This window comes from Micromonospora sp. WMMA1363, assembly GCF_030345795.1.
GTDB lineage: Bacteria > Actinomycetota > Actinomycetes > Mycobacteriales > Micromonosporaceae > Micromonospora.
Map to the genome: position 1 here is coordinate 3,974,280 of NZ_JAUALB010000001.1, position 922,746 is coordinate 4,897,025.

Annotated in this window: 811 protein-coding genes, 12 tRNA genes, 48 pseudogenes and 1 riboswitch (2 of these 872 running past the window's edge); of the genes and pseudogenes, 437 read left to right on the forward strand and 434 right to left on the reverse strand. The window is 70.1% G+C overall.

Annotated features, from left to right (window positions below; all coding sequences use genetic code 11):
• A protein-coding gene (locus QTQ03_RS18470) for an IS256 family transposase (RefSeq protein WP_289280611.1) crosses the window boundary here: on the forward strand, positions 1 to 763 show its 3' portion. 443 nt of this gene lie to the left of the window's left edge; the window shows 763 of its 1,206 coding nt (coding positions 444-1,206); its start codon lies beyond the left edge, outside the window; the stop codon is at positions 761 to 763.
• Between the two features lie 25 nt (positions 764 to 788).
• Here QTQ03_RS18470 and QTQ03_RS18475 read toward each other — a convergent pair whose 3' ends face one another.
• From QTQ03_RS18475 to QTQ03_RS18515, 9 genes and pseudogenes are all read right to left on the reverse strand, one after another.
• Complete coding sequence (locus QTQ03_RS18475) at positions 789 to 1,919, reverse strand: hypothetical protein (protein WP_289279133.1); 1,131 nt, start codon at positions 1,917 to 1,919, stop codon at positions 789 to 791.
• Positions 1,920 to 1,992: 73 nt separating this feature from the next.
• On the reverse strand, positions 1,993 to 2,505 hold the full coding sequence (locus QTQ03_RS18480; RefSeq protein ID WP_289279134.1) for a BAR domain-containing protein: 513 nt from the start codon (positions 2,503 to 2,505) through the stop codon (positions 1,993 to 1,995).
• 6 nt (positions 2,506 to 2,511) lie between these two features.
• Complete coding sequence (locus QTQ03_RS18485) at positions 2,512 to 2,802, reverse strand: WXG100 family type VII secretion target (protein ID WP_289279135.1); 291 nt, start codon at positions 2,800 to 2,802, stop codon at positions 2,512 to 2,514.
• A 33-nt stretch (positions 2,803 to 2,835) separates the two neighbouring features.
• Positions 2,836 to 3,156, reverse strand: coding sequence for a WXG100 family type VII secretion target (locus QTQ03_RS18490; protein WP_289279136.1), 321 nt, complete (start codon positions 3,154 to 3,156; stop codon positions 2,836 to 2,838).
• A 319-nt stretch (positions 3,157 to 3,475) separates the two neighbouring features.
• Complete coding sequence (locus QTQ03_RS18495) at positions 3,476 to 5,686, reverse strand: hypothetical protein (protein WP_289279137.1); 2,211 nt, start codon at positions 5,684 to 5,686, stop codon at positions 3,476 to 3,478.
• A gap of 305 nt (positions 5,687 to 5,991) precedes the next feature.
• Complete coding sequence (locus QTQ03_RS18500) at positions 5,992 to 7,122, reverse strand: cytochrome P450 family protein (RefSeq protein WP_289279138.1); 1,131 nt, start codon at positions 7,120 to 7,122, stop codon at positions 5,992 to 5,994.
• A complete protein-coding gene (locus tag QTQ03_RS18505) occupies positions 7,112 to 7,384 on the reverse strand; it encodes a hypothetical protein (protein WP_289279139.1) in 273 nt (90 codons plus the stop codon). Before QTQ03_RS18505 ends, QTQ03_RS18500 begins: the two co-directional genes overlap by 11 nt.
• A 128-nt stretch (positions 7,385 to 7,512) precedes the next feature.
• Positions 7,513 to 8,912 (reverse strand): IS3 family transposase gene (locus QTQ03_RS18510; RefSeq protein WP_502889682.1). Its coding sequence is split into 2 segments (ribosomal slippage): positions 7,513 to 8,579 and positions 8,579 to 8,912, totalling 1,401 coding nucleotides; the frame shifts between segments, so codons are not numbered across the junction.
• An 857-nt stretch (positions 8,913 to 9,769) separates the two neighbouring features.
• A pseudogene (locus QTQ03_RS18515) lies at positions 9,770 to 10,831 on the reverse strand (ferritin family protein); the annotation flags it as partial.
• Between the two features lie 450 nt (positions 10,832 to 11,281).
• Between QTQ03_RS18515 and QTQ03_RS18520 the strand changes: the two are divergent.
• Positions 11,282 to 11,883 (forward strand): annotated as a pseudogene (locus QTQ03_RS18520) (SDR family NAD(P)-dependent oxidoreductase); the annotation flags it as partial.
• 254 nt (positions 11,884 to 12,137) lie between these two features.
• Positions 12,138 to 13,004 carry an ATP-grasp domain-containing protein gene (locus QTQ03_RS18525; protein WP_289279140.1) on the forward strand — a complete coding sequence of 289 codons (867 nt, stop codon included), beginning with the start codon at positions 12,138 to 12,140 and terminating at the stop codon, positions 13,002 to 13,004.
• 9 nt (positions 13,005 to 13,013) lie between these two features.
• Here QTQ03_RS18525 and QTQ03_RS18530 read toward each other — a convergent pair whose 3' ends face one another.
• Positions 13,014 to 14,447, reverse strand: coding sequence for an ISKra4 family transposase (locus QTQ03_RS18530; RefSeq protein WP_289280660.1), 1,434 nt, complete (start codon positions 14,445 to 14,447; stop codon positions 13,014 to 13,016).
• 212 nt (positions 14,448 to 14,659) lie between these two features.
• On the opposite strand from QTQ03_RS18530, the gene QTQ03_RS18535 reads away from it, so the two are divergent.
• On the forward strand, positions 14,660 to 15,109 hold the full coding sequence (locus QTQ03_RS18535; RefSeq protein ID WP_289279141.1) for an ATP-grasp domain-containing protein: 450 nt from the start codon (positions 14,660 to 14,662) through the stop codon (positions 15,107 to 15,109).
• A 198-nt stretch (positions 15,110 to 15,307) separates the two neighbouring features.
• Here QTQ03_RS18535 and QTQ03_RS18540 read toward each other — a convergent pair whose 3' ends face one another.
• Together QTQ03_RS18540 and QTQ03_RS18545 are read right to left on the reverse strand one after the other, a co-directional pair.
• Entirely contained in the window at positions 15,308 to 15,610 is a 303-nt protein-coding gene (locus QTQ03_RS18540) for a GYD domain-containing protein (protein WP_502889779.1), read from the reverse strand.
• Positions 15,611 to 15,722: 112 nt separating this feature from the next.
• Positions 15,723 to 17,156, reverse strand: a complete 1,434-nt coding sequence (locus QTQ03_RS18545) for an ISKra4 family transposase (protein ID WP_289280660.1) — start codon at positions 17,154 to 17,156, stop codon at positions 15,723 to 15,725.
• A gap of 776 nt (positions 17,157 to 17,932) precedes the next feature.
• Here QTQ03_RS18545 and QTQ03_RS18550 point away from each other — a divergent pair.
• The 4 genes from QTQ03_RS18550 (at position 17,933) to QTQ03_RS18565 (ending at position 20,446) form a co-directional block, all read left to right on the forward strand.
• Complete coding sequence (locus tag QTQ03_RS18550; protein WP_289279143.1) at positions 17,933 to 18,151, forward strand: CbtB domain-containing protein; 219 nt, start codon at positions 17,933 to 17,935, stop codon at positions 18,149 to 18,151.
• 17 nt (positions 18,152 to 18,168) lie between these two features.
• Positions 18,169 to 18,918: a CbtA family protein gene (locus QTQ03_RS18555; RefSeq protein ID WP_289279144.1), complete on the forward strand. Its 750-nt coding sequence runs from the start codon at positions 18,169 to 18,171 to the stop codon at positions 18,916 to 18,918.
• Between the two features lies 1 nt (position 18,919).
• Positions 18,920 to 19,744, forward strand: a complete 825-nt coding sequence (locus QTQ03_RS18560) for a (2Fe-2S)-binding protein (protein WP_289279145.1) — start codon at positions 18,920 to 18,922, stop codon at positions 19,742 to 19,744.
• Between the two features lie 111 nt (positions 19,745 to 19,855).
• The gene (locus tag QTQ03_RS18565) at positions 19,856 to 20,446 is read left to right on the forward strand and encodes a helix-turn-helix domain-containing protein (RefSeq protein WP_289279146.1); all 591 of its coding nucleotides are present in this window, start codon (positions 19,856 to 19,858) and stop codon (positions 20,444 to 20,446) included.
• Positions 20,447 to 20,772: 326 nt separating this feature from the next.
• Here the strand turns inward: QTQ03_RS18565 and QTQ03_RS18570 are convergent, their stop codons facing one another.
• Entirely contained in the window at positions 20,773 to 21,357 is a 585-nt protein-coding gene (locus tag QTQ03_RS18570) for a hypothetical protein (RefSeq protein WP_289276146.1), read from the reverse strand.
• 559 nt (positions 21,358 to 21,916) lie between these two features.
• A protein-coding gene (locus QTQ03_RS18575) for an IS3 family transposase (RefSeq protein ID WP_502889682.1) occupies positions 21,917 to 23,316 on the reverse strand; the annotation gives its coding sequence in 2 pieces (ribosomal slippage) (positions 21,917 to 22,983 and positions 22,983 to 23,316; 1,401 coding nt in all).
• Positions 23,317 to 23,570: 254 nt separating this feature from the next.
• On the opposite strand from QTQ03_RS18575, the gene QTQ03_RS18580 reads away from it, so the two are divergent.
• Together QTQ03_RS18580 and QTQ03_RS18585 are read left to right on the forward strand one after the other, a co-directional pair.
• Positions 23,571 to 23,903 carry an NAD(P)/FAD-dependent oxidoreductase gene (locus QTQ03_RS18580; RefSeq protein WP_289279147.1) on the forward strand — a complete coding sequence of 111 codons (333 nt, stop codon included), beginning with the start codon at positions 23,571 to 23,573 and terminating at the stop codon, positions 23,901 to 23,903.
• Between the two features lie 125 nt (positions 23,904 to 24,028).
• Positions 24,029 to 24,991: a class I SAM-dependent methyltransferase gene (locus QTQ03_RS18585; protein WP_289279148.1), complete on the forward strand. Its 963-nt coding sequence runs from the start codon at positions 24,029 to 24,031 to the stop codon at positions 24,989 to 24,991.
• Between the two features lie 154 nt (positions 24,992 to 25,145).
• Here QTQ03_RS18585 and QTQ03_RS18590 read toward each other — a convergent pair whose 3' ends face one another.
• Together QTQ03_RS18590 and QTQ03_RS18595 are read right to left on the reverse strand one after the other, a co-directional pair.
• Positions 25,146 to 26,177, reverse strand: a complete 1,032-nt coding sequence (locus QTQ03_RS18590) for a hypothetical protein (RefSeq protein WP_289279149.1) — start codon at positions 26,175 to 26,177, stop codon at positions 25,146 to 25,148.
• Positions 26,178 to 26,741: 564 nt separating this feature from the next.
• On the reverse strand, positions 26,742 to 27,350 hold the full coding sequence (locus tag QTQ03_RS18595) for a helix-turn-helix domain-containing protein (protein ID WP_289280892.1): 609 nt from the start codon (positions 27,348 to 27,350) through the stop codon (positions 26,742 to 26,744).
• 127 nt (positions 27,351 to 27,477) lie between these two features.
• Between QTQ03_RS18595 and QTQ03_RS18600 the strand changes: the two genes are divergently transcribed.
• Positions 27,478 to 28,494: an alpha/beta fold hydrolase gene (locus QTQ03_RS18600; RefSeq protein ID WP_289279150.1), complete on the forward strand. Its 1,017-nt coding sequence runs from the start codon at positions 27,478 to 27,480 to the stop codon at positions 28,492 to 28,494.
• A gap of 74 nt (positions 28,495 to 28,568) precedes the next feature.
• On the forward strand, positions 28,569 to 28,991 hold the full coding sequence (locus QTQ03_RS18605) for a DinB family protein (RefSeq protein WP_289279151.1): 423 nt from the start codon (positions 28,569 to 28,571) through the stop codon (positions 28,989 to 28,991).
• A 75-nt stretch (positions 28,992 to 29,066) separates the two neighbouring features.
• On the opposite strand, the gene QTQ03_RS18610 is transcribed toward QTQ03_RS18605, so the two are convergent.
• From QTQ03_RS18610 to QTQ03_RS18620, 3 genes are all read right to left on the reverse strand, one after another.
• Complete coding sequence (locus tag QTQ03_RS18610; RefSeq protein WP_289279152.1) at positions 29,067 to 30,038, reverse strand: ATP-binding protein; 972 nt, start codon at positions 30,036 to 30,038, stop codon at positions 29,067 to 29,069.
• Between the two features lie 128 nt (positions 30,039 to 30,166).
• Positions 30,167 to 30,367 (reverse strand): hypothetical protein, encoded by a 201-nt coding sequence (locus QTQ03_RS18615; RefSeq protein WP_289279153.1) that lies wholly within the window; start codon positions 30,365 to 30,367, stop codon positions 30,167 to 30,169.
• Complete coding sequence (locus tag QTQ03_RS18620; protein WP_289278898.1) at positions 30,357 to 30,749, reverse strand: SCO5389 family protein; 393 nt, start codon at positions 30,747 to 30,749, stop codon at positions 30,357 to 30,359. Before QTQ03_RS18620 ends, QTQ03_RS18615 begins: the two co-directional genes overlap by 11 nt.
• Positions 30,750 to 31,855: 1,106 nt before the next feature.
• Here QTQ03_RS18620 and QTQ03_RS18625 point away from each other — a divergent pair.
• On the forward strand, positions 31,856 to 32,101 hold the full coding sequence (locus QTQ03_RS18625; RefSeq protein ID WP_289279154.1) for a hypothetical protein: 246 nt from the start codon (positions 31,856 to 31,858) through the stop codon (positions 32,099 to 32,101).
• 59 nt (positions 32,102 to 32,160) lie between these two features.
• Entirely contained in the window at positions 32,161 to 34,275 is a 2,115-nt protein-coding gene (locus QTQ03_RS18630) for an ATP-binding protein (protein WP_289279155.1), read from the forward strand.
• Here QTQ03_RS18630 and QTQ03_RS18635 read toward each other — a convergent pair.
• The 4 genes from QTQ03_RS18635 to QTQ03_RS18650 all read right to left on the reverse strand — a co-directional run bounded on the left by QTQ03_RS18635 (position 34,169) and on the right by QTQ03_RS18650 (position 38,338).
• The gene (locus QTQ03_RS18635; protein WP_289279156.1) at positions 34,169 to 35,548 is read right to left on the reverse strand and encodes an APC family permease; all 1,380 of its coding nucleotides are present in this window, start codon (positions 35,546 to 35,548) and stop codon (positions 34,169 to 34,171) included. The genes QTQ03_RS18630 and QTQ03_RS18635 overlap by 107 nt on opposite strands.
• Positions 35,549 to 35,559: 11 nt before the next feature.
• Entirely contained in the window at positions 35,560 to 36,510 is a 951-nt protein-coding gene (locus QTQ03_RS18640; protein ID WP_289279157.1) for a threonine ammonia-lyase, read from the reverse strand.
• Positions 36,507 to 37,619, reverse strand: a complete 1,113-nt coding sequence (locus QTQ03_RS18645; protein WP_502889873.1) for a pyridoxal phosphate-dependent aminotransferase — start codon at positions 37,617 to 37,619, stop codon at positions 36,507 to 36,509. Before QTQ03_RS18645 ends, QTQ03_RS18640 begins: the two co-directional genes overlap by 4 nt.
• A 65-nt stretch (positions 37,620 to 37,684) precedes the next feature.
• Entirely contained in the window at positions 37,685 to 38,338 is a 654-nt protein-coding gene (locus tag QTQ03_RS18650) for a nitroreductase family protein (RefSeq protein WP_289279159.1), read from the reverse strand.
• A gap of 225 nt (positions 38,339 to 38,563) precedes the next feature.
• Between QTQ03_RS18650 and gabT the strand changes: the two genes are divergently transcribed.
• Positions 38,564 to 39,910: a 4-aminobutyrate--2-oxoglutarate transaminase gene (gabT, locus tag QTQ03_RS18655; RefSeq protein WP_289279160.1), complete on the forward strand. Its 1,347-nt coding sequence runs from the start codon at positions 38,564 to 38,566 to the stop codon at positions 39,908 to 39,910.
• Positions 39,891 to 40,901: an aldo/keto reductase gene (locus tag QTQ03_RS18660; protein ID WP_353890600.1), complete on the forward strand. Its 1,011-nt coding sequence runs from the start codon at positions 39,891 to 39,893 to the stop codon at positions 40,899 to 40,901. The genes gabT and QTQ03_RS18660 overlap by 20 nt, the downstream gene beginning before the upstream one ends.
• Before the next feature lie 60 nt (positions 40,902 to 40,961).
• On the opposite strand, the gene argJ is transcribed toward QTQ03_RS18660, so the two are convergent.
• The 5 genes from argJ to QTQ03_RS18685 form a co-directional block, all read right to left on the reverse strand.
• Positions 40,962 to 42,152, reverse strand: coding sequence for a bifunctional glutamate N-acetyltransferase/amino-acid acetyltransferase ArgJ (gene argJ, locus QTQ03_RS18665; RefSeq protein ID WP_289279162.1), 1,191 nt, complete (start codon positions 42,150 to 42,152; stop codon positions 40,962 to 40,964).
• Between the two features lie 145 nt (positions 42,153 to 42,297).
• Positions 42,298 to 43,272, reverse strand: a complete 975-nt coding sequence (cs1, locus tag QTQ03_RS18670; protein WP_289279163.1) for a clavaminate synthase Cs1 — start codon at positions 43,270 to 43,272, stop codon at positions 42,298 to 42,300.
• Positions 43,269 to 44,219 (reverse strand): agmatinase, encoded by a 951-nt coding sequence (gene speB, locus QTQ03_RS18675; RefSeq protein ID WP_289279164.1) that lies wholly within the window; start codon positions 44,217 to 44,219, stop codon positions 43,269 to 43,271. The genes cs1 and speB overlap by 4 nt, the downstream gene beginning before the upstream one ends.
• Before the next feature lie 48 nt (positions 44,220 to 44,267).
• The gene (locus tag QTQ03_RS18680; protein WP_289279165.1) at positions 44,268 to 45,788 is read right to left on the reverse strand and encodes an asparagine synthase-related protein; all 1,521 of its coding nucleotides are present in this window, start codon (positions 45,786 to 45,788) and stop codon (positions 44,268 to 44,270) included.
• A 1-nt stretch (position 45,789) separates the two neighbouring features.
• Entirely contained in the window at positions 45,790 to 47,502 is a 1,713-nt protein-coding gene (locus tag QTQ03_RS18685) for a thiamine pyrophosphate-binding protein (RefSeq protein ID WP_289279166.1), read from the reverse strand.
• A gap of 250 nt (positions 47,503 to 47,752) precedes the next feature.
• Here QTQ03_RS18685 and QTQ03_RS18690 point away from each other — a divergent pair, with 250 nt between their 5' ends.
• From QTQ03_RS18690 to QTQ03_RS18760, 15 genes are all read left to right on the forward strand, one after another.
• Complete coding sequence (locus QTQ03_RS18690) at positions 47,753 to 48,940, forward strand: PLP-dependent aminotransferase family protein (RefSeq protein ID WP_289279167.1); 1,188 nt, start codon at positions 47,753 to 47,755, stop codon at positions 48,938 to 48,940.
• Between the two features lie 234 nt (positions 48,941 to 49,174).
• Complete coding sequence (locus QTQ03_RS18695; protein WP_289279168.1) at positions 49,175 to 51,658, forward strand: dCTP deaminase domain-containing protein; 2,484 nt, start codon at positions 49,175 to 49,177, stop codon at positions 51,656 to 51,658.
• Positions 51,655 to 52,884, forward strand: a complete 1,230-nt coding sequence (locus QTQ03_RS18700) for a hypothetical protein (protein ID WP_502889780.1) — start codon at positions 51,655 to 51,657, stop codon at positions 52,882 to 52,884. The genes QTQ03_RS18695 and QTQ03_RS18700 overlap by 4 nt, the downstream gene beginning before the upstream one ends.
• The gene (locus QTQ03_RS18705; protein ID WP_289279170.1) at positions 52,884 to 53,660 is read left to right on the forward strand and encodes an HAD-IA family hydrolase; all 777 of its coding nucleotides are present in this window, start codon (positions 52,884 to 52,886) and stop codon (positions 53,658 to 53,660) included. Before QTQ03_RS18700 ends, QTQ03_RS18705 begins: the two co-directional genes overlap by 1 nt.
• The gene (locus QTQ03_RS18710) at positions 53,657 to 56,353 is read left to right on the forward strand and encodes a DUF6001 family protein (RefSeq protein WP_289279171.1); all 2,697 of its coding nucleotides are present in this window, start codon (positions 53,657 to 53,659) and stop codon (positions 56,351 to 56,353) included. The genes QTQ03_RS18705 and QTQ03_RS18710 overlap by 4 nt, the downstream gene beginning before the upstream one ends.
• Positions 56,350 to 56,916, forward strand: coding sequence for a DUF6031 family protein (locus QTQ03_RS18715; protein ID WP_289279172.1), 567 nt, complete (start codon positions 56,350 to 56,352; stop codon positions 56,914 to 56,916). The genes QTQ03_RS18710 and QTQ03_RS18715 overlap by 4 nt, the downstream gene beginning before the upstream one ends.
• Positions 56,917 to 56,930: 14 nt before the next feature.
• Complete coding sequence (locus tag QTQ03_RS18720) at positions 56,931 to 57,350, forward strand: type II toxin-antitoxin system RatA family toxin (protein ID WP_289279173.1); 420 nt, start codon at positions 56,931 to 56,933, stop codon at positions 57,348 to 57,350.
• Positions 57,347 to 58,411, forward strand: coding sequence for a hypothetical protein (locus QTQ03_RS18725; protein ID WP_289279174.1), 1,065 nt, complete (start codon positions 57,347 to 57,349; stop codon positions 58,409 to 58,411). The genes QTQ03_RS18720 and QTQ03_RS18725 overlap by 4 nt, the downstream gene beginning before the upstream one ends.
• Complete coding sequence (locus tag QTQ03_RS18730) at positions 58,408 to 58,953, forward strand: AAA family ATPase (protein ID WP_289279175.1); 546 nt, start codon at positions 58,408 to 58,410, stop codon at positions 58,951 to 58,953. Before QTQ03_RS18725 ends, QTQ03_RS18730 begins: the two co-directional genes overlap by 4 nt.
• Positions 58,950 to 59,480 (forward strand): dCTP deaminase, encoded by a 531-nt coding sequence (locus QTQ03_RS18735; RefSeq protein ID WP_289279176.1) that lies wholly within the window; start codon positions 58,950 to 58,952, stop codon positions 59,478 to 59,480. The genes QTQ03_RS18730 and QTQ03_RS18735 overlap by 4 nt, the downstream gene beginning before the upstream one ends.
• Entirely contained in the window at positions 59,467 to 60,834 is a 1,368-nt protein-coding gene (locus QTQ03_RS18740) for a cation:proton antiporter (protein WP_289279177.1), read from the forward strand. The genes QTQ03_RS18735 and QTQ03_RS18740 overlap by 14 nt, the downstream gene beginning before the upstream one ends.
• A gap of 104 nt (positions 60,835 to 60,938) precedes the next feature.
• Positions 60,939 to 61,142: a hypothetical protein gene (locus QTQ03_RS18745; RefSeq protein ID WP_289279178.1), complete on the forward strand. Its 204-nt coding sequence runs from the start codon at positions 60,939 to 60,941 to the stop codon at positions 61,140 to 61,142.
• A 15-nt stretch (positions 61,143 to 61,157) separates the two neighbouring features.
• The gene (locus tag QTQ03_RS18750) at positions 61,158 to 62,411 is read left to right on the forward strand and encodes an ATP-grasp domain-containing protein (RefSeq protein WP_289279179.1); all 1,254 of its coding nucleotides are present in this window, start codon (positions 61,158 to 61,160) and stop codon (positions 62,409 to 62,411) included.
• Positions 62,401 to 63,426 (forward strand): EamA family transporter, encoded by a 1,026-nt coding sequence (locus tag QTQ03_RS18755; protein WP_289279180.1) that lies wholly within the window; start codon positions 62,401 to 62,403, stop codon positions 63,424 to 63,426. The genes QTQ03_RS18750 and QTQ03_RS18755 overlap by 11 nt, the downstream gene beginning before the upstream one ends.
• Positions 63,423 to 64,154, forward strand: a complete 732-nt coding sequence (locus QTQ03_RS18760; protein WP_289279181.1) for a metallophosphoesterase — start codon at positions 63,423 to 63,425, stop codon at positions 64,152 to 64,154. Before QTQ03_RS18755 ends, QTQ03_RS18760 begins: the two co-directional genes overlap by 4 nt.
• Before the next feature lie 161 nt (positions 64,155 to 64,315).
• Here QTQ03_RS18760 and QTQ03_RS30715 read toward each other — a convergent pair.
• The 3 genes and pseudogenes from QTQ03_RS30715 to QTQ03_RS18785 form a co-directional block, all read right to left on the reverse strand.
• Positions 64,316 to 65,485, reverse strand: a pseudogene (locus QTQ03_RS30715) (IS110 family RNA-guided transposase); the annotation flags it as partial.
• 405 nt (positions 65,486 to 65,890) lie between these two features.
• Entirely contained in the window at positions 65,891 to 66,640 is a 750-nt protein-coding gene (locus QTQ03_RS18780; protein ID WP_289279183.1) for a response regulator, read from the reverse strand.
• On the reverse strand, positions 66,619 to 67,890 hold the full coding sequence (locus QTQ03_RS18785) for a sensor histidine kinase (RefSeq protein ID WP_289279184.1): 1,272 nt from the start codon (positions 67,888 to 67,890) through the stop codon (positions 66,619 to 66,621). The genes QTQ03_RS18780 and QTQ03_RS18785 overlap by 22 nt, the downstream gene beginning before the upstream one ends.
• 132 nt (positions 67,891 to 68,022) lie before the next feature.
• On the opposite strand from QTQ03_RS18785, the pseudogene QTQ03_RS18790 reads away from it, so the two are divergent.
• The 3 genes and pseudogenes from QTQ03_RS18790 (at position 68,023) to QTQ03_RS18800 (ending at position 70,433) form a co-directional block, all read left to right on the forward strand.
• Positions 68,023 to 68,923, forward strand: a pseudogene (locus QTQ03_RS18790) (ABC transporter ATP-binding protein).
• Positions 68,920 to 69,705 carry an ABC transporter permease gene (locus QTQ03_RS18795; RefSeq protein WP_289279185.1) on the forward strand — a complete coding sequence of 262 codons (786 nt, stop codon included), beginning with the start codon at positions 68,920 to 68,922 and terminating at the stop codon, positions 69,703 to 69,705. The pseudogene QTQ03_RS18790 and the gene QTQ03_RS18795 overlap by 4 nt, the downstream one beginning before the upstream one ends.
• Positions 69,705 to 70,433 (forward strand): YqeB family protein, encoded by a 729-nt coding sequence (locus tag QTQ03_RS18800; protein ID WP_289279186.1) that lies wholly within the window; start codon positions 69,705 to 69,707, stop codon positions 70,431 to 70,433. The genes QTQ03_RS18795 and QTQ03_RS18800 overlap by 1 nt, the downstream gene beginning before the upstream one ends.
• A gap of 239 nt (positions 70,434 to 70,672) precedes the next feature.
• Here QTQ03_RS18800 and QTQ03_RS18805 read toward each other — a convergent pair.
• A pseudogene (locus QTQ03_RS18805) lies at positions 70,673 to 70,909 on the reverse strand (helix-turn-helix transcriptional regulator); the annotation flags it as partial.
• Between the two features lie 15 nt (positions 70,910 to 70,924).
• Positions 70,925 to 71,116 (reverse strand): annotated as a pseudogene (locus QTQ03_RS18810) (ABC transporter permease); the annotation flags it as partial.
• 310 nt (positions 71,117 to 71,426) lie between these two features.
• On the opposite strand from QTQ03_RS18810, the gene QTQ03_RS18815 reads away from it, so the two are divergent.
• A complete protein-coding gene (locus QTQ03_RS18815) occupies positions 71,427 to 71,882 on the forward strand; it encodes a hypothetical protein (RefSeq protein WP_289279187.1) in 456 nt (151 codons plus the stop codon).
• A gap of 220 nt (positions 71,883 to 72,102) precedes the next feature.
• Here QTQ03_RS18815 and QTQ03_RS18820 read toward each other — a convergent pair whose 3' ends face one another.
• Positions 72,103 to 72,954 carry a hypothetical protein gene (locus QTQ03_RS18820; RefSeq protein ID WP_289281036.1) on the reverse strand — a complete coding sequence of 284 codons (852 nt, stop codon included), beginning with the start codon at positions 72,952 to 72,954 and terminating at the stop codon, positions 72,103 to 72,105.
• Between QTQ03_RS18820 and QTQ03_RS18825 the strand changes: the two genes are divergently transcribed.
• The 8 genes from QTQ03_RS18825 to QTQ03_RS18860 all read left to right on the forward strand — a co-directional run bounded on the left by QTQ03_RS18825 (position 72,836) and on the right by QTQ03_RS18860 (position 79,751).
• Positions 72,836 to 73,153: a cyclic-phosphate processing receiver domain-containing protein gene (locus QTQ03_RS18825; protein WP_289280893.1), complete on the forward strand. Its 318-nt coding sequence runs from the start codon at positions 72,836 to 72,838 to the stop codon at positions 73,151 to 73,153. The genes QTQ03_RS18820 and QTQ03_RS18825 overlap by 119 nt on opposite strands.
• Before the next feature lie 179 nt (positions 73,154 to 73,332).
• Positions 73,333 to 73,662, forward strand: coding sequence for a VOC family protein (locus QTQ03_RS18830; protein WP_289279188.1), 330 nt, complete (start codon positions 73,333 to 73,335; stop codon positions 73,660 to 73,662).
• Between the two features lie 205 nt (positions 73,663 to 73,867).
• Positions 73,868 to 74,311 (forward strand): YunG family protein, encoded by a 444-nt coding sequence (locus tag QTQ03_RS18835; protein WP_289279189.1) that lies wholly within the window; start codon positions 73,868 to 73,870, stop codon positions 74,309 to 74,311.
• 61 nt (positions 74,312 to 74,372) lie between these two features.
• Positions 74,373 to 74,789, forward strand: coding sequence for an NUDIX hydrolase (locus tag QTQ03_RS18840; protein ID WP_289279190.1), 417 nt, complete (start codon positions 74,373 to 74,375; stop codon positions 74,787 to 74,789).
• A gap of 134 nt (positions 74,790 to 74,923) precedes the next feature.
• Entirely contained in the window at positions 74,924 to 75,142 is a 219-nt protein-coding gene (locus QTQ03_RS18845) for a hypothetical protein (RefSeq protein ID WP_289279191.1), read from the forward strand.
• Between the two features lie 134 nt (positions 75,143 to 75,276).
• Positions 75,277 to 76,710, forward strand: a complete 1,434-nt coding sequence (locus QTQ03_RS18850; protein WP_289280660.1) for an ISKra4 family transposase — start codon at positions 75,277 to 75,279, stop codon at positions 76,708 to 76,710.
• Between the two features lie 608 nt (positions 76,711 to 77,318).
• Entirely contained in the window at positions 77,319 to 79,325 is a 2,007-nt protein-coding gene (locus tag QTQ03_RS18855) for a DUF8224 domain-containing phage-derived protein (protein ID WP_289279192.1), read from the forward strand.
• Between the two features lie 30 nt (positions 79,326 to 79,355).
• The gene (locus QTQ03_RS18860; protein ID WP_289279193.1) at positions 79,356 to 79,751 is read left to right on the forward strand and encodes a hypothetical protein; all 396 of its coding nucleotides are present in this window, start codon (positions 79,356 to 79,358) and stop codon (positions 79,749 to 79,751) included.
• A gap of 110 nt (positions 79,752 to 79,861) precedes the next feature.
• On the opposite strand, the gene QTQ03_RS18865 is transcribed toward QTQ03_RS18860, so the two are convergent.
• From QTQ03_RS18865 to QTQ03_RS18875, 3 genes are all read right to left on the reverse strand, one after another.
• Positions 79,862 to 80,437 (reverse strand): hypothetical protein, encoded by a 576-nt coding sequence (locus QTQ03_RS18865; RefSeq protein WP_289279194.1) that lies wholly within the window; start codon positions 80,435 to 80,437, stop codon positions 79,862 to 79,864.
• Between the two features lie 116 nt (positions 80,438 to 80,553).
• Positions 80,554 to 80,694 carry a hypothetical protein gene (locus tag QTQ03_RS18870; RefSeq protein ID WP_289279195.1) on the reverse strand — a complete coding sequence of 47 codons (141 nt, stop codon included), beginning with the start codon at positions 80,692 to 80,694 and terminating at the stop codon, positions 80,554 to 80,556.
• Positions 80,695 to 80,883: 189 nt separating this feature from the next.
• Positions 80,884 to 82,311 carry an IS1380 family transposase gene (locus tag QTQ03_RS18875; RefSeq protein WP_289279196.1) on the reverse strand — a complete coding sequence of 476 codons (1,428 nt, stop codon included), beginning with the start codon at positions 82,309 to 82,311 and terminating at the stop codon, positions 80,884 to 80,886.
• A 331-nt stretch (positions 82,312 to 82,642) separates the two neighbouring features.
• Here QTQ03_RS18875 and QTQ03_RS18880 point away from each other — a divergent pair, with 331 nt between their 5' ends.
• From QTQ03_RS18880 to QTQ03_RS18890, 3 genes and pseudogenes are all read left to right on the forward strand, one after another.
• Positions 82,643 to 83,107: a transposase family protein gene (locus QTQ03_RS18880; RefSeq protein ID WP_289279197.1), complete on the forward strand. Its 465-nt coding sequence runs from the start codon at positions 82,643 to 82,645 to the stop codon at positions 83,105 to 83,107.
• A 51-nt stretch (positions 83,108 to 83,158) separates the two neighbouring features.
• A complete protein-coding gene (locus QTQ03_RS18885; RefSeq protein WP_502889781.1) occupies positions 83,159 to 83,485 on the forward strand; it encodes a transposase family protein in 327 nt (108 codons plus the stop codon).
• Positions 83,486 to 83,494: 9 nt separating this feature from the next.
• A pseudogene (locus QTQ03_RS18890) lies at positions 83,495 to 83,790 on the forward strand (hypothetical protein); the annotation flags it as partial.
• Between the two features lie 12 nt (positions 83,791 to 83,802).
• Here the strand turns inward: QTQ03_RS18890 and QTQ03_RS18895 are convergent.
• Positions 83,803 to 83,952: a hypothetical protein gene (locus QTQ03_RS18895; protein WP_289279198.1), complete on the reverse strand. Its 150-nt coding sequence runs from the start codon at positions 83,950 to 83,952 to the stop codon at positions 83,803 to 83,805.
• Positions 83,953 to 84,083: 131 nt separating this feature from the next.
• Here QTQ03_RS18895 and QTQ03_RS18900 point away from each other — a divergent pair, with 131 nt between their 5' ends.
• Positions 84,084 to 84,944: a DMT family transporter gene (locus tag QTQ03_RS18900; protein WP_289279199.1), complete on the forward strand. Its 861-nt coding sequence runs from the start codon at positions 84,084 to 84,086 to the stop codon at positions 84,942 to 84,944.
• A 108-nt stretch (positions 84,945 to 85,052) separates the two neighbouring features.
• The gene (locus tag QTQ03_RS18905) at positions 85,053 to 86,258 is read left to right on the forward strand and encodes an IS256 family transposase (RefSeq protein WP_289280611.1); all 1,206 of its coding nucleotides are present in this window, start codon (positions 85,053 to 85,055) and stop codon (positions 86,256 to 86,258) included.
• Positions 86,259 to 86,348: 90 nt separating this feature from the next.
• Here the strand turns inward: QTQ03_RS18905 and QTQ03_RS18910 are convergent, their stop codons facing one another.
• From QTQ03_RS18910 to QTQ03_RS18920, 3 genes are all read right to left on the reverse strand, one after another.
• Positions 86,349 to 87,191, reverse strand: coding sequence for a hypothetical protein (locus tag QTQ03_RS18910; protein WP_289279200.1), 843 nt, complete (start codon positions 87,189 to 87,191; stop codon positions 86,349 to 86,351).
• Between the two features lie 87 nt (positions 87,192 to 87,278).
• The gene (locus QTQ03_RS18915) at positions 87,279 to 87,833 is read right to left on the reverse strand and encodes a hypothetical protein (RefSeq protein WP_289279201.1); all 555 of its coding nucleotides are present in this window, start codon (positions 87,831 to 87,833) and stop codon (positions 87,279 to 87,281) included.
• Between the two features lie 160 nt (positions 87,834 to 87,993).
• The gene (locus tag QTQ03_RS18920; RefSeq protein WP_289279202.1) at positions 87,994 to 88,479 is read right to left on the reverse strand and encodes a GNAT family N-acetyltransferase; all 486 of its coding nucleotides are present in this window, start codon (positions 88,477 to 88,479) and stop codon (positions 87,994 to 87,996) included.
• Between the two features lie 291 nt (positions 88,480 to 88,770).
• Between QTQ03_RS18920 and QTQ03_RS18925 the strand changes: the two genes are divergently transcribed.
• Positions 88,771 to 90,093, forward strand: a complete 1,323-nt coding sequence (locus QTQ03_RS18925) for an MFS transporter (RefSeq protein ID WP_289279203.1) — start codon at positions 88,771 to 88,773, stop codon at positions 90,091 to 90,093.
• Between the two features lie 95 nt (positions 90,094 to 90,188).
• On the opposite strand, the pseudogene purD reads toward QTQ03_RS18925, so the two are convergent.
• Together purD and QTQ03_RS18935 are read right to left on the reverse strand one after the other, a co-directional pair.
• Positions 90,189 to 91,438: pseudogene (purD, locus tag QTQ03_RS18930) on the reverse strand (phosphoribosylamine--glycine ligase).
• A 66-nt stretch (positions 91,439 to 91,504) separates the two neighbouring features.
• Positions 91,505 to 92,791, reverse strand: coding sequence for an adenylosuccinate synthase (locus QTQ03_RS18935; RefSeq protein ID WP_289279204.1), 1,287 nt, complete (start codon positions 92,789 to 92,791; stop codon positions 91,505 to 91,507).
• 126 nt (positions 92,792 to 92,917) lie between these two features.
• Here QTQ03_RS18935 and QTQ03_RS18940 point away from each other — a divergent pair, with 126 nt between their 5' ends.
• Both QTQ03_RS18940 and QTQ03_RS18945 read left to right on the forward strand, forming a co-directional pair.
• Positions 92,918 to 93,910 carry a diacylglycerol kinase family protein gene (locus tag QTQ03_RS18940; protein ID WP_289279205.1) on the forward strand — a complete coding sequence of 331 codons (993 nt, stop codon included), beginning with the start codon at positions 92,918 to 92,920 and terminating at the stop codon, positions 93,908 to 93,910.
• Between the two features lie 63 nt (positions 93,911 to 93,973).
• On the forward strand, positions 93,974 to 95,938 hold the full coding sequence (locus QTQ03_RS18945; RefSeq protein WP_289279206.1) for a MinD/ParA family ATP-binding protein: 1,965 nt from the start codon (positions 93,974 to 93,976) through the stop codon (positions 95,936 to 95,938).
• Between the two features lie 48 nt (positions 95,939 to 95,986).
• On the opposite strand, the gene QTQ03_RS18950 is transcribed toward QTQ03_RS18945, so the two are convergent.
• Entirely contained in the window at positions 95,987 to 96,415 is a 429-nt protein-coding gene (locus tag QTQ03_RS18950; protein WP_289279207.1) for a DUF3151 domain-containing protein, read from the reverse strand.
• Between the two features lie 237 nt (positions 96,416 to 96,652).
• On the opposite strand from QTQ03_RS18950, the gene QTQ03_RS18955 reads away from it, so the two are divergent.
• Positions 96,653 to 97,942 carry an LOG family protein gene (locus tag QTQ03_RS18955; RefSeq protein ID WP_289279208.1) on the forward strand — a complete coding sequence of 430 codons (1,290 nt, stop codon included), beginning with the start codon at positions 96,653 to 96,655 and terminating at the stop codon, positions 97,940 to 97,942.
• Between the two features lie 71 nt (positions 97,943 to 98,013).
• On the opposite strand, the gene fbaA is transcribed toward QTQ03_RS18955, so the two are convergent.
• Entirely contained in the window at positions 98,014 to 99,036 is a 1,023-nt protein-coding gene (gene fbaA / locus QTQ03_RS18960) for a class II fructose-bisphosphate aldolase (protein ID WP_289279209.1), read from the reverse strand.
• A gap of 129 nt (positions 99,037 to 99,165) precedes the next feature.
• The gene (locus QTQ03_RS18965; RefSeq protein WP_289279210.1) at positions 99,166 to 99,549 is read right to left on the reverse strand and encodes a phage holin family protein; all 384 of its coding nucleotides are present in this window, start codon (positions 99,547 to 99,549) and stop codon (positions 99,166 to 99,168) included.
• Positions 99,550 to 99,695: 146 nt separating this feature from the next.
• Between QTQ03_RS18965 and QTQ03_RS18970 the strand changes: the two genes are divergently transcribed.
• The 5 genes from QTQ03_RS18970 to QTQ03_RS18990 all read left to right on the forward strand — a co-directional run bounded on the left by QTQ03_RS18970 (position 99,696) and on the right by QTQ03_RS18990 (position 106,840).
• Positions 99,696 to 99,908, forward strand: coding sequence for a hypothetical protein (locus QTQ03_RS18970; RefSeq protein ID WP_289279211.1), 213 nt, complete (start codon positions 99,696 to 99,698; stop codon positions 99,906 to 99,908).
• Between the two features lie 304 nt (positions 99,909 to 100,212).
• Positions 100,213 to 101,793, forward strand: a complete 1,581-nt coding sequence (locus tag QTQ03_RS18975) for an LPXTG cell wall anchor domain-containing protein (protein WP_289279212.1) — start codon at positions 100,213 to 100,215, stop codon at positions 101,791 to 101,793.
• Positions 101,794 to 101,904: 111 nt separating this feature from the next.
• Positions 101,905 to 103,359 carry a 3' terminal RNA ribose 2'-O-methyltransferase Hen1 gene (locus tag QTQ03_RS18980; protein WP_289279213.1) on the forward strand — a complete coding sequence of 485 codons (1,455 nt, stop codon included), beginning with the start codon at positions 101,905 to 101,907 and terminating at the stop codon, positions 103,357 to 103,359.
• Positions 103,356 to 105,875: a polynucleotide kinase-phosphatase gene (locus QTQ03_RS18985; protein WP_289279214.1), complete on the forward strand. Its 2,520-nt coding sequence runs from the start codon at positions 103,356 to 103,358 to the stop codon at positions 105,873 to 105,875. The genes QTQ03_RS18980 and QTQ03_RS18985 overlap by 4 nt, the downstream gene beginning before the upstream one ends.
• A 251-nt stretch (positions 105,876 to 106,126) precedes the next feature.
• A complete protein-coding gene (locus tag QTQ03_RS18990; RefSeq protein WP_289279215.1) occupies positions 106,127 to 106,840 on the forward strand; it encodes a DedA family protein in 714 nt (237 codons plus the stop codon).
• A 100-nt stretch (positions 106,841 to 106,940) separates the two neighbouring features.
• Here the strand turns inward: QTQ03_RS18990 and QTQ03_RS18995 are convergent, their stop codons facing one another.
• From QTQ03_RS18995 to clpB, 8 genes and pseudogenes are all read right to left on the reverse strand, one after another.
• Complete coding sequence (locus tag QTQ03_RS18995) at positions 106,941 to 107,318, reverse strand: ArsR/SmtB family transcription factor (RefSeq protein ID WP_169596714.1); 378 nt, start codon at positions 107,316 to 107,318, stop codon at positions 106,941 to 106,943.
• A 57-nt stretch (positions 107,319 to 107,375) separates the two neighbouring features.
• Positions 107,376 to 107,915, reverse strand: a complete 540-nt coding sequence (gene pyrE, locus QTQ03_RS19000; RefSeq protein ID WP_289279216.1) for an orotate phosphoribosyltransferase — start codon at positions 107,913 to 107,915, stop codon at positions 107,376 to 107,378.
• A 143-nt stretch (positions 107,916 to 108,058) separates the two neighbouring features.
• Positions 108,059 to 108,868 (reverse strand): SDR family NAD(P)-dependent oxidoreductase, encoded by an 810-nt coding sequence (locus QTQ03_RS19005; RefSeq protein WP_289279217.1) that lies wholly within the window; start codon positions 108,866 to 108,868, stop codon positions 108,059 to 108,061.
• A pseudogene (locus tag QTQ03_RS19010) lies at positions 108,865 to 109,128 on the reverse strand (hypothetical protein); the annotation flags it as partial. The pseudogene QTQ03_RS19010 and the gene QTQ03_RS19005, both read right to left, overlap by 4 nt.
• Before the next feature lie 156 nt (positions 109,129 to 109,284).
• Positions 109,285 to 110,061 (reverse strand): hypothetical protein, encoded by a 777-nt coding sequence (locus tag QTQ03_RS19015; protein ID WP_289279218.1) that lies wholly within the window; start codon positions 110,059 to 110,061, stop codon positions 109,285 to 109,287.
• Between the two features lie 154 nt (positions 110,062 to 110,215).
• Positions 110,216 to 111,118 carry a hypothetical protein gene (locus QTQ03_RS19020; protein ID WP_289279219.1) on the reverse strand — a complete coding sequence of 301 codons (903 nt, stop codon included), beginning with the start codon at positions 111,116 to 111,118 and terminating at the stop codon, positions 110,216 to 110,218.
• Positions 111,119 to 111,187: 69 nt separating this feature from the next.
• Positions 111,188 to 111,484, reverse strand: a complete 297-nt coding sequence (locus QTQ03_RS19025) for a hypothetical protein (protein ID WP_289279220.1) — start codon at positions 111,482 to 111,484, stop codon at positions 111,188 to 111,190.
• A gap of 161 nt (positions 111,485 to 111,645) precedes the next feature.
• Entirely contained in the window at positions 111,646 to 114,237 is a 2,592-nt protein-coding gene (gene clpB / locus QTQ03_RS19030) for an ATP-dependent chaperone ClpB (protein ID WP_289279221.1), read from the reverse strand.
• Between the two features lie 185 nt (positions 114,238 to 114,422).
• Here clpB and QTQ03_RS19035 point away from each other — a divergent pair, with 185 nt between their 5' ends.
• From QTQ03_RS19035 to QTQ03_RS19045, 3 genes are all read left to right on the forward strand, one after another.
• Positions 114,423 to 114,923: a cation:proton antiporter regulatory subunit gene (locus QTQ03_RS19035; RefSeq protein WP_289279222.1), complete on the forward strand. Its 501-nt coding sequence runs from the start codon at positions 114,423 to 114,425 to the stop codon at positions 114,921 to 114,923.
• Positions 114,924 to 114,928: 5 nt separating this feature from the next.
• The gene (locus tag QTQ03_RS19040; RefSeq protein ID WP_289279223.1) at positions 114,929 to 116,134 is read left to right on the forward strand and encodes a cation:proton antiporter; all 1,206 of its coding nucleotides are present in this window, start codon (positions 114,929 to 114,931) and stop codon (positions 116,132 to 116,134) included.
• A 190-nt stretch (positions 116,135 to 116,324) separates the two neighbouring features.
• Positions 116,325 to 116,756 (forward strand): hypothetical protein, encoded by a 432-nt coding sequence (locus QTQ03_RS19045; protein ID WP_289279224.1) that lies wholly within the window; start codon positions 116,325 to 116,327, stop codon positions 116,754 to 116,756.
• Between the two features lie 115 nt (positions 116,757 to 116,871).
• On the opposite strand, the gene QTQ03_RS19050 is transcribed toward QTQ03_RS19045, so the two are convergent.
• From QTQ03_RS19050 to dnaK, 5 genes are all read right to left on the reverse strand, one after another.
• Entirely contained in the window at positions 116,872 to 117,069 is a 198-nt protein-coding gene (locus tag QTQ03_RS19050; protein WP_289279225.1) for a hypothetical protein, read from the reverse strand.
• Positions 117,070 to 117,193: 124 nt separating this feature from the next.
• Positions 117,194 to 117,634 (reverse strand): heat shock protein transcriptional repressor HspR, encoded by a 441-nt coding sequence (locus QTQ03_RS19055; RefSeq protein WP_289279226.1) that lies wholly within the window; start codon positions 117,632 to 117,634, stop codon positions 117,194 to 117,196.
• A gap of 48 nt (positions 117,635 to 117,682) precedes the next feature.
• Positions 117,683 to 118,840: a molecular chaperone DnaJ gene (dnaJ, locus tag QTQ03_RS19060; protein ID WP_289279227.1), complete on the reverse strand. Its 1,158-nt coding sequence runs from the start codon at positions 118,838 to 118,840 to the stop codon at positions 117,683 to 117,685.
• Between the two features lie 83 nt (positions 118,841 to 118,923).
• Complete coding sequence (gene grpE, locus QTQ03_RS19065) at positions 118,924 to 119,676, reverse strand: nucleotide exchange factor GrpE (protein WP_289279228.1); 753 nt, start codon at positions 119,674 to 119,676, stop codon at positions 118,924 to 118,926.
• A gap of 47 nt (positions 119,677 to 119,723) precedes the next feature.
• Positions 119,724 to 121,604: a molecular chaperone DnaK gene (dnaK, locus tag QTQ03_RS19070; RefSeq protein WP_289279229.1), complete on the reverse strand. Its 1,881-nt coding sequence runs from the start codon at positions 121,602 to 121,604 to the stop codon at positions 119,724 to 119,726.
• 197 nt (positions 121,605 to 121,801) lie between these two features.
• Here dnaK and QTQ03_RS19075 point away from each other — a divergent pair, with 197 nt between their 5' ends.
• From QTQ03_RS19075 to QTQ03_RS19120, 10 genes are all read left to right on the forward strand, one after another.
• Positions 121,802 to 123,631 carry an ABC transporter gene (locus QTQ03_RS19075; RefSeq protein ID WP_289279230.1) on the forward strand — a complete coding sequence of 610 codons (1,830 nt, stop codon included), beginning with the start codon at positions 121,802 to 121,804 and terminating at the stop codon, positions 123,629 to 123,631.
• 17 nt (positions 123,632 to 123,648) lie between these two features.
• Positions 123,649 to 125,301: a GTPase gene (locus QTQ03_RS19080; RefSeq protein WP_289280894.1), complete on the forward strand. Its 1,653-nt coding sequence runs from the start codon at positions 123,649 to 123,651 to the stop codon at positions 125,299 to 125,301.
• Positions 125,302 to 125,349: 48 nt separating this feature from the next.
• A complete protein-coding gene (locus QTQ03_RS19085) occupies positions 125,350 to 126,570 on the forward strand; it encodes a hypothetical protein (RefSeq protein WP_289279231.1) in 1,221 nt (406 codons plus the stop codon).
• Between the two features lie 441 nt (positions 126,571 to 127,011).
• On the forward strand, positions 127,012 to 127,422 hold the full coding sequence (locus QTQ03_RS19090; protein ID WP_289279232.1) for a hypothetical protein: 411 nt from the start codon (positions 127,012 to 127,014) through the stop codon (positions 127,420 to 127,422).
• Between the two features lie 608 nt (positions 127,423 to 128,030).
• Positions 128,031 to 129,206 (forward strand): pyruvate dehydrogenase (acetyl-transferring) E1 component subunit alpha, encoded by a 1,176-nt coding sequence (pdhA, locus tag QTQ03_RS19095; protein ID WP_289279233.1) that lies wholly within the window; start codon positions 128,031 to 128,033, stop codon positions 129,204 to 129,206.
• Positions 129,206 to 130,195 (forward strand): alpha-ketoacid dehydrogenase subunit beta, encoded by a 990-nt coding sequence (locus QTQ03_RS19100; RefSeq protein WP_289279234.1) that lies wholly within the window; start codon positions 129,206 to 129,208, stop codon positions 130,193 to 130,195. The genes pdhA and QTQ03_RS19100 overlap by 1 nt, the downstream gene beginning before the upstream one ends.
• A gap of 5 nt (positions 130,196 to 130,200) precedes the next feature.
• Complete coding sequence (locus tag QTQ03_RS19105; protein WP_289279235.1) at positions 130,201 to 131,655, forward strand: dihydrolipoamide acetyltransferase family protein; 1,455 nt, start codon at positions 130,201 to 130,203, stop codon at positions 131,653 to 131,655.
• A gap of 224 nt (positions 131,656 to 131,879) precedes the next feature.
• Positions 131,880 to 132,017 carry a hypothetical protein gene (locus QTQ03_RS19110; RefSeq protein WP_289279236.1) on the forward strand — a complete coding sequence of 46 codons (138 nt, stop codon included), beginning with the start codon at positions 131,880 to 131,882 and terminating at the stop codon, positions 132,015 to 132,017.
• A 363-nt stretch (positions 132,018 to 132,380) separates the two neighbouring features.
• A complete protein-coding gene (locus QTQ03_RS19115; protein ID WP_289279237.1) occupies positions 132,381 to 134,990 on the forward strand; it encodes an LppU/SCO3897 family protein in 2,610 nt (869 codons plus the stop codon).
• Positions 134,991 to 135,236: 246 nt separating this feature from the next.
• Positions 135,237 to 137,069, forward strand: coding sequence for an NHL domain-containing thioredoxin family protein (locus tag QTQ03_RS19120; protein WP_289279238.1), 1,833 nt, complete (start codon positions 135,237 to 135,239; stop codon positions 137,067 to 137,069).
• Positions 137,070 to 137,211: 142 nt separating this feature from the next.
• Here QTQ03_RS19120 and QTQ03_RS19125 read toward each other — a convergent pair whose 3' ends face one another.
• The 3 genes from QTQ03_RS19125 to QTQ03_RS19135 form a co-directional block, all read right to left on the reverse strand.
• Positions 137,212 to 137,961, reverse strand: a complete 750-nt coding sequence (locus QTQ03_RS19125) for a LamB/YcsF family protein (protein ID WP_289279239.1) — start codon at positions 137,959 to 137,961, stop codon at positions 137,212 to 137,214.
• Positions 137,945 to 138,814 carry a 5-oxoprolinase subunit C family protein gene (locus QTQ03_RS19130; protein WP_502889784.1) on the reverse strand — a complete coding sequence of 290 codons (870 nt, stop codon included), beginning with the start codon at positions 138,812 to 138,814 and terminating at the stop codon, positions 137,945 to 137,947. Before QTQ03_RS19130 ends, QTQ03_RS19125 begins: the two co-directional genes overlap by 17 nt.
• Before the next feature lie 83 nt (positions 138,815 to 138,897).
• Positions 138,898 to 139,551 carry a 5-oxoprolinase subunit B family protein gene (locus QTQ03_RS19135; protein ID WP_289279240.1) on the reverse strand — a complete coding sequence of 218 codons (654 nt, stop codon included), beginning with the start codon at positions 139,549 to 139,551 and terminating at the stop codon, positions 138,898 to 138,900.
• A 130-nt stretch (positions 139,552 to 139,681) separates the two neighbouring features.
• On the opposite strand from QTQ03_RS19135, the gene trhA reads away from it, so the two are divergent.
• Positions 139,682 to 140,359, forward strand: a complete 678-nt coding sequence (gene trhA / locus QTQ03_RS19140) for a PAQR family membrane homeostasis protein TrhA (RefSeq protein ID WP_289279241.1) — start codon at positions 139,682 to 139,684, stop codon at positions 140,357 to 140,359.
• 117 nt (positions 140,360 to 140,476) lie between these two features.
• Complete coding sequence (locus QTQ03_RS19145; RefSeq protein ID WP_289279242.1) at positions 140,477 to 141,013, forward strand: SixA phosphatase family protein; 537 nt, start codon at positions 140,477 to 140,479, stop codon at positions 141,011 to 141,013.
• 45 nt (positions 141,014 to 141,058) lie between these two features.
• Here QTQ03_RS19145 and QTQ03_RS19150 read toward each other — a convergent pair whose 3' ends face one another.
• The 4 genes from QTQ03_RS19150 to QTQ03_RS19165 form a co-directional block, all read right to left on the reverse strand.
• Positions 141,059 to 141,328: a DUF6458 family protein gene (locus tag QTQ03_RS19150; RefSeq protein WP_043961115.1), complete on the reverse strand. Its 270-nt coding sequence runs from the start codon at positions 141,326 to 141,328 to the stop codon at positions 141,059 to 141,061.
• A gap of 354 nt (positions 141,329 to 141,682) precedes the next feature.
• Complete coding sequence (locus QTQ03_RS19155; RefSeq protein WP_289279243.1) at positions 141,683 to 143,539, reverse strand: acyl-CoA dehydrogenase; 1,857 nt, start codon at positions 143,537 to 143,539, stop codon at positions 141,683 to 141,685.
• Positions 143,540 to 143,700: 161 nt separating this feature from the next.
• Positions 143,701 to 144,828 (reverse strand): PP2C family protein-serine/threonine phosphatase, encoded by a 1,128-nt coding sequence (locus tag QTQ03_RS19160; protein ID WP_289279244.1) that lies wholly within the window; start codon positions 144,826 to 144,828, stop codon positions 143,701 to 143,703.
• Between the two features lie 99 nt (positions 144,829 to 144,927).
• Positions 144,928 to 145,593 (reverse strand): septal ring lytic transglycosylase RlpA family protein, encoded by a 666-nt coding sequence (locus QTQ03_RS19165; RefSeq protein WP_289279245.1) that lies wholly within the window; start codon positions 145,591 to 145,593, stop codon positions 144,928 to 144,930.
• A 185-nt stretch (positions 145,594 to 145,778) separates the two neighbouring features.
• On the opposite strand from QTQ03_RS19165, the gene QTQ03_RS19170 reads away from it, so the two are divergent.
• Complete coding sequence (locus QTQ03_RS19170) at positions 145,779 to 146,330, forward strand: phosphoribosyltransferase family protein (protein WP_289279246.1); 552 nt, start codon at positions 145,779 to 145,781, stop codon at positions 146,328 to 146,330.
• Between the two features lie 61 nt (positions 146,331 to 146,391).
• Here QTQ03_RS19170 and QTQ03_RS19175 read toward each other — a convergent pair whose 3' ends face one another.
• Entirely contained in the window at positions 146,392 to 147,273 is an 882-nt protein-coding gene (locus QTQ03_RS19175; protein WP_289279247.1) for an LLM class flavin-dependent oxidoreductase, read from the reverse strand.
• A gap of 530 nt (positions 147,274 to 147,803) precedes the next feature.
• Between QTQ03_RS19175 and QTQ03_RS19180 the strand changes: the two genes are divergently transcribed.
• Positions 147,804 to 148,859: a putative hexosyltransferase gene (locus tag QTQ03_RS19180; protein ID WP_289279248.1), complete on the forward strand. Its 1,056-nt coding sequence runs from the start codon at positions 147,804 to 147,806 to the stop codon at positions 148,857 to 148,859.
• Positions 148,860 to 150,114: 1,255 nt separating this feature from the next.
• Here the strand turns inward: QTQ03_RS19180 and QTQ03_RS19185 are convergent.
• On the reverse strand, positions 150,115 to 150,864 hold the full coding sequence (locus QTQ03_RS19185; protein WP_289279249.1) for a glycosyltransferase family 2 protein: 750 nt from the start codon (positions 150,862 to 150,864) through the stop codon (positions 150,115 to 150,117).
• Positions 150,861 to 151,652 (reverse strand): GntR family transcriptional regulator, encoded by a 792-nt coding sequence (locus QTQ03_RS19190; protein WP_289279250.1) that lies wholly within the window; start codon positions 151,650 to 151,652, stop codon positions 150,861 to 150,863. The genes QTQ03_RS19185 and QTQ03_RS19190 overlap by 4 nt, the downstream gene beginning before the upstream one ends.
• A gap of 154 nt (positions 151,653 to 151,806) precedes the next feature.
• Between QTQ03_RS19190 and QTQ03_RS19195 the strand changes: the two genes are divergently transcribed.
• From QTQ03_RS19195 to QTQ03_RS19260, 14 genes and pseudogenes are all read left to right on the forward strand, one after another.
• Complete coding sequence (locus QTQ03_RS19195) at positions 151,807 to 152,127, forward strand: hypothetical protein (protein WP_114919390.1); 321 nt, start codon at positions 151,807 to 151,809, stop codon at positions 152,125 to 152,127.
• 297 nt (positions 152,128 to 152,424) lie between these two features.
• Positions 152,425 to 153,312: a hypothetical protein gene (locus QTQ03_RS19200; protein WP_289280895.1), complete on the forward strand. Its 888-nt coding sequence runs from the start codon at positions 152,425 to 152,427 to the stop codon at positions 153,310 to 153,312.
• Between the two features lie 15 nt (positions 153,313 to 153,327).
• Positions 153,328 to 153,516: a hypothetical protein gene (locus QTQ03_RS19205; RefSeq protein ID WP_184690086.1), complete on the forward strand. Its 189-nt coding sequence runs from the start codon at positions 153,328 to 153,330 to the stop codon at positions 153,514 to 153,516.
• Between the two features lie 63 nt (positions 153,517 to 153,579).
• Positions 153,580 to 154,449, forward strand: a complete 870-nt coding sequence (locus QTQ03_RS19210; protein ID WP_289279252.1) for an FtsK/SpoIIIE domain-containing protein — start codon at positions 153,580 to 153,582, stop codon at positions 154,447 to 154,449.
• On the forward strand, positions 154,446 to 154,655 hold the full coding sequence (locus QTQ03_RS19215) for a hypothetical protein (RefSeq protein ID WP_289279253.1): 210 nt from the start codon (positions 154,446 to 154,448) through the stop codon (positions 154,653 to 154,655). Before QTQ03_RS19210 ends, QTQ03_RS19215 begins: the two co-directional genes overlap by 4 nt.
• A gap of 86 nt (positions 154,656 to 154,741) precedes the next feature.
• The gene (locus QTQ03_RS19220; RefSeq protein WP_289279254.1) at positions 154,742 to 155,182 is read left to right on the forward strand and encodes a DUF6197 family protein; all 441 of its coding nucleotides are present in this window, start codon (positions 154,742 to 154,744) and stop codon (positions 155,180 to 155,182) included.
• Positions 155,182 to 155,481, forward strand: a complete 300-nt coding sequence (locus tag QTQ03_RS19225; protein ID WP_289279255.1) for a hypothetical protein — start codon at positions 155,182 to 155,184, stop codon at positions 155,479 to 155,481. The genes QTQ03_RS19220 and QTQ03_RS19225 overlap by 1 nt, the downstream gene beginning before the upstream one ends.
• The gene (locus tag QTQ03_RS19230) at positions 155,478 to 155,828 is read left to right on the forward strand and encodes an RRQRL motif-containing zinc-binding protein (protein WP_184680719.1); all 351 of its coding nucleotides are present in this window, start codon (positions 155,478 to 155,480) and stop codon (positions 155,826 to 155,828) included. The genes QTQ03_RS19225 and QTQ03_RS19230 overlap by 4 nt, the downstream gene beginning before the upstream one ends.
• Positions 155,825 to 156,121, forward strand: a complete 297-nt coding sequence (locus tag QTQ03_RS19235) for a hypothetical protein (RefSeq protein WP_289279256.1) — start codon at positions 155,825 to 155,827, stop codon at positions 156,119 to 156,121. Before QTQ03_RS19230 ends, QTQ03_RS19235 begins: the two co-directional genes overlap by 4 nt.
• Positions 156,108 to 156,923, forward strand: coding sequence for a DUF2637 domain-containing protein (locus tag QTQ03_RS19240; RefSeq protein WP_289279257.1), 816 nt, complete (start codon positions 156,108 to 156,110; stop codon positions 156,921 to 156,923). The genes QTQ03_RS19235 and QTQ03_RS19240 overlap by 14 nt, the downstream gene beginning before the upstream one ends.
• Positions 156,920 to 157,219, forward strand: a complete 300-nt coding sequence (locus tag QTQ03_RS19245; RefSeq protein ID WP_289279258.1) for a hypothetical protein — start codon at positions 156,920 to 156,922, stop codon at positions 157,217 to 157,219. Before QTQ03_RS19240 ends, QTQ03_RS19245 begins: the two co-directional genes overlap by 4 nt.
• A pseudogene (locus QTQ03_RS19250) lies at positions 157,219 to 158,990 on the forward strand (replication initiator). Before QTQ03_RS19245 ends, QTQ03_RS19250 begins: the two are co-directional and overlap by 1 nt.
• Positions 158,991 to 159,035: 45 nt before the next feature.
• Positions 159,036 to 159,248 (forward strand): helix-turn-helix domain-containing protein, encoded by a 213-nt coding sequence (locus tag QTQ03_RS19255; RefSeq protein WP_184680709.1) that lies wholly within the window; start codon positions 159,036 to 159,038, stop codon positions 159,246 to 159,248.
• Complete coding sequence (locus QTQ03_RS19260; RefSeq protein ID WP_289279259.1) at positions 159,238 to 160,383, forward strand: tyrosine-type recombinase/integrase; 1,146 nt, start codon at positions 159,238 to 159,240, stop codon at positions 160,381 to 160,383. Before QTQ03_RS19255 ends, QTQ03_RS19260 begins: the two co-directional genes overlap by 11 nt.
• Positions 160,384 to 160,438: 55 nt before the next feature.
• Here the strand turns inward: QTQ03_RS19260 and QTQ03_RS19265 are convergent.
• Positions 160,439 to 160,509: transfer RNA gene (locus QTQ03_RS19265), tRNA-Gly, on the reverse strand.
• Between the two features lie 548 nt (positions 160,510 to 161,057).
• The gene (locus tag QTQ03_RS19270; RefSeq protein ID WP_353890601.1) at positions 161,058 to 161,567 is read right to left on the reverse strand and encodes a pyridoxamine 5'-phosphate oxidase family protein; all 510 of its coding nucleotides are present in this window, start codon (positions 161,565 to 161,567) and stop codon (positions 161,058 to 161,060) included.
• 78 nt (positions 161,568 to 161,645) lie between these two features.
• Here QTQ03_RS19270 and dcd point away from each other — a divergent pair, with 78 nt between their 5' ends.
• A complete protein-coding gene (gene dcd / locus QTQ03_RS19275; protein ID WP_289279260.1) occupies positions 161,646 to 162,224 on the forward strand; it encodes a dCTP deaminase in 579 nt (192 codons plus the stop codon).
• 133 nt (positions 162,225 to 162,357) lie between these two features.
• Here the strand turns inward: dcd and QTQ03_RS19280 are convergent, their stop codons facing one another.
• The 3 genes from QTQ03_RS19280 to QTQ03_RS19290 form a co-directional block, all read right to left on the reverse strand.
• Positions 162,358 to 163,371 carry a C40 family peptidase gene (locus tag QTQ03_RS19280; RefSeq protein WP_289279261.1) on the reverse strand — a complete coding sequence of 338 codons (1,014 nt, stop codon included), beginning with the start codon at positions 163,369 to 163,371 and terminating at the stop codon, positions 162,358 to 162,360.
• Positions 163,372 to 163,628: 257 nt separating this feature from the next.
• The gene (locus tag QTQ03_RS19285; protein ID WP_289279262.1) at positions 163,629 to 165,851 is read right to left on the reverse strand and encodes a (Fe-S)-binding protein; all 2,223 of its coding nucleotides are present in this window, start codon (positions 165,849 to 165,851) and stop codon (positions 163,629 to 163,631) included.
• Positions 165,852 to 166,162: 311 nt separating this feature from the next.
• Positions 166,163 to 166,426 (reverse strand): cell division protein CrgA, encoded by a 264-nt coding sequence (locus QTQ03_RS19290; RefSeq protein ID WP_289279263.1) that lies wholly within the window; start codon positions 166,424 to 166,426, stop codon positions 166,163 to 166,165.
• A 220-nt stretch (positions 166,427 to 166,646) separates the two neighbouring features.
• On the opposite strand from QTQ03_RS19290, the gene QTQ03_RS19295 reads away from it, so the two are divergent.
• The 4 genes from QTQ03_RS19295 to QTQ03_RS19310 are packed head-to-tail and all read left to right on the forward strand — an operon-like array spanning position 166,647 to position 169,773.
• Positions 166,647 to 167,453 carry a DUF881 domain-containing protein gene (locus tag QTQ03_RS19295; protein ID WP_289279264.1) on the forward strand — a complete coding sequence of 269 codons (807 nt, stop codon included), beginning with the start codon at positions 166,647 to 166,649 and terminating at the stop codon, positions 167,451 to 167,453.
• Complete coding sequence (locus QTQ03_RS19300) at positions 167,450 to 168,817, forward strand: class E sortase (protein ID WP_289279265.1); 1,368 nt, start codon at positions 167,450 to 167,452, stop codon at positions 168,815 to 168,817. Before QTQ03_RS19295 ends, QTQ03_RS19300 begins: the two co-directional genes overlap by 4 nt.
• A 5-nt stretch (positions 168,818 to 168,822) precedes the next feature.
• Positions 168,823 to 169,119: a hypothetical protein gene (locus tag QTQ03_RS19305; protein WP_289279266.1), complete on the forward strand. Its 297-nt coding sequence runs from the start codon at positions 168,823 to 168,825 to the stop codon at positions 169,117 to 169,119.
• Positions 169,120 to 169,122: 3 nt separating this feature from the next.
• Positions 169,123 to 169,773, forward strand: a complete 651-nt coding sequence (locus tag QTQ03_RS19310) for an aminodeoxychorismate/anthranilate synthase component II (protein WP_289279267.1) — start codon at positions 169,123 to 169,125, stop codon at positions 169,771 to 169,773.
• A 25-nt stretch (positions 169,774 to 169,798) separates the two neighbouring features.
• On the opposite strand, the gene QTQ03_RS19315 is transcribed toward QTQ03_RS19310, so the two are convergent.
• The 8 genes from QTQ03_RS19315 to QTQ03_RS19350 form a co-directional block, all read right to left on the reverse strand.
• Complete coding sequence (locus QTQ03_RS19315) at positions 169,799 to 170,434, reverse strand: SanA/YdcF family protein (RefSeq protein ID WP_289279268.1); 636 nt, start codon at positions 170,432 to 170,434, stop codon at positions 169,799 to 169,801.
• Between the two features lie 148 nt (positions 170,435 to 170,582).
• Entirely contained in the window at positions 170,583 to 172,415 is a 1,833-nt protein-coding gene (pknB, locus tag QTQ03_RS19320; protein WP_289279269.1) for a Stk1 family PASTA domain-containing Ser/Thr kinase, read from the reverse strand.
• Complete coding sequence (locus QTQ03_RS19325) at positions 172,412 to 173,755, reverse strand: serine/threonine-protein kinase (protein ID WP_289279270.1); 1,344 nt, start codon at positions 173,753 to 173,755, stop codon at positions 172,412 to 172,414. Before QTQ03_RS19325 ends, pknB begins: the two co-directional genes overlap by 4 nt.
• 1 nt (position 173,756) lies before the next feature.
• On the reverse strand, positions 173,757 to 175,262 hold the full coding sequence (locus tag QTQ03_RS19330; RefSeq protein WP_289279271.1) for a peptidoglycan D,D-transpeptidase FtsI family protein: 1,506 nt from the start codon (positions 175,260 to 175,262) through the stop codon (positions 173,757 to 173,759).
• Positions 175,259 to 176,749 carry an FtsW/RodA/SpoVE family cell cycle protein gene (locus QTQ03_RS19335; RefSeq protein WP_289279272.1) on the reverse strand — a complete coding sequence of 497 codons (1,491 nt, stop codon included), beginning with the start codon at positions 176,747 to 176,749 and terminating at the stop codon, positions 175,259 to 175,261. The genes QTQ03_RS19330 and QTQ03_RS19335 overlap by 4 nt, the downstream gene beginning before the upstream one ends.
• A gap of 28 nt (positions 176,750 to 176,777) precedes the next feature.
• Entirely contained in the window at positions 176,778 to 178,202 is a 1,425-nt protein-coding gene (locus tag QTQ03_RS19340) for a PP2C family protein-serine/threonine phosphatase (RefSeq protein ID WP_289279273.1), read from the reverse strand.
• Positions 178,199 to 178,684: an FHA domain-containing protein FhaB/FipA gene (locus tag QTQ03_RS19345; protein WP_289279274.1), complete on the reverse strand. Its 486-nt coding sequence runs from the start codon at positions 178,682 to 178,684 to the stop codon at positions 178,199 to 178,201. The genes QTQ03_RS19340 and QTQ03_RS19345 overlap by 4 nt, the downstream gene beginning before the upstream one ends.
• A 6-nt stretch (positions 178,685 to 178,690) precedes the next feature.
• A complete protein-coding gene (locus tag QTQ03_RS19350) occupies positions 178,691 to 179,479 on the reverse strand; it encodes an FHA domain-containing protein (RefSeq protein ID WP_289279275.1) in 789 nt (262 codons plus the stop codon).
• 224 nt (positions 179,480 to 179,703) lie between these two features.
• Here QTQ03_RS19350 and QTQ03_RS19355 point away from each other — a divergent pair.
• The 3 genes from QTQ03_RS19355 to QTQ03_RS19365 all read left to right on the forward strand — a co-directional run bounded on the left by QTQ03_RS19355 (position 179,704) and on the right by QTQ03_RS19365 (position 181,844).
• Positions 179,704 to 179,789, forward strand: a tRNA-Leu gene (locus tag QTQ03_RS19355).
• Positions 179,790 to 179,848: 59 nt separating this feature from the next.
• Positions 179,849 to 180,964, forward strand: a complete 1,116-nt coding sequence (locus QTQ03_RS19360) for an NAD-dependent epimerase/dehydratase family protein (RefSeq protein WP_289279276.1) — start codon at positions 179,849 to 179,851, stop codon at positions 180,962 to 180,964.
• Between the two features lie 76 nt (positions 180,965 to 181,040).
• Positions 181,041 to 181,844, forward strand: coding sequence for a WecB/TagA/CpsF family glycosyltransferase (locus QTQ03_RS19365; protein ID WP_289280896.1), 804 nt, complete (start codon positions 181,041 to 181,043; stop codon positions 181,842 to 181,844).
• Between the two features lie 69 nt (positions 181,845 to 181,913).
• Here QTQ03_RS19365 and QTQ03_RS19370 read toward each other — a convergent pair whose 3' ends face one another.
• Positions 181,914 to 183,470, reverse strand: a complete 1,557-nt coding sequence (locus QTQ03_RS19370) for a S8 family peptidase (RefSeq protein ID WP_289279277.1) — start codon at positions 183,468 to 183,470, stop codon at positions 181,914 to 181,916.
• 135 nt (positions 183,471 to 183,605) lie between these two features.
• On the opposite strand from QTQ03_RS19370, the gene QTQ03_RS19375 reads away from it, so the two are divergent.
• Positions 183,606 to 184,274 (forward strand): hypothetical protein, encoded by a 669-nt coding sequence (locus tag QTQ03_RS19375; protein WP_289279278.1) that lies wholly within the window; start codon positions 183,606 to 183,608, stop codon positions 184,272 to 184,274.
• Here QTQ03_RS19375 and QTQ03_RS19380 read toward each other — a convergent pair.
• The 3 genes from QTQ03_RS19380 to QTQ03_RS19390 all read right to left on the reverse strand — a co-directional run bounded on the left by QTQ03_RS19380 (position 184,242) and on the right by QTQ03_RS19390 (position 185,914).
• On the reverse strand, positions 184,242 to 184,652 hold the full coding sequence (locus tag QTQ03_RS19380; RefSeq protein WP_289279279.1) for a hypothetical protein: 411 nt from the start codon (positions 184,650 to 184,652) through the stop codon (positions 184,242 to 184,244). The genes QTQ03_RS19375 and QTQ03_RS19380 overlap by 33 nt on opposite strands.
• A gap of 189 nt (positions 184,653 to 184,841) precedes the next feature.
• A complete protein-coding gene (locus tag QTQ03_RS19385; RefSeq protein WP_289280897.1) occupies positions 184,842 to 185,063 on the reverse strand; it encodes a DUF397 domain-containing protein in 222 nt (73 codons plus the stop codon).
• Entirely contained in the window at positions 185,033 to 185,914 is an 882-nt protein-coding gene (locus QTQ03_RS19390; RefSeq protein ID WP_289279280.1) for a helix-turn-helix domain-containing protein, read from the reverse strand. Before QTQ03_RS19390 ends, QTQ03_RS19385 begins: the two co-directional genes overlap by 31 nt.
• Positions 185,915 to 186,501: 587 nt before the next feature.
• Between QTQ03_RS19390 and QTQ03_RS19395 the strand changes: the two genes are divergently transcribed.
• Both QTQ03_RS19395 and QTQ03_RS19400 read left to right on the forward strand, forming a co-directional pair.
• On the forward strand, positions 186,502 to 186,789 hold the full coding sequence (locus QTQ03_RS19395; RefSeq protein ID WP_289279281.1) for a hypothetical protein: 288 nt from the start codon (positions 186,502 to 186,504) through the stop codon (positions 186,787 to 186,789).
• A gap of 97 nt (positions 186,790 to 186,886) precedes the next feature.
• Positions 186,887 to 187,297: a hypothetical protein gene (locus QTQ03_RS19400; protein ID WP_289279282.1), complete on the forward strand. Its 411-nt coding sequence runs from the start codon at positions 186,887 to 186,889 to the stop codon at positions 187,295 to 187,297.
• Positions 187,298 to 187,325: 28 nt separating this feature from the next.
• Here QTQ03_RS19400 and QTQ03_RS19405 read toward each other — a convergent pair whose 3' ends face one another.
• Positions 187,326 to 187,994 carry a Stk1 family PASTA domain-containing Ser/Thr kinase gene (locus QTQ03_RS19405; RefSeq protein ID WP_289280898.1) on the reverse strand — a complete coding sequence of 223 codons (669 nt, stop codon included), beginning with the start codon at positions 187,992 to 187,994 and terminating at the stop codon, positions 187,326 to 187,328.
• Between the two features lie 382 nt (positions 187,995 to 188,376).
• Between QTQ03_RS19405 and QTQ03_RS19410 the strand changes: the two genes are divergently transcribed.
• The gene (locus tag QTQ03_RS19410) at positions 188,377 to 189,930 is read left to right on the forward strand and encodes a hypothetical protein (protein ID WP_289279283.1); all 1,554 of its coding nucleotides are present in this window, start codon (positions 188,377 to 188,379) and stop codon (positions 189,928 to 189,930) included.
• Between the two features lie 69 nt (positions 189,931 to 189,999).
• Here the strand turns inward: QTQ03_RS19410 and QTQ03_RS19415 are convergent, their stop codons facing one another.
• Both QTQ03_RS19415 and QTQ03_RS19420 read right to left on the reverse strand, forming a co-directional pair.
• Positions 190,000 to 191,478, reverse strand: a complete 1,479-nt coding sequence (locus QTQ03_RS19415; RefSeq protein WP_289279284.1) for a glutamate-cysteine ligase family protein — start codon at positions 191,476 to 191,478, stop codon at positions 190,000 to 190,002.
• 269 nt (positions 191,479 to 191,747) lie between these two features.
• Positions 191,748 to 192,329 carry a YceI family protein gene (locus QTQ03_RS19420; protein WP_289279285.1) on the reverse strand — a complete coding sequence of 194 codons (582 nt, stop codon included), beginning with the start codon at positions 192,327 to 192,329 and terminating at the stop codon, positions 191,748 to 191,750.
• A gap of 101 nt (positions 192,330 to 192,430) precedes the next feature.
• On the opposite strand from QTQ03_RS19420, the gene QTQ03_RS19425 reads away from it, so the two are divergent.
• Positions 192,431 to 192,943, forward strand: coding sequence for a MarR family winged helix-turn-helix transcriptional regulator (locus QTQ03_RS19425; RefSeq protein ID WP_289279286.1), 513 nt, complete (start codon positions 192,431 to 192,433; stop codon positions 192,941 to 192,943).
• Positions 192,944 to 193,143: 200 nt separating this feature from the next.
• Here QTQ03_RS19425 and QTQ03_RS19430 read toward each other — a convergent pair whose 3' ends face one another.
• The 6 genes from QTQ03_RS19430 to QTQ03_RS19455 form a co-directional block, all read right to left on the reverse strand.
• Complete coding sequence (locus QTQ03_RS19430) at positions 193,144 to 195,759, reverse strand: ATP-binding protein (protein ID WP_289279287.1); 2,616 nt, start codon at positions 195,757 to 195,759, stop codon at positions 193,144 to 193,146.
• 141 nt (positions 195,760 to 195,900) lie between these two features.
• Complete coding sequence (locus tag QTQ03_RS19435; RefSeq protein WP_289279288.1) at positions 195,901 to 197,055, reverse strand: acyl-CoA dehydrogenase family protein; 1,155 nt, start codon at positions 197,053 to 197,055, stop codon at positions 195,901 to 195,903.
• A gap of 71 nt (positions 197,056 to 197,126) precedes the next feature.
• A complete protein-coding gene (locus QTQ03_RS19440; RefSeq protein ID WP_289279289.1) occupies positions 197,127 to 198,659 on the reverse strand; it encodes an acyl-CoA carboxylase subunit beta in 1,533 nt (510 codons plus the stop codon).
• A gap of 279 nt (positions 198,660 to 198,938) precedes the next feature.
• Positions 198,939 to 199,850 carry a hydroxymethylglutaryl-CoA lyase gene (locus QTQ03_RS19445; protein WP_289280899.1) on the reverse strand — a complete coding sequence of 304 codons (912 nt, stop codon included), beginning with the start codon at positions 199,848 to 199,850 and terminating at the stop codon, positions 198,939 to 198,941.
• A 155-nt stretch (positions 199,851 to 200,005) separates the two neighbouring features.
• A complete protein-coding gene (locus QTQ03_RS19450) occupies positions 200,006 to 201,343 on the reverse strand; it encodes an acetyl-CoA carboxylase biotin carboxylase subunit (protein ID WP_289279290.1) in 1,338 nt (445 codons plus the stop codon).
• A gap of 138 nt (positions 201,344 to 201,481) precedes the next feature.
• On the reverse strand, positions 201,482 to 202,111 hold the full coding sequence (locus QTQ03_RS19455; protein WP_289279291.1) for a TetR/AcrR family transcriptional regulator: 630 nt from the start codon (positions 202,109 to 202,111) through the stop codon (positions 201,482 to 201,484).
• A 198-nt stretch (positions 202,112 to 202,309) separates the two neighbouring features.
• Between QTQ03_RS19455 and QTQ03_RS19460 the strand changes: the two genes are divergently transcribed.
• Positions 202,310 to 203,539: a S8 family peptidase gene (locus tag QTQ03_RS19460; protein ID WP_289279292.1), complete on the forward strand. Its 1,230-nt coding sequence runs from the start codon at positions 202,310 to 202,312 to the stop codon at positions 203,537 to 203,539.
• 230 nt (positions 203,540 to 203,769) lie between these two features.
• Here QTQ03_RS19460 and QTQ03_RS19465 read toward each other — a convergent pair whose 3' ends face one another.
• From QTQ03_RS19465 to QTQ03_RS19475, 3 genes are all read right to left on the reverse strand, one after another.
• Positions 203,770 to 204,672, reverse strand: a complete 903-nt coding sequence (locus QTQ03_RS19465) for a sulfurtransferase (RefSeq protein ID WP_289279293.1) — start codon at positions 204,670 to 204,672, stop codon at positions 203,770 to 203,772.
• 221 nt (positions 204,673 to 204,893) lie between these two features.
• On the reverse strand, positions 204,894 to 205,664 hold the full coding sequence (locus QTQ03_RS19470) for an SGNH/GDSL hydrolase family protein (protein ID WP_289279294.1): 771 nt from the start codon (positions 205,662 to 205,664) through the stop codon (positions 204,894 to 204,896).
• A 165-nt stretch (positions 205,665 to 205,829) separates the two neighbouring features.
• Positions 205,830 to 206,990 (reverse strand): hypothetical protein, encoded by a 1,161-nt coding sequence (locus QTQ03_RS19475; RefSeq protein WP_289279295.1) that lies wholly within the window; start codon positions 206,988 to 206,990, stop codon positions 205,830 to 205,832.
• On the opposite strand from QTQ03_RS19475, the gene QTQ03_RS19480 reads away from it, so the two are divergent.
• Positions 206,982 to 207,398, forward strand: coding sequence for a hypothetical protein (locus tag QTQ03_RS19480; protein WP_289279296.1), 417 nt, complete (start codon positions 206,982 to 206,984; stop codon positions 207,396 to 207,398). The genes QTQ03_RS19475 and QTQ03_RS19480 overlap by 9 nt on opposite strands.
• Here the strand turns inward: QTQ03_RS19480 and QTQ03_RS30370 are convergent.
• Positions 207,376 to 207,471, reverse strand: a pseudogene (locus QTQ03_RS30370) (SigE family RNA polymerase sigma factor); the annotation flags it as partial. The gene QTQ03_RS19480 and the pseudogene QTQ03_RS30370 sit on opposite strands and share 23 nt — an antisense overlap.
• Before the next feature lie 94 nt (positions 207,472 to 207,565).
• Between QTQ03_RS30370 and QTQ03_RS19485 the strand changes: the two are divergent.
• The 3 genes from QTQ03_RS19485 to QTQ03_RS19495 are packed head-to-tail and all read left to right on the forward strand — an operon-like array spanning position 207,566 to position 211,436.
• Complete coding sequence (locus tag QTQ03_RS19485) at positions 207,566 to 208,294, forward strand: NUDIX hydrolase (RefSeq protein WP_289279297.1); 729 nt, start codon at positions 207,566 to 207,568, stop codon at positions 208,292 to 208,294.
• Positions 208,291 to 209,445 (forward strand): 5'-methylthioadenosine/S-adenosylhomocysteine nucleosidase family protein, encoded by a 1,155-nt coding sequence (locus tag QTQ03_RS19490; protein WP_289279298.1) that lies wholly within the window; start codon positions 208,291 to 208,293, stop codon positions 209,443 to 209,445. Before QTQ03_RS19485 ends, QTQ03_RS19490 begins: the two co-directional genes overlap by 4 nt.
• Positions 209,445 to 211,436, forward strand: a complete 1,992-nt coding sequence (locus QTQ03_RS19495) for a hypothetical protein (protein WP_289279299.1) — start codon at positions 209,445 to 209,447, stop codon at positions 211,434 to 211,436. Before QTQ03_RS19490 ends, QTQ03_RS19495 begins: the two co-directional genes overlap by 1 nt.
• Here the strand turns inward: QTQ03_RS19495 and QTQ03_RS19500 are convergent.
• Together QTQ03_RS19500 and QTQ03_RS19505 are read right to left on the reverse strand one after the other, a co-directional pair.
• Positions 211,433 to 211,942: a SigE family RNA polymerase sigma factor gene (locus QTQ03_RS19500; RefSeq protein WP_289279300.1), complete on the reverse strand. Its 510-nt coding sequence runs from the start codon at positions 211,940 to 211,942 to the stop codon at positions 211,433 to 211,435. The genes QTQ03_RS19495 and QTQ03_RS19500 overlap by 4 nt on opposite strands.
• A 168-nt stretch (positions 211,943 to 212,110) precedes the next feature.
• On the reverse strand, positions 212,111 to 213,190 hold the full coding sequence (locus tag QTQ03_RS19505) for a hypothetical protein (protein ID WP_289279301.1): 1,080 nt from the start codon (positions 213,188 to 213,190) through the stop codon (positions 212,111 to 212,113).
• A gap of 164 nt (positions 213,191 to 213,354) precedes the next feature.
• Between QTQ03_RS19505 and QTQ03_RS19510 the strand changes: the two are divergent.
• The 4 genes and pseudogenes from QTQ03_RS19510 to QTQ03_RS19525 all read left to right on the forward strand — a co-directional run bounded on the left by QTQ03_RS19510 (position 213,355) and on the right by QTQ03_RS19525 (position 216,731).
• Positions 213,355 to 215,096, forward strand: a pseudogene (locus tag QTQ03_RS19510) (proline--tRNA ligase).
• Positions 215,097 to 215,150: 54 nt separating this feature from the next.
• A complete protein-coding gene (locus QTQ03_RS19515) occupies positions 215,151 to 215,576 on the forward strand; it encodes a CBS domain-containing protein (protein ID WP_289279302.1) in 426 nt (141 codons plus the stop codon).
• Positions 215,577 to 215,652: 76 nt separating this feature from the next.
• A complete protein-coding gene (locus tag QTQ03_RS19520; RefSeq protein WP_289279303.1) occupies positions 215,653 to 216,081 on the forward strand; it encodes a SufE family protein in 429 nt (142 codons plus the stop codon).
• A 20-nt stretch (positions 216,082 to 216,101) separates the two neighbouring features.
• Positions 216,102 to 216,731 carry a DsbA family oxidoreductase gene (locus QTQ03_RS19525; RefSeq protein ID WP_289279304.1) on the forward strand — a complete coding sequence of 210 codons (630 nt, stop codon included), beginning with the start codon at positions 216,102 to 216,104 and terminating at the stop codon, positions 216,729 to 216,731.
• 114 nt (positions 216,732 to 216,845) lie between these two features.
• Here the strand turns inward: QTQ03_RS19525 and QTQ03_RS19530 are convergent, their stop codons facing one another.
• Positions 216,846 to 217,040, reverse strand: a complete 195-nt coding sequence (locus QTQ03_RS19530) for a hypothetical protein (protein ID WP_289279305.1) — start codon at positions 217,038 to 217,040, stop codon at positions 216,846 to 216,848.
• A gap of 468 nt (positions 217,041 to 217,508) precedes the next feature.
• Positions 217,509 to 217,769, reverse strand: coding sequence for a hypothetical protein (locus QTQ03_RS19535; protein WP_289279306.1), 261 nt, complete (start codon positions 217,767 to 217,769; stop codon positions 217,509 to 217,511).
• Between the two features lie 215 nt (positions 217,770 to 217,984).
• Here QTQ03_RS19535 and QTQ03_RS19540 point away from each other — a divergent pair, with 215 nt between their 5' ends.
• Positions 217,985 to 222,553 carry a cation-translocating P-type ATPase gene (locus QTQ03_RS19540; RefSeq protein ID WP_289279307.1) on the forward strand — a complete coding sequence of 1,523 codons (4,569 nt, stop codon included), beginning with the start codon at positions 217,985 to 217,987 and terminating at the stop codon, positions 222,551 to 222,553.
• 89 nt (positions 222,554 to 222,642) lie between these two features.
• Here the strand turns inward: QTQ03_RS19540 and QTQ03_RS19545 are convergent, their stop codons facing one another.
• Positions 222,643 to 223,614 carry an L-threonylcarbamoyladenylate synthase gene (locus tag QTQ03_RS19545; protein ID WP_289279308.1) on the reverse strand — a complete coding sequence of 324 codons (972 nt, stop codon included), beginning with the start codon at positions 223,612 to 223,614 and terminating at the stop codon, positions 222,643 to 222,645.
• A 100-nt stretch (positions 223,615 to 223,714) separates the two neighbouring features.
• Positions 223,715 to 224,305, reverse strand: a complete 591-nt coding sequence (locus tag QTQ03_RS19550; RefSeq protein WP_289279309.1) for a dihydrofolate reductase family protein — start codon at positions 224,303 to 224,305, stop codon at positions 223,715 to 223,717.
• A 170-nt stretch (positions 224,306 to 224,475) separates the two neighbouring features.
• Between QTQ03_RS19550 and QTQ03_RS19555 the strand changes: the two genes are divergently transcribed.
• Complete coding sequence (locus QTQ03_RS19555) at positions 224,476 to 224,784, forward strand: hypothetical protein (protein WP_289279310.1); 309 nt, start codon at positions 224,476 to 224,478, stop codon at positions 224,782 to 224,784.
• Positions 224,785 to 224,859: 75 nt separating this feature from the next.
• Here QTQ03_RS19555 and QTQ03_RS19560 read toward each other — a convergent pair whose 3' ends face one another.
• From QTQ03_RS19560 to QTQ03_RS19585, 6 genes and pseudogenes are all read right to left on the reverse strand, one after another.
• On the reverse strand, positions 224,860 to 226,596 hold the full coding sequence (locus tag QTQ03_RS19560) for an IS1634 family transposase (protein WP_289276459.1): 1,737 nt from the start codon (positions 226,594 to 226,596) through the stop codon (positions 224,860 to 224,862).
• A gap of 193 nt (positions 226,597 to 226,789) precedes the next feature.
• Positions 226,790 to 227,995 carry an IS256 family transposase gene (locus QTQ03_RS19565; RefSeq protein WP_289280611.1) on the reverse strand — a complete coding sequence of 402 codons (1,206 nt, stop codon included), beginning with the start codon at positions 227,993 to 227,995 and terminating at the stop codon, positions 226,790 to 226,792.
• Between the two features lie 124 nt (positions 227,996 to 228,119).
• Positions 228,120 to 228,389: pseudogene (locus tag QTQ03_RS19570) on the reverse strand (type II toxin-antitoxin system VapC family toxin); the annotation flags it as partial.
• The gene (locus QTQ03_RS19575) at positions 228,371 to 228,625 is read right to left on the reverse strand and encodes a FitA-like ribbon-helix-helix domain-containing protein (protein WP_289279311.1); all 255 of its coding nucleotides are present in this window, start codon (positions 228,623 to 228,625) and stop codon (positions 228,371 to 228,373) included. The gene QTQ03_RS19575 and the pseudogene QTQ03_RS19570, both read right to left, overlap by 19 nt.
• Before the next feature lie 355 nt (positions 228,626 to 228,980).
• Entirely contained in the window at positions 228,981 to 229,466 is a 486-nt protein-coding gene (locus tag QTQ03_RS19580; protein WP_289279312.1) for a hypothetical protein, read from the reverse strand.
• Positions 229,463 to 230,719 carry a helix-turn-helix domain-containing protein gene (locus QTQ03_RS19585; protein WP_289279313.1) on the reverse strand — a complete coding sequence of 419 codons (1,257 nt, stop codon included), beginning with the start codon at positions 230,717 to 230,719 and terminating at the stop codon, positions 229,463 to 229,465. The genes QTQ03_RS19580 and QTQ03_RS19585 overlap by 4 nt, the downstream gene beginning before the upstream one ends.
• Before the next feature lie 397 nt (positions 230,720 to 231,116).
• On the opposite strand from QTQ03_RS19585, the gene QTQ03_RS19590 reads away from it, so the two are divergent.
• The 5 genes from QTQ03_RS19590 to tgmC all read left to right on the forward strand — a co-directional run bounded on the left by QTQ03_RS19590 (position 231,117) and on the right by tgmC (position 234,481).
• Positions 231,117 to 231,365 carry a hypothetical protein gene (locus QTQ03_RS19590; protein ID WP_289279314.1) on the forward strand — a complete coding sequence of 83 codons (249 nt, stop codon included), beginning with the start codon at positions 231,117 to 231,119 and terminating at the stop codon, positions 231,363 to 231,365.
• A gap of 16 nt (positions 231,366 to 231,381) precedes the next feature.
• Complete coding sequence (locus tag QTQ03_RS19595; RefSeq protein ID WP_502889874.1) at positions 231,382 to 231,717, forward strand: hypothetical protein; 336 nt, start codon at positions 231,382 to 231,384, stop codon at positions 231,715 to 231,717.
• Between the two features lie 355 nt (positions 231,718 to 232,072).
• On the forward strand, positions 232,073 to 232,378 hold the full coding sequence (gene tgmA, locus QTQ03_RS19600; RefSeq protein WP_353890638.1) for a putative ATP-grasp-modified RiPP: 306 nt from the start codon (positions 232,073 to 232,075) through the stop codon (positions 232,376 to 232,378).
• 4 nt (positions 232,379 to 232,382) lie between these two features.
• The gene (gene tgmB, locus QTQ03_RS19605) at positions 232,383 to 233,339 is read left to right on the forward strand and encodes an ATP-grasp ribosomal peptide maturase (RefSeq protein ID WP_289277663.1); all 957 of its coding nucleotides are present in this window, start codon (positions 232,383 to 232,385) and stop codon (positions 233,337 to 233,339) included.
• Positions 233,336 to 234,481, forward strand: coding sequence for an ATP-grasp peptide maturase system methyltransferase (tgmC, locus tag QTQ03_RS19610; protein ID WP_289279316.1), 1,146 nt, complete (start codon positions 233,336 to 233,338; stop codon positions 234,479 to 234,481). The genes tgmB (QTQ03_RS19605) and tgmC overlap by 4 nt, the downstream gene beginning before the upstream one ends.
• 338 nt (positions 234,482 to 234,819) lie before the next feature.
• On the opposite strand, the gene QTQ03_RS19615 is transcribed toward tgmC, so the two are convergent.
• The 6 genes from QTQ03_RS19615 to gyrB form a co-directional block, all read right to left on the reverse strand.
• Positions 234,820 to 234,895 (reverse strand) — tRNA-Ala (locus QTQ03_RS19615).
• 43 nt (positions 234,896 to 234,938) lie between these two features.
• A complete protein-coding gene (locus tag QTQ03_RS19620; RefSeq protein ID WP_289279317.1) occupies positions 234,939 to 235,067 on the reverse strand; it encodes a DLW-39 family protein in 129 nt (42 codons plus the stop codon).
• A 42-nt stretch (positions 235,068 to 235,109) separates the two neighbouring features.
• Positions 235,110 to 235,186 (reverse strand) — tRNA-Ile (locus QTQ03_RS19625).
• A gap of 297 nt (positions 235,187 to 235,483) precedes the next feature.
• Positions 235,484 to 236,368, reverse strand: a complete 885-nt coding sequence (locus QTQ03_RS19630) for a DUF3566 domain-containing protein (protein WP_289279318.1) — start codon at positions 236,366 to 236,368, stop codon at positions 235,484 to 235,486.
• A gap of 4 nt (positions 236,369 to 236,372) precedes the next feature.
• The gene (gene gyrA, locus QTQ03_RS19635; RefSeq protein WP_289279319.1) at positions 236,373 to 238,892 is read right to left on the reverse strand and encodes a DNA gyrase subunit A; all 2,520 of its coding nucleotides are present in this window, start codon (positions 238,890 to 238,892) and stop codon (positions 236,373 to 236,375) included.
• A gap of 132 nt (positions 238,893 to 239,024) precedes the next feature.
• Positions 239,025 to 240,971: a DNA topoisomerase (ATP-hydrolyzing) subunit B gene (gyrB, locus tag QTQ03_RS19640; protein ID WP_289279320.1), complete on the reverse strand. Its 1,947-nt coding sequence runs from the start codon at positions 240,969 to 240,971 to the stop codon at positions 239,025 to 239,027.
• Between the two features lie 492 nt (positions 240,972 to 241,463).
• Between gyrB and QTQ03_RS19645 the strand changes: the two genes are divergently transcribed.
• The gene (locus QTQ03_RS19645) at positions 241,464 to 242,045 is read left to right on the forward strand and encodes a hypothetical protein (RefSeq protein ID WP_289279321.1); all 582 of its coding nucleotides are present in this window, start codon (positions 241,464 to 241,466) and stop codon (positions 242,043 to 242,045) included.
• Here the strand turns inward: QTQ03_RS19645 and QTQ03_RS19650 are convergent.
• The 5 genes from QTQ03_RS19650 to dnaA all read right to left on the reverse strand — a co-directional run bounded on the left by QTQ03_RS19650 (position 242,036) and on the right by dnaA (position 248,574).
• Positions 242,036 to 242,644 carry a DciA family protein gene (locus tag QTQ03_RS19650; RefSeq protein WP_502889875.1) on the reverse strand — a complete coding sequence of 203 codons (609 nt, stop codon included), beginning with the start codon at positions 242,642 to 242,644 and terminating at the stop codon, positions 242,036 to 242,038. The two genes, QTQ03_RS19645 and QTQ03_RS19650, sit on opposite strands and share 10 nt — an antisense overlap.
• Before the next feature lie 70 nt (positions 242,645 to 242,714).
• Positions 242,715 to 243,848 (reverse strand): DNA replication/repair protein RecF, encoded by a 1,134-nt coding sequence (gene recF, locus QTQ03_RS19655; protein ID WP_289279322.1) that lies wholly within the window; start codon positions 243,846 to 243,848, stop codon positions 242,715 to 242,717.
• Positions 243,849 to 243,864: 16 nt separating this feature from the next.
• Entirely contained in the window at positions 243,865 to 244,737 is an 873-nt protein-coding gene (gnd, locus tag QTQ03_RS19660) for a phosphogluconate dehydrogenase (NAD(+)-dependent, decarboxylating) (protein ID WP_289279323.1), read from the reverse strand.
• A 41-nt stretch (positions 244,738 to 244,778) separates the two neighbouring features.
• Complete coding sequence (gene dnaN / locus QTQ03_RS19665) at positions 244,779 to 245,912, reverse strand: DNA polymerase III subunit beta (protein WP_289279324.1); 1,134 nt, start codon at positions 245,910 to 245,912, stop codon at positions 244,779 to 244,781.
• 844 nt (positions 245,913 to 246,756) lie between these two features.
• Entirely contained in the window at positions 246,757 to 248,574 is a 1,818-nt protein-coding gene (gene dnaA, locus QTQ03_RS19670; RefSeq protein ID WP_289280902.1) for a chromosomal replication initiator protein DnaA, read from the reverse strand.
• Between the two features lie 630 nt (positions 248,575 to 249,204).
• On the opposite strand from dnaA, the gene rpmH reads away from it, so the two are divergent.
• From rpmH to QTQ03_RS19715, 9 genes and pseudogenes are all read left to right on the forward strand, one after another.
• Positions 249,205 to 249,342 (forward strand): 50S ribosomal protein L34, encoded by a 138-nt coding sequence (gene rpmH / locus QTQ03_RS19675; RefSeq protein WP_289279325.1) that lies wholly within the window; start codon positions 249,205 to 249,207, stop codon positions 249,340 to 249,342.
• 39 nt (positions 249,343 to 249,381) lie between these two features.
• Positions 249,382 to 249,777 (forward strand): annotated as a pseudogene (gene rnpA / locus QTQ03_RS19680) (ribonuclease P protein component); the annotation flags it as partial.
• Between the two features lie 58 nt (positions 249,778 to 249,835).
• On the forward strand, positions 249,836 to 250,075 hold the full coding sequence (gene yidD / locus QTQ03_RS19685; RefSeq protein WP_289280903.1) for a membrane protein insertion efficiency factor YidD: 240 nt from the start codon (positions 249,836 to 249,838) through the stop codon (positions 250,073 to 250,075).
• Positions 250,076 to 250,078: 3 nt separating this feature from the next.
• Positions 250,079 to 251,062 carry a membrane protein insertase YidC gene (gene yidC / locus QTQ03_RS19690; protein WP_289279326.1) on the forward strand — a complete coding sequence of 328 codons (984 nt, stop codon included), beginning with the start codon at positions 250,079 to 250,081 and terminating at the stop codon, positions 251,060 to 251,062.
• 213 nt (positions 251,063 to 251,275) lie between these two features.
• Positions 251,276 to 251,866, forward strand: coding sequence for a Jag family protein (locus QTQ03_RS19695; RefSeq protein WP_289279327.1), 591 nt, complete (start codon positions 251,276 to 251,278; stop codon positions 251,864 to 251,866).
• 53 nt (positions 251,867 to 251,919) lie between these two features.
• A complete protein-coding gene (gene rsmG, locus QTQ03_RS19700) occupies positions 251,920 to 252,684 on the forward strand; it encodes a 16S rRNA (guanine(527)-N(7))-methyltransferase RsmG (RefSeq protein WP_502889876.1) in 765 nt (254 codons plus the stop codon).
• A 326-nt stretch (positions 252,685 to 253,010) separates the two neighbouring features.
• A complete protein-coding gene (locus QTQ03_RS19705) occupies positions 253,011 to 254,333 on the forward strand; it encodes a ParA family protein (protein WP_289279328.1) in 1,323 nt (440 codons plus the stop codon).
• Positions 254,334 to 254,360: 27 nt separating this feature from the next.
• Entirely contained in the window at positions 254,361 to 255,353 is a 993-nt protein-coding gene (locus QTQ03_RS19710; RefSeq protein ID WP_289279329.1) for a ParB/RepB/Spo0J family partition protein, read from the forward strand.
• A 713-nt stretch (positions 255,354 to 256,066) separates the two neighbouring features.
• Positions 256,067 to 257,119 (forward strand): hypothetical protein, encoded by a 1,053-nt coding sequence (locus QTQ03_RS19715; RefSeq protein WP_502889787.1) that lies wholly within the window; start codon positions 256,067 to 256,069, stop codon positions 257,117 to 257,119.
• A gap of 76 nt (positions 257,120 to 257,195) precedes the next feature.
• Here the strand turns inward: QTQ03_RS19715 and QTQ03_RS19720 are convergent, their stop codons facing one another.
• Both QTQ03_RS19720 and QTQ03_RS19725 read right to left on the reverse strand, forming a co-directional pair.
• The gene (locus QTQ03_RS19720) at positions 257,196 to 258,176 is read right to left on the reverse strand and encodes a D-alanine--D-alanine ligase family protein (protein ID WP_289279330.1); all 981 of its coding nucleotides are present in this window, start codon (positions 258,174 to 258,176) and stop codon (positions 257,196 to 257,198) included.
• 7 nt (positions 258,177 to 258,183) lie between these two features.
• Positions 258,184 to 259,497 carry an aminotransferase-like domain-containing protein gene (locus QTQ03_RS19725; RefSeq protein ID WP_289279331.1) on the reverse strand — a complete coding sequence of 438 codons (1,314 nt, stop codon included), beginning with the start codon at positions 259,495 to 259,497 and terminating at the stop codon, positions 258,184 to 258,186.
• A gap of 290 nt (positions 259,498 to 259,787) precedes the next feature.
• On the opposite strand from QTQ03_RS19725, the gene QTQ03_RS19730 reads away from it, so the two are divergent.
• A complete protein-coding gene (locus QTQ03_RS19730) occupies positions 259,788 to 260,453 on the forward strand; it encodes a GNAT family N-acetyltransferase (RefSeq protein ID WP_289279332.1) in 666 nt (221 codons plus the stop codon).
• Between the two features lie 8 nt (positions 260,454 to 260,461).
• On the opposite strand, the gene QTQ03_RS19735 is transcribed toward QTQ03_RS19730, so the two are convergent.
• From QTQ03_RS19735 to murJ, 7 genes are all read right to left on the reverse strand, one after another.
• The gene (locus tag QTQ03_RS19735; protein WP_289279333.1) at positions 260,462 to 261,625 is read right to left on the reverse strand and encodes an N-acetylmuramoyl-L-alanine amidase; all 1,164 of its coding nucleotides are present in this window, start codon (positions 261,623 to 261,625) and stop codon (positions 260,462 to 260,464) included.
• A gap of 151 nt (positions 261,626 to 261,776) precedes the next feature.
• Positions 261,777 to 262,100, reverse strand: coding sequence for a thioredoxin (trxA, locus tag QTQ03_RS19740; protein WP_289279334.1), 324 nt, complete (start codon positions 262,098 to 262,100; stop codon positions 261,777 to 261,779).
• A 34-nt stretch (positions 262,101 to 262,134) separates the two neighbouring features.
• Positions 262,135 to 263,088: a thioredoxin-disulfide reductase gene (gene trxB, locus QTQ03_RS19745; RefSeq protein WP_289280906.1), complete on the reverse strand. Its 954-nt coding sequence runs from the start codon at positions 263,086 to 263,088 to the stop codon at positions 262,135 to 262,137.
• A 181-nt stretch (positions 263,089 to 263,269) separates the two neighbouring features.
• On the reverse strand, positions 263,270 to 264,208 hold the full coding sequence (locus QTQ03_RS19750; protein WP_289279335.1) for an RsmA family anti-sigma factor: 939 nt from the start codon (positions 264,206 to 264,208) through the stop codon (positions 263,270 to 263,272).
• Positions 264,205 to 264,951, reverse strand: a complete 747-nt coding sequence (gene sigM, locus QTQ03_RS19755; protein WP_289279336.1) for an RNA polymerase sigma factor SigM — start codon at positions 264,949 to 264,951, stop codon at positions 264,205 to 264,207. Before sigM ends, QTQ03_RS19750 begins: the two co-directional genes overlap by 4 nt.
• Positions 264,952 to 264,994: 43 nt before the next feature.
• Positions 264,995 to 266,602 (reverse strand): protein kinase family protein, encoded by a 1,608-nt coding sequence (locus QTQ03_RS19760; protein WP_289279337.1) that lies wholly within the window; start codon positions 266,600 to 266,602, stop codon positions 264,995 to 264,997.
• 455 nt (positions 266,603 to 267,057) lie between these two features.
• Positions 267,058 to 268,797: a murein biosynthesis integral membrane protein MurJ gene (gene murJ, locus QTQ03_RS19765; RefSeq protein WP_289279338.1), complete on the reverse strand. Its 1,740-nt coding sequence runs from the start codon at positions 268,795 to 268,797 to the stop codon at positions 267,058 to 267,060.
• A gap of 262 nt (positions 268,798 to 269,059) precedes the next feature.
• Here murJ and QTQ03_RS19770 point away from each other — a divergent pair, with 262 nt between their 5' ends.
• Entirely contained in the window at positions 269,060 to 270,523 is a 1,464-nt protein-coding gene (locus QTQ03_RS19770; protein ID WP_289279339.1) for a CCA tRNA nucleotidyltransferase, read from the forward strand.
• Positions 270,524 to 270,563: 40 nt separating this feature from the next.
• Here the strand turns inward: QTQ03_RS19770 and QTQ03_RS19775 are convergent, their stop codons facing one another.
• Together QTQ03_RS19775 and QTQ03_RS19780 are read right to left on the reverse strand one after the other, a co-directional pair.
• Entirely contained in the window at positions 270,564 to 272,075 is a 1,512-nt protein-coding gene (locus QTQ03_RS19775; protein WP_289279340.1) for a flotillin family protein, read from the reverse strand.
• A 91-nt stretch (positions 272,076 to 272,166) separates the two neighbouring features.
• Positions 272,167 to 272,705, reverse strand: a pseudogene (locus QTQ03_RS19780) (NfeD family protein).
• A gap of 29 nt (positions 272,706 to 272,734) precedes the next feature.
• On the opposite strand from QTQ03_RS19780, the gene QTQ03_RS19785 reads away from it, so the two are divergent.
• Positions 272,735 to 273,223: a methylated-DNA--[protein]-cysteine S-methyltransferase gene (locus QTQ03_RS19785; RefSeq protein WP_289279341.1), complete on the forward strand. Its 489-nt coding sequence runs from the start codon at positions 272,735 to 272,737 to the stop codon at positions 273,221 to 273,223.
• A gap of 133 nt (positions 273,224 to 273,356) precedes the next feature.
• On the opposite strand, the gene QTQ03_RS19790 is transcribed toward QTQ03_RS19785, so the two are convergent.
• Entirely contained in the window at positions 273,357 to 274,436 is a 1,080-nt protein-coding gene (locus tag QTQ03_RS19790; RefSeq protein WP_289280907.1) for an inositol-3-phosphate synthase, read from the reverse strand.
• A gap of 23 nt (positions 274,437 to 274,459) precedes the next feature.
• Complete coding sequence (locus QTQ03_RS19795; protein WP_289279342.1) at positions 274,460 to 275,098, reverse strand: PadR family transcriptional regulator; 639 nt, start codon at positions 275,096 to 275,098, stop codon at positions 274,460 to 274,462.
• Positions 275,099 to 275,272: 174 nt separating this feature from the next.
• Between QTQ03_RS19795 and QTQ03_RS19800 the strand changes: the two genes are divergently transcribed.
• Positions 275,273 to 275,728, forward strand: coding sequence for a DUF5318 domain-containing protein (locus QTQ03_RS19800; RefSeq protein ID WP_289279343.1), 456 nt, complete (start codon positions 275,273 to 275,275; stop codon positions 275,726 to 275,728).
• Between the two features lie 139 nt (positions 275,729 to 275,867).
• Here QTQ03_RS19800 and QTQ03_RS30720 read toward each other — a convergent pair whose 3' ends face one another.
• Positions 275,868 to 276,359, reverse strand: a complete 492-nt coding sequence (locus QTQ03_RS30720; RefSeq protein WP_502889788.1) for a hypothetical protein — start codon at positions 276,357 to 276,359, stop codon at positions 275,868 to 275,870.
• A gap of 127 nt (positions 276,360 to 276,486) precedes the next feature.
• Between QTQ03_RS30720 and QTQ03_RS19805 the strand changes: the two genes are divergently transcribed.
• Both QTQ03_RS19805 and QTQ03_RS19810 read left to right on the forward strand, forming a co-directional pair.
• Positions 276,487 to 278,745, forward strand: coding sequence for a transglycosylase domain-containing protein (locus QTQ03_RS19805; protein ID WP_502889789.1), 2,259 nt, complete (start codon positions 276,487 to 276,489; stop codon positions 278,743 to 278,745).
• 110 nt (positions 278,746 to 278,855) lie between these two features.
• Positions 278,856 to 280,358: a glycosyltransferase family 87 protein gene (locus QTQ03_RS19810; protein WP_289279345.1), complete on the forward strand. Its 1,503-nt coding sequence runs from the start codon at positions 278,856 to 278,858 to the stop codon at positions 280,356 to 280,358.
• Between the two features lie 15 nt (positions 280,359 to 280,373).
• Here QTQ03_RS19810 and QTQ03_RS19815 read toward each other — a convergent pair whose 3' ends face one another.
• Positions 280,374 to 282,437, reverse strand: a complete 2,064-nt coding sequence (locus QTQ03_RS19815; RefSeq protein WP_289279346.1) for a hypothetical protein — start codon at positions 282,435 to 282,437, stop codon at positions 280,374 to 280,376.
• On the reverse strand, positions 282,434 to 283,225 hold the full coding sequence (locus tag QTQ03_RS19820) for a deoxyribonuclease IV (protein WP_289279347.1): 792 nt from the start codon (positions 283,223 to 283,225) through the stop codon (positions 282,434 to 282,436). The genes QTQ03_RS19815 and QTQ03_RS19820 overlap by 4 nt, the downstream gene beginning before the upstream one ends.
• Before the next feature lie 619 nt (positions 283,226 to 283,844).
• Here QTQ03_RS19820 and rpsF point away from each other — a divergent pair.
• The 4 genes from rpsF to rplI all read left to right on the forward strand — a co-directional run bounded on the left by rpsF (position 283,845) and on the right by rplI (position 285,487).
• Positions 283,845 to 284,135, forward strand: a complete 291-nt coding sequence (rpsF, locus tag QTQ03_RS19825) for a 30S ribosomal protein S6 (protein WP_091453967.1) — start codon at positions 283,845 to 283,847, stop codon at positions 284,133 to 284,135.
• A 100-nt stretch (positions 284,136 to 284,235) separates the two neighbouring features.
• The gene (locus QTQ03_RS19830; protein WP_289279348.1) at positions 284,236 to 284,745 is read left to right on the forward strand and encodes a single-stranded DNA-binding protein; all 510 of its coding nucleotides are present in this window, start codon (positions 284,236 to 284,238) and stop codon (positions 284,743 to 284,745) included.
• 41 nt (positions 284,746 to 284,786) lie between these two features.
• On the forward strand, positions 284,787 to 285,026 hold the full coding sequence (rpsR, locus tag QTQ03_RS19835; RefSeq protein ID WP_007073789.1) for a 30S ribosomal protein S18: 240 nt from the start codon (positions 284,787 to 284,789) through the stop codon (positions 285,024 to 285,026).
• 14 nt (positions 285,027 to 285,040) lie between these two features.
• Complete coding sequence (rplI, locus tag QTQ03_RS19840; protein ID WP_289279349.1) at positions 285,041 to 285,487, forward strand: 50S ribosomal protein L9; 447 nt, start codon at positions 285,041 to 285,043, stop codon at positions 285,485 to 285,487.
• Positions 285,488 to 285,561: 74 nt separating this feature from the next.
• On the opposite strand, the gene QTQ03_RS19845 is transcribed toward rplI, so the two are convergent.
• Positions 285,562 to 287,085 carry a chromosomal replication initiator protein DnaA gene (locus QTQ03_RS19845; protein ID WP_289279350.1) on the reverse strand — a complete coding sequence of 508 codons (1,524 nt, stop codon included), beginning with the start codon at positions 287,083 to 287,085 and terminating at the stop codon, positions 285,562 to 285,564.
• Positions 287,086 to 287,479: 394 nt separating this feature from the next.
• Between QTQ03_RS19845 and QTQ03_RS19850 the strand changes: the two genes are divergently transcribed.
• Positions 287,480 to 291,571: a replicative DNA helicase gene (locus QTQ03_RS19850; RefSeq protein ID WP_353890639.1), complete on the forward strand. Its 4,092-nt coding sequence runs from the start codon at positions 287,480 to 287,482 to the stop codon at positions 291,569 to 291,571.
• 109 nt (positions 291,572 to 291,680) lie between these two features.
• Here QTQ03_RS19850 and QTQ03_RS19855 read toward each other — a convergent pair whose 3' ends face one another.
• The 4 genes from QTQ03_RS19855 to QTQ03_RS19870 form a co-directional block, all read right to left on the reverse strand.
• On the reverse strand, positions 291,681 to 292,055 hold the full coding sequence (locus QTQ03_RS19855) for a TFIIB-type zinc ribbon-containing protein (RefSeq protein WP_289279352.1): 375 nt from the start codon (positions 292,053 to 292,055) through the stop codon (positions 291,681 to 291,683).
• 19 nt (positions 292,056 to 292,074) lie between these two features.
• Entirely contained in the window at positions 292,075 to 292,704 is a 630-nt protein-coding gene (locus tag QTQ03_RS19860; RefSeq protein WP_289279353.1) for a phosphoribosyltransferase, read from the reverse strand.
• 3 nt (positions 292,705 to 292,707) lie between these two features.
• Positions 292,708 to 294,039 carry a glycosyltransferase family 87 protein gene (locus QTQ03_RS19865; RefSeq protein ID WP_289279354.1) on the reverse strand — a complete coding sequence of 444 codons (1,332 nt, stop codon included), beginning with the start codon at positions 294,037 to 294,039 and terminating at the stop codon, positions 292,708 to 292,710.
• A gap of 126 nt (positions 294,040 to 294,165) precedes the next feature.
• Positions 294,166 to 296,670 carry a putative bifunctional diguanylate cyclase/phosphodiesterase gene (locus tag QTQ03_RS19870; protein ID WP_502889877.1) on the reverse strand — a complete coding sequence of 835 codons (2,505 nt, stop codon included), beginning with the start codon at positions 296,668 to 296,670 and terminating at the stop codon, positions 294,166 to 294,168.
• Between the two features lie 1,254 nt (positions 296,671 to 297,924).
• On the opposite strand from QTQ03_RS19870, the gene moaC reads away from it, so the two are divergent.
• From moaC to QTQ03_RS19890, 4 genes are all read left to right on the forward strand, one after another.
• The gene (gene moaC, locus QTQ03_RS19875; RefSeq protein WP_289279356.1) at positions 297,925 to 298,416 is read left to right on the forward strand and encodes a cyclic pyranopterin monophosphate synthase MoaC; all 492 of its coding nucleotides are present in this window, start codon (positions 297,925 to 297,927) and stop codon (positions 298,414 to 298,416) included.
• A 41-nt stretch (positions 298,417 to 298,457) separates the two neighbouring features.
• Positions 298,458 to 298,931, forward strand: coding sequence for a MogA/MoaB family molybdenum cofactor biosynthesis protein (locus tag QTQ03_RS19880; protein ID WP_289280908.1), 474 nt, complete (start codon positions 298,458 to 298,460; stop codon positions 298,929 to 298,931).
• Positions 298,932 to 299,012: 81 nt separating this feature from the next.
• Positions 299,013 to 300,272: a molybdopterin molybdotransferase MoeA gene (locus QTQ03_RS19885; protein ID WP_289279357.1), complete on the forward strand. Its 1,260-nt coding sequence runs from the start codon at positions 299,013 to 299,015 to the stop codon at positions 300,270 to 300,272.
• Positions 300,269 to 300,697: a molybdenum cofactor biosynthesis protein MoaE gene (locus QTQ03_RS19890; protein WP_289279358.1), complete on the forward strand. Its 429-nt coding sequence runs from the start codon at positions 300,269 to 300,271 to the stop codon at positions 300,695 to 300,697. Before QTQ03_RS19885 ends, QTQ03_RS19890 begins: the two co-directional genes overlap by 4 nt.
• A gap of 46 nt (positions 300,698 to 300,743) precedes the next feature.
• Here QTQ03_RS19890 and QTQ03_RS19895 read toward each other — a convergent pair whose 3' ends face one another.
• The gene (locus QTQ03_RS19895) at positions 300,744 to 302,177 is read right to left on the reverse strand and encodes a glycosyltransferase 87 family protein (protein ID WP_289279359.1); all 1,434 of its coding nucleotides are present in this window, start codon (positions 302,175 to 302,177) and stop codon (positions 300,744 to 300,746) included.
• A gap of 216 nt (positions 302,178 to 302,393) precedes the next feature.
• A complete protein-coding gene (locus QTQ03_RS19900; RefSeq protein ID WP_289279360.1) occupies positions 302,394 to 302,939 on the reverse strand; it encodes a DoxX family protein in 546 nt (181 codons plus the stop codon).
• 135 nt (positions 302,940 to 303,074) lie between these two features.
• On the opposite strand from QTQ03_RS19900, the gene QTQ03_RS19905 reads away from it, so the two are divergent.
• Positions 303,075 to 303,620, forward strand: coding sequence for a GNAT family N-acetyltransferase (locus QTQ03_RS19905; protein WP_289279361.1), 546 nt, complete (start codon positions 303,075 to 303,077; stop codon positions 303,618 to 303,620).
• Positions 303,621 to 303,758: 138 nt separating this feature from the next.
• Here QTQ03_RS19905 and QTQ03_RS19910 read toward each other — a convergent pair whose 3' ends face one another.
• From QTQ03_RS19910 to QTQ03_RS19945, 8 genes and pseudogenes are all read right to left on the reverse strand, one after another.
• Positions 303,759 to 304,994, reverse strand: a complete 1,236-nt coding sequence (locus tag QTQ03_RS19910; protein ID WP_289279362.1) for an ATP-binding protein — start codon at positions 304,992 to 304,994, stop codon at positions 303,759 to 303,761.
• Positions 304,995 to 305,135: 141 nt separating this feature from the next.
• A complete protein-coding gene (locus tag QTQ03_RS30375; protein ID WP_353890640.1) occupies positions 305,136 to 305,543 on the reverse strand; it encodes an LppU/SCO3897 family protein in 408 nt (135 codons plus the stop codon).
• Between the two features lie 502 nt (positions 305,544 to 306,045).
• Positions 306,046 to 306,333 (reverse strand): annotated as a pseudogene (locus tag QTQ03_RS30725) (LppU/SCO3897 family protein); the annotation flags it as partial.
• Between the two features lie 784 nt (positions 306,334 to 307,117).
• Entirely contained in the window at positions 307,118 to 310,294 is a 3,177-nt protein-coding gene (locus QTQ03_RS19925) for a UvrD-helicase domain-containing protein (RefSeq protein ID WP_289279365.1), read from the reverse strand.
• A 61-nt stretch (positions 310,295 to 310,355) separates the two neighbouring features.
• The gene (locus tag QTQ03_RS19930) at positions 310,356 to 311,600 is read right to left on the reverse strand and encodes a metallophosphoesterase (protein WP_289279366.1); all 1,245 of its coding nucleotides are present in this window, start codon (positions 311,598 to 311,600) and stop codon (positions 310,356 to 310,358) included.
• Between the two features lie 14 nt (positions 311,601 to 311,614).
• The gene (locus QTQ03_RS19935; RefSeq protein WP_289279367.1) at positions 311,615 to 311,914 is read right to left on the reverse strand and encodes a MoaD/ThiS family protein; all 300 of its coding nucleotides are present in this window, start codon (positions 311,912 to 311,914) and stop codon (positions 311,615 to 311,617) included.
• A 1-nt stretch (position 311,915) separates the two neighbouring features.
• A complete protein-coding gene (gene moaA, locus QTQ03_RS19940; RefSeq protein ID WP_289279368.1) occupies positions 311,916 to 312,929 on the reverse strand; it encodes a GTP 3',8-cyclase MoaA in 1,014 nt (337 codons plus the stop codon).
• On the reverse strand, positions 312,926 to 313,840 hold the full coding sequence (locus QTQ03_RS19945) for a fructosamine kinase family protein (RefSeq protein ID WP_289279369.1): 915 nt from the start codon (positions 313,838 to 313,840) through the stop codon (positions 312,926 to 312,928). The genes moaA and QTQ03_RS19945 overlap by 4 nt, the downstream gene beginning before the upstream one ends.
• Before the next feature lie 201 nt (positions 313,841 to 314,041).
• On the opposite strand from QTQ03_RS19945, the gene QTQ03_RS19950 reads away from it, so the two are divergent.
• On the forward strand, positions 314,042 to 315,226 hold the full coding sequence (locus QTQ03_RS19950) for a DUF4192 domain-containing protein (RefSeq protein ID WP_289279370.1): 1,185 nt from the start codon (positions 314,042 to 314,044) through the stop codon (positions 315,224 to 315,226).
• Here the strand turns inward: QTQ03_RS19950 and fdhD are convergent.
• Both fdhD and QTQ03_RS19960 read right to left on the reverse strand, forming a co-directional pair.
• Positions 315,208 to 316,059 carry a formate dehydrogenase accessory sulfurtransferase FdhD gene (gene fdhD / locus QTQ03_RS19955; RefSeq protein ID WP_289279371.1) on the reverse strand — a complete coding sequence of 284 codons (852 nt, stop codon included), beginning with the start codon at positions 316,057 to 316,059 and terminating at the stop codon, positions 315,208 to 315,210. The genes QTQ03_RS19950 and fdhD overlap by 19 nt on opposite strands.
• A 317-nt stretch (positions 316,060 to 316,376) precedes the next feature.
• The gene (locus tag QTQ03_RS19960; RefSeq protein ID WP_289279559.1) at positions 316,377 to 317,519 is read right to left on the reverse strand and encodes an IS701 family transposase; all 1,143 of its coding nucleotides are present in this window, start codon (positions 317,517 to 317,519) and stop codon (positions 316,377 to 316,379) included.
• A gap of 69 nt (positions 317,520 to 317,588) precedes the next feature.
• On the opposite strand from QTQ03_RS19960, the gene mobA reads away from it, so the two are divergent.
• The 3 genes from mobA (at position 317,589) to QTQ03_RS19975 (ending at position 319,707) form a co-directional block, all read left to right on the forward strand.
• Positions 317,589 to 318,221: a molybdenum cofactor guanylyltransferase gene (gene mobA, locus QTQ03_RS19965; RefSeq protein ID WP_289279372.1), complete on the forward strand. Its 633-nt coding sequence runs from the start codon at positions 317,589 to 317,591 to the stop codon at positions 318,219 to 318,221.
• The gene (locus QTQ03_RS19970; RefSeq protein ID WP_289279373.1) at positions 318,218 to 318,487 is read left to right on the forward strand and encodes a DUF6457 domain-containing protein; all 270 of its coding nucleotides are present in this window, start codon (positions 318,218 to 318,220) and stop codon (positions 318,485 to 318,487) included. Before mobA ends, QTQ03_RS19970 begins: the two co-directional genes overlap by 4 nt.
• Before the next feature lie 131 nt (positions 318,488 to 318,618).
• Positions 318,619 to 319,707, forward strand: coding sequence for a T3SS (YopN, CesT) and YbjN peptide-binding chaperone 1 (locus QTQ03_RS19975; protein ID WP_289279374.1), 1,089 nt, complete (start codon positions 318,619 to 318,621; stop codon positions 319,705 to 319,707).
• A 65-nt stretch (positions 319,708 to 319,772) separates the two neighbouring features.
• Here QTQ03_RS19975 and QTQ03_RS19980 read toward each other — a convergent pair whose 3' ends face one another.
• Positions 319,773 to 321,659 carry a beta-propeller domain-containing protein gene (locus QTQ03_RS19980; protein WP_289279375.1) on the reverse strand — a complete coding sequence of 629 codons (1,887 nt, stop codon included), beginning with the start codon at positions 321,657 to 321,659 and terminating at the stop codon, positions 319,773 to 319,775.
• A 125-nt stretch (positions 321,660 to 321,784) separates the two neighbouring features.
• Entirely contained in the window at positions 321,785 to 322,243 is a 459-nt protein-coding gene (locus QTQ03_RS19985) for an Lrp/AsnC family transcriptional regulator (RefSeq protein WP_289279376.1), read from the reverse strand.
• Positions 322,244 to 322,302: 59 nt separating this feature from the next.
• Here QTQ03_RS19985 and ddaH point away from each other — a divergent pair, with 59 nt between their 5' ends.
• Positions 322,303 to 323,136: a dimethylargininase gene (gene ddaH / locus QTQ03_RS19990; RefSeq protein ID WP_353890602.1), complete on the forward strand. Its 834-nt coding sequence runs from the start codon at positions 322,303 to 322,305 to the stop codon at positions 323,134 to 323,136.
• A gap of 60 nt (positions 323,137 to 323,196) precedes the next feature.
• Here the strand turns inward: ddaH and QTQ03_RS19995 are convergent, their stop codons facing one another.
• A complete protein-coding gene (locus QTQ03_RS19995) occupies positions 323,197 to 324,402 on the reverse strand; it encodes an ABC transporter substrate-binding protein (RefSeq protein WP_289279377.1) in 1,206 nt (401 codons plus the stop codon).
• Between the two features lie 74 nt (positions 324,403 to 324,476).
• Positions 324,477 to 325,274: an alpha/beta hydrolase family protein gene (locus QTQ03_RS20000; RefSeq protein WP_289279378.1), complete on the reverse strand. Its 798-nt coding sequence runs from the start codon at positions 325,272 to 325,274 to the stop codon at positions 324,477 to 324,479.
• Positions 325,275 to 325,364: 90 nt separating this feature from the next.
• Here QTQ03_RS20000 and QTQ03_RS20005 point away from each other — a divergent pair, with 90 nt between their 5' ends.
• Complete coding sequence (locus QTQ03_RS20005) at positions 325,365 to 325,958, forward strand: bacterial proteasome activator family protein (RefSeq protein ID WP_289279379.1); 594 nt, start codon at positions 325,365 to 325,367, stop codon at positions 325,956 to 325,958.
• A 30-nt stretch (positions 325,959 to 325,988) separates the two neighbouring features.
• Here the strand turns inward: QTQ03_RS20005 and QTQ03_RS20010 are convergent, their stop codons facing one another.
• The 3 genes from QTQ03_RS20010 to QTQ03_RS20020 form a co-directional block, all read right to left on the reverse strand.
• The gene (locus QTQ03_RS20010; RefSeq protein ID WP_289279380.1) at positions 325,989 to 326,801 is read right to left on the reverse strand and encodes an HAD family hydrolase; all 813 of its coding nucleotides are present in this window, start codon (positions 326,799 to 326,801) and stop codon (positions 325,989 to 325,991) included.
• Positions 326,801 to 327,622 carry an HAD family hydrolase gene (locus QTQ03_RS20015; RefSeq protein WP_289279381.1) on the reverse strand — a complete coding sequence of 274 codons (822 nt, stop codon included), beginning with the start codon at positions 327,620 to 327,622 and terminating at the stop codon, positions 326,801 to 326,803. Before QTQ03_RS20015 ends, QTQ03_RS20010 begins: the two co-directional genes overlap by 1 nt.
• Positions 327,623 to 327,899: 277 nt before the next feature.
• Positions 327,900 to 328,619: a hypothetical protein gene (locus tag QTQ03_RS20020; RefSeq protein ID WP_289279382.1), complete on the reverse strand. Its 720-nt coding sequence runs from the start codon at positions 328,617 to 328,619 to the stop codon at positions 327,900 to 327,902.
• Positions 328,620 to 328,920: 301 nt separating this feature from the next.
• Between QTQ03_RS20020 and QTQ03_RS20025 the strand changes: the two genes are divergently transcribed.
• Together QTQ03_RS20025 and QTQ03_RS20030 are read left to right on the forward strand one after the other, a co-directional pair.
• Positions 328,921 to 329,265: a metallopeptidase family protein gene (locus QTQ03_RS20025; protein ID WP_289280910.1), complete on the forward strand. Its 345-nt coding sequence runs from the start codon at positions 328,921 to 328,923 to the stop codon at positions 329,263 to 329,265.
• Between the two features lie 82 nt (positions 329,266 to 329,347).
• Positions 329,348 to 330,070, forward strand: coding sequence for an AIM24 family protein (locus tag QTQ03_RS20030; protein ID WP_289279383.1), 723 nt, complete (start codon positions 329,348 to 329,350; stop codon positions 330,068 to 330,070).
• 126 nt (positions 330,071 to 330,196) lie between these two features.
• Here QTQ03_RS20030 and pheA read toward each other — a convergent pair whose 3' ends face one another.
• The 5 genes from pheA to QTQ03_RS20055 all read right to left on the reverse strand — a co-directional run bounded on the left by pheA (position 330,197) and on the right by QTQ03_RS20055 (position 333,748).
• The gene (gene pheA / locus QTQ03_RS20035; RefSeq protein ID WP_289279384.1) at positions 330,197 to 331,153 is read right to left on the reverse strand and encodes a prephenate dehydratase; all 957 of its coding nucleotides are present in this window, start codon (positions 331,151 to 331,153) and stop codon (positions 330,197 to 330,199) included.
• A 9-nt stretch (positions 331,154 to 331,162) separates the two neighbouring features.
• A complete protein-coding gene (locus QTQ03_RS20040; RefSeq protein WP_502889790.1) occupies positions 331,163 to 331,774 on the reverse strand; it encodes a hypothetical protein in 612 nt (203 codons plus the stop codon).
• A gap of 136 nt (positions 331,775 to 331,910) precedes the next feature.
• Complete coding sequence (locus tag QTQ03_RS20045) at positions 331,911 to 332,300, reverse strand: ACT domain-containing protein (RefSeq protein WP_289279385.1); 390 nt, start codon at positions 332,298 to 332,300, stop codon at positions 331,911 to 331,913.
• Positions 332,301 to 332,373: 73 nt separating this feature from the next.
• Positions 332,374 to 332,832 carry a hypothetical protein gene (locus tag QTQ03_RS20050; RefSeq protein ID WP_289279386.1) on the reverse strand — a complete coding sequence of 153 codons (459 nt, stop codon included), beginning with the start codon at positions 332,830 to 332,832 and terminating at the stop codon, positions 332,374 to 332,376.
• Between the two features lie 178 nt (positions 332,833 to 333,010).
• Positions 333,011 to 333,748 carry a hypothetical protein gene (locus QTQ03_RS20055; protein WP_289279387.1) on the reverse strand — a complete coding sequence of 246 codons (738 nt, stop codon included), beginning with the start codon at positions 333,746 to 333,748 and terminating at the stop codon, positions 333,011 to 333,013.
• A 209-nt stretch (positions 333,749 to 333,957) separates the two neighbouring features.
• On the opposite strand from QTQ03_RS20055, the gene QTQ03_RS20060 reads away from it, so the two are divergent.
• Positions 333,958 to 335,124 (forward strand): arginine deiminase, encoded by a 1,167-nt coding sequence (locus QTQ03_RS20060; RefSeq protein WP_289280912.1) that lies wholly within the window; start codon positions 333,958 to 333,960, stop codon positions 335,122 to 335,124.
• Positions 335,125 to 335,200: 76 nt separating this feature from the next.
• Here the strand turns inward: QTQ03_RS20060 and QTQ03_RS20065 are convergent, their stop codons facing one another.
• From QTQ03_RS20065 to QTQ03_RS20145, 17 genes and pseudogenes are all read right to left on the reverse strand, one after another.
• Complete coding sequence (locus tag QTQ03_RS20065) at positions 335,201 to 336,085, reverse strand: DUF5926 family protein (RefSeq protein WP_289279388.1); 885 nt, start codon at positions 336,083 to 336,085, stop codon at positions 335,201 to 335,203.
• A 60-nt stretch (positions 336,086 to 336,145) separates the two neighbouring features.
• Entirely contained in the window at positions 336,146 to 336,592 is a 447-nt protein-coding gene (locus QTQ03_RS20070; RefSeq protein WP_289279389.1) for an ATP-binding protein, read from the reverse strand.
• 25 nt (positions 336,593 to 336,617) lie between these two features.
• Complete coding sequence (locus QTQ03_RS20075) at positions 336,618 to 338,075, reverse strand: ATP-binding protein (protein ID WP_289279390.1); 1,458 nt, start codon at positions 338,073 to 338,075, stop codon at positions 336,618 to 336,620.
• An 85-nt stretch (positions 338,076 to 338,160) separates the two neighbouring features.
• A complete protein-coding gene (locus QTQ03_RS20080) occupies positions 338,161 to 338,964 on the reverse strand; it encodes a glycerophosphodiester phosphodiesterase (RefSeq protein ID WP_289280913.1) in 804 nt (267 codons plus the stop codon).
• Positions 338,965 to 338,975: 11 nt separating this feature from the next.
• A complete protein-coding gene (locus QTQ03_RS20085) occupies positions 338,976 to 339,311 on the reverse strand; it encodes a rhodanese-like domain-containing protein (protein WP_289279391.1) in 336 nt (111 codons plus the stop codon).
• Between the two features lie 29 nt (positions 339,312 to 339,340).
• Complete coding sequence (locus QTQ03_RS20090) at positions 339,341 to 340,282, reverse strand: LCP family protein (RefSeq protein WP_502889791.1); 942 nt, start codon at positions 340,280 to 340,282, stop codon at positions 339,341 to 339,343.
• A gap of 250 nt (positions 340,283 to 340,532) precedes the next feature.
• Positions 340,533 to 341,750: an LCP family protein gene (locus QTQ03_RS20095; RefSeq protein WP_289279392.1), complete on the reverse strand. Its 1,218-nt coding sequence runs from the start codon at positions 341,748 to 341,750 to the stop codon at positions 340,533 to 340,535.
• Positions 341,751 to 341,948: 198 nt separating this feature from the next.
• Positions 341,949 to 342,935, reverse strand: a complete 987-nt coding sequence (locus QTQ03_RS20100; protein ID WP_289279393.1) for an NAD-dependent epimerase/dehydratase family protein — start codon at positions 342,933 to 342,935, stop codon at positions 341,949 to 341,951.
• 132 nt (positions 342,936 to 343,067) lie between these two features.
• Positions 343,068 to 344,741: a monocarboxylic acid transporter gene (locus QTQ03_RS20105; protein ID WP_289279394.1), complete on the reverse strand. Its 1,674-nt coding sequence runs from the start codon at positions 344,739 to 344,741 to the stop codon at positions 343,068 to 343,070.
• Complete coding sequence (locus QTQ03_RS20110; protein ID WP_289279395.1) at positions 344,719 to 345,087, reverse strand: DUF485 domain-containing protein; 369 nt, start codon at positions 345,085 to 345,087, stop codon at positions 344,719 to 344,721. The genes QTQ03_RS20105 and QTQ03_RS20110 overlap by 23 nt, the downstream gene beginning before the upstream one ends.
• Before the next feature lie 216 nt (positions 345,088 to 345,303).
• A pseudogene (locus tag QTQ03_RS20115) lies at positions 345,304 to 345,849 on the reverse strand (flavin reductase family protein); the annotation flags it as partial.
• A 28-nt stretch (positions 345,850 to 345,877) separates the two neighbouring features.
• The gene (locus QTQ03_RS20120) at positions 345,878 to 346,639 is read right to left on the reverse strand and encodes a hypothetical protein (RefSeq protein WP_289279396.1); all 762 of its coding nucleotides are present in this window, start codon (positions 346,637 to 346,639) and stop codon (positions 345,878 to 345,880) included.
• Positions 346,632 to 347,186, reverse strand: coding sequence for a sigma-70 family RNA polymerase sigma factor (locus tag QTQ03_RS20125; protein ID WP_289280915.1), 555 nt, complete (start codon positions 347,184 to 347,186; stop codon positions 346,632 to 346,634). Before QTQ03_RS20125 ends, QTQ03_RS20120 begins: the two co-directional genes overlap by 8 nt.
• Before the next feature lie 100 nt (positions 347,187 to 347,286).
• Positions 347,287 to 348,975 (reverse strand): ABC transporter permease, encoded by a 1,689-nt coding sequence (locus tag QTQ03_RS20130; RefSeq protein WP_289279397.1) that lies wholly within the window; start codon positions 348,973 to 348,975, stop codon positions 347,287 to 347,289.
• Positions 348,960 to 349,724, reverse strand: coding sequence for an ABC transporter ATP-binding protein (locus QTQ03_RS20135; RefSeq protein ID WP_289279398.1), 765 nt, complete (start codon positions 349,722 to 349,724; stop codon positions 348,960 to 348,962). Before QTQ03_RS20135 ends, QTQ03_RS20130 begins: the two co-directional genes overlap by 16 nt.
• 302 nt (positions 349,725 to 350,026) lie before the next feature.
• Positions 350,027 to 351,667, reverse strand: a complete 1,641-nt coding sequence (locus tag QTQ03_RS20140) for a sodium/solute symporter (RefSeq protein WP_289279399.1) — start codon at positions 351,665 to 351,667, stop codon at positions 350,027 to 350,029.
• A gap of 2 nt (positions 351,668 to 351,669) precedes the next feature.
• The gene (locus tag QTQ03_RS20145) at positions 351,670 to 352,059 is read right to left on the reverse strand and encodes a DUF485 domain-containing protein (RefSeq protein WP_289280916.1); all 390 of its coding nucleotides are present in this window, start codon (positions 352,057 to 352,059) and stop codon (positions 351,670 to 351,672) included.
• Positions 352,060 to 352,439: 380 nt separating this feature from the next.
• Here QTQ03_RS20145 and QTQ03_RS20150 point away from each other — a divergent pair, with 380 nt between their 5' ends.
• Entirely contained in the window at positions 352,440 to 353,180 is a 741-nt protein-coding gene (locus tag QTQ03_RS20150) for a prepilin peptidase (RefSeq protein ID WP_289279400.1), read from the forward strand.
• Here QTQ03_RS20150 and QTQ03_RS20155 read toward each other — a convergent pair.
• From QTQ03_RS20155 to QTQ03_RS20170, 4 genes are all read right to left on the reverse strand, one after another.
• Positions 353,177 to 353,911 carry a LytR/AlgR family response regulator transcription factor gene (locus tag QTQ03_RS20155; protein ID WP_289280917.1) on the reverse strand — a complete coding sequence of 245 codons (735 nt, stop codon included), beginning with the start codon at positions 353,909 to 353,911 and terminating at the stop codon, positions 353,177 to 353,179. The two genes, QTQ03_RS20150 and QTQ03_RS20155, sit on opposite strands and share 4 nt — an antisense overlap.
• Before the next feature lie 86 nt (positions 353,912 to 353,997).
• Positions 353,998 to 355,221 (reverse strand): sensor histidine kinase, encoded by a 1,224-nt coding sequence (locus QTQ03_RS20160; protein WP_289279401.1) that lies wholly within the window; start codon positions 355,219 to 355,221, stop codon positions 353,998 to 354,000.
• A gap of 96 nt (positions 355,222 to 355,317) precedes the next feature.
• Positions 355,318 to 356,886, reverse strand: a complete 1,569-nt coding sequence (locus QTQ03_RS20165; RefSeq protein WP_289280918.1) for a sugar transferase — start codon at positions 356,884 to 356,886, stop codon at positions 355,318 to 355,320.
• A gap of 265 nt (positions 356,887 to 357,151) precedes the next feature.
• Positions 357,152 to 358,012 (reverse strand): Fpg/Nei family DNA glycosylase, encoded by an 861-nt coding sequence (locus tag QTQ03_RS20170; RefSeq protein ID WP_289279402.1) that lies wholly within the window; start codon positions 358,010 to 358,012, stop codon positions 357,152 to 357,154.
• A 139-nt stretch (positions 358,013 to 358,151) separates the two neighbouring features.
• On the opposite strand from QTQ03_RS20170, the gene QTQ03_RS20175 reads away from it, so the two are divergent.
• The gene (locus QTQ03_RS20175; protein ID WP_289279403.1) at positions 358,152 to 359,465 is read left to right on the forward strand and encodes a glycosyltransferase family 4 protein; all 1,314 of its coding nucleotides are present in this window, start codon (positions 358,152 to 358,154) and stop codon (positions 359,463 to 359,465) included.
• Between the two features lie 139 nt (positions 359,466 to 359,604).
• Here the strand turns inward: QTQ03_RS20175 and QTQ03_RS20180 are convergent, their stop codons facing one another.
• The 5 genes from QTQ03_RS20180 to QTQ03_RS20200 all read right to left on the reverse strand — a co-directional run bounded on the left by QTQ03_RS20180 (position 359,605) and on the right by QTQ03_RS20200 (position 363,141).
• Positions 359,605 to 360,321 carry a CDP-alcohol phosphatidyltransferase family protein gene (locus tag QTQ03_RS20180; RefSeq protein ID WP_289279404.1) on the reverse strand — a complete coding sequence of 239 codons (717 nt, stop codon included), beginning with the start codon at positions 360,319 to 360,321 and terminating at the stop codon, positions 359,605 to 359,607.
• Entirely contained in the window at positions 360,305 to 361,372 is a 1,068-nt protein-coding gene (locus QTQ03_RS20185) for an iron-containing alcohol dehydrogenase family protein (RefSeq protein ID WP_289279405.1), read from the reverse strand. The genes QTQ03_RS20180 and QTQ03_RS20185 overlap by 17 nt, the downstream gene beginning before the upstream one ends.
• A complete protein-coding gene (locus QTQ03_RS20190; RefSeq protein WP_289279406.1) occupies positions 361,360 to 362,091 on the reverse strand; it encodes a phosphocholine cytidylyltransferase family protein in 732 nt (243 codons plus the stop codon). The genes QTQ03_RS20185 and QTQ03_RS20190 overlap by 13 nt, the downstream gene beginning before the upstream one ends.
• 76 nt (positions 362,092 to 362,167) lie before the next feature.
• Complete coding sequence (locus QTQ03_RS20195; RefSeq protein ID WP_289279407.1) at positions 362,168 to 362,941, reverse strand: hypothetical protein; 774 nt, start codon at positions 362,939 to 362,941, stop codon at positions 362,168 to 362,170.
• On the reverse strand, positions 362,938 to 363,141 hold the full coding sequence (locus QTQ03_RS20200) for an NUDIX hydrolase (RefSeq protein ID WP_289279408.1): 204 nt from the start codon (positions 363,139 to 363,141) through the stop codon (positions 362,938 to 362,940). The genes QTQ03_RS20195 and QTQ03_RS20200 overlap by 4 nt, the downstream gene beginning before the upstream one ends.
• 115 nt (positions 363,142 to 363,256) lie before the next feature.
• Between QTQ03_RS20200 and QTQ03_RS20205 the strand changes: the two genes are divergently transcribed.
• From QTQ03_RS20205 to corA, 3 genes are all read left to right on the forward strand, one after another.
• Complete coding sequence (locus tag QTQ03_RS20205; protein WP_289279409.1) at positions 363,257 to 363,649, forward strand: CBS domain-containing protein; 393 nt, start codon at positions 363,257 to 363,259, stop codon at positions 363,647 to 363,649.
• 266 nt (positions 363,650 to 363,915) lie between these two features.
• The gene (locus tag QTQ03_RS20210) at positions 363,916 to 365,010 is read left to right on the forward strand and encodes an aminotransferase-like domain-containing protein (protein WP_289279410.1); all 1,095 of its coding nucleotides are present in this window, start codon (positions 363,916 to 363,918) and stop codon (positions 365,008 to 365,010) included.
• A 343-nt stretch (positions 365,011 to 365,353) separates the two neighbouring features.
• On the forward strand, positions 365,354 to 366,502 hold the full coding sequence (corA, locus tag QTQ03_RS20215; RefSeq protein ID WP_289279411.1) for a magnesium/cobalt transporter CorA: 1,149 nt from the start codon (positions 365,354 to 365,356) through the stop codon (positions 366,500 to 366,502).
• A 101-nt stretch (positions 366,503 to 366,603) separates the two neighbouring features.
• Here the strand turns inward: corA and QTQ03_RS20220 are convergent, their stop codons facing one another.
• A complete protein-coding gene (locus QTQ03_RS20220; protein ID WP_289279412.1) occupies positions 366,604 to 367,419 on the reverse strand; it encodes a hypothetical protein in 816 nt (271 codons plus the stop codon).
• Between the two features lie 59 nt (positions 367,420 to 367,478).
• On the opposite strand from QTQ03_RS20220, the gene QTQ03_RS20225 reads away from it, so the two are divergent.
• On the forward strand, positions 367,479 to 368,009 hold the full coding sequence (locus QTQ03_RS20225; RefSeq protein ID WP_289279413.1) for a peptidylprolyl isomerase: 531 nt from the start codon (positions 367,479 to 367,481) through the stop codon (positions 368,007 to 368,009).
• 58 nt (positions 368,010 to 368,067) lie between these two features.
• The gene (locus QTQ03_RS20230; protein WP_289279414.1) at positions 368,068 to 368,979 is read left to right on the forward strand and encodes a rhomboid family intramembrane serine protease; all 912 of its coding nucleotides are present in this window, start codon (positions 368,068 to 368,070) and stop codon (positions 368,977 to 368,979) included.
• A 24-nt stretch (positions 368,980 to 369,003) separates the two neighbouring features.
• Here the strand turns inward: QTQ03_RS20230 and QTQ03_RS20235 are convergent, their stop codons facing one another.
• Positions 369,004 to 369,435, reverse strand: coding sequence for a PH domain-containing protein (locus tag QTQ03_RS20235; protein WP_289279415.1), 432 nt, complete (start codon positions 369,433 to 369,435; stop codon positions 369,004 to 369,006).
• Between the two features lie 83 nt (positions 369,436 to 369,518).
• Here QTQ03_RS20235 and QTQ03_RS20240 point away from each other — a divergent pair, with 83 nt between their 5' ends.
• Together QTQ03_RS20240 and QTQ03_RS20245 are read left to right on the forward strand one after the other, a co-directional pair.
• The gene (locus QTQ03_RS20240; RefSeq protein WP_289279416.1) at positions 369,519 to 370,691 is read left to right on the forward strand and encodes a thiolase family protein; all 1,173 of its coding nucleotides are present in this window, start codon (positions 369,519 to 369,521) and stop codon (positions 370,689 to 370,691) included.
• 199 nt (positions 370,692 to 370,890) lie between these two features.
• The gene (locus QTQ03_RS20245; protein ID WP_289280919.1) at positions 370,891 to 371,406 is read left to right on the forward strand and encodes a hypothetical protein; all 516 of its coding nucleotides are present in this window, start codon (positions 370,891 to 370,893) and stop codon (positions 371,404 to 371,406) included.
• 156 nt (positions 371,407 to 371,562) lie between these two features.
• Here QTQ03_RS20245 and QTQ03_RS20250 read toward each other — a convergent pair whose 3' ends face one another.
• Positions 371,563 to 373,158 (reverse strand): ricin-type beta-trefoil lectin domain protein, encoded by a 1,596-nt coding sequence (locus QTQ03_RS20250; protein WP_289279417.1) that lies wholly within the window; start codon positions 373,156 to 373,158, stop codon positions 371,563 to 371,565.
• Positions 373,159 to 373,437: 279 nt separating this feature from the next.
• Between QTQ03_RS20250 and QTQ03_RS20255 the strand changes: the two genes are divergently transcribed.
• Positions 373,438 to 374,136, forward strand: a complete 699-nt coding sequence (locus tag QTQ03_RS20255) for a glycosyltransferase family 2 protein (RefSeq protein WP_289279418.1) — start codon at positions 373,438 to 373,440, stop codon at positions 374,134 to 374,136.
• Between the two features lie 116 nt (positions 374,137 to 374,252).
• On the opposite strand, the gene QTQ03_RS20260 is transcribed toward QTQ03_RS20255, so the two are convergent.
• Positions 374,253 to 375,143 (reverse strand): transketolase family protein, encoded by an 891-nt coding sequence (locus tag QTQ03_RS20260; protein ID WP_289279419.1) that lies wholly within the window; start codon positions 375,141 to 375,143, stop codon positions 374,253 to 374,255.
• A gap of 2 nt (positions 375,144 to 375,145) precedes the next feature.
• Positions 375,146 to 375,871: a thiamine pyrophosphate-binding protein gene (locus QTQ03_RS20265; RefSeq protein WP_289279420.1), complete on the reverse strand. Its 726-nt coding sequence runs from the start codon at positions 375,869 to 375,871 to the stop codon at positions 375,146 to 375,148.
• Between the two features lie 46 nt (positions 375,872 to 375,917).
• Here QTQ03_RS20265 and soxR (QTQ03_RS20270) point away from each other — a divergent pair, with 46 nt between their 5' ends.
• Positions 375,918 to 376,355, forward strand: coding sequence for a redox-sensitive transcriptional activator SoxR (soxR, locus tag QTQ03_RS20270; RefSeq protein ID WP_289279421.1), 438 nt, complete (start codon positions 375,918 to 375,920; stop codon positions 376,353 to 376,355).
• On the opposite strand, the gene QTQ03_RS20275 is transcribed toward soxR (QTQ03_RS20270), so the two are convergent.
• The gene (locus QTQ03_RS20275) at positions 376,352 to 377,329 is read right to left on the reverse strand and encodes an NAD(P)H-quinone oxidoreductase (protein WP_289279422.1); all 978 of its coding nucleotides are present in this window, start codon (positions 377,327 to 377,329) and stop codon (positions 376,352 to 376,354) included. The genes soxR (QTQ03_RS20270) and QTQ03_RS20275 overlap by 4 nt on opposite strands.
• 162 nt (positions 377,330 to 377,491) lie before the next feature.
• On the opposite strand from QTQ03_RS20275, the gene QTQ03_RS20280 reads away from it, so the two are divergent.
• Positions 377,492 to 377,578, forward strand: a tRNA-Ser gene (locus QTQ03_RS20280).
• A gap of 318 nt (positions 377,579 to 377,896) precedes the next feature.
• Here QTQ03_RS20280 and QTQ03_RS20285 read toward each other — a convergent pair.
• Entirely contained in the window at positions 377,897 to 378,685 is a 789-nt protein-coding gene (locus QTQ03_RS20285) for a sulfotransferase domain-containing protein (RefSeq protein WP_289279423.1), read from the reverse strand.
• A 196-nt stretch (positions 378,686 to 378,881) separates the two neighbouring features.
• On the opposite strand from QTQ03_RS20285, the gene QTQ03_RS20290 reads away from it, so the two are divergent.
• Both QTQ03_RS20290 and QTQ03_RS20295 read left to right on the forward strand, forming a co-directional pair.
• Positions 378,882 to 380,126: an ISAs1 family transposase gene (locus QTQ03_RS20290; RefSeq protein ID WP_289279424.1), complete on the forward strand. Its 1,245-nt coding sequence runs from the start codon at positions 378,882 to 378,884 to the stop codon at positions 380,124 to 380,126.
• Positions 380,127 to 380,671: 545 nt separating this feature from the next.
• On the forward strand, positions 380,672 to 381,205 hold the full coding sequence (locus QTQ03_RS20295) for a YbhB/YbcL family Raf kinase inhibitor-like protein (RefSeq protein ID WP_289279425.1): 534 nt from the start codon (positions 380,672 to 380,674) through the stop codon (positions 381,203 to 381,205).
• Between the two features lie 127 nt (positions 381,206 to 381,332).
• Here the strand turns inward: QTQ03_RS20295 and QTQ03_RS20300 are convergent, their stop codons facing one another.
• On the reverse strand, positions 381,333 to 382,016 hold the full coding sequence (locus QTQ03_RS20300; protein ID WP_289279426.1) for a class I SAM-dependent methyltransferase: 684 nt from the start codon (positions 382,014 to 382,016) through the stop codon (positions 381,333 to 381,335).
• Positions 382,017 to 382,224: 208 nt separating this feature from the next.
• Between QTQ03_RS20300 and QTQ03_RS20305 the strand changes: the two genes are divergently transcribed.
• Together QTQ03_RS20305 and QTQ03_RS20310 are read left to right on the forward strand one after the other, a co-directional pair.
• A complete protein-coding gene (locus QTQ03_RS20305; RefSeq protein WP_289280660.1) occupies positions 382,225 to 383,658 on the forward strand; it encodes an ISKra4 family transposase in 1,434 nt (477 codons plus the stop codon).
• 357 nt (positions 383,659 to 384,015) lie between these two features.
• Entirely contained in the window at positions 384,016 to 385,740 is a 1,725-nt protein-coding gene (locus QTQ03_RS20310) for a DUF6311 domain-containing protein (RefSeq protein ID WP_289280920.1), read from the forward strand.
• Positions 385,741 to 385,825: 85 nt separating this feature from the next.
• Here the strand turns inward: QTQ03_RS20310 and QTQ03_RS20315 are convergent, their stop codons facing one another.
• Entirely contained in the window at positions 385,826 to 386,605 is a 780-nt protein-coding gene (locus QTQ03_RS20315) for an IucA/IucC family C-terminal-domain containing protein (protein ID WP_289279427.1), read from the reverse strand.
• A 293-nt stretch (positions 386,606 to 386,898) separates the two neighbouring features.
• Here QTQ03_RS20315 and QTQ03_RS20320 point away from each other — a divergent pair, with 293 nt between their 5' ends.
• Complete coding sequence (locus tag QTQ03_RS20320) at positions 386,899 to 388,440, forward strand: peptide deformylase (protein ID WP_289279428.1); 1,542 nt, start codon at positions 386,899 to 386,901, stop codon at positions 388,438 to 388,440.
• Positions 388,441 to 388,629: 189 nt separating this feature from the next.
• Here QTQ03_RS20320 and QTQ03_RS20325 read toward each other — a convergent pair whose 3' ends face one another.
• Positions 388,630 to 389,748, reverse strand: a complete 1,119-nt coding sequence (locus QTQ03_RS20325) for a globin domain-containing protein (protein ID WP_289279429.1) — start codon at positions 389,746 to 389,748, stop codon at positions 388,630 to 388,632.
• 143 nt (positions 389,749 to 389,891) lie between these two features.
• Between QTQ03_RS20325 and QTQ03_RS20330 the strand changes: the two genes are divergently transcribed.
• Positions 389,892 to 390,662, forward strand: a complete 771-nt coding sequence (locus QTQ03_RS20330) for a CPBP family intramembrane glutamic endopeptidase (RefSeq protein ID WP_289279430.1) — start codon at positions 389,892 to 389,894, stop codon at positions 390,660 to 390,662.
• 104 nt (positions 390,663 to 390,766) lie between these two features.
• On the opposite strand, the gene QTQ03_RS20335 is transcribed toward QTQ03_RS20330, so the two are convergent.
• Entirely contained in the window at positions 390,767 to 392,197 is a 1,431-nt protein-coding gene (locus QTQ03_RS20335; RefSeq protein ID WP_289279431.1) for a hypothetical protein, read from the reverse strand.
• Between the two features lie 266 nt (positions 392,198 to 392,463).
• Between QTQ03_RS20335 and QTQ03_RS20340 the strand changes: the two genes are divergently transcribed.
• A tRNA-Ser gene (locus QTQ03_RS20340) sits at positions 392,464 to 392,554 on the forward strand.
• 35 nt (positions 392,555 to 392,589) lie between these two features.
• A tRNA-Arg gene (locus QTQ03_RS20345) sits at positions 392,590 to 392,665 on the forward strand.
• Positions 392,666 to 392,701: 36 nt separating this feature from the next.
• Here QTQ03_RS20345 and QTQ03_RS20350 read toward each other — a convergent pair.
• A complete protein-coding gene (locus QTQ03_RS20350; protein ID WP_289279432.1) occupies positions 392,702 to 394,036 on the reverse strand; it encodes a tyrosine-type recombinase/integrase in 1,335 nt (444 codons plus the stop codon).
• Positions 394,037 to 396,435: 2,399 nt separating this feature from the next.
• Positions 396,436 to 397,854, reverse strand: a complete 1,419-nt coding sequence (locus QTQ03_RS20355) for an IS1380 family transposase (RefSeq protein WP_502889681.1) — start codon at positions 397,852 to 397,854, stop codon at positions 396,436 to 396,438.
• A 197-nt stretch (positions 397,855 to 398,051) separates the two neighbouring features.
• Here QTQ03_RS20355 and QTQ03_RS20360 point away from each other — a divergent pair, with 197 nt between their 5' ends.
• Positions 398,052 to 398,546, forward strand: coding sequence for a phage terminase small subunit P27 family (locus QTQ03_RS20360; RefSeq protein ID WP_289280921.1), 495 nt, complete (start codon positions 398,052 to 398,054; stop codon positions 398,544 to 398,546).
• 256 nt (positions 398,547 to 398,802) lie between these two features.
• Positions 398,803 to 399,630 carry a phosphoadenosine phosphosulfate reductase gene (locus QTQ03_RS20365; protein WP_289279433.1) on the forward strand — a complete coding sequence of 276 codons (828 nt, stop codon included), beginning with the start codon at positions 398,803 to 398,805 and terminating at the stop codon, positions 399,628 to 399,630.
• Between the two features lie 461 nt (positions 399,631 to 400,091).
• Here the strand turns inward: QTQ03_RS20365 and QTQ03_RS20370 are convergent, their stop codons facing one another.
• A complete protein-coding gene (locus tag QTQ03_RS20370) occupies positions 400,092 to 400,331 on the reverse strand; it encodes a hypothetical protein (RefSeq protein WP_289279434.1) in 240 nt (79 codons plus the stop codon).
• A gap of 723 nt (positions 400,332 to 401,054) precedes the next feature.
• Here QTQ03_RS20370 and QTQ03_RS20375 point away from each other — a divergent pair.
• The 17 genes from QTQ03_RS20375 to QTQ03_RS20455 all read left to right on the forward strand — a co-directional run bounded on the left by QTQ03_RS20375 (position 401,055) and on the right by QTQ03_RS20455 (position 416,397).
• Positions 401,055 to 401,285, forward strand: coding sequence for a hypothetical protein (locus QTQ03_RS20375; protein ID WP_289279435.1), 231 nt, complete (start codon positions 401,055 to 401,057; stop codon positions 401,283 to 401,285).
• A gap of 302 nt (positions 401,286 to 401,587) precedes the next feature.
• Entirely contained in the window at positions 401,588 to 403,321 is a 1,734-nt protein-coding gene (locus QTQ03_RS20380; RefSeq protein WP_289279436.1) for a terminase large subunit, read from the forward strand.
• Positions 403,308 to 403,460 (forward strand): hypothetical protein, encoded by a 153-nt coding sequence (locus tag QTQ03_RS20385; protein WP_289276479.1) that lies wholly within the window; start codon positions 403,308 to 403,310, stop codon positions 403,458 to 403,460. The genes QTQ03_RS20380 and QTQ03_RS20385 overlap by 14 nt, the downstream gene beginning before the upstream one ends.
• Positions 403,457 to 404,656 (forward strand): phage portal protein, encoded by a 1,200-nt coding sequence (locus tag QTQ03_RS20390; RefSeq protein WP_289279437.1) that lies wholly within the window; start codon positions 403,457 to 403,459, stop codon positions 404,654 to 404,656. The genes QTQ03_RS20385 and QTQ03_RS20390 overlap by 4 nt, the downstream gene beginning before the upstream one ends.
• Positions 404,628 to 405,236: an HK97 family phage prohead protease gene (locus QTQ03_RS20395; RefSeq protein ID WP_289280922.1), complete on the forward strand. Its 609-nt coding sequence runs from the start codon at positions 404,628 to 404,630 to the stop codon at positions 405,234 to 405,236. The genes QTQ03_RS20390 and QTQ03_RS20395 overlap by 29 nt, the downstream gene beginning before the upstream one ends.
• A gap of 81 nt (positions 405,237 to 405,317) precedes the next feature.
• Positions 405,318 to 406,523, forward strand: a complete 1,206-nt coding sequence (locus QTQ03_RS20400; protein ID WP_289279438.1) for a phage major capsid protein — start codon at positions 405,318 to 405,320, stop codon at positions 406,521 to 406,523.
• A gap of 60 nt (positions 406,524 to 406,583) precedes the next feature.
• Positions 406,584 to 406,796 (forward strand): hypothetical protein, encoded by a 213-nt coding sequence (locus QTQ03_RS20405; RefSeq protein WP_289279439.1) that lies wholly within the window; start codon positions 406,584 to 406,586, stop codon positions 406,794 to 406,796.
• A gap of 185 nt (positions 406,797 to 406,981) precedes the next feature.
• On the forward strand, positions 406,982 to 407,608 hold the full coding sequence (locus QTQ03_RS20410) for a hypothetical protein (RefSeq protein ID WP_289279440.1): 627 nt from the start codon (positions 406,982 to 406,984) through the stop codon (positions 407,606 to 407,608).
• Entirely contained in the window at positions 407,605 to 408,030 is a 426-nt protein-coding gene (locus QTQ03_RS20415) for a hypothetical protein (RefSeq protein ID WP_289279441.1), read from the forward strand. Before QTQ03_RS20410 ends, QTQ03_RS20415 begins: the two co-directional genes overlap by 4 nt.
• Before the next feature lie 142 nt (positions 408,031 to 408,172).
• Positions 408,173 to 409,141: a phage tail tube protein gene (locus QTQ03_RS20420; protein ID WP_289279442.1), complete on the forward strand. Its 969-nt coding sequence runs from the start codon at positions 408,173 to 408,175 to the stop codon at positions 409,139 to 409,141.
• Positions 409,128 to 409,586: a hypothetical protein gene (locus QTQ03_RS20425; RefSeq protein WP_289279443.1), complete on the forward strand. Its 459-nt coding sequence runs from the start codon at positions 409,128 to 409,130 to the stop codon at positions 409,584 to 409,586. The genes QTQ03_RS20420 and QTQ03_RS20425 overlap by 14 nt, the downstream gene beginning before the upstream one ends.
• An 8-nt stretch (positions 409,587 to 409,594) precedes the next feature.
• Positions 409,595 to 409,903 (forward strand): hypothetical protein, encoded by a 309-nt coding sequence (locus QTQ03_RS20430; RefSeq protein WP_289279444.1) that lies wholly within the window; start codon positions 409,595 to 409,597, stop codon positions 409,901 to 409,903.
• A 126-nt stretch (positions 409,904 to 410,029) separates the two neighbouring features.
• Complete coding sequence (locus tag QTQ03_RS20435; RefSeq protein WP_289279445.1) at positions 410,030 to 412,093, forward strand: phage tail tape measure protein; 2,064 nt, start codon at positions 410,030 to 410,032, stop codon at positions 412,091 to 412,093.
• A 686-nt stretch (positions 412,094 to 412,779) separates the two neighbouring features.
• Positions 412,780 to 414,585 (forward strand): LamG-like jellyroll fold domain-containing protein, encoded by a 1,806-nt coding sequence (locus tag QTQ03_RS20440; protein WP_289279446.1) that lies wholly within the window; start codon positions 412,780 to 412,782, stop codon positions 414,583 to 414,585.
• Between the two features lie 78 nt (positions 414,586 to 414,663).
• On the forward strand, positions 414,664 to 415,164 hold the full coding sequence (locus tag QTQ03_RS20445; protein WP_289276468.1) for a hypothetical protein: 501 nt from the start codon (positions 414,664 to 414,666) through the stop codon (positions 415,162 to 415,164).
• Positions 415,165 to 415,465: 301 nt separating this feature from the next.
• Positions 415,466 to 416,134: a hypothetical protein gene (locus QTQ03_RS20450; protein WP_289279447.1), complete on the forward strand. Its 669-nt coding sequence runs from the start codon at positions 415,466 to 415,468 to the stop codon at positions 416,132 to 416,134.
• Between the two features lie 14 nt (positions 416,135 to 416,148).
• A complete protein-coding gene (locus tag QTQ03_RS20455; RefSeq protein ID WP_289279448.1) occupies positions 416,149 to 416,397 on the forward strand; it encodes a hypothetical protein in 249 nt (82 codons plus the stop codon).
• 84 nt (positions 416,398 to 416,481) lie between these two features.
• Here QTQ03_RS20455 and QTQ03_RS20460 read toward each other — a convergent pair whose 3' ends face one another.
• Together QTQ03_RS20460 and QTQ03_RS20465 are read right to left on the reverse strand one after the other, a co-directional pair.
• The gene (locus QTQ03_RS20460) at positions 416,482 to 416,673 is read right to left on the reverse strand and encodes a DUF397 domain-containing protein (protein ID WP_289279449.1); all 192 of its coding nucleotides are present in this window, start codon (positions 416,671 to 416,673) and stop codon (positions 416,482 to 416,484) included.
• Positions 416,664 to 417,497, reverse strand: a complete 834-nt coding sequence (locus tag QTQ03_RS20465; protein WP_289279450.1) for a helix-turn-helix domain-containing protein — start codon at positions 417,495 to 417,497, stop codon at positions 416,664 to 416,666. The genes QTQ03_RS20460 and QTQ03_RS20465 overlap by 10 nt, the downstream gene beginning before the upstream one ends.
• Positions 417,498 to 417,705: 208 nt before the next feature.
• Between QTQ03_RS20465 and QTQ03_RS20470 the strand changes: the two genes are divergently transcribed.
• The 7 genes from QTQ03_RS20470 to QTQ03_RS20500 all read left to right on the forward strand — a co-directional run bounded on the left by QTQ03_RS20470 (position 417,706) and on the right by QTQ03_RS20500 (position 421,116).
• Entirely contained in the window at positions 417,706 to 417,939 is a 234-nt protein-coding gene (locus QTQ03_RS20470) for a hypothetical protein (RefSeq protein ID WP_289276463.1), read from the forward strand.
• On the forward strand, positions 417,939 to 418,148 hold the full coding sequence (locus QTQ03_RS20475) for a hypothetical protein (RefSeq protein WP_289279451.1): 210 nt from the start codon (positions 417,939 to 417,941) through the stop codon (positions 418,146 to 418,148). The genes QTQ03_RS20470 and QTQ03_RS20475 overlap by 1 nt, the downstream gene beginning before the upstream one ends.
• Entirely contained in the window at positions 418,145 to 418,417 is a 273-nt protein-coding gene (locus QTQ03_RS20480) for a hypothetical protein (RefSeq protein ID WP_289276461.1), read from the forward strand. Before QTQ03_RS20475 ends, QTQ03_RS20480 begins: the two co-directional genes overlap by 4 nt.
• The gene (locus QTQ03_RS20485) at positions 418,380 to 418,568 is read left to right on the forward strand and encodes a DUF397 domain-containing protein (RefSeq protein ID WP_353890603.1); all 189 of its coding nucleotides are present in this window, start codon (positions 418,380 to 418,382) and stop codon (positions 418,566 to 418,568) included. The genes QTQ03_RS20480 and QTQ03_RS20485 overlap by 38 nt, the downstream gene beginning before the upstream one ends.
• A gap of 90 nt (positions 418,569 to 418,658) precedes the next feature.
• Positions 418,659 to 419,000, forward strand: a complete 342-nt coding sequence (gene tgmA, locus QTQ03_RS20490) for a putative ATP-grasp-modified RiPP (RefSeq protein WP_289280634.1) — start codon at positions 418,659 to 418,661, stop codon at positions 418,998 to 419,000.
• Positions 419,001 to 419,003: 3 nt separating this feature from the next.
• Positions 419,004 to 419,957 (forward strand): ATP-grasp ribosomal peptide maturase, encoded by a 954-nt coding sequence (gene tgmB, locus QTQ03_RS20495; protein ID WP_289276457.1) that lies wholly within the window; start codon positions 419,004 to 419,006, stop codon positions 419,955 to 419,957.
• Position 419,958: 1 nt separating this feature from the next.
• Complete coding sequence (locus QTQ03_RS20500; RefSeq protein WP_289279452.1) at positions 419,959 to 421,116, forward strand: methyltransferase domain-containing protein; 1,158 nt, start codon at positions 419,959 to 419,961, stop codon at positions 421,114 to 421,116.
• Positions 421,117 to 421,339: 223 nt separating this feature from the next.
• On the opposite strand, the gene QTQ03_RS20505 is transcribed toward QTQ03_RS20500, so the two are convergent.
• The 16 genes and pseudogenes from QTQ03_RS20505 to QTQ03_RS30400 form a co-directional block, all read right to left on the reverse strand.
• Positions 421,340 to 422,758, reverse strand: coding sequence for an IS1380 family transposase (locus tag QTQ03_RS20505; protein WP_502889681.1), 1,419 nt, complete (start codon positions 422,756 to 422,758; stop codon positions 421,340 to 421,342).
• A 119-nt stretch (positions 422,759 to 422,877) separates the two neighbouring features.
• On the reverse strand, positions 422,878 to 423,276 hold the full coding sequence (locus QTQ03_RS20510; protein ID WP_289279453.1) for a histone-like nucleoid-structuring protein Lsr2: 399 nt from the start codon (positions 423,274 to 423,276) through the stop codon (positions 422,878 to 422,880).
• A gap of 320 nt (positions 423,277 to 423,596) precedes the next feature.
• Positions 423,597 to 424,268 (reverse strand): DUF2637 domain-containing protein, encoded by a 672-nt coding sequence (locus QTQ03_RS20515; protein WP_289279454.1) that lies wholly within the window; start codon positions 424,266 to 424,268, stop codon positions 423,597 to 423,599.
• A gap of 76 nt (positions 424,269 to 424,344) precedes the next feature.
• On the reverse strand, positions 424,345 to 424,566 hold the full coding sequence (locus tag QTQ03_RS20520) for a hypothetical protein (protein WP_289279455.1): 222 nt from the start codon (positions 424,564 to 424,566) through the stop codon (positions 424,345 to 424,347).
• 210 nt (positions 424,567 to 424,776) lie between these two features.
• Entirely contained in the window at positions 424,777 to 425,169 is a 393-nt protein-coding gene (locus QTQ03_RS20525) for a DUF2493 domain-containing protein (RefSeq protein ID WP_289279456.1), read from the reverse strand.
• Between the two features lie 266 nt (positions 425,170 to 425,435).
• On the reverse strand, positions 425,436 to 426,101 hold the full coding sequence (locus QTQ03_RS20530) for a hypothetical protein (protein ID WP_289279457.1): 666 nt from the start codon (positions 426,099 to 426,101) through the stop codon (positions 425,436 to 425,438).
• Between the two features lie 11 nt (positions 426,102 to 426,112).
• Complete coding sequence (locus QTQ03_RS20535; RefSeq protein WP_289279458.1) at positions 426,113 to 426,907, reverse strand: hypothetical protein; 795 nt, start codon at positions 426,905 to 426,907, stop codon at positions 426,113 to 426,115.
• Positions 426,904 to 427,257, reverse strand: coding sequence for a hypothetical protein (locus QTQ03_RS20540; protein WP_289279459.1), 354 nt, complete (start codon positions 427,255 to 427,257; stop codon positions 426,904 to 426,906). Before QTQ03_RS20540 ends, QTQ03_RS20535 begins: the two co-directional genes overlap by 4 nt.
• 8 nt (positions 427,258 to 427,265) lie before the next feature.
• Positions 427,266 to 427,721: a hypothetical protein gene (locus QTQ03_RS20545; protein ID WP_289279460.1), complete on the reverse strand. Its 456-nt coding sequence runs from the start codon at positions 427,719 to 427,721 to the stop codon at positions 427,266 to 427,268.
• A complete protein-coding gene (locus tag QTQ03_RS20550; RefSeq protein WP_289279461.1) occupies positions 427,718 to 428,020 on the reverse strand; it encodes a toprim domain-containing protein in 303 nt (100 codons plus the stop codon). Before QTQ03_RS20550 ends, QTQ03_RS20545 begins: the two co-directional genes overlap by 4 nt.
• Positions 428,021 to 428,183: 163 nt before the next feature.
• Positions 428,184 to 428,504 carry a CHC2 zinc finger domain-containing protein gene (locus QTQ03_RS30390; protein WP_353890641.1) on the reverse strand — a complete coding sequence of 107 codons (321 nt, stop codon included), beginning with the start codon at positions 428,502 to 428,504 and terminating at the stop codon, positions 428,184 to 428,186.
• Between the two features lie 46 nt (positions 428,505 to 428,550).
• A complete protein-coding gene (locus tag QTQ03_RS30395; protein WP_353890604.1) occupies positions 428,551 to 429,069 on the reverse strand; it encodes an endonuclease domain-containing protein in 519 nt (172 codons plus the stop codon).
• Positions 429,035 to 429,841, reverse strand: coding sequence for an AAA family ATPase (locus QTQ03_RS20555; RefSeq protein ID WP_289279462.1), 807 nt, complete (start codon positions 429,839 to 429,841; stop codon positions 429,035 to 429,037). Before QTQ03_RS20555 ends, QTQ03_RS30395 begins: the two co-directional genes overlap by 35 nt.
• A gap of 81 nt (positions 429,842 to 429,922) precedes the next feature.
• Positions 429,923 to 431,206, reverse strand: a pseudogene (locus QTQ03_RS20560) (RecB family exonuclease); the annotation flags it as partial.
• A gap of 97 nt (positions 431,207 to 431,303) precedes the next feature.
• Positions 431,304 to 431,642: a hypothetical protein gene (locus QTQ03_RS20565; RefSeq protein ID WP_289279463.1), complete on the reverse strand. Its 339-nt coding sequence runs from the start codon at positions 431,640 to 431,642 to the stop codon at positions 431,304 to 431,306.
• A gap of 70 nt (positions 431,643 to 431,712) precedes the next feature.
• The gene (locus QTQ03_RS30400) at positions 431,713 to 432,135 is read right to left on the reverse strand and encodes a helix-turn-helix domain-containing protein (protein WP_353890605.1); all 423 of its coding nucleotides are present in this window, start codon (positions 432,133 to 432,135) and stop codon (positions 431,713 to 431,715) included.
• Between the two features lie 2,018 nt (positions 432,136 to 434,153).
• Here QTQ03_RS30400 and QTQ03_RS20570 point away from each other — a divergent pair.
• A complete protein-coding gene (locus tag QTQ03_RS20570; protein ID WP_289279464.1) occupies positions 434,154 to 434,387 on the forward strand; it encodes a hypothetical protein in 234 nt (77 codons plus the stop codon).
• Positions 434,388 to 434,542: 155 nt separating this feature from the next.
• Here QTQ03_RS20570 and QTQ03_RS20575 read toward each other — a convergent pair whose 3' ends face one another.
• Both QTQ03_RS20575 and QTQ03_RS20580 read right to left on the reverse strand, forming a co-directional pair.
• The gene (locus QTQ03_RS20575) at positions 434,543 to 435,121 is read right to left on the reverse strand and encodes a transposase (protein WP_289279465.1); all 579 of its coding nucleotides are present in this window, start codon (positions 435,119 to 435,121) and stop codon (positions 434,543 to 434,545) included.
• On the reverse strand, positions 435,004 to 435,492 hold the full coding sequence (locus tag QTQ03_RS20580) for a transposase (RefSeq protein ID WP_289279466.1): 489 nt from the start codon (positions 435,490 to 435,492) through the stop codon (positions 435,004 to 435,006). The genes QTQ03_RS20575 and QTQ03_RS20580 overlap by 118 nt, the downstream gene beginning before the upstream one ends.
• A 232-nt stretch (positions 435,493 to 435,724) precedes the next feature.
• On the opposite strand from QTQ03_RS20580, the gene QTQ03_RS20585 reads away from it, so the two are divergent.
• On the forward strand, positions 435,725 to 436,069 hold the full coding sequence (locus QTQ03_RS20585; protein ID WP_353890606.1) for an SH3 domain-containing protein: 345 nt from the start codon (positions 435,725 to 435,727) through the stop codon (positions 436,067 to 436,069).
• A gap of 136 nt (positions 436,070 to 436,205) precedes the next feature.
• On the opposite strand, the gene QTQ03_RS20590 is transcribed toward QTQ03_RS20585, so the two are convergent.
• The 3 genes from QTQ03_RS20590 to QTQ03_RS20600 all read right to left on the reverse strand — a co-directional run bounded on the left by QTQ03_RS20590 (position 436,206) and on the right by QTQ03_RS20600 (position 439,560).
• Entirely contained in the window at positions 436,206 to 437,768 is a 1,563-nt protein-coding gene (locus QTQ03_RS20590) for an AMP-binding protein (RefSeq protein ID WP_289279468.1), read from the reverse strand.
• Positions 437,769 to 437,891: 123 nt separating this feature from the next.
• Positions 437,892 to 439,106, reverse strand: a complete 1,215-nt coding sequence (locus tag QTQ03_RS20595; RefSeq protein ID WP_289279469.1) for an acyl-CoA dehydrogenase family protein — start codon at positions 439,104 to 439,106, stop codon at positions 437,892 to 437,894.
• 1 nt (position 439,107) lies between these two features.
• Positions 439,108 to 439,560: an SCP2 sterol-binding domain-containing protein gene (locus QTQ03_RS20600; RefSeq protein WP_289279470.1), complete on the reverse strand. Its 453-nt coding sequence runs from the start codon at positions 439,558 to 439,560 to the stop codon at positions 439,108 to 439,110.
• Positions 439,561 to 439,626: 66 nt separating this feature from the next.
• Here QTQ03_RS20600 and QTQ03_RS20605 point away from each other — a divergent pair, with 66 nt between their 5' ends.
• Entirely contained in the window at positions 439,627 to 440,265 is a 639-nt protein-coding gene (locus tag QTQ03_RS20605) for a TetR/AcrR family transcriptional regulator (protein ID WP_289279471.1), read from the forward strand.
• An 87-nt stretch (positions 440,266 to 440,352) separates the two neighbouring features.
• On the opposite strand, the gene QTQ03_RS20610 is transcribed toward QTQ03_RS20605, so the two are convergent.
• From QTQ03_RS20610 to QTQ03_RS20620, 3 genes are read right to left on the reverse strand one after another with little or no spacing between them, the layout of a single operon-like run.
• Positions 440,353 to 440,964: a DedA family protein gene (locus tag QTQ03_RS20610; RefSeq protein WP_289279472.1), complete on the reverse strand. Its 612-nt coding sequence runs from the start codon at positions 440,962 to 440,964 to the stop codon at positions 440,353 to 440,355.
• Positions 440,965 to 441,018: 54 nt separating this feature from the next.
• Positions 441,019 to 441,942 (reverse strand): MaoC/PaaZ C-terminal domain-containing protein, encoded by a 924-nt coding sequence (locus tag QTQ03_RS20615; protein WP_289279473.1) that lies wholly within the window; start codon positions 441,940 to 441,942, stop codon positions 441,019 to 441,021.
• Positions 441,942 to 443,321, reverse strand: a complete 1,380-nt coding sequence (locus tag QTQ03_RS20620; protein WP_289279474.1) for a 3-oxoacyl-ACP reductase — start codon at positions 443,319 to 443,321, stop codon at positions 441,942 to 441,944. The genes QTQ03_RS20615 and QTQ03_RS20620 overlap by 1 nt, the downstream gene beginning before the upstream one ends.
• A gap of 55 nt (positions 443,322 to 443,376) precedes the next feature.
• On the opposite strand from QTQ03_RS20620, the gene QTQ03_RS20625 reads away from it, so the two are divergent.
• Both QTQ03_RS20625 and QTQ03_RS20630 read left to right on the forward strand, forming a co-directional pair.
• Complete coding sequence (locus QTQ03_RS20625) at positions 443,377 to 444,669, forward strand: acetyl-CoA C-acetyltransferase (RefSeq protein ID WP_289279475.1); 1,293 nt, start codon at positions 443,377 to 443,379, stop codon at positions 444,667 to 444,669.
• A gap of 125 nt (positions 444,670 to 444,794) precedes the next feature.
• On the forward strand, positions 444,795 to 445,814 hold the full coding sequence (locus QTQ03_RS20630; protein ID WP_289279476.1) for a synaptic vesicle VAT-1 family membrane protein: 1,020 nt from the start codon (positions 444,795 to 444,797) through the stop codon (positions 445,812 to 445,814).
• Positions 445,815 to 446,152: 338 nt separating this feature from the next.
• Here QTQ03_RS20630 and QTQ03_RS20635 read toward each other — a convergent pair whose 3' ends face one another.
• Entirely contained in the window at positions 446,153 to 447,625 is a 1,473-nt protein-coding gene (locus tag QTQ03_RS20635) for a hypothetical protein (protein WP_289279477.1), read from the reverse strand.
• Between the two features lie 545 nt (positions 447,626 to 448,170).
• A complete protein-coding gene (locus QTQ03_RS20640) occupies positions 448,171 to 449,010 on the reverse strand; it encodes an SDR family oxidoreductase (RefSeq protein WP_289279478.1) in 840 nt (279 codons plus the stop codon).
• Between the two features lie 92 nt (positions 449,011 to 449,102).
• On the opposite strand from QTQ03_RS20640, the gene soxR (QTQ03_RS20645) reads away from it, so the two are divergent.
• Complete coding sequence (gene soxR / locus QTQ03_RS20645) at positions 449,103 to 449,498, forward strand: redox-sensitive transcriptional activator SoxR (protein ID WP_289279479.1); 396 nt, start codon at positions 449,103 to 449,105, stop codon at positions 449,496 to 449,498.
• 964 nt (positions 449,499 to 450,462) lie between these two features.
• Here the strand turns inward: soxR (QTQ03_RS20645) and QTQ03_RS20650 are convergent.
• The 4 genes from QTQ03_RS20650 to QTQ03_RS20665 form a co-directional block, all read right to left on the reverse strand.
• Entirely contained in the window at positions 450,463 to 451,401 is a 939-nt protein-coding gene (locus tag QTQ03_RS20650; RefSeq protein WP_289279480.1) for an LLM class F420-dependent oxidoreductase, read from the reverse strand.
• A gap of 137 nt (positions 451,402 to 451,538) precedes the next feature.
• Entirely contained in the window at positions 451,539 to 452,447 is a 909-nt protein-coding gene (locus QTQ03_RS20655; RefSeq protein ID WP_289280923.1) for a sugar phosphate isomerase/epimerase family protein, read from the reverse strand.
• 43 nt (positions 452,448 to 452,490) lie between these two features.
• Complete coding sequence (locus tag QTQ03_RS20660; protein ID WP_289279481.1) at positions 452,491 to 452,991, reverse strand: S-ribosylhomocysteine lyase; 501 nt, start codon at positions 452,989 to 452,991, stop codon at positions 452,491 to 452,493.
• A gap of 2 nt (positions 452,992 to 452,993) precedes the next feature.
• Entirely contained in the window at positions 452,994 to 454,148 is a 1,155-nt protein-coding gene (locus tag QTQ03_RS20665) for a 3-dehydroquinate synthase family protein (protein WP_289279482.1), read from the reverse strand.
• Positions 454,149 to 454,359: 211 nt separating this feature from the next.
• Here QTQ03_RS20665 and QTQ03_RS20670 point away from each other — a divergent pair, with 211 nt between their 5' ends.
• The gene (locus tag QTQ03_RS20670; RefSeq protein WP_289280660.1) at positions 454,360 to 455,793 is read left to right on the forward strand and encodes an ISKra4 family transposase; all 1,434 of its coding nucleotides are present in this window, start codon (positions 454,360 to 454,362) and stop codon (positions 455,791 to 455,793) included.
• A gap of 286 nt (positions 455,794 to 456,079) precedes the next feature.
• On the opposite strand, the gene QTQ03_RS20675 is transcribed toward QTQ03_RS20670, so the two are convergent.
• Positions 456,080 to 457,084 carry a Gfo/Idh/MocA family oxidoreductase gene (locus QTQ03_RS20675; RefSeq protein WP_289279483.1) on the reverse strand — a complete coding sequence of 335 codons (1,005 nt, stop codon included), beginning with the start codon at positions 457,082 to 457,084 and terminating at the stop codon, positions 456,080 to 456,082.
• A 393-nt stretch (positions 457,085 to 457,477) separates the two neighbouring features.
• Between QTQ03_RS20675 and QTQ03_RS20680 the strand changes: the two genes are divergently transcribed.
• Positions 457,478 to 457,849: an ArsR/SmtB family transcription factor gene (locus tag QTQ03_RS20680; protein ID WP_289279123.1), complete on the forward strand. Its 372-nt coding sequence runs from the start codon at positions 457,478 to 457,480 to the stop codon at positions 457,847 to 457,849.
• Positions 457,850 to 458,394: 545 nt separating this feature from the next.
• Positions 458,395 to 458,838, forward strand: a complete 444-nt coding sequence (locus tag QTQ03_RS20685) for a BP74-related protein (protein ID WP_289279484.1) — start codon at positions 458,395 to 458,397, stop codon at positions 458,836 to 458,838.
• A 245-nt stretch (positions 458,839 to 459,083) separates the two neighbouring features.
• Here the strand turns inward: QTQ03_RS20685 and fdhF are convergent, their stop codons facing one another.
• Complete coding sequence (gene fdhF / locus QTQ03_RS20690) at positions 459,084 to 461,759, reverse strand: formate dehydrogenase subunit alpha (RefSeq protein WP_289279485.1); 2,676 nt, start codon at positions 461,757 to 461,759, stop codon at positions 459,084 to 459,086.
• Entirely contained in the window at positions 461,760 to 463,520 is a 1,761-nt protein-coding gene (locus QTQ03_RS20695) for an NAD(P)H-dependent oxidoreductase subunit E (RefSeq protein ID WP_289279486.1), read from the reverse strand. It lies immediately after the preceding gene.
• Between the two features lie 80 nt (positions 463,521 to 463,600).
• On the opposite strand from QTQ03_RS20695, the gene QTQ03_RS20700 reads away from it, so the two are divergent.
• Positions 463,601 to 463,783, forward strand: a complete 183-nt coding sequence (locus QTQ03_RS20700) for a hypothetical protein (protein WP_289279487.1) — start codon at positions 463,601 to 463,603, stop codon at positions 463,781 to 463,783.
• A 345-nt stretch (positions 463,784 to 464,128) separates the two neighbouring features.
• The gene (locus QTQ03_RS20705; protein ID WP_289279196.1) at positions 464,129 to 465,556 is read left to right on the forward strand and encodes an IS1380 family transposase; all 1,428 of its coding nucleotides are present in this window, start codon (positions 464,129 to 464,131) and stop codon (positions 465,554 to 465,556) included.
• Between the two features lie 107 nt (positions 465,557 to 465,663).
• Here the strand turns inward: QTQ03_RS20705 and QTQ03_RS20710 are convergent, their stop codons facing one another.
• Entirely contained in the window at positions 465,664 to 466,560 is an 897-nt protein-coding gene (locus tag QTQ03_RS20710; RefSeq protein WP_289279488.1) for a hypothetical protein, read from the reverse strand.
• Between the two features lie 335 nt (positions 466,561 to 466,895).
• Here QTQ03_RS20710 and QTQ03_RS20715 point away from each other — a divergent pair, with 335 nt between their 5' ends.
• The 4 genes from QTQ03_RS20715 to QTQ03_RS20730 all read left to right on the forward strand — a co-directional run bounded on the left by QTQ03_RS20715 (position 466,896) and on the right by QTQ03_RS20730 (position 470,262).
• A complete protein-coding gene (locus tag QTQ03_RS20715; RefSeq protein ID WP_502889681.1) occupies positions 466,896 to 468,314 on the forward strand; it encodes an IS1380 family transposase in 1,419 nt (472 codons plus the stop codon).
• 413 nt (positions 468,315 to 468,727) lie between these two features.
• Positions 468,728 to 469,111, forward strand: coding sequence for a VOC family protein (locus QTQ03_RS20720; protein WP_289279489.1), 384 nt, complete (start codon positions 468,728 to 468,730; stop codon positions 469,109 to 469,111).
• Positions 469,112 to 469,357: 246 nt separating this feature from the next.
• Positions 469,358 to 470,035: a GGDEF domain-containing protein gene (locus tag QTQ03_RS20725; RefSeq protein ID WP_289279490.1), complete on the forward strand. Its 678-nt coding sequence runs from the start codon at positions 469,358 to 469,360 to the stop codon at positions 470,033 to 470,035.
• Positions 470,032 to 470,262, forward strand: coding sequence for a hypothetical protein (locus QTQ03_RS20730; RefSeq protein ID WP_289279491.1), 231 nt, complete (start codon positions 470,032 to 470,034; stop codon positions 470,260 to 470,262). The genes QTQ03_RS20725 and QTQ03_RS20730 overlap by 4 nt, the downstream gene beginning before the upstream one ends.
• An 83-nt stretch (positions 470,263 to 470,345) precedes the next feature.
• On the opposite strand, the gene QTQ03_RS20735 is transcribed toward QTQ03_RS20730, so the two are convergent.
• The gene (locus tag QTQ03_RS20735) at positions 470,346 to 471,020 is read right to left on the reverse strand and encodes a flavin reductase family protein (RefSeq protein WP_289279492.1); all 675 of its coding nucleotides are present in this window, start codon (positions 471,018 to 471,020) and stop codon (positions 470,346 to 470,348) included.
• A 68-nt stretch (positions 471,021 to 471,088) separates the two neighbouring features.
• On the opposite strand from QTQ03_RS20735, the gene QTQ03_RS20740 reads away from it, so the two are divergent.
• Together QTQ03_RS20740 and purB are read left to right on the forward strand one after the other, a co-directional pair.
• Complete coding sequence (locus tag QTQ03_RS20740; RefSeq protein WP_289279493.1) at positions 471,089 to 471,811, forward strand: helix-turn-helix domain-containing protein; 723 nt, start codon at positions 471,089 to 471,091, stop codon at positions 471,809 to 471,811.
• Positions 471,812 to 471,923: 112 nt separating this feature from the next.
• On the forward strand, positions 471,924 to 473,348 hold the full coding sequence (purB, locus tag QTQ03_RS20745) for an adenylosuccinate lyase (protein ID WP_289279494.1): 1,425 nt from the start codon (positions 471,924 to 471,926) through the stop codon (positions 473,346 to 473,348).
• Positions 473,349 to 473,464: 116 nt separating this feature from the next.
• Here purB and QTQ03_RS20750 read toward each other — a convergent pair.
• Both QTQ03_RS20750 and QTQ03_RS20755 read right to left on the reverse strand, forming a co-directional pair.
• A pseudogene (locus QTQ03_RS20750) lies at positions 473,465 to 474,031 on the reverse strand (YbjQ family protein).
• 24 nt (positions 474,032 to 474,055) lie between these two features.
• The gene (locus tag QTQ03_RS20755; protein WP_289279496.1) at positions 474,056 to 474,739 is read right to left on the reverse strand and encodes a S1 family peptidase; all 684 of its coding nucleotides are present in this window, start codon (positions 474,737 to 474,739) and stop codon (positions 474,056 to 474,058) included.
• 397 nt (positions 474,740 to 475,136) lie between these two features.
• Between QTQ03_RS20755 and purS the strand changes: the two genes are divergently transcribed.
• From purS to QTQ03_RS20775, 4 genes and pseudogenes are all read left to right on the forward strand, one after another.
• Positions 475,137 to 475,400 (forward strand): phosphoribosylformylglycinamidine synthase subunit PurS, encoded by a 264-nt coding sequence (gene purS, locus QTQ03_RS20760; RefSeq protein WP_289279497.1) that lies wholly within the window; start codon positions 475,137 to 475,139, stop codon positions 475,398 to 475,400.
• A complete protein-coding gene (gene purQ, locus QTQ03_RS20765; RefSeq protein WP_289279498.1) occupies positions 475,397 to 476,080 on the forward strand; it encodes a phosphoribosylformylglycinamidine synthase subunit PurQ in 684 nt (227 codons plus the stop codon). The genes purS and purQ overlap by 4 nt, the downstream gene beginning before the upstream one ends.
• 67 nt (positions 476,081 to 476,147) lie before the next feature.
• Positions 476,148 to 478,536: pseudogene (purL, locus tag QTQ03_RS20770) on the forward strand (phosphoribosylformylglycinamidine synthase subunit PurL); the annotation flags it as partial.
• Between the two features lie 213 nt (positions 478,537 to 478,749).
• Positions 478,750 to 479,505: a 2-phosphosulfolactate phosphatase gene (locus QTQ03_RS20775; RefSeq protein ID WP_289280924.1), complete on the forward strand. Its 756-nt coding sequence runs from the start codon at positions 478,750 to 478,752 to the stop codon at positions 479,503 to 479,505.
• A 267-nt stretch (positions 479,506 to 479,772) separates the two neighbouring features.
• Here QTQ03_RS20775 and QTQ03_RS20780 read toward each other — a convergent pair whose 3' ends face one another.
• A complete protein-coding gene (locus QTQ03_RS20780) occupies positions 479,773 to 481,572 on the reverse strand; it encodes a hypothetical protein (protein ID WP_289279500.1) in 1,800 nt (599 codons plus the stop codon).
• Between the two features lie 102 nt (positions 481,573 to 481,674).
• Here QTQ03_RS20780 and QTQ03_RS20785 point away from each other — a divergent pair, with 102 nt between their 5' ends.
• From QTQ03_RS20785 to amcA, 5 genes are all read left to right on the forward strand, one after another.
• Positions 481,675 to 482,028, forward strand: coding sequence for a sterol carrier family protein (locus QTQ03_RS20785; protein WP_289279501.1), 354 nt, complete (start codon positions 481,675 to 481,677; stop codon positions 482,026 to 482,028).
• 162 nt (positions 482,029 to 482,190) lie between these two features.
• Complete coding sequence (purF, locus tag QTQ03_RS20790) at positions 482,191 to 483,777, forward strand: amidophosphoribosyltransferase (RefSeq protein WP_289279502.1); 1,587 nt, start codon at positions 482,191 to 482,193, stop codon at positions 483,775 to 483,777.
• Positions 483,778 to 483,838: 61 nt separating this feature from the next.
• Positions 483,839 to 484,990: a phosphoribosylformylglycinamidine cyclo-ligase gene (gene purM, locus QTQ03_RS20795; protein WP_289279503.1), complete on the forward strand. Its 1,152-nt coding sequence runs from the start codon at positions 483,839 to 483,841 to the stop codon at positions 484,988 to 484,990.
• Between the two features lie 168 nt (positions 484,991 to 485,158).
• The gene (amcB, locus tag QTQ03_RS20800) at positions 485,159 to 486,262 is read left to right on the forward strand and encodes a cyclophane-forming radical SAM peptide maturase AmcB (RefSeq protein ID WP_289280925.1); all 1,104 of its coding nucleotides are present in this window, start codon (positions 485,159 to 485,161) and stop codon (positions 486,260 to 486,262) included.
• On the forward strand, positions 486,231 to 486,467 hold the full coding sequence (amcA, locus tag QTQ03_RS20805; protein WP_289279504.1) for a multiple cyclophane-containing RiPP AmcA: 237 nt from the start codon (positions 486,231 to 486,233) through the stop codon (positions 486,465 to 486,467). Before amcB ends, amcA begins: the two co-directional genes overlap by 32 nt.
• Before the next feature lie 289 nt (positions 486,468 to 486,756).
• Here amcA and QTQ03_RS20810 read toward each other — a convergent pair whose 3' ends face one another.
• Together QTQ03_RS20810 and QTQ03_RS20815 are read right to left on the reverse strand one after the other, a co-directional pair.
• On the reverse strand, positions 486,757 to 486,972 hold the full coding sequence (locus QTQ03_RS20810; RefSeq protein ID WP_289279505.1) for a DUF3073 domain-containing protein: 216 nt from the start codon (positions 486,970 to 486,972) through the stop codon (positions 486,757 to 486,759).
• Positions 486,973 to 487,264: 292 nt separating this feature from the next.
• A complete protein-coding gene (locus tag QTQ03_RS20815; RefSeq protein ID WP_289279506.1) occupies positions 487,265 to 488,347 on the reverse strand; it encodes a Glu/Leu/Phe/Val family dehydrogenase in 1,083 nt (360 codons plus the stop codon).
• A 229-nt stretch (positions 488,348 to 488,576) separates the two neighbouring features.
• Between QTQ03_RS20815 and QTQ03_RS20820 the strand changes: the two genes are divergently transcribed.
• Positions 488,577 to 489,416: a DUF8083 family protein gene (locus QTQ03_RS20820; RefSeq protein WP_289279507.1), complete on the forward strand. Its 840-nt coding sequence runs from the start codon at positions 488,577 to 488,579 to the stop codon at positions 489,414 to 489,416.
• A gap of 241 nt (positions 489,417 to 489,657) precedes the next feature.
• Positions 489,658 to 489,867 carry a BldC family transcriptional regulator gene (locus QTQ03_RS20825; RefSeq protein WP_007073996.1) on the forward strand — a complete coding sequence of 70 codons (210 nt, stop codon included), beginning with the start codon at positions 489,658 to 489,660 and terminating at the stop codon, positions 489,865 to 489,867.
• A gap of 68 nt (positions 489,868 to 489,935) precedes the next feature.
• Here QTQ03_RS20825 and QTQ03_RS20830 read toward each other — a convergent pair whose 3' ends face one another.
• The gene (locus QTQ03_RS20830; protein ID WP_289279508.1) at positions 489,936 to 490,316 is read right to left on the reverse strand and encodes a PPOX class F420-dependent oxidoreductase; all 381 of its coding nucleotides are present in this window, start codon (positions 490,314 to 490,316) and stop codon (positions 489,936 to 489,938) included.
• A gap of 53 nt (positions 490,317 to 490,369) precedes the next feature.
• Here QTQ03_RS20830 and QTQ03_RS20835 point away from each other — a divergent pair, with 53 nt between their 5' ends.
• Entirely contained in the window at positions 490,370 to 491,152 is a 783-nt protein-coding gene (locus QTQ03_RS20835) for a class I SAM-dependent methyltransferase (protein ID WP_289279509.1), read from the forward strand.
• 53 nt (positions 491,153 to 491,205) lie between these two features.
• On the opposite strand, the pseudogene QTQ03_RS20840 reads toward QTQ03_RS20835, so the two are convergent.
• Positions 491,206 to 491,488, reverse strand: a pseudogene (locus QTQ03_RS20840) (hypothetical protein).
• 309 nt (positions 491,489 to 491,797) lie between these two features.
• On the opposite strand from QTQ03_RS20840, the gene QTQ03_RS20845 reads away from it, so the two are divergent.
• Positions 491,798 to 492,655 carry a 3-hydroxyacyl-CoA dehydrogenase family protein gene (locus tag QTQ03_RS20845; RefSeq protein WP_289279510.1) on the forward strand — a complete coding sequence of 286 codons (858 nt, stop codon included), beginning with the start codon at positions 491,798 to 491,800 and terminating at the stop codon, positions 492,653 to 492,655.
• Positions 492,652 to 493,392, forward strand: coding sequence for an enoyl-CoA hydratase/isomerase family protein (locus QTQ03_RS20850; RefSeq protein WP_289279511.1), 741 nt, complete (start codon positions 492,652 to 492,654; stop codon positions 493,390 to 493,392). The genes QTQ03_RS20845 and QTQ03_RS20850 overlap by 4 nt, the downstream gene beginning before the upstream one ends.
• 59 nt (positions 493,393 to 493,451) lie before the next feature.
• Here the strand turns inward: QTQ03_RS20850 and QTQ03_RS20855 are convergent, their stop codons facing one another.
• Positions 493,452 to 494,807 carry an ABC transporter substrate-binding protein gene (locus QTQ03_RS20855; RefSeq protein WP_289279512.1) on the reverse strand — a complete coding sequence of 452 codons (1,356 nt, stop codon included), beginning with the start codon at positions 494,805 to 494,807 and terminating at the stop codon, positions 493,452 to 493,454.
• A 143-nt stretch (positions 494,808 to 494,950) separates the two neighbouring features.
• On the opposite strand from QTQ03_RS20855, the gene QTQ03_RS20860 reads away from it, so the two are divergent.
• Complete coding sequence (locus tag QTQ03_RS20860) at positions 494,951 to 495,343, forward strand: hypothetical protein (RefSeq protein WP_289279513.1); 393 nt, start codon at positions 494,951 to 494,953, stop codon at positions 495,341 to 495,343.
• Between the two features lie 29 nt (positions 495,344 to 495,372).
• Entirely contained in the window at positions 495,373 to 496,074 is a 702-nt protein-coding gene (locus QTQ03_RS20865) for a DUF2786 domain-containing protein (protein ID WP_289279514.1), read from the forward strand.
• Positions 496,075 to 496,089: 15 nt separating this feature from the next.
• Here the strand turns inward: QTQ03_RS20865 and QTQ03_RS20870 are convergent, their stop codons facing one another.
• The 5 genes from QTQ03_RS20870 to QTQ03_RS20890 all read right to left on the reverse strand — a co-directional run bounded on the left by QTQ03_RS20870 (position 496,090) and on the right by QTQ03_RS20890 (position 498,748).
• Complete coding sequence (locus tag QTQ03_RS20870) at positions 496,090 to 496,608, reverse strand: SRPBCC family protein (protein WP_289279515.1); 519 nt, start codon at positions 496,606 to 496,608, stop codon at positions 496,090 to 496,092.
• 838 nt (positions 496,609 to 497,446) lie between these two features.
• Positions 497,447 to 497,520, reverse strand: a tRNA-Phe gene (locus QTQ03_RS20875).
• A gap of 100 nt (positions 497,521 to 497,620) precedes the next feature.
• Positions 497,621 to 497,697 (reverse strand) — tRNA-Asp (locus QTQ03_RS20880).
• A 26-nt stretch (positions 497,698 to 497,723) separates the two neighbouring features.
• Positions 497,724 to 497,796, reverse strand: a tRNA-Glu gene (locus tag QTQ03_RS20885).
• Between the two features lie 151 nt (positions 497,797 to 497,947).
• Positions 497,948 to 498,748 (reverse strand): polysaccharide deacetylase family protein, encoded by an 801-nt coding sequence (locus QTQ03_RS20890; protein ID WP_289279516.1) that lies wholly within the window; start codon positions 498,746 to 498,748, stop codon positions 497,948 to 497,950.
• Between the two features lie 198 nt (positions 498,749 to 498,946).
• Between QTQ03_RS20890 and QTQ03_RS20895 the strand changes: the two genes are divergently transcribed.
• Positions 498,947 to 500,089 (forward strand): IS701 family transposase, encoded by a 1,143-nt coding sequence (locus QTQ03_RS20895; RefSeq protein WP_289279559.1) that lies wholly within the window; start codon positions 498,947 to 498,949, stop codon positions 500,087 to 500,089.
• A gap of 295 nt (positions 500,090 to 500,384) precedes the next feature.
• Here the strand turns inward: QTQ03_RS20895 and QTQ03_RS20900 are convergent, their stop codons facing one another.
• From QTQ03_RS20900 to QTQ03_RS20915, 4 genes and pseudogenes are all read right to left on the reverse strand, one after another.
• Entirely contained in the window at positions 500,385 to 501,335 is a 951-nt protein-coding gene (locus QTQ03_RS20900; protein ID WP_289279517.1) for a MerR family transcriptional regulator, read from the reverse strand.
• Positions 501,325 to 501,924, reverse strand: a pseudogene (gene idi, locus QTQ03_RS20905) (isopentenyl-diphosphate Delta-isomerase). Before idi ends, QTQ03_RS20900 begins: the two are co-directional and overlap by 11 nt.
• Positions 501,921 to 503,402, reverse strand: coding sequence for a phytoene desaturase family protein (gene crtI / locus QTQ03_RS20910; protein WP_289279518.1), 1,482 nt, complete (start codon positions 503,400 to 503,402; stop codon positions 501,921 to 501,923). Before crtI ends, idi begins: the two are co-directional and overlap by 4 nt.
• 29 nt (positions 503,403 to 503,431) lie before the next feature.
• Entirely contained in the window at positions 503,432 to 504,580 is a 1,149-nt protein-coding gene (locus tag QTQ03_RS20915; protein WP_289279519.1) for a polyprenyl synthetase family protein, read from the reverse strand.
• Positions 504,581 to 504,644: 64 nt separating this feature from the next.
• On the opposite strand from QTQ03_RS20915, the gene QTQ03_RS20920 reads away from it, so the two are divergent.
• Entirely contained in the window at positions 504,645 to 505,556 is a 912-nt protein-coding gene (locus QTQ03_RS20920; protein WP_289279520.1) for a phytoene/squalene synthase family protein, read from the forward strand.
• A 221-nt stretch (positions 505,557 to 505,777) separates the two neighbouring features.
• Positions 505,778 to 507,271, forward strand: a complete 1,494-nt coding sequence (locus QTQ03_RS20925) for a dihydrolipoyl dehydrogenase family protein (protein ID WP_289279521.1) — start codon at positions 505,778 to 505,780, stop codon at positions 507,269 to 507,271.
• Here QTQ03_RS20925 and QTQ03_RS20930 read toward each other — a convergent pair.
• Positions 507,268 to 508,029 (reverse strand): crotonase/enoyl-CoA hydratase family protein, encoded by a 762-nt coding sequence (locus QTQ03_RS20930; protein ID WP_289279522.1) that lies wholly within the window; start codon positions 508,027 to 508,029, stop codon positions 507,268 to 507,270. The two genes, QTQ03_RS20925 and QTQ03_RS20930, sit on opposite strands and share 4 nt — an antisense overlap.
• Positions 508,030 to 508,139: 110 nt before the next feature.
• On the opposite strand from QTQ03_RS20930, the gene bluB reads away from it, so the two are divergent.
• Positions 508,140 to 508,772: a 5,6-dimethylbenzimidazole synthase gene (gene bluB / locus QTQ03_RS20935; protein WP_289279523.1), complete on the forward strand. Its 633-nt coding sequence runs from the start codon at positions 508,140 to 508,142 to the stop codon at positions 508,770 to 508,772.
• 76 nt (positions 508,773 to 508,848) lie between these two features.
• Here bluB and QTQ03_RS20940 read toward each other — a convergent pair whose 3' ends face one another.
• Genes QTQ03_RS20940 through QTQ03_RS20995 form a run of 12 tightly spaced genes read right to left on the reverse strand, consistent with a single transcriptional unit; the run spans position 508,849 to position 517,825 of the window.
• Positions 508,849 to 510,006, reverse strand: a complete 1,158-nt coding sequence (locus tag QTQ03_RS20940) for a LysM peptidoglycan-binding domain-containing protein (RefSeq protein ID WP_289279524.1) — start codon at positions 510,004 to 510,006, stop codon at positions 508,849 to 508,851.
• A 14-nt stretch (positions 510,007 to 510,020) separates the two neighbouring features.
• A complete protein-coding gene (locus QTQ03_RS20945) occupies positions 510,021 to 510,494 on the reverse strand; it encodes a pilus assembly protein TadG-related protein (RefSeq protein WP_289279525.1) in 474 nt (157 codons plus the stop codon).
• Positions 510,491 to 510,952, reverse strand: a complete 462-nt coding sequence (locus tag QTQ03_RS20950) for a TadE/TadG family type IV pilus assembly protein (RefSeq protein ID WP_502889878.1) — start codon at positions 510,950 to 510,952, stop codon at positions 510,491 to 510,493. Before QTQ03_RS20950 ends, QTQ03_RS20945 begins: the two co-directional genes overlap by 4 nt.
• On the reverse strand, positions 510,949 to 511,389 hold the full coding sequence (locus tag QTQ03_RS20955) for a TadE/TadG family type IV pilus assembly protein (RefSeq protein WP_502889879.1): 441 nt from the start codon (positions 511,387 to 511,389) through the stop codon (positions 510,949 to 510,951). The genes QTQ03_RS20950 and QTQ03_RS20955 overlap by 4 nt, the downstream gene beginning before the upstream one ends.
• Positions 511,390 to 511,405: 16 nt before the next feature.
• Positions 511,406 to 511,600, reverse strand: a complete 195-nt coding sequence (locus QTQ03_RS20960; protein WP_289279527.1) for a hypothetical protein — start codon at positions 511,598 to 511,600, stop codon at positions 511,406 to 511,408.
• A gap of 26 nt (positions 511,601 to 511,626) precedes the next feature.
• On the reverse strand, positions 511,627 to 512,493 hold the full coding sequence (locus tag QTQ03_RS20965) for a type II secretion system F family protein (RefSeq protein ID WP_289280927.1): 867 nt from the start codon (positions 512,491 to 512,493) through the stop codon (positions 511,627 to 511,629).
• A gap of 55 nt (positions 512,494 to 512,548) precedes the next feature.
• On the reverse strand, positions 512,549 to 513,457 hold the full coding sequence (locus QTQ03_RS20970) for a type II secretion system F family protein (protein ID WP_289279528.1): 909 nt from the start codon (positions 513,455 to 513,457) through the stop codon (positions 512,549 to 512,551).
• Positions 513,454 to 514,977 (reverse strand): TadA family conjugal transfer-associated ATPase, encoded by a 1,524-nt coding sequence (locus QTQ03_RS20975; RefSeq protein WP_289279529.1) that lies wholly within the window; start codon positions 514,975 to 514,977, stop codon positions 513,454 to 513,456. The genes QTQ03_RS20970 and QTQ03_RS20975 overlap by 4 nt, the downstream gene beginning before the upstream one ends.
• Positions 514,967 to 515,767, reverse strand: a complete 801-nt coding sequence (locus QTQ03_RS20980) for a CpaE/TadZ family protein (RefSeq protein WP_289279530.1) — start codon at positions 515,765 to 515,767, stop codon at positions 514,967 to 514,969. Before QTQ03_RS20980 ends, QTQ03_RS20975 begins: the two co-directional genes overlap by 11 nt.
• Positions 515,768 to 515,769: 2 nt before the next feature.
• On the reverse strand, positions 515,770 to 516,423 hold the full coding sequence (locus tag QTQ03_RS20985; RefSeq protein ID WP_289279531.1) for an SAF domain-containing protein: 654 nt from the start codon (positions 516,421 to 516,423) through the stop codon (positions 515,770 to 515,772).
• Positions 516,420 to 517,331, reverse strand: coding sequence for a hypothetical protein (locus QTQ03_RS20990; RefSeq protein ID WP_289279532.1), 912 nt, complete (start codon positions 517,329 to 517,331; stop codon positions 516,420 to 516,422). The genes QTQ03_RS20985 and QTQ03_RS20990 overlap by 4 nt, the downstream gene beginning before the upstream one ends.
• Positions 517,325 to 517,825, reverse strand: a complete 501-nt coding sequence (locus QTQ03_RS20995) for a hypothetical protein (RefSeq protein ID WP_289280928.1) — start codon at positions 517,823 to 517,825, stop codon at positions 517,325 to 517,327. The genes QTQ03_RS20990 and QTQ03_RS20995 overlap by 7 nt, the downstream gene beginning before the upstream one ends.
• A gap of 649 nt (positions 517,826 to 518,474) precedes the next feature.
• Between QTQ03_RS20995 and QTQ03_RS21000 the strand changes: the two genes are divergently transcribed.
• Both QTQ03_RS21000 and QTQ03_RS21005 read left to right on the forward strand, forming a co-directional pair.
• Positions 518,475 to 519,236, forward strand: coding sequence for a prepilin peptidase (locus QTQ03_RS21000; protein ID WP_289279533.1), 762 nt, complete (start codon positions 518,475 to 518,477; stop codon positions 519,234 to 519,236).
• Positions 519,237 to 519,302: 66 nt separating this feature from the next.
• Positions 519,303 to 520,073, forward strand: a pseudogene (locus QTQ03_RS21005) (FAD-dependent monooxygenase); the annotation flags it as partial.
• Positions 520,074 to 520,475: 402 nt separating this feature from the next.
• Here QTQ03_RS21005 and mraY read toward each other — a convergent pair.
• On the reverse strand, positions 520,476 to 521,576 hold the full coding sequence (mraY, locus tag QTQ03_RS21010) for a phospho-N-acetylmuramoyl-pentapeptide-transferase (RefSeq protein WP_289280929.1): 1,101 nt from the start codon (positions 521,574 to 521,576) through the stop codon (positions 520,476 to 520,478).
• 28 nt (positions 521,577 to 521,604) lie between these two features.
• Entirely contained in the window at positions 521,605 to 521,871 is a 267-nt protein-coding gene (locus QTQ03_RS21015) for a mycothiol transferase (protein WP_502889795.1), read from the reverse strand.
• 389 nt (positions 521,872 to 522,260) lie between these two features.
• Between QTQ03_RS21015 and QTQ03_RS21020 the strand changes: the two genes are divergently transcribed.
• Positions 522,261 to 523,495, forward strand: a protein-coding gene (locus tag QTQ03_RS21020) for an IS3 family transposase (protein WP_502889712.1) whose coding sequence is annotated in 2 segments (ribosomal slippage) — positions 522,261 to 522,540 and positions 522,540 to 523,495 — 1,236 coding nt in all. Because the reading frame shifts where the segments join, the coding sequence is not laid out codon by codon here.
• An 83-nt stretch (positions 523,496 to 523,578) separates the two neighbouring features.
• On the opposite strand, the gene QTQ03_RS21025 is transcribed toward QTQ03_RS21020, so the two are convergent.
• Positions 523,579 to 524,505, reverse strand: a complete 927-nt coding sequence (locus tag QTQ03_RS21025; protein WP_289277269.1) for an IS3 family transposase — start codon at positions 524,503 to 524,505, stop codon at positions 523,579 to 523,581.
• The gene (locus QTQ03_RS21030) at positions 524,502 to 524,861 is read right to left on the reverse strand and encodes a transposase (RefSeq protein WP_289277270.1); all 360 of its coding nucleotides are present in this window, start codon (positions 524,859 to 524,861) and stop codon (positions 524,502 to 524,504) included. Before QTQ03_RS21030 ends, QTQ03_RS21025 begins: the two co-directional genes overlap by 4 nt.
• 299 nt (positions 524,862 to 525,160) lie before the next feature.
• On the opposite strand from QTQ03_RS21030, the gene QTQ03_RS21035 reads away from it, so the two are divergent.
• Both QTQ03_RS21035 and QTQ03_RS21040 read left to right on the forward strand, forming a co-directional pair.
• The gene (locus QTQ03_RS21035; RefSeq protein WP_289279534.1) at positions 525,161 to 525,418 is read left to right on the forward strand and encodes a hypothetical protein; all 258 of its coding nucleotides are present in this window, start codon (positions 525,161 to 525,163) and stop codon (positions 525,416 to 525,418) included.
• Between the two features lie 334 nt (positions 525,419 to 525,752).
• The gene (locus QTQ03_RS21040) at positions 525,753 to 526,397 is read left to right on the forward strand and encodes a LysE family translocator (protein ID WP_289279535.1); all 645 of its coding nucleotides are present in this window, start codon (positions 525,753 to 525,755) and stop codon (positions 526,395 to 526,397) included.
• A gap of 69 nt (positions 526,398 to 526,466) precedes the next feature.
• Here QTQ03_RS21040 and QTQ03_RS21045 read toward each other — a convergent pair whose 3' ends face one another.
• Positions 526,467 to 527,423: a transposase gene (locus QTQ03_RS21045; RefSeq protein WP_289279536.1), complete on the reverse strand. Its 957-nt coding sequence runs from the start codon at positions 527,421 to 527,423 to the stop codon at positions 526,467 to 526,469.
• Positions 527,424 to 528,396: 973 nt separating this feature from the next.
• On the opposite strand from QTQ03_RS21045, the gene QTQ03_RS21050 reads away from it, so the two are divergent.
• Together QTQ03_RS21050 and QTQ03_RS21055 are read left to right on the forward strand one after the other, a co-directional pair.
• A tRNA-Lys gene (locus QTQ03_RS21050) sits at positions 528,397 to 528,468 on the forward strand.
• A 374-nt stretch (positions 528,469 to 528,842) separates the two neighbouring features.
• Positions 528,843 to 530,234, forward strand: a pseudogene (locus QTQ03_RS21055) (IS1634 family transposase); the annotation flags it as partial.
• 54 nt (positions 530,235 to 530,288) lie between these two features.
• Here the strand turns inward: QTQ03_RS21055 and QTQ03_RS21060 are convergent.
• Positions 530,289 to 531,443, reverse strand: a pseudogene (locus tag QTQ03_RS21060) (IS256 family transposase); the annotation flags it as partial.
• 23 nt (positions 531,444 to 531,466) lie between these two features.
• On the opposite strand from QTQ03_RS21060, the gene QTQ03_RS21065 reads away from it, so the two are divergent.
• Together QTQ03_RS21065 and QTQ03_RS21070 are read left to right on the forward strand one after the other, a co-directional pair.
• Positions 531,467 to 531,826, forward strand: coding sequence for a transposase (locus tag QTQ03_RS21065; RefSeq protein ID WP_289277270.1), 360 nt, complete (start codon positions 531,467 to 531,469; stop codon positions 531,824 to 531,826).
• Positions 531,823 to 532,749, forward strand: a complete 927-nt coding sequence (locus tag QTQ03_RS21070) for an IS3 family transposase (protein WP_289277269.1) — start codon at positions 531,823 to 531,825, stop codon at positions 532,747 to 532,749. The genes QTQ03_RS21065 and QTQ03_RS21070 overlap by 4 nt, the downstream gene beginning before the upstream one ends.
• On the opposite strand, the gene QTQ03_RS21075 is transcribed toward QTQ03_RS21070, so the two are convergent.
• The 4 genes from QTQ03_RS21075 to QTQ03_RS21095 all read right to left on the reverse strand — a co-directional run bounded on the left by QTQ03_RS21075 (position 532,715) and on the right by QTQ03_RS21095 (position 535,812).
• Entirely contained in the window at positions 532,715 to 532,903 is a 189-nt protein-coding gene (locus QTQ03_RS21075; protein WP_289279537.1) for a hypothetical protein, read from the reverse strand. The genes QTQ03_RS21070 and QTQ03_RS21075 overlap by 35 nt on opposite strands.
• Before the next feature lie 26 nt (positions 532,904 to 532,929).
• A protein-coding gene (locus QTQ03_RS21080; RefSeq protein WP_502889880.1) for an IS5 family transposase occupies positions 532,930 to 533,756 on the reverse strand; the annotation gives its coding sequence in 2 pieces (ribosomal slippage) (positions 532,930 to 533,468 and positions 533,468 to 533,756; 828 coding nt in all).
• A 140-nt stretch (positions 533,757 to 533,896) separates the two neighbouring features.
• Positions 533,897 to 534,208, reverse strand: a complete 312-nt coding sequence (locus QTQ03_RS21085; protein WP_289279538.1) for a hypothetical protein — start codon at positions 534,206 to 534,208, stop codon at positions 533,897 to 533,899.
• Positions 534,209 to 534,441: 233 nt separating this feature from the next.
• A complete protein-coding gene (locus QTQ03_RS21095; RefSeq protein ID WP_289279539.1) occupies positions 534,442 to 535,812 on the reverse strand; it encodes a hypothetical protein in 1,371 nt (456 codons plus the stop codon).
• Between the two features lie 896 nt (positions 535,813 to 536,708).
• On the opposite strand from QTQ03_RS21095, the gene QTQ03_RS21100 reads away from it, so the two are divergent.
• Positions 536,709 to 537,533, forward strand: a complete 825-nt coding sequence (locus QTQ03_RS21100; protein WP_289279540.1) for an alpha/beta fold hydrolase — start codon at positions 536,709 to 536,711, stop codon at positions 537,531 to 537,533.
• 1,070 nt (positions 537,534 to 538,603) lie between these two features.
• On the opposite strand, the gene QTQ03_RS21105 is transcribed toward QTQ03_RS21100, so the two are convergent.
• Positions 538,604 to 539,746 carry an IS701 family transposase gene (locus QTQ03_RS21105; RefSeq protein ID WP_289279559.1) on the reverse strand — a complete coding sequence of 381 codons (1,143 nt, stop codon included), beginning with the start codon at positions 539,744 to 539,746 and terminating at the stop codon, positions 538,604 to 538,606.
• 328 nt (positions 539,747 to 540,074) lie between these two features.
• Between QTQ03_RS21105 and QTQ03_RS21110 the strand changes: the two genes are divergently transcribed.
• The 6 genes from QTQ03_RS21110 to QTQ03_RS21135 all read left to right on the forward strand — a co-directional run bounded on the left by QTQ03_RS21110 (position 540,075) and on the right by QTQ03_RS21135 (position 545,640).
• Entirely contained in the window at positions 540,075 to 540,599 is a 525-nt protein-coding gene (locus QTQ03_RS21110; protein WP_289279541.1) for a PadR family transcriptional regulator, read from the forward strand.
• Positions 540,596 to 541,273 (forward strand): ABC transporter ATP-binding protein, encoded by a 678-nt coding sequence (locus QTQ03_RS21115; protein WP_289279542.1) that lies wholly within the window; start codon positions 540,596 to 540,598, stop codon positions 541,271 to 541,273. The genes QTQ03_RS21110 and QTQ03_RS21115 overlap by 4 nt, the downstream gene beginning before the upstream one ends.
• Positions 541,270 to 542,874 (forward strand): FtsX-like permease family protein, encoded by a 1,605-nt coding sequence (locus tag QTQ03_RS21120; RefSeq protein WP_289279543.1) that lies wholly within the window; start codon positions 541,270 to 541,272, stop codon positions 542,872 to 542,874. Before QTQ03_RS21115 ends, QTQ03_RS21120 begins: the two co-directional genes overlap by 4 nt.
• On the forward strand, positions 542,808 to 543,551 hold the full coding sequence (locus tag QTQ03_RS21125; protein ID WP_289279544.1) for an ABC transporter permease: 744 nt from the start codon (positions 542,808 to 542,810) through the stop codon (positions 543,549 to 543,551). The genes QTQ03_RS21120 and QTQ03_RS21125 overlap by 67 nt, the downstream gene beginning before the upstream one ends.
• 88 nt (positions 543,552 to 543,639) lie before the next feature.
• The gene (locus QTQ03_RS21130; RefSeq protein WP_289279545.1) at positions 543,640 to 543,987 is read left to right on the forward strand and encodes an antibiotic biosynthesis monooxygenase family protein; all 348 of its coding nucleotides are present in this window, start codon (positions 543,640 to 543,642) and stop codon (positions 543,985 to 543,987) included.
• A gap of 219 nt (positions 543,988 to 544,206) precedes the next feature.
• Positions 544,207 to 545,640 (forward strand): ISKra4 family transposase, encoded by a 1,434-nt coding sequence (locus QTQ03_RS21135; protein WP_289280660.1) that lies wholly within the window; start codon positions 544,207 to 544,209, stop codon positions 545,638 to 545,640.
• A 430-nt stretch (positions 545,641 to 546,070) separates the two neighbouring features.
• On the opposite strand, the gene QTQ03_RS21140 is transcribed toward QTQ03_RS21135, so the two are convergent.
• Entirely contained in the window at positions 546,071 to 547,318 is a 1,248-nt protein-coding gene (locus QTQ03_RS21140) for a helix-turn-helix domain-containing protein (protein WP_289279546.1), read from the reverse strand.
• 280 nt (positions 547,319 to 547,598) lie between these two features.
• On the opposite strand from QTQ03_RS21140, the gene QTQ03_RS21145 reads away from it, so the two are divergent.
• The 3 genes from QTQ03_RS21145 to QTQ03_RS21155 are packed head-to-tail and all read left to right on the forward strand — an operon-like array spanning position 547,599 to position 550,920.
• Positions 547,599 to 549,665, forward strand: a complete 2,067-nt coding sequence (locus QTQ03_RS21145; RefSeq protein ID WP_289279547.1) for a C40 family peptidase — start codon at positions 547,599 to 547,601, stop codon at positions 549,663 to 549,665.
• Positions 549,666 to 549,706: 41 nt separating this feature from the next.
• Complete coding sequence (locus QTQ03_RS21150; protein ID WP_502889683.1) at positions 549,707 to 550,027, forward strand: transposase; 321 nt, start codon at positions 549,707 to 549,709, stop codon at positions 550,025 to 550,027.
• Complete coding sequence (locus QTQ03_RS21155) at positions 550,024 to 550,920, forward strand: IS3 family transposase (protein ID WP_169600148.1); 897 nt, start codon at positions 550,024 to 550,026, stop codon at positions 550,918 to 550,920. Before QTQ03_RS21150 ends, QTQ03_RS21155 begins: the two co-directional genes overlap by 4 nt.
• A 519-nt stretch (positions 550,921 to 551,439) precedes the next feature.
• Here the strand turns inward: QTQ03_RS21155 and QTQ03_RS21160 are convergent.
• Positions 551,440 to 551,787: a YybH family protein gene (locus QTQ03_RS21160; RefSeq protein WP_289280930.1), complete on the reverse strand. Its 348-nt coding sequence runs from the start codon at positions 551,785 to 551,787 to the stop codon at positions 551,440 to 551,442.
• Positions 551,788 to 551,905: 118 nt separating this feature from the next.
• Here QTQ03_RS21160 and QTQ03_RS21165 point away from each other — a divergent pair.
• Positions 551,906 to 552,785: pseudogene (locus QTQ03_RS21165) on the forward strand (LysR family transcriptional regulator).
• Between the two features lie 223 nt (positions 552,786 to 553,008).
• Positions 553,009 to 553,338 carry a DUF6244 family protein gene (locus tag QTQ03_RS21170; RefSeq protein WP_289279548.1) on the forward strand — a complete coding sequence of 110 codons (330 nt, stop codon included), beginning with the start codon at positions 553,009 to 553,011 and terminating at the stop codon, positions 553,336 to 553,338.
• Positions 553,339 to 553,412: 74 nt separating this feature from the next.
• Here QTQ03_RS21170 and QTQ03_RS30730 read toward each other — a convergent pair.
• From QTQ03_RS30730 to QTQ03_RS21200, 7 genes and pseudogenes are all read right to left on the reverse strand, one after another.
• A pseudogene (locus QTQ03_RS30730) lies at positions 553,413 to 553,548 on the reverse strand (maleylpyruvate isomerase family mycothiol-dependent enzyme); the annotation flags it as partial.
• A gap of 127 nt (positions 553,549 to 553,675) precedes the next feature.
• Positions 553,676 to 553,933: a hypothetical protein gene (locus QTQ03_RS21175; RefSeq protein WP_289279549.1), complete on the reverse strand. Its 258-nt coding sequence runs from the start codon at positions 553,931 to 553,933 to the stop codon at positions 553,676 to 553,678.
• Between the two features lie 53 nt (positions 553,934 to 553,986).
• Positions 553,987 to 554,259: a GlsB/YeaQ/YmgE family stress response membrane protein gene (locus QTQ03_RS21180; RefSeq protein WP_289279550.1), complete on the reverse strand. Its 273-nt coding sequence runs from the start codon at positions 554,257 to 554,259 to the stop codon at positions 553,987 to 553,989.
• Between the two features lie 184 nt (positions 554,260 to 554,443).
• Positions 554,444 to 554,665, reverse strand: a complete 222-nt coding sequence (locus tag QTQ03_RS21185) for a hypothetical protein (protein WP_289279551.1) — start codon at positions 554,663 to 554,665, stop codon at positions 554,444 to 554,446.
• 103 nt (positions 554,666 to 554,768) lie between these two features.
• On the reverse strand, positions 554,769 to 555,800 hold the full coding sequence (locus QTQ03_RS21190; RefSeq protein ID WP_289279552.1) for a sporulation protein: 1,032 nt from the start codon (positions 555,798 to 555,800) through the stop codon (positions 554,769 to 554,771).
• Between the two features lie 246 nt (positions 555,801 to 556,046).
• Entirely contained in the window at positions 556,047 to 557,363 is a 1,317-nt protein-coding gene (locus tag QTQ03_RS21195; RefSeq protein ID WP_289279553.1) for a hemolysin family protein, read from the reverse strand.
• 418 nt (positions 557,364 to 557,781) lie between these two features.
• A pseudogene (locus QTQ03_RS21200) lies at positions 557,782 to 558,539 on the reverse strand (transposase).
• Between the two features lie 264 nt (positions 558,540 to 558,803).
• Here QTQ03_RS21200 and QTQ03_RS21205 point away from each other — a divergent pair.
• The 3 genes from QTQ03_RS21205 (at position 558,804) to QTQ03_RS21215 (ending at position 561,473) form a co-directional block, all read left to right on the forward strand.
• A complete protein-coding gene (locus QTQ03_RS21205) occupies positions 558,804 to 559,112 on the forward strand; it encodes a DUF4190 domain-containing protein (RefSeq protein WP_289279554.1) in 309 nt (102 codons plus the stop codon).
• Positions 559,113 to 559,361: 249 nt separating this feature from the next.
• Positions 559,362 to 559,532 carry a hypothetical protein gene (locus QTQ03_RS21210; protein WP_289279555.1) on the forward strand — a complete coding sequence of 57 codons (171 nt, stop codon included), beginning with the start codon at positions 559,362 to 559,364 and terminating at the stop codon, positions 559,530 to 559,532.
• A gap of 585 nt (positions 559,533 to 560,117) precedes the next feature.
• Complete coding sequence (locus tag QTQ03_RS21215; protein WP_289279556.1) at positions 560,118 to 561,473, forward strand: N,N-dimethylformamidase beta subunit family domain-containing protein; 1,356 nt, start codon at positions 560,118 to 560,120, stop codon at positions 561,471 to 561,473.
• Positions 561,474 to 561,879: 406 nt separating this feature from the next.
• Here the strand turns inward: QTQ03_RS21215 and QTQ03_RS21220 are convergent, their stop codons facing one another.
• On the reverse strand, positions 561,880 to 562,341 hold the full coding sequence (locus tag QTQ03_RS21220; protein WP_289279557.1) for a hypothetical protein: 462 nt from the start codon (positions 562,339 to 562,341) through the stop codon (positions 561,880 to 561,882).
• A gap of 466 nt (positions 562,342 to 562,807) precedes the next feature.
• Between QTQ03_RS21220 and QTQ03_RS21225 the strand changes: the two genes are divergently transcribed.
• Positions 562,808 to 563,815, forward strand: coding sequence for an NADP-dependent oxidoreductase (locus QTQ03_RS21225; protein ID WP_289279558.1), 1,008 nt, complete (start codon positions 562,808 to 562,810; stop codon positions 563,813 to 563,815).
• Between the two features lie 470 nt (positions 563,816 to 564,285).
• Here QTQ03_RS21225 and QTQ03_RS30735 read toward each other — a convergent pair whose 3' ends face one another.
• A complete protein-coding gene (locus tag QTQ03_RS30735) occupies positions 564,286 to 564,609 on the reverse strand; it encodes a response regulator transcription factor (protein ID WP_502889796.1) in 324 nt (107 codons plus the stop codon).
• On the opposite strand from QTQ03_RS30735, the gene QTQ03_RS21235 reads away from it, so the two are divergent.
• A complete protein-coding gene (locus QTQ03_RS21235; RefSeq protein WP_289279559.1) occupies positions 564,556 to 565,698 on the forward strand; it encodes an IS701 family transposase in 1,143 nt (380 codons plus the stop codon). The genes QTQ03_RS30735 and QTQ03_RS21235 overlap by 54 nt on opposite strands.
• Before the next feature lie 121 nt (positions 565,699 to 565,819).
• On the opposite strand, the gene QTQ03_RS21240 is transcribed toward QTQ03_RS21235, so the two are convergent.
• Complete coding sequence (locus tag QTQ03_RS21240; protein WP_289279560.1) at positions 565,820 to 566,320, reverse strand: response regulator; 501 nt, start codon at positions 566,318 to 566,320, stop codon at positions 565,820 to 565,822.
• Positions 566,317 to 567,588 carry a sensor histidine kinase gene (locus QTQ03_RS21245; RefSeq protein WP_289279561.1) on the reverse strand — a complete coding sequence of 424 codons (1,272 nt, stop codon included), beginning with the start codon at positions 567,586 to 567,588 and terminating at the stop codon, positions 566,317 to 566,319. Before QTQ03_RS21245 ends, QTQ03_RS21240 begins: the two co-directional genes overlap by 4 nt.
• 130 nt (positions 567,589 to 567,718) lie before the next feature.
• On the opposite strand from QTQ03_RS21245, the gene QTQ03_RS21250 reads away from it, so the two are divergent.
• Positions 567,719 to 569,209 carry a serine hydrolase domain-containing protein gene (locus QTQ03_RS21250; protein WP_289279562.1) on the forward strand — a complete coding sequence of 497 codons (1,491 nt, stop codon included), beginning with the start codon at positions 567,719 to 567,721 and terminating at the stop codon, positions 569,207 to 569,209.
• A gap of 82 nt (positions 569,210 to 569,291) precedes the next feature.
• On the opposite strand, the gene QTQ03_RS21255 is transcribed toward QTQ03_RS21250, so the two are convergent.
• Positions 569,292 to 570,023 carry a DUF2470 domain-containing protein gene (locus QTQ03_RS21255; protein WP_289279563.1) on the reverse strand — a complete coding sequence of 244 codons (732 nt, stop codon included), beginning with the start codon at positions 570,021 to 570,023 and terminating at the stop codon, positions 569,292 to 569,294.
• A 72-nt stretch (positions 570,024 to 570,095) separates the two neighbouring features.
• Between QTQ03_RS21255 and QTQ03_RS21260 the strand changes: the two are divergent.
• Together QTQ03_RS21260 and QTQ03_RS30405 are read left to right on the forward strand one after the other, a co-directional pair.
• Positions 570,096 to 570,179: pseudogene (locus QTQ03_RS21260) on the forward strand (30S ribosomal protein S4); the annotation flags it as partial.
• Positions 570,158 to 570,214: pseudogene (locus tag QTQ03_RS30405) on the forward strand (hypothetical protein); the annotation flags it as partial. The pseudogenes QTQ03_RS21260 and QTQ03_RS30405, both read left to right, overlap by 22 nt.
• Positions 570,215 to 570,456: 242 nt before the next feature.
• On the opposite strand, the gene QTQ03_RS21265 reads toward QTQ03_RS30405, so the two are convergent.
• Both QTQ03_RS21265 and QTQ03_RS21270 read right to left on the reverse strand, forming a co-directional pair.
• Complete coding sequence (locus QTQ03_RS21265) at positions 570,457 to 571,599, reverse strand: IS701 family transposase (RefSeq protein WP_289279559.1); 1,143 nt, start codon at positions 571,597 to 571,599, stop codon at positions 570,457 to 570,459.
• A gap of 148 nt (positions 571,600 to 571,747) precedes the next feature.
• A pseudogene (locus QTQ03_RS21270) lies at positions 571,748 to 574,032 on the reverse strand (discoidin domain-containing protein); the annotation flags it as partial.
• A 608-nt stretch (positions 574,033 to 574,640) separates the two neighbouring features.
• Here QTQ03_RS21270 and QTQ03_RS21275 point away from each other — a divergent pair.
• Positions 574,641 to 575,711 (forward strand): IS110 family RNA-guided transposase, encoded by a 1,071-nt coding sequence (locus tag QTQ03_RS21275; RefSeq protein ID WP_289277002.1) that lies wholly within the window; start codon positions 574,641 to 574,643, stop codon positions 575,709 to 575,711.
• A gap of 272 nt (positions 575,712 to 575,983) precedes the next feature.
• On the opposite strand, the gene QTQ03_RS21280 is transcribed toward QTQ03_RS21275, so the two are convergent.
• From QTQ03_RS21280 to QTQ03_RS21320, 9 genes are read right to left on the reverse strand one after another with little or no spacing between them, the layout of a single operon-like run.
• The gene (locus QTQ03_RS21280) at positions 575,984 to 576,943 is read right to left on the reverse strand and encodes an AfsA-related hotdog domain-containing protein (RefSeq protein ID WP_289279564.1); all 960 of its coding nucleotides are present in this window, start codon (positions 576,941 to 576,943) and stop codon (positions 575,984 to 575,986) included.
• Positions 576,940 to 577,827: an LLM class F420-dependent oxidoreductase gene (locus QTQ03_RS21285; RefSeq protein WP_289279565.1), complete on the reverse strand. Its 888-nt coding sequence runs from the start codon at positions 577,825 to 577,827 to the stop codon at positions 576,940 to 576,942. The genes QTQ03_RS21280 and QTQ03_RS21285 overlap by 4 nt, the downstream gene beginning before the upstream one ends.
• The gene (locus tag QTQ03_RS21290) at positions 577,827 to 578,765 is read right to left on the reverse strand and encodes a hypothetical protein (RefSeq protein WP_289279566.1); all 939 of its coding nucleotides are present in this window, start codon (positions 578,763 to 578,765) and stop codon (positions 577,827 to 577,829) included. Before QTQ03_RS21290 ends, QTQ03_RS21285 begins: the two co-directional genes overlap by 1 nt.
• Complete coding sequence (locus QTQ03_RS21295; protein ID WP_289279567.1) at positions 578,732 to 579,712, reverse strand: nucleoside-diphosphate kinase; 981 nt, start codon at positions 579,710 to 579,712, stop codon at positions 578,732 to 578,734. The genes QTQ03_RS21290 and QTQ03_RS21295 overlap by 34 nt, the downstream gene beginning before the upstream one ends.
• The gene (locus tag QTQ03_RS21300; protein ID WP_289279568.1) at positions 579,709 to 580,809 is read right to left on the reverse strand and encodes an SDR family oxidoreductase; all 1,101 of its coding nucleotides are present in this window, start codon (positions 580,807 to 580,809) and stop codon (positions 579,709 to 579,711) included. Before QTQ03_RS21300 ends, QTQ03_RS21295 begins: the two co-directional genes overlap by 4 nt.
• Complete coding sequence (locus tag QTQ03_RS21305; protein ID WP_289279569.1) at positions 580,806 to 581,066, reverse strand: acyl carrier protein; 261 nt, start codon at positions 581,064 to 581,066, stop codon at positions 580,806 to 580,808. The genes QTQ03_RS21300 and QTQ03_RS21305 overlap by 4 nt, the downstream gene beginning before the upstream one ends.
• A complete protein-coding gene (locus QTQ03_RS21310; RefSeq protein ID WP_289279570.1) occupies positions 581,066 to 582,739 on the reverse strand; it encodes a hypothetical protein in 1,674 nt (557 codons plus the stop codon). The genes QTQ03_RS21305 and QTQ03_RS21310 overlap by 1 nt, the downstream gene beginning before the upstream one ends.
• Positions 582,736 to 584,421 (reverse strand): AMP-binding protein, encoded by a 1,686-nt coding sequence (locus QTQ03_RS21315; protein ID WP_289279571.1) that lies wholly within the window; start codon positions 584,419 to 584,421, stop codon positions 582,736 to 582,738. The genes QTQ03_RS21310 and QTQ03_RS21315 overlap by 4 nt, the downstream gene beginning before the upstream one ends.
• Entirely contained in the window at positions 584,418 to 587,075 is a 2,658-nt protein-coding gene (locus QTQ03_RS21320; RefSeq protein ID WP_289279572.1) for a phosphoenolpyruvate synthase, read from the reverse strand. The genes QTQ03_RS21315 and QTQ03_RS21320 overlap by 4 nt, the downstream gene beginning before the upstream one ends.
• Before the next feature lie 1,148 nt (positions 587,076 to 588,223).
• On the opposite strand from QTQ03_RS21320, the gene QTQ03_RS21325 reads away from it, so the two are divergent.
• Positions 588,224 to 589,657, forward strand: coding sequence for an ISKra4 family transposase (locus QTQ03_RS21325; RefSeq protein ID WP_289280660.1), 1,434 nt, complete (start codon positions 588,224 to 588,226; stop codon positions 589,655 to 589,657).
• 100 nt (positions 589,658 to 589,757) lie between these two features.
• Here the strand turns inward: QTQ03_RS21325 and QTQ03_RS21330 are convergent.
• Positions 589,758 to 590,920, reverse strand: a pseudogene (locus QTQ03_RS21330) (IS110 family RNA-guided transposase).
• 28 nt (positions 590,921 to 590,948) lie between these two features.
• On the opposite strand from QTQ03_RS21330, the gene QTQ03_RS21335 reads away from it, so the two are divergent.
• From QTQ03_RS21335 to QTQ03_RS21350, 4 genes and pseudogenes are all read left to right on the forward strand, one after another.
• On the forward strand, positions 590,949 to 592,250 hold the full coding sequence (locus QTQ03_RS21335) for an IS4 family transposase (protein WP_502889797.1): 1,302 nt from the start codon (positions 590,949 to 590,951) through the stop codon (positions 592,248 to 592,250).
• 199 nt (positions 592,251 to 592,449) lie between these two features.
• Positions 592,450 to 594,171, forward strand: coding sequence for an IS1182 family transposase (locus QTQ03_RS21340; protein ID WP_289280931.1), 1,722 nt, complete (start codon positions 592,450 to 592,452; stop codon positions 594,169 to 594,171).
• A gap of 23 nt (positions 594,172 to 594,194) precedes the next feature.
• Positions 594,195 to 594,629, forward strand: a pseudogene (locus tag QTQ03_RS21345) (ATPase); the annotation flags it as partial.
• Positions 594,626 to 595,593, forward strand: a pseudogene (locus tag QTQ03_RS21350) (DUF5682 family protein); the annotation flags it as partial. The pseudogenes QTQ03_RS21345 and QTQ03_RS21350, both read left to right, overlap by 4 nt.
• Positions 595,594 to 595,741: 148 nt before the next feature.
• Here the strand turns inward: QTQ03_RS21350 and QTQ03_RS21355 are convergent.
• A complete protein-coding gene (locus QTQ03_RS21355) occupies positions 595,742 to 596,884 on the reverse strand; it encodes an IS701 family transposase (RefSeq protein ID WP_289279559.1) in 1,143 nt (380 codons plus the stop codon).
• A 66-nt stretch (positions 596,885 to 596,950) separates the two neighbouring features.
• Between QTQ03_RS21355 and QTQ03_RS21360 the strand changes: the two are divergent.
• From QTQ03_RS21360 to QTQ03_RS21370, 3 genes and pseudogenes are all read left to right on the forward strand, one after another.
• Positions 596,951 to 598,726, forward strand: a pseudogene (locus tag QTQ03_RS21360) (DUF5682 family protein); the annotation flags it as partial.
• 148 nt (positions 598,727 to 598,874) lie between these two features.
• Complete coding sequence (locus QTQ03_RS21365) at positions 598,875 to 599,471, forward strand: helix-turn-helix domain-containing protein (protein ID WP_289279574.1); 597 nt, start codon at positions 598,875 to 598,877, stop codon at positions 599,469 to 599,471.
• Between the two features lie 446 nt (positions 599,472 to 599,917).
• The gene (locus QTQ03_RS21370) at positions 599,918 to 601,327 is read left to right on the forward strand and encodes a flavin monoamine oxidase family protein (protein WP_289279575.1); all 1,410 of its coding nucleotides are present in this window, start codon (positions 599,918 to 599,920) and stop codon (positions 601,325 to 601,327) included.
• A 198-nt stretch (positions 601,328 to 601,525) separates the two neighbouring features.
• Here QTQ03_RS21370 and QTQ03_RS21375 read toward each other — a convergent pair whose 3' ends face one another.
• Positions 601,526 to 602,362, reverse strand: a complete 837-nt coding sequence (locus QTQ03_RS21375) for a nitroreductase/quinone reductase family protein (protein ID WP_289279576.1) — start codon at positions 602,360 to 602,362, stop codon at positions 601,526 to 601,528.
• A gap of 541 nt (positions 602,363 to 602,903) precedes the next feature.
• Between QTQ03_RS21375 and QTQ03_RS30410 the strand changes: the two are divergent.
• Positions 602,904 to 603,053 (forward strand): annotated as a pseudogene (locus QTQ03_RS30410) (helix-turn-helix domain-containing protein); the annotation flags it as partial.
• A 60-nt stretch (positions 603,054 to 603,113) separates the two neighbouring features.
• Complete coding sequence (locus QTQ03_RS21380) at positions 603,114 to 605,081, forward strand: AfsR/SARP family transcriptional regulator (RefSeq protein WP_289279577.1); 1,968 nt, start codon at positions 603,114 to 603,116, stop codon at positions 605,079 to 605,081.
• Here QTQ03_RS21380 and QTQ03_RS21385 read toward each other — a convergent pair.
• The 8 genes from QTQ03_RS21385 to QTQ03_RS21420 form a co-directional block, all read right to left on the reverse strand.
• Complete coding sequence (locus QTQ03_RS21385) at positions 605,076 to 610,445, reverse strand: non-ribosomal peptide synthetase/MFS transporter (protein WP_289279578.1); 5,370 nt, start codon at positions 610,443 to 610,445, stop codon at positions 605,076 to 605,078. The genes QTQ03_RS21380 and QTQ03_RS21385 overlap by 6 nt on opposite strands.
• Positions 610,446 to 610,812: 367 nt before the next feature.
• Entirely contained in the window at positions 610,813 to 611,955 is a 1,143-nt protein-coding gene (locus tag QTQ03_RS21390) for an IS701 family transposase (RefSeq protein ID WP_289279559.1), read from the reverse strand.
• A 97-nt stretch (positions 611,956 to 612,052) separates the two neighbouring features.
• Positions 612,053 to 613,243, reverse strand: a complete 1,191-nt coding sequence (locus QTQ03_RS21395; RefSeq protein ID WP_289279579.1) for a GNAT family N-acetyltransferase — start codon at positions 613,241 to 613,243, stop codon at positions 612,053 to 612,055.
• Positions 613,244 to 613,476: 233 nt separating this feature from the next.
• On the reverse strand, positions 613,477 to 614,196 hold the full coding sequence (locus tag QTQ03_RS21400) for a PP2C family protein-serine/threonine phosphatase (protein WP_289279580.1): 720 nt from the start codon (positions 614,194 to 614,196) through the stop codon (positions 613,477 to 613,479).
• A gap of 77 nt (positions 614,197 to 614,273) precedes the next feature.
• Positions 614,274 to 614,627 (reverse strand): hypothetical protein, encoded by a 354-nt coding sequence (locus QTQ03_RS21405; RefSeq protein WP_289279581.1) that lies wholly within the window; start codon positions 614,625 to 614,627, stop codon positions 614,274 to 614,276.
• A gap of 29 nt (positions 614,628 to 614,656) precedes the next feature.
• A complete protein-coding gene (locus QTQ03_RS21410) occupies positions 614,657 to 614,902 on the reverse strand; it encodes a hypothetical protein (protein WP_289279582.1) in 246 nt (81 codons plus the stop codon).
• Between the two features lie 81 nt (positions 614,903 to 614,983).
• The gene (gene mscL / locus QTQ03_RS21415) at positions 614,984 to 615,442 is read right to left on the reverse strand and encodes a large conductance mechanosensitive channel protein MscL (RefSeq protein WP_289279583.1); all 459 of its coding nucleotides are present in this window, start codon (positions 615,440 to 615,442) and stop codon (positions 614,984 to 614,986) included.
• 40 nt (positions 615,443 to 615,482) lie between these two features.
• Positions 615,483 to 616,157, reverse strand: coding sequence for a FadR/GntR family transcriptional regulator (locus tag QTQ03_RS21420; RefSeq protein ID WP_289279584.1), 675 nt, complete (start codon positions 616,155 to 616,157; stop codon positions 615,483 to 615,485).
• A 59-nt stretch (positions 616,158 to 616,216) separates the two neighbouring features.
• On the opposite strand from QTQ03_RS21420, the gene QTQ03_RS21425 reads away from it, so the two are divergent.
• Entirely contained in the window at positions 616,217 to 617,554 is a 1,338-nt protein-coding gene (locus QTQ03_RS21425) for a CynX/NimT family MFS transporter (protein ID WP_502889798.1), read from the forward strand.
• A 3-nt stretch (positions 617,555 to 617,557) separates the two neighbouring features.
• Here the strand turns inward: QTQ03_RS21425 and QTQ03_RS21430 are convergent, their stop codons facing one another.
• Entirely contained in the window at positions 617,558 to 617,914 is a 357-nt protein-coding gene (locus QTQ03_RS21430) for an anti-sigma factor antagonist (protein ID WP_289279586.1), read from the reverse strand.
• Between the two features lie 298 nt (positions 617,915 to 618,212).
• Here QTQ03_RS21430 and QTQ03_RS21435 point away from each other — a divergent pair, with 298 nt between their 5' ends.
• Genes QTQ03_RS21435 through QTQ03_RS21445 form a run of 3 tightly spaced genes read left to right on the forward strand, consistent with a single transcriptional unit; the run spans position 618,213 to position 620,961 of the window.
• Entirely contained in the window at positions 618,213 to 618,749 is a 537-nt protein-coding gene (locus tag QTQ03_RS21435) for a PadR family transcriptional regulator (protein ID WP_289279587.1), read from the forward strand.
• The gene (locus QTQ03_RS21440; protein WP_289279588.1) at positions 618,746 to 619,447 is read left to right on the forward strand and encodes an ABC transporter ATP-binding protein; all 702 of its coding nucleotides are present in this window, start codon (positions 618,746 to 618,748) and stop codon (positions 619,445 to 619,447) included. Before QTQ03_RS21435 ends, QTQ03_RS21440 begins: the two co-directional genes overlap by 4 nt.
• Entirely contained in the window at positions 619,444 to 620,961 is a 1,518-nt protein-coding gene (locus QTQ03_RS21445) for an FtsX-like permease family protein (protein WP_289279589.1), read from the forward strand. Before QTQ03_RS21440 ends, QTQ03_RS21445 begins: the two co-directional genes overlap by 4 nt.
• Positions 620,962 to 620,977: 16 nt before the next feature.
• Here the strand turns inward: QTQ03_RS21445 and QTQ03_RS21450 are convergent, their stop codons facing one another.
• Positions 620,978 to 621,172 carry a hypothetical protein gene (locus QTQ03_RS21450; RefSeq protein ID WP_289281037.1) on the reverse strand — a complete coding sequence of 65 codons (195 nt, stop codon included), beginning with the start codon at positions 621,170 to 621,172 and terminating at the stop codon, positions 620,978 to 620,980.
• A gap of 231 nt (positions 621,173 to 621,403) precedes the next feature.
• On the opposite strand from QTQ03_RS21450, the pseudogene QTQ03_RS21455 reads away from it, so the two are divergent.
• Positions 621,404 to 622,341, forward strand: a pseudogene (locus QTQ03_RS21455) (threonine ammonia-lyase).
• An 89-nt stretch (positions 622,342 to 622,430) separates the two neighbouring features.
• Here the strand turns inward: QTQ03_RS21455 and QTQ03_RS21460 are convergent.
• Positions 622,431 to 624,527: a S9 family peptidase gene (locus QTQ03_RS21460; RefSeq protein WP_289279590.1), complete on the reverse strand. Its 2,097-nt coding sequence runs from the start codon at positions 624,525 to 624,527 to the stop codon at positions 622,431 to 622,433.
• Between the two features lie 89 nt (positions 624,528 to 624,616).
• Here QTQ03_RS21460 and QTQ03_RS21465 point away from each other — a divergent pair, with 89 nt between their 5' ends.
• Complete coding sequence (locus tag QTQ03_RS21465) at positions 624,617 to 625,969, forward strand: FAD-binding oxidoreductase (protein ID WP_289280932.1); 1,353 nt, start codon at positions 624,617 to 624,619, stop codon at positions 625,967 to 625,969.
• Between the two features lie 147 nt (positions 625,970 to 626,116).
• Here the strand turns inward: QTQ03_RS21465 and QTQ03_RS21470 are convergent.
• Both QTQ03_RS21470 and QTQ03_RS30740 read right to left on the reverse strand, forming a co-directional pair.
• Positions 626,117 to 627,679, reverse strand: a pseudogene (locus QTQ03_RS21470) (PP2C family protein-serine/threonine phosphatase); the annotation flags it as partial.
• Positions 627,680 to 627,756: 77 nt separating this feature from the next.
• Positions 627,757 to 628,192 (reverse strand): annotated as a pseudogene (locus tag QTQ03_RS30740) (ATP-binding protein); the annotation flags it as partial.
• A 205-nt stretch (positions 628,193 to 628,397) separates the two neighbouring features.
• On the opposite strand from QTQ03_RS30740, the gene QTQ03_RS21475 reads away from it, so the two are divergent.
• Both QTQ03_RS21475 and QTQ03_RS21480 read left to right on the forward strand, forming a co-directional pair.
• Entirely contained in the window at positions 628,398 to 632,768 is a 4,371-nt protein-coding gene (locus tag QTQ03_RS21475) for a HAMP domain-containing protein (RefSeq protein WP_502889799.1), read from the forward strand.
• Positions 632,765 to 633,322 carry a response regulator gene (locus QTQ03_RS21480; protein WP_289279593.1) on the forward strand — a complete coding sequence of 186 codons (558 nt, stop codon included), beginning with the start codon at positions 632,765 to 632,767 and terminating at the stop codon, positions 633,320 to 633,322. The genes QTQ03_RS21475 and QTQ03_RS21480 overlap by 4 nt, the downstream gene beginning before the upstream one ends.
• Positions 633,323 to 633,365: 43 nt before the next feature.
• Here QTQ03_RS21480 and QTQ03_RS21485 read toward each other — a convergent pair whose 3' ends face one another.
• On the reverse strand, positions 633,366 to 633,701 hold the full coding sequence (locus QTQ03_RS21485; RefSeq protein ID WP_289279594.1) for an STAS domain-containing protein: 336 nt from the start codon (positions 633,699 to 633,701) through the stop codon (positions 633,366 to 633,368).
• Between the two features lie 165 nt (positions 633,702 to 633,866).
• Between QTQ03_RS21485 and hemL the strand changes: the two genes are divergently transcribed.
• The 10 genes from hemL to QTQ03_RS21535 all read left to right on the forward strand — a co-directional run bounded on the left by hemL (position 633,867) and on the right by QTQ03_RS21535 (position 644,690).
• On the forward strand, positions 633,867 to 635,204 hold the full coding sequence (hemL, locus tag QTQ03_RS21490) for a glutamate-1-semialdehyde 2,1-aminomutase (RefSeq protein ID WP_289279595.1): 1,338 nt from the start codon (positions 633,867 to 633,869) through the stop codon (positions 635,202 to 635,204).
• On the forward strand, positions 635,201 to 635,857 hold the full coding sequence (locus QTQ03_RS21495; RefSeq protein ID WP_289279596.1) for a histidine phosphatase family protein: 657 nt from the start codon (positions 635,201 to 635,203) through the stop codon (positions 635,855 to 635,857). Before hemL ends, QTQ03_RS21495 begins: the two co-directional genes overlap by 4 nt.
• Positions 635,857 to 636,429, forward strand: coding sequence for a TlpA family protein disulfide reductase (locus tag QTQ03_RS21500; RefSeq protein ID WP_289279597.1), 573 nt, complete (start codon positions 635,857 to 635,859; stop codon positions 636,427 to 636,429). The genes QTQ03_RS21495 and QTQ03_RS21500 overlap by 1 nt, the downstream gene beginning before the upstream one ends.
• On the forward strand, positions 636,429 to 637,304 hold the full coding sequence (locus QTQ03_RS21505; RefSeq protein WP_289279598.1) for a cytochrome c biogenesis CcdA family protein: 876 nt from the start codon (positions 636,429 to 636,431) through the stop codon (positions 637,302 to 637,304). Before QTQ03_RS21500 ends, QTQ03_RS21505 begins: the two co-directional genes overlap by 1 nt.
• The gene (gene resB, locus QTQ03_RS21510; RefSeq protein WP_289279599.1) at positions 637,304 to 638,983 is read left to right on the forward strand and encodes a cytochrome c biogenesis protein ResB; all 1,680 of its coding nucleotides are present in this window, start codon (positions 637,304 to 637,306) and stop codon (positions 638,981 to 638,983) included. The genes QTQ03_RS21505 and resB overlap by 1 nt, the downstream gene beginning before the upstream one ends.
• Positions 638,983 to 639,957, forward strand: coding sequence for a c-type cytochrome biogenesis protein CcsB (gene ccsB, locus QTQ03_RS21515; protein ID WP_289279600.1), 975 nt, complete (start codon positions 638,983 to 638,985; stop codon positions 639,955 to 639,957). The genes resB and ccsB overlap by 1 nt, the downstream gene beginning before the upstream one ends.
• A gap of 89 nt (positions 639,958 to 640,046) precedes the next feature.
• Complete coding sequence (locus QTQ03_RS21520; RefSeq protein ID WP_502889800.1) at positions 640,047 to 641,498, forward strand: MmgE/PrpD family protein; 1,452 nt, start codon at positions 640,047 to 640,049, stop codon at positions 641,496 to 641,498.
• A gap of 126 nt (positions 641,499 to 641,624) precedes the next feature.
• Positions 641,625 to 643,085: a menaquinone biosynthesis decarboxylase gene (locus tag QTQ03_RS21525; protein WP_289279602.1), complete on the forward strand. Its 1,461-nt coding sequence runs from the start codon at positions 641,625 to 641,627 to the stop codon at positions 643,083 to 643,085.
• Positions 643,085 to 643,996 (forward strand): menaquinone biosynthesis prenyltransferase MqnP, encoded by a 912-nt coding sequence (gene mqnP, locus QTQ03_RS21530; RefSeq protein WP_289279603.1) that lies wholly within the window; start codon positions 643,085 to 643,087, stop codon positions 643,994 to 643,996. Before QTQ03_RS21525 ends, mqnP begins: the two co-directional genes overlap by 1 nt.
• A gap of 64 nt (positions 643,997 to 644,060) precedes the next feature.
• Positions 644,061 to 644,690, forward strand: coding sequence for a UbiX family flavin prenyltransferase (locus QTQ03_RS21535; RefSeq protein ID WP_289279604.1), 630 nt, complete (start codon positions 644,061 to 644,063; stop codon positions 644,688 to 644,690).
• A gap of 92 nt (positions 644,691 to 644,782) precedes the next feature.
• Here the strand turns inward: QTQ03_RS21535 and QTQ03_RS21540 are convergent, their stop codons facing one another.
• On the reverse strand, positions 644,783 to 645,049 hold the full coding sequence (locus tag QTQ03_RS21540) for a BldC family transcriptional regulator (RefSeq protein WP_289279605.1): 267 nt from the start codon (positions 645,047 to 645,049) through the stop codon (positions 644,783 to 644,785).
• A gap of 265 nt (positions 645,050 to 645,314) precedes the next feature.
• On the opposite strand from QTQ03_RS21540, the gene QTQ03_RS21545 reads away from it, so the two are divergent.
• Both QTQ03_RS21545 and cds1 read left to right on the forward strand, forming a co-directional pair.
• On the forward strand, positions 645,315 to 645,773 hold the full coding sequence (locus QTQ03_RS21545; RefSeq protein ID WP_289279606.1) for an Lrp/AsnC family transcriptional regulator: 459 nt from the start codon (positions 645,315 to 645,317) through the stop codon (positions 645,771 to 645,773).
• Positions 645,774 to 645,832: 59 nt separating this feature from the next.
• A complete protein-coding gene (gene cds1 / locus QTQ03_RS21550) occupies positions 645,833 to 646,924 on the forward strand; it encodes an L-cysteine desulfhydrase Cds1 (RefSeq protein WP_289279607.1) in 1,092 nt (363 codons plus the stop codon).
• Positions 646,925 to 646,936: 12 nt separating this feature from the next.
• Here the strand turns inward: cds1 and QTQ03_RS21555 are convergent, their stop codons facing one another.
• The 3 genes from QTQ03_RS21555 to QTQ03_RS21565 form a co-directional block, all read right to left on the reverse strand.
• Entirely contained in the window at positions 646,937 to 647,566 is a 630-nt protein-coding gene (locus QTQ03_RS21555; RefSeq protein WP_289279608.1) for a putative glycolipid-binding domain-containing protein, read from the reverse strand.
• Positions 647,567 to 647,675: 109 nt separating this feature from the next.
• On the reverse strand, positions 647,676 to 649,151 hold the full coding sequence (locus tag QTQ03_RS21560; RefSeq protein WP_289279609.1) for a DEAD/DEAH box helicase: 1,476 nt from the start codon (positions 649,149 to 649,151) through the stop codon (positions 647,676 to 647,678).
• Positions 649,152 to 649,332: 181 nt separating this feature from the next.
• The gene (locus QTQ03_RS21565; RefSeq protein WP_289279610.1) at positions 649,333 to 650,679 is read right to left on the reverse strand and encodes a hypothetical protein; all 1,347 of its coding nucleotides are present in this window, start codon (positions 650,677 to 650,679) and stop codon (positions 649,333 to 649,335) included.
• 67 nt (positions 650,680 to 650,746) lie between these two features.
• Between QTQ03_RS21565 and QTQ03_RS21570 the strand changes: the two genes are divergently transcribed.
• The gene (locus QTQ03_RS21570) at positions 650,747 to 650,968 is read left to right on the forward strand and encodes a hypothetical protein (protein WP_289279611.1); all 222 of its coding nucleotides are present in this window, start codon (positions 650,747 to 650,749) and stop codon (positions 650,966 to 650,968) included.
• Here QTQ03_RS21570 and QTQ03_RS21575 read toward each other — a convergent pair.
• Entirely contained in the window at positions 650,965 to 652,518 is a 1,554-nt protein-coding gene (locus QTQ03_RS21575) for an NlpC/P60 family protein (RefSeq protein WP_289279612.1), read from the reverse strand. The genes QTQ03_RS21570 and QTQ03_RS21575 overlap by 4 nt on opposite strands.
• A gap of 255 nt (positions 652,519 to 652,773) precedes the next feature.
• Between QTQ03_RS21575 and mqnE the strand changes: the two genes are divergently transcribed.
• The 8 genes from mqnE to QTQ03_RS21615 all read left to right on the forward strand — a co-directional run bounded on the left by mqnE (position 652,774) and on the right by QTQ03_RS21615 (position 660,903).
• Complete coding sequence (mqnE, locus tag QTQ03_RS21580; protein ID WP_289279613.1) at positions 652,774 to 653,946, forward strand: aminofutalosine synthase MqnE; 1,173 nt, start codon at positions 652,774 to 652,776, stop codon at positions 653,944 to 653,946.
• A 255-nt stretch (positions 653,947 to 654,201) separates the two neighbouring features.
• On the forward strand, positions 654,202 to 654,765 hold the full coding sequence (locus QTQ03_RS21585; RefSeq protein WP_289279614.1) for a hypothetical protein: 564 nt from the start codon (positions 654,202 to 654,204) through the stop codon (positions 654,763 to 654,765).
• A 160-nt stretch (positions 654,766 to 654,925) separates the two neighbouring features.
• Complete coding sequence (locus tag QTQ03_RS21590; protein ID WP_289279615.1) at positions 654,926 to 655,348, forward strand: hypothetical protein; 423 nt, start codon at positions 654,926 to 654,928, stop codon at positions 655,346 to 655,348.
• Between the two features lie 39 nt (positions 655,349 to 655,387).
• Positions 655,388 to 655,651: a DUF4229 domain-containing protein gene (locus QTQ03_RS21595; protein WP_289279616.1), complete on the forward strand. Its 264-nt coding sequence runs from the start codon at positions 655,388 to 655,390 to the stop codon at positions 655,649 to 655,651.
• Between the two features lie 240 nt (positions 655,652 to 655,891).
• On the forward strand, positions 655,892 to 657,769 hold the full coding sequence (locus QTQ03_RS21600) for a M14 family metallopeptidase (RefSeq protein ID WP_289279617.1): 1,878 nt from the start codon (positions 655,892 to 655,894) through the stop codon (positions 657,767 to 657,769).
• A 102-nt stretch (positions 657,770 to 657,871) separates the two neighbouring features.
• Positions 657,872 to 657,934, forward strand: a riboswitch (cobalamin riboswitch).
• Between the two features lie 110 nt (positions 657,935 to 658,044).
• Positions 658,045 to 658,983, forward strand: coding sequence for an ABC transporter substrate-binding protein (locus tag QTQ03_RS21605; protein WP_289279618.1), 939 nt, complete (start codon positions 658,045 to 658,047; stop codon positions 658,981 to 658,983).
• A gap of 13 nt (positions 658,984 to 658,996) precedes the next feature.
• Positions 658,997 to 660,088, forward strand: a complete 1,092-nt coding sequence (locus QTQ03_RS21610; protein WP_289279619.1) for a FecCD family ABC transporter permease — start codon at positions 658,997 to 658,999, stop codon at positions 660,086 to 660,088.
• Complete coding sequence (locus QTQ03_RS21615) at positions 660,085 to 660,903, forward strand: ABC transporter ATP-binding protein (RefSeq protein ID WP_289279620.1); 819 nt, start codon at positions 660,085 to 660,087, stop codon at positions 660,901 to 660,903. Before QTQ03_RS21610 ends, QTQ03_RS21615 begins: the two co-directional genes overlap by 4 nt.
• A gap of 124 nt (positions 660,904 to 661,027) precedes the next feature.
• Here the strand turns inward: QTQ03_RS21615 and QTQ03_RS21620 are convergent, their stop codons facing one another.
• Positions 661,028 to 661,801: a VOC family protein gene (locus QTQ03_RS21620; RefSeq protein ID WP_289279621.1), complete on the reverse strand. Its 774-nt coding sequence runs from the start codon at positions 661,799 to 661,801 to the stop codon at positions 661,028 to 661,030.
• A gap of 326 nt (positions 661,802 to 662,127) precedes the next feature.
• The gene (locus QTQ03_RS21625) at positions 662,128 to 664,191 is read right to left on the reverse strand and encodes a HelD family protein (protein ID WP_502889801.1); all 2,064 of its coding nucleotides are present in this window, start codon (positions 664,189 to 664,191) and stop codon (positions 662,128 to 662,130) included.
• 276 nt (positions 664,192 to 664,467) lie between these two features.
• Between QTQ03_RS21625 and QTQ03_RS21630 the strand changes: the two genes are divergently transcribed.
• From QTQ03_RS21630 to QTQ03_RS30745, 3 genes are read left to right on the forward strand one after another with little or no spacing between them, the layout of a single operon-like run.
• Positions 664,468 to 665,049 (forward strand): helix-turn-helix domain-containing protein, encoded by a 582-nt coding sequence (locus tag QTQ03_RS21630; protein WP_289279622.1) that lies wholly within the window; start codon positions 664,468 to 664,470, stop codon positions 665,047 to 665,049.
• A gap of 40 nt (positions 665,050 to 665,089) precedes the next feature.
• Positions 665,090 to 666,505 carry an MFS transporter gene (locus tag QTQ03_RS21635; protein ID WP_502889802.1) on the forward strand — a complete coding sequence of 472 codons (1,416 nt, stop codon included), beginning with the start codon at positions 665,090 to 665,092 and terminating at the stop codon, positions 666,503 to 666,505.
• Positions 666,474 to 666,719: an ATP-binding domain-containing protein gene (locus QTQ03_RS30745; RefSeq protein ID WP_502889803.1), complete on the forward strand. Its 246-nt coding sequence runs from the start codon at positions 666,474 to 666,476 to the stop codon at positions 666,717 to 666,719. Before QTQ03_RS21635 ends, QTQ03_RS30745 begins: the two co-directional genes overlap by 32 nt.
• A gap of 56 nt (positions 666,720 to 666,775) precedes the next feature.
• Here QTQ03_RS30745 and pntB read toward each other — a convergent pair whose 3' ends face one another.
• The 6 genes from pntB to QTQ03_RS21665 form a co-directional block, all read right to left on the reverse strand.
• On the reverse strand, positions 666,776 to 668,167 hold the full coding sequence (gene pntB, locus QTQ03_RS21640; protein ID WP_289279623.1) for a Re/Si-specific NAD(P)(+) transhydrogenase subunit beta: 1,392 nt from the start codon (positions 668,165 to 668,167) through the stop codon (positions 666,776 to 666,778).
• Between the two features lie 6 nt (positions 668,168 to 668,173).
• Positions 668,174 to 668,641, reverse strand: a complete 468-nt coding sequence (locus QTQ03_RS30750; RefSeq protein ID WP_289279624.1) for a proton-translocating transhydrogenase family protein — start codon at positions 668,639 to 668,641, stop codon at positions 668,174 to 668,176.
• Entirely contained in the window at positions 668,613 to 669,077 is a 465-nt protein-coding gene (locus QTQ03_RS21650; protein ID WP_289279625.1) for a hypothetical protein, read from the reverse strand. Before QTQ03_RS21650 ends, QTQ03_RS30750 begins: the two co-directional genes overlap by 29 nt.
• A complete protein-coding gene (locus QTQ03_RS21655) occupies positions 669,074 to 669,688 on the reverse strand; it encodes a hypothetical protein (RefSeq protein WP_289279626.1) in 615 nt (204 codons plus the stop codon). Before QTQ03_RS21655 ends, QTQ03_RS21650 begins: the two co-directional genes overlap by 4 nt.
• Positions 669,689 to 669,866: 178 nt before the next feature.
• The gene (locus tag QTQ03_RS21660) at positions 669,867 to 671,141 is read right to left on the reverse strand and encodes a multidrug effflux MFS transporter (RefSeq protein WP_289279627.1); all 1,275 of its coding nucleotides are present in this window, start codon (positions 671,139 to 671,141) and stop codon (positions 669,867 to 669,869) included.
• Positions 671,142 to 671,282: 141 nt separating this feature from the next.
• Entirely contained in the window at positions 671,283 to 672,143 is an 861-nt protein-coding gene (locus QTQ03_RS21665; RefSeq protein WP_289279628.1) for an NAD(P)H-binding protein, read from the reverse strand.
• A 77-nt stretch (positions 672,144 to 672,220) separates the two neighbouring features.
• On the opposite strand from QTQ03_RS21665, the gene QTQ03_RS21670 reads away from it, so the two are divergent.
• From QTQ03_RS21670 to QTQ03_RS21680, 3 genes are all read left to right on the forward strand, one after another.
• Positions 672,221 to 672,655, forward strand: coding sequence for an Rrf2 family transcriptional regulator (locus QTQ03_RS21670; protein WP_289279629.1), 435 nt, complete (start codon positions 672,221 to 672,223; stop codon positions 672,653 to 672,655).
• Positions 672,656 to 672,919: 264 nt separating this feature from the next.
• On the forward strand, positions 672,920 to 673,702 hold the full coding sequence (erm, locus tag QTQ03_RS21675) for a 23S ribosomal RNA methyltransferase Erm (RefSeq protein WP_289279630.1): 783 nt from the start codon (positions 672,920 to 672,922) through the stop codon (positions 673,700 to 673,702).
• A gap of 159 nt (positions 673,703 to 673,861) precedes the next feature.
• On the forward strand, positions 673,862 to 674,716 hold the full coding sequence (locus QTQ03_RS21680; protein WP_289279631.1) for a menaquinone biosynthetic enzyme MqnA/MqnD family protein: 855 nt from the start codon (positions 673,862 to 673,864) through the stop codon (positions 674,714 to 674,716).
• 27 nt (positions 674,717 to 674,743) lie between these two features.
• Here QTQ03_RS21680 and QTQ03_RS21685 read toward each other — a convergent pair whose 3' ends face one another.
• On the reverse strand, positions 674,744 to 675,685 hold the full coding sequence (locus QTQ03_RS21685; protein WP_289279632.1) for a serine hydrolase family protein: 942 nt from the start codon (positions 675,683 to 675,685) through the stop codon (positions 674,744 to 674,746).
• Positions 675,685 to 676,641, reverse strand: coding sequence for a serine hydrolase (locus QTQ03_RS21690; RefSeq protein ID WP_289279633.1), 957 nt, complete (start codon positions 676,639 to 676,641; stop codon positions 675,685 to 675,687). Before QTQ03_RS21690 ends, QTQ03_RS21685 begins: the two co-directional genes overlap by 1 nt.
• 371 nt (positions 676,642 to 677,012) lie before the next feature.
• On the opposite strand from QTQ03_RS21690, the gene paaA reads away from it, so the two are divergent.
• From paaA to QTQ03_RS21820, 27 genes are all read left to right on the forward strand, one after another.
• Entirely contained in the window at positions 677,013 to 678,068 is a 1,056-nt protein-coding gene (paaA, locus tag QTQ03_RS21695) for a 1,2-phenylacetyl-CoA epoxidase subunit PaaA (protein WP_289279634.1), read from the forward strand.
• Positions 678,065 to 678,388, forward strand: coding sequence for a 1,2-phenylacetyl-CoA epoxidase subunit PaaB (gene paaB, locus QTQ03_RS21700; RefSeq protein ID WP_289279635.1), 324 nt, complete (start codon positions 678,065 to 678,067; stop codon positions 678,386 to 678,388). Before paaA ends, paaB begins: the two co-directional genes overlap by 4 nt.
• 73 nt (positions 678,389 to 678,461) lie before the next feature.
• Positions 678,462 to 679,187, forward strand: a complete 726-nt coding sequence (paaC, locus tag QTQ03_RS21705) for a 1,2-phenylacetyl-CoA epoxidase subunit PaaC (protein ID WP_289279636.1) — start codon at positions 678,462 to 678,464, stop codon at positions 679,185 to 679,187.
• On the forward strand, positions 679,184 to 679,660 hold the full coding sequence (paaD, locus tag QTQ03_RS21710) for a 1,2-phenylacetyl-CoA epoxidase subunit PaaD (protein WP_289279637.1): 477 nt from the start codon (positions 679,184 to 679,186) through the stop codon (positions 679,658 to 679,660). Before paaC ends, paaD begins: the two co-directional genes overlap by 4 nt.
• Positions 679,657 to 680,766: a 1,2-phenylacetyl-CoA epoxidase subunit PaaE gene (paaE, locus tag QTQ03_RS21715; RefSeq protein ID WP_289279638.1), complete on the forward strand. Its 1,110-nt coding sequence runs from the start codon at positions 679,657 to 679,659 to the stop codon at positions 680,764 to 680,766. Before paaD ends, paaE begins: the two co-directional genes overlap by 4 nt.
• A gap of 27 nt (positions 680,767 to 680,793) precedes the next feature.
• Positions 680,794 to 681,012, forward strand: a complete 219-nt coding sequence (locus QTQ03_RS30755; RefSeq protein ID WP_502889804.1) for a DUF397 domain-containing protein — start codon at positions 680,794 to 680,796, stop codon at positions 681,010 to 681,012.
• Between the two features lie 16 nt (positions 681,013 to 681,028).
• The gene (locus QTQ03_RS30760; RefSeq protein WP_502889881.1) at positions 681,029 to 681,115 is read left to right on the forward strand and encodes a hypothetical protein; all 87 of its coding nucleotides are present in this window, start codon (positions 681,029 to 681,031) and stop codon (positions 681,113 to 681,115) included.
• 43 nt (positions 681,116 to 681,158) lie between these two features.
• Positions 681,159 to 682,349, forward strand: coding sequence for a cyclic dehypoxanthinyl futalosine synthase (mqnC, locus tag QTQ03_RS21725; protein WP_289279639.1), 1,191 nt, complete (start codon positions 681,159 to 681,161; stop codon positions 682,347 to 682,349).
• 434 nt (positions 682,350 to 682,783) lie between these two features.
• Complete coding sequence (locus QTQ03_RS21730; RefSeq protein WP_289279640.1) at positions 682,784 to 683,512, forward strand: demethylmenaquinone methyltransferase; 729 nt, start codon at positions 682,784 to 682,786, stop codon at positions 683,510 to 683,512.
• Positions 683,513 to 683,552: 40 nt separating this feature from the next.
• Positions 683,553 to 683,780, forward strand: a complete 228-nt coding sequence (locus tag QTQ03_RS21735; RefSeq protein ID WP_289279641.1) for a hypothetical protein — start codon at positions 683,553 to 683,555, stop codon at positions 683,778 to 683,780.
• Between the two features lie 116 nt (positions 683,781 to 683,896).
• Positions 683,897 to 685,171: a geranylgeranyl reductase family protein gene (locus QTQ03_RS21740; RefSeq protein WP_289279642.1), complete on the forward strand. Its 1,275-nt coding sequence runs from the start codon at positions 683,897 to 683,899 to the stop codon at positions 685,169 to 685,171.
• A 189-nt stretch (positions 685,172 to 685,360) separates the two neighbouring features.
• On the forward strand, positions 685,361 to 685,726 hold the full coding sequence (locus QTQ03_RS21745) for an NADH-quinone oxidoreductase subunit A (RefSeq protein ID WP_289279643.1): 366 nt from the start codon (positions 685,361 to 685,363) through the stop codon (positions 685,724 to 685,726).
• A gap of 13 nt (positions 685,727 to 685,739) precedes the next feature.
• Positions 685,740 to 686,417, forward strand: coding sequence for a NuoB/complex I 20 kDa subunit family protein (locus QTQ03_RS21750; RefSeq protein ID WP_289279644.1), 678 nt, complete (start codon positions 685,740 to 685,742; stop codon positions 686,415 to 686,417).
• Positions 686,414 to 687,139 (forward strand): NADH-quinone oxidoreductase subunit C, encoded by a 726-nt coding sequence (locus QTQ03_RS21755; protein ID WP_289279645.1) that lies wholly within the window; start codon positions 686,414 to 686,416, stop codon positions 687,137 to 687,139. The genes QTQ03_RS21750 and QTQ03_RS21755 overlap by 4 nt, the downstream gene beginning before the upstream one ends.
• A 52-nt stretch (positions 687,140 to 687,191) precedes the next feature.
• Entirely contained in the window at positions 687,192 to 688,517 is a 1,326-nt protein-coding gene (locus QTQ03_RS21760; protein WP_289279646.1) for an NADH-quinone oxidoreductase subunit D, read from the forward strand.
• A gap of 103 nt (positions 688,518 to 688,620) precedes the next feature.
• Positions 688,621 to 689,724 carry an NADH-quinone oxidoreductase subunit NuoE gene (gene nuoE / locus QTQ03_RS21765; RefSeq protein ID WP_289279647.1) on the forward strand — a complete coding sequence of 368 codons (1,104 nt, stop codon included), beginning with the start codon at positions 688,621 to 688,623 and terminating at the stop codon, positions 689,722 to 689,724.
• The gene (nuoF, locus tag QTQ03_RS21770) at positions 689,721 to 691,037 is read left to right on the forward strand and encodes an NADH-quinone oxidoreductase subunit NuoF (protein ID WP_289279648.1); all 1,317 of its coding nucleotides are present in this window, start codon (positions 689,721 to 689,723) and stop codon (positions 691,035 to 691,037) included. Before nuoE ends, nuoF begins: the two co-directional genes overlap by 4 nt.
• A gap of 172 nt (positions 691,038 to 691,209) precedes the next feature.
• A complete protein-coding gene (locus tag QTQ03_RS21775) occupies positions 691,210 to 693,726 on the forward strand; it encodes an NADH-quinone oxidoreductase subunit G (protein WP_289279649.1) in 2,517 nt (838 codons plus the stop codon).
• A 31-nt stretch (positions 693,727 to 693,757) separates the two neighbouring features.
• On the forward strand, positions 693,758 to 695,104 hold the full coding sequence (gene nuoH / locus QTQ03_RS21780) for an NADH-quinone oxidoreductase subunit NuoH (protein ID WP_289279650.1): 1,347 nt from the start codon (positions 693,758 to 693,760) through the stop codon (positions 695,102 to 695,104).
• Between the two features lies 1 nt (position 695,105).
• Complete coding sequence (gene nuoI, locus QTQ03_RS21785; RefSeq protein ID WP_289279651.1) at positions 695,106 to 695,741, forward strand: NADH-quinone oxidoreductase subunit NuoI; 636 nt, start codon at positions 695,106 to 695,108, stop codon at positions 695,739 to 695,741.
• Positions 695,738 to 696,508 carry an NADH-quinone oxidoreductase subunit J gene (locus QTQ03_RS21790; RefSeq protein ID WP_289279652.1) on the forward strand — a complete coding sequence of 257 codons (771 nt, stop codon included), beginning with the start codon at positions 695,738 to 695,740 and terminating at the stop codon, positions 696,506 to 696,508. Before nuoI ends, QTQ03_RS21790 begins: the two co-directional genes overlap by 4 nt.
• Positions 696,505 to 696,822, forward strand: coding sequence for an NADH-quinone oxidoreductase subunit NuoK (gene nuoK / locus QTQ03_RS21795; protein WP_289279653.1), 318 nt, complete (start codon positions 696,505 to 696,507; stop codon positions 696,820 to 696,822). Before QTQ03_RS21790 ends, nuoK begins: the two co-directional genes overlap by 4 nt.
• A 13-nt stretch (positions 696,823 to 696,835) precedes the next feature.
• A complete protein-coding gene (gene nuoL, locus QTQ03_RS21800) occupies positions 696,836 to 698,791 on the forward strand; it encodes an NADH-quinone oxidoreductase subunit L (protein ID WP_289280934.1) in 1,956 nt (651 codons plus the stop codon).
• Positions 698,792 to 698,870: 79 nt separating this feature from the next.
• Entirely contained in the window at positions 698,871 to 700,403 is a 1,533-nt protein-coding gene (locus QTQ03_RS21805) for an NADH-quinone oxidoreductase subunit M (protein WP_289279654.1), read from the forward strand.
• A gap of 31 nt (positions 700,404 to 700,434) precedes the next feature.
• Positions 700,435 to 701,988, forward strand: coding sequence for an NADH-quinone oxidoreductase subunit NuoN (gene nuoN / locus QTQ03_RS21810; RefSeq protein WP_289279655.1), 1,554 nt, complete (start codon positions 700,435 to 700,437; stop codon positions 701,986 to 701,988).
• A 103-nt stretch (positions 701,989 to 702,091) separates the two neighbouring features.
• Positions 702,092 to 703,174 carry a polyprenyl synthetase family protein gene (locus tag QTQ03_RS21815; protein WP_289279656.1) on the forward strand — a complete coding sequence of 361 codons (1,083 nt, stop codon included), beginning with the start codon at positions 702,092 to 702,094 and terminating at the stop codon, positions 703,172 to 703,174.
• Positions 703,175 to 703,429: 255 nt separating this feature from the next.
• A complete protein-coding gene (locus QTQ03_RS21820) occupies positions 703,430 to 704,212 on the forward strand; it encodes an IclR family transcriptional regulator (protein WP_289279657.1) in 783 nt (260 codons plus the stop codon).
• Between the two features lie 183 nt (positions 704,213 to 704,395).
• Here the strand turns inward: QTQ03_RS21820 and QTQ03_RS21825 are convergent, their stop codons facing one another.
• Entirely contained in the window at positions 704,396 to 706,507 is a 2,112-nt protein-coding gene (locus QTQ03_RS21825) for a PhoX family protein (RefSeq protein WP_289279658.1), read from the reverse strand.
• A 247-nt stretch (positions 706,508 to 706,754) separates the two neighbouring features.
• On the opposite strand from QTQ03_RS21825, the gene QTQ03_RS21830 reads away from it, so the two are divergent.
• On the forward strand, positions 706,755 to 707,249 hold the full coding sequence (locus QTQ03_RS21830) for a sigma-70 family RNA polymerase sigma factor (protein ID WP_502889882.1): 495 nt from the start codon (positions 706,755 to 706,757) through the stop codon (positions 707,247 to 707,249).
• Positions 707,246 to 707,935 (forward strand): anti-sigma factor family protein, encoded by a 690-nt coding sequence (locus QTQ03_RS21835; RefSeq protein WP_289279659.1) that lies wholly within the window; start codon positions 707,246 to 707,248, stop codon positions 707,933 to 707,935. Before QTQ03_RS21830 ends, QTQ03_RS21835 begins: the two co-directional genes overlap by 4 nt.
• 33 nt (positions 707,936 to 707,968) lie before the next feature.
• Here QTQ03_RS21835 and rarD read toward each other — a convergent pair whose 3' ends face one another.
• From rarD to eccE, 3 genes are all read right to left on the reverse strand, one after another.
• Positions 707,969 to 708,940 carry an EamA family transporter RarD gene (gene rarD / locus QTQ03_RS21840; RefSeq protein ID WP_289279660.1) on the reverse strand — a complete coding sequence of 324 codons (972 nt, stop codon included), beginning with the start codon at positions 708,938 to 708,940 and terminating at the stop codon, positions 707,969 to 707,971.
• 151 nt (positions 708,941 to 709,091) lie between these two features.
• On the reverse strand, positions 709,092 to 709,478 hold the full coding sequence (locus QTQ03_RS21845) for a phage holin family protein (protein WP_289280936.1): 387 nt from the start codon (positions 709,476 to 709,478) through the stop codon (positions 709,092 to 709,094).
• Positions 709,479 to 709,650: 172 nt separating this feature from the next.
• The gene (gene eccE, locus QTQ03_RS21850; protein WP_502889805.1) at positions 709,651 to 711,546 is read right to left on the reverse strand and encodes a type VII secretion protein EccE; all 1,896 of its coding nucleotides are present in this window, start codon (positions 711,544 to 711,546) and stop codon (positions 709,651 to 709,653) included.
• A 258-nt stretch (positions 711,547 to 711,804) separates the two neighbouring features.
• Here eccE and QTQ03_RS21855 point away from each other — a divergent pair, with 258 nt between their 5' ends.
• Together QTQ03_RS21855 and QTQ03_RS21860 are read left to right on the forward strand one after the other, a co-directional pair.
• On the forward strand, positions 711,805 to 712,125 hold the full coding sequence (locus QTQ03_RS21855; RefSeq protein WP_289280938.1) for a WXG100 family type VII secretion target: 321 nt from the start codon (positions 711,805 to 711,807) through the stop codon (positions 712,123 to 712,125).
• Positions 712,126 to 712,152: 27 nt separating this feature from the next.
• Positions 712,153 to 712,446: a WXG100 family type VII secretion target gene (locus tag QTQ03_RS21860; protein WP_289279661.1), complete on the forward strand. Its 294-nt coding sequence runs from the start codon at positions 712,153 to 712,155 to the stop codon at positions 712,444 to 712,446.
• 178 nt (positions 712,447 to 712,624) lie between these two features.
• Here the strand turns inward: QTQ03_RS21860 and mycP are convergent, their stop codons facing one another.
• Positions 712,625 to 713,785, reverse strand: a complete 1,161-nt coding sequence (gene mycP, locus QTQ03_RS21865) for a type VII secretion-associated serine protease mycosin (RefSeq protein ID WP_289280939.1) — start codon at positions 713,783 to 713,785, stop codon at positions 712,625 to 712,627.
• A 360-nt stretch (positions 713,786 to 714,145) separates the two neighbouring features.
• Between mycP and QTQ03_RS21870 the strand changes: the two genes are divergently transcribed.
• Together QTQ03_RS21870 and QTQ03_RS21875 are read left to right on the forward strand one after the other, a co-directional pair.
• The gene (locus tag QTQ03_RS21870) at positions 714,146 to 716,782 is read left to right on the forward strand and encodes an SseB family protein (protein WP_289279662.1); all 2,637 of its coding nucleotides are present in this window, start codon (positions 714,146 to 714,148) and stop codon (positions 716,780 to 716,782) included.
• A complete protein-coding gene (locus QTQ03_RS21875; protein WP_289279663.1) occupies positions 716,779 to 717,144 on the forward strand; it encodes a UCP033725 family protein in 366 nt (121 codons plus the stop codon). Before QTQ03_RS21870 ends, QTQ03_RS21875 begins: the two co-directional genes overlap by 4 nt.
• A gap of 3 nt (positions 717,145 to 717,147) precedes the next feature.
• Here QTQ03_RS21875 and QTQ03_RS21880 read toward each other — a convergent pair whose 3' ends face one another.
• The 3 genes from QTQ03_RS21880 to acs all read right to left on the reverse strand — a co-directional run bounded on the left by QTQ03_RS21880 (position 717,148) and on the right by acs (position 723,276).
• Positions 717,148 to 718,080, reverse strand: coding sequence for an alpha/beta fold hydrolase (locus QTQ03_RS21880; RefSeq protein ID WP_289279664.1), 933 nt, complete (start codon positions 718,078 to 718,080; stop codon positions 717,148 to 717,150).
• 180 nt (positions 718,081 to 718,260) lie between these two features.
• Positions 718,261 to 720,684: an immune inhibitor A domain-containing protein gene (locus tag QTQ03_RS21885; RefSeq protein WP_289280940.1), complete on the reverse strand. Its 2,424-nt coding sequence runs from the start codon at positions 720,682 to 720,684 to the stop codon at positions 718,261 to 718,263.
• 603 nt (positions 720,685 to 721,287) lie between these two features.
• Positions 721,288 to 723,276, reverse strand: coding sequence for an acetate--CoA ligase (acs, locus tag QTQ03_RS21890; RefSeq protein WP_289279665.1), 1,989 nt, complete (start codon positions 723,274 to 723,276; stop codon positions 721,288 to 721,290).
• A 268-nt stretch (positions 723,277 to 723,544) separates the two neighbouring features.
• Here acs and QTQ03_RS21895 point away from each other — a divergent pair, with 268 nt between their 5' ends.
• Positions 723,545 to 724,288: a Fic family protein gene (locus QTQ03_RS21895; RefSeq protein WP_289279666.1), complete on the forward strand. Its 744-nt coding sequence runs from the start codon at positions 723,545 to 723,547 to the stop codon at positions 724,286 to 724,288.
• Between the two features lie 245 nt (positions 724,289 to 724,533).
• Here the strand turns inward: QTQ03_RS21895 and QTQ03_RS21900 are convergent, their stop codons facing one another.
• The 12 genes and pseudogenes from QTQ03_RS21900 to QTQ03_RS21955 form a co-directional block, all read right to left on the reverse strand.
• Entirely contained in the window at positions 724,534 to 725,163 is a 630-nt protein-coding gene (locus QTQ03_RS21900; RefSeq protein WP_289279667.1) for a TetR/AcrR family transcriptional regulator, read from the reverse strand.
• A pseudogene (locus QTQ03_RS21905) lies at positions 725,058 to 726,112 on the reverse strand (isoprenylcysteine carboxylmethyltransferase family protein); the annotation flags it as partial. The pseudogene QTQ03_RS21905 and the gene QTQ03_RS21900, both read right to left, overlap by 106 nt.
• Positions 726,113 to 726,544: 432 nt before the next feature.
• The gene (locus QTQ03_RS21910; protein ID WP_289279668.1) at positions 726,545 to 727,348 is read right to left on the reverse strand and encodes an HAD family hydrolase; all 804 of its coding nucleotides are present in this window, start codon (positions 727,346 to 727,348) and stop codon (positions 726,545 to 726,547) included.
• A 172-nt stretch (positions 727,349 to 727,520) separates the two neighbouring features.
• Entirely contained in the window at positions 727,521 to 728,957 is a 1,437-nt protein-coding gene (locus QTQ03_RS21915; RefSeq protein ID WP_289279669.1) for a site-specific integrase, read from the reverse strand.
• Positions 728,954 to 729,235 carry a helix-turn-helix domain-containing protein gene (locus QTQ03_RS21920; protein ID WP_289280941.1) on the reverse strand — a complete coding sequence of 94 codons (282 nt, stop codon included), beginning with the start codon at positions 729,233 to 729,235 and terminating at the stop codon, positions 728,954 to 728,956. Before QTQ03_RS21920 ends, QTQ03_RS21915 begins: the two co-directional genes overlap by 4 nt.
• Positions 729,236 to 729,263: 28 nt before the next feature.
• Positions 729,264 to 731,063 carry a replication initiator gene (locus QTQ03_RS21925; protein WP_289279670.1) on the reverse strand — a complete coding sequence of 600 codons (1,800 nt, stop codon included), beginning with the start codon at positions 731,061 to 731,063 and terminating at the stop codon, positions 729,264 to 729,266.
• The gene (locus QTQ03_RS21930; RefSeq protein WP_289279671.1) at positions 731,060 to 731,695 is read right to left on the reverse strand and encodes a DUF2637 domain-containing protein; all 636 of its coding nucleotides are present in this window, start codon (positions 731,693 to 731,695) and stop codon (positions 731,060 to 731,062) included. Before QTQ03_RS21930 ends, QTQ03_RS21925 begins: the two co-directional genes overlap by 4 nt.
• Complete coding sequence (locus QTQ03_RS21935; RefSeq protein WP_289279672.1) at positions 731,692 to 733,122, reverse strand: FtsK/SpoIIIE domain-containing protein; 1,431 nt, start codon at positions 733,120 to 733,122, stop codon at positions 731,692 to 731,694. Before QTQ03_RS21935 ends, QTQ03_RS21930 begins: the two co-directional genes overlap by 4 nt.
• Positions 733,113 to 733,418: a hypothetical protein gene (locus QTQ03_RS21940; RefSeq protein ID WP_289279673.1), complete on the reverse strand. Its 306-nt coding sequence runs from the start codon at positions 733,416 to 733,418 to the stop codon at positions 733,113 to 733,115. Before QTQ03_RS21940 ends, QTQ03_RS21935 begins: the two co-directional genes overlap by 10 nt.
• A gap of 98 nt (positions 733,419 to 733,516) precedes the next feature.
• Positions 733,517 to 733,963 (reverse strand): hypothetical protein, encoded by a 447-nt coding sequence (locus QTQ03_RS21945; protein ID WP_289279674.1) that lies wholly within the window; start codon positions 733,961 to 733,963, stop codon positions 733,517 to 733,519.
• A gap of 115 nt (positions 733,964 to 734,078) precedes the next feature.
• On the reverse strand, positions 734,079 to 734,810 hold the full coding sequence (locus tag QTQ03_RS21950) for a GntR family transcriptional regulator (protein ID WP_289279675.1): 732 nt from the start codon (positions 734,808 to 734,810) through the stop codon (positions 734,079 to 734,081).
• A 37-nt stretch (positions 734,811 to 734,847) separates the two neighbouring features.
• A complete protein-coding gene (locus QTQ03_RS21955; RefSeq protein ID WP_289279676.1) occupies positions 734,848 to 735,090 on the reverse strand; it encodes a DivIVA domain-containing protein in 243 nt (80 codons plus the stop codon).
• A gap of 904 nt (positions 735,091 to 735,994) precedes the next feature.
• Between QTQ03_RS21955 and QTQ03_RS21965 the strand changes: the two genes are divergently transcribed.
• The 7 genes and pseudogenes from QTQ03_RS21965 (at position 735,995) to QTQ03_RS21995 (ending at position 744,931) form a co-directional block, all read left to right on the forward strand.
• Positions 735,995 to 737,428, forward strand: a complete 1,434-nt coding sequence (locus QTQ03_RS21965) for an ISKra4 family transposase (RefSeq protein WP_289280660.1) — start codon at positions 735,995 to 735,997, stop codon at positions 737,426 to 737,428.
• A 363-nt stretch (positions 737,429 to 737,791) separates the two neighbouring features.
• Positions 737,792 to 739,072 carry an NsdA family TPR-like regulatory protein gene (locus QTQ03_RS21970; RefSeq protein WP_289279678.1) on the forward strand — a complete coding sequence of 427 codons (1,281 nt, stop codon included), beginning with the start codon at positions 737,792 to 737,794 and terminating at the stop codon, positions 739,070 to 739,072.
• A 14-nt stretch (positions 739,073 to 739,086) separates the two neighbouring features.
• Positions 739,087 to 739,632, forward strand: a complete 546-nt coding sequence (locus QTQ03_RS21975) for a GNAT family N-acetyltransferase (RefSeq protein ID WP_289279679.1) — start codon at positions 739,087 to 739,089, stop codon at positions 739,630 to 739,632.
• 662 nt (positions 739,633 to 740,294) lie between these two features.
• Positions 740,295 to 740,840 (forward strand): annotated as a pseudogene (locus QTQ03_RS21980) (transposase); the annotation flags it as partial.
• Between the two features lie 156 nt (positions 740,841 to 740,996).
• Positions 740,997 to 742,733: an IS1634 family transposase gene (locus QTQ03_RS21985; RefSeq protein WP_289276459.1), complete on the forward strand. Its 1,737-nt coding sequence runs from the start codon at positions 740,997 to 740,999 to the stop codon at positions 742,731 to 742,733.
• 31 nt (positions 742,734 to 742,764) lie between these two features.
• The gene (locus QTQ03_RS21990; RefSeq protein WP_289279681.1) at positions 742,765 to 743,850 is read left to right on the forward strand and encodes a transposase; all 1,086 of its coding nucleotides are present in this window, start codon (positions 742,765 to 742,767) and stop codon (positions 743,848 to 743,850) included.
• Positions 743,789 to 744,931: an IS701 family transposase gene (locus QTQ03_RS21995; RefSeq protein ID WP_289279559.1), complete on the forward strand. Its 1,143-nt coding sequence runs from the start codon at positions 743,789 to 743,791 to the stop codon at positions 744,929 to 744,931. The genes QTQ03_RS21990 and QTQ03_RS21995 overlap by 62 nt, the downstream gene beginning before the upstream one ends.
• Before the next feature lie 193 nt (positions 744,932 to 745,124).
• Here QTQ03_RS21995 and QTQ03_RS22000 read toward each other — a convergent pair whose 3' ends face one another.
• Together QTQ03_RS22000 and QTQ03_RS22005 are read right to left on the reverse strand one after the other, a co-directional pair.
• Positions 745,125 to 746,039, reverse strand: coding sequence for an IS982 family transposase (locus tag QTQ03_RS22000; protein WP_289279682.1), 915 nt, complete (start codon positions 746,037 to 746,039; stop codon positions 745,125 to 745,127).
• Between the two features lie 223 nt (positions 746,040 to 746,262).
• Complete coding sequence (locus tag QTQ03_RS22005; protein ID WP_289279488.1) at positions 746,263 to 747,159, reverse strand: hypothetical protein; 897 nt, start codon at positions 747,157 to 747,159, stop codon at positions 746,263 to 746,265.
• 335 nt (positions 747,160 to 747,494) lie between these two features.
• Here QTQ03_RS22005 and QTQ03_RS22010 point away from each other — a divergent pair, with 335 nt between their 5' ends.
• The 3 genes from QTQ03_RS22010 to QTQ03_RS22020 all read left to right on the forward strand — a co-directional run bounded on the left by QTQ03_RS22010 (position 747,495) and on the right by QTQ03_RS22020 (position 751,093).
• A complete protein-coding gene (locus tag QTQ03_RS22010) occupies positions 747,495 to 748,913 on the forward strand; it encodes an IS1380 family transposase (RefSeq protein WP_502889681.1) in 1,419 nt (472 codons plus the stop codon).
• 892 nt (positions 748,914 to 749,805) lie between these two features.
• The gene (locus tag QTQ03_RS22015) at positions 749,806 to 750,798 is read left to right on the forward strand and encodes a hypothetical protein (protein ID WP_289279683.1); all 993 of its coding nucleotides are present in this window, start codon (positions 749,806 to 749,808) and stop codon (positions 750,796 to 750,798) included.
• Between the two features lie 88 nt (positions 750,799 to 750,886).
• Complete coding sequence (locus QTQ03_RS22020; RefSeq protein WP_289279684.1) at positions 750,887 to 751,093, forward strand: hypothetical protein; 207 nt, start codon at positions 750,887 to 750,889, stop codon at positions 751,091 to 751,093.
• Positions 751,094 to 752,217: 1,124 nt separating this feature from the next.
• On the opposite strand, the gene QTQ03_RS22025 is transcribed toward QTQ03_RS22020, so the two are convergent.
• Positions 752,218 to 752,499, reverse strand: a complete 282-nt coding sequence (locus QTQ03_RS22025; RefSeq protein WP_502889806.1) for a cell division protein SepF — start codon at positions 752,497 to 752,499, stop codon at positions 752,218 to 752,220.
• A 477-nt stretch (positions 752,500 to 752,976) separates the two neighbouring features.
• On the opposite strand from QTQ03_RS22025, the gene QTQ03_RS22030 reads away from it, so the two are divergent.
• On the forward strand, positions 752,977 to 753,819 hold the full coding sequence (locus QTQ03_RS22030) for a transposase family protein (RefSeq protein ID WP_289276277.1): 843 nt from the start codon (positions 752,977 to 752,979) through the stop codon (positions 753,817 to 753,819).
• A 49-nt stretch (positions 753,820 to 753,868) separates the two neighbouring features.
• Here QTQ03_RS22030 and QTQ03_RS30425 read toward each other — a convergent pair whose 3' ends face one another.
• On the reverse strand, positions 753,869 to 754,222 hold the full coding sequence (locus QTQ03_RS30425) for a PadR family transcriptional regulator (protein ID WP_353890607.1): 354 nt from the start codon (positions 754,220 to 754,222) through the stop codon (positions 753,869 to 753,871).
• Positions 754,223 to 754,480: 258 nt separating this feature from the next.
• Positions 754,481 to 754,846, reverse strand: coding sequence for a hypothetical protein (locus tag QTQ03_RS22035; protein WP_289279685.1), 366 nt, complete (start codon positions 754,844 to 754,846; stop codon positions 754,481 to 754,483).
• Positions 754,847 to 755,846: 1,000 nt separating this feature from the next.
• Here QTQ03_RS22035 and ssd point away from each other — a divergent pair.
• The 7 genes and pseudogenes from ssd to QTQ03_RS22070 form a co-directional block, all read left to right on the forward strand.
• Positions 755,847 to 756,950 carry a septum site-determining protein Ssd gene (gene ssd / locus QTQ03_RS22040; protein WP_289279686.1) on the forward strand — a complete coding sequence of 368 codons (1,104 nt, stop codon included), beginning with the start codon at positions 755,847 to 755,849 and terminating at the stop codon, positions 756,948 to 756,950.
• Positions 756,947 to 758,158 (forward strand): TadA family conjugal transfer-associated ATPase, encoded by a 1,212-nt coding sequence (locus tag QTQ03_RS22045; RefSeq protein ID WP_289279687.1) that lies wholly within the window; start codon positions 756,947 to 756,949, stop codon positions 758,156 to 758,158. The genes ssd and QTQ03_RS22045 overlap by 4 nt, the downstream gene beginning before the upstream one ends.
• Positions 758,159 to 758,190: 32 nt before the next feature.
• Positions 758,191 to 759,315, forward strand: a complete 1,125-nt coding sequence (locus tag QTQ03_RS22050) for a hypothetical protein (protein ID WP_502889883.1) — start codon at positions 758,191 to 758,193, stop codon at positions 759,313 to 759,315.
• Positions 759,315 to 760,088 carry a type II secretion system F family protein gene (locus QTQ03_RS22055; protein ID WP_289279689.1) on the forward strand — a complete coding sequence of 258 codons (774 nt, stop codon included), beginning with the start codon at positions 759,315 to 759,317 and terminating at the stop codon, positions 760,086 to 760,088. Before QTQ03_RS22050 ends, QTQ03_RS22055 begins: the two co-directional genes overlap by 1 nt.
• 24 nt (positions 760,089 to 760,112) lie before the next feature.
• The gene (locus QTQ03_RS22060; RefSeq protein ID WP_120727603.1) at positions 760,113 to 760,280 is read left to right on the forward strand and encodes a DUF4244 domain-containing protein; all 168 of its coding nucleotides are present in this window, start codon (positions 760,113 to 760,115) and stop codon (positions 760,278 to 760,280) included.
• A complete protein-coding gene (locus QTQ03_RS22065) occupies positions 760,277 to 760,639 on the forward strand; it encodes a TadE family type IV pilus minor pilin (RefSeq protein WP_289279690.1) in 363 nt (120 codons plus the stop codon). Before QTQ03_RS22060 ends, QTQ03_RS22065 begins: the two co-directional genes overlap by 4 nt.
• Positions 760,639 to 761,094 (forward strand): annotated as a pseudogene (locus QTQ03_RS22070) (Rv3654c family TadE-like protein); the annotation flags it as partial. The gene QTQ03_RS22065 and the pseudogene QTQ03_RS22070, both read left to right, overlap by 1 nt.
• 189 nt (positions 761,095 to 761,283) lie before the next feature.
• Here the strand turns inward: QTQ03_RS22070 and QTQ03_RS22075 are convergent.
• Entirely contained in the window at positions 761,284 to 763,620 is a 2,337-nt protein-coding gene (locus QTQ03_RS22075; RefSeq protein WP_502889884.1) for a DEAD/DEAH box helicase, read from the reverse strand.
• Between the two features lie 272 nt (positions 763,621 to 763,892).
• Between QTQ03_RS22075 and QTQ03_RS22080 the strand changes: the two genes are divergently transcribed.
• The 8 genes from QTQ03_RS22080 to QTQ03_RS22115 all read left to right on the forward strand — a co-directional run bounded on the left by QTQ03_RS22080 (position 763,893) and on the right by QTQ03_RS22115 (position 774,553).
• Positions 763,893 to 764,228 carry an STAS domain-containing protein gene (locus QTQ03_RS22080; protein ID WP_289279691.1) on the forward strand — a complete coding sequence of 112 codons (336 nt, stop codon included), beginning with the start codon at positions 763,893 to 763,895 and terminating at the stop codon, positions 764,226 to 764,228.
• Positions 764,228 to 764,662, forward strand: a complete 435-nt coding sequence (locus tag QTQ03_RS22085) for an ATP-binding protein (protein ID WP_289279692.1) — start codon at positions 764,228 to 764,230, stop codon at positions 764,660 to 764,662. Before QTQ03_RS22080 ends, QTQ03_RS22085 begins: the two co-directional genes overlap by 1 nt.
• Positions 764,663 to 764,983: 321 nt before the next feature.
• Positions 764,984 to 767,338, forward strand: a complete 2,355-nt coding sequence (locus QTQ03_RS22090; RefSeq protein WP_289279693.1) for a sodium-translocating pyrophosphatase — start codon at positions 764,984 to 764,986, stop codon at positions 767,336 to 767,338.
• Positions 767,339 to 767,482: 144 nt separating this feature from the next.
• Complete coding sequence (locus tag QTQ03_RS22095; protein ID WP_289279694.1) at positions 767,483 to 768,025, forward strand: hypothetical protein; 543 nt, start codon at positions 767,483 to 767,485, stop codon at positions 768,023 to 768,025.
• Positions 768,016 to 768,888: a hypothetical protein gene (locus tag QTQ03_RS22100; RefSeq protein ID WP_289279695.1), complete on the forward strand. Its 873-nt coding sequence runs from the start codon at positions 768,016 to 768,018 to the stop codon at positions 768,886 to 768,888. The genes QTQ03_RS22095 and QTQ03_RS22100 overlap by 10 nt, the downstream gene beginning before the upstream one ends.
• 305 nt (positions 768,889 to 769,193) lie before the next feature.
• Positions 769,194 to 772,034 carry a type I DNA topoisomerase gene (topA, locus tag QTQ03_RS22105; protein WP_289279696.1) on the forward strand — a complete coding sequence of 947 codons (2,841 nt, stop codon included), beginning with the start codon at positions 769,194 to 769,196 and terminating at the stop codon, positions 772,032 to 772,034.
• 45 nt (positions 772,035 to 772,079) lie between these two features.
• Positions 772,080 to 773,171 carry an IS630 family transposase gene (locus tag QTQ03_RS22110; protein WP_289278806.1) on the forward strand — a complete coding sequence of 364 codons (1,092 nt, stop codon included), beginning with the start codon at positions 772,080 to 772,082 and terminating at the stop codon, positions 773,169 to 773,171.
• A gap of 149 nt (positions 773,172 to 773,320) precedes the next feature.
• The gene (locus QTQ03_RS22115) at positions 773,321 to 774,553 is read left to right on the forward strand and encodes a CapA family protein (protein WP_289279697.1); all 1,233 of its coding nucleotides are present in this window, start codon (positions 773,321 to 773,323) and stop codon (positions 774,551 to 774,553) included.
• On the opposite strand, the gene QTQ03_RS22120 is transcribed toward QTQ03_RS22115, so the two are convergent.
• Positions 774,529 to 775,872, reverse strand: coding sequence for a D-arabinono-1,4-lactone oxidase (locus tag QTQ03_RS22120; RefSeq protein ID WP_289279698.1), 1,344 nt, complete (start codon positions 775,870 to 775,872; stop codon positions 774,529 to 774,531). The genes QTQ03_RS22115 and QTQ03_RS22120 overlap by 25 nt on opposite strands.
• A gap of 226 nt (positions 775,873 to 776,098) precedes the next feature.
• On the opposite strand from QTQ03_RS22120, the gene QTQ03_RS22125 reads away from it, so the two are divergent.
• Positions 776,099 to 776,692, forward strand: coding sequence for a TetR/AcrR family transcriptional regulator (locus QTQ03_RS22125; RefSeq protein WP_289280943.1), 594 nt, complete (start codon positions 776,099 to 776,101; stop codon positions 776,690 to 776,692).
• Positions 776,693 to 776,760: 68 nt separating this feature from the next.
• On the opposite strand, the gene QTQ03_RS22130 is transcribed toward QTQ03_RS22125, so the two are convergent.
• On the reverse strand, positions 776,761 to 777,969 hold the full coding sequence (locus tag QTQ03_RS22130; protein ID WP_289279699.1) for an amino acid deaminase/aldolase: 1,209 nt from the start codon (positions 777,967 to 777,969) through the stop codon (positions 776,761 to 776,763).
• 352 nt (positions 777,970 to 778,321) lie between these two features.
• On the opposite strand from QTQ03_RS22130, the gene tmk reads away from it, so the two are divergent.
• From tmk to QTQ03_RS22160, 6 genes are all read left to right on the forward strand, one after another.
• The gene (gene tmk / locus QTQ03_RS22135) at positions 778,322 to 780,412 is read left to right on the forward strand and encodes a dTMP kinase (protein WP_289280944.1); all 2,091 of its coding nucleotides are present in this window, start codon (positions 778,322 to 778,324) and stop codon (positions 780,410 to 780,412) included.
• A complete protein-coding gene (locus QTQ03_RS22140; protein ID WP_289279700.1) occupies positions 780,412 to 781,683 on the forward strand; it encodes a DNA polymerase III subunit delta' in 1,272 nt (423 codons plus the stop codon). Before tmk ends, QTQ03_RS22140 begins: the two co-directional genes overlap by 1 nt.
• 126 nt (positions 781,684 to 781,809) lie before the next feature.
• Positions 781,810 to 782,139, forward strand: coding sequence for a YbaB/EbfC family nucleoid-associated protein (locus QTQ03_RS22145; RefSeq protein ID WP_289279701.1), 330 nt, complete (start codon positions 781,810 to 781,812; stop codon positions 782,137 to 782,139).
• A gap of 1 nt (position 782,140) precedes the next feature.
• Positions 782,141 to 782,446 carry a hypothetical protein gene (locus tag QTQ03_RS22150; RefSeq protein ID WP_289279702.1) on the forward strand — a complete coding sequence of 102 codons (306 nt, stop codon included), beginning with the start codon at positions 782,141 to 782,143 and terminating at the stop codon, positions 782,444 to 782,446.
• Positions 782,446 to 783,123 (forward strand): hypothetical protein, encoded by a 678-nt coding sequence (locus QTQ03_RS22155; RefSeq protein ID WP_289279703.1) that lies wholly within the window; start codon positions 782,446 to 782,448, stop codon positions 783,121 to 783,123. Before QTQ03_RS22150 ends, QTQ03_RS22155 begins: the two co-directional genes overlap by 1 nt.
• A 298-nt stretch (positions 783,124 to 783,421) precedes the next feature.
• Positions 783,422 to 784,255 (forward strand): PSP1 domain-containing protein, encoded by an 834-nt coding sequence (locus QTQ03_RS22160; protein ID WP_289279704.1) that lies wholly within the window; start codon positions 783,422 to 783,424, stop codon positions 784,253 to 784,255.
• A 16-nt stretch (positions 784,256 to 784,271) separates the two neighbouring features.
• On the opposite strand, the gene QTQ03_RS22165 is transcribed toward QTQ03_RS22160, so the two are convergent.
• Positions 784,272 to 786,056 carry a metallophosphoesterase family protein gene (locus QTQ03_RS22165; protein ID WP_289279705.1) on the reverse strand — a complete coding sequence of 595 codons (1,785 nt, stop codon included), beginning with the start codon at positions 786,054 to 786,056 and terminating at the stop codon, positions 784,272 to 784,274.
• A gap of 132 nt (positions 786,057 to 786,188) precedes the next feature.
• Between QTQ03_RS22165 and QTQ03_RS22170 the strand changes: the two genes are divergently transcribed.
• Positions 786,189 to 786,262: transfer RNA gene (locus QTQ03_RS22170), tRNA-Thr, on the forward strand.
• 485 nt (positions 786,263 to 786,747) lie between these two features.
• Here the strand turns inward: QTQ03_RS22170 and QTQ03_RS22180 are convergent.
• Genes QTQ03_RS22180 through QTQ03_RS22190 form a run of 3 tightly spaced genes read right to left on the reverse strand, consistent with a single transcriptional unit; the run spans position 786,748 to position 789,981 of the window.
• Positions 786,748 to 787,920, reverse strand: coding sequence for a peptidase M16 family protein (locus tag QTQ03_RS22180; protein WP_289279706.1), 1,173 nt, complete (start codon positions 787,918 to 787,920; stop codon positions 786,748 to 786,750).
• A complete protein-coding gene (locus tag QTQ03_RS22185; RefSeq protein WP_289279707.1) occupies positions 787,910 to 788,896 on the reverse strand; it encodes a hypothetical protein in 987 nt (328 codons plus the stop codon). The genes QTQ03_RS22180 and QTQ03_RS22185 overlap by 11 nt, the downstream gene beginning before the upstream one ends.
• Entirely contained in the window at positions 788,893 to 789,981 is a 1,089-nt protein-coding gene (locus QTQ03_RS22190; protein ID WP_289279708.1) for an MFS transporter, read from the reverse strand. Before QTQ03_RS22190 ends, QTQ03_RS22185 begins: the two co-directional genes overlap by 4 nt.
• 83 nt (positions 789,982 to 790,064) lie before the next feature.
• Between QTQ03_RS22190 and QTQ03_RS22195 the strand changes: the two genes are divergently transcribed.
• Positions 790,065 to 791,464 (forward strand): IS3 family transposase gene (locus QTQ03_RS22195; protein ID WP_502889737.1). Its coding sequence is split into 2 segments (ribosomal slippage): positions 790,065 to 790,398 and positions 790,398 to 791,464, totalling 1,401 coding nucleotides; the frame shifts between segments, so codons are not numbered across the junction.
• Between the two features lie 224 nt (positions 791,465 to 791,688).
• Here QTQ03_RS22195 and QTQ03_RS22200 read toward each other — a convergent pair.
• Entirely contained in the window at positions 791,689 to 792,282 is a 594-nt protein-coding gene (locus tag QTQ03_RS22200; protein WP_289279709.1) for a hypothetical protein, read from the reverse strand.
• A gap of 67 nt (positions 792,283 to 792,349) precedes the next feature.
• Here QTQ03_RS22200 and QTQ03_RS22205 point away from each other — a divergent pair.
• A protein-coding gene (locus QTQ03_RS22205) for an IS3 family transposase (protein ID WP_502889743.1) occupies positions 792,350 to 793,767 on the forward strand; the annotation gives its coding sequence in 2 pieces (ribosomal slippage) (positions 792,350 to 792,680 and positions 792,680 to 793,767; 1,419 coding nt in all).
• 357 nt (positions 793,768 to 794,124) lie between these two features.
• On the opposite strand, the gene QTQ03_RS22210 is transcribed toward QTQ03_RS22205, so the two are convergent.
• Together QTQ03_RS22210 and QTQ03_RS22215 are read right to left on the reverse strand one after the other, a co-directional pair.
• On the reverse strand, positions 794,125 to 796,935 hold the full coding sequence (locus QTQ03_RS22210; protein ID WP_289279710.1) for an AfsR/SARP family transcriptional regulator: 2,811 nt from the start codon (positions 796,933 to 796,935) through the stop codon (positions 794,125 to 794,127).
• Positions 796,936 to 797,069: 134 nt separating this feature from the next.
• Positions 797,070 to 797,714 carry an MBL fold metallo-hydrolase gene (locus QTQ03_RS22215; RefSeq protein ID WP_289279711.1) on the reverse strand — a complete coding sequence of 215 codons (645 nt, stop codon included), beginning with the start codon at positions 797,712 to 797,714 and terminating at the stop codon, positions 797,070 to 797,072.
• A gap of 120 nt (positions 797,715 to 797,834) precedes the next feature.
• Between QTQ03_RS22215 and QTQ03_RS22220 the strand changes: the two genes are divergently transcribed.
• Complete coding sequence (locus QTQ03_RS22220; protein ID WP_353890608.1) at positions 797,835 to 799,274, forward strand: NF041680 family putative transposase; 1,440 nt, start codon at positions 797,835 to 797,837, stop codon at positions 799,272 to 799,274.
• Between the two features lie 423 nt (positions 799,275 to 799,697).
• Here the strand turns inward: QTQ03_RS22220 and QTQ03_RS22225 are convergent, their stop codons facing one another.
• Positions 799,698 to 800,840 carry an IS701 family transposase gene (locus QTQ03_RS22225; RefSeq protein WP_289279559.1) on the reverse strand — a complete coding sequence of 381 codons (1,143 nt, stop codon included), beginning with the start codon at positions 800,838 to 800,840 and terminating at the stop codon, positions 799,698 to 799,700.
• Between the two features lie 96 nt (positions 800,841 to 800,936).
• Between QTQ03_RS22225 and QTQ03_RS22230 the strand changes: the two genes are divergently transcribed.
• The 5 genes and pseudogenes from QTQ03_RS22230 to QTQ03_RS22250 all read left to right on the forward strand — a co-directional run.
• On the forward strand, positions 800,937 to 801,476 hold the full coding sequence (locus tag QTQ03_RS22230) for an alpha/beta fold hydrolase (protein ID WP_289279713.1): 540 nt from the start codon (positions 800,937 to 800,939) through the stop codon (positions 801,474 to 801,476).
• Positions 801,477 to 801,503: 27 nt separating this feature from the next.
• Positions 801,504 to 802,031 (forward strand): hypothetical protein, encoded by a 528-nt coding sequence (locus tag QTQ03_RS22235; RefSeq protein WP_289279714.1) that lies wholly within the window; start codon positions 801,504 to 801,506, stop codon positions 802,029 to 802,031.
• A gap of 113 nt (positions 802,032 to 802,144) precedes the next feature.
• Positions 802,145 to 802,459, forward strand: a complete 315-nt coding sequence (locus QTQ03_RS22240) for a hypothetical protein (protein ID WP_289279715.1) — start codon at positions 802,145 to 802,147, stop codon at positions 802,457 to 802,459.
• A 453-nt stretch (positions 802,460 to 802,912) separates the two neighbouring features.
• Positions 802,913 to 803,263 (forward strand): PadR family transcriptional regulator, encoded by a 351-nt coding sequence (locus tag QTQ03_RS22245; RefSeq protein ID WP_289280945.1) that lies wholly within the window; start codon positions 802,913 to 802,915, stop codon positions 803,261 to 803,263.
• Positions 803,260 to 803,663, forward strand: a pseudogene (locus tag QTQ03_RS22250) (hypothetical protein); the annotation flags it as partial. The gene QTQ03_RS22245 and the pseudogene QTQ03_RS22250, both read left to right, overlap by 4 nt.
• A 65-nt stretch (positions 803,664 to 803,728) precedes the next feature.
• On the opposite strand, the gene QTQ03_RS22255 reads toward QTQ03_RS22250, so the two are convergent.
• Together QTQ03_RS22255 and QTQ03_RS22260 are read right to left on the reverse strand one after the other, a co-directional pair.
• Positions 803,729 to 805,168 carry an NF041680 family putative transposase gene (locus QTQ03_RS22255; protein ID WP_353890609.1) on the reverse strand — a complete coding sequence of 480 codons (1,440 nt, stop codon included), beginning with the start codon at positions 805,166 to 805,168 and terminating at the stop codon, positions 803,729 to 803,731.
• A gap of 806 nt (positions 805,169 to 805,974) precedes the next feature.
• The gene (locus QTQ03_RS22260) at positions 805,975 to 807,180 is read right to left on the reverse strand and encodes an IS256 family transposase (RefSeq protein ID WP_289280611.1); all 1,206 of its coding nucleotides are present in this window, start codon (positions 807,178 to 807,180) and stop codon (positions 805,975 to 805,977) included.
• A gap of 715 nt (positions 807,181 to 807,895) precedes the next feature.
• On the opposite strand from QTQ03_RS22260, the pseudogene QTQ03_RS22265 reads away from it, so the two are divergent.
• Positions 807,896 to 808,617 (forward strand): annotated as a pseudogene (locus QTQ03_RS22265) (ATP-binding cassette domain-containing protein); the annotation flags it as partial.
• A 934-nt stretch (positions 808,618 to 809,551) separates the two neighbouring features.
• On the opposite strand, the gene QTQ03_RS22275 reads toward QTQ03_RS22265, so the two are convergent.
• The gene (locus QTQ03_RS22275) at positions 809,552 to 810,520 is read right to left on the reverse strand and encodes a helix-turn-helix domain-containing protein (RefSeq protein ID WP_289279718.1); all 969 of its coding nucleotides are present in this window, start codon (positions 810,518 to 810,520) and stop codon (positions 809,552 to 809,554) included.
• 71 nt (positions 810,521 to 810,591) lie between these two features.
• Between QTQ03_RS22275 and QTQ03_RS22280 the strand changes: the two genes are divergently transcribed.
• Together QTQ03_RS22280 and QTQ03_RS22285 are read left to right on the forward strand one after the other, a co-directional pair.
• Complete coding sequence (locus QTQ03_RS22280; protein ID WP_289279719.1) at positions 810,592 to 811,884, forward strand: APC family permease; 1,293 nt, start codon at positions 810,592 to 810,594, stop codon at positions 811,882 to 811,884.
• A gap of 290 nt (positions 811,885 to 812,174) precedes the next feature.
• Complete coding sequence (locus QTQ03_RS22285) at positions 812,175 to 812,612, forward strand: DUF4352 domain-containing protein (protein WP_289279720.1); 438 nt, start codon at positions 812,175 to 812,177, stop codon at positions 812,610 to 812,612.
• A gap of 87 nt (positions 812,613 to 812,699) precedes the next feature.
• On the opposite strand, the gene QTQ03_RS22290 is transcribed toward QTQ03_RS22285, so the two are convergent.
• The 12 genes from QTQ03_RS22290 to QTQ03_RS22345 all read right to left on the reverse strand — a co-directional run bounded on the left by QTQ03_RS22290 (position 812,700) and on the right by QTQ03_RS22345 (position 828,720).
• Positions 812,700 to 813,596 carry an IS3 family transposase gene (locus QTQ03_RS22290; protein WP_169600148.1) on the reverse strand — a complete coding sequence of 299 codons (897 nt, stop codon included), beginning with the start codon at positions 813,594 to 813,596 and terminating at the stop codon, positions 812,700 to 812,702.
• Entirely contained in the window at positions 813,593 to 813,913 is a 321-nt protein-coding gene (locus QTQ03_RS22295; protein ID WP_502889683.1) for a transposase, read from the reverse strand. Before QTQ03_RS22295 ends, QTQ03_RS22290 begins: the two co-directional genes overlap by 4 nt.
• Before the next feature lie 209 nt (positions 813,914 to 814,122).
• Positions 814,123 to 815,502 (reverse strand): NDP-hexose 2,3-dehydratase family protein, encoded by a 1,380-nt coding sequence (locus tag QTQ03_RS22300; RefSeq protein ID WP_289280946.1) that lies wholly within the window; start codon positions 815,500 to 815,502, stop codon positions 814,123 to 814,125.
• Positions 815,503 to 815,585: 83 nt separating this feature from the next.
• On the reverse strand, positions 815,586 to 816,590 hold the full coding sequence (locus QTQ03_RS22305) for an NAD-dependent epimerase/dehydratase family protein (RefSeq protein WP_289279721.1): 1,005 nt from the start codon (positions 816,588 to 816,590) through the stop codon (positions 815,586 to 815,588).
• Complete coding sequence (locus tag QTQ03_RS22310) at positions 816,581 to 817,210, reverse strand: dTDP-4-dehydrorhamnose 3,5-epimerase family protein (RefSeq protein ID WP_289279722.1); 630 nt, start codon at positions 817,208 to 817,210, stop codon at positions 816,581 to 816,583. The genes QTQ03_RS22305 and QTQ03_RS22310 overlap by 10 nt, the downstream gene beginning before the upstream one ends.
• Before the next feature lie 222 nt (positions 817,211 to 817,432).
• Positions 817,433 to 818,554, reverse strand: coding sequence for a DegT/DnrJ/EryC1/StrS family aminotransferase (locus tag QTQ03_RS22315; RefSeq protein ID WP_289279723.1), 1,122 nt, complete (start codon positions 818,552 to 818,554; stop codon positions 817,433 to 817,435).
• A 241-nt stretch (positions 818,555 to 818,795) separates the two neighbouring features.
• Entirely contained in the window at positions 818,796 to 819,665 is an 870-nt protein-coding gene (rfbA, locus tag QTQ03_RS22320) for a glucose-1-phosphate thymidylyltransferase RfbA (RefSeq protein ID WP_289279724.1), read from the reverse strand.
• 127 nt (positions 819,666 to 819,792) lie between these two features.
• Positions 819,793 to 821,445 carry an FAD-dependent monooxygenase gene (locus QTQ03_RS22325; protein WP_289279725.1) on the reverse strand — a complete coding sequence of 551 codons (1,653 nt, stop codon included), beginning with the start codon at positions 821,443 to 821,445 and terminating at the stop codon, positions 819,793 to 819,795.
• A gap of 87 nt (positions 821,446 to 821,532) precedes the next feature.
• Positions 821,533 to 822,375, reverse strand: a complete 843-nt coding sequence (locus QTQ03_RS22330) for an SAM-dependent methyltransferase (RefSeq protein WP_289279726.1) — start codon at positions 822,373 to 822,375, stop codon at positions 821,533 to 821,535.
• A 318-nt stretch (positions 822,376 to 822,693) separates the two neighbouring features.
• On the reverse strand, positions 822,694 to 823,989 hold the full coding sequence (locus tag QTQ03_RS22335) for a cytochrome P450 (RefSeq protein ID WP_289279727.1): 1,296 nt from the start codon (positions 823,987 to 823,989) through the stop codon (positions 822,694 to 822,696).
• Between the two features lie 58 nt (positions 823,990 to 824,047).
• Positions 824,048 to 827,257, reverse strand: a complete 3,210-nt coding sequence (locus QTQ03_RS22340) for a ferritin-like domain-containing protein (protein ID WP_289279728.1) — start codon at positions 827,255 to 827,257, stop codon at positions 824,048 to 824,050.
• On the reverse strand, positions 827,254 to 828,720 hold the full coding sequence (locus tag QTQ03_RS22345) for a flavin monoamine oxidase family protein (protein ID WP_502889885.1): 1,467 nt from the start codon (positions 828,718 to 828,720) through the stop codon (positions 827,254 to 827,256). Before QTQ03_RS22345 ends, QTQ03_RS22340 begins: the two co-directional genes overlap by 4 nt.
• A 319-nt stretch (positions 828,721 to 829,039) precedes the next feature.
• Between QTQ03_RS22345 and QTQ03_RS22350 the strand changes: the two genes are divergently transcribed.
• Complete coding sequence (locus QTQ03_RS22350) at positions 829,040 to 830,347, forward strand: glycosyltransferase (protein ID WP_353890610.1); 1,308 nt, start codon at positions 829,040 to 829,042, stop codon at positions 830,345 to 830,347.
• Positions 830,344 to 831,567 carry a cytochrome P450 gene (locus QTQ03_RS22355; protein ID WP_289279731.1) on the forward strand — a complete coding sequence of 408 codons (1,224 nt, stop codon included), beginning with the start codon at positions 830,344 to 830,346 and terminating at the stop codon, positions 831,565 to 831,567. The genes QTQ03_RS22350 and QTQ03_RS22355 overlap by 4 nt, the downstream gene beginning before the upstream one ends.
• Before the next feature lie 80 nt (positions 831,568 to 831,647).
• On the opposite strand, the gene QTQ03_RS22360 is transcribed toward QTQ03_RS22355, so the two are convergent.
• Positions 831,648 to 834,509, reverse strand: coding sequence for a helix-turn-helix transcriptional regulator (locus QTQ03_RS22360; RefSeq protein ID WP_289280947.1), 2,862 nt, complete (start codon positions 834,507 to 834,509; stop codon positions 831,648 to 831,650).
• Between the two features lie 1,358 nt (positions 834,510 to 835,867).
• On the opposite strand from QTQ03_RS22360, the gene QTQ03_RS22365 reads away from it, so the two are divergent.
• The 8 genes from QTQ03_RS22365 to QTQ03_RS22400 all read left to right on the forward strand — a co-directional run bounded on the left by QTQ03_RS22365 (position 835,868) and on the right by QTQ03_RS22400 (position 844,304).
• The gene (locus tag QTQ03_RS22365) at positions 835,868 to 837,361 is read left to right on the forward strand and encodes an FAD-binding oxidoreductase (protein ID WP_289279732.1); all 1,494 of its coding nucleotides are present in this window, start codon (positions 835,868 to 835,870) and stop codon (positions 837,359 to 837,361) included.
• Positions 837,362 to 837,453: 92 nt separating this feature from the next.
• Entirely contained in the window at positions 837,454 to 838,053 is a 600-nt protein-coding gene (locus QTQ03_RS22370) for a TetR/AcrR family transcriptional regulator (protein ID WP_289279733.1), read from the forward strand.
• Entirely contained in the window at positions 838,050 to 839,678 is a 1,629-nt protein-coding gene (locus QTQ03_RS22375) for an acyl-CoA dehydrogenase family protein (protein WP_289279734.1), read from the forward strand. The genes QTQ03_RS22370 and QTQ03_RS22375 overlap by 4 nt, the downstream gene beginning before the upstream one ends.
• A gap of 475 nt (positions 839,679 to 840,153) precedes the next feature.
• A complete protein-coding gene (locus tag QTQ03_RS22380) occupies positions 840,154 to 840,828 on the forward strand; it encodes a hypothetical protein (protein WP_289279735.1) in 675 nt (224 codons plus the stop codon).
• 89 nt (positions 840,829 to 840,917) lie between these two features.
• Complete coding sequence (locus QTQ03_RS22385; RefSeq protein ID WP_289279682.1) at positions 840,918 to 841,832, forward strand: IS982 family transposase; 915 nt, start codon at positions 840,918 to 840,920, stop codon at positions 841,830 to 841,832.
• 291 nt (positions 841,833 to 842,123) lie between these two features.
• On the forward strand, positions 842,124 to 842,627 hold the full coding sequence (locus QTQ03_RS22390) for a DUF2231 domain-containing protein (protein WP_289279736.1): 504 nt from the start codon (positions 842,124 to 842,126) through the stop codon (positions 842,625 to 842,627).
• A gap of 65 nt (positions 842,628 to 842,692) precedes the next feature.
• On the forward strand, positions 842,693 to 843,172 hold the full coding sequence (locus QTQ03_RS22395; protein ID WP_289280948.1) for an Hsp20/alpha crystallin family protein: 480 nt from the start codon (positions 842,693 to 842,695) through the stop codon (positions 843,170 to 843,172).
• 7 nt (positions 843,173 to 843,179) lie between these two features.
• Positions 843,180 to 844,304, forward strand: coding sequence for a glycosyltransferase family 9 protein (locus QTQ03_RS22400; RefSeq protein WP_289279737.1), 1,125 nt, complete (start codon positions 843,180 to 843,182; stop codon positions 844,302 to 844,304).
• A 33-nt stretch (positions 844,305 to 844,337) separates the two neighbouring features.
• Here the strand turns inward: QTQ03_RS22400 and QTQ03_RS22405 are convergent, their stop codons facing one another.
• The 3 genes from QTQ03_RS22405 to QTQ03_RS22415 all read right to left on the reverse strand — a co-directional run bounded on the left by QTQ03_RS22405 (position 844,338) and on the right by QTQ03_RS22415 (position 847,578).
• On the reverse strand, positions 844,338 to 845,216 hold the full coding sequence (locus QTQ03_RS22405; protein ID WP_289279738.1) for a glycosyltransferase family 2 protein: 879 nt from the start codon (positions 845,214 to 845,216) through the stop codon (positions 844,338 to 844,340).
• Positions 845,213 to 846,964 carry a D-glycero-beta-D-manno-heptose 1-phosphate adenylyltransferase gene (gene rfaE2 / locus QTQ03_RS22410; protein ID WP_289279739.1) on the reverse strand — a complete coding sequence of 584 codons (1,752 nt, stop codon included), beginning with the start codon at positions 846,962 to 846,964 and terminating at the stop codon, positions 845,213 to 845,215. Before rfaE2 ends, QTQ03_RS22405 begins: the two co-directional genes overlap by 4 nt.
• A 122-nt stretch (positions 846,965 to 847,086) precedes the next feature.
• Complete coding sequence (locus QTQ03_RS22415; RefSeq protein WP_289279740.1) at positions 847,087 to 847,578, reverse strand: NUDIX domain-containing protein; 492 nt, start codon at positions 847,576 to 847,578, stop codon at positions 847,087 to 847,089.
• A gap of 84 nt (positions 847,579 to 847,662) precedes the next feature.
• Between QTQ03_RS22415 and QTQ03_RS22420 the strand changes: the two genes are divergently transcribed.
• Entirely contained in the window at positions 847,663 to 849,312 is a 1,650-nt protein-coding gene (locus tag QTQ03_RS22420) for a fatty acid--CoA ligase (RefSeq protein WP_289279741.1), read from the forward strand.
• 188 nt (positions 849,313 to 849,500) lie between these two features.
• Here the strand turns inward: QTQ03_RS22420 and QTQ03_RS22425 are convergent, their stop codons facing one another.
• The 5 genes from QTQ03_RS22425 to ku form a co-directional block, all read right to left on the reverse strand.
• Complete coding sequence (locus QTQ03_RS22425) at positions 849,501 to 850,517, reverse strand: NADPH:quinone reductase (protein WP_289280949.1); 1,017 nt, start codon at positions 850,515 to 850,517, stop codon at positions 849,501 to 849,503.
• Positions 850,518 to 850,752: 235 nt separating this feature from the next.
• A complete protein-coding gene (locus QTQ03_RS22430; RefSeq protein WP_289279742.1) occupies positions 850,753 to 851,406 on the reverse strand; it encodes an HAD family hydrolase in 654 nt (217 codons plus the stop codon).
• Positions 851,407 to 851,438: 32 nt separating this feature from the next.
• Positions 851,439 to 852,299: an SCO6745 family protein gene (locus QTQ03_RS22435; protein ID WP_502889807.1), complete on the reverse strand. Its 861-nt coding sequence runs from the start codon at positions 852,297 to 852,299 to the stop codon at positions 851,439 to 851,441.
• A gap of 143 nt (positions 852,300 to 852,442) precedes the next feature.
• A complete protein-coding gene (locus tag QTQ03_RS22440) occupies positions 852,443 to 853,111 on the reverse strand; it encodes an FKBP-type peptidyl-prolyl cis-trans isomerase (RefSeq protein WP_289279743.1) in 669 nt (222 codons plus the stop codon).
• A gap of 237 nt (positions 853,112 to 853,348) precedes the next feature.
• Positions 853,349 to 854,368 (reverse strand): non-homologous end joining protein Ku, encoded by a 1,020-nt coding sequence (gene ku, locus QTQ03_RS22445; RefSeq protein WP_289279744.1) that lies wholly within the window; start codon positions 854,366 to 854,368, stop codon positions 853,349 to 853,351.
• Between the two features lie 86 nt (positions 854,369 to 854,454).
• Between ku and ligD (QTQ03_RS22450) the strand changes: the two genes are divergently transcribed.
• A complete protein-coding gene (gene ligD / locus QTQ03_RS22450) occupies positions 854,455 to 855,393 on the forward strand; it encodes a non-homologous end-joining DNA ligase (protein ID WP_289280951.1) in 939 nt (312 codons plus the stop codon).
• Positions 855,383 to 856,297 carry a non-homologous end-joining DNA ligase gene (ligD, locus tag QTQ03_RS22455; RefSeq protein ID WP_289279745.1) on the forward strand — a complete coding sequence of 305 codons (915 nt, stop codon included), beginning with the start codon at positions 855,383 to 855,385 and terminating at the stop codon, positions 856,295 to 856,297. The genes ligD (QTQ03_RS22450) and ligD (QTQ03_RS22455) overlap by 11 nt, the downstream gene beginning before the upstream one ends.
• Positions 856,298 to 856,301: 4 nt before the next feature.
• On the opposite strand, the pseudogene QTQ03_RS22460 reads toward ligD (QTQ03_RS22455), so the two are convergent.
• Together QTQ03_RS22460 and QTQ03_RS22465 are read right to left on the reverse strand one after the other, a co-directional pair.
• Positions 856,302 to 856,553, reverse strand: a pseudogene (locus QTQ03_RS22460) (hypothetical protein); the annotation flags it as partial.
• Entirely contained in the window at positions 856,550 to 856,846 is a 297-nt protein-coding gene (locus QTQ03_RS22465; protein ID WP_502889808.1) for a DivIVA domain-containing protein, read from the reverse strand. The gene QTQ03_RS22465 and the pseudogene QTQ03_RS22460, both read right to left, overlap by 4 nt.
• Before the next feature lie 337 nt (positions 856,847 to 857,183).
• Here QTQ03_RS22465 and QTQ03_RS22470 point away from each other — a divergent pair, with 337 nt between their 5' ends.
• Both QTQ03_RS22470 and QTQ03_RS22475 read left to right on the forward strand, forming a co-directional pair.
• Positions 857,184 to 857,393 (forward strand): winged helix-turn-helix domain-containing protein, encoded by a 210-nt coding sequence (locus QTQ03_RS22470; protein WP_289279746.1) that lies wholly within the window; start codon positions 857,184 to 857,186, stop codon positions 857,391 to 857,393.
• Between the two features lie 147 nt (positions 857,394 to 857,540).
• Complete coding sequence (locus tag QTQ03_RS22475) at positions 857,541 to 858,503, forward strand: zinc metalloprotease (protein ID WP_289279747.1); 963 nt, start codon at positions 857,541 to 857,543, stop codon at positions 858,501 to 858,503.
• An 85-nt stretch (positions 858,504 to 858,588) separates the two neighbouring features.
• Here QTQ03_RS22475 and QTQ03_RS22480 read toward each other — a convergent pair whose 3' ends face one another.
• On the reverse strand, positions 858,589 to 860,268 hold the full coding sequence (locus QTQ03_RS22480; RefSeq protein WP_289279748.1) for a DNA repair helicase XPB: 1,680 nt from the start codon (positions 860,266 to 860,268) through the stop codon (positions 858,589 to 858,591).
• A 491-nt stretch (positions 860,269 to 860,759) separates the two neighbouring features.
• On the opposite strand from QTQ03_RS22480, the gene QTQ03_RS22485 reads away from it, so the two are divergent.
• Entirely contained in the window at positions 860,760 to 860,996 is a 237-nt protein-coding gene (locus QTQ03_RS22485) for a hypothetical protein (protein WP_289279749.1), read from the forward strand.
• 14 nt (positions 860,997 to 861,010) lie between these two features.
• Here QTQ03_RS22485 and QTQ03_RS22490 read toward each other — a convergent pair whose 3' ends face one another.
• On the reverse strand, positions 861,011 to 863,485 hold the full coding sequence (locus tag QTQ03_RS22490; protein ID WP_289279750.1) for a helicase-associated domain-containing protein: 2,475 nt from the start codon (positions 863,483 to 863,485) through the stop codon (positions 861,011 to 861,013).
• Positions 863,486 to 863,515: 30 nt separating this feature from the next.
• Here QTQ03_RS22490 and QTQ03_RS22495 point away from each other — a divergent pair.
• Positions 863,516 to 863,989: pseudogene (locus QTQ03_RS22495) on the forward strand (HAD family hydrolase); the annotation flags it as partial.
• A gap of 28 nt (positions 863,990 to 864,017) precedes the next feature.
• Entirely contained in the window at positions 864,018 to 864,404 is a 387-nt protein-coding gene (locus tag QTQ03_RS22500; protein ID WP_130321396.1) for a cold-shock protein, read from the forward strand.
• Here the strand turns inward: QTQ03_RS22500 and QTQ03_RS22505 are convergent.
• Positions 864,365 to 865,204, reverse strand: a complete 840-nt coding sequence (locus QTQ03_RS22505) for a 1,4-dihydroxy-6-naphtoate synthase (RefSeq protein ID WP_289279751.1) — start codon at positions 865,202 to 865,204, stop codon at positions 864,365 to 864,367. The two genes, QTQ03_RS22500 and QTQ03_RS22505, sit on opposite strands and share 40 nt — an antisense overlap.
• A 690-nt stretch (positions 865,205 to 865,894) precedes the next feature.
• On the opposite strand from QTQ03_RS22505, the gene QTQ03_RS22510 reads away from it, so the two are divergent.
• On the forward strand, positions 865,895 to 866,734 hold the full coding sequence (locus QTQ03_RS22510; protein WP_289279752.1) for a GNAT family N-acetyltransferase: 840 nt from the start codon (positions 865,895 to 865,897) through the stop codon (positions 866,732 to 866,734).
• 117 nt (positions 866,735 to 866,851) lie between these two features.
• On the opposite strand, the pseudogene QTQ03_RS22515 reads toward QTQ03_RS22510, so the two are convergent.
• Together QTQ03_RS22515 and QTQ03_RS22520 are read right to left on the reverse strand one after the other, a co-directional pair.
• A pseudogene (locus QTQ03_RS22515) lies at positions 866,852 to 867,579 on the reverse strand (futalosine hydrolase).
• Positions 867,576 to 869,192: an MFS transporter gene (locus QTQ03_RS22520; RefSeq protein ID WP_289279753.1), complete on the reverse strand. Its 1,617-nt coding sequence runs from the start codon at positions 869,190 to 869,192 to the stop codon at positions 867,576 to 867,578. Before QTQ03_RS22520 ends, QTQ03_RS22515 begins: the two are co-directional and overlap by 4 nt.
• An 86-nt stretch (positions 869,193 to 869,278) precedes the next feature.
• Here QTQ03_RS22520 and QTQ03_RS22525 point away from each other — a divergent pair, with 86 nt between their 5' ends.
• A complete protein-coding gene (locus QTQ03_RS22525; protein WP_289279754.1) occupies positions 869,279 to 870,118 on the forward strand; it encodes a DUF3027 domain-containing protein in 840 nt (279 codons plus the stop codon).
• A 19-nt stretch (positions 870,119 to 870,137) separates the two neighbouring features.
• Here QTQ03_RS22525 and QTQ03_RS22530 read toward each other — a convergent pair whose 3' ends face one another.
• The gene (locus QTQ03_RS22530) at positions 870,138 to 870,383 is read right to left on the reverse strand and encodes a DUF2530 domain-containing protein (protein WP_289279755.1); all 246 of its coding nucleotides are present in this window, start codon (positions 870,381 to 870,383) and stop codon (positions 870,138 to 870,140) included.
• 87 nt (positions 870,384 to 870,470) lie between these two features.
• Between QTQ03_RS22530 and QTQ03_RS22535 the strand changes: the two genes are divergently transcribed.
• From QTQ03_RS22535 to thpR, 5 genes are all read left to right on the forward strand, one after another.
• The gene (locus tag QTQ03_RS22535) at positions 870,471 to 871,943 is read left to right on the forward strand and encodes an NCS2 family permease (RefSeq protein ID WP_289279756.1); all 1,473 of its coding nucleotides are present in this window, start codon (positions 870,471 to 870,473) and stop codon (positions 871,941 to 871,943) included.
• Positions 871,944 to 872,064: 121 nt separating this feature from the next.
• Positions 872,065 to 872,514: a MarR family winged helix-turn-helix transcriptional regulator gene (locus QTQ03_RS22540; RefSeq protein ID WP_289279757.1), complete on the forward strand. Its 450-nt coding sequence runs from the start codon at positions 872,065 to 872,067 to the stop codon at positions 872,512 to 872,514.
• A gap of 60 nt (positions 872,515 to 872,574) precedes the next feature.
• Positions 872,575 to 873,855: an MFS transporter gene (locus tag QTQ03_RS22545; protein WP_289279758.1), complete on the forward strand. Its 1,281-nt coding sequence runs from the start codon at positions 872,575 to 872,577 to the stop codon at positions 873,853 to 873,855.
• A gap of 87 nt (positions 873,856 to 873,942) precedes the next feature.
• Positions 873,943 to 874,452: a hypothetical protein gene (locus QTQ03_RS22550; RefSeq protein ID WP_289279759.1), complete on the forward strand. Its 510-nt coding sequence runs from the start codon at positions 873,943 to 873,945 to the stop codon at positions 874,450 to 874,452.
• 14 nt (positions 874,453 to 874,466) lie between these two features.
• A complete protein-coding gene (thpR, locus tag QTQ03_RS22555; protein WP_289279760.1) occupies positions 874,467 to 875,045 on the forward strand; it encodes an RNA 2',3'-cyclic phosphodiesterase in 579 nt (192 codons plus the stop codon).
• A 139-nt stretch (positions 875,046 to 875,184) separates the two neighbouring features.
• Here thpR and sepH read toward each other — a convergent pair whose 3' ends face one another.
• From sepH to QTQ03_RS22570, 3 genes are all read right to left on the reverse strand, one after another.
• The gene (sepH, locus tag QTQ03_RS22560) at positions 875,185 to 876,267 is read right to left on the reverse strand and encodes a septation protein SepH (RefSeq protein ID WP_289279761.1); all 1,083 of its coding nucleotides are present in this window, start codon (positions 876,265 to 876,267) and stop codon (positions 875,185 to 875,187) included.
• 184 nt (positions 876,268 to 876,451) lie between these two features.
• Positions 876,452 to 877,579, reverse strand: coding sequence for a phosphoserine transaminase (gene serC, locus QTQ03_RS22565; RefSeq protein WP_289279762.1), 1,128 nt, complete (start codon positions 877,577 to 877,579; stop codon positions 876,452 to 876,454).
• Positions 877,580 to 877,880: 301 nt separating this feature from the next.
• Positions 877,881 to 878,987 (reverse strand): citrate synthase 2, encoded by a 1,107-nt coding sequence (locus tag QTQ03_RS22570; protein WP_289279763.1) that lies wholly within the window; start codon positions 878,985 to 878,987, stop codon positions 877,881 to 877,883.
• A gap of 258 nt (positions 878,988 to 879,245) precedes the next feature.
• Here QTQ03_RS22570 and pdxH point away from each other — a divergent pair, with 258 nt between their 5' ends.
• The 7 genes from pdxH (at position 879,246) to QTQ03_RS22605 (ending at position 885,304) form a co-directional block, all read left to right on the forward strand.
• The gene (gene pdxH / locus QTQ03_RS22575; protein WP_289279764.1) at positions 879,246 to 879,902 is read left to right on the forward strand and encodes a pyridoxamine 5'-phosphate oxidase; all 657 of its coding nucleotides are present in this window, start codon (positions 879,246 to 879,248) and stop codon (positions 879,900 to 879,902) included.
• Entirely contained in the window at positions 879,899 to 881,194 is a 1,296-nt protein-coding gene (locus tag QTQ03_RS22580; RefSeq protein WP_289279765.1) for an MFS transporter, read from the forward strand. Before pdxH ends, QTQ03_RS22580 begins: the two co-directional genes overlap by 4 nt.
• Before the next feature lie 17 nt (positions 881,195 to 881,211).
• Positions 881,212 to 882,141, forward strand: coding sequence for an aldose 1-epimerase family protein (locus QTQ03_RS22585; RefSeq protein ID WP_289279766.1), 930 nt, complete (start codon positions 881,212 to 881,214; stop codon positions 882,139 to 882,141).
• Positions 882,142 to 882,154: 13 nt separating this feature from the next.
• Positions 882,155 to 882,757: a nitroreductase family protein gene (locus tag QTQ03_RS22590; protein WP_289279767.1), complete on the forward strand. Its 603-nt coding sequence runs from the start codon at positions 882,155 to 882,157 to the stop codon at positions 882,755 to 882,757.
• A 187-nt stretch (positions 882,758 to 882,944) separates the two neighbouring features.
• Positions 882,945 to 883,250 (forward strand): type II toxin-antitoxin system VapB family antitoxin, encoded by a 306-nt coding sequence (locus QTQ03_RS22595; RefSeq protein WP_091593012.1) that lies wholly within the window; start codon positions 882,945 to 882,947, stop codon positions 883,248 to 883,250.
• Between the two features lie 34 nt (positions 883,251 to 883,284).
• Positions 883,285 to 884,445, forward strand: a complete 1,161-nt coding sequence (locus tag QTQ03_RS22600; protein WP_289279768.1) for an acyl-CoA dehydrogenase family protein — start codon at positions 883,285 to 883,287, stop codon at positions 884,443 to 884,445.
• Between the two features lie 100 nt (positions 884,446 to 884,545).
• On the forward strand, positions 884,546 to 885,304 hold the full coding sequence (locus tag QTQ03_RS22605) for a DUF4230 domain-containing protein (RefSeq protein WP_289279769.1): 759 nt from the start codon (positions 884,546 to 884,548) through the stop codon (positions 885,302 to 885,304).
• Here the strand turns inward: QTQ03_RS22605 and QTQ03_RS22610 are convergent.
• Entirely contained in the window at positions 885,285 to 885,536 is a 252-nt protein-coding gene (locus QTQ03_RS22610) for a PspC domain-containing protein (RefSeq protein WP_289279770.1), read from the reverse strand. The two genes, QTQ03_RS22605 and QTQ03_RS22610, sit on opposite strands and share 20 nt — an antisense overlap.
• A 478-nt stretch (positions 885,537 to 886,014) precedes the next feature.
• On the reverse strand, positions 886,015 to 887,868 hold the full coding sequence (locus QTQ03_RS22615) for a hypothetical protein (protein WP_289279771.1): 1,854 nt from the start codon (positions 887,866 to 887,868) through the stop codon (positions 886,015 to 886,017).
• Positions 887,869 to 888,284: 416 nt separating this feature from the next.
• Here QTQ03_RS22615 and QTQ03_RS22620 point away from each other — a divergent pair, with 416 nt between their 5' ends.
• The 10 genes from QTQ03_RS22620 (at position 888,285) to QTQ03_RS22665 (ending at position 899,557) form a co-directional block, all read left to right on the forward strand.
• On the forward strand, positions 888,285 to 888,533 hold the full coding sequence (locus QTQ03_RS22620) for a hypothetical protein (RefSeq protein WP_289279772.1): 249 nt from the start codon (positions 888,285 to 888,287) through the stop codon (positions 888,531 to 888,533).
• A complete protein-coding gene (locus tag QTQ03_RS22625; protein WP_289279773.1) occupies positions 888,530 to 889,936 on the forward strand; it encodes an L-serine ammonia-lyase in 1,407 nt (468 codons plus the stop codon). Before QTQ03_RS22620 ends, QTQ03_RS22625 begins: the two co-directional genes overlap by 4 nt.
• Before the next feature lie 39 nt (positions 889,937 to 889,975).
• Positions 889,976 to 890,803 carry an ABC transporter permease gene (locus tag QTQ03_RS22630; protein WP_289279774.1) on the forward strand — a complete coding sequence of 276 codons (828 nt, stop codon included), beginning with the start codon at positions 889,976 to 889,978 and terminating at the stop codon, positions 890,801 to 890,803.
• Positions 890,803 to 891,552 (forward strand): ABC transporter ATP-binding protein, encoded by a 750-nt coding sequence (locus tag QTQ03_RS22635; RefSeq protein WP_289279775.1) that lies wholly within the window; start codon positions 890,803 to 890,805, stop codon positions 891,550 to 891,552. Before QTQ03_RS22630 ends, QTQ03_RS22635 begins: the two co-directional genes overlap by 1 nt.
• A gap of 34 nt (positions 891,553 to 891,586) precedes the next feature.
• A complete protein-coding gene (locus tag QTQ03_RS22640) occupies positions 891,587 to 891,787 on the forward strand; it encodes a hypothetical protein (RefSeq protein WP_502889809.1) in 201 nt (66 codons plus the stop codon).
• 52 nt (positions 891,788 to 891,839) lie between these two features.
• A complete protein-coding gene (locus QTQ03_RS22645) occupies positions 891,840 to 894,050 on the forward strand; it encodes a bifunctional glycosyltransferase/CDP-glycerol:glycerophosphate glycerophosphotransferase (protein WP_289279776.1) in 2,211 nt (736 codons plus the stop codon).
• Positions 894,051 to 894,248: 198 nt separating this feature from the next.
• On the forward strand, positions 894,249 to 895,556 hold the full coding sequence (locus QTQ03_RS22650; RefSeq protein WP_289279777.1) for an ABC transporter ATP-binding protein: 1,308 nt from the start codon (positions 894,249 to 894,251) through the stop codon (positions 895,554 to 895,556).
• A gap of 89 nt (positions 895,557 to 895,645) precedes the next feature.
• Positions 895,646 to 896,110: a DUF4442 domain-containing protein gene (locus QTQ03_RS22655; protein ID WP_289279778.1), complete on the forward strand. Its 465-nt coding sequence runs from the start codon at positions 895,646 to 895,648 to the stop codon at positions 896,108 to 896,110.
• Between the two features lie 238 nt (positions 896,111 to 896,348).
• A complete protein-coding gene (locus QTQ03_RS22660; protein WP_289279779.1) occupies positions 896,349 to 897,185 on the forward strand; it encodes a beta-phosphoglucomutase family hydrolase in 837 nt (278 codons plus the stop codon).
• Entirely contained in the window at positions 897,182 to 899,557 is a 2,376-nt protein-coding gene (locus QTQ03_RS22665) for a glycoside hydrolase family 65 protein (RefSeq protein ID WP_289279780.1), read from the forward strand. Before QTQ03_RS22660 ends, QTQ03_RS22665 begins: the two co-directional genes overlap by 4 nt.
• 142 nt (positions 899,558 to 899,699) lie before the next feature.
• Here QTQ03_RS22665 and QTQ03_RS22670 read toward each other — a convergent pair whose 3' ends face one another.
• From QTQ03_RS22670 to QTQ03_RS22745, 16 genes and pseudogenes are all read right to left on the reverse strand, one after another.
• The gene (locus tag QTQ03_RS22670) at positions 899,700 to 900,434 is read right to left on the reverse strand and encodes a hypothetical protein (RefSeq protein WP_289279781.1); all 735 of its coding nucleotides are present in this window, start codon (positions 900,432 to 900,434) and stop codon (positions 899,700 to 899,702) included.
• 58 nt (positions 900,435 to 900,492) lie between these two features.
• Positions 900,493 to 901,020, reverse strand: a complete 528-nt coding sequence (locus QTQ03_RS22675) for a hypothetical protein (protein WP_289279782.1) — start codon at positions 901,018 to 901,020, stop codon at positions 900,493 to 900,495.
• A complete protein-coding gene (locus QTQ03_RS22680; RefSeq protein WP_289279783.1) occupies positions 901,020 to 901,955 on the reverse strand; it encodes a carbohydrate-binding protein in 936 nt (311 codons plus the stop codon). The genes QTQ03_RS22675 and QTQ03_RS22680 overlap by 1 nt, the downstream gene beginning before the upstream one ends.
• Positions 901,952 to 902,641 (reverse strand): phage tail protein, encoded by a 690-nt coding sequence (locus QTQ03_RS22685; protein ID WP_289279784.1) that lies wholly within the window; start codon positions 902,639 to 902,641, stop codon positions 901,952 to 901,954. The genes QTQ03_RS22680 and QTQ03_RS22685 overlap by 4 nt, the downstream gene beginning before the upstream one ends.
• Positions 902,622 to 905,480 carry a putative baseplate assembly protein gene (locus QTQ03_RS22690; RefSeq protein WP_289279785.1) on the reverse strand — a complete coding sequence of 953 codons (2,859 nt, stop codon included), beginning with the start codon at positions 905,478 to 905,480 and terminating at the stop codon, positions 902,622 to 902,624. Before QTQ03_RS22690 ends, QTQ03_RS22685 begins: the two co-directional genes overlap by 20 nt.
• Entirely contained in the window at positions 905,477 to 905,923 is a 447-nt protein-coding gene (locus tag QTQ03_RS22695; protein WP_289279786.1) for a GPW/gp25 family protein, read from the reverse strand. Before QTQ03_RS22695 ends, QTQ03_RS22690 begins: the two co-directional genes overlap by 4 nt.
• Positions 905,920 to 906,258 carry a hypothetical protein gene (locus tag QTQ03_RS22700; RefSeq protein WP_289279787.1) on the reverse strand — a complete coding sequence of 113 codons (339 nt, stop codon included), beginning with the start codon at positions 906,256 to 906,258 and terminating at the stop codon, positions 905,920 to 905,922. The genes QTQ03_RS22695 and QTQ03_RS22700 overlap by 4 nt, the downstream gene beginning before the upstream one ends.
• On the reverse strand, positions 906,258 to 907,829 hold the full coding sequence (locus QTQ03_RS22705) for a phage baseplate assembly protein V (RefSeq protein WP_289279788.1): 1,572 nt from the start codon (positions 907,827 to 907,829) through the stop codon (positions 906,258 to 906,260). Before QTQ03_RS22705 ends, QTQ03_RS22700 begins: the two co-directional genes overlap by 1 nt.
• A 17-nt stretch (positions 907,830 to 907,846) precedes the next feature.
• Positions 907,847 to 908,635, reverse strand: coding sequence for a CIS tube protein (locus tag QTQ03_RS22710; RefSeq protein WP_289279789.1), 789 nt, complete (start codon positions 908,633 to 908,635; stop codon positions 907,847 to 907,849).
• Positions 908,635 to 908,844, reverse strand: a complete 210-nt coding sequence (locus tag QTQ03_RS22715) for a hypothetical protein (protein WP_289279790.1) — start codon at positions 908,842 to 908,844, stop codon at positions 908,635 to 908,637. The genes QTQ03_RS22710 and QTQ03_RS22715 overlap by 1 nt, the downstream gene beginning before the upstream one ends.
• Before the next feature lie 1,387 nt (positions 908,845 to 910,231).
• Complete coding sequence (locus QTQ03_RS22720) at positions 910,232 to 910,684, reverse strand: phage tail protein (RefSeq protein WP_289279791.1); 453 nt, start codon at positions 910,682 to 910,684, stop codon at positions 910,232 to 910,234.
• A 1-nt stretch (position 910,685) separates the two neighbouring features.
• Positions 910,686 to 912,020, reverse strand: coding sequence for a phage tail sheath family protein (locus QTQ03_RS22725; RefSeq protein WP_289279792.1), 1,335 nt, complete (start codon positions 912,018 to 912,020; stop codon positions 910,686 to 910,688).
• 31 nt (positions 912,021 to 912,051) lie between these two features.
• Complete coding sequence (locus QTQ03_RS22730; RefSeq protein WP_289279793.1) at positions 912,052 to 912,741, reverse strand: peptidase associated/transthyretin-like domain-containing protein; 690 nt, start codon at positions 912,739 to 912,741, stop codon at positions 912,052 to 912,054.
• A gap of 30 nt (positions 912,742 to 912,771) precedes the next feature.
• Positions 912,772 to 913,116, reverse strand: coding sequence for a hypothetical protein (locus QTQ03_RS22735; RefSeq protein ID WP_289279794.1), 345 nt, complete (start codon positions 913,114 to 913,116; stop codon positions 912,772 to 912,774).
• Between the two features lie 5 nt (positions 913,117 to 913,121).
• Positions 913,122 to 913,919 (reverse strand): LppM family (lipo)protein, encoded by a 798-nt coding sequence (locus QTQ03_RS22740; RefSeq protein ID WP_289279795.1) that lies wholly within the window; start codon positions 913,917 to 913,919, stop codon positions 913,122 to 913,124.
• Positions 913,920 to 914,149: 230 nt separating this feature from the next.
• Positions 914,150 to 914,542: pseudogene (locus QTQ03_RS22745) on the reverse strand (MerR family transcriptional regulator); the annotation flags it as partial.
• 842 nt (positions 914,543 to 915,384) lie between these two features.
• On the opposite strand from QTQ03_RS22745, the gene QTQ03_RS22750 reads away from it, so the two are divergent.
• Complete coding sequence (locus QTQ03_RS22750) at positions 915,385 to 915,588, forward strand: FAD-dependent oxidoreductase (RefSeq protein ID WP_289279796.1); 204 nt, start codon at positions 915,385 to 915,387, stop codon at positions 915,586 to 915,588.
• 107 nt (positions 915,589 to 915,695) lie between these two features.
• Here QTQ03_RS22750 and QTQ03_RS22755 read toward each other — a convergent pair whose 3' ends face one another.
• On the reverse strand, positions 915,696 to 917,123 hold the full coding sequence (locus QTQ03_RS22755; RefSeq protein WP_289279196.1) for an IS1380 family transposase: 1,428 nt from the start codon (positions 917,121 to 917,123) through the stop codon (positions 915,696 to 915,698).
• Positions 917,124 to 917,278: 155 nt separating this feature from the next.
• Between QTQ03_RS22755 and QTQ03_RS22760 the strand changes: the two genes are divergently transcribed.
• The 3 genes from QTQ03_RS22760 to QTQ03_RS22770 all read left to right on the forward strand — a co-directional run bounded on the left by QTQ03_RS22760 (position 917,279) and on the right by QTQ03_RS22770 (position 920,267).
• Positions 917,279 to 918,283: an NAD(P)/FAD-dependent oxidoreductase gene (locus QTQ03_RS22760; protein WP_289280953.1), complete on the forward strand. Its 1,005-nt coding sequence runs from the start codon at positions 917,279 to 917,281 to the stop codon at positions 918,281 to 918,283.
• Between the two features lie 245 nt (positions 918,284 to 918,528).
• On the forward strand, positions 918,529 to 919,425 hold the full coding sequence (locus QTQ03_RS22765) for an RNA polymerase sigma-70 factor (RefSeq protein WP_289279797.1): 897 nt from the start codon (positions 918,529 to 918,531) through the stop codon (positions 919,423 to 919,425).
• Between the two features lie 56 nt (positions 919,426 to 919,481).
• Positions 919,482 to 920,267, forward strand: coding sequence for an MBL fold metallo-hydrolase (locus tag QTQ03_RS22770; RefSeq protein ID WP_289279798.1), 786 nt, complete (start codon positions 919,482 to 919,484; stop codon positions 920,265 to 920,267).
• A gap of 57 nt (positions 920,268 to 920,324) precedes the next feature.
• On the opposite strand, the gene QTQ03_RS22775 is transcribed toward QTQ03_RS22770, so the two are convergent.
• Positions 920,325 to 920,504, reverse strand: coding sequence for a hypothetical protein (locus QTQ03_RS22775; protein ID WP_289279799.1), 180 nt, complete (start codon positions 920,502 to 920,504; stop codon positions 920,325 to 920,327).
• 200 nt (positions 920,505 to 920,704) lie between these two features.
• On the opposite strand from QTQ03_RS22775, the gene QTQ03_RS22780 reads away from it, so the two are divergent.
• Complete coding sequence (locus QTQ03_RS22780) at positions 920,705 to 921,355, forward strand: dienelactone hydrolase family protein (RefSeq protein WP_289279800.1); 651 nt, start codon at positions 920,705 to 920,707, stop codon at positions 921,353 to 921,355.
• 147 nt (positions 921,356 to 921,502) lie between these two features.
• Here the strand turns inward: QTQ03_RS22780 and QTQ03_RS22785 are convergent, their stop codons facing one another.
• Positions 921,503 to 922,174: a C39 family peptidase gene (locus QTQ03_RS22785; RefSeq protein WP_289279801.1), complete on the reverse strand. Its 672-nt coding sequence runs from the start codon at positions 922,172 to 922,174 to the stop codon at positions 921,503 to 921,505.
• A 437-nt stretch (positions 922,175 to 922,611) separates the two neighbouring features.
• Here QTQ03_RS22785 and QTQ03_RS22790 point away from each other — a divergent pair, with 437 nt between their 5' ends.
• Positions 922,612 to 922,746, forward strand: the start of a protein-coding gene (locus tag QTQ03_RS22790; protein WP_289279802.1) for a YkvA family protein. The gene runs 201 nt beyond the window's last position; 135 of the gene's 336 nt are visible here — the first part of the coding sequence; it begins with the start codon at positions 922,612 to 922,614; its stop codon lies beyond the right edge, outside the window.

Consider the following 922,746-nt stretch of genomic DNA (forward strand, 5'->3'; position numbering starts at 1 on the left):
CCGGCCCCTGGACCGGGTCTACCCGGTCGTGTTCATCGACGCCATCAACGTCAAGATCAGGGACGGTCAGGTCGCGAACCGGCCGATCTACCTCGCGATGGCGGTCACCGTCGACGGCCACCGCGACATCCTCGGTATCTGGGCCGGTGACGGCGGCGAGGGCGCCAAGTACTGGCTGCACGTGCTCACCGAGTTGAAGAACCGCGGCGTGGCCGACGTGCTGATGCTGGTCTGTGACGGGCTCAAGGGACTGCCGGAGACGGTGGAGACGGTGTGGCCGCGCACGATCGTGCAGACGTGTGTGGTGCACCTGCTGCGCAACTCGTTCCGCTACGCCGCCCGGCAGGACTGGGACAAGATCGCCAAAGCGCTGCGGCCGGTCTACACCGCGGCGACCGAGGACGCCGCCACCGAGCGGTTCCTCGAGTTCGCCGAGGCGTGGGGCCGTAAGTATCCGGCGATCGTGAAGCTGTGGGAGAACGCGTGGGCGGAGTTCGTGCCGTTCCTCGCCTTCGACGTGGAGATCCGCAAGGTCATCTGCTCCACGAACGCGATCGAGTCCGTCAACGCCCGTATCCGCAGGGCCGTGCGAGCTCGTGGCCACTTCCCGAACGAGCAGGCCGCACTCAAGTGCGTCTACATGGCCTTGATGAGCCTCGACCCGACCGGAGCCGGCCGCCGACGCTGGACCATGCGCTGGAAAGCACCACTGAACGCCTTCCAGATCGCCTTCGAAGGCCGGCTCACCCCGGCCAACAACTGACCACCTCAACAACCAAGATCAGCCGTTAACTTGACACTCCCACGGGCACCGGGGCACCATGGTTCATGGGAGTGATGTGCGAGGAGCCACCTCCGCCGGGTAAAGGCCCGATGCCGGTCGGTGATCCCGGCGGAACGGTGCTTCCGGGAAACGCGTTGGGACCGGTGAGGGTATCAGCGCCGGCCAGGGTCGTTGACGGGGCGAAACTCGTTTCAGGGTGTCCGCCGATGTCAGGGCTGTGCGTGAAGGAAGACAGCGGAGCCTCGATCGACGCAAGATCGGGACCGTTCGGGTCATCAGCGGGCGGAACCGAAAACCCGCGAAGACCGGCACTGAGATCGGTCCCGGAGGTATCGATCGCTGGAGAGTCGGCCAGCCCTCGCAGCTCCGTGGCAGGAAACGGATCCGGGCCGGAGACACTCGGATTCCAGTCCATTGGCGAGGTGGATAGATCTGGCGGTTCGGGTGCCGGCGTTGTCGGGTGGTTGGGGATCTCCGGCGGTGACGGCGGTTCCGGAGACCTGGGGGCTGGCAACTCCTCCGGAGGAGGTGGGCGCATGTCGTTGACGGTCATCGAATACTGCTCGTTGAGGCGCTCGAACTCCGCACGCATATCACGGTCCATCATCGCCACGATGTCGGGGCGTTTGGACACCGGAATGAGTCCGTTGTCCATGGGCTCGACACCCAACCGTCTCGCCTCAGCCGCATAGTGGTGGTCGATGGCGTCGAGCACCGCGCGGGAATAAGCGAGTCGGTTTCCCGCGTCCACCAGGCTTTCGACGATCGACCCCTGCTCCGGCCGATCCTCGGTCGCCCCTGCCGTGATCTGGTCGACATGCGCGTCGAGCACACCCACGGTCCAGGCCATGGAGCTGGAGAAAGCATCCGCTGAGTGGCCCTGCCATGGACGGCCCTCGCCCGCGATGGCTCGGGAGTGGACCTGGGTGACCTCGCGGCACAGGGCCAGTGTTGCCTGGACGCGGGCGAAACTCTGCGCCATCCGGAAAAAGCTCTCCGGATCGCTCACCCCGCGCGCCTCCTCGCGGGCGCCGTCGTCACCGCGGGCGATTTCGGATCCGCCGTTGACAGCCGCCTTGATCTGTTTCCAGTTCCACGAACTCTCGTCGCCGGAGAGTTCGCTCGCCTTCACCATGTCCCGCTCCCGATTGTCGAGTCGCTACTCCGGCATCGGCCGGCGTTGTCGCCTCGTGTCAACGCCCCGCTATTCAGCCCTGCGGCATGTTCGACTTGAAGTTGGTGACCACGCTGTTGGCCCTGGTCGCGGCTTCGCCGCTGTCGGCTTCGACACGGTCGTAGGTGTCGGCCAGCGTGAGCATTCCCTCCCGCAGCGAGACGTACGCCTCCCGAAACTTCTTCAGCTTCACGATGTACTGGCTTCTCATGGCGTTCGCCCTCTCACTGATCTCGTCGGCCTTGCGGAACCTGCCGGCGGCCAGCTCACCGGACCGTTCGAGGTCCTGCCAGGCGTCGTTGAGTGGTGCGATGAGTTGGTCCATCGCGTCGGCGAAGTGCCGAAGCGCGCGCGTGTCCACCGCTACTGGGCTCTCGGCGGACTCACCCTTGTAGGTAGGGGGAAGCTCGCCCACGTCCTCGGCGCGCACCACCGGCACGACTCGGCGGGAGTCGTACGAGAAGTCGTCCCGGTCCCAGTCCTGCGGCGGCGGCTCTGGTGTGTTCCCTCTGCGCCAGTAGGGGCTGGTCGCGACGGCGTGGTACACGGACTTCTACCGTGCCCACATGCCCGCACCGGCCCGCTCGGCGCCGGCGTATTGGGCCATGATGGCGTCGAGTGCGCTCGTCGCCTGACCCAGGAGCACCGGCATCTGCGCAGCGGCCTGATCCCATTCCTGCTTGCACTGGGCGTAGGCAAGCTTGGCGTCGCTGTCCCAGTTCTGGAGGCTCTTGCGGCTGTGTTCGTCAAGAGTGCGCAGGGACTCCTGAATCCTGCGCTGCGCGTCCTGCATGTGCGCAACCGTGGCTCGGGCGGCGGCGAAGTCGATCGTGTACTGGGCCATGGTCTCCTCCTGAGGAGCATCGAGGTTGGTCGATCAAATTCCAGGCAGGCCCGACAGGGGGCTGCCGGCCGTTTCCACGGTCTGTGCGTTGGTCCGGACATAGAGGCCAGAGTTGTCGTCCAGGGACTGCCTCATGGTCTCGAGCCTGCTGATCACCTTTTGGTACACGTCGAGCCACTGACGCATGGTGCGCGTGACGAACACCGTGGACGCCTCACCTGTCCACCGCGCGGCCAGGACCTGCACTTCCGTGCCGATGCTGCCGTGAGCGGTGCGATGGGTGCCGATATGGTCGGTGTAGATGGCGCTGGCCGCGGCCATTGCCTGGGTGTCCACGTTGGCGTTGTTGGCCACGTCGATGCCTCCTCGGTTGGTGAGATGACACTGCGCTCACTGGCGAGTGGGAGCGCGCCCACCGTCGCCACGGCGGATTAAACCACATCCGCTGAACGGCCGCGAGGCACCAGTCATGGCACAGTGTTCACGGCTGCCCGCGTCGGACCCACCACTCCATCCTTCGGCTTGCCGGTAGCCGCCATCCGGCACCGGTGATGTCGAGCGTTCGCAGTGACGCACAGGACGTCGGCGACGACCAGGACGGGGCGGCCCACCGCGCGGGAGCTGGCCTTACCCGACGGTCAGGTCGTCGTCCCGCCTCGCTGGTCGGGTCACATCACACGAGTGTCGACTGCTCCGATCGGTACGGTCGTCCCGCCGCGTCGCAGCCCGGCAGGTCGCCACGTGCCGTCCAGCCGAAGTGGGTCACCACCCGTGGGGACACCGCGTCCCGGGCCGCTGTCATCGCGTCGAGCCGCTGCCGTATGCGCCGGTTCGTCGGTGTTCCGACACTGTTCATTTCGGCGGGTAGGTCACGGAGGAGCACCTGGGCGGGAACACCGTCCGTGGCCGGTCTGGTGCCGAGGACCACGAAGCGGGACCAAGCCGGGAACACCACTCGATCGTCGGGTAACCCGTCGGCGATGCCGCCGATCCGCCGGCCGGCAGTGGACCAGATGATCAGGTCGGTCGTGTCTGGTCTCGGGCGAGCCCTGGTGATGGACGCCTCCAGGAACGTGGGCTCCAGGAACGACCGGCCCGCCGGATACACCTGCGCGGCGAGATCCGTAGACGCTGATCGATACACCACCCCTTGATGGCAGGGCAACCGCCGGATGCCGGAAGCCAGGCACACGAGGAAGGCCGGGTCGCCGACCTCCGACGTCGAGCGGAGTGCTGCCACAACGGATGACCGGTCGCCCAGGAGGAACGCCCGTACTGCGACCAGATCCGTCATCAACGCTTCCGGCTCGTCGTCGGCGGCGAGCACTCGGAGACCCGGATGGTGGGCCAGTAGCCGTGCCACAGCGCGCGCATGCACGTCGTAGCGCGATCCTAGCGCGTCGCGCAGGCGACGACGATCCTGTGCGGTGCTCCGCTGGTATGGCCGGATCCGTGCCGGCGGCAACGCCGCCTCCAAGCCCTCCTCGGTAGCGGTGACCGTCGGCCTGCCCTCGGACAAAGCGGGCGGCGTCGTGGCGGCTGGGAACCCCGGGGCCGGCCGCGCCGGAGGTGTCTGGAGCTCCGCTGTGGTCACAAGGGTCGACGCCGCTCCGGCGGCCTGCGCCGAAGCGACCGACGACAGACGCCCCTCCGCGTCGAGCAGTAACGGGTTCTGACCGGTCAGGGTCACGGCCGCTCCGCATGCCGCCTCCTGTGCCAGCCCGTCGGTGTCCCTCGGCACCACGATCCGCAGGCTTCGGCGGTGCTCCTCGGGTAGAAGCGCGAGCAGCCGACGGACCTCTGCGAACAGCTGCGTGGGTGGTGGCACCGCCGGCGGGTCGACCACGACCAGGAAATGGTCGGGGTCTGGCGGCAGGCCGCACGGTACGTGTGCGGCAGGTGGGACGTCCGCCGCCCGCACCCACAGTCCCGCCCGCACTGCCTCAACCGAAATGCTCTCCGTCAAGCTGGCCACGCCCGGTGCCATCTCGGGCAGATCCGCCAGGCCATTCCACTCCGCCACGCAAGGGTAGCCATTCGGCGGGTGAACCCACGTCCGGACGAGTTGGTGTGACCCCGACCTGCCATCCGGGCCCACCCCAATGACCACGATCTCGCCGCCGGAGCCGTAAGCCGGCAGCCCGTCGGTGGCGTAGACGTAGACGCCGAGTGCGCCGGCCAGCAGACGGGCGGCCTCCAACTGCGCTGGGCCGTACGCCGCCACGAGCAACCGCTCCCGCACCGGCACAGGCAGGTCAGCCACGGCGGAAAGCAGCGCGTCCCGGCCCACCGCGGGTTGGTCCGGCGCGCCGACCACCACTGTGAGCAGCGCGTCGTGGCGCGGTACCGCCAGGATGCGATCGTCGGGCACCGCGGTTGCCCGCCGTTCCGGACCGGGCAGCCACAGGCCAGCCGGAACGTTCACCCCACCGGTGACGGTGCCCGGCAGATGCTCTGACCACCAGGGCGTCGGATGCTGAGGCCCGATCGGATATGCCGACGTCCCCGGCGCGATGACCCACCAGGACGCTCCGGTGCCGAGCACGAACAGGGCGCCGTCCTGGTACGGCAGCAGTTGTCCATCGGGAGCGACCACCTCGACGTCAAGCGTGTCGGCCAGCCGGCAGGCCGACGTAATCGGCGGCGGTGTCACGGTGGGAGACGGCACCAGTAGCACCGAGGGACCCACCTCCGATGCGTGCGCGGCAAGCGGCGTAGCCAACTGTTCCCAGTCGAGTAGGTCGTCGCCAACCGCCAACACGGTGGTGCGTCCCGTCTCGGCGGGCAGTCGAGAGGCGAGCGGCGTGTCGCGAGCCACCTCGTCTACGGCACCCACCACGAGGACCCGACCAACCCACCGCGCCGACAGAGCGGACCCGGTCATGGGCGCTCATAGTACGGGTGCCATCCGTCGCACGCGACAGCCGACGGTCTCAGCGGCTTCCCGGATCCTCCGGTGACCTGCCCTGCCCTCAGCGACCCGCTGTGCTCAGCGTAGGCGTAAACCAGTGCAGGCGTGGACGGTGGCTGGTAGTGCTGGGCAGAGCTTCGACAACTGGAACGTCGGTGCGCTGCCGCCGGCGCGTTGGATCCGGCCGACGGCAGGTGACAATCGTGCGGACCGAAGCATTCGAGGGCCTGTCATCAGGTACGCGTTCGGTAGGTTCGGATGGCGGTGGTTCGCGGTGGTCACCAGCGAACGAGGAGTTCGGCCGGCCCGTGGGTGCGGAACGTGGGGCGCCAGTGGACCTGTGTCCCGGGTACGGCGAGCGTCAAGCCGGGTAGCCGGTGGGCCAGCGCGGTGAGTGCTTCCTCGGCCTCGATGCGGGCCAGGGCCGCGCCCATGCAGTAGTGGGGGCCGTTGCCGAACGCCAGTCGCGCGGCGTTGCCGTCGGTACCCCGGGTGGCTGCGGCAAGGCCGAGCAGGACAGTGTCGCCGGCTGGGATCGTGACGCCCCCGATCATCAGGTCCGCGACCGGAAAGCGACGGATGGCGACTGGTGCGGGCGGCGCGTGGCGCAGGGCTTCCTCGATCGCCTCGGGGACTGGCACCGCGTCGAGTCCATCATGATCAAGCAGCCACAGCACGGTCGAGGCGATCAGGTTAGCGGTGTTCTCGTAGCCGGCGAACACAATCAAGAAGGCCAGTGAGGTCAGTTCGTCCCGGCTGAGCCGGTCAGCGTCTTCCTCGATGGTGACCAGTGTGCTCAACAGGTCGTCTCCAGGATGTCGGCGTTTCTCGTCGATGAGGTTGACGACGTAGCCGTGCAGTTCCGTCACCGCCCGCCGGACCGCGTTTCGGTCCGGCGGGTAGCTCGTCAGCATGGTGTCGGTCCAGGCCCGGAGATCGGTACGACCAGCTTCCGGTACCCCCAGCAGCTCGGCGATGATCTGGACCGACAGCGGCGTGCAGTAGCCGGTGACCAGATCGGCAGTGCCGCCAGCGGCAACGAGCATGTCCAGAAGCTGATCGGCGATTCGCCGGATACCGGGACGTAGTGCGGCGACCCGCTGTGGGCTGAATGCCGGGCTGACCAGGCGGCGTAGCCGGGTGTGATCGGGTGAGTCCATGTTGAGCAGGTTCGCATCGAGGGCCGGAGGGAGCGCGAAACCAGACCAGGCGCCTCGACTGTGACAGCGGTTCAGGGCCAGACGCGGGTCGGCCAATGCCCGGGACACCGTGTCCGGATCGGTGACCAGCCATGCCAGGGAGGAATCCGGAAGCAGCACCCGATGCACGTCACCGGTCTTCCGGAGCTGGTCGTACTCCTGTCCCAGCAGTACGCCAGAACGGGGAATCGGGGTCGGATCAGTGCTCATCGGCTTTCTCCGTCGTCATGGCGGCAACTGGCGGCCAGCGGGTAGCGGTGTGGACGGCGCGGATCAGGTGGATGATCTCACGGTCCTCGTCGGGGACCGGACAGGGCCGAGCGAGTCGCCCTGACTGCGCGGGTCGTATCCCCGCCGCCAACGTCGAGTGGACTCTCGCGGCCCGCGACCAGAGATTGGTGAGGTGGTCACCGTCGAGGCCATCGGCTTCCGCCTGTCGGCGGGCCTGGTCGCTGGCCGCTCTCGCCGACATGTCAGCACGCCGGAGCCAGGCACTACATCGAGACTGTCGACAACCCCGTCCGGGGCAGCACACGTGGCTCTACGGCGCACACGACGTGGGCGGTCCGGAACGTGTCAAGGGATTGAGGCCAACGGGAGTTAAGCGGCTTGTCGTTGTGGCTCGGGCTTGTTGATCCAGACCTGTCCGGGCAGGTCGAGGATTTTGGGCAGGGGCCGGGTGGTGCCGAACCGTTCCGGGTGCGCCGTGCGGGCTGCGGCGAGGGTGTCCTCGCGGTTGGCGCGGACGGTGTGGTGACGGTCGTGGTGGACGTCGGCGGGGGTGTGTAGGCCGATCCCGGAGTGCCGGTGGGCGTGGTTGTACCAGGTCACGAAGTCGTTCATGAACGCTCGCGCCTGGGCGAGGGACGCGAATCGGTCCGGGAAGACCGGCGCGTACTTCAACGTCTTGAACCAGGCCTCGCTGTACGGGTTGTCGTTGGACACCTTCGGCCGGGAGTGCGAGCGGGTCACGTCGAGGTCTTCGAGCAGGTCAGCCACCGATTTCGACGTCATCGACGTGCCGCGGTCGGCGTGCACGACGTGCGGGACGCCATGGACACCGAACACCTCGCGCATCATCGACTCCGCGAGGGGGCCGGACTCGCGGGCGTGCACACGGGCACCGACGATGTACCGGGAGTAGATGTCGATCATCACGTAGGCGTCGTAGTAGACGCCCTTCGCAGGTCCGGCCAACTTCGTGATGTCCCAGCTGTAGACCTGCCGCGGGGCGTCAGCGACCAGCTCGGGACGCCGGCGGGCCGGGTGCCGGGCCAGCCTGCGCCGCTCGCGCGCCTGTGCGTGCTCGCGCAGAACCCGATACATAGTGGCGATCGAACCGACGTACACGCCCTGGTCCAGCAGCGCCGCGTAGATCTGGGCCGGGGCCGCGTCGACGAACTCCGCACTGTTCACCAGGCGCAGGACCTGCTCACGTTCGGCCGGGGTGAGCGCGTTCGCCGGTGTCCGCCGCACCGGCGCCGCCCGTGTCGGCCGCCGCCGGTCCCGGTCCGCGCTGGACCGGGCGATCCCGGTCAACCGCTTCGCGTCCCGCGTCGTGATCCTCGCACTGGTCAGCTCGTGATAGGCGGCCATCAGCGCCTGCCGAGCCCGAACACGTCCGGACCGTCCGGCTCGCTCCTGGAGATGTCCTCCAAGAGCTCTCGCGCTTTTCCCATGATCGTCAACGCCGTCTCGGTCCGCGCCAGCTTCGCCTGCGCCAGCTCCAGCTCACGCCGCAACCGGGCGATCTCGGCCTGCTCCGCCGACGGCCTCCCGACCGTCTCACCCGCCGGCTTGCCCTGCAACAGCCCGGCATCACGGGCCCGGCGCCACTCCGACATCAACGACGAGTACAAACCCTCACGCCGCAGGAACGCACCACCCTCACCAGCCGCGACGGCCTGCTCATACCCGGCCAGCAACTCCAACTTCTGCCCCGGCGTGAACGACCGACGTGCCCGCGGCCCGCCTGAACGCGGACCCTTCTTGCCACTCATGACCCCATCCTGGGCCGTCACGACGTCAACAGCAGCATCCAACGCTTCTCGATCCTGAACTCGCCCTGTCCGGCGGACTTGCTATGAACCGCTGGCCTCAACTCACCCTGGCAGACAGGGGTCGGCCACAGCGCGGTGGTGTCGCAGCGGCCAACGTCCCTGGGCGGGGCGGCTCGGACCGCGCCACGGGCCCCTCCCCGATTCCAGGAAACTGACACGTGGATGGCGAGGAGGCCGATTCCGGCACCTCCTCGCCACTCCACTTCAGTCAGCGCAAGTGTCCTCCTGGTACGTCACTCGACCAGGACGTTGTTGTTGCCACTGAACTCCTTGTGCTTGCCGTCCTCGTGCTTGCCGTCCTCGTGCTTGCCGTCCTCGTGCTTGCCGTCCTCGTGCTTGCCGTCCTCGTGCTTGCCGTCCTCGTGCTTGCCGTCCTCGTACTTGTGGCCGTCGTACTTGCCGTCCTCGTACTTGCCGTCCTCGTACTTGTGGCCGTCGTACTTGCCGTCCTCGTACTTGCCGTCCTCGTACTTGTGGCCGTCGTACTTGCCGTCCTCGTACTTGCCGTCCTCGTACTTGTGGCCGTCGTACTTGCCGTCCTCGTACTTGCCGTCCTCGTACTTGTGGCCGTCGTACTTGCCGTCCTCGTACTTGTGGCCGTCGTACTTGCCGTCCTCGCCCTTGTGCTCCTTGCCCTTGTGGCCGTCCTCGCCCTTGTGCTCCTTGCCCTTGTGGCCGTCCTCGCCCTTGTGCTCCTTGCCCTTGTGGCCGTCCTCGCCCTTGTGCTCCTTGCCCTTGTGGTCCTTGCCCTTGTGCTCCTTGCCCTTGTGGCCGTCCTCGCCCTTGTGCTCCTTGCCCTTGTGGTCCTTGCCCATCAGGCGCGCGAGTTCGATCTCGAAGGTCATCTTGTGCCCTTGCTCGTCCGTCTTGATGTCGAGGAAGAGGCTGGCCGCTGCCGGGTCACCCAGCTGGTTTGCCCTGGTGATCGCGGCCGTGTAGTAGTCGATCGCGCCCTGCTCCGACTCGATCGAGACCTGGAGGTTCATCTTGGGGCCGTTGACGAATCCGGCGAGGTTGGAGACCTTGCGGTAGTTCTGCACCTCCTGGTTTCCGAGTCCGGCCAGCAGCGCGCCCAGTTTCGCCATACCCGTGGAGACGGCGACCTCGGCCATGGTCTCGTACTGCCCCCACTGCCAGGCCGCCACGCCCAGCGCCGAGTCGGAGGGGGCCGTCAGCGTGCTGTAGAACGGCTCGCTGTAGTTCGGCCCCGGCGTGACCTTGAGCGGGACGTCCTTGACGGGCGGGGCGTAGGGCACCTTGCCCATGCCCTCCGCCAGGCTGCGCTCCGCCTGCGTGAGCAGGGCAGCGGCCTCGGCCTGCCACTTGGCGAGGCCACGCAGCGTCTCGTACGACTTGCGGTCCGGCGCCTCGGCCGCCCAGGCCAGGTACGCCTGCTTGGCCTGCACGGCCTGGGTGATCGCCACCCGCAGGTTGTACAGGTTGTCCTGGTTGCTGTAGATCTCCGACATCATGATCTCGGACTTGTAGTGGTCCCAGTACTCGACGTTGGCGACAGACCGCCAGACGTTGGCCAGGTTGGTGAGGCCCTTGAAGTCCGCTGCCTCGGCGTAGGAGTTGTACTGCAGGTGGGCCCAGGCCTGGGTGACGGCCGCGCCGTTCAACAGGTCGTCCACCGACCCGGCGTTGTACGCCCCGTTCGGGCTGGTGTCGAACAAGGCGGGGTACGCCGGGCATTGAGCGTTGGCGACCGGGCACAGTTCGGACGCGGCCGGGTACGGCTGAGCGGACGTCGGTAGTCCGGCGGCCGACAGGGCGGCCGGAGCGGACAGGCCGAGGGCGGCGAGAGCGGCCACCCCCACCAGGGCTGATCTTCCCCATAGAGCGTGTCGGGTGTACATGACGTGCAGTCTCCAGTCTTGGTAATCGGGTTTGTTGTCGTGGCAGCGAGGTCGTGCCAGCGCTTCACGGAACCCGCCGGGAGCGACCTCGGTGCGGGTGGTGTCCCGCCACAATCCACCGCGCCCGGCCGGCTCGGGCTCGGTGGCTGCCTTCACCAGAGTGCCGCGACAGCCCGACAGGTGGTCCGAAACGCGAAAGAAAGAACCTTTCGGGTCCACTTACTCTGTCCGGACCAAACCGCGCAGTCGACACCAGAACCGGAACGTCCTCAACCCGCAGCACCCGGAGCACGTGGGCAGTGGGGGTCGACCACGACACCACCGGGTTCCATCGCCACTCACCGACTCCCGCACCTGGGTCTTTGACTTGCGACTCAGAGCCGAGCCGCCCGGCCGGCAAGCACACCACCCGCGCTGGGATGTCGGCGTGGCGTGGTGACGCACGGGTGACTCGACGCGGTGATCAACAACGCGGGTGCCGGACACGTCGGCACCCTTGAGCAGGGAGCCGTGGACGACGTCCGGACGGTCATGGAGGTCACCTTCTTCGGCGTCCCGCACGTCAGCCACGCCGCCCTGCCACACCTGCGAGCCGCCAAGGGACGGCTGCTGACCGTGACCAGCGTCGGCGGAGTCATCGGTCAGCCGTTCAACGAGGCGTACTGCGCGGCAAAGTTCGCCGTCGAGGGGTTCATGGAGTCCCTCGCCCCAGTCGCGGCAACCGTCGGGGTCACCGTCACGGTCACCGTCATCGAGCCGGGTGCCGTGATCGGTGAGTTCGTCGCCAACGTCGGCGTCGACCGGGACGCCATCCCCGCGCAGGCCGGCGACTACGGGCCAGCTCTACGTGCCTACCTCGGTCGCATCGGCGATACGTATACCTCCGCTCAGACCTCCGCCGAGGTTGCCGCGAGCGTGATCGCGGCGCGGACCGATCCGGGTCCTGCCTTCCGGTACAGACCAGTGCGGCTGCCCGGCAGTTCGTCGGACTCAAGCTCGCCGACACCGACGGATGCGGGGTCACCGGCATGACGACTGGTTGGGTCGCCTGACCGGCCCCGAGACCACAACAGCGCACTGTTCGCGGTCCTCGGTCGGTGCCATCGATGTCCAGTGGAGACTCGCTGGCCGGCACCCGACATCGAACGCCGGCTCTCGGAACGCCACATGGCGCTGCGTCGCAGTCGGCACGCAGCCAGATGTGCCTCACGCCAGAAGCCGGCGGGGTTTGGCCCGATCCACGGCTGTCGTGGGATGGACGGTGCACAATCAATCGGAGGGCAACCCGCACAGTGACGGAGACGTGGTGGAAACGACCAGGCAGGGTGTCGCCGCTGCGGATGACCTGCCCCGCGTGGGTGTGCTGTACAAGCCGTCGGGCAGTGCCTCGCTACCGGAGATCCGCCACGCCGCCTCCGGGCTGTGCCAACCGGTCGTCATCGTCACCGAGTCAGTCGCCGGACAGGTGCCCGAACTGGCGAAGTCGGACGGCCACCTCGTCGATGTCGTCGTGACGAACCGGCTGGACGCGGTGATCGATGCCGTACGGCGACTGGGTCTGGCCGGACTGACCACCTTCCATGACTCCTACCTCGGGATCACCGACGAGGCGGTGGCCCAGCTTGGGATGCCCGGCTCCACTGGTCTGCGGTCCCCGTGGGACAAGCTCGAACAGCGCCGGGTCCTGGCAGCCCGGGGACTGACTCGGGCACGTGCCTGGCCGATCGAGACCGAGGAGGATTTCCTCCAGGTGGTCACCACGCTGCCCGGCCCATGGGTGCTCAAGCCGCGTCGTGGGGTCGGCGGGGCCGGGGTGACTTTCGTGGTCACTCCGGCCGACGTCACCTTCCAACGGACCCACCGCCGGAACTGGCGAGGGCTGCTTCTGGAGGACCGCCTACCTGACGGACGACACCCAGCGGAGACAGCGGGACTGGCCGACTTCGTCTCGGTGGAGACGATGAACGCCGATTCCGGCCGACGCCACCTCGCGGTGTTCGACAAAACCCCGGTCAGGGTGATCCGTCGGGCCGGCACCGATGCCGCCGACGCTGTCGCCGTCAGCGGTGACATCACCCCGTCCCGGCTACCTGAGTCGATGGTCAACGAGCTTGGACAGTATGTGGCTGGTTGTCTCGACGCCTTGGAAGTCAATTGGGTGCGGCTCCTCTGAGGTGATCGTCTATTGTGGGATGGCACCGCCGAGGTAGCGGCTGTTGTGGATGCGTTGTTGTTCCTGGGCCAGGTGCCAGGTCCAGTACTGGTCGAAGTCGCCGTTGCTGATCAGGGTGCGGAGTTTGAGGATTGCTTCGGCGCCGTCGAGGCCCCAGCGAGCGCCGGTGACGTCCATACGATCTTTGACCAGGTGGCGGCAGGCGCCTTCGATCACCCCGGTGGCGATCGGCCACCCGTTGGCCAGCGCGGTCGGGTAGTCCAGGTACGGTTTTTTGGCCAGCAGGTAGGCGGCGGCGACATCGGCGGGTTTGCGTTTGCCGGGGTCCAGGCCGTGGTAGGTGGCCTTGCGTCGGATGGCTGCGGCGACTATGCCGGCCCGTCCGGCCAACACCTGCCGGGCCTGGGCGCGGACCCACCGTTCGGCGTTCGGGTCGCCCTCCGGGTGGAAACACCAGGTGGCCTTCCAGAGGTACTCGATGACGTGGATGAAGTCCACAACAACCGGCAAGGTGATCTTGCGGGTTTTGGCCTCGGCGTGGATCCGGTCGATCTGGTGGGTGTTGCCGTCGACCAGGGCGATCCAGGTCCGAGCGTGGTCGGGGTCGCGGCGGTCGGCCTCGGCGAACCCGGCGGCGATCACCGCCGCGGCGTCGTCGGTCACGCTGGCGTGCAGCCACTTGCCGGAGGTGACCGGCGCCGGGGTAGCAGTTTGGGCCGCTTCGGGGTCCTCGGGCAGGATGTCGGCGATGGTGCGCGGCTTGCCGGTCACGTCGAAGACCGCGGCGACCTCGCACATCCGCTTGCGGTTGCGTTTCTCGCCCTTGGACCGGCGGCCGGCCAGTTTCTGGCTGACCGCGGCCTTGGCGGTGCCCGCGCGGAGCCCGTCGGGGCGCATCACCACCCCTTTGGCGTCGAAGGACAACGCCAGCACATCATCATCGGCCGACCAGTCCGGGGCGTGGGCGGTGTAGAAGGCATCCACATCTATCGCCGCTGCGGCGGCCAACGCCTCGACCTGCCGTTTCCCGATACGCACCGTGGTGGCCCGCTCAATCGCGGCCGCCGCGTCGGTGAACGAGCCGCGGGCCGCCTCGGCCGCGGCCAACCGGCGCAGTCCATGCGAGTGCTTCTCCACGGGCAGGTTCAACACCGCGTCCGCCGGGTTCAGATCGGCCCGCGCCCGCGCCCGGTAGGCGATACGCGTCACCACCACCTCACCGAACCGGGTGGCCAGCGTCCGCTGCCGCCCCCGCTCGGCCCACCCCCGCAGATGGCTATCGGCGTCGGTCACCTCGTCGAGCCGTTCCTCCCGACTGGCACGAAGATCCAGACTGTCCTGCAACAACTGACACAGCAACCGCATGCCATCGGTATGCAGCCGCTCCTCCAGTTCGGCGTGAGTCATCCCCGCCGCATGCTCACCGGACAGGAAGTCCACCATCGCGCCGAACCGCACGGATGAGCCGGCGAAAGCATCGTCCGCCGTCTCGGATGCGTACTCTTGCACCGGGCTCCCTCTTTGCTGATGTTCGTGTCTCGCAACCGACGAACATAGCGGGAGGATCCCTTTCACCATCACAACCAGTAACACATCCCCAGGCCACACAGCGTGTCGCCGCACCTCACCAGAGCCGCACCCAAGTCAATTGGAGGGTGACGCACACAGAGGTCAAACTTACCCCGGACGGGCCCGACATCATCGAGATCAACGGCCGGGTGGGTGGTCACCTCAACCGCCTGCTGCGTCTGGTCGACGGTCCCGATCTGGTAGCCGTGGCGCTCAGTCTGGCAATGGGTCGTGAGCCGGAGATGACCGCCGCCGGCCAGAAGGGGTATGCGATGGGAATCTTTCCGTCGTTCTCCGACCGGCAGGGTGTGGTCCGCTCGCAGGTCAGCCCGGATGATCTGCGAAGGCTGCCCGGGGTGGTACACGTCGACGAGGTCGTATCGGTCGGACAGCCACGCCAGGCCAACGACTTCCGAATGGCCAACGTGGCGCTGTGGGCGCCGACCGCGCAACAGTTGGACAGGGATGCGACGGCTACGGTCGCAGGGATCAGACGGTTCTTTGGTGAAGACGAGGCTGCTACGCTGGATCATTGATGACTGGCGATCAAAATGTCGTCCACCATCCACATCCACAGACCGGTCGTCCGCTGATCCGACCCGAGGCCCACCTCCCGGCCACCGATCCGGGTCCAGCCGGCGCCTCCGTTCGGCTCGCAGAATTGCCGGCCTACCGGTGGAGGGACGGAACGGTGGCGACGCCGCCACCGTCTTCTACTCGCCACACCCTAAACGTCACCGGCCTGGCGCCCGGTAGGCGATCGGAACTTGGGCCGCCTCGTCGATATCCTCCGAAGTCAGGAGCGGGATCATCACGGTGTCCACACCACCTGCGGCGCGGACGGCGATGCCGAGTGCGGCAGCGGTCATGTTGTCCGGCAGTTCACACAACACGTACAGGTCGTGTTCGCCGAACGAAAAGTACAGGGCCTCCACCTGCCCGCCGGAATTCTCGATGAGCGCCTGAACCACCTCGGCACGCCGTGTCCCCCCTTCCTTGGCTAGTCCGCCGATTCCCTGGGTGGTGTAGGTCGCCATGACCAGAAACCTCACCACGCTGGCACCACCTTTCTCCGTTTTCCCGCAGTCCCGACCGCCTCCGCCGTTGGTACCCACAATCCGTCGGGTGCGGCTCCTCTGAGGTGATCGTCTATTGTGGGATGGCACCGCCGAGGTAGCGGCTGTTGTGGATGCGTTGTTGTTCCTGGGCCAGGTGCCAGGTCCAGTACTGGTCGAAGTCGCCGTTGCTGATCAGGGTGCGGAGTTTGAGGATTGCTTCGGCGCCGTCGAGGCCCCAGCGAGCGCCGGTGACGTCCATACGATCTTTGACCAGGTGGCGGCAGGCGCCTTCGATCACCCCGGTGGCGATCGGCCACCCGTTGGCCAGCGCGGTCGGGTAGTCCAGGTACGGTTTTTTGGCCAGCAGGTAGGCGGCGGCGACATCGGCGGGTTTGCGTTTGCCGGGGTCCAGGCCGTGGTAGGTGGCCTTGCGTCGGATGGCTGCGGCGACTATGCCGGCCCGTCCGGCCAACACCTGCCGGGCCTGGGCGCGGACCCACCGTTCGGCGTTCGGGTCGCCCTCCGGGTGGAAACACCAGGTGGCCTTCCAGAGGTACTCGATGACGTGGATGAAGTCCACAACAACCGGCAAGGTGATCTTGCGGGTTTTGGCCTCGGCGTGGATCCGGTCGATCTGGTGGGTGTTGCCGTCGACCAGGGCGATCCAGGTCCGAGCGTGGTCGGGGTCGCGGCGGTCGGCCTCGGCGAACCCGGCGGCGATCACCGCCGCGGCGTCGTCGGTCACGCTGGCGTGCAGCCACTTGCCGGAGGTGACCGGCGCCGGGGTAGCAGTTTGGGCCGCTTCGGGGTCCTCGGGCAGGATGTCGGCGATGGTGCGCGGCTTGCCGGTCACGTCGAAGACCGCGGCGACCTCGCACATCCGCTTGCGGTTGCGTTTCTCGCCCTTGGACCGGCGGCCGGCCAGTTTCTGGCTGACCGCGGCCTTGGCGGTGCCCGCGCGGAGCCCGTCGGGGCGCATCACCACCCCTTTGGCGTCGAAGGACAACGCCAGCACATCATCATCGGCCGACCAGTCCGGGGCGTGGGCGGTGTAGAAGGCATCCACATCTATCGCCGCTGCGGCGGCCAACGCCTCGACCTGCCGTTTCCCGATACGCACCGTGGTGGCCCGCTCAATCGCGGCCGCCGCGTCGGTGAACGAGCCGCGGGCCGCCTCGGCCGCGGCCAACCGGCGCAGTCCATGCGAGTGCTTCTCCACGGGCAGGTTCAACACCGCGTCCGCCGGGTTCAGATCGGCCCGCGCCCGCGCCCGGTAGGCGATACGCGTCACCACCACCTCACCGAACCGGGTGGCCAGCGTCCGCTGCCGCCCCCGCTCGGCCCACCCCCGCAGATGGCTATCGGCGTCGGTCACCTCGTCGAGCCGTTCCTCCCGACTGGCACGAAGATCCAGACTGTCCTGCAACAACTGACACAGCAACCGCATGCCATCGGTATGCAGCCGCTCCTCCAGTTCGGCGTGAGTCATCCCCGCCGCATGCTCACCGGACAGGAAGTCCACCATCGCGCCGAACCGCACGGATGAGCCGGCGAAAGCATCGTCCGCCGTCTCGGATGCGTACTCTTGCACCGGGCTCCCTCTTTGCTGATGTTCGTGTCTCGCAACCGACGAACATAGCGGGAGGATCCCTTTCACCATCACAACCAGTAACACATCCCCAGGCCACACAGCGTGTCGCCGCACCTCACCAGAGCCGCACCCCAATCCGTCCGGCCACGCCTTGCGGCTCAGCACTGAAGGGTCTCCCCACCGCGCAGACCAAGCCTCCGCACATCAACGACCTGCCGGATCCTCGAACGTCTGGGCATACCGCCGACGCCGATGCGCCGGAACACACCAACCGGTATCCCGGAGTCACACCAGATGGCGGTGGTTCCTCCCAACCAGGCCTCGGCTGTCCTCGCTTGCGACCTCAATCCAGGTGCACTGCGCTCTCACCCTCCCAACGCCGGTGTTCTTCGTATTGGAGGTAGAGCAACCCGCACGTACACATTCTCGGCGCCACCGCCGAACTCGACGGGCCGCGGACCGTCCTGCCGGCACGCAACCTGCTCGACGGTCAGCGGCCTACTCGACGATCGGCGGTGCCACAGTTGACACGCCGGCGCCGCCGACCGTAGCGTCCGTGGCGAGTGACGATGTGAGGAAGCCGGTGCAACTCCGGCACGGTCGCGCCACTGTGACCGCGTCCGCCCGCAACCGCGGGGGGACGCGGAAGTCAGACCCGCCACCGTCACCGGAACCCGTTGTGGGACGCGTAATCCCGAGGAGGTTGCCCCGTGTCCAGCCCGTCTTCCGCCCTGCCGCAGCCGGCCATCCCGCCCGTCGCCATACCGTGGCGTGAGCTGCAGCCGTGGCTGCTCTTCGGCACCGTGTTGGCCCTCGTGCTGCTCCACTTTGTCGGCACCGAGCAGGGTGTCTTCCAGATGATCAGCGGTGCGGACGTGCACGAGTTCGTACACGACGGCCGCCATCTACTCGGCTTCCCCTGTCACTGACGGAAGGGGCCGTCACCGTGCTGTCACCCCGTGCCCTGCTGGTCCGCGGCATGCTCGCCGGCCTAGCCGCCGGATTTCTGGCGTTCGTGTTCGCCTACTTCGTCGGCGAGGGCCCGATCGACCAGGCAATCACATTCGAGGAAGCCAACGCCGCACCGCACCACGCCGTGGCCGACGATCCAGGGGGCGTCAGCCGGGCGGTGCAAAGCACTCTCGGCTTGATCACCGCCTCGCTCATCTACGCCGTCGCCCTGGGCGGGATCTTCGCGATGGCCTTCGCCGCCGCCTACGGGCGGATCGGTCGGTTCGGGCCGCGGGCGACCGCGGCGCTGGTCGCGCTCACCGGGTTCCTGGTGGTCGCGCTGGTGCCGTGGCTCAAATACCCGGCCAACCCCCCGGCGACCGGCGACTCCGAGACCATCGGTCAACGCACCTCGCTGTTCTTCCTGACCATGGCGATCGCGCTCGCTGGTGTGGCGCTCGGTGGATACCTCGGCCGGACGCAGGCCGCTCGACTCGGCGCCTGGAACGCTGGCCTCGTCGGAGCCGGCGCGTTCGTCCTGGTAGTCGGGCTTGCGCTGGCGTTACTTCCCTCGATCGAGGAGGTCCCGGAGGGCTTCTCGCCGATCCTGCTCTGGAACTTCCGGCTGGCATCGCTGGGGACTCAGATCGTCGTCTGGGCGACGCTCGGCCTGGTCTTCGGCCCGCTGGTCGAACGGGGCATGCGCCGTTCGCAGCACGCCGCGGCCGTGGCCGCCGGCCGGTAAGGTGGCAGCTCCGCCGCTGTCTCCGTCCGAACCGTGTGACGCCCGTCCGGCGCTGACGGCGGCCTCCGCGCTAGGCCCCTTCTTCGCCTGGTCCTCGTGGTCCGACCAGGCGGGCTGGCGGTCACTGGCTGAGCTGCTCGATGGTGAGGTCCTCGCCGAACGGGTGGACGCGGCGGCCGCCACGCTGCGCGCGCGGTGCGATCTGCCGGTGGATGCTGTGCCGGTGCGCGTCGTCGCGTCGGTCACGTTCCTGGGCCTGGCGGCGCGGCTGGTGTCACCGCCGCTCGGGGCGGCCGTCGTGGGCGGCGCACTGCCGCTCGCGAGCCTCGATGATCTCTGGTGGCGTCCACCCACAGCTGGGCCCTGGCCGGTCGCGCACGGCCCGCTCGACGCGCTGCCCAGCGGCGACCTGGACGATCGCGCGGTCACGACGGCGCTGGTCGAGACAGCGGTGCAGGGCCCGGTACGACTGCTGCTGGACGCATTCCGTGCCCAGTTCCGACTGTCGCCGCACGTTTTGTGGGGCAACGTCGCCGCTGCCCTGGCGGGTGCTGCCGGGGTGCTGTCCGACACCGCGCCGGCTCACGCCGAGCGGGCCGGCGCGGTGCTGGCGGTGGCGCTGGAGCTGCCGCCGCTGGCCGGCACCGGCACCGTGGTCCGGCCGGATCCTGATCGAGCCCGGAGATTTCTGGTGCGACGAAACTGCTGCCTCTACTACCGCATTCCGGGCGGTGGCACCTGCGGTGACTGCGTCTTGACGTCCCCAAGCCAGCTGCGGCGGCACTGGCGCGCGGTGCTGGCCGGAACCGGGAAGCCGCCGGCGTGACGTAGGCTGTGCCCCGCACGGGGCACCCGAGTAACGCCTCCCGGCGGCAACCATCCATCGACGACACAAACCGACCGGCAAACATTCATGCTGTTCTGGCAAAATGCTGGCATGGACGACGACCTGGGCCGGGCCCTCGACACGGTCGGCCCCCGGCTGCGGGCGCTGCGGCGACAGAGCGAGACAACCCTGACGGACCTATCAGCGCAGACCGGCATCTCGGTGAGTACCCTCTCCCGACTGGAGTCAGGCGCCCGACGGCCGACCCTCGAACTGCTACTCCCGCTGGCCCGCACGCACGGCGTCACGCTCGACGAGTTGGTCAACGCCCCGCCCACCGGCGACCCCCGAATCCACCTACGCCCGGTCACCCGCCACGGGATGACCGTGCTTCCACTGTCCCGCCGGACCGGCGGCATTCAGGCGTACAAGCTGGTGATCCCCGCCAGCATGCAGGACCCGGACCCACAGACCCACGAGGGGTACGAGTGGCTCTACGTACTCAACGGCCAGCTACGCCTCGTCCTCGGCCAGCACAACCTGGTGCTGGCGCCCAACGAAGCGGCCGAGTTCGACACTCGCACATCACACTGGTTCGGCACCGCCAACGCCGAACCCGTCGAGGTCCTCAGCCTCTTCGGCCCTCAGGGTGAACGCACCCATCTCCGCGCCCGCCCCAGGACGCAACCACCACCCACATAGCCCGGCGAGGACCATCGGCCGACGATCCGCGTCAGACCAGGCAGCACCCACCTCGACCACCGAGCGCAGCCACACACAACAGCCCGCGAGTCGACGCCCACGACGCCGCCCCCGAATCAACATCAACGTACCCCGGCGACCACGGGCGCCGTCCGGATATGGGCGCGATCCCGGGCGTCACCATGATCGACAATGCCCAGCCTGCGAGGTTGGCCACCCGTTGCGGGACCGGACCGCGCCGCAGATGCTGTTGGCCGGCACCCGGGTTCGGGTGCCGGCCAGCAGCTTGTTTCCCCCTTTGGGGTCAGGTTGTGTGGCTTGGTGGGTCAGCTGGTCCAGTGTTCGGCGACGAGGTCAGCGGCCTGGGTTTCCCACTGGGCGTAGTGGAACGGGTACGCCGACACCTGCACCGTCTGCGCGGCCTCGGTCAACGGCATGTCCTGCCAACCGTCGACCTGCTTCAAACCCTTCAGGAACGCGGTGGTCGAGTACTCCGGGTCGGTGATCTGCTCCACCGTGCCCCAACCCGAGGACGGACGCTGCTGGAACAGGCCCTGCGAGTCGTGGTCGTTACGGTCACCCAGGTGACCCAGATTCTCCAGCTTCGACTCCTGCAGCGCGGTGGCGACCGCGACCACGGCAGCCCGCTCGTCCATACCCGCCTTCTTCGTCGCCGCGACGATCGCCTTCACATTCGCGACCTGCTCGTCACCCAAGTCGATCCGGGACTGCTCACCCTGCGTCCCGTGCGCAACCAGCTTGCCGGCGTCCGGCTTCTCCACCCGCACCACCCCAGCCGCAGCGGAGGCGGGCGCGGTGTCGGTGACAGCCGTCAGAGGACCAGCGACGACACCGGTACTCAGAGCCAGACCAGCGACACCAAGGACACTACGACGGAAGACCGTGTTCATGAAAGACGCTCCATTCGGGGGTCGACACCCACACACACCCGAGGGAGTCAGGGCGCAGGGGTACAAGCACCGTCCGGCGCTCACCAAACAAGAAAGGGCAAAACAAGGAAGAGCCAACGGCCACCGCCACGCCCGGGGGGACACGCACACGGCGCCGGGTCCAGATGTAACGACCGGCGGCCCACCACCATTCCCGGCGGACCCACACCCGCTCACCAGCGGGCACTCCCACGGCCGTCGCCACCGTGCAACGCCCCCACCCCCACCGGCATTCCACCACCAGCCCACCCCCGGGCACACCCCACACCGGCATCAACCAGACACCCACGACACACCACCGGCCTTCCCCGAACCCGACACGGCTGGGACGTTCGCGCGGTCCGGTCAGGGTGGCCCAGTCGCGGTAGTCGGCGAGCGGTTGACGGCGTCCAGGTCCGCGAGGTGCCGCCAGGCCGATCGACACCGCCGCATCGCGAATTGGCTGCCTGCACAAGCAACTGGTCGGGACCGGCTTGCGTTCGCGCCTCGGAACGTGTCAAGGGATTGAGGCCAACGGGAGTTAAGCGGCTTGTCGTTGTGGCTCGGGCTTGTTGATCCAGACCTGTCCGGGCAGGTCGAGGATTTTGGGCAGGGGCCGGGTGGTGCCGAACCGTTCCGGGTGCGCCGTGCGGGCTGCGGCGAGGGTGTCCTCGCGGTTGGCGCGGACGGTGTGGTGACGGTCGTGGTGGACGTCGGCGGGGGTGTGTAGGCCGATCCCGGAGTGCCGGTGGGCGTGGTTGTACCAGGTCACGAAGTCGTTCATGAACGCTCGCGCCTGGGCGAGGGACGCGAATCGGTCCGGGAAGACCGGCGCGTACTTCAACGTCTTGAACCAGGCCTCGCTGTACGGGTTGTCGTTGGACACCTTCGGCCGGGAGTGCGAGCGGGTCACGTCGAGGTCTTCGAGCAGGTCAGCCACCGATTTCGACGTCATCGACGTGCCGCGGTCGGCGTGCACGACGTGCGGGACGCCATGGACACCGAACACCTCGCGCATCATCGACTCCGCGAGGGGGCCGGACTCGCGGGCGTGCACACGGGCACCGACGATGTACCGGGAGTAGATGTCGATCATCACGTAGGCGTCGTAGTAGACGCCCTTCGCAGGTCCGGCCAACTTCGTGATGTCCCAGCTGTAGACCTGCCGCGGGGCGTCAGCGACCAGCTCGGGACGCCGGCGGGCCGGGTGCCGGGCCAGCCTGCGCCGCTCGCGCGCCTGTGCGTGCTCGCGCAGAACCCGATACATAGTGGCGATCGAACCGACGTACACGCCCTGGTCCAGCAGCGCCGCGTAGATCTGGGCCGGGGCCGCGTCGACGAACTCCGCACTGTTCACCAGGCGCAGGACCTGCTCACGTTCGGCCGGGGTGAGCGCGTTCGCCGGTGTCCGCCGCACCGGCGCCGCCCGTGTCGGCCGCCGCCGGTCCCGGTCCGCGCTGGACCGGGCGATCCCGGTCAACCGCTTCGCGTCCCGCGTCGTGATCCTCGCACTGGTCAGCTCGTGATAGGCGGCCATCAGCGCCTGCCGAGCCCGAACACGTCCGGACCGTCCGGCTCGCTCCTGGAGATGTCCTCCAAGAGCTCTCGCGCTTTTCCCATGATCGTCAACGCCGTCTCGGTCCGCGCCAGCTTCGCCTGCGCCAGCTCCAGCTCACGCCGCAACCGGGCGATCTCGGCCTGCTCCGCCGACGGCCTCCCGACCGTCTCACCCGCCGGCTTGCCCTGCAACAGCCCGGCATCACGGGCCCGGCGCCACTCCGACATCAACGACGAGTACAAACCCTCACGCCGCAGGAACGCACCACCCTCACCAGCCGCGACGGCCTGCTCATACCCGGCCAGCAACTCCAACTTCTGCCCCGGCGTGAACGACCGACGTGCCCGCGGCCCGCCTGAACGCGGACCCTTCTTGCCACTCATGACCCCATCCTGGGCCGTCACGACGTCAACAGCAGCATCCAACGCTTCTCGATCCTGAACTCGCCCTGTCCGGCGGACTTGCTATGAACCGCTGGCCTCAACTCACCCTGGCAGACAGGGCCTGAGCGGCACGGCTGGGGTGGCCACGAAGGGCTTTGCCAAAACAGCATGTTCCTTTGCCACCATCCCCCGGTCGTCGCATGCTGTGCACATGAGCAAAACGAACTTGGTGCAATCGAACATCCGGCCGTGGGATGTCGTGGTCATCGACGGCGGCGCCGCGGGTCTGTCCGGCGGCACCGAGCCTGGGGCGGGCACGGCGCTCGGTCCTGGTGGTCGGCGCGGGCGAACCGCGCAACGCTCCGGCGGTCAACGTAGGTGCTCACGGCATCCTCGGCCGCGAGGGAATCTCGCCGCTGGAGCTGCTGCGTCTGGGCCGAGAAGAAGTCGCGGCCGACGGCGTTCAGGTCGTCAGGGCACGGGTCGCCGAGGTTCTTCGGGACGGTGACGGCTACGGTGTGGTGACGGAGGACGGGCAGCGCGTGCAAGCGCGGCAGGTGCTGCTGCTCATGCTGGTCTTGACCTAATACCTCCAGGTCAGCCTCGGCTACCAGCCGCTCCGCGCCGGACTGGCCTTTCTCCCCTTCCGCGCCGGCATCGCCGCCGCCACCCTCGGCGCCTCACTGGCCCCAAGATCGGCCCCAGGCGACCGATGGCGAGCGGGATCGCAGTGGCCCTGATCGGCACGCCGTTGCTGCTCATGGTCGCAGCCAGCAGCGGCTTCCTCGCCGACCACAGCGGCACGATCACACCGGCGGTACGCCTGGACGGACACGTCCACGGATACCACATAGCGTTGATCGCGAGCGCCGTCGCATTCGCCCTCGCGCTCGCCACGGTGGCCCTGCTGATCAAGAAGCGCACTCGCACCGACGTCCCGCCGACACCCTCGTCCACGTCGGCTGACCCAAACCACCTAGGCGGAAGAGAGCCTTTCATGAGTACCGACAGCGACTCCGCAGCATTCTGGGAGAACCACTACTCGCGCCTCGACGAACAGTGGGGCACCAAGCCCAACGCCGTTCTCGAAGAACTCGTCACCACGCTCGCGCCCGAGGCGGGCACTGCACTGGACCTGGGCTGTGGGCACGGCGGCGACGCGATCTGGCTCGCTGTCCGAGGCTGGGACGTCACCGCCGTCGACGTCGCGCCCACCGCCCTGCAACGCGTGGCCACCGGCGCCCACGCCAACGGCGTAGCCGAGCGGGTGCACCCCGCCCGGCACGACCTGGCCCACGACTTTCCCGCGGGCCGTTTCGACCTGGTCAACGCCAGCTACTTCCACACCCCCCTCGACATTCCCCGGGCGAAGGTGCTGCGCCGCGCGGCTGCGGCGGTCGCCGACGGCGGACTGCTGATCATCGTGGAACACGCGTCCGTCGCCCCCTGGTCCTGGCAGGCCGGCGAGGACGTGCACTTCCCACGCCCCGAGGAGGTCCTGGCATCGCTGGAACTCGACGACGCCAGGTGGACGGCCGAACGCTGCCACGCACCCCAGCGCACCGCAACTGGCCCCCAGGGGCAGACGGCCATGGTCACCGACAACGTGCTGGCCTTGCGCCGCACCCCTGAGGGGGCGTCAGATACCGGTGATCCGAGTGTTACCTGGCCTTAGCTGTATCGCCGGGTTGGGTGGTTTCGGCGGTGAGCCGCCTGGCAAAATCGCCGATCCCGGTTGGGGCGATCAAGATGACCAACGCGGTTGCCGCACTCATACCCCACGCCGCCGCCCGACACCGGAGCCAAGAGCCCTGGATCGCCAGGACCGGCTACTCGGCGGGCATCGTCACCCGCAGTTGGCGAAGCAGGCCGCCATAGTCCTCGTCGTCGTCACCGATGAAGATCGGGAGCGAGCCGGCGACCAGTCCGACGCCCTCGACCTTGAGTCCTGAGCTGCGGGCGAGCTGCTGTGGCGGCTCGACCGGAAGCAGCCTCGCGCCGAGGGGGCCGCCAGCCCTAACCTGGGCCGCGCGGTACACGGCACTGTCGAAGGGACCGAGGTCGCCGGGATCATAGGCGGACGAGACGTAGATGTTGCCCCTCGCGTCGATGTCCATGCCCGAGGCGGGGCGGGCACCCGGCGGCACCGGCGCCGTGAAGGGCACTGACGTCCACCGCTGACCGAACCTGATCTCCCCGTCTTCGGTGACCAGCAGGCGGGTCATGTTGATGGTGGTGGTGTCACTTCCCTCCGCCCGTTCGGCGTACAGGAAGTAGTCCCTTCCGCGGATCGTTGCAACGGCCGTTGCTTCGACGTTGACGAGCGGCTCGGGCGTCTCGGGCCACGGCACCGCGTTCACGATTTCGACGTCGAAGTCGTCGTCCCACCGGGCGAGATAGATGGTGGGGTCCGGGTCGTCCCCGTCAGCGTTGCTCTCCGCCAGCAGGGCCTCGTTACGGCCGGGCAACCGGGCGATGCTCTCGAGGTCATTCGGCACGTCGGGAAAGTCGACGAAGAGTTCCTCGACGATGATTCCGTTCGGATCGACGGGCGTCCGCACGATCGAGAGGCGTGGCAGGTCGCGTTCCTCGTCGTTGTCCCTCGTGTCGTGGCAGACCAGGAACACCTCCTGGGACACGTCCTCGCTCTCCTCGGTGGCGAGCCAGGCGATGCCGCTGAACTCGCGTGGTGCCCTGATCTCGCCCTCACCGGTCAACGACGGCACTCCATAGCGGCTGTCGACCGGCCGATAGTCCTGTTCATGCTGGCCGTGAGCTGACGCGGACGCGGCGGGCGCAAGCAGACTCAGCCCGGCGACAGCCGGCAGTAGACGATGTGCAATGAACCGACGTCGAATCATCTGTCTCCCCTCCTCTTGCGGGCACGACCGCCCGCTCAGCACAAACGTAAGACTGCTTCGTGATTCGGTGGGGCTTTCATGTCCCGTTACTGCTTTAGGTGGTCCACCGGGTCGCCCCGGTCGGCCAGCTCGCGCAGGATCGGCGTCTGCGGCACGGCTCCGGAGATATCGGCGGCCTCGGCACCAGGGGGCACCGGGCCTCTCCGGCGGTTTCGGCAAACGCTTCGACCGTGCGGCAGGTGAACACGTCCCGGGGGGTGATCAGAAGTCCGGCGGCTACCCGCCTCCCGACCGAACCGACCGCCGAGGGACCGAAGCGCACACCGTCGGTCCTGGTCAACGGCGTGGGCGGCAACCGGGTCGTGCGCCGTGTTCTGGCACCCGCGAACCACGCGCTCCCCGGCCCATCAGCGGTCACCGGGTGCGTGGCGTTGGGCGGGCGTCATCGGCCGTCACTGGGGTGAACCCGCCGCGCTCAGCGGTAGATGCCGACGTGACGAAAACGAGGCACGAAACGACGATCGTGTCGGCCAAGCAGACCATGCCGGGCAAGCCGGCAGTCGGTCAGGATTCCACCCAATGCGACAGAGTCTCGTCGGTGTCCGTGCGCGGTGATAGATGCGCGCGTTCGCCCTGGGCGCCGAAGAGGGTGAGCAGTTCGGCTGGCTGGGCGTCGGCACTCGCGATCTGGTGTGGTGTGCGGGTGTCGAACTCTGCGGCTTCGCCGGGGCCGAGCTGGTATTGCTGATCGCCGAGGATCAGACGGACACGCCCGTTGAGCACGTAGAACCATTCGTACCCGTCGTGGGTCTGCAGTGTCGTGGGCGGCGGAACGGCAGGCGGGTAGATCACCTTGTATGCCTGGATGCCTCCGGGGCGTCGGGTCAGGGGCACGACGGTGAAGCCGGCTCGCCGGATGGGACGCAGGTGGATGCGTGGGTCGCCGGTGGGCGGCGCCGCGACCAGGTCATCGAGAGGGACGCCGTACACCCGTGCCAGTGGCAGCAACTGCTCCAGCGTCGGGCGCAGTTTTCCGTTCTCGAGACGCGACAGTGTGCTGGGGGTCAGGCCGGTCTCGGCCGCTAGGACAGCCAGCGAGATGTTTCGCGCCCGGCGCAGCGCACCCAGCCGCGGACCGACCCCCGCGAGGACTCTCTGTTCGGCGGCATTCATGATTCCATGATGCGGATCCGCAACGTTCTTCGCAAATGCGGAACAGGCCAGGTCATGCTGGTCGCGGAGGTAACCGATGCTCTTACAGGCAGCAACTTCGAGAACCACGGCCCGGTGGCCGCGCGCCGTGGCAGCCGTCGCGGCCACGCTTCTTTTGACGGCGGGGTGCACGACGGCCGACAGCCAGGCGAAGAACGCGGCGGCAGGGAAGGCGTCCGGGGCAGCTGCCCCGGGCTACGACTCCGCCACCCGAGACGACGTCGAGTTCAACCGCCGATTCTCTCACCGGACCGCCGATGTCGACGGCTTGACGATGCACTACGTCACCGGCGGGACCGGCGAGCCGCTCGTCCTCCTGCACGGCTGGCCGCAGTCGTGGTTCGAGTGGCGCGGCATCATGCCGACGCTGGCCGAGAAGTACACGGTGTACGCGTTGGACCTGCCCGGTCTCGGTGACAGCGTGGGTGCGCCAACGGGGTACGACAAAGCAACCCTCGCCCGGTATGTGCATGAACTGCTCGCCGACAAGCTCGGCCTGCGCAGGATCAACCTGGTCGGACACGACCTGGGCGCCGGGGTCGGCTTCCAGTACGCCGCGCAGTTCCCGGACGAAGTGATCAAGTACGCGCATCTCGACTATCCACTCCCGGGCCCGGCGCTCAGCGCGAACAACTACCGCCAGGTCAGCTGGCACATGTCGTTCCACAACCAGAACGGATTCCCCGAGGTACTCGTCGACGACGACGTACGCGACTATCTCTCGCTCTTCTACGGATACGTCGCCTATGGCGGGACGAGCTTCGGCGGGTCCGGCGCAACGGCCCCGTTCACCGCCGAGCAAATCGACGAGTACGCCCGCACATACCAGCGTCCGCAGGTCTTGACCGGCGGCTTCGAGCTCTACCGCACCTTGGACGCCGACGAGCGGGACAACATAGCCGCGAAACCGATCACCATGCCGACGATGCTGATGACAGCCCACGGCGCGCTCGACTTCACCCGCTCGACGGTCCAGCCCCGCATGTCCACCATCACCCGCGCTGTCGAGGTTCCCCATTCGGGCCACTGGCTGCCCGAGGAGAACCCGCAGTTCGTGACCACCGAGCTGATGGAGTTCTTCGCCCGAGGAGCCGGCCGAAGCTGATGTCCCCACCCCAAACCCGGAATCGCAGGGCCACCGGGCCGGCGTGGACCGCCCCCGACGAGAGGTCCACCTTGGTGGGATTCCTCGACTACCTGCGCGACTCGATCGCGGACAAGATAGCCGACGTACCGGAACCAGCCGTTCGCACCGCCGGCGTACCCTCCGGCACCAGCCTCCTCGGGTTGATCAAACACCTGACCACCGTCGAACGGTTCTACTTCCTCGAAGAACCGATCACCAACATTCGCCGCGCCTTTCGCCCCACCCGCGAGGACACGATCGCGAGTGTGCTCGCCGACTACCGCAGAACGACCGCGCAGGCGAACCAGATCATCGACACCTGGACCGACCTGGCACAGCCCGCACCCCGACTCCCAGGCCAAACACTCGCCCCGTCCCAACGATGGGTTCTGGTGCACATGATCGAAGAAACCGGGCGGCACGCCGGTCACGCCGACATCATCCGCGAACAGATCGACGGCTCGACCGGCCGCTGACAACACACCACCACGGTCAGGACATGAAAGGACTGAGCCCGCCGTGTCCAGCGCACCGGCCACCGTCACCGCTGATCATGCGGTGACGGTGGCCGGCACGGTGAGGACTTGCGGTCCCATCTGGAAGTCGGGGTCGATCTGCGTGGTGAGGTCGGCTCCGGCGCGATCGTTGGCCCAGGCTGCCGCGTTGCGGCGGTGGAATTCGTGGGCCCAGCGGGTGAAGGCGGTCCAGTCCTGGACGCCCCGGTCGACCGCTTCCGTCAGCTGTCCGACCGCGGCCCGATTAACGCTTTCGAGCTCGTTCAGCGGCCCCACGGTGCCGCGTTCGGCCCGTCGCACGTACGTCGAGCGGCTCACCCAGGTGAGGAGGTCGGTGCCGGCGTGCTCACGCAGGAACTCGACATCCGTCGCGTCCTCCACCTTGTTGCCGACGACGGACAGGGCCACTCCGTAGTCGCGGGCGTAGCCGGCGTACTGACGGTAGACGCCGACACTGCGTACCGTCGGCTCGCAGACCAGGAAGGTGCGGTCGAAGCGGGTGAACAGTCCCGAGGCGAACGAGTCGGCGCCGGCGGTCATGTCCACCACCACGTACTCCCCGGACCCGTCGACCATGTGGTTGAGCAGCAACTCGACCGCGCCGACCTTGGAGTGGTAGCAGGCGACGCCGAGGTCCTCAGCGGTGAACTCACCGGTCACCGCAAGCCGGACACCACCCACCGTCCGGACGCACGCCGAGTAGACCGGGTTGTCCTCCACCACCCGCAGCAGGCGCGAGCCGGCCCCCGGCGGGGTGGTCTTCACCATCTCGGCGGCGGAGCCGATGCGAGGATTGTCGCCCCGGAGGTAATCCTTGATCATGGGCAGGTTCTCGCCGAGCGGGGTCGTGGTGGCGCCCACCGACCCGCCGAGGGCCACTGCGAGGTGTTGGTTGATGTCGGCGTCGATGGCCAGCACCGGCCTTCCCTGCGTTGCGAGGTGCCGGGCGAACAGCGCGGCCAGGGTGGTCTTCCCGCTGCCGCCCTTGCCGACGAACGCGACCTTCATCGCACGACCCCCGCAACGCTAACGGTAATCGTTTCCATGTAGGCACCGTAACGGATCCTGGAGCTGTCCGGGCGGCGACCCGCCAACGTGTCCACCGGTCGACACGCGGCCGTCCGATGGTTGAGCGGTCAGCGCTGCCGGCCGGCGTCGGTGCGATGCCACGCTCGTGGCGAGGACACCTCGGTCCCACCGTCCACGGCCCGGCCATACTGGTGGGCGTCCGCCAGAGCCGCCGCGTGGGTGCCGCGTGGGTGCCGCCCGGCGAGCAGGAACAGGTGGACATCCACCTCCCGGCCCGCCCGCCGGGCGGTGACCGGGTCAGCAGTCACGCAGCTCGGGAGACTGGTTGAGCAACTGGCCGCGGGTGGACACGAAACGGCGGTAGGTGTCCGAATCGACGGCGGACCGGCGGAACGCCGCGATGCGGTGGCAGTTCTGGAAGGCCAGCTTCACACCGAAGTGACGCTCGAGGCTGGACCGGATGGCGTCACTGGCCAGGGCACGCAGCAACTGACCCCGCTCGGACTCACTGGGCGGCGGAATGACATTGTCGGCGAACTCGGCGTCGGACGACTCCAGGTCCACCACCACTCGGCTGACGGTCTGCCAGGCGTACGGCAACGATTCTCGGACGCAGGCCACGAACGCCTCGTCGTCGACGGGACCGGATTCGGCGGCCCGCAACAGGACCGGTGGCACGGTGAGAGACATGCTCCTCCTCACACGATAACGATCAACGATTGTCGTTAGCGTCGCGACATGAGCACACCACGTCACGGTCGACGGCGTCAACGGCACCATCGGACCGCGGCGGTGATACTGCTGGCCGGGCTGAGCCCACCCCGCCCGTGGCGGGCTGATGCTCGCCGACGGGCTGCATAGCGAATCGCGACGCACCGGCTCGGGGACGATCGTTAGGCAACGGGCGCAAGTGGTTGGGTTTCCGTGACTCCGGGCGAGGCTGGTCAGCGCTGGCCCAGCACGTCGCGCAGGCCGACACCGAGACGGACCTGCGCGACTGGTGCGATCAGGCCGCTGAGATAGTCGGGGCCAACCTGGCCACCGAACGCGAAGCCATCACCCTACTCTCGACCACAGCCAGCCCGACGAGACCGACGACAGCGGGTGTTCATTAGGGAAATCCCGGTAGAAGCTCAGTGTTCGATGGGGCATGGACCAGCGACGACGTGCGGGGCGGGTCAAGCCGGGTGGTGGTGCGCCGTGGCCTTCGCCTGGTGATCCTCGCTCCCCGCGAGGCCCTTCCTACCGCCGCCGCTCCTCAGTGGATCCGAATGCCCCCAGAGCATGCGTCGACGACCCAGCGCCGCCGGCTCGCGGCGGCCCATCGACGCTGTGCGACCTTCCAAAGCTCGACGTTCGCCGGATACCTGCGCCCCGGACGCCGACGCACTCGAGGAACCGTCCGGCCACGGTGTCCTCCGTGGCCGGAGTGCAGACCGGCCTGAGTGCCCAGGCGAGCCCAGTCCTGGGCTTGGCACAGCGGAACGTGTTGCGTAGCTGGCGCACCGCGCGGACGCCAGCGTGGCAGGCCAGCCTACTGGGGTGGGAAAATCGGGCAGCTTACCACATGTCACGTTGTGCTAAGCGCCACTTCACGTACGGTCAAAGGATGTCGAAAGTTGGTGTATCACAGACATCACCGCGCCATCTACTTAATCAGGTCGATCCACCGGAAGGACGCTCATCACGTTCGAGTCCGAGCCAAGCGGCGCCCGCCTGAGCCCTGAGCTCATGCTCGCCGACCCACGTGACGCCCCCCCGTGAAGCCGCCGAGCACACCGATCGAAGGAGAACACGTGAAGATCAAGGACCCGCCGGGACAGGGCCTGGGCCACGACGCCACAGCCGTCGATGCCGCGCCCGGGCGCGCCGACGACCGCGGTGGCGCCACCGACGAGATCGACCCGATCGCGCCTGCCGCAGGGGCACCGCTGCGGCGAAACGACGCAGACTCGACTGACGAGGCGTTGGGCAAGACCATCCAGCAGTGCGCGGACGTCGCCGCCCTGGAGGCCCTCCCGAAAGGGTTGGCACAAGCGTGAATCATCCGAGTGATCAGAGCCGGAGCGGTTTCCCCTTCCCGGAAGTGGTCATCCGTACAATGGGCAAGATCTCGATCGGAGTCGGGGGTAAGCGGAGCGTCAACCTCGGGCCCCCACGTCAGCGCGCTTTGTTTGCGTTACTGCTTATCAACGCTGGTAGAACTATTCCGATGTCGACGATAATTGATTCTCTCTGGAGTTCCGATCCGCCGCCATCCGTACGCAGCACAGTGTATTCGTACGTTTCGCGACTGCGCCAGGTGCTCGACACGGCCTCGGACGCGAATCGACCCGTCAGGATCGGTATCCGTCATTACGCTTCGGGTTACATGTTGGAGACGGACCTCGGGCGCACCGACTTCGTACAGTTTCAGTCCGGGATCGAACTCGCTTCGGAGCTGTCCGACCAGAACGACCTGAGTGCCGCGAAGAACGTCATGGAGTCGACACTGGCGCTCTGGCGCGGCACACCGTACAGCGAACTGGCGGCCTACGAGTTCGCGGTACTCGAAGCCACCCGTATCGAGCAGCTGCGGGTCCGAGGCCTACAGATCTGGGCCGACGTGGCGCTCGGGCTGCACCAGTATGACGAGGTGATCGGGCGGTTGGGTGAGGAGGTCCGCCGTAACCCGATGCAGGAGCGCCTGGGAGGTCGGCTCATGCAGGCCCAATATCACAGTGGCCAGTCGGCTGAAGCGTTGGTGACCTATGAGTCCATTCGCTCCTACCTCGCCACCGAACTCGGGGTAGACGCCAGCAATCAGCTGCAGAGACTACACCAAGCCGTCCTGCGAAACGAACTGTCGGCCGGTGAACCCGTCAGGGCGACGCTGCCCGGGGTGTCGGCGGTTGCCTCCGTCATCGAGGCATCGCCGCGGAGGCTGGATCCGCCTCCTCCACCCGCCGATGAACAGCTCGTCGGGCGCCTTCCCGCCATGGAACGTCTCCGGGCGATGGCGGGATCCGGTGGCCGCGACCGGATGCTGCTCGTGGTAGGCGAACAAGGGGTGGGCAAGACGTTCCTGCTCCAGGCGTTCGAGCGAGAACTCGTCGCGGCCGGGACCGAGGTCATCTGGGCTCGGGGGGAGCGCTCTACCGACCTCCCGGAGCTGCACATCTGGTGGCAGGTGATTGTCAAGGCACGCCGCCACCTCGCCCAGCGGAGCGCCGCGGAAAACGGCCGGGACGCGACGGTGGAGCTGGCCGACGCCCTGCCCGACGGGCGGCCGACCTACGAGGATGTCTACGAGGCCATCAGCGACGCGGCGGGGCGCACGTCGGTCACGCTCTTCCTCGAAGATCTCCACTTCACGGACGGCGGCAGCCTGCAACTGCTGCGGAGGCTGGTCCGGGAGGCCCGCGAAACGCGACTCACCGTAATCGCCACGGTACGCGAGCACGCCGTCTCGAGCAGCCCGGAACTGCAGCACATGCTCTCCGAGATCCTGCAGGAGGACATGGTCGACGACATCCTGCTGACACCCTTCTCTCTGGTCGAAACCCAGACCGTCGTCGAGAATCTACGCGGTGGGAACGTCCCATGGGACCTGGTCTCGAACCTCCACCGGTCGACGGGCGGCAATCCCTTTCTCCTGACCCGGCTGGCCGGCTCGCTCGACCCGGACAGCGATCCCCGCGATCTCCGGATGCAGCTGCCCTTCCGGGTGAAGGTCGTCGTCCGGGGCCGGCTGGCGGACTGCCCGCCCGATGTGCTCACGGTGATCGAGGCCTGCGCCGTGATCGGTACCGTGGTCGAGCGTCGGCTCCTGTTCGCGGTGCTGCACCTGCTGGGAAGGCCCTTGGACGCCGTCCACGACGCGCTGCGGTCTGGCCTGATCCTCTCCGATCCCGCCGACCGCAACGACGTCTACTTCGCCCAGGAGGTGGTTCGTGAACTGGTGCTGGAAGACATGACGCCCACCCGCCGTGCGGAGCTTCACCACATCGTGAGCAAGGTGCTGGCGGTCGACATCGCTGGAGGTGCCGCCCGCGCCGCCTACGTCGAGGTGGGCTTCCACTGCCAGAAGGCGGCGCTGGCCATCGGTACCTGGGAGGCGATCGAGCCGCTCATCGATCTGGCCGAGCAGGCGGCGAAACGGCTGCGTCTGGTGGAGTCGCGATCGTGGTTGCGGCAGGCGGCTTCGATCCTGCACAGCCCGCCCGTGGAGTCGTGACCCCGGTCGGCTCGGGTCGACGCCGCAACCGCTGGAAGAGCAACGCCGCCACACCGATGGCGACCGGCCAGAACAGATACCGGCCGGAGCTGAGTAGCAGGAGGAGCACGGTCACCAGCGACAGCACCGCCGCCCGATGGCCCCGGGTGCCGCGAGGCAACAACCGCACGGCCGCCGCCGCGCCGATGACGTAGACCGCGACCAGAGCACCGTTGGTCATGCGCAGCAGGGTCTCGACGCCGACTCCGAGGATGACGATGGCGAGCAGCGAGAGGTAGGTCAGGGTGGCGACCAGCGCCAGGCTGTGCCGGGGCACCGTGCCCGGCACGTCGCCTCGGCCCAGCCGGGCCGGCAGGTCACCGTGATCAGCGAGACGCGCGCCGAGTTTGGCCGCGCTGGCCAAGTACGCGGTCGTCGCCCCGAGGGTCAGTGTCGTCGCGGCCGCCGCGGCGAGCACCCGGGCCTGCCCGCCGAGCCCGACTGCCAGTAGTTCGCCCAGGGGCGCGTCGCTCTTCGCGGCGGCGGAGCCGAGCACGGTTATCACCGTGTATGCGAGCACGAGGTAGAGGGCGCCGACCAGCACCACCGCCGCCCAGGTGGCCCGGGGCACATCGCGTGCGGGGTTGCGGAACTCCCCGTGCAGGTGGGTGATCGCCTCCCAGCCGACGAAGCTCCACACCAGCGTCGCCGCGGCGGGGACGATCGCCAGCCAGCCATGCGGCGCGAACGGGACCAGGTTGGCGGTGTCCGCTTGTGACATCGAGGCTCCGGACGCCACCAGGAGAACGGTGACCAGCAGAACCGCCAGCAGCAGCTGGACACGCCCGACGAGGCGCAGCCCCGCGACGTTGATCAGCACGGCGATGGTGACCAGCACGGTGGCGGTCACGAACGTCGTCGCGGCGCCGCCACCCGTCGCCGCGGCGACGTACGCGCCTCCGAAGACGGCAGCCGTCGCGGTGCCGGTGGGCACGGCGAGGTAGAAACACCAGCCGACCATTGCCGCGGCCTGGTCGCCGTAGGTCATGCGCACATAGGTCGACACGCCACCGCCGTCGCCGAAGCGGGCACCCAGCGCGGCGAAGGTGGACGCCAGAGGGGCGGACAGCAGCGCGAGGAGCAACCAGGCCAGGAGCGACGCCGGTCCGGCGATGCGCGCGGCGATCGCTGGTAGCGTGATGACCCCGGTACCGAGCACCGCGGTCACATAGAGAGCAGTGCCCTGAACGAGGTTGAGACGGCCCGGATGCCGGCCGTCCTCGCGCTGCGCCATGCCGCGTGTTCCTATCTGTCCAGGCCGGACGGGCTGACCGCGGCGTTGCCACCACTGGCGATCAGTACGACGCGAGCCCGCTCCGGCAGTGCCAGCTCGCGGTGGAGAACGGCAGCCAGCGGCGTCGCGCCGGACGGCTCCACGAACAACCGCGTCGCTGACAGCATCCGTGCCCATGACCTGAGGATCTCGTCCTCCTCGACCTGGACCAAGTCGTCGAGGTAACGACGGGCGTGCTCAAAGGTGATCGCACCGGGTGCCGGGGCGGTGAGGCCGTCGGCCACCGATCGCACCGGTGCCGGTAGTGAAGCAGGTTCACCGACGGACAGGGAGTACGCCATGGAGCTGGCAGCCACCGGCTCCACGCCGATGATCCTGCTGCGCGGCGACAGCGCGGACAGCACCGTGCCCAGCCCGCTCACCAGCCCGCCTCCGCCGACGGGGATGACCACCGCGTCAGGCTCGGGCACCTGCTCCAGCAACTCCAGGCCGATCGTCCCCTGGCCGGCGATGACGTCGTTGTCGTCGAAGGGGTGCAGCATCGTGCTGTCGGACTCGGCGGCGAGCCGGAGCGTGCTGCCGATGAGGTCTTCGGTGAAGACGACCTCACCGCCGTAGCGGCGAACCGCCTCGACCTTCGCGGGGGTCGACCAGGTCGGCATGCAGACGATCACGTCGAGTCCCAGCCGGCTGCCCGCGTACGCGGCTCCGGCTCCGTGATTGCCGGCAGAGTACGTCACGACCGTGGTGAACTTGTCACCCCGTTCCTGTCGCGCCAGCAGGGCGTTCGCGGCCCCTCGTACCTTGAAACTGCCGGTGTTCTGCAGGCTTTCGGCCTTGACGAGGATCTCCCACCCGGGATGGTCGATGAGGGCGTCGCACGGGACGACCGGCGTGTCGCGGGCGATACCGTCGAGGCGCCGCGCGGCGTCCCGGACGTCCTGGAGACTGATGAGGCTCATCGGAGCGCGCTTCCCTTTCCGACCGCGGCCAGATGTGCCCCCATCGCGTCGAGGGCGGCGGTCTGCCGCACCGGGTCCTTCACGAAGGTGGTCCGGATCCACAGCCGGCCCTCGACGGGGTTCCCGAAGAACGGTGTGCCGGGCGCCACCAGCACCCGCGCGGTGCGCAGCAGCGCGTCACCGAGTTGCTCGGCGTCAAGCCCTAGTGGCGCGGTTCCCGCCATGACGAACCAGCCGCCCTCCGGTGGGTACACGTCGAACCCCATGTCACGCAGGCGGTCGACCATTTCCTGACGGCGGTTCTCGAACTGCTCCGGACGACAGGTGACGTCCGCCACCGCGGCCGCGCCGTGCTGCAGCGGGGTGCTGGTGCTGAAGCTCGTACGCTCGTGCACCTTGCGCAACACCGCCGTGATGTCGGGGGCGGCGATGCAGTATCCGATGCGCCAGCCCGCCATTTCGTTGGCCTTGGAGAGGCTTCCGGAGACGATCACCCGCTCGCGGTGGCCCGGAAAGTCGAGCGCCGAGACGTGTGCCCGTCGGTCGAAGACGAAGTCGGCGTAGACCTCGTCCGACACGCAAACAGCGCCGTGCTGCTCGCAGAGCGTCAGCAGACCCGCCATCTCGGCGCGTGAGAAGACCCGCCCGGTCGGGTTGTGCGGCGTGTTGACAATGACGGCCGCGGTGCGTTCGGTGAACGCGGCAGCAAGCCGGTCGGTGTCGAGCCGCCAGCCAGGATTACGCAGCCCGACCGGCACCATCGTGCAACCGGCGAGCCGGACCGCGCCGCTGTACGTCTCGAAAGCCGGTTCGACAACGATCACCTCGTCCCCTGGGTCGGTGACGGTGAGCAGGGCGACCAGGACCGCCTCCGTCGAGCCCGTGGTGACGGTGAGTTCGGTTGTCGGGTCGACGTGCGTCCCGTTCCGGGAGGCGATCCGATCCGCCAACATCTGTCTCAGGCGTGGGAGTCCCGAGGGATCGGTGTACTGGTTGAGGCCCGAACGCATGGCCCGGGTGGCGGCGGACACCGCTGCGGCCGGCGGCTCACCGGGTGGCGTACCGATGGCGATGTCCACCGCGTCCAGTTCCCGAGCCAGCTGGATCATCGGTGCCAGGATCAGGTCCCGCAGCCCGGCGGCCCGCTGTCCCACCCGATCGCGGCGGACGGTCGTCACTCCGCCATCCAGGAGTTGAGGTGCAGCACCGACTCCAGTGACTGTCGCGGGGCCGGTTTGAAGTCCGTGCCGATCGTGTATGCCGTCGGCAGCAGTGCCGCCTGAAGCAGCCCGTCCGGTAGGTCCAACAGGTCAGCGATCTCCTCTTCGTACATGAGGTGCAGGGTCGTCCAGGCGGTGCCGAGGCCCCGTGCCCGGGCCGCGAGCGAATAACTCCACGCTGCCTGAATGATCGACCCCCACCGACCGGCTTCGTTGTACTCCGGCGCGGCGGTGGCATCAAGGCAGGGAATGACGTGTACGGGGACCTCGGCCATGTGCTCGCCAAGGTAGGCGACGCTGTCAGCCACCCGCTGCTGCGTGGCGTGCCGTTCGGCGTCCTCTTGGAAGAGCGTGCCGCAGGAGCCGTCAGACGCCAGGTAGGTGTGCACCGCGCGCCGGTAGAAGTCGCCGATCACCTTGCGCTTGTCGTCATCGGTGACGACGACGAAGTGCCACGTCTGGCGGTTGCTGCCGGTTGGTGCCTGCAGCGCGACGGAGACGCATTCCTTGACCAGTTCGAGCGGGACCGGGCGGGTAAGGTCGAGTCGCTTGCGGACCGACCGGGTCGTGGTGAGCAGTTCGTCGGGGTTGAGGTTCAACAGCGTCATGATCCGCTCCCTTGTCGTCGGCAGGAGGAAGGATCGCCTGACGTCTTTGAACGCGCCTTGACGAAACTCTTGACGCGAATTGCTCGTCGTCCCGGTGGATCTGGCGACGCCGATCGCTACGATCCGTTTCATGCGGGTCGCGCGGTGTTCGGGGAGACACCGTCGGCGACAGTCCGGCGAGGCCGACGCGGGCCTCGAATTCGCAGATGTCGAGGGGAGAAATTCGTGACCACGTCGACCGCCTCCATTCGCGCGTCGAAGCGCGATCTCGTGACGGAGGTGCCCGGACCGCGATCCCGGACCATGATGGAGCGGCGCGGGGCGACAGTCGCACGTGGCGTCGGCTGCGCCGTCCCGGCGTTCATCGAGGCGGCCGGACCGGGGCTGCTGCACGACGTCGATGGCAACACTCTGATCGACCTCGGCTCGGGCCTCGGCGTCACCTCGGTGGGCAACCCCGCGCCCGAGGTCGTCGCCGCCGTCCACGAGCAGGTGGCGTCGCTGACGCACACGTGTTTCCTGGCGACACCGTACGAGGGCTACGTCGCGGTGTGCGAGGAACTGGCCAGGTTGACCCCCGGCGACCATCCGAAGCGGTCCGTGCTGCTGAGCACCGGTGCCGAGGCCGTCGAGAACGCCGTCAAGATCGCCAGAGCGGCCACCGGACGTACGGCGATCGTCGCGTTGGACCACGCGTACCACGGTCGGACCAACCTGGCGCTCGCACTGACCGCCAAGAACGCGCCCTACAAGCAGAACTTCGGGCCGTTCGTACCGGATATCCACCGCATACCCACCTCCTATCCCTACCGCGACCCGAAGGGCATGACTGGAAGGGAGGCCGCCGCCCGAGCCGTCGAGGCGCTCGAACGCCAGGTTGGCGCGGAGAACGTGGCCGCCGTGGTGGTGGAGCCGATACAGGGCGAGGGCGGAATGATCGTCCCGGCCGCAGGCTTCCTCACCGAACTGACGGATTGGTGCGGCCGCAACGGGGTGCTCCTCGTCGCGGACGAAATTCAGAGCGGCTTCTGCCGCACCGGCGCCTGGTTCGCCAGCAACCACGAGGGTGTCGTGCCGGACCTGGTCATCACCGCTAAGGCCCTCGCCGGTGGCCTACCCCTGTCCGGGGTGACCGGGCGCGCCGAGTTCATGGACGCCGTGCAGCCCGGCGGGTTCGGCGGAACGTTCGGTGGCAACCCGGTCGCCTGCGCCGCGGCCCTCGCCGCGATCCGCACGATGCGGGAGCGGGACCTGCCGGCGAAGGCGCGCCGGATCGGGGAGATCCTGACCGCACGCCTCACTGCGATCGCCGCCGTCCACCCCGAGGTGGGAGAGGTACGCGGCCGTGGCGCGATGATGGGTGCCGAGATCGTGCACCCCGACACCGGCCTGCCCGACGCCGAAAGCGCCGATCGGCTGGCCAGAGCCTGCCAGGAAGCGGGCGTCGTGCTGCTGACCGTGGGCACCTACGGCAACGTACTACGGTTCCTGCCCTCCCTGGTGATGCCCGAGGATCTCCTCGGGGACGCACTGGACGTGCTGGAGGACTGCTGTGCCCGGCTCTTCGGCTGACCGCGGCGGGCTGCCCCCGCGGAAGCTGGGCGGTCTTGTCGTGGGGGCGCAGGGACTCGGCTGTCTCAGCCTGAGCTCGTTCTACGGCGCTACCGACCGGGCCGAGGCCATCGCCACCGTGCACGAGGCGATCGAGCGCGGGGTGACGTTGCTGGACACCGCTGACGTCCAGGGGCTCGGCCACGGCGAGCGGCTCGTGGGTGCCGCCGTGGCGGGCAGGCGCGACCGTGTCCTCATCGCCACCAAGGTGGGGCTCGAACGGTCCGCGAGCGGCGAGTTCCTGGGAGTACGCGGCGACCGCGCCTACATCCGCAGCCGGTGTGAGGGGTCGCTGACCCGACTCGGCGTAGACCATCTGGACATCTACACCAAGCATTGGGCCGCGCCGGGCGAACGCATCGAGGAGGCCATGGCGGCGATGGCCGAGCTCGTCGAGGAGGGCAAGGTTCGTCACGTCTGCCTCTCCGAGGTTTCCGCGGGGACACTGCGCCGCGCGCACGCCGTTCACCCGGTGGCGGCGGTACAGGCCGAGTGGTCACTGTGGACCCGTGGGGTCGAGGACGAGGTGCTCGGCGTGTGCCGCGAACTCGGCATCGGCATCATCGCCAGCTGCCCCCTGGGTCGCGGATTCCTCGCCGGGCAGGTCACCCCGGCGACCATCTTTCGGGACGAGGACTTCCGGCGTACGCTTCCGCGCTTCTCCGGCGGGAACCTCGCCCGTAATCTCCGTTCACTGGAACCATTGCGGGCGCTTGCACAGCGTTACGAGCTGACGCTCGCTCAGCTCTGCCTGGCCTGGCTGCACCACCAGGGCGAGGATGTCGTCGCGATCCCGGGCACCGGCCGCCGTGATCATCTCGCGGAGAACCTGACCGCCACACGGGTGAGGCTCAGCGCCGGGCAGCTTGTCGAGATCGAGGCGGCCCTGCCCCCTGGTGCCGTGTCCGGGGAGCGCTACGGCGCTTTTCTCATGGGCCTGGTGGGCAACTGACAGAACGCCGGGGGCGCGGATGGAGATCCGCGCCCCCGGCGGTGTCGGCGCAATGCCCGCTCAGGTGGTGTAATGCGCGTTGAGACGGACGTAGTCGTCGGTGAGGTCGCATCCGTAGACCGTGAAGGCCCCGTCCGCGATGCCGAGGTCGATACCGATGACGACCTCGTCCTCGGCCAGGTGCCCGGCGATGATCTCACGGGCTCGGGCGTCGTCGTGGTCGGCGCCAGCGCCGGTGCCGGTCGGCGGATAGACCACGGTCCCACCGAAGCGGATCGTCACCGCTTCCTGGTCGATGTCGGTGTCGTCGGAACACTTGCCGACGGCCATCGCGACCCGGCCCCAGTTGGGGTCACCCCCGTGTACGGCGGTCTTGACCAGCGGCGAGTTGACGACGGTCTTCCCGACGCGCTTGGCTTGGTCGGCGTCGCGAGCCCCGGTCACCGAGACCACGATCGTTTTGGTCGCGCCCTCGCCATCACGGGTGATCTTCTTGACGAGTTCGAGTGCGACGGATTCCAGTGCCCGTTCGAACTCTTCAGGGTCGACATCGCCGGCCAGGCCGTTGGCGAAGAGCGCCGCCGAGTCGCTGGTGGAGGTGTCGGTGTCGATACTGACCGCGTTGAAGGTCCGGTCCATGACCCGGCGGAAGAGGCGGTCCTGCTCTCCGTGGACCAGCCGGGCGTCGGTGGCGAAGAACGTCAGGAGCGTGGCCATGTCCGGCTCCATCATGCCGACGCCCTTGGCGATGCCGACGAGTGTGGCGTCGCCGATCCGGCGCACCTCGATCTTCTCGCGAGTGTCGGTCGTCATGATCGCTCGGGCCGCCCGCTCAAATCCGTTGTCGGCCGGAGGCTTGGTCAGGGCGGTGAGATGGTGTCGCAGGCCGCCCATGGGGTACTGCCGTCCGATGACGCCGGTGGAGGCGACCAGGAGTTCCTCCTCCGCCACCCCGGTGGCCTTGGCGGCGAGCGCACGCAGCTCACGCGCGTTTTCGGTGCCCTGAACTCCCGTGGCGACGTTCGCGTTGCCGGCGACGACGACCACGCCACGAGCCCGCCCGTCGGCGACGGCCACGCGGCTCAGTGCGACGCTCGGGCCAGCGAAGCGCGACCGGGTGAAGACCGCGCTGACGGCGGCCGGGACTGTCGAGAACAAGATGGTCAAATCATCCCGGTCACCGTCACGGATGCCCACGTGTGCGGTGTGCACCGCGAAGCCGCGCGGCCCGGGAACAACGCTGTCGGTCATGGATAGGCTGCCCTCCTGAAGACGTCGAGCCGAGCAAGGACCATCATGCTCGACCGCGGTGGTCCGGCTACCCCGCGCCGCTGTGGAAGCGGTTCGGCGCGGCCCGGGATGCCGTGGCACCCCGGGCGCGGTCGTTGCGGGCAGGTCAGCGGCGGGGGGTGAACGCCACCACGTCACCCGCGCGCTCACCGCCGCTGAGCTGGCCGTTGCGCTCCGTACGGATGTAGACGCGGTGCAGCCAGCGGTCGTGCCCGTCCCACCGGGGGGTGAACGGGGTGCGGGCGTGCGTGGTCCGGAAGTTGTCCACTATCAGGACGTCGCCCGGGGTGAGATGCACCGCCTCGGTGATCTCGTCGAGCGCGTTCGACAGCGCCGCGACGGCCTCGACGTCCCGCGGCTCGCGGGGCGTGAGCAGCTCACGGTCGTAGCCGAGAAACGGGTCCTGCTCGGGACCGTAGAGCGGCTTGACGTCGGCGATGGTGCCGACGTCGTCCACGCCGCCGCGGAAGGCAACGTCGACCGCGCACGGTATCGGCCGCTCGTAGAGGTGCGAGCGGGTCGCGGCGGGCAGCAGCGGTAGCGCGTTGCGCACGGACGCGACCAGGGTGGCGGCTCGGCGCTCGTGATCGGCCCGGGAGCACGCGAGCATGACGTAGTTGGGCTGCAGGACGTGGTAGGCCATCTCGGTGTGGAACTCGAGAAGGGTCTCTGAGGTTTCGGAGGAGAGGTGGTGGGCGCCGGGTGACGGATAGATGTCGTGGAGGACGGTGCCGTTGCGCAGCTCCTGGTACCCGGTTTGCAGGCCGAGCCGGCGGCCGAAGATCGCCAGCATGGCCTCCATGGTCAGCAGCGGCCGGTCCTCGGGCGCCGGGGTGCTCGTCGGAGTCGGCGGCAACGACGCATCGTCCTCGACGGGCAGCCCGGACAGAACGAAGTGACCGTCGACGCTGCCGTTCGCGTTGAAGTCGTCGAGCGCATCGCCGATCTCGGCGGGCAGCTCGTCGGAGAGCTTCTTCGCGGCCTCAAGGAACCCGTACAGGTCGGCGCGGGGTACCCGCGGCAGCCGAGCGGCGAGGGCGAGCAGGTTCGTGGCGTAGGCACTACAGTCGAGCGTGGTCATGATGGCTTCCCTTCCGTGTGGTGGGCGCGCGCGTACTGATACAGCAACTCGGCGGCGATCTCTGTGGCCAGGACTGCGGTTATGCCGCCGTGGTCGTAGAGTGGCGACACCTCCATGACGTCGAAGCCGACCGGATTCAGGGCGCCGACGGAGCGCAGCAGCGCGAGGATCTCCCGCGACGAGGGACCGCCGGGGGCGGGAGTACCCGTACCGGGCGCGAACGCGGGGTCGACGACGTCGATGTCCACCGAGACATAGAGTGGGCTGTCGCCCACGACGCTGTGGACGAGGGCTGCCGCGCTGTCCGCGGTGTGCGACGAGAGCTCGTCGGCGGTGACGATTCGAACGCCGTGGCCACGCGCGTAGTCGAGCGAGTCGGGGCGTGGGTTGTGGCCGCGGATCCCGATCTGAATCGTCTGGTGCGGGTTGATGAGCTTTTCCTCGATGGCATGCCGAAACGGGGTTCCGTGGTGGTACTCGCCGCCGTAGAACGGTGGGTTGGTGTCGGAGTGCGCATCGAGGTGCAGGACGGCGAGACGGCCGTGTTTGGTGGCAGCGGCGCGCAGGGCCGCGAGCGTCATCGAGTGGTCGCCGCCGAGCATGAGAACCGCCGTGTTGTTCTCCAAGAGCCGTTCGAGTTCCTGCTGAGCCGTCTGCATGGCCATGTGCATGTTGAACGGTGTGAGATCGATGTCACCCGCGTCGGCGCAGCGGATCAATTCGAATGTGCCGGGACCTCGGTCTATTCCGACGCCGTGGATGAGGCCCGACTCCGAGCGGATGGCGCGCGGGCCGAACCGGGCGCCGGGCCGGTAGCTGGCCCCCGAGTCGTAGGGCGCGCCGACGACCACGACATCGTAGCCCTGGGGGGCTCGGTCGAGGGGCAGTCGCATGAACGTGGGGATCTGGGCGTATCGGGGTGAGACGTTGGTGTCTATGCGTTCCACCACTTCACCGTTCTTCTCGGTCGGAGGTCAGGACGCGGGAAAGCCGAGTCAGCTGACCGACTGGGACTGTCTTCCGGCGACCTTGTCGACGACGTCCGCCAAGTCCACGGCGTCCGGGTGCTCGCCGTTGGCGACGACTCGGCGGAACAGCGTCTGGAGGACGAGGTGCTTGGCGTGGCGCAGGTGAGACGCCGGTACACCGGCGTCGACGAGCAGCGCGGAGAACGCGGCGGTGGTGCCGGAGCCCTCGTGGACCCCGAGCTTTGGCCGGATCACGGTCGGGTGTGGCAGGAAGTCGGCCATGGCGGTGCGCAACACCCACTTGTCCCGCCCGTGGCGGTGTTTGAGACCGGCCTCGAGCGAGGTCAAGGCATCCAGCACCTCGCGATCCCAGAAGGGGTGCGTGGACCAGTGGCCGCCGACCGCGGACAGGACGGGGGTCATCTCGTTGAGCCCGTCGAAGGTGGCCATGTCGTGGCTGACGGCCGTTTCCAGCGCGTGCAGTCGGCCCTCGCGGTGCATGCCGCCGAGTGGGATGTCGGCGCCGTAACCCGTGAGAATGCGTCGGGACGTCTCGTCGGCACGCAGGTAGAGCACCGTCAGCGGCAAAAGGTACTCGACAATATCAACGTTGGTGGTCTCCGCTGCCCAGACGGTGTGCGGCAGACGGGCCAGCAGATCGGCGGTGGACACCACGATCTCACGGTGGCGCGTGGACAGGTGGTTGGCGACGAGTCCGGCCTCTGGGAACTCGTTGTGACGCTCGGTGCCCATCGCCAGTGTGTCGATCGTCCGGCCGTCGGCCGCCTCCACCGCGAGCGCCGCGATGCTCGACGAGTCGATGCCTCCCGAGATGACGACCAACGGAGTGTCCGTCCCGGTCCGGGCGCGCACACCGCGCCGCAGCGCGTCCCGGACCAGGTCGGTGGCGTCCGCCTCCGGCAGGATGCGACGCCCGAGCGGCGGCTTCCAGGTGTGGTGGACGTCGGTCATGCCCCCGACGATGTCGATCTCCAGCACCACGCCAGCCTTCAGCTGGCAGACCCCTGGCAGCGCGTACATCGGCCGGGTGCCGGCGAGTCCGCCGGTGCCCGACGTACCGGCGAGGCTTTTCGCCTCTGTCGCCGCTGTGACCTGACCCGGTCTGGCAGTCACGTACAGCGGTACCGTACCCGCGTGGTCGGTCGCCAGGAGCGCGCGGTTCCCGGCGACCGCGAAGACTGCGAAGCGGCCGTTGAGCAGCCGGAACGCGTGCACCCCGTAGCTGTCGAGCAGCGCGAGTACCAGGTCGGCGTCACCGCTCGCGCCGAAGCCGTCGGGCAGCAGCGAGTGCAGGTCGGCCTGGTTGTAGAGCTCCCCGGCGAGCAGTACAGCGGTGTCGCCGCGGCGAGCCAGGGATCCGTCGGGGGCGGCACCGTGCAGCAGGACGATGTGCAGATGCTGCCTGCCCCGGTTTTCCCGTACCACTGTCCGGGAACCTTGTGCTGCGAAGGTCGGCCGGAGCGCGATCTCTGTGTCCTGTGAGGCCGCGGCCAGGAAGCCGGTCGCGGCGGGCAGCGTCGTGGTCATGTCAGATGCTCAGCGCCCCGAAGCCACCGGACGTGAAATCGTAGTTGACCGGGACCTCGATGAGGAAGGGCTGCCCGGATCCGGCGCCCTTGCGCAGGGCGGAGAGCAGCTCCTCGCGGTTGGCGGCGCGTACCGCGTCGATGCCGTTGGCCTGTGCCAGCTGGGTGAAGTCGACACTGCCGAACTTCACCGCCGGGTCGTGCGAGCGCTTGTGGCCGAGATTCTGATAGAGCTCGATCAGACCGTTCGTGTCGTTGTTCACCACGACGGTGACGATCGGCAGGTTCAGCCGGGCGATCGTCTCCAGGTCGGCGCTGTTGGAGTGGAAGCCACCGTCACCCGCGATCAGGAACGTCGGCTGGCCGGGACGCGCCAACTGGGCCCCGATTGCCGCCGGGATGCCGTATCCGAAGCTGGAGCAGCCCGCCGAGGTGAGGAATCCGAACGGCTGGTCGGCACGGGCGAACAGCACGCCGTAGTGCCGGAAGAAGCCGATGTCCGACACGATGGTGCCCTGGCCGGTATCCGCGGTCTCCTCCATCACGGTGTTCATGGCGTCCATGACCTGGTGGACGCGCATGCCGTCGGCGTACTTCTGCGGATCGGCCAGGAACTCGGCGATCCGGGCGCGCAGAGCCGAGATGTCGTGCGGCGTCTTCGCCGCGAAAGTGGCACGCTCGTCCAGATACTCAACGAAGGCGAGGACGTCGGTCACCACGTCGACGTCGGGGCGGTAGACGCGAGGGATCGGGTTGACCGTCGGCGACACCCGGACGGTCTTCTTGGAACGGCCTCGGGACCACATCGAGGGCCGCAGGTCCTCGGCGTAGTCGTATCCGACGGTCAGAACGAGGTCCACGGGGCCGAAGAGAGTCTCGAGCGCGGGGAAGGACAGGATGCCGTCCATGTAGCCGGTGACCGCGCCGTAGTTGAGCTCGTGCCTGTGGGGCAGCACGCCCTTGGCGATATATGTGGTGACGACAGGGATCCGGAGGCGCTCGGCCAGCGCCCGGATGGCCGGGACCGCCCCGGACCGGATCGCCGACGCGCCGACCACCAGCACTGGGTGCTCGGCCTGGGCGAGCAGCGTCAGCGCCTGGTCGGCCGCCTGCCGCCAGTTCGCGTCGACGGTGCCGATGGGCTTGACGACCGGGTGGATCGGCGGGCGGGGGGACGACAGGTCGGCCTCAGCGCCGAGCAGGTCGACGGGCAGTGACAGGAAGCTCGGCCCAACCGGCTCGGTCATGGCGGCCGCGATCGCCGAGTCGACGAGGTCGGTGACGTCGTCGGGGCGTTCCAGCTCCGTGGCGTACTTCGTCATGGGCCGCATGACGCCGACGGAGTCGAGGCACTGGTGCGTGTCGTTCGGGAAGATGTCGTGGGACTCTGACTGCGCAGCCAGAGCGATGACCGGCGAGCGGTCGAGGATCGAGGTGGCGACGCCGGTCGACAGGTTCGTCATGCCGGGGCCGAGCGTGGCCCAGCAGGCCTGTGGACGGCCGGTTATCCGGGCCAGGACATCGGCTGCGACACCGGCGGTGAACTCGTGCCGGGTCAGGATGAAGTCCAGACCCTCGATCTCGTCGAAGAGGATCGAGGCGGCCTCCCGTCCCACGACGCCGAAGACGTTGGTGATGCCGTGGTCGCGCAGACGCTGCAGGAGGAGACGGGCGGTGGTTTCGCCGTTGTCCGGCGTGCTCGACACTCGTGACATTGAGACTCCCGGTTGCTAGGACGGATACTCCTGTGCCGGTCGGGACCCGCGGGTGGATGTGGTCAGGACGACCCGACCGGCTGACGCGACCCTGTGTGGGTGAACTTGCAGGGACTTTGACGATTGCCTTGAGTGATGGAGTCGCGACGCGAGGTTCTGTCGCCGGAGTGGTCAGAACAGCTCATGACCCAGGCAAGTCGCGGAGAGCAATGTGAGACGGCACCCCGAACCGGTCATCGGAGGAGAGTCCGTGGATGTTCTAGAGATCCTGCGGGGCAAGGCCAGCCTCAACCTCTTTCCCATCGAGAACAGGCTTTCCCCCCGGGCGAGCGAGGCGCTGTCGAGCGATGCGAACAACCGCTACCCGTACGTCGAGGGACCCGTCACCCACTACGGCGATGTCATGGGGCTCGGCGGCGTGTATGACTACTGCGTCGACCTCGCCAAGGAGTACCTCGGTGCGCAGTATGGCTGCGTGCACTTCCTGTCGGGCCTACACACCATGTACACCGTCATCACCGCGTTGGTGCCAGCGGGCAGCCGCGTCATGGTGCTCGACCCCGAGGACGGCGGCCACTACGCCACCATCACCATCTGCGAGGGCCTGGGCCACACCGTTTCGCGCCTGCCCTTCGACCGGGACAGCCTGCTGATCGACTACGAGCGGCTCGCCGACCAGCTGCGGCGGGAGCCGGTCGACGCGATCTACCTGGACGCCTCCAGCGTGCTGCGTCTGCCCGACGCCCGGGCCCTGCGCGCGGCGGCGCCGGACACGCTGCTCTTCCTGGACGCCTCACACCTGATGGGTTTGCTCCCCGCCGCTCCGCAGACGACCGTCCTCGACGGCGGGTTCGACACCATCCAGGGGAGCACGCACAAGACCCTGCCAGGCCCCCAGAAGGGCCTGATGGTCACCAACCGCGAGGACCTCGCCGTCAAGGTAGCGGCACGAATCCCGTACACCGCCTCAAGCTCGCACGCGGCCAATGTGGGCGCGCTGGCCATCACCTTGGAGGAACTGCTGCCCTGCCGGATCCAGTACGCGCATCAGATCGTCGCCAACGCCCGCGAACTCGCGGGTCGGCTAGCCGAGCGTGGCTTCGGCGTGGCGGGAGAAGCGTTCGGCTGGACGGACACCCACCAGGTGTGGCTGGACATTCCGGCGGAAGTCGGTCCGCACCGGTGGGGCCGGCTACTCACCCACGCGAACGTGCGTAGCACCACCGTTCCGCTGCCGAGCAGCAATGGCCTGCCGGCGCTACGGCTGGGCACCCAGGAGCTGACACGAATGGGTATGAAGGAGCAGGAGATGGGTGAGGTCGCGAGCATCCTCGACCGGATCCTGCTGCGCGGCGAGGACCCCGACTCGGTGGCGGACAGCGTGGCAGCGCTGGTCGCGAAGTTCCCCGATGTGAAATTCGTTGGCGAGCCGGCGTGACTCTTGACAGTTGTCGCTTCGCCGCGCCGTGTCGCACAGCTGGCAACCAGGCGATGTCTTCTTTCCCTCTGGTTTGCATGCGATGCAGCGAGCTGCCATGCTGGCTGTCCGAATAGGACGGAGCCATTGTCCGGAGTAGATGGTGCAGCTACTGCGGCTGTGACCGTTGACGCCGGAATGCAACCACTCGGCGTCGGGGGAACTGGCATCCTTCACGGCGCTTGGAGACTGCCCATGATTCTCACCGGGTCCGAGATCGCGCGAGAGCGCGCCAACGGCCACATCACGATCGAGCCGTTCACCCCGGAGCAGGTCAACCCGAACAGCTACAACTTCCGGCTCGGGAAGACCCTGCGTGTCTACCAGCAGACGCGGCTCGACGCGCGCCGGACGAACGAGTTCGACGAGATCGAGATCCCGGACGACGGATACGTGCTCGAGCCCGGGCGACTCTATCTGGCGCACACCATCGAGGTGCTCGGCAGCGAGCACTACGCGCCGACGTTCGCGGCCCGATCCTCGGTGGCCCGGCTCGGGCTCTTCATCAACCTGTCGGCGAGCCTGGGCGACATCGGTTACGTCGGCCAGTGGACGCTCCAGCTCTACAGCATGAACCGGGTCCGGGTGTACCCGGGCATCAACATCGGTCAGATGATGTGGTGGAAGCCGCGCGGCGAGATCCTGCTGTACGACGGCAAGTACCAGGGATCGGTCGGCCCGCGGTCCAGCGACATCCACGTGGACTTCGACAAGCAGTTCGCCCGGCAGCGATTCCCCGGGCTGGGCGCCTCCATCGACGTGGCCGAGGTTGGCCCGAAGTTCGCCGAGCTGGCCCGGTCGAGCCACCAGTTCCGGGTGCCCAACGCGTTCGTGGTACCCGCCGGCGAGTTCACCGCCGCGCTCACCGACGAGCAGCGCGCCGCGCTGACCGACGTGTTCGTCGACCTACGGGCCACGGTCGGGGCGTTCTTCACCGACTCGGTGGCGAGGATTCAGAAGGTCGGCGACAACATCCGGCTGCCCGCGGATGCACGTAAACTGCTGCGTGCCCGGCTGGCCGAGATGTTCGGTAACGACAACACGGCCCCACTAGCGGTGCGTTCGTCCGGTCTGGACGAGGACACCGACGCGTCCAGCCTGGCCGGCGTACACCAGTCGATCCTTGGCGTGACCGGCGCGGACGCGGCGATCACCGCGATCGAGCGGTGCTGGCGGTCCTACTACGAGGCGCCCGCGGTGGCCGCCCGGATCCGGGCCGGCGACTTCGACCCGACGCCGCGGCTCGCGGTGATCGTGCAGCAGATGGTGCGGCCCACCCTGGCTGGGGTGGCGTTCACCGGTCTGGACGGCGAGGACACGGTGTCCGTCGAGTACGTCGAAGGGCTCTCCGACGAACTGGTGGCCGGAGTCGCCGTCCCGACCCGGGTCGACCCGGCCACGATCACCGATCAGACCCCCAACGTCGCGGTGCTGCGGGAGGTCACCGCACTCGTCGAGCGGCTGCGCAGCACCCGTGGGCAGGACGTGGACGTGGAGTGGGCGGCGGACGCCGCCGGAGTGCACCTGATCCAGGTGCGCCCGCTGACCGCCAGCCGCACCCTGACCAGGAGCAGCGTCGAACCGCTGGTCCAGGCGTACAGCCTGTACTTCGACGAGCTACCCGCCTCGTTCCACCTGGGTGAGGTGGTCGCGGTATACGCCGGCTACGTGGCCAAGCGTGGCCCGGCACACCGGATGGCGCACGACAACGGCGTTTCCACCGGCGCCGGGTGGGTGCTCCAGTTCAACGGTCGCGGCCTGCACGACCCGGCCACCGCGGCGACGCTGCGCGAAACCCTGAGCGGCGGCTCCGACGAGTGCGTCCTGGACTTCGGCGACACCCTGCGGCAGATCGTGGTGCCCAAGGACGAAGTGCTGGACAACCTGGTCGCCACCACCGGCGCGAAGGCGGACGGCATCGCGCTGCACGCCGTGGTGGTCCGCGACTTCATCCGCGGCCGGCTCGGCGTGATCTCCCGCCTGGCCGGTGACGACGGGCTGGTCGTGGAGTACACCCCACACGGCCTGATGGCGTTGAACCGGGGCATCGCGGGCGGCGAGACGATCATGGTCGGCGACGTCACGAAGGGCTTCGACGGGGACGGCAACATCCGAATGGCGCCGACCGGCGAGGTGCTGCGACCACACCTGGACCAGATCGCCCGGTTCACCACGGCGATGCACGCGAAACTCGGCCCGGTGACCCTGGAGTGGGTGTTCGAGGGTGACCGGCTCTACTTCGTCGACCACTCGGTCCTCGGCGGGCACGACGCGATCTCGGTGGCGCACGGCGAAGTGTGCATCTCACCCGGTACCGCCCAGGGGCCGCTGCTGCGCCTGGACGACGACGACCTGCTACGCCGGCTCTCCATCGGTCCCGCGGTGAGCATCGACAAGTCGCAGGACGTGAGCGAACACGAAGGTCTCGCCCGGATCCTGGACCGGGTCAAGGCGTACGACCGGAAGCCGATCGTGACGGCGGCCTGCCCGTACGCGGTGCTCAGCGTCCTCATCGGTCACGTCGCCGGGTTCGTCTTCGACCAGGGCTCCGCTCTGGGCCACCTGGCGATCCTGCTGCGCGAGGCGGGTGTGCCCGCCGTCGCCGCCGTCGACGTGACGGGAGACGAGGCAGTGATCAGCGATGGCACGATCACCACGACCGGCCGCAAGGGGGAATGAGAGTGTTTTCCGGCGCCGCACCGGGCCGTACGGCCTCGCTCGTTCTTGGCGGGTTGCACCTGCTCAACGGCACCGCCCCGCTAACCGGGTCGGATCCGGTGGTGCTGGTGCCGCTGCCCGCACCGGTGGAGTCCGACTTCCCCAGCAACACGATCGTGCTCCGATGGGACACGATCGGTCCGGTCGACCTGCTGTCCCGCACGGTGGACGGGAGCCGCACCGGCAGCGCGAAGGCGGACGGCACGCAACTGTTCCCGGGCATGCTCCCGGGCGCGGCGGTGCGCGCGGCGGTGGCCGAGGTGTCCGGCACCGGCGGCCCGCTGGTGCCGCTGTTCTACGTGACCGTGGACGGCGACCGGGCGCACGTGTACAGCCAGATCCGGTTCCTGGCCGAGGACGCCTGCTTCATCCGGATCACCCCGGACGCGGTCGCCGCCGACGTGGCCGCGCTGGGCTGGCTGGCCGACGCGGTCCGTCTGCATGCCGAGCAGTTCCTGTTCCTCAACAACCACCAGCGCTACTACCGCAAGTGCTTCAGCGGCAAGGAGCTGGAGTACAAGTACACGCTGCGGCCCCCGGTGGACAGTTGGACGCTGACCGTCGAACTGTACGAGCGGCTGCGCGCCGGATCGCTTCCCGACTACGTGATGGAGTACCGCGACGAGTTCCAGGCCTGGGACTACCTCAACCACCTGTTCGAGGTCACCGGACCGACCGAGGCGGAACGCGGCTACGCCTCGTTCATCCCGACCACCGACGGCAAGCACCTGGTCAAGCGCAAGTGGTACGCGGAGGACACGTTCGAGCGCCGGGAGACCCACACGTACGGGCTCGACCTGGCCGACGACGGCGGGTTCGAGCGGTACGTCCGCGAGGAGCTGAAAGTCACCGCCGTCCGGCTGCCCTCGTTCCGGCGGGTCCGGTACGACGTCAACTTCGAGTCGGTACGCACCGGCCACGTGTACGGCATATTCTTCGACCACTGCTCCCTGGTCGACGCGCGTACGGTGACGCTCAACCAGTGCGAGCTGGAATACCTACGCAGCCGTACCGCGATCGAGCCGAACGAGGCCGAGGTGCTCGCCGAGATCGCCGAGATCGCCGAGTGGCTCGAGTCGTTCCTGCGCGCCCACGACCTGAACGCCGAGCGCGGCTTCTACTCGAAGCGGACCTTCCTCAAGGACGCCGTGGCAGCCCGGCCCGAGCTGGCTCGGACGGTCGGCTGATGGCGGCGGTACGCGCGGTCCTACTCGACCTGGAAGGCACCCTGTACACCAACGAGCAGGTGCTCGACGGGGCCGTCGAGGCGGTCGCCGAGCTGCGGAAACTCGGCCTGGGCGTCCGGTTCCTGACGAACACCGACTCCAAGCCGGCCGATCGGATCCGCGGGGAGTTGGCCGGCTACGGGCTGACGGTCGCCGCGGCGGAGCTGTTCACCCCGGTGGTGGCCGCCGAACGGCTGCTCACCGCGGCGGGCGCCCGGACGTGCGCGCTGCTGTCGAAGGAGCTGCTCGAGCTGATGCCGACGGTGGTCGCCGAGGGACCGCACACGCACGTGCTGATCGGTGACTGCCGGGAGACACTGGACTACGCGATGCTGGACGAGGCGTTCCGGGCGGTCCGCGGCGGTGCGGAGCTGCTCGCGTTGCAGCGCGGCCGGTACTTCAAGCGCGCCGACGGCGACCACATCGACACCGGCGCGGTGGTCGCGGCGATCGAGTACTCGTCCGGCGTCACCGCCCGCGTGCTGGGCAAGCCGGCCGCGGACTTCTTCCGGTTGGCCGCCGCGTCGCTGGGCGTCGATGCGGCGGAGTGCGTGGTGGTCGGCGACGACGCCACCACGGATGTCGCCGGTGGGCGGGCCGCGGGTCTGCGCACCGTGCAGGTGCGCACCGGCAAGTTCGCCGACCAGCGCGCGGAGGGCCGCACCGGGGACGCCGACCATGAGGTCCACTCGGTGGCCGGGGTGCCCGCGCTGCTGCGGAGGCTGACCGCCGGATGACGGTGTACTGGGTGGTGTGGGACGCCGCCGCGCACTGGGTGGTCAGCCGGCTCGAACAGCAGGACGTACTGCCGGCGGTGCGCCGGATGCGCGAACGCGGGCAGCTGGCCGCGGCCCGCCCCGCGCGTCCGAACTGTCAGACCCCGCCATCGCTGGCCACGCTGTTCACCGGCACCTGGCCCGCCGAGCACGGCGTCACCGGATACACCGTGCCGGGTGCCGGGCGGGGCGGACCGGGCAGCCACCTCAGCGGGTTCGCTCCGCGGTTCCCTGCCGTGCCTCCGGTGTGGGAGACGCTCGGGGCGCGTGGCGCGTACGTGCACGTGCCGTGGGTCTTCGACGGCGCGGACGCGGTCGCCGCGCACGTGGACGCGGCGGTCGAGGCGTACAGCCGCCGCACGGTCCGGCACACGGCGACGGAGGTCGAGCCGGGGCCGGCCCGGGAGTGGCTGATCGGGCCGCATCCGGTCACGGTCGAGGCGACCGGCGACGGGGTGCGGGTGACGGGCCACGGCGAGGTGTGGCTGACCGTGGGCGGCGGCTGGCAACCGCTGTGGCTGACCGGCGACCGGATCGGTACGTGGGCGGCCTGCGCCCGGTCCGGTGACCGGCTGCTGCTGGTGCACACCGGGGTGTGGCGTCCCCGGTACGGCGGGGCGGATCCGGCGCTGCTCGACCGCATGCGCGACTGCCCGCCGTTCGCCGGGGAGGGAGTCGGCCCGCTGTACCGGGCCGGCCTGTTCGGTGACCGGCTCGCCGACGGCGGCGACGGCACGGCCGAGGAGTTCTTCCTGTCCTCGGTGGAGTGCGCGGTCCGCTCGTTCGGCGCGGTCACCGACGCGGTGTTGGCCGGGCACGACGCCGAGCTCGTGGTGATCTACCTGCCGATGACCGACGACGTCGGGCACGAGATGCTCGGCTTCTGCGACGAGCGCAGCGCGGCGTACCGGCCGGACATCACCGAGCGGATCTGGTCGCTGGTCGGCCACTGCTACCGGTGGTCGGACGAGATCCTCGGCCGGGTGCTGGACGCCGCCGGACCGGACGACTCGGTGGTGCTCGGCGCGGATCACGGCATGGTCGGCAGCGCGTACCTGGTGCACGTGAACGACCAGTTGGTGACGGCCGGCCTGGCGGTCACCGGCGCGGACGGCGAGGTGGACCCGGACCGCTCCGCGGCGTTCTACCACCCGGCGAACAACGGTGCGCTGTACGCCACCGGGGACGGGTTGCTGCCCCGGGCCAAGGCCGCGCTGCGCGAGTTGCCCGTACCGATGCGGTTTCTGGATCCGGACGGCCGGCCGCTCGCGGACGGTGAGACGGGTGACCCGCGGGTGACGTTCGTGGCCCTGCACGACGACTACCAGCCGACCGCGGCCGTGGCCGGTGCACCGCCGTACGTCCGGCCGCTGCACAAAGTCGGCGCGCACGTGGTCTGGACCGGTTCGGACCGGCTGCACGCGATCCATGCGGCGGTCGGGCCGGACATCGTCGCCGGGTCAGCACCCGGCCTCATCGACAACACGGCACCCGCGCGGCTGGTTCACCGCCAGGTGACCGCACGCGCTGCAATCCCACGACGAAGGTTGTCCTTGATGCCCGTCTTCCCGCATGCCCTCTCGCCGCAGGAGCTGACGGCTCGGCGCTACGAGCACGTCCGCACCTTTCTCGCCGGCCGCGACCTGAACCCGGGCTGGTTGTCCGGGCTGATGCACGAACGGGTCGGCCCCGGCCGGTTGCTGCTCACCAGCTCACCGGTGCACGGGCTGGCCAACCCGACCAGCGACCTGGACTTCATCCGGATCCAGCCGGACCCGATCGACGGGCCCCGGATCTCCACGAAGATCTTCGAAGACGGCCACCATCTGGAGGTGGTGAGCTTCGCCGAAGGCGAGCTGACGTCCAATCTCGACGAGCTCGACCGGCTCGCGGCGCTGCCGCCGGGGCAGACCGTGGAGGGTATCCGCGGCTGGGACAAGAAGCGTGAGCCACGCCGCAAGCAGACCGAGCGGATCGTCAACGGCATCACCATGGACGGCACCGCGCCCTACCTGCCGTGGCTGCCCGCGCTGGCCACGGTGTGGAGTCGGCACTCGCTGCACCTGGCGCTGGAGCAGGCCGCGTACGCGGCGCTGGCCGAGGCCGCCGGCGAGCCCCGGGGCCGGGTCGGTTACGCGTACAACACCCTGCTGCACCTGATGGACGCGCTGCTCTCCCACCATGGTGACGTCTACACCACGCGCAAGTGGTACGTGCTGCGCTGGACCCGCCTGGTCGCCGACGGCCGCTGGCGGGACGCCCGGGTGCAGGCGGTCGCCACCACGCTGGAGAGCCTGCGCAAGTCGGTGGCCGCCGCGCTCGAACCGGCCGCCGCGACCCGTCCGCTGGCCGGCGAGTACGTGTCGCTCGCGCTGGACGTGGCCCGCGCCACCGGCACCGTGACCGGCGTCGAGGTGCGCGCCGAGGCCGGCGGCAACCTGATGCCGTTTCTGCCGGGTGCCACCGTGCTGATCGGCGACGGCTCCGGTGTGGTGCTGCCCGACGCGTCCACGCTGCCGCTGACCGACAGTCCCGCGGATCTCGCCGACCTAGCCGGGCTGGACTGCCGGGAAGCCGGCACCCTGCTGCGCGCGCTGCGGGCCGGCGTCACGCGCCTTCGCATCACGTACCGCGACGAGGAGACGGCAGCATGACCGACACCACCACCACCACGACGGCAGCGGCGGCCGGGATCACCGTGTTCCCCTCGGTGCGCGCGGGCCACGCCATGCCGAGTCAGGCGGCCGTCGAGTCCTGGGTGCAGGCCGCCTGGCTGATGCTGGCCGAGGGACGGGCGTACATCGAGGACCTGGCGGGCGGCGCCGACCAGCCGCAGATGCGGCAGGCGGCCAAGCTGCGCCTGTTGGAGCAGCTGCTCGACGTCGATCACCGGTTGGCCGGACGGCAGCCGGTCGACGACGCGCACTGCCTCGCGCTGGCGCTGGAGTACGGCATGCACGAGGTGATGGACGCGACCGGTCCGCAGCTCGCCGCGGTGTTCGCGCTCGATGAGGAGTTCGGCGGTGACAGCTGCCGGGTGGACGGCATCTACCTGCTGTGGGAGCGGCTGCTCGACGGCTTCCCGGGCGAACTGCCGGACCGTCTGGTCGCCGAGGGGCAGCGGGACATGCTGCGCACCATGCGGGTCTGGGCCCGGCTGGCCCGCGAAGCCGGTCTGGACATCGGCTTCCTCACGTCGTCGATCAAGGCCGCCTGAGAGGAGGAACCGACATGCCGACGATTACCGCGGAAACCCACGTGGCTCGTCCCGCCGCGCAGGTGTGGGCCGCCGTCCGGAGCGCCGCCACGCTGGCCTCCCAGGCTCCGCACGTGGTGGACGTCCGGGCTGACGGTGCGAGCACCCACTGGACGGTGCTGCTCAACGGCAGCGAGGTCGCCTGGGAACAGCGTGACGACGTGGGGCCGGGCACCGTCCTGCGCTTCACGCAGATCACCGGGGATCTGGAGGAGATGTCCGGCTCGTGGGAGGTCGCCGAGGCCGCCGGGGGTGCCCGGGTCCGCCTGACCATCGTCTTCGAGCTGGGTGTGGACGGGCTCGCGCCGCTGCTCGAACCCATCTGGGCGCAGTCCTTGCAAGCCCATGCCGAGGCACTGCTGCGCGTCGTACCGGCCGGATCGGAGAACCTGTGAACCGCTACCTGAACTTCCTGCACACCACCGTCGCGTTCGAGGTGGCAGCCGACGCCACGGCGGCGTTCGAGCCGGTGGAACGGTTCTTCCGGCACCTGATGGCCGACCGGCCGGCGCGCGAGCCGACGTTCCGGATCACCGTGCTGGGCTATCACCCGGACACCGACGTGGAGCCCGCGGTCTGGCGGATCCCGCCGTCGATCGTGCGGCGCAGCAGCGCGGCCGAGTTCACCTTCGACGCGCATGTGGTGGTCGGGGACGGTCGCAAGCGCTACGTGAACCGGGCGACCCTGCTGGACGCGCCGCTCGATGTGGCTACCGACAACACGTTCACCGTCCGGATCACGGAGAAGTCCACCGTGCAGGTCCTGGACTTCGTCCGGGACCTGGTGATCCGGCACGAGGAGAACGAGGGCACGGTGGTGCTGCACGCGTCCGGCGTGTCCAAGAACGGCCGAGCGGTGATCATCGCCGGGCCCAAGGGCGCGGGCAAGACCACCACGTTGCTGTCCGTGCTTCGCCGGCCGGGCTGGAAGTACTTCACCGGCGACAAGCTGTTCTGCACGCTGGAAGACGGCCACGTCGTGGTCTACCCGTGGCGCGACTACCCGTACGTGGGTGTCGGCACGATCCGGGCCGAGCCGCGGTTGGAGAAGCTGGTCCGGGAGAACGTGGACGAGCGGATCGACTCGTACCAGCCGAGCAACAAGGTCCTGATGGATCCGGACCTGTTCGAGTCCTGGATGGGTGCCGAGTTCTCCGCCGAGCCGCTGCGGCTGGCCGCGCTCCTGCTGCCCGAGGTGAAGCCGGGCGAGCAGCTGACCACGTGGCGACTGACCGACGGCAACGAGCGCTGGGCACACCTCAACAAGATCGTCGATCGGCAGGTGGACACCACGTTCTTCACCTGGCAGTCACACCTGGTCCCGGACTACGCGCGGTTCTACGCCTCGCTCGCCGAACTGCGTACGGCCCTGGACGCCGTCGAGATGATCCGTCTGCGCGGGACCCTCGACATCGACCTCGACACCCTGCTGTCCGGGGAGGAACGCCGACCGTGAGCATTCTACGCGTCTCCGTCGTCGGTCTGGCCGGCGCGGGGAAGTCCACCTGCGCCTCGCTGATCGCCGACTTCGCCCGCGAACAGGGACTCTCGCACGCTGTGGTGAAGCTCGCCGAGCCGCTCTACGACCTGCAGGACCAGGTCTACCGCCGATCCGGTGTCACACTGCCCGCGGGCGCTCAGGATCAGGTGCTGATGGAGGCGCTGGCCGATGCGATGCGCCGTATCCGGCCCACCGCGATCGTGGACGACTTCCTGGCCCGGTTGGACCGGGCCACCGCCGATGTGATCGTCAACGACGATCTGCGCGACCCGCACCACGACGCGCCCGGTCTGACCGGGCGCGGCTTCCGGATCCTGCGCGTCACCTGTGACGACGATGTACGCCGGAAGCGACTCGCCGAACGCGGCGACCCGTCGCTGGCCGACCGCTCCACCCGGCACATCGACCAGATTCCGCCGGACTCGGTGATCGAGAACACCGGCAGCCTGGACGCGTACCGCGTCCGGGTCCACGCCGTGCTGAGGGGCTGGGTGTGATTCTGAGCGGTCTCGAGATCCTGTCCGAGGTACGGGCGGGACGCATTTACATCGACGACTTCGACGCGGAACGGATCGAGCCGAACAGCTACGGATTCCGGCTCGCCGAGGACATTCTCTGGTACAACGACGAGGTTATCGACTGCTTCCGCCCACCAGCGGCCGAGCACGTCAAGATGGGTCCCGACGGCCTCGTGCTGGAGCCGGGCCGCTTCTACCTGGGCGGCACCATGGAGGCGATGGGCAGCCCGCACTACGCGGCCACCCTGTACGCGTGCCGGTCGTCGTCCACTCTGGGTATTTGGATTCAGTTCTCCGCCCCGCTGGGGCACAGCGGCGCCATCTTCCCGTGGACGCTGGAGATGACGGTCGCCCAGCCGGTCCGGGTCTACCCCGGGATGGTGATCGGCAAGCTGGCGTTCTGGTCGATGCAGGGTGAATCGATCACCTACGACGGCAAGTACACCGGATCCGAGTCCGCGGTCGCCTCGCGTCTGAGTCTCGAGGAGGGACGTGGCGTCCGCTGAACTGTTCGAAGTCGTCGTCGGCCTGGTGTCGCTGCTACTCGCGGCACACCTGGTCGGCCGGCTCTTCGCCCGGTTCCGGCAGCCGTCGGTGGTCGGTGAGATCCTGGGCGGCCTGCTGCTCGGACCCACCGTGCTCGGTCAGCTCGCACCGGACGCGCAGCGGTTCCTCTTCCCCACCGGGGGCGCCGCCGCAGTCGGCGTCTCGCTGGTCTACCAGCTCGGCATGCTGCTGCTGATGTTCACGGCCGGCGTCGAGATGCGGACCGTCTTCTCCCGGGAGAACCGCGCCACGGTCGCGGTGGTCTCGGTGGTTGGAATGCTGGTGCCGTTCGGCATCGGGCTGCTCATGGTCACGGCGATCGACACCACGGCGCTGGTCGGCCCGGCCAACGACGTCACCGGGCTGACCCTCATGATCGCCTGCGCGATCGCGGTGACCAGCATCCCGGTGATCTCCCGGATCATGCTCGACCTGGGGATCATCCGGTCCCGGTTCGCCCGGATGGTGCTCTCGGTGGCGGTCCTGGAGGACATCGTCCTCAACGTGATCATCTCGATCACACTGGGCATGGTAGCCGCACGCGGCGACGAGGGTTTCGGCCTAGCCGTCCTGCTGGGCATCGACGCCACCGCGGCCAGGGCCGTCTACCATGTGGTCGTCTCGCTGGCGTTCTTCGCGGCTACCGCGATGGTCGCAGCGTGGATCCGCCGCGGCACCGGCGGCCGTCCCCCGAGGTCACGGCCCGGCGAGGTGGCCGGCCGCATGACCGTGCTGCTTTCCGTGGTCGCGCTCTGCGTCTTCCTCGGAGTGGCACCGATCTTCGGCGCGTTCGTGGTCGGCCTGATGTCCGGCCGGCGCGGCAGACCGGATGACAACGAGGCGCTGGTGTCCATCCGGCGCTTCTCGTCCGGCTTCTTCATCCCGATCTACTTCGCCGTCGTCGGCCTCAAGCTCGATTTGGTGCACGCGCTGGACCCGTGGTTCACCGCCGGCTTCGTCCTGGTCGCCTGCGTAGCCAAGGGCGCGAGCGTCTATCTGGGCGCCCGGATGACCCACCGGTCGACGTCCGAATCGGCCAACCTCGCCTTGGCGCTGAACGCCCGCGGCGGTCCCGGCATCGTGCTCGCCACCGTGGCTTACGACGCCGGGATCGTGAACGAGTCGCTGTTCACCACACTGATCCTCACCGCCGTCGGCACGTCCCAGTTGGCCGGCTGGGCACTGGAGGTCGCGGTCCGGCGCGGCACGTTGCAGGCCGACGACAACACCCGCGTGCCCACCGGACCCGGCAACGTGGTCGACGACAGCCACGTGCCCGCCGAACATACACCCGGCAACGCGGTCGTGGGCTGACCTGCCCCATCTCTCTCGTACGGAAAGGCGTTTCTGGTGGTACACGCTGCCAAGTACATCTTCGTCACCGGAGGGGTCTCGTCCTCGGTCGGCAAGGACTCACCGTGTCCGGCCTCGGCGCACCGCTCCAGGCGCGGGGCCCGCGGGTGTCCGCGCCGCACGACAACGGCATCCGGCCGGACGCGATCGTGCCGTGCCCCGACCGGGAGGCACCCGACGCGGGTCACCGCAGGACAGCACCGACATGCGACGTGGACCTCGCTGCGGTGGTGGCCGCGGTCCGCCGCGCCCAGTCCCGAACGTCCTAGAGAAGGGTTCCGACCATGAGCACCACACGCCGACCGGTCGTCGCGATCACCGACGCCTTCTCGACCGCGCGGCACCTCGCCCCGCTCTTCCACCAGGCAGGCTTCGACTGCCTGCACGTGCAGAGTCTGATCGACCCGCCCGCGTTGTTCGCGGCGTCGTCTCAGCCGGACGACTTCCTGGACACCGTGGTACACACCGGCGACCTGGACGCCACGGTGGCCACGATCCGCCCGTACGCTCCGGTCGCGCTGCTCGCCGGTGCGGAGAGCGGCGTCGAGCTGGCGGACGCGCTGAGCGAGGCGATCGGCGTGCGCACCAACGGCACGGCACTGAGCGGCGCCCGCCGGGACAAGTACCGGATGATCGAGACGGTGAAGGCGGCCGGTCTGCCCGCCGCCGACCAGATCCTGGCCACCGACCTGGACACGCTCCTCGGCTGGTACGGCGACACCGACCGGCTGGTGGTTCTCAAGCCGCTGCGCGGCGCGCTGAACGACGGCGTGCACTTCTGCGGTACGGCCGCCGACGTGCGGTCCGCGTTCGAGACGCTGACCGGCCGGCGCAGTGCGCTGGGCCAGGGCAACGATGGTGTCGTGGCCCAGGAGTACCTGGTCGGCGCGGAATACTACGTGAACACCGTCAGCGTGGACGGCAAGCACTACGTCTGCGACCTCTGGCGCACCCACCATCTGCGTGTCAACGGCGTCCGCGACCTGCTCGGCGGCTCGCAGCTGATGGTCCGGGACGGCCAGGAACAGCAGGCCCTGGTCGGGTACGTGAGCCAGGTGCTGGACACACTCGGAGTGGCGAACGGCCCCGCGCACACCGAGGTCAAGCTGACCCCGGACGGCCCGCGCCTGATCGAGACCGGGGCGCGCGTCTGCGGTGCCGAACTGCCGCTGCTCACCCGCGCGGCACTGGGCAGCAGCCAGTTGGAGTGGACGGTCACCGCGTATACCGACCCGGACACGTTCCTGGCGCACTGGCAGGACCACTACGAGACGCCCCGGCACGCGGTGTGCGTCAACATGATCGCGCCGGCGGGCGGGAAGCTGATCGGCTACCCGCGGATGGACGAACTCGAGAAGCTGGAAAGCTACCACGGCCGGCTGACCAGGGTGGGCCCCGGCCAGGAGCTGTCGCAGACCACCAACGACATGACGTATCCGCTGCTCGTCCACCTGATACACGAGGTGGAAGGCGTCCTGATGCGGGACTACATGACGGCCCGATACCTCGACGGTGAAGGATTCTACGATGTCGCGTGACGGTACCTCGGCGAGCCGGAACGCTCCCCTCGTGGGCACCCTGCTGGTACTGGGCTATTGCGTGATCAACTCCACGAAGTCGGTTTTCGAGGGCTCACTGGTCCAGCATTTGTCCCCGGAGTTCATCGCGTTCAACTCGTTCGTCCTCGCGCAGGGCTTCTACTTCATGATCTGCCGCGACAAGGCGGCGCTGCTGGCCACCGTCCGGCGTTGCCTGCCGGATGTGATCGCGTTGAATGTGGCGACCATGGTCTCCTGGGTCGCGGTGCTGTACGCCTTCACCGTGTTCGAGCCGGCCATGGCGAACTCGGTGATCCTCGGGCTGGTCCCCAGCATCACCATCGCGCTCGGCTTCAAGCTGCGCCCCGGCGTGCGGGCGCTGCGCCTGGAGGTGGTCGCCGCGCTGGGCATGCTGGCCGCGATGAGTTTCTTGGTCGCGGCGGCCTGGAACGGCTCGTCGGCGATCGGTGACCTGCCGAAGGACGACCTGGCGGCGGGACTGATCTATTGCGTGCTGACCAGTTTCGCGCTGTCCGCGATCACCTACTTCACCCGGCGCCTCGGCGACCAGGGCATGTCCGTGCAGCAGATGATGGCCTCCCGCTTCGGCGTGCTCATCCTGGTCACGCTGGGCCTCCTGATCGGTCGGGACAGCTTCGACGCCTACACACCGCGCAACATCGGCGCGATCCTGCTGATCAGCATCGTCGGCGTGATCGTCTCGCTGTACCTGCTCCAGGCGGGCATGGTCCGCACCGAGCCGATCACCGTCTCGATGTTGTTCGGCACCAACCTGATCATCACGTACGTGGTTCAGTTCCTCGACCCGCGACTGCACCAGTCCACCACCACGTTCGTCGGCGTGCTGGTGCTTTCCGCGGCGATGTGCCTGGGTGCCTGGGCCCGCTGGCGGGACGGCCGGGACAACCCGCCGGCCGGGGTGCCGGACAAGGTGCCGGCCGAGGTGCCGGCCGAGGCGGAGGGCACCACGCAGAACGTCGGGAACCGGACGTGACCGTCCTGGCACACCTCAGCGATTTGCATCTCGACGGAAGCCCGGAACGCGCGGGCCGGGCGCGCCGAGTCGTGTCGTACCTGTGCGACCTGGCCGGGCCCCTCGACGCTGTCGTGATCACCGGGGACCTCGCGGACAGTGGCACCGCGGCGGAGTACACCCAGGTGAGCGACGTGCTGAGGCCGTTGCACGACCGCTTTCCGGTGCTGATGTGCCCGGGCAACCACGATGTCACGCCGGTCTTCGCCGAGTACCTGGTCCCACCGCAGTCGGCGGCCGTTTACGGCGGCGTCCAGATCCTGCTGGCGGACTCCTCGGTCCCCGGTGCGGACGACGGTTTGCTGTCGCCGTCCGCCCTGCAGTGGCTGGACGCCCGGCTGGACGCCGCCCCGGAGACACCCGCCCTGGTGGGTTTTCACCACCCGCCGGCCGCCCTGAGTATCCCGTTCGTCGACGCGATCGGCCTCCGTAACCCGGCGGCCCTGGCCACCGTGCTGTCCCGCCACCCACAGGTGGCGGGTGTGCTGGCCGGCCACGCCCACGCGGCGGTGTCCACCACCTTTGCGGGCGTGCCGCTACTGGTGGCCCCCGGCGTGGTGTCGGCGGCGGTGCTGCCGTGGGAGCGCGCCAACGCCTGGAGCTATCAGCAGGACTGTGTCTCTCTGATGTTCCACGTCCTCACCGCGGGCGTGATCACCACGCACGTGCGCACGGTCCTGATCCGGTAGCGGACTGCGCGGTCCGGCGTGGCGGCCGTTTCTCCGACCGCTGCGCCCGAACCAGCAACGGCGATTGGCGTCAGCCGAGGCGCGGACGTCCCAGCAACCGTGACCGGGCCCTGGCATCTACGACACGGGACCGGTTCGAGTGGAACACCGGACGCGGGGTCGGTTTTGAGGCATCCGTGCAGGATGCCGACGAGTCGGTTGGCGAGCTGGCGCAGCGCGGCGCTGTGGTTGGCGCCGCAGGCGCGTTGCCGGTCGTAGTAGGCCCGAGCTCCGGGCGATGCCTTCAGCGCGGAGAACGCCTGGGTTATCAGCGCGTCGACGAGTCGGTCGTTGTGCACGAACCGGGCCATGACGGCTCTCTTCTTCCCGGACGCGCGGGTGATCGGGCTGGTGCCGGCGTAGTTCCTTCGGGCCTTCGCCGAGGCGTAACGGTCGTGGTCGTCACCGAACTCCGCGAGCACCCGGGCGCCGAGGACCACACCGAGTCCCGGCTGGGACAGGATGATCTCAGCGGCCGGGTGTCGACCAAAATGGTCCTCCACCTGCCCTTGCAGGGCCTTGACGTGCTTGTTGAGAGTGCCCAGCAGGGCGACCAGTGCCCGTACCGTCGCGGCATACGCGGCGGTGAGCACGTCCGGCTGGCCGAGCTGCTCGGTGCGCAGGGCGGCCTGGATCGCCGCCGCCTTCGTCGGGATGTCCCGGCGGCGGGCCCGTTTGAGCGCCGCGCTGATCTGGCTGCCGCTCAGCTTCGCGGCAGCGGCCGGGTCGGGTGCCTCCGCCAGCAGTTCCAGGCTGTCGCCGACGTCCAAGTCCTCGAACGCTACCAACGCGGCCGGGAAGTACTCCCGCAATGCGTGCCGTAGCCGCTGCCCTGCCCGTGCGTTCCCAGATCAGCGTCTTGTGCATCCGGGTGACAACCTTGGCCGCCTCCGCCTCGGCGCTGTCCCCAGCGATCGGACGCAACTGGTGCGAGTCGGTACGGACCATATCAGCCAGCATGTGCGCGTCGGCCGCATCGCTCTTGGCCCCGACAAGGCGAGGCGTTCCCGGTACCGGGCCGCCTGCAACGGGTTCACCGAATACACCGTGTAGCCCGCCGCAACCAGCGCCTGCACCCACGGACCCCGATCGGTCTCGATCCCGATCTTCACCGGCCCGGCGATGTCCTCGGCATCGATATCGTCGCCGAGCACCTGCCCGATCATCGCGTGCAGTCTCGCCATGCCCGCCATGCCCTCGGGAAGCCGGGCCTTGGCCAGCCGGCGGCCGGAAGCGTCCATCACCTCAACGTCGTGGTGGTCCTCCGCCCAGTCATCTCCTACGAACAGCAACGCCTCTCCTGCCTGTCGAACCGATACCACAGGTAGCCAGGCGGAGAACTATCAGCGACCTAATGAAGCAGTGCTCACGCCGCGACCGGCCGGGCACGACATCCCATCAGCGATCAACCCTCCAACACCGACCAGCAGCGGCACGATCTTTGAACAGGACTCCACGTCCAGGCCCACGGAGTGCTCGTCTGCCGGCGGCTACCTACCCGCCAGGAGTTTGCCGGATGGCTCACTCCCAGAACTCATTAGACCTGCCCACCGGCGCCTGACCCGCGAGGGTCCACCGATCGCCGTGTCCCTGCCCGGTCGGGCTTCACGCACCGGACGGGCAGGTGGGTAGGTCACCGACTGCGTTGGCCCACCGGCGCCACAGCGCACGAATCCACCCCTGGGGGTGCCGGGCGCTCAGACCAGACCGGCGTCGTGGACCAGGAGCGCCACCTGGACCCGGTTGTTGAGGCCCAGCTTCACCAGCAGCCGCGACACGTACGCCTTGACCGTCGCCACGCTCATGAACAGTTCCCCCGCGATCTCGGCGTTGCTGCAGCCCTGACCGAGCGCGATCGCGACCTCCCGCTCCCGCTCGCTCAACGTGGCGAGTTGCCGCTGTGCCCGCTGGCGGCGCGGCTCAGCGCCAACGGTCCCGGTGACGTGCGCGACCAGTTGGCGGGTGACCGTCGGGGAGAGCATGGTCTCACCCGCTGCCACCCGGCGGACGGCATGCACGATCTCGGCCGGTGCGGTGTCCTTGAGTAGGAAGCCTCCCGCCCCAGCCCGCAGTGCCCGCAGCACCTGTTCGTCGGCATCGAACGTGGTCAGCACCAGCACTTCGGGCGGGTTGGGCGCGGACCGCAGTTCCTCCGTGGCAGCCAGCCCGTCGAGCCGCGGCATGCGGATGTCCATCAGGACGACGTCCGGCGCGTACGCGGCCACGGCCGCGGGCACCTCGGTGCCGTCGGTGGCCTCCCCCGCCACCGTGAGGTCCGGCGCACCGCCGATGATCATCGACAGTGCGGCCCGGACCAGTGGATCGTCGTCGACGATCAACACCCGCACCGAACCAGCCGGCGCCCCGTCACCGGGCGGCGGGCCGTCCAGCCCCCCGGGGCCTGACCCGTCAGGCCCCGGACCGGTCATGCCGGCCATGGCAGCCACGCGGCGAGCCGGAAATGCCCTGCCGCGTCCCGTCCGTGCTCCAGCCGTCCGCCGGCTAGGCCGACCCGCTCGGCGACGCCGACGAGGCCGGTCCCGGCGCCGGGAATGCCGGCGCCGGAGCCGGCTGCGGGGCTCGCCGCGCCCTCCCCCGCCGCGCCGACCGGCCACGGGTTGCGGATCTCGACAGTGAGCCCGTCACCCCGGCGCCCGGCGAGCCGCACGTCGACGACCGCGCCCGGGGCGTGCTTGCGGGCGTTGGTCAGCCCCTCCTGCACGATCCGGTACGCGCTGCGGCCCACCGCGGGCGGCACCTCCCCCCGGTCGGCGACCTCCTCGACGACGCTCACCCGGACTCCGGCGGCTCGGGACTCGCCGATCAGCGTCGGCACGTCGACGAGGGTGGGCTGAGGCCGCTCCGGTTCGGCGCCCTCCGCCACGCCGGTCTCCGCCCGGAGCACCCCGATCACCTCCCGCAGGTCCTGCAGGGCGGCGTGTGCGCTGCCTCGGATCACCCCGGCCACCCTGGCCACTTCCTCGGCCGAGGTGTCCGGACGAAACTCCAATGCTCCGGCGTGCAGGCTGAGCAGCGAGATGCGGTGAGCCAACACGTCATGCATCTCCCGGGCGATGCGGGTTCGTTCCAACTGCCGGGCCTGCGTCACTCGCAGCTGCTGCTCCGCCTCGGCCCGGTGCGCCCGCTCCCGCAGCGACACCACCAACTGGCGGCGCGCCCGGACGAACATGCCCCAGGCCAGCACGGCCCCGAGGGTCAGCAGGATCAAGACCACGTTCAGCCACAGCGACGTCCCCGGTTCGGGGCGCAGCCGCAGATAGATCGGCGCGATGAGCAGGTGCGCACCGAACATGCCGGCGGCGACCGGGAAAGGCCGGTGCACGGTCACCGTGAACAGCACGATCAGCAGCGCCACGCCGCTGCTGACCGAGAACAGCGCCAGCGGCAGGCTGGCCAACGCCAACCCCACCGGCCAGCGCCGACGGACCCAGAGGGCGGCGCAGAGCACCAGGCTGGCCAGGAAGTCGACCTCGTTGAGCCAGCTGGGGCCGGTGTTCAGCGCAAGATCTGGCTCGTCCAACAGCGAATCGCCCCACGCCACCACGGCCCAGCCAAGGGCGGCCAGGAAGCAGAGGCTGTCGACGAACCAGTCCCGCGGCGTCCGCCCACGGGCCGTGGGGGCCGTCAGGGCGCCCGGAAGGAGCCAGGGGTGGTCGGGTACGGCGGTGCTGGTCACCGGTCAATCGTAGGGACCGGCCGGGGATGCCCGACAGCTACTAAAGTCGACGCCGGCCGTGGCCCGAGGTCTACCCGACGACAGACGGTCGGAGGCAGCGCACCACCGGGTCGCCCCGGCAGCATCGACGTCATGATCACGGTCGAACACCTCACCAAGCGGTACGGCCCGGACACGGTCGTCGAGGACGTCTCGTTCCACTGCGAGCCGGGCACCGTCACCGGCTTCCTCGGGCCGAACGGTGCCGGCAAGTCCACCACCATGCGGATGATCTGCGGGTTGACCCCACCGACCGGCGGCGGCGCAACGGTCGCCGGCCGGCCGTACCGGCAGCTGCCCAACCCTGGGCGGGAGATCGGGGTGCTGCTCGACGCCTCGGCCCAGCACTCGGGGCGCACCGGGCGGGAGACGCTGACCCTGGCCGCCACGACGATGGGCGTGGACCGTCGGCGGGTCGCCGCGGCGCTGGACCTGGTCGGGTTGAACGCGGTCGCCGCCAGGCGGCGGGCGGGTGGGGGCGTACTCGCTGGGGATGCGGCAGCGGCTCGGCCTGGCGCTGGCCCTGCTGGGTGACCCCCGGGTACTGATCCTCGACGAGCCGGCCAACGGCCTGGACCCGGAGGGCATCTTCTGGATGCGCGGCCTGCTGCGCGACTTCGCCGACCGGGGCGGCACCGTGTTGCTCTCCTCGCACCTGCTGCGCGAGGTGGAGGCGGTCGCCGACCGGCTTGTGGTGATCGGCGGCGGCCGGATCGTCGCCCAGGGCGGCAGGGACGAACTGCTCGCCGGCACGGGCACCCTGGTACGGGCGTGGGACTCGCATGCCCTGCGGCTCACCCTGAAGCGGGCCGCACTGAACGCCACCGCCGACACCAACGGCGGTTTCGTCGTGCACGCCGAGCCGGGCGTCGTGGGTCAGGCCGCCGCCGACGCCGGATTGGTCCTCACCGAGCTGCGGCCCGCCAGCGGTGGCCTCGAACAGCTCTTCCTCACCCTAACCGCCGGCGCGACCACGAAGGATGCCGTCAAGTGACCACGACCGTCGCCCCCACCACCGAGGCGGGCCCCCGCGTCGCGGCCGTCAGGCCGTCCATGGCCCGGCTGACCTCCGTCGAGCTACGCAAGCTCACCGACACCCGCGCCGGCCGCTGGCTGCTGGCCACCATCGGGCTGATCGCGGTCGCCATCGCCGTGGTGCAGCTCTTCGTGTTGGACGACGCGCAGCGGACCTTCACTGGCTTCCTCGCCCCGTCGCTGCTCCCGGTGGGCCTGCTGCTGCCGGTGGTCGGCATCTTGTCGGTCACCTCCGAGTGGACGCAGCGCACCGCGCTGACCACGTTCGCCCTGGTGCCACATCGGGAACGGGTGGTGCTGGCCAAGCTCGCGGCGGTGATGCTGGCGGCACTCGCGTCGGTGGTGGTGAACCTGGCCGTGGCCGCTGCCGGCACACTCGCCGCCGAGGCCACCGGTGGAGCCGGCAGCTGGGACGGCGAGTGGGCGCTGGTGCTGCACGCGGCCGTGATCCAGCTCGTCAACGTGCTGATGGGGGCCGCGTTCGGCCTGCTGCTGCTCAACACTCCGTTGGCGATCGTCAGCTATCTGCTGCTGCCGACGGTCTGGAGCATCCTCGCCGCGATGATCTCGGCGCTGCAAGGCCCGGCACGTTGGCTCGACACCTCGGTCACCATGGAACCGCTCTTCGGCAACGAGGTGACCGCCGGGCAGTGGGGCCGGCTGGCGGTCTCGGTACTGGTCTGGGTAGCCGTGCCCTCGGTCGCCGGCATACTGCGGACCCTGGGGCGGGAGACGTCCTGATGCGCGATGGGTGGCAGCCCGCCGCCGCCACAACAGTGGATGGCGGCGGCGAGGAACTGGCGGTGATGTGGGGTGGCTTCCCGCTGGCCGGAGCCGGGGCGGGGTGGGCGCTGGTCGCCGCCGCCGACTGGGTGACCGGGCTGCGCTGGGCGCCGTGGCAGGGCCTGTTCGAGCTGCTGGCCCGCCAGCCGCCGCGGCCGGCCGCGGCGGTCGCTGCGGCGATCGGCCTCGCGGCCGGGCTGTTACTCGCCGGCGTCGGCACCCGAGAGCGGCTGATCGTGGCTGTCGACCGGGAGCAGGTGCGGCTGCGCCGCGACGGCGCGGAGCGTTCGGTGCCGCGGCGTCCGGTCAGCGCCGTCTTCTGTGACCGCAAACACCTGGTGGTGCTCGGCTCGGCCGGTGAGGAACTGGCCCGGGAACGCGGCGACCTGAGCCGGGAGCGGCTGCGGGACGCCTTCGCCGGGCACGGCTGGCCGTGGCAGGACGTCGACCCGCACGATGCGGCGTACCGGCGGTGGGTGGAGGGGCTGCCCGGCCTGCCGGCGGGGGCGGACGCGCTGCTGCGCGCCCGGCAGCGCGCCGTGGATCGGGACCGGCGCCGGGACGCGCGGGAACTACGCACCGAACTGGCCCGGCTCGGGGTGGTGGTCCGGGACCAGGATCGTCGCCAGTACTGGCGGACGGTCACCCTTCCGCTCCGCCGGGAGGAATTCTCGGACGGGCAATAGCAGGACGGTTGAGACACCGGGACGGCGCCGATGACCGAGCAGCAGCCGTACCGAGTCCTGACCCGCCATGCCGGCTTCGAGCTACGCCGCCATCGCACAAGGTCACCCAGGGTCGGACAAACACGAAATCGCGTTGGGTCAGAGAACCAGATCGGGAGCACCGGGGCGGGGGTCCCACCACCGACGCGGCCCCGTGCACCACATCGATCCGCGTCGACACCCTGAGACAGCTGTTGGCCGGCGCCGGCCGCGGCGTCGCCGGTGCGGGGGAACGGCTCGATGGAGCAGACCACCTCGACCGGTACCTCGAAGTACGCGGCGATGCGCAGCGCCAGGTGCAGGCTGGGCCGGAACTCGCCCCGTTCCAGGTAACCGATGGTCTGGTAGTGCACACCGAGTTCGTCGGCGAGCTGCCGCCGGGAGACGCCCCGCTCGGCGCGCAGCACCGCGATCCGGTTGTGCACGGTCTCGCTCATCGCCGCCCTCTCATCCACCCGCTGCATGGCCTGCTCCCGCCGGGCCGCGACCCGCGAGCCGGACTCCCGGCGGGCCATCCGGCGCAGCAGCACCGGGGCCAGCACGAGCCCGAGCACCGCCCAGGCGCCGAGCACGCCGAGCATCTCCGGATGGCGCCAGGATCCGCCGAGCTCGACCGCCGCCAGGTCGGCCGGAATTGGCGCAGCGACCTCCACCGACGCCCCTTTGCGCGTCCAACGGACGGCAGCGCCCGTCGTCGGCCTAGCTGCCCGACTGGCGCAGCGACCTCCGTGGACGCAGCCGCGATAGCCTTCGGGGTTCGCCGCCAACGACGCGGCTGGCGCAGATGGGGCGCGGGTTCGATGTCGTCCGCGCATACCGAGGCGGGCATAATGCCTCACCATGATCCTTCGAACCCGAGCGGCAGCCCACGCAGCGTTACTCCTGCCGCTCCTCGGAGCCTGCACTGCCGACCCCACGCCCGAGCGGTCGACGAGGGCGGACCGCACCTACCAGGTGCCAGCCGACATCTGTGACCGTCTCGACTACGATCTGGCAGGAGCCGCACTCGGCAGCCCGTTACCCTTGCCAGCAGAGGATCTTGACCAAGGGCCGGGGTTCCGCTGCGACAAGTGGTTCTTCGATGGTGGCGGCAAGCCCGGTGGGTTCGTGCATGTCACCGTCCGGGCCGCGAACAGCCCGACGGAAGCCCGGACCGGTTTCGACCAGACCGCTCCGGCCAGTTCCGCCAGCCCTTTCCCGGGCGGCGACGCAATCAACGCCGACGGCATCCGCTACCAGCGACTGGCCACCGAAACCACCATCGACGTCGTCGACGCCAATCTGTTCGTCGGCGTCCGGCTGGTCACCCGCGAACCGATGAGCGCCGAGGTGAAGACCGAGGTGGCGGTTGCCGCCGTGCACACCACGCAGCACGTGCTCCAGCTGATTCAGGGCACCGAAGACACCTGAGCCAACGCGGGTCGCCGGCGCCGCGGTCCGGCGGCTGCTGATCGTGGGATTGTCAAGGGTGCCTTCCAGCGCACGGCCCAGCAGCCCACCCTCGCCGGTCAGCTTCAGCCCGTCACCCCGGGTCCGATCGACCAGCACCGCGATCAACTGCTCATCCGTGCCCACCACCCACCAGCCCGGCGGCCGGCTACCCCACGGTGGTCTCGGTCGTCACTGGCGGTCAGCAAACGTCGGTGCCGGCGCAAAGCCGGGGCGCCACCTTCTTCGCCCAGTAACGAGCGTCGGCCGCCGTAGCATTGAAGTCGAGTCGGAGTTGGGCCACCAGGTAGCCCTGACGGACGATCAGCATCCGCCTCGGGGGGCCGGCTTCGTCCCACGACCCCGCATCCATCGGGTCACCGCCGGATCCGACCAGCATCGATTCGTCACCACCCAGCCCTTCAGCCATGATCGTCATTGCGCCGGAACGGACGGGACGCACCGGTACGCAGTCGGCGATCACCTGTCGCAGCCGCTGCATCGAGGTGGCGGCCCCGTCGCCGGAGTGTCCGGTCGCCCGCTCGACCAAATGGTGGGTGGGGGAGTCAAACTGCGCGGTTGCCGTGGCCACGACGTCGACCATTATCCACGGCGGACGGTTGTCACAGCGGGCGGCGGCTTCCGCTTCCAGGGTCCAGTCGGTGTCTACTTCTCTCGTCATCGTCCAGCCGGACGGCAGGGGCAGGTCGGCGAGTTGCAGCATCGCCTCCGCCGGGATCACCTGCTTGGCCTGGCCGGTGGTCGGGGCCGGACTCGACGGCGTGGCACGGCCCGGGCTCGGGTCGCCGGTCGGCGACGGGTCGGGGTTCGGGGCGGGGATCGTCGGATCGACGGTGGACAGGGGCACCGGAGCCACGTCCGGACGGCCGGCCAACGCCACTGCGCCCGAGGCGACCACGGCGACGGCGACAGCGCTGGCCAGGACGGCGGCGGCCCGGGTACGGCGGGTGCGTTGCCGACCGCGCCGGCGTACCTGCTCGACCGGCGCCCTGGACGAGCTGTGGCTGGACCACGACTTGGGCGGCGACGACACGATCTGGCCGGTCGTGGAGATCCTGGAACAGGCCGCCTTCGAGAAGCGCCCCTTCGACATCGGCGTTGTCAATGTCCATTCCTCCAACCCGGGCGGCGCTGCGAAGATCGCGCAGGTCTTACGGCACTGGGGCTATCGCGTCCATGTCGCGTCGGGTTCCGCGGAGGTCGGCTATCTCGACGGCCCTGCGGTGAGCTGATCGGTTCGAACACGTCGTCGGCCGGCCACCACACTCGGCCTGCGGCAGATCAGGATGCCGCGGCACGTCATGGTCCGAGTGCTCCGCAGCGTCCGCACTGGCACCTCGTCAGCGGGGCCCACTACCCACACGAGCAAGTACCTCGCGTGCCAGAATCCGGCATGACGATTCGCCGTGCCGTGCCCGACATCACCACCGCCGATCCGGTCGCGAGCAGCGGCTTCTACCAGCTTCTGGGCTTCCGCGAGGAGATGAACCTGGGCTGGGTGGTCAACTTGGTCTCACCGTCCGACCCCACCGCCCAGGTCATCCTCATCACCAAAGATGCAGCGGCTCCTGTAAACCCGGACCTCAGCGTGGAGGTCGCTGACGTCAACGCCGTCTACGAGGCGGTGTGCGCGACGGGCGCAGAGATCGTGCACCCGATTACCGACGAGCAGTGGGGCGTCCGGCGCTTCTTCGTCCGCGACCCGGACGGCAACGTGGTCAACGTCGTCAGCCACCGCTGACCAGCCAACGGCCTACCGTCCCGACAAGCCCCTCGAGTCTGGCGAGCTGGTGACTTGTGCGGAGCGCGACGTCTCCGCCGGTCAACGAGCGCCCTGGAAGCGGCAGATGAGCGCGCCCGCTACGTAGCGGCGCCGTTCGGCCGGTCGGGACCCGAGGCGGGATGTTTCTTGACTCTCGACCTGGTCGAGGGCTGACCCTTCCTGGATGACGTCTGAAGAGCGCAACCAACGATCAGTCCCACTCGCGATTGACCTGGAGATGCTGCGGCCCGTACTACGCAGCGGCTGGGGAGCGGATACCTGCGACCCGCACGATGTGCAGGATTGGCACGCCGGCAACGCAGCACGTGGTCAATGCGGGGTGACTGCCTTGATCATTCAGGACCTGCTCGGCGGAGAGCTGATCCTCGGCGAGGTCCTCGCCGGAGACGTCAAGGTCGGCTACCACTACTGGAATCGGTTGGCCGACGGCCGCGAGGTCGATCTGACAGCTGACCAGTTCCAGCCACCGGAAGTCGTTGTCGGCGGTCAAGTCCAGCAACGTTCGCCGGGCCCACCTCGGCGATGCCGCCAGCAGTACGAGATCCTGCGAGGCCGTGTCTTCGCAGCCCTCTACGGCGGCGAACCAACGCAATCCACGCAGCCGTGACGGCCGGCGAAGAGGCCGAGCGCACGAACGGCGGCAGGTCCGCACGGGTCAGGACGTGCTCATGACGATCTCCGCTGACGACTCCCGGTCGGGTGCGGATCGTGACGGCCGTTCTTCGCGACGGCGATCGGGTGTTGCTGTGTCATCGAAGCGCCGGACGCCGTTGGTATCCGACGTGTGGGACCTGCCGGGCGGTCATGTTAAGGAGAGGGAGGATCCGAAAGAGAGCCTTCTCCGCGAGCTTCGGGAGGAGTTGCGAATCACGGCATCGGAGCCGCCCAGCCCGCCGGTGCATGAGATCCGGACCGCGACGTACGACATGCAGATCTGGTTGATCGACAGGTGGACCGGAACACCCGTCAACGCCGCGCCGGACGAGCACGACGCTGTGGCGTGGTTCGAGACGACCGACCTTGACGGCCTGAGTCTCGGCCACGAGTCGCATCTCTCGATGTTCACCGCAGTCCTCGTCACGTGACGTCGCTCCGGAAGCCAGGGGTGCGCGCTCATCGGCACGACCGCGCACTCGACCCCACCGCGCCTCGTCACGCAACGTGACCCCCGGTAGGCCAGATCAGGACGCTGGCCAGACAAATCCACGAAGATGGCTGCGTGAAGGCGATCGATCCAGACAACGGCGATGGTGACCGAGATGCCTACCCCAAGGCCGTGCCCGGCTTGCGTCCCGAAACCGACGGTGCGGCCGACGACACGGCACTCACCCTCGAAGTCGATGGAGAGATGTTCGCCCTCCGCCCAAACGAGTTGGGTGCGGCTCTGGTGAGGTGCGGCGACACGCTGTGTGGCCTGGGGATGTGTTACTGGTTGTGATGGTGAAAGGGATCCTCCCGCTATGTTCGTCGGTTGCGAGACACGAACATCAGCAAAGAGGGAGCCCGGTGCAAGAGTACGCATCCGAGACGGCGGACGATGCTTTCGCCGGCTCATCCGTGCGGTTCGGCGCGATGGTGGACTTCCTGTCCGGTGAGCATGCGGCGGGGATGACTCACGCCGAACTGGAGGAGCGGCTGCATACCGATGGCATGCGGTTGCTGTGTCAGTTGTTGCAGGACAGTCTGGATCTTCGTGCCAGTCGGGAGGAACGGCTCGACGAGGTGACCGACGCCGATAGCCATCTGCGGGGGTGGGCCGAGCGGGGGCGGCAGCGGACGCTGGCCACCCGGTTCGGTGAGGTGGTGGTGACGCGTATCGCCTACCGGGCGCGGGCGCGGGCCGATCTGAACCCGGCGGACGCGGTGTTGAACCTGCCCGTGGAGAAGCACTCGCATGGACTGCGCCGGTTGGCCGCGGCCGAGGCGGCCCGCGGCTCGTTCACCGACGCGGCGGCCGCGATTGAGCGGGCCACCACGGTGCGTATCGGGAAACGGCAGGTCGAGGCGTTGGCCGCCGCAGCGGCGATAGATGTGGATGCCTTCTACACCGCCCACGCCCCGGACTGGTCGGCCGATGATGATGTGCTGGCGTTGTCCTTCGACGCCAAAGGGGTGGTGATGCGCCCCGACGGGCTCCGCGCGGGCACCGCCAAGGCCGCGGTCAGCCAGAAACTGGCCGGCCGCCGGTCCAAGGGCGAGAAACGCAACCGCAAGCGGATGTGCGAGGTCGCCGCGGTCTTCGACGTGACCGGCAAGCCGCGCACCATCGCCGACATCCTGCCCGAGGACCCCGAAGCGGCCCAAACTGCTACCCCGGCGCCGGTCACCTCCGGCAAGTGGCTGCACGCCAGCGTGACCGACGACGCCGCGGCGGTGATCGCCGCCGGGTTCGCCGAGGCCGACCGCCGCGACCCCGACCACGCTCGGACCTGGATCGCCCTGGTCGACGGCAACACCCACCAGATCGACCGGATCCACGCCGAGGCCAAAACCCGCAAGATCACCTTGCCGGTTGTTGTGGACTTCATCCACGTCATCGAGTACCTCTGGAAGGCCACCTGGTGTTTCCACCCGGAGGGCGACCCGAACGCCGAACGGTGGGTCCGCGCCCAGGCCCGGCAGGTGTTGGCCGGACGGGCCGGCATAGTCGCCGCAGCCATCCGACGCAAGGCCACCTACCACGGCCTGGACCCCGGCAAACGCAAACCCGCCGATGTCGCCGCCGCCTACCTGCTGGCCAAAAAACCGTACCTGGACTACCCGACCGCGCTGGCCAACGGGTGGCCGATCGCCACCGGGGTGATCGAAGGCGCCTGCCGCCACCTGGTCAAAGATCGTATGGACGTCACCGGCGCTCGCTGGGGCCTCGACGGCGCCGAAGCAATCCTCAAACTCCGCACCCTGATCAGCAACGGCGACTTCGACCAGTACTGGACCTGGCACCTGGCCCAGGAACAACAACGCATCCACAACAGCCGCTACCTCGGCGGTGCCATCCCACAATAGACGATCACCTCAGAGGAGCCGCACCCAAACGAGTTCGGTGGCACCGACTACACGTGGCTCAGCGGACCGAGCCCCGGCTACGGATTCGGCATGAGCCCGACCTCGAACCTGTCACTCGACGAGCACACCGAGAACATCCGCGATTTTCTGGCCATCGTTGACCCCACCACGGGATACATCGAAGACGATTGAGCGGTAAAGCCGTTTGACGTTGCAGTCCACGAAGCGCACAACTCGGCTACGGCCGTGCGCCCAGCTACACGAGCCGGACGTGACGCTACGTAGCGAACGTTTCGCGGCATGAGCGAGCGCGCGTTCACACGGTCCCTCGGTGCGAGCCTGGCGTGCCTGAGAAGTTGTTCGGCCACCCAGCCCTGCCGGCGCCCGGGAAGGCGACCACAGCGTGAGCCGGGATGCACTCAACGGCGCCACCGGCCAACTGGCGGAAATTGCTGACCACCGGCCCGGCACCCCACCGCCGTACGCGTTCCGGTCGACGGACCGCCGGCCACCGGCGCCCGTCTGTGACCGTCCGGAAAGCCGGAAATGCGTTTCTCCGATTGGCGTTCGCTCCGTTAGGATCTCCAGCGATCAAGGGGGATGAAGCGGTGGGCGATTTCCAGCAGTTCGTGACGGATGTGACTTCGCGTCTGTCCATCATGTCCAGGGGTGAGTTGTACGCCGTCGGCGACGGCCTCGACCGGGACTCACTCTGGCTCACCTATCTCGATTCCTTCCCCGCCGACACCAATCTGCGGTTCCGCGAGCGATCCGAGTACGACTGCTCGACCTGCCGCGGTTTCATCAAGCACTTCGGCAACGTCGTCGAGATCCACGCCGGGCGGGTCCGTACCGTCTGGTCCGGGGTGTCGGCCTCCGACCCGGTCTTCTCCGTCGTCGCCGCCGCTCTGGACGAGTTCGTTCTTTCGCTGCCGTTGTCCACCATCTTCCGGTCCACACAGGCGCAGTACGGGACGAAGACCACCCGAACGCTGTGTGACGGCCAAGTCGAGGTGTGGCACCACCTGCACGGCCGGGTGGAGAAGCGGCATCGCATCGAAGACGTCGGCGCGGCACAGGGCACCTTTGACGCCGCGGTGCAGGTCTTCCAGCGTGGCCTGGCCGAGTTGACCCAGCACGCTCTGGACACCGTCGTCGACCTTGTCGACGACAACGCCCTCTACCGCGGCACGGAACATCGTCGGGCGGTGACCGAGTTCCGGTCGCTGCAGAACCGGTGGACGACGGCGACCGACAGACCGGCCTTCGTCTTCGCCAACGCCATGAACCCGGCGGCACGCTTCCGCAACACGGTGATCGGCACCCTCGTCCAGGACCTCTCCGCGGGCGTCGACCTGGAGCAGGCGGTCCGGTCGTTCGAGACGAAGGTGGCACCGCAGAATTACCAGCGCCCCACGGCGTTGATCACCCCGGCCATGGTCAAGGCTGCCATGAAGACCATTGACGAGTTGGGCATCGAGGAGTCGCTGCAGCGACGGTTCGCCCGGCTGTCCGATGTGTCGGTCACCAACGTGCTGTGGGTCGACAACGACACACAGCCGCGGATGAAGGACGGCATCGAAGGGCTGCTCATGCAGGCCACCATGAAGTCGGCAGGTGCGTGCCTTCGTGACGCGAAGCCGGAGGAGATTCCCGTGGTCTCCTTCATGAAGGACATCCTGCCCGGCGCCACCACCATCGACCTGTGGGTCGCCAACACCTACGAGCCGCACTTCGTCAGTCTCACGACCGGCCGGCACCCGGCTGCTCCGCGGTTGTTCAAGTGGGACAACGATTTCGGCTGGTCGTACGGCGGCAACGTCACCGACTCAATCAAGGAGAAGGTCAAGCGGGCCGGCGGCAACGTCACCGGCAAGCTGCGGGTGAGCCTGTCCTGGTTCAACCACGACGACCTCGACCTGCACGTGTTCGAACCCAACGGCGACCACATCTGGTACCAGGAAAAGCGCAACAAGCTGGACGTCGACATGAACGCCAGCGGGACGCTCTCCCGCGAGCCGGTGGAGAACGTCACCTGGACCGACCGTGTCCCCGACGGTGAGTACCGGATCGAGGTGAACCAGTACCGCAAGCGGGACAGCACCCAGGTCGGCTTTGTTATCGAGACCGAGAGCAACGGGAAGATCGAGCATTACAGCCACGATCGCGCGGTAGGCCACAAGGAGACCGTCGAGGTGGGCCGGATGACGGTTACCGGCGGGGAAATCACCGCTTTCCTGCCGGGTAAAGACGTACAGCCGGGCAGTGCGGGCAAGGAGTTGTGGGGCATCACCACCGAACAGTTCGTACCGGTGTCCACCATCATGTACTCGCCGAACTACTTCGACGACAACGAGGTCGGCAACCGGCACTACTTCTTCATCCTGAAGGGGTGCGTGAACGACCAGCCGACGCGGGGGATCTACAACGAGTTCCTCCGCGGCGACCTGCAACCGCACCGCAAGGTGTTCGAGGTTCTCGGCGACCGCACCAAGTGCGAGCCGTCTCCGGATCAGCTTTCCGGCCTCGGCTTCAGCTCCACGGTCCGCAGCTCTGTGGTCGCCAAGGTGACCATGACCGGCGGCCAGCGCCGCCTCATCAGCATCCAGTTCTGATTCCCTACCCAGAAATCGGAGAAGGCCATCGTGACCATCTTTGAAAAGGCCACGCGGGAGAAGTTCCGCTATCCGTCGGCCAAGGGACTGCTGACCACGGAACAGTTGTGGGACCTTCCGCTGACCGACAAGTCCGGCTTCAGCCTCGATGATGTGGCCAAGGCGGTCAACGCCGAACTCAAGGCCGTCGACACCGAGTCGTTCGTGGCCACCGACGCCAATCCGGCCAAGTCGACCTTGGAGACCAAGTTGGAGGTCGTCAAGCACGTCATCACCGTCCGCCTCTCAGACGACCAGGCGGCGAAGGCGGCGGCAGCCAAGAAGCTGGAGAAGGAGAAGTTGCTGGCAGTCCTGGGCCGCAAGCAGGACGCGGTCCTGGAAAACCTGACCGAGGCAGAACTGCTGGCCCGAATCAACAACCTGTAGCCCGCCTACAATCAGCATCTGCCAGAAGGTCCGCACATCGCCGGGAAGCACGGTCGCCATGCAAGACCTGCGCGGCCAGGCCTACATTCAACGGCCACTTCTCGGCGAACTCACATCGGTACAACAGCGACCGCGACGCCCTCTATCGGCACGACCGGGCACTCGACCCCGCCGCGCCTCGTCACGCAACGTGACGCCCGGTCGGCGGCAGATCCGGATGGCGTCGACCGGTCGCGGTCATCGCTCGGGCACGACCTGGATCTCCACTCGATGCCGGAGGTAGTCGTCGTTTGAGGTGCGAGCGATCTGCACGGCCTGAGCAACTTGGTCGCGCATTTGGTTGGGGTACATCTGTGGGTCCAGGGTGAGGCCTGGCAGTATATGCATCGGCGGAGGTCCAGGTCGTCGTCGGCCAGGAAGTGGCGTAGTGCGGTAAGGCGGTACCGCTCGCGCAGGTCGCTGACCGCCTCGTATTCGGCGGCGCTTTCCGGGGTCATGGTCGTCGTTTCCGGTAGGTACTTGACTCCCGCGAGGCGTTCGAGCTGGAAGCCGACCAGGTCCGCGCCCTGGCCGAGGAGTGCCCTGCCCATCGCACCCGCAACCCAGGCACCCACTGCTGCGCCGAGATCAGCATTGGCAGAACTCGCCGCCACCCCGACCAACGCCGGCCGTACGCCGAACTCCACGCCGAATACTCACAGTAATGATCGGTCCGACAGAAGCGGGCCACGGCAAGCAACTCGCGGCTCCGGATGTTCAGTCGCGAGGGCCGCCCGGCGCGTACTGCTGTTGGTCCGGGAGATTACGAGGGCAACTCGTACTCCTCCGCGAGCCGCTCGGCGTAGCCACGTACCAGGTCGTCACCGGTGGCGCGTACACGCCCGATCAGCTCATTTGCTTCGCTGGTTGCACCCTGGTCCAACAGCAGGCAGCGAGCAGGCATCGGCAACGGTTCTCCAACAGCGCAGCACCTTGACCTCGATTCGTCAGAGGGTTTTGATCCCTCGCCGTCCGTTTCGGTTTGACCGTTTTGTCCCACGCGGTTGGGGGTCGGGGTCGGCGCGTGTCGCTGCGCGGGCGCCGGTTCTCCAGGTCCGGGTGGTTTCTCTGCTGGTAGGGCCGGGGGGACGGGTCAGGTCGGCGGGGGTATCAGGCCTAGGCGGTGCCAGCAGAGTTGGAACGCCTCAGCCCAGGGCCAGGTGTCGGGGATGGACAGGATCTTCCGGCGGGCGTGGCTGGCCAGCTTGGCGGGTAGGTGCAGCAGCCGGTAGCGCAGGGTGCCGGGTTCGGCGTCGGCGAGGTCGGGCTGGTCGTGCAGGCCGAGCAGTCGGGTCCAGGCGGCCAGATCGGCGGCGATGTTCGCGGCTAGGACCCAGCCGCGGTTGACGGTCCAGGCCTTCGAGGGCAGGTTTCGCAGGCCCATGGCCTTGTTCGTGCGCACCTGATCTTCCACTCCGGCGTGCGAACGGTGCAGCACGTCGAGCCATTGCGGCTGGTGAGAGCCGGCCACGCCGTGGATGCGGCGGATGTTGGTGGCGACGATCGCGTACCGCCAGCCGGTACGTTTCTCCAGGTCGGTTAGGTTCCTGACGTGTCGGGTGGACGGTCTGGTCCGCCGCACGATCAGCCGTAGCCCGTCGATCCAGTTGCCGACCCGCTGGTTGAGGCCGGTCAGCTCGGCGACCTGCGCCTGATCGGTGGCATTACCGTCGGGTTCGAGGCTGCTGGTCCAGGCATCGGCGGGCAGCACGGCGATCGCGGTCTCGTCGGCGTCGGTGATCGTCCAGCCGACAGTGAACTTCACGCTGCGCCACAGCCGGTTCATCTGCTCCAGGTGGGTCACCAGGTCGTGGGTGGCGCCGGCCCCGTCGACCCGCACCAGGATCTTGCGCCGGTATCTGACCGGCAGTTGGGCGACCGCCTCACCCAACACCCGGATGTGATCAACCACGGTGTTCGAGCCGGCGTTGCCCGGCCGCAGCAGCATGGCCAGGCTCTCACTGGTGTTCGCGCACCACGCCCCGAGGGGGTGGAACCCGAAGCCTTTCTTGAACGTGGCCGCCGCGCCCTGCTTGTCGGAGTGAGCGGTGATCAGGGTGGCGTCCAGATCGATGACCACCCACCCGGTCAGCAGCTTGCCCGCCACCAGCAGCCACGGAAACCCCTGCGGCCGGCGCTCGAGAAGCTCCCAGACCCGGGCGCGGGCCTTCGCCCGCGCCTTGGCGATCCGGCGCAGGGCGGTCTCGTCGAGGCCGGCCAGAGCACGGCGCACGGTCGCTTCCGACGGTGGCTCGGCGAACACCAGCGCCTGATGGGCGAGCAGCCCGATGTCGGACATGCTGGTCGCGCCGAGCACGATCGCGGTCGCCAGGCAGATCAAGACCGTGCCCCGGTCCCACCACCCCGGCCCCGCACCGCGAGGCAGCACCGCGTTCAACGCCCAGGCCAGCCCGGTCCGGTCCGCGCACCGCCGCAGCAAAACCGCGCCGGCATGCCCGACCAAACCCTTCCCACCCGCCGCGACCTGCAGCCGCTGATCCCACCCGCTACTCTTACTCACCAGAAAGGTGCACCCGACTCTGCTGTGGACATGACGTAGACACTCACATCCTTGCAGGCCAGGCGCACCTTTCCTTCATGACCCTCGATGAATCAAATCCGCTCTGAACGGACGAGGTTGACGCAGGACGGCCTCCGCTTCGACCTGTCTATGCGGCACCGTCAGCAAGAGCGCGCCGAGGATCGGCAGAGAACCGATGTCGCCGGCCACCACCTGCCGACGGTGATGCTCGATCGCTTCACTGAGCTCGCCGGGCTCGCCGTGGTTGTGCAGGAAGGCCGCACATCGTCAACGCCCTTGCGACAGATCCGCGTCTTCGAGAGGGCTCCACGTGATTGCCTATCGTGCCATGGTCGACGTCCCCAGGGAACTTGTGCAGCACCTCGGTCGGCTTCTTGCCGCCGAACGCCGGGCTCGGGGAACCCGTACCGGCACGCGGGCGTTGACCTGCTTCTACCAGGCGTTGATGGTGCTGGTCTGGTTCCGTAAGGCCGAGGACGTGGCCTTGCTCGGCGCTGGGTTCGGCGTGTCTCGGGCGACCGCGTACCGCTACCGCGACGAGGGCATCGCCGTGCTCACGGCCCAGGCGCAGGATCTGCACACGGCTCTGCGGCGGGTGGCCGACGACGGCTGGTCGCACGTCATCCTGGACGGGAAACTCTTCGACTGTGACCGGCTCACCGAGACCACTTTGTCGGTGAAGGGCGAGGTGATCGACGCCTGGTATTCCGGGAAGCACCGCGACTTCGGCGCGAACATTCAAGCGGTCATGCGCCCCGACGGTCTGCCGATCTGAACATCCGAGGCGCTACCCGGGCACCTGCACGACACCAGTTGCGCCCGTGAGTTGGGCATCACCGCCGCGCTGAACTGGTCCGCAGCCGAGCTTGATCTTCCCACGCTGGCCGACTCCGGCTACGAAAGCGCAGGCCACGGCATCAAGACCCCGATCAAACAGCCCGCCGACGGCAGCCGGCTCGCGTCCGACAACCGCGCCTACAACCGGCTACTACGCGGCCTGCGCTGGCAGGGCGAACGCGGCTTCGCCATCCTGATCGGACGCTGGACAACACTTCGCCACACCACCGCCAGCCCACGCCGAATCGGCGACATCGTCGCCGCCGCTCTGCACCTGACCCACGTCGAATACAAATACCTACCGCAAAGTTGCTGAGATCACCTCACTGCCGTCTTTCTTGGTGTCGTCGCCGGACCGGCGCCGGTCCGCGGTACTCGGTGGTTCTGGTTCTGGCTGATCTACATCACATCGCACGGCCTCGGGCTGTTGTTCTGGTTGGCCCGAGAGCACCGTGGTCGCGTTCGGCAGCTCCGGCCGCCGCCCCCGGCAGCGTGGAACGGCGAGACCGCGGCATTCTTGGTTTCGGTATCGGCGTCCTCGCGACGACCCTGATCAACGCTCTCCTGCTGATCCTCCACGAAGCCCTCGGCGACTGGTGGGTGCCACGGCTTGGCGTCTAGCACCACGCGCTGTCATCGGCAGATCCGCACGCCGAGCAGCCGGGCGAAGGAATCACGTAGCGTAGCGAGCGGATCGCGGACGAGTACACCTGGGGCGTGATGACCGCCCAGTGATCGTTTGCCGCTCGCGATCGGATAGGTTCCAACGGTGATGCCGTTCACGGGCGCTCTGCCCCCACCCCGCTCCTAACGGAGCGATGCACTGACAGCTGACCGCGAAGGCCGGTCAGCGGCCTCTTCATGCCTGCGCTCCGTCGACGTTCCCGTTAACGGCTCACTCCTGCGGAGCGCAGATGTCTCGATCCTCCGTGCCATCGACACTAGCGTCATCGTCTTCCTCCCGTTCGGGGACAGATGCACGGCTCGGCCTCATCCATATCACTGTCGCGGGGCTCCTCTGGGGCACTACCGGAATTGTCGTACAACTCCTCCACCAGTCGACAGGTCTGAACCCGGTAAGCATCGGTTTCTACCGCCTGTCAATCGCCGCCGCAGTTCTCATCGTGGTCACAGCACGGCGCCTGCGGGATGTGATCGCGGCGGTCGGCTCGGCACCGCAACTTCTTATCTTGATCGGAAGTGGCCTTGGTGCTTACCAGGCTCTCTATTTCCTGGCAGTCGCCATGAGCGGTGTCGCCGTGGCGACTGTTGTCAGTCTGGGGTTGGCACCTCTCCTCATCGCCGGCTGGGAGGCTCTGCGAGCCGGGCGCCTGCCTGCCCGCATCACGCTGTACGGCCTGGGCGCCGCGATCACCGGTCTGGCCTTGATAACCGGATTCGGGGCAGCCTCGACCGCAGTTGGGCCGCAGCCACTCGTGGGCCTACTCGCGGCCACTGGTTCGGGCCTCGGCTACGCCGTCACGACGGTCTCGAGTCGGCACGTCTCCGATCGTGTGAACCCGCTGACGCTGACCACCGCGTCCACCGTCACAGGGGCACTTGTTCTCCTTCCGGTCGCCGTGCTAGCCGGGGGTATCGCGTTTCCCACGAACCTGTTGCCCGCCGGGCTGCTCGCGTATCTGGGCGTGGTCACCACTGCGGTGGCATATGCGCTTTTCTATGCCGGGCTGCGGACCACAGCGGGTAGCGCCGCCGCGGTGTTGACCCTGCTCGAGCCGCTGACAGCAGCGCTGCTCGCGGGACTGTACAAATAACGGCTGATCGACCGATCAAGGGAGAGACGCCAGATGACGACCGAGACCACCGTGGGACAGCCGGCCGTGGAGCCGGTGGGTGCGGTCACGGATGAGCAGTTGATCGCGATGCTGGTCGATCGGGCTCGTGGTGACGGGTTGAAGCTGACCGGCGAGGGTGGGCTGCTGCAGCAGCTGACGAAGCGGGTCCTCGAGTCGGCGTTGGATGGGGAGATCACCGACCACGTCGGCTACGACAAGCACGACCCGGCGGGTCGGGGTAGCGGGAACACCCGTAACGGCAGCCGGACCAAGACGGTGCTCACCGACGTCGGGCCGGTCGAGGTGCGGGTCCCACGCGACGCCGCCGGGACGTTCGAGCCGCAGATCGTGCGTAAGCGGCAGCGGCGTCTGACCGGCGTCGACGACATGGTCCTGTCGCTGTCGGCCAAGGGCCTGACCCACGGCGAGATCGCCGCGCACCTGGCTGAGGTCTACGGCGCTGAGGTGTCGAAGCAGACCATCTCCACGATCACCGACAAGGTCATGGACGGCATGGCCGAGTGGCAGAACCGGCCCCTGGACCGGGTCTACCCGGTCGTGTTCATCGACGCCATCAACGTCAAGATCAGGGACGGTCAGGTCGCGAACCGGCCGATCTACCTCGCGATGGCGGTCACCGTCGACGGCCACCGCGACATCCTCGGTATCTGGGCCGGTGACGGCGGCGAGGGCGCCAAGTACTGGCTGCACGTGCTCACCGAGTTGAAGAACCGCGGCGTGGCCGACGTGCTGATGCTGGTCTGTGACGGGCTCAAGGGACTGCCGGAGACGGTGGAGACGGTGTGGCCGCGCACGATCGTGCAGACGTGTGTGGTGCACCTGCTGCGCAACTCGTTCCGCTACGCCGCCCGGCAGGACTGGGACAAGATCGCCAAAGCGCTGCGGCCGGTCTACACCGCGGCGACCGAGGACGCCGCCACCGAGCGGTTCCTCGAGTTCGCCGAGGCGTGGGGCCGTAAGTATCCGGCGATCGTGAAGCTGTGGGAGAACGCGTGGGCGGAGTTCGTGCCGTTCCTCGCCTTCGACGTGGAGATCCGCAAGGTCATCTGCTCCACGAACGCGATCGAGTCCGTCAACGCCCGTATCCGCAGGGCCGTGCGAGCTCGTGGCCACTTCCCGAACGAGCAGGCCGCACTCAAGTGCGTCTACATGGCCTTGATGAGCCTCGACCCGACCGGAGCCGGCCGCCGACGCTGGACCATGCGCTGGAAAGCACCACTGAACGCCTTCCAGATCGCCTTCGAAGGCCGGCTCACCCCGGCCAACAACTGACCACCTCAACAACCAAGATCAGCCGTTAACTTGACACTCCCGCAACGAGCGTGTGTTCGGGGCCAAGGCCGCCATCTCGGTGGTCTGGTGTTAGCCCGCAGTGGTCCTGTCCAGGATCTGCTGTATGTGATCGACCGTCAGGGCCGGGTTGGCCGCGGCGGCCTCGGCCAGTTCGGGGTCGTTGAGAAGCGCGGTGACCCGCGGTGCCGGAAGGCGTGGGCTGCTTGCCATCGCCTGTCGCACGGTGGCGTCCAGGTCGGTGCTGAGTCGGTCGACGACTTCGGGGTCGGCATGTGGGTCGAGGGCGACGAGCCGTCGTATCCCCGGGTCCGGGTTTTCGGCGAAGCGGGCCAGTCCTTCGGTGGGGAACTGTGGCAGCTCGCTGAGCCGGTCCCGGCCGCAGCAGTAGTACTCCAGGTAGCAGCGCAGCAGCAGCGCCGGCGACGCGGCCGGGTGGTGCTGGGCGAGCAGGACCCGTACGCCCGGGTCGGGATCGTCGGCGAGGATATCGACGATGTCCGCCGGTATCTCGGCGTTGCGGGCCGTTCGTCGGCGCAGCAGCGGATTGGCCGAACGGGCCCACCGCAGCGCATCGGTGATCTCCGGCGCGGCATCGTCGGGATACGGGATCCCACGGCAGCGGACGTCTTTGGAGCCGAAGTGGCCATCGCCCGGCACAGTGGTCACGTCGATGTCGATGCCGGCCCGCTGCTGCTCGGTGAGGCCGGGATGGGTGGAGACCGCGGTGCGGACCTCGACCGCTGGGTCGGTGGCGAGCCTGACGAGTTGGTCGCCGGTCAGATCGACGCGACCGGTGACTCCCTGCCGGACCGACGGGGCAGGGTGGCGCAGCAGCGTTCCGACCACGTCCGGCGGGACGCTCGGGTTCTCCCCCATCGCCCCCAGCGCAGCCGTGTCGCCGCTGGTGAGCACCTGATCGATCAGCGCCCGGGACAGTGGACGCCGCAGTACGTACCAGAATGCGTGACAGTGCTGATCCGGCAGATCCGGCAGGCTCCATCACCTGCTGCCGGTGCGCGATGGACGCCTGGGCGGCCGCCCATACGTCGGGCACCTCATCCTCCAGCATCGCCTGGCGCGACCGCTCGTCCAGCCAGCACAAGGACCGGCCGCGAACCGGCGCACACCCGGCCGGGGGTGCGCGGCGGCCAGCCGGAACAGACGCTGGTCATATCTGGTCGCTTCGAGCAACTCGCCAATCAACTCCTCTCGGCTGAACGGCATGTCGGAGGGCGGGCCGTCGAGCTCGGTCAACAACCTGACCAGCACGTCGTCAGGCAGCGGCTCCTGACCGGGTCGGCCAAACGCGCGCATTCTCACCCGCCACGCCGGGTCGGCCAGCAGCTTGGCGCGCGCCAGAGGGTCGACCTGCGGGTGGGCGGCCAGCGCTCCGCAGATCCTGGGCGAGGGATGGTGCAGCATCGCATCCCGCACCGGCGGCGGCAGCTCACGGCGGCGTCGTAGCCCATCGCACACCTGCTCCGGCCACGAATCCACCAGCCGCAGCAGAACGCTGACCGGCGCTGCCGGGTTCCTCGCCAGCCCCCGCAGCATGGGTGAAGGAGACGAACACCGATCCAACCAGGCATCACCGATCATCGGCTGCACCTTACGCCCACGCCTCTCGTCGCGGCATCCGCTCATCGGCATCTCCGCACGAATGATCTTGTTGGTCGTTGGCGGGTAGCCCGCCGTTCAGCACCGCGGCCTTCGGTCACGCGGTCGGTACCCAGAAGCGCAACTTCCCGCCGCGTTGATCCTCAAAGATGCCGCCGTTGGCCTCGATCACCCTGCGGGATGCGACGTTGTCTGGGTCGCACGTCACCAACGCGGACTCGATGCCCAGGCCGCACGCCACCGGCAACGCGGCGTGCAGCATCGCGGTGGCATGGCCCCGCCGCCGCGCCGACGGCCGCACGTCGTAGCCAATGTGGCCGCCGAACTCGCGCAAGTGAGGGGTCAAGCGATGCCGGATCGCGAGGCGGCCAAGGTAGTCGTCGTCCTGGATCCACCACAGCGTGGTTGACGGCACGTAGCCGTCAGGTCGGGGTGAATCCTCCAGGATCTGGGATCGCAACCAGTCGACGTACGCGGCGAAGCCCTCAAGTACCGCCCAGCGGTGCCCAAACTCGCGCAGCTCAGCCCCGATCATGCTGTCATCTCCGGAGCTACCGCGACCCTCGGCGCGGAACTCGGCCATGGCGGCAACGAACGATCGACGCACTCGTACGACGGGTGGGCTCACCGCCCACCCGTGTTACTGGGGGATTTCGGGGACGATTCAAAATCGCATCGATAGATGCCGAGGCCCTGGTCAGCTTTTTGCTGGTCAGGGCCTCCTGTTGGTGCCCCCGACAGGGTTCCAACCTGCGCCACCCGGGTCGATGACGGCAGCAGTCGCGCGCTGGCTGGAGTTTCGGTAACGAACGAGAGGTTGCCGACGTCAGCCCCGGCGGACCGAGGCGGCACGCCGACTAGGCTGATCATCAAGATGACCGACGCTGCGCACCGCCGTACCCCGTTGCTGCTGGTCGAGGCGGCGACGCTGCTCTCAGCCACCGGCAACGGGGTCGCCGTCGTGGCGTTGCCCTGGCTGGTGCTGGAACGCACCGGCAGCGCCACCGCGGCCGGCGTCGTCGCGGCGGCGGGCGGGCTGCCCCTGCTGCTGTCCAGCCTCGTCTCCGGCACGGTGGTCGACCTGCTCGGACGCCGGCGGACGGCGCTGGTCTCCGATGCGCTGTCGGCGGTCTCGGTCGCCGCGATCCCACTGGTCGACGCCGCACTCGGGCTGAATCTCGGCTGGATCGTCGCGCTCGCCGTCCTCGGCGCGGTTTTCGACCCGGCCGGGATGACCGCCCGGGAGACGCTGCTCCCCGCCGCCGCGCAGGCCGCCGGCTGGCGGATCGAACGGGCCAACGGGGTGCACGAGGCGATCTTCGGAATCGCCTTCCTGGTCGGGCCCGGCCTCGGCGGCCTGCTGATCGCCACCGTCGGACCCGGTTCGACGTTCTGGGTCACCGCCGCTGGCTTCGCGGTCTCGGTCCTGCTGATCGCGGCCGTCCGGCTGCCCGGCGCCGGCCGCCCGGAACGCCCGCCGAGCGGCCTGTGGCGGGGCACCGTGGAAGGCCTACGCTTCGTCTGGCGGGACCGGTTGCTCCGCACGATCGCCCTGATCACGATGGTGCTGGTCGCGCTCTACCTGCCGGTCGAAGGGGTGCTGCTGCCCGCCTGGTTCGTCGCCCAGGGGGAGCCCGCCCGGCTCGGCTCCGTCCTGATGGCGATGAGCGCCGGTGCTGTGTTCGGCGCGCTGAGCTCGTCCGCCGCCGGCCGGTTCGTCCGTCGCCGCACCCTGATGGCCGTCGCGTTGGTGGTCACCGGCGGGGCGCTGCTCGGGCTCGCGTTCCTCCCGCCGTACCCGGCGATGCTCGCCTTCGCCGTGCTGGTCGGGCTGGCGTACGGGCCGGTGAACCCGCTGTCGAACTACGCCATGCAGACCCGGACCCCGGAACGGCTACGCGGTCGGGTGGTCGGGGTGATGACCTCCTTCGCGTACGCCGCCGGGCCGGCCGGCTACTTGCTCGCCGGACCACTGGTCGAGTGGCTGGGCCTGCGGCCGGCGTTCCTGGTGCTGGCCGGCGCGCTGCTGGTCGCTGCCGTGGTGGCCGCCCCGCTGCCGATCCTGCGGGCGCTGGACGACCCGCCCCGCCACCCGCCCGCCCCACCGGGCGGTACGTCCGGCCGGACCGAAGGGCCGGTGCCGCTCGGCGAGCAGTGGGCTCCCGCGGCGCACCGAAACCCACCTGCCCAGGAGTGACGCGGCAAACCCGACGCCCCGGGACGGAATGCGTTCCCCGGTCTCCGCGGCAGCCCACCGCTCGGGTCCGTGGTCGTGCGGGAAGGGGTGCCCGGTCAGCGCGGAGTCGTGATCCGACCGTCGACCGCCGCGGCGGCGATGTCGGTGCGGTGGTGCGAGCCGGCCAGCCCGACTCCGCGCACCACCGCGTAGGCGGTGTCCCGCGCGGCGGCCAGGTCGGGGCCGGTACCCGTGGCACAGAGAACCCGACCACCGGCGGAGAGCAACGTTCCGTCGGCGGCCCGGCGCACGGTGCCGGCGTGGATGATGCCCGGCCGATCCGCGCCGGTGATCACGTCCCCGGTGCGCGGCTTCGCCGGGTAGCCCTCGGCGGCGACCACCACGGTGACGGCCGCGCCGTCCCGCCAGCGCAGCGGTGGATGCGCGGCCAGCGCACCGGTGGCCGCCGCGTGCAGCAGCCCGGCGAGCGGCGACTCCAGCAGCGCCAGGACGACCTGCGTCTCCGGATCACCGAAGCGGGCGTTGAACTCGATCACCCGGGGCCGGTAGCGGTGATCGCCAAGCCGACGTAGAGCAGGCCGGCGAACGGGGTGCCGCGGCGGCGCATCTCGGCCAACGTCGGGTGCACGACGTCGCGCATCACCTCGTCGACCAGACCGGACGGGGCCCAGGGCAGCGGGGCGTACGCCCCCATGCCGCCGGTGTTCGGGCCGGAGTCCCCGTCGCCGACGCGCTTGAAGTCCTGCGCGGGCAGCAACGGCACCGCCGCCTCCCCGTCGGTGACGACGAAGAGCGACACCTCCGGGCCGGCGAGGAACTCCTCGATCACCACCCGGCCGCACTCACGCGCGTGCTCCTCGGCCCTGCCACGATCGTCGGTGACGACCACACCCTTGCCAGCGGCGAGGCCGTCGTTCTTCACCACGTACGGGGCGCCGAGCTCGTCCAGCGCGCCAGCCACGCTCGGGGTGTCCGTGCAGGTGTACGCGCGGGCGGTCGGCACGCCGGCGGCGGTCATCACGTCCTTGGCGAACGCCTTCGAGCCCTCCAGCCGGGCTGCCTCGGCGGACGGGCCGAACGCGGGGATGCCCTTCGCGCGCACGGCGTCGGCGGCCCCGGCGACCAGCGGCGCCTCCGGCCCGATCACCACCAGGTCTGCGTTGGCCTCGACGGCCAGCCCGGCCACGGCCGCGGGGTCGGCGGCGTCGACGTTGCGCAACTCGGCCACCGCCGCGATGCCCGGGTTGCCCGGTGCCGCGATCAGTTGCTCGACGGCCGGGTCCGCCGAAAGCCCGAGCGCGAGGCTGTGCTCCCGCCCTCCGCCACCCACAAGAAGTACCCGCACAACCGAGCATCCTACGCAGGGGCCGGATCCGCTCCGGCGGAGGCGGACCTCAGGTGCCGGGGTGTCTCAGAGGAGGGGGTGGCGGACCACGTTCTCGTCGCGGCCGGGGCCGACGCCGACCACCGACACCCGGGTCCCGCACAGTTCCTCGACACGGGCGAGGTAGCGGCGGGCGTTCTCCGGGAGCTCCGACTCGGTGCGGGCCGTCGTGATGTCCTCCCACCAGCCGTCGAGCTCCTCGTAGATCGGACTCGCGTGGTGGAAGTCGGTCTGGGTCATCGGCATGTCGTCGACGCGGCGGCCGTTGATCTCGTACCCGACGCAGATCGGCACCTTCGGCAGCCCGGTCAGCACGTCGAGCTTGGTGACGACCAGGTCGGTCACGCCGTTGAGGCGGCACGCGTACCGGGCGACGACCGCGTCGAACCAGCCGCACCGGCGTTCCCGGCCGGTGGTCGTGCCGTACTCGTGGCCGATCTTGCGCAGGTGCTGGCCGCTGTCGTCGAACAGCTCGGTCGGGAACGGCCCGGAGCCGACCCGCGTGGTGTACGCCTTGCTGACCGCGATGACCTTGGTGATGGCGGTCGGCGGGATGCCCGCGCCGACGCACGCCCCACCGGCGGTCGGGTTCGACGAGGTCACGAACGGGTACGTGCCGTGGTCCATGTCGAGCATGGTGGCCTGGGCGCCCTCGAGCAGCACCGTCTCGCCACGGTCCAGCGCGTCCCAGAGCATCACCCGGGTCTCCGCGATGTACGGGGTGAGCCGCTCGGCATAGGCCAGATACTCCTCAACGGTCGCGTCGACGTCGATCGCCTTGCGGTTGTAGACCTTGAAGAGAATCTGGTTCTTCTCGCGCAGCGCGAGTTCCAGCTTCTTGCGGAGGATGCCCGGGTCCAGCAGATCCTGCACCCGGATCCCCATCCGGGCGACCTTGTCGCCGTACGCCGGGCCGATGCCCCGGCCGGTGGTGCCGATCCGGGACGAACCCAGGTAACGCTCGACCACCCGGTCCAGTGCCCGGTGATGGGGCATGATCAGGTGCGCGTCGCCGGAGATTCGCAGCCGGGAGACGTCCACGCCCCGCTCGGCGAGCCCGTCGATCTCGGTGAGGAGCACCTTCGGGTCGACCACGACACCATTGCCGATGACGATCTTCGCGTTCGGCGAGAGGGCACCCGAGGGCATCAGGTGCAGCGCGTACTTCTGCCCGTCCGGGGTGATCACCGTGTGACCGGCGTTGTTGCCGCCGGAGTAGCGCACGACGTAGTCGACCCGCTCACCCAGCAGGTCGGTAACCTTGCCCTTGCCCTCGTCGCCCCACTGGGCGCCGAGGAGCACGATCGCTGGCATCTTCTCCGCCTCCAGAAGGCTCGGGTGCCAGGTGGCGACCGGTCGGCGAGCCCGGGGTGTCAGGCTAACAAGTAGTGACGGCGCGACCGGCAGGGGTTCGCGTCGAGAGGCAGGAGGCGCCAACCCGTGTACGACGTGGTGCTGCTCACGCTCGGCTCGGAGCGGGACGCTCCCGGTGGTTGTGGCAGCGGCGGCGCCTGCTGCGGCGCGGGCCCGGCCAGCGCGAAGCCGGCCGAGGAGCTCTGCGAGACGCCGCGCGTACCGGTGCTGGCCTGCGCGGACGCGCTCACCACACGAGGTGCGCGGGTCGAGATGGTGACCGCCCGATCGGACGCGGAGATCGACGGGGTGCTGGCCCGGCTCGACGGCCCACCCCGGCCGGACGACCTCACCTGGCCCGATGCCGACGTCAAGACCCGGCTCGTCGTCGCCACGGCCAGTGACGCACAGTTGCGCGCCGTCCTGCGCAGGCTGGTCCGGCGGTACGCCCCGCCGCCGAGCCGCCGCCCGGCGGACCTGGCGGCCAACCGGACCGTGCCGGATTTGCCGCCGGTCGGACTGCTTCCGCTCGACCCGGCCCACAGCGGCACCCACCGGGACCTCGCGGCGCAGCTTGGACTGCCGCGCGACCCGGCCGCGGTAGCCGCCGCGGTGCTGGACGGCACACCCCGCCGGCTGGACCTGCTGCGAAATGACGGCGGTTCGGTGACGCTGGACGGTGCCCTGCTCGGCGCGGCTGACGATGAGGGCCGGCCGCTGCACTGGCGGGGCCGGGTCGAAGTGGACGACACCGTCCTCTCCACCGGCGACGACCCGCTGCTGGCCTGCGCGATCGGCAACGCCGGCGGGTACGCGCGGCTAGCCGACGTAGCGCTGCTCACCGCCCCGGACCCGGCCGACGGTCTGGTCGAGGTCGCGGTCGCCGTGCCGGTGGTCGCCCGTTCCCGGTGGGGTGGCAGGCGTGTGCGTCTGGAGATCCGCCGGACCCGCGGCCGGGCGGTGGCCGTGGTGCCCCGCGAGGGCGGCGTCCCGTTCCTCGACGACGGATCCGCGGGCGAGTTGAGCCGGAAGCGATCCTGGTGGACCGAGCCGGGCGCCTGGGCGGTCTGGACGGCCTGACACTCCCGGCCATCCGCCCCCGCCGATCGGGCATATCCTCGGCAGGAGGAAGGGGGAGGAACCATGGTGGACGATCACGCCAACCGCTCGTACGCGCCCGGCCAGCAGCCGGAGCGGGAGCCGGAGCGGGACATTGAACCACTATGGCCGGGCGCCCAGGCCGATCCGGCGCCCTCGTGGACGCCAGCGCCGGGCACCCCCGGCCAGCCCTCCTCACCCGCAGACGACCCGTGGCTCCGCAGCGGGGTGCCGATGCCGGGCATCTGGACGACGGTCGGCCCACCCGGAGCCCTCCGCCCCTGGGCCGCCGACGCGAACCCCGGCCTGGCCGGTGGGGCAACCGGCCCGGCACCGGACTCCGGTACGCCGTCGGGCTGGGCGCCCGCCGAAGGCCTCTCGTCGGGCTGGGCACCTGGTGGCACACCCGCGTCGGACTGGACGCCCCGGGATCTCCCCCCACCACCGCCATCCGGCGACCTCACCTGGCGGGACCGGCAGACACCGCCGTCCGTGCCGACGTCGGGGACGAGCCGACCCGGCGCGTACCCGGCCCCGAGCGGTGGCGGACACAGCTTTCCCACGCCGGACGCCGGCCCGGCCTTCCCGCCCCCGCCCGACGGCCCGGATGGTGGCGGCGGCAGGACGGTCGGCCGCCCGGCCGAGTCCCCCTGGGCCCACCCACCGCAGCGGCCCGCACCGGCCAGATCCCCCGGTGATCCGTCAACCGTCACCCGAGCGGCGCCCGCCGCACCCGCCACCCCGGCCACCGGGGCCACCGCACCGGCCGAGCCGGGCACGTCGGCCGCCCCCTGCTGGGGCGCGCACGCCACCGGCGTTCCCACCGCCCCCGCGTGGGCCACGCCCAGCGAGACGGTGCCGGCCGCGACACCACCCTGGCCGGGGGCTGTCGGCCGGTCCGACGACCCGGGAACGGCCGCCGCCGGCGACCCGCCCGCCGTCCCACCACCCGGCCCCTTCCCACCCCAGCCCGGTGGGTATTCAGCACCGTGGCAGCGGGGCCCGGCGGTGCAGTCGGGGCACCAGCCGGCGGTCGAGCGCGCCCAGCCGGCGCACCCCCCGGCGGGGTGGAGTCCCCCCGTCGGCATCCCGCCCACCGCGGAGGACTTCGCCCGGCGCCGGCAGATGCCGCCGGCGGATCCGGTGGCCACGATGGGCGTCCGCGCGGTGGCGAACCGGGTCGGCCTACGCCTGCCGCCCAGCCGGCACGAGCAGGAACTGCGGCGAGACATCGAGATGGTCCGCCGCAACTTCGGTGGCCTGCGGCAGGTGACCGTGGTCAACCCGAAGGGCGGCGCGGGCAAAACCGTCGCCATTCTGCTGCTCGCCATGACGTTCGGTCAGAAGCGTGGCGGCTACGTGCTGGCCTGGGACAACAACGAGACGCAGGGCACCCTGGGCATGCGCGCCCAGCAGGACTTCCACGCCCGGACCGTGCGGGACCTGCTGCGGGACCTGAACCAATTCCACGGCTCACACGGGCGGGTCGGCGACCTGTCGCAATACGTCCGCTCGCAGGGCGAGGGGATGTTCGACGTCCTCGCCTCGGACGAGTCGGCAACCGGCGGTGAAATGCTCACCGCGGACGCGTTCGCGGAGATCCGTGAGGTGGTCAGCCGCTTCTACAAGCTGATCTTCGTGGACACCGGCAACAACGTCCGGGCGCAGAACTGGCAGGCCGCGATGGACGCCACCGACCAGTTGGTGGTCACGATGTCCGCGCGTAACGACTCGGCCGAGACGGCCGCCCGAATGCTCGACCATCTGGAGCAGAGCGGACGGCAACGGCTGGTCCGTCAGGCGGTGACGGTGGTCTCGATGCCACCGTCACGCAAGGAAATCGACCTGCCAGCCATCCAGGGACACTTCTCGGCTCGGACGCGGGCGGTGCTGCTCGCCCCGTACGAGCGGCTCATCGACACCGGCGAGCCGCTTCGGTACGGCGGGCTCTCCACCGCTACCCGGGACGCCTGGCTGAAGATCGCCGCTGCCGTCGCCGAGGGCCTCTGACGCACGGCGCGGGCTGGCCCGGGAGTGAGGCCGGCCCGCACCGCACGGTCAGTTGCTGGCCAGCGCGTCCGCCGCGGCCGGATCGCAGTCGCGGAGGAACTGGGCGCAGCGTGCCGCCTCGTCCGCCTCACCGATGGCGTCGGCGGCCCGGCTCAGCACGTAGAGGCAGCGCAGGAAGCCCTGGTTCGGCTCGTGCGACCACGGCACCGGGCCATGCCCCTTCCAGCCGCTGCGACGCAGTTGGTCGAGGCCGCGGTGGTAGCCGGTGCGGGCGTACGCGTACGCCGGGACGATCTGGCCCGCCGCGAACGAGCGCGCCGCCAGCGCGGCCCAGCCCGCGCTGAACGTCGGAAAACGCGCCGCCACCTCGGCGAACGCCTCGTCACTGCCGGCCTCCTCGGCAGCGGCCAGCGCGGCTTCGGCCTCGACGTGCGCGGACAGGAGAGTGGCCGGTGGTTCCGGCAACAGGTTCTGCATCGCCCCATTCAACCCGCTTCGCGGCGCGACACGCGAGAGGGTCGGCGGAGCCGGTTGACTGAACGGGTGAGGAGTTGGTCACGCCTGCGGCCCATGCCGGCACGGGGCAGTTTCCACTACAACTATTAGTCCGGAACCTCCCCAGGACCCGGTTTCGCAGGGGCCCGGCGGTCGCACCCGTCGGGCCCCTGCCCGTAGGGCCTGGTTCGGCTTGCCCGCACCGGGCAGGATGAGCCGGTGCCGACCCCACCACCCACAGACGTCATCGAGCCACACACCTGGAACGACGAGGTGCAGACCCGCGCCGAGTTCGACCAGCGGCTGGCCAGCGGAATCCTCACCGGGCTGACCGTGCAGGGGCTCCGGCTCGACCTCGATCCCCCCGACCTCACCGGCGTCACCGTCGCCGACACGCTCTTCGTCGGCTGCCGGTTCGCCTCCCGGGAGGTCGGCGCTGACCTGGTCCGGCGCGGCGCGGACGTGGTGCCTCCCTTCTCCGAGCTGCCGTACCCGACGCAGCCGTCGCACCTCTACACCCCGGAGGACCTGGCCGCCGGGTTCGCCGAGGCGGGCTTCGCCGGGATGTACGACACCCGCGTGTACGCGCACTTCCGGGCGCACGGCGGGGCGCTGCCGGATGTCCGGGAGGCGCTCGGCCAGCGGCTCCACGACCACGGGGTGGACAACGCCCTCGCCGACGCCACCCGCACCTGGCTCGCCACCCATGGTCCCCAGTCGGTGGTCGGCATCATGGGCGGGCACGCTGTGCCGCGCGGCAGCGCGCCGTACCGGATGGCTGCCGTGCTGGGCCGCGAACTGGCCCGGGCTGACCGGCTGGTGGTGACCGGTGGCGGCCCCGGCGTGATGGAGGCGGCGAACCTCGGGGCGTACCTCGCGCCGCGCCCGGCCGACGACCTGGATGCGGCGATCGACCTGCTGGCCGCGGCGCCGGACTTCACCGATCACGACCGTTACACGGCGGCGGCGCTGCACGTCCGGGAGCTGTTCGGCCCGCCGCTGCCGCCGCCGGGCGGCAACAGCGACGCGGCGAGCCCGTCCCGCGCCGACTCCGCCGCCCTCGCGACCGGCGAGCTGGACTGGGCCCGCAGCGGTGGGCTCGCCGTCCCGACCTGGCTGTACGGGCACGAACCCGCGAACCTCTTCGCCGGGCGGATCGCGAAGTACTTCTCGAACGCCATCCGGGAGGACACGATCCTGCGACTGGCCCGGGGCGGCATCGTGTTCGCGCCCGGCCGGGCCGGCACCGTGCAGGAGGTGTTCCAGGCGGCGACGAAGACCTACTACGGCACCGACGGGGCCAGCGGCGCGTACGTGTTCCTGGACCGCGCGTACTGGACGGCGGAGTTGCCGGTCGAATCGTTGCTGCGGCCGTTGCTGGCCGCCTCCCCGTTCGGGAACCTGTCCCCCACGGTGCACCTCACCGACGACATCCGTGAGGCCGTGCAGCTCCTGGTTGGATCAGGCCCCCTGGTCAGCGCCTCAGGTAACGGAAGGGGCCGCTCCTGACCGCCATCGGCGCCGCACGCGCCGACGGCCGGCCCCGGAGCGGGAGCCTGCCGTCGGGACGCGTCGGACGATCAGGTCATTTTGGTGCCGGTGGAACGCAGGTGCTCGCAGGCGTCGACCACCCGAGCGGCCATGCCGGCCTCGGCGGCCTTGCCCCAGACCCGGGGGTCGTACATCTTCTTGTTGCCGACCTCACCGTCGACCTTCAGCACGCCGTCGTAGTTGCGGAACATGTGGTCCGCGACCGGACGGGAGAAGCAGTACTGCGTGTCGGTGTCGATGTTCATCTTCACCACGCCGTAGTCCAGCGCCTCCCGGATCTCCGACAGCAGCGAGCCGGAGCCGCCGTGGAAGACCAGGCTCAGCGGCTTCTCCTTGCCGTACTTGGCACCAACCGCCTCCTGAATCTGCCTCAGCACCTCGGGGCGGAGCTTGACGTTGCCCGGCTTGTAGACGCCGTGCACATTGCCGAAGGTCAGCGCCGCCATGTAGCGGCCCTTCTCGCCCAGACCGAGCGCTTCGACCATGGCCAGGCCATCCTCGACGGTAGTGTAGAGCTTCTCGTTGATGGCGTTCTCGACGCCGTCCTCCTCGCCACCGACGACACCGACCTCGATCTCCAGGACGATCCTGCCCTTGGCCGCCTCGGTGAGCAGCTGCTCGGCGATCTCCAGGTTCTCCGCGACCGGAACCGCCGAGCCATCCCACATGTGCGACTGGAACAGCGGCTCCTGGCCCGCCTTCACCCGCTCCTGCGAGATGCCCATCAGCGGGCGGACGAACGTGTCCAGCTTGTCCTTCGGGCAGTGGTCGGTGTGCAGGGCGATGTTGACCGGATACTTCTTGGCGACCTCGTGCGCGTACGCCGCGAACGCCACCGCGCCGGTGACCATGTCCTTCACCGAGGGACCGGACAGGTACTCCGCGCCACCCGTGGAGACCTGGATGATGCCGTCACTCTCCGCATCGGCGAAGCCCTTCAGCGCCGCGTTGAGGGTCTGCGAGGAGGTCACGTTGATCGCGGGGTACGCGAACCGGCCTGCCTTGGCGCGGTCCAGCATCTCCGCGTAGGCCTCGGGGGAAGCGATGGGCATGTCGAACGCTCCTTACTTACCACTCTCGGCCGCAGCCGGCCGCTGTTGTCCTTGTGCGCCGGACCGCGCTGTCCACCGCCGGCAGTATCCCGTAGCAGGCGCCGGACGGCACAACCGGCCCGGGTGCGGTCATCTCCGCTCCCCGGTGTCCGGCACGACGATGCTGATCAGCCAGGTCACCACGGCCATCACGATCGCGCCCCAGAACGCCGCCCAGAAACCGTTCACCTGAAACGGAAGGTCCAGCGCCCGAGCGATCCGGTCGGTGAGCAGAAAGAGCAGAGCGTTCACCACCAGCGCGAACAGCCCGAGGGTGAGCAGGTAGAAGACACAGCCCACAATTATGATCAGCGGCTTGAGTACGGCGTTGACCACACCGAAGATCAGTGCCACGGCGACCAGGGTGAGGGCCGTGTTCGCGCCGGACCGGCCGCTGACCTCCACACCGGGCACGATGAGCGTGGTGATCCACAACGCGACCGCAGTGGTCGCCAGCCGGATCAGGAAGCCCATGCACCCATCGTGGCACCGGGTACTGGAACGTGGGACACATTCCGGTTTCCCGGCGGGCGGCGCCGTTCGGCCGGCTTTGAGCGCGGATGGTGACCAGCCCCGTACGGTGTGTGGGTAGCTGTCGGTAGGAGATCCAGGGAGGGACGATGGGTCAGCCCGACGAGGACTTCGCCCCGAGCGACCACCTCGCTCCGGAGGAGCGGGACCTGGAGGCGGAGCCGGCCGACGCGGTCGAGCAGGCGGCGGTGATCGTCCCGGACGAGGTGGACGGGGAGCCGCACCGCGGGCTGGAGGTCGACGACTGGGACGCGATGGAGCAGGCCCGGGTCGTCGCCGGCGACGAGGACGACTACCGCTGAGACGTCGCAGTTCCCCACTCCTCGACGCCCGGTGGATGAGGTCGGCGACGCGGAGCGGGGCACACACCTCGTACGTCACCGCGCCTTTCCGCACCAAAGGGACGGTAGAGACCAGCGAATCAACCGGCTTCGGTTCGACCGGAGCCGGCGCCCACACCTGGCGCGCTGGACGCCGTCACCACACGTGACGGCGGACCGGCCGTTACAGGTGGACTCGGTCAGCCGTTCGGATCATGTTGACCGGCAGCAACCTTCCCGGGGCAGCGGCAACACTTAAGGACTCATTAAGATCCGCTGGCCAGCTTTGCTGACCCCTCATCCGAAGGAACTCCATGCTCAAGCACTCGACCCGGCGCTGGCTCGCCGGGCTGGGCGTCGTAGGCGCGTTCGTCGCCGCCTCCGCCACCCCCGCCTTCGCCGAGGAAAGCGGGGACGAGGTCTTCTCTTCGCGAACAACGCCCTCCTGGCACCCGATGGTGGCCCGAAGTCCGTCACGCTGTATGCCTTCACCGAGTCCTTCCCCGAGGACCTGACGGTCACGGTCGACCGGGGCACGGTCAACGACTTCGCCGACGTCAGCCTCACCCACACCCGGGCCGACTGCACCGAGACGGCAAGCAGCATCACCTGCGATCTCAAGGGCGGAGAGGTCATCGACTTCCTGCTCGACCTGACCGTCGAGGCCAAGGACTCCGCGGGCGCCGGCGACACGGGCGAGCTGACCTTCACCGTCGACGCCAAGGGTGAAGAGAGCGTCCGCACCACGGCGACGGTTGAGATCGGAGAGGGTATCGACCTGACGGCACAGGAAAGCTTCGCGTTCTCCGGCGCACCGGGTACGTCGAAGAAGGCCCCGCTCGGCGTGTCGAACGTCGGTAAGACGACCGCCCGCGACGCGGTGCTGTTCCTTGCGATGACTCCGGGACTCGCTCCGGCGGAGCGCCACTCGAACTGCTCCTACCTCTTCGCGCTCGGCACCCAGTTCGCCCAGTGCACTGTCGGCGAGATCGCGCCTGGTGCTGTTCTTCAGCTCGATGACTCGTCCGCGCTGAAGATCGTCGACGATGCCTGGGCGCCGGGCGAGCAGTACGGCACGGCGGTGTGGTTCGGCAGCGGCGACTGGTCGGAGTTCCTGACGGAGTTTCCCATCCCGACCGAAGAGTGGCAGAAGGGGAGCGGGGACGCCCTGGAGTTGGTGTCGGCCGTGATGACCACGGCCGCTCGCGGGCTCAAGCAGGTCGATACCGATCCGTCGAACAACATCACCGAGATCCTGGCGACCGTCAAGGGCGACCAGCACGCGGACGCCGCCGCCACCGGCGCGGAGGTCGCCGGATCGGTCGGCGAAACGGTGACCGCGAAGGTCGGTTTCGTGAACAACGGCCCCGCCATGATCAACACTTACCTGCCGGGTGAGCTCACCACCACCGCCGAGGTCACCATTCCCGCGGGCGCGACCGCCGTGGCCGCGCCGGAGAGCTGCGCGCCGGTCAACGGCGACGACATCGGCGGGTTCGGCGAGCCCGGCGGACGTGTCTACTTCTGTGAGTGGTTCGACGTTCTGCGCAAGGGTGAAGCCGCCCTCCTCGAGTTCGGTCTGCGGATCGACAAGCTTTCCGGTGCCGCCGGCTCCGTCGAGCTGCTGCACTTCGATTTCGGCGATGACGACAGCCGCGTCGCCGATCTGAACCCGAACAACGATGTCGCCCCGTTCGCCCTCAAGGGCGCGGCCGGTGGCCAGGGCGGCGGCGACGGGGACGGCCCGACCCTGCCGATCACCGGTGCCAACGCCGGCCTGATCGCCGGCATCGGCGGCGTGCTGCTCGCCGCCGGCGCGGCCGGCTTCGTGGTGGCCCGCCGACGGAAGACCCGTTTCGTGGCCTGACGCCTCCCACCGCCCGGTGCCCCGCCGACCCGCGTGGTCGGCGGGGCACCGCCGTCAGGGGCGCCGTAAAGGGGACGACACAAGATCGACCTGGCTGGGACCATGGGCGGCGTGCTGCTCACCGTCTCCACCACCCACCGGCCGGCGACCGACCTCGGTCACCTGCTGGTGAAGCACCCGGACCGCGCGCACTCCTTCGACGTGCCCACCGGCACCGCGCACGTCTTCTATCCCGAGGCCGGCGAGGACCGCTGCACCGCCGCCCTGCTGCTCGAGGTGGACCCGCTACGCCTCGCGGGGGCGCGCGGCAAGGGTCGGCAGGCGGCACCGGCCCCCGAAAGCTTCACCCTCGGGCGCTACGTCAACGACCGACCGTACGCCGCGTCCAGCCTGCTCTCCTCGGCTCTGTCCCGCGTCTACCGGTCGGCTCTGCGCGGCGAGTCCCGGGAGCGGCCGGAGCTGGCACGGACGCCCATCCCCCTCACGGTCCGCGTGCCGGTGCTGCGGTGCCGGGGTGGCGCGGACGTGGCGGTACGGATGTTCGGCCCGCTCGGCTGGACGGTCGACGCCATCCCGATCCCGCTCGACGGGGAGCACCCCGAGTGGGGGGACAGCCGGTACGTGGACCTCACGCTGACCGGCACACTGCGGGTCGCCGACGCCCTGAACCACCTGTACGTGCTGCTGCCGGTGCTGGACGACGCGAAGCACTACTGGGTCGCCCCGGATGAGGTGGACAAGTTGCTCCGGGCCGGTGCCGGTTGGCTGGCCGGCCACCCCGAACGCAGCATGATCACGCGCCGATACCTGGCGCACCGGCGCGCGTTGGCCGGGCAGGCCCTGGCACGTCTCGCCGAGCAGCGCCTCACCGACGAGTCAGCCGCCGTCGACGCGGACACCATTGACACGGACAGCGTTGAGGCGGCCGACGCGGCGACCGCCCCGGCCCGGCTCTCACTCGCCGTGCGGCGGCGGGAGGTCGTGCACGCGGCGCTGGCCGCAGCTGGCGCGAACCGCGTGCTGGACCTGGGCTGCGGCGGCGGGGCACTGCTCGCGACGCTGGTGGGCGATAGCCGGTTCACCGAAATCGTCGGCACCGACGTGTCCACCCACGCGCTCGACCTCTCCGCCCGGCGACTGAGGCTGGACCGCCTGCCGGAGCGGCGACGCAACCGGATCCGGCTCTGGCAGTCCGCGCTGACCTACCGGGACGACCGGCTGCGCGGATACGACGCGGCGGTGCTGATGGAGGTGATCGAGCATGTCGACCCGGCCCGACTGCCCGCGCTGGAGGACACCGTGTTCGGCCACGCCCAGCCAGCCACAGTCGTGGTGACGACGCCGAACTCGGAGTACAACGTGTGCTACGAAGGCTTGGCCGCCGGCCGCTTCCGGCACGCCGACCACCGGTTCGAGTGGACTCGCGCCGAGTTCGCCGACTGGGTCGCCCGGGTCGGATCGACCTACGGCTACGCGGCGGCGCGGCGCGGGATCGGCGACGAGGACCCCGAAGTGGGGGCGCCGACCCAGCTCGCCGTGTTCACCCGGACGGAGGCCGACCGATGACCGTCCTCGACCTTCCCGAGCTTGCCCTGGTCGCGCTCGTCGGGGTGTCCGGCTCGGGCAAGTCCACGTTCGCCCGCCGGAACTTCGCGGCCACGCAGGTGCTCTCCTCGGACGCCTTCCGGGCGATGGTCGCCGACGACGAGAACGACCAGTCCGCGTCCGCCGACGCGTTCGGCGCGCTGCACTACGTGGCTGGCAAGCGACTGCGGGCCGGCCGGCTCACCGTGGTCGACGCGACGAACCTCCAGCCGCACGCCCGGACGGCCCTGGTCCGGATCGCCCGGGAACACGACGTGCTGCCGGTGGCGATCGTGTTGGACGTGCCCGAGGCGTTGGCGTGGGAGCGCACCCGGGCTCGCGCCGATCGCACCTTCGGCCGCCCGGTCCTCACCCGGATGCAGCGGGATCTGCGCCGCACGTACGGTCAGCTCACCCGCGAGGGATTCCGGAAGGTGCACGTGCTGCGGGGCGTCGAGGAGATCGAGGCCGCGCAGATCCGCTACGAGAAGCTGTTCAACGACCGGCGGGAGCTGACCGGTCCGTTCGACATCGTGGGCGACGTGCACGGGTGCCGTGCCGAGCTGGAGGCGCTGCTGGTCCGGCTCGGCTGGGAGCTGGTCCGCGACGACGCGGGTCGGCCGGTGGACGCTACACACCCGGCGGGACGTACTGCGGTCTTCGTCGGTGACCTGGTGGACCGCGGCCCGGACTCCCCTGGGGTGCTTCGCCTGGTGATGGGCATGGTCGCGGCCGGGCACGCGCTCTGCGTGCCCGGCAACCACGAGCAGAAGCTGCTGCGCAGGCTGCGCGGCCGGGACGTGCGGCTCACGCACGGCCTGGCCGAGACGATGGCGCAACTCGCCGCCGAGCCGGCGGACTTCGTGGCCGCGGCGGCGACGTTCGTCGACGGCCTGGTCAGCCACTACGTGCTGGACGGCGGCCGGCTGGTGGTCGCGCACGCCGGGCTGAAGGAGGAGTACCAGGGCCGCGCGTCCGGCCGGGTACGCGCGTTCGCCCTGTTCGGGGAGACCACCGGGGAGACCGACGAGTACGGGCTGCCGGTGCGCTACCCGTGGGCACGGGAGTACCGAGGCTCGGCGACGGTTGTGTACGGGCACACGCCCACCCCGGAGCCGGAGTGGCTGAACGACACCATCTGCATCGACACCGGCTGCGTGTTCGGCGGGCGGCTCACCGCGCTGCGTTATCCGGAACGGGAGCTGGTCTCGGTGCCGGCGGAACGGGAGTGGTACGCCCCGGCCCGCCCGTTGACGGCCGCGCCGGCCAGGCCAGACGAGGTGCTGGAGCTGACCGACGTGACCGGCCGGCGGCACGTGGAGCACGCCTATGGCTCGCTGACCGTGCCGGCCGAGAACGCCGCCGCGGCGCTGGAGGTGATGAGCCGCTTCGCGGTCGACCCGCACCGGCTGGTCTGGTTGCCACCGACGATGGCGCCGTGCTCGACGTCGACACTCGACGGCTACCTGGAGCACCCGGCCGAGGCGTTCGCGGACTACCGCGCGGCGGGTGTGGACCGCGTGGTCTGCGAGGAGAAGCACATGGGCTCGCGGGCGGTGGTGCTGGTCGACCGGAACCCGGGAGCCGGGCCGTTCCGGGGCGGCGCGGTGTACACGCGGACCGGCCGGCCGTTCTTCGGGGAGCCGTTGGACGGCGAGCTGCTCGGCCGGCTCCGCGCGGCGGTCGACGCCGCCGGGCTCTGGGCCGAGCTGGACACCGACTGGCTGCTGCTGGACTGCGAGCTGCTCCCCTGGTCGGCCAAGGCGGGTGGGCTGATCCGTGAGCAGTACGCGAGCGTCGGCGCCGCCGGCCGGGCCGCCCTGCCGGCAGCACTGGCCACGCTGGATGCCGCGGCCGCCCGGGGGCTCGACCTGGGCGCGCTGCGGGAGCGGATGGCCCGCCGCCGGGACGACGTGTCCGCCTACTCGGCGGTGTACCGGGCGTACGTGGGACCGACCGACGGGCTGCGTGGGGTGACGTTGGCGCCGTTCGCGGTGCTGGCGTGCGCGGGGGCGAGCTACACCGACCGGGACCACGGCTGGCACCTCGGCTTGGCCGACCGGCTCTGCGCCGCCGATCCGGCGTTCTTCACCCCGACCCGCCGGCAGGTGGTCGACCTCTCCGACTCGGCCGCCGAGACGGAGGCCACCGACTGGTGGCTCGCGCTCACCGCCAACGGGGGCGAAGGCATGGTGGTCAAGCCGTACGCCGGGCCGGCGGCGCGGTCGGCGCGGGGTTCGCTGCTCCAGCCCGGCGTCAAGTGTCGAGGCCGGGAGTACCTACGGATCGTCTACGGTCCCGAGTACACCGAGCCGGAGCGGCTGGCCCTGTTGCGCCGCCGCTCGCTGGGGCGCAAGCGCGGCCTCGCACTGCGCGAACACGCCCTCGGGCTGGCCGCCCTGGACGCGCTGGTCGCCGGGGCGCCGCTGTGGCGCCGCCACGAGTTGGTGTTCGCGATCCTCGCCTGCGAGTCCGAGTCGGTCGACCCACGGCTGTAGGACGCGACCGCTGTTCCCTGGCCCCGTCGCTCCGCTTCACGGCACGCACAGGTGTCGACCGCTTCCTGTGCGCCGGTTGAGGCAGAGCGGAGGGGGAACAGCAGGGTGGCCCGGTGCCGCCGGACACGGCGGCTCACCGCCAGCCCGCCTATGTGACGTCGCCCACCGGGCGGATCGGACCGCGACCTAAACTACGGGCATCGCGTCGCCTTCAGGCGACATCCTGTCTGCCAACGCTCGGAGGTCACCTCGTGTCGACGCCCACCACCACCCTGGCCCTGGGGCCGGACTGGCTCGATCCCGAGGTGCTGATCTCGACGTTCGGCCTGCTCGGCATCCTGGTGATCGTTTTCGCCGAATCGGGCCTGCTGATCGGCTTCTTCCTGCCGGGTGACTCGCTGCTGTTCACCGCGGGCCTACTCACCGCCGACGGGCAGTACATCACCTGGCCGCTGTGGCTGGTCTGCCTGCTCATCACGCTGTCCGCCATCGCTGGCGACCAGGTGGGGTATGCGTTCGGCCGCAAGGTGGGTCCGGCGCTGTTCCGCCGACCGAACTCAAAGCTGTTCAAGCAGGAGAACCTGCTGAAGGCGCACGACTTCTTCGAGAAGTACGGCGCCCGCTCGATCGTGCTGGCCCGCTTCGTGCCCATCGTGCGGACGTTCACGCCGATCGTCGCCGGGGTCAGCCGGATGAGCTACCGCACGTTCGTCATCTACAACGTGCTCGGCGGCATTCTCTGGGGCACCGGCGTGACGGTGCTCGGCTACTTTCTCGGTCAGATCCCGTTCATCAAGGCGAACGTCGAGCTGATCCTGATCGCGATCGTGGTGATCTCGGTGGTCCCGATCGCGGTCGAGCTGCTGCGGGCACGCCTGGCGGCGAAGCGCGGCACCACCGCCGAGGAACGGGCAGCTGCCGAGGAGGCCATCCGGGAGACCCGGGAGCACTACGGCAAGCACTGATCGGTTCGGCCCCGACCCGGGTGGCGCGGACGACCGCCGGGCAGGCCCGACCGACCGTCCGGCGCCACCCCGGTCGGGGTGGCGCGGACGAGCGGTACGGTCAGCGTGCCTTCTTGGTGGCGCGCTTGCGCGGCGGCGTCAGCAGATCGGCGATCGTCGCGATCGCGCTCGGCACCAGCCGGTAGTACGCCCAGACTCCACGCTTCTCCCGCTCCAGCAAGCCAGCCTCGGTAAGGATCCGGAGGTGGTGGCTGACCGTCGGCTGGGAGAGCCCGAGGGGCGCGGTCAGGTCGCACACGCACGCCTCGCCCTCCGGAGCCGACTGGATCAGGCTGAGCAGCCGCAGCCGGGCTGGGTCGGCGAGGGCCTTGAGGACCCCGGCCAGCCGCTCGGCATCGGCACGTTCGATCGGCTCGCCGGCAAGCGGCGAGATCTGAGGCATGGTCATTTCAGCCAACGCAGTTCCCACGTAATCCATCCTTCCACCAGCAGCATCGATCCGCCTGCATATCAGCAGATCCGAATCGGCAAACTTTTACGCCACAAGGCCGAGGTCAGCCAACGTATAGGCCGCTCGGTACGGCAGTCCGGCGGCTCTCACAGCGTCGCCAGCGCCTCGATCAACAATAACCGCCACCCCCGCCACCTCCGCCCCGGCCTCGCGGAGGGCCTCGACGGCGGCCAGCACGCTCTGCCCGGTGGTGGAGGTGTCCTCCACCGCCAGCACCCGACGCCCGGTCACGTCCGGCCCCTCGATCCGGCGCTGGAGCCCGTGCGCCTTGCCCGCCTTGCGGACGACGAAGGCGTCCAGCGTCCGGTCGGTGCCGGCGGCTGCGTGCAACATCGCGGTCGCGATCGGGTCAGCGCCGAGCGTCAACCCGCCCACCGCGTCGAACGCCCAGTCGGCGGTCAACTCCCGCATCACCCGGCCCACCAACGGGGCCGCCTCGTGATGCAGCGTGACGCGTCGCAGATCGACGTACCAGTCCGCTTCGCGCCCCGAGGAGAGCACCACCCGTCCGTGGACCACCGCCAGTTCGCTAATGAATTTACGCAGGTCGTCGTGGTCCGCCATGGCGAAGAGCGTACTGCGCGACGCTGTGGGCCGCGTGCGGGGTCGGCTCCGATCAGCCCTGCGGGCGATGAGACGGACGGCGATGTCCGGCTACGCTGAGCGAGCACCCAACGTGGTGGCGGGCCCGCGGCGGGGTTGGCGGCTCAGCGACCGTCGCGACCGATCCGGCCGCGGGTGTCCCGCGAGGCCGCCCCCAGCAGGCGCCGGGGCGCGTACCGCAGTCCTGCCACGGCCAGCTTGTACCTCCAGGTGGGCACGCTGACCAGTTTGCCTTTTCGCAGGTCACGCAGGGCTTCGTCGACGACCTCGTCGGCCCGCAGCCACATCCACCCTGGAGTCTTCGACATGTCGATTCCCGCGCGGTCGTGGAACTCGGTCCGCGTGTAGCCGGGGCAGAGCGCCAGCACCCGCACGCCGAACGGACGGACGGAGAGACCGACCGACTCGCTGAAGTTGGTGACCCACGCCTTGCTGGCCGAGTATGTCGAACCGGGCATGGCCACCCCGAACCCTGCCACCGAAGAGACATTAATCACTGCCCCATGCCGCTGCTCGGTCATCGGACGCACCGCGGCGAGGGTCAGCCGCATCACCGCGTGCACGTTGAGCCGGAGCAGGCGGGCCTCCGCCTCGGCCGACGACCGCAGGAACGGCGTGTTGAGGCTGATGCCCGCGTTGTTCACCAGCAGCTCGACCGGCGCTCCCTCGGCGATCCGTCGCTCCACCTCCGCGCAACCGTCGTCGGTGGACAGGTCCACGGAGATCGTCTCGACCTCACCGCCGTGCCGGCCGGCCAGCTCCGCGGCGAACTCCGCCAACCGGACGGCGTCCCGGGCGACCAGGACAAGGCGCCAACCGTCGGCCGCCAGTCGCCGTGCGAAGGCGGCGCCGATACCGGCGGTCGCTCCGGTGACGAGGGCCCGACGCTCGGTGGTCGGCTGGTCGAGGTTCACGGGTGGTCCTCACCTCGGGGGTACAGGGGCGGGTGGGCCGGGGCGTGCGAAACCCGTGCCGGCCGACGGAACCAGGTGGTCGCTGGCGGAAGTGCCAGCAGCACGGCCACCACAAGGTAGCCGAGTACCTGCCCGACGGAAAGCCCCGCGCCGAGCGGGATTTACCAGCCCGGGTACGCCTCGTCGAGCCGGGCGAGCAGCCCGGCGGCGGCCCGATCGTCCTCCCCCAGCTCCACCGGACCGGCCCGCTGCACGGCCAGCCCCACCGACGGCGGCGACCGCCATCAGCGCCAGCAGCACGACGACCGCCACCACCGCGGGGCGACGGGGTCGGTCGGGGTACGACACGACTGGTCCCTCCGGTTAGGAGTTGCGTTGCAAGACCTATCCGGAGGACCGTCGTCGCTATCCGGCGCTCAACTCACCGGTGGTGGGGTCGGACCCGGCCGGTCGGATCCAGGGTGCGACTCGCCGCCCTGCTCCGGTCCGCCCGGCTGACCCGGCTGACCCGGCTGACCCGGAGTCTGCGGGTAGCCCGGAGTCTGCGGGTAGCCGGGAGTCTGCGGGTAGCCGGGCTGGTCCAGGGTCGACGGGTACGCCGGGTAGGCGGCGCCGGGGACCGGCGGCTCCCAGGCCGGCTGGCGCTTTCGGAAGAACTCGTTCGCCGCCGGCAGCGCCAACAGGATCAGCGCCGCCAGCAGGGCGATGATGCCGAGCACCGTGAGCAGCAAACTCACCGGCTCGTACCAGGAGGGAAGCGCCTCGTCGAGACGGCGGTTGATCTCCTCCTGGCTCGGCGCGTCCCCGGTGCTGGGGCCGCTCATCGCGCCACCGGCCGCGGTGCCGGCCAGAGCCAGCCCGGAGCAGCAGAGCGCGATGCCGCCGACGATCCACGTGATGATGCGGGCGACGTTCTTCCCCCGGTTGTTCAGCAACGCGAGAACAACCAGCCCGATCGCGAAGAGCAGGCTGACCACGCTGCCCGCGAGGACCCCGAACACGATGAAACCCTCGGTGCCCTCGGCATCGGTGCCGGCATACGCGTCGCGGAAGACGTCCCGGTACGTGTTGATGGTGGTCAGCCCGATGATCAGGCTGATCACGGAGAGAACAGCGTAGGAGATGAGCAGATAGCTGGAAATCGTCACGACGGCGGGGCGTACCCGCGCCGGTCCCTGCTGGGGGTCGACCACGATTCTCCTTCCCTAGATCGCGCGCACACCGTACCGAGTACGGACCAACGTGGCGGGACGGCGCGACGGTCGATGTCGTCAGTAGCCGCGCCACGCGGCTACGGGCAGGCTACCTGCGGTACGCCGCACGGCTGGCTGCCACGACCGGCTCGGGTCAGCGATCGTCAGACGAGGAGCCGGGGACGTCGGGTCGGCGGACCTCCGTGTCTACGCCGGATGGGCTCCCCGGGTCTACTACCTGCGCGCCGGACGGGGCGTGCGCGGAGGGGTCGGGACAGCTCAGGTATCCGGGTGGGACCGTGAAGTAACCGGGCGGCTGGTAGCCCGGCGGGACGTAACCGGGTGGGGCGTAGTCGGGCGGGGCGTAGGCGGGCGGGACCGGTTCTGCTGCGAGGTACGGCGCGGGGATGGTGGAAAGCGGCGGCGGCACGGGCCGGGCGGCCACGAACCAGCGGTGCGCCGGCGGCAGCACCAGCAGCAGCACCACCGCGGCGGTCAGTAGGAACACAAGCAGCGCCCCGAGCACGCCCAGCGGGAAGAACACGGCGTCGAACGGATCGGTCGTGCCGTACAGGGCATCGAGGAACGCGCTGTCCTCCCAGAACTCCGCCGGCGGATCACCATCGTCGGGATACGCCTCGTCGAAGCCTGCTCCCGCGAGCAGCATCGGGAGGAAAACCACCCCGAGGCACCCCTGCCCCAGGCACACCAGTAGTTGCAGGCCGGCGCCCACGAAGACCAGGATCCGGGCGACGTTCCCGCCCCGGTGCACCGGCCGCGCGGTCGCGGCATACCAGACCGCCAGCAGCAGGACCGGCACACTGATGAAGAGCGCTCCGGTGACGTTGCCCCACCGCTCGGCGCTCACCTCGCCCGGGTCGACGTCGGGAACCGCCCGCACCGCGCGGTCGATGTGGCCGTCCCACTGGACGGCCTGCACGATCACGAGCGCGACGAGGCCGAGTAGAACCAGCACGGAGGCGAGCTGCAGCCAGACGGCGACGGTGACGGTGCGCGGCCGAGGCGGTCGCGCCGGGACGTCGGTGGGGGCGGTCATGGCTCGCAACGTACGGGTCGGCCGGGCGTATCGGCAGAGCCGTTCGGCCGGCTCGTACCGGCCAGTTGATCAAGATTTGCCGAGTCGGTCCCGGTGTACTCGCGCACCCTCGTGCGGGCCATGTTTCAGCCGGTGAACGTGGCGACGTCGGCCGGGTCGCGGCGCCGCCCAGGCCGCCCGGCCGACCACCGGGTCCAGCCGGTCTGGCCGCGTACACCCAGTCCGCCGGGCGGCCGGCAGCTGGTCGAGCTGCCCGCGTTCCTCCTCCGGGTGGTCGGCCAGCGCGGCCTCGACCCGCTGGTACGCCTCGATCACCGGCAGCAGCGCGCCGAGGTCCCCATCAGCCCAACGCCACGATCTCGGCACGGCGCAGCTCCGCAAGGGCCGCGGCGAGCTGACGCCCGGTCTTCCTCCCGATCCGCGACACGCCCCTGTCCTACCCGACCGATACGCGCCCACCCTGTTGATCATGAGGTTGACGAAGATCCCTCGACCGCCGCCAAACTCATGATCGACACGGGCTGCGGTCAGGCGGCCGTGACCGTCAGGCCGTCCTTGGCGTCCGACAGGTCGACGCGGACCGTGTCGCCGTCGCGGATCCCGCCGGCCAGTAGGGCCTTGGCCAGTTGGTCGCCGATCGCCGACTGCACCAGGCGACGCAGCGGGCGGGCGCCGTAGATCGGATCGTAGCCGTGTTCGGCCAGCCAGGCCCGGGCCGGCTCGGTGATCTCCAAGCCCAGGCGGCGGTCGGCGAGCCGGCGGCGCATCCGCTCCAACTGGATGTCCACGATAACCCGCAGTTCCGCACCCTGAAGGGCGGCGAAGACCACGATGTCGTCGAGGCGGTTGAGGAACTCCGGCTTGAAGTGCGACCGGACCACCGCCAGCACACCCTCGCGACGCTGCTCCTCGGCCAACGTCAGGTCGCCGATCACCGACGACCCGAGGTTGGAGGTGAGGATCAGGATCGCGTTGCGGAAGTCCACGGTGCGACCCTGGCCGTCGGTGAGCCGGCCGTCGTCGAGCACCTGGAGCAGGATGTCGAAGACATCCGGGTGGGCCTTCTCCACCTCGTCCAGCAGGACCACCGAGTACGGCCGACGACGCACCGCCTCGGTGAGCTGGCCGCCCTCCTCGTAGCCGACGTAACCGGGCGGAGCCCCGACGAGCCGGGCCACCGAGTGTTTCTCGCCGTACTCGCTCATGTCGATGCGGACCATGGCCCGCTCGTCGTCGAAGAGAAACTCGGCGAGCGCCTTGGCCAGCTCGGTCTTGCCGACACCGGTCGGACCGAGGAAGAGGAAGCTGCCGGTCGGACGGTCCGGGTCGGCGACGCCGGCCCGGGCGCGGCGGACCGCGTCGGAGACCGCCGCGACAGCCTCGGACTGGCCGACCACCCGGGCCCGCAGCGACTCCTCCATCCGCAGCAGCTTGGCCGTCTCGCCCTCGAGCAGCCGGCCGGCCGGGATGCCGGTCCAGGAGGCCACCACGGCGGCGATGTCGTCAGCGCTGACCTCCTCCTTGAGCATCGCGCCGTCGGCTTGCAGCCCGGCCAGTTCCTCCTCGGCCTTTGCCAGGTCGGCCCTGAGCGCAGGAATGCGCCCGTACCGCAGCTCGGCGGCGCGTTCCAGCTCACCGTCGCGCTCGGCACGTTCGGCCTCGCCGCTGAGCCGCTCCAGTTCCTCCTTTGCGGTGGAGAGCTTGGCGATGTGACTCTTCTCCAGCTGCCAGCGCTCCGACAGCGCGGTGAGCTGCTCACGCTTGTCGGCCAGCTCCTTGCGCAGCCGTTCCAGGCGCTCGGCGGAGGCGGCGTCCGGCTCCTTGGCCAGCGCCATCTCCTCGATCTCCAGCCGACGCACCGCTCGCTCGATCTCGTCCACCTCGACCGGCCGGGAGTCGATCTCCATCCGGAGCCGGGACGCGGACTCGTCGACCAGGTCGATCGCCTTGTCCGGCAGGAACCGGTCGGTGATGTAGCGATCCGACAGCGACGCGGCGGCGACCAGTGCGGCGTCGGTGATCCGTACGCCGTGGTGCACCTCGTACCGCTCCTTGAGACCGCGCAGGATGCCGATGGTGTCTTCGATGGTCGGCTCGCCGACCAGCACCGGCTGGAAGCGGCGCTCCAGTGCCGGGTCCTTCTCGATGTGCTCGCGGTACTCGTCCAGCGTGGTAGCGCCCACCATCCGCAGCTCGCCCCGGGCCAGCATCGGCTTGAGCATGTTGCCGGCGTCCATCGAGCCCTCGCCCTTGCCGGCCCCGACGACGGTGTGCAGCTCGTCGAGGAAGGTGATGACCTGCCCGTCGGAGTTCTTGATCTCCTCCAGGACGGACTTGAGCCGCTCTTCGAACTGCCCCCGGTACGACGCGCCAGCCACCATCGCGCCGAGGTCGAGCGAGACGAGCTTCTTGTCCCGCAGCGACTCGGGCACGTCACCGGCGACGATCCGCTGGGCCAGGCCCTCGACGATGGCGGTCTTGCCGACGCCCGGCTCGCCGATCAGAACCGGGTTGTTCTTCGTACGCCGGGACAGCACCTGGATCACCCGGCGGATCTCCGAGTCCCGGCCGATCACCGGATCGATCTTGCCTGCGCGTGCGCTGGCGGTCAGGTCGACGCCGTACTTCGCGAGGGCCTGGTAGGTCTGCTCCGGGTCGGCGGTGGTGACCCGCCGATCCCCACCGCGCACGATCGGAAACGCGGCGACCAGTGCCTCGTCGGTGGCTCCGGCGCCCTTGAGCGCGGTGGAGACCCCACCGCCCACCCGGGCCAGACCGGCGAGCAGGTGCTCGGTTGAGGTGTACTCGTCGCCGAGCGGCCGAGCGATCTGCTCGGCGGCGCCGATGGCGTTGACGAACTCGCGGGCCAGCGTCGGCTCGGCAATGCTGGACCCGCGCGCGGCGGGTAGCGCGTCAACCGCCCGCTGGGTGACCCGGCGCAGCTCGGCGGGGTCGGCCCCGACGGCGCGCAGCAGGCCGGCCGCGGTCGAACCCTCAGTGTCCAGCAGCGCCAGCAGGAGGTGCCAGGGCTCCACTGTGGCGTGGCCCCGCTGGTTGGCGAGTGCGACGGCACCGGTGATGGTCTCGCGGCTCTTGGTGGTGAGACGTTCGGTGTTCATGGGCTCCCCCGGGGTCGGCGTGTCCACTAGCAAGGACACTCCCAGAGTTGAGCCTATTCCGCTCAACTTCAGGAACGTGATCTGGATCACTATCGACCGGTATACCGGCAACGACACCGGGAGCCCCCCGGGAGGGGCCGCCCTGCCGAGGTGCCCCAACTGCGGGTATGGGTAGCCTTGCCCAGGTGCGAGTACGTGTCGAACAGACCTCCCTACCGGGGATCGGTGTACGTCACGATCTGGTGACGGAATCCGGCCGCCGACTGGGGGTGGTCTCCCACCGCAGCGGCCGTCGTGACCTGGTCCTCTTCGACCCCGACGATCCCGACTCGTGCCAGGCCGACATTCCGCTGACCGACGACGAGGCGGAGGCACTCGCGGACATCCTCGGCGCCTCGCTGGTGCTCGGCCAGCTGTCCGGCCTGCGGGAGCAGGCCGCCGGTCTGCTCACCGAGCAGATCGCCATCCCGGCCGGCTCGTCGTACGTGGGCCGCAGGCTCGGCGACACCAAGGCGCGTACCCGCACGGGAGCCTCGATCGTGGCGGTGCTGCGTGACGGCGACGTGATTGCCTCTCCGGACCCCTCGTTCCGCTTCGCGGCCGGTGACGTGGTGGTGGTGGTCGGGACCCGGGCGGGTCTCGACGGCGTGACCGCCATCTTCGCCGACGGTGACCCGGACGGCTGAGGCGGATGCACGAGACCACGTCGCTACTCATCGAGGTCGGCGCGCTGCTGTTCCTGCTCGGCCTACTCGGCCGGCTCAGCCGCCGGATCGGCCTCTCCCCGATCCCCCTCTATCTTCTCGCCGGCCTGGCCTTCGGGCACGGCGGCGTGTTCGAGTTCAAGGCCAGCGAGGAGTTCTTCGCGGTCGGCGCGGAGATCGGCGTGATCCTGCTGCTGGTCATGCTCGGCCTCGAGTACTCGGCCAACGAACTGATCGGCAACCTACGGGCGGCGGCTCCGGCCGGCCTCATCGACGGGGTGCTGAACGCGCTGCCGGGCGCCGCCTTCGCGCTGCTGCTGGGCTGGGACTGGGTGGCTGCGGTCGTCCTCGCCGGGATCACCTGGATCTCCTCGTCCGGTGTCATCGCCAAGGTGCTCGCCGACCTGGGCCGGCTCGGTAACCGGGAGACCCCGGTGGTGCTGTCCGTGCTGGTCATCGAGGACCTGGCGATGGCCTTCTACCTACCGCTGCTCACTGCCGTGCTGGCCGGCACGGGTCTGATCGGCGGCGGGATCTCGCTTGCCATCGCGGTAACCACCGTGCTGATCGTGCTGGTGGTGGCGATCCGGTACGGCCGGCTCATCTCGTCGGTGATGTCGGCGGGCGACCCGGAGGCGCTGCTACTCGGCGTGCTCGGCCTGACCCTGCTGGTCGCCGGCGTGGCCGCGAAGCTCCAGGTGTCCGCAGCCGTCGGCGCGTTCCTGGTCGGCATCGCGATATCCGGGCCGGTGGCGCACCACGCGACGGAGCTGCTCACGCCGCTGCGCGACCTGTTCGCGGCGGTGTTCTTCCTCTTCTTCGGGCTGGTCACCGACCCCCGGGACATTCCGCCGGTGCTGCTGCCTGCGCTCGGGCTGGCAGCGGTGACGATGGGGACGAAGACGCTCACCGGATATTTCGCCGCCCGGCGGGCCGGTATCGCCGAGCCCGGCCGTTGGCGGGCCGGCCTCGCCCTCGTGCCGCGCGGGGAGTTCTCCATCGTCATCGCCGGGCTCGCGGTGGCCTCCGGCGGCGTCGAGCCGCGGTTGGCGGCGCTGGCGACGGCATACGTATTGATCACGGTAGTCACCGGGCCGATGCTGGCGCGGGTGCCCGACCTCGACTGGTTCAAGGGCTGGCTGCGGCGCCGGGCGGCGGCGCAGCGGGCCCAGCCGGCACCCGTCCCCGACTGACGGTCGGGGGCCATCGCTGGCCAACCCACCTGCACGTCCACGCTCAGCCAGGACGGTCAGCCAGGCCAAGCGGTTGCCGAATTGCTCCCGCGGGGTCTACCGCTGGTGGCACTCGCGGGTTACCGTTTCGCCCCAGCAGCGATGGGTCCGCGGGTGCACGTCGCCCGCGCAAGAAGCGGAAGGTTGGCCGGTGAGCGTGCAGGAGTCGACGTTCCACGGCTTCGTCAACCCGGTCGACCCGTCGCCGGCGGAACTGCGGTCGTGGGCCTACCAGCCGGATTCTGTGCCACTGACCTCCATGCCGCCGGACTGGGACCTGCTGGTCTCCGGTGACCGGCTGGTGCTGACCCTCTTCGACCTGGCCACGGATCCGGCCTGCCCGGCCCGCCGCTTTGCGCTGCACTGCCTCTACATCTACGCCGCGGACGGGATCCGGACGAACTTCCGGGCTCATCCGAAGCGGCGATTCCGCAAGCTGGTGGAGCAGGCCGAGCGGGACGGCGACGAACTGATGCGGACGTGGGCGCACAACAGCCGGGTGCTGCTGGCCCGGCCAGACCTGTTCGTCTACCGCGACTGGTGCGAAGGCGGCTTGGTCCGGGGCAACCACCGCCTCGCCTGAGCGGCGAGGCGGTGGCCGTCTGATGCCCGATGCCAGTAACGGCTACTTCCTGGCATCCTCCGGGTACGGTCGCGGCCCCGTGGGTCCCGGCCCGTACGCAGTTGACGCTGATCGGTCAACGCGCCTGTCGGTCGCTGCTCTCGCGACGCCCCTCGTCGATGCCGTGATCGGCCGAGTCGGCGAACCGCCCTTCGCGGATCTTGTCGCGGAACTTTCCGTGGGTGACCCGGTCGAATCTCTCCCTGACGTTCTCGGCCACCTGTTCGAGCCGTTCCTCGGTCTGTTCGGCCACCTTCTTCGCCGATTCCGCCATGCGCTCCCCCTCGCCATGCCGGTAGGTCTGAATTGAGCTGAGAAGACCTCAATCGCCAGCCTAGTCAGGGCGGCCCGTTCCCGCCGGAAAACGGGGACGGCCCGGGCCGCACGCCGTGATCGTCTCAGCGCTCGGGGTTTCGGCGGGGGCGCCAGACCACCAGCGCGGTGGAGGTGCGGTTGGCCGGCACCAGGTCGCTGCCCGGGAAGCGGGCCAGCGACTCCAACTCGGCGATCCGGCGATACGCGGCATCCAGCTCCTCCTCCAACCGCGCCACCCGCTGCTGCGCCTGCTCCAGCAGTCGCTCCAGGCCGATGATTCGCTTCACGCCCGCCAGGTTGATCCCGTCGTCCTGGCTGAGCCGCTGCACCTCACGCAGCAGCACCACGTCCCGGACGCTGTACCGGCGACCCCCGCCGGCCGCCCGGCCCGGCTGTACCAAGCCGAGCCGGTCGTACTGGCGAAGCGTCTGCGGGTGCATCCCCGCCATCCGTGCCGCCACCGAGATCATCAGCACCTTGGCCTCGTAGGCAGGGTCATCCGCACCGATGAATCTGTCCGACATCCCCGATCACCTCCGCCTGTACCGCACCCGAGCCACCGAAAACACCGGTCAACTGACTCGACGCACCCGCGCGTCGAGATGTTCCCGAGCGGCCGGCGAGCTCTGGGCGGCGAAGGTCTCCAACGCCGCCCGCGCCTCCTCCGACAGCGCCGCCGGAACCACCAGGTCGAGGGTGACCAGCAGGTCCCCGGCCCGACCGTCCTTGCGGGCCACCCCCTTGCCCCGCGCGCGTAGGACCCGTCCGCTGGGCGTCCCGGGCGGCACCCGCAGGGTCACCGCGCCGTCGAACGTGGGTACCCGCAGATCGGTGCCGAGCACGGCCTCGGCGAAGGTGATCGGCACGGTCAGGGTGAGATCGTCGCCGGTCCGCCCGAACAGGTCGTCCGGGCGGACCTTGACGTGAACGAAGAGGTCGCCCGCCGGGCCGCCACGCTCGCCGGGCTCACCCCGCCCGGCGAGCCGGATTCGCTGGCCGTCGGCCACCCCGGCGGGGAACCGGACGTTGAGCGTCCGGGTCTTGGTCACCCCGCCTGTGCCCTGACACTCCGGGCACTTCTCGTCGACCAGCGTGCCGACGCCCTGACAGCTGCGACACGGCTCGGAGAAGCTGAACGACCCCTGGTTGCGGGTGGTCACGCCGGCACCGTGGCAGACCGGGCAGGCGCGAGGCTGGGTGCCGGGCTTCGCGCCGCTGCCGTGGCAGGTGTCGCACACCCCGGGGGCACGTAGCGTCAGCGGGAGGGTCACCCCGCGCACGGCGTCGTCGAAGTCGAGGGCGACCTCGGCCTCGATGTCCCGCCCACGAGCCGGGCCCCGGGGTGCGGCACCGCCACTGCCCGAAAAGATCGAACTGAACAGGTCCTGGAAGCCGGCACCGCCGAAGCGCTGGTCGCCACCCGCCGTGCCGCCGAACAGGTCGGAGACGTCGAACGGCTGGCCGCCGCGGGCGTTACGGCGGAATGCCCCCGAGCCGAACAGCGAGCGCATCTCGTCGTACTCCCGGCGCCTGGCCTCGTCACCGAGCACCGAATACGCCTCGGATACCGCCTTGAACCGCTCCTCGGCCTTCGGGTCGCCCGCGTTGTGATCCGGATGCGACTCGCGCGCCAGCTTCCGGTACGCCTTCTTGATCTCGTCAGCGGAGGCGGCCTTCTGCACGCCCAGGACGGCGTAGTAGTCCTTCTCGATCCAGTCCTTGGAACTCACCGGTCCGCCCTCTTCCCACCGAACGGTCGTCCCGCCCGCCCGGTGCGGGCGGACGGGACGATCCGATCATCGTGTCGTACCACTTACTCGGGGTCGGCGACCGCGACCAGCGCCGGCCGCAGCAACCGCTCGCCGATCTGGTAGCCCCGTCGCATCACCTGCACACAGGTCGGCTCGGTGACGTCGGCCGAGGTCTGGTGCGCCACCGCCTCGTGCCGGGTCGGGTCGAACGGGTCGCCCTTCTCACCGAACGGGGTCAACCCGAACTTGCCGAGCGCGGCGGTGAGCTGCTCGGCCACCGAGCCGAACGGACCGACCAGGTCGCCGTGCTCGCGAGCCCGGTCCAGGTCGTCGAGGATCGGCAGCAGCGCGGCGAGCACCGCGCCGGTCGCCTGCTCGGTGACCAGACCTCGGTCCCGGTCGACCCGCTTGCGGTAGTTGGCGTACTCCGCCGACACCCGCTGTAGATCCCGGGTCCGCTCGTCGAGTTCGGTGCGCAACGCCTCCAGTTCGGCGCCGAGCGAGGTCGCGGCGGCGGCGTCGACGGGTTCGGCCGGGGCATCCACCACCGGCGGGCCGGCCGGAATGCCGTCGTCCCCCGCGGCGGTCTCGACCTGGATCTCGTCGACCACCACCTCGGCCTCCTCGACCAGTCCCTCCGCCGGGACGTCCGACCCGGCGTCGGCGGCGGCCCCGTCGGACCCCGCAGTATCAATGATCTTGCGGTTGTTACGGATGACGACCCGCGACTCCGCACCGGCCTCGCCGGGGGAAGCGGAGCCACCCGGCGCCGCCCCGGTGCTGCCCGGGCCGGCGGCTCGTGGCTTCTCCGTCATTCGGTTACCTCATCCCTGTGCGTGGAGTGCGTGTCCGAGGAGGGCTGTCACTTCTTGTCCTCGTCCACGATCTCCGCGTCGACCACGTCGTCCGCACCACCGGGCGCACCACCGGCCTGCGCACCACCAGGCGCACCACCGGCCTGCGCACCACCGGTCGCCCCGGCGCCCGGCTGGCCCGCCTGCTCGCCCTGCTGCTGGCCGTAGAGTAAGGAGCCGGCCTGCTGGGAAACCTGGGCCAACCGCTCGTGCGCCGACTTGATCTTTTCGATGTCCTGGCCGCCGAGCGCGCCACGCAGCTCGCCCAGCGCCTCGTTGAGCTGGTCGCGGGACTCGGTCGGCAGCTTGTCGCCACTCTCGGCGAGGAACTTCTCGGTCTGCCACTGGAGCGCCTCAGCCAGGTTCCGGGTCTCCGCCTCGTCGCGACGCCGCTTGTCCTCCTCGGCGTGCTCCTCGGCGTCCCGGCGCATCCGCTCGATGTCATCCTTCGGCAGCGACGAGCCGCCGGTGATGGTCATCTTCTGCTCCTTGCCGGTGCCGAGGTCCTTCGCGTGGACGTTCACGATGCCGTTGGCGTCGATGTCGAAGGTGACCTCGATCTGCGGTACGCCGCGCGGCGCCGGCGGGAGGCCGGTCAGCTCGAACGTGCCGAGCTTCTTGTTGTACGCGGCGATCTCGCGCTCACCCTGGAAGACCTGGATCAGCACCGACGGCTGGTTGTCGTCTGCCGTGGTGAAGACCTCGGAGCGCTTGGTCGGGATCGTGGTGTTGCGTTCGATCAGCTTGGTGAAGATGCCGCCCTTGGTCTCGATGCCCAGGCTCAACGGGGTCACGTCGAGCAGCAGGACATCCTTGACCTCGCCCTTGAGCACACCGGCCTGGAGCGCGGCGCCGACGGCGACGACCTCGTCCGGGTTGACGCCCTTGTTGGGTTCCTTGCCGGTGAGCTGCTTGACCAGGTCGGTCACAGCCGGCATTCGGGTCGAACCGCCGACCAGGATGACATGGTCGACGTCGGAAATCTTGATCCCGGCGTCCTTCACGGCCTGCTCGAACGGGCCCTTGCAGCGGTCCAGCAGGTCCTGCGTCATCCGCTGGAACTCGGCTCGGCTAAGCGTCACGTCGAGGTGCAGCGGGCCGGCGGCACCGGCGGTGATGTACGGCAGGTTGATGTTGGTGGTGGCGGCGGCGGACAGCTCGATCTTCGCCTTCTCGGCCGCCTCCTTGAGCCGCTGCATCGCCATCTTGTCCTGGGACAGGTCGATGCCGTGCTCGCCCCGGAAGGTCTTCACCAGGTGGTCGATGATCCGCTGGTCCCAGTCGTCGCCACCGAGGTGGTTGTCACCGCTGGTTGACTTGACCTCGATGACGCCCTCGGCCAGTTCCAGCAGCGACACGTCGAAGGTGCCGCCGCCGAGGTCGAAGACCAGGACGGTCTGCTCCTTGGAGCCCTTGTCCAGCCCGTACGCCAGGGCGGCCGCGGTCGGCTCGTTGACGATCCGCAGCACGTTGAAGCCGGCGATCTCACCGGCCTCCTTGGTGGCCTGGCGCTGGCCGTCGTTGAAGTACGCCGGGACGGTGATCACCGCGTCGGTGATCTGCTCGCCCAGGTACGCCTCGGCGTCCCGCTTGAGCTTCATCAGCGTGCGGGCCGAGATCTCCTGCGGCGTGTACTTCTTGCCGTCGATGTCGACGGACCAGCTGGTGCCGATCTCCCGTTTGACCGAACGGATCGTCCGGTCCGGGTTGGTCACCGCCTGACGCTTGGCGACCTCACCGACGAGCACCTCGCCGTTACGGGCGAACGCGACGATCGACGGGGTCGTCCGCGAGCCCTCCGCGTTGGCGATGACGGTGGGCTCACCGCCCTCCAGGACGCTGACGCAGGAGTTCGTCGTGCCGAGGTCGATACCGACCGCACGTGCCATCTTCGCTTCCTCGCTTCGTTCGGTTGAGCAGGTGACGGGCACCGCCCGCGGCGCACCCACCACAAGTTGAGTGAACTGGACTCAATAGTGCCACGCCTTCGCCAAACGTCAAGTGAGGTTGAGCCGACCCGACGCAACCCACCTCGGTTATTACCGTCTGGTTGTCTTCCCATGCATCGGTCGGGCACGCTTTAGCGGTGACGACGCACGGCGATTCCGCCACCGAACCCGCCGTGCCGACCGTCGCAGCCCGCACCGGCCCCACCGGTTCCGGTGAGACCCCGTACACCAGCACCGGGGACGACACCCTGCCCACCGCGCTGACCGGCCTGCGCGCCGCGATCGGCGCGGCGCGCTTCCCGCTCCCGCTGCCCTCGGCGGAGGTCGCCCGCCGGGCCGGGCGGGCCGTCACCGACCAGCTCGACGACTATTTGCTGCCCCGGCTCCGCCGGCTCGACGCCCCGCTGCTCGTGGTGATCGGTGGGTCCACCGGTGCCGGCAAGTCGACCCTGGTCAACAGCATGGTCCAAGCCCGGGTGAGCGCCGCCGGGGTGCTCCGTCCCACGACCCGCTCCCCGGTGCTGGTGTGCAGCCCGGCCGACTCGAGCTGGTTCCGTCAGGGTGCGCTGCTGCCCGGCCTGACCCGCACCAACTCGCCCAGCGAGGACCCGCGGGCCCTGCACGTGGTCACCGCACCGGCACTCCCGCCCGGGCTGGCCTTCCTCGACGCCCCCGACATCGACTCTGTGGTCGACGCCAACCGGGCCCTGGCCGGTCAACTCCTCGCGGCCGCCGATCTGTGGCTCTTCGTCACCACGGCCGCCCGGTACGCCGACGCCGTCCCCTGGGACGTGCTCCGCACCGCGCGGTCCCGGGGCACGGTGATCGCCATGGTGCTCGACCGGGTACCGCCGGGGGCTGGCGACGAGGTCACCGCCCACCTGTCCGAGATGCTCGCCGAGCAGGGCCTCGGCGCGACACCGCTGTTTGTTCTCCCGGAAACCTGGGTCGACGGGCAGGGGCTGCTCCCCGTACAGGTCACCGCGCCACTCGCCGACTGGTTCGCCCGGCTCGCCGCCGACGCGGACGCCCGGGCCGCCGTCGTCCGGCAGACCCTGGACGGCACGCTCGCGACCCTCCACCCGACCGTCGAAGGGCTCGCCGAGGCGGCCGACGAGCAGGTCGTCACCGCCGACACGCTCGACGAGCGGGTCGCCGCCGCTTACCGGAGCGCCCACCGCACCGTCGAGCAGGGGCTCTCCGACGGGCGACTGCTGCGCGGTGAGGTCCTCGCCCGCTGGCAGGAGTTCGTCGGGACCGGCGAACTCCTCCGCACCCTGGAGGCCCGCCTCGGGCGCCTGCGGGACCGACTCGCCGCCGCGGTGACCGGTCGCCCGGCGCCGGCCGCCGGGCTGCGCGTCGCGATCGAGTCCCAGCTGGTGACGCTGCTGTGCGGGGTCGCCTCGGAGGCGGCGGAAACCGCGCACACCGCGTGGCGGGCCCATCCCGCCGGGGCGGCGTTGCTCGACCCAGCGCTCGCCCACCCGTCGCCCGAACTGCCCGACCGCGCCGAACGGCTGATCCGCGACTGGCAGCGCGGCGTGCTGGACCTGGTGCGCACCGAGGGCGACGACAAGCGTTTCATGGCCCGGACAGCCGCGTACGCGGTCAACGCCACCGGGCTCGCCGTCATGATCGCCGTGTTCGCGTCGACCGCGTTCATTCCGACCGGGCTGGAGGTCGCCACCGGAGCCGGCACGACGGTCGCCGGGCAGGCCGTGCTCCAGGCCATCTTCGGCGACCAGGCGGTGCGTACGCTGGCCGACAAAGCCCGGACGGACCTGTTGGCGCGGGTGCGGGCGCTGCTGGACGAGGAGGCCGCGCGCTACCTCACCCGGACCGCCGCGGCGCGGCCGGCCGCGGAGACCGCCGAGTCGCTGCGCCGGGCCGCCGACCGAGTGGAGTTCGCCCGGCGTCGCAGCGGCTTCGCCGTGGACGCGCCGACCGAAGGGGCCGGGCCGCGGTGAGCAACATCGTCGGGCGGATGCGTGGGGCGTTCCGCGGTGACCAGCGGGTGGACGTCAACGCCCTGGTCGCCCGGCTGGAGGCGGTCCGCCGGTTCCTCGGGCTGGTCGACGGTTACCTGCCGGACAACCAGCTCGGCGCCGCGCACACCCTGATCGAGCGCGCCGGCGCCCGGCTTGCGCTCTCCCGGAACCACACCGTGGTCGCCCTGGCCGGGGCGACCGGCAGCGGCAAGTCGAGTCTGTTCAACGCCCTCGCCCGGATGGGACTGTCCCCAGTCGGGGTACGCCGCCCGACCACCGGCGCCACGCACGCCTGCGTCTGGGGACCGCCCGACGGTGGTACCCAGCTGCTCGACTGGATCGGCGTGCTACCCCGGCACCGGTTCGTGCGGGAAAGCGTGCTCGACGGTGACGACGAGAGCGCCCTGCACGGGCTGGTCCTGCTCGATCTGCCCGACTTCGACTCGGTACAGCGGTCCCACCAGCTCGAGGTGGACCGGCTACTCGGCCTGGTCGACCTCGTCGTCTGGGTGGTCGACCCGCAGAAGTACGCCGACTGCGTCATCCACACGAGCTACCTGCGCGAGTTCCACCGGCACCGGGATGTCACCCTCGTCGTGCTCAACCAGACCGACCGGCTCCCCCCGGCGGAACTGCCCCGGGTCCTCGCCGACCTGCGTCGGCTGCTCGACGCGGACGGGCTGGACGGCGTGCCGCTGCTGGCCACCACGGCCGTCGAACCGGACAGCATCGCCGGGCTGCGGGAAGCGCTGGAGCACACCGTCGCCGAGCGGCAGGCAGCGCTGCGGCGGCTGCGCGGTGACCTGGAAGCCGCGGTTACCGACCTCGCGGAACTGGTCGAGCCAGGTGAACCGAGCGGGCTGAACGACGCGACGGTTGTCGCCCTGAACCGGGCGCTGGCCGGCACCGCCGGGGTTCCCGCCGTCGCCGACGCGGTCGAGACGGCTTACCGGCACCGGGGCGCGGCGACGACCGGCTGGCCACTGGTCCGGGGCTGGCGGCGGCTACGGCCCGACCCGCTGCGCCGGCTGCACCTGCCGCACGGCCCGGACGACGCGGCGGAGAGCCTGGTAGCCGCGACGTCGGTGCCCGATCCGACCGCCACGCAGCGCTCGGCACTCGGGCTGGCGATCCGGTCGGTGGCCGATCGCGCCGGGGCTGGCCTACCCGCTTCCTGGCCCGCTGCGGTGACCGCCGCGGCCCGCTCCCGGCTCGCCGACCTGCCCGACGCGCTGGACACCGAGATCGCCCGCGCCGACCTGGGCATGGGCCGCCGACCGCTGTGGTGGCGGCTTGTCGGAGGCCTCCAGTGGCTGGTCACGGCCACCGCAATGGTCGGCCTGGGCTGGCTGGTCCTCGGCTACGCGCTGCGCGCGCTCGGGCTGCCCGAGCTGGATCACCCGACCGTCGGCGCGGTTCCGCTGCCGACCGGGCTGCTGCTCGGCGGCCTGCTCGCCGGGCTGTTGGTGGCCGCGCTGACCCGGCCGGCGCTGCGGTGGGCGGCCCGACGGGCCCGGCGGCGGGCTGAACAGCGGCTCACCGCCACGGTGGCGGACGTCGGGGCGGCCTACGTGCTCGCGCCGATGCGCGCCGTGCTGTCCTCCTACACCGAAGCCCGCCAGGCTCTGTGGGACGCCACCGGCCACTGACCGGCGCTCCGGCGGACCTGACCGCCGCTCGCGGCGTAGGGTCGGTGAATGGGAACTCCGCAGACCCCCTACGACGCGGTGCTGCACGCGGCCCGCGACGTGGCCAAGCTCGACAACGCTCTGGACGCCGAGATGCTCGGCGCGGCGTTGCTCGGCAGCGTGTACGCGGTCGCCGAGACCCGGCGGGACGACGCCGTACGCGAGTTCGTCGGCGACTTCCTCGCCGCCACCTCCCGCCGACGCGCGGCCGCGGCGACCACCATCCGGTCGGTCTTCGCCGCATTGGTGCCCGACGCGACAGGAGCCGAACGGGTGCGTCCGGGCACCACGGCGCCCGCCTGGTCGGGCCAGCTCGGCCGGGTCCACCTCACCGGCTGCTGGTCGTACGGGGACGTGTACGGCGACCAGACCTCGTACCTGGCGACCTTCGCGTACGACGATCCGGCTGGCGGACCGGAGCATGCGCTGGTGACGCTCGTCGATCACAACATCGGTATCACCAAGGACGTCTTCGTGGGCGGCCCGCCGTCCCGGGTCCTCGACCAGATCCGCCAGATGTGCGCCGGGGACGAGCTGACCTGGTTCCGCGACGAGGAGCCGGTGCGCATGCACACCGAGGTGACCCGGCACCTGGCTGTCACCGACGACCTGAGCGAACTACCCGGGGAGGGATCGCTGGCCACCGACCGGGCCCTGGTCGGTGCGCGGCTGGCCCTGCTTCCGGTCGGCCGGCCGGCGCCCGTCCGGGTGGTGAAGCCGCCAGCCGCCGCCGAGCGTACGGAGCTGGTGCGGCGGTTCCTCGCCGCGCCGGAGGCCACCCGGTTCGAGTTGGACGCCGTCGACGGCGCGCAACTCGCCTCGCTGCACTTCTGCCTCGGGCTGCTGCTCGACCACGCGGCGACCTTCACCGACCCCGACCCACTGCGGTGGAGCCCGACGGTGGCCGGGCTGTTCCTACTGGACTGGGTGCACCGGCGGGCCGTGCTCGACATGGACGACGCGGCGATGCTGCCCCGGGTGCTGCGCGGCTGGGCCGCGTACGCCGGCCGCAAGCGGGGGTTGCCGGAGACGGCGACGGCCGGAACGGACGCCGCGATCGAGGAGATGGTGCCGGAGTTCGCCCGCCTCTACACCACCGGTGAGCGGCGCAGCCCGGCGACCGCCGCCGTCGCACAGTTGTTGGCCGACGGTGTCGACCCGGAGGACCCGGCCGCGCTGGACGCCTGGATATCGGCCAACCGCCACCACCTGACCGATGACGGAACCTGACGGATCTCGAGTGCTGGAAAGGTCGTTCACCTACCGCAGGCGTCGACCGGGACCCCGCCTGCTCCACCAGCGCAAGCCGGCGGGGTACCCGGACACGGTGCGGAGCTGGCCTTGGTTCAGGCAGCGGCGGTCGTAGGCCCATCGGTCGGCTCGGGTCCGGGCTCGGACGGCTCGCCTGTCGGCAGGGGCGCCGACGGCTCACCTGTTGACGGGGGCGCCGACAGCTCGCCTGTTGACGGGGGCGCCGACGGTTCGTCGACAACCGTCTGATCGGACGGCGGCCGGGACAGGGTGCTCGTCGGCTCCGCCGACGTGTCCGGGCCGTCGGTCGGACCCGAACCCCCTGGCGGGTCCGGCGTCGGAGACGGGCTCGGAGACGGCGTCGGAGACGGGCTCGGAGACGGGCTCGGAGACGGTGCGGGGGCCGAGGTCGGCGACGGTGTGGTCAGCGAGAGCGACACCCTCGTCGGCGGCGGTGCCGGGGCGGGGCGGACGAGACCGACCCGGGACGGCCGGGGTGCGGGAGGCGCCGGACGCCACACCGGCGGCACACCGGGGCGCCAGGCCGGGTCGTCCGAGGCAGCCGCCGCAGGCGTCGAGGTGGCCGGCGGCGCGACGCCGGACTGGCTGCTCGTGGGCAGCGGGAGCACCACCGGGCCCACGGACGGGGTCGGAATGAACGGGGTGCCGGCGTCGGGCAGGGCGGTACTGCCGACGGTGGCCGAGCCGGCGCTGATCGCGGCGAGGATCGGCATGGCGGCGGTGCCCGCGAGCAGCGCCACGGTGAACAGGTATCCCCGGGATGGCCCGCCACCGCCCGGGGCACGGTGGGCACCGACGATGCGGCGGTAGGTCACTGCCGAACGGTAGGTCACACCCGCACGATGCCGGCCGGCGTTCGGAGTACCCGGGGCCTCACCTGGCTCGGACACGGCACCCTCCTCGTCGTCGTCCGCACGGCCGGCGGGCGACCGTGGCCGGCCCGGGAACGGCGCGGCCCACGATCGGCGGGCGGTCCCGCGCTCTCACCCTGGCCCAGTCACGCTGAGTCGGCCAACCCGGCACAGCGTGTCGAACCACGGATCTACCCGAACGGTGACAAACGACCACCAGATCGGCGGCGCGCCGATGGAGCAGACACTCGGCAATCCGTGTAACGAAGCGGGCAGGCCACGAGGTACGGGCCGGCCGGACTGTGGGCGCGCTCACGTGTGATGCGACTATGGAGCACGACGGCAACGCAGCCGTGGCCGCCGCGCACCCCGCGGACGGCACGGCTGGGCGCCGGCGCTCCCGAACCGGATCCACTCCCCTGGATCCGGCTCACGCCGCGCGGCAACCCCCACCGGGGCTAGGCGCGGTTCGCCAGGAACCGGTCCGGCACCAGCCGGGCAGGCGCAGGAGTTGCGCGTTGCCGGGTGACCCCCCGGCGCCGACGCAGACATGACAGGGAGAGACGGATGGCAAAGGGCGACCCCGGGGTCACCACCCGCGGCCGACGGGCCGCACCCCGTTCCAGGAAGAGCGTCACCAGCGACCCCGAGCTGGTGCAGCTGCTCACCCCGGAGGGCGAGCGCATCGACAGCGTGACCGGGCCGGACGGCACCGAATACCGCGTCGACTTCACCGACGAGGAGTACCGCGGCCTGTACCGCGACCTCGTGCTGGTGCGGAAGCTGGACGCCGAGGCGACCGCCCTGCAGCGGCAGGGCGAACTCGGCATCTGGGCGAGCCTGCTCGGCCAGGAGGCGGCACAGGTCGGTTCCGGCCGGGCGCTGCGTACCCAGGACATGGCCTTCCCGACCTACCGGGAGCACGGCGTCCTCTACTGCCGGGGCATCGACCCGATCATGCCGCTGGGCCTGTTCCGCGGCGTCGACCAGGGCGGCTGGGACCCGAACGAGTTCAAGTTCAACATGTACACGATCGTGATCGGGGCGCAGACCCTGCACGCGACCGGGTACGCCATGGGTGTCGCCATGGACGGCAAGACCGGCACCGACGACGGCGAGGCGGTGATCGCGTACTTCGGCGACGGCGCCACGAGCCAGGGCGACGTCAACGAGTCGTTCGTCTGGGCCGGGGTCTTCAACTCCCCGCTGGTCTTCTTCTGCCAGAACAACCAGTACGCCATCTCGGAGCCGCTCGATCGGCAGACCCGCATCCCGCTCTACCAGCGGGCCGCCGGCTTCGGCTTCCCCGGCGTCCGGGTGGACGGCAACGACGTGCTGGCAACGTACGCGGTGACCCGGAACGCGCTGGACAACGCCCGGCACGGGCAGGGCCCGAGCCTGATCGAGGCCTACACCTACCGGATGGGGGCGCACACCACCTCCGACGACCCGACTCGGTACCGGATCGCCAGCGAGGTCGAGGCCTGGCAGGCCAAGGACCCGATCGCCCGGATGAAGACCTTCCTGGAGAAGCAGCGGATCGCCGACGCCGACTTCTTCGCCGAGGTCGACGAGCAGGCCCGGCGCGAGTCGGTACACCTTCGGGAGCGGGTACTGGCGATGCCGAACCCCGAGCCAGCCACCCTGTTCGACCACGTCTACCCCAACGGATCGCCGCTACTCGACCAGCAGCGGGAGCAGTTCAGCCGGTACCTGGAGTCGTTCGAGGGGAGCGCGCACTGATGGCCACGGAGACGCTCACCCTCGGCAAGGCCCTCAACGTCGGCCTGCGCAAGGCTTTGGAGAACGACCCGAAGGTCGTCATCCTGGGCGAGGACGTCGGCAAGCTCGGTGGTGTGTTCCGGATCACCGACGGCCTCCAGAAGGACTTCGGTGACCAACGGGTGATCGACACCCCGCTCGCCGAGTCCGGCATCATCGGCACCGCGGTCGGCCTGGCCATCCGTGGTTATCGCCCGGTCTGCGAAATCCAGTTCGACGGCTTCGTCTACCCCGCGTACGACCAGATCGTGTCGCAGGTGGCGAAGATGCACTACCGTTCGCGCGGCAAGGTGCAGATCCCGATGGTGATCCGCATCCCGTTCGGCGGCGGCATCGGCGCGGTGGAGCACCACTCGGAGTCGCCGGAGGCGTACTTCGCGCACACCCCCGGCCTCAAGGTCGTCTCCTGCGCCAACCCGCAGGACGCGTACTCGATGATCCAGCAGGCCATCGCCTCCGATGACCCGATCGTGTTCCTGGAGCCCAAGCGCCGCTACTGGGAAAAGGGCCCGGTCGAGGTCGACGCACCGCGGTCCGAGGCGTACCCGTTGCACGCCGCCCGGGTCGCGCGGCCCGGCACCGACGCGACCGTGCTCGCGTACGGGCCGATGGTGCGCACCTGCCTGGACGCGGCGACCGCCGCCGCCGAGGACGGCCGCGAGCTGGAGGTCATCGACCTGCGTACGCTTTCGCCGCTGGACCTCGGCGTGGTCTACGAGTCGGTGCGTCGCACCGGTCGCGCGGTGGTGGTGCACGAGGCACCGTCCAATGTCGGCCTCGGCGCGGAGATCGCGGCCCGGATCACCGAGGAGTGCTTCTACTCCCTGGAGTCCCCGGTACTTCGGGTCGCCGGCTTCGACACCCCCTACCCGGCCGCCCGGGTGGAGGAGGAGTACCTGCCCGACCTCGACCGGGTGCTCGACGCCGTCGACCGCGCGTTCGGTTGGTGAGCGGCATGTCGCGGATCAAGGAGTTCAACCTTCCCGACCTGGGCGAGGGCCTGACCGAGGGCGAGATCCTCAGCTGGCTGGTCAAGGTCGGCGACACCATCGAACTGAACCAGCCGATCGTCGAGGTGGAGACCGCCAAGGCGGCCGTGGAGATCCCGGCGAAGTGGGCCGGGCGGGTGCAGTCGATCTTCCACGAGGAAGGCACGACCGTCGAGGTCGGTACGCCGATCATCGCGATCGACACCGACCCGAACGCCGGACCGGTGGCACCGTCGACCACCGACGCGCCGGGCGGCGAACTGCCCACCCCGTCGGCCGCCGCGCTGGCGGCGGTCGAGGTGGCCCCCGCCGAGGGCGCGGTCGAGCCAGGGCTGATCGGCGGTCCCGCACCGGGTGGCCGGACGCCGGTCCTGGTGGGCTACGGTCCGCGCACCACCGCCGCGAAGCGCCGCCCGCGCAAGGGGGGCATTCCGGCGCAGGGCGACCCGGCCGCGGCCGCCGCGCCGGTCGAGTCGGCCCCCGCGCCGGTGGCCCCGCCGGCGATCGACCGCAACGGGCACGGTGGCGGCCCCGTGCTGGCCAAGCCACCGGTACGCAAGCTCGCCAAGGATCTCGGGGTCGACCTGTCCACCCTGACCGGCTCGGGCCCGCTCGGGTCGATCACCCGGGAGGACGTCCAGCGGGCGGCGAGCACGCCCGCCGCGGCGGCCGAGCCGCTGACGGTGGTCACGCCGGCCGCATCGGCGGCGATCTTCGGCGCTGACCGTGAGCAGCGGATCCCGGTCAAGGGCGTCCGGAAGCTGACCGCCGAGAACATGTCCCGTTCGGCGTTCACCGCCCCACACGTGACGGAGTTCCTGACCGTCGACGTGACCCGGGCGATGAAGGCACTGGATCGGCTCCGCCAGCGGCGGGACTGGCGTGACGTCCGCGTCTCACCGCTGCTGCTGGTCGCCAAGGCGGTGCTGCTGGCGGTCAAACGCCACCCGATGGTCAACTCAACCTGGGCCTCCGACGAGATCGTGGTCAAGGAGTACGTCAACCTCGGCATCGCGGCGGCCACCGAGCGCGGCCTGATCGTGCCGAACATCAAGGACGCCGGGCGGCTCACCCTGCGGGAGTTGGCGGACGGGTTGACCGACCTGGTGCAGACCGCCAAGGCGGGGAAGACCGCCCCGGTGGACATGTCCGGCGGCACCCTGACCATCACCAACGTCGGCGTGTTCGGGGTGGACACCGGCACGCCGATCCTGCCCCCAGGTGAGTCGGCGATCCTGGCCTTCGGGGCGGTGCGCGAGATGCCATGGGTGCACAAGGGCAAGGTGCGTCCGCGTCAGGTCACCACGCTCGGCCTCTCGTTCGACCATCGGATCATCGACGGGGAACTGGGGTCGACGTTCCTCCGGGACATCGGAGACTTCCTCGCCGATCCGGAGACGGCGCTGCTCGCCTGGACCTGACCGGTCCGCCCCGGCTGACCGATGGATGGCCGGTGTGCCATGGGTGAACGCCCGGCACACCGGCCATTTCCATTGGACGACGGAACGTCGGAGGATATCGCAGTCAGCCTTCGATTATTCGGCGAGTGTCTCAGCTCACCTAACAATCGATGGAAGTCGGCGATGGGATGCGGTTCAATGGAGTCATCCGGGGCCAACAACCGAATAGCCAGGAGACCAGACCCATGAGCATGATCGAGAGAATCCGCAACCGCCGCGACGCCAGCCGCCGTGCCCGCGCCATCGAGAGCGCGCTACGCTCCGCCAACTCGCCTGCGGTGCGCGACGAGATCCTCGCCATCGCCCAGCGTCACATGCACTGACGCGCCACGACGTTCCACGCCTCCTCAACCGACGGCCCGCCCGGCCCCATCCGGGCGGGCCGTCGGCATTTCCCAAGGCGGCCTCGCCCCCTCCAGTCGCGCGTCGAACACCGGGATTCCCCCATCACCGCGCGCCCGGTACGGTGGGTCGGGTCGTCGCGCGCCCATCGCGCAGATCGGTCTCCGATTGAAGCTGATCGACACCGTTCGGCGACGCTGAGTGACGGCCGCTGCACCCCGACGCCCCTCCACGGGGCACCCGATACGTTCGGGGAGCCGGCACGGCTGGTAGCCACCGGCGATCCGGCCGCCGGGCCGCGCACCCGGCGCCGGCGGCAGACAGGTGATGGAGGAGGCGCACGCATGACGTCCGAGGGCACGCACCACCCCGGCCAGCAGCCGGACGAGGCGTCGCCGGGCGCTGGCGGACCGACGCCGTACGGTGACCGGCCGGCGCAGCAGGACAACGGGCACGTCGTCGGCAACCCAGACCTGGGATGGGCGCCACCGCCGCCCGCCCGGCCGAACCCGGCCGCGCCGGCCTGGCCGACCGACGCGCCATCGCCCCCCACCCGCGCCGTCGCGCAGGCGCCGCAGCAGACGGAAGCGCCCGCCCCAGGCGCCTGGGCGCCCGACGCCGGTGCCACCCCATGGCTCGCCCAGGCTGACCGGTCGGCCCCGGCCGAGACCCTCGAGGCGCCGACGTGGGCCCAGGCCAACCCGCCCGCTGCCTGGGCACAGCCCCCGACACAGTCCGAACCAGGCGCCCGCGGCGCCGCACCGGTGCCGCAGGCCGCGCCGGCCTGGCCCGCCCAGGACCTCCCGGTCCACCCAACTCCCGGCCAAACCGAGCCGACCACCGGCTGGAACAACAGCACCGACCGCCCCGACGCGGTTCGGTCGGGCGGCTGGGATCCCGGCGCCCAGCCCAACCAGTCCCCTGCCGCCGGGTGGGCGACCGGCACTGCCACCCGTCAGGACGACCAACCGCAGCAGCCCGGATGGGCGGCACCGCAGGACGAGACCGCCGGTGCGCCGGAGCAGCCCGGCTGGGCGCCGGCGGCGTCCACGTCAACCTGGGTGCCGCCGGCGCGGGGCGCGGCACAGGTGCCTGCTGCCGCCCCACGGTCCTGGCCCGGCCAGGACGAGTCGGGCCGCTCGGTTGACCCTACCCGGCGGTCCACAGACCAGTCCGAAAGCCCCGCCGGCTGGGTCACCGAGCCGGCGCCCGCACAGGATCGGCAGCACCACGACGACGACCCGGCTCGCTCGGGCGGCTGGAGCACCGGCGCGGCGCCCCCGGACCGGGGGCACCAGGACGGCACCAACGGGTCCGGCGGTTGGGCCGCTGGCCGGCAGGACGATCAGCCGCAGTCCGGGTGGCCGTCCGCCACCGACCGCGACGGCTCCGGTGAACCGCACTCGACCGACGGCTGGGCAGGCCGTGACACGCAGTCGCCGGCCGGGGATTGGGCAGCCCGCGCCACGCCGGTGACCGGCGACGGTGGCTGGTACCCGGCCGAGCCGGCCTCGACGCCCCCTGCACGGGCCACCGTCCCGGCACCCGCCGAGGGCCCGCCGCAGCCCTGGCTGCCGGCACCGCGCACCGCCGCCGACCGGCCCGCCGTCCCGAACGTCGCACCGTGGGCCCCAGGCGAGGCCTGGGGTCACGCAGAGCCGGCCGCGGCTCGGGACGCCGGCGCCGGGGAGCCGCGACGGGCCGACCAACCACCGGTCTACCATCCCGCGCCGGGCCCGGGCATCTCGCCGGAGAACGCGGTTCCGCTTCCCCCGCAGCAGCAACGGGTGCCGGGCGCCAGCCTGGCCGCCGCCCCACCGGCGGATTACGTGCCATCGGCGCAGTTCGACCTCGATCAGCATGCCCGCGACGGCGGGACGGCGTACGAGGCCGAGCAGCAGGGTTGGCCGTTGACCGCCCAGCATGACGAGTCTCCGGCTGCGCTGGTGCTGCCCGCGCCGCGTACCTCGCCGGAGTCCACCGGCTGGGCCTCGGTTCCGGCAGTGGCCGGTGATGTCTCCGGCAGCGTCTCGGCGAGCGCCTCGGTGCCGTTGGCCAGCCGGGTGGTTCCCCCGACCGACCAGGCGCTGAACCCGACGGCGCCCGCACCCCAACCCCGCGTGTACGGCCGTCCGACCCGTCCGGAGCCGGCCGAGGAAACCGAGTCGGCGCACGACCAGGCCGACCCACCATCCCGGTTCGGGCCGGACGTCCGGCCCGAACCCGGCCTCGACGGCGGCTTCGGCGCTGATAACGGCTTCGGTCGCGGCGTCGACGACCGGGCCGCCGGCCCGACCGCCTTCGCGAACGCCGCGCCGGTCGCCCCGGCCTCACCGGCGGCGCCTGCGCCGTTCCCGCCGGGCATGCCGGCCTTCGCCGATGCGCCGAAGAACGACCGACCAATGAACGGCGTCCGGCCCCGCGACGACGCCGACCGCCCCGAAGAGCACTTCGGGGCACCCAGCACCGGGGCCGCTCCCGGCAACGGCTTTCCGCCCTCGCCGGAACCGGTGTACCCACCGTCTCCGCAGCAGGCGACTCCGTCCTGGGACCAGCAGGACCAGGCTGCCCCCGACCCGGACCAGGGCCGCTTCGACGCGTTCAAGCCGATCGCCGAGCCGGCCGCCGACGCGCCCGTCCCGGAGGTACGCAACGGGCGGGTGTTTGCCGCCGTGCTCATCGCCGCAGTGCTGATCCTGGCCATTCCACTGGGTCTGCTCACGCTGTTCGGTCAACTCGGCGGTACGGAGGCGCCGGCCTTCGACCCGCCGGTGGGCAGCTGCGTCAAGCAGGAGGGCACCAGCGCGACCGCGGCGGACTGCGGCGAGGCGAACGCCTTCACCGTCGTGTCCAAAGTGGATGTCCAGGAAGAGTGCGCCGACCCGACGCAGCCCTACGTGCAGCTCCCGGGCTCAGGCACCAACCGGGTGCTCTGCCTCAAACCGGCGGGCTGACCGGCACGCCCAGAGTCGGCGGTGACGCCATGGTCGACCGTGGTCCGCCGCCGATCTGCCGTCGCCACTCAGTGGTCCACCGCCCGCATGCTGCGGATTCGGACACGCCTAGCGAAGCGCGGGAGCCCCACCGGCCGTTCCGGTCCGCCTCGGCGGTACTGGTGCTCCGGCAAGGCGGTGTCACGTACACCTCTTCCTCCGCCCCGTCGGGCCGGTTGACGGCCGGTGGTGCGGCACGATGGGGTCATGAGCGCACGCGTACGCGCCCCCGAGCTGCGGGGCCGGGCATGGTTGAACACCGGCGGTAGGGCCCTCCGGCTGGCGGACCTTCGCGGCCGGATAACCGTCCTGGATTTCTGGACCTTCTGCTGCATCAACTGCCTGCACGTGCTCGACGAACTCCGCCCGCTGGAGCAGAAGTACTCCGACGTCCTCGTCGTCATCGGCGTGCACTCGCCCAAGTTCGAGCACGAGAAGGACCCGGACGCCCTGGTCGCCGCCGTGGAGCGGTACGGGGTGCACCACCCCGTGCTCGACGACCCCGAGCTGGACATGTGGCAGCAGTACGCGGCCCGGGCCTGGCCGACCCTGGCGGTGATCGACCCGGAAGGGTACGTGGTGGCCACCATGGCCGGCGAAGGCCACGCCGAGGGGCTGGCCCGGCTCGTCGACGACCTGATCGCCACCCACGAGGCCAAGGGCACGCTGCACCGGGGCGACGGCCCCTACGTGCCACCCGCCGAGCCGGAGACCACGCTGCGCTTCCCCGGCAAGGCCGTCGTACTCGACGACGGGAACCTGCTGGTGTCGGACTCGGCCCGGCACTCGCTCGTGGAGCTGGCACCCGACGGCGAGACACTGGTCCGGCGAATCGGCGTCGGTGAACGCGGTCGGGCCGACGGCCCGGCCGGCGTGGCCAGCTTCGCCGAGCCGCAAGGGCTCTGCCTGCTACCGGCACACGTCGCCGAGGTGGCTGGTTACGACCTGGTCGTCGCCGACACCGTCAACCACCTGCTGCGTGGCGTCCACCTGACCACCGGCGAGGTGGTCACCGTGGCCGGCACCGGCCGGCAGTGGCGCTCCACCGTCGACGACCACGCGCACGACGCGCTCGCCGTCGACCTCTCATCCCCGTGGGACCTGGCCTGGTACGACGGCAAGGTTGTGATCGCGATGGCGGGGATCCACCAGCTCTGGTGGTTCGATCCGGTGAAGCGCACGGCCGGCATGTACGCGGGTACCACGGTCGAGGCGCTGCGGGACGGTCCGCTGCCCGAGGCGTGGCTGGCTCAGCCCTCCGGCCTGTCGGTCTCCGCCGACAGCGCCCGGCTGTGGGTGGCCGACAGCGAGACCAGTGCGCTCCGGTACGTCGAGAACGGCGTACTGCGCACCGCCGTCGGTCAGGGGCTCTTCGACTTCGGGCACGTCGACGGTCCGGCCGCGGAGGCGCTGCTCCAGCATCCACTGGGGGTGTGCGCGCTGCCGGACGGCTCGGTGCTGATCGCCGACACGTACAACGGCGCGGTCCGCCGCTACGACCCGACCAGCGACGTGGTCGGCACGGTCGCCGACGGGCTGGCCGAACCGAGCGACCTGGTACTCACCCCCGACGGCGGCGTCCTGGTCGTGGAGTCGGCCGCCCACCGGTTGACCCGGCTCGCGCCCGGCGCGCTCACCGCGGCGGGCGCCAGCACGGTCGACGGCACGCGGCACCGCACCGAGCGGAAGCCGACCGACCTGGCGGCCGGCGAGGTCACCCTGGACGTCGTCTTCACACCGGCACCCGGGCAGAAGCTCGACGAGACGTACGGCCCGGCGACCCGGCTGGTGATCTCGGCGTCCCCGCCCGAGTTGCTGCTGGCGGGGGCGGGCACCGGCACCGAGCTGTCCCGGCGGCTGGTGATCGACGGCACTGTTGCGGAGGGCGTGCTCCAGGTGACCGCGCAGGCCGCAACCTGCGACGCGGACGTCGAGCACGCGGCCTGCCACCTGACCCGGCAGGACTGGGGGGTACCGGTCCGCGTGGTCGATGGCGCCACCACTCGCCTGCCGCTGGTGTTGCGCGGCTTGGACGCGTGAGGCGCGCAGCGCGCCGGGCAGCACCGCGGCCACCTGGGCGCGGTGCTGCCCGGGCCCGGTTTGTCGGGCCGGATGCGGGTGTCGCCCCGTGCTGGGTGTCAGGAATCCCTCCGCCACGGCAGGCGCGTCACGGTGGTGCCCTTCACGCGAACGGGGTGAGGGGAACGCCCGCGTCGATGAGGGCGGCACGGACCAATTCCGCGCAGCGCACCGAGCCCGGGGTGTCGCCGTGCAAGCAGATCGACTCCACCGGGCACGGAATCACCGTGCCGTCCACCGCCACCACGGTCCGTTCGGTGGCCATCCGGACCGCCCGCTGCGCCATCTGTTCCGGGTCGGCGATCAGGGCGTTCGGGGCGCCTCGGGGCACCAGCTGGCCGTTGGGCAGGTATCCCCGGTCGGCGAAGCCCTCGGCGACCACCCGAAGCCCGGCCCCCCGGGCGAGTTGGGCGAGCACCGAGGCGGGCAGGCAGAGCAGCGGCAGCTGGTCGTCGTACTGACCGATCGCCGCGACCAGCGCCGTTGCCGGTGACTCGTCGCAGGCGGCGGCGTGGTAGAGCGCGCCGTGCGGCTTGAGGTAGCGAACCCGGGTGTGGACGATCCGGCAGAAGGCGTCGAGGGCGCCGAGCTGGTAGGTGACTTCGTCGCGCAGTTCGGCGAAGTCGTACGCGATGTGCCGCCGCCCGAACCCGGCGAGGTCCCGGTAGCCGACCTGCGCGCCCACGGAGACGCCGCGCTCCGCGGCGTCGGCACAGGTTCGACGCATTGTGGAGGCGTCCCCGGCGTGGAAGCCGCAGGCGACGTTGGCGGAGGTGACGAGGTCCAGCAGCGCCGCGTCGTCGCCGAGTCGCCAGATGCCGAAGCCCTCCCCGAGGTCAGCGTTGAGGTCCATGGAACCTCACCGTAGTCCCTGGTCGGGCCTGGGCGAGCGGGGTCACGTCGGCCACCACCCCGATCACCGGGTAACCACCGGTCGGGGGGTGGTCGGCCAGGAACACCAGCGGCTGCCCGTCGGCCGGCACCTGCACCGCCCCGAGCACCAGGCCCTCGCTGGGCAGTTCCCCGGCCACCGCGCGGGGCAGCGCCGCGCCGACCAGTCGCGCGCCGACCCGGTTGCTCACCGCCGAGACGGTGTACGGGGTGTCGAGCAGCCGGTCGAGCGCGAGCGGCGTGAACCAGTCGTCGCGGGGGCCGAGCCGCAGTACCAGCCGCAGCTCGGCCGGGAGTGGCGCGGTAACGGTGAGGTCGACCGGAGCGGGCGGGCCGACGATCGGCCCCAGGGGGAGCCCGTCGCCGTCGCGCAGCGGGGGTGGGCCGAGCCCGGAGAGCGTGTCGGTGGCGCGGCTGCCGAGCACCGGCTCGACGGCCACGCCCCCGGCCACCGCGAGCCATGACCGTAGGCCGGTACGGGGCGGGCCGACCCGGACCACCGAGCCGGCTCGAACGGCGAGTGGCCGCCCGACGTCGCCGGGCCGGTCGCCGACCCGCACGTCGACGTCCGCGCCGGTGACCGCCACCGTCGTGGCGCTGGTGAAGCGCAGCGCGCACCCGGTCAGCGTGGCCTCCAGGCCGGCGGCGGTTTCGGGGTTGCCGACCAGCCGGTTGGCGAGCCGGAGAGCAGCCGGATCCAGCGCGCCCGAACGCGGTACCCCGAGGTGCGCCCAGCCGGGACGGCCGAGGTCCTGCACGGTCGTGAGGACACCGGCCCGCAGCACCTCGATCGTGCCCCTTGGCGCTCCGGCCATGCCGGACGCTGACGCTCGAAGCGGCCCGACGCCACGATCCGGGGTTGGTTGGCCGGGCCACGCAGCGCCGGCGGGTGGGCCGGTCACGTCGCCACCAGCCGCACGTGGCTGCCCGGGCTGAGCCGGGCCGGCGGATCGGCGTGCACGTCGAACAGCGGCAGATCGGTCCGCCCGACGAGCAGCCAGCCGCCGGGGGAGGCGGTCGGGTAGATGCCGGCGTACGGTCCGGCGAGTGCCACCGACCCGGCCGGCACCCGGGGCCGCGGGCTGGGTAGCCGGGGTACGGCCAGCTCGGCGGGGAGCCCCGTGAGGTATCCGAACCCGGGCGCGAAACCACAGAAGGCCACCCGGAACTCGGTCGCGGCCAGCCGCGCCACGACGTCCGGCACGTCGCTGCCCCAGTGTCCGGCGACGGCAGGCAGATCCTCCCCGTCGTACATCACGGGCACCTCGACCGTGGCGGTGGTGGCCCGGGGTGCGACCGACGCCGGGGCCCAGCCGGCGACGAGCGCGGCCGTACCCGCCGGGTCACGTACCCCGTCGAGCAGCACGGTGGTCGCGGCCGGCACGATCTCGACGACGTCCAGCTCGCCCCGCTCTCGGCGGCGCCACAGCTCGGCCCGCCACCCTTCCACCCGCGCCGCGATGTCGGCGTCGATGCTTGCCGCCGGGCCGCCGGCGGTCCCGCTGGCGCAGTCGAGCAGCAAGCCGTGGGCCCCGACCGGTCGGATCCGCATCCCGCCATCCTCCCGTACCCGGGCCACCTCGCCGCCCGCGCCGCGTCCCGCACTCCGGTGGGTGGACGCTTCATCAGGCGTGACCGGGCACACTACTTGCAAGTAACCTACGGCGTCGTAACCTATTGGCGTGACCACCTCCGCACCGCTTCGTCTCAAGCCGGTCGACATCGGCAAGCCGCGAATGCGCGGCTGGCTGCACACCTACGCCTTCTTCGTCGCCGCCGTCTGCGGGATCGTGCTCTGCTCGATCGCCGCCACCCGACCCGGCTGGTCACCGTTGGTGAGCTGCCTCATCTACAGCCTCACGGTCTGCGGCCTCTTCGGCACCAGCGCCCTGTACCACCGTCGGGTGTGGTCCGAGCACGGCTACCAGATCATGCGCCGGATGGACCACTCGATGATCTTCGTGTTCATCGCCGGCACGTACACCCCGTTCTGCCTCCTCCTGCTGGAACCTCGGCCCGCGACCGTCATGCTGTCGCTGGTGTGGGGTGGCGCGCTGGGCGGCGTGGCACTCAAGCTCGTCTGGCCGCACGCCCCGCGTTGGGTCTCCGCGCCGCTCTACCTGGCACTCGGCTGGGTGTCGGTGGCGATGCTGCCGGACATCCTCCGGGTGGGCGGGGTCACCGCCCTGGTTCTGCTGATCGTCGGTGGGGCGATCTACAGCGTCGGGGCCGTCTTCTACGCGCTGCGCCGACCGAACCCGTGGCCCACGGTCTTCGGGCACCACGAGTTCTTCCACGCCTGCACCCTGGTCGCCGCGATCTGCCACCACATCGCGATCTATTTCGCCCTCTTCGCCTGAGTGGGCCCGGCGCCCCTCGGCGACCACCCGGCGTTCCGGTCACCGCGGTCATCGGTGTGGTGGCGGCAGCGTCGGCTTGCCTAGGCGGTGGGATCGCCAATCGGGCAAGCTGGTGACATGACGGACGCGTACGCCCAGGACCGCACTCTGGTGTTGCTCCGGCACGCGAAGGCGGATCCGCCCGGCGACGGGCCGGACGTGGAACGACCGCTGGCACCGCGGGGGCGGGCCGACGCGGCGGCGGCCGGCGGGTGGCTCGCCAGGCACGCACTGCTGCCGGACGTGGTGATCTGCTCGGTCGCCCGGCGTACCCGGGAGACCTGGCACAACGTGGCGATCGGCATGACCGGGGCACCGCCGGAGAACGGCTCCGCCGGCCCGGCGCCCGCCGTCCACTATGAGACGGACGCGTACGCGGCACACCCCGAGGATCTGCTGGCGCTGCTCCGACGGGTCGGGCCCGACGCCCGGACGGTGCTGCTGATCGCCCACAATCCTGGCATCTCACTACTGTCGGCGCTGCTCGCCCCGGAGCGGGAAGATCAGGACGGGCTGCGCACCAGCGACGTCGTGGTGCACAGGACGGCCGTCGGCTGGGAGGAGTTGGCCGGCCGTTCGACCGTCATCACCGCATGGCACACCGCACGCGGCTGAGCCACGCACCGGGCAATGCGTGGCTCAGTCGCTGCCGTACGGGACTCAGGAGGGTGGCGCCGTGGGTGGCGGCGGGTCGGGCGGCGGCGGCATCATCGCGGTCGGGTGCGACAGCCGGTTCTCCTCGACGATCAGCGTCCGCGCCCGCTTGCGCCGGTCCTGCCAGAACCACAGCGTGGTGAGCAGTACGGCAAGCCCGGCCAGGATGAAGACCCAGCCGACCGCGCGCAGATCCACCCACCACACGTTGGCCCGGATGGCGAAGGTCAAGATCGCGCCGATGGCGATCAGGAAGATTCCGCTACCAATGCCCATGTGCGCTGCACTCCCCCGTGCGGTTGCTCCGGGCGTGCTCTGACTAACCCCGCGACGATTACCCACCGCCAGCCCGGGCTACCCAACCCGCGGGCCGGGAGACACCGCAACCCGATTCGCCACCTCTGCTCGCGCGCCGGAAAACCCGCAACCTGTCCACACGCCCTTTGTGTTGCTTGAACACCAGAAACGGTATGAACCGGCACGTTGATTGAAACAGCCCAGAACAGGCAGGGCGGGTGGTCGGACGACACACCTCGGAGCCGACTGGACAGCGCGACGGCCGACGGGTGCAGCCCGCCGGCCGTCGTCATGCCGGGTTCGCCCGGGATCAGCCGTCCATCGCCGTACGGATCAGAAGGCCTCTTCCGGGAGGTCCATCACGTCCAGGTCGACGTTCTCGATGATCCGCCGATCGGCACCGATACGGGGCAGCACCTCGCGGGCGAAGAACCGGGCTGCGGCCACCTTTCCGGTGTAGAACGCCTTGTCGGCTGCGGAGACCTCGCCGGTGAGCGCCGTCAGGGCCACGTCGGCCTGCTTCTGCAGCAGCCAGCCGACGACCAGGTCACCCACCGCCAGCAGGAACCGACGGCTGCTCAGGCCAACCTTGTACAGCGCCCGGGCGTCGCCGCCCTGCGCCTCGCCCAGCCAGCCGGTCATTACGCCGAGGATGCTCTGGATCTCGGCGAGCGCCTTGCCGAGCGCCTGCCGCTCCTCCTTGAGCTGGCCGTTGCCGCCCTCGGTGGTGATGAACTCCTGGATCTCGGCGGCGACCGTCATCAGGGCCTTGCCGTTGTCCCGGACGATCTTCCGGAAGATCAGGTCGAGGCTCTGGATCGCCGTGGTGCCCTCGTACAGGGTATCGATCTTGGCGTCCCGAACGTACTGCTCAAGCGGGTAGTCCTGGAGGAACCCGGAGCCACCGAAGGTCTGCAGCGACTCGTGGCCGAGCAGCTCGTACGCCCGCTCCGAGCCGACACCCTTGACCAGCGGGAGCAGCAGGTCGTTGACCCGCTTGGCGAGCTTGGTGGCCCGCTCGTCGCCGGCGGCTTCGGCGATGGCGACCTTGTCCTGCCAGGTGGCGGTGTAGCAGACCAGCGCCCGCAGTCCCTCGGCGTAGGACTTCTGCAGCAGCAGCGAGCGGCGTACGTCCGGGTGGTGGGTGATGGCGACCCGCGGCGCGGTCTTGTCGGCCAGCTGGGTCAGGTCGGCACCCTGCACCCGGTTCTTGGCGTACTCGAGCGCGTTCAGGTAACCGGTGGAGAGCGTGGCGATCGCCTTCGTACCGACCATCATCCGGGCATACTCGATGATCATGAACATCTGGCGGATGCCGTCGTGCCTCTCACCCAACAGCCAGCCCCTGGCCGGCACGCCATGCTCACCGAAGGTGAGCTCGCAGGTGTTCGAGACCTTCAGGCCCATCTTGTGCTCGACGTTGGTAGTGAAGACGCCGTTACGCTCGCCCAGCTCGCCGGTCTCCTCGTCGAAGTGGAACTTCGGAACGACGAAGAGCGAGAGACCCTTGGTGCCCGGGCCACCCGCGCCCTCGACACCGACCGGCCGGGCCAGCACATAGTGGACGATGTTGTCGCTCAGATCATGCTCGCCGGAGGTGATGAAGCGCTTGACCCCCTCGATGTGCCACGAGCCATCCGACTGCGGGATGGCGCGGGCGCGGCCGGCGCCGACATCCGAACCGGCATCCGGCTCGGTCAGCACCATCGTGGAGCCCCACTGCTTGTCGATGAAGAGCTTGGCCCACCTCTTCTGCTGCTCGGTGCCCTCGACGTGCAGCACGTGCGCGAAGGAAGGGCCGGAGGCGTACATCCAGACCGGGGCGTTGGCCCCGAGCACCAGCTCGGCGAGGGACCACCAGAGTGCGCGAGGGGCATTGCTACCCTCCAGCGCCTCGGGCAGGTCCAGCCGCCAGAACTCCGAGTCCATGAACGCCTGGTACGACTTCTTGAAGGACTCGGGCAGCGGCGCGGTGTAGGTCTCCGGGTCGAAAACCGGCGGGTTGCGGTCGCTGTCCGTGTAGCTGGCGGCGAGGTCCTCGCGAGCCAGGCGGTCGACCTCGGAGAGGAAGCTGCGGGCGGTGTCGACGTCCAGCTCCGTATACGGCGCCTGGCCGAACGTCCGGTCCGCCCCGAAGACCTCGAACAGGTTGAACTCGAGGTCCCGAAGGTTGCTCTTGTAGTGGGTCATGCTCGCTGGCCCCGCTTCCGGACAGTGTTACCGATCAGTAACCACGACTGTATTACTCGCGGGTAGGCAACGACAAGCCGGTGGCTGAAGTGACAGCGATTACACACTTTCCGTTCAGGTGCCAGGCACGAACCGCATCGAGACGACGGCGGCCCGGCGAATCACCCCTCGGCGGCGCCGACCTCCCAGCTCGGCACGGGAGTGGTGACCCCACTTCGGGCACCCATGTACTCCATCAGCACGAGCGCGATGTCGTCGTCGAGTCGGTCATGCACCCACTCGACCAGGGCAGTCTCCAGCGACGCCAACCCGTCGGCGACCGTGCCGTGGCCGAGGAGCCGCCAGGCGCGGTCCGCCGTCGGAAAAAACTCACCGTCCCGCCGGGCCTCGCCGAGCCCATCGGTGAACAGCAGGAGCCGGTCGCCGGGCTCCAACCGCTCGACCCGGGGTCGGACCACCGGCATGAACCCCAGCGGCGGCGCCGGCGCCGGCGGCTCGAGCGGGATGACCGCACCGCGCCGCAGCAACAGCGGGGACGGATGCCCGCAGTTGACGATCGTCAGGGTGCCGCCCCGCTCCTCGATCAGCGCCGCCGTCACGAAGTCCTCGTCGCCCACGCTACGGGCCACCGCCCGGTCCAGGTCGGCGACGACTGCCCGCAGGTCGGCCCGCTCATACGCCACATGCCGGTACGAGCCCAGCACGATGCTCGCCAGCCGGACCGCGTCCAGGCCCTTGCCGCGGACGTCGCCGATGATTATGCGTACGCCATACGGGGTGTCGAGCGCCTCGTACAGATCCCCGCCGATCTCGGCAGTAGCGGTGGACGAGATGTAGCGGGCCGCGACCGCCAGGGAACCCACCTGCGGACCGAGCGGACGGAGCACCGCCTGCTGGGCGACCGCCGCGAGCTTCACCAGCTCCGTGATCCGCTCAGCCTGCCGCTGCCGTACCGCCGCTGTGGTCGCGGCGAGCGCGGTACCCAGTGCGACGCCGGCAACCGCTACCGCGGTGGAGATTGAGACGGTCTGCTCGCCCAACGCGAAGGTCGTGCCGAGGACGATGGCCGCGGCACCCACACCCAGCACGATCCGCCACGACGCCAAGGCGGCGGCCAGGAACGGCGCGGCGACCAGGAGAGAGATGTAGTTCGCGCCCCGGCCGTCCGCCAGCTCCGCGCCGGACACGAGTGCGAGCAGGACGAGGGCCGCGCCGAGGCCGGCGCGGGATCCGGGACTCAGCGGGCCACGGCCCGGCTGGAACGCGTGTGTGGGTACGAGGGACAGCATGCCTGATGGACATGAACAGGTGAATGAACCTGGCCCGACGTCCGACTCGGATCTGGCCACGCAGCCCGCGCCGACCGCCCGATCACCGCCGGCACCGGCTCAGCCGAGGACCTCGTACCGAACCTCGACGTGCCCCGCGTCCACCGGGGCGATCGTGGCGAACGCGGCGCGGGACAGGTCCAGGCACCGCCCAGCGACGAACGGGCCCCGGTCGTTGATGCGAACCGTCACCGACTTGCCGGTGGCCGGGTTGGTCACCCGCACCCGGGTGTCGAACGGCAGCGTCTTGTGCGCGGCCGTCATCGCCGCTGGGTCGAAGTACTCGCCGTTGGCGGTGAGCTGCCCCTCTGAATAGAAGGAGGCACCGCAGGAGCCGCTCGTCACGACCGTTCGGGGCGCACTCGACGTCTTCGCGGCGGTTGGCGTCGGCGCGGCGGTTGACGTCTTCGCGGCGGTGGACGTCGGGGCGGTGGTACGCGGCTTGCTCCGAGACGGGGCCCACGCCGACCGGCTGACCGCCGGGCTCGGGGTCAGGCTCGGCGACACGCTGGCGCCCGGCGGCGCGGCCGGCGAGCTGGCCCCGGCGCCGCTCGTCACCTCGGTCGGGGTCAGATCAACCGCGACGGGCCGCTCGGGCTCGGCGCCGGGGGCCAGCTGGACGATGCCGACGGTGCCGCCCGCCGCGAGCGCCACACCAAGAGCCGCGGTGGCCGCGATACCGGTCGGGGAGGAGAACCTACGGGTACGCGCGTGCCTGCCAGCCACCGGACCGGTCCTTTCGTCCTCTGAACAAACCGGATCGGACCATAACGAGAGAGCCACTTCGGAAGTCAACCTGATCATGGTGATATATCCGTGGTTGTGGTGAAACGTGTGACCGATCATCCAATCCGAGGTGGCCCGGCCGACCCACAGCCGGTCCCAACACCCGGTGCCGCAGGATGGGAGACATGCACGCGGAGCTGGGCAGGCGCCTCACCGAGCTGATCCGCTGGATCGATCCCGGCCCCGGCGCCAGCCACCTGGTCAGCGACGTCTCCGGCTGGTGGCGCGACCCGGCAGTGCTGGCCGGTCTCGGGCCAGCGCTGGTGGACCGGTTCCGGGAGACCCGACCCACCGTGGTCGTCTCCCCGGCCGTCACCGGGTACCTGCTCGGCCCCCTCGCCGCGACCGCGCTCGGCGTCGGCTTCGTCGCCGCCCACAAGCCGGGCGACGGCCGGCTACCCGCCGGTGCGCTGACCTGGGCACAGAGCCCGCCGGACTTCCGCGACCGTCGAGTCGACCTCGCCGTCCACGACCGGCACCTCGGGCCGGGCGACCGGGTGCTGGTGGTTGACGACTGGGTGGCAACCGGAGCCCAGGTGCGCGCCCTCTACGAAATCTGTGCGGCGCGAGGCGCCGAGGCGGTCGGCACCTCGACCATCGTGGCGGGCTGCCCGCCGCAGGTCGCCGCCGAGCTGCGGATCCGGGGCCTGCTCACCGGTGCCGACCTCACCGGGTAACGGGGGCGCCGACGGACGACGACGGCGACACCACCGGGCACCTCGTCACCTGAGGTACGCCTCAGGCGCGGCGCAGCTCGGGCAGGAGACGGGCGGCCACGTCCACCAAGACCGCCTCGTCACCCGCATACCAGCTGCTGGCACGGGGCCAGTGGGTGACCACGTCGGTAAATCCCAACGCGGCGGCGTGCGCCACCTGCTCGGCGAAGAAGTCGGCGCTGCGCAGCGAGAAGACCGGCGCGGAGTCGAGGGAGAGATACCGGTCCAGCGTGGCCGGGTCCCGTCCCGTCGTGGCCAGCGTCTTGTCCATCCGCGCCGCCAGCTCGGCGACGCCGTTCCACCAGGACGCAAGATCATCACCGCCGGAGCCGGTGGTGACCCAGCCCTGACCGAGGCGCGCGACGAGGCGCATCGAGCGCGGCCCGTTGGCGGCCACCACGAACGGCACCCGCGGGGTCTGCACACACCCCGGGTTGTTGCGCGCGTCCACGGCGGTGAACCAGTCACCGCGCCAGGTCGTTCCGTCCTCGCGCAGCACCAGGTCGAGCAGCTCGACGAACTCAGCGAACCGGTCCACCCGCTGGCGCGGCGGCAGGGTCTCCCCGCCCAGCACGGCGGCGTCGAACCCAATTCCGCCCGCGCCGACGCCGAGCAGGAGCCGCCCGCCGGACACATCATCGAGGGCGGTTATCTGCCGGACGAAGGCCGCCGGGTGCCGGAAGTTCGGCGAGGCGACCAGCGTGCCGAGCCGGATCCGACGGGTCACGGTCGCCGCCGCGGTGAGGGTGATCATGGAGTCGAACCACGGCCCGTCGACCAGATCCCGCCAGCCGAGGTGGTCGTACGTCCAAGCATGGTCGAAGCCCCACTCGTCCGCCTGCCGCCAGCGGCGCTGCGACTCGGGCCAACGCTGGTCGGGGAGAATGACGACTCCGATTCGCATGGCTGCCAGCGTACGGCCCGCCGGCCAACACCGATTAGCACCCACCTGATAGCCGAGGTTCCTTGACGCACCAGACGGCGACCCAGGACGCCCGCGACTGGAGGAGATTCAGCCGGAAGTGCAGCATTTCAACACGCATACACCCCGAGGCACGCCGCCTGAAATATGGCGAAATGGGACTTTAGGTTGCGGCAACGACAACAAGGTCCGACCGTCCCCGCCGGGCCCTTCGATTCCGCCCAATCAGCACAGAGCGTCGCGATACCTCGACGGCGGCATTACCCGCCATGGTCAGGTGCTAGCCTGACCGCGCTTCCCAGCGGGTCAGCCAAGGACATTCCCTTGCAGCGGAATGCTGCCTCATCTCACCCCACAAATGAGAACGGGATAGACATGGACGTTGCCACCATCGATAGGAGCCGACGCGGGCCGCGACAGTCCCCGGCCGAGATTCCACCTCGAGGCCGCCGCCGCCTCGTCGAGGTCGCGGTCCGAATGCGTGGCGCGTTCCGCTACGCCTGCCGGCCCTGGTGGGCTACGCGACCGTCCGCATGGTCGGGCTGTTCACCCTCTACCTCTGGGCCCGCGAGACGGGCCAGCGTCCCGGTCAACTCTTGGCCGCGTACGACGGCGTGTGGTATCTCGGCATCGCCCGCGACGGGTACGACGCGTTCGACACGCTCCAGAGCAATATGGCGTTCTTCCCGCTCTATCCCGGCCTGACCGCTGCGGTGGAAGCGGTGTCTCCGCTGCAGCACCGTAACTCGGCACTGCTCGTCGGGTGGCTGGCGGCGGGCGTAGCGGCCTGGGGCCTACTCGCCGTCGGCAACCATCTGTACGGCCGCCGCGCCGGGGTGGCCCTCGCAGTCCTGTGGGGTGTGCTGCCGCACTCGGTGGTGCAGCTGATGGCCTACAGCGAAGCCCTGTTCACCGCGCTGGCGGCTTGGTCGCTGTATGCCCTGTTGCGCAGCAACTGGCTCACCGCAGCGATGCTGTGTCTCCTCGCCGGCCTGACCCGACCGACCGGGACTTCGTTGATAGCGGCTGTCGGGCTTGCTGCGCTGGTCACAATCATCCGGCGGCGGGATGGCTGGCAGCCGTGGGTGGCGATTGTACTGGCGCCGCTGGGCTGGCTCGGCTACATCACGTGGGTCGGCTGGCGGACTGGCCGACCTGACGGCTGGTTCTATATTCAAGACGCGGGTTGGGGGTCGCGCTTCGACTTCGGGGTGGACACCGTCGAGCGCGCACAGCAGGTGCTCGGCCGCCCATCCGCGCTGGAACTCTACACGGTGACCGTGGTTTCACTGCTGGCGATCATGTTGTTCTTCCTAGCGGTGCTGGACCGGCAGCCCTGGCCCCTGCTGCTGTACAGCGGCGCGCTACTCCTGACCACGCTGGGCGCTGCTGGCTACTACCATTCCAAGGCGCGATTCCTGCTCCCCGCGTTCCCGCTCTTGTTGCCGGCCGCCCGAGCGCTGGCGCTGGCCGGCTGGGCCCGGGCGGTGTGCGTGCTGACCGCCCTCGCTGCCATCTCCGCCTTCTTCGGCGGCTATCTGATGCTGATCTGGGGCTACTCGCCGTAATACCAGAGCGGGACCTATTCGCACGGCGAGCCGCTTGCCGCCGTGGCTTGGATGCGTAGTCTTCGCAGGGCCCGCGGAGATGCGGGCGGTGTTGACGCGAGCCCCAAGACCATCGCCAGCCCACCTGACAGCTATTGATCCCGCCAACCAAGGGGAGCCACCACAATCGTCGGCCGGACCGTAACGGCACGGCTGGCTCTCGTTGATCCCGAACAGCGAAAGGCCCTGACTCGGACTGTCGTCCTGGTCAGGGCCTTCGCTGATGGAGACGGGCCGTCCTTGCCAGGCACGCACCGCCGACCATGACCCGGCCGCGCCTCAGAGTCCTTGCCGGCTGCTCGCTCCGCTGGAATCAGAGCCCGTCAGTGGCGGACCGTTGACTAAGGCGGGCTAATGGCCCGCTAATGGCCCACGGTCGGTTTCAGCTCCCCTGGTGGCGCGAAAGCCCTGGTTGGGACTCACGTCCTGACCAGGGCCTCGATCGTGGAGCGGGTGACGGGAATCGAACCCGCACTGTCAGCTTGGGAATCGGGTTGATCGTCACTGTCGGTCGACAAACGACCAATCCCACGCGAGATACCAACTACAGAGCGTCAATCTTGCGGCGCTGCTCTCGGTGGTGTTGACCCCTGTAGACCCGGTCTTCGGGCACGCATCGGGCACGCCCACGAGCCACGCGGTGTTTGCCATCCCGTCTGCCGCCGACCCGCCCTCCGGGGAGCGGGCCGCCGCCCGGTCCGCCACGTCAAGCGGACCTTGACGCACGTACGGACGCTGGCGGGCCGGGCGGTGGTCTGCTCGGCTCGCCCGGGTCGGTGGCTGGCGGGATGGCCCTGCGCAACCACCCACGGACCGCGACCCGCCGACGGACCCCCGGCCATCCCGGAGTCGTTGCGCCCCCGCCGGAGGCGCGGTAACCGCGACCAGCTCGCCGCCGCGACCCGCCGCGCGGACCCGGCGTGCCCTTCGCTGCGCCGCGCCGCTCGGGGCGCGGCCCGGCCGGCTGCCGGCCACGAACACCAACCACCCTCGGCCCCCCACCGTCTGCGGCGGCCCCGGGCTTACCGCTCTCCGCGCCAGCCGCCGGGCGTTGGCGTGACGGCCGCAGAGCGACCAAGCGGCGCGGCCGGCGCGCGCCTAGGCGGCGGCGCGTGCGGCCCGTTGCGGGCCGCCTTGAAGACGTACAGAAACTTTGCACATCGTCGCCGGCAGCCGGCCGCCCGTCCTGGTCGCGCCAACCGCGGACCCCCCCGGATCAGGCGCGAGCAACAGGGAAGGACGACTGCAACGCGACAGCTCGTGACTCGATGAGCTGCATGCGGAGCTGCCACTCCTCGGTTGCAGCCCAGTCGCTCTGGGCGGTGATCTGGTCCGGGTGCTTGCGGTAGAGGAGCCCTGGTTCCGCGATGAAGTATCCGTCAGCGATGACCGACGCGGCGATCAGTAGCCCGGTGTCCTCTCCGCCGGGCAGGGCCATCCATCCGCCAAGGGCGAGCGCGAGATCATGTCGGATGCACAGCGTCGCTGGGTGGACCGGAAGGCGATACCCGTTGTTTCGGAAGTAAGTCAGTACGTCACCCTGCCCGAGGGTGCCGCTCGGCGGGTCAGCGTGTTGCCAACCAATCGTCGACCCGTCCGGCATCAAGTCGAGCACGCTGCATGTGGTCCAACCGACCTCGGCTCGACCGGCGAGTATGCCGATCTCACGAGCTAGGGCGCCTGGTGTGAGCCGGTCGTCTGCATCCAAGACTCGCAACAGTTCTCCGCTGCTGCGAGCCATCGCCATGTTGCGAGCGGTCCCTGGACCGCCTGGTTTGCCGGTCCCACTCAAGACGCGTGAGTCATCGGGCAGGGCAGCAGCAACCTTGCCGCTGCGCCCGTCCTCCTGGACTAGCCACTCCCATGTCCAACCGTCTGGCAGTTCCTGCGCGCACAAAGATTCGTAGGCGTCTGCCAGGTAGGGAATGCTCGGCGGGTGGACCGGCGTGATGACGGAGATCTTCACTCGGACCACCGCGCAAGCTTCGTTGTGTAGACGAACTCGGTCCGGTCGCCAGGAAGCACGACGTTTGACACCTCAACGACGCAATCCTTGGTGTCGATGGAGATCTTGCGGAGGATGAGCACTGATACTCCTGGGGGCAGCTTCAGCGCTTCGGCTTCGTCGGCTGATGGCGGCCTCGCGGTGATCTCGTCGACAATGCGGTCCACCTCGATGCCGATGGTGAAGAGCTGATTCTGGGTCCCGCCTGGCCAAGGCTCGTTGTGGTCGTCGAGCAGTGCCGGGTTCTCGGCAACGACGTCGTAGACCATGTAGGAGGTGTTGAGGCTGAGCGGGACATTCTCCTTGCGGGAGCTCGTTCGATAGATGCGCTCAAGCATCTTCGCCCCAACTGGAACACTGAAGAGTCGGGCGAGATCGGCGCTTGCGGCCACGGTTCGATACTCCGCCGAAAACTCAAGATCCTGCATGGTCAATCCGGTGTCCCGCTCGGTTGCGCCTGTGCGGCGTCGCTGGGACTCGGGCAGTCGGGCTCGGTCCTTCTCCCACTGGTACCGCTCGGGAGAACGACGCACCCGCTGTCGAGGCGCGCGCACGTAGGTGCCTCTACCGTGGCGACGGTCGACCAGGCCCTCTGCCTCAAGCGCGTCGAGCGCTTGCCGGACAACGGGCAAGCTGACGTCGTAGTCAGCCTTCAAGGTCTGCTCGTTCGGCAGCTTGGTGTCGGGCTTGAGTTCTCCTGAATGAATCTTTTCGCGCCAGTCTGCGGCGATTCGCTCCCATTTGGCCATGACTTCTCGCTCCTTCGCGTCAGGTCTCAGTTTAGGTCTTCATGAAGTCTTGACGCGATCGGACGGCCGTCGTACCTTGTCTATACGTCTTCATGAAGACATGAAGACAGCGGAGTGCACCGACGAGCGGTGCCGCAGCAGACAGGAGACGGCTTTGAAGCTGTACGTGGACACCACGAGCAAGCAGGTGACGGCGTCGAAGGACCCGGAGCCGAAGAACGACCAGAACGGCAACCAGAAGTCCGAGAAGAACACGGGCCGGCTGATGTGGTCCACCCAGGTCTTCGTTCTCGACGAGACGGGCGGGGAGGTCATCACCATCACCACGGCGGGTGAGAAGCCGAACGTGAAGGTGGGCGACTTCCTGGCGGTCGAGCAGTTGGAGGCCATCCCGTGGGCGACCAACGGGCGTAACGGCGTCGCGTTCCGGGCGGTGTCCCTGAAGCCGAAGAACGGTAGTTCGGCCGGCAAGTAGGTCCATCGCACGTCGTGCTGTGTGTGCCACTGGTGTCCGTGGCCACCGCGCCAAGCGGCCTGACGGTCCGCTGAACTCCAACCCATGCGGTTCCGGGAGTTGTTCCTGACTCCTACTTCTCCCGGTCCGGTCGCCACCTGGCAGTGGTGACAACCCCGAAGAAATGGCCCGGGGTCGGTACTGACTCCTACGTCTGCCGACCCCGGTGCCGCCACTCATCCGACCCAACTGGCATTGGGAGGACTCGTCGTGTCCAAGTCTAGCCCCCGCCGCTTCGGCGGCAAGTCAACCGGAACGGTGACGGTCATCGAGGCCAAGGTGCACCGTTCCTCCGCGCGTAACGCCCGCATGGCGTTCATCCTCACCGCCGTCATCGTCGGCGTCCTGTCGGCCGTGGTGGCCGCCGCCTACTGGCACCCGATCGTGGCCCTGTTCGTCGGTGCCCTGATCGGCGTTCCGACCGGCGGCCTCGTGTGGCTGCTCGTGCGGATCTGGCCGGTGATCCGGCTGCTGTGGTGGTGGACCCCGGAAACCCTGCTGAGTGCCGGACTGCTGACCGGCTGGGTGCAACTCGCGAACCACACCCCGACCGTGGTGACCCTGATCGTTGTCGCCCTGGTCGTCGGCGTCCCCGCCGCCATCCCGGCAGTTCGCCGCCAGGTCAAGGCGTGGGGATGGTGCCTCGTGGTGCGCCACCGGCTGCGCGTGTGCTTCGCGCAGTTCATCATCGCCAACCAGTCCGGCTCGCTGCCGCTGATCCTGTGGGCTCGTCCCACGCCGGTCGGTGAGCGGGTCTGGGTGTACCTGCGCCCGGGCCTGTCGGCCAAGGACCTGGAATCGCGGCTCGACAAGATCGCCGTGACCTGCCACGCCTCCACCGTGCTCATCGAGCGGGCCGGGGAGAGCAACGCCGCCTACCTGCGGTTCGACATCAAGCGCCGCGAGGTGCTCAACGCCCGCGTGGGCTCCCCGCTGGTCGACGCCATCGACCGCAACGCGCCCGTGTCGGCGTCGCCGCTGACGGTGCCCACCGCCCTGGACCTGCCGGACGTCGACGCCCCGACGATCACCCTTCCGACCCAGGGCAAGCCGGCGAAGAAGCCGGCCACGACCGCCAACGGCAGCAAGCCGGCGGCTTCCTCCGCGTCGTCCCTGCCGGACGACGACACCTCCGACTGGATCTGACGGGAGCAACCCCTGATGAACCGATCCGACTACATCTCCTGCCCCCGCGAGTGCGGCGTGGACGTGCGCGAGCACAACTCGTCCGGCCTCGTCAACGGCCACTGCGACACCGGTCCCGAGCTTCCGTTGCTCGACACCGGCGGCTACCTCGCCTGCGGCTGCCACGGCTCGCAGCGCGAGCACACCTGCACCCCTTCCGACTGACCGTTCGACGGGCGCGGACTCTCCACCTGTTGGGGTTCCGCGCCCACCTAAGGAGCGCATCTCATGACCACCACGATTCCCACCACCGCTGAGGCGGTGCCGGTGGGTGCTGGCCTGTCGATGTTCGACCCGGTGTTCATCGGGATCGACGAGTTCGGCCAGCCCGTCTACCTCGACGTCGTCTACCACAACCTCCTGGCTGCCGGTGAGCCCGGCGGCGGTAAGTCCGGCCTGGTCAACAACATCTGCGGCCACGGCGTCCTGTGCGACAACACCCGCCTTGTGCTGTTCGACGCCAAGCTCGTCGAACTCGGCCCCTGGCGCGACCTGGCGGATGCGTTCATCGGCCCCGATATCGAGCAGGGCATCGACGTGCTGCGTCGCCTCCTGGTCGTGGCCACCAACCGCTACACCTGGCTGCTCGCCAATCGGCGCCGCAAGCTCGCCCCCGGCGACGGCATGTCGGTCATCCTCACCGTCATCGACGAACTCGCCATGTTCTCCACGGTGCTCGGCACCAAGGCGCAGCAGGAGGAGTTCTCCACCCTTTTGCGCGGGCTCGTCTCCCTCGGCCGGGCCTGCGGCATGCCCGTCGTGGCCGCCACGCAGCGGCCGTCGTGGGACATCATCCCCGCCAGCCTGCGGGACCTGTTCGGCTACCGGGCCGCGTTCCGCTGCACCTCGCTGAACAGCTCGAACATCATCCTCGGCCAAGGCTGGGCCGAGCAGGGCTACACCGCCTCCGACATCGCCCCCACCAACCAGGGCGCGGCCTACCTCCTGGCCGAAGGTGGCGTTCCCCGCCGCATCAAGGCGGCCTACCTGACCGACACCGACATCTACAACATCGCCGACTACGCCGCCTGGACCCGCCGCCCCACCGGCACCAGCACCCCGGCCGTCGACCCGACCGGATGGGAGATGGCGGCATGACCACCCGCGAGCGCACCTACGCCAAAGCCAACAACCAGTACGCCGCGACCTTCACCGAGCTGTGGATCGTCGGTAGTCCCGAGGACATCGCCGCCATGATCCGCGTCGCCTCGGCCAGCGGCCGACTCGTCTACGTCTCCGCGCCGACCCGTATGGGCGGCGACGACACCAGGCACCGCCGCTACCTGCGGCTGCGCACCACCTGAATCGGCCGACAGGACCAGGTCCCGCCTGGCAGCAGCTCTGGTCCTGCCGACCACCCACCAAGCCCATCTGAAAGGACGTGGCTGCCATGAAGGCTACCCACAACCCACCCACCGCCGCACCGGTCACCACTGCTGACCTGCTGCGGATGGCTGCTCTCTACCTGAGCCGGCACGGCTGGCACCAGGGCAGCTACTACGCCACCACCGACACCCCCACCCCCTCGGCCTGCGCCGTCGGGGCCATCGGCATCGCCTGCACCGGCCACCGCATCGAGCACTTCGCCCAGCTCGACCCTGACGCCTTGGTCGACTACCTCTTCGCCGTCCGCGTGTTCACCGACTACCTCGACACCGACACGCCGGCCTACTGGACCGACGAACTCGGGTTCGTCCTCGACGACGACTCCGGCTGCCTGCCCTACTCCTGGAACGACGTTCCCGGCCGCACGGCCGAGCAGGTCATCACCGCCCTTGAGGCGGCTGCCGACGAGTGGGACCGCCTCCACACCGAGGAAGGCGAGAACTGATGTTCACCGTCAAGGCGTCCTTGACGCGTATCCCCCGTCAGAAGCGCCGCGAGGTCGTCGAGAACGACGCCTTCGCCGCGTTCGCCCGGCGCATCATCCGCGCCCACGGCCGCCGCGTCGCCACCGGCGACGTCGAAGCCCTCCGCGACCTCGTCGCCCTCTCCGCTGTCATCGACGAGGCCATTGGTGAGGCCGTCGTCGGCCTGCGGGCCTTCGGCTACTCCTGGTCGGAGATCGGTACCCGGCTCGGCATCTCCAAGCAAGCCGCCCAACAGCGATGGGGCGGTGAGAAGCCGTGACCACCACCTACCACTTCGCGGGGACTGACGAAGAGTTCCCCACCTACCGCTACCGCCTCGCCCCGCAAGGGCTGGCCACCCGCCGGCAACTGCGCGCCGCCGGCCTCCGTCCCGGAGGCAACTACCCGGTTGCCCAGATCCTCTGGCGTCGCGGCAAGCGGGTCGCCTACCTCTACCGCCTCGACCTGGCCGCGCCCAAGCGCACCGCCACCGAGGCCCAGCGGGCCGCCATCGCGAAGGCACTGCGCGCCCGCCGCACCTGCCGCGTCTGCGGCCAAGTGCAGCCCTACTACATCCCCCGCCGCTACGGCTGCTGCTTCGACTGCCACGAAGGGAACCCGTCGTGAGCTTCCACCTGTCCGACCCGTGCCTGTGGTGCATCGAGGGCAGCAGCCCTGCCGGCATCCACGACATCCTCGGCCCGGTCTACAAGCCCTGCCCCGTCTGCATCGGTGCCTGCGCACTGTGCGAGGGCGACGGGCTGTTCCCGGCCGACTTCACCTGCCTGCCCTGCTTCCGCGACCAGCTCGCCGCCCAGGGCCTGGCCCCGATCATGTGCGCCCACTGCTCCGGCGTGGTCGACCTCATCCCCCTCGACACCATCCCGGCACCGGAGGTAACTCCCCATGTCGAGCACTGACCCCGCCGCCGTCACCGAACAGTTCGCCGCCGAGTACGCCCGCAACGCCGTACCCGCCATGCTCAAGGCGATCGCCTCCATCAAGCGGTACAACCGCTTCGTTCTGCTCGGCGCACTCGCCACCAGCTACCTACACCAGGGCCACTACCTGTGGACCCAAAAAGCCGGCTACTTCGCCTACCTCGTGCCGCTGATCTTCGATGCCGCCATGGTGTCGATGCTGACCGTCGTCCGCACCTCCGGCATCGCCAAGGACGCCAAGCGCGGAGCCCTGGTGGTGTTCGCCTGCGCTGCGCTGCTGTCGGCCACCATCAACTTCGCCTCTCCCGGCAGCCTCGGCCTACGCCTGGTCTTCGCCCTGGTCGTCGTCCTCGTCATCGGCGTGGAACTCGTCGCCGGACGCATCCGCCCCGACTTCGCCGCCATCCAAGCCGAAGCCGCCGCCCTGCTCACCGCCGCCCGCGACCTGGCGAACAAGGCCGAGCAGACCACCGAACCCACTCCCGAGACCGTCGAGGCGACGGCCGTCGTCGACACCCCGCCGGCCGCCGCGCCGGTCGCCATGGCCGCACCCGCGCTCACCCCGATCCCGGCCGCCCGGCCGGAGGTCCCCGCGCACCTGGTGCCCACCGCCCGCTTCGCCATCCGCCAGCACGAGCAGACCAACGGCCGACCCATCACCGCCGACGAACTCGCCGCCCTGCTCACCGTCACCCCGGCCATCGCCCGGGAACTGCTGCACACCATCAACGGCCACACCGCAGCCGTCAACGGCACCCCCGTCGCCGGTGGTGCCCGATGACCATCCACGTCGTCGACATCAACCACCTCACCCACACCTGCCCGGCCTGGCCGGACGAGCCGCACCCCTACGACACCCGACGCACCATCGTCGACATCACCCCCGGCGGACCCTGCCGAACCCCGGTCACCATCCGCTGCGGCCAGGTGACCACCACCATCGCGTGCCACCGACACGAACCGGCCGACCGCCAGTGCGGCGCCTGCCGGCTCATCGTCACCACCCGACGCATCACCGAGGTCTTCATGGGCCACCACGGCCCCGACCACACCCGTCCCCGCAAGGACGCCGCCTGATGGCGTCGACGCTGGACCTCACCCCCCGCGCTTCGGCCCGGGGGTGGGCTCGAACGCCGACACCACCGCCACCATCTACGGCTACACCGCCGCCGGCTCCGCCTTCCAACGCGCGACCCAGCCCGACTACTTCGGCTGGATCGAACACGTCCGCGCCGCCGCCGGCTGCACCCGCCCCATCCGGCTGGCCGGCAGTCTCTACACCGTCGAACCTGCCACCGGCAGGCTCCTGGACGCCCGGCACACCGACTCCATGCCCGACGCCGCCATCTACAAGGCGTGCGGCAACCGCCGCGCCACCGTCTGCCCCACCTGCGCCCAGACCTACCAACGCGACGCCTACCAACTCCTGCGCGCCGGCCTCGTCGGCGGCAAAGGCGTCCCCGCAACGGTGTCCCGACACCCGGCGGTGTTCCCGACCTTCACCGCCCCGTCCTTCGGCACCGTCCACGCGCGCGTGGTCAGTCGGCACACTTGCACCAACCGCAAGCGGTGCGACTGCCGGCCCGACCCCTGCCACGCCCGCCGCAACGCCGGCTTGTGCGTCCATGGGCGGCCCGCCGTGTGCTGGGCACGCCACGAACCCGGAGACACCGTCCTCGGACAGCCGTTCTGCCTCGACTGCTACGACCACGACCACCAGGTCGTGTGGAACCTGTTCTCCGGCATGCTGTGGCACCGCACCAAGCAAGCCGCGGAACGGTGGCTCGCCCAACTCGCCCGCCGACGCGGCATCCCCCCGGTCGAGCTGGTTACCCCGTCCGGGAAGATCCGCAAGGTTCCCCCGGTCCGGCTGTCGCACGGCAAGGCCGCCGAGTTCCAGGCACGCGGCGCGGTTCACTTTCACGCTCTCGTACGCCTGGACGGCGTCGACCCGCACGACCCGGCCGCCGTCGTCCCGCCACCGCTCGGGTTCACCGTCGCCGACCTCGTCGACGCGCTCCGACAGGCCGCCGAGCGGGTTGCCTTGACCACCCCCGGCCACCCCGACCGGCCACAGGGCTGGCACATCGCCTGGGGCGAGCAAGCAGAGATCCGACCTATCTCGCTCACCGGCCGTGGTGAGGTCACCGACAGCCAGGTCGCCGGCTACCTCGCCAAGTACGCCACCAAGAGCACCGAAGCCACCGGACACCGCTCCACCCGCCTCACCGCCGACAGCATCGGCGACTACGCCGACTGCGACGGCGACCACACCGCCCGCCTCATTGACGCCTGCTGGCGTATCGGCCGACCCACCAGCACCCCCGTGCCCCTGTCGCAGCGACCTCGGGAGCCTCGGCCCCGACCCGGCTTCGTGGAGCGCTGGCAGTGTCCCGACTGCGGCACCCACACCCGCTACGCCGCCTGCCCCGTCTGCGTCGCCCAGCGTCAAGCCGCCCTTGACGCTGAATCGACGAAGCCGGCCAACGCTAACCCCTACGCCCGGCTGCGGCGGTGGGCTCACATGCTCGGCTTCGGCGGCCACTTCCTCACTAAGGCCCGCCGCTACTCCGTCACCTTCCAACTCCTGCGCGACACCCGCGTCACCTATCGCCGCAGCGAGGACCAGGACCAGGGCGCCGAACCCATCCGGGCCGTCGACCACCTCGACGACACCACCCTCATCGTCGGCACCCTCACCTTCGCCGGCGTCGGCTGGCACACCACCGGAGACGCCTTGCTCGCCAACACCGCCGCCGCCCTCGCCCGCGCACGACACGCCGCCGGCCGCGAAGAACTCGCCCATGAACTCGGCACCCCGACCGGCACCGTGCCGGCCGCTGCTTGATCGGTCTGGAAGGAGATCGCCCTGAACGAACCCCATGACGTCGACATGCTCACCGTCGAGCAAGCCGCGCAACGCCTCGGCACGGGTGTGCGCTTCGTGCGCCGCATCGTCGCCGAGCGCCGCATCCGCTTCTACAAGGTCGGCAAGTACGTCCGATTCGACCCTGACGACGTGGCCGACTACATCCAACAAGGGCAGGTCGAACCCATCCGACCGGTCCTCACGTACACGAAGGGAGAAACCCGTTATGCCGCCTAAGAAGCGCCGCTTCGGCCGCGTCCGCAAACTGCCGTCCGGCCGCTTCCAGGCCCGCTACCCCGACCCCACCGGCATCGACCGACCCGCGCCCCGGACCTTCGCCACCGAGACGGACGCCAACCGGTGGCTCACCGCGATCGAGGCGGACATGATCCGGGGCACGTGGCGCAACCCGGATCTCGGCCGGATCTCCCTCGGTGACTACCTCAGCGAGTGGATCGACCACCGGCCGGGTCTGCGACCTCGCACCCTGGATCTCTACCGCTGGCTCCACCGCAAGTACATCGCGCCGAGACTCGGCGACTACTTGCTCACCGACCTCACTCCCGGTGCCATCCGGGCTTGGCGTGCTGACCTCGTAACCGAGGGAGTCAGCGCCACCATGACGGCCAAGGCGTATCGCCTTCTCCGCGCCGTGCTGAACACCGCCGTTGACGACGAACTGATCCAACGTAACCCCTGTCGCATCCAGGGCGCGGGCATCGAACGGCCGGCCGAACGACCGACTGCGAGCGTCGCCCAGGTCTTCCAGCTCGCGGACCTCGTGCCTCGACGCCTCCGCGTCCTCATCCTGCTGGCCGCCTTCGCCAGCCTCCGCTACGGAGAGCTGGCCGCCCTTCGCCGCCGCGACTTCGACCCGCGCTGTCGGACCCTGACGGTCCGCGCGACTCTGGTCGAGCGCCAGGACGGCACGCTGACTTTCGGCCCGCCCAAGACCGATGCCGGCCTGCGCACCGTCACCATCCCGGCGGCGATCCGCCGCGAGGTCCGCGCACACCTGGACGACTTCGTCGACGAGGACCAGGACGCGCTCGTCTTCACCGGCGCTACCGGCGCGGTCCTGCGCCGCTCCAACTTCCAGCGCACCTGCAATTGGCGGGCGTCCGTGGCGGCGGTTGGCCTGCCGGGCTTCCACTTCCACGACCTGCGGCACACCGGCAACACGCTCGCCTCACGAACCGGGGCCAGCCTCGCCGACCTGATGGCCCGGATGGGCCACGCCTCGACCCGCGCCGCGCTGATCTACCAGCACACCGCCCAGGAGCGTGACCAGCACATCGCCGATGGCCTCAGCGAGCAGATCAAGAAGAGCCGCGATCGGGCACGCAAGGGGCACGGCAAGACCAAGAAGTGACGGGCATGATTGAGGCCCAGGTCGGAAACGTGTCCTGACCTGGGCCTCAACCCGGAGCGGGTGACGGGAATCGAACCCGCACTGTCAGCTTGGGAAGCTGATGTTCTGCCATTGAACTACACCCGCAAGCGGCACCACTGTACCTGAGGCAACGCCCTCCGCGCACCCAGGTACCCGGCGACACCCAGGGCCGGGTGACGGCCACGGGGTGGTACGGATGGGCAGCAGCCGCTGCAACGTCGACCATGAGTCGAACCATGACAGGAAGAAGCATCATCCCTGCATACATGGGTATCCCTCGATCTATCTGTGGAACGGGGCGCCTGCCACACGTTTCCAGCCACGGCGCAGCACAACCCCTTCGCGCCGCCAGAAAAGGTGAGCCCATGGGACTCGGCCCCAACCTGCTGACTCGTCGTAACGCCAGCATTGGGTGCACACCGTTCGCGCTACTCCTCGGCGTCACCACGGTCGACATCTGCCGGTGGCAGGCTCCGCCAGCACGCCCCTCGCCGCCTCCGCGGCGAGTGAGGTGTGCGGGCCGGGCAACGCGCTGGCCACATCCAAGGCTCGGCCCGGGCGGCGGTCAAGCACGACGCGAACCAGTTGGCCCTCGCCCGGTGGCCGGATCCGACTCGGAGCCCGCACCGACGCGGCACCGGCTGCCCCGTCTGTCAGGCCGCTGGGCGGAAAGCGGGGCCGGCCACACAGTCCTCGGGCACACGGCGGGCCGCCGGATCCAACCAGACCTGGACGGCGGGCCGGGCCCGCCCACCCACCGAGTCATGCCGGGCGAGCATCGCGACATCGACGGTCAACTCGAACAGCCGCCAGTCCACCTGGGAGGTCGCGCGGTGTAGGCGGGCCAGGCGGGCCACCCGCGCCGAATCCGTCACCGGCCGGGCGTGGCCCGCGACGTACGCCTCGTCGTCACTCTCCTCGGCGGGGAAGGAGTGAAGCGCGTAGCGCCCGTCACGCTCCAGGTCACGCCGCTTTGGTGAGTCGATCACGAAGCAGAACAGGCCCTCGTCGGCGATGACGGGGGAGACCGGGTGCACCCGGGGACCACCGTCCGCGCGGACCGTGGCCAGGTAGCCCAGACCCGGTCCGTACTGCTGGAGGAGGCGACGGATCCCGTCGGCGAGGCGAGGCTCGTCGGCGGCGAATTCGGACCAGGTAGCCATGCCGGCAGTCTATCGAACACCCGTACGAAGAAACATACCGACACGGGCGCCGGACAACCGGCTCGCTATGGTGGTGCGATGCTGCTCTCCGACCGCGACCTGGTCACCGAGATCAAGGCCGGCGCACTGGCACTGGAGCCGTTCGATCCCGCCCTGGTCCAGCCGTCGAGCATCGACGTACGGCTGGACAAGCTCTTCCGGGTCTTCAACAACCACCTGTACACCCACATCGACCCGGCACGGCAACAGGACGACCTGACCTCCGTGGTCGAGGTCCCCGACGGTGAACCGTACGTGCTGCACCCGGGGGAGTTCGTGCTCGCCTCGACGGTCGAGGTGATCTCGCTCGGCGACCAGCTCGCCGGCCGGCTGGAGGGCAAGAGTTCGCTGGGCCGACTCGGGCTGCTCACCCACTCGACCGCCGGCTTCATCGACCCCGGCTTCACCGGCCACGTGACGCTGGAGCTGTCCAACGTGGCGAACCTGCCGATCACGCTGTGGCCGGGCATGAAGATCGGTCAGCTCTGCATCTTCCGCCTCTCCTCGCCCGCCGAGCACCCGTACGGATCGGCCGTCTACGGGTCGCGGTACCAGGGGCAGCGCGGGCCGACGCCGAGCCGTTCCTGGCAGAACTGGCGTACCTGGCCGACCCGCTGACGTCCTCCGCCGGCTGGCCTCCGCACGAACCCGGCCGCCGGGGCAGTTACCGGTCACCGACCGGGGCACGCGACGAGGGCCCCGGCACGACAGGGCGGCGTCGTCCCGGGGCCCTTGGTCCGCTGCCGCCGGATCAGCCGGGCCGGCGGAACCCGGCGACCGGCATGGTGTTGATGCTGGAGACCTGGACCGGCTTGCCGGTCCTGGGCGCGTGCACCATCTTGTCGCTGCCGAGGTACAGGCCGACGTGGTGCAGGTCGGTGTAGAAGAACACCAGGTCGCCGGGGCGGGCGTCGGCGCGCTTGATCGCCTTGCCCTGGCCCCACTGGGCGCCCGTGTAGTGGGTCAGGTAGATCCCGGCCGCCTTGTACGCGTACTGCGTAAGGCCGGAGCAGTCGAACGAGTTCGGCCCGATGGCGCCCCACACGTACGGGTCGCCGATCTGCGCGCACGCGGTTTTGATGGCGGTCCGGGCGGCCTCGCTGACCACGCCGTTGATCGTCGGGCACTTCTCGGTCTTCACCGTCGTCACCGGCAGCGCGGCCTCGAGGCGCTTGATCTCGGCGTCGATCTCCTTCTTCTTCGCCGCGAGCTGGCGCCCCTGCTTGTCCTGCGCCGCGATCAGCGTGTCGAGCGCGGCCTTCTGCTCGTCGTACTTCTTACGGATGGCCAGTACGCCCTCCAGTTGCTTGCGCTCCTGAAGCGCGAGCCGGTCCAGCATGGCGAGCTGCTCGCCGAGAGCGCTCGGCCGCGTGTTGGTCAGCAGCGCGCCGATCTCCTGCGACGGCCCGGTGATGTAGTACCGCGAGGCGAGGTCGCCAACCCGGTTCATCGCCATCTCGCTCTGTAGGGCGAGCGGCGCTATCTTCTCTGCCAGCTCGTCCGACTTCTTGCGGTTGATCCTGAGCTGCGCGCGGACCTTGTTGTACTGCTCGATCGTGGGCTCCAACTGGGCCCACTGCTTGTCGATCGCGGCCTCGATCTCGTCGACGGACGGCTCGGCGAACGCGGGCGCCGCGAGTGCTCCGGCGCCGACGGCAACGGCGGCCACCAAGGTGAGCAGACGGTGGACGACCCGGCGCAGGCCGCCTGGACGGCGGACCCGTCCCGAGGCGGGACGATGAGGGGGCGTGGTTGCCACCGGCACCGACTCCTTTTGCAACCTGACCGCCGGGCGCCTCGCGACGGGGAAGGGGCGAGACAGACGATCCACAGCGGCCGACGCCTCACATTAGGGAAGGTCCGATACAGAATCAAGGCGACCGACGCCTCCGTCACTGCTGTGCTACCGGGCGCGCACCATGGGTACCCGCGGGAGGCGGAAGGTCACGGGTGCCGATACGGAGGGCGTACGCGCTGACGGCGGCGGCACCGGTGCCGCCGCCGTCGATCCAAGGGTACGCGTCAGCCGACGACCGGCTCGTCCTGCTTCTCGCCCGATGCCCGCTCCGGTCGGACGGAGCGAAGCAGCACGCTGGCCACGTCGACCACCTCGACCTCCTCGCTGGCACCCTTGCCGTTCACACCGTCGTTGAGCATCGTCGAGCAGAACGGGCAGCCGACCGCGACCGTCTTCGCGCCCGTGGCCATCGCCTCTTCGACGCGGTCCACGTTGATGCGCTTGCCGATCCGCTCCTCCATCCACATCCGGGCGCCGCCGGCGCCGCAGCAGAAGGAGCGCTCGCTGTTGCGCGGCATCTCGATCAAGCCGCCGTCGCGGCCAGCGGCGTCCTCGGCACCGCCGAGAGCAGCGCCCAGCACCTCGCGAGGCGGGGCGAAGACCCGGTTGTGCCGGCCCAGGTAGCAGGGGTCGTGGTAGGTGACCCCACCGTCGACCGGCTGCACCGGGGTGAGTTTGCCGGTACTGACCAGGTGCGCCAGCAGTTGGGTGTGGTGCACGACCTCGAACTCTCCGCCGAGCTGGCCGTACTCGTTGCCGAGTGTGTTGAAGCAGTGCGGGCAGGTCGCGACGATCTTCTTCCTGCTCTTCTCCCGACCCTCGAACGCCTCGTTGAGCACCTCGACGTTCTGCTGGGCGAGCATCTGGAAGACGAACTCGTTGCCGATCCGGCGGGCCGGGTCGCCGGTGCAGGTCTCGCCCTCGCCGAGGATGGCGAAGGAGACGCCCGCCTCGTGTAGCAGCGTGGCGACCGCGCGGGTGGTCTTCTTGGCCCGGTCCTCGAAGGCGCCGGCGCAGCCGACCCAGAACAGATACTCGAAGTCCTCGGCCTCGCCGACCCGGGGCACCTCGAAGTCGAGACCCTTGGTCCAGTCCTCCCGGGTGTTCGGCGGGGCACCCCACGGGTTGCCCTTGTTCTCCAGGTTGCGCAGCATCACGCCGGCTTCGGACGGGAAGCTGGACTCGATGAGCACCTGGTAGCGGCGCATGTCGACGATGTGGTCGACATGCTCGATGTCGACCGGGCACTGTTCGACGCAGGCGCCACAGGTCGTACAGGACCAGAGCACGTCCGGGTCGATGACGCCGTTCTCCTCGGCGGTGCCGACCAGCGGATTCTCAGCCTCGGCGAGCGCCAGCACGTCGACGTGGGCGAGCTGCGCGGCGGTGGCCTTCTCCGCACCGGTCAGGTCCTTGCCGCCACCGGCCAGCAGGTACGGAGCCTTCGCGTACGCGTGGTCGCGCAGGCTGAGCACCAGCAGCTTCGGCGACAGCGGCTTGCCCGTGTTCCAGGCCGGGCACTGCGACTGGCAGCGGCCGCACTCGGTGCAGGTGCTGAAGTCCAGCAGGCCCTTCCAGGTGAACTGCTCGACCTGAGCGACGCCGAACTGGTCCTTCTCCGGGTCGGCCTCCTCGAAGTCGAGGGGCTTGCCCTCGCTCATCATCGGCCGCAGTGCCCCGAGGCCGGAGCCCTTTCGACCCGGGTCGCGTTTGAAGAAGATGTTGGGGAAGGCCAGAAAGCGGTGCCAGGCCACGCCCATGGTCACGTTCAGCGCGATCACGATGAGCCAGGTCATCGAAATCGTGATCTTGATTAGGGCGGCGACACTCACGCCGGCCGCCCAGTTCGGCAGCAGGCCGCCGACAGCGTGGCTGAGCGGGGCCGCCCAGACCGGATACTCGAAGTGGTCGGTGGCGACCTTGAAGCCCCGGATGACGAAGCCCATGATCAGCACGGCGAGGATCACGGCCTCGACGAAGTAGCCCTGCCACATGGTGGAGCCGGTGAACCGCGACTTCCCGCCGGGCCGGGTCGGCCGGTTACGGAGGCGGATCGTGATCAGTAGCAGGATGCTGACCAGGCCGAGGATGCCGAGCCACTCGGTGACCAGGCCGTAGAGGACCCATCCGCCGACCAGCGGCAGCCCACCGGTGGGCGAGACGACCTCGAAGTACGCCTCCAGCACCAGCAGCGACAGCACGATGAAGCCGACCATCACGAACCAGTGCGCGGCCCCCACCAGGCTCCACCGGAGCATCCGGGTGTGACCGGCGGTCTCAGCCAGCATGGTCTTCGTACGGGTGGCCAGGTCGGTGCGGCGGGACGGATCCGGCTGACCCTGCCGAACCACGGCCAGCATCTTCATGACCGCCCGCACGGCGAGCCACACCGCCACGGCGGTGATGGCGACCGCGACGATCGTGGTGACGATCTGGACGCTGCCCATCGAGTCGGCCTCCCGGTCTACTGCTGCGTCGCGGCTCCGCGGCCGGCCGGGTCAGGGCACGGTCGGTGCGTCACCGCTGCCGCGCCCTCGACCGGACCGGTCGATGACCTCGCTCCGCTCGGTCATGCAGTGCAGCCTACGCGCTAGGTTACCCAGCGGTAACGTGAGCCTTCTCGCATCCAGACCGCGCTGCCCTGCGCACACACCATAGGTCGCCCCGCCCGGTGCCGCCGGGCAGGGGGCGGGACCAGTGACGCGATTCCCGCCCGCATGGTCGGAGCAGGCGGTGCTCAGCGCCAGCGCGGCGGTGCTCAGCGCCAGCGCGAGAGCAGGATCAGGGAGCCAACCATGGCACCGAAGCCCACCGCGAGGTTCCAGTAACCCCACGACATGACTGGGTACTCCTGGGCGGACAGGTAGTAGATCACCAGCCAGCCGATGCCGAGGACGATGAGCGAGACCGCCGAGATCGGCAGCCACACCGGGCTAGGCTTACGCGTCGCCGCCGTCGCCGTCGGACGCACGTCCGATGGCGGGGTGTACACCTTCTTCTTGCGGACCTGAGACTTGGGCACGACGCTCTCCAGAGGGGGTGACGACCTCGTCCGGCCTGACAACCGGGCGCGAGGGCGACGGTCCTTGGCCAATAATGTTCGACAGCTAGCGTAGTCCCGAAGAACCGTCCAGGCCACGAAAGGGTCTGCTCCGACGTTCCCGACCCCCGAAAGAGGGACGGGTCGCGGTACCGGCGGCGTAGCCGGGACGAGCTGGCACGTGACGAGGGGAGGACACCCCGTGGAGTACACATCCGGCACCGCCTCCTGGCGGAAGGCGCTGCGACGGGCCGTCGCCGCGCTGCTGCGCCGCCCGCGGCAACGACGCCCCGGATGGTCGATCGGGGTGCCACTGATCGCCGCGACCGCCGGGTTGCTCATGACCACCACCGCCACCACGGCTGGCGGTACGACCCTGCGCGAGGACCGGCGACCCGAGCTCAGACAGCTGATCGAGGATCGCCGAGAGGACGTGGTCGCGCGCGAGGAACGGGCCGCCACGCTCCGAAGAGACGTCGAGGCGCGCACCGCCGCCCTGGCCGAGTCGGACGGGCCGGTCAACGAGCAGCAGGTCCGGGTGGGCGCGAACCGAGAGGCCGCCGGATTCACGGCGCTGAGCGGGCCAGGGCTGACGGTGGAGTTGAACGACGCGCCGTCACGCCGGACGGACAACCCCCTTCCAGGCGGGGTGACCAACGACGACCTGGTGGTCCACCAGAGCGACGTGCAGGCGGTGGTGAACGCGCTGTGGGCCGGAGGCGCGGAGGCCATGTCAATCATGGATGTCCGCGTACTCGCCACCAGCGCGGTACGCTGCGTAGGTAACACCCTGCTGCTACACGGCCGGGTGTACTCCCCTCCGTTCACGATCGTAGCGATCGGCGATCCCGCCGCCCTTCAGCGGGCCCTCGCCGAGTCTGAGGGAGTCCGGTTGTTCAGGGACCTGGCCGACACCTACCAGCTGGGTTACAAGGAGACCGTCGCCACCGTCACGGTCCCGGCGTTCGACGGTTCGACCACGCTTCGCTCGGCGACGGTGCCCAGGTGACCAGGGCACCGGAGGGCTGGGACGGCCGGCACCGGGATCGCGGCGACGACCCCACGGCGTTCCTGCCGACGGTCGACCGCCCGAACCTCCAGTCGTCGGCCCGGTCCGTGACCTCCCTGACCAGTCAGACCCGAGCCGACGGCCCGCCCGGCCGCGAGCCGGTGGCCGCTCCACGGGACCTGGACCCCACCCGAGCCGACGACCCACCCGGTCCACCGGATTCGCCCGCGCCGCCGCGCTGGGCAGTTCCGGCCGCACCGCCGCGCGACCAAGTCGCCCCGACGGCGGTGACAGACGCCCCCACCGCGTTCATCCCGCCAGCGACTACGGGCCGGAGTACCAGCCGGAGGCCGCAAGCCGACCCGAAGCCGACGACCGACTCGGCGACGCGGAGTGCCGGGGCACCGCCGGCCGCTACTCAGCCGCCCCCCGGCGACCCGGGCGCCACAGCGCTCATCCCAGCGGTGTCCGGTCGTACGCCGCCCGCACCGGCGCTGGACTCGACCGCCCTGATGGGGGCGGTCCCCCGTCCGTCCCGTACGGAGGAGCCCGCCAGCGGGGCCGGTGAGTCGGAGCCGCCGCAGCCACGACGGGGTGAGCGGGTGGTCAAGCTGCGCCCGGAGCAGAGCGGCCTGGGCTACAAGAGCGTCTACTCGGAGCTGACCCGCCCGACGTTCGGCTCCCGCCTGCGCGCCGGCGTCCGGGTCGCCGGTGAGCTGCTCATCACTTTCGGCCTGGTGGTGCTTCTCTTCGCCGGGTACGAAATCTGGGGCAAGTCGGCCATCGTCGACGCCCACCAGAACGACCTCAGCCAGCAGCTCGCCGAAGCGTGGGAGCCCAGCGACGACCCGACCGTCTCACCGTCACCCAGGGCCTCCACCTCCACCCCCGCCAAGCCGCCGACCCCGGTGCAGGGCAGGCCGATCGCCGGTCTCTACATCCCGAAGCTCGACAAGAACTGGGTCGTCGTCGAGGGGATCGGCCAGAAGGACATCCGGTACGCCCCGGGCCACTACCCGTCGAGTGCACGGCCCGGCAAGGTCGGCAACTTCGCCGTCGCCGGGCACCGCAACCGTGCCACCTTCTGGCGCCTCGACGAGCTGGACGCCGGCGACGTGGTCGTCGTCGAGGACCGCGACAACTGGTACGTCTACCGGGTGACCCGCAGCCACGTCGTCAAGCCGACTCAGGTGGAGGTGGTGGCCCCCGTGCCGGGGAAGCCCGGTGCCCGGCCCACCACGGCAATGCTCACCCTCACGACGTGCAACCCCAAGTTCGACAACTACGAGCGTCTGATCATCCACGCCACGCTGACCAGCACACAGGCAAAGTCGGCGGGGCGTCCGGCGGAGCTGGGGAACTGAGGACGATGTACGCCTGGATTTGGCGGAAACTGCCGTTCGGTCTGCCGGGTAAGCTCGCTGGCAGCCTGCTGCTGCTCTCGGCCATGGTCGCGCTGCTCTGGTACGTGGCCTTCCCCTGGGCCGAACCGCTGCTGCCGTTCGACGACGTACAGGTCACCCAGGAATCCGGCGTGCCCGGTGACCCGCTCCCCGGTGACCCGCCGCCCAGCGGCGGAGAGACGCCTGCGGGCGACGAGCACGACCTGCCGTACCGAACTGACGAGAACAACACCCCGCCACCCACGCCCTCACCGGAAGAGTGACCCGTGCGCGTCCTGGTCATTGACAACTACGACTCGTTCGTCTTCAACCTCGTCCAGTATCTCGGCCAGCTCGGCGTGGAGTGCGAGGTACGCCGCAACGATGAGATCGATGTCGCCGAGGTCGGGAAGACGGGCGCGGACGGCGTCCTCCTCTCTCCCGGACCGGGCAGCCCGGACCGCGCGGGCATCTGCCTGGACGTCATCCGCGAGTACGCCGGCACGCTGCCCCTCTTCGGGGTCTGCCTCGGCCACCAGGCGATCGGGGAGGCGTTCGGTGCCACCGTCGCCCGAGCCCCCGAGCTGCTGCACGGCAAGACCTCCGAGGTGCGGCACCACGATGCCGGAGTGCTGGCCGGCCTGCCGAACCCGTTCACGGCGACCCGCTACCACTCGCTGGCGGTGCTGCCGGAGACGCTGCCCGCCGAGTTGGAGGTCACCGGCTGGACCGGTTCCGGCGTGGTGATGGCGATGCGGCACCGAACCCTGCCGATCGAGGGAGTCCAGTTCCATCCCGAGTCGGTGCTGACCGAGGGCGGCCACGTGATGCTCGCCAACTGGTTGGCGTCCTGCGGCTACACCGAGGCGCTGAAGCGCGCGCCCGAACTCGCCGCCGAGGTCGACGTACGCCGCCGCGCCGCCTTCGGCTCCGGCTGAGGTCGCGAGCACACCAGAGCGACGGTCAGCCGCGCTCCTTCAGCGCGTCCCGGACGCCCTGGTCCGCGGGCGACCGGACCGCGGGCGGCCGACGTCGGACGGCGTCCCACGCCGCCTTGCCACTGGCCAGGTAGTCCCGGATGGACTTCTCGACGAACAGGCCGGGCCCACAGCCGGGGCAGCGTGCGATCACCCCGTCGGCGTCGACACCGAGATGTCGGCACAGCGTCACCGCCCGGGACACGTGCCAGGACTGCGTGACGATCAGGGCCCGCTCGACCCCGTACACGTCCCGGGCTCGGACGCAGCTGTCGTAGGTGTCGAGTCCGAACGGGTCGGCCACCACCCGGCCAGGCTCGACACCGAGCCGCACGGCGAGGTAGGCGGTCATCACCGCCGGCTCGTCACCCGACGTCCCGCCCCCGTCGCCGGACACCAGCAGCACCCGGGCCCGCCCGCTGTGTATCAGCTCGGCGGCGGTGTCCAGGCGGCCCGCCAGCCGGTCCCCCGGTTGCCGTCGGTCCGCAGCCACCTCGGTGCCGAGGACGATCACGACGTCGGTGGCCGGCGCGTCGGCCTCGTCGTACACGTGACCGCGTGCGGCGCAGGTCGTCCACAACCAGGGCAGGCTGGTGCAGACCAGCGCGACCGTCCCCAGCATCGCGACCCACACCAGGCGTCGCCGCCACCGGCCGGTCCACCCGGCTGGGCGCACTGCGTCGTCCGGCGGAGGTCTCCCGGGCCCTCCCACGCTCACCGGTCGAACGCGGTCGGCACCGCCCGTGCCCACCCCACCCGGCACGGGTCGGTCAGCCCTTCGGGAGCCGGATCGGCGGCGTGGTCGGGTCGGGCAAACCACCACCACCGCCGCCGGGGTTGGTCGGCGTGGCCGGCGGCGTGGGGGGCGGCTCCTGGGTCGGCTCCCGGGTCGGCTCCTGGGTCGGCTCCGGTTCCTCCTCGACCGTCACGGTGATGGTGACCGTCTTGCCCTTGACCAGCTCGGTGTTCGGACGTGGGTCCTGCCGCGTCACCTTGCCGGCCTCGCCCGGCGGGACCGGCTGTCCCTGCTCGATGTCGACCTTGTAGCCAGCGTCTCTCAGTTCGTCCCGCGCGTCCTCGACCGACTGGTCCACCACGTCCGGCACCTTGCCGACGTTGCCGCGGGACACCGTGAGGGTGACGTCGGCGCCTTCGTCTACTTTGCTGCCCTCGTCCGGCGACACCCGCAGGACGGTGCCCTCCCGCTCGGCGCTGTCGACGTCGGTGCGCTTGACCTTGAAACCCGCGTTTTCCAGCTGCCGCCTGGCGTTCTCGTAGGAAGTGCCGACCAGAGTGTCCGGGATCACCTTCGTCGCCGGGCCACCGCAGATCTGAACCCGGACGACCTGACTTGGTTGCAGCCGGGCGCCCGTACCTGGTTCCTGGCTGACCACCCGTCCCTTCTCGCAGTTGCTGCCGAAGACCTCCGTGCCGGTGTCCGGTGTCAGGTTGGCCTGCCGGATCGCCGCGAACGCCTGGGCCTGGGTCATCCCGGTGACCTCGGGAACGGCGACCTGATCGTCGCCCTGCTGGCTCTGCAACAGGGCGACGATCAAAGCGATCACCGCCAGCACGCCGAGTGCGGTGAAGGTAGCGATCAACCAGGATGACGCCCGGCGCTGGCGCGGGTCGCCGACCCGGGCCGGGATCTGCTGGGTCTGCGGGACGCCCGGCGCAGACGCCGGGTAGCCGGCCCCGACCGGGGCGAGCTGGGTTGCCTCCTCCTCCTGGCGCATCACCGGGGTGGCCAGCACCGGCCGGCCGGCGGCGGCGCGGAGCAGGTCGGCACGCATCTCGCCGGCGCTCTGGTAGCGGTTCAGCGGGTTCTTCGACAGCGCCTTGAGCACGATCGCGTCGACCGCCGGGGAGACCTCCGGGTTGAGGTCGCTCGGCGTCGGCGGTGCCTCCCGTACGTGTTGGTACGCGACGCTGACCGGGCTGTCCCCGACGAACGGTGGGTGCCCGACGAGCAGCTCGAAGAGCACGCAGCCGGCGGCGTAGACGTCGGAACGGGCGTCGACCGCCTCGCCCCGGGCCTGTTCGGGCGACAGATACTGCGCGGTGCCGATCACGGCGCTGGTCTGCGTCATCGTGGTGGCGCCGCTGGCCAGGGCCCGCGCGATACCGAAATCCATCACCTTGACCTGGCCGGTCTGGGTGAGCATCACGTTACCGGGCTTGATATCCCGGTGGATGATGCCGTGCCGGTGGCTGAACTCCAGCGCCGCGCACATGTCGGCGCAGATCTCCAGCGCCCGGCGCGGCTGGAGCCGGCCCTCGGCGCCCAGCACCTCCTTGAGGGTGCGCCCGTTGACGAACTCCATCACGATGAACGGCAGTGTCTCGCCCGTAGGCGCCTGTTCCTCGCCGGTGTCGTAGACGGCGACGATGGCCGGGTGGTTGAGAGACGCGGCGTTCTGCGCCTCCCGGCGGAACCGCATCTGGAAGGTGGCGTCCCGGGCCAGGTCCGTCCGGAGCATCTTGACCGCGACGTCCCGACCGAGCCGCAGGTCACGACCGCGGTGCACCTCAGCCATGCCACCGTAGCCGAGCAGCTCGCCGACCTGGTACCTGCCACCGAGCAGGCGGGCCTGCGCTGTCATCGCGTCTGTCGTCCTTCGCTCGTCGTGGTCTCGTTGCCGCCCGGCCGGGGCAGTTGCTGTCGACGGTACGACGTCCGGGTCGGATCGTCGCGTCCGTCGAGCCGCTGCGCGCCGGACGTCACCGTCGGCGCCGGCGCCGGCGTGCCGGTGTATCCGGCGCGTGTCGCCCCCCACCGGGAGTAGGAAACCACGCCGGCACAGACCAGGACCAGTACGGCCAGGAGTGCGACGAGGAAAGCCTTTCCGGCCTGGGACTTGCGCGGAGGAGGAGGCGGTGGCTTCGGAGCGTACCCGGATCGGGCCGACGCGCCCGGTGGCCGGACCGCCGGCGTGGCCCGCGGGGCCGCCGCTGCGACCGGCGCCACCGCCGGCGGTCGGGGCGGCTGCGGCGTCGCGACCGGCGGGCGGGGCGGCACCGGTGTCCGGGCCGCCGACGGTGGCGACACCTGGGCCCGGCCCGGGGCCGGCGACGCGGGCGCCGCGGAGATCGGGGTGGCCCGGCCGGCCGCACGGGCCGCCTGGGAGAGCTGGGCCTTCAGTTGGCGGGCCACCCCGGCCAGCGCCGCGGCGCTGGGCCAGCGGGCGGCCGGATCCTTCGCCATGGCCCGCTCGACCACGGCGCGGACCTGCGGCGGGATGTCGGCGGGCAGCGACCGGGGGGTATCCCGGACATGCCGCATGGCGATGTCCAGGGGGTTGTCACCCTCGAACGGCCGCCGACCGGCGAGGCACTGGTACGCGACCACGCCGAGCGCGTAGACATCCGACGCGGGGGTGGCGACGCCGCCGGTGGCCTGCTCGGGTGAGATGTACGAGGCGGTGCCGAGCACCGACCCGGCGGCGGTGAGCTGGGCCACCAGGTCGGAGCGGGCGATGCCGAAGTCGGTGAGCACCAGGGTCCCGTTCGGCCGGACGAGGAGGTTTCCCGGCTTCACGTCCCGGTGCACGATCCCCTTCAGGTGGGCGGCGTGCAGCGCGTCGGCGGCCTGGGCGACCAGCGCCATGGTGCGGGCGGGGGTGAGCCGCCCCACCCGGCTCAGGGTCGCCGAGAGGGCGTCGCCCTCCACGTATTCCATCACCAGGAAGGCGACCTGTTGGTCGTTGCCGAAGTCGTAGACGTCCACGACGCCGGGATGGTTGATCGTTGCCATCGTGCGCGCCTCGCCGCGGAACCGCTCGGCGAAGTCCGGGTCGTCGAGCAGGGCGGGAAGCAGGCTCTTCACGGCGATCGTCCGGCCGAGCACCTGGTCGGTGCCGCGCCACACGTCCCCCATGCCACCGCTCGCGATCCGCTCGTCCAAGCGGTAGCGGTTGCCGAGCTGCACCCCGGGGCTGAGCATGTCAGCGACTCCCGGGGTCGTTGATCGCCGCCCGCATGATCTGCCCGCCGATCCGGGCCGCCTCGGCGCTGCCGCCGCTGCCCGCCTCCTCCAGCAGGACGCAGACGGCGGAGACCGCGTTGCCGTCCTTGTCCAGTGCGAAGCCGATGAACCAGCCGTGGTCGAGCTTGTTCGGCGCGGACTGGGCGGTGCCGGTCTTGCCGCCGACCGTGTAGCCGCTGAACCGGGCACTCCGGCCGGTGCCGTTCTCGACCACGCTCACCATCATCTCCCGCAGGTCGGCGGCGACCTGGCCGCTGACCGGCTGGCGCAACTCGCGCGGCCTGGCCGTGTAGTAGTCGGTGGTGCGGTCCGGGCCGAGGATCTGACGGACCAGGTACGGCCGCATCTGGCTACCGCCGTTGGCCGCGGTGGCGGCGATCAGGGCGCCCTGCAGCGGGGTCATCCGAACGTTGAACTGGCCGATGGAGGACTGGGCGAGCGCCGCCGGATCGTCGCCGCCGTCGGCGTTCTCGATGCTGCCGGTCCGGCTGGCCGCCACCCGCTGCCCGTCCTCGCCGAGCCGGCCGACGGTCAGGTCGTCCTGTTCGAAGCCGAACTGTCGGGCCTTCTCCTTGATGGTGCCGGCGCCGAGCCGGACGCCGAGCTGGGCGAAGCCCGTGTTGCACGACTCGGTCACCGCGTTCATCAGGGTGACCTGCGCCTCGGGGCAGATCGACGGGGCGGCGTTGCTGATCGGGGTGCCGGAGGTCGGCGCCGTGTACTCCGGTCCGGCGGGGATCCGCGTCTCCGGGGTGACGCCGTTCTCCAGCGCGGCGGCCGCCACCACGATCTTGAAGGTCGAGCCCGGCGGCAGCACCTCGCCGAGCGCCCGGTTCCGCAGGGGGCGGTCCGGGTCCTGATCGAGCTTGTTGTACGCCGCCGCCGCCTCGTCGGTGTCGTGGCTGGCCAGCGGGTTGGGGTTGAAGCTCGGCATGGAGACCAGCGCCTGCACCGCGCCGGTGCGCGGGTCGATGGCGATGGCCGCGCCCTTGGTCGCCCCGTTGCGGTTCTCGCGCAGTTGCTCGTACGCGACGTCCTGGGCTCGCTTGGAGATGGTGAGCAGGACGTTGGCGCCGGCGGTCTCGTCACCGGTGACCAGGTCTCGAAGGCGGTCGGCGATGAGCTGGTCGCTGGTGCCGGCGAGGAAGTCGTTCTCGGACTTCTCGATGCCGGTGTCGGCAAGGTTCACCGGTTTGTACCCGAGCACGTGGGCGTACTTGGCTCCGCCCGGATAGGTGCGCAGGAACTCCAGCTCCCCGCCGGTCTCCTTGCTCACCGCGAACGCCGTGCCGCCGGCCTCGATGTTGCCACGCTTGCGCTTGTACTCGGCGACCTGGACGCGGCCGTTGTAGTCGCTGTTGCGATACTCGTCCGCCTTGTAGGCCTGGATCCAGTTCAGGTTCACGAAGAGCAGCCCGAACAGAACCATCACGACGATACCGACGCGGCGCAGTGGCGCGTTCACGGCTTGATCACCTCCGTGGGGGCACCGTGCAGCTGTTCCGGCGGCCCACCGGATGGTCGGGGCACTCCGCCGCCCCCGCCGGACACCGGCCGCCGGGCACCGTCGGAGACCCGGAGCAGGACCGCGACGAGCAACCAGTTCGCCACCAGTGAGGAGCCACCGGCGGAGAGGAACGGGGTGGTCTGTCCGGTGAGCGGGATCAGCTTGCTGATCCCGCCGACGATCACGAAGACCTGGAGCCCGAGGGTGAATGCCAGACCACCGGCGAGCAGCTTGCCGAACGAGTCACGCACCGCCAGCGCGGCGCGCAGCCCCCGCTCGATGATGAGCAGGTAGATCACGAGCAGGGCGGAGAGGCCGAAGAGTCCGATCTCTTCACCGATGCCGGCGAAGATGAAGTCGTTCTGCACCTCGGGCAGCTTCAGCGGCTGCCCACCACCGGGCCCGGCCCCGAAGAGGCCGCCGGTGCCGAGGGCGAGCAGGCCCTGGACGAGCTGGTAGCCGTCTTCGTACGGGTCGGCGAACGGGTCCAGCCAGATCTCGGCGCGCAGGTAGAAGTTGGCGAACGGCCCCCCGACCGTGCTGCCGAGCACGTACGCGAGGTAGGCGCCACCGAAGAAGAGCACCAGACCGATGAGTAGCCAGCTGACCCGCTCCGTGGCGATGTACAACGTCACCACGAACATGCCGAAGTACAGCAGCGAGGTGCCCAGATCCTTCTCGAAGACGAGGACCAGGAGGCTGATCAGCCAGACCACCACGACCGGGCCGAGGTCCCGCCCGCGCGGGAAGTCGATGCCGAGGATCCGGCGGCTGGCCAGCGAAAGTACCTCCCGCTTACGGACCAGGTAGTACGCGAAGAACGCGAGCAAGGCCAGCTTGGCGAACTCACCTGGCTGGATGGAGAAGCCGCCGACCCGGATCCAGAGCTTGGCGCCGTTGATCTCGGAGATACTCGCCGGCAGCACCGCTGGGATCATCACCAGCACGATGCCGGCGAGCCCCAGGGTGTACGCGTACCGGGAAATCGAGCGGTGGTCCCGCACCAGGAGGAGCAGCCCGGCGGCGAGGCCCACCGAGATCAGCGTCCAGGCGAGCTGCCGTCCACCGGTTCCGGCGAAGGTGGCCAGGTCAGCCCGTTCGGCGGGAGTTGCCCGGGCCAGGTCCAGCCGGTGCAGGAAGCCGACGCCGAGGCCGTTGAGCAGCGCGACCGCCGGCAGCAGGGCGGGATCGGCGAAGGGGGCGAGGAACCGGATCGCCACGTGCAGGCCGAGGAAGACCGCGCCGAGCGCCGCGGCCGGCACCCAGAAGTCCGAGGTCACCGTGTCGAGCACATTCGCCTCGACCATCGCCGCGTACGCGGCGACCAGCACCATCGCCAGCAGCAGCAGGGACAGCTCGGCGTTGCGCCGGGACCGGGCCAGACGCACGCCGGGCTGCCCGCCCGTCGTGGCGGGCGGGGATGCCGGGCTGGCCGATACGGTCACGGATCGTCCTGACGGGTCGAGCCGACGCTCACTCGGGCGACCGGCACGCGGCCGGGTCAATGGCCGGCGCGGCCGGATCCGAGGGCAGGGCGTCGGGCGTGGTGGTCGGGGCGGCCGGCGTACCCACCGGAGCGCTGGCGGTGGGTGTGGGCGACCCCGGTGCCACCGTCGGCGTCAGCGGCGGCATCGGCGTCGCCGTGACGGTGACCGCGCTCGGGCGCGGCGGGCAGATCGGCTTGAGATTGGGGTTCGCCGGGGTGTCGGCGGTCAGCTCGGCCAGCCGGCGTGCCGCGTCCGGCTCGTTCTTGGCCGGGATGCCCTGCTTGACCTGCTCCTGCGCGGCGAGGGTGAGATCGTCGAGCTCGGCTGGGCTGGTGGAGTGCACGGTGGAGAGGTCCATGCCGGCGATCTGACCCTGGATGCCGCGGAAGACGGCGACCTGGCCGTCCTCGGTGGCACCCACGTAGTACTGCCGCTGCATGTAGCTCCACCCGCCGAACATCGCACCGCCCAGGAGGAGGACCAGCGCCACAGTCACCGCCGTGGCGCGCACCGGACGCCGCCGGCGGCGCTCCGGCTCGTCGTCGACGACCGCCGACGGATCGTCCGGTGCGGCGGGCCGGGGCGCGGCGAGCGCGGAGGCGCGAGCCGCCGGGGTGGAGACGTCGGCGGAGGTTGCCATGCCTCGGTCCCGGGAGGCGGCACCGCCGACGATCGGGGTCGCTTCGACGATGTCCTGGTCGGTCGCGTCGGCGATGATCACGGTGATGTTGTCCGGACCGCCGCCGCGGAGCGCGAGCTGCACCAACCGCTCCACGCACTGTTGCGGGTCGGCGTACTCGCGCAGGGTCTCCGCGATGGTGTCGGCGCTGACCACGCCGGACAGGCCGTCGCTGCAGATCAGGTACCGGTCGCCGGCGAGGACCTGACGAACCGAGTACTCCGCGTCGATGTCGCGGCCGTCGAGCGCCCGGGTCAGCAGGGACCGTTGCGGGTGGCTGCTCGCCTCCTCTGGGCTGATCCGGCCCTCGTCGACGAGCATCTGGACGTACGTGTCGTCTTTGGTGATCTGGGCGAACTCGCCGCCCCGCAGCAGGTACGCCCGGGAGTCGCCGATGTGCACCATGCCCAGTTTGCTGCCGGAGAAGAGGATCGCGGTGAGTGTGGTCCCCATTCCCTCCAGCTGAGGGTTGGCGTCCACCGTCTCGCGGAGGTGCTGGGTGGCGTTGGTGACGGCCGAGCGAAGCGCGTCCACCAGGGCGTCACCAGGGACGTCCTCGTCCAACGGTGCCATGGCACCGATGACGATATTGCTGGCGACGTCACCGGCGGCCATGCCGCCCATACCGTCGGCAACGGCCAGCAGCCGCGGACCGGCGTAGACGGAGTCCTGGTTGCCGTCTCGGATCAGACCGCGGTCGCTGTGGGCCGCATAGCGCAGGGTCAGAGTCATGGCCGTAATTCGAGTGAAGTGCGGCCGATCCGGATCGGCACGCCGAGGGGGACGGGGGTCGGTCCGGTGACCTTAGCGCGATCCAGGTAGGTGCCGTTAGTCGAACCGAGATCCTCGACGAACCACTGCCCGTCGCGCGGCACGAGCCGGGCGTGTCGCGCCGAGGCGTAGTCGTCGGTGATCACGAGGGTGGAATCCTCGGCCCGACCGATGGTGATCTGCGCTTCACCGAGCGTGATGCGGGTGCCGGCCAATTGACCCGCGGTCACCACAAGTTGGTGGGCCGCCCGTCCGCGCTTCGCCTTGGCCGGCTTGGTCACCTGCCCGAGAGAGGCACCGACGGCACGGGGCGCCGCCACCAGCCGACCCGACCGGGCACCCGCGAAGAGGTCTCGGCGGATCACTCCGACCACCGCGAACACGAAGATCCACAGCAGGATCAGGAACCCGAACCGGGCGACGGTGATGACGAGTTCCGGCAAGGCGGATCAGCCGTCCACGCGGAAGGTCAGCGTCGTGGTGCCGAGCTGGATCATGTCGCCGGGGTTCAGTGCGACCGCGGAGACGCGCTGCCCGTTGACCATCGTGCCGTTGGTCGACCCGAGGTCGGTCAGCACCACCTGGCCACCGTCGAAGTCCAGCCGGGCGTGTCGGCGGGAGATACCGACGTCGGGCAGGCGCAGGTTGGCCTGGTCGCCACGGCCGATGACGGTCGAGCCCATCTGAAGCGGGTAGGTGCGCCCGTCTCCGGAGACGAGCCGCACGTTGCGGCCGCCGCCGTGTCCGGGCGGCGGGCCGTAGCCACCCCCCTGGTCGTACGCCGGGTAGGCCGGCGGGCCGGCGTCGTAACCCGGCGCGGAGACCGGGGCGACCTCGCCGCCGGTATACACCTCTGCGGTCACCCGGAACATGCCGGTGTCCAGGCCCTCGCCCCGTTCGATCTCGACGATCACGTCGCCGTAGACCGTCCAGGCCTGCTCGCCGATGAACTCCGCCTGCGACTGGGCCAGTTCCTGGGCCAGCGCGGCGGCGTACGGCGCCAGGCGGCTGTGGTCGTAGGGCGAGAGATCGATCACGTAGCGGTTGGGCACCAGAGTGCGCCCACCAGCCAGAATGGCCTTGTGCGCCTCGGCCTCCCGCTGCATGGCGTTGAGGATCTCCACGGGGTGGACCACCCCTTTGAAGACCTTGGCAAAGGCTCCCTCTACCAGGCCTTCCAGACGCTTCTCGAAGCGTTGCAGCACGCTCACCGGCTCCTCCTCGGGTTCCGAGGACATGATGGTATCCGGCCGGCGAGCGCGCAGCTCACACGCCGCTCGGGCCGCCTGGCGGACCCGTTCGGCCGGACCGATCTCCTCGTGCTACTCTTTCGTCCGCCACGAACGGTAACCGCACCACGAAGGTAACTGTTAGTGGCAAGGATCGGGAACACGTACGATGTCCGGAGCCCGTCGGCGACAGCGGGAGCGGCACGCACTAGGGTGTTCCGGGTCGAAGCCACGGGGAAGTGGCGGAATGGCAGACGCGCACGGTTCAGGTCCGTGTGCCCGAAAGGGCGTGGGGGTTCAACTCCCCCCTTCCCCACCACTGTGAGGGCTCCGCGTTAGCGGAGCTCTCGTTGCGTGTCGGGACATGTCGTACACGCTATGCTCCGATGGTTTCGGCCGCCGACAGACCAGGAGTGCCAGGTGAGTGTCGCATTCGTGACCGGGTCGGGTGGGCTGATCGGCTCCGAGGCGGTCCGGCACTTCGCCAGACTCGGTCTCGACGTGGTCGGTATCGACAACGACATGCGGCAGGAGTTCTTCGGCGCGGAGGCCTCGACCGCGTGGAACGTGCGGCGACTGACCGACGAGCTGGGGTCCGCTTACGCTCACCACAGCATCGACATCCGCGACCGCGACACGCTCGCGAAGCTCTTCCGGCGATACAACCGGGACGTCGCGGTGGTGATCCACACTGCGGCGCAACCGTCACACGACTGGGCCGTCCGCGACCCGTTCACCGACTTCGACGTCAACGCCACCGGCACGCTCAACGTCCTGCAGAACGTTCGTGAACACTGCATCGAGGCGCCGGTCATCCACTGCTCCACCAACAAGGTGTACGGCGACCGGCCGAACAGCCTGCCGCTGATCGAGTTGGCGACCCGCTGGGAGATCGAGCCGGGCCACCCGTACGAGCAGGGCATCCGGGAGGACATGTCGATCGACGCCTGCCTGCACTCGATCTTCGGCGCCTCGAAGGTCGCCGCGGACGTCATGGTGCAGGAGTACGGCCGCTACTTCGACATGCGGACCGCCTGTTTCCGCGGCGGGACGCTGACCGGGCCGGCCCACTCCGCCACCGAGCTACACGGCTTCCTCGGCTACGTGATGCGGACCAACATGGAGCGGCGGAAATACAAGATCTTCGGGTACCAGGGCAAGCAGGTCCGGGACGCGATCCACAGCTCGGACGTGGTCTCCGCGTTCGAGGCGTTCTTCCGTAACCCCCGGTCCGCCGCGGTCTACAACCTGGGCGGCGGACGTCACTCCAACACCTCGATGCGCGAGGCGTTCGCCCTGGCCGAGCAGATCACCGGCCACGAGATGATCTCCGAGTACGTCGAGGCCAACCGGATTGGCGACCACAAGTGGTGGATCGGCTCGAACGAGGCATTCCAGACCGACTATCCAGGCTGGAAGCAGGTGTACGACGTGCCCATGATCATGCGCGAGATCCACGAGGCCAACGCGGACAAGTGGGTGCCCCAGTCATGAGCGGGGGCAGCGAGCGGATCGCCCGCCCGGTCGGTTGCCACGCCGCTGCCCGGTCGACGACCAGCGAGGCGTGACCATGATCACGGGAAAACGCAACGTCCTCGGCGTCCTGGTCGACGCCACCGACTACGCCACAGCGACTGAGGCGATCGTCTCGGCGGCGCAGGAGCGCCGACCTCTGGCGCTCACCGCCCTGGCCGTGCACGGCGTGATGACCGGAGTGCTCGACCCGGCGCACAACGCCCGGCTGAATTCGTTCGACCTGGTCACTCCGGATGGACAACCGGTGCGCTGGGCCCTCAACCTGCTGCACGGCGCCGGCCTGACCGACCGGGTCTACGGGCCGACGCTGACCCTGCACGTGCTCGCCCGCTTCGCCGACGAGGGGCTCCCGGTCTATTTGTACGGATCGACCGAGCCGACGCTCGGGAAACTGATCCCGGCACTGGAGCGGATGTTCCCCGCTCTGAAGATCGCCGGTGTGGAGCCGTCCAAGTTCCGGGCCGTTCAGCCCGGCGAGGACGCCGAGATCGCCGACCGGATCAGGACCAGCGGGGCACGACTGGTCCTGGTCGGGCTGGGCTGCCCGCGCCAGGAGGTCTTCGCGTACGCCATGCGGTCGCTGCTGGACATGCCGCTGATGGCGGTCGGTGCGGCCTTCGACTATCATGCCGGTCTGCTCAAGCAGCCACCGCCGTGGATGCAGCGGGCAGGCCTGGAGTGGTTCTGGCGGCTCGGCCTGGAACCGAGGCGGCTCTGGCGGCGCTACGTGGTCCTCAACCCGGCGTACCTCGCCCGGCTGGCCGCGCAGAAGACCGGCCTGTGGAAGGCAGAGCCGCCGGCTCCCGCGACCGAGCGCCCCGTCGGCTTCGGAGTCTGACCCGTCCGGGGCCGGCACGAGGCCCCTCCCGGTCGGTCCGGAAGGGGCCTCGGCCCGTGGGAACCAGGCTCAGACGGTCAGGGTCCAGGTGTTGATGTAACCGGTGTCGAAGTAGTAGACGTCCCGCACCTGGAGTCGCCAGGTGCCGTTCGCCGCCTCGCTGGACAGGTTCACCGTGTAGGTGGTGATGACGTTGTCGGCGCCGTCGCCCCCGTTGTTGTTCTTCAGCCGGTAGGACGAGCCGTCCGGGGCGATCAGGTCGATGACCAGGTCACCGCGGTAGGTGTGGACGATGTTCACCGCGACGGTCGAGGTGGCCGAGGCGGCCCGGTCACAGCCCGAGATGGTGATCGCGCTGCTGACGGCCGACCCGCGGTCCGGGATCGCGACATCGGTGTCGTTGGTGCCGGTGCAGCCGGGCGGCGGCGGCGGGGGCGGGGTGCCGCCGTCACCGACGTAGAGCAGCTTGTTGGGCGACCCGCTGCCCGGGTTGCCGACCGCGCCGCTGGTCGCGTTGTCCACCAGGTAGTCCCGGACCTGCTGCGGGGTGTACGAGGGGTTCTCGCCGAGCACCAGCGCGGCGGCGCCGGCCGCGTGCGGCGAGGCCATCGACGTACCACTGATCGTGTTGGTTGAGGTGTCGCTGCTGTTCCACGCCGAGGTGATCGACGAGCCCGGCGCGAAGATGTCCAGGCAGGTGCCGTAGTTCGAGAACGAGGATCGGCCGTCGCTGCTGGTGGTCGAGCCGACGGTGATCGCCGTCGCGGTACGGGCCGGCGAGTAGTTACAGGCGTTGGCGTTGCTGTTGCCCGCCGCCAGCGCGTACGTCACGCCGGAGCTGATCGAGTTGGCGACCGCACTGTCGAGGGCGCTGCTCGCCGAGCCGCCGAGGCTCATGTTCGCCACGGCCGGCTTGACCGCGTTCGCGGTGACCCAGTCGACGCCGGCGATGACGCCCGCGGTCGAGCCGCTGCCGGCGCAGTTCAGCACCTTGACCGCGACCAGCTTGGTCGCCTTGGCGACGCCGTGCGCGGCACCACCGACGGTGCCGGCGACGTGGGTGCCGTGACCGTTGCAGTCGGTGTTGTTGCTGTCGGCCGTGTTGGTGCCCCAGGTCGCCCGCCCACCGAAGTCCGTGTGCGTCGTGCGGATACCGGTGTCGATGATGTACGACGTCACGTTGCCCGCCGTGTTCGGGTACGTGTACGAGTTGTCCAGCGGCAGGTTCCGCTGGTCGATCCGGTCCAGGCCCCAGGACGGGGGGTTCGTCTGGGTGCCGGCGATCGACATGGTGTGGTTCTGCTCGACGTACGCGACCGCCGGGTCGGCGGCGATACGGGCGGCCGCCTGGGCGCTGAGCCGCATCTCGGCACCCCGCACGGCTGCGGTGTACGTCCGGGCCACGGTGCCGCCGTGCTTGCTGCGCAGTCGGTTCAGCGACGGTCCGACTGCCGGCCGGCTCACCACGCTGTCCTTGAAGACCACGATGTAGCTGCCCGCGACGGCGGTGGCGCCGCCAGCGCTGCGGACCGTACCGACCGGCTCGGCGGCCTGGGCCGGTGTCGCGGTGGCCACCATGGCCAGTGCGGCCACCCCGACCAGGACGGACCTACGTGGAATACCCATCTCCTACCTCCCTCTGAACGGCAGTGGACCGTCCACCCGTTCATGGCGAGTAAATCGATGACTGCCGATCGAGCTGAGAGTAGAGCGCGGCGAACCGCGAAATAAACATGCCGAGTAGCCCATAACATCGGCGGGATGCCCCCTACGGGGCGCGGCTACGGGGCGAACCGGGGCCCGGCCCGGATTCGCGCAGCCGCCGATCAGGCGAGCCTGTACGACATGGAGAGTCATCTCGTCGTCCTACTTCCGCTCGCCGGGTTATGGCTGGCGGCTGGCACGCTGGCGGACGGACTGCCCCGGGCGACGCATGCCCGTGTCCTGCGTCGGCGAGCTGACCACGTGCTCGCTCTGACGCTGACCGGCCTCGTTCTCACAGCCGTCGTGCTGTTCGCCGGGCTTTCTGGCGCCGGCTCGACCCCGGCCGACCGGGCCACCGCCGCCGTCGCCCTCGCCGCGGCGCCGGCATTGCTGGTGGCAGCCTGCACCGTGAACCGGGTACGCCGGCTCCGGGCCGGAGCCCGCGCGTTCGCGACCGCCCCGCGCACACCCGCGCCGCACGGGCTCCGCGCCGCCGCGGCCCATCCACTGCTCGGGCTTCCGATTCAGCTCACCGGCCTGGCGATCCTGCCCGGACTCGCCAGCCCGCTGATCCCTGACGTGCTCACCGGCCCCGCGATCACCGTCGGTGCGCTCGGCGTCACCGCGATCGGCGTACGTCACGCGCTACGGCACAGCCGGCTGGCGGAGCGGGCCGGACCGCCGGCACGGGCCTCAACGCGGACGGCCAGTGCCCTGCACGTATAGCAGCTCGAGGATGGCCCGGGTCGCCTCGAACCAGCGGTCCAGCCAGCCCGGTGGAGGCACACTTCCCTTTGGCGGCAACTCCATCAACAGGCCACGCAGCAGGGGGTGGTCGACCAGCGACTCGGCTGGCTCGGTCGACCAGCCACCGGACCGGAACGACGGCTCGGCCAACGGGTCGGGGTCGAGCGACGGCAGAGTGAACGACGGACCGGACTGGTCCGGCGCGGACGCGGGCTGCCCCTCCCGCTCACCGACCTCGGCCTCCGTCGACACGACCTCGGTCAGCACGGTGTCCCGGCGCGCCCCGCGATACTTTCCCCCGAACCGTTCCGGCTTGCTTGGACCGTTGGTGAGGTTCTCTGACCCGATCGTCGTCATCCGTCTCGCCTGCCTCGCTCGGTTGCCGATCCGTGCGGTGGTGGTCGACCAGCGCCGCCGACGGGTTCAACGAGACGGGACCGATGTGGCGACGGGACAGCGCCTGGTGCCCGCATGCGGCGCGGGCGGACACGGGCCGGGACCGGTGTCCCTGTCCGGACGCGCCGGACAGGGACACCGGATCGCCGGTCAGTTCCGGCCGAAGGCACCGCCCCGGGCGCCGGTGACGAAGGTTTGCCACCCGCCCGCGTTGAAGATCAGGGCCGGACCCGACCGGTCCTTTGAGTCCCGCACGCCGACCGCCCCCGTCACGTACGCCACCTCCACGCAGTTGTCGCAGTTGGGCCCGCTCTTCGAACTCTTGAACCAGCTTGCCTGCGTCAGCTCCACGGGGAACTCCTTGGTCGCCATTTCCACAGCGGCTCCTCTGCCAGTTTCGCGATGTGTGCGATGGACTCCTCCGGACGGATGGCCGCAGCACGGATGTGATCGAAGATGAAGCTGTACTTCTGCAGTTCGTCGCTCTTCTCCAGGAAGAGCCCACCCGTGGCGTTCTCCGCGTACACGACATCCGGATCACCAGGCTCGGGGAAGCTCAGGATGGAGAAGGTGCCGTCCATACCGGCGTGCGCCCCCACCTCGAACGGCAGGATCTGCAGCGTCACGTTCGGCAACTCGGCCACCTCCACCAGCCGCCTGAGCTGGTCACGCATCACCGTGTCCCCGCCCACCGGCCGACTCACCACCGCCTCATCGAGCACCACCCACAGATCGACCGGATCATCCTGAGTCAGCAACGACTGACGGCCCAGCCGAACACGGACACGTTGTGCGACCTGCTCCGGCGTGAAGTCGGGCCGGGCGGCGCGGATCATCGCGTCCGCGTAATCCTCGGTCTCCAGCAAGCCCGGCACGACCTGCTGCTCGTACGCCCGGATCGAGCTGGCCGCCGCCTCCAGCCCGACGTAGGCCCCGACCAGCACCGTGCTGTACGGGTGCCACCAGCCCTTCTGCCGGGCTTCCCGAGCGATCTGCACCAGCTCGTCGCTCTCCGCGCCCACCACGCCGTAGATCCGGAGCATGTCCCGGACGTCGCGTGGGGTCGCGGTGGTATGACCGGTCTCGATCCGTGAGATCTTCGAGGCCGAGCACTCGAGCTGCTCGGCGACCGCCTCGATCGTGATGCCTGCCGCCTCGCGCTGGCGGCGCAGCTCCGCGCCCAGCCGCCGGCGCCGGATGGTCGGGCTCCGCCGCTCACTCACGTGGCCACCCGGTGCGTTCCTCGCGCTCACGGTGCCACCCGTCCCCTCTCCACCTCGACAGACCGCCCACGCCGGACCGGACACGCCGGCGGGCGGGCGTTCGCGGCGGGTGGGTGGTGCCGGTCATCGACCGGCCGCGACGGGCGAAACCGAACTTCAGTGTGCCGTCCGAATGCGAACAGCTTCAAGCATTGCTTCGCACGCCTGGTTCACGTATCGGCAAAAGTCGACATGCAACTTGCATGTCGCACGTCGCTGATGCACTCTGTCCGTATGGCACGGGTCACTCACCGTCTCCGTCCGCTCCCGGGTAGTGGTCACCCCACGACCCGGGGGGACGCGCGGCAGCGGTCATGTCCCGGCCACGACGACCAGACCTGCCCGGGTGATAACCACGCCGCCGCACGCCCGCCGGCTGCGGCGACAGGAACGGCACCCGGAGCAGCCGGAGTGTTCGTCGGATGGCGGCTCGCCACCAGCGGGTACGGACCGACACCAGCGACACCGGTTCCACGAGGCCGGGCCAGAGACGTCCCCCGATCAGCTCCCGCCGGCTCGCCCGCCGGCCCTCCCTCCCAGGAGCCAATGTGCTTCCCCGCTCCGGTGACGTACTGCACGTGACACGCGCGGCGAGTGTCCAGTTTCTCCGGTCCATCACCTTCCGGGTGATCCGGGTCCTCGACTGGCCGACCTACGACGGTTGGCTCTGGCTCGACGGCTACGAGTTGAACGCTTCGGGGGATGCGGTCAGCCGGCGATCCATCTTCGTCCAGCGAGCCGGCCTGCGCCTCGTCGAGGCCGCGCCACAGCACCGTCCACACACCGTCCGGACAGCGCGCCGGCCGGTCGCGCGGACCCCGATCCGGGTGGGCTGACCTCCGCGATCCGCTGCCGGTGGGCGTGCCGGCGCCATAGAATCGGTATGCCCACCCCGGCAGTTCCACCCCGCGCCTCCAGGACCCCGAACCTGGGATGGCCATGGTCAATCAGCCCGCCGCACGGCGGCATTGGTCCCGTATCGCCTACACCTTCGGAATCCTGGCGCTTGTCGGCGCCGCGACCACGCTCGTGGTCGTGGTCCGCGACCCCGCGCTCTCCTCCTCCCGACTGACCACACCGGTGCCCGCCCCGGAGATCACCGTGGTCGAGGATCCGGCCTTCTGGCATGAGGGTGACCTCGAACCGTTCGCCGCCGACGAGGTTCTTGACGAACCCGCCGAGGTCCCGCCGGCCGACCGGCCGGCGGGCCGGCCGGGCCACCCGCAGGCCGCGTCGCACCCGTCGGACGACGTTCGACGCTCGCTCTTCTGGTCTGGCATCTTCGGCCTGGCGATCTCGCTGGCCGGGCTGGGCCTGGTGGGCACCAGACGCCGGATGTGGTGATCCCAGCTCGGGCGTGGGCGACGTCGGCTTACGCGGTGGGCGTCGACGCCGGGCTCGGCGTCGCCGTCGGGCTCGGCGTCGACGTCGGGCTCGGCGTCGACGTCGGGCTCGGCGTCGACGTCGGGCTCGGCGTCGACGTCTCGGGCCGGGACACCACCACGGTGACTTCCTCCCCCTCGGGCACCAGCTCGCCGGCCGCCGGCTCGGTGTCGAGCACCGTCCCGGCGGCCCGGTCGGACGTCCGGTACTCGATGCGGTAGGCCAGCCCGACGCGGTCGAGGGTGGCCTGGGCCGTGGCCAGCGGCAGGTCGACCACCGGCGGCATCGGCACCTCGGCCGGCTTCGTGGTCGGCGGCGCGGACGGGGAGGCGCTCGTCGGCGCACCCGTAGTGGGCGGGGCCCGGGTCACCGACGGCGACGGCTCCGGCCCGCCCGGTTCGTCGTCGCCCGCGCCCAGCGCCAGCCACAGACCGACGCCGAATGCGCCGAGCAGGAGCAGAATGAGCACACCCCACAGGATCGGCAGCCACCAACGGCGGCCCTGATCCTCGGTGTACCACTCGGTCGTCTCCCGATAGTCCGAGGGCCGCGGCGGCGGCACCTCCGCCCTCCCGGACCACGTAGCCGGGCGGCCGCCTCCCGCCGCCGGCGGCAGGGGCGCGGTACGGTCCGTCGGAGGTGTGCGATCGGCGGGCATCGGCCGGGTCTCGTCGCCGACCCCGCCGGCCGGACGGTCCTCCGGGCGCGGCAACGGCTGGGTCCGGTCGGCAGGTTCCGCCACGTCGTCGGCCGAGGGCAGCCGTCGGGTCCGGTCGTCGTGTTCCCCGGCGGGTGGCTCCTGACGATCATCGCTCATCATTCGTCCTCCCTCACGGCCTGACCGTCAACCTAACGGTGCGGAGGGAAGTCGGCCGGGATCAGCGCGTAACGGGTTCGGCGGGAGACGCCGTCCGAACCGCCGCCTGGTGCCGACAGTTCTCTCCGTCACCGGCGACGGTAGCGAGCCCGGCCAACCGCGCTGCGTGACGGCCGGCCCGCACTACTCGCCGCGCCGACCAAGGGGCGTTACGCTGCCCGGCATGGCCAGACGGGGCTGGGGAGGATCGATCACGACCGCGCTCGGCGTGGCGGCCGGTGTGGCAGCCGCGCAGTTGGGCGTCGGCTACGGACTAGGCATCATCAACTGGGCGGCGCCGTCTGACCAGGCCGCCGCGGCGGCCTGGACGGCCAGCCTGATCTGGGCCACCTGGATCGCCGCCACGTCGACCGTCCTCGGCGCGGTCTGCGCGCAGCGCCTGGCCGCCCGCGGTCCGGCCGCGCCCGGTCCAGGTACGCGCGGTGTCGCCACGGTGAACTCCTCCACGCCCGTTGTCGTGGACGGTTCCGCATCGTCCGGCACGGACGGCTCAGCGACCGCCGTGGACGATTCCACGTCCGGCGGCACCGCCCCCGTGGCCGGTGATCCGCCACCCGCCACCCGCACGGGCTCCTCCGTCGGCGTTGCCGGCGCGGTGGACATCCGTCCGGCCGGCGGGATGCTGGGCAGGATCGCACTGGCCGTTACCGCCGGGTTCGGCGCACTGATCACCGTGCTGCTGGTCGCCGTACCGGCCCGGGTGGCGACGGTGCCGGACATCCCGGCACCACGGAATGTCGCCGCGGGGTACGCCGCGCTCGGCGTGCTGATCGGGGTGATGATCGCCGTCTGGACGCTGCACTCCCAGGCCGCCGCCACGAACGTGATCGCCACCGTCGGCTGGCTCTGGCTGCTCGCCGCGGTGGCCGTCGTCGACGGCGTCCTCGCGGGCCGCGGCCTGACCAGCGCACAGCTCGGCATCTGGCAGCTCAGCGCGGGCGGCGAGCAGCTCTGGATCCGGGACTGGTTCTACTGGCCCGGTGCGCTGCTGTCGCTCGGATCCGCGCTGGTCATCGGTGTCCTCGCCGCTCGTCGGACGGCGCGGGACGTCGATCGCCGGGTCGGTGCGACCGCCTCCGGCGCGGCCGGCCCGCTGCTCGTCGCGGTCGCCTACTTTCTCGCGGTGCCGGGGTTGACCGCCATCGACCCCGGCCAGGTGTCGGCGCACCTCATCGCTCCGTACGCCGTCATCGTCGGGCTCGGCGGCTCGGTCCTGGTCGCCACGCTCGGCCAACGGGCGAGCCGCCGGGCGGCCGTTCGCGTGCCCCGGCAGCGCACCGCGTCCGATGCCGTGGCGGGCGCCGTCACCCGGCGGCCCACGGGCGGGCCGGCCGACGACACCGGCGCGCTCGGCACAGCCGACAGCGCGCCGGGCGGGCCGGCGCGCTCCGACAGCGCGCCGGGCGGGCCGGCGGCTGGCGGCACCGTGACAGGAGAGGCGGGCGGTTCGGCGGACGCGGAGCCGTCGACCTCGGCCGGGGATGCCACGGGTGGCGCCCGCCGAGGTCGAGCCGGCACCGCCCGGGCCGGCGCGCGGAAGGCGACCACCACCGATCGTCCGCCCGCGCAGCGTGCCAGTGAGTTCGACGGAACGCATCCCCGGGGCTCGACCGCCGCGTCAGACGAGACGAACCCGACTGACGGCGGCGGAACGGCCGGCGAGTCGTCGACCCGGGGGAGTGGCCGCCGCACCCGATCCAACCGACCGGACCGGTGACGGCCACCGGGGGCGCCGCGGCCCTCCACAGGACGTGCTGACCGCGGGGGTAGCGGCATCGAGGGCCCGTCAGTCGACCGGCCAGGTGTGCACAGGTTCGTTGCTACGCTGCAGGTCGGCGTAGCGCTGGACCATGTGGTGCAGGGCGGCGTCCCGGTCCATGTTCCGGTGCCGCTCGGCTGACCACACGGTTTCCGTCTGCCAGATCGCACCGTTGCGCCCGGTCCGGCAGCGCTGCTCGACAACGCCGAGCAGGCGATCTCGTTCGGCGGGGGCCACCCCGAAACGGTCCAGCCCACTCGCGGCCGTCGGCAACAGGACGTCGAGGACCAGCTTCGTCACCGGGACCTCGCCGAGCCGGGGCCAGTACAAAACGGCGTCCAAGCCCCGGCGGGCAGCGGCGTGGAAGTTCTCCTCGGCCGAGCTGAAGGTGAGCTGGCTCCAGATCGGTCGGTCCGCCTCCGCGAGACCTCGGGCGAGCCCGAAGTAGAAGGCGGCGTTGGCCAGCATGTCGACCAGGGTCGGGCCGGCCGGGAGCACCCGGTTCTCCACCCGGAGGTGGGGGCGACCGTTCATGATGTCGTACACCGGCCGGTTCCAGCGGTAGACGGTCCCGTTGTGCAGTCGCAGTTCGCCGAGCCGCGGCACTCCCCCGGCGTGCAGCACCTCCACCGGGTCTTCGTCCTCGCAGATCGGCAGCAACGGCGGGAAGTAGCGAACGTTCTCTTCGAACAGGTCGAAGATCGAGGTTATCCACCGCTCGCCGAACCACACCCGCGGCCGGACGCCCTGAGCCTTCAGCTCGTCCGGTCGAGTGTCGGTGGCCTGCTGAAACAGCGCGATCCGGGTCTCCGCCCAGAGCTGCCGCCCGTACAGGTAGGGGGAGTTCGCCCCGACCGCCACCTGGGCGGCGGCGATCGACTGGGATGCGTTCCAGTAGTCGGCGAAGCTGTCCGGCGCGACCTGGAGGTGGAACTGAAGACTGGTGCAGGCCGCCTCGGGGGCGATCGAGTCGGTGTGGGTCTGCAACCGCTCGACGCCACGGATGTCGAGTTCGATGTCCTCACCGCGTGCCCCGACGATCTGGTCGTTGAGCACCCGGTAGCGCTCGTTGGTGGAGAGGTTGTCGGCTACGAGGTGTCGCTCGGTGAGCGTCGGCAGGATGCCGACCAGGACGATCCTGGCATCCGACTTGGCCGCCCGCTCGTCGGCGCGAGCGAGACTGCTCCGCAGGCCGTGCTCGTAGTCCGCGAATCCGGCGCCCTCGATCAGCCGGGGCAGGGCGTTCAGCTCGAGGTTGAACTGCCCCAGCTCGTTCTGGAAGAGCGGGTCGGCGATGTCGGCGAGGATCTGGTCGTTGCGCATGGCCGGCTCGGCGGCGGAGTCGACCAGGTTGAGCTCGATCTCCAGGCCGGTCATCGGCCGGTCCGCGTCGAAGCCGAGGTCGTCCAGCATCAGGGCGAAGACGTCGAGACAGCGACGCACCTTCTGCCGGTAGCGGACCCGGTCCTCCCGGGAGAAGGCGCCCTGCTCGACGTCCCTGCCCATGTGCCCTCCCGGCGCTGGCGACACGGAACGGTATCGTTCCGCAGCGCATTGTGAACCATCCACGGTAGGAGCGCCCACCCCTGCCGGCCAGTGGCCTCCGCCGCCCGGATCCCGCGGGGGCCGCCGGCCGGCGAGCGGATGTCCTCTCGGCGGCATCCCTACCAGCGGCGGGCGTCCACAGAGCCGGCGAACGTGTCATGCCAGTTCACTCCAGCGCGACGGGCCCGCGCCGGGGTGCGGCGCGGGCCCGTCGGGCACGGCAGTGGCGGTCAGGCCTGGCGGATGGCCTCACCTTCGATCTCGATCTTGACCTTCCGACCGACCAACACGCCGCCGGTCTCCAGGGCGACGTTCCAGGTCAGGCCGAAGTCTTCCCGGTCGATCTCGGTGCTCGCGGAGAAGCCGAAGAGGTCCTGACCGAAGGGGCTGCGGCCGGCACCCTCGAACTCGACCCGCAGGTCGACCGGCCGGGTGACATCCTTGATGGTCAGCTCGCCAGAAAGGACGAACTCGTTGCCGTTGCGGGACGTCACGCCGGTGCTGCGGAATTCCAGCGTCGGAAACGTCTCGACCCCCAGGAAGTCCGGGCTGCGCAGGTGCGCGTCCCGGTCGGCCTGAGCGGTATCGATGCTGGCGGCCTGGATGGTGGCGGTGACCGAGGATCGCATCGGATCCTCGGCGACAGTGATGGTGGCGGTGGCGTCGGTGAACTCGCCGCGCACCTTGCTGACCATCATGTGCCGGGCGATGAAGCCGACGCGTTTGTGCGCCGCGTCCAGCACGTACGTGCCGGCGGCGGGGATGGTGAGGCCGTCCCAGTCGCGGGTAACCGCTTCGGTGCTGTTGGTCATGGTGGCTGCCCTCCGGAGGAGTCTGATTGCCCAAGTTTAGTTGACTAAGCAACTATAAACTTAGCAATATTCCACAAGTCAAGTGCTGCTATCATGAACGAGTGAACCAGAACGTGTTCGACGATCCTCGGATCACGGCCGTCGGCCTCCTCGTCGAGGCACACACCGGGCTGTCGACCCGGTTCGCCGCCCAGTTGGACGAGCACGGCCTCTCGCCCGTCGAGTTCGAGGTGCTCACCCGACTCGCCCGCTCCCCCGGCAACCAGCTGCGGATGACGGACCTCGCCGCCCAAACCTCCCTGTCCACCAGCGGGGTCACCCGTGCGGTCGACCGGATGGAACGGGACGGGTTGGTCACCCGACGCGCCTGCCCCGCCGACCGCCGCAGCTCGTACGCCGTGGTCACCGCCGCCGGCCTGCAGCGGCTGGACGAGGTACTTCCCGGGCACCTGCGGATCATCGAGGAGTGGTTCACCGGACAACTGGAGCCCGAGGCGCTCCGGGCGCTCCTCGACGGCCTGCGCCGGGTGCGAGACGCCGTCAATCCGGGCGCCACGGCGGGCAGCGCGGGACCCCTCCCGATCGAGGACGCCTCGCCGGCGAGGCGGTCCTGACCGGCCCCCCACCGGCAGAAAGACCGGCAGAACCGTTACACGTCCGGGAGATAGGTGATCAAACCGGGCAGGACGGCATACCTTCGGTGGTTAATGTTCGTACAGCGGGGGACCGTCCGGGGGGACGGCGCGAGCGATGAGCAAGGGGTAGCAAGAGGGGGCTTCGTCGCTCGCGCCACCCGACCCCGTCCTCGCGGCGGCTACCTCCCGCGAGCCGCCGCGAGGGCGTACAGCAGCTGCTCCTCGTGCGACAGCAACCGGATGCCGCTACCGCGGCAGACCTCGTCCAGCCGGTCGAGCAGCGTTGGGTCCGCCGTGCTGGCAGCCAGCCCCACCAGCGCCTCCACCAGATCACGGCGGTCCTGGCTCTTGGCACCCGCCTCGACCGCGGCAACGAACCACTCGGCTGCCAGGTCCCGGTCACCCCCGTGCAGCGCCAGGTTACCCTCGATCAACGCGCAGATGGCGTGCGCCGACCCGGCCACCGAGTCGGGCCGGGAGGCGGCCGCACCCCACCCGGGCCGCCGGCCTGGCCTGGTGGCCCCGTCCACGTTCGCCGCCGCCGGCCGCAACTCGGCCAGCACCTCTGCCGCCTCCGCCACCCGCCCGTCCTGGGCCAGTGCCAGTCCGATCGTGCCGAGGACCCGCCGGCGGTGCCCCGGGTCGCCCAGCCCGGACAATGCGGCCAGGGCCCGCCGGCCCCGGTCGACGGCGTCGGCGTACCGGCCCTCAAGCCGGGTGACCTCGGCGAGGTTCGCCTGGGCGAGCACCCGCAGTCGCTGCTCACCGCACTGGGTGGCGAGCCGGTCGACGGCCGCGAGCCGACGCCGGGCGGCGACCAGATCGCCCGCACGGATGCTGTGCCAAGCGAGGTTGTTCTGCGCCACCGCCATGTCCCGCGTCCGCCCGTGCCGGGTGGCCAGTGCCAGCACCGCCTCGGCCTGCTCCCGCGCCTCGTCATGGCTGCCGGTCCCGATCAGCAACGTGCACAGGGCGATCCGGGCCTCCAGCTCGCCGGTGACGTCGCTTGCCTGGCGGAACACGGCCAGTGCCGCCCGGGCGGCAGGCAGTTCCGCGGCCCCGCCGCCGTGTTCGGCGGCCAACCGGGCCACGCCGAGCGACGCCCACGCCCGCAACACCGGATCGGCGTCGGCGGTCCGCGGATCGGCGAGCAGCCGCCGCAGCCACTGGCGGCCGGCCACGTCCCGGCCCCGGAAGCGCCACCACCGGGAGAGCGCGACGGCCAGGCGCAACGCGGTCACCGGGTCGTCGACGGCGGCGTGGGCCAGCGCGGAGCTGATGTCGCCGCTCACCTCGTCCAGGCAGTGCATCGCCGCCGTCCGATGGATGCCGACCAACTCGGGCGCCGTGCGGGTCACCAGCCGCGCCGTTGCCCGGGCGTGGCGCCGCCGCACGGCGGTGGTTTCCCCGGCGCCGGCGGCCTGCTCGGCGGCGAACTCCCGGACGGCGTCGAGCAGCCGGAACCGGAACGGCCCGGTCCCCCGGACGCTCAGCAGCCCCAGTTGGAGCAGCCGGTCCAGCAGCGGCACCGGATCTGCCTCGACCGTACCCGCCGGATCACCCTCGTCGCCAAGCATCTGCTCGGCCAGGTCCATGGACCAGCGGTTACCGAAGGCGGCGAGCCGGCGTAGAGCGGCCTGTTCGCCCGGCGCCAGCAGCAGGTAGCTGGTGGCCACCGCGTCCCGCAGGGTCTCCGTCACCGCAGCCCGGGCCGGTTCGGTGGTGTCCCATCCCAACCGTTCGACGGCATCGGAGGAGGTGGCGAGGTCCAGGACCCGGTCGCCATACCGGTCCAGCAGTTCGTTGAGGTCGAGGACGCGACCCCGCGCGGCCAACAGCTCGATGGCCAAGGGCAGCCCGCCGAGGCGCCGGACCAGCTGTGCGAGCGCCGGCAGCTCGGCCGGGGTCGGCGGGGCAGGGCGTACCTGGGCCAGCCTGGCGGTGAACAGGGCCACCGCCGGATAGCCGGCGAGGGTGGTCGGACCGGCGTGGTCACTGCCGGGTGGCGGAACGTCCAGTGGGGACACCGGACGGACCCGCTCCCCGCGCAACCCGACCGGGTGTCGGCCGGTGACCAGCACCCGCAGCGACGGTACCGCGACCGAGAGCCGGCGTACGGCCTCCGCGACGGGATCGGGTGACCGCTCCACCGCGTCCATGATGAGCAGGGCCGGCCGGCCGCCGAGGTGCGCCGCCAGTTCGGGGAGACGGCCCACCCTGAAGACCGCGACCGAGGCGGCGAGCACGTCGGTTACGTCCGAGCCCTCCCCGATCAACACACCGGCCACGCCGCCGGGGTGATGTCCGGCCGCCGCGTGGGCGACCGTCAGCGCCAGGGCTGTCTTTCCGACCCCGGCCAGCCCGACCAGGCTTACCAGCCGCGGTGCCGGTTCGTCGGTGAGCATCCCGATCAGTTCCACGATGTCACGCTCCCGCCCGATCAGCTCGGCGGCGGGTGGCAGGACGATCGGCGGCGAGGTCCCCGCATCGTCGCCCGGCGCGGGTGGCGAGTCGATCGAGGCGTTCCGGGGAGCCGGCGCCGGCCGGGCCGCGGCGAGGAACGCCGACCGCGCCGGTTCAGTCAACCCGAGTGCGGCGGCGAGCAGGTCGACGGTGGTGCGCTGCGGTCGCAGGGACCGGCCGCGCTCCAGCTCGCGGACGGTCCGTACGCCGACGCCGGCCCGGGACGCCAGCTCGGCCTGGGTGAGGCCGGCCGCGAGCCGGTGCCCACGGAGGAGGTCGGGCATTCCGTTGGGACCGCCCGGTCTCCGCGGACGATCATGCTCCGGGGTCATGGGCAGGAACAGTACGGGCGACGTCCGACCGCCGACAGCAGATCGTCGTCCTACCGACGGCCGGCTGCGGATATCCGACAGCGGTGGAGTCGACGGACGTGATGGCCGGGCCAGCGGAACCGGCCGGGCCGGGTCATGCCGTCACATGCCCAGGTCGCGTGCGATGATCATTCGCTGCACCTCGGAGGTACCCTCGCCGATCTCCAGGATCTTCGAGTCCCGCCAGAAGCGGGCTACCGGATACTCGTTCATGAAGCCGTAGCCGCCGTGAATCTGGGTCGCCTCGCGGGCGTTGTCGACCGCGACGGTGCTGGCGTGCAGCTTGGCGATAGCGGCCTGACGCTTGAACGGCTCACCGGCGAGCATCCGGGCGGCGGCGTCGTAGTACGTCAGCCGGGCGGTGTGCGCCTTCAGCTCCATGTCGGCGATCTTGAACTGGACCGCCTGGTAGTTGCCGATCGGCTGGCCGAAGGCGTGCCGCTCCTTCGCGTACTTGATTGACTCGTCGACACAGCCCTGGGCGAGACCGACGGCGAGCGCGGCGATGGCGATCCGGCCCTCGTCGAGGATCCGCAGGAACTGGGCGAAGCCCCGGCCCCGCTCGCCAAGCAGGTTCGCCGCCGGCACCCGGCAGTCGTCGAAGGTCAGCTCATGGGTGTCGGAGGCGGTCCAGCCGACTTTGGAATACCCGGGCGCGACCGTGAAGCCCGGGGTTCCGCTGGGCACGATGATCGTGGACAGTTCCTTGGAACCGTCCGGCTTCGTGCCGGTGACCGCGGTGACGGTGACCAGCGCCGTGATGTCGGTGCCGGAGTTGGTGATGAACGCCTTCGAGCCGTTGATGACCCATTCGTTCGTTTCCTCGTCGAGAAACGCCCGGGTCTGGGTTCCCCCCGCGTCCGAGCCGAAGCCCGGCTCGGTCAGTCCGAAGCCGGCGAGCGCCTCGCCGCTGAGCAGTTTCGGCAGCCACCGTGCCTTCTGCTCGTCCGTGCCGAAGCGATAGATCGGCATCGCGCCGAGGGAGACCGCCGCCTCCAGGGTGATCGCCACGCTGGAGTCGACCCGGGCCAGCTCCTCCAGGGCCAGGCAGAGCGCGAAGTAGTCGCCGCCCATGCCGCCGTGCTCCTCCGGGAAGGGAAGGCCGAACAGGCCCATCTTCCCCATCTGACTGACGACCTCGTACGGGAAGCTGTGCCGCTCGTAGTGCTCGGCGATGACCGGTGCGACCACCTCACGGGCGAGCTCCCGCACGCTCTCCCGCAGCGCCGCGTGTTCGTCGGTGAGCCGGAAGTCCATGGATCCTCCTGGTGTGGAAGGCCGCCGGGCGCTCGTGACGCCAGGACGGGTCGCGCTGAGGGCGTGCTCGATCAGACGGGGGTGACGCCGTGCCGGCGCTTGGCGAAGTGCCGGTCCTTGCCTCGCGCGGCGGCGAAGCGGCGGATCAGCTCGGCGCGCAGTTCGTGCGGCTCGACGATCGCGTCGACCACCAGCTCGCTGGCGAGTCGGACGATATCGATGTCCCGCTCGTACTCCTCGCGCTTGGCGGTGACGAACGCCGCCCGCTCGGCCTCGTCCTCGATCGCCGCGATCTTGTTCGCGTAGACGGCGTTGACCGCCGCCTCGGCGCCCATGACCGCGATCTTCGCGGTCGGCAGGGCGATCGTCGCGTCCGGCTCGAAGCCGGGGCCGGCCATCGCGTAAAGACCGGCGCCGTACGCCTTGCGGACCACGACACAGATCTTGGGTACGGTCGCCTCCGAGATCGCGGTGATCATCTTGGCGCCGTGCCGGATGATGCCCTGCTTCTCCACCGCGCTGCCAACCATGAACCCGGGCACGTCGGAGAGGAACAGCAGCGGCACGTTGAACGCGTCGCAGAGCTGCACGAACCGGCTCGCCTTGTCGGCCGAGTCGACGAAGAGCACACCGCCCTTGAACATCGAGTTGTTCCCGACCACACCGACGACCTCGCCGTTCAACCGGCCGAATCCGATGGTCAACTCCTTGGCCCAGAGCGCCTGGATCTCGAAGAAGCTGCCCTCGTCGAGCAGACCCTTCGCGTACCGCCGCATGTCGAACGCCTGCCGCTCGCTCGCCGGCACCAGAGCGGCCAGGTCGGCCTTCCCGGGCGCTTCGGCGGCGGGTGCCACGGGCGGTGCCTGGGTCCAGTTCGCCGGCAGGTACGACAGGTAGCGCCGAACCACATCGAGCGCGTCGGCCTCGGTCCCGCAGAGGAAGTGCCCGACGCCGGACTCGGCGCAGTGCACCCTGGCCCCGCCCATCGCCTCGAGGGAGGTCTTCTCGCCGGTGACCATCTCCACCATCCGGTCGGAGCCCAGGTACATGCTGGCGTTACCGTCCACCATGGCGACCACGTCGCAGAACGCCGGAATGTACGCGCCGCCGGCCGCGCTCGGCCCGAACAACGCGCAGACCTGCGGGATCGAGCCGGAGGCGCGAACCTGGTTCCAGAAGATCTTGCCCGCGCCACGTCGACCGGGGAAGAGATCAACCTGGTCGGTGATCCGGGCGCCGGCCGAGTCTACCAGGTAGACCATCGGCACGGCGGTGGTGTACGCCCGCTCGATGATCCGGATGATCTTCTCGACGGTCCGGGCGCCCCAACTGCCGGCCTTGACCGTGGAATCGTTGGCCATCAGGCAGACCGGGCGGCCGTCGATGGTCGCGGTGCCGGTGACCACGCCGTCGGCGGGCAGGCTCTGGGCCATCGCATTGGCGTATAGGCCGTCCTCGACGAAGGAGCCCTCGTCGACCAGGAGTGCGACCCGCTCGCGGGCGAAGAGCTTGCCCTTGGCGGCGTTGGCCGCATGATACCTGTCCGCGCCGCCGGCCTTGGCGCGCTTGCGCAGTTGCTCCAGTGCCTCACCGTCGAGCGTCACGCCGACTCCCCATCGCCGCCACCTGGGTTGGCCGCTCACGACGGCCAACCGAACTGAACGATCGTTAGGCTAACGTACCCGCCCACCAAACGACGAACCTCCGCCCACCACTCTCGCGATCTTGCACTCCCCGACCGAACGAAAGGGATCGAAATCCGCACAAAACAGGCCGGAACTGCGCGATCACAAAGAGCGAGGCGTGGGTTGGCCGGGTTAGTCACCCGCAGGCTGCGGCCGCATCCGAAAAAGGGTAACGGGGTAAGCCGAGTAGCTCGCGGATCAGGCGGGGAGGGGGGTCAGGCGGGTGCGGGGGCCGGCGCGTAGGACGCCGGAGGGGAGGCGCGTACCGGTCAGCGCCTCGGCCAGTTCGGCGGCCTCGATCAGGGCGGCCAGGTCGATACCGGTGTCGATACCCATGTCGTGCAACATGTGCACCGCCTCCTCGGTGGCCAGGTTGCCGCTGGCACCCGGCGCGTACGGACAACCGCCGAGGCCGCCGACACTGGCGTCGAACTCGGTGACACCCAGTTCCAGGGCGGTCAACATGTTGGCCAGGGCGGCGCCCCGGGTGTTGTGGAAGTGCAGCAGCACCGGGATGTGGGCGTTCCGGTCGCGTACGGCGGTGAGCAACTCACGGACCCGCCGCGGGGTACCCATGCCCGTGGTGTCGCCGAACGCCACCCGGTCCGCCCCGTCACGGACCACCCGGTCGACGATGCCCGCCACCCGGGCCGGGTCGACGTCCCCCTCGTACGGGCAGCCGAAGCTCGTCGCGATGATGACCTCGGCCCGCGCGCCGGCACCGTGCAGCAGGTCGATCAGTTCGGCAATGTCGTCGAGTGACTCGTCGGTCGAACGGTTGACGTTGCGCCGGTTGTGCGTGTCGCTGGCCGAAACCACCACCTCGATCTCGGTGAACCCGGCGGCCAGGGCCCGCTGGGCACCCCGCAGGTTGGGGACGAGCGCCGAGTAGCGCACCCCGTCGACCCGCTCCGCCCGCTGCCACACCTCGTCGGCGTCGGCCATCTGCGGGATCGCCTTCGGGTGTACGAACGACACCGCCTCGATCCGTCGGACGCCGGTGTGCGACAACGCATCCAACAACCGCACCTTGGCGTCGGTCGGGATCGGCTCCTCGTTCTGGAGCCCATCCCGCGGTCCAACCTCCCGGATGGACGCAAAATCCGGCATTTCTGCCATAAAGAGTCACCTCGCTGTGACACGCACCGACCCTGACTCCCCCAGCATGTCACCCACCCGAACCGGGACAGAGTTGATCAAGGAGTTGCCGGCGGCGTATCACACGGATGGACCGCCGACACATGATCAACAGGCCCGAGGCGCGATCAGCGCATCCGGGAGACGATGCCGGTGTCGTACTCGCCTGCCTGGAACTCCTGGTTCTCCAGCAGCTCGGCGAAGAACGCCAGGTTGTTCTTCGGGCCGGCGAGCTGAAACTCCGCCACCGCCGAGCGGGCGCGGTCAAGCGCCTCAGCGCGATCCTTGCCGCTGACGACGAGCTTGGCCATCAGGCTGTCATAGAACGGGGTGACCGTGTTGCCCGCCACATACCCGGAGTCGACCCGGACGCCCTCACCGGTCGGCTCCACCCAGGTCGTGATCGAGCCCGGACCGGGGAGGAAGCGCTTCGGGTCCTCGGCGTTGATCCGCAACTCGATCGCGTGCCCGCGCGGCGTAAGCGCGTCCGGGTCGAAGGTCGGCGCCAACCCGGCCGCCACCCGCAGCTGCTCCTCGACCAGGTCGATTCCGTAGACCAGCTCGGTCACCGGGTGCTCCACCTGGAGCCGGGTGTTCATCTCCAGGAAGAAGAACTCCCCGGTGGTGGGGTCGAGCAGGCACTCGACCGTCCCCGCGTTGCGGTATTTCACCGCCTCGCCGGCTCGCACGGCCGCCGCCAGGAAACGCGACCGCAGCTCCGGCGAGACGGCCGGGGACGGGGACTCCTCGACCAACTTCTGGTTGCGCCGCTGCACCGAGCACTCCCGCTCGCCGAGGGCCACCACCCGGCCGTCGGCGAGACCGAGGATCTGCACCTCGACGTGGCGCACCCGGGGGAAGTACCGCTCGATCAGGACCGAGCCGTCGCCGAACATCCGCTCGGCGAACGAGCGCACCTTGTCGTACTCGGTGCGCATCGCCGCCTCGTCGGTGGCCACGCCCATACCCATCCCGCCGCCACCGGCCGCGGCCTTGACCATCACCGGGTAACCGATCTCCGCCGCGGCGGCGACCGCTTCGTCCAGGTCGGCCGCCGGGTCGGTGGTGCCCGGCGCGACCGGCACCCCGGCCGCCGCCATCAGGTTCCGGGCGTTGATCTTGTCACCCATCGCGTCGATCGCGTCCGCGCGGGGCCCGACCCAGATCAGGCCGCCGGCCTCGACGGCACGCGCGAACTCCGCGTTCTCCGACAGGAAGCCGTAGCCAGGGTGGATCGCCTGCGCGCCGGTCGACCTGGCAGCGGCCAGGATGGCCTCGGCGTTGCGGTAGCTCTGCGCCGGGCTGGCCGGGCCCACGCAGACCGCCTCGTCGGCCTCGGTGACGAACGGCAGGCCGGCGTCGACCTCCGAGTGCACCGCGATCGCGCGGACGCCGAGCCGCTTCGCGGTACGGATGATCCGACGGGCGATCTCACCCCGATTGGCGACCAACAGCGACTCGATCATTTTTCCTCCAGCGTCCGGGGGTGTCGAACGGACGCTAGCGAACCACGCCGCCCCGGTTACCCACGAGTCGGTGCAACAAGAGCCGTTCTCAAGGCCTCCGGTAGACCTGACCAAGGCCCCGGTCAGCACGGGGCACGCTCAGGGGGCGGTGGACGCCAGCAGGGCGGCCACCGTCGCGCCGCGCAGCAGCTCGGCCCGACGCCGCCGGTCCACCTCGCCGCCGAGGAACGGGGTCGAGTTCATCAGGCCGAACGCCGCGTGGGCGAGCACCCGCGCCTCACCGTCGGGCATGCCCGGGTGCAGCGCGGTGAGCACGGTCACCCACTCCTCGACGTAGAGCCGCTGGAGCCGGCGGATCCGGCGGCGCGGCTCGTCCGGTAGCCGATCCAGCTCGTGCAGGTGAAGGGCGATCACGGCCGGATTGGCCAGCGCGAAGTCGACGTGAAAGTCGATCAGCGACTCCAGTGCGGCACGCGGGTCATCCGGGTGGCCGGCCGACCGCTCCCGGCCGCCGGCGAGCAGCCCTTCACTCACCGGGATCAGCGCGGCCACCAACATCGCCTCCTTGCCGGCGAAATGATGGTAGAGCGCGGGACCGGTGACCCCGGCGGCCGCGCCGATGTCGTCCATCGAGACGCCGTGGTAGCCGCGGGCAGCGAACAGCCCGACCGCGATCTCCAGGATCTCGTCTTTTCGGGACCGGCGCCGGGGCGTGCCTGTGCCCGTGCCGCCGCTCGTCGCGCCCCGCGCCTGGTGCTCCACCGTCACCGGGCAAGAGTAGACGGCAGGCGGCAACCGGTACAGGCGCGGTTACCGGCCGTTGGCACGGCGAACCCTCAATCATTTTATGGATGTCAATACATTCCGTGCGTCGCGACCAGCCAGCAGATCCATTATTGTCGATTCGATGACTAGCCTTCTCCCATCGGCGCCGGATCCGGTCACTTCGAACGAGGAGAGACACCCATGACCACACCACGCGCACGGAGCCGGGCGCTCGTGCTCGCGCTGGCAGCCGCCCTGACCACGGCGCTGGCTCCGGGCGGAACCGCCTCCGCCGTCACGACCGCCACCGAGGGCGCCATCCGGCACGCCGGCGCGGCCGACGCCGTACCGGACAGCTACCTCGTCGTCCTGCGCGGACCAGTGCCGCACGTAGGGATGGACGCCGTCGCCGAGGTAGCCGGGGTCGCGGACCGGATGCGGACCCGCTACGGCGGAACCATCGGCCACATCTACGGCAGCGCCCTGACCGGATTCGAGGTACGCCTCAACGCGCGGGCCGCCCGCCGCCTCGCCGGGGATCCGGCGGTGGCCTACGTGGAGCAGAACCGGATGCTCCCGTTGATCGGACCCGGCGTGCAGCTCGACCCGCCCTCCTGGGGTCTGGACCGGATCGACCGGCGCCACCTGCCACTGGACGACGAGTACGCCTACCCCAACACCGCGGACAACGTGCACGCCTACATCCTGGACACCGGGATCCGGGCCACCCACGGGGATTTCGGGGCCCGGGTGACCGGCGGGGTCGATCTGGTCGACGGCGCGCTCCCGGCGGACGACTGCAACGGCCACGGCACGCACCTCGCCGGCACCGTGGGCGGCAGCAGGCACGGGGTGGCCAAGGAGGTTTCGCTACATCCGGTCCGGGTGCTCAGTTGTACCGGCAGCGGCAGCTACGCGACCGTGATCGCCGGCGTGGACTGGGTCACCCGGAACGCGGTCCGGCCGGCCGTGGCGCTGATGGCACTCGGCGGTGCCGCCAACTCGACCCTGGACGCCGCGGTGACCAACTCGATCGCCTCGGGCATCACCTACACCGTGGCGGCGGGCAGCTCGAACGGGAACGCCTGCAACCACTCCCCCGCGCGGGTGCCCGCTGCGCTGACCGCAGCCGGCACCACCTCCACCGACGCCCGGATGACGAGCAACAACCACGGCAGTTGCCTTGATCTCTACGCCCCCGGCGCGGGCATCACCTCCACCTGGTACACCAGCGACACCGCGACCATCACCATCAGCGGCAGTTCGATGGCCGCCGCGCACGTGGCGGGCTGCGCCGCGCTCGCGTTGTCGGCCCACCCGACCTGGTCGCCGACCCAGGTGGCGTGCTACCTGACGGGCCGGGCGACGGTCAACGTGGTCACCGGGGTGCCGGCCGGCACGCCGAACCGGCTGCTCTACTGCGGCTCCTGATCCCGCTCGGCACCCGCCGGCCGTGGGTGCCTCCCCCGTCGCGTGTCGCCCACGCTGGGGTTCCATCGAGGACATCCGACCGTGCCGGGGTCAACGGCCCGGGACCCGAGAGTGTCACACGCGGCCGTGGCGCCGAGCGGAAGCCCCGCGCCCGCCGGGTCGGCCGGCTGCCCGCGCACCCGGAAGGGCCGGCCGGTGCGGACGGAACCGGGGCGCGGCCGGCGATGTGGTCAGCCGCCCAGGCCGCCGGGCTGGTCACCCTTGACCACGGGGGCACGGACCAGGTTGCCCCACTCGGTCCACGAGCCGTCGTAGTTGCGCACCTGCGGGTACCCAAGCAGGTGCCGCAGCACGAACCAGGTGTGACTGGACCGCTCGCCGATCCGGCAGTACGCCACGATGTCGTCGTCCGGGCTCAGCCCGAGCTGGTCGGCGTAGATCGCCCGCAGTTCGGCCGGCGCCTTGAAGGTGCCGTCGTCGTTCGCCGCCGACTTCCACGGCTTGTTCACCGCGCCGGGGATGTGCCCGCCGCGCAGCGCGCCCTCCTGCGGGTAGTCGGGCATGTGCAGCATCTCGCTGGTGTACTCACCCGGCGACCGCACGTCGACCAGTGGCCGGCCGGCGACGACGTGCGACATCACCTGCTCGCGGTACGCGCGGATCGGTGTGTCGTCGCGCCGCGGCACCGGGTAGTCGGCGCGCGGCCGGGCCGGCCTGTCCCGGGTCAGCTCCCGCCCCTCGGCGATCCACTTCTGCCGGCCGCCGTCGAGCAGCCGCACGTCCCGGTGGCCGAACAGGGAGAAGACCCAGAGCGCGTACGCCGCCCACCAGTTGAAGTTGTCGCCGTAGAAGACGACTGTGTCGTCGCGGCCGATGCCCTTGGCGGCGCACAGCTCGGCGAAGCTCTCCGCGTCGAGGTAGTCGCGGGTGACCTGGTCGTTCAGCTCGGTGTGCCAGTCCACCTTGACGGCGCCGGGAATGTGCCCGGTGCCGTAGAGCAGCACATCCTCGTCGGACTCGACGACGACCAGGCCCTCGTCGTTCAGGTGCTCGGCGAGCCACCCGGTGGTGACCAGCCGCTGTGGGTCCGCGTAGGACTGGAGTCGGGGATCGGGATCGCTCGGCACAGACATGATCCCCAAGGTACGCCCGAACCCGGTCCGGCAATCGGTCTGCCGAGAATCCGCGCTCAGGCACGCCGGTGCACCAGCCGGCCCGCGACCACGGTGACCAGACAGGAACCGTCGTTGCCGAACACGGCCGCGTTGGCCCGCCCGCCGCTGACCAGTTCCGGCGGCCGGTTCGGCGTCGAGGGTGGTCCGCACCAGCGGGGCGGTGTGCAGGGTGAGCACGGTCAGTTGGGGGTGACCGGCCCCAGCACCGGGCGCTTCGCGGTGATGAGGTCCCCGGACGAGCGGCCGGTGAGCCTGCGCTTGATCCACGGAGCCAGGTGCTGGCCGGCCCAGCGCAGGTCGGCTGCCCGGGCGGCCAGCCACGGGGTCGGCGCGGGGCGGGGCGGCACGATCAGCCACTCCTCGTCGCAGCCGACGCCGAGCGCGGTGAGCACCTGCGCGGCGACCCGCCGGTGCCCGGCCGCCGACAGGTGCAGGCGGTCGGTGCTCCACAGCATCGGGTTGAGGTAGGTGTCGTCGGCGTACAGGTCAACCAATAGCGCGCCGTGCCGCTCGGCGACCTCGCCGACCGCCTGGGTGAGCAGGGCCATCCTGGGGGCCACCAGGCGCTGCCCGGGAAGCCGGGCCATCACGTCGGCGAACCTGAACAGAATCACGTCGGCGCCGCCGGCCCGCAGCTCGCCGACCACGGTGTCGAAGCGCGGCACGAAGGTGTCCGCGTCGAAGGTGCGGCGCAGCACGTCATTGCCGCCGGCCGCGAAGCTGATCAGGTCGGGCTTCATGTCCAGGGCGGCCGGCACCTGCTCGGCCACGATGTTGGGGAACAGCCGGCCCCGGATCGCCAGGTTGGCGTACCCGAAGTCGGGACCGGCCTCGGCGGCGAGCCGGCTGGCGACCAGATCAGCCCAGCCGCGGTAGGTGCCGTCCGGATACGCGTCGTCCATGCCCTCGGTGAAGCTGTCTCCCACCGCCACATAGCTGCCCCAGCGCACTGCGCCTCCCTCTGGCGACCCGGCAGAGTTGCGACCATCAGTTTGTCACCACGCCCGGTGGCGCAGCTCCACCCCGACGGGCGACGTGGCGGAGGTCATCGCCGCCCACCCGGCGACAGGGGCCGGACGAGCTGTTCGCGCTCGTCCGGCCGCTGTCGGCATCGACTACTCGTAGCAGTCCTGGTCGGCGTACTGCAGGGCGACGGAGGACACCTTGTCGTCCTTGATCGCGATCCGGTAGACCGCGTCCGGGTTACCCGGCACCGGAACGACCCCGCGAGCGTTGTCACCGGCGGCCGGCGTCCAGCTCGGGTACGACTGGACCACGCTCTGGCGGGACGAGCCCACCCCGATCCCGTCGACCGTCTGAACACCCGACGACGGCACGATCGAGGCAACGCCCAGACGGGTCGAGAACCAGACGGTGCCCCCTTCGCCCGTCAGCTCGGCACGGGCAGGACAAGCCTCGCCGGCCGGACCAGCGCCCTCGATGTCCTTGATCATGCCACTGGCTCGCGCCTCCTCCTTCGACATGCCCAGCTTGAGCGCCCCAAGACCGTCGGGACCCAGCCTCAGCGCCGGCTTGCCGGGCGGGGTGGCGGGGTCGTAGGCCAGCAGTTTCGTGTCCCGCACGGTGGCCGGCTCGGCGACCGCGCCGAGGGTCTTGAAGTCGCTGCCCAGCACGGTGATGCCGGTCGCCCGCTTGACCAGCACCTTGTTGTCGGCGGTGAACAGGACGCTGTGGATGTCGCCCCCACCCGGAAGGTCGACGACCTTGCTGGTGGCGGTGTCGACCACCGCGAAGCTGTCGTCGCGGTGCGGCGGGTCGGTGCCCTCCCGGCCCACCGACACGTACCGGCCGTCCAACGACACGCTCTGCGCCTCCCAGCCGCCCCAGTGCTCGGCCTCGGGCTGGGGCGGCGTGTAGGAGTACTGCCGCGACTTCGTCCCGTTCGTCACGTACGGCTTGCCGTCCGCCACACCCGCCAGCCAGGTGCCGTCGGCGGACCAGCAGGAGTAGGCGTTCCTGCCCAGGTCACCCTCGACCGGCTTGCCGGCCACCAGGTCGAACAGCAGCGGCTCCCCGCTCTTCCGGTGGGCCATCAGCCGGTCGCCTCCCTGCCACAGCAAGCTGTGCGTACCGAGACAGTTGATCTGCTTGGCCAGGGTCCGCTGCCCGGTGCCGTCGATCGACGACGTGACGAGGGTGCCGGACGTCCGGTCGTCGCCGTCGTCCCGCACCCACGCCAACCGCTTCCCGTCCGGCGACACGGTGATGCTGTTGCTCGTACAGGCCCCCTCGTCGAAGGAGATCTGGTGGACCATCCGCTCCGAGCCGCCCCGGACGGCGTGGATCCGAGCCTTGTTGGACCTGATCTCGAGGTAGTACCGGGTGCGGCAAGGACGGAGATCGACTTCGCGGGGGAATTGGTCGGCTCGACGGTCGGGTCCGGGGTCGGGGTGACCTCGACCTGCGGCGCGGTGACGGTGGCCGACGGGCTGGCCGGCTGTGGTGCGGGCCCCTGCCCGTCGGGTCGGATGGCCAGGGCGGTGCCGGTCGCGGCGGCGATCATCACCAGGGCTGCGGCCGAGGTAGCGATGGCCCGCTGGATACCGAGCTGGCGAGACGTACGCAGCGCCCGGTCCCGCAGGTCGACCGGGGTAACCTCGCCGGCCAGATCGGCCAGGTCGAACCGGAACCGGTCCTCGTTCATCGGGCACTCCCTTCCATGACATAGAGCTCGGCGAGTTCCGGAGCAACGGCGCGTAGCTTCGCCAGCGCCCTCGAGGTCTGACTCTTGACGGTAGTCAAGCGTTGGTAGAAGCCAGTGTGATCGGGCGCTGAAATCCGACACTCGGCCTCCTTACTGTCAGAGTGACAATAAGGCTATGGTCGATTCATGTCTGACGATCGTTGGGTTCCGCCGACCGTTCTTCTTGCGGTTGACCTCGTCATCCTCACTTTGCGGGAGTCCTGTCTTCATGTGCTGTTGATCGAGCGCGGGGTTAAGCCCTATCAGGGCGCGTTGGCCCTGCCTGGTGGTTTCCTCGGCCACGAGAAGGAAGACCTCGTGGCGGCTGCCCATCGAGAGCTCGCCGAGGAGGCGGGCTTGGGGCCGGATCAGTTGCACCTCGAACAACTTGGTGTCTACGGTGCGCCGGATCGTGACCCCCGAGGGCGGGTGGTCTCCGCGGCTTATCTGGCCATCGCCCCTCGGCTACCCGAGCCGGTCGCCGGTACCGACGCATCCCGGGCGTGTTGGACGTCGGTGGAGCAGGCGTTGTCTGGTGACGCGCAGCTCGCCTTCGATCATGAGCAGATCCTGACCGATGGGGTCGACCGTGCGCGGGAGAAGTTGGAGCGCTCGGCGCTTGCCACCGCCTTTTGTGGTCCGACCTTCACGATCTCGGAGCTTCAGGACGTCTACGAGGCGGTGTGGGGCGTGCCGCTCGATGCGCGGAACTTCTACCGGAAGGTGCAGAGCGTGGACGGCTTCATCGTCCCCGCCGGGCCGAGTCGCAAGACCGATGGTGGGCGTCCCGCTCGGCTATTCCGTCCCGGGCCTCGCACGACTCTTCACCCTCCGATGATCCGACCTCTCAGCCAGGCAGACAGGGAGACAGCGTGAGCACGAACAGCGGTCTCGTCGTGATCCTCATGGCGCTGGACCTCGAATACGCAGCGGTCCGCGACCAACTGACCGACCTACGTGTACGGCGGCACCCCGCCGGCACCCGCTTCGAGGTCGGCCGGATCGGCCAAAGCGACTGCCGGGTCGCCCTGGGGCTGGTCGGTAAGGGCAATCATCCGGCTGCGGTGCTCGCCGAGCGGGCGATGGCCGAGTTCTCCCCGGCCGCTGTGCTGTTCGTGGGGGTCGCCGGTGGCCTTTGGCCCAACATTCGACTCGGTGATGTCGTCGTCGCCAGCAAGATCTACGCCTACCACGGCGGCACCAGCGAGGACGACGGTTTGAAGGCCCGACCGAAGGCGTGGGAGATCCCCCACGAGGCCGACCAGATCGCCCACCACGTCGACAGGTCCGCCGCGTGGCGTCGTGGTCTTCCCGTAGGCGCAGCGCCCAGAGTCCACTTCGGTCCAATTGCCGCAGGGGAAGTGGTGCAGGACTCGGGAATCTCGGAACAGGCCCGCTGGATCCGCCAGCACTACAACGACGCGGTAGCGATCGAGATGGAAGCGGCCGGTGTGGCCCAGGCGGGCCATCTCAACCGTTCCCTGCCCGTGGTGGTCGTGCGCGGCATCAGCGACCACGCGGACGGCAGCAAGGCAGCCACGGACGGACAGGACTGGCAACCGAAGGCCGCACGCCATGCCGCCGCGTTCGCCACCGCACTGGCGCGAGAACTGATCATCGACGGGCCGGCCAGCCGAGGCGGCGCGGACCGGGACGGGAGCCCCACGATGCCAATGACCAACCGCAACATCGCCACCGGGAACGCCCACGTCGGGGTGCAGGCCGGGCAGATCTACGGCAACGTCACCGTCGGCGCTGGCGCCGATCAGCCGATCGACTTGGCAGCGAGCATCGCGGACCTGCGAACTCACCTCAAGCAGGCCCACCTCGACGGACAGTTGGACGAAGAGACCTACGCCGCCGCAGAGGCGGAACTGGAAGCGGCGACGGCATGCGTCTCGGCGGGCACACCCGAGAAGAAGAGCGGCCTGATGGTCGCGCTCAAGCGGTTGCGGGGCCTGGTCGCCGACGTGTCTGAGCTGGCCGCGCGGCTCGCGGCGATCATCGCCGTGGTGCGGGATCTGTGATGACGACTCCGACCGCGAACAACGTCGCCCAAGGAGATGCGCATGTCGACGTACAGGCAGGCGTAGTCCACGGTGACATCAACTTCTACCGGCTGCCGCCAAGCCCGAGTCCGGAGCAGCAATTCGCCTTCGCGCTGAGGTATCTCGACGCGCGGGTTCGTGATCAGGCGCGCGAGCTCATCGAAGAGGCGGTCGCAGGTGGGTATGTGACCACGGAGGTCCAGTTCTACCGGCTGATCGCCCTGTTGAGCGGACGTACCCTGCGCCAACTCGCCCCCGAGGAGCTGGATCGCCTCACCGCCATCTGCGCCAGCCTGCCCCATCTCGACGACCATGACGAGTGGACTGCGGGGTTGAAGGTAATCATCCACCTCCTGGCCCCGGTCAGCGCCGCTGAGACAGACCTCGTGGTTAAGGAAATCGACGCGCTGAACCGGCGTCAACGCGACGGGATCTACGGCCACCTCGAGGCACTACTCGAAGGCGCGATGCAAGAAGAGATGTGGCGGAAGTCCGTCGTCCTGGCGGACTCGCAGCGCACGGCGGAGGACCGATTCAACCGCGTCTGGAAGTTCTTTCACCCCACACCCGCGCAGCCTCGGACCCTACCGGTGCAACCCGCTGCTGTTGCGCTGCGCGACTGGCTACGCGCCGGCGCCGGCGCGGCCGTGTTCACTCTCGCCGTGGTGCAGATGATCGTGCTGGTGACGGCCCGCGGCACGCTCGACCCGTTCCTCGGTCTCCTCGCCGCCCTGGTCGGACTGGCCGCGTTTTGCGTCGGTGGGGCGGACCGGTACTACCGCGGAACACGGCTGCGCGCAAAGGAAGCCCAGATCCGTCCACCCCGGCAGCGGCGACGAGATGCACCACCGGGAGGCTTCGTCCGCAAGGTGGACCGGCCCTTCGACCGCTACTTCCGCCGGTACGTGCCCGAAGGAACCGACCGAGCCTACTGGCTCGACCAGACGGCGGGGATCCGGCGGCACCTCCGCGACGAGGTCGTCGAGCTCTACCGGGAACAGCGCATCGACGCCGAACGGGTCGCCTGGCTTGTCCGACACCTGGTGGGAGATGTCCGAGGGCAATGGGACCGAGACACGCTGACGTCGTACCGCCAGCAGCTGCGTAACCCCGCCAGGACCACGGCCCTCCACGTCGGCGGACTGGCCCTCCTTGCGGCAGGGAGCCTCTGGGCCGTTCTTGCCGTCGTGACCAGCGCCCCCTTGTCCGGCACAGGCTGGTTCCTGCTCGCGGTGGCGTCCGCGGTGCCGGCGGTGCGCTCGTCGTTCCGGATCGTCGCCGAGCATCGCAGGGTCGCCGACGACGATGCGGAACGCAACGACAAGGACACGGCCCGCTGGGCGGCATACCGCCGGTGGTGCCACAAGCTGTCCGACAAGCCGTCGGACACCGAGATGGCCACCTGGCTGGAAAGCGACCGCAAAGTCCTGGTCGACCAGGCCATGCAGCAGTACCGACTCCGCCCCAGCCAGGTAATCGCCCACGCCTTCATCGAGGCGCCGGCACCCTCCTGCAAAAAGGCCCGCTACCCGCAAGGACCATGGCGGTACTCCCGGTACCGCCTGCTGCTGTTTCTCCTCACCGACGACGGCGTCCGGCAGGTCAACATCGATCTCGACTTCGAAACCTCCGCAAGCCGCACCACCCAACGGCTCAACTACCGTTTCGACGCCGTCGCCGCCGTACGGATCGACGGCATCGCCACCCGACAGCAGACCTTCGAGCTGACTCTGTTCAACGGAGAACCCATCTCAATCCGAGTGAGCGATCCTGACAACGGGACGCTCCAGCACGACGAGGACCCCACCAAGATCGCTGAGCTGTCGCTAGACGCCGCCGGGCTCAGTCACACCCTGCACGTCCTCGAAGGCATCGCCGCCGAAGGCAAGGAATGGGTCAAACACCGACGCCACCGCGCAGACGAAAGGCTCGCCAACCTCGCGAGCGCCACACGCGGGCTGCTCGACTAGCGAGGGCGGCATAAACACCATCGCGTAGATTGGGTAGGAGTAGACCTATTTTGATGGTGCATCTTCCCGGTGCCGACGGTGACGCCAAGCAGGTCTGCGGCCTCGACCTCGGAGCGGTCCTCGAAGAACCGCAGCACCAGCACAGCCCGCTGCTTCACGGAGAGCCGGGCCAACGCGATCCGCAACGTGATCCGCAGCGTGGTCTGCTGCGCATGGTCGGGGAACGAGTCGCCAGAGCGGGGCTGGGGCAGGTCGCCCGGCATCGACTCGGCCACCCGGCGACGTCGCCACCAGGAAACCTGCAGGTGATACATGGTCTTGCGGGTGTACGCCTCGGCGTTCCCACTGTGATGCAGCCGGTTCCACGACCGGTGCGTACGGGCGAGAGCCGACTGGACGAGATCCTCGGCCAAATGTTGGTCACCGGTCAGCAGGTACGCCGACCGTAGAAGCGCGGACGTCCGGGTCCGGACGAACGAGTCGAACTCAGTCAGCAGAGGGTCCACACGAGCCGATCCTTGGGGTGAGGCGGTCCATCATCGTGACGCCTACCCAGACGCCACTCCAAGCCGAAAGGGTTGCCGGCACCACGAGATCAACCCGTCGGGCGCCGATCGGCATCGGCGCACCCGAGCGTTCAGCCGGAGAAGGACACAGCTCCCAAGGATCGCTACTCAGTCCGGCGCGTACGCCAGCAGCGTCAACGGCCGGACACTGGCCGGCTCGGTGGCCTGGCCGATGGCCTGGAGCCGGGAGTCCAGCACGGTGATCCGGTCCGGCGTCCGTACCAGGATCCGGCGGTCCGCCGTGAAGTGGATGCTGGTCACCTCACCCTCGACGGGCAGGTCGACCACCGCGAAGCTACCGTCCATCCGGGCCGGTTGGGTGTCCTTCCAGCCGACCGCGACGTACCGGCCGTCCATCGACACGCTCCGGGCCGCCCAGCCGTTGTACCGCTGGGCCTCGGCCCACGGCGGGGTGTAGTGGTAGGTACGGTTGCCGTCGGGACCGGTGACGTGCGGCCCTCCCGCCGAGACCGCCGCCAGCCACCGGCCGTCAGGCGACCAGCAGTGGTCCCGCTCCGGGCCCGGATCGCGGTCCACAGGCCTGCCCGCCGCCACATCCAGCAGCAGGAAGGCGCCCATCCGCTGCCGCACCAGCAGCCGGTCCCCTCCCTGCCACACCAGAGCGGTGCTGCCGAGGCAGTTGACGCCGGTCGCCAGCGTCCGTTGGTTCGAGCCGTCGACGTCGGCGGTCACCAGCGTGCCCATCCCGGTGGCGTCGCCGCCACGGACCCAGGCGAGCCGCCGAGCATCGGGGGAGACGGTGATGCTGTTCGCCACACACGGGTTGTCGGCGAGCGGCACGCTGACCACCACGTCGGCATCGGCGGTTCCCGCCCGGACGGCGTAGACGGTGGCAGCCCGGCCGGTCAGGCCCAGGTGGTAACGGGTGCCGAGGCGCAACTCAGGTAGCACGGACGGCGGTGGCACCGGTGCGTGATCAGTCGTGGGTGACGGTGCGACCAGCGACGGGGTGTCGACCGGCACCGGCGCCGCCACGGGCGCCCGGGAAGTGAGCGCGAACGCGACCCCGGTGGCCAGGCCGACCGGCACGGCGACCACGGCGACGGTGGCGATCGCTCGCCGGGCGCCGAACCGCCGGTCGGCACGCCGAGCCGAGCCCTGCCCGTGGACCGGGCCGGCCACGTCAGCGGGGCCGACGAGGTCGAGCCGGAAAGCATCGTGGTTCATCGGGCGATTCCTTCCAGGACCGGTCCTTGGGGGTCCGGTGGCGCATGTCCTTGACGCTCCCTTTACGTCAGCTCCCTGCGGCGGGTTGCAGTGTTCGGCAGGAATGCCTCGACCGAGTGACAAACAACCCGCCGCTCCGGATGGCGCGGCCGTACGCTGCGGCAATGCTGCTACGGATGTCGACCCTGCTGCTGCGGACCCGGCGGACGCGGAGGTGCCGAGCCACCGGCTGCTGCTGCGCGCCGGCTACGTCCACCGCGCCGCCCCGGGCGGGTACACCTGGCTGCCGCTGGGCAAACTCGTCCTCGACCGGGTCGCCGAGGTGATCCGAGCCGAGATGCTCGCGATCGGTGACCAGGAGGTGCACTTCCCGTCGCTGCTGCCGGCTGAGCCGTACCGGACCAGCGGGCGGCGGACGGAGTACGGCGACGACATCTTCACCCTCGCCGACCGCAGGGGCGCCGAGTACCTGCTCGCCCCGACCCACGAGGAACTGGCGGCGCTGCTGGTCAAGGATCTGTTCACCTCGTACCGGGACTTCCCGGTGACGCTCTTCCAGGTGCAGACGAAGTTCCGCGACGAGGCACGGCCCCGGGCCGGTCTGCTGCGCGGGCGTGAGTTCCTGATGAAGGACGCATACTCCTTCGACCTGGACGAGGTGGGTCTCCAGGCCGCCTACGACCGGCACCGGACGGCATACCAGAAGGTCTTCGAACGGCTCGGCCTCGACTTCACCATCGTGCACGCCATGTCCGGGGCGATGGGGGGCTCGACGTCGGAGGAGTTCCTGGCCACGGCCGAGGTCGGCGAGGACACCTACGTCGGCTGCACGGTGTGCGACTACGCCGCGAACACCGAGGCGGTCACCACACCCGCCCCGCCAGCCGACGACCCGGAGGGGCGGCCGGCGACGGAGGTGCACGACACCCCGGAGACGCCGACTATCGCCAGCCTGGTCGACCTGGCCAACACCCGTCAGCTGGCCGGCCGGGACGACTGGGCCGCAGGCGACCTCCTGAAAAACGTCGTTCTCACGGTCCGCCGGCCAGCCGTCGCGGAGACCGAACTGCTGGTCATCGGCGTGTCCGGCGACCGGGAGGTCGACCTCAAGCGGGTCGACGCCGCGCTCGCCCCGGCGACCGTCGCCGTCTTCGGTAACTGGGCGGACCACCCCGAGCTGGTCCGCGGCTACATCGGACCGCAGGTCACGGCCAAGCTCGGTCTCCGCTACCTGGTCGATCCCCGGGTGGTGCCCGGCACCGCGTGGCTGACCGGCGCGAACGAGCCCGGCCGGCACGCGACGAACGTCGTCTGCGGCCGGGACTTCATGCCCGACGGCATGATCGAGGCCGCCGAGGTCCGCGCCGGGGACCCCTGCCCGGCCTGCCCCGCCGGTGAGCTGACCCTGCGCCGGGGCATCGAGATCGGGCACATCTTCCAGCTCGGTCGCCGCTACACCGACGCGTTCACCGTCGACGTACTCGGCCCGGAGGGCAAGCGGGTTCGGCCCACGATGGGCTGCTACGGCATCGGCGTGTCCCGGGCGGTCGCGGCGATCGCCGAGCAGCATCACGACGAGCGGGGCCTCGTCTGGCCGGCGGCGGTCGCGCCGGTTGACGTACACCTGGTGGCGGCCGGCAAGGGGCCGCAGCTGAAGGCGGCACTCGACCTCGGCGAGCGCCTCGTCGCGGCCGGTTTGCGGGTGCTGGTGGACGACCGAACCCATGTCTCCGCCGGGGTGAAGTTCACCGACGCGGAGCTGATCGGCATCCCGCGCACCGTCGTGGTCGGCCGCCGTCTCGCCGACGGGTACGTCGAACTGCGCGACCGGGTCACCGGCGGGCGCGGCGATCTGCCGATGGACGGCCTCGTCACATTCCTGGTCGACGAGGCGCGTGGAGTGTAGTCAAGGCATGACGGGGTATCGCATCCCGATCGGCCTGATCTCTTGGAGGCTCTCATGACCGGTTACCGGGTCAGCGACGCGATGACGAAGCGGGTCATCTACCTGCCGGCGGAGACCACCCTGGACGAGGCGGCCAAGGTGATGAAGGAGGCCGACATCGGCGACGTGATCGTCACCGAGGGGGCCACGCTCGCCGGCATGCTCACCGACCGGGACATCGTCATCCGGGCGGTCGCCGAGCGGAGCGACCCGGCCAGCACCACGATCGGTTCGATCATCACCCGCGAGGTCGTGATGATCGAGCAGAACTGCACGGCGGGTGAGGCTGCGGCGCTCATGCGGGAGCGGGGCGTCCGGCGTGTGCTGGTCTGCGACAACGAACGGAAGCTGGTCGGGATCGTGTCCCTGGGCGACCTTGCCATGCAGCTTGACCCTCAGTCCGCCCTGGGGCGGATCAGCGAACAGGCCCCGACGGTGTGAACGGACCAACCAGCTCCGGGTGCTCCGGCTCGGCTCGCGTTCAGGTCAGGCACCACGCCGCCGGTAGCCTGGCAGGATGCCCGAGATGCCGACCCGGCTGGCCGAGATCGTCGACGAGTTCTCCGCCGCGCCCCGCGACGTCGTTCTGGAGATGCTGCTGGAGTACGCCGACGTCATCCCGCCGCTTTCCCCCGAGTACGCCGACCGCGAAGGCATGGAGCAGGTTCCGGAGTGCCAGACCGCGTTTTTCCTACGCGCCCGCGTCACGCCGGACGGGACCGTCGAGGCGCTGTTCGACTGCCCGCCCGAGGCGCCCACCACTCGTGCCTTCGCCGGCATCCTCGCCGAGGGGCTCGCCGACGCCACCCCCGAACAGGTGCTGGCCGTACCCGAGGACCTCTACCAGCGGATGGGGCTCGCCCAGGCGATCAGCCCACTGCGGGTTCGCGGCGGCACGGCGATCCTGGCCCGGCTCAAGCGGCAGGTCCGGGAACAGACGGAGTGATCCGCGAGTTGTCACCCGACGTGGAGATCGAGATCTACGCCGACGTGGTCTGCCCCTGGTGCTACATCGGCAAGCGCCGGCTGGAGCAGGCACTGGCGTCGTACGACGGTGACGTGGCGATCCGCTACCGGCCTTTCCAGCTCGACCCGACACCGGTGCCGGAGCCGCTTCCGGTGGTCGACGCGCTGGCCGCGAAGTTCGGCGGCCGGGAACGCGCGACGCAGCTGGCCGACCACGTCACCCGAGTGGCCGCCGGCACGGGACTGAAACTCGACCTCGGCCGCGCCGTCACCGCGAACACCTTCGACGCCCACCGGTTGGTCTCCTGGGCCACCGAACGCGGGCGGGCCGCCGACATGATCGAGGCACTCTACCGTGCCCACTTCACAAACGGCGTAGCCGTCGGTTCGCACGACGTGTTGGCCGCACTGGCCGGCGAGGTCGGCTTGGACACCGCCGAGGCGCGGGCGTTCCTCGACTCGGACGAGCGGGTCGCCGAGATCCACGCCGATCTGGCCGCCGCGCGGCAGCTCGGCGTCACGAGCGTCCCGACTTTCGTACTGGCCGGCAAGTACGCCCTCAGCGGCGCCCAAGAGCCGGAGACCTTACTCGCCGCCCTGACGGAGGTACACCGTCGCGAGTCCGGCTGACAAATATTGACGATCATCATGTTTCACGTGCAACGTAGCCGATGATCGCTTGGCCGGGCGCCAAGAATGCCCCTCTCCTCCACCGGCGGCGTCACGTGGGGTCTTCCGTGCACCTCAACTGCCGGCGAGGAAGCCGTTCTCGCGGAGCAGGGTGCGATCCCGGGCAGCGGCGGACTCCTCGGCGCGCTCGGCTTGGATCCGGCGCGCCTCCATCTCTTCCAACGCGTGCCGGATCGCGAGCCGGATCACGCCGTAGAGGAAGACGAACCCGCCGACGTACAGAATCACGGTGGTCACCAAGGCAAACATGGCGCCACGGTAAACCGAATGTGAACCGTCGAAGGTTCACTGTTCGTACGTTCACCCGTACGTGTCCGTCAGGCGCTCCGACCAGAATCCGGATGCCCTCCAGGATCGCCCCGGTGATCGGGCGACCGTGCCAACTCCCGGCGCAGCCGGCCGGGGACGCGCACCGGCACCCGCGGGTTCCGCACCGAACCCGGCAAGAACCCCCCGGGCAGGAGCCGGGACTCGCTGACCAGCAGGCCCCGACCAGCCCCGACCGGCCAGCGCTCCGGCGGCGAGCCCACGCTGCTGCCCCCCGATGTGCAACAGTGCGGAACTCGCCCCGGTGCCGCCGAGTACAGCCGAGCCGGATCGGAGCACCGGCCGGACGACCCTTCGGCGGTGCCGTGCCGATCGCGTAGCGCCACCGGCACGGCACCCGTCCAACGTGCGACCTCAACCGCGGTTGAGGTCAAGCGTGATGCCGGTCGCTCAGGCGGACTCCAGCGCCTCCCCGAAGCCCTTCGTCAGTCCAGACAGGTGCTGGTCGGCGAGCAGGTGACCGGCGGTGATCACCAGTGCCATCGGCCACTCGATGACCCGGACCGCGGCAAGTACCCCCAAACCCATGTAGTACGCCAGCTTGTCCGGTGGCGGGATCGCAATCTCACCCAGCATCGGGATCTCGACCCGGCGGTTGAACGCCCGGATCGTCTCGCGCCCCCCGCTGAGTTCCCGTGTCAACGTGCTCATTCCGGCCTCCCAAAGACGACGACAGCATCCGGGATTCCACAGATGCGGCGGCCCATGCCAGCCCGGGCTGCGGAACTTCCCTGGTTGCCGGGGCATAACGGACGTCCGGCCGGGAAGGCAGGCCGCCGGAAACCAGGCGTGGGAGGCGAGATGGAGTACGACGGGAGCAGCAGCACCGGAAGGTCGGGCCGGCACCTGTCCCGTCGTACGCCTCGATGACGACGCTGGGTCGGGTCGCCGGCCATCTGCTTCCACCGCTCCCGGTGCCGCAGGTCGTTGGTGAGGCGTCGCGGAACCTCGGATCGGCAGCAGTCCGGCTTGCCAGGGTCACCGGCCTGACACGACGCCGGGTCTGGTCCCGTCCAGGGCGGCACCACATCGAGGTGTACGGCGTCGGCCAGGACGGCGGGGACGTCCTCGCCCAGCAGGTCGAGAGGGCGCTGGAGCGGATGCCCGGCGTGGCCTGGGCACGGGTGAACGCACCGTCGAGCCGGGTGGTGGTCGCCGTCGAAGCGCCCGAACCGAAACTTCGCGACCTGATCGCGGCCGTGTCCCGGGCCGAGCGCGTCTGCCCACACGAGCCCGATCCGGAGATCCCACCCCCGCATCCGCCCGAGGAGGGTCCGAGGACCCCCCGTACGCTCGGCGCGCTCGCGTCCGACGCGCTCGGCCTGACCATCTCCGCCGCGACCCGGATTCTCCCCCTCACCCCGGCCCCAGGCGAGGTCGCCGGCCTGCTCGCCGCCGTCGACCTGCATCCGAAGCTGCACGCCCTCGCAGCTCGGGGGCTACCCGCTGACCCTCGCGCCGACCTGCTCTTCCCGCTGGCCGAGGCGGTGGTGCAGGGCCTGACCGGCGGGTGGACCGGCATCGTGCTCGACGGCGCCCAGCGGGTGGTGCAGTGGGGCGAGGCACGGGCCCAGCTCGCCGCGTGGGCGAAGGCGGAACCCCGGCTGACCGGCGACCCGGAGCGCGCCGTCGCCCGGGCTCATCCCGTCGAACGGCCCCGACCCAAGCCGGACGGCCCGGTGGAGACGTACCTGACGCGGATGCTGCAGGCAGGTGCGGTCGGCGCGGCGGCGGCGACGCCCGTGGTGGGCGGCAAGCGGGCCGCCGCGCTCGGCCTCGCCACCCTGCCAAAGGCCCCCGGATCCGGCCGCGAGGGGTACGCCGCCCAGCTCGGCAACCTGCTGGCGCGACGGGGCGTCATTGCGATGGACCGCAGCGTCCTGCGGGAGCTGGACCGGATCGACACGCTGGTGCTGGACGCCGCGATCCTCGGTTCCGACCGCGGCATGCTCGCCGACCTGGTACCTCTCGCGGGCGCGGACCCGGGCGACGTCGCCGCCCAGGCGTTCGCATTGTTCGACCCGGACAGCCCCGGCGCGTGCCGCGCGGCCGACGGCTGGCGGATCGGCCCGACGGAGGCGCTCGGCGTAGCGGACCCCGGCGACACCGCGGCGGTCGGCCGGCTACGGGCGGCGGGCGGCCGGATGCTCGGCCTGACGCACGGCGACCAGCTCGTCGCGGTGCTGCGGGTGGAGACCGAACCGGCGCCCGGCGCGAACATTCTGCCGACCGCCGCCCGGCGGGCGGGGCTGCGGCTGGTCGTGGCCGGCGACGAACCCGACCGGTACGACTTCGCCGACGCCAGCCTGCCCGGCGGCGACCGGCTCGCCGGAACGGTACGCCAGCTGCAGCGGGACGGTGCCGTGGTGATGCTGGTTTCCGACGACCGGTTAGCGCTCGGCGCCGCCGACTGCGGTCTCGGCGCCGCCAGCGACGAGGACCTGCCGCCGTGGGGGGCACACCTACTGGTCGGCACGGACCCGCGAGTGGCCGCGCTGGTGGTGGAGGCGGTCGGGGTGGCGCGGCGGATGACCGTGCAGAACATCCGGCTCGCGCTCGCCGGCACGGGCCTCGGCGCGCTCTCCGCGCTCACCGCCGCGACGGAACTGCTTCCGATCCGGACCCTGGCCGCGGTCAACGGGACGGCCGCACTGGCATTCGCCAACGGCGTGTGGCGCGCCCACCACCTGCCCAATCCCGCCGACGCACCGGCCCCGGTGAAGGCGGTTCCCTGGCACCTGATGCCGGTCAGCACCGTCCTCGACCAACTCGACAGCACCCCCGACGGCCTGACGTCGACCGAGGCCGGCCGGCGGCGCTCGGGCGCGGGACCCGACGGTGACGCGCCGGCCACCCTGCTCCGCGCTTTCCTCGACGAGTTGGCCAATCCGCTGACCCCGGTCCTCGCCGCCGGGGCCGTGTTGTCCGCCTCCTTCGGCTCGCTCGTCGACGCCGCCCTGGTCGGTGGAGTGGTCGGCGGGTCGGCTCTGGTGGGCGCAGTGCACCAGCGCAACACCGAACGGTCCCTGGCCGAGCTGCTGTCCCGCTCAGCGATCACCGCCCGGGTCCGGCGGGACGGCGGAGACCAGGTGCTGCCCGCGGACGACCTGGTCCCGGGCGACATGATCGTCCTTGAACCAGGCGACGCCATACCGGCGGACTGCCGGGTCCTGGAGGCCGTGGGGCTGGAGGCCGACGAGTCCTCGCTGACCGGCGAGTCGCTGCCGGTGGGCAAGAGTGACCAGCCGGTCGCCGCGACCGCCGTCGCCGAGCGTCGCTCGATGGTGTACGAGGGCACCACCGTCGCCGCCGGGCACGGCCGGGCGATCGTCGTCGCCACCGGCGCCGACACCGAGGCCGGGCGCAGCATGGCGATGGCCCGCAACGCCCCGCCCAGTGGCGGCGTGGAGGCCCGGCTCGGCGGGCTGACCGGCAAGTCCATACCGCTCGCACTCGGGTCCGCGGTCGCCGTCGCCGGCGCCGGCATGGTCCGGGGCGTGCCGCTGGCGGAGACGGCTGCGGCCGCCGCGAACCTGGCCGTCGCGTCGGTGCCGGAGGGGTTGCCGTTCCTGGTCAGCGCCGCGCAACTGGCCGCGGCCCGGCGGCTGGCCGAGCACGGCGCGTTGGTTCGCAACCCACGCACGATCGAGACGCTGGGGCGGGTCGACGTCCTCTGCTTCGACAAGACCGGGACGCTGACCGAGGGCAGGCTGGTGCTCACCGGCGTCGGCGACGGCGACCGGTACGCCCCCGTCGACCAGCTCGACGACCACCTGCGCACGGTCCTCGCGGTCGCACTGCGCGCCACCCCCGACGCCGAAGACCCGGAGCAGCTCCCGGAACAGACCGATCGGGCGGTACGCCGGGCGGCGCGGCAGACAGACACGGTGGAGCAGACCGGCGCGTCGGCCTGGCACGCTGTCGGGGTGCTGCCCTTCGAACCGTCCCGCGGCTACCACGCCGCCGTCGGCGCCTGCGACGGCAGCCTGCTGCTCAGCCTCAAGGGCGCGCCGGAGACCGTGCTGCCCCGCTGTGTGAACCGCCGTACCGCGATCGGCATGGCACCGATGGACGAGGCGGCCATGGCCGCTGTGCAGGACGACCTGAACCGGCACGCCGGTGCCGGGCAACGGGTCCTCGCCGTGGCCGAACGGACCGTGGCCAACGAGACGATAACCGACGACGACATCCGGGACCTGACCTTCGTCGGCATCCTCGCGCTGGGTGACGGGATCCGGGCCAGCGCCGCACCGGCCGTCGCGAGCATCCGCAAAGCCGGCGTGCACACCATCATGATCACGGGTGACCATCCCGCCACCGCCAAGGCGATCGCCTCCGTGATCAGCCAGGGCGACGGCCAGCAGGTGGTCACCGCCGCCGACCTCGACGACCTCGACGACGAGGCGCTGGCCGCCCGTCTGGTAGACACGGATGTCGTGGCCCGGTGCACCCCCGCCCACAAGGTTCGGATCATTCAAGCGTTGCAGGCATACGGCCGGTGCGTGGCGATGACCGGCGACGGCGCGAACGACGCCCCGGCCATCCGCCTCGCCGATGTCGGCATCGCACTCGGCCAGCGGGGTACCCCCGCCGCCCGCGCCGCGGCGGACCTGGTCGTCATGGACGACCGGCTGGAGACAATCATCGCCACCCTCGTCGAGGGGCGAGCGATGTGGTCGTCGGTCCGGCACGCGCTGAGCATCCTCGTCGGCGGCAACCTCGGGGAGATCGCGTTCAGCATCGTCACCGCCGCCGTCGACGGGCGCTCCGCCCTCAACGGCCGACAGTTGCTGCTGGTCAACCTGCTCACCGACCTGGCACCCGCGTTGGCCATCGCGGTCCGCCCGCCGGAGCACGGCGAAGACCTGCTCCGTGAGGGCCCGGACACCTCCCTCGGCACCACCCTGAACCAGGAGATCGGGGTCCGGGCGACCTCCACCGCACTCGGCGCCACCGCCGGCTGGGCGCTGGCCCGATGGGCGGCCGGGACACCTCGCAGAGCCGGCACCATCGCTCTCGTGTCCCTGGTCGGCACCCAGCTCGGCCAGACCCTGCTGGCCGGCGGCGCCACCCCCGGCGTCCTCGTCTCCACCGCCGGTTCGGTGGGCGTGCTCGTGTTGGTTGTGCAGACCCCCGGCCTCAGCCAGTTCTTCGGCTGCACGCCGCTCGGGCCGATCGGCTGGACGATCGCTACCGGCTCAGCGGTCGGCGCCACCCTGGCCAACGGCGCGGTGGCCCGGCTGGTGGAGCGGCTACCGGCCCCGCCCACCGTCGATCTGCTGCACCGCCTGCCGCTGCGCCCGGACGCCGACCTGCTGCGCCGGTTGCGCCGCTGGCCTGGCGGCGGGCCGCCCAGCCCCGACGGTTCAGGCCCGGACGTTTCGGGCCCGAACGTTTCGGGCCCGGACGTTTCGGGCCCGAACAGTTTGGCCTGAACGGTTCCGGATCAGAGCAACCTGACGCATCCGGAAGTGACCCCCCGCACCACCGGCGATGACGCGGAAGCTGGCCACAGCCCGGCCGCTCAATGCCAGGTGGCGGCGGCGCGGCGCAACCGGTCGTTGATCGCCCGGCCGATGCCCGTCTCGGGCACCGGCTCGACAACGATCTCATCGACCGCGGCGGCGTCCAGCCGGTGCAACGCGTCGAAGAGTCGTGCCGCCGCCTCGGTGAGGTCGCCGGCGACGGAGAGCACCTCCACCGCGGCCCACTCGCCGACCGGCCGGCCCCGAAACGCCAGGAAGCCCCGCCGGGCGCCATCGCCGACCGCCGGCCCCGCAGCCGCCGCCAACCGCAACGGCGTACGCGGCGCGTAGTGCGCCGCCAGCAACCCGGGCGCGACCGGTTGCCCCGAGCTTCCTGGGCGGACGACGACCGGCCCGACCGCGTCCGCCAGCGCCTCCATCGGCAGCGCGCCCAGCCGCAGCACCACCGGGCGGCCCTCACGCACGTCCACGATCGTCGACTCGATGCCGCAACGGGTCGGCCCCCCGTCGAGTACCACGTCCACCGCAGCGCCCAAGCCGCGCACCACGTGCTCGGCGCGGGTGGGACTGAGCTGCCCGAACCGGTTGGCGCTCGGCGCCGCCACCGGCACCCCCGCTGCCGCGATCAACGCCCGCGCGGCGTCGTGATCCGGCACCCGGACGGCCATCGTAGCCAGCCCGGACGTCACGATGGGTGGGATCACTGTCGGTCGATCGACGATCAGCGTCAGCGGACCAGGCCAGAACCGCTCGGCCAGCGCCGCCACCGCCACCGGCACCGCGCCGACCAGCTTCTCCAGTTCCGCCGCCTCGGCCAGGTGCGTGATCAGCGGGTCGAAGCTCGGCCGCGCCTTCGCCTCGAAGATCCGGGCCGCGGCCCGAGCGTCCAGGGCGTTCGCACCCAGCCCGTACACCGTCTCGGTGGGGAAGGCCACCAACCCGCCGGTACGCAGAACTGAAGCCGCCTCGGCGATGCCGCTGTCGGCGGGAAGTAGGCGCGGTGTGCTCACGGCTCGACGCTAACCTGCCCGGACATCGTCCGCGCCGCCGGCTACCAGCCGAGCGCTGCACCCGCCGCCTCGTTCGCGATCTCAGTACCCGCGTACGCGCTCAGATCGGTCGACGGCGCGTCCGATAGCGCAGGTGAAGCACCCGGTTGCCCTGAACCACCACCTCAGGATCCTCCAACAGGTGCTGCACGTGGACCGACCCGAAGTAGCGCTTGCCGGACCCGAACACGACGGGTACGACGTCCATGCGTACCTCGTCGACCAGGCCCGCGGCGAGCACCTGACCACCGACCTCTCCAGCAGCGACCTCGACCACACGGCCGCCCGCAAGCTCCTGTGCCCTGGCCACGGCTGCCTCGACACCGTCGACAAAGTGAAACGGCGCCTCGGAGTCCCAGCCCTCAGGCTCCGGCCGGTGCGTCACGACGACCACGTGGTCGACCCCGCCCGGAGGTTTCCCGTCCCAGCCGTCCGTCATGTCGAAGACGTGGCGGCCGACGACGGTCGCCCCGATCTGGTCCCAGTACGGCCGGGTGTAGTCGTAGGACGTCTGCGACACCTTCAACGCGCCGCTCTCGTCCAACGGCACGTCGCCGCTGGTCAACCAGTCGAAGAGCGGTCCGGGCTGATCATTCTCGTCCGCGATGAAGCCGTCCACCGACACCGAGCTGTACATGACCACGTTACCCACGGGCTCTCCTCTGCATTTGGGTACCCTCAAACTAGCGTGTCGTGAGCTGTCGCTCTGACCGGAAAATGACCTTGACCACGTCGGGGTTTGGGCAGGCGGTATCACCGGGCCGGCGGCGCCTGGACCGGTTGGTGGCGGGTCGGTCAGGTGGTGGCGTTGAGGGTGACGGTATGGCCGAGGGCTTCGAGTTGCCGGACGAGGGTGTTGAGCTTGCGGTCGGTGTTGACGCGCCGGTCGTAGTAGTCGGGGCCGAGGTCCTGGTAGCGGGCGGTCGGGTCGGCGAGCAGGTGCCAGATGATGACCAGGATGGAGCGGGCGACGGCGACGAGGGCCTTGCCTTTACCGCGGCGTTTGACGATGCGCCGGTAGCGTTCGGCGAGGAAGCTGCCGCCGCTGCGGGCGGCGGTGCCGGCGGCCAGGCCGAGGACCCCGGCTTCGACGGTTGGCGGGCATGCGGCGGTGGCGGATCTGCGGGTTGACCTGGGGCGATGGGCGTGGGGAGGCTTCGGGGCCGTTTGCCCACGGCTCCGGATCCTGTTTTCCCAGCTCAGCGGCTATTCGGCGGTCTTGAGGCTGCTCATCTTTGGCGGGAGCGGGACACCGCAGTCGGTGAAGAGTTTGGTCTGGGTGTCGGTGAGCCGGGTGGTCTGCTGGAGGCTGCCGGCCGGGCCGGAGAGGGTGACCTGGTGGATCCGGCCGAGTTCGGCGGCGATCTTGGGCCAGGACTGCTGGGTGCGGCGCTCAGCGACGCGGATCAGTAGCAAGGCGAGCCAGCACAGCAGCACGTGAGCGCGTATCCGCTCGTCGAGGCGGTGGTAGACCGGCCGCAGGTCGAGGGTGGATTTCAGGGTGCGGAAGGCGCGTTCGGCTTCGAGGAGGTTCTTGTAGCCGAGCGCGATGTCCTCGGCGGACAGGTCGGGGTCGCTGGTGGCGAGGAGGTACTTGCCGTCCAGGCGGGCCTCGGCGGCGACCTTGGCGGTGTCGATGGACAGCCGTCCGGTGGTGGGGTGCTGCTTGAGCCAGCGGCCGAGGGCAGGGTGGTCGCGCAGCGCGCACTCGGCCTTGCGGTGCGGGGCGTCCGAGGGGGCCGTGGGGCGCTTGCCGGTCTTGGCGGCCTTGGCCTTCGCCTTGGTCGCGTCGGCTTCCCGGGCGGTCTTGATGCGCGTCAACTCCTCGCGGATCGCGGTGAGTTGGTCTTCGCGTCGGGCGGCATCGCGTTCGGCCTCGGTGGGGTTGTGGCAGATGATGAAGCGTCTGCCCTCGTCGCCGTCGAGGCGGACCTCTTTGACGCGCAGGTTGTCGCGTACTTCCTGGTAGCGGCCCTGGCGGGCCAGGGCCTGGTCGGCGCGGTGGGAGCCTTCGCGCATCTTGATGCCGGTGATGTAGTGGCCGCCGGCCCGGCGCAGGTAGGACTGGTTGGCCTCGGAGGAGAATCCGGTGTCGCAGACGGTGACCACCCGGCCGAGCCGCCAGTCGCGCAGGCCGTCCTTGACCTCGGTGATCACGGTCTGGTCGTTGGTGCCGCCGGGCCAGGTCCAGCAGCGCACGGGGATGCCCTCGCGGGTGACGGCCAGTCCGATGACGATCTGGGGCAGGTCCTTGCGGTGGTCCTTGGAGTGCCCGTACTGGCGCAGGCTGGAGCTCTCGCCGTCCGGGTCGTCCGCAGTGTCGCGTTCGAAGTAGGTGGAGGTGGTGTCGAAGAAGACCAGGTCGACTTCGAGGTTGAGCAGGTGTGCGGCGGAGAAGAACACCGCTTCCTGCACGGCGGCGTGGACATCGGCGGCGACGAGCAGGTCCATGGCGCGGTAGGCGTGCTGCTCGGCCAGTGCGTCCAGGCCGGGGATGACCTGGTCGCGGGTGGCCCACTCGGCGGCGGCGAGCTTGGAGGCGGGGGCGATGGCCCGGTTGGCGACCAGCGCGAAGATCGTGCGCTCGACGTCGGTGCGGAACTTGCGCCCGTCGATGCGGGAGGCCAGGGCGGTGTCGATGCCCAACAGTTTCCACAGCCCGTCGAGCAGCCAGCTCGCCCCGAGCGGCCGGGAGAACTCCACCGTCAGCGGCCCGGCCTCCTCGGCGCCCAGCGACGCGGCGACCTCGTCCTCCTCGCCGAGGTAGCGGTTGATGGAGGCGACCAGGCGGCGCAACCCGTCGACGTCCAGACGGTCCTCGCGGCCGAAGTTGACCAGCACCTCGGCCTGCGTGGTGCCGCCGACCCGTCGGTTGTGGGCGAGTTGGAGGTATCGCACCACCGACCCGTCCTTGTTCCGCCGTTGGATCTTCCGCAAGTACATGCCCGCATCATCAGACAACAAGCCTGGCCAGAACAAGACCCACGGCAAATCCGTTTGCCCACGCCTCTGGACAGTCTCCGATGGGTGCCAGCCCTCTCACCTGCACGGATCCGCCGCCGATCCGCCCCGCATGCCCACCAACTGTCGAACTCGGGAGTGTCAAGTTAACGGCTGATCTTGGTTGTTGAGGTGGTCAGTTGTTGGCCGGGGTGAGCCGGCCTTCGAAGGCGATCTGGAAGGCGTTCAGTGGTGCTTTCCAGCGCATGGTCCAGCGTCGGCGGCCGGCTCCGGTCGGGTCGAGGCTCATCAAGGCCATGTAGACGCACTTGAGTGCGGCCTGCTCGTTCGGGAAGTGGCCACGAGCTCGCACGGCCCTGCGGATACGGGCGTTGACGGACTCGATCGCGTTCGTGGAGCAGATGACCTTGCGGATCTCCACGTCGAAGGCGAGGAACGGCACGAACTCCGCCCACGCGTTCTCCCACAGCTTCACGATCGCCGGATACTTACGGCCCCACGCCTCGGCGAACTCGAGGAACCGCTCGGTGGCGGCGTCCTCGGTCGCCGCGGTGTAGACCGGCCGCAGCGCTTTGGCGATCTTGTCCCAGTCCTGCCGGGCGGCGTAGCGGAACGAGTTGCGCAGCAGGTGCACCACACACGTCTGCACGATCGTGCGCGGCCACACCGTCTCCACCGTCTCCGGCAGTCCCTTGAGCCCGTCACAGACCAGCATCAGCACGTCGGCCACGCCGCGGTTCTTCAACTCGGTGAGCACGTGCAGCCAGTACTTGGCGCCCTCGCCGCCGTCACCGGCCCAGATACCGAGGATGTCGCGGTGGCCGTCGACGGTGACCGCCATCGCGAGGTAGATCGGCCGGTTCGCGACCTGACCGTCCCTGATCTTGACGTTGATGGCGTCGATGAACACGACCGGGTAGACCCGGTCCAGGGGCCGGTTCTGCCACTCGGCCATGCCGTCCATGACCTTGTCGGTGATCGTGGAGATGGTCTGCTTCGACACCTCAGCGCCGTAGACCTCAGCCAGGTGCGCGGCGATCTCGCCGTGGGTCAGGCCCTTGGCCGACAGCGACAGGACCATGTCGTCGACGCCGGTCAGACGCCGCTGCCGCTTACGCACGATCTGCGGCTCGAACGTCCCGGCGGCGTCGCGTGGGACCCGCACCTCGACCGGCCCGACGTCGGTGAGCACCGTCTTGGTCCGGCTGCCGTTACGGGTGTTCCCGCTACCCCGACCCGCCGGGTCGTGCTTGTCGTAGCCGACGTGGTCGGTGATCTCCCCATCCAACGCCGACTCGAGGACCCGCTTCGTCAGCTGCTGCAGCAGCCCACCCTCGCCGGTCAGCTTCAACCCGTCACCACGAGCCCGATCGACCAGCATCGCGATCAACTGCTCATCCGTGACCGCACCCACCGGCTCCACGGCCGGCTGTCCCACGGTGGTCTCGGTCGTCATCTGGCGTCTCTCCCTTGATCGGTCGATCAGCCGTTATTTGTACAGTCCCCATCCGGTCAACCAGCGTCGCGACGCCAACCTCGTCGATGACCAACGAAGGCAGGGTGTCGATCGCCTCCTGAGCCCGGGCAAGGCCGAGCTTCCCACCGAGGACCTTGCCTCTGATCACGGACATGACCTCGACCAGAAGATGACTCGGCGCGGCCCAGTGCGGATCTCCGGTCAGTTCCGCCCGCGCCGCGTCCCCGACCGGCCCATCATCGACCAGAGCGTCGGCCAGAACCGACGCATCCACGACGATCACGCGGCGCTTCCCCACGGTCCGCGCTGCTCCCGCTGGTCGTTCAACTCTGCGGCGCTCTCCCCCAGCAGAGAGCGAGCACCGTCGGATCGGCCGGCGAAGCGATCGAGGGCCGTCGTGTTGCGCAGCCGTCGAGCCTGCGTCTCCACCAGTTCCAGCAGGTATGCCTGGAGTGACTGCCCGCGCGCCCTGGCCTGGGCTGCCAGGGCGTCTCGCACTTCTTCCGGCACGTCCCGAATCTGGAGAGCAACCATGCATTCATTATGCATGCAGCATCGCTCGCTCGCCAGGAAAGACTCGGACCCTCGATCAACTGGTTCGCATGACGACTGTGGTACGGCCAAGAGCCGCAGGTCAGAGAAGTGTGTGGGCCGGACGATGCACCACGCGAACCGCCCCACCCTGGTTCCCGGTGACCCGCTACCGGGACGTTTGACCAGCTCACGCGGCAAGCGGGGTGCGGCATGACCGCCCCGACCCCACCCCGAGCCGCCGGGTACCCGGCCGCCGAACCCGCCCCGGTGTCCCTCGAAACCGCGTCGTCGTGGCTGGCCGCGGCGGGCGTTCCCACCCAGGAACGCCCGCCGCCTGCAACCCACGAAAACCGAATCAATCGCGGTAGGCGCCTTCCGGCCAGACGATCGCCACCGGGAGTCCTTTCTCCCGGGCGTATTGCACCACGTCCGCCGTTCCGCCATACGCCCGCGCCGGCTCACCGTCCCACACCGCAATGAGGTGGTCGGCATGATCCACCATAAAGCGACTTGCATCCATGTGCGCTTCGGGAGTCGACTCCCGGTGACGGCAGCGGTGCACGCGGCCCGCGCGGCTCAGAAGCTCGTCATACTGCGGTTTCGCGGCGTCCGGGAGCCCATCACGGTACTCTGCCGCGGGCACGACAACCTCTAGGCTTCCCCCACGGTCCAGTACCGTAGCGGCGAATAGCTGATCCGCGCCGTCGGCAAGGCACGAAATTCCGGTAAGGCCGGAGCCGACGGGCACGATTCGTTCCAACTGCGCCTCGATTCCAGCGACGACCAGCGCGGACACCTCCGGCGACAGCCCCCGGTGACCACTTACCGCCACACGCATCAAAGCTCCTCCCGGTAGGTCGCGTACAGCCGTTCGTCCAGCTCGGCCACGGCACGACATGACCGCGTGCCGAGGGTGTTCCGGAATGCGGCTACAGCCCGCGTGACGCGCTCTGAGTCGAAGGTCTGTCCCACCCCGAACGCATCGGCGGCAAGCCTGCACGCCTCGTCCACCCTGCCGGACTGAGCCAGCACGCCCGCCCGCAAGACGTCCATTACGGCACGTGGCTTTGGTGCCTGTTGCGGATCATGTGCTAGTTGCAACGCCTTTTCGGCAACCTTCACTCGCCCCAGCTTGCCGGCGGCCTGCGCTCGAAACCCGGCTAGCTTCCGCTCATCGAAGCGGAAGATCCACGGCCATACGGGCTCGTCGTTCGAGCCCCGAGCAAGCCGTGCTTCTGCCTGATCCAACTTCGTGAGAGCGTTGCGGTCCCGGATCTGAGCGAGGGCAAGCGACTCGATCGCGTCCATCCAGATACCGGCGATGGCCGGGGCCGAGCGCGGGAGCCGGTGGCGAGCGTCTGCAACAAGCCGTACGCTTTCGGTCCCGTCGCCGCAATTGGCGGCGAATTGGCTTGTGCTCGCCTGCATGTAGGCCGGCAGAAGCGGGTGACCCGACCGCTCGGCCGCCCGCACGGCGAGTTGGTAGTGGCGGCGGGCGTTGGCCCGGTCCTCTATATCGACGTATAGCCACGCGGCCAGTCCCGCCGTCTCGCTGAGCACGGCGAACAGCCTGCGGGTATGTGCTGGTGAGTGTCCGTTACGGGTGGCGAGCTGGCGAACGAGGGCAAGGTGGGCGCTGACCGGAGCGATAAGACTACGAGAGGGTAGTCGCTGCTCTGGCCGGCGATAGGTGGCGGATGGGATCGTCAACAGCCGTTCCTCGTCCTGCGATTCGACGGGAACGTCACCTTCGACGGTGCCAATCAACGCAAGCCCCGAGACGCCTGCGGCGCCCGCGAGGAACTGGCGACGGTTCGTGTCATCCTCCTGGTCATCGAGCAAGCCCGCGAGCGACCTCGGGATGCCCAAGCCGTCGCAAAGTGCTCGCACGGTGCGGATGCCCGGCTCCTTACTCTGACCGTTCATCAGCCGCGAGACGTGCGGCTGTGAGACGCCAACCGCTACCGAGATGTCGGTCTGCGACGCGTCGGTTTCCCTGATGAAGACCTGTAGCACCGTGGACCAGTCACCGGACCGGAGCGCGCGCCTGATCTCGGGCCGGTCGAGCATCTCAGCCGGCGCCTTGATCACCACGGCCGCGCCTTGGTAGGCGAGGGGATCACAGACCTAGCGCGTGTCACCAGCCTGGTAACGGCTCCTAGCTCGGAGGTATGTCGGGCTCTTGTGTGCTTCAACTATGCCCCCACCTCCCGCGATCGACATACGTGCAGGTATAGCGACCTCTTCCTATACGTCCAGGAGTGGCCGTGACGAGCAGTGAACTGCACGCTTCGCATTGTCGCCGAGATTGCGGCGCGGGGGAAACGCCCGTTGGGCGTTCCGTCCGTTGGCCGGCGGCGACCCGTGTTGGACCCCCGCTGCTTCGTGTCGGTTCGAGCGCCGTGGTGGCGGGTGACGGTGGGGTGCGCGTCGTCCGGCCGCGCAGTTGACATCGGACGATGCGCGCCCCGCCACCTGGGAGGCGTGACCGATGGCGACGTATTCCGGCGGTGATCAGATCGACCGCGCGCAGGCGGTGTTGGAGCGGCACACGGTGTCGAGTGCCGACGGTCGGTGCCTGGCGTGCGGCGTCCTCGGCCCCTGTCCCGACCAGGAGCGGGCAACGCGGGTGTTCGCGTTGGCATTGCGGCTGCCCCGGCGGGTGCCGGGGTTGACCCAACCGCACCTGATCGGCGTTCGCCGGGCGGACGAGCCGGCTTGGTTCGAGGCGGCGAGCTGACGTGCCGGCGGTGCCGCTGCCGCGCTCCGGTGACGTGGTGTTCATCGGCCGGGCCGCCAACGTGCAGTTCGCCGGGGACCGGAGCTTCCCCTTCCACGTGATCAGGGTCCATGACTGGCAGACGTATGACGGCTGGAAATGGCTGGACGGCTACCAGCTCAACCAGCGAGGCGAGGCGGTAGAGCGGCGTTCCGTTCTCGTCCAGCTTGCGGGGCTGCGGCCGGCGCCGCAGGTACCGGGACGGGCGGGCGCGCACCGCTGGGGAGTGCGCGCCCGCTTCCGGCGGCCATGGCCGCCGAGGGTGAGGGAGGTCCGATGCATCAGTTTTCGACCAGCTCAGGCGGTCTGGTGACCGTGGAAGCTCACACCACGGATGCCGAAGTGTGGGAGGTGCTGGCCCGCGCTGCGGCGGTCGTCGCCGCGCACACCGAGGGCGACGGCCTATGCGCCGGGTGCCTCGATTGGTGGGGACGCTTGGCGCCTTACCCGTGTGGAACAGGCGCGGTGGGCGCAGGCGCTCCGCGAGCGGTTCGGCGCTACCTCTCCCCTCGGGCGCGAGTCCGGCGGTACCGGGTGAGGCGCCGATCCCGCCGCACGCGGCGTGCGCGGGCGCCTCCAGCCGCGCCCGGAAGCCGACTGCACATCGTCTCGCGCTGATCCTGCCAGGAGGTTTGATGTCCCCGACCACCCCCGTTCCGTTCCGTCCCGTGGCCGATGACCCGCTGTACCCGGCCGCCGGGTTCCTGCCGCTGGGCCGCCCGCTGGGCGCCGTCGACCACGACGCGGTGCCGACCTCGGCCGACCGGCGGCCGTTCGGGCTGCGCTTCGCCGTGGTACCGGCGCACCCGATCCCGGTGGACCTGACGGCGGTGCGTTACGACCCCGAGCGTCAGATGTCGGTCGATACCACCGGCGCCCCGGTGCTGGGCAAGCACTCGACCGGGGCGACCAGTACCCGCACCTCGGACGGGTACAAGAGCATGGATTCCGACATCGACCACACCGAGGACTGAGCCGGTGGGCGACGAGCGCACGGTGCTTGTGCTGACCCAGCCGTACGACGTGACCGCCGACTACGTGGTCGCGGAACTGGCAGCACGGGACGTGCCGATATTCCGGTGCGACCCCGGCGACTTCCCGCGGACGTTGACGCTCGTCGCGCAGTCGGGCGGAGGCTGGCGCGGCAGCCTCCGCCTACCCGGCCGCCGTGCCGCGCTGCACGACTTAGGGTGCGCCTACTACCGACGCCCGACCGCGTTCGAGCTGCCGGCGCACCTGACCGACGAAGAACGCCGCTGGGCCACCCGTGAGGCGCGCATGGGCCTCGGCGGGGTGCTCGCGGCGCATCCATTGTGGCTCAACCACCCGCACGACATCGCCCGTGCCGAGTACAAGCCGGTCCAGCTCGCCGCTGCCGGCACGGTCGGACTGTCCGCGCCCCCGACGTTGATCACGAACGAGCCGGCGGCGGCGGAGCGGTTCGTGCGCGAGCACGGCGGCGCGGTCGTCAAGCCGCTCGGCTCCGGTGTGATCGCCGAGGCCGGCACGGCGAAACTGATCTACACCAACCGGGTGTGCGCCGAGGAGATCGACCACACCGTTGCCGGCACCGCGCACCTGTTCCAACAGCAGGTGGACAAGGCGTACGAGGTGCGGCTGACGGTCGTTGATGATGCGTGGTTCGCCGTACGCATCGACGGCGCCTCGCAGGCGACGGGGCTGGACTGGCGCACCGATTACGACGCCCTGTCGTACTCGGTGGTGACCGTGCCCGAGGCGATCCGCGCGGCCGTGTCGCGGCTGCTGGCCCGGCTGCGGCTGCGCTTCGGCGCGCTGGACTTCATCGTCACCCCACACGACGAATGGATCTTCCTGGAGATCAACCCCAACGGGCAATGGGCGTGGCTGCAAGACGCCACCGGCCTACCCATCGCCGCCGCGATAGCCGACGCTCTGACCAAGGAGACGACATGACCGCTACCGCCGAACAACTACGCAACCGCCTCGTGGACGAGCTGACCGGCCACGGCTGGCTCACCGAGGAGTGGCGGCCGGCGTTCACCACCGTGCCCCGCCACGCCTTCCTGTCCCGCTTCTTCCGCCAGACCCCCGACCGCAGCCGGTACGAGGCGGTCGCCGCGGGCGCCCCCGGGGCGTTGGAGCTGATCTACTCCAACAGCGTGCTCCCCACCCAACTCGACGGCGACGACGCCCGATGGGAAGCGTCCCGCCGCGACGGCCCGATCGACGGCGTGCCGACCTGTTCCAGCACCCAACCTGCCCTTATGGCGATCATGCTGCACGCGCTGGACGTGGCCGACGGGCACCGGGTGTTGGAAATCGGCACCGGCACCGGGTACAACGCCGCGCTCCTCGCCCACCGGCTCGGCTCGCCGCTGGTCACCACCGTCGACATCGACGCCGGGTTGGTCGAGCGGGCGCGCACTGCGTTGACCGCCGTCGGATACGCCCCTACGGTGGCCGCCACCGACGGCGCGGCCGGCTACCCCGGCAACGCCCCCTATGACCGGGTCATTGCTACGTGTGCCGTGCCGGCGGTGCCGCGCAGTTGGCTCGGGCAGACCCGCCCCGGCGGGGTGATCCTGACCAACCTGCACCGCGAGATCGGCGGCGGGCTGCTGCTGCGGCTGACCGTGGACGAGACTGGCGCGGGCAGCGGGCACCCGCTCGACGACTACGGCTCGTTCATGCCGCTGCGTTCCTGCCCCACCCCGCAGACCTCGGCGCTCGTACGCACCGCGTCGCAGGCCACCGGCGACACCCACGAAACCCACCTACCCGGCCCCCTCTCGGACGACGGGGAGGCGTGGACCGCGCTGGTGGCGCTGATGCTCCCCGACGTGGCCCGACTCGACATCGACCGCCCCGACGGCCCGGTGCAATGGCTCGTCCACCCCGACGGCTCCTGGGCCTACCACCACACCCCCACCCGCACCGTCGAACAGGGCGGACCCCGCCGGCTGTGGACCGAGGTGGAGGACCTCCACAGCCGGTGGACCGCGCACGGCAAGCCCGGCCGCCCGCAGATCGGCGTCACGCTCACCGCCGCCGGGCAACAGGTGTGGCTCAACAACCCCACCGAGATCATCGGGTGAGTCCCGCCGGGAAGTCGCAAGGCAGCCCGGACGCGGCACGGTGGAACAAGGCCCCGGCGGTGATCGGGTGCCGGGGCACTCGCGCCGCCGGGGGCCGGGTGTCAAGCTGAGCAGGTGAGTACCGGCGGCGAGCGGCGTATCGGAGTCCAACACGTACTCGCGTAGGCCCTCTAGCTTTACCCGGCCGGCGTTGATGAAGTGCGGGCTGTCGATGATCTCCGGTGGGATCATCCCCGTGTTCAAGATCCCCGGACCCGACACCGCCCCCACGGGCGGCGCCACGTCCGAGGCCGCCCCGGAAGCCAACGAACCGGAAGCGGTTCGCACAACGCGTCACGTGGTGGAGCCCAGGGGACTTGAACCCCTAACCCCTGCCTTGCAAAGGCAGTGCTCTGCCAGTTGAGCTAGGGCCCCGGGGGCGGACTGAGCCGCCTGGTGCTGGCAGGTGGTAGCGCGGTCAGCGCAGGTCGGGCGCGGTCGTTGCCTCGTGCCACAGAGCGCGCTCGTCGTTGGAGGCCTTCACCTTCTTGGCCACCACGGCTGCCACACCAATGACACCGGCCAGGATCAGCAGCTTCTTGAACATTGGGACGACCCCTCACGCTCGACAGTGCCGTCGGACGATCCCTGGTGGGGCTAGCTGGAATCGAACCAGCGACCTCAGAGTTATCAGCTCTGCGCTCTAACCGACTGAGCTATAGCCCCCCGCGGCGACGAGCAAGGTTAACCCATCCGCCCGGCCGCCCCCAAATCGGGGGCCCGCCGCACCTGAAACCTACCCGAGCCTCAGCCACCCCGCCCACTGACTTTCCCGAGCGCGCGGCCGCACGGCTCCCGGGAGTTCGCGAGACCCCAGTGCTGACCGACCTGGAGCACGGGGTCGTCGCGCCGCCGCACGTACGCGGCCTACGCTACGTCCGAGATCGAGTGGATCATGTGAGGGTGCTCGGACCGGAACGCCGGGGTGCCGCACTCTGCTGGCACCCCGGCGTTCCGGTCGACTCAGTCGCGCTCGGCGAGCGTCAGCTCGATGCCGCCGACCAGATCGGCGCACACGTTGTAGACGAACGCCCCCAGCGTGGCCAGCGCGGTGAACAGCACCACGTTGACCAGTCCGATCAACGCCGAACTCAGGATCACGCCACGGGCGGTGACCTGGAAGCCGCCGGCGCTCTGCCCGCCGCCGGCACTGACCAGGTCCCGCAGGCTCTCGTTCACACTGTTGAACACACCCATCGCGTCCAGCGCCAGGTACAGCACCGAGGTCGCCACCACCACGACGATGAAGAGCACCACCGACACCGCGAAGGCGAACTTCATCACCGACCAAGGGTCGATCCGCTTGAGGTTCAGCCGGGCGCGGCGCGGCCCGCGCGACGCCGCCGAGCTGACCGTGGTACGCGCGGCGCGTACCGCCTCGCCCACTCGTGCGGCCCCGACGGCCGCCGCTCCGCCGATGCCCGGCGGAAGGCCGCCGCCCTGCGGCCGGCCACCCGGCTGTGACTGGGTGCCGGTCCCGCTCACCTGCGGCTGGGTACCCGTGTTACCGGCCGACGCGGCCCATCCGGCTCCGACGGGGATGGGCTGGGTCGTCGCCGGACGCGCCGCAGTCGACGTGGCGGTGCCGCCCGTGCTCGGGGCGTCAACCCTGGTCGTGTCGGTGGCCTTCTCCGGCTTGTCCGTGGTGGCCGGTTCCTCGGCGGGTTTGTCCGGCGGCGGCACCATCCCGGGAGCCCTGGTGAACTTCGGGGCAGGCGCGTCGGCGGGGACGGTCGCCCGGCCCACGGCCGCGCGGCCGGTCGCTGGCGCTCCACTCTTCGCGGCCGCCTCGTCGACCGGGTTGGCCGAGGTCCCCGTGTTCCCCGACTTCGCCTGTGTCTCCGTCATTCAACTAGTCCTGTTCGTCAGGCTCGTCGGCATTGCGAGCAATCGCCACGATAGTCACGCCGTCCGGGAGGTCCATCAGCTTAACCCCCATTGTGTTCCGGTCACGGGTACGGCGTACAGGCTTCACCGGAGTCCGGATGACACCACCATTGCTGGTGATGGCAAACAGCTCGTCGTCCGGGTCGATCACGACAGCGCCGACCAGACCACCGCGCCGCTCGGTGATCTTCGCAGTCAGCACGCCCTTACCTCCCCGGCCCTGCACCGGGTATTCCTCGATCGGGGTGCGTTTCGCATATCCACCGTTCGTGGCCACCAGCACGTCCAGACCGTCCCGGACGACCTCCATGGCCAGCAGCACGTCCTCCTCGCTGAACCGCATCCCGATCACACCCGAGGTCGCCCGACCCATCGGCCGCAGCGCCTCGTCCGAGGCGTTGAAGCGGATCGCCTGCGCGTTCTTGGAGACCAGCAGCAGATCCTGCTCCGGGGCGACCAGGGCGGCACCTACCAGCTCGTCCTCGTCGCGCAGGTTGATTGCGATGATGCCGCCGGACCGGTTGGAGTCGAACTCCTCAAGCCTCGTCTTCTTCACCAGGCCGTTCTTCGTGGCCAGTACCAGGTAGGGCGCTACCTGGTAGTGCGGAATCTCGATGATCTGTGCGATCTGCTCGTCCGGTTGGAAGGCGAGCAGGTTGGCCACGTGCTGGCCCTTGGCAACCCTACTGGCTTCCGGCAGCTCGTACGCCTTGGCCCGGTAGACCCGCCCCTTGTTGGTGAAGAACAGGATCCAGTCGTGCGTCGAGCACACGAAGAAGTGGCTGACGATGTCGTCCTGCCGGAGCGACGCACCGCTGACACCCTTGCCGCCCCGCCGCTGCGAGCGGTAGGCGTCGGCCTTGGTGCGTTTCGCATACCCGGTCCGGGTGATCGTGACCACCACGTCCTCGCGGGCGATCAGGTCTTCCATCGAGACCTCGCCGTCGAACGGGATGATCTGCGTGCGCCGATCGTCGCCCCACTTCGCGACGATCTCGCCCAGTTCCTCCGAGACGATCCTCCGCTGCCGCTCCGGCTTGGCGAGAATGTCCTTGAGGTCGGCGATCTCCAGCTCCAGCTTGACCAGGTCGTCGAGGATCCGCTGCCGTTCGAGGGCAGCGAGCCGGCGAAGCTGCATGTCCAGGATCGCTGTCGCCTGGATCTCGTCGATGTCCAGCAGCCGGATCAGGCCCTGCCGGGCGTCCTCCACGGTGGGCGAGCGCCGGATCAGGGCGATCACCTCGTCGAGGGCATCCAGCGCCTTGGCCAAGCCGCGCAGGATGTGCGCCCGCTCCTCGGCCTTGCGTAACCGGAACGCGGTCCGCCGACGGATCACCTCGACCTGGTGCTCGACGTAGTAGCGGAGGAACTGGGCCAGGTTGAGCGTGCGCGGCACCCCGTCGACCAGCGCCAGCATGTTGGCACCGAAGGTTTCCTGGAGCTGGGTGTGCTTGTAGAGGTTGTTCAGCACCACCTTGGCGACCGCGTCGCGCTTGAGCACCAGCACGATCCGCATACCGGTACGCCCGGAGGACTCGTCCCGGATGTCGGCGATGCCGCCGAGCTTGCCCTCTTTGATCAGCTCGGCGATCCGCTCGGCGAGGTTGTCCGGGTTGACCTGGTACGGCAGCTCGCTGACCACCAGCGCCGGCCGGCCCCGCTTGTCCTCCTCGACCTCCACCACGGCGCGCATCCGGATCGAACCGCGGCCCGTCCGGTAGGCGTCCTGGATGCCGGCCGTGCCGACGATCAGGCCGTGCGTCGGGAAGTCGGGACCCTTGACGATCCCCAGCAACGCCTCGAGTGTGGTGGCCTCGTCCTCGTCCGGGTGCTCCAGGCACCACTGGACGGCTGCGCCGATCTCCCGCAGGTTGTGCGGTGGGATCTTGGTCGCCATGCCGACCGCGATGCCCTCGGATCCGTTGACCAGCAGGTTCGGAATGCGGGACGGCAGGATGGTGGGCTCCTTGGCCCGGCCGTCGTAGTTGTCCTGGAGGTCGACGGTGTCCTCGTCGATGTCCCGCAGCATCTCCATGGCCAGCGGGTCGAGCTTGCACTCGGTGTAACGCATCGCGGCGGCCGGGTCGTTTCCGGGCGAGCCGAAGTTGCCGTTGCCGTCGACCAGCGGGTAGCGCAGCGACCAGGGCTGCGCCATCCGGACCAGCGCGTCGTAGATCGCCGTGTCGCCGTGCGGGTGGAACTGACCCATCACGTCGCCGACCACTCGGGAGCACTTCACGTACCCGCGATCCGGCCGGTACCCCGAGTCGAACATCGCGTAGAGGATCTTGCGGTGGACCGGCTTGAGCCCGTCCCGGACGTCCGGCAGCGCCCGCCCGACGATGACGCTCATGGCGTAGTCGAGGTAGGAGCGCTGCATCTCCACTTCGAGCCCGACCGGCTCGACGCGGTCGCGCGCGACGACTGCGCCGAGAGTATCTGGGGCCTCGGGCTCGTTCGGGGTGGGCTCGGGGGTATCCGTCACTTGTCAACCCTTATCAGACTTGAAGTCGTTTTCGTGCTGTGGATAACACCTGTGGAAACCGACCGGGCTGTGGATAACTCTGTGGATCCATGCGGCCCGGGGCCGGCCGTGGCGGGCCGGGACGAAGCGGGGTCAGATGTCCAGGAACCGCACGTCCTTGGCGTTGCGTTGGATGAACGAACGGCGCGCCTCGACGTCCTCGCCCATCAGGACGCTGAACAACTCGTCGGCAGTTGCGGCGTCGTCGAGCGTCACCTGGCGGAGGGTGCGGGTGGCCGGGTTCATCGTGGTCTCCCACAGCTCGGGATAGTTCATCTCGCCGAGACCCTTGAACCGCTGGATGTCGTCGGGCCTGGCGTTGGGCTTCTTCTGCTGACGCAGGGCAATCAGCCCGTCCCGCTCCCGGTCGGAGTACGCGTACTGTGCGTCGTCACCCTTCCTGTTCCACTTGATCTTGTAGAGCGGCGGCGCGGCCAGGTAGACGTGGCCCAGCTCGACCAGCGGCCGCATGAAACGGAACAGCAGGGTGAGCAGCAGGGTCTGGATGTGCTGGCCGTCGACGTCGGCGTCGGCCATCAGGACGATCTTGTGGTAGCGCAGCTTCTCGATGTCGAAGTCGTCGTGGATGCCGGTGCCGAGCGCGGTGATCAGCGCCTGGACCTCGTTGTTCTTCAGGACCCGGTCGATGCGGGCCTTCTCCACGTTGAGTATCTTGCCGCGGATCGGCAGGATCGCCTGGGTACGCGGGTCACGCCCCTGCTTGGCCGAGCCGCCGGCCGAGTCGCCCTCCACGATGAAGACCTCGGACTCCCGAGGATCGGTGGACTGGCAGTCAGCCAGCTTGCCGGGCATCGAGCCGGACTCCAGCAACGACTTGCGTCGGGCCAGCTTGCGCGCCTGCTGCGCGGCGATCCGAGCGCGGGCCGCCTGGGATGCCTTGGTGATGATGATCTTCGCCTCGGCCGGGTTGCGGTCCAGCCAGTCGACCAGCCACTCGTTGCACACGCGCTGGACGAAGCTCTTCACCGGCGTGTTGCCGAGTTTGGTCTTGGTCTGGCCCTCGAACTGCGGGTTGGTCAGCTTGACCGAGATGATCGCGGCCAGACCCTCACGGATGTCCTCGCCGGACAGCTTCTCGTCGCCCTTGAGCAGCTTCTTGTCCTGGCCATACCGGTTGACGACGCTGGTCAGCGCCGCCCGGAAGCCCTCCTCGTGAGTGCCGCCCTCGTGCGTGTTGATGTTGTTGGCGAAAGTGTAGACCGACTCGCCGTACGATTCGTTCCACTGCATGGCGATCTCGACCGACATGCCCTCCTCCTCGGCACCGAACTCGACCACCGTCTTGTGGATCGGGTTCTTCGAGGCGTTGAGGTGCCGGACGAAGTCGGCGATGCCGCCCTCGTAGTGGAAGGTCACCTCGCGGACCTTGCCTTCAACCCCCTCCGGAACCCGCTCGTCGAGCAGGTGGATGGTGAGGCCACGGGTGAGGAAGGCCATCTCCTGGAGGCGCCGGTAGATGGTCTGGAAGTCGAAGTCGACGGTCTCGAACACGTCCGGGTCGGGCCAGAAGGAGACCGCCGAGCCGGTACGGTCGGTCGGCTCGCCCTTCTCCAGCGGGGTCGGCTTGGAGCGGTCGTACCGCTGCCGCCAGACGAAGCCGTCCTTGTGGATCTCCACTGCCATCCGGGTGGAAAGGGCGTTCACCACGGACACGCCGACGCCGTGCAGCCCGCCGGAGACCGCGTACGCTTTGCCGTCGAACTTGCCGCCTGCGTGCAGCACGGTCAGGGCCACCTCGACACCCGGCTTCTTGAGCTTCGGATGGAGGTCGACCGGGAAGCCACGGCCGTTGTCGGTGACCCGGACCCCGCCGTCGGCGAGCAGCACCACGTGGATGGTGTCGCAGTACCCGGCCAGCGCCTCGTCCACAGCATTGTCGACGACCTCCCACACCAGGTGGTGCAGGCCCCGTTCACCAGTGGACCCGATGTACATACCGGGACGCTTCCGGACCGCCTCCAGCCCTTCGAGGACGGTGATCGACTCGGCGCCGTACTCCTGCTTGTCCTGCGCTGCCACCCTCGGCCACTTTCTCGCGCCGCCGCGCCAGAACGGCGCGCCGGGCGCGGGGTTCGGCGGACAGGACGCGACGTCGGCGCGCGGACCGATACCGGGGAGTCCTCCGGGCTACGGGTCGAACGCGCCGGTCGCCGCGGTTGCCCGCGGATCGCGATCGGCTCGACCCGACATGGACGATGATCGCGGGCCCGCACCGGGCCCGTGTCTCGTCGCTCCGCACCGGGTCTTCGTCTCTACGCCAATCCTACTGTGCGCAGGCGACAGAACCACCACTCGGCACCCCTGCGGGGCGCCTCAGACCTCCGTAGCGGGCCGAGAGGCGCCTCCCGCGACTCCCCCCACGCGTGTGGGCCCCATCGGCGGCCCGCGCCCGGCCGTCGGCGGTCCCGCACCGGCGTGTTCCACACCGCGACGGACAGCGGCTTGATCTTTGGGGACGGGAACCGGACGATCGACCCAATCGAACGGACACGGCTTGAGAGGTGACGCCAGATGGGGCTGGACAACGTCGCGGTGCACTGGCCGCGGACCGGCCGCTTCTACGACCCGGTCGCGCCGGCCGAGTTCGTCGACTTCGGCGAAATCGTCGACACGCCGCGAATCTCCGCCCCGACCGCCGCACTCGCCGAACTCGTCGCGAAGACCGGCACGGTACGGGCGACCGCATACACGGAGCTGGTCGACCTGATTCTCGGGCTGGAGAATGTGCTCTACGCCACGGAGAACTCGGCCGAGGACGAGGATCCGGTAATCGACCCGGACGGCTGCTCGTGGATCGCGGACGGGGTGGAGAAGTTCGTGGCGCGGCACCGGCCGGTCGGTGAGGCGGTCACGTTCGAGTCGGTCAGCGAGGTGCTGCGCTCGCTGCTGGGCGACGGGCGCCTCGCCGAGCAGCAGCTGCGCTGGCTGCACAGCCGGCTGGACCGGCTGTGCGACGAGAACGGCGATCCGCCGCAGTGGACCTTCACCTGCGCCGAGTTGAGCGTGCTCGCCGCCTTCTACCGGCGCTGCGCCGACCGGGGCTTCGCCGTCTACGCCGAGTCGGCCGCACCCCGCCGGGCCGCTCAGCCGTAGGTGTCGCGGGGGCCACGCCCCCGGACCCGCCGGGGGCCGCGCGACCACGACGGCGCGGCCGGCCCGTGGATGTGCAGCTTGCGCACCACGTTATGACCGACCTCACGGGCGATCTGCTGAAGCAGGGAACCGGCGAGCAGGCGGAGCTGGGTGGCCCACGCGGTGGAGCGGGCCTCCACGGTCAACTCACCATCCTCCAGCTTCGTCGGGCGGCTGTGCTGGGCCACCTCCGGGCCCACCACCCGCTCCCAGGCGCCGAACACGGTTGCCTCGGCCGCCGGCTGCTGCCAGCCCCGAGCCTTGACCAGCCGGTCCAGGACAGCACCGAGCGGCTGTGGGTCACGCGGATCCGGCCCAGGCCCCGAGTAGCCGCGCAGCCTCCGCTCGCCCCCGCCGTCCCCACCGACGGCGCTGCGCCGCCGGGTCCTCGCCGCCGTCTCCCGCCGCGCCTTCGCCGCCTCCAGTACGGCCCGCGCGAGCTGCGGCCCGACCACCCCGGGCGGCGGGTCGGCGCCTGGGCTGGCGTCGGTGGTCGACGGGCCGGGGTCCAAACCGGGTGCCGGCCGCCGATCCGGGCGGCCGCCATCCCCCGAGGGGATACCCGCACCGTCGGCCCCGGGCGACGCCGCACGCGTCACCGCCTGGCCGGGAGTGCCGGGACGCTGCGGATCATCCGACACGGCGGACCGTCCCGTCGCCGACGGCAAACCGGGCACCCCGCAGCCGCGCGGGCACGTCGTCGTCCACCGCGCAGGTGACCAGCAGCTGGCTGGCACCGCCGACCAGGTCGGCGAGCCGATCCCGCCGGCCGGCGTCCAACTCGGCGAAGACGTCGTCGAGTACGAGCACCGGCTCAATGCCGTCGGAACGCAACAGGTCGTACCCGGCCAGCCGCAGCGCCAGGGCGTACGACCAGGACTCGCCGTGGCTGGCGTACCCCTTGGCGGGCAGCGGGCCCAGGGTCAGCGCGAGGTCGTCGCGGTGCGGGCCGACCAGGGTCGTCCCCCGCTCGATCTCGGCAGCCCGCCCTTCGGCAAGCGCGTTGGCCAGCGCCGCCGCGAGGGCGACCCGGTCGGTGATCGGCTCGGTCAGGTCCACCGACGGCCGGTACGCGATGCCCGCCGCGCCCCGGCCGGCGGCCACCGCGTCGTACGCCTTGGTGACGTGCGGCGCGAGCGCGGCGACCAGTTCGAGCCGGCCGGCAAGCAGATCGGCCCCGTGCTGCGCGAGGTGGGTATCCCAGACGGCCAGGGTGGACAGGTCTCCGCCGCGGGAGCCGCCGGTCTTGCGGGCCAGGTACGCGGTGCGCAGCAGGGCGTTGCGTTGCTTGACCACGCGGTCGTAGTCGGCGCGTACCCCGGCGTACCGGGGTTGGCGGAGCACCAGGAGGTCGTCGAGGTAGCGGCGACGCTCGGCCGGGTCACCCCGGACGAGTTCCAGATCCTCCGGGGCGAAGAGCACCAGTCGCAGGGCGCCCAGCACGTCCCGCGCGCGCCGGGCCGGGGACCGACCGAGCCGGGCCCGATTGGCCTTGCCGGGGACGATCTCCAGCTCGACCAGCAACTCACGGCCCTCGTGTACGACGGCGCAGCGGATCACCGCGGCGGCGGCGCCCATCCTGACCAGCGGGGCATCCGTGGCCACTCGGTGCGAGTCCAGCGTCGCCACGTAGCCCAGCGCCTCGACGAGGTTGGTCTTACCGACCCCGTTGGGACCGATCAGCACGTTCGCCCCAGGTTCGAGGTCGACGCCGACCCGCTCGTACGAGCGGAAGTCGACCAGTTCGAGCCGGCGGACGTACACAGGCTGTGGACGGGCGTCAGCGCTTGCGGACGGCGTGCCCGCCGAACTGCTGGCGCAGCGCGGCGACGGCCTTCATCGCGGGGGAGTCGTCCTGGCGGGAGGCGAACCGGGCGAAGAGCGCGGCGGCGATCACGTTCATCGGAACGGCGAGCCGGACCGCCTCGTCGACCGTCCACCGGCCCTCGCCGGTGTCCTCGGTGTAGTCGCTCAGCTCGGCTAGCTCGGGATCCTCGTCGAGGGCACGGTCGAGCAGGTCGAGCAGCCAGGATCGGACAACCGTGCCCTCGCGCCAGGACTTGAAGACTCCCGGCACGTTGGTCACCAGCTCGGACTTGGCCAGCAGCTCGTAACCCTCGGCGTACGCGTGCATGAGGCCGTACTCGATACCGTTGTGCACCATCTTGGCGTAGTGCCCGGCGCCGACCGGCCCGGCGTGTACGAAGCCGAACTCGCCCTCCGGCTTGAGCGCCTCGAAAATCGGCATGAGCCGCTCGACGTGCTCCTGAGCACCCCCGACCATGAGGGCGTACCCGTTCTGCCCACCCCAGATGCCGCCGGAGACGCCGACGTCGACGTAGCCGATACCGCGCTTGTTGAGGCGCTCGGCGCGGGGGGCGTCGTCGCTGAAGCGGGAGTTGCCACCGTCGATGATGATGTCGCCGGCGCCCAGGACGTCGGCCAGTTCGTCGATGGTGGTGTCGGTGACGCCGGCGGGAACCATGACCCAGACGGCGCGCGGGGCGTCCAGGTTCTCGGCCAGCTCCGCCAGGTTCGTGACATCGCTGCGCTGCGCGTTGTGGTCGAAACCGACCACAACGTGCCCGGCGGCGCGCAACCGTTCGCGCATGTTGCCGCCCATCCGGCCGAGTCCTACCAGGCCGAGCTGCATCTGTCCGTACCTCCGTGCGTCGTGGTGCTCTTCGGGCCCGATCAGCGGGATACCCGGATCGGCATGATGAGGTAGCGGTACCCGGGGAGCACCACGCCATCCTCGCCGGCGGGCGACATCACCGCCGGCTTGAAGGCGTCGACGAACGAGAGCACGGCGAACTGGGCCCCCAGGTTCACGAGGCCGTCGATCAGGTACTGAGGGTTGAAGCCGATGGTCAGCGGATCACCGGTGAAGGTGGTTTCCATGGCCTCACTGGCCCGCGCCTCCTCGGTGCCGCCGGCCTCGACGACCAGCCCGTCGGCGCTGAAGCTCAGCAGGACCGGGGTGGTGCGCTCGGCCACCAGGGCGACCCGCTTCACCACCTCGATGAGCGTGCTGACCGGCACCTGGGCCTGTGCGTTGTGGCTGGCTGGGAAGAGTGACCGCACGGGTGGGTAGTTGGCGCCGTCGAGTAGACGGCTGGTGGTACGGCGGGTGCCACCAGCGAAGCCGATCATGCCCTCGCCGGCGGCCCCCTGCGACAGGGCCATGGTCACCTGACCGCCGAGCGGGCCGAGGGCCTTCGCGGTGTCGTGCAGGGTACGGGCCGGCACGAGCGCGTTGAGGCTGACCTCGGGGTCGTCCGGGTCCCACTCCATCTCACGCAGGGCGAGCCGGTAGCGGTCGGTGGCGAGCATCGCCAGAGTGCGGCCGGAGAGCTCGATCCGGACGCCGGTCATCATCGGCAGCGTCTCGTCCCGGCCGGCTGCCACGGCCACCTGGGCGACGGCGGCGGCGAACGCGGACGCGTCCACGGTGCCGGCGCTCTCCGGCATCTCCGGGAGGGTCGGGTAGTCCTCCACCGGCATCGTGGGCAGGGTGAACCGGGCGCTGCCGCAGACGATTTCGAGGTGGGCACCGACGGCTGCGATGTCCACCGGCTTGGCCGGCAACGCCTTGGTGATCTCGGCGAGGAGGCGACCGGAGACCAGCGCCGCGCCGTCGGCGTCGCCCTGCACCTCGACGGTCACCTGGCTGGAGACTTCGTAGTCGAAGCCGGAGACCTGCAGATCGCCGTCGGTGACGCGCAACATCACGCCGGCGAGTACCGGCACGGAGGGCCGGTTGGGCAGGCTCTTCGCGGTCCAGGCCACGGCCTCGGCGAGCGCGTCGCGCTCCACTCGGAACTTCATCAATGCCTCCGCGTCGACGTCAGCGACAACTCTCTCATGCCGACCGCTGCCTACCGACCCGCAGGATCCTGCGGGTACCCATCGCACCTTAGGGCGCGTGGGCTCCGGCTGTGCGCCCGACCCCGTGCCGTCCCGGTGCTGGCCGGCTGCCGTCGGCAGCCCGCCAGTCCGATCCACAGGAAGTTCAACGGTGATGATTGGTTTTTGTTGTCTTAGAAGAGATAACTCATCGTCTTCGTCGCACCTGTGCAAACTGTGGAGAACTGCCGTCTGCGCAGGTCAGTCAGGTTGTCCACCAGTGGGTTGGCTGTGGAGAACCAGGGGAAAAACCCGTCTCGCGATCCACAGGCGCCCGCCACCCCCAGGTTGTCCACGGTTGTCCACCGGTTGTCCACCGGTAATCCACCGACTTTCTCCCCAGCCCTGTGGATCACCGGACGCGTCCCGATCGGCGTCATCCCCAGAACCTTCAACAGGCCGCCCACAGGCAGACCGTCTGCGGTGGACAACGTCGAGGTTGTCCCCAGGCGTCCACAGCGTTGTCCCCAGGGTTTCTCCACAACCTGTGGGTAACTGGCGGCGGGCGGACCGTAGTTATCCACCGACGGTGGATAACGAGCTGTGGACAACGAGTCGGGATGGGACTGGTCACGGTCTCGACTCGGTGCGAAGTCGACCCGCACGGCACAGCCGGCAGTGGCCCTCCACCAGGTCCCGAGGGTCAGCCTCGCGCAGGATCGCGATGCGGTTTCCATCCGGCGGGCTGGTATGCGGGCGAGCAGGGACCACGGGGTCGGAAGAGGCAGGGTTGCCCGGCCGGGCAACCCTGCGGAAGGCGGCCGCCTCAGGTGTTCTGCTTGATCCGGTTGGTCAACTCGGCGATCTGGTTGTAGAGCGAACGTCGCTCGGCCATCTGTTGGCGGATCTTGCGGTCCGCGTGCATGACCGTGGTGTGGTCACGGCCGCCGAAGGCCTGACCGATCCGGGGCAGCGACAGGTCGGTCAGCTCCCGGCACAGGTACATGGCCACCTGGCGGGCGTTGACGAGGACCCGGGACCGGGAGTGCCCCCGCAGGTCCTCCAGGCTCACCCCGAAGTAGTCGGCGGTGGAGACCATGATCTGGTCCGCGGTGATCTCCGGGCCGGCGCCGTCCGGGATGAAATCCCGGAGCACCTCCTCGGCCAGGGACAGCTCCACGGACGAGCGGGTGAGGCTGGCGAACGCGGTCACCCGGATCAGCGCGCCCTCCAGTTCCCGGATCGAGTTCGACACCCGGGACGCGATGAACTCCAGCACGTCCGGCGGGGCGAACAGCCGTTCCTGGGCTGCCTTCTTCTGCAGGATCGCGATGCGGGTTTCCAGGTCCGGCGGCTGGATGTCGGCGAGCAAGCCCCACTCGAACCGGGTCCGCAGCCGGTCCTCCAGAGTCGCCAGCTGCTTCGGCGAGCGGTCGGAGGTGATCACGATCTGCTTGTTGGCATTGTGCAGGGTGTTGAAGGTGTGGAAGAACTCCTCCTGCGTCCGCTCCCGGTTCTCCAGGAACTGAATGTCGTCGATCAGGAGGATGTCGACGTCCCGGTAACGGCGCTGGAACGCGCTCGTCTTGTCGTCCCGCAGCGAGTTGATGAAGTCGTTGGTGAACTCCTCGGTCGAGACGTACCGGACCGAGCGGGCGTTGCCCAACGTCGTGGCGTAGTGGCCGATCGCGTGTAGTAGGTGGGTCTTGCCCAGCCCGGAACTGCCGTAGATGAAGAGCGGGTTGTACGCCTTCGCCGGTGACTCGGCCACCGCCACCGCCGCCGCGTGCGCGAACCGGTTCGACGAGCCGATGACGAACGTCTCGAACATGTACTTCGGGTTGAGCCGGTTGCCGCCACCGTCGGCGCCCGCCGGCAGCCGCCGCTCCTCCCGGCCGCCAGGGCGGTGGTGGTCCGCCCGCCCCGGTCCGCTGTCGGTGCCGAGGTCCCGGGGTAGGGCACGGATCACGTGCTGGTCCCGCGGCGACATGCCGTTCTCGCGGTAGCGCCCCTCGAGGGCGCGGCTGTCCACCCTCGGGTCCGGCCGGGGCGCCTGCTCGTCGTAGCCGTGCCGTTCCGGACCGAGGAGCGGACCGTCGGGCCGGGATGACTCGGCGAAAGCGGTGCTGAACAGCGGCTCCTGAGGGTCCCGGGTCACCGGGGGGAGCCGCTCGGCGACGGGAGGGGAGCCGGCGGGGTCCTCGACCCGCCGCTCGGGCTGGGCCTGCTCGGGGATCAGCGGCAGCTGCCGGCCGGCGTCGTCGTCCGCCGGGTCCCACCCGGTGCCACCGTCGGGACCGCCCAGCGGGTTCCCGTAGGGCTCGCCCGGGTGCGGCTCGGGGGCGCTGCGGTAGACCATGCCCGCCGGGCGGCCGGCGGCCTCCTCCGGCACCCGCACGGTGACCGCAACCTGGATCGGCCGGCCCAACCGGCGGGTGAGCGCCTCGGTGATCGCGGGGCGTAGCCGAGACTCGATCACGTCCCGGGTGAAGGCGTCCGGGACGGAGAGCAGTGCGGTGTCCTCGACGATCGCCCGCAGCCGGGTAAGCCGCAGGTATGCCCGCTGCTGCGCGGAGACGAGCTCGTCGGCGAGCTCCTCCGTCGTTGCCGTCCACACCGCGGCAAGGTCGGTCGTACCGGCCACCGTCGTGCCACCCCCTCGCCTCTGCTCCCGGACGCCGCCGTCCTCCCCGTCGGCCGTCCCGGGCCCGCCGCGTTCGAGCGGGTGGAACATCCCCACCCGGTCGGCCGATCGGTTCTCGTCCACAAGTTATCCACAGCCTGTGTACGTACCGATTGTGGCCTCCCGCCGGACGCGGGTCGGACCCTGCTCCCTGCCTGAACGGGCGCTGAAGCGGGTTCACCGTGCCGAACGATCCACCGCCCTGTCCGGTCTTGCTCGCCGGCGGCGACCGAACCCGTCGACGCAGACCGCAATCGGGCACGGTAACAGCGATGTCGGCGAGCCTTCAACCGCCCACGCGTAGGACGGGGGGCGGCATCAGCGAAAAGCACCGCTTCGGCCACCCGCAGTGACGGCGTCGGTCCTGGTGGGGCTGTTTGACCCGCCATTGCGCCCCTGCGTACGCTGGAACAGCTGCTCTGTCGGCCTCTGCTAGGGTAGTGGGTGCTTGCTGCCCGCGGTCGCACCCCGCATCGCCGGGGCCCTGCGCCGCCGGGCAGCACCGATCGGAGGTCGCCGTTCAGGCGACCCGGACCACGCACGCTCCCCGGCGATCTCCTCGCCAGGGGGCACGACAACGGAGAGCCTGACGTGAGCAAGCGCACCTACCAGCCGAACACCCGCCGGCGCGCGAAGACCCACGGCTTCCGGCTGCGCATGCGCACCCGTGCCGGCCGCGCCATCATCTCGACCCGTCGCGCCAAGGGGCGCGGCCGCCTGTCGGCCTGACGCCGACCGGGCCCGACTCGCAGGACGTTGGCAGTCGTGGTGCTGGCGGCCGCGCAGCGACTGCGGCGCAGCACTGACTTTGCCGCAGCGGTCCGTGGTGGTCGACGTGTCGGACGAGGTGCCGTCGTCGTCCACCTGAGCCTGCCGATCACCCCATCGGCGGCAACGTCGCCGAAGCCGGCGCGGAGTGCCGGTGCGGAGGAGACTCCCGCACCCGCCCGCGCCGGCTTCGTCGTTTCCAAGGCCGTCGGGAACGCCGTGGTCCGCAACCAGGTCCGCCGCCGACTTCGGCACCTGGTCCGTGAGCGGCTCACCGAGCTGCCGGCCGGGAGCACCCTCGTGGTGCGGGCCCTGCCGGTCGCGGCCGACGCGTCGTACCAGCAGCTCGGCACCGATCTCGACGCGGCGATGGCGGCCGCGCGTGCCCCCCGGGGCGGCGGTCCCGGTGAGTACCGGACAGGACGGGCCACGGCCGACGACACCTGCCGCCCGGGTGCTGGTCGGTCCCATCATCGCGTACCGTCGGTGGATAAGTCCGGCTCTGCCGGCCCGCTGTCGGTTCTACCCGTCGTGCAGTGCGTACGCCATCGAGGCGGTCACCCGCCACGGCGCGATCCGGGGAGCCGGCCTGACGGTCCGGCGGTTGTTGCGTTGCCACCCCTTTCACCCAGGTGGATACGACCCGGTACCGGAGCCGGTCGGTCACCGCCGTGCCGATGTGACTGGAGCCTGAGAATTGAGTCTCGACTGGATCTACTATGCGATCTCGTGGATCCTCTTGGTCTGGCACCGGGCCTGGGAGGCCATCGGGGTACCGGACGGCGCGGTGCTCGGCACCAACTGGGCCTGGATCCTCGCCATCGTCTTCCTGGTGGTCACCGTCCGGGTGATCCTCTTCCCGGTCTTCGTCAAGCAGATCAAGTCGCAGCGGGCGATGCAGGCGCTCCAGCCGCAGGTCAAGGCGCTGCAGGAGAAGCACAAGGGTGACCGGGAGACGCTCCAGAAGGAGATGATGGAGCTCTACCGGAAGGAAAAGGCCAACCCACTCATGGGCTGCCTTCCGATGTTCCTCCAGATCCCGGTCTTCCTCGGCCTCTTCCACGTGCTCCGCCGCCTCAGTCCGAGCAACGACCTCAAGACCCTCTACGGCTGGTCGGTCGACCAGTTCGAGAGCGCGTCGGCCGCCAAGCTGTTCACCGCGCCGATCGCCGGCAAGTTCGGCTCCACCGCCGCGGAACTCGCCGCCCTGGGGGCCAACGGCACCACGGTCAAGGTGATGGCCGGTGTCCTGGTGCTGGTGATGATGGGCACCACCTACCTGACCAGCCGTCAGATGATCCTCAAGACCGGCTGGGCCGAGGATCCGCAGCAGCGGATGATCCAGCGACTGATGCTCTACGGCATTCCGCTGTCGCTGCTCGTCTCCGGTGCGATCTTCCCAATCGGTGTGATCATCTACTGGGTCACCAACAACCTCTTCACGCTCGCGCAGCAGCAGTGGGTGCTGCGCAAGTTCCCGCCACCGCCCAACGTCACCGCCAAGTCGGGCACCTCAGGCGCGGGTAGGCCGGCGCAGCCGGCGAAGACCGCTGGGCTGTTCGGCCGCAAGGCTGCCACGCCGGCCCCCACCAAGCCGGCCGCGCCCAAGGTGGCCGGGCCCAAGCCGGGTGCCAAGCCGATGAACCCGAAGAAGGGGCGCCCCGCCAAGCGGCAAGGCTGAGTCGTCCGGGCCGCCGTCGGGACACCGGCGGCGGCCCGCTGCGCACCGTGCCGCGGCCGTACGGCCGACGCCGGTGGGCAAAGTGCCGCGCGTGCGGCGGCGACGGGCGACACTGCCCGTACAGACGTGCCCGCGGGCACCGGCGACCTCCCGCCGGCCCCGGGGAGACCAGCGGACCCGACGGTCCGGCCGAGCGAGTACGGAGATGACACCGTGACCGAGACCAGCATCCCCCGCGGCGAGGAGTCCCTGGACACCGAGGGGACAGCGCTGACCGCCCCGCAGGGCACCGACGAACCCGGCGAGGCCGCCGGCGGCGAGACGGAGAAGAAAGCTGTCGCCGAGAGCGACCTGTTCCACCAAAGCGAGATCGCCGCGGACTACGTAGAGGGACTGCTCGACATCCTCGACTATGACGGCGACATCGACGAGCTGGTTTCCGGCGGACGGCCGGTGGTCGAGGTGGTCGGCGGTCGGCTGCAGAACCTGGTGGGCCAGCGCGGTGCCACCCTGGAGGCGCTTCAGGAGCTGGCCCGGCTTGCCGTCTTCCGGCAGACCGGGACTCCCAGCCGGCTGCTGCTCGACGTGGGCGGATACCGCGCCAGCCGGCGCAAGGAGCTTGCCGCCGTGGCGAAGAACGCGGTGGAGAAGGTCAAGGAGCACGGCGATCCTGTCCGTCTGGAGCCGATGTCCGCTTTCGAGCGCAAGTGCGTCCACGACGTCGTGAACGCGATGACCGGGGTGGAGAGCGAGTCTGAGGGCATCGAGCCGAATCGGCGCATCATCGTCCGGCCGGCGGACTGACCCGGGTGAGCGACGACCGCACTGCGGCTGGTGCCGTGTTCGGCCCGGGTGGCGTGCCACCCGGGCCGTCGGCTGTCGACCCTCGCCTGGTCCCCGACCCGGCCGATGCCAGGTTGCCGTTCGAGTTGGCCGGAGCGGCGCGGGCACTTTTCGGTGACCGGCTCGACCTGGCCACCTCGTATGCCGAACTGCTGGTGACCGACGGGGTGGTCCGCGGTCTGATCGGGCCTCGGGAGGCACCCCGGATCTGGGATCGGCACCTGCTGAACTGCGCTGCGACGGCTGAGCGGATTCCGCCCGGCGCCACGGTGCTCGACGTGGGCTCGGGTGCCGGGCTGCCCGGCCTGGTACTGGCCGTGGCGCGGCCGGACCTGATCGTGACGCTGATCGAGCCGCTCGCCCGCCGTACCGCCTTTCTGGTCGAGGCGGTAGAGCGCCTCGGGCTCACCCGGAACGTCCGGGTGTTCCGCGGCCGGGCCGAGGAGGCGGTGGTCGGTGTCGGCGGGGCGGGACCGCTTGCCGGTGACGTGGTGACCGCGCGTGCCGTAGCACCGCTTGACCGGCTCTGCGCGTGGTGCCTGCCGCTGGCCACACCTGGCGGTCGGCTGATTGCTCTCAAGGGTGCGTTGGCGGCAGAAGAGGTAGCCGAGCACGCGGCGATCGTGAACCGGCTCGGCGGCGGAATGCCTGAGGTGCGTCGCTGCGGCGAAGGCGTGATCGACCCGCCGACGACGGTGGTGGAGATCGTTCGCGAGCGAGTGGTGGGGCCGATTCGGTCGAAGCCCGCGAAGCGGTCGCGCGGTGGCCGGCGCCGCTGACACCCGTTGGTCGTGCCGAGCGCCGTCTACACGTCACTGCCCCTGGATCCGGGCTGGCTCGGTCGCGTCGTGCCGGATCGGCCGATCCGACTTCCTGTCCGGCGTCCGCGTCGTTTAACCGGTACGGGCGGGCGGGATGCGAACCCGACGTGGACCGGTTGCGCCCGTGCGCCGTAGGCTGACCGCGCGTCGATATTGTGGAGTGGGCGGCGACGGACAACCAGTCCCCGACCGCTTCCGCCGGGTCGCACGCTCCAGCGGCGCGAGCGCATGTGCGGCCCGTTGACGGGTGCCGACCGACCATCCGAAGCGGGCAGGGATGACAGGTGCATGACGACGGCAGGTACGACGATCCACAGGTGAATGGGGCGGTTGGTGATCCTGTTTCACGTGAAACCGACCACGACGGCTGGGCGGCGCACGGCGCGTTGACGAGCCCTTCCTCTGTCCGACCGGACGACGCCCCGACCAACCGGCGAGTGGCGCCGGCAACAGGCGTGGCGCGACCCGTGCCGCCGGCGGTGACGATGGCGCGGAGCGTGCCGGACGGAACCCGCGCCGGCAACGCGCCCGCCGTCGAGCGGGTGACGTCGACCCACGGCAACGCCGCTGTGGCCACCCGTTCCGAGGGGGCCGTGCCCCAACAGCCGGTGCCGGGTTCGGTGGTGGACGCCGGTCGGGTGACCGACACGACGGCGGATCGACCCGTGGCCTACGGGCAGGGTGAGGCCGAGGACACGTACGTTTCACGTGAAACTCCGATGCGCGAAGAGGATGATCCACCGTTGGCGATGGAAGCGATGCGTGCCGTGCAGATCCTGAATCCGAGCGGGGAGGTGACGATGCCCCGTCCCGACCGGACCCGGGTGATGTGCGTCGCGAACCAGAAGGGCGGGGTGGGAAAGACCACCACGACGGTGAACCTGGCAGTGGCGCTTGCCCTGCACGGGAATCGAGTGCTCGTGGTCGACCTCGACCCCCAGGGCAACGCCTCGACGGGGCTGAACGTCCCGCACCACACGGGGGTGCCGGACGTCTACGACTGCCTCATCAACAGCGTGCCGCTGGAGGACGTCGCCCAGACGGTCGAGGGCATCCCCAACCTGTGGTGCGTCCCTGCGACGATCGACCTCGCCGGTGCGGAGATCGAGCTGGTTTCCGTGGTAGCCCGGGAGTCCCGCCTGGCCCGGGCCATCACCGCGTACCCCGGTCACTTTGACTACGTCTTCATCGACTGTCCACCGTCGCTGGGCCTGCTCACGGTCAACGCGCTGGTGGCCGCGCAGGAGGTGCTCATCCCGATTCAGTGCGAGTACTACGCGCTGGAGGGGCTCAACCAGCTCATCAACAACATCAACCTGGTCCGTCAACACCTAAACCCGCGGCTGGACGTCTCGACCATCCTGCTCACCATGTACGACCGGCGCACGCGCCTGGCGGATGCGGTCGAGCAGGATGTCCGCAACCACTTCGGCGACAAGGTGCTTCAGGCGGTCATCCCGCGCAACGTCCGGGTTTCGGAGGCGCCCAGCTACGGCCAGTCCGTGATGACCTACGATCCCGGATCGCGGGGGGCGACGAGCTACTTCGAGGCCGCCCACGAGATCGCTGAGCGGGGCGTCACGGCGCCGGTGATCCGCAATGCGTAGCGCGGACGAATCGCGGGGAGGCGCGGTATGAAGAACCGTCCCAAGGGCGGTCTGGGTCGAGGGCTGGGTGCGCTCATCCCCACCGGACCGGCGACGACCAGCGCGTCCGATCCGACGGTGGGTGGCCCGCTGGTCGTGCCGGCAGACGTACCACCACCACCGCCCGTTGGCGGCCAGGACGGGGCCGCCCTGAGCCCGGTACCGGGCGCCCGCTTCGCCGAGATCCCGGTCGACGCGATCGTGCCGAATCCAAAACAGCCCCGGCAGGTCTTCGACGAGGACGCCCTGGCGGAGCTGAAGATCTCGATCCAGGAGGTCGGCTTCCTCCAGCCGATCGTCGTCCGACAGCTCGACGACGACACGTTCGAACTGGTCATGGGTGAGCGGCGCTGGCGGGCCGCGCAGGCGGTCGGCCGGGACAGCATCCCCGCGATCGTTCGGGACACTCGTGACGACGCGATGCTCCGGGACGCGTTGTTGGAGAACATCCACCGGGCCAATCTGAACCCGCTGGAGGAGGCAGCCGCGTACCAGCAACTTCTGGACGAGTTCGGTGCCACCCACGAGGAGTTGGCTCGCCGGATCGGGCGGAGTCGACCGCAGATATCCAACACCATCCGGCTGCTGAACCTCCCCGCCCAGGTACAGCGCCGCGTCGCCGCCGGAGTGCTCTCCGCCGGGCATGCTCGGGCGTTGCTGAGCCTCGACGACGCGGGGGCACAGGACCAACTCGCCCTGCGGATCGTCGCAGAGGGGCTTTCCGTCCGGGTGACCGAGGAGATCGTCGCACTGTCGCTCAGTGACGATGCCAGCCCGAAGGAGCCGGCCAAGCGTCGCCAGAAGCCGCACGCGCCCGCCCTGTCGGATCTCGCCGACCGGCTCGCCGATCGCTTCGATACCCGGGTGAAGGTTGACATCGGCCGGAGCAAAGGGAAGATCACGATCGAGTTCGCGACGGTCGACGACTTGGAGCGCATCGTGGGCATCATCGGGGTCGACAAAGAGGAGCCGGAGGCCTAATCCGGCACGGCACATTCGGCCGCGTGCGTCCCACTCGGGCCACGTAGCCGAGTTGTCTCCGGAGACTTGGCTACGCCCATTGGTGTCAAGGTGCCGGCCCGGTGGCGGTGCCGGACGGCGGACTGGCTGGTCGGATTGCTGGCTCGGTGTCGATCGGGCGGACCACCTGGGTGATCCGCCTTGGCGCGGGTTTCACGTGAAACGACGCCGGTTCGCTCGGGAGCCCCCGTTGCGCCAGTCGTGTCCCACCCAACCCCTGAGACCTGGACAGGCAGCCTGCGGCGAGCTGGCCATAGCCGACTGCGCTGCGCGCCGAGCCGATCCGGCTGGCCAACCCTGTGGGGACCGTGGCCTGACGCCTGGTCTGGCTGGACCAGGCGTCGCGGGCGCGGCGGCTTGCTCGGGAGTGGGGGCGATGACGGCACCCCGCGCACCAGCAGACGAAGGAGGTCCCGGGGAAGAGGGAGGGGCCGACAGGAGGGCGAGGGAGGGGCTGCCAATCGTTATCCACACCGGTTGTCCACAGGCCGCCCTGGTTTCACGTGAAACAGCACTCGAAATCCAGCGCTGACCTGTGGATGACGGCCCATGCTGGCGTCTCTGCGCCCTGTGGATATCGTTCGGCAACAGGGTGTGGTGCACCCAGGAGGCCGGCCGGATTGGTGGCGGAACAGGTAGGGACAGCAGTGCCGGAACCGGCTAGGGTCAGCGTCGTGCACGACACCCCTCCCTCCCTTCCGGACTTCACCCAATGGCCGTCCTTCCCCTTCGAGGGCGAACTTCGCGTCAAGAAACTCGACGATCCGGTCCTGATGGAGCCGCCCCGTCGGGGCGAGGGCCATCGGGAGTGCACCGCCTGTGCTGCCCCGGACGAGGCATACATCTGGGTGGGCGAGCGCTGGCGGGTGCGCGCGATGGACCGGCCCACCGGCCTGCCGATGGTGCTGATTCTCGAATCACGTTCGCATTTCGACCTCGGTGATCTGCCGAACCTGCTCGCCGCCGAACTCGGAGTCATGACGGTACGGCTCGAGCGGGCGATCCGGTCGCTGGACGGAGTAGCTCGGGTACACGTCAATCGGTGGGGCGACGGGTCGGCGCACCTGCACATGTGGTTCCTCGCCCGCCCGCACGGCCAGCTCCAACTGCGCGGAACCTTCCTCTCTCTGTGGGACTCGATCCTGCCCCCGATCGCCGAGTCGACGTGGCGGGAGAACCTGGCTCTGATCGCGGCCTGGCTGGCGGACTTCGGCGGGCGTCCGCTCGCCGAACCACCCCGCATCCAGTGGCAGGCACCCTCCAGCTTCAGCGCTGCCCCGGAAGCCACCGCCTCACCGGCCACCGATGAGGACGGGGCGTCGGTGATCGCTTCGGCCGAGGAGGCTCCCATCGACCCGCTCCCCGGCAGATCCGGGGACAGCGCCGGCGACCGAGCGGCCGACAGCACGGCCGTCGACGCGGCCGACTCGCCGACGGCCGAGGGTCGCGGTGGCATAGCGGCCGGCGCCACCGGTGCCGGGACGGTGGCCGGCGTCGACATCGCTGGCGGCGCGGCCGTCGAGCGGGCCGATATCCGGGTGTCCCGTGTTGCCGACGGCGAGGCGGACGCGGAGGGTCGGGCGGAGACAGACGCCGACGAGGCAACGGCCGAAGCTACCGACAGCGCCGACAGTCGGGCATCCGGCGTTGGTCGTGTGGCCGGCGACCGAGCAGAGAGTCGATCGTCGGGTGCCACCGGCGCCACCGGGACCGCCTCCGGTCGTTAGCGGGAAGCGCCCCGCAAATCTTGGCTGGGGCGGCTGTCGGGCCGACGGCCGCCGGATTTGTGGGGCGACGGCGGGCTCAGGTTCCGCGGGCGGCGGCGCGGGACACCAGGGAGCCGATCACCCGACCGAAGTCGAGGCCGGCTGCCTGCACTGCGAGCGGCAGCAGCGAGGTCTCCGTCATTCCGGGCGACACGTTCACCTCGAGGACGTGCGGTTGGCCGGCCTCGTCGACGATGAGGTCGACCCGGCTGAGGTCGCGCAGCCCGAGCGCGGTGTGGGCGGCGATGGCCACCTCGGCGACCGCATTGGCCACCTCGGGCGCCAGCCGCGCCGGGGTGTGCCAGGTGGTGCGGCCCGCGGTGTACCGGGCGGCGTAGTCGTACACGCCGTTGCGCGGCACGATCTCCACTGCCGGCAGCGCCTGCGGCCCGTCGCCCAGGTCGACCACGGAGACGGCCACGTCCATGCCGGGCACGTAGCGTTCCACCAGAGCCGTCGGGTCGTAGGCGAAACAACCCACCATGGCGGCCGGCAGCGACGCGTCGTCCCGGACCACGGCGGCGCCCAGGCCCGAGCCACCCTGGGCGGGTTTAACCATCAGCGGAAGGCCCAGCCGGTCGACGATCCGGTCCAGCACTGCCACCGCGCCCAACTCGGAGAAACGGTCGTGTGGGAGCGCCACCCAGTCTGGCGTGGGGATGCCGGCCTCACGGAGCACTGTCTTGGCCGACGGCTTGTCCCAGGCGAGCCGGGAGGCGCGGGCGTCGCAGCCGACGTACGGGACGTCGCAGAGGTCCAGCACACCCCGGAGCGAGCCGTCCTCGCCGGTGGCGCCGTGCAGGGCGATCACCACCGCGTCCGGCGGGTCGGCGGTGAGGGCGGGCAACAGGGCGATGTCGGCGTCCCGGAGCTCGGCATCCATACCGGCGGCGCGTAGCGCGTCCAGCACGCGACGGCCGGACCGGAGCGAGACGTCCCGTTCGTAGGAGAGGCCGCCGGCGAGCACCAGAACGTGCAGGTCGGTCACGACGGCGGGGTCGGCAGCGGTCGTACGCATGCCGGAATCATGCCAAGTCAGGTCCCGGTGCGTCCGAACCGGCCCCACCTCGGCGGGGCTCCGCCCGCCCCACCGCACCGAACACGCGGCGCATGGCGATGTCCTGCTCCATGACGCCGGCCAGTCGCCGAACACCCTCCCGGATCCGCTCGGGCGGCGGGAAGGAGAAGTTGAGCCGCATATGATCGGTGCCGGTGCCGTCGGCGTAGAAGCCGGTGCCGGGAACGTAGGCGACCCGGGCGGCGATCGCGCGCGGCATCATCGCCTTCGAGTCCATCCCGGCGGGTAGCGTCGCCCAGACGAAGAGGCCGCCGCCCGGGCGGGTCCACGTCGTACCGGCGGGCATCAGGTCCGCGAGAGCGTCGAGCATCGCGTCCCGCCGCTCGCGGTAGACCTCTCGGTAGATTTTGAGCTGCTCGCGCCACGGCATCGTGTCGAGGTAGGTGGCCACCGCCGCCTGAGCGTAGCCACTCGGGCAGAGGATCTGCGCCTCGCTGGCAATCACCAGTTTGTCGCGGACCGCGTGCGGCGCCAGGATCCAGCCCACCCGCAGCCCGGGGGCGAAGGTCTTGGAAAAGGTGCTGAGGTAGAAGATGCCGTCCCGGCGGCGGGCGCGCAGTGGCGCCGGGGCGGCACCGGAGAAACCGAGCTGGCCGTACGGGTCGTCCTCCACCACCAGCAGGCCGGCGCGTTCGCAGATGTCGAGCACCCGCTCCCGCCGCTGTTCGGCGAGCGTCACGCCGGTCGGGTTCTGGTAGGTGGGGATGGTGTAGAGGAACTTCACCCGGCGTCCGGCCCGCGCCTGCTCGGCGATGGCCGCCTCCAACGCCTCGGGGATCAGCCCGTCGTCGTCCATCGGGACGTGCGCGACCTGCGCCTGGGCAGCTTGGAACACCCCGAGGGCCCCGACGTACGTGGGGCCCTCGGCGAGGACCACGTCGCCCGGGTCGAGGAAGAGCCGAGCGACCAGGTCCAGCGCCTGCTGGCCACCGACGGTGACCACCACGTCGTCCGGGGAGGCGCCACAGGCGGCGTCGATGCCGGAGAGCGCCATCACCTCGCAGATCCGCTCGCGCAGCTCCGGGGTGCCCTGTCCGATGCCGTACTGGAGGGTCGTGGCGCCGTGGTCGGCGCCGAGCCGGCCGAGCATCTCACCGACCGCGTCCAGCGGAAGCGCGGCGATGTAGGGGGCGCCACCGGCGAGCGAGACCACCTCCGGCCGGCTGGCCACCGCGAAGAGCGCCCGGATCTCCGAGGCGGTCATGCCCCGGACACGCCGGGCGTAGCGGTCGGTGTAGTCGTCGAGCGTCGTGCCGGTCATACATCACCTCGGTGCGTGCTCGGGTGCCTCCCCCGCCCCGGGCGTACCCGGGACTCCGGCGACCATGGCGATCGGAACGCCGGATGCCGATTCTAGTCGCCGTGCACCAGGAACGTCGCCCGCCGGACGGTCAGGTCCACGTCCCGGACCGTCCGTCACCTCGAGGTGACGGTTTGCGCGTTCCCTCCCATGGCGTCCGCTGGCGGCGTACGATCGCTCGTCGGGGGCAGGTAGGCGGCGGTGTCGTTCTGCGCCGGTCCCACCTCCGAGCCTAGTGTGGGGGTGCGCCAATGTCGCGACGTCTGGTCAGCTTGACCCTCGACACCTTGGAGGATCTGCCTCGTCCCTGCCGGCGGTGCGTCTACTGGGAGCTTGATCCGGTTTCGGCGGACCGGGCCTTCGCCGCGGGCGACCCGGGGCTGGAGAAGGAGGCCTGGGTTTCGCAGACCCTGCTGGAATGGGGCTCGTGCGGCAAGCTGGTGTATGTCGACGGGATGCCGGCCGGTTTCGTGATGTACGCGCCGCCGGCGTACGTGCCGCGGTCGATGGCGTTCCCCACCTCCCCCGTGTCCGCCGACGCGGCGCTGCTGATGACGGCGAACGTGGTGGCCGCCTTCGCCGGTGGCGGGCTCGGCCGGATGCTCGTTCAGGGCGTCGCCCGGGATCTCACCAAGCGTGGCATCAAGGCGATCGAGGCGTTCGGCGACGCCAAGTTCGGCGACGCGGACGACGGTACTCGGGCCTGCGTCGCGCCGGCCGACTTCTTCCTGTCGGTGGGCTTCAAGACGGTCCGCCCGCATCCACGTTTTCCCCGCCTACGCCTGGAGCTGCGCACGGCGTTGAGCTGGAAGTCCGACGTCGAGTACGCGCTGGAGAAGCTACTCGGCTCGATGAGCCCGGAGACGCTGCTCCGGCCCGTCCGCCCCAGCCCGGCGACCCGCTCGACCTCCGGCTGACGAGCCGGTCAGTCGACCACGGTTCCCGCGGCCACCACCGCCCGCAGCTCGCTGACGTCGATCGAGCCGGTCGGGACGTCCCGCTCGACCGGGTAGTACATCCGCTGCACGGCGGCCACGATCGCCTCCACCACCCGGTCCCGGAAGCGGGGATCGACCAGCCGGGCCCGGTCCGAGGGCGAGGTCAGGTAGCCCACCTCCACGCGGACGGCCGGCATCCGGGTGAGCCGCAGGAGGTCCCACGCCTTCGCGTGGGTACGGCAGTCCCGCAGCCCGGTCCGAGCGACGATCTCCCGCTGCACGAGGCCGGCGAGTCGTTCCCCCGTCGCCGACGTGACGCCGTTGTCGGTGCCGTAATGGTACGTCGCCACGCCCTCGGCCGCCGGGTTGGTGTGACGGTCGAGATGTAGGGAGATGAACACGTCCGCGCCGAGTGAGTTTGCCAGCTGCGCCCGGTCGTCGTCGGGCAGGTACTCCCGCAGCGACGGGCCGCGGGTGAGCTGGACCCGTACCCCGACCGCAGCCAGCCGTCCCTCCAGTCGGCTGGCGAGGTCATGGACCAGGTCGGCCTCGGTCCAGCGGAGCGCGCCGTCGGGGACCACCGCACCGGGGTCGGTGCCACCGTGACCGGCGTCGACGACAACGGTCCGCCCGACGAGGGTGGGACCGGACTGCCGAATGGCGTCGCACTCGCGTAGCCACTGCGGCCGCCCGCCGACCACCTTGCGGCCGAGTCGGCGCAGCGCGTTCGTGGTGTGCGGACCACAGGTGCCGTCCGGAGTCAGACCCACCTCCCGCTGGAACTGGGCGACGGATCGGGAGGTTCGGACGCCGTAGATGGCGTCGGCCCGACCGACGTCGTACCCCATCTCCAGTAGGCGCTCCTGCAACGACCGCACGTCCTCGCCGGTGAGCGGCTCGGGAACGGCGTGGTAGAGAGTGCGGGCGCCGAGCCGCCAGCGGGCCGCGTCCAGGGCCCGCCAGGTCTCCGCGCCGACCCGACCGTCCACGCTCAGCCCGCGGGACTGCTGGAACGCCCGCACGGCCCGCTCGGTGTGGGCGTCGAACTGGTCGACGTCCGGTGCGGACGGCGAAAGCAGGTCGAGTCCGGCTAGCACCGTACGGATCTCGGTGACCGCGGGTCCTCGGTCACCGGGTCGGATCGGACGCACGCTCGACCCCCTCTGCACGGACGCTGGCTGGCCGGGCGGCCCCGGGGTTGAGGTTATGCGCTCGCCGTGCCTGAGGTGCGGCGGGCCAAGAAAATGACGCCTACCCCGCACCCGGCAACGCCGGGTGCGGGGTAGGCGGTGTGCGCGTCGCTCAGAGCGCCGACTGGATGAGCTTGACCAGCTCGCCCTTGGGCTTGGCGCCGGCGATCGACTGCACCGGCTCGCCGTTCTTGAAGACAGTGAGGGTCGGCACCGACATGACCCGGTAGGCGCGGGCGGTCTCCGGGTTCTCGTCGATGTTGAGCTTCACGATGGTGACCTGGTCACCCATCTCGCCGGCAATCTCCTCGAGCAGTGGCGACACCTTTCGGCATGGCCCGCACCACTCGGCCCAGAAGTCCACCAGAACTGGTTTGTCTGACTTGAGCACGTCGATCGCAAAGCTGGCATCGGTGACCGACTTGGTAGCTCCCACTACGACCCTCCTCGGGAAAGTGTGTCTCGGTTGGTCAGCTCTGGATCGTGGCGATGAAGCGCTCGGCGTCCAGGGCCGCGGCGCAGCCCGTCCCGGCGGCGGTGATCGCCTGCCGGTACGTGTGGTCGACCACGTCGCCGGCGGCGAACACACCCGGGATGCTGGTCCGGGTGCTGGGTGCCTCGACCTGCACGTACCCCTCGTCGTCCAGCTCCACCTGGCCGCGGAAGAGCTCGCTGCGGGGGTCGTGACCGATGGCCACGAAGACACCGGTGACGTCGAGCACCTTGGCCTCACCGGTGTGCACGTTGCGGAGGCGGACGCCGGAGACCTTGCCGTCGGCGCCGAGAATCTCCTCGACCATCGAGTTCCACTCGACCCTGATCTTCTCGTTGCTCAGCGCACGTTCCGCCATGATCTTGCTGGCCCGGAACGCGTCGCGGCGGTGGATGATCGTGACCGACTCGGCGAACCGGGTCAGGAAGCTGGCCTCCTCCATCGCCGAGTCACCACCACCGACGACGACGATGTGCTGGTTCCGGAAGAAGAATCCGTCGCAGGTGGCGCAGGAGGAGACGCCGTGGCCGAGATACTCCTGCTCGCCGGGTACGCCCAGCGGGCGCCAGGCGGATCCGGTGGCGAGAATGACTGCCCTGGTCCGGTAGGCGGTCTCGCCCACCCAGACGGTGCTGACCACGTCCGAGCCGACCTCGCCGGTGTCCTTGAGCTCGACCCGGGTGACGTCGTCGGTCAGGAACTCCGCACCGAACCGCTCGGCCTGCTTGCGTATGTTGTCCATCAGCTCGGGGCCCAGGATGCCGTCGGCGAAGCCGGGGAAATTCTCCACCTCGGTCGTCGTCATCAGCGCGCCGCCGGACTGCACGCCTTCGATGACCAGCGGCTTGAGGTTGGCGCGCGCGGCGTAGACCGCCGCGGTGTAGCCGGCCGGCCCGGAGCCGATGATGATCAGGTTGCGGACCTCGTCCACTGCCATCTCCCGATTTCTGTGTGTTCGCCATCGGCGCGTGCACCGATGGCGATCCGGTGCCGGTGCCCTCAGCCAGCGCCGGCAGCTGATGTGCAGAACGTCATCGACGAGCCGGGGATTCCCGAGCCGGTCATCCGGTGGGTCACGTCACGTCGCCGGGCAAAGCCTTACGACCGTGGCCTTACCCTACCCGCGCCCGGTAACGGTTGTCCGAGCCGGACCCCGGCAGGCCGCACTCCGGACCGCTGACCCAGGCCCAGCGTGCTCCGGTGCCGTCGGTGAACCACACGACCAGTGCCGGGTCGCCCCGGAAACGCGCGTAGTCGACCACGTCGACCACGAGCGGGCCGGCCCGGTGCTCGGCGCCGATCTCGGTGAGGCACCCGGTGAGCGCGGCAGAGTCCTCGAGCCGGTCCAGCCCCACCGGCCCGCCGACCCGACTGCTCTGCGCTTCCAGGCTGTCGGCGGGCGGAGCCGGACGCTCGCTGGAGAAACGCTGCGCCATCGTCGTGTTGTCCACCGTCTGCGGCGTGTAGTCGATGCCGGTACGCAGCGGTGGGGCGGCGGTGCGTACCGGGGGAGCGGCGGCCGGTGCCACCTCGTCGGTGGCCGCCAGCCCGGTGCCCGCGCTGCCGGTTCCCTGTTCACCGCCGAGCTGGTCCAGGCTGAGCAGGCCGGCGGTGGCCACGGCTACCGCGGCGAGCGCGACGGGGGCACCGATCCGCGTCCAGCGCCGGCGCCGGCGGCCCGGGCCGGTCGTCGGGGCCCCTCCCGATCGGGGTACGCCGCCGGGCCGCCGTGATCCGCCCTGCGGCTGGGCCGGCACGAGTGGACGCGGGTTCGGTTCGCCGGCCGACTCGACGTCGGGGGCCATCGCCAGGGCGGCGACGATCCGGTCGGTGACGTCGGTGGGCATCATCGTCGTCGGGCTGCCCCATGCCCGCAGGTCGGCACGCACCTTCGCGACGGCCGGGGCGAGCTCGGCGTACGCCTCGGCCCAGGCCGAGTCCTCGTCGACCAGGCGCGCGACGGTCTCCTCGTCCGGGGTGCCGTCCAGCACCCCGCCGAGGTAGTCGGCGAGCAGGTCGTGGTCGACCTCCCGATACCCCCCGGTCGTCACGAGTCCTCCAGATTGGTGTCGCGCCGGGAACGCCCCGACCCCGATCGGACGTCACCGACCGGCCCCGGGTTCCCGGGCGTGACGGTCGGCACGTTACCGCCGGCCCGGACCGGGCTGGCGGCAGCACTCGGCCGGAGGTGCCTCAGGGTCGATGCCAGGCGGGCCCGTCCACGGGCGCACCGGCTTTTCACCGTCCCCTCGGCCACCCCGAGGATCCGGGCCACCTCGGCGACGGGGTAGCCCTGCACGTCGACCAGGACCAGCGCGGCGCGCTGCTCCATCGGCAGGGCCGCCAGTGCCTGCCGGACCACCAGGGCGGTGTCGTGGTCGGGCGCGGGTGCGGTCGGCTCCACGCCCCCGGTCGTCGCGCCGCCCTCGGCGTCACGCACGCCATCGGGCAGCGGCACCGTCGGGTGCGCCCGCCGGCGTCGGATGCGGTCCAGACAGGCGTTCACCACGATCCGGTGCAGCCAGGTGGTCACCGCCGAGTCACCCCGGAACCGGCCGGCGGCGCGGTGGGCGGAGAGCAATGCGTCCTGGAGGGCGTCGGCGGCCTCCTCCCGGTCGCCGAGTGTCCGTAGCGCCACCGCCCAGAGGCGGTCCCGATGCCGGTGGAACAGCTCGGCGAAGGCATGCTGGTCGCCCGCCACGTGCGCGTGGAGCAGGTCGAGGTCGGACGGTGTCGGGGCGGACACCGGGCCGTCGTCGCCCGCCGGCGGCCCGGTCGTTTCGTGGGCCGCCATCACGTCGTCCGGTGGAGGTGGGGCCCGGTGTCTGGCCGGGGGCTCACGACCCCTGGACCGTGATCTCCTGCACACCGATCTTGAAGCCGCCGTTGCTCGGCGGCAGCTCGGTGAGCCAGAACAGCAGGTAGCGGTACTTCGCGTCGGCGTTGAAGGCGTTGAAGGTCATCGTGGTGCCTCCGTCCTCCAGCGGCTCGCCGATCCGCTTCTTGGAATACTCCTCGAAGAGCGCCTCGTCCCCCGGGCCGGACGACGGGTGGTCGTTGGCCCCGGTGAACAACTCGGCGGAGGCGCCCCGAGCTGAAAGCTCGACCTGCAACGACTTAACGGTGCGAGGCTCACCAAGGTCGATCCAGATGCCCATGCCGCGCTTGAAGTTGCCGCCGAAGTCCCCCTTGTTCCGATAGGTCTGAGTCTCCCAGCCCTCGTCCTCGCTGCCGTCGAACACCTTCTCGGCGTCCCGGACCTCGGCGCGGTTGCCATCCGGATCGATGATCTTGGCAGCGCTGATCTTCAGCGGACCGGCTGCCACGGCAGCCGGGGTCGGCTCACCGCCCGGGGCGCTGGCGGTGGGGACAGTGGCCGAGTTGCGCTGGCGGTCCGGGTCTTCACCGCTCCCCAGCGCGCTGATGCCGACCAGCAGGCCGACCAGCGCGACGGCGAGGATACCGGCGATCCCGATGGCGACCTTCCGTCCGCCCGCCGCAGCCAGCGGGGACGGCTCCTCCTCGGTCTCGGCGGCGAAGCGCAGCGGGCCAGCGTTGTCCAGGAAGTGCTCGTCGGCCGGTACGTCCAGCCGGGCGAGTTCCGCCGCCAGCACGTCCGACGGTGGGGGCGCGATGTCGGCATCCAACAGGTCCATCGTGAGGTCGTCCAGATACGCCGGAACGCCGGCCCGGACCTGCCGCGGCGCGGCGATCACCCCGTTGGCGTCCCGGAGGGCGTCGGGGATCGCGGCCCGGCCGTGGCCGGCGGTGGCGCCGCGTAGCGGGGCCTCGGTGTGCGGCCAGTGACCGGTCAGGGCGAAGTAGAGGACCCCACCGATCGCTCGGACGTCACTGGCCTGGCTGTCGTCCCCATCGGTGCGCGCGTCCGCGAGCACCACTCGGCCGTCGTCGCTGATCATGACCGTGCCGGGGTGGACGTTGCCGTGCACCATCCCGGTGGCGTGCACTGCGGCGAGCGCGCTGGCCACGGCGTTGCCGACGGCGGTGGCGCGGGCCGGATCCAGCGGTTCCTCGGCGACCAACTCGCGCAGCGACCGCCCATCGACCCACTCCCGGACGACGTACGCCCGTTCGCCCTCGTCGATCGCGTCGTAGACTCCGACGAGGTTGGGGTGAATGACCCGGCTGGCCGCGACGGCGGCCTGAAGCATCTCGGTGGCGGAGTCGCCACCCGGGTAGCGCAGCACCACCGCGACGGGACGGCGCAGCACGACGTCAACCCCGCGCCAGACCAGGCGGCCGGCGCTGTCGTTGTTGATGTGCTCGACGAGTTCGTACCGCTCGGCTAGGACCTCACCGGCCGTCGGAGCACCGAAGGTCATGACCGGCGGAGTATTTTCGTCCGCCTCCTGACCCCCGCCGACCTGGGTCACCCGTCCTCCCTCGGTGATCGTGTCGATCGATGGACCCGCGCTGCTGGGCATTGTGGCTTCCGCTCTGCTTTCCAAGGAACCGGCCGACCGGTGTTGGCGCGAGCGCCGGCGCCCGCCGTACCCGTCCAGAGCGACCTTACCCGGGTTGACTGGCTTCACGACATGTCAACTTCCCGCCGTACCGGTCAAGCCTGCCGGCGGCTGGGCGATTCGTCCGGTTACCGCCACCGTCATCCGCGTTGCTGGCACCTGTACTAGCCAATCTAGAGGTCGACCGCAAATGGTCGCCGGAGGGGCCGGGCCTGGAGTGGCGGGCCGCGCCGACGGTGGACCGACTTCCCGGCCCACCGTCGGCCATGCTCAGCCGTCCGGTTGGTTATCCACAGGCCGATCCGGTCAGTGAGCGCTGAATCACGGAGTTATCCACAGCCGTATCCCCAGGCTGGTGATCCTCGTTCACCCAGCGTGCAGTCCATCCGTCGCCCACGTGGTCCGGCGGGCGACGCTCAGCGGCCGAGCCGACGACGGACCATGCCGACCACCTCAGTGATCTCACCGATCCGGAGCAGCATCGCGAGCCCGAGGTAGCTGCCGCCGATGGCGCCACCGCCGATCACCAGTTGGACGACGGCCTGCAGCCGCGTCGGCGTGTCGCCACCCGGCAGGAGGGCCACCACGAGCAGACCGGCCAGCGCCGCACCGCCGGCGGCGACCGACACCCTACCCAGCGTGTTCACGATGGCACCGAGCCCGATCCGGCCGACACGAGGGCGGAGCAGCCAGGCCGAGACCACGGCGGCCGTCAGGTAGGACACCGCGTTGCCGATCATCATCCCGGACGCGGCGAAGCTGGCCGAGAAGGCCACGAAGAGGCCGACCTGCACCAGCGCCCGCAGCACGACGACCGGGATGTTGACCAGCGCCGGCGTGCGGGTGTCCGGCAGGGCGTAGAACGCGAAGGTGAACAGCTGACTGATCGCGAACGGCACCAAAGCGATGGCTGCGAAGACCAGCACCGGTGCGGTGGCCTGGGCATTCTCCGCCTTGAAGGCGCCGTACCGGAACAGGGTGAAGGAGATCGGCGTGGCCAGCACCGCGTAGCAGACGGCGATCGGGGCGAGTACCGCCGACACGGTGCGGGTCCCGCGGGACAGGTCGGCGGCCAGGTCGCCGAACCGGCCATCGGCGGCGGCGGCGCTCATCCTCGGCATCAGCGCGGTGATGATCGAGACGGCGATGATCCCATGCGCCATCATCAGCAGCAGGAACACGTTGTTGTAGATCAGCGGACCGGCCGCCGTGCCGCTCGTGCGGCTGAGCAGGTTGAACACCACGATGAGGCCGACCTGGCTGACCGCGACGTAGCAGAACATCCACCCGCCGAGCCGGGCCAGCTCACCCAGGCCGAGCGTGCCGAAGTCGAAACGGAACCGCCACCGGAAGCCCACCTTCCGCAGCGCGGGAAGCAGTCCTGCCGCCTGTACCGCCACGCCGAGCAGCGTGCCGCCGCCGATCAGCAGGATGCGGCCGGGGGTCATGTCGCCCGGCGCCAGGCGGTCCGTGGTGAAGACGGCGATGTAGAGGCCGGCGGTCGCGATCACCACGATGTTGTTGAGAATCGGGGCCCACATCGGGGCCGCGAAGTGGCCACGGGTGTTGAGCACCGCGCTGATCAGCGCGCTGAGACCGGTGAAGAAGATCATCGGCAGCATCAGGCGGGCCCACGCGGTGACCAGGTCGCGATAGTCCTGGCTCGACTGGTCGCTGGCGTAGAGCCAGGTCAGGACCGGCGCGAGGGCGACCGCGAGGACGGCCGCCGCGCCCAGGGCCAGCACCGCGAGGGTCAGCAGCCGCTGGGTGTACGCCTGACCGCCGTCCGGGTCGGACTTCCGCCGCCGGACCAACACCGGGATCAGGACGCTGGTGAGGATTCCGCCGAGCAGGAACTCGTAGACCATCCCGGGGAGGATCTGAGCGGTGGTGTACGCGTCACCGATGGCCGAACCGAGCGCCGCGGTGATCGCGAGGGTCCGCAGAAAGCCCGTACCCCGGCTCACCAGGCTGCCGACCGCCATCACCGCGCTGTTCGTCGCGGCGCTGGCCTCCGCGACCACCTCCTGCGGAGGAGCGCCGGCCTCGGCGGCCGGCTGGTTCAGCGGTTCGGCCGAGATGAAGGTCGCGTCGTCGCCCGGCGGTCGGCCGCCGCCACCCTGCGCGTTCGCGCTGCGGTAGAGCCGGCCGCTCATCGTTGTCGCCTCCATGGGGTGCGTCGGGGCTCGCCACAGACCTTAGGGCCTGCATCGACGTCGCGGCCCGGCCGCGTCGGACCCGGGCGACGACCGGTGGCGTTGGTGACCGGTCGGATACGCCGGAATCCGGACCTGTCACCGCCCGCCGGATCGCCGTTCGAGTTCGCCGCAGGGTACGACACCGACACTAGTCAACCGCCCGTCGTTACCCGCGCCCGGCGGACGCGATGCCTGGCCGGCCCGATAGGCTGGCCATCCCATGTCCGACGCCGCCTCCGCACCGTACGCCGCCGACCGCCGTGAGCTCACCGCCGCGCAGCGCAACGCCGTCGCCGAACTACTCCGCGTCTCCCCGGTCGCCGACGAGTTGGGCCGCCGGTTCGTGAAGGCCGGACACGAACTGCACCTGGTGGGAGGTTCGGTCCGGGACGCCCTGCTCGGTCGCCTCGGCGACGACCTCGACTTCTGCACCGACGCGCACCCGGACGAGACGCTACGGATCGTCCGGGGTTGGGCCGAGTCGATCTGGGAGACCGGTCGGGAGTTCGGCACCATCGGCGTCCAGCGCGACGGCCTCCGCCTGGAGATCACGACCTTCCGCGCCGAGGTGTACGACCAGGTCACCCGTAACCCGGTGGTCGAGTACGGCACCGACCTGACCGAGGACCTGAAGCGGCGCGACTTCACCATCAACGCGATGGCCGTCAGCCTGCCCGAGCACCGGTTCACCGATCCGTACGGCGGCCTGGACGACCTCGCGGCCAAGGTGATCCGTACCCCCGCCGCTCCACACGAGTCGTTCCGGGACGACCCGCTGCGGATGCTGCGGGCGGCCCGGTTCGCCGCGCAACTGCGGTTCGCGGTGCATCAGGACGTGCGGGCGGCGATGACCCGGATGGCCGCCGACCTGGACCGGATCACCGCGGAGCGGATCCGCGACGAGTTCACCAAACTGCTCTGCGGGGCCGACCCGGTCACCGGCCTGCGGCTGCTGGTCGACACCGGATTGGCCGAACGTTTCCTGCCCGAGCTGACCGGGCTCAAGCTGGAGATCGACGAGCACGCCCAGCACAAGGACGTCTACGAGCACACGCTGACCGTGGTGAGTAACGCCGTGGCCCAGGAGGACGACGGCTGCGACTTCATCCTGCGGATGGCCGCGCTGATGCACGACGTCGGCAAACCGGCGACCAAGGCGGTCGGGCCGGACGGCCGGGTCAGCTTCCACCACCACGAGGTGGTCGGTGCCCGGCTGACCAGGGCCCGGATGAAGGCGCTGCGCTACCCCAAGGACGTGACCGCGAAGGTGACCGCCCTGGTCGCCCTGCATCTGCGCTTCTACGGGTACGGCCGGGGCGAGTGGACCGACTCGGCGGTGCGCCGGTACGTCGCCGACGCCGGCGACCTGCTGCCCCGGCTGCACAAGCTGACCCGGTCCGACTGCACCACCCGCAACCGGCGTAAAGCGGCGCAGCTTGCCGCCGACTACGACGCGTTGGAGGAGCGGATCGCCCGGATCGCCGCCGAGGAGGATCTGGCGCGGGTTCGTCCCGATCTGGACGGCAACGCGATCATGGAGCTGCTCGGCGTCCCGCCGGGGCCCGTCGTCGGGCGTGCCTGGAAGCACCTCAAGGAGCTGCGCCTGGAGCGTGGCCCGCTGGAGCGGGACGAGGCCGAGGCGGAACTGCTGCGCTGGGCCCGTGAACAGGGGGGCGCCGGGTAGTCGTGGTGTGGGGCGCCACCGGGGTGGCGCCCCACGACGGTCAGCGGGTCTCGGCGTCCTCGACCGCCGGCTGGCCGTTCGATGCGGAACCGGTCGAGGCGGCCAGCCGGGCGAGCAGGCCGGCCAGGTCGATGCCGGTGAGGTCGCTGCCGAGCTGGAGGCCCTGCGCCACGTTGCCGGCGACCGACTTGGTCAGCGACGACGCACCGTCGGTGGAGATCACGGTCATCTTGTCGATCGCACCGATCGGTGCGCTGGCCGCCTCGACGACCTGCGGTAGCACCTTGACCAGCAGGTCCAGCACGGCCGCCTCGCCGTACGCGGCGAACGCCTCCGCCTTGCGCGCCATCGCGTCCGCCTCGGCCTGCCCCCGCGCCAGGATGGTCTCCGCCTCGGCCTGGCCCTCCCGCTCGACCGCCTCGGCGATCGCCGACCGACGGCGCTGCTCGGCCTCACCCTCCTTGGCGCCCTCGACGGCGTTCGCCTCGGCGAGCGCGGCCCGCCGGGCCCGCTCGCCCTCACCGGTGAGCCGCGCCTGCTCGGCGGAGGCCTGGGCGGCGGCGATGACAGCCTGGCGTTGGGCGTCGGCGTTCAGCACGGCGGCGTTGCGCGCGGCCTCGGCCTCCTGCTCGACCTTGTACCGGGCGGCGTCGGCCGGCTTGCGCACCTCGGTGTCCAGCTGACGCTGCTTGAGTTCGGCGTTGCGCTCGGCGACCTTCTGCTGCTCGGAGACGATCGCCTGGTCCCGCTCGGCCTGTGCGAGCGGGCCGGCCGCCGCCGACCTGGCCTTGGCGTCGTCGATCTCGGCCTGGATGCCGGCCTGCTTGAGGGCGAGGTTCCGGTTGGCCTCGGCGATCGCCTCCTCGGCCAGCAGCCGCTCCTGCTCGGCCGCCTGCCGGGCGCGTGCCTCGGCGATCGCCGCGTCCTTGAGCACCCGCGCGGCCTCCGGCCGGCCCAGGTCCTGCAGGTACGACCCCTCGGCCAGGATGTCCTGGAGCTGGAACGTGTCGAGCACCAGCCCCTGGTTGGTCATCGAGTGCTCGGCCTCCTCCGCCACCGCGCTGGCGAAGGCCGCCCGGTCCCGGATGACCTCCTCGACCGTGAGCCGGCCGACGATCGAGCGCAGTGCGCCGGCCAGCACCTCACGGGTGAAGTCCTCGATCTCGTCCTGCTGGTGCAGGAAGCGCTGGGCGGCCGCCCGGATCGAGTCCTCGGTGCCACCGACCTTGACGATGGCCACGCCGTGCAGGTCGGTGCGGATGCCCTGCTTGCTCACCGCGCCCTTGATACCCACGTCGATCCGGCGGCTGGACAGGTCGAGCGACTGGAGCTTCTGCACCACCGGCAGCACGAAGACCGAGGCACCGAGCACCACTTTCTGGCCCGACATGTCGGTCGACCGGCCGCCGTCGGCGGTCCGCGTGGTGCGACCCTTGCGGCCGGTGACGATGAACGCCTCGTTGGGCCCGGCGACCTTGATCCTGGAGAGCACGAACAGCACGAGGACGAGGAAGAACAGTGCGGCGCCGGCGATGGCGATGGCGATGAGCATGGGGTGGGCCCTTCTGGCGACGGTGGAGCCGAGGCATCGGCGGTCTGCGGGCGCCTCGATGGTGGACTGGGCGATGGGATGGGCGGACGCGTCAGTAGGCCTCGACGTGCACGCTCGTGTCGGTGAGTGCCTCGACCACGAAGATCTGGGCACCCGCCGGGATCGGCCGATCGGCACGGGCGCTGAACTTCACCGGCGTTCCAGCGACGCGGACGCGGACTTCGCCGTACCCGTCGGTGGGCACCGGGGTGACGACCACGCCGAGCGCGCCGGCCACGTCGCCGCGGGTGGGCGTGGGATCGGTGGGCATGTCGCGGGCCGCCCGACCCAGGCGGGACGCGACCCACGCGGTGGGCACGGCCGCGAGGACGCCGCCGACGACCGCCAGCGCCACCATCCCGGGGTACGCGCACCGAGCAGCTCGTTGACGATGGCGCCGCCGAAGCCGAACGCGCTGGCGAACCCGGCGACCGCCTCGGTCGACACCGGGCCGTCGACGTCCGGCTGACCGAGCTGGAACAGCTCGCCGCCGACCAGGGCGAGTAGCAGCACCGCGACACCGACGGCGCCGACGACAAGGAAGATCACAGTCCCCGCGGCCACGTCCCGAACGGTATCGGCGTCGCGCAAGGTGTCGTACCGGCGGGGACAATGGGTGGATGCGCTGGACCGTGCTCGACTCACCCATCGGCGAGTTCTCCGTGGCCACCGACGGCGCGGCGGTGTGTGAGGCACACTTCGGCCGGATCGCCGGCGCCGGTGAGCAGCCGGCGGACGCGCTGGCCGGGCGGGCCGTCGCGGAGTTGCGGGCGTACTTCGCCGGTGAGTTGACCGCCTTCGTCGTGCCGGTGCGCGTCCCCCGGGGGTCGGAGTTCGAGCGGGCCGTGTGGCGGGAGATGACCACCATCCCGTACGGGGAGACGCTCACCTACGGCGAGGTGGCTCGTCGGCTCGGTGACGTCTCGGCGGCGCGGGCGGTCGGGGTGGCGTGCAACCGCAACCCGGTGCCGGTCATCGTGCCCTGTCACCGGATCGTCGGGGCGGGCGGGAAGCTGGTCGGCTTCGGCGGTGGGCTCGACCGTAAGGCGAGGTTGCTGGAGTTGGAGGCCGGTGTCGCCCTTCGGCGTGCCTGGTCTCCGTCGGGCTAGCTGCCTGCATGTCGGAGACCACGCCGGCGAGGGAGACCGGCCCAGCTGACGGCGGGGTAGCCGAGGACCGGGCCGGGAGACGGCGAGGGCCGGGTCCACGCGGACCCGGCCCATCGATGGTTGGTTCGTCCGGTCAGCGGTCTGCCTCGCCGGCGATGAACGCCTCGACGGCGGCGTGCGCGTCGTGGTCGGCGTGCTGCACCGGCGGGGACTTCATGAAGTACGAGGAGGCGGAGAGGATCGGGCCACCGATCTTCCGGTCCAGAGCGATCTTCGCGGCGCGGATCGCGTCGATGATGACGCCGGCCGAGTTCGGCGAGTCCCAGACCTCGAGCTTCAGCTCGGCGTTCAGCGGGGCGTCACCGAAGGAGCGACCCTCCAGGCGGATGTACGCCCACTTGCGGTCGTCCAGCCACGGCACGTGGTCCGACGGGCCGATGTGCACGTCGCTCTTGGCCATCTCGTGCGGCACCTGGGAGGTCACCGACTGGGTCTTCGAGATCTTCTTCGAGATCAGGCGGTTGCGCTCCAGCATGTTCATGAAGTCCATGTTGCCGCCGAAGTTGAGCTGGTACGTGCGCAGCAGCTCGACGCCGCGGTCCTCGAAGAGCTTCGCCAGGGCGCGGTGCACGATCGTGGCGCCGACCTGGCTCTTGATGTCGTCGCCGACAATCGGCAGACCCGCGTCGGTGAACTTCTTCGCCCACTCCGGGTTGGAGGCGATGAACACCGGCAGGGCGTTGACGAACGCGCAACCCGCGTCGATCGCCGCCTGGGCGTAGAACTTGTCGGCCAGCTCGGAGCCGACCGGCAGGTACGACACGACCACGTCGACCTGGGCGTCGCGCAGCGCCTGGGCCACGTTGACCGGCTCGGCGTCCGACTCCTCGATGATCTCGCGGTAGTACTGCCCGAGACCGTCGAAGGTCGGGCCGCGCTGCACGGTGACGCCGGTCGGCGGCACGTCGCAGAGCTTGATGGTGTTGTTCTCGCTGGCGACGATCGCTTCCGCGAGATCCATGCCCACCTTCTTGGCGTCCACGTCGAACGCCGCGACGAACTTCACGTCCGAGACGTGGTAGTCGCCGAAGGTGACGTGCATGAGACCCGGGACGCGGTCGTTCGGGTCGGCATTCCGGTAGTACTCCACGCCCTGTACGAGGGACGAGGCGCAGTTCCCCACACCGACGATGGCGACGCGGACGGAGCCCATAGCGTCTGCCTCCTTCTTCTTCATCACGGCCGCTCTTTCCTGGACTCTCCAGGCGGAGGCGGGCTGTTGTTGTCTCGTCGGCCGCCGGCCGTCCCGGTGTCCGGGACTGTCGGGGCACGGCCGGAGCGCTCGTTGGCGATGAGCTCCTCCAGCCAGCGGACCTCACGCTCACAGGCCTCCAGGCCGTGGCGTTGCAGCTCCAGGGTGTACGCGTCGAGGCGCTCGGCCGCGCGGCCGAGCACGTCGCGGAGCCCTTCGCGACGCTCCTCGATCTTGCGTCGGCGACCCTCCAGGATGCGTAGTCGGGTCGCCTGATCGGTCCGGGCGAAGAACGCGAAGTGCACGCCGAAGCCCGTGTCGTCATATGTCTCGGGCCCGGCCTGTGCGATGAGTTGGGCGAAGCGTTCCTTGCCCTCCGCGGTGATTTTGTAGACCACCCGACCTCGTCGGCTGGTCAGCGCGGGAACCTCCTCCGCGGTGGCGGGTGTCTCGGCGGCTTCGGTGATCCAACCCGCCGCCTGTAACCGGCGCAGGGTCGGGTAGAGCGAGCCGTAGCTGATCGCCGCCCGGATGGCACCGAGCTTCGCGATCAGCTCCTTGCGCAGCTCGTAGCCGTGCATCGGAGCTTCCTGCAGCAGGCCAAGGATGGCGAGTTCGAGCATCGGCCACCCTCCCTTTACCCTGTCCACGAAGCGCTAACCGCTGCGATGTATCGGACCGATACATCGCACGCTAGCGGATCACCATGGCCAGGGCAAACCCTCGCTCAGGGATGTCGTGGTTACGTAACGTGACCATGGTCGCCTCGCCGGACGAGACCGCGTACCCTTCTCCGCATGCGTACGCAGCGCCAGGTCGTCGACTACTCGCTCCGGAAGCGAGCGGTGCTGCGTGAGCTTCTCGCCGGGCGGGTCGGCACGTACGACGTCTGCGATGCGTCGCCTTACCTGAAGAACGCGGCTCGGTTTCACGGCGAACCGACCGACCAGCGGTGCCCGATCTGCCGGAGTGAGAATCTGACCCACGTCCACTACATCTACGGGGACGAACTCAAACAGTCCGCCGGTCAGGCCCGTACGCTGGCGGAGCTGCGCGTGCTGGCGATGACGCTGCGTGAGTTCCAGGTGTTCGTGGTAGAGGTGTGCCTCGGCTGTGACTGGAACCATCTCGTCGAGCAGCATCTGCTCGGGCGGGACAGGCTGGCCGAGGCAGGGCCGGACCAGAGCGCGGTTGGCGTCGTGGCCGCCGCGGGCGGCCCGACCGGGCGGCGGAGGCGAGAGGCGCAACGGTGATCCCAGCTCGATCGGCCGACTCGGGCCAGCGTGCGTGCGTCCGGGAGGACCGACGGCTCGTTGGTCTGGTTGGCCCGATTGATTCGCAACTGACACCGGCCGTCCGGCGTCCCCGTGCCGAGGTGACGGGTGTCTCAACTCACGGCAACCCGGTGGTGGCGCGGTCGCGCTCCACCGCGACCGGCAGGGTGTGACGAATGAACTCGTACGGCGATCCCAGTTCCCCCAACGGGCGGGCCCGGATTCCGGGCCGGCACGGCGACCCCGGGCAGGCCGACGACGCGTACGGCTTCCCGGGTGGCGAGGGGCGCGGCCGGGCGGCCGCGCCGGAGGGAACGGCATCCGCGGGCCGCGCCTCGGTGCCTCCCCGGGGTGCCGGCTCCGGCGGCCGGGCCGCCGTCGGCGGCCCGGCGTCCGTACCCCCGCGTGGTGCCTCCGGCTCGGCGGCGGTGGGGCGGTCCGGCCGGGCCTCGGTGCCGGTCTCGCCCGCACCCGGTGGGTCGGCCGGACGCGCGTCCGTCGGCACCGCCGCGGTGGGCGCGGCGTCCGTCGGTGCCGCGTCCGCCGGCCGGGCGCGGGTCGGCTCGGTGCCGGTCGGCGGCCGCGCCTCGGTGGCGCGGGCCGGCGTCACGCCGGTCTCCGGCAGGCCGGGTGGCCCCGGAGGGCCGGGTGGACCGACGGGACGGGTCGGTCCCGGGCGCCGCGGTCCAGGTGATCCGAACGCCGTCGCCCGGGCGAAGAAACGTAAACGGGCGAACATGCTGATCGCCGCGTTCGCGGTGTTCATCATGCTCACCGGCCTCGGCGTGGTGAGCTTCACCTACTACTCCACCAACGTGGTCCTTCCCGAGGACACCACGCCGCCGCAAGCGACCGAGCTGTACGCGTTCGACAACAAGACACTGATCGCGAAGCTCGGCACCGAGAACCGCACCCTCGTCACGATCGATCAGATCCCGCAGCACGTGCAGGACGCGGTTGCCGCCGCTGAGGACCGGAACTTCTACCGCCACTCCGGGGTGGACTACAAGGGCATCGTCCGGGCCGCGTGGAACAACCTCACCGGCGGCGACAAGCAGGGCGCCTCGACAATCACCCAGCAGTACGCCCGCAACGCGTACGACAACCTGAACGACGACACGTACGCGCGGAAGGTGAAGGAGGCGATCCTCGCCTCGAAGCTGACCGAGCGCTACGACAAACCGACGATCATGCAGCACTACCTGAACGTGATCTACTTCGGCCGGGGCGCGTACGGCATCGAGGCGGCGGCGAAGACGTACTTCGGCAGGTCCGCCAAGGACCTGACCGTCGCCGAGGGCGCTGTGCTCGCGGCCCTGATCAAGCAGCCGGTGGCCAGCGCCACCCACAAGGGGTACGACCCGGCGGTCAACCCGGAGGAGGCCAAGCAGCGCTGGAACTACGTCGTTCAGGGTATGGTCCAGGAGGGTTGGCTGAACGCCGCCGGCCGCGAAACGGCTCCGACAGCGGCGGACTACCCGAAGGATTGCCCGAAGGGGAAGAGTGCTGGATGCCTCAGGGCTCCCAACTCGGCCGGCGCCGGGCTGGACTACGGCATCAACACGCCCTACGGCAACGTGATCAACTATGTCAAGACGGAGCTGCGGGACAAGGGGGTCTGCGTAGACCGCGAGGAGGAGGTCACCGCCAGCAAGCCCACCTGCTCCGACGCTCTGATGTCCGGCGGGTACCGGATCCAGACCACGATCGACACCAAGATCCAGGCGGCGGCGGTGGCGACCGCGCAGCGGAAGAGTGCGGACTCGAAGCTGGCCGGCCAGCCGAAGAACCTGATGGCGGCCATGGTGGCGATCGAGCCGAAGACCGGCCGGGTCCGCGCCTACTACGGCGGCGACAACGGCACCGGCACCGACTACGCGGGCAAGAACACCGACAGCCAGGGGAACCTGATCGGTGGCCATGCGCCGGGCTCGACCTTCAAGATCTACAGCCTGGCGGCGGCGCTCGAGAAGCAGAAGGCGCTCGAGTCGCGCTGGAAAGGCCGGGCCTTCACCCCGAAGGGTACCGAGTTCAAGGTCAGCAACGCCGGCACCGACAACCCGTCCTGCGGCAACTCCTGCACCTTGCGCGAGTCGACGCTGAAGTCGCTGAACGTGCCGTTCTACCACGTCAGCGAGGACATCGGCCCCGACAAGATCGTCGACGTGGCCAAGCGGGCCGGCATCACCACCATGTGGAACACCAACCCGGCCGAGCCGCACGACCTGACCGCGACGGACGCGGACAAGCTGGCGCCGGAGACCTTCTTCCACGTGGTCGCCTACGGCCAGTACCCGGTCACGGTACTGGACCACGCCAACGGGGTGGCGACCTTCGCTAACGAGGGTCGGTACGTCAAGGCCCACTTCCTCTACCAGGTGCAGAAGCGGAACCAACAGACCGGCAAGTGGGAGAAGGTCGTCGACGAGGGCAACGTCAAGGGCAAGCAGGTCATCGACAAGGAGGTCGTCGCCGACGTCACCAGCGTCCTCAAGGAGTATCCGGGCCGGGTCAACCACCGGTTGGAGAACGGCCGACAGGCGGCCGCCAAGACCGGTACCTGGGAACTCGAGCCGGGAAGTACGGAGAACGGCGACGCGTGGATGATCGGCTACACGCCGCAGCTCGCTACCGCCGTCTGGGTTGGCAACGTCAAGGACCGCGAGGCCCTGCGGACGAAGGACAACCGGCGAATCAGCGGTTCCGGTCTCCCCGGCGACATCTGGGAGACATTCATGGAGAAGGCGCTGAAGGGCAAGGAGAAGTTGACCTTTCCGCCGGCCGCCAACATCGGCGACCCGGACTCCGGCAATGGCGAGGCGCCGCCGCCTCCGGAGCCGCCACAGCAGCCGAACTGCGGTCCGTTCGACCTGTTCTGCCCGCCGGGTGGCGGAAACAACGGCAACAACGGCGGCGGCAGCCCGAACGATCCACGCCCGCAGAACGGCGTCGACCGGGACACGGCGTTACCGCCCCTGACACTCCGCCGGGACTGACCCGCCGACGTCGCCGGTGAGCGCCGCTCCGCTCACGGCGACGTCTTCGCAGACGAGATCTCGTCGCGGGGTGGGACGCGGCGCCCCGAAGTGCGGCAGGATGCACCCTCATGAGCACACAGTCGACGCGCGGCATCGACGACGCCGGTGCCCCGGACCACCCGTCCCGCTCCGACGGCTTCGTCCGGGGCATCTCCGGCGTGATCGGCGGCCCGCTGGGCGACCACGCCGCCGTGCTGGACCGGCCGGTCGGACGGGACCGCCGGTTCTGGACCGCGGCCCGGATCGTCCTGGCCCTGGTGTGCCTGACCCTGGCCCTGCACTGGGTGCAGAAGTCGCCCTGCCAGGACGGCGCCTGGACGGAAAACGTCCAGTACAACCGTTTCTGCTACACCGACGTGCTGGCCCTCTACTACGCCGAGGGGCTCAACGAGGGCAAGGTGCCCTACCGGGACCACCCGGTCGAGTACCCGGTCCTCACCGGCTACTTCATGGGTGCCCTCGGCCTGCCGGTGCACGCGCTCGGCGCGAACGACCCGGGCCTCAACCAGGGCATGTGGTTCTACAACCTGAATGTCCTGGTGCTCGGCGCGCTGGCGGTGGCCACGGTGGCCGTCCTTCTCGCACTGCGCCGTCGCCGCCCGTGGGACGCGGCGCTCTTCGCGCTCGCGCCCGCACTGCTGCTCACCGCCACCGTGAACTGGGACCTCCTCGCCATCGGTCTCGCCGCCTTCGGTCTGCTCGCCTGGGCCCGCCGCCGGCCCGCCCTGGCCGGCCTGCTGCTCGGCCTCGGCGGGGCGGCGAAGCTCTGGCCACTGTTCCTCTTCTGGCCCATCCTGCTGCTGGCGCTCCGGGCCAGCCGGGTTCGGGCCGCGCTGACCGCGATCGGGGCGGGCGCCGCCGCGCTGCTCGTGGTGAATCTGCCCACCGCGCTGCTCTACCCGACGAACTGGGGGCGGTTCCTCGAGCTCAACACCGAACGGCCGATCGACTGGGGCACCCTCTGGTACATCGGCCGCTACCTCGACGGCAAGGTCGGCGGAGCGGGCACACTCGGCCCGTTCGAATGGCTCAACGTCAACATCCCGGCGCTGAACAACCTTTCGTACGCGTTGTTTCTGCTGGCCTGCGTCGGGATCGCCGCGCTCGCGTTGAAAGCGCCGCGCCGGCCGCGCCTCGCCCAGCTCGCGTTCCTGGTGGTCGCCGCGTTCCTGATCTTCAGCAAGGTCTGGTCGCAGCAGTTCGTGCTCTGGCTGCTGCCGTTGGCGGTGCTCGCCCGGCCCAAGTGGGGCGCCTTCCTCGCCTGGCAGCTCGCCGAGGTTGGCTACTTCGCGGCCTTCTACGGCGAACTGCTCGGCACGTCGACCGGGCGGCCGGTCTTTCCCGAAGGCGTCTTCGTGCTGGCCGCGACGCTGCGGCTGACCACGGTGGTGATCCTTTGCTGGCTGGTCGTGCGGGAGATCCTTCGACCGGAGCGGGACGCGGTGCGGTCCACGTACGCGGACGACCCGGACGGTGGGGTCGTCGACGGCGCCCCGGACGCCACCTGGCTCCGCAGACGTGGCCCGTCCCGCGCGACCGCCGAGCCGTCCCCCGAGCCTGCCACCGGCTGACACTCGGGCGACCGTTCAGAGGCGGAAGACCACGACGTCGCCGATCTCTTCGCGGGTGATGCCGAGACCGTCGGTCGGCGCGTCGATACTGATCTCCCATGGTGTGCCGGCCACCTGGTCGCGCATGACCAGCACGTTGCGGACGCCGAGGGTGCGCAGGTACTCGACGGACGTCAGGTCGGGGAAGGCGATCGTGACCCGGCGGACGTCGTCCAGCAGGGTCGGGGTGAAGCCACTCCCGCCGTTGACGATGTCCTGGAAGTGGGTGGTGGACCAGAGCATCACCGGCTGGTCTTGGTTCTGGCCGCTGGGCAGCACCAGCAGCGGACCGTCCACGGTCCGCATCGCCGCTGGCTGTACCGGCACCACCGGATGGGGAGTGCGGTTCAGCCCCTCGACCGTCACCAGCAGCAGCGGCAGCAGCGTCGCGAGGCGCAGCCACGGGCTCGGCCAGGACGGGATCCGCTGGGCGGAGATCTCGCGGACCCGGGCGGCGAAGGCGCTCACCGCGCCGGCGGCGAGCAGGCCGAGCAGCAGCGTCGTCCAGAGCATCAACCGCCCGGGAGTGCGGAGCCCGTTCCACCCGGGCAGGTGCTCGAAGAGCGGCGCGTAGGTGAACCGGCCGCCGATGAACTCGGTGCCCATGGCGAGCACCATCGTGACCACCACCCCGGCGAGCAGCAGGAGCCGGTGCCGGAGCCGCCACACCGAGAAGAACAGGCCGCCCAGGGCGAGGGCGTAGAGCACATAGCCGGGCAGCAGGGTCATCTCCGTGTGCCACGGCAGGGTGGCTCGCGCCCCCTCGTGCAGGTCACCCCAGATCCGGGACTCGCCCGGCGCGGTGAGGAAGCCGGCCGCCGGTGGTGAGAAGAGCGCGATGTCGCCGAGCGTCCGCTCCGCCTGTGGGTGCAGCTCGGCGACCTTGAAGTACGGGACGGCCATCAGCGCGCCGACCCCGGCGAAGACCAGGCCGCCGACCAGGTCCGCGGCGAGCAGCCGGATCCCGAACGGGTGCTTCACGGGACGGACCACCCATCGCCGCAGGAACCAGGTAACGGTCGCGACCAACGCGATCCCGCCGAGGATATAGGCGAAGGGCAGCCCGATGCCGAACCCGAGGCTCAGCTGCCAGGCCGCCACCAACCAGCCGAGGAATGCCCAGTTCGCCTGGCGCCGCTCCGGGCGGTATCCGTGCCGCAGCGACCAACCGTGGCCGCGGGCCAGCATGGCCAGGGCCAGCGGGATCCCGCCGTTGGAGACGACGTGCAGGTGCCCCGCCTGGGCGAGCAGCCACGGCGCGTACGTGTAGCTCACCCCGGCCACGGCGGCACCGATCTTCCCCGCCCCCAGCTGCCGGGCCAGCACGTACGCCCCGAACGTGGCGAGTGCGTGCGCCAGCACGAACATGATGTTGTAACGGAGGACGGCGACCTCAGGCCCGGTGCCGATCATCCCGGCTGGCGCGTATCCGAGCAGGGTGTCGGAGAACGCGAAGCTCCACCGCTCCGGGAAGAACGCGTTGGACTGCCACAGCACCGCTGGGTTGGTCAGCAGCGCGTGGCCGGACCAGGCCATCTGCCAGGCCTGCAGGCTCGGATCCCAGTAGTCCTGCGGGAGTGTGTACCGCGGGTACCGCAGGGTGGGCCAGGTCATCAGCACGGCCAGCGCGAGTGAACCGACGATCGCGAGGGCCCACTCGTGCGCCAGCACCCGCCCGGCGGCGCGGGCCACGCGTCCGGCACGGGTCGGCACCGGCTCGGGGGCCGGCGCGAAGGAGGCGAACGGATCCGCTTCGTCCCCGCCGGTCACGGTAGCTCCAGTGTCCGCCACCGCAGTCTTGTCGGCAGCTCCAGTGTCCGCCACCGCCGCCTTGTCGGCCCCGGCCCTGTCGGTCGTGCGCTCGCCTCGGCCGGCCGGGTCGCCCGTCGGCCGGTCGCCGGCGGGGGTCTTCCTGGTCGCCGTGGGCATCGGATCCGCCGGGGCGGCTGTCGCCCCGGGGCTGGCCAGGGCGTCGCCGCTCAAGCCTCCGGGCGGGTCTGGGCGCAGTGGTACCGAGTCGCCGGACTCGTTGCCGGTCATGCGGACGGAGCCTTCGTGCCGAGCCGGTTCCGCAGGAAGGCGATGTCGGCGGCCTGGCCCTCCGCCCCGCCCGGGGTCTCCACGACCACCGGGGCGCCGGCGGCCCGGATGACCGCCACCACCAGCTCCGGGTCGATCGTGCCGCCGTCGAGGTTGTCGTGCCGGTCCTGGCCGGAGTCGAAGACTCCCTTGGAGTTGTTGGCGTGCACCAGATCGATCCGCCCGGTGATGGCCTTGACCCGGTCGACCAGGCCGAGCAGCTCCTCGCCACCGGCGTGGGCGTGACAGGTGTCCAGGCAGAAGCCAACCTCGTAATCCGCGACAGCGTCCCAGAGCTGGGCCAGCGCGTCGAGCCGTCGGGCGCAGGCGTTCCCGCCGCCGGCCGTGTTCTCGATCAGCACCGGCACGCCGAATCCACCCGACTCGGCCGCGTACGCGAAGGTCTTGCGCCAGTTGTCGAAGCCGACCGCGAGGTCGTCGCCCGCGTTGACGTGGCCACCGTGCACGATCAGCCCCCGGGCGCCGATGGCCGCGGCCGCCTGCGCGTGCGCGAGCAGCAGTTTTCGGCTGGGGATCCGGATCCGGTTGTTGAGCGTCGCCACGTTGATGACGTACGGCGCGTGCACGTAGCGGTCGACGTCGGCGCCGCGGAGCCGCTCCGCGTCCGCTCGGGGTTTCGGTGCCTTCCACCCCTGCGGGTCGGAGAGGAAGAACTGCACGGTCTCGGCCGTTCTGGCGGTCGCCTCCGCCAGTGGATCGGCCGAATCGACGTGGGCTCCGATACGCATGGAGGGGAGCCTACGTCGCGTCCCTGACGGCTTGGGTGACGGCGGTGGTGCCGACGCGCGTCACCGGACGGGGCGGGCGGTCGTTGAGGGAGTGGGACGGACAGACTGGCGGGTCTCCTGGCGAGCATGCTGAGCACGCCGCATGCCTGGAGGTCCCACGAGCGAGGGCACCCTGCCGCGCGGCCCGGCGTGGCAGGGTCAGCTCCAATACCCGACCAGCCCAAAAGAAGATTGTCTGAGATTTGGCGATTTTTCCACACAAGGCGCGAGACTCGGTATAACGTCGGGTAACAACATGATGAAGCTCCGCGGGGCGTCTCCGGTCCAACCTCATCGGTGTGGTCGTTCCTCCCCAGGTCCCACCCAAGGAATGTTGACGGGACGCCCCGCGGCCTCCGTCACGGGGGGCCGGCCATCGACATCGACGTCGAGGTCGGCCCCCCGTCGGCGTGCGTTCGGCGGGCCGTTCCACCACCCCGGGCATGATCGTCCGGACCGGGTATCCTGGCTCGGTTGTCCGCGTCCGGCCCGGGTCCCCCCGGTCCGGGCCGGGCCACGACGCACGACCTCCTGCCACGGAAGGACCGTGGCCGCTTAGCCCACAGGAGGTGAGCACGTCTTGCGTCATTACGAGATCATGGTGATCCTCGACTCCAGCCTCGAGGAGCGCACCGTCGCCCCGTCGCTCGACACGTACCTGAACGTGATCCGGACCGCGGGTGGCTCGGTGGAGAAGACCGACGTGTGGGGCCGCCGGCGCCTCGCGTACGAGATCAACAAGAAGACCGAGGGTATCTACGCCGTCATCGACCTGCAGGCGACGCCTGCTGCGGTGGCCGAGCTGGACCGTCAGCTGCGACTCAACGAGTCGGTGCTGCGCACCAAGGTCATCCGGCCGGAGATGCGCTAGTCGCATCCGTACCCGGCACCCCGGATCAGCCTCGTCGGTGTTGTCGGACGGTTTTGAGAGCCTGTCCGGCGAGACGATGAGTGCGCGAGGAGATGTGGTCATGGCAGGAGACACCACCATCACGGTCATCGGCAACCTGACCGACGACCCCGAGTTGCGATTCACCCCCTCCGGCGCGGCGGTCGCCAAGTTCCGGGTCGCCTCGACGCCCCGGTTCATGGACAAGGCGTCCGGCGAGTGGAAGGACGGCGAGCCGTTGTTCCTCTCGTGCACCGTCTGGCGGCAGGCCGCCGAGCACGTCGCGGAGTCGCTGCAGCGCGGCACCCGCGTGATCGTGTCCGGCCGACTGCGCCAGCGGTCCTACGAGACCCGCGAGGGTGAGAAGCGCACCGTCATCGAGTTGGAGGTCGACGAGATCGGCCCGTCGCTGCGCTACGCCACGGCGAAGGTGCAGAAGATGTCCCGCTCGGGTGGCGGCGGCTTCGGTGGCGGTGGCGGTGGCGGCCAGGGCGGCGGAGGTAACTTCGATGACCCCTGGGCGTCAGCCGCTCCGGCCCCCTCGCGCGGTGGTTCGGGTGGCGGAAACTTCGACGAGGAGCCCCCGTTCTGATGGCGCCGAGCGCCCGCGATCGCAAACCAGGAGCAAGAGCAATGGCCAAGGCTGCGGCACTTCGCAAGCCGAAGAAGAAGGTGAACCCGCTCGACAAGGACGGGATCACGTACATCGACTACAAGGACACCGCACTGCTGCGGAAGTTCATCTCCGACCGCGGCAAGATCCGCGCTCGGCGGGTGACCGGTGTGACCTCGCAGCAGCAGCGGCAGATCGCTCGTGCGGTCAAGAACGCCCGTGAGATGGCGCTCCTGCCGTACACCGCGACGGCCCGCTGAGAGGAGGCGCGGACATGAAGATCATCCTCACTCAGGAGGTGTCCGGCGTCGGAGCGCCGGGCGACATCGTGGAGGTCAAGGACGGCTACGGCCGTAACTACCTGCTGCCGCAGGGCTTCGCGATCGCTTGGACCAAGGGCGCGGAGAAGCAGGTCACGCTCATCAGGCGGGCCCGGTCGGCTCGTGAGATCCGTGACCTCGGCCACGCCAACGAGGTCAAGGGCCAGCTCGAGGGCCTGAAGGTCACCCTCAAGGCCCGCGCCGGCGACGGCGGCCGGCTCTTCGGCTCGGTCACCCCGGCCGAGGTCGTTGAGGCCGTCAAGGCCGCCGGTGGCCCGACGCTCGATCGTCGCCGGCTGGAGCTGCCCGGTCACATCAAGTCGATCGGCTCCCACCCGGTGCGGATCAAGCTGCACCCCGAGGTGACCGCCGCGTTCGACCTCAACGTCGTCCAGGGCTGACACCCATCTGCACCACGACAGGGCCCGCGCCGGCCGGCGCGGGCCCTGTCCGCTTCCGTCGCCAGAACCGCCGCTCAGCCGATTGGCTGGCCGGTGACCGCGCTGATCATCACCGTGGACAGCCCGCCGCCGACCACCGCTGCCGCCAGCGCCACGGTGGCCGCTCGCCAGGTTGTTCCCACCTGGCGGAGCAACAACGCCACGACGAGGCTGCTCGCCAGCGCCAGACCGAACCGCGGCATCGCCTCGACGAGTGAACCGAGCGCTCGGGACCGTGGCGAGTCGCACCCCCCGCCGCTGATGTCCGTGACACATCCGGCGGGCGCCGTGCCGTCCAGCGTCAACAGCCATACGAAGATCACCAATGCCGGCAGGAGATAACACGCCGCCGTGTAGAGCAGCGGGCGTAGTGGCCCACCCGGATTCGGATCGAGTAGGTCATCCTCGATACGACGCGACCAGAGGCCCGAATCCACCGTCTCGATCCGGCGCCGCACCGGCGCCGTGGCGGCGGAAGCGATTGGCGGAGGATCGTCGGTCCCCCGCCGGGACGCGGTGCGCGGGCGAGTAGCGGAGGACGCGACGACCGGCGAGCGGGGAGCCGACGGCGGCGGATCCACCCAGCGGGGGTCGTCGCCGGCGAGCCGGGTGCCCGACCAGAACGCCTCATCCCGGTCGCCCCGCGTCGACCACGACTGTTCCCTGGTGCCGCTGTCCGGGCGCGGCGTGTCCGTTCGGTTCCATTGCGGCTCGGCGTTCCGGTTCCACTGCCCGGTGCTGTCCGGCTGCCGCCACTGCCCGGTGTCGTCCGCCTGATCCCACCGGCCCGGGGTCTTCGCGCGTCCCCACCGGCCGACCTCGTCTGCGGGCTGCCACGCGTGCACGCCTGACGCGTCCCACGGATCCACCGCGGGACGGTGCGCGGACTCCTCCCGCCCGGCGGCCCGGCCCGCGTCCCGGTCCCACGGATCCACGGCGGGCGACGGGGTGGCCGCCTGGCGTCGCCGGCCGGGCCACTCCGACCGGGTCGGCTCCGACTCGGCAGACGTCTCCGTCTCCTCCAAACCCGACCAGACCACCTGCGGCGGGCGGGACGCCGCGCGCCTCGGGCGGCTCCGCGGACCGGCGTCGGAGACCGGATCGTCCTCCGCCCGTCGGCTGCCCACGTACCCCTGCTCCTGCGGGTGGTCGAAGGTCCACTCACGGGTGTGGTCCGAGTCGCTGGCGGCGCCGACCGCCGGAGTCTCGCGCCAGCTCGTCTCGGTGGCGTGGCGCCAACTGCTGGTCGTCTCCGTGGCCCGCCGATCCTCCGGCGAACGGGGATCGTCCGGCTCGTACCGGTCGTCGTCGTCCGGGGCGGCGTGCCGCCCGCCCCCGTCGGCGCGGTGGACGCCGGACTCCAGCGCCCAGCGCGGCAGGTAGGTGTCGACCGGCTCCGGCTGCCCGCGCTCGACCGCCCGTCGGCGGCTCGACGTGCGGTGGTCGCCGGTGCCGAACGCATACGGGGCGACCGGCGGCTCGGCGGACTCGTCCCGACGCGCGACCGACCGTCGACCGCGCGGACCATCCTCTCCGTGTCCCCAGTCCCGGTAACTCACGGCCGGAGCGTGACCCTTCTCAACCGATAGCGCAATCCGCTGTCCAGGTGTAGCCGATGCTGGAGATAGTACGGGACACCGGCGGCCGGAGTTTGGCCGGAATTCTCTCCTCCACAGGGTGGGGACGGCATCGTCCCAGCTCACCGCCGTATCGGCGGCGAATTCCCAACAGTTGTCCACAGCATGTGCACACCCTGCGCACATGCTTGTGCCCCGGCGTCCACAGGTTGTCCCGAGACTCGTCCACCGGGTGTGTTGAGTGGTTGACCTCGGGTTCCGTATGGTGGCCACCCGGCCCACCGCACGATGACCCCCCGATCGCACGGCAGGTCGGCGAGTTTTCAGACCTGGCGGTAGGGCTGGGTGAGGATCCGACGGCGTGGAGGGGGGAACCGTGTCGGTTACCGACGACACGCGGGCGGACCCGCGCTCCGGAGGGCCGCCATACCCGCCGGCCCGTGATGGCCAGTTCGAGAAGGCGCCGCCACAGGACATCGCAGCCGAGCAGTGCGTACTGGGCGGCATGCTGCTCTCCAAGGACGCCATTGCCGACGTCGTGGAGATCCTCAAGAGCAACGACTTCTACCGGCCGATCCACACCACCATCTTCGACACGATCCTGGAGATCTACGGTCGGGGCGAGCCGGCCGACTCGATCACCGTGGCGGCGGCCCTGGCCGACTCCGGCGATCTGGTCCGCATCGGCGGCGCACCTTACCTGCACACCCTGATCGCGAGCGTGCCCACCGCGGCGAACGCCGCCTACTACGCTCGCATCGTCAGCGAGCGTGCCGTGCTCCGTCGGCTGGTCGAGGCCGGCACCCGGATCGTCCAGCTCGGCTACGGCACCGCCGCCGGCGGCAGCCGGGACGTGGACGACGTCGTCGACCTCGCCCAGCAGGCCGTCTACGACGTCACCGAGCGACGGGTCAGCGAGGACTTCGCGGTCCTCGCCGATATGCTTCAGCCGACTCTCGACGAGATCGAGGCGGTGGGCGCCCAGGGTGGTGTGATGACCGGCGTGCCCACCGGCTTCACCGACCTCGACCGCCTGCTCAACGGCCTGCACCCCGGGCAGCTCATCATCGTGGCCGGCCGGCCTGGTCTGGGAAAGGCGCTCGCCCTCGACACCCCGCTGCCGACACCGGACGGCTGGACCACGATGGGTGAGGTCAAGGTCGGTGACCGGCTGCTCGCCGCCGACGGGCGCCCGACAACCGTCACAGCCGCCTTCGACGTCAGGCGCGGCCGGCCGTGCTACGAGGTGGAGTTCTCCGACGGCTCGGTGATCGTCGCCGACGCCGAGCACCTGTGGAAGACCACCACCCGGGCGAGTCGGCGACAGCCTGAGCGGCGACCCCGCCAGTACTGGTCCGAGTCGTCGCTGGTCCACGCGGCGCACGCCGCGGTGACCGCCGAGTCGGCCCGTCTGGTCACCGCGGCGCGGGCGCTGGCGCTGGTCGACCCCGACTTCCGCAACGTTCCTCATCCGGTCACCCGACAGGTCGGTGTGAGCGACCGGACCAACCGGCTGGTGACGCGGGCGGGAAAGACCAGGAACACGACCGCCCCCGGCTACCCGGCCGGGACGCTGCCGTCCGGTCTCCTCGCTCGGGCTGAGCGCCCGGGCGGCCCACCGACCCGGGTGCGCCACGACGGCGTCGTGACGACCGCCGAGATCGCGGCCACCCTGCGCGCCGGCATCGCGGACCAACGATTGAACCACGCGGTGGCGAACTGCCGCCCGCTCCAGCTGCCGGAACGAGACCTGGCGGTCCCGCCGTACACCCTCGGCGTATGGCTCGGCGCCGGCCACCCCGGCGCCAGCCGCTTCAGCACCGCGGACCTGGAGGTGCGGGAGCACGTCGAGCGGGACGGCTTCGTCGTCCAGGCCGACGGCCGGATGGTCTACACCGTCGCCCAGCCCGAGGTCGCGGCCTCGACGGACCGAACCTGCGTGGACTGCGGCTGGTCGACCCGCGCGCTCCGGGAGAGCCTGGCGGTCAAGCGGTGCGTGGGTTGCGGCGCGGTGAACGGCTCGTTGCTCACGCTGCTCAGCCGGATCGGCGTGACGAACGACAAGCACATTCCGCGGGACTACCTCCGCGCGTCCGAAGCGCAGCGGCGGGCCCTGCTGGCCGGCCTGATGGACACCGACGGCGCGGTGACCCCGGCGGGCCAGCTGCGGTACACGACGACCTCCCGTCGACTCGCCGAAGACGTACGCGAACTGCTGGTCGGTCTCGGCTATGGCTGCACCGTGGCCGCAACGCCCGTCGCGGATCACCCGTCGGCAGGTTCGACGGCGTACACCCTGAACTTCGCCGCGCTGGAGCCGGTCTTCCGCACGAGGCGCAAGCGGGTGGCACAGGCGGCCTGCCACCGTGACCCGTCGGACGTACAGACGGCGTCGCGGTTCGTCGTGGACGTCCGGCCGGCCCCCAGCGTGCCGGTGCGCTGTGTGACGGTCGACAACCCCGATCATCTCTATCTGGCCGGTCGGACGATGATCCCTACGCACAACAGCACGGCGAGCATGGACTTCGCCCGAAACGCAGCGATCCGGGCAGACCAGGCGGCGGCGATATTCTCGCTGGAAATGAGCAAGGTCGAGATCGTCATGCGGCTGCTCTCGGCCGAAGCCCGGGTGCCGCTGCACGTCCTGCGTAGCGGTCAGCTCTCCGACGACGACTGGACGAAGCTTGCCCGGTGCATGGGCGAGATCAGCGAGGCGCCGCTCTTCGTCGACGACACGCCGAGCATGAACCTCATGGAGATCCGCGCCAAGGCGCGTCGGCTCCGGCAGAAGCACGACCTGAAGCTCATCGTGGTCGACTACCTCCAGCTGATGACCTCGCCGAAGCGGACGGAGAGCCGGCAGCAGGAGGTGGCCGACCTGTCGCGTGGCCTCAAGCTTCTCGCCAAGGAGGTCGAGTGCCCGGTCATCGCGGTGAGCCAGCTGAACCGTGGGCCGGAGCAGCGCACCGACAAGCGACCCCAGTTGTCCGATCTGCGGGAGTCCGGTTGCCTGACGGCGGACACCCGGTTGATCCGCGCCGACGACAATTCAGAGGTGACACTCGGTGAGCTGCTGAGGGCCGACGCGAAGGACGTGCCCGTCTGGGCGCTCGACGAGAGCCTCCGCTACACCCCCCGGACCCTGACGCACGTGTTCCCGAGCGGGCATCGTGAGGTGTTCCGGATGACCCTCGCGTCAGGGAAACAGGTCGACGCGACATCGAACCACCCGTTTCTCACCGCTGCCGGCTGGGTGCCGCTCGCCGAGCTTCTTCCGGGTACGCGGCTCGCCACCCCTCGACACGTGCCGCCACCGCTCGCCGTCCGGTCGTGGGCCGAGCCGGAGGTCGTGCTCTTGGCGCACCTACTCGGGAACGGCTCGCTCGTAAGATGCCAACCGATCCGGTACGCCAGCCGCGACGAGTCGAACGTTGCAGCGGTCACGTCGGCGGCCAGGCACTTCGGCGTCACAGCGGTGCGTGATGGCAATGCGGCAGGCAGGGGCACGACCCTTCGGCTGCCGACCCCTGACCCGCCGGACCGCGGACCTCGCACCACAATCGCGGCGTGGCTGGACGCACTGGGACTCTTCGGGCTTTGCGCGCACGAGAAATTCGTACCCCAGCCGATCTTCGCTCTGCCCAAGGACCAGGTCACGCTCTTCCTGCGACATCTCTGGGCGACGGGCGGCGTCGTGGCCGCCGACAAGTCGGGTCGCGGTGGACGGATCCACTTCGCTTCGACGAGCCGAAGGATGCTCGAGGACATCTCCCGGCTGCTGCTCAGGTACGGCATCACTGCCCGGCTCCGGTGCGTTCCGACGGCAGACCACCGATCGCAGTACATCCTCGACATCGAGGGTCGGGACGACCAGCTCCGGTTCCTCCGCGAGATCGGCGTGCACGGGGAACGAGCGCGGGACCGCGTCGAGATGCTCACCACGTTGGAGGCTGTCGAGAACGACACGAAGGTCGACCCGGTGCCCCGCGAGGTGTGGGACCGGGTGCGGGAGATCCTTGCCGAAGACGGAATGAACCATCGGCAGTTCGCCGAGGCGACCGCCACTCGGTTCCGCGGCAGCACATCGTGGAAGCCCGCGCCGAGCCGTTCGCGGCTCGGGAAGATCGCGGCTGTTCTGGACGCTGCCGACCTGGACCTGCACGCCACCAACGACATCTTCTGGGACGAGGTCGTGTCGATCGAGTCGTTCGGCGAGCAGGACGTGTTCGACGCCACGGTGCTGGGGACCCACAACTTCATCGCCAACGGCATCGCCGCCCACAACTCCATCGAGCAGGACGCCGACGTCGTCCTGCTTCTCCACCGCGACGACTACTACGACAAGGAGTCTCCGCGAGCCGGCGAAGCGGACTTCATTGTTGCCAAGCACAGAAACGGGCCGACCGACACGGTCACCGTGGCCGCGCAGCTGCACCTCTCGCGCTTCGTGGATATGGCCATCGTGTAGCGGATGCGGCCTGCACCCGTCAGCCGAGCAGGGGACTGGGGACCAGCGCCTCGCACGGGCGTGAGGACGGGACACCTCGCTTCCCTTCCTCGCACCCGTACGGAAGCGGTCAGCCGAACATCTCGTCGAGGAAGCTCTTGCGCTTCTTACGCCGGTAGTGGCCGTGGTAGCCGTAGTGCTGCCCGTGGCCGCCATAGGCGGGGGCCGGCGGGTAGCCGTGCGCCGGCGGCGGCACCGTGCCGTAGCCGGGCTGGTGGGGAGCCGGGGCGGGCGGCGGTGGGTAACCGCCCTGCTGCTGGGCCGGCTGGGCCGGGGTGGGCATGGCGTGCTGGCGGTTCCAGTTGGCCTCCGCCTCGAACAGCTTCTCCAGTTCGCCGCGGTCGAGGAAGATCCCCCGACACTCGCCGCACTGGTCGATGACGACGCCGCTGCGCTCGTACTGGCGCATCTCTCCGTGACACTTGGGACAGGTCAGGCTCATCACCCGACGGTACCTGGTCGACTCACGCCGTCGCGGTCAGCGCCTCGGTGACCTCGTCGTCGGTGACCTCGTGGAAGTCGTCGAAGTAGGCGCTGACCGCCATGAAGTCGGCGTGATGCTGTGGGCAGAGGACCTGGTCGGCCTCGGCGGTGAGCATCTCGTACGCCTCCTGTGAGCCGACCGGTACGGCCACGACGACCCGGCGGGCACCGAGGTGGCGCGCGACCTGGACGGCGGCGCGGGCGGTTGCCCCGGTGGCGAGCCCGTCGTCGACGATCACTGCGGTGCGGCCGGCGAGGTCCAGCGGGGGGCGGCCGGCTCGGTAGAGTCGTTCACGGCGTTCCAGTTCGGCCTGTTCCCGATGGTTGACCTCGGCGATGTCCGCCGGGCTGAGCCGGCTCGCGACCACGTCGTTGAGCACCTGCACCCCGCCGGGACCGAGGGCACCGAAGGCGACCTCGCGGGCCCAGGGCATGCCGAGCTTGCGGACGACGAGGACGTCGAGCGGGGCGCCAAGCCGCTGGGCGATCACCTCGGCCACGGGCACGCCACCGCGTACCAGACCGAGGACGATGACGTCCGGTTCGCCGGCGAGGGCGGTGAGCCGGTCGGCGAGTATTCGTCCCGCCTCGGCCCGGTCTCGGTAGGTCATGTTTCAGGTGTACGCCGTGCCGGCCGTCTCCGCCTGGTGGTTCGCCGATCCCGGTGTGACCGGGTGCCGAGGCGGGACGAGGGCGGGCGCCCAGACCAGGAAGGCGAGCGGGTAGAGCAGGTAACCAAACCGGGGCGAGGGCATGAACAGGATCGCGGCGAGCAGTCCGTACCCGCAGACAAGCGAGGCGTCGGCGGCGCCGCGGGGCGGGCGGTGGGCGAGCCGAACAGCGATCGCCAGCCCGGCGGCGAGTAGCAGCCCGGCGGCGATCGCGCGGCCGGTCGGCAGTGCGGAGGCGACGAGCTGACCGGGGAACGGCGACTGCGCGGGGCTGGTCACCAGGCCGTGGCCGAGTGGGAAGCGGAGCAGGTTCTCCACCAGTGCGTCGCGGTCGACGAGCAGCGCGGGTAGGAGCGCGGCGACCGGCAGACCGAGCGCACCGGCAGCCACCCGCCACCCGGACCGCCGAGTCATACCCCAGATGATCAGAACGAGGGCGACGGGCCAGGCGAAGAGTTTCAGCGCACCGGCCAGGCCCACCGCCATGCCGGCGCGACCGGGCCGTCCGGTGGCGGCGAAGGCGAGGGCGAGCAGGCTGAGCGCGAGGACGGGCAGGTCGTCGCCACCGGTGGCGAGGGTGAGCGAGCAGACCGGTATCACGGTCGCGGCCTGGACGGCGCGCAGCACCGCCGCACTCCGCCCGTCCCGGTCGCTGGGGGCGTGGCCTCGACGGAGGGTACGTAGGGTGAGGGCCAGCGCGGCGGCGGTGGCGAGCGCGAACCACACGCGGGCATCGCTCCACGCCGCGTCGACGGCCGAGCGGGGCAGACCGAACAGCGCCATGCCTGGCTGGTACGGCGTGTAGCCGAGCAGCTGCTCACCGGGGGGTAACGCGGCGATCGCGTCCCGCCCGAGGTAGGGGGTGCCGATGTCGACCAGCCTTCGCCCGGACTCCTCGACGACGATGACCTCCTCCTGTGCCCGGTCGATGCGTCCACCGGCTCGTTCGATGCTCTGCACGACCACCGGGAGCAGGGCGGTGGTGGTCCAGGTGAACACGGTGACCGCCCAGCGGGCGGGCAGCCCGGCCAGCGGGGAGGTGGGGTGGTGACGCCGGAGCAGGAGCTGACCGATCGCGGCGAGGGCGGCAAGCAGGTAACCCGCGGCGGCCACGGCGCCCCAGGCCCGGTGCGGGAGCAGGGTGGAGGTGAGTGCGGTGAGCGCGGCGAACGTCGCCGAGGCGGCGTAGAGGGCCAGGTCGAGGGCGAGGCCGCCGGCGGCGGTGTCGAGGGCCCGCCAGCCGCGGTGGCGAACGGTCGAGGCGGCGGCGGTCACGCGGGTCAGTCTGGCAGACCTCGGGTCGGTCCGCTCGGCCCGGCCGATCCGGTTGTGCGGCGACGTCGCCGCCGTTCGGTCAGGGTGGCCGGCGGGGGTGCGACTGGACGGTCCGCCCGGGTTCGGTCAGGCCGGCTGGTTCCGGCCGCGGGCGGCGGACCGCCGCCCGGCGGGGAGACGGACGATCGCACCGGCGTCGTGCAGCGGTGCCGCGAGCAGGCCCGGGTGGCCACCAGAGCCGCGTCGCAGCGCGGCCAACAGCGCGCCGGCGGGCATCGGCCGGGCGAAGAGGTGCCCCTGCCCGCCCGTGCAACCCAGCTCCCACAGGGCGCGGCGGTGCGGCTCGTTCTCCACCCCCTCGGCGATCACGGTGAGGTCGAGACTGCGCCCGAGGTCCAGCGTGGACCGGATGACGGCGGCGGCCTCGACGGAGCTCTCCATCTCGGTGACGAAGCTTCGGTCGATCTTCAGCGTATGCACCGGTATGCGGGAGAGCAGGGAGAGGGACGAGTAGCCGGTGCCGAAGTCGTCGAGCGCGAGCCGGACACCCTCGTCCCGCAGCCGGCTGAGCACCCGGTCGACGATGTCGAGCTGACTCAGGGTGAGTGTTTCGGTCAGTTCCAGCACCAGGCTGTGCGGCGGCAGGTCGTGGGCGCGGAGCCGGGAGAGCACCGAGCCAGGGAACCGGGCGTCGAGGAGACTGCGGGGTGAGACGTTGACCGCCACCGGGACGACAAAGCCGGCGTCCCGCCAGGTCGACGCCGCGACGAGCGCCTGGTCGAGGATCGTCTCGGCGAACGCTGGCAGCAGCCCGGACCGCTCCACCGCCTCCAGGAAGCGCAGTGGGTCGATCATGCCGTGGGTGGGGTGGTGCCATCGGGCCAGCGCCTCCGCGCCGGTCACCGCGCCGGTGCCGAGGTCGACGATCGGCTGGAAGTTGACGGTGAACTCCTGGTCGGCCACCGCCCGGGGGAGGTCCCCGCCGAGGGTGAGGCGGGTGATGTCGGCGGTGTCCCGGTTCGGGGCGTACGTCGAGATGCGTTGGCCGGCCCGCTTCGCCTGGTACATCGCGACGTCCGCGCGGCGCAGCAGCTCGACCATGCCGCCGGTGGCCGGGGCGGCGGCGATGCCACCGCTCGCCTCGACGCTGACTCGCATGCCGTCCAGGTCGAACGGCTCGTGCAACGTGTTGAGCAGGGCCTCCGCCCGGTGCGCGGCGACCGCCGGGGCGGGCAGACTCCGTAGCAGTACGGCGAACTCGTCGCCGCCCAGCCTCGCCACCAGGTCGGTGGGCTGCACGGCCCGGCTCAGCCGGTCGGCGACCTGCACCAGCACCTGGTCCCCGGCGGCGTGCCCGAGCGTGTCGTTGACCTCCTTGAAGTGATTCAGGTCGATCAGGACCAGGGCGGTCACGCCGTCGGCATGCCGGGTGCTGAGCTGTTCGGTGCCCTGGTCGAGCAGGTGCCGGCGGTTCGCCAGCCCGGTGAGGGCGTCGTGGGTGGCCGCGTACGCGTGTTCGTCGGCGACCCGGGACAGTTCCGCGTACGCCTGCGCGTTGCGTACCGCCGTGCAGAGCGCGGACGCGAAGGTGCGCAGGGTGTACTGCTCGCGCTCGGAGAGCCGTACTGGACCGCGGAACCGCAGGCGCAGCATGCCCACATCGACGGCTTGGTCGTGACCCTCCAGCGGGGTGGTCAGCACCGTGCCTTCGACCCAGGTCGGGTCGGTGGCTGGCCCGTCGTAGGTGATCGTGCCGGCGCCGCCGCGGACCATGCGTCCGCCGTCGCGCAGCTCGATTTCCACCTCGTCGGCAGAGAAGAGTTCGGCGGCCTGGGTGACGGCGGTGGTGAGAACCTGGTCGAGGTCGACCACGTTGAGCGCGTCGGTGGTGCGCGCGAGCCGCTGCCAGGCCTGCTGCTCGGTGCGGGCCTGGATCCGGTTGGAGTACGAGAGGTGCAGACTGAGGACGAGCGGCGGAATGGCGAGCAGGAAGCGGCTGTCCACCTGGAGGATCACGAGCGTCGACGCGGCGACGAGGAAGCGGACCCCGAAGCCCGCGAGCCGGAGGTCGAGGCCGTTGGTGAAGTGCCGCCGGATGCGGGTGCCGGCGGCGAGCGCGATGACCGGAATGGCGAGCACCTCATCGAGGATCACGGCGACCAGGTACGTCACCGCGAGTAGCCCCACCAGGTGGAGGGACTCCATGCCGGACCAGGTCCACGGGAGCAGCGTCAGGACAGATCCGGTGCCCCAGGCGATGAGGACGTTCTTGCCGATGTTGAATGCGGCCTTGATCGCTGGCAGCCGCAGCGACGCGATCGCGATCGCGATCGCGGTGCTGATTACTACCCATGCGGTCGGTGCGACCGCCACGCCGATGACGATTGCGGTCTCGGTCCAGTTGATCAGATGGTTCGTCGACCGGATGCGGATCCGGACCTTGACCAGGTGAGCGACGGCGACCATGAGGGTGAGCATGATCAGTGTCGCGACGTCGTATGCGGACCGTGGCACGGCGGACGTCGACAGGACCCGTACCGCGTCGACGGTGACGACCGCCGCTCCAACGACAATGAGACCGACGAGCAGACGAAGCTGCCGATCGGTCTCGATGTCGGGTTGCTTGGGCACGGTCACGTCACTCCCGGTCACCGCGGTGCGCCACTGGCACCGTACCCTCCGACGGCCGGGAAAGCCCAGGCCTTCTCAGCCCCAGTCGCTGCCGTTCATGGCATTCTCCCTCGTACTAAATCGCTTCTCCGGCCATGTCTCCGCCGCTTAGGAATGGAACCTTATGCGGAGTTGAGATCGTTTAGTAGGGATAAATGTCATTATTCCCAGGATAGGTGAATCCGACGCGAGTTCGTAACTGTTTGTGGATGGGTCGTGTGCGGAGAGCGCAACCCTTTCTGGCCTGCATTCGGTCTGCTGGTCGCGGTGTATGCGCGGGCGATGCATTATCCCCGCACGCACTCAAGGTGTGGGGGTGGCTGCCCTCGCTCATCAGCAGATCGGCCGACTTCGCCCGCACGGCCTACGGTGCGACCAAGAATCGTCCCTCGGAGTAGGGAATCGGGGGATCGTGGACATTCGAGTGCTTAGCAGCCTTGAAGCAGGTCTGAGCGATAACGTCCCCCGATCCTGGAACCCCGAAGCCGCAGGCCGTGCTCGCCCTGTTGGTGACGCTGGTGGGACAGGTCGTGACGATCGAACAAATCGTCGATGAACTCGGGCCGAACGACCCACCCCGTCGGCTGTTCCATCGTGCGGACACACGCCGCGAATCTCTGCCGTGCCTGCGAGGCGGTGCCCGCGGTCGAGGACCTCGAGGGCCGATAGCACGGTACGCGCGAGAGATTCGCGGCGACTGACCCTCCTGCCGTATTCCGGGGGTGCGGAGCGGCTACTCGACTTGCGCTGCACGCTTCGCTTCACGCGGGCCGTTACCGTCCACACGCTCTCGACGTAGGAGTCGAAATCGGGGTGGCCGAGTCGACGTGGCACGGTCTGTTCGCGGAGGTGGCGCCGACCGGCTCATGGCGGGAGCACGTTCGTACCTGATGCGGCGATCTGGCTGTCGAACAGGAACGGCGATCACTGAGGGCTGGCCAAGTCCTGGCCAACTTCGGCGTCGTCCACCGCATCCTTTCTTCGGGCTAATCAATGGCCTGCCGGGCTGTCCCAGTGACCTCGGCGGTGGTCGGCGAGGAGGGGACGACGCCGGACGTCCCGACCGGCGTCGTCTCTGGTCCGTCTCGCCCATGCCGCTCCCGGGTCGGCCGATCGGGAGAGGCGTCGCCGACCGGCTGGGCCCCGGGCCCGCCGCCCCCGGCTGCGGGCGGCGGGCCCGGTGCCGGGTCGTCTACAGCGGATAGGCTCCCCGACGTGACGAATCCCGCGCAGCTCACCCACGTCGACGCGGCCGGTGCGGCTCGCATGGTCGACGTCTCCGCGAAGGCGGTAACCGGTCGGCTGGCCGTCGCCGCCGGCCGGCTCCGGACCACAGCCGAGGTCGTCGACCTGCTGCGCCGCGACGGGCTGCCGAAGGGCGATGCCCTCGCCGTCGGTCGGCTCGCCGGCGTCATGGGTGCGAAACGCACCCCGGACCTGATCCCGCTCTGCCATCCGATCGCCCTGCACGGCGTCACCGTCGACCTGTCGCTCACCGACGACACCGTCGAGATCACCGCGACGGCGCGAACGGCCGATCGCACCGGCGTCGAGATGGAGGCGCTCACCGCGGTCGCCGTCGCCGGCCTGGCCCTGGTGGACATGGTGAAGGCGGTGGACCCGGCGGCCTCCGTGGACGCCGTCCGGGTGCTGCGCAAGGAGGGCGGCAAGACCGGCCCGTGGCTTCGCCCGCAGGACCGGCCGTGAGGCACGTGGAGCCCGGCGGGCAGGCGGAGCAGGGGCCGGCCGTGATCCGGGCGCGGGTGGTCGTGGCCTCCAACCGGGCCTCCGCCGGGGTGTACGCGGACACCAGCGGCCCGCTGCTCGCCGCCGGCCTGCGGGACCTCGGCTGCGAGGTGGACGAGCCGGTGATCGTCGTGCCGGACGGCGACCCGGTCGGCGAGGCGCTGCGGGCCGCCGCGGCGGAGGGCGTGGACGTCGTCGTGACCAGCGGTGGCACCGGCATCAACCCCTCGGATCGCACGCCCGAGCTGACCCGGGCGCTGCTCGACCACGAGATCCCGGGTATCGCCGAGGCGATCCGCGCGTACAGTCGGGACCGGGTGCCCACTGCGGTGCTGTCCCGAGGGGTTGCCGGTGTGCTCGGCCGGACGCTGGTGGTCAACCTGCCCGGCTCGACCGGTGGCGCCCGTGACGGACTGGCCGTGCTCGGTCCGATCCTCGCCCACGCCGTCGATCAGATCCGGGGTGGCGACCACTGAGGCGACCGAGGCGGGCACCCGCGGGTGCGGGCCGCCGCCACTGGCCCCGCGGCGGGGAAGTCGCCCCGATACGCTGATCCGGTGAGCACGGAGACCGCGCCGGCCGCCGACCGGGTCGCCCCGCCCCCGCCAGCGGGTTGGGAGGAGGCGCGCTCCCGGGTACACGGGGTGGGCCTGGCCGCCGTGCTGCCCGAGGTGACCCGGTCGCTGGCGGAGACCGACGGGCACATCCTCGCCGAGCCGTTGACCACCCGGACGGCGCTGCCGGCGTTCCCGACCTCAAGCGTGGACGGCTGGGCGGTGCGTGGTGCCGGCCCGTGGCGGGTGGTCGGGCAGGTCCTGGCCGGTGGTACCCCAACCCCGCTGACCGAGGATGGGACGACGGTAGAGATCGCCACCGGGGCGATGGTCCCGGAGGGCGCCGCCGGTGTGCTGCGGGTCGAGGAGTCCAGCCGTACCCCAAACGGTCTGGTGGCCGGGACCCTGCGGTCGGTGCCGGAGTGGCGCGAACCCGGCGAGGAGGCGGACGCCGGGGAGGAACTGCTGCCCGCCGGCATCTCCGTGGACCCGGCGGTGATCGGTCTGGCCGCCTCCTGCGGACACGACAGCCTGCGGGTGCGGCGGCAGCCGCGCGCGGCGCTGCTGGTCTTCGGCGACGAGCTGCTGACGGCCGGCCCGCCGGGCGCCGGTCGAGTCCGCGACGCGCTCGGACCGGCGGTGCCGGCCTGGCTGCGCCGCTACGGTTGCGTGGTGCGCCCCTCCGACGTGGTGGGGCCGGTGGCGGACACCCTCCCCGCGCACGTGGCCGCGCTGCGTGGCGCGCTTGCCGGTGCCGACCTGGTCTGCACCACGGGTGGCACGATGCACGGCCCGGTCGACCACCTGCACCCGGCGCTGGCGGCCCTGGGCGCGGGCTACGTGGTCAACACCGTCGCCGTGCGGCCCGGCTTTCCGATGCTGCTGGCCCGGTTGACCGGTGCCGACGGCCGGGCGCGGTTCGTCGCCGGGCTGCCGGGCAACCCACAGTCCGCCATCGTCGCCCTGGTGTCCCTGGTTGCTCCGCTGCTGGCCGGCCTCGCCGGCCGGCCGCTGCCGGCGCTGCCGCACGCGACGCTTGCCGAGCCAATCCCCGGCCGGGGCGATCACACTCGCCTCGCGCTCGTGCGGCTGGACCGCGCCGCCGGCATCGCTTACCCGGTCGGGCACGTCGGATCGGCGATGCTGCGCGGGCTGGCCGGTGCCGACGGGTTCGCGGTGATCCGGCCGAGGACATCGGGGGAGCCGGGAGACCGGGTTCCGGTCGTGCCGTTGCCGCTGTTGCCCGGGGAGCGGGTCGGGTGACCGCGCCCGTCGTCGTGTTCGGGGAGGTGACCGAACGCCCGCTCGATCTCGCCGCGCACGAGGCGGCGGTCGCCAACCGGAGGGCGGGCGCGGTCGTGTCGTTTCAAGGCGTGGTCCGCGACCACGACCACGGCCGGGCGGTGACCAGCCTGGAGTACGAGGGGCACCCGAGCGCCGAGCGGGTACTGCGTGGGATCGCCGCCGTGGTCGCCGCCGACCCCGACGTGTACGCGGTGGCCGTGTCACACCGGATCGGGCCGCTGGCGATCGGCGACGCGGCGCTGGTGGCGGCGGTCAGCACCGCCCACCGCGCCGCCGCCTTCGCCGCGTGTGCCCGGCTGGTCGACGAGGTGAAGGCGCGGCTGCCGATCTGGAAACGACAGGTGTTCGCCGACGGTACCGAGGAGTGGGTGAACTGCCCCTGACGGCCGGTCTGCCGCCGGCGCGGGCCGGGCACCGGACGGAGGACCGTCAGCGACGGGCGGCCAGCGCACCCGGCCGGGCGGTCCGGTCACCGTAGAAGGCCGGCTCCGCTCCGGGGCGCCACGGCAGGGCGGCGACCAGCACGATCAACGCCACGGCCAGCGAGTTCTCCATCAGGGCGCCGAAGAGGCCGTCCTGATAGTGCGACACCTCGGGGAGTTGGTGCTCGTACGGCCAGATCGGCGAGACCAGGAAGAGCAGGTAGAGGAGCACGGCGGCGCCGCCGTGCCGGAGCCCGGTCAACGCCGGGTACCAGATCGGGGAACGGAGGCCGTTCACCCCGGGTAGGCCGCCCAGCCCGGCCCGGGTGGTGGGGTTCCGGCTGGCGTCCCGGCGGCGCACCGCGGCGTCGGCCAGGACGATGATCGCGGGGATCACCCAGACGAGGTGGTGGGTCCACGAGATCGGGCTGATCACGTTGGTGGTGAGCCCCACCAGGGTGAACGCGGTCAGCTCGTCGCCGTCGGCGCGGGCGTTGACGGCGCGGGACAGGCCGAGCGCGAGCATCAGGATCGCGAACGTGAACCAGAGCAACCCGGGCGTCTCGATCGAGTCGTACAGCCGGGCGAGCAGCCCGGCCAGCGACTGGTTGGGTGTCATGTCGGCGGCGCCGACCCGTTCGGTCTGCCAGAGCACCCCGCCGAAGTAGGCCCGTGACTCGGGGCCGACCACGGTGAACGAGCCCACCGTCACGGCCAGCGCCGTGGCGATCGCGGTCGTCGCCGCGCGCCACTGCCGGCCGATCATCAGATAGATGATGAAGAGGGCGGGGGTGAGCTTGACGGCGGTGGCGAGGCCGATGCCCACGCCGGCCCAGGCGCCGCTGTAGACGAACCGCAGCAGTGGGCCGTCGCCGGGCGCGACGTGGGTGCCCCGGCGGGCACGCCACCGCAGACCGATCAGGTCGGCCATGATCAGCGCGAACAGGAGCAGGTTGACCTGGCCGTAGCCGAGGGTCTCCCGGGCGGGTTCGAGGGCGACGGCGAGCGGCGTCGCGATCGCCACCGTGTACCAGAGGGGCCAGCCGAGCCGGTCGATGCACGGGCGGAGTAGCCCGGCCAGGACGATGGCCAGCGCGGCGATGCTCGCCGTGGCGTTGACCAGGCCGGCCATTTCGACCGGTAGGTGCGCCATGGGGAGCATGACCAGTCCCGCGAACGGCGGGTAGGTGAATCCGAGGGTGGTGTCGGGCGCGATGAACCCGTACAGCTCGTGGCCGCTCGCCCACCACACCACCGCGCCGTGGTAGATCTTCATGTCGAAGAAGCTGTACGGCCGACCGAACGCACCGATGGCGAGCCACGCGGCGTAGGTGACGGCGACCACGATGCCGGTCCGTACGACTGTCCTGCGATCGATCCCACGTGTGACGCGACGGACCGGGGTGCGGCGGTCCACCCGTCCACCGACGGCCGTCGGCATGGCGTGGCCACCCCCGTACCAAGATCGTCCAACCCGTCCAGGTCCGCTACGGAGCCTAGAACGGTCCCTCACGTCATTGCCTCCCGCGTTATGTGACCGTGTCCGATCCCACACAAGTTTTTGACATTTATTCCGCGTTAAGTGCCTACCGGGCTATTCGCCGAGTTTTGTGCTGTTGGCGTGGGTGGCGTCGACGGAGGGGAGGATCGACGCAGGTCAGCCTGGGTGTCGACGGGCCGTCGCTGCTGATCGTACGGCGATTCGGGCTTCGCGGCGGGCGGTACGGACAGCTCGCCGCATCGAACGGCGAGTGTGGTCGATCCGATGCCCGGTGCGCCACCGCAGGCCCGGCTTTCCCTCCGTGTCGGCGGCGACGAGCAGGAGACCGCCGAACAGGCCGAGGTTCTTGACGAAGTGGATCTGGTTGTCGTGCCGTGTCGCCGGGTCGTCGTCGGTCCAGAAGGAATGCGCCGCGAGGGTGACCGGCACCAGCGTGCTCGCCAGCACCAGCGCCGTCAGGCGGGTGAACTTCCCGGTGGCGAGCATCAGCCCGGCGCTGACCGCCACCGCCGCGTTGGCCCGGATCAGCGTCTCGGTGTCGGTGGGGAACCGGGGGTGGACTCTCGCCAACATGGGTGCCGCCCGGTCGGTCATCGGCTTGGCGGCGGCGGCCATGCGTTCCGGGTGAGCGAAGAACTGGGCTCCACTGACCACGAAAATGCCGCTCAGCATGGCACGGGCGAGGGAGCGTACGGGCGTCATGGGTCAGTCATACCCCGTTGCGTCCACGGGCACCCCCGCAACCGCCGATCCGGAAACGGTCAGCGTTGACTCCTCGCCACGCCGATTCGAGCGACCGTCGCTGATGAACCGCGGGCGGCGGGTAACCTCCCCCGCGTGACGACACTGCGGCTCCGTCCGGAGGATCCGGCCGACACCGGTGCGGTCCGCCGCGTGCTGGCCGCCGCCTTCGCCCGCCCGGACGTGGCCACGCCGCCCGAGGTAGGGCTCGTCGACGAGCTGCGGGGAAGCGAGTCCTGGCTACCGGCACTGGCCATGGTCGCCGAGTATGGCGGCGAGGTCGTCGGCTACGCCCTGCTCACCCGGGTACGGGTGCACTCCGACCAAGGCGACGTGCCCGCGTTGGCCCTCGGCCCGGTCGCTGTTGCCCGGCACCGGCAACGGATCGGGCTCGGCACGGCGGTCGTGCAGGCCGCCCTCGACGCCGCCACCGAGCTGGGTGAGCGGTTGGTGGTGGTGCTCGGCGACCCGGCGTACTACCGACGGTTCGGCTTCGGCCGCGCCGACCGAATGGGCCTCACCAGCCCGTGGTCCGGCCTCGGGGAACCCTGGCAGGCGCTGGTGCTGCCCCCCGCCACCGGCGGCGAGGGAACGCCCCCGCAGGGTGAGGTGATCTTCCCGTCCCCCTGGTCCAAGGTCTGACCCCGCGCCCGAGCCGCTCGGCACCTCTCATGGTCGCACCGCGCGAGCCATCGCACCTGCCGATCACACGGATCGTGTGCGGACCCAACGCCGGCATGTCCGGCAGCGGACCCAACGCCGGCACGTCCGGCACCCGGCTCAGGCCGGTTGGGTCCGCAGGTAACGGCCGAAGTGCGGGACGGTGAAGGCGACTGTGCCACGTTCACCGGAGTAGATGAGCCCCTTCTTGATCAGGGCGTCGCGGGCTGGCGAGAGGCTGGCGGGCCTGCGTCCCAGGGCGCGGGCGATCTCGGCAGTCGGCACGGCGGCGTCCATGTCGTCGCGGCCACCGTCGGTCTCGGGCTCGACCAGTGACAGCGTGGCCATCGCCCGCATGTACTCCCGTTCGGCCGGGGTGGCCCGCTCGAAGCGGGAGCCAAAGAAGCCAACCGCCAGCTCCGCCTCCGCCTCGGGTGCCGCCACCCGGACGTCGGCGGCGGTGATCGGTGACCGGGGGGCGTGGTCCCAGGTCGCCTTCCCGTACGCCTGGACGAAGTACGGGTACCCGCCGGACTTCTCGTAGAGCAGGTCGAGCGCCTTCTGCTCGTATTCGACCTGCTCGCGTTCGGCCGGCGCGCACAGTGCCTGGTCGGCGGCGATCCGGTCCAGCCGGTCGATGCGCTGGTAGCGGAAGAGCCGTTCGGAGTACGACTTGGCGGCGCTGAGCACGGCCGGCACATGTGGCAGGCCGGCGCCGACCACGATCAGCGGCGCGCCGAGCTGGGACAGCTCGTGACAGGCGGCGGACAGCGCGGAGACGTCCTCGGGGCCGAGGTCCTGCATCTCGTCGATGAAGATCGCGATGCCGGTGCCGACGTCGGCGGCGACCGCGGCGGCGTCGGTGAGCAACTCGACCAGATCGATCTCGATGTCCCCGGAGTCGGCGCGCCCGCTGGCGGCGGGCACGTCGATGCCGGGCTGCCAGCGATCGCGGAGCTTCGGGGCACCGCCGCGGCCGGTGGGCGTGGAGCGCTGCGCGAACGCCTTGAGCACCCCGAGGAAGGCGGCTATTCGGTCCGGGGCGCGGTGCCGGGGAGCCAGCTCGCGTACCGCCATGTGCAGCGCGGCGGCGACCGGGCGGCGTAACGACTGGTCGGGCCGGGCCTCGATCTTGCCGCTGCCCCAGAGCCGGTTGATTGCCTGCGAGCGCAGCGTGTTGAGCAGCACCGTCTTGCCCACCCCACGCAGGCCGGTGAGCATCAGGCTGCGTTCGGGTCGGCCCCGGGCGATCCGCTCCAGCACGACGTCGAAGACGTCCAGTTCGCGTCCCCGCCCGGCCAACTCGGGCGGGCGCTGGCCGGCGCCGGGGGCGTACGGGTTGCGGACCGGATCCACGCATCGGAGAGTATCGGGCCGTCTAGCGGCCGGGCTAGACATCCGTAGATGGGACTATCGGCGTGTCGGGCCTTCCGCGTCGGTCTCGACACGAAACTAGGGCTGTCTAGCGTGGAAGCTAGACAGCCCTAGTTTCGGCGATCAACGCTCTTTCAGGCAGAGCACGTAGTCGAGCAGGTTCACCGAGTTGTCGTGCACGTAGTTGGCGGTGGCCTGCGGGGCCAGGGTCTCGCAGCGGTCCCCGTCGGCGGTGGCAGGGATGCGCAGCAGCACCTCGTACGTGCCCGGACCGCAGGGCACCTTGCGCAGCTCGGCTTCGTCGTCGGTGCCGTCGTTGACCACGCAGTCGCCCTTGGCGAAGTCGTCGTCCGCATCCGCGGTGGGCTCCACGGGCGGCAGCGGGTCACCCCTCGGCGGCACCGGCTCCGCAGAGGTCTCCGGCAAAGACACCGACGGGGAATCGGCGTTGTCGGCCGCCTGCCACACGGCCCAGCCGGCCAACCCGAGGCACGGACAGAGCAGGAGCAGCACCACCAAACCGATGATCAGCGCGATCCGGCCGCCACGGTTCTTCGGCGGCGTCGGCGGCATGGGGTACCCGGTGGGCGTTCCCCACTGCCCGCCGGCCGCCGGCCCCGGTGGCGGGCCGGCCGGCGGGAAGGCCGCGGGTGGCGGGCCGGCCGGCGGGAAGGGACCGGGCGGATATCCGGCGCCCGGGGTTGGTGGTGGGTATCCGGCGCCGGAGGTAGGTGCCGGGCCGGCTGCCGGCGGTGGGGCCGGCTGGCCCCACGACGGCGCCCCTGGTAGCTGGCCACCGATCGGTGGCGTACCCCACTGCGGCAAGGTCGGGTCGGCGCTGGCCGGCGGTCGGCCCCATTCCGGAGTGGTCGGATCGGTATCCGGCTGCGGCCGACCCCAGTGCGGCAGGGTGGGCTCGTCGCCGGGCTGGCCGGGCTGGCGCATGGTGGGCTCGTCGCCCGGCCGGGCGACGTCGTCCGGCGGTCCTGCTGGTCCGTTGGTCGTCATGGTCTCTTTCCAGGGGTGCGGTGGCTCAGCGCTGCTTCAGGCAGAGTACGAAGTCGAGGGTGTCCAGCTCGCTGTCGAAGAAGTACCAGTTCGTGTAGCCGTCGACCTTGGCGCACTTCGCCGCCGCGTCCTTCTCGCCGGTGGTCGGGCCGTCGACGCGGCGCAGCACCTCGTACGTCCTTGGGGCGCACTCGCTGATCAGCAGCTTGGGTTTGTCGCCGGCCGGCCCGTCGTTACGAACGCACTCGCCGACCTCGACGAACCGCGGGTCGGCCGAGGACTCGGGGGCCGCGGCGACGCTCGGCACCGGACTCGCCTCATCGGCCGGTGTGGACGCCTGGGCCGCAGCGGCCGTCGGCGATGCCGCCGGCGGTGGAGCATCGGCCTGGCCGAGCCGGTAGACGAGCGTCACACCGCCGCCGACCACCAGCAGCAGGGCGGTGGCGAGCGCCGCGATCAGCGGGCGCCGACCGCGCGGCGGCGGGGACGGTGGGACCGGGGCGCCGACGTAGCCGGCCGGGCCTGGCGGATACCCGCCGGTCCCCTCGGGGTTTCCGGTCGTGTCCCAGGGCTGGTAAGCCGGGCGGTGCGGCTCCGGGCCGTGCCTCTGGGTTCCGTAGTCCGGGGGCCCGTGCCTGTGGGGGTTGTCGTAACGCGGCGGGCTGACGTATCCCGCCGGGTAGGTCCCGGGGTTCGGGTCCGGCGGATACCCGGCCTCATCGCCTCGCCACCCGCGTTCGACCGGCCGGTACGCCTCCTCCGGGCGCCGGTTCCGCCACGGCTCGCCGGCCGTGTCGTCCGGTGGTCCGTAGTTCGCCATGCCTGCCCTCCTGCACGAGTGGTGAGGTCGGCCACCTTCGGGGGACGCCGACGCCACCGCCACCGTAGCGGACGACACGATGAGGTCACCTCCGCCGAGTGCGCCCGGCTGCCCGCCGGCTGCGTGCCGTGCTCGCTCTGGTCTGGACGGCGCTGCTGCTGGTGCATGTGCGGTGGGGCTCGACCAGCGAACGCCCGACCCGACGCCTACCGGTCACCACCGGCGGTGGGGATGCCGGGAAGGGACTCCTCGTCGACAAGGGTCTTCCCGCGTTCGGTCAGATCAGTCGGAGTTGGCGATCCCTGGGGCGTCGGGGTTCCGTCTCGCCGAGACGCTCGAGAAGGCACGGGTCGATCGCGTCGAGGAACGGCGACGGACGACAGTTCCACTCCGCGCCCTGCCGCACCCGCCGGGCGGCGTGGCTGACGAAGAGACGGTCCTGGGCCCTGGTCAGGCCGACGAAGAAGAGCCGCCGCTCCTCGGCGACCGCCTCCTCGTCGATCTCCGTCCCGGGCCAGCGCAACGGTAGTAGCCCATCCTCGGCGCCGACCAGGAAGACGACCGGGAACTCCAGCCCCTTGGCCGCGTGCAGTGTGAGCAGCGTGACCGCCTCGGCGCGCGGGTCGAGGGCATCCACCTCGGCGCCCGTGGCGAGATGGGAGAGGAACAGTTCGAGATCGTCACCGCAGCGCCGGGCCAGCGGGGCGAGCAGGTCGACCGCCACCCGGACGTCCTCCGGGCGGACCGTGCCCGAGCCGTCCAGGGTGGGCGTGGCGAACCGCTCGGCGACCACCTGGCCGGCGAGCTGGATCCGGGCCGGCAGGCCGCCCCCGAGACCGCTCGCATGCCGTAGCTCGTGGGCGACGGCGGCAACCCCGGGCCGGTCGCGCAGCCGGTCGTGCGAGCGCTTCTGCACCGGGATGTTGGCCCTGGACAGGGCGTCCACGATGGCTGCGGCCTGCGAGTCGGTCCGGTAGAGCACGGCGATGTCGGAGAAGGACAGCGTGGTCGCCCGCCCGTCGATCCGCCCCGAGTCCAGGGAACGGTGGGAGAGCCCACCGACCAACTCGTCCACCATCCGGACGACGAAGTCGGCCTCGTCCGCGACGGAGGTGGCGGCGTACCGCCCGACCAGCGGGGCCTCCGGGTCGAGCCGGGCCGGGTCCAGCCGGCGGCCCCGGACCAGCGACGACGGTGCGATCGCCTGCACGGCGGCGGCGAGGATCGGTGCCGATGAGCGGTAGTTGCGGTTCAGCCGCACCAGCCGGGCGTCGGTGAAGTCCTGGGAGAAGCGCAGGAAGTATCCGACGTCGGCACCCCGGAAGGAGTAGATCGCCTGGTCCGGGTCACCGATCGCGCAGAGGTTGCCGTCGGCCGGGCTGAGCAGCCGCAGCAGCTCGTACTGCACCTCGTCGACGTCCTGGTACTCGTCGACGAATATCCACTGCCATCGATCACGGTACGACTGTGCCAGCTTCCGGTCCGCCCGCAGCAACGTCAGTGGGAGAGTGAGCAGCTCATCCAGGTCGACGAGGTCCTGCTTGCGCAGCAGCGCCAGGTACGCGCCCTGGTCGTCGCCGGCCTCCACCCGAGCCGCAGCCCGATCCGCGTCGTCGGCGATCCGAAAGTCCGCCGGCAGGCCGGCGGCCCCGGCGTTCTCTCGCAGAATCTGGAGGCCCACCGAGTGGAAGGTACCGACCGTCACGTCCTCGGCGACGGGCCCGAGCAGGCCGTCCAGGCGGTGCCGCAGCTCCTCGGCGGCCCGCCGGGTGAACGTGATCGCCAAACAGCGCTCGGGGAAGACATTCAGCTCCGCGCACAGGTACGCGATCCGGTGGGTCAGCGTGCGGGTCTTACCGGTGCCGGGACCGGCCACGATCAGCAGTGGCCCGCCCGGCGCGGAGGCGGCCACCCGCTGCATCGCGTCCAGTCGGTCGAGCAGGCCGCTACCGACCTCCTCCATCCCGGACAGCATCGGCTCGAACGGCTCGTGCGGCGAGGGTGGTGGCGCGATCGGCGGCGCCGCGCGCATCGGCTCCGGCTTCGGCGCGGGCCGCCGGACCTTCGGCTTCGGTGCCGGCTCCGCGGCCCGCCGCTGCGTCGGCACCGGCACGTCGAACAGCGTCTCCTGTGTCGCCGGGGTGCCCCCGCCACTCAACTCGGCCGGGTCGAAGAGGGTGATGACACCGTACTCACCGTCGTAGCCGGGCACCCGACGGACCTCGCCCCGGCGCAGTCGGCCGATGCCCTCGGCGAGTAGCTCGCCACCGACCCGACCGATCTCGTCCAGCGGTGTTCGGGTGAGGATCTCCAGCTCCGGGCCGAGCGCCGCGACCAACTCGTTGAGCCGACCCTCGACCCGCTTCGACCGGGCGCCCACCCGGTTGAGCTCGCCGAGGATCTCGGTCAGTGGCACCAGGTGGGTGGCCTCGGGGGCGTCCGCCGGCCGGTGTCCCGCGGGACGGTCGGCCAGTTCCTCGACCCGGCTGAGGACGCCGACGGTCAGCGGCTTGCCACACTCCGGGCAGCGCCCGCCGGCCGCCCGGGTCCGCTCCGGCGACCAGTTGACCCCGCAGAGCCGGTGGCCGTCCGCGTGGTACTTCCCCTCCTCGGGAAAGAACTCGATCGTCCCGGCCAGCCCGTCACCGGTGCGGAGCGCCTCTCGGATGGCGAAGTAGTCCCGGCCTGACGTGAAGACCGTGGCCTCGCGGGCGAGCGCTGGCGGGGAGTGCGCGTCGGAATTCGACACCAGTCGGTAGCGGTCGAGGCTGCCGACCCGCCAGTTCATCTCCGGGTCGGAGGAGAGCCCGGTCTCCACCGCGAAGACGTGCTCGGCCAGGTCGGCGTAACAGTCGGCGATGGCGTCGAAACCGGACTTGGAGCCGAGCGCGGAGAACCAGGGCGTCCAGATGTGGGCCGGCACCAGGTACCCGTCCGGGCTCGCCTCCAGCGTGATCTCCAGCAGGTCCCGGGAGTCGAGACCGAGGATCGGCCGGCCGTCCGAGCCGAGGTTGCCGATCCGTCCGAGCGCGCCGTTGAACCGGGCCACCGCGTCGAGGTCCGGCAGGTAGACAAGGTGGTGCACCTTGCGCGTCCGGTCGTCGCGCTTGTAGATCGTGGAGATCTCGACGCTGAGCATGAACCGGACCGGGCTGGTCTCCGCCTCGCTGGAAAGCCGGGGCGGCAGCCGGCGGGCGATATCCCGTTCGGCCTCCGGACTCAGCCGGTGCAGGCCGGGCTCCGCCGGGTGCAGGGTCTCCCGGAGATGGTCGTGCCAGGCCGGATGGGTGAAGTCACCGGTGCCGAGTATGGCGATGCCCTTGCGCCGGGCCCACCAGACGAGATTCGGCAGCGTGAGGTCCCGGCTGCACGCGCGCGAGTACTTCGAGTGAATGTGCAGGTCCGCGACGAAGGGCGAGGGGCCACCGGGGGGCGCGGTGCTGATCGGAGGCACGCTGCATCCTGCCACGCCGGCCACGTCGTGCGCCCGCCGCCACGCTCGGGGGTGAGCTGCGCTATGCCGAGCGCAGCTCGACGAGGCTGATCTGTGGCTCGGCGCCGACCCGGACCGGGGGACCCCAGAACCCGGCGCCGTTGGTCACATACACCTTGGTGCCGTCGATCTCGCCGAGGCCGGAGACCACCGGCTGCTGGAGTCGGACCAGGTAGTTGAACGGCACCATCTGGCCGCCGTGGGTGTGGCCGGACAGTTGCAGGTCGACGCCGTGCTTCGCGGCCTCGAAAGCCGCGACCGGCTGGTGCGCGAGGAGCACCACCGGGCGGCTCGGGTCACGGTCGCCGAGCGCCGCCGCGTAGTCCGGGGGTGCCGCCACCCCGGTGCCGTCGGCCTCGGCGTCGTTGACCCCGGCCAGGTCGAGGACGCCGCCCCGGGTCGCGATCTCCACCCGCTGGTTCTGGAGGACCCGCAGGCCGAGCCGGTCCACCTCGGCGACCCACTCCTCGACGCCGGAGTAGTACTCGTGGTTGCCCGTCACGAAGTAGCTGCCGTACCGCGAGCGCAAGCCGCGCAGCGGCGCCGCCGCCTCGCCCAGCTCGGCGACCGAACCGTCGACCAGGTCGCCGACGACCGCGACGACGTCGGCGTCCAGTCGGTTGATGGCGGCGACGATCCGCTCGGTGTGCGCCCGACCGCGCAGCGGGCCGAGGTGGATGTCGGAGACCGTGGCGATGCGCAGTCCGTCCATGCTCCGAGGCAGCCTGGCGAGCGGAATCCGCACCCGGTCCAGCCGCGGTGGGCCGAAGGCGGTGTGGACGCCGTATCCGGTCAGGCCGGTGGCGGTGAGGCCGGCGAAGATCGCCGCCCCGCGGGCGAGCAGCAGCCGGCGGGTGGGGTCGTGGTCGGGCTGGCCGACGGCGGCCTCGGCTGGCGGGTCGGCTGGACCGGCGGCTCCCACGAGGACCGGCTCGGACTCGGCGGCCGCGGGTTCCACGGCGGCGATCCGACCGCGCAGCGCCAGCCGGGCCACCAGCATCGGAATCTCCAACGCCACCAGCAGGACCAGCAGATAGAACATGACCGCGAGCCAGAGGTAGCCCGGCCAGGCGAGCCAGTACGCCCCGGCCCGGGTCCCCACCATGGTGGCGGGGACGAGCAGCGCGAGTACCAGCATGGTGACCGAGCCGACCCGTCGCCACCGTCCCGGTGCGGTGGTGTCACGTACCAACCGCCTCCACAGGTACAAATGGATCAGGCCGGTGACCAGCGCCAGGGTGGCGACGAAGCCGAGAACTGCCAACAAGGTGTTGAGCCCCCTCAGCCGCCCGCGAAGGGCGGTAGGACGTCGATCGTGGCGCCCGCCGGCAGCGGTGCCCGACGATCATGACAGGTCACCCCGTCGACCAGGAAACTCGCCACCCGCAGCACCGTGGCGAGCTGCTCGCCGTGCCGGTCCGCAAGCTCGGTCAGGAGTTCGTCCAACGAGCGACCGGCGGAGGCGGGCTCCTCGGGCCGGCCGGCGGCGGCCCGCGCCCCAGCGAAGTAACGGACGGTCAGCGTCCCGACGGTGGCCTGGTCGGCTGGCCGGTCCACCGGCGGTCGTCGCAGGTCGGACACGTCAGCCTCCGATCGCGGACATCGGCCGGGCGGGTTGCCGGAAGGTCGGGCCGTCGATGCCGTGCCCGGCCCGCTTGCCCCACATCGCGGCGCGCCAGCGACGGGCCAGTTCGTCGTCGTCCGCGCCGGCCCGCAACGCGCCCCGCAGATCCGACTCCTCGCTGGCGAAGAGGCAGTTCCGGACCTGGCCGTCGGCGGTGAGCCGGGTGCGGTCGCAATCGCCGCAGAAGGGCCGGGTGACGCTGGCGATCACACCCACCCGGGACGGGCCGCCGTCGACCAGCCACGTCTCCGCCGGTGCCGGGCCGCGCTCGGCCGGGTCTGGGCTCAGGTCGTACGCGGCTCGCAGCGTGGCGAGGATCTCGTCGGCGGTGACCATGGTCGACCGGACCCAGCCGTGCTGGGCGTCGATCGGCATCTGTTCGATGAACCGCAGCTCGTATCCGTGGTCGAGGGCGAACCGGAGCAGTGCCGGAGCCTCGTCGTCGTTGACGCCGCGCATCAGGACTGCGTTGATCTTGACAGGCGTGAGCCCGGCCGCCGTCGCGCCGGCCAGCCCGGCGAGTACGGCCTTGAGCCGGTCCCGCCGGGTGAGCCTGGTGAACCGCTCCCGGTTCAGTGTGTCGAGGGAGACGTTCACCCGGTCCAGCCCGCCGGCACGCAGGGCGGGCGCCAGCCGGTCCAGTCCGATGCCGTTGGTGGTCAGCGAGATCCGTGGCCGGGGACGCATGGCGGCGACCGTGGTGACGATGCCGACCAAACCGGGCCGGATCATCGGCTCGCCGCCGGTGAACCGCACCTCGGTCACCCCGAGCCGGCTCACCGCGACCCGGATCAGCCGGAGCACCTCGTCGTCGTCGAGCAACTGCGGCCCCCCCAGCCAGGGCAAACCCTCGGCCGGCATGCAGTACGTGCAACGCAGGTTGCACTTGTCGGTCAGCGAGACCCGCAGGTCCCGGGCGACGCGGCCGTACCGGTCAACGAGGACGCCGTCGGTCGGCCAGTCGACACTCACCCGTCGACGGTAGCGCGGCCGGATCCGCTCAGGGCGGCTTGGGCGGTGGCGGCGACCGTATCGCGGTACGCGGTACCGAACAGCGCGGTATGCACCAGCACCAGATGGAGCTGGTGCAGCGGGACCCGCTCCCGCCAGCCGTCGGCCAGCGGCCAGACCTCGTCGTAGGCGGCGAGGATCCGGTCCAGGTGGGGAGCGCCGCCGAAGAGCGCGAGCTGGGCGAGGTCGGTCTCCCGGTGGCCCCCGTGCGCCGCCGGGTCGACCAGCCACCCCCGGTTGTCGGCGCCCCACAGCAGGTTGCCTGGCCAGAGGTCGCCGTGGATCCGGGCCGGCGGTTCGTCGCCGCCCAGTTGCTCGAGCCGGGCCGCGACCCGCTCCACCAGGGCCTGCTCGGTCGGGCCCAACGCGCCGTTGTCGACCGACATCCGCAGGTACGGCACCAGTCGACGCTCGGCGAACCAGCGCGACCACGGGCCCGTGTCCGGCGTGTTCGCCGCCGGCAGCGCGCCGATGAACCCGGGCCACTCGGCGCCGAAGGCGGGCGCGCCGGAACGGTGCAGCGCGGCCAGTTCCCGACCGAACCGCTCGGCCGCCTCCCGGCTCGGTTCACCGGGGTCGACCCACTCCAGTGCCAGCAGATTGGGCAGCGCCACGATCACCTCGGGTACGGCGACCGCACCGGCCTCCCGCAGCCAGCGCAGCCCGGTCGCCTCGGTGGTGAAGAGATGCTCGGGTCGTGGCCGTCCGGTCGCCTCGGGCCAGGTCTTGGCGAACACCGAATGCCCGTCGTCGAGGGTGAGACGCGATGCGGTGCAGATGTCACCCCCGGCGACCGGCGTTTCCCGGACCCGTTGGTGGGTCAAGAAGGTCGGCAGGTGTTCCGGATGCGCCCGCAGATACGCCAGGTCCATGTCTTCGGACGGTAGCGGGTTCCCGCCCGACCCGAGGACGGCTGGAGATGCCGCCGTGGCGCGGCGGATCCTTCTGTACGTCCGTTCGCGGTCGGTGCGGGTACGTTCCTGAGCTGCGAGGTTACGGTAAGTGGTTGTGGATGAGCCGCGTGTCGTCCACAGGGGCGGACGGGAGGTGGTCGCAGGGCGCAGGCTGCCGACATGACCTCGACCGACATCCCTCGACTCTCCGTCCGGTCCCCGGGCGATTTGATCGCCGCTGTGCCGTACCTCCTCGGATTCCACCCCGTCGACAGCGTGGTCGTCGTGGCCATGAGCGGAAACCGGATCACCTTCGCCGCCCGGTGCGACCTGTCGGATCTGACGGAGTCAGCCCAATCGGCGCGGCGGCCGGTCGATTCCGCCGAGCGCCCCCTGCCCGAGGCCGAACCCGCCGAACCGGCCAAGTGTCCGGCCGAGCCGGGCACCCGGTACGTTCGCGAGTCCGCCCAGCGTGGCCGGCACTCGGTCGAGGCGGCCGATCCGGCGCGTCACCTGGCGGCGGTGGTCGCCCGGCAGACCGTCGACCGTGCCACGGTCCTTGGCTACGGCCCCCCGCCCCGGGTGACCCCCGCCGTCGACGTGGTCCGCATGGCGCTCGCCGACGTCGGAATCCCCGTGCTCGACGCGTTGCGGGTCACCGACGGACGGTACTGGTCATACCTCTGCGCCGAGCCGCGGTGCTGCCCACCCGACGGCATCCCGTACGACACCGGGTCGAGTGAGATCACCGCCGCCGCTGTTCTCGCCGGTCAGGTCGCGTTGCCCGACCGGGCCGCTCTCGTCGCGCGGGTCGCGCCGGTCGCGGGGCCGGATCGGGTCGCCGTAGGGCAGGCCGCGGAGCGGGCCGGGCAGCGGTTCGCCGACCTGGTCGACGCGGCGTCTCCCGCCGACGTGCTCGGTGGGTGGGCGGTACGCACGGCTGGACGGGCGGCGCTGCGGGCCGCCCTTCGCCGGCACCGCCGGGGCGAGCGACTGGACGACGACGAACTGGCCTGGCTGAGCGTTCTGCTGACCGATCCGACCGTTCGAGACCACGCCTGGGAACGCACCGACGGTCGGGACACCGACATCGCGCTCTGGACCGACGTCCTGCGCCGCACCCAGCCGGAACTCGTCGCCGCACCCGGTTCGTTGTTGGCGTTCGCCGCCTGGCGGGCAGGCCAGGGTGCACTGGCCGCAGTGGCGCTGGAACGGGTGCTCACCCTGCATCCCGACTACCCGCTCGCGCTGCTCCTGGACGACCTGCTCCGGCGTGGAGTGCCTCCGTCGCGCCTCGACGGGTGGCCGGCGGTGCGGGTGCCGGGACAGGTGCGCCGCCGCGCCGATCAGGTGGTGATGCGGTAGGGGTGGGCGTAGACGTTCATCCTGCGCCCGCGCAGGAAGCCCACCAGGGTGATCCCCGCCTCGGCGGCCAGGTCGGCGGCGAGCGTGCTGGGCGCGGAGACCGCCGCCAGCAGCGGTATTCCGGCCATCCACGCCTTCTGGGTCAACTCGAAGCTCGCCCGCCCACTGACCAGCAGCACGTGCCCGACCAGCGGCAGTCGCCGCTGCCGAACCGCCCAGCCGACCACCTTGTCGACGGCGTTGTGCCGGCCGACATCCTCGCGGAGGGCCACCAGTTCGCCGTCCGCACCGAACAGCCCGGCCGCGTGCAGGCCACCGGTACGGTCAAAGGCGTGCTGCGCCGCCCGCAGCCGTTCCGGCAGATCAGCCAGGACCGTCGCGGGCACCCGCAGCGGATCGTGGATCACACCGAAGCGCGACCGGGTCCGCACGGCGTCGATGCTCGCCTTGCCGCACACGCCGCAGGAACTGGTCGTGTAGAAGTTACGGGCCGGGTCGACGGTTGGCTCCGGTACGTCGGGCGCGAGCACGACGTCCACCACGTTGTACGTGTTGGGGGCCTCCGCCCCGGCGCAGAGCTGCGCGGTGCGTACGTCGTCGGCAGACCTGATCAACCCTTCGGTGAGCAGGAAGCCGACCGCCAGGTCCAGGTCGTCACCGGGGGTGCGCATGGTGACCGCGAGCGGGCGCCGCCGCCCGGGACCGGCCGGGCCCACCCGGATCTCCAACGGTTCCTCCACGGCGAGAGTGTCCCGGCGCTGGACCGAGGTGCGGTCGTCCGCCGCGTCGAGGTCGATCCGCAGCACCCCACGCCGATCAGTCGCCCGTCCCATCCCACCATCCTGCACCGCACGGCCACGGTGATCCACTCCACTTCGCGGAAGTCGGGAGTGGTCGACCCGAGGTCGCCGCACGGCGGTGTCCGATCGAGTCCGGGCACGGCAATGCCGGCAGTCGGCTACCCCGCCCAAGGGCCTAATACTGCAACGGCGGGTCGTGACTTATGGCGGTTTGAGTCGTTTGCGGTAGTGGGCGGCTCGGGCTTGTTCCTGGCGGCGACGGCGGAAGTCGGACCAGCGCAGGATGTGGTCGGCTCGACGGCGGGTGGTCAGGACGAGGTGGGCGAACAGGCGGCGGATTTCGTTGCTGCTCAGCGGGATCTGGCTGCGCTCGTTTGCGGTGGTGCCCCCTTTGCGGCTTCGAGGGCGCGGGTGACGACGAGGAACGCGGCGGCGGCCATCGCGAGGGTGATGTGGGCGTACCAGGCGTCGTAGCGGCGGACCTGGTACTGGTCCAGGCCGACCTCGTTCTTCGCGGTCTGGAACGATTCCTCCACCGACCAACGGCTACCGGCGACCCGCACCAGGTCGCGTAGTCGGGTGCCGCGGGGGCCGAAGCAGACGTAGTAGGCGATGTCGCCGGGATCCGTGATCGAGCGTCGGGCCAGGACCCAGCCGCGGCGGCCGTGGGCAAAGGTGCGGCGGATCGGCAGCCGAGCCCAGTCGTAGCGGCGCGGCCCGTGCGCGCCGTCACCACACGACAGTCGTTGCCACGCGCCCGCACGCACCCTGCCGATCAGCTCGTCGACACCGGTGGTGGTGTGCAGCCCGGAGGGCACCCGATCGTCGCGTCGGGTGGCCATCACGTACGCGATGTCCCGATCCTCCAACCAGCCCCGCAGGCCAGGGTTCTGCCCGTAGGCCTCATCGGCCGTGAACCACGAAAACGGCACCCCCGCGGTGACCGCCCGCTCCAGCATGGCCTGCGCCTGCTGCGGCTTGGTCGCGAACCCGACGGCGTCCGGGATCGCCGAGCGCCGGCACCGGTCCCGATCACCGGTCCACGACTTCGGCAGGTACAACTCCCGATCGATCAACGCCCGACCCCGCGGCGTGGCGTAGCACAGGAACGTGCCGATCTGGCAGTTCTCGGTCTTGCCCGCCGTACCCGAATACTGCCGTTGGACCCCCGCCGACGCACGGCCCTTCTTGACGAACCCCGTCTCGTCAGCGATGAGCACCCCGGCCGCATCGCCGATCTGGTCCACCACGTAATCGCGCACGTCATCGCGGACCGCGTCCCGGTCCCACGCCGCGCTGCACAGCATGCCCTGCAACCCGTCCGGCGACACATGCCCAGCCTGCTCCGCGAGGGTCCAGCCGTTACGCCGCTCCAACGGTGCCAGTAGCCCCCGCACATACGCCCATGCCCGCCGCCGCGGCTCCACCCGCTCAAACCGATGCGCGAACCGGAAGAACAACTCCTCCAACCCGGCATCCCACGACCCGACCACCCGCGCATCCACCACAACCAACCAACGAATGATCAGCACCCGAAGCTACGACCCGCCGTTGCAGTACTAATGACCTCCCAGCGGCGCGGACACGTCATCTACCGTGACCGGGTGAGCGGGTACGCAGCGGTGCTGCTGGCCGGCGGATCGGCCCGGCGGATGGGCGGCCTCGACAAGCCGGCCCGCCCGGTCGGCGGACGACCGATGCGGGACTGGGTGCTGACCGCGGTCGCCGACGCTGATCCGCGGATCCTGGTCGGCCCGGCGGCCGGCGTGCCCGCCGGGGTGCGGGTCACCCGGGAGGAGCCGCCCGGCGGCGGTCCGGTCGCCGCCACCGCGGCCGGCCTGGCCCTGCTGCCCGTGGACGCGACCGTGGTGGCCTTGCTCGCCGCCGACCTGCCCCTGCTCACTCGCGTCGCGGTCGGCGTGTTGCTGCATCACCTGGACGTCGGAGTGGACGGAGCCTGCTTCGTCGACGACACCGGCCGGCGGCAGACCCTCTGCGGGGCGTGGCGGGTCGCCGCCCTGCGCGACGCGTTGGACCGGTTGGCCACCGAGCGACCCCTCGCCGGTGCACCGCTGCGGGCGTCGCTGCGCGGGCTGCTGGTGCGGGAGGTGCCGTGGCGCGGGGACGGGCCGCCGCCGTGGTTCGACTGCGACACTGACGAGGACGTACGCCGGGCGGAGGAGTGGGCACGATGAGTGTGATGGACGACTGGGTGACGGCGGCCTGCGCGGAGCTCGGCCTCGACCCTGTCCAGGTGCCGGTGCCCACTGTGCTTGACCTGGCGAGGGACGTGGCCCACCAGGTCCTGCGGCCCGGTGCCCCCGTTACCGCGTACCTCCTGGGGCTCGCGGTCGGCGGCGGAGCTGACCTCGCCGGTGCCGCGGCCCGGCTCCGCGACCTGGCCGCGACCTGGCCGGTGGAGTTGGGCGCGGAGGGCCCCGGCGACAATCCGCCCGCCTGACCGGTCAACCATCGACGCCGAGGCGACCCGGGGGCATGCCGTTCAGCGACGTCCTTCTGTCCGATCCCGGTCGGCCCTGATTCCCGCTCCTGGTGCCGTGGGTAGGGTGACCTTGACGGATGGAGGCGATCATGACGGCGGACCACCCCCCGACGCCGGCCGGCAGTCCGCCGGAGCAGCACGAGTCGGTTCTGCTCGACGAGCCGACCACGGCCGATCTGCGGGCGAAGGTGACGCAGGCGTGGCGGGAGTTCGCCCGCGCGCTGGCCCAGCGGCTGGGGACGCTGCCAGCCGGGGCGCACGTCGAACTGACCCTCGACCCGACCGCCTCCGGCACCGGCGACGCCGTCTACTCGATCGGCATCGACATCGGGCCCGACGGAAAGGTCGTCGCGCGGGCGGTGGGCAACGCCGGCCTGCCCCCCGGGTACCGGCTGGACCGGGCGGCCGTCGCGGACATGGTGGCGCTCGGCTGGTCGCCGCCCGGCGTCGTCGAGGGCTCCGGTGAGCAGTTCGGTCTGGACGCCACCGTGAGCGAGGTGACCAAGCTCACGGCGCTGTTCTCCCGTACGCTGCGGGATGTCTACGGCGCACCGCACCCCGCCTTCCTCGTGTATCTGATCCACGACGCCGCAGGGGGGTCGCTGGACGTCCCGCCGCTGGGCACCGCGCGCAGCGAGTTCGGCGTGGACCGCGACGTCGAGGCCGACCTGGAGGAGGCGCTGGAGGCCGCCGCCGAACCGGCCGCCGCCGACGTGCTGGGGTTGGCCGAGCGGGTTCGCACGGTTGTCTCCACGATGCTCAAGTCGGACTCGGAGCGGCTCCAGGTCGACTCGGACGGGGACATCAACATCCGGGCGGGCTCCGCGATGGTGTTCGTCCGGGTCCGGGACAACCCGCCGCTGGTGGACGTCTTCTCCCCGGTGTTGACCGAGGTCGAGCCGACCGAGCGGCTGTATGTGAAGCTCTCCGAGCTGACGAACCGGATGCCGATCGGCCGGCTGTACTGCGCCGACGACACGGTCTGGGCTTCCATCCCGGTTCTCGGCCGCGACTTCCAGGCCACCCACCTCATGCTCGCCGTGCAGGTGATGACGGGCCTCGCGGACGAGCTGGACGACCGACTGCATGGTGAGTTCGGCGGGAAGCGCTTCTTCGGCGAGGGCGACAAGCCGGTCCGGCGGGACGAGGGCGAGCACCGCACCGGCATGTACCTGTGACGGTGGGAAGGGCCCGGAACCCCCGGACCCCCGGACGACCGGGCCCTCCCACCGGGAGCGGAGGGTCAGGCCGAGGGCAGCCAGGCGAGGCTCCGTGTGGTGACTGGGTCGTTGGCCTGCAGGCCCGCCTCCGACACGGTCCAGAGCACGCCGTCGACGAGCAGCGACCGGCTTACGGCATGCGACGGATGGGTCACCCGGCCCAGCTCGGTGATCTTCTCGGCGGAGACCCGGAGCAGGCGTACACCCTCGTCGACCGGAACGGCGACCAGCCCGGTTTCCGGGTCGTGCAGGAAGGCGTGCGGGTCGTGTTCGGCGGACGACCATGCGCCGGGCAGGTGCCAGCGGTCCAGCCGGGTCGGCCCGGCCGGGTCGCGGACGTCGAAGAGCGACACCTGGACGCCCTGCACCCGCCCCCTTCGGTCGGCCTCCTGACCGACGCCGAGCAGCCGGCCCTCGGCGATCGGGTGGAGGTACGCGGAGTACCCGGTGATCTTCAGCTCTCCGGTCACCCGGGGCGTGGCGTGGTCGGTGAGGTCGAGAGCGTAGAGCGGGTCGGTCTGCCGGAAGGTCACCACGTACGCGGTGCCGCCGAGGTAGCGCACCGACCAGATCCGCTCGCCCCGGCCCAGGCCGGTGACGGTGCCGACCGGCACCAGCGCGTTGCCCTCCCGGCGTAGCACATGCACGCCGGACTCGGAGGTGCGCTCGTCGACGCCGGTGGTGGTGGCGGCCCGCAGGTGCCCCGCCCACTCCGACAGGGCGTACTGGTTGACGAGCCAGCCGGGCACCGAGCCGGCGGCCACGTAGCGGGGGCGACCGGTGACGCCGGTGTCGAACTGGTAGATGTCGGTGACGGGCCCGCCGGTCGGTCGCAGGCCGGGGCGTGCCGGTCGAGCGCCGTGTGCGATGCGCTGCCCGGCCAGGTACAGCGCCGTGCCGGTGCCGTAAACGGTGTCCGCGTCGGCGGCCACGCTGACCGGATCACCGTCGGCGAGCCGGTCTGCGGTGAGGTCGAAGCTGAGCACGGTCAGCACCGAGGAGCCGGTGCCGGTGGCCGGGCGGCTCAGTCGGTCGCAGCCGACCCGTCCGGCCCGCCGTTCCGGGCCGGCCGTCCACTCGTATGCCGGGAGCCACGCGTCGATTCCGGCGGCGGCGACGGCGGCCATGTTGGCGGTGGTCCGGGCCGCCTCGTCGGCGCCGGGCAGGTCGGGGAAGGTCACCCGGGCGCCGGACCGGACCACCACCCGTGCGGTGGCGCCCGTCTGGCGGGCGTCGACGGTGCGGCCCTGGACCTGGTACGTCCCGAGCACGCGGGGTGCGCCGGCCAGGTCGACCAGGACGAGCCGGGTGCCGGCGGGCGCGACGGCGGGGAGACGATCGGTGGCCACGGGCGTCCGTGGTCGGGGCAGTGTCACCACGTCGGTGAGCACGAGCGCGTGGTCACCGTGTAGCAGCAGATCGTGCTGCGCCCAACGGAGGTCGGCGTGGTCGCGGGCGAGGTCGAGTCGACCGGTGATCCGTCGCGTGGCGGGGTCGGCGACGCGGAGCACCCCGCCGGTGACCGTGACGATCCGTCGTCCGTCGGTCTTCACCAGGTCCGGCTCGTCGACGCCGCGCTCGTGGACGTTGGTCGTGGAGTGCTGCGGCGCGGCGGCGGTGTCCTGCGGCGCTCCGGCGGCCTGCGGCATGTCCTCGATCGCACGGCGGGCCGGCTGGGTCGTCTCGTCGTCGGCGAAGCCCCATGGGCGGACGTGTGCGGCGGTTGCGGCCCGTAGCTCGGCCAGCGCGTCGGCGCAGGAATCGAAGGAGACCAGCCGGACCGGAGCGACCGGCCCGGCCGGTGTCGGCGGTGGTGCGACTCCCGGCGCCGCGGGCAGCGCGGCGCTGCCCGCGAGCAGGGTGAGGGCGAGCAGGGTGCCTGCGACGATGGTCTGCCGTGCCGGTGTCATGCCCACTCGGACGCCCCGCGAGCCCCCCGGGGTTCCAAGGGGTTCCGTTGTTGACGCATTCGGTCGTGGGTGCATGCATTCGGTAGGGAAGGCCCCGCGGTTGCGCCCGGCCGGTGCCAGCCCGGTCAGCCGGCCGACGGACCGACGCCGGGGGACTCCACCAGCCGGGAGAGCACGATGGTGCTGCGGGTCGAGGTGACGAACGGCTCCGCCCGCAGCCGTTCCAGCGCCGCCTCCAGGTGGGCGATGTCGGCGGCGCGCAGGTGGACGAGGGCATCTGCCTCGCCGGACACGGTGTACGCGCCGACCACCTCGGGATGTCGGCGCGAGGCGACTCCGATCTGGGCGGGGGTGGTGCGACCGACGCAGAACAGCTCCACGAAGGCCTCGGTGGTCCACCCGACGGCGGCCGGGTCGACGACGGCCGTGAATCCCCGGATGACACCGGCCGCGCGGAGCCGGTCGACCCGTCGTTTGACCGCCGGAGCGGAGAGCGACACCCGTTGGCCGATGTCGGCGTACGAGGCTCGGGCGTCGGCGACGAGCAGCGCAATAATTCGCTGGTCTACCGCGTCGATCTGCAACGTTCCGCCTCCGGCAAGCAATGGTTGTGGCTGTTAGCGACGATCCACGGTACCTACCCTTGGTCACCGTGAACCAGCAGCGAGTGCCACGAAAGCGGACATATCTCATGTGCTCGCCTGAGTACTTCGCGGTCGAGTACGCGATCAACCCGTGGATGGACGTCACCACCACGGTCGACGTGGGGTTGGCGGTCAAGCAGTGGGACCGGCTGCGTGAGACTCTGGTGGGGCTCGGCCACGAGGTGTACCAGCTGCCCCCCGAGCCGGGCCTGCCCGACATGGTGTTCGCGGCCAACGGCGCGATCGTCGTCGACGGCGCGGTGTACGGGGCACAGTTCAAGCACGAGCAGCGGACCGCCGAGGCTGCCGCCCACCGGGCCTTCTACCAGGCGCAGGGCTGGCGGTTCATCGCCCCGACCGTGACCAACGAGGGTGAGGGCGACTTCGCGTACCTGCCGGAGGCACACGGCGGCCTGGTCCTCGCCGGATACGGTTTCCGCACCGAACCGGCCGCGCACGCCGAGGCCCAGGAGGCGCTCAGCCGTCCGGTGGTCTCGCTGCACCTGGTCGATCCCCGCTTCTACCACCTGGACGTGGCGCTCGCCTCGATCGACGACACCAACATCGTCTACTACCCGGGAGCCTTCTCCACCGCCAGCCAGAAGGTGCTCGCCCAGCTGTTTCCGTACGCGGTCCTCGCCGACGACGCCGACGCGCTCGCCTTCGGCCTGAACCTGGTCAGCGACGGATGCAACGTCGTCCTCAACAGCGCGGCGACCGGGTTGGCCGGCAAGCTGAAAGCCACCGGTTACCAGCCGGTGCCGGTCGAGCTTGCCGAGCTCAGGAAGGGGGGCGGCAGCGTGAAGTGCTGCGTCGCGGAGCTACGGCGCTAACCCACCCGACGGGTGGGCCGCCTCTCCGAGCAGGCCGGCCCGTGGCGATCCCGGGGCCGCTCAGCCGAGCGTGGCCAGCTCGGTGATGAGAACGTTGGACAGGACCTGGCCGTCCATCTGGACCTCGCGGAGGTACCACTTCTGCTGCGGGGTGCGTGGCTGGTTGAACTGCCACGCACCCCGCGGGCTGTCGATTTGACCGATCCTGCCGAGCGCGAGATTCACCTGTTGCGGGGTGGGCGTCTCGCCGGCGATCCGGATCGCCTGGTCGAGCACCTGCCCGGCATCGTACGACGCCATGGCGTAGGTGGTCGGCGAGATGCCGTGCTTCTTGCGGTACGTCGACGCGAAGAGGCGGTTCGCCGCGTTGTTGATGTCGGCGGAGTAGTTCAGCGCGGTCTGGATGCCCAGCGCGTTCTCCGGCGTGCTGCGGAAGCTTTTCAGTACCTCCCCCTCGGTGAGGAAGCCGGGTGCGTAGACGCGGCCGGTGAACCCGGCGCCGCGTAGCTGTTTGATGAACTCGACCGCCGGCTGGCCGTGATAGAAGCAGAAGATCGCGTCGGGCTTGCGGCCGAGCGCCTTCTTGATGTCCTGGTCGTAGGCACTCTTGCCCGGGGCGCCGGTGTGGTTCGCGGTCCAGGTTACCGGGTCCTCGATCCGGGAGTCGGACGCGCCGAACTCCTGCCGGAAGCCCCGCAGCACGTCCTGGCTGGCCGGGGCTTCCGGCATGATGATCGCCAGACGCGTCGACCTCGAAAGGCGGTTCCGCAGGTAGCGGCCCATTGCCCGGGCGGCCTCGTCCAGTACGTACGACGTCCGCCAGATGTAGACGACGCTCTGCAGGCTGGTCGGCGAGGCGTTGGAACCGACCAGCGGTACCCGGGCCTGTTCGACGGTGTCCCGGACGCCGAGCATGACGTCCGTGCCGGCCACCCCGGTGAGGGCCAGCACGCCCTGCTTCAGCAGCTCGTCGACGGCGGCCTTGCCGGACTTCACGGTGTCGCCCTCGTCGGCGATGAGCAGCTCGGTGGGGTGGCCGCCCAGCCGCCCCTCGTTCAGCTCGAGGAAGAGCTGGAACCCATTGATCATTTCCTCGCCGATGGCCTTGAGGCCGCCGGCCTGCGGCGCGACGAGCCCGATTTTGATCGGCCCCAGCTCCGGGTCGGATCTGGTGTCGGTGGCGCCGGTGCCGCATCCGGCCACGAGTCCGGCCGTACCGGCGGCGGCCAGCAGTTGAACGACTCGCCTGCGGTTCATCTGCGACACCAGGTTCCTCCAGAAGCGCACCGGGCGGTTCTGCCCTCCGGCGTTCTACCTGCTTCGCGACGCTCCGTCAATGCTTAATGATCTTCACGCAGCGACCGCAACGCAGTGGCAACATCCGGCCAGGCCGCCGACTCGGGGTCAATGAGACCGAAGTGTTCGCAAAAGGGCAGTTCAATGAGGCGGATGTCGCTCCCGGCGGCCTGTGCCGCAGTGACGAACTCCCGGCTCATCCCCACCGGCACCTGTCGGTCGAGCGTGCCATGCATGACTACGATCCGTGATCGCATGGGCACCAGCCTTCGTGGATCACAGGCCGCGTACCGGTCCGGCACGTCGGCCGGGCCGCCGCCGAGCAGCGCCGCCACCGCACCGGAGTCCAGGCCCAGCCGGTACGCCGCGGCGAGGTCCGACACCGGCGCCAGGGCCAGCACCGCAGCGACGGTGGCCGGTGCGGTCGCCGCCGCGTACAGGGCGAGGTGCCCGCCGGCCGAGTGACCGACGAGGATCGGCGGGCCGGTGGTCACCTGGCCGGGCATCGCCTCGGCCGCCAGGTGCGGCAACGCGGTCACCCCGGCCAGGACGTCGGTCAGGGTCCCGGGCCAGCCGCCGCCGGGCTGCCCGGTCCGGCGGTACTCCAACTGCGCCACCGGGTGGCCGAGCGCGGCGAGCGCGCTCGACATGGGTCCGGTGTGCCGCCGGTCGTACGTCGCCCGCCAGAAGCCGCCGTGCACCACGACCACCAACGGCCGGGCCGGTCCGGTGCCGGCCGGTCGGCGCAGGTCCGCGACCTGGTCCGGGTGGTCGCCGTAGGCGACGGTGACCTCCGGGGCCGGCGCGGGGCGGCTGAGTACGGCACGCGGATCGCTGGGCACGTCCGCGACGGTAGCGTGTCGCGGGCCACGATTCGCCGACGGTGGCTCCCCGAGGCGCATCCGCGGACGCAGCTGGGTAAAGATGGTCCCATGACCGAAGCGCACTCCGCTGGACAGAACGACGAGCCGGGCCGGGACGGCACCGGTCACTCCGGCACCGTGGTGGTGGTCGGGCCCGACGGCCGACCGGTCGGCACGGTGCAGACCGAGGAGGGGCAGGGCGAGGACCCGGCCCGTCTGGTCGAGCAGCCGGCCAAGGTGATGCGGATCGGCAGCATGATCAAGCAGCTGTTGGAGGAGGTCAAGGCCGCGCCGCTGGACGATGCCAGCCGGCAGCGCATGCGGGAGATCCACGAGCGGTCGATCGTCGAGCTCAAGGAGGGGCTCGCCCCCGAGCTGCGTGAGGAGTTGGAGCGCATCTCGCTGCCGTTCACCGAGCAGAAGGCACCCAGCGAGGGTGAGCTGCGGATCGCGCACGCGCAGCTCGTGGGCTGGCTGGAGGGGCTGTTCCACGGCATCCAGGCGGCCCTGGTCGCTCAGCAGATGGCGGCACGGGTGCAGCTGGAACAGATGCGCTCCGGCCGGCACGCGCTGCCCAGCGGGCCGGGCGGGATAGCCCCGGGGATGCCCGGCCTGGGCCAGCCGTCGAACGGAGAGGGGCACGGCACCGGGCAGTACCTCTGAGCGCTGAGCGGCTGGCCGTGGGCCGGCCGCTCAGCCCAGCCCGAAGACCTGCTCCAGGTACGCCGCCACCCCGTCGGCGGTGTTCGCAGCGGTAACCTCGTCGGCGATATCCAGTACGGCGCGGTGCGCGTTGGCGACCGCGACGCCCCGGCCGGCCCAGGTGAGCATCGGTACGTCGTTGGGCATGTCGCCGAAGGCCAGCACGCCGATGGCGTCGATCTCGCGCCTGGAGCAGTACCAGGCCAGGCCGGCCGCCTTGGTCACGCCAGCCGCGGAGATCTCGACCAGCCCCGAGTACGACGAGTGTGTTGCCTCCGCCAGCCCCGCCAGCGCCCCGGCGACCAGCGCGACGAACGCGTCCGGGTCCTGCGTCCCGGCGCGGGCCAACAGCTTGACCGCAGGCGCCGCGAGTAGCTCCTCCGGGGTCTCGACCGCCCGGATCGCGCCGTGGTCGGCGTCCCAGCGCAGCGGGTAGTGCGTCTCGTGCCGCATCTCCCGACTGTCGACGATCTCCACTGCGAAACTGACCCCGGGCACCTCGGCACGGAGCCGCCGGGCCACCTCGGCGAGTAGCTCGGGGGCGAGCGGGTCGGCGCGGAGCACCTCGTCCGCCGCCGGGTCGTAGACCACGGCGCCGTTGGCGCAGATCGCCGGCAACGGCTCGGCCAGCTGGTCGTACACCAGCTTGAGCCAGCGGATGGGGCGGCCGGTGACCAGCACGACCGGCGTACCCCGCGCGGAGATCCGGGCCAGCACCTCGGCGGTACGCGGACTCAACGTCCAGTCGTCGCGGAGCAGTGTGCCGTCGATGTCCGTGGCGACCAGCCGGGGTGCCTCTCCCATCAGCGGGAGAGTAGTCGATCGAGGTAGACCGCCACCCCGTCGTCGTCGTTGCGCAGGGTGGTCTCGTCAGCGGCGGCCCGGACCGCCGGGTGGGCGTTGGCGACCGCCACCCGCGCCCACCCGGCCCAGGAGAACATCGGCAGGTCGTTGGGCTGATCGCCGAAGACGAGCACCTCTGCAGGGTCGACGCCGAGCCGCTCCGCCACCACGGTGAGCCCGGTCGCCTTGTCGACGCCGGGCGGGCAGATCTCCACGAAGCCGAGCCCGGCCTGGGTGAGGGTCGCGACCTGCGGCGAGACGATCTGTCGGGCCACCTCGAGCAGTTCGTCGACGTGGTGGTCCGCGGTTCGGGCGAACGCCTTGATCACATCGATGGAGAGACACTCGGTGCGGCTGCGCGCCTCGAATCGGTCCTGGTACGGCCAGCCTGGGTGGTAGTCGCCCCAGAGCGGCGCGTCGTGCTCGTCCGACGCCTCCACCATCACGGTCAGCGGCCCGACCTCGGCCTCCAACGCGGCCAACAGCTCGGCCAGGACGGCGCCGGAGAGGCGCTCGTCGCGCAGCACCACCGGCCCGGCCGGATCGCTCTGGTCGACGACCCGGCCGCCACCGGCCATCACCAGAAAGTCCGCGGCGCGGATGTCGTTGCGGGTCAGCTCCGTCAGGCGGGGGCCGCGACCGGTCGCGCCGATCACCGGGATGCCGGCGGCCCGCACCCGGTCGAGCACCCCGTGGGTGTACGCGGAGACGGTCTCGTCGCTTCGGACGAGCGTGCCGTCCAAGTCGGTGGCGATCAGCTTGGGCAGGCCCGGGCGGGTCATCGCTCCTCCTTCGCCCGCCGCCGTCGCGGCCAGCCGTTCCGGTCGTGTGACCCGGCATGACGGCGGGCAGCAACCGTACCTCGCGCAACGGGTCGCAACCATGGCGATCAGACGAATCCGGTGCCAACGGGGAACGACGTGCCTGTGGTGACCGAAGGTGCCAGGTCGGCGGCGAGCGGCAGGCCGGCGGCGGTGGCTGCCGAACGCGGCGCCGGCGGGGACACGACGTGCGTGACGCCACCCTGGGATACCCGGCCCTGGCGCCGCCCGTCCAGGCTCAGGCCGGCGGTTCCGGGCGGGCGAACGGGACGGCTGGCCCGACGGTGAGGTCGGCGGGGGGCGGCAGGGCGTCGTCCGGGTCGGCCCGCCGGGAGCGGCTCCGCCGGACCGGCGGGACCGGCTCCCCGCCCTGCGCCTCGGCGTCGGGTGCGGCGGCCGTCGGGATGATCAGCAGCGCCGCCCCGAAGAACACGCAGGCCAGGAACGCGGTGACCAGACCGCGGCCGTACCCGATCTCCAACCCGGCCTGCTCGCCGTAGTAGACGGCGCGTGGATCACTGTCGGCCACCGTCGTGGCGGCGGCGGCCAGCATGGTCAGCAACGCCCCGGCCAGGGCCAGGCCGCCGACGCGAGCGTTCGGCCGGACGACCCCGGTGCCACGTAGCGCGAGTGCGACGGCCGCGACGAGTGCGAGCAGGCCGGCCAGGTACGCGGCGCCGAAGCCACCAACGTCCGAGACTCCCTCGGGGACCCGGATCTGTTGGCCACTGGGCCCGGCGTTGGGGAAGGTCAGCAGCACCCACTCCCCGATCAGGGACGCCAGGCCGGCGGCCGCGCCGAGGCCGGCGAAAGCGAGCGGCAGGTGCCGGTCCCGGGCGAGTCCGGCGAGCAGCCGCCGGGGCCGGCCGGACGGCCGCTGATCCACTCCGCCCCACTCCACGACGGCGGTGCCGTCGGACCGGTCGTCCTGCCGGGGGATGGGGAGATCCTGGGACATCGGGACACCCTTCCGCGCTGAACGCCCGTCCCGTCAGGGCTGGTCGGTGCGGGTCGGGACAGGCGCCGAGGCCTGAGCAGAATCATGACACAGCCGACGGTCGGGCGGGCGGCGCCCGACCCGCCCGGCCGCGCCCACACCGTACGTTTGCGCGTCGCAGGTTCGGGTGACGAGCCGCGGATGCACGGGAAGAGCCGCCACGGCGGCGGACGGCGGCCTCGTCCCGCGACGTGTGCCCTGCCGGCTCGGCGTGCGGGATCTTGAGTTGCGGCGGGGCGCGGGCAGAATGGGCGGTGTGGCCGTGGAGATGAGTCAGGAACGGTTCGAGGAACTGGTCGGCGACGCGCTGGACGAGGTGCCGGAGAAACTGCTCGCCCTGATGAGCAACGTGGTCATCCTGGTCGAGGACGACCCGCCCCCCGGGGAGCAGCTGCTCGGCCTGTATGAGGGGCACGCGCTGACCGGCCGGGGCTGGGACTACTCGGGTGTCCTGCCGGACCGCATCCTCATCTACCGCAATCCGATCCTGCGTATCTGCGACAGTGAGGACGACGTTGTGGACGAGGTCGCCGTCACCGTGGTGCACGAGATCGCCCACCACTTCGGCATCGACGACGACCGCCTGCACGAGCTGGGCTGGGGCTGAACCTCCGGTCAGCCGATGGCCGCTGTTGTGCCGCTGACCTACCGTCGGGCCCAAGGCACCGCGAACTGTAGGAGGCACGTCCATGCGCAGCGAGCTCTTCTCCTCGGAGAACCTGGAGAGGGAGTCCGCACAGCCCGGTATGCGGCTGCAGAACTCCAAGATGCTCAAGATCGAACTCAGTGGCGAGGCGATGGCCCGGGTCGGCTCGATGGTCGCCTATCAGGGGCACGTTGAGTTCCAGGCGCTCGGCTCCGGCGGGCTCGGCACGTTCCTCAAGCAGAAGCTCACCGGCGAGGGCGTCCCGCTGATGAAGGTCACCGGTCAGGGCGATGTCTTCCTGGCCGACCTCGCCAAGGACGTGCACATCATCGAGTTGGAGCCCGGTGACGCGCTCTCGATCAACGGCTCCAGCGTGCTCGCCTTCGACTCCACCCTCCAGTACGACATCCGCATGGTCGGCGGTGCCGGCGTGGCGTCGTCGTCCGGTCTGTTCAACTGCGTCTTCTCCGGCCACGGCCGGATCGCTGTCACGACCCAGGGCACCCCGGTCGTCCTCAACGTTGACGCCCCGACCTACGTGGACCCGCAGGCCGCTGTCTGCTGGTCGGCCAACCTGCAGACCGGCTACCACCGGGCCGAGCAGTTGGGCCTGGGCACGCTGCTCGGGCGGCGCACGGGAGAGGCGTTCACGATGAGCTTCGCCGGCCAGGGTTTCGTGGTCGTCCAGCCCTCCGAGGAGCCGCCAGTCATGGGCAGCGGCGCCCGGGAACAGCAGGGCGGCATCCTGGGCGGCCTGCTCAGCTGACCGTATTCCATCCCCATCGATCCCGGGCCGGTCGGCGCTCGTTCATGCTGCTGGTCGCGCCATTGATCGCCTTGACCTGCGGACGACGACCAGCAGCCCTGGTGACCCGCGGGTGGGTGAGGTGGATCAGGCGAGGTCACCGGCGCGGAGGCGGGCGAGCCAGGCTGCGGCGTCGGCGTAGTCGGTGTCGGTGAGCCCCGCTGGTGCTGGGACCGGCCGGTCACCTGTCGCCTCGTGCCACCGCTGCCGCGGGTACGACCCGAGGAAGCGAACGTCCGCGCAGACCCGGCGCAGCCCCTGCAGCGCCTCGCCGAGGCGTACGTCGGCCACGTGGCCGGTGCAGTCGAGGAAGAACACGTACCGACCGAGTGCCTCACCGGTCGGGCGGGACTCGATCCGGGTCAGGTTGACCCCGCGTACGGCCAGTTCCATCAGCACGGACAGCAGCGCTCCCACCCGGTCGTGCGCGATGTACACCGCCAGCGAGGTCACGTCGTCCCCGGTCGGCGGTGGGGGTGGTCCAGGCCGGGTAACCAGCGCGAACCGGGTCACCGCGTCCGGGTGGTCAGCGATCTTGTCGGCCAGCACCTCGAGCCGGTGCCGGGCCGCGCCGATCGGGGCGCAGATCGCCGCGTCGTACTCGCCGCGCGCGGCGCCGGCCGCCGCCGCGCCGTTGGAGAGCACGTCTACCACCGTGGCGTCGGGCAGATGCGCGTGCAGCCAGTTCCGGCACTGGGTGGACGCCTGCGGGTGGGCGGCGATGCTGCGGACCGTCGCGAGCTGCGTACCGGGGCGGGCGCCGAGCACGAACTCCACCGGCAGGATCACCTCGCGGGTGATCACCAGCGGCTCCCCCTCGGCCAACTCGTCGAGGGTCACCCCGACCGCGCCGCCGATCGAGTTCTCCAGCGGCACGAGCGCCGCCTCCGCCTCTCCGGCTCGTACGGCCTCCAGCGCCTCGCCCACACTGCGGGAGGGGATTCGGCTGGCCCGCTCGGCGGCGGGGATGGCACGCAACGCCTGTTCGGCGAAGGTGCCCTCGGGCCCGAGGTAGACGAAGCGGCTCGGCGGTGTTCCCGGCATGGCGACAGCCTACGCACCCGCGTCGGCCCCGCACGCCAACGTCCGGATGCCGAGCGGGGCGGCGACTCGCACCTCCGCCGTGCAGACGTCCGTGCCGGCGGTGACGAGGCGCGGTGCGGCTGCCGACCCGCGACTGACCACCTGGAGCGGTTCGTACCCGGTCACGTCGAGGACCGTGTAGTGCCAGTCGGCGGCGCAGAGCGGCCCGCTCCGTACCCGGACGCGGGCGTCCGGGGGGAGCACGTCGCGGTTGCGTACCAGGGCGGTCACCCGCTGGCCGGTCGGGCCGGCCGGGCAGGCGACGGCGACCTGGCCGGCCGGGGAGGTCGGCCCGGGGTCGGGCGGTCCGGGGAGCCGGCTCACCGGCGGGCTGGGGACAGCGGTGGGGGTCCCGGCGGCACCCGGCGTGGCGGTCCGGGCGGCCGGGGTGGGCGTGGGTCCCCGGAGTTCCGGTGGGGTGCCGCAACCCGCTGCCGATACGACGGCCAGCACCACCACCGCGGTGGTCCGGCGCAGTCGGGACGGCGGCCAGGTGGCGGTGCGGCGGGGCGTGGTGGGCGGCACGGACCGATCCTCAAGACTTCGGTTCGAATCGTTGTAGCCGGGGCGGGCCGTGCTCATCGTAGGAGGATCCGACGGTTGCGAAAAGGTGGAGGCCGGTATCGACGTCGCCGGGGCGGCCACCCCGGGCCTGGACGTGTCTGGCGGATCACCGCCTGGACACCGCCTCGTACCGTTCAGATCCGAAAGACAGACCCTAGATCAGCACGCGGTGCCCGGCCCGGTCCAGGGCCGTGACGGCCTCGTCCAGGCGTACCGCGGGAACCAGTAGGTAATCGGTGTCGTAGGTGGAGAAGGCGACCATGCTGACTCGTGCTTCGGCCAACGGGTCGACGAGGGTGGCCAGGGTGGCGGAGACGGCGAGGTCGAGCGGGCCGACCACGCGTAGACAACGCCAGGTGGTCTCCACCACGGCCTGCTCGGGTGCCCGGCCGGCGGGGCAGATCACCGAGACCCCCTCGGCGGACCAGCTCACCGTGACGACTTCGCTGTCGCTCAGGCCGCCCGACAGGGCTGGTGGCAGGGTGGAGCCGGCCGCCAGGCGGCAGACGGCATATTCACCCGCGAGCAGAGCGATATCCAGCATGAGGGCACCTTACGGCCTCGGCGAGCGCCCACCCCAGTTTCGCCACGGCGGCGCGCGCCATCCACCGCCCAGGTCAGACCTCGGAGAAGAACGTGAGCGAGCCGGCGACCGCCCCGTCGGCGAGTACCGGGGTGGAGATCGCGTCGACGGTGGCGTCCGGCGCGTCCGGTTCCGCTCCCTGGACCCGGAGCAGGCCGCGGGCCAGCCGACCCGAGGAGAGAGCGAGCAGCGGCGGGATCTTGTCGAGCTCCGGCTCGGTCAACTCGCCGCGATTGGCGGTGAAGTCGAGCAACCGCAGGCCGCCGTCGAGCAACGGGCGACCGATCACGTCCTGCGGGGCGCCGAGGCCGAGCAGCTCGCACCCGGACGCGGAGATGGCGACCACCCGGGCGTCGGCGCCGATCAGCAGACAGGGCTCGTCGGCTGCGGAGACCGTCGAGGACCACTGACCGACGTTGTCGGACCCCTGCTCCGCCGGTGTCCCCGCCGTCGGCACGAACACTTCAGAGAGCGAGAGTTCGACGTGGGCCACCGAGCCTCCTATCCATCTACAACCGACGGTCTGTCCACGCTAGCTGGTCCCAGAGTCTGTCGTTGACCGTGCCGGAGCCACCGGGTGGCCGATGCTGATCCAGTCCCTGACCGGGCGGCCCGGTGACGGCGTGACCCGCGGAGGCCGGCCGGACCGGGACTTGGCGTCGGGGCTGACGTTACCGACGGCCGACCGGCTTGTCAGCGGCCGTTCGGTCCTCCTCGTACCACCGGTAGTCGGCCGCCCGGTAGGTGTTGTTAAGCCAGGTGGCCGGGTGTTGGGCGACCTGCGAGAGCTTCTCGGCGGTGGCCGGGCTGATCCGATTGCCGGCCGCCACGAGCAGTCGGTCGAGTTCCCGATGGGTGGCCATCAGGCAGTCCTTCGGGAGGCCGTAGACGCTGATGACGCCGGAGCCGACGAAGGTCAGCACCGGCGTCACGGGGATCGGTAGCCCCACCGCATCGGAGAGCGCCTCGCTCGAGCGCTTGGCGTCGCGACGGGCCTCGGCCACGTACGGCGGGCGCTTGCCGTTGATCTGCACGACGTCGCCGGCGACCAGCACGCGGGCCCGGCCGTGGTCGGCGATGGTGACCGCGTAGAGGCCACTCGGTCCGATGGCGAGGAACCCGGCGCGGTCGTCACCGCTCTGGTCGCGGAACAGGTCGGCGGCGTCGGTACGGGGCCACTCGATGACGTGCCAGGCTGGACCGAGGTGGTCGAGCTGGCCCAAAGCCCGGGCGCCGGCCGCCTCCAGACGCCGCGCGCCCCGCTCGGCCCGCAGTCGGCGGGCCCACTCCAACGGGGACGGACGGGCCGGTGTGAAAGCCTCCGGGACTTCCGTCCGGGGGTGCGGCACCGCCACGGACGGCAGGGCCCGGGCGGACGGTACGGCTCGTCGAGCGGGAAAGACAGTCATCGCGACCTCCGGCAAAAGGTCCCTCGAAGTTATGTCCTCACTACCCTACGTTGCCACTCCCCCGGGTCGGCAAGTTCAAGCGCCGGAGTGACTGTGGATGAATGCCGTGTTCATCCACGGTTGTTTTGCCGGATGCCGGTAAACCCCTGTCCTACGCTGCGACAGTGACCCACTACGTGGACAGCGAGGTCGGTCGGCTCGGCACGGTCATGCTGCACCGTCCGGGGCCCGAACTCGCCCGGCTCACCCCGCGAAACAGCGACTCCCTCCTGTTCGACGCGATTCCCTGGGTGGGCCGTGCACAGGAGGAGCACGACGCGTTCGCCGGAGCGCTGCGCGAGCGTGGGGTCGAGGTACTTTATCTGTCCGAGCTGTTGACCGAGACGCTGGCCGTCGCGGAGGCCCGGGCCGAACTCACCGGACAGGTGCTGCGCTCGCCACGGCTCGGCGACTCGCTGCGTGCCCGGGTCGCGGACCAGCTCGCGTACCTCGATCCGGCCGCGTTGGCCGGCGTGCTCATCGCCGGCCTGGCCCACGAGGAACTGCGGATCAGCCGGGACCGCCCCGGTGGCCTCGTCTACACGTTGCTGGACCGGCACGACTTCGTCATCGACCCCCTGCCGAACCTGCTCTTCACCCGGGACTCGTCGGTCTGGATCGGCGACCGGGTCGGCGTGACCAGCCTCGCCATGCCGGCCCGCCGCCGGGAGACCACCCTCACCGATGCGATCTACCGGCACCATCCGCGGTTCGTCAGCACCGAATTCGTCTACCACCCGGGGATGGAGCACCTGGAGGGCGGTGACGTGCTGCTGCTCGCCCCCGGCGTGCTGGCGGTCGGGGTGGGCGAGCGGACCACGCCGGCCGGGGCCGAACGCCTCGCCCGTCAGGTCTTCGCCGCGGGTCTGGCACACACCATCCTGGTCGTGCCGATCGCCCAGGAACGGGCCACGATGCACCTGGACACCATCTGCACCATGGTCGACGCCGACGCCGTGTTGATGTACCCGAACATCGCCAGCACGCTGTCCGCGTACACCGTCGTCGCCGGGACGGACGGCGAGGACCCACGGGTGGACGGCCCGGCGCCCTTTCTGCGGGCTGCCGCCGACGCGATGGACCTGGCGCAGCTTCGGGTGATCGACACCGGCCTGGACCCGGTGACCGCCGAGCGCGAGCAGTGGGACGACGGCAACAACACCCTCGCCCTCTCCCCCCGGCTGTGCGTGGGCTACGAGCGCAACACGAAGACCAATGCGCAGTTGGAGCGGGCCGGTATCGAGGTCGTCCCGATCGCCGGCTCCGAGTTGGGCTCCGGCCGGGGCGGCCCCCGGTGCATGTCCTGCCCCATGGTGCGAGCCCCGCTGCACGGGTGAGAAATCGACCTTCCCGCGGCCCCGCCAGGGCTGGGGTTCTTACCCGACAGCGCGCACCGGAGGTGCGTGACTACGGTCAGCGCAGGGTGAGCTGTCGGCCGAGCAGGCCGTGGCGCGCCCGGCGGGTAGCCGCGTCCAGCGGGGTCGGGTCCGCCAGCGCCTCGGCGTAGCGCTTGGCGAACTCCGCGACCGGCTGCTCCCACTCGCCGGCTGGGGTGTCCTCAGGCAGGTCCCAAACCGGTACGAGCCGGCCGTGCGCCCGGAACATCCCGGCGAACCTCGTCTGCTCGCCGAGGGGCAGGCTACCGGCGGCGTTGAGCCGCGCCAGTGCGTCCAGGGCGGCGTCCTCGTCGTCGGGGAGAACCCACCGCACGTGCGCCTTCTCCGGCACCTGGCACCAGTACGCAGCCAGCGCCGTGGCCAGCCGCACGGTCGGGTAGATGGCGGCGTTGGCCCGTTCCAGAGACGCCTGTACCGACGGGTCGTCGGTCGCGCCCGGGTCGAGCCAGAACTCGAAGCCGTCGTGCAGAGTGATTTCCAGTGGGCCGTCGACCAGGACGTCCTGGAGGCGGGGTCCGGGACCGGGCAGCGGTGGCACGGTGACCTGCCCGCCTGGCTCGGTCCGCAGGGCACAGAGCAGCGCCTCGGCCAAATCCCGCGAGACGTCCCCGGACTGCTGGTGCCGCTGGAGGCCGATGAGGACGCGGCCGTCCGGCTTGGTCATGGCCGGTGCCGCCATCGGCAGCACGGTTGCCAGCGCGACCTCCCGATCGCCGTACTCCTCGACGAGGTCGGGCGCGAGCCGCAACGGCGCGGTGGCGGCCGGCACCAGCTCGCGCAGCGCGATCCACTCCGGCTCGTCGGTCAGCCCTTCGAAGGGGCGGGGCACGAAGATGTCTCGTACCTTCTCGCGTTTACCGGTGGTGTCCGCAGCCCGCTGGCTCTTTCGACGCTTGCTCACGGTCGGACAGCCTAGAGGCCGGCGCAGCCGGATGTGGGAGGACCCGCCTGCGCCCGCCGGTCAGGCGACTATCAGGTCGGGCCGCGTGGTGCCGGACGGCTCGAAATCGGCCCAGACGCTCTGGCCGAGCCCATCCCGGTCAACGCCCCAGCGGCTGGCGAGGCCGGAGACGATGTGCAGGCCCCGGCCGTCGATCGCGTCGGGATCGGCCGTCCGGATCCTCGGCCGGGCGGCCGATCCACCGTCGGTGACCCGCAGTTGGACACGCGGACCGGCAGGCGTGCCGCAGAGCCGCCAGGACACCCGGATGACCCCGCCCGGGAGCGGGTCGGCGTGCCGTACCGCGTTGCCCACCAACTCCGCGAAGACCGCCACCAGGTCCGCGAGCAGCGTCGGGGGTACGACGTCGGCCAGCTCGTCGGCGAGCCGGTGCCGCGCCTGCCGTGCCCCCGTCGGATGGTGCGGCACCACCACACACCACGCCCGTTCGGCACCCTCAGTCGACACTGTCGCCCCTCCACACCCCCGCTGGTCACTCGCGGGGCAGCCGTACCTCTGCGACCGTACCGCCACCGGCCTTCGGTCGGAGGGACACCCATCCATTCTGCTGTTCGACGATCCGGCGGACGAGGTAGAGACCGAGGCCGGCCCCGGGGTAGCGGCGGCGGTCGCCGGACTCACCCTGCCAGAACCGGTCGAACGCACGCTCGACGTGCTCGGGGTGGATGCCGATTCCCTGATCGGCGACCCGGAAGGAGACGGTCGGCCCGTCGGCTCTCGCGGCGACATCGATCGAGGTGCCGGACGGCGAGTACTTGCCGGCGTTCGTGCACAGCTCGAGCAGCACGGTCGCCAGGCTCGCCCGGTGACCGAGTGCCTTCGGTAGACCGGCCGGCAGGTCGAGCGTGATGCGGTGGCGCAGCTCGGCGGAGAAGTCGGCCACCGCCGCGCGCAGGGCGTCGGCGAGGTCGAACGGGGCCGGGGGGTCCTCACCCGGGCGCACCTCGGCGGCTGCGGAGAGCAGGCGGTCGACGAGGCGGGCCAGCTCGTTGGCGCGTTGGCCGATCACCCGGGCGGCCAACCGTCGGTCGGCGTCGGTCAGTGACTCCCAATGGTCGGTGAGGGTGTCCGCGTACCCCTTGATGACGGTGACCGGGGTCCGCAGCTCGTGGCTGGTCACCGCGACGAAGAGGTTTCGGTCGCTGTCGCGGCGCTGCTGGTCGGTGGTGTCCCGGAAGGTGACCACCCGGAGCATGCCGGGACCCGGCAGCTCACCCGAGGTGACCCGCAGCCAGCGGCCGTCCGGCAGCCGGTGGTCGAGGACCTGCCCGGACGGCGGAAGCGGGAACGGCAGCGGCTGGTTGAGCGCGTCGGCGGAGGAGCGGCCGGTCACCTGGGCGGCGGCCGGGTTCCAGAGCCGGACGGAGCCGTCCCGGTCAACCACGGCCAGCCCGTCCGCCATCGCGGCCACCACCGGGCCGTCACCGTGTACCGGCAGGCCACTCTGGTCACCGTACATGTGGGCGATGCAGGAGGCGAGATACGCGACCACGCCGCGCTGCTCGGCGTCCGGCCCGTCGCCGTCGGTGGGGTAGAGGGCGTGCAGGCTGCCCACGGCGAGCCCGCCGATCTCGGCCCGGGACACCGTCATCCGGCGCAGTCCGCGCCCGACGAGCGCGTGGGCGAGCTTTCCGGTGAGGCGGTCCATCCGGACCTGCTGCACGCGGGGCCCGGAGAGCAGGCAGACCGTGTCGGGGTCGTCGGCCGGCAGGGGACGGCCGAGCGTCCACTCGGCGGCGCCGGTGGCGGCGATCACCCGACCACCTGTGGGTGCGAACTCGACGAATGCCATGCCGGACGCGCCGAGGGCGCTCTGCGCCACCCGGAGCAACTGACTGAGGACCGGCACGCCTGAGTCCCCACAGTTGATCATCTCGATGACCACGGTGTGGCCGGCGATGAGGGCGGAGAAGTCCGTGCGCTCCGGCATGCCCCGAGTGTCCCCCGCGGACCGGACCCCCGGACACCCCCACCCGGCGGAGTGTTCGGTAGGCAGCCCGTTACCGCTGCAGGCGTCAGGAAGGGCTTCCCTCGCTGAGCCGGGCGAGCGCCTGGGCCGGTCGGTCGGTGATCACCCCGTCCACCCCGGCGGCCGCCACCAGATCCAGGTCGGCGGGATCGTTCACGGTCCAGACGTACACCTGGTTACCGGCGGCGCGCAGCGCCGGCACCAGGTCTGGGCGGGCCCGCACGAGCACGATGCCGGGCCCGGCGATCCGCGTGCCGAACGGCAACCGGCCCAGCCGTAGCCGGCCGGGCAGCGCCTCCAGCAGCAGCACCGTGGGCAGCGCGGGGGTCAGCTCGCGGATCCGGCGTACCGCCAGCAGCGAGAAGGACATCACGGTGACCTGGACCGGATGCCCGGGCCGAGGCTCGGTCAGGCCGTACCGGCGCAGCAGCGTCACCAGACGTCGCTCGACGTCCCGGCCGTGCCGGGCGGGGTGCTTCGTCTCGACCAGCAGCCGGACCGGCCGGCCGGCGGCGAGTACCGCGTCCAGCAGCCGCTCAAGGGTGAGCAGCCGGGTGTGCGACTCGTCGAGCACCTCGTCCCCGTCGGGGAGGGCGCAGCTCGGGTGCCAGGACCCGAAGTCGAGCGCCTCCAGCTCGGCGAGAGTCCGCCCGCTCACCCGGCCGCGTCCGTTGCTGGTCCGGTCGAGGCGGCGGTCGTGGACGCAGACCAGATGTCCGTCGCGGGTCAGCCGGACGTCGCACTCCAGCCCGTCGGCACCCTCGTCGAGCGCCCGCAGGTACGCGGCGAGGGTGTGCTCCGGGAGGTCGTACGACGCGCCGCGGTGCGCGAAGACCAGGGGACGGCCGATGCCCACGCCGGCTACAGGACCCGACCCGGCTGCCCGTCCTCGCCGATCACGGGACGCCCGGCGGCGGCCCACTCGCCCATCCCGCCATCGACGTTGCGCACCTGCTCCCAGCCGTTGCGCATGAGGTACGTGACGACCTGGGCGGATCGCCCGCCGGAGCGACAGATGACCGCCACGTCCCGGTCGCTGGGCACCTCGGCCAGTCGGGACGGCAGCTCCATCATCGGCACGTGGTGGGCTTCCGGAGCGTGGCCGGCGGCCCACTCGTCGTCCTCCCGGACGTCGAGCAGGTACGTGTCGTCGGCGATCTCGGGCACGGTCACGGTGGGTACGCGGGGTCCGAACACGGCTACCAAGCTAGCTCAGCGACCGCCGCTCACAGTCGGGTCACCCAGCGTGGGTGGGCTTGAGCCCACTCCGGCACCTGGGTACCCCGGACCGCTTCGAACAGCCCACTCCCACCGTTTTCCAGCACCACGTACGAGACCTGACCGATGGTCTGTGGCCGGGACGGCACCTGGACGCCGCGCAGGGCGTCCGTTGGTAGGTCGCGTAGCGCGACTACCAGTTCCTCCAGGGGGACGCCGTTGGTGTCCACGATCAGCGAAGCGCCGACGGCCCGGATCATCCGGTCCAGCTGCACGGGGTTGGTTCGCAGTGAGGTCTCGCCGGCCCGTTCCAGCACCGCCCGGAGCAGCTGCTGTTGGTGGGTCTGCCGGTCGTAGTCCCCGTTCGGTAGGTCGTAGCGCTGACGGACGAAGTCCAGGGCGGTGCCGCCGTCCATCTGCTGGCAGCCCGGGGTGAAGACCCGGTCGGTGTGGATCGAGCGGAATTCGGTGTCGACGCACATGCGGACCCCGCCGAGGAGGTCGATGATCTCCCGGAAGCCGGAGAAGTCGATCAAGGCGGCGCCGTCGAACTGGATCCCGGTCAGCCGGGCCAGGGTCGCCGAGAGCAGCCGCGTGCCGGGTTGTCCGCCGCCACCGCGCTCGTACGCCGCATTGATCTTGTCCTGGCCGCCGTCGTAGCCGGCGGTTGCCGGGATGGCGACTAGCAGGTCCCGGGGTATGGAGACCAGGTACGCCGCTCGGCCACCCGCGGGCACGTGCACGATGAGGATGGTGTCCGACCGCCGGTCGGCCGTGCTGCCGCTGCGCCACCGGTCGGTACCGACGATGAGGTAGTTGAGCGGCCCGTCCGGGTCGGTGCCGTCCCGGCGGGCGGTCGGGTCGAGCAGCTGCTCCTGGACCACCGCCCGGCCGTACCGCTCGGTGAGCGTCCGGAGGCCGATCGCGGCGAGGCCGGCCAGCAGTGCCACGGCGAGGCCGAGACCGAGCAGGAGGCGGGGCCAGCGGGGCCGCCCGCGCCGGCCGCCCGCGCCGGCTCGCTCCCGTCCGTCCCGCGACCTGGACGTGTTCCCTCCCCGCCACCCGTACGCGAATACTCCTCACGTCAGGCTACGGGTCGGCGCGAGTACGGTGGCCGGTTCGGCGGAACCCGCCGGTCCGGTCGCACGACCCGGGCCGGTGGTTCCGCCCGCCAGTCCGATCGATCCCGCGGGCCAGGGATCAGTTGCCGCCGCTCTCCTGGTTTGCCTCGACCCAGCCGGCCATGGTGTCCGCGGCCATCGCCTGGAACATGGCGAGCGCCCTCTCCCGATCCGAGATCACCACCGACTCGCCGTTGATCGTGTCGCTGCCGTTGTGTGGGCTGGTCAGGAACGTCAGGTTCTCACCGCGCAGCTTGCGGAACTGCACCGCCGTGTCGACCAGGGAAAACCCCTCGTCGACGGTGACCGCGGCGGTCACCGACCGGAGGAAGTCGTTCAGCTTGACGGGGTTGGTGAGCGTCCCGGTGCTCGCCGCCTTGTCCATCAGCGCGCGGAGGAACTCCTGCTGGTGCCGCATCCGGTCGAAGTCGCCGTTCGGGAACTGCTTGCGCTGCCGGATCCAATCCAGTGCCTCGGCGCCGTTCATGTGGTTGACGCCCTCGGTGAAGGTCCGGTACGGCTTGTGGATCGAGGTGGTCGTGCGTTCCACGGTCAGGTCGACACCGCCGAGCGCGTCGGTGACCTCCTTGAAGCCGGCGAAGTCGATCGCCATCACGTGGTCGAGGCGTACGTCGGTGAAGCACTCCACGGTGCGTACCGCCAGCGGCAGGCCGCCCAGGGCAAACGCCGCGTTGATCTTCCTGCGTTGGCCGGAGCCGCAGTCCGCGCCCGCCTCCGCCGGGATCGGCACGTACAGGTCGCGTGGGATCGACACCAGGTAGGCCTCCTGGTGGTTGCTCGGGACGTGCATCACCATGATCGTGTCAGCGCGCCACTGGCCCGCCTGGTCGACCGGGGCGTCCGGGTCCCGCGAGTCGCTGCCGACCATGAGGATGTTCAGCGCGCCGTCGGTCGTCTTGGCCGGCCGGCCACCGGTGATCTGCGAGAACGGATCGGTACGCGCCAGGTCGTCGTTGAGGCCGCGGGCGTAGAACCAGACGCCGGCGCCACCGAGCAGGGCCAGCACCAGTACCGCGATTCCGGCCACCAGGCCGATCCGACCCCAGCGCGGGCGGGGACCCCGCCGCCTCGGTCGACCGGAACCGCCGTCCCCGCCGCCAGGTCCAGGTCCACCCCGGCCACCCGGGCCACCAGGCGGGGGCACGTCGGCCGTCGGGTACCACCGCGTGTTGCCGGAGCGGGCCCGTCTGCCCGGGCCGGAGCCCGGCACCGGAGCGCGCCCGGCGCTGCGGTGCAGGTGCGGGAGCGGGACACCGGCAGGCATGGTCGCTGACATGCAACTCAGGGTACGTACGTCCGGCTAGCTTCTCCCTGAAGCGGATCCGGCGCCGTCGCCCTCAGTGGTGTCTCGGTTACCCTACGACAGGCATCGTGAGGTGCCGGGCGGCGTGGAAGCGGCATCCGGTGCTCGGCCGCCGGCCTGGCCGCTGGGCCGGGCGGCCAGCGTCTGGGGCCGGGTCGGGCCGGCCAGCGTCTAGGAAGTGTGCCCCAGTCGCTCGCGGAAGTACTCGATCGTGCGTCGGAGGCCCTCTTCGGGCATTACCCGCGGCTCGTAACCGAGGAGGTCCCGGGCGAGTGTGAGATCCGGTCGGCGCATCTCCGGGTCGTCGGCGGAGCGAGTGATGTAGGTCACCTCAGAGTTGCTGTCGCAGAGTGAGACGACCGTCTCGGCCAGCTGCCGCATGCTCAGCTCGTGCTCGGTGCCGCAGTTGATCGGCCCGGTCTCCGTCGAGTCGAGTAGCAGCAGGATGCCCCGCACCAGGTCGTCGACGTAGCAGATCGAGCGGGTCTGGTTGCCGGTCCCGTGCACCGTGATCGGCTCACCCCGCAGGGCCTGCGAGATGAAGGTGGGAACAGCCCGCCCGTCGTCCGGGCGCATCCGCGGCCCGTACGTGTTGAAGATGCGGACGATGGCGGCGTCCAGGCCCCGGCTGCGGCGGTAACCCATCGTGGCGGCCTCGGCGAACCGCTTCGACTCGTCGTAGACGCTGCGTACGCCGATCGGGTTGACGTTGCCCCAGTACGTCTCGCGCTGTGGGTGCTCCTTCGGGTCTCCGTACGCCTCGGAGGTGGAGGCCATCAGGAACCGGGCGCCGTCGGCGACCGCACGTTCGAGCAGGTGCAGGGTGCCGACCGAGCCGACCCGCAGGATCTCCACGGGCAGCTTCTCGAAGTCGGTCGGGCTGGCCGGCGAGGCCATGTGCAGGATCGCGTCGAACCGCTCGGCGAACGCGGAGTGGTGGGTCGGCAGCCCGTCGGCGACGTCTGCCTCGACCAGCGTGAAGGTCGGCGTGTCCGCCAGGTGGGCGACGTTCTCCTTCGATCCGGTGACGAAATTGTCCACCGCGACCACCGCGCACCCGCGGGAGACCAGGACATCGACGAGGTATGACGGCACGAAGCCGGCGCCACCGGTGACGAGAATGCGGTGGCCGGACCCGAAACGCTGCACAACCTTCATGCCGGTCAGGGTACCGATCGGCGCGATCATCGGTCGGGTAAGGAGCGACCCCGGTCCGACGCCAGGCGTCGGACCGGGGCAGGTGAACATTCCGGGTGGTCCGGCACACGCCGCGCAGCCCATCCAGGTCGGTCAGTGCGCGCCCGCGCCGGTGAGCGAGCGCACCTCGAGTTCGGCGTACTTGTCCTCGTCGCGCTCCTTGGAGGTCACCGTGCCGATCCATCCGCACAGGAAGCCGAACGGGATGGAGAGGATGCCCGGGTTCGACAGCGGGAACCACTGCCAGTCCTGGGCGGGGAACATCGACGTCGGCGCGCCGGAGACGACCGGGGAGAAGAACACCAGGAAGACCGCGGCGAACAAGCCGCCATAAATCGCCCATACTGCTCCGGAAGTGTTGAAACGTCTCCAGAACAGGCTGTAGAGGATTGCCGGCAAGTTGCCGGATGCCGCCACCGCGAAGGCGAGCGCCACCAGAAAGGCGACGTTCAGACTCTGCGCGAAGATCGACAGTACGATCGAGACCGCGCCGATCACCAGCGCGGAGATCCGTGCGACCGCGACCTCCTGCCGCTCCGAGGCCGTCCCGTCCTTGATCACGTTGGCGTAGAAGTCGTGCGCCAGGCTCGATGATGACGCCAGGGTGAGGCCCGCGACCACGGCCAGGATGGTCGCGAACGCGACGGCCGCGATGACCGCCAGTAACGTCGCCCCACCCAGATCGCCGCCGAGGAAGTCGACACCGAGTACCTCGGCCAACTGTGGTGCGGCGGTGTTGCCCGCCCGGTCCTGCTCGCGGATGGCGTCGCCGCCGACCAGGGCGGCCGCGCCGAAGCCGAGGGCCAGGGTGAGCAGATAGAAGGTGCCGATGATGCCGATCGCCCAGAGCACGCTCTTGCGGGCCGCCTTGGCGGTCGGCACGGTGTAGAAGCGGATCAGGATGTGCGGCAGGCCGGCGGTGCCGAGCACCAGCGCGACGCCCAGCGAGAGCAGGTCGACCTTGTTGTAGAAGGTCCGTGTCGTGTCGCCGGCGACCTCGACGCCGTACCGTAACCCCGGTTCCAGGAAGGCGCTGCCCTGTCCCGATGCCGCGGCGGCGTCGCCGAGCAGCGACGACAGGTTGAACTTGTATTTCGCGAGCACCAGCAAGGTCATGATGAGGGCGCCGCTCATCAGCAGGAATGCCTTGACGATCTGGACGTAGGTGGTGCCCTTCATGCCACCGACCGTGACATAGATAATCATCAAAGCGCCGACCATGATGATCGTGGCCACCTTCGCGGTGGCGGCGTCCATGCCGAGGAAGGTGGTGCCGGGGCGGATGCCGAGCAGCAGGGCGACCAGAGCGCCGGCGCCGACCATCTGGGCGAGCAGATAGAAGATCGACACCGTGATGGTGGAGACCGCCGCGGCGGTGCGCACCGGGCGCTGCCGCATCCGGAAGGCCAGCACATCGGCCATCGTGTATCGGCCCGAGTTGCGCAGCAGCTCGGCCACCAGCAGCAGCGCCACCAACCAGGCGACCAGGAATCCGATCGAGTAGAGGAAGCCGTCATAGCCGTACAGGGCGATGATGCCGGCGATGCCGAGAAACGACGCCGCCGACATGTAGTCGCCGCCGATCGCCATGCCGTTCTGGAATCCGGAGAAGGACCGGCCGCCGGCGTAGAAGTCGGTGGCGGTCTTGGTCTGCCGGCTCGCCCACACCGTGATCGCGAGCGTAACCGCCACGAAGATGAGAAAGAGAGTGATGGTGAGGTTCCGGGCGGTGGTGTCGCCCCCCTCAGCCGCGAGGACCGCGGTCATGGGTCACCTCCCCGATCTCCGCGCGGATCCGGTCCGCCACCGGGTCGACCCTCCGGTCGGCGTACCGGGAGTAGAGCCAGGCGATGAGGAACGTGGAGACGAACTGGAGCAGACCGAAAACCAACGCGACGTTGATGTTGCCGATGATCCTCGTGCCCATGAGGTCCCGCGCGTACGCGGACAGGATCACGTAGAGGGCGTACCACAGGAAGAACGCGACGGTCATCGGGAAGACGAAGCCGCGCAGTGCGCGCCGCAACCCGGCGAACTCGTCCGATCGCTGGACGGCCAGATAGCGTTCCGTCACCGACTCGGCCGGGGCGGACGCGGGTGTGTCCGTGGACATTCGTGGATCACCACCTTCACAGGCATCGGGAGTTACGCGCACGGTAGGGAGCGCGCTTCGCGCCCGGAAGGGCAGAACTGGTGCCGGTTGGTGGGTGCGCCGAACGGCATGGTGGCTGCGCCGAGTGACCTGGCTCACTCCGGTGACCGGTCGGTCACGGTCCGCCCGACTGGTGCTCCGGCTGGCCCCGGCGGTTCGGCCCGGAGGTGCGGCGGCTCAGGTCAGCTCGCGGTACCGCCCTCGGTAGTGCAGCAGCGGATCCGTCTCCTCGGCCAGCTCGACGGCCTCGATGGTGGCCTCGACCAGCAGACCCCAGCCGTACCCCCGGGCGGTGTCGAGCCGGCATCCCGCCCACCCACCGGCGTCCGGAGGTACCGGGCCGTAGTCGGTGTCGTTCCACCCGCCGGTGGCGAAGAGGCCGCCGGGGGACGGGAAGAGCCCGGCGAACCGGTCCGCGAGCTGCCGGTGCGCCGGACCAAGCGGCGCCACCGCGAAGCGGCCGGCCTGCTCGGCCGCCGCCCAGAAGTCGGACTCCGGGTCGATCAAACCGAGCAGCCGGTCCGGCTCGCCCTCCGCGACCAGGGTCGAGGAGACCGTCAGTCCCGCCGGCCCGGACGCAGTCCAGAGCGTCACCGGCGCCGGCAGGCGGCCCCGCAACCGACGTACGGGGGACCGCTGGCCGGCGGGGACGGCGAACGGATCAGTGTGGTGGATCTCGGCGCCCGGCTCATGATTCACGTGGAACATTCTGCCGTCCCGGGCCCCCGCTGCCCTCGCCCGAGCCCACCGACTACTCGGACAAGGTCAGGACTCCGGTTGCGCGACTGTTCTCGTACGCACCCCTCGGCTCCGGATCGGTCGCTCCCTGACTTTCGTTCCACGACACCACCGCCGAGTATTCACCGACCGCGCCGGTACCCACCTCCGAGCTTCGGACGGACACGGTGAGGTCGAGCATCACGCTGTCCTCAACAGCCAGGATCGCCAACCGGCAGGTGACAGCGGTGGAGCGGTCCTGCGCTACGGAGCCGGCACACCCCCCAGGCAGCGAGGAAGCCGTGACCATTGCCGGCAGGTATACCCGGACCTGCGGATCCGCCGCCCGCTGCGGCCCCAGGTTGCGGATCGTCAGCCGGAGGTTACCCACCGCCCGATCCGCGTCGACCACGGTGAGCCGCACATCGTCGCCGCTGACCGACAGATCGGTGATCCGGGGGTCCTCGCTGATCCAGCCGTCCGGGGGTGCCGGAGTGGAGGCGGTCGTCGCTCCTGGACTGGGCGAAGCCGTCGGTGCCGTCGTGAGCGCGGGAGGTGTGGGACTCGCGGTGTTCGCCGGAGGCACGGGCGGCTCCGGGTCGGTCCAGGTCGCGGCGAGCGCCGGGGCGGCCACCAGTGCTCCCACCAGCACCCCGGCGGCGACGAACCGGGCGGTACGCCGGCGGCTGGCTACCCGCTGAGCAGCGGCCGCGCCGGGCGGCACCACAAGCGGCCCGCCGGCGGTGTACGCGTCGAAGATGTCGTCCAGGTTCAACGTGACGTCGTGCTCAGACACAGGGGTCCTCCGTCCGCGCATCAGTGAGGGCGGTGGCGAGCGCGGCCCGGCCGCGGTGCAGCCAGGACTTCACGGTGCCGAGCGCCACCCCCTCCGCGTCGGCGATCTCGGCGACGCTGACGTCGGCCACGTGGAACAGCACGATCGCCCGCCGCTGGTTATCCGGCAGGGTAGCGAGGGCGTGCGCCAACGCCACCCGGTCTGGTCCGGGCCCGGCAACAATCTGGTCGCGGTGATACCTCGCGTGGGCGCGGGCGGCGCGTAACCGGCGCCAGCGATTCCGCACCACGTTCATGGCGACCTTGCGGACCCACGCCGCCGGTCGGTCGTAGCGGACCAGCTTGTCCCACCGGGCCCAGGCACGGCTGAACGCCTCCTGGACCGCGTCCTGGGCGTGGTCGATGTCGGCTGTGTACGCGTACAGCTGGAGCATCAACGGCTGGAAGTTGGCCGCGTAGAACTCCTCGAAGCTGTCGCCCACGCCCCCCGTGGGCGTGGGCGGCAGCGTCTCCCGAACACCGCCGGGGTCGTGCATCCGCACCATCATGCTGGCGCCTCCCGTGCTGGCCCGCCGCCCGAGCGCGGCTTCGTCCAACACACCCCTTGCCACCGGCCCCGGTTGCGGCCAAACCGGGGCCGCCGACAGATCAGCGGCGCGGGGTGACCGCGGCCAGGAGTTCGGGCTGGCGGCGGTCGAGGACGTCGCCGGCCAGGTAGGCACCCAGCAGCGCCGCACCCAGCCCGTACGCCGCGCCGACCGGCAGGGCCAGCCAGAGCCAGACGTCGCCGAGCAGCGCGGCGGCCACCACCATCGGGATCGCCACGACTGCCGAGGCGAGCATCGACAGCGCGGTCAGGAAACTGCGGGCCACCCCGACGCCGCTGTTGAGGGCGAACGGGTTGCTCGTCTCCGGCAGCGCGTACGGCCCGAGCACCGAGAGGTGTGTGTTGACCGCCAGCCCGGCGCCGTACGTGGCGAGCAGGCTGCCCGCCGTCACGCCGACCCAACCCGGCTCGCCCAGGATCAGGGCGAGCACCACGGAGACGACCACGACCAGCGGCAGCACGTAGAGCGAGAAGGCAGCCATCCGGGCGCGCAACTCCACCTTCCCCGGTACGCCCGCGACCACGTGCGCCGCGTACGCGCTGCCGTCGAAGCCGAACTGGTTGGCCAGGGTGACCGCGGCCAGCACGCCAACGAAGAGCATCGACAGGCTGACCAGCACCGGTGACGACTCCCCCGTGGCCGTGAAACCCTGCTCGTCCACGGTGAATCCAGCCCCGCCGACGTTGACCATCGCCGGCACGAAGAGACCGACCACCGCGAGCGTGATCAGATTCGCCCGCCGCCGGGCGTCCCGCCACCAGTAGCGCGCCTCCCGCGCCACCAGCGCGCCGAACCGATCCCGGGGAAGCCAGCGCAACATGCGGGGGAGGAACTCGGCGACGGCGGTGCCGGTCGTCCCCGGTCGCGCCGCGGCCCCGCCGCTGCTCGCCGCGCCGACCATCGCCGACTCCAGCGAGCGAGACCACCAGGCGAGCAGCGCCACCACGGTGAGCGCGGTGATCAGCAGCTTCACCGGTGCGGCCCAGACCCGGCCCAACGCCACGTCGATGCCCGCGGTCCACGGCGCGCCGAAGGGCGTCCAGCCCACCACGGTCGCCACCGAGGCATACCGGTCCCACTGCGCGTGGCGCAGGGCGGCCATCGCGGCCAGTTGCAGCGGGCCGAACAGCGCTGCGGTCGCGGCCAGCAGCACCCCGGCCAGGTCGCGTACCCGGCGGGACCTCAGCATGGTGGCGAACGCGCTGGTGACCGCTCGGGCGGCGGCGACGCAGAGCAGCAGGCCGGCCAGCACGCCAACCGCCTGCACCACTGCGGCGGACCACCCGCCCAGCGCGCCGGCCGTGACCACCAGGCCGGCGAGCGCCAGCAGCACGGCGACCGCCGGGACGCTGACCAGCGCCGCCGCGAACAGGCCGGTGACCAGTGTCCGGCGGGGCAGCGGAAGCAGCGCGAAGCGGGCCGGGTCCAGCGTCTCGTCGACGCCGAAGAAGACCAGCGGTAGCAGCAGCCAGCCCAGCACCACCAACCCGCCGCCGAACGCCGCGACCAGCATCGCGTACCGATCGCCGCCGGCCAGGCCCGGGGCTGCGAAGAGGAAGAAGCCGGTCGCGGCGAACCAGAGCCCGACCACCGAGCCGACCACGAAAAGGGCGATCCGCCAGCCCTGACCACGGAAGTTGTTGCCCATCACCCGTAGCTTGAGCCGCACGAAGTACCGGGCGGAGACCCGCCGGGCCGGCGCCGTCGGCGCGGTCACCGCGACAGCCACGCCAGCTCCTCGCCAGTCGCCGTGCGGCCGCCGACGACCTCCACGAACACCTGCTCCAGGGAGCGGTCCCCGCGCACCTCGTCCAGCGTGCCGACCCGGATGATCGTGCCCGCGGCGAGGATCGCCACGTGCGAGCAGAGCCGTTCCACCACCTCCATCACATGACTGGAGAACACCACCGTTCCGCCACCGGCCACGTACCGCTGGAGGATGTCCCGGATCAGTGCCGCCGACACCGGGTCCACCGCCTCGAACGGCTCGTCCAGCACCAGCAGCCGCGGCCCGTGCAGCAGCGCGCAGGCCAGGCCGATCTTCTTCTTCATGCCGGCCGAATAGTCCACCACCAGGGTTCGGCCGGCGTCGGCGAGGGCGAGCACGTCCAGCAGCTCCGCCGCCCGCTGGTCGACGACCGCCGGGTCCATGCCGCGTAGCAGACCGTGGTAGGCGAGCAGTTCCGCGCCGGTGAGCCGGTCGAAGAGACGTACACCGTCCGGCATGACGCCGAGCAGCCGCTTCGCCCGGACCGGGTCGGCCCACACGTCGTGCCCGAGCACCCAGGCACGCCCGGCGTCCGGCCGGAGCAGGCCCACCGCCATCGACAGGGTGGTGGTCTTGCCGGCGCCGTTCGGCCCGAGCAGGCCGTAGAACGAACCGGCCGGCACGCTCAGGTCGACGCCAGCCACCGCGATCTTGCTGTCGAAGCGCTTGACCAGGCCGCGCAGCGCGAGGGCGGGGTGCTCACCAGTCATGCGTCCGACCGTATCCGGTCGACACCCGTGTTCCGGTCCGAGCGCTCGGGTCCGTCGTGTAACCGGGGCCACGTGTGGCGGGTGACGGGTCGTTCCTGGTCGTCGTTGAGATCGAGGGCGTAGGAAACAGTTGGGCCGTCGTCCGCCAAGGCGATCTGGTCGCGGAGGTTCGGCTCAAGCGGAAGGACCTGGAGGGGGCGAGGCTGCTGGCAGAGCGTGCCGCGGCGCGTCTCTGCGCCGGCACCGACTCCTGCTGGAGCGACCGCCCGGTCAGGGACCCATCCTGGGGAAGGGGCCGTGGCTCACAGCCGCAGGGACTCGGGGGCGTGTAGGCGGAGCATTGTGGTGCCGACGCCGGCGGGGACGCGGCGGCGGGTGGCCATCGACACGGCCACCATGACGGTGAAGGCGAGCGGCACCGTCCAGGCGGCCGGCTGCGCGGTGAGCGTGGCCGGCCAGCCGGCCAGCGGCGGCCCGAGCACCGTCACCAGCACCGCTCCGATCGCGGCGCCGCCGCCGGCCAGCACACCGGCGGCGGCGCCGAGGTCGGTCAGTCCCCGCCACCAGATGCCGAGCACCAGCAGCGGGCAGAAGCTCGACGCGGCGACTGCGAACGCCAGCCCGACGACCTGCGACACGTCCAAACCGGAGACGTTGAGGGCGAGCATCGCCGGCACCGCCCCGGCGATCACGGTGGCGAGCCGGAACCCGCGGACCGAGCCCCGACCTAGCACGTCCGTCGAGATCACACCGGCGACGCTGGTGAGCAGGCCGGAGGAGGTGGAGAGGAACGCCGCGAACGCCCCGGCGGCGACCAGCGCGGCGAGCAGCCGGCCGGTGACGCCGTCGCCCAGCGCCGTGCCGGGCAGGAGCACCACCACCGCGTCGGTCTGCCCGGTGACCAGCAGGTGCGGGGTGTAGATCCGGCCGAGCACCCCGTAGATGGTGGGGAGCAGATAGAAGGCGCCGACGAGGGCCAGCACGACCAGCGTGGTGCGCCGGGCGGCGGCGCCGTCGGGGTTGGTGTAGAAACGGACCAGCACGTGCGGCAGACCCATGGTGCCCAGGAAAGTGGCCAGGATCAGCGAATACGTGGCGAACAACCCCTGGTCGTCGTCGCTCGCGGTGCTCGGCAGCAGCCAGTCGGAAGCGTCGGTGGCCGCCCCGGAAACCTCCGGCACCGGGTCGCCCGCTCCGAAGGTCAGCTCGTCGCCGGGACGTACCTCCCGGGTGTTCCCGTCCGGCAGGGTGAGCGTCGCGGGATGCTCGACCACCACGGTGGTCGCGGACCGGAACGTCGGGCCGTCGGGCGGGGTGACCGCCGGGCGGTCGTCAGCCTGCCACTGCAACGCCAGGAAGACCGCCGGTACGGCGAGTGCGGTCAGCTTCAGCCAGTACTGAAAGGCCTGGACGAAGGTGATCGCGCGCATGCCGCCGAGCGCCACGTTAGCGGTGACCACCGCGGCCACCACGAGGGCACCCACCGGGTACGGCGAACCGACCACCGTGGCCAGTGTCAGCCCGGCACCCTGCAACTGCGGTACCAGGTACAGCCACCCGATGAAGATCACGAAGACGGTGGCGAGGACGCGCAGTCGCCGCGAGCCCAGCCGCAGCTCGCAGAAGTCGGGCAGGGTGAAGGCGCCCGAGCGGCGCAGCGGCGCGGCCACGAAGAGCAGCAGCGCCAGATACCCGGCGGCGAACCCGACCGGGTACCAGAGCACGTCGACGCCGTACTTGAGGACCAGGCCGGCGATGCCGAGGAAACTCGCGGCCGACAGGTACTCCCCGCCGATCGCGGCGGCGTTCCAGGTCGGGCTGATGGTCCGGGACGCGACCAGGAAGTCGGAGGTGGTGCGGGCCAGCCGCAACCCGTAGAAGCCGATGCAGACGGTGACCAGGGTGACCGCGACGATCGCCGGGACGACGTACCCGTTGCTCACCCTCAGCGCTCCGGTCGCTGAACCAGGTCCGTGAATTCCTGCTCGTTGCGCTCGGCCAGCCGTACGTACGCCCAGCCGACGGCGACCAGGAACGGGAAGGCGGCCACCCCGAGCAGTAGCCACGGCAGGTTCACGCCGAGCACGGTGACCCGGCCGACCGCGGGAGCGACGGCGAACAGCCAGGGCAGCCCGCCGAGTCCGATCGTCACCACCAGCGACAGCCGCAGCGCGAGGGAGAGCTGCGCGCGGACCAGACCGCGGACGAGCGCCTCGCCTACCCGGGTCTGCTGGGCCAGCTCGGTGCGGGTGCGGTCGCTGTGGCTCTCCCGCCGGATCACATCGGCGAGCACGATCCGGGTCCGTGTCGAGGTCGGGGCGGTCTGTGTCGGCACCCGGGCGGCGCCGTCACGCGCCGCCCGGGGCCACGTCCGCGCCCCAGCCTTGGAAACGGGATCGTCGGCAGCGGCCACTCCGGCAGTCTCGCCGGATCACCGGGATTGTCAAGCGGTATGTAGGCGGCCTGTGGACAACCTGTGGAGAATGAGTCACCCCTGTGGATAACTTCCGGGCTCTCCTGGCTGACCTGCGTTGATGGCCGGGCTCGGGTGTGGGTGACCCTGAACCTGTCGAGGGGTTTACCCAGGTCGAACGCGACCGGCCGGGCAGCCGAGGCGGAGCCGGGCCAGGTGCGGGTTGCCCCACCAGCACACCAGCCTCGGCGCGCCCCGACCGATCCAGATCGCCGGCGGTCGGCATGGATACGATCCCGGCCGTGCTGCTCACCCTTGTCGCTGCCGCCACCGTCGCCGGGGCCGGCTGGGGGATGCTGGTCCCCGGTCTGGTCGACCGGTACGCGGTGAACTGGCCGGCCGGCCAGCCGAAGCCACCCTGGCGTGGCACCTGTCCCGACTGCGCGACGACGAGCCCACCCTGGTGGCGGTCGTCGGGCCGGTGCCCGCGGTGTGGGCGGCTACCGGTCCCGGGCCGGGCGGTCACCGTGCCGCTGGGCGCCGTGGCAAGCGGAGCTGTCGCGGCCGCCGTCGGCCCGACCTGGGCGCTGCCGGCGTTCCTGTCGCTGTCCGCTCTCGCGGTGCCGCTGGCCCTGGTCGACCTGCGGGTGCTCCGGCTGCCCGACCCGCTGGTCGGTGCGGCCCTCCTCGGCGGGGCGGTGTTTCTCCCGGTTGCGGCGGTCGCGGAGCAGGCCGTCCCGTCGCTGGCACGTGCGGCGCTCGCCGCCGTGGCCTGTGCCGCCGGCTACCTGACCCTCGCCCTGCTGCCCCGCTCCCCGCTCGGCTTCGGCGATGTGAAGCTCGGCGTCGTCCTCGGGCTGCACCTCGGGTGGCTGGGCTGGCCGGTCGTGACGGCCGGTGTGCTGCTGGCCCCGCTGGTGAACCTTCCGCTGGTCGCCGGCCTTCTGGTCAGCCGCCGTGCCGGCTGGCGGACGCCCGTGCCGTACGGGCCGGCGATGCTCGGGGCGGCACTTGTCGCACTGCTCGTCGGGCGGACCGGCTAGCGGCTCCAGTCCTGCTTGACCGTCCGGACCAGCTTGTCCTTCAGCTCCCGGGTGTGCCGTCGGCTGACCGGCAGCTCGGTCGAGTCGACCACCACCACGTAGCCGGAGTTGACCAGCCGCAGCTCGGCGATCAGCTGCAACTGCACCAGGTAGGAACGGTGGATCCGGACGAAACCCGCGTCCGCCCAGCGCTCGGCGAGCGTCGCCAGCGACACCCGGACCAGGTGGGAGCCGTCGGCGGTGTGTAGCCGCGCGTAGTCACCCTGCGCCTCCACCCAGCGCACCGCCGAGCGGGGCAGCATCCGGGTGGAACCGGCCAGCTCGACCGGGATCGTCGGATCCTCCTGCGCCCGGGCGAGCGCTGCGGGGTGGGCGGGCACCACCCGCGAGCCGATCACCCGGCGCAGCGACTCGGCGAGCCGCTCGGCGCGGACCGGCTTGCGCACGTAGTCGGTGGCGCCCAGGTCGAACGCGTCCACCGCCCCGTCGTCGTACGCGGTGACGAAGACGATCGCCGGGGGCCGGGCGAACCGGCGCAACACCCGGGCCAACTCCATGCCGTCCAGGCCGGGCATCCGGATGTCGAGGAACACCACGTCCACGTCGCCGTCGCGGAGCACCCGCAGCGCCTCGGTGGCGTCCACCGCGGTGTGTAACCGGGCCACCCGGGGGTCGTTGCGCAGGTGGTACGCCAGCTCGTCCAACGCCGGGGGCTCGTCGTCGACCGCCAGCACCCGCAGGAACCCGCCGGCGCTGCGCTCCGTGTTGCCGCGCGGCACGAGTGGGATGTGCCGGGTGTGCCGCTCGCCGCGCTCGCTCATGAGCCCGCCCGTACACCCGGGTGGAACTTCGGCACCCGCATGCTGACCTTCGTGCCCGAGCCGAGGCCCGTCTCCACCACCAAGCCGAAGCCGTCCCCGAAGACCGACCGGAGCCGCTCGTCAACGTTGGAGAGGCCCACGTGGCCACCCGGGTCGTCGCCCGGGTCGCCGCTCGCGGCCAGAGCGGCGATCCCGGCGGTCAGCGCGGCCGGAGCCATCCCCACCCCGTCGTCCTCCACGGTGATGTGACACTCGGTGCCCGCGTCCCGGGCCTCGATGCTCACCATGCCCGTGCCAGGCTTGCGGGACAACCCGTGCCGCACCGCGTTCTCGACCAGTGGTTGGAGGCAGAGGAACGGCAGGGTCACCGGCAGCACCTCCGGCGCGATCTGAAGGCGCACCTGGAGCCGGTCGCCGAACCGGGCCCGCTCGATGGTCAGGTAGCGGTCGATCGAGCGCAGCTCCTCGGCGAGGGTGGTGAACTCACCGTGCGCTCGGAACGAGTAGCGGGTGAACTCGGCGAACTCCAGGATCAGCTCCCGGGCCCGGTCCGGGTCGGTGCGGACGAACGAGCCGATCGCGGTCAGCGCGTTGTAGACGAAGTGTGGGCTGATCTGCGCGCGCAGCGCGCGGACCTCGGCCCGGGCCAGCCGCTCCCGGGAGGAATCCAGCTCGGCCAGGGCGAGCTGGTTGCCGGCCCAGTGGGCGGTCTCCAGGGTTGCCTGCACCAGACCGGGGGCGGGCGCGCCGTCGGCAACGGCGACGAGGGCCCCGACGACCCGTCCGTCGACGCCGGTCAGCGGCGCGACCACGGCACCCCGGATCGGGCAGTCGACCCGGTCGCAGCGCAGCTCCGCCTCGCCGAGCACCGTCGACCGGCCGGCCGCCACCGCCCGTCGGGCCGCCGCGACCAGTTGACCCGCATGGTGCGTGCCGTGCCCGTCGAGGCTGAGCAGCTCGTCGGCGTCGGTCAGTGCCAACCCGGCCGCCCCGACCAGGGCCCGCAGATGGCGGATGGATTTCGCCGCGTTCGCCGCGGTGAGGCCGGCGCGCAGCGGTTCCGCGGCGAGCCCGGCGGTGTGCAGCACCTCGTAGGTGGCCCGCTGGGTGGCAGTGGCGATGCCCCGACGGCCGCGCAGGCGGACCACCGCGAACACGGCCGCGGTCAGCGCGGTGACCAGCGAGACGACGCCGACGACGGCGGAGAGGTTGCCACCCACGAGGGCGATCCTCGCGGGTGGTGGCGCGGATGCGCTAGTAGGCGCCCGTGCGGGCGCGGGATGCGCTAGTAGGCGCCCGTGCGGGCGCGGGATGCGCTAGTAGGCGCCCTTGCGGGCGAGCACCACGCCGACCGTCCGCCACAGGATGCTCAGGTCGTACGCCAGCGACCAGTTGTCGACGTAGTAGAGGTCCAGCCGGACCGTCTCATCCCAGGACAGGTCGGAGCGGCCGGAGACCTGCCACAGGCCCGTGATGCCGGGCTTGACCAGTAGCCGTCGCCGGACGTCGCCGAGGAAGTCGCCGTCGTCGGCGGGCAGCGGACGCGGTCCGACCAGCGACATCTCACCCTTGAACACGTTGATCAGCTGGGGTAGCTCGTCGAGCGAGGAGGCGCGTAGGAAGCGGCCCACCGGGAACACCCGGGGATCCTGCTTGATCTTGAAGAGCATGCCGTCGTTCTCGTTCCGGTCGACCAGCCCGGCCAGCCGCTCCTCGGCATCGGTGTACATGGTGCGGAACTTCCAGACCCGGAAGATCCGTCCCTCGTGGCCGACCCGGGGCTGCCGGAAGAAGACCGGACCCCGATCGGAGATCCGGATCGCGACGGCGATCACGAGGAAGGCCGGGATCAGCAGCAGCAGGCCGAGCCCCGCGGCCGCCCGGTCGAGCAGGTTCTTCGCCAGCAGTGCTGGGCCGGAAAGGGTCGGCTCCTCCACGAGCAGCAGCGGCAGGCCCTCGATCGGGCGGATGTGCACCCGGGGACCGGCGATGTCGGTCAGCTGCGGGGCGACGACCAGGTCGACGCCCGAGCCTTCCAGCTGCCAGGCCAGTCGGCGCAGCTCGCCCTCGGCACTGGCCGACCCGCAGACCGCGATCGTGTCGCCACCGACCTCACGGACCAGGGCGAGTACATCCCGCCCCGCGTAGATCGGGACCGGCGTCTGCACGCCCCGGGCGGCCGCGTACCCGTCGGTGATGTGGATGGCGACCGGGACCAGGCCGGCGGCCGGGCTACGGGTGACCGACCGGTAGACCTCAAGACACTCCGGCAGGGTGCCCACCAGCACCATCCGGTGCCCGGCCTGACCGGCGTTGCGCCGCACCACGTGCAGCACGAAGCGGGCCAGGATACGGCCCAGCAAAATCAGTACCAGGGCGACGAGGAGCGCGGTGCCGACCGTGAACCGGGACAGGTCGGTCTTGGTGGCGAACGCCAGGAAGGAGACGGTGGCGCAGACCGCCACCCCGCCGCGGAGCACCCGCTTGAATTCTTCCGGCCCGAGGCCCAGGTAACGCCGGTCGTACGCCCGGTTGAACCAGAGGACGACCAGCCAGCCGAGCGGCAACAGCCCGAACGCCACCAGGTAGAACCAGGTCGGGTCGTCGTGGGCCTGGTAGAAGCCGGCCCGGGCCTGGTCGAAGGTGCGGATGGCGGTGAAGCTGGCGAACGCTGCGGCGGCGAAGTCCAGCAGCAGCAGGACCGCGGTGTAGGGACGGTGCCACCGGGATACCCGGCGCCGGGCGCGGGCCCACGCCGACCGGGGTACGCCGTTGTGGGACAGCGGTGTCGGCGGCTGGATCTCGAAGCTATCGCCGTGCCGCACGAGTTCGCTCCGGCCTTCGTTGGTTACCGGGCGCTGGAGGCTTGCTGTCACCTCACCCATGTCCTCCCGCATGACGCAATCCGCTCACTCGACGTGAGGGGCTGCGTCGCCCACCGTTCCAGTCTTCCACGCGGGCACAGGCCCCGAACGCGGACCCGCAGGACATCGCGCCCGGGCTGTGCCGCATGACGTCCGGCCGGCTTCGGACCATTTCAGAAGCCGGGGACCGAGCCACTATACCGATGGATGCGGGTTGCGGTAGAGACACGACTCCGACGTTCGTCGCCGCGGCCGGCTCCTCGCGGGAGTTCGTGAGGATCGTCACTCACCGTACCAACCGGGACAACCGTCGGTCGGCGAGCGGCTTGCCGCCGGTCTGGCAGGTCGGACAGTACTGGAGGCTGGAATCAGCGAACGATACCTCCCGCACGGTGTCGCCACAAACCGGACATGGCAGCCCGGTCCGCGCGTGGACCCTCAACCCGGAGCGCTTCTCGCCCTTCAGCTCGGCCGCCCGCTGGCCCACCGACCGGGACACCGCGTCACCGAGCACCTCCCGCGTCGCGGTGTACAGGGCGGCGAGCTGCTCGTCGGTCAACCGGTTGGTCAGCGCGAACGGCGACAGCCTCGCCGCGTGCAGAATCTCGTCGGAGTACGCGTTGCCCACCCCGGCCAGTACCGCCTGGTCGGTGAGCACGCCCTTGACCTGCCCACGGCGGCTGCGGATCCGCTCGGCGAAGGTGACTGGGGCGGCGGCGAGCGCGTCGGGGCCGAGCCGGGCCACCCCGGGCACCGCGGCCGGATCGGCCGCCAGGTACACGGCGAGGCTCTTCTGCGTGCCGGCCTCGGTCAGGTCGAACCCGGAACCGTCGTCGAGGCGTACCCGGAGCGCGACCGGCCCCTTCCCGGGGCGCAGCGGGGCGTTCGATCCGAACGCCTCCCGGTAGTGCAGCCATCCCGCCCGGGCCAGGTGGACCACCACGTGCAGGTCGTCGCCGAGCACCACGTCCAGAAACTTGCCGTGCCGCCGCGCGTCGGTGATCACCCGTCCGCCGGTGGCCGCCGGCGTCGGGTCGTACGTCTTCAGGGCGCTGATGGCCGCGACCTCCAGGCGGTCGACCCGCCGCCCCACCGCGCGCTGCCGCAGATAGTCCGCGAGCGCCTCAACCTCCGGTAGTTCGGGCACCAGCCAACGGTAGCCTTCTTTCCCGAAAGCGCGAGGAACGAGCTGGCGAGTCCGTCGCCGCGAGCGCCAAAAGCGAGCGTGCGAGCCCGCCAGCCGTGAGCAGGGGTCGGGCACGGCAAGCGAACGAAAGGCGAGCCCCATGAGAGTGGTGGTGGCGCACAACCGGTACCGGGAGGCCCAGCCGTCCGGCGAGAACACGATCGTTGACGCGGAGATCGCCCAACTGACCGCGGTCGGGGTTGAGGTGCTGCCGTTCCTGCGCAGCTCCGACGAGATCCGGTCGATGTCCCGGGGTGCCAAGGCACTGCTGCCGATCTCCCCGATCTACGCTCCCCGGGCCCAGCAGGAACTGGGCCGGCTGCTCACCGAGCACCGACCGGACCTGCTGCACCTGCACAACCCGTACCCCCTGCTGTCGCCCTGGGTGGTGCGGACCGCCCACCGGCACGGCGTGCCGGTGGTGCAGACGGTGCACAACTACCGGCAGGTCTGCTCCTCGGGGCTGTACTTCCGTGACGGCGTGATCTGCCAGGACTGCCGCGGCCGGGCGCTGGGCGTACCGGCGATCGTGCACCGCTGCTACCGGGGCTCGCGGGCACAGAGCGCGCTGATGGCGACGACGCTCGCGGTGCACCGGGGCACCTGGCGGTCGGTGGACCGCTTCATCGCGCTTACCAGCGCGGTCGCCGACCATCTGCGGGACTACGGCATTCCAGACAGCCGGATCGCGGTGAAGCCGAACGCCATCCCAGATCCGGGTGTTCCGGCCCCGCTCGGCGCCGGCTTCCTCTTCCTCGGTCGGCTCTCCCCCGAGAAGGGGCTGAATCTGCTGCTCGATGCCTGGCGCCGGCACCCGGTGGGCGCGCTCGGGCCGCTGCGTATCGCCGGTGACGGCGAGCTGCGGGCCCTGGTCGAGGCCGCTGCGGCGGAGCGGACGGACGTGACCTTCCTCGGTCCGCTGGACCGGGCCGGTGTCCGGGCCGCGCTGGCGGGGAGCGCGGTGGTGCTGGCCACCTCCACCTGGCACGACGTGCTGCCGACCGTGATCATCGAGGCGCTGGCCGCCGGCCGTCCGGTGCTCGGCACCGCCCTCGGTGGGATCCCGTACCTGGTCGGCGCCGACACGCCGCGCGAGCCTGCCGGCACCGGCCCGGCCGTCGTGGCCACCGCCGCTGCCCCGTTGTCCGGCACCGGCGAGTCGGTTCCGGGCGGGACGGTGGCGACTGGGGGCAGTGCCCTGCCGGCCGGGCTCCTGACCGGGGAGGCGGGTTGGGTGGTGCCACCGGAGCCGGCCGCGCTGGCCGCCGCCCTGCCGGTGGCCGCCGCCAACGCCGCGGGGGCGGCGCCGGCCGCCCGGCTGCGCTACGAGCGCACCTTCCACCCGGATGTGGCCACCAAGCGCCTGGTCGACATCTACGCGGAGGTGATCCGCGCCCCGCGTCCCGCCCACTGACCGGATACGCACTTTCCCTGAAGGACCGGACGCGCACCGCCGTCACGGAAGGAGGAGTGGCCTCGGCGGTCGCGATCACACTCTTCGTGAGGATGGATGGCTCGATCCGGTCCTGACGCGGCGGTGGACGGTTGCGCCGTCAGCGGAGCGAGGCGCGGGCGGAGAAGGCGATGCTGGCGAGGAGGAAGCCGCCGTTGACGATCGTGAACGTGACCACCAGCCAGAGGGTGAGCGCGGGCGCGATGAGCAGCACCAGCCCGGCCAAGAAGATCACTGCACCGTAGTCGCGTACCAGCTTCACCAGGCGTACCGGCAGTGAGGTCGAGGTGACCATGCTGGCCGCGTTCGGATCGGACTGCATCACCGACGTCACCAGGTTGACCATCCACGTTCCGGCGAACGCCGCGATGAGCCAGGTCGGCGTCGACGGCGATTGGGCCACGCTGGTCGCGGTGAGCGCCGCGACCAGCGCGATCTGGGTCGCCACGTCGCAGAGCACGTCCGCCCGGGCACCCGCGGTGCTGCCCCGGCCGGTGACCCGGGCGAGCTGCCCGTCGGCACAGTCCAGCGCGTACGCGACCTGCCAGCCGACCAGCGCGAGCGCCCCGACGAGCCAGGCCGGCTCCCGGCCGTCGGCGACCGGCTCGGCCAGCGCCACCACGACCACCGAGGTGCTCAGCCCGACCACCAGGTTGGCGATGGTCAGCGCGGTGGGCCGTAGCCCGAGCCGATGCGCGCCGACGGCGAAGGCCGCGCCGATCCGCTGGCTGACCAGTTCGCTGAACAGCCCTCCACCCCGGTTCGTCCGGTGGAAGTCGGAAACCGTCGGCCGGGAGTGCTCAGCCACAGTGATCACGGAGGGCGTCAAGTTGGTCTCCCAACCGGTTCCTGAGGTCGTCGGCGGGCAGGGCGAGGTGCTCGAGGATCGTGTAGCGGTCCGGTCGGGTCCGCGGCGCGAAGCGGACGGCCTCGACGAACTGCTCGTCGGTGAGCCCGACGTCCGCTGGCCGGGTCGCCAGACCGTGCCGGTGCAGGCAGCGAGCGAGCTGCCCGAAACGCTCCACGTCGCCCCGCAGCCAGGTGCAGAAGAGCGCACCCAGTCCCACCTGCTCCCCGTGTGAGCTGGTCCCCGGCCAGAGGTGCTCGATGGCGTGCGAGATCTCGTGGTCGCCGCCGCTGGCCGGCCGGCTGGACCCACAGATCGACATGGCGATGCCGCCGAGGATCAGCGCCTCGGCCAGCGTGGTCAGGAACGCGTCATCGGTGATCTTGCTGGGGTGGTTGAGTAGCGCCTCCGCGCTGGTGCGGGCCAGCGTTACGGCGAGCCCGTCGATCGGCTCGCCCCGGACCTCGTGGGCAAGCTCCCAGTCGGCGCAGGCGTTGAGGTTGCTCACCGCGTCACCGATCCCGGCCTGGGTCTGCCGGTCCGGACCGTGCTCCACGAAGTCGAGGTCGACCAGGACGGCGATCGGCATGTGCACCCCGTACGAGCCCTTGCCGCCCTCGTGCGTCAACGAGGCCACCGGGGAGGCGATGCCGTCGTTGGCGAGGCTCGTGGCGACGGTGACCATCGGGAGGCCGTACCGGGTGGCCGCGTACTTCGCGGTGTCGATCGTCTTCCCACCACCGATCCCGACCACCGCGTCGTAGTGCCGGCGGCGGAGCCGGTCGAGGAGTTCGTTGGCGGAGTCGACGCTGCCACCGGTCACGGTGAACACGTCGGCCGAGTCCAGCGTCGGCCGGCACAGCTCGACGACCTGCTCGCCCTGCCCCGGTCCGACCACCACCGCCACGTCGCCGCCGGCCGAGATCCGCCGGTCGGCGAGCAGCGCAGCGAGATCGGCCACCGCGCCGCGGCGGACCTCGATGGCGAGTGGCGTGGTGACGGTACGGGCTAGCAGTGGCACGCGATCTCCCGTGCCCGCGTCAGGTCGTCGTGGTTGTCCACCTCGATCCAGGGGACGTCGCCGATCGGCGCCGCCCGTACCTCACCGCCCCGCTCGGCGAACTCCTGATAGCCGTCCTCGTAGTAGAGGTTCGGGTCCCGTCGCCAGGTCACCTCCAGCGCGTCGGCGAGTGCGCCGGCGGCCTGTGGCTCGATCAGGGTCGCGCCGATGTACTCCCCGTGCGCCTCGCCCGGGACGATCAGCTTGCTGATCCGGGTGAGCTGGCCGGTCGTGTCGAAGGTCGTCTTCATCTCCTCCTCGGCCAGTGGCTTGACCGTGTCGATCGCCAGGAGGACGTCTGGCCCGCGTTCGGTCAGCAGGGTCTTCTCCACACTCACGGGGTGGACCGTGTCGCCGTTGACCAGCAGGACACCGCGGGTGAACCACTCCCGGGCCAGCCAGAGGGAGTACGCGTTGTTCCACTCCTCGGCCCTGTCGTTCGACACCAGGGTGAGCGTGACGCGGTACCGCCGCTCCAGGCCGGCCTGCCGCTTTCGGACCGCGTCGGCGGCGTAGCCGACCACGACGACGATCTCGGTCAGCCCGACCTCGGCGAGATTGCGCAGCGCGATGTCGAGGATCGTGGTTTCTCCGTCCACCGGCACCAACGCTTTCGGCAGGGTGTCGGTGTACGGGCGCAGCCGCCGCCCGGCTCCAGCTGCCAGCACCATTCCGACCATGCCAGCATCATGTTCCGTTCGTGTCACCTGCCGCAGGTGGATGGCGGCGCTCGGCGGAGCGGCACCAGCAATCGGGTCAGCCGGGCAGAGCCGCCAGGTCGGCAAGCATCGCCAGCCGCTCCTCGGCGGTGAGCACCAGGTACGGGGCGGCCGACCGGCGGTTGGTCTCCAGTTCGATGGCGAGCCGTTGCGGACCGGCGCCCAGCATGACGATGCTCGTGGCGGTGTGCCCGGCGGCGGCCCACGCCGCAGCGTGGGCGTCGGCCCGGTGGTGGCGCAGCGTGCCGAGCCGGTTGAGCAGCAGCACACCGGGCGGGGTGCCGTCCGGCTCGTGTGGTGGCGCCATCGCCGCGAACGCACTGCCGGCCCCGCCGTCACCATCCTCCTCGGCCAGCAGGAGGGCGTACCCGAGCACCCGGCCGAGCGCCTCGACCAGCCGCAGTACCCGGTCCGGGTGCTCCGCCCACAGCGTCTCGGTCGCCGCGGCCTGCACCAGCCACAGCTCGTCGAGGAAGGCCAGCCCCCGCTCGGTGGCGGTGACGGCTCCGTCCGGACGACGGTGGACCATCCCGTGTGCGACGTGCCGGTCCATACCGCGCCGGCACTCGGCCGGATCCCGGTACCGGGTGACCGCCGCGAACCCGGCCTCGTCCACCGTCCCGCCCGGTGCGGCGAGGCGGGTGCGGAGCTCCACCAGGAAACCGGTGGCCGCCGGGCCGCCGTACCGCTGGCTGGCCGCGGCGCCGCCGCCGTCCCGTCCGGCGCGCATTCCGGCGACGAACGCTCGGTCGACCGCCGGGGCCACGAACCCGGCGAACCGGTGTGACGCCAGGTCGACGATGTCGTTCACGGATGGATCGTGCCCAGCAGGGCGCAGGCGTCCCCCGTGGTCCGGCGGGTCAGACCCTCCTCGCCCGGTTCCAGGTGACCACCCACGCTGTCCCAGCAGTTGGAATACAGGCGCCGGCCGGGGGGCCGCCGCCGGACGAACAGGCGGCCGTCGTCATCGACGATCGGTGCGCCTGCGCAGCGTAGGGGCTCGAAGGACACGCCTCGACAGTAGCGAGCCGCTGCGGAGTACGGCGATGTGTGGTCTTGTCCCGGAAAGGTGCCAGGCGCACCATGTTGCGTACCGGGTGCCACCGTCCCGAAGGGGTGATGCGTGATGCAGGTTCGGGAAGCGATGTCCAGCGAGGTTCTCGTGGTCGGCCCGGAGCATACGCTCCGCCAGGCGGCCCAGATGATGTCCGCTCGCCGGATCGGGTCGGCGGTCGTGGTCGATCCGGACTCCGAGGGAATCGGGATCATGACGGAACGGGACGTGCTCAACGCGATCGGGGCCGGACTGGACTGCGACGTCGAGCGGACCGGGGCACACCTGACCTGGGAGGTGGTGTACGCCGGGCCGGAGTGGACGGTCGAGGAGGCGGCCGCCGCGATGGCCCGCGGCGGTTTTCGGCACCTGGTGGTGCTCGACGGCCGTGAGGTCGCCGGGGTGATCTCGGTCCGGGACATCATGCGGGTCTGGGCGGCGAACCGGATGGTCGGCGCCGGTTGAGCATCGGCTCGGCCCGCGCACCGACCCGAGCAGCAGGACGCGACGGGGGTGGATCGCCGCGGCGGTCCTCCTTCGACTGGGGCAGCTGATCACGCTCGGGCCGAGCCTGGAAGGGTTGTGCCACGCGGCGCAGCACGACCCGCTCGGCCTTCCGGTCCGATGTGCTGCCGACCGGTGGACCCCGGTCACCCGTCCCGGTGGCTCAGGATGCGGACATCGCCGTGCCGACCGCACACCCGCCGTCGTCTTCCGTACGCTGAACAGCCATGACCGCCGAGCAGCTGATCTCCTTCGCCCGTGGCGCTCCCTCGTTGGACATCGTCGATGTCGAGGGGCTCAAGGCCGCCGCCGTCCGCGCGTTCGACGCCGACCCCGCCGGAGTGACGGCGTACGGCACCTCCGTCGGTTACCTCCCACTGCGCGAGTGGATCGCCAAGAAGCATGGGGTCCAGGCCGACCAGGTCCTGGTCACCAACGGTTCCCTCCAGGCCGACGCGTTTCTCTTCGACCATCTTGTCCGCTCCGGCGACGCGGTCGTGGTGGAGCGCCCCACGTACGATCGGACGCTGCGCAACCTGAAGCGGATGGGCGGCGAGTTGCATGGGATCACCGTCCAGCCGGACGGGCTGGACACCGCCGAACTGCGCAAGCTGCTGGAGTCCGGGGTGCGCCCCCGGCTCGCGCACGTGATCCCGAACTACCAGAACCCGGCGGGCGTGACGCTCAGCATGGAGAAGCGGCGGGAGCTACTCGACCTCGCCGCCGAGTACGAGTTCACGATCTTCGAGGACGACCCGTACGCGGACATCCGGTTCCGGGGTGATGCCCTGCCGTCGATGCTCTCCCTAGACACTCGTGGCGTGGTGGTGCACGCCTCCAGTTTCACGAAGACGGTCTGCCCCGGCGTGCGGGTGGGCTACCTGGTCGGGGCGGCGGACCTCATCGCCGATATCGCGAAGAAGGCAACCAGTCTCTACATCTCGCCCGGCATGGTCTCCGAGGCGATCGTGCATCAGTTCTGTGTCTCGGGGGAGATCGACCGTTCGATCGAAACCGTCTGTCGGGCTCTCGGGGAACGTGCCCGGGTGCTCGCCGAGGCGCTGCGGCGGCACATCCCGCAGGCCCGTTTCGTCGAGCCGGACGGCGGCTACTTCCTCTGGGTGGAGTTGCCCGCGGAGGTCGACGTGGATCTGCTCGCCCCGGCGGCGGCCGAACGCGGGGTCGCCGTGGTCAAGGGCAGTGATTTCGTTCTCGACGGGGGGCGGCACGCGTTGCGGCTGGCGTACTCGGCGGTGACGGCCGACCGGATCGAGGAGGGCGTACGCCGGCTCGCGGCGGCGATCGACGCCGTACGCGGCTGAATTTTTGTCGGGTTTCCGACAGTACGGCGATATCAACCGCCCCGGGCCTCCCGCCGGGGCGGCTGGCGGCCCACAATGCTGCGAGCGTCACTCACCACGTGTAGTGCAGGCCACGGCCCCGGGGCCGAGCCGCATCCCGATTCCGGGCGCCCCACGGGGACACGTGTGGGGCGGCGCCAGCAGCACATTCCCCCGCCCCCACCGGGCGCCGGGTGGACCGTGTCGTTCCCTCACCCCCGATGCGGCCCGGCCCACCCGGCGCCCACCCCGGTGGCGGTCCGTCGCCGGCGATGACGCGGTGAACGGCGTACCCTGCAACCCGCGGCGCGGGGAAGGGGGCGTGATGGCGGGCCGGTTGGAGCGGGGACGGGCGGTGACGCCAGGTGGCGGTCGGGTGATCCGGCCCCGGGACTGGGCAGCGCCGGTGCGCGCCATGACCCGGCGACTCACCCCCGACGGCTCCGCGCGCGTCCCGGCACCGGTCGGACCTCAGCGGAGCGCGATCGTCGACTGCGCCCTCTACGTCGACGGGGAACGACAGCCCGGTGACTGGCACCACGCCGAGGCGCTGGCCGCGGCGCGGCGGGCGGGCAACGGCTTCGTCTGGCTGGGCCTGCACGAGCCCGAACTGGCGGAGATGACCGAGATCGCCGCCACCTACGGGTTGCACGAACTGGCCGTCGAGGACGCGGTCAAGGCGCAGCAGCGACCCAAGCTGGAGCAGTTCGGCGAGGTGAGCTTTCTGGTGCTACGGACCGCCCGCTATTGCGAACATTCCGAGCTGACGGAGACGTCCGAGGTTGTCGAGACCGGTCAGGTGATGCTCTTCCTCGGCCCGAGCTTCCTGGTCAGCGTCCGGCACGGGGACGCCTGCCGGCTCGCGCCGGTGCGGGCGGACTTGGAGACCAAGCGCGAGTTGCTGCTGCACGGACCCTGGGCGGTGGGGTACGCGGTGACCGACCGGGTGGTCGACCTCTACCTGGAGGTAGCCGACCAACTGGAGGACGATCTCGACACGTTGGAGACCCAGGTGTTCGACCGGCAGGGCAGCGGTCGTATCCAGCGGATCTACCAGATGAAGCGCGAACTGGTCGAGTTCAAGCGGGCGGTGATGCCGCTCCAACGTCCGCTGATGGCGCTCACCGCGCAGTCGAACCGGGGCGTGCCGAAGGAGATCCGCCGCTACTTCCGTGACGTCCAGGACCACCTCAGTCGCACCGTGGAGCAGGTCAACTCGTACGATGATCTGCTCAACTCGATCCTCCAGGCGCGGCTGGCGCAGGTCACCGTCGACCAGAACAACGACATGCGCAAGATCGCGGCCTGGGCGGCCATCGCCGCGGTCTGGACCGCCATCGCCGGCATCTACGGCATGAACTTCGAGTTCATGCCCGAACTGCGGTGGACCTATGGCTACCCGACCGTCCTGGCCCTGATGCTCGGGATCTCCCTGGCCCTGTACCGCTGGTTCCGCCGGAACGGCTGGCTCTAACCACGAACCCGCGCGATCTACGCATTCCGGCTGGACGAATGCGGCGAAAGCCGCGGAAGGCCGGCCCGAAGTGCACGATCGCGCGGGGTGGGGGAGTGTGGTCAGCGGCGGCCGTTGGGGCGGTTGGCGACTTTGGTCAGGTCGTCTGCCGAGCGGCCGGACGAGTCCTTGGCACCGTCGGCCGCCGAGGCGACCTTGTCGGCGGCGCGGGGCGGGGTCTGCTTGCCGGAGGCGGCGGTGGCGCTGCCCCCGGTCATCGCCGAGGCACCCGTGCCGGTCGTCGGGGAGTCACCTGCCACGGTGGACGCCTTCTCGGCCGGCGTGCGGGTGTTGACCTCGATGGTGTCCACCTCGTTACGCATCGGCTCGAGGGATCGGGTCGGGTCGTACTCGGCCCACTCCTGCTGCTCGCGGCGCCGCCGCAGCGCCATCGCGCCGGCCATGCCGGCCACCGCGCCGGCCACGAGGAGGCCGGTCATCACGCTGCCCCGGCCGGACTTCTTCTTCCGCGCTGCCTTCATGTTCCTCGCCTTCACCTTCCTGCTGACGGCGTCCTGCTTCGCGGCGGCGGTCCCCCGCCCGCTGACGTCCTTCCGGGCCGCCTCGGCCTGCGCGCTGCGGAGGGCGAGGGCCAGCGGCGCGAGTACCGCGACGGTCGACGCGTAGCCGCTCGAAGCCCGGTCGCGGACGACGACGGCGGTCGGTGCGATCGCACCCCGAGCCGCCCGGACCCGCGGGCCGACCGTGGCGCCGGCGCCCTTCGCCGCGTACGTCGCCGCCTGCCTCAGGTGACCGAAGCCCTGGTTCAGCTCGGCCTTTGCCAGCTGCGCCTGGGTCTTGCGTCGCCCGATTCCAAACACGGTCCCACCTCCTGGGAGTTGTCCTCCGTCATCCTCCACCTTTGGATGCCTCCGCATGGCCAGATCGGGCACATGGGAGGATCCGCATGGAACTGACCAACGACTGAGGAGTACCCGTGGCCGAGGCTGTCTACGCCACCCTGCACACCAACGCCGGTCCGATCCGGTTGGAACTCTTTCCGAACCATGCCCCGAAGACCGTGCAGAACTTCGTGGAGCTGGCCGAGGGCACGCGCCAGTACACCGACCCGCGCACCGGCCAGCCGGGCAGCGGCCCCTACTACGACGGGACCATCTCGCACCGCGTGATCAGCGGGTTCATGATCCAGATGGGTGACCCGACGGGCACCGGCCGTGGCGGTCCGGGCTACACCTTCGCCGACGAGTTCCACCCCGAGCTGCGCTTCGACCAGCCGTACCTGCTGGCGATGGCGAATGCCGGACCGGGGACCAACGGCTCGCAGTTCTTCATCACGGTCGCCCCGACCCCGCACCTGAACAACCGGCACACGATCTTCGGCCGGGTGGCCGACGAGCAGTCGGCGAAGGTCGTCGACTCGATCGCCAACACCCCGACCGGCCCGGGGGACCGGCCGCTGCAGGACGTCGTCATCGAGCGGGTCGAGATCGAGCGGAGCGCTGCCTGAGGCAACCGCAAGGTACCTTTGCTCCCATGATTGAGTGCTCGGGTACCTGGAGCCATCGGTGAGCGAGTCCCCGCCGACCACCCCGGTCTGTTACCGGCACCCGGGTCGGGAGACGTACGTCCGCTGCACCCGCTGTGACCGCTCGATCTGCCCGGACTGCATGCGCCAGGCAGCGGTCGGCTTCCAGTGTCCGGACTGCGTCAACGAGGGGCGCCGCAGCGTACGGCCGGCGCGCACCGCCTTCGGCGGCGGTGCCGCCGGCCGGCAGGGCCACGTGACCAAGGCGCTGATCGCGGTCAACGTGCTGGTCATGCTGCTCTCCATCGCCACCGACCGCAACGGTGACGCGGCGGTGGGTGGCTCCGGCTTCGGCGGCCTCCTGGGCGGTGGGACGCCGCTGACCGAGTGGGGAGCGGTGCTCGGGCTCGCCCGGTTTCCCGACGGCACCATCGGGGGCATCGCCGACGGCGAGTGGTACCGCCTGGTCACCGCGATGTTCCTGCACTACGGCGTGATCCACCTGCTGCTGAACTCGTGGGCGCTGTGGGTGCTCGGCCGATCGCTGGAAGCGAACCTCGGACGGTCCCGGTTCCTGGCGCTCTATCTGATCTCCGGCTTCGGCGGGAACGTCGCCGCGTACCTGTTCAGCGCGCCCAACGGGTTCACCGCCGGCGCGTCCACCGCGATCTTCGGGCTGTTCGCCGCGCTGATCGTCATCGAGCGCCGGATGGGCCGCGACATCTCCCAGGTCATCCCGATCCTGGTGATCAACCTGGTCTTCACGCTCACCGTGCCGGGCATCTCCATCCCGGGGCACCTGGGCGGACTCGCGGTCGGTGGACTGCTGGCCCTCGTCCTCGCGTATGCCCCGCGCTCGCGGCGGACAATGGTGCAGGCAGCCGGTGGCGCGGTGATCATCATGGCGCTGCTCGGCCTGGCGCTGATCCGCACCGCCGTGCTCCTCGCCTGAGCGTGGCCCCGCGCGTCGCGCCGGTCAGGGCGTCGGTCGGGTCGCCCGCAGATCCTCGGCGACGTCGACCGGATCGGCGTCGAGGTCGGCGCGGCCGAACAGGTGCAGGGACGCCCCGGCATCGATCTCCAGCAGCGCTCCCGCCAGGCCGAGCCGGGTCCGGCGCTCGACGGTGATCGCCTCCACCTGCGACCAGGGCAGCCGCCGGTAGCCCACGAAGCCCTGGATCACCGTGAGTCCTTCCGGGTCCACCGCGAGACGAACCGGGGCCAGCACGTCGCGCGCGGCCCACGCCAGCAGGGCGACGGCGGCCACCCCGGCGAGCACGAGCCGAGCCGGATCGTCGTCGGTGAGCAGCAGGCCGAGCGATACGACGGCGACGGCGCCGGCGACCTTGACCGCCGGCAGGGCGGCCGGCACCCGCCACTGCCGAGCCGCGGATGAGCGTGGATCCATCCGCTCAGCATGCCAATGGGGGCGGACGACTCGCCGGGCGACGACGTACGATCGAGACCAGCCCAGGTTACCGGGGAGTAGATATGAGTGACGCAGTCATCGTCGACGCGGTCCGTACCCCAGTTGGACGGCGTAAGGGCAGTCTCGCCGGCGTGCATCCGGTCGACCTCTCGGCGCACGTGCTGCGCGCCCTCGCCGAACGCACCGGCATCGACCCGGGGCAGGTGGACGACGTGGTCTTGGGCTGTGTCTCCCAGGTCGGCGAGCAGTCGTGGAACGTGGCCCGCAACGCGGTCCTCGCCGCCGGTTGGCCGGAGTCGGTGCCCGGCACCACCCTCGACCGGCAGTGCGGTTCCAGCCAGCAGGCGCTGCACTTCGCCGCCGCGACCGTGCTGTCCGGGCAGGCCGACCTGGTGGTCGCCGGCGGCGTCGAGTCGATGACCCGGGTGCCGATGGGCTCAAGTGTGGCCGGCGGCATGCCGTTCAGCGCGGCGATCCTGGAGCGTTACCGGGGCGTCGAAGGCGTCGCCGAGGATTCCCCGCTCCCGTTCAACCAGGGTGTCGGCGCCGAGCTGATCGCCCAGCGCTGGCGCTTCTCCCGGACCCAGCTCGACGAGTTCGCGCTGGCCAGCCACGAGCGGGCCGCCGCCGCCCAGGACGCCGGCGCCTTCGACCCCGAGGTGGCGCCCGTCGCCCTCGGTGACGGCGGCAAGTTCGGCGCCGACGAGGGGATCCGCCGGGACACGTCGCTGGCGAAGCTCGCCGAGCTGCCCACCCCGTTCCGCCCCGACGGCGTGGTCACCGCCGGATCGGCGTCCCAGATCTCCGACGGCGCGGCGGCACTCGCGGTCACAACCGCGGAGTGGGCCAGCCGGCACGGCCTGCGCCCGCTGGCCCGTATCCACACCGCCGTGGTCGCCGCCGACGATCCGGTCACCATGCTCACCGCTCCCATCCCGGCCACCGCGAAGGCGCTGCGCCGCGCGGGGCTGGGCATCGAGGAGATCGGGGTGTACGAGGTCAACGAAGCGTTCGCCCCGGTGCCGCTGGCCTGGCTCGCCGAGACCGAAGCCGACCCGGAGCGGCTGAACCCGCGAGGCGGTGCGATTGCCCTCGGTCATCCGCTTGGCGCGTCCGGAGCGCGGATCATGACCACCATGCTCGCTCACATGCGGGACAACAACATCCGCTATGGCCTGCAGACCATGTGCGAGGGCGGTGGCATGGCCAACGCGACGATCGTGGAGCTGCTCTGACTCCGCTTCTTCGACTGGGGTGACGCCTCGGTCGGCCACCCGCTCGCACCCTGTTGTGACCTCCAACCGGTCGCGCACATTGTCGGCTCTCAGCCGCAGACCCATGCCGCGTCGCACTGTCGGTGCGATGGCGGCGTGGAACTTGCGGATTCCGCCGATCGACCCACGTCACCCCCGCCGGGGCGTCGTTGGGCAGAGCATGGACGTGTTTTCCCGTACGTTCCTTCCGGCCGCCGCCGAGGCCGGTGTGGCGATGCAGATCGCCAGTCGGCACATGCCGGTCTTCCGCCGCTGCGTCGGCTCCGGCGACGCGACCATCCTCGTCGCCCGATGCGGGCGGCCGGAGCGCCCGATGGCCGGCGAGTACCTGCTGCTGCTGACCCACCGGCGGCTGGTCGTCACCCAGCAGACCCGCGTGCTGCACCGGCTCCGCCTGTACCTCAACACCGAGTTGCGGGAGCTGAGCGACGTCACCTGGAGCCCGGATCCGCGCCGGCACTCGGTCGAGCTGGCCGCCACCGCCATCGACGGGGTTCGAGAGCGGTTCTTCATCCGCACCCGGCGCCCCACCCAGGTGTGGCAGTTGGACGCCGTGCTCAACCGCGCCTTCAAGATCCGCGTCCGCGCCGCACGCGAGCGGCTTGTGGCGACCGTCGGCGACGCGGTTCCCGCAGCCGCCCGCCCGGCTACGTTCCGTCCCGTGGTGGTCCGCTGACCGCTTCCTTACCGAACCCGAACACGTCCCAAGCGCCGCGCGGCAAGTAGCTGTTCCGCACACCGCCCGCGGATTCGCGGAAGGAGTGACCATTCCGAGCAGAATGGCCACTCCTTCCTGTTCGAACGCTCACCGGTGCGTGAGTCAGTACGTGAGTCAGTAGACGCGCGAGCCGATCCAGTCGTCGTGGCCGTAGCCGACCGGGTTGGTGAAGGTGCGGGACTCGAAGGACCACCGCTGGTGGCTGCTCGTCGAACAGGTCGCCAGCCGTAGCCGCGGCGTGCCCAGCCACGGGTCGTCGAAGGCCAGGCAGAGGTTGGTGTTTCCGGCGGCCCTTATCTGCGCTCCGCTGAACACGAACTTCTGGTTGACGCCGCCGTGGCAGTCGTAGATGTTCACCGCCGTTCCGGAGGTCAGCGACCCGCCGGCCACGTCGAGGCAGCGGTCGTGGGACAGCTCGGAGTGCAGCGACCGACGGGTGGGGTCGTACCAGAATCCCTGGTTACGGCCGCCATGGCAGCGGTACGACTGCTGGACGGTGCCGTTGCGCGAGTTGTATCCCTTGCCGTCGACGCAGTGTCCGGTGGCCGCGTTGCGTAGCTGCCGGAACTCGAACAGGCCCGGGTAGAGCACGCCGTTGCCGGTGCTGGCGGGGTCGACACAGGTAGCCGCCTGCTGGCCGGCGGCGTAGAACTGGGTGATGCACTGGGCGAACATGCCGTGCCCCCGGTAGTTCGGGTGGAACGACTGCCGGGCCGCGTTCTCGTCCCAGATCCCGAGTTCGATGTAGAGGCCACGTACCGACGTGTTGTCGGTGCAGACCTCGTGGCCGTGGAAGAGCCGGCTCGCGTCCAGGTAGCGAGTGCCGGTGTTGGTCGCCGCCGCCCGGATCGCCTGCTCGAAGAGCGGCACCGCCTTGTTCCGGGCGAACGCCGTGTCCGCCAGGTAGAGCAGGCAGCCGCCCGCGTACCAGCCGGGGAAGTTCGGGTTGTCCTCGACGTCGGGGCTGCCCGGACTCGGATAGGACATGAGCACCAGCTCGTAGTCCGAGGTCAGGTAGCCGGCGTTCGTCATGGTCCGCCGGATGTCGAGCAGCGCTTCCTCGACGGCACGGCGACTGCCGTCGGTGCGGAGAGTCCACTGGTCGGTGTAGGTGCGCCAGCACGGGCCGAGGAAGAACACCCGACGGATCGCGCAGTCGGTGGCGACCGGGCCGAACTGGATGGTGCCGTCGCCGTTGGCGCCCACCACCACCCAGATCAGCTCGACGTGCGTGTTGCGGGCCTTGATGGCGAGGTGGTCACCCTGGTTCAGCTCGTTGTGCTGGGTCGGCCCGCCCGCGATCAGGTGCCACGGGGCCGCCCCGGAGCAGGCGATATTGTATTTCTCGTCGGCGGCGATGCCGGTGCGGAAGAGCGCCTGGTCGTAGGAGCGGTCGCACCAGTTTCCGGGCTGGTGCGTGCCGGGAACGTAGTTGCCGACTCCCTCGCCGGAGATCTCGCTGTCGCCCATCGTGACGAGGGCGGTGCGGCGTTGCTCCAAAGGACGGATGCCGGGCGTGCCGTAGAGCGTGGTGGCCTCGGCGGCGCGGATCGCCTCGAGGTGGGCGGGGAGTGGCTGGACGGTCGGACGGTTGGCCGCGGCTGCGGAGGTGGCCGGCGCGGCGAGCAGCGGGAGGACGAGAACGGTGGCGATCACGGCGGTGAGGGTTCGCCGTCGGGTCGTCCGTCCACGCCTGGGGATGCCATGCATCGACGCACTCCTTTCGATCCGATCAATCGTGAGGCATCGATCGAGTTACCGGAAGGTAACGCGTGTGGCGCAGATATGTGAATACGCTTCGGAATAGTTGGGCGCGGAGAGCTGAACCGGACGATCCGGTCGTAACGCAGGTCGAGTGACCGTGTCGGCGGACCTCGACCAGCCGTTCACCGGCGTTGACGAGCTGGTCGGACGGTGGCCGAACGCCCGACGGAGCAAGTCGGCAAGGTACCCTGGGCCGGCGCGTTGCCCGTTACCGGGGAGAATTCCGTGAAGCTCTCGATCCTCATGCCGGTCTACAACGAGGAAGAACGCATCGCGGACGCACTCAAGCAGGCGCTGGCGGTCGACTACCCATGCGAGATCGAACTCGTCGTGGTGGACGACGGTAGCCGGGACAGCACCGGCGAGATCCTCGGTCGTGCCGATGACGCGCGGCTGCGCGTCATCACCCACCCGCGCAACGCCGGCAAGGGCGCAGCCATCCGGACGGCAGTCGACCAGGCCGAGGGTGAGTACATGGTCATCCTCGACGCCGACCTCGAATACGACCCGCAGGACATCCCCAAGCTACTCGCGCCGGTCCTCGACGGGCGTACCACCGTGGTCTATGGCAACCGCACGTTCGGCAGTCACAGCGCCTACAGCTTCTGGTACGTGATGGGCAACAAGGGCGTGACGATGGCGGCGAATCTGCTGTTCAACTCCTACATCGGCGACCTCGAGACGTGCTTCAAGCTGATGCCGGTCCGGCTGTACCGCTCCCTCGAGATCCGCTCGCGTGGCTTCGGCATGGAGGCCGAGGTGACCGGCAAGCTGCTGCGGCGCCGGATCCGCCCGTACGAGGTCCCGATCAGCTATCGTGCGCGGGGCCGCGAGGAGGGCAAGAAGATCACGTGGAAGGACGGCGTCGAGGCCCTCTGGATCCTCGGCCGCGAACGCGCCCGCCGCCGGAGCACCTCGGCCTGACACGGCCGCACCGCGCCCGGGGCCGAACGTGCGCGAGGACCGACACCGGCCGTGCCTCACGCACGTCGTGATCAGCGCGTGCACCAGATAGCTGGCCACCTCACCCGGAGTGCTGCCTACACCGGGGCCGGAGACAGAAAGTCGGTCACCGACCGGCGCAACCCCACCGCGTCCAGCCCATGCCACCGGGTGTGGTCGTCGACGGACCCGTACCGCCGGAGTTCCTGCCGGCCGACGCCGAGGGCGAGCAGCCGGTGCGGGCAGTCCGCCAGCGCGGTCGTGACCGTCCGGCTGGAGGTGCCGGCCAGGTACGGCTCGACCAGGATCACCTCGGAACCGGCCAGCGCCCGCAACCCGGCGACATCGAACGGCCGCGGCCGGTGCGTGTACGCCACGGTGACCGGCAGGTCCGCGACCGCCGCCACGGCCGCGTCGAGGACCGGTCCGACCGCCACCAGCAGCGGCGCCTTCGGCCCGGCGTCCCGGACTACCTGAAGCGCGCCGTCGCCCCCGCGCGGCCGGTCGTTGTGCAGGACCGACAACCGCAGGTACGCCGAGGCGTCGGTGGCCACCGACGCGCGCAGCAGGGCCGGCACCTCCGCCGGGTGCCCGGGGACGTGAACGGTCCACCCGTGCAGGGTGTCGATCAGCGCGACGTCGGCCGGCGAGAGATGGGTGCGCCCGGCGGCCGCCCGGTCGTACGAGGCGCCGACACTGACCAGCACCGCACTCACCCCCTGATGATCCAGGTCGAGCTTGAGCTGCTCGTACGCCCGCTCGACCAGAAACGGCGCGTAGCTGTGCACGACCGGCCGCAACCCGGTCAGGGCCAGCCCGCCGGCCACACCGACCATCAGCTGTTCCCGGATGCCCACGTTGAGCACGCGGTCCGGGTGGTGGGCCGCAGCCGCGGCGAACTGGGCGGCGGAGATATCGGCGAGCACCAGCGCCGAACGCGGATCCTCCGCCAGCAGTGAGGTGGTGGTGTCGATGAAGCAGTCGCGCACGGTCACTCCCCGGTGTCGACGACCGCGACGACGACGTGCGGCCGGTGGTTGTCCTGCCCGGTCAGGGCGGTGTGCAGGGCCGAGTGGTCGCGCCCGTCGACGGTCGCCGCGGTCCAACCGTTGACCGTGAACCGGGCTGCCGCGCCGCCGGGCCAGCCGTGGGTGGCGGACGAGTTGTCGACCACGATCGCGGTGAGGCTGGCCAGTCCGGTCGCTCCCGCGTACGCGATCGCCTCGTGGTTGGATCCTTCGTCCAGCTCAGCGTCGCCGAGCAGCACGTACACCCTGGGGGCCAGCAGGCCCTGGGCCCGCAGCCCGAGCGCGGAGCCGACGCCGAGGCCCAGCCCGTGGCCGAGCGAGCCGGAGCCGATCTCCACCCCCGGCACCAGCAGCCGGTCCGGGTGGTCGCCGAGTCGGCTCGCCGGCCCACCCTGGTCGTCGAGCCAGTCGACCGGAATGAAGCCTTTCGCGGCGAGCACCGCGTAGTAGCCGGCGACCGCGTGCCCCTTGGAGAGCAGGAAGCGGTCCCGATCTTGGTCGTCGACGGTCGTCGGGCTGACCCGCAGGATCTGGTCGTAGAGCACCCAGAGCACGTCGATGGTGGAGTAGACGTTGGCGCCGAACTCCCGGCCGGCGCGCACCCGTTCGAGCAGCGGCGCAACCGGGTGCCGGCCGTCGAGGGGCGCGGCAGCGTCGGCGAGCCTGGTGGTGGTGGCGAGTGTGGTCATGCGGATAGCCTGCAAGTTGAAGTGCACTTCAACTCAAGGCGACGTGATGCACGATTCACTGACCATCGGCCAGCTCGCCGAGCGCAGCGGCGTGGCGCCCTCCGCCCTGCGCTACTACGAGCGGCTCGGGCTGATCCGGGCCGCGCGTACCGGCGGCAACCAGCGCCGGTACGCGCGGGCCGAGCTGCGTAGGGTGGCGTTCATCCGGATCTCGCAGCAGGTCGGTATCTCGCTGGACGAGATCCGCGCCGCGCTCGACTCGCTACCCGCCTCGCGAACCCCCACCCCCGCGGACTGGGCCCGCCTCTCCCGTGCCTGGCGGGACCGGCTGGACGAGCGGATCCGGCTCCTCGGCAAGCTCCGCGACGACCTGGACGGCTGCATCGGCTGCGGCTGTCTGTCGTTGCGGCGCTGCACCCTCTACAACCCCGGGGACGAACTGGGCGGCGAGGGGGCCGGCGCGCGTCTCGTGCTGCCGCGCTAGGGGACAGTCAGCAGCACCTTGCCGACGTGCTCGTTCGACTCCACCCGGCGGTGTGCCGCGGCGGCGTCCACCATCGGCAGCCGACGGTCCACGACCGGGCGGATCGTCCCCGCCGCCACCAGCGGCCACACCTGCTCGCGAACCCCCCGGACGATCTCCGCCTTCTCCGCCAGCGGTCGCGAGCGCAGCGCCGTCGCGGCCACCGTCCCCCGCTTGGCCAGCAGCGCGCCGACGTCCAGCTCTCCCTTTCGGCCACCCTGCATGCCGATCACCACGAGCCGGCCGCCGGTGGCCAGGGCGGCCACGTTCCGCCCGAGGTAGGACGCGCCCATGATGTCGAGGATCACGTCCGCGCCCTGACCGCCGGTTACCCGCCGGATCTCCTCGACGAAGTCCTGCTCCCGGTAGTCGATCACGTGAGCGGCGCCCAGTTCCCGCACCTGGTCGTGCTTGGCCGACCGGGCGGTCACCACGACCGTCGCGCCGAGCGCCGACCCGAGCTGGATCGCGAAGGTGCCGACCCCGCTGCCGCCGCCGTGCACCAGCAGCGTCTCGCCCGCCGTCAACCTGGCCAGCTGCACCACGTTCGACCAGACCGTGCAGGCCACCTCGGGCAGGGCTGCCGCGTCCACCAGGTCGATGCCCGCCGGCACCGGCAGCACCTGCCCGGCCGGTACGGCCACCCGCTCCGCGTATCCGCCGCCGGCCAGCAGCGCGCACACCGGTTGGCCGACCTCCCAACCGGATACGTCGGGGGCGGTCGCGCCGACCACCCCGGAGCACTCCAGACCCGGGTATTCCGGCGCGCCCGGTGGCGGCGGGTAGTACCCCTGCCGTTGCAGCAGGTCGGCGCGGTTAACCGCGCTGGCCCGTACATCGACGATCACCTCGCCGGGGCCGGGCTCCGGGTCAGGCACCTCGGCCCAGACCAACGCGTCAGGTCCGCCGGGATCCGGGATCGTGATCGCACGCATGATCCCTGTCTACCGCACCCGCCCGGTGACCGGGAGGCCATCCCGGGCGAAGCGGTCGTACCCACTGTGGACGTCCGGCCGGTGGCGGAGGTGCCCGCACGCCAGACGGAGCGTCGTGGCAGACTAGGCGCGGTCGCGTACTTTGCCGGGGTGCGTGGGCCGGGAGGGTTCGCCTAGTGGCCGATGGCGCTGGTCTTGAAAACCGGTAAGGGGGCAACCTCTTCGTGGGTTCGAATCCCACACCCTCCGCGCCTGTGGACCGAGAAGGCCCTCTGACCAGGTCGAGCGCCGGTCAGAGGGTGCGTTGTGGGGTGACGAGGCGGTCTCGCCTCGGTGCGAAGCGGATCATCGAGAGAACGCTCACCACCATGGCGATGATCCCCAGGGCGGCTGTCGCCAAGCCTCCGGGCCCCGCCCGCGCGGCAGACCACGACGAAGAGCCCGAATCAGCTCCGACCTTTCAACCCCCGCAGGTGTCCGGGTTCGCGGCGGCTGGCCCGCTCCACGGGTGCAACGTGCCACCGAGCGACCGGGCTCACCGCATGCCGGGCTCACCGCATGCCGGGCTCACCGCGTGGCGGGGTAGCCGAGAATCTCGACGAGATCGCCGGTTGCCGCGACGAAAGCCTCCGAGACCTCGTCGTCGAAGTGGTTGCGCCAGTCGCCGGCTTTTCCTTTTCGGTAGTGCGAATTTGATTGGGTGCCTCCTTGTTCCTTCCGCATTTTCGAGAAGCTGTAGCGGGAGACAAGGGCTTCCAGCTCGGGTGGTGGGATGAAGATGCCGCAGTGGCGCAGCAGTCGATCCATCTCATCCTGCTGTCGTTCCCCGGTTAGGTCTTCGTATCGGAACAGGTGGAACGTGTCCGAACTCGGAGCAAGTGCCCACGATCGGAGCGTCCGGTAAAGGCCCTTTTCGGAAAGGTATTTGATGACATGGAGCAGCCCGTCTTTCATCGGAATTCCCTGGAGGGTCTTCCGCACCGTGGGTATGTCGCCCATCGGTGCATGCGACTTTCGGAGCGAGAAGTAGCTCGAAACTACGATGTCGCGTGGGTCTCGAAGCACGAAAAACGCGCGATGTTTGTCGGGTTTTGGGATGGCCCGGTAGCGCTCGTAGGGGAGGAATGCGGACAGGGCTATGTGGCCGGGTGGTGGCACGGACCGCTGACGCCCCGTGGAAAGTCGTGGAACGTAGGGCAGTAGTCCGGAGTAGCGATAAACGACGGAATCGCTGAACAGGGCCTTTATCCATTGACTTCCGGTCTTGTGTACCGTGTAGTGGTAGATATTCTCGAACTCGCAGCGCGCGGCCACCGGAACTGTGAGTCGCAGTCTCGTATTGTGCGCTTCAAGCATCGTTCGTCGCACCAAAACCCGCACGGGGTCGGGGGTGTGTTGCCAGGGCTGTTGCGTAGTCGATCAAAGGGCGGTTGAACTGGGGTTTCGCAGGGGGTTCGGCGAGGTCCGGGGTCCATGTGGGACGGGTACGGCCCGTTGGTGATCATGGTGTTTGCGAAGACAACCGTGATCGAGAACAGGACCGTACCCGCTGATGTCATCATCACTGACCGAGATCGTGCTGCCGCACCGACCCCCCAGCCTGCCGTCACCGGTTGTGGTCACCGGTAGCGACCGTGACAGTGACCGCCGCAGCTTGTTCGTGGCGTTGGCGGTCATCAACGACCCGCGCGATCCGCGGGGCCGGCGGTATCCGCTGGTCAGTGTCCTGGCGGCGGCGGTGTGCGCGGTACTCGCCGGGGCGTGCACGTTCGCCGCGGTCGCGGACTGGATGCGCTTCCAGGACGAGTCGGTGTGGACCCGGCTCGGGTTCGACGGCCGGGTACCGGCCGCGACGACGGTGTGGCGGCTGCTGATCCGGCTCGACGCCGAGGTGTTGTCGCAGGTCCTCGCGTGTTGGTTGCGGGAGCGGGCCGGGCCGGTCGTGATCGGCGGGCGCCGGGGGCGACTCGTCATCGCCATCGACGGGAAGGTCGCCCGGGGTGCCCGCCTCGCCGACGGGCGGCAGGTGCATCTGCTCTCGGCCTACGACACCAGCACCGGGATCGTGCTCGCCCAGGTTCAGATCACGGCGAAGTCGAACGAAATCCCGGCGTTCACCCCACTACTACGCCTGGTTGCGGCCGTGCTGGGATCCCTGAAGGACGTCCTGGTCGTCGCCGACGCGCTGCACGCCCAGACCGGGCACGCCGATCTGCTCGCCTCCGCCGACGCTCATCTGATGGTCCCGATCAAGGCCAACCAACCCAAGCTGTTCGCCCAGCTCAAGGCCCTGCCCTGGGCGCAGGTCCCGGTCGGGGCACAGACCCGCGAGACCGGTCACGGCCGCAAAGAGACCCGCACCGTCAAGGCACTCACCGTCAAGACCCCCGGCGGGCTGGGCTTTCCCAACGCCGAACAGGCCGTCCGGATCACCCGGACCCGCACGATCAAGGGCAAGACCACTCGCGAAACGGAGTACCTGACTATCTCGCTGCCCGCCGACCAGGCCCAACCCGCCGACCTCGGCACCTGGGCGCGCTCTGAATGGCATATCGAGAACCGCCTACATCACGTCCGAGACGTCACGCTACGTGAAGACGCCCACCAGGCCAGGACCCACAACGGTCCTGCCGTGTTCGCCACCCTCCGTAACACCGCAATCGGATACCACCACACCGACGGCGCCACCAACATCGCCGAAGCAACTCGCCGGGCCAGTCACCGCCCACACGAGCTCATCGACGCCGTGACTACCGGAAAACCGACCGTGACCAGCAGCAACACGACAATGCAATAGCCCTGGGTGTGTTGCTTGGCCAATCTAACGGTCCAACCGTTCATTATCCGGATCTTACCGCCTGTGGGAGGCCGGGGAAACCCTGCTGAATTCCCCGTGCGTCGGGCTGCCGGTGAGTGGTGTCATCGACCCGGAGTGGTGTCATCGACCCGAGTCGGCAGCGTAACACCGCCAGTACCTGGCCCTTCGCCCACTGGGCATGGACACCGCGCCTCCGGTGACCGGATGGCCTGAGCGGAGTGACCGGGGGCCGTCACTCCGTTCGATCGACCCGGAGGTACGACCCCTCCGGGCTCCCGCCGTAGGGCGGTCGGCTCCACGACTGGCCGGAGCACTTGTCGGCGACTCGGTGCCCGGGACGAGGGAAGGTGGAGTGCGCTCAGGCTGGTGGCGATCGTCCTCGGTGGCGGGTCGGACGGTGACCAGCGCGGCGACCGGGGGCGGCGGAATGACGCCTTCTCGGCTGGCTTCCGGTTCGCAGCGCGGTGGTGACAGGGTATGAAGGTGCGCAGGAGAAATCGTGCTCACCGGAAGGATCCGTCCCGATGACCCTAGAACGACCGATCGCCCCGGACCCGTACGAACTGCTGCCGACGGTGCCGTCGTTCACCCTCACCAGTGACGACGTGCACAACGGCGAGCCGATGGAGGCCGCGTACGCGCACCCGAGCGTCGGTGGCGACAACGTCTCTCCGCAGCTCGCCTGGTCGGACTTCCCGGCCGGGGCCAAGGGTTTCGTGGTGACCTGCTTCGACCCGGACGCGCCGACCGGCAGCGGCTTCTGGCACTGGGTGCTGGTCAACCTGCCACCCGCCGTGACACACCTTCCCCGGGGCGCGAGCGGCGCCGAGCTGGCCGGCGCGTTCACGGTGCGGAACGACTACGGCGAGCAGGGCTACGGGGGTGCCGCCCCGCCGCCGGGTGACCGCCCGCACCGTTACGTCTTCGCGGTGCACGCCCTGGACGTCGAGCGGCTCGACGTCACCCCCGACGCCACCCCGGCGTACGTGGGCTTCAACCTGGCCTTCCACACCCTGGCCCGTGCCGTCATCCGCCCCACCTACCAGGTCAAGCAGTAGCACCCGCCCCCGTGCGCCCCGGAGGCCCCGCGATCTTGTGCTTTCCGCGGCAGGATCCGGGCGTAGGCCACGGATCGCCGACCCGAAGTGCAAGATCGAGGGTGGGGTGGGTTCGGAGTCCGGGCCGTTAGGGGAGGGCGCGGGCGACAGCGAAGACGGACTGGCCGAACGGGGGACGGAAGCGCTGTTCGGCCGCCTTCGTGACCGGAAGGATCAGGGCGTCGTAGGCCTTGACCATCGGGCCTTCCTTCGGCATCAGCCGGAAGACCTTTGTCGCCATGAAGTAGCCGATCAGACCGAGGGCGTTTGCGTAGTTGATTCTCTCCACCGTCAGACCGGCCTCGGTCATCGCGGCTGTCAGGGTCTTCTTCGTGTAGCGCCGGACGTGGCCGGTGGCGATGTCGGCTGGGCTCATCGCGAACTGGAAGGCCGGCACGATGATGATCACCGCTGCGCCGGGCCGGACCAGGTCCCGCATGCTGCGCAGTGCGCCGACGTGGTCCTCGATGTGCTCCAGCACGTTGTACGACACAACGGCGCTGTAGTCGCCGCGCTCCGAGTGGGGAAGCAGCATCTCCCGTACCTCGACGGACGGCTCGGCGGCGAGGCGGTCCTTCAACATGACCAGCCGATCGGGGTCGGCCTCGGTCGCGGTGAAGTGCGGCAGCCGCTCGGCCCACTCCAGAGCGTAGTCGCCGAGACCGCTGCCGATCTCGATCGGGTTGTCACCGAGGTACGGCAGGGCGAGCTCGACGAACCAGCGGCGATGGTTCACCGCGGTCGCGAGGCCCTCCAGGACCTCGGACTGCACACGCTGATTTGGGTGCGGCTCTGGTGAGGTGCGGCGACACGCTGTGTGGCCTGGGGATGTGTTACTGGTTGTGATGGTGAAAGGGATCCTCCCGCTATGTTCGTCGGTTGCGAGACACGAACATCAGCAAAGAGGGAGCCCGGTGCAAGAGTACGCATCCGAGACGGCGGACGATGCTTTCGCCGGCTCATCCGTGCGGTTCGGCGCGATGGTGGACTTCCTGTCCGGTGAGCATGCGGCGGGGATGACTCACGCCGAACTGGAGGAGCGGCTGCATACCGATGGCATGCGGTTGCTGTGTCAGTTGTTGCAGGACAGTCTGGATCTTCGTGCCAGTCGGGAGGAACGGCTCGACGAGGTGACCGACGCCGATAGCCATCTGCGGGGGTGGGCCGAGCGGGGGCGGCAGCGGACGCTGGCCACCCGGTTCGGTGAGGTGGTGGTGACGCGTATCGCCTACCGGGCGCGGGCGCGGGCCGATCTGAACCCGGCGGACGCGGTGTTGAACCTGCCCGTGGAGAAGCACTCGCATGGACTGCGCCGGTTGGCCGCGGCCGAGGCGGCCCGCGGCTCGTTCACCGACGCGGCGGCCGCGATTGAGCGGGCCACCACGGTGCGTATCGGGAAACGGCAGGTCGAGGCGTTGGCCGCCGCAGCGGCGATAGATGTGGATGCCTTCTACACCGCCCACGCCCCGGACTGGTCGGCCGATGATGATGTGCTGGCGTTGTCCTTCGACGCCAAAGGGGTGGTGATGCGCCCCGACGGGCTCCGCGCGGGCACCGCCAAGGCCGCGGTCAGCCAGAAACTGGCCGGCCGCCGGTCCAAGGGCGAGAAACGCAACCGCAAGCGGATGTGCGAGGTCGCCGCGGTCTTCGACGTGACCGGCAAGCCGCGCACCATCGCCGACATCCTGCCCGAGGACCCCGAAGCGGCCCAAACTGCTACCCCGGCGCCGGTCACCTCCGGCAAGTGGCTGCACGCCAGCGTGACCGACGACGCCGCGGCGGTGATCGCCGCCGGGTTCGCCGAGGCCGACCGCCGCGACCCCGACCACGCTCGGACCTGGATCGCCCTGGTCGACGGCAACACCCACCAGATCGACCGGATCCACGCCGAGGCCAAAACCCGCAAGATCACCTTGCCGGTTGTTGTGGACTTCATCCACGTCATCGAGTACCTCTGGAAGGCCACCTGGTGTTTCCACCCGGAGGGCGACCCGAACGCCGAACGGTGGGTCCGCGCCCAGGCCCGGCAGGTGTTGGCCGGACGGGCCGGCATAGTCGCCGCAGCCATCCGACGCAAGGCCACCTACCACGGCCTGGACCCCGGCAAACGCAAACCCGCCGATGTCGCCGCCGCCTACCTGCTGGCCAAAAAACCGTACCTGGACTACCCGACCGCGCTGGCCAACGGGTGGCCGATCGCCACCGGGGTGATCGAAGGCGCCTGCCGCCACCTGGTCAAAGATCGTATGGACGTCACCGGCGCTCGCTGGGGCCTCGACGGCGCCGAAGCAATCCTCAAACTCCGCACCCTGATCAGCAACGGCGACTTCGACCAGTACTGGACCTGGCACCTGGCCCAGGAACAACAACGCATCCACAACAGCCGCTACCTCGGCGGTGCCATCCCACAATAGACGATCACCTCAGAGGAGCCGCACCCCGCTGATTTCCGGTGATTTCTGCCATGCGTCGATTCCTCACGATGTGCCTCGATCCGCGCCTGAACCGACAGAGTGAATCATCCGAGCAGAAGGCAGAACAAATCGGGGCACTCCGGTGGGCCGGATTGTGACCCGGGGAGGGTGTCTGATCGATGGTCGGCGAACCCGGCACATGGTACCCAGTCCCCCGAATCTGGCACGGCGGCCTCTTCGTCTGACTACTCTATGAATTGTTATGATTACTCCTGAATCGGGGACTCCTGCGTCGTGACCGGGAGTCGGGTTGGAGCGGGCGCACCTGACCGGGGTGGCTGGCTTGCCCGTGGCTGGCTGGCGGACGCGCTGGCTGTGCTGGGCTTCGTTGGGCTCGCGTTCTGGGTGACCGCGCGGCTGTGGCTCGACCCGCGCCAGGGAATCCGGGACAACCGCACCGACCAGTCGCAGTTCGAGTGGATGATGGCGCATGGCGCGCGGGTGCTGACCGATTTCGTCTATCCGTTCACCTCGGATCGGATGAACGTGCCGGAATCCGTCAATTTGATGGCGAATACGTCCGTATTATCCGTATCTCTGCCGATGACGCCGGTCACGGTCCTGGTCGGCCCCCGGACGTCTTTTCTGCTCTTTCTCACCCTCGGCATGGCCGCCACGGCGACCTCCTGGTATTTCCTGCTGTCCAGGGTGCTGGTCGGGTCGCGCGGACCGGCGTGGCTCGGTGCGGCCTTCTGCGCCTACGCCCCCGCCATGGTCTCGCACGCCAACGCCCACCCGAACATCGTCAGCCAGTTCGTGGTGCCGTTGATCATCTGGCGTACCCTGCGGCTCGGTGATCCGGGGCGCTGGCTGCGCAACGGATTGCTGCTCGCACTGGTGATCGTCTGGCAGGCGTTCCTCAACCTGGAGATCCTGCTGATGACCGCGATCGGCCTCGGGGTGGTCGTGGTCGCGCTCGCCCTCGGCCGGCCCGAACTGCGCCGGCGGGCCCGCTCCTTCCTCGCCGGGTTGGCGGTCGCCGCCGCGGTGGCGCTGGCCGTGCTGGCGTACCCGCTCTCCGTGCAGTTCTTCGGGCCCGGCGCATACCAGGGGCTGTCCCGCCTCATCCGCGGCTACTCCACCGACCTCGCGTCCTTCGTGGCGTACTCCCGCGAGTCTCTGGCCGGTGACGAGCGGAGCGCGAAGGGTCTGGCGAAGAACCCCACCGAGGAGAACGCGTTCTTCGGCTGGCCGCTGGTGGTGCTCTTCGTGGCGCTGGTCTGGTGGCTGCGGCGGGACGCCGTCGTCCGTGGTCTCGCCGTGCTCGCACTGCTCTTCTCGGTACTCTCGCTCGGGCGGGAGATCCAGTTCAACGGCCGGGCAACCGGGGTCCCCGCGCCCTGGGCGGTGCTGGAGGAGCTGCCGGTCCTGCACTCCGTGGTGCCGACCCGCTGGACGCTGGCCGTCACCCCGGTCATCGGACTGCTGCTGGCGTACGGGGCCGAACGCGCCCGTAGGCTCGCCGCCCGATACCCGGACGCCCGGCCGCAGATCCGGTTCGCCACCGGCACGGTGCTGGCAATGGCCCTGGTTCCGCTGTTGCCCACCCCGCTGCCGGCGGTCCGGCTCGATCCGACCCCCGCGTTCGTCACCTCCGGTGCCTGGCGTCCCTACGTGGCGGGCGGGCGCAGCATCGTGACCCTGCCACTCCCGGACACCCACTACGCCGACCCGCTGCGCTGGTCGGCCGAGACTGGGCTGGAGATGCCGATCGCCCGGGGCTACTTCCTCGGCCCGGACACCCGGCCCGGGAAGCACCGGGTAGCCCTCTTCACCGCGCCGCCCCGTCCGACCAGCGACTTCTTCGGCGAGATCCGGCGTACCGGAGCGGTGCCGCCGATCACCGCGCGGACGCGGGTGGCAGCCGTGGACGACCTGCGGTACTGGCGGGCCGGAGCGGTCGTGCTCGGCCCGCACCGGCACGACGACGCGCTGCGCCGCGCGATGACCGAGCTGACCGGGGTCCGGCCGACCCACACAGGCGGGGTCTGGCTCTGGGACGTGCGCGAACTCACCGGCTGACACCCGCCGAGGTGGGGACCGGTACCACCGGTGGTTGAGGTCGGCCCCACCACCGGTGGTTGACGACGGTCAGGTGCTGTCGCCCTCAGGTGTGCCGGACGCAGCAGCCCTGGCAGGTCTTGGGCTGGGGGAGGGTGAACGCCAGGCAGCAGGTGCGGCGTTGCACGGTCGGCTCGCCGGACGGGCCGGGGACCAGATCCACCAGGTCCCGCAGGTCGAGTGCCCCGAGCAGGGTGTCGATTGTCGCGACCGACGAGCCGGGCAGACCGTCGGCGGCGCGCAGGATTCCGTGCGCGATGCCGGAAGCCACCGAACCGAGCAGCGTCCGGGTGCCGATCCGCACCTCGGCCTGGATCGCCGAGATCATCGGGGCGAGGTGGGCGTCGAGCAGCGACGCCCGGAGCGCGCCGAGCAGCTCCGCCTCACCCGGCACAACCCGTACCTCGGGGAGGCCGGCCAGCGCCAGCGGGTCCGCCGGCAGGACGGCGACGGTGGTCGACGGGCGCAGGCCCATCGTCGGCAGCGCCCGGTGGTCCTCGAAATGGATCAACGTGTCGGCGGGGTCGAGCAGCGGGACCCGTCGGGCCGAGGCCCAACCCAGCACCACCGGCAGCGCCGCCCAGTAGCTGTACGACTTCCAGGCGAGCGCGGCGCAGGCGTGCGGGCTGCCACCCCATTGTCGGCTGGCCGCGCGTAGGAGTTCGGGGAGTCGAGTGCCGTCGAGCAGCCTCGTGGCGGGGTCCCAACCGAACTCGTCGGTCACCAGCAGGCCGGGGGCGAGCCCGGGCACGTCGTCGGTGCCGAACATCTGCCGCAGGGCAGCGGTGATCGGGGCCAGCGTAGCGGCGGTCAGTCGCCCCGGCATGACCGCTGTCACCTGACTCATCCCCCGTTCGAAGCGTCCACCGCTGAGCTAAGGCTAGCCTAACCGTAGAGCTTGAGTTGAGGAAAGGCTCGCCTGGGCGGGAGGGGTGACCCGGATCGCCCCGTCGGTCCGCTCGCGCCCCGGGCGTACTACCCGTCGTTCAGCTCGGGAAACGGCGGCCAGAGTATCGACACATGTCGCTGATACGTCAAGCCTCGTGTCGACAAGACGGCAGTTATGTACATGACCGACGGCGAAACGTGAAACTGAATACCCCGGCCACGAGGAAGCTGATGACGACCTCACCGCTCGATCGGGCTGCCGACTCATTCGCCGCCGAACTCGCCCGCTACCGGACCGGGCGGGGACTGTCCAAGAAACAGCTCGCGACGCTGATGGGGTTCGACCCGTCGTACGTCAGCCACGTCGAGGGGCGGCGACACCGCCCCACCGAGGACTTCGCCCGGCGCGCGGAGGCCGTCCTGGAGGCCAGCGGAGCGATCTGGCAGCGCTTCCGGGAGTACGACGAACTGCGGCACGCCCGCGGCGACAAAGCCCACCATCGGGAACCGCATGCCCCGGGGCAATGGCTCCCGCCCGGAACCGGACTCATCGTCGAGCGGGAACAGGCCACGCTCTCATACACCGACGAGGCGTACACGTGTGTGATCCGGCGAGAGTTGTACAACGCGGGTACCGAGCCGGTTACCCGCTACCTGGTGCGGGTGGCCGTCGACCGCTACCCGACCGACCCCGGCCGCTCCAACCGGCACCACCGGGAACACCCGCTCACCTTCGGCGAGTTGCAACTGCGGGCGTACCGGCTGGACGGCGACGAGCGCGAGGCCATGCACTGGCGGGCCAAGCACGACCGGGACGCGTTCAAGGAGATCTGGCTGCTCTTCGAGAACTCCGACCGCCGCTTCCCCCTCTACCCGGGCGACCGGGCCACCATCGAGTACGCCTACCACGTCGGGGCGGACAAGTGGGGCCCCTGGTTCCAGCGCGCCGTCCGGGTACCCACCCGGCACCTGGCCGTACGCCTGGACCTGCCAGCGGCACTCGACCCGCAGGTCTGGGGCGCGGAGACCTCGCTCTCGGCGGAGGAGGGCCCGCTGCGCACCCCGGTGGCCCAGCACGCGGAGGGCGACCGGGCGATCTTCGACTGGGCGACCGACGCCCCGCCGCTGAACGCCCGCTACCGGATGCAGTGGCGGTTCCGGGCCCGGCCCGAGGGCGAGTCGGAGGATCCCGGCCGGGTCCGCCCCAGCGACCGGATGCGCGGCCTCGGCATCGTCCAGCGCGGTGACGACCTGCTGCGCCGACCCACCCAACCGTTCGACCTACCGCACGAGGAGCAGGTGGCCCGGGACACGGTCGACCGGATGACCGCGACACTGCTCCGCCTGGACGAGCTGCACCCGTTCGGCAAGGGGGTCGGCATCGCCGCCCCGCAACTCGGCATCGCGCGGGCCGCCGCCGTGGTTCGGCCCCCGGACCGAGACGCCGAACCGGTGGTCCTACTCAACCCCCGGGTGGTCGACGAGTCACTCGACGTTGACGAACAGTACGAGGGATGCCTCTCCTTCTTCGACCACCGCGGCCTGGTGCCCCGCCCGCTGCGCATCGACGTCGAACATGCCCATGTCGACGGCGGCCGGATCATCACCTCGTTCGAGTACGGCATGGCGCGCCTCGTGGCACACGAGATCGACCACCTTGAGGGGCACCTCTACGTTGACCGGATGGCACCAGGCACGCCCCTGGTGCCGGTCGAGGAGTATCACCACTCCGGGTTGCCCTGGCGCTACCGACACCCGTCGGCCGGGGCCTGACTCCGGCGGAACGACCACGTCCGCCCGGGTGGGAAGGACGGCCGGGCGGACGTGGTCGTGCGGGGCGGTGCCGGTCCGCCCGTTCGGGGGACCGGGGCGCGTGCCTGAGCGGGCCACGGCACGCGCCCCGGTCTTGGGGGAGGAACGCTCATCGGGTCGAGAGAGGCGTCAGGCGCCCCCAGCCGGGGCCTATAGCTCGCCGAAGGTGTCGTACCGGGTGCGCTCCGGCGGCACCTCGTCCTCGGCGAGGACGCGGAGGGCGGCCCGGACCATCAGCGCCGAACCGGATACGTAACAGTCGTGCGTCGTCCACGGGCCGTACCGGCCGACCACTTCAGGAATGGCGCCCAGCTCGCCGTCGAAGTCCTCGTCCTCGCTGCACGCCGGGGTCACCGACAGCCACGGGTGCGCGGTGACCAACTCCCGGAGGCCAGCGAGGCCGTACAGGTCGTCCCGGGTGCGGGCCCCGTAAAACACGTGTACCCAGCGGGTTCGGTTGTAGCTCGCCAACTCCTCCACGAGGGCCTTGACCGGGGCCAGCCCGACCCCGCCGGCGACGCACAGGATGTCCCGGTCGGACGCCCGGTCCAGCGTCATCGATCCCATCGGCGCCGCCACCCGCAGCAGATCGCCCCGCTTCACCCGGCGTACCAGCGCGCCGGAGACCCACCCCGCGCCCGGCGGCGTCCGGACATGGAACTCCAACACGTTGTCGTCGTTCGGGGCGTTCGCCACCGAGTAGGTGCGCCACACGCGAGGGTGATACCGCGGCACCTCGACGCTGACGTACTGGCCCGCCTTCCACCGCAGTGGATGCTGTAACGCGCGCACGGTCAGCACCGCGGTGTCCGAGCCGTACCGCTCATGGGTGAGCACCTCGGCGTGCCAGAACGGCGGGTCGTCGTCCGCGGCCGCTCCGGCGATCATCTTCGCCGAGATCGCCGCGTACGCGTCCCGCCAGGCCTGGTCGAACTCCAGGTTCCAGCCGTCGCCGGCGGTGCTGCGCAGCGCGTCCAGCAGCGCGACGCCCATCGTCGCGTAGTGCGACGGATCGACGTGGTACTTCCGATGGTCCCGGCCCAGCGACCGGAGGTACTCGTCGAAGCTTTCCGGGTCGTCCACGGTGTGAATGGCGGTGATGATCGCTTCCAGCAGACGGTCGCCCTGACCGGTCATCTGCACCGGGAAGAGCGGGCGTAACGCGGGGTCGAGCAGGAACAGCCGGGCGTAGAAGTGTCCGCTCAGCCGGTCCCGGTGCTCCTCGACCAGGGTCCAGCTCTCCTTCAGCAGCCGCGCGACGTGGTCCACGGGAGCGTCTCCTTCTCCTGGGGGATCGGGCAGCCATAGAATGTCCACGGAGCGTGGGCACCGGTCGCACAGAATGTGCGATCAGGTCGTGAGGTCTGCTCGGCGCCGCCTCGTCCGGCGGGCAGGTCAGGCACAGTGGTGCGGTGACAATCGAGCTCGGCCGCACGGCGACCCGCCGGACCCTCGGCACCGAGACACTGCTGGTACTCGGGCTGTCCCTTGGCCAGTCCGCCGTCTACGCGCTGGTGTCGATCGTTGCCAAGCTCACCGCCGACGGGCCGCTGTCTGCGCAGACCGCCGCGTTGAACACCTCCCGAAACGCGCGGCCCTACCTCGACCTCACGTATCAGCTGCTCGGCATTGTCTTCGCCCTGCTACCGGTGCTGCTCGCCCTGCACCTGCTCGCACGGGATCCCGGCGAACCGGCTCGGAGCATCGGCCTGGACGTCCGGCGGCCTGGCCAGGATCTGGTGCGGGGCGCCGGTCTGGCCGCGCTGATCGGGCTGCCCGGTCTGGCCCTGTTCTGGGCGGCGGCGCAGCTCGGCGTCAACGCAACCTTGGTGCCCGCCGGGCTGCCCGACCTGTGGTGGACGGTCCCGGTGCTGGTCCTCGCCGCCGGCCAAAACGCCGTGCTGGAGGAGGTGATCGTGGTGGGGTACCTGATCACCCGACTGCGGCAGCTCCAGTGGCGACTCGGCGCGGTCATCGCCACCAGTGCGCTGCTGCGGGGCTCGTACCACCTCTACCAGGGGTTCGGCGCCTTCGTCGGCAACGCTGTCATGGGCGTCGTGTTCAGCCTGTTCTACCTGCGGACCCGCCGGGTAATGCCGCTGGTGGTGGCGCACACCCTGCTCGACATCGTGGCCTTCGTCGGCTACGCCCTGCTTCCGAAGGATTGGTTCGACTGGCTTTGACGAGGTTCCGAAGTGGTCGGTCCCGGCCGCGGCGGACATCGCGATCCCGCCCCTTGGTCGCGGCCGACTGCTGCCGCGTCGTCGCCCGCGACGACGAGTGGATCTCAGTCGGGTCGGTCGGCGCGCGCCGACCGATAGGTTCCGATGGCGCGTGTCGCGAGGCGTTCGGTTGCCGCGGAGTCGCCGGCCGCAGCCGCCAACGCCGCCGCGCCGGGCAGTAGCCGGGACACCAGTCGAAGTGCCAGCCAGCCGCTCGCCTGGGCCGCGAGCGGCGCGGCCAGCCGCCACGCCGCCTCGACCGCGCGGGGCCACGGCGCCTCGCCCGGACCATCCGCGGCCCTGGCCGCGTGCAATGCCGACCGGGCGGTTTCCACATCCGGGTGTACCTGGGTGAGAACCAGCAACTCCACCGTCCGGTCTGGGTGCGCCGGATCGTGGTCGTACGCCGCCGCCAGGTGCAGCACGAGGCTCGCCTGGGTCCACAGCACCGCCGCCAGTTCCGCCACCGGCGCGAGCAGACCGGCCAGCGCCGCGGCGGCCCCGCCCGCCCCGGCCTGTCGCACGTGCCGTCGGGTGGCGAGCCGGGCCAGCCCGTCACCGCCCACCCCCGGGTACGTTGACCGCAGCCGGTCGCCCCAGTCCCGCGCCCGCGGCCCGATTACCTCAACGGCGGCCAGGGCCAGCAGTTCCGGCGCGTACCCCGGGTGGTCGAGCATCCGGCGAACGGCTACACCGGGGGTACCCGTCGCGGCGTCGGTCTCCGCCCAGCCGACCGGTGCCCGCCCGGCCGCGGTGTCTTTCCCGTCCGTGGTTGGCCGGGTGGTCTCGGCCCGGGGCATAGTCGCCGGGGTAGCTGGGGTGACCGCCTCGGTTGCGGTTGTGGTTGGGCCGACGGCGGGGGTGGTCGACCTGGTGGTGGTCGCCTCGGCAGTGACCTTCCGGGCACGGTCGGAACCGGCCTCGGCCGTGGCCCTCGCACCGCCCGCCCGCTTGGCGCCCGTCCGGGTGGCGGCCGGCTGGTCGGCGGTGGGTGGACTCCCCTCGGCGCCGTCCGCGAGCTCCGGGCCGTTTCGAGAGGGACGGCGGGCTGGGGCCTTCTTCGCCGTCGTCCGCTTCGCCCGTGGTGCCGCTTTGGCTCCGGGATCGGAGGCAGCCTTCGTCCCGGCGGCCCGGCCGGACCGGCGGCTGCCCGTGCCGTCGGTCGCCTCAATCGCGGCGCCCTCGCGTGGCGCCGCTGCCGCGGACGGCGGATCGGCCGGATCGGTGGGTGGCGCCGGCTCGGGCTGGCGGGGCGGAACCCGCACTGCCAGGCCGGGCTTTCGGGACGCGGTCGCGGGTCTTGGTGTCGCGCGGTCGAGCTGCGACGCCAGGTCAGCCGACGGTGCCGGCTCCGGCTGCCGAGTGGCCGGCTCGGCCGAGGGCCGGTCGGACTCCTGCGCCGATGCCGGCTGCCGTGGTGCCGGCGGCTGATGTGCGGGTGGCTGGAAGAGCACCGACGGTGCCGCCTTCGTTCGCTTCGTCCGTTTCGTTTCCATCTCACCCTCAGCTCCGGACCCAGCCGGAGTGGGCGGTGGGGTGAACGTCGCCCTCGGAGAGCGACGCCGTTTCTCGGTCGGCTCTCGGCGTGACGACTCGCTCGACGGCTGCTCGTGCATATCGATGCAGCGTAGCCGCGATCACGTCTCGGCACAGCGGGGAAGCTCGTGAGCCTTGCGCCCAGCTCGGGCGTCAGGGTAAGTCGCTTTGCTCCCGGTGGGTGGCGGCCTGTATCCTCAGGCGCGGCGGCCCGCAAGGGTCACCGGGAGACTTCGCCTAGTCTGGTCTATGGCGCCGCACTGCTAATGCGGTTGGGGTTTTAAAGCCCCTCCCGGGTTCGAATCCCGGAGTCTCCGCGCGAAAGTCGGTCGTGTAGGCTGACTGAGCACCAGCGCCCGTAGCTCAACGGATAGAGCATCTGACTACGGATCAGAAGGTTAGGGGTTCGAGTCCCTTCGGGCGCGCCACCCAAAAGAGCCCCTGACCAGGGGTTTCTGACGACTTCAGCGATCTTCTTCTTCGTTGTCCGTCGATTCGTCAGGGTCCTGTGAGCCCGAGGTGAGCCCGGGAGTGTTCTGCCGGGGCACCAGACGAGCGGCAGCCTCCGCCGCGTCGCGCGCCACCTCCGGCAGAACCGAGGTGTACGTGTCCGACGTGAGCCCCATGGACGAGTGGCCCAGCATCTCCTGTACGACCTTCATCTCCGTGCCAGCAGCAAGGGCGATCGTTGCCGCACCGTGACGTAGGTCATGCAGCCGGATCGGCGGTAGCCCAGCCCTTCGAGTCAGCCGCTCGAAGCGCGCTGTCAGCCAGGCTGGTTCAACCAATCCCCCGGTTGGCTGGGTAAACAGCCGGCCGCTGTCCACCCACGCCGCCCCCGCCTTCTCGCGTGCCTTGCGCTGCTGTGTGAGGTGGCGTTTGAGCGCACGCACGCTGTCCCGGTCCAATGCCACGACACGTTCCCCGGCGTCGCTTTTCGGCGCGTTCTCCTCAATCCCCACGCCGCCAACCGCCACAAGCTGAGTAGCGATGGTGAGGGTCTGCGCCTGGATGTTCAGATCCTCCGGCCGTAGGCCGCACGCTTCGCCCCGTCGCAGCCCCCGGAATGTGATCAGGTGAAAAAGCGCATACAGGTCGTCATCACCGATCGCATCCAGGAACGCGCCCGTTTGCGCGGGTGTCCACACCATGACCGGTGATGGCTTCCTACCCGTAGCCTGCCACTGTGCGATGCGGTCCTCCGTCCATACCAGACCCTTGGGCCGCCTCACAGCATCGATCTCCACATGTGCGGCAGGGTTAAACGTGATCAGCTCCCGGGCTATCGCATCATTGAGGGCCGCGCGTAGGGTCGCCCGGATGTGCCGGCGTGACGTCGGCCCCACTGGACGACGGAACGGCGGCATCTCCGCAATGGCAGCACGCGCCGCCCGGCGGCGCTGCCGCCCCTTGAGGCTCTTTAGCTCATCGACAGCAGCGCGGCGCAGCACGTTCGACTCTTCAATTTCGTTGTTCCGTTCGACGATCGAGTCGAACATCTCCATAAGGTGACCCACGCGGAGCCGGTCTAGGCGGATGCCCCCGATGTGCGGCTTGAGGTGAAGCCGGATGTCGCGTTTGTACTGCTCAACCGTGTTAGTGCGGACTTTCCGGCCCGAAATCCACTCCTCCAGCCAGTCACCGACCGTGATCTTTAAGGTTAGTGACTGCCCGCTGTGGAGCTTGCGCCTCGTCTCGTCCAGGTCTGGAATCGATCCCCCACTGGACGCGACACCTGCCAGTAGGTCCCCGATGCGCTGCCGTCCATCCTCGTCGTCAGCGTCGGGTAGGGCGAGCAACGCCCGTAGGGCGTCCAGGTCGACCTGTGCCTCAGCGGCCGACGTGTAGCCGGTCCGGCGGAACGTGCGCCGTTCGCCGTCCGCTGTTGGCGGTAGCTCCTGGCGGACGCCCCATGTGCCGTGCCGCCGCTGGCCAAGCTTGGGGCAGGATTGCCCGTACTGTTTGCCTGTCTGTGGATCACGGCAGGCACAGCGGCGGAATGTTGATCCTCTCAAGGTTTCTCCTAGTGGTGTAAGTTGGTACCACGTTGGTACCACGTTGGTACCAGCAAGGTACCAACTATCATGAGGTCGTGGAAGGGCAGAGAGTAGGCGCTGAGGACATGCAGGAACTTCCCCCAAAGCCAAGGGTGAGGGAAGAGAGGCGAGATCGGCAGGTCAAGATTCGGCTCTCGGGCCGGGAGGTCAAAATCCTAGAGAAACGGCGACCGGACCTTAAGGCCGCCGGTATTGTCTCTTTGCTGATTGATGATGTGCTAGAGGGTCGCCACAATCCTTCATGGATGCTCCCGGCGGACGACGACACTGACCCCCAATAGTTCAAGGATGGCCGGGACCGGAACGATATAGTTGCGCCCAACGCGGATAACCTGTACAGGGAATTCTTCTTGTTGGGCTAGTGTGTAGGCTTTGCTACGGCCTATGCCGAGGATCGACCCGGCCGTTGCTACATCCGTCGTCAGGCCGAGTGCGCGCACAGATTCCGCCGTCCACGGATCATCAGTGGTGTTTGTTGACATGCGTCTCCCATAGTGAGAATCGACGGTCAAGGAAGTCAACGGTTGGCATCCCCTAAAGGCTAAGGGCGATTACGACAGCAGCACCGACCCACAGCCACGAGTAGGCAACGATGACAGCTAGCGCCACCCACGGCGGAAGGTTGAGACGATCGATCCCGTCCAACAGTGGGCGCAGAAGGATAGCGGCGGTGAGCAACGCCACCGGGGCGGTTACCAGAACGTAAGCCACTACTGCCATCCGCTACTCGCAATCGTTGGCTGCGGTCATGATCTGCCGGGGCCGAGATGCGGCATCCCGGAGGTACATGTCCTCAAATTCAGCGGCGATCCTGTCAGCCAACGCTTGCGCCGCTGTGAGCCCGTCAGTGGCTCTGACGCGCTCAATCGCTGTGACGGCAGCATCGTGTAGCCGGTGCGCCCGGTAGGGGCGCAGCACTGAAATCGGGTTCGGGCGGCGTGGGGTGGTCATCTCCGGTGCTCCTTCTGGCTGGCCTGGGCGGACGTTCCGCCGGGGCGGTTGAGGTGTTGCCTGGGCGGTCCAACGGTCATGACCTAAGTTTCAAGACCGTTGAAAGGGCCCCGTATGGGGCCCTAGCTGCGGTGTCACCACCATAACGGCAACTGCAACACCCCCTCGGACTAGCGTGTGACACAGGTCACACGTAGACCCATAGGGTTTTCAACGTGGTTATTAAGGGTGGAGGGAGGGGAGCGCAGCGACCCGACCGACACCCCAACAGTCAACTACTGTTGGCAGCCCCCAGGCTGCCCACCAACAGCCAGTACAACTACTAACCGTCTGGCAGCCCCCGGGCTGCCAGTAGTAACACCACCTACCACTACCTACTACTGACTGTAGAGGCAGCCCCATAGGGCTGCCAACAGTAGTCACTAACCATTGTTTAAACAGACAATCAATCACTACTGTTAGCAGTCCCCCAGGACTGCCAACCAACAGTCACCAACAAACAGTTAGCCTAACCCAAAAGGGCAGTCCCCAAGGGCTGCCCACTAACAGTAACTACCACTACTGTTCCGCCCAGGCAATGAGTTACAACACCTGCACAGTATGCAAACAACTGACACCACTCGGTGTCAGCAGATGCCCCCAACACCAGCCCCGGCCATTCGCTACCGCCCCCAGGACGGAAGCCCACAACCGAACCCACCCCCCAATCTGGTATTCCGCCCAGGCAACCCGCGCGAAACGCGCCTTCCTCAACAACCATCCGGCCTGTTGGGAATGTGGAGCACCTTCAACCCATGTAGACCACACCATCCCAACATCCACCCCGGAGGGGAAAGCGCTACTCATGGAACAGGCGTTGTGGCGCGCTCACTGCGCCACCTGTTCCAACCGTCAAGGGGCCCGACTAGGAGCCCAACGCAGGAATGCATAACCATACAGAAAACATCTAAACTGTCTGCTCGGGTTACGCATAACCATACACCCCCCAGGGGAGGGGGGTCGGAAACTTTCCCCACACCATTCCACAGTCCCGCTGCCTTAGCCTCAGTCTTTCGCTAACTGTTGATCAAGGCCCTGTTTGCATTTGTTGATCTTCATTTGGTGATCGATCGGGGTATGGGCACGGCGAGGACCCGACGCGGTGGCCGGGTTCCTCCATGGGGGTACTCGTCGGGGCGTGGGGTTGGGGTTCAGGTGACGGGCTGGGGCAGCACGGCCAGCCGGTCGAACGCGGTGACGAGCTGGTCGGCCCAGGGCCAGCCTTCGGCGATGCGCAGCTTCGTGCGGCGGGCCGAGCGGGTGATGCGGGCGGCGACGTGCAGCAGTCGGTAGCGCAGTGTCTTGGGTTCGGCGGTGGCGAGGTCGCCGTCGAGCAGCAGGTGTTGGGTCCAGGCAAGCAGGTCGATGGCGCACAAGGCGAGTTCCAGCCAGGCGGCGTTGATGGCGAACACCCGGGATGGGAAGCGGCCGAACCCGGTGTCCTTGCCCGTGCGGATGCGGTCCTCGACGCGGGCGTGAGCGCGGTGGCGGGCCTCCAGATGCTGGATGGATCCGTTGCCGGGGCCGGTGTCGGTGGCCATCACCTGGTGGCGGAAGCCTTCGATGGTGTCGAACAGCGACAGTTGTGCGCCGGGGTGCGGGCGTTCCCGGCGCACGATGAACCGGGTGCCGTCGGGGTAGTTGGCCCGCAGGTCGGCCGGTAGTAGGCCGGTGATCTCGCATACCTGGGCGCCGTCGCGTGGCTGGCCGTCGGCGTTCAGGGCCGGTACCCACTGCTCGGGGTGCCCCGCAGCCTGCTTGATCGCGTCGCGGATCGCCTCCCCGATGGCCACCCCGACGGAGAAGAACGTGTTCATACCGTGCTCACGCAACGACCGGATATGGCGCAGGAACCCGTACGTGCAGCCGGCCGAATCCGAGCGGACGAGGATGTCGGTGCCGTACCGGTGGACGTCGGGGATCTGCGCCAGGGCGTCGTCGAGAACGCTGATGTGATCGGCGGTGGTGTTCGACCCCGCCCGCCCGGCGCGCAGCAGCCCGGACAACGCCTCCCGGGTGTTGTCCAGGAAGCAGAACAACGGGTGATATCCGAAGGTCTTCTTCCACGTCTTGGACGCCTGCTCCTTCTCCGAGTGGCAGATCACGATCGAGGCGTCCAGATCCAGCACCAGCCCAGACACCGGCGCACCAGCCGCCATCGACACCGGCAGCCCGTCGCGGGTCTCGGCCGACTGCGCCCACGCCAACTCCCGCGCGGCAGCGCGGGCCATCCGCAGCCTGGCCAGAACAGCATCATCCACACCAGACAGCACCCGCCACGCGGTAGGATCCGAGGCGACCGCGCCGAACAGCCCCGCTTGGTCCCGCAGCACCGCCAGATCGCTGATCGCCTCACCACCGTCGGCGATCATCACCGCGAGGTCCACGGCGACCCGACCCGGGTCATGCCCGCCCTGCCGCTGCCGCAGCCTGGCCAGGGCCTCGCTGAACCCGCCGGTCAACCCGGTTACGTCCGCGATGTCGGCCAGCAAACGGGCACCCGCGTGGCCGACCACGCCACGTCCATCGCTACTGACGATGATCTTCGGTCGTGTTCCGGTACTCTTCACCTGACAGGTGCCTTCCCTCGGGATAGATGAGACCCTCAGCAAGTCCTATCTTGCCAGGTCAGAAGGCACCTTTCCTTTCATGATCCACGATGTGGACCGCCCTTAACGAAGGGCCCAGGTTAGGCTCGTTTTTGTGTCTGCGGGTTTTCCCGGATTCGTGGGAATTCAACCATGGGGTTTCCGGATGCCGCATATTCATGCGGCATGTTTATGCGTCTGCTTGTATAGGGGGAGTTGGTGTGGCGGATAGAAAGAATTCTGATCTGAAGGTGTTGCGGGGAAATCCGGGGAATCGTGCTGTGTCACCTAAGGGTGGGTCTGTGACTGGTCGCCCTGTGCCGCCTGCTGATTTGACGGGGGAGGCGTTCGCGGAGTGGGCGCGTATCACGGCTTACCTTGAGCGTGTGGGCCGGATCGAGGCAGTTGATTATGCCGCCCTCGTCGTGTATTGCTCTGCGTGGGCTTTGTTTGATGGTGCCCGGCGGGCCTTGGACGACCATGGCCCCCTGGTCGTTGGCCGTGATGGTGGCCTGGTGAAGAATCCTGCGGCGCAGGTGATGCGGGATGCGTCGGACACGATGCTGAAATTCGGTGGCCGGTTCGGGTTCACGCCTCGTGATCGGCAAAATTTGGGCATCGGCGTGCACGATGACGGCGGAGACGACCTAGACAGCGCGCTCGACGCGCTGTGAGTTGATCTGTGCCCCGGCGTCTTCGGGGGTGGGGTTGTAGACGGGTCGCTCTGGTGTCCCGGCTCCCCCGCCCCTCTTTTGTTGACGACACCCCTTCGGGCCCCTTCCCCTACCACTGTGGGGGTATGCCGCTGTCACCCCGTGAGGGTGGGCGTGGACGCACGCGGGTTCAGTGGCAGGGAGGGCAGCACCCGGAGTGCTGCCCTCCCTGTCCTTTTTCTAGGCCAGCCGGTTTCTTCGTATTGGTGGGTGAGGGTTGCTGCGTACGTTTTCGTTTGGTGGTGGTGTGCAGTCCACGGCTGCTCTCGTGCTTGCCGCTGAGGGTGTAATCGATTTTCCGGTCTTTTTGTTTGCGAATGTCGGTGACGATTCCGAGGACCCCGCCACGCTTGCCTACATCGAGCGGTACGCCAAACCATATGCAGAGTCGCACGGTATCCAGCTTCACGAGCTGCGCAGAGTTCGCCAGCGTGGCCCGCGCGCGGGTGAGGTGGAGACGTTGTACGGTCGTCTTACCCGCCCCGGCTCTCGGTCCCTGTCGATTCCGGTGCGGATGTCGAACGGGGCCCCGGGCACGAGGGCGTGTACTGCGGATTTCAAGATCAGGATTATTGGTCGCTGGCTGAAGGCTCACGGGGCCAGTGCGAGCAACCCCGCTACGGTTGGGGTCGGGATCTCTCTTGACGAGATTCACCGTGTCAACAACCGCCGGTCTGAACCGTATGAGCAGACGGTCTATCCGCTGTTGGACCATGCGCCGCCGCTACGTCGGCATGACTGCGCCCGCATCATCACGGCCGCTGGTCTTCCGGTGCCGCCAAAGTCGGCGTGTTGGTTCTGTCCACTGCATCGGCCGGCGACGTGGGGGGAGATGCGCCGTGATCGCCCAGGCTTGTTCGCCCGTGCCTGCCACCTTGAGAGTCTGCTCAACGAGCGGCGGGACGTGTTGGGTAAAGATCCTGTCTACTTGACGCGGTTTAACGCCCCGTTGGGGCGGGCGGTGGGTGAAGCGGGGCCGATGCTGCCCGGTTTTGGGAACGACGTTGAGGATGCGTTGTGTGATAACGGTTCGTGTTTCACGTGACTACAGCCCAACCCGGGCGGGCACCATTAGGTGCCCTCCCGAGAGGTTCGGCTAGTCGATGTTGTGCACCCAACACGGGGGTAGGCGTCGGCCCCGGCCGTCCCACCGGGTTTCGCGCTCAATGGCCCTAGCCCGGACGTTACACTTCCGCCCCCAGGGGGTGATGAAAACCTCGGCGGTCACCGTTTCGCCCCGGACACCGTATGAGAGCCAGGCAATCCGCTTCCGCTTGTGCGTTTCTGCGTCCCAATCGTGCAGGATTCCGCTACGTACGGTGCGGACGATTTCCAGGATTTCAGCGTCGCTGTCTACGTAACACGCCTCACCGTCGGTTGAGCCGGTGATGTCTAGCGAGTTTCCTAGCGCGTCGCGCGCGAACACTACATAGCCCATCGGTTGCTTCCTCTCCCGTGGGTTGGCGGGGCCCCACCGGGCCCCGCCAGTCCTGTGTCAGTCGATGGCTACGCGGTGACCGTGATCCGCTTGATCATTTTTTCGATCATGTCGATCTGGTGTTGATGTTCGGCAGCGACGCCCCGAGCTGCCCGCGCTCCGGGCTCGCCGGGCAGGAACGGGAAGAGCGTCTTCCCCGATTCGATTTCCCGGGCGAACCCTTCAAAGGTGGTGACGATATCCCTCAAGGTGAGCTTTCGTTCTTGCAGGCCAAGCACGATTTGGTTCAACTCGTCGGTGTCGAACATGTTCGGTCCTCCCGGTTGGTGTTCCTTGCTGACGGGCTCCATTGAAACTTAGGTCGTGACCGCTGTCAACCCGGAGGGTGGTGGATCGTGTGACTGTGGTTAGTTCCGTGATCGTCGGTCCGAACGGTGCGCCCGTTGTCGGTGCGACCGTGACTGTTGCCTTAGCGACAGCGGGTGACTTACCGGGATTCGGGTCTGCGGAAACCGTTGTAGGTGTGACCCGGGTGAGAACGAATAGTGGCGGTGCCTGGCAGGTGGATTTGATCCCAAACAGCGCGTTACAGCCGGCGACCACTCACCATCAGGTGACCGAGACGGTCGCCCCGGGCGTCGGGACTGTGTACCGGGTTGTCGTGCCGGATTCGGGTGGCCCCTACACAGTGCGGGATGTGCTGGTGACGGACCCGCCTCCGCTAGGTGGCCTAGTGCCCGCTGGCGCTGTCGCGTGGGCGGATGTGACGGGGAAACCAGCCGACTTTCGCCAACGGATCACACGCACGCGGGGGCGGATGTGGTGGGGCTGGCGGGTAAGGCTGATGCGGGTCATGGTCACGGCAACGTGATGGCTGCCTACCGGTGGGATGGGTCCGCCTACGTGCCGTCGGCCGGTGCGGGTCACTACGTCGGCCCTGCTGATCCGGGGACGGTCCCGGATGGGTCTGTGTGGGATCAAATCCCGTGAGGCTCGTACGCTCCGGCGGCGCGTGGGTTGCCTCTGCCCGGATGGTGAGGGCCGGCGGGGCATGGGTACCGACCGCCGGCGGTGTGGTGGTGGAGGCGTTCACCTACGACGCGCCGACGCTGCCGGACAGTGCGGATGCTCCGGTGTCGTTGGGTATCCGATGGGGCGGCTACGGCCGTCGGGACGTGGATCGGCAATCGGGTGGTCACGTCGACCACTCCGCCAGGCCCTGTCACGGTGGCTGGGTGGGCCGAGGACTCGCCTACTCCTGATGTGGTGTTAGGGAGCGGCACTGCCGACGCACTCCCTGGCGGCGCCGTGGTGGATGTCCTTTTCGCCGTGCCCGTGGTGATCGCACCGGGCGTTACGTACCTGGCTGCGTATCACTGCACCAGGTACGCGGCGTCGACTGACGGTGAGTTCGGTTTGCCGTTCACGGCGTCCCACCTTTACACGGACAGTCTGGCTACTGCGGTTGCCCGTTACACGTATTCGAGTGACATTCGACGGCCGACTAGTTCCGCCGCGAGTCATTACCACGTTTCACCGATCGTGCAGTTTTAACCAAGGCGGGGTGGTGTTTTTGCTGGTTTCCTCCCACGGGCCCCCTGTCACGGTCGACGGGGCATACGATTTTGATGTCCGCCGCGCGGATCGTGTCGTCCGGTTTATCGAGCGTCTAATAGTGCATACGAAGGGCCGGCACGCCCGACAGCCGTTTATCCTCGCTGGCTGGCAGCGCGACGAGATTATCCGGCCCCTGTATGGGAGGGTCGCCTACGACGATCAGTACGACGAATTCGTGCGTCAGTACCGGATTGCATGGCTTGAGATGGCCAGGAAGAATGGCAAGTCAGAGATTCTTTCGGCGTTGGCGCTGTATCACCTGGTGGGTGACGGCGAAGAGTCGGCAGAGGTCTACTCGGTTGCCGCTGACCGGGATCAGGCGTCCTTGGTGTATCACACGGCTAAGCGCATGGTGGAGTTGTCGCCGGTGCTGTCCAAAAGCATCGAGGTTATCGACAGCAAGAAACGGCTTGTGCACCCTAAGTCGAACAGTTTTTATGCTGTGTTGCCGGGTGATGCCGCCGGGGCGTTGGGTACTAACCCGTCAGCGGTTTTGTTCGATGAGGTGTTGACTCAGCGGGACCGGCACTTGTGGGACTCGATGCGGCAGGGTTTCGGTACCCGTAGAGAGCCGTTGCTTATCGCCGCCACTACGGCGGCGTACACGACAGCCGCGTTCGCCCTGGCCGAGCATGAGTACGGCCTACGGCTCATGGATAACCCCGAGATTGACCCCGCACGGTTCGTGTTCATCCGGGGTGTCCCCCGGGATGCCGACTGGCGGGATGAGGGTGTTCCGCCTTGCCCGGAGCATCCGAACGGTACGGGTTGGTATCTGGCTAATCCCGCGCTAGGTGACTTCCTGAACATCAACAGTCTTCGGGCTGAGGCGAAGGAAGCGGCGGAGAAACCTTCCGCTCAAAATGCTTTCCGGGTGTTCCGCCTCAATCAGTGGGTGAGCCAGGCCGAACGTTGGCTTGATATGTCGGTGTGGGACGCTAACGGCGTTGACCCGCTTACGCGGGTGGACCTCATGGGGCGGGAGTGTTTCGGTGCTCTTGATCTAGCCTCAACTCAGGACTTCACAGCTTGGCTGCTGCTGTTTCCCGGGTCGCCGGTGAGTGCGGACGACCCGGGTTACACGGTGCTGCCCCATTTCTTTGTGCCTCGCCCTGCTGTATTGGCTCGATCCAACCTCAAAGATCGTATGGAGGTCTGGGAACAGCAGGGCCTTTTGACGGTCACTGAGGGTGTCACGACGGATTACGGCGTCCTCCTTGAGCACATTACACGGGATGCGGAGGATTTCCGTATTCGCCTGGTCGGCTATGACCCGTGGAACGCAACCCACCTGATCGGGTTGCTAGAGGATCGTGGGCAGGCAACCGTGAAAGTGCCACAAACGGCACCACGGCTGAATGATCCTTGTAAGGCGATTGAGTCGCATCTTGCCGACCGGACGTTGTATCACGGTGGTAATCCGGTGCTCCGTTGGATGGCCGATAACGTCGAGCTTGAGGTGACCGGCGATGGTCTGATGAGGCCTTCTAAACGTAAGTCCGGCGAGAAGATCGACGGTATTGCGGCGTTGGTGTCGGCGCTGTTCGTTTCTGCGATCCCTCTTGACGGAGACGCGGAGGTGTCATTCATCGATTTTGACAGTTACCACGGGGAGGGGGTGACGGGTGACGAGACTAGCGCGTTGGCGGAATTCGTGGCTGCGCTCGATGACGACGATTAGCGCCCATCGGGCTACCGGTCTACAGGTCGCCGGGCTGGCCGCGATCACAGCGGCGGGGTTCGTGCTCGCCGTGTGGCTCGGTCTGCTTGTCGGTGGTGCCCTGTTGTGCCTCATTGGTTGGGCGGTGGATGACGAGTGAGCCTGTTTAAACGGATCGAGCGGCGGGCCTACGCGTACGGCCCGAAATCGGTGTGGGATACGGACGTGGAGACTCCGCCCCGTGCGACCGGTGCCGGTGTGCCGGTGGGCCCGGAGCAAGCGCGGACCCTCGCGGCTGTGTGGGCGTGCCAGTCCCTGATTGCTGACGGTGTGGCGTCGCTACCGATCGACGTGTTCCGGCGCGTGCAAGCGACGGGTCGGCGGGAGAACATCGATGGTCCCGGGTGGTTGTCCCGGCCAAACCCCGTGGAGCAACAGCCGTACACCTTTTGGCACAAGGTGATGATCAGTTTGATTGGTGACGACGGGAACGCGTACGTTCGCACGGTCCGTGACGACTCAGGGAAGATCATTAGTGTGTACGCGGTCGACCCGAAGTTGGTGCACGTCGATGACCGCTCTCCGGTGCCGGTGTATCAGGTGGGCGGTGAAGAGTTCACCGACCGGGAGATGCTGCACATCCCGGCGTTTGTGAAGCCCGGTAAGCGGCGTGGCCTGTCGGTGATCGATTACGCCCGTGAGGCGGTTGGACTGGGGTTGGCTGCCGAGGAATTCGGGGCGCGGTTTTTCGCCCAGGGCACCACGATGAGTGGTGTGGTGGAGCATCCCGGCACCCCTAAGCCGGGTGAGGTTGCCGTGTTGGCGCGGATGCTGCGGCACAGCCACGCCGGTGTCAAGAAAAGTCACGCGGTCGGCATCCTGACGGGCGGCGCGTCGTGGAAGTCGATCAGCATCACGCCCGAGCAAGCACAGTTTTTGGAAACCCGCCGGTTTCAAAAACTTGAGATCGCGTCGCTGTATCGGGTGCCGCCGCACATGCTTGATCCCACGGTGCAATCGTCGTGGGGGTCCGGGGTCGAGGAGCAAAACAAGTTTTTCGTTGACTACACCCTGGTGCCGTGGCTTGTGCGTCTTGAGCAGGCGTTCTCTGGGTTGCTGCCGGTAAACCAGTATCTGCGGTTCAACGTTGACGCACGGTTGCGGTCGACCACGACGGAACGGTTCGCCGCTTACGCGCAGGCTGTGAATAACGGGATCATGTCATTGGACGAAGTGAGGGAATTGGAGGATATGCCGCCGATCCCCGATGGTAGGGGCCGCGCGCATGTGCGCCCGTTGAACGTGGCGGAGTTGGGTGCGGGGGGTGATGATGGAGCGTCGGATTCTGCAATCTGAGGTAGCAACCCGTTCGGTCGGTGATAATCGTGTCGCGGTTGTCGGGTACGCGTACACGTTTGATGCGCGTAGTGAGGATTTGGGCGGCTTCCGAGAGATGGTTGCTTCCGGGGCGGGCCGAGAGTCGATCGCCGAGGACGACATTCGGGCGCTTGTCAACCACGACGCGAATCTGATTTTGGGTCGGAATCGTGCGGGCACGTTGCGGCTGGCTGAGGACTCTACGGGGCTTGAGTACGAAATCTTCGTGGATGAGCGGCAATCGTATGTGCGGGATCTGCTGGTTGCTCTTGAGCGTGGCGACGTCACGCAGTCATCTTTTGGTTTTCTGGTGGCGCCCAGTGGCGAGGGTTGGACGCGAGACGCGGACGGGTTTCCGCTTCGTACCATCCGGGCCATGAAACTGTTCGATGTGTCTCCGGTGACCTATCCGGCGTACCCGTCGAGCCAAAGCACGATCAGTAGGCGGGCGCTTGATTGCGCGGCTGCTATTGCTGCCGCCGACCGGTCACAGTGTCTGCCGGATGTTGCCGGGGAAGCGCTGAGGATGCGTCTACGGCTATCCAGTCTGGCCGCTTAACCCGAAAAGCAGGTAGGGCCCGCCCGGATGGGTGGGCCCTTTTTTGGTGCCCATATCACGGCAGATTGAGGTTTGGACTACATGGATTTTGTGGAGGCGGCTAACGCTGCCCTCGATAAGCGTGCTGCGGCGTTCGCGCAGCTCCGGGCGGTCCAGGACGACGCTGCCCTGTCTGCGGCGGAGCGGGATGAGCGGGCGGCCCGGATCAACGGCGAGATTGACGCCCTGGGGGTGGAGGCTGAGCAGCATGTGCGGAGTGCGGAGCGGGAAGCGGAACATCGGGCGCTGAACGAGCGTGCCGCCGCACTCGCTACGACGGCCGGGGGTGAATCCCGGGGCGGTGTGAGCAGTGAGGCGAGTCATCTGCGGCGGTTGGCGCGAGGTGAAGTCCCGGCTGTGGATTTTGACTTCCGGACGGCGACGTCCAGCGATCCGGCGAACGCGGGTAACACGGCACCGCCCACGTTTGTTGCGATGGTGCTTGAGGCTATGCGGGAGCGGTCGCAGTTTTTCAGCCGCGCCCGGGTGCTGACCACCGATGGCGGCGAGAATTTGGAATGGCCGGTCAAGAACGCGATGAATCCGGCTACCCCCGTAGTGTCGGGTGCGACCCGGATCACGGAGAACACCGCCTACCCTAAGGGTGACCAGTCGTGGGGTAAGGCGGTTATCGGTGCACACAAGTACGGTGTGATCGTGGAGGCGACTACCGAAATTGTGGCTGATTCGGCTTTGCCGATTCTGTCGATCCTCGCTAGTGACGCTGGTGAGGCGGTAGCGGATGCCGCTCTCACTGATCTGATGATCGGTGACGGCACAAATAAGCCGTGGGGCTGGTTCACGAGGGCGTCCGGTGCGGTGAACGCTGCCGATCTTAACAGCGTCACGTTTGATAATCTGATGGACTTGCAGTATGCGGTGACCGCCCCGTATCGGCGTACTGGCGTGTACATGTTCAACGATCTTGCAGTCTCTGTGCTGCGGAAAGTCAAGGACGCCGACGGCCGGTATCTGTGGCAGCCTAGCCTAACGGCCGGCGAGCCTGACGCGATGCTCGGTAAGCCTGTGCTGACTGACCCGAATATCGCCATTGCTGGTGCTGGCGCGAAGGCCGGCGTTTTCGGTGACCCCTTCAAGTATCTGATTCGGCAGGTACGGACGTTGCGTGTTATCCGGTCGGACGAATTCGGGTATGACCGTGACGTGGTGGCGTTCAAGGTCACGTGGCGCGGTTCCGGTGATCTCTTGGACGTGAATTCCGTGAAGGCGCTTACTGTCACCGCCTAAGTCGATCGTTGGGGAACGGGGCTACGGTCCCGTTCCTTTTTGCTTTTGGAGGGAGGATCGATGCGGTTGCGGATTGTCCGGCCGGTGCCGGGCGTCACGCATGGGCGGCGTCTCAGCGAGGGTGACACGGTGGATCTGCCAGACGGGCTGGCCGTCTCCCTAGCGGCGGATGGGTACGGCGTCCTGGTGGACGTCGACGGCCGGAGTGCTGCGGCGGATACCCGGGAGACGGCGACCGCCCGACGTCCAGGGCGTCCCCGGCGGGTGGGGTGATGGCGGCGCGCTACCTCACCGGCCGTTCGGTGACCCTGCGGCACGTGTTTGCAGATGGTGATGACGTGTTGTCGCCGTCCACGGTGACGGTTTCCGTTACGAGGGCCGGTGCCACTGATCCCACGGTTTCCGGGCCAGCCGTGCCGGACGGGGACGGCTGGACGCTGCCGGCCGGGCTGCTGCCAATGGGCGTGTACGCGGTGCGGTGGGACGGCGGTGACGTCCAGGACATGACCGCCGTTGAGGTGGTTGGCGGCCTCCTGTTTGGTGTGCAGGAGTTGCGGGCGGCTGATCCTGACTTGACGGTGCAGCGGTTCCCGGCTGCTGTGGTCGTTGGGGCCCGCACCACCGTTGAGACAGAGTTTGAGCGGATCACGGGGCGCAGCTTCGTCCGCCGGACGCTGTATGTGCCGGTCGAGTCGTTGCCGGAGTGGGGAGCCCTGTTGCCGGTCGTCGACGTGGCAGAGATGACCGCTCCCGGGGCGGCACCGGGGCCCTTGCCGGTAGAGCGGGTGGGGGCGTACGCGTACGCGCCGGAGCTGCCCGAGGGGACAACCGGGGTGGAGATCCTGTACGGGCTGTCGATGGTCCCTGAGGGGATCAGACGTGCCGGGCTGCTGTACGCCCGGTGGCTGTTGCTAGAGGACCGGTCGGGCATCCCTGACCGGGCAACCTCGTTTCAGGCTGCCGAGGGCGGGACCTACGCTTTGTCAACCCCGGGCCGCGCCGGAGCCGAAACAGGACTCCCGGCGGTCGACGCCGTGCTTGACGGCTACCGGCACAAGCTCATTGAATCGGTGATGGTGACGTGAGTACGAACGCGATTGCTGTCAAGACGGCTCTCAAGGACATGTTGGCAGGCATGTCTGCTGTCGTCGGTGAGAATGTGCAGGTGACGTATGGTTTCCCGACCCGCTCTCCCGAGCGTCGTTGGGCGGTCGTCGGCGAGATCAGTTGGCAGTCCGCCGAGTGGGCGACGAACCGGAGTCGCACCGAGGACTTCGCCGTGGCGGTGGTGTTTTCAGTACAGATGCCGGGTGGAACATCGGAAGAGTGTGAGTTGTACGCGGTCGGGCTGGCTGCCGAATTTGAGGATCTGTTGAGGGCTGATCCGTCGATTGGGGGCCGTTGTGTTACGTCTGGGTTTGCTCCGCGAAGTCTGAAGTCGTGGCCGATTGATGGGGCGTACGAATGCCAGTTTGAAACGGAGGTCCGTACAAAATGCCGACCGTAGTTGTTGTCTACAACGGTCACGCCCCCGCCGTCACCGGCGGGGGTTTTGTTTTTGTCCGGGGACAGCCGGTCGAGGTGCCGCCGGAGTTGGCGGGAAAGCTTGGCTCTGCGTTCACGACCAAAACCAGCAAGAGGGGTGACTAGTGCCGTCGGTGCATGACTCATATGTTGGGCTTGCTGAGGAAACCACCTACGGCACGCCGGTGGCTCCGTCGCGTTTCCTGGAGATGGTGTCGGAGGGGTTCGCCGGGAAGTATGAACGCATCAACTCCGAGGCGTACCGGGCCGGTCAGAGGGTGCTGCACCGGGACCGGTTCGCGCCGAACCCTAAAGGGGCCGGTGGGGATCTAAAGGTCGAAGGCCAGGATTCGGGGCTCGGTGTCCTGTTGGTGCACGCTTTCGGGGCGGTGTCGACTGGCGCCCCGGATGGGGATGTCACGCCGCACACAATCACGGTGGGAGATCTCGCCGGTAAGAGTTTGACTGTGCAGGTGGGTCGGGTCGACAACGCCGGCACCCTCCACCCGTGGACGTACGAGGGTGGCAAAATCGCGTCGTGGGAACTGTCGAACGCTGTTGATGGTGTCCTTGAGTTGTCGTTTGAGTTTGATTTCGCCCGGGAGTACATCGGGGCGGGTCCGGGTGCGTACGCCCCCTCCACGCCCACCTATTCCACCACCGGGCAACTCTTCACCTTCGTCGGCGGTACTGTCGATATTGGCGGGGCCCCGTTCGCCGTTTCCGAAATCTCGTTGAGTGGTGACAACAAGCTAGCCAACGAACGATGGTCCACGATCGGGAAACGGGAGCCTCTTGAAGAGGGGATGCGGGAGTACACGTTTGAGTTGAAGGGCGAATACGAGGGTCTGAGTCATGCGCAGCGTGTCGCCGCGGCTGTCGCGTCCGGGAGCCTGGCATCGGTTGATTTGCGGTGGTCGACGCCGCAGGGCGGGGCCCTGCATATTTCGGTTCCGGTCGGCCGTTTCGATGAGGGGCCGGTCAATTTTGATGGTGCGCAGATCATGGAGCAGTCTCTTAAGGGTATGGCGTTGTGGGACGGTGCCGCGTCCCCGGTAGCTGTGGTGTATCGGAGTAAGGATGTCACCCCGTAAGGCTGTCACCTTCAACGCTGACGCGGTGCGGATCGAGGGGCTACGGGATTTCGTCTCAGCCTTGAAGGCGGTGGATGCGCAGTATCCGAAGGCGGTTCGGCAGGCGAACTATGATATGGCTGCGGAGCTTGTGGCGCGATCCAAAGCGGACGCCGCGAGTGTGGGTGGCGTTGCCCGGAAAGCTGCCCGGAGTTTGCGGGCAGCCCGCCAGGCCAACGCGTCCGTTGTCACCGGTGGTGGCGCCCGCTACCCCTATTTTTGGGGGGCGGAATTCGGGGCGCGACAGTATCGGCAATTCAAACCGTGGCGGGGTAACCAGTATGGGGGTTGGTCCGGCGGTCCCGGCTATTTTCTGCACCCTACGATCCGCAGCGAAGCGGAAAGACTGCTGGATGGGTACATGGCGCGGCTTGACGCGCTCGCCGGTGAAGCATTCCCAGACTAGGAGTGTACGTGGAGTTTGTGTTCGATCCTGACTCAGTCGACTTTGGCGACATGGAGGATTTCGAGGAATACACGGGCCAGCCGTTCGACGAGGTTTTCAGACCGCATCCTGTGGTGGACGTGGACGGGAACCGGGTTTTCGACGCTAAGGGGCGTCCGGAAATGACAATCCGGCTGTCCGCTAAGGCGCAAACGTGTTTGGTGTGGCTGACCCGGCGGAAAACCGATCCGGGTTTCGGCATTGAGGATGCCCGCCGCACCAGGATTACCTCTCTGGTGATTGATAGTGCCCCGGAGCGTGACCGGGGAAACGACTGAGGCGGCTACGGGACCTAGCCGCCATCTGCCATTTTTACGGGATGTCGCCTGATCAGGTGCGCCGTTTGACTCTGCTTGAGATTCAAGCGTTCACGGAGTACATGCGCGAGTACGGGGAGGCGCGGCATGGCTGAGACGAGGCAACTCAAGGTCGTTGTTGCCGGTGACGCTAAAACGGCGATGTCTGCGCTTAAATCCCTGGGCGCCGGGTTGTCTGACGTTGATAAGCGTAGCGGCGTAGCCGGATCAGGGATGGACCGTCTCAGCCGTCGGGTTTCCTCGGCTGCTGAACATTCGACGTTCGCGCTTGCGGGTTTGGCCGCCGCTGCTGCCGGTCTGGGTATCGCGTTCGCCGGAGCACTCGATTTGGATAGGGCGCAAGCGAAGTTCGCGGCGCAGCTCGGGCCGGAACAGGCCGGGCGGTTGGGTGAGGTAGCGGGCCGGCTCTACACGGGCGGTTTCGGTCAGTCCATGGGCGACAACATGGATGCCATCCGCCGGGTGATGTCGTCCGGGCTTATCCCTGAGGGGACAGCAGATGCCGACATTGAGCGGATCACCGGTAAAGCCTTGAATTTGGCGGAAGCGTTTGACCAGGATGTGACGCAGACAGCGCGGGCGGCTGGTCAGATGGTACGTACCGGGTTGGCGGATACCGCCGATGACGCAATTGACCAGTTGACGCGGAGTTTCGCGGTCACGGGTGATCACGCCGAGGATCTTTTGGATACGGTGTCCGAGTACGGTACCCAATTCCGTACGCTGGGTGTTGATGGTGCAACCGCTATGGGTCTGTTGTCTCAGGGGTTGCAGGCGGGAGCCCGGGACGCTGACACCGTGGCCGACGCGCTGAAAGAGTTCAGCGTCCGCGCGGTGGACGGGACAAAAATGACCGCTGACGGTTTCCGGGCTGTAGGGCTTGACGCGTCCACGATGGCCGCGCAAATCGGCAAGGGAGGCGACGAAGCCACCCGAGGCTTGGACACTGTTTTGGATAGACTGCGCGGCATTGAAGATCCCGTGAAACGGTCACAGGCCGCTGTCGCACTCTTCGGCACAAAAGCTGAAGATTTGGGTGAGGCGTTGTATGCGCTTGACCCGTCCGAGGCTGTTGCGGCTATCGGTGACGTCGCCGGAGCATCTGACGACTTGGGAAAGGCGCTGCAACAGTCCGCCGGGGCGCAACTAGATCAGTTCCGCCGTAAGGTCGAACTTGCGATCGTAGGAAAGCTCACCGAGGCAATCCCTAAGATCGTTGAGTTTGGACAGTGGATGGCCCGGAATCGTGAATGGATTGAGCCGGTTGCGGTCGGGTTGGGGTCGCTGGCGGTGGTCCTCGGTACGATCACGGTTGCCGCGAAAATCTACACGGCTGTTCAGGCGGCACTTAACGTGGTGATGCTCGCTAACCCTATCGGCCTAGTGGCTCTGGCGTTGGCCGCTCTCGTGGCAGGTTTGGTGTACGCGTGGCGGAATAGCGACACGTTCCGGCGTGTCGTGACCGGCGCGTGGATCGCCGTCAGAAACGCGGTCGCGGTTGTCATTGGTTGGTTTCGGACGGCGATACCTCAAGCGTGGTCTGCGGTCGTCAACGCCACTAAAGCCTACTGGGGGTTCTGGCGGACTGTCATTCGGTCGGCCGTCAACGGCGCTGTCGCTGTCGTAATGGGGATGCGGTCCCGCGTCCTGGGCGCACTGTCCGGTGTGGGCCGGTGGCTGCGGGACTCGGGCCGGCGGATCGTCCAGGGGCTGATTGACGGCATCCGCGCCATGAGTGGCCGGGTGAAAGACGCGATCGGGGATGTGCTCGCCTCCGCCCGCCGGATGTTGCCGTTCTCCCCGGCCCTAGAGGGCCCGTTTGCCGGCAAGGGTTGGACGCTGTACTCCGGTCGATCTATCCCAGAGGCCATGGCGGAGGGTGTCACGTCCCGCCGGCGGGTGTTGGTGCGGGCTGTCCAGGGCGCGATGGGAGACGCCCACGACGCAGCTCGTGTACCGGTGGTCCCCGTGGGCGGGGCCGCCGGCGTCGCCCTGCACCGGGCCGGGGCACGGCCGGCAGCGCCAACGGTGGTGGTGCACGTGGCCGGCAGTGTCACGGCGGAACGGGATCTAGCGCGGACGATCGCGCTCACGGTGCGGGACGAGATCGTCCGTACTGGCAGACGCAATGGGGGTGTTACTGGCCTGTGATGCCGAATATTCGGGTGGAGGTAGGTGCGTCGGATGCGCGGATCACCGATCCAATCCTCAGGTGGACTGATGTAACCGACTGGGCTACCTCGATACAGAGTCGTCGCGGTCGCACCTACGAGCTAGACAAGATCGAAGCGGCTACGGCCGCCGTCGCCTTCGACACCAACACCGACGGCGGGGATCTCAACCTGGCTGGTGTGAAACCTCGCCAGCCCATCCGCGTCTATGGGATAGCGGATGACAATTGGCTACCTGCCGAATGTGTCCATCCCTCAATCGAAGGCGTGTTGGCGGCTCCCCGTTGGCAACGCTCATCCGATGATGGGGAGACGTGGGCTAACGCCCAAACCGGCGAGGTTATCGGTGCGTTTGACAGTGACGCCGGACAAGCAGTTTTCCGGTTCCGTGGTGGCGCCGACACCGCATATCGTTCTGGCCTGGGCGGGGATTCCGACGTGATACCCGTCGAAGCCGGACAGTTGGTCTCCGTCCGGGTTGATATGCGCAATGTGGGTTCGGGAGCTAACTGTCATCTCGGGTTGACGTATGAAAGCTACGATCAGACTTCAAAGACTCAAGTCGTGTGGACTGACCCCGCACCACCGGGAGCCGGTTGGGTAACGGTGTCTGCGACTGACACCGCCCCGTATGACGGGGTTATGCGAATGATGATCCTAGCGCCGGTGGACGTGCTGGTCACGGCCCCCAAAGTTCGGCTGGACAATATCGGGGCTGCCGAGGTTGCCCACCTGTCGGGCGTCTACCCGATTTTTTGGGGTTACGTCGAGCGCTGGTCGCAGGAATACACAGGTCCACTGTCCACGTTGACTGCGGATTGTGTCGACACGTCAGCGCTGCTCACACAACCGATACCGTCGTCGTACCGCATGGCCGTACGTGATTGGACGGCGCAGAACAGCATTCCGCCGTCTCCAACAGTCGATGCTAATACGGGCGCTATCGGTGTGTTGTCCCCGCGACTGTGGTATTGGCCGGCGGTCGAATCGACTGAAGCGACAACAACATACCCCGAATATGGTCCCGGACTGCCGTTGAGGGTGCGGGACTGCATTAACCCCCCGGACGACGGGGCCGCAGGTTTCGGCACCACAAAAACGATGGTACACGCCGACGGCAGCGAATCCGGGGGGTTCGATAACAGGTCTGAGAGTTACCTAGCAGGATCGGTGTTGGAACTGTCGAGGCACGGCAGTCCGGCGCTGGGGGCGTGCCGCACACTGACCGTGGATCTGTGGTATCGACCGGAGAGTTTGACGCACTATCACACACTGTGGCAGGCATACACCTCCACCGGAGAGGTCCATTCGCATCTGTATGTGCATTCGGATGGCAGTATTTTTGCTGTGGCGTATGCGGGACTAGCGAGCGCCGTCCAGGCAATCACTAGCCCCGGTGTTATCCAACCGGGGGCGGTGTATCACATTGGGGCGCGGTTTGGGATCGGTTCCCGGTGGCAGAAACCGTACGCGCGGATCTGGCTCAACGGTGTTGAGCTGGATGCCTTTTACAGCTCATCGCCGGGTGTCATGACTAGCCCGGTCGTGGGTGATGCGCTGTTTGCCGGTCGACGGTACGTGTTGCCAACCGGCAGTGTCGGGTACGCGGATGCTCCCCAAGGCACCATCAATCATCTGATAGCGGCTATGGACATCCCGGATGGGCTGCACCAGGCGCTAGACGGTTTTGGGTGGGATCGGCATGTCGACACGGAAACGGACCGTATCCATCGGCTGTTGGACGGGCTGGGCTGGGCGGGGTCGCGGGCCCTAGACGCGCCCCTGTCGGAGCTACTGTCGCCCCGCTGGGACAACCACGCTGACGGCTGGGAGGTCGCATCCGGGACGGCCGGGGACGCGGGAGGCGTCCTGATGATGGGTCCCGCCGGTGAGGTCACCTATCACTCCCGGCACCGTCGGGTCGGGGCCCCGGTTCGGTGGACGCTGACAGAGTGGACTCCTGGCCTGAGGTGGGCCCTCGACGACAGCCACGTCTACAACAGCATCACGGCGGAGCGGTCTACGGGGCTCCGCCGCACGGCCGAGGATCAGGGCAGCATCGCACAGCATGGGGTTAAGGCGCTGACGATCCGCCGGGACGTCGCGGACCCCAGCGAGGTTCAGGACGCGGCGTCCTGGACGCTGCACCGGTACCGGGATGCCTCCCCCAGGTGCGACACCCTACGGGTGCAGGCGCACACGCTCACCGGTGACGGCGACGCCCCACAACGGGCCCTAGCAGCATCCGCCGACGTCTCAGACCGCCTAGCGCTGGCGGCGCTGCCGCCGTCCGCCCCAACACCCGCGCTGGACTGCTTCGTGGAGGGCGTCAACGTGGGCATTGTGCGTAACGGCACCCTGTGGGAGTGGACAACGGAGTTCACCGTCTCCGATGCTGGCCGCTCCGACGGCTGGGTTTTGGAGGGTCCGTCCGGGAGACTCGATACCGAAACCTGCATAGCCGTTTACTGACATTCACTTCCGGATGGGGCCCTTAGGGCCCCATTTTTGTTGCCCTAAAGTTTCGGAGGTTCGATGACTATACCGACGTTGACGGGTTTCAGCGCCGGGGAGTTGGTAACTGCCGCTAGTCTCAATGAACATACCAAGTTCGCAATCGAAAGATCGGTCTACTACAAGCCGTTTTGCCATCTGTGGCGTAACACGGATCAGTCCATCCCACCGTCGGTGACGACGAAGCATGACCTCAATACTGTACTGGAAAACAATGATGGGATGGCTGATGTCAGCAACGGCCGTATCGTGGTGCAAACAGCGGGCCGCTACCGGGTGACATACGGTAATGCGTGGGACGGTAACGCATCCGGCGCACGTGCAGTGTTTCTGTACACGACCGACTCCGGAACCCCGGTATCATCTTTGTCTATCCCCTCCACCACCGGGTTTATCCGCCTCAACGCGTCATGGGTTCTGTACATGGACGCGGGAGAGGGACTGGAGATCAGGGGTAATCAAAGTTCCGGGTCGAGCCTTAACGCGCGCACCGACTACGGCGGTTGTTTCCTGATCGCGGAGTGGATTTCCCTGTGAGCCCGATTGAACTGGCCGGGTCCGCTCTCGGGATGCTTATAGCGGCCCTGACAATGGGCGCCGCGGTGGGTATTTTGTGGGCCCGGATGCGGTCGTCCGCCGACGAGACAACAGCCGTTTTGTGGCGTGGTGAGGCTGAGGCGCAGAAGGCGAGAGCGGACCGGCTAGAGGCGGCACTGCGGGCTCTTGAGCGGCGTGTGGACCATTTGGAGGCCGAAAACAGGATGCTGCGTACAGATAACCGCCACGACGCGGACAGGCGTCACGGCGATACCGTACCTGGACGGCGGGGGGTGGTCGTGTGGGTTGGTATCTCAACCCGGCACTAACCAGGTTCCGGGCCGAGGTGAATGCCCGCTGGCCGCACCGGGACAAAACATCGGACGGCACCATCGGCGACGCCGCGCACCAAAACACCAAATCCGATCACAATCCTGATCCCGACGGCTCCGTGGACGCGTGGGACATGGACGTGGATGGTGTGAATGTTTGGGAGTGCATCAGGGCTGCTATCCGCCACGAGTCAATCCAGTACATCATCTATAACCGTCGGATCACGTCCCGGACGTGGGGTTTGGGTAAATGGCGCACATACAAGGGCAGTAACCCTCACACCAAACACGTCCATTTCAATACGCGCCCGTCACACGAACGCTCTACTAAGCCTTGGTTGGGAGAGATTGATATGAGGCTGTCCGATAAGGTTCGACTGTTTGCCAACTACGGAGACGTCAAGTACAGCAACCCCACCACGACTGTTGAGGGGGTGCTGGCGTCCACCAACTACTACGTTCTGCAAACCCGGAATTCGTTGACCGCGCGGGTCACCAGGATTGAGCAGAAAATCGAGGCCCTAGCCGAAAAACTGACGAAGCCAACCCCGGTGGTAATCGACATCAGCGACCCCGCCGTTCTCGACGCTCTTGCGAAAGCGGTTGCGGACGAGTTGCATTCCCGCCTGTCCGACTGATAAGGAGCCCCGTTTTGAGGTACGCCGAGTATGTAAAAGACAACCCTGTTGTACTGCTCGATCTCATCAAATACGCGGTTGCCGTCCTGGTGCTGTTCGGACTCCCGGTGCCGCCCGGGGTTGACGTCGCGGTCGCTGGCGTCATCCTCGGCGCCCTGACGATCATCACCCGCTCCCAGGTGGTGCCGGTCGGCAGGCACCACCAGGCGGTGACAGACGCACTGATGACCCCGGCGCCGCCGGCGAACGTCGACGACCTGTGACCCAACCTCATCAAGGCTGAGGTACCGCAGCACCCGACCAGGGAGATCCCTGGTCGGGGGCTGCTTTTCTGCGTCTCGGGGTTATCAGATGCGCTCGGAGAGCTGGGCGACGAACGTCCGCCACTCCGCCGGGCCGAACACCAGCGTCGGGCCGGTCGGGTCCTTCGAGTCCCGGACGCCCACGATGCCGGGCAGGTTGTCGGCAACCTCGACGCACGCCCCGCCGTTAGGGCCACTCTTAGTGCTCTTGCGCCATTGCGCGCCGGTCATCTCCATGTTTGCGCCGCTTCCGTGATCAGTTCCAATGACTGCCTGCGGGAGAGGGCTTCGCCTCTGACTACCTCCCACGTTCGTTGGAGGGTAGCAAGGTCATGGGCCCCGTTCACCACCTGTGCACGCACCTGTTGATCTAGGTAGGCGATCACGCTTCCGTCATCCATGCTTGCCAGGATGAAGCCCCCTTGAAGGCCAGGGTAGACCCCCGCGTCTTCAGGCACCACGAGTATTTGTACATGGGGTAACGTCGCAACCTTGGCTAGGTGCTGTAGCTGGTCCGCCATGATCCCTGGGTGTCCAGCGATCTGCCGCCGCAGCACCATCACGTCGAGGACTGCAACTAGAGGCTTTGGGGTGCTACCGGTTAGGACCGATTGCCTCTCCACTCGGGAAGTGACGCGTTCTTCGATCTCATCCGGGGGCAGCAGGCCGCTACTTAGCGTTGCTCGCGCGTACGCCTCGGTCTGGAGGATGCCGGGCACATAGGCCGGCTCATACCAGCGGAGCAATGTTGCCTCGGCTTCGACTGCTAGCCATTCGCGCAGCCAGACGGGGGTAGCTTCCCCCTTTACCAACTCATCCCACATTGTGACGAAATGCGCGTCTAAGCCTAGCGCTCTGTCTACATTGTCTAGATACTCCCGTGATGGTGCTTTAGAGCCGGTTTCGATCGCACTTACTAGCGAATCTGACAAGAACAGCTTTTCCCCTAGCTGCGCCTGAGTTAGCCCTGCGGCGGTGCGCCGCCTCCTGAGTTCGTTGAGCAGGTACCCGGAGGGTGAGGTTCCCACAGATTCCACGCCCTTCCACACTTTGAAGATCATTTCTTGGCCGTACTCCAACCCGGCTACCGCTCTCCGCGATCGAGCGTGAGCTATTCCGAGAGTAGGGGCGGCACGTCCAAGGTGGAAGCGCGACAGCGTGAGCCGGTCGAGGGACCCAACCCCGCCGGTCGCGCCGTCGGGGCCGCCCCCCCCGGGGGGGTGCGAGCGGGGGCGGCCCTGTCCACGTCCACCAGCCGGGAGCCCAGCCATGCCGACAGCTATAGCGGAGCAGCTACCGCAGCGAAAGCCCCGAGTGGCTCTCGCTGGCGACATCAATCCTGATCGCCAAGCGAATGGAGCCCGCCATCCCGCCTGGGTGTCCGAGGAGGAACTAGAGCGGCTGCTGTCTGGCGGGCGTGCCGTCGGCCGGGCCCGCGTCGTCTACACCCGCCCGGCCGATGACGTCCTTGAGGCTGTGCTAGCGGGATTGCGGGCGCTGTGATGGCCGACGACACCAACCCCGCCGAGGTGCGCGCCCGTCCTGATCCGTGCGGCGCACCGCCGGTGCCGGACGGTGACCGGGTGCGCCCGCCAGCGCGGCCGTCGGACCGGCCCACGGATGCGCCGCCGGTAACGGCCAGACAAAGGGTGTTGGCGGTTGTCGTGGTGTTGATCGTTGTTGCCGCCATCGTGATCCGGGTGTTGCGGTGACGGGCGGGCGGCCGAGGCCGGAGACGGTCGCCCGGTGGCGGCGGACCCTCGCCGAGCACCGTCAGCGCGACGGCCGCTGTCCGGTCTGTGGCACGGAGAAGCGGTGTTGGCCGTGGGCGGACGCGTTCGGCGAGCTGGTCGCCCACGACCTGCTGCGTCTCGGACCGCCGCTGACACCCCTTGTAGACGACCGGTCGCAGAAGGCGACCGGCGAACGAAAGGAAGAGGATCATGGAACTGGTGGCATGGAAGAAGCCGACGCGCTGTGACAACTCAAGTCCGAACTGTGTTGAGGTCATGGCCGACGGTGACGGGAACCGGATTGTCCGCAACTCCCAGCGACCGGACCAGACGGTGATCTTTACCGATAGCGAGTGGTCGGCGTTTGAGGGCTCGATCCGTGGCGGGCAAACCTTCTGATCGCGTCCCTCGGGGCTAGCCCTGCAACGCTGGCCGTGGCATCGCATGAACGTCAAGTCCGTCAACGAAAGACGAGGGATCGGAGAGACTATGACTGCCTCAGGAGTTTTGACTCCGCCGCTTGTTAGTGAGAGTGAGCGTTTCGCTACTGGACAGCCGCCCGGCCAGACTCCGAGCGACAGCGTCCCGTCGGCGCAGGGAATCCGCCCGTTCGGTCTCCGGTTTGCAACGCCGCTGGACAGCGCCTCTCCGGCGTTGCCGGAGTGGCGGTGGTGCCCCGAGCGTCAAATCGGCGTCACGCCTGACGGTGAGCCCTGGCACCGGACCATAGCGGCCGGAACTAAGGCAACAACCGGGCAAAGCACCGATGGGGGCCCCAGCACCGGCGGCGAAGAATGGACCCCGGACTTCATGCCGGACCAGTCAAGCTGACAAATGACCGTTCTGGTGCTCGCTGCGGACGTCGACCCGACGGTGGACGCAGTAGTGGAAGCGCTAAACCACCGGAATGTTCCCGTGTTTCGCTGTGACACCTCGTGGTTTCCGTCCCGCCTCGCGTTGGACGCGGAGATGACCGAGACGGGTTGGCGCGGCGTGTTGCGTACTGAGCGCCGGACGGTAGCGTTGGAGGGGTTGCGGTCTGTGTGGTACCGCAACCCCACCACGTTTGCCGTCCCGGAGGGGATGTCGCGGGCTGAGCGGTGGCACGCTACCCATGAGGCGAAATTCGGGTTTGGTGGTGTCCTGTGGTCTTTGCCGGTGCGCTGGGTCAACCACCCGGGCCGGCAGGCAGACCTGTACAAACCAACACAGCTTGCCATGGCCCAACGCTGCGGCCTGACGGTCCCGCCCACACTGGTAACCAACCAGGCTGACGCTGTGCGCCGGTTCGCCGACCGGCACCCGGGCGGAATAATCATGAAACCGTTCGGGTTCGGCTCCATCATTGAAGAAGGGGGCCGAAAGGCGCTCAATACACACCTGTTGACTGACACGGATTTGGCCGATATGCGCGCCATCGAAACGACAGCGCATCAGTTCCAGCCGTTTATCCAAAAAGCCTACGAAGTGCGGCTAACGGTGGTGGGGTCGCGCATGTTCGCCGCAGCAATCACGGCGCACAGTGCAGCCGCACAGATTGACTTCCGGTCCGACTATGACGCTCTCACGTACCGGGTGATTGATGTTCCCTGTCGGGTGTCCGGCGGGGTGCGCGCGTTCATGGCCCAATTTGGGCTAGCGTTTGGGGCGTTTGATTTCATAGTCGACCCGACCGGGAAATGGTGGATGCTGGAGTGTAACGCTGCCGGGCAATACGGATGGATCGAAGACAAGACGGGACTGCAAATCACGTCAGCGATAGCTGACTTGCTGGCGAAAGGGCAATGAATTGACTGACTGGCAGCCGCAGGCGGCTAAATTGGCGGACAGTCTTGCCGCCGAATCGGCAATAGTAGATAACCGTTGGAGGGCAGCGTTTGAGGCCACCCCTCGACATGTCTTCGTGCCTCGCTACTGGGCGTTGAATGAGTACAACAGTCCTGTTCGGGTGGTGGACGGAGCCGTCTCTACTCACCGGCACGAGTGGCTACAGGCCGTTTACGAAAATCGTTTTCTGATTACTCAGTGGGTGGCGGATGGTGACCGGAGGATCGTCACCAGCTCAGCGTCACTACCGTCCTTGGTGGCTAGAATGCTGCACATCCTGGACGTGGCAGACGGTCAGCGCGTCCTAGAAATTGGCACCGGCACCGGATACAACGCCGCTCTACTCTGCCACCGAGTGGGGGCGGCCAACGTCACCAGCATCGATATTGATGCTGGGCTTGTCGCCGAGGCTACCGGCCGACTGGACGCCATCGGGTACACGCCCACGCTGCACACCGGGGATGGCGCCTTGGGCGTCAAGGACGGAGCACCTTATGACCGCATCCTGTCCACGTGCGCGACGCGGGGAGTGCCGCCCGCGTGGATCGACCAGCTTGCCGATGGGGGCCGGATCGTCACCCCGCTGACCATAGGTGGGGCGCTCGCCGTACTAGCTAAGACCGGCCCGGGTGAGGTGTCCGGGAATCTCGATGTTGAACCAGCATTGTTCATGGCGATGCACCCCGCCGGCCAACCGTTGCCTGACGGCTACCTAGCCGAGATCCCCCCACCGGTTTCCAACGAGGTTGCGCACTTGGGCACCACCAACCTTGACCCTGAGGCGCTGGCCGACTTTGATTTCCGGCTATGGCTCCTGCTCCACAAACCGCTACATTTCGTGGAGCACGTCGATGACCAGCAGACCCGCGTCGGTTGGACCATCCACGATGGCGTCCACCAGGCCACCGCAGTGCGGCGCGGCGACGGGGTGTTGCACGTCCGGCAGTCGTCCCGGCGACTGTGGGACACCGTGGAGGCGGCGTGGCTCGGGTGGGTTGACCACGACCGGCCGCGCCGTGGCCGGATCGGCGTGACCGCCACTGTGAGCGGCGGCCAGTACGCATGGCTTGACAGCCCGGATTCGGGCGTCCGCTGGCCGTTGCCGGTCCCGACTGGCTGACTGGCTGACTGGCCCAAGGATGACAGGACCCCCGGCCTTCGGGCCGGGGGTCCTGTTCTATGCGGTATCAGCTAGCCTCAGTCTTTCGCTAACTGTTGATCAAGGCCCTGTTTGCATTTGTTGATCTTCATTTGGTGATCGATCGGGGTATGGGCACGGCGAGGACCCGACGCGGTGGCCGGGTTCCTCCATGGGGGTACTCGTCGGGGCGTGGGGTTGGGGTTCAGGTGACGGGCTGGGGCAGCACGGCCAGCCGGTCGAACGCGGTGACGAGCTGGTCGGCCCAGGGCCAGCCTTCGGCGATGCGCAGCTTCGTGCGGCGGGCCGAGCGGGTGATGCGGGCGGCGACGTGCAGCAGTCGGTAGCGCAGTGTCTTGGGTTCGGCGGTGGCGAGGTCGCCGTCGAGCAGCAGGTGTTGGGTCCAGGCAAGCAGGTCGATGGCGCACAAGGCGAGTTCCAGCCAGGCGGCGTTGATGGCGAACACCCGGGATGGGAAGCGGCCGAACCCGGTGTCCTTGCCCGTGCGGATGCGGTCCTCGACGCGGGCGTGAGCGCGGTGGCGGGCCTCCAGATGCTGGATGGATCCGTTGCCGGGGCCGGTGTCGGTGGCCATCACCTGGTGGCGGAAGCCTTCGATGGTGTCGAACAGCGACAGTTGTGCGCCGGGGTGCGGGCGTTCCCGGCGCACGATGAACCGGGTGCCGTCGGGGTAGTTGGCCCGCAGGTCGGCCGGTAGTAGGCCGGTGATCTCGCATACCTGGGCGCCGTCGCGTGGCTGGCCGTCGGCGTTCAGGGCCGGTACCCACTGCTCGGGGTGCCCCGCAGCCTGCTTGATCGCGTCGCGGATCGCCTCCCCGATGGCCACCCCGACGGAGAAGAACGTGTTCATACCGTGCTCACGCAACGACCGGATATGGCGCAGGAACCCGTACGTGCAGCCGGCCGAATCCGAGCGGACGAGGATGTCGGTGCCGTACCGGTGGACGTCGGGGATCTGCGCCAGGGCGTCGTCGAGAACGCTGATGTGATCGGCGGTGGTGTTCGACCCCGCCCGCCCGGCGCGCAGCAGCCCGGACAACGCCTCCCGGGTGTTGTCCAGGAAGCAGAACAACGGGTGATATCCGAAGGTCTTCTTCCACGTCTTGGACGCCTGCTCCTTCTCCGAGTGGCAGATCACGATCGAGGCGTCCAGATCCAGCACCAGCCCAGACACCGGCGCACCAGCCGCCATCGACACCGGCAGCCCGTCGCGGGTCTCGGCCGACTGCGCCCACGCCAACTCCCGCGCGGCAGCGCGGGCCATCCGCAGCCTGGCCAGAACAGCATCATCCACACCAGACAGCACCCGCCACGCGGTAGGATCCGAGGCGACCGCGCCGAACAGCCCCGCTTGGTCCCGCAGCACCGCCAGATCGCTGATCGCCTCACCACCGTCGGCGATCATCACCGCGAGGTCCACGGCGACCCGACCCGGGTCATGCCCGCCCTGCCGCTGCCGCAGCCTGGCCAGGGCCTCGCTGAACCCGCCGGTCAACCCGGTTACGTCCGCGATGTCGGCCAGCAAACGGGCACCCGCGTGGCCGACCACGCCACGTCCATCGCTACTGACGATGATCTTCGGTCGTGTTCCGGTACTCTTCACCTGACAGGTGCCTTCCCTCGGGATAGATGAGACCCTCAGCAAGTCCTATCTTCCCAGGTCAGAAGGCACCTTTCCTTTCATGATCCACGATGTGGACCGCCCTTAACGAAGGGCCCAGGCTAGTTCGCTTTCTTGCCCTTGCCAGTCCGGGCCGGCTCACCGCCAGACTCCCGGTTGTCGTACGCCTCCACGACCTCAACGGGGATACGCCCACGCTCCGACACGTCGTACCCGTTGGCGCTGGCCCATTCACGGATTTCCTGGTTCCGGGCCCGGGTCGACCGTTGCGCGCTGGCGGTAGCTCCCCGCACCGCTCGTGTGATCCCATTGTGGCCGCTGGCCCTGCCAACCCGCTGGCCGGCGGCAACAAACGGGGACAGTGCTTGCCGCAGAGTGGTTGCGTTCTCGTCCGACAGGTCGATCGTGTACGCCCTACCGTCGAGGCTGAACTCAATGCTCTGGTCGGCGTCTCCGCCGTCGAGGTCGTCAATTAGCTGAGTGATGGTCTGCCGTGCCATGTAGGTTATCTCCACATCTTTAGGGATGTCTGTAGTCAGATAGAGGATAGGACCTCTGCGCCTGCCGCAACGGTAGGGGTGGGACCTGCCAGCGGTCCGTATGACGTTTTGGTGCTGTCACAGGTCGCAACGGTCACAGCCCCGGCGGGGTTGTGCGTCGTCCAGGTGATCGGGGCACACTTCCACCACCTGTAGGTTTCTTTCGTCTTCTCCGCTGTGCACCAAGTCTGCTAGGTCCCACTCAGCGCTACTGCGGCTGTATTCGGGGCGGGTGACGTAACCACCGGACTCTTCGGACCATACGCTGAACGCGCGCACCGTCACACCGCCCCTGCTGCGGAATGTAGTTTCAGCCAGAACTCCTGGCGTTCGGCGGTTTTGGCCTGGTCGGCAAGCTCTAGGTATTTCTCGGGTACGGGCCGGTGAGCCTTTCGGCGTGGGCGCGTCCGAGCAGGGGTAGACACCGGGCTGGCCGTGGGTGGCGCAGCGTCTAGATGTGCTGTTGACGGATGCTCTACGGGTGCGGGTGACGCGGGCGCTGGCCCCTCGGGCTGGAAGTCCTCCGGGGTCGCATCGTGAAAGATGGTGAGCCCCTGTGATTCTTGCTCGTTGGCTAGCTTCTCATGCTGTGCTGTGCGGGTGTCCACAAGACCGGAGATGATCAGCATCATGTGGACGCTAAGCGGGATGCACAGCACGGGCACGTCCCGGACAATCCACAGTGGAACGTTGTCCGGGTTGGCGTTTACCCACAGGCTGTAGGTGATGCCGAGTAGTCCGACGGTCCACGGGTACCATGCGCCGGGTTGATTGTGGCGCAGGAACGCGGCGAGGGTGCAGAGGGCTATGGTGCCCTCAACGAGGGTCGGGTAAATCCATGCTTTATTACCGTAGCCAGCCAAAACGCCAACCGTGTACAGAAGATCAGCCGAGAGGGCGAAACCCATAGCGGCGAGACACAGGGTTCCAACCCCGATGAACAGTTGCAACAACCGCACAATCGAATCCTTTCGTTGCGACGCAAATTTTCGATTGACGGGGCACCCCTAGCAGGGGTGCCCCGGGTTGTTAGCCGATGTCGTGCACCGTGTAGGTAGCGTTCCTCAGCCATTCGTCCCCGTATCCGGAGGCGAACATGATCGCCTTCAATGCGTTCGAGATCACCCAGTTACGAAACGTGTCCGGGTGGTCGGCGACGGTGCGCGGAACCGCGTGGTTGTAGATGTCGACAGCGACGTTGGGTCGCCTTCCGTCTGCCCCTGTAATAGCAACCTGTACCGCACGCATCATGTGTTTCCTTCCGGTGGTGTTCCTTGCTGACAGCGCCAATCGTTCCGCCTGCCCAAACGGATGTCAACAGTCATGACCTAAGTTTCATGTGTGGGCGCGGGAATTCGAGGTAACAGCAAGGGCCCCCGACCGTAGCCGGGGGCCCTTGGAACCCTCCCAGTGTCAGCAAGGAACATCGGAAGGACCGATGCGACGGGTTCGCCTGGCAGCTTACCCGGTGCTGTTGTCCCGGTATACGACGGTGGGGATGCCGGCGGCCTGGGCTAGCTGCACTGTCATGGTTGCCCCCCGGGAGCGGGCCCGGATGAACGCGACACACAGATCAGCACCACGGCCGATCATGGCTGCGTTGCGCACGTACCCGGCCCGTCTGCCCCGTGTCCAGTCGGCCGGGTGGCGCTCCACCCGCCACCCCAAGCTATCCGCCATCCGCTCTGCGATAGCGTCCGCCCCGGTGGGGCAGGCACCAGACACCAGTACGGCGTCCGTGGTGTCTCGCCCGGCCGTCTTCAGGTCATCGCGGACCCTTGTTAGCGCGTCCGCGATGACCTCGGTGTCTGTCCAGTCCCGGGAGCCGGTAACGAGCACACGCGTCGTCGTCATCAGAAGAGGCCGCCAGTCAGAAAATGGGCGGCTAGCCACGCGATGATTGCGAGTCCACCGAATCGGCGTAGCCGGAGCCACCCCGACACCTCCCGAGGTTGACCCCTGTAGTTGTAGCCGAACCAGTGCCATACATGTTCGCTGAGGGTGTCACCGGGTTTGCTGCGGTAGAGTGCGATTCCTTCCCACACGGCGAACGCTGCGAGCCACACCAGCCAGCCCACGGTGAATGTCACCGACATCTACTAGTCTCCAATTCCTGTGTGCTACTGGTCGACGGAAATCATGTGCTGCGCCGTGCTGTTAGTGACTGGCGTCCGGGCTCCTGGCCCGTTGTGCTGCCGACTCCTACGGTCCCGGGCAGCGTTCATTTCGGCCGTGAGTTCAGCGGTCGCTTGCGCGTATGCCGTTTGAGCGGATGCGCCGGTCTTCCGGCCGATCACCTCGGCAACGCCGTTCCAGTCGACCTCACCCCGGCTCCCGGGGCGCAACAGGTGCCGGACGGTAATCACGGTGGTCTGCCAGGCTTTCAGCCGGTCCCACGCGGCCTTGATATCAAGAGCCGTGTCGAGGGCTTCCCCCGTCGCCCACTTCCCGCTACCGTCATCAGGGGCTGGCCCATTGTCCCAATCTTCGATAGCGAAAAAGAACGGCAGGAACAGGCGCACATATTCTGGGTCGTAGTAGTATTGGTCGGTTTCCGCCATACGCTTTACCCGGTCCCCTCGGGAGTGAACCGCGGCAACATTTTTAAGCCTCCGGGCAATGAGCCCCGTGTGCCCTTCCTCAAAGAGGATAAGATAGTCCCGGGACCGTTCCGCGACGTCCAGGGACAGCAGCCCGTATGCCTCTTCCTCACTGATTCCGTACATAAAGTTCACGCTGCGTGCGACCCGCGCCACGATCGGCAGCACATCCACGATCTCATCCATGCGGCTAGCCATTAGACGCGCACTCCCTTCCATTTTTGGCCGTCCGCAACAAATGAGTAGTCAGACGCGACCATGACTAGTTGCGGGTACACTCGGACTCGCTTTTTGTTGCCGCGCTCGACCCGGAGGATTCCGAACGCGTGGTGCCAACTGTTTTTGCCGCCCTTGAGGTACGTTGCCTGCCGTTGGTCCATCGCGTGCCCAACTTCCATACCCATGACCTCAATGCTTTGGTGGCTGGAAGTCAGGGGGCCGGCGATAAGTCCGGCCCGGTGCGTATGACCACACACGACGGATTTTCCGAGCTGCCTGGCCTGCATCAACGCCGTGTTTCCGGGGATGTCGGACAGGGTGCCCCAGTCCCCGTGAGTCAGCAGCCACCCCGGCGCGATTTCGTGATAGTCCCGGTGATAGGTGATCCCGTATCCGTCGAGGTCTAGCGCGTTCTCGATTGAGATCACATGACCCTTGATCGTCAGTCCCGCAATCTCGGGTAGATATCTTTCGATTGCAGCGTCTAGCCGGTCATCGTGGTTGGCGCGGGACAGGTGAAATGGCCCCTCGTAGTGTTTACGGATCAGGGATAGCCATTCGCGGGTTTGCGCGAACCCCCCTTCCAGCCCTCCCGCGTACTGTCCTCGCAGCCCGCGTACCCACCGGCCCAGCTCGGACGAGTCGGTGAGGTCACCGACGTGCGCTAACCGGTCTGGCTGGTAGTCCCAAACGAACCGGGCGAGTCTTTCTGTCAGAGTCCGATCGTGGAGGGGGAACTGTGTGTCCGGTAGGATCACGATACGTTCGATCAAGCAGTATTCGCCCCCGTAGTTTCGGTTTCTGTGGTGGCCCGGCCGACGTACAGATACACATCAAGGTCATTCGGGAAGTCGTTGTCACGCAGCACCAGCAGCCGGTAGCCGGTGGCGTACGCGGCGTCCTGGTTTGCGATCATGTCGTCAATTAGCGACGCGACGACCAGCCGCATTTTCTCCGGTGTGACATCCTCCAACGTTTCTCCGTCCATGGCGACCCGCCAGCCGTGTTCGATGTACAGCGCGGCGAGCTTCCGCAGAGGGAAAGCCGACTCGAAGCCGGTTACCTCGGTGTCCGGCTGGTAGGGGCCTTCCACCTTTTCGGGAACGCGTTTGTCCCGGCTCAACCATCCCATCAACGAACCCCCTTGTGGCCTAGTGCCGCGAGGATTCGCCCGATGCGGATGTCCAGCATCGCTGCATACGCGGCTAGGTCTTGTGCCTCTTCCCGGGCTGCGTGCAGTAGCACTATCAGCGGCATATCCTCGAAGGCTTGTCGGCCGTTGTTGTCGTATTGATCTGCCCCGAAGGTGAGGATTCGGTCCTGGGCGGCCTGTACGAATTGGCCGACGTACGCGGCTAGATCCTGCGGCGTCATGCCGTCAGGCACCACGGGCAGCATCCGGGGAACGGCCGGGGGCGGAACGTGTCGCAACTCGTCGGGCTCATACCATCCGACGCCCGCCTTACCGGGCACACGCACGTTGTAACCGCCGCTGACGATTTCATCGACGGAGCCGACATCTCCGATGGCGTGGCCGTTCACCGGCCACTGTTGGATACGTACCCAATCCCCGATATCGAGGGTCACAGCTCAACTCCTATCTTTTCGATTAGCGCGGCGAAGCCTTCCGCCACGACGTACGAGTTAACGTCGTGTCCTTCCGGCATCATCACAACCCGCGAATTAGTGACCTGGGCGGCGATTTTCGCGCCGAACTGTGCGCCCTGGCCTTTGTCGTCGGCGTCGCACAGGATGTACACGGTTTCGTATCCGCGAAAGCACCTGGCCCACCACGGGGACCAGCCATCAACCCCGGGCACACCGACCGCCGGTAACCCCGCCTGCACAGCGGTGATGCAATCAATCTCGCCCTCGGTGATGCACACGAACGGTTTGTCACGGTCGAGGGCGGGCGTGTTGTACAGGCGGGGTGAATCTCCCGGCACGTTCAAATACTTTGGGCCTGGTGCCGGTGGGATGGTCCGGAACCGAAGGGACACGACACCGGACCGGGTGACGTAGGGGATGCACAACCGTCCCGCGTACTGCTCATGCCCCGGATAGGGGTTCCCGACGTGTCCGAGTAGGGAATATCGGATGCTGGCCGGGGATATCCGACGACTCGTCAAATACTCTACGGCGGCCTTTCCCGCGTCCTCCCACAAACTGCTGTGGTACGTCTCCGTAGCGTTCTCCATAAAGGTCTTCGATGAACTGCTTGGCACTAAGGAAGTCAGATGAGTCCCCCCTCCATATCACCAGCCCATAGGCGTCTTCGTTGACGCCGCACGCGAAGCAGGAAAACCGTTCAAGGAGAGTGTTGACGGATGCGGATGGATTCCTGTCTGTCTCCTGGAAGGGGCAACGCATCCGTTTCCAACCGCCCCCTGTTGGCACGAACGGGGCCCCGTAGTGCTCAAGGATTCGACTGATCGGGGGTTTCTCGGGTGTCACGTTCCCCCTTGCCTGTAACTGTAGCGGCAACTGCAACGCTTGTGCGCCGCGCGCGTTTCCTGCGGGGTCTTCCTGCTGCTGTCACCGTCCGCCCTAGGGCGACTGTCGCCGGGGGTTGCAAGAGATAGTCGGCTAACGCTTGCGCCCGTTCTGCGGACTTGAGACGCCCAACTAGGCGGGTCTTGCAGTAGGGGCACAGGATGCCCCTAACCGGCCCCGCCGGTCCTCGGTGGTGTTCGTGGTCTACGTGGAATGACTCACCCTGTCGTGGTGCCCGTTTGCAGATTGCACAACGCTTTTCTTGGTGTCGCCAAATCGTGTCCCACTCAGCGGGCGTCAGCCCGTACGTATTGTGTATCCAGTCTGCCCGGGACTGTTGTTTGCGGCACTCGGCGCTGTCGTACCGGCGTTGACGCCCCGTGAGTTCACCACCACAGACGACACAGCTACGCATACACTCCTTCCTTATCGCTGAGGGCATCGGTGATCCTCATTCGCGGGAGGTCGTACGCCAATGCCACATTCCACGTCGCAGCAGCGGCGTTCCTCCCACTACGGTTCTTCACCGGGCACACAAACAGTCGGGTGCTGTCTGGGCTCCGGTGAAGCGTGAGGATCATCTCCGGAACCTTCGAGATCTTTCCCCGCAGCCCCGACAGCGGTACAGGTCTAATCCCGTCGTCGTACTCCCCGGTCACGTGGTGCAGTGCGATCACGGCCGCCCCGGTTTTGCGGCCCAACTCGTGTAGGTAGTCACAGGAGTATTCCAACGCCTGAAATCTGTCACCTTCACTATCCAGGTTCGACAGGTTGTCGATCACAATAAAGTGCGGCCATTCTCCGTACACCATCGCGTACGCTTTAAGGTCCGCCTCCAACGAATCAATCTCGACACGTCCGGCGAAATCCATTCGCACAAACGATAGGGCGTTGAGCCGGGCGTCAACGTCTGCCGTGTTACCGCAAGTTACCGCGTGCTCGATGTCGGACGTTGACCATCCTGTCAGCATCGCGCCAGCCCGGAGGTACGTGGTGTGCGCGTCTGTGTCCGCGCTTGCGTAGTAGCCGGGACTACCGGCCCTCAGGCTCACCGTCAGTGCAAGGATGGATTTTCCGACACCGGGGGCGGCGGCAATTAAGCTGAATTGCCCCCGCCGGAAGTGGATTCCCTCAGCGGCGAGACTTTCAAATACCGTGGGAAGGGGTTCCCCCATGTTTCCCCGCGTGAGTTTCGCTCGGGTGAGCGTCAACAATTCCTTTAAGACCTCCCTTCGGGGTCCACCGGAAGCGTTTCCGGCGGACCCCGGTCACGACGTCACAACGTCACAGTCTGTCTACTTGACCCATTCGGGCGGGCACTTTGACGGGTCGTTGCGGTCGGCGGGACACATCCACGCCTTCCAAGACCGGGTAGCACCCGGCTTACTGACCACCCAGTTCTTTTGTCCGTGTGGGCACGATGGCGGGGCCATCCCGGGCGGCGGACCGGCGGGTGCCGCTGGCTGCGGCTGATACTGCTGCGGCGGCTGCTGATACTGAGGGGCGGACTGCTGATACGGCCGGGCCTGCTGGTATCCCTGAGCGGCCACCGTAGACGGATGCTCTACGGGGGTTGCTCCCATTTCCGCCCCCAGTGTGAATGCCGCTTTGATCGCCCGATCGGCGGTGCCCATGATGGCGAACAGACCGGAAACCTCGGCGCTACCGATTTTGTCGGCCAACCCGGCGGCGGTAGCGTCCTTGAAAACAAGTAGCGGCGCGTCCGGCGCCGTGTGTGGCCGGAAACTCACCACGAAATCGTCTCGGGTGTCACTCAAAAGGGGTTTACCTCCTACGTGGATGGGTAGTGGTGCGTAGCGGCTGGCAGGGTCACCGATGGCGGTGCAATGCTCGGAGACACCACACGTGCGGCACCCCGGGCCAGGGCCCGGCAGGAAAATTCCCGCCCTGATCCCGTGGTCGAGGATGCGGAATTGCCGGGCGACCCACTCCCGCGTGAACCGAGACAGATCAACCGGTGGCAACGGACGGTTGTCTTTGGCTAGGTAGAAGTCCCCCCAGGTGGGGAGGAACCCAAACAGGCTTTCGATTGCTAGCCGGTAGACGCCTAGCTGTAAAGGCCAATCCGGGGTTTTGCTGCCGGTCTTCCAGTCGCGCGGGCCAACCTCCCCGGTCGGGTACTGCCACACACAGTCAATCGCTCCGATGACCTGCACCCCGTCAAGGTGCAGCCGAAACTCAACCTCGACGGCCGGTGTGCCGTCCGGGGTTCGCCACACACGGCCGGGGTCGGTGAGGGCCCAATCCATGTAGCCCTGGACCTGATCGGCCCCCCGTTGTCGACGGCGGGTGATGTCGTCATCGGCCTTGACCCGCCCCCCGGTCATCCACCGCGACACGTCGGGCTCTCGCTCACGGTCTGCGGTGATCAGCCGGTCGTACTCGGTGGTGTACAGATCAAGGATGTCGTTGGGGTAGTCCTGGCGGTTACCTCTCTCCCATGTCTCAATCGAGCGGTGGACGGCGGTTCCCTGGGCGAACCAGGCTGCCGGGCGGGTCGGCGCTCCGGCTATCCGCTCTAGCCGGTACTGCTCGCCACACCTGGTGTAGGTCGCTAGCTGGCTGACGCTGCGATGATCGTTCGTGTGGGCACCTCCAAAGGGTCACGACCTAAGTTTCAGGGCCGAAAAATGGGCCCCTGGTGGGGCCCGCCGGTCAGGACGCCGACGTGGCACGCATCGCGCCGTACCATGCCCGGTGCCGCTGGCTGCCGCCCTCCAAACCCCAGGGCTGTAGGCGCAGGATGCAGGCGGGTGACATGAGGCGGACAGCGCGCATATGCGCGTCGGTCGTGCAGTCCGCCGACCAGAGGACTTCGTAGCCGACGCTGCGCCCGCGCCCATCGACAAACACGAACTTGGCGAGGGACAGGACTTCGGGCTGGTCTATCAGGATGTCGAGCGAGAGCACATGGGACGTGTCTCCCCGGTCGATGCGCTCGAATGCTTCAGCGATGACTGTCAACGCCGTGCCAAGTGTCCGGTAGTCCTGCACTACGGTCCCCCCGCTAGCAGCCTGAATGACATATCGATAGAGCGATTCATGTTACACGTTCGGTGACCACTCAGGACGCTTTGGCGCGGTGTATCCAACTACGAACTGTTGCGGGGGACACCCCGAGGGTTGCGGCGACTCTTGCGGATGTCATGCCGCGTGCGGCCATGTCTAGGCCGCGAGCGCGGACAGTGCCCTCCCGTACGGTCGGGCTGATCTGTATGTCGCGCTGGCTGGTAATGCTGCGGTCGGTGGCGTCGGCGCACCGCCGGCTGTCTCGGATGAGGCGCGCGTACCTCAGCGGATCGAGGCGTTCCCGGTCCCGATGAGATAGGCCACCCCACACACCGTATTCATGCCTCCATCCCGTTTCCTGGCACGCCTGATACTGCTGTAAGGGGCAGTCCAAGCAGCGGTCCTTAGCAGTCTCTAGGTCGTCGTCGTTGTCGCTGGTCCACAGGTCACTGTTGACGCACGGCCACGACACACGCATACATCCCACCCCCGCACCGAGTCACGACCTAAGTTTCAGGGCCGAGATATGGGGGTGCTTGTCACCTCGGCTTGGACGGTCAACCGTCCGAAGTGGGGCACCCCCGGCTGTCTAGGTTCATGACCGTAACACGCCCCGCAACACTCGTACAACTGTTCTAATCGAAGCTGATCGACAAGGGCCCCGGCCTGGGGCCCTCGGTCGACTTGCCATCGAACTATATGCTTAGAGCGTCGAAGACCTCACGCCGAGTGGGCCCACCGGTGGCGCCGGGTCGTGTCGGCACGTCCGGCTCAACACGGGTAAGCCCGCGCTCTCTCGGCTTGCGGGGGCTGAGCAGGAATCCCCCGACGCTACTAGCGGGGTTTGGAGGTTCGTCGGGCCGGTAGTTGACTACAGTGTCATCGGTTTTTAGCTGTCGGAGCCAACTCGTTAGTTTCCGTTCTAGCTCGGGTTCTAGGATTTCCCCGGCTAAACGTCTTCCGAGCAGTCTAAGCATTTGCGGCGGATAGGCTGAATCGTGTTCGCTTTTCACGCGCCATGGAATCAATTCCGGGTAGTGGGGGGTTTGTTGGACGGCGCCCATCATGCGTAACCTGTAATAGACAGCCTGTTCCGAAACCCCGTAAGTATCGGCTATCTGCCGATAAGTCTTCTTCTGCCCACGTAGCGACCTTAACTCGTCGTCGGGGGGGAGTTGCCGGGGCCGGGGCATGGCGGGGTCCTTCCGTTGCAAATGATCCACCGTCAAGCGGTCACAACCTAAGTAACATTACGTTACCGCATCGTTGGCGCTTGCAGGTGGGGGCGGCGCCTCCCGTCCAGGGGCGAGCCGGTTCCGCCCGAATCCTGCCCTACCATCCGGTTCAACGGGCGAGGCTGTGCCGTGGGTCACACGATGGCTGATCCTTTTAGTCGCGTTCTCGACACCTAGCCCAACCGGTCAGTCACACTGTGCGACCCTAAAGGATTAGGCCAGCGGCCTGCAATCAGCCAAAAAGTCATCACTTTTTCATTTGGTTTGCCAGCATCACAGTTCAGCAACCATTGACCATCACAAGTTGCCCACGATAGTCCAACATGCTAGGGCGACCAACCTTGATCCTGCTTCGCCATTCATGCGCGCTTGCGTCATTTCCGCTCGGTTGACACCCCGGCTTGTCGCCGCGATGGACGGCCACGGCCCGAGGCGGCGCGACCCCGCCGGGAGCCAACTACGTTGGTCTGACTGGCTGGCTGACACCTCGGGGCATGAGGGTCAACCCGCGTACCAACGGCCGCGACACCTCTAGTTGTCCGGGGGTAAGTTGGCTGGAGGGCGTGAGCCCGACGTGAGCCCGGTGTGAGCCCGGACGTCTCTGAACCAACCGTCAGCCGATGAAGTCAGTCGGCACGAAGAAGGGTGCCTACCAGGACTGATAGGCACCCTTCACTACTTGATGGAACCTGCTAATACGAGATTGATCTATCTACGGATCAGAAGGTTAGGGGTTCGAGTCCCTTCGGGCGCGCACGATCAACAGGGGTCTGACCTGCCGCTACGGCAGTTGGGCCCCTTTGCTTTTCTGTCCCCTGTGAACGGTTGGGTGCTCGTGCGACGAGCATCCCTCACGTCCCGGCCTGTCCAGTGGCAACCCGTCTTGTCCCGGTGGGTTTTGATCTTGGTTTCCGCCGTTTCCTTAAGAGCCCCGACGGTGGGACAGCGTTTGCGGCTGCCTCGGACCCGGACGACGGCACGCGGCTCGATGTGTCCCAGCCGCCGACGGTGGAGATGGCCGCCCCGTTGACCCGACCAGAATCGAAGCGCACACCCGGATCAGCGGTGACCGTCCCGCCCACGAAGTTGATCCCGGAACTGAACCGCACGCTGGCCCGCCGGACGTGCACGCGCGGTGGCGAAGGCCGCCAACCAGGCACGATGCGCCGTGTGCGGGGACGCCTACCCGAGCGCACGCCTACTCCCCGCCGCTGGCGACGATGAGCTACCGCTGTGCCCGGTCTGCGCATTCGATGGTGACGTGCACGTCACTGCGGGGCACGTCACCGCCTACCTGACCACCAGCATGATCGACCGATTCCTCGGCCAGCGGCCGAAGCCCGGTTACGCCGTTTTCCGAGCCGGGCTCGGGCTGACCACCACCACCCTCGCCAACCGCACCGATCCCGCCGCCGCGACCCAAGTGTTAAACCAGACCGCGAATGAAGCGATCGCCGCCGCTGACGGCTACGCTGCGGACGAAGCCGCACCTTGACGCCGAGCGCTGGTGAATGGTTTTCGGTATCGGCTGGTTTTGGGCGTGCGGGAATCGCCGATTGCGTGATTGGCCTGCTCCGGGTGGTGGATCCGAGGGATGCAGCGGGTTCGTGGCCTGCGGGTGGGCCGCCCGATTTCAGTGGTTCGGAGTGTTCAGGCGGGTGTGGTCTGGACGGCGGTGAACAGGTTGTCGAACGCGGACTGCCAGGGCCAGTGCTCGGGTAGGTGCAGGTGAACGGTGCGGGCTCGGTGCGCGAGGCGGGCGGCGACGTTGATGATCCGGGTCCGGATCGAGGCGGTTCTGGCGGTCGCGTTGGCGCCGGCAGTCAGGTGACCGGCGGTGCGGGTGAGGTTGTGGGCGATCGCGGCGCAAGTCAGCCAGGCGTCGTTGGCGCTGAACCGGCCGGACGGCAGGTGCGCGATAGGCCCGGCGATCAGGTCGGCGGTGACCTGCTCGATGATCGCGTGTTGGCGGTGCTGGGCTTCGGCCTGCACGAGGGTGAACGGGCTGTCGGTGAAGACCGCGTGATACCGGTAGGCCGCAAGGAGTTCCTCCTGGCCCGGAGCTTGGGCGGGGTCGTCGCGGCGGATCCGGCGCACGATCAGCCGGGCGGTCACCGCGTGGCGGGTGCCGACGAACGCGGTGTACTCGGTCTCGGCGATCTGCGCGTCGGAGATCCACCGCTCGGCGTCCTCGTCCCAGACGGCCTGCGGATATCGATGTCGATCCACTGGTTGTCGGCGATGCTCTCGCAAGCGGTGCGGATCTTCGCGTCGATGCGGGTGGTGACCGAGAACCGCACCCGGCGGCGTCGGCAGGCGGTGATGACGGTCTTGGCGTAGAACGCTGAGTCGGCCCGCAGGACGATCTCGCCGGTGGCGCCGCAGGCGCGGGCGGTGGTGATCGTCTCGGCGATCATGTTGGCCGCGCCGCGGGCGGAGCCGGCATTACCACTGCGCCGCCGGGTGGCGGCGATCACCGGCGCTGCGAGGGGTGTCGAGAGCGTGGCGAGGAGCGGGTTGTAGCCGCGCAGTTGCAGGTCCCGATTGTGGTAACCCAACTCGATCTCCAGCCCGACGCCGTCGACGCCGTCTTTCGACATCACCGGGCTGAGACGCTCATTGGCAACCTCGTACCTGAGTTGTAGCGGTTAGTGACCACTCCAGCCGAGGTTGTTCAGGAGGGGTCGGGCTGGCCTGTGTCGAGATGGGGTTGCAGGGTGTGCTGGTCGGCCTCGCTTGTCGCAGCCTGCCCATATGGTCGTGGCCTCCTGGTAGGCGAGGTTGAGGGGTGACGGTGTGGTCGGGTGGAGGGTAGGTCAGAGGGCGCGGTTGATGCAGGATCATCGAGCCCCGGATCGTCCCGCGTTGAAGGTGAAGATCGGCGACGTGGTGACGCTGGGTAAGAAAGACGAGCAGACCTGGCCTGCCTTCATTTGGGCGGTAGACGCCGCCGGGATTGGTGGCTGGGTGCCGGAGCGGTACTTTCGGCGCATCGGTGCCGCAGATGCCGCAGAGGTGGTGCGAGGCTATGACACGACCGAGCTATCGGCAGACGCGGGTTCGGTGGTCAAAGTGTTGGACGTCGACGTAGAGAGCGGCTGGTTGTGGTGTCGAGCCGATAACGGTGCCGCTGGATGGGTTCCCATTTTGGCGCTGGAGGACGCTGAAGCTCCTTGAGTGAGACGTTCTCGAACCCAGCGTGAAGCTGAGGGCCTTCGTCGTTACCTGACGGGGCGGTGCCCTGAACGCTTGCTCGTCCGGATCAGCCCACCTGCGGGCAGCGAGCCGCGCACCGGGGCGGCTGCGCGTCCGGTCAGTCGTAGTAGCGGCGCAGTTCGCGGGTGAGTATCTTGCCGGTGGCGTTGCGCGGAAGGTACTTCACGAACACCACGTCCCGGGGCACCGAGAAGCGGGCGAGGTAGTGTCGGACGTACTCGCGGACCGCCTCCGGGTCGAGCGTCTCGCCGGGGTGCAGGGCGAGGAAGGCGGCGAGCCGCTGCCCGTATTCGGTGTCCGGTACGCCGATCACGGCCGCCTCGCGGACCTGGGGGAGCTGGGCGAGCAGGTGCTCCACCTCGGACGGGAAGACGTTCTCCCCACCGGAGACGATCATGTCGTCGGCGCGGCCGTCGACGAAGAGCTGGCCGTCGGCGTCCAGCCGGCCCAGGTCGCCGGTGTCGACCAGGCCGTCGCGGCGCTCCCGGTCGCCTCCCGAGGTGTACCCCTCGAAGAGCATCTCGTTGCCGACGAAGATGCGGCCGACCACGCCGCGGGGAACCGGCTCGCCCAGCTCGTCCAGGACGGCCACCCGGGTGCCGCGCGGGGGGCGCCCGGCGGTGGTCGGTGCGGTCCGCAGCTCCGCGGGCCCGGCGATGGCAGCCCACGAGACCTCAGTGGAGCCGTACAGGGTGTAGAGGACGTCGCCGTAGGTGTCCATGAAGGTGGTCGCGAGGCCGCCGGGCAGCGCGGAGCCGCTGAGCGCGACCGCCGTGAGCCGGGGGCGCGGGTCCGGCGGCGGCACCTCCATCAACCGCTGCACCATCACGGGTACGGCGAAGAGCGCGTTGCACCGGTGCGTGACGAGGGCGGCGAGCGTGGCGGCCGGATCGAAGCGGCGGTGCAGCACGATCGTGGTGCGCAGGGCGAAGCACACCTGGAGCGCGGCGAACCCCCAGGTGTGGAAGATCGGGGCGGCTATCAGCACCCGGTCCCGGACGTGCAGTGGGATCCGGTCGATGATGGCGACCAGTGGGCCGAAACCGTTCGGGGTGGGCCGCCGTGCGCCCTTCGGCGCCCCGGTGGTCCCCGACGTGAGGACGATGATCTGGCCGTCCTGCTCCGGTGGCCGCAGCTCGCTGGGGAGGACGCTCACCGTCAGCTCCTCGCGGGCCCGCTCGTCGAGGCGGGGCAGCTCGCTGGGGAGTCCGCGGAGCAGCTCGGCGAATTCGTCGTCGTGCACCAGCAGCCGCAGCCGGTGCTCCGCGGCGACGGTGGCGAGCTGCCCGGCCGAGAGCCCGGTGTTGACCAGCACGGCGTCGACGCCGAGCAGGGTGGCGGCGACGATGGTCTCGATCAGGCCGTGGTGGTTGCGGCCGAGCACGGCCATCCGGTCCCCGGCGTGCAGCCCGTACGCCGCGCGCAGCGCCCGGGCCAGCGATTCGGACCGGTCGAGCAGCTCGGCGTACGACAGCTTGGCACCGTGTTCGTCGATCACCGCCGTCCGGTCGGGGTCCCGTGCGGCGGCCTGGCGCAGCTCGCCGGCGAGGCTCCAGCCCCACCGGCGGAGCGCGTCCAGCTGGGCGGCGACGCGAATGGGGCGGCCGGGGGTGAGTAGCCCGCGCCGGTTCAGAGTGGCGACGATGAACGGCAGGTCCATGCCACGGCTCTCCTTCGGCGGTACGCGAAGGGCCCCCGGTGTGCCGGAGGCCCTTCGGTGACCAATGGTCCCGGTGACCGCGCACACCGCGCACCGAGGCGCCGGGCGGCCGGATGGCCCGGGTCAGCGGATCTGGACGCCGGAGATTGCCCGGGAGATGACCAGCCGCTGGATCTCCGAGGTGCCCTCGAAGATGGTGTAGATCTTGGCGTCCCGGTACCAGCGTTCGACCGGATGGTCGCGCAGGAAGCCGGCACCGCCGAGCAGTTGCACCGCCTTGTCGGTGACGGCGATGGCCACCTCGCCGGCTTTCAGCTTGGACATCGAACCCTCGCCCGCGGTGAAGGACCGGTTGTTGCGGCCCATCCAGGATGCGCGCCAGACCAGCAGTCGGGCGGCGTCGATCTCCATCTTCATGTCGGCCAGCGCGAACGCCACCGCCTGGTTCTCGATGATGGGTCGCCCGAACTGGACCCGTTCCTTCGCGTACTCCAGCGCGTACTCGTAGGCGGCGCGGGCCACGCCGAGCGCCTGCGCGCCGACGGTGGGCCGGGACAGCTCGAACGTGCGCATCGCCGCCTGCCCGGAGGCGCGCTGCCCGGAGCGGGCCCGGGCCAACCGCTGGTCCAGGGCGTCCTTGCCGCCGAGCAGGCAGCGCCCCGGCACCCGTACGTCGTCGAGGAAGACGTCAGCGGTGTGCGACGCGCGTAGACCCAGCTTGCGCAGCTTGCGGGTGGCGCTGAGCCCGGCGGTTCCCGGTGGTACGACGAACGCGGCCTGGCCCCGCGACCCCAACTCCGGGTCGACGGAGGCGGTGACCACGTGCACTCCGGCGATGCCGCCGTTGGTGGCGTACGCCTTCTGTCCGCGCAGCACCCACTCGTCGGTGGCCTCGTCGTAGACCGCCCGGGTGCGCATCGCGCCGACGTCGGAGCCGGCCTCCGGCTCGCTGGAGCAGAACGCCGCGACGGCGGGCGAGTCGATGTCGCCGAAGCACTGCGGCACCCACTCGACGAGTTGGTCGGGAGTGCCCGCCCCGTAGATGGCGGCGACGGCGAGACCGGTGCCGAAGATGCTCAGGCCGATGCCGGCGTCTCCCCAGAACAGCTCCTCGCTGGCGATGGGCAGGGAGAGCCCGGTGGGGTCGGCCCAGCAGGTGGTGAGGAACTCGAAACCGTAGAGGCCCACCTTGGCGGCCTCCTGGATGATCGGCCAAGGGGTCTCTTCCCGCGCGTCCCACTCGGCCGCGGCTGGGCGCACGACATCGGCGGCGAAGCCGTGCACCCAGTCGCGTAGATCCCGCTGTTCCTCCGTCAGGTCAAGCGAGAACTCGGCCATGTCAGGCCTTGGGGATGTCGAACAGGTTGGCGATGTTGGCGGCCAGGCCCAGGTCACCCTTGGCCTTCAGCTTGCCGCTCATGAACATCATCACCGGGTTGGCGCCACCAGAGACGATCTTGAGGAATTCCACCGGGCCCATGGTGAGGCTCAGCTTCGGGTCGTGCTGCGGGGTCTCGTTGACGGTGCAAGCGCCGTCGGCGATGGCTACCTCGTAGGTGTCGGTGCCGCCATCGGGACGCCCGGTGATGTTCCAGTGGATGGCTGCGCTGGTCGAGCCGGCCCGGTCGGCGCGGAACAGCTGCGGCATCCGGCCGAAGACCTCACTGAGGATCTTGCCGCGCAGGTCGCCGGACAGCACCTCGGCGATCTTGTCGTCGGGGGTGGACTTGACCAGCTGAGCGAACTCCTTGGGGCCCACGTTGGCGAAGTTGGCCGGGTCGAAGTCAGTCATGATGGCGCACCTTCCGGGATTGGCTACTCGCGCGTAACCCTACGCACGAGTAGGTATGCTCGCAAGGTGTCCAGCACCCCCACCTTCAAACGACTGCCCCGGGCCGTCCGCGAGCAGCAGATGCTCGACGCGGCCGTCAAGGTCTTCTCCCGTCGGGGCTACCACGCGGCCAGCATGGACGAGATCGCCGACAACGCCGGCATCTCCAAACCCATGGTGTACGCGTACCTGGGCACCAAGGAGGAGCTTTTCGTCGCCTGCCTCCACCGCGAGGGCACCCGGATGATGCAGGCCATCGCCGGCGCGGTCGCCCCCGACCTGCCCGCCGACCAGCGGCTCTGGCGCGGGCTGCGCGCGTTCTTCGGGTTCGTCGGCGCCCACCGGGACGGCTGGGCGGTGCTCTACCGACAGGCCCGCGGCGAGCAGCCGTTCGCCGGCGAACTCGCCGCGATGCGCGCCCGGCTGGTCGAGGTGGCCGCCGGGATGCTCGACCACGCGCTGCGCGCCGAGGGGCACGAGGTGGCCGAGACCGAGCTGGAGGTCGTCGCGTACGCCCTGGTGGGCGCGACCGAGTCGCTGGCCGACTGGCTCGCCGACCACTCGGAGGCCGACCCGGAGAAGACCGCCACCCGGATGATGAACGTCGCCTGGCTCGGCGCCGCCCAACTCCTGGGCGGCACGACCTGGCGCCCGCCCACGGTGTGAGCGAGAGTCTCGTCGCACGCCTCCAGGACGACGGGCCTCGTCGGCACGCCTTCCGAAGCGGAAGGGCCCTCGGTGACACCGTGGCCGTCACCGATCAACGGCGGCACGGCGTCGGTGGCGCACCCGGCGGACCACTTCGATCAGCACCGTGACCACCACGGACAGCCCCAGGCCGGTCAGGATGCCGCGGAGCGGATCCCGCTGAAACGCGGTCCCACCGAAGTAACCCAGCAGCACGTTGTACAGCGCCCAGGTCACCGCGGCGATCATGTCGTATACCAGGAACGACCGGAGTGGGTAGCGCACCGCACCCATGGTCAGCGTGACCGCTGTCCGGCCACCCGGGATGTACCGGGCGGTGGTGAGGATCATCCCCCCGTGCCGCTGCACCGCCCGGCGGGCCCACTCCGAGCTGGCCCGCCGCCGGCTGTCCTTCGGCACGTTGGCTAGCCGCCGCGCGCCGCCACCGCGCCCGATAGCGTACGAGACGTGGTCGCCGGCGATCGCGCCGAGCGCGGCGGACGCGGTGACTGCCGCCAGGTTCGGGTTGCCGCCGGTGGCGAGCACGGCGGCAGTGATCACTGCCGCCTCGCTGGGCACCACCGGGAAGAACGCGTCGACCGCGGTGAGCGTGAACAGCAGCAGGTATACCACGGGTGAGGTGACCAGCTGCCGCAGTAGGTCGAGCGCCGACTCCATGCCCTCATGCTCGGCGCCGGCGTGTCGACAGGGGCCTCTTCCGATCAAAAGACGTTAGGAAGGTGCCCTTCCCTCCGCTCGAAGGGTGCCGGTGAGGTGGGGGCGGGCGCGCGAGTCGTGCAGGGCGAAGTCACCGGCCGGGGTGCTACTGAAGCCGACCGTGCTGGGCAGCGGCAACGGCAGCTTGAACGCCACGTCGACGGTGTAGGCGTCCGGCAGTCGCGGCTCCAGCGCGGCGAGGCAGCGCGCCTTGCTCCACATGCCGTGCGCGATCGGCCGCGGGAAGCCGAACAACCGGGCCCCGAGCCGGGAGATGTGGATCGGGTTGTGGTCGCCGGACACCCGAGCGTAGGCCGGACCCACCGACGGCTCGACCCGCCAGCGGGCAGCGGCGGCCGGAGCCGGGGGCCGGTCACTCCGGTCGTTCCGGTCGTTCCGGTCGCCGTCGGGCGTGTGCTTCTTGCCGAGGTACGTGGAAACGCCGCGCCACACCTCCTCGCCGCCGACCGAGCCGATCAGCACCAGGTCGAGCTGCCGGCCCCGGTCGTGCGGGCGCAGGTTTTCCGCGTACGTCGTGAAGTCGAGCGTCTCGTCGGCGCTGACCGGGCGGTGCACGGTGATCCGGTTGCCGACGTGTACCACGCCGGCCAGCGGAATCGGGAACTCCGATGCCGTCATCAGGCGCAGCGCCAGCGGGAAGCCCATGACGTGCGGGAACGTCGCGGGCAGTCGGTCGGTGAGCCGGAACCCGCACACCCGGTCGTAATCCGCGAGGTGAGTTCGGTCGACGGCGACCCCGGCGACGGCCAGCTCGACCGCCGGCGGCTGCGGCGAACGTTGGCCGCCTCGGCCGGGCAGCGCGCCGAGCAACGCCCGGCGGTAGAGCGGTCCCGCCGCCGGCAGTTGCGTCAGTTCGACGCGGGACCGGGTGGCCCGCGCGGTGCCTGTGCCGATCTCGTGCGTCCGGTCGCCCGCCATCACGCCCCCAGCAGGCTCTGGCCGCAGACCCGGATGATGTTGCCGCTCACCGCGCCGCTCGCCGGCCAGGCGAGCCAGCCGATCGTCTCGGCCACGTCGACCGGCAGACCGCCCTGGGACATGCTGTTCATCCGCCGGCCGGCCTCACGCATCACCAGGGGGACACGCGCGGTCAACCGGGTCTCGATGAACCCCGGGGCGACGGCGTTGACGCTGATCTGCCGCTCGTGCAGCGCTGGGGCGAGCGACTGCACCAACCCGATCACACCGGCCTTGCTGGTGGCGTAGTTGGTCTGCCCGCGGTTGCCGGCGATCCCAGCGATCGAGGAGACCGCGACGATCCGTCCGCCGGCGGGGATCAGCTCCCGCTCCAGCAGCACGTCGTTGATCCGCTCCTGGCTGGACAGGTTGACGTCGAGTACCTGGTCCCACCGGTCGACGTCCATCCGGCCGAGGGTCTTGTCGCGGGTGATGCCCGCGTTGTGCACCAGCACGTCGACCCGACCGTGCCGGTCGGCCAGGTGTTCGGCCAGCCGCACCGGCGCGTCCGGGGTGGTCAGGTCGAGCTGGACGGCGGTCGCGCCGATCGCGTTCGCCACCCTGGCCAGCTCGTCTCCGGCGGCGGGGAGGTCCAGAGCGATCACCTGCGCGCCGTCCCGGGCGAGGACACGGGCCAGCGCCGCCCCGATGCCGCGGGCCGCACCGGTGATCAGCGCGACCTGGCCGGCCAGCGGGCGGCGCCAGTCCGCCGGTGGCTCCGCGCGCCCGGCACCGACCCGGATCACCTGCCCTGACACGTACGCGGACCGTCCGGACAGCAGGAACCGGAGCGTCGCCTCCAGACTGGTGGGCGTGCCCGCGTCGCCGTCCCGGGTGACGTACACCAGTTGTGCGGTGACACCGCGACCGAACTCCTTGCCGATGCTGCGGGTCAGCCCCTCCACGGCGCGCTGGGCGGTGGCCTCGCGGGGCGACCGGCACTCTTCGGGCCGGGTGCCGAGCACGACGACCCGGCCGCTGGGCAGCACCGACCGGGCGTGCGGGTGGAAGAAGTCGTACAGCTGGCGCAGGCCGGTCGAGTCGGTGATGCCGGTGGCGTCGTACACCAGGGCGGCGTACCGCTCACCGGCGCCAGCCGGGCCGGTGCCGGGGTCGGTGCCAACGGCCGGTTCGCGCAGCTCGACCCCGGCGGCGGTGAGGATCTTGCCGACCGGCTCGGCGAGGCGGCCACCGGCGGCGGCGCCGAGCAGGACGGGCCCGGGGGCGAGGGGGTCGCCGGGCGTGTACCGGCGCAGTCGCGGTGGGTCGGGCAGCCCCAGGCGCTTGACCAGCGCGCGACCGGCCCCCGATTGGACGAAGCTCGCGTACCTGTCGGTCATAGGCGTAGCCTACTGGCGAGTAGGTTGAGGGCAAGCCTTTCGAGGAGGCGGGATCGTGCAGAACATCCGACGGGTCGCGGTCATCGGCGGCAACCGCATCCCCTTCGCCCGCTCCAACTCGCACTACACCGAGGCGTCCAACTCGGACATGCTCGGCGCGGCGCTCGACGGGCTGGTCGCCCGATACGGGCTGGCCGGTCGGCGGGTCGGCGAGGTGGTGGCCGGGGCGGTGCTGAAGCATTCCCGGGACTTCAACCTCACCCGGGAGGTGGTGCTCGGCTCGAAGCTCGACCCGCACACCCCCGCGTACGACATCCAGCAGGCCTGCGGCACGGGTCTGGAGGCGGCCATCCTGGTGGCCAACAAGATCGCCCTCGGGCAGCTCGACGTCGGTGTCGCCGGCGGCGTCGACAGCACCTCCGACGCGCCGTTGGCCGTCAACGAGGAACTACGTCGCACGCTGCTGAGGCTCAACGGCGCTCGAACCCTCGGCGAACGGTTGAGGATCGCCGCGAAGCTCCGCCCGCACCAGCCGTTCCGGCCGGACATCCCGCGAAACGCCGAACCGCGCACCGGGCTGTCCATGGGTGAGCACGCCGCCCGTACCGCCGTGCGCTGGCAGATCGACCGGCGCTCGCAGGATGAGCTGGCGCTGCGGTCGCACCAGCGGCTCGCCGCCGCGTACCAGCGCGGGTTCTTCGACGACCTGGTGACGCCGTACCTCGGGCTGACCCGGGACCAGAACCTGCGTCCGGACACCACCCCGGAGAAGCTCGGCGGCCTCAAGCCGGTGTTCGGCGCGACGGGCCCGGACGCCGACCAGGCCACGATGACGGCCGGCAACTCGTCGCCGCTGACCGACGGCGCTTCGACCGTGTTGCTCGCCAGCGAAGAGTGGGCGCGCGAACACAGCCTGCCGGTGCAGGCCTGGTTCACCTGGTCGCAGACCGCCGCCGTCGACTTCGTGCACGGCGAGGAGGGGCTGTTGATGGCCCCCGCGTACGCGGTGCCCCGGATGCTCGCCCGGGCCGGCCTGACGCTCCAGGACTTCGACTTCTACGAGATCCACGAGGCGTTCGCCTCGCAGGTGCTGGCCACCCTCGCGGCGTGGGAGTCGCCGGAGTTCTGCAAGGACCGGTTGGGCCTGGACGCCCCGCTCGGGTCGCTCGACCGGGACAGGCTGAACGTCAACGGCTCGTCGCTGGCCGCCGGGCATCCGTTCGCGGCGACCGGCGGACGGATCGTGGCGACCCTGGCGAAGCTGCTCGCCGAGAAGGGCAGCGGACGAGGACTCATCTCGATCTGTGCCGCCGGCGGCCAGGGGGTGACCGCCATTCTGGAACGCTGACCTGGCGCGAGCGTGGAACGGCGGGAGCGGGAGCTGATCGCTCAGCCCGGGGCGGGAGAACCCGCGGGGCGAGCGGATGGCTACCGACGGCATGATTGACGTAGAGCCTGGAGGTCGGAGTATCGATGCGCGCTGTCTGGATCACCAAAGCGGGTGGGCCCGAAGTCCTTGCGGTACGGGAGAGCGCCGACCCACAGCCGGATCGCGGTGAGGTGCGCATCGCGGTCCGTGCCTGCGGGTTGAACTTCGCGGAGGTCATGGCGCGGCAGGGGTTGTATCCGGATGCTCCGAAGCCGCCGTGCGTGGTGGGGTACGAGGTGGCCGGGGTCGTCGATGCCGTCGGCGCCGACGTCACCGGTCTCGACGTGGGGCAGCGGGTGCTGGCCCTGGTCCGGTTCGGTGGCCATGCCGACACCGTGTGCGTGTCCGCCACGCGGGTGCTGCCGATGCCTGACGGCCTCGGCTTCGTCGAGGGGGCCGCGCTGCCGGTCAACTATCTGACGGCCTACCACATGCTGTTCCGGGTGGCGAGTCTGCGTCCGGAGTCCCGAGTCCTGGTGCACATGGCCGCAGGCGGGGTCGGCATCGCGGTGCTGCAACTGTGCCGCACGGTGCCGGGCGTCGTCACGTTCGGCACGGCCTCGGCCGCCAAACACGACGTGCTGCGGGAGGAGGGCTGCACCCATCCGATCGACTACCGCACCGAGGACTACGCCAGGCGGGTGCGGGAGCTCACCGGCGGCGAAGGCCTCGATCTTGTCCTCGATTCCCTGGGTGGCCGTGACTGGAAGCGAGGTATCGGCCTGCTACGCCCGGTCGGGCAGCTCATCGCGTACGGCTTCGCCAACCTCGCGGCCGGCGAGCGGCGCAGCGTTCGCCGGCTCGTCGGTCAGCTCACGGGCGTACCCCTGCTGACACCGGTCGGGATGATGGACCGCAACCACACGGTCAGTGGCGTCAATCTGGGACATCTGTGGAGCCGCGCCGACCTGCTGCGGGAAGAACTGGCGGCCCTGCTCGACCTGTGGCGCGCCGGTTCGGTCAAACCGCGCATCGACAGCGTGTACCCGTTCGAGGAGGCCGCGGCAGCGCACCGCCGGATCGGTGAGCGCCGCAACATCGGCAAGGTCGTCTTGGTCCCCTGACAATTCCGGGGGTCACGGGTCGAGGTGCGGGACCTGTTGATGCCGGCTGATGGCCACTCGGCAGCGTCCGTGACGGAGACGACGCACCCGGTCCGCGACGGAGACGACGCACCCGCAACACTCGGCTGCAGTCGGGCAGGCGCGACCAACCCGCCCATCCGACCACGACAGCCCGGGGTAGTCGGCCCCACCTACGCGACGAAGCTCCCGTATCGGACAATGGTCTCTCCTTATGTCCGACAAAAGAGCCTCGTCGTGCTCTGAATTGTCAACGTCTACATATTGCCCGATGTTCGGTGCGGTTCACGAGCCGGAAGCGCACATGTACGGACTGCTGGTCAGTCGTTTTTGCCCGAGCCCAGGTATCCGAGCTTCCTGGCGACGATGAGGCCGGCGACACTCGCAGTCCCTGCCTTCACCGCGAACGTGCTGGGCGTGTCCATGCCGAGGTACTCCAGCCAACTCTGTGGGGCTTCCTTGAGGGTCCGATTGACCCTGGCATGCTCCTTGTCACTCAAAGTGACCGCATCCAAGATCAGGTTTGCCGCGGTCTTCGGCCGCGGGTTCCTTAGGATATTCACAAGCGCGGTCAGGGAATTTTCGTGCGAATCGACCACGCCAGGCCTGGCGAGGTTCGCAATCCTTTGATATCCGGTTGTTCCGTTGAGGATTTCCGCCCCCAACCGAAGGATCTGATCCATCTCTCGGTACCATTTCGCGTTCAGTTCGTCGACTGCCCCGTCGTCGGAACCTGCAGGGATCGGAACCCAGGACTCACCCTTGTCGAGGTGGATTGAACTTGGCGGATATCCTGTGGCATACATGAACAGCGTGCAGGGGAAACATGACGCGAGTTTGGTTGTCTGAGTACCTACGGCGATTTCGAATGGAGTAACCCATGGTCCCGTCAAGTATGCCTTGTAAATTGCTTGAGTCATGCCGTGCACGTAACCCACGACCGGGAATTGGCCCAGGTCTATCTTGTCGTAGGGTAGCAACTTCGCCTCAAGGTCCGACGCTTCCATCTGACTTTGGACGTGCTGACTGCTTACCCGGTCCGCCTTCGTCAGTTTCGCCTCGATTGTGGGATCGACTCCCTGACTGCCGCCGATAACTCCCCACGGGGCGCCTGATTCCAGATTGGCATATCCGGTGGGAAACCATCGCTGGTCGTCATCAGTCGACCTTACATTCACGCGATATGACGTGGTATACATCCCATGACGACCCATGACATCGGCGACGAATCCCGAGTAGGCTCCTCGCCCCTGGTACCCCGCACCAAGCATGGATTTCTTGAACTCGTTGAGCTCGTCGTCCTTCAGCTGAAGCTGTCGCTGGACGAACGGCATCATCGCCGCCCCTGCCGCACCTGTAATCATCGCGCCCTCCGACCATCGTGGAGTGACTCCAGTCACTGCGGAGGACGGGTTTCCGAATACCTTGAGGACATTGTTAATCTTCTTGACCGCGGCCTTCAGGTTCTGGATATTCTTTGCAGTCTTTTGATTTTCCTTATCATTGTCTGGGACATATGTGGCGTCTGCATCGAATTGGACAGGGTATCCGGCGGCGAGCCTTGCCTGGGTGAATCCTACAATTGCGGCAGTCATGATTACGTCAGCATCAATACGTGCGGGGTTGTCGTTGGAGTCCAGGCCCGCGTTGTTGTTGCCATAGTTTGGGTTATTGCCGCTAAGGATGGAGTATTGGTTGCGATAGCCTGGGGGGATTTGCCTCCTCTTCACGTCCACGATCTCAGGTCCTGCTACCGCCTGCCCGAACTCGTCATCATCATAGTGTGGCTGCATTTCCCTGTCCCTTCGTGGGTGCTTCGCTGCATCGACGTGCCGGTTCGTGGCGGTCCACAGCGTCGGGCCACTTCGACTCTCTGTCGAAGGTGTCTGACAGGGGCCGCGACCGGCAAATTCGACGACTGGAGGCGGTCTCTATTCCCAACTGTGCGCATCGAGGACGGGTCTCCGAGGCCCCGGGAATCTTGTCGCCATCGAGGACGGGTCTCCGAGGCCCCGGGACACTGTTCGCCTTGGTGCTGCGCGTCTCCGATACGGAGAGCCTGAGGCCTTCCCAAAGGGCAGTGTCAAGGGAGCGCCTTTGGCGGATCCGCAGCCGTAACGGAGCGCGGTTTCGAGCGGCGTCCCCGCCAGCGCCTCCGCGCCACGACGGTCAACCTGCCGGCGACACGGCCCGCTGTCTCAGGCGCACGTACGCCCAGCCGAGCAGATGATCCGCAGAGTGGTCGTGAGGTGGGGGCCTTCCACAGCTCATCGCGCCGGCTGAACGTGCCCGTGCTTGCGGTCGGCGGGTGGGAGCGCACCTGGCCTCGTGACCGGACTCAGGCGAAGTCGGCCGCGTGGTCGGCGGCCCACCGGGTGAACGTGCGTGCGGGGCGCCCGAGTACCGCCGCAACGTCGCCGGTCACCTGCTCGGGCACCTGCACGAAGGCAGCCCAGCTGGCCAGTGCCGCATCCGCGAACGCGGGGCTGCCCAGCGTCGCGGCCAGCATCGGGCGGATTGTCTGGGCGGGCACGTCGTGCCAGCGCAGGTCGCGGCCGATCGCGTCGCCGATGATGCGGACCTGCTCGGCCTGGGTGACGGTCTCCGGGCCGCTGAGCACGTAGGTCCGCTGGTCGTGCCGCTCGCTGGTCAACGCCTCGACTGCCACTGCCGCGATGTCGTCCTCGTGGACGAGCGAGCGGGCCGCCGCGCCGTAGGGCCAGCGCACCACGCCCTCGGCTCGGATCGACGCTGCCCAGCCCAGTGTGTTTGTTGCGATTCCGGTGGGCCGCAGCACCGTCCAGGGCAGGCCGGACGCACTGATGGCGCGCTCCACCACGGCCCAGAACGAGTCCGGGTCGACCTCGGCGTAGGCGGCCGACACGTACACGACCCGGGGCGACCCGGCACCGGTGAGCACGTCGGCGACGCGCGGAGCGAGGTGCGCGGCCGTGGCGGGGTCGACGAACGGCCAGATCAAGAACACGGCCTCGACGCCGTCCAGGTGCGGGCGCAGGCTCTCCGGATCGGCGAGATCGGCGCTCGCCGCCGCCACGCCCGCCGGCAGGTTCGCGTGGCTCGGGTCGCGGGTGGTGGCGCGTACGCCGTAGCCTGCGGCAACCAGCCGCTCCACGACGCGCCGCCCGACGTTGCCCGTCGCACCGGTTACCAGGATCATGGTCTCCTCCAGGGAACTCTCGTGACTCGACAGGGCCGACGGTAGAACCTCAAGATTTGTTGAAGTCAACCTCGGGTGGACATACTCGGGACGTGCAGAACGGCATGTCTTTCGACTGGCACGAGCCTGGCCTGACCATCGGTCAGGTGGCGCGCCGCAGCGGCGTCGCCGCGTCAGCGATCCGGTTCTATGAGGCGCAGGGCCTCGTCAGCAGCGACCGTACGGCCGGTAACCAGCGCCGTTACCACGGCGATGTGATGTGCCGCCTGGCGATGATCGAGGCGTGCCAGCGGGTCGGCCTCACGTTGGCCGAGGTGGGCCAGGCCCTCGCAGCGCTGCCATCCGGCCGGGCGCCGAACCGACAGGACTGGGACTCGCTCGCCGAACGGCTACGCACCGAGGCCCAGTCTCGCATCGACCAGCTCAGCCAGGTGCTGGGTGAGCTTGCCCCGTCGGCTGAGCCCGACCCACCCGAGCCGGACGCCTGACGAGTGTGGGAGCCGTGACGCAGGTAGAACTGCTGCGGGCGCCGTGTCGGTCGCGAACGTCCTTGGCTGAAGTTCCTTCGGCCGGCGGGACGGGGCACTGTTCGACGTGACCGACACCGGATTGGTCAACGACATCACGGTGGCCGGTGACACCGCCTACTTCACCGACTCCCTACGCTCCGTCCTGTACGCCCTACCCATCCACGGTCGTACCGTCGGCACACCACGAGAGATCCCACTCACCGGCGACTACCAGCTTTCAGAACCCGCACCGGGGATCTTCAACGCCAACGGGGTCGTAGCCCTCGATGACCGCACGCTCATCATGGCGCAAACCCACGAGCAGCCCGACGGCAGCGGGGGTGCACTGTTCAAGGTCGACGTCACCACCGGCCACACCACCCGGATCACCATCAACGGCGGGGACATCCAGGGTCCGGACGGCCTCGTGTCGCGCGGCCGCACCCTGTACGCCGTACAGCACGCCGTGCAAACCGTCGCCGAGCTGCGCCTCTCCCCCGACTGCACCAGCGCCACGCTGCGACGCACCCTGACCAACAGCGACCTCAACATTCCCACCACAGCCGCCTTCGGCCCCGGCCGAAACCTCTACGTGGTCAGCTCGCACTTTTCACCCCACCCACGGACGCTGTTCGATACGAGATCGTCAAGAGCGGTATCTGACGGTCGACCCCCGGCCGTCGCTCGCGGCTCGTCGGAGCACATCGGTGGCACCAACCGGTTCCGATGGCTGGTTTCTTCGTGGATCTCCGCCACCACCTCTGCCAGGGCGTTTGCCGCGGCAGAGGTGGTGGCGGTCCTACCGCCTGTCTTGGCACGCCGAGTGATCCGTTCGTCGACCAACGCGTGCCCACCCCAGCCGAACTGGCCGGACGCTCAACCTGCTCGACAGCTACCCGAACCAGGCCAGCCTGGCCCTCGAATCCGACTCAACCCAAGCTATTCACGTCCGCAACTGCGGCAGAACGTGTTGGCTGAAGTACTCCAGGTGGTCAACGTCGAACTGGCTCGGGGTCTGGAGGTAGAGACGGCTGATCCCCGCGTCGGCGAACGCCCCGATGCGTTCTACGACGCTCGTCGGCGATCCCACCAGGCCGTGCTCCATCATGTGGGGGGTGAAGAGCCCACCGACGTCCTCGGAGCGCCGGGCCACGTCGGCGGCGTCGCGGCCGCAGACGAGCAGGACGGCGGCGGATCGGCGAAGGGTCGATGGCGCGCGCCCGATCTTCTCGCAGGCCGCGTCTACGCGTGCGCCCTGCGTCGCGATCTCCTCGAGAGTCGGAAACGCGTGGTTGAACTCGTCGGCATATCGGGCCGCGAGGCGGGGCGTCCTGGTTGGTCCGGTGCCGCCGACGATCACCGGGGGACGTGGATGCTGCGCGGGCTTCGGCAACGCGGGTGACTCGACCAGCTGGTAATGCTGCCCGTCGTGGGAGAACAACCTGTCCGGTGGGGTCTCCCACAAACCGGTGATGATCGCGAGTTGCTCCTCGAACCGATCGAAGCGCTCACCGAGCGCGGGGAAGGGGATCCCGTGGGCACGGTGTTCAGGCTCGTGCCACCCGGTGCCGAGCCCGAAGTCGACACGTCCATTGCTCATCTGATCGACCTGGGCGACCGTGACGGCCAACAAGCCCGGGTGTCGGAACGTCGCCGCGGTCATCAACGTGCCCAGCCGGATGCGCCGCGTTTCCCGGGCGAGCGCCCCGAGGGTCACCCAGGCGTCGGTGGGGCCGGGCATCCCCGCGGCGCCTTCCATGGCCACGAAGTGATCTGAGCGGAAGAAGCCGTCGAGCCCCAGGTCCTCCACAGCCTTCGCGGTGCCAGCCACGGCCTCGTAGCTCGCCCCCTGCTGCGGGTTGGTGAAGACGTGGCACTCCATGCGCCCAGTATCGTCACAGCCAGGTGCGGACCTCGTCGTAACTGGCCATTTCTCCGGACGGATTGCGGTCCACCGGCTGCGGTGTGGAGGGCGGCCACCGGTTGCGGGTAGAGGTTCGTGCCGCCAACGAGCGTGGGTCACACTCCGTAGGAGCGCAGCAGCCGGCGGGTCCGCTCGGCGATCGGAAACGGTTTGTCCGCGGGGCAGGGGTACATGTCCTGCTCGACGATGGCGAACAGGTCGGTGTCGAGTCGTTGCGCCGCAGCCAGAACCCGCTCCAGCGACGGGACTCCGTCCGGCGGCTCGCACATCACCCCACGGGCTACGGCGGACCCGAACGGCGCGTCCTCCGCGGTGACTTCGGCGAGGACTGCCGGATCGACCTGCTTGAGATGCAGGTAACCGATGCGCGGGCCGTAGGTCTCGATGAGGCTCACGCTGTCTCCGCCAAAGTAGGTGTAGTGCCCGATGTCCAGGCAGAGGGAGACCAGGTCCGGGTCCGTCGCGTCGAGGAACCGGGTGACAACCTCGTCGCTGTTGATGTGGGTGTAGACGTGCGGATGAACGACGAGGCGCAGCCCGAAGGAGTCCCGGACCTGCCGGGCGAGACGCTCGGTCAGGCTGGTCAGGTCGCGCCACTGTGCCGCGGTCAGAGACGGCTCCTCGAGAAGCGCACCGGTCTTCTCGTCGCGCCAGAACGCCGGCACCACGACGAGGTGCGACCCGCCAAGCGCACGGGCGAGCGAAGCGTTCTTCACCACCCGCGGCCAGGTCTCCTCCCAGCCGTCCCGTCCTCGGTGCACGCTCGAGAAGACCGTGGCGGCCGTGACCCGCAGACCGTGTGCCGCCGTCTCGTCGGCGAGTCGGGCGGGGTCTGTCGGGAGATAGCCGTACGGGCCGATCTCGATCCACTCGTAGCCCGCTCGGGCGACCTCGTCGAGGAAGCGTGGCCAGGGCGTCTGCTGCGGGTCGTCCGGGTACCACACGCCCCAGGAGTCCGGACACGATCCGGTCCGGATTCGGTTCGCTGACGAGTTCGAGGACATCACGACCAGCCCTTCGATGAGGTCGACGTTGCGTAGGTCCCGTTCATCGCGCCGTGAGTTCCCGGAGGTCTGCCGCACTCACCTCATGGGCGTCCGGGCCTGGGTCCCGCCACTCGTTCCGCTGGGCGAGCAGCCGCCTGGCGAGGTCCTTCACCCCCTCCAACGAGTGGTGCTCGGCCCACCCGCATTGGACGACATTCGCGAGGGGGACCTCATCGGCATCCGCGATGGACCGCAGCCCGTCGGCGATCACATCCGCCAGTTCATCGAAGCTCCACGACCCGACGGTCCACACATAGAGACCTGTCATGCAGCCCATCGGGGCGACGTTCATGATCGTGGGGTGATGCGTGCGCGCATACGTTCCGAGGAAGTGTTCGAGCGAGTGCATGACTGGTCCTGGCACGTGCGACACGTTCGGCTGCGCCACCCGGAAGTCCCACAGCGCGACGGGCTGGCTCGTACCGGGCACCGTCTGCTCGTTGACGACCCGCAGGTAGGGAGGCGCCACGTGGCGGTGATCCAGATCGTGTGATGGCCTCATCGTCATTCTCCTCGGCTGTGGGATGCCCGCAGGTCGTCCAACTCCCATCGGTGCTGGTCCTCGACGGCGCGACAGAGTTCGTCACCCGAGATGTCCAGGTATGTCACCTGACCGATGCGCACCGGCGTCGGTACCAGCTGTCGGCCGCCCCGGTGACGAGTCGCGTCGGCCAGAGCAGCCAACAACCGGTCGGTGTCCGCCATCGCGGGGTGCCACACGTCCAGACCCAGGGACTTGATCAGGCGGAGGATCCGGTCCCGGACCTCCGGTCCGACCAACTCCCGCCGCCACGCGACCATGCTGGTCCAGGCGATGTCCAACGCCACGGCGTGCCCGTGCGTCACGGTCGGCTCGAGTCCCGGCGAGATGCTGTGTCCCAGGTAGCTTGCCCTAGCCGTCTCGTGTTCGAACGGGTTTTGCGTCAGCTCCCGCATCATCCACGTGACTGACCGCTCGAGGATCTCCTGCGAGACGTCGGGTGTCTTCTGGAAGCGTTCCGCGGCCACCTGCGGCCCATGCTCTTCCAGGACGCGGAACAAGAGTGGATCGCCGGCGACCGCAATCTTGGTGATCTCCGCGAAGCCGTCCCTGACGTGGTGCTGCCCCAGCGTTCGGAAGAACCTCGCATCGGTCGCCGACGACCGCGCCGGATGGTAAAGGCCGGCACGGTTCTTCCAACCCTCACTCACGCCACACTTGAGGGCGAACATCGCATCAATGGCGGAGACGAGGGTTGTCGCGATGAAATCCCACGACACGCCCCGTCGGTACTCGCCTGCGGCCAGGCCGCACACGTCATGAAGCACGCCACCGCCAATCGCGATCGGCGGCTCCCCGAACCGGGCGACGCCGAACGATTCCATCGCCTCGTAGACCAGGTGCGTGCTCTCGCGGGTCTTGGCGGCCTCCCCGCCTGGCAGCACGCACGGCGGGTCGTTCCATTCCACCCCGAAGCGGTCGAGAAGCCCGGTGATTTCGCTCTGATACAACGTCCAGACGTTCTGGTCAACCGCGATGAACCGCCGTCGCGAGGCGTCGAGGTCACCAAAGAGTGTCGGTTCCTCATCTGAGGTGAGATCCAGCAACCCGTCGTACAGCATGGTGCTCCACTGGACAGGCTTGACCACCTGGGCGTCCCACTTCTGCAGTCGCGGCATGGTCTCCTCATTTGGGTGCGGCTCTGGTGAGGTGCGGCGACACGCTGTGTGGCCTGGGGATGTGTTACTGGTTGTGATGGTGAAAGGGATCCTCCCGCTATGTTCGTCGGTTGCGAGACACGAACATCAGCAAAGAGGGAGCCCGGTGCAAGAGTACGCATCCGAGACGGCGGACGATGCTTTCGCCGGCTCATCCGTGCGGTTCGGCGCGATGGTGGACTTCCTGTCCGGTGAGCATGCGGCGGGGATGACTCACGCCGAACTGGAGGAGCGGCTGCATACCGATGGCATGCGGTTGCTGTGTCAGTTGTTGCAGGACAGTCTGGATCTTCGTGCCAGTCGGGAGGAACGGCTCGACGAGGTGACCGACGCCGATAGCCATCTGCGGGGGTGGGCCGAGCGGGGGCGGCAGCGGACGCTGGCCACCCGGTTCGGTGAGGTGGTGGTGACGCGTATCGCCTACCGGGCGCGGGCGCGGGCCGATCTGAACCCGGCGGACGCGGTGTTGAACCTGCCCGTGGAGAAGCACTCGCATGGACTGCGCCGGTTGGCCGCGGCCGAGGCGGCCCGCGGCTCGTTCACCGACGCGGCGGCCGCGATTGAGCGGGCCACCACGGTGCGTATCGGGAAACGGCAGGTCGAGGCGTTGGCCGCCGCAGCGGCGATAGATGTGGATGCCTTCTACACCGCCCACGCCCCGGACTGGTCGGCCGATGATGATGTGCTGGCGTTGTCCTTCGACGCCAAAGGGGTGGTGATGCGCCCCGACGGGCTCCGCGCGGGCACCGCCAAGGCCGCGGTCAGCCAGAAACTGGCCGGCCGCCGGTCCAAGGGCGAGAAACGCAACCGCAAGCGGATGTGCGAGGTCGCCGCGGTCTTCGACGTGACCGGCAAGCCGCGCACCATCGCCGACATCCTGCCCGAGGACCCCGAAGCGGCCCAAACTGCTACCCCGGCGCCGGTCACCTCCGGCAAGTGGCTGCACGCCAGCGTGACCGACGACGCCGCGGCGGTGATCGCCGCCGGGTTCGCCGAGGCCGACCGCCGCGACCCCGACCACGCTCGGACCTGGATCGCCCTGGTCGACGGCAACACCCACCAGATCGACCGGATCCACGCCGAGGCCAAAACCCGCAAGATCACCTTGCCGGTTGTTGTGGACTTCATCCACGTCATCGAGTACCTCTGGAAGGCCACCTGGTGTTTCCACCCGGAGGGCGACCCGAACGCCGAACGGTGGGTCCGCGCCCAGGCCCGGCAGGTGTTGGCCGGACGGGCCGGCATAGTCGCCGCAGCCATCCGACGCAAGGCCACCTACCACGGCCTGGACCCCGGCAAACGCAAACCCGCCGATGTCGCCGCCGCCTACCTGCTGGCCAAAAAACCGTACCTGGACTACCCGACCGCGCTGGCCAACGGGTGGCCGATCGCCACCGGGGTGATCGAAGGCGCCTGCCGCCACCTGGTCAAAGATCGTATGGACGTCACCGGCGCTCGCTGGGGCCTCGACGGCGCCGAAGCAATCCTCAAACTCCGCACCCTGATCAGCAACGGCGACTTCGACCAGTACTGGACCTGGCACCTGGCCCAGGAACAACAACGCATCCACAACAGCCGCTACCTCGGCGGTGCCATCCCACAATAGACGATCACCTCAGAGGAGCCGCACCCTCCTCATTTCCCGCCACACCGAAGCTGATGCCCTGAGACGCACCGCCAACCCAGGCGTCGGGATGGCGTGCCGGTAGGACACCGAAGAGGCTGCCGATGACACGAACCGCGCCGGACCGCGCTGCGCGGTGGACGCCAGAGCCGAGGGCGACGCCCCCAGCCTAGGTGAAATGCGGGGTCGGGCTGCCCGTTTCCGATGACGCTCACCGGGCCGCCGGCTGATAGGACACGCGCCGGCAGCGTCGCCGGGCAGGAGCGCCTCAGAAGCCCGGGATCTCACCCATCCGTACCGGTCGCCGCTCCTGCTGGGACAGCTGGCACGCCTCCGCCACGCGTAGCGCCTCCACCGCGTCCCGACCATCACACGGATTGTCCAACTCCCCGCGTGCGACTTGCAGGAAGGCGTCGATCTCGGCCTCGAAGGCCGACGCGAAGCGTTCCTGGAAACTCCGTCTCGGTTGGTCTGGCGGGCGCGGACGCTGCGGTTCGACGGAGGTTACCGGCGTATGGCCGTCGAGGCCGACGGCGATCGTGTCCGACTCCCCGCACAACTCCGTGCGGATGTCGTAGCCGGCGCCGTTGCAGCGGGTGGCCGTGGCGGCGACGAGCGTTCCGTCGTCCAGGACCAGCACCACCACCGCGGTGTCGAAGTCTTCGACATCACCGAACATCGACGGCCCGGCGTCCGAACCGGAGGCGTAGACTTCGGCGACCTCCCGGCCGGTGATCCAGCGCACCATGTCGAAGTCATGGATCAGCGCATCGCGGTATATTCCGCCCGATATCCGCAGGTATGAGGCGGGTGGCGGAGCGGGGTCCGCGCCGACGGTACGAATGGTGTGCAGTCGACCGAGCCGCCCGGACCGTACCAGTCCGCGGCCGGTTAGATAACCCGCGTCGAAGCGACGCATGAAACCAATCTGGAGCACGGCGTCCGCGGCCCGCACGTCGTGCACCGTGTCCATTGATTCGGGCAGGTCCAGCCCGATGGGCTTCTCACAGAACGCCGGCAGGCCGGCACGAACCGACTGCCTGATCAGACCCGGGTGTGCGGTGGTCGTGGAGGCGATGACGACCGCGTCCGCCCCACTGTTGAAGACCTCGTCGACCGAGGGGGCGGCGGTGGCACCGAGGCGATCCGCCACCGCACGCGCTCGGCGGTTGTCGATGTCCGCGACCACCAAGGAATCAACGTCGGGGTGACGGCTCAGAGTGGCGGCATGAATACCGCCCATCCGCCCCGCTCCGACGAGTGCAACCCGCATGAGCCGATTATGTGATGGCCGAAAGTCGTCGGCGCGATTTCCGGTCATTCTCGAACACAACGCGGCGCGAGGTGGCCGGCCACCAACAGCGCGGTGACGCCGGCCGCCGAGTAGCCGGAGACCAACCCTGTTCGGCCCCGTGCCGACCACCATCAGTCGGCACGCCAACGACTACAGCCACCCGCGTCCGCCCGTCCCGCGGTGGGCACAACGACCGCCTACGCAGCGGGCCATGGAGAGTACGTCGCCGCAGGCCAGCGCCGCGGCTTCAGGTGCTTCAACCTTGCGAGAGGCCCAGCTCACACAGCGCGTGCGGCAGATGTTGGTTCGGCCCGGCGCTGGTCGTGGTTTTGCCGGCCCATCGATAGTGTCGGCGATTTCATTCGTGCAACTATGGAGGACGTGGGAACTACGAGGACTGCTGTGCCTGTCATCTCGCCGCTTGCTGGCGAGCCGATCAAGCGTGCCGAAGCCGAGCGGTTGGCGGGGGTGCTGAAGGCGGTTGCTGATCCGGCGCGGTTGCGGCTGCTGAGTCTGATCCAGTCGGCTCCGGAGGGTGAGGCGTCGGTGAGTGACCTGACCGCGCCGCTCGGTCTGTCTCAGCCGACCGTGAGTCATCATCTTCGGATTCTCACCGAGGCTGGTCTGCTCGAGCGCGAGAAGCGGGGTGTCTGGGCGTACTACCGGCTGGTGCCGTCGGCGATAGCGGCGATCGCCGATCTTTTGACGCCGCCTCGGAAGCGGGCGACGAAGCGCGTCCGCTGAACGGCACCACCGACGGCCGGGCGTCGGCCGGGCGGGCCGCGGAGGGTGACCGACGCGCAGGGGGTCGGGCCACAACGGATGTTGAGTCCGACCCTGCGCCGCGGCCTGCCGCCGAGTAACTCCCTGCTGGCGAGGCAACCCGTGTTCGCCACGAATCCCGAGTGGTGTTCGGCGAGCGCGGGGGCGACCACCGGCCACGAGGTGCCTGGTCACGATCGGCGCAGACGACTGTGCGACCGGCGCCGGCGACCGCCGTCTCGGCCGACCGCCGCTGCCAGGTGGTGGGCCTTCACCGAGCAGGCACACCCGGGTGGCCTGCTCGGTGAATGACCTGCCCGGACGGGCTCGATCCGGGCAGCGCCAGCGGCGTTTGCGTAGGGAGCTGCACCGCGCGGCAATCTTAGATTCGTAATGCAGAAATGTTTTCTACCTTAGATCTTAAGGCAAGGCCACTGCCGATCTGTTGATTGTTAGGATCTTCGCGGTAGGCTCACTCCACCGTGGATCACAAGTCCGCGCGAGTAGGCCAACTACCAGGAGAACCTTTGCGCGCCACGAAGATCGCACTGTCCGTTGCCGCCGTTCTGGCTGGCGTTGTCACCGGGGCGGCTCCGGCCGTCGCGGCGCCCAGCACCGACGTCGAGATCGACGGTTACGTCGCCACCATCCAGGTGGTGGACGAGTCCTTCAAGGTCCACCTGACCGACCCGGCTGCCATCTCGGCCGCGTTCGACGTGCTGAACGGCAAGAGCAACCAGCATCCGACCGGCACAATCGACCGCAGCGGCCCGGAGCACAACACCGGCTACCAGTGGCACCTCGACACCGGGACGGTGCGGTTCGTCGACATGTCGATCGAGGTGTGCGACGGCAAGCCGTCCGATGTGAGCAACGTGGACTTTTGGACGCTGCCCTTCTACTGCCCGTGGATTGGCAAGGTCGTCAAGATGGAGCGCCTACCGGTGACCGAGGAACAACCGGTTCGCTGACCTTGCTGAACGGGGCTCTCCGCCGACGAGGCGGAGAGCCCCGTTGGTGCTGGGCTGCTCGGCCGGTCGGTGCCGTCTTGGACGTCCGGAACCGCCGGGCCCATGCCCGCAGCCCGCGAGACCATCCCTACCGCATCTGTTGACGTGGTTCGACCGGGGGACCGGTCACGCGACGTCCAGCCCCACCCGCCACGTCCGACCCGGCAGGCCGCGCGGCGTGCGGTGGTGCCAGACCGGCTATCCGGTCAGACGGGACGCAGCGATACGGCGGTCACCTTGTATTCGGGGCACCCGGTCTCGGCGTCCGTGGCGTCTGAGGTGAGGGCGTTGGTGGGAGTGTCGGGGAAGCTGAAGGCGGTGAACAACTGGCCGGGTCCGACCGTCTCGGTCACGTGGACGGGGAAGATCACGGTCGCCCGCCGGCTGGTCACCCCGAGGAGGTCTCCGTCGGCCAGCCGGAGCCGGGCGGCGTCGTCCGGATGCAGATCGAGCACTTCATGAGGGCGAAGGTCATTGTTGGGCGTCCGGCGACTCATCGAGCCACTGTTGTAGTGCACGAGCCGACGCCCGGTGATCAGGAGGTACGGGAAGGCGGCGTCGGGTTGTTCGCCCGGCGGCAGGTACGGCCGCGCGGCCAGTGCGGCACGTCCGTCGGGAGTGGCAAAGGAGTCGAGGTAGAGGCGCCCCTCGCCGGGGTGGTCGGTGGCGCGGCACGGCCAGTGCAGTGGTCCGTCCCGGTCGAGCCGGGCGTGGGAGATGCCGGCGAAGGTGGGGGTCAGCGTGGCGCACTCGGCCATGGCGTCGGCGGGGGTAGGGCAGCCCAGGTCGGCCCCCATCGCGCGGGCGAGCAGCCGCAGGATGTCGAAGTCGGGTGTGGCCTGCCCGGGTGGCGCCAGCGCGGGGCGGACCCGCTGTACCCGCCGGTCGAGGTTGACGAACGTGCCGTCCTTCTCGAGAAACGACACGGCAGGGAACACCACGTCGGCGAGTTCGGCGGTGTGGGAGAGAAAGAGGTCGTGGCTGACGACGAGGTCGCAGGCGGCCAGCGCCGCACGCACGTTTCCGCTGTCGGGGTCGGTCTGGGCGATGTCCTCGCCGATGACGTACATGGCCCGTATCCGGCCGGCGATCGCAGCGGCGAACATGTCCAGGATCCGTAACCCGGGATCGGCGGGCACGTCCGCTCCCCAGGAGCGGGAGAACCGAGCCCGGATCTCGGCGTCGGTGACGTGTTGATAGCCGGGCAGCAGGTCCGGCAGGGCGCCCATGTCCGAGGCGCCCTGAACGTTGTTCTGCCCGCGCATCGACAGCACGCCGCAGCAGCCCGGCGTGCCGACGGCGCCTTTCAGGATGGCGAGGTTCGCCAGGGTGCGGACCCCATCGGTACCGTGGACGTGTTCGGTGACGCCGAGCCCGTAGACGATCGCCGGGCGCCGGGCGGTGCCGTAGAGACGGGCCGCCGTGGCGAGCGTTTCGGCTGGCACCCCGGCCAGCCGTGCCGCACGGTCCACCGGGTAGTCGTGCAGCAACTCCGTCAGGTCTGCCAACCCGCTGGCCCGGGTGCGGAGGAACTCCCGATCCGCGTGTCCCTCGTCGAGGAGCACTCGGGCGATGCCGTTGAAGACGGCGACGTTGGAGCCGGGTGTGGCCTGGACGTGGACGTCGGCCAGCTCGGCGAGGTCGATCCGCCGCGGGTCGATGACGATGAGCCGGGCGCCGCGCAGGACCAGCTGTTTGATCCGGGCTCCGATGACCGGGTGGGCTTCGGTCGGGTTGGCGCCGGCGATCAGGATGCAGTCGGTGTCGTCGAGGTCGTCGACGGAGTTGGTGCCGCCGGCGTGGCCGAACGCGGCGGTCAGCCCGAGCGCGGACGGGGCGTGACAGAGCCGGGAGCAGTTGTCGACGTTGTTGGTGCCGAGGACGACGCGGGCGAACTTCTGGGCGAGGTAGTTCTCCTCGTTGGTCGCCCGGGCCGAGGAGATCATGCCGATGGCATCGGGCCCGTGCCGGTCGCGAATCGCGCCTAGCCGGGTCGCCACCGCGGCGAGCGCCTCTTCCCACGACGCCGGTTCCAGTGGGGAGTCGCGCCCGTGGCGGCGCAGCAGCGGCGTGGTCAGCCGGTCCCGGGACCGGGTGAAGGCGTGTGCGAACCGTCCCTTGATACAGGCGTGGCCGCGGTTGACCGCACCGCGCTCGGGCGTGATCGCGGCGATGTCGCCGTCCCGTACGTGCACCCGCAGGCTGCACCCCACACCGCAGTATCCGCAGGTGCTGGTGGTCGTCCCGGTGACCGGGCGCGGGTCGAGTAGGCCCGGCTCGGACAGCGCGCCACTCGGGCAGGTGTCGACGCAGCCGCCGCAGGCCACGCACGGCGACGACAGCCACGGTCCGCCGGTGCCGGCGGCGACGACGGTGTCGAACCCGCGCCCGGTCAGGGAGAGTGCGAACGTGCCCTGCACCTCCGCACACATGCGTACGCACCGGTTGCAGGCGATGCACAGGTCCCCGTCGAGTTTCACGTACGGGTGGGAGTGGTCGACGCCCGTGGCCCGAACGGCCCCGTCGAACCGGCTTTCCGTGACGCCGAGCTGCCGACAGGCGCGGACCAGCTCGCTGCGCTCGGCGGGGAGGTCGAGGGCGCGGGCCGGCAGCTGGGAGACGAGGAGTTCCAGTGCGAGCTGTGCCGATGTGCGGGCGGCCGGGTCGTCGGTGTGTACGACCATGCCCTCGATGGCCGCTGTCGTGCAGGCCGGCATCGCCCGTCCGGCTACACCGACCAGGCACACGCGGCACGACCCCTGTGGGGTGAGCCGCTCGTCGTAGCAGAGGGTCGGCAGCATCGCCCCGGCCGCCCGTACGGCGTCCAGCACAGTGGCTCGCTCGGCGACCTCGACGGCGACGCCGTTGACCGACAACCGCATCTACTCGCCCGCCATGCTCGTGCCGCTGGGTGCTGCCTGGCGCAGCTCGTCCGCGTACACCCGCAGCAGACTGCGCACCGCACCGGACACCCCCCACCCGAACGCGCAGAGGCTCGCCCCTGTCAGGACCTCCAGCAGCGGTTCGTGGGCGGCGAGTGCCGCCGCGGTCTGGGCGGGTTCCCCGATGCGCTCGGCAAGCTCGAGCCCACGGCGGGTGCCCACCCGGCAGGGTGTGCAGGCTCCGCAACTTTCCGCGGCGCCGAACGCCCAGGCGTGCTGCAGGATCGCGGCGGCCGACACGGTCGTGTCGATCGCAACGAGGCTCGCATGTCCCAGCGCGACGCCGGCCTCCGCGAGTGGCCGGGACAGCAGCGGGAGGTCGAGCTGGTCCGGGCTGAGGAAACCGCCGAGCGGCCCGCCGACCTGCACCGCGCGGAGCTGGTAGGGCTCGCGTGGTCCGCCGCCGAGATCCTCCACCAGGTGGCGCAGAGGCACGCCGAACTCCACCTCGTACACCCCTGGCAGGCGGAAACACTGGTTCAGGCAGATCAGCTTGGTGCCCGGTTCGTCTGGGTGGCCCAGGCGGGCGTACGCGGCACCGCCGTGCCGAACGATCCAGGGCACGGCCGCCAGGGTCTCCACGTTGTTGACCGCGGTCGGCTTCCCGAGGTAGCCGTGGCTGGTGGGGTACGGGGGACGCGGCTGGACGGCCGCCCGCAGCCCGGCCAGGGCGTGCAGCAACGCGGTCTCCTCCCCGGCGACGTACGACCCGGCGCCCACCACGATCTCCACGTCGAAGTCGACGGGCGAGCCGTGTACCCGGGTGCCCAGGTGTCCCGCTTCGCGCGCCTGCGCCACCGCGGCACGCAACTGGTCGGCGGCCGCCGGGTACTCCGATCGCACGAGGATCAGCCCGCGCTGTGCCCCCACCGCGAAGCCGGCCAGCGCCAAGCCCTCCAGGACCCGGTGCGGATCGCTCTCCATCAACAGTCGATCACAGAACGAGCCCGGGTCCCCCTCGTCGCCGTTGGCCACCACATATCGTGGTGCGGGCTCATCCGCGGCCGCGGACCACTTTCTTCCCACCGGAAAACCGGCTCCACCCCGTCCGCGTAGGCCCGACGCGGCGACCTCCGCCATGACTTGATCGGGTGAACCGCAAGCCACGACGCCCGGCCACACCTCCCACGGGGACTCGTCGCCGACCAGCCCGGCCAACACCACCGGACGCCCCACCGCGCTTGCGTACGGGATTTCCGCCGCCCGCATTTTCAACGGCTCCACCCAACCGGGCCTCGTCCGCCGCTGTGCGGCATGTGGATCGCCGAACAATCCGCCGAGAATCTCACCACTCCCCGGCTGTTCCCCGTCGAGAATCGCGGGCGAGTCGTAGCAGTACCCGAGACACCGCACACCCTGCAGCGACACCGACCCGTCCACCGCGCACTCGCCCAGGCGTACCCCCAGCGCCTTCTCGATGCGCGCGATGTGCTGACCCTGCCCACTCACGAAGCACGAGGTTCCCTCGCACACCCGGATGTGCCGCCGGCCCCGGCGGCCCTCGGCGAAGTCTGCGTAGTAGGTCGCCGAGCCCGTGACGGCAGCCACCGGCCAACCGAACTCACCGGCTGCCCGCGCCAGGTCGTCGGCGTCGACCCGCCCGTCTTCCGACTGCGCCAGCCGGAGCCGGTCCAGCATCCGCGTGCCCGGCCGGCGCAGCCGCTCCTGCAACTCGACGAACGCCTCCCGTGGCTCGCCCATTCGCGTTTCCTCCCGCGCGCTGACTCTGTGGCAAACGTACGTCCGTTTCGAGTCGGCTCGCGGCTGAATGTGTACCTTGGGTGGACAGTGAGCAGATCCTCCAGCTGGGGGTACGCGATCGACGTGGCCAACCGGTCCGGGACGGTTCGCACCCGACCGGCCGTAGCCCGACCGGGCGGCACACCAGTCGGGTCCGGCGGGTGCCGGCTACCACGAACGCCGTGAGCGATTTCGCCGCGGATCTGGTGACGGCCGGAGTGTAGAAGGCCATCGTGGGAGGCACGTCGGACTACTGGCGGATCCGGTTCTATTTCGTGGCGGCCGCGGGTCTGGACGTGTGGCTGGTCAACGTCCGCGATGCGAAGGATCTGCCTGGATGGTCGAAGGCCGACAAGCTGGAGGGCCTACTCCTGTCCGCGGTCCGCACTACAGTCCCTGTTCCTGGCGGATCGCGGTCCTGCCGTTGCGCGGCCGAGGGGCGGTCGTGCCGGCCTCGTCCGTTCAGAGCGGATTTGATTCATCGAGGGTCATGAAGGAAAGGTGCGCCTGGCCTGCAAGGATGTGAGTGTCTACGTCATGTCCACAGCAGAGTCGGGTGCACCTTTCTGGTGAGTAAGAGTAGCGGGTGGGATCAGCGGCTGCAGGTCGCGGCGGGTGGGAAGGGTTTGGTCGGGCATGCCGGCGCGGTTTTGCTGCGGCGGTGCGCGGACCGGACCGGGCTGGCCTGGGCGTTGAACGCGGTGCTGCCTCGCGGTGCGGGGCCGGGGTGGTGGGACCGGGGCACGGTCTTGATCTGCCTGGCGACCGCGATCGTGCTCGGCGCGACCAGCATGTCCGACATCGGGCTGCTCGCCCATCAGGCGCTGGTGTTCGCCGAGCCACCGTCGGAAGCGACCGTGCGCCGTGCTCTGGCCGGCCTCGACGAGACCGCCCTGCGCCGGATCGCCAAGGCGCGGGCGAAGGCCCGCGCCCGGGTCTGGGAGCTTCTCGAGCGCCGGCCGCAGGGGTTTCCGTGGCTGCTGGTGGCGGGCAAGCTGCTGACCGGGTGGGTGGTCATCGATCTGGACGCCACCCTGATCACCGCTCACTCCGACAAGCAGGGCGCGGCGGCCACGTTCAAGAAAGGCTTCGGGTTCCACCCCCTCGGGGCGTGGTGCGCGAACACCAGTGAGAGCCTGGCCATGCTGCTGCGGCCGGGCAACGCCGGCTCGAACACCGTGGTTGATCACATCCGGGTGTTGGGTGAGGCGGTCGCCCAACTGCCGGTCAGATACCGGCGCAAGATCCTGGTGCGGGTCGACGGGGCCGGCGCCACCCACGACCTGGTGACCCACCTGGAGCAGATGAACCGGCTGTGGCGCAGCGTGAAGTTCACTGTCGGCTGGACGATCACCGACGCCGACGAGACCGCGATCGCCGTGCTGCCCGCCGATGCCTGGACCAGCAGCCTCGAACCCGACGGTAATGCCACCGATCAGGCGCAGGTCGCCGAGCTGACCGGCCTCAACCAGCGGGTCGGCAACTGGATCGACGGGCTACGGCTGATCGTGCGGCGGACCAGACCGTCCACCCGACACGTCAGGAACCTAACCGACCTGGAGAAACGTACCGGCTGGCGGTACGCGATCGTCGCCACCAACATCCGCCGCATCCACGGCGTGGCCGGCTCTCACCAGCCGCAATGGCTCGACGTGCTGCACCGTTCGCACGCCGGAGTGGAAGATCAGGTGCGCACGAACAAGGCCATGGGCCTGCGAAACCTGCCCTCGAAGGCCTGGACCGTCAACCGCGGCTGGGTCCTAGCCGCGAACATCGCCGCCGATCTGGCCGCCTGGACCCGACTGCTCGGCCTGCACGACCAGCCCGACCTCGCCGACGCCGAACCCGGCACCCTGCGCTACCGGCTGCTGCACCTACCCGCCAAGCTGGCCAGCCACGCCCGCCGGAAGATCCTGTCCATCCCCGACACCTGGCCCTGGGCTGAGGCGTTCCAACTCTGCTGGCACCGCCTAGGCCTGATACCCCCGCCGACCTGACCCGTCCCCCCGGCCCTACCAGCAGAGAAACCACCCGGACCTGGAGAACCGGCGCCCGCGCAGCGACACGCGCCGACCCCGACCCCCAACCGCGTGGGACAAAACGGTCAAACCGAAACGGACGGCGAGGGATCAAAACCCTCTGACGAATCGAGGCCGGCGGAGGGGATTACCACCAAATCCGCTAGTGGGGTCTCGATCGCGTCTTCTAACGGCCGGGAGAGGTAGAAGTCGGCATAGAAATACCCGTCGGCTTCCATGCCCGAGGGGTCCAGCCCCCGCGCCGCCAACTCCGACAGGGCCCACTCCCGTTCGGCGTCGTCGATGAACTGTCGCTGCCGAACGGGCTGATCCGCCTTTTCGGTCACCAGTCCACGTCCTGCGAGCACTTCGGAGATTGGCCCGTAGTCATACGTCCGAAGGCAAAAAGCGGCCACCCAGGGTGGCTTTTCAGTGCACGTAAGTAGTCGCCCAAAGGTCCGTTCGGTGACATAACCGATGCCGCCGGTGGTCGTGATGAGATCGACCGTCGGCATTGTCTTGGCCAGCTCGGGTGACGGCCCTGCCGCCTCCAGGTTCTCGATGAACACACCGTCGAGCGCGCCGACCGCGACGGCGTGCCGGGCGGCGTTCTCGGCGACGTCCAGCCCCAGGACGTGGGGAGCGCCTGGCCGGGTTCGCTGGCTCAGTAGTTCGCTCTCGGCGCGACGCACCTGGTCTACGGTCCGTCCGTCGCCGACCGCACTCTGGTAGTACGTGTAGACATCGTCGAGGGCGAGGTCCGTCTTGGTGAGTAGCCCGACGATGCCGTAAGAACAGCATACGTCGAGTACGGTTGGTCGGTGGTCGCCTCCCCACGGCCGGGCATTGATCAGTTGGTTGAAAACGGTAGCTCCGTGCTGCGGAATCTCGTACCTGAACTGTCGTAGGTTCGTGTAGTAAGCGCGAGGTGTCTTCTGATTGTAGATTCCGCTGAAGTCGGCCTTACCGGACTCATCGGTCAACTTTCGACTCCCTGCTCTCTGGGCGCGCACCCCGACGCGCGGTTGTCGGCAGTGGTGCGCCGACAGCAGGATATGGCGACTTCGGAGCTAATCCAAGTCGGCAAACCAGCCGACACGTTCCGAGCGGGGCTGCCGTGCTCCTCTCCTCACCGCCGTTACCTGGCAATTCAAAGATCGCCTCAGGCTCTCCGATGGTACTTGCCGACCGCCCCTTAGCCTGGGCCCTTCGTTAAGGGCGGTCCACATCGTGGATCATGAAAGGAAAGGTGCCTTCTGACCTGGGAAGATAGGACTTGCTGAGGGTCTCATCTATCCCGAGGGAAGGCACCTGTCAGGTGAAGAGTACCGGAACACGACCGAAGATCATCGTCAGTAGCGATGGACGTGGCGTGGTCGGCCACGCGGGTGCCCGTTTGCTGGCCGACATCGCGGACGTAACCGGGTTGACCGGCGGGTTCAGCGAGGCCCTGGCCAGGCTGCGGCAGCGGCAGGGCGGGCATGACCCGGGTCGGGTCGCCGTGGACCTCGCGGTGATGATCGCCGACGGTGGTGAGGCGATCAGCGATCTGGCGGTGCTGCGGGACCAAGCGGGGCTGTTCGGCGCGGTCGCCTCGGATCCTACCGCGTGGCGGGTGCTGTCTGGTGTGGATGATGCTGTTCTGGCCAGGCTGCGGATGGCCCGCGCTGCCGCGCGGGAGTTGGCGTGGGCGCAGTCGGCCGAGACCCGCGACGGGCTGCCGGTGTCGATGGCGGCTGGTGCGCCGGTGTCTGGGCTGGTGCTGGATCTGGACGCCTCGATCGTGATCTGCCACTCGGAGAAGGAGCAGGCGTCCAAGACGTGGAAGAAGACCTTCGGATATCACCCGTTGTTCTGCTTCCTGGACAACACCCGGGAGGCGTTGTCCGGGCTGCTGCGCGCCGGGCGGGCGGGGTCGAACACCACCGCCGATCACATCAGCGTTCTCGACGACGCCCTGGCGCAGATCCCCGACGTCCACCGGTACGGCACCGACATCCTCGTCCGCTCGGATTCGGCCGGCTGCACGTACGGGTTCCTGCGCCATATCCGGTCGTTGCGTGAGCACGGTATGAACACGTTCTTCTCCGTCGGGGTGGCCATCGGGGAGGCGATCCGCGACGCGATCAAGCAGGCTGCGGGGCACCCCGAGCAGTGGGTACCGGCCCTGAACGCCGACGGCCAGCCACGCGACGGCGCCCAGGTATGCGAGATCACCGGCCTACTACCGGCCGACCTGCGGGCCAACTACCCCGACGGCACCCGGTTCATCGTGCGCCGGGAACGCCCGCACCCCGGCGCACAACTGTCGCTGTTCGACACCATCGAAGGCTTCCGCCACCAGGTGATGGCCACCGACACCGGCCCCGGCAACGGATCCATCCAGCATCTGGAGGCCCGCCACCGCGCTCACGCCCGCGTCGAGGACCGCATCCGCACGGGCAAGGACACCGGGTTCGGCCGCTTCCCATCCCGGGTGTTCGCCATCAACGCCGCCTGGCTGGAACTCGCCTTGTGCGCCATCGACCTGCTTGCCTGGACCCAACACCTGCTGCTCGACGGCGACCTCGCCACCGCCGAACCCAAGACACTGCGCTACCGACTGCTGCACGTCGCCGCCCGCATCACCCGCTCGGCCCGCCGCACGAAGCTGCGCATCGCCGAAGGCTGGCCCTGGGCCGACCAGCTCGTCACCGCGTTCGACCGGCTGGCCGTGCTGCCCCAGCCCGTCACCTGAACCCCAACCCCACGCCCCGACGAGTACCCCCATGGAGGAACCCGGCCACCGCGTCGGGTCCTCGCCGTGCCCATACCCCGATCGATCACCAAATGAAGATCAACAAATGCAAACAGGGCCTTGATCAACAGTTAGCGAAAGACTGAGGTTAGCCGTCCACGGAGCGCCTCGAACGGTGCCGGGTTCTCCTCGTTGACGGCCATCCGTTGCCGCCTCGACCACCCGCGTCCAGGTTGAGACCGGCGCTGCAGGCCTCGGCGCACCGCGGTCAATGGCTCCCGCCGCAGCGGGGCGAGCGTGCGCCGGGATCGCCGGCGTTGGCCGCGGCAGGCGCACGCATTGCCACCCCCTTTCTCCGTACGGCATACGGTGTACAATGTACAAAGTATCCGCACCATCAGGGGAAGGGCTCCATGAAGATCACCTCCACTGCCGTGTCACTAAATGTCGATGATGTCCCCGGCTCCAGTGCCTTCCTGACCGAGCACTTCGGATTTCGCCAGGAGATGACCGCGGACGGGTTCGCCTCGTTGACCCGCGACGACTCCGGGATGAACGTCATCCTGCTGCGGCGCGGGCTCGCCACCCTGCCCGCCGACCAGCGTGACGAGCACGCCCGTGGGCTGATCCTGGCGTTCGTGGTCGACGACCTGGAGGGCGAGTTGGCCCGACTGCAGGCCGAGGGCGTCAGCATCACCATGCCGCTCACCGTCGAGGAATGGGGCGAGCGCGCCTTCCAGGTCCGCGACCCGAACGGAGTCATCGTCCAACTCGTCGACTGGAACGGCGCCCGGTAGCCCTACCGCACATCCAGGCGCGATCGAGACGGTCGATCTCGCGGGCCGACCGGGACGCCGCCTCACCGCCTATCGCCGGCTTCGGGGCGTATTCCGGTCGGCCACCGGATCGCCGGCAGGTGCGGAACGGGGTTCGGTTTCGCACCTGCCGGCAGCACCCAACGATCGACTCATCGAGATCCGTTGTATCAGCGGCGGGTGTCAGCACCTCTACCAGGGCATGTCTCCCGGATCGGAGGTGGGCCGATGGTCACGGAGGTTGTGCTCCCCGCTGTTGGCGTGGTGTCGCTGCTGGGTCATGTGTGGGCTGCTCGCACGGTGCGTGGGCTGCGTGGCCGGTTGGCGGAGGCCCGGCGTGGGGCGGTCACGGACCCGCTGACGGGCTTGGCCAACCGTGCGGGCCTGACCCAGGCGCTCGACGAGTTGGACGGCGAGTCCTACGACCTGGTCCTGGTGGACCTCGACCGGTTCAAGCCGGTCAACGACACCTGGGGCCACGCCGCTGGCGACCGGCTGCTGGTCGGGATCGCGGGCCGGCTGTCAGTGCTCCTGGAGAGCATCGACGGCGCGGTGGTCGCCCGGATCGGTGGCGACGAGTTCGTGCTCGCGTCGCCGTCGCGGGCACCGCTGGCGCAGATTCTCGGTGCGGAGGTCATCCAGGCCCTGGCGGAGCCGGTCGAGGTCGCTGCCGGGGTGACGGTGACGGTGACCGCCAGTGTCGGCGCGGTCCACGCGGCCGCCGGAGAGGACCGGTCACGGGTGCTGGCGGCAGCCGACGCCGCCGCGTACGAGGCGAAGGTGCGTGGCGGGGACGGCGTCGTCGAGCACTGCCCGCTGACCGGGCTGCCGGAGGTGGAGCAGCGTCCGCTGCTGCGGATGCGGGAGCTGGCCGCCCTCACCGCCGCGCTGGGGGTGACGGCATGACGACCCCGACCGCATTGGACATGGCTACGGTGTTGGACCGCTACCGGGCCGAGCTGCGGGACCTGACGGACATCGAGCTGGAGCGTCGGGCGACGACGGTGGCAGCCCTGCCCGGCCGGCTCGCCGCCGGGATGCGGCGCCTGGTGGACGCCGAGCGGGAGTACCGGCAGGCCGTTCGCCGGCCGGTCCCGCCGACCCGGCCCCGGCAGGAGTGTGAAGGAGATTGACCGGGGCAGGGCCGCACGCGGCGGCCCTTACTCCGGCTGGCCGTGGTTCCACGGGTTCACGGGCTTGGCCGCCCGTCGCGCCGCTACGCCGTGGTAGGGGCGGGGCAGTTGCTTCGCCGGGGTGTCTGGGAGCGGAAGCTGCGGCCGAGTTCGGGGCCGAGTCCGTAGTAGTGGCGAAAGCTGTAGATCAGCGGGCTCCATGCGGCCGGGTCGATGTGCTGGGAGTCGGGGATGACGACACGCGGATCGGCGTGGACCTTGAGCACGTGGGCTTCGACGATGAGGAATGCTCCGGAGACGTCCGGCTGGACGCGGGCCGCGCAGGCCTCCAGCTGGATGGGGCATTCGGCGACTCGGGGCGGCCGCACCAGCTCGGCGGGCTCAGGTCGTAGGCCGGCAGCGGCGAACTTGTCCGGCTCGAACCTGAAGGTGCCGCGTTTGTGCGCGGGGATCGGGGTGCGCCCGGTCAGCGGCGCCAGTCGTTCCACCGCCGGCCACTGGGCGGGCGTGGGAAGGTTGATCACCAGATCGGGACGGCTGCGGAGGTTGTGCGCGGTCTGCCCCTCGACGCCCAGGCCGAGGACGATCACCTGGCCGAGTGCCCAGGCCGAGGACATCGGCGCCAGATTGAAGGAACCGTTCTCGTTTTCGGTCGAGAGCAGTGCGACCGGCGTTCCGAAATACAGGATGCTCGGTGTGACCGTCACATGGGCGACCGACGTTTCGCAGGGTGTGTGGCCGGATGTCGCGATGTCCATGCGGCTCGACCGTAGGGCGAAAACTCTTCGGTGTTCGCCGAAGGACCGCGCGTGGATGATGGACCGCAATGAGACCCAATGACGCGCAGGTCGCGGGTCCGGACCTGGCCGCGCTGGCTGGGCTGCTGGCCGACGCCACTCGCGCAAGCTTCTGCCTGGCGCTGCTGGACGGACGAGCATGGACCGCGATCGAATTGGCGCGCCACGCCGGGGTGGCCGCCTCGACCGCGACCGAGCACTTGAATCTCCTCGTCGGGGGAGGATTGCTTGCGCAGGAGCGCCAGGGCCGGCATCGCTACGTTCGCCTTGCCGATCCCGACACGGCCCAACTGATCGAAAACCTTGCCGCGATGGCTCCTCGACGTGCCACTCCGTCTCGTTCACTGTCCGCCGTCAACCGCAGCCGGGCACTGGCCCGCGCCCGCACGTGCTACGACCACCTTGCGGGCGCTCTCGGAGTCACGATCACCGAGGCGATGACCGGTCGAGGGCTGCTGGACTGGGAGCGGGGGCTGACGCTCACCGGCATCGGGACCGTCTGGCTGAGCGAACTCGGCATCGCATCAGCGCTCGCCACGCGCCGTCCGCCGGTCCGCTCGTGCCTGGACTGGACGGAACGCCGCCCTCATCTGGCCGGTGCCGTCGGTGCCGCCATCTGCCGGCACGCCTTCGACTCCCGCTGGATCACTCGGATCGGCACCAGCCGCGCCGTCGCTCTCACCGACGCCGGCCGACGCGCGCTCCAGGACCACCTCGGCCTGTCCGACGACATGCATACTTCCGTCAGGTGAGGACCGACTCGTCCGGATCAGACACGCCGGCTACCCGCGCCTCACTGGTGTGCTCCCCGGCGCGGGCGATGGCACTGCGGCCGCGAACGGCGCGTACGGGAGAATGCGGCACGTGACGACGATTCCGAACGTGCTCGCCAACCGGTACGCCTCGCCCGAGTTGGTTGCCATCTGGTCACCGGAGGAGAAGATCCGGATGGAGCGGCGGCTCTGGCTCGCCGTCCTGCGGGCCCAGCGGGATCTCGGCGTGACCGTGCCGGACGGGGTGGTCGAGGCGTACGAGCGGGTGCTCGGCCAGGTCAACCTGGCCTCGATCGCGGAGCGGGAGCGGATCACCCGACACGACGTGAAGGCCCGGATCGAGGAGTTCAGCGCGCTCGCCGGGCACGAGCACGTACACAAGGGGATGACCTCGCGGGACCTGACGGAGAACGTCGAGCAGCTCCAGGTGCGCGCGTCGCTGGAACTGATCCGGGACCGGGTGGTCGCCACCCTGGCCCGGCTCGCCCGGCTGGCGGTCGAACACTCCGAGCTGGTCATGACGGGCCGCTCGCACAACGTCGCGGCGCAAGCCACCACGCTGGGTAAGCGCTTCGCATCGGCGGCTGAGGAACTGCTGGTCGGCTACGAGCGGCTGGACGATCTCATCGGGCGGTACCCGCTGCGGGGGATCAAGGGCCCGGTGGGCACCGCCGCCGACCAGCTCGACCTGTTCGACGGCGACGCGGACCGGGTGGCCGAGCTGGAGCGGCGGGTTGCGGAGCACCTCGGCTTCCGCCGGGTGTTGGACAGTGTCGGCCAGGTCTACCCGCGCTCGCTGGATTTCGACGTGCTCTCGGCGCTCGCGCAGGTCGCGGCCGGGCCGTCCTCGCTGGCCACCACGATCCGCCTGATGGTCGGCCAGGAGCTGGCCACCGAGGGCTTCAAACCGGGCCAGGTCGGCTCCAGCGCGATGCCGCACAAGATGAACACCCGCTCCTCGGAGCGGGTGAACGGCTTCGCCGTGATCATCCGGGGCTACCTGTCGATGGTCGGTGAGCTGGCCGGGGACCAGTGGAACGAGGGGGATGTCTCCTGCTCGGTGGTTCGCCGGGTGGCGCTGCCGGACGCCTTCTTCGCCGCCGACGGGCTGTCTCAGACGATCCTCACCGTGCTGGACGAGTTCGGGGCGTACCCGGCTGTGATCAACCGGGAGCTGGAGCGTTTCCTGCCGTTCCTCGCCACCACCAGGATCCTGGTCGCGGCGGTTCGCCGCGGCGTCGGCCGCGAGGTCGCCCACGAGGTGATCAAGGAACATGCCGTCGCCGTCGCCCTCGCGATGCGCGAGAAGGGCACCTCGGAGAACGACCTCTTCGACCGCTTGGCGGCCGACCGTCGCCTGAACCTGAGCCGCGCCGACATCGAGACCCTGGTCGCCGACCGCACCGCCTTCACCGGCGCCGCTCCCGCCCAGGTCCAGCGCGTGGCCGACCGGGTGGCGAGCATCGTCCGCACCCACCCCCACGCCGCCGCCTACACCCCACCCCCCATCCTGTGACCGGCCCCACCCGTTGATCGACCACTCTCTCGTTGATCACGATCTCTCCGGCGAAGTCGATCCTCCTGTCTGTCGCAGCCCGGGATCGACGCCGTCGACGCGGGTGGGTGCGGCGGTCAGGAATCGCGGGTGGGAGTTTCGGCGGCGGTGCGCAGGGTCGGGGCGCTGGCTGGCTCGGCGATGCCGCCGGGTGTCTCCGCGATCTCGCCCTCGTGGGCGGTTTCCGCCGCGACGAGCGGCTGGTCGGGGGGCATGACGTCGGGCATCGTGGGCACCACGATCACCGCCGTGCCGTATGCGCAGATCTCCATCCACATCTCGCCGCAGTCCCGGCTGTCGAAGCGCATCCCGATCACGGCGTTGGCGCCGAGCCGGCGAGCCTCCTCGCCCAGCCGGGCCACCGAGTCGGTCCGCCAGCGGGTCAGGTTGTCCGGCGCCAGCGGGTCGTACGCGCCGCCGCGCAGGTTCTTCACGCCCTCGCGGTACGGGTTCCGCGTCCTGGCCATCGAGGAGACCACCTCGCCGAGAATCTGGCGGACCTCGTAGCCGGGAAGTTGATCCGTCGTCACGACCAGCACGTTTCCGATGCTGTCAGCCAGTCGTGGCACTCATCGTGAGCCTTGTTCACCTGGTCGGATGCTGAAAAACCGCGCGGTGCGGACGCTCGGCGCTCGGCCGGCCATCCGCACCGCCGGTGGTGCTAACCGTCAGACACCGGCCACAGAGGCGATCCAGGCCCGGTTGTACGCGACACTGCCGTAGTTCTGGATGTTGAAGCCGTTGGCGGTCGACGCGACGCCGACCTGTTGGCCGTTGTAGAACTGCGGCCCGCCCGAGTCGCCCCGCCACGCGTTGCCGTTGATCCGGGTGCTCCGGATGGCCTGCCCGCCGTACGCGTCGGTGGCACCGTTCGTGGTCACCCGCACGCTCGCGGTCTTCAGCTGGCTGGACGCCGAGCAGCCGATGTAGCAGGTCATTCCCCAGCCGAAGATCGAGTTGGTCGACCCGACCGGCGGGTTGCTGCTGGCCAGTACCACGTAGCTGGTGCTCACCGAGCTGGAGAGCCGCATCAGGGCCAGGTCGTACCGGCCGTAGGCGGCGCTCACGGTGCGGGTGACTCCGCCGGAGGCGCGGTAGACGCTGCCGACCCGGACGGACATCGACCCGCCGACGCAGTGTCGGGCGGTGAGCACCCACTGCGGGGCGATGATCGTGCCCGAACAGGTGAACGAGCCGTTGCTGAACACCGCGGCGGCCCACGGCGCGGACGAGACGGTGCCGCCGCCGATGATGTAGGGCGTCGGGGTCGGGCTGGCGAGGGCACCGGAGCTGGTGCCGAGCACACCGGCCATGGCGGTGGCGAGGATCGCGACCAGGGATCGGATACGCATGTGCGGGGACTCCTTCGGGGTTCGTCCCGGGTTCACCGGGTCTGGTCGGCAGACCGGCGTGTGAGGGTGGCTTGCCGGTCCGGGACATCTATCGACGTCTGACGATGTACGGTAGGGCGCCTGAGATGTCGTTCACAAGTACTTTCATAGAAAACAGTCAATTGATCTGGCTCTGCCTCGACCGGACAAGTCAGGCAAATCAGGCCCTGGGGCAACGGATCCGCATCGGGATCGCAACGAACCCGTATCGGTCTCCGGGCCGCCTCCGTGGCGCCGTCGATCACTGCGTGAACCGCGTACGGCCGGTGCGTCCGGGGCGGCATCTGCCAGGTAGGCTGGCTGCGCTCGCCCGTAGATGGGTCGGCACCCAACTGCGTACACAGTCAGGAGTGCCCCAGTGCCTCGCGTCGTCGTCGACGTCATGCTCAAGCCCGAGATCCTCGATCCGCAGGGTCAGGCTGTCGCAAACGCGCTGCCCCGGCTCGGCGTCGGCGACGTCGCCTCGGTCCGGATCGGCAGGCGGATCGAGATCGAGTTCACCGGTGAACCGGACCTGGACCGCGCTCGGGAGATCGCCGACAAGCTGCTCGCCAACCCGGTTATCGAGGACTTCACCGTCCGCCTGATCGAGGCCGACGAGACCGTGGACGCCCGCTCGTGACCGCGCGGGTCGGTGTGGTGACCTTCCCCGGTTCACTCGACGACGGGGACGCCGCGCGGGCCGTCCGGATCGCCGGCGCCGAGCCGGTCCGTCTCTGGCACGGTGACCCGCACCTGCACGGCGTGGACGCGGTCGTCCTGCCCGGTGGCTTCTCCTACGGCGACTACCTGCGCTGCGGGGCGATCGCCCGGTTCGCCCCGGTAATGGGGACGATCGTGGACGCGGCCCGGGGTGGCCTGCCGGTGCTCGGCATCTGCAACGGCTTCCAGATTCTCTGCGAGGCACACCTGCTGCCCGGGGCGCTGACCCGCAACCAGCACCTGCACTTCCGCAACCGCGACCAGGTCCTTCGGATCGAGTCGACCGGCACCGCCTGGACCAACGCGTTCCAGCCCGGGCAGGAGGTGCTGATCCCGGTCAAGAACGGCGAGGGCTGCTACGTTGCCGACACCGCGACGTTGGACCAGCTCGAGGCCGAGGGTCGGGTGGTTGCCCGTTACCTCGGCGGCAACCCCAATGGTTCCCAGCGCGACATCGCCGCCGTCACCAACTCCGCCGGCAACGTGGTCGGCATCATGCCGCACCCGGAGCATGCGGTGGAGGCGCTCACCGGCCCCTCGGTGGACGGCCTCGGCTTCTTCACCTCGGTGCTCAAGCACCTGGTGGGGGCCCCGGCGTGACCGTGCTCGGCACCACCGTTCGGCTCACCCGCCCGACGGGCGGCCCTGAGCGCAGCAAGGAGAAACCATGACCACCCAGGACCCGGTTCGGGACACCTCGGACGCCTTCCCGGCGGCGCCCGTCGCGCCGGCCCGGGAGACCGCGTTCACCGATTGGGCCGACGGTGTGGACACCGTGTCCCGCGCCGCCGGCACCCCGGACGAGCTCCAGCCGTACGCCGAGCTGGGCCTCCGGGACGACGAGTACGACCGGATCCGGCAGCTGGTCGGTCGCCGCCCGACCCAGGCCGAGCTGGCGATGTACTCGATCATGTGGAGCGAGCACTGCTCCTACAAGTCCAGCAAGGTGCACCTGCGCCAGTTCAGCGAGAAGGCGTCGAGCAGCGACCGGCTGCTGGCCGGCATCGGCGAGAACGCCGGCGTGGTCCGGGTCTCCGACGAACTGGCGGTGACCTTCAAGGTCGAGTCGCACAACCACCCGAGCTTCGTCGAGCCGTACCAGGGGGCCGCGACCGGCGTCGGCGGCATCGTCCGGGACATCCTCGCCATGGGTGCCCGCCCGGTGGCGGTGATGGACCCGCTGCGCTTCGGTGCCGCAGACCACCCGGACACCGCCCGGGTGTTACCGGGCGTGGTGGCCGGCGTCGGGGGCTACGGCAACTGCCTGGGCCTGCCGAACATCGGCGGCGAGGTCGTCTTCGACCCCTGCTACCAGGGCAACCCACTGGTCAACGCGCTCTGCCTCGGCGTGCTGCCGGTCAGTCGCCTGCAGAACAAGGCGGCGGTCGGCCCCGGGAACGTGGTCGTGCTGATGGGCGCCAAGACCGGCCGCGACGGCATCGGTGGCGTCTCGGTGCTGGCCAGCGCCACCTTCGACGAGGGTAGCGAGCAGCGCCGCCCGTCAGTGCAGGTGGGTGATCCGTTCACCGAGAAGCTGCTGATTGAGGCATGCCTAGAGCTGTACGACGCTGCGCTGATCGCCGGCATCCAGGATCTCGGCGGCGCCGGACTGACCTGCGCACTCACCGAGACCGCCGCCGCGGCCGGCACCGGCATGCGGGTCTGGTTGGAGCGAGTGCCGCTGCGCGAGCCCTCGATGGAACCACACGAGATCCTTGCCAGCGAGTCCCAGGAGCGGATGCTGCTGATCGTCGAGCCGGACAAGCTGGAGGCGGTGCTCAAGACCGCCGAGAAGTGGGGCGTGCTCGCGACTCCCATCGGCGAAGTCACCCCACCGGCACCAGACGGCCGGCCGGGACGCCTGGTCATCACCTGGCGGGACCATCTCGTGGTCGACGTGCCGCCGGGCTCGCTGGCCGACGACGGTCCGGTGTACGCCCGCCCGATGCGGGAGCCAGCCGACCTGATCCTGCTCCAGGCCGATCGCGCCGAGACACTGCCCCGGCCGAGTGACCCGGACGCGCTGCGGGCCACCGTGCTGCGCATGATCGCGTCGCCGAACCTGGCCGACAAGACCTGGGTCACCGAGCAGTACGACCGCTACGTGCTGGGCAACACCGTGCTCGCCCAGCCGGAGGACTCCGGCGTGATCCGGATCGACGAGCGCAGCGGCCTCGGCGTCGCGCTCTCCGTCGACGGCAACGGCCGGTACGCGCGCCTCGACCCCTACCACGGCGCGAAGCTGGCGCTGGCCGAGGCGTACCGGAATGTCGCGGTGACCGGTGCGAAACCGATCGCCGTCACGGACTGTCTCAACTTCGGCTCCCCGGAGGATCCGGGCGTGATGTGGCAGTTCGCCGAAGCCGTCCGCGGCCTCGCCGACGGCTGTGCCGAGCTGGGCATTCCGGTGACCGGCGGCAACGTCAGCTTCTACAACCAGACCGGCGCGGCGGCCATCCACCCGACCCCGGTGGTGGGCGTGCTCGGCATCCTGGAGAACGTGGCCGAGCGGGTACCGATGGGCTTCGTCCCGCGGGCCAGCGGCGACCACGACCAGATTTTCCTGATCGGCGACACCCACGTGGAACTCTCCGGTTCCGAGTGGGCGTGGGTGACCCACGAGCACCTCGGCGGCGTGCCCCCGCAGGTCGACCTCGCCCGCGAGCGGGCGCTCGCCAACCTGATCGCGGAATCCGCGCGGGCCGGTCACCTCGCCTCCGCGCATGACCTCTCCGACGGTGGGCTCGCGCAGAGCCTGACCGAGTCCTGCCTGCGGTGGGGTGTCGGCGCCCGGATCGCCGTCCCGGAACGGTTCGACGGCGGCTCGCTGCCGTTCGTCTTCCTGTTCAGTGAGTCCGCCGGTCGGGCGCTGGTCTCGGTGCCGCGCGGGCACGAGAAGGCGTTCACCGCACTGGCCGCCGAGCACGGGGTCCCGGTCGAGTTGATCGGTGTCACCGACCCGGCCGGTGCGCTGGAGGTGCACGACCAGTTCCGGATCGACCTGGACGAGTTGCGCGCCGCGCACACCGCCACCCTGCCCCGCCTTTTCGGCGTGCCGGCGGTTCCGGAACTGGCCACCCCGGCGCTCGGCGGGGCCAGCGATGGTCCGGAGACGAGAGGCGGTGTCGGCTCGCCGGGCGGCGTGATCGCTACGCCCGGCATCGCGACCACCGGGGAGCCGGCCGGGACCACCGACGACACCACCGGGGCGTCTGCCCCGGACTCCGGTGACTCCGAGCAGCCCCCCGCGCCCGATCAGCGCTGAGGCGTTGGCCGCGGCTGTCCACGCCCAACCTGGATCGGGCGCTCGCTTCGAGTGGGGGCTGGCGGGGGCGGCCGAGCTTGGCCGGGTCTGCGCGGTGCTGGTGGTGGTGGACGTGCTCTCGTTCACCACCACCGTGGAGGTGGCGGTCGCCCGTGGTATGCGGGTACACCCGTTTCCCTGGGGCGAGCAGGCCGCCGAATACGCAGTCCGGGTCGGCGCTGTTGCCGCGGTGGGCCGCCAGCAGACCACCCCGGAGCAGCCGTGGTCACTCTCGCCGGCGGCGCTGAGTACCGCGCCGGTCGTCGCCGACTTGGTGCTGCCGTCGCCGAACGGCTCGGCGATCAGCGCCGCGGCCAGCGCCACCGGGCTGCCGGTCGTCGCGGCCTGCCTGCGCAATGCCCGCGCCGTCGGGCGTTGGCTACGCCGTCAGGGGTACGGCTCGACGGATGCTCCGATCGGCGTCGTCGCGGCTGGCGAGCGCTGGCCGGACGGGTCGTTGCGCCCGTCGGTGGAGGACCAACTCGGTGCGGCCTGCGTGCTCGACGCGCTCTCCGGGGTGCCGGGTGGCCTCTCCGTCGAGGCGGCCGTGGCGCTGGCCGCGTTGGCCAGCACGCCGGACGTCCCGGCGGCGGTCCGGGGTGGTGTTTCTGGTCGGGAACTCGCCGAACGCGGCTTCGCCCGGGACGTTGAACTCGCTGTGCGAGTCGGCGTCTCGGACGTCGTGCCGGTGCTCTTCAGCGGCGTTTTCGCCGCCGCCTGACGGTGCTTCCCCCGATCTGTTTCCGCCCGGCGGGGTCCGTGCCGCTGCCCCTGCCTCACCGAGGCGCCCGGACCCGCTGACCCTTGCCTGTGGGGCCGGCGGCAAGCACATCGCGATGAAGCCGGAACGTCGGGGCGTACGAGACCACGACAGGCCCGGTTTCGGGTGATTGTGTCGGCCTGAGGGGTCGGGGCGTGGGGAGGCGACGGGAACGGTTGGGGCTACCTGAGCGGGACGGCTCCAACCGCGTCGCGTGTCACCCCGGTCTTAGTCGTCCAGCCAGTCCAAGCGGCGACCGCTCCGGTCGTGCGGTGGGCCGTCAGGACGACCTCGGCCGGTCTGCGCCGGGTCGCCGTAGCCACCCTGGTCGTAGCCGCGGTCGTCGTATCCGCCGCGCTGGGCTGGTGGTTCCTGCCCGTAGCCGCCCGGCTGGTCGTAGCTGCCGTACCCGCCGCGTTGGTCATACCCGCCTTGGTCATACCCGCCTTGGCCGTATCCGCCGGTCGGCTCCCCGCCCCGTCCGTACGGCGCGGGGTCGGGCTGCCCGTAGCCGGTTTCCTGCCGATACGTGCCGGTTGCGTACGGGTCGGCCGGCTCCGGGTACTGCGTGGCGTCGCCCTGGTAGCGGCCGGTTGGCTCGTCGTACCGGTCCCCGTAGGAGGGTGCTGCGCCGCCGGGAGCCGGCGGGTAGCCCGCTCCGACCGCCGCGCCGGCGGGAGCGCTGTAGCTGCTGCCGCCGTAGCCGCCGTCGGAGGAGGGCGCGGTGCCGTAGCCGCCGTCGCCCCAGCCGGCGGGAGCGCCGTACGGTTGCGGGGGAGCGCCGTACGGGTCCGGTGGGACGTCGTCGACCATCGGGCGCTGCAGCATGGTCGGGGCGTCATTGAGCCCGCCGCCGACCATCGTGGGAGTGGTCCCGGCCGGGTTGACCACCCGGGTCTGATCGTCCACGCCGTGGTAGGCGCCCCGGGCTGCCGGGACCGCGCCGGCGGCACCGACGGCGGGCGCCGGACCGCCCTCGATGGCGTCGTCGTCGTTCTGCTTACGGCGCATCCAGAGCAGCACGATCGTGCCGACACCGGCGGCCACGAGGAGGCCGCCGAGCAGGATGATCAGCAGCGAGCCGGTGCCGCCCGAGCTTTCGTTGCCGGCGTTCGCCGGCGGGGGCGCGGCTGCGGCCTCGCTTGTCTCCTCGGTGCCTTCCTCGGTCACCTCGGCACTTGGAGTCGCCTCGACACTCTCGGAAGGCGTGGCGCTCGGGGTAACCTCAGTCTTGATCGCGAGGGTGATCCGCTGGCCGGTGATGCTCTGTCCGTTGGAGGCGTTGAAGCTCTTGGTGGCGTAGATGTTGTCGAAACTCGCCCCGATGTCGAGCCGGCCGGGCGCGATCGGCTTGCTGGTCGTGCCGGTGAAGCGGTAGTTGCCGTTGTCGTCGCTGACCGTGTCGAACTTCTTGCCACTGGCGTCCTGGAGGATCACCACCGCGCTCGATACGGCGTCGCCGGTGGCCCGGTTGACGACCTTGCCGGAGATCGATCGGACCGTCTCAGGTTGCTGCGGCTGTGGGCCGCGCACCGTGATGTCCCGCTCGGCATTGCCGGACTCGCCGGCAATGGCGGCGGTGATCTGGACCTTGCCGGACTTGGTGCCACCGGCGGCGACGTTCCCGGCGACCAGGGTGACCTTGTAGGTCTTCGACCCGCCGTCGCGGTCGATCTCCTCCTCCGTGAAGGCGCAGTTGCCGTCGCAGCGGAGCTCACCGAAGGTCGTGGTGACCCGGACGTCGACCGAGTCCGAGTTCTCCGTGTCCTGCTTGGCGTTGTTGTTCGTCACCCGGAACGACAGGGTGGCCTGCTGACCGGACGTGAGGGTGCCGGAGGACAAGCCGGTGATCAGGACCCCGGGCTCGGCGGCGAGCGCCGGGGCCGCGGGGACGGTGAGCAGGGCGCCGACAACCAGCGCCACGACCACACCGGCCCGCTGCTTCCAGGCACGTCGGTGTGTTGACACGTCCACCGCCTTCCGGACTGGCTGCACCTCCACGGCCGGCGGACACCGGGCGGGGGTCATCACGGTACGAATACGCCGTCGGCAACTATGCCTTGTCTAACCGGATCAGCGCGACCCAGGGCCGGCGTGACACGCACTGTGTCCGAGTCGTATCGTCCCGTTATGCCCTCTCCGTACGTTAAATCGGCTGCCGTCGCGGCGGCGTTGTCGGCGCTCGATGAAGGACGAACGCCCGACCGGTCGGTGTTTCGGGAGGCGGTCCGTGCCTTGTTGACTACCCTCGGGGAGCGCGCCCCCGGCCGATCGGTGGAGGTGCGTGTCCCACCTTACGGTGTGGTTCAGTGCGTTCCGGGTCCCCGGCACACCCGGGGCGTCCCGCCGAACGTGGTCGAGACGGATCCGGCGACCTGGCTGCGGGTTGCCACCGGTCGGCTCGACTGGGCCGACGCGATCACGCAGGGCCGCGTGCGGGCGAGCGGGATCCGCGCGGATATCTCCGCATACCTGCCGCTGTAGCTGCGGTTGCGCGCAGCAGTGCGTGACAACGTGCAGTCAACTCGTGACTTTATGTGTTGACTTGCGTTCGCGTACACTGTCAGGCGACGACGACAGTGGTCCCGGCCGAGAGCGCGAATCCCGTGATTCCCGCCAGGCCAGTCCAGCATGAGGGAGCGGCAGGTGCCCCGAGGCGATGGCCGACTGAGCCACGACCTTGATCCCCAGCGTCCAGGCCCCCAGGACGCGTGCGGCGTCTTCGGTATCTGGGCGCCCGGCGAGGAGGTCGCCAACCTGACCTACTTCGGTCTGTACGCGTTGCAGCATCGGGGGCAGGAGGCGGCCGGAATCGCGGTCAGCGACGGCTCGGGGGTGGTGGTTTACAAGGATCTCGGCCTGGTCGCGCAGGTGTTCGACGAGCCGACCCTGGCCAGTCTGCGCGGGCACGTGGCGATCGGCCACGCGCGATACTCGACGACCGGCGCCTCCACCTGGGAGAACGCCCAACCGACGATCCGGTCCACCAGTGCGGGCACCACCATCGCGCTGGCTCACAACGGCAACCTGGTCAACACCGCCGACCTGCAACGCGAGGCCGCCGAGCGGGGGGCGGTCGCCGACCGGGCCACCAACGACACCTCCCTGGTGACGATGCTGCTCGCCAGCCGGCCAGACCGGTCGGTCGAGGCGGCCGCGTTGGAGGTGCTCCCCCAGCTGCGGGGCGCGTTCAGCTTCGTCTTCATGGACGAGTCGACGTTGTACGCGGCCCGCGACCCGCACGGAGTGCGCCCGCTGGTGCTCGGCCGGCTGGAGCGCGGCTGGGTCGTCGCCAGCGAGACGGCCGCGCTGGACATCGTCGGCGCGAGCGTGGTCCGCGAGGTCGAGCCCGGCGAGCTGATCGCAATCGACGAGGACGGCCTACGCTCCACCAGGTTCGCGTCGCCGGAGCCGAAGGGTTGCCTCTTCGAGTACGTCTACATCGCGCGCCCGGACGCCACCATCGCCGGGCGGAACGTGCACGCGGCGCGGGTGCAGATCGGTCGCCAGTTGGCCAGGGAGTACCCGGTCGAGGCCGACCTGGTGATCCCGGTGCCGGAGTCCGGCACGCCGGCGGCCATCGGCTTCGCGGCGGAGTCGGGCATCACCTACGGCGCCGGCCTGATGAAGAACCCCTACGTCGGGCGCACTTTCATCCAGCCGTCGCAGACACTGCGCCAGCTCGGTATCCGACTCAAGCTCAACCCGCTCCGCGAGAACGTACGCGGCAAGCGGCTGGTCGTGGTCGACGACTCAATCGTCCGCGGCAACACCCAGCGGGCCATCGTGCGGATGCTCCGCGAGGCCGGTGCGCTGGAAGTGCACGTTCGCATCTCCTCACCACCGGTGACCTGGCCGTGCTTCTACGGCATCGACTTCGCCACCCGGGCCGAGTTGCTCGCCAACGGGCTGGACAACGAGGGTGTCCGGCGGTCGATCGGTGCCGACACCCTCGGGTACGTGTCGCTGTCCGGACTGATCGCGGCCTCCGAGCAGCCGAAGAGCCGCCTCTGCCGAGCCTGTTTCGACGGTGAGTACCCGATCGAGCTGCCGGCCGCCAACCTGATCGGCAAGCACGTGCTGGAGGGGGTCGGCCGGCGTGTCACCGCCGAGGCATCCGAGCAGCACACCCCTCCGCTCGTCGCCACTCCGGGCGATAACGACGGTCGCGGCTCGGCGCTTCTGACGCCGCGCTCCGACCTGAGACCGTCGGCCGCCACCCACCGCCCGTAGCACCAGCCGGAGCGGTCCGGTCAGCGCCGTTCCCGCACCGGAACCACCAAAGGGGAGAACCGTGACGCACGTGTCCGAGCGCAGCGGCGCAGGAAGCAGCCCGACCGGAGCCGGCGGTGACCGTCAGCCCTGGACGGCCGGCACCGGCCGCCCGGCGCGCAAACGGACCTCGTACGCGGACGCCGGGGTCTCCATCGAGGCGGGCGATCGCGCCGTCGAGCTGTTGAAGTCCAAGGTCAAGCAGACCCGGCGGCCCGAGGTGATGGGTGACCTGGGCGGCTTCGCCGGCCTGTTCCGGCTGGACACGAAGAAGTACAAGCACCCGATCCTCGCCTCGTCCACCGACGGTGTGGGCACCAAGCTGGTCATCGCTCAGCAGATGGACATCCACGACACGGTCGGCATCGATTTGGTCGCGATGGTGGTGGACGATCTGGTCGCCTGCGGCGCCGAGCCGCTGTTCCTGCTCGACTACATCGCCACCGGTGAGGTCGTCCCGGACAAGGTGGCTGAGATCGGTGCGGGCATCGCCGATGGCTGCCGGTACGCGGGCTGCGCGCTGCTCGGCGGCGAGACCGCCGAGCACCCGGGCGTCCTTCGCCCGGACGAGTACGACATCTCCGCCACCGGTGTCGGCGTGGTGGAGGAGGGCGAGATCCTCAGCTCGGAGCGGGTCGAGGTCGGCGACGTCGTGATCGCGATGCGTTCGTCCGGCCTGCACTCAAACGGGTACTCGCTGGTCCGGCACGTGTTGCTCGGCGCCGGCCGGATGCGGCTCGATGTGGTCATCGAGGACTTCGGCCGTCAGCGCACGCTCGGCGAGGAGTTGCTCACCCCGACGAAGATCTACGCGCAGGACTGCCTGAAGCTGATCGCCGAGGCGGAGGTGCGGGTGCTCGCGCATGTCACGGGTGGCGGCATCCCGGGCAACCTGGTGCGGGTCCTGCCCGAGCACGTCGATGCTGTGGTCAACCGCTCTACCTGGAAGCCGCAGCCGATCTTCGAGCTGGTGCAGTCGAAGGGTCGGATCGAGGACGTGGAGATGGAGGCGACGTTCAACCTGGGCGTCGGCATGTTCGCGGTCGTCTCGGCAGAGGACGCCGACCGTGCGCTGGCCACGCTGACCGGCCGTGGTGTGGACGCCTGGCAGGCTGGCGAGATCATCGAGGGCACCGGCAACGTCCAGATGGTCGGCCAGCATACCCGCGGATGATTACGCGCTGCTGATCGTGTGGGCACCTGATCAGGGCTTCACCCGAGTGGCGATTGCCGCCTAGCCTGGAGGTCACGCTCAACGCTGCTGGGCACGACAGGTGCCTGGGCAGCTCCTCGGGCGTGGCAGAGGAGGGCGATGGCTGCTCGGGGACAGTCGACGAGCGGGATGCGTGGTCTGGCCACCGTTCCGACGTACGTGGTGATGCAGCCTACAACTCTCTGTAATCTCGATTGCGCTTACTGCTATCTGCCGTTCCGGTCGGTTGACCGGAGGATGCCGGTGTCGGTGGCCGCGGCGGTGGCGGCGACGGTCAACCCGTGGGCGCGCGTCGGCCGGTTCTCGGTGGTGTGGCACGGCGGTGAGCCCCTCGCCGCGGGGCGGGACCATCTCGCCGCGTTGATCGCACCGTTCGGTCCGGAAGTCGAGCACCACGTCCAGACCAACGCGACGCTGATCGACGACGACTGGTGCCGATTCTTCGCCGAACACCGGGTCCGGGTGAGCGTCAGCGTGGACGGGCCGCGGGAACGCAACGGGGATCGGGTCACCCGGGCGGGGCGGCCGGCGTACGACCGGATCGTGCGCGGCGTCGCGGCGTTGCGCCGGCACGGGCTGCCCTTCTCGGCGCTGGCCGTGGTGGGGCGGCCCGGACCGGGGCTTGCCCGTGAACTGTACGACTACTTCCTCGATCTCGGTCCCGACGTACTAGGGGTCAACATAGAGGAGACCGAGGGCGTCAACACGCGGGACAACACCCACGACGAGGAGGCGGTAAGGGCCTTCTGGGCGGAGTTGGTGGCGGCCTGGCGGCGGAACCCGAGGATCCACCTGCGTGAGATCGAGTGGTCGTTGCGATACACCGCGGCGGTGCTCGACGGTAGCGCCGGCGACCTGCTGCCCAGTCGGCTGGACCCGATCCCGACGGTCGGTCACGATGGGTCGGTGACCGTCCTGTCGCCCGAGCTGGCCGGCTTCACCGATCCTCGGTATGGCGACTTCAGCAGCGGCAACGTGCTGGTCACACCCCTGGAGCAGATCCTCGCCGACGCCGCAACGACGCCGTGGGTGGGCGAGTTCCTCTCCGGCGTGGAGGCGTGCCGCAGATCGTGCCCATACTTCGGGTTCTGTGGCGGCGGTCACGCCGCCAATCGCTACTTCGAGCTGGGGCGTTTTGACGGTACGGAGACCGAGCACTGCCGCAACAGCAAGATCCGCCTATTGGAGGGAGTGTTGGAGCATGCCCGAGACCACCAGTCACCGGCAGCCTGAGCGCGCGGCGGGTGCGGCCGGAGACGAGGTCGCCGACCGCGTTCGCGCGGCGGGTCCCGGCCTGGCCGCGCTGCTCCACGACGCTGAGGTGGCGCGGCGACTGCGCGCGGAGGTAGCGGGCGGCGACGGTGTCAGCGCGGTCTGCGCCTGGAACCACTTCGAGAACATCCCGACGTTCTACAACTGGAACAACCGTCCGCGCTGAACGGAAGGCCCGATCCGGGGCCGCTGGACGAGGTCCGGCGGCCCCGGGGCCGTGTCCCAATTCGCTGCTCGCGGGGCAGGACCCCGGCGGTTGCGGTTTCGGCCGGATACGACGCCGTATCCGGCCGAACCGTCGGCTGCCGGACCGATTCCTGGGCCGCACGTGTTCCTGGGCCGCACGTGGGGCCGGGACTCCGGGCGTGGGCCCGGACGTCCGTCAGGACTCCGCTGGCGGACGGGCACATGCGTGAGCACGCGGAGCTTGCCGCGTGCTCAGATGCGACCGGGGGTCAGCGGTTCGGACGGACCCAGGGGTCCGGGTCGTCGTCCGCGTGGTCCTCGTCATCGTCGTCGACATACTCGTTGTAGTCGTCGTCGAAGTCGTGGTCCGACTTGCGGCTGCCGCCGAGTTCTCGCTGCAAGGCGGCGAGGTCGGTGTTCGGGGAGTGGTACTTCAGCTCCCGGGCCACCTTTGTCTGCTTGGCCTTAGCACGGCCGCGCCCCATGGCTCGACCCCCTCGCACAGAATGCGGGGCAGCCCGAAGGCGGGCCCCGATGACGTCAGGCATCTCTCGTGGTTCTTACGGTACATGGGGATGCCGTCGTTCGGCACCTCGGGTTACCGTCGACCGGGCTCCGCGCGTCGCGGTGGTCCAGTCGTCACTCAGTGTACCTGGTAAGGACCGGTCTCCGGGCTTGCCCGTGACGCCGGACGAATCGCCTCGAAATACAGCTTAACGGCGCCGCCCGCTGTCCGAGGACCGGGGGCGGAACCGGCCGGCGCCGCCCCCGGGCCGATCAGGCCAGGTGAATCGTGCGCAGTCGGCCGACCTCGGCCATCCGCCGCTCGGCCAGCCGGTCCGCCGCCACCGCCGGGGGCACGCCCTCGGTGTCGGCGAGCCGGAGGATCTCCCGGGTGGTGTCGTAGATCTTCGTGGCCCGCAGTTTGGCCCGCTCGAAGTTGAAGCCCTCGATCTCGTCGGCGACCTGGATCACCCCGCCGGCGTTGACCACGTAGTCCGGCGCGTAGAGGATGCCACGATCGGCGAGCACCTTCTCGATGCCAGGGTGGGCGAGCTGGTTGTTGGCCGCGCCGACGACCGCCCTGGCGCGCAGCGCCGGCACCGTGTCGTCGTTGAGCGCGCCGCCCAGCGCGCACGGGGCGTACATGTCGATGTCGGCGGCGACCAGCTTGGCGGCGTCCTCGACCAGTGTCACCTGCGGGTGGGCCGTTCGGGCCCACTCCAGGGCCCTGGGGTCGACGTCGGTCGCCACGACCTCGGCGCCGTCCTCCAGCAGGTGGCTCACCAGGTACTTGCCGACCTTACCCAGGCCGGCCACGCCGACCCGCTTGCCGTGCAGCGTCGGAGCGCCCCAGATGTGCTCAGCCGTCGCGCGCATGCCCTGGAAGACGCCCCAGGCGGTGAGGATGGAGGAGTCGCCCGCGCCGCCGTGCTCGACGCTGCGACCGGTCACGTACCGGGTCTCCCGGGCGATGACGTCCATGTCGGCGACGTAGGTGCCGACGTCGCAGGCGGTGTAATAGCGCCCACCCAGCGACTCCACGAACCGGCCGTACGCGCGCAGTAGCGCCTCGCCCTTGACCTGTTCCGGGTCGCCCCAGATGACCGCCTTGCCGCCGCCCAGGTCCAGACCGGCGAGGGCGTTCTTGTAGGCCATGCCGCGGGACAGGTGGAGCACGTCGGTGAGGGCGGCCTCCTCGCTGGCGTACGGGTAGAATCGGGTGCCACCGAGCGCGGGGCCCAGCGTCGTGGAGTAGATGCTGATGATCGCCTTCAGGCCGGTCTGCTTGTCCTGGCAGAACACGACCTGTTCGTGGCCGGTCGACCCCGGGTCGTCGGCGGTGGCGAATACGCCCATGACTCGCTCCTGGTGTGGTGTGCGGCCTTGTGGGCCGTGGACCTGTGGACGCCGGCGGGATGGTGCCGGTGTCGCTGAGCCTAGTATCGGCCGACGTCGCCTCGACCGGCCCGGACGCCTGGGTCCGTAGGCCGGGACCGGCCAGTCCACGCGTCACCGGCCGTCGGCTTCCATGCGCTTGGCTCGGTGCCGCCGGAGCAGCAGGTCCGACTCGTGGGAGGATCGCGCCGTGCCGTCGCTCTTCGCTTCATACCTTCGGGTGTACGAACCGTTGACCGCCTTCGATCGAGATCGCCAGTCGTACTGGCGGCGCTATGTCGAGCAGGGACGCGCCGTCGCCCCGGGGGAGGGCCCGAGACGTCAGCAGGCGTCGGTGATCGAGGCGCTCGGCGCGGGCTGGACCCGCCTGCCGGACCCACCCGACGAGGCGTACGTCCTGGAGACCGACGAGACCCTGCTGATCTGCCCGTGGAACCTGCGCATCCGGGTGGCGGAGGCGGCGCTGAGCGCGCGGGACGGCGTCCCGCCGGTGCTGGCCGACGCCTTCGTCCCGCCGGTGCTCGCCGGGCAGGCCAAGGCGGTGGTCGACGACTGGCGCAGCGGGGCGCGGGTGCTGGAGCACGGTGTCCCCCGGGTGCACGAGCAGATCGCGACCTGGGGCGTGCCGCTGCGATGGTTCGTCCTCTTCGATCCGGAGGAGCGGCACCACGTCACCCGGCCGGACCTGCGGGCGTTGCGGTATCGGACCGAGATCTCCAAGGCTCGCCGCCGTTCGTCCCGGGCCCTCGCCGTGTTGCGGAAGTCGGTGGGTGCCGCGCCGATCACGGAGGCCGTGGAGGAGGCCGCCCGGTGGCTCGAGGAGTTCCATCCCCGATCGGTGGTGGAGTTGGACTACGGCGGGCTGCTCGAACTGCTCTCGGACGAGACGCTCGCCGCCGACGACTCGCCGGAATTGGTCGCGGCCGGCCTCGCCGGCCTGTCCCGGGGCGAGGCGGAGGAGGCGTCGGCGGCGTACGACAAGTTGGTTGCGCGGTGGCGTGCGGTGCAACTGCTGGAGCGGTGCAATTAGCCCCAAACCGGCGAGTTACCCGAGAGTAGGTTGTAGTTGGCGCATCGCCAAGCGTGATCATGAGTCCGAATAAGATGCGTTCTGCTACGTAAAAGACGCATAATTCGGTCATGGTTCATCCGTCCGTCTAGGGACGTCCGGCCGTTCGGCCCATGTCGGACATCGGGGACTAGCCGGACCATGGGAGACGCGTCGGCCGGCGGGACCCCGGCCGATGTCTCTACATGTGGAGGAGTGACCCATGGCATCGCGAACGCACGAACCGGAGCCGCTGCTCACGCCGGCCGAGGTGGCGTCGATGTTCCGTGTCGACCCGAAGACGGTGACCCGGTGGGCCAAGGCCGGCAAGCTGAGCGCCATCCGAACCCTCGGGGGGCACCGTCGGTACCGGGAGTCGGAGGTCAGGGCCCTGCTGCAGGGGCAGATCCCGCAGCAGCGTCAGGGGGACTGACCGGCCGGCAGTCAACAGACGATGTGCGAAAGGGCGGCGGACAGTGGTCCGCCGCCCTTTCGCACGATTCAGTCGTTCAGCGTGACCCGGATGCCCACGGTGCCCTGCTCCCCTCGGCGCAGCCGGCTGCCGAGCAGGGTGAGGCGGCCGAGCAGGCGATACTTCTGCTTGATCAGGCCCCGGACCCGTCGGGTGCCAGCCACATCCGACAGCGTGGCGTAACCGGACACGGCTAGGCCGTGCGGTCGGCCCCGGACGTCGCACGGCGCGACCGTCACGTCGCCGCTGCGGCGGATCCGCTTAACCTTGCCGGAGTCGGCCACCGTCCAGACCGCGAGCGCCTCGCCGTCGCGGACCGCCCACACCGGGGTCGGCACCGCCCGACCGTCCTTTCGGAAGGTCGTGAGCAGTATGTACTTCTCCGTCGCGAGACGGTCCAGCGTGGTCACGCCGACAGGATAGACCGCTGCGGCCGGCTGACCGGGCGGTTAGCGTGAAGACCGTGACCTGCGAGCCACAGATCGGCGACGTGTTCGGAGAACTGCTTCGTGACGCCCTCGCCGTGGCGACCGGGGTCGGTCCCCGGCCGCTCGCCGGCGGTCGGCTCCCCCGTCCGGTCATCGAGATCATCGAGCGGGACGACGGTCTGGTCAACGGCGCACCGGCGGCGCACTACCTGGACCGGCCGGAACGCTGGCAGCCGTATGACCATCGAGCGGTCGACCGGGTGCGGGGTGCGACCCTGGACGTCGGCGTCGGGGCGGGTCGGATCGCGCTGCCGCTCCAGGAGCGCGGTGTCCCGGTGACCGGACTGGACACCTCCACCGGCGCGCTGGACGTGTGCCGACGCCGGGGCGTACGCGACCTGGTGCACGGCACCGTGGACGCGCACGCCGCCAGCGGACGGCGCTACGACACGTTCCTGCTGCTCGGCAACAACGTCGGGTTGCTCGAAGGGCGCGGGCGGGCACCCGGCTTCCTCGCCGCGCTGGCTGCGCTGGCCAGGCCCGGCGCGCAGGTCATCGCGCAGGGCACCGACCCGTACGGCACCCGCGATCCGGTGCATACCGGGTACCACGAGCGCAACCGCCGCCGGGGACGCCTCGGTGGGCAACTCCGGCTGCGGCTGCGCTACCGCGAACTGGGCACGCCCTGGTTCGACTACCTGGTCTGCTCGCCGGACGAGCTGGCCTCGTTGGTGCGTGGCAGCGCGTGGCGGCTGGCCGACGTGGACGACCGGGACGCGCCGTACTATCTCGCGACGCTCCAGCTGCGCGGGCGTTGACGGACCCCCCGGACACACCCATCGGTCGAGAAGGGGCCCCGCCACCAAGCCAGCTACCTCGTTGGGGGAAGCTGCTCTGGGGGTAGGCCGCCGTCGCCGTCGACCACCGCGTCCGGGGTGCCGTCCTCGTCCAGGTCGACCATCGTCACATCCACCTGGCCGTCGTGGTCGGTGTCGAACTGGAACAGGTCAGCCTTTGCCGTCGCCGTCGGTGTCCACCACCCAGACGTCGGTGCGGCCGTCGTTGTTGGTATCCGCGCGCAGCATCTCCACCCGCACCTCACCGCGCGTCTCGATGGTGCCGGCCGCGTCAGTGTTCTCCGGTCGCTGACTCATCTCGTCCTCCCTCGATCAGTGGTCGGAAACGTACCCGGACCGTCGCGCCGTCACGCATGCCGCCCCGCACCGGCCGTTGCCCTGCTGAGAGGTGGGCCGCCCAGGTCCGGCGCAGGCCGGCGACGGTCCGCCCGACCCGCCCTAATAGGGTCGCCCCAGTGAGCGAGTCGAATAGGCGGAGGGGCGCGGGCGACTCCCGTGTGGTGCCGCCGGAGGCAGGGAGGGCGTCATGAGCGAGCGTCAGCGAGCGAATCATCAACGCGGTGCCTCAGTGCCTCGTGCCGGCACGCAGCGAAGCGGAGTGCCGGCATGAGCGACCGCTGTGTCGTTGTCGGAGCCGGCACGATGGGGCTCGGGATCGGGTACGTGGCCGCCGGCGTTGGGTACGCGGTGGAACTGGTCGACGTCGACCGGGCCCGGGGCGAGGCCGCGATGGAGCGCCTGGGTGAGCTGTGGGACCGGGCAGTGAGCCGCGGCAGGCTGACCACCGAGCAAGCCGGCGCCAACCGGGCGCGGGTGACCCTGCGGGGAACCCTCGCCGAGGTCGCCGAGGGGCCGGACGTCGTGGTGGAGGCCGTGCCGGAACGGGCTGACCTCAAGCGGACCGTGCTGCGGGAGGCCGAGGCGTTACGCCCGGCGCTGCTCGGCAGCAACACCTCCAGCATTTCGATCGCCGAACTGGCCGAAGGGCTGGCCGCGCCCGACCGCTTCGTCGGCCTGCACTTTTTCAACCCGGTCTGGGCGATGGCACTGCTCGAGGTCGTGGTCGGTCCGGCCACCGCCCCGGAAACCACCGACGCGGCCGTAGCGCTCGCCGGGCGGCTGGGCAAGGACCCGGTGGTCGTACGCGACCTGCCCGGCTTCGCCACCTCCCGGCTCGGGGTGACGCTGGGCCTGGAAGCGATCCGGATGGTGGCCGACGGCGTCGCCGACCCGGCCGACATCGACAAGGCGATGGTCCTCGGGTACCGGCATCCGGTCGGGCCGCTGGAGCTCACCGACCTGGTGGGGCTGGACGTCCGGCTCGACATCGCGCGGACGCTCCAGGCCGCTTACGGCGATCGGTTCGCGCCGCCGCCGCTGCTGGTCGAGATGGTGGCCACCGGGAAGCTGGGCAAGAAGTCGGGCCAGGGCTTCTACCGATGGGCGAACGGGGTGAAGGCGTGAGCGGTCTGCGGGTCGAGGGACACGCTGACCGGGTGGTTGCCACGCTGAGCCGTCCCGAGAAGCGCAACGCCATCGACGCCGATCTGGTCCGGGGCCTGCACGAACTCTGCGCCGACCTGGAGAACCGGCCCCGGCTGCTGCTGCTGACCGGCGGTACCGACGGCATCTTCGCCGGCGGGGCGGACATCGGGCAGCTGCGCGAGCGGGGCCGCTTGGATGCGCTCGCCGCGATCAACTCCGCGGTGTTCGCTCGGATCCGGGCGCTGCCCATGCCAACCGTGGCGGCCGTGGACGGGCCGGCCCTCGGCGGCGGCGCCGAGCTGGCGTACGCCTGCGACCTGCGGGTCTGCACCGCGCGCGCGGTCTTCGGTCAGCCCGAGGTGCGCCTGGGCATCTTGGCTGGTGCCGGCGCGACCCACCGGCTGCCGGCGCTCGTCGGCGAGGCACGGGCCAAGGAGCTGCTCTTCACCGGGCGGCGGGTGGACTCCGCGGAGGCGCTGCGGATCGGCCTGGTCAACCGGGTGGCGGCCGAGCCGGCCGAGCTGCTGCCAACGGCCCACGGCCTGCTGGACGAGATGACGAAGGGGTCCGCCCTGGCGTTGCGGCTTACCAAGCTGGCGGTGGACGCGCCGACCGCCGCCCACCCGCAGCTGGATCTGGTCAGCCAGGCGGTGCTCTTCGAGGACGAGGAGAAGCACCGGCGGATGACAGAGTTCCTCGAGCGTCGGCGGTCCTGACCCGGAGCGGCCGTACCGGGAATCCTGGTACGGCCGCGCTCTTGTCGGAGCCGGCGGCTTCAGCCCCGCAGCCGCACTCCCGCGTCAGCCAGGGCGCGGATCACCGCGGCGGACTCGCCGAAACCGATGATCAGAACTGCGTCGGCGCCGAAGGTTTTGATCTCCTGGGCGCCGGCGGTGAAGTCGACCGGCTTGACCTTCGCGTCCTCCGGCGGTGCGTACGTGAACAGCTTCATCCGGTCCGCGCCGATGCCCGCCTGCTCCAGGGTGGCCCGCACGATGTCTTGCAGACCCGTGCCGTACGAGTCGTCCCGGGCCACGATAGCGACCTTCTGCGGGCCGTCCCGCATGATCACGTCGGCCAGCGCCTGGCCTTGCAGGGTGTCCGGCGGCGCGGTGCGGAAGTAGAGGCCCCTGTCGTCGAATTCGGTCAGGCTGGTGGCGGTGTTCGACGGGGAGAATAGAATCTTCCCCGCCTTCACCACGTCGGGCAGCACCGCCCGGGTGACGCCGGACGCGCCCGCGCCGATGATGACGTGCACGTCCGCTGCGACGTGGCTGGCCACGGTCGCCTGCGCGACCACCGGATTGGTGCCGTCGTCACCGTCGATCCAGGTAACCGGATCGCCGAGAACACCTCCGGCGTCGTTGATCTCCTTGATGGCGAGCGCGACGGCGGCGGCCATCGGCGGGTACGCCAGGGACAGGTCACCGCTCTTCGGCAACAGGCCCCCCAGGACCAGCGGGGAGCCGTCCTGCCGGTCGGCCGCGCCGGTGCCCTGTTTCGCCGGCTTCGGCGGCGCGTCGGTGCTTGCCGACGACTCGTTGCCCGCGCCGACGAACTCCGTCTTGCCGTCGTTGACTCGCTGCCCGTCGAAGTGCAGGGTGGCGTAGCTGGCCGTGGACGGCTCGCCGGCGTCGGTGAACCCGGACCGGGTCAGGGAGACGCTGCGGAACTCCACGTCCTGTCCGCGACGGGCCAGCTCCAGGCAGGCCGCCGCGGTCTCACAGCGCTGCCCACCGTTGGTGACGCCGACGATCTGCTTCGCGATCGCGGCCGGATCGGTCGTGCCGGCGAGCTGCGCGGCGAGCGCGCTGATCAGCACCGCGTCGTACGCCTCGGCCGAGTAGAGGAAGTCGGTCAGCGTCGGGTCGATGGAGCGCAGCCGGTTCTTGAAGTCCTCCGGCAGCGGGGTCAGCGGGGTGGTCCCCTTCATACCGTCGACCAGATCGGCCCGCTCCTCCAGCTCCGCGGCGTACGAGTTGAGCATGTTGCCGTCGGCGCCGTAGAGACGCACCTGGGTGGGGGTGGCCTCCTCGGGCAAGGGCTGGTCTGTCCCGCAGGCGCTGGTGGCGAACAGGAGTGTCGCGCAGGCAGCCAGGGCGGCTGCCCGCGAGGCGGGTGAGATGAGCATGGTCGTCCTTCCTCTGGCGAAGGTCCGCTGCGCAGATTAGCGCGCCCAGCTGCCTGGCGGGACCGTCGACAAGCCTCAATCCGCAGGTAGGCCGTCGCAGTCACGCAGAGTGATGCTTGACGGTGTCCCCTACCGTGCCCTCCGTGACCGAATCACCACAGCAGATGCTGGACGACGCCGCAGCGGTGCTCTGCTCGGCGCTGGCCGGCGACGGGGACGGGGTCTCCGGGGCCTTCGACGCTGTCGTCGACCGGGCGGGGCTGGCCGGCGCGTACGGGGTAGCGTGGTGCCTCGCCGCGACGATGGTGGGCGAGCCGGCCCCGTCCGGCACCTGCACGCTCGACTTTCCCGATATCGACGAGGCAGCCTACGACACCCGCTGGGTGGCCCGCTTTCTCAGCGCGTACGCCAGCTCCGACGCCGACACCGGAGCGGCGCTGTTCGGGGCGGCGGCGGACGACGGTCTGCTGCCGGACTGCCTGCTGACCCTGGCCGGCTCGACGGTCGCCACGTTGCGCAGCCGCGCCCGGCCCTGACCCCGCGCCCCGCGTGGTAGGCCGGTGGTATGTCTGAGGTGATGCTGAGAAAGGTCCGTAAGCTGCTGGCCCAGGCGGAGGATCCCGCCTGCACGCCGGCCGAGTCGGCCGCGTTCACTGCCAATGCAGCCGAGCTGATCGCCCGCTACGGCGTCGACCAGGCCTTGCTGGCCGCCCGCGACCCGGCCGCCGACCCGGTCGGTGACCGCGTGGTCGAGGTCGTCGCCCCGTACGCCCGGGACAAGGCCGGGCTGCTCGCATCCGTCGCCGAACCGTTGCGCTGCCGGTGCGTACGCCGTCGCCAGGGCAGCGGGTTCGCGATGCACCTGTTCGGCTTCGCGAGCGACCTCGAACGGGTCGACCTGCTCTTCACGTCGCTGCTGGTGCAGGCCGCCCACGGGCTCGCCGGCACCTCGGTGCCGCCGGACGAACACCCCGCCGCGTTCCGACGTTCCTGGCTGGTCGGCTACGCGCGGGTGGTCGGCGACCGGTTGCGCACGGTGGAGGCCGACGCGGCGACCGACTCCGGGCGGCCGTCGGTGGCCCTGGTTCTGGCGGACCGCTCCGACCGGGTACAACGCCGGCTCGCGGAGGTCTACCCACGGTTGCGCACGGCACCTCGGCGGCGGTTGGCTGGGGCCGGGTTCGGCTCCGGCGCCGCTGCCGGCCACCGTGCCGACCTGGGCGGTCGGGGTGTCACCCAAGGCGCACGCCCGGGTATCAGTCGCTGAGGCGCCGCGGCCGCTTCAGTGGGCTACACGTCTGGCGACCAAGCCTCCGTAGCGGGAGAGTAGTTCATGCCACCCGGCGGTGAGCGCCTCGCGGTAGCCCTCCGCCGCCGAGCCGTGGCGGTCGAAGTGCCGATGCTCCACCTCGACCCGGGTGCACCCCGACCCGCCGGGTTGGAACAGCACCTCGACCTCGCTGGCCTGGGCAGGGTCGGGCACCGGGACCCGGTCCGCGCCGATCTGCCAGCTGAACACGAGCCGCCGGGGCGGATCCCAGGTCAGCACCCGGCCCCAGTCGTTCCGGAAACCGTATGGGCCGATTTCGTAGAGCATCCCACCGGCCCGGGGTTCCACGCCCAGTTCGGTGAGGAGATTGGGGCCTGACCAGGTGTACTCCGTAACCCACCATTCGGTCATCGCACCGGCGAACACCTCGAACGCCTGCTCGGCGGAGGCGGGAACGAGGAGCGAACTGCGAAGCCAGAACCGTTCGAGATCCTGCCGGACGTCGGCCGAATCGGCCATCTCCTGCCCCATAGGCCCGGACCATACCGGCTGATTCCCGGCTGTGCGACTTCGCGTGCCTGCCGGGTAACGTCCGTCGGAGCAGGTCCGCGTCGGTTACCGGGGATGGCCGCTGTTCAACGGCGTTGCCGCCCGCCTGACGTCGGCGTCGACGGTCGGTCGCGGTCACCGCCTGCCCGTCGCCGGTCGCGCTGGGCGGGTGGCGGCGTCAGCCCGGATGGACAGGCGGGACGGGTAAGCCCGGGAGATGGTCAGGCCCACCACTTCGGATACCACCTCAGAAAATCTTCCGCCCGCTTCGGCGGCTCAACTTTCCGTTCCCGCCAGCGGCAATGAGTGTCGAACCAACAAACACAATCAGCTTCTGCGGCTGCGCCGCCATATGCTGGCGCTCCAGCGTGCGTTGACTCAGCCGAGCCGCCCCGGAACGCGCTCCTGAAGGGTCGCTTTCACCCGCGAGAGCCCGGCGTCCAGGTCGTCGCCCTCCCATCGCACGTGTTCCCCATCCCGCTGCGTGCCGGTCACCAGTATCGTCCAGCGACCTCGTTGGCGTTCGCCGTCTATCGTGACGATGGCGACCAGCCGAGGTCGCCAAGCTGGACCAGCAATTCGGTCAGGCGCTCATCCAGTCCCACAGCCGGCATTCGATCACAGGCGCATGGCAGGGGCAGCATGACGTCTGCCGCAGCATGGTTCGTCCGTGCGATCTCCGTGCGATAAGAGTCGGCCATCAGCGGGATTCCGGGGTCAACGAGGGCCGGACCGGACAGACGGCCTCCCAGGGCGCAGAGCAAAACGCCGACCGGCGTTTCCGCTGGTCGGCGCTGCTGTAGCCCGGCGAAAGGCTATGTGGCCAGGGGCGGGGTCGAACCGCCGACCTTCCGATTTTCAGTCGGACGCTCGTACCAACTGAGCTACCTGGCCGTGCTCGGCTCATGATACCCGCCCGCCAGAGGTCTCCGCCGTGCGGGGCGACATGCTCCGATACGCAGAACGCCGCGCGTGGTGGCGCGGCGTTCTGCGCTGGCGGTCCTGACGGGACTTGAACCCGCGACCTCCGCCTTGACAGGGCGGCGAGCACTCCAACTGCTCCACAGGACCTAGCTTGCCCGGACGAAGCCGGACCGTGCCCCCAACGGGATTCGAACCCGTGCTACCGCCTTGAAAGGGCGGCGTCCTGGGCCGCTAGACGATGAGGGCGGCCCCGCCATCATTGCACACTTGCAACTTCAAGCGGTCTTGCTCCCATCCGGCCCCGCCGGAGGCTTGGAAAGCATACGTGATGCCCGGCCGGTCGACCAAACCGGTACGGCCGGAGCCACGACGGACCGGGGAGGCCTCGGCGCAGACGTCAGCGGAGCCCGACGACGCCGTACCGGGTCTTCAGGTCGGCGATCAGACCAGGACAGGCGGCCAGGGTCGCCGACCGGTCGCCGCCCCCGTCGTGCAGCAGGACGACCGCGCCGGGCCTGGCGGCGGTGTGTACCCGTTTGCTGATCGTCTCGGCTGGCGGCTTGCCCCAGTCCCGCGGGTCGACGCTCCAGTGCAGCGAGCGCATGCCCAGCCCCCGGGCCACCCGTACGACCTCGGGTGTCCAGCGCCCGCCGGGCTGCCGGTAGAAGGGCACCTGCGCATCCGGGACGGCCGCCCGAATCGCCCGCTGGGTGCGGAGCAGGTCGGCCCGGATCTCGGCCACCGGCCGGCGGCCCAGATCGATATCGTGCTGCCAGCTGTGGTTGCAGAGCTGATGGCCCTCCCGCACGATCCGGCGGACCAGGTCCGGGTGGCGACGGACCTGCGCACCCACCACGCAGAAGGTGGCGGTGACGCCGGCGGCGCCCAGGCGGTCGAGCACCTTCGGGGTCCAGACCGGGCTGGGCCCGTCGTCGAAGGTCAGCGCCACGCCGTGCACGCCGGTGGTCCGGCGCAGACCGGCGGGCGGGGCCGTCGGCAGCGGCCGGAGCGGGGTGGCCGTCGGAGTGTCGTGGGTGGGTCGGGGCGTTGCGGCCGGGGCCGGGTCGGCCGGGAGGGCGCCGGAGGCGACCGGGCTGGGCGGGCCGGCGGACCGCAGCCGCCGGGTGTCGTCGTCGCCGCAGCCGGCGGCGAGCAGGGCCAGGGCCAGGACGGACGCGAGGAGAGCGCGTGCGCGCATCGTTCGCTCCCGAGGGGTGTCGGGGGTCGGCGGGGCCTTCCGGAGGCTACGGGACGCCACCGGGCACCGGGACCCCTGCGCGACTGGTCTCACAGGTGGGTGCAGACCGCGTCACATCCGGTGACGGCCTAGTACTGCAACGGCGGGTCGTGGCTTCGGGTGCTGATCATTCGTTGGTTGGTTGTGGTGGATGCGCGGGTGGTCGGGTCGTGGGATGCCGGGTTGGAGGAGTTGTTCTTCCGGTTCGCGCATCGGTTTGAGCGGGTGGAGCCGCGGCGGCGGGCATGGGCGTATGTGCGGGGGCTACTGGCACCGTTGGAGCGGCGTAACGGCTGGACCCTCGCGGAGCAGGCTGGGCATGTGTCGCCGGACGGGTTGCAGGGCATGTTGTGCAGCGCGGCGTGGGACCGGGACGCGGTCCGCGATGACGTGCGCGATTACGTGGTGGACCAGATCGGCGATGCGGCCGGGGTGCTCATCGCTGACGAGACGGGGTTCGTCAAGAAGGGCCGTGCGTCGGCGGGGGTCCAACGGCAGTATTCGGGTACGGCGGGCAAGACCGAGAACTGCCAGATCGGCACGTTCCTGTGCTACGCCACGCCGCGGGGTCGGGCGTTGATCGATCGGGAGTTGTACCTGCCGAAGTCGTGGACCGGTGATCGGGACCGGTGCCGGCGCTCGGCGATCCCGGACGCCGTCGGGTTCGCGACCAAGCCGCAGCAGGCGCAGGCCATGCTGGAGCGGGCGGTCACCGCGGGGGTGCCGTTTTCGTGGTTCACGGCCGATGAGGCCTACGGGCAGAACCCTGGCCTGCGGGGCTGGTTGGAGGATCGGGACATCGCGTACGTGATGGCCACCCGACGCGACGATCGGGTGCCCTCCGGGCTGCACACCACCACCGGTGTCGACGAGCTGATCGGCAGGGTGCGTGCGGGCGCGTGGCAACGACTGTCGTGTGGTGACGGCGCGCACGGGCCGCGCCGCTACGACTGGGCTCGGCTGCCGATCCGCCGCACCTTTGCCCACGGCCGCCGCGGCTGGGTCCTGGCCCGACGCTCGATCACGGATCCCGGCGACATCGCCTACTACGTCTGCTTCGGCCCCCGCGGCACCCGACTACGCGACCTGGTGCGGGTCGCCGGTAGCCGTTGGTCGGTGGAGGAATCGTTCCAGACCGCGAAGAACGAGGTCGGCCTGGACCAGTACCAGGTCCGCCGCTACGACGCCTGGTACGCCCACATCACCCTCGCGATGGCCGCCGCCGCGTTCCTCGTCGTCACCCGCGCCCTCGAAGCCGCAAAGGGGGCACCACCGCAAACGAGCGCAGCCAGATCCCGCTGAGCAGCAACGAAATCCGCCGCCTGTTCGCCCACCTCGTCCTGACCACCCGCCGTCGAGCCGACCACATCCTGCGCTGGTCCGACTTCCGCCGTCGCCGCCAGGAACAAGCCCGAGCCGCCCACTACCGCAAACGACTCAAACCGCCATAAGTCACGACCCGCCGTTGCAGTACTAGGTCCCCAGGGAGCCACGCGCGGTGGCCCCTGTCGCCTGCACCCGTCGGGTCACCCACCGCGATGGTCCTGGCGGCCGGTGGACGGACCAATCTCGGTGTGGAGCCGCACAGCCGGTGGCTTTACTCAGGGACCGACCGGTCCAGCGAGTCGCGGACGGCCACCGCGAGGGAGACCGCCTCGGCGAGGTTGGCCGGTCGCACCACCCCGGCGGGAAGGGTGTCGGCCCGCCACCCCGGCCCGGCGGCGAGCACCATCAGCGGCCGGCGGGGGGCGGCCAGCAGCACCCCGAGCTGCCCGGGTTCGGCGGAAATCCGGGTGTGTGACCAGATCACCACGGCGGCCGGGCCGGTGCGGTTGACCGCATCCACCAGGGCCTCCACCGGCACCCGGGCCCCGAGCATCCGGTACGCGACCCTCGCCTCGGCCAACGCCGCGCCGAGCGCTTCCAACGGAAGGCTGTGCTGCTCCTCGTCGGCGCAGGAGAGCATGATGCGTGGGACGTCGACGGACGCGTGCGCGCGGGCGACGGCGGCGAACGCCTCGGAGACGCACCGGGACACCAGGTGCTCGACCTCGATCAGGCCGGCGGTGGCGGCGTGCCGCTGGCCGATCCCGACGAGAACCGGGCGGAGTAGGCCGTCCCAGGTGGACACCACCCCCTCGGTCCGGATCGCGCGGGCGATCGTCTCGCTGATCACGACCGAGTCCAGCCGCATCGCGGCACGGGCCAACCCGCGGGCCGCCGCCCCGGCCCGACCCACCGGGATGGCCGTGCCGCCGCCGTCACGGGTGCCGGCGGCGCGGATCCGGGGGCGGGCTTCCGGCGACGATGGCACCGCGTCGGGGGCCTCGCGTGCCCAGCGGGCGGCCTCGGCCGGAGCGATCCCCTCCGTGGTGAGCCGCCGCATGATCTCCAGGCGGGTGAGGTCGGTAGGCGTGTACCGGCGGTGGTGTCCGCGGATGTGTTCGCTCGGCCCAAGCCCGTAGCGTTGGTGCCAGGTGCGCAGGGTCGTCACCGCGACCCCCAGCCGCCGGGCGACGGCTCCCGCGCTCAGGGTGTCATTCGTCACCCGACCGCTCCGGAACGTCGGCCGCGGGGCGGGGCACGGCTGAATCAGCCGGGCGGGCGGGCCGGAGCAGCCGGTTCACCACCCCACCCAACCAAGGGGCGTACGAGTGCCGGTCGGCATCGAGATCCGCCTCCAGTTGGACCGGGTCCGCCCAGCGCAACTCCGCGACCTCGTCCGGGTTCGGGCACAACGGTGCGCCCGCTGCGAGATCGCCACGCAGGACGTGGTCGTACTCGAACTAGACCCGGCCGGTCGCCGGGTCCTCGGCGTAGTAGACGTACACCCCGACCTCGGTCAGCTCGACCAACCCGACGCCCAGTTCCTCGGCCAGCCGCCGGCGGGCGGCGGTCGTCGGTGACTCACCCGGGGTGGGGTGGCCACAGCAGGAGTTCCCCCAGCGCAGCGGGAAGCGGGTCTTCGTCGCCGCGCGCCGCTGGAGCAGCACCCGGCCGGCCGGATCGACGAGCAGCACCGAGAAGGCCCGGTGCAACCTTCCCGGCCGCTGGTGGGCGGCCGACACGGTGGTCTGGCCGGTGACCCGACCCGTGTCGTCGACCAGCTCGACCAGGTGAGCCTCGCGGGCGGTCACCGCTGGTTTCCGGTGATCCGGGCGGCGGCCAGCTTGCCGGAGATCAGCACCATCGGCACCCCGACACCAGGCTGGGTGCCGGAGCCGACGAAAACCACGTTTTCCAAACCACGGTGCAGGTTGGACGGGCGGAACGGCCCGGTCTGGCGGAGGCTGTGCGCGGCGGCGAAGGGTGTGCCGGCGGCCATCCCCTGCTCCGCCCAGTCCGCCGGGGTGACCGTGCGCAACACCTCGATGCCGTCGCGGAAGCCCACGTAGCCACGCTCCTCCAGCGTCCCCACCAGCCGCTCGGCGTAGCGAGCGGCGAGCCCGTCTCGCCAGCCGAGTGGCGCCCGGTCGAGGTTCGGCGCCGGGGCCAACACGTAGTAGGTGTGCCGGCCGGCCGGGGCCACCGACGGGTCGGTCCGGCTCGGGTTGGTTACCAGCAACGACGGATCGCTCATCAATTCACCACGCCGGATGACCTCGTCGAAGGTACCCCTCCAGGATCGTCCGAACTGGATGTTGTGGTGAGCGATCTTCCCATAGCCCTGGGTGGACCCGACGTGCAGGACCACGCAGGACGGCGAGTATGTCAGCCGGCGCGGCCGGGCCGGCGGGAGCAGATCACGGTAGGCCACCGGCAGGTCCGGGTTGAGCACCACCGCGTCGGCCGGGACGAACTCGCCCGTCGTGGTCCGGACGCCGGTCGCGCGGTCACCGGCGGTCTCCACCCCGGTCACCGTCGTCCCGTAGCGGATCTGCACGCCGTGCTTCTCGGCCGCGCCGGCCATCGCGCGGGATACCGCGTGGATTCCGCCGCGCGGGAAGAAGACCCCAGCCACCGAGTCGAGGTACGCGATGACCGCGTAGATGGCCAGCGCGTCGTGCGGGGCGAGTCCGGCGTACATGGCTTGGAAGGAGAAGATCCGCTGGGTGCGCGGGTCCCGAAAGAACTGGTTGATCTTCGTCTGGAGCCGCCGGAACGCGCCGATCGTGAGCAACCTCAGCAGACCGCCGGTGAGCAGGTCGGTCGGGGCGTCGAGGTTACGCTCGATGAAGTCGGCCCGTTCCAGCCGCCACAGCTCGCGTGCGTAGTCCACGAAGCGCAGGTAGCCGTCAGCCTCGCGGGGGCCGCAGACGTGTGCGATCTCGGCCGCCATCCGCGTGGTGTCGGTGATGACGTCGAGCGTCGAGCCGTCCGGGTAGTACGCCCGGTACGCGGGGTCGAGCGGCGTCAGGTCGAGCCAGTCGCCCAGTTCCTCGCCGACGGCGCCGAGCGCCTCGGCGATCAGGTCGGGCATGGTGAGCACGGTCGGGCCGGTGTCGAACTCATACCCGTCGATGCTGAGCCGCCCGGCCCGGCCGCCGGGCACCGGTTCGCGTTCCAGCACCGTCACCTGGCGGCCGTTGCCCGCCAGGTGCAGCGCGCAGGCCAGCCCGCCGAGACCGGCGCCGACCACCACGACCCGGTCGGTACGTCCGTGCACGGTGCGCACCCGACCACCTCCTCGTCCGAGGGTGCCCATCATGCTCGCCGGCTCGTGGCGGTCGTGGCGAGCCCCGAGAGTGCGGTGTGCGCGGTCCTGTCGAGCGGAGTGCCGTCGAGCGCGGCCAGCGCTTCGGCGACCCGGTCGGCGATCATCCGTTCGATCCGGTCGACCGCACCGGTGTCGGCGACCAGCTCGGCCAGCCGAGCGATATCCCCGTCGCCGGCGTCGGGGACGGTCTCCTCCAGCGCCCGCCGCTGGGCTGGGGTGGCCAGTTGACGGGCCAGCATGAGCAGCGCGGTGGGCTTGCCGGTACGCAGGTCGTCGCCCGTCGGCTTGCCGGTGGTCGCGGAGTCGCCGTAGACACCGAGTAGGTCGTCGCAGAGCTGGAACGCCTCGCCGACGGCCAGGCCGTAGCGGGTGTACGCGGCGATCAGCGGCGCGTCGGCGTCGACGCCGCCCAGGCAGGCGCCGAAGAGCAGCGGGCGTTGGACGGTATAGCTGGCGGTCTTGTAGCGGGCGACGCGCAACGCCCGGTCCACCGACCAGTTTGCCGCGTCGTTCTCGCCGAGGACGTCGAGGTACTGCCCGGCAACCGTCTCCACGCGCATCTGGTCGTAGCAGCGTCGGACGTCGAGCAGCCGGGCTGGAGGCAGGGCGGCGTGGGCAAGTAGCCGGTCGGCCCAGACCATGCAGAGGTCGCCGATCAGCACCGCCACGGACTCGCCGAACCGGCTGGGGTCGCCGCGGCGTCCGGCGGCGGCGTGCTGGGCGGCGACGGCCACGTGCGCGGTGGGCCGGCCGCGCCGGGTCGCCGACTCGTCCATCACGTCGTCGTGGACCAGCGCGAACGTGTGCAGCAGTTCCAGCGCGGCGACCGCCGGCAGGACGGGTGCCGACGGTGCGGTGCCGCCGACCGCGCCGCGCCAGCCCCAGTAGGCGAACATCGGGCGGATCCGCTTGCCGCCGGCCAGCACGCAGTCGCGGGCGGTGGCGGCGAAGCCGCCCAACGCCCCGTCGATTTCGGTCAGCGCGTCGATCTCGGCGGACAGGAAGGCGGCAAGGGTGCCGTCCACCGCCGCGATCAGATCCTTCGTGGACGCGGCCGGGTTCGTGCGGACCGGAGTGTCCCCGCCCTTGGCCGGTGACAGGCGGAGTGCGTCGTCCGCAACTGCGTCGTTCGCCATGTGGGCGAGGGTACCCTAGGGTTACGAGTTGCGTCGATTGGTGCGTCGATATGAGGGAGGGCCGGTGAAGACCGATCTCACCGCTGCCTATGACCGTTGCCGTGAACTGCACCGACGTCACGGCCGTACCTACTATCTCGCCACCCGACTGCTGCCCGCATGGAAACGGCGGCATGTGCACGCGCTGTACGGGTTCACGCGCTACGCCGACGAGATCGTCGACCGCACCGAGGACCTGCCGTGGGCCGAGCGGGCGGCCCGCCTCGACGACTGGGGCGGCCGGTTCGTCGCCGGCCTGCACGGCGCGTCGATCGACGACCCGCTGCTCCCCGCCGTCCTGCACACGATCGCCATCTTCGATCTGGACCGCGACGACTTCGCGTCGTTTCTCAAGAGCATGACGATGGACCTGACGGTCAGCTCGTACCGCACGTACGAGCACCTGCTCGGCTACATGGAGGGCTCGGCGGCGGTGATCGGCACGATGATGCTACCGATCCTCGGTAGCTCCGACCCGGCCGCCGCCCGAGAGCCGGCCCGCCAGCTCGGCTTCGCCTTCCAACTGACGAACTTCATCCGGGACGTCGCCGAGGACCTTGACCGCGGCCGCACGTACCTGCCCGACGCGGACCTCGCGCGCTTCCGGGTCACCCGCGACGACCTCCGCGCCGCCCGCGCGGCCGGACGCGCCAGCGGGCCGATCCGCGAGCTCATCCGGTACGAGGTGACCCGTGCCCAGGCACACTACGCCGCCGCCGCACCCGGCATCACCATGCTCACCCCCGCCTCCCAGGCCTGCATCCGCACCGCGTACTCGCTCTACGGCGGAATCCTCGACGAGGTGGCCGCCCAGGGCTTCGACGTCTTCGCCCGCCGGGCTTTGGTGCCGCAGCGCCACCGGCTCGCGGTGGCCGCCCGCGCCCTGCTCACACCGACCGGTACCCCGGTCACGGTTCCCGGCCCGCCGATCCGGTGAGTCCGCGTGCCACCGCCGCGCCCCGCGCCCGCGACCCTGCGCGGTGCGCGACCACCCGGCGTTGGCGACCACCCTGTGCCGCCGTGGACCGGGCGGTGTCGCTGCACGCGGACGCGGTGCCCGCCGGCACCTGGACACGCGTCACGCGTGGGCGGTGCGGCTGCACGTGGATGCGGGACTACCGGATGCGTGGGGCGGGCATCTTTCCTTAGGCTGGCGGCATGGCGGAACCCCGAATCGTGGACGTGGTTGTTGTCGGGCTCGGTGTCGGCGGGGAGGAGGTGGCCGGCCGGCTCGCCGAGGCCGGGCTGAGCGTCGTCGGCGTCGAGCGGAGCCTGGTCGGCGGCGAGTGCCCGTACTGGGGATGTGTCCCGAGCAAGATGATGATCCGGGCGGCGAACGCGATCGCCGAGGCCCGGCGGGTCGACGGCCTCGCCGGGACGGCCCAGGTCCACCCCGACTGGGCCCCGGTGGCGAAGCGGATCCGCGCGGAGGCCACCGACGCCTGGGACGACCGGGTGGCGGTGGAGCGGTTCGTCGGCAAGGGGGGCCAATTCGTCCGGGGCAGCGGGCGGCTCGACGGGCCGGGCCGGGTCCGCGTCGACGACCAGGTCTTCCAGGCCCGGCACGGAATCGTCCTCGGCACCGGCACCCGACCGTCCGTCCCGCCGGTCGAAGGGCTGGCGGACACCCCGTACTGGACGAACCACCAGGCGACCGAGGTCGAGGAACTGCCGGAGTCGCTCTTGGTGCTGGGCGGCGGCGCGATCGGGCTGGAGCTGGCGCAGGTCTTCGCCCGGTTCGGTGTCCGGGTCACCCTGGTCGAGGCGCTGGACCGGGTGCTCGCGGTCGAGGAGCCGGAGGCGTCCGAGGTGGCCGCCGCAGCGCTACGCGCCGACGGCGTGCAGATCCACACCGGAGTGACCGCCGAGCGCGTCGACCACGACGGGCGGCGGTTCACCCTGCGTGCCGGTGGGACGGCGTACACCGGTGACCGACTGCTGGTGGTGACCGGCCGCCGGGCGCACCTCGACGAGCTGGGCCTGGAGACCGTCGGCGACGAGCTGGGCCTGGAAACCGTCGGCGTCCGCGCCGACCACCGCTACCTCCCGGTCGACGACCGGCTGCGGGTCACCGACGGAGTCTGGGCGGTCGGCGACGTCACCGGCGAGGGGGCCTTCACCCACGTCGCCATGTACCAGGCCGGCATCGTCGTCGCGGATCTACTCGACCGCGTCCGGCACGCCGACAGCAGGCCGGACGCCAGCGGCACCGCCAGCGTGACGGGCGGGGCGATGGGCGCGGCGAGCACGCCCGCCGTGACCGGGTCGAGCGGCTCGGCCGGGACCGTCCCACGGGCCGACTACCGGGCGCTGCCCCGGGTCACCTTCACCGACCCGGAGGTCGGTGCGGTCGGGCTCACGGAGCGACAGGCCCGCGAGCGGGGGCTCAACGTGCAGGTCGGGGTGGCGCAGCTCGGCTCGTCGGCACGCGGTTGGATCCACCGGGCGGACGGCCTCATCAAGCTGGTGGTGGACGCGGACCAAGGGGTACTGGTCGGCGGTACCTCGGTCGGGCCGGCTGGCGGTGAGGTGCTCTCGGCGCTGGTGGTCGCCGTGCACGCGGCCGTGCCATTGGCCCAGCTCCGCGACATGATCTACGCGTACCCGACCTTCCACCGAGCCATCTCGGAGGCCCTGCGCGACCTGAGTTAGGCGGGTGCGCCGTGCCGGCCGGCACCAGCGGCGAACCGCGCCGCCCCGGCCCGCGCGTCTGCGGCCAGCGACTCCGTCCCGTACGCCAGCTCAGCGGCCAGCGCCTCGGCCTCCGGGAGTGCCGCCGCGGCGAGCACCGACGCCCGGTCGTTGCGCAGACAGGTCTGCGGGTACCGGGCGATCTCGGCCGCCAGGCGCTCGGCCGCCAGCCGCGCCGTACCGGGTGCGACGACCCGGTTCACCAACCCCATGGCGTACGCCTCGTCGGCCGGCACCGGGCGGCCGGTCAGGATGAGGTCCATCGCCCGGCTCTCGCCGATCAGCCGGGGCAGCCGGACGGTGCCACCGTCGATCAGCGGTACACCCCAGCGCCGGCAGAAGACCCCGAGCACCGCGTCGCCCTCGGCGACGCGCAGGTCGCACCAGAGCGCCAGTTCGAGGCCGCCGGCGACCGCGTAGCCGGAGACGGCCGCGATCACCGGCTTGGACAGCACCATCCGCGTCGGGCCCATCGGTCCGTCCCCGTCCGGCTCGACACGGTTGCCGCGCGGGGTGCCGATCGCCTTCAGGTCCGCTCCGGCGCAGAATGTGCCGCCGGCCCCCCACAGCACCGCCACCGCCGCGTCCGGATCGGCGTCGAAGGCACGGAACGCGTCAGCCAGGGCCCGCGCGGTCGGACCGTCCACGGCGTTGCGTGCCGCCGGCCGGTCCAGAATCACCGTGGTCACCGCTCCGGAACGTTCGACGCGTACCCCCACGTGCACAGCATGCCCCCGGCGGTGCCGGCGCGCCAGCCGCGGTCCGGATGCATGATCATGTGTGGTGGTTGTGTCCCGCGACCCGCGGGCGAGTCAGCGGGAGTCTGCCCATGGATCTGTACGACGCCATCCACCACCGCCGGGACGTCCGGGCGCAGTTCACCGGGGCGCCGGTGCCGGACGAGGTGCTGCACCGGGTGCTCGCGTCGGCCCACGCCGCGCCGAGCGTCGGCCACTCCCAGCCGTGGGACTTCATCCTGGTGCGCGACCCGGAACTGCGCCGGCGCTTCCACGAGCACGTCAGCGCCGAGCGGCAGGTGTTCGCCGCCACGCTCGACGTGGCGGCGGCGGAGCGGTTCGCGCACATCAAGATCGACGGTGTGCTGGAGTCCACCCTGTCGGTGGTGGTCACCTACGACCACTCACGGGGCGGACCGGCGGTGCTCGGCCGGCACGCCATCGCCGACACCGGCCTCTACTCGGCCTGCCTCGCCATCCAGAACCTCTGGCTCGCCGCCACCGCCGAGGGGCTCGGCGTCGGCTGGGTCTCGTTCTACCGCGAGGAGTGGCTGGCCGACCTGCTCGGGATCCCGGCCGGGATCCGCCCGGTGGCCTGGCTCTGTCTCGGCCCGGTCACCCACCTCGAGACCGTGCCCGACCTGGTCCGGCACGGCTGGCGGCAGAAGCGCCCGCTCGCCGAGGCGATCCACACCGACCGCTGGGGCGGTGCGACTTCCGCGTGAGCGACGGCTGGCAGCCGATCGTGGCCATGCTGCCGCAACGCAGGGCAGGTCGAAGACGGTCGCCCGTACGGAGGAATCAGTCGCGACGGTGTCGACCCGCCGGAAGCTCCCGCGGGTGACCGCCCGCGGCGGCACCACGGTCCACGCCGGTGCGTGCATCCGCCGGTCGTCGGCGCAGGCCGAGCGCCGCGCCGATCTGCGCGCCGATGATGCTCGACACGGCGAGGATCGCCGACACCGCGAGCGGCCGGTTGACCCGATCGGGTTCGCCGGGCCGGGCCGCGCCGACGACCACCACCGGACCGTTCGGTGCAGCCTTCGTCGGTGACCCGGCCGGCGTCCCGGTGCTGATGCCGTCGGTCGCCGGCGCCGACCCGGGAGGTGGCTGGGGTGTCGGGCGGGCGGTGCGGCGGTTTGCGTCCCCGGCCTGCCCGGTGGCCGCCAGCCGGCCGACGGCGTGTGGGCGGGCACCGCGGTCCTCGGCCTCGGCCGGCAGCCGCAGCAACTGTCCCGGGTGGATCCGGTCCGGGTCGCCCAGCCGGTTCAGCCGGGCGAGCGTCCGGTACTCGCCGAAGCTGTCCAGGTACCGCTCGGCGATCGACCCGAGATGGTCGCCCTTCGCCACCTGGTAGACCGGGGCCCCGCGGTCCGGGTCGGTGCGCCCGGCCGTGGACCGCGGCGTGCCGGGTGCCGGGTCGGCGTCCTCGGTCCCGGCCGCAGACGCCGGCCCGCCCGGTGCGGCGAGGGCTGTACCGGTCAGCCCGGGCCAGCCGAGCGGCGCGGTGTGAGCCGAAGCGGCGGCGGGCGGGCTCAGCGGCATGGCGGCGGCCGACGGGCCGGTGACCGCCGCGGCGCCCGCCGCCGCCGGGCTGGCCGTCAGGATCAGTGCTACCGACCCGACCAACGCGGCGGCGGCCCGTTGCTGCCGGCGCATCCCGGGCAGTCGGGGCGTGGGTCGACGCAGCGCCAACGCGCCCAGCTCGACGAGGACCGACAGGGCGAAGCTGGTCCAGCCCGCCCAGCCCACCAGCGCGAGCGCCCGCAGGAAGAGCTGGCCGTCGTCGCGGCTGGTCAGCATCGCGCCGACCTCGGCCAGGGTGGGCACCTGTTCCGGCAGCGGGTTGCCGGCGAGCGCGAACAGCGCCACCGGCGCGCCGACCAGCAGCGCGCCGAGCAGGATGCACCCGCCGAACCCGGTGAGAATCCGTTGGACGGTTCGAGCCGGTGTGGCCATGGTTGCCTTCCTTCCTACAGCGCCCCGGTGAGCGCTCGGGCGGTCGCCTCGCCGGAGACGGTCACGGTGTCGTCGAATCCGACGAGGCCGAGTAGGGACCTCTGGTAGGTGACGGTGACGCGGACCCGGACGACGGTCTCCCCGTCGACGACCGGAAAGGTGACCGAGTGGCTGGCGGCACCGGCCGCGCCCAGGTAGGCGGCCACGGCGCGGCGCGCCTGCGGCTCGTCGATCCGTTTCGGCCCGCCCTCAATCGCGCTGGCCCGGTCGATCGACTGGCCACCGGCCCGGGCCGCCTCGGCGGCGAGGTTGTCGGCCCGCTGCAGCGAGCGCAGCTGCCCCGCGCCGTCGAAGGCGAGCGCGATGACCGCGAGGATGCCCACGGCGGCGACCGCGAGGAACACGCTGACCCGGCCGGTGTCGGGACCGACGCGTCGTGCGGCGGGGGCATCCTCGACGTCCCGCCGCCGCTTGCCGGCGGCGGTCATCCACGGCTCCGGTAGCGGTCCAGCGGCGAGGTGAAGTCCGCCGTCACCTGCTTTCCGGTGGGCATGCCGGGCACCACGGGCAGTCGCAGCTCGGACAGGTCGACGGCGCAGGAGATCCGGACAGTGACCGAGGCGTCCCGGCCGACCGGGCTGCGGAATGCTGCGTCCAGGCTGGTCACATGGCCGTCCACAACACCGCTGAAGGTGACCGCCGGCCTGCCGGTGCAGTCGAGCCCGCGCCAGTCGAGCTGTCGGACGGCCGCGTTCTCGGCCGCCCGCCGGGCGGTGGCCGAGTCGCGGGAGATGGAGGCGGCGCGCGCCGCGTCGTGGGCCGCGGTGTCGACGGCTTCGGCAGCCACCGCGGTCCGCCCCGCGACGCCGGCCAGTACGAGCAGCGCGATGAAGGCCGGTGCGAGGATCGCCACCTCGACCGAGACGGAACCTCGGTCCGCGCTCATGGCGTCGTCCACCGCTCCACCGTCCCGTGTGCGCTCTGCCGTACCGGGAAGTCGACCCCGGGGACGACGGAGAGCGAGCGACCGCGGACCGTGCAGGTCACCTCGGTAGCGATGGTCTGGCAACCTGGCCCCGGGGAGTCCCAGTCGACCAGCCAGCCACCAGCCGCCGCCAGGAACCGCCGCGCCCGGGCTTCGCCGGCGCCCGCGGGGGCGTGGTGGACCCGTTGCGCGTTGACCGCGCTCTGCGCCGCGTTCAACGCTGTCGACCGGGCGACGAACCAGGCCGCGACCTGGATCGACCCGAAGAGCAGCACGAAGATCGCGGGCATTGCCACCGCCAGCTCCACCGGGTTGGCGCCGCGGTCCGTCGCGTCGATCCGCCGACGCGTGCCGCCCCACCGGGCGGGGCTTCGCACCGGGCGGCGGCCGGCGGGCAACTGTCGACACACCGGATCAGGGCGCGGTCGGGACGGCGTTCATCCAGTCTTCCGCCCGGTTCTTGACCAGGAGGGTGACCGCGAGTGCGGCCGTGACCAGACCGAAGATGATTACTGCGGTGGGGACGGGGCTGTCCCCCCGCTCACCGTCGCGGCGCAGCGCGGCGAGGCGTGTGACCAGCGCGACGTGCAGGTACGTGAGCAGTGGCATTCGAGGTCTCCTTGCCGGGGTGACTGTCACAGACGGGCGACGAACGGGTACATGGCGAAGGCGAGCAGAACGAAGACGAGCAGGGCACCGGGAATGTCGAGTCGACTGGTCACCCCCTCGGCCCGGGCCAGGTTGTCGGTGCGGATCTGGTCGCGCAACGCGTCGGCCCGGCTGCGCAGGGTTTCGTGCACCTGCGCACCCTCGTCGCCGGAGGAGCGCATGATGGCGCCGACGTCACCGAGTTCCGGGATGCCGATGCGGCCGGCCAGTTCCCGCAGCTCCTCCCAGGGCGAGTGCATCTGGAGCTGGGCGATCCGCAGCGCCTCCCGGATCCGGTCGAAGACCCAGCCGTCGCAGATCTCCGCCGCCCGTTCCAGCGACTGCACCGGGCCGTGTGCAGCGGAGAGCTGTAACGCCACCAAGTCGAGGTAGGTGCAGACGGCCGCCCGGAACTCCTCCCGGGCGGCGTCGGCCTTCGCCAGCATCGCGCGGTGCGCGAGCAGCGCGCACACCAGCGCCAGGCCCAGGCTGGCCAGCACCGGTACGCTCACCGGCAATCGCACCCCCAGCACGGCGAGTGCGACCGCGAACAGGCTCGGCGAGGCGAGCCCGATCAGGGCGCTGAGTAGCAGGGACAGCGCGTACTGCTCCGGCGTCCGGTCGAGCAGGGCGAGCCGCTGGTGCGGCGGCCGCAGCCAGCGAGCGAGCCCGGTCAGCCACTCCAGCCGCCGGTCGGTGGGCGCGCTCGCGCGGGAACCGGGCGGCTGGTGCAGCCGGCGCAACGCCGGCCCGAGCGCCGGGGTCGCGGGCACGAGTTCCCGGACCACCAGATACACACCAAGTCCGACGGTCGCGCCGGCGGTCACCGCGACGGCAAGCGGCCAGTTGGCGATCATCGAAGCTTCCTCTCCCGCACGACCGCGGCGCCCGCAAGCTCACCCCGGGCCCTCACGCGACCACCTCCAGCGGATCGGGGGCGGGCAGGAAGCGGGCCGGCCGCTGCGGCTGGCTCATCGCGCGCACCCAGGCCAGCAGGGCGATGAAGGCCGCGCCGAGCACCGCCATGACAAGCTGTCCGACTCCGGTGCCGTACGGGCGGATGTAGTCGGTGTTCAGCAGGCCGTACGCGATCACGACAAGGGTCATGCCAGTGAGGAACCGGACCGCGAACCGGGGCTGGGTACGCTTGGCCTCGACCTCCCGACGGGTGGCGACCTCGGCCGCCGCGGCCGACGCGATCGAGCCGAGTACGTCGCCGAGGCGCTCACCCCGGTCGCTCAGGTGCAGGATCAGCGCCGCCACCACCTGGTCGCACACCGGGTCACCGATCTCGTCGGCGAAGGCCAGCAGGGCGGGGCGGGCCAGCCAGCCGGCCTGGAGCCGGGCGGCGAGCAACCGCACCTCCTCCTGGATCTCCTCCGGCACGGTGGCGACAGTGCCGGTGATCGCGGCCTGGAGCCCCTGCCCGGTGGCCGAGACGTCCTTGAGTCGACGGGTCCACTCACCGACCGCTTCGATCCGGGCGATGGCCCGCTGCTCGGCCCTGCCGACGGAGAAGAGCCAGGGCGTGCCCGGCACCGCCACGGCGACCAGCAGGCCGACGACCGGAAGCCCGGTCACCAGGAAGGCCAGTGCGCCGGCCAACACCGCCCCGGCCAGCATCGTCCGGTGGGCTCGCTGCTCGCGGGGGGTCATCCCGGAGCCGCGCCAGAGCCGGCCGAGCCCCCGCCCGGCTCGGGGTGCCCGTCCCGCCGGCGGGCGGGTGCCGACGATCGCGGCGATGGCCAGCAGCAGCCCGGCCACGCAGGCGGCCCCGGAGGCCACCGCGACGAGTTCGACATCGACCACCGTGCTCATCGCCGGCCCAGCCGGGTCTGCCGCGGCCGCCGCCACGCCCCGGTCCCCGCCTCGACCCACCGGCTCAGCAGCCGGGCGTCGTAGCCGACCCGCAGTAGTTGGGCGCGGACCCGTTCCGGTAGGTGCCTGGGGACCGCTCGGCCGTCCGGCCCCGGTTCGAAGACCGTGGTGGTGGTGATCCGGTTTCCGTCACCGACGCCGATGACCTCCTCGACGTGCGACACGAAACGGTGCTTGCGGCCGCCGATCGCGGTCTCGTCCTCGATGGTGACGTAGACGATCAGGTCGAGCGCGTTGCCAGCCATTCGACGGGCCTGGTCGACGGTCATCTCCCGGCCGTGTGCCAGCGCCAGCTCGATGATCCGTTCGCCGACGCCCGCCGGAGTCCGGGCGTGGATCGTGCACATCGAACCCCGGCTGGTGGTCATCGCCTGAAGCATCGGAACGATCTCCCGGGAACGGACCTCGCCGACGATGATCCGCAGCACGCCCATCCGCAGTGACACCGGGATCAGATCGGCGATGCTGACCTCGCCGGCCGGGCGGCCGTCGGGTCCGCGCTCGCCGTGCCCCTCCCGTGCCTCGAAGCTCATCACCGCTCGGTGCCGGTGCCCACGGCGGGCAGGCAGCAACTCCCGGCTCTCCTCCAGCAGCACGTACGGCTCGTCCGGCGGGATCTCGTTCATCAGCGCCCGGATGACCGTCGTCTTGCCGGCCCCGGCGAGACCGGCGACCATGATGTTGAGCCCGGCGAGCATCGCCGCGCGGAGAAAGTCGCGCAGCAGCGGGTCGATCATCTCGTCCAGGTCGCTCCGACCGCCGGCGATGTCGTCCAGACTCACGTCGAGCGTGTTGTGCTTGCGGATCACCGCGTACGGCCGGTGGCTGACCAGGAACACGGCGGCGAGCCGACTACCGTCGGGCAGTTGCAGGTCGAGTGTGGGCTTGGAGGTCGACAACGACCGCTCGGTGGCGCCCGCCCGACGCGCCGCCGCCTGGAGGATCTCCACCAGTTCGTCGTCGCTGTCGGCGATCGGCTCGGCCCAGTCGACGCCGCCGCCGTGCCGGGTGATGCGCACCTGGTCGCAACCGAGGATGTGCACCTCCTCGATGGACTCGTCGATCAGCAGGGTCTGGAGCCGGCCGAGACCGGCCAGTTCGGCCGTGACCTGGTCGAGCAACAGCCGCTCCTGGTCGGCCGTGATCGGCGTGCCGGCCCGGCGGACCGCGTCGGCGTACTCGGCGACGACCTCGAGCGCCAGCCGGGCCCGCTCGGTGTCCTCGGCGTCGGCGTCGAATTCCCGGCCCCGCTGCCAGCGGGTGAGCCGCTCGCTGAGCTCCCGGCGTAGCTCACGGACCACCTGAAAGTCCACTCGGGGATGCGGCGGCGGTTCCGAAGCCGCCGCGACGACCGGCACCGGGTGGTGGTGCCGGCCGTTCGGCGGGGCCAGCGGCGGCGCGATCGAGGTGGCGGTGGGCGCATGCCGGCGGGGATCGGTGGAGACCGGTTCAAACCGCATCCGGCACCTCCTGTGCCACCGGCCAGGCCAGCCGGGCGCGGCGCCGGTCCAGCAAGGCCCCGACCGGCACCTCCAGAGCACTCGCCGCGCGCAGCAGCGGTCGCCCGGCCCGCACGGTTCCGCCCATGGTCAGCACCGCGGCGGTACGCGGGTCGTGCGGTAGCCGGGCGATGACCGGCAGCCGTAGGGCCTTGCTGACCTCGCTGCGTCGGTGCCCGTCGCCGACCAGCAGCAGCCGCAGCGTGCCCGGGGGCACCCGATGCTCGACGAAGTCCCGCTCGACCGCCCGGACCAGGGCCCGGGTCGCGGACAGGTCCGGCAGCCGTGCCCCGGTGACCACCAGCACCACCGAGGCGGTGCGGAGGACCGGCCAGGGCGCGCCGGCCACGTACAGGCGGCCACAGTCGACGAGAACGTCGTACCGGGGGTCGCCGCGGTCCAGCCCGGTGAAGAAGTCGGCGAACCGCTGCCACAGCGGGGCGACGCTGCCCGCCTGGGCGGGATCGACCACGCCCGGCAGCAACAACCGTTCCCGATTCGGTGCGTCCAGGTCGATTAGCTGCGACCAGAAGGCCGTCTCCAGGTTGCCGTCGCGCAACTCGCCGACGGCGAGTTCACCGATGCCCCGGGGGCCGTCGAGCGCGCCGCCGAGGTAGCCGGCGAGCACCGACCCGCCGGATGGGTCACATTCGGCCAGCACGAGCCGCCGATGCCAGGTCAGCGCGCAGGCCAGCGCGGAGGTGGTGACACCCGGCGAGCCCTTCGCGGCGACCAGCGCGATGATCGCCATGCTCAGGCCGCCTCGATGAGGGCGACGGCGATCCGCTCCTGCGCTTCCAGCGCCGCCACCGCCGGTACGTCCCGGACGGCGAGCGCCAGGTAGACCACGACCTCGTCCTCGGCGGTGTAGGTGTCGATGACCACGGCCTCGAAGCGGGTGACCACGACCGTCGGCCCGTCGTTGCTGCCGGCGGGGGTGCTGACCAGCAGTACCTTGTCTCCGGGGTGGAGTGTGCGGGCCGGTACCTGGGACACCTCCAGACCCAGCGCGAATTGCTGCTGCCCGGGGCCGAGCAGCGGCTCGTCGGTGAGCTGGTCCATGGTCAGCAACGTCCCGGGGACCAGCGACACCTTGGCCCGCTTGCCGAGTACGTTGTCTCGCCGCCCGACCGGCACGGGTGACAGCCCCTGTCCGCCGGCCACCTGTACGGCCATTAGGTCGTCCGCACCGATCGTCCGGCCGACCTCGACCGGACGGGTGACCGCCAGGTAGCTGCCGGTGGCGCGGACCGACGTGACCGCGAACGCGGCGCCGAGCCCACCGAGGGCGATCAGCAGGACGGCGAGTCCCAGCAGCCCGGGGCGCATCCGGCGCTGCCGGACCACCCGGGGTGGGGTGACCGGGGCGTCCACCGGCGGGGTTCCGTTGCGTGTCGCGAGGCTCACTCGGTCACCACCTGAAGCTCGTTGATCTGAATCGTGGCGATGTTGCTGGTCCGGGTCTGCGGGATCGGCTCGCCCTCGACGCCGCCGTCGATCCACCACCGCACGGTCCAGTGCGTGGTCGCCTGGACCCGGTACGTCCCGGCTGTCGGGTAGCCGCGGTGGTAGCCGCAGTCGGGGGAGGGCTTCCCGGCGTGCGCCCCGGTGGAGCTGTACGGTGTGCCAGGACCGGTGCAGGTCACCCGTACTCCGTTGCCCATGTCCCAGACCACCCGGTCGACCTTCGCCTCGATGGCGACGGTCAGCCCGCGGTCGGCGGCGGAGGCACGCAGCGGGCCGAAGTAGGTCGAGCCGGGACTGGCCCACATCCAGACCGGCAGCCCGACGAGCCCAGGCCCGATGTCCTTGCGCGGCGCGATCGCCACCCGGGGCGGCAGCAGACGGATGGAGGCGAGGGCGCGTCGGGCCAGCTCCTCCGGGTCGGGCGGTGCGCCGTACCCGGGTGGCGGTGTGTCGCGCAGCTCGGTCCGCTGGGAGCCGAGGTCACCGCCGTTGCAGGTCAGCAGGTACCAGTCGAAGCCCACCGGAGTGTCAGCGGGCCGCGGCTCGACCACCTTGTAGTAGCAGCCGTCGCCGTTGTTGAACCAGCCGAGAATCTCGTCGTGGCAGGGGACGGTACGGCCGTTCCACTGGCACTTCCCGCCGTCCCCGCCGCCCGGTCCGCCGCCGCCCGGTCCGCCGCTGCCCGGAGTGCCCGGATCGTCGTCCCAGACGTCGCAGTCGTGCTGTCCGGGCGGGCACTCCGCGCCCGGCGGGTCGGCCCAGCCGACGGCCGGCACGGTGGTGACCAGCAGCACCGCGGTGAGGGCCAGCCCGCCGAGCAGGCGCGACCGGGTAGCCCGGGTCAGCATGGCTGGTCCTCGTGGGACGCACCGGAGCTGATCAGCCAGCGGCCGTCGGGGTAGCGGGTCGCCGTCGCGGTGGCCAGATGGCGGGTCCCCCGGCTGCCCGGCACCACCCGCTTGTCGCGGGCGTAGACCAGCCGCCAGCCGGTCGCGTCCAGGCAGTCCTGAATCTGGACGGTGGGCGGCACGGCGGCCAGGTCCACCGAGGTGACGGTCGGGTCGGACGCCAGCGTCCCGACGCGCACGGCGCCGTGTTCCTTGGCTGTCCGGATCGCGAAGCGGACCCGGGTCAGCAACGGATCAGCGAGGAATGTGGACAGCTCAGGATGATGTGGATCGCTGCGTCCACTCGCCTTCCGGGCGGTGGCAAGATATCCGGAGTACGCGGCGAGCGCGGCTTTTCGGGCGGCCAGCTCGTCGGCTTCGGGCCCCCCCGCGGCTGGCCCGGCGCTGTCGGCGGCCGCCGCGGCGGCCGCCTCCCGGTCGGTTCCACAGCCCATCGCGGCGCCGAGCACCGCGACCGTCACCAGGTACGCCGTAGCGTTCCTGAGCTGCCGTCCTCGCACTGTCGCGCCTCCTCGCCAGCGTCCCGGAAGCCGGCGCTCCGGCTGTTCCGGGCATGCGGAAGCGCGGCCGAATGTCCACATCCGAACCCAGTAAAGCGCGACCGCATTTACCGTGACTGATCGTTACAGTTACAAATCCCTATGTCGTCCCGGTTGATTGATCGAGGGTTGCATCGCATCCAAAGGGGGAGCATAGGCTGACGCTCGCCGATGCAACAGAGGCAATTCAAGTAATCACTCTGAGTGATGGATGGTGGTAACGGCCGATGTGGGTGACCAGGTTCCCCGCCGGACGCCCGTGCGTGGGTGGTTGGCGTACGTCCGGGTGGCGACGCCGAGTCCGGCCGGAGCGTCATCCGGGTCGGATCGACTGGGGGAGTGGGAGTGAACGATGGCTCGCGCCCGTTTTGTCCCCGCGGCTTGGCCGTCCGCGTACGGTCCGGCGACCGTCGACGCCATGCCTGGCCGTGCCACCGGTCGGTCCGCCATCCGGCCGGTCAGGTAAGCCCCGAACCCGAGACGACCACTACCACAAGCCGAACCGGAAACTACTTTCCGTGTTCACACCGGCAGGCCCGGCACGATGGTGACGGCACCCCGATGGATCGGGCCGGCCCGACTGCTCGCCGCACTGGCGGTTACCCCACTGCTCCGGCTGGCGGTGCACCGGCACGCCGTACCCCCCGGATCCGCCCCCCGCATCGGCTGCGCCGCGTGCCACGCGCCGATCGGCCTTGCCCGCCCGTGGCCCGTGCTCGGCCCGGCGGCCCGGTGCGGACGGTGCGCGGCCCGGGTAGGTCCGCCACCCGGCTCGGTGGAGGCTGCCGTGGTCGGCGCCGCGGTGCTGCTCCTGCTGGCCGGACCGCCGGCCGTCGAGCTGGCCGCGATGGCCTGGTGGCTCGGCTGGGCGGTGCCGCTGGCCTTCGTGGACGCGGCGGTGCATCGGCTGCCCGATCGGCTGACCGGGCCGGCGGCGCTCGGCACCTGGCTCCTGCTCGGTGTGGCCGGAGCCCTCGGCGCGGGATACCCGCCGTGGCTGCGCGCCACCGCCGCCGGGCTGGGGCTGGGACTCCTGTTCGCCACCACCAGCCTCCTGCTCGGCCGGCGCGGCTTCGGCCTCGGCGACGCCAAACTGGCGGTCGGGGCTGGCCTGCTACTCGGCTGGTACGGGTGGGCTGTCCCGGTAGTCGGGCTGCTACTCGCGTTCGCGCTTTCCGCCGTGGCGGCCCTGGGTCTGCTCGCCACCGGGCGGGTCCGCTGGTCCAGCCACCTGCCGTTCGGCCCGTTCCTGGTGCTCGGCACCGCAGCCGCCCTGGCGCTCGGGCAAGGAGGTGGCCCCGCTTAGCGTCTGCGAAGTTGTCGCGCGACGCCAGGCCCGGGTTGCGGCGCCCGGGAGCCGACCGTCAACGGCGGGGACCCCGGACATCCGCTGCCGGACCTCAGCCAGGGCCTCGAAGGCGTATGCCCAGTGGTCACCGGCCGTGCCCCCGCCGCGTTGCTGAACACGTATCAGGTCGAGCGGCACCGGGTGGGTCGGCAGGTCGTCACCGTCACCCATCTCGGCGCGGGGGCGATGCTGCTGCGGGGCGACCCACGCCGGCATCCGCGCGACTCGGTGATGGCCGGCCTGCAATCCGGCGCACCCGCGCACCCGCGCGCCGGCTGCTCGCTGTCACAACTCGCCCACAGCTACCGGGGCACGGCCGGGGTGACGGGCCGTAAGGGCAGCCTGCGCGGTGGGGATCGGATGCCGGACCGTGCGCTGTTCGACGGCACCACGAACCGGTCGCAGCGCATGCACGATCAGCTTGCCACCGACCGGTACACCCTGCTGCTGGCCGTGCCGGAACGCAATGATGAGCAGGCGGCGCAGACAGGTGCCCTGGTCGACGCGTTGACCGGCCGCTGGCCCGGCGCGGTGGACGTGCGGGTGCTGACCCCGGCCTGGCAGGTGGCCCAGACCACGAGCGTACGGATTCCGGTGATTCTTGACCGCGGCCGCACCCCCCGCGACCCGTACGACTCCGGTGCGGCGGCCGATCTGATCCGGCCGGACCGGCACATCGGCTACGGCGGCACACCGGACTGGGCTCGCATCGAGCGATACCTGTCCGCTGTGCTCGTAGACGGCCCGGCAACGAAACAGGGTGCGAACCACGGCGCACCGGCGGGACAGCGGTGAACGGCGGCGCCGAGCCCGGCCGGGCGTCCTGGTCGCCGTCGACCTGCTCCGTCGACCGCCTTACGCGGTGCCTGCAACGCGCTCGGTGCTGGTCGACACCGGTCCGCCGTGGTCCAATCGGGTGGCGTCTACAGCTGGCGATACTGTATCGCCAAGTTCCAACGTCAGCAGATCGTCAAGGGAACACGTGAGGGCCTCGACGCCGCCCGTACCCGGGGGCGTGTGGGTGGCCGCCCACACGCCCTGACTGTCGACTAGGTAGCCGACGCGCGGATTCTGGTGGGAGCTGGCCAGACCCAGGCAGCTGTTGCCGGCAAGCTGGGTGTCTCCCGGTGGACGCTCTGGTGTGCTCTCGATCTCGTGGTTTGACTGGACGGCAGGTCCCAGGCGTGCCGCGTGGCCTTATCCGGCGGCTGCAAGGAAGTCCGAGTAGAACAGGAACAGGCCCGCCGCCACGCAGACACCGGCCACGATCCAGAACCGGACCACGATAGTGACCTCGCTCCAGCCGGCTAACTCGAAGTGGTGATGCAACGGCACCATCCGGAAGACACGTCTTCCGGTGGTCCGGAACGAGACGATCTGGATCACCCAGGTCACCGTGATGATGACGAAGAGCCCGCCGATCATGATCGAAAGCAGCGTGGTGCGGGTAGCGACCGCGAGCCCGCCGATCAGGGCGCCGAGCCCGAGCGCACCTACGTCACCCATGAAGATCCGCGCTGGGGACGTGTTCCACCACAGGAAGCCCGCGCAGGCGCCGGCTGCTGCCGCCGCGATTATGGCGATCTCCAGGGGATCCCGGATTTGGTAGCAGTAGTCGTTCACGCGGGCGTAGTCGGTGTCGGCGCACCAGTGCCGGTACTGCCAGAAACCGATTAGCGCGTACGCCCCGAGTACCAGGATTGACGCGCCGGTGGCCAGGCCGTCGAGGCCGTCGGTGAGGTTCACGCCGTTCGACATCGCCGTGATCACGAAGACGAACACGATCACCGAGCCGACCTTGCCGACATCCAGCCAGCTGATGTCGCGGATGAGTGAGATGTGCTCGCTGGCCACGGTCTGGCCGTTGGTGCTCGGCACGTAGAGCGCGGCTATGCCGAACCCGCCGCCGACGATGGCCTGGCCGAACAGTTTGCCTTTGGCGGACAGTCCGTCGGAGTTGCGCCGGCGCACCTTGAGGAAGTCGTCGAAGAAGCCGACCGCGCCGCAGAAGACGAACAGGCCGAGCAGGACGAGGGCCGTCATGGTCGGCCCCTCCTGCGCTATCCGTCGTTCGGGCAGGGTAAGGGCGATGCGCCCGGCAACGTAGGCGAAGACGGTCGCCACGATGAAGACGACACCGCCCATCGTGGGCGTGCCCTTCTTGCGCTGGTTGCTGGCGAGCCCGATGGATCGAACCGGCTGGCCCGCCTTGAGCGCGGTGAAGCCGCGGATCGCCATCGGCGTGCCGAACAGAGAGATGACGAACGCGACCGCAGCCGCGACTATGACCGCTCTCACGGGCGAGCCTCCATGAGATCCGGATATTTCACGGCGCGACCTCCGCGCCATGCGTGTCGGACAGGTCAGCATGAGGCGACCCGCCGACCGCCTCCTGCGCAGCCCGTTCGATCTTTGCCCGATACGCCTCGCGGGCCTTCGCGTCAGCCCGTTCCTCGTGCTCAGCCATCACCCCGGTCCGTCCATCGAGCTGCTCACGCAGGATGTCAGCGTGCCCGGCATGCCGGGCGGTCTCCTGAGAAACGTAGACCACGATGGTGATCAGCCCGACGTCGGGCCGCGACCACCACGGCACATACCCAGGCGTGTCAAGGGGAAAGCTCGTTGATCGTCGTGCCCGCTCGCGTGTACCCAGGAATGCTGATAGAGACGCGGGCCTGATCGGCAGAGACGGTGTCGAGCGCGGAACCATGCGCAAACACTGCAAGCCGCACGCCTGCACGCCATGGACCGGCTTCTGGCCGGCCTGCCTGAGCGCGACAGGGCAACCTTTGAGCGATTGCTAGACTCGGTGCTCGCTTCAACCACGACCTCACGCGCCCAGGTCCGTACCACCTGTCGGTTATGCGATCACACGGTCTGCGATTGCCCGCTGTGTCCTATTGGCACTCGTGCGGGCGAACTCGAACAGGCTGTTGCGCCCCGGGTTAGATGGAGACATCGAAACCTGGAGGAACACCAGCGATGCCCGCACCGAAGAAGTACCCCGACGAGCTGCGTGAGCGTGCGACCCGGTTGGTCCTTGAGGCCCGTCGGGATCCGGCCGGCGCGGTCGGCGCGGTCCGGCGGATCGCCGACCAGCTCGGAGTCCACCCAGAGGCGTTGCGGACGTGGGTGAAGAAGGCCGAGACCGACGCCGGTGAGCGGCCGGGCGCGACCAGCAGCGATGCCGAACGCATCGCGGCCCTCGAACGGGAGAATCGTGAGCTGCGGCGGGCGAACCAGATCCTGAAGTCCGCGGCGTCTTTCTTCGCGGCCGAGCTGGACCGGCCGTCGCGATGAGGGTCGCGTTCGTCGACTCGCAGCAGGAACAGCACGGTGTCCAGTCGGTCTTGCGGGTGTTGGAAGACACGCCGGCACAGATCGCACCGTCGACCTACTACGCCACCAAGACCCGCCCGGTCAGCGCCCGTTGCCGGCGCGACGAGGAACTGACCGCGCTGATCAAGCGGATCCACGCCGAGAACTACGGCGTCTACGGCGCCCGCAAGATCTGGCACGAGCTGCACCGCCAGGGCGTCGAGGTGGCCCGGTGCACGGTCGAGCGGCTGATGCGCGCCGCCGGGCTGCGCGGGTTGCTGCGTGACAAGTCGCCGCGCACGACCCGGCCCGCAGCCGAGACCGGTCGGCCTCGTGACCTGGTCAAACGCGACTTCACCGCCGTGCGGCCGAACCAGCTGTGGGTCGCCGACCTGACCTACGTGCGCACGGCCGTGGGCTGGGCGTACGCCGCGTTCGTCCTCGACGTGTACTCGCGCATGATCGTCGGCTGGCAGGTATCCACGTCGCTCTACACCGACCTCGCGTTGGACGCGTTGAAGATGGCGATCTGGCGGCGCGAGCATCAGGGCGCTGAACTGGGCGGACTTGTGCATCACTCGGACCGGGGAGTCCAGTATCGAGCGATTCGCTACAGCCAACGACTCGCCGAGGCCGGCGCCGTCGCCTCGGTCGGGTCCAAGGGCGACTCGTACGACAACGCGATGGCCGAGGCGTTCAACTCCCTGTACAAGGCCGAACTCGTCCGCAACCGAGGTCCGTGGCGCGGGCTCGACGACCTGGAGATGGCCACCGTCGAGTACATCGACTGGTACAACAACCGCCGGCTGCACGGCGAACTCGGACACACCCCACCCGCCGAACACGAGGCCCTACACGCGATGACCCACCCGGTCACCGCACCCCTGGAAACCAGCTAACCAACTCTCCACCAAACCCGGGGCTTGACAGGCGACCAGCGAACCCGACCGGTTGAGCTTCCCCCGCTTTGCTGGAGCGGTGGTTACCTGCTGCCGGCTGGCGCAGGGGTGGCGATAGGTGGTTCGGCTGGTTGCCTCTGGTGGGTGTGCCAGGCGGTCTCGTACTCGTTCGGGCTGAGGTAGCCCAGTTCCTTCTGGATGCGGCGGGTGTTGTACCAGCCGTCGATGTAGGCGAAGATCGCGTTCTCGGCCTCGTCGCGGGTCCGCCAGCTCGTGCGGTAGACGAGTTCGATCTTCAGCGTCGACCAGAAATTCTCCATCAGGGCGTTGTCGTAGCTGTCGCCGACGGAGCCCATCGAGGGCAGGATCCCGTTGTCCTGTAAGCGTTCCGCGAACCGGAACGATGTGTAGTTCGACCCGCGATCTGAGTGGTGGATCAACTGGCCGTCGCGGACGTCGCGCGACCAGATGCCGTATTCGAGGGCGGCGAGGATCAGGTCGGTGTCGCAGCGGTTGGAGGTCTTCCAGCCGACGATTCGGCGGGAGAAGACGTCGCGGACCGCGGCGAGCCAGAACACGCCTTCGCCGCAGGGGATGCGGGTGGCGTCGGCGACCCAGAGCCGGTTCGGCCCGGTGGCGGTGAACTGCCGCCCGACAAGGTCCGGCGCCGGTGTGTGCCGTGGGTCCTGCCGCGTGGAGCCGCCGCGCCAGCCGCGGCGCAGGAACGCGCCCTGCCAGCCCTGCTGCGTCATCAGCCGCTCGACGCGTTTGCGACCCACGTAGATGCCGTCGCGGCGTAGCTGGCGGTGGACCCGGTCCGCGCCGTAGGTGCGCCCGGAGGTCTCCCAGATCTCGTGAATGTTGGAGATCAGGCCCAGGTCGACCACGTCGCGGTCGCAGGGCGCCTCGGCCTGCTTGACCCACGCGTAGTAGGTCGAGGCGCCGATGTTCAGGACCCGTAGCAGGAGCGCGACCGCGAACTGGTCACGGTGTTCATCAATGAACGTCATGACCGTCGCCGGGTCGGGTCGAGCTCCGCCGCGAAATACGCGCTCGCCGCTTTCAGGATCTCGTTGGCCCGCCGCAGCTCGGTGACCTCCCTGCGCAGCCGGCGGTTCTCCTCGACCATCTCGCTGGTCGGCCGGTCGTGACGCTCACCCGTGTCAGCCTCGGCCTGACGGATCCAGTTCCTGAGCGCCTCGTGATGCACGCCGAGCTGCTCGGCCAAGCGCCGGATCACCGGCTTCGGGTCCGATTCGCGGTACAAGCGCACAGCGCGCTGACGGAGCTCATCGGGGTACTTCTTCGGTGCTGCCACGGATACTTCCTCCCCCACGGCCATCAGACCATGGTCAAGAAACTCCATGAAAGCGGGGGTGGCTCAGGTAGGAGAGCAACCATGTTGATGACACACGCGGGCAGGCAGCCGCAGATAGACCCGACGGCCTGGATCGCGCCCGACGCCACGGTATGCGGCGACGTGACGATTGGTCCTGGCGCCCGCGTCATGCACGGGGCGCGCGTGATCGGCGAGGCCGGAGGCACCATCAGGATCGGGCGAGAGTGCATCGTGATGGAAAACGCCGTGGTGCGAGCCAGCGCCCGTCACGCCTGCACCATCGGCGACCATTGCCTGATCGGCCCGAACGCGCACCTCACGGGGCCGTGCTGGAGGAGCAGGTCTTCATGGCCACCGGGGCGGCGATCTTCCACGGCGCTCACCTCGGTCGTGGCACGGAAGTGCGCATTCACGCGACGATCCACCTGCGTACGCGTCTGGAGCCGGGCGCGACCGTCCCAGTCGGCTGGGTCGCAGTTGGCGATCCGGCCCGCATCCTGCCCGCCGACAAGCACGATGAGATCTGGGCCGTGCAGGCACCGCTGAACGGGTGTACGGCTTCGACCGGGACACGCCGGACCTGATGGTCCACATAACCCGACGGCTCTCCGAGACGCTCGCCGCGCACCGTGACGATGACGTTGTCCACGCTTGGTCGCGCGACACCGACCCCAACGGATGACCGCAAACCGCACCCCTTGCGCGTCCGTCCGTAGCTTTCAGCAAAAACAACCAATCAGTTGATCTAGGAGCAGGAGGGCCCCACTCCAGGTGCCGGCAACCGCAGCTGCAGGAGCGCTTCACTCCATCAAACCCGGGGCTTGACATCCTGATGCCACGGACAAGCGCAGTAGGCCGTGCTGTGCCGAGGATCGCAACCGCTTGCCCAGCCATGGACCCGGTGGCAGGCTCAGGGTTGTGATCAGCACCGGCGCGATCCTGGGCATCGCCCTCGTCGCGCTCACCATGGTCGCGACCCCGGGGCCGAACATGTTTTACCTCGTGTCGCGCACACTGACGCAGGGACGCACGGCCGGACTGACCTCGCTGCTCGGCACTACCGCCGGGTTCGGGGTCTACCTACTTGCCACGGCGGCCGGGCTTGGCGCCGTTTTCACGGCCGTTCCGGTGCTCTACACCGTACTCAAGGTCGTCGGTGCGGCGTATCTGCTGTATCTGGCCTACCAGGCGCTGCGCGGGCGCAAGAGCTCCCCCTTCGAGTCCCAGAAGCTGCCGAAGGATCCGACCTGGCGGCTGTTCGCGATGGGCTTCGTCACCAACCTACTCAACCCGAAGATCGCGATGATCTACGTGGCACTGCTGCCGCAGTTCATCGAGCCCGCGCGCGGGCATGTCGCGCTGCAGGCCATCATCCTCGGCCTCACCCAGATCACGATCGCGATCATCGGCAACGGACTCATCGTGATCGCCGCAGGACGGATCGCGAAGTTCCTGGCCGCCCGACCGACGTGGATGCGCATACAGCGCTATCTCATGGCATCGGTGCTGAGCGTCCTGGCGGTGCGTATGCTCACCGACCGCGCCCGCCCGGGCCCCGCCTGAGTGTCAACGGTCAGCGGGATTTGGCTCTGGCACGAAGTTCGTGATTCGGTCCCACCTGCGGCGTGACGGCTACTCGGCGAGGACGACGCGGAGCCGGAGGAGGTCGAAGTTCGCACGGCCGTACATCTGCCTTTTGAGCGCTTTCAATCGACAGGCGTTGCCCTCGACAGCACCGCTGCTGTAGGGCAGGGTGAGCCCGTTGCGCGCGGCGTCGTCGTCCTTGACCAGGCCGGCGGCGAAGCCGGCCAGCTGCGCGACACCGCTTTGGTTGGCCTGGGTGATCCAGGTGTCCAGGTGCTGGCCCTGGCGTTGGCGCAGCATGCCGGCGAAGTCGCTGACCAGGCGGTCAACTGTGCGTAGGCTGTCACACCGCTGGAGGATGCGGGCCAGGTCGGCCTGCTCCCGTTCGGTGCGCTCGCCGGCGGGCCGGATGATCCAGCCGGTCACCTCGCGAGGTTTCGGCGCGACCGGCGCCACAGCGGTCGGTTTGATCGTGCCGTCGCGCCAGGTCTGCAGCAGCCGGCGCACCGTGCGGGCGCTGCCGCGGTAGCCGCACTCGCGTAGTTCGGTGGCCAGCGTGACGGCGTTGGTGCAGCCCTGTTCCCACCGGGAGGCGAGGTGGGTGGTGTGCTCGTCGAGGTCCTTCGCCCGGGGAACGGTCCCGGTGAGCAGATCGTCCGCGGTGGCCGCGCGCAGGTAACGGCGCACCGTCTTGCCGTCGAGGTTCAACGCCCGGCTGATCGCGGTGGTACCAACACCGGTGGTGTGCAGGGCATGGATCTCGGCGTGGCGTTGCCGGGTCATCTCGGCCCGGCGGCCCTGCTCACCCTCGGTGGACGGCCGCGGCTGCGCGACGGCTTCGGCCTCGGGTCGGTCCTTGAGGCAGGCGCGGTGCGCGCGCACGACTCGGTCGACCGCATGGGTGAGGTTCTGCAGCAGGTGGAACCGGTCGGCGACCTGGATCGCGTCCGGCGCACCGAGCCGGCCGCCTTCGGCATACCCACTGGCCCTATCACGACAAATCAACGCAGCATCACCGCCCTGCGCGACGGCACACGCGGCATCGGACACACCACCGCGACCACCGCCGCCGTCATCCTGACCGACGGCACCATCCTCGCCGACACGGCGAACTCCCCGTCCCTGACCGCACTGCGCACCTGGCTACACCAACGGGAGCAAGCGGGGACGCCCCGACGCCACTTGGTACGACACCAGCCTCGTCCCCAACGACGAGAACGACCTGCCCGGCTGGGACCTCCGGATCACCGCCGACGCCAGCCAGTAGCCGTCCGCTCGTAGTCACGATCGCCCGGTCCACTCGCCCACGCCGAGGCTACGAGCAGACTGGTGCGGGCCCGAAGGCAGACCGGTAGGCGCCGCTCCCAGCCGGATCGCCCTGAAATGCCGCAGGGTGTCGAGCAGGGCTCGCCGCGCGCCGATCGTCCAGGTGCCGGATGTCGAGGCCGTCCCGGAACGCGCCCCGCTCGTTGTCATCGTGGCGATCCGTCCAGATCGGAGTCGCCAGCATTGGCGGTCCGCACGAACCAGGTCGGCGACTGAGTGCCCCAGCGGCCCACTCGCACCGAACGACCCATCATCGTCTTCGATGGCGTCCTTGCCCCGGAGCAGAGCACAGCCATCCGGGCCAGCGCGGATGCTCCACCAGCGGGCCTGGCCCACACCGGCGCGGCGCTCACTGCTGGCCCGCAGAGCGGCAGCCGGAAGGCCGATCCGAACGGCTGGGTGAAGCGTCCGCTTGGACGACGGCTGCTTGATCAACGAACGAACAGCCCCGACGGGGCATAGACCTGCACAGGTAATCCCGGCCGGGCGTTGGCAGGGCGGACCCAGACCCGGCGCAAGATGCGGCTCGAGGGCCGCGGGCGCAGCAGCAGACGCCAAGCCTTGGCTGCGGCAAGGATGGGCTGCGGGAGACCGGCTGCCCGGAGATCCGCGTGCATCCTCACCAGGGAGTCGGGTAGCCTTGGGGCGCGGCGGGCCGCTAGCTCAATGGTAGAGCTGCTGACTTTTAATCAGTAGGTTCGGGGTTCGAGCCCCCGGCGGCCCACCCCAAGATGGCCTCTGAACTGGAAATACAGTCACTCGTCTATTCGACTTCTACCGATGCCCTATTCGATGGTCGATAGGCGTCGGGTCGCGATGGGCGAAGTGTCGCGGTGGCGGTCGGCGCTGACGTCGTCGGGTCGGCCGTGCGAACGTCGATCTCACCGTACGCGTCGCAGGCCGCGTGATATCGCCGAGCCGGAAGGCGTAGGTCACCGGCTGCAAGCTGCTGCCGCTCGCCGTGGCGGCGCGGAGCGTGTGGCGGGATTGACCCGACTTGGGCCAAGATCTGTTGATTCGGCGGTTGGTGGGCCTGTGACCTGCGGTGGCGTGTCGGGAGGCACGCACTAAACGGGGTCGGTTCTATCGTGGGTGGTCGTGGCGTACGTGCGGACGGTGAAGACGGCGTCCGGGGCGCGGGCGGTGCAGATCGCGCACTCCCAGCACCGCGGGTCGCGGGACATCGAGCACATCGGGTCGGCGCTTACCGACGCGGACCTGGAGCTGCTGAAGGCGGTGGCGTGGCAGCGGTTGGCCGCGGGGCAGGGCGAGTTGGATCTGCGTCTGCCGGGCAGTCCCGCGAACCAGGGCGCGGCGTTGCCGATCACGTCGTCGCGGATGGGGCATCTGGTGGACGCGTTGAGTCGTGGCTACGAGGTGTTGGGGTTCGGGCCTGCGACCGGCCGGGACGAAGTGTTCCGGGCGCTGGTGTTGGCCAGGATCATCGAGCCGACCAGCAAGCTGGGCTCCCTGCGGGTGCTCGCCGAGGCCGGTCTGGACCCGCCGTCCTACCGGACGGTGAAGCGGCGGCTGCGGGTCTACGCCGGCGCTGATCAGAGCCCCGACGATGCGGGTCAGGGCCGGGACGAGTCGGTCCGGCCGGTGGGCGGTGGCGGGCACAACTGGCGCGTGCCTGCGCCGAGCATCTGCGCCTGGGACCGACGACGTTGCTGCTCTACGACGTCACGACCTTGTACTTCGAGACCGACGAAGGTGACGGGTTCCGCGAGCCCGGCTTCAGCAAAGAACGACGCCTGCAGCCGCAGATCACCGTCGGTCTGCTCACCGACGGGTCGGGGTTCCCGCTGATGGTGCGCGCGTTCGAGGGCAACCGGGCCGAGACCACCACCATGCTGCCGGTCCTGCGGGCCTTCCTCGACGCGCACCGCCTGTCCGACGTCACGGTGGTGGCCGACGCCGAGATGGTGTCGGATGCGAACAAACGCGCGATCGAAGCCGCCGGACTGTCGTTCATCCTCGGCGCCCGCGTCCTCGACGTGCCCTACGTCGTGGCGGCGTGGCGGCGACGCTCACCCCGACGCCGAGATCCCGGACGGGCATGTCTTCATCCAGCCCTGGCCCGCCGGCCCGGGCGACAAGCGCCGCGACCACACGATCTACTACCAATACCGCGCTGACCGGGCCCGACGGACCTTGCGGGGAATCGACACCCAAATCACCAAAGCCGAGAACGCCGTCGCCGGGAAGACATCGGTGAAGCGGAACCGGTACGTGCGCCTGACCGGGGCGAGCAAGAGCGTGAACCGGACCCTGGAGACAAAGAACCGTGCCCTGGCCGGAATCAAGGGCTACGTCACCAACCTGCCGGACCCCGACCCCGCGCAGGTCATCGGCGCCTACAGCCGGCTGCTGCAGGTCGAGAAGAGCTTCCGGATGTCGAAGACAGACCTGGCAGCCCGGCCGATCTACCACCACACCCGCGAATCGATCGAAGCCCACCTGACCATCGTGTTCGCCGCCCTAGTACTGCAACGGCGGGTCGGGGAGTGTCAAGTTAACGGCTGATCTTGGTTGTTGAGGTGGTCAGTTGTTGGCCGGGGTGAGCCGGCCTTCGAAGGCGATCTGGAAGGCGTTCAGTGGTGCTTTCCAGCGCATGGTCCAGCGTCGGCGGCCGGCTCCGGTCGGGTCGAGGCTCATCAAGGCCATGTAGACGCACTTGAGTGCGGCCTGCTCGTTCGGGAAGTGGCCACGAGCTCGCACGGCCCTGCGGATACGGGCGTTGACGGACTCGATCGCGTTCGTGGAGCAGATGACCTTGCGGATCTCCACGTCGAAGGCGAGGAACGGCACGAACTCCGCCCACGCGTTCTCCCACAGCTTCACGATCGCCGGATACTTACGGCCCCACGCCTCGGCGAACTCGAGGAACCGCTCGGTGGCGGCGTCCTCGGTCGCCGCGGTGTAGACCGGCCGCAGCGCTTTGGCGATCTTGTCCCAGTCCTGCCGGGCGGCGTAGCGGAACGAGTTGCGCAGCAGGTGCACCACACACGTCTGCACGATCGTGCGCGGCCACACCGTCTCCACCGTCTCCGGCAGTCCCTTGAGCCCGTCACAGACCAGCATCAGCACGTCGGCCACGCCGCGGTTCTTCAACTCGGTGAGCACGTGCAGCCAGTACTTGGCGCCCTCGCCGCCGTCACCGGCCCAGATACCGAGGATGTCGCGGTGGCCGTCGACGGTGACCGCCATCGCGAGGTAGATCGGCCGGTTCGCGACCTGACCGTCCCTGATCTTGACGTTGATGGCGTCGATGAACACGACCGGGTAGACCCGGTCCAGGGGCCGGTTCTGCCACTCGGCCATGCCGTCCATGACCTTGTCGGTGATCGTGGAGATGGTCTGCTTCGACACCTCAGCGCCGTAGACCTCAGCCAGGTGCGCGGCGATCTCGCCGTGGGTCAGGCCCTTGGCCGACAGCGACAGGACCATGTCGTCGACGCCGGTCAGACGCCGCTGCCGCTTACGCACGATCTGCGGCTCGAACGTCCCGGCGGCGTCGCGTGGGACCCGCACCTCGACCGGCCCGACGTCGGTGAGCACCGTCTTGGTCCGGCTGCCGTTACGGGTGTTCCCGCTACCCCGACCCGCCGGGTCGTGCTTGTCGTAGCCGACGTGGTCGGTGATCTCCCCATCCAACGCCGACTCGAGGACCCGCTTCGTCAGCTGCTGCAGCAGCCCACCCTTGAGCCACCCCCGCTTTCATGGAGTTTCTTGACCATGGTCTGATGGCCGTGGGGGAGGAAGTATCCGTGGCAGCACCGAAGAAGTACCCCGATGAGCTCCGTCAGCGCGCTGTGCGCTTGTACCGCGAATCGGACCCGAAGCCGGTGATCCGGCGCTTGGCCGAGCAGCTCGGCGTGCATCACGAGGCGCTCAGGAACTGGATCCGTCAGGCCGAGGCTGACACGGGTGAGCGTCACGACCGGCCGACCAGCGAGATGGTCGAGGAGAACCGCCGGCTGCGCAGGGAGGTCACCGAGCTGCGGCGGGCCAACGAGATCCTGAAAGCGGCGAGCGCGTATTTCGCGGCGGAGCTCGACCCGACCCGGCGACGGTCATGACGTTCATTGATGAACACCGTGACCAGTTCGCGGTCGCGCTCCTGCTACGGGTCCTGAACATCGGCGCTTCGACCTACTACGCGTGGGTCAAGCAGGCCGAGGCGCCCTGCGACCGCGACGTGGTCGACCTGGGCCTGATCTCCAACATTCACGAGATCTGGGAGACCTCCGGGCGCACCTACGGCGCGGACCGGGTCCACCGCCAGCTACGCCGCGACGGCATCTACGTGGGTCGCAAACGCGTCGAGCGGCTGATGACGCAGCAGGGCTGGCAGGGCGCGTTCCTGCGCCGCGGCTGGCGCGGCGGCTCCACGCGGCAGGACCCACGGCACACACCGGCGCCGGACCTTGTCGGGCGGCAGTTCACCGCCACCGGGCCGAACCGGCTCTGGGTCGCCGACGCCACCCGCATCCCCTGCGGCGAAGGCGTGTTCTGGCTCGCCGCGGTCCGCGACGTCTTCTCCCGCCGAATCGTCGGCTGGAAGACCTCCAACCGCTGCGACACCGACCTGATCCTCGCCGCCCTCGAATACGGCATCTGGTCGCGCGACGTCCGCGACGGCCAGTTGATCCACCACTCAGATCGCGGGTCGAACTACACATCGTTCCGGTTCGCGGAACGCTTACAGGACAACGGGATCCTGCCCTCGATGGGCTCCGTCGGCGACAGCTACGACAACGCCCTGATGGAGAATTTCTGGTCGACGCTGAAGATCGAACTCGTCTACCGCACGAGCTGGCGGACCCGCGACGAGGCCGAGAACGCGATCTTCGCCTACATCGACGGCTGGTACAACACCCGCCGCATCCAGAAGGAACTGGGCTACCTCAGCCCGAACGAGTACGAGACCGCCTGGCACACCCACCAGAGGCAACCAGCCGAACCACCTATCGCCACCCCTGCGCCAGCCGGCAGCAGGTAACCACCGCTCCAGCAAAGCGGGGGAAGCTCACCTCGCCGGTCAGCTTCAACCCGTCACCACGAGCCCGATCGACCAGCATCGCGATCAACTGCTCATCCGTGACCGCACCCACCGGCTCCACGGCCGGCTGTCCCACGGTGGTCTCGGTCGTCATCTGGCGTCTCTCCCTTGATCGGTCGATCAGCCGTTATTTGTACAGTCCCGTTTCGCGCGTAGCCAGGTGAGGATGTCGGCGATCTGGACGGTGGCCCGGTAGCGGCAGGCGAGCTTGTCGTACCTGGTGGCCACGGCGCGGAACTGCTTGCGCCGGTTCATCAGCCGTTCGATGGTGTTGCGCTGCCGGTAGCGGTGCGGGCGGAACGTGGGTGGGCGGCCACCGCGTGACCCTTTCCGGGCCCGGTTGGCCTTCTGGTCGTCCTTCTCGGGGATGTCGTGGGGGATGCGCCGGGCCCGCAGGGACCGGCGGTTGCTGCGTGAGCTGTACGCCTTGTCCGCCGACGGGGAATCGAGGCGCTTGCGGGGGCGGCCGACGCCTGCGGGGCGGGCCACGGCCACGTCGTCGAGTAGCCGCACCAGTTGGCGGGTGTCGGAGTCCTGGCCGGGAGTCAGGTGGCTGGTCAGGTTCCGGCCTTGTCCGTCACCGATCGTGTGGATCGTCGTGGTCCACCCGCCGCGTGACTTGCCGAGTCCTTCCCGTCGCGCTGCGTCACGGCTGCTCAGCCCCCTTTACGGGCGCCGGCGGCGTGCTGGTGCGCCCGCACGATCGTGGAATCGGCGTTGCCGTGCCAGTCCAGGTCCCCGGCGGCGTCCGCGTCGGTGTGCCGCATCGCCTCGATCCGCGCCCAGGTTCCGTCCTCCTGCCAGCGGGTGAACCGCTTGTACAGCGTCTTCCACGGCCCGTACCGCTCCGGAACGTCCCGCCACGGCACTCCGGTGCGCACCCGGAACACGATCCCGTTGATCACCTGCCGGTGATCACGCCACCGCCCGCCCCGCTGCGGTTTCATCACCGGCAGCAACGGCGCGATCCGCGCGTACTCGACTTCGGTCAACTCGAACCGCCCACTCACGACAGACGTAGATAGCCGATCCGGAGTCGAAGATCCAGGAGACACACCCTAGCCGGCTAACGCCATGTTTCCGCAGCTCAACCCAAAGATTCGTGTACTAGCCGACCAGCACATCTGTGGAACCCGGGGAAAGGGGCAACCAGCTCCTCGATACGGGCCTCGACCACGGTGATGTCGGCGTTGAGCGTGTCGATGTGGGCCAGCATTCGGGCCAGCAGAAACGCGTGATGGTCGCTGAACCGGCCCGTGAACGCTTCCCGCAGCTCGGGCAGCTTCGTGCGCATGCGGGTGCGGGCCAGCTGCGCCAGGGTGTGCGGGTCACGCTGCCCGGCGACGAGGGCGTCGAGCATCGCCCGGCCGGAGACGCCGAAGATGTCGCTGGCGACCACCGACAGTTTGATCTGGGCGTCTTCGAGGAGCCCCTTGCTCGGACGGTGCGGTGCTCGACGTTGAGGGCTTGTTTCCAGGCGGGCAGGTCGCTGCCGTCGGCGGGGTTGCGGTACGGCAGGATTACCTCCGGGTTGCCCGCGGTAGCCGCCGTCGGCCATCACCGGCCGCCCGTCCAGCTTCTCGGCGAGGCCGGAGGTGCGGTAGACGTGCGCGGCGCACGACGTCCGGACGATCAGCCCACGACGCCCCGGATGTACTTGACACAGTCTGCGTGCAGGGTGGACCAGGGCACGCCGAGGACGTCCTCCGAGGTCTGTCGCGGAATCCGGCGATCGTGCAGGACCGCCTTGACGAAGGCGAACACCCGCTCCTCACCGAACCGGTCGACGAGGTACCGGACGGCCAGGTACGCGATCCCATAGCTACCGGTCACCCGCGCGTCCGGGGTGTCCTCGCCGGGCGCGACGGTGTCGAGCTTCCTGTCCCAGCCCCGGTCAACCAGCCGCTGCGTCGCGCTCAGGCCGAGGTACCGGCTGATCGCCCGCCCGTCGGCGCCCGCATGCTCGGCCAGTCCCTCGACCAGCCACCACGTCGACTCGTCCCAGTAGTCGTGGTCCGGAAGCGAGGCCGCGTGCGCCAGCTCGTGCCGCAGCAGCTCGTCCAGCCCCGCCGGGGTGTACCGGTCGTCCTTGACCACGATCTCGCGGTGGCCGCCGCCGATGCCGATCGTGTACCCAGCGGCCCAATCCGGCAGCTCGCCGCCGTACCAGCGCTTCCACTCCGTCGGGCCGGCGTAGTAAATCCGGTACAGGTCGGGTCGGTCGCCAACCACCACGTACTGGTCGGCGACCTTGGCCGCCGCCTCCGCCCTGGTTAGCAGTTCCGGCAGCCGCTTGCGGAACCGCGGCGTGGTCGCCACCAGCGTGCGCTTGCCCATTACGGCGACCAGTTCGCTCATTTCCCAGGGCAGGGCGCCGACCTGGTCCATCGTCAGCCCGGGCAGGTACTGGTCGGGCTCCGATTTCGCCAGCTCGAGCAGCCTGGGCTCCGCACCACCGTCTCGCCACCGGGTTTCGACGAACACTGAGCTGGGCCGGCAGTCCGGCACCACGAAGCAGTACTGGAACTCGACGGTCAACCGCCACTCGCCAGGCCGGCCGGCCTGGGTTGGCAATCCCTTCGGGCGGGCCTGCCAACCGCTCACTCGCAGCGCTCGCAGCGTCGCGAACCGGCGACGCAGGTCGGTGTGCAGAGCCCGTTCGGCGATCGCCAGGAAACCGACCCGGTCGTCGCGGAGTAGCGCGGCGGACTGCCGGTCCAGCTGCCCGGCGATCCGGGCGGCGATCTGTCGGGCCGCCCGCGTGGTCGGGTTCTCGGCCCGGGCGATGACGCCGGCGGACGTCCGGCTCTCGGCACCACGGACGGCACCGGCCGGCACCGCCAGTCCGGCGGCCACCAGCAGGACCACGACGAGCGCCGTCCACAACGGCCAGCGCCGGCGCGGTCGCCGGTCCAGCGGCGGAGTCGCTACCGGTCCGGTCGCCGGATCGGGCGTGGCGGACGTCGTCAGGTGGCCCTCGGCCACCGGCTCCCCGAGTGTCACGCGGCGAAGGGTACGGCGCGTTGCCCGCCCGTCCTGCGTCGGGCCGGCACGGTCACCGGGCGTACCGGATCCGTCGCCGAGCGGTGTAGACCAGGCGCGCTCGTGCCGTCGAAGCGGTGGCTGCGCGCCGTGGGGGACCGGTGGGCTGCTGCTCACTCGCGTGAACATGTGGTCGTTTCTCACCGCACCGGCGGGTGTCGCGATCTGGCTAGGCGAGGGCGTCACCGTGCTCCCGGAGAAGGGCGGGGTCTACCGGACCGGGGCGGCGTGCGGGGTGAGACGCGCGCAGCCTGCCCGAACTCGACCGCGTCCGGCTCACCTGGCAGTCACCCGACTGGACACACGACACCACACTGTAACTCATGGTGCGGGCCATGGGCGAGAGCCGGGCGCGGGCTGACCGTCCATCAAGAACGGCTCGCTGACGCAGCCGAGCGTGAGCAGCAGCGCCGTCACTGGCAGTCCGTGGTCGACACGCTCGTGCAGGCGATGACGGAGGTCTGACACCGCCGCGCTGTTCCCCGTGGTGGGCATCCATGCCCGCGTCCCAGGACGCCCGGCGCCTGGTCTGACCCTCGCCATCGCCATCGCCATCGCCATCGCCGGCGCTGACGATCACGTGCTCGTCGGCTTTCAGCCGGCACCAGGCAGCCCAGCCGAAGACGCCCTGACCGCGATGATCTGGTTAAGCCTCGGCACGATCTCTCTTCTCAAGCAGCGGTACGGTAGCACCTCACCGCCCGCGAGTAACCAGCTCCCGGGTGCATCCGGATCTGCCGCTGCGAACTGGCGGTGCGCAGGTGAGTCGGTGGCGGATTCGACAAACCTGTTGCACCCGGACCTGTCGCCCTGCTTGCCTGAGGCCCGTCAACGACCTACCCCAACAAAGGAGAGCTGTGGCGATCACTCCACTCGGAATCGCCTATGACCACGCTGTGGTTGCCAACGGCCTGCCGATTGTCTTGATCCACGCCGGTATCGCCGACCGCCGGATGTGGGACCCCCAGTGGGCGCGTCTGAGCAGGGAACACGACGTCGTGCGGCTTGACCTACGCGGCTTCGGGGAATCGACGGCCTCTCCGAAAGGGCCGCTATCGCACGTTGACGACGTCCTCTCGACGCTCTCCCATCTCGGCATCGGCCGATGCCACCTCGTGGGCTCGTCATTCGGTGCCGGCGTCGCAGTCGAAGTGGCGCTGGCGGCGCCGCAGCTCGTTCGATCTCTCCTCCTGTGCCCGCCAGGTGGCAGCCTGCTAGCCGAGCTGACCGACGACCTCAAGGCCTTCTCCGACGCGGAGGAGAGCGCGCTCGCCGTCGGCGATGTCGATGCCGCTGTCGAGGCGAACATCACCTTCTGGGTCGTCGGTCCTGGCCGGAAGGCCTCGCAGGTCGATCCCGGCTTCCAGGACTTCATACGCCGCATGCAGCGCCAGGCGTTCGAGGTGACCGCGTCCTGGGCAGACGTCGACGAGGTCCAGCCGGATCCGCCTGCGTTGGATCGGCTGAGCGACATCGAAGCGCCGACGCTGGTGCTGATTGGTGGTCACGATCTCGCCACGACCCGAGACTCCGCCGACCGGTTGTGCGCAGGGCTTACCGGTGTTCGCCGCGTCGACTGGCCGGACGTCGCCCACCTGCCGTCATTGGAGCAGCCCGAACGATTCCTCGCCTTGCTCCTCGGCTGGGTGACCAACCATGGAGCTCACAGAGACGGGCCGTAACGTGCTCTGACCGGCGATCAAGCACCTTCATGCCGGAGCACGCAACCCAACATCCGGATCCGCCGCAGGCCGAGTGTGGCGTTCGCCGACGACGCGTTCGAACCGATCAGCACGCGGCCCGACGCATCGTCATGCCGATGAGCGATAGCGGTCATCGATGGCTTGTCGGGTGCGCGGAGCCGTTCAATCCGGGGGCGGTCTCGATATCCGGTGAGGTAGGTCAACGCTGTCGCGGCAGCTCTCCGTCGCCGTGCCCCGAACGACGTCGACAAGCCCGTCGAATTCGGCCAGCCATCGCCGAACACGTCCGGCGTGGTGAGACAGTAGCTTGCGGGCCGGCTCGGCGTGTGGACCGCTGATCCACGGCCGGCCAATCTCGCTCAGCGCCTCGTGCAGTCGATCCCCGCCAGGAAGTGCAGGTCGGCCCGCGGTGCAAGGTCCGACGGCCACCGGGGTGGCCCGAGGCAGCTCGGCGAGCAGGCCGACCATCTCGGCCAGGTCCTCGGGCTGGTGCGGGCCGAAATCGCCAATGGATCCGTCGACCATCGGGAACACGGATGAGGCGTGCCTTGGGGTGAGCCGCCGCAGCACCGCGCCATCCCGCGGCCAGGAACGGAGTGACAAGGACGTCGAGGCCGGCACGGCGTAGGCCAGCGCGTTCGCCAACGACCGCTCCAGGCGACCGGAGACGTCCTCTCTCGTGGCTCCATCGCCGTCGCGGTCGTCGATCTTGACGAAACAAACGGTTCCGTTCCGATCGGAGACCGACCAGTGGTAGCTGCCCGCCCCACCGGTGGATACTCGGCCGAGTTGACCGCGACGGCCCAGCCTTCGATGAGCCCCCCGATCAGCTCACCCTGGTCACTACGGGCCGTAACCGAAGTGCCTGGTGCCCCTAGTACTGCAACGGCGGGTCGTGACTTATGGCGGTTTGAGTCGTTTGCGGTAGTGGGCGGCTCGGGCTTGTTCCTGGCGGCGACGGCGGAAGTCGGACCAGCGCAGGATGTGGTCGGCTCGACGGCGGGTGGTCAGGACGAGGTGGGCGAACAGGCGGCGGATTTCGTTGCTGCTCAGCGGGATCTGGCTGCGCTCGTTTGCGGTGGTGCCCCCTTTGCGGCTTCGAGGGCGCGGGTGACGACGAGGAACGCGGCGGCGGCCATCGCGAGGGTGATGTGGGCGTACCAGGCGTCGTAGCGGCGGACCTGGTACTGGTCCAGGCCGACCTCGTTCTTCGCGGTCTGGAACGATTCCTCCACCGACCAACGGCTACCGGCGACCCGCACCAGGTCGCGTAGTCGGGTGCCGCGGGGGCCGAAGCAGACGTAGTAGGCGATGTCGCCGGGATCCGTGATCGAGCGTCGGGCCAGGACCCAGCCGCGGCGGCCGTGGGCAAAGGTGCGGCGGATCGGCAGCCGAGCCCAGTCGTAGCGGCGCGGCCCGTGCGCGCCGTCACCACACGACAGTCGTTGCCACGCGCCCGCACGCACCCTGCCGATCAGCTCGTCGACACCGGTGGTGGTGTGCAGCCCGGAGGGCACCCGATCGTCGCGTCGGGTGGCCATCACGTACGCGATGTCCCGATCCTCCAACCAGCCCCGCAGGCCAGGGTTCTGCCCGTAGGCCTCATCGGCCGTGAACCACGAAAACGGCACCCCCGCGGTGACCGCCCGCTCCAGCATGGCCTGCGCCTGCTGCGGCTTGGTCGCGAACCCGACGGCGTCCGGGATCGCCGAGCGCCGGCACCGGTCCCGATCACCGGTCCACGACTTCGGCAGGTACAACTCCCGATCGATCAACGCCCGACCCCGCGGCGTGGCGTAGCACAGGAACGTGCCGATCTGGCAGTTCTCGGTCTTGCCCGCCGTACCCGAATACTGCCGTTGGACCCCCGCCGACGCACGGCCCTTCTTGACGAACCCCGTCTCGTCAGCGATGAGCACCCCGGCCGCATCGCCGATCTGGTCCACCACGTAATCGCGCACGTCATCGCGGACCGCGTCCCGGTCCCACGCCGCGCTGCACAACATGCCCTGCAACCCGTCCGGCGACACATGCCCAGCCTGCTCCGCGAGGGTCCAGCCGTTACGCCGCTCCAACGGTGCCAGTAGCCCCCGCACATACGCCCATGCCCGCCGCCGCGGCTCCACCCGCTCAAACCGATGCGCGAACCGGAAGAACAACTCCTCCAACCCGGCATCCCACGACCCGACCACCCGCGCATCCACCACAACCAACCAACGAATGATCAGCACCCGAAGCTACGACCCGCCGTTGCAGTACTAGGCGCTGTCGTACCGGGAAGCGGATGTCCGCCGGGGTGGCAATCGAGCAGAACGAACGACAGCCGCAACGCGCCTGTCTTGTCGATGACTCGGGTGGTCACCGCGACCACATCGATTGGCCCGAGCGGTCTGGTCGATGCCCGCTGGCGGAGCTCGGCGCGTGCACCGATCCGACAACGGGACGGCGCCTTCGCGTCAACCCGCCGCGTGAGCCCTGACGTATACACCACTGTGTAGAGATGTGGTGTAGAGTCAGGCCATGTCAATCGGACAGGCATTCCTGGGCCTTCTGGAGACGGGGCCCCGTCACGGCTACGACCTCAAGCGCGCATACGACGAGCGGTTCGGCAAAGCCCGTCCGCTACACTTCGGCCAGGTCTACGCGACGCTGTCCCGGCTGCTAAAAAATGGTCTCGTCGAGGTCGACAGCGTCGAATCGGGCGAGGGTCCGGAGCGTAAGCGGTACGCCGTCACCGAGGCCGGAGTGACCGATGTGCAGCGTTGGCTGTCGCAACCGGAGAAGTCCGAGCTCTACCTGCAGAGCACCCTCTACACCAAGGTGGTGCTGGCGCTGCTCACCGGCCGCTCGGCGGCCGACCTGCTCGACATTCAGCGGGCCGAACACCTGCGGCTGATGCGCGAGCTGACCCGGCGCAAGCGCGACGGCGACCTCGCCGAACAGCTCATCTGCGACCATGCGCTGTTCCACCTCGAGGCAGACCTGCGCTGGCTGGAGCTGACTGCGGCCCGCCTCGACGACCTTGCCAAGGAGGTACGGCGTTGACAGCCCTGCTGGTCGCCGACGATCTGCACAAGTCCTTCGGATCAACCCCCGCGCTGGCCGGCGCGTCCCTGGCCGTCCAAGCGGGCGAGGTCGTCGCCATCATGGGCCCGTCCGGCTCCGGAAAGTCCACCCTGCTGCACTGCCTGGCAGGCATCACTCGATCCGACTCCGGTCGCGTCTACTACCACAGGCGGGAGGTGTCGACGATGCCGGACGCTGAGCGCAGCGCGCTGCGCCGCAGCGAGTTCGGCTTCGTGTTCCAGTTCGGCCAGCTCGTGCCGGAGCTGAGCTGCGTAGAAAACGTCGCCCTCCCGCTGCGGCTGGAGCGGATCGGCCGGCGCGAGGCGGAGCGCCGTGCCCGGCGATGGCTGGACCGGCTTGAGGTGGCCGACGTCGCCGGCAAGCGACCCGGCGAGATCTCCGGCGGGCAGGGGCAGCGCGTCGCGGTGGCCCGGGCACTAGTCGCCGGACCACGCGTGGTCTTCGCCGACGAGCCGACCGGGGCCCTCGACTCGCTCCACAGCGAGCGGGTGATGCGGCTACTCACCGGCACTGCGCGCGAGACCGGGGCGGCGGTGGTGCTGGTAACCCACGAGCCACGGGTCGCCGCCTACTCCGATCGGGAAGTGGTGGTGCGCGACGGGCGCACCCGGAACATGGAGCCGGTGTCATGAGGGATCTCATCTTTGGCGCACGGCTGGCGTTTACCGGAGGCCGCGACGGTTGGACCCGCACCATGCTGACCGCGCTCGGAGTGGGCATCGGCGTGGCGCTGCTGCTGCTGGCCGCCGCGGTGCCCGGCGCACTGCAGGCCCGCCAGGCACGCGGCGACGCGCGCAGCGCCGACGGCATGGGCGAGCTCCCCGCCGCGGCCAACACTCTGCTGGCCTGGCAGTTTACAACGGAGTTCCGGGGGACGCCGGTGCGCGGCGCGCTCCTGCGCGCCGAGGGGCCGCAGGCACCACCCCCGCCGGGTGTGGCCGCGCTGCCCGGCCCCGGCGAGGTGGTCGTCTCCCCGGCGCTGCGGGACCTGCTCGCCTCGCCCGACGGCCGGCTGTTCGCACCCCGGCTCGGCGGAGCCCAGATCGTCGGGACGATCGGAAAGCAGGGGCTGGTAGGGCCACGGGAGCTCACCTTCTACCGAGGCAGCGACGCGCTGACCAGCCACAACGCCGTCCGCATCGACCGCTTCGGCAGCCCCCCCACGGGAACCCAGGAGCCGTGGGACGGCTCACTGCGCCTCCTCGTGGTGATCATGGTTGTGGTGCTGCTGCTGCCGATCGCGGTGTTCCTCGGCGCGGCGGTGCGCTTCGGCGGCGAACGCCGCGACCGGCGACTGGCCGCTCTGCGCCTGGTCGGCGCGGACAAGCGGATGATCTGCCGGATCGCCGCCGGCGAGGCAACCGCCGCCGCGCTGCTCGGCCTCGCCGTCGGCGGCGTGCTCTTCGCGCTCGGCCGCCAACTGGTGCCGCTGGTCACACTCTGGGACATCAGCGTGTACGCCGACGACGTGCGGCCAAGCCTGCCGCTGCTGGCGGTGATCGTGGTAGCAGCGCCGGCGGTCGCGGTCGTGGTCGGCCTGATCGCCCTGCGGGGCATCGTGATCGAGCCGCTCGGGGTAACCCGGCGGGCCACCACGACCCGGCGCCGGCTGTGGTGGCGGCTGCTGCTGCCCGCCGTCGGTCTGGCCCTGATCTACCCGCTGGTCGGCGGACGGGACGACGCGACCGGCACCGACTACCAGGTCGCGGCCGGATCGATCCTGCTGCTGATGGGCACGGTCACCCTGCTGCCCTGGCTGGTCGACCTGCTGGTGCGCCGCGTCCGTGGTGGCCCGGTCGCCTGGCAGCTCGCCATCCGCCGGCTGCAGCTGGACAGCGCCACGTCGGCTCGCCTGGTCAACGGCATCGCGGTTGCGGTCGCCGGCACCATCGGTCTGCAGATGCTCTTCGCCGCCGCAGAAGGCGAGCACGTCGAGCCGACCGGGCACGACCTGTCCCGGGCCCAGGCGGTCGTGCAGATCTCTGCGGTAGCCGACGCACCGGCGGCGCTGGCCCGGCTGGAAGCCACCGAGGGCATCGCCAACAGCATCGGTAGCCTGCGGCTGTTTGCTCCATCGACGGCACCGACGCACACGCCACGCTCCGCATCGGCGACTGTGCCAGGCTGGCCGAGTTCGCGCGGCTCGGGTCGTGCGCGAACGGCGACGTGTTCGTGGCCCAGGGGCCGGCGAACGAGCCCTCGCTCGACGCCTTCACCCCGGGGACACGGCTGACGCTCGACACCGGAGGCAGGACGTCCGCGGGCACCGGGTGGACGCTGCCCGCCGCTACCCGCACCGTGCCGGCCTCCGACGACCCGTCGGGCTGGCCCGTAGGCGCCATCCTGGCCACCCCAGGCGCGATCGACCTGGCCAACCTGGGCTCGGTGGGCATCACCATGTTCGCCGGCTTCGCCCCAGGTGACCGGGACGCGCTGGAGCATCTTCGCAACGCCGCGACAATGCTCGACCCGCTGTCGTCGGTCAACGCGCTGTCGGCCACGAGCGAGGCGCGCCGGTTCGTCAACGTACGCCGTGGCCTCTACATCGGCGCGGTGGTGACGCTGCTGCTCATCGGCACGAGCATGCTGGTCGGCGTACTCGAGCAGTTGCGCGAGCGGCGCCGGCTGCTGGCGATGCTGGTCGCGGTCGGCATCCGTCGCAGCACGCTGGCCGGGTCGGTGCTGTGGCAAACCGCCGTGCCCGTACTGATCGGGCTGGCGCTCGCGGTGGTCTTCGGGCTGGGCCTCGGCGTGGTCCTGTTGCGCATGATCGGCGGCCCCATCGCGGTCAACTGGCCGGTCGTCGGCGTGTCTACCGGCCTCGCCGCGGTGGTGATGATGCTGCTGGCCGGGCTGAGCCTGCCCGCCCTGTGGCGGCTGATGCGCGCCGACGGGCTGCGGAGCGAATAGCGACGCACCGGCAGGGTGTGGGTGCCAGCAGAGCCTCCGGCTCACACACTGTTCTCACCACCTTCTGTTTGTCTGTAGGAGGATCTCCATGACTGATCTTGCGCCCGCGTCGCTGCCCGCCCCGCCCTACTACGCGGTGGTGTTCGCCTCCGTGCGGACTGCTGGTGACAACGGCTATGGGGAAACAGCCGAGCAGATGCTGAAACTGGCCGCCGCCCAGCCGGGTTTCCTTGGCGTCGATTCGGCTCGCGGTGCGGACGGCTTGGGGATCACGGTCTCGTACTGGAGGGACGCGGACTCGATTGCCGCTTGGCGGGATCACGCGGAGCACGCCCTGATCTGTGCGCGTGGACGCGAGCACTGGTACGCCTCGTTCACGGTCCAGGTAGCGAAGGTCGAGCGCGCCTACGGGTTCAGCCGCCCGGCAGATCTTTAGGTACGAGGTCCCATTAGATAAGGGTGCGGCTCTGGTGAGGTGCGGCGACACGCTGTGTGGCCTGGGGATGTGTTACTGGTTGTGATGGTGAAAGGGATCCTCCCGCTATGTTCGTCGGTTGCGAGACACGAACATCAGCAAAGAGGGAGCCCGGTGCAAGAGTACGCATCCGAGACGGCGGACGATGCTTTCGCCGGCTCATCCGTGCGGTTCGGCGCGATGGTGGACTTCCTGTCCGGTGAGCATGCGGCGGGGATGACTCACGCCGAACTGGAGGAGCGGCTGCATACCGATGGCATGCGGTTGCTGTGTCAGTTGTTGCAGGACAGTCTGGATCTTCGTGCCAGTCGGGAGGAACGGCTCGACGAGGTGACCGACGCCGATAGCCATCTGCGGGGGTGGGCCGAGCGGGGGCGGCAGCGGACGCTGGCCACCCGGTTCGGTGAGGTGGTGGTGACGCGTATCGCCTACCGGGCGCGGGCGCGGGCCGATCTGAACCCGGCGGACGCGGTGTTGAACCTGCCCGTGGAGAAGCACTCGCATGGACTGCGCCGGTTGGCCGCGGCCGAGGCGGCCCGCGGCTCGTTCACCGACGCGGCGGCCGCGATTGAGCGGGCCACCACGGTGCGTATCGGGAAACGGCAGGTCGAGGCGTTGGCCGCCGCAGCGGCGATAGATGTGGATGCCTTCTACACCGCCCACGCCCCGGACTGGTCGGCCGATGATGATGTGCTGGCGTTGTCCTTCGACGCCAAAGGGGTGGTGATGCGCCCCGACGGGCTCCGCGCGGGCACCGCCAAGGCCGCGGTCAGCCAGAAACTGGCCGGCCGCCGGTCCAAGGGCGAGAAACGCAACCGCAAGCGGATGTGCGAGGTCGCCGCGGTCTTCGACGTGACCGGCAAGCCGCGCACCATCGCCGACATCCTGCCCGAGGACCCCGAAGCGGCCCAAACTGCTACCCCGGCGCCGGTCACCTCCGGCAAGTGGCTGCACGCCAGCGTGACCGACGACGCCGCGGCGGTGATCGCCGCCGGGTTCGCCGAGGCCGACCGCCGCGACCCCGACCACGCTCGGACCTGGATCGCCCTGGTCGACGGCAACACCCACCAGATCGACCGGATCCACGCCGAGGCCAAAACCCGCAAGATCACCTTGCCGGTTGTTGTGGACTTCATCCACGTCATCGAGTACCTCTGGAAGGCCACCTGGTGTTTCCACCCGGAGGGCGACCCGAACGCCGAACGGTGGGTCCGCGCCCAGGCCCGGCAGGTGTTGGCCGGACGGGCCGGCATAGTCGCCGCAGCCATCCGACGCAAGGCCACCTACCACGGCCTGGACCCCGGCAAACGCAAACCCGCCGATGTCGCCGCCGCCTACCTGCTGGCCAAAAAACCGTACCTGGACTACCCGACCGCGCTGGCCAACGGGTGGCCGATCGCCACCGGGGTGATCGAAGGCGCCTGCCGCCACCTGGTCAAAGATCGTATGGACGTCACCGGCGCTCGCTGGGGCCTCGACGGCGCCGAAGCAATCCTCAAACTCCGCACCCTGATCAGCAACGGCGACTTCGACCAGTACTGGACCTGGCACCTGGCCCAGGAACAACAACGCATCCACAACAGCCGCTACCTCGGCGGTGCCATCCCACAATAGACGATCACCTCAGAGGAGCCGCACCCATTAGATAACGGGCGCAAGTGGTTGGGTTTTCCGTGCTCCGGTCGGCGGCCTGGATGGTCGTCTCAGGCCGGGTAGGATTCCTGTCGGCGTGCTCGTACGCCGTACCTTCTGACCGGCGCCCCACGCGCGTCGGCGACGCGAAGGCGAAGGCGACTCTCTCATCGCGGGCGTGACCGGTGATCGTGCAGCTGGAACCTTCTTCAGCGGCGGCCGCGTGCCAGCGTGGGTGGGGCGTGTCGCCGCCGCGGAGGGATGTTTGTGATGACTGCGCGCGACGGCAGCGGGTGTCCATTAGGGACATCCTTGGTAGAAGCCCAATATTCGATGCGGCGTGGACCAGCGGCGACGTGGCGGGCCGGTCCGGTAGCTCCTCCGACACGTCACGAACGGTTGGGCCGGATGGTTACGGGTTGGGGTAGCGGCACGCCGACCGGAGGGCGTTGGCGCGGGTGGGGGTGTCCAACTCGGTCGCGGATGAGGTGCGGAAGTCACCGTTGATTGCCTGTCCGACGTCGAGGATGTCCGTCGGACCACCACCGCCGAGACACGCCACAGCGGCGAACATCACTGGGATCTCACTGTCCAGCGGTTTGGGCAGTTGGTCCGGCTGCCACGACGCCTCGAACGCTCCGCCGGCTGACTCTGTCAGGGCGATCTGGCTCCACTCCAGCCGGTTTGGTAGGTCGGGGTCGGTGGGGTACCGTGCGGCGAATCCGACGATGTCGAGGTGAACGCCGGTGGCTCGCAGTCGCAGTCCGGTACCCCGGGTGGTGGCGGTCAGGCGGACCGAGGACGGAACGGGTCGTTCCCTGAGACATGGCGACGGGCGCAGCGACGGCGGGGGATTGCCGTGTACGACAGCCGACGCCACCACGCCGCCTCCGGCCACCGTGAACCATCGCACGTCCGGTGTCCCGGACGTCTGGTCGGTGACTGTGTCGCCGATGCAGAAGCCGGTGAAGGTCAGCTCACAGTTTGCGGGCACGGTGGCCAGCTCCGGAGAGTCGAGCGACGCGCCGGAGCGGATGCGGGTCAGCCCCGCGTAGGTGGTGCCGGTGAAGGATGCCGACGGCGAGACCGGCGGGCAGGTAGATCGGGCGGCTGCGGCTGTGGCCTCTCCCGTCGGAGTGGACTGGGTCGGGCGGCTGACGGCTTGCGCCGCCACCCCAGCCACGACGGCCGCCACGGCCACCGCGGCGGCGACGAGAAGCGTCGTCCGCCCCCACCGTCTTGTCCGCTCTGCTGACGTGGCCGTCTCCGCTGGCGTGTCGGACTTCGTCGGCCTTGGACTGGTAGCGGGTGCACCGCCGGGGGCGGGCGCCCCCTGCATCGGGGCGACGGTGGCCGCCGGGGTCGGGTCCGGCGTCGTGACCGGGTCCGGCGGCTGCGCTGCGGCGGCCATCCTCTCCCATTGGGCCCGCCACTGGTCCGGGTCGCCGCCGCAGACGCCGACATAGGCGAGAACGACGTCGAGGCTGGGCTGGCGTCTGCCGGCAGCCGCCTCGGAGAGCGTGGTGGCGCTGAAGCCCGCCTGTTTCGCCATCGCCCGGTAGGTCGGGGCGCCGGCCTCAGCGCGTAGCTGGCGCAGTTCCTGGGCGAACCGGGCGACCGGGCTGACAGTCGGATCGATGGGCCGTTCCCGCCGCGCCATCCATCCCCCTGACCTTCGCCCACGGGCCGCGGCCTGCACCTCCTGCCGCCGCGATGATTGTACGCAGTTGATTGATCAGGCGGCCGCAGCCCACCTGACAGGCGATCGGTCCGATACAAACGCACCGGACGGATGCCTCCGTCCACGACCATGCTTACGCCTGTCCTTGGGATGTGTGGGCGCCTAAGCCGCTGACGGCAGAACATCCTTTGCTGGCGTGAGCCTTGCGACAACGGAGCAACGCTTAATGGCACGAAAAAGACAAACTATCCGGGGTGTGATGATTTTCGTGGCCGCGCTCGTCTGCGTGGCCTCGAGCATGGTGGTCGTGCAGCCGCCCGCGTACGCGGTTACGGCGACCGGCCCCTATCCCGCGAAGGTTGACATCGACGGCCGGGGCAGTATGGACCCGAACGACCGGATCAAGACCGACGCGTACCGCACCGGTGACCCGATCAGCCTGCGTTGCCAGGACACCGGACCGGCGGTGGGTGGCAGTGCCACCTGGGACTACACCACCGACGGGTACTGGATCCCCGATACCTACGTGAAGACCGGCACCGACGGATTCGTCAGTGGGGTGCCGCGATGTCTGGCCATCGGTATCGACGGGTACGCCAACGTCGGTGGCCTGTTCGGCCCGTACCCGGCAAAGGTGGACATCGACGGACGTGGAAGCACTGCGGTCGCTGACCGGGTGCGGACCGATGCGTACCTCGCCGGCTCTTCCGTGTACCTGAAGTGCCAGGACTACGGTGAGTCCGCTGGCGGTAGCACCCTGTGGGACTACACGACCGGCGGGTACTGGGTCCCCGACGCGTATCTCACGACGGGGACCGACGGGCGGATCCCCGGGGTGCCGAGTTGCTCCTCGATCGGTATCGCTGGCGGTGGGGCCAACCCGGGAGGTGGCCAGCAGTTCCTGGCCAAGACCACGCTCAACGGCTACCACGGCAAGAGCCTGTCGGCCAGCCGGATCGAGGATCGCTACGCGGACGGCAGCTACATCACGGTGATGTGCCAGGCGTACGGCGAGACCAACTACGGCGGATCCGCGATCTGGGACTACACCAGCGACGGGCTGTGGGTGGCCGACTACTACGTCAAGACCGGTTCCAGCACCATCGTGACGAACCGGTGTGACGGTGACGGACCGTCCAGCGGCGGCGAGGGTCGATACCTGGCCAAGACCACGCTCAACGGCTACGACGGCAAGAGCCTGTCGGCCAGCCGGATCGAGGATCGCTACGCCGGCGGCAGCTACATCACCATCGTCTGCCAAGCCTACGGCGAGTACCACTACGGCGGATCCGCGGTCTGGGACTACACCAGCGACGGGCTGTGGGTGGCCGACTACTACGTCCAGACAGGCTACACCGACATCATCCTGAAGCGTTGCGACACCGACCCCAAGCCCAGTGGTGGGCCGGGAAACCCGTCCGCGCCGTCCGCCCCAGGCACCGGCAGCGTGGCAACGACCAAGATCCGCGACGCCATCGTGCAGGCCGCGACCAGCCAGATCGGCGTCCACGAGTGGGGTGACAACTGCAACCCATACGGACTCAGCGGCGTGAAGTGCGGCGACCCGTGGTGTTCGATGTTCGCCAGCTGGGCCTGGCGGCAGGCCGGGATCAACGTCTACCTGCCCTACAGCGGGGACTTCTACTGGTGGGGCAAACAGCACGGCACACTCCGGTCGAAGACGAACATCCGGCCGGGGGATCTGGTGCTGTTCGGCAGCGGACCCGGCGCGAGCAACCACGTCGGCGTGGTCTCCTACGTGCTGGACGACGGCAGGATCGTCACGATCGAGGGCAACTGGGGCAATGAGGTGTCCGTGGTCGGACCATGGAATCCGGTCAGCCCCGGCCCGACCCACGAGAACGTCTTCGCGGTCGTCGCGCCGGTGAACGACGACGCCATGGCACACACCAGTGACGCCACCGCCGACAACCCGGTTCAGCTCGCCTCGTTCAAGCTGGACGCGACGCGGGACTGCCTGCTCCAGACGTTCCGCGCCGAACCCACCGTCAACGACCTGCACATGGGGTACATCGACTACCGCTTCGAGATCTGTCGGGGCCGGGAGCCGATTCTGTGGAGCGCCGAGGTCAAGAATGAAGTGACCAGCGGACTCGGGAAGATCATGGGCCACGAGATCGACAACACATCGATCGTACGAACACAGGTTCGTGGCGACGGGAACACCTGGAGCTCCGCCGGCTACCTGGGCAAGTTCGACATCGTCTTCTCGGCGCCGGTCTTCGCCGCCTGGGACTGGCTCGAATGGTCCCGGGTTCCCGTCAACATCCAGTTCTACGCGGTCATTGGGCCTGACCCGGTTTGACGGACATCCCAGCTCAGAGGGGCTGTGTGCTCCTCGGGAGGATGTTCATCATGGAAGGCATGGGCAAGAAACCACGCCGGCCGCGCAGAGCGTTCACGCCGGAGTTCAAGGCGGAGATCGTCGAGGTGTGCCGGCGGGGTGACCGATCGGTGGCGCAGGTCGTGAGGGACTTCGACCTGACCGAGACCGCGGTCCGTGAGTGGGTCAGGCAGGCCGACATCGACGCCGGCACCCGCAGCGACGGGTTGACCAGCGACGAGCGCGACGAGCTGGCGCGGCTGCGGCGGGAGAACCGCCGGCTCCGCGAGGACGTCGACATCCTGAAACGGGCCACGGCTTTCTTCGTGAGGGAGACCCGGTGAACGTGTACCCGTTCATCGAGGCGGAGAAGGCGCGGCCCGACGGGAACGTGAAGCGTTCCTGTGAGCTGCTGGAGGTCTCCCGGTCCGCCTACTACCAGCACCGTGCCGGGCCGTCGCGGCGGGAACGCGACGACGCAGACCTCGCCGCCCGCATCGCGCAGATCCACGCCGACTCGGCCGGCACCTACGGCGCACCCCGGGTCCGCGCCGAACTCGCCGCCCAGGGGCGGCGGCACTCCGGCAAGCGGGTCGCCCGGCTGATGCGGGGCGCCGGGTTGTGCGGCCGCACGCCGAAGCGGTGGCGCACCACGACCGTGCCCGACCCGGGGGCGGCGTTGTCGGCGGACCTGATCCGCCGGGACTTCGACGTCGCCGCCGGCCGGGTCGACACCCGCTGGTGCGGCGACATCACCTACATCCACACGTGGGAGGGCTGGCTGTACCTCGCCACCGTCATCGACATCGCCTCACGCCGGGTTGTGGGCTGGGCGACCGCCGACCACCTACGGACCGATCTGCCCGCTCAGGCGTTGTCCAACGCGATCGCCGTCCGACGCCCGACCGGGCCGGTGATCTTCCACAGCGACCGGGGTTGCCAGTACACGAGTGCGCAGTACGCCCGGCTGGCCGACCGCAACGGGGTGCGGTTGTCGGTTGGTGGGCGGGGTCAGTGCTGGGACAACGCCGTCGCGGAGTCGTTCTTCGCCACGATCAAGACCGAACTGCTCGACCGGAGGGCGTGGCCGACCCGGGCCGCCGCCCGTGCGGCGATCTTCGAGTGGATCGAGGGGTGGTACAACACCCGCCGCCGCCATTCCACCCTGGACTACATGAGCCCGGCCGAGTATGAGGCGACGGCCTATTCCCGCAGGCCAACGAGCAAGGTAGCGTGAGATCAACTTACCGACCCTGTCCGTCAAACCGGGTCAACCCCACATGGACGGGGACTCAATCACCGTCGATGTGGTCGGCTACCAGCCGGGCCCCGAAGGGCGCGCGCGCTACTGGGTGGACATCCATCCGGTGAGCTGACCTGGTTCCGGCCGGCTCCCGGGTGGCAGACACCCGGGAGCCGTTTACCCTCCACTGCGGGTTCACGATCTGCACCGTCCGCGCCCCGGACGCCGTCCTCACGTCCGCACGTACGCCACGCCGACACGATAGAAACCGACCCGTTTGGTGCGTGCCTTCCCGGCCCACACCCCAGTCAGGATCGTGACCGAAGCCGGCTCGGGCAAGGTCAAGCGGATCCGGAACATCCCGCAGTGCGTGTGCAGCCGTGCTCCTTACGCGGGGCGGTGGCGCCGGACGCGCCGAGCGTGACGGGAACGACCCGGTTGCTGGACGGCGACGGGACGGCGCTGGCCCGCCGATACGGCATGTCACGGGAAGGTCGTGCCTACCGCCGGAGTTCACCCGGATGCCGGCCTGGTGAACTCTGGTTGGTCGAGCACTCGCAGCCAGGATCCGTCCGGTTGGCGGCGGACGACCTGCGCGCGAGCGCCCGCGTCGTCTCTTGGCGGTGTCGAAGTGAGGGCGAGATCGCCGGAAACGAGGGTTGGCAGTGGTTCCTCAGGCTCGAAGTGTGGCCTGTTCGCGAGCACCTTCTCCCACATGGCCTGAATCGCCGCACGCCCGACCGTCTGGCCGCCGGGCGGGTAGGCCATGACGGCGTCCTCCTCGTACAGCGCGGCAACGCCCTCGGCGTCGCCAGCGTTGGAGCGTTCGACGAAAAGGCGGGTGATGTCTTCGGGCTTCACAGCTTTCGCGCGGTCTGACACGGCGATCCTCTCGACGCATTTGTCTACGGATCAAGCGTGCCCATCCCGCCCTTAGAAGTCCAACAGATGATTCTTCTAAGGCCTAGAATCTCTGGTTATGGAGCTGAGGCAGCTGGAGTACTTCGTTGCGGTCGCCGAGGAAGCAAACTTCACCCGCGCCGCCGAACGGGTACGGATCAGCCAGTCGGGAGTGAGCGCACAGATCCGTGAGCTCGAACGCGAGCTCGGCGTGACCCTCATCGACCGCTCCACCCGAACTGCAACCCTCACCGATGCCGGCCGGGTCGCGTTCGAACACGCGCGCGCCGCGCTCGCCTCCGCCGGCGCGGTGCGACAGGCCGTCGGCGAGGTGACCGGACTCATCCGCGGCCGCCTCACCGTCGGCATGGTCATCGGATGCACGATCACCCTGTTTTTCGAGGCTTTGGCCGGGTTCCACCGCGCTCACCCAGGGGGTGGAGATCACCCTGCTCGAAGAGAACTCAGTACGGCTTCTCGACGACGTCCGGTCCGGGGCCGTCGACCTCGCGCTCGTCGGCACCGCCGACCCTACTCCGGCTGGGCTGAACACCCTCACAATCACCAGCGAACGACTCGTCGCCCTTGTCCCACCAGAGCATCCGCTCGCGAGGCAGGCAACAGTTACCATCGCTGACATCGCCAACCACCGGCTCGTGTGTATGCCGGAAGGCACCGGCATCCGCACCGTCCTCGACCGCGCCTGCGCCCTCCGCCGAGTTCAGCCGGCCATTGCCGTCCAAGCCAGCGCCGCAGATGCCATCGCCGCCCTCGCCGCTCGCGGGCTGGGCGTCGCGATCCTCAGCGAGTCGATGTCGAGTCACTACGAGAGTCGCCTGCGGGCCCTGCGGATTATCGACATCGAAGATCCAGCCCTGCTGGCCCTGGTCTGGACCGCTACGAAGAGCCCCGCCCTGGATCGGCTGGTCCGACACTGCCATGACACCTTCCGGGTGTAGAACTGCGGGGTAGCGGGCGAGGGCAGATCGACGCACGGGCGGTGGCCTCCGGCTTTGTCGGTATCGGTGGGTTGGCTCGCGTACGGCAAGTGCTCCGGCAGGCTCGGTCTCGGATGGCGCAGGCCGGTGGGATGCTGGATGAGGCATCGCGGTCGGTGGGTGCCGTGGCGCGGCAGCCGTCCCCGCAGGAGACGATCACCGTGCTCACGCCGGTGGTGTCGCGATGACCACTGTTGACGGCCATCTCACCGAGCCGGCGGCCGGCGTCGATGACGCGCGGCGGCTCGTCGCTGCGGTGCTGCAGGGGGGACAGCCCGGTGCGACGTTGTCGCGTCTGCAGCGGGTGCTGCAGGTCGTGGCGGCCGTCCGGACCCGCGGGGCAGAAGCCGGGCAGCACGTCGATCCGGCGCTGGCGCAGGCCCGGCCGGTCGGTGACCTGGGAAACCGACCACGGGCGGTGGCAGCGGCATCAGCCGACCGCCCGCCATGCACGACATCTCCACGACCGCAACCGACGCGCCGGCCCCACCCGGGTGACTGCCCACCTGGGTGACGCAGGCCGCGTCCGACTTGCCTCGACGGCAAGCGAAGAACTCGACCATCGCGAAGATCCGGTTGAGATCCTCGTCAGGAGGTGGCGCGCTCGGTGAGGGTCGCGGATCCGGGACCGGTGAGTTCATCGGGGTCAACGGGGCGACCAGAGACCGCGAGCAGGAGGGCGAGGGGCCGTTTCGCGTACCTGGGGCCCAGATCCACTGTCGATGGGTGGGACTCGTGTCAGGTGTGTAGGGCGGGCAACTCGCGCGACGCGGCGTACGCGCGCAGATGAGATCGATGCGTTCCCGCAGGTCGGCAGCAAGTGCGGACGTGGCGAATGTCTGACCAGTCAGCTATTGGTCTGTTGCCTTCATGCGCTTGACCACCGGCACCGTACGGTTCTCCGTCGGCAGGGCGAACATCGGTTGAAAATGTGCTTCCGCGCCGTCGAGGTTACTCAACGCGAGATGCGCCGTCATCAGGTCGAGCCGTGCCGCAGCGAAGAACTCCGGGCATTGCTCGACGTCCGGCTCATCGTCGAAGGGGCTGATCAGTGTGGCAGCGTCGTGGGTCCGCTGCCGCAGGTGTCCCGGTGCCGGTGCCGACGGCACGTCGCCGGCTCAGCCCGGAAGGGGCTGGGCCGGCGGCGCGGGCGGTGCGAGGGTCAGTGGATCCGGCGGCGGCCGTAGGCGCCGGCGGCGATCACCACACCGATCGCGGCGAAGGCGACCTGGATGGCCAGTTCGATCCAGTCGATCCCGGCGGTGTCGTCGACGCCGAGCGCACCGGCGACGAGGGTGCCGAGGATCGCGGCGACCACGCCGATGAGCAGGGTGAGCCAGATCGGGATGTTCTGCTTGCCGGGTACGACGAGGCGGCCGAGCGCGCCGATGATCAGACCGATGATGATCGCGGTGAAGAAGCCGGTAACTTCCACGAGAGCCGTCCCTCCAGCAGGGTTTGTCGTCAGTTCCGATCATTGCCCATGCCCGCAAGCGTCGAAACCGGTCGCTCCGGCCGGCCCGGACGTCAGCCGGAACAGAGGTGAAGAAGTAGCCGATGCCCGGTGGCTCGCGGGGGTTCTTGTGGGCCGGGCCACCGGGCCGTCCGCGGGGGTGGTGCTACTTCGTGCTGGTGAGGGCGACCAGGGCGTTGGCGGTGCGGAAGTACGGGTTGCGGCCGAGCTCGCCAACGGTGGTGATGTTGAAGGCGTGCTTGAGCAGCTCGGCGTCGCCGTCGCTGACCCCGGCGAGCGCGGAAACCGGGGCGTCGACGATCTCGGTGAGGGTCTCGTCCCGGTAGGCCTTGTCGACCAACTTGGTGAGGTCGGCGGTGACGGGCATGCACACTCCTGCGAGGCTCCGATCGGGCAAACCGATCGGTAACGGAAATATGTTTATCCCAATCACGGCGCGGGTGTTCGATTCCACTGTGGCTCCGAGGCAGTCAGGCCTCCTCGTCGCCGCTCTCGTCGCCGCCGAGGGAGTCGAAGACCTCCTCGGCGACCATGCCGCCGGCGAAGCCGAGCGCCGCGCCGCCCACCACACCGGCGGCGACGGCACCCATGCCGGGACCGCCGTGTCGCTCGTGGTGGTGCTCTTCCTTGTAGTGTCCGTCGGGGTGGCCGTACGCGGCGTGCCCGTAGCCGGGGGCGCCGTAGCCCTGGGCGGGCGGGGCGTAGCCGTACCCGGCGTGCATGCTCTGGTAGCCGTCGAAGGCCTGACGGACCCAGGTGTCGACCTGCGCGGCCCAGTCCAGGCGATCGGCGTCGACGTGGGCGGCGTGGTAACGGCCGAACGAGTCGTGCCCGCCGGTGAACAGGCCGCCGCGCTTGTCGAATTCGAGGACGACGTCGACGCCGTGCTCGCTCGCGACGAAGGTCAGCTCGACCTCGTTGACGGTGTGGGCGTACTGGGGGGCGGCGTAGTACTCGATCTCCTGGTAGAACGGCAGGCTCTGGTGCAGGCCGGAGATGTGCCCGCGTTCCAGGTCGGCGCCTTTGAACCCGAAGCCGAGCCGGCCGAAGGCCTCCAGGAGGCGTTCCTGCACGGGCAGCGGGTGCACGTACACCGGGTCCAGGTCACCCTTGTCGACGGCGCCGCGGATCGCCACCTCGGTGCGCAGGCCCATCGTCATGCCGTGTAGGTGCTGCCCGTACAGGTCGGTCACCGGGGTCTCCCACGGCATCGGCACCCGCAACGGCAGCGACAGGTGCTGGCCCTCGCGTAGGTGCAGGCCACCGGCGACCTGAACGCGGTGGAACTCGACGAGGGCGTCGTATTCCTCCTCGGCTCCCTCCAGCTCCACCCGGGTGACCAGGCCGACGGTGATGTGGTCGATCTCCACATCGTGACTGCCGCCGGTCAGGTTCACCTGCCCGCCCAGCATGAGTCCGGGGCGGGTGTTCGGATTGGACAGGACGGTATCGACGCTGGGGCCGCCCACCCCAAACGCGCCCAGCATCTTCTTGAACACCACGAACCTCTCCCTCGACGACCACGAACGCGCGACACCCGGATTGGTGGAACTTCCACGCGAACCCTCGTGCCACAACGAGATCAACGACGTCCATGATGGATGACGCCGCCTCGGGAAACTACCAAGGCCACCTGGGAGGTAGCTGAATGCATCTGTATGGTTACTTTCAGGTAAGGCTGGCGTGTTCTCTACTGCAGGGTGGGGTTTCCATCCCACCTTTGCGATAGTCGCTGATTCGGCGCCCGTTCAGGGACCCGCCTCGTCCTCGCCGTCCTCGTGGCCGTCGGCGCCCGTCGGCGTGATCCGCAGGCGCACCCGGGTGATGGCCCGCCCCGTCACCTCGGTCACCTCGGCGGTCAGGTCCGGCAGTTCGACCACCTCGCCGGGTGCCTTCGGAATGTGGCCGAGGTGGGCCAGGACCAGGCCCGCCACGGTGGTGTAGTCGCCGGCCTCGAGGGTTTCCTCGTCAAGGTCGATGCCGACGTCCGGCAGGTCATGCAGCGGGAAACCGCCGGACATGAGCAGCGACCCCTCCGGCTCCCGGACGACGGCCTGCACGTCCCGGTCGGTCTCGTCGTAGATCTCCCCGACGATCTCCTCGACCAGGTCCTCCATGGTCACGATCCCGTCGATGGAACCCCGCTCGTCCACGACGAGGGCGAACTGCTGCCGCTGCGACCGCATCTCCCGGATCGCCTCGGTCACCTTCAACGTCTCCGGCAGATACACCGCCGGGCTGGCGTGCTCGGCGACCGGGCCGTCCTGGTCGAGCAGGTCGCGCATGTGCACCACGCCGATGGTGTCGTCGAGGCCGCCGCGGCCGACGACGGGTGCGCGGGTCTGCCCCGACCTGCCCAACTCCCGCAGCGCCTGCGGCGCGGACAGCGACTCGGACAGGCTGACCACCTCGCGGCGCGGGACGAGGATCTCCCGCAGGATCCGCTCGGCAACCTCGAATGCCCCCGAAATGATCATCCGGTGTTCGGGAGTGAGGTTGCGCTGCGCCGCGACCATGTCCCGCAGCTCCTCGGTCGTGATCTCTTCCTGGCGGGCCCGGGGGTCACCACCGCTCAACCGCACCACCGCGTCGCTGGCCTTGCTCAGCAGCCACACCGCCGGACGGGAGAACGCCGACAACGCATCGAGGGGGCGGGCGACCAGCAGCGCCCAGCCCTCCGCGCGCTGCATCGCGATCCGCTTCGGCGCCAGCTCACCCACCACCAGGGTGACGAACGTCAGCAGGATGGTGACGACGACGATGGACACCGGTTCCGCCGCGCCGCCGAGGAAGCCTAAGGGGCCCACGAGCGGCTGGGCCAGGGACACCGCCGCCGCAGCCGATGCCAGGAAACCCGCCATGGTGATGCCGATCTGAATGGTGGCCAGGAACCGGTTCGGGTCCCGCGCCAGCCTCGCCAGCACCCGCCCCGCCCGGGAAGTGCGTTCCAGGCGCTGCAGCTGGCTCTCCCGCAGCGACACCAACGCCATCTCACTGCCCGCGAACATCGCGTTCACCAACACCAACACGATCACGAGCGTGACCTGCACGCCATAGCCACCCACGGCCTGTTCGACGCCTCCCTCGACCGGCCCCCTGGAGCACCAACCGTAGCCGCCCCGCCCACGTCGCCCACGGCGGCTGTCACACAAAAGAGATCTTTCCGTCGGTGATCGGAAATCGGACGCCCGTGCCGGACCTGACCGACCCGCCTTGGCGGCCGCCTGGAGCGTCGAGTGTTCGTCCTCGCCAGGCTCTCGACGTCGGCGGCATCGCCGCCCAGACCGCCGCCGTCGCGGTCGCCGACGCCGCCCACCGGCGTGCCAACCTCGAACACTCTGCCCGCACCCGTGTCGAACTCGCTCTGCTCGGCGGGCCAGATCGTGTGAACGCATCCTCCGGCCAGCCCGGCCACAACAGGCAGCCGGTGTCAGCGCGAAGGGATGGTTCGAACAGTTCTAGACGAGTTGTTCCGAATGTCGGTCAGTGGTCGTAGGCGATCAGTGATCGGGTGACGGGTGCGCCGGTCTTGGTGTTGTGCCAGATCGCGGCGGTCATGGCCAGGAGCCGTTGAGCGACCCGGACGGCTACGCCGGCGAAGGTGATGCCCTGTTCGGCCAACTGCCGCTCGAACGGCCTGGAGGCGAAGCCCTTGTCCGAGATCAGCAGGATCCCGTCGTGCTCGGCCACCACGTCCGCCTCGATCTCCAGCATCATCGCGAGGACCTCCCGCTCGCCGATCTTCGGGTTCGCCAGGGCCCACAGGATCGGCATCCCGGTCGGGGTGCACACCAGGTACAGCCGTAGACCCCAGAAGAACCGGGAATGTGAGGCGCAGTAGCCGTATCCGGCCCAGCCGGCCAGGTCCGAGCGTTGCGCGGTCGGCCGCGACATCCCGCACGGGATGGGGGTGGAGTCGACGATCCAGTGGTTGTCGAACCAGAAGTCACTGTCGCGGGCAGGTCCCGGATCACCTTCTTGACCAGCGGAAGCGCCGCGCGGAGCCGCTTGTTGTAGCCCGACCGTTGCGGCAGGTAGGGAAACATACCGGCGAGATGGACGCGGGCGTAGCGGATCCAGTGTGCTTCCGAGCGGGCCCCGAGAAGGACCTGCGCCACGGCCAGGCACACCAACTCGGAGTCGGTCAACAGCGGCGGCCGGCCTCGCCACCGGGGCGTGCGGATGCTGTCGTCGATCTTCACGTACAGTGCGGTCAAGAGGGTGTCCAGGTCTTGCGTCACAACATGATCATGGGCACCCTCTCTTCACGCCCACACATCGACCCCTGACTTCGGAACTACTCGTCTAGCGGTCCAGGCTGCTGCCCACCTGTCCTCGCTCACGCAGGTCCCGCTCATGCTCGGCGGTCCGGGCGTATTCGACTGAGTCCGCAGTGACGGCGATGTGCTGGGAGCATTGCCGGTGCCGTGACAAGGAACGGTACCCTGGCGGGCCGGTTGCAGGTCCTTCGCACACCAACTCTCTGCCATCCCCCGGAGGGCAACATGACAGACCAACCGCCGACTCAGCAACCCCTACCGAACCCGACGTTGGGCCACCCGCCGTATCCGTCCTATGCGTACCCTGCGCCGTTCAACACCTATGCGATCCTCGCGTTGATCTTTGGCGCTATGGTGTTCCCGCCGTTGGGCATCTACTTTGGCAACAAGGCCAAGGGCCAGATCGCACAGACTGGTGAGCGCGGAGTCGAGCTTGCCACCGCCGGTGTCATGGTTGGCTGGATTTTCACCATCCTCTACGGGCTGTTCTTCATTGTCTGGTGCGGCATGGCTGCGGTTCTCCTCAGCTTCTAACCAGGGGTGCAACCCTGAGGTGAGTCGCTCATCAGGCTCCGGGCACGCCCCGGGTGCTGCCTGCGGAATACCCGCCGGTCGGCGAGCGGATCGACGCGGTCGTCCAGGAAATCAGCCGGCACCCGCCGGTCTTGATACGCCTCACGATACGTACGTCCGCCTCGACGGGACTCCCGCGCCACTGGGATCTGGCCCGACTACGTGGAACGCCTCATCACCGTCCAGCCCGTCGGCTCGACCGTCCATCCCGTGTCGCCTCGCCGCTGCGGCGAGATCCTGGACCAGGCTGCCACCGTGCCCGGCGCGCGGCACCTGCCGCCCAGGGTGGAGGGCGCCGACGGACGCGACCGTGCCCTCGGCACGGTCCACCGCATCGCGGCTGACGTGCTGGGCCTGTCGGCCAAGGCTCACATTCAGTGACAACGACCAGTCAGTCCGTCACGAACCCGCCGGAAGACCTCCAACCCGACGCGTTGCACAGACCAACTCGATGATTCATCGAACCACTCGCTCAGGCCAGGTGCCGGCGGAATCGCTCGGACCGTGTCCGCCCTGCCTCCCGCTGCGGCAATTCCGATAAGGTCAGGACGTGATCGAGTCCCAGCGCGGCGCCGTGCCGTGCAACGACGGTCGCGAGTTCGACACCTCGCTCGCCCTGTCGTTCGCCCAGTCACGGCTGCTTTCAGGGGCTCGCGAAACGGCTACGGCCCTGGCACTGGTATCCCTCGGATACCAGTGCCAGGGGTCGGTTGCCATCGAGGCCGTCTGTGAAGGATGGAGAGCGTGACGAATGGGCATGATGCCGGCCTGGGCGGTTCTGGCTGGTCCCGCCGCGCGGCGTTCACTGCGGTTGGAGTAAGTGGTGCGCTGGCGGTGGCCGGTTATGGGGGACATTTGCTTTTCGAGCGGGTTGCAGCTCTGAGGCCGCGGGTCGACCCCTACTATTCGGGGGATCAAGCGGTACCATCGACCTCATCGGGGCCACAACCGATCCCTGGAACCAATATGGTGGTGCGGGAGAACTCCCAGCCGGGCACGCCGGGCTTCAGTCTCTCGGGGAAGCGGTTCGGCGACGACAAAAAGGCCCAGATCGCCGGATATGCGTCGTCGACCAGTGTAGCGCCTGGTGAGGACCTGGACTTTCATGTCTCGGTCGCGACGGCTCAGGAGTACCGGATCCACGTCTACCGTGTTGGGCAATACGGCGGGAGCGGTGGACGCCTGATCGCGGTGAGTCCTTGGCTGCCCGGTCACACGCAGCAGGCGCCCATCGTTGACCCCGAGACCCGGATGGTTCGTTGCGGCTGGACAGCCGGCTGGCGACTGCGGGTGGGCCGGGACTGGGTGAGCGGCTACTACCTGGCGTTGCTGACCAATGCCGCAGGTTGGTGCCGGTGGGTCCCGTTCCTGGTCCGCGATCCGGGGAGGCCCGCTGCCGGGCTGGTGATCGTGCCGACCAGCACCTACCAGGCGTACAACATGTGGCCGTACGACCAGCGCACCGGGGCGAGCCTCTACTATGGGTTCGACTCGTCCGGCCGGAAGGTCTCGTCCCGTCGCGCGGCGGCGGTCAGCCATGACCGGCCCCACACGGGCTCCGGTGTCCCCTCTCAAGCCACGCAGGACATCGGCTTCACCCAGTGGATCGAGCGCTACGGCGCCGACGTCACCTATGCCAGCAGCGAGGATCTGGACGGGGGGCGAGTCGACCTGACTCGGTATCGGGCGGTGATCTTTTGCGGCCATGACGAGTACTGGACTGTGGCGATGCGCCAGCGGGCGGTAGCCGCCCGGGACAGCGGAACCAGCCTCGTCTTCCTGAGCGCCAACAACTGCTACTGGCGTATCCGCTACGGCTTATCGGACCGAGCACCTGATGGGCGAATTGTCGCCTGCTCCAAGAGCATGCCGCGCGCTGGCCAAGACATTCCGCTGATGACTCAGTGGCGGCACGCCGGTAGCCCCGAACAAACGTTTATCGGAGCTCAATACGTGAGCATGGTGGACGGCTACGCGGACTTGGTGGTCCAGGACAGCGGGCACTGGTTCTGGGCCGGAACGGGCGTGCGGGATGGTGACCGGATTCCTCGCGTTATATGGGGTGAGGCGGACCAGGTGATGCCGGATGTCCCCGTGCCTTCGTCCCGAGAAAACGGGGTGCTTGCCAGTTCCCCATACGTCCGTAAGGGTAATCAGCAGCACGCGCACACGACGCTTTACCGCGCACCGTCGGGGTCTTGGGTATTCGCCGCCGGGTCGATGGGATGGACGGCGGCATTGCAATCGGGGGAGTCCGCTGACGAGCGGATCCAACAAGCCACGCGGAACCTGCTGGACCGGCTCCTCTCCGTTTCTAGGTGAAGTGTGCACAACTAACGATATCGTGCGCAATGGGAAGGTTGGTGGCGCCGGTCCGGCATGGGTGATGATCTTCGGGTCGATCCGGCGGGCGCGTCGTGTGTTCAGCCATTCTGCGTTCATTGCGATCTCTCGCCGGCATCTGCATCTGCTACGAGCCGAGGTGCATCCGGTTTGGCTGGCCGGGCGGGAGGCAGGGTTGTACGCCCTTCGGGGTTGGCCGCGCCGGCGGCGGGCAACGAGACGCGCGTCCGGCGAACGTGAGCCATCCCCATCTGCCGCCGACCGCGGGGCCCACCAGCCGCTACCGCCCTACCCTGCAGATGACGGTGCGTTCGATCAAGCCTCATGGTCGTGGTGAGCCGATCGCGTGCGGGCGGGCCTTGGGCTCGTCCGCACGCGAGCCGGGTCAGCGGAAGAGGCGGAAGAAGGTGCGCATGTCCTGGACGAGCAGGTCGGGTGCTTCCATGGCGGCGAAGTGTCCGCCTCGGTCGAACTCGGACCAGTGCATGATGGTGTTGCCGCGTTCGGCGTAGTGGCGGATGGCGATGTCCTCGGCGAACACCGCGACGCCGGTGGGGATCTGGCTGGGGGTGGGCCAGTTGCAGGTGTGCATGCTCTCGTAGTAGATGTTCGCGGCGGAGCCGGCGGTGCCGGTCAGCCAGTACAGCATGACGTTGGTGACCATCCGGTCCCGGTCGACCGCTTGCTCGAGCAGGTCACCGTGGGTCCATTCCTTGAACTTCTCGACGATCCAGGCCAGTTGCCCGACCGGCGAGTCGACCAGTGCGTGCGCGAGGGTCTGCGGACGGGTCGCCTGGATCTGGAAGTATCCGTTGCCCTCGCCGAGGAAGGCCCGCATCCGCGCCACGCGGGCCTGCTCGGCGTCGGTGAGGGCGGCCAGTTCGTCCTTGCGGCGGACCAGCAGCCCGGTGACGGCGCCGAAGAAGCAGCCCGAAGACCGCGTCCCCGACTGGCGCGATCCCGCGTACGCCGAACGCGGTATCCACTCGCGGTCCCGCAGTCATTCATGCCCTTGCGAGCGCCCAGGTCGACAAGCACCTGTGGCAGTTTCCCTGTCGCCGCGACGCGGCGTTCGCTCGATGGGAGAGCCGGTGCGCCGCGGGATGTCCCTGGTGCTTCACCGGAGGATGAGCCTAAATCCGTCCGCGACATCCGCCAACGTGACAATACTCTCGAAGTGCTCCAGACGCTTCTCCGTTACGGTGGCCAGGTGACGCTCGTGCGTGCTTTCGATGGTCGACAACGCTCCGGGCTCGATCGGTATCCGTCAGACCCACGCCGTCCGCGTATGTCGGTGACCAGCAGGAGGTTCGATGTCGGTGACGAACCGTCAGATCCGCTTGGCAGCACGCCCTTCGGGCCTCATCCAGCCCGGTGACTGGGAGCATCGCTCCGTACCGGTCGAGGAGCCCGGTCCGGGCCAGTTCGCGGGCAGGACACGCGTGATTTCGCTCGACCCGGCCATGCGGCCCTGGCTGGACGACCGCCCTTCCTACCTGCCTCCCGTGGGGATCGGCGAGGTGATGCGGGCGGGTTCCGTCATCGAGGTCACGGCGTCCCACCACCCCGACTTTCAGCCCGGTGACCACGTCGTCGGTAGATTTGGCGTCCAGGAGTACGTGGTCTCCGACGGTAAGGGCGCTATGAAGATCGATACCACGCTCGCCTCACCGTCGACGTATCTCGGTGCTCTCGGCACGCCAGGCATGACGGCGTACTTCGGCCTGCTGGACGTCGGCGCGCTGAAGGATGGCGAAACCGTCGTTGTCTCCGGCGCGGCTGGCGCGGTCGGCACCATGGCCGGTCAAATCGCCAAGGTGCGGGGGTGCCGCGTCGTGGGTATTGCCGGCGGGCCCGAGAAGTGCTCGCTGCTCACCGACGAACTGGGATACGACGCGGCGATCGACTACCGTGCCGCTGACGTCAAGCAGGCACTCCGCGAGAGTGCCCCGAACGGCATCGACGTCTACTTCGACAACGTCGGAGGAAGTATCTTGGACGCGGCGCTCAGCAACCTGGCGATGCACGCTCGGGTGGTGATTTGTGGGGCGATCAGCCAGTACAACGACACCACGTCGGCGCAGGGTCCATCGAACTACACGTCGCTGCTCATACGGCGCGCGCGGATGGAGGGCTTCGTGGTCTTCGACTACGCTGAGCGCTACCCACAGGCGGCACAGGAAATCGCCGGCTGGATCCGCGCCGGCCACATCAAGATCAAGGAGCACGTGGTTCGGGGCACCGTGGATGACTTCCCCGGGGCTCTGCAAATGCTGTTTCGCGGCGAGAACGTCGGCAAGCTCGTTCTGGAACTGGCATGACCTGCCAGGCCGCCGGCCGCGTACGGTTCAACCCGGATCGCTCCATGCGTATCCTGCTTTCTGGGCGACAACGGCGCGGCCTGGCGAGGCGGAATCCGGGTGCAGCGCACGCCGACATCCCCTGCGGGCGGGCGCCTGGCGGGACAGCGCTGCCCTGGGTGTGAGCTCGTGTAGGGCTGGGTGAGGTGCTGTGAGGTCGTCACCTCACCCATGACCGCCCTTCTCATCTTCTCCCGAGCCAGGCGGAGCACCAGCCGGTGGATCGAACGGAGCGTTCGTGGCCGTCCGGGCCGGCGCGGGCGTCGTCCATGCCGGCGGGGTGACCAGATGGCGGTTCCAGCGCAGCACGGTCTCCGAACGTTGCGGGTGCCGAAACCTTGTCCGTGCTGTTCGGGCGGCCCTTCTGGTGTTCGTGGAGGAGTCTGCCGAGTCGGTCCAGAATCCGGTTCCGACACGAGTTCGGGTCTACGTTACGGGTGGTCGGCGAGGCCCTTCTCGTAGGCGTAGATTACGGCGTGCACGCGGTCGCGCAGGCCAAGCTTCATGAGAATCGCGCGGACGTGTGTCTTGACGGTGTTTTGGGTTAGGTAAAGAGTAGCGCCGATCTCTCGGTTGGACTGGCCTGCGGCCATCAGGCGGAATATCTCGGACTCGCGCGGCGTCAGTGCTGTTAGTACTGCAACGGCGGGTCGTGGCTTCGGGTGCTGATCATTCGTTGGTTGGTTGTGGTGGATGCGCGGGTGGTCGGGTCGTGGGATGCCGGGTTGGAGGAGTTGTTCTTCCGGTTCGCGCATCGGTTTGAGCGGGTGGAGCCGCGGCGGCGGGCATGGGCGTATGTGCGGGGGCTACTGGCACCGTTGGAGCGGCGTAACGGCTGGACCCTCGCGGAGCAGGCTGGGCATGTGTCGCCGGACGGGTTGCAGGGCATGTTGTGCAGCGCGGCGTGGGACCGGGACGCGGTCCGCGATGACGTGCGCGATTACGTGGTGGACCAGATCGGCGATGCGGCCGGGGTGCTCATCGCTGACGAGACGGGGTTCGTCAAGAAGGGCCGTGCGTCGGCGGGGGTCCAACGGCAGTATTCGGGTACGGCGGGCAAGACCGAGAACTGCCAGATCGGCACGTTCCTGTGCTACGCCACGCCGCGGGGTCGGGCGTTGATCGATCGGGAGTTGTACCTGCCCAAGTCGTGGACCGGTGATCGGGACCGGTGCCGGCGCTCGGCGATCCCGGACGCCGTCGGGTTCGCGACCAAGCCGCAGCAGGCGCAGGCCATGCTGGAGCGGGCGGTCACCGCGGGGGTGCCGTTTTCGTGGTTCACGGCCGATGAGGCCTACGGGCAGAACCCTGGCCTGCGGGGCTGGTTGGAGGATCGGGACATCGCGTACGTGATGGCCACCCGACGCGACGATCGGGTGCCCTCCGGGCTGCACACCACCACCGGTGTCGACGAGCTGATCGGCAGGGTGCGTGCGGGCGCGTGGCAACGACTGTCGTGTGGTGACGGCGCGCACGGGCCGCGCCGCTACGACTGGGCTCGGCTGCCGATCCGCCGCACCTTTGCCCACGGCCGCCGCGGCTGGGTCCTGGCCCGACGCTCGATCACGGATCCCGGCGACATCGCCTACTACGTCTGCTTCGGCCCCCGCGGCACCCGACTACGCGACCTGGTGCGGGTCGCCGGTAGCCGTTGGTCGGTGGAGGAATCGTTCCAGACCGCGAAGAACGAGGTCGGCCTGGACCAGTACCAGGTCCGCCGCTACGACGCCTGGTACGCCCACATCACCCTCGCGATGGCCGCCGCCGCGTTCCTCGTCGTCACCCGCGCCCTCGAAGCCGCAAAGGGGGCACCACCGCAAACGAGCGCAGCCAGATCCCGCTGAGCAGCAACGAAATCCGCCGCCTGTTCGCCCACCTCGTCCTGACCACCCGCCGTCGAGCCGACCACATCCTGCGCTGGTCCGACTTCCGCCGTCGCCGCCAGGAACAAGCCCGAGCCGCCCACTACCGCAAACGACTCAAACCGCCATAAGTCACGACCCGCCGTTGCAGTATTAGTGCATTCGGTTCAGGCGTGGGTGCTCGCCTGAGAAGCCCGATGATCTTCGCGGCTACGCCGGCGGCTAGTGCGGAGGTCCCAGCCGCGACGTCGAGCACGGCCTGCCGGAGGGCGTCGGGCCGGGTGTCCTTCGTCAGGTATCCGCTCGCGCCTGCCTGAATCGCGGCGATGACGAGATCATCGGCGTCGAAGGTGGTGAGGATCAGCACTCGCGTCGTGGGTGAGATTCGGGTGATCTCTTTGGTTGCGCGGACGCCGTCCAGCCCGGGCATCCGGATGTCCATCAGGACCACGTCGATGCGGTGTGCCCGGACCACGTTGACGGCGGCCCATCCGTCGCCGACGTCGTGGGTCACCTCGATCTGCGGGCTGACTGCCAGCAGCGTCGCGAGTGAGGCCCGCAGCACGTCCTGGTCGTCGACGATGAGGACTTTGACCGCAGTCATCGGCCAACCTTCGCAGGCAGGCGTGCCTCGACGCTCCAGCCCTTGCCCGGCTGCACTCTGAATGTGCCGCCGGCGGCGTGGACGCGCTCTTGAGCCCCTATGAGCCCGGACCCGGGAGCGTTGGCGTGACGCGTCCCGCTGCCGCCGTCGTCGTGTACCGTGACGACGACGTGCGTGGATTCCCACCTCAGGCGGACCTGTACGTCGACCGGTGGATGCAGGTGGCGGAGTGCGTTGGTGATGCTTTCCTGCACGACGCGTACCAGGGCCGCCTCGGCATTGATCGACAGGGCCCGCCGGGCGCCCGTCTCCGTCAGGCTGACGGAGTGCAGTGGGGTCGCCGCCGCCTCGACCAGGACTGGCAGGGCGTCCATGGAAAGCGGCAGATCTTGTGCGGTGAGTCCCTTCGCGCCCAGCACCGCCAGCATCGCGCGCAGACCGTCGAGGGCGTCCCGCCCGGTCTCGGCGATGTCGGCGAGCTCATGACGCGCGCGTGTGTCGCCGGTCGTCGCTGCTGCTGCCTCAACTCGCGCGACCATGACCGTGATCGAGTGTGCGATAACGTCGTGTAGGTCGCGCCGGATGGTGGCGCGCTCAGCGTCGCGCACCGCCTCGGTGTGTGCTCGCTCCACGGCTGCGGCCAGCTCCCGCCGCCGGGTCACCGCCACGGCCACACCCCACACCGTCAGGACGATGCCGGCCAGGACCGCCGCCTCAAGCACTCGGGCCCAGACCGGCACCCATAGCGGCATCCGGTGCCATTCGAGGAGTTCGGCGAGACCAACTCCGACCAGGCTCGTGACGAGTACGCAGACACGCGCACGGCGGTCCCCGGTCCTGGTCAGGTGCCACCCCGTCAGCAGGAAACACGCCGCCGACGGGAACGCCGTCGGCGGCCACCCGGGCATCGGTGTCAGCACGAGGCCCAGCATCGCCAGCGATGTCGTGACGAACCCAGTCCAGGGTCGGTGCCTCGCCAGCACAACGCCGGTGTGTAGGCCCACCGCCGCAAGCGCCACCGTCGTGACCTGCCAGGGTCGGCCGCCGCTGTGATGGATGACGAACAGGCTGGCCAGTGATGCCGGCGCGAGAATGAGGTGGGCGCCCAAGGAGACACGGCCCCAGCTGTCGCGGTCGCCGAGAGCAGGATCGTGTTGGGTGTCCATTTGATGCCTCATCGATTTGCGTTCATGCCCAGGCGGCGCGAGGACAACTGCGGACTTCAACCAGATTGCAGCGACAGCCTGCGGGAGGGCGTGGTCCGCCAATGGTAGCAATCGGCGCGCTACCCGGTCTCACCCCGAAGAGTGAGGCGGCCGCCGAGCCAGGACGTCTAGCGTCCCGAGCATGAAAGCCAGGTGGTCAACTGTCGTTCGTGCGTCCGTCAGCGTCGCCGTGATGGCGATGTCGGTCATGTTTTTCGGGCCGGCGGGCGCCGTGTACGCGGACACCGAAAGGTTCCCCGAACAGCACGTAGAGGAGTATCGCGCAGTCTACGGGGCGCCCGGTGTCGCCGCCGCGGTCATTGACAACGGTGTCCTCCAGAAGGTCGTCAGTGGCCGCGATGGAGACGGGCAGGCCGTGACGTCGCGGACGCGGTTCCGGGTTGCCTCGATGAGTAAGTCGATGACAGCGGCCGCGATCATGCTCATGGTCAAGCGGGGGGCGTTCTCGCTGGACGAGCCGGTTGCGCGGGTGCTGCCGGAGTTTTCAATGGATGATTCCCGGTACTCCACGATCACGGTGCGACATTTGCTGAACCACAGCTCTGGGCTGTCACTGCGCACCAACGACGAGTACGCCTTTCCGCCACCACACAGCGCAGCCGACGTCGTCGCGGGCCTGACCGTCAAGAAACTCGCCGCCGACCCGGGAACCCGATGGGAGTACCACAACACCAACTACGCGATTGCGGCGCGCATTGTCGAAGTGCACTCCGGGGTCGGGTTTGACGAGTTCCTCCAGACCGAGCTGTTCACCCCACTGGGGATGCGCGATACGACGGCGACCGAAGGATGCTCGGACCCGGTCGACGGGCTGGCCTCGGGGCACGCGGTGGTGCTGGGCATCGCCGTGACGGTTCCTGAGATGCCTGGCATGTGCGTCGGTAACGGTGGCGTCGTCTCGACGCTGGACGACATGATCCGGTGGGTACAGTTCAATCAAGGCGCACTCGACAGTGACCTGCTCAACGAAGGTCTGCTGGCACAGATGCACACCCCTCAGTCCGGCGATTTCGGATTGGGGTGGCAGGCACGAGCGGTCGGTGACGAGGCGTCGCCGTCTCTCGTGGCGCATGGTGGCACCCTTGCGACTTGGACAGGGGACATGGCTTTCTCGCCCGGTACCGGCGTCGCCGCGATCGCCCTCACCAACAGCGGCGGGGCGCCGAGCACACTGACGACGAACTTGGTGGCCGAGCGGTTGGGGCTTGCACAGACACCCCTGAACAACCCACTGGCGGTCGTCAATGCCGTACTGCTTGCGCTGACGGTGATCGTCGCCCTGCTCCTGGTGATTGCCGTGGTGCGCGCGCCACGGTGGGCGACTGGCCGTCATGCGGCGTCGCGGCCCTTCGTCGTGGCGCGGCTGACGCCGATCGCCCTACTGACGACCCTCGGCCTTTTCCTCCCGACGTTGGTCGGGGCGCAGGCGGGTGTCTTCAACTTCCAGTACTGGATCGTCGTTGCCTGGCTGATGCCGTTGCTGGCTCTCTTCTCACTCGTGTGCCTTGTGCTCGGCGCCACCGCGCTCGCTCGCCGGATCTGGTACTACCGGCGCGGACGGCGAGCAGACACTGTGCCTTCCGCAAGTACGTCCACGCCGCTTGGAGCTCCTAACGAAATGATGTTGGATGCGTCTTCGGGACGTGAGGGTCGTTCTGTCTGAACGTGAGGAGGGGTGAGCAGCCGGCGTGGGTCGTCTCGGCCCGCCGTTACGTCACGGCGACCTGCGCTGTTGCGGCGGGGGGTCACACGGCGGGCCGGGGGCAGAGCATCGGGTGCAGTAGCCGGGACAGCTCGGCGACATCGGCGACGGGCCGCTCGAAGCTGAGCCGGGTCCGCCGGCCGGCGCCGGGTCGGCCGTGCGCGACCAACAGCCCGTATCGGTCGATCCGGACCACCCGGGGGGACTCGCCACCAGGGAGCTTCAGCTGCCGGCGCAGGTAGCCGCTGACCTGCTCGGCGTGGTGGTCGGCGAGGTCGGCCAGCAACTCCGCCTCGACCGCGTGCAGTGGGTCGGGCTCGGCCTCCGCGTACGCCTCCGGGGCGATCCGGCGCACCCCGCCGGCGCGTTCCCAGCGGGCCTCGGCCACCTCGAACCGGTGCAGGTGGAACCGACTGCCCACGTCCAGCAGGTCGCCGGTCGGCTGGGTGGCGGCGAAGTCCACCGCAGCTCGGCGCGCCTCGTCCCCGTCGAGGCGTTCGGCCCAGCCGGAGATCCAGGCCCGGCCGAGCGAGGGGGCGCCAGCGGCCGGCGGCAGGTCGAGCACGTCGAGCACGGTGGCGACGTCGCTGTCCCCGGTCGGCGGCGCGAGCGCCGCGCCGAGGTCGCTGAAGACCGGCACCAGTAGCAGCACTCGCCCATCCGGGTCGGTGGCATGCCGGACCTGGTGCGGGCCGGCGTTCCGGGCCAGGTGGACGAGGGCGGGCAGCCGGCCCGCGACGAGGGTGCGCATGATCTCCGCCGGGCTGGGCCGCATGACCCCGACCTCCTCAATGCAGGTTAGGCTTACCTAATAAGTAGGTTAGACCATCCGATCGGCGACGTCGACGTGAACCACCCCCGGCCCAAGGCCCGGCTCTCCCGCTCCCTCGGCATCCCGCTGACCCGCAAGTGCGTGCGGTACTTCGAGCGCGCCAGCTCGTCGGGCACGGCCACTTCACCGTCGACGGACGGAAGGTCGACCGGCCGTCATACCGGTCGTCGAGGTCCGCGCGGTGCCGGTTCCCGAGGCCGCCTAGTACTGCAACGGCGGGTCGTGACTTATGGCGGTTTGAGTCGTTTGCGGTAGTGGGCGGCTCGGGCTTGTTCCTGGCGGCGACGGCGGAAGTCGGACCAGCGCAGGATGTGGTCGGCTCGACGGCGGGTGGTCAGGACGAGGTGGGCGAACAGGCGGCGGATTTCGTTGCTGCTCAGCGGGATCTGGCTGCGCTCGTTTGCGGTGGTGCCCCCTTTGCGGCTTCGAGGGCGCGGGTGACGACGAGGAACGCGGCGGCGGCCATCGCGAGGGTGATGTGGGCGTACCAGGCGTCGTAGCGGCGGACCTGGTACTGGTCCAGGCCGACCTCGTTCTTCGCGGTCTGGAACGATTCCTCCACCGACCAACGGCTACCGGCGACCCGCACCAGGTCGCGTAGTCGGGTGCCGCGGGGGCCGAAGCAGACGTAGTAGGCGATGTCGCCGGGATCCGTGATCGAGCGTCGGGCCAGGACCCAGCCGCGGCGGCCGTGGGCAAAGGTGCGGCGGATCGGCAGCCGAGCCCAGTCGTAGCGGCGCGGCCCGTGCGCGCCGTCACCACACGACAGTCGTTGCCACGCGCCCGCACGCACCCTGCCGATCAGCTCGTCGACACCGGTGGTGGTGTGCAGCCCGGAGGGCACCCGATCGTCGCGTCGGGTGGCCATCACGTACGCGATGTCCCGATCCTCCAACCAGCCCCGCAGGCCAGGGTTCTGCCCGTAGGCCTCATCGGCCGTGAACCACGAAAACGGCACCCCCGCGGTGACCGCCCGCTCCAGCATGGCCTGCGCCTGCTGCGGCTTGGTCGCGAACCCGACGGCGTCCGGGATCGCCGAGCGCCGGCACCGGTCCCGATCACCGGTCCACGACTTCGGCAGGTACAACTCCCGATCGATCAACGCCCGACCCCGCGGCGTGGCGTAGCACAGGAACGTGCCGATCTGGCAGTTCTCGGTCTTGCCCGCCGTACCCGAATACTGCCGTTGGACCCCCGCCGACGCACGGCCCTTCTTGACGAACCCCGTCTCGTCAGCGATGAGCACCCCGGCCGCATCGCCGATCTGGTCCACCACGTAATCGCGCACGTCATCGCGGACCGCGTCCCGGTCCCACGCCGCGCTGCACAGCATGCCCTGCAACCCGTCCGGCGACACATGCCCAGCCTGCTCCGCGAGGGTCCAGCCGTTACGCCGCTCCAACGGTGCCAGTAGCCCCCGCACATACGCCCATGCCCGCCGCCGCGGCTCCACCCGCTCAAACCGATGCGCGAACCGGAAGAACAACTCCTCCAACCCGGCATCCCACGACCCGACCACCCGCGCATCCACCACAACCAACCAACGAATGATCAGCACCCGAAGCTACGACCCGCCGTTGCAGTACTAGCCGGGCGCGGGCAGCCCGCCGGTGGTTGTCGGCGCCGGGACGCACGATCGTGCGGCTGCCCGGGGTGCCGGCGGCCCCTCAACGCACCTCGAGTTCCCACAACGAGTATCCCCACATCGTGGCACGCTGGGTGCCGACCACCCGGACGTAACGAGCCGCCGCCGACTTCACGCTGATCCTGACAGTCCCGCCGTTTCCGCGGTTGGTGGAGTGGACAGTCGACCATGTTGTCCCGTCACGTGAGAACTCGACCCGGTATCTGGTCGCGTAGGCCGCCTCCCAGATCAGCCGGACCTCGGTAACGGCCCACACCGATCCGAGATCGACTGCTATCCATTGTGAGTTACTGTCCCACTCACTGGACCACCGAGTCGTCCGGTCGCCGTCGACCACGTTCCCGGCCGCAAACGAGGATGTCTCCGTGCTGGAGGCGCCAGCCGCGCGACCGAGGGCCAGGTTGCGTTTCGTGGGTCCGGTCGACCGGTGGCGGCGGTCGGCACCTGAGCCGACACCGAGGGAGCCGGCCTTGTCGCCGGGGGTGTCGACACAGCAGGAGTTGGTGTCCGGCTGGGAGACTTCGACGCGGTCGGGGTCACGCTCGGGCTCAGGGTCGGCGTCGGCGTCGGGCTTTCGAGGGTGGGCGTCGGCGCCGGTGACGTCGCTGCCTCGAGAGCCCGCTGCACGTCGCCGGCACCCGCATCCACGTCGTCGCGCAGTGCGAAGACGGCGCCGCTGACGGCCGCGACGATGGCTGCGACCAGGGCTGCTCCCAGCAGCCCGCGACCACCGAGGCGGGGCCCCGCACCGGGACGCGTGGGTGACGGTGGGGTCGACGCGAGCACCGGCAGCTGTGCTGTTGGCTCGGCCGACGCCGTCGGAGCCGACGACGCACCAGGCGGCTGTCCGCCCGGTGGCGCGCCGCCGCCACCCGGCGAGGCTACGGGAGCCTCGGTGCGCGGCTCTGGATCCGGGTCCGGGCGGGTAGTGGGAACCGCCACCGACGTCGACAGAGGCACAGGCGATTCTGCCGTGCTATCGGGCACCGAATCCGGCCGTGAGCGGGTCGGAGCGGGTCCGGCGGGGGCGGACCTGTCGGAGGCGACAGAGGAGCCGGACAGGTGAGCCGCATCGTCTGCCGCGGTCGCCCGTCGAGGCTGCGGCATTCTGTCTGCGGTGTCTCCCTTCTGGGAGCCGCTTCTCGTGCTTGTGGTCGGCATCAGGGTGGACCGTCGGGGTCGAGTTATGATCAACCCGGGCTCGTCGCCGTCCGCCGGACGCTCGCCGTCTCGCTGCGTCAGCACGGCCGTCGGCGCATCCAGGTAGTTCGCTAGCAGCTGAAGACTCCGCGGATCAATCGCATCCACCTCGACTCTGATCAAACGGTCGCGGTGAAGCCACTCCGGCCGCTGCGTCGCCACGGTTGCCGCCACGAGCCACTCACTCGCCAGCTTGCCGAACACGCGAAACGGCGTGCGAGCGTCGGGACCGCGGCCCAACAGAACGACACATTCTGACGTGTCCGCCTCGCCTGTTCCGTCGCCGACGTTCGGCACGGACTGCTTCGTACGCAGGTCCAACATCCGCCGGTCGGCGGACACCGGTTGCCGCGTCACATCGGTCGGGGACACCGCCTGGTCCTCGGCGATCTCGTCCAGGTCCTGGTCGGCGAACGGAAACGGGCTTTCCAAACGTAGCGGTGGCAACTCGTCGCGACCAGCCTGGCGCGGTCGGACGGCAAACCACCCACCATCGTGCGGGCGACCACCGATCACCACCGCCGGCACCTGATCAGCGAGGCGTCGACAGAACTCCTGCGGCACTCCAGCGTTCGACGTGAGGAGAATCGGTCGACCATCCCGCCCTCCGCGGGCAGCGATCAAATCGCCCAACTCGCCTGGCCCGATCTCACCCGCTTCGGTGTGTATGTTGCCCGATTCACTGATCGCGACCAGGACACTGAACAAACGCTCATCGACCTGCCACCACATCGGCGGCTCGGTCCGATCCGGCGCCAACGCGATGTCGGGTGCATCACGCGGCCGCATGCGTTCAAGCGCGACAGCCTCGGCTTCCCGGGGAGACCAGTCAACCCGCTGTCGCGCCGAAACGGGCAGCCGGGTCAGTAGTTCCTGCAGCGCCAGCCGGGCGTCGTCGTCCAACGGTTGGCCCGGCAGCCCAACGACGATCGCCATCCGCCCGGGCAGCCACGGCCGCTCACGCACTGCCGGGGTCAGTTCCCCAGAAGACAGCGGCCGAAGCCACAGACCGCTCTGAACGACCTCGACCACCCACTGCTCGGTGATCCGGTAGGCGCCCGCTTCGACCCGGGCCAGCCCGACCAGGAAGTCGACCGGCCCGGCCGGCACGTCACCGGCGACCGCGACGCCGTCGGAAAGCCAATCCAGTACGGACGACGCGGATACCTCCGGCCGAATCATGTTGTCGCCACCTTCCACCGCTCACCGAACCCCTGACAGGTATTCATCGTCCTGACCGACTGACCGCCCAACCGTAAGGCTGCACCGCGGCCAGCTCGCGTGCGGTCCCGGCAAGGTCCATCAGGCGCCGTGCGCCCTGCCGCTGGCCTGGGACGACTCCCACGAACTCAGCGGACTCACGGCCGGCGCGGCGGCGGACGCGGTACTCGTGGGTCGCCGCCGAGGTCGGATGGTCTCCGGGGCGCCGTAACGTGGGTGACTCGACCGGAACGCGCGAGTCTCCTGTCGGCCCGGGACGCCACCTGACAGAGATGATGTTCATGAGCACCTCCCGCCCGGGGTCTGACCCACCACCTGACTGACTTCGGGTCCTTAACGGGATTTGTCGGCCTCGGTCGGGAGGTGCTCGTGCACTCACTGGACGTGGCGTTGTGACCTAATAGGAGCCTGGCCAGAGGCCCCATCTCTGTCTTGTCCGCGTTGCCCGGCTGGTGCGTGCCGCCCTGCCCCCAGTCACGAACGACAGGACGACGATGCCTCCCATTACACCCGATGAAGCCGCGATCGAGGTCGTCGGTGGAGTCGACACCCATCAGGACACGCACACCGCGGCGGTGATCGACCTGGTCGGACGGGTGCTGGGCACCCAGCAGTTCCCCGCCACGCGGGCCGGCTACGCCGCCCTGCTGGCCTGGATGCACGGACACGGCCGGCTGAGCCGGGTCGGGGTCGAGGGCACCGGCGCCTACGGAGCGGGGCTCGCCCGCGTGCTGCGCGACGACCACGTCGACGTGATCGAGGTCGACCGCCCGGACCGCAAGACCCGCCGGTTCCAGGGCAAATCCGACCCGATCGACGCCATCCAAGCCGCCAGGGCGGCCCTGGCCGGAGAACGCACCGGCACCCCCAAGCAGCGTGACGGCCGCGTCGAGGCCCTGCGTAACCTGCGGGTGGCCCGGCGCAGTGCGGTCGAGCAGCGCGCTGACACCCAACGCCAGATCAAGTCCCTGATCGTCACCGCCCCCGACGAGCTGCGTGCCCGGCTGCGCGGCCTGACCGTCAAACAGCTGATCGCCACCTGCGCGAACCTGCGCCCCGACCGGGCCGACGCCGCGACCCCGGCCACCGCCGTCAAGATCGCCCTACGCTCCCTCGCTCGCCGCCACCAGCAGCTCGCCACCGAGATCGCCGACCTGGACGAACTACTGCAGCCCCTCGTCGCCGCCATCAACCCCGGCCTACTGGCCGCCAACGGCCTCGGCGCCGACACCGCCGGCCAACTGCTGGTCAGCGCCGGCGAGAACCACGACCGGCTCACCTCCGAGGCCGGGTTCGCCATGCTCTGCGGCGTCGCCCCGATCCCCGCCTCGTCCGGCAAGACCACCCGGCACCGCCTCAACCGCGGCGGCGACCGGCAGGCCAATGCCGCCATCTACCGCGTCGTGCTCTGCCGCCTGCGCTGGGACCCCCGCACCCGCGCCTACACCGAACGACGCACCAAAGAAGGCCTGTCCAAGAAAGAGATCATCCGGTGCTTGAAGCGCTACATCGCCCGCGAGCTCTACCAGATCATCACAGCCAACGATCTTGAACTCGCCGCTTGACATCCATAGGAGCATCCAGCACGGACGGGACTGTCGGCACCCGCACGGCGAGAACGATCGGACGAGGGTCATGGCTACGCCGGCCGGGAAGCCGCAGCGGTGCGACAACAGCGCCTCTAGGTCAGGACCTGTCGCGTCTCCCACGGCCGGGAACGAGCCGAAAACCAGCGCCACAACGCCGCCCCACCTGCCTGGCATGAATCCGACCGGTGAAGCCGAAGCAGCTGCTCCTCGACACGTGGGCGGTGACGTCGAGACACCGCCATCGATGGTCACTGTGGCGGTCGGCTCTGCGCTCGGCTGGTAAGCACGTTGAGCACAGCGAGTACGGTGCCGCCCTGCACCACCTCGACCGACCGCTCACCGTCAGCCCGGCCTGGTCGGGCGACGAGGCGCACGGGAGCGTCCAGTTCGACGAACGCATCGAACGTGCCGGAGAGGCCGGTCATCACCGCGGCGGTGGGCTCGGGACTCAGCGCGGCGCCGAGCTGACGGGCCGCCTCGACGAGGAGTGTTCCCGGGACGTGGTCCTGCCGGTGGTCAAAGAGGCCCAGGTGGTCGAAGGGCAGCAGCATTCGTGCGCTGGTCCCGCCCGAATCGGAACGCAACTCGGCCAGCAGCACGTCGGCGGTGAGGAACCGGCCGACGGTCGAGGGGGCGACGTGCCCGTCCAGGTACGGGGACAGCTGGTCGGACCAAGGCGGCGGCGACCCGCTGCGAGCCCGGCGGCGCAGCACCGTGTAGGTGGCCGGGGAGGCGACCGACGAGGTGATCGCCGTCCATCCGATTCGCACACCGCCCAGTGACAGTTCGCACCGGGACGTGAACGCGCGGAGCCGGCTTCCGGTTCGGACCACCGACACGTCGACGTGCATCGTCAGCTTGACCGAGCCGCTGTCGGGTCGTTGCACGTACGCGTCGGCCGGCACGGACATCTCGCAGGAGCTCATCAGAAAACGGGTGTCTTCGGCCAGGTCGAGGCAGTTGTGGCCGACATAGATGACGACCTGCCGGCAGGCCTCCAGCAGCAGCATCGGATCGAGACGGCGGTTCGCCTCCGCGGTGTGCGCCGAATAGTACGCGTGTCTCCGGGGCAGCCAGGCCGTAGCCACGTATCCGCCCATGCCGTCCGAGCGGACGTCGGCAAGGAAGACGGTGTCAGCGTGGCGGCGATGCACAGCCGCCGGGTCGACGGTTGTGTGGGGTTGGTTCGGTAGCCGGGTGTCGGTCATCGGTCGGGTCCTTCCGTGTTCTCGTCGAGCAGTCCCGTGCGGGCGATCGCGGCGAGTGCCTCGAGGTGTTCGTCGAGCGACGTGAACCCGGCACCGAGCGTGCTCACGGCCAGGTGTGTAGCGCGGGCTTCGCGCCACCGCCGGGCCGCCGCGGCAACCCCGGCCGCGCCGCCGTCGGTGTAGCGGACCCGGCCGTGCATGCCGATCGCCTCGACGGGCCGACCGGCCGCCTCCGCCGCCTCCGCCACGATCACCCGGGCCGCCGTGAGCTCCGGTCCGGGCTGGAGGCGGGGCATCCAGCCGTCCCCGGTACGGCCCGCCCGGCGGTACGCTGCCGGGCTGGCACCACCGATCCAGATGGGGATCGGTCGACTCGGTAGTGGGTTGATGCCGGCCGCGACGATTCGCTCACCGTTGTGATCGAAGTTGACCGACCGATGTGTCCACAGTGCACGCAACAGCGCGATCTGCTGGTCGAGCCGCTCACCCCGAGATCGCATTGGCCGGCCCAGGGCCTCGTACTCCACCGCGTTCCAGCCGATGCCGACCCCCAGTCGCAGCCGGCCTCCGGAGAGGAGCTCGATCTCAGCCGCCTGCTTGGCGACCAGCGCGGTCTGCCGTTGCGGCAGGACCAGGACGCCGGTCACGAGGTCGAGGTCGCACACCGCCGCGAGGTAGCCGAAGAGCACCAGAGGTTCGTGAAACGGATCACCCACGTCATACACACCCTGCCAGCTCGGATGTCCGGCGGGATCGGCACCGAGCACGTGGTCGTACGCGAGGAGATGCCGGAACCCCAGCTCCTGCACCGCACTCGCGTAGTCGCGTAGGGCTCGTGGACCGCCGTGCAGCTCGCCCTGAGGTAGGACGACTCCGATCTCCATCACCCGAGCAACCCACCGGTGACGAGCGTCGCGTCCAGGACGATCACATAGAGCATGGCGAGCGACGTGGGCCACTTCCGCTCCCGGCCCCTCAGGTAGGAGAAGGCGCCCGCGATCGGGAAGACGAGAGCCACGTAGGGTAGAAGTGCTGTGACCGACACGTGCCACGGCTCGGTGATCGCGGTCAGTAGGGCGCACGCGAGCAGAGCCCAGCCGAGCGTGAGCACGCCACTGCCGGTGGCGCCGAGCGCGGTGGCCGAGTACGTCCGGGCCCCCGGGTGGGGGTCGCGTACGGTCTTGCGGGCGAATTCGTAGTGCAGGAACGCGGCGGCGAACACAATGATCAGCAGGACTGGGTGGGCTCCCGGCCGTACCAGCGCCGTGCCGGTCACGGACATGTACAGGTAGACGCCGATCAGCAGTTGCACCGGGTACGCCACGACGATGTAGAGCAGCGCCCGGTCACGCAGCCTCGGCAAGCGCAGTGTGAGCCGGGTGAGTAGCTCGGTGTAGCCCACGAGGACCGCCACCGTCACCGCCGACCAGGGGGCGAGTGGAACGTTGACGACGATCGCCAGGGCAGCCGCCGCCCACCCGGCCCGGCGCAGCTCGATCACGCTGACCAGACCGGTGACCAGCGGACGGGTCGGGTTGTGCACCCGGTCGTACGACTCGTCCATCCGCTCGTCGGCCAGCCGCAGGTAGAGCAGGACCACGATGATCGTCGTGGCCCGGACCAGCGACCCGGTCGACGGCCGCCAGGCGCCCCCCGCTGCGGTGACCGCAGCGGCCTCGTACGCACACGCCCACAGCACTCCGTAGGCGACGTGTACCCCCGGCGCGAAGACAGCGCCGAGAAACGCGCGGTAGCGCAGCAGCGCCGGGGCCTGCCCGACGGCGCCGTTCATGACGCCGCCACGGTGGCCAGCGCCCGCCACGGGCCGGGATCGGCTCCGGCCAGCAGCTGTCCGTACTGCGGGTGGGAAAGCGGTACCGCGTGGCTGCCCACCACGATGAAATCCCAGCCGGTCAGCGGCAGGTCCGCCGACCAGATCATGTTGACCAGTGGCCCCCAGCTCGCCGGCTCGTCGGTCGCCGAGGCCAGCTCGGCGGCCAGCGTTTGGCGTACCTCGTCCGGCAGGGCCGCCGTGGCGAGGAGTTCCTCCACGGCCCTGGTCAGGCGGCGGGTCGAGGCAACGAACTCCAGGTCATGTGGGGGGTGCTCGGCGTACAGTTCCCGGGCGAGCGTGGTCGTCTGATCGTGCCGGTCCGTGTTCGCCAGCGCCTGGCCGACCAGTGCGCGGCGGTCCCGGTGCTCGAGCAGGATGCCAAGCTCCCGGACGAGATCGGCCGGCTCGTCGGAGGCGTGCACCAGGTTGAGCAGGAAGCCGAAATCGCCGAGCCGGGTCCGTAGCTGGCCTGGGCGGCGCCGCACTGGATCGGCCGGCCCCTTGTCGATGCTGAGCGCCACCGTGGCCGGCACATCGACGGGTTCGGTGGGGCGTAACAGAATCACCAGTGAGTCGGACTGCCCGCACAGCGCGTCGGCAAGTAGACAGCGTTGGGGTGTCGCGCGGTTCAGCTGGTAGTGCCAGATCGCACGGACCGTTTCACGGCGCATGTGCAGCCGCCGGGCCGCCACGATCCGGAAGCTCTTCTCGCTCAGCCATTCGGTGGCGCGCTCGATCGAACGCGACGCCACCGCGTCCGGCTTCATCAGCAGCATGGCGTGCTCGTACGCGAATCGCACCGGGTCGGGTGTCAGCGCGGACAGCTGCTCGTACGCCTCCAGGAAGTAGCTGTCGGTGCCGTGACGACGCTGCTTGCCCGGATCGTGGGTCAGGCCTTCGGGGAACGGCGGCCCGTAGGCCGCGATGCCACTCACCGCTGGTTGACCCGGCTCAGGGCGTCCGCCACACTCTGCAGAGGTGCGCCGAGGTAGCCAGCACCGACCGCGTAGTCGATGATCCGCCGCAGGTGGTTCGGCCCGCTGGGCAGTCGCTTGTGTACCCGAAACTCGGCTGCGGTGGCGTCGTCGAAGTGCTGCCGACGGCGGAAGTAGCTCTCGTACAGCGACATGACCCGGTGCCAGTAGCCACACTCGAGGTCCGGCAGCGTGGCGGGGTCGAAGGTGGCCGGCGCGATGTAGCGGGGAACGTGGAAGGACGGGTACTCGGCGAGCACATCGGAGATGTGACGCATCCGTACTGACGCCCCCACCGCGTGCAGCGTGCGGCCCCGGGCACGGGCGAAGTCGTCGACCACCGCGGTGATCAGCGCCGCCACGTGGTCGACCGGCACGAGGTCGACGCAGGCGTCGAAATAGCCCGGGATCGCGCTGATCCGGCCTTCGGACAGGAGCTTCAGCACGACGTACAGGTTCTTGAAGTCACGGACCACGCCGGTGCGGGCGGCGCCGACGACGACGCTGGGCCGAATCACCACGGTCGGCAGGCTGTCCGTGGCGGCCTTGCGCACCAGCTGTTCCGCGGCGAGCTTGCTCTCCTCGTACGGGTTGCCGAACCGCTGCCCGACGTCGAGCTGGGACTCCAGGACGGTGCCCTCCCGCTCGCCGCACACGTACGCGGTGCTGACGTGCACCAGCGGGGTGGACCGCTCACGGGCCAGCTCCAGCACGTGGGCCGTGCCGGTCGTGTTGATCGCCTGGTAGGCCTCCCGGGGCCGGCCGAAGTCGGTGATCGCAGCGGAGTGCACGATCAGGTCGAGCCCGTCCGCCAGGTCCGTCCAGGTGTCGTCGTCGAGGCCCAGCCGCGGGACGGTGACGTCTCCGGTGACCAGCCGCACGGTGTCCGCCCGGTCGTCCGCCGCCGACGCGACGACCCGGCCGCCGTTGGCGATCAGCACTCGGGTGGTGTGTACCAGGCCGGACACTCGGTGCCCGGCCTTCAGCAGGCGGGCGCAGATCTCGGCGCCGACCAGGCCGGCCGCCCCGGTGACCAGGATCCGTTTCGGCTCGCTCATGCCCTTCCTCCGGTGTTCAGCTGCCGGCGAACCAGGTTCAGGACGTCTCCGGCGGTCGTCAGGTCCGTCGACTCGCTCAGGTCGAGCGAGGGCAGCCGGAACTGCCGTTCCAGGGCCATCGCCAGCTCGATCAGCCGGATCGAGTCGAACATCAGGTCGTCGCGCAACCGGGTCTCCGCCCCGACTCGTGGGAGTGGGTGCGGCGCCATCGCGGCGATGATCGCGTAACCGGTCGGTTCGTCGAACGCGTCGTCCATCACGTCTCCTGTGTTGCGGCGCCGGTCCGTGCGTGCGGCTGTACACCGCCGCTGGAGAGCAGGTCCTGCGCCTCGTCGAGGGGGAGTTGCTGGTCCAGATATGCGCCGAGGCGCAGCAGGTCGTAGCCGATGTCGAGGGTGCGCTGCCAGCCATCCGCGGAGTCGAACGACGACGGGAACGCCTCTCCGCCCGAGGCCGACCGGATCTCGGTGATGTACTCCCGCAGGAGCGTGAGCAGACGCCGGGCGTCCTCCTCGCTGGTAGCCACGGTCGCGTACAGCCGTTCGGCGAGGACCCGGATCTGCGGGTACGTGCCGGGCAGCAGATCGAGTCGGGGCAGCAGCTCGGGATCGGGCGGCAGCGGGCTCACACCGTGCGCGCTGAGCAGGGCACGCAGCCCGCCGTTGACCGCACGCGCCGTGGTGAGCGCAGCGACCCCCCACTGTTTGCGGTCGAGTGCGCCCTGAAGATCCTCCATAGCATTCTCGATCATGAAATTTCCCCACATCAGTGCCATCGCGGCGGCGGCGAAGCGCGGCGCCGGCAGCGGTAGCAACGCGATCGCGCGGGGGTGCGGCGGCTCGGCACCGGCGAGGCCCAGGATCGGGCTGCTGATCGCCGGAGCGGGGGTGACGGCGCCGAGCGGCGCGGCCATCGGGAGCCGCGGCGAGATCGGGACCCCCCGCCAGGTGATCCGGATCAGGCCGTACCGGAGGTAGGCGGCGATCAGCTCACCCGCATCGGCGACGCCGGTCCGCTCGGCGTCGGCCCTCAGTTCCGCGAGCGGTCGCCCCCAGACGACGCGCCGCCACACCCGCCTGGCGGCGTCGCCGAGGACAAAGACGTCACGGCGGTCACGTACCAGATGCACCTGGTCGTCGATTTGCCAGGTGGTCACTGCCGGCGCCCGGGCCACGACCAGCCGCTGCGGATCTTCGGCACAGCCGGGCACACCGAGCTCCGCGACCAGGCGGATGCAGTCCCGCGTGTGCTCGGTCTGCCCACCGGCGTCGGGCTCCGCGTTGGTGATCTGCCAGTAGCGTTCGACCAGCGGATTCCCGACGAGCCGGTCGAGCTGCAGCGAGAGCCACTTCGGCTCGATGTACGTCTCGCCGTGGCGTGCCAGGTAGCTCTTGGCGGCCTGCTCGAGCCCCGCCCGCGCCCACACCGCGGCCGACTCCACCTGATCCAGGGCGAGTAGGGCAACGGAGTGCCGGATGGACTGCCGCGCGTGCTCCGCCCACCACCGGGTCATGACGGCGGCGAAGTCGTCGTACGCGAGGTGGTCGCGGATCTTCCCGACCAGGTCCGGGCGGTGCACGACGTGCGCCCGGAGCAGCCGTTGACACCGGTTGAGCAGGTGCTCGTCCAGCGCAGCGATACGGCGCGCGGTGCGTCCGACGTAACCGTTGACCTCCTGGAGGTGGTCCACGATCTGGCCGACGGACCGGGTGCGGATTTCCACCCGCCGCCCGTCGATGAAGAAGATCGTCGGCATCGTCGGCAGGTCGGCCTCCTGATCGGCGACCAGGAGGAAGTCGATGTCGGAGCGCGAGTTGCCGAAACCCTCGGCTATGGAGCCCTCCAGGACGAGTGCGGCACTCGCGGGGTGACCGACACGCTCCAGCGTCTGGGTTGCGAGTGATCTGATCTCGGCCTCGTCGAGGATCACGCGGGAACCCCCGGTTCGACGATCGCGGCTTTCAGGGTTCCCTCCTGTAGGTGCTGCCACATCCCACGACGGCGTGGCTTACCGCTGGTGGTGCGCTGGATCAGGCCGCTGCCGCCAACTGCGAACCGGATTCGCGGATCGTGCCCCAGGCGGGAGCGCAGGGTGTGGTAGGCGCTTTCCTCCCAGCCGTGGCGCTCGCCCTCGACGAGCACCAGGACGCCGGCACGTTCGGTCTCCGGTGCGCTGATCACCACACAGCGGTTGGCGGGCAGGCCGGTCGCCTCGACGACCGCCGCCTCGAGGTCCTCGACGTAGACGTTGCGCCCCCGGATCTTGAGGCTGTCGCCCATCCGGCCCAGTACGAACAGCTGGCCGGCGTGTAGGAAGCCGGCGTCGCCGGTGCGCAGGCCATCCCGGGTGAAGCGGGTGCCGCCGGAGTCGGCGTCGTTGGTGTAGCCCGCGGTGACCGTTTCCCCGCTGACTCTGATCTCACCGAGTCGGCCCGGCGGCAGCTCGACGCCGTCCTGGTCAACGATGCTGATCCGGGTGTCGAGGCGTGGGCCGCCGCAGCCGGTCAGCCAACCGGCGCGCGTCGACACCGGCTCCTCGCCGAGGTGGAACTGCCGGGTGAGCTCGACCTGGTGGCCGAATCGCAGAGCGTCCGGCCTCACCTGCACCACCAGCGGAGGCACACCAGGGTCAGTGCCGGTCACCCCGAGCGTCGTCTCTGCCATCCCATACGCGGGGGTGAACGCGCTGCGGTCGAAGCCCGCGGCGGCAGTGGCCTCGACAAACTTGTCGAGCACCGCGGGGTCGATGGTCTGCGCGCCGACGAACGCGGTCCGCCATCCGGAGAGGTCCCAGCCGGCGATGCGCTCGGCGGAGATCCGCTCCACCGCGTACTCGTACGCGAACGGAGGCGCGGCTGTGATCGTGGCCCGGGTCATGCACTCCAACCAGCTGCTCGGATCGCGCAGGAACTGCGCGGGCCGCATCAGCCACAGGTCTGCCTGACTACAGACGGCGGTGAGTAGGGTGCCGATGAGGCCCATGTCGTGATAGAGCGGCAGCCAGGTCGCCATCGAGTCGTCCTCGCTCCAGGCACTCCACGCCCGGGTGCAGGAGACGTTGACGGCGAGGTTCCGCCAGGTGACCGGCACGCCCCGCGGGACGCCGGTGGAGCCGGAGGTGAACTGTAGGATCGCCAGGTCGTCGGGGCCCGCTTTGGACACCTCGATTGGTTCCTCGGCCTCGCCGTGTAGGAAGGCGCGGCCGGACAGGTCCGCCGTGGCCAGAGCCAACTCGGCCAGGTCCTGGTATCGCTCGGTGGTGACCATCAGAGCCGGTCGGGCACGACGCAGGATGTTCGAGACGAGCTCGACGTACTCGGTGCTGCGGGTGAGGCTGGGTGGGGTGATCATGCAGGGGGTGAGGCCCGCGGCCCAGGCCCCGAAGTACGCGCAGAGCGTCGGGTAACTCGTCGGCATGAGCAGGCAGACCACATCTCCGGGCTGGGCGCCGGCAGCGGTCATCGCCGCCGCACTGCGCCGGGCCGCGAGAGACAGGTCCGCGTACGAGTGGTAGTCCCAGCTGTCCCCTTCGGCAAGGAACCGGACCCCCTTGTCCGGCCGGGGATCGACCAGCCAGTCGCGAACATCGCTGAAATCCAGGGTGGTGGTCACGCGGACGTCCCATCCGTGTCGTGGAGGATCGTGATCGTGCCGGTGCCGCCGTCCATCCGGACCGTCATCCCGGTTTCCAGCTCCCGGGTGGCGCCCTTGGCCTTGACGATCGTCGGTACGCCCAGCTCGCGTGCCACGATCGCGACGTGGGTCAGCGGGCTTCCACGCTCGATGATCAGTCCGGTCGCCGACGGTAGTGCGGCGACCCAGCCCGGGTCGGTGCTGTAGGCGACGACGATGCCGCCGTTGACGTTCTGCGGTCGCGTCGTGACGACGACCCGCCCGGTCGTGGTGCCCGGGGACGACGGCGTCCCGCGCAGCTCACGGACACCGGTGCGGGTGGCCCGGCCGACGGTCCAGCCGGCGGCCTCGAGGTTGCCCGCCCAGTAGGGTGCGCCGTACGTCCGGAAGCGTGGTGGCGCGAACATCTTTGCCTGTCGCTCCCGGGTGCGCCGACGCGCCGCCACGATGTCGCGCAGCTCGTCGTGAGCGATCTTGCCCTCGTATGCCCCGGCGAGTTCGTCGAGGCGTAGCAGGAACACGTCCTCGAACCGCTCGATTGCCCCCACCTGCTGCAGGTGCCGGCCGAGTGAGCGGAGCATCTGCTTGGCCGACCCGAACGCCCTCGTCCGGCAGAACCGCAGTCGCTCGCGCGCCGCCAGTGACCGTGACACCTTGCGGCGGGCCAGTTCGTAGATCCAGCGTCGTGGCCCCCGCAGGTGCTGGTCAAGATACTCCTGCGCCCTGTCGTCCCCGGCTGCTTCCGGCGGAGCCTGTAGCGCGTCGCGCAGCATCAGGTAGAGGCTCGACGGATCCTCGTGCAGGTCCGGCACCTCGAGCTTGAGTTCGTCGGGGCTGCGGTAGCCGTGCGCCTTCACGTAGCCGTCGACCGCCGCGAGCAGGGTGGTGTGCCCGGCAGCAGCGAGCGCGGCGGGGATCGCCGCCGGATCGGTCTCCGTCACCAGGCGGCGCAACTCGTCGTCGGCCTTGACGGTGGCCGCTAGCGCGGCCAACTCGCGGGCCGGCTCGGCGGACTCGACGTCGGCGCCGGGCCGGGCGGCGGCCCAGGCCAGCCACTCGGGGGCGTGTGGGAGCCAGCGCCGGCCGAGCATCGTGAGGACACCCATCGACAGCAGAATCGTGGAGTCGAGCATCTGCATCGGACCCCACCGCCTGTTGAGGCCACGGATCAGGTCCTGGAACGCCCGGTACACCTCGTCGGCGGGCATCGCGGCGTAGTCGCGCTTGTCGAAGACCGCGTACTGCTCGTAGAAGTACGTGATGAACCGCTGGACGTCACGGTCCATGCGGAAGTACTTCCAGAAGAAGGTCGCGCAGGTGATCAGTCGTGCGCGCCGGCGTTCCCACGCCGAGTCGAACTCGTACGGGTACAGCCCCTCGGCGATCTCATCGGGCAGCGCCTCGTCCACGCCCATGGCGACCTCGAGCAGCTTGCGGTTGACACCGTAGAAGGGCGCGATCCGCTGGAGGCGATACCAGTTGATGAGGTTGTAGTAGACGCGGCCGTGGAAGCTGCCGAGTAGCGCGGGCAGCCATTCGTGCATCTGCGCGAGCTGCCTCTCGGGAACGCGTAGCGAGCGCGCGTAGCTCTCGTACACCGCGCCGTAGACCGTCGAGGCAAAAGTGAAGGTCAGCGGGGACGTGATCCCCCGAAAGCTCTCCACGATGTTTGAGTTGTCCCAGATCCGCAGCTCGCCTACGGGCCCGGCCGTGGCCGGCACAGTGGTGATCGGACGGCTTTGCAGGATCCACAGCTGGCCGTCCGCGACCGCCCACTCGATGTCCTGCGGCGCGCCGAAGGCGTCGCTGATGGCGCGGCCTGCCTCCCGCAACGTGCCGAGGTCGACCCGGTCGAGTGACAGCCCCGCACGATCGGCGTCCGGCACCTCGACGACGTCGACACCGCCGCCGGCTGCGGGCTCGTACCGCTCCGACTTGTCGCCGATCTCCGTTTCCAGAACCGCTCCGGTGACCGCGTCGAGGGTCACGGTGTCCGCATCCACAGCGCCGGAGACGATGCCCTCGCCGAGGCCGTAGACAGCGCTGACCACGTACCGGTCGCCGGCACCGGTCGTCGGATCGGCGGTGAACATCACACCGCTGACCTCCGAGTGGACCATCTGCTGGACGAGCACACCCATGCCGGTCGTGCGTAGCGACAGGCCGTTGCGCAGCCGGTAGGTCAGCGAGCGGGCTGAGAACGCGGATGCCCAGCAGTCCTTGACCCGGTCGAGGACCTCGTCGGCCCCGGTCACGTTGAGGAAGGTGTCGAACTGGCCGGCGAAGGAGTACTTGTCGCCGTCCTCCTCCAGACCGGACGAGCGCACGGCGACACTGCCGCCGCCTGCGGCACGGTACGCCGCCTGGATCGGGTTGGCGAGATGGTCCGGGATGACGGTCGCCCGCATCCGTCGGATGACCTCGGCCGCGACGCGCTCCGGTTCCTCCTCGGCACCCGTCAGCAGTACGTCGATGTCGTCGACATATTCCAGGAAGGCGGCGAAGACGTCACTGGGAATTGCGCTCCAGCGCGGAACAAGAACGCCAAGACGCCTCATCGCCGCCAGATTGGACGCCTTGGCACCCATAGTTCGCCATTCCATGATGTCGGTTTCGCTGGCGGCAGTTGACAACCTTCCTCCTTGGACAGTGTGTTGGTCGATCGACATGTGGCGTCCGGCCGGGCGCGCCAACGGCAGGCGTGGCGACCGCCCTCCCGCACGAATGTCGGCAGTTCAAGCGGCTCTTTGTTGAATGGCGAGCACATGGATCCGTGGCGCGAATCCGTGTTCGTCGTACGGGATACGAATTCGCGAGCCGGCCGGTGCGACGGATGGGCTGGATCAGCGCGCGTCGCCAGCGGTCAGCCGGTTGATCCAACCTTGGATCTTGTGGTCTCGGGTGCTGTCTTGGTTGGCTCGCCTGACGCGGGTGATGTTACCTGCCAACCCTGGGTGTCTACGTCCACTCTGCAGTCCCCGTAACTGCGGCGCGCGTTACGAGGGTGGTGAGATTTCCGCGCAAACGAGGTCTCATGTTGCTTCCTCTTCGGTTCTGCGCAGGTCAGGGGGAGTCGGGGTTGACGTCTCGTATCGAACAGAAGGCCGGTTATCGACGGCGCGACCGCTTGTAGGTTCCGCTATCCGGTACCCGGCTCCCTTGTGGCGTGAATTGCTTCCGATTGCAGCATGCCTGCACTGATACCCGTCGAGGGTAGTAAGGGCATCGGTGCTCGCGATGAGGGAATATTACAGCGAACCCTCTTCGGGTTCTAACCGCCTGCCGATGCTGGCGAAGTTCTCTTGTTTCAGGCTCTACATTGCAGCAACAAAGGCTTCACGAAACTTCACGCTAGGTGATCCTGTGAAGGGTTTGCAGAAGGCGGGGGATGGTCGTCCGACACGAACAGTAACTACTTAACGTCGGGTGACCTGTGTCACTGTAGCGTCGTCGTCTCTCGTGCAGGTCGCCGGGGCTCACCCAGGGCGTTCACAGGAATACGATTTGTTCTTCGGGTGATCACCACGGCACCCGCTACTGAGCCGATCTCAGTGACTTCGTGGTCGGAACCCGTATTCGAATTGGGTGCGGCTCTGGTGAGGTGCGGCGACACGCTGTGTGGCCTGGGGATGTGTTACTGGTTGTGATGGTGAAAGGGATCCTCCCGCTATGTTCGTCGGTTGCGAGACACGAACATCAGCAAAGAGGGAGCCCGGTGCAAGAGTACGCATCCGAGACGGCGGACGATGCTTTCGCCGGCTCATCCGTGCGGTTCGGCGCGATGGTGGACTTCCTGTCCGGTGAGCATGCGGCGGGGATGACTCACGCCGAACTGGAGGAGCGGCTGCATACCGATGGCATGCGGTTGCTGTGTCAGTTGTTGCAGGACAGTCTGGATCTTCGTGCCAGTCGGGAGGAACGGCTCGACGAGGTGACCGACGCCGATAGCCATCTGCGGGGGTGGGCCGAGCGGGGGCGGCAGCGGACGCTGGCCACCCGGTTCGGTGAGGTGGTGGTGACGCGTATCGCCTACCGGGCGCGGGCGCGGGCCGATCTGAACCCGGCGGACGCGGTGTTGAACCTGCCCGTGGAGAAGCACTCGCATGGACTGCGCCGGTTGGCCGCGGCCGAGGCGGCCCGCGGCTCGTTCACCGACGCGGCGGCCGCGATTGAGCGGGCCACCACGGTGCGTATCGGGAAACGGCAGGTCGAGGCGTTGGCCGCCGCAGCGGCGATAGATGTGGATGCCTTCTACACCGCCCACGCCCCGGACTGGTCGGCCGATGATGATGTGCTGGCGTTGTCCTTCGACGCCAAAGGGGTGGTGATGCGCCCCGACGGGCTCCGCGCGGGCACCGCCAAGGCCGCGGTCAGCCAGAAACTGGCCGGCCGCCGGTCCAAGGGCGAGAAACGCAACCGCAAGCGGATGTGCGAGGTCGCCGCGGTCTTCGACGTGACCGGCAAGCCGCGCACCATCGCCGACATCCTGCCCGAGGACCCCGAAGCGGCCCAAACTGCTACCCCGGCGCCGGTCACCTCCGGCAAGTGGCTGCACGCCAGCGTGACCGACGACGCCGCGGCGGTGATCGCCGCCGGGTTCGCCGAGGCCGACCGCCGCGACCCCGACCACGCTCGGACCTGGATCGCCCTGGTCGACGGCAACACCCACCAGATCGACCGGATCCACGCCGAGGCCAAAACCCGCAAGATCACCTTGCCGGTTGTTGTGGACTTCATCCACGTCATCGAGTACCTCTGGAAGGCCACCTGGTGTTTCCACCCGGAGGGCGACCCGAACGCCGAACGGTGGGTCCGCGCCCAGGCCCGGCAGGTGTTGGCCGGACGGGCCGGCATAGTCGCCGCAGCCATCCGACGCAAGGCCACCTACCACGGCCTGGACCCCGGCAAACGCAAACCCGCCGATGTCGCCGCCGCCTACCTGCTGGCCAAAAAACCGTACCTGGACTACCCGACCGCGCTGGCCAACGGGTGGCCGATCGCCACCGGGGTGATCGAAGGCGCCTGCCGCCACCTGGTCAAAGATCGTATGGACGTCACCGGCGCTCGCTGGGGCCTCGACGGCGCCGAAGCAATCCTCAAACTCCGCACCCTGATCAGCAACGGCGACTTCGACCAGTACTGGACCTGGCACCTGGCCCAGGAACAACAACGCATCCACAACAGCCGCTACCTCGGCGGTGCCATCCCACAATAGACGATCACCTCAGAGGAGCCGCACCCATTCGAATTGGGCCGGGTGCCAGGGTCCCGGCAAAGATGCCGAGGAGGGCCGGGGGGTGTCCCTATGGGTTTTGTCAAGCCGCGAGGTGGGGTTCGTCCGCCGGTTTCGGCTGGTATGGGGTCTTGGTGCGCAGCATGGCGTGTAGGACGTCGACGCGGCGTCGGGCGAGGCAGATGAGGGCGGCGTTGTGTTTCTTGCCCTCGGCGCGTTTCCGGTCGTAGTAGGTGCGGCTGGTCGGGTCGGTCAGGGCGGCGAACGCGGACAGGAAGAACGCGCGTTTGAGCTGCTTGTTGCCGCCCTTGGGTGGGTGCTCGCCGCGGATGCTGGTGCCGGAGCGGCGGGTGACTGGGGCCAGGCCGGCGTAGGCGGCGAGGTGGCCGGAGGTGGGGAAGGTGGTGCCGTCGCCGACTTCGAGCAGGATGCGGGCTGCGGTCCTGACGCCGATGCCGGGCATCGAGGTCAGGACCCCGGCAAGAGGGTGCGCATCAAGCATCCCCTCAACCTGTTCGGCGACTTGGTCACGCTGGTGCAGCAGGTCACGCAGGTTGTCAGCCAGTCGCGGCAGGACGGTCTCGGCCGCCGCGGTGCCAGGCACGACGACGGTCTGCGCGTCGAGCGCGGTGAGGATCTGCGCGACCAGGCGTACGCCTATGCGTGGCGCACGCTTCTTGACCATCTCGACCAGTTTCGTCCGGCCGGCCTTGCGCAGCCCGGCTGGTCCACCGCACTGCGACAGCAGCTCCAGCACGGCTGGATGCTGCAGTTTCGGGCCCAGGACCCGCTCCAGCGGCGGGTGGATCTGGGTGAGCAGACCACGAATCCGGTTGGAGATCCGGGTGACCTCGCCGGCGAGGTCGTCGTCGTAGCCGACCAGGACTTCCAGCTCAGCGAGGGCGTCGTCGCCGGCGTCGACGCGGCGCAGCGTGTGCGGCAGGGTGCGGGCGGCGTCGGCGATCACGTAGGCGTCGCGGGCGTCGGTCTTCGCGGTGCCGGGGTGCAGGTCGGCCAGTCGGCGCATGACCAGGCCGGGCAGGTAGGCCACCTGATGCCCACACACGCGCGGGCCACCGCCACGGCAGCGCGCCGATCGATGCGGGCTGGTCGACCACCATCAGGACCCAATGCCACGTAGGCTAGGTTGATCTTGGGTGTGGCCTGCGGTTTTGTGTGGACTCGCGGGTGGTGCGGCGTGGCGGGGTGGCCGTGGTTCGGCGGGCTGTTTTGATCTCGGGTCATGTCGGTGGATGTGGTGGATCGTCCGGCGGTGCGGTCGGATCAGGTCACGCTCGGGGTGTTGATCTCGCAGGTGTCGCGGGAGGAGGTCGACGCGGCGGTTGAGGTGTGCGGGGTGCGGGAGAAGCGGTCGGACGGGAGACTGCCGGCGCATGTGACCGCGTATCTGACGTTGGGGCTGGCGTTGTTCCCCGACGATGACTACACCGAGGTCGCGAGCAGGGTCACCGGGTCGTTGGACCGGTTCGGGTGCTGGAGTGCGGGGTGGAGCGTGCCGACGTCCAGCGCCATCACTCAGGCGCGGAAACGGTTGGGTCGCCAGGTGTTCGCCGAGGTGTTCGAGCGCACGTGCGGGCCGGTCGCGGGTGAGGCGGGCCCGCACGTGCAGGTGGCCGCGCTGGGCACCGCGCGGGGGTCTTTCCTGCGCCGGTGGCGGCTGCTGGCGATCGACGGGTTCGAGGTCGACCTGCCCGACAGCGACGAGAACGCGGCCGAGTTGGGGTACGCCGGGTCGGGGGAAAACCGTTCGGCGTTCCCGAAGGCCCGGGTAGTGGCCCTCGCAGAGTGCGGCACCCACGCCTTCGTCGCCGCCGAGATCGGCGGCTACGCCGTGGGAGAGAAGACCCTCGCGCAGCGCCTGTACCCGCGGCTGCGGTCCGACGAACTGCTCACCGCTGACCGGGGGTTCTACTCCTGGCAGGCGTGGGATGCCGCCCAGGCCACCGGCGCGGCGTTGCTGTGGCGGACCCCGAACCAGCTCGACCTGCCCGTGGTCAAGGTCCTGTCCGACGGCACCTATCTCACCGTCCTGATCAAGCCGACTGTCCGTGGCGGTCGACGGGAACGGCTCCTCGCAGCCGCCCGCGGCGAGGCTGATCTGACCGACATCAACACTGTTCCCGACGCGTTCGACGACCAGGGCCTGCCGGTCGTCCACCTCGCCAGAGTGGTCGAGTACGACGTACCCGACCGCGTCGGTAACGGCACCGGCGAACTGATCGCCCTGATCACCACAATCATCGACCCCGCCGACGCCCGCGCCGACGAACTGGCCGCCGCGTACCACGAACGCTGGGAGGAAGAAACCGCCAACGACCAGCTCAAAACCCACCTCCGTGGTCCCGGACGGGTGCTGCGGTCCCGCCTGCCGGACCTGGCCCATCAGGAGATCTGGGCCTACCTGATCGTCCACCACGCGATCAGCGCACTGACCGCGAAAGCGTCCGCCGCCGCTGACCTCGATCCAGATCGGATCTCCTTCACCAAGGCCCTGCGCCTGATCCGCCGCACCGCCACCGGGACGGCGGACATTCCCCCCTCAGGACTGGACTGATCGACTACCGACCCACCTTGCCCAGATCGCCGCTCTCCTGATCCCCACCCGACGCGAACGCACCTGCCCCCGCGACTCTGCTGCCGAATTCGTGACACGCCGTCGGGATCGTTCGTACTGGCCGGTTACGGGGTCATGATCCCTGTTCGCGGTCGTGTTCCTTCCGTCGGTGGCTGCGGGATGGGGTGTACGGGTGTCGATGCGGCCGCGGTCGCGGGTCCAGATTCCTGATCAGACGGTGCTGGTGGCCCGCGCGGCGTTCCCGAACGGCAGCGTGGCGATATCAGCGCGTGACCACCTGGGTGAGGTGTTCACCGACGAACAGTTCGCTGCCGCGTTCGGTGTCCGGGGCGCTCCGGCCGAATCGCCGGGCGCCTTAGCGCTGGTGACCGCGTTGCAGTTCGCGGAGAACCTGACCGATCGGCAGGCCGCGCGGATGGTCGCCCGGGCGATCGACTGGAAGTACGCGCTCGGCCTGGAGCTGACCGATCCCGGCTTCGACGCCAGCGTGCTGTCCAAGTTCCGTACCCGGCTGGTCGAGCACGGCCTGGAAGAACAGGTCTTCACCGCGATGCTGACCGTGTCGACCGGCAAGGGCCTGATCGCGGCTGGTGGTAAGCAGCGCACCGATTCCACTCACGTGATCAGCGCGGTGCGAGACCTCAACCGTCTGGAGGTGGCCGGCGAGTCGGTACGGGCCTGCCTGGAAACGTTGTCGGTGGCCGCACCGGACTGGCTGGCCACCGCTATCGACGTCGGCGAGTGGGCGCACCGGTACGGGCCACGCATCGATTCCTGGCGGCTACCCGCCTCGCAGGCCAAGCGGGACCGCCTCGCCCAGGTCTACGGCACCGACGCCGTCGCCCTGCTGCGCGCGGTGTTCGCCCCTGCCGCCCCGGTCTGGCTGGCCGAACTGCCCGCGGTGCGGACGCTGCGCACCGTGCTGGTGCAGAACTATCTGATCACCACCGACAGCAGGGGGCGGGAGGTGATCCGGCGGCGGGAGGCGGACACGGACGGTCTCCCGCCCGCCAGATCCCGGATCACCTCCCCGTACGACACCGACACCCGGTGGGCCGCAAAAGGCGACGACCTGTTCTGGAACGGCTACAAGGTCCACCTGACCGAGACCTGCGACCCCGACACCGAGCACGGCACCACCAGCGACCACGACGGCCAGACCGGTCCCCGGCCGACACCGAACCTGATCGTCAACGTGGCCACCACGGCGGCCACCGTCCCCGACGTGAAAGCCACCACCGGCATCCACCAGCACCTGCACGACCGCCGGCTGCTGCCCGCCGAGCACTACCTCGACTCCGGCTACCCCTCAGCCGACACCATCGCCACCGCGCAGACTTTCGGCGTCACCATGGTCACCCCGGCCCTGCTCGACCAGTCCGCCCAGGCCCGTGCCCGCACCGGCTACGACAAGACCTGCTTCACCATCGACTTCGACACCCGGCAGGTCACCTGCCCCCAAGGACACACCAACACCTCCTGGAGCCCCACGGTCCAACGCGGCACCGAGGTCATCGTGGTCAAGTTCCCCACCACCACCTGCGGCCCGTGCCCCGCCCGCGCCCAGTGCACCACCGCGAAACGCGGCGGCCGGCAACTCACCTTCTACCCCCGCGACCTCCACCACGCCCTCACCGCTGCCCGCACCCGACAGACCAGCGACAGCTGGCACGACAAGTACAAGCTGCGCGCCGGCGTCGAAGGCACCATCAACCAGGCCCTCGACATCACCGGCATCCGCCACACCCGCTACCGCGGCCTCGCGAAAACCCGCCTCCAACACGTGTTCTCCGCGATCGCCCTCAACCTCGTCCGACTCCACACCTGGTGGACCGACCACCCCCTACCAACAGCCCGGACCAGCAACCTCCAACGCCTCGATCACGCCCTCGCCGCCTGAACCCCGAATTGGGCAGCAGAGTCGTGGTGACCAACAAACGCAGCGAAACCGAGATCGTGCGGTTCCGCACCGAGGAGCTGCTGCGCCGGCACCGCATCGAGCTGGAGGTGCCGCCCACCCTGCTGGACATCCTGCTGCAGAGCTTCGCCGACCTGCGCACCGCCGCCGCAGCCGCTACCAGCGACGACGAGAAACTCGAGTCGGCGCTGTCCACCGCGGAGCAGATCGGCGTGCTCGAGGACGCCATCCTGCACAGCCAGTTCTTCGGCGACCGGACGCTGCGCGCCGAGACCCTGGCCGGCTCGCTGATGGGGTCGCTGGCCCGGCGCAGCCCGGAGGACCTGGCGATCCTCAACAAGTACCTGCACGGGGTGGTGGAACCCCGGGCGAAGCAGGACGGCGGCGGCTGGGAGGGCTTCCTCGACGGTGGCCGGCAGGCGATCGCCGCCCTGTCATGACCGCCCCCGCCCCGGCAGGCCCGTTCGCTGCCCTGCGCCAGCAGCTCACCGCCGCCGCCACCACCTTCGCTGACTCCCCTGACGCGCTCGCCGGCATCCTCGCTGGTCTGGTCGACGACGTCGATCGAGCGCTCGCCGTACCGCTGGAGATCTTCCCGGTGTGTCACCACTCACCGGCCTCCGGTCTGGCGATGGTGCGCCGGCTACGCGAGAAGCAACCCCGGGTGATCTACCTGGAGCTCTGCGAGGACCTGCAGCCGCTGCTGGGCGAGCTGCGCAACTGCCGCCTCCCGTGGCCGTTCAGGCGTTCGCCTGCGAGCTGGACGGCCACCCGAGCGAGTGGAGCCCACTCAGCGTCGTCGCGCCGATCACCGCGGCCTCCGCCGAGTACCAGGCCATCGCGTACGCCCTGGACACGCCCGGAGTCGAGCTGGTGGCCGTGGACCGCTCCACCGACCACGTCTTCCAGTGGCTGCCCCGCGACCGTGCGGCCCAGCCGGGCAGCGGCAGCGTCCAAACGGGCGAGGACGGCGGCCGGCCCGGCGACGACGACGCTCTGCACGGCGACGCGGTCGGCATGGAGATCGGCGACCTGCGTCCCGGCTTCGCCGAACTGGAGGCGTACCTGCTGCACCACGGCAAGGTGCGCCACTGGTCGGAATGGTGGGACCAGTACGTCGAACAGCCGCTCGCCGGCGCCGACCACGACACCTACCGCCAGGTGATGGTGCTCATCGGCAGCCTGTTCCGCCGGCTGCGCCCGGCTCGCCCCGAACGCTTCGAGCGCGACGAGGACCGCGAGCGGTACATGTGGACACGCATGCGCGAACACCTCACCACCTCCGGCGTCGATCCCGGCGACTGCCTCTACGTCTGTGGCGCCTTCCACGCCGCCAGCCACGTCGAGCAGTTCGGCCTCGCCCCTGGCTCGGTCTCCTTAGTACTGCAACGGCGGGTCGTGACTTATGGCGGTTTGAGTCGTTTGCGGTAGTGGGCGGCTCGGGCTTGTTCCTGGCGGCGACGGCGGAAGTCGGACCAGCGCAGGATGTGGTCGGCTCGACGGCGGGTGGTCAGGACGAGGTGGGCGAACAGGCGGCGGATTTCGTTGCTGCTCAGCGGGATCTGGCTGCGCTCGTTTGCGGTGGTGCCCCCTTTGCGGCTTCGAGGGCGCGGGTGACGACGAGGAACGCGGCGGCGGCCATCGCGAGGGTGATGTGGGCGTACCAGGCGTCGTAGCGGCGGACCTGGTACTGGTCCAGGCCGACCTCGTTCTTCGCGGTCTGGAACGATTCCTCCACCGACCAACGGCTACCGGCGACCCGCACCAGGTCGCGTAGTCGGGTGCCGCGGGGGCCGAAGCAGACGTAGTAGGCGATGTCGCCGGGATCCGTGATCGAGCGTCGGGCCAGGACCCAGCCGCGGCGGCCGTGGGCAAAGGTGCGGCGGATCGGCAGCCGAGCCCAGTCGTAGCGGCGCGGCCCGTGCGCGCCGTCACCACACGACAGTCGTTGCCACGCGCCCGCACGCACCCTGCCGATCAGCTCGTCGACACCGGTGGTGGTGTGCAGCCCGGAGGGCACCCGATCGTCGCGTCGGGTGGCCATCACGTACGCGATGTCCCGATCCTCCAACCAGCCCCGCAGGCCAGGGTTCTGCCCGTAGGCCTCATCGGCCGTGAACCACGAAAACGGCACCCCCGCGGTGACCGCCCGCTCCAGCATGGCCTGCGCCTGCTGCGGCTTGGTCGCGAACCCGACGGCGTCCGGGATCGCCGAGCGCCGGCACCGGTCCCGATCACCGGTCCACGACTTGGGCAGGTACAACTCCCGATCGATCAACGCCCGACCCCGCGGCGTGGCGTAGCACAGGAACGTGCCGATCTGGCAGTTCTCGGTCTTGCCCGCCGTACCCGAATACTGCCGTTGGACCCCCGCCGACGCACGGCCCTTCTTGACGAACCCCGTCTCGTCAGCGATGAGCACCCCGGCCGCATCGCCGATCTGGTCCACCACGTAATCGCGCACGTCATCGCGGACCGCGTCCCGGTCCCACGCCGCGCTGCACAGCATGCCCTGCAACCCGTCCGGCGACACATGCCCAGCCTGCTCCGCGAGGGTCCAGCCGTTACGCCGCTCCAACGGTGCCAGTAGCCCCCGCACATACGCCCATGCCCGCCGCCGCGGCTCCACCCGCTCAAACCGATGCGCGAACCGGAAGAACAACTCCTCCAACCCGGCATCCCACGACCCGACCACCCGCGCATCCACCACAACCAACCAACGAATGATCAGCACCCGAAGCTACGACCCGCCGTTGCAGTATTAGCCGCGGCGACCTGGGCAAAGGCACTGACCCGCTCCGGCCTGACCCCGTACCGGCTCGACGGGCAGCGCGGCACCCGCTCCCGCTCACGCAGGGCCGCCGGCGGTGCCGCACCCACCAACGGTGTCACCGACCGGCTCACCGGGTTCCTCGCCGCGCCGTCCGAGCCCGGCGGCCTCGACGAGGAGGAGCTGCGCGGCTGGTGCGTCGACATCGTCCGGCTCGCCCGCCGCAACGGCTACCTGGCCAGCACCGCCGACGCGATCGCCGTCCACGAAACCGCGATCCTCCTGGCCGGGCTGCGTCACCGGGCCCGCCCCACCCCGTACGACTTCGCCGACGCCGCGGTCACCTGCATCGAGAAGGACACGGTCCCCGGACGGCGGGACATTCGCCGGCTCTGCGAGATCCTGCTCGGCGGCGACCGGGTCGGTCAGGTCGGCTACGACGCCCTCCCGCCGCTGGCCCGCGACGTCCTCGGTCGCCTCCGCCCGCTCGGCTTGGACCTGGAGAAACGCGCCGTCCAGCGGGCCCTGGTCGACCTGCGGGCCGCCCCCCGGCTGGCGGCCTGCTCCGACCTGCTGTGGATGCTGCGGCACCTGCTTCCACCGGACGCGGTTCGCCCGATCATGGGAGAGCGACGGTTGGGACACCGCTCCATCCAGGAGAGCTGGGACATCGCCCTCGGCCGCAACCAGCGGGCCCTGATCGAGCTGGGCTACGAGGGCGTCACCGTGGAGCAGGTGCTGGAGCAGCGGCTGCGTCGGACGGTCCGCGGCCCGCAGGCCACCACAGCCGGCGCGCTCACGGCCGTCGAGGACGCCATCCGGCTACTCGACGTCCCCCGCCTGGTGGACGAGCTCGGCGCCCGGGCCGTCGAGCTGCTCGCCACCGAACGCACCGTCGACGGCGCCCCGGAGGTGCTGCGCCGTATCCGGCGACTGCTGGCCCACTACCGGACCACCACGGCGGCCTTGCCGCCCTGGTCCGAGGCATTCGTGACGGCCGGGTACGCGCACTACTGCACCCTGCTGCCGACCGCGTTCGTCGACGAACAGACCGGCGTGAGGCAGGTCGGCGCCATGCTCGACTTCCTGTTCAGCATGGAAGGCCTGGCGCTGTCGCTCGGCTGCGACAGCACGCAGCTCGAACTCGCGATCGCACAGTCCCATCCGCAGACTCCCACCAAGGTCGCTTTGCACTGGGCGGCCCGGCACCAGCTGGGCCTGCTACCCCTCGCCGAGCTACGCGCCCGCTGCCACGGTCTGTTGGCCAACCGGCTGGTGGTGCCGACCTTCCCGCAGTACCTCTCCGGCTTCGTGCAGGCCCTCGACCCGGTGCCCGGGCTGGCACCGTTCGTGGTGGAGCTGATGTCGACCGCGTTGGCCCAGCTACCCGACCCGGTCCTGCTGCCCTGGCTGCCCACCCTCGTCACCACGCTGCGCGAGCACGGCCCGGAGCTGGTGCCACTGTTGATCCGCGAGGCGGCACACACCTTCCCCGGTACCTTGCCCGCGCTGGACACCTGGGTGCCGCCGTGGGCCGCACCCACGCCGACGCCCACGCCCACGGTCGTGCCGGCGGCACCAGTCGTCAGCCTGCTGACCGACCATCCCGAGGCCGTCGACGCGGTCGCCACACTGCTCGGCTGCCCCGGCGGATGGCGGCGAGACGACGAACCCCGCCACACCGAGGTGGCAGCGCTGCTCACCAAGCACCCCGGCACCGCCACCGCCGTGGCCGGCCTCCTGACCACCAGGTGCGCCACGGCATGAGCACCGGGCTGGCCCGAGGGACGCCGTCCCTTCGGCTGGGTGAGCCGGGTTTCCAGACGGTCAGGTCGGCCCGGGCCCAACGCCCATCGGGTACGCCGCGCTCGGGGCCAGATGAGCAAGCAGGGTTGCCGAATGGCAAACTGATGCTATGGAGGACGAGTTCGATCGCACCCTCGACGCCGTGGGGCCACGGCTCAAACGCCTGCGCCTGCGCACCGAGATGACGCTCGCTGACCTGGCCGCACGAACCGGCATCTCGGTGAGCACACTCTCCCGGCTCGAGGCCGGCCTGCGCCGCCCGACGCTCGAACAGCTGCTGCCACTCGCCAAAGCACACGGCGCGACCCTCGACGAACTCGTCGACGCGCCTCCCACCGGCGACCCACGCATCCACCTGCGTCCCGTCGCCTGCTCCGACGGGTCGGCAATCATCCCGCTCACCCGACGGCCCGGCGGAATCCAGGCATACAAGTTCGTGCTCCCCGCCAGCGGCGACGACACCCCACCCCAGATGCGGACCCATGAAGGTTACGACTGGGTTTACGTCCTCAACGGCACACTTCGTCTCGTCCTGGGCGATCACGACCTGCTTCTCGGCGCCGGTGAGGCGGCCGAATTCGACACCTGCACACCGCATTGGTTCGGCGCCACCGCGTCCGGCCCCGTCGAGTTCCTCAGCCTCGTCGGCAGACAGGGCGAACGCGCACACGTCCGCGCCGCGCCCAAAGCAGGCTCGTCCACGTGATGGAAGGCACCGCACGGCCATGAAGCAAGACTTGACCGTCGGTGCTGACGCCCCCCGATGTACCGGATGCGGTTCCCCGACGAGGACACCACCAACCTCACCGGACGGCGACCACCCATTTGGAAGGGACAGGAGTCGGCCGGCACGAGATCAGTGGGCAGACCTGAGAAGGTGAACGCTGGCCGCTGGTACCCGGACCCTCAGCGCTCCAGCCGGACCCTCAGCGCTCCGGGCTGCCCTGACGGCACGGTTCGGATGCCGCCACCTGCGACGACCCTTACGAGGGACGACACCATGAGTGGCACGAAGCTATCCGAAATCGCCTTAAAATGACCTCATGTCCCCGGACATGAGGCTGGAGGTGCATGGACGAGTCCTCGTCGGACTCGACCAGGAGACCCCTTTCCTGTGAACCCATCCCGACGACCCTTACGAGGGACGACACCATGAGCGGCACGAAGCTATCCGAAATCGCCTTAAGCCGGCGCGGCGTCCTGACCGCGGTCACGGCGGCCGCCGCCGCGCACACCGTCCTGCGGCCGCCGCCGGCCTCGGCGGCCCGTGCGCGCACCGCCTCCGACGTCATCGTGGTCGGTGCCGGCTTCGCGGGCGTCACCGCAGCCAGGGCGCTGCGGCGCAAAGGGCTGCGCGTCCGGGTCCTGGAGGCGCGCAACCGGATCGGCGGCCGGACCTGGACCACGACGTTCGAGGGCGAACAGGTCGAGATGGGCGGCATGTGGGTCGACCCGTTGCAGACCCACGTGTGGCGGGAGATCGAAAACCAGGGCATCGGGATCGTCGCCGACCCGGCGGCCGATCGGGCGCTGTTCCCGACCGCCACCGGGTTCGGGTATTTCAGCCCCGAGGAGGCGTTCGGCCGGCAGGGCGCGCTGCTCACCCGGTTCTCCGAGCGGGCCCGGGAGCTGTTCCCGGACGCGGCGAACCCACTGGCTCGGGCCGACCTGCTGCACCACGTCGACCCCCAGAGCATCCGGGACCGCCTCGACGCCATGTGCCTGTCCGCCCTGGACGAGAAGTGGCTCACCGGCGCGACCGGCAGGCTCGGCGGGGGATCAGACCGCGGCGCGTACACGCAGTTCCTGCACTTGTGGGCGCTGTGTAACCACAACGCCGACCAGTACTACGGCATCAACACCTACCGGCCGGCAAGCGGCATGACCGGCCTCGCGCGGGCCATCCTGACCGAGGCGGCAGCCGACGTGCGGCTCAACTCGCCGGTCCGGTCCATCATCGACACCGGCCGGGAGGTGATCGTCCGCACCCGGACCGGCGCGTCGTACACGGCCGCGTCGGTCGTGGTGGCTGTCCCGGTGAACGTCTGGAACACCATCGAGTTCGGCCCGGCTCTCACGCCGGAACGGCGGCGCGCGTCGAGCCAGACCTTCGGCGTGCCCACCGCGCACAAGCTGTGGCTGCGGCTGCGGACCTCGCTCGGCAACACCTACGTGCACACGCCCGAGGGCTACCCCGTCGACACCCTTGTGCCGATCAAGCAGCTTGCGGACAGCCAGCTGATGGTCGGGTTCAGCGGCGACAAGCGGCTCGACGTCAACGACGTGGCGCAGGTCGAACGGGCCGTACGGCTGGTCGTGCCGGACGCGACGGTGCTCGCCGTCCGGGGCCAGAGCTGGGGTGCGGACCCGCACGCGCTGGGCGGCTGGTCGTTCCGCCAACCCGGCCAGTTGACCGGGTTGCTGAACGCCGTCCAGCTCCCGCAAGGCCGGATCTCGTTCGCCACCAGCGACATCGCCAGCGGTTGGAGCGGCCACGTGGACGGGGCGATGGAGTCCGGGCTGCGCGCGGCCGAACAGGTGGCGCGCTACGCGACGAGGTGACCCCTCCGGCCGGCCCCGCCCCTGCCGACGCATCGCGAGGAGCAGTGGAACTCGACTACGTGGTGGGGGCGGGACCGGCCGGGTGCGCGGTGGCCACGGCCGAGTGCCGGTACGTCGCCGTCAACCCACCGGCGTGGCCGCGGCCGCGAAGGCCGGCGGTGGACAGGTCGTTGCTGTCCTTCTGTTTCCGATACCCACCTACGTGGGTGCGTCGAGGATCGGGATCAGTTGTTCCTCCTCGTAATCGAGGTGGCGTTCGAGTTCCGTGGCGAGTCGGTCGACCTCGGCCTGCAGCGTGGCCCTGTCGAGGTCCGGGGCGTCGAGGACCCGTCGCAGGTGGGCGAGCAGGACGGCGATCGCCTCGTGCTCGGCCCGCAACCGGTCCAGCACTGGCGCAAGGTCGGGCCGCCGGTGGCCGACGCCGGCGAACATGACCTCGTCCTCGTTTGTGTGGTGGCCGGAGAGGCCGGTGCACAGGGTCAGGCAGTTCACCCGCAGCTGGGCCCCGAGTATCGGACCCGACTTCGCGACCTCGTCGCGGATCAGCCCCAGTTCCCGACGGAACGCCCCATGGACCAGCTCGAGTGCATCACCCATCGAGCTTGCGTTCATCCGTGGCGGACCGGGGATCGCCGTAAGGGCCACCACCGGTAGAACCCGGCTCGTCTTGGCCTGGTACTCCGCCCATCCAGGGTCAGCCTCGACAGCCCGAGCGAATGCCCGGTCACGTTCCCCACCCGTGAGCAACGTGGCTTCCGCCTCGTATGTGAAGGCGCCGTCCTCAACGGTGACGACCGGATCGGCGACCAGGTTGTGGTACCAGTCCGGATCTCGGGGTGCGCCGCCCGCCGAAGCGATGATGAGGACCCGGCCACCCCCGTCGGGCAGGTATCCGATTGGGGCGGTGTGCGGCCGGCCCGACCGGGTGCCGGTGGTGGTCAGCAGGAGCAGTCGGGCACCCTCGAACCAACCGCCGACTCGGCCCTTGTTGGCACGGAACTCGTTGATGACACGTGTATTGAGATCGTTCGGCATGCACAGCTTTCTGTGTGACGGGACCCCGCGAACCGAGCACGGCGCGAAGAGCGCGCCGCGGCTACCCGGCTGCGGAGAGAAACTGGGGTGGCGACAGCCAGGAGAAATGACATTCGAAAAAGGGAGGGGCGCGGGCAATAGGCGGCGGTCGAGGCCGCCCGGCGGTCACGCGCTAGCCGGGTGCCTCACTCGGTAATGGCCCACGGCCGACCCGGCAGTCACGAGAAGCACCTTAGCCGGAATGCCCCGGCACGGACAAGACCGCCCGGGCGGCCCGCGAAACAGGGCGCGATCCTTGCGGGCGACGGGGTCGTTCCGCCCCAGATACACGGGATAGACGAGTTCAGCGATTTTGCGAGTCTCGCCCGGCGCGATCGCAGGTGGAACGCGACGACGTCGGCCTCGGAGACAGGCCGATCTTCACCGCCGCGTCGCTCCCGAGCACCTGGCAGTCGGATCAACGGACGCGAACACCGGGTGCAACACCATCCCGTCCAGCTGACCCGAAGGTACGAGCGGGGCGAACTCGCTGGGGCACTGGCTGCGGACCCACCGCATCAACGCTCACCTGAGCCAACACGACCTGGCCGAACGGGCGAGCATCAGCGTCCGCGCACTCAGGGACATCGAGCAGGATCGGGTCCGGCGACCGCGTGAGGCGTCCTTGCGGCGGCTGGCCGCCGCTGTCGGTTTGCCACCGGCGATTCAGGTCACCAGGGCACACGCCGGTGACGATGAATCCTCTACCGCGATGCTCGGCCCCCTGTCGGTGCGCCGCGCCGGCGTCGACCAACGCCCCGCCTCGGCGACACTGTGCCGGTTCCTGACGGTGCTCGCGCTCCACCATCCGGCCGCGGTAAGCCGCGACGCGCTCGTCGAGGCGCTCTGGCCGGACGGGCCGCCGAAGAGCTGCCACAGCCTGCTGCACGTCTACCTCCGGCAGTTCCTGGAACCGGGCCGGCAGCGCGGGGAGCCCTCGCGTGCCATCCTGTCGGCTCCGGGCGGTTTCGCGCTCGGTGTCAAACGCCACCAACTCGACCTCGGCCGGTTCGACGACCTGCTCGATGCGGCCCGCCAGGCCCACTCCGAGGGTGACCTGTCCAGGACGGCCGGACTCGCCAGCGAGGCGCTGCGATACTGGCGCGGCCCGCGGCCCGCCGACGCGGACCCCGCGGTGCGTGGCGTGCCGGCAGCAGTCGCGGCACATAAACGCAGGGTCGCCGCGGCGCTTCTACACGCCGACATGGCCCTTGCCCTCGGTCGGTTCCGTGACGCGGTAGGCACGCTGCGGGGGTTCGTCCAGGACGAGCCGCTCCACGAGGGCCTGCACGCCCGGCTGATGGTGGCCCTGGCCTCCAGTGGGGAACAGGCAGCCGCGCTCGGCCTCTATGGCGAGGTGCAGGCCCGCCTGGACGAGGAGCTTGGGATCGAGCCCGGGCCGGAGCTGCGTGAGACCTACCTGCGGGTATTGCGGCAGGAGCTTCCCCCGCCAGCGGATACGGACCTGCCGGTCGCGCCAGCGCCGGCGCAATCCAGACCGTTAGCGGCCCGCGCCGTGCCCGCGCAGCTGCCGGCCCAGGTCACCGGGTACGTCGGGCGCGAACGCCAACTCCGCCAACTTGACGAGCCGCTCGCCGACAAGCACGGTGCGCACAGCCCGTTGACCGTGTCGACCGTCGTCGGGCCTGCCGGGGTCGGGAAGACCGCCCTCGCCGTGCATTGGGCGCACCGGGCCCGGGACCGGTTCCCCGACGGTCAGCTCTTCGTTGACCTGCGAGGCAACGCCTCGGTGCCGCCGCTGCGTCCCCTGGACGCCCTGACCCAGATCCTACGGGCGCTCGGGGTCTCCAACGACGCGATACCCGATAATCTCGATGAAGCCGCCGCCATGTTCCGCAGCCTCGTCGCCAAGCGGCGGATCCTGATGGTTTTGGACAACGCCGGGAGCGTAGAGCAGGTGCGCCCGCTGTTTCCCGGAGGACCGGGTTGTCACGTCCTGATAACCAGCCGCAGCCGGCTCTCCGGTCTAGTCGCGCGGGAGGGCGCCCGTCCCTTGACACTCGACGTCCTCAGCCCGGACGAGGCGCACACGCTGCTCAGCCACATCCTCGGACCGCGTGCGACGGCCGAACCGCGGGCCGTGTCGACACTCGCGAGGCTGTGCGCCTGGCTGCCGCTCGCCATCCGGATCGCCGCCGCCAACGTCGTCACCGGCGGCTATGACAGCGTCTCAGCCTACTGCCATGACCTGCACACCGATGGCGTCCTCCATGGACTGTCAGCGGAGGGTGACGAGAAGTCCGCCGTGCGTGCCGCGTTCGATCAGTCCTACCTGACGCAGGACCCAGCGCACCAGCGGATGTTCCGCTTGCTCAGCCTCATGCCGGGCACGGACGTCACGGTGCCCGCGGCGGCCACGCTGGCGGGGATCGCGCCGGCTGAAGCGGCCCGCCTGCTGCGCCGCCTCGCCGAGACGCACGTCGTCGACGAACGCACACCGGGCAGGTTCTCCATGCACGACCTGCTCCGTAGGTACGCGGAGGAGCACGCCCACGCCACCGATTCGCCGGCCGACCGGCTCGCGGCGCGGCGGCGCCTGCTTGAGTGGTACGTCGGCACGGTCGAGCAGGTGGCACGGCTGCTCTATCCCGACTCGGGTGTACCCGAAGGACGAAGAAGCAGAAAGCCTGACCTGCGTTCCCACAGTCAGGTCCTATGATCTTGCGCGCCGAAGGGACTCGAACCCCCCAACCTCCTGGTCATTCCGGATCAGCGGACCGCGGCCCAGCGCCCGGAGCCCGATCAGGTCGTCGGGGATGGCGTCGGGGCTGTCGTCGACGAGCTGGGGCAACCTGGTGCCCAACGCCATCACCGCCAACAGCATGATGGCTATCGCGAGCAATACGTACAGCAAGGCGATTCCCCGCCCCGGCCCGGTGCCGACCACCGCGCCGGTGGTCGGAGCAAGCGCACCGCCGGGGGCCAGCAGCGGTTCGAACAGCTCCGACGCGTAGGCCGCTAGCAGCCCGAAGCCGATCGGCAGCGCCGACCACGCGATCACCGTGTTGAGCGCGAACACCGGGCCGTGGAACCGCTGCGGGACTTTGACCTCCACGATCGCGGCATGGGTGCCGTTGATCATTGTCAGCGTTAGTGCCATGCCGAACAAGCCGAAACCGATCGTCACCAGGTTCGCTTGCAGGCCGGTCACCAGGCTGAATGCGGCCAGGCACAGCGTCCACAGCAGCACGCCCCGCATCCGACGCCGCGGCGGACCGCCCCATGCCCTGATGACGAGGCCGCCCAGCATGCCTGCGAGTCCCGCGCCGAGCAGGATCCAACCGATGTCGGCGAGCCGGCCGGTCCCCAGCACCAGCGGTGGGATCAGTAGGAACAGCGGCGACAGGAGGACGTTGAGCAGCGCGAAGAAGATCAGCATCCGGCGGAACCGAGTGTCGCCCCAGGCGTACCGGAATCCGGTGTTGATCTCGGCCGTCACCGACTTCGCCGGCCCGGCCATGGTGCGCGGGAAACGAAACGCGAGCGTGACGGTGATCGCGACCGCGTAGCTCAACACGACGAGAACGAGGATGCCCCTCAAGCCCACGACGGCCATCAGCCCGACGGCCGCGACCGGCACGAACAGGCGGCTCGTCGTCGCGGCGACCTGGACGACGCCGGTGGCATGACCGAGGTATCGCTTGGGGACGAGCTGCGGCACGGCGGAGTCGGAGGCGAGCAGCTGGAAGGTGAGCGCTATCGACAGGAGCGCGAGCAGCGGATAGGTGTGCGAGACCTGCAGGCTTCCGGTCCACGCCAGCAAGCCGAGCGTCAGCTGCACCCCGGCCGCGCCGAGGGCGCCGGCAAGCATGACCGTACGACGGTCGCAGCGGTTCACCACCGTGCCGGCCTGCGGCGCTACGAGCAGCCCGGGCACCAGCCCGGCCACGGCGGACAGGGCGAACTGGCCGGGCGAGCCGGTGGTCAGGAGGATCCAGACCGCGATTGCGAACGCGGCCAACGCCGAGCCGCTGACCGAGGCGAGGTGCGCCGCCGCCACCGCGAGAAAACGGTGCATCGCGGGCCGGGGCCCGTCGGGTGCGTCAGGCGAACACGCGCGCGAGATGTCGAGCAGCCGCCACCCCTCCCCACCGACCGACTCACCGGCGGAGACCGCCGGATGGGTGGTCGTCACGATCTCGGCGAGCTCCGCAGCGCGGTGCTTCTGGAAGAAGTGACCCGCCTCGTCGAGCAGTACGACGGCAGTGGTGTCGCTGAGGAAGTGCCACTCGCGAAAGCGCTCCTGGTAGAAGTCGGACGCTGGGTCCTGCTCCCCGGCCACGCTGATGACCGGCGCCCGCAGCCGCTCCACCGAGCTCTCGAAAAGCCGCGTGAAGTAGTCCTCCGCCGCTTCCGTGTCGCGGCGGGTGTTGTGGACGATGAGCCGGGCCTGCGCGGCGTCGATGTCGCTCATGTCGAGCCCGAGCCCGGTCAGCCCGTCCGCGTAGGCGCGGTCGCTACGCGACGCGTCCGCATTGGCAAGCCGCCCCAGCTCGCCGACCAGGCCCCGGCCCGGCCGGGCGAAGGGGAAGATCGCGCCGATGTAGACCGCCTCCGGGACGCGGCCGGCCGCCTCCAGTTTCCTGGCGATCTCGACGATGAGCGCCGAGCCGACGCCGCAGTGCCCGTAGAGCGCGATCGGCCCGGCGATCCTCTCCTGGATCTCCTGCACGCACCGCGCGGCGACATCCTCGAGCGGTGCGCGCTGCTCGTCGATTCCCGGGTCGTGGCCGGGGATGGCCACCGACCACAGCGCGTGCGTGGCCGGTAGCTCGTCCGCCAGCGACTTGTACACCATCGCGCTGCCACCGCCGTACGGAACGGCGACGTAGCTGAGCTCGGCCTCGGACGACGGCTTCGGCGTCAGCAGGTGCAGGAGCCTGCGCTCCGCCGACGTCTTCCCGTCGAGCAGGGCGGCGAGCCGCCGGATCGTCGCGTGGGTGAACAGGTCCATCACGGCGATCGAGGCACCGTCCGCCGTCGCACGCCTCAGCCGCTCGACCACCCTGATCGCGAGCAGGGAGTGACCACCCACGGCGAAGAAGTTGTCGTCGATTCCGACGTCGGCGCCGTCGAGGACATCCGCCCACACCGCGTGGATCATCCGCTCCGATTCGGTGCGTGGCGGCACCCGCCCGGCCTCGCCGGCTACGGGCGCCTCGGGCGCGGGCAACCGCCCGCGGTCCACCTTGCCGTTCGCGGTCAGCGGCAGCCGGGGCAGCGTGACGAACGAGTTGGGGACCATGTAGGCCGGCAGCGCCGCAGCGAGGTGCGACCGCAGCCGTGCGGGGTCGGGAACGGCTCCGGGCTCGGCCACGACGTAGGCCACGAGCTGGGCGGCGTTGCCCGTGCCGTGCGAGTTCACCACGCACTCGGCGACCTCGGGATGGCGGGTCAGATGGGCCTCGATCTCGCCGAGTTCGATCCGGTAGCCGCGGATCTTGACCTGGGCGTCGGCCCGGCCGAGGAACTCGATCACACCGTCGGGCCGGTACTGGCCGAGGTCGCCGGTCCGGTAGAGACGAGCGCCGGTACGCGGGTGGGTGACGAACGCCGCCACCGTCCGCTCCGGGTCCCGCCAGTAGCCGGATGCCACGCCGACGCCCCCGATGTACAGGTCGCCAGGCACACCGATCGGCACATCGCACATCCCGCGATCGAGGACGTGGAACTGCTGGTTGGTCATCGGGCGGCCGTACGGGATCGAGGACCACGACGGGTCGACGTCGTCGATCGGGTAGCAAATCGACCAGATCGACCCCTCGGTCGCTCCGCCGAGGCTGATGATCTCGGCGTTCGGGGCGAGCGCGCGAATGCGGTCGGGCAGTGTCGGCGGGATCCAGTCGCCGGACATCATCACCAGCCGCAGCGAACTGATGTCGGTCCCTTCCTGCTCGGCGTGCTCGACCAGCAGTTCCATCAGCGCGGGCACCGAGTTCCACACGGTGACTCGCTGCTCCGTGACGATCCGCGCCCACGCGGCCGGGTCCTTGTCCTCCTCGGGCCGTCCCATGACCAGCGTGCCGCCGGCGGCCAGCGTGCCGTAGACGTCGTAGACCGACAGGTCGAAGCTCAGGGCGGACAGCGCGAAGACCCGGTCGTCGGGCCCCACCCGGAACCGCGCGGTGACGTCGCGGACGGTGTTCAGCGCAGCCCTGTGCTCGATCATCACGCCCTTCGGCGTGCCGGTCGAGCCCGACGTGAAGATCACGTAGGCGAGGTCGCCGGGCTCGGCGGGACAGGCCGGCGCCGATCCACCCGACTCCTCGGTGACGGGCAGCACCACCAGTCCGTCCGGCCAGTCCAGCCGGGAACGCAGCGCCGCCTGGGTGAGTGCCACGTCGCAGCCGCCGCGCGCGATGAGTTCGTTGCGGCGGCGCTCGGGCAGATCTGCGTCGACGGGCAGGTAGGCGGCGCCGGCCTTGTTGATCGCCAGCACCGCGACGACCTGCTCCCACCCCCGTGCCATCACGACGGCCACCAGGTCGCCCCTCGTCACCCCGGAGGCAGTCAGCCGCATCGCGAGGTGATCGGCCCTCCGGTCGATTTCGGCGTGCGAGAGCCAACCACCTGGGTGGACCACCGCCGGGTGGTCGGGCGTGCTGCGCGCCTGCGCTGCGACCGGGTCGTGCAGGAGCTGGTCCGCGCCGAGGTCGGCGCTCGTGTCGTTCCAGCGTGTGCGCTGCGCGCGCTCGTCGGCCGTGAGCAGCTCGTAGCTCGAGATCGGGACGTGCGGATCGGCGGCGATGCCCTCCAGAAGGACGCGGAAGTGCGCACCCAGGCGCTCGATCGAGTCCGCGCTGAACAACGCGGTGTTGTAGGTCATCAGGAAGTCGCCGGCGCCGGCGGTGTGCAGCTCGAGGTCGAACCGGGTCACGCAGTACGAGATGTCGACGTCTTCGGTGACCGTGATCGACGGGTTGCTCCGCTCGGCCTCCTCGTAGCTCTGCATGGAGAAGACCACCTGGAACAGCGGCGAACGTGACACCTCCCGCGGCACGTTCAACTCGGTAACCAGACGCTCGAACGGCAGTTCCTGGTGGGCGAAGGCGTGCACGGCCGTCGCGCGGACCCGATCGAGCAGCTCGACGAACGTCGGGTCGCCCGAGGAGTCGACCCGCATCGTCACCATGTTGACGAAGCAGCCGACGAGGTCGTCGAGCTCGGGTACCGGCCGGCCGGCCGTCGGCGACCCGATCGTGACGTCGTCCTGCTGCGCCCGGCGGCCCAGCAGGATCGCGAACGCCGCGAGCAGCACCATGTACGGCGTGGCCCGCTGCTTGCGTCCGAGCCGGAACAACTCGTCGAGCGCACTCGGCGCGACCGAGAACTCGTGCGCGGCGCCGGCGTAGGTCGGTACCGGTGGCCGCTGCCGGTCGGTCGGCAGCTCGAGCGGCGCGACGCCGGCGAGTTGCCCGCGCCAGTACGCCACATCCTGCTCGGTGTCGGGCAGAGCGCGTTGCCACGCGGCGAAGTCGCGGTAGCGGACCGGCAGGTCCGGCAGCGGGTCGCCGGCCAGGCAGGCCAGCACCTCGCCGAGGATGAGCTCGGTTGACCATCCGTCGGCGGCGATGTGGTGTGCCGCGAGCGCGAACACGTGCTCGTCGGGGGCGATCGTGATCAGCATCGCCCGCGCCACGGGGCCGGCGGCGAGGTCGAACGGTTCGGCCATGAAGGCGTCGACGAGCGCGCTCACGGCGTCGTCGGACACGGCCGCCGCGGTGGCGAGCGGGATCGCGCCGACATCGTCGACGAGCACGACGGGTCGGCCGTCCACGGTGGCGGGAAAGCGGGTCCGCAACGGCTCGTGCCGGGCCGCGACCCGGTTCAGCGCCCCGGCGAGCGCCTCCGGATCGATCGGGCCGCGCAGTCGCCAGGCCTCCGGGATCGTGTACGCCGTCGTGCCGGGCGCGTACGCGTCCATGAACCAGAGGCGTTCCTGGGCGAAGGACATCACCGGCTCCCCGTCGGGCAGGACGGGGATCGTCGTCGGCGTCGGAGGCAGTTCTTTCAGGCCACTCATAGGACGTCCCCCGGAGGTCACTAGTGCACCCTCTTCCGTGCGGGCCCTTGGACAGGGCTTGTGGTAGGAACTAGGCGGAAGCCGGGGTGACGGCCTTTTGCGGTCGCCCCTCGTGGGCCTCGATGACACTGCCGCCCCCGGCTTCCCCGGAACCGCTGATCGATGACAGAAGGACGCGCCGTAGAGCGCCGGTTAGTACTGCAACGGCGGGTCGTGACTTATGGCGGTTTGAGTCGTTTGCGGTAGTGGGCGGCTCGGGCTTGTTCCTGGCGGCGACGGCGGAAGTCGGACCAGCGCAGGATGTGGTCGGCTCGACGGCGGGTGGTCAGGACGAGGTGGGCGAACAGGCGGCGGATTTCGTTGCTGCTCAGCGGGATCTGGCTGCGCTCGTTTGCGGTGGTGCCCCCTTTGCGGCTTCGAGGGCGCGGGTGACGACGAGGAACGCGGCGGCGGCCATCGCGAGGGTGATGTGGGCGTACCAGGCGTCGTAGCGGCGGACCTGGTACTGGTCCAGGCCGACCTCGTTCTTCGCGGTCTGGAACGATTCCTCCACCGACCAACGGCTACCGGCGACCCGCACCAGGTCGCGTAGTCGGGTGCCGCGGGGGCCGAAGCAGACGTAGTAGGCGATGTCGCCGGGATCCGTGATCGAGCGTCGGGCCAGGACCCAGCCGCGGCGGCCGTGGGCAAAGGTGCGGCGGATCGGCAGCCGAGCCCAGTCGTAGCGGCGCGGCCCGTGCGCGCCGTCACCACACGACAGTCGTTGCCACGCGCCCGCACGCACCCTGCCGATCAGCTCGTCGACACCGGTGGTGGTGTGCAGCCCGGAGGGCACCCGATCGTCGCGTCGGGTGGCCATCACGTACGCGATGTCCCGATCCTCCAACCAGCCCCGCAGGCCAGGGTTCTGCCCGTAGGCCTCATCGGCCGTGAACCACGAAAACGGCACCCCCGCGGTGACCGCCCGCTCCAGCATGGCCTGCGCCTGCTGCGGCTTGGTCGCGAACCCGACGGCGTCCGGGATCGCCGAGCGCCGGCACCGGTCCCGATCACCGGTCCACGACTTCGGCAGGTACAACTCCCGATCGATCAACGCCCGACCCCGCGGCGTGGCGTAGCACAGGAACGTGCCGATCTGGCAGTTCTCGGTCTTGCCCGCCGTACCCGAATACTGCCGTTGGACCCCCGCCGACGCACGGCCCTTCTTGACGAACCCCGTCTCGTCAGCGATGAGCACCCCGGCCGCATCGCCGATCTGGTCCACCACGTAATCGCGCACGTCATCGCGGACCGCGTCCCGGTCCCACGCCGCGCTGCACAGCATGCCCTGCAACCCGTCCGGCGACACATGCCCAGCCTGCTCCGCGAGGGTCCAGCCGTTACGCCGCTCCAACGGTGCCAGTAGCCCCCGCACATACGCCCATGCCCGCCGCCGCGGCTCCACCCGCTCAAACCGATGCGCGAACCGGAAGAACAACTCCTCCAACCCGGCATCCCACGACCCGACCACCCGCGCATCCACCACAACCAACCAACGAATGATCAGCACCCGAAGCTACGACCCGCCGTTGCAGTACTAAGGAAGTCGATTCGTCCGGCGGGCCCGATCAGAAGTCGGCGAAGAGGTACGGCAGCCGGCGCGGGAAGAGGCGGCGCAGCTCCGCCCCCGCGTCGGCGGGAACGTCACCCAGCCCGCGTAGGTGCACCTCCACCGGATCCAGTACCCCGTACGCGAGCCCGGAGAGCCCGGCGGCGGTCAGCGTGGCGGATGGGGCGCCGCCCGCGCCGGCGCGGGCCAGTTCCAGCGCTCCGGTCGTGCCGTCGAGCAGATAGACCCCGGCGAGCCAGCGATCCCCGGTCAGCTCCACCCGGACCCGGGCCGGGCCGACGGGCAGTCCGGTGAGCGCGTCCACCGCGAGCAGCCGGGCCATCGGCGCCGAGGAACCCGGCCGGGCCACCCGCGCCTGCACATGCACCTCGAGGTCGGTGAGCCACAGCTCGGGCACCTCGTCGGCGGGAACGTCGAAGCGGACCGTCGCCACCTGGTCGATGTGCCGGGCGAAGAACTGCAACAGCAGCGACCGGGCGTACGGGTCGGTGGCGAGCAGGTCGTCGGCGGCCAACGTGCCCCCGTGCTCGTCGATCCGGTAGGTCGCCGCCCCGGTCACCGTCCCGCCGACCCGGGCGGTCACCAGCCACCGTTCGTTCCGGTCGCGCAGCGCCACCGCCCGGTAGTCGGGGAAGAGCGCGAACCCGTGCCGCTCGCGGAGGCAGCGTTCGGTGAATTCGTGCCACGCCGGGTAACCGGCGCCGATCCGCTCCCAACCCACCTCGCCGGGCAAATCGGCGCGTAGCAGCGGGGCCAGGTCGGCCACCGGCAGCGAGACGGTGCGCCGCAGCGGCAGCCCGACGTAGCCGAACCGCCCGTAGAACGACGGCCGGAACGGCCAGAGCGCCGTCAGCTGGTGCCCCTCGTCGCGCATCTCGTCCAGCAACTGGTGCAGCAGGGTGCGCACGTGCCCCTGCCAGCGGGCCAGCGGGTGGGTGACCACGCCGGCGACGCCGGCCATCGGCAACACCCGGCCGCGCAGGTTCTCCCGCATCGGGATGGCCGAGACCGCCGCGCGCGTCTCGCCCGCCTCCTCGACGACCAGCGTCCGGTTGCCCTCGTTGTAGGGCAGGTACTCGCGGAACTCCTTGGCCCGCTCGACGCTCCGGGGCGAGCCCTCGAAGGCGTACGCCTGGAGGGGGAAGCTGGTGGTGAGGCGTTCCTCGGAACCAACCCTGCGGACGGTCATCGGCTCATCCCATCCCGGCCGGGCCGCCCGCGCAACCGAGATTGCGCCTACCCCGGTCGGCAGGTGTCGCAGGTGCCGGCGACGGCGCGGCCGGACACCGCGGCCACCCGTCGGCGTTCACCGGTCGGCCCTCGCGATGATCGCGCTCACCGGGGCGACGAACGCGAGCCGCCTCCGCCCTGGCGGTGCCCAGCTCGGCGCACCTACCTGTGCGGAGCGGGTGGTGGACGGGCTCAGAGCGCCGTGACGTCGGAGACCACGACGGTGACGTTGTCCGGCGCCCCGGCCTGGTGGGCGAGCTTGACCAGTTGCTCCCCGCAGAGTTGGCGGTCGCCGTAGCGGGTCAGCGCGGCGGCGACCGCGTCGTGCTCGACGTAGTCGGAGAGCCCGTCGCTGCACAGCAGCAGCCGGTCGCCGGGCGCGACGGTGAGCGTTCCGATCGCGGGCGGGGTGTCCGAGCCCTGGACCGCGCGGGTCACCAGGGACCGCTGGGGGTGGTGCCGGGCCTGCTCGGGGGAGAGCGCGCCCTGGTCCACCAGCGCCTGCACGAACGTGTCGTCCCGGGTGAGCTGGGTCAGCGCCCCGTCCCGGAGCAGGTAGCAGCGGGAGTCGCCGACCTGGGCCAGCACCAGTGTGTCACCGGCGAGCAGCGCGGCTGTCAATGTCGTACCCATGCCCTCACGGGCGGGATCGACGGTGATGGCGGCGTGGATGCGCTGGTTGGCGGTGCTGACCACGGCGCGCAGCGCGTCGGTGGCCTCGTCGGGGGTGGGTGGCGGGGTCAGCTCGTCCAGGATCCGGATCACGATCTCGCTCGCCACCTCGCCCGCGGGCAGGCCGCCCATCCCGTCCGCGACCGCGACGAGGCGCTCGCCCGCGAGGGCGGAATCCTCGTTGTTGGTCCGGACCAGGCCGACGTCGTTGAGGATGGCCGAGCGGAGGATCAGCGTCATGGGATCAAGCTTGCCAAGAACACCCTCCGTTCGTCTCTACGCACTGGTGGGCGGTTTGGAAAGTTGTCGTCGACGGATCACTCCTCGGCGGGCAGATCCGTCAGCGGGACGTCGAGGCGGACCGCGTCGGTGACGGCGGCGATCTGGTCGGCGAGCACGTAGACCGCGCCGGTGCTGACCTGGTCGGTGGAGACCTTCAAGTAGCCCGCGTGCCGCAGTCGGGCCGCCAGGTCGGCCGGGACGTCCGGCTCCTCGGTGGCGGTGGACTCGATCAGTTCGTCCAGGCTGCTGCCCGGGTCGGCGGTCGGCGCCTGCACGGTCACCGCGTTCGGGTCACCGCGCTGGACCAGGTCCACGGTGCCGATATTGGTACCGGCGGCGTCGAGTACCCGCATGCCGGTGGTGACCCGGGAGAGGACCGGTTGACTCATACCAGCGCGGTTCCCGGCCGTTCCGCGCGCTAAACGCCGCCCCAGCCGCCCGGCGGGCGGGGGGACAGTTCGCGCCACGTGTCGGTGCCGTGGAGCAGGGCCCGGACCGTCTCCTCGGCCTCGTCGGCGCTGCCGTACTCGTAGAACCGCGAGACCCCCTCCGACCCGCCGGCGCGCTGCTCGACGTACCACCGGTCGGCGTCGACCCGGAGGAAGACGTCCCGCCGGGCCAGGCGGCCCCATTTCCCGTTCCACCAGTGCTTTCGCTGCTCCATGGGGGGAACTCTATCGAACATGCGTACGAAGAAATGCGGCCCCCGCGGGATTCCCGCGGGGGCCGGTGGGTGCGTGCCGCGTCAGTGCCTGGTGGGCGGTTCCTCCCGCCGGCCAATCGCGTCGTCGAGGGCGCCGCGTTGCTGGGCGGGGGTGGTGCGGCCGGCCGCGGACAGGGCGTCCCGGATCTCGGTGAGCAGCTTGATCTCCTCGCTCGGCGCCTTCGGCGGCGGCTCCTCACCGCGCTGCCGGCGCTCGGCCAACGTGTTCATCGGGAACACGACCAGGTAGTACAGGGCCGTGGCGATGAGCAGGAAGGTGATGGCCGCGTTGACGAACGCGGCCCACTCGAAGGTCTGACCGCCGATCTTCCACGTGCCGGCGGTCAGCTCGGAACGGCCGTCGATCAGCTTGACCAGTGGGTTCAGGAACGATTCGGTGAACTGGGTGACCAGGCTGGTGAAGGCGGCGCCGATGACGACGCCGACCGCCAGGTCGACGACGTTCCCTCGCATGACGAAGTCTTTGAAGCCCTTGAGCATCCGTACTCCCGAGGTGTCCGATTCTTCGGTCCGGCACAACCTATGCCTCGGACGGATGCTCCAGAAAGGCGCCGGCTTCGATGGCTGCCCGGTCCGCGTCGCCGGCCCGGATCGCATCCACCAGTCGGGAATGGTCGACGTAGCGCTCCGGCTCCAGCGTGGCGCCCATCGAATGGGTCAGGGTGCTGCGCAGCGCGGCGCCGACCGAGGCGTACAGCTCAGCGAGCATGCCGTTGTGTGCGGCGGCGACGACGGCGGCGTGCAGCGCGGCGTCGGCCTCCACGAACTCGTCGACCCGGCCGCCGCGCCACGCCGCCTCCCGGGCGGCGAGTGCGCCGTCGAGCGCCGCCAGGTCCTCGACGGTACGCCGTAGCGCGGCCAGTCGGGCGGCTTCCACCTCGAAGGCGCGCCGCACCTCGACCACCTCGACCATCCGGTCGTCGGTGAGCCGGCGGGCCACCACCGGGGCCAACTCGTCGGTCGACACCACGTACGTCCCCGAGCCCTGCCGGCAGTCCAGCACCCCGGCGTGCACCAGGGCGCGGACCGCCTCGCGCACGGTGTTGCGGCCGACGCCGAGGGTCGCCACCAGTTGCGGCTCGGTCGGGATCCGGCCGCCCACCGGCCACTCGCCGCCCAGGATCCGCTTTCGGAGCTGCGCGATCGTCTCCTGCACCCGCCGGCCGCGCGGCGGCGTGGCGGCGGCATCAGCCACGGGTGGCACTGGTTACAACCCCTGCCGAAAATTCATCCCATGATTGTAGGTTCGACCCCATGACTCCGCCACCACCCCCCACCGTCACGCCCACCCACCCGCGGAGGGGGCGGAAGCGCGGAAAGCGTGGCTCCGGGAACGCCGAACCGGCCTCTTTCCCGGAAAGCGCGCGTTCCCCGGAAAGCGCGCGCACGGCGACGGTGGCGGAAAACGGCGTGCTGCGCGGGGGTGCGCTCGTGCTGGTCGGGATGCTGCTGGTCGCGGTGAACCTGCGGGCCGCCGTCACCAGCCTGGGGGCGTTGCTCGACGAGGTGCGGACCGGGCTGGGGCTCTCCGGGGCGATGGCCGGTCTCGTCACGACCCTGCCGACGATCGCGTTCGCCGGGCTCGGTGCGCTCACCCCGTGGCTGGTCCGCCGCGTCGCCCCGGCCCGGGTGCTGGTGGTCGCCATGCTCGCGCTCGCCGCCGGCCAGGTGTTGCGGGTGGTCACCGGCTCGGCGCTGGTCTTCGTGCTCACCAGCGCGTTGGCGCTGGCCGGGATCGCGGTGGCGAACATCCTGCTGCCGATGCTGGTCAAGCAGCACTTCCCGGGCCGTACCGGGTTGGTCACCGGGGCGTACACGATGGCGCTGACCGTGGGCACGACGGTGGCCTCCGCGTCGGCGGTGCCGGTCGCGCACGCCTTCGGCTCGTGGCGGGTCGGGCTCGGCATCTGGGCGGGGCTGGCCGCGGTGGCAGTTCTCCCATGGGTGCCGCTGGCACTGCGGGCCGGCGCGGTCACGTGGCGGGCGGCCCGGACGGCGACCACCACCACACGGGTGCGGCCGGCCCGGACCCGGCTCGGCTGGGCGATGGCGGTGTACTTCGGCACGCAGTCGCTGAGCGGGTACGCGATCATGGGCTGGTTGGCGCAGCTGTTCCGGGACGCCGGGTACCGGCCGGAGACCGCCGGCCTGCTGCTCGCCGGGGTGACCGCCCTGGGCGTGCCGATCGCGCTGCTGATGCCGACGCTGGCCGGGCGGATGCGGACGCTGCGACCCCTGGTGCTGTCGCTGACCGCCGCGTCGACGCTCGCCTACCTGGGGCTGGCGCTGGCGCCGCACGGCGGCGCGATGCTCTGGGTCGCCCTGCTGGCGGTCGGGCAGGGAGCCTTCCCGCTGGTCCTCACGACCATCGGGCTGCGGGCCCGCACCGCCGAGGGGACGGTGGCGCTGTCGGCGTTCGCGCAGAGCGTCGGCTACGTCATCGCGGCCCTCGGGCCGCTGCTGGTCGGTGTCCTCTACGAGGCCACCGCCGGTTGGACCGCGCCGATCGGGTTTCTCCTGGCGGCCCTGACGGTGCAGACCGGTGCGGGGCTGGTTATCGCCCGTCCCCGGTACGTCGAGGACGAGACCTGACGGTCAGGGGGAGGTGGGAGTGGGGTCACCCGCGACGGCCTGCTCGACGGTCCGGTAGGTGTGCAGCACCTCGACGAGCCCGCTGACCTCCAGGATGCGCAGCACCCCTCGCTGCGGGGCGGCCAGCCGGACCACACCGCCGGCCTCGTCGCAGCTGTTCTTGGCGCGGACGAAGACGGACAGCCCGGTGGAGTCGCAGAACGAGAGGTCGCCCAGGTCGAAGACCAGCCGGCTGCGGCCCTTGTCCAGCAGGTCGGTGATCTGGTCCTGCAACTGCGGTGCGGTCGCCATGTCCAGCTCGCCCGCGACCGACACGACGACGACGTTGCCGCGCTGTTCCGTCTGCACTGTCAAGGACATTCGCCAGACCTCCCGTTATCGGGGAAACGGTATCCCACTGTCGGGCCGGTAGGCAGATCGGGAGCGCTTGCCCGGGGTCGTCGCCGTTCCCTTGCTTCGGGCACGTGGTTGACGAGCGTGCGGTAGGTCCACCCGGTCAGGCCGGAGGGGTGGTCACGTTTGCGAGTGGGGTGCGGTCCGGTGAGCGGGCGGGCATACGCCGTGGAGGTTGCGGCCGGTGACCACGCTGAACTCGACCCGCGGCGCCCGCGCTGTGGGTCCCTTGACAGCTGCTATTCGCTCAGTGAATAGTAGCGCCGTGTCCACACCGCACGTCCTGCTCGGGCTGCTCGTGACCGGCGCCAAGCACGGTTACGAGTTGAAGCGCGCCCACGACGAGCGGCTGCCCCGGGCCCGGCCGTTGGCCTTCGGGCAGGTCTACGCCACGCTCGGCCGGTTGCAGCGCGACGGCCTCGTCGCCACCGCCGGCCAGGAGCGGGAGGGGGGTCCGGACCGCACCACGTACACCCTCACCGACGCGGGTCGGGCCGCGCTGGACGGCTGGCTCGCCGAGGTCGAGCCGCCCATGCCCTACGTCGCCAGCACACTCTTCGCGAAGGTCGCGGTGGCGCTGCTGGTCGCCGACGTGGACCGGGCCCGCGACTGGCTGGTCGCCCAGCGCCGAGCCCACATCCAGCGGCTGCGTGAGCTGACCGCCGCCAAGTCCGCCCCGTCGGCCACGCTCGACGACGTCGTCGCCCTCGACTTCGCCATCACCCACCTCGACGCCGACCTGCGGTGGCTGCACACCACCCTGGAACGGGTCGCCGACTGGCACCGGGAGGTGCACTCGTGACGCAACTACAGGCCAGCGGAGTGGTCAAGGCATACGGGCCGACGTCCGCCCTACGCGGGGTCACGCTTGACGTGGCCGAGGGCGAGATCGTGGCGGTGGTCGGGCCGAGTGGCAGCGGGAAGTCCACGCTGCTGTATTGCCTCGCCGGCATCCTGCGCCCGGACGCGGGCGCGGTGACGTGGCGCGGCCATCGGCTCGACACCTGGTCCGAGGCGGCGCGCTCGCAGCTGCGACGGACGGAGTTCGGGGTGTTGTTCCAGTTCGGTCAGCTCGTCGCCGAGCTGACCGCGGCGGAGAACGTCGCCCTGCCGCTGCTGCTCGCCGGCACGGGGCGGCGAGCAGCGCGGACGGCGGCCCTGACCTGCCTGGAGCGGTTCGGCGTGGCGGAGCTGGCGGATACCCCGCCGGGCAAGATGTCCGGCGGGCAGCAACAGCGTTGCGCCGCCGCCCGCGCGCTGGTCACCGAGCCGCGGGTGCTGTTCGCGGACGAGCCCACCGGTGCCCTGGACACGCTGACCGGTGAGCAGGTCCTGCGGCAACTTGTCCGGCTCGCCCGCGACCAGGGCACGGCGGTCATCCTGGTCACCCATGAGCCGCGTATCGCCGCGTACGCCGACCGTGAGGTCGTCCTGCGGGACGGCCTCGTCGACCACGGTGGCCTCGGGCTCGACGTGCCGCTGCTCGGGGAGCGGCCGTGAGGCCGTGGGCCGCGCTCCGCCTGGCACTCGTGGGCACTCGCACCGACGCGGCCCGGGTGACGTTGACCGCGCTCAGCGCGGCGCTGGCCACCCTTGCCGGGCTGGCCGCGCTGACCGTGCTGGCCATCCCGACGCCGCACGGTGCGGCCGGCTATCCCCGCTGGTCCGAGCAGTACAGCAATGCCCTGCTCCGGGAGCCCGGGCTCCGCGGCGGAACGGCGTTCGCGTTGCTGTTGCTCACGATCCCGGTCCTGGCGTTGGCCGGTCAGTGCGCCCGGCTCGGCGCGCCCGCCCGGGACCGCCGGTTGGCCGCGTTCAGGTTGGCCGGCGCCACGCCGGGCCAGGTGACCTGGATCGCTGTGCTGGAGTCCGGGCTGGCGAGCCTGATCGGCGCGTTCGCCGGATTGGGGGTGTACCTGGGCGGCCGAGAACTGCTGCACCGGCCGGACCACCGGGGGCAACTCGCGTTGCCGACCGACGTGCTACCCCCGGCGGCTGCCGTGACCGCGGTCGTCCTCGGACTACCGCTGGTGGCGGCCGTGGCCACCGCGTTCCTGCTGCGCCGGGTCCGCACCACGCCGTTCGGCGTGGTGCGCCGGACACGCGTCCGGGGGCCGCGACCGTGGCCAGGCGCGCTGATCGTGCTGGGGCTGGCCATGTTCAGCGTGTACCGGCCGATCGAGCTCTGGCACGCCCGGCGCGGCAACGAGCCGCCGGAGTGGCTGCTACCGACCCTGCTGATCGCGGGCGGGCTGACCGCCACGGTCGGCGTGGTGATCGGGACCGGGTGGATCTCGTACGCCGTAGGCCGGCTACTGCACCGGTACGCGCGGCGTCCCGCCGTGCTGCTCGCCGCCCGGCGGCTGACCGTTGATCCGTGGGCCGGCAGCCGGACCCTCGCCGCCCTGTTGGCGGCGCTGCTCTTCGGGGCGGGAGCCGCGGGCCTACGGGCCCACTTCGAGGCGGCGAATGCGCTGTCGGATCGTGGGCTTGGTAGCCTGGCCGGTGGCGACGACTTCTATCTCAACACGATGGACCTGGTCGACCTCGCGGTCTCCGTGGCGATCGCGATCGCCGCCGGCGGGCTGCTGGTCGCCGTGGTGGAGGGCATCACTGCCCGGCGGCGCACGTACGCGGCGCTGGTCGCCGCCGGGGTGCCCCGGGGCACGCTGGGCCGGGCGGTCGGGTGGCAGGCGCTCGCCCCAGCCGTTCCCGCGATCGTCGTCGCTCTCACCGTCGGGCTCCTGCTTGCCCGTGGCCTGTTCCGCGCTCCGTCCGGCGGCGGCTACAAGCAGACGATCTGCGACGCGGGGCCGGTGTGCGAGGACCCGGTCACCCAGGCGGCACACACCCGTACCGAGTGGGTGCCGGAGGTGACCGTGTCGCCGGCCGTACCCCTGGAACAGTTGGCGGCGCTCGGTGGCGGTGCCGTGGCCGCGGTGCTGGTGACGGTCGCGGCCGGTGTTCTCGTCCTGCACACCAGCACGGCGGTGGAGGAACTCCGGACCGCCTGATCGGGTTGGTCGGCGGTCAGTTCGCGCTGAACAGCCCGGCGGAGAGCGCGAGCAGCGAGCCGGCGGCGGCCGAACAGCAGCAGACGAGCAGGACGGCGACCACCGCGAGGATCGCCCAGACCCGCCGGTCCCGTGCCGCCGCACGCAGGCTCGACCGGGGTGCGTCCTCCGTTGGCCCGCCCGCTACCGGCCCACCCTCCGCCGTGCTCACCGCTTCGCCCCGATCACGCCGGCAGTCTAGGCGACCTGGAACCCGAGCATCCCAATCATGATCGTGCTGCGGCCGGGGAGCATGTACCGGCACCGCCGGGACGGGCAGCCGACCCGGACGTGCGCGTGGCGCCATCCGGGCGAAACGGCGCCGGGGCCACCGTCTCCGCGAGCACGGTCGTGGCATGGGCGGGGCGGGCAGGCGGATGGTGGCGCCGGGCAGAATGGGGCGATGAAGCTGGTGTCGATCGAGGACATCCGGCAGGCCGCCTCGGACGTCGCGGGCGCGGTCCTGCGTACCCCCTGATGCGGTCCCCGTGGGACGCGGACCTGTGGCTCAAGCCGGAAAGCCTGCAACCGGTCGGGTCGTTCAAGCTGCGGGGCGCGATCCACGCGATAGCCCGGCTCACGGCGACGCAGCGGGCGCGCGGGGTGGTCACCCACTCGTCGGGCAACCACGGGCTGGCCCTGGCGTACGCGGCGCGCGCCGCCGGCGTGCCGTGCCGGATCGTGGTGCCCGAGCGCGCTCCCGCGGTCAAGGTCGACCGGATCCGGGCGCTCGGGGTCGAGGTGCTGACGGTGCCGCCGCCACGCCGTGAGTCGGCGGCGGAGCGGCTCGCGGCGGAGACCGGCGCGATGCTGGTGCCGCCGTTCGACGATCGGCGGATCATCGCCGGGCAGGGCACGATCGGCCTGGAGATCGTCGACGACCTGCCCGACGTCGACGTGGTGCTGGTACCGATCGGCGGTGGCGGGCTCTCGTCGGGCGTCGCGACGGCGGTGAGGGCGGTGCGACCGGCGGCGGTGGTGATCGGCGTCGAGCCCGAGCTGGCCGCCGACGCCCGGGACTCGCTGGCGGCGGGGTCGGTGGTGGCTTGGGGTGAGGAGCGCACCTACCGGACTGCGGCCGACGGGCTGCGCATGCCGCCGTCCGAGCTGACTCTCGCCCACCTGAGGGAACGCCTCGACCGCATCGTGACCGTCACCGAGGCGGAGATCGGTGCCGCGATGGGCCGGCTGGTCCGCGACGCCCGGCTGGTGGTGGAGCCGAGTGCCGCCGTGGCTGTGGCCGCGTGTCTGTTTCGACCCGCCGAGCTGCCGAGCGGGCGTACGGTCGCCGTGGTGACCGGCGGCAACGTCGACCCGGCGGTGCTGGCGTCGGTGCTGTGAGGCGAGAGGTGCCGGCGGACGCGGTGAGGCGGTCAAGAAGGGCCCTTCCTGGCGCGTCCGCCTGGGGAAGGGCCCGTCCTGACCGCGGCTCAGGTGCGGCTGAACCGGTCGAGAATCCACGCGTTGATGAAGGCCTCCTCGCGCCAGGCGTCGTAGCGGCCGCTCGGGCCGCCGTGCCCGGCGCCCATCTCGGTCTTGAGCAGGTAGTCGCCCTGTGGCGCGGTCGCCCGCAGCCGCGCGATCCACTTCGCCGGCTCGTGGTAGAGCACGCGCGTGTCGTTGAGGCTGGTCACGGCGAGGACCGCCGGGTAGTTCACGGGCCGCACGTTCTCGTACGGCGTGTAGGACCTCATGTACGCGTACACCTCGGGGTCGTCGAGCGGGTTGCCCCACTCCTCCCACTCGGTGACGGTCAGCGGCAGCGACGGGTCGAGGATCGAGGTGAGTGCGTCCACGAACGGCACCTGCGCGACGATCCCGGTGAACGCGTCCGGGGCGAGGTTGGTCACCGCCCCCATCAGCAGGCCGCCGGCCGAGGCGCCGCGCGCCACCAGCCGGTCGGTGGCCGTCCAACCGGCCTTGACCAGGTGCCGGGCGCAGGCCACGAAGTCGGTGAAGGTGTTCTTCTTGGCCAGCAGCTTGCCCTGGTCGTACCAGTGTCGACCCAGCTCACCGCCGCCGCGGACGTGTGCCACGGCGAAGATGACGCCGCGGTCCAGCAGGGACAGTCGGGCCACCGAGAACCAGGGGTCCATGCTGGCCTCGTACGAGCCGTACCCGTAGATGACGCACGGCGCGGAGCCGTCGCGCGGCGTACCGGCCCGACAGACCAGCGAGATCGGCACCCGGGTGCCGTCGTCGGCGAGGGCCCAGTCGCGATGCTGCTCGTACGCCGTCGGGTCGTACGGCCGCCCGTCCGGCCCGGGCAGCACCGGCTTCTGCCGGCGCCGCACCATCGCGTGGGTGACCAGGTCGTAGTCGTACACCGAGTCCGGGGTGACCAGGGAGGTGTATCGCAGCCGGATCTGCGCGGTGCGGTATTCCGGGTTGCTGTCCAGGCCCACGCTGTACAGCGGCTCCGGGAAGTCGATGTCGTACGGGTCGCCGTCGCCGATCGGCAGCACCCGCAGCCCGGTGAGCCCGTTGGCGCGCAGCGAGACGACCAGGTGGTGTTCGAACGCGTCGACCGCTTCCAGACGGGTGCCCGGGGAGTGCTCGATCAGTGGCACCCAGTCGCCCGGGGCGTCCGCCGAGGTGTAGGCGAGCGCGAAGTCCTCGGCGCCGTCGTTGTGCAGGATCAGGAACCGGTGGCCGTGGTGCTCCACCGTGTATTCCACGCCCTGCCGGCGCGGCGCGACGGAGGCTGGCGCACCGGTCGGGTTACCGGCGGGGATGACCAGCACCTCGCTGGTCACCTTGCTGTGGACGTCGATGAGGAGGAACTTCTCGGAGCGGGTCAGCTCGACGCCCACCCAGAACCGCTCGTCGTCCTCCTGGTGGACCACCACGTCCGCGCTCGGCGGGGTGCCCAGCGTGTGTCGCCAGACCCGGTTCGGCCGCCATGCGTCGTCCACCGTGACGTAGAACAGCACTGAGGCGTCGGCGGACCAAGCGGTGCCGTAGAAGGTGTCCGGTACCTCGTCGGGTAGCAGTTTCCCGGTGGTCAGGTCCTTGACGCGCAGGGTGAAACGCTCGTCGCCGGAGAAGTCGGTGGAGTAGGCCAGCCAGCGTCCGTCCGGGCTCACGTCGAACGCCCCGAGCGCGAAGAAGTCGCGCCCTTCGGCGAGCAGGTTGCCGTCGAGTAGCACCTCCTCGCGGTCGAGCGGCGCGCCGTCCAGGCTCGTCGGGGGGGCGGTCTCGCCGTCGGTGACAGCCCGGCGGCAGTGCACGCCGTACTGCTGGCCCTCGACGGTGCGCGTGTAATACCAGTATCCGCCCTTGCGGGTCGGCACGGACAGGTCTGTCTCCCGGGTCCGCTGGCGGGTCTCCTCGAACAGTCGCCCGCGGAGATCTGCCAGGTGGGCCGTCCGGGACTCGGTGTATGTGTTCTCGGCGGTCAGGTATGCGATCGTCTCCGGATCGTCCTTGGCGGCGAGCCAGGCGTACTCGTCGACGACCGTGTCGCCGTGGTGGCTGCGTTTCGTCGGCACCCGCTTGGCTACGGGCACGGGAGTCTCGGTGGTCACGGCGTCACGTTACCGGCCGGCGCCGCGCGGCCGTGGTGTCGCTCGGCGACTCGCCGCCGTGGCCTTCGAACATGTGTACGATGACCGCCATGGTGGCAGTGGCGAGTTCCACGGATCGGCCCGGGGCCCTCGGCATCACCCGGCGGCTGGCGGAGATCTGCGGGCCGCCGTTCGCCCGCCTCGCGGGCCCGGCGGACGAGGTGGCCGGCCGGCCGGCGCGCTGGGTGGCGGTCCCGGGTGCGCCGCACGCCGCCGCCGAGGTGCTCCGGCTGGCGGCCCGGCACGACCTGACCGTGGCCCCTCGCGGCGCCGGCACGAAGATCGACTGGGGTGCCGCCCCCGACCGGGTCGACATCATGTTGGACACCGGCCGGCTCGCCGGCATCGGGCACGAGCCGGTCGGCTCCCGGACCGCCGAGGTTGGCGCCGGCACCCCGCTGCGTGCGGTTCAGGCCACCCTGGAGCGCACCGGTCGGCGGCTCGCCCTGGACGCGCCGTCGCCCGGCGCCACCCTCGGCGGGGTGCTCGCGGCTGCCGAGGCCGGGCCGCTACGGCACCGGCACGGCACGGTGTGCGATCAGCTCGTCGCCCTGCGATACCTGAACGCCGACGGTGAGCTGGCCGGCGCTGGTGGCGGTGCCGACGGGGTGGAGCTGGCCCGGTTGCTCTGCGGCTCGCAGGGCGCGCTCGGGGTGCTGATCTCCGCCACCGTCCGGGTGCAGGCCGTGCCGGCGAGCCGGATCTGGGTCACCCGCCCGGTCTGGACGCCGCTGGAGGTGCACGACCTGGTGCGCACGGTGCTGGCGGCCCGCCTCGACCCGGCGGCCGTCGAGGTGGACCTCCCGGCCGGCGCGGGACCCCGGCCGCAGCGGGACGGCCGGGCCGAGTCGATGGCCCGGCACCCGTCGATGACGGGTCGCGCCGCGACCGGCCCGGCCCGTGCCGGCACCCTGGTCGTCCTGCTGGAGGGGGGTCCCGCCGACGTGGCCGAACGTGCCGACCGGCTGGTGTCGGTCCTCGGTCCGGGCGCGTCCGCCGCACCGTCCGCGCCGTCCTGGTGGCGGCGCTACCCGTTCGGCCCGGGGGACACGGCCCTGCGCATCGAGGTGCCGCTCACCCACCTGCACGCCGCCGTCTACGCCCTGCGCGACGCGGCCGGTGGTCCGGTCCCGGTGCGCGGCTCCGCAGGTCTCGGCGTCGTGCACGCCGCGCTGCCGGGGGACGTGACGTCCGCCGACCGGGTCGCCTCGATCCTCGCCGCGGTGCGGAGCGTCCTCCTCGCCCGCCGCGGCCGGTGCGTGGTGGTGTCCGCGCCCGAACCGGTCCGCCAGGCCGTCGACCTGTGGGGCGAGCTGGCCGGGCTGGCCCGGCTGCGGGCGGCGAAGGAGCACCTCGACCCGCACCACCGCCTCGCCCCGGGCCGCCTCCCCGGCGGCCTCTAGGGCCGGGCCGCCAGTAGGAAAGAGGACGCCCAGGCGGCAGGGCCGAACCGGCCGGGTCGGCGCCAGTCGTGACGCGGCCCTGACCGCGGTCCACCGGTGCCTCGGAGGCGCTGGTGGCGCGCAGGGTCTGAGAACCGGTGCCTCGACTCAGGCGGCGTCGTTGCGGAGGACGAGGATCGCGATGTCGTCGCGGGGGGCCTCCGGTGAGAAGCCGATCGCGGTGGACCGGAGCCGCGCCGCCACCACGTCGGCCGAGTAGCCGGCCAGCGGTGCGGCGGCCTCGCGGAGGCGGTCGACGCCGAACAGTTCCCGCCCACGCCGCCGTTCGGTGACCCCGTCGGTGTAGAAGATCAGCGCGTCGCCGGGGTCGAGCGAGATCTCCGTCGACGGTGAGGCGATCGAGTCGAGCAGGCCGAGCGCGGTGCCGCCGGTCCCGACGAACCGGGCCCGGCCGGCGGACGGCAGCAGCACCGGCCGGTCGTGGCCGGCGAGGTGCAGCGACACGTCGAGTTGCGCGCCGTCGCCGGGCCCGACCGCCGCCAGCGCCAGCGTGCAGTACCGCCCGCCACCCCGCTCCACCAGCGTCTCGTTGAGCCGGTTCAGCGCCTCCGGCAGCGGCTTGCCGTCCCCGACCAGCGTTCGGATGACGTCCCGGACCAGCCCGGTGACCGCGGCGGCCTGTACGCCCTTGCCGGAGACGTCGCCGATGACCACCAGCCAACGGCCGTCCGGCAGGGGCAGCACGTCGTAGAAGTCCCCACCGACCTCGGCTTCGTCGCCGGTCGGGACGTACTCGGCAGCGAAGCCGATGCCCTCGACCACCGGGATCACGGGCGGCAGCAGCGAATGCTGGAGGGCCTGGGCGACCCGACGGCGCTCGGCGTGGATCCGGGCGTTCTCGATCGCCAGCGCCGCCCGCCGGGCCACGTCCTCCAGGACGGCGACCTCGTCCGGGTCGTGGCGGTGCCGCTGGTGCCGGCCGACGGCGAGGGTGCCGAGCCGCTGGCCGCGGGCGATCAGCGGGACGGCGAAACCCTCCATCGGCGCGCCGAGTGGTAGCTGGGCGCCGTTGCGGGACGCCTCGCGTAGGCGAGCCTGGATCGAGTCCGGGCCGGTCTCGCGGAGCACGGCGTGCAGGTGCGGCAGTACCGACTCGTCGGCGTGGCTGGCCGCCGCTAGGCGTAGCCGGCCCCATTCGTCGGTGGTGTGCACCGCACACCACTGCCCCAGCCGGGGCACGACGAGCTGTGGGACCAGTGCCATGGTCAGCTCGACGTCGAGGGACTGGGCGAGCAGTTCGCTCGCCTCCGCCAGGAACGTCAGCCAGGCCTGACGCCGTACGTCGGCGCGGCGCAGCCGGTCGTTCTCGAGGTGCAGCGAGAGACGCTCGGCCATCAGCGCCGCCAACGGCCGGGCGTACGCGGACGGCGCCGCGTCCAGCACCAACTCGCCGGCGTACGGCCGGTGCACGGTCAGCGGAACCTGGAGCAGCTCGGTGCCGGCCCGGGGTTGACGGCCGTAGCGTGCCAGCACCTGCGGGCCCTGCCCGTCGCCCCGGTCCAGCCGGACCACGCCACCGGCGGCGCCGATCATCTCGCCCACCCGGGTCAGCAGGCTGGTCGCGAAGTCCGGGAGTGGGTCGTCGGCGTACGGGTCGGGGCTGGTCTGCATCAGCTCGCTCATCCCCGCGGCGCTCGGCGCGGAGCCGTCCCCGGTCGTGCCCGCGGCACCCGGCGTGGTCGGCGCGGTCGAGGTGCCCCCGGACCGTGCCGTCGCGGCAGTGGCCGCCCGGTCGATCCGGAACCAGACGCCCTTTCCGGTGGGCAGGTACGTGGTTCCCCAGCGGCTGGCGAAGTGGTCGACCAGAAGCAGACCACGCCCGCGCTCGGAGATCTCGGCGATGTCGCTGCTCTCGTTGCGGACCCCGACGGTCAACTCCTCCACCGGCCCGCCGGCGAAGTCGGACACGGTGACCGTGAGTCCGAGACGGTCGGCGACGACCTCGACGTCCAGTTCGGTGCGGGCGTGCTCGACGGCGTTGGTGGACAGCTCGGTGGTCAACAGCAGCGCCTCGTTGATCAGCTCCTCAAGCTGCGCCTCGGCGAGCACGGAGCGGACGAGGGCTCGTGCGGCGGCTGGTGTGCGCCGGTCGGCGGGGAGCCGGACCCGCCGGACGTGCTCGCTCCGCCCACCGGTTGATGCGGGCCCTGCCTCCGCTGACACCCTCGTATCCTCCATCGCCGGCCCCTCGGGTGCCAACCTGCTCCGGGTGGTCGGCGCCACCTCACGTCGGGTGGCTCCCCGCGGGCGTGGTGTCCGATCCGATGGCCGGCGACGGCCGCGCCGACCTGGCATCTACCGGTTCGCGGGCACAATATGGGGATGGCCGACCCTGTCGGCAGCTGGGCGCCCCCGACGTGAGCGAGGAATGATGACCACGGCGAGACAGCCGGCGGCGGACCCGTCCGCGCCGGACAACGAGGCGGTCCTCGTCGAGCTGACCGAGGCGCTGCGGCGGGTCCGCCGCGGTGATCTCAAGGTCCGGCTGCCCCGCCGGGCGGGCCGGGCGGGCGAGGTCGCGGACGTCTTCAACGAGGTGGTGTCGCTCCAGGAGCGGCAGTACCACGACCTGCGTCGGATCAGCCGGATCGTCGGCCGGGACGGCCGGCTCACCGAGCGTCTGGACGACGAGGGCCTGGACGGATTCTGGGCGGAGGGGCAGCGCACCGTCAACTCGCTCATCGACGACCTCGGCCGGCCCACCACCGAGATCGCCCGGGTCATCGCGGCGGTCGCCGAGGGCGACTTGTCGCAGCACATGGCGCTGGAGATGGATGGCCGGCCGCTGCGCGGTGAGTATCTGCGCATCGGGCGCACGGTGAACACGATGGTGGGTCAGCTGTCGTCGTTCGCCGACGAGGTGACCCGGGTGGCCCGTGAGGTGGGCACCGAGGGCAAGCTCGGCGGTCAGGCCGACGTCCAGGGGGCGGCCGGGACCTGGAAGGACCTCACCGACTCGGTGAACACCATGGCCTCGAATCTGACCGGCCAGGTGCGGTCGATCTCCCAGGTCGCGACGGCGGTGGCCAAGGGTGATCTGTCGCAGAAGATCACGGTGGGGGCACGGGGCGAGGTCGCCGAGCTGGCCGACACGATGAACTCGCTGACCGACACCCTGCGGCTCTTCGCCGAGCAGGTGACCCGGGTGGCCCGCGAGGTGGGCACCGAGGGTAAGCTCGGCGGTCAGGCCGAGGTGCCCGGAGTGGCCGGGACCTGGAAGGACCTGACCGACAACGTGAACTCGATGGCGTCGAACCTGACGTCGCAGGTGCGCAACATCGCCCAGGTCTCCACCGCGGTCGCCAAGGGCGACCTGAGTCAGAAGATCACCGTAGCCGCACAGGGCGAGATCCTGGAGTTGAAGGACACGGTGAACACGATGGTGGATCAGCTGTCGTCGTTCGCCGACGAGGTGACCCGGGTGGCCCGTGAGGTGGGCATCGAGGGGAAGCTGGGTGGTCAGGCGCAGGTGCGCGGTGTCTCCGGCACGTGGCGGGACCTGACCGAGAACGTCAACCAGCTCGCCGGCAACCTGACCAGCCAGGTCCGCAACATCTCGCAGGTCTCGACGGCGGTGGCGAAGGGTGACCTGTCGCAGAAGATCACGGTGGATGCGCAGGGCGAGATCCTGGAGCTGAAGAACACGGTGAACACGATGGTGGATCAGCTGTCGTCGTTCGCCGACGAGGTGACCCGGGTGGCCCGTGAGGTGGGCACCGAGGGGAAGCTGGGTGGTCAGGCGCAGGTCAAGGGCGTCAGTGGTACGTGGCGGGACCTGACGGACAACGTGAACTCGATGGCGTCGAACCTGACGTCGCAGGTGCGCAACATCGCCTCGGTCTCCACCGCGGTGGCGAAGGGCGACCTGAGTCAGAAGATCACCGTCGACGCGCGCGGCGAGATCCTCGAGCTGAAGAGCACCGTGAACACGATGGTGGATCAGCTCTCGTCGTTCGCCGACGAGGTGACCCGGGTGGCCCGTGAGGTGGGCACCGAGGGCAGTTTGGGTGGTCAGGCGCAGGTCCGTGGTGTCGCCGGTACGTGGCGGGACCTGACGGACAACGTGAACTCGATGGCGTCGAACCTGACGTCGCAGGTACGCAACATCGCCTCGGTCACCACGGCCGTGGCGAAGGGTGACCTGTCGCAGAAGATCACGGTGGATGCGCAGGGCGAGATCCTGGAGCTGAAGAACACGGTGAACACGATGGTGGATCAGCTGTCGTCGTTCGCCGACGAGGTGACCCGGGTGGCCCGTGAGGTGGGCACCGAGGGCAGTTTGGGTGGTCAGGCGCAGGTCAAGGGCGTCAGTGGTACGTGGCGGGACCTGACGGACAACGTGAACTCGATGGCGTCGAACCTGACCTTGCAGGTGCGCAACATCGCCTCGGTCACCACGGCGGTGGCGAAGGGTGACCTGTCGCAGAAGATCACGGTGGATGCGCAGGGCGAGATCCTGGAGCTGAAGAGCACCGTGAACACGATGGTGGATCAGCTGTCGTCGTTCGCCGACGAGGTGACCCGGGTGGCCCGTGAGGTCGGCAGCGAGGGGAAGCTGGGTGGTCAGGCGCAGGTCAAGGGTGTCTCGGGCACCTGGCGGGATCTGACCGAGAACGTCAATCAGCTCGCCTTGACGCTGACCACCCAGCTGCGCGCCATCGCCCAGGTCTCCACGTCGGTGACCCGCGGGGACATGACCCAGCGGATCGCCGTCGAGGCGCAGGGCGAGGTCGCCGAGCTGAAGGACAACATCAACCAGATGATCGTCACCCTCCGGGAGACGACCAAGAAGAACGCCGAGCAGGGCTGGCTCGACTCCAACCTGGCCCGCATCGGTGGGTTGCTCCAGGGCCAGCGCGACCTCGGCGAGGTCTGCCGCATGATCATGATGGAGGTGACGCCGCTGGTCGACGCGCAGCTTGGCGCGTTCTTCCTGGTCGACACCGCCGAGGGGAGTGTGCGGCTGCGGCTCACCGCCTCGTACGGCTACGTGGCGCGTGGGCACGATGTGACTTTCGGTCCCGGTGAGGGGCTGGTCGGCCAGACCGCCCTCTCCCGACGCACGATTCGGGTCAGCGCGGCGCCGGACAGCCGGCTCACGCTGCGATCCGGGATCGCCGACACACCCCCGGCCGACCTGGTCGTGCTGCCGGTGCTCTTCGAGGGCGAGCTGCTCGGCGTGATCGAGTTCGCCAGCGTGGTGGCCTTCTCCGACCTGCACCTGTCGTTCCTGGAGCGGCTTGTCCTCACCATCGGTGTCGCGGTCAACACCATCCAGGCGAACCGGCGTACGGAGGAACTGCTCGCCCAGTCGCAGCGGCTGGCCCACGAGATGCAGGAGCAGTCGGCCGAACTCCAGCGCACCAACGCGGAGTTGGAGGACAAGGCGAAGCTGCTGTCGGAGCAGAAGGGCAACATCGAGACGAAGAACCGGGAGATCGAGCTGGCCCGGCTCGGCCTGGAGGAGAAGGCGCAGCAGCTGACCCGGGCGTCGGCGTACAAGTCGGAGTTCCTGGCGAACATGAGCCACGAGCTGCGGACGCCGCTGAATTCCCTGCTGCTGCTGGCTCGGCTGCTCGCGGAGAACTCGGAGCAGAACCTCAGCCCGAAGCAGATCGAGTTTGCCCGGACGATCCACAGCGCCGGCTCGGACCTGCTCTCGCTGATCGACGACATCCTCGACCTGTCGAAGATCGAGGCGGGCCGGATGGACGTCGAGCCGACCGAGATCCGGTTCGCTGAGATCCGTAGTTATGTCGAGCAGGCGTTCGCGCCGCAGGCCGAGGAGAAGGGGCTCGACTTCGAGGTCCGGGTCAGCGCGAACCTGCCGGCGACGATCGTCACGGACGCCCAGCGCATGCAGCAGATTCTGCGTAACCTGCTCTCCAACGCGGTGAAGTTCACCGACAACGGCGCGGTGGCGCTCCAGATCGCGCCGGCGCCGGAGAACGCGGTGTTCGACCTACCGGCTCTGACCAACGCCCGGCAGGTGATCGCGTTCACCGTGGTGGACACCGGTATCGGCATCTCGGACGACAAGCTGTCGATCATTTTCGAGGCGTTCCAGCAGGCCGACGGGACCACCAGCCGCCGCTACGGCGGCACCGGGCTGGGGCTGTCGATCAGCCGGGACCTGGCCCGACTGCTGGGCGGCGCCATCGGTGTGTCGTCGGCGCCCGGGCAGGGCTCGACGTTCACCCTGTTCGTGCCCGATGTGCTGGCTCCGGATGCGGTCGTCGCGCCGGCGCCGCCGTCGCCCGCTCGGGCCGGCCTGCCGTCCTCGCTGCTGATGCCCCCGGTGGAGCTGCTGCCGGAGGCGTCCGAGGCGCCGGCGACGCGTCAACTGGATGGGGCGACCGTGCTGATCGTGGACGACGACGTCCGGAATGTCTTCGCCCTCACCAGTGCGTTGGAGTTGCATGGGATGACCGTGTTGTACTCGGACAACGGGGTGGACGGCGTCCGCCTGCTGGCTGAGCATCCGGAGGTGGACATCGTGCTGATGGACGCCATGATGCCCGACCAGGACGGCTACGAGACGACCCGGCAGATCCGGCGAAACCATCGGTTCGCCGACCTGCCGATCGTCTTTCTGACCGCGAAGGCGATGCCCGGGGACCGGGAATCGGCCCTGGCGGCCGGTGGGAGTGACTACATCACCAAACCCGTCGACCTGGACGAGCTCATCGAGCTCATGTCGTCCTGGATCAGCGGCAGCCGAAGCGGGGAGGACTCGTGACTCAGGTGGCGAAGGCGCTGCTGGTGGACGACCGCCGAGAGAACCTGATGGCTCTGGAAGCGATTCTCCAGGGGCTTCCGGTGCAGTCGGTGGCGGTGGAGAGCGGCGAGGCGGCGCTGAAGCAGCTTCTCGTCGACGACTTCGCGGTGATCCTCCTCGACGCCCAGATGCCGGAGATGGACGGCTTCGAGACGGCCAGTCACATCAAGCGGCGCGAGCGTACGCGGCACGTGCCGATCATCTTTCTCACCGCGGCCGACCGGGACGCCCAGTTGGCGCTGCGCGGGTACGCGGCCGGGGCGGTGGACTATCTCACCAAGCCGTTCGACCCGTGGGTGCTGCGCGCCAAGGTGTCGGTGTTCGTGGAGCTGTGGGTGAAGACCCGGCAGCTGGCGGCCCAGTCCGACCTGGTCCGGGAGCGCGAGAAGCAGTGGCGGCTGCTGACCGACGCGGTCGACGAGGCCACCGCCCTGCTGCGTGCCGAGTCGGACCCGGAGGCGGTGGCTCGCGCCATCGACGTGCTGGAGCAGGCCCGCTGGGGCAACACCGGCTGACCCTCCCGACCCGAACCGCGCCGATCTTGTGCAGCGGGGTGGGTCAGGAGGTGGGGGACTCGTTTCGGATCATCAGGGCGCTGCGGAGGCCCGTGATGTCCAGGACACGGAGCAGGAAGTCGCCCACGTTGGTGAGGATCAACAGGCTCTGGGAGTGGCTGGCCTTGCGGCTGAGCACGACCAGCGTGCCCAGCCCCTGCGAGTCGCAGAACGTCACGCCGGTCAGGTCGAGGACGATCCGCGGCGGTGGGTCGGCCAGGACCTCGTTGACGACGGTCGAGAGCTGGGCGGCCGTGAGCATGTCGATCTCACCGGCCAGGCGGAGGACTACCTCGTCACCTGGCCGGTGCAGTGTGATGGACAGTTCTGCACGATCCACCGGCTCAGCCTAGCGCGATCTCGCCGGAGCCGGCCCGTCGAGGCGGTGCGGCTCCGGCGACCGGGTCGTCGCCGGGTCGGCGGACGGCGCGCCCGGGTGAGGCTGGTAACCCTGCTTCGGGGTGCCTGCCGATCCGGCCTCCGACGCTGACACAATGGCGGCATCGTGACCGACGTGTTTCCCGCCGGATCCGGCCGCTACCCGGCCGACGCGCCGGCCTCCGAGGCCCTGTTCGACCGCGCCCGCGCCATCGTGCCGGGCGGGGTGAACTCCCCCGTGCGCGCGTTCCGCGCGGTCGGCGGCACCCCGCGCTTCATGGTCCGGGGGGAGGGGCCCTGGCTGTATGACGCCGACGGGCGGCGTTACGTCGACCTGGTCTGCTCGTGGGGCCCACTGATCCTCGGGCACGCCCACCCGGCCGTGGTCGAGGCGCTGCGCGAGGCAGCCGCGCTCGGTACCAGCTTCGGCACCCCGACGCCCGGCGAGGTCGCTCTGGCGGAGGAGATCGTCGCCCGGACGCCCGTCCAGCAGGTACGGCTGGTCAACTCCGGCACCGAGGCCACCATGTCGGCGATTCGCCTGGCCCGAGGCTGGACCGGCCGTGCCAAGATCGTCAAGTTCGCCGGCTGCTACCACGGACATTCCGATGCCCTGCTCGCCGCCGCCGGCTCCGGTGTCGCCACCCTCGGTCTGCCCGATTCGCCCGGTGTGACCGGCGCGGCGGCCGGCGACACGATCGTGCTGCCGTACAACGACCTCGCCGCCGTCGAGGCGGCTTTCGCCGCGGAGGGCCCGCACATCGCCGCGGTCATCACCGAGGCCGCCGCCGGCAACATGGGCGTGGTCGCCCCGCGCGACAACTTCAACCAGCGGCTCGCCGCCATCGCCCACGCGTATGGCGCGCTCCTCATCGTCGACGAGGTGATGACCGGGTTCCGCGTTTCGCGCGCCGGGTGGCACGGCCTCGATGCCTGCGACGCCGACCTGTGGACGTATGGGAAGGTCATGGGCGGCGGGCTGCCCGCCGCGGCGTTCGGCGGACGCGCCGAGGTGATGACGCGGCTGGCCCCGGCCGGCCCCGTCTACCAGGCCGGCACCCTGTCCGGGAACCCCCTCGCCTGCGCCGCCGGCCTGGCCACGCTGCGGCTGGCCGACGACGCGCTCTACCGCAGGCTTGACGAGACGGCCGCCGTCGTGGGCAAGCTCGCCGGCGACGCGCTGACCGCCGCCGGGGTCCCGCATCGGCTGTCGTACGCCGGCAACATGTTCTCGATCTTTTTCACCGACGCCGACGTGGTCGACTACGACAGCGCGCGCGCCCAGCAGGTTCCGGCGTTCAGGGCGTTCTTCCACGCGATGCTCGCCGCCGGGGTCTACCTGCCGCCGAGCGCCTTCGAGTCGTGGTTCGTGTCGGCGGCGATCGACGACGCCGCGTGTGAACAGATCGCCGCGGCGCTGCCGTCGGCGGCGGCAGCCGCGGCGGCGGCGGGTCACGGGGGGTGACGGTGGTGAGCAAGACGGTGGTCCACGTGCTGCGGCACGGCGAGGTGCACAACCCGGAGGGGATCCTCTACGGTCGGCTGCCTGGTTTCCGCCTCTCCGAGCTGGGTGTGCAGATGGCCAGGGCCGCCGCGCGGGGGCTGGCCGAGCGGCAGGTCGTGCACGTCGTCGCCAGCCCGCTGGAGCGCGCTCAGCAGACCGCCGAGCCGATCGCCGCGCAGTTCGGGCTGTCGGTCGGGGTGGACGAGCGGCTGATCGAAAGCGCCAACTGGTTCGAGGGCAAGAAGGTCTCCCCGGGCGACGGGTCGTTCCGCGACCCGCGCAACTGGTGGGTGCTGCGCGATCCGGTGACGCCGAGTTGGGGCGAGGCGTACCGGGCCATCGCCGAGCGCATGTTCGCCGCCCTGCACGCCGCCCGGGTGGCGGCTGAAGGGCGGGAGGCGGTGCTCGTCTCCCACCAACTGCCGATCTGGACGCTGCGCCGGTACGTCGAGCGTAAGCGCCTCTGGCACGACCCGCGCCGACGGCAGTGCGGGCTGGCCAGCCTCACCTCGTTCCACTTCGACGGCGCCAAGGTCGTCGGCATCATGTACTCCGAACCCGCCGCCCACCTGATCGCGATGTCGCCGACCGCCCGGACGGCCAAGGGGGCCTGATGGACGCCCGGAGGTGGATCGCCGGTCTGCTCGCCACCGTCGGCGCGGCCGCGCTCGCCGCCTGCTCGCCGACGAGCGCGGAGGAGACCTGCGACACCCGCGACGGGGTCGTCGAGTGCGCCCCGGACCAGCGCTCCGCCGCCCCGCAGCTCGCCGGTGAACTGCTCGATGGCGGCAGCTACGACGTCGTGCGCGACCGCGGCCAGGTGGTCGTGGTCAACTTCTGGGGCTCGTGGTGCGCCCCGTGCCGCGCCGAGGCCGACGACCTGGAGGCCACCTACCAGGCCACGAAGGATGCCGGGGTGACGTTCCTCGGCATCAACATCCAGGATCAGCGGGACAAGGCCAAGGCGTTCGAGGAGGGTCGGGTGACCTACCCGAGCCTCTTCGACCCGCCGAGCCGGCTGGCACTCGCGTTGGACATCCCGCCGAACACCATCCCGGCGACCGTCGTGCTCGACCGGGAGGGTCGGATCGCCGTGGTGATCCGCGCCGCCGTCACGCGGGCGAGCCTCCAGCCGATCGTCGAGCGGATCGCCGTGGAGTCGCCCGCGCCGACGGGCCGACGCTGATGGGCGACACCTTCCGGGAACTCGCCCAGTCCGGCCCGCTGCTGCTCGCGATCGGCGCGGCGGCCCTGGCCGGTCTGGTGAGCTTCCTGTCCCCGTGCGTGCTTCCGCTGATGCCGGGCTACCTGTCGTACGTCACCGGCCTGGCCGGCGCCGACCTCGAAGGCCAAGGTGTGCGGAAGGCCTCCCGCCTGACGCCGCCGGTAGCGGCAGGGTCCCCTCCTGGCGCGGCTGGCGATGGGCGTGACACCGCTGGCGCTGGGGGAGTGACCGTGCGGGAGCGCCCAGCCGTCGTCGCCGTGAAGAGCCGGGTACTCGCCGGGACGCTGCTCTTCGTCGCCGGCTTCACCGTGGTCTTCACCGCCACCGCAGTCCTGTTCGCCACCGTCGGCAAGGTCTTCTTCCAGTACGAGCGCACGCTGGAGATCGTCGTCGGCGCGCTGATCATCGTCCTCGGACTCAGCTACGTCGAGCTGCTGCCGGGGTTGCGGCGCGAGTTCCGCCTCCGCAAACTGCCGGCAGCAGGGCTGCTCGGCGCGCCCGTCTTCGGCGCGGTCTTCGCGCTCAGCTGGGTTCCCTGCGTCGGCCCGACGCTCGGTGCCGTGCTCGGGCTGGCGGCGGTCGAGGGGCAGACCGACCGGGCCGTCGTGCTGGCCGTGGCGTACTGCCTCGGTCTGGGGACACCGTTCGTTGCCTTCGGGCTGGGCTTCCAGCGCCTGCTCGGGGTCTTCCGCGCGGTCCGGCGCAACAGCCGCTGGGTGACCCGGATCGGCGGGGCACTGCTGATCCTGATCGGCCTCGCGCTGGTGACCGACGGCTGGACCAACGTCGTGATCTGGTTGCAGACCACCGTCGGGGTGGGTGAGGTGAGCATCTGATGACCGTCGTGGACCGGCCGGCCCCACCGGCCGAAGCACCCCGGCGCCGCTCCAACCCGGCCCTGGCTGTGCTGCGCAACTCGTGGCGGCAGCTCACCAGCATGCGTACGGCGTTGGTGCTGCTGTTTCTCCTCGCGATCGCCGCCGTCCCCGGCTCGGTCCTCCCGCAGCGGGGGGTCAACCCGGAGGACGTACGGGACTACTTCACCGCACACCCCGACCTGGCTCCGGTGCTGGACCGGCTCGGCGCGTTCGAGGTGTTCGGGTCGGTCTGGTTCGCCGCGATCTACCTGCTGCTGTTCACGTCCCTGATCGGCTGCATCACGCCCCGGATCCGCGACCACGTCCGAGCCCTGCGGTCGCGGCCACCGGCGGCTCCGAGGCGGCTGGACCGGCTGCCGCAGCACGCGGTGTTCGCCGGACCGGCGGGGGGTGCCGCCGCGATCGCCGAGTCGCTGCGTCGCCGGCGCTGGCGGGTGGTGGTCCGCGGCGACGAGGTCTCCGCCGAGAAGGGCTACCTCAAGGAGACCGGCAACCTGCTGTTCCACACCTCGATGGTGGTGGTGCTGGTCGGCGTGGCGCTCGGCTCGTGGTACGGCTGGAGCGGCAACCGCCTGCTGGTTGCCGGGGCGGAGAACGCGTTCTGCAACACCCAGCAGCAGTACGCGGAGACCGCGTTCGGTTCCCGCGTGGGCAGCGCCGACCTGCCCGGGTTCTGCCTGCGGCTGGACGACTTCGACGCGCGGTTCCTGTCGTCCAACGGCCAGCCGGAGTTCTTCAACGCGAAGGTGACGGTCGACGAGGAGGGCGGTGTCCCGCGCCCGGCCGAGTTCTCGGTCAACTCCCCGCTGCGCCTGGACGGCGCGAACGTCTACCTGCTCGGCCACGCGTACGCCCCGGTGGTCCGCTACACCGACCGATTCGGCCGCAGCCAGACCAGCACGACGCCGTTCCTCGCGATGGGCGACGTCGGGATCACCGGCGAGGGCCTGGCCGCTTTCCCCGACGCCAACGTCGACCCAGCGACCGGGAGGCGGGACCCCGACCTCCAGCTCGCCTTCACCGGCTTCTACCTGCCGACAGCCCCGCAGCAGGGCCCGTTCGTCCGTTCCGAGTTCCCGACCGAGCGCAACCCCCTGCTGAACCTCGTGGCGTACCGGGGCAACCTGGGTCTGGATGCCGGCATCCCCGGCTCCGTGTACCGGCTGGACCAGCGGCAGGTGCGGGCCGGCAAGGTCAAGGAGGTCGGCAACCGGCTGCTCAAGGTCGGCGAGACCTGGACGCTGGACGACGGCACCACGCTCGAGTTCCTGGGGACGGAGCCGTACATCGTCCTGTCGGTGCGGCACGACCCCGGCTCGACGCTGCTGCTGGTCAGCTCCGGCACGCTGCTGCTGGGACTGATGGGCTCGCTCTTCGGTCGGCGGCGGCGGGTGTTCTTCCGTGTGTTGCCGGCGGGCACGGCGGAGGCCCCGGCCCGGGCGGTCGACCCCGGGGAAGGATCTCCGACGAGCGGTAGTAGCTTGGTCGAGGCCGGTGGGCTGCCGCGTACCGACCATCCCGGCTTCGCCGGCGAGTTCGCGCAGCTCGTCGGCGTGATCAGCGGGGACGGGAAGCGGGACGAGCGGGCCGGCGCCGGCCCCGACGACCGGCCCGGAGCGCGAGAAGGAGCCGAGTGATGTCCGCACTCTCCGACCAGCTGGTGACGTTCGCGACCCTGGCCTACCTGGTGGCGATGATCAGCCACGCCGTCGAGTACGCCCTCGGTAACGCCCGCACCCGCGCCGCCGCGCCCGCCCGCGAACTGGTCGGCGCCGGTGCCGGAGCGCCCGGCGGGGTCGTCGGGGAGGCGCCGACGGCCAACGGCACGACAGCGGCCGAGCGGACCGCGGCACGGGCCCGGTCGGCCGGGCGGATCGCCGTCGGAGTGAGCGTCGTCGCCGCCCTGCTGCACCTCGGCGCGCTGGTCACCCGCGGCCTCGCCGCCGACCGGATGCCCTGGGGCAACATGTACGAATTCGTGCTGACGGTCTCGTTCATCGGGGCCGCCGGCTGGCTCACCGTGCTGTGGCGGCGGCCCACGCTGCGTCGTCTCGGGCTGCTCCTGACGCTGGTCATGGTGCTGCTGGTGGCCACCGCCGAGCTGGTGCTCTACACGCCGGTCGTTCCGTTGGTGCCGGCGCTCAACTCGTACTGGTTCGTCATCCACGTCTCGACGATCGTGTTCAGCTCCGGCATCTTCCTGCTCGGCGTCGTGCCGGCGGTCGCGTACCTGATGCGGGCCGGGTGGGAGCAGGGCCGGCGAAGCTTCCCGTACCCGCTGGCGAAACGGATGCCGACGGCGGCGGCCCTGGAGCGGCTCACCTTCGTGCTACACGCGATCGCGTTTCCGATCTTCACCTTCGCGGTGATCGCCGGGGCGATCTGGGCCGAGGCGGCGTGGGGCCGGCCGTGGGGCTGGGACCCGAAGGAGACCTGGGCGTTCATCTCGTGGGTGGTGTACGCGGGCTATCTGCACGCCCGGGCCACGCCGAGCGTGAAGCGGAACGTCGCCGCCGGGGTCGCCGTGCTCGGTTTCCTGACCGTGCTGATGAACCTGTTCGGCGTGAACATCTTCTTCGAGGGGCTGCACTCGTACGGCGGCCTCGACTGACCCCACGGACGCGCGACCGCTCGGCGCGAGCGAAACCCGCAGCCGGCGTTTAGCGCCCGACACCAGGGAAAGCCGCGAGAGCGGACGACATGCCGCTTCCGACGGCGCTCCCGGGGGGTCAGGTGACAGACGACGGCTCACCGCAGGATCCGACCGGACCCACCGGACGGCTCTGCACCTGGCTGGCGCACACGTCGGCCGACGCGATCCCGGCCGAGGTCAGGGACCGCGCCCGGCACCTGATCCTGGACGGGATCGGTTGCCTCCTGGTGGGCGCGCACCTACCGTGGTCCCAGGTCGCGGTGCACAGTCTGGCCGCTGCCGATCCCGGCGCGAGCGTGGTCGCCGGCTGGGACCGCAGCACGGCGACGTCGACCGCCGTCCTGCTCAACAGCAGTTTCATCCAGGGCTTCGAACTCGACGACGTCTCCTACAACATCCCGTGGCATGCGAACGCGATCCTGCTCCCCGTGCTCCTGGCAGTGTCGGGGGCACGTGGGGGGATCACCGGGGCGGAGTTCCTCCGGGCCGAGGTGTTGGGCTTCGAAACGGGATGCCGGGTCGGTCTCGCGCTACACGGGCCGCAGCTGATAGCGCGGGGCTGGCACTCGGGGGTGGTGTTCGGCGGCCCGGGCGCGGCGGCCGCCGCCGGCGTCCTGCACGGGCTCACCGCGGCGCGGTTCGAGGACGCGCTGGGAATCGCCGCGACGCAGTCGTGCGGACTGATGTCCGCGCAGTACGAATCGATGGTCAAGCGTATGCAGCACGGCTTCGCGGCCCGCAACGGCCTGGTCGCGGCGATGCTGGCCGCGGGCGGGTACGTGGGCATCAAACGGGTGTTCGAGCGGGGGTACGGCGGATTCCTCTCCGTTTACGGCGAGGGGCACGATCCCGACCCGTCCCAGGTCGCCGCGGAACTCGGCGGGCGGTGGTATCTGATGGAGCAGACGGTGAAGCCGTACGCCGCCATGGGGTACACGCACCCGGCGATCGCCGCGGCGCTGGCCCTGCGCAGCGTCGATCGGGTCGAAGCGGAGGACATCACGCACATCGACATCGAGGTAGCGGAGGCCGTGTTCGGGCACACGGCCTTCACCGTCCAGCGGCCGATCACGAGCGTCGCCGCGCAGATGTCGGTCGTCTACTCGACGGCCGTCACGCTCATCGACGGCGCGGCGTCGCTGGCACAGTACCGCCCGGACCGGATCAACGCGGACGACGTGTGGCGACTGATCGAACGGACGTCGGTCTCCTGCGACCCCGCCGGCGACGCGTCGCACGGCCGGGTCCGCCTCGTCCTGCGGGACGGCACGACGCGCGAGCGCCGGGTCGACGCGCCGCCCGGCTCGCCCAAGCACCCGCTCGACAATGCGGCGGTGGTGGACAAGTACCGTGAGCTGACCGGTGGGGTCGTCGACCGCCGCCGCCAGCGCAGCATCGAGGACCTCATCCTGCACCTGGACGAGCGCCCCGACGGCCCTGCCGCGTTGCTCGCGCTGCTGGCGCCCGTCGCCGGGGACGCGTTGGCTGATCGGGGGTGACGGCAGGACGGGCATGACCGCAAGACGCCTGCCGCGGGCCCAGGTGTCCGCGGCGTACGGAGTAACCCACCTGCTCAACGCACCCCGGCTTGAGTGTCGGCGTGGTCGGTACGGGAGACTGGCAGCATGGCGGCTCGTGGCTTCCCGTACCCCGACCTGAAGGACTTCCTCGCGGCGCTGGAGCGCGCGGGTGAGCTGCGGCGCGTCAGCGTCCCAGTCGATCCCGACCTGGAGATCAGCGAGATCGTCACCCGGACGGTCCGCGCGAGCGGCCCCGCGCTGCTCTTCGAGCGCCCCACCCGCGGCGAGATGCCGGTGGCGATCAACCTGTTCGGCACCGAGAAGCGGATGGCGATGGCGCTGGGCGTCGAATCCCTGGACGAGATCGGGGAGCGGATCGGCGCGCTGGTGAAGCCGGAACTGCCGGTCGGCTGGTCCGGCATCCGGGAGGGCCTGGGCAAGGTCATGCAGCTCAGGTCGGCGCCGCCACGCAAGGTGAAGACCGCGCCCTGCCAGCAGGTGGTCTACCGTGGTGACGACGTCGACCTGAACCGCCTCCCCGGCCTGCAGGTGTGGCCCGGCGACGGCGGAGTCTTCCACAACTACGGACTGACCCACACCAAGCACCCGGAGACCGGCAAGCGCAACCTCGGCCTGTACCGGCTCCAACAGCACAGCCGGAACACGCTGGGCATGCACTGGCAGATCCACAAGGACTCCACCGCCCACCACGCCGTCGCCGAGCGGCTGGGTCAGCGGCTGCCGGTCGCCATCGCCATCGGCTGCGACCCGGTGGTGTCGTACGCCGCGAGCGCGCCACTCCCCGGAGATATCGACGAGTACCTGTTCGCAGGCTTCCTGCGCGGTGAACGCGTCGAGATGGTCGACTGCCTGACCGTGCCGCTCCAGGTGCCGGCACACGCCCAGGTGGTGCTGGAGGGGCACCTCGAGCCCGGCGAGCGGCTGCCCGAGGGCCCGTTCGGCGACCACACCGGCTTCTACACCCCGGTCGAACCGTTCCCGGTGCTGCACGTCGAGACCATGACCATGCAGCGCGACCCGGTCTACCACTCGATCGTCACCTCGAAGCCGCCGCAGGAGGACCACGGCCTCGGCAAGGCCACCGAGCGGATCTTCCAGCCGCTGCTCAAACTGCTGATCCCGGACATCGTCGACTACGACCTACCGGCCGCCGGGGTGTTCCACAACTGCGCGATCGTGTCGATCCGCAAGCGCTACCCGAAGCACGCGCAGAAGGTGATGAACGCGATCTGGGGCGCCCACCTGATGTCGCTGACCAAGCTGATCGTGGTCGTCGACTCCGACTGCGACGTGCACGACTACAACGAGGTGGCCTTCCGCGCCTTCGGCAACGTCGACTACGCCCGTGACCTGCTGCTCACCGAAGGGCCGGTGGACCACCTGGACCACTCGTCGTACCAGCAGTTCTGGGGTGGCAAGGCCGGCGTCGACGCCACCCGTAAGCTCCCCGAGGAGGGCTACACCCGGGGCTGGCCCGAGGAGATGAGCATGTCGCCCGAGGTCGTCTCGCTGGTCGACAAGCGGTGGAAGGAGTACGGCATCTGATGGCCGTCGTCGACGCGCCGGTCGAGCGGCCGGGCCGGGTGAGGTCGTTCCTCACGCTGGTGGCGATCGAGCACTCGGTGTTCGCGCTGCCGTTCGCGTACCTGTCGGCGTTGACCGCGATGCAGGTCAACGGTGGGCGGGTGCGCTGGCTCGACCTGATGCTGATCACGGTGGCGATGGTGGGTGCGCGGACGTTCGCGATGGCCGCCAACCGGATCCTGGACCGGCGGATCGACGCGCGGAATCCGCGTACCGCCAACCGGGAGCTGGTGACCGGGGTGGTGAGCGTGCGGACGGCCTGGGCCGGGGCGGCGGTCGCGCTGGTGGTGTTCCTGGCCGCCGCCGCGTCGCTCAACCCGCTCTGCCTGACGCTTGCACCGCTCGCGGTGGTGCCGCTGGTCGTCTACCCGTACGGCAAGCGGTTCACCAACTGGCCCCACGCCATTCTGGCGGTGGCGCAGGCGGTCGGCCCGGTCGGCGCCTGGCTCGCGGTGACCGGCACCTTCGCCGGGTCGTGGCCGGCCTGGCTGCTCGGCGTGGCGGTGGGGTTGTGGATCGGCGGCTTTGATCTGATCTACGCCTGCCAGGACGCGGAGGTGGACCGGCGGATCGGCGTGCACAGCGTGCCGGCCCGCTACGGGCTACGCTTCGCGCTGCACGCCTCGACCACCGCGCACGTGGTGACGTTCGCGCTGTTCGTCTGGTTCGGCGCCCTGGTCGGTCTCGGGTGGCTCTGGTGGATCGGGTTGGCCCTGACCGTGATCGCCTTCGGCTACCAGCACGTGGTGGTGAGTCCGACCGACCTGAGCCGGGTCAACCGGGCGTTCTTCACCGCGAACGGCTTCGTCGGCGTCGCGCTCTTCGGCTTCGCCCTCCTCGACCTGGTGGTCCGCCTGGGCCTGCGGCCGTGACGGACGGCCCACCAAACCGGGGGGTGCCCGCCGCCGTGCCGCGACGACCAGGCACGCTGGTGGCATGCGCGAACCATGGGTGGTCGGGGTCTCCGGGGCATCCGGAACGCCGTACGCCGCGGCCGTCGTCCGGGCGCTGCTCGACGCCGGGGAGCCGGTGGATCTGATCGTGTCCCGGGCTGCCCGGTTGACCATCCTGGACGAGACCGGTCGGCCGTTCCGGGACGGGCACTGGGCCGACGACCTCGCCGCCTGGCTCGGGCGGGACCTCACTGCCGCGGACGTCCGCCACTGGCCGGCGGGTGATCTCGCGGCCGGTCCGAGCAGCGGTTCCTACCGGGCGCGCGGTATGGCGGTCGTCCCGGCGAGCACGGCCGCCTGCGCCGGCATCGCCATCGGCCTCTCCAAGGATCTGCTGCAACGGGCGGCCGAGGTCAACCTCAAGGAGCGCCGGCGGGTGGTCGTGGTGCCGCGCGAGACGCCGGTGACCCGGAGCCACCTGGAGCACCTGATCGCCCTGCACGACGCGGGTGCGGTGGTGCTACCGGCCAGCCCCGGCTTCTACGGCGCGGGAGCCGCGGCCTCCGCCGTCCAACTGGTGGACTTCGTCGCCGGCAAGGTGCTGGACGCCCTGGGCGTACCGCACACGCTCCTCCGCCGCTGGTCGGGTGAGCTGGGCGCGGCGCGGAACTGAGCCGGCCGTCGGTGCCGCCGACCGGAGTGAGGGTCGGCGCCGATCGGCGCGGGCCGGCCGCCAGGCACCGGTCCGCGCGCCGTCGCGCCGCTTCAGTACATCCCGGCGTTGGCCGGACCGGACCCGGTCGAGGCGGTCGGGCCAGCATTGCGCGGCCTGCCCATGTCCTCCGCCTCGTCCAACATGCCCTCTCCTTCGAGTAGCGCTCGTACCTCGGATTCCCGAAACCGGCGATGCCCGCCTGGAGTCCGGATGCTGCCTATCCGGCCCGCCGCTGCCCACCTCGTCACAGTCTTGGGATCAACCCGAAACAGCGCGGCGACCTCACCCGGTGTCAGCAGGCGATCTCCAGTGTCCACAGCCCCCTCCTCGCATCGACGAAGCCCCCGGCTGAACACACTGCCCCCGGCTGGTGCGAGCCCAGAGCCGTCATGAGGGACGTATGGCAATTACAGCACCAGCGACCTGGCCTGTCCGCCAAACGCGAAAAAAGCACTGAGTGGGAAGTTAGGAATGTTACCCGCAGATGTTCTTCGTGTGTTGTGGTTGGGGCAATCACCCTCGGTAGGTTTCGCGGAGTCCGTGCACGTGCCGCCCAGCCGGTACGACTAGGGTCTACAGTCCGTGGACACGATCGACCTGAGCCTCGTTGAACTGCTGCGCGGCAATGCCCGCCTCTCTTACGCCGAGTTGGCCCGACAGGTGGGCCTCTCCGCCCCGGCCGTGCACGAGCGGGTCGGCAAGCTGGAGTCGAGCGGTGTGATCCGCGCGTACCGGGCCGAGGTGGAACCGGAGACCATCGGGCTGGGGGTGACCGCGATCATCAGTATCGTCGAGGACTCCGGCGCGGACACCGACGACGTACTTGAGGCGTTCCGGGCGATACCCGAAATCGAGTCCTGCTACTTCATGGCTGGTGTGGAATCCTTCCTGCTCAAAGCGCGGGTCGGCACCATTGCCGAGCTCGAGCAGCTCATTGTCCGGTTGAACCGCACCCCGGGGGTGGCCTCGACCCGAACCGGGATCGCCCTGTCGACCAAGTGGGAGAATCGTCCCCAACCAGTCACCCCACCTCCCGCCTGACCGCCTACACCGCCGGACCGGGGCCGGGTCACACCGACCAGGCTTGCTAGCTTTCCGATGTGACTCATTTCGATCGGTGTGACGAGGCCAGCCGGCGATGGGTGACCGAGGCGATCGCCGCCGTGGAGGCGGACGCCAACCGGTCGGCCGACACCCATCTGCTGCCGTTCCCACTGCCCCGCGAGTGGGGAGTCGACCTCTACCTCAAGGACGAGTCGGTGCACCCTACCGGCTCGCTGAAGCACCGGCTGGCTCGCTCGCTGTTCCTCTACGGGCTCTGCAACGGCTGGATCGGCCCCGGCACGACGATCGTGGAGGCCTCCTCCGGGTCGACGGCGGTCTCCGAGGCGTACTTCGCCCGGATGCTCGGGTTGCCGTTCATCGCGGTGATGCCGGCCACCACCTCGCCGGAGAAGATCGCGAAGATCGAGTTTCAGGGGGGCCGCTGTCACCTGGTGGACGACCCGGCCAAGGTGGTCGTCGAGGCGCGGTGGCTGGCCGAGGACTCCGGTGGTCACTTCATGGACCAGTTCACCTACGCCGAGCGGGCCACCGACTGGCGGGGCAACAACAACATCGCCGAGTCGATCTTTTCGCAGCTTGCCCTGGAGCGGCACCCCGTTCCGGTGTGGGTCGTCGTCGGGGCAGGTACCGGCGGTACCAGCGCCACCATCGGCCGGTACGCCCGCTACCGACGGCTGCCCACCAAGCTCTGCGTGGTGGATCCGGAGAATTCCGCGTTCTATCCGGCGTGGCAGGCCGGCGACTGGTCGGTGTGCACCGGGCGCGGGTCCCGGATCGAGGGCATCGGTCGCCCCACGGTGGAGGCGTCCTTCCTGCCCTCGGTGGTGGACCGGATGGTGCGGGTGCCCGACGCCGCCTCGCTGGCCGCGATGCGGGCCGGTTCGACCGTGCTCGGCCGGCGGCTTGGCGGCTCGACCGGCACCAACCTGTGGGGGGCGTTTGGGCTGATCGCCGAGCTGCTCGCGGTGGGGCGGACCGGCTCCGTCGTGACCCTGATCTGCGACGCCGGAGAACGCTACGCGGACACCTACTACGCCGACGACTGGGTCGCCGCCCAGGGCCTGGACCTGGCGCCGTACCTGGCGACCATCGAGCGCTTCCTGACCAGCGGGGCGTGGCCCAGCTGACGGCGAACCTCGTCAACGCGGTTCGGCTCGCTTCGCCAGACCCGGGTAGCACAGCACGTAGCCCGCGTCGTCCAGGTCAAGCTCGGCGGTGAACGTGTCGCTGGCGAACCGCACCCGGTCCGGGCCCAGCGCCGTGTAGACCTGCTCGGCGAAGACCACCGACAGGCTCGGCACCAGGACCCAGGCGACGGGGACCCGGTGCGCGGTGTCGACTGGCGAGCCGGTCAGCCCGAGCCGGCGGACCGGCAGCGTGTTGAAGAGCGGCGACCCGCCCAGATCGACATCGACCGCGTCGACCAGCCGGTCCGGGTCGTCGGTGCCGGGCAGGCCGGCGGGTGGGTGGTCGGCGACGGCCAGCGCCGCGTCCAGGTCGCCCTGCTCGGCGGTGGTCACCCGCCACCGGTCGGCCGCCCGTTCCAGGCGGATGGTGCGCAGCCAGCCCGACCCCTCCGCCTCCACCACGAGTCCGGTGGTCATCCACTCCGGGTCGGTGGTGAGCTGGTAACGGCAGGTGTACGGGATCGGGTCGACGGCGACCTGGGTGCCGCGCGCCGTGAGCCCCCGCCCGTCATCGACGAGGGCGTGCTCGGCGCCGACGGCGTCCGTCCGGGTCCAGAGAAACGACTTCGGCATGGTCGGCATGAACCGACGCTACGTGACCGGCTGCGGGCTGGCAGCGCAGTCGGCTGGGGCGCCGCCCTGGCCCGGACCAGTCCCACCCCCGAGCCGCCGTGCGGAATGCCGCTCCGGCTCAGTAGCTGCCGGCGGGCCGGCCGCCGACGAACCGGTCACCCGAACGCCGCTCCGAGCGGCCGTCCGCCGGCCTCGGCCCGTTGCGGCGTTCGCCGTGCCGTCCGCGTTCGCCGCGTTCGCCGTGCCGTCCGCGTTCGCCGCGTTCGCCGCGTTCGCCGTGCCGTCCGCGTTCGCCGCGTCCCGGCCGGCGGTCGCTGAACCGCTGCGGGCGGTCCGGCCGGTCGCCGCGTCGGCGCGGCGTGGGCTCGTCGCGGACCGGGACTCCGCTCGGCTCCCGGGCCCCGGTCAGCTCGGCCAGGACCGGGTCGCCGGCCCGGACCCGGGTCTGCGCCGGCTCCACGCCCGCCTTCTCGAGCATCGCCAGGGTGCTGCGGCGCTGTTTCGGCAGGACCAGGGTGGCCACCGCGCCGGACTCACCCGCCCGCGCGGTGCGCCCCGCCCGGTGCAGGTAGTCCTTCGGGTCCTTTGGCGGGTCGATGTGCAGCACCAGCGAGACGCCGTCGACGTGGATCCCCCGGGCCGCGACGTCCGTGGCGACCAGGACGTCCATCCGGCCTTCCCGGAACTCGGCGAGGGTGCGGGTGCGCATCCGCTGGGTCTTGCCGCCGTGCAGGCCCCCGGCCCGGACGCCGACCGAGGCCAGCTGCTGCACGAGCCGGTCGACGCCGAGCTGGGTCCGGGCGAAGAGCATGGTCCGCCCGTCCCGTGCCGCGATGGACGCGGCGACCGGAAACTTGTCGTGCGGTGGGATCAGCAGGAGGTGATGGTCCATGGTGGACACAGCAGCTGTCGGTGGGGCGGTCGAGTGGGTGACCGGGTCGGTCATGAACCGCTTGACCAGCGTGTCCACGTCACCGTCCAGGGTGGCCGAGAAGAGTAGCCGTTGGGCGTCGACCGAGGTCTTCGTCAGTAGCTCGGTCACCTCGGGCAGGAAGCCCATGTCGGCCATCTGGTCCGCCTCGTCCAGCACGGTGACCTCGACATCGTCAAGGCGGCAGACGCCCCGGTCGATGAGGTCGCCGAGCCGGCCCGGGGTTGCCACCACGACCTCCACCCCACGGCGCAGGGCATCGATCTGCCGGTCGTACGGCACACCGCCGACCGCGGTCTTGAGGAACACGCCGGTCGCCCTGCCGAGCGGTAGCAGGGCGTCGTTGACCTGCATGGCGAGTTCCCGGGTCGGCACCAGGACCAGGGCCCGGGGGCGCCGGGGCCGGGCCCGCTCCCCGTCGGCGACCCGGGCCAGCAGGGGCAGGCCGAAGGCGAGGGTCTTGCCGGAGCCGGTCTGACCACGCCCGAGGACGTCCCGGCCGGCGAGCGCGTCCGGGATGGTGGCACGCTGGATCTCGAACGGCGTGCTGATGCCCTGCCTTGACAGGGCCCGCACCAGCGGCTGGGGCAGCCCGAGGGCGGCGAAGTCGACGGTGGTTTCGGGGGCGGACGAGGACGTGCCGGGGTCGAGCGAGGTGGTCAAGAAAGGCCTTTCGAGCGGGGCGCGTCTTCGCGATCCCCGCCACGGCTGCACGCCGCCGGATCGCCCGCAAGACCGCCCATGGGCGCACGCGGGCGCCGGGTCAGTGATCTCCACCAGTGTACTGCCGTCCACCCGACCCGCCACGCCGTCGCCGACCGTAGTGGGCCGGCTCACCCGGCGCTCACCCGCTGAGAACGTTGCCCATCAGCCCGTCCATCAGGTCGCTGGCCAGCAGGACGACCAGCACGCCGATCGCGACCAGCAGACCCAGCGACGCGGCGAGGACGACCGCCACCCGGGCGGTGCTGGAGCGCTCGTCGGCCGGCGTCTCCGTCCAGCCCTGGGCAAGGATGTGCCCGGTCAGGGAACCCGACGTCTCCAACGTGTTGGCCGGGAAGGCCACGGTGGCGATGCCCGGTGCCTCCGTGCCGCCGCTGTAGATCGAATTCAGGTCGCCCTCGTACCGTTCCCCGTGGCCGGCCTCCACACGGTTTCGGGTATCCGCCGAGCCGACCAAGGCGCTCCCGGCGGAGGTGGTCACCGCTGGTGCCCCGGTGTCCCGGCGGCTGGCCGGGCCGCTTCGCGGTGGCCAGGTCGGCAGTGCCGGTGCGGACACGACGGGTGGTGCGGACACCGGCCTTGAAAGCGGAACGGGCGGCGGCACGGTGGCGCGGCCGGTGGGCGGCCCGGACGAAACCGACACCGGTGCCCCGGGCGGAGTGGGCGGCCCAGCGACCGGCACGGGCAGGGTGGTGGCGCGCGGGCCGGGCACCGCCGGCGGGGCGGACACCGGTACGGCTGCCCGGCCGGTGAGCCGGATCGGTTGTCCGGCCGGCTCGGCGGGCGGCGACGTGGCGGGCGGTGGCGGGAACGGTGGCGCCGGCATCGGGCCGGGCGGTGGCGGCGGGGCGGGTACCGGCGGGCCGGGTGGCGGCGTCGGTGGACCAGGCGCGGGCGGAGCCGGTCGAGGCGGGGTCGGGCCGGGCGGGTACGGGGGGCCGGGGATTGGTGGCGTCGGTTCCGGCACCGGCGGGTTCGGCGACGGCGGGTTCGGCCCGGGGACGGGCGGCGTGGGGGTGGGCTCTGGCTCCGGCACCGGGGGCGTGGGCGGTTGCGCCGGTGCGGGAGGCTCCGGGCTGGCCGGCCCCGGTGGCTGCGCTGGCTCGGGAGGCTCCGGGTTGACCGGCCCCGCCCGGTAGAGCCGTGCCTCGCCGGTGGCCGATCGGATGGCGGCCGCCTCGGCGGCGGAGACCGGGCTCGCCCCGGGCACCGCGACGTTGGCCCGAGCCGTATCGGCGGCGGAGGGGACCTGTCGGTGCGGCGGGGGTGCGACGGCGCAGGCGGCACTCACCTGTCCCCGACCGGTCGCGGCTGTGGCGGACCGTTGGCTGGCCCCGTCGTCGTCGGCTGCCAGGTCGCTCTCGTCGGTCGGGCCGGGCGTCGTCGTGGGCGCATCGCCGTGCCGCCGATCGGTCGTGCCGGTGAGGTCGATGACGGACGGGTCCACCGGGTGATGCTGCTCGGCCATGCTCGCCCTCCGCGCCACGCTCGCACCCGGATCCGTGCCGGCGGACCGGGCGTGCCTGGGTCTCACCGTGCCATATTCTGCCTCGGCCGCACAGCCGGAGTCGGTTGCGGGCGATGATCCGGAGCATCGGCTGCCGGTGCTCGCAGCGGCGCTGGCCGACAGTGTCGCGCTGCTCGCCGCCGTGGCTGGGACGGCGCGGCTGGCCGTTGTGTTCGGCGATGGCGACGAGGGCCGGCCGAGGAAACCGGTGGGCGCTCGCCGGTCTCCGCTGGTCTCCGGGGCGGGTTAGCTGTCGGTCGGGGTCGGGGTCGGCGAGGCCGTCCCGGTCCGCGTCGTCGACGGGGATGTGGTGGCGGATGGGGATGTGGTGCGTGACGGGGAGGTCGTGGGGCTGGCCGACGGGGACGTGGTGGCCGAGGGGGATGTGGTGGCCGAGGGGGACGTGGTGGCCGAGGGGGATGTGGTGCGTGACGGGGAGGTCGTGGGGCTGGCCGACGGGGAGGTGGTGGCCGAGGGGGACGTCGTGCGTGACGGGGAGGTCGTGGGGCTGGCCGACGGGGACGTGGTGGCCGACGGGGATGTGGTGGGGGTGGCCGACGGCCTCGGCGGAGCCGGCTTGGTCGGCGCGTTGACCGCCCCGACGACCCTGGTGGCGGCGTAGAGCCGGGACCAGCGCACCGCCGAGATCTTGACGACGTCGCCGGTGCTCGGGGCGTGGATCATCTTGCCGCCGCCCACGTACATGCCGATGTGGTGGATGGTCGTCCAGCTCGACCCGGAGGCGAAGAAGAGCAGGTCACCGGGGAGCAGGGCGGTCCGGGGGACGGTGCGGCGCCGGGTCGCGTAGTACTGGTCGCGAGCGACCCGGGGGAGGTCGTAGTAGCCGGCGGAGCGGTAGGCGGCCCAGATCAGCCCTGAGCAGTCGAACCGGTCGGGCCCCTCGGCCGCCCACAGGTAGGGGTCGCCGAGCTGTGCCTTCGCGTACGCGACCGCCTTCAACGCCGTGGGGTGCGCGGCCAGCCCGTTCGCCGTCTCGTTGGCGACGTACCCGGCGCCGAGTCGCTGCTCGGCGGCCTCCTGCTGGCGTTCCAACTCGACGAGCTGTGCCGTGTTGTCTTGGCGTAGCTTGGCGAGCTTCGTCTCCTCCGCCCGCAACGCCTGCTCGCTGGCGGTGTACCCGGCGCTGGCGGTCTGCAACCGGTCTTGCGCGGCCAGCAGGGCTTGCTGGGCGGCCTGCTCACCGGTACGGGCCTGGTTGAGCTTGCGGGTCGCGGCCGTGGTGTCCCCGCCCTCGACCTTCTCGCCCCGGGAGATCCGGGAGATCCGGCTCAGGTCGTGCAGGTCGGTGGCGAACGGGCCGGGTGGCAGCGCCGCAGCGGCCTTGATCGCGTCGCTGACGGCGACATCGGCCCGCTCCTGCGCCCAGGCCAGCGCTTTTCGGGCGACGGCCAGCTCGCGCTCGGCGACGGCGAGCTGGCCCTCCGCCTCCGTGCGTTGCTGTCGAAGCAGGAGCAGCTCGTCGCCGAGCTGGCCGATCCGTGCCTCTGCGGCGTAGATCTGCGCGGCGAGTGGGCCGTTGACCAGGTTGGGTGCCGGCGTGACGCCGGTGCCCGGCGTCCCGGTGAGCGGGGCGCCGCCGGGCAGGCTCAGCGGGCTGGAAATGACCGGGCGGGCGCCGGAGTCGGGCACGGTGGTGGGCAACGGGGGGTCGGCGTACGCCGGCGCGCTCAGCACGGTGGCGGCGACGGCGCCGAGCAGGGCCGACCAGAGCTTCGGATGGAGCATCGGTGAGATCACCGGGCGCCGCCGGCCTCGTCGTCCGTATCCGCTGTCGACCATTCCGCTCCCCGTTCGGCGTGGTGTCACCGCATCGTGTGCGCGCGATCTTGCACACACGGCGTCAGCACGCTACCAGTGATACGCGTCGTGCCCCATCCTGTCTTACCGCAGACTGGCAAGGATGTCGATGTCTGGCCGGGTTACGGGTGGCTGAGAACCCGGTGAAGTACGTCGCTGCCCGCCTACCGCGCTGATCGCCGGTCGGCCGCTCGACGTAGGCTCGACCGGGACCGCAGGTGAAGGGACGGGCTGGAGATGGACGCCGGACTCAAGCGTGAGCTGGAAGCGAAGGTGTACGCCGGCGAGCGGCTGACCCGCGAAGACGGGATCGCGCTCTACGAGAGCGACGACCTCGCCTGGCTGGGTCGGCTGGCGCACCACCGTCGTGCCGAGCGCAACGGCGACCGGGTGATGTTCAACGTGAACCGGCACCTGAACCTGACCAACGTGTGTAGCGCGAGCTGCGCGTACTGCTCGTTCCAGCGCAAGCCGGGGGAGAAGGACGCGTACACGATGCGCATCGACGAGGCGGTCCGCAAGGCCAAGGAGATGGAGGACGAGCAGCTCACGGAGCTGCACATCGTCAACGGCCTGCACCCGACGCTGCCCTGGCGGTACTACCCGAAGGTGCTGCGGGAGCTGAAGGCGGCGCTGCCGAGGGTCAAGCTGAAGTGCTTCACCGCCACGGAGGTGCAGTGGTTCGAGAAGATCAGCGGCCGGAGCGCCGACGAGATCCTCGACGAGCTGATGGACGCCGGCCTGGAGTCGCTGACCGGCGGTGGCGCGGAGATCTTCGACTGGGAGGTCCGGCAGCACATCGTCGACCACGCCTGCCACTGGGAGGACTGGTCGCGGATCCACCGGCTGGCCCACAGCAAGGGCATGAAGACCCCGTCGACCATGCTGTACGGCCACATCGAGGAGCCCCGGCACCGGGTCGACCACGTGCTACGACTGCGCGAGCTGCAGGACGAGACCGGCGGCTTCGCGGTCTTCATCCCGCTGCGTTACCAGCACGACTTCGTTGACTCGGCGGACGGCAAGATCCGTAACCGGATCCAGGCCCGCACCACGATGGCCTCCCCAGCCGAGTCGCTGAAGACGTTCGCCGTGTCCCGGCTGCTCTTCGACAACGTGCCACACGTGAAGTGTTTCTGGGTGATGCACGGCCTCTCGGTCGCCCAGCTTTCGCTGAACTTCGGGGTGGACGACCTGGACGGCTCCGTCGTCGAATACAAGATCACCCACGATGCCGACGAGTACGGTACGCCGAACACGATGCACCGCGAGGACCTGCTGCACCTGATCTGGGACGCTGGCTTCCGTCCGGTCGAGCGCAACACCCGGTACGAGGTGGTGCGCGAATACGACGCCGCGCCGACGCTGGCGCAGCGCCGCGCCGAGCCGCAGCAGGTCTGGGCCAGCTGAGTCCGTCGGGTGGATCGGGGCGTGGCCCGGGTGCCGGTGCCACCACCTCGGCACCTGCCCGACCGGCTTCGGGTGCGACGCACAGCTGCCGGGCCGGTCCACCCGGCGGGCCGTACCGCAACCTCGCTTGGCCGCTCCGGTACTCGCTGTTCACATAGTCCACGTCTGGCGTGCGCGGATGGCTGCGCAACGGGTTACCGGTACTCCCGACGCTGTGCTACGGAACGTGGTCCTGGGGAAGGCCAGCCAGCGGGCGTGGGCACGCTGGAGGAGGAAGGGATCAGGGTGCAGCGTTCACGCTTCGTGTTCCTTGCCGCGCCGATGCCCGAGCCGTACCAGGGGCAGGCCGCCGATGGCATCGTCTGGATGCTCGTGTCACCGAACAACCGCCCGCTCGGTCGTGGCCCGGTCTACCACGAGGCCTACGCGCAGTGCCGGGAGGCGGTCCTCGACCTACAGGCCAACGTGGACCGGGTGGTGCCGTTGGAGGGCACGGTCCCAGCCAGCGGTCAGTGGACCTGGCGGATCGAGCTGGACGACGCGCTGGTCGCCCTGTCCAGCCGGTCGTACCTGCGGGCCCGCGAGTGCAGCTACAACCTGGAGCGCTTCCTGGAGGCGCTGCCCCAGGCCGAGGTGGTCCTGGGGGTCCGGAGCGTACGCCGGGACCGCCGACGGGTGGCCGAACCGCTCCCGCCGGCCGGCGGCGTCCCTGGCGGCCCGCCGTACCGCCCGTCGCACTCGCCGTACCAGGGGCAGCCGCGGCGGGAGCTACGCCACCGGGACGGCGGGGCCGTCGACCGCCGTCGTCACCGGCCCTGACGCGCCGACGGGCCGCCGAAAGGCTGCGGCGCCTTGCCAGGTGCGGCAGCGGTTCGACATGCCGTTCCAGGTGGCGGTGCCGGCCGCCGCGGACCAGCCCGGCGACTGAGCCGGCCCGGGCGGGGCCTGCGGCAGGCGGCTCGCGTACCCTCGTAGGGCCATGACCGAGCAGCACAGCGGCTTTCCCCGGCGCGACGCCGAGGGGCGTATCCGGACCCTCGGCGACCTGCTTGGGGTGAGTCTGGCTGGCCTGGTCATCGGGGTGTTGGCGGTGGTGCTCTTCGACTTCGCCTTCGCTTCGTTCGGTGCCGGGGAGTTCGGCCAGGCCAACGGCTGGCTGGCCGTGATCCTGCCGGCGTGGCTCTACTGGGAGGACTTCCGCGCCTGGGAGTTCGGGGCGGCTCGGGTGGTGGCCGCGTTGGCCGCCGGGGCGGCGGGCGTGACGGCGGGCCTGGTGGCGGCCGGGCTGGCGGCCGGGCTGCCGCCGCTGCTCTCCGGTGGGCTGGGCGCGGCGGGCTTCACCCTGGCGTACGCGGTGGTGTGGTTTCCCGGTGTGCGGTGGCTGGCCCGCCGGACGGGCTGACGCCGCCGTCGGACCGGCGGCGGAGAACGGAGTACGAAAATGAGCGCGGCGGTCAAGTACACCCTGGGCCGGATCGGGCTGTTCGTCATCGTGCTGGCGGCCCTCTGGCTCGTCGAGATGAACCTCTTTCTCAAGCTGATGCTGGCCCTGGTCTTCTCGGCGGCCGCCTCGTTCTTCCTGCTTCGGGGCTGGCGGGAGGAGATGGCCGAGGAGATGGCCGCCGCCGCCGAGCGGCGCCGGGCCGAGAAGGAGCGCCTCCGCTCGGCGCTGGCCGGCGACGACGACGAGCCCAAGACCTCCTGATCGGAGGTCGCGCGGGTGCCGGGCCCCGCCCGATCGGATCGGATCACCGGTTGGCTCCGGTCGGTGTCTCGCCCGCAGGGAACTTGCGCCAAGCATCGATAGATCGAAGATTATTTCCAATGTGACGATCAGGCTGGCATGGAACGTAAAGATGGATGGATATTGATATGACCATGTGACAGGTGGTGGAGTGTCCACCACCAAGCGGGAGAGTCCTCCCGCGCCTCCAGGAGGTTGTCCATGGCCTTCCGCACCCCCGCCCTCCGCCGCCGCCTCGCGCTCGCCATCGCCGTGGGGCTCGGCCTGCTCACCCTCGCCGCACCACCGGTCTCCGCAGACCCGGCCCCGGACCGTTCCGGTGAGCCGGCCGCCGTGCCGTACCGGGTGCTCGGTCCGCGTACGCTGGCCGACCGTGCCGCGGTCGCCCGCACGGGCGCCGCGATCGACTACTCCGAGCACGGCGTCCTGCACGTCTCCGCCACCCGGGCCGAGGCCGCCGCCATCACCCGGCTGGGCTTCCGGTTGGAGGCGGTCGCGGCGCTGCCCACCGACCGGGGGGCCGCCGACGGGGAGATCGGCACTCGCGACTTTCCCCCCGCCGACTCCGACTACCACAACTATGCCGAGCTGACGGCCGCGGTGAACAAGGTGGTAGCCGACCACCCCACCATCGCTCAGAAGATCAGCATCGGAACCTCGTACGAGGGCCGCGACCTGATGGCGGTGAAGATCTCCGACAACGTCGGCACCGACGAGGACGAGCCGGAGATCCTCTTCAACTCCCAGCAGCACGCCCGCGAGCACCTGACCGTGGAGATGGCGATCTACCTGCTCGACCTCTTCACCGACAACTACGGCACCGACTCCCGGGTCACCAACGTCGTCAACAGTCGGGAGCTGTGGATCGTCCCGACGGTGAACCCGGACGGCAGCGAGTACGACGTCGCCACCGGCTCGTACCGCTTCTGGCGGAAGAACCGGCAGCCGAACAGCGGCTCGTCGTACGTCGGCACCGACCTCAACCGCAACTGGTCCTACCAGTGGGGCTGCTGCGGCGGTTCCTCCGGCTCCACGTCGTCGGACACCTACCGGGGCTCGTCGCCGTTCTCGGCCCCCGAGACGAACGCGCTGCGCAACTTCGTCAACAGCCGGGTCGTCGGCGGCACGCAGCAGATCAAGGCCAACATCGACTTCCACACCTACTCCGAGCTGATCCTGTGGCCGTTCGGCTACACCTACAGCGACACCGCGCCCGGGATGAGCACCGACCAGCACAACACCTTCGCCACCATCGGCCGGCAGATGGCCGCCACCAACGGCTACTCCCCCGAACAGGCCAGCGACCTCTACATCGCCGACGGCGTCAGCATCGACTGGATGTGGGGGCAGCACGGCATCTGGGCGTACACCTTCGAGATGTACCCCGGATCGGCCGGCGGCGGCGGCTTCTACCCGCCCGACGAGGTCATCCCGGCGCAGACCTCGCGCAACCGGGAGGCGGTGTTGATCCTGGCCGAGTACGCCGACTGCCCGTACCGCGCGATCGGCAAGCAGGAGCAGTACTGCGGCGGCGGCGGTGGAACCACGGTCTGGTCGGACACCTTCGAGACCGCGACCGGCTGGACCACCAACCCGAACGGCACCGACACCGCGACCACCGGTCAGTGGGAGCGGGCGGCCGCGCAGCCGACCAGCTACAACGGGGCCAAGCAGCTCACCCCGTACGCCGGCAGCAACGACCTGGTCACCGGCGCGGCGGCCGGCAGCGGGCCGGGTAGCTACGACATCGACAGCGGCGTCACCAGCGCCCGCTCCCCGGCGGTGACCCTGCCCTCGAGCGGCACGCTGACCCTGTCGCTGGCGTGGTACCTGGCGCACGCCTCGAACTCGTCCTCGGCGGACTACTTCCGGGTCAGCGTCGTGCACAACGGCGGCACCACCACCCTGCTCAACCAGGCCGGCGCGGCGACCGACCGGGACGGCGCCTGGGCGATCGCCAACCTGAATCTGACCCCGTACGCCGGGCAGTCCGTCCGCATCCAGGTCGAGGCGGCGGACGCGTCCGGGGCCAGCCTCGTCGAGGCGGCCGTGGACAACGTCACCATCACCGCGTCCTGAACCCGGGCCGGTCGGCCCGTCGCACCCACCCGCCCCCGCCGCGACCAGCGGCGGGGGCGGTCCGCGCGTGCGCTACGGTCTTACCGACCACCCCGCAGCGAAGCCGGTGCGAAACCGGCGCTGTCCCGCAACTGTGATGCCCCGAAGAGCCGGGGACGAGCCAGGTCGCCTGCGGCTGGTCGCGATTCGCGCTCTCGAGGAAGGGCGCCTCGCGGGCACGGGCGCCCCGGCTCCCGGTCGGCGAGGACCACGCTCCTCGACCGACAGGAGGACCGATGTCCAGACGTGCCCCCCGGCTCTTCGCCGCGACCCTCGCGGTGGCCGCACTCGCCCTCGGTGCCTGCGCCGAGAAGACCACCGACACTCCCGCGGCCGGCGGCAGCCCGTCGACCGCCGCCACCTACCCGGTGACCGTCGGCGCGCTGACCCTCGAACAGCGACCGGAGAAGATCGTCTCGCTGTCTCCGACGGCCACCGAGATGCTCTTCGCCATCGGCGCGGGCACCCAGGTAACCGCCGTCGACGACAACTCGAACTACCCGGCTGAGGCGCCGAAGTCCGACCTGTCCGGCTTTCAGCCGAACGCCGAGGCGATCGCCGCCAAGGCCCCCGACCTGGTGGTGCTCGCCAACGACACCAACAAGATCGTCGACCAGCTCACCACGCTGAAGATCCCGGTCCTGCTCAACCCGTCCGCGACCACACTCGACGACACCTACCGGCAGATCACCGACCTGGGCGCGCTGACCGGACACCCGACCGAGGCGGCCGACGTGGTCACCCGAATGAAGGACGACATCACCAAGCTGGTCAAGGACCTGCCGCAGCGGTCGGCGAAGCTGACCTACTTCCACGAGTTGGGTCCCGAGCTGTACACCGCCACCAGCAAGACCTTCATCGGCTCGATCTACGCCCTGGCCGGGCTGGAGAACATCGCCGACGCGGCCGACGCGGACGGAAAGAGCGGCGGTTACCCGCAGCTCTCCCAGGAGGTCATCGTCAAGGCGAACCCCGACTTCGTCTTCCTCGCCGACACCAAGTGCTGCCAGCAGAGCGCGGAGACGGTCAGGGCCCGCGCCGGCTGGGCCGAGATCACCGCGGTGAAGGACAACCAGGTCGTGGCGCTCGACGACGACATCGCCTCGCGGTGGGGGCCGCGCGTGGTCGACCTGCTGCGCGCCGTCGTCGACGCGACGGCCAAGGTGCCCGCGTGACGCTCGCCCCACAATGACGACGGCACCCGCCATCCGGCCGGCCGGGACACCACCGGTGTCCCGGCCGGCCGGGCTGCGGCCCCGCTGGCTCGTCGCCGGGTTGGCCGCCGTGCTGGTCGCCGTGGTCGCCGGCGTGTCCCTCGGCCCGGTCAGCCTCCCGCCGGGCAGCGTCGCGGTCGAGCTGCTCAACCTCCTCCCGGGGGTACGTCTCGACAGCGGGCTGACCGAGCGGGAGATCGCCATCGTCACCGAGCTGCGGCTGCCCCGGGTCGTGCTCGGTTTGCTGGTCGGCGGGCTACTCGCCCTGGCCGGCGCTGCCTACCAGGGCGTGTTCCGCAACCCGTTGGCCGATCCGTATCTGCTCGGCGTCGCGGCCGGGGCCGGGCTGGCCGTCACCGTGCTGATCACCGCCGGGGTCGGCGCCGGCGGTGCGATCACCGGGCTGCCGGTCACCGTCCCGCTGGCCGCGTTCGTCGGCTCGATCGGGGCGGTCGTCATGACGTACCTGCTCGGGGCATCCGGCGGCCGGAGCCGCTCCCCGGCCACCCTGATCCTGGCCGGGGTGGCGGTCTCCGCGTTCCTCTCCGCCGGGCAGACGTACCTGCTGCAACGCAACTCGGACAGCATCCAGCAGGTGTACTCGTGGCTGCTCGGGCGGCTCGCCACCGCCGGCTGGCACGACGTGCGACTGGTTCTGCCGTACTTCCTGCTCACCGCCGTGGTGGTGCTGCTGCACCGGCGCGAGCTGGACGTGCTCTCCGTCGGCGACGACGAGGCGGCCAGCCTTGGGCTGCATCCGCAACGGTCGCGCTACCTGCTGATCGCCGCCGCTTCGCTCGGCACCGCCGCCGCGGTCTCGGCGTCCGGGCTGATCGGCTTCGTCGGGATCATCGTGCCGCACGCCGTTCGGCTGCTCGCCGGGACCAGCTACCGGGTGATCCTGCCGCTGTCGCTGCTCTTCGGCGGGGCGTTCCTGGCGCTCACCGACGTGGTGGCCCGCACCGCGGCCGCCCCGGAGGAGATTCCGATCGGCGTCGTCACCGCCCTGCTCGGCGGCCCGTTCTTCGTCCTCGTGCTGCGCACCACCCGGCGGGCGCTCGGATGAGCGGCTCGGCTCCCGACTCCGGCGCGCCCGCGGGTCCGGCTGACGTCCCGGCAGTCGACGTGCGTGACCTGCACGTGCGGCTGGACGACGTGCCGATCCTCGCCGGTGTGGACCTGAGGGTCGCGGCCGGTGAGTGGGTCACCGTGATCGGCCCGAACGGCGCCGGCAAGTCGACCCTGCTGCGCGCCGTCGGCGGCCTGCTGCCCGTCCCGGGCGCGGTTTCGCTCTTCGGTGCGCCGCTGGCGACGCTGCGCCGCCGCGAACGGGCCCGGGTGGTGGCCACGGTGGCGCAGTCCCCGGTGGTACCGCCCGGCATGTCGGTGCTGGACTACGTGCTGCTGGGACGTACCCCGTACATCCCGCCGCTCGGCCGGGAGTCCGTCGCCGATGTGGCCGCCGCGCACGACGTCCTCGACCGGCTGGACCTGGCCGGCTTTCACGCCCGGGAGCTGGTCACCCTCTCCGGCGGTGAGCGGCAGCGCGTCTTCCTGGCCCGGGCGCTGGCCCAGGGCGCCACCCTGCTGCTGCTGGACGAGCCGACCAGCGCCCTGGACATCGGCCATCAGCAGGAGGTCCTCGAACTGGTCGACCAACTCCGGCGGGTGCACGGCCTGACTGTGCTCGCCACCATGCACGACCTCTCCATCGCCGGCGAGTACGCCGACCGGATGGTGCTGCTCGCCGACGGCCGGGTGGCCGCCACCGGAACACCGCGCGTGGTCCTCACGGAGGAGCTGCTCTCCCACCACTACCGCGCCTCGGTGAAGGTCATCCAGGGCGACCACGGCCCCCTGGTCGTCCCCGTCCGTCCCTGACCAACTCCCTCCCTCCGCACGGTCGCACGTCCGCGATCCTGCCCATCGTGTCCGGACAAGGCGGCCTGGAGGGAGCATTCAGCGGACCGGAAGTGCATGATCACGGAAGGTGGCGCCGGGTGGGTCAGGGCGTGCGAGCGGGGCGGGTTATCGCGTTGAAGAGGGCGCCCTGGGGGTCGCGGAGGGCGGTGTAGCGGCCGGCTGGGATGTCGCGTGGGGGGACCAGTATCGTGCCGCCCAGCGTGGCGACGCGGGCCGCCGTGTCGTCGACGTCGGCCGACCCGAAGTAGACCGACCAGTAGGCGGAAGCGTCGGTTGGGAAAGCGTCGCCGAGCGGCGTGGTCATCCCGGCCACGATCCGGCTGCCGAGTCGCCAACCGGTGTGGCCGGCCCCGCCTGCCGGCTGGTCGTCGGGCTGCCAGCCGAAGACCAACTCGTAGAAGGCCTTCGCGCCCCCCGGGTCCGGGGTGACCAACTCCGTCCAGCTCAGCGCGCCCGGGACGTCGAAGACCTCGCCACCCGGCATCGCCATCGGCTGCCACACGCTGAAGGCCGCGCCCGCCGGGTCGCTGAAGACCGCCATCCGCCCCCGGTCGAACACCTCGAACGGCGGCACGACGACCTGCCCACCGGCCCGCTCGACCCGCCCCGCCACCAGGTCGGCGTCGTCGGTGGCGACGTACACCGACCAGATGGGCACCTGGTCGGGGATGGCCGGCGGCCCGACCCCGGCCACCGCCTGGCCGTGGAGGAGGAAGACGGTGTAACCGCCCGCCTCGGGCTCGGGCATGACCCGGCCGGTCCAACCGAACAGTTCCGGATAGAAGCGGCGGGCGTCGGTGAGGCCCGGCGTGGCCAGGTCGGTCCAGCAGGGCGTACCCGGCGGCACGGTGCTCACGTCGACCCCCTCCGCCCCGGGGCGGGCCACCGGCGGCACGCCCTGCCGGCATCGTGGCACCGCCGGTGGCCGGTCCGGCGGGCGAACCCGGGAACGTCAACTGAACCGGCGACCTCGTCCCGCCTGGTACGCCCAGCCGGGTTCCGCGGGGTGCGCCCCGCCGGCCAGGGCCGCCAGCGGCACGATCCAGACCCTGGCGGTACCACCGGGACAGGGCTCAACGGGTAGTCGCCGACCGTGGTCCAGTTCAGGTCGACCGCGCGCCGCCCGGGTGGGCGTTCACCGAGCCGCTCGGTGAGTCTGCCCGGCCGTTGCGGGAGGTCGCCTCAGCACTGTCCGGCTGAGTCATCGATCAGCGGCGCGGGCAGCGGCGCGGCGTGCAGCACCGTCAGCCGGGAGACCGCCCGGGTGAGCACCACGTAGAGCCGGTGCAGGCCGCGCGGCTCCGCCGCCACGATCGTCGCCGGCTCGACGACGATCACGTGGTCGTACTCGAGGCCCTTGACCAGGGTCGCGGGCACCACCGTGACGCGCGCCGTGGCCGGCGGGTCGTCGGTCGTCGTGGTCTCGATCCCGGCGTCGGCCAGCGCCGCCCGCAGCCCGTCGACCGCGTCGTCCGCCGCGATCACCGCTACCGACCCGTCGTGTGCCAGCGCCGCCCGTGCCTCGGCCACCGTCGCTGCCGGCAGGTCCGGGACGGTCCGCGTGTCCAGTGTGCCGTCGTGGCGCAGCGACTCGGCCGGTGGCACGTCCACCTCGAGCGACGGCAGCAGCCGGTTGGCGAACGCGACCACCGTGGCGGGCACCCGGAAGCCGACCGTCAGCGGCACCACCGCCACGTCCGGCTTGCCCAGGTGCCGCAGTGTCTCCCGCCAGTCCCGGGCGGCCCACGGCGCGGTGCCCTGTGCGAGGTCGCCGAGCAGGGTGATCGAGCCGTGTTCGCTGCGCCGCGCGATCGCCCGGCACTGCATCGGGGAGAGGTCCTGCGCCTCGTCCACGACCACGTGTCCGTAGCCGGCCGGCCGCTCGATCAGCCCGGCGGCCTCGTCGACGAGGACCGTGTCCGCAGCGGTCCAGCGCGTTGCTTTCGACGTGCGCCCCGGCCTGGTGCCGCTTCCAGGGGTGGTGAGCAGTGCCTGTTCCTCGGTGGTGAGCAGGCCGTCGGCGACGGCGGCCAGTCGTCGCGGGTCGGCGAGGAGCGAGTGGAGCAGCCCGTCCGGGGTGAGCGCCGGCCAGACCGCGTCCAGGAAGGCGGTCACCGGCTTGGACTTCGCCATCCGGCGCAGCCAGGCGTCGCTCGGCGACTCGGCCCGCCGGGCCTCCACCTGCCGTTGCAGCAGCCCGACGACCCGGGCGCGGACCCGCTCCCGGCCGACGGAGTAGGGCAGCCCCGCCCGGCGGGTCTCCTCGACCACCCGGTGCAGCGCCTCCAGCCTGATCCGCCAGCGGAACGACCCGTCCGAGACCACGATCGGCTCGGTCGGCTCCCCGATGTGCGTGTCGACGGCCCGCCGGAGCAGGTCGGCCATCCGCGCGTCGTGCTTGACGGTCGCCACCGCGGGGTCGTCGACCGCGCGCACCGGCACCCCGGCGACCAGATCTTCCACCGTGGCCTGCTCGACCTCCACCTCGCCGAGCGCCGGCAGGACCGCGGCGATGTACGACAGGAAGGCCCGGTTGGGGCCTACCACCAGCACCCCGGAGCGCCGCAGCCGTTCTCGGTGCAGGTAGAGCAGGTACGCGGCGCGGTGTAGGCCGACCGCGGTCTTGCCGGTGCCCGGTGCCCCCTGAACGCAGATGGAGTCGGCCAGGTCGGCGCGGACCAGTTCGTCCTGCTCGGGTTGGATGGTGGCAACGATGTCCCGCATCGGCCCGACGCGGGGTCGCTCGATTTCCGCAGTGAGGATCCGGCTGGCCCGACCGAGTTCCTCCCCCCGGTCCAGGTGTTCGTCCTCGAAACTGGTCAGCACGCCGTTGTTGAACCCGAAGCGCCGGCGCACCGCGACCCCCTGCGGGTCGCGGGCGCTGGCCCGGTAGAACGACCGGGACACCGGCGCGCGCCAGTCCAGCACCAGCGGTTCGCCGAGGTCATCGGTCACGTGGCGGCGCCCGACGTGGTATCGCCGCCCCGCGTGGTCGCGGTCCGCGTCGCCGAAGTCCAGCCGTCCGAAGAAGAGCGGCGTGGTCGGATCGTCGGCGAGTTCGGCCACCCGGCGGGCCAGGTGCCGGCCGAGCTGCTCGGCGGTGTACGCGTCGCCGGCGACCGTGTCGCCGGTGGCGAACAGCGCCTCGGCGCGCTCGCGCATCCGCCGCAACGCGGCGCGGGAGCGGCTCAGGTGCTCGCGTTCCGCCGCGAGGTCGTGGTCGAGAGTGAGGTCGGCTGCGGTCACGATGACTTCCCCTCGATGTCATCAGCTGATCGCTCGCGTGTCCGGGGGCGGATGGCTGGCGCCCGGCGCGGGGACGTCCGGTGCGGTGCGAAGCTCACCCCGGCCGTCAAGCGGGCTGCAAGCCTACGCCCACCGCTGTGCGCTCCTCCACCGGTTTTCCGTCGGCCCCCGGCTGGGCCAGAGCGGAGCTGACCGGGCGCCGCGAGATCCGTGCCGTGCTCCGCGTTTCGCCGAGGTGGCTGGTCGGGCTGGCCGGGACGGCGGGATCATGTCGGGATGACGGAAGCGCATCCCGAGCAGCGCCGGATGACGATCAGCGATCCGCAGGTGATGCGGGCCCTGGCGCACCCGGCCCGGATATCGATCATGGAGTATCTGAGCACCCGGGCAGACGGCGCGACGGCTACGGAGTCCGCCGAGATCGTCGGATTGTCGCCGAGTGCGACCAGCTACCACCTACGGGCGCTCGCGAAGTTCGGCCTGGTCGAGCCGGCGCCGAACCGGGGGGACGCGCGGGAGCGGGTCTGGCGGACGGTCGGCAGCGGCTGGCTGGTCGACGCCGACCGGGCCGCCGGGCCCGAGACGCGGGCCGCCGAGCGGACGCTGGTGGAGGCGCACATGGCTCGCGACCTGGAGCGCACGCGGGACTGGTTGCGACGGGTCGTGGACGAGCCGGACGAGTGGTACGACGCGGCGCTGCTCAGCGACAGTCTGCTGCTGCTCACCGCCGAGGAGTTGGTCGAGCTGAACCGGGCCGTGCTCAGCCTGTTCGAGCCGTTCCGGCAGCGGAGTCGACCATCCCCGCCGGCCGGGGCGAGGTCGGTGTCGGTGCAGTACAGGTCGGTGCCCCTGGCATGACGGGTTGTGCCGACCAGTTCTGAAGCATTATTTTCGAAGCATGTCCTTCATAACTGGCTCCTCGCGTTGGAGTGACGTCTGGCTGGCGGCCACCGCTCGCGGCACCACGATCTGCGGAGAGTTCCTCGCCGCCACCGCTTTGGCGCTGGCCCTCCAGGCCCGCGGGGCGGGCGGCCTGGCCGTCTCCGCGCTGCTCCTCGCGGCCACCCTTCCGCTGGTTGCGCTGGCACCGCTGACCGGCCGGCTGGCCGATCGCGTCGACAGTCGGGTCCTACTGGTCACCGTCGGTACGGCGCAGTGCCTGGTGTGCCTGGTGCTCGCCCACGCCGAGCACCCGTTCGTGGTGGTCGCGTTGGTCGGCCTGCTCGCCTGCGGGCTCGCGATGACGCAGCCCTGTCTGGCGGCGCTGCTCCCGGCCATGGTGCGCCGGGAGGACCTGCCCCGGGCCAGCGCGATCCAACAGACCGCCGTCTCCGTGGGCGCGCTCGGCGGCCCGGTGCTCGCCGGGCTCCTGGTGGGGCAGTTCGGCACGCGCGTTCCACTGCTGTTGAACGCGGTGTGCTATCTCGCCCTGGTCGCCGCGGGGCTGCTGGTGCGCACCCGGCGGGGTGGCCAGCGCCCGAGGGCCGCATCCGGCACGCCCGCTGCGGCGGAGCAGTGGCGGCTGCGGCGGGATCCGCTGATGGTGACGATGGTGGTGACCACCGCAGCGGTCATCACCGCGATCGGCGGCATCAACGTGGTCGAGGTGTTCTTCATCCGGGAGACCCTGGACGCCTCGACCACCATGTACGGCCTGGTCGGCGCTGCCTGGATGGCCGGCATGCTGCCGGGGAGCTGGCTCGCGGCCCGGCTGGCCCGGCGAATCACCGATGACGGTGTCCTGGTCCGCGGGGTGCTCCTGACCCTTGGAGGCTGCTCGCTGGTGGTGATGCTCGCCGCTTGCGTCCCGGCGGCGGCGCTGCTGATCCCGCTGTGGCTCGTCGGCGGTGCGGCCAACGGCGGCGACAACGTCTTCGTCAACGTGCTCACCGCGCGGCGGGTGCCGGACTCGTCCCGCGCCCGGGCGTACGCGGTCAACGGCGCCGCCGTGCAGGGTGGCTCGATGGTCGGCTATCTGGTCGGCGGCGCCCTCCTGGCGGTGGTGCCGCCACGCCCGCTGATCGTCGGCCTCGGGTTGGCGGGTCTGCTGGTCGTTGCGGTGTTCGTGCCGGTCGTCGCTCGCGCGGCCCGGCGGCTCCCAGCGGATGGCGATCCCGTGCCGGCCACTCCCACCCCGCCCGTGCTGCGCGACGAGGCCGCCGGGCTACTCGACCGCGAGCCCAGCCTCAGTCACGTGATCATCGACGAAGCGCAGGCCTCTCGCTCGCTGCCCGGGTCGGTCGGGGTCATCGCCACCGACCGGCACCTCGACGGACTGCGGGGTGCTCGCCGCAGTCGGAGAGCACCCCGGTGACCTCGATGACGCAGAGAACAGCCGCGTCACCGCGGTCCCGGCCGGACCGGCCAAGGGGCTGGAGTACGACCACGTCATCGTCGTCGAACCGGCCGACATCGCGGACGCGGAACCGCGCGGGCTGCACCGGCTCCACGTCGCGCTCACCCGCGCCGTGACGCGGCTGACGGTGCTGCCCGCGCGCTCCCCGAAGCCCGCCGCCGATCAGGGCTGATCCCAGTCGCGTCAGGTCGTCAGGTGAGGCTTCTCACCGACAGGCGGTCACCTCGCTCAGGCGGGCACCCTCGAGAGTGCACTCACGATGTCGTCGACGCGGATCTTGGCGTCGCCGAAGAGCATCTGGGAGTTCTCCCGGAAGAAGAGCGGATTCTGCACGCCGGCGTAGCCCACAGCCATCGACCGTTTGAACACCACCACGTTCTTGGCCTCCCACACCCGCAGCACCGGCATCCCGGCGATCGGTGAGCCCGGGTCCTCGGCTGCCGCCGGGTTGACCGTGTCGTTGGCGCCGATGACGAGCACGACGTCGGTATCGGCCAGACTGTCGTTGATCTCGTCCATCTCCAGGACGATGTCGTACGGCACCTTCGCCTCGGCCAGAAGCACGTTCATGTGACCGGGCAGCCGGCCAGCGACCGGGTGGATGCCGAAGCGCACGTCAACACCCTTCTCGCGCAGCAGCCGGGTCAGCTCCGCAACCGGGTACTGCGCCTGCGCCACCGCCATGCCGTAGCCGGGGGTGATCACGACGGACGAAGCCGACAGGAGCAGCTCGGCAGTGTCGTCCGCGGAGATCTCGCGGTTCTCGCCGTAGTCCTGGTCGCCCGACGGCGTGGCCTCGATCCCGAAGCCACCAGCGATCACCGAGACGAAGGAGCGGTTCATCGCCTTGCACATGAGGTAGGAAAGGTAGGCGCCGGAGGAGCCGACCAGTGCACCAGTGACGATCAGCAGGTCGTTTTCCAGCAGGAACCCCGAGGCGGCGGCTGCCCAGCCGGAGTAGCTGTTGAGCATCGAGACGACCACGGGCATGTCACCGCCGCCGATGGAGGCGACCAGGTGCCAGCCGAGCGCCAGTGCCAGCGCCGTGACTGCGATCAGCAGACCCAGCGTGGGAGTGATGACGTACCGCACCGTGAGCATCACGATGACGAGCAGTGCACCGACGTTGATGACGTGCTTGCCCGGGAGCAGCAGTGGAGCGGACTTCATCCGCGCCGAGAGCTTGAGGAAGGCGACGAGCGAGCCGGTGCAGGTGACCGCGCCGATGAAGACGCCGATGAAGACCTCGGCACGATGGATGCCGCCTGCGTGCGTGCCCCCCTCGAGGTGACCGTTCCAGCCGATCAGCACCGCGGCGAGACCGACGAAGGAATGCAGCAGCGCGATCAGCTCGGGCATGCCGGTCATCTCCACGGCCGTCGCGCGCCACAGCCCGATGACCGCGCCGACCGCGACGGCGGACCCGAGGACGATGACGGAGGTGACCGAGCCGGCGTCGGTGACCTGCAGGATCGTGGCGACGAGGGCGAGCAGCATGCCCACGACGCCGTAGAGCCACCCCTGGGAGGCGGTTTCGTGCTTGGAGAGCCCAGCGAGTGACAGGACGAAGAGGAGGGCGGCTACCAGGTACGCCGCACTGGAGATCGAGAGGATGTCCATTTCAGATCACGCCTTCTGGAACATTGCGAGCATCCGGCGAGTGACTGCGAAGCCTCCGAAGATGGTGATCGAGGTGACTGTCGTGGCGACACCGGCGAGCACCAGTACCACGTTGTCGGCCACCGTCAACTGGAGCAGCGCACCCACCACGACGATCCCCGAGATTGCGTTGGTGACCGACATCAGCGGCGTGTGCAGCGCATGGTGCACGTGCCCGATCACATAGAAGCCGACCACGACTGCCAGCGTCAGCACGGTGAATTGCTGGGTGATCTCCCCAGGCGCGAAGGCGTTGAGCAGGAAGATCGCCAGCGATCCGGTGGCGACGAGTGCCAGCTTCGCGGTCGGGGAGAGCTTCTTCTCCACCTTTCTCGCCGGCAACTCCGGCGGCGCGGCCGCAGCGGGGACCGCCGAGACCTGTACCGGTGGCGGCGGCCAGAGCACCTCACCGTGGTGGACCACGGTCGTCCGCAAGGTCCAGTGCGACCTGCCCGTTCCTCGCCGGCGTGAGCAGCTTCATCAGGTTGACCAGGTTGGTGCCGTACAGCTGCGATGACTGCGCCGGGAGGCGCGCGGGCAGGTCGGTGTAGCCGATGATCGTCACGCCGTTGTCGGTCGTGATGACCTCGTCTTTGACCGAGCCCTCGACGTTTCCACCCTGGGCGGCAGCCATGTCGACGACGACGCTCCCCGGCTTCATGGATGCGACATCGGCGGCCGTGATCAACCGCGGTGCCGGCCGTCCCGGGATCAGTGCGGTGGTGACGATGATGTCCACCTCCGCGGCCTGCTCGGAGTAGATCTCCGCAGCCCGCGTGTCGTACGCCTCGGAGGTGTCCTTCGCGTAGCCGTCGGCCGACTGCTCAACCTCGACGTCCACGGGCAGGTACTCACCACCGAGCGACTTCACACCTGGTCGGCGACTTCGGGCCGTGGATCAGTGGCACGGACGATCGCCCCCAGGGAGGCGGCCGTGCCGATCGCGGCCAGGCCCGCCACACCGGCACCGGCGACGAGCACCTTGGCCGGCGGTACCTTGCCCGCCGCGGTCACCTGCCCGGTGAAGAACCGGCCGAAATGGTGTGCCGCCTCGATCACCGCACGGTAGCCCGCGATGTTGGCCTGGCTGGAGAGAACGTCCAGCGACTGGGCCCGGGAGATGCGCGGAACCGCGTCCATCGCGAAGGCGTCAATCTTGCGCGCGGCCAGCGCCATGAGTAGATCGCCGCTGGCCGCCGGGGCGAGCGGGGCGACCAGCGTCGCGCCATCCTTGAGCCGCTCCACTTCGGGGAGCTCAGGCGCGTTCACCCGGAAGACCAGGTCAGCTCCCCACGCCTCCTCCGCCGTGCCGATCGCGGCACCGGCCTGGGCGTACGCCTCGTCGGTGATGCTCGAACCCGCACCCGCCCCGGCCTCGATCACCACCTCGTAGCCCAACCCGACCAACTGTTCGACAGTTGCGGGCGTGGCCGCGACCCGGGTCTCACCCGGCTTGGTCTCTCGGGTAACTCCGATGTGCATCCTGGACTCTTCCGTCTAGTCGTTCACAAACGATGGGTTGCCTGGCTGTGATCATGTGAGACGGGAATCTGCCTGCTCATGGTGAGCCTCCTGGTGTGGCCGGTCGCCGTGTGGACGCTGGCCTGTGGATAGGTGGCGGTCGTTGCCGTCGCTGGGAAAGGTGGTGCGGATCGGGCGGTCACCGCAGGGCGAGGTCGCCGGCACCGACCTGTTGTTGGCGGCGGCGCGCGGCGGCGGTGGGCCGTAGGAGCACGGCGAGGGTGATGGCCGCCGCGGCGGTGAGGGCGGCCATGACCGCGGCCATCGGTGTCACATCACCGGATCCGTGCACGCCCGCCAGGGGTGCGGCAAGGCCACCGAACAGGAACTGGCCGCAGCCGAGCAGCGCCGCTGCGGCGCCGGCGTGAGCGCCGTGGTTCTCCAGGGCCAGCGCGGGCGCGTTCGGTAGAACGAGCCCCACGCTCGTGACCACGACGAAGAGGGCGGCGAGTACCGGCCGTAGCCCCGCGCCGGTGAGTGCGAGGACGAGGAGAGCGACACTGCCGGAAGCTGAGCCGATCACGCCGCAGCCCAGCAGCAGCCGGGCGCTAACCCGGCGGACGAGCCGTCCGTTCGCTTGAGCCGCGGCGACGAGTCCGAAGGCGTTCACGGCGAAAACGAGGCTGTACTGCTGCGGCGACAGCCCGTAGACGTGCTGGAGCGCGAAGGGCGACCCCGAGATATAGACGAACATGGCCGCGAATACCAGCGCGTTGGTGAGCGCGTACCCCATGAGAGTGCGGTCCCTCAGCAGCCGGCCGTACACCGACCCGGTCGCTCGCAGACCCCCGGGCCGGCGGCGGTGGGCGGGATGGCTCTCCGGCAGCGCGACGAGGCAGACGACGAGGAGCACGACACACAGTGCGGTGAGCGCGGCGAAGATCTCGCGCCAGCCCGACACTCTCAGGATCTGGGCGCCCGCGAGCGGGGCGACTATCGGCGCGAGGCCCGTCACCAGCAGCAGCAGCGAGAAGTATCGGGCCGCCGCCCGCCCGGTGCGGAGGTCACGCACGTACGCGTAGGCGATGACGAGAGCGAAGGCACCGCTCACCCCCTGCAAACCCCGGAACAGGACGAGGATCTCCGCGTTCGGGGCGAGGGCGCACGAGAACCCGGCCGCCGCGTACCCGGCAAGCCCGAACAGCAGCGGTCTTCGCCTGCCGAGCGCATCGCTCATCGGCCCGGCCACGAGCTGGCCGACGGCCAGACCGACCAGGCAGGCGGTCACCGTCAGCTGGATCCTCGACGCGGAACTGTCCAGGTCCTCGGCGAGCCGGGGCAGGCCCGGCACGTACGCGTCGGTGGACAGCGGCCCGAGCGCAACGAGAAGGGCAAGGATTACCAGGACCGAGACACTCCGCGCGGGCGTTTCACCCGCGCGATCGGCAGGGTTCCTCTTCTTGTTCTTGGCCAACTCCGAATTCCTCTGTTCATGCCGGGAGGGGCAACGGGGCGATCAGACAGCGCGCGGCGCTCGGTCCGGAGCCGGGCCGCTGCCGGCCCGGCTCCGGACCTCACCGCGTCCGTCGCGCCGTCGTCCCGCCCGTCTCCGCGGTCAGGACGTCAGTGCCGTGCGGAGGACATCCGCCAGAGCCATCGGTCGACGTCCAGTCAGATCTGTGACGGTCGTACTGACGTTTGCCAGATAGCCCTCGCGCGCTGCCGCGCCGAAGGAGGTCACGAGGTCCGCGGTCTCCTCCGGGAGCCCGGCGGCCCGCAGCCCGATGACGGACGCGTCGTCGTCGATGTTCACGAGTTCGACGTCACGTCCGCCGATCTCGCCGGCGAGGGCCGCGAGATCGGCGCCGCTCAGCGCCTCGGGTCCGGTGACGTCGTACGCCAGGTTCTCGTGCCCGTCCCCGGTCAGGACCGCGGCCGCCGCCGCGGCGCAGTCTTCCCGGGCCACATACGCGGTGGCCCCGGCGCCGCTGTTGGTCACGAGCCGGCCCGAGGCGACAGCTCGCTTGACGACCGGCACCTGCAGGTGGGCGTAGAGGTTGTTGCGCAGCGCCGTCCACCGCAGGCCGCTGTCGCGCAGCGTCTGCTCCGTGCCGGCGTGGTCGGCGACCACCCGTGCGGGGTTCCCCGGCAGCGGTTCCGGCACAGAGGTGTATACGACATGTCGGACACCCGCGTCAGCCGCGGCCCGGACAGCCGCGCGCTGCTGCTCGAGACGCGCACCGACCGCATCGGTCGAGATGAGCAGCAGCCGGTCCACACCCTTGAACGCGGTGGCGAGGGTGAGTGGATCGCCGAAGTCGACCCGTCGGACATCGGCACCGCGGTCGGCCAAGTCGGCGAGCGACTCCGGGTGTCGAGTCGCGAGCACGATGTCCCGCGGACCGACGGCCTGCAGCGCGAAACGCGTGGCGGCGCGTCCCAGGGGCCCGGAGGCTCCAGTAATGGCGATCGTCATCCCTGCTCCGTTCTGTATCCACCATGGTTACGAATTCGACTGTAGCCGTGACGGTTACGAAATGGCAAGATGGGGCTATGGCTCGGTCGACCAACACCCAGTTCGCCGTGGCTGTGCACGTGCTGACCTACCTCGGGGGTGCCGCCGCAGGCCGTCCCGTGAGCTCGGGAGAGCTCTCGGAAAGCACCAACGTCAACCCGGTCCACGTGCGCCGGGTGCTCGGCCCACTACGCAACGCCGGGCTGGTGCGGTCACGCCCCGGCGTGCACGGGGGCTGGGAACTCGCCACCGACACGCGGGACATCTCACTCGCCGAGATATGGCGCCTCCTGCAGGGCGCCGACCCGGTACTCGGAATTCACGGGCCCGACCCCACCTGCACCACCGGCCGCACCGTCCAGCAGGCGCTCACCGCTCTCGATCGCACGATCGCCCATGCGATCACCACCGAACTCGAGCACCTCACGATCCACGACATCCTCACCGGACGCGCCAACGCCACACTGCCCTGACCGAGTGGTCGACGCGTCAGCCCCGCGGAATTCGGGTGCGCTGCGGTCGCCGGCGACGATACGGTGCGCCCATGGTCGACATGATCACGCTGATCAGGAGCGGGCAGGCGCCCGTCGTGCGGCTGCGCGACCGGCGTCCCGCCCTGCGGCGCATCCCCTTCTGACCTTCTGATCGGCTGCGCCCAGGGCCCTCCGCGTCCACATTTCCGGACGGCGGACGGGTCGTGATGACGCCTGTCCGCCGCAGCTGACAGGACCACCGTCATGGCGCCCTACTCCGAGTACCGCCGCGCCCGCCGCGCGTACGGACAGAACCTTCTCGCCGACCCACGGGCCATCCGCACCGTGCTGGCCGCAGCCGAGATCAAACCCGACGTCCTCGTGTACGAGGTGGGCGCCGGACGCGGCCACCTCACCACCGCGTTGCTGGACTCCGGTGCCCGCGTTGTCGCCTACGAGGTGGATCCGGCGATGTCCGCCGCGCTCCCAATCCACCCCCGGTTGCGGGTGAACGGCGACTTCCTGGCAGCCGACCCGCCCGGAGAACGGTTCGCGGTGGTCGGGAACATCCCGTACGCGCTGACCGCCGCGGTGGTCGACTGGTGCCTCACGGCCGGCTCGATGACCACGGCCACGCTGCTCGTGCAGTGGGAATACGCCCGCAAACGTACCGGCGACTACGGACGTTGGAGCCGGCTGACGATCGCCACCTGGCCGATGATCGGTTGGCGGTTGGCCGGGCGGATTCCGCGCACCGCGTTCCGGCCGGTGCCACGGGTCGACGGCGGCGTACTGCAGCTGACCCGACGGGCGGCACCACTGGTGCCGGCGAGCGCGATGTCCGCGTACGAACGGATGGTGGATGTGGGTTTCCGTGGGGTCGGAGGGTCGTTGCAGGCGTCGCTGGAAGGACGCTATCGCGGCGTGGCGAGTGCGTTCCGTGCGGCCCGGATCCCACCGGATCGCCCGGTCGGTGAGGTGTGGCCGGAACAGTGGTTGACCGTGTTCCGGCTGCTACATCGCCGCCGGACCGACTCGTTCGGCTAGAGCAGGCCGTACGTCACGGTCGACGCACAGGTCCCCTCGCCGCGTCCCTGGCGGCGCCTCGTCATGATCGGACACGGCCTCGGGTCTGGTGGCTGCGGTGTCGGCCACTCCCATCCCGCCCGGTGCGCCGGCGCAGGTCGGCGGAGATACGGTCGGAGCATGGTCGAGCACGTCGCGCGCCCCCGGGTCGGACACATTCAGTTCCTGAACTGCCTGCCGATCTACTGGGGGCTGATGCGGTCGGGTGCTCTGATCGACGTCGACCTGCACAAGGACTCGCCGGACCGGCTGAGCGCCGCCCTGGTCGCCGGTGACCTGGACATCGGCCCGATCACCCTGGTCGAATACCTGCGCCACGCCGACGACCTGCTGCTCCTGCCCGACCTGGCGGTGGGCAGCGACGGACCGGTGCTGTCGGTCAACATCGTCTCCACCCGGCCGCTGGGTGAGTTGCACCACGGGCGGCGGGTCGCGCTCGGGTCGACCTCGCGGACCGGCGTGCTGCTGGCCCGGCTGCTACTCGCCGAGCGGTACGGGGTGGATCCCGAGTACTTCCGCTGCCCGCCGGACCTGACGCAGATGCTGCTGGAGGCGGACGCGGGGGTGCTGATCGGCGATGTGGCGCTGCGCGCCCTCCACGAGGCGCCGGGACGCGGCCTCACGGTCGTCGACCTCGGGCAGGCCTGGCGCGAGTGGACCGGTCTCCCGATGGTCTTCGCCGTCTGGGCGGTACGCCGGGACTTCGCCGCCGCCCATCCGGGTCTGGTCAAGGGGGTGCACGAGGCGTTCCTGCGGTCCCGGGACCTCTGCCTGGCCGAGCTGGACCAGGTCGCCGAGGCGGCCGCGCGCTGGGAGCCGTTCGACGCGGCGACGCTGGCGACGTACTTCCGTGCGCTCGACTTCAGCCTCGGTGACCGGCAGGTGGCCGGCCTGCGCGAGTTCGCCCGCCGCGCCGCCGGTGCGGGCGCCGCCCCGAAGCTCCCCAGCGACGGTCCCGCCTTCTTCGCCGGCTGATCGGCCCGTGCGGGCCGATCAGCCGGCTCAGAGGGGTTCGGTCCGGAGCGCCTCGGCGATCTTCTGGCAGCCCTGCATGCCGTACTCGTAGCCCAAGCCGATCGGGTAGCGCAGCATGACGCCCATCGTCCAGGTGTCGCCGACGGCGAGGCAGTTGACGTGGTTCTCCTGCTCCTGGGTGCGGTCGACCCAGCCGTTCTTGATCGCGACGGTCTTCTGCTCCTCGGCCGAGAACACCTTGCGGATGCCGAAGTCGCCGGCGCCTCGGACCTGCCGCATCTCGTCGAGCAGCCAACTCGTCCACTCCGGGCCGGCCGCGCGGCCGTCGGCGATGCACGCGCCGAGGCGGGCGGTGTCGCGTGGCGACAGGTTGGTCCGGCTCCAACCGCCGTCACTGGCGACGCTGCTGTCGGTGAGTTCGCAGGTGGCGAGCAGCCGCTTGATCGAGGCGGATCGGTCGAGGCTGTTGTAGAACTGCTGGGTCCGGGTGTTGTCGCTGTCCCGGATGATCTTCGTGGCGTCGGCGAGCTTCGCATCGCTCGGGGTCTTGCCCGCCTCGGCGGTGCGGCGCAGGTAGTCGGCGACGATCCAGGACTTGATCAGCGACGCGGTGGTGCTCGTCTCGTCCATGTTGTCCGAACCGATGATCTCACCGGTGCGTCGGTCCAGCACACTCCAGGCGTACCAGCCCTCGATGTCCAGGTCGTCGAGCTCCTTCGCGGCGAAGGGCAGCGGCTCCAGCTTCGGGGAGGGGCTGGGCGACGGGCGGACCTTCCGGTCGGCCGGCGGGCCGGTTGGACGCTCGGCGGGGGCGTCAGGGGTGCCCCAGCGTGCGGCCGCCGTGGACTCGAGTGGTGAGCCGGGGAGCAGGCGTAGGGGCACCAGCACGAGCCCGATCAGGACGACCGTGACCACGGCTGTCAGGGCCTTGGGTGACAGTCCCCGCTTCGAGCGGCGGCGGGGCGCCATCAGTGCGCCTCGACCGGTTGCTGCGGCACCTTGAGGACGGCACCGGGCTGCGGCGTGACGAGCTGGGTGGTGACGCTGGCGCAGACCTGCGCGCCGTAGTCGAGCCCGCTCTGCTGTGGGTAGCGAAGCATGACCGCGAGACTCCAGTCGTCGGTGACCGCGAGACAGTTCACATGCCAGTTGCCGTCGTAGTTGAGGGGCGTCCAGCCGTTCTTGATGCTGACCGGCCCCTGGGTGGTGATCGACTCAGGGAGGCCGTCGATGATGCCCCAGCGGCCTCCGCCGGACCGCGAGTTCTGGTCCTTGGCGGCGGTGGTGCCACGGACCTTGCTCATCTCGTCCAGCAGGTATTCGGTCCACTTCGGTCCGGCGGCCGTGCCGTCGGCGATGCAGTCGCCGAGCCGCACCGCGTCCCGGGGCGACATCTGGGTGAAACTCCACCAACCCTCGTAGCCGGGCACCGTGCCGGGCTCGGTGTCGGTGAGCCCGCAGGTGCTGATCATTCGCTCAATGGCGGCGGACCTTCCGATCGCCGAGTAGAGCGCGTTTGCCGCGTCGTCGCTGCTGTCCCGGATGGCGGTGGTGATGTTCGTCTTCATCGCTGGCGGGAGCTGCTTGTCGCCGAGGCGCTTCAGGTAGTCCGCCGCGAACCAGACCTTGATCATCGACTCGGTGGAGCTCGTCGATGACAGGTTCTCCGCCCCGGAGATCGTGCCGGTCTCGCGGTCCATGAGGGCCCAGGAGATGAACTCGCCCGAGAAGTCGACCGAAACCGGCGCGGCAGCCAGCGTCGGTTTCGGCGGCGGAACTGGTGCAGGCGTCGCGACGCCCCCCACGCCACCACCGGTGTCCCCGCCGTCGCCGGCCGCTAGCCGGGCGTACACGGTGGGCACGAGTAGGGCGCTTCCGAGGAGGATCGCCACGGTGGCGAGCACCTGGGTCACGCGGGATCGCATGAGTGGGAAAGCTCCAGATGTCAGGGCCGGGGGAGGCGGTGTCTGTCCGGGCAGGTCGGCGGATCGCCGAGGCCGGGGGTGGCGGCCTCTCGGGTGATCGCCGGCTACCGGTTGCTGTGCCGGGGGAAGTCTACGTCCGGATCTGTGGTGCGCCGAGATTCGACACCTGGCAACTTGCTATGAAGACGGAGTATCACGACGGAATGTGTCGTGTGGGCGGAATGACTTTTGCCATGTGACTCACCTCACGGCACGGATGGTGACTGGACGTGTTCTTTCGGCGGCGAACGTAGGTGGTCGAAGCCCTCCACCGGGTGTCGATCCTGTGACACCCTCTAGAGTTTCGTGCGTGCAGCTGTAACACTTGGGGTATGTATGGCAATGACTTCCCCGCCGAGGACGCGTCCGGCGGACTCCTCGACGAGGTCGAGGCGGCCGAGGTGGCGTTGCGGGAGGCCGCCGAGCGGGGGCGGCGTGGCGCCGCCCCCGGCGAGGACCTGGCGACGTACTTCGCCGAGGTCATCGACGCCGACCAAAAGATCGAGCCGCGGGACTGGATGCCGGAGGCGTACCGGAAGACGCTGATCAGGCAGATCGCCCAACATGCCCATTCCGAGATCATCGGAATGCAGCCCGAGGGTAACTGGATCACCCGCGCGCCCTCGCTCAAGCGCAAGGCGATCCTGCTCGCCAAGGTGCAGGACGAGGCCGGGCACGGCCTCTACCTCTACGCCGCCGCCGAGACCCTGGGGGCCAGCCGGGACGAACTGGTCGACCTACTGCTGGCCGGCCGGCAGAAGTACAGTTCGATCTTCAACTACCCCACCCTCACCTGGGCTGACGTGGGTGCCATCGGGTGGCTGGTGGACGGCGCGGCGATCGTCAACCAGGTGCCGCTCTGTCGCTGCTCGTACGGGCCGTACGCGCGGGCGATGATCCGGGTCTGCAAGGAGGAGTCGTTCCACCAGCGGCAGGGCTACGAGATCCTGCACACCCTGGCACACGGCACCGCGACGCAGAAGGCGATGGCCCAGGACGCGGTCGACCGGTGGTGGTACCCGTCGCTGGCCATGTTCGGCCCGCCGGACGGCGAGTCCACCCACTCCGCCCAGTCCATGGCCTGGAAGATCAAGCGTTTCTCGAACGACGAGCTGCGCCAGCGCTTCGTCGACATGTGTGTGCAGCAGACCGAGGTGCTCGGCCTCACCCTGCCGGACCCCGGCCTGCGCTGGAACGAGGAGCGTCAGGCGTACGACTTCACCCAGCCCGACTACGACGAGCTGATGCGGGTGATCAAGGGCGACGGGCCGTGTAACCGGCAGCGGACGGAGCGCCGTCGCCGCGCCCACGCCGAGGGCGCCTGGGTCCGTGCGGCCGCCGCCGCCTACGCGACCAAGCAGCGGAAGAAGGAGAAGGTGGTCGCGTGAGTCGCGAGCGTGTCGAGCGAGCCGATCGGCTCGAGGCGGGCGATCCCGCGCCGCTGTGGGAGGTCTTCGTCCGGGCCCGGCGCGGGCTGTCGCACACCCACGTCGGTAGCCTCCACGCGCCCGACGCGGAGCTGGCCCTGCGTAACGCCCGGGATCTCTACACCCGCCGCCAGGAGGGGGTTTCGATCTGGGTGGTGCCGGCCGGCGCCATCACCGCATCCAGCCCGGACGAGAAGGACGCCTTCTTCGACCCGGCCGCCGACAAGGTCTACCGCCATCCCACCTTCTACGACGTGCCGGACGGGGTGGCGCACCTGTGAGTGAGCGCAGCGAGCGAACCGGCTGGCTCGGCAAAGGGGCGCGTCGCGCCGCCGAGCGGAGCGGGGTGGCGGCGTGAGCGGTCCTTTCGACTTCACCCTCCGCCTCGGCGACGACGCGCTGATCGCGGCGCAGCGGCTCGCCGAGTGGTCCACCCACGCACCGGAGATGGAGGAGGACATCGCACTGTCCAACATCGCCCTCGACCAGCTCGGCGCGGCGCGCCTGCTGCTGGCGTACGCAGGCGAGTTGGAGGGCGCCGGGCGGGGCGAGGACGAGCTGGCGTTCCTCCGCGACGACCGGGAGTTGCGGAACTGTCTCCTGGTCGAACTGCCCAACGGCGACTTCGCGGTGACCATGGCGAAGCTGCTCTTCCTGGCGGCGTACCAGCTCCCGCTCTACACGGCGCTGGCCGGCTGCGCCGACGAGCGGCTGGCGGCGATCGGCGGCAAGGCCCACAAGGAGTCGGCGTACCACCTCGACCACGCCTCGCTCTGGGTGCGACGACTCGGCGACGGCACCGAGGAGTCCCACCGGCGGATGCAGGCGGCGGTCGACGAGGTGTGGCCGTACGCCCACGAGCTGTTCACCACGGATCCGACCGCGCCGGTCGACCCGGCCAGCCTGCGGGCCGACTTCGACGCGACTGTGACGGCGGTGCTCGACGAGGCGACGTTGACGGTCCCGCAGACGTCCTGGGCCCCGGCCGGCGGCCGGGACGGAGTGCACACCGAGCACCTGTCGTACCTGCTCGCCGAGATGCAGGTGCTGCACCGCACCCACCCGGGGGCGAAGTGGTGACCACGCCCCGGGCGGCCGTCGCGGCGGTGGTGGATCCGGAGATCCGGGTGATCACCATCGACGAGCTCGGCATCCTGCGGTCGGTCGACCACGAGCCGGCCACCGGCCGGGTCGTCGTGACCATCACCCCCACCTACACCGGCTGCCCGGCGATGGACGTGATCCGCGCGGACATCCGGCGGGCGCTGGCCGCCGCCGGCCACCCCGACGTCGAGATCCAGACGATCCACAGTCCGGCCTGGAGCACCGACTGGATCTCGGCGGCCGGCCGGGCCAAGCTCGCCGCCGCGGGGATCGCCCCGCCGGCACCGGCCCGGCGCGTCGGCGCCGTGCCGGTGACCCTGGCCGTGCGCTGCCCGCGTTGCGGCTCGCCGGAGACCGAACAGATCAGCCGGTTCGGCTCCACCGCGTGCAAGGCGCTCTGGCGTTGCCGGTCCTGCTCCGAACCCTTCGACCACCTGAAGGCACTGTGACTGTCACCATCACCCGGCCGGTCCGCCGCCGTCCGGTCTTCCACCCGCTGTCCGTCGCCGCCGTGGACCGGCTCACCGCCGACTCGGTGGCGGTCACCTTCGCCGTGCCCGAGGAGCTACGCGGAACCTTCGCGTTCTCCGCCGGCCAGCACCTGACCGTGCGGCGGGTGACCGACGACGGCGCGGACGTGCGCCGGTCGTACTCGATCTGTTCCCCGCCGGCGGAACTCGCCCGGCACGGCCGGTTGCGGATCGGGGTGCGGGAGATCCCGGGTGGTGTCTTCTCCGCCTACGCCTGCGGTGTGCTGCGCGGTGGGGACACCGTCGAGGTGCTTCCGCCGCTCGGTCACTTCACCACCGCGTTCGCGGCGGACCGGGTGCGGCGCTACGGCGCGGTGGTCGCCGGCTCCGGCATCACCCCGGTGCTCGCGCTGATCGCGACGGCCCTGTCCGTGGAGCCGGCCAGCACCTTCACCCTGGTGTACGGCAACCGCACGGCGAACACCGTGATGTTCGCCGAGGAGTTGGCGGACCTGAAGGACCGGTATCCGACCCGGCTGCACCTGGTGCACGTGCTCTCCCGCGAGCAGGGCGAGTCGCCGTTGCTGTCCGGGCGGGTCGACGCCGAGCGGCTGGGCCGGCTGCTGGACACCATCGTGCCGGGCGACGCGATCGAGGAGTGGTTCCTCTGCGGCCCGTACGGGATGGTGGGCGACGCCCGGGAGGTGCTGGCCGCGCGCGGCGTGCCGGAGCAGGCGGTGCACGCTGAGCTGTTCCACGTCGACGCCCCGCCGGAGCCGGTCCGCCGCCCCGGCGACGGGCCCGGCGTCGGCACCGAGGTGACGATCCTGCTCGACGGCCGCTCCTCGACCTTCACGATGGGGCGTGCGGAACGGGTGTTGGACGCGGCGTTGAAGGTGCGCGGCGAGTTGCCCTACGCCTGTAAGGGCGGGGTCTGCTCGACCTGCCGGGCGAAGGTGGTCGACGGCGAGGTCACGATGGCCCGCAACTACGCCCTGGAGCCCGACGAGGTGGCCGCCGGATACGTGCTGACCTGCCAGTCCAGCCCGACCACCGACCGGCTCACCGTCGACTACGACGCCTGAGGGCGGCCCCCGGTTCGTCCCTGCCAGGTGGGCTGGATCACGTGGGGTGGCGGAGGCTCGCGGTCCAGTTATCCCTGCCGGCGGAGTTCGTCGTTCGGGTTGCGGCAGAACACGAGCGAAAGTGAGTGCACCGGGATCATCCCGGCCCTTCCGGCGGCCAGGTGGCGCAAGTCCGGCCGCAGCGGTACGAACGCCGACTGCGTGGAGGTCGCCGAGCTGACCCGGGCCGTGGCCGTCCGTCCGTGACTCCCCGACCGGGCCGGTGCTGGGTTTCGGGCGCCCGGCGTGGTCCGCCTTCGTCGCCGGCGTCCCGGTGCACCCCCGGTCCGTCGAGGCGGTGTCGATCTGACGTGGTCGAACCGGCCTGCGGCCGGCGACGTACGCTCGGGGGCGTGACGGTGAACCGGGAGATCGACGACATCCTGCGGCGCGGCGCGGACGGCGGGCGGATCACGCCCGAGGAGGCTCTGCTTCTCTACACGGACGCGCCCTTCCACGCGTTGGGCGAGGCGGCCGACGCGGCGCGCCGGCGGCGGTACCCGGACAACATCGTCACGTATCTGATCGACCGCAACATCAACTACACCAACGTCTGCGTGACGGCGTGCAAGTTCTGCGCGTTCTACCGGGCGCCGAAGCACAAGGAGGGGTGGACCCACCCCACCGAGGAGATCCTGCGGCGCTGTGGTGAGGCGGTCGAGCTGGGCGCCACCCAGGTGATGCTCCAGGGCGGGCACCACCCCGACTACGGGGTCGAATACTACGAGGAGCTGTTCTCCTCCGTGAAGACCGCGTACCCGCAGCTCGCCATCCACTCGATCGGCCCCAGCGAGATCCTGCACATGGCGAAGGTCTCCAGGGTGAGTCTCGACGAAGCCATCGCGCGGATCAAGGCCGCCGGCCTGGACTCGATCGCCGGCGCCGGCGCGGAGATGCTGCCCGAACGGCCGCGGAAGGCGATCGCGCCGCTGAAGGAGTCGGGCGAGCGCTGGCTGGAGGTGATGGAGCTGGCCCACCGGCAGGGCGTCGAGTCGACCGCGACGATGATGATGGGCACCGGCGAGACCGCCGCCGAGCGGATCGAGCACCTGCGGATGATCCGCGACGTGCAGGACCGGACGCGGGGTTTCCGGGCGTTCATCCCGTGGACGTACCAGCCGGAGAACAACCACCTGAAGGGCCGCACGCAGGCCACCACCCTGGAGTACCTGCGGCTGGTGGCGGTGTCCCGGCTCTTCTTCGAGACCGTGCCGCACCTGCAGGCGTCCTGGCTCACCACCGGCAAGGACGTCGGCCAGCTCGCCCTGCACCTGGGCGTCGACGACCTCGGCTCGATCATGCTGGAGGAGAATGTGATCTCTTCCGCTGGTGCGCGGCACCGCTCCAACCTGCACGAGCTGATCGGCATGATCCGCTCGGCCGACCGGATCCCGGCCCAGCGGGACACCCAGTACGAACGGCTCGCCGTGCACTGGACGCCGGCCGACGACCCGACCGACGACCGGGTGGTCTCGCACTTCTCCTCCATCGCCCTGCCGGGCGGCGGCGCGGGGATGTCGCTGCCGCTGGTCGACGTCCGCTGACCGGTCGACGCGGGTCGGTCGACGGGGGGAGCGACGGCTCCGACGAACGGGCCCTTTGTCGATCGTGCCCTCGGACGGGACGCCCGGATCTGCGTACACAAGGGGCATCTCGGTTGGTACGAACGACGCGCGTCACCCGGCCGGGGCTGCGACGGCGATCGCCGACGGGCTAACGTGCGGGTGGACTGCGAGGCGGATCGGCCGATTCCGTGACGAGGCAGGTCAGGGATGGTGTGATGGCTTCGCCGCGTCGATCGCCGGCCGACCAGGGCGGTCCGATCGCGGTGTCCTCCATCGACCCGGGAGGGTCGTTCACATAACGCACGGCAGTGGGGGCGGGATGGGTGACCATCCCGCCCCCACTGTCGCTGCCGGAAGCGTTGACCAGGGGTCCTGCCTGCGCGCCCTTCCGGGCGGCTGGCAGAGTGGGTGGGGTGAGTACGCCGCAGGGCCAGCGCGCCAGTCTGGACAAGCAGCCGCACGAGATCGCCGCGATGTTCGACGGTGTGGCGGCCCGCTACGACCGGACCAACACCGTCCTCTCCTTCGGGCGGGACCGGTTCTGGCGGTGGGCCACCCGGTCCGCGCTCGACCTGCGGCCGGGCGAGCGGGTGCTCGACGTGGGCGCCGGGACCGGCGTCTCGACCGAGGAACTGGCCAACTCGGGGGCCTACGCGGTCGGCGCCGACCTTTCCCTCGGCATGCTGTACGCCGGCAAGCGAACCCGGCCGAGGGTCCCGCTGCTGGCCGGCGACGCGCTGCGGCTGCCCTTCGCCGACGCCAGCTTCGACGCGGTGACCATCTCCTTCGCGCTGCGTAACGTCAACGACACCGACGCTGCGCTGCGCGAGCTGGCTCGGGTCACGAAGCCAGGTGGCCGGCTCGTCGTCTGCGAGTTCAGCACCCCGGTGAATCCGGCCTTCCGGACGGTCTACCTGTCGTACCTGATGCGGTCGTTGCCGGCGATGGCACGGGCGGTCGCCAGCAACCCCGACGCGTACGTCTACCTCGCCGAGTCGATCCGGGCCTGGCCGGACCAGGCGGCGCTGGCGGCGCGGATCGGCGCCGCCGGCTGGAGTCGGGTGGCCTGGCGCGACCTGACCGGCGGAGTCGTCGCGCTGCACCGCGCGGTCCGGGCGGAACCCACAAACCAGCTTTCGTGAATATCCGTATTTAGTCCATTTTGCCCCGTAGGCTCACTGCATGACGGGACTCGACCGGACGGACGGAACGGCACCCACCGACGACGACGACGCCGAACTCATCGCCCAGCTCAGGGCGCTGGCCGGCGCGGATCCCGCGGACGTGCGTCAGGTGGTGGCCGAGGTGCTGGCCGCCCTGGACCGGGCGGCCGGCGGGGCGCTGCGTGAGCACCTGCCCGCCACGATCCGGGCCGAAGCCGGTCTCGATGCCGCCGCGATGCGCCACTGAGCGGCCTGTTTCCGGCAAGTTAGGTATCCCTCACCAGGTGCCGTTGTAGCGCCGGTCATAGACTCCACACCGGTTGGCTTGTGAAGCATTTCACGAGCGTGCGGGAGGAGGCGCGGATGACCACGGTGGAGAACGATGCCGAGGTGATCGTCGTGGGCGCCGGTCCCGGTGGGTCGGCGACCGCGTACCACCTGGCTCGGCACGGCGTGCGGGTGCTGCTGCTGGAGAAGACCGAGTTCCCCCGGGAGAAGGTCTGCGGCGACGGACTGACGCCACGTGCGGTGCGGCAGCTGATCCGGATGGGTGTGGACACCTCGACCGAGGCGGGCTGGCTCCACAACCGTGGTCTGCGGGTGATCGGTGGTGGGGTTCGACTCGAACTGGACTGGCCCGACCTGGCCAGCTTCCCCAACTACGGGCTGGTGCGCACCCGACTGGATTTCGACGACCTGCTCGCCCGGCGCGCCGTGGCTGCCGGCGCCAAGCTGTGCACCAACGTGAACGTCACCGGTCCGGTCCTCGACGGCGACGGCCGGGTGGTCGGCGTCGAGGCCGAGACCGGCCCCGAGAAGGAGCCCGCCACGTTCCGCGCCCCGCTGGTGGTCGCGGCGGACGGGGTATCCGGTCGGCTCCCGCTCGCGCTGGGGCTGGCCAAGCGGGAGGACCGGCCGATCGGGGTGGCCGTCCGGCGCTACTACCGCTGCCCGGCCAAGCACGACGACGACTACCTCGAGTCCTGGTTGGAGCTGCGCAGCAAGGGCAGCGACGCGCTGCTGCCCGGGTACGGCTGGATCTTCGGGCTGGGTGACGGCCGGGTGAACGTCGGCCTGGGCGTGCTCAACTCGTCGGCGGCCTTCGGGAAGACGAACTACCGGCGGCTGCTCACCGACTGGCTCGCCAACACCCCCGAGGAGTGGGGGATGACCGACGAGACCAACGCCGAGGGACCGATCCTCGGGGCGGCGCTACCGATGGGCTTCAACCGGGTGCCGCACTACACCCGGGGAGTGATGCTCGTCGGCGATTCCGGTGGCATGGTCAACCCGTTCAACGGCGAGGGCATCGCGTACGCGATGGAGTCGGGTGAGCTGGCCGCGGAGATCGCGGTTCAGGCGCTCGCCCGGCCGGCCGGCGCGGAACGGGAACGGGCGCTGCGGGCGTACCCGACCGAGCTGAAGGCGCGGTTCGGTGGCTACTACCGGCTCGGCGGCGTGTTCGTGAAGCTGATCGGCCGTCCCGAGGTGATGCGGGCCGCCACGAGGTACGGCCTGCCGCACCCGATGCTGATGCGCTTCGTGCTCAAGCTGCTGGCCAACCTGACCGACCCGCGGGGCGGGGACGCGACGGACCGGGTCATCAACGCGATGACGAAGGTGGCGCCAACCGTGTAGCGCACGAGTGAGCGGCGAGTCGCAGCGTGGCGGCCAACGCACGCTCGGTGGAGAGGCCAGGTCCGGGTCCGCTGGCGGCCCCGGAGCGGGGACAGAGATCGACCCCCCGCCGGCAGTGGCGGGCGGGGACGTGAATAGTGTGATTTCCGCCAAGCACCGAGGGCAGGGAAGGACGGAGCAGGAGAAACGATGTCGCTCTCGCCTTACGTACCGATCATCGGGCTGTTCGCCCTCGCCGCCGGGTTCGCGTTGTTCTCCGTGGCGGCCGCCCGTTTCGCCGGCCCGCACCGTTACAACAAGGCCAAGCTCGAGGCGTACGAGTGCGGCATCGAGCCCAGCCCGCAGCCGGTCGGCGGCGGCCGGTTCCCGATCAAGTTCTACCTGACGGCGATGCTCTTCATCGTCTTCGACATCGAGATCATCTTCCTCTACCCCTGGGCGGTCTCGTTCGACGCCCTGCCGATCTTCGGCTTCGTGGAGATGGTCCTGTTCATCGTCGCGGTCTTCGTCGCGTACGCCTACGTGTGGCGGCGCGGCGGCCTGGACTGGGACTGAGGGAGAAACTCAGATGGGTATCGAGGAGAAGCTCCCCGCCGGTGTCCTGCTCACCTCGGTGGAGAAGCTGGTCAACTGGTCGCGTAAGTCATCGGTCTGGGGGGCCACCTTCGGCCTCGCCTGCTGCGCCATCGAAATGATGGCGGCCGGCGGCCCGCACTACGACATGGGCCGCTGGGGCATGGAGGTCTTCCGTGCCTCGCCCCGACAGGCCGACCTGATGATCGTGGCCGGCCGGGTGAGCCAGAAGATGGCCCCGGTGCTCCGGCAGATCTACGACCAGATGGCCGAGCCCCGCTGGGTGTTGTCGATGGGCGTCTGCGCCAGCAGCGGCGGCATGTTCAACAACTACGCGATCGTCCAGGGCGTCGACCACGTGGTCCCGGTGGACATGTACCTGCCCGGCTGCCCGCCCCGGCCGGAGATGCTCATCGACGCGGTGCTCAAGCTCCGCGAGAAGATCATGCACGAGCCACTCGGCGCCAACGGCCGCAAGATGTTGGAGGCCCGTAAGGCCCGTGGCGACGTGCCGGTGGTGCCGTACGGCTCGATGCCGTCGTCGTACCGCAGCGACAAGGCCCGGCGGGCCGAGTGGACAAAGGCTGTCCGCGAGGGCCGTGAGGAGCAGCTGCGGATCGAGAACTGGATGAAGGCTCAGAACCACCTGCACCAGCATGGGGGTGTCAAGTGACCACGGCTAACGACGGCGGCGTGCCGGTACCGGTGACCCCGGCCGGCGCCACCAGCGGCGCCCCGGCCGAGCACCCGCCGGCCAGCCCCGCCGGCCGCGGCATGTTCGGCAACCAGGGCACCGGTGACGTCTCCGGCTTCGGCGGTCTGGTCCGTCCCGGCCACGCCGTCGAGGACACGCCCCGCCCGTACGGCGGGTACTTCGACGAGGTAACCGACGCGCTGGAGGAGGCGTACCCGGGCTTCGCCGACGCGATCGAGAAGGTCGTGGTGGACCGGGACGAGCTGACCCTGCACGTCCGGCCCGAGCGGATCGCCGAGGTCTGCCAGGTGATGCGGGATGACCTCGCGCTCCGCTTCGAGCTGTGCTCCTCGGTGTCGGGGGTGGACTACCTCGGCGCCGACGAGCGCCGGCTGCACGTCGTCTACCAGCTCACCTCGATGACGTACCGGCGTCGGGTCCGGCTGGAGGCGGCGGTCTCCGTCGAGGACCCGCACCTGCCCAGCGTGGTCAACGTCTACCCGACTGCCGACTGGCAGGAGCGGGAGACGTACGACATGTTCGGCATCGTCTTCGACGGTCATCCCAACCTGACCCGGATCCTCATGCCGGACGACTGGGAGGGGTACCCGCAGCGTAAGGACTACCCGCTCGGCGGCGTGCCCGTCGAGTACAAGGGCGCCGAGATCCCGCCGCCGGACCAGCGGAGGTCGTACCAGTGAGCGCGAGGAGTGAGCTTGCGAGCCCCGCAGTCGCGAACGGAGGGCAGGCACGGTGACCGCTTCGAACTACGCCACCGAGCGTGAGACCACCGAGGGTAAGGTCTTCACCGTCACCGGTGGGGACTGGGACACCGTGGTCTCCGGCACCGACCCGATCAACGACGAGCGGATCGTCGTCAACATGGGCCCGCAGCACCCGTCCACGCACGGCGTGCTGCGGCTGATTCTGGAGCTGGAGGGCGAGACGGTCCGGGAGGCCCGCTCGGTCGTCGGCTACCTGCACACGGGGATCGAGAAGAACCTGGAGTACCGCAACTGGGTCCAGGGTTCGGCCTTCGTGACCCGGATGGACTACCTGTCCCCGCTGTTCAACGAGACGGCCTACTCGTTGGCGGTGGAGAAGCTGCTGGGCATCGAGGACCAGGTGACCGAGCGGGCTACCACCATCCGGGTGCTGATGATGGAGCTCAACCGGATCTCCTCGCACCTGGTCTGGCTGGCTACCACCGGCATGGAGCTGGGCGCCATCTCGATCATGCTGTACGGCTTCCGGGAGCGGGAGTACATCCTCGAGATCTTCGAGATGATCACGGGTTTGCGGATGAACCACGCGTACGTCCGGCCGGGCGGTGTCGCGCAGGATGTGCCGGACGAGGCCATTGTCAAGATCCGCGAGTTCCTGACGCTGATGCCGAAGAAGCTCAAGGAGTACGAGGACCTGCTCTCCGGCCAGCCGATCTGGATCGAGCGGACGAAGAACGTCGCGGTGCTGGACGTGACCGGCTGCGTCGCGCTCGGTGTGACCGGCCCGGTGCTTCGTTCCGCCGGCCTCGCCTGGGACCTGCGCAAGACCATGCCGTACTGCGGCTACGAGACGTACGAGTTCGACGTTCCGACCCACACCGACGGCGATGTCTGGGGCCGTTACCTGGTCCGGCTCGCCGAGATCCGCGAGTCGCTCAAGCTCGTCGAGCAGGCGTTGGATCGGCTGAAGCCGGGTCCGGTCATGGTTGCCGACAAGAAGATCGCCTGGCCGGCCCAGCTCGCCATCGGCGTCGACGGCATGGGCAACTCGCTGGAGCACGTCGCCAAGATCATGGGTCAGTCGATGGAATCGCTGATCCACCACTTCAAGCTCGTCACCGAGGGCTTCCGGGTCCCGCCGGGTCAGGTGTACGTCGGGGTCGAGTCGCCGCGCGGCGAGTTGGGCGTGCACGCGGTCTCCGACGGCGGTACCCGACCGTACCGGGTGCACTACCGGGAGCCGAGCTTCGTCAACCTCCAGGCGCTGCCAGCGATGGCCGAGGGTGGTCTGATCGCCGACGTGATCGCCGGCGGCGCATCGCTGGACCCCGTCATGGGGGGTTGTGACAGGTGAGTGCGAAGAGCGAGCGTTCCCGGGCGGCTCGGGTGGGACGTGGTCGCGCAGGAATGCGAGTCGAGCTTGCGAGCCCCGCAGTCGCGAACGGAAGGCGACGCTGATGACGACGACGTTCACTGACGAGACCCGGGCCCGGGCACGGGAGATCGTTGCCCGGTACCCGGCCGACCGGTCCCGCTCGGCGCTGCTGCCGCTGCTGCACCTGGTCCAGGCCGAGGAGGGATACGTCTCCCCGGCCGGCATCGCGTTCTGCGCGGAGGTGCTGGGGCTGAACAAGGCCCAGGTCGGCGCGGTGGCTTCCTTCTACACCATGTACAAGCGTCGACCGACCGGCGACTGGCTGGTCAGCGTCTGCACGAACACGATGTGCAACGTGCTCGGCGGCCAGGAGGTCTACGACACCCTCGCCGAGCACCTCGGCGTCGGCCACGACGAGACCACCGCCGACGGATCCGTCACCCTGGAGCACGCCGAGTGCCTGGCCGCGTGCGACTACGCGCCGGTGATGACGGTCAACTACGACTTCTTCGACAACGTCGACCCGCAGACCGCCGTCGGCGTGGTCGACGAGCTGCGCGCAGGCGGCCGGCCGATGCCTTCCCGGGGCGCCCGGCTCTGCCCGCTGAAGGAGATGTCGGTCCAGCTCGCCGGGTTCGCCGACGCGCGCGAGGGCGCGGTCGCCGACGGGGTCCCGGGTGCGCCGACCCTGCGTGGGTTGCGGCTGGCGCAGGAGCACGGCATCTCGGTTGCCGGCTTCGACCCGAACACCCCGATCCGGAGCAAGGCCGAGGCCGACAGGGCCGCCGAGAAGGCGAAGGCGGAGGCGGCCGCGAAGGCGGCGGCCGCGAGCAACGCCGGCACGGGCGAGCCGGCGCCGGCGGCCGAGGCCGCCGGCAGCACGACCCGCGACGTGAAGGCCCCGGACGACAAGTCGCCCGAGGTGCGGGCCGCCGAGACTCGCCAGCCGGACGCCGGGACGGCGGTCCCTGACGCGCCGGGCACCAAGGTGCCGGCGGACGGCCCACCTCCGGCGTCCCGCGACGCTCAGCAGGCCGAGGCGGCGGGCGTGGCGGCGAACCCGCCCGCCGGTGATGCGAAGCCCGCCGGCGACGGGGCCGCAGCGCAGGAGCGCAACCTCAGGGATGCGGAGTCGGGGGCCGGTACCGGCTCCCCGACCACGAGCGACAGGGGGGCCCAGAAGTGACCACGCCTCGGCCGGAGACGCTGGCCAAGCTCACGCCGGTGCTCACCAGGCGCTGGCTGTCGCCCGACGCCTGGCGGATCGGCGGCTACGAGAAGCTCACCGGGTACGCGGCGCTGCGCAAGGCAGTCAGGGCCCACCCGGACGACCTGATTCAGCTGATCAAGGACTCCGGGTTGCGCGGTCGCGGCGGCGCCGGCTTCCCGACCGGCCTCAAGTGGGGGTTCATCCCGCAGGGCGATGGGAAGCCGCACTATCTGGTGGTCAACGCCGATGAGGGCGAGCCGGGCACCTGCAAGGACCTGCCGCTGATGACGCACGACCCGCACTCGCTGGTCGAGGGCGTGATCATCGCGTCGTACGCGATCCGGGCCAACCGCGCCTACATCTACGTCCGGGGTGAGGCGGTGCACGCGGCGCGCCGGCTGCGCAACGCGGTCCAGGAGGCGTACGCCAAGGGCTACCTCGGGAAGAACATCCTCGGCTCCCGGTTCGATCTGGACCTCGTGGTGCACTCGGGCGCCGGGGCGTACATCTGCGGCGAGGAGACCGCGCTGCTGGACTCCCTGGAGGGCTTCCGGGGCCAGCCGCGGCTCCGCCCGCCGTTCCCGGCGACCCACGGCCTGTACGCGAGCCCGACCGTGGTGAACAACGTCGGCACCATCGCCAGCGTCCCGTACATCGTGCTCGGGGGCGCGGACTGGTGGCGGACGATGGGCACCGAGAAGTCCTCCGGGCCGATGATCTACTCGCTCTCCGGGCGGATCGCGAACCCCGGCCAGTACGAGTGCTCGATGGGCATCACGCTCCGCGAGCTGATCGAGCTGGCCGGCGGCATGCAACCCGGGCACAGCCTGAAGTTCTGGACGCCGGGCGGCTCGTCGACGCCGCTGCTCACCGCCGAGCATCTGGACGTGCCGCTGGACTTCGAGGGAGTCGCGGCGGCCGGGTCGATCCTCGGCACCACGGCCACGCAGATCTTCTCCGACCAGGACTGTCCGGTGTACGCGACCTACCGGTGGTTGGAGTTCTACCACCACGAGTCGTGTGGCAAGTGCACCCCGTGTCGTGAGGGCAACTACTGGATGGTCCGCGTCTACCGCCGGATCCTGTCCGGCCAGGGCACCCAGGATGACCTGGACACCCTGCTGGACACCTGCGACAACATCCTCGGCCGCTCGTTCTGCGGTCTGGGTGACGGCGCGACCAGCTCGGTGACCTCGTCGCTGAAGTACTTCAAGCAGGACTACCTCGACTACATCGAGGGACGTACCGCGCCGAAGCTGTCCGACAAGCAGTTGGTGGGAGCCCACTGATGCGAGCGCGAGGAGTGAGCGGAGCGAGCCCCGCAGTTGCGAGCGGAAGGCGAGCGTTGCGAGCGCGAGGAGTGAGCGGAGCGAGCCCCGCAGTTGCGAGCGGAAGGCGAGCGTTGCGAGCGCGAGGAGTGAGCGGAGCGAGCCCCGCAGTCGCGAGCGAAAGGCAAGCACTGTGACCGACGTTGCCAGGAAGACCGATACGGTCACCCTCACCATCGACGGGGTCGAGGTCACCGCGCCGAAGGGCGCGTTGCTGATCCGGGTCGCCGAGCAGATGGGTGTCGAGATCCCGCGGTTCTGTGATCACCCGCTGCTGGCCCCGGCCGGTGCCTGCCGGCAGTGTCTGGTCGAGGTGGAGGGGCAGCGTAAGCCGGTCGCCTCCTGCACCCAGACGGTCGCCGACGGCATGGTCGTGCGGACCCAGCTCACCTCCCCGGTCGCCCAGAAGGCGCAAGAGGGGATCATGGAGCTGCTGCTGGTGAACCACCCGCTCGACTGCCCGACGTGTGACAAGGGCGGCGAGTGTCCACTACAGAATCAGGCGATGTCCACCGGCCGCGCCGACTCCCGGTTCCACGAGCACAAGCGGGAGTACGAGAAGCCCCTGGAGATCAGCACCCAGGTGCTGCTCGACCGGGAGCGCTGCGTGCTCTGCCAGCGTTGCACCCGGTTCTCCGAGGAGATCGCCGGTGACAAGTTCATCGACCTGATGAACCGGTCGTCCGCCGAGGAGATCAACATCTACCGGGACGAGGAGTACGGCGCAGCCGACGACGGGGCCGGTGACGTCCCCTTCAACTCGTACTACTCCGGCAACACGATCCAGATCTGCCCGGTCGGCGCGCTCACCGGCGCGCAGTACCGGTTCCGGGCCCGCCCCTTCGACCTGGTCTCCAGCCCCAGCACCTGCGAGCACTGCTCGGCCGGGTGCGCGCAGCGCACCGACTGGCGGCGTGGCAAGGTGCTGCGGCGGCTGGCCGGCGACGATCCGGCGGTCAACGAGGAGTGGAACTGCGACAAGGGTCGTTGGGGCTTCCGGTATGCCCGCGCCGACGACCGGCTAACCACCCCGCTGGTACGCGACGCGCAGACCGGTGAGCTGCGCGAGGCGTCCTGGAGCGAGGCGCTGACCGTCGCCGCCGAGGGGTTGCGTGCCGCACGGGACGGCGGGGAGGGCACGGCCGTGCTCACCGGCGGCCGGCTGACCGTCGAGGACGCGTACGCGTACGCCAAGTTCGCCCGGGTCGCCCTGCACACCAACGACATCGACTTCCGGGCCCGGCCGGTCTCCCGCGAGGAGGCCGACTTCCTGGCCAGTTCGGTCGCCGGGGCCACCGACGTCACCTACGCCGACGTCGAGAGGGCGCCGGCGGTGGTGCTGGTCGGCCTGGAGCCGGAGGAGGAGTGCCCGATCCTCTTCCTGCGGCTGCGCAAGGCATACCTGAAGAAGACTCTGACGGTGTACGCGATCGCACCGTTCGCCACCCGCGGCCTGGAGAAACTCGGTGCCAAGCTGGCCCGGGTGGTGCCGGGTGAGGAGGCCAGTGTGCTCGCCGAGCACGCTACGGTCGCCGACGCGTTGAGCCAGCCGGGCGCGATCCTCATCGTCGGCGAGCGGCTGGGCGCGGTGCCGGGCGGCCTTTCCGCCGCCGCGGACGTCGCCCGGCGGACCGGCGCCAAGCTGGCTTGGGTGCCGCGGCGCGCGGGTGACCGCGGCGCGCTGGACGCCGGCTGCCTGCCCAACCTGCTCCCGGGCGGCCGCCTGGTCACCGAGCCCGCGGCGCGGGCGGAGCTGGGCGAGGCGTGGGACATCCCGGCCGGTGTCATCCCCAGCCAGGCCGGCCGGGACACCGACGGCATCCTCGCCGCGGCGGTCGCCGGCCAGCTCGGCGCCCTGGTCGTGGCCGGGGTCGACCCGGCCGACCTGGCCGACCCGCGACTGGCTGAGGAGGCCCTGGCGGCGGTGCCGTTCCTGGTCAGCCTCGAACTGCGGAACAGCGCGGTGGCGCGCCGGGCGGACGTGGTCTTCCCGGTCGCTCCGGTGGTCGAGAAGGACGGCAGCTTCCTGAACTGGGAGGGGCGACTGCGCTCCTTCGACGCGGTGCTGCACACCGCCGCGATGACCGACGGGCGGGTGCTGGACGCACTCGCCGCGCAGCTCGACGTGCGGCTGGGCACCGGCGACGTGCCCAGCGTCCGCCGGGAACTGGGCGGCCTGCCGCAGACCCGCTCCACCCGGCCGGCCGCGCCGTCGGTGGATCCGGTGGCCGTGCCGCAGCCGGGCGCCGGGGAGGCGGTGCTGGCGACCTGGCACCAGTTGATCGACCTCGGCAGCCTCACCGACGGCGACGAGCACCTCGCCGGTACGGCCCGGCCACCCGTGGCCCGGCTGGGCAGGGGCACCGCGGAGGCGGTCGGCGTGGTCGACGGCGAGCCGGTGACCGTGGGTACGGACCGGGGTGCGATCACGCTGCCGGCGGCGGTGACCGAGATGCCGGACGGCGTTGTCTGGCTGCCGACCAACTCGCCCGGCTCGACGGTCCGCCGCAGTCTCGGTGCCGGGTCCGGGGCGATCGTGCGGGTCAGTGCCGCGTCCGCCGTGGCCGTGCCCGAACAGGGCGGCGTGCCGGTCGCCGCCGACGCCGCCGGGCGCCCTGGCCCGCTCCTCAACTCCGGGGGTGCCCAGTGAGCCCCGCACCCGCGAACGAAAGGTGGGCACGGTGACCTTCCTCGCACAGGACCCGACGCTGGCCGACTTCGGCCGGGACCCGTGGTGGCTGGTCCTCGGCAAGATCGTCTTCGCGTTCGCGTTCGGTCTGCTGGCCACGCTGCTCGGCGTGTGGTTCGAGCGGCGCGTTGTCGGCGTCATGCAGGTGCGGCCCGGCCCGAATCAGGTCGGCCCGTTCGGCCTTCTCCAGACCCTCGCCGACGGTCTGAAGATGGCCTTCAAGGAGGACATCCTTCCCCGGACGGCGGACAAGGTCGTCTACTTCTTCGCCCCGGTCATCTCGGTGGTCTGCGCGGTCACCGCCCTGTCGGTGATCCCGTTCGGCCCGATGGTCAGTGTCTTCGGCCACCGGACGCCGTTGCAGGTCACCGACGTGCCGGTGGCGGTGCTGGTGCTGCTGGCCTGCTCCTCGCTGGCCGTCTACGGCATCGTGCTCGGCGGCTGGGCCTCCGGCTCGACCTACCCGCTGCTGGGCGGCCTGCGCTCCAGCGCCCAGATGATCTCGTACGAGGTGGCGATGGGTCTGAGCATCGTGGCGGTGTTCATGACCGCCGGCACGATGTCGACCAGCGGGATCGTCGCCAAGCAGGGGGACGGCACGCGGCTGAGCCTGTTCGGCGCCGAGATCCCCGCACCCGGCTGGTACGCGATCCTGCTGCTGCCGAGCTTCATCATCTTCTTCATCGCCATCGTCGGCGAGACCAACCGGGCGCCGTTCGACCTGCCCGAGGCCGAGTCGGAGCTGGTCGCGGGCTTCATGACGGAGTACAGCTCGCTGAAGTTCGCGCTCTTCATGCTCAGCGAGTACGTGGCGATGGTGACGATGTCCGCGGTCACCGTGACGCTTTTCCTCGGCGGATGGCACGCCCCGTGGCCGATCACCATCTGGGCGGGCGCGAATTCCGGCTGGTGGCCGATGCTGTGGTTCTTCGGCAAGGTTGTCGCGCTGGTCTTCGTTTTCGTCTGGCTCCGGGGCACGCTGCCCCGGCTGCGCTACGACCAGTTCATGCGGTTCGGCTGGAAGGTCCTGCTCCCGATCAACCTGGTCTGGATCATGGTGCTCGCCGGTCTCCGGTCGATCGAGGACTGGGACAGCCGCAGCAGGCTGATCGCGATCGGCATCCCCGCCGGCGTTCTGCTGCTCGTCACGCTGTTCTGGCCGAGTCGCACGTCGACGCCGAAGCCGACCCTGGCCGAGCAGGTCAACAACCGTCCACCGGGCAGCTTCCCGCTGCCGCCGCTGGACCTTCAGGTACCACCGAGCCCGCGGACCCGGCGCGTCGTCGCCGAGCGGGAGCCGGCCAACGTGGCCGCCGGCACGGACTCTCAGGAGGTGTGACGTGGGCGCGATCACCGGAACGTTCAAGGGCTTCGGGGTCACCTTCTCGCACATGTTCAGGAAGGTCGTCACCACCGACTACCCGTTCAAGCCGCCGGTGTCGGCGCCGCGCTACCACGGGCGGCACATCCTCAACCGGCACCCGGACGGCCTGGAGAAGTGCATCGGCTGCGAGCTGTGCGCCTGGGCCTGCCCGGCGGACGCGATCTACGTCGAGGGCGGCGACAACACCGAGGAGCAGCGCTTCTCACCCGGCGAGCGGCACGCCAGCGTTTACCAGATCAACTACGCCCGCTGCATCTTCTGCGGCCTGTGTATCGAGGCCTGCCCGACCCGCTCGCTCACCATGAGCAACGAGTACGAACTGGCCCGGGACAACCGGCAGGACCTGATCTTCACAAAGGAACAGCTGCTGGCGCCGCTGCTGCCCGGCATGGAGCAGCCACCACACCCGATGCGGTTGGGTGACAGCGAGAAGGACTACTACGTCGGCGCGCTGGAGAACCCGGGCACCTCCGCCGGCGCGGAGCGCTCAGCGATGGGGCCCGGCCGCTACCAGCTCGACGCGCACCCCGGCGTGACGTTCCCCGGCGCCGAGCAGGCCGCGCACCGGGCGGACAAGGGAGACGGAGCATGACCACGCAGACGGTGCTCGCCGCGGCGGGATCGGTGTCCGGCGGTGAGGCGGTCACCTTCTGGCTGCTCGCCCCGCTGGCGCTGCTCGGGGCGATCGGCATGGTCGCCGCGCGCAACGCCGTGCACTCGGCGCTCTGGCTGGTGCTGACGATGCTCTGCCTGGGCGTGTTCTACGTGCTCCAGGCGGGGCCGTTCATCGGCATGGTGCAGATCATCGTCTACACCGGCGCGATCATGATGCTCTTCCTGTTCGTGCTGATGCTGGTCGGCCGCGACGCGACAGATTCGCTGATCGAGACGCTGCGCGGTCAGCGGGTCGCGGCGGTCGTCCTGGGGGTCGGCTTCGCGGCCCTGGTGGGCACGGGGGTGTACCGGGCGCTGGACGGCGGTGCGGCCGCCGGCCTGACGGCCGCCAACGCCGAGGGCAACGTGCAGGGTATCGCCCGGCTGCTGTTCACGAAGTACGTCTTCGCGTTCGAGCTGACCTCGGCGCTGCTCATCACCGCGGCGGTCGGTGCGATGGTGCTCGCCCACATCGAGCGGCGCAAGGAGGACAAGATGGACCAGATCGCCACCATGAAGGCACGGTTCCGTCCCGGCAACTACCCCGGCCCGAAGCCCGGCCCGGGCGTCTTCGCCACCTCCTCCTCGGTCGCCACTCCCGCCCGCTTGCCGGACGGTCGGCTGACCGAGCGGAGCACCCCCGAGATCCTGCCGGTACGCGAGCTGACCGCCGAGGAGACCGCGCTGAAGGGGACCGACAAGTGAGCGAGTTCTTCTCGGTCGAGCCGAACTACTACCTGGTCCTCGCCGCGGTGCTGTTCACCATCGGCGCCGCCGGGGTGCTCATCCGACGCAACGCGATCGTGCTGTTCATGTGCGTCGAGCTGATGCTCAACGCGGCCAACCTGACCCTGGTCACCTTCAGCCGGATCAACGGTGACCTCAACGGTCAGATCATGGCGTTCTTCGTGATGGTGGTGGCCGCGGCCGAGGTCGTGGTCGGCCTCGCGATCATCATGGCGATCTTCCGGACCCGGCGCTCCGCGAGCGTCGACGACGCCAACCTGCTGAAGTACTGAGGGGCCTGCGGTGATGGAGATTCTGGCGAACGCTCCGGTCGAGCCGGCGGGCACCGTCACGTACGCGCCGGCCGACGGCCTGCTCGGCAGCGTCTGGCTGCTCGTCGCGATTCCGCTGGTCAGCGCGGCGATCCTGCTGCTGCTCGGCCGCCGGGCGGACCGGTGGGGGCACTGGCTCGGCGTCGCGTCGATCGGCGTCGCGTTCGCGCTCGGCCTGACCTACTTCCTGCAACTGCGCGGCCTGGAGAACCGGTCCGTCGAGCTGAGCCTGTGGGACTTCATCGCGGTCGGTGACCTGCGGGTGGACTTCGGTTTGCTGTTCGACCCGCTGGCCGCGGTCTTCGTCCTGCTGATCACCGGCGTCGGCTTCCTGATCCACCTGTACGCCGTGGAGTACATGGCGCACGACCCGGGCCGTCGGCGGTTCTTCGGGTACTTCAACCTGTTCGTCGCCGCCATGCTCCTGCTGGTGCTCGGCAACAACTACGTGATGCTCTACTTCGGCTGGGAGGGCGTCGGTCTGGCGTCGTACCTGCTGATCTCCTTCTGGTACGAGCGGCCGAGCGCCGCGACGGCGGGCAAGAAGGCGTTCCTGATGAACCGGGTCGGCGACGCCGGCCTGGCGATCGGCATCTTCATCATGTTCGCCACCCTGGGCACCACACAGTACGACGAGGTCTTCTCCGGTGTCGGCGGGCTGACCGCCACGACGGTTCTCGTGCTGGGCCTGCTCCTGCTGCTCGGCGCGACCGGCAAATCCGGTCAGTTTCCGCTCCAGGCGTGGCTGCCGGACGCGATGGAGGGCCCGACCCCGGTGTCCGCGCTGATCCACGCGGCCACCATGGTCACCGCGGGCGTCTACCTGATCGCCCGGTCGAACCCGATTTTCTCAGCGAACGCGACGCTCCAACTGGTCGTGGTGAGCGTCGGCGCGCTGACCCTGCTGATCGGCTGCGTCATCGGCGCGGCCAAGGACGACATCAAGCGGGTGCTCGCCTGGTCGACGGTGAGCCAGATCGGCTACATGTTCCTCGGTGTCGGTCTGGGCGGCGCGGCGTATGGGCTGGCCATCGTGCACCTGCTGGCGCACGGGTTCTTCAAGGCCAACATGTTCCTCGGTGCAGGCTCGGTCATGCACGGAATGAAGGACCAGGTCGACATCCGGCGCTTCGGCGCGCTGTCGAAGTACATGAGGATCACCTGGCTGACCTTCATGACGGGCTGGCTGGCGATCATCGGTCTGCCCCCGTTCTCCGGCTTCTTCTCCAAGGAGCCGATCATCGTGGCCGCGTTCGAGCGGGAGGGCTGGACGGCCTGGCTGTTCGGCGGGGCCGCGCTGCTCGGTGCCGGGTTGACCGCGTTCTACATGACGCGGTTGTTCGTGCTCACCTTCCACGGCCCGGCGCGGTGGACCGAGGACGTCGACCACCCGCACGAGTCACCGAAGCTGATGACGATCCCGCTGGTTCTGCTCGCCGTCGGCTCGGTCGCCGCCGGCGCGCTGATGGCCGGTCCGGTCCCGTCGTGGCTGGAGGCGACCGCCGGTCTGGGCGGCCAGCCGGAGGCGCACGAGGCGGTCCTGTCCCATCTCGCGATCACGATCCTGTCGATCGTGGTCACCGTGGTCGGCGCCGGCCTGGCCTGGTTCCTGTTCCGGGCCGGCACGGCCATCGCGCCGCAGCCGGCCGGGGTGCTGGTCACCGCAGCCCGGAAGAACCTCTACACCGACGCCGTCAACGAGGCGGTCTTCGAGAAGCCGGGCATCTTCCTCACCCGGGCGCTGGTCTTCCTCGACAACCGCGGTATCGACGGGCTGGTCAACGGCCTCGCCGCCGGGGTGGGCGGCGGCTCCGGCCGGCTCCGGCGGCTGCAGACCGGCTTCGTCCGGTCGTACGCCACCTCGATCCTGGCCGGTGCGCTGCTGGTGGTGGCGGCCTTCCTGGCCGTCGAGGCGGGGTGGCTGGCGTGAGCGACCTCAAGAGGCTGTCGGCCTCTCCCGCGGCCGTCGCCGGCGGACCGCGCAGTGACGACGGAGGTAAGGCCGCATAATGTCCGACTTCCCGTTCCTCTCGGTGCTCACCGTGGCGCCGCTCGTCGGCGCCCTCGTGGTCGCCGTCCTGCCCCGCCGCCGGCCGGAACTGGCCAAGCAGGTGGCGCTCGGCTGGTCGGTGCTGGTGCTGGCGCTGTCGGTGGTCATGTGGGTCACCTGGCAGACCGGCGGCGAGCGGTTCCAGTTCCGCGAGTCGTACCCCTGGATCCCGAACTGGGGCGTCAACGTCACCTTCGCCGCGGACGGCATCGCGCTGGTGATGCTGATGCTGATCGCGGTGCTGGTGCCGCTGGTGATCCTGGCGTCCTGGCACGACGCTGACGCGTCGAAGCGGTCGGTGCCGGTCTACTTCGCGCTGCTGCTCGTCCTCGAGTGCACGATGATCGGTGTCTTCGCCGCGGCCGATGTGTTCCTGTTCTACGTGTTCTTCGAGGTCATGCTGGTGCCGATGTACTTCCTCATCGGCAGCTACGGCGGCCACCAGCGGCAGTACGCGGCGGTGAAGTTCTTCCTCTACTCGCTGGTCGGCGGCCTGTTCATGCTCGCCGCGGTGATCGGGCTGTGGGTGGTCGGCGGGAAGACCTTCGACTGGGTGGCGCTGAGCCAGGTGGACATCTCCACCGGCACCGAGCGCTGGCTCTTCCTCGGGTTCTTCCTCGCGTTCGCGATCAAGGCACCGTTCTTCCCGTTCCACACCTGGCTGCCGGACGCCGGTGGCGCGGCGCCGGCCGGCGCCGCCGCGCTGCTGGTCGGCGTGCTGGACAAGGTCGGCACCTTCGGCATCCTGCGCTACTGCCTGCCGCTGTTCCCGGACGCGGCGAAGTGGTTCGCCCCGTGGGCGCTGGCGCTGGGCCTGATCGGCATCATCTACGCGGCGCTGCTCGCGGTCGGCCAGAACGACCTCAAGCGGCTGGTGTCCTACACCTCGATCGCGCACTTCGGCTTCATCGGTGTCGGCATCTTCGCCTTCACCAGCCAGGCGGCCACCGGCGCGGTGCTCTACATGGTCAACCACGGCCTCGCCACCGGCCTGCTCTTCCTGGTGGTCGGCATGCTGATCGCCCGGCGTGGCTCGGCCCTGGTCAGCGACTTCGGCGGCGCCGGCAAGCTGGTGCCGCTCCTGGCCGGGGTGCTCTTCTTCGCCGGCCTGGCGTCGCTGGCGCTGCCCGGCACCGCGCCGTTCATTTCCGAGTTCCTGGTGCTGATCGGCACCTTCACGGTGAACAAGCCGGTGGCGGTGATCGCCACGCTCGGCATCATCCTGGCCGCCGCGTACGTGCTGTGGATGGTGCAGCGCACCACCCAGGGCACCCTCAACCCGGCGCTGACCGAGGTCGACGGCATGAAGCGAGACCTCAACCTGCGTGAGAAGGTCGTGGTGGCGCCGCTGATCGCGCTGATCCTGCTGCTCGGCTTCTACCCGAAGCCGGTCACCGACGTGATCAACCCGGCCGTGCAGGCCACCATGCAGGACATCGGCAGGACCGACCCGGCCCCGTCGGTGGGCACCGTCCAGGAGGCCCACCGGTGAGCCCCGCAGTCGCGAACGAAAGGTTGCTCCGGTGACTGAGCTGAAACTGCCGTCGATCGACTACGCGGCACTCGCGCCGACGCTCATCATGCTGGGCGCCGCGTTGGTCGGTGTCCTGGTCGAGGCGTTCGTGCCGCGGCGACTGCGGCACGTGGTGCAGCTGTCGGTGGCGCTGCTGGCGGTGCTCGCCGCGCTGACCATGGTCGTGCTGAACGCCGACGACCGCCTGATCACCATCGGCGGGGCGATCGCGGTGGACGGCCCGGCACTGTTTCTCCAGGGCGCCATCCTGGTGCTGGCCGCGATGGCGCTGCTGCTCATCGGCGAGCGTTCGGTCGAGCGGGGCGGGGCGTTCGTGGCCCAGGCGGCGGTCACCGCCGAGTCGGCCGACGACCGCCGGCAGGCCGAGGACGCCCCCGGTGCGACCGAGGTGTACCCCCTGACCACCTTCGCGATCGGCGGCATGCTGATCTTCGTAGCGGCCAACGACCTGCTGACCATGTTCATCGCGCTCGAGGTCTTGTCGCTGCCGCTCTACCTGCTCTGCGCGCTGGCCCGCCGCCGGCGTCTGTTGAGCCAGGAGGCGGCGTTGAAGTACTTCATGCTCGGCGCGTACGCCTCGGCGTTCTTCCTCTTCGGCGTCGCCCTGGTGTACGGCTTCACCGCCGGCATCCCGGACCGCCCGGCCGCCGTGGACTTCGCCACGGTCAACGCTGCCGTCACCGACAGCACAGCCAGCCCGCTGCTGCTCTTCGCCGGCATGGCGTTGGTCTCCATCGGCCTGCTGTTCAAGGCCGCCGCCGCGCCGTTCCACGTTTGGACGCCGGACGTGTACCAGGGCGCACCGACGCCGGTCACCGGCTTCATGGCGGCCTGCACGAAGGTCGCCGCGTTCGGGGCCCTGTTGCGGGTCTTCCACGTGGCGTTCGAGGGGGCCCGGTGGGACTTCACCCCGGTCCTCGGCGTGGTGGCGGTGCTGACCATGCTGGTCGGGGCGGTGCTGGCGGTCACCCAGACCGACATCAAGCGGCTGCTCGCGTACTCCTCCATCGCCAACGCCGGCTACCTGCTGGTCGGCGTGCTCGCCCCGAACTCCGGGGGCATCTCCGGGACGATGTTCTACCTGGTGGCGTACGGCTTCGCGGTGCTCGCCGCGTTCGCCGTGGTGACCCTGGTCCGGGACGCCGACGGGGAGGCGACGCACCTGTCCCGCTGGGCGGGCCTGGGGAAGCGCTCGCCGTTCTACGCAGCGCTGTTCACCATCATTCTGCTCGCCTTCGCCGGCATTCCGCTGACCAGCGGATTCACCAGCAAGTTCGCGGTCTTCGGGCCGGCGTTGGAGGGCGGGCAGGTCTGGTTGGTGATCGCTGGTGTGCTGACCAGCATGGTGCTGGCCTTCCCCTACCTGCGGGTGGTCGTGATGATGTGGCTCTCCGAGCCCGGTGAGTCGACCCCGGCCGTGACCGTGCCGGGCGGGCTGACCTCAGCCGCGCTGATGATCGGCGTGGTCGCCACCCTGGTCCTCGGCGTCGTCCCGGCGCCGCTGCTCGACCTCGCCACGGGTGCCGCCGAGTTCGTGCGCTGACAGCCGTTCCGGATGCGGGGCCGGGACGCGTGCGCGTACCGGCCCCGCATCCGTTCGTACCGGTGCGGCCATCCCGCCCCCGCGCTGGTCGAACGGGTGTGGCATGGTGGGAGACGTGGTGAATCCGGGTGAGCGTTCAGGTGCGTCCGGCTCGGGGGGCCGCCCGCGCCGGAGGAGCACGGGTCAGTTTGGCGCGCTCGGCCTGTATCTCGCCGACTCCCGCGTCGAGGAGTCGGTGCTGAGCGTGCTGGAGGCCGTCGAGGACGAGCTGCGGGCCAGCGTCGCGAGTGCCGACCCGTTCGTCACCGAGGCCGCCCGGCATCTCGTCGAGGCCGGTGGCAAGCGGTTCCGGCCGTTGTTGGTCGCTCTCGGCGCCCAGTTCGGAGACCCGGCACGCGCGCAGGTCGTGTCGGCCGCAGTGGTGGTGGAACTCACCCACCTGGCGACGCTCTACCACGACGACGTGATGGACGAGGCGCCGGTGCGTCGGGGCGCTCCCAGTGCGAACTCGCGCTGGACGAACTCGGTCGCCATCCTCATCGGTGACTATCTCTTCGCCCGGGCCGCTGACCTCGCCGCCGCCCTGGGCACCGAGGCCGTACGCCTGCAGGCCCGCACCTTCGCGCGGCTGGTGCACGGTCAGCTCGCCGAAACCATCGGTCCGCGGCCCGGGGACGACCCGGTGGCGCACTACCTGCACGTGATCGCCGAGAAGACCGGCTCGCTGATCGCCACGTCGGCCCGTTTCGGTGGGCTGTTCAGCGGCGCCATTCCGGCGCACACCGAGGCGCTCGCCGGCTACGGCGAGACCATCGGGGTCGCCTTTCAGCTCTCCGACGACCTGCTGGACATCGCCAGTGATTCGACGCAGTCGGGCAAGACGCCGGGCACGGATCTGCGGGAGGGCGTTCCGACCCTGCCGGTGCTGTACGCGCTGGCCTCCGACGACGCCGACGTCTCGTCGGTGCGGCTGAGGGAGATCCTGGCGACCGGTCCGCTCACCGACGACGACCTGCACGCCGAGGCCCTCGGTTTGCTCCGGGACAGCCCCGCGCTGAAACGGGCCCGAGAGACGGTGCGGTGCTACGCCGAGGATGCCCGGGCCCAACTGGCCCCCCTCCCCGACAGTCCAGCCCGCCGCGCCCTCGAATCCCTCTGCGACCACATCGCCGACCGTACGAGCTGACCGGGAGCCCCGGCGACCGCGAGGTCAGCCCCGTACCGCGGGGAGCGCACCGGAGGGTACCGACGCCGTGCGCCGACGGCGGGGAGCGCGGCGAGGGCCGTGATCCGAACGACCCGTTCGAGTCGCGTTCGGACCACGCCTCGTGTCGGGCTCGGCACGTCTCGTTGATGACGATCTGGCATCCACCACCCGAACAGGCATTTCGCACCGGGCACGCATTTCATATGGTGTAAGTCCCCGGCTGCGGAGGTGGTTGTGCGCGACCCCTTGGCGGAACCTTCGGATCTGATCCGGAGCGTGTCCCGTGCGCTGCGAGTGCTCGAGTCGGTCGGCCGTGCCCCGAAGGGACTGACCGTCAAGCAGATCGCGCGGCGGTGCGAACTGACCGTCGCGACCACCTACCACCTCGTCCGGACGTTGGCCTACGAGGGATACGTGATCCGCCGCGAGGACGGCACGTACATCGTGGGTCTGGAGGTGGCCGACCGCTACCGGGAGCTGGTGACGGCCTTCCGTGGGCCGGCGGCGGTCGGGGAGTGCCTGCGGCGTGCCGCCATGGACACCGGCTACAGCCACTACCTCGGAAAGTTCGTCGGTGGCCAGGTGGCCGTGACGGCGGTCGCCGAGGGACCGCGCTCGCCGTTCCTGGAGGACCTCGTCCCCGGCTTCGCCGAGGGGGCGCACGCCACCGCGCTGGGCAAACAGCTGCTCGCCACGCTCACCGTCGAGCAGCGGTTCCGTTACCTGCGGGAGTACGGCATGCATCCGTTCACCTCCGCCACGTTGACCACGGTCGAGGCGTTCGAGGCCGACCTGGCGGCGGGGGAGCGGCGGGGGATGCAACTGGACCTGGGGCAGTACCGGCAGGGAGTCGCCGGCGCGGCGGTGCTGGTGAGCCCCGACAAGGACATAGAGCGCCGCGTGGTGCTCGCCTGCGCGCTGCCGGCCAGCGAGATGATGACCTCGGCGCGGGTGGTCCGGGCGAAGCTACTCACGACGGCCCGCAGCATCGCCGACAGTATCGCCGCCGACAGCTGACGCACGACGTCCGTGGCCCGACTCCGGCGGGCTGCCCCAGCCGCTCCCGGTGCCCGCTCCCACCCCCGGACCCACGGCCGGCCGCCTGATCCGTCGACGCGGAAGGGCCCGCTCCCCGGGGTGGCCCGGGTGGGAGCGGGCCCTTCGCGGCGGTCCAGCGCCGAACCGCCCTGAGGAGGGGTCTTAGCTGCCGATCGGGCCGCCGTCCAAGCGCCAGGTGACCACCACACCCGGCTTGGCGTAGTCGCCGTCCGGCCAGTTGGAGGCCGGCTTCTCGACGGAGGCACCGGAGATCTCACCGGGGTGCTGCACGGCCACGAAGACCGAGCGGTTGTCGCCGGTGATGAACGGGCCGCAGGCCTCCGCACCGACGGGCACGGTGAGGAACTGCTTCAGATGACCCCGCTCCGGGCCTTCGATGGCGGTGGCGAAGAGGCCGTCGTTGCTGCCCAGCGCGTTGCCGTCGGTGGCGATCCACAGGTTGCCGGTGGCGTCGAACGCGACGTTGTCCGGGCAGGAGATCGGGGACACCTTGGTCTTGTCGTACCCGGCGAAGTAGGTCGACGGGTCCGCCGGGTCGCCGGCGACGATCGGCACCGACCAGGCGAAGGTCTCGGCCGAGTTGTCGCTCCGGTCCTCGACCAGCTCCAGCACGTGACCGTGCCGGTTGGCGGTGCGCGGGTTCGCCTCGTCCGCCTTCGGGTTGCTGCCGGTGCCCCGCCTGCTGTTGTTGGTCAGCGCCACGTACACCTTGCCCGTGTGCAGGCTCGGTTCCACGTCCTCGGGCCGGTCCATCTTGGTGGCGCCGACCTTGTCGCCGGCCAGCCGGGTGAAGGTGAGCACGTCGGCGGCGGTCATGCCGTCGACGTACGACCGGTTGCCGCTGACCAGCTTGATCCACTGACCGCGGCCGTTGAACGCCCCGTCGGCGGGGAGCTTGCCGGAGCCGTCGATCTCGTCGGCGCTGGTGTAGTCGAGCTTGGCGACGTAGAGGGTGCCGGACTCCAGCAGGGTCAGGTTGTGCCGGCGGGCGCGCCAGGAGTGGCCCTTCATGAACTTCTTGTCCGACACGAACTTGTACAGGTAGTCGAACCGCTCGTCGTCGCCCATGTACGCGACCACGTGGCCGCTCTTGGCGACGATGACGTTCGCACCCTCGTGCTTGAACCGGCCGAGCGCGGTGTGCTTGCGCGGGCGGCTGTCCGGGTCGTACGGGTCGATCTCGACGACCCAGCCGAACCGGTGCGCCTCGTTCGGGTGCTTGGTCAGGTCGAACCGCTCGTCCGCGCGGTCCCACTTGCGGCTGCCGCCCGGGTAGCGGGAGCTGGTGCTGATGCCGTAGCGGGCCAGCTTCGGCTTCAGCTCCTCCGGCGCGCCGTCGCCGCCGACGAAGTACTGGTTGAAGTTTTCCTCACCGGAGAGCACGGTGCCCCACGGGGTCACGCCACCGGCGCAGTTGTTCAGTGTGCCGATGACCGTACGGCCCTTGGGGTCGGCGTCGGTCTTCAACCAGGCCGAGCCGGCGGCCGGCCCGGTCACCTCGAACTTGGTGCTCAGGGCGGTGACGCGGCGGTTGAAGTGCCGCCGACCGGACCTGACCGCGCGCCACTCGCCGGTGCCGCGGACCCGGTCCAGCTCCACCACGGACATGCCGTGCGCGGCGATGGCGACCTTCAGCTGCTCCACGGTCAGCGCGTCATTGCTGGTGAACCCGGGGAACATCAGGTTCTCGTCGGTGTACTCGTGGTTGACCACGAGCAGGGCGCGGTTCCGGCCGAGGGGCAGCACGCCGACGAAGTCGTTGTTGTAGCCGAACTGCTTCGACTGCGCAGCGGCCGTCTGGCGGTTCAGGTTGAAGTCGGGGGCGCCCGGCACCACCTCGTCGCCCCACCGGATGACGACCGAGTGGTCGTACCCGTTCGGGACGATGAAGCTGTCCAGGGTGTTCGGCGGGACCGGCTTGAAGGCCAGCTCGCCGTTGCCGACGCCGCCGCGGGGGCGGCCGAAGCCGGCGACGTCCGGGACCGCGGGGGCGGCCGAGGCGGCACCGGCGCCGGTCAGCGCACCGGCGGCAGCGCCGCCGAAGCCGAGGACCAGCGCGCCGACCGCGCCGGCACGGACCACGCCGCGGCGGCTGACCTCGGCGTCCACCAGGTCGCCGAAGTACGCGTTGTCCGAGGTGTTGGGAACCGGGTGGTCGCAGGCGTTGCCGCACCGGTACAGACAGGTCATGGCGTCACGGCTGCCGTGGCGGGTGTTGCCCAGCAGCGGGAGCAGCCGAGGACGGTCGCTCATGTGGAGGAGCCTCCTGGATGGGGTTGGCGCACGTCGGTCAGCTGAGACGTGCGTACCCGCCGGACGCTAGGAGGAGCCGATGGCCGGTCGTCGGCGTCGATGTGAATCACGCATGAACAACGCGCCCGGGGTAGCCAGGGTGACCTGCGGCTGAACCGACTGGCGTGGTGGTACGTATGTCCGTGCGAAGGCCTGCCGGACTCGCGTCGGAAGCGAGGAGACCGCCATCAGCGACCACGACGCCCACCTGCTCCGCGCCCTGCACGACGAGCACGCGGAGGCGCTGTACGCGCACGCCCTGCGCCTGGTCAACGGGGATCGGCAGCGGGCCGAGGACCTGGTGCAGGAGACCCTGCTGCGCGCTTGGCGGCATCCGGAATCGCTCGACCCGCGTCGCGGCTCGGTCCGTGGCTGGCTGTTCACCACCGCCCGCAACCTGGCGATCGACGCCTGGCGTCGCCGGTCCACCCGGGTCGGTGAGGTCTACACCGACGAGCTGCCCGAGCCGCCGGAGACGGTGGACGAGGCGGAACGCGCGGTGGAGGCGTGGACCGTCGCCGAGGCGCTGAACCGGCTCAGCGCCACCCATCGTGAGGTCCTGGTGGAGTGCTTCTACCAGGGGCGGTCGGTGGCCGAGGCCGCCACGCGGCTCGGGGTGCCGCCGGGCACCGTCAAATCCCGGACGCACTACGCGCTGCGTTCACTACGGTTGGTCCTGGCCGAGATGGGAGTGACGGGATGACCCGGTGCGAGTTCGCGCACGACGACGGCGCGTACGTGCTGGGTGCGCTGGCGCCGGCCGAGCGGGCGGCGTACGAACGGCACCTCGCCGGTTGCGTCGAGTGCCGCCAGGCGGTGGCCGAGATCGCCGTCCTTCCCGGACTGCTCGGGCGGCTCGACCCGGCGGGCCTCGATCAGTTCCTGCCGCCCCGGGAGGAATCCCGGGTGTCCGACCTGCTCGCCGCGGCGCGGGAGCGCCGGCGCCGGGAGCGCTCGGCCACCCGGCACCGGTTCGCCCTCGTCACGCTGGCCGCCGCCGCGCTGGCGCTGGTGGTCGGAATCGGCGCCGCCGCCGTGCTGCCCGGTCGGGTGTCGGGCCCGGATGCGGGCGTGCGGATGGTCGCCATGCAACCGGTCGCCGGCACGGTGCCGGTGCACGCCGAGATCGGGCTGACCGGCACCGAATGGGGTACCGAGGTGAGCATGCGCTGCGGCTACGACGGGTCGGTCGGCTACCGCAAGGCTTCCGCCTTCCGGCTGGTCGCCCGCAGCGCCGACGGCAGCACCGAGCAGATCGGTTCCTGGCTCGCCGGACCGGGCGACGACCTGCGGATCACCGGCGCCACCCGGTTCACCGACGCGGAGCTGGTCCGCCTGGAACTGGTCCGCGCCGACGGCACCCCCGTCCTCGCCTACAACGTCCGCTGACCCCATCCCCAGGCGCCTCACCCACCCGGCCCCTCACCGTTCTTCGCGACCCTGCGCCCCGGGTAGCGGCCCCGATCCGGGCGAAGCGGCGACCAGGACTCCAGGATCGCGGCGGGGGATGGCGGAGGTGGGGCGGCGGGCGGCGTGGAGGGCGTCGGTGGTGAAGATGGCGAGAGCAAGCCAGACCAGTGCGAAGCCCGCCAAACGGGCGGGGGGCATGGGCTCGTGGAAGACGAGGACGCCGCAACCGAGCTGAAGGATCGGGGCGAGATACTGGAGCATCCCCAGACTGGTGAGCGGCAGCCGGTTGGCCGCACCGGCGAACATCAGCAGGGGGGTCGCGGTCGCCGCGCCCGCCGCGACCAACAGGGCGGCGTGCCCGGCCGACACCGCCCCGAAGGTGGCCTGGCCGGTGCCGCCGAGCCACGCCAGGTACGCCAGCGCGGGCAGGGCGAGTACCGCCGACTCGACAAGGAGACCCTCGGCGGGGGGTAGACCGAGTCGTTTCTTGACCAGCCCGTACCCCGCGAAGCTGAACGCCAGGGCCAGCGCGAGGTAGGGCAGGCGGCCGTAGTCGACGGTCAGCACCACGACGGCCGACCCGCCCACGCCGAGCGCCGCCCACTGCGCGGGGCGCAGCCGCTCACGCAGCACGAACACGCCGAGCAGCACGACGACGAGCGGGTTGATGAAATATCCGAGGGCGGTCTCCACCACCCGCTCGGAGTTGACCCCGTAGATGTAGGTGCCCCAGTTGAGGGCGATCAGCGCGGCGGCTGCGCCGACTCCGGCCAGAGCGCGCGGTCGGCGCAGCAGCGCCCGCAGGAAGCCGCTGTTGCGCAACGCTGCCAGCACCAGCGCGACGAAGACCACCGACCAGACGATCCGGTGGGCCAGGATCTCCAGTGGACGGGCCGGCTGAAGCAGCCTCAGGTAGAGCGGGAGGAAACCCCAGAGCAGGTACGCGCCGATGCCGTACAGGTAGCCGAGCTGACGAGGCGTCACGCCTCCACGGTAGGGGGCCGCATGGTGCCCGGCTCCTTGCTGGTGACCGGGCTCACCCGCTGATCGAGCTCCATCCACCCGTCCGGCTGCCGGAGCGGGGCAGACCGACCTTGGCGTAATTGCCGGCCTGCGCGCTCCACCGACGCGGCGGTCAGTCCCGATCCAGGATGGCGCCGAGGACCCAGGTGACGACGCCGACGAACAGTGCGCCGAGGACCGCCGCCGGCCAGAACTCGTCCACGTGGAACGGCAGCCCGGCCTGGCCGGCGATCCAACTGGTCAGCAGGAACAGCAACCCGTTGACGACCAGTGCGATCAGCCCGAGGGTCAACAGGTAGAAAGCGCAGCCCACGGTCTTGATGACCGGCTGAAGTACCGCGTTGACGACGCCGAAGATCGCGGCGACGAGGACGAGCGTGGTGACCGTCTCGGTGGCCGAGGTCGATTCGAGTTCGATACCGGGGATCAGTAGCGTGGCCAGCCAGAACGCCAACGCCGTGATGGCCAGGCGGATCAGGAGCCCTTTCAGGAAACCCATGGCGGAAGATGCTGCCACGAACCGATCTTCGGCGGAACCCTCCCCGACGCCCGATCCGGCGAACGCCGGCGGCCTGGTGGTGCTCGTCCCAGCCGGGCCGTCGGCTGCCGAGGAGCGTCGCGTTGTCGATGCGCACCGGTCGCCCGATTGGGCGGCCTGGGGTGGACCATCCTCACCGGCGGGCCGGCTGGCCCACCAGTTGTGCCTCGATCGGTGACGGAGCGAGCCGGGCCCACCGCAGGGCCCGCCGGTTGACCACCGCCACCATGTCCTGACGGATCCGGGTGAGCCATTCGGCGGAGGCGCCGAGTCCCAGCGCCCGGCCGGCGAGTGCCGCCTCTGCCGGGTCGAGTGGCTGAAGGACCGCCAGGTCGGCACGGCCGAGGGTGGCCACATCGGCTGCGGTCAGCTCGTCCCGGATGAGCAGCGTGGCCTGCCAGGGCGGTCCCGGCTCCGGGCCCGGCGGAAGTGGGCCGGTGTCGACCACCAGCAGTAGCGGGCGCAGGGGTGATCCAGGCTCACCGCCGGGCGGACGGCCCGGCGGCAACAGCGGGATCGTCGTGCCCGGCGTACCCACGCCCCGCCCGAACGGCTCCCACGCGCGGGGACGGGCGGTCTGCACCACGACCCGGGCGCCGAGCGCCAGCGCCCGTAGGGCGAACAGCTGGCCGGCGCGGAGCCCGCCGACGAGTACGACGCGGGTGCTCTCCGGACGGAACAGCCGGACCGTGAGGGCGCCTCCGTGTCGGTTGGCGCCGACCATCAGGCCGGCGTCGCCGACGGACAGTTCCGGGGCCGCACGCCCCGGCGGCCCGCACCCCGGCAGGGCCAGCGGCACGGTGGCGACCAGCCCGGCGAACTGCTCCCCGTCGAGCCGCCGTGCCCCGCCACCGAGAGCGGTCACCGTGCGGTGCAGCGCCCGTTCCGCCGCGGACAGTTCGGCCGGCGTGCCGGCGGCCACCCGCACGGTCAGTTCGGACGGTGCCGGCCCGGGGCCGGCGGTCCACGGCCCGGCGCTGAGCGAGACCGTGATCGCGGTGGCCGGAAGGGCACGCAGCCGGGACACCAGCCGCTGGTTACCGTCGGTGCGCGGGTCGGGCCACCGGTCGAGGTGAAAGGTAGCCTGCCAGCGGTCACCGAACCGGAGTGCGGGCCAGGTCTCCCGCACCGGCCCGCCGTCGTGGTGGGCCAGCTCCGCCAGTATCCGCAGCGCCGCGTGCTCGCCCATCGGACGGGCGGACACCGGACCGAGCTGACGGATGATCCGCCGCAGGGTGCTGTGCAACGCCCGGCGTAGCTCCTCCTGACCGACCCCGTCGACGCGGAGCACTCGGACGGCGAGCACAGCCCGCTCGCGGCCGGGTAGCCGTCCGTCGGTGAGCTGCCGATAGGACGTCGCCACCGTGCCCCCGCCGAGCGCGACGGCCGGTGCGGGCGCGCCCGTCAGCAGGAGCTGGATCCGCACCGGAGGACCGTCCGCCGGGGCGGCGGAGAGCAGCGCGGCCGGCGGTGGCACGGTGCGCGACCCGTCGCTGATCAGCTCAACCGGGTCGACGATCTCGAGCAGGGCGACCAGCCCGGTGGCGTCGTCCAGCACGGCGGCCGACGCGCCGACCAACTCGGCGGGCCGCACGACGGCTCCCGGGTCGGCCAGCTCCAGCAGGTCGGCCGGTGTGGCGTCCGCTGCCAGGGCACGTCGCCGGGAGGCGTAGGCCAGGGCCACCCCGAGCCATTCGAAGAGCCAGCGCTTGCGCCAGCGGGATCCGGCCAGGGCGAGCACCAGCACCGCGACCGTCGTCGTCGCCACCGTCGCGACCGCTCCCCGCCCCAGGGCCGCGACGACGACCGCCACCGCGACCTGGCCGGCGACCACCTGGCCGGCCAGCAAGCCGGGACCGAACCGTCGGTGGCTCGGGTTCCACTGTGGCGGCAGGACAGCGGGAACGCCGCGGGCCGGGGTGGGAGTGGGCCGGTCGGCGTGGCCGTCGGTGTCGGCCGGACCGAGGGGGGCGGTCGACGTCCGGGTCGGTGTGCCCGGAAAGAGGCCCGTCGGAGTGGTCGCCGACACCGCACCTCCTCCACCGGTCACGCCCCGCGATGTGGTTGGTGCCCATCGTAAGGGTCGGGGCGTCGTGGCGGGGAGTCGCGGTTGTCCACAGGGGAGCCGGAAGGGGTAGCAGAACCACGACCGTCCGGCTACCGTCAGCGACGAGTTTTGCTGACCCGCGCCCGCCACGGTCGACGTCCCAGGCGGCGCGAGCGGCGCGCTCCCCGAGCGAGCGCGCCGGCGGCCAGCCACGATCCAGGAGGCGAGGTGACGTCCGGAGTGTCCGAGACCCAGGCGGAAGCCGCGGTGATGCAGCAGACCGCCGCGAAGTTCGAGCAGGTGGACCAGTCGTTGCAGGCCATGCTCAGCAGCCTGATGGTCGAGCTGGAGGTGTTGCAGCAGGCCTGGCGGGGCGCCGGTGGGCGATCGTTCGAGCAGGTCAAGCAGCAGTGGGCGCAGGACCAGGCGGCGTTGCAGCGGGCACTGCGGGAGACCGCCACGGCCATCCGCACCGCCGGTCAGCAGTACGACGTGTCGGACACCGAGGCGGCCAGCCGGGTGTCCACGACCAACCGCGGCGGCATCCAGCTGCCGTTGTAGACCCGGGGACCGAGCAGGGAGACAAGAATGGAGCACGGTGTGCTGGTCGTCAACTTCGCCGCGTTGCAGCAGGCCAGCGCGGACATCCAGAAGGCGTTGAACACGCTCGTCGCGCAGCTCGGTCAGCTCGAGCGGGACGCCGCCCCGCTCGTCGCGAGCTGGTCCGGCGAGGCCCGCGCGGCGTACGAGCAGCGGCAGGCCCGCTGGCGGTCCGCCTCGCAGGACCTGCAGCTGATGCTGCGCGACATCAAGCTCGCGGTCGACGACTCCGCGGCCGACTATCTCGACACGGAAAAGCGCAACGCCAGCCTGTTCCAGTGACCCGCTGTCGCGCGGTGGCGCCGCCCCGCCGGGGCGGCGCCACCGCACGGATCGTCGCCGGTCGGCCGGTGACACCAGGGCGGCTTCACGTCGAGGGAGGCATCCAGGGCCTGGCCCGACGTGGCGGCGCCGTTGGCCGATGCGGCCGTCCCCGATTGGGGTTGCGATGCGGCGGTGGTCAGACCGGGCCGGGTGGCCGCCATCGGCGGCGAACGCCCCGGGGCAGGACGAGAGCCAGCAGCACGGCCACCATGACGACCGCGCCCCCGGTCCCGGCCACCAGCAGCGCCCGATCCCGGGCGTCCGCCCGCCGCGCCTGCTGCGCCAGCAGCGCCGGGTCTGCCCGGTCGCCGAGCAGCGCCGCGGCGGGCCGGGTGCCCGCCGGCCCGCCGTTGCTCTCGGTCAGCGCGCGGTACGGGTTGAGTACGCCGGCACCGTACCCGGTGCCGGGAGCGGGATCGGCGGTCGCCAGGATCCGCTCCGTCACCCCGGCCGCGTCCAACTCCGGCCGGTACTGCCGGAGCAGGGCTGCCGTGGCGGCCACGAAGGGCACCGCGTAGCTGGTGCCCTCGGCCCGGTGGTGCCCCTGCCGGGGCGCGGCGATCACCACGTCGCTTCCCGGCGCGACCAGGTCGACGTACGGGCCGATCTGCGAAAACGGGGAGCGTGTCCCGTCGGCGCCGATCGCACCCACTCCGAGCACCCCGTCGTACGCGGCTGGGTACGGCCGGGGATCGCCGCTCTCGTGCAGGTTGCCGGCGGCGGCCACCACGACCACGTCGCGGGCGAGCGCGTGGGTGACGGCGTCCCGGACGGCCGGCTCGTCCGCGTACAGCACCACGGAGAGGTTGAGCACGTCGGCGCCGTTGTCGACCGCCCAGCGGATCGCCCGAGCGAAGTCACGGGCAGTGACCGTACGCCCCGACTCCCGGCCGTCGATCACCTGCTGCTCGCTGACGCGGACCGGCAGGATCCGGGTGTCCTGGGCGAGGCCGGAAAAGGCGACGCCCTCGCGGCGGGCGGCGACGATGACACTCGCGACACCGGTGCCGTGGCCGGCGCAGTCCAGGGTGCCGTTCCCGCCCGGGTCGAGCAGGTCGGTGCCGGTGTCGACCCGACCGGCGAGTTGCGGGTGGGTGGGGTCCACGCCGGAGTCGACCACCGCCACCGTCACCCCCGCCCCGGTGGCGAACGGTGCCAGCCGTTCGGGGGCGTACCGCTGCTGCGGCCACGGGGTGGCGGTGATCGGGCGGGCCGGCGCGAGCGGGGTCGTGCACGTCGGTGCGACCTGGGCGGCCCGGCCGGCGAGACCGGGACCTGCCGTGCCGGCGGGGGGCATACCGGGACCGGCCGGCCGAAGCGTCTCCGGGCCGACGGGGGTTGGCCCGGCTGGTGGTCGCGGTGCTGCCGGACCGGCGCCGAGGAGATCGCGGGCATCGGCGGCCGACACCGGGTGCGGTGGGCCAGCCGACGGCGCGGGACCGGCCGTCAGCGTCGCCACCACCACCGCGAGAGCGACGAGCGGCGGCACGGGGCTCCAGGACATCGACCGCCTCCGTATCGTGTCGACTCCGGGACGCGATGTTATCGGCTGACACGACCACTGGTCGGCTCGGCGCGGCCAGCCATTGTGATCTTGCTGCGACCTTGTAGGTTGTAGGCGATACCTGTGGCTTGTTGCCGGGGAGGAGGGGTGGCCGTGACCGAATGGGAGCCGGCCACCGAGCCGGAGGCGGCGCTGCGCGAGGCGCTGCTCGCCAACGACCAGCAGCGCTACTTCCGCATCCTGGCCCGGACGGACCTGTTCCTGCCGGTCGCGGAGCCGGCGCTCACCGGCCAGGCCGCGACGGGTTGGGGCACGTGGACCACTGGTGGTCGTACCCACGTCCTGGCCTTCACCTCCGCCACCGCGATGAGGGCCTGCCTCGGCGAGCACGCGGGGGCGAGCCGGCGCACGGCCTACGGCGAACTGGCCGGCCAGTGGCCGAACCACGAGTGGTGGCTCGCGGTCAACCCGGGACTGCCCATCGAGGGATACCTGCCGGCCTGGTACGTCGCCCAGCTCGCCCGCGGCGACGTCAGGCTGCCTGGCCGCACCATGGGCGCCCGGGCGCGGCTGGAACGCCCCGAGACCCTCGCCCGTGTCCGCGGCCCGGGAGACGGGGACACCGAGCCGGCCGCCGGCCTCCAGGGACGCGTGCCGAGTGCTGGCGCGGCCCCTCAGGGCACGAGCCCGCCGCGACCGGTTTCCGAGCCCGCTCCACCGCCCGGGACACCGTTGCGGACCCCGGCCGAGGTCCGTGCCGCCGCGTTGCGGCGACCGCTGACCGAGCCCGGCCGGACGTCCGTGCCGGCGGCCGCTGGGGACACGGGAGGGCTGTGGCCGTCGCCGGCTCGGGGAGCGGACCGTCCCGGCCGGTTCCCCGCCGACGTGTCGGCGAACAGCCCCTCGGACGGGGAGGCGGACCGGCCGCCCCGCCGTTCCTTCTTCGAACCCGCGTCCGGTCGCGTCAACCGCGAGGATCGGGCCGTTCCGCCGCCCCGATTCGCCCGTGGCGGCCAGCCGTTCCCGCGCCGCCGGCCGCTCACCGCCCCGGTGCCCGACGCCCCGACGCGGGCGTTCCCCGCCGGGGAGGAGACGCCTACCGCCCCGGCCCACCAGGACACCCCGACCCGAGCCTTCGCGACTCCTGGCGACACGTCGCAGGCACCCCAGCGGCGGGCCCCGTTGCAGACCTCGCAGCGGCGGGCCGCCGGGGAGGAGGCCCGGACGATCCGCCTTCCGGTGCCCGACCCGGCGACCCTGGAGGCGTACGCGCGCCGGGCGCCGGACCAGGAGTCGAGGCAGACCCTGCCGCGCCGCCGCCCCACGCCGCCGCCTCCGGAACCGGAACCGGCCTCGATCGCCGAGCCGGTCTCCGGGTCGCCGGCACCTCGCCGAGGGTTCACTCCGATCGTCATCGAGGGCACGATCATCGAGACACGGGACCTGATCGCACCCCCGGGCGACCCGCACCGCGCCCGCGCCACCGGGCTGCGCGACGACCCGGGCGTAACGCAGCCACCGCAGGGTCCCGCCGTGGTGAAGGGGGAGCGGGCGGCGGATGCGTGGGCGCCGACCAGGCCGGATGCCGGGCGCCCGGGGCTCACCCGACACCCGGTGGACGCCCGGCTGGCCCTGGACCCGCAGCGTCCGGTGTCCGAGGTCACCGGCGGCACGCAGGATCGGACGATCCCTGTCGCCGAGGTGTCGGATCCCGCTCACGTGCCGGGCGCGGCAGCTGGTGCATCGGCTGCCGCGGGATCGGCACGTCCCGCGGCGGCACCGGCCGATGCCGATCCGGTGGGCGCCGCTCCCGATCCGGCCATTCCGGAGGGCTTCGAGCCGGCAAACGAGGTCGAGGAGGACCTGCTCGAAGCGACCGGATCCGGGAGCACAGACACGTTCCTGTCGACGCTCCTACTCGCCCGTGTGCTGCTGCCCGTGGCCCCTGACTCGACCGCCGACAGCCGCCCCGGCGAACCCGGGTTCGTCTGGCGTACGGACGAGCTGGACGGGGAGACGTTCGTCGTCGTGTACACCTCCCCGGAGCGGCTGGCCGAGCACACCGACGCCCCTGTCGACACGGTCCGGGTCCGGTTCCTACAGCTCATCCAGCGCTGGCCGGACGAGTCGTGGTCGTTCGCCGTCAACCCGGGCACCCCGGTCGGTGCGAAGCTGCCCGGTGAGCAGATCGTCGGGCTCGCCAACTGGGCGGCGGAGGTGGGCCTCGGCGCCGAACCGGAGGCACCGCCCGCCGAGGAGGCACCGGCCGAGCGGCCCGGCGACAAACCGCCCGCCCCGGACCCCAGCCGCCCCGTGGTGATGCAGAAGGCGGTCGCCCCGAGCCAGCTCGCGTACTACCTGGAGCGCGGCTACGACCGGGTCTCCGGCTTCGTGCACCGGGCGGGCGAGCTGGCCCACCTGACCACCCCGGAGCAGCTGTACGACGCGCTCGGCCTCGGCTACCCCGACTCGCCGTTCGACCGGGCCGCCGACGAGATCTACGTGCTGCGCTGGCCGGCGTACCGGCCGAGCCTCTACCGCATCCCGTACGGCGGCCAGAACGAGACCGCGATGCGGGCGATGGAGGGCTGGATCATCGAGCGGCCCCCGTTCCGCGGCAACGGCTTCGCGCCCGGCGACAGCAGCGACGTGGTGGCGGAGTTCAAGGTGGACAGCGCCCGGCTGCCACACGGTGCTCAGCTTTGGCGGCTCGGCGCGGACGGCACCGAGCGGGTGGTGGCCGCCCTGGACGCCGATGAGTTGCTGTGGCGGGAGGCGGGTGACGGATGATCCGGGACGGCTACGTGGCCCGCTGGCGGGGGCGTGAGTACCAGGCCAGCCCCGACGGTGACGACGTGCGGCTCTACCAGCCGGGCCCCGGCGAGGGCTTCACCGAGGCGCACCCCGGCCGGTACGTGTCCGTGGTGCCGACGGCCGACGTCGACGAGCTGGTGTACGTCCGGACCACCTGCACCTGGCAGGGGCAGCCGTTCATCGTGCTCGCCGAGCACGGCGGCTGGCTGCGTGTGGAGTACACCGGCGGGCGGTGGCCGGTCGCCCAGGCGATGGGCCTCGAGGCCTTCGACTTCGGTGTCTACCAGGGCTGGGCGCCTGCCGCCGAGGTCGGCGACCTGCGCGAGCAGCGCGTCTAGCGCCTACGACTTCGCCCAGCGCAGGATCTCGCCGAGCACCACGTCCCGGGCCTCGACGTGCGGGAAGTGCCCGACATGGTCGAGCAGCCGCCACTCGTACGGGGCCACCACGTACCGCCCGGAGCCTTGGGCGGTACGTGGCAGGGACGAGTGGTCGAGCGCGCCGTGCAGTTGGAGGGTCGGCGTGACCAGGGGCTTCTGCATGAGCCGCACGAACCGGTACCCGTGCAGCCGCAACACTGACCGGAACGCCCACCGGTAGCCCTCCAGGGCGCAGAACGCTGCCTGCGGAATCCGCATCGCTTCCCGGCAGCGGGCGGCGTACGCGGGAAAGGTCGGGCCGTTCACCCACCGCGGGCCGCCCCAGCGGCGCAGCGTTTCCTCCACCGCCGCCGCGTCGTCGCGGGTCAGTACGTGCTCGTAGCGGGGAAGCTGGAACCTCAACGCTGGCGTGGAGGCCGCGAACTGGCCGCGCGGATCGGCGAAGATGGCGGCCCGGAGTCGTAGCGGGTGCGGCGCCCCGAGCACCACCAGCCGTCGGGCCAGCGACGGATGAAACGACGCCACCGTCCAGGCGATCAGCCCGCCGGCGCCGGTACCCACCACGGTCGCCGACCGCTCACCCAGCGCCCGGATCAGCCCGGCGATGTCGGCGGCCAGCGTGTATCCGTCGTACCCGCGGGGCGGCTTGTCGCTCGCCCCATAGCCACGCAGGTCGACCGCGACGGCCCGGAAACCGGCGTCGGCGACCGCCGGCAGCATCTCGTGCCAGGCCCACCAGTGCTCCGGGAAACCGTGCAGGAACAGCACCATCGGGCCGGTTCCGGCCTCCACCACGTGGAACCGGCTGCCGTTGGCCCCGACGAACCGGTGCGTCCACGGCCCCTCGGTGAGGACGCAGGACTCGTCGACTGGCTCGCCGGGCTGCTCGGTCATGGGCACAGCCTAGGGCCCGGTCCGCCTTCGGCGGGCCGGCCGACCCGCCGGGGTGGCCAGGATCGCTCGCTCAGCCGACCGAGCTGATCTTCAAGAGGGTGGCGGGGGCGTCCGGACCTCCACCGAACGGGGCGATGCCCGGGCAGGTCACCTGCCCGGGCATCGTGTCGACGACTCAGCTCAGGAGAAGCGGACCTTGACCGAGGTGCCCTTCTGCTTGAGAACCTTGATCTTCGTGCCGGTCGCGGGGAGCTTGACGCCGTGGTTCGGCAGCTCCGCGTACCAGTACTTCTTGGTGTCGTCGAACAGCGGCTGCGCGGCCTGGCCACGGATGTACTGCGGCTGGCTGTTGATGTGCAGCGTGAACGAGTCGGCCTTGTGGAGACTGAACGGCGCGTCGTAGACCTGGACCCGGGCGCGCCAGGCCTGGCCAGTCAGGTTGTAGATCGGCTGGGGTCGCGAGTCGATGATCAGGTTGCGGCCCTCGCCGGGGTGGGCGAACGTGTCGTTGTCCGCCCAGCGGGTGTTCCAGTAGGAGATCAGCAGGCCCTCCTGGTACGCGTAGTGGTCCACGTAGTCCGGTCGGGTGTCGCTGTAGCCGAAGTAGTACGGGCCGGTCTTGAGGTACTTGTCGTACGAGACGTATGACCGGTGACCGGCGATGTAGTAGTTGTCGAAGAGCCTGGTGTAGGTCTCCTCGGCGAGAGTCCAGCCGCCCAGCGACCAGTCGCCGGCGCCGTTCTCGGCGCCGTCGCTGAGCACGGTCTGGCCGTCGGCGGTCACGGTGATCGCGTCACCGTAGAAGCCGCCGTCGGAGACACCGCCGTCCGTCTGGTAGCGCAGCCGGAACTGCACGAGCTTGCCCGCGGCGTGGTCCATGGGGATGGTGATGTCGACCCACTCGCCGTCGCTGCTGCCGTCCAGGGCGAAACGTCCGGGAGAGATCTCCTTGAGCGGCTTGCCGCCGGCGGTGCCGGGAAGCGGCGTCCAGGTCTGGCCGCCGTCCAGCGAGATCTCGAAGAACAGGTAGTCGTAGTCGGCCTCGATGTTGTAGCGGCCCTTCATCGACAGCGACGCCGACGACTTCCCGGTGAGGTCCAGGGTCCGGGTGAGCGCGTTGTTGAGGTCGTCCTCGTTGCCCGAGAAGAACTGCTTGGTGCCCTCGAACGGCTTGCCGTTGTCGAAGGTGTACTCCCGCTGCGGAAGCACCACCACGGCGGCCTGCGGCTTGTCGGAGTTGTACTCCTGTGGGCCGAGGGTCATGGTGCGCTTCTGTCCGGCGACGACCACCTCGTAGTCGAGCCAGCCGAGCTGGAGCTTGTTCCAGGCGCCGAGGTCGCCGCCGCGCTCGCCGATGCCGCCGTCGTTCTTGCCGCCGAGGCGGCTCTGCGCCATCAGGGTCCAGTGTTCGTTGTTGTTGTCCCCGCCGCTGAGGATGTTGTAGTCGTCCGGCAGGCCCAAGTCGTGGCCGTACTCGTGGTAGAAGACGCTGCGGCCGCCGTTCTCCGGCTGGATCGTGTAGTCGCCGATCCACACGCCGGTGTCGCCGATCTGGGTGCCGCCAGCCGGGAAGTTGGCCGGTCCGGTCCGACCCTGGTCGGAGGCGAACGCGTACCAGCGGTGGCTCCAGATGGCGTCCTCACCCTGATGCGGGTCACCATCGGCCATGTCGCCGCCGGAGTGGACGATCTGGAAGTGGTCGATGTAGCCGTCCGGCTCGTTGAAGTCGCCGTCGCTGTCGTGGTCGTACCGGTCCCACTGGTCCATCGCTTTGACGTCCGCGGCGATCTGGGCGTCGGTGCGGCCGGCGGCCCGCTGGTTGGTGACCCACTGGTTGGCGGCGTCGCGCACCAGGGCCCAGACGTTGGTGCAGACGTTGCTGCCGCACACCGCCGGGTCGTCGCCGTTGGCGTCGGTCGGGTCGTCCTGCGACCGGCCGTAGCGAGCCTCGTTGTACTTCACCTTCACCCAGTCGGTGACGGTGCCGTCGACGCTGTAGCGACCCGAGGACTGTGCTTCGTAGTACTGCCTCAGCGATTCGTCACCCGGCTCGGTGCCGAAGTACAGCGTCCGGTAGTAGTCGGAGCTGTAGTCCGGCTGCCACACGGTGGAGTTGTCCTCCGCACGGCGGGGCTCGGGGATTTCGTTGCGCAGCGGCCCGTCGAAGCGCGCCGGCCCCGGCCAGCCGGGGGCGGTGTCCTGGTCCGGGTAGGACGGGTGCCGCTCGTTGCCGAACTCGGCCAGGATCACGAAGATCCGGTCGGTCTTCTCCCGGGCGAGTTCGACGTACTGGTCCTTCTTGCCGTGACGGTCGCGAGCCGCGCGGTTCTTGGTGCCCGGTGCGCCGCCGGCCGTCTCGCCGACCTTGACGACGGTGCTGCCGTTGATCTGCTGCGCCTTCACCCGGCCCGAGAGTACGTCGCTCAGGCCCTCCTGGCGCAGGGCGCGGCGCTTCTCCTCGAGCGGATTGGGTAGGTCATGGTCGAGATGAGCAGGCTCGGCCACCGACGGTGCGGTCGTCGGCAACTTCGGCTGCGGCGCGGCAGTGGCGGACGAGGCGCCCGCCACTCCTGTCGCCGCCAGCGAGAGTCCGAGCAGACCCACTGCGACTTTGCGCACGTGGAACCTCCGGGTGTTGGGGAAATCAGCCCTACGGGGCAAGGGCCGGCGAAGATCGATTTCCGCGGATGGGACCACTGGTGAACTTAGACAGTCACGTGACAGGTGGGAAGACGCTCACATCGATTTGTCGCAAGAAGTTTGTTGGCGATGCTGGCCCTGTCACAACCCGGCCCATCTCCTTGACGGCGCTGACCTGCGCGGCGGCGAGTGGGTGACGACGTTCGCCCGCCGCCCACAAGCCCACCGTCACGATCTCGTCATCGGTCAGGGCCCCGTCGGCGGCGGCGTGGTCAGGTCGCGCCGCCGTCCGGCCGCCGACTCACGTGACCTCTGCTGTGCCGCCTTCACGATCTCGCGTTGGCCGTTCGGGAAAGGTACTTCAAACAGGTAGATATAGCGCCGTGGATCGCGAGAAATCCCAGCACCGCGACGATTGCCGCCGTCCCGAGCGTCCGGCCGGTGAGGCGGGACGCTCGGGACGACGCGGAGCCGGAGGACTCACCTGGGAGCCCTGATATCCGACCTCCAGCAGCGTGACGCACATGTCGGCCGCGTACTCCGGATGGTCACGTCGGAAGGTGACCGTCAGTCCTCGTCGGACTTCCCACCACTGATGCCAGCAGCGATCAGATCCATCACGGACGAGTCCTGGAGCGTGGTGACGTCGCCGAGGGACCGGTGTTCCGCCACGTCCCGCAGCAACCGGCGCATGATCTTTCCCGAGCGAGTCTTCGGCAACTCGGGAACCAGCATGATCTGTCGCGGCTTGGCGATCGGACCGAGCGTACGCGCGACGTGGTCGCGTAGGTCGGAGATGAGCTGTTCACCCGCCTCACCCGTCGTCTCGGTGTTGCCACGCGGAATGGCGAACGCGACGATCGCCTGCCCGGTGGTGGGATCGGTCGCGCCGACCACCGCCGCCTCAGCCACCGACGGGTGCGACACCAACGCCGACTCCACCTCGGTGGTGGAGATGTTGTGCCCGGAGACCAGCATCACGTCGTCGACGCGGCCGAGCAGCCAGACGTGCCCGTCGTCGTCCTTCTTGGCGCCGTCACCGGCGAAGTAGACCCAGTCGTCCCCGGTGCTGGCACCCGCCCCGAAGCGCGACCAGTAGGTCTCGATGAAGCGGTTGTCGTCGCCCCAGATCGTGCGCAGCATCGACGGCCACGGCTCGGTGAGCACCAGGTAGCCACCGCCGCCGTTGGGCACCGGCTGACCCTGGTCGTCCACCACGTCGGCGCTGACTCCCGGCAACGGCGTCATCGCCGATCCGGGTTTCGCCTCGGTCACACCGGGCAGCGGGGAGATCATGACGGCACCGGTCTCGGTTTGCCACCAGGTGTCCACGATGGGCAGCTCACCCCGGCCGACGTGCTGCCTGTACCACATCCATGCCTCGGGGTTGATCGGCTCGCCGACGCTGCCCAGCAGCCGCAGTGACGACAGCTCGAAGCCGGCGGGGATGTCCTCACCCCACTTCATCATGGTGCGGATCAGCGTGGGAGCGGTGTAGAGGATGGTGACCCGGTACTTGTCGACGATCTCCCAGAACCGGCCCTTGTGCGGGGTGTCCGGGGTGCCCTCGTACATCACCTGGGTCACGCCGTTGGAGAGCGGGCCGTACACGATGTACGAGTGGCCGGTCACCCAGCCGATGTCGGCGGTGCACCAGTAGACGTCGGTGTCCGGCTTCAGGTCGAACACCGCGTGTGCCGTGTACGACGCCTGGGTCAGGTAGCCGCCGGTGGTGTGCAGGATGCCCTTCGGACGGGCCGTGGTGCCGCTGGTGTAGAGGATGAACAGCGGGTGCTCGGCGTCGAACGCCGCCGCCACGTGCTCGGTCGACGCCCGCTCCACGGTCTCGTGCCACCAGTGGTCCCGCGCCGACCAGGCGACCTCCTCGCCGGTGCGACGAACCACCAGCACGTGCTCCACCGAGGGACAGTTCGCCACCGCCTGGTCCACGGTCGGCTTGAGGGCGGACGGCTTGCCCCGCCGATAGCCGCCGTCCGCGGTGATCACCACCTTCGCGGTGGCGTCCTGGATCCGGTTGGTCAGCGCGTCGGCGGAGAAACCCCCGAAGACCACGCTGTGCGTGGCGCCGATCCGGGCGCAGGCCAGCATCGCGACCGCGGCCTCCGGGATCATCGGCAGGTAGATGGCCACCCGGTCGCCGGCGGTCACACCCAGGTCGGTCAGCGCGTTCGCCGCCTGGCAGGTGAGCTTGTGCAACTCCGCGTAGGTGATGGCGCGGGTGTCGCCCGGCTCACCCTCCCAGTGGATGGCGACCTGGTCACCTCGGCCGGCCTCGACGTGGCGGTCGAGGCAGTTGTACGCCACGTTGAGCTGACCGCCGACGAACCACCGGGCGAACGGCGGCTTCGACCAGTCGAGCACCTGGTCCCAGCGCTTGGCCCAGGTCAGCCGGTCCGCCTGCCGCGCCCAGAAGGCCAGCCGGTCGGCGTCCGCCGTGCCGTACGCCTCCGCGGTCACGTTGGCGTTCGCGGCGAGTTGTGCCGGCGGCGGGAACTGGCGGGTCTCGTTCAACAGGTTGGCCAATGCCTCGCTCATGCCGTACTCCCTCGTCGCTCGGGGTGACCTGCATCATCCTCCGGCACGAGGTTAGTCGGCGCGCCGGGCCGAGGCGACCACCGAGGGCGTTCCTCCGCGCCGAGCGGCCGCCACCACGCGCCGGGCGGCCGGGTGGAAGGAGAGCCCTCGTCAGGCATGCGTTGCGGAGGGTCCCCTCGAGAACACGGGTGGTGGTTCACCGAGTGGCGGCGGTCGCGTTCCCCGCGGCTCGACGGCGGGCGGGCCCGACGGTCGATAGCGTGACGGGGTGACCGACGACCCCCTCGCCCCGCTCCTCACGCTCGCCGACATCACCCCCGCTGTGGAGCGGGCCCGCGAGCGCTTCGACCAGGCGTTGCGGCATCGCGCGCTGCGGCGGCACGGCGGCCAGGTGGCGGCCGAGGTCAGCCTCCGGTCCGCCGTGGCCAGCGCCGCTTTGGAGGGGGCCGCCCACGAGCGCGAGGAGGTCCGTGCCGGGACCGTCACCGATCCGGTGCTCCAGGGCGCGCTGCGGGTGGCCGGGGCGCTGCCCGGGCTGACCGACCTGTGGCCGAAGGCGCCCCGCCAAGCCCTCGCGAAGCTGCATGTTCTCGCCGCGCGGGACGTGGTCGCCGAGGCGGACCTGGGGCGGCCCGTGAACGACGGGTTGGTGGCCGCACGGATGGCCGGGCTGGCGGCCCTCGTCGCCGGCGGCACGAAGGTGCCGCCGCTGGTGCTGGCCGCCGTGGTCCACGGCGAGCTGCTGAACCTGCGGCCCTTCGCCGGCCCGTCCGGCTTGGTCGCCCGGGGCGCAGCCCGGCTGGTGCTGATGTCCAGCGGGTTCGATCCGCGCGGGCTGCTCGCCGTCGATGTGGGCCACCGCGAGCGGGAGCCGGAGTACGTCGGCTCCGCCGGTGCCTTCGCCACCGGCACGCCGGACGGGCTGCGTTCCTGGCTGCGGCACTGCATGGCCGCCGTCGAGGTCGGGGCGGATGAGCTCGCCGTGGTCGGCGACGAGGTGTTGGCGGCGTGACCAGGAGTAACCCCGGAACACGATGACCCGAGGCTGACGCCCCGGCTTCCGTGGGTGGAGGTGGCGTCAGGCGCGCAGGCCGTCATAGGCAAGGGCCAGGAGGCGTTCCGCCCGGCCAGGGTTGTCCGCCGCCCGCCGCCCGCCGCCCGCCGCCCGCCGCCCGCCGCCCGCCGCCCGCCGCCCGCCGCCCGCCGCCCGCCGCCCGCCGGTCCTCGACCCGTCGACAGGGGGCCGCTGACACCGGCCTACCGGCGCGGCGCCCTGGTGATCTTGCTTTGGAGGGCGCGGCGGGCGATCGGCCCGAGGTCGTCGACGATCTCGATCAGCACGGCGAGCTGGTCCAGGGCCGCCATAGCCCGTTCGGCGGCGGGCCGGTCGACTCCTTCGTACAGCTCGAGGCCGATGAAGGCGGCTGACACCGCTCGGGCGAGACCAGAAACGTCGGCCACCTCAGCGAAGGGTGACCCCGCCAGCAGCCGGCGCAGCACCGAATCGATCTCGTCGACCCACAGCTGGAGCGCCTCCCCGGTGGGGGCGGCGAGCCGCTCGTCGCTCTGCGCGCCGGCGAGCATCTGCGCCAGGACCGACACATTGCCTAGTACGCGCTCCTCCTCGTGTAAGGCGCGACCGAGGTCCAGCAGTTCCCGCAGCGACCGCACCTCACCCAGCCGCGGTGACCACTCGTCGACCCGTGCGGCGGTGGCCGTGCGGCAGGCCGCCGCCAGCAGTTCGTCGACCGTCCCGAAGTGGTAGAAAACCAGGGCCTGGTTCACCCCGGCGGCGGCGGCGATGGTGCGGGCCGAGACTCCCGCGATGCCGTGCTGCCGGATCGCGGCCAGAGTGCCGTCGAGTAGTCGGCGCTTGGTGTCGGACATCGCTTCCCTCCCGGCCGGTGTGGCGGTGCGATCATCGCATCGCCGACCAACTGCGCGAACCACGTCACCCCGGGCAGCCGCAGGGTCCAACCAACCCAGGCCCAGCCCAGGTGCAGGTGTTCGAGAGCGCGGGCGACGGCGGCCACCCCCCGTTCGTGTGACCGCCGCCGCCCACGTACTCGGCCCGGTGCTGCTGGTCGGCGACCAGGATCGTCAGGTGCACCGGGTGCCGCCGCGCCAGGAACCGCCAGATCGTCGCGCACGGCCCGCACCCGGCGTCCAGCCGCAGCACCGCCGGCTCTCCCGAGACGTACGGCCGCCAGCGTGGCCACCAGTCGCGTACCGATCGCCGCCAGGCCCGCCACTCGTGCCCGTGCCGGCCGGCCAGGGCGTGCACCTCGTGTGGGCGGGCGACGGCGGCACTGAAGGCGACAGCAGTGACGGCAGCGGCGAGTAGGGCCAGGCTGTGCCCGGCCGCACCGGTGAGTACCAGGAGGGCCACGCCCGCCACCTGCATCGGGTTCGCGAGGTAGGCGTACGGCCCGGTGGTGACCAGCCGGGTGGGTGGATCCCACGGGTACGGCGTGCCCCCGCCGCGCACGGCGAACTCGTGTACCGCGGCCAGCGCGGGCGTCGCCACCAGCAGGGCCAGTTGGGCGAGCAGCAGCAGCCGGCTGCGGGACGAATCGGTGATCCCTGCCCAGGAGCCGTCACCCAGGTCGAACGCGAGGGTGGGCACGAACCACAGCAACAGGGCACCAAACACACCGATCTGGAGCAGGACCCGTACCCGCAGCCTCGTCCCGTCGGCGCCGTACCGTCCCAGCAGTTGCGCCGGCAGGGCGACGGTGGCGAGCCCGACGCCCTCGCCCACCAGCCAATGTGGCCCGAGCAGGACGAGGGGATGCAAGGCCGGCATCGCCACCGCGTCGAGCCAGAGCAGCAGGCCCGCCCACGTCCGGCGTGGCGCCGGCTCCTGCTCGTGCTCTTCGGGCATGGACCCCTCCCCAGCTTTGAGCGATCGCTCAACCACAGAGTAGGCAAGATTGAGCGATCGCTCAAGTGGGGGTCGGACCCTGCTCGGGAAGCGGCGCACACGGGGGTTCCGGCGTGCGTCGGACGGCTGGGGAGGACGTTTCCGCCGAAAGCCGATCCGCAGTCAGCCGCGCCGCCCCAAGCTGCGCAGCCACGCGGCCCGGAACAGCTCGCCGACCGGCACGTGGTGCGCCGAATGGTCCGTGTGGGCGCACCACTTCGAATCTGACGACGGTGACGTCACGGCCCGGTGCTGGTCCGGCGATCCCGCGACCCGGCGTCGCTGCTGGTCAGAGCGGGCGGCTGGAGCTGATCCTCGGGCCTCCGGCGGAGGATGGCGCCCCGATCAGGCAGCGGGAGCGGTGCGGGTCCGGCGGTGGCGTCCGTACCAGGCGATGCCGATCGCGACGCCCACCCCCACGCCGAGCGCCGCCGCCGCGACCGGGACGGCGGGACGTTCGCGTAGCCGCCGGCCCAGCGGGACCGGGTGCCGGAACTCCAGCACCGGCCACGAATTCTCCAGCGCGAGCTTGCGCAGCTGGCGGTCCGGGTTGACCGCGGACGGGTGGCCGACGCACTCGAGCAGGGGCCGGTCGGTGTACGAGTCGGAGTACGCGTACGAGCTGCTGAGGTCGTACCCCCGCTTGAGCGCCAACTCGCCTACCGCGTCGACCTTGCTCGGGCCGGCCGCGTAGAACTCGATCTCCCCGCTGTATCGGCCGTCGACCACGCCCATCCGCGTGGCGATAACGTCGGTCACCCCCAACAGCGCGCCGATCGGCCGGACCATCTCCTCGCCGGATGCGGAGACCAGGACCACGTCCCGCCCAGCCGCCTGATGCTCCTCGATCAGGGCGGCGGCTTCCGCGTACACGTAGGGGTTGATCAGCTCGTGGAGCGTCTCCGCGACGATCTGGCGGACCTGCTCCACCGGCCAGCCCTTGCACAGGGTGGCGAGATAATCCCGAGTCCGGGTCATGGTCTGCTCGTCGGTGCCGCCCAGCCGGAACATCAGCTGTGCGTACGCCGACTTGACGACGTCACGCCGAGTGATCAGGCCGTCCCGGTAGAACGGCCGACCGAACGCCAGGGCGCTCGACTTGGCGATGACGGTCTTGTCCAGATCGAAGAAAGCGGCGCTTCGGCCCACGGCGCGAAAGTCTAGCCCGATGGTCTATGGTCTGCGGGTGCCCGGGGGCTACCGACCCCTAGGACCTGCGGATCAGTCAACATCAGGCTTGCAGTGCGTGACCACGGTCACACTCTGCGAACACAAATTCGCAGGGAGTGGAGGCTACACCACTCGACGTAGCCAGGTTCGCTCAGGCAGACTGTCGGCACGACGAGCGTTCATGTCTACGACAACCGGCAGACCCTCGGCGGTTGCACCCCCCCGTGACCGCTGAGTGGGTTCGGCTCGACCCCCCCGGAGCCGAACCGCTGACGACCCCCGTCTCCCCCCGACGGGGGTCGTCCCTTTCCCGCTCCCCTTCCGGCCCAGATGACGCCGCGTCTCCCAGGTCGACCGGGCGGGGCGACGGGCGGAAAGTCAGCGAATCGTCAGCGAACGTCAGCCGAACCCGGTCGGCATAGTCCTCGGGCGTGTGCGTGTACCGGTCCAGCGTCGTCGACGCCTTTTCGTGCCCCACCACGCGCCGCACCACGTTGACCGGCACCCCGCCGGTCACCAGCCACGTGATGTACGAGTGCCGCAGGTCGTGGAACCGCAGGCCGCCGAACGCCGAGGCCGCCGTGTGCGCCACCGCCGCCGCCTCCGTTGTGAACTCCGCCCGATGCTCCCGGCCGTCCCGATCCGGCCACACCGCCAGCCACCGGCCCGGTGCCACCTCGGCGACCCGGCCGAGCAGCCCGGCACGCACCAGCGACGGCAGCCAGACCCGCCGCCGGAAGTTCGACCGTCGCTGCGGCCCGCCGTCCCGGTCGGCGAAGACCAGCGCCCGGCCGTCCGGCGATGCGCCGTTTTCGCGTCGGCGGCGCAGCTCGTCGACGAGGAACGGCGGCATCGGCACCGCCCGCACGCCGGCCCGACTCTTCGGGTACGCCCGCAGCATGGTCCCACCGTGGGTCTCGACCGCCACCTGGGCGACGTGGAGGAGACCTCGGTCGAGGTCGACCGCCTCCCACGGCAGGCCCGCGCACTCACCCCAGCGCAGCCCCGCCCCGGCGGCGGCGCACACGATCCCCCGGTGCTCGGTCGGGACGGCGGGCAGCAGCCGGCCGAGGAACGCCTCCCGGCTGACCGTGCCCGGCCGAGCCTCACGCGCCCGGTTGCGCGGCACCCGGACCCCGTCGCACGGGTTCACCGCGATCAGCCGCGCCCGGATCGCCGTCTGCATGATCATCGACAGCAGCCCGAGGTGCTTCGCCGTCGTCGAGGGCGCCAGGGTCCGGCCAAGGGTGGTCACCCACTCCTGCACCGCCAGATAGTCGATCCGACCCAACGGCCAGTCAGCCCACTGCGGCAGCAGATGCGCCCGCAGCATCGATTCCGTCCGCTCGGCCGTCCGAGCCTCCACCGACCGCCCGGCCAGCCACCGCGTCACGAACTCACCGAATCGCATCCTGCCTGCGTGCGGGTCGACGTACGTGCCCTTGTTCAGGGCACCTTCGACCTCAGCGAGGTAGGCGTTCGCCTCCTTCTTCGTACGGAAGGTCTTCGCCTTCTGCCGGTCCGCCGAGTCCCGCCAGTTCGCCCGGTACGTTCCCGCCGGGGTCTTGATGACGAAGCCCACGGTCACCAGCCTCCACGCGGCGCGTCAGTGCCGGTGGCAGCGACGTCGCCCGAGGAACCGTCGAGCCAGGCGTGGAAACGGCTACGCGGGACCACCCAGCGCCGCCCCAGGCGTTCAGCGGGAATGTTCCCGGACCGGACCAAGGTGTAGGCCGAGCTGACCGACAGGGACAACATCACGGCCACTTCCCTGACCGTGTAGACGGCCCGGACCGGTCGGGGTGAATGGTCACCGGGGGTGACTTCGCCAGCTCGAGGCCCGGCCTGCCGGGGCGCGAACGGCACGACGATGGACAAGTTTCCTCCCAGGGGTTCAGGCCGCGATGGCGGCGGGTTGGTCGGTTGCCGAAACGGCGGCGGCTGTTCGTTGCCGTGCGGTGTCGAGGTCGGTGCGCCATCGGATGCGGGCGGAGATGGCGCGGAGGAGGCGGTGTTCCAGTGGCGGCACGTCGGGGTCCTCGGGTCGGGCGAGTTCGAAGTGGTACCGCCTCGGTCCGTCTGCCTCGTCGGCCGCCGCCTGGTCGTGGTCCTCGGTGTCGGCCATGCCGCCGGCCAGGATGGCGCGGACCCAGGCCCGGTTGTCCGCCCGGTGGTCGGCGAGGGTCTTCCCGGACCACTGTCGGGAGACGAGGACACGCCGGCCGGTGAAGCCGAGGGTGGCGCTTTGGTGGACCTTCCCGGTACACCGGCCAGGCGTCAAGCCCGCCTTGACGCCGTCCGGCTGAACTCCGTAGAGCAGCCAGTTGGCGCAGGTCGGCGAGCACGGCAGCACCGCAAGCTCCGCGTGCAGCCGATCGAAGTGCGCCTTCTGCGCGTCAGAGCGGGGCTTGGCTTGGTCGGTCAGGTCCTTGGTGACGTACTTCGTCACATAGCGGATGGACCGTTCCGCATCCTTGGTGCCTTGCTCGATGCCGCGTGCGTCGATGCGGCCGAGGCGGGCGACGTAGGCGGGTCGGCTGTCGGGTTCCTCCAGGGCGTCGAGGGCTTCACCCCACGTCGGCAGCGGCTTCCGCGTTCTCGGGTCGACGTATGCCTGTCGGTCGACGTCCCAGACCGGCGGCTTGTCCACCGAGTACACAGGCTCGTTGAACGGCGGCCACCACACCTGGTGGTAGGTGGCGGCGGCGATCTGCTTGAGCAGCCGGCGCGGGAGGGTGCCGCGGATCGCGAAGTGCGCATGCGGGGCGAGTCGCCGTTGCAGCTCGACGGCTCCGGCGTATTGGACGTTCCAGCCGGCGGCCCGGCGTACGTTTTGCCACCACCGGTCCAGCACCCGGGCGAAGTGGATCGCATCGAGTGCGGCCCGCCGGTAGTCGTAGGTGGTCGGGTCGACGGGGGTGCCGAGCACGTCATCGTGCGGTCCGTGCCGCTGGCCGCACTCGCAGGGGGCGATGTAGGGGCCGCGCCGTAGGTGGGAGTGCACCGGCCCGTGTGAGCCGAGCGTGAGGGTGACGAGCATGGACGGGCGATGGGTCTTGCCGGTCTTGCCGGAGTAGGCCCGGCCGACCGTGCGTGGGTCGACGGGCAGCCGAGGCAGGTCCGGTGAGTCCTGCCGCCGCCGCGTCGACCGTTTCCGCCGGGGCCGCTCGTCGCGGTCTTTCGGGGTTAGGTGCCCGCGCAGGCTCGTTTCGCCCAACGCCTCGTCCAGTTCCGCGATCGCGGCGTCGATCTCGGCCAGGTGCGTGACCCGCTCGTCCGGGGTCATCGGCTGGTACTGGACCGCTTCCCGCTCGAACTCCAGGTGTGCCCGCACCCGCACGAGGGCGAGCGCGTCCTCACCCGGCTTGTCGGGGCGGACGGCGGGTTCGTCGGCGAGGTGCCAGCCTTCCCGGATCTGCTGGATTCGCAGCCGCCGGCCCCGCTCCGCACACGGCTTGCACTTGACAGCGAGGGTGGCCCCGCAGGGCACCTCGACCACTTCGGTTACGCCGGTGGCGGTGTCGGTGCGGCGCAGGGCGAGGGGGCGGACGCAGACGCCGTGTTGTTCGGCGAGCTGCTTGAGCGCGTCCTTGGCGAGCGGCTTGCGCATCCGGTCGGCCCGGGACCCCGGCCGAGGCCGCTCGACAGCGTCGAGGGTCGGGGTGGTGGTGGGGATGAGTTCGAGTTGGTTCACCGGTCAGCTCCCGGGCCGGTCGGGGTGCCGTTGCGGGGCGTGAACGCCGCCGCTGGGACGGGCACCAGGCCGGGACGCCGTTCGCGGTCGGCTGGCGGGATGGGCCGCAGGATCACCGGCCGAGGCTGGTCGTCGTCGGCGTCCGGGACAACGGTCGTCGCCTGGTCGTCGTCGGTTGGCACCGACAGTGGATCGCTTCCGGTTTGCACGTCAGCCCACCGCTGGCCAGCCGGCGTGTCCAGAGGCAGCGGCGCGGTGGAGAAGACGAGTTTGGACAGGCCGAGGAACGCCAACGCCGGGACGGCGGACAGTAGCCAGCCGGACAGTCCCGGCTTGGCCACGGCGAGCTGCGTGGCCAAGGAGAGCGCGACGGCGCAGACGAGGAGGAACATGGGGTAGCCGATGGGTCCGCCGGTGCGGCGGCGTTGCCGGATGGTCAGCAGCGCCGCCATGGGCAGCAGTTCGGAGATGGCGGCGTTGGCCCAGCCGAACCAGCCCCCGGTACCGGCCGGGGAGTTGGCCATGGTCCAGTCATGCACGTGGGTGAACGAGGCTGCTCCGGCGAGTCCGCCGACGACGAGGACGATGAGGACCAAGACCACGCCCTCTATCCGTTGCGGGTTGGTCTTCACCGGGTCACCCCCTGCTCGTCGGTGGTGTGGTCGAGGCGGCGGTAGGTGCGGCCGAGGTGGCGGATGCCGTCGTCGGTGAGGTAGGCGAAGCGGACCCGGACGGGCTCGCGGACGCCGTCGAGGACGACGAACCCCACCCCCGCCGCCGTTTCGGGGATCCGGTCGCACAAGGCGCCCCGGTCGCGGGCGGCGTCACCGAGGACCATGTCCACCTGCTCCGGCTCGGTCAGCCGCAACCCGATCCGGGTCGGGAACAGGTCCCGGAACGGCAGCACGTCCTTACGCGGGTCCTGGAGTGCGGCGATGACGTGCACGCCGACCGCCCGGCCCTGGGACAGCAGGAGGCCGAGGGATTCCTTGATCCGGTCGCGGATCTTTCGGTCGGTGATGTAGGCGGTCAACGCGGCCAGCTCATCGATGACCAGGACCAGCAGCGGTTCGGCCACGGTCGGCACATGCTGACGGGTCACCCCGCGCAGCCGCGCCGCCCGCAGCCGCATCCGCTTCACCGCCTCGTCCAAAACGCCGGCCATGCCGTCGGGATCGTCGTAGGCAAACCGGGCGAAGAACGGCACCCCCGCCGCCAACTCCATCCCGCCCTTCGGGTCGAACGCCCACACCTCCACCAGCCCGGAACGGATCCCACCGGCCAGGGACCGGACGAGCGACCAGAGCACCGAGCCCTTGCCCGCCCCGGTCGCCCCGGCGACGAGCACGTGTGAGCCGGCCAGCCGCAGCCGATACGGCCGCCCGTCTTCGCGGACGCCGAGGGGTAACCCGTCGAGGTCGGGCACCTCAGTGACGGGCATAGGTGCGACGGTGCCGGCGAGCGGGTCTCGGCGCATGAAGCGGACCACCACCCGATCGGGACGGTCGGTGGAGCGGGCCTGGCCGGTGTGGAGGCGGAAGGCGTAGGCGAGACGTTCCGCCGTTTGGCCCCAGTCGTCGGGGACCTGGCCCGGCAGCATCCGGACGGTCAGCTCATCGCCCCACCGGTCACACCGCACCCGCAGCAGCCGGGGCACGTACCGGTCACCACCGAACACGGTCGCCAGACCGCAGGTCGCCATCACCGACGCCCACCGAGGCCGATACACCACCAACGCCCGAACCCGGGCAACGAGCGGGTACCAGCCGAACCGCAACCACGACACGGGATGCCACCGCCACCACCCCAGGCAGCCGGCCGCAATTGTGGTGACGACGGCGGCCAGGGCCACGCCACCGAACTCCGCACGGATCCACAGCGCGAGCACGGTGGGAGTGGTGAGCCACCAGTAGCGGACGGCCAGGACGGTGAGGCGAAGCAGTCCCCGGGCCAGCCACCAGAACACCAACAGCCAGCCCGGAACCCGCCAGGCCGGAAGGCGCACATTCATCGGCGCCACGGGGATCTTGTCCCCCGGAATGATGTTGATCAGAGGCACACGCCACCCCCCTGACCACGACGGCCACGGCCACGGCCGAGGGTGGCGATGCAGGACCGGCACGACATGCGCCGCAGGTCGAACCGACGCGGCTTCACCCACCGGCAGCAGCGGGGGCAGCGGATCGCGTAGACCAGGCCGGAAGCCGGCGGCAGCCGCAGCGCCGACCGGACGACCGCCTCCACCTCCCGGTAGGCGTGCCGCAGGTCGTCAAGACGTCTCCGGGCCACAAGCAGCAGCGCGCCGACCAGCAGCGGCACCGCAGCGATCAGGGCAGGGTGAACTACGGTGGGCATCACGCCCTCCTTCACAAGACGAGGGATGAGGTGAGCGCGGGACGGGCCGGGACTCTTGGCGGGGAAACGACCCGCCCCGCGCGCCAAACAAGAACCGCTCAGGCGGCCACCGAACCCGGCACCGGCACCGGCACCGGCACCGCCGACGCCGGCCGGATCGCCGCAGCCCGCAGCGAATACGCCATCCGAGAACGGCAATCACCCGACGGACGACCCGGCTTGCACCGCTGCGAATCCACGTACGGAGTCAGGGTCAGGCCCTCGAACTCCACCGCCGGCGGATAACCCGGCACCGTGGACGGCGGCGCCACCGGCTGCTGCGCCGCGACCACCTTCACCTTCACCTCGGTTGACCGGCCGAACTTCCCGGCCTCCGGGTCCAGGTCCATCACCCGCACCACCCACACCCGCTCCCCGGACTCCTTGTCCCGCGCCTGGTTATCCGCCTCACCCCGCCGCTCAAAATCAATCTGCGGCGACACCCCCAGGCACAACGCCCCGGCGGGGAAGACGTACTCGGACGGGACCGGCACCTTCAACGTCATCGGAACCAACGAACGACCTCCAGAGCTATGAAGCCAACTCAACCAGTTGACTTGTTAAGTTGCGTCAAAGGTAGGCGCCCCGAACTCGACTTGTCAAGTGATGAATCGAGCTGCGTCAGTCGAGCGGATAGACGTCTTCGAGATCGTGGCGGCGAGCCGGCAGTAGGAGATCCACGGCAAGCAAGGGCTTGCCGGAGCGATCGCAGACAGACAGCAGCACCGTCAGCACCGGTTCATGTTCGCTGATCTGCAAGTGTTGGGCTTCCTCGACGTCGGGGATGCGCGCCGAGATCCGCTCGCTGACGTGATCGAAGCGCACCCGCTTGCGTGACGCGACATGCCGGAGCAGACCCTCCGGAAGTGGGTCGCTACCGCCGACCCCCGTGCCGTCAGCCAGGTCGGCAGGCAGGAACGCGGTACCGAGTTCAACCGGCCCGAGCCCCTCGACGGTGATGACGCGACGGCGCGCGACGACCGGCGTTCCGGGCTCGACCCCGAGTGCAACTGCCGCCCTGGGCGGAGCCGGTACCTCGCCGGCGGCCAGCAGGATGGAGCGTGCCCGTTCGTCCTCTTCCAGCACTGCGTACCGGCGTTCGCGCTGCCGTTGGTTGGTATCGCCAGGCGGCCCGAGGGCGAAACGGCCCTTGCCTTGCCGGCTTTCGATCCAGCCGTCTTGCCGCAGCATGTCCAGTGCCCTGACCACGACCGGGCGTGATGCGCGGAACTCCCGGATCAGTTCGGTCTCGCTGGGCAGCATCGAGCCGGGCGGGTACGTGCCGTCTTCGATGCGCTGCTGCACCGCGTTGACGATCACGACATACTTTGGCGGCGCAACTTCGATCGGCACCGGTTCACCCCAGACGACAACTCAGCTTGTCAACAGGCTATCTGCGCTGCTCAGGTTCTGTCCAACGCCCCGCGTTGGTCATCATGCTCGGCCTGGGCGTGAAGGTGCTCTGCCACTCCCGCAGCGCGCCCTTCAGGCGGGCGTTCTCCGCACGTAGGCCAGCTTCCAGGCCATCGCGAGCGGTCAGCTCGTCAACGACCGCGCGGAGGAAGCTGTACACCTGCTCCTCGGCCAGGCCGCGCCGCCCGATCCTGGTGCGACGGAACCGGATTCGCTTCACCTGATCTGGGTGAAGTCGGGCCAAGCGCGACGCTGCCCAGAAAACGCCAACCGGATGCGTGGTCACCGTAACCTCCTCGATGTTGGGACCGTCGTAGATGCTTGTCGACCTGCCGCGCTCAGCCCTGTACGGCCTGGGTGAGCAGGTGGTGTGCGTCCGGTGACGGGAGCAGCAGCCGAGGTGAGTTGCCTCAAGCCAGCGCGCTGCACGTAGATCTCTCGCCGGTCCACGGCGTTGCCGGCCCGGTCGAGCGCGTAACCGAGCAACCAGACCCAGCCGTGGTATGTTGCCCGATCGCAGACCTTGATTACTCGGAAGATCAGCGACCGTTCCCCGCTGAACTGCACCGACGCATCGCTGCCGACGAGCAGAACGTCGCCCGGCTTCGGATCCATCACCGCCAGCCCTTGTTGCAGACTATGGATGGGCACCGAAGCAGGCGGGCTCCGGCCACGACCGACACCGTGATTCCGCCTGCCAGCACCTGCTCCGGTGCCCTGCTCAAGAGGCAGCCGCTACGGCAACCACCGCCGATCGCGTCTGCCTACCGGTGCCGGCGCAGTCCGGGCAGCCCCGACGTTGCAGCCGGCTCGGATCACTCGGCGCGCGAAGAGAACGCCGAGGACTGGCCATCTTCCATCCCCGCCCCTCGCAGCCCGAGCAGGCGACGAGACGGGGCCAGGCATGACACGCCCCCCGACGCGAGGGGTGCGGCTCTGGTGAGGTGCGGCGACACGCTGTGTGGCCTGGGGATGTGTTACTGGTTGTGATGGTGAAAGGGATCCTCCCGCTATGTTCGTCGGTTGCGAGACACGAACATCAGCAAAGAGGGAGCCCGGTGCAAGAGTACGCATCCGAGACGGCGGACGATGCTTTCGCCGGCTCATCCGTGCGGTTCGGCGCGATGGTGGACTTCCTGTCCGGTGAGCATGCGGCGGGGATGACTCACGCCGAACTGGAGGAGCGGCTGCATACCGATGGCATGCGGTTGCTGTGTCAGTTGTTGCAGGACAGTCTGGATCTTCGTGCCAGTCGGGAGGAACGGCTCGACGAGGTGACCGACGCCGATAGCCATCTGCGGGGGTGGGCCGAGCGGGGGCGGCAGCGGACGCTGGCCACCCGGTTCGGTGAGGTGGTGGTGACGCGTATCGCCTACCGGGCGCGGGCGCGGGCCGATCTGAACCCGGCGGACGCGGTGTTGAACCTGCCCGTGGAGAAGCACTCGCATGGACTGCGCCGGTTGGCCGCGGCCGAGGCGGCCCGCGGCTCGTTCACCGACGCGGCGGCCGCGATTGAGCGGGCCACCACGGTGCGTATCGGGAAACGGCAGGTCGAGGCGTTGGCCGCCGCAGCGGCGATAGATGTGGATGCCTTCTACACCGCCCACGCCCCGGACTGGTCGGCCGATGATGATGTGCTGGCGTTGTCCTTCGACGCCAAAGGGGTGGTGATGCGCCCCGACGGGCTCCGCGCGGGCACCGCCAAGGCCGCGGTCAGCCAGAAACTGGCCGGCCGCCGGTCCAAGGGCGAGAAACGCAACCGCAAGCGGATGTGCGAGGTCGCCGCGGTCTTCGACGTGACCGGCAAGCCGCGCACCATCGCCGACATCCTGCCCGAGGACCCCGAAGCGGCCCAAACTGCTACCCCGGCGCCGGTCACCTCCGGCAAGTGGCTGCACGCCAGCGTGACCGACGACGCCGCGGCGGTGATCGCCGCCGGGTTCGCCGAGGCCGACCGCCGCGACCCCGACCACGCTCGGACCTGGATCGCCCTGGTCGACGGCAACACCCACCAGATCGACCGGATCCACGCCGAGGCCAAAACCCGCAAGATCACCTTGCCGGTTGTTGTGGACTTCATCCACGTCATCGAGTACCTCTGGAAGGCCACCTGGTGTTTCCACCCGGAGGGCGACCCGAACGCCGAACGGTGGGTCCGCGCCCAGGCCCGGCAGGTGTTGGCCGGACGGGCCGGCATAGTCGCCGCAGCCATCCGACGCAAGGCCACCTACCACGGCCTGGACCCCGGCAAACGCAAACCCGCCGATGTCGCCGCCGCCTACCTGCTGGCCAAAAAACCGTACCTGGACTACCCGACCGCGCTGGCCAACGGGTGGCCGATCGCCACCGGGGTGATCGAAGGCGCCTGCCGCCACCTGGTCAAAGATCGTATGGACGTCACCGGCGCTCGCTGGGGCCTCGACGGCGCCGAAGCAATCCTCAAACTCCGCACCCTGATCAGCAACGGCGACTTCGACCAGTACTGGACCTGGCACCTGGCCCAGGAACAACAACGCATCCACAACAGCCGCTACCTCGGCGGTGCCATCCCACAATAGACGATCACCTCAGAGGAGCCGCACCCCGACGCGAGCGTCCCCCGTCCACACACCGAAGGACCCGAACACCGCCCCCCGCCACGGCCGCAGCCGACCCGGCACCGGCACGAGCGGCCCGGCGCCATGTCGACCCGTGCACCTCGGCGGCCTGTACATGCACAATTGCGGTGGGTGAGACCTCCATGGTGGAGATAGAACACCCGGTGATGAAGACCGATCGAGGACCGAATCAGTACCTATGACGGACATCGAGCGGACACCATGAGGACCTGCGTTGAATTCAGGACCTCCGACAGGCGAGCGTGGAGATAGCCCATCAGGAAGGCATCGAGGATGGCCCGAGACCGCCGCGAACCTCGCACCGTGCTGGAGCACCTGATCCAGCAGAGCGACCGCACGTACGAGGAACTGGCCGACGAGTTCAGCCGCATGGACCCCCGCGCGGCGATCAGCGCCCGGCACCTCGGGCGGCTGGCACGTGGCGAACGGGATCTGGCCTCATCAACGCCCGGCACCCGGCGGGCGTTGCAGGCCATGTTCGGTAAGACCGCCGATGAGTTGCAGCGCTCCTGGGTACCCCACCAGTTGACCCCTGCGCCGGGCCGGCAGCTCATTGTCGAGCCGTTCGGTGCCGGCCCGGAAAGGAACCTCCTCGCCATGGCCGCACAACGCGCCCGTCAATACGCCATGCTCGCCGCCGAGTCGACCTCCCCGGCAGCCATCACCCAGCTCACCGAGGACGTGCAGCGCCTCGCCCTGGCCTATCCGCAACGCCCGGTCGGCCAGATCCTGCCGGACCTGGTCGAAACCCAGGACACCCTGTTCACCCTGCTCGAACGCCGCCAACCGCCGACACAGTCGCGCGATCTGCACTTCCTCGCCGGCATCACCAGTGGCCTTCTCGCCAAGGTCTCGCATGACATGGCCGACCCGCACTCGGCGATGTTGCAGGCCCGTACCGCCGTCCTCTGCGCCGACCAGGCCGCACACCCCGGCCTACAAGCCTGGCTCCGCGGCCTTCAATCGCTGGTCGCCTACTGGGCAGGCCGGTACGCCGAGGCCGTCCGCTACGCCGAAGCCGGGCGTGAGTACGCCGCCCAAGCCGGTGGCACTTCCGCCGTGTGGCTTCCCGCCAGCGCCGCCCGCGCCTACGCCGCACTCGGTAACGCCGACCGGGCCAAGTCCGCCATCCACGAGGCCGAAGACGCCTGGTCTCGGGTCCGCCCCGACGAGATGGATGAGATAGGTGGCATCTGCACCTTCAACCAGCCTCGCACTCTCTACTACGCCAGCGACGCCCTCGCCTGGCTCCCCGGCGAAGCCGCCACCACTGAGCGCTACGCCCTGCAAGCCGTCCAGGCGTACTCCGACCGCTACGACCCGGCCTGGGCCTTCGGTGACCAGGCAGGCTCACACACCAACCTCGCGATCGCCCGCGTGGCCAATGGCGAACTCGACGCCGCCGAAGACGCCCTCGCCCCTGTACTCGACCTCCCGACCAACCAGCGCATCAACGGGATCGTCCACTCCGTTCGGCGAGTCCACCAGGCCATCACCCGCGCCGGCCACGCGAACGACGCCCCCGACCTCATCGACGGCATCGAGCACTTCACCCACACCCCCGCCAACGCCCTGCCTCGATAAGGCACCATCAGCGCATGTACCCGATCACCATCCCCGGCCGCATCATCACCCTCCGCGAACTGAGACCTGATGACGCGGCCGACGCCTTGGCGATCATCGGTGACGACCGCGTCACCCAGTGGCTCTCCTTCGACAGCCGCGACCACGCCGCCGCCGTCGCCATGATCGAAGGCGCAGTCACCCGGGCACAGCTCACCCCCCGCACCGAGTACTACCTAGCAGTAGCCGACGCGGAAGACCGCATGATCGGGTTCGCCCGCCTCGCGCTTACCGGCCACCAGGCCGCCAAGCTCGGCTACGCCATCAACGCCGACCACTGGGGCCACGGATACGCCACCGACGCCGCCCGCGCCATCACCGACTACGGCTTCCACGAACTGAAGCTCCACCGCCTCACTGCCGCCATCGGCCCCGACAACGCCGCCTCCATCGCCGTCGCCAAACGACTCGGCATGCAGTACGAAGGCCGACTCCGCGACCACGTCTACACCAACCACGCCTGGCGCGACTCCCTGCTCTACTCCATCCTCGCCCCGGAGTGGAACGCCGCCGCCGGCTGACCGCCCGCTCCCACAGCGCGGCACGCAAGCAGTTCCGATCATGCCGCCGGTACCATCGCCGCCATGCGCGACGCCGACACGCCGCCGCAGGACCCCACCGACCCCACCGACCCCACCGACCGCCCCGACACCCGTACCGGAACCCCACCTCGCCAGCAAGCAGCCCTCATCCGAGCCGCCGCAGCCGAGGTGCACGAGCGCGTACGCGAGTGGCGGAACCCGGATGGAGAGAGACACCGACGAACGCCCACCGATATCAGGCGACCGTGAACGCAGTAGTCAGCCTCAATGCATTGCCCGAGCCCACCACTACGGACGACGTCGCCGGACTCGTAGACGCTGTCCGCCCCGTACTCGCCGAGTGGCGACCAAGCCGCCCTGGCCCCGAACAGCAAATCTTCGCCGCCATTGAACGACTTCGCCGGCTCTGCGCGTAGCGCTTCACCACTCAACCTCCACTGTCGGAGGCGTGTGATCCGACAGCTGATGTGCGACGCAGCTTCGCCACAATTTGCGCAACCGCGCGATGAATCTGATGAAGCTAGCCTCGTCCGTTCAGAGCGGATTTGATTCATCGAGGGTCATGAAGGAAAGGTGCGCCTGGCCTGCAAGGATGTGAGTGTCTACGTCATGTCCACAGCAGAGTCGGGTGCACCTTTCTGGTGAGTAAGAGTAGCGGGTGGGATCAGCGGCTGCAGGTCGCGGCGGGTGGGAAGGGTTTGGTCGGGCATGCCGGCGCGGTTTTGCTGCGGCGGTGCGCGGACCGGACCGGGCTGGCCTGGGCGTTGAACGCGGTGCTGCCTCGCGGTGCGGGGCCGGGGTGGTGGGACCGGGGCACGGTCTTGATCTGCCTGGCGACCGCGATCGTGCTCGGCGCGACCAGCATGTCCGACATCGGGCTGCTCGCCCATCAGGCGCTGGTGTTCGCCGAGCCACCGTCGGAAGCGACCGTGCGCCGTGCTCTGGCCGGCCTCGACGAGACCGCCCTGCGCCGGATCGCCAAGGCGCGGGCGAAGGCCCGCGCCCGGGTCTGGGAGCTTCTCGAGCGCCGGCCGCAGGGGTTTCCGTGGCTGCTGGTGGCGGGCAAGCTGCTGACCGGGTGGGTGGTCATCGATCTGGACGCCACCCTGATCACCGCTCACTCCGACAAGCAGGGCGCGGCGGCCACGTTCAAGAAAGGCTTCGGGTTCCACCCCCTCGGGGCGTGGTCCCGAGTTCGACAGTTGGTGGGCATGCGGGGCGGATCGGCGGCGGATCCGTGCAGGTGAGAGGGCTGGCACCCATCGGAGACTGTCCAGAGGCGTGGGCAAACGGATTTGCCGTGGGTCTTGTTCTGGCCAGGCTTGTTGTCTGATGATGCGGGCATGTACTTGCGGAAGATCCAACGGCGGAACAAGGACGGGTCGGTGGTGCGATACCTCCAACTCGCCCACAACCGACGGGTCGGCGGCACCACGCAGGCCGAGGTGCTGGTCAACTTCGGCCGCGAGGACCGTCTGGACGTCGACGGGTTGCGCCGCCTGGTCGCCTCCATCAACCGCTACCTCGGCGAGGAGGACGAGGTCGCCGCGTCGCTGGGCGCCGAGGAGGCCGGGCCGCTGACGGTGGAGTTCTCCCGGCCGCTCGGGGCGAGCTGGCTGCTCGACGGGCTGTGGAAACTGTTGGGCATCGACACCGCCCTGGCCTCCCGCATCGACGGGCGCAAGTTCCGCACCGACGTCGAGCGCACGATCTTCGCGCTGGTCGCCAACCGGGCCATCGCCCCCGCCTCCAAGCTCGCCGCCGCCGAGTGGGCCACCCGCGACCAGGTCATCCCCGGCCTGGACGCACTGGCCGAGCAGCACGCCTACCGCGCCATGGACCTGCTCGTCGCCGCCGATGTCCACGCCGCCGTGCAGGAAGCGGTGTTCTTCTCCGCCGCACACCTGCTCAACCTCGAAGTCGACCTGGTCTTCTTCGACACCACCTCCACCTACTTCGAACGCGACACTGCGGACGACCCGGACGGCGAGAGCTCCAGCCTGCGCCAGTACGGGCACTCCAAGGACCACCGCAAGGACCTGCCCCAGATCGTCATCGGACTGGCCGTCACCCGCGAGGGCATCCCCGTGCGCTGCTGGACCTGGCCCGGCGGCACCAACGACCAGACCGTGATCACCGAGGTCAAGGACGGCCTGCGCGACTGGCGGCTCGGCCGGGTGGTCACCGTCTGCGACACCGGATTCTCCTCCGAGGCCAACCAGTCCTACCTGCGCCGGGCCGGCGGCCACTACATCACCGGCATCAAGATGCGCGAAGGCTCCCACCGCGCCGACCAGGCCCTGGCCCGCCAGGGCCGCTACCAGGAAGTACGCGACAACCTGCGCGTCAAAGAGGTCCGCCTCGACGGCGACGAGGGCAGACGCTTCATCATCTGCCACAACCCCACCGAGGCCGAACGCGATGCCGCCCGACGCGAAGACCAACTCACCGCGATCCGCGAGGAGTTGACGCGCATCAAGACCGCCCGGGAAGCCGACGCGACCAAGGCGAAGGCCAAGGCCGCCAAGACCGGCAAGCGCCCCACGGCCCCCTCGGACGCCCCGCACCGCAAGGCCGAGTGCGCGCTGCGCGACCACCCTGCCCTCGGCCGCTGGCTCAAGCAGCACCCCACCACCGGACGGCTGTCCATCGACACCGCCAAGGTCGCCGCCGAGGCCCGCCTGGACGGCAAGTACCTCCTCGCCACCAGCGACCCCGACCTGTCCGCCGAGGACATCGCGCTCGGCTACAAGAACCTCCTCGAAGCCGAACGCGCCTTCCGCACCCTGAAATCCACCCTCGACCTGCGGCCGGTCTACCACCGCCTCGACGAGCGGATACGCGCTCACGTGCTGCTGTGCTGGCTCGCCTTGCTACTGATCCGCGTCGCTGAGCGCCGCACCCAGCAGTCCTGGCCCAAGATCGCCGCCGAACTCGGCCGGATCCACCAGGTCACCCTCTCCGGCCCGGCCGGCAGCCTCCAGCAGACCACCCGGCTCACCGACACCCAGACCAAACTCTTCACCGACTGCGGTGTCCCGCTCCCGCCAAAGATGAGCAGCCTCAAGACCGCCGAATAGCCGCTGAGCTGGGAAAACAGGATCCGGAGCCGTGGGCAAACGGCCCCGAAGCCTCCCCACGCCCATCGCCCCAGGTCAACCCGCAGATCCGCCACCGCCGCATGCCCGCCAACCGTCGAAGCCGGGGTGGTGCGCGAACACCAGTGAGAGCCTGGCCATGCTGCTGCGGCCGGGCAACGCCGGCTCGAACACCGTGGTTGATCACATCCGGGTGTTGGGTGAGGCGGTCGCCCAACTGCCGGTCAGATACCGGCGCAAGATCCTGGTGCGGGTCGACGGGGCCGGCGCCACCCACGACCTGGTGACCCACCTGGAGCAGATGAACCGGCTGTGGCGCAGCGTGAAGTTCACTGTCGGCTGGACGATCACCGACGCCGACGAGACCGCGATCGCCGTGCTGCCCGCCGATGCCTGGACCAGCAGCCTCGAACCCGACGGTAATGCCACCGATCAGGCGCAGGTCGCCGAGCTGACCGGCCTCAACCAGCGGGTCGGCAACTGGATCGACGGGCTACGGCTGATCGTGCGGCGGACCAGACCGTCCACCCGACACGTCAGGAACCTAACCGACCTGGAGAAACGTACCGGCTGGCGGTACGCGATCGTCGCCACCAACATCCGCCGCATCCACGGCGTGGCCGGCTCTCACCAGCCGCAATGGCTCGACGTGCTGCACCGTTCGCACGCCGGAGTGGAAGATCAGGTGCGCACGAACAAGGCCATGGGCCTGCGAAACCTGCCCTCGAAGGCCTGGACCGTCAACCGCGGCTGGGTCCTAGCCGCGAACATCGCCGCCGATCTGGCCGCCTGGACCCGACTGCTCGGCCTGCACGACCAGCCCGACCTCGCCGACGCCGAACCCGGCACCCTGCGCTACCGGCTGCTGCACCTACCCGCCAAGCTGGCCAGCCACGCCCGCCGGAAGATCCTGTCCATCCCCGACACCTGGCCCTGGGCTGAGGCGTTCCAACTCTGCTGGCACCGCCTAGTACTGCAACGGCGGGTCGTGGCTTCGGGTGCTGATCATTCGTTGGTTGGTTGTGGTGGATGCGCGGGTGGTCGGGTCGTGGGATGCCGGGTTGGAGGAGTTGTTCTTCCGGTTCGCGCATCGGTTTGAGCGGGTGGAGCCGCGGCGGCGGGCATGGGCGTATGTGCGGGGGCTACTGGCACCGTTGGAGCGGCGTAACGGCTGGACCCTCGCGGAGCAGGCTGGGCATGTGTCGCCGGACGGGTTGCAGGGCATGTTGTGCAGCGCGGCGTGGGACCGGGACGCGGTCCGCGATGACGTGCGCGATTACGTGGTGGACCAGATCGGCGATGCGGCCGGGGTGCTCATCGCTGACGAGACGGGGTTCGTCAAGAAGGGCCGTGCGTCGGCGGGGGTCCAACGGCAGTATTCGGGTACGGCGGGCAAGACCGAGAACTGCCAGATCGGCACGTTCCTGTGCTACGCCACGCCGCGGGGTCGGGCGTTGATCGATCGGGAGTTGTACCTGCCCAAGTCGTGGACCGGTGATCGGGACCGGTGCCGGCGCTCGGCGATCCCGGACGCCGTCGGGTTCGCGACCAAGCCGCAGCAGGCGCAGGCCATGCTGGAGCGGGCGGTCACCGCGGGGGTGCCGTTTTCGTGGTTCACGGCCGATGAGGCCTACGGGCAGAACCCTGGCCTGCGGGGCTGGTTGGAGGATCGGGACATCGCGTACGTGATGGCCACCCGACGCGACGATCGGGTGCCCTCCGGGCTGCACACCACCACCGGTGTCGACGAGCTGATCGGCAGGGTGCGTGCGGGCGCGTGGCAACGACTGTCGTGTGGTGACGGCGCGCACGGGCCGCGCCGCTACGACTGGGCTCGGCTGCCGATCCGCCGCACCTTTGCCCACGGCCGCCGCGGCTGGGTCCTGGCCCGACGCTCGATCACGGATCCCGGCGACATCGCCTACTACGTCTGCTTCGGCCCCCGCGGCACCCGACTACGCGACCTGGTGCGGGTCGCCGGTAGCCGTTGGTCGGTGGAGGAATCGTTCCAGACCGCGAAGAACGAGGTCGGCCTGGACCAGTACCAGGTCCGCCGCTACGACGCCTGGTACGCCCACATCACCCTCGCGATGGCCGCCGCCGCGTTCCTCGTCGTCACCCGCGCCCTCGAAGCCGCAAAGGGGGCACCACCGCAAACGAGCGCAGCCAGATCCCGCTGAGCAGCAACGAAATCCGCCGCCTGTTCGCCCACCTCGTCCTGACCACCCGCCGTCGAGCCGACCACATCCTGCGCTGGTCCGACTTCCGCCGTCGCCGCCAGGAACAAGCCCGAGCCGCCCACTACCGCAAACGACTCAAACCGCCATAAGTCACGACCCGCCGTTGCAGTACTAGACGATCTATTCCGAGGGATCAGTGGTCGTAGGCGATGAGGGAGCGCATGACGGGTTGGCCGGTGGTCCAGTTGTGCCAGATCGCGGCGGTCATGGCGAGGATGCGTTGTGCGACGCGTACGAGTACGCCGGTGCCGGTACGGCCGCCGTGTCGTTCGAGGTCGAGTTGACCTTTGAGGGTTTGGTTGACGGACTCGATGTTCTGTCGCACAGCGCGCAGCAGTGTCCGTCCGGGGCGTGGCTTCTCGGTGCGGTAGGCGGGGCGGATCATGGTGACGCCGCGTTCGGTGAGCTGTCGTTCGGTGGCGGCGTCGCGGTAGCCCTTGTCCACGACCAGGATCAGCCCGTCGGGGTGGGTCAACAGGCCGGTGTCCAGGTCGAACAGGTCCATGAGTGCTTCGCGTTCGTCGGTCTTGGCGGTGGTCAGGGCGAATGCCACGGGCAGTCCGTGCACGGTGGTGACCAGGTGCAGACGCAGGCCCCAGAAGCGACGCGAGTGCGAGGCGCAGTAGCCGTAGGTGGCCCACCCGGCCAGATCAGAGCGTGTGACGGTCTCGCGGGAGCGTCCGCATTCCACCGGGGTGGAGTCGGCGATGCGCACCGGGTGCTGCCACAGGTCGGTGTCCAGGGCCAGGACCCGGATCAGGTGGGTGATCTGCGTGCCGAGTGTCCGTAGCCGCTTGTTGTACCCGGGCTGTTTCGGGATGTAGGGGAACAGGTGGGTCAGGTTCATGCGGGCGTGACGGATCCAGCGGGCTTCTTTGTGGTAGCCGAGCAGGGCTTGCAGCACCGCGAGGGTGATCAGTTCGGCGTCGGTGATCTTCGGGGCGATCCCGACCGCGGGTCGCCACCGGGTGAGCTGGGGCGACGACTTCAACACGTCGTCGATCTTCACGTACAGTGCGGTGGCGAGGGTGTCCCGATCGACGTGCACGTGGCCTCCATGGTCATCGTTGCTTCGCAACTTCGATCATGGACGCCCTCGCCTCCCTTCACTACCCCGTACCCCTCGGAATAGATCGTCTAGGCCTGATACCCCCGCCGACCTGACCCGTCCCCCCGGCCCTACCAGCAGAGAAACCACCCGGACCTGGAGAACCGGCGCCCGCGCAGCGACACGCGCCGACCCCGACCCCCAACCGCGTGGGACAAAACGGTCAAACCGAAACGGACGGCGAGGGATCAAAACCCTCTGACGAATCGAGGCCGGCGGAGGGGATTACCACCAAATCCGCTAGTGGGGTCTCGATCGCGTCTTCTAACGGCCGGGAGAGGTAGAAGTCGGCATAGAAATACCCGTCGGCTTCCATGCCCGAGGGGTCCAGCCCCCGCGCCGCCAACTCCGACAGGGCCCACTCCCGTTCGGCGTCGTCGATGAACTGTCGCTGCCGAACGGGCTGATCCGCCTTTTCGGTCACCAGTCCACGTCCTGCGAGCACTTCGGAGATTGGCCCGTAGTCATACGTCCGAAGGCAAAAAGCGGCCACCCAGGGTGGCTTTTCAGTGCACGTAAGTAGTCGCCCAAAGGTCCGTTCGGTGACATAACCGATGCCGCCGGTGGTCGTGATGAGATCGACCGTCGGCATTGTCTTGGCCAGCTCGGGTGACGGCCCTGCCGCCTCCAGGTTCTCGATGAACACACCGTCGAGCGCGCCGACCGCGACGGCGTGCCGGGCGGCGTTCTCGGCGACGTCCAGCCCCAGGACGTGGGGAGCGCCTGGCCGGGTTCGCTGGCTCAGTAGTTCGCTCTCGGCGCGACGCACCTGGTCTACGGTCCGTCCGTCGCCGACCGCACTCTGGTAGTACGTGTAGACATCGTCGAGGGCGAGGTCCGTCTTGGTGAGTAGCCCGACGATGCCGTAAGAACAGCATACGTCGAGTACGGTTGGTCGGTGGTCGCCTCCCCACGGCCGGGCATTGATCAGTTGGTTGAAAACGGTAGCTCCGTGCTGCGGAATCTCGTACCTGAACTGTCGTAGGTTCGTGTAGTAAGCGCGAGGTGTCTTCTGATTGTAGATTCCGCTGAAGTCGGCCTTACCGGACTCATCGGTCAACTTTCGACTCCCTGCTCTCTGGGCGCGCACCCCGACGCGCGGTTGTCGGCAGTGGTGCGCCGACAGCAGGATATGGCGACTTCGGAGCTAATCCAAGTCGGCAAACCAGCCGACACGTTCCGAGCGGGGCTGCCGTGCTCCTCTCCTCACCGCCGTTACCTGGCAATTCAAAGATCGCCTCAGGCTCTCCGATGGTACTTGCCGACCGCCCCTTAGCCTGGGCCCTTCGTTAAGGGCGGTCCACATCGTGGATCATGAAAGGAAAGGTGCCTTCTGACCTGGGAAGATAGGACTTGCTGAGGGTCTCATCTATCCCGAGGGAAGGCACCTGTCAGGTGAAGAGTACCGGAACACGACCGAAGATCATCGTCAGTAGCGATGGACGTGGCGTGGTCGGCCACGCGGGTGCCCGTTTGCTGGCCGACATCGCGGACGTAACCGGGTTGACCGGCGGGTTCAGCGAGGCCCTGGCCAGGCTGCGGCAGCGGCAGGGCGGGCATGACCCGGGTCGGGTCGCCGTGGACCTCGCGGTGATGATCGCCGACGGTGGTGAGGCGATCAGCGATCTGGCGGTGCTGCGGGACCAAGCGGGGCTGTTCGGCGCGGTCGCCTCGGATCCTACCGCGTGGCGGGTGCTGTCTGGTGTGGATGATGCTGTTCTGGCCAGGCTGCGGATGGCCCGCGCTGCCGCGCGGGAGTTGGCGTGGGCGCAGTCGGCCGAGACCCGCGACGGGCTGCCGGTGTCGATGGCGGCTGGTGCGCCGGTGTCTGGGCTGGTGCTGGATCTGGACGCCTCGATCGTGATCTGCCACTCGGAGAAGGAGCAGGCGTCCAAGACGTGGAAGAAGACCTTCGGATATCACCCGTTGTTCTGCTTCCTGGACAACACCCGGGAGGCGTTGTCCGGGCTGCTGCGCGCCGGGCGGGCGGGGTCGAACACCACCGCCGATCACATCAGCGTTCTCGACGACGCCCTGGCGCAGATCCCCGACGTCCACCGGTACGGCACCGACATCCTCGTCCGCTCGGATTCGGCCGGCTGCACGTACGGGTTCCTGCGCCATATCCGGTCGTTGCGTGAGCACGGTATGAACACGTTCTTCTCCGTCGGGGTGGCCATCGGGGAGGCGATCCGCGACGCGATCAAGCAGGCTGCGGGGCACCCCGAGCAGTGGGTACCGGCCCTGAACGCCGACGGCCAGCCACGCGACGGCGCCCAGGTATGCGAGATCACCGGCCTACTACCGGCCGACCTGCGGGCCAACTACCCCGACGGCACCCGGTTCATCGTGCGCCGGGAACGCCCGCACCCCGGCGCACAACTGTCGCTGTTCGACACCATCGAAGGCTTCCGCCACCAGGTGATGGCCACCGACACCGGCCCCGGCAACGGATCCATCCAGCATCTGGAGGCCCGCCACCGCGCTCACGCCCGCGTCGAGGACCGCATCCGCACGGGCAAGGACACCGGGTTCGGCCGCTTCCCATCCCGGGTGTTCGCCATCAACGCCGCCTGGCTGGAACTCGCCTTGTGCGCCATCGACCTGCTTGCCTGGACCCAACACCTGCTGCTCGACGGCGACCTCGCCACCGCCGAACCCAAGACACTGCGCTACCGACTGCTGCACGTCGCCGCCCGCATCACCCGCTCGGCCCGCCGCACGAAGCTGCGCATCGCCGAAGGCTGGCCCTGGGCCGACCAGCTCGTCACCGCGTTCGACCGGCTGGCCGTGCTGCCCCAGCCCGTCACCTGAACCCCAACCCCACGCCCCGACGAGTACCCCCATGGAGGAACCCGGCCACCGCGTCGGGTCCTCGCCGTGCCCATACCCCGATCGATCACCAAATGAAGATCAACAAATGCAAACAGGGCCTTGATCAACAGTTAGCGAAAGACTGAGGCTAGGGCACATCAGTGCGCCTCTGGGCGTCCGGATCTGGCCGATGAGAGGATGTCGGACCGCTCGGTCTGTCGCCGGTCGCCCTGGCGCACCACACGGAGGTCAGCACGCGTGGGAGGCAGAGCGTAGGCGCGAGTCCCCATAACGCATCCGGTCGAGCACGCCATCGCGGAGCTGAAGTGGTGGCGACAGCTTCAACGCGTCACCGGCCGCCGCGAGCTTCTATCCGAGACCATTGACGCGGTTGCCGGCTTGGTATGCGACCGCATGATCACCTGGCAACCGATCCACATCACGATAGTTCCACAGCCCCGGCGATTGCGCGCGTGATCGTGAGGCGTATGCCGCAGCGGACCGAGCCTCGGCGTGAACATCCTCGGATTCATGCCGTGCCAGGCCATAGACCTCAGCGACACCCGGCAAGCCGTCACCCCTCGCCGAACCAGTGCGCGCCGGCCACCCCACGACCAGCCCCAGAGCCAACGCCGTCCTCCACCTACAAGCTGCTGGTGCGCATCGAAAGGTGGTTGCCGTGCTGGTCTGACGCGGGTGAGGTGGCCTGGGCCGGAGCGGGTAGCTGGCGCCTCCGGGCTTCCGTCCAATGAGGCTCAAGATTTACTCAAGATCCCCGGAAACTCGCGCAACGGGCAACACGAGGAGTTCTTGGTCTAGTACTTTCGGCGATCACGAGGTTGATCGATCAGCCTTGTGATCGATCCTGATTGGAACCTGGGGAGGCTCCTTCGTGAAGCTGTTGACTACCCGTACCTTGCGTGCGGTCCTGATCGCCGCCACCGCGGCGGGCACCGTCCTGGCGGCGCAGCCGGCGATCGCCGGACCGGCACCGGCGGACGCGTACGCCGACGTCATCCGGGCGGCTACCGCGGACAAGCCCGCGCCGATTACCGGCGGTGTCTCGCCCGAGTCGGCGTTCACCGGGTCCGTGCAGGGCAAGAAGATCACCGTCGGCGCCGAGGCGGGAAGCCCCGTCGTGGTGAACTCGGCCGGCGGCGACCTGAAGCTGTACCTGCCGGAAACCGGCACTGGCAAGGCGGAGCAGACCCGCGACGGTACGGTGGTTCGCCCTGGCACGGACACGTCCACTGCGGTCCAGGTCCTCGCCGATGGCGCGGTGCGGGCAATGGTGGTTCTGGACAACGCCGACGCGCCCACGTCGTACCCGTTCCGCTTCGACCTGCCGGAGGGGCTGGTGCTGCGGGCCAGTGCGACCGACGGCAGCATCGACATGGTCACCACCGATGGCGCCATGGTCGCCGGTAAGATCAACGCTCCGTGGGCCCAGGACGCCGCCGGCCGCAGCCTGCACACCTGGTACGAACTCAACGGCAGCACCGTGACCCAACACATCGACACCACCGGGGCCACCTTCCCGGTTGTCGCCGACCCCGACTACGTCCACAACTGCGGCTTGACGTCGTGCAACTGGACGTTCACCCGCTGGTACACCGCCAATGTCATGCACCCTGCCATCACCGGCGGCGGCAGCATCGCCTCGATCCTCACCGGCGCGATCATGTGTGGAAAGTTGCCGGGAGCGGCGGGCGTCGCGTGCGGTGCGTGGGTCGCCGTCAACTACATGCAGGCGTACTGGCACGTCATCAACGCCAAGGCAAAGAACCACTGCTTCGTCGCGCGGTTCCAGTACGTCGGCGTGGTGTCGCCGATCAACGCGTTCAACACCGGCACCACCAACGGCGAGCACTGCATCAACAGGTAACCGGATCAAAGATCGGAGCGAGCCTGTGTTGTGGCTAATCCTGGCAGCTGTCCTGGCGTCCATCCTGGTAGCCCGAACCCTGCTACCCATGATCCGCCAGACGCAGCGCGACGGTCGCTACCCGGCCGCCGGCATCGTGGGCGGGATACTCTTCACCCTCATGTTCGCCGGACTCATCGCCGCGCTGTTCATCACCGACGACACCGCACGGCAGTGGAACGCCCTGGCGATCTGCGCGTTCGCCGTCACCGGCGGCGGACTCCTCATCTACGCCCAGACTCGCCCCAAGCAATAGCGACGCCCTGAACCGGGGCCCGCGGGATTCCCAAGGGCTACCGGCCCGGCCGCGTCGGCAGACGCAGAGGATCCATAGCTGAACACGGCCGTTGGCCGGCACCCGCATCGGGCGCCGGCCAGCACCGTGTTTCCCTGTACAGACCCCTCCACCATGGCCTTGGTGCGCCGGCAGCAGGCACATGCGCGACTCCGGGGAGTATTGGACCGCAGTGGGATGGGGATTGCCGGGCTCGTATCTGCCGGGCGAGCTGTGTAGGCGCATCGGTCGACCCGGTGGCCTCAAGCCCGTTTGGCTACCTCACCTCAGCGTTACGGCCGTCCACGGCGAACGGAAATCCTTAACCAGAATGATCGTTCGGCGGGCATCCATGAGATGGTCGTGCCCCGCACCTTCATGATCCGCCACCCGGATATGGTCGCGATCAACGCATGGAGGTGTCGCAGATCAGTTGGCGGATGAGTGTCGCACGTCAGCCGACGGAGGACAGCGCGCCAGCGACGCCACTGCCGAAACATTCTCATTAGGATCAAGCGCGCTCCGCGCGGCGCGGGCCGGGCGCGGTAACCGGCTCCTGACGGAGCCGCCGCCCCGCCCGCCTTCGGCGGCGGGGCGGAAAGTCAGCCGGCCCGAAAGCCACGCCCGCCCCGCGCGTCACCCACTGGTTCCGTAAAGGGAACCGGTGACGAGTCCCGGAGGTCGACCGGGACCAGGACGACAACGTCCTACCTCGCGTCACGCATCCAGCCTCACCACGGGGAACCGCGGACCGGTCGACGGCCGGGCCGGGCGAATTGCCGAACGGAATCACGCGGGCCGCTCACGGGTCCGAGGGAGGTAAGGGTGAGGAAGGGGGCGAAGGGGTGGGGCGGGGGGTTGAGGTTAGAGATTGTGCCTCCGGCGGGGGCCAGACGACTCCAGGATGGAGTTGCCGAACGGTTTCGGTCGCGGGTGGTAGTGGTTGAGGGATGCCATCCCGCCCACCGCCGACCCAGGCAAGCCGAGCAGACCAGGGCCAGGGCGACAAGGTCGTACGTCCGGTAGGGCGCTCCACCTTGTCACCCTGGCCCTGGCCCGCTCCACCGAAGGTGTGGGTCGGCGGCAGACGGGATGGCGGCGAGTGATTACGCGCTCAGAAGCGGCTCGTCCGGCTCAGCGTTGCTGGGAGTGAGGAGGAACACTCGGTTGGCCAGCCGCTCGATCGTGCCACGGTTGGCGAAGCATAGGCCCGCAGAGAAATCGACAAGACGTCGCGCGTCGCTCTCCTCAATCGCGTGCAGGTCAACGAGCACCTGACCCCCCTCCCTGAACACCTCGCCGATACCGCGCACACTACGGTAAGTGGTCGGCTGAAAGACCGTTGCGTGACGGAGTGCCGCGAGGATGCGCGGATCACGCAGCGCCAACGTGTCAAGATCGGCAGCGGCAGGTGCCGGCTCAGGCTGAGCCGACGTCGCAGGGGATTGGCTACGGACAGTGCGGAGCGTTCGGCCAACTTCACCGGCAGACCTAAGTAGCCCGGAAGCGAAACGAAGGCCGATCATTAGTCGAGTAAGGGGACGCTCCGTAGTTCCGTGTAGTGCCTCAGCCAGCTCTGCGAGCCATTCCTCATACAGGTCTTCTCGCACGCCATGAGGCACCCGACGTCGCGCGATTCGGAGCAAGAGCACAGGGAACGCGCCAAGAAGGGATTCGGTCTCCTTGGCCAGGAGGTTGACGACTACGCCGCTCAGGAGTACCATTGAGCTGATCTCAGCGACGCGAATGTGTTGATTGGTACGACACGGGCGAACCGGGTCACGCCGGACGGTGCTGGAAGTGGGCGTGGAGCCATCGATAGACAGGTCTTTGCGACAAGATCCACGTCTTCGAGAGGGCTCCACGTGATTGCCTATCGTGCCATGGTCGACGTCCCCAGGGAACTCGTGCAGTACCTCGGCCGGCTGCTTGCCGCGCAACGCCGAGCCAAGGGGACACGGCGCGACACCCGCGCGTTGACCTGCTTCTACCAGGCACTCCTGGTGCTCGTCTGGTTCCGCAAAGGCGAGGACGCGACCCTGCTGGGCGCCGGGTTCGGCATCTCCCGGGCCACTGCGTACCGGTATATGGCCGAGGGTGTCGCAGTGTTGGCCGCGCAGGCCCAGGATCTACACACAGCCCTGCGCCGGGTCGCCGACGACGGCTGGTCGTACGTGATCCTGGACGGAAAGCTGTTCGACTGCGACCGGGTGGCCGAGACCACCCTCAGCGTCAAGGGCGACACGATCGACGCCTGGTATTCCGGCAAGCATCGTGACTTCGGCGGAAACGTTCAAGCGGTCATGCGCCCGGACGGCCTGCCGGTGTGGACCTCCGCGGCGATGCCGGGGCATCTGCACGATCTGACCTGCGCCCAACAGCAGGGCATCACGGCTGCCCTGAACTGGGCCGCCTCCGAACTCGACCTGCCTACCCTGGCCGACTCCGGTTACGAAGGCGCAGGTCAAGGCGTCAAAGTCCCGGTCAAGCAGCCCACCGACGGGCAGCGGCTCGCTCCCGACAACCGCGCCTACAACCGGCTGCTACGCGGACTGCGCTGGCAGGGCGAACGCGGCTTCGCGATCCTGGTCGGACGCTGGAAAACCCTCCGGCATACCACCGCCAGCCCACACCGGATCAGCGACATCCTCGCCGCCGCACTCCACCTGACCCATTTCGAGTACAAGTACCTACCGCAAAGTCGCTGAGATTACTTCAGTACAGCCGAGCCGCCAGCAAGCAGCATCTCCTTCAGGGTCACGCGGGCCGCCTAATGGCAAGACCCGTGGAGGGGACCAGACGCGGCCGAAAGCGAGTCGGAACAGGGGCAGGCTGCAAACGCTGCTGCAGATGAACGAGTTGACCAGCACCAGCGGACCGCCCCAGCTCAGTGAGCGTGTAGTAACGCCGGCGAGGTCGGCCCTGGCCGTGAGCTTTCTCGGACTCACGTTCAGAGGTCAACCAGCCCTCAGCCTCCATCCGAGCAAGCACCGGGTACAGCGTTCCCGAGGGCAGCTCAGTCTCTCGCATGAGTTCCAACCCGTACCACTCTCGATCAGGGTCACTCAGGATTGCACTCAAGACCGTCGCAACGACGAGCGTGACTTTCATGTGGAAGACGATAGCAGAACCGCTACATAGCCCCCGAGCTGGTTGTATGTGGCAGTCTCGGCTGCAGGGGGGCAGCAAATGTTGCAGCCGGAGCCTTGATCTTGCAAGGTCAAGGGCGAGGCAGCCCGGAGGCAGCGAAATTGCCAGCAGTCGCTAACGATGCCCGGCGTTAGTTGGTATGAGGGGCGAGCTCGGCGGCATCAGACGACAGCGGCCGACACGCGAGAGTGTGCCGTGCTGGCGTTCGGGACGAAGGGTTCAGATCCCTCGCTGTTGATGTTGTTGATCCACGCCGATGCACGCGAGGACCGTCGCTGCGTCGGCTGTCAGGAAAAGCTGGAAGTAGTAGGGAGGATCGAGCTGCGTCACGCCGCCAAGCCGGACAGGCTGTTCACCAAGCGCCTGGAGCGTCTCGACAGCCGCCGGGAAACCGAGCGTCGGGATGCCTCGTTTCCTCGTGTGGGCTTCCCGCGCTCGGTACGTGGGCGCAAGGTTGCTTGCGGGGACCAATCCAGTCGCGCCGTCATAGATGCGGAAGGATGCTCCCTGCTCAAGAGCTTTGCGGCACGCCTTATTTACTGGGCTCTCGCCGGCAAGGAGGGAGATCAGCTCCTGGCGTTTCACCCATCGACCGTACAGCCATCCGTACAGCCAAGCCGGCCGACGGACATGGCCAGCCCCGGACGGTAGGCGACACGGCGAGCAGGTCAGCGGCAGTCATCGACGCTGACCGACAGGAGTCTTGATCTTTGCAAGGCAGGGTCGCAAGCTGGCACACGCGCTTGCGGACTGCCCTGCGGGCGGCCTCCGGCCGTCCTCGGGCGCCCGCAGCGCATGATCTGCGAGTCAGCTGATCGTCAGCGAAGTCCGCACCGCGCGGCACTTCTGAATCGTGCTCACTGGCACCGCCAGTTCGACTGACCACGCGGTACGCTGCTCGATCACACTCCCTACGACGTCAGGTCACTTTCCCCCCGGCGGGGGTCGTCCCTTTCCCCGGTAAGCGCTCCACCCGAGGTCACAGGCCGTCTCTGGTGCCGCGGGTGGCCTCATCCCGCAATCTTTCGCCGGGTCCGCAGCGGGGATGCCTCGGTTCCGCTGGTCAGCGCATTCGACGAGCTGGAGCGGCTGTGGAGCCCGCCGACCCCTACACGCCGACCCGTCGGGTCAAGGGCCGGTGGTCGAGCCCCGCCGCCGCGTGCCCGGACAAGGCAGCGAGGATCCAGCCGCGGCCACTAGGGTTTCCGCCCCAGCCACCCGGCCGGTACCGAGACGAAGGCGCCCGCACAAGCGGATCCGCGCCGGCCGGCGGCAACACGCGAGCAGGCGGATACCACCCGTTACCGAGCCGGAGGAATCGCGCTGGTGGATGCCGGCGTACGTGTGCTGGCGGTACGACTGACCAGGCGCAAGCATGGGTCAGCGAGGTGGCTTGTGCCCCGGACGGTCCACAGCCGGGCACTCCTTCCCGCCGGTACCGGACCATCTAGCAGATCAACTGACCCTGCGGGCGTTGTCCACAGGTTCCTCGCATGTCCACAGGTGACACTCTCTGGGCGGCGCGGACGCGGCGGTCGGAGCAGGGTTCCTCACAGCGAACCCGAGCCGACCGCTGGAGGCCGTGATGCCAACCCGCACCTCCGCACCGTCCCACCAGGCCCCGCCCCTGCTCGTCACCTCCGACGAGGATCTGCTCGACGACCTCTTGCGGCTCGCCGCCGCCGGTGGTGTCGAGGTGGGCCTCGCACCGGATCCGGCGGCGGCCCGATCCCGCTGGTCGCCCGCCCCACTGGTCCTAGTCGGTAGCGACCAGGCGCAACCGTGCCTGCGGGCACGACTGCCGTACCGGCGACGGCTGGTGCTGGTCGGCCGTTCGGGGCGGCTCGATCCGCACTGGGAGGTCGCCGACCTGATGGGAGCCGAGCACGTCGCCACGCTGCCCGCGGCCGAGCCCTGGCTGGTCGACCGCTTCGCCGAGTGCGGCCCGGACCGGCCGGCCCCGGGCGGTGCCCGGGCCGTGGCCGTCCTGGGTGGTCGCGGTGGGGCCGGCGCGAGCATCCTCGCCGGCGGCCTCGCCGTCACGGCTGCCCGGTCCCGGCTACGCACGCTGCTCGTTGACGCCGATCCGCTCGGCGGGGGGCTGGACCTGGTGCTCGGCTGGGAGCGACTGGACGGGCTGCGCTGGCCGGCACTGGCCGACGCCGAGGGGCGGGTCGACGCGTCGTCGCTGGTGGATGCCCTGCCGAGCCGGGGTGATCTGGTGATGCTCTCCTGGGACCGGGGTGACCTCCTGCCGTTGCCCGCTCCGGCGATGGCGGCGACGCTCGACGCCGCCCGCCGGGGTCGGGACGTCGTCGTGGTTGACCTGCCGAGGCACCTTGACGACGCGGCCTTGACGGCACTGCAGTCCGTCGAGCGTGGGTACGTCGTCGTCCCCGCCGAGTTGCGTGCCACGGCTGCGGCCGCCCGGGTGGTCGCTGCCGCCGCGCCGCACTGCACCGACCTGTCATTGGTCGTGCGGGGTCCGGCGCCCGGCCGGCTGGATGCCACGGAGGTGGCGAAAGCGCTCGGGCTGCCACTCGCCGGGACGCTGCGTCCGGAGCCGGCGCTTCGCCGGCGCCTGGAACGCGGGGGAGCCCCGGCCGCCGACGGTCGTGGTCCGCTGGCGGACCTGTCCCGACGGATCATCACGGAACTCACCGGAATGCCCCCGGCGGGTGCGGCGTGACCGGGCCCGCCGACGGGGATGGGCTGGCCGCGTGGGTCCGGCAGCGGATCGCCTCGTCGTCCGCCCCCGTCACGCCGGCCGCGATCGTCTCAGCCGTACGGGCTGAGCCGACCGCCGCGGTGCTCGGTGACACTACTGTCCTCCGGCTGGCCGACCGGGTGCACGACGACCTGGTGGGCGCCGGTCCGCTCGCCCCGCTGCTGGCGGATCCCGAGGTGACCGACGTGCTCGTCAACGGCGTCCGGGTGTGGGTGGATCGGGGGCAGGGACTCGAGCAGGTCGCGGTGCCGATCGGCTCGGGGGACGAAGTACGCCGGTTGGCGCAGCGGCTCGCGGCCGGCGCAGGCCGGCGGCTGGACGACGGCTCTCCGTACGCCGACGCGCGGCTCGCGGACGGCAGCCGGCTGCACGCTGTCCTGCCTCCGGTGGCGACCGACGGACCGTATTTGTCCCTGCGTACCTTCCGGCAGCGACCGTTCACCCTCGATGAGCTGGTCCGCCAGGGCACGGTTCCGCGGGCGGTGGCCCCGGTGCTGGCTGCCGTGGTCGCGGCTCGGCTCGCGTACCTCGTCGTGGGTGGTACGGGCTCCGGCAAGACGACGCTGCTCAACACGTTGCTCGGTCTGGTACCGGCTACGGAGCGGATCGTGCTCGTCGAGGATGCCGCCGAGTTGCACCCGAGCCATCCGCACGTGGTGGGCCTACAGGCCCGGACGGCCAACGTGGAGGGATCCGGCGCCGTTGGCCTGACCGATCTGGTCCGTCAGGCACTGCGGATGCGACCGGACCGGCTGGTCGTCGGAGAGTGCCGCGGGCCGGAGGTCGTTGACCTGCTGGCCGCACTCAACACCGGGCACGAGGGCGGCGCCGGCACCCTGCACGCCAACACGCCGTCCGACGTGCCCGCCCGGCTGGAGGCACTTGGGCTGCTCGGGGGGCTGCCCCGGCCCGCGCTGCACGCACAGGTCGCGGCGGCGCTCCAGGTGGTGCTGCAGGTCACGCGCTCGTCCCAGGGGCGGGTATTGGAGTCCGTTTGTCTACTCCTACCGGACGGGCCTGATCGGCTGGTCGACGCCGTGCCCGCATGGGTGCGTGGCGACGGTCCCGGGCCTGCGGCCCGGGCGCTCGCGGAGTTGTTCAAGAGGCGGCGGGTGGCCGTCCCACCGCTGGTTCGCGGGCCCTGGCCCGGATCGGTCGGGTCGGCATGAGCTGGCTAAACCTGCTGCTGTCGGTGGCCCTGATGATGCTGGCGGCGCTCGCTGGCGGGCCGCTGTTGGCCCGGCGCGCCCGCCGGGGCACATCGGCCGCCGGAGGTGTCCCGACCGTCGAGGATCCACTGGTCACGTGGGTGATCAACCTGCGGCGCGACGCAGCGGTGCCGGCCCGGGACGCAGGACGAGACGGGGACGTACGTTCGGCCGGGCCGTCACCGGCTGAGCCGGCCGGGACGTTGGTGGGCGACCAGGGTGAGCTATGGCCGGCTGGACCGCGTGGGCTGGCCACCGCGTGCCCGACCGAGGAGTCCATGGAGCTCGAGAACCGTTGCCTCGGCGGCCAGCGCCGCTCGGCGGGTCCACCGGGGCGGCGCGACTCCCGGCGCCCGGGTGGCCCGGACGCGCCGCCAAGCCTCCGACGCCGCGCTCTCCGTCCACCCGCCGCCGGTCCGGCCCGACGGTCGGCGGGCCCGGCCCCCGTACCGGGACGGTGCTGGCCGGCGGCCGGGACGGTGGCCGCACCGGAATGGCGCTGGTTGGCGCGACTGTCGGCCTCACCACGACGAACTCTCCTGGTGGCCGGCCTGGTAGCGGTAGCCCTGGGTGCAGTCACGGGCGGTCCGGTCGCCGCGGTCGCCGCCGGTGCATACGGCACGGTGGGAGCACGCGCCTTGCTGCGGTGGACGGTGTCCCGGCACGCCCGGCTGAACCGGAGACATCAACTGAATCAGCTCTGCGACCTCGCCGCCGACCTGCGGGCCGGCCTGCCGGTGACGCAGGCCGTCGCCTTGTCGACCGATGGATCCGGCGGGGTGGCGCCGACCCTGACCCGCGCGGCCGTCCACCTGGCGGACCGGACCGGTGCGCCGCTGGCGGAGCTGCTGGAGCGGATCGACGCGGACGCTCGCTCGGCGGACCGGAGGCTTGAAGCGGCGGCAGCTCAGGCGGCCGGTGCGCGGGTGACCGCCTGGCTGCTCGCGGCGTTGCCGCTCGCGGGAATTGGTCTGGGGTATGCCATCGGTGTCGACCCGGTGTCGGTGCTGCTGCGCACCCCGGTCGGCGGTGGCTGCGCCATCCTGGCGGTCGTGCTCCAGGTCGCCGGGTTGATCTGGGCCGATCGGCTCACCTCGATCCCGAGGCGAGGCGACTGATGTCTCAGCCGATCCTGCTCGTCGGCTGCCTGTCCACTGCGGCCCTGCTGCTCGTGGGTGAGTGGGCGAGGCGCCGACCGGTACGCCGCCTGCGGGACCTGCGTCGTGCGCCCGTCGAGGTGCCGGTAAGCCGGACGGCGGGTCAGGCCGGCGTGCCGGGGCGGCCGCTGCTCCGTCACCGGCCGGACAGGATCCGCCTGGTCGCGGTGCTCGCCGGGACGGCCGCCGTCGTGGTGCTCGGTGGTTGGCCGGGAGTGCTCAGCGGACTGCTCGTCACGGTACTGCTCGACCGGATGTTGCGGCGGATCGAGCCGCCGGTGGTACGGCAGCGGCGCCGACGGGAAGCGGACGACCTCCCGCTCGCCGCGGACCTCCTGGCCTCGGCGATGCGCGCCGGCGCCCCGGTCGACCGTACGGTGCTGGCTGTCGCGGAGGCACTCGGTGGGCCGCTCGGGGAGCGTCTCGCCCGGGTGGGCCGTCTCCTGCGGCTCGGCGCCGACGCGGCGGAGGCTTGGGCGGCACTCGATGCGGTGCCCGGTGCCGAGCGACTGACCGCGGCGGCGCTCCGGTCGGCGTCCAGCGGCGCGGCGTTGGCCGGTGCGCTGACCCGTCTCGCCGACGACCTGCGGGCCGACCGGGCCACGGCGGCCGAGGCGGCCGCCCGCCGGGCTGGGGTGTTGATCGTGATGCCGCTGGGGCTCTGCTTCCTGCCGGCTTTCATTCTCGCCGGTCTGGTGCCGGTGATCGTCGCCGTGCTCGGTGACGTGCTCTGACCATCCACAGAAAGGACCACGCACATGCGCAGACTCATCGCCCGTCTCCGCGGGGACGCCGGAATGAACACCGCCGAGTACGCGGTCGGCACGCTCGCCGCAGTGGCCTTCGCCGGCATTCTGCTGAAGGTTCTGACCTCCGGGAACGTGCAGTCCGCGTTGACGGCCGTCATCGACCGGGCGCTCAAGTGACCGGGCGCCGGCGGGCTGGCCGCGACCGGGGCTCCTTCACCGCCGAGTTGGCGGCCGGCCTGCCGGCGCTGCTGTTGTTCCTGTTCACTGGCCTGACCGCGGTCGATGCGGTGGCCACCAAGGGCGAATGCCTGCACGCGGCCCGGGAGGCGGCGATCGCCGCCTCCCGGGGCGAGGACGGACAGGCCGCCGCGGATCGGGTGATCCCGCCGGGGTCGAAGGTGTCGATCACTGTGAACGGAGATCGGGTACGTGCGACGGTCCGCGCTCCGGTGGGCGCTCTCGGTGCCCGGCTGCCCCGGATTGTGGTCACGGCGACCGCCGTGGCGGCGGTCGAACCCGGTGCAGCCCTACCGTGATGCCGTCTCCGAACACGTCCGCGGGCACGCTGCCCGTGGTCGCGCCGCCGCCCGACGTTCGACAGGACGGACGCGCGGGTGACGGAAGTAGGACGAAAGAGGTGAGGAATGACGTGGACGGTGACCGAGGTGGTGCGACGGTGCTGCTGCTCGCGGTCGGGATCGCGTTCGTCGTGTTCGGTACGGCTGGCGCGGCAATCGGTGCGGCTCGACTGGCACGCCAGCATGCCGGTGCTGCTGCCGACCTCGGCGCCCTGGCCGGTGCCGGGCACGCCGCCCTCGGCGGGCCGGCGGCCTGTGCCGTTGCCGCCGACGTCGTCTCGGGAAACGGCGGGCTACTCGTCGACTGCCGTCTGGACGGGCTGGATGTGGTGATCACTGCCGAGGTGACGGCGACACCGCTGCCGGGTCTGACCCGAACGGCGACGGCGCGCGCCCGAGCCGGCCCGGTCCGGGATGACTCGGCCCGGTCCGGGGCAGATTCGGCCAGGCCGGGTCGGGCGGCGTGGCACCCGTACCGGCCGGTCCGCCCGCGACGAACGTCAGCGGGCCTGGAGCGCGTCGAGGCGATGGCCGGCGTGGTCGGTGACCTCGAAGGTGGCGCGGCTCGCGGCCACGCGGGCGCATCCGCGAAGACAGCGAGGTCAGGACGGCAGATTCGTCAACACCACGTCGAGGATCCGGATCGCATCCGGCTTGGAGAGCGGGTTGTTGCCGTTGCCGCACTTCGGGGACTGGACGCAGGACGGACAGCCGGACTCGCAGCCACACTCCGCGATCGCCTCCCGGGTCGCGCGCAGCCACGCCGCTGCGGTCCCGTACGCGCGCTCGGCGAAGCCCGCCCCGCCCGGGTGCCCGTCATAGACGAAGACCGTTGGCGCCTCGGTGTCCGGGTGCACCGCAGTCGAAAGCCCGCCGATGTCCCACCGGTCGCAGGTGGCCACCAGCGGCAGTAGCCCGATCGCGGCGTGCTCGGCGGCGTGCAGCGCCCCCGGCACGTCGGCCGGGTCGACACCGGACGCCGTGAGCGACTCCGGCGAGAGGGTGAACCAGACCGCCACCGTCCGCAACTCCCGGGCGGGTAGTTCCAGCGGGCGGGTGTCGATCACTTCGCCGGTGGCGATGCGGCGCCGCTGGTACGACACCACCCGACTGGTCACGTCCACCTCGCCGAGGAAGAGCCCGACAGGCCCGGCGTCCACGTACGATCGCACCGACGCCACCGACAGCGACGTGACGTCCCGGGCGTGGGTGGACCAGTCCGGCTCCTCGGGGTGCACCAGCGCGCACCCGTCGGCGAGGTCGAGCGTGTCGACCACGTACGACGCACCCTGGTGCAGGTAGACCGCGCCGGGGTGAAGCAGGAAGTGCGACGATCCGCCGTCGACGGTGCCGAGCAGCCGTCCGGTGGCGGCCTCCACCACGCAGATTGGCGCGCCGTCCCCGCCGCGCAGGTCCACCTCGGGGCGCTCCCGGTGCCGCCAGTACCAACCGGTCGGCCGCTGCCGCAGCGCACCGGCGTCGACCAGTACGTCGATCGCCTCCTTCACGCCGTCGCCGAACAGTTCCAGGTCGGCGGGGGTCAGCGGCGCCTCGGCCGCCGCGCAGGCGAGCTGCGGCCCGAGTACGTACGGGTTGGCCGGGTCGAGCACGGTCGCCTCGACCGGTGTCCCGAATACCGCCTCGGGGTGGTGAACCAGGTAGGTGTCGAGCGGGTCGTCCCGGGCCACCAGCACCGCCAGCGCCTCCTGCCCGGAGCGCCCGGCCCGGCCGGCCTGCTGCCAGAGTGAGGCCCGGGTGCCCGGGTATCCGCAGACCAGCACGGCGTCCAACCCGACCAGGTCGACCCCCAGCTCCAGCGCGTTGGTCGAGGCCAGGCCGAGTAGTTCGCCGCGCAGCAGCGCCCGTTCCAGCTCGCGCCGTTCCTCGCGTAGGTAGCCGGCGCGGTAGGCGGCCACCCGGTCACCCAGCCCGGGCACTGCCTCGTCGAGCGCCCGCCGCGCGTTGGTGGCCACGACCTCGGCTCCCCGCCGAGACCGGACGAAGGCGAGCGTACGGACCCCTTCGGCGACCGTGTCGGCGAGGAGGTCCGCGGTTTCCCGCAGCGCCGATCGACGGACCGGCGCGCGGTCCGCCTCGGGGTCGGTGGTGGAGGCGGGCAGTAGCGGCGGTTCCCAGAGGGCGAAGGTCACCCCACCGCGGGGTGACGTGTCCTCCGTGACGGCGGTCACCGGCAGGCCGGTGAGCCGCCCGGCCGTCTCGGCCGGGTCGCCGGAGGTGGCCGACGCCAGCACGAAGACCGGTGTTCGGCCGTACTTCGCGCACTGCCGTCGTAGCCGGCGCAGCACGTGCGCGATGTGCGAGCCGAACACGCCCCGGTAGGTGTGGCACTCGTCGATCACCACGTAGGTGAGCCGGCGCAGGAATCCGGACCAGTGGGCGTGCCCGGGCAGGACGCCGTGGTGCAGCATGTCGGGGTTGGTCAGCACGAACCGGGAGTGCCGCCGGATCCATTCCCGCTCGGCGCGCGGGGTGTCCCCGTCGTAGCAGGCGGGGCGTACCTCCTCCAGCTCCAGACCGGCGATGGCCCGCAGTTGGTCGGCGGCGAGCGCCTTGGTCGGCGCGAGGTAGAGCACGGTTGCCCGGGGGTCGGTGAGCAGGGTGGCCAGCGCGGGCAACTGGTAGGTCAGGGATTTGCCGGACGCGGTGCCGGTGGCGACGACAACGTGCGTCCCGGTGTACGCCAGATCGGCCGCCTCGGCCTGGTGCCGCCAGGGCGCGGCCACGCCCCGGCGGGCGAACGCCGCGCGCAGGTCCTCCGGCGCCCAGTCGGGCCACGGCGCTGGGACGCCGGCGCGGGCCGGCACCCGCTCGACGTGGGTGACCGGGTCGGAGTTGCCGCGGGCCCGCAGCCGGCCCAGCAGGTCGGCCGGGGAAGGACCGGAGTCGGTGGTGAGGGGGGCTGCGGACGACGGCTTCAGGTCGTGCGGCGGCAGGCGCGCCGCGCCGAAGCTGTCGAAGGTCACGTTCTGCACTCTCGCACTGGTGTTCGGAGATGGAAAGTGGGGGGCTGGGGTAGGTGACTGTCGGGAAGCCGAGCGGCGGCAGCGCGGACGACCGGTCGACGGCTGGCGGTGGAGGCTGGTGGGGTTCCCCACAGAGCCCGTGAGGAGGCCGCCGTCGGTGACCGTCAGGTCCCGGCGGTAGTGGTTAGATGCCCTGGAGAGTTTACGGCTCTTGCGAGGAGGGACCGATGGAGCTGTCGCTGGCGACCCGCACCGTTGGAGCGCACTCGGTACTGGAGGTCGGCGGTGAGGTGGACGTCTACACCGCCCCCCGGCTGCGCGAGCGACTCCTCGAACTGATCGACGGCGGAGCGCGACACGTCGTGGTCGACCTCGGCCGGGTGGACTTCCTCGACTCCACCGGGCTCGGCGTGTTGGTGGGTGCCCTCAAGCGGCTGCGGACTGCCGGCGGCACGTTCGCCTTGGTCTGCGACAAGGAACCGCTGCTGAAGATCTTCCGGATCACCGCACTCGACCAGGTCTTTCCGTTGTATCCGACGGTCGACGCGGCGACCGTCGCGTGATGGCCGCCGTCCGGCTTTCCTTCTCGCCGGCACCGGTGCACGTGCGCACGGCACGACTCGTCGGTGTGGCGGTCGCCCGCCGGGCGGGCGTCCGCGAGGATCTGCTCGACGAGGTGCGTCTGGCGATCGGTGAGGCCTGCACCCGGGCGGTCGCCCTGCACCGGCAGTACGGCGTGGCCGACCCGGTGCTGGTGGAGATGACCGACACCGGGGCGTTCACCGTCCGGGTCGTCGACCGTGCCCCGATCGAGGCCGGGATCGGTCTCGCCGCGCTGCCGCCCGACGAGTTGGCCAAGGAGTCGCTCAGCGAGGATGCGCTGACCACCGGCGTCGGGTTCGCGCTGCTCGCCGGCTTCGTCGAGGATCTCCAGGTGCGTCCCGTGGACGAGGGGGTCGGCACCGAGGTGCGGATGGTGTGGCCGGTCGGCCGCTGACCTGATCTTTCTTTTCGCAGGCCGTGCCCCCCGGACCCGGACGTGGTCTGATGATCATGCATGGCCGCCTATATCAGATTTTTTCTCATAACACAGCGATGAAGATCATCCAAACGCCACACCCCCTGGATGTGACCTCCAACACTGCGGAGGGCTACAGTACGCGGGTCGTCAGCAAGTGATCCATCCCGCAGCCAGCGGGAACGGTGTTCATCGCTGGTCCGCTCGGGGTGGGTTGGCGCGTGCTTGCGACACCGCATCCAGGCGTCGACCGGTGCCTACTCACCGGTCGACGCGAGCGTTCGGTACAGGAGGACACAGATGTCCGGCACCTTGGCCGCCGAGGGCGGCGGGATCTCCCTCACCGGGGACAACGTCACGTACGTGGTCCTCGCCGTCGTGATCGCGGCGGTGGCGTTGGTCTTCGCGGCCGCGCTGACCAGAACCGTGCTGGCAGCCGGCAAGGGCACCACCAACATGCAGGAGATCTCCGGGGCGGTGCAGGAGGGCGCCTCGGCGTACCTGCTCCGACAGTTCCGCACCCTGGCGATCTTCGTGGTCATCGCCGTGGTCCTGCTCTTCCTACTGCCGGTGCACGACACCGACGGCAGCGAGACCGCGGTGAAGATCGGTCGCTCCGCCTTCTTCGTGGTCGGCGCGCTGTTCAGCGCGTTCATCGGTGGCGCCGGCATGTGGCTGGCCACCCGGGCCAACCTGCGGGTCGCCGCCGCCGCCCGGGAACGCGAGGGCGGGCGGGAGGCCGCCATGCGGATCGCGTTCCGCACGGGCGGCGTGGTCGGGTTCCTCACCGTCGGCCTCGGTCTCCTCGGCGCCGCACTGGTCGTCCTGCTCTTCTCCGGCGACGCCCCGACCGTGCTGGAGGGCTTCGGCTTCGGCGCCGCGCTGCTCGCCATGTTCATGCGGGTCGGCGGCGGCATCTTCACCAAGGCCGCGGACGTCGGCGCCGACCTGGTCGGCAAGGTCGAGCAGGGCATCCCCGAGGACGACCCCCGTAATGCCGCCACCATCGCCGACAACGTGGGTGACAACGTCGGCGACTGCGCCGGCATGGCCGCCGACCTGTTCGAGTCGTACGCGGTCACCCTGGTCGCCGCACTGATCCTCGGCCGGGCCGCCTTCGGTGAGCAGGGCCTGGTCTTTCCGCTGATCGTCTCCGGTATCGGCGCGGTCATCGCGATCATCGGCGTCTTCATCACCCGGCTGCGCGCCACCGACCGCTCCGGCCTGACCGCCATCAACCGGGCCTTCTACGCCTCCGCGCTCATCTCCGCGGTGCTGGTCGCGATCGCCACCTGGGCGTACCTGCCGGCCAGCTTCGCCGAGCTGGAGGGCGGCCTGACCGACGTCAGCGAGAACCCACGGGTGGTCGCCATCGGCGCCGTCGTCATCGGCATCGTGCTGGCCGCCGCGATCCAGGCGTTGACCGGCTATTTCACCGAGACCAGCCGGCGCCCGGTGCAGGACATCGGCAAGAGCTCCCAGACCGGCCCGGCCACCGTCATCCTCGCCGGCATCAGCGTCGGTCTGGAGTCGGCGGTCTACTCGGCGCTGCTGATCGGCGCGGGTGTCTTCGGCGCGTTCCTGCTCGGCGGCAGCTCCATCACCCTGTCGCTGTTCGCGGTCGCGCTGGCCGGCACCGGCCTGCTCACCACCGTCGGCGTGATCGTCGCGATGGACACCTTCGGGCCGATCTCCGACAACGCCCAGGGCGTGGCGGAGATGTCCGGCGACATCGATTCCGACGGCGCCCGCACCCTCACCGAACTGGACGCGGTCGGCAACACCACCAAGGCGATCACCAAGGGCATCGCGATCGCCACCGCGGTGCTCGCCGCCACCGCGCTGTTCGGTTCGTACACCGACACGCTGCGTACCGCGTACCTGGACGCGGGCGTGGCCGATGTCGGCGACGAGATCCTCAATTCGCTGAACGTGGCGAACCCGCGCAACCTGGTCGGCCTCATCATCGGCGCCGCGGTGGTCTTCCTCTTCTCCGGGCTCGCCATCAGCGCGGTGTCCCGCTCGGCGGGTGCGGTCGTGATGGAGGTCCGCCGACAGTTCCGTGAGCTACCCGGGATCATGGATCGCACCCAGCGCCCGGAGTACGGCAAGGTCGTCGACATCTGCACCCGGGACGCGCAGCGCGAGCTGATGACCCCCGGCCTGCTCGCCATCATGGCACCGATCGCGGTCGGCTTCGGCCTCGGGCCCGGCGCGCTGGCGTCGTACCTGGCCGGGGCCATCGGAGCCGGCACGCTGATGGCGGTCTTCCTGGCCAACTCCGGCGGCGCCTGGGACAACAGCAAGAAGATGGTCGAGGACGGTGCGTACGGTGGCAAGGGCTCCGAGGCGCACGCCGCGACGGTCATCGGCGACACCGTCGGCGACCCGTTCAAGGACACCGCCGGCCCGGCCATCAACCCGCTGATCAAGGTGATGAACCTGGTCTCGCTGCTGATCGCCCCGGCCGTGGTGGCCTGGAGCGTGGGCGACGGGCGCAACACCGGCCTGCGGGTCACGATCGCGGTGGTGGCGACGCTGATCGTCGTCGCGGCGGTGGTGTTCAGCAAGCGCAAGGGCGTAGCGATGGGCGACTCCGCCGACGGCACCGGCGCGGGCAGCCCGGACCAGCTTCCGGAGACGGTTGGTACCTGATCCGCATCCGGGCCCTGGTCCGCACCCGGCCCTGGTCCGGCCCACCGCCGACCGGGGTCGGGTGCCGGGAGCCGTGCCCAGGCCGGGGCTGGCCGGACAACCTGACCGGTGTGCGGCGCGGCGCGAAGCCGTACGCTGCAACCCATGCGTACGTGCCGGGCGGCAGCCGCCGGAAAGCTCACGGCGGTGCTGGCCACGGTCGTCCTGCTGGCCGCAGGCTGCGGCGGCGGGCCGAGCCCCCGGGCCTGGGCGGCGGCGGTCTGCTCGGCCCTGACGCCCTGGCGCGCCGAGATCAGCAAGCTCACCAGCAGCACCGACCAGCAGATGACTGCCCAGACCACCCCGGCCCAGGCCAAGGAGAACCTCGTGCGGCTCTTCGGCGGCGCGGAGCAGGCCAGCGAGACCGCGCGACGCAAGGTCGAGCAGGCCGGCATCCCCGACGCCGAGCAGGGCGCCGAGGTGTCCGAGGGCTTCAGTATCTCGCTGGCGCGCATGCGCGACGCGTACGGCAGGGCGCGGGACACCGTCGACGGCCTGAGCACCAGTCAGGCCACCATCTTCTACGACGGAGTGCGGGCCGCGGTGGCGACGCTGAACCGGGAGTACGACGCCAGCGCGCTGGACACCACCCGGTTGAACTCCGAGGAGCTGAAACGCGCCTTCGCCGAGGTCCCCGAGTGCCGTTGAGCGGTGCCGCCGAACCGTCGGACGCGGAGTCGCTGCCGACGCTGTTCCCGGTGCCCGAGCCGGCCCCGCGGCGCCCCGCGCGACGGCGGCGTCCCGGCCCGCCGGCCGATCCGGTGACCGGTGCGGCCACGGATGCCCAGCCCCGGAGCGCTGGGGCGGTGCTCGACAGCGCCGAGCCGGACCGGGATCCCGAGCGGACCGCCGGCCTTGGCCGTGCCGACGACGACCCGGGCCGGGCCACGGCCGGCCCGGCCCCGGCACGGCGCGCCGCCACGGCGGACCCCCGACGGCAACTCGCCATCTTCGGTGCGGAGGCCACCGACCCGTCCGTCGCTGACCTGGCCGGGCTGCTCGCCGGGCCCGCCGAGGTGTCGGTCATGGGCGGCACGGCGCGCCTGTCGGTGGTGGTCGACGCCGCGTGGCGGGTGCACGTACTCGTCACCGAGTTGGCTGCGCGGGGGTTGCGGGCGAGCTGGGCGGAGACCGCGGACGGGCGGCACGCGGTGCGGACGTCGTACACCCGGATCCTGAAACCGCTCGCGGAAGCGTGGCTGGGCCATCCGACGAAGCGCCCGCCGGACGGCTTCCACCTCAACGGCCGACGGCTGCGGCTGTGGCTCGCCGCTGCCGGGTCGGTGCGGCCGCCCGACGTCCTGCTCCACCTCGGCCCCGCCGACGAGGAGCGCCTGGTGGCGGTCGGCGCGGCACTGGCCGCCGTCGGCCTTCCCGCCGCACCAGAAGAGGCCACCCCGACCGGCCCCGCCTTCCGGATCACCGGCCGGGGACCCCGGGCCCGCCTCGCCGAACTCGTCGGCGATGCCCCGCCCAAGGCGCCCTCGGCAGCCTGGCCGGTGCGCCCCTGACGCCGCCGATCTCGCTGCCTGGCGAATGAGGGCGGACCGCCCGTGTTCCCCCCACCGGTACCGCATGGTCGACCGGGCGGGGACGGGCTGTTCGTCACGGGAGACGGCTCGGCGGGGCGTCGGCGGTGTACGGTGGCGCCGTTCGGGACCGCCGGACGGGAAACGGTGTCGTTTGTCGCCCATGAAGCCCGAATCGCGTACGACGCGTTACGTTGGACATCCGGACCGCCGGGGTCCGGAGGGTCGAGTGCGGCCCGAAGCTGGCGCCGCAGCGGTCGCGAGCAGGAGTGAGGTCGGAGAGAGACGTGCCGAGCAACGCTGGAACCACCCGTCTGGTCATCGTCGAGTCACCGGCGAAGGCCAAGACGATCTCGGGCTACCTCGGCCCGGGGTACGTCGTGGAGGCCAGCTTCGGGCACGTCCGCGACCTGCCCCGCAACGCCGCCGACGTGCCGGCGAAGTACAAGGGCGAGTCGTGGGCCCGGCTCGGCGTCGACGTCGACAACGGCTTCCATGCCCTCTACGTGGTCTCCGCCGACCGCAAGCAGCAGATCAGCAAGCTGATCAAGCTGGCCAAGGAGGTCGACGAGATCCTGCTGGCCACCGACGAGGACCGCGAGGGCGAGGCGATCGCCTGGCACCTGGTGGAGACGCTCAAGCCCAAGGTGCCGGTCAAGCGGATGGTCTTCCACGAGATCACCAAGCCGGCCATCCAGGCCGCGGTGGCGAACCCGCGCGAGATCGACCGGGATCTGGTCGACGCGCAGGAGGCCCGGCGCATCCTCGACCGCCTCTACGGCTACGAGGTCTCCCCGGTGCTGTGGAAGAAGGTCATGCCGAAGCTCTCGGCGGGCCGAGTGCAGTCGGTGGCGACCCGGATCGTGGTGGAGCGCGAGCGGCAGCGGATGGCGTTCCGCTCCGCCGAGTACTGGGACATCCTGGCCACCCTGGCCGTCGAGAACGCCGGCGAGGGACCGCGTGTCGTCAACGCCACGCTGCTGGCGTTGAACGGTGACCGGCTCGCCACGGGCAAGGATTTCGAGCCGACCACCGGCCGGGTGAAGCCGGGCGCGGGGGTCGTGCACCTGGACGAGGGCGGGGCGCGCGGGCTGGCCGCCCGGCTGGAGGGGCGGGCGTTCACCGTCACCCGGGTCGAGGAGAAGCCCTACCGCCGCCGTCCTTACGCGCCGTTCATCACCTCCACGCTCCAGCAGGAGGCGGCTCGCAAGCTCCGGTTCTCGTCCCAGCAGACGATGCGTACCGCACAGCGGCTCTACGAGAACGGCTACATCACCTATATGCGGACCGACTCGGTGAACCTGTCGGAGACCGCCGTGGCGGCGGCCCGCCGGCAGATCGTCGAGCTGTACGGCGAGCGCAACGTGCCGCCGGAGCCGCGCCGGTACACCGGCAAGGTGAAGAACGCGCAGGAGGCGCACGAGGCGATCCGACCGGCGGGGGACAACTTCCGCACCCCCGGCGAGCTGCGCAACGAGCTGTCGGTGGAGGAGTACAAGCTCTACGAGCTGATCTGGCGGCGGACCATCGCCTCGCAGATGACCGACGCGGTGGGCTCCAGTGTGTCCGTGCGCATCCGTGCGGTTTCCTCGGCGCAGGAGGAGGCCGACTTCGGCGCCACCGGCAAGACCATCACCGACCCGGGCTTCCTGCGGGCGTACGTGGAGTCCAGCGACGACGAGAACGCCGAGGCCGAAGACGCCGAGCGTCGGCTGCCGACGCTGGTCAAGGACCAGCCGCTGACCGCCGAGGAGCTGGCCGCGCAGGGACACCACACCCAGCCACCCGCCCGATACACCGAGGCGTCGCTGGTCAAGGCCCTCGAAGAGCTGGGCATCGGACGCCCGTCGACGTATGCGTCGATCATGCAGACCATCCAGGATCGCGGGTACGTCGTCAAGCGTGGCCAGGCGATGATCCCGTCGTTCCTGGCGTTCGCGGTGGTCGGGCTGATGGAGCGACACTACCCACGGCTGATCGACTACGGGTTCACCGCCAGCATGGAGAACGAGCTGGACGAGATCGCCGGCGGCGACCACGCGGCGGTCGACTTCCTCACCGCGTTCTACTTCGGCACCACCAACGGGGCCGGCGACCAGGACATCGCCCGTTCGGGCGGGTTGAAGAAGCTGGTCACGGAGAACCTGAGCGACATCGACGCGCGCAGCGTCAACTCGATCCGGCTCTTCACCGACGACGACGGGCGGGAGGTCGTCGTGCGGGTGGGCCGCTACGGGCCGTACCTGCAGCGGGCGCTGCCGGGCGAGCAGCCCACGCCCGCCGTGGAGGGTGAGGAGGGCGGCGGCCAGGGCGACCGCGCGTCGATTCCGGAGGGGCTGGCGCCCGACGAACTGACCCCGGAGAAGGTGCACGAGCTGTTCCTCGGCGGTGGTGGCGAGCGCAAGCTCGGCGACGATCCGGCTACCGGGGAGCCGATTCTGCTGAAGTCGGGACGGTTCGGCCCGTACGTGGCCAGTGGCGAGCGCAAGTCGTCGCTGCTGCGCGCGCAGTCGCCGGACTCACTGACCCTCGCCGACGCACTGAAGCTGCTCAGCCTGCCCAGACTGGTTGGCGTCGATCCGCAGGGCAACGAGGTTCTCGCCAACAACGGCCGCTACGGCCCGTACGTGAAGCGGGGCGAGGAGTTCCGGTCGCTGGACTCCGAGGACCGGATGTTCACGGTGACGCTGGACGAGGCGCTCGCCCTGCTGGCCGCGCCGAAGACCCGCCAGCGTCGGGCGGCCGCGCCGCCGCTGCGGGAGGTGGGCGTCGACCCGCTGACCGAGAAGCCGCTGGTCATCAAGGACGGGCGGTTCGGGCCGTACGTGACCGACGGGGAGACGAACGCGTCGTTGCGGCGCGGCCAGACCCCGGAGGCGCTGAGCCTGGAGGAGGCCTCGGAGATGCTCGCCGAGAAGCGGGCGAAGGGGCCGGCGCCGCGCAAGAAGACCGCGAAGAAGGCCGCCCCGGCGAAGAAGGCGACGGCGGCCAAGAAGGCGACGGCGGCCAAGAAGACCGCTGCGGCGACCAAGGCGACGGCGGCGAAGAAGACCACCACCGCCAAGACCACCACCGCCAAGAAGGCCACTCCGCGGAAGGCGGCGGCGGCCAGCGGGAGCGACGACTAGTGTCCTGCGCCGGAAATTCGCCTAATAAGTGGGTAGGGTGACGGGATGCCGAGAACTGGGCGTCCCACTGCGCCGGTGACGCTGACCGACGAAGAGCGAGCGACGTTGACGCGGTGGGTACGTCGGGCGAAGTCGTCGCAGGTCCTGGCGATGCGTTCGCGGATCGTCCTGGCGTGTGCTGACGGTGCGTCGAACACCGACGTCGCAAGGGATCTCGGAGTGCATTTGTCCACGGTGGGCAAGTGGCGGCGGCGGTTTCTGAAGCTGCGGCTGGACGGACTGATGGACGAGCAGCGACCAGGCCGCCCGCCGTCGATCAGCCTCGACCAGGTCGAGGACGTGGTGGTGACGACGTTGGAGCAGGCGCCGCGCAACGCCACCCACTGGTCGCGCACGTCGATGGCCGAGAAGTCGGGGTTATCGAAGTCCACGATCGGGCGAATCTGGCGGGATTTCGGCCTCAAGCCCCACCGTGCCGAGACCTTCAAACTGTCCACCGACCCGCTGTTCATCGAGAAGGTCGTCGACGTCGTCGGGCTCTACCACAACCCGCCCGAGCGGGCCGTCGTGCTCTGCGTTGACGAGAAGAGCCAGATCCAGGCACTCGACAGGTCCCAGCCGGTCCTGCCGATGATGCCCGGCATGCCCGAACGGCGCACCCACGACTACACCCGCAACGGGATCACCAGCCTGTTCGCCGCGTTCAACATCGCCGACGGCCATGTGATCAGCGAGTTGCACCGCCAGCACCGCGCCGTCGAGTTCAAGAAGTTCCTGACCACCATCGACAAAGCGGTGCCAGCCGAGTTGGACGTGCACCTGGTCTGCGACAACTACGGCACCCACAAGACCCCGGCCGTGCGGGCCTGGCTGGCCCGCCACCCCCGGTTCCACATGCACTTCACCCCGACCGGCTCGTCCTGGATCAACCAGGTCGAACGCTGGTTCGGCCACCTCACAGAGCAGAAGATCCGCCGCGGCGCCCACAAAAGCGTCCAAGCCCTGGAAGCCGACATCCGCTCCTGGATCGCCGACTGGAACCGCGACCCACGGCCGTTCACCTGGACAAAGACGGCCGAAGAGATCCTCGAATCACTCGCACGATTTTGTAGGCGAATTTCCGGCGCAGGACACTAGTCGTGCGACGGAACCGGTTCGGACAGCGACCGCGGCGGAGCCGAACCAGCCTGGGGCGGATGCCGGTCCGGGGCGGTTCGGCTGCCCGAATCGTGGTGAACTGACCGTCGGGTCAGTGCACCGCCCCGCCGACGCCTACCATTCGTCGAATGCCCCTCTCCCGGCCGTCGCTGCGTCGTGGCGTCCTGATCACCGCGGTCGCGTCCAGCATCCTGGTGACCGCCGTGGCCGTCGCCGCCGGCCCGGTCGGCCCACCGGCTGCGCGCACCGGTGCCGCGTGGGTGGATCCGACCCAAACCGTCGTCCCGGCCGGGACCAGCCCGACCGTCCCCGGCGGGCAGCCGACCGTCCCCGGCGAGCTGCGGCTGGTCGCGGCCGGGGACGTCCTGGTCCACCCGGCCCTCACCGACCAGGCCCGCCGCGACGCGCGCCGGGCCGGTCGGCCCGGTCTCGATTTTGCCCCGATGTTCGCCGGCGTGGCCCCCGCGATCGGCGGCGCCGACCTCGCCCTGTGCCACCTGGAGACGCCGCTGGCCCCACCGGATGGCCCGTTCGCCGGCTACCCTGCCTTCAGTGCTCCGCCGCAGGTGCTCGACGGGATCCAGGCGGCTGGTTTCGACGGCTGCTCGACCGCGTCCAACCACACCCTCGACCAGGGCGTCGACGGGGTGGTCCGGACCCTGGACGCGCTGGATGCCTCCGGCCTGGGATACACCGGCAGCGCCCGCAGCGCGGCCGAGGCGGAGACGCCCCGGATCTACGAGGTCGCTGGCGCCCGCGTCGCGCACCTGTCGTACACGCAGAACTTCAACGGCCTGCGGCGACCACCGGGCAAGCGGTGGCTGGCCAACCTGATCGACCCGGCCGAGGTGCTGAGCGCCGCGCGGCGGGCCCGGACGGCCGGCGCCGACATCGTGGTGCTCAGCCTGCACTGGGGCACCGAGTACCAGCATCGGCCGGACACCACCCAGGAGTCCTGGGCTCGGCAGCTGATCGCCTCACCGGACGTGGATCTGATCCTCGGCCACCACGCGCACGCGGTCCAGCCGTTCCGCCGGGTCGGCGAGAAGTGGGTCGTCTTCGGCATGGGCAACCAGCTGGCTCGCCACGCCACCCCGATCGACGCCAACCGCGAGGGGATCATGGCCCGGGCCACGTTCACCCGGGACGGGTCGGGACGGTGGCGGGTGAGCCGGATGGAGGCGCTGCCCACCTGGACGGAGCTGCGGCCCGACATCCGCCTGGTCGACCTGGCGGAGGCCCTGGCGGATCCGGCCACGCCGCCTGCCACGCGCCGCGCCTACCGGGCCACGTACGAACGGGTCATGGGCCACGTTCGGGCCGGCGGTGGTGCGGATCAGGTGGTGGGGCCGGCGGCGTGACCGCCCTCGCCGAGCACCCGGTCGAGATGGGGGCTGGCGAACACCCGGTCCGGGTCGAGCCGGTCGCGGACGGTCTGGAAATCGGCCCACCGGGGGTACGCGGGGGCCAGCGACGCCGCGTCCCGCCAGTGCAGCTTGCCCCAGTGCGGGCGGCCGCCCAGCCTCGCCGCCTCCTCCTCGAAGGCCCGGAAGTACGGCTCGTACGGCATTCCGACGTACTGGTGGATGGCGATGTACGCGGAGTCCCGGCCATGGCCGTGCGAGAGCCAGACGTCATCGGCGGCGGTGAACCGCACCTCGACCGGGAAGAGAACCTTGAACGGCAGTGCGGCGACGATCCGGCGCAGCGCGTCCAGGGCGGGGAGCAGGGCGTCGCGTGGCAGGGCGTACTCCATCTCGACGAAGCGGACCCGGCGCGGGGTGCAGAAGACCGCGTCGGATCGGCCGGTGTACCGGCGCTCGGTGAGGGCCCGCGCCGAGATCGCGCTGATGGCCGGGGCGAGCGCCGGCACACCGCGGCCCAGCCGGCAGGCCCCGGCGAAGACAGTGTTGGCGAGGAACTCGTCGTCCAGCCAGCCGCGCCAGCGGGACAGTGGCCGGTCGTCGGCCGGCACCCGGTCGTTGCTCTTGACCTGCACCCGGTCGGTGTACGGAAACCAGTAGAACTCGACGTGGTCGTGCCGCTCCGCCAGTTCCGGCAGCTCGGCCAGCGCCCCGGCCAGCGGCGCCGGCCGCTCGTGGGCGAGCAGCACGAACGCGTCCACGCAGCGCAGCGTCACGTCGACCAGCACGCCGAGCGCGCCCAGCGAGACCCGGGCGGCGGCGAACACGTCGGGGTGCTCGTCGGCTGAGCAGCGCAGCACCTCACCCGTGCCGGTGACCAGGGTGAGGGCCTCGAGGAAGGTGGACAGGCAGCCGTAACCGGCGCCGGTGCCGTGGGTGCCGGTCGAGATCGCTCCGGCGACGGTCTGGGCGTCGATGTCGCCCAGGTTGGGCAGGGCGAGCCCGTGCCCGGCGAGCAGCCGGTTGAGGGCGTGCAGCGTGCTTCCGGCGGGTACGGTGACCAGTCGGCGATCGACGTCAACGCTTACGTCGGTGTCCAGGCCCGCCAGTTCCATCCGCTGCCCGTCGGCCAGCGCGACGGCGGTGAAGGAGTGGCCGCTGCCGACGGGGCGGATCCGTCGCCCGGCCGCAGCGGCGGCCCGGACCGCGTCGACGACCTCGGTGACCGAGGTCGGACGCAGGATGGCCGTGGCGGTGCCACGCTGGTTGCCGGCCCAGTTGGCCCAGTCGGTTGCCGAGGGTGCGATGGCGGCCATGGAACACTCCTCAATATGAATATGAACTGACTTCATATCAGGAACGTTGTACCTGGTAAATACCGCAATCGAGGTCCAGTCGTTGTACCGGTAGTCACGGTCTCGTGACGTGCAGATATGTTCATCCGTCGAAGGGGGGTGGCACCGAGTGTCCACACCAGCCGCCACGACCGGGCCGCTGCGCCGCGTACCGGTGCAGGGTCGAAGTGTCGCGCGGGTCCAGCGAATGTTGGATGCCTGTGCCGAGCTCGTCGACGAGGTGGGGTATGAGGGGCTGACCACGACTCTGCTCGCCGAACGTGCCGAGGTGGCGATCGGGTCGGTCTACCAGTTCTTTCCGGACAAGCGGGCGATTGTGCAGGCGCTGACCCTGCGCACGATGGAGTCCTACCTCCAGCGGCTCGACGAGAGGTTCGCCTCGGACGACCTGACCCACTGGTGGGACGGGGTCGACGCGGCAATCGACGAGTACATCACGATGCACCGCACTGTCCCAGGGTTCCGTACCCTGCACTTCGGCGACGTGGTCGACCTGCATCTGCTCGATGAGCAGCGGGACAACAACGGGGTGATCGCGGACCAACTGGCCCGCGTACTCACCGAACGCTTCGGGCTGACCGACGTACCGGATCTCCGGTTTCATCTGGAGATCGCGGTCGAGGCCTCCGACGCGCTCATCAAGCTGGCGTTCCGTCGGCATCCGGAGGGCGACGCCCGGGTGCTCACCGAGGCCAAGGCGCTGATCCGGGAGTACCTGCACCGCCAGGTTGATGCCTGGGAGGGTGCGGACCAGCCGCCGGAGCTGGCCCAGACGGCCTGATTCGGTTGTCCGGGCCGCTCACATCGGCCCGGCGGCTCCCGGCTCGTCGCCCGCGATCAACGGGCGGCTCAGAGGAAGGCTCGGCCCTCGCCGCGGTACGTCGGCGCGGTGGCCACCACGGTGTCCCCCTCCACCAGGTGCAGCTCGTTGACGTGCTCGGCGAGTTCGCCGGCCTTGGCGTGCCGGAACCACACCCGGTCGCCGACCTGCAGCCCGCTGGCCGCCGCGCCGGCCAGCGGGGTCTGCACCTCGCCGGCCCCCTCGGCGTCGACCAGCTTCAGGCCGGCGGGCAGGAACGGCCGGGGGAGTCGGCTCCGCCCGGCCGGACCGGAGGCGATCCATCCGCCGCCGAGCACGGTCGCGTAGCCAGGGGCCGGGTGGCGGACCACCGGGCAGGCGAAGAAGGCCGACGGGGTGGGGCGCCAGGCGCGATAGGCATCGAACAGCGTCGGCCCGTACAGGCCCGATCCCGCGGTGACCTCGGTAACCGCGGGATCGGCGCTGGTGGCGGCCAGGCTGCCGGTGCCTCCGCCGTTGACGAACTCCAGGTCGGCGTGCTCCCGGACGGCGGTCACCGCCGCGCCCCGGCGGGCCAGCAACTCGCGGTACGACCCGCGCTGGGCCAGCCGGATCGCCGCGCCGAGCACGACCCGCCCCGGCGGCGCGTCGCCCAGGCCGGCGATCTGCGCCTCGTACGCCATGAGCCCGACCAGCCGGAAGCCGGCGCGGGCGGCGATGGTCGCGGCGAGCGCGCCGGCCGCCTGGGCGCTGTGTACCGGTGAGCGGCGGACGCCGACGTGTACCCGTCCGCGCAGCGGTCGCCAGGACGCGTCCAGGTCGAGGCAGACCCGCAGCTCGGGCCGCTGGTCGGGAGCGCACACCGCGTCCACCAGGTCGAGTTGGTCGGTCCCGTCGACCATCAGGGTCACCGCGGCGGCGAGCCGCGGGTCGGCGGCCAGCTCGGTGAGCGCGGCTCGGTCGGCCGTGGGGTACGCCACCAGTGCCTCGTCGGTCACTCCGGAGCGGACCAGCCAGAGCGCCTCGGACAGGGTGAATGCCATCACCCCCCGCCAGCCGTCCGTGCCCAGGGCTCGGGAGATCAGCTCTCGGCTGCGGACGGACTTGCTGGCGACACGGACCGGCTTGCCGGCGGCGCGGCCGGTGAGCGCGGCGGCGTTGGCGTCGAACGCGGTGAGGTCTACCACCGCGTACGGCGGGTCGAGGTGGGCGGTCGCCCGGTCGAGTCGACCGCGAAGATCGTGCCTGTCGGTGGCCACGTCGTGCACGCTAACCGTCCCGTGGGTCAATGTGAACTACCTTCGCATCTGTCCTGGCTGCGGGGGGTGGTCGCGGCGGCCTAGGCTCGGCGAACAGGAGAATGTCGCGGCGGGGACGCTCCCCGTCGGGTCTAGAGTGTTGCACCGGGACCAGCCCAGCGATGGGTCGCCACGTGGAGGTACGGCCATCGAAAGCCAGCAGAACGGCGAGTCACCCGGCGTGTCGCCGTCCGGAGCCCAGCCGGGCCCATCCGGCGACCGCGGGGCGCAGCCCGGCCCGTCCGCGTCCGGCGCCCAGGCCAGCGCGCAGCCGGACCACTCGGGCTACGCCGCCATCCGCTCGGTACTGCGCATCCGGCCGTTCCGGCGGCTCTGGATCGTGCTCGGTGCCGCCTCCTTCGGCGACTGGTTCGGTCTGCTCGCGACCTCCGTCTTCGCCGCCTCCCAGGTCGAGGGGAGCACCGCCAAGGGCGCCGCCTTCGGCACCGTCATCGCGATCCGCCTGCTCCCCGCCCTCGTGCTGGGGCCGATCGCCGGTGTGTTCGCCGACCGGTTCGACCGGCGGTGGACGATGGTCATCTGCGACGTGTTGCGGTTCCTGCTGTTCGCCTCGATCCCGCTGGTCGCCATGCTGGGAGCCGGCGGCGCGGTGGTGGTCGGCTGGGCGACCATCGCCACGTTCCTGATCGAGTCGATCACCCTGCTCTGGATCCCGGCCAAGGAGGCCGCGGTCCCCAACCTCATCCCGCGAGCCCGGCTGGAGGCAGCCAACCAGCTCACCCTCATCACCACGTATGGCCTCACCCCGGTCGTCGCCGCGCTGGCGCTCGCCGCGCTGGACGGCGCGGTCCGGGCCGCCACCGGCGGCGCCACGCCGGACTGGGCCGAGCCGGCCCAACTCGCACTCTGGTTCAACGCGCTGTCCAGGTTGGCCACGGCCGTGGTGGTGGCGTACGGGATCCGGGAGATCAGCCAGGGCCCGGCCGCCGAGCGGGACCACACCGAGCAGAGCATGCTGCGCCAGTTCAAGGACGGCTGGCGGTTCATCGGACAGACCCCGCTGGTCCGGGGCCTGGTGCTGGGCATCTTCGGTGCCTTCGCCGGCGGCGGCATCGTGATCGGCACCGCCCGGTTCTTCGCCAACTCGCTCGGCGCCGGTGACGCCGCCTTCTACCTGCTGTTCGGCGCCATCTTCATCGGCCTGGCGATCGGCATCGGGCTCGGCCCGCTGATCGTCAAGGAGATGTCCCGCCGCCGCTGGTTCGGCATGAGCATCGTGCTCGCCAGCGCGGCCGTCATGACGTTGGCCTTCGCCATCCACCTGTCGATGGCCATGGTCGGCGCGGTCCTGGTGGGCGCGGGCGCCGGGATGGCCTTCCTCGCCGGCACCACACTGCTCGGCGGCGAGATCGCCGACGAGGTACGCGGGCGCGTCTTCGCCGTCGTGCAGATCGGTACCCGCCTGGTGCTGATCCTCGCCATCGCGCTGAGCAGCCTGCTCGCCGGCGTCGGCGGCTCCCGCCAGTTCGAGATCGCCGACCTCGGTGTGTCGATCTCCTCCACCCGGCTGCTGCTGCTCGCCGCGGGCATCGCCGGTATCTTCGCCGGGATCAGCGCGTTCGGGCAGATGGACGACAAGAAGGGCGTCCCCGTCTGGGCCGATCTGTGGGGCTCGGTGCGTGGCCGCCCGCTGATGCCGGCCGAGCCGTTCGTCTCCGCCGGGCTGTTCGTCGTCTTCGAGGGCGGTGAGGGGGCGGGGAAGTCCACCCAGCTCGCCCTGCTCGCCGACCGGCTGCGCGACGAGGGCCACGACGTGGTGGTGACCCGCGAGCCGGGGGCTACCGCGGTCGGTGAACGGATCCGGTCTCTCCTGCTCGGCCAGCCCGGCACCGACGCGCCGTCGCCGCGCGCCGAGGCGTTGCTCTACGCCGCCGACCGGGCCCACCACGTGGCCACCGTGGTCCGACCGGCGCTGGTCCGGGGCGCCGTCGTGGTCAGTGACCGCTACGTCGACTCGTCGCTGGCGTATCAGGGCGCGGGGCGGACGCTCCCGGTCGACGAGGTCTCCTGGCTCTCGTCCTGGGCCACCGGCGGGCTCAAGCCCGACCTGGTGGTGCTCCTCGACCTCGACCCGCGCACCGGGCTGTCCCGGGTGGCCGCCCGCACCGAGGGCCCGGACCGGCTGGAGGCCGAGTCGGTTGCCTTCCACGAGCGGGTCCGGTACGCCTTCCTCGACCTCGCCGCCGCCGATCCGAAGCGCTACCTGGTGCTCGACGCCTCCCGTCCGCCCCGGGAGATCGCCGACGCGGTGGCCCGGCGGATCGGCGAGATGCCGGGCGCGCCGGGCGGCGTCGGGCACCCTCGGCCGGCGCAGGGCTCCGACACGTCGGTGCAGCCGGAGTTATCCGACCCGGAGCTTGTGACGACGGAGCACCGGACCTGATGCCGGACGTCTTCGCCGACCTGGTCGGCCAGGACGCGGCGGTCGGCACCCTGCGTCGGGCCGCGGCGGCGGCCGCCGCCGTGCTGTGCGCCGCCGCGTATCGATCCGAGCCGGACGAACTCGCCACCCTCGCCGAGGAGGCCGAGGTCGCACCGGCTTCGGGCGGTGCCGCCCCGGGTGACCCCGGAGCGGGCATGACGCACGCCTGGATCTTCACCGGGCCGCCCGGCTCCGGCCGTTCGGTGGCCGCGCGGGCCTTCGCCGCCGCGCTGCAGTGCGTGCACGGCACCGGCTGCGGCACCTGCCCCGGCTGCCACACCACGATGGCCGGCACCCATGCCGATGTCCGACTCGTGGTGCCGGAGGGGCTGTCCATCGGCGTCAGCGAGATGCGGGCGCTGGTGCTGCGCGCGGCCAGCACCCCGTCCGGTGGGCGCTGGCAGGTGGTGATCATCGAGGACGCCGACCGGCTCACCGAGGCAGCCGGAAACGCGCTGCTCAAGGCGATCGAGGAACCCCCACCGCGCACCGTCTTCCTTCTCTGCGCCCCGTCCACGCACCCGGACGACGTCTCGGTGACAATCCGGTCGCGGTGCCGGGTCGTACCGCTGCGGCAGCCACCGCCCGACGCGGTGGCCGAGGTCCTGGCCCGGCGGGACGGGATCGCGCCGGACGAGGCGCGGTGGGCGGCCGCGGCCGCGCAGGGGCACGTCGGACGGGCCCGGCGACTGGCCCGCGATCCGGAGGCGCGCAAGCGCCGGGACGCGGTGCTGGCGGTGCCGCGCCGGCTTACCGGGGTGGGCGCCGCGTTCGACGCGGCCTCCGCGCTGATCGAGGCCGCCGAGGCCGAGGCGGCGGCGACGGTGGCCGAGGCGGAGGCGGGCGAGCGGTCCGCGCTGGAGACGGCGCTCGGTGCGGGCGGCACCGGCCGGGGTGCCGCCAGCGCGATTCGGGGGGCCGCCGGGCAACTCAAGGAACTGGAGAAGCGGCAGAAGTCCCGGGCCACCCGGGTACAGCGGGACGCGTTGGACCGTGCCCTGGTAGACCTGGCCGGCTTCTACCGGGATGCGCTCACGACGGCCCTGCGGGCCCCTGTCGCGCCGGTGCACACCGACATCGCCGGGCTCGCCGAGGCGGGAGCGCAGAAGTGGGCTGCCGAGGGTACGTTGCGCCGGCTGGAGGCAGTACTCGCCTGCCGGGCGGCGATCGAGGCGAACGTGAAGCCCCGCATCGCCGTCGAGGCGATGATGCTTGCCCTCTGGAAGGGTTGAGCCCGCTCGAACCCGCCCCACCGGCGATCCCACAGCCATCGACAGGTGAGATTGCTGTGCGGTACGGTCCGTGTGCCGTGGTGATGACGATGTCACGCTGAGTGAGGATCGCTGGGAGGAGCGCCGATGCCGCGGGGGGAGATCGACGAGGCCTGGATCGAGGAGGCCGTGCGGCGCTACCGCCGCATCGAGTCCCTCCAGGCCGAGTTCGACCAGGCGGTCACGACAGTCGAGGTCACCGTCCGCTCACCGGACGGGCTGGTCGAGGTCGTGGTGACGGCCGGCGGACGGATCACGGACGTGCGCTTCCTCGGCCCGCTGCACAACCGGCACCCGCGCGATGTCGCCGACTCCGTCCGGGCCGCGGTCACCGCGGCCGCCGACGCCGCCCAGTGGGCACGGGAGAAGCTGCACAACGAGACGTTCGCCGCGTACCGTCCGCTCGCGGGGGCCTGAGATGGATGCGCTGCTCGCCCTCGCCGCCCGGCTGGACGCGGCGAGCGAGACCATGGCCGGCCTTTCCCGCTCGGTCACCGCCGGAGACCCGGCCCAGGTCGCCTTCGGCGGCGACGCCGCGGGTCGGCCCGGTGAGATCGGGCGGGCTCTGCACCGGCAGTGGACGGCCGCCACCGGTGACCGGGCCCGCGAGGCGCATGGCGCCGCCCTGCGGCTGGCCGCGGGCGCGTCCGCCGTGCGGGACGCCGCCGACCACTACGCCGAGGTCGATCAGGCCGCTGGCCGACGCCTCGCCGGGGAGGCGTGATGGATCCGCTGGACCGGCTCGCGGAACCCGGCCTCGACCTGCTGCGTCGGGTCGACGGGCTGCTGGCGACCGGCGCGCCGGAGGGGCATCGAGTCTGGCCGCTGTTGCGCCGCATGCAGGTGCTTCCCGGCCAGGCCGTCCGGAGCTTCCTGGAACTGCATCCCGCGCCGCTGGCCGCCGCTGGCCGGGCGGTGCGCCGGCACGTCCAGGGGTACGATGAGGCCGCCGCCGCGCTCACCGACCCGGTGCTCTGGTCCGGCGCGGCCGCCGCCGCGTACGGGGAGGCCCGCACCGCGCTACTGAGCCACCTCGACGAGGGGCCGGAGAGCCTGGTGGGGCGGCTGGAGTCGACCGCCGGCTACGCCGACGCCCTCGCCGACTGGGTCGAGGGCAGCCGGCTCGCGCTCGCCCGGGCCCTGGCCGACGTGCTGCGTTCCGCCGAGGCGGTGGCGGTGGTCGCCGCAACCTCGATGTCGCTCGCGGTGTCGGCGCCACGTGCCTCGGCCGGGGCCGAGGCCGCCGAGATCGCCGCCCGGGTGCTGGCGGTGCTCTGCGTGGCGTATGACGGTGCGGAGACACTCTTGCGGCAGTGGGGGCCGAGTCTGGCCGAGTCCCCCTGGCGGGCGTCGGCTGACGGGCGGATCCGCTACGACGCCCCGACCCGCGTCGGCTGGTGACGGCGGCTGGCCGAACCCGTCCGGGCAGGGCACACGGCGTCGCGCTCGCGAACCGGGCTCCCGGCTCCGGCGTCGACGCCGTGGCCTTCCCTGCACCCCCCGCAGGCCTGTCTCCACTCAACGCCCCGCGCCGGTGTTTGTCCCGTCGAACGCGGCCGAATCAGCCATCCGGGCGAGGGGCATCGGCCCGGCGGGACGAGCCACCCGAACGTTTCGATCGACCTGGATGGCTGCGCGGTGTGGTCGTCCCATGACGGCGGAACTGCCGGGGGTGGCCCGGCGACGTAGGGTGAGGGGCATGGGCATGCTCTGCGCGGTCAGCTTCCACCGGTACGGGCGCCTCTACTACCTGGATCCGGGTGAACTCCGGCCGCAGGTCGGGGACAAGGTGCTGGTTCCCACCGACGAGGGACCCGAGGTGGCGGAGTGCGTCTGGGCCGCACAGTGGGTGTCCGAGGACACCGACGGATTTCCCCGGTTGGCCGGGCTGGCGCAGGAGGGCGACCTGCGCCGCGACGAGGCGCTGCGGCGGCGCAAGGCGGAGGCGAAGGTCGCGGCGAAGCGCCTGATCCGGGAGCACGGACTCCCGATGAAGGTGGTCGCCGTTGACCACGTTCCAGCCAGTGCCCAGGGCAGCGGCGAGCGGAGCACGATCTACTTCACGGCCCCGCACCGGGTCGACTTCCGGTCACTGGTCCGGGATCTCGGGGCGACGCTGCACTGCCGGGTCGAGCTTCGGCAGCTCTCCGCGCGAGACTCGGCGCGAGTGCAGGGCGGCATCGGCTCCTGTGGCCGGGACCTGTGCTGCGCCACTTTCCTCACCGACTTCGAGCCGGTGACCATCCGGATGGCAAAGGACCAGGACCTGCCGCTCAACCCGCTGCGCATCTCCGGTGCGTGCGGCCGGTTGATGTGCTGTCTGAAGTACGAGCATCCGCTGTATAGCGAGAGCAGCACCTATCCCGGCTCGGGCGAGCGAGTCGAGACGCCAGAGGGGACAGCGAAGGTGGTGTCCCGGCACCCCCCGAGCGAGACAGTGACTGTTCGGCAGCTCTCCGGCGGGGGCATCAGCAGATGCTCCCTGTCCGAGGTCTGTGGATCACGCCGGGCCTACGACAGTGGCCCGTCATGAATCAACGTGGCTCAGGTCAGCGAATGGTGACCGGGGGTTCGACCAGGCGGGGGATCAACGGGGTAGCCGGAGCCAGCCAGGAGGATACGGGAGACCGGTCGGGGTTGATCCGCCAGGCCCGGGCTACCCGGTCGATCCCGATTGCGTAGATGGTGAGGGTCCCGGCCGGATCTATCCGCAGACGGAGGAAGGCCTTCGAGTCCTGAATGCCCTGGCCGGCGAAGAGTTCGTTGACATTCACCCCGAACACGCTGGCGACCAACAGGTAGGCAGCCACCAGTTGGCTCGCCACCAAGCCGCTCACCGGGCCGTACAGCACCACCGCGGCGACCGCCGGCAGCGGCCAGGGCCAGTCGTGGAACGGCAACGCCAGCCAGGCCCACGAGCCCACCAGCGCCAACCCGACGTGCGCCACGCCGTGCCCCACGCCGAAAATCCAGCGCCGGACGTGTCGCTTGCCCCCGGAACTGAGCGGCTTGGCGAAGAACGCCGCCCCGAGCAGCACCACCAGCAGCATCGCCACCAGGGGCACACTGAGCAGCCGCTGCTCGGTGCCACCCCGGTTGGTGGCGACCCCGACCACCGCCAGCATCAGCAATGCGTGCAGGCTGCCGAGCAGCGTGATGAAGCCCGGGTTACGCAGCGGCAGCCGGGGGAAGATGCCCCAGGCGTACCGCCGGGAACGCGCGGCGTCCGGGTAGCGGCCGGCCAGCTCGTACGTCCGGGCGGCACTGGCCCGCCGCGCCAGGGTGTCCTCCGGCGGGACCTGGATCCGCTCCGGCAGCTTGTGCGTGGGGTACAGATACGCGCCGCCACCACCACAGGTGATCAACTGGCGGTTGGGTCCGCCGTACCGGGCGTAGTGGTGCAGGTCGCCCGAGATGAGCAGCTTCACCTGCGCTCCGGTCGGGGCGACGATGGTACGCATGAAATAGTCGACCGAGTCGTACGCGGTGGGGTGGTCGACCGCCTTGACCCACACCGGCGCCGGCACGGCCACGATCACCCGGCTCTCGGGCCCCAGCCGTTCCGCCACCGCGTCGAAGTAGGTGAGCTGCGGGTCGTCCAGGTACGAACCGGACTGGTCGTCCAGGCCGAGCAGCCACCAGCCGGCCGGCAACTGCACCGCGAAATACGACCGGGACTGACCGGTGCCCCAACCGCCGAAGTGCCGGTCCCGAGACCGGACGAACAGGCGCAGGAACGCGGTGAGGCCGTCGTACCAGTCGTGGTTTCCGGGAACCGCGAACAGCGTCGGCCGCTCCGGCGGGGCGACCGGCAGTGCCGCCTGGTAGGGCCCCTTGCACCGGTCCTCGTATGCCTCGAACGCCGCGGACGGGTAGACCTGGTCGCCCCCCATGACGAGGGTCTGTGCGCGGGGCAGGCGATGTCCGTCCACGACCAGCTCGCGCTGGGCGAGCAGGTACGCGACCGAGTACGTGGCGTCGAAGCCGTCACCCAGGTCGGCGACGTAGTCCAGCCAGAGACCGCCGTCCGGCCCGACCTGCCGGGCAATCCTCGCGTCGAGGGCGTTCTGCAGTTCCCGCTTGTCCAGGTACGCCCCGAACAGCATCGCCAGCAGCGTACGGATTCCGGTGCTGATCAGCAGCAACGGCGCGAGCCACGGCACCGGCTTGCGCGGGGTGAAGCCCAACTCGCGTGGGTCCGTGCTGGCCGGTCGGCGGGCGGGCCGGCCACCGGCCGCCTCACTCGCGTGCAGGCCGTCGGCCGGTGGGGTGGTCGCGCCCCCGGGCGGCGTGAACTGATGGTCCGGCGATCCGGAGGGATGATCGTCCGTCATCTGCCGGAGCGTAGCGCGGGTCGGCCGGCAGCGCTGTCCGGTGAACGGTCGGGGTGACGTATGCCCAGGTCGTGCGACGGCGGGGATCCTGTTCGGCGGGCCGGGTGGGGTGGCGTACACTTTGCGATCGTTGCCGCCTTAGCTCAGTCGGCTAGAGCGACGCACTCGTAATGCGTAGGTCGACGGTTCGATTCCGTCAGGCGGCTCAAAGGGAGGCCCTGACCAGCAGGAATGCCGGTCAGGGCCTCATGTGCATCGATGTGGTTTTGAATCGCCCCCCGATAACGCGTGCGGACGATCCGGTTCGACATGTCGCAAGTCGTGGGCGCTCGCCGCCGTCGGCGCCGGCAGGTAGCCCGACCCTCCATGATCGTTTGCGTTTCGGGCTACTCGAATCGGGCCTGGCGCCACGCTGTCTGGTCCCACGCAACTCTCCGGGCAGGGCTCTGGCGGCAGGGTGGGCGGCGGCGACCACGCCAGCTAGCAGCTAGGCCACGCCTGAGGCGCCGGCCGAATCCAGTAGACCGAAGCGCAGTGGAGCGTTGCGGTGCAGGTGCTCCAGGGCAGGGCGCCATGTCCGTGGCCTCACCATGGGCAATGGCTGGCGCTCGTGGAAGAGGCCGCCAGTGGGCCCGTCATCTGGCAGCGTGGCCAGCCACACGGGGGTGTCGGCGGCAGCGTCCGCACGGGGTCAGAACGGCCCGCTGCGCGCCGGGTTGGCTCCGACGAGCACGGCCTGGTTCCAGCCGGTGCGGACGCAGCGGTCGATCATGTCCGCACAGGGTGTGCTGGTGGCAGTCGGGTCGATGCCATAACCGGATTGCCAGGCATCGACCGTGGCGGCAAGCGTTGCGGGGTTGGTCACCGCGGCGCTACGTCGCTCCGGTAGAGCCGCCGCCTGTGTCGCGATCAACGCCGGTGCCGCTTGCCCGCTGTGCTGGCTCATCGCGATGCCGATCGCTTCCCGCTGCCGTGCGTCCTCGACGAGCCAGCTGCCGGTGACAACGACACGGCCTGCTCCGGGAACGACCGAGCCTCCCCGGAACCGGGCCCCCACACGCTTGCCTACTTCGGCGAGTGGGCCTCGCTCGTGCAGCAGGATCTGGGCGGCGAGCTGTGCTGCCTCGGCGTTTCCCGGGGTGCCCGGGTGGAGCGGGATGCCGACGTATACACGAGTGTCAGAGCCGGACAAGTCCGATCGAGGGGTGGCGGGCTCATCTGCGGGTGCGTTCGTAGTCGGATCGGGTGCGAAGCTGGGTGCCCTGACAGTGTCCGCCACGGGCAGCCACTCTTCCGCCGGCCGGGAACCGACGATCACCAGCCGCTCGGGGTAGATCGCTTCGTGCCGGGCTGCATGCGCTCGCAGATCCTGCGCTGTTATGGCGGAGCTGCCACCGATGCGGCACTCGTCGAACCGGGCCAGTTGGTGTCGCTGGGTTGCTAGTGCGGCGAGCTTGTGCCCGGTGACGAGCAGCGGGTTACCGAACCACTCGGACAGTTCGACATCGATTGCTCGGCACTCGCGTAGCCGGACGTCGTCATCGATTCTTCCTGCGGCGAGCAGCTGGGAGGCGGTAGTCAGCGCCGTGACCAGATCTGAGCTGGCCTCTGTCAGTACGGTGGCCGAGACCTTCATCGTGTCCGCATGGGTTTGGGCGTGCGCCACGATGGGCGCGGTCATGACCGAGCGCAGGGTCGCCAGGTACAGGTGTTCGTGCAGGTGGGCCACTCCTGGCGTGTCTGCGGGGTCGTGGCCGAAGCCGCGCGCGTAGGTGGCGACCAGGGAGGTCGTCGAGGATTCCGGTCGATGCGCCACGATCACCGCACCGGCCGGCCCTGGCAGCTGGAGGATCTCACCATCCATGAACGGCCTCGCGTAGCTGCGTCAGAGTGGATTCAGGCAGGTGGCCTACCACGGCGACGGCTGGAACGCCGCGGTCGGCGAGCGCGACGGAATCGCCGGGTGGCGGCGGGGGCGGATCGGGTGAGGAATGGATCGCTGCGTGCAGCGCGACGCTCTGCCGCAGGTAGGGCAACTGCGCCTCGGGGATCCCCGCATCATGGATGCCACGCATCACGTGTCGCACGGTGTCGACGAGCGCCACCACGTGGGCGGCCACCGTGCTGAGGCCGATGCTGAGACAGGCGACGCCGTGCTCCTGAAGAGGCATCGCCGCAGCGGCGTAGTACGGAATCTGACGCCCTGCGAGCATCTGGACCAGAACGCCAGGCGTGCCGACTCTACCCAGATACGCGGCGGCGAGCGGGGCAGAGTCTGCGCCGCCTCGTCCGTCGGGCCAGGGGATTTGTACCCCTATGGCGAGTCGATGCTGGTTGCGGGCGCCGTAGTACAGCCCTCCGCGCCAGGGCAGCGGATCCGGGTGGCTGTTTTGACCTGCGTCGGTGCGGAGGAAGCCCATGACGTCGCGGGCGCAGTCGATGATCTGCTGGTCGGTGATCACGGTCGCCGCGGCGGCGGTCGGAAGCGCAGCCACGCAGGCTTCGCCCCAGGCCGCTAGGTGAAGTGCCCGTTGGAGCAGTCGGCCGCGGTCACTCATCTGTTGGGCCCGCTGCGTGACGAGCGCCCGCCGGAGAGTGTCGAGGTGAGCGCTGCTCAGCCGCTGGTCGAGCAGGCGGGGGGTGGCGTCTGTCGGCAGGCTGACCGCGGTGCTGCGATGGCCGACCCGGTATGCGTCCCTCCCGAAGAGGGCGGCGCAGGTCAGGGCGGTCAGGCCGGGCGCGTCCGGCGGCTCGGTGCCTGTCCCCCACGGGATCCGCCGCACCGTACGGGGGGAGGGCGGCGCGCCAGCCACCCGGCCCAGGGATACGAAGCTAGTCATCGCTGCCGTTCGGGGCTGGGGCTGTGCCGGGGCAGCAACAGTAACGTGGTGATCACCAAGTTCGCGGCTCCGGCGACGAGCAGGATCAGAGCAGGGCGGGCGGTTAGGTCTCCGACGAAGGGGATGGCCACGTATGACACGGTCATCAGGAGGTTCAGCACCGCGCGGCGGAACGCGAAGACACGGCCGATGACGTCGTTGGACGTCAAGGACTGGTAGACCACGGTCGCTGCGCCGGCGATCATCACGTTGCCGGCGCCGCCGAGAAGGCCCACCACGACAACCGCGGCCCAGCTCCACGATTGGCCGCTGAGGACGAGTGCGGCGGCTGCCACGGCGGACACCGCCGCCCCCGCCCACAGTACGAGTGGTTGGCGTGTAGATCGACGCACGATCAACGAGGAGGCGGCGATCCAGCCGATGCCGGCCAACGTCTGGTACACGGCGGCCGCCGCGATGCCGACCGATTGTTCGAACACCGCCAGGGCGATGACTACCTCCGAGCCGAGGAATAGGAAGTACGCCGCCTCGGCGAGCGCGACCCGACGTAGTTTCGGGTCGATAGCCCTCCATCGCACGGGCTCCAGCCGTGTCGCCGGCCGGTCACCCGTGGGCGCCGCCGTGCGACGCGCGGTCTCGGTCGGTGACGGACGCAGCAAGGTCGCCAGGAGTCCCGCCACGACGAACGAGGCGAGGTTGACCCACAACGCTGCTTCGATGCCGACCCCGGCGGAGAGCGCGGCGCCGATCAGCGGGCCGAGGCTCATGGTCGCGCCGAAGACGACCTCGAACAAGGCGATCACCGGTCGGACGTCGTCGCCGGCCAACCGCTCCTTGAGCATTGCTTGCACGGCGGGAATGGATGCGCTGCCCACAGCCTTGAGGAGCGCCACGACGATGTAGACGACGGTGAGGTTCTCGGCGCGTACCGCCCCGATGAGGACCAATACCAGAAGCGCGCAGAGCAACTCGCAGGTGATGAAGACCAGCCGCCGGTTGAACCGGTCGACGATCCGGCCGGCGAGGGGCGCACAGACGACCACCGGCACCCTGTCTGCCAGGGTGAGTTGAGGCCAGCGGTTCATAGCAAGTCCGCCGGACAGGGCGAGTTCAGGATCGAGAAGCGTTGGATGCTGCTGTTGACGTCGTGACGGCCCAGGATGGGGTCATGAGTGGCAAGAAGGGTCCGCGTTCAGGCGGGCCGCGGGCACGTCGGTCGTTCACGCCGGGGCAGAAGTTGGAGTTGCTGGCCGGGTATGAGCAGGCCGTCGCGGCTGGTGAGGGTGGTGCGTTCCTGCGGCGTGAGGGTTTGTACTCGTCGTTGATGTCGGAGTGGCGCCGGGCCCGTGATGCCGGGCTGTTGCAGGGCAAGCCGGCGGGTGAGACGGTCGGGAGGCCGTCGGTGGAGCAGGCCGAGATCGCCCGGTTGCGGCGTGAGCTGGAGCTGGCGCAGGCGAAGCTGGCGCGGACCGAGACGGCGTTGACGATCATGGGAAAAGCGCGAGAGCTCTTGGAGGACATCTCCAGGAGCGAGCCGGACGGTCCGGACGTGTTCGGGCTCGGCAGGCGCTGATGGCCGCCTATCACGAGCTGACCAGTGCGAGGATCACGACGCGGGACGCGAAGCGGTTGACCGGGATCGCCCGGTCCAGCGCGGACCGGGACCGGCGGCGGCCGACACGGGCGGCGCCGGTGCGGCGGACACCGGCGAACGCGCTCACCCCGGCCGAACGTGAGCAGGTCCTGCGCCTGGTGAACAGTGCGGAGTTCGTCGACGCGGCCCCGGCCCAGATCTACGCGGCGCTGCTGGACCAGGGCGTGTACGTCGGTTCGATCGCCACTATGTATCGGGTTCTGCGCGAGCACGCACAGGCGCGCGAGCGGCGCAGGCTGGCCCGGCACCCGGCCCGCCGGCGTCCCGAGCTGGTCGCTGACGCCCCGCGGCAGGTCTACAGCTGGGACATCACGAAGTTGGCCGGACCTGCGAAGGGCGTCTACTACGACGCCTACGTGATGATCGACATCTACTCCCGGTACATCGTCGGTGCCCGTGTGCACGCCCGCGAGTCCGGCCCCCTCGCGGAGTCGATGATGCGCGAGGTGTTCGGTGTCCATGGCGTCCCGCACGTCGTGCACGCCGACCGCGGCACGTCGATGACGTCGAAATCGGTGGCTGACCTGCTCGAAGACCTCGACGTGACCCGCTCGCACTCCCGGCCGAAGGTGTCCAACGACAACCCGTACAGCGAGGCCTGGTTCAAGACGTTGAAGTACGCGCCGGTCTTCCCGGACCGATTCGCGTCCCTCGCCCAGGCGCGAGCGTTCATGAACGACTTCGTGACCTGGTACAACCACGCCCACCGGCACTCCGGGATCGGCCTACACACCCCCGCCGACGTCCACCACGACCGTCACCACACCGTCCGCGCCAACCGCGAGGACACCCTCGCCGCAGCCCGCACGGCGCACCCGGAACGGTTCGGCACCACCCGGCCCCTGCCCAAAATCCTCGACCTGCCCGGACAGGTCTGGATCAACAAGCCCGAGCCACAACGACAAGCCGCTTAACTCCCGTTGGCCTCAATCCCTTGACACGTTCCGGCAGGGTGCCGACGGCGAAGGTGATGCCGGCTGCTGTGTATGACCCGGTCACCGCCAGCACCCACAGCGGAAGGGCGAGGTTTTGGACGTAGTTGCCGATCAGGGAGCATGCGTTCGCGAGCAGCAGGAGGCGCCATGCCTGCCATGGTCCGGGCGTGTGTGCGGGGGCTTCGGTAGTGACTGGGGGGCTGTCAGTTGTCACGTAACCCGCTCCATCCGAGGCTGGCAGCGGCGAGCTGCGGTTTCGTCGTCTGCGCGGGCGGACGACCGAAGTGAGCAGAGAACTTGTCGGCTACGCCGGCCAGCACGTCCAGGTCGATGCGGCTCGCCTGGTTCACCTCGACTTCCACGACCGCGAAGGTGTTCACGAGCTTTGATGTGGCGTCCCGCAGTTCGACGGCATCGCAGCTGAGGGCGAGCGTCGTCAGCTGATCGGTGAGCAGAGCGGCCTTGGTGCGCCGCTGGGCTAGGTATCCGAACACTCGGATGTCACTGAGGGTGTGGACCCTTCGCGACAGGTGCTGCCCGGGCCGTCCGGCGAGCACGTCGGCGCTGGACAGGGCCTTCATGTCCGCTACGTATTCGGTCATCTCCAGCACGTCGCGGCGACCGTCGACCCATTGGATGGTTTCCTTCGCCACGAGCCAGGAGGGGCCTTGGCCCCGGTTCACCAGCGCGGTGAGGGAGCAGTTGGCTGCCGACAGCGACCACTGCGCGTCGTCGAGGCACAGGGTGTGCTGCAGGATCGTTGTCTGGTCCGCCAGCCGCAGCCCCCTCTGTGTCATCCTTGGGGAAGGCAGGTTGACCTGCTGAAACTCTGACCCGTGAGGGCGTGCAAGGAGATCCACCCCCGTGACATCGCATCACCCGGTGCCCGACCCCGAGGTACCAGCAAAGCCCCGAACAAGGACATACACCGCCGCGTACAAGGCGCGGATCCTGGCCGAGTACGAGACCCTCGATAAGGCCGGCAAGGGCGCCCTGCTTCGTCGGGAAGGCCTGTACACGTCGCTGCTCGCGGCGTGGAAGCATCAGCGTGACGCCGGCGCCCGCGAGGCCCTGGCCAAGCCGGCCGGGCGGCCGAAGACCGATCCGGCGGTGCTGGAGGCAGCCCGGTTGCGGGCAGACAACGAGCGGCTGCGCGCCGAGTTGGACAAGGCCCGCAAGGTGATCGAGGTGCAGGGAAAACTCTCCGCGCTGTTGGGGCAACTCGCGACCGACAGCCAGCACAGCGGGAGCGAGCCGACACCATGATCGACGCTGCGATCACCGAACTGACGTCGCTGATCGGCATCCGGGCGGCGTGCCGAGCCACCGGCCGGCCGCAGGCCAACCATTACCGCCGGCACCGCCAGACGCCTGCGCCACCGCGGCCGGGGCGTGAACCCAGGCCGCAGCCACGTGCCCTGAGCGCGGCCGAGCGTGACAGCGTCCGGGCGTTGCTCAACAGCCCGGACTTCGCCGACATGGCCCCCGCGGCCGTCTACCACACCCTCCTCGACGAGGGCGTGTACGTGGCGTCGGTGTCGAGCATGTACCGGATCCTGCGTGCCCACGGCGAAGTCAGGGAGCGCCGCCGTCACGCGGTGCACCCGCCGAAGGTCAAGCCCGAACTGATCGCCGACGCCCCCAATCGCGTGTGGTCGTGGGACATCACCAAGCTGCGCGGCCCGGCCAAGCGGGACTTCTACCACCTCTACAGCGTGATCGACATCTACAGCCGTTACACCGTCGCGTGGCTGCTCGCCGAGCGCGAGGACGCCGCCCTGGCCGAACGGCTGCTGTCCGACGCGATCACCAAGCAGGGCGTCGCGCGTGAGCAGTTGACCATCCACGCCGACCGCGGCACCTCAATGGCGTCCAAGACGGTCGCGCAGATGATGGCCGACCTCGGCGTGACCAAGTCCCACTCCCGGCCCAGGTGCAGCAACGACAACCCGTTCTCCGAGGCCCAGTTCAAGACCCTGAAGTACCGGCCCGACTTCCCCGACCGCTTCGGCAGCGTCCAGGACGCCCGAGCTCACTGCCGCGCCTTCTTCACCTGGTACAACACCATCCACCGGCACTCCGGCATCGGCTGGCACACCCCACACGACGTCCACCACGGCCACGCCCGGCAGGTCCGCGATGTCCGCGCCGACGTCCTGACCGCCGCCTACACCCGCAACCCCGAACGATTCGTCCGCGGCATCCCGCAACCACCCGCCCTGCCCACCACCGCGTGGATCAACAAGCCCGAGGACACCACGACTCAGTCAACGAACCCCTGAACCGACCGCCCCAAAAAGGTTGACACCTTCCGTTCCCGGGTCTGACCGGTCAGACCCAGGTCTCTCCGGCCTGCACGGACGCCAGGGCGTCCAGGCCCTCGTCGGTCTCTTCGAGGGTCTCGATGACCTCGATGATCTCCGCAACCTGCTCCATGCTGGCTCTCCCTTCAGTTGCGCCGGTGATGAGCGGATCACGACCCCCGTGCCCTGCGTACTGATCCCTTCGCTCCGGCTGCGATCAGCTTCCACGGAGCTTGCATCGCACCGTCATCCAACTTTCATCCACCGCCGTTGAGCTGGGGAAACAATGTTTACCCAGGAGGCAGCAACTGCGTCGGAGTCGCCCAGGTGCGAGATTCACGCCGTCTGAGGGCTGTCGGCCAGGTCGCCGATCAGTCGCGCCATGTCTGCCTCGCCTGTGGCGTCGTTGTTCTGGCGGTAGACCTTCTGCGCCTGCCGGAACCACGCGACAGCGTCGGTGCGGTTGCCGGAGCCCAGGACCGCATGACCAATACGGACTAGGGTGTCCGCCTCGGCGGTACGGAAACCGGATCGCCGCATCATGGCGAGTCCCTCATGCAGGTACTCCAACGCTTCGGCATAGGCGCGCTTGCGAACGAACAGCGCGCCGATGCTGCTCAGAATCGCGGCCTCGTGGTGCCGCAGGCCGCCTTGCCCAGCAAGCTCGCGCCCGGTCTTCAACCGCTCGAGCCCGGCGTCGATGTCGTCCAGGGCGACCAGCGCGTCGGCGGAGTTGTTGAGGGAGTGCACGACGAGAGTCGTGTTCTGCGCAGCCTGGGCAAGTTGCAGTGCCCGCTCGTACTCGGTCAGCGCGTCGCGGTATCGACCTTGTGTCTCGTAGACGAAGCCGAGGCCGAGCAGGGAGCCGGCCGCGCCGCCCGGGTGTCCTTCCCGCTCGTAGAACTCGGTGGCCAGACGCAGGTGCCCGGCTGCGGCGTCGAGGTCATGAGTGACGGCGAGCGCGCCGCCGAGGGCATGGTAGAGGTGGGCGCGCACGAGCGGCCGGTCGATTCGGTGGGCGTCGGCCCCACAACGCATCCAAGCGTCCACGTCGGCGGTTGAGAAGCCTGACCGCACGAAGTAGCTGTGCAGGTGGTAGATCAGCTCCACCGCCCGGTCGATGTCGTGGCGGACCGCGACAGTGGTGATCGGCGCCAGGTTCTCGCTCTCCTCCTCGAGGAAGCTGATGGCGTCGACGTCCTCGGCGAACGGCTCGATGAACGTCTCCACCCGCGCGGTCGAGTCGGCGAAGGCGTCACGGTCTGGCCGCAGCGTGCCGTTGGCCATAGCAGCCACGGACTGGTACCAGCCCAAGAGACGATCTACAGCCTGGTCCGGCCGGTCATCGCCGGCGCGCGCCTCGAGACACTCCGCGGCGAAGGACCGGACCAGGTCATGCATAGTCAGGTAACGATCGCCGGTCTCGGTGACCAGGTGCAGCGCGATCATGTTGTCGAGGCTTCGCTGCACGACAGACAGCGGGAGCGCCGCGAGCGCCGCTACCAGCTCCGGCCGCATCCGCCGGCCGGGGTGGACCGCGAGCAGGCGAAAGAGCCGGGCGTCGTCGGCTGACAGGGTCGCGTAGGCGTTCGCCAGCACTGAGCGGACACTGCGCGCGTCGCCGTCGATGGCGAACCCGTCGAGCGACGCACCTCCCCGGGAGAGATCGGCAGCCAGGCCCTCGACCGTCAGGGACGTCTCCGCCACCAACCGCGCGGCGAGGATCCGCAAGGCCAGCGGCATCCCACCGCACAGATCGAGCAGGCGTTCCAATGCCCGACTGGCGGCCGCCGACGCTGGCTCGGTGGCGCCGAGGAGAACCGACCGGCTCTCTTCGCGGCTCAGTCCTTCCAGCGCGAGGCCCTTGACGGCCAAATGGGTGTGCAGTGCCGCCATGTTGTTACGGCTGGTCACGACCAGTTGCGTGCCGCCGCCGGGCGGGACGGCCGGCAACACCTGATCGATGGTGCCAGCGTTGTCGAGGACGATGAGTGCCTTCTTGTCGGCGATGGCCGAGCGGTACAGGGCGATCCGTCTCTCCAGCGTGGCGGGTATCTTCTGCGGCGGCAGGTTCAGGCTCTCCAGGATGTGCGCGAGCACGCCGCCCGGCGATCGGCTGGCATCCGTGCTGTGCCCGCGGAGGTCGAGGAATATGTGACCGTCCGGGAAGCGCTCCTGGGCCTGGTGGGCCCACCGCGCGACGAGTGAAGTCTTGCCCATGCCCGCCGCGCCGGCCACCACGAGCACCTGCGCCTGCCCGCAGTGCTGCTCGAGCAGTGTCAGCGCGTCGTGCCGGCCTGTGAAGGAGCCGTCTGGTGGAGGAATCTGCCTCGGTACCGGCGGCATGGCGGCGGAGAGGACCGGCGGCGGGACGGCCGCCACCGTCTCGTACGCCGCGGGGCCCAACAAGGCCGGGTCGTTCTGCAGAATGCGTTTGTGTAGTTCCTGCAGCTCTGGGCCAGGGTCGATGCCTAGCTCGTCATTCAGCAGGGTGCGCACTTTCTGGTAGGCATGCAGCGCGTCCGTCTGCCGGCCCGTGCGGTACAGCGCTGTCATGAACAGCCCGGTGAGCTGCTCGCGGAACGGGAACTCGGCGACGAGCGCGGCAAGCTCCGTCACCACCCGACCGTGTAGGCCGGCCTGCAGCTCCAAGCGCATGCAGTGTTCCCAGACCGCGGGCCGCTCCTCGTTGATGAGCAGCGCGTTCCCCTGGATGGCCCGGCTGTCGATGCCGGCGAAGGCAGGAGCACGCCACAGTCCCAGCGCTTGCCGTAATCTCGCGACGGCCGCCAGCAGATCACTGGCCTCGGCGAGCGCGCTGGCTTGGGTGACCATGTCGCGGAAGAGGTACAGGTCGATCTGGTCCAGGTCCACGTCGAGGGAGTAGCCGGCCCGGGCGGTACGAAGGACCTCTTTAGCCGCGGCCACCCCGGCGCCCAGCCACGCCTGCCGCAACTGTGACGCTGTGTTCTGCACCTGTCGTTCCGCGGAGGCGGGCGGTTCGCCGTCCCAGAGTGCCTCGGCAAGCGCACCGATCGATACGAGGGTGTTCGGGCTCAGCAGTAAGCGCGCAAGGAAACGCTCCTGCCGGGGCGGGAGCGCGGGGAGCCGGCGCGCGGACGCCCATACCTCCAGGTTGCCGAGCACTTTGAAGTTCATCCACCACGCCCCCGACAGATACAGTCCTACGCCCGCCGCGCGGAGGATCTGTCGAACGATTCCCGTTCGTTCCCTTGCCGGCTACCCCCGCGTCGCTTCCGCCTTTGAAAGCTCTCCAGCGTCTACCAGCCGCGCGACCGCCATTCGGGGAGCGACGGCCGTTCAGCGCCGAGCGTGGTGTCTGCACCGTGTCCCGGATAAACCCAGGTGTCGTCCGGCAACTTGTCGAAGATCTTGCCCTCGACATCCTGGAACAGGGTGGTGAAGGCGTCGGGATCACCGAAGGTGTTTCCCACCCCGCCGGGGAACAGCGAGTCACCGGTGAACAGATGGGGATGGCCGTCCGGGTCGTCAAACAGCAATGCGACGCCGCCAGGGGTGTGACCGGTCAGCCGGATCACCCGCAACTCGAACGCGCCGCAGGTGATGACGTCGCCGTCATGCAGCAGAATGTCTGTGGGGACAGCGATAGCCGGTGCGTCGGGCTCTCCGGTGTAGGTCGTAGCGCCAGTGGCATCGACCACTGCGGCAAGCGCGTGCTCCCAGTGATCCCAATGTTGGTGCGTGGTTACGACGGCGTCGAGGCGACGGTCGCAGAAGTCGAGCAGAACTTCCGGCTCGTTGGCCGCGTCGATCATGAGCTGCTTGCCGGTCGATCGACAGCGCAGCAGGTAGCAGTTGTTGTCACCAGGCCCCACGGAGATCTTGCTGATGGTCAGCGCGGAAAGCTCGCGAAACCCTGGAGCCACACCGGAGTATCCCGTCATGTCCTAAGCTTGTCGTTTAACCTGCCGGGTCTGTCGATGTGACCCTGGTTGATCATGGGGGCAGCCCTTGCGTGATCATGGTTCTTGCGAAGGAGCCATGATCACGCAACAAGGGCTGCGGTGATCAGTGTGAACGATGCCGGTCGGCGTGCCGCGTTCGGGGAGTTGTCGGAGTTCCGGCAGGAGTTCTACCGGTCTCTGCGCCGCCGGGCGGACGCGTTGTTCGAGCTCACGGATTCGGTGTTGTGCACCGACGGGCCGGTCACCAGCTTGGTCGGGTTGTCACTGGCGGCGGAGCATCGTCGCGGTCACGGCGCGTTGTACGACGCGGTGAACAGCGGCGTTGTCGAGGTGGACCGGTTGCGGCGGGCGCTGGTCGGGCTGCCGTTGCCACGTGACCGCGACGGCCGGATCGTGCTGACGGTCGATGTCAGCCCGTGGTTGCGGCCCGACGCCGCGACCGCGGAGGCGCGCTCGTTCTGTCACGTGTACGGCCGTGGCCGTAACGCCGCGCAGATGATCCCGGGCTGGGCGTACTCGTTTGTCGCCGCGCTGGAGACTGGGCGTTCGTCCTGGACCGCGGTGCTGGATGCGGTGCGGATAGGGCCGATCGAGGATGCCACCGAGGTGACCGCCGGGCAGGTTCGGGAGGTCGTCAACCGGCTTCGTGAGCACGGGCGGTGGTGTGACGGCGACCCGAGGGTGCTGATCGTGTTCGACGCCGGCTACGACGTGACCCGTCTGGCCTGGCTGCTGCGCGACCTGCCTGTGGATCTCGTGGGGCGGCTGCGTTCGGACCGGGTGCTCTACCTACCCGCCGCGGCTTCGGCGCCGGGGCGGGTCGGACGCCCGGCCCGGCACGGCGAGGTCCTCGACCTCGACCAACCGGAAGATCATCCGGACCCTGCCGTGGCCACGGTCACCGAGACCCTCCGCTACGGTACGGCGTTCGCCGACGCATGGGACCGAACCCACCCGAGGCTGACCCGCCGTGGCGGGTGGGCTGAGCATGCGGGACCGCTACCGATCATCGAGGGCACCGTCATCCGGCTGTGCGTGGACCGGCTGCCCGGTGACCGCAATCCGAAACCGGTGTGGTTGTGGGCCTGCGCGACCGGGCTGAGCGCGTCGGAGGTGCACCGAATCTGGCAGGCGCACCTGCGTCGTTTCGATGTGGAGCACACGTTCAGGCTGTTCAAGCAGACCCTCGGATGGACCCGGCCCCGGCTGCGGGATCCGCGAGCCGCCGACCGGTGGACCTGGCTGATCATCGCCGCGCACACCCAACTACGGTTGGCCCGCGATCTGGCCACCGACCTGCGTCGTCCCTGGGAGCGTCCGCCGACCAAAACCGGACGGCTGACCCCGGCCCGCGTCCGGCGCGGATTTCCGAACCTCCACCCGAAACTCGCCCAGCCGACCAGCGCACCGAAACCCACCCGACCAGGCCCAGGACGCCCGCCAGGCTCCCGGAACAAGCACGTCAGACCACACCCGCCGGTCGGCAAGACCCAACACCAGAACGCGACGACCAATCACAACAAGCCACAAAAGGTTTAATCACAAGCTAAGAGTACCGATGCCGATCTAGGTGGGCGCCCGTGGTCAACGATCCGCATCGATCACAGTGTGTCCTGGTTCGGCACCCGCAGTCAGACCCTCGCCTGCCGAAAGGCCCGCCCTGCTCTGGACGCGAGTACCTGCGGTGGTCATGATCCAGTTTTGTCGGATGTCTTCACGTGCGGCGGCGCGTCACCGCCATGGGGAGGTAGGCGGACCTCTGCCTGCGTACAGGTGCAGCAGGGCTGCTAATACTGCAACGGCGGGTCGTGACTTATGGCGGTTTGAGTCGTTTGCGGTAGTGGGCGGCTCGGGCTTGTTCCTGGCGGCGACGGCGGAAGTCGGACCAGTGCAGGATGTGGTCGGCTCGACGGCGGGTGGTCAGGACGAGGTGGGCGAACAGGCGGCGGATTTCGTTGCTGCTCAGCGGGATCTGGCTGCGCTCGTTTGCGGTGGTGCCCCCTTTGCGGCTTCGAGGGCGCGGGTGACGACGAGGAACGCGGCGGCGGCCATCGCGAGGGTGATGTGGGCGTACCAGGCGTCGTAGCGGCGGACCTGGTACTGGTCCAGGCCGACCTCGTTCTTCGCGGTCTGGAACGATTCCTCCACCGACCAACGGCTACCGGCGACCCGCACCAGGTCGCGTAGTCGGGTGCCGCGGGGGCCGAAGCAGACGTAGTAGGCGATGTCGCCGGGATCCGTGATCGAGCGTCGGGCCAGGACCCAGCCGCGGCGGCCGTGGGCAAAGGTGCGGCGGATCGGCAGCCGAGCCCAGTCGTAGCGGCGCGGCCCGTGCGCGCCGTCACCACACGACAGTCGTTGCCACGCGCCCGCACGCACCCTGCCGATCAGCTCGTCGACACCGGTGGTGGTGTGCAGCCCGGAGGGCACCCGATCGTCGCGTCGGGTGGCCATCACGTACGCGATGTCCCGATCCTCCAACCAGCCCCGCAGGCCAGGGTTCTGCCCGTAGGCCTCATCGGCCGTGAACCACGAAAACGGCACCCCCGCGGTGACCGCCCGCTCCAGCATGGCCTGCGCCTGCTGCGGCTTGGTCGCGAACCCGACGGCGTCCGGGATCGCCGAGCGCCGGCACCGGTCCCGATCACCGGTCCACGACTTCGGCAGGTACAACTCCCGATCGATCAACGCCCGACCCCGCGGCGTGGCGTAGCACAGGAACGTGCCGATCTGGCAGTTCTCGGTCTTGCCCGCCGTACCCGAATACTGCCGTTGGACCCCCGCCGACGCACGGCCCTTCTTGACGAACCCCGTCTCGTCAGCGATGAGCACCCCGGCCGCATCGCCGATCTGGTCCACCACGTAATCGCGCACGTCATCGCGGACCGCGTCCCGGTCCCACGCCGCGCTGCACAGCATGCCCTGCAACCCGTCCGGCGACACATGCCCAGCCTGCTCCGCGAGGGTCCAGCCGTTACGCCGCTCCAACGGTGCCAGTAGCCCCCGCACATACGCCCATGCCCGCCGCCGCGGCTCCACCCGCTCAAACCGATGCGCGAACCGGAAGAACAACTCCTCCAACCCGGCATCCCACGACCCGACCACCCGCGCATCCACCACAACCAACCAACGAATGATCAGCACCCGAAGCTACGACCCGCCGTTGCAGTACTAACGGCGCAAAACGGCTACAGTCTCCGGATGACCGCTGGAATTATCGTCCCAGGCCGCGGTTACGGCCCGCAGGCGCCGTTGCTCCACCTCGCAGGCGAAGCGCTCACCGATCTCGGCGCCACCATCGAGACCATCACATGGACCGTGCCAGACGGGCTGCTGGACATCGGGCCTGAGCCTTTCGTCAGAGCGCACGTCTCGGCGGCACTGCACCGGCTCGCCGATGCGGAGCCCGGCATGAGACCTGTGATCATCGGCAAGTCGCTCGGAACATACGCCGCCGGTTTGGCGGCTGAGCGGCAACTGCCGGCGATCTGGCTGACGCCACTTCTGTACGACGATGCAGTGACCAAGGCGATCGCCCGTAACCCGGCGCCAGCCCTGCTCGTCGGAGGTACCCGAGATCGGACCTGGGTTTCTGACGCTGCGGCGTGGACGGGCAAGACGGTCCTGTCCATCGAAGGCGCCAACCATGACTTGCGGCCGCCTGGACCGCTGCGGGCTTACACCGAGGCCCTGGGCGCTGTCGGCACGGAGATGGAAAAGTTCCTGTCCCAACTGACCTGACCGCGGGTCATCGGAATCGCAGGGATCGTGGTCGGCATCCTGGGCATCGGCGTAGCCGTTGCACTCGCACGACGCCAGCGAGCCGTCGAGAGGATGCACGCCGAGGCGGCGCTGGCAGACCAGCGTGATCGAGACGCGGCAGCCCGTCGCGAGCGTGTGGAGCAGGCGGCCAAGGTCGGTCGCCGAGACAGCTGGCGCATTCGGTTTGAAAAGATCGACGGGGAGCTCGACCAGTTGGTCGACGTCGCGTCTCGAGTACTCAATCAGGGACCCTGCACGTCGGCTGGCTTCACTGCGCTCGACCTCGAGGACATCCAGATGCGCGCGGAGCGACTCGCCGACTGCGGGATCGACCCCCTGAAGGAACCGTTGTTGGAGCTGGTGACACTGGTGGGTCGGCTGTTGGATGCCGCCATCTCGAGCAGCGCGACGCTCGACGGCTCGGACCTTCGGGCCGCGTACCGCCTCGCCGTGACTCAGGATCGCGTCGCGCACGAGATCCGCCAGCAGGTGAGCGTCACGCGCGAGCTTCTGCACGGCGAGTGGGGCCGCTGAGCAGCTCGCTCCGGCCGGCCCGCAGCTGCGGCCGTGCTGGGAAGGGTGTCAGTCGCAGTACCTGGCCTGGCGCAACGCGTCAGGATCGATGTCTTGGTGCGTCGTGCACCTCGGTGCCGGTCTCCGAATCGCTGGAGTTCTGCGGCCCGTGCGGCGAGCAGCTGGATGCGGAGATGGCCGGACAGATGTTTCCAGACGACCTGCCCTGGGCCGGACACCGCCGCAGCGAGTTGGGCGCCGAGCTCATGAGCCTCGTCGCGTTGATCAGGCGGCTGTCCGGGTTGCCGTTCGACGTGGTCAACGGCCGTCTCAACCAGGCCATGAAGGTCGCCCGGCGAGCCGACGCCGGCGCTGAGCAGTTGTGGGCCGGAATCCGCGCTGCCCGGTTGTGGCTGAGCGCGCTCACCGCATCGCACCGTGACGCATGACTGGGTGCCTGCTTGTGGGTGACGGCGATCGTGGCAACGGTCAACGGTGCCCCCCGTTTACCCCCCGAAAACCCCTGCCAACGGTCCACTGCGTGTCACAAGCGCTGATTAGTCGACGATCACGTCTGTGCAGGTCAACGATGGATTCTGACGATCGATGACAAGTCAGATAGCGTGACGTTCGGTAAGCGTAGGTCGACGGTTCGATTCCGTCAGGCGGCTCGGGGACGACGAAGGGCCTGGTCACACCGCTGACCAGGCCCTTCGCTATGTCTGAGGTCGAGAAATAGTGATCAAGCGCATCGTTTGATCACTATCTGAGGACAAGATTGAGGACGCAGGCCTACCCGGCGGTCTTCCTGACCCGATCCTCGGCAAGATCCGCGGCCGTCGCACTCCTATATGCAGGTTGACGGTATATGACAACCAACGTAGTGTCCGTGTGTGACATCGATGCAGGAGCCGACGTTCTTGATCCTCACCGCGCTGGCGACGGGGCCCAAGCATGGCTACGGGGTGACTCGGGAGGTCGCCGAGCTCTCCGAGGGAGCGGTCACGCTACGGGCCGGCACCCTCTACGGAGCCCTCGACCGTCTCGTTGAGCAGGAACTCGTCGCGGTCGACCGGCAGGAGATCGTCGACGGGCGGTTACGCCGCTACTACCGGCTCACCGACGCCGGTGCTGCCCGGCTCGCCGAGCAGGCCCGCCGGCTGCGTAAACATGTGGCGGCGGCGGAGAGTCGACTGCAGACCCGACCGGACTCGGCGTTCGGTTTCCCCGGCTCGTTCGGTGCTCCCGCATGACCGCCTCAGGGAGGTCATGCGGGAGCAGCGGGCGCATGTCGAGTTGGAACGCTGGTACCGGCGGCTGCTGTGGGCTTATCCGGTCGGTTACCGCCGTGCCCGCGGTCAGGAGATCCTCTCGGTGCTGATGGACTCCGCTGAGCCAGGCCAACGGGTGCCTGCCCGGGCCGATGTGGTGGATCTGTTGCGCGGGGCGGTGCGGCAGTGGTTCCGACTACCAGTCGGCGTGACGGCCGTGATAGCCGCCGTGCTGGCGGCCATGGTCCTGGGTGCTGTGGGAGCGGCGGCGGCCTCTTGGTCGGCGTGGCAGACAGCGGCGGATCTACCGTCCGACACGGTGGCCCTGCAAACCGCCGAGACCGTCGTGGGTGCCCCAATACCTGCACCGGAATTCACCCGATTTGGCAGTCCGTGGATGGTCCTGCCGGAGCGTGAGGTACGCGTGGACTTCCTCTTAGCTTGTGATTAAACCTTTTGTGGCTTGTTGTGATTGGTCGTCGCGTTCTGGTGTTGGGTCTTGCCGACCGGCGGGTGTGGTCTGACGTGCTTGTTCCGGGAGCCTGGCGGGCGTCCTGGGCCTGGTCGGGTGGGTTTCGGTGCGCTGGTCGGCTGGGCGAGTTTCGGGTGGAGGTTCGGAAATCCGCGCCGGACGCGGGCCGGGGTCAGCCGTCCGGTTTTGGTCGGCGGACGCTCCCAGGGACGACGCAGGTCGGTGGCCAGATCGCGGGCCAACCGTAGTTGGGTGTGCGCGGCGATGATCAGCCAGGTCCACCGGTCGGCGGCTCGCGGATCCCGCAGCCGGGGCCGGGTCCATCCGAGGGTCTGCTTGAACAGCCTGAACGTGTGCTCCACATCGAAACGACGCAGGTGCGCCTGCCAGATTCGGTGCACCTCCGACGCGCTCAGCCCGGTCGCGCAGGCCCACAACCACACCGGTTTCGGATTGCGGTCACCGGGCAGCCGGTCCACGCACAGCCGGATGACGGTGCCCTCGATGATCGGTAGCGGTCCCGCATGCTCAGCCCACCCGCCACGGCGGGTCAGCCTCGGGTGGGTTCGGTCCCATGCGTCGGCGAACGCCGTACCGTAGCGGAGGGTCTCGGTGACCGTGGCCACGGCAGGGTCCGGATGATCTTCCGGTTGGTCGAGGTCGAGGACCTCGCCGTGCCGGGCCGGGCGTCCGACCCGCCCCGGCGCCGAAGCCGCGGCGGGTAGGTAGAGCACCCGGTCCGAACGCAGCCGCCCCACGAGATCCACAGGCAGGTCGCGCAGCAGCCAGGCCAGACGGGTCACGTCGTAGCCGGCGTCGAACACGATCAGCACCCTCGGGTCGCCGTCACACCACCGCCCGTGCTCACGAAGCCGGTTGACGACCTCCCGAACCTGCCCGGCGGTCACCTCGGTGGCATCCTCGATCGGCCCTATCCGCACCGCATCCAGCACCGCGGTCCAGGACGAACGCCCAGTCTCCAGCGCGGCGACAAACGAGTACGCCCAGCCCGGGATCATCTGCGCGGCGTTACGGCCACGGCCGTACACGTGACAGAACGAGCGCGCCTCCGCGGTCGCGGCGTCGGGCCGCAACCACGGGCTGACATCGACCGTCAGCACGATCCGGCCGTCGCGGTCACGTGGCAACGGCAGCCCGACCAGCGCCCGCCGCAACCGGTCCACCTCGACAACGCCGCTGTTCACCGCGTCGTACAACGCGCCGTGACCGCGACGATGCTCCGCCGCCAGTGACAACCCGACCAAGCTGGTGACCGGCCCGTCGGTGCACAACACCGAATCCGTGAGCTCGAACAACGCGTCCGCCCGGCGGCGCAGAGACCGGTAGAACTCCTGCTGGAACTCCGACAACTCCCCGAACGCGGCACGCCGACCGGCATCGTTCACACTGATCACCGCAGCCCTTGTTGCGTGATCATGGCTCCTTCGCAAGAACCATGATCACGCAAGGGCTGCCCCCATGATCGACCAGGGTCACATCGACAGACCCGGCAGGTTAAACGACAAGCTTAGGGCAGCGGAACTGGACGGTCGAAGCAGCGCAGGCGCGGCTGCGGGCCGACGGCTGGACAAGTCGCCCCGTCGTGACCTTTCCCTCTCCTGCGTACGAGCGGTGGAAGGCCGTCCAGAGGTTTCAGGCAACCCGAGGCGGCCTCGTCCTCACCGTCACCGCGACTACCACCTCAACCGGTGCAGTACCGCAGACCAGCGTCTCCCCAGCCCCGCGGGTGTGGGAACCGGGAGCGATCCTGCTGGGCTGGCTCGTCGGGGCGGTGACCGGCTGGGTCCTCGCCGGCTGGGTGGTGCACCGTCTTCGACGCCGGGCGTTACCGCGCCGGCTGGCCGCTTTCGCGCTAGGCCTCACCGCGCTCTGGCTCGCCGCCAGTCCCATCATCAGCCTGTACGCGGCGCCGGGCGGGCCCGCTTTCACCGATCTCCCTAGCGTCTATGTTATCTCCTCGGCCTATCAATTGGTCGTGAGCAGTCCCTCCGCCGAGAGGGTCGGCGGAGCGATGGTGATCGGACTCGCGATCCTCGTTCTGGCGGCCACGGGCCGACGCCGGCCCATAGCACGGCCCACGGCAACGGTGTCCTAGACGAGCGGCCCGGGTTCAGCCCGCCAAACTCGCCGGGCTGAACCCGGGCCATGTCCAGCGGCGGGGGAGTGTCAAGTTAACGGCTGATCTTGGTTGTTGAGGTGGTCAGTTGTTGGCCGGGGTGAGCCGGCCTTCGAAGGCGATCTGGAAGGCGTTCAGTGGTGCTTTCCAGCGCATGGTCCAGCGTCGGCGGCCGGCTCCGGTCGGGTCGAGGCTCATCAAGGCCATGTAGACGCACTTGAGTGCGGCCTGCTCGTTCGGGAAGTGGCCACGAGCTCGCACGGCCCTGCGGATACGGGCGTTGACGGACTCGATCGCGTTCGTGGAGCAGATGACCTTGCGGATCTCCACGTCGAAGGCGAGGAACGGCACGAACTCCGCCCACGCGTTCTCCCACAGCTTCACGATCGCCGGATACTTACGGCCCCACGCCTCGGCGAACTCGAGGAACCGCTCGGTGGCGGCGTCCTCGGTCGCCGCGGTGTAGACCGGCCGCAGCGCTTTGGCGATCTTGTCCCAGTCCTGCCGGGCGGCGTAGCGGAACGAGTTGCGCAGCAGGTGCACCACACACGTCTGCACGATCGTGCGCGGCCACACCGTCTCCACCGTCTCCGGCAGTCCCTTGAGCCCGTCACAGACCAGCATCAGCACGTCGGCCACGCCGCGGTTCTTCAACTCGGTGAGCACGTGCAGCCAGTACTTGGCGCCCTCGCCGCCGTCACCGGCCCAGATACCGAGGATGTCGCGGTGGCCGTCGACGGTGACCGCCATCGCGAGGTAGATCGGCCGGTTCGCGACCTGACCGTCCCTGATCTTGACGTTGATGGCGTCGATGAACACGACCGGGTAGACCCGGTCCAGGGGCCGGTTCTGCCACTCGGCCATGCCGTCCATGACCTTGTCGGTGATCGTGGAGATGGTCTGCTTCGACACCTCAGCGCCGTAGACCTCAGCCAGGTGCGCGGCGATCTCGCCGTGGGTCAGGCCCTTGGCCGACAGCGACAGGACCATGTCGTCGACGCCGGTCAGACGCCGCTGCCGCTTACGCACGATCTGCGGCTCGAACGTCCCGGCGGCGTCGCGTGGGACCCGCACCTCGACCGGCCCGACGTCGGTGAGCACCGTCTTGGTCCGGCTGCCGTTACGGGTGTTCCCGCTACCCCGACCCGCCGGGTCGTGCTTGTCGTAGCCGACGTGGTCGGTGATCTCCCCATCCAACGCCGACTCGAGGACCCGCTTCGTCAGCTGCTGCAGCAGCCCACCCTCGCCGGTCAGCTTCAACCCGTCACCACGAGCCCGATCGACCAGCATCGCGATCAACTGCTCATCCGTGACCGCACCCACCGGCTCCACGGCCGGCTGTCCCACGGTGGTCTCGGTCGTCATCTGGCGTCTCTCCCTTGATCGGTCGATCAGCCGTTATTTGTACAGTCCCGGTCCCGGCGCGGCCAGGCGCGAGGTCGTTGTCTGTCTGACCCCCCACCGGCGTGGTCGGGTGATTCTGATTGACCCCGCCTGGCCGCGGCCGTTTCACTTCATGCCACCAGGGCAGACCTTGCGTGGCGGAGGAATGACCGGCACCGGGACCCCCGGCCTGCCAACCGTCCGCCTTACCGGACGGTGAAGAACACGGCCACCCACAACTTCACCAGTGAGAGCCTCCCGGCGCATCGATTCTGCGCCGCACGGGATCGCCGTCAAGACCAAGCCGCTGACGCGGTCGACCTCCGGTCGAGTCCTGACCCCGACCCCTCACCGGCGTTTGCCCGCACCGAGCCGGGAATCAGCACAAACCGGTCGCAGCAGTCCGACCGAGAAGGGTTGACACGGCCCCACTCCTTCAGGAATGACAGTGCCCCGTCTAGCCCTCACGGCCCAGGGTCTTTGCGTTGTCGATGTGCGGGGGCTATGAGCTGGGATGACACGTGTTGGTAGGGGGCAACTGAGGACGGGTGCGACCCATCGGTGGTCATGGGGTTTGTCTAGAACGTCATGATCCCGGCGGGTCGCACCCGCGCATGTCATCCGCAGCAACCCGGCGACTTACACCGGGATGCTGGAGCCGATCCGCAAGATGTTCGCCAGGGCCAACGGGGTCAAGCCGACGCTGTTCAGCCCCAACTCCGAGGGCGCGTGCCCGCAGTGCAAAGGTGCCGGCGTCATCTACACCGAACTGGCGATCATGGCGGGCGTCGCCGTGCCGTGCGACGAGTGCGACGGCAAGCGTTCCAGGCGTCCGTGCTGCGTTACCGCGTCGGCGGCCGCACCATCAGCGACGTGTTCGAGATGTCCGTGACCGACGCCGCGGAGTTCTTCGGCGCCGGCGAGGCCCGGACGCCGCCCGCGCACACCGTCCTGCGACGGCTCGTCGACGTCGGCCTCGGCTACCTCAGCCTCGGCCAGCCGCTCACCACTCTCTCCGGGGGAGAGCGTCAGCGGCTCAAGCTCGCCGCGCACATGGGCGATGACAGTCGCGTGTACGTGCTCGACGAGCCCACCACCGGGCTGCACCTCGCCGACGTGGAACACCTGCTGGCCCTGCTCGACCGGCTGGTCGACTCCGGCACGTCGGTCATCGTGAGCGAGCACCACCAGGCGGTGATGGCGCACGCCGACTGGGTCATCGACCTCGGCCCGGGGGCCGGACGGGACGGTGGCCGGGTCGTCTTTGAGGAAACGCCCGCCGACCTCGTCGCCGCCCGTTCCACGCTTACCGGCCAGCACCTCGCCGACTACGTCGGCGGTTGAGCCGCCATGCACCGAGACGGTCGTGTGGCCCGTCGGGCCGCACGACGACGCACCGTTCGCGCGAATAGCCTGCGACGACCCGACTATCGGCGGGGCGGGACGGTGTGCCCAGCCGGAAAGGAACTTGCCGGGCACCAGCCACGGCCCGAGGCGACCGAAGAAGGTGTCCGTCCACCTCGCCGGCGAACGCCAGCGAATCCCCGTACAGTCGGCTGACCGGCAACAGGCCGAACTCCATCGCGGTGACGATGCCCAGGTTGTCTCTGGCGCTGCGGGTCGCCGAGAACAGCTCGGGCTCGGTCACTGCCGTGGCGTGGCAGAGGGCGCCGTCGAGGTTGACAACATCGAGTGCGGTCACGTGGTCGCTCGCCTATCCGAATGCTCTGCCCATGGTGGGCTCAGCCCGCCTCCCAGGGGTAGCCGACCACACCCACGGTCGCCGACGAGCCGTTGAGCGGGGCGAGGCCGTGCGGCGCGGTCGCCTCGACGACCTGCTGCCAGCGCACTCCGGCACCCACCCGGGCGCGTCGGAGCTTCGTGTCGATCGCTACCGCTGCGGCGCGTGGGTGACCAACACGGCGTCGCGCACGGCCGGGAGACTGGTGTGGCCGGTGTTCAGCACGGCGACGGGACGGCCGTGGGCGCCGGCGAGGCGGACGGTGGGCGACGACGTGGCCCGGCACTCGGTCGAGCGCGGCTCTTCGCGCCGGTGGCACGGCCATCGGCGCCGATCGTGGTGCCGCCTGTCGGGCCGGCGGACCGGATGACAGAAGTCCGCACGAGGATCAGCGGGCGCCGATGTGCCAGCGGAGCGGACTGAACTGGCCTGCGTCGCGGTGATCCGGCCGGCCGATAGATGACGGCCTCCGTCAGCGGACACCGGGGCCGCGTACGGGGAGCGCCGGGCGTCGCCGGATTCGCGATCCTGGTCTGGTCAGGGCCGGTTGGCGCGGCGGAAGACATGCCGGTAGGTCTGCGGCGAGACACTGGTGACCCGGCGGAAGTGCTGGCGCAGGCTCACCGCGGTGCCGAACCCGGTCCGGCGGGCGATCCGCTCGACCGGCTCGTCGGTCGTCTCAAGCAGCTCCTGCGCCAACCGGACCCGCTGCTCCAGCAACCACTGCAACGGGCTGGTGCCGAGCGTGTCCCGGAACCGCCGGGTAACGGTGCGTGGGCTCAGGTGCGCCTGCTCGGCCAGCTGCGTCACGGTCAGCGGCTGGTCCAGGCGCCGTCGCGCCCACTCCAGCAGCGGGGCCAGATCCGAGCGTGGTTCGCCGCGGGTCACCGGCTGGGCGAACTGGGCCTGGCCGCCGTCGCGGTGCGGTGGCACCACCATCCGACGGGCCACGTCGTTGGCGATTGCGGCACCGTGGTCCAGCCGGACCAGATGCAGGCAGAGGTCGATTGCCGAGCCGGTCCCGGCGGAGGTGAGCACGTCCCCCTCGTCGATGTAGAGCACGGTGGGGTCGACCTTCACCTGGGGAAACCGGTGGGCGAAGTCGACGGCGTTCATCCAGTGCGTGGTGGCCCGCCGGCCGTCGAGCAGGCCGGCGGCGGCGAGCAGGTAGGCGCCGCTGCAGATCGAGACCATCCGTACACCCCGGGCGTGGGCCTGCCGCAGCACGTCGAGCAGCGCCGGGGGCGGCTCCCGCTGGGTCGTTCGGTCGCAGGCGGGCACGATCACCGTGTCGGCGGCAAGTAGGTCATCCATCCGATACGGGGCTTCGATCCACAGGCCGCCGCTGGTCCGCAAGGGACCGGGTTCGACGGCGCAGAGCCGCAGCTCGTACCAGGGTTCGACCAGGTCGGAGCGGTCGATGCCGAAGACCTCACAGGGTACGGCGAACTCGAAGACGGGCATCGCGTCGGTGACCGCGATCGCCACCACGTGCCGCAGCTTCATGGCCGAAATCTATCGCAGATTGGCGTTCCGGCCACTGTCACCCGTACCCCTGCCAACGCGATCCTGGCCGGGTGACCGAAACGTTGACCAAAGCCCGGCCGCCAGCGCGGACGGCCGGCCGGCTGACCGTGGCGACCGGCACCGCGCTCTACCTCGGCGCGGTGCTCGGCACCGGCGTGATCGCACTGCCCGCGCTCGCCGCGGCCGTGGCCGGCCCGGCATCGCTGCTCGCCTGGCTCGGCCTGGTGATCCTGTCCATGCCGCTGGCGGCGACCTTCGCCGCGCTCGGCGCACGCCACCCCGACGCCGGTGGCGTCTCCACGTATGTCCGCAAAGCCTTCGGGCCGCGGGCCGCGACCGTCGTCGGCTGGTGCTTCTACTTCGCGGTCCCGGCCGGCGCGCCGACCGCGGCGCTCTTCGCCGGAGCCTACGTGGCGCAGGCGCTGGGCGGAGGCCGGAGCACCGTGGCGGTCACCGCAGCCACCCTGCTCGCGGCGGTGACGGCGGCGAACGCGTTCGGCGTGAAGCTTTCCGGCCGGCTTCAGCTGGTGCTCGCCGGGCTGCTGGTGAGCCTGCTCGCCACCGCGGTGATCGCCTCGCTGCCGCACGCCCAATGGGCAAACCTGCGACCGTTCGCGCCGCACGGCTGGACCGCGATCGTCCCCGCGGCGTTGCTGCTGGTGTGGAGCTTCGCCGGTTGGGAGGCGATCACCCACCTGGCGGCGGACTTCCGGCGGCCAGCCCGCGATCTGCCTCGCGCCGCCACCGTCGCGGTGGTCCTGGTCGGCGCGCTCTACCTCGCGGTCGCCGGCGCGACCGTGCTGGTCCTCGGACCGGCGGCCGGCTCCACCGAGGCGCCGCTGGCGCAGCTGCTCGACCACGGCATCGGCGGGCCTGCGCACCTGATCGCGGCCGTCGCCGCCCTGCTGCTCACGTTCGGCACGATGAACGCGTACGTCGCCGGGGCCGCCAAACTCGGCGCCGCGCTCGGCCGCGACGGCGGCCTGCCGGGCTGGTTGGCGCGGGGTAGCGGCGCTGGCGAGGTGCCGCGGCGCAGCCTCGGTCTCGTCGCCGGCCTCAGCGCTCTGGTGCTGGCGGTCGTGCTGGCCGCCGGCACCGGTCCGAAGCCGTTGGTGATGCTCGCGACCGGCAACTTCATCCTGGTGTACGTGCTTGGCGCGGCCGCCGCGCTGCGCCTGCTTCCCCGGCGTAGCCGGGCCCACTGGTACGCCCGCTTCTCTCTGGTGGCCGTCGTCGGGCTATTGGCAACGGCCGGCTGGTATCTGCTCTGGCCGCTGCTGCTCGCCGCCGGCGCCCTGCTCTTCCTGCGGCTGCGCCCAGCCGACCTTGGTGAACCCGAATAGGATCATGCAATGCCAATCTACCCTTCGAGCAGCGACGCCCGGCCGACCGGCCGGGCCAGGGCGGGTCAGCGGGGTCGACGGAGTCGGCGTCGGTGAGCGGCCGGGGATCCGTCGTCCTCGGGTCAGTGATGGTCGTCGCGCTGTGTTGCTGCGGTCTGTCGGTCATTGGGAGGCTGACCGGCGGAGCGCCGGACGCCGAGTCGGCCCGTCCCAGCCCCTCGGTTACTGTGCCGAAGCCCAAGCCGACCCGGCCCTCGCCAACCCCGACAAGCGCCAGCCCGTCGCCGAGTTTGAGTAAAATCCCGAACTGGTCCCAGCGGACCTATCGGGTCGGCCAGAAGATTCCGGGTGGCAACGAGTGTGCGACCCGAGAGCATCTGGACCGGCTCTGCTTCGAATACGTCGTGCGCGGCGTCACCTGCGGCATCCGCGAGGCCGACGGGTACCGGGCTCGCGGCCAGTACTGCCGGGTGGAGGTCACCGCCACCAATGTCATCGACATGCCGAGAGAGCCCCAATTCGGCGGGCTGGTCCACGACAAGGCCGGGCGGGAGTACACGGACGAGTTCCAAATCATCGACGGCAGGGACGGGAGCCTCAACCCCGGCCTCACGGCGCGCGCCCACGTCTACTTCGACATGCCGCCGGGGGTCAGGCCCGCGAAGCTCACCATGAGGCTCGGCTACGGCCGATCCAGCTCGGGACGGACGGTCCTGCTCGACGGGTGAGGCAGCGCCATGTGGGTATCACAGGTGCGGCGAGCATGGCACCACTGGGGTTGACCCGGTTTGACGGACAGGGTCGGTAAGTTGATCTCACGCTACCTTGCTCGTTGGCCTGCGGGAATAGGCCGTCGCCTCATACTCGGCCGGGCTCATGTAGTCCAGGGTGGAATGGCGGCGGCGGGTGTTGTACCACCCCTCGATCCACTCGAAGATCGCCGCACGGGCGGCGGCCCGGGTCGGCCACGCCCTCCGGTCGAGCAGTTCGGTCTTGATCGTGGCGAAGAACGACTCCGCGACGGCGTTGTCCCAGCACTGACCCCGCCCACCAACCGACAACCGCACCCCGTTGCGGTCGGCCAGCCGGGCGTACTGCGCACTCGTGTACTGGCAACCCCGGTCGCTGTGGAAGATCACCGGCCCGGTCGGGCGTCGGACGGCGATCGCGTTGGACAACGCCTGAGCGGGCAGATCGGTCCGTAGGTGGTCGGCGGTCGCCCAGCCCACAACCCGGCGTGAGGCGATGTCGATGACGGTGGCGAGGTACAGCCAGCCCTCCCACGTGTGGATGTAGGTGATGTCGCCGCACCAGCGGGTGTCGACCCGGCCGGCGGCGACGTCGAAGTCCCGGCGGATCAGGTCCGCCGACAACGCCGCCCCCGGGTCGGGCACGGTCGTGGTGCGCCACCGCTTCGGCGTGCGGCCGCACAACCCGGCGCCCCGCATCAGCCGGGCGACCCGCTTGCCGGAGTGCCGCCGCCCCTGGGCGGCGAGTTCGGCGCGGACCCGGGGTGCGCCGTAGGTGCCGGCCGAGTCGGCGTGGATCTGCGCGATGCGGGCGGCGAGGTCTGCGTCGTCGCGTTCCCGCCGCGACGGCCCGGCACGGTGCTGGTAGTAGGCGGACCGGGAGACCTCCAGCAGCTCACAGGAACGCTTCACGTTCCCGTCGGGCCGCGCCTTCTCCGCCTCGATGAACGGGTACACGTTCACCGGGTCTCCCTCACGAAGAAAGCCGTGGCCCGTTTCAGGATGTCGACGTCCTCGCGGAGCCGGCGGTTCTCCCGCCGCAGCCGCGCCAGCTCGTCGCGCTCGTCGCTGGTCAACCCGTCGCTGCGGGTGCCGGCGTCGATGTCGGCCTGCCTGACCCACTCACGGACCGCGGTCTCGGTCAGGTCGAAGTCCCTCACGACCTGCGCCACCGATCGGTCACCCCGCCGGCACACCTCGACGATCTCCGCCTTGAACTCCGGCGTGAACGCTCTGCGCGGCCGGCGTGGCTTCTTGCCCATGCCTTCCATGATGAACATCCTCCCGAGGAGCACACAGCCCCTCTGAGCTGGGATGTCCGTCAAACCGGGTCAGGCCCACCACCCGGCGGGCAGCGGATGGGTGGGGCGCCGTGGCATGCATCGACCGCGGGCCCCATGCCCACCGACACACGGCGGGAATGGGGCCTGCGCCGCCCACCACCGACCACCCGTTCGTGGGTATCGGGCCACCCCGCTGCCTCGCCGCGTCACACGCCGTGATCCAGGCGGACCGTGCCGGCGTTGAGGCAGGAAAGCAAGGTGCGGGCCTGGACGTTGAGGTAGTGGCCGTGCTGGGCGAGATTGTTGAGCTGGCCCGGGGTGGCCCAGCGGAACCCGGTGGGCGGATCGAGCGGTGCCTGCGCCTCGTCGGCCTCGACGAACAGATAGTTGCTCTCGGCGTTGAGGAACCGGCCGCCCTCCTCGGAGTGCACCGCGGCGTAGCGAATGCGGTCGGGGTCGGCGGCGTGCACGACGTCGAGGAAGCACGGGCGCTGTGGCTCGGGCAGGTGCGTCCAGTTTTCTGGCGTGCACTGCACCGTCGGCGCCAGTTCGACGGTATCCAGGAACCCGGCCTCCACCTTTGCCTGCACCAGCAGGTGCGGTACGCCCGCGAGGCGGCGGACGAGGAATGCGGCCACGCCGGTGCTCGTCGGCTCGAACAGCGGCTGCGACCAGCCGGTGACCTCGCGGTTGCCGGCCTCGACCCCGACGGCGACCAGGCGGAAGTACCGGCCGTCCGCCCGGCCGATAGAGTGCTCGCCGCGCTCCCACTCGTCGATGCCGGCCAGCGGCACACGCTCGACGGCCACGTCGTGGCGGGACCGCTCGACGGTGAACCAGGACAGCAGCTCCGCGTCGGTATGCAGGGCACCCGGCTCGGCCGGCGCCACCGGACAGCAGGCGAGGACCGTCCGGGCGTCCATGTTGACCACGTTGTCGCGACGCAGCAGCTCGCCGATCTGCCCGAGCGTGAGCCAGCAGAAGTCGTCGTCCACCGGCACGTGGTCCACCGCCTCGACCACGATGTTGCGGTTGGACTTGCGGTAAAACCAGGAACCGTGCTCCGACTGGAGTACGTCGGTGAGAACGAGGCCGCGGCTTCGGTCCGTGAAGTACTCCAGGTACTTCACGGGCGTCCCACGGTGGGCGCCGGTGTAGTTGCTGCGGGTGGCCTGCACCGTGGGTGACAGCTGCAACAGGTTGGGGTTGCCGGGCTCCATCTTGGCTTGCATGAGGAAGTGCAGCACGCCGTCGAACTCCTTGGCGAGGATGCCCAAGATGCCCACCTCGGGCTGCCGGATGATCGGCTGCTGCCACCGGCGGATCGCCCCTTCGTCGAGGCTCACGTCGAGTCCTTCGACGGAGAAGAATCGGCCGGTGCGGTGGTGCAGGTTGCCGGTGTCCGCTGCGAAGAACCAGCTGTCCAGAGCATCGAGCGGAATTCGCTCGACTCGGAAGTGGTGGGCCCGGGCCCGCTCGGCGAGCCATCCGGCGACATCGGCCGTGCGCAGCGCGGCACCCTCGGAGCGCACGGACGTCGAGCGGGCCAGCCGTTGCGCCAGGGTGTCGTCGGCGCGCGGGCGCAGCGCGGCCGTCGGGTGCTTCGGCGGCTCGGTCTCCGCCGTGCCTGGGCGCCCGGCCGAGGCCGGGCGGTCGGAACGGTACCGGGTCACGACAACCCCTCCTCCGCTCCGCTGGCGCAGAAGTTGACCGTGCGACGTAGCGCTTCCGTCAACGGCACCTGTGGGCGCCAGCCGCTGACCGTTTGGAACGCCGTCGCGTCGATCGTCACGCTGTGGAAGTCGCCCGGCTCCGCGTGCGGGGGTGGCGGCACCGAGACAACCCGCACCGGCGGCTTGCCGGTGCGGTCGGCGACCAGGTCCGCCACCGTGGTAAACACCTCGCCCAGGGGTAGCCCGCGCCCGGATCCGAGCAGCCACGCCCGCCCGGCCAGGGCGTCAACGTGGTCGACCGCCGCGACCAGCGCCCGCGCCACATCCTCGATGTAGAGCAGGTCACGGCGCACCGTGCCGTCGTGCCACATGGTGATCGGTTCCCCAGCCAGGGCACGTCGCACCATCGTGGACACTACGCCCTTGTCCCGAGCGGTGGAGCGCGGACCATACCCGAACACCGTGGGCAGCCGGATCGACACGGCTCGCAAGAGCCCCTCGGCGTGGGCGTCGAGCAGCACCCGTTCGGCCGCGAGCTTCTGCCGGTCGTACTCGCCCTTCGGACGGTCGGGCTCGCTGCCGTCGAGGACCTCCTTGTCAGTGGGCCCGACCTGCGAGGCGGCGCCCGCGAAGACCACGGGCAGGGGCGGGCCGGTCCGGTCGTCGTCCCGCAGCACTGCGACGAGGTCACGGACCAAACCGACGTTGACGCGCTCGGCGGCCGAGTCGCCCTCGTTGATGCGCCAGGTCGTCGATCCGGCGATGTACGCGATGGTGTGGATGACGGCGTCTGCGCCGGCGACGGCCTCGGCCAGGCGGCCGGGCTCGGTGAGGTCGGCGGTGTGTACCTCGACCTCGGCACGGGCATCCGCGGGGACCGGGGCCGCGCGGCGCGAGACGGCCCGCACCCGGACGTCACGCGCGGCCAGTCCGCGCAGTACGGCGGAGCCGACGAAGCCGGTCGCGCCGAGTAGCACGATGAGGGGACGATTCACTGCCACAGCTTCGCCTCCACGTCTCGGCACACCGCGTAGTCGGTCAGCAGGCCGCGATCGCGTGCGTCGGCGAGTGTGGGGGCGGCCCGGTCCCGGTCGGACTGAATCGGAGCGATCCCGGCCGGCAGGGGCAGCCCCAGCGCCGGGTCCAGCGGCGAGACCGCCCGCTCGTTCTCCGCCACGTAGCCTTCGGACATCGCGTACACGATCATGGAGTCGTCCTTCAGTGACAGGAAGGCGTGACCAACTCCCACGGGGATGTAGAGCGCCCGGCAGGTGTCGCCGTCGAGTTCGGTGCTCTCCCACCGGCCGAAGGTGGGTGAGCCGACCCGCAGGTCGACCAGAAAGTCCTGGACCCGCCCGTAAGGGCAGTAGACGTACTTCGCCCGCCCCGGCGGCGTGGCGGTGTAGTGAATGCCGCGCAGTACTCCACGGGCCGACAGGTTGTGGCTGATGTCACGCACCGGGAACAGCGGCCAGCCGACCGTCCCGGCGAATGCCGGCTCCTGGTACGGCGAAGCGAAGAGGCCGCGCTCGTCCCGGTAGACGGGGGGCGTGAACTCGACGGCCCCCTCGATGGCAAGCCGGCGCACCTGCACGCCGCCGATGGCTTTACCTTCCTTCATCGGAGGTCCCTTCCGGAAACGCTTTCGCTGCTTGTCCTGCGAGGATTGAGATGGGACGGTGCGCTGGAGCGGCGACCACCAGGGCTCGACGCCGGCCAGGAGGTCGTGCCGCGAGGACTGGTCCGTCGGCACTGTCGTAGCCGCCGCCGGGGTCGTGGATGCCGACGGTGGCGGCCCTGCGTGGGACCGCCCTCGTCCTGGATTCCGGGGTTCGACGTGAGCTCACAGTGCGGCCAGAACCTTGCGCAGGGCCGCGGCCACCCGCTCCTGCTCCGACTCGGACAGGGAGGGGTACATGGGCAACGAGAAGATCTCCTTGGCCAGCCGCTCGGTCACCGGCAGAGACCCCTCGGCGTAGCCGAGGTGCGCGAAGCCGCTCATGGTGTGTACCGGCCACGGGTAGCTGATGTTCAGCGAGATGTCGTAGGCCTGCAGCGCCTGAAGGATCGCGTCGCGTTGCGGGTGCCGGACCACGTAGACGTAGTAGACGTGGGTGTTGCCCGGGTTGGTGGTGGGTAGCAGCAGACCACCAGGACCGGTGAGGTCGCCGAGCAGTTGCTGCCAGCGCCGGGCGACGGCGTTGCGCCCGGCGATGTACTCGTCCAACCGGCCCAGCTTGCGTCGCAGGATTTCGGCCTGCACCTCGTCGAGGCGTGAGTTGTGCCCCGGTGTTCGTACGACGTAGTAGACCTTGTCCATGCCGTAGTACCGCAGCTGCCTGAGGTTGCGGTCGGTCCGCTCGTCGGCGGTGATCACGGCCCCGCCGTCGCCGTACGCTCCGAGGACCTTGGTGGGGTAGAAGGAGAAGGCGGCCGCGTCGCCCGTGGTACCCGCGAGACGCCCGTGCTGACGGGCACCGTGGGACTGGGCACAGTCCTCCAGGATCTTCAGGCCGTGCTCCTCGGCGAGCCGTACGAGCGGCGCCATGTCGACGCACTGGCCGTAGAGGTGCACGGGTAGGATCGCGCGGGTGCGCGGCGTGATGGCGGCTGCGACCTGGTCGGTGTCCATGAGGAAGTCGTCCTCGCGGATGTCGACGAAGACCGGCGTCGCTCCGGCACCCACGGTGGCGACCACGGTGGGTGCCGCGGTGTTGGAGACCGTGATGACCTCGTCGCCGGGGCCGATGCCGAGCGCTTCCAGACCCAGCTTCACGGCGTTGGTGCCGTTGTCGACGCCAGTGGCGTACGGCAGCGAGTGGTACGCGGCGAACTCCCGCTCGAAGCCCTTGACGCTCTCACCGAGCACCAGTTGGCCCGAGCCGAACACCGTTTGGACCGCGTCGAGGATGTCGTCCTTTTCCTTGGCGTATTCCGGTAGGTAGTCCCACACACGGGTCGTCACTTGGTTGGCTCCTGGTTGTCGAAACGGATGGGGTGCACAGGCCGGCTCAGGTGTCTGCGGTGGTGGGCGACGCCGAACCGTTGGCCACGACGAACGCGTCGTGGGCCGGTCGTCGGCAGGGCGTGCGTCAGCGGGCCAGCTGCCGGGTAGCTGTCCTCGGGCGAGATCAAGGCATGCCTTTTTCCATTTCTGCGGAGGGATTGGCGGATCGGGGTTCGGTACCCGCTCGGGTGTTCCGGTGTCAGCCGGCGGCGGTCACTTCCATCACGTACTGCCCGTATGGGGATTGAGCGAGCCGGCGGCCGAGGCGGTGGCAGGCTTCCTGGTCGATGAACCCCATGCGCCAGGCGATCTCCTCGAGGCAGGCGATCCGGACGCCTTGGCGGTGCTCCAGGATCTGCACGTACTGGCTCGCCTCGGTCAGCGCGTCATGGGTGCCCGTGTCCAGCCACACGAAGCCGCGTCCCAGGGAGATCAGCTCGGCCCTGCCCCGCTCGAGGTAGACGCGGTTGACATCGGTGATCTCCAGCTCTCCCCGTGCGGAGGGACGTAGGTCCCGGACGATGTCGAGGACCGTGTTGTCGTAGAGGTAGAGCCCGGTGATGGCCAGGTTGGAGCGCGGCCGGGCAGGCTTCTCCTCCAGGCCGACGAGCCGTCCGCGCGCGTCCACCTCGCCCACTCCGTAGCGCTCGGGGTCGCGCACCGGGTAGCCGAACAGCACGCAGCCGTCGATGTCGGCTGCGCTCCCCTGCAGCATGCCGCTGAAGCCTGGGCCGTGGAAGATGTTGTCGCCCAGCACGAGCGCGACGGAGTCGTCGCCGATGTGGTCGGCGCCGATGCGGAAGGCGTCGGCCAGCCCGCGGGGCTTGTCCTGTTCGGCGTAGCTGAGCGACAGCCCGAGCTCGGAGCCGTCGCGCAGCAGCCGCCGGAACAGCGGCAAATCGTCCGGCGAGGAGATGATCTGTATGTCGGTGATGCCCGCCAGCATGAGTACCGACAGGGGGTAGTAGATCATCGGCTTGTCGTAGACCGGGAGGAGTTGCTTCGACACGCCGAGAGTGATCGGATGCAGCCGGGTTCCATGCCCGCCCGCCAGGATTAGTCCCTTCACGCCACTGCCTCCATGTGTGCACTCTTTCCGCGTCGGAGCAGATTTCCGGATACTGGACGGCGGCTGCCTACGGACGAACTTTCCCTTTCGGTGTTCCCGCCCGTCCCGCGGTCCTGAGACTTCCTGGTCAGACCATTGACGAATTGGCTGAGCCGGTCGGCGCCTCGGCGCGGTTGCCTCGTATCGTGTCGACGAATTCGGCTGGGTCCGCAGGCAGGTCGTCGCCCCGCCATGCCACATGGCCGTCTGGACGGACCAGTACGAAGGGCCGTTCGTAGAGCTTTGCGATCTCCTCGTCGCGTCCGTTCCGCACGGTCAGGGGTACGGCTCGCTCGGTGAACGCGCGCTCGAGCGCCGCGAGTTCGCCGTGCTCGGCGAAGGACAGCAGGACGAACCCGCGCCCGAACAGGTCGAGTGTGGAGGTGGTGGCGTCCCACCACGCGTGCGCGGCGCGGCAGCCCGGGTCGCCGCCGGGACGCCAGTCGGCGTCCGGCAGGCCACGACGGATCGGCGCCTGGGGGTCGGCGATGACGATCGGGGAGCGGTAACACAGCCCGAAGTGAATGTCCGGCGCGTCGAACTCCCGGTGTGCTCCGCTGTCTTTCAGTCGCTGTGCCATCTCCGCGCGAGCCTGTTCACCCTCGGGGCCGTTCAAGTGTATTTCGGGTGGGACCTGCCGGCGCATGGTGCGTTGCAGGTTGAGATTGGCCTCCTGCAGGCTTTCCACCGCGATCGGTCTGCGCTCGGTTTCGTACGTGTCCAACAGGTGGCACCCGGCCCAGCCGTTCAGTGCGGCGGCGAGTTTCCAGCCCAGATCGGCGGCGTCGCCCAGTCCGGTGTTGAGCCCGAAGCCGCCGGAGGGGGAGAGCGTGTGCGCGGCGTCGCCGGCGAGGAAGATCCTTCCCGCTCGGTAGCGGTCGGCGACCCGGTGGGTGAGATGCCACTCGCCGTCGCTCAGCAGTTCCACCGGCGTGTCGAGGGCGATGGCGTCCTTGATCAGCGACTGTGCGTCGAGCCGGGTGACGGCGGGGTCTGCGTTGACGACCAGGTTGTACAGGTCACCTCCGTTCAACGAGCGCATGGGAAAGCGCAACGTGGACGACAGCATGAGGAAGTAGACGAGGGCGGCGCGGTCGCCGAGTTGCCGCTTGAGGTCGGGAGCGCGGAAGAGGATGTTCCGGAAGACCTGGGTCTTGTGGCGCGGCGGAGCGTCGATGCCGCAGGCCTGACGGATGGGAGAGGCGGCGCCGTCGCAGGCAACCAGGAACCGCGCCCGGACGGTGCCTGTCGTGCCGGTGTCACGGTCGGTGAGAACGGCCTCGACATGGTCGTCTGTTTGCTGTACGCGGTCGACGGTCGTCTTGAGTCGCAGCGGACCGTTCGGGTGGACGCCCACGGCACGCGTCAGCAGCGGGTTCAGCCAGTGCGCCGGGCATATCTGATCGGGCTCGGGGGTGTGGGTGAAGGCCGTGCGGGTCGCCGCCGTTCCCCGGCGGTACCGGTGGACCTCGTGGCCGCCGACCCTGGTGACCCAGGCGATGTCCAGGGGGTGGTCGGCAGGCCATCCTGCGCTGCGGATGGCATCTGCGACACCCCACCGGCGAAACAGTTCCATCGAGCGTGGGCCGATCGTGCTCACCTTGGGGTGCCGGACGTTTCCGTCGCCCGCATCGACGACCACGCAGTCGATCCCGCGGTACGTCAGGTCCAGCGCCAGCGCCATCCCGACCGGGCCGCCGCCCACGATGAGCACGTCGGTCCACTCGCCGGAGTTCGTCATGTCGTCCCGTCCTTCTTCGATGCCTGGGATCGGATGGCCCGGGGCGCCGGGGAGCACGCTCAGTGGCCTCCCCGGCGCCTGGGTGGCCTACGGACGTTCCGCGGTGGCCAGAAGGCAGCCGAAGTCGTCGACGCCTTCCAGGTCGGAGGGCTTGAAGGCCTCGTCGGAGAACTCGAAGTTGCCTTCGTTCAGGGCCGCGGGGCGCTCATCGGCGACCGGCACCTTCGCCAGTTCGTACGACAGGCGCAACGTGGTCTGCTCGGTGACGTCGAGGATCTCGCGCAGCCGCAGACCGGAACGGTGCAGCATCGGAACGTAGTCGTCGATGTCCGCCATGGTCGACATCAGGTCGCGGCAGAACTTGTCGACACCCTGGGGTCGGACGTCCTTACGCGGGAATCGATCGAACACGTCGGTCAGGACGAGCCGGCCGCCGGGCACAAGTACTCGGCACACCTCGCTGAGCACCTGCTGCCGGTCCGGCATGTGGCACATCGACTCCAGCGCCATGACGGCGTCGAACGACTTGTCCGGGAACGGAAGCCGCATCGCGTCGCCGTGCTGGAACACGGCGCGGTCGGCGACCCCGGCCTCGGCCGACAGCCGGTTGGCGGTCTTGATCTGCTCCTCGCTGATGCTGATGCCGGTGACCCGCGCACCGGTCTTGGCCACGACCCGCAGACCGGGACCACCGACCCCGCAGCCCAGGTCAAGGACATGGGAGGACGCGTTCACTTTCAACCGCTCGATGAACACATCGGTCAGCCGGTCCATTGCCTCGTCGATCGAGGCATCGGATTCCGGAGTGTCCCAGTATCCGATGTGCACGTTGGGATTGAAGGTGCCGTCGTTCATCGCGCTCAGGGTGAGCCGGTCGTACAGCTCGCCGACCGCGTTCGGCACAGGTAGGGTTTGCGCGACGTTGGTCATGGTTGCCGCCTTTCTGGTGGACCGAAGTGACTGGGCAGTGGAGCGTGATGCCCTCGGTGGGTCAGACGTCCCACTCCGGCACCGGGGCCGGTGCGGAGACGCTTGGGGTGAAAACGGGTGCGCCATCGATGGCGTGTCTGCGTGCTTTCAATCTGCTCCTGCGGTTGGATGGACGGCTCGGCGAATGTCGCAGCGTCGACCGCACTTCGCGTGGTGCGTCGATGCCGTTGTCGTGCCGGCCGGGGTGAACGAGGGCCATGTCATCGACGAAGACGATGACGTGTGGTGGGATGCGGCAGGCTGTGCCGGACGGCCGCGTCACCGTTGTCGATCTTCCGCGGGGTGACGGTGCGTGGTCGCGGGCCGGGCGGTGGTGTCGGACGTGTCGAGGACCAGACGTTCCGGCCCGTGGAAGACCATGTCGTCGGCGTAGTCGACCTGCTGGGCTCCGTGGCTCAGCGTGGGGACGCCGTCCAGCAGCGCCCGGAGGCCGATCTCGATCTCGGCGCGGGCCAGCGTCGCTCCCAGGCAGTAGTGGATGCCCAGGCCGAAGCCCAGGTGTCGGTCGGCAGGGCGATGCACGTCCAGGACGTCGGGTCGCGGGAAGCGCTCCGGGTCCCGGTTCGCCGAGCCCAACAGCGCGACCACTCGGCTGCCGCGTGGTACGTCATGCCCGCCGAGGCTGGTGTCCTGGTGGGCCCACCGTGTCACGGCCTGCACTGGTGGGTCGTAGCGCAGGAACTCCTCGATTGCATCCGATGGCAGCTCGCGAGCGCCGCGCAGCTCGTCGAGCACCTCCGGGTGTGCCCGCAGCGCCAGCACCGCCTTCGCCAGCGAGTTGGTCGTGGTCTCGTGCCCGGCGGTCAGTAGGTGAACGCAGGTCCCCACGATCCCGTCCACGCTCAGCGGCGCACCGCGGTCCCGCGCGTGAACCAAGATTGTGATCAGGTCGTCGCGGTCGCTTCCACGCCGCAGGCGCACCTGCTCCCGGAAATAGTCGGTGAACTCCTGGGCGGCGGCTTCGGCCCGGGCATAGCCGTCGGCGCCCCGGCGCGCTCGCGCGGTGCTGGCTTCCTGCAGCGCCACCGCGTTGGCACGCAGCCAGGCGTGCCGTTCCTTCGGAATGCCGAGTAGTTCGGAGATGACGAGGATGGGCAACGGCGCGGCGAAGCCTTCGACGAGGTCGATCTCCTGTTGCCCACCGAGTCGGGCCAGGAGCTCCCGCGCGATCTGCGCGATGCGTGGCCGTAGTGCGGTGACGATCCGGGGGGAGAATTCCTTGCCGAGCAACGAGCGTAGTTCGGTGTGGCGCGGCGGGTCCATGAACACCAGCCAGTTCTCGACGATGGCCCGTAGGGCCCGCTGCTCGGCCGGAACCGGGACGGACGTCGCCGCGGCGTCGACGGATCTCCCCCGGCCGAAGCGGCTGCTCGAGAGCACCTGGACCACCTCGTCGTAGGAGAACACGTAGAAGGTGCCCGGAGTGGCACCGTCGCGTGCTCCTTCATGCACCGCGGCGGCCTGCCGGTAGCGCTGGTACACCGGGTAGGGGTTGGCGATGTCCTCCCTGCCCCAGCCGGTCAGGTCGAACCGCGGCAGCGTCGCGGATGGCATGCGGTCTCCTTCTGCAGTCAGCACGGTGTTTGCGTCGGGCACGCCGGCCCAGGCACTGTCACGGCCGGAAGTGGTTGGCCCAGAACGTGCTCAGCTCCGCCACCCGAGGGGGCACCAGGGGACACTTGCCGCACTCTGCCGCGAGATCGTCGAGGCGCAGCGCGATCCCGCGCCTGGCCACGTCCGGGCGGGACACCGGCACCGGCTGCTCAGGCAGTTCGAACGACGGCCCCGCCGTCGCGCCGCGCCGTCCCGACGGCAGTGTCACCAGCAGCTCCGCCAGCGGGCGCATAAGGCCCGTCATCATGTCGATTGCCGCGTTCATCAGGTCGGACCGCCGCAGGCTTCCATCCGGGCGCTCACCGAAGTGCTGCGCCATCAGCTGAAGTGCCATGAAGTACGCGCGGTTGAACAGGTCCATGACCGCTCGGGCGTCCGGATCGGTGACCGTTACCATGGCCGGGTTTCCACTCCGGAGCGTCGGGTTTCGCACGACCGGGTAGACCGGGCGCCAGGGCTCGCCGCCTGGGACGATCGCGCCGCGGAGGAGTTCGCCGATCCGCAGGAACGCGGTGTAGTGCGACTCCTCGTCGGTTCCGGCGCCGAGCACTCCACCCTCTCCCTGCTCGGTGATGACGTCGATCGCGAACAGCGCGCTGGACAGATCGTCGACCTCGAGCTGGTAGTCGGGGTGGCGCCGATTGATCGACTCCCGTAGGAAGAGGTGGTGTTCTCCGCCTCCGCGGCCCTTGTCGACCAGGAAGAGGTCGGGTATGTGCTGCAGGCCGTCCCGGATGGTGGCGTACAACTCGCTCAGTGAGGCGTAGGCGTGCCTGTCGTCGTGGATCGCCGCGGCGTTGCCTCGTCGCACGTCGCCCACGAGGTCGTCTGGCCGTTCGATCAGCGTGAACCGCTCCACACTGCCGTGTCCCAGTCCCTCGAGGGAGAAGTCCAGCGGCACCGGCAGCTCGTGGTTGATCGTGCCGAAGTCAATCCTTGGCACGTGGAAGGGTTCGCCGAGCGCGGCGATGATGTTGTTGACCAAGAGGAAGTGGATCATTTCCTCGCGGGCGATGGTCATCAGCATGCTGCGGATGCCCTCGTCGAGGGTTTCGCCGCCGTCGCCGCAGGCCAGTCGGAGCTGCTCGGGCGTCCACACGCCCTGTCGGACGTACTCCAGACCGGCGCCGTGGGTGGGCACGGAGTAGGCCGCGTACAGGTACTGGAGCATGACGGCCAACTCGATCGCCGCCGCCTCGCGTAGCACCTGCACGAGCCGGTCACGCGTGGTGATCCTGCTGCTGCCGCGGCCTGCCGCGGGCACGGTCAGCAGGGCCGCGTCCGGTACCTGCTGCGCCCGCAGGTACTTCAGCAGGAGCCGTGCCTTCGGCTCGGACAGATCCCGCGTCGGCGGCATGTAGTAGGTCTTCGCCTTGTTGCGCGGATCGCACATCTGCCAGATCAACTTCGCGTACGTCTCCACCCTGCAGCGGTCCGCCAGGCTGAAGACCTCCGCCTTCATGAAGGAGAACACGTGCTCGTAGAAGGCGAAGACCTCGCGGTAGACCAGATCGAACGTCACGGCGTCCTGGTCGACTCCGGCCAGGCGCCAGTCGTCGGGCAGTACGCGTACCGACAGGTACCCCGCGCCTGGCCAATAGTCGAGCGTGTCGTCGTGGTCGTAGGCCAGTGCCGCCGAGCCGGGTACGTCCACGTCGCAGGGCAGGTCACCAGCGTCGGTGGACAGCAGGACCAGGGCGGTACCGGCGGTCGCACCCCGCATGGTGAACCATCCGCGGCCCGCGTGGTCGGTGTCCAGGACGCAGGCACTCGACCAGTTGCCGGGATCTTCCCGGCGGCCCGCACGGAGCCGGACGACGTCGATGTCGGAGCACCGCGCCTCGGGGGAGCACGCCGCCGCCTCGCGAGGGAGAGCCCGGGGGTTGAAGAACTGCCGTACGCCGATCTCGCGGATCGGGCGCGGACGACCCCGCACGAAGGCCCGCACGGGCACCTCGACGTCGTGGTCCGCCTCGTCAGGGTCCCGCGGGTGCTCCAGGATGAGGGACGCTTCATCGACCTGGACGTTGATTTCTCGTTCCCGTAGCCGCACCACCGGGCGGTCGGGACCGGTGGTCACCAGCCGCAGCGCCTCCTCGGCGGCGGCCTCGGCTGGCATCTCGATGGGAGCGGTTACCAGGCCGCAGGCCAGGACGTACTCCTGCCCGAGATAGGTTTCCCTGGGCAACCGGGCCACCAGCCGATCGCTGCTCGCGGTGCGCAGTTCGAGGTCCCCGACATCGACCGGTCCGGCCGCTGACGCGGGTACCGCGGTGATCAGGTTGAAGGTGACGTGGTCGTCGGTCAGCTCGACGGACAGGTTGTGCAGCCCGCCGGGATTCCGGCTCGCCCCGCGGCTGCCCGGGACGAGCAGGCGGCCCGCCGGGTACGTGCACAGCTCGTGTGGGTGCCAGGGGGCGACCGTCCCGCGTAGTTGCCACCGGCTCGGCTGGTCGGGTGCGGCCGGCACGGACATGTGGCTGAGCGCGAACTGCACCACCAGACCGCCTGCTCCCGCGTCCTTCAGTAGGCGCACGGCTGGCGAGACGGTCGCCCCGTCAAGCCACGTCAGTTCGTCCTCGGTCACGACGAACTGGTGCACCACGGACCCGCGCAGTTCCTTCGCCTGCCAGTGGTCGCCGACGTCGACGACATGGTTGGCGTTGTGCCATCTCGGCGGCTGGAAGCCGCGGACGTCTCCCGTGGCCAGGTAGCTGACGTCGTGGGATCGTCCGTCCCGCCCGAGGCCGAGCTGCCCGACCATGAGCGTCGTGGTCCGGTCGGAGGACGGGTCGACGTCGAAGACGCGGGCCCGGTTGACCGTCGTGGCGAGGTACTCGTTGTAGTGCCCCCACATGTCGACACCGCGTCCGATCAGCGGATCCGCGGTGTCGATCTTTCCCGCGTGGACCTCGACGCTGACGATCCGCGCGTCGACCGAGAAATGTCCGTTCCCCGCGAAGTGCCTGCCCTTGGCCGCGCTGAAGGGTCCGTCGGGGCTGGGGCGGCCCGTGTGGTCGAAGCGCGGTCCCAGCCGGTCGAGGTAGTCGTGGTACGCATGGGCCGGGTGCTCCACGGGGAAGGGCCTGCCGTCGTCGGTGAGCGCCGTGTTCGTCGCCAGGTCCACCAGACCGTTGCGCGGGCCGGTGGGCAGGTGCGTCGTCGCCGTTCCGCGGAAGTGCAGCCGAGGCAGGTCGAAGACGCTCATGCCGACTTCTCCGTGCGGCTCGGCCGGGTGGCGGCGAACTCGGGTCCAGGCTCGTCCCACTCGATTTCGTGCGCGGCGTCGATGGCCGATTCGATCGCACCCTCGATCCACGCGGGCTTCGACGAACAGTGCTCGCCCGCGAAGAACAGCCGCTTCTGCGGTCGGGCCGCCTCCAGTCGCTCGGCCTCGCGGAGGGCCGCTTTCTGTCCCCATCGGACGGTGGCCGCACCGAGGGACCATTGGTGCAGGCCCCAGGCCCGCGCCGCCACGCCCATGATCATGCCCGGCCTGCGCAGCTCGGGGTGCATCTCGCTCAGTTCCCGGATGATGAGCGCGTTCCGCTCCACCTCGCTCAGCCTGCTGAGCTCGTCGGCGTCCGGCCCGATGCTGTAGCTGGCGAGCAGAACGGCGCCGAGTGCCGGATCGCCGTCGGCCGGCGGGTAGTAGGTCTGCCGCACGTGTCCGCCGGTGAAGGATGCGCCGCCGCTGATCCCGTCTTTCTGCCAGAAGGCTTCGCGGCAGTGCAGGGCGATCTTGGTGGCCGCCCAGTACTTCGTCTGATGGACGATGTCCAGCTTGTCCTGGTCGAATCCGGCCAGCCGCATCGTCCTGAGTACCGTGAACGGAATGGTGCAGACCACGTAGTCGCAGCTCGTGGCGACGATCCCCGCACCATGACGGACGTGCAGGACCACCTCGTCGTCCCGGACGTCGATGCTCACCACCTCCCGGCCGGTCGAGATCGGCCCCCTGATCTTCGCGGCTAGTCGCCGGGGCAGCAGGTCCATCCCGTCCCGCAGTCGCACGAGTTTGGAACCCGTCTCGTCCAGTACGTCGTCGAGAAACCGCTCGAGGTGCGGCGGGCAGAGCGACCGGAATAGGGGATGGTCGGCGTAGAAGGAGTGCAGGTCGATTCGGTTTCCCGCGGTCCCGGACCGGTACGGCGTCAGATCGATGTCGTCGATGAGGTCAAGTAGTTCCACGCCGATTTCGTTGTGCATTCCGTCGTAGAACTGGCGGGGGGCGATAGCCCTGATGGTGGCATCCAGCCAGGCACCGAAAAGCAGGGTGTTCTCTCGGTACCGCCGGTTCGGCAACCCGGCCACGAACTCCTTGACCAGCGTTTCGTGCGCGTCCCGCACCCGGAGGTATCCAGCAGAACTAGGCAGATACGCGGCGTCATCGGAGAAAAGCGTTTGAAACCGGCAAACCTGGTCTTGTAGACCTAGTTCGGCGATGTAGTGCCTGGTCAGCCGATGCCCCGTGGGGATCCGCATTGCTCCGAGCTCGGCGAAAGGTCCGGGCTGACCGTCGACAGGAAACCGGTGTGTGTCGATGCGTCCACCGACATCGCGGCTTGCTTCGATGACCTCGACGTGATGCCCGAGGCGCTCCAGCTCATATGCGGTTACCAGCCCGGCGATGCCCGCACCGATGACGGTGACGCGCTTCCGCTCACTGATGTCGGGGCCTGGCCCGCCACTGTCTTGCAAGGGTGTCACCACAGATTTCCTCTCGACGCGACGCAAAGCACGGGAATGTGCTCGAAAGGCGATGACGGAATCGGCTCGTTGACCATTGTTGGGCCCGAGGACGCGCGTTCACATCACGTGGTCGGCGGGTGCACGGGTGGGTTGCCCTGCGGTCCGTCGAGTCGATCGCGGCGGCTCGGCCGGGCCATCCTGCGTGGCCGCGCAGGTTTCGTCCCGAGGCGGTGTCCAAGGCCCGGAGTTCGGTGACACTGGCGGGCGATGAACCTGAAGCCCGACGGAGGCGATGTTGATGCGAGTGTTGATCGCTACCACACCGGCACCGGGACATGTGGTCAGCATGGTGGAGGTGGCGGGCGAGCTGGCTCAGCGCGGGCATGAGGTGCGGTGGTACACCGGCCGGGCATTCCAGCCGCAGGTGGAGCAGGCCGGGGCGCGCTTCGAGCCCATGAGTGCCGCGCTCGACTTCGGCGGCAGGAGCCGGGAGGAGGCCTTCCCGAGCCACGCCGGACTGACCGGACTGGCCAGTTTCAAGATCGGTATCCGGGACATCTTCTACCGGACCGCGCCGGGGCAGCTCACCGACCTGCTCGCGGTGCTCGAACGCTTTCCCGCCGACTGCATCCTCGCCGACGACATGTGCTACGGCGCCTGCTTCGCAAGCGAGCGCACCGGACTACCGTTGGCCTGGCTGAGCAACTCGATCTATATCCTTGGCAGTAGGGACACCGCGCCGCTCGGCTTGGGACTGCCGCCGAGCTCCTCCCCGCTCGGGCGGGTGCGCAACGCCCTACTTCGATTCGTCGGGGACCAGGTGTCCATGCGGGACCTGCGCAGGGAAGCCGACCACACACGAGCCGCGGTGGACCTGCCGCGGCTGAGGACGCGGGCCATGGAGAACATCGCTCGCCCACCGGACCTGTACCTGGTGAGCACCGTGCCCTCGTTCGAGTTTTCCCGCAGCGACCTGCTTCCGGGCACACACTTCATCGGCGGTCTCTTCGGACTCCCCCCGGAGAAGTTCGAGCCGCCCGGCTGGTGGGCGGAGCTGCAGGCAGGTAAGCCGGTGGTGTTGATCACCCAGGGCACCACCGCCAACGACGTCGACCGGCTGCTCGTTCCCGCAGTCCGGGCACTGGCCGACGAGGACCTCCTCGTTGTGGTCACCACGGGAAGCGACCTGGATGTCGACCTGCTGCGGCCACTGCCGGGCAACGTCCGGCTGGAGCGGTTCATTCCCTACCACCACCTGCTGCCGCACGTGGACGTGATGCTGACCAATGGGGGCTACAACGGCGTGAACGCCGCCCTCGCCCAAGGCGTGCCCCTGGTCGCCGCACCGGCCACCGAGGAGAACCCCGACGTCGCGGCGCGAATCAAGTGGTCCGGGGCGGGGGTCGTCCTCGCCCGACGTGCCGTCTCCGAGGCCAGCCTGCGTGCGGCCGTGACCACCGTACTGAACGACGGGCGCTATCGGGAGCGGGCACGCGCGCTGTCCCGCGAACACCAGCGTTGCGACGCCCCACGACGGGCCGCCGAGCTCATCGAATCCATGGCCGAATCCCAGGGTCGAGTCCCCACCGGAGGTATCACACAGTGAGTGTCACCACGAACACCGACTTGGCCGAAGCCCCCGAGACGACGATGCCGGTCGACCCGGGGCCGTTCGACTGCATGCCGGAGCTGCTTGCGGCGGCGCGGGTGGCGCCGGTCGTGCGGATTCCCTACCTCGACAAGCACGCGTGGGTCGTGTGCGACCGCGAGCTGGTGAAGATCGCGCTCACCCACCCCAAGATGGGTAAGGACATCACCCTCGTTCCAGACTGGATGCGCAAGCCGGGCCTGATGGTGGGAGCGCAGCCGCCCCCGGAGTACGCGCGTGCCATGATCATGAGTGACGGTGAGAACCACGCGCGGATCCGACGGGTCCACGCGCCGGTGCTGAGCCCGCGGAACACCGAGCGATGGGGCGAGCGGGTCGCCGTCAAGGTCGAGGGATTCCTCGACGAACTCGAGCAGGCCTCCAGGGGCAGCGCCGAGGTCAACGTGGTCACGGACTACACGCACAAGATCCCGCTGGCGTTCATCTCCGAGATGCTCGGTCTGCCTCCGGAGGCGGAGCAGCGGCTGCGGGGCATCACCGACATCATGCTGTACTCATCTGACTACGCGGCCCGCCGGGAGGCGATCGGAGGGCTGTTCGGGGCGGTCGAGGATTGGGTGCGCAACCCGGCCGTGCTGCGCGACGGTGTGATCACGGGGCTGCTGGCCTCCTCCGACGGGCCGGACGCGGCGGTCACCGAGGGCGAGGTCATCGTCTGGACCCTAGGGATGATCATCACTGGCTACGAGACGACCGGGAGCCTGATCTCCGCTTCGCTCTACGAGGCCCTGCGGCGTCCCGCGCAGGAGCGACCGCGAACCGACGAGGACCTCCGGGCGTGGATCGAGGAAACCCTGCGGGTGCACCCGCCGTTTCCGCACCCGACCTGGCGCTTCCCCCTCGAGGACATCGATCTCGGTGGGTACCTGATTCCCAAGGGGGCGCCTGTGCAGGTCAGCATCGCGGCGGCGAACCGTAACCCGGACGAGGGAGCCGACAGCTTCGACGCGGAACGACAGGGACACGGACACCTTTCCTTCGGCCTCGGAGCGCACTACTGCATCGGCGCCTCGCTGGTTCGGCTCGAGGCGCAGATCGCGGTGCGCGGTTTCCTGCAGCGGTTCCCACAGGCGCGGTTGAGCACCGGCACCGCCGTCCAGTGGGAGTCGGAATGGATGATTCGCCGAATGAGCGTGCTGCCCGCCGTGTTGACCTGAGTCGGGAGTGCGCGCGACCCGGGAGCCTGACCGGCCGGGCTCTGGGCCACGCGCACTCATCGACCAAGTCTTTGCCGGAGCTATGCCGTCGAGGCTTCGGGGCGGGACGTGCGCAGGGCCTCGCACCGGATCAGCGCCGAACGGGATCGGATCCCGAGCTTGCGGTAGATCTGCCGCAGGTGGAACCCGACCGTATGTGGCGAGATGAACAGGTGGGTCGCGGTCTGCTGGTTGGTGAGCCCGCCGGCAACCAGTTTCGCCACCTTTCGTTCGGTCTCGGTGAGGCTGTCCCAGCCCGATACCGGCCGCTTGACGTGCTTCCAGTGTCGGCGCCACACTCCGAGCCCGCGCAGCCGAGCGCGCACGCGGGCAGCGTCCCGATCTCCCCCGAGCGCGCCGTAGGCGTTCATCGCACGGTCCAACTCGGCGATCGCGGTCTCGTGATCGCCTCGGTCGAGCAGGATACCGGCGTGGTCCTCGGCGGCTGTGGCCTGAGCCCACGGGTTTCGGTGCAGTCTGCCCGCCTCGGCCAGGGCGTCCGCGTCTGCTTCGGCGAGCGCGCGGGCATGCACGGCCGCGCCGAGCACCGCGGGAACGCGTGGGTTGCGCGCGCTGAGGGACTCGGTCGTGTCAACCACCGCTCGGGCGATATCCGGCCGGTCAGCCGCGAGCGCGCAGCGGACCCACCAGGCCGCGGCCGCCGGGTCCTCCAGGACGATCTCGCACGGGGTAACGGCCTGCGTCCCGATCTCAGCCAACACCTCGACCGCCGCCGTGGGGCCCGCCTGGGCCTCGGCCAGCTGCGCCTGCAGGAGGAGGCGGGCCGCCCGCCAGGGATTGGAGGCGTCCTGCGGGCACTTCCTCGCCAAGGCGTTCAAGTGATCTTCGGCGTGGTTCGGCGCTCCACGGCGCAATGCGACGTGGGCCAGCACCAGCCACGCCTGTGGAGCGAGAATCGGCACGTACCGGCCGTCTTGCCCCGTGCCGGCCCGCGCCGCCTCCTCGGCCTCGTCCAGCCGCCCGCGAACAAGGCTCAGGGGGGCCCTGAGCGCAGCCCCGACCGCGGCGGCCGGGGTCCTCGCAGTCGAGGCTGTTGTCTGGGCATACCCGTGAACCACCGCCTCCGCCTCCTCGTATTCGTCAATTCTGGTCAGGGCGAAGGCCAGGAACCAGCGCGGATCGAGGACCTGAACGCCGTCACCAACCTGGTTGAGCGCGACGGCGTCACGCAGCGCCGCCACCGCGTCGCCCACCTGGCCGTCTCGCCACCGGTCCAACGCATGGACAGTCATGGCGGCTACTCGCACAGCCCCGTCATGAAGGTCCGGTCCGTTGAGGATCGCCCGCACTCGTCCGACTGCCATGCTGTCCCCGGTCAGGTAGGACGCGGCGAGGTGGGTGACGAGGGCCTCGCCGGGCTGGAATCCGCCTTCCTGCCTCGCCAGCGCGTCCTCTGTGGCTCGGCGGGCCGCCAGCGCGTCGCCCCGCAGCAGCAACGCGGTCGACATCGACGCCTGCAGGGCGGCGATGTCCCCGGCGGGTGCCACCGACGCAGCGCCTGCCAGACTCGCGGCCTCATCGATCGCGTCCCTGGCCACGGTGACCGCCTCGTCCAGGTTACCCACCGTGGTGAGTGCTTTCACCGCGGTGTTCGCAAGGCGCGTGCGCTCGACCCGTCCGGGGCCCAGCAGTTCCATGCCGCGGGTCGCCAGCGACGCCGCGGTTGCGGGATCGGTGGCTACCAGCCGTCGGGCTCCCTCGGCGATGACATCGAGTTCCTTGGCATCATGGGGCTGGGCTACGTGCGCCAGTTGGAGGGCGGCGCGTTCGACGCCGTCAGGATGCGACAGCAGGGTCTCCGCCGCCTGCCGGCGCAGCAGCGCGCGTACCGGTGGGGGCACGGAGTCGAGTAGTACCCGCCAGATCGGCTCGGTGCGGAACGCGAGCCGATGCTCCTCACGACAGACCAGAACCCCGCGTTCCACCGCCTCGTGCACCGCCGTCAGCAGGCCAGCAGGCGACTCGTCGAGCATGGCCGACAGGTCCTCCGGTGCAAACGGCGATCCGAGCACGGCGGCCAGCCGGAGAGACTTGACGGTGGGGGCGGAGAGTTGCAGAAGACTCTCCTCGATCATCAGGGAAAGGCGTTTTGGCACCGGCGCGGGCACACCCACGGCGGTCCCGGTGGGGGCGCTGCCGGGTGATCCGGGAGTCAACCGCGAGGTGCCGTCGACAGTGCATATGTCGCCATCCTCCATCAGCCCGCGTACCAGCTCGATGACCGCGCAGGGCGAATCGTTGACGCTTTCCACCAGGGCGAGGACCGCTGGGTCGGGGACGGCTCCGGTGTGGTCGGCTACCAGGTGCGCCAACGCTTCGCCCGTGAGCGGACTCAGCCGCAGGATCGGCTCTACGGCGACCCTGCCCCGAAGCCTGCTCAGGCAGGTCGTCATCGGCTCCGAAGGCGCGGCGCCCGCTGGCGAGGTGAAGGCCAGCAGCCAGACAACCGGTCGACCCTCGTGGGCCAGGATGAGGTCGCACAACGCCATCAGCGTGGAAGGATCGGCCAGGTGCAGGTCGTCGAGCGTGACGATGGTGGGGATGTGTTGCGCGGCGTGGCGTAACCGCGCCCGCGCTGTCTCGACCGTGGACGTCACCCTCGGGCTGTGAACTCCGTTGGCGACGATGCCCGGCGTGGGCAGCTGAGCGCCGGTAGCCACCTGCGCCGCCCCCGGCACGGCGTTTTCACCGGCCGCGACGCCATTGACGACGGCGAAGCTCATGTCGTCGGCGATGTTGGCGGCCTCGATCAGGAGGCGGGTCTTGCCGCTGCCGGATGCTGCCGTCACCATGAGGACCCTGCTCTGTCGGACGGCGGCTACCCTCTGCAGGTTCGTGCTGATCTGCTCCAACTGCTCTTCCCGGCCGCGTACCTTCCGCAACCGGAGTGCGTGGAGCCGTACCGGATTCTCCGTGTCCCGGTTGTGGGTGACGGGCGAAACCGTCTCCCGCCGACCCGGAAGCTGGCGCAGGCGGTGCAGATCGGTTTCCCCGGAGCCCACTGACACACGGTGATGGCCAGGGGCGCGGGCAGCCACAGTTGTGGCGTGTAACCCGAGTGCAGCCTTGTTCATGGTATCCCTCCCCAGAGACTTGTGCAGATCCGTCGCGCGGTGATGCGCAACGCGCTGGTGACGTCACCGATCGGTCGCTGACCCGCTCACCCGCGTGTCAACGGCCGATTCGAAACTCGGCGTAGGCGGCCAGTAGCTCTCCCTCCTGGCGGTCCCGGCTGCTTGCCAACGCCGGCCAGATGCGTGTCCCGCCGCGTGGTGGCGCTCGGATTCGTGCAGGGCCTTGACTCCTCACTCCGTGGAAGGTCGATCGAATCGATGGCCGTCGCCGCAGGTCACGACGACGTGGGCCCGGCGCGGGAACCGGTCGACGGGGCGGCGGACCTTGATGCCGAGGTCGTCGACGGTGCACCAGGCGACGGTCACGCCGGCCTCGGCGGCGGTCTGGCCAGGCCTCGCAGAAGTGTCTCCTGCCGCTGCCCGAGGGGCCGCGGACTGACGGGAGACCGACACGTTCCCCTTGTGGCGCAACCGATCCACGCTGCGCGTCACGGTTCGGCCCCCGCGAGCGGTGCCGCCTCCTCGCCGCGCTGGTAGACCGGATGCGGATCAGGCGGTGGTCGGCGAAGCGTCCCGCCGGCACCGCTGTTCCCGGCGTCCGCCCGATCTGGTCGACACCGTGCGGCGTGGCCGGGCCGACGGCCTCGGCCATCGGGCGGCGAACCTCGCGGGCCCTGGCTGCGGTGGCCCTGGCTGCGGCGGCCTCGACCGGGCTGGCCGAGCCAGGAGGCAAGCTCCACCTCAGGTGCTCAACGCCGCCGATTCAAGCCGCCATCGCAGCTTCGACCACGTCGAACGACGGACGCCGGGTCGGGTAGCCCTGCGTGGATACTGGGTCGGGTAACCCCGCTCGGACCCTGGGTCGGGTAACCCCGCTCGGACCCTGGGTCGGGTAACCCCGCTCGGACCCTGGGTCGGGTGACCCCGCTCGGATCCTGGTTTGGGTAACCCGGTCCGGGGACCAGGATGGCGGTAGTCACCCAACCACCCTAGGTGCTCGGATCTGCGGGTGCAATGCGAGGCTTGTTCCACGAAGGTGGGATCGCTGCCGGCGCCCTACCGGTACCGTTCGAATTCTCGCCGTGCTCAGGTCACCGGCCCGTCCTAGCTGCTACATATGAACCGGCGCGGCCATCCGTACAGGCAACCGGGGTGAGGAGGGCGGCATGGCATGGCGGCCGACATGGCGGCAGGTGCTGACCCACGGCGCGGCCGCGGCCGGCCTACTCGCACTGGGCAGCCTCGTGACCCGGGCCGTCGCCAACTGGGTCGCCGAGGGCGCGATCCCGCCCCCGGTGCCCCCGGGGCCGGTTCTCGACGACGCCAGCCGGATCAACCCGACCAGGGTGCGCGGCGTTCTGTACGCCGCATCCAGCGCTGAAGGTACCGCGCGGGTAGTCACGCCGCTGCTCCACCGCATTGCCAGCGGCGCCGACCCGGCCCTGGCCGTCGCGGGCGTGCGGCATTCGATGGGGGGGCAGAGCATGCTGACTGGCGGCTGGGTGCTCGACACTCGGCCGCTGAACACCATCGCGCTGGACAGCGCAGCGGGCGTGGTTCGCGTGGGCGCCGGCGTTACCTGGCGGGAGCTGATCCCGGTGCTCAACGCCGCCGGGTTCTCGCCCAAGGTCATGCAGGCGAACCATGACTTTTCGGTGGGCGGGTCGCTCAGCGTGAACTGTCACGGCTGGCACGCCAACCACCCGCCGATCGCCGCGACGGTCCGCGGTCTGCGCCTGCTCACCGCAACCGGAGAGATCGTCAGCTGCGGGCCGGCGGAGAACACCGAGCTGTTCAGCCTCGTGCTGGGCGGCTACGGCCTGTTCGGCGTGATCCTCGAGGCGGATCTCGAGGTGTGGCCCGATGTGCGCTGCACGCCGTACTTCGATCCGGTCCGCACCGCCGACTACACGGAGGCGTTCCTCCGGCTCGTCTCCGGCGCAGACACCGAGCTGGCGTATGGCCGGCTGTCGGTCGCCCCACGCAGCTTCCTCGAGGAGGCGATCATCGTCCGGTTCGTCGCCGACCCGGGCACGCGCGGCGAGGTGCTCCCCCTGGCCGGTAGTCTGGCCTCACGGGAGTTGCAGCGTGCGGTCTTCCGTAACTCGGCCGGCAGCGACCTGGGCAAGATGGTCCGGTGGGGCTTCGAACGCGAGGTCGGCCCCTGGCTGGCCAACCCGTTGAGCCGCAGCAGTATCCAGGACGAGCCCGTTGCGGTTTTCGCCGACCAGTCAGTGGAGACGTGCGACATCCTGCACGAGTACTTCGTGCCGCACCCGGCGTTGGCGACGTTCGTCGCGGCAGCCCGGGAGATCATCCAACGGTCGGATGAGAACGTGCTCAACGTCACCGTCCGCGACGTCCGCCGGGACACCCGCAGCGCCCTCGCGTATGCCCGGGAGGACATGTTCGGGGTGGTGATGAACTTCCGGCAGCAACGCACGACCGAGGCGGACGCGCGGATGCGTACCCTGACGCGCGCGCTGATCGATGCCGTGCTGGACGTGAACGGCTCGTTCTACCTGCCGTACCGGCTGCACGCCACGCGCGACCAGCTGCGTCGCGCCTACCCTGGCTGGGACGCCGCCATGGCGGCCAAGTCACGGATGGACCCGAAGCGGGTCTTCCGAAATGCCCTGTACGACACCTACGCAAGCTAGCAAGCTACTGCGGGGTCGGGCGGTCAGCGTGGGCGGGGCGCCGGCGACGGCTGTCCTTGTCGACAAGAAGTGAATGATGGTTCAATCCTTGCGTGGCGTACCGGACGACCGAGCGGGTCAAGGCCCGGCTCAACGCGTCGCGCGAGCGGACGATCGCGGCGGCCCTGAAAACCATGGCCGAGCACGGTTACGCCGGCTGCACCGTCGCCGCCATCGCCGAGCGGGCGGGCATCGCCACCGGCAGCGTCTACCGTCACTTCCCGGCCAAGGCGGACCTGTTCGCCGAGGTCTTCCGGGTGGCGGCACAGCGCGAGATCGACGCGGTCTCCCGCGCCGCCGCGCGGGAGAGCACGGCGGTATCCCAACTGGCGGCGGTCGTGGCCACCTTCGCGGGGCGGGCGTTGCAGTCGCCGCGCCTGGCGTACGCGCTGCTCGCCGAGCCCGTGGACCCGGCGGTTGACGCGCAGCGGCTGATCTTCCGCCGCGCTCACGCCGACTTGATCGCCGGCTACGTTGCGCGGGGAGTGGAAGCCGGTGAACTGCCCCCGCAGGATCCGGAGCTGACCGCGACCGCCGTGGTCGGTGCCCTCGCCGAGGCCATGGTCGGCCCGCTCGCCGCCGGGATCGCCGGCCCCGACACCATCCCCGGACTGACCAGATTCATCCACCGCGCGTTGGGAGTGTCACCGTGACCACACACGAGGTGTTCAACCAGGTGCCGCCGCTGATCGGCTACGACGCGGCGGACGATCCGGCGCTGCTGGAGGGGCTGGCGCGGGAGGGCGCCGGCTGGGCGGCCGGAGAGCTGCACGACCTCGGTCGCCTCGGCGGCGGTCCCGAGGCGACCGAGCATGGCCGGTTGGCCAACGAGCACCCGCCGGTGCTGCGTACCCACGACCGCTACGGCCACCGGGTGGACGAGGTGGAGTTCCACCCGTCCTGGCACGAGCTGATGCGGGCGGCGGTTACCCACGGCCTGCACGCCGCGCCGTGGGCCGACGACCGGGCCGGCGCACACGTCGCCCGTGCCGCGAAGTTCTACACCTGGCGACCCGACGCCGGTCACGGCTGCCCGATCTCGATGACGTACGCGGTGGTGCCGGCGCTGCGGCACGCCCCGGAGCTGGCCGCCCGGTACGAGCCGCTACTGACCGCCCCGGTGTACGACCCCGGGCTGCGGGCGCCGCTGGGCAAGCGGGGACTGCTGGCGGGCATGTCGATGACCGAGAAGCAGGGTGGCTCGGACGTCCGCGCCAACACCACCACCGCGCGGCCCGAGCCGGACGGCAGCTACCGGCTCGTGGGGCACAAGTGGTTCACCTCGGCACCGATGTGCGACGTGTTCCTCACTCTCGCCCAGGCCCCCGGCGGGCTCACCTGCTTCCTGGTTCCCCGCGTGCTGCCGGACGACACCCGCAACCCGATGCACCTGATGCGCCTGAAGGACAAGCTCGGCAACCGCTCGAACGCCTCGTCCGAAATCGAGTACGAGCACGCGGTGGCCTGGCGGGTCGGTGACGAGGGCCGGGGCGTCCGCACGATCATCGACATGGTCAACCTGACCCGGCTCGACTGCCTGATCGGCGCGGCGGCGGGGATGCGCCAGGGTGTGCTCACCGCGGTCCACCACGCGGCGCACCGGCAGGCCTTCGGCCGTTACCTGGTCGACCAGCCGCTGATGCGTAACGTGCTGGCGGACCTGGCGGTGGAGTCCGAGGCGGCGACCATCCTCATGCTGCGACTGGCCGGGGCGACGGACCGCTCGGCGCGGGGCGACGCCGACGAGACCGCGTTCAAGCGGCTGGCCGTCGCGGTCGGCAAGTACTGGGTCTGCAAGCGCTGGCCCGGACACGCCGCCGAGGCCCTGGAATGCCTGGGGGGCAACGGGTACGTGGAGGAGTCGGGGATGCCGCGGCTGTTCCGCGAGTCGCCGCTCAACGGGATCTGGGAGGGGTCGGGCAACGTGGCGGCGCTGGACGTACTGCGCGCCCTGACCCGGGAGCCGCAGGTGCTGGCCGCGTTCGAGGCCGAGGTGGCCACCGCCGCCGGCGCCGACCCCCGGCTGGACGCGGCCGTGCGGCGGCTGCGCGGCGACCTGGCCGAGGAGTCCGCGGTGGAGCTGCGGGCCCGGCGGACGGTGGAGCGGCTTGCCCTCGTTCTGCAGGGTTCGTTGCTGGTGCGGCACGGCCACCCGGCCGTCGCCGACGCCTTCTGCGCGTCCCGGCTGGGCGGCGAGCACGGCTACGCGTACGGGACGCTGCCGGGCGGCGTCGACCTCGCCGCGATCATCGGACGAGCCACCCCGAAGGTGGGCTGACCAGGTGGGTGCGGAGCGGACTGGCCCGAGGCCGTCAGCAAGCCCGCACCGACACTGAAATCGCCCTTCATCGTCACTGCCTGCGACATCGTCATCGGCTGTCAGCGCGCTGGCGGCGACGCCTACGCCGTCCGCGTCGCCAGCCGGGCCAGTCGCCTTCCAGAGTGGCCTCCATATCGGTCGTGACCAGCGGAAACCCTAGAACTCGGGGGCCCTGTCGGGTGGCGTGCGGTGGTTGTGCCGGGCGGATTCGGCGAGGGGATGCGAACTAACGGTGTCGATTGAGTTGCCGGGGGTGAGCAATAGTTGCCGAGTGTATATCTCGAACAGGTAAACACTCGCCACTCTGATTGTCCTTAGTTACCGATAAGGAAATGAATTTTCATTGACACAGAGCCATGTGGTGCATAGCCTTGCTGTCGCGGAGCTCGGCCGGCAACGTATGAATCATCTTTGGATTACCGAGGGGGTAGTCGTGCGGATCATGGGCAAAGTGGCTGCGGTGTCCGCCGCAGTTGGCGTCGCGTTGGCTTTCGGAGCCACGCCGGCCTACGCAAAGACAAAGGAGTACGACGCCAATACGTGGACGAAGCGCCAGAAGAATTTTTTTGAGAACAAGGTGTTGAATTGCGAGAAGATTCAGGCCAAGTCGAATCCCCGCAAGGCCGACAACTGTGCAATCAAGTTTGAGGGCACGTTCACCCCGCTCCCGCGAGCTAAGCAGGAACTGCTCTCCGGTAGCCACTACAACTTCTCCAACGACAGGCAGGTGGCTGTCTACTCAATCGCTCTCGGCTACTCGGTGTCGCACAACGTCTCGTTCAACTTCTCCATCAAGGCGGCAGGAAACGGAGGGGACGGCAGCTTCTCGATCGGTTACTCGAAGACCAATACTCACACGAGTACGGAGACCTGGGGGTACAACCAGTGGATCCTTCCGTGCTACCGGGGCTGGGCGACCGTCGCGCCGAGTAGAGCGAACTACAAGGGAACGATCTACATTGAGCGCGAGAAGCGCAGAGACCTCGCCGTCAAGAACGTTGACATGACGGTGGAGAGCAGGCGATTGGCCGATTTCTTTACCTACTCCGCGCCCATCAGCGAGGCAGAAAAGAAGGCGCTAGGGCAGGAGTGCACACCAGTCCCCTAGACGATCTATTCCAAGGGGTACGGGGTAGTGAAGGGAGGCGAGGGCGTCCATGATCGAAGTTGCGAAGCAACGATGACCATGGAGGCCACGTGCACGTCGATCGGGACACCCTCGCCACCGCACTGTACGTGAAGATCGACGACGTGTTGAAGTCGTCGCCCCAGCTCACCCGGTGGCGACCCGCGGTCGGGATCGCCCCGAAGATCACCGACGCCGAACTGATCACCCTCGCGGTGCTGCAAGCCCTGCTCGGCTACCACAAAGAAGCCCGCTGGATCCGTCACGCCCGCATGAACCTGACCCACCTGTTCCCCTACATCCCGAAACAGCCCGGGTACAACAAGCGGCTACGGACACTCGGCACGCAGATCACCCACCTGATCCGGGTCCTGGCCCTGGACACCGACCTGTGGCAGCACCCGGTGCGCATCGCCGACTCCACCCCGGTGGAATGCGGACGCTCCCGCGAGACCGTCACACGCTCTGATCTGGCCGGGTGGGCCACCTACGGCTACTGCGCCTCGCACTCGCGTCGCTTCTGGGGCCTGCGTCTGCACCTGGTCACCACCGTGCACGGACTGCCCGTGGCATTCGCCCTGACCACCGCCAAGACCGACGAACGCGAAGCACTCATGGACCTGTTCGACCTGGACACCGGCCTGTTGACCCACCCCGACGGGCTGATCCTGGTCGTGGACAAGGGCTACCGCGACGCCGCCACCGAACGACAGCTCACCGAACGCGGCGTCACCATGATCCGCCCCGCCTACCGCACCGAGAAGCCACGCCCCGGACGGACACTGCTGCGCGCTGTGCGACAGAACATCGAGTCCGTCAACCAAACCCTCAAAGGTCAACTCGACCTCGAACGACACGGCGGCCGTACCGGCACCGGCGTACTCGTACGCGTCGCACAACGCATCCTCGCCATGACCGCCGCGATCTGGCACAACTGGACCACCGGCCAACCCGTCATGCGCTCCCTCATCGCCTACGACCACTGATCCCTCGGAATAGATCGTCTAGCTGGTGGCCCGGCCACCGTCGGCCTGTGCCGGCGGTGGCCGGACGCGTTGCACCCCATCACCGTGAGGTCGGGAGTCGCCCACACCCGAAGCGGCGCGTGACCCGGCGGATGCTGATCTCCGCCGTAACGTGACCCTCCCCCATCCGTTGACCCGGGTGGCGGCACGCCGCCACCCGACAGCCTAGAGGCGGGTCCACCAGGGGCGAGGTTTGCCCGCCGGAGTCGGGGGTACAGCCGCGCCGGCAGGACCCGAGCAGGAGGCCCGGTCATGGAGAGCCGACTCAAGGTGCTCGGCCACCCCGTTCACCCGATGCTGGTGACGTTCCCGGTCGCCCTGCTCGTGACCGCGGTGCTGTTCGACATCGTCGACACCGTCGGCGGTCCGGACTTCCTCGGCGAGGTCGCGTACTGGAACGTCAGCGTCGGGCTCGTCGGTGGCCTGCTGGCCGCGGTGGCCGGGACGTTCGACCTGCTGGCCATCCCCACCGGCACCCGCGCGAAGCGGGTGGCGCTCAGCCACGCCGCCGCGAACGTGGCGGTGATCCTGCTCTTCGCCGCGGTCTGGGTGGTCCGGCTCAACGCCGACTCCCGGGCCGCCGGCGGTGCGCTCATCGCGATCGAGGTCGTCGCCCTGGCCATCCTCGGCGTCAGCGCCTGGCTCGGTGGTGAACTGGTGGACCGGCTCGGAGTCGGCATCGACCGTGACGCCGACCTGGACGCGCCCAGCTCGCTGCGGTCCCCGACGGCGACCCAGCGGATCGGAGAGGTGTAGTGACTGACCACAGCGGCGGCGGCTTCGGTCGGGGCGGGCACGGTCGGCAGCAGGGCTGGAACCCGATGGGCGAGCTGCAATCGCTGCGCGCCGAGCTGGGCCGGCTGGTCGGCGGCCGCTCCGGCTCGCCCGACCTGGAGCTGACCGAAATCGCCGACGGCTGGGAGGTCGTCGTGCGCCTGCCGGGCGTCGCACCCGAGGAGGTGGCGGTCGAGCTGAACGACCGCGAGCTGTGCGTACGGGCCCGGTCGGAGGCCGAGGTCAATGCGGACCACGGGATCCCGGGTGGCTTCGAGACCCGAGGCTTCGAGTATCGGGTGGACCTGCCGTCGCGGGCGGACCCGAATGCGGTGGACGCGGTGATGGACCACGGGCTGCTCCGGATCCGGCTGCCCCGGGCGGCGCGACCCGTGCCCCGCACCATCACCGTCGGCCGCACCGGCAGGCGTGGACCCGCCGGCGGCACGCCGCTGCCGGTCGACCCGGCGGCCGACCGGGAGTTGCACCACCCCGACACCGCCGTCGGCGGGATCGACCGGCCATAGGAGTCACATGGACGCCCCGAATCTGCTCGGCCCGGCCACCGGGCGCGTCCCCGACGCCGAGCGGATCGCGGTGCTGCGCGCCAACGCGCTCGGCGACTTCATCTTCATCCTGCCGGCGTTGGACGCGCTCCGGGCCGCGTACCCCCGGGCGGAGATCGTGCTGCTCGGCGCGCCGTGGCACGCGAAGCTCTGGCGCGACCGGCCCGGCCCGGTGGACCGGCTCCTGGTGGTGCCGCCGGCGCCCGGGATCCGGGAACCGGAGCCCGGCGAGCAGCCGGAGTCGACGATGGTGGACTTCCTCGGCGCGGCCCGCGAGGAACGCTTCGACCTGGCGTTGCAGTTACACGGCGGCGGCGCCAACTCCAACCCGGTCGTCGCGGGCCTCGGCGCCCGGCTGACGGCGGGCCTGCGCGCGGCGGACGCGCCGCCGCTGGACCGCTGGCTGCGATACGTCTACTACCAGCACGAAGTGATCCGCTACCTGGAGGTGGCGGCGCTGGTGGGCGCCCCGGCCACCACCGTCGTCCCGACCCTGGCCGTCACCGACGCCGACCGGGCGGAGGCGGCGGAGATCCTCGGCCCGCCGCGGCGGCCCCGGGTCGCGCTGCACCCGGGCGCCACCGACACCCGGCGGCGCTGGCCGGCGGACCGCTTCGCGGAGGTGGCCCGGGAGCTGCACGGCGACGGGTGCGAGGTGCTGGTCACCGGCACTACCGGCGAGCAGGCGGTGGTGGAGCGGGTGGTAGCGGCGGCCGGGGTGCCGGTGCGCCCCCAGGTCGGCACGCTCAGCCTCGGTGGGCTGGTCGGCTGCTACGCGGGCTGCGCACTGGTGGTCGCCAACGACACCGGTCCGCTGCACCTGGCCGCGGCGGTGGGCACCGCCACGGTCGGCGTCTTCTGGGTGGGTAACCTCATCAACACGGCGAACCCGCTCCGGGCCCGGCACCGCCCGATCAGCTCGTGGACGGTGCACTGCCCGGTCTGCGGCGTCGACTGTGTCCCCGGCATCTACCCGCACCGCCCCGGCGACGGCGACTGCCCGCACCGTGACTCCTTCGTCACCGACGTTCCCGCGATCGAGGTGCTCGAGGCCGCCCGCGAGCTGCTGGCGGTGAACGGCGGGCGTTCCTGACGTCGCCGGCGCGCAAGGACCCCTGGCGACACCTCACGCCGGCTGCGGGAGGTCATCCTCGGCGAGGAGCACCTCCCACGCCTCCACCTCGCGCTCGGTCACCGTGGTCGGTGACTCCAGGTGGTACGCCCCGCTGGGCAGGACGCCGGCGCCGCCGTGCCGCGCCAGCACGGCCAACTGGGCCGCCACATCCTCGCCCTGGTGTTTCTCCCGCACCCGACGCCAGAACTCGAAGCCGCCCGCGTCGACCAGTTTCGCCCGGTCGTAGAGCACGCAACCGCCGATCCAGGAGACCTTGTAAGCCCGCCACGTCCCCGGCGGCAGGCCCAGCTTCTCGGTGACGTGCAGCAGGTTCGCCGCCGGGTGGATGGCCGCGCGCTGCCACTGCGGAGTTCCCGGGCGGACCCGCTCCGGCACCGGCGGCCCGTCCCACTCCTCGTAGTGCCGGTGCGTCTCCGGTCGGACGTCGTCGAGGTAGGACAGGCCGTGCACCGCGTTGCCGACGAACCCGCAGCCCAACTCCTCGATCGCGGTGACCAGTCGGCGCAGCGATCCCGGCTCCAGCCACACGTCGTCGTCGAGGCAGAGCACGTACCGGCCGGCGGAGGCGGCCAGGAGCGAGGCGCGGTGCTCGGCCAACCCGCGCCGCGGCAACCGTCGGGTCAGCAGCACCGGGTGCCCCCGGTGGCGCAGTGCCCGGACCATGGTGGCTGCCGCGGGGTGCGCGTACGCGGGCTCCCCGTCGGACTGGTCGCTGACCACCACCCCGAAGCCACCCACCCCCTCCTGGGCGGCCAGCCCGGACAGGGTGACCGCCAGTTCGGCGGGCCGGTTCCGGGTCGGGATCAGCACGTCGAGGTGCCGCGCGGCGCGGAACTGGTCGCAGGTGCCGAGGTCGAGCGGTCGGTTCACGCCTGACCCGCCACCGGCGACGTGGTGCCCTGGGCGCGAATCCGGTCGATGATCGCCGACGTGGACCGGTCCGGTACGTACCCGAGCGTGCGGACCTGACCGCCGAGCCGGCGTACCAGCGGCGCCTCCGGCACCATCTCCGGTGGGTAGTCGCCACCCTTGACGTAGACGTCCGGGCGAACGGTCTCGATGAGCCGGGCCGGCGAGTCCTCCTCGAAGACGACCACGTGGTCCACGCAGGTCAGCGCCGCCAACAGGGCCACCCGGTCCTCGACCGGGTTCACCGGCCGGTCGGTTCCCTTGAGCCGGCGGACGCTGCCGTCGGAGTTGACCGCCACCACCAGCAGGTCGCCGAGGGCGCGGGCCTGCTCCAGGTACCTGACGTGCCCCCGGTGCAGCACGTCGAAGCAGCCGTTGGTGAAGACCACCGAGCGGCCAGCCCGCCGGTGCTCGGTGACGATCGCCGCCAGTCCGTCGGCCGCGACCAGGGTCGGTTGGCCGGCGGCGTCGGCGGGGGAGTCGAGCGCGGCGAGGAGATCCTTCCGCCGACACACGCAGGTGCCGGTATCCGAGACGGTGACGGTGGCCGCGAGTTGGGCCAGCTGCGCGGCGGTGGGCAGCGGCGCGTCGGCGGCCAGGGCGAGCGTCATGGCCGCCAGGTACGCGTCTCCGGCCCCGACCGCGTGACTCGCCGGTACCGGGGTGCTGTGGCTGCGGCGTCGCTCCCCGTCCGGCCCGCCGACCACCGCACCGTCGGTGTCCAGCGTCACCGCCACGACGTCGGCCCCGGTGTGTGCCCGCAGCTCGGCCAGGCGGGACTCGGCGAGCTTCGCGCGGTCCACGCCCGCACCGGCCGTGGCGTTCACGGTGACGCCGGTGCCGGTGACGCTGAGCCCGTCCCCGGTCATCGCTACCCGGTCCTCGGCCGGGCCTGGCTCGCCGGTCGGCCCGAGCCGGGCGGACGAGCCGTCGCCCGGGGACACGCCTACGGTCAGCTCGGACGGGCCGTCGGACGGGTCGCCGTCCGGGTGGTCCAGGTGTAGGGCGTTGGCGGCCGGCCGGGCGATGGTCCGGGCGAGCAGCCGGGCCGCCTCGGCGAAACTCGGGGTCACCACCGTTGGGGCGAGGCCCCGCCAGTCGGCGAGGTCGTGCGCGTCCAGGGCGACGGTCGCGTACCGCTCCCGGTTGGCGACCAGCCAGGCGCGGACCGGCGTGGGCAGCGCCCCCAGGGCGTAGTCGCAGACCACCAGGGTCGGCGCCGTCCCGTCGGCAGCCGCCCGCAGCTCCTCGGTGGCGCTGTCCAGCGCGGTGAGCAGGCCAGCGATCCCGTCGTCGTCGAGGGCGTCGTCGGGGGCGCCGGAGTCCTCCCGCAGGAGGATCTGGTTGCCGGCCAGCATGCGCCGTTTGACGGGCGTGGCGCGGACCGGCTGGTTGACCGTGCGGTCCCACACTCCGGCCCGGTCCAGGCAGTCGTGCAGCTCGTCCCCGGCCACGTCCGCGCCGACCGGTGCGACCAGCGCGGCCCGGCCGCCGAGCGCGGCGATGTTCACGGCGGTGTTCGCCGCGCCGCCGGCCGCGGAGATCCGCCGCCGCAGGGTGAGGACCGGGGCGGGTGCCTCCCGGCAGAGCCGGTCGGACTCGGCGAACCGCCACTCGTCGAGCAGCGCGTCCCCGACGACCAGGACGGCGCGCCCGAGCCAGCTCTCGACCACGGCGGCGAGCCGGCGCTGTTCCGCTGCTGCTGCCATGCCCTGCCGGGTCCCCCCGGCCAGTCGGATCAAACCTGGGGTGTCGGGGAGTGGCGACCGCCGGGTGGACACTGGTCGAGGCCGACGTCGTGCGGGGCGTCCTGCTTGAGGATCAGGGCGTCCTACTTGAGGATCAGGCGGTTGGTCTGCTCGAAGACGTCCAGGTCGGCCAGGGTCTCCGGGACGCTGGCCGACAGCGGGCCCGGCAGGCGGGTGCGGTCGAAGAAGCCGGCGTCGAGGGTCTCGTCGGTGACCCGGGCCAGTTCGCCGTCCCACTCCTCGATCCGGAAGGCGGTGGTGAAGATCTGGTACGTGTGCCCGTACATGTTGGTGTGGGTTCGGTCCGGGCCGGTGTAGAGGGCGAACGCGCTGACTCGCAGCGCCCGCAGGCCGGTTTCCTCGCGGACCTCCCGGACGGCGCAGTCGGCGATCGACTCGCCCAGCTCCATCGCCCCGGCCGGCATGGCCCACTGGCCGTTGTCGGAGCGCTGGATCAGCAGGATGCGGCCGACGTTGTCGCGGACAACCGCTCGGGCGCCAACGAACATCAACGTCCGGTTGCCGGCGATGGCGCGCAGTTGTCCGACGTACGATTCTGCCCAGGAGATGCTCACCCCGGACAATCTACGCACCTTCGTCGGGGTGGTCCCGAGATCGGGGCTTCCCAAGTTGTGACCGCCGACACTAGCTTGTTGCCCATGCGTAGCACGATGATGGACGCCCCCCTCCAGGTCTCCCGGATCCTCGACCACGGCTCCAGCGTGCACGGCACGGCCGAGGTGGTCACCTGGACCGGTGCCGAGCCCCGCCGGATGACGTACGCCGAGGTGGGGCGGGCTGCCGCCCGGCTGGCGCACGCACTGCGCGACGAGTGCGGCGTGACCGGCGACGACCGCGTCGCCACCTTCCTGTGGAACAACAACGAGCACCTGGTGGCGTACTTCGCTGTGCCCAGCATGGGCGCGGTGCTGCACACCCTCAACATCCGTCTCTTTCCCGACCAGGTCGCCTACATCGCCAACCACGCCGAGGACCGGGTGGTGCTGGTCGACACGACGCTGATCCCACTGCTGGCGAGGGTGATCGGCGACATGACCACCGTGCGGCACGTGGTGGTGGTCGGCGGCGGCGATCCTGCCCCGCTCGTGGCGGCGGCCGGGGACCGGATCGCCGTGCACCACTGGGATGCCCTCTTGGCGGATCGATCGGACCACTACGACTGGCCGGAGGTGGACGAGCGGGACGCCGCCGCCCTCTGCTACACCTCCGGGACAACCGGGCACCCCAAGGGGGTGGCCTACTCGCACCGTTCGATCTACCTGCACTCGATGCAGATCTGCATGCCGGAGTCGTTCGGCCTCGGGCCGAACGACCGGGAGTTGGCGATCGTGCCGATGTTTCACGCCATGTCGTGGGGCCTGCCCTACGCGGCCTTCCTCTCCGGCGCGTCGCTGATCATGCCGGACCGGTTCCTCCAGGCGGCGCCGATCGCCGAGATGATCGCCGCCGAGCGGCCCACGCTGGCCGGTGCCGTGCCGACCATCTGGAACGACCTGCTCGCTCACCTGGACAGCAACGACGTGGACACCTCCACACTGACCGAGGTGATCGTCGGCGGGTCGGCCTGTCCACCGGCGCTGATGCACGCGTTCGAGGAGCGTCACGGCATCCGGGTGATCCACGCCTGGGGGATGACCGAGACGTCGCCGCTCGGCTCGGTGGCCCGTCCGCCGGCCGGCGCGGGCGGTGCCCAGGCGTGGCGGTACCGCTACACCCAGGGCCGGGTCCCCGCCGCGGTCGAGGCCCGGATCGTCGGCCCGCTGGCCGAGCGGCTGCCCGCCGACGGGACATCCGTGGGTGAGCTGGAGGTCCGCGGGCCGTGGGTCACCGGGCGGTACGTCGGCGACGAGAGCCCGGACGAGGAGAAGTTCCGGGACGGTTGGCTGCGTACCGGTGACGTCGGCACCCTGTCGCCGGACGGCTACATCACCCTGACCGACCGGGCCAAGGACGTGATCAAGTCCGGCGGGGAGTGGATCTCCTCGGTGGAGTTGGAGAATGCGCTGATGGCCCACCCGGACGTGGTGGAGGCCTGTGTGGTGGGCGTACCGGACGAGCGCTGGGGCGAGCGCCCGTTGGCGACGGTGGTGCTCCGCGAGGGCGCGACCGCCGATGTGCCGGAGCTGCGGGACTTCCTCGCCGCGTCGGTGGCCCGCTGGCAACTGCCCGAGCGGTGGGCGGTGATCGACGCCGTGCCGAAGACGAGTGTGGGTAAGTTCGACAAGAAGGTCGTCCGGTCCCGGTACGCCGACGGCGACCTGGACGTCCGCGCGTTGACGGCCCCGTAACGTTCTCCGACGGCCGGTCGCCTCTCGCGGGGGAGGAGCGCTGTCGCGGCCTCCCTCCCCAGAGCGGCCCCGGCGTTCGCACCGCGCCGGGGCCGCCCGTTCCACGCGGGGTGACCCGCACCGTCATTCTTGCGAAACTTGTTCGCCTATGCCCCGACTATGACGAAACATACTCAGGTCGATCGGGATCACCGGTCGTCGGTGGCGCTGATCAGCACCTTGCCGACGGCGGCGTTCTCCACCGCCTGGTGCGCCGCCGCAGTCGCGGCCAGCGAGTAGTGGTGCAGCGGGAGCCCCGCCTCCTCGCCGACCCGGATGCCACCCTGCGCGACCGCCGCCGCCACGTCGGCGACCGCCTGGGCCTTCGCCGCCTTCGGCTCGGTGTAGACGAGCACGAACTGCCAACGGGCGTTCAATACCATCAGGGGCCGGACCGGTAGGGCCACCTCGGCGCCGCCGTCGTCGGCGTACACACAGACCGCACCGCCCGGCCGGAGTAGCTGGACAACGGCGCCGGCGTTGCGCGCCGCGGAGACCTCGACGACCACGTGCACCCCGTCGGGCACGATCTTGCGGACTTCCTCGACGACGTCCTGCTTGCGGTAGTTGACCACGAAGTCGGCGCCGGCCGCCGCCGCGAGCTGCGCCTTCTCCGCGCTGCTCACCGTCGCGACCACGCAGGCGTCGGCCCAGCGGGCGAGTTGGATCGCCGCGTTGCCGACCGCGCCCGCCCCGCCCTGCACCAGCACGGTGTGGTCGCTCAACGCACCGGCGTGCAGCGCGTCCGGCAGGTACTCGCCGGCGGTCAGGCAGCGGTGCGCGGTCAGGAACGGGATGCCCAGACAGGCGCCGAGATCGAATGAGGCGTCGCCGAGGCGTACCGCCTGGCGGACCGGGACGACCGTGTACTCGGCGGCCGTCCCCCACGGCCGCTGCCAGGCGGCCTCCCAGAGCCAGACCCGCTCCCCGACCAGGTGCTGGTCGACGCCGTCGCCGACCGCCTCGACCACGCCCGCGCCGTCCTGCCCGGGCGTCTGCCAGCCGGCGGGCAGCGGCCACTGCTGTCGCGACTTCCAGTCCGTCGGGTTCACCCCGGACACCGCCACCCGGACCAGCACCTCACCGGCGCCGGGTTCCGGCACGGGCCGGTCGACCAGCTGCAGCACCGAGGCGTCGCCGGTGCGCTCGTACACGATCGCCTTCATCCCCGTCTCCTCACCCACCGGCAGCACGGCGTGCCCGCTCGGCACGCCTGCCGTACCCGGCCGGCACCCGGTCATGCCGCGGTCCGTTCCCCACGTGCCTCGACCGATCCCACCGACCCTCTCGACCGATCCCACCGACCCGGAAACCGTACAACCAGGTGGTCGGCGGGAGGGATGGGCGAGCGGCGGTGTCTGCCCCGGCTGAGCCGGAGCCGGTCGACGCTGAGGATCAGGATCAGGCGAGCCGGTCCACCGTCGCCGGCGTCAGCTCCACGATCTCCCCGAGCACCGCCGCCGCGAGTTGCTCCGCGGCCGGGTCCAGCGGGTACGACCCGTGCGGCACCGCCACCACCGTCATCCCGGCGGCGGCCGCGGAGCGCACACCGTTGGAGGAGTCCTCGACCGCGACGCAGCGCGCCGGATCGACGCCCAGCCGCTCGGCGACCGCCAGGTACACGTCGGGCGCCGGCTTTCCGTGCGAGGTCTCCTCGGTCGACAGCGTCGCGCCGAACGCGTCGGTCAGGCCCGTCGCCGCCAGCGCCGCCGCGATCAGCCGGGTCGGGGAGGAACTGGCCAGGCCGAGCGGCCACCGCCCGGCCATCCGGTGCACGACCTCGACGGCGCCGTCGACCACGGGTACGCGCTTCGTGTACCGCCGGGTCATCTCCTCGACCACCTCGGCGGCGACCTGCTCGGCCGTCCGGTCGACACCCAGCTCCCGGCTCAGGTAGCGGGACCACTCACCGGTGCTCATGCCCATCAGTCGGCGCTGGGTGTCGGCCTGCCACGTGCCGCCGTGCGTCGCCACGTAGGCTCGCCGGACGTCCTCCCAGACCGGCTCCGAGTCCACGATCACGCCGTCCAGGTCGAAGACCACCGCATCCGCCACGCCCCCATCCTGCCGGACCGACCGGGGTCGGGTCAGCCCTGGAGCGCCGGTAGGCCGATCGGGCTGTCCGGCGGTATCACGGTGTGGCTGGCGCGGGCGATCGGGTCGAGCAGCTCGCACAGCCGCTCGGTGCGGTCCGGACCGAGCACCCGCCACGGGCGGGCGGCGGCGCTGTCGGTGGCGTCCTCGACCGCGCGGAACTCGGCCCGACCCTGCTCGGTCGGTTCGCCGTCCGGAGTGAGCCAGCCCCGCCCGACCAACCGTCCCCGGGCCGCCGTCCACTGCTGGTCGGTCCAGCCCCGGCCCAGCAGGTTGACCGCCGGCATCCCCACCGCGACCCGCCAGGACAGCGTCTCCACCGGGTCGAGATCGGCGGCCACCAACGCCGCGACGTGCCCGTCGCCGCGGTGCTCGCGCAGCGTGGTAGCGGCCTGCCAGAGCCGGGCGAGCGGGTACTCGCCGCGGGGGAGCGCCGAGTTCGCCGCCCCCAGCACCCGGCCGGCCACCTCGACCTCGGCCGCGGCGGCCTCCAGCAGCTCGGCGGCCTCGGTGAGATGCGACTCGGGCAGCTCGTACGTCAGCTCGGCGAGGGCCTGCACCGCGCCGGTGAGGCGAGCCCGCAACGCCTCCTCCGGGGAGGCCAACTCCCAGACGGCCGGCAGGGCCCGGCCCACCATGTGTGGGGCGAAGTTGAAGAACGCGGCGACCACCGGTGCGGCGTCCGTCGCGCCGAGCGGAGCGGCCCGGCCGGCGAAGTAACCCCGCCAGTAGCCGCGCAGCCCGGCCGCCTCGTACGCGGCGCGGGCACGCGGATGGAAGTAGGTGACCGCGTGCACCGGCTCGAAGTGGGTCCACAACCGGCGTGGGATCCGCCCGGCATCGTCGTCCGTCACGTGCACCTCCGCTTCGGCGTCATCCCGGCACGGGCGGGGCCGCCCGGGATGACGCCGAACCTACTGCCAGCGGGTGACGGCCCGAAAGCCGGTTGTGGGCAACCGCACCGCTCCCGGATGACATCCGGGTGCGGATCCGTCGGTCACTGCGCGGCCAGGACGTCCACGACGAAGCGCAGCGGACCGCTCGGCCGGCCGCCGGACGAGTCGGTGCCATACGCCAGCTCGGCGGGGATGTCCAACTGCACCCGGCTGCCGACGGTCACGCCGACCAGACCCTGGTCCCAGCCCGGGATGACCTGTCCGACGCCGATCGCGAAGCTCGCCGGCTCGCCCCGCTGCCAGGAGGAGTCGAACTCCTTGCCGTCGGCGTAGAAGACGCCCACGTAGTTGGTGGTGATCGTCTGGCCGGTCGTCACCTCGGGGCCGGTGCCCTTGATCAGCGGCGTCACCGCCAGCTTCGTCAGCTCGCCCGTGCCGGCCTCGACCACGGGCTTGGTGTTCAGCGCCGGGTCCGCCCCCTCCGGCAGCGGGGCGCCCGCGCCACCGGCGCTGGCGGAGGGGGTGCCCGCCGAGGGGGTGCTCGCCGCCGGGTCCGCCTCCTCCCCGCCCCGCCCGACCAACACGAAAACGGTGATCAACACCGCCACGACGGCGACCCCACCGAGACCGCCGGCCCAGGCCTGTCGGCGTCGCTTCGCCTCGGCCGCCTTCTGGGCGGCGAGCTGGGCGGCCAGTCGCCGCTCCGACTTCTGGGACCGGTTCTGCGTCGTCACGGCGTCGACTCCCTGCTCGAAGGTGGTGGCCGGCACCGCGTGCCGGAGGGGGGAAGGCCGACGCACACGGTACCCGCCCGAGTCCCCGGTGTGCAGGCGTCGGTCCGTCTTGCGGTCAGCCGGCCAGCACCGCCGGGCGCCGGTAACGTCACGAATGCGGCGATCCTCACCAACGGCGGTTTGCCCTGCCGGTCGAGCCGCAGCTCGGCGGCCGCTGGCGCCAACGGGGAACATCCGCTACGCACGGGCTGGGAAGCGCCGCGTCCGTGCACCTCAGGCCGTCTTGCGGGAGGCCTTCTTCGCGGCGGCTTTCTTGGCGGGCGCCTTCTCGGCCGGCTCGGCCTTCTTCGCGGTCGTCTTCCTGGCGGCGGCCCTCTTGGGCGCGGTCTTCTTCTCGGCCGCCTTCCCGGTGGCGGCCTTCTTCGGCGCGGTCTTCTTCCCAGCCGCCTTCTGCTGCGCCGATCGCGCGGCGGAGATCGGCGTCGGCTCGCCGGCGCCGCCGGCCGGTGCCTCCCCCCGGGCGGCCCGGGCCCGGTCCACGGACGCCTTCAGCGCGGCCATCAGGTCCACCGCTGCCGGTGGTGCCTCCTCGGCCTCCTCCGGCTGGACGACCTCGCGGCCCTCCACCTTCGCGTCGATGACCTCCTGCAGCGCGGCCCGGTAGTCGTCGGTGAACGAGTCCGGCTGGAAGTCGCCGGCCATCGAGTCGATCAGCGAGCTGGCCATCGCCAGCTCCGGGGGCCGGACCTTCAGGTCCTCGTCCAGGAAGCCGAAGTCCGGCTTTCGGATCTCGTCGGGCCACAGCATGGTGTTCAGCAGCAGCACGCCCTCGTGGACCCGGAGCGTCGCGAGCTGCTCCCGCTGGCGGATCGCCACCTTGACGACGGCCACCCGCTCCGAGTCGGTGAGCGCGTCGCGCAGCAGCACGTACGGCTTGGCGGCAGTGCCCTCCGGCTCCAGGAAGTACGACTTGTTGTAGAGGATCGGGTCTACCTGGTCCGCGGGGACGAACTCCAGCACGTCGATCGCGTGCGAGGTGCTCAGCGGCAGATCGGCGAAGTCCTCGTCGGTGAGGATCACCATCTCGCCGCCGCCGATGTCGTACCCCTTGGCGATGTCGTCGTAGCTGACCTCCTCGCCGCAGACCTGGCAGGTGCGCCTGTAGCGGATGCGGCCGCCGTCCTCCCGGTGCACCTGGTGGAACCGGATGTCCTTCTCCTCGGTCGCGGAGTACAGCTTCACCCCGATCGAGACCAGCCCGAACGACACCGCTCCCTTCCAGATGGCCCGCATCCCGCGCTCCTCTCCCGGGGCTCTGACCAGAATCGCAAACGATCGAACCGGATGCACGCGCTTCCGTGCGCAACTACAGTCAGGAGGTGCCCGGCGCGCCGTTGAAGCCGATGCTCGCGATGACCGGGCAGCTCCCCGCCGGTGCCGGCTGGGCGTACGAGTTCAAGTGGGACGGGGTCCGCGCGCTCGCCGACATCTCCGCCGGCCGGCAGCACCTGTACGCCCGCTCCGGCGTCGAGGTCACCGCCGCGTACCCGGAACTGATTCCGTTGGCCGAGCAGGTCGACGACGCGTTGCTGGACGGCGAGGTGGTGCTCTTCACCGACGGTCAGCCGTCGTTCACCGCCCTCGCCGAGCGGATGCACGTCCGCAACGCGACCAAGGCCGCCCGGTTGGCGGCCAGCATCCCGGTCACGTACATGATCTTCGACCTGCTCCGGTTGCGCGACGCGGACCTCACCGGCCGTCCCTGGCACGAGCGGCGCGCGGTGCTGGAGTCGCTCGGCCTCGGCGCCGCCCGGTGGGCGGTGCCACCCGCCTTCCCCGACGGGCCGGCGACCTATGCGGCGGCCGGTGAGCACGGGCTCGAAGGGGTGATGGCCAAGCGGGTCGACTCGGTCTACCGCGCCGGGGTGCGCTCGCCGGACTGGGTGAAGGTCAAGCTGGAGGTCACCGGAGACTTCGTGGTCGGCGGCTGGCGGCCCGGCGCCCGACGGGTCGGCGGCCTGCTGGTCGGGGTGCCCCGTCCAGACGGCCGGCTCACCTTCCGCGGCCGGGTCGGCGGAGGGATCGGCGCGGCCCTCGAACGGGAACTGCTGCGCGAGTTGGAGCCGCTGCGCGTCGCCGGGTCGCCGTTCGCCGGGGACGTGCCGCGCGAGGACGCGCGGGGGGCGATCTGGGTGACCCCCCAGGTGGTGGTGGAGATCAAGTATGGGCAGCGCACCCCGGACGGGCGGCTGCGTTTCCCCCGGATCCTGCGCCTGCGGCCGGACAAGCCACCCGAGGAGGTCGACGATGCCAGCTGACCGGTTGACGGTGGACGTCGAGGGGCGGGCCCTGGAGCTGTCCAACCTGGACAAGCTCCTCTATCCGAAGGTCGGCTTCACCAAGGGTGAGGTGATCGACTACTACACCCGGATCGCCCCGGCGCTGCTGCCCCACCTGGCCGACCGGGCGCTCACCCGGATCCGCTTCCCGAACGGTGTCGACGGCGGCTCGTTCTTCGAGAAGAACGCGCCGGCCGCCACCCCCGGCTGGGTACGCGCCGAGACGCTGCCCGCCCCCGGCTCGAGCAAGGGCCGGGACGCCATCGACTACGTGGTCGCCGACGACCTGCCCACCCTGGTCTGGCTGGCCAACCTCGCCGCGCTGGAGCTGCACACACCGCAGTGGAAGATCGGCGAGCACCCGGACATGATGGTGGTCGACCTGGACCCGGGCGCCCCTGCGGCGCTGAAACAGTGCTGCCAGGTGGCCCTGCTGATGCGCGATCGGCTGGCCGAGGACGGCATCGCCGCGTACCCGAAGACGTCGGGGAAGAAGGGTATGCAGCTCTGCTGCCCGATCGCGGGGACGCAGGATGCCGACGACGTGTCCGCCTACGCGAAGCGGATAGCCCGTGAGCTGGAGCAGGCACACCCGAACCGGATCGTGTCGAAGATGGCGAAGAATCTGCGCCGCGGCAAGGTGTTCATCGACTGGAGTCAGAACAACGCGGCGAAGACGACGGTGGCGCCGTACTCGCTGCGCGCCCAGCCGGTGCCGGCGGTGTCCACCCCGCTGACCTGGGACGAGGTCGAGGCGGGTGCGGCCGGCAAGCGCCCGTCCACCCGCCCCTACACCGCCGACGAGGTGCTCAAGCGGGTCGAGACGCACGGTGACCTGCTCGGCCCGCTGCTGGAGGGCGGCCCGGTGCTGCCGGTGAGCTGAGCCACGGTGGGCGCGGCGCGCAGCACGCGGTGTGATCCACCGGTAGCGCGCACCGGCCGCCGCCGTCCGGCAGCGGCCGGTCGCAGAAGACCCAGTGGCGCACGTGCTGCTGGTCTTCGGCCGACACGGTCACCCCGCCCGGCTCGACCCGCGCGCTGAGCGGGGCCAACACCCGCGCGGCGGCACGGGCGAAGACTCGGGCGCGGAGCAGGTCGGGCGCGCTGATCGGCAGGTGGATCACCCAACGGCCCGTCATCGGTAGCGGTGGTTCGCCGACTGGGCGCTCTGCCAGGCACGCAGGGCATTCTTGATGCGTACGTTCTCCTCCTGCACCGCGACCAGGGCGCGCTGCGCGACGGCCAGTTCGTCGGCCACGCGGTGCAGGAAGGCACGGATCTCGACCGGGTCGACGCCACGGCGGCGGACGGTGAAGCAGCGGTCCCGCACCTGCCAGGGGCGTAGCGGGATGTGGTTCGTCGGCGTTTTCTGGATCGGCGTCGGGTGCGGAGCGTGATGCCGGCGGGTCAGCCGGCGGAGCAGGTTGCGCACGAGGTGACCGCCCTTCGTGGAGGCCGCTGGGACGGGGGAGGGGCGGCCTTCGCCGGTTGCGATGCGGCGGAGGCCGCCCCGCCGCGCCGGGGAGCGCGGAGGGTGTGAGGTCTCGTCGGCGATGCGAGACCGGTACGAGAGGCGCCAACCGACCGCAGCAGCACCGCATCACCGAGAGCGACGGTATTGGCACCGAGTTACCTATGTCAAGGATGTCTTTGAGTCAGCTACCCACTTATGTCTTCCGTGCTACATCTGTTGCCTGTGTCGAATTGGTTGATCGATACTGGGCGGGCCAACCGACTGCAAGGGGCCTACCGTGCCTATTCCGCCCACAATGGACGAACTACTGGATGATCTGCTCGAAAAGATCAAGGACGGGACCTTTCCACCCGGCTCACAACTCCCCTCGGGGCGGGTGCTGGCAGACGAGTACGACGTCTCTCAGTCCACGATCAGCCGGGCGGTGGCGCGGCTGCGGGAGCAGGGCGTGTTGGTCGGGCGGCCGGGTCGCGGTGTCTTCGTCGCGGAGTCGAGAAAGCGGTGACCCGATCGAGGGCGCGACTCGGCCGGCAATTCAGCGCGGGTCTGTTGCCGAACGGTAACGACGTGTTCTTATACCGGAGCGACGACGTTCGCCCCGCACATTGACCACCCTCGTCGGACCCGAACCCCCCTCTCGAAAGGCGCGACGATGCACAGGCGACCAACGTTCCGGCTGGCAGTCCTCACCGCCACCGCTGCCACGTTCCTCGCGGGCGGTGGAGCCTCCGCAGCAGTGGGCACGGCAGCGCCCGCGGCAGCCTCCCCGGGAGTCGAGGCGTGCGAGCCGGGCGCCGAGGGACACAGTGCGGCGCGGGTGAAGGAGGGCGCCACCGCCAAAGAGCCGGAGCTGTACTCCAAGAACGAGGCGAACGCCTACGGCGTGATCAAGGATTCGCCCCGCCTTGCCGACGGCGGTGTCACCGTCCCCACGGTCTTCCACATGATCTCCGACCACCCGCTCACCGCCGCCGAGACGGAGCGGTGGAACACCATGATCGCGGACCAGATGGAGGTGCTGAACGACTCGTTCTCGGGCGCCACCGCGCCGGACGCCTCCGACACGCCGTTCCGGTTCTCACTCGTGGACATCACCTGGACGGTGAACAGCGACTGGTACACGGTCGTGCCCGGCAAGAACGAGCGGGACATGAAGAAGGCGCTGTACACCGGCGACGCCCGCACACTGAACGTGTACGCGGCGAACATCGGCGACGGGCTTCTCGGCTGGGCGTACTTTCCGAAGGGCTACAACAACGGCCGGGACTACATCGACGGTGTGGTGCTCCTCGACGAGTCGATGCCGGGCGGAACGGCAGGCAAGTACGCCCTGGGTGACACGCTGACACACGAGGTCGGGCACTGGTTGATGCTGGAGCACACCTTCGCGCACGGGTGCTCCGCCGCCGGCGACTTCGTCGCGGACACGCCCCGGGAGGCCGGGCCGCAGTTCGACTGCCCGGAGGGCGCGGACAGTTGCACCGCACCCGGGCTGGACCCGATCCACAACTTCATGGACTACACGCAGGACTCCTGCATGAACATGTTCACCCCCGGACAGGCGGACCGGATGAGCGACGCCTGGGTGGCGTTCCGGGCCGACGGCGGCAAGTGACCCAGCCCTGACGAGCACGGTGCGGGGTCGACGGGCCCGGCCCGTCGACCCCGCACCGCGCCCCAGGCGCGCCCCGCGACAGCGGTCAGTCCACGGTGGGCAGCTTGGGGCCGAGGACGTCGTCGGCGTCGACGATCGTGTACGCGTACCCCTGTTCGGCGAGGAAGCGCTGCCGGTGCGCGGCGTACTCGGTGTCGATCGTGTCCCGGGCGACCACCGTGTAGAAGTGCGCCTGGCGGCCGTCGGACTTCGGCCGCAGCACCCGACCGAGGCGCTGCGCCTCCTCCTGCCGCGACCCGAACGTGCCGGACACCTGGATCGCCACCGCCGCCTCCGGCAGGTCGATGGAGAAGTTGCCGACCTTCGAGATGACCAGGGTGCGGATCTCGCCCGAGCGGAACGCGTCGAACAGCCGCTCCCGCTCCTTGTTGGTGGTCGACCCCTGCACGATCGGGGCGTCCAGGTACTCCCCGAGCTGGTGCAACTGGTCGATGTAGGCGCCGATCACCAGCGTCTGCTCATCCGGGTGCCGGTCGAGCAGCGCCTTCACCACCGGCAGCTTCGTGCGGGCGGTCGCCGCCATCCGGTAACGCTCCTCGGCCTCCGCCGTCGCGTACGTCATCCGCTCGGTGTCGGTCAGCGTCACGCGTACCTCGGTGCACTCGGCCGGGGCGATCCAGCCCTGCGCCTCGATGTCCTTCCACGGCGCGTCGTACCGCTTCGGGCCGATCAGGCTGAACACGTCGCCCTCGCGGCCGTCCTCGCGGACCAGGGTGGCGGTCAGGCCCAGCCGGCGGCGGGCCTGGAGGTCCGCCGTGAAACGGAAGATCGGCGCCGGCAGCAGGTGCACCTCGTCGTAGATGACCAGGCCCCAGTCGCGGGCGCCGAACAGGTCCAGGTGGGTGAACGCGCCCTTGCGCCGCGAGGTGAGCACCTGGTAGGTGGCGATGGTGACCGGGCGGATCTCCTTGCGTTCGCCCGAGTACTCCCCGATCTCCTCCTCGGTCAGCGAGGTACGGGCGATCAGCTCCCGCTTCCACTGCCGCCCGGCGACCGTGTTGGTGACCAGGATCAGCGTGGTCGCCTTCGCCTCGGCCATTGCCGCCGCGCCGACCAGGGTCTTGCCGGCGCCGCAGGGCAACACCACCACGCCCGACCCGCCGGCCCAGAACGCCTCCACGGCCTCCCGCTGGTACGACCGCAGCGTCCACGGCTTCCCGCCGTCGGAGCCGGCCTCGGCCAGCGCGATCGGGTGGGCCTCGCCGTCGACGTACCCGGCCAGGTCCTCGGCCGGCCAGCCGAGCTTGAGCAGCGCCTGCTTGAGCCGGCCCCGCTCGGACGGGTGCACCGCGATCGTGTCATCGTCGACCTTCGCACCGAGCATGCCGGCGAGCTTCTTGCTCTTGGCGACCTCGACCAGCACCACCCGGTCCAGGGCACGCAGCACCAGTCCGTGCGCCGGGTCGTTGGCGACCTGGAGCCGGCCGTACCGGTCCATCGTCTCGGTCACGTCGACCAGCAGCGCGTGTGGCACGGGGTAGCGGCTGTACGTGATCAGCGCGTCGACCACGCCCTCGGCGTCGTGGCCGGCGGCCCGCGCGTTCCACAGCCCCAACGGGGTCAGCCGGTAGGTGTGTACGTGTTCGGGGGAGCGCTCCAGCTCGGCGAAGGGAGCGATCGCTATCCGGCAGGCCTGCGCGTCCGGGTGATCGATTTCCAGCAGCAGGGTCTTGTCCGACTGCACGATCAGGGGTCCACCACTCACCTGAAGAGCCTCTCCTCGGTCTGTCGTGCCGGTCGCGATCTGTCGTGCCGGTCGCCGGGGGCGGGCGGTCGCCGGATGCGGGGCCCGACCTGCCGCGGGCCGACCATCCAGTGTTGCACGCGGACGGCCGCCACCCAGAAAGCGCGCACCGAGGCGCAACCTTACGGTGCCGTGAGGCGTCTTTAGAGAGACCGCTGCTCCACGGCAGGTGCCACGTTCGAGGCCGGCTCCTCGCTTTGGCGGTGGTCACGCTGGTCGGCGCCGGTGCGTGCGCGTTCGATCCGCACAACCCGGGCGGCAGGGGTGGAGGTTGCCGGTCGGGGCGGCGGAGCAGCCAACGGGGGCGAGCGACTCGCTCGTGCCGGACCGGCCCAGCAGCTTACTGTCACCCGCGGGCTGCCCGCAGGTGAGCGCCGGCGCGTGGTGCTGGTCGGTAACCGCTCCGAGTGACACCCTGGACTCCAGGTTCACTAACGGACGGGGAGGACGGGATGGTCGTCAACCAGAACGTGGTAACCGAAGTGCGGCAGGCGCAGGTCGAACCGGTCTCCGCCGGCACCGTGGTGGCGTACACGGTCGCCGGGGTGCTTCTCTTCGGCTGGTTCCTCTTCGGCTGGCTCGTGCAGCGCCAAGGTTTCGTCGCCTCGGTCGGTGAGACGGCGGGCACCGGGTTCGGGCTGCTGCTGCTCGTGGCGGTCGTCGGGACGGTCCGCCGCAGCCGCCGCTGACCGGCGGGCTCCGGTCAGTCCGCCAGTACGGCCGCGGCGATCCGGTGCAGGGCGAACGTGTGCAGCATCTCGGTCCGTTCGTCCTCGGCCCGCAGGTAGCCGGCGCCGATTGAGACCGGCCGAACCAGCCGGGACGCGGTCGCCCCGTGTGCGTCCACATACCCCACCCAGACCAGCGCCTTGTCCCGTACGGCCTGCTGGAGCACGGCCAAGGCATCGGTGTGACTGGGCACCGGCACCGGCCCGGTGGGGGCTTGGCCGCGCACCACCGCCGGTGCGCGGCGGGCCGCGCGGGCGGCGGCCTCGCCCCGCCGGATCTGCTCGACCATGCCGAGCAGGCGGGGCAGCGGCAGCTTCGGGGCGGTGAGCGGGTCGACCGTCCGGGCGGCGACCGACACCCGGGCCGGTGCCCGGCGTACCTTGGGTCGGGTCAGCACCGCGGCGCCCGTGGCGTCCTCCGGCACCGGCGCGTACCCGGCCTCACGCAGCGCGGTGAGCATCCGGCCGACCTGGTGCGGGGTGGTCAGCACGGTCGGCGCCAGCCGCCGCAACGCCAGCGTCTCCAGCCGCCTGTCGGCGAGCAACTCGGTGAGCAGCGCCTCGTCGTCGCTTCTCACGTACGCCCCGGCTGGGCCGACCCGCAGCCCGCCGTGCCGGCGGGCGACGTCGTCGACCAGGTACGTGAGCCCCTGCGGCACGGGTGTGCGGGAGCGCCGCCGGAACAGCCCGTGCAGGTCGTCGGCGGAGAACCCGGAGTCCAATGCGCGACGGACGCTGGCCGGGGTGACCCGGTGCACACTCGCCCCGCCGGCCGACTCGTGCTCGGCCACCACGTCGAGTTCCGCCGCGAGGGTCGGATCGGGCGGGCCGGGCACCACGACGGTGAGGTCCGCCTGCACCAGGAAGTGGTCGACCGGGGCGGGGAGCAGCACGTCCAGGGCACGAGCCGCGGTGGACACGTCGGTGTCGGCGTCGGCGTGCAGCCCCAGCGGGTCGTCCGCACTTCGCTTGTCGCCCGCCACCACGTCGGCGAGCAGCACTCGCCCGTACGAGGTGAGTGCCCCCAGCCCGGTCACGCCTAGCGTGGCGGCCTCGGCCAGCACCTCCCGGTGCGCCGCCTCCCGCCCCCGGCTGCGGCGCGGCGCCCACCAGTCGAGCAGCTCCAGTGCCTCTTCCGGAGTCGGTGCGGTGGCCGGTTCCAGATCCGCGAGAACGTCGAGCACCGCCCGCCGGACTGCCGGCGCCCCGGCCCGCTCCGCCTCCGGGGCGAGCACTGTGATCGGCCGGTCCCGGTCGTCGCGCTGACCGACCAGACCCGGCTGACGGGTCATCGTCAGCCACGCGCGAGCCAACTGTTCCCATCGCTGCGCCAGCGATCCAACACGCCACACCTCGTAGCCGGCGCTCGGCAGCACCTGCTGGTCGGTGCCGTGGCGGGCGGTCAGTGCCCCGGGCGCCTCCAGCTCACCGGTCAGCCCCGCCGCGTGCGTCGCCTCCAGCAACAGCGCGGCCGTCGGTTCGTCCAGCCCGGTGGCGCGGGCCAGCCGGCGCAGGTCACGGACGCCCAGACCACCGGAGCGGAGCACCGTGGCCGGTTCGGCGGCGAGTTGCTCCAGCAGCGCCTCGGTCTGGCGTACCACCTCCATGGTCTGCCCGGCACCGGCGGAGTCGACCGCCTTCGGCTCTCGCGGTGCCGCCGACACCGGCGGCGGGCTGGTGCGCATCGGTCCGAGTGGGCCGGCGTCCCGGCGCAGCAGCAGCCCGACCTCCCGGGGGAGTTCGACGGTGCCGGGTCCGCCACCCCGGCCGGTGCTGACCGGCACCAACAGCCGGTGGTCCACCAACCAGCGCACCGGCGACCCGGTCGGTGTCCCGCCGTTGGCGGTGTCAGGCGGTAGGTCGTCCTCGCCGCCGAGCGGCGGGGCCTGCAACGCTCCTGGGGGCACGCTGCCCACCGGCGGGCCGGCGGCGAGTCGGTCCAGGATCGCCCGGGCCGAGGGCGGCGCCGCCAGCAGCGCACGCCGCAGCTTCGGCGGGTCCGCGCAGAGTTCCGCCGCCCGCAGGTCCAGCTCCGCCGCCGGTCGGCCCAGCCCCGCTGGGTACGGGGCGACTTCATCGACGCCGCCGATCAGGTGTACGCGGTCATCCGGGCCGTACAGCAGTAGGACGGACCGGAGCTGCTGTACCGCCGCCCGCACCGCGGCGGGGGCGGGCGGCTGCGCACCGGAGGTGGCCATGGCGAGCATCGCGTCGACGGTGGTGGTGCCGTCCGACATGCCCCGGGTCAGGCGGGCGGCGTCCAGGATCTGAAGGGTGAACTGGTCCAGGCCGTCCAGGGCGCGGGCGACCGACACCCGGGATTGGGCTCGGATGGCGAGCGCGGAGATGTCGGCGGGAACAGGTACGACGAGATCCGGCCGCTGCTGAAGCAGGGCGGCGAGCGCCGCGTCGGGCAGCGTGCGCAGGTGGTCGGCGAGTGAGGTGGTCATCGTCGTTCCACGCTAGCCCGGCCGGAGCCTGTCCCGCCCCTCGGACCTCCGGCTCGTCCACCGGCGACGGGTACCGTCTCGGGATGCTTACGCCGCCGACGGTCGGCTTCGACCGCACCGACCGTCCCGCTGCCCGGCGCCCGGGCGGCGGTTGACGCCGTGCGCGGGTACGGGGGGCGGGTGCTCGTGGTCACGTCCAAGCTGGGGCGCCTGGCCCGGCTGCACCTGGACCACCTCGGCCTGGTGGTCGACGAGGTCGCCGGCGACCTGTTCGCCGAGGGGAAGGCGACCGCCTCGCGGGCGTTCGACGTCACCCACTACGTCGGCGACCACGTGGCTGACATGATCGCCGCCCGGACCGCCGGGGTGCCCGGGCTCGCGGTGGCCACCGGCCCGTGCACCGCCGGTGAGCTGCGCGCGGCCGGAGCCGAACTGGTGCTGGATGATCTCACCGGATTCCCGGCGGCGCTCGATGGCATGATCCGGCTAGCCTTGGAGCACTAGACGTTTTGAGTGAAGCAGGGGTTCTCAGGTGCCAACGGGTCGAGTGAAGTGGTACGACGCGACCAAGGGATACGGGTTCGTCACCAGTGACGAAGGTGGCGACGTGTTCCTGCCCAAGGCCGCGCTGCCGGCGGGTGTCACCGACCTCAAGGGCGGGCAGCGGGTCGACTTCAGTGTGGTCGACAGCCGCCGGGGCGCCCAGGCGATGGGGGTCAAGCTGCTGGAGGCGCCGCCGTCGGTGGCGGAGCTGCGCCGCCGGCCGGCGGAGGAGCTGCACGGCCTCGTCGAGGACATGATCAAGGTGCTGGAGGCGAAGGTCCAGCCGGACCTGCGCCGGGGCCGCTTCCCGGACCGGAAGACCGCGCAGAAGATCGCTCAGCTGGTCCACGCGGTCGCCCGCGAGCTGGAGGTCTGAGGAACCAGCCCGGCATCGGCGGCTCGGCCGAGCAACGCATCGACGGCGGCGACGCCCGCCTCACCCAGGTCGGCGGTGAACTCGTTGACGTAGAGGCCGATGTGCCGGGCCACCACGTCGGGCTCCATCTCCTGCGCGTGCGCCAGCACGTATTCCCGGCTGACCGCCGGATCGGCCCACGCCTGGCGGACCGACTCCCGGATCCACTCGGTGGCGGCCTCCGGGTCAACCGCGCCGCGCCGGGCCAGGATCGCGCCCAGCGGGATCGGGAGGCCGGTGTCGGCCTCCCACCACTCGCCGAGATCGACCAGGGCGGTCAGACCGTGCCGCGGGTAGGTGAACCGTGCCTCGTGGATCACCAGACCGGCGTCGTACCGCCCCGCGGACACCCCGGGCATTATCTCGTGGAAGGGCACCACCTCGATCCGGGCGGGCGGCCGGCCGGCTGACCAGAGGCGGAAGAGTAGGTACGCGGTGGTTCGGTCCCCGGGCACCGCGACGGTCGCGTCGGTCAGGTCGGTCAGGTCGGCGCGCTCGGGTCGGGTGAGCACGAGCGGGCCGCAGCCCCGGCCGAGTGCGCCGCCGCAGGGCAGCAAGTGGTAGTCGTCGAGCAGCCACGGCAGCGCCGCGTAGCTCACCTTGACCAGGTCAAACGCCCCGCGCTCGGCTGCGGTGTTGGTGACGTCGACATCCGCGTAGGTCACCTCTACCAGCGGTGCCCCCGGCACCTGTCCGTGCACGAGGGCGTGGAAGACGAACGTGTCATTGGGACAGGGCGAGATCGCCAGCGAGAGCGTCACGCCCCCACGGTAGCCCCGCCGCGAATCCGTCCGCCCACCCCGACCTGGCGGTTGTGCGCCATCCCGCGCCCTGCTTTACCGGCGAGCGGTGGCCCGTGCCCGAGACGCACCCGGGCGCTTCCGGCCCACGGTCTCGGGCCTACGGTCTCGGGGCCCACGGTCCGGCGGTCCTGGCTCACGGTCCTGGGCAACATTGGCGCTGGCCTAGAGGTTCGCCGCTGTCCGTGCTGTCTGCTGCTCGGAATCAAGCCGCCTGGTGACGATGTCCGCTCTCGCGCCCTCCGGAGCTGCCCGCACAGATGGGGCAAGCGCCGACCAGAGCGCCGCAACGACCGGGCTGTGCGACCGGCTCATGGGCGACCTGGAACTGCTGAATTCGCCGAGCCAGCCCTGTCACACACGCTCGACGGGTCGGCAGCCCACCCGCGCGGCGCGTGTGGGTGGGCTGGGCGCCGGCAGGCGGCGTGTGGGGTGGGTCACGGCCACGGGCGGCAGGCGGCGATCCGCTGTCCGGAGGGGCGCACGGACGGGGCAGCTCCAGAGGCGCGGCTGGCCTGGTTGGCGGGGAGACCTGCGGGCTGCCACCCGGCTGTCCACAGGAATGACGAGTTGTCCACAGCCACCCGCTCTTATCCACAGCCACCGGTTTCGGGATTGAACGCCGTCTGCGCGACCGGGATCATTACCGGCGTGCCGGACGCCGACGCCGCTATCGACATCGGGGGGATGCTGCGACGGCTACGTCGCCAGGCAGACCTGAGCCAGCGTGAGCTCGCGGCCAAGGCGGGAGTGCCCAAGAGCACGGTGGCGCGGATTGAGGCCGGTGAGGCGGCGAATCCACGTTTCCGCACCGTGGAGAGATTGGTGCAGGCGGCCGACGGTGTGGTGGTTGCGGGGCTGTCGGGCGCCGTGGCGGATGTGGTGCCTCCGCCGCAGCTGCCGCACGACGGGTGGGCGGACGAGGCGGGGCGTCGCTATCCGGCGCATCTCGATGCCTGGGAGGTCCGTGAGCCGAGGGACTGGCCGGGCGCCTGGTGGGCAGAGTGGTATCGGCTGCCACCGGAGCGCTGTCCGCTCAGAATTCCGGCGTTCACGTACCAGCGGAATCGCGAATACCGGGACCAACGTCGGTGGGGTGAGGAGATCCGCCGGACGTTCCGGGTGCGGCGTGTGACCAGTGCCGGCTTGCCGGAGACCTCGTGGCGGTTCGTCGCGGAGCTGCCGGACGGCGCGCTGATCGGTGCACTTCGGGCCCACGAGCGAAGCCCACACCTCTGTTTCGGCGACGAGCCGGGTGACGAGCGCGAGGTCGTGCTGGACGGGGTGCTGGTCGCCGCCGAGTACCGGCGGCTGGGCGTGGGGCGGAGGCTGGTCGAGCGCCTTGTGCAGGAGATGGACCAGGCTGGCATTCAAACCTCGTACGCGTTCGCGGACGCGCTTGGGTCTCACCTGCTGTTTGCCTGCGGCTACCGGATCGAGCGGCGGGCGTGGACGCTCCGGCTGGACCGCGCGGTCGGCCCACGGAGCTGACCCGAGCCGACCCCACATGCGGGCCAGGGAGCGGTACGGGCCGGGGAGCGGGGCCAGGGCTGCGGTTGTGCCGGCCCTGGCCGGCGCGACGAATGCGCCGTCGGCCCGGCCAGCTGGTCAGCGGACGGTGATGGTCAGCAGGGCCGGGGCGGCTTCGGTGAGGGCGGCGAGCGCCTCGCTCAGGCGCCACGCGTCGCGATCGCGGGGGCCGACCGGGTTGGAGACGGTGCGCAGCTCCACGAAGGGCAGGCCGGCGTGGTTGGCGGCGACTGCCACCCCGTACCCCTCCATGGCCTCGGCCACCGCGTCGGGGTGCCGGTGGCGCAGCGCGTTGGCACGGGCGGCGGTGCCGGTCACCGTGCTGACCGTCAGCACCGGACCAACCGCGGCGGCCGGGAGCGCGGCCCGGAGAGCGGCCACCAGCACCGGGTCGGCGGTGACGGTGGTGGTGGCGCCCAGCAACTCGGTCGGGATGCCGAGCTGGTCGACGGGGACGAAGCCCCCCGGGACTCGGCACCCAGGTCGGCGGCGACCGCGTTGCTCCCCACGACCGTTTCGCCGACCTCGACCTGACCGGGGAATCCGCCGGCCACACCCGCACTGACGACCAGCCGGTACGGGCGCCCGGCGGCCTCCGCAAGCGCCAGCAGCCGTGCGGTGGCGGCGCCGGCCACGGCCGGCCCCACCCCGACCGGCGCCACCGTGACGGCTCGATCCGACCCGTCCGGCGTGGCGGGTACGCCCAACGGACTCGCCACGCCCCCCGGAACCGACGGGCGGGACAGGCCGGCCCGGACCGCCTCGGCCTCCGCGGGCACCGCGGTGACCACCAGCAGACCGGTCACGGAAGCGGTCCCCGCGGCTCCCGTCGGGTCTCCTCGTCGGTGCCGCCCGGGCCCGCAACGGCCGACGACGGACGGTAGATGTGGTAGCCCGGCGGTGCGATGCCGTCGTCGTCCACCAGCCCGCCTCGCATCGGGGCGGGGGAGGTGGGGGTGGGGTCCTCGGTGGTGCGGCCGAGGTGTCCGGGCTCGTCCGGCGCCGACTCGTCCTCGGTGAGTTCGTCGTCCGCCAGCGGCCGGCCGATCAGCTTCTCTCCGCGTAGCCGGCCCGCGACCACGATGCCGCGGGCGGTGGAGAGAACAGCTACGCCGGCGGCGACGGCGATGCCGAGCCGGCCGTCGAACGGGACAAGTCCCAGGCCGCCACCGGCGACGAAGGCGAGCATGAGCACGGTTTCGGAGTGAGCGAAGGAACTTGCCCGCAGCCGCTCCGGGATGCGTTCCTGGACCGAGGCGTCCACGGCGAGCTTGGCGATGCCGCTCGTCAGGGCGGCCACCAGACAGAGCAGCGCGACCATCGGGAGCGAGAACTTCAGTGCGGTGAGGACGGCCACCCCGGCGACGATCACCATTCCGCTGGACTGGATCCCCGCGGGACGGTGGATACGTAGCCGGGTGCCGATCGCGGTGGCGAGGAAACTGCCGACCGCCAGTGCCCCGCCGACCAGGCCCAGAGCGCCCTCGTCGCCCAGGTCCCGGCCGAAGACGGTGGTGGTCAGGTCGCCGGCCTTGATCGCGAATGCGAGGAAGAGCAGGAGGAAGCCGTACACGGCGCGGAGCGTGGCAGCGCCGACCAGGGTGGCGATCACCAGTCGCCCGGCGGGACGCCCCCGGCCGAGCGGCCGCTCGCCGGTGCGCCCCCCGAGTACCCGTAGCGGGCGCGGCACCCGCTCCGGTGGCTCGGAGTCCGCCTTCGGTGGCAGGCGCAGGGCGATGACCATGCCGACCAGGAAGATCACCGAGGCGACCCGCAGCGGCCACTGCGGCCCGAACCAGAAGGCGGCCAGCCCGATCGGCGCGACCAGTGCGCCGGTCACCGTGCCGTAGAGGCTGGCGCGCGCGCCGACCTGGGACAGGCCGAGGCCCTCGGGAAGCAGCCGGGGTACGGCCGCGGAGCGGGCCACCCCGTACGCGCGGGAGAGCGCCAGCACGCCGAAGGCCGCCGGATAGAGGCCGAAGCCGTGGATGTAGTCGGAGATCAGCCAGGCCAGGAAGGCCCGGCCGAGCATGGTGGTGGCCAGTGCGTATCGACGGCCGTGCCGGAAGTGGTCCAGCAGCGGGCCGACCACGGGGGCGAGTAGGGCGAACGGCACCATGGTCACCAGCAGGTAGAGCGCGACCTTGCTGCGCGCCTCGCCGAGCGGCACGTTGAAGAAGATCGTCCCGGCCAGGCCGATGGCGATGAGGGTGTCGCCCGCACAGGAGATCGCGTGCAGGTCGAACAGGCGGACCATGCCGGCGTCGCGGCCGGCTCCCCGGGCCCGGACCTGCCCCGCCGAACGGGTCATCCACCGGCTCCCGCTGACCGAGCCCCGGCACAGCAGCCGGAAGGCCTTGATGCCCGCGCCGACGGTCCGTCCGAGGACGGACCGCTCGGAGCGGGTGGACAACGGCATGTGCACCATCCTCGCCCATCGGATCGGCGTATGCGGCACCACCATCGCAGATGGTTCCGGGGAGTGCCTGTCAGACAGCCGTACGCGTGGGGAACAATGGTCGGGTGACCAGGCCCGCCTCCTCCCGCGCCGCCCGTCTCGACCAGGTCTGCGCCGCCGCCGTCGATGTGGCGCGCGACGCCATCACCGAGGTCGACCCGGCGGACGTCGGTGACCACCTCCAGGTAGTCGCCGAGGGCGATCGCCTCGTCACGCACTACTTCGAGTGCGGGCTGGCCGGCTACCGCGGCTGGCGATGGGCGGTCACCGTCACCCGGGTGCCACGCAGCCGCACCGTGACGATCTGCGAGACCGTGCTGCTGCCCGGCCCGGACGCGCTGCTCGCGCCCGGCTGGCTGCCCTGGCAGGAGCGCCTCAAGCCGGGCGACCTCGGCCCAGGTGACCTGCTGCCCACCTCGCCGGACGACGAGCGGCTCCAACCCGGGTACCTACTCTCCGACGACCCCGCGGTCGAGGAGACGGCCTGGGAGTTGGGCCTGGGCCGGGCGCGGGTGATGTCTCGGGAGGGGCGCGGCGAGGCCGCCCAGCGGTGGTACGACGGGGACCACGGCCCCGCCGCGCCGATCTCGGCCGCCGCCCCCGCCGCCGCCCGCTGCGGTACGTGCGGCTTCTACCTGCCGCTCGCCGGTGCCCTGAGGCAGTCCTTTGGCGCTTGCGGCAACTTCTTCGCCCCGGACGACGGCCGGGTGGTCAGTGCGGACCACGGTTGTGGCGCGCACTCGGAGATCCTTGTCGAGGCGCCGGAGGCCCCGGTCGAGGAGATGCCCACCGTCTACGACGACAGCGTGGTCGAGGCCGTGTCCGTCAGCCGGGCGCCCGGGTCGGTGGAGGCCGCCGAGTCGGCGGAGTCGCACGGGCACCTGTGAGGTGACCAGACCGGGCGGGTCAGTGGCCGGTGCGGCGGCGACGACGGTTGGCGTCGTGCCGTAGCATCACCGCGAGGCCGGGGAAGCCCCACAGGAAGCCAGCCAGACAGGTCCAGAGCCAGTTCTCCTGCCCGCTGGCGACCAGTCGATCGCGGAAGAGTAGCAGCGCGAGCCCGGCGACGGCCCACGCTGCCATCCCGGCGAGGGCGACCGGCACCATCGGCGGGTCGAGCGGCTCAGGCCGCGGTGGCTGCTGCTTCGGCACCCGGCAAGCGTACGGGATCGGCTTCCCGGTCCGGCCGCCGATCTGGGACGATGCGGCGCGACAACGTCGTTCACCTGCGAGGAACCGATGGCAGTAGCACCGCCCGACAACGGCACTCCGCCCGCGCAGCCGCGGAACGGTTTCGACCGCTACTTCGACATCTCTGCCCGTGGCTCGACGATGGGCCGGGAAGTCCGAGGTGGCCTGGCGACCTTCTTCACGATGGCGTACATCGTGGTGCTCAACCCGCTCATTCTCGGTGCCGCCGTCGACGGTGCCGGGCAGCGGCTGCCCATCCCCGCCCTAGCCGCGGCGACCGCCCTGGTGGCCGGTTTGATGACGATCCTTATGGGCGTGGTCGGCCGGTTCCCACTGGCGCTCGCCGCGGGCCTCGGCGTGAACGCGCTGGTCGCGTACGAGATCGCCCCGGAGATGACCTGGGCGGACGCAATGGGCCTGGTGGTGATCGAAGGTGTGATCATCTCGCTGCTGGTGCTCACCGGCCTTCGTACGGCGGTCTTCCGCTCGGTGCCGACGCAGCTGAAGACCGCGATCGGCGTCGGTATCGGCCTCTTCCTGACCATCATCGGGCTGGTCGACGCGGGCTTCGTCCGCCGGATCCCGGACAGTGCGAACACGACCGTGCCGGTGGGCCTCGGCATCGGCGGGAAGCTGGTCAGCTGGCCGATGCTGGTCTTCGTGGTGGGTCTGCTGCTGACCCTGGTCCTGGTGGTACGCCGGGTCAAGGGCGCGATCCTGATCGGCATTTTCTCCTCGACCGTGCTGGCGATGGTGGTCGAGACGCTGGGGAACATCGGCCCGTCGGCCGTCGACGGGGTGTCGAACCCGAAGGGCTGGGCGCTGAACGTGCCCGAGCTGCCCAGCATGGTCGTCGACGTGCCGGACCTGTCGTTGCTCGGCCGGTTCAACGTCTTCGACTCGTGGAGTCGCGCCGGTGTGCTGGTCGTGCTGATGTTCGTCTTCACTCTGCTCATCACGGACTTCTTCGACACGATGGGCACGATGGTCGCGGTCGGCCAGGAGGGTGGCATGCTCGACGAGCGGGGCACCCCGCCGCGGGCGAAGGAGATCCTGTTGGTCGATTCGATCGCCGCGGCCAGTGGTGGTGCGGCGAGCGTTTCCAGCAACACGTCCTATATCGAAAGTGCCGCGGGCGTCGCGGAGGGCGCCCGGACCGGCGTGGCCAACCTGGTCACCGGCGTGCTGTTCCTGTTGGCGATGTTCCTCGCGCCGCTGGTGGAGGTCGTGCCGTTCGAGGCCGCGTCGACCGCGCTGGTGGTGGTCGGGTTTCTGATGATGACCGCGGTGCGGACGATCGACTGGTCGGACTACGAGATCGCGATCCCGGCATTCCTCACGATCGTGCTGATGCCGTTCACGTACTCGATCTCCAACGGCATCGGCGCCGGCGTGATCACGTACGCGGTGGTGAAGCTCGCCAGGGGCAAGGCGCGGGAGGTCCACCCGTTGCTCTATGCCGTGGCGGCACTGTTCGTGCTGTACTTCCTGCGTGGGCCCATTGAGTCCGTGGTGCTGTGACGTCCTGTTCCGGGCAGGTGCTCCCGAATCGGGAGCACCTGCCCGGAACAGGGTAGAACTCCCCCGTGAGCCTGGTCATATCGCATGTCGTTAGGCAAGCTCATTAGTTAGGCTAACTATCGTGACGGAGCGGACGGTGACGGCGAACCGCATGCCACCGGCGCAACTGGCCATCCAGTTGCGTGATGCGATCACCCGGCTCAACCGGCAGGTCCGCCGGGCCCGGCCGGTCGGCGACCTCACGGTCACCCAGCTCAGCGCGCTCACCAGCCTCCGGCTGGCGGGCGCCCTGACGCCCCGGGAACTCGCCGACGTGGAACGGGTGCAGCCGCCGACGATGACCAAGATCGTCGCGAAGTTGGAGGAGCGCGGCCTCGTGCAGCGCACCCCCCACCCGACCGACGGTCGGCAGGTGATCCTCGCGGCGACCGAGGGGGGCCGGGCGGTGCTCGACCAGTTCGAGCGCGCCCGCAACGAGTGGCTGGCCACCCGGCTGGCCGAGCTGAGCGAGGAGGACCGGGACACGCTGCGCCAGGCGGCGGAGATCCTGCACCAGCTCGCCCGCGCCTGACGCCCACGCGCCCGCGCCGTCGCACTGCGATGACGCGTACGCGAGGGAGGCGCACCAAGAGTGCAGGCGAAGCTGAGCACGATGTTCCAGTCCCTACAGGTCCGTAACTACCGGCTCTTCGCATCCGGGCAGCTGATCAAGCTGATCGGTGTCTGGATGATGTTCATCGCCCAGGACTGGCTCGTGCTTGAGCTCTCCGACGACTCGGCCACCGCCCTCGGTATAGTCACCGCCCTCCAGTTCAGCCCCGTTCTGCTGCTCACCCTGCTCTCCGGCCGGCTCGCCGACCGGTACGACAAGCGCATGCTGCTCTTCGTCGCCAACACGTTCTGGACGGTGCTGTCGCTGGCGATGAGCCTGCTGGTGCTCACGGGGCTGGTGCAGCTCTGGCACGTCTTCGCCTTCGCCGCCCTGCTCGGCGTCGCCAACGCGGTGGAGACACCGGTCCGGCAGGCCTTCGTCTCCGAACTGGTCGGCACACCACTGCTGGCGAACGCGCTCTCGCTCAACGCGGCGACGTTCAACTCCGCGCGGATCGTCGGACCGGCCCTGGCCGGCCTGGCCATCGCCGCCGTCGACGTCGGGCCGGTCTTCCTGGTCACCGCCCTCAGCTCGATCGCTCCGTTGGTGAACGTCGTGCGGATGCGCCCGGCCGAGCTGCACCGCGAGACGTTGCCACCGCGGCAGGAACGCTCCTCGGCCCGGGTCGTCGACGGGTTGCGTTACGTCTGGCGTCGCCCGGACCTGTTGCTACCGATGGCGATGATCTCGATCATCGCCACCTCGCTGTTCAACTTCCAGCTCACCCTCGCCGCGCTGGCCAAGACCGTCTTCAACACCGGCGCCGCGTCCTTCGGCCTGTTCAGCAGCGCCCTCGCGGTCGGCGCGCTGGCCGGCGCGCTGGCCGGCACCGGCCGGCGCAGCCGCCCATCGGTGTGGCTGGTGCTGGGTGCCGCCGTCGCGTGCGCGTCCTTCGGCACGTTGGTCGGGCTGGCGCCCACGTACTGGCTGGTCGTGGTGCTGCTCCTGCCGACCGGGTTCTTCATGGTCTTCTTCGCGCAGGCGAGCAACCAGCGCATCCAGCTCGGTACCGATGCCGCCTTCCGAGGCCGGGTCATGGCGCTCTGGGTGCTGGTCTTCCTCGGCACCAACCCGGTCGGCGCGCCGGTCATCGGCTGGCTCGCCGAGACGTACGGCGCCGGGGCGAGCATCTGGATCGGTGGCCTGGCCTCCCTCGTCACCGCCCTGCTCGCGCTGACCTGGCAGCTGCGCCGCTCCGGCGCCCGGCTGCGGTTCCGGGTCCTGCCGATGCCCCGGTTCTACGTGACCCCCACGGACTGACGGCGCCGGCTGGACCCCAGCGATACTCGTCGGGCGGATGCGGCGAATCCGGTGGCGGGGCGGTACCGGCCGGCTTAGCGTCGGTTCGTGGAGGTGGGACGAGCGCTGCTGCTGACCGGGATGGTCGGTGCCGTGGTGTGCCTGCCCGTCGTGATCGCCCTGCTCTTCTGTGCCGACGAGTTGATCGACCGGCTGGTCTGCGGCTTCGGGGAGTGGCGGGAACGGCGGCGGGAACACCGCACGATCGCCCGGCTGGACCAGGCGGTCGAGGCCGACGCGCTCACCCGGAACCTTGACCTGAGCGGGTTCGACCGGCCGGACCGGCGCCCGCTGGAGCAGCTCGCGGCCGACCTACGCCGCCTTGGCAGCCAGCGGGTCGGCGCCAACGGGCGGTCCGCGGTCTGGCACGGGGCGGTGCTCCGGGCGTACGACGAGCGGCTCCGCCTGGCCTGCGCCGCCCTCGGCATCTCCCAGCACCTCGACGAGTTGACCGGGGTCGACCGCGAGATCGAACGAGTGCGGGTTGAGGGCCTGCTGCACCGGGCCGGGCTGATCCTGCCCGCCGCCTGGGCCGAGCACCGCCAGCGGCACCGCTGAGACGGTCGCCCCGGTTGAGGCTCTTCGCGGCTGTCTACCCGTCGCCCGAGGCCGTCGAGCACCTGGGCGCCCAGATAACCCACCTGCGGGTCGGCGTGGCCGGCGCCAACGGGATCAACGTCCGGCTCGCCGATCCGGTCCGGGCGCACGTCACGCTCGTCTTCCTCGGCGAGGTCGAGGCGGATCGGCTGATGGCGGTGGAGAGCGCCCTCGGGCTGGCGGCCGAGTGGTCCCGGGACGGGCGGGAGGTCGCGCCCCGGCTCCGGCTGGGCGGCGGCGGGCGGTTCGGGCGGGGCCGCTTCACGATCCTGTGGGTGGACCTGCGCGGCGAGGTCGAGGCGTTGACCGTGCTGTCCCGGCTCATCCGGTCCCGCCTTCGCAGCGGCCGCCTGCCCTACGACGAGAAGCCGTTCCGCCCGCACCTGACGATTGCTCGCCCCGGTGACCGGCTTCCGTCGGCCGACGTGGCGGCCGACGTCGAGGCCCTGCACGCGTACCAGGGCCCGGAGTGGCCGGCCAACGAGTTGGTGTTGGTCCGCAGCCATCCGGGCCCCCGCCCGACCTACGACCGGCTGGCCGGCTGGCCGCTCTGACCGCCCCACCGGCAAGCGCCGGCGCGACGGCACCAACGCGACGGGCAAGAACCTGCGACCGGTCGTCGGATCGGACCCGCCGCGACCGACCGACCTGTCGCAGCGTGGCGTCGAGGACCTGGCGCGGAACCTGGCGACGCTAGGAGGACTCGCGGGCCGCTGGGCCGCTGCCGAAGAGCACGTCGTCCCAGCTTGGTAGCCGCTTGCGTGGCTTGCCCTCGGTCGACTCGGTGCCGCCGGCTGCCGCCGCGGCGCCCGTCCGCCGTGGCCGCAGCACGGCCAGCGACGGTACGGCCGGAACCTCCTTCGGCGTGTCGGCGTCGTCGTCGAAGGCGGAACCGGGGCCGCCGCCGATCAACGCCGCCGCTCCGCCACCGACCGGGCGCTGGCGGGGTGCGTCCGATCCGGCCAGCGCGGCCGGGGTGCGTGGTTCGCCGAGACTGCGGCCGGAGGCGCCGCCGAGCGGCCGGTCGAGGGAGGCGAGCAGGGCATCCCGGCCGGCGCGGATCGGGTCACGGCCCGAGCGGGTGTGCTCGGCCGGTGTCGGTAGACCGTGCCCGCCCCGACTCGGTTCGCCGCGCGACGGGCCGGGCAGCCCGTGGCCGCCGCGCTCCGCCGCCGGCTCCTGGCCGAGGATCGGAGTGGGGCGCTCGGCGCAGAGGTACTGCGCCATGTCGTCGTGCGGGGCGACCGTCTGCCGCGTCTTGTCGAGATCCCACACCGCCTGGGCGGTGGCCTTCCCGGACGGCCAGGTGGCCACGATCCGCCAGGTGCCGTCGTCGCGACGCCACGCGTCCCACGAGATCTTCTCGGCGTCGATGCCGTGCTGGGCCAGCCGGCCGTTGACCACCTCGGCGAGTGGGGTCGCCTTCTCCCCGCCCCTGAGCCGGGTGCGGCGGGCATGTTGAGCGAGCATCGCCCGTTCCTGGAGCACCGGACCGGCGTAGCGCAGCACCCGGTCGACCGGGACACCGGCGATGCGGGCCACGTCCTCAGCGGACTCGCCGGCGCGGATCCGGGCCTGGATGTCCCGTGGGGACAGTGAGGGTGCCAGGTCGGCGGCGGAGACCGGAGCCACCGCGAGCGGTGGGGCGCCGGGCTCGGCGTGCAGCGCGGTGGCGATGCGCTCATCGATGGGCAGGGCGAGGAGCCGTCCTACCTCGTCGGCGAGCACCAGGGCTTGGCCGTCCTCGGAGAGGGCGACGAAGCGTACTGGGCGCATAACGTTGCCTCCGTCCCGCTTCGCTGCCGCGCGCCGCGGGCCGGCCACCCGGGCGTCTCGCACCACCGTACGCTCATCTGTCCCTGGGTGGGGGATGCGACACCCGCATGTTGCGACTGAGCTGCGACGATGATCACGGTGGGTGGCTGGGCATGGAGCTGCCAGACACCCACCGTGACGGTCGTCAGAGTCGCTCGACGACGTAGTCGATGGCTGCGGTCAGTGCCTCGACGTCGGCCGGCTCGACGGCCGGGAAGAGCGCGACCCGCAGTTGGTTGCGGCCGAGCTTGCGGTACGGCTCGGTGTCCACGATGCCGTTGGCCCGCAACACCTTGGCGATCGCGGTGGCGTCGATCCCGTCGGCGAAGTCGATGGTGGCGACCACGTTGGACCGCAACGCCGGGTCGGTGACGAACGGGGTGGCCACCGCCGAGCGCTCCGCCCAGCCGTAGACGATGCCGGCGCTCTCCGCCGTGCGCTTGGCCGCCCAGGCCAGGCCGCCCTGCGAGTTCATCCAGTCGGTCTGCTCCGCGGCCAGGAAGATCGTGGCCAGGGCCGGGGTGTTGTACGTCTGCTCCAGCCGCGAGTTGTCGATCGCGGTGACCAGGTCGAGGAAGGCCGGGATGTAACGGCCGGAGGCCTTGATCTCGGCGGCCCGGTCCAGCGCGGCCGGCGACATCAGGGCGAGCCAGAGACCACCGTCGGAGCCGAAGCACTTCTGCGGGGCGAAGTAGTAGACGTCCGTCTCGGCGACGTTGACCTCCAGCCCGCCGGCGCCTGAGGTGGCGTCCACCAGGAGCAGCGAACCGTCGTCCGCGCCCGGCACCCGGCTGACCGGCACCGCGACACCGGTCGAGGTCTCGTTGTGCGGGGTGGCGTAGACGTCCACCCCGGCCTCGGCCACCAGCGTGGGTGCGCCGCCCGCCGCCGACCTGCGGACCGTCGGCTCGCTGAGGAACGGCGCGTCCCCGGCCGCCTTGGCGAACTTGGCGCCGAACTCGCCGAAGCTCGCGAACTGCGCTCGGTCCCGGATCAGGCCGAACGTGGCGACCTCCCAGAACGCGGTGGTGCCACCGTTTCCGAGGATCACCTCGTAGCCCTCCGGCAGGGAGAAGAACTCGCCGATTCCCCGACGCAGCCGCGCGACCTGGTCGCGGACCGGCTTCTGCCGGTGCGAGGTGCCCAGGTAACCGGCCGCCGCGTCGGCGAGGGCGGAAACCGCCGCCGGACGGATCTTGGACGGCCCGCAGCCGAACCGCCCGTCGGCGGGTTTGATGTCGTCGGGAATCCGGATGGTCGGTGCGTCAGCCACGGTCTTGGCAATCCTTCCGCATGGCGAGGGCGGGCCCGTACTGTGCCGGACACGGATCGACGGCGGGCCTGCGAGAGCGCACGGCGCGACCGGTATCCGAACCCGGTCCGGCGACACTGCCGACCCTCATCCTCGCACCTTCGGCCCGCCTGCCCGCCGCCGGTCCCACCCGCGAGCATGAGGCGTGCGGCACAGCGGCGCCGGCGCGACGAAGGCCCCGCCCGTGGCCGGGGCCTTCCGGACGGGTCAGCAGGGCGCCGTCTCCGCCCGAGGCGCCGAGAACCCCGGCCGTCGCCGTGGCTCAGACGTCGTGCGGGACGGCATCCCAGCCGTCGACCTCGTGCGGCTTGCGGGGGCCGGGGCCGACGTAGCGGGCGGAGGGGCGGACGAGTCGCTGGAGCTTCTTCTGCTCCAGGATGTGCGCGCTCCAGCCACCCATCCGGGCGCAGGTGAACATCGAGGTGAACATGTGCGCCGGCACCTCGGCGAAGTCCAGCACGACGGCTGACCAGAACTCGACGTTGGTGGCGAGCACGCGGTCCGGGCGACGCGCCTGGAGCTCGGCCAACGCGGCCTTCTCCAGCGCCTCGGCGATCTCGAAGCGGGGTGCGCCCAGTTCCCTGGCGGTGCGGCGGAGCACCCGGGCGCGCGGGTCCTCCGCGCGGTAGACCCGGTGGCCGAAGCCCATCAGCCGTTCGCCCCGGTCGAGGACACCCTTGACATATCCCTCGGCGTCGCCGCTGCGCTCAACGGCCTCCAGCATGTTGAGCACCCGCGACGGGGCGCCCCCGTGCAGCGGCCCGGAGAGCGCGCCGATGCCGGAGGAGATGCAGGCGGCGGAGTCCGCGCCGGTGGAGGCGACGATGCGGGCGGTGAAGGTGGAGGCGTTCAGGCCGTGCTCGGCGGCCGAGATGAAGTACGCGTCGACGGCCTTGACGTGCCGCGGGTCCGGCTCGCCCCGCCAGCGCTTCATGAAGCGCTCGACGATGGTGGACGCCTTGTCGATCTCCTTCTGCGGTACCGCCGGCAGACCCAGGCCGCGGGCGGACTGGGCGACGAAGGAGAGCGCGGTCACCGACACCCGGGCCAGGTCCTCCCGGGCCTGCTCGTCGGAGATGTCGAGGAGCTGGTCGAGGCCCCAGTACGGCGCGAGCATCGCGACGGCGGACTGCACGTCGACGCGGATGTCACCGGAGTGCACCGGGACCGGGAACGGCTCGGCCGGCGGCAGGCCCGGACCGAAGCGCCCGTCCACCAGCAGCGCCCACACGTTGCCGAACGAGACCTGGCCGATGAGATCCTCGATGTCGACGCCGCGGTAGCGCAGCGAACCGCCCTCACGGTCGGGTTCGGCGATCTCGGTCTCGAAGGCTACGACGCCCTCCAGTCCGGGTTTGAAATCGGCCATTTCGCTCTCCTGGATCTGCTCGGTGCGCCCGCCCCGGGCACCGATCCCGGCCCAGCCGGGCGAGCGCCTCAGGCGACCCTCAGGGATGTGTTCGTGTCATCTTGCCTGCTGGTTACGGAAGTGCGCGACCCACGGCCACTGTGCTGCACGCGACATCCCCCGCCGGCTGCGGCCGGGCCGCGTCGGTGAGACTGTGCGATGGGCGTTGGCCTGCGTGGCGGGGTGGTGCCCGGCCGAAGGGTGAGGGGAGACGACGTGATGCGGGACACAGTGTCGGCGGCGGGTATGCGGGACGAGTACGCGGCGGAGCTGGGCCTGACCGAGGCGGACCTGGCCGGTGACTGGCACACCCAGTTCCACCAGTGGTTCACCGCGGCGGTCGCGGCGGGGCTGCCCGAGCCGAACGCGATGGTGCTCGGCACGGCCGACCCCGCCGGCCGGCCGAGTGGCCGCACCGTGCTGCTCAAGGGGTACGACGCGGAGGGTTTCGTCCTCTTCACCAACCACGGGTCGCGCAAGGGTGCCGAACTGGCTGCCAACCCGTACGCCAGCCTGGTCTTCCCGTGGATCACGATGCAGCGTCAGGTGATCGTGACCGGGCTGGCGGAGCGGATCGACCGGGCGGAGACCGAGAAGTACTTCGCCAGCCGGCCGCGCGGCTCCCAGCTCGGCGCGTGGGCGAGCAGCCAGTCGCGGGTGATCCCGGACCGTGTGACGCTGGAGGACGAGTATCGGGCAGCCGCCGAGCGCTTCGCCGACGTCGAGCCGGTCCCCGCCCCGCCGTTCTGGGGCGGTTTGCGGATCCGCCCGGACAGCGTCGAGTTCTGGCAGGGGCGGGCCAGCCGGCTGCACGACCGGCTGCGGTTTCGGCGTACCGGCGACGGCGGCTGGGTGGTCGAGCGGCTGGCGCCGTGACCGATGTCAAGGCGACCCGGCGGCCGGGCCCACGCCGCTGGGCGATCGACCTGCGCCCGTTGCGGACGCCGGCGTTCCGCCGGATGTGGCTCGGCAACGCGCTGGCGATGTTCGGGTTCCAGTTCACCGCCGTCGCCGTCCCGGTCGAGATGTACGCGCTGACCGAGGACTCGTTCTGGGTCGGCCTGCTCGGCGTCGCGGGCTTCGTACCCTTGCTGGTCTTCGGGCTCTGGGGCGGGGCGGTGGCCGACGCCGGCGACCGACGTCGGATCCTGCTCGGCGGGTCGGCGCTGCTCTGGGCCTCGGTGCTCGGCCTGCTCGCGCACGCGCAGGTCGGCGTCGGCAGCCCGGTGCTGCTGCTGGCGCTGGTCACCGTCCACTCGGTCGCGTTCGCGATCAGCGCACCCGCCCGCTCCGCGATTTTGCCCCGGCTGCTGCCACCGGAGCTGGTTCCCGCCGGCACCACGCTGAACTACACCACCTTTACGGCGGCCTCGGTGGTCGGCCCGCTCGCGGCCGGTCTGCTCTTCGCGGCGTTCGGTGTCCAGCGCGGCCTGCCGGTGGCGTACGCCGTGGACGCGGTTCTCTTCGCGGGCCTGGTCGTCGCGACCCTGCGGCTGCCCGCGATGCCGCCGGAGCCGCCCGCCGACGGCGAGGTCCGGCGAGGTGGGCTGGCCGGGATCGCGGACGGCTTCCGGTACCTCGCCACCACGCCGGTGCTGCTGCTGTCGTTCGCGATCGACCTGATCGCGATGATCCTGGCCATGCCCCGGGCGCTGTTCCCAGAGGTGGCGCAGGAGCGGTTCGGCGGCGGCGCGGCGGTCGGCTGGCTGTTCAGCGCCATCGCGATCGGCGCGATGCTCGGCGGGCTCACATCCGGCTGGATCGGCCGGATGCGCCGGCAGGGGCTCGGTCTGGTGGCCGCGGTGGTCGGCTGGGGGCTGGCGATCGCCGCGGCGGGTCTGGCCCGGCAGCTGTGGCTGATGGTCCTGCTGCTCGCGGTGGCCGGCGCGGCGGATCTGGTGAGCGCGGTGCTACGGCAGTCGATGCTGCTGGTGTACGCGCCGGACCGGATGCGCGGCCGGCTCCAGGGGGTGAACACGGTGGTGGTCGCCGGCGGTCCCCGCCTGGGCGACCTGCGAGCCGGCGCGACGGGTGCCGGCTTCGGTACGGGCGCGGCGTGGGTCGGCGGCGGTCTGCTCTCCGCCGTGCTCGCGCTCGGGCTGGCGCTGGCGTTCCCGGCTTTGATCCGCTATCGCGCGGCAAGCGTGGCGAGCGGATCGAAGGGTTGACCGATTAGGGTCCCGGCATGGGCACTCCCGAGCAGCGTTCCCCCTCCGGCGCGCAGTGGACCATCGCCGCCGCCGGCCACGAGGCCGTGATCGTCGAGGTGGGTGGCGGGATCCGGACATACCGGCAGGGCGGCGTGGACTACCTCGACGGGTACGCCGTCGACGAGCTCTGCCCCGGCCACGCCGGGCAGGCGCTCGCGCCCTGGCCGAACCGGATCCGGGACGGGCGGTACCGCTTCGGCGACCGCGACCTGCAACTGTCGGTCAGCGAGCCCGAGCGGAACGTGGCGATCCACGGGCTGGTCAACTGGGTGCCGTGGCGGCTGCTGGAACAGGCGGCTGATGCGGTGACGGTCGGGTTCGAGCTGCCGCCGACGCCCGGCTACCCCTGGCCGCTGCGGCTGCGCAGCCGGTGGAGTGTTGGTCCGGACGGTCTGCGTGCCGAGCACGAGGTCACCAACACCGGAGCCGACCCGGCTCCGTTCGGCTTCGCGGTGCACCCGTACCTGCGGCTGCCCGGCGTGGCGGTGGACGATCTGACGCTGCGGCTGCCGGCCCGAAGCCGGCTGCAGGTGGACGGCCGGCTGCTGCCGGTCGCCGTCACGTCGGTGAGCGGGACCGAGTGCGACTGGACCAGTCCGCGCCGCATCGGCCGGGCGATGGTGGACCACACGTTCGGCGACGTGATCCGGGACGACGACGGCGGCTCGGCGGTCACCCTCGCCGCGCCAAACGGCTCCACCGGGGTGCGGATCTGGGCGGACCGCCAGTTCGGCTGGTGGCAGGTCTTCACCGGTGACGCGCTGACCGGAAAGCGGCGTCGGCGGTCGGTGGCGATCGAGCCGATGACCTGCCCGCCGGACGCGTTCCGTTCCGGCCGGGACCTGATCACGCTGGAGCCTGGCGACACCTGGCGGGGTGTGTGGGGCGTCCGGACCGGGAGTTGAGGAGGGCTGCGGGATGGAGTTCGACGAGGTGGTCCGGCGCCGCCGGATGGTCCGCAACTACGACCCGGACCGGCCGGTCCCGCCGGAGGTGGTGGAACGGCTGCTCGACCACGGGATCCGGGCGCCCTCGGCCGGCTTCGCCCAGGGCTGGGGCTTCCTGGTGCTGGAGAGTCCGGAGGACCGGGAGCGGTTCTGGACGGTGGCCACCCCGGGCGGGGGCGGCCGGGACCGCTGGCTGGCCGGCATGCGGCGGGCTCCGCTGATCATCGTCCCGCACGCGAACCCCTCGGCCTATCTGGACCGGTACGCCGAGCCGGACAAGGGTTGGGCGGACCGGTCGACCGACCGCTGGCCGGTGCCGTACTGGTACGTCGACACCGGCTTCGCCGCGCTGCTGATGTTGCTCACCGCCGTCGACGAGGGGCTGGGGGCGTGTTTTTTCGGTATCCCGCCGCAGCGCCGGGACGACTACCGGGCGGCGTTCGGGGTGCCGGCGGAGTACGAGCCGGTCGGCGCCATCACGGTTGGTTACCGGGCCCCCGACCACCGGTCACCGTCGCTGCGCCGCGGGCGGCGCCCGGTGAGTGAGGTGGTCCACCGGGGACGGTGGAGCTGACCCGAGATCGCGTTGCTCGACCTGGTGCGAAGCGGACGGGCGGTAGTGAAACTGGCATCAGGCAGCAGAAGCGGTGTGACTCGGCCAGCTAGGCTGACACGGTCATCGGTGCCGCGCGTCGCGGTGCCACGCCGCGACCCGGCTCGGCGTCGTGGGTCGGCCCGGTCAGGGGAGGGAGCGTGCCGTCGTGATCTTCAGAGCGGTCCGGGACGGGCGTCCCTACCCCGAGCACAATCTGACGCTCAAACAGTGGGCGGAGATCCCCCCGCGTCCGCTGCGCCTGGACCAGTTGATCACCACCAAGCGCGAGCTGGCGTTGGACAAGCTACTCGCCGAGGACTCGACCTTCTACGGCGACCTTTTCCCGCACGTGGTGCAGTGGAACGGTGGACTGTACCTGGAGGACGGCCTGCACCGCGCGCTGCGGGCCGCGTTGCAGCAGCGCAACCAGATCCACGCCCGGGTGCTCGTGCTCTCCGAGGCGGTGGAGTGAGCGTTCCGTCCTGAGCCTTCGTTAAGGTGACCCCATGAGCCCTCTGGACCTGCTCGACCTGGACTCGTCGCTCACCGAGGACGAGCGGCAGATCCGCGCCGTCGTGCGCCAGCTCGTCGACGACCGGGTCCGCCCGCACGTCGCCGGCTGGTACGAGGAGGGCCACGTGCCCGCGCGTGAGCTGGCCCGCGAGTTCGGCAAGCTCGGCCTGCTCGGGATGCACCTGACCGGGCACGGCTGCGCCGGCTCGTCGGCCGTCGCGTACGGGCTGGCCTGCCTGGAACTGGAGGCCGGTGACTCCGGCCTCCGGTCGCTCGTCTCGGTGCAGGGCTCGCTGGCCATGTACGCCATCTGGCGCTACGGCAGCGAGGAGCAGAAACTGCGGTGGCTGCCGGCGATGGCCGCCGGCGAGGCGATCGGCTGCTTCGGGCTGACCGAGCCGGATCACGGCTCCGACCCGGCGTCGATGACCACCCGGGCTCGCCGGGACGGCGACGACTGGATCCTGCACGGCAGCAAGATGTGGATCACCAACGCGCCGATCGCGGACGTCGCGGTGATCTGGGCACGCACCGACGACGGGATACGCGGCTTCGCCGTACCAATGGACACGCCCGGGGTGACGGCGCGGGAGATCCGCCGGAAGATGTCGCTGCGCGCGTCGGTGACCGGGGAGGTCTCCCTCGACGAGGTGCGGCTCCCGGCGGACGCGCAACTGCCCGGGGCGGCGGGGTTGAAGGCGCCGCTGAGCTGCCTTACCGAGGCCCGGCACGGCATCGTCTGGGGCGCGCTCGGCGCGGCCCGCGACTGCCTGGAGACGGCCCTCGGGTACGCGACCACCCGCACCCAGTTCGGTAGGCCACTCGCCGCCTTCCAGCTCACGCAGGCGAAGCTCGCGGACATGGCCGTCGAGTGGAACAAGGGGCACCTGCTGGCGTTGCACCTGGGTCGGCTTGCCGACGCCGGGCGGCTGCGCCCCGACCAGGTGAGCGTCGGCAAGCTGAACAACGTTCGGGAGGCCCTCGCCATCGCACGGCAGTGCCGCACGATCCTCGGCGCCAACGGGGTGTCCGGGGAGTACCCGGTGATGCGGCACGCCAACAACCTGGAGAGCGTGCTCACCTACGAGGGCACGTCGGAGATCCACCAACTGGTCGTCGCGCAGCGGCTGACCGGGATCTCGGCGTTCGTCTGAGCGGGCACGGCCACCCGATCCGGTCGCTCGCCGAGCGGGTGTCGCACGGAGGCCGTAACGTTTTCTTCAGACGGGATGTCTGACGAGGACGGTGAGGGCGATGGCGCGCGAGGGTGACATCAACGAGCCGACCCGGACGTTTCCGGGCCATCTGACCTCCGACCCGCTGACGGCCCGGCCCGATGACCCGCCGGAGCCACCAGTGTCGACCTCGGGCGGCAGGCCGGTCCGCGGCCTGCTGCTGGTGCTGGGTGCGGCGGCCCTGACGGTGGTGGTGCTGCTCGGGGTGCGGGCCACCGGGTTCCTGCCCGATTTCCGCAACCCGTTCGCCACGCAGCAGACCGACCGCAGCCAGCCCCCGCTGCTCACGTCGATTCAGGACCTGAGCCGTTACGTAGCCGCCGAGGGCGCCTTCCAGGTGGTGGTCGACCTGCAGAACGACCGGCGCAACGTGCCGGACTGGCTGCTCAACGAGCGCACGCTCTTCGTCGGCGCGGGCAGCGTCGAGGCGTACGTCGACTTCGCCACGATCTCCGAGGGCGCGATCACCCAGTCCGCCGACGGGACGTCCGTCGAGGTCAAGCTGCCCGCGCCGCAGCTGGCCAGGGCCAATCTGGACCTGGAAACGAGCTACGTCTTCGCGGAGCAGCGCGGGCTGCTCAACCGGGTCGGCGAACTCGTCAACGGCGACCCGAACCGGCAGCGGGAGATCTACCGGCTCGCCGAGGAGCGGATCACCGCCGCCGCCCGGGACAGCGGCCTGGCCCAGCGCGCGCAGGTGAACACCCGCAAGATGCTGGAGGGGCTGCTCCGCTCCCTCGGCTACGAGCAGATCACCGTCACGTACGCCACCCCGTGAGCCCCCGGCGACGCGGGCGCACTCTCCGAGGGCGAGTGGCTTCGCGGCGGCCCTCGTTCGGCATCAGGATCCAGAGCACCACATAGATGATCACCTGGGTGCCGGGCAGCAGCAGGGACAGGATGAACAGCAGCCGGACGAACCCGGCCGACCATCCGAACCGTTGCGCCAGGCCGGCGCACACACCGGCGATCATGCGCCCCTCACGGGGCCGGACCAGTCTGCGACTCATCGTTGTTTCTCCCACTCTGCGGCGTTCCGCCGCCGCTGATCCAACGGTAGAAAGGTGGGGTCATCGTGCCCTCGGCCTCGAGGAGGATCGGCGGGCCGTCGCCCCGTAGGTACTTACCCGTGTGGTCCGCGCGGCGTGCCAGATGCGGCAGACGGCCCGACGCGTCGGTGGCGGCGACCGTGTCACGGTCGAGGCCGACGCCACGGGTGTTCGGCCGGCGGTCGGCTCCGACTCGCCCCGGGACGAGGTGGCGGTAGCGCGGGCCGCGGCTGCCGGTGCGAGTCTCAGGACACACCGACCGCGAGCTGCGGCGGTACCCGTGAGAGGGGTGCCGCCGCAGCACGTCATCGTGCACTCTGGTCAGGAGAACTGGACCGGGTGGACGCCAACGCCGGGCGATGGGGTCCGATATATCCGTTTTCGGACGTCCCCTGCCGCGCTGAGGTCCATGTCGGCCGGCCGACTGTCCGCCAAGACCCTAGTCGACTTCGTCCATTGCGCTGACATCTTTGCTGTCTAGCGGCGGCGGCGGCGTCGTTTCATCATCATCATCATCATCATCTTCCTCGTCGATATGTGTATCGACTTGGGATGGCTTTTCAATCAATATGGGTGACGCAGAGATTAGGGGTCGCTCTTTCTCCTCGAACTCAAAGCTGTAATTCTTGTCTTGAGGTGAATCAGTCCTCCCGAGGGGGCTGTTCTCCGAAATCGAAGGATACGTCACCTTCGACTCCGGATCGTCCTTGTTGTCATTGGGCCCCAGCATTGTGTTGTCGAGGCGGACCGACACCTTGTTGTGGAGGGTGAGCGAATCCAAGAAGATGTTGGCGAGCGCCTTCGTCGAGAATGCGAGGGTAATCTGGTCCAGTCGCCTGAGGGCTGGCCTGTGGCTAGGCTTCACCAGGTTCTCGGACTGCTTAAGCAGCCTTGTGCCCAACCACAACATCCGGCCCATGACTTGGTAGTAGACGTTGTTCAGGGCCTCGTAACCGTGACCATGTCCGACGTCCCACGACTCCCCCCGGTCCAAGTGGATGGCGGATGGAGGGAAGCCCGTCGCGTACATGAAGTAGGTGCAGGGAGGGCATGAGGCGAGCTTCTTGGTATTCCCGCCGATGGTGAACTCGTACGGGACGGTCCAGGGTCCCCGATTCCAGCAGCTGTAGATCCCGTAGATCATACCGTGCAGGTAGCCCGCAACGGAATCTTTGCCGAACGGCCCCACCGACGGCAACCACTGGGACGATAGCTTAATCTTGTGATCGTCAAGCTGGGAAATCTTCTCTCGCAATTCGGTTTCCGTGTCTTTAAGCTTTAAGATTTCATTCTGGGCATTCGCGACCTCAATCGACTCTTTCTGTGACTGTTGAGGGCCAAGACCTTGCTGCAGTAACGGACTCGATTCATCTTTTTCGACTTGCATAGCCTCCCTGAGCTTATCTCGCGCGACTTTCTTGTCCGCTCCAACCTTGAGGAGTTCCTCCGATAGTTGCTGGATTTGGCGTTTAACTCTGTCCAAATCGTCAGCGAATCCATGCTGCTTGGTCCAATTCTCGTCCCCCCTGATAACGCCCCAGGGTGTGCCCCGGCTCTTGCCCTCCCACTGGGGCGGAGCCCAGCGGTAGTGGTTGCTCGGGACGGCGTGAATCGTCGTGGAGCTGGTTCCCCCTTCGCCTTCCGCGATTATCTTATCGACATTGTGGGGGTTCGCTTTTAGTGCAATCTCGTACCTGGCCGTGTCGACCCATATGCCCTGATAGGCTCCGAATCCCTGATAGAGCCCCTTGTTCCCTAGGATCTGTTGAACGGCCTCGTTGACGCCTCTGAAAATGTTGTAACTCTTTCGAGTGGTAAACTGACTGCTTGGCCCCCCGGGGAAACCGACGATCTGCCGTGAATTGTCGTCCCAGACGGGCGCCGGCCCCACTCTGATGTTGGTCGGGATCTTCGCATTGATGAGGACCTTGCGGACTCGATCTACGATCGCTTGGAGCTGGCCGATTTTCTGAGCGCCTTCGTCATCCTCCTCCGAGACGTCCACGCAGACTTCGACCGGCTGCCCGAGGATGTTCCGAGTTGCCCAGAACCCCAACCATGCAGCCGTGTTGATAACGTCGGCCTCCACGTTGGCGATTTTGTATCCGTCGTCCGGTTCATTGCAGCCGAGGATCGAGTTGTCAACCCGATATCCAGCCGCCTCGTGTGGTGATGGCGGCGACAGTTTCTTCGCCGCCGTCGGCGTCGTCGGCGGCGGCGTCCCCTTTAGCTCATATTCCTCGTCGTCGGAAGTGGTTTTTAGGAGGTTTGACTGGATCAGAGGTTCCGTCACTTCTGACTCCTTCGAGTGTGGTGTGCTGTGGCGGATTCGGATTTCGTGAGCCTCTTGTGGCGACGCTCTTCGCCGCGGACGTTCGGAACCGTTCGACGGCAACGGGCGACGCGGTGCCCTGCCGCCTTGACGGGGAGGACCTCGGGCTACGACAGCGGGCGAGGTGACTGAGGTTGATGGTGTGGAGTTCCTGCCGGACATGCTCCCTCCCCAACTCCCGGCACCTGGTCTACGAAAGTGGAGCGGTGAGGGGGCCGCGAGCCCGGGCCCGGCGATGAACCACCACTCGTCGTGACCACGTTTCGGCTGCGGCCGTTGCAGGCCCGCCGACGCGGGATTCTGTGCCCGCCACCACGAGCGTTACGCGGAGACCGGCACGACCAGCCTGCGCGCTTCCCTAAGGTGAATGTCAATGCTTGGCGGGAATCCCGACCTCCAGCTTCTCCCCGGCCGTGGTATGCGCGCAGAACCTGACCGAGGACATCGGGCCACCGATGCGGCCCCGGTTGCGACCCGCGCCGCCGGTGGGGGCGCCGGGTGACCGGGCGGGTAGGCTGGCCGGTCGGGCGTCGGGCAGCCCGGCGCCCGCCGACGGCAACCCGGACCGGGCGGCCAGCAACCGGAGGCCCGCACGACGGGTACGGCGGCGGGGAAGGCAGTTGTGATCAGCGTCTTCGACCTCTTCAGCGTCGGCATCGGGCCGTCCAGCTCGCACACGGTCGGGCCGATGCGCGCCGCCCGGACCTTCGTCACCGGGCTCAAGGCCGACGGCCTGCTCGCCGACACCGCGCACGTCCGCGCCGAGCTGTTCGGTTCGCTGGGCGCGACCGGCCACGGCCACGGCAGCGACCGGGCGGTGCTGCTCGGGCTGGCCGGCGAGGCGCCCGAGACGGTCGACACCGACACCGTGGAGCCGCGGGTCGCCCGGATCCGCGCCGAGCGGCGGATCGCGCTGCTCGACGCGCACGAGGTCGACTTCGACCCGGACCGGGACCTGGTGTTGCACCGCCGCCGGTCCCTGCCGTACCACCCGAACGGGATGACGTTCGCCGCGTACGACGCGACCGGCGACGAGATGAGGGCACGCACGTACTACTCGGTCGGCGGCGGGTTCGTCGTCGACGAGGCGGCGGCCGGGGCGGACCGGATCACGCCGGACGCCACCGCCGTACGCCACCCGTTCGGCACCGGGGCGGAACTGCTCGCGGTGACCCGGCGGACCGGGCTGTCGATCAGCGAGGTGTTGCTCTCCAACGAGCTGTCCAGGCGCAGCGAGCGGGAGGTGCGGACCGGTCTGCTGGAGATCTGGCGGGTGATGCGGGAGTGCGTGGCGGCCGGCTGCCAACGGGACGGTGTACTCCCGGGCGGGTTGAAGGTCCGGCGGCGCGCGGCCGAGATGTACCGCGGCCTGATGGTGGACGCGGACCCGGTGCGGTCGGCGGCGGGTGCGGCGGGCCGGGGGGCGGCGGACCCGCTGCGGGCGATGGACTGGGTGACCCTGTTCGCCCTCGCGGTCAACGAGGAGAACGCCGGCGGTGGCCGGGTGGTGACGGCGCCGACCAACGGTGCGGCCGGGATCATACCGGCGGTGCTGCACTACTACGACCGGTTCGTGCCGGGCGCCACCGAGGACGGCGTGGTGCGGTTCCTGCTGGCTGCCGGGGCGATCGGGGTGCTGTTCAAGGAGAACGCGTCGATCTCCGGGGCCGAGGTGGGGTGCCAGGGTGAGGTGGGCTCGGCCTGCTCGATGGCGGCGGCTGGGCTGGCCGAGGCGCTGGGCGGCACCGCCGAGCAGGTGGAGAACGCCGCCGAGATCGGTATGGAGCACAATCTCGGCCTGACCTGCGACCCGGTCGGTGGCCTCGTGCAGATCCCCTGCATCGAGCGGAACGCGGTGGCTAGCATCAAGGCGATCACCGCTGCCCGGCTGGCGCTGCGCGGCGACGGGGTGCACCACGTCTCGCTCGACAAGGTCATCAAGACCATGCGCGAGACCGGAGCCGACATGAAGGTCAAGTACAAGGAGACGGCACGGGGCGGCTTGGCCGTCAACGTGATCGAGTGCTGAACCCGGTCACCGCGTCCGTCTCCCGGGCGGGAGGCGGCGATGACCTCTGGCGTCGGGGCGCTCTGGTCGCGCCGCGGCGCGCTGCGCATCCTGGTTCGGCGCGACCTCGCGGTGAAGTACCAGCAGTCGGTGCTCGGGTACCTGTGGTCGTTGATCGAGCCGCTGGGCACCGGCGTCATCTACTGGTTCGTCTTCGGTGTGCTGTACTCCCGGGACACCAGCCGACACCTCGGCGACGCCGCCGACTCGTATCCGCTGTTCCTGCTGACCGGGATCTTCGCCTGGATGTGGGCCAGCTCGGCCCTGCACGAGGCGACCAACGCGCTGACCGGCCAGGCCCGGCTGATCACCACGATGAACATCCCGCGGCAGATCTTCCCGATCGGCCGGGTCGCCGGCCGGATCGCCGAGTACCTGGCCGGCCTGCCCATCCTGGTCGGGGTGGCGGTGGGGTACGCGGTGACGGGCCGGATCGACCCCGACTGGTCGGTGCTCGCCCTGCCGCTGGCGGTGGCGGTGCAGGGCGTCCTGCTCGTCGGGCTGGCGCTGCTGCTGTCCGCGGCCAACGTGCTGATGCGCGACGTCGAGCGGTTCATGCGGCTGGCGGTCCGGGTGCTCTTCTACGCCACGCCGATCATCTACCCGCTCAGCCTGGTCCGGGAATCCGCGCTACCCGGCTGGGTGAAGACCGGGTACGAGCTGAACCCGCTGGTCGGTGTCTTCCAGCTGCACCACGCGGTCTGGTATCCGGACGAGTTTCCCGACGCCCGGCTGCTCGCCACCACCATCGTGGGCAGCCTGCTGGTGCTCGCCGCCGGCTGGTGGGCGTTCCGCCGGCTGGAACCGGCCGTGCTGAAGGAGCTGTGATGGCCGGGCCGATCATCGAGGCGGACGGGCTCGGTATCCGGTTCGTGCGCAACCGCCGCCGGCTTCTGCGGTTGCGGGAACTGGCCATCCGTCGGGGGCGGCCCAGCCGCGCCGGTGACGGCTGGTTCTGGCCGCTGCGCGACCTGTCCTTCTCGATCGCGGCCGGCGACACCGTCGGTGTGATCGGCCGAAACGGCACCGGCAAGAGCACGCTGCTGCGTTTGATCGCCGGCGTGCTCATTCCCGACGAGGGCCGGATCACGGTGCGGGGTGACGTCGCGCCGCTGCTGGAACTGTCCGCCGGGTTCTCCAGCGAGCTGACCGGTCGGGAGAACCTCTACCTGGTCGGCGGCCTGCACGGCCTGTCGTCGGGGTTCCTGCGCCGGCACTTCGACGAGATCGTGTCGTTCGCCGGCGGGCAGGTCGAACGGGCCATCGACACGGCGGTCCGGCACTACTCGTCCGGCATGAAGGTCCGCCTCGGCTTCGCGATCATCTCGCAGCTGCCACATCCGATCCTGCTCATGGACGAGGTGACCGCGGTCGGCGACGCGGAGTTCCGCCGGAAGTGCTATGCGACGATCGAGCGTCTGCTGGGTGAGGGGCGCACGCTGGTGCTGGTGTCACACAACGAGCAGGATCTGACTCGATTCTGCCGACGCGGCTTCTTCCTCGACGCCGGCCGGATGACCGTTGACGGGACCATCGACGAGGCGCTGACCGCCTACCGCCGGGCGGTGTCCCGGTGATGCTCGTCCGGCTGCCCCGCCGTTGCATGCCACCGTGCTGGGCTGGGACGGGCGTTCGGTGGTGCTGGCCCTGGCGGCGATCGCCGGAATAGCTGGGATCGGCATGGTTACACTCTGCACGTACCTTTTGGTGTTTTCAGTGGGTGGCGTCGCCTTCGCCTGGGTGGTCCTGCCCGCCCGCGCCGGGCGGGCGGTGCCGGTCCGGGTCGGAGCCGGCGGCCACTCACCGGGTTAGGGCCGCTCGACCGAGGACTTCGACACCGGCCCTGGACGACAGGGGCGGCCAGGTGACACTGATCAGCTTCGTGGTCCCGGCCTACCGCGTGCAGGGTTACCTACGAGAGTGCCTGGACTCGATCCTGGGTCAGCCGGAGGTCGGCATCGAGGTGATCGGGGTCGACGACTGCTCACCGGACGGCGGCGGCGAGATCCTGGCCGAGTACGCGGCTCGCGATCCGCGGATGCGGGCGCTCCGGCTACCGGAGAACGTCGGGCTCGGTCCGGCCCGCAACGCCGGGTTGGACCGAGCCACCGGCGAGTACGTCTGGTTCGTCGACGGCGACGACTGGCTGGCGCCGGACTGCCTCACCGAGGTGGCCGGACGGCTGCGCGACAGCCGGCCGGACGTGCTGGTGGTCGACCACGTCCGGACCTGGTGGAACGGGACCGCCACCCGCAGCGGGTTGCTCGACGTGTTCCCGGAGCCGCCCGACGCGCGGACGTTCCGGCTGGGGGAGCGGCCGACGGCCGTCCACCTGCTGCACACGGCGTGGAACAAGGTGCTGCGGCGGCAGTTCCTGCTCGACCACGGGCTGCGCTTCGCGCCCGGCTGGTATGAGGATGTCTCGTTCAGCTACCCGGCGCTGCTGCTCGCCGAGCGGATCGGGGTGCTGGACCGGGTCTGCGTGAACTACCGCCAGCGCCGGACCGGGGCGATCACCCGGACCCGCGGGGACCGCCACTTCGAGGTCTTCGCACAGTGGCACCGGGTCTTCCGGCGCCTGCCCGAGTGGGGCCCGGCGGTCGACGACCTGCGACCGGTGCTCTTCGAGCGGATGATCTCGCATTACCTGACGGTGCTCGGCAACGGGGAACGGATCGCACCGGAACTGCGTCCCGGCTTCTTCGCGCAGATCACCGCCGATCACGCCCGCTGGCGGCCGCCGCAGGGTTACCCGGCGCCCGGCGGGGTGGAGGGACTCAAGCACCGGCTGGTCGCCGACGGCCGGTGGCGGACCTTCAGCGTGCTGCGGGGCGCCTACCAGGCGCGGGAGGTGGCCGAACGGCGGGCGCGGCGGGCGAAACGGCGGGTCGCGCCGCTGGCCCGGCGTGGTGCTGGCCTGACCCGGGACGCGGTGCTCCGCGGGTACTACCACGCCGAGCTGCGCCGGCCGGTCGACCCGACGCTGGCGGTGTACGCCGCCTACTGGTACCGCGGCTACGCCTGCAATCCGGCGGCCATCCACGAGGCCGCCCGCCGGCTCGTCCCCGAGGTGCGCGGGGTGTGGATCGTCCGGCGGGACCGGGTGGCCGAGATGCCGCCCGGCGTCGAGTACGTGGTGGCCGGCACTCCCGCCGAGTGCCGGGTGCTGGCGCGGGCGCGCTGGCTGGTGAACAACGTCAACTTCCCGGACTTCGTTCGCAAACGCCCCGGCGCCGTCCACGTGCAGACCCATCACGGCACCCCGGTCAAGGTGATGGGGCTGGACCAGCAGCGGTACCCGGTCGGGGCGGTGGGACTGGATTTCGCCGGTCTGCTGCGCCGGGTGGACCGGTGGGACTACAGCATCACGTCGAACAGCTTCTCCAGCCAGATGTGGGAGCGCGCGTACCCGGCCGCGTACACCACCCTGGAGGTCGGCTACCCGCGCAACGACCCGCTGGCGACCGCGACCACCGACCAGGTGCTGCGGATCCGCGCCGAGCTGGGCCTCGGCATCGGCGAGCAGGTGGTCCTGTACGCCCCGACACACCGCGAGCACCTGCCGGGCTACCGACCGCCGTTCGATCCGGACCGGTTCCTCGCCGTGCTGGGCCCGACCGGCCGGCTGCTGATGCGCAGCCACTACTTCCATGATCGGGAGCGGCGGGCGTTGCGTCCGGTGACCCGGGAGCGGGTCCACGACGTCAGTGGCCACCCGCGCGTGGAGGACCTCTACCTGGCCGCGGACGTCCTGGTCACCGACTACTCGTCGGCGATGTTCGACTATGCCGTCCTGAACCGGCCGATCGTCGTCTACGCGCCGGACTGGACCGCGTACCGGCTGACTCGGGGTGTCTACTTCGACGTCACGGCTGAGCCGCCGGGGGCGGTGGCGACGGACTTCGGCGGCCTACTCGACGTGTTCCGCTCAAATGCGGTGCGGGGCCCGGCGGCGGAGGAGGCGCGGCGGCGGTTCCGGGACCGGTTCTGCCGGCTGGACGACGGCCACGCCGCCGAGCGGGTGGTGCGGCGGGTCTTCCTCGGTGAGGAACCGGAGCCGGGCCCGGCCTGCTGAACCGTTCCGGCTGGGTCGGTCCGGGCCGGCAGCACTCCGTCCGACGGGCCGGGCGTCCGGAATGTCACACTGCCGTCGTTCGATGGTGCGTAATGGGACTGTCACGGGTTGAACATGGAACGTTCACCCGATGCCCTTCCGGGGTGCTCCTCGTCACAGTCATTCGGGGTCGGGCTGACGAGCTGGGGGAGGAGACGGGTGACCACCGTCGCGCTCAGGGACGTGACCAAGGTCTTCAGGGACGGCACGCGCGCCGTCGACGGGGTGAACCTTGATGTCAACGACGCCGAGTTCATGGTGCTGCTGGGGCCCTCGGGCTGCGGCAAGTCGACGGTGCTGCGGATGGTCGCCGGTCTCGAGGACCCGACCTCCGGTGCCGTGCTGCTCGGTGGTCGACTGGCGAACGACCTGCCACCCCGGGAGCGCGGAGTGGCGATGGTCTTCCAGGACTTCGCCCTCTACCCGCACATGACCGTCGGCGGTAACATCGCCTTCCCGCTGCGGCTGGCCGGTTCCGAACCGAGCCGACGGGTCGAGCGGGTCGCCGACGTGGCCGCCGCGCTCGGCATCAGCGACGTCCTCGCCCGTCGGCCCAGCCAGCTCTCCGGCGGGCAGCGCCAGCGCGTCGCGATGGGACGCGCGATCGTCCGCCGGCCCCGGCTGTTCCTCATGGACGAGCCGCTGTCCAACCTCGACAGCGGACTCCGCGCGGAGCTACGCGCGGAGATCTCCGGCCTGACCCGCGAGTTGGGGGTGACCACCATCTACGTGACGCATGACCAGGCCGAGGCGCTGACCATGGCCGACCGGGTGGCGATCATGCGCAAGGGGGTCCTCCAGGACGTCGGCACGCCCACCCAGGTGTACGGCCGCCCAGCCACGCTCTATGTCGCCGCGTTCCTCGGCAGCCCCCGGATGAACCTGCTGGAGGCCTCGGTCTACGTGCACCTCGATCGCCACGTCGCGCTGGCCCTCGGGGAGCAGGCGCTCCACCTGCCGTGGAACGACATCCGCGCCCGGGCGGTCGCCCACTACCACGGCGAGCGGATCGTGGTCGGGATGCGGGCCGAGGCGCTGACCCCGGTCGCCGCGGGCGCACCCGGCGACGTGCTGCAGGGCCGGATCCGCTATCTGGAGCACCACGGGCACGAGTCGATCGCCTTCCTCGACGTCGGCGCCACGGCGGTGGTGGTGGACGAGACGGGCGCGCCGGCCGAACGGCCCGCTCCCGGCGAGCGCGGCCTGCGCCGGCTCAACCAGGTGGTGCAGCGGATCGCGGGCCGGGGCGCGGAGCCGGCGAAGGGTGAGGCGCCGGCGGTGGAGGCCCGTGCCAGCGTCCTGCCCGACCCGGGCCGGCAGCACCGCCACCGCCCGGCCGAACTGGCGGTCCGGCTGGCCCCCTATCCGGCCGTGTCGCCGGGCCGTCCGCTCACGGTCTCCGTCCGCATGGAGGCCCTGCACTTCTTCGACGAGCGCGGCGACCGAATCGACGTCGGCTGGCGCTGAGGTTGCTGTACGGAAGGGGCCGTTGCTTGCGCCTCAGCTTCACGCCGGCGTCCCTTGCCGACCAAGTTACCGACTAGTAACGTACGGGCATGAGCATCGACTCTCGACAGGTGGCCGCCGGCATGCTGGAAGCCGTGCCGCTCGTCCGTACCCTGGGCTTCGAATTCGTCGAGGTGGCCGCCGAGGCCGACGGTGAAGTGCACGCCGTCGTCCGGCTGCCCGACACGCCGGCCACCCACAACCATGTCGGCGGGCCACACGCCGGCGCCATGTTCACCCTCGGCGAGACCGCGTCCGGCGCGGTCGTGCTCGCCGCGTTCGCCCACCTGCTCGACCGGGCCACGCCGCTCGCCGTGCGGGCCGACATCGCGTACCAGAAACTCGCCCGGGGTGCGGTGCGCGCGACCGCGCGACTCGGCCGGCCCGTCGCCGAGGTGATCGCCGAGCTGGACGCGGGCCGGCGGCCGGAGTTCCCGGTCCGCGTCGAGATCGCCACCGAGGAGGGCAAGCCCACTGGCGAGATGACCGTGGTCTGGACGCTCCGGCCGAACTGAGCCGCGCCAACCGTCAACGCCGGGTGTGCGCCGCAGGTCCGCCACCGTCCGGGCCGCGCAGAGCAGGCTGACGAGAACAGCGCAGCACCCTGCGTCGCGTCCCGCCCGCCCCTGGACGTCGACCGGGTCGTGGAGCAGACCGCTACCGCAGGTTGCCGCCCGGTGAACCTCCGGTCGGCCCGGCGCGGCGTGCGTCGAATCGGGCCTCCCGGGACGGAGGGCTGGTTAGATTCGTACGATGCTCGGCCTGCCTGCGCACGTGACCGCCTGTCTCTTCGATCTGGACGGTGTGCTCACCCAGACCGCCCGTGTCCACAACGCCGCGTGGACCGCCACCTTCGACGAGTTCCTGCGGCGGTGGGCCGCGCTCACCGGTGAGCCGTTCCGGCCGTTCGACCCGGGCGCGGACTACAACCGGTACGTCGACGGTCGGCCCCGCCACGACGGGGTCCGCACCTTCCTCGCCTCGCGCGGCATCGTGCTACCCGAAGGGGAGCCGGACGCCCCGCCCGCCGCCGACACGGTCGTCGGCGTCGGCAACCGCAAGAACGTCCTGTTCCTCGAGGAACTGCGGACACACGGGGTGGACGTCTACCCCGGCTCGGTGGCGTACCTGGAGGCAGCGGCCGCCGCGGGGCTGCGCCGCGCGGTCGTCACGGCCAGTGCCAACGGCCGTGAAGTGATCGCGGCGGCCGGCCTGGAACCGCTGCTGGAGATCCGGGTCGACGGCCTGGTCGCCCGGACCGAGGGGTTACGTGGCAAGCCCGAGCCGGACACGTTTCTCGCTGGCGCGAAGCTGCTCGGGGTCGACCCGGCGGACGCGGTCGTGTTCGAGGACGCCCTCGCCGGGGTGGCCGCCGGACGGGCCGGTGGATTCGGGTACGTGGTCGGCGTCGACCGGGTCGGCCAAGCCGATGAGCTGCTCGAGTACGGCGCCGACGTGGTGATCCGCGACCTCGCCGAGCTGCTCGACCGGGACCCGGCCGGGCCGGGCCGGGCGGAAACCGGGCCGGCGCGGGAGCCGAGCCGGCTGGACCGCGGGCCGGTCGTCCGGAACCGGGAGCCGGGCGCGTGATCCGGGAACGCGCGTACCCGGTCGAACCGTGGCATGTCCGGGAGACCCGCCTGGACATGGACGTACTGGCCCAGTCCGAATCGGTCTTCGCCCTGTCCAACGGGCACGTCGGGCTGCGCGGCAACCTGGACGAGGGAGAGCCGCACGGTCTGCCCGGGACATACCTGAACTCCTTCTACGAGCTGCGCCCGCTGCCGTACGCGGAAGCCGGCTTCGGTTTCCCCGAATCCGGCCAGACGATCGTCAACGTCACCAACGGCAAGCTCATCCGCCTGCTCGTCGACGACGAGCCGCTCGACGTGCGCTACGGCGAAGTCCTCGCCCACGAACGGGTGCTCGACCTGCGGGAGGGCACACTGCACCGGTCGCTGCACTGGCGGTCGCCGGCCGGCCGCGAGGTGCGCGTGCGCAGCACCCGGCTGGTGTCCTTCCGACAACGGGCGGTGGCCGCCATCAACTACGAGGTGGAGGTAGCCGACGGCGAGCCGCTACGCCTGATCATCCAGTCGGAGCTGGTGGCGAATGAGACGCTGCCCGCCCAGAGCAAGGACCCGCGGGTGGCGGCGGTGCTGGAGTCGCCACTGCAGGCCGAGGAGGAGCTGACCACCGACGACGGCGGCCTGCTGATCCACCGGACCAAGGTGTCCGGCCTGCGGCTGGCCGCCGGGATGGAACACGAGGTCCAGACCACCGCACGCACCACCATCGAGTCGGAGGGGTACGAGGACTGGGTGCGGACCACGGTCGCCTGCGTGCTCCAGCCCGGCGAGACGCTGCGGGTCGTGAAGTACCTGGTGTACGGGTGGTCCAGCCGTCGCTCGCTGCCGGCGCTCCGCGACCAGGTCGGAGCGGCGCTGGCCGCCGCCCGACTGGACGGCTGGGAGGGGCTGCTGCGCGAGCAGCGCGAGTATCTCGACCAGTTCTGGGACGCCGCCGACGTGGTGGTGGAGGGCGACCCGGAGGTACAGCAGGCGGTGCGGTTCGGGCTGTTCCACGTGCTCCAGGCCGGTGCCCGGGCCGAACGCCGACCGATCACCGCCAAGGGCCTCACCGGCCCGGGCTACGACGGCCACGCCTTCTGGGACACCGAGATGTTCGTCCTGCCGGTGCTCACGTACACCTATCCCGCCGCCGTGCGGGACGCCCTGCACTGGCGGCACCGCACCCTGCCGGCCGCACGTGAACGGGCCCAGACGCTCAACCTGGCCGGCGCCGCCTTCCCGTGGCGGACCATCGAGGGCCCGGAGTCGTCCGGTTACTGGCCGGCCGGCACCGCCGGCTTCCACATCGCCGCCGGCGTCGCCGACGCGGTACGCCGCTACGTGCTCGTCACCGGCGACCGGACCCTGGAGCGGGAGATCGGCCTGGAACTGTTGGTCGAGACCGCCCGCCTCTGGCGATCGCTGGGTCACCACGACCGGCACGGCCGGTTCCACATCGACGGGGTGACCGGGCCGGACGAGTACACGGCCGTCAAGAACGACAACGTCTACACCAACCTGATGGCCCAGCGGAACCTGATCTCCGCGGCGGACGCGGTGAAGCACTACCGGGACGAGGCGTACCACCTCGGTGTCACCGACGAGGAGGCGGCGGCCTGGCGGGACGCGGCGGCCGACATGCACATCCCGTACGACGAGGAGCTCGACGTCCACGAGCAGGTGGAGGGCTACACCCGCTTCCAGGAGTGGGACTTCACCCGCACCCCGCCGGAGAAGTACCCGCTGCTGCTGCACTACCCGTACTTCGACCTGTACCGCAAGCAGGTGGTCAAGCAGGCCGACCTGGTGCTCGCCATGCACTGGCGGGGGGACGCCTTCACCGCGGAGCAGAAGCTACGCAACTTCCTCTACTACGAACGCCGTACCGTCCGGGACTCGTCGCTGTCGGCCTGCACCCAGGCGGTGCTCGCCGCCGAGGTGGGGCACCCGGAGCTGGCGCACCTGTACCTGCGCGAGGCGGCGCTGATGGACCTGCACGACCTCAACGAGAACACCCGGGACGGCGCGCACATGGCGTCGTTGGCGGGGGCGTGGATCGCCCTGGTCGCCGGTTTCGGTGGGCTGCGCGACCACGACGGCATGCTCTCGTTCGCGCCCCGGCTCTCCAGCCAGCTGAGCCGCCTGGAGTTCTCACTCCAGTGGCGGGGGATGCGGCTGAGGGTCGACGTGCGGCCGGAGCAGACCACGTACGCCCTGCGTAACGGCGGCTCGGACAACATGCTGGAGCTGTGCCACCACGGCGAGCGGGTCAGGGTCACCTGTGCGGAACCGGTGACCGTAGCGATTCCGGTGCCCGAGGTGTCCGGCCCGGCCCCCGAGCAGCCCCCCGGTCGGGGCCCCCTGCTCCGCCTTCCCGAACGCGAGCCGTAGGAGGTCGGCCCCCACGTCGTACCGCACGCCGGGTCGCTGCCGCGTTGGTTCGGTCTGCGGCTCGCACGTCTCCGTGGCCTTCCGCTCCGTGGCCCTCCTCGGCGTTCGGACCGGGACCGGGCCGGCCCATCCAATCCGTAAGTCAAGGCACTCTCGGCAGGGTGGGCGGCGGTGGCCGGAACGCCATGACGATGCCCGGGATCGAGCCGATCAGCATGACGATGCCCCAGATCACGGCCACCACGGCGAAGATGACGGCGCCGATGTCGTCGGTGATGCTGACGAGGATTCTCGGCACCATGTGATGCAGGAACCCCAGTACGACCGTGCACACCATGGTGGTGAGAGCCAGCGCCACCAGGCCGATGTTCTGCAGGAAGCGGGGCTGGGCGAGGAGGAGCAGGATCGCCCAGGTGAGTTTGAGCGACAGCAACAGACCGACTATCACGGAGGCTTTGCCAACTGGGAAGAATCCCCAGATCACCAGGTAGGCCAGGGTGCCGAAGGGGAACGCGAGGAGTAGCGACACCATGACGGTGAGTCGAATGATCGCGATCGCCAGCATGGCGAGCGCCCCCAGGATCAGCATGATGGCGAAGATCAGGGTGGCGATTCCCTGCGCACGTCCCTCGATCCGGCGGGGCACGATCAGGCTCAGGCACAGCAGTCCGGTCGTCCAGACCGCTACCGCGTCGACCAACGCCAGATAGCTCGTGCCTCGTCCGGGAGGCTCGGTCACGTGGCTGGTGTCGCCGATCTCCACGCCCAGGCTGCCCGCGCTGTCTCGGAGTGCCGCGGCGGCGTCACCGCCGCCGCTCACCATGCCGGTACCGAGCTCCACGCCGACTGTCATGGCCATGACGATCAGCGCCGCCACCAGGAATGGCTTTCGTAACTCACCCATGGTCTCTTCCTGTCGTCCGGTTGGCTGCTGGTCAGGACGAGGCGATCGTGACCGTGCATTCGTCGGCGCCGACACACGAGAGGGCGATCCGGGTCTCGCGGTCGACGGCGATCTTCGCGACGGCGGTGCCGGCAGCGGCACTGGCGGTTGGGGTGGCACCGCCGACGGCGCTGGCTGTGGGAGTCGCGGCGGCGCTGGCTGTGGGGGACGGAGTCACCTCCTGGCGGGCGGTGGTGTCCGAGTCGCCCGGCGTCGGCGCCTGCACCACGAAGGCGGCCGAACTACGCAGGATCAGGGTCTCCAGGCTCCCTGGATCTTGGACGACCAGGTGGCAGTCGTCGGCAAAGGTGAGGATGTCGCCAGCGCGGGAGCAGTCCGCGGTGACCGTCGAGGGATCCACGACGGAGTTCCCACCGAACGCCCCACCCAGCCAGTCGACCCAACGCGGTCGCGCGCCCGGATCACCCTGGCTGTTCGTCCCCGTGCCCAGGGCGATCGCGTAGAACGCCACCAGTGCGAGGGCGACAACCGCCAACAGGATCTTCTGTCGTCCGCTCATCACGTGGCGGGGGTGCTCTCGGGGACGACCTCGGTTAGTCGGATCACGTCGATGCCGGCGTCGAAGCCGGTGCCCTGCGTCCTGCCGACGACGACGAGGCTCAACGTGTGTTCACCGGCAGTGAGCTTGACAGTTCCGGCATCGATCCAGCTGGTCTTGATAGTGTTCGCCGTGTATCCGAAGAACAGATTGCCGAGCTGCTCACCATCCAGTGTGTAAATCGTGTTGCCGTAGCTGGGTGCGGTGGTGCGCACCACGGATACCTGCCAGAGGTCGTCGGTGGGAATGTTGAAGGACACCGTCAGTTTGTCGCCGGCGGCCTTTCCGTTGAATAGCAGCTGAGCTCCACCGGACCAGCTGACGTTGCCGCAGCACGCGTCGAACTGCTCACCGACGCTTGCCGGCGAGCCGGCGAGCGATGAGGTCACGGTCGCGGTGGACGACCACGATTCCGCCTCGATGATCAGTGTCTGCGGTGCGGTGGGCGCCGGGTCCTGTCTGCCACGCAGGTAGCCGACCACCGCACCGGTGATGAGAATCAGCACGGCGCCGGCGGCGATCATCCACCACGGCACGGGCATTGTCCGGGGTACGCGCTTGACGTCGAACGTCACGCGTTGGCTGGATTGGGAGGTCTCCTCCGGTGCGAGCTGGGCCGAGTACGCGAGGCCCTTCATCTCGTAGCGTCCGGTCGGGGTGCCGGGGGGCACCGCGAGGTCCACCAGGAAAGTGGCCGACCCCTGGCCGGAAATCGGCCGATTCGGATTTTCGACGGTAAACCAGGCCCGCTTCGCGTTTTCACCGGGTTCGACGTCGAAGATCGCTCTCTGCTCCTCCATGCTGGTGTTCGAAACGGTAAAGGTCAGCTTGCCGGTGTTGTGGGCGTCCAGGACGAAGCGATCGTTTACGGCCCGGACCTTCCAATCGATACTCATAGCTTCTCCTTTTCCGAGGGCTGCGGGGAGACCGCCCGGCCGCCCGCCTGAGTCGACGTGTTTCCCGCCCGCCGGGGCGCCGTCGATGCCGGCGCCGGCATCGACGGCGGCTCAGCCCCGGTCGCAGCGGCGGCCTGCTGCGAATCGGTGGTGTGCGGTGGCCGGCGACGCGGGCCGACGGCGCCGGTGACGATCTCGGCGGTGACGGCGGCGGGCTTTTCCGCCGCCACGATGCGGGTGATCACACCGAGCCGGTCGGTGGCTGCCGGTGGTACCCGTACCACCACGTGGAAAGGCCGGTCCGTCGGCTCGTCGAGTTCGAAGCCAGTGACACCGGTGGCCAGTTCCAATATGTGTCGCATCCCGTACGGGGTACCTCGCCAGCGGGCCAGTAGCGCACCCTGTGCGACCAGATTCCGCAGCCGACCCAGCGGCAGGGTCGACGGGGCGTCCGGCCGGGACGCGGTCGACAAGACGTGATCCATCGCCACCCAGCGGGTCAGGTACGTCACCAGATGGTCCGGCGCTCGGTACGGCGCGAAAAGCGCGTCGACGTCGGCGAGCACCGCCTCGTCAGGAGCGTGCAGCCGCTCCATGACATCCAACAGCGCGGTCAGCACGCTGCCCGGCACGCCGGACCGTTGGTAGGCGGCGGGTAGTAGCCGTTCAATCGCCGCTCGGCGCATCGTGCCGCACCACCTCGATGTCGTGCTCGCCTGAGCAGAGCAGCCAGGTGTCCGGGATGGTCACCACGTCGGCGCTCGTCTGGTTCGCGCTGGCCGTCCAGCTGATCGCGTCAGCACTGCGATAGACCCCCCGCTCGCCAGCGACCATGTACAGTTCCCCAGCCCCGCCGCCGGCATCTGCGCCCGGGGTGTTGTCGCGAGTTGCCCTGACTCCGGCGGTGGCGGCGATCGCCTCGACGGGTGCGAACCGGGTGCGGTCCCGCAGCGGCAGCCCGCTGTTGACCGTTACGGCCTGCCACCGGGCTTGGGTGGCCAGGGTGTCGAGCCGGAGCACTCCGCCGCTCTGGGTAGCGGCGACGGCTACGGAATCGGCGAAGGTGAGATCCCGGCAGGTGCCGCCGGTCCAGCCTGGAATCTGATGCCACTTGACGTCGGTCTCGAACAGTCGGGTGCGATGGCAGCCCTGGCCCGGCTTGCGCGGATCCGGCTCGGCCGCGCCGCTCCAGAGCATGGTGGCCGGGCCGTCGTACTGGACGGCAAGCACCCGGTTGTCCACATCGTCGAGACCGATCTTCCGAAAGGTGCCGGGGCGACCGGCCGTGGTGGAGAGGTACACTCCGCCGCCGGCTTGGGCGGCCACCGCGACCCCCGGTGCGCCCTGTTCGGAGACGAAGGCGCTGACGGCATAGAAGTTGCGGTCCGCGTCGCCGGGATCGACCAGGATCTGCAGCGGAACCGATCCCAGCACCAGGGATACCTCGAAGAGCCCGGAGTCCGTGGCCAGCACCAGGTTGCCCGTGCCGTCCCGGTCCAGCCACGCGAGGTCCTGGACGTGCGAGTCGAGATCGGTGAGCAGTGACCAGGTCTCGCCCAGGTCGTCACTCAGGTACACGCCGGAACCTCCGCTGTCCCGGGCGGTGATCGCGGCGACCGAGCCGGGCCGGCGGACGATGCCGGGGCGTGTCGGAGCGGGAGCGGGGACGATCCGGACCACCGTTTCGCCCGCGAACCGACCGGTGGGTTCCCAGCCGGCACCGTCGTTGGTCGAGCGAAACAGCACGGAACCCCGGGCGGCATACCAGGTTTCGGCCTGGTATCGGTCACGGGCGACGGAGCGGACCTGGGCGTCAGGGGCCTCGTCGACGACGAACTGAACCGACGCGACGTACCGCACGCCAGGTTCCGCCTGCTCCAGGAGCCGGTACGCGTTGGACGCCCGGAGCGGTTCGCCGAACGCCCAGCCGGTCGGGTTGAGCGGGGTCGGCAGCGGGCTCAGCGTCTGGTAGAGCCGGGTGTGGATGCGGTCGCGCACCGCAGCGATGTCCTCCTCCGGGCTGACGACCACCCGGCCGCGGACCGACACCGGCTTGTACTGGGCCCACCTTGCCCGACACGAGGTGCCCAACGACCGGCGGTCGCTCAGGTCGACCTCGACCTGGCGGCGGATCTGATCCCCTTCGTGCGCGCGCAGGACCCCCACCGGCAGCCGATCGTCTTGCTGCGCCTGATCCGGCACGTACGGCACCAGCACCACCTCGACCTCGCCCGGTTTGGCGAAGCTGTAGACGGCTGCTCGGGTGAAGGCTCGGGCCCGCGCGATGGCGGGAAACTCGGTGGCGAGCACCTCGTAGTCCCGTGCGGTAACCGCGCGTTGCTGCGAGAAGAAGTCGTATGGGCCGCGGGTCAGCGCTGACTCCATGGGCTCGAGGTCCCGGCCGCCACTGGCCGGATCGGGGTTGGTCACCTTCAGCCCGGGCAGCGGGTCCCGCAGGCTGGTCAACGTTCCGGCGGCCACGTTGCCGTCCGCACCGCCCCCGGTGCGGTACCACGCTCGCACCTGGCAGCCGTCGGGGGGAACCGCCGCTAGGGTCACCGGGCCACCGGGAGCGCCGGTACCGCCGCCGCTCTCCGGGCCAGCGGTCGCCGGGACGCCCATCCCGGACGGTGGTGCGGGCTCCGCCGGCCTCGGCCCGTCCTCCGGAGCGGGTGATGATGCCGGCGGCGAGGTGGCCGCGCCGGTGCCGGCGGAGGCGGCCGCCGCTCTGGTGGCCGCCGCCTCGGTCGCCCCGGACCGGCTGTGCGGGGCGGCCGGCCCGGGTCGGCCGCCCGTGGTGTCGGCCGTGCGGATGTCCAGGGCGGGAGCGAAGGTGACCGTTCCTGAGGAGCGATCAACCAGGTAGACCTTCGCGTGCGGGCCGACGCCGGCAAAGCTGTCGACGGGTAGCCAGATCTCGTAGGTCCGTCCGTCGTATTCGCGGGCTGCCGCGCCGATGGCCACCGATCCGACGGGCACCTCGACGCCGACCAGCAGGTCGAGTGGTTCAGTGGTGCGGGTCAACGGTGGATGGGCGGCGCGGAGCACCTGACCGGGTTGGCCGGTGCCGGTGCCGAGCAGCTCCGCCTCCACCATCTCGCAGTGGTACATGCGGACGGTGCGGCCCGGTTGACCGGCGGGAATGCGGGCCGGCTCAGTGGTGACAAAGGTGATCTGCTGGGAGTCGGCGCCCCGTCCGGCGGTGACCCGGGTCCCGGCGGGAATGCGGATCGGATCCTTGTCCGAGCCGGTGCGGGTGAACCGCACGTCGGCCCAGGCCGCGGTGGGTGGATGCCGGGTGACCCCGAGTAGGTTGAGGAAGACGACGAATGCCTTGTCCGGCAACTGGTTGAGCCGGAAGATCATCACTTCGGTCAGGTACGCGAACGCCTCAAGCAGCGCTGTTCCCGGGTCGTGTACCGATAAATCGGTCCAGTCCGGGCAGGACTGGCGAATTCGTTCCCGTGCCTCGGTGACCAGGTCGAGGAAGGTGCGGTCGTCGAGGCGTGGCACCGGCAGTGTCATGACTGGACTCCCTCGGCTCGTTCGTCGCGGTCGTCATCACTGGGCAGCAGGTCGACAGAGAAGGCCAGCTGGCCCGGGGCGAGGCTGGCCCGGATCCGGTAGTCGAGCCGGATCAGAAGCCGCCCCGGCGTTCCTGGGTCCGGTCCGGCGTTCACGTCGACCACGTCGACCCGGGGCTCCCACCGCAGGATCGCCTGCCGCACGTAGTGGATGGCCAAGCCGGCGGTGGTGTCGTCGTTGGGCGCGAAGACCAGCCGGTGCAGTCGCGAGCCGTACCCAGGCCGCATCAGCCGCTCGCCCGGAGTGGTGGACAGCAGCAGGAACAACGCTTGGCGCACCGTCTCGTCCCCGTCGGTCATGGCCAGACCGCCGGCGGCGGTCACGGCGAGACCACCGGTGTGACCGGAGTCGAAACCGGCGCCGACGAACCGGATGGCCCTCATGCGTCTGCCTCAACAAATGACTGGCTGGGATCGCGGACGGTGTAGTGGACCAGCCCTGGCGGGCTGCCGTCGGTGAGGCCGTCGAGGTTCGACAGCACGACGCGCTGGCCGTCGACCCGCAACCACGAGCTGTAGCCCGCCGTCACCCGCAGCGTCCGCAGGCAGGGCTTGATGGTCGGTCCGAAGTTGGGGCAGCCCAGAATCGCCTTTCCCTGCGGGTCGGCGTCCACCAGCACCGGCGCCCCGCCGATGGTCACCCAGCGCTGCGACGCCACGTTGACCACTCGGCCGTCGTGGTCGCACTCGATCAGCGAACCGCGGTGGATCCAGCGCATCAGCCGCCTCCCCCACCGGTGCGCCCGGTGGCCGCCCGACCTGCGGCGTCAGCCGCCTCCGCCGCCAGTCCAGCGTGCTGGAAGTCGACGGTGCCAGCCCGGACCACCATGGCCCGGCCGGGCGCGGAGAGCACCAGTTCGCTCGCGGCGTGCAGAGTGGTGCGCTCGGGCGTGATCTCCAAACGGCTGCCGTAGTCGGTAGCCAGCCGCAGACTGCGCCCGTCGTCGTCGATGACGATCGACTGGCCGGTGCTCGTCCGCATCGACCAGCGGCGAGATCGTCCGCCCACGACTCCCGAGTCATACGGCTCGATCGCTCCGAAGAGTGATCCCAGGACGAGCCCGGCGGATGGCTCCCCGCCGGGCAATACCACCAGGACGGTGTCACCCGGATCGGGCAACGCCACGATGCCCCTGCCGCGACCCGCCCCCGGGGCGGTCACCTCAAGCCACCCTGCGTCCAGACCGCCGTACGCCGGCAGGTTCACCTGGATCCGGCCGAGCCGGTCCGGGTCGTCGATGTCGGTGACCAGGCCGAGGGTCACCGTCGCCGGTGCGGGCGGCACCACGGTTGGCGGCGGGTCGGGCGGAGCCGTGGAAAAGTGCGTCAGGTGGCCGTTGGCGTCCACCGTGTGCACCACCTCGGTCAGCACATACACCCCGGCGACAGGCGTGGCGACCCCGGTCAGCGAGATTCGTCGGCCGGGACGCAACGCGGGGTCCCCGTCGGCTGTCCCCGCGGCGGTGACCAGCGCGGCGACCCGAGCGTCCAATCCCGCCTGGGCCAACGCGGCCGCCTCGTCGTCGCTGCGGACGGGCTGGTTCAGGATGGTGCGCACACCATCCGCGCCCACCTGCCCGGGTTCTGGACGCAACGGGATCCGGCGACCCGACCGTGCACGGTCCGCCCGCTGCTCGATCGGCTCCGCCAACCCCGGACGCCAGCCGCGGACGGCCGTGGCCCCTGCCGCTTGGTCGAGGTTGGTGGAGATTCGCAGCGCGAAGACGTTCCGGCCCAACGCCAGCTCGACGGGATCGCCGAAACCGTCGAGGGTCACCAGCCGCAGCCGATCCTGGTCGACGGTGACGTGTAGGCCGGCACGGCCGGTGGTCTGCAGCAACAGGTCGAGGTCGTTGTTCCGGTGCTGGAGTAGCCGGTCCAGCCGGGGGCCGTCGGCCGTCGCGTCCACCACCAGCCCGAGACCCGCGCAGAGCTGGTCGGCGAGCTCCGCTGCGGTAACCGACGTGAAGACCCGTAGCTGCTGCCGCCTGCGTAACCGGTGCAGCGGGTCGTAGGCCCGCAGCCGGAGCAGGGCCGCACCGTCGGCGGCGTACTCCACCTCGACGCAGGTCACCTCGCCGGTGAACAGCAGGTCGGTGCTGCCCGTTAGCCACACCCTGAGCGCGGTCCCGGTCCGGGCCCACGGCGGGATGGCGGCCGCGCCCGGCGCGGCGGAGAAGACGATTTCGCACTGGGTCGGCACGTCCAGGCGTGCGGCGACACGCATCGACCGCAGCTGTCGCATCGCCGGGACGGGCAGCGGTGCGCCGTCGATCAGAACGGCTGGCACACGGGGCACGGTGACGCTCACGGGTTACCTCCGTCCGACGTGCCCGGGACCGGTGACCCGTCACCGGTGGCCGTGCCGGCTCCTGGCAGACGATCGACGATCGACGGAATGGACAGCACGGTGCCGGCCGGGACAGCCAGCGGATCGGCGATCCCGTTGCGCTCGGCGAGCTGTCTCCAGCGCAGCGGCGAGCCGAGAGCGTCGTTGGCGAGCAGATCGAGACGCACCCCCGACCAGCCGGGTTCGCCCGCACCGCCCGCTCTGGCGATCACCGCCGAGCCGGGCGGTACGGTCGGGGTGCTCGTGGCAGCCAGGTCCTCCTCGAAACCGTCCGGGGCCGTCTCGGCGGGCTCCGCCACCCGAACCAGCTTCAGCCGCAGCCACGAGCGGCGGGGAGCACCGGTGAGCGTGAACCCGTCGAACCGCTCCGCGATCGCGGCGATGACCCCGGGCACATTCCACGCCTTGCCCCACACCAGTCGGACCAGCGGGGGGCGCAGCCAGCCGTGCTCAGTCGTGCTGTTCTCCGCCAGCATCCACAGCGGGCGGGTGAGCGCGCGGACGTCGTCAGGGGGTACCTGCGCCTCCACGAAGTCGATGTCGAAGAGCAGGTCCAGCACCAGGGTCGTACGTCCGCCGCCGGTGAACACCAGTGCGTCGTCGGCCAGCCCGACACCCGTCAGCTGTCCGTCTTCGGCGCCCCGGGGGCGCACCCCGGCCAGCCTGGCGACCCGCACGGTCTCCGGATTCAGCAGGCAGTCGACCCGGGTGCCGGAGCCGTCGATGAGGAAGGCGACGCGTTCCATCAGTCACCCGCCTGTTCCCGGTCCAGCCGGCGCAGCTGGTTCGGATCGGTGGCAGGGCCAGCCGGCAGCCGCAGCTCGGGGTCGTCGGGCAGCGCCGGCCACACGTCGAGCCGGTCCGGGAAATCGCGGACAGCCGGTGACGCTCCAGCCGCGCTGTGGTGCGGCATGGAGAACCCGGCATGCGGGGTGGCGGGCCCGTCGGCCGGCAACTGAGGCCAGGGAAGGACCGAAGCGGTCCCCGACGGGTCGGTCGGGCCCACCCACCGGTTCCCCGGGGCGCCGTCGTCACCACCGTGACGGGTCAGCGCGATCGGCGGGACGACCGCCGGCCAGGCAGGTAAGTGGCCTTCCCACCGTCCGGTCCGCTTTCTCCCGGGTCGCCACCCACCACCGTTCCCGTTTCCATCGGTGGATGCGTCGGGCTGCGCTTCGGCAGCCCGGCCCGAACTGCCGTCTGTCCGCTCGGCCCTGACCGCCGGCAGCTGCCCAGCGACTCCGGTTGAACAGGTGCCGAGGACCGGCGGAGAGCTGCCCCAGGGTGGCGCGTCGCCGGTGGGCGGCGTCTTCGAGGGCAGCGCCCCGCCAGCGCCGGCGGAGTGCCTGCCTGCGCCGTGTCGGCCCGTCGGGTCGGGCAACGGCCCGCCGATCAACGCCGTGCCCGGCTCGGTGTGAGAACGGCTCGGGTCGGGGACTCCACGCTGGCGGAGAGCGCTGTTCGGCGTTGGCTGCGCCGCAGCCATCCAGCTGGCTACCCGGTCGGGCGCTGTGCTGGCGCGTTCGGTGGGGTATCTGTGCGACAACCCGGGTGGGCACATCGCGCCCGGGAGGGTCGGGCTCGTGCGGGCGTTCGAGCCTGCCGGCGCCGGTCCGCGGTCACCAATGGCAGGAGACGGTGGGGATGCCCCGACCGGTGCGGCCGCCTGGTCGACGATCGGCGCTGCGCGTCGCGGGTTACCCGGGGCGGTCACGGCGTTGCGCCGGTTCCGCGGCTCGGGGGCGGGCGCCGCGACCAGTTCGGCGGGTTGTGCCTGGACCAGGCGGAGCCGGTGCCCGAGCCGAGTGCCGGCGGTACCGGGCGAGGACGGGTCGTCCGCTGGGCGGGTGCGGCCGGCCAGCCGGGCGAGCCGGTCGGTGATCCGGGTGGCCGCCCTCGACCACTCGGTGCGGTGGGTGGCACCGGCCGTGGCGGCGCGACCGGTGGTTGTCACGGACCCGGTGTCCTCACCCGCCCCGTCGGGCACACCCGCTGGCGTCGCTCGGCAAGCCTGTCCGGCGACGACGCCCGAAATCCCGGCCGCCCGCTCGCGTCGGGGGATCCTCGTGCCGGTTGTGTGCCTGGCCGACGGGTCCGGGACAGGTGTGGACGCCTGGCCGACGGTCGGTGTCGCGGTGAGACGCGGGTCACGCAGCAGCCCGGGAGCATACGCCGCGACCAGGCGGAGCCAGTGCTCGGGTGGCCCGACAGCCCAGGACGGAACGGGTGGGCCGGCTGCGGGGCGCGCGCCTTCGATCGCCTGGGCGAGCCGGTCCGCGGCCCTCGCCACGGCACGTAGTGCCCGGGCGAGCCGTTCACGAGGTCGCGGCGGGTGCACTGCCTCACTCCCGATCCAGGCCGTCGTAGGCCAGGGTCAACGCCTCGACGGCGATCTCCTGGGCGAGGGTGTTGAGGTGGGCGCCCCGCCACTGAGTCGGCCAGGCGTTGATCAAGTTCCAGCGCATGACCTCGGTGGTGCCGGTCGGGTCGAGTAGGACGATCGAGACGTTGCGCCTGGTGACCGTTCCCTTGGCGATGGCGTTGACCCAGTCCCACAACACACGCGAGGAGGTGAGCCCGTAGCGGAGGGTGACCGGTGTGTAGTCGGCCTGACCCGGCACCGTTCGAGTGTGGTCGTTGCCGGCCTCCCGGTAGCGCAGCGTTCTGATCGTCACCTCCAGGCCGCTGACCTCGGTGAAGTGTCCGTTGGTCACGCCGTTGATGAGCAGCTTGAAGGTGTACGCCCGGTACGGGTCGACAGGCGTACCAGGTTGCGGTGTGGCCGTGGTCGGCATCTCAGCCTCCAGTCGTCTCGGTCTCGGTGCCGCCAGGCCACTGGCTCAGCTTGAACACCACGAACTCCGCGGGCTTGACCACCGCGATGCCGATGAGCGCGACCACCATGCCGGCGTCGCGGACGTCGGCCGGGTTGGTCTCCTCGTCGCACTTGACAAAGAACGCCTCCTCGGGCGTCCGCCCGAGCAGCGCGCCATCCCGCCACACCCGGGTAAGGAACGCCCCGATGTCCCGGCGGATGGAGCGCCAGAGGGTGCTGTCGTTCGGCTCGAACACCATCCACCGGGTGCCGCGGGCGATTGACTGTTCGATTTCGATGGTGAGTCGCCGGACGTTCAGGTAGCGGAACTCACTGGCCTCGGCGGCGAGCGTGCGGGCACCCCAGACTCGGATCCCCTCGTCCGGGAAGAAGCGGATCACGTCAACGCCTTTCGGGTTGAGTACGTCCTGCTCCGACCGGGTGACCCGATGGGCCAGGTCGACCGCGCCACGGACCGGCTCGTTCGCCGGGGCCTTGTGCACCCCGCGTTGGGCATCGGTGCGGGCCCAGATGCCGGCCACATGACCACTCGGCGGTACGTACACGAGCTTCCCGCCGATCGGGTCGCGGACCAGGAGCCAGGGGAAGTAGAACGTGCCGAAGTCGGACTGTCGCGGCCGGTACGCGGCCGGCTCGGCGACGGTTTCCTCCTCACCGTCGCCCGCGCTTCCCGATGTGACGGCACTCGATCGGGACGCCGGTGCTCGGGACGGGGAACCCTCGGAGTCGGTGGGGTCAGGATCCGGTCGAGACCCGGCATCGCCGGGTGGCTTCGTGCCGGCCGGCCGGGTCGCTGGCGTACTACTGGCAGTTCCGACGCGGGTCAACGCCGAGATGTCGTTGACCTTCAGCGGCGGGTCGCAGATCGCCACCATGGTCCGCGTCTTCTCGGCGAGGGCGAGGAGCGCCTCGTGCGAGACCGGATCGGAGAAGCCGGGCGCGGCCACGATGGAGATCTCGTCGATCGGCTCCAGCAGTTCCAACCCGGCCCGACCCGTGCCGGTTCCGGTGACCTGGCCGTCTTCCCCAACGTTGACGACCCAGCAGCGTCGGCCACCGTTGTCCATGTAGCCGTAGACCGCCTGCGACAACGCGGTGCCTCGCGGGTGGTCGCCGCTGGCGTAGAGTCGCAGGAACTCCGACCAGTTGTTGACCGGTATCGCCCGGTTGACGTGCGCGGACCGATCCGGGGCGATTCCGACGAAGGCGGCGGTGCTGGTGCCGACCGGGCCGATTGGCCGCGCGCCGCTAGGGACTTCCTCGACATAGATGCCGGGAGAGAAGTAGTCGGGCATCAGTTCCTCCTCGGGAAAAGACCGCGAACCGTCAATGGGTAGGGGCTTGGCAGACGATCACGTGCTCGGGTTTTCCGGGGGCGAGTTCGGTGACGTCGACGCGACCCCGGCAGAGCAGGCGGATCCGCACGGGGCGATCCGGTTGGTCGGGGTCGAGCGGGACTCCGGCCAGCCGGAAGCGGCCGTCCGCATCGGTGTACGTGGCCTGCCCGGTGGCTTCGATCTCAACCCGCACCGCCGCGAGCGGCTGCTGCCGCGGCCCGACCACCCGACCGGCAAGCGTGCGCATGTCGACCTGCCGCACACGCAGCTCCTCCAGCACGGGTGGGACTGGCGGCTGTGGCCGGGCGATCTGTGCGGGCACGTCCACCAGCACCGCAGGCCGAGGCGCGACGCCGAAGACTCGCCACAGTGCCGGGTCGCCAGCCGTGAGCCTCACCTCCGGCTCGCCGGCGGATGCGGCGGCGGCGATCACCCGGTCCAGTCGGGACAGGGCGGCCGTTCCGGTCCCGCAGACCAGCAGCCGGACCACGAGGCGATACGGATCCCGTCCCGTCCCGCCCCGGGTCTGCAGGACCGACCGTAGTTCCAACGGCCACAGGACGAGGCCGTCTCCGTCATTGCGAGGCATGTCGATCGGAACGGGTTCTCCCACCGTGTCGGTCAGCCAGGCCGCGACGTTCGTGACAGCTGCCTCGATCGAGCCGTACCTGGTGTGCATCGCGGACCGCCCCTCTCCCGCTGCTCGCCGCTAAATCCACGAGCGCAGATACCGCGGGACCCGGCCTTTGGCGAGGTCCGCCGTCGACGGTTCCGTGGCCCGACGGTTGCCGGGGGGCAACTGGTTGATGCCCAGCGAGGCGACGAAGATGATCAGTGCGTTGACGAACGCGACAACTGCCTTCTCGATGCCGGCGCCGTCCACGACCACGGCGGTCATGTAGGAGAGCACGAGCGCCAGCAGCCCGGCGATCCATTTGCGGAATTCGTCGCGGTCGACGCCTATCCACGCGCCGATGGCGTTCGTGCCTGCCCAGGTGACGATGATGGCGCCGGCCAGGCCGAGTAGGGTGCCGTATGCGAAGAGGCCTTCCATGGCAATCATCCTTCGCTGGTCGAGGTGGGTTTTGTCGGGGGTGACGTGGCGGGTGGTCCGCCGCTGCCCGGGGTCGGACCGGTCTGCTGCCCTCGCCGCCGGAACAGCCGGAGACCGGCCAGCGCGACGGCCGCCAGCAGGATCACGGCGCCGGCGATGACCAGCGCCCACCAGCCCCAGCCCCAGCCGGAGGATTCGGTACCGGTGTCGGCGGCCTTCGGGCACGCGGCGGCCGCGGCGGAGGCGCATGCGACGGCGGTAAGTGCGGACGGTTTCGCGTCGTCGGCGGCGTACTGCCAGGTCACTGAATTGCCGTTCACCGTTCCGTTGGTTTCGATGACGCGACCCGGAAAGGTGAGCGATATCTCGATCGAGAGCGCGGTCAGCGATTTGCTGTGGCTCTCGGACGAGGACAGGGGAAAGCTGAACTTGTACTCGTTGCCATCACGTTTCAGGGTCAGGGCGTCGGGCCATATCCCCGCAACCGGTGTGTTCGAGTATTTGACCTGCGTGCCGCGGAATCCCGGCCGGGAAAATAGGGTTCCGGCCGGAGGCCTGGGGTAGTTCTCTACTGCTTTCGCCAGTTCGATTAACTCGACGGATCCAGCCGGGAGTGACTGCGCTTCTCTAGGCGGTAACGAGCGTCTGATGTCGTACTGGCTGAGGTAGGAGTCATCGAAGTACAGAAGAAGTTGGCCGTCGACGGTTTCGTCCTCGCGGGCATCCAGCCCCATGCGCAGATGTGCGCCGCAGCCGGACAGGGCGGCGACCAGTGCCAGGCAGATGGCCGTGCGGGCTATCATGGTGCGAGGGTTTCTCATGATTTTCCTCTTCTTTCGACACCCGCCGGCGGCGAGTACTTCCGACACCGGCTGGCGTCGAGCCAGGCCGTTGCCGGCTGATCGTCGCGGGACCTCTAGGTGCGTGACCCGGTGATGTCGGTTCAGCAGGCCAGCGGATGGGTGCGTTCCCCTTGACTACTGTTGCGTGTCAGCCGCTTCATGTTGCTTCCCTCTGCCTGTGGGTGTTGGTTGTGGCGGACTGGAATGTTTGATTCGGTGGGTCGTGAGGCGGGCGCACGGTTTGTGGCGCCCTCTTTCTTTGCGAGGCCCTCGACAATGAGATTGGCAAGACGTCCACGGGCGGCTGTCTCGTCGGCCACCCGCCGCCAGAAGCCGCAGATCGCCTCCGCCGCAGCAGTCGGTTCCAGACCGCACACTGTGCGAATTTCGGGCAACGACATACCGATGCGGCGTAACCGGGCGATCAGTCGCGCCAATTCGATCTGCTCCGGGTCGTAAAGCCGATACCCCGACTCGGGATCAACCGCCGCCGGTGGTAGTAGCCCCAGCTCGTCGTAGTGGCGCAGCGCCTTCGGTGTCAAGCGTGTTGCCTTGGCGAACGCCCCAATTGTCAGACGCTCCACATCGGCCTCCTCGTCGTACTGCTCGACAACGAGTCACGTTCAAAGGCTGCACCCTCCCCGAAGGGGAAGGTCAAGGGGTGTCGATACTCCATCGAACAAGATCGATAATCGGCTTTTCTGTTCGATTGTGGGTGCAAGTAGGCGGACTGCCGCATGATGTCGACCAGCGACATCGCGATCGCGAGCGAAAGGTGGAGTTTGGGCGCTTCGCGCCGGTGTGGTGGGTGTGGTGGCCGTGGGTGGAAATGCGCGGCGGGGATGGCCGCACGCTTCCTTGTGTCAGGTGATCCTGATCAGTTTTACCGGCGTTGTTCGCGACGGGCTTCTTGATGACGGTCTGGACGACACCGTTGTGTTGAGGTGATCTCAGTCAGAGACGTGGACCGGGAGCTGACCGACACGGGCGTGCGGCGCTCGATGCGGGCATAGAGCCATTGAAAGACAGGTTCCGGGACGGAAACCGCGTCCTCGATTGGGCTTTACGTGATTTCTTATCGTGCCATGGTCGGCGTGGCCAGGGAACTGGTACGCCACGTCGCTCACCTGTTGGCCTCCGAATGCCGCACCCGAGCACGCCCGCCGTGGGATGCCGGGTGCCGGGTTCGGCGCCTCTTGGTCCGCCATGTGCCGGTATGCGGCCGAGGGCGTCGCCGTCCGCGGTGCGGCCGCCCAGCGTGCTCGCAGCGGTGCGGCGGAGCCGGAACGACGCCGGCGCCGCGGGGTGAGATCTGGGGGACCTCAAGGCCGGTGAACGCCTCGCCCTGGGTGACCTGCCTCACGCGCCGTAACAGCGATCGGCGACGTGGTGTCTCGTGGCCGAACCCAACGAACGGAGGGACACCATGACTGGGGTCACCGGTGTGGTTGTGATTGGCGGCGGATACGCCGGCGTCATGGCGGCGAACCGCTTGACGCAGCGTGACGACATGACAGTTACTTTGATCAACTCGCGTCCGGTCTTCGTCGAGCGGATCCGCCTGCACCAACTGGTGGCCGGCCTCGATTCGTCAGAGGGTTTTGATCCCTCGCCGTCCGTTTCGGTTTGACCGTTTTGTCCCACGCGGTTGGGGGTCGGGGTCGGCGCGTGTCGCTGCGCGGGCGCCGGTTCTCCAGGTCCGGGTGGTTTCTCTGCTGGTAGGGCCGGGGGGACGGGTCAGGTCGGCGGGGGTATCAGGCCTAGGCGGTGCCAGCAGAGTTGGAACGCCTCAGCCCAGGGCCAGGTGTCGGGGATGGACAGGATCTTCCGGCGGGCGTGGCTGGCCAGCTTGGCGGGTAGGTGCAGCAGCCGGTAGCGCAGGGTGCCGGGTTCGGCGTCGGCGAGGTCGGGCTGGTCGTGCAGGCCGAGCAGTCGGGTCCAGGCGGCCAGATCGGCGGCGATGTTCGCGGCTAGGACCCAGCCGCGGTTGACGGTCCAGGCCTTCGAGGGCAGGTTTCGCAGGCCCATGGCCTTGTTCGTGCGCACCTGATCTTCCACTCCGGCGTGCGAACGGTGCAGCACGTCGAGCCATTGCGGCTGGTGAGAGCCGGCCACGCCGTGGATGCGGCGGATGTTGGTGGCGACGATCGCGTACCGCCAGCCGGTACGTTTCTCCAGGTCGGTTAGGTTCCTGACGTGTCGGGTGGACGGTCTGGTCCGCCGCACGATCAGCCGTAGCCCGTCGATCCAGTTGCCGACCCGCTGGTTGAGGCCGGTCAGCTCGGCGACCTGCGCCTGATCGGTGGCATTACCGTCGGGTTCGAGGCTGCTGGTCCAGGCATCGGCGGGCAGCACGGCGATCGCGGTCTCGTCGGCGTCGGTGATCGTCCAGCCGACAGTGAACTTCACGCTGCGCCACAGCCGGTTCATCTGCTCCAGGTGGGTCACCAGGTCGTGGGTGGCGCCGGCCCCGTCGACCCGCACCAGGATCTTGCGCCGGTATCTGACCGGCAGTTGGGCGACCGCCTCACCCAACACCCGGATGTGATCAACCACGGTGTTCGAGCCGGCGTTGCCCGGCCGCAGCAGCATGGCCAGGCTCTCACTGGTGTTCGCGCACCACGCCCCGAGGGGGTGGAACCCGAAGCCTTTCTTGAACGTGGCCGCCGCGCCCTGCTTGTCGGAGTGAGCGGTGATCAGGGTGGCGTCCAGATCGATGACCACCCACCCGGTCAGCAGCTTGCCCGCCACCAGCAGCCACGGAAACCCCTGCGGCCGGCGCTCGAGAAGCTCCCAGACCCGGGCGCGGGCCTTCGCCCGCGCCTTGGCGATCCGGCGCAGGGCGGTCTCGTCGAGGCCGGCCAGAGCACGGCGCACGGTCGCTTCCGACGGTGGCTCGGCGAACACCAGCGCCTGATGGGCGAGCAGCCCGATGTCGGACATGCTGGTCGCGCCGAGCACGATCGCGGTCGCCAGGCAGATCAAGACCGTGCCCCGGTCCCACCACCCCGGCCCCGCACCGCGAGGCAGCACCGCGTTCAACGCCCAGGCCAGCCCGGTCCGGTCCGCGCACCGCCGCAGCAAAACCGCGCCGGCATGCCCGACCAAACCCTTCCCACCCGCCGCGACCTGCAGCCGCTGATCCCACCCGCTACTCTTACTCACCAGAAAGGTGCACCCGACTCTGCTGTGGACATGACGTAGACACTCACATCCTTGCAGGCCAGGCGCACCTTTCCTTCATGACCCTCGATGAATCAAATCCGCTCTGAACGGACGAGGCCGGCTCCGGCGACGCTGCCGTCGACTACAGGGAGGTCCTGGCCGAGGACGTCCGGCTCGTGGTCGACACCGTGACGCGAATCGACGCGGCCGGCCGTGCTGTGACGCTGGCGTCGGGCGCCACAGTCCGCTACGACTATCTGATCTACGCCCTCGGTAGCGGCAGCGGCGACCTGAGGGTGCCCGGAGCCGCCGAGTTCGCCTACCCGATAGCCACCCTGGAGGCGGCCCAGCGGCTGCGACCGATTGTCGACGCCGCTTCCGCGACGGCCCCGGTGACCGTGGTCGGTGCCGGTCCGACCGGTATCGAGACCGCCGCGGAGCTGGCGGAAACCGGCCGCTCCGTGACCCTGGTGTGCGGTCAAGCGCTCGGGCCGTACCTACATTCGCGGGGTCGACGGTCGGTGGCCGGGCGGCTGGCGGCGCTCGGGGTGACGGTGCTCGAGGGCCCGGGCGCGACGGTGACCGCGGTGACAGCCGACGTGGTGCGGCTCAAGGACGGCCGCACGCTGCCCAGCGCGGTGACCGTCTGGAGCGCCGGTTTCGGCGTGCCGGACGTGGCCCGCCGCAGCGGACTGAGCACCGACGGAGCCGGGCGCCTACGCACGGATGAAACGTTGACGAGCGTGGACGACGAGCGCATCGTCGCCGCCGGGGACTCGGCCGCGCCGTCGGACCTGCCGCTGCGGATGAGCTGCCAGGCCGCGATCCCGCTGGGCGCGCGGGCCGCGGACACGGTGCTCAGCCGGGTCACGGGTGAGCCGCCCTCGACTGTCAACGAGCTGTTCGTCGGCCAGTGCATCAGCCTGGGCCGCCGCGCCGGCCTCGTCCAATTCACTGACAGGCACGACGTCGCAAGGTGGTTCCACATCGGCGGTCGGCCGGGCGCGCGGCTCAAGGAGTTCGTGTGCAGGGGCACCGTCAGGCAGTTGGCCGGCGAGGCCCGCAAGCCCGGATCGTACCGTCTGCACCGTGCTCCAGGGGGCGCCCAGCGCCAGCAGCTGCTCCAGGCCAGGCGCGACGGCGCGCCTGCTTCCCGGTGAACGGGCAGCCCGGCGTACCGGTGGGACCGTGAACGGAGCTGGACTCCCATGTCGTGCGCCCTACCGCGGTCGGCGCCGCACGACATGGGTCAGCGCCGCAGGCCGTGCGATGTCCCACATCCGATCGCACGTACCGGCTCGGGGCGGATCGAACAGCCACCAATGATGTGGAGGGAACCAGCTGTGGAGGCACGCTTGGAGTCCACCGGTTTCGGGGACCGGTCGCGAAGCAGAGGGGCCGAGACATGAACGATCACGCAACCGACGTGGCGACCGACACCTTCCTCGCCCACCGCAACCTGCTCTTCACCGTCGCGTACGAGATTCTCGGATCGGCGGCCGACGCCGAGGACATTCTCCAGGAGACCTGGCTGCGGTGGGCAAAGGTCGATCTGGGGCAGGTGCGCGACCGGCGCGCGTACCTGGTCCGGATCGTGACCCGGCAGTCGCTCAACCGGCTACGCACGATGAAACGCCGCAAGGAGGCGTACGTCGGCTCGTGGTTGCCCGCGCCGTTGCTCACCACGCCCGACGTGGCCGAGGACGTCGAACTGGCCGAGAGCGTGTCGATGGCGCTCATGCTCGTCCTCGAGACGCTCTCGCCGACCGAGCGCGCTGTCTTCGTGCTACGCGAGGCCTTCGATGTCAGTTATGACGACATCGCGGTGGCTGTCGACAAGACTCCCGCCGCCGTCCGCCAGATCGCGCACCGTGCCCGCCGTCACGTCGATGCCCGCCAGCCCCGCCGGGCGGTGTCTCCGGGCCAGACCCGGGCCGTGCTGGAGTCGTTCCGGCGGGCGGTCGAAACCAGGGACCTGCAGGGGCTCCTCGACGTGCTCGCCCCCGAGGTCGTGCTGGTGAGCGACGGTGGCGGTGTCAAGCATGCCGCGCCACGGCCGGTCACCGGCGCGGGGAAGGTGGCCCGGATGTTCGTCGGCGTGTTGAGCAAGCTCGGCGGTGCGCTGAGCGTGGAACAGACCGCCGTCAACGGCAACTCGGCACTCCTCGTTCGCTTGAACGGCGAGGTCGACGGCGTCATCGCGGTTCGTGTCGAGAATGCCCGCATCGTCGGTCTCTACTATGTCCGCAACCCGGAGAAGCTGTCCCACATCGGATCCGAGACCCCACTCACCCTGAGGTGAGTGGGGTCCACGACGCCCCTGGCCGCCACCGACGTCGACCCATTTGTGAGGAAGCGATGTATCTGACCAAGTATGGTCATGCCTGCGTCCGTCTGGAAAGCGACGGACGCGCGCTGGTTATCGACCCCGGCGCGATGACCCCCGAGCCGGAGGCCCTTGCAGGCGTGGAAGCGGCGCTCATCACGCATGAACACTTCGATCACTTCGAGGCGGAGCGGCTGAGTGCCGCGGCGGCCAACGATCCCCGTTTCGCCGTCTACACCTGTCCCGGCGTCGCACGGCACCTGACAGATCTGCACGACCAGGTTCGTGTGGTGCGTGACGGCGATGTCGTACATGTGGCTGGCCTCCAGGTGCGCGTGATCGGGGAGAAGCACCACCACAGCCACCCCGACGTCCCGCCCGTCGAGAATGTCGGCTTCCTGGTCGAGGACGAGGTGTTCCACCCCGGTGACGCACTGACCGTGGTGGACGTACCCACGTTGCTGGTAGTAGGTCAGGCGCCGTGGATGACGGTGCCGGACTTGATCGGGTGCCTCCGCCGGGCAGCCCCTCGACGGGCGTACGCCATTCACGACGGTCTCCTCAACAGGTGGGGCTGGACGTGCTCGACGGCGTACTGCGAAGCGAGGCGGAGCGGCTACGCGCCGACATTCGGCGATTGCAGTCCGGTGAGACGCTGTTGCTCGCAGACTGACCGGGCATGCCTGGCGGGACTCGCCGGGGAACCGTACGACGATGACGTCGGTGCCGCGCTGGTGGACGTCAGCAAACCCTTGAGACAGATGCGAAATCTGTGGAGACACGTCACGATCGGCCGTGACGGTCACGGCCGATCGTGATGATGTACGGCTAGCCCCAGCGGTCGAGCAGGGGCCCGCCCCTGGACACCCGACTGCTCAGAGCGTTCGCCCCTGCGAGGGGCGTCCGGCAGCGTCGCGGGGCGCCATCGCCCGCGGATCGTCGGCGGTACGCGCCTGCGCGGCCTCGTCCGCCCAGTCCCGGGTGCGTTCGGAGTCCTGTTCCCGTCGGTCCCGTGCGGCGGCCTGCTGCCGGGACCCTCGCTGCTGCTGCGCCATGACCATCCTCGCGATCCGTCGGCGGCGCTCTGGTGCGCCGGTACGCTCTACGGCCGCCCGTCGCCTACCCGAAACCCCGGCCGGCAAACGCGGGCTGAACCCCGCCAGGTCTGTTGGCAGGGCCCGCCACGACCGCAGGCGTTGACGAAGGCCCCTCGGCTCGCACGTATGGCGGGACGGTGGCGGGGAACGCGCGAGGCATGGGCGTACGGAGCAGCGAGGTGACGATTCCGGCGGGGGACGTCCGGCTAACGGCCGATCTGTTGGTGCCGGAAGCGCCGGCGGGCGTGGTGGCGTTCGCGCACGGCAGCGGCAGCTCCCGGCACAGCCCGCGCAACACCGCGGTGGCGCACGTGCTCAACCGCGGCGCCCTCGGCACCGTTCTGGTGGACCTGCTCACCCCGGCCGAGGACGCGGTCGACGTCCGTACCGCCGAGCTGCGCTTCGACATCGGCCTGCTGGCCGGCCGGCTGGCGGAGATCGTCGACTGGCTCGCTGCCGAGCGGCCGTTCGGCCCGGTACCGATCGGGCTGTTCGGTGCCAGCACGGGTGCCGCTGCCGCCCTGGTGGCCGCCGCCGAGCGACCCGATCTGGTCGGGGCGGTGGTGTCCCGAGGCGGTCGGCCGGATCTGGCCGGCCCGGCCCTCGGGCAGGTCCGGGCGCCGACCCTGCTGCTCGTCGGTGGCCTGGACGAACAGGTGATCGCGCTGAACGAGCAGGCGCAGGACGCCCTGCCGGACAGCGCCGAGCTGACCGTCGTCCCCGGCGCCACCCACCTCTTCGAGGAACCCGGCACCCTGGAGCAGGTTGCCCACGCGGCGGCAACCTGGTTCACCACCCACCTGCGTTGAGAGTCCCCGTCTCGCCACACCCACCATGGCTGTGGCGCTGCTGCTGCCAACACCACTGCGGAGCGGACCAGCCAGCGCCGGTGCGCCCAGGGCACGGGGAGGCGGACGGGCCGGCCTCCCGGCGGGGAGACCGGGGCCCGTGACCGGTCAGTGGGAGTAGCCGCGTTCGGCGATCCAGTGGGCGACCTTCTCCAGCGTCATCCAGTACTCGCCCCGCGGTGCGGCAGGGTCGGCGATCCGGATGAGATCACCGCCGTCGCGGTAGCCCACCAGTGTCAGATAGTGCCCCCCCTGGTACGAGTGCGGGGTGCCCTCCGTGTCGACCGCGATGCCCTTGATGTTGGCTACGACCGGGCGCCCATCGTCCAGCGCGGCCAGGACGTCCGCGCGTAGCCGGTCGACCTCTTCCGGCTTGGCCACCGAGTCGGGGATCTCGGTGGTCTTGTACGTCCCACCGGTCAGTTCGTTGAGCACCCGGGTGGTGTCCAGGGCCGAGTCGGTGCCGGCCTCGGTGGTGCCCAGCATCTTCGCCACCTTGTCCTGCGACAGCGCCCTTCCCTGCGCGGACAGCGCGATCCGGGTCGCGGCCGGGCCGCAGTAGTAGAAGTTGGGCTGCGCCTGGTATTCGGTGCGGAGCGTGCGTTCGGCCCGCCGGTTGGCCTGCCCAGCCTGGACGGCCGCCGGGTCGGTGCGGACCGAGCTGACGGGTCCGGCGCCAGCCGGGGCGGCGTGGGCGGTGGCCGCCGGGCCCACCACACATCCACCGGCCACCAGCAGGCCGGCGACGGACAGACGACTCTTCTGCGCGAACGGACTCATGGTCGGGCTCCGATCGGGGGGTCTGACGCCTCCGACGGACGGAGGCGGCAAGCACCGGGAAGGGCGCTCGGCTCACGGACTGGGCCCGCACGAGGGCCGCGGGGGGTACCGGTTTTGCAACGGACCGGATCGGGCGGGCATTCCCTCGGGTGTGGTCGTCGTGGGACGCGACGAGCTGGCGAGCGGGGCAGATTCCACGGCGCGTGGTGCGCCGGGTGTCACGTTCGGGGCGCGGGATTGGGGTGCCTGCCATCCACCCCGCCACACCCGCCCCAAACCACCCGATCGCCACGTGTTTCGCCTCCGCCGAATGCGCCCCTCGTGGCGGGCGCTCGATCCTCGTTCATCGTCTGCGCGGGGCACGCGGCCGTGAGATCGGCGACGGGCGGGGGCCGGGATCCGGGCGGGACCGAGTGGGGTGGGCTAGCGTGGCCGGTGTGTCGTGGGAGGTCTGGCTGATCCTCGGGGTCGTGGCGGCGGTCACGCTCGTCGGGGCGGTGCTGCTGGCGATCCGGGTGCTCCGTATGCGGCGACTGCTCGGCGACCTCGGCGTCGGGGGTCGGGTCGCCTGC

Bases quoted from the DNA above. Each gene is read 5' to 3' on its own strand.
- QTQ03_RS18475 (WP_289279133.1), bottom strand. From the start codon at position 1,919: ATGGTGAAGGCGAGCGAACTCTCCGGCGACGAGAGTTCGTGGAACTGG.
- QTQ03_RS18485 (WP_289279135.1), bottom strand. From the start codon at position 2,802: ATGGCCCAGTACACGATCGACTTCGCCGCCGCCCGAGCCACGGTTGCG.
- QTQ03_RS18495 (WP_289279137.1), bottom strand. From the start codon at position 5,686: ATGACCGGGTCCGCTCTGTCGGCGCGGTGGGTTGGTCGGGTCCTCGTG.
- QTQ03_RS18500 (WP_289279138.1), bottom strand. From the start codon at position 7,122: ATGAGCACTGATCCGACCCCGATTCCCCGTTCTGGCGTACTGCTGGGA.
- QTQ03_RS18505 (WP_289279139.1), bottom strand. From the start codon at position 7,384: ATGTCGGCGAGAGCGGCCAGCGACCAGGCCCGCCGACAGGCGGAAGCC.
- QTQ03_RS18530 (WP_289280660.1), bottom strand. From the start codon at position 14,447: ATGGTGGACTTCCTGTCCGGTGAGCATGCGGCGGGGATGACTCACGCC.
- QTQ03_RS18540 (WP_502889779.1), bottom strand. From the start codon at position 15,610: ATGGCGACCTACACCACCCAGGGAATCGGCGGACTAGCCAAGGAAGGG.
- QTQ03_RS18545 (WP_289280660.1), bottom strand. From the start codon at position 17,156: ATGGTGGACTTCCTGTCCGGTGAGCATGCGGCGGGGATGACTCACGCC.
- QTQ03_RS18565 (WP_289279146.1), top strand. From the start codon at position 19,856: ATGGACGACGACCTGGGCCGGGCCCTCGACACGGTCGGCCCCCGGCTG.
- QTQ03_RS18570 (WP_289276146.1), bottom strand. From the start codon at position 21,357: ATGAACACGGTCTTCCGTCGTAGTGTCCTTGGTGTCGCTGGTCTGGCT.
- QTQ03_RS18580 (WP_289279147.1), top strand. From the start codon at position 23,571: ATGTCGTGGTCATCGACGGCGGCGCCGCGGGTCTGTCCGGCGGCACCG.
- QTQ03_RS18585 (WP_289279148.1), top strand. From the start codon at position 24,029: ATGGCGAGCGGGATCGCAGTGGCCCTGATCGGCACGCCGTTGCTGCTC.
- QTQ03_RS18590 (WP_289279149.1), bottom strand. From the start codon at position 26,177: ATGATTCGACGTCGGTTCATTGCACATCGTCTACTGCCGGCTGTCGCC.
- QTQ03_RS18595 (WP_289280892.1), bottom strand. From the start codon at position 27,350: ATGAATGCCGCCGAACAGAGAGTCCTCGCGGGGGTCGGTCCGCGGCTG.
- QTQ03_RS18610 (WP_289279152.1), bottom strand. From the start codon at position 30,038: ATGAAGGTCGCGTTCGTCGGCAAGGGCGGCAGCGGGAAGACCACCCTG.
- QTQ03_RS18620 (WP_289278898.1), bottom strand. From the start codon at position 30,749: ATGTCTCTCACCGTGCCACCGGTCCTGTTGCGGGCCGCCGAATCCGGT.
- QTQ03_RS18630 (WP_289279155.1), top strand. From the start codon at position 32,161: ATGGGCAAGATCTCGATCGGAGTCGGGGGTAAGCGGAGCGTCAACCTC.
- QTQ03_RS18635 (WP_289279156.1), bottom strand. From the start codon at position 35,548: ATGGCGCAGCGCGAGGACGGCCGGCATCCGGGCCGTCTCAACCTCGTT.
- QTQ03_RS18640 (WP_289279157.1), bottom strand. From the start codon at position 36,510: ATGAGCCTCATCAGTCTCCAGGACGTCCGGGACGCCGCGCGGCGCCTC.
- QTQ03_RS18645 (WP_502889873.1), bottom strand. From the start codon at position 37,619: ATGATCCAGCTGGCTCGGGAACTGGACGCGGTGGACATCGCCATCGGT.
- QTQ03_RS18650 (WP_289279159.1), bottom strand. From the start codon at position 38,338: ATGACGCTGTTGAACCTCAACCCCGACGAACTGCTCACCACGACCCGG.
- argJ (WP_289279162.1), bottom strand. From the start codon at position 42,152: ATGACCGACAGCGTTGTTCCCGGGCCGCGCGGCTTCGCGGTGCACACC.
- cs1 (WP_289279163.1), bottom strand. From the start codon at position 43,272: ATGACCACGCTCGACTGTAGTGCCTACGCCACGAACCTGCTCGCCCTC.
- QTQ03_RS18680 (WP_289279165.1), bottom strand. From the start codon at position 45,788: ATGACCACGACGCTGCCCGCCGCGACCGGCTTCCTGGCCGCGGCCTCA.
- QTQ03_RS18685 (WP_289279166.1), bottom strand. From the start codon at position 47,502: ATGTCACGAGTGTCGAGCACGCCGGACAACGGCGAAACCACCGCCCGT.
- QTQ03_RS18695 (WP_289279168.1), top strand. From the start codon at position 49,175: ATGATTCTCACCGGGTCCGAGATCGCGCGAGAGCGCGCCAACGGCCAC.
- QTQ03_RS18700 (WP_502889780.1), top strand. From the start codon at position 51,655: ATGAGAGTGTTTTCCGGCGCCGCACCGGGCCGTACGGCCTCGCTCGTT.
- QTQ03_RS18705 (WP_289279170.1), top strand. From the start codon at position 52,884: ATGGCGGCGGTACGCGCGGTCCTACTCGACCTGGAAGGCACCCTGTAC.
- QTQ03_RS18710 (WP_289279171.1), top strand. From the start codon at position 53,657: ATGACGGTGTACTGGGTGGTGTGGGACGCCGCCGCGCACTGGGTGGTC.
- QTQ03_RS18715 (WP_289279172.1), top strand. From the start codon at position 56,350: ATGACCGACACCACCACCACCACGACGGCAGCGGCGGCCGGGATCACC.
- QTQ03_RS18720 (WP_289279173.1), top strand. From the start codon at position 56,931: ATGCCGACGATTACCGCGGAAACCCACGTGGCTCGTCCCGCCGCGCAG.
- QTQ03_RS18750 (WP_289279179.1), top strand. From the start codon at position 61,158: ATGAGCACCACACGCCGACCGGTCGTCGCGATCACCGACGCCTTCTCG.
- QTQ03_RS18755 (WP_289279180.1), top strand. From the start codon at position 62,401: ATGTCGCGTGACGGTACCTCGGCGAGCCGGAACGCTCCCCTCGTGGGC.
- QTQ03_RS18800 (WP_289279186.1), top strand. From the start codon at position 69,705: ATGCGCGATGGGTGGCAGCCCGCCGCCGCCACAACAGTGGATGGCGGC.
- QTQ03_RS18835 (WP_289279189.1), top strand. From the start codon at position 73,868: ATGACGTCTGAAGAGCGCAACCAACGATCAGTCCCACTCGCGATTGAC.
- QTQ03_RS18840 (WP_289279190.1), top strand. From the start codon at position 74,373: ATGACGATCTCCGCTGACGACTCCCGGTCGGGTGCGGATCGTGACGGC.
- QTQ03_RS18850 (WP_289280660.1), top strand. From the start codon at position 75,277: ATGGTGGACTTCCTGTCCGGTGAGCATGCGGCGGGGATGACTCACGCC.
- QTQ03_RS18870 (WP_289279195.1), bottom strand. From the start codon at position 80,694: ATGCCTGCTCGCTGCCTGCTGTTGGACCAGGGTGCAACCAGCGAAGCA.
- QTQ03_RS18900 (WP_289279199.1), top strand. From the start codon at position 84,084: ATGTCTCGATCCTCCGTGCCATCGACACTAGCGTCATCGTCTTCCTCC.
- QTQ03_RS18905 (WP_289280611.1), top strand. From the start codon at position 85,053: ATGCTGGTCGATCGGGCTCGTGGTGACGGGTTGAAGCTGACCGGCGAG.
- QTQ03_RS18915 (WP_289279201.1), bottom strand. From the start codon at position 87,833: ATGCTGCGGGGGCTGGCGAGGAACCCGGCAGCGCCGGTCAGCGTTCTG.
- QTQ03_RS18920 (WP_289279202.1), bottom strand. From the start codon at position 88,479: ATGGCCGAGTTCCGCGCCGAGGGTCGCGGTAGCTCCGGAGATGACAGC.
- QTQ03_RS18925 (WP_289279203.1), top strand. From the start codon at position 88,771: ATGACCGACGCTGCGCACCGCCGTACCCCGTTGCTGCTGGTCGAGGCG.
- QTQ03_RS18935 (WP_289279204.1), bottom strand. From the start codon at position 92,791: ATGCCAGCGATCGTGCTCCTCGGCGCCCAGTGGGGCGACGAGGGCAAG.
- QTQ03_RS18945 (WP_289279206.1), top strand. From the start codon at position 93,974: ATGGTGGACGATCACGCCAACCGCTCGTACGCGCCCGGCCAGCAGCCG.
- QTQ03_RS18950 (WP_289279207.1), bottom strand. From the start codon at position 96,415: ATGCAGAACCTGTTGCCGGAACCACCGGCCACTCTCCTGTCCGCGCAC.
- fbaA (WP_289279209.1), bottom strand. From the start codon at position 99,036: ATGCCCATCGCTTCCCCCGAGGCCTACGCGGAGATGCTGGACCGCGCC.
- QTQ03_RS18965 (WP_289279210.1), bottom strand. From the start codon at position 99,549: ATGGGCTTCCTGATCCGGCTGGCGACCACTGCGGTCGCGTTGTGGATC.
- QTQ03_RS18970 (WP_289279211.1), top strand. From the start codon at position 99,696: ATGGGTCAGCCCGACGAGGACTTCGCCCCGAGCGACCACCTCGCTCCG.
- QTQ03_RS18985 (WP_289279214.1), top strand. From the start codon at position 103,356: ATGACCGTCCTCGACCTTCCCGAGCTTGCCCTGGTCGCGCTCGTCGGG.
- QTQ03_RS18995 (WP_169596714.1), bottom strand. From the start codon at position 107,318: ATGGATTACGTGGGAACTGCGTTGGCTGAAATGACCATGCCTCAGATC.
- pyrE (WP_289279216.1), bottom strand. From the start codon at position 107,915: ATGGCGGACCACGACGACCTGCGTAAATTCATTAGCGAACTGGCGGTG.
- QTQ03_RS19020 (WP_289279219.1), bottom strand. From the start codon at position 111,118: ATGACCGCCCCCACCGACGTCCCGGCGCGACCGCCTCGGCCGCGCACC.
- clpB (WP_289279221.1), bottom strand. From the start codon at position 114,237: ATGAACACCGAACGTCTCACCACCAAGAGCCGCGAGACCATCACCGGT.
- QTQ03_RS19040 (WP_289279223.1), top strand. From the start codon at position 114,929: ATGCACGAGACCACGTCGCTACTCATCGAGGTCGGCGCGCTGCTGTTC.
- QTQ03_RS19050 (WP_289279225.1), bottom strand. From the start codon at position 117,069: ATGGCGGAATCGGCGAAGAAGGTGGCCGAACAGACCGAGGAACGGCTC.
- QTQ03_RS19055 (WP_289279226.1), bottom strand. From the start codon at position 117,634: ATGTCGGACAGATTCATCGGTGCGGATGACCCTGCCTACGAGGCCAAG.
- grpE (WP_289279228.1), bottom strand. From the start codon at position 119,676: ATGACGGAGAAGCCACGAGCCGCCGGCCCGGGCAGCACCGGGGCGGCG.
- dnaK (WP_289279229.1), bottom strand. From the start codon at position 121,604: ATGGCACGTGCGGTCGGTATCGACCTCGGCACGACGAACTCCTGCGTC.
- QTQ03_RS19080 (WP_289280894.1), top strand. From the start codon at position 123,649: ATGCGTGGGGCGTTCCGCGGTGACCAGCGGGTGGACGTCAACGCCCTG.
- QTQ03_RS19085 (WP_289279231.1), top strand. From the start codon at position 125,350: ATGGGAACTCCGCAGACCCCCTACGACGCGGTGCTGCACGCGGCCCGC.
- pdhA (WP_289279233.1), top strand. From the start codon at position 128,031: ATGGCAAAGGGCGACCCCGGGGTCACCACCCGCGGCCGACGGGCCGCA.
- QTQ03_RS19100 (WP_289279234.1), top strand. From the start codon at position 129,206: ATGGCCACGGAGACGCTCACCCTCGGCAAGGCCCTCAACGTCGGCCTG.
- QTQ03_RS19105 (WP_289279235.1), top strand. From the start codon at position 130,201: ATGTCGCGGATCAAGGAGTTCAACCTTCCCGACCTGGGCGAGGGCCTG.
- QTQ03_RS19110 (WP_289279236.1), top strand. From the start codon at position 131,880: ATGAGCATGATCGAGAGAATCCGCAACCGCCGCGACGCCAGCCGCCGT.
- QTQ03_RS19115 (WP_289279237.1), top strand. From the start codon at position 132,381: ATGACGTCCGAGGGCACGCACCACCCCGGCCAGCAGCCGGACGAGGCG.
- QTQ03_RS19120 (WP_289279238.1), top strand. From the start codon at position 135,237: ATGAGCGCACGCGTACGCGCCCCCGAGCTGCGGGGCCGGGCATGGTTG.
- QTQ03_RS19125 (WP_289279239.1), bottom strand. From the start codon at position 137,961: ATGGACCTCAACGCTGACCTCGGGGAGGGCTTCGGCATCTGGCGACTC.
- QTQ03_RS19130 (WP_502889784.1), bottom strand. From the start codon at position 138,814: ATGGCCGGAGCGCCAAGGGGCACGATCGAGGTGCTGCGGGCCGGTGTC.
- QTQ03_RS19135 (WP_289279240.1), bottom strand. From the start codon at position 139,551: ATGCGGATCCGACCGGTCGGGGCCCACGGCTTGCTGCTCGACTGCGCC.
- QTQ03_RS19145 (WP_289279242.1), top strand. From the start codon at position 140,477: ATGACGGACGCGTACGCCCAGGACCGCACTCTGGTGTTGCTCCGGCAC.
- QTQ03_RS19150 (WP_043961115.1), bottom strand. From the start codon at position 141,328: ATGGGCATTGGTAGCGGAATCTTCCTGATCGCCATCGGCGCGATCTTG.
- QTQ03_RS19155 (WP_289279243.1), bottom strand. From the start codon at position 143,539: ATGACCCACTACAAGAGCAACCTTCGGGACCTCGAGTTCAACCTGTTC.
- QTQ03_RS19160 (WP_289279244.1), bottom strand. From the start codon at position 144,828: ATGCTGTCCCTCGTACCCACACACGCGTTCCAGCCGGGCCGTGGCCCG.
- QTQ03_RS19170 (WP_289279246.1), top strand. From the start codon at position 145,779: ATGCACGCGGAGCTGGGCAGGCGCCTCACCGAGCTGATCCGCTGGATC.
- QTQ03_RS19175 (WP_289279247.1), bottom strand. From the start codon at position 147,273: ATGCGAATCGGAGTCGTCATTCTCCCCGACCAGCGTTGGCCCGAGTCG.
- QTQ03_RS19190 (WP_289279250.1), bottom strand. From the start codon at position 151,652: ATGGCCAAATGGGAGCGAATCGCCGCAGACTGGCGCGAAAAGATTCAT.
- QTQ03_RS19205 (WP_184690086.1), top strand. From the start codon at position 153,328: ATGAACCGATCCGACTACATCTCCTGCCCCCGCGAGTGCGGCGTGGAC.
- QTQ03_RS19210 (WP_289279252.1), top strand. From the start codon at position 153,580: ATGACCACCACGATTCCCACCACCGCTGAGGCGGTGCCGGTGGGTGCT.
- QTQ03_RS19215 (WP_289279253.1), top strand. From the start codon at position 154,446: ATGACCACCCGCGAGCGCACCTACGCCAAAGCCAACAACCAGTACGCC.
- QTQ03_RS19220 (WP_289279254.1), top strand. From the start codon at position 154,742: ATGAAGGCTACCCACAACCCACCCACCGCCGCACCGGTCACCACTGCT.
- QTQ03_RS19225 (WP_289279255.1), top strand. From the start codon at position 155,182: ATGTTCACCGTCAAGGCGTCCTTGACGCGTATCCCCCGTCAGAAGCGC.
- QTQ03_RS19240 (WP_289279257.1), top strand. From the start codon at position 156,108: ATGTCGAGCACTGACCCCGCCGCCGTCACCGAACAGTTCGCCGCCGAG.
- QTQ03_RS19245 (WP_289279258.1), top strand. From the start codon at position 156,920: ATGACCATCCACGTCGTCGACATCAACCACCTCACCCACACCTGCCCG.
- QTQ03_RS19255 (WP_184680709.1), top strand. From the start codon at position 159,036: ATGCTCACCGTCGAGCAAGCCGCGCAACGCCTCGGCACGGGTGTGCGC.
- QTQ03_RS19260 (WP_289279259.1), top strand. From the start codon at position 159,238: ATGCCGCCTAAGAAGCGCCGCTTCGGCCGCGTCCGCAAACTGCCGTCC.
- QTQ03_RS19270 (WP_353890601.1), bottom strand. From the start codon at position 161,567: ATGGCTACCTGGTCCGAATTCGCCGCCGACGAGCCTCGCCTCGCCGAC.
- dcd (WP_289279260.1), top strand. From the start codon at position 161,646: ATGCTGCTCTCCGACCGCGACCTGGTCACCGAGATCAAGGCCGGCGCA.
- QTQ03_RS19285 (WP_289279262.1), bottom strand. From the start codon at position 165,851: ATGGGCAGCGTCCAGATCGTCACCACGATCGTCGCGGTCGCCATCACC.
- QTQ03_RS19305 (WP_289279266.1), top strand. From the start codon at position 168,823: ATGTACGCCTGGATTTGGCGGAAACTGCCGTTCGGTCTGCCGGGTAAG.
- QTQ03_RS19315 (WP_289279268.1), bottom strand. From the start codon at position 170,434: ATGCTGGGGACGGTCGCGCTGGTCTGCACCAGCCTGCCCTGGTTGTGG.
- pknB (WP_289279269.1), bottom strand. From the start codon at position 172,415: ATGACAGCGCAGGCCCGCCTGCTCGGTGGCAGGTACCAGGTCGGCGAG.
- QTQ03_RS19325 (WP_289279270.1), bottom strand. From the start codon at position 173,755: ATGCTCAGCCCCGGGGTGCAGCTCGGCAACCGCTACCGCTTGGACGAG.
- QTQ03_RS19340 (WP_289279273.1), bottom strand. From the start codon at position 178,202: ATGACTCTGACCCTGCGCTATGCGGCCCACAGCGACCGCGGTCTGATC.
- QTQ03_RS19350 (WP_289279275.1), bottom strand. From the start codon at position 179,479: ATGTCCTCGGAACCCGAGGAGGAGCCGGTGAGCGTGCTGCAACGCTTC.
- QTQ03_RS19360 (WP_289279276.1), top strand. From the start codon at position 179,849: ATGCTCCGATGGTTTCGGCCGCCGACAGACCAGGAGTGCCAGGTGAGT.
- QTQ03_RS19365 (WP_289280896.1), top strand. From the start codon at position 181,041: ATGATCACGGGAAAACGCAACGTCCTCGGCGTCCTGGTCGACGCCACC.
- QTQ03_RS19370 (WP_289279277.1), bottom strand. From the start codon at position 183,470: ATGGGTATTCCACGTAGGTCCGTCCTGGTCGGGGTGGCCGCACTGGCC.
- QTQ03_RS19375 (WP_289279278.1), top strand. From the start codon at position 183,606: ATGCCCCCTACGGGGCGCGGCTACGGGGCGAACCGGGGCCCGGCCCGG.
- QTQ03_RS19380 (WP_289279279.1), bottom strand. From the start codon at position 184,652: ATGACGACGATCGGGTCAGAGAACCTCACCAACGGTCCAAGCAAGCCG.
- QTQ03_RS19385 (WP_289280897.1), bottom strand. From the start codon at position 185,063: ATGGCGACCAAGGAGTTCCCCGTGGAGCTGACGCAGGCAAGCTGGTTC.
- QTQ03_RS19400 (WP_289279282.1), top strand. From the start codon at position 186,887: ATGGCCATGGTCAATCAGCCCGCCGCACGGCGGCATTGGTCCCGTATC.
- QTQ03_RS19405 (WP_289280898.1), bottom strand. From the start codon at position 187,994: ATGCCCGCCGATCGCACACCTCCGACGGACCGTACCGCGCCCCTGCCG.
- QTQ03_RS19410 (WP_289279283.1), top strand. From the start codon at position 188,377: ATGGCCAGACGGGGCTGGGGAGGATCGATCACGACCGCGCTCGGCGTG.
- QTQ03_RS19415 (WP_289279284.1), bottom strand. From the start codon at position 191,478: ATGGGCAGGGACGTCGAGCAGGGCGCCTTCTCCCGGGAGGACCGGGTC.
- QTQ03_RS19420 (WP_289279285.1), bottom strand. From the start codon at position 192,329: ATGACCAACAGCACCGAAGCGGTTACCCGCGACTGGGACGGCCTCACC.
- QTQ03_RS19430 (WP_289279287.1), bottom strand. From the start codon at position 195,759: ATGACCCCGGAGCATGATCGTCCGCGGAGACCGGGCGGTCCCAACGGA.
- QTQ03_RS19435 (WP_289279288.1), bottom strand. From the start codon at position 197,055: ATGGACTTCCGGCTCACCGACGAACACGCGGCGCTGCGGGAGAGCGTG.
- QTQ03_RS19445 (WP_289280899.1), bottom strand. From the start codon at position 199,850: ATGCCGGATTTTGCGTCCATCCGGGAGGTTGGACCGCGGGATGGGCTC.
- QTQ03_RS19450 (WP_289279290.1), bottom strand. From the start codon at position 201,343: ATGATCGAGTCGCTGTTGGTCGCCAATCGGGGTGAGATCGCCCGTCGG.
- QTQ03_RS19460 (WP_289279292.1), top strand. From the start codon at position 202,310: ATGACCACACCACGCGCACGGAGCCGGGCGCTCGTGCTCGCGCTGGCA.
- QTQ03_RS19465 (WP_289279293.1), bottom strand. From the start codon at position 204,672: ATGTCTGTGCCGAGCGATCCCGATCCCCGACTCCAGTCCTACGCGGAC.
- QTQ03_RS19475 (WP_289279295.1), bottom strand. From the start codon at position 206,990: ATGGTCCACCAGATCTCCTTCGACGAGGGGGCCTGTACGAGCAACAGC.
- QTQ03_RS19485 (WP_289279297.1), top strand. From the start codon at position 207,566: ATGTCTGACGATCGTTGGGTTCCGCCGACCGTTCTTCTTGCGGTTGAC.
- QTQ03_RS19495 (WP_289279299.1), top strand. From the start codon at position 209,445: ATGACGACTCCGACCGCGAACAACGTCGCCCAAGGAGATGCGCATGTC.
- QTQ03_RS19505 (WP_289279301.1), bottom strand. From the start codon at position 213,190: ATGAACCACGATGCTTTCCGGCTCGACCTCGTCGGCCCCGCTGACGTG.
- QTQ03_RS19515 (WP_289279302.1), top strand. From the start codon at position 215,151: ATGACCGGTTACCGGGTCAGCGACGCGATGACGAAGCGGGTCATCTAC.
- QTQ03_RS19520 (WP_289279303.1), top strand. From the start codon at position 215,653: ATGCCCGAGATGCCGACCCGGCTGGCCGAGATCGTCGACGAGTTCTCC.
- QTQ03_RS19530 (WP_289279305.1), bottom strand. From the start codon at position 217,040: ATGTTTGCCTTGGTGACCACCGTGATTCTGTACGTCGGCGGGTTCGTC.
- QTQ03_RS19535 (WP_289279306.1), bottom strand. From the start codon at position 217,769: ATGAGCACGTTGACACGGGAACTCAGCGGGGGGCGCGAGACGATCCGG.
- QTQ03_RS19540 (WP_289279307.1), top strand. From the start codon at position 217,985: ATGACGACGCTGGGTCGGGTCGCCGGCCATCTGCTTCCACCGCTCCCG.
- QTQ03_RS19555 (WP_289279310.1), top strand. From the start codon at position 224,476: ATGGCCGAGGGCTTCGAGTTGCCGGACGAGGGTGTTGAGCTTGCGGTC.
- QTQ03_RS19560 (WP_289276459.1), bottom strand. From the start codon at position 226,596: ATGTACTTGCGGAAGATCCAACGGCGGAACAAGGACGGGTCGGTGGTG.
- QTQ03_RS19565 (WP_289280611.1), bottom strand. From the start codon at position 227,995: ATGCTGGTCGATCGGGCTCGTGGTGACGGGTTGAAGCTGACCGGCGAG.
- QTQ03_RS19575 (WP_289279311.1), bottom strand. From the start codon at position 228,625: ATGGTTGCTCTCCAGATTCGGGACGTGCCGGAAGAAGTGCGAGACGCC.
- QTQ03_RS19590 (WP_289279314.1), top strand. From the start codon at position 231,117: ATGGCGACGTATTCCGGCGGTGATCAGATCGACCGCGCGCAGGCGGTG.
- tgmC (WP_289279316.1), top strand. From the start codon at position 233,336: ATGACCGCTACCGCCGAACAACTACGCAACCGCCTCGTGGACGAGCTG.
- QTQ03_RS19620 (WP_289279317.1), bottom strand. From the start codon at position 235,067: ATGTTCAAGAAGCTGCTGATCCTGGCCGGTGTCATTGGTGTGGCAGCC.
- QTQ03_RS19630 (WP_289279318.1), bottom strand. From the start codon at position 236,368: ATGACGGAGACACAGGCGAAGTCGGGGAACACGGGGACCTCGGCCAAC.
- QTQ03_RS19645 (WP_289279321.1), top strand. From the start codon at position 241,464: ATGGGGCTGGACAACGTCGCGGTGCACTGGCCGCGGACCGGCCGCTTC.
- gnd (WP_289279323.1), bottom strand. From the start codon at position 244,737: ATGCAGCTCGGCCTGGTAGGACTCGGCCGGATGGGCGGCAACATGCGC.
- dnaN (WP_289279324.1), bottom strand. From the start codon at position 245,912: ATGAAGTTCCGAGTGGAGCGCGACGCGCTCGCCGAGGCCGTGGCCTGG.
- QTQ03_RS19710 (WP_289279329.1), top strand. From the start codon at position 254,361: ATGAAGAACCGTCCCAAGGGCGGTCTGGGTCGAGGGCTGGGTGCGCTC.
- QTQ03_RS19720 (WP_289279330.1), bottom strand. From the start codon at position 258,176: ATGCGTACGACCGCTGCCGACCCCGCCGTCGTGACCGACCTGCACGTT.
- QTQ03_RS19725 (WP_289279331.1), bottom strand. From the start codon at position 259,497: ATGACCGGCACGACGCTCGACGACTACACCGACCGCTACGCCCGGCGT.
- QTQ03_RS19730 (WP_289279332.1), top strand. From the start codon at position 259,788: ATGTCGCGACGTCTGGTCAGCTTGACCCTCGACACCTTGGAGGATCTG.
- sigM (WP_289279336.1), bottom strand. From the start codon at position 264,951: ATGGCGGCCCACGAAACGACCGGGCCGCCGGCGGGCGACGACGGCCCG.
- QTQ03_RS19760 (WP_289279337.1), bottom strand. From the start codon at position 266,602: ATGCCCAGCAGCGCGGGTCCATCGATCGACACGATCACCGAGGGAGGA.
- murJ (WP_289279338.1), bottom strand. From the start codon at position 268,797: ATGAGCGGCCGGCTCTACCGCAGCGCGAACGCGCAGGGTGGCGGCGGC.
- QTQ03_RS19770 (WP_289279339.1), top strand. From the start codon at position 269,060: ATGTCCGACGCCGCCTCCGCACCGTACGCCGCCGACCGCCGTGAGCTC.
- QTQ03_RS19775 (WP_289279340.1), bottom strand. From the start codon at position 272,075: ATGCTCATCGCCATCGCCATCGCCGGCGCCGCACTGTTCTTCCTCGTC.
- QTQ03_RS19785 (WP_289279341.1), top strand. From the start codon at position 272,735: ATGCGCTGGACCGTGCTCGACTCACCCATCGGCGAGTTCTCCGTGGCC.
- QTQ03_RS19790 (WP_289280907.1), bottom strand. From the start codon at position 274,436: ATGGGCTCCGTCCGCGTCGCCATCGTCGGTGTGGGGAACTGCGCCTCG.
- QTQ03_RS19795 (WP_289279342.1), bottom strand. From the start codon at position 275,098: ATGCTCGAACTCGCCATCCTTGGCCTGCTGCAGGAAGCTCCGATGCAC.
- QTQ03_RS19800 (WP_289279343.1), top strand. From the start codon at position 275,273: ATGCGTACGCAGCGCCAGGTCGTCGACTACTCGCTCCGGAAGCGAGCG.
- QTQ03_RS19805 (WP_502889789.1), top strand. From the start codon at position 276,487: ATGCTGATCGCCGCGTTCGCGGTGTTCATCATGCTCACCGGCCTCGGC.
- QTQ03_RS19810 (WP_289279345.1), top strand. From the start codon at position 278,856: ATGAGCACACAGTCGACGCGCGGCATCGACGACGCCGGTGCCCCGGAC.
- QTQ03_RS19815 (WP_289279346.1), bottom strand. From the start codon at position 282,437: ATGACCGGCAACGAGTCCGGCGACTCGGTACCACTGCGCCCAGACCCG.
- QTQ03_RS19820 (WP_289279347.1), bottom strand. From the start codon at position 283,225: ATGCGTATCGGAGCCCACGTCGATTCGGCCGATCCACTGGCGGAGGCG.
- QTQ03_RS19830 (WP_289279348.1), top strand. From the start codon at position 284,236: ATGGCAGGAGACACCACCATCACGGTCATCGGCAACCTGACCGACGAC.
- rpsR (WP_007073789.1), top strand. From the start codon at position 284,787: ATGGCCAAGGCTGCGGCACTTCGCAAGCCGAAGAAGAAGGTGAACCCG.
- rplI (WP_289279349.1), top strand. From the start codon at position 285,041: ATGAAGATCATCCTCACTCAGGAGGTGTCCGGCGTCGGAGCGCCGGGC.
- QTQ03_RS19860 (WP_289279353.1), bottom strand. From the start codon at position 292,704: ATGACCTACCGAGACCGGGCCGAGGCGGGACGAATACTCGCCGACCGG.
- QTQ03_RS19895 (WP_289279359.1), bottom strand. From the start codon at position 302,177: ATGCCGACGGCCGTCGGTGGACGGGTGGACCGCCGCACCCCGGTCCGT.
- QTQ03_RS19900 (WP_289279360.1), bottom strand. From the start codon at position 302,939: ATGACGCCCGTACGCTCCCTCGCCCGTGCCATGCTGAGCGGCATTTTC.
- QTQ03_RS19945 (WP_289279369.1), bottom strand. From the start codon at position 313,840: ATGGACCTGGCGTATCTGCGGGCGCATCCGGAACACCTGCCGACCTTC.
- QTQ03_RS19950 (WP_289279370.1), top strand. From the start codon at position 314,042: ATGACCTCGACCGACATCCCTCGACTCTCCGTCCGGTCCCCGGGCGAT.
- fdhD (WP_289279371.1), bottom strand. From the start codon at position 316,059: ATGGGACGGGCGACTGATCGGCGTGGGGTGCTGCGGATCGACCTCGAC.
- mobA (WP_289279372.1), top strand. From the start codon at position 317,589: ATGACCTCCCAGCGGCGCGGACACGTCATCTACCGTGACCGGGTGAGC.
- QTQ03_RS19970 (WP_289279373.1), top strand. From the start codon at position 318,218: ATGAGTGTGATGGACGACTGGGTGACGGCGGCCTGCGCGGAGCTCGGC.
- QTQ03_RS19975 (WP_289279374.1), top strand. From the start codon at position 318,619: ATGACGGCGGACCACCCCCCGACGCCGGCCGGCAGTCCGCCGGAGCAG.
- QTQ03_RS19980 (WP_289279375.1), bottom strand. From the start codon at position 321,659: ATGACACCGGCACGGCAGACCATCGTCGCAGGCACCCTGCTCGCCCTC.
- QTQ03_RS20005 (WP_289279379.1), top strand. From the start codon at position 325,365: ATGACCGAAGCGCACTCCGCTGGACAGAACGACGAGCCGGGCCGGGAC.
- QTQ03_RS20010 (WP_289279380.1), bottom strand. From the start codon at position 326,801: ATGGGAGAGGCACCCCGGCTGGTCGCCACGGACATCGACGGCACACTG.
- QTQ03_RS20015 (WP_289279381.1), bottom strand. From the start codon at position 327,622: ATGACCCGCCCGGGCCTGCCCAAGCTGATCGCCACCGACTTGGACGGC.
- QTQ03_RS20020 (WP_289279382.1), bottom strand. From the start codon at position 328,619: ATGTCCCAGGATCTCCCCATCCCCCGGCAGGACGACCGGTCCGACGGC.
- QTQ03_RS20030 (WP_289279383.1), top strand. From the start codon at position 329,348: ATGCGCAGCGAGCTCTTCTCCTCGGAGAACCTGGAGAGGGAGTCCGCA.
- pheA (WP_289279384.1), bottom strand. From the start codon at position 331,153: ATGCCGGGAACACCGCCGAGCCGCTTCGTCTACCTCGGGCCCGAGGGC.
- QTQ03_RS20040 (WP_502889790.1), bottom strand. From the start codon at position 331,774: ATGAGCACGGCCCGCCCCGGCTACAACGATTCGAACCGAAGTCTTGAG.
- QTQ03_RS20045 (WP_289279385.1), bottom strand. From the start codon at position 332,300: ATGCTGGATATCGCTCTGCTCGCGGGTGAATATGCCGTCTGCCGCCTG.
- QTQ03_RS20055 (WP_289279387.1), bottom strand. From the start codon at position 333,748: ATGACTGTCTTTCCCGCTCGACGAGCCGTACCGTCCGCCCGGGCCCTG.
- QTQ03_RS20060 (WP_289280912.1), top strand. From the start codon at position 333,958: ATGCTGCACCGTCCGGGGCCCGAACTCGCCCGGCTCACCCCGCGAAAC.
- QTQ03_RS20075 (WP_289279390.1), bottom strand. From the start codon at position 338,075: ATGCCGGAGCGCACGGACTTCTCCGCCCTCATCGCCGGCCACACCGTG.
- QTQ03_RS20095 (WP_289279392.1), bottom strand. From the start codon at position 341,750: ATGTCAGCGACCATGCCTGCCGGTGTCCCGCTCCCGCACCTGCACCGC.
- QTQ03_RS20100 (WP_289279393.1), bottom strand. From the start codon at position 342,935: ATGAAGGTTGTGCAGCGTTTCGGGTCCGGCCACCGCATTCTCGTCACC.
- QTQ03_RS20105 (WP_289279394.1), bottom strand. From the start codon at position 344,741: ATGACCGCGGTCCTCGCGGCTGAGGGGGGCGACACCACCGCCCGGAAC.
- QTQ03_RS20110 (WP_289279395.1), bottom strand. From the start codon at position 345,087: ATGTCCACGGACACACCCGCGTCCGCCCCGGCCGAGTCGGTGACGGAA.
- QTQ03_RS20125 (WP_289280915.1), bottom strand. From the start codon at position 347,186: ATGATGGTGCGGATGCACGACCCCGGCGGTGTTCGGGAGACGCTGCCG.
- QTQ03_RS20135 (WP_289279398.1), bottom strand. From the start codon at position 349,724: ATGACTGGTGAGCACCCCGCCCTCGCGCTGCGCGGCCTGGTCAAGCGC.
- QTQ03_RS20165 (WP_289280918.1), bottom strand. From the start codon at position 356,886: ATGGGTGAGGTGACAGCAAGCCTCCAGCGCCCGGTAACCAACGAAGGC.
- QTQ03_RS20175 (WP_289279403.1), top strand. From the start codon at position 358,152: ATGAGAGTGGTGGTGGCGCACAACCGGTACCGGGAGGCCCAGCCGTCC.
- QTQ03_RS20190 (WP_289279406.1), bottom strand. From the start codon at position 362,091: ATGGTCGGAATGGTGCTGGCAGCTGGAGCCGGGCGGCGGCTGCGCCCG.
- QTQ03_RS20205 (WP_289279409.1), top strand. From the start codon at position 363,257: ATGCAGGTTCGGGAAGCGATGTCCAGCGAGGTTCTCGTGGTCGGCCCG.
- QTQ03_RS20210 (WP_289279410.1), top strand. From the start codon at position 363,916: ATGACCGCCGAGCAGCTGATCTCCTTCGCCCGTGGCGCTCCCTCGTTG.
- corA (WP_289279411.1), top strand. From the start codon at position 365,354: ATGGCGGGCCGGTTGGAGCGGGGACGGGCGGTGACGCCAGGTGGCGGT.
- QTQ03_RS20220 (WP_289279412.1), bottom strand. From the start codon at position 367,419: ATGCGGAGGCATCCAAAGGTGGAGGATGACGGAGGACAACTCCCAGGA.
- QTQ03_RS20235 (WP_289279415.1), bottom strand. From the start codon at position 369,435: ATGGATCCACGCTCATCCGCGGCTCGGCAGTGGCGGGTGCCGGCCGCC.
- QTQ03_RS20240 (WP_289279416.1), top strand. From the start codon at position 369,519: ATGAGTGACGCAGTCATCGTCGACGCGGTCCGTACCCCAGTTGGACGG.
- QTQ03_RS20245 (WP_289280919.1), top strand. From the start codon at position 370,891: ATGGACGTGTTTTCCCGTACGTTCCTTCCGGCCGCCGCCGAGGCCGGT.
- QTQ03_RS20250 (WP_289279417.1), bottom strand. From the start codon at position 373,158: ATGCATGGCATCCCCAGGCGTGGACGGACGACCCGACGGCGAACCCTC.
- QTQ03_RS20265 (WP_289279420.1), bottom strand. From the start codon at position 375,871: ATGACCACACTCGCCACCACCACCAGGCTCGCCGACGCTGCCGCGCCC.
- soxR (WP_289279421.1), top strand. From the start codon at position 375,918: ATGCACGATTCACTGACCATCGGCCAGCTCGCCGAGCGCAGCGGCGTG.
- QTQ03_RS20275 (WP_289279422.1), bottom strand. From the start codon at position 377,329: ATGCGTGCGATCACGATCCCGGATCCCGGCGGACCTGACGCGTTGGTC.
- QTQ03_RS20285 (WP_289279423.1), bottom strand. From the start codon at position 378,685: ATGCTTGAAGCGCACAATACGAGACTGCGACTCACAGTTCCGGTGGCC.
- QTQ03_RS20290 (WP_289279424.1), top strand. From the start codon at position 378,882: ATGTCATCATCACTGACCGAGATCGTGCTGCCGCACCGACCCCCCAGC.
- QTQ03_RS20295 (WP_289279425.1), top strand. From the start codon at position 380,672: ATGACCCTAGAACGACCGATCGCCCCGGACCCGTACGAACTGCTGCCG.
- QTQ03_RS20305 (WP_289280660.1), top strand. From the start codon at position 382,225: ATGGTGGACTTCCTGTCCGGTGAGCATGCGGCGGGGATGACTCACGCC.
- QTQ03_RS20315 (WP_289279427.1), bottom strand. From the start codon at position 386,605: ATGCCGGGGCGACTGACCGCCGCTACGCTGGCCCCGATCACCGCTGCC.
- QTQ03_RS20320 (WP_289279428.1), top strand. From the start codon at position 386,899: ATGACGACCTCACCGCTCGATCGGGCTGCCGACTCATTCGCCGCCGAA.
- QTQ03_RS20335 (WP_289279431.1), bottom strand. From the start codon at position 392,197: ATGGAAACGAAACGGACGAAGCGAACGAAGGCGGCACCGTCGGTGCTC.
- QTQ03_RS20360 (WP_289280921.1), top strand. From the start codon at position 398,052: ATGCGGCATGTTTATGCGTCTGCTTGTATAGGGGGAGTTGGTGTGGCG.
- QTQ03_RS20370 (WP_289279434.1), bottom strand. From the start codon at position 400,331: ATGTTCGACACCGACGAGTTGAACCAAATCGTGCTTGGCCTGCAAGAA.
- QTQ03_RS20375 (WP_289279435.1), top strand. From the start codon at position 401,055: ATGGTGAGGGCCGGCGGGGCATGGGTACCGACCGCCGGCGGTGTGGTG.
- QTQ03_RS20385 (WP_289276479.1), top strand. From the start codon at position 403,308: ATGACGACGATTAGCGCCCATCGGGCTACCGGTCTACAGGTCGCCGGG.
- QTQ03_RS20395 (WP_289280922.1), top strand. From the start codon at position 404,628: ATGATGGAGCGTCGGATTCTGCAATCTGAGGTAGCAACCCGTTCGGTC.
- QTQ03_RS20400 (WP_289279438.1), top strand. From the start codon at position 405,318: ATGGATTTTGTGGAGGCGGCTAACGCTGCCCTCGATAAGCGTGCTGCG.
- QTQ03_RS20405 (WP_289279439.1), top strand. From the start codon at position 406,584: ATGCGGTTGCGGATTGTCCGGCCGGTGCCGGGCGTCACGCATGGGCGG.
- QTQ03_RS20410 (WP_289279440.1), top strand. From the start codon at position 406,982: ATGGGCGTGTACGCGGTGCGGTGGGACGGCGGTGACGTCCAGGACATG.
- QTQ03_RS20425 (WP_289279443.1), top strand. From the start codon at position 409,128: ATGTCACCCCGTAAGGCTGTCACCTTCAACGCTGACGCGGTGCGGATC.
- QTQ03_RS20435 (WP_289279445.1), top strand. From the start codon at position 410,030: ATGGCTGAGACGAGGCAACTCAAGGTCGTTGTTGCCGGTGACGCTAAA.
- QTQ03_RS20460 (WP_289279449.1), bottom strand. From the start codon at position 416,673: ATGGAGATGACCGGCGCGCAATGGCGCAAGAGCACTAAGAGTGGCCCT.
- QTQ03_RS20465 (WP_289279450.1), bottom strand. From the start codon at position 417,497: ATGATCTTCAAAGTGTGGAAGGGCGTGGAATCTGTGGGAACCTCACCC.
- QTQ03_RS20470 (WP_289276463.1), top strand. From the start codon at position 417,706: ATGCCGACAGCTATAGCGGAGCAGCTACCGCAGCGAAAGCCCCGAGTG.
- QTQ03_RS20475 (WP_289279451.1), top strand. From the start codon at position 417,939: ATGGCCGACGACACCAACCCCGCCGAGGTGCGCGCCCGTCCTGATCCG.
- QTQ03_RS20485 (WP_353890603.1), top strand. From the start codon at position 418,380: ATGGAACTGGTGGCATGGAAGAAGCCGACGCGCTGTGACAACTCAAGT.
- tgmA (WP_289280634.1), top strand. From the start codon at position 418,659: ATGACTGCCTCAGGAGTTTTGACTCCGCCGCTTGTTAGTGAGAGTGAG.
- tgmB (WP_289276457.1), top strand. From the start codon at position 419,004: ATGACCGTTCTGGTGCTCGCTGCGGACGTCGACCCGACGGTGGACGCA.
- QTQ03_RS20510 (WP_289279453.1), bottom strand. From the start codon at position 423,276: ATGGCACGGCAGACCATCACTCAGCTAATTGACGACCTCGACGGCGGA.
- QTQ03_RS20520 (WP_289279455.1), bottom strand. From the start codon at position 424,566: ATGATGCGTGCGGTACAGGTTGCTATTACAGGGGCAGACGGAAGGCGA.
- QTQ03_RS20525 (WP_289279456.1), bottom strand. From the start codon at position 425,169: ATGACGACGACGCGTGTGCTCGTTACCGGCTCCCGGGACTGGACAGAC.
- QTQ03_RS20530 (WP_289279457.1), bottom strand. From the start codon at position 426,101: ATGGATGAGATCGTGGATGTGCTGCCGATCGTGGCGCGGGTCGCACGC.
- QTQ03_RS30390 (WP_353890641.1), bottom strand. From the start codon at position 428,504: ATGCGTTGCCCCTTCCAGGAGACAGACAGGAATCCATCCGCATCCGTC.
- QTQ03_RS30395 (WP_353890604.1), bottom strand. From the start codon at position 429,069: ATGCCCTCAGCGATAAGGAAGGAGTGTATGCGTAGCTGTGTCGTCTGT.
- QTQ03_RS30400 (WP_353890605.1), bottom strand. From the start codon at position 432,135: ATGCGTGTGTCGTGGCCGTGCGTCAACAGTGACCTGTGGACCAGCGAC.
- QTQ03_RS20580 (WP_289279466.1), bottom strand. From the start codon at position 435,492: ATGTCGAAAGACGGCGTCGACGGCGTCGGGCTGGAGATCGAGTTGGGT.
- QTQ03_RS20585 (WP_353890606.1), top strand. From the start codon at position 435,725: ATGCAGGATCATCGAGCCCCGGATCGTCCCGCGTTGAAGGTGAAGATC.
- QTQ03_RS20590 (WP_289279468.1), bottom strand. From the start codon at position 437,768: ATGGACCTGCCGTTCATCGTCGCCACTCTGAACCGGCGCGGGCTACTC.
- QTQ03_RS20595 (WP_289279469.1), bottom strand. From the start codon at position 439,106: ATGGCCGAGTTCTCGCTTGACCTGACGGAGGAACAGCGGGATCTACGC.
- QTQ03_RS20600 (WP_289279470.1), bottom strand. From the start codon at position 439,560: ATGACTGACTTCGACCCGGCCAACTTCGCCAACGTGGGCCCCAAGGAG.
- QTQ03_RS20610 (WP_289279472.1), bottom strand. From the start codon at position 440,964: ATGGAGTCGGCGCTCGACCTACTGCGGCAGCTGGTCACCTCACCCGTG.
- QTQ03_RS20615 (WP_289279473.1), bottom strand. From the start codon at position 441,942: ATGGCGGGCGACCGGACGCACGAGATCGGCACAGGCACCGCGCGGGCC.
- QTQ03_RS20620 (WP_289279474.1), bottom strand. From the start codon at position 443,321: ATGACCGACAGGTACGCGAGCTTCGTCCAATCGGGGGCCGGTCGCGCG.
- QTQ03_RS20630 (WP_289279476.1), top strand. From the start codon at position 444,795: ATGCGCGCTGTCTGGATCACCAAAGCGGGTGGGCCCGAAGTCCTTGCG.
- QTQ03_RS20635 (WP_289279477.1), bottom strand. From the start codon at position 447,625: ATGCAGCCACACTATGATGATGACGAGTTCGGGCAGGCGGTAGCAGGA.
- QTQ03_RS20640 (WP_289279478.1), bottom strand. From the start codon at position 449,010: ATGATCCTGGTAACCGGTGCGACGGGCAACGTCGGGCGGCGCGTCGTG.
- QTQ03_RS20650 (WP_289279480.1), bottom strand. From the start codon at position 451,401: ATGGAGTGCCACGTCTTCACCAACCCGCAGCAGGGGGCGAGCTACGAG.
- QTQ03_RS20655 (WP_289280923.1), bottom strand. From the start codon at position 452,447: ATGTCCTCGAACTCGTCAGCGAACCGAATCCGGACCGGATCGTGTCCG.
- QTQ03_RS20660 (WP_289279481.1), bottom strand. From the start codon at position 452,991: ATGAGGCCATCACACGATCTGGATCACCGCCACGTGGCGCCTCCCTAC.
- QTQ03_RS20665 (WP_289279482.1), bottom strand. From the start codon at position 454,148: ATGCCGCGACTGCAGAAGTGGGACGCCCAGGTGGTCAAGCCTGTCCAG.
- QTQ03_RS20670 (WP_289280660.1), top strand. From the start codon at position 454,360: ATGGTGGACTTCCTGTCCGGTGAGCATGCGGCGGGGATGACTCACGCC.
- QTQ03_RS20675 (WP_289279483.1), bottom strand. From the start codon at position 457,084: ATGCGGGTTGCACTCGTCGGAGCGGGGCGGATGGGCGGTATTCATGCC.
- QTQ03_RS20680 (WP_289279123.1), top strand. From the start codon at position 457,478: ATGGAGGACGTGGGAACTACGAGGACTGCTGTGCCTGTCATCTCGCCG.
- fdhF (WP_289279485.1), bottom strand. From the start codon at position 461,759: ATGCGGTTGTCGGTCAACGGCGTCGCCGTCGAGGTCGCCGAGCGAGCC.
- QTQ03_RS20695 (WP_289279486.1), bottom strand. From the start codon at position 463,520: ATGGGCGAGCCACGGGAGGCGTTCGTCGAGTTGCAGGAGCGGCTGCGC.
- QTQ03_RS20720 (WP_289279489.1), top strand. From the start codon at position 468,728: ATGAAGATCACCTCCACTGCCGTGTCACTAAATGTCGATGATGTCCCC.
- QTQ03_RS20725 (WP_289279490.1), top strand. From the start codon at position 469,358: ATGGTCACGGAGGTTGTGCTCCCCGCTGTTGGCGTGGTGTCGCTGCTG.
- QTQ03_RS20730 (WP_289279491.1), top strand. From the start codon at position 470,032: ATGACGACCCCGACCGCATTGGACATGGCTACGGTGTTGGACCGCTAC.
- QTQ03_RS20735 (WP_289279492.1), bottom strand. From the start codon at position 471,020: ATGGACATCGCGACATCCGGCCACACACCCTGCGAAACGTCGGTCGCC.
- QTQ03_RS20740 (WP_289279493.1), top strand. From the start codon at position 471,089: ATGAGACCCAATGACGCGCAGGTCGCGGGTCCGGACCTGGCCGCGCTG.
- QTQ03_RS20755 (WP_289279496.1), bottom strand. From the start codon at position 474,739: ATGCGTATCCGATCCCTGGTCGCGATCCTCGCCACCGCCATGGCCGGT.
- QTQ03_RS20780 (WP_289279500.1), bottom strand. From the start codon at position 481,572: ATGACCCCCGCCCGGTGTCCGCCGGCCGTGGAGGTGCAGCCAGTCCGG.
- QTQ03_RS20785 (WP_289279501.1), top strand. From the start codon at position 481,675: ATGCCCTCTCCGTACGTTAAATCGGCTGCCGTCGCGGCGGCGTTGTCG.
- amcB (WP_289280925.1), top strand. From the start codon at position 485,159: ATGCGTGGTCTGGCCACCGTTCCGACGTACGTGGTGATGCAGCCTACA.
- amcA (WP_289279504.1), top strand. From the start codon at position 486,231: ATGCCCGAGACCACCAGTCACCGGCAGCCTGAGCGCGCGGCGGGTGCG.
- QTQ03_RS20810 (WP_289279505.1), bottom strand. From the start codon at position 486,972: ATGGGGCGCGGCCGTGCTAAGGCCAAGCAGACAAAGGTGGCCCGGGAG.
- QTQ03_RS20815 (WP_289279506.1), bottom strand. From the start codon at position 488,347: ATGGGCGTATTCGCCACCGCCGACGACCCGGGGTCGACCGGCCACGAA.
- QTQ03_RS20825 (WP_007073996.1), top strand. From the start codon at position 489,658: ATGGCATCGCGAACGCACGAACCGGAGCCGCTGCTCACGCCGGCCGAG.
- QTQ03_RS20845 (WP_289279510.1), top strand. From the start codon at position 491,798: ATGAGCGACCGCTGTGTCGTTGTCGGAGCCGGCACGATGGGGCTCGGG.
- QTQ03_RS20855 (WP_289279512.1), bottom strand. From the start codon at position 494,807: ATGCTCATCTCACCCGCCTCGCGGGCAGCCGCCCTGGCTGCCTGCGCG.
- QTQ03_RS20865 (WP_289279514.1), top strand. From the start codon at position 495,373: ATGTCTGAGGTGATGCTGAGAAAGGTCCGTAAGCTGCTGGCCCAGGCG.
- QTQ03_RS20870 (WP_289279515.1), bottom strand. From the start codon at position 496,608: ATGGGGCAGGAGATGGCCGATTCGGCCGACGTCCGGCAGGATCTCGAA.
- QTQ03_RS20890 (WP_289279516.1), bottom strand. From the start codon at position 498,748: ATGCGCGCACGCGCTCTCCTCGCGTCCGTCCTGGCCCTGGCCCTGCTC.
- QTQ03_RS20915 (WP_289279519.1), bottom strand. From the start codon at position 504,580: ATGGCGAACGACGCAGTTGCGGACGACGCACTCCGCCTGTCACCGGCC.
- QTQ03_RS20925 (WP_289279521.1), top strand. From the start codon at position 505,778: ATGGCGGAACCCCGAATCGTGGACGTGGTTGTTGTCGGGCTCGGTGTC.
- bluB (WP_289279523.1), top strand. From the start codon at position 508,140: ATGGATCTGTACGACGCCATCCACCACCGCCGGGACGTCCGGGCGCAG.
- QTQ03_RS20940 (WP_289279524.1), bottom strand. From the start codon at position 510,006: ATGGCCACACCGGCTCGAACCGTCCAACGGATTCTCACCGGGTTCGGC.
- QTQ03_RS20945 (WP_289279525.1), bottom strand. From the start codon at position 510,494: ATGACCGCCGCCGGCAAGCGGCGGCGGGACGTCGAGGATGCCCCCGCC.
- QTQ03_RS20950 (WP_502889878.1), bottom strand. From the start codon at position 510,952: ATGAGCGCGGACCGAGGTTCCGTCTCGGTCGAGGTGGCGATCCTCGCA.
- QTQ03_RS20960 (WP_289279527.1), bottom strand. From the start codon at position 511,600: ATGCCACTGCTCACGTACCTGCACGTCGCGCTGGTCACACGCCTCGCC.
- QTQ03_RS20970 (WP_289279528.1), bottom strand. From the start codon at position 513,457: ATGAGCACGGTGGTCGATGTCGAACTCGTCGCGGTGGCCTCCGGGGCC.
- QTQ03_RS20975 (WP_289279529.1), bottom strand. From the start codon at position 514,977: ATGCGGTTTGAACCGGTCTCCACCGATCCCCGCCGGCATGCGCCCACC.
- QTQ03_RS20980 (WP_289279530.1), bottom strand. From the start codon at position 515,767: ATGGCGATCATCGCGCTGGTCGCCGCGAAGGGCTCGCCGGGTGTCACC.
- QTQ03_RS20990 (WP_289279532.1), bottom strand. From the start codon at position 517,331: ATGCTGACCCGGGCTACCCGGTCGCGCCTGCTCGGCGGGCTGGCCCTC.
- QTQ03_RS20995 (WP_289280928.1), bottom strand. From the start codon at position 517,825: ATGGGCTGTGGAACCGACCGGGAGGCGGCCGCCGCGGCGGCCGCCGAC.
- QTQ03_RS21000 (WP_289279533.1), top strand. From the start codon at position 518,475: ATGGTGACGGCACCCCGATGGATCGGGCCGGCCCGACTGCTCGCCGCA.
- QTQ03_RS21025 (WP_289277269.1), bottom strand. From the start codon at position 524,505: ATGACGTTCATTGATGAACACCGTGACCAGTTCGCGGTCGCGCTCCTG.
- QTQ03_RS21030 (WP_289277270.1), bottom strand. From the start codon at position 524,861: ATGGAGTTTCTTGACCATGGTCTGATGGCCGTGGGGGAGGAAGTATCC.
- QTQ03_RS21065 (WP_289277270.1), top strand. From the start codon at position 531,467: ATGGAGTTTCTTGACCATGGTCTGATGGCCGTGGGGGAGGAAGTATCC.
- QTQ03_RS21070 (WP_289277269.1), top strand. From the start codon at position 531,823: ATGACGTTCATTGATGAACACCGTGACCAGTTCGCGGTCGCGCTCCTG.
- QTQ03_RS21075 (WP_289279537.1), bottom strand. From the start codon at position 532,903: ATGACGACCGAGACCACCGTGGGACAGCCGGCCGTGGAGCCGGTGGGT.
- QTQ03_RS21110 (WP_289279541.1), top strand. From the start codon at position 540,075: ATGTCAATCGGACAGGCATTCCTGGGCCTTCTGGAGACGGGGCCCCGT.
- QTQ03_RS21120 (WP_289279543.1), top strand. From the start codon at position 541,270: ATGAGGGATCTCATCTTTGGCGCACGGCTGGCGTTTACCGGAGGCCGC.
- QTQ03_RS21130 (WP_289279545.1), top strand. From the start codon at position 543,640: ATGACTGATCTTGCGCCCGCGTCGCTGCCCGCCCCGCCCTACTACGCG.
- QTQ03_RS21135 (WP_289280660.1), top strand. From the start codon at position 544,207: ATGGTGGACTTCCTGTCCGGTGAGCATGCGGCGGGGATGACTCACGCC.
- QTQ03_RS21140 (WP_289279546.1), bottom strand. From the start codon at position 547,318: ATGGCGCGGCGGGAACGGCCCATCGATCCGACTGTCAGCCCGGTCGCC.
- QTQ03_RS21145 (WP_289279547.1), top strand. From the start codon at position 547,599: ATGATTTTCGTGGCCGCGCTCGTCTGCGTGGCCTCGAGCATGGTGGTC.
- QTQ03_RS21150 (WP_502889683.1), top strand. From the start codon at position 549,707: ATGTTCATCATGGAAGGCATGGGCAAGAAACCACGCCGGCCGCGCAGA.
- QTQ03_RS21170 (WP_289279548.1), top strand. From the start codon at position 553,009: ATGACCACTGTTGACGGCCATCTCACCGAGCCGGCGGCCGGCGTCGAT.
- QTQ03_RS21185 (WP_289279551.1), bottom strand. From the start codon at position 554,665: ATGCCCGTCACCGCCGACCTCACCAAGTTGGTCGACAAGGCCTACCGG.
- QTQ03_RS21205 (WP_289279554.1), top strand. From the start codon at position 558,804: ATGACAGACCAACCGCCGACTCAGCAACCCCTACCGAACCCGACGTTG.
- QTQ03_RS21215 (WP_289279556.1), top strand. From the start codon at position 560,118: ATGGTGGTGCGGGAGAACTCCCAGCCGGGCACGCCGGGCTTCAGTCTC.
- QTQ03_RS21225 (WP_289279558.1), top strand. From the start codon at position 562,808: ATGTCGGTGACGAACCGTCAGATCCGCTTGGCAGCACGCCCTTCGGGC.
- QTQ03_RS30735 (WP_502889796.1), bottom strand. From the start codon at position 564,609: ATGCGCGAACCGGAAGAACAACTCCTCCAACCCGGCATCCCACGACCC.
- QTQ03_RS21240 (WP_289279560.1), bottom strand. From the start codon at position 566,320: ATGACTGCGGTCAAAGTCCTCATCGTCGACGACCAGGACGTGCTGCGG.
- QTQ03_RS21250 (WP_289279562.1), top strand. From the start codon at position 567,719: ATGGCGATGTCGGTCATGTTTTTCGGGCCGGCGGGCGCCGTGTACGCG.
- QTQ03_RS21255 (WP_289279563.1), bottom strand. From the start codon at position 570,023: ATGCGGCCCAGCCCGGCGGAGATCATGCGCACCCTCGTCGCGGGCCGG.
- QTQ03_RS21275 (WP_289277002.1), top strand. From the start codon at position 574,641: ATGCCTCCCATTACACCCGATGAAGCCGCGATCGAGGTCGTCGGTGGA.
- QTQ03_RS21280 (WP_289279564.1), bottom strand. From the start codon at position 576,943: ATGACCGACACCCGGCTACCGAACCAACCCCACACAACCGTCGACCCG.
- QTQ03_RS21285 (WP_289279565.1), bottom strand. From the start codon at position 577,827: ATGGAGATCGGAGTCGTCCTACCTCAGGGCGAGCTGCACGGCGGTCCA.
- QTQ03_RS21300 (WP_289279568.1), bottom strand. From the start codon at position 580,809: ATGAGCGAGCCGAAACGGATCCTGGTCACCGGGGCGGCCGGCCTGGTC.
- QTQ03_RS21305 (WP_289279569.1), bottom strand. From the start codon at position 581,066: ATGGACGACGCGTTCGACGAACCGACCGGTTACGCGATCATCGCCGCG.
- QTQ03_RS21325 (WP_289280660.1), top strand. From the start codon at position 588,224: ATGGTGGACTTCCTGTCCGGTGAGCATGCGGCGGGGATGACTCACGCC.
- QTQ03_RS21340 (WP_289280931.1), top strand. From the start codon at position 592,450: ATGCGGCCGCGGTCGCGGGTCCAGATTCCTGATCAGACGGTGCTGGTG.
- QTQ03_RS21365 (WP_289279574.1), top strand. From the start codon at position 598,875: ATGGAGGACGAGTTCGATCGCACCCTCGACGCCGTGGGGCCACGGCTC.
- QTQ03_RS21370 (WP_289279575.1), top strand. From the start codon at position 599,918: ATGAGCGGCACGAAGCTATCCGAAATCGCCTTAAGCCGGCGCGGCGTC.
- QTQ03_RS21375 (WP_289279576.1), bottom strand. From the start codon at position 602,362: ATGCCGAACGATCTCAATACACGTGTCATCAACGAGTTCCGTGCCAAC.
- QTQ03_RS21380 (WP_289279577.1), top strand. From the start codon at position 603,114: ATGCTCGGCCCCCTGTCGGTGCGCCGCGCCGGCGTCGACCAACGCCCC.
- QTQ03_RS21385 (WP_289279578.1), bottom strand. From the start codon at position 610,445: ATGAGTGGCCTGAAAGAACTGCCTCCGACGCCGACGACGATCCCCGTC.
- QTQ03_RS21395 (WP_289279579.1), bottom strand. From the start codon at position 613,243: ATGACCGTCCGCAGGGTTGGTTCCGAGGAACGCCTCACCACCAGCTTC.
- QTQ03_RS21400 (WP_289279580.1), bottom strand. From the start codon at position 614,196: ATGACGCTGATCCTCCGCTCGGCCATCCTCAACGACGTCGGCCTGGTC.
- QTQ03_RS21405 (WP_289279581.1), bottom strand. From the start codon at position 614,627: ATGAGTCAACCGGTCCTCTCCCGGGTCACCACCGGCATGCGGGTACTC.
- QTQ03_RS21410 (WP_289279582.1), bottom strand. From the start codon at position 614,902: ATGGAGCAGCGAAAGCACTGGTGGAACGGGAAATGGGGCCGCCTGGCC.
- mscL (WP_289279583.1), bottom strand. From the start codon at position 615,442: ATGCTCAAGGGCTTCAAAGACTTCGTCATGCGAGGGAACGTCGTCGAC.
- QTQ03_RS21425 (WP_502889798.1), top strand. From the start codon at position 616,217: ATGACTCCGCCACCACCCCCCACCGTCACGCCCACCCACCCGCGGAGG.
- QTQ03_RS21430 (WP_289279586.1), bottom strand. From the start codon at position 617,914: ATGTCCTTGACAGTGCAGACGGAACAGCGCGGCAACGTCGTCGTCGTG.
- QTQ03_RS21465 (WP_289280932.1), top strand. From the start codon at position 624,617: ATGGTGGCAGTGGCGAGTTCCACGGATCGGCCCGGGGCCCTCGGCATC.
- QTQ03_RS21475 (WP_502889799.1), top strand. From the start codon at position 628,398: ATGATGACCACGGCGAGACAGCCGGCGGCGGACCCGTCCGCGCCGGAC.
- QTQ03_RS21500 (WP_289279597.1), top strand. From the start codon at position 635,857: ATGGACGCCCGGAGGTGGATCGCCGGTCTGCTCGCCACCGTCGGCGCG.
- QTQ03_RS21505 (WP_289279598.1), top strand. From the start codon at position 636,429: ATGGGCGACACCTTCCGGGAACTCGCCCAGTCCGGCCCGCTGCTGCTC.
- resB (WP_289279599.1), top strand. From the start codon at position 637,304: ATGACCGTCGTGGACCGGCCGGCCCCACCGGCCGAAGCACCCCGGCGC.
- ccsB (WP_289279600.1), top strand. From the start codon at position 638,983: ATGTCCGCACTCTCCGACCAGCTGGTGACGTTCGCGACCCTGGCCTAC.
- QTQ03_RS21520 (WP_502889800.1), top strand. From the start codon at position 640,047: ATGCCGCTTCCGACGGCGCTCCCGGGGGGTCAGGTGACAGACGACGGC.
- QTQ03_RS21525 (WP_289279602.1), top strand. From the start codon at position 641,625: ATGGCGGCTCGTGGCTTCCCGTACCCCGACCTGAAGGACTTCCTCGCG.
- mqnP (WP_289279603.1), top strand. From the start codon at position 643,085: ATGGCCGTCGTCGACGCGCCGGTCGAGCGGCCGGGCCGGGTGAGGTCG.
- QTQ03_RS21535 (WP_289279604.1), top strand. From the start codon at position 644,061: ATGCGCGAACCATGGGTGGTCGGGGTCTCCGGGGCATCCGGAACGCCG.
- QTQ03_RS21555 (WP_289279608.1), bottom strand. From the start codon at position 647,566: ATGCCGACCATGCCGAAGTCGTTTCTCTGGACCCGGACGGACGCCGTC.
- QTQ03_RS21565 (WP_289279610.1), bottom strand. From the start codon at position 650,679: ATGGCCGAGCAGCATCACCCGGTGGACCCGTCCGTCATCGACCTCACC.
- QTQ03_RS21575 (WP_289279612.1), bottom strand. From the start codon at position 652,518: ATGGTCGACAGCGGATACGGACGACGAGGCCGGCGGCGCCCGGTGATC.
- mqnE (WP_289279613.1), top strand. From the start codon at position 652,774: ATGGACGCCGGACTCAAGCGTGAGCTGGAAGCGAAGGTGTACGCCGGC.
- QTQ03_RS21590 (WP_289279615.1), top strand. From the start codon at position 654,926: ATGACCGAGCAGCACAGCGGCTTTCCCCGGCGCGACGCCGAGGGGCGT.
- QTQ03_RS21595 (WP_289279616.1), top strand. From the start codon at position 655,388: ATGAGCGCGGCGGTCAAGTACACCCTGGGCCGGATCGGGCTGTTCGTC.
- QTQ03_RS21600 (WP_289279617.1), top strand. From the start codon at position 655,892: ATGGCCTTCCGCACCCCCGCCCTCCGCCGCCGCCTCGCGCTCGCCATC.
- QTQ03_RS21605 (WP_289279618.1), top strand. From the start codon at position 658,045: ATGTCCAGACGTGCCCCCCGGCTCTTCGCCGCGACCCTCGCGGTGGCC.
- QTQ03_RS21610 (WP_289279619.1), top strand. From the start codon at position 658,997: ATGACGACGGCACCCGCCATCCGGCCGGCCGGGACACCACCGGTGTCC.
- QTQ03_RS21615 (WP_289279620.1), top strand. From the start codon at position 660,085: ATGAGCGGCTCGGCTCCCGACTCCGGCGCGCCCGCGGGTCCGGCTGAC.
- QTQ03_RS21630 (WP_289279622.1), top strand. From the start codon at position 664,468: ATGACGGAAGCGCATCCCGAGCAGCGCCGGATGACGATCAGCGATCCG.
- QTQ03_RS21635 (WP_502889802.1), top strand. From the start codon at position 665,090: ATGTCCTTCATAACTGGCTCCTCGCGTTGGAGTGACGTCTGGCTGGCG.
- pntB (WP_289279623.1), bottom strand. From the start codon at position 668,167: ATGGACATCCTCTCGATCTCCAGTGCGGCGTACCTGGTAGCCGCCCTC.
- QTQ03_RS21655 (WP_289279626.1), bottom strand. From the start codon at position 669,688: ATGCACATCGGAGTTACCCGAGAGACCAAGCCGGGTGAGACCCGGGTC.
- QTQ03_RS21665 (WP_289279628.1), bottom strand. From the start codon at position 672,143: ATGACGATCGCCATTACTGGAGCCTCCGGGCCCCTGGGACGCGCCGCC.
- QTQ03_RS21670 (WP_289279629.1), top strand. From the start codon at position 672,221: ATGGCTCGGTCGACCAACACCCAGTTCGCCGTGGCTGTGCACGTGCTG.
- erm (WP_289279630.1), top strand. From the start codon at position 672,920: ATGGCGCCCTACTCCGAGTACCGCCGCGCCCGCCGCGCGTACGGACAG.
- QTQ03_RS21680 (WP_289279631.1), top strand. From the start codon at position 673,862: ATGGTCGAGCACGTCGCGCGCCCCCGGGTCGGACACATTCAGTTCCTG.
- QTQ03_RS21685 (WP_289279632.1), bottom strand. From the start codon at position 675,685: ATGGCGCCCCGCCGCCGCTCGAAGCGGGGACTGTCACCCAAGGCCCTG.
- QTQ03_RS21690 (WP_289279633.1), bottom strand. From the start codon at position 676,641: ATGCGATCCCGCGTGACCCAGGTGCTCGCCACCGTGGCGATCCTCCTC.
- paaA (WP_289279634.1), top strand. From the start codon at position 677,013: ATGTATGGCAATGACTTCCCCGCCGAGGACGCGTCCGGCGGACTCCTC.
- QTQ03_RS21735 (WP_289279641.1), top strand. From the start codon at position 683,553: ATGACGGGACTCGACCGGACGGACGGAACGGCACCCACCGACGACGAC.
- QTQ03_RS21740 (WP_289279642.1), top strand. From the start codon at position 683,897: ATGACCACGGTGGAGAACGATGCCGAGGTGATCGTCGTGGGCGCCGGT.
- QTQ03_RS21745 (WP_289279643.1), top strand. From the start codon at position 685,361: ATGTCGCTCTCGCCTTACGTACCGATCATCGGGCTGTTCGCCCTCGCC.
- QTQ03_RS21750 (WP_289279644.1), top strand. From the start codon at position 685,740: ATGGGTATCGAGGAGAAGCTCCCCGCCGGTGTCCTGCTCACCTCGGTG.
- nuoE (WP_289279647.1), top strand. From the start codon at position 688,621: ATGACGACGACGTTCACTGACGAGACCCGGGCCCGGGCACGGGAGATC.
- QTQ03_RS21790 (WP_289279652.1), top strand. From the start codon at position 695,738: ATGACCACGCAGACGGTGCTCGCCGCGGCGGGATCGGTGTCCGGCGGT.
- nuoL (WP_289280934.1), top strand. From the start codon at position 696,836: ATGGAGATTCTGGCGAACGCTCCGGTCGAGCCGGCGGGCACCGTCACG.
- QTQ03_RS21805 (WP_289279654.1), top strand. From the start codon at position 698,871: ATGTCCGACTTCCCGTTCCTCTCGGTGCTCACCGTGGCGCCGCTCGTC.
- QTQ03_RS21815 (WP_289279656.1), top strand. From the start codon at position 702,092: ATGGTGGGAGACGTGGTGAATCCGGGTGAGCGTTCAGGTGCGTCCGGC.
- QTQ03_RS21825 (WP_289279658.1), bottom strand. From the start codon at position 706,507: ATGAGCGACCGTCCTCGGCTGCTCCCGCTGCTGGGCAACACCCGCCAC.
- QTQ03_RS21835 (WP_289279659.1), top strand. From the start codon at position 707,246: ATGACCCGGTGCGAGTTCGCGCACGACGACGGCGCGTACGTGCTGGGT.
- QTQ03_RS21845 (WP_289280936.1), bottom strand. From the start codon at position 709,478: ATGGGTTTCCTGAAAGGGCTCCTGATCCGCCTGGCCATCACGGCGTTG.
- QTQ03_RS21860 (WP_289279661.1), top strand. From the start codon at position 712,153: ATGGAGCACGGTGTGCTGGTCGTCAACTTCGCCGCGTTGCAGCAGGCC.
- mycP (WP_289280939.1), bottom strand. From the start codon at position 713,785: ATGCCCCCCGCCGGCACGGCAGGTCCCGGTCTCGCCGGCCGGGCCGCC.
- QTQ03_RS21875 (WP_289279663.1), top strand. From the start codon at position 716,779: ATGATCCGGGACGGCTACGTGGCCCGCTGGCGGGGGCGTGAGTACCAG.
- QTQ03_RS21880 (WP_289279664.1), bottom strand. From the start codon at position 718,080: ATGACCGAGCAGCCCGGCGAGCCAGTCGACGAGTCCTGCGTCCTCACC.
- acs (WP_289279665.1), bottom strand. From the start codon at position 723,276: ATGAGCGAGGCATTGGCCAACCTGTTGAACGAGACCCGCCAGTTCCCG.
- QTQ03_RS21900 (WP_289279667.1), bottom strand. From the start codon at position 725,163: ATGTCCGACACCAAGCGCCGACTACTCGACGGCACTCTGGCCGCGATC.
- QTQ03_RS21940 (WP_289279673.1), bottom strand. From the start codon at position 733,418: ATGCCCACCGTAGTTCACCCTGCCCTGATCGCTGCGGTGCCGCTGCTG.
- QTQ03_RS21945 (WP_289279674.1), bottom strand. From the start codon at position 733,963: ATGACGTTGAAGGTGCCGGTCCCGTCCGAGTACGTCTTCCCCGCCGGG.
- QTQ03_RS21965 (WP_289280660.1), top strand. From the start codon at position 735,995: ATGGTGGACTTCCTGTCCGGTGAGCATGCGGCGGGGATGACTCACGCC.
- QTQ03_RS21975 (WP_289279679.1), top strand. From the start codon at position 739,087: ATGTACCCGATCACCATCCCCGGCCGCATCATCACCCTCCGCGAACTG.
- QTQ03_RS21985 (WP_289276459.1), top strand. From the start codon at position 740,997: ATGTACTTGCGGAAGATCCAACGGCGGAACAAGGACGGGTCGGTGGTG.
- QTQ03_RS22020 (WP_289279684.1), top strand. From the start codon at position 750,887: ATGATCCGCCAGACGCAGCGCGACGGTCGCTACCCGGCCGCCGGCATC.
- QTQ03_RS30425 (WP_353890607.1), bottom strand. From the start codon at position 754,222: ATGAAAGTCACGCTCGTCGTTGCGACGGTCTTGAGTGCAATCCTGAGT.
- ssd (WP_289279686.1), top strand. From the start codon at position 755,847: ATGCCAACCCGCACCTCCGCACCGTCCCACCAGGCCCCGCCCCTGCTC.
- QTQ03_RS22050 (WP_502889883.1), top strand. From the start codon at position 758,191: ATGATGCTGGCGGCGCTCGCTGGCGGGCCGCTGTTGGCCCGGCGCGCC.
- QTQ03_RS22055 (WP_289279689.1), top strand. From the start codon at position 759,315: ATGTCTCAGCCGATCCTGCTCGTCGGCTGCCTGTCCACTGCGGCCCTG.
- QTQ03_RS22060 (WP_120727603.1), top strand. From the start codon at position 760,113: ATGCGCAGACTCATCGCCCGTCTCCGCGGGGACGCCGGAATGAACACC.
- QTQ03_RS22080 (WP_289279691.1), top strand. From the start codon at position 763,893: ATGGAGCTGTCGCTGGCGACCCGCACCGTTGGAGCGCACTCGGTACTG.
- QTQ03_RS22085 (WP_289279692.1), top strand. From the start codon at position 764,228: ATGGCCGCCGTCCGGCTTTCCTTCTCGCCGGCACCGGTGCACGTGCGC.
- QTQ03_RS22090 (WP_289279693.1), top strand. From the start codon at position 764,984: ATGTCCGGCACCTTGGCCGCCGAGGGCGGCGGGATCTCCCTCACCGGG.
- QTQ03_RS22095 (WP_289279694.1), top strand. From the start codon at position 767,483: ATGCGTACGTGCCGGGCGGCAGCCGCCGGAAAGCTCACGGCGGTGCTG.
- QTQ03_RS22110 (WP_289278806.1), top strand. From the start codon at position 772,080: ATGCCGAGAACTGGGCGTCCCACTGCGCCGGTGACGCTGACCGACGAA.
- QTQ03_RS22115 (WP_289279697.1), top strand. From the start codon at position 773,321: ATGCCCCTCTCCCGGCCGTCGCTGCGTCGTGGCGTCCTGATCACCGCG.
- QTQ03_RS22120 (WP_289279698.1), bottom strand. From the start codon at position 775,872: ATGGCCGCCATCGCACCCTCGGCAACCGACTGGGCCAACTGGGCCGGC.
- QTQ03_RS22125 (WP_289280943.1), top strand. From the start codon at position 776,099: ATGTTGGATGCCTGTGCCGAGCTCGTCGACGAGGTGGGGTATGAGGGG.
- QTQ03_RS22140 (WP_289279700.1), top strand. From the start codon at position 780,412: ATGCCGGACGTCTTCGCCGACCTGGTCGGCCAGGACGCGGCGGTCGGC.
- QTQ03_RS22145 (WP_289279701.1), top strand. From the start codon at position 781,810: ATGCCGCGGGGGGAGATCGACGAGGCCTGGATCGAGGAGGCCGTGCGG.
- QTQ03_RS22150 (WP_289279702.1), top strand. From the start codon at position 782,141: ATGGATGCGCTGCTCGCCCTCGCCGCCCGGCTGGACGCGGCGAGCGAG.
- QTQ03_RS22155 (WP_289279703.1), top strand. From the start codon at position 782,446: ATGGATCCGCTGGACCGGCTCGCGGAACCCGGCCTCGACCTGCTGCGT.
- QTQ03_RS22160 (WP_289279704.1), top strand. From the start codon at position 783,422: ATGGGCATGCTCTGCGCGGTCAGCTTCCACCGGTACGGGCGCCTCTAC.
- QTQ03_RS22165 (WP_289279705.1), bottom strand. From the start codon at position 786,056: ATGACGGACGATCATCCCTCCGGATCGCCGGACCATCAGTTCACGCCG.
- QTQ03_RS22180 (WP_289279706.1), bottom strand. From the start codon at position 787,920: ATGGATGGTGAGATCCTCCAGCTGCCAGGGCCGGCCGGTGCGGTGATC.
- QTQ03_RS22185 (WP_289279707.1), bottom strand. From the start codon at position 788,896: ATGACTAGCTTCGTATCCCTGGGCCGGGTGGCTGGCGCGCCGCCCTCC.
- QTQ03_RS22190 (WP_289279708.1), bottom strand. From the start codon at position 789,981: ATGAACCGCTGGCCTCAACTCACCCTGGCAGACAGGGTGCCGGTGGTC.
- QTQ03_RS22200 (WP_289279709.1), bottom strand. From the start codon at position 792,282: ATGACACAGAGGGGGCTGCGGCTGGCGGACCAGACAACGATCCTGCAG.
- QTQ03_RS22215 (WP_289279711.1), bottom strand. From the start codon at position 797,714: ATGACGGGATACTCCGGTGTGGCTCCAGGGTTTCGCGAGCTTTCCGCG.
- QTQ03_RS22230 (WP_289279713.1), top strand. From the start codon at position 800,937: ATGACCGCTGGAATTATCGTCCCAGGCCGCGGTTACGGCCCGCAGGCG.
- QTQ03_RS22245 (WP_289280945.1), top strand. From the start codon at position 802,913: ATGCAGGAGCCGACGTTCTTGATCCTCACCGCGCTGGCGACGGGGCCC.
- QTQ03_RS22260 (WP_289280611.1), bottom strand. From the start codon at position 807,180: ATGCTGGTCGATCGGGCTCGTGGTGACGGGTTGAAGCTGACCGGCGAG.
- QTQ03_RS22275 (WP_289279718.1), bottom strand. From the start codon at position 810,520: ATGAAGCTGCGGCACGTGGTGGCGATCGCGGTCACCGACGCGATGCCC.
- QTQ03_RS22295 (WP_502889683.1), bottom strand. From the start codon at position 813,913: ATGTTCATCATGGAAGGCATGGGCAAGAAGCCACGCCGGCCGCGCAGA.
- QTQ03_RS22310 (WP_289279722.1), bottom strand. From the start codon at position 817,210: ATGAAGGAAGGTAAAGCCATCGGCGGCGTGCAGGTGCGCCGGCTTGCC.
- QTQ03_RS22325 (WP_289279725.1), bottom strand. From the start codon at position 821,445: ATGACGAACTCCGGCGAGTGGACCGACGTGCTCATCGTGGGCGGCGGC.
- QTQ03_RS22330 (WP_289279726.1), bottom strand. From the start codon at position 822,375: ATGACCAACGTCGCGCAAACCCTACCTGTGCCGAACGCGGTCGGCGAG.
- QTQ03_RS22335 (WP_289279727.1), bottom strand. From the start codon at position 823,989: ATGCCATCCGCGACGCTGCCGCGGTTCGACCTGACCGGCTGGGGCAGG.
- QTQ03_RS22340 (WP_289279728.1), bottom strand. From the start codon at position 827,257: ATGAGCGTCTTCGACCTGCCTCGGCTGCACTTCCGCGGAACGGCGACG.
- QTQ03_RS22350 (WP_353890610.1), top strand. From the start codon at position 829,040: ATGCGAGTGTTGATCGCTACCACACCGGCACCGGGACATGTGGTCAGC.
- QTQ03_RS22365 (WP_289279732.1), top strand. From the start codon at position 835,868: ATGGCATGGCGGCCGACATGGCGGCAGGTGCTGACCCACGGCGCGGCC.
- QTQ03_RS22390 (WP_289279736.1), top strand. From the start codon at position 842,124: ATGGAGAGCCGACTCAAGGTGCTCGGCCACCCCGTTCACCCGATGCTG.
- QTQ03_RS22395 (WP_289280948.1), top strand. From the start codon at position 842,693: ATGGGCGAGCTGCAATCGCTGCGCGCCGAGCTGGGCCGGCTGGTCGGC.
- QTQ03_RS22400 (WP_289279737.1), top strand. From the start codon at position 843,180: ATGGACGCCCCGAATCTGCTCGGCCCGGCCACCGGGCGCGTCCCCGAC.
- rfaE2 (WP_289279739.1), bottom strand. From the start codon at position 846,964: ATGGCAGCAGCAGCGGAACAGCGCCGGCTCGCCGCCGTGGTCGAGAGC.
- QTQ03_RS22420 (WP_289279741.1), top strand. From the start codon at position 847,663: ATGCGTAGCACGATGATGGACGCCCCCCTCCAGGTCTCCCGGATCCTC.
- QTQ03_RS22425 (WP_289280949.1), bottom strand. From the start codon at position 850,517: ATGAAGGCGATCGTGTACGAGCGCACCGGCGACGCCTCGGTGCTGCAG.
- ku (WP_289279744.1), bottom strand. From the start codon at position 854,368: ATGCGGGCCATCTGGAAGGGAGCGGTGTCGTTCGGGCTGGTCTCGATC.
- ligD (WP_289279745.1), top strand. From the start codon at position 855,383: ATGCCAGCTGACCGGTTGACGGTGGACGTCGAGGGGCGGGCCCTGGAG.
- QTQ03_RS22470 (WP_289279746.1), top strand. From the start codon at position 857,184: ATGGACGAACTACTGGATGATCTGCTCGAAAAGATCAAGGACGGGACC.
- QTQ03_RS22475 (WP_289279747.1), top strand. From the start codon at position 857,541: ATGCACAGGCGACCAACGTTCCGGCTGGCAGTCCTCACCGCCACCGCT.
- QTQ03_RS22485 (WP_289279749.1), top strand. From the start codon at position 860,760: ATGGTCGTCAACCAGAACGTGGTAACCGAAGTGCGGCAGGCGCAGGTC.
- QTQ03_RS22490 (WP_289279750.1), bottom strand. From the start codon at position 863,485: ATGACCACCTCACTCGCCGACCACCTGCGCACGCTGCCCGACGCGGCG.
- QTQ03_RS22520 (WP_289279753.1), bottom strand. From the start codon at position 869,192: ATGCCGTTGTCCACCCGCTCCGAGCGGTCCGTCCTCGGACGGACCGTC.
- QTQ03_RS22535 (WP_289279756.1), top strand. From the start codon at position 870,471: ATGGCAGTAGCACCGCCCGACAACGGCACTCCGCCCGCGCAGCCGCGG.
- sepH (WP_289279761.1), bottom strand. From the start codon at position 876,267: ATGCGCCCAGTACGCTTCGTCGCCCTCTCCGAGGACGGCCAAGCCCTG.
- QTQ03_RS22570 (WP_289279763.1), bottom strand. From the start codon at position 878,987: ATGGCCGATTTCAAACCCGGACTGGAGGGCGTCGTAGCCTTCGAGACC.
- pdxH (WP_289279764.1), top strand. From the start codon at position 879,246: ATGCGGGACACAGTGTCGGCGGCGGGTATGCGGGACGAGTACGCGGCG.
- QTQ03_RS22585 (WP_289279766.1), top strand. From the start codon at position 881,212: ATGGGCACTCCCGAGCAGCGTTCCCCCTCCGGCGCGCAGTGGACCATC.
- QTQ03_RS22590 (WP_289279767.1), top strand. From the start codon at position 882,155: ATGGAGTTCGACGAGGTGGTCCGGCGCCGCCGGATGGTCCGCAACTAC.
- QTQ03_RS22600 (WP_289279768.1), top strand. From the start codon at position 883,285: ATGAGCCCTCTGGACCTGCTCGACCTGGACTCGTCGCTCACCGAGGAC.
- QTQ03_RS22605 (WP_289279769.1), top strand. From the start codon at position 884,546: ATGGCGCGCGAGGGTGACATCAACGAGCCGACCCGGACGTTTCCGGGC.
- QTQ03_RS22610 (WP_289279770.1), bottom strand. From the start codon at position 885,536: ATGAGTCGCAGACTGGTCCGGCCCCGTGAGGGGCGCATGATCGCCGGT.
- QTQ03_RS22630 (WP_289279774.1), top strand. From the start codon at position 889,976: ATGACCTCTGGCGTCGGGGCGCTCTGGTCGCGCCGCGGCGCGCTGCGC.
- QTQ03_RS22635 (WP_289279775.1), top strand. From the start codon at position 890,803: ATGGCCGGGCCGATCATCGAGGCGGACGGGCTCGGTATCCGGTTCGTG.
- QTQ03_RS22655 (WP_289279778.1), top strand. From the start codon at position 895,646: ATGAGCATCGACTCTCGACAGGTGGCCGCCGGCATGCTGGAAGCCGTG.
- QTQ03_RS22660 (WP_289279779.1), top strand. From the start codon at position 896,349: ATGCTCGGCCTGCCTGCGCACGTGACCGCCTGTCTCTTCGATCTGGAC.
- QTQ03_RS22675 (WP_289279782.1), bottom strand. From the start codon at position 901,020: ATGAGCGGACGACAGAAGATCCTGTTGGCGGTTGTCGCCCTCGCACTG.
- QTQ03_RS22680 (WP_289279783.1), bottom strand. From the start codon at position 901,955: ATGAGTATCGATTGGAAGGTCCGGGCCGTAAACGATCGCTTCGTCCTG.
- QTQ03_RS22685 (WP_289279784.1), bottom strand. From the start codon at position 902,641: ATGCGCCGAGCGGCGATTGAACGGCTACTACCCGCCGCCTACCAACGG.
- QTQ03_RS22690 (WP_289279785.1), bottom strand. From the start codon at position 905,480: ATGACACTGCCGGTGCCACGCCTCGACGACCGCACCTTCCTCGACCTG.
- QTQ03_RS22695 (WP_289279786.1), bottom strand. From the start codon at position 905,923: ATGAGGGCCATCCGGTTCGTCGGCGCCGGTTTCGACTCCGGTCACACC.
- QTQ03_RS22700 (WP_289279787.1), bottom strand. From the start codon at position 906,258: ATGCGCTGGATCCACCGCGGTTCGCTGATCGAGTGCGACCACGACGGC.
- QTQ03_RS22710 (WP_289279789.1), bottom strand. From the start codon at position 908,635: ATGGAACGCGTCGCCTTCCTCATCGACGGCTCCGGCACCCGGGTCGAC.
- QTQ03_RS22720 (WP_289279791.1), bottom strand. From the start codon at position 910,684: ATGCCGACCACGGCCACACCGCAACCTGGTACGCCTGTCGACCCGTAC.
- QTQ03_RS22725 (WP_289279792.1), bottom strand. From the start codon at position 912,020: ATGCCCGACTACTTCTCTCCCGGCATCTATGTCGAGGAAGTCCCTAGC.
- QTQ03_RS22730 (WP_289279793.1), bottom strand. From the start codon at position 912,741: ATGCACACCAGGTACGGCTCGATCGAGGCAGCTGTCACGAACGTCGCG.
- QTQ03_RS22735 (WP_289279794.1), bottom strand. From the start codon at position 913,116: ATGGAAGGCCTCTTCGCATACGGCACCCTACTCGGCCTGGCCGGCGCC.
- QTQ03_RS22740 (WP_289279795.1), bottom strand. From the start codon at position 913,919: ATGATAGCCCGCACGGCCATCTGCCTGGCACTGGTCGCCGCCCTGTCC.
- QTQ03_RS22750 (WP_289279796.1), top strand. From the start codon at position 915,385: ATGACTGGGGTCACCGGTGTGGTTGTGATTGGCGGCGGATACGCCGGC.
- QTQ03_RS22765 (WP_289279797.1), top strand. From the start codon at position 918,529: ATGAACGATCACGCAACCGACGTGGCGACCGACACCTTCCTCGCCCAC.
- QTQ03_RS22770 (WP_289279798.1), top strand. From the start codon at position 919,482: ATGTATCTGACCAAGTATGGTCATGCCTGCGTCCGTCTGGAAAGCGAC.
- QTQ03_RS22775 (WP_289279799.1), bottom strand. From the start codon at position 920,504: ATGGCGCAGCAGCAGCGAGGGTCCCGGCAGCAGGCCGCCGCACGGGAC.
- QTQ03_RS22780 (WP_289279800.1), top strand. From the start codon at position 920,705: ATGGGCGTACGGAGCAGCGAGGTGACGATTCCGGCGGGGGACGTCCGG.
- QTQ03_RS22785 (WP_289279801.1), bottom strand. From the start codon at position 922,174: ATGAGTCCGTTCGCGCAGAAGAGTCGTCTGTCCGTCGCCGGCCTGCTG.